The sequence below is a fragment of the Enterobacter sp. HK169 genome (assembly GCF_001719105.1).
In the GTDB taxonomy this organism is placed as follows: Bacteria; Pseudomonadota; Gammaproteobacteria; order Enterobacterales; family Enterobacteriaceae; genus Enterobacter; species Enterobacter asburiae_B.
In genome coordinates this window covers 282,620-1,196,050 of record NZ_CP017087.1, presented here as the reverse complement: position 1 = coordinate 1,196,050, position 913,431 = coordinate 282,620, and the positions used below count along the sequence as shown (strand labels likewise).

The window sequence follows — 913,431 nt, the reverse complement described above, 5'->3', positions numbered from 1 at the left end:
ACGAAATCAGCCAGCCTGATGACGTAGCCCGTAAGAAAAGGGCCTAGCAATGAGCGAGAAAAGCATTGTTCAGGAAGCGCGTGACATACAGTTGGCCATGGAGCTGATTACACTGGGTGCTCGTTTACAAATGCTGGAAAGCGAGACTCAGCTGAGCCGTGGTCGTCTCATCAAACTGTACAAAGAGTTACGTGGTAGTCCCCCGCCGAAAGGCATGCTGCCGTTTTCTACCGACTGGTTTATGACGTGGGAGCAGAATATTCATGCTTCCATGTTCTGTAATGCCTGGCAGTATCTTCTCAAAACCGGTTTGTGTAGCGGCGTTGACGCCGTGATCAAAGCGTACAAACTTTACCTTGAACAATGCCCACAGCAGGAAGAAGGCCCTCTGCTGGCGCTGACCCGCGCATGGACGCTGGTGCGTTTTGTTGAGAGCGGAATGCTTGAACTGTCGCGCTGCAACTGCTGCGACGGCAATTTTATTACCCATGCTCATCAACCTGCAGGCAGCTTCGCCTGTAGTTTATGTCAGCCTCCATCCCGCGCAGTAAAAAGACGTAAACTTTCCCGGGATGCTGCCGATATTATTCCACAACTGCTGGATGAACAGATCGAACAAGCTGTTTAACCCGAACGTGTGGGAAAGATTCCAGCAGCGGTAAGCAATTACCGCTGCTTTTTTTTACCCCGCAAACGGTAAACGCTGCGAGCTGGACGTCCTTGCCATAGTCACTAGCGGAAGGATGATGTCGTGCTTATCTTATTAGGTTACCTGGTAGTTCTCGGTACAGTTTTCGGCGGTTACATGATGACCGGCGGGCACCTTGGAGCACTCTATCAACCGGCTGAACTTATTATCATCGGCGGTGCAGGGGTAGGGGCTTTTATCGTTGGTAACAACGGTAAATCGATCAAGGGCACGCTGAAAGCGATTCCGTTGCTGTTCCGTCGCTCGAAATACACCAAAAGCATGTATATGGATCTGTTGGCACTGCTCTATCGCCTGATGGCGAAGTCGCGTCAGCAGGGCATGTTCTCGCTTGAACGGGATATTGAAAACCCGAAAGAGAGCGAAATTTTTGCCAGCTATCCGCGAATTCTTGCTGATGCCATGATGCTGGATTTCATCGTCGACTATCTGCGACTCATCATCAGCGGCAACATGAACACCTTCGAAATCGAAGCGCTGATGGACGAAGAGATCGAAACCCACGAAAGCGAATCTGAAGTGCCGGCCAACAGCCTGGCGCTGGTCGGCGACTCGCTTCCGGCATTCGGTATCGTTGCCGCGGTAATGGGCGTGGTTCACGCCCTGGCCTCGGCAGACCGTCCGGCAGCCGAGCTGGGCGCGCTGATTGCCCATGCGATGGTGGGAACTTTCCTCGGTATTTTGCTGGCGTACGGCTTCATCTCTCCGCTGGCGAGCGTTCTGCGCCAGAAGAGCGCGGAAACCACCAAAATGATGCAGTGCGTGAAGATCACGCTGCTCTCTAACCTCAACGGTTACGCGCCACCGATCGCGGTTGAGTTTGGCCGTAAAACGCTTTACTCCAGCGAGCGTCCGTCGTTTATCGAGCTTGAAGAACACGTGCGTGCGGTGAAAAACCCAAACCAACAGACGACAACTGAGGACGCATGAAAAACCAGTCCCATCCGATCGTCATCGTAAAAAAACGCAAGCACAAGGGTGGCGGGCATGGCGCACACGGCTCGTGGAAAATTGCGTACGCCGACTTTATGACCGCAATGATGGCGTTCTTTCTGGTGATGTGGCTGATCTCCATCTCCAGCCCAAAAGAACTGATCCAGATTGCCGAATATTTCCGTACGCCGCTGGCAACGGCGGTGGCCGGTGGGCCGCGTATCTCTAACAGCGAAAGCCCGATCCCGGGCGGCGGCGATGATTACACCCAGCAGAAGGGTGAGGTGAAAAAAGAGCCTAACATCGACGAGCTGAAAAGAAAGATGGAGCAGGCGCGTCTGAAGAAACTGCGGGGCGATCTCGATCAGCTTATTGAAGCGGATCCGAAGCTGCGCGCGCTGCGCCCGCATCTGAAGATCGACCTGGTGCAGGAAGGGCTGCGTATTCAGATTATCGACAGCCAGAACCGCCCAATGTTTAAAACCGGGAGTGCGGAAGTCGAACCGTACATGCGCGATATTCTGCGTGCCATTGCACCGGTGCTGAACGGCATTCCTAACCGAATCAGCCTGTCAGGACACACGGATGATTTCCCGTACGCCAGTGGGGAGAAGGGATACAGCAACTGGGAGCTTTCTGCCGATCGTGCCAACGCCTCGCGTCGCGAGCTGGTGGTAGGTGGGCTTGATGATGGCAAGGTACTGCGCGTAGTCGGCATGGCCGCAACCATGCGCGTTTCCGACCGCGGGCCGGATGATGCCATCAACCGTCGTATCAGTCTTTTAGTGCTGAACCAGCAGGCGGAGCAGGCCATCCTGCATGAAAACGCCGAAAGTCAGAATGAGTCACTGGACGATTTAAAACAGCCTGGGGCCGTTCCTTCGGCTGCCGTTCCAACATCGCCACCAGCCAATCCGAGGTGATAGCGTGAGCATGGATATTAGCGATTTTTACCAGACATTCTTTGATGAAGCCGACGAATTGTTGGCCGATATGGAGCAACACTTGCTCGATTTGGTGCCCGAAGCACCGGACTCCGAGCAGCTCAATGCCATCTTCCGTGCGGCGCACTCTATTAAAGGCGGAGCCGGAACGTTTGGATTTACCATCCTGCAGGAAACGACCCATTTAATGGAAAACCTGCTTGATGAAGCGCGACGCGGTGAGATGCAGCTCAATACCGACATTATCAACCTGTTTTTGGAAACCAAAGATATTATGCAGGAACAGCTCGACGCCTATAAAAGTTCGGCAGAGCCTGATGCCGCCAGCTTTGAATACATCTGCAATGCGCTGCGCCAGCTCGCCCTGGAAGCAAAAGGTGAGGTCGCTGCAGCCGTTGTCCCTGCGGCGAAACTGAGCGTTGTCGATGCGGTTGCTGCCGACGAGTCCGCGCCGGCCGCTGCACAAGCGGGCAAACTGCGCGTTGTGCTGTCACGCCTTAAAGAGAGTGAAGTTAACCTGCTGGAAGAAGAGCTGGGTAACCTGGCGAAATTAAGCAACGTGGTAAAAGGCAAAGACAGCCTTGCCGCGACGCTTGATGACGGTATTGGCCAGGACGATATCGTGGCGGTACTGTGCTTTGTGATTGAAGCTGACCAGATCGCCTTCGAAACCGAAACGGCCGCGGTTGACGTCCCCGCCGCTGCGGAAGAGGTGGCCGCTGTCGCTCAGGCCGCCGCACCGGCTGTGGCTCCTGCGGCTCCGGCGCTGAAGGCCGTGCCAAAAGAGGCCGCGGCACCTGGCCGTGGTGAAAAGCCTGCCGCGCGCTCCAGCGAGTCAACCAGCATCCGCGTTGCCGTTGAGAAGGTCGACCAGCTGATTAACCTGGTTGGCGAACTGGTGATCACCCAGTCGATGCTGGCCCAGCGTTCTAACGAACTGGACCCGGTCACGCACGGCGATCTGATCACCAGCATGGGCCAGCTGCAGCGTAACGCCCGCGACCTGCAGGAATCGGTCATGTCCATCCGTATGATGCCGATGGAATATGTCTTCAGCCGCTTCCCGCGTCTGGTTCGCGACCTTGCCAGCAAGCTGAATAAACAGATTGAACTAACCCTGATGGGCAGCTCAACCGAACTGGATAAGAGCCTGATCGAGCGCATTATCGACCCGTTAACGCACCTGGTGCGTAACAGCCTCGACCACGGTATCGAACTGCCGGAAAACCGCATTGCCGCCGGAAAATCCCCGGTCGGCAACCTGATCCTCTCTGCGGAACACCAGGGCGGGAACATCTGCATCGAAGTGACCGACGACGGCGCGGGTCTTAACCGCGAGCGCATCCTGGCAAAAGCGATTTCGCAGGGGATGGCGGTCAATGAAAACATGACCGACGAAGAGGTGGGCATGCTCATCTTCGCGCCGGGCTTCTCTACCGCGGAGCAGGTGACCGACGTGTCCGGACGCGGTGTGGGCATGGACGTGGTGAAACGTAACATCCAGGAGATGGGCGGCCACGTTGAGATCCAGTCTAAACAGGGTTCCGGCACCACCATTCGCATCCTGCTGCCGCTGACGCTGGCGATCCTCGACGGCATGTCAGTCAAAGTGGCGGACGAAGTCTTTATCCTGCCGCTAAACGCCGTAATGGAATCCCTGCAGCCGCGTGAAGAAGATCTGCATCCGCTGGCGGGCGGCGAGCGCGTCCTCGAAGTGCGCGGTGAGTACCTGCCGCTGGTTGAGCTGTGGAAAGTGTTCGAAGTGGACGGGGCGAAGACAGAGGCCACGCAGGGCATCGTTGTGATCCTGCAAAGCGCGGGCCGTCGCTACGCGCTTCTGGTCGATCAGCTGATTGGTCAGCACCAGGTGGTAGTGAAGAACCTCGAAAGCAACTACCGCAAAGTGCCGGGTATTTCTGCCGCCACCATTCTGGGTGATGGTAGCGTGGCGCTGATCGTCGATGTGTCGGCGCTTCAGGGATTAAATCGTGAACAACGTGTGGCGTACACAGCCGCCTGATTAAGTAGAAGGTAATAACATGACCGGTATGAGTAATGTAACGAAACTGGCGGGCGAGCCATCAGGGCAGGAATTCCTGGTATTCACTTTAGGCGATGAGGAGTACGGCATCGATATCCTGAAAGTGCAGGAAATCCGTGGTTACGACCAGGTTACCCGCATCGCTAACACGCCTGCTTTTATTAAAGGTGTCACCAACCTGCGTGGCGTCATTGTGCCAATCGTGGACCTGCGCGTGAAGTTCAGCCAGGGCGACGTTGACTACGACGACAACACCGTGGTGATCGTTCTGAATCTGGGGCAGCGCGTGGTAGGTATCGTGGTGGACGGCGTATCTGATGTGCTTTCCCTGACCTCTGACCAAATTCGTCCTGCGCCGGAGTTTGCGGTCACGCTGTCGACCGAATACCTGACCGGCCTGGGCGCGCTCGGCGAGCGTATGCTGATTCTGGTGAACATTGAGAAGCTGCTGAACAGCGATGAGATGGCGCTGCTGGATATCGCCGCGAGTCACGTAGCGTAGGTAAATGCAAAACGGCAACCCAGGTTGCCGTTTTTTGTGTTTGCTCCCTATCCCTGTGAGAGAGGGCAGGGGTGAGGGCATCAGGCCTCACCCTTTTTTTCACCTTACGCTTCCTGCTTTACCAGCTCAGCTTCCGCTTCCCGCGCGCCTTCATTTTGCGACAGCATCGCGGTCGCGATCCCATTCCCCAGCACGTTAATTGCGGAACGGCCCATATCCAGGAAGTGGTCGATCCCCATCAGCAGCAGAATACCCGCCACCGGAATATTAAAGCTCGGAATGGTTGCTGCCAGCACCACCAGGGATGAACGCGGTACGCCCGCAATCCCTTTCGACGCCAGCATCAGAGTCAGCATCAGCACCGTCACTTCAGAGAAGCTCAGGTGAATGTTGTACGCCTGAGCGATAAACATCGAGGCGAAAGAGCAGTACACCATCGAACCCACCAGGTTGAAGGAGTAGCCAATCGGCAGAACGAAAGAGGCGATGTTGCGCGAGCAGCCAAAGCGCTCCAGCTGCTCCAGCGTTTTCGGGTAGGCGGCTTCAGAGCTGCTGGTGGTAAACGCCACCAGCACCGGATCTTTCAGCATGCTGACCAGGCGAAACACCTCTTTTTTCAGCACCATGTAGCCCACGGCCAGCAGCACCATGCAGGTGAGAAGAATGGCAACATAGTAGCCGCCAATAAAGGAGGCGTAGTTCAGCAGAATGCCCAGACCCTGCGTGGCAATGACGGATGAAATCGCCGCGAAAATCGCCAGCGGAGCAACGTACATCACGTAACCCGTTACCTTCAGCATGATGTGAGAAACTACATCCAGCGCGGCCACCAGCGGCGCGTTGAATTTCTGCCCCAGCGACGCGCCGCCGATGCCGAAGAACATCGAGAACACCACAATCTGCAGGATCTCATTGTTCGACATCGCCCCCGCGATACTGGTCGGAATGGTGTGCGACAGGAACGCTTTCAGCGTCATGCCGCCCACGGCCAGGCCGGTATCCACCGCTTCTGTCGGGACCGTCAGGTTCAGACCGCTTCCCGGATGCTCCAGCGTGACGATGAACAGGCCAACCAGAATAGAGAGCACGGATGAGCTGATAAACCACACCATCGCTTTGCCGCCAACGCGGCCAATGGTGGAGGTTTCGCCCAGCTTCATAATGCCGACGGTAAGCGTGCTGAAGACCAACGGTGCAATGACCATTTTGATCAGACGGAGGAAAATATCGGTCAGAAGGGTAATATTATCCGACCAGGCTGTGATGGCATCCGCAGATGCATACTCATGAATTGCTGCCCCTGAAAGAATACCCGCCAGCATGAATATCACGATGAAGAGTGTGAGTTTGTTTGCACTTGCCACGAAAAAAGACCCTCTATGCGCTTCAGATGTAGCCCGCGTCGATACATATAAATTTTTTATTACGATGCGGGAAATTATTCGGCACATAAATTGACGCAAAGTGTAGGGGGATACAACTCCTTTTTAAGTTTTATTAATTTTGTTGTTAATGCGTCGACGATATATTGTGATCGCTATCACACTTTAATGGATATATTCTCCCCGGATAGAGTGAAATTGCTGCCTAAATTAATTTAACTTTCTGTTATTTAAAGGAAAATTGAGTCAATAAGACATATGCCTTATGCGTTAACGGTCAGGTGGTCGAAGCGATATCCGTAAACTAAATTCTCAATAACCCCCTCAGAGGAACGTTAAGCGGGGCTAACATCTTGAACGACAAAAATAAAATGTGGCAAGGGAACGGAGACGTCTTCTGGAGGGTGGTAAATGAAAAGAAAACTTCTTTTGATCTGCGCAGGCACCTTACTGGCTGCGACAACGGCCCATCAGGCGCTGGCCGTCACCAGCAGCGGCACCATCGGTGCAACGCTGACGCTGACAAACGGGTGTCTGATAAACGGCTCGCCCGCACAAAGTGGCATTAACTTCGGTACGCTCGATTTCGGTACCCATCCGGCAACCTTTTCCACGCTTACGACGCAGCTGAGCGGCGCCAGCGGCGGAAACACCTTCACCATTCAATGTACGACCGCCAGCTATACGGTCGCGATCACCGGTAATACCCACTCCACCGCGCCCGGCTCGGTTGTCGGTTCGCCGGGCACGCCTGAACGCTATCTGGTGAATACGGCCAACGCGGCACAGGGCGTGGCTTACAGCCTGTACAGCGACAGCGGGTTTAACACCGTGATTGCCAATAACGCCGCGCTGCCGATCGCGTCTACGGCCGGAGGGGTGGACAGTTACACCCTCTACGGACGGATTACCGGCGGCGGTAACAGCGTGACGGTCGTTCCGGGAACCTACACCGACACGATTAACGTCAGCGTCACCTACTAGTCCCGAACCGCCATGAAGGCATCTCTCACAGGTCTGCGCAAACGCGCAGAGGGACGCGTGCAGCCTTTTTTCGCGCTGATCGTCGGATTGCTCACGATGCCCACGGCGGATGCGGTGACATCCCAGTCGTTTAAGGTCAGCGCGACGATTGTCCCGGGATGCGCGGTGGCTACCGGTAGCGGAGGGCTTCTCGGTACGCTGGATTTTGGCAGCCATAACGGCGTCGAGAGCGCGCCGGTCAGCACCAGCTTTGTGCCAAACGGGGCGTTGTCTATTGCCTGTACGCCAGGCGTGGCGCTGAGCATGAGCATTAATGGCGGTCAAAATTATTCATCCGTTCGCCGCATGAAGCGCGCGAACGGCGCCGACGTGGTGCCATACCGGCTCTACAGCAGCAGCTCGCTGGCCGCAAACAGCGAAATTGGCGTCAACCAGGCGATAGCGGTGACCTATACCAACAGCAATAACATCGCGCTGCCGCTTTTTGGCGTGGCGCTATTGACCGGGTTTAGCCCGGCGGGAACCTATTCCGATCAGCTCACCGTGACCTTGTCATGGTAATAAAGGGAGAGTGTTGATGAAGCCATTTTTCAGACCGGTTTGTCTGGCGGGCGCGTTGGGAATGGCGGTTGCTGGCCAGGCGCAGGCGGCGGCCACCATCCTGCTCTGGCCCATCGATCCCTGGCTTGCTGCAGACGCCAACGCCACGGAACTGTGGATCCAGAATCAGGGAAACAGCGCCACGACGATGCAGGTTCGCATCGTGCGCTGGAAGCAGGAGGACGGACACGAGCGCTATACCGCGCAGCAGGACGTGGTCGCCAGCCCGCCCATCGTCACGATTGGCACAGGCAGCAAGCAGCTTATTCGCCTTATCAAACAGGCTTCGGTTCCCGCTGGGGTCGAACAGGCCTATCGCATTATCGTCGATGAAATTCCCCAGCCAGATGCCAAAGCCGAACCCGCCATCGGCCTGAAATTGCAGATGCGTTACTCCATCCCTCTGTTCGTATATGGACAGGGGATCCCGACCATCAAAGAGGGCGCGCATCACGCGCTGGCGGAGACCCAAAACCTGAGCTGGCGGGTGACGCAGGCGGAGGGGAAGCCTGCGCTGGAGGTCAAAAATCGGGGTGATGTTCACGTCAGGCTGAGCCAGGTGGCGCTGGAGCAGGGCGGTCAGAAACGCACGGTGGCGGAGGGATTGCTGGGTTACGTCCTGCCGGGCAGCACCCGCAGCTGGCCTATACCCGCTGGCGTTCGTCAGCCAGAGCGGATGAGCGCGCAGATTAATGCCAGGGACGAACAATGGCAGTCGACGCCCGTCAACTGAAGCCGGCGATGATGATACTGCTATGCGTCAGTTCCGCGACCCTGGCCGGGCCCGGCGACGACAGTTTACCGCCACCTCCCCAGGCACAGGCGATAAATGATGAAGCGGTTTTCCAGCTGGCCATCGTGGTCAATCATTACGATACCGGCCTGGTCGTGCCCGTGACGCAGCGTAAAGGCGCTTTCTTTATCTCCAGCGCCGATTTGCTGCGCGCGGGGCTGCCCCCGGCGCATGTTCCCACCGGCGAGGTAAATCTCTCCTCGCTTGCTCAGGTTCGGGTGGAATACGACAGCGCCGCGCAGCGCCTGCTGCTTAACGTTCCCCGCGACTGGGTGACGGCCCGCGTGACGCCTTTCAGCGCGCAAGCGGCGCAGGCCAAACCGCACTACGGGCGCGGGGCGCTGCTGAATTACGATCTCTACACCAACCACACGGAACATATCGGCGGTCAGGCGTCGATCTGGCATGAGTTCCGCTACTTCAACGAGAACGGCTCGTTTTCCTCGACCGGTTACGCGCGGGAAAATTTCACCGGTAACGACGGCCAGCAGGAAGGTTATGTCCGCTATGACACGACCCTGCTGTTCACCAACGAAGATGACGCGATGAGCTGGAGCGCCGGGGACGTGATCAGCGATGCCCTGAGCTGGAGTTCCAGCGTGCGGATGGGGGGAATAAGCGTCGGGCGGGATTTTTCCCTGCGTCCTGACCTGGTGACATGGCCGCTGCCCGAGTTCGCGGGGGAAGCCGCGGTACCCACTTCGGTCGATCTTTTTATCAACGGCTATCGCTCCGGCTCAACCCAGCTTCAGCCGGGCCCCTTCACCCTGACTAATCTGCCCTACATCAACGGCGCCGGGGATGCGGTGCTGGTCACAACGGATGCGCTGGGGCGCCAGGTAAGCACCACGCTACCGTTTTACGTCACCAGCGACCTGCTCAAACAAGGGCTGAGCGACGGCGCCGTGACGCTCGGCAGCCTGCGGCGTAATTACGGCATCAAGAATTTTGACTACGGTCCGGCAGCCGGCAGCGGCTCGTATCGCTATGGGATGACGGACTGGCTAACCCTCGAGGGCCACGCGGAAGGGGCGCAGGAGCTGGCGCTGGGCGGCGCGGGGACGGTGATAAAACTCGGCCAGTTTGGCGTGGTGAATACCTCTTACTCGCAAAGCCGCATGCGCGGTGATGCGGGCGGGCAAATCAACTGGGGTTACCAGTACAGTACCAGCGAGTTTAGCGTCGCCACCCAGCACACGCGTCGCGACCGCGGCTTTGGCAATCTGGCCCTTTACGATCAGCCGACGGTATATGACGAAAACGATAAGCCCATCGCCAGCTTTAGCCGTAATACGGACCAGTATTCGCTGACCTTCAATCTGGGACGGTACGGCAATATCGGTGCGGCCTGGATCGGCGTGGAGAGTTTTGACAGCCAAAAAACCGAGCTGCTCAATCTCTCCTGGAGCCGAAACCTGTGGGGAGCGAGCAGTATTTACCTGGCCGGCAGCCGGGATCGGCAGCGGGGAGACTGGACGGTCGCGCTGTCGCTGCAGGTGCCGCTGGGGGCGCGCGACAGCGCTGCCGTCACCGTTGAAAACACCCCGGATGCAGGCAGTACCCAGCGCATTAACTACAACCACTCCATGCCTTCTGACGGTGGGTTCAGCTGGAACATGGCCTGGGCCAACCAGTCAAGATCCAGTGATTATCAACAGGGTACGCTGGGCTGGCGCAATATCAACATCGAGCTGCAGGGCGGCGGCTATGGCGAAAGGGATACCATGACCTGGTGGGGCGAGGCGATGGGCGCCGTTGTGCTGATGGACGGCGAGCTGTTCGCGGCGAATAAGATCAACGATGCGTTTGTGGTCATCAGTACCGACGGCCACCCGGACGTGCCCGTCAGCTATGAGAACCAGCCCGTCGGTAAAACCAATAACAACGGCTACCTGCTGGTCAGCGGGGTGTCGGCGTATTACCCGGCAAGCTACCGGATTGATACTTTGAATCTGCCGGCGGATACCCGTCTGAAAGAGACCGAGCGGCGGATCGCGATTCGGCGCCACAGCGGCTATCTGGTCGATTTCCCGATGGAGCAGGAGAGGGTGGCCAGCGTTATTCTGCATGACGCGCGCGGGAAGGCGTTGCCGGTGGGAAGCCAGGTTCGACGCGCCTCGCGCAGCAATGCGGTGGTGGGGTATGACGGCATCGCCTGGCTGGAAAATCTCAGCGATGTGAACCCGCTGGAGGTGATCGCACCTGACGGGAGGCGCTGTAAGACTACCCTGACCGTGGGGGCCAATCCGGAGCACAAGCTGAAAACCTACGGGCCGCTGGTTTGCCGGGAGGCGCCATGACGCGCCTGCTGCTATTCATCCTGCTGCTGTTCTCCGGCGGCGGCTGGGCGGCGTGTACCGTCAGTACGGTTAATGCGTCGTTTGGCAGCGTCACCTCGTTCGCGCTTAGCGGAACCGGAGAAGTTCAAACCACCGGCACGCTGGTGGTGGCCTGCGATGCCGTACTGAATCTGCTGACCAGCGACTCGGTAACGCTGACCTACACCGCGGCATCGGTTTCGGGCAGCAGCCGGGCCACGATGAAACGCACGGATAATGCGGCCATCACCGACGCGATCCCCACCCGGCTGTGCGGGTTATCGGGATGCGCGAGCAGCAGCGAGGTACAGATAAGTAAATCGTATACCTGGAGCGGGAGTACCCTGCTGGGGTTGCTGGGGTCAAAGCAGTACAACATTCCGCTCTATTTCCGCACCGTCGCCGGGCAAAATGTCACTGCCGGGCCATATCAGGTGCAGTTAACCTTCAGCATTAACTACAGCGTCTGCTCCGTCGGCGCGCTCGGCATTTGCACAATCAATCAGACGGGAACCGCGACAACCACCATCCTGCTGGATATGACCGTCACCAACGACTGCAGCGCCATGACCACGCCAGATGTGAACTTCAACAGCGCGCCGCTGGTGCAAAGTTTCCCCACCGTCTCGCAGGCGATTGCCGTCACCTGTACCAAAGGAAGTTCGTATACCATCGGCATTAATAACGGTGCCAACGCGCTGAACAACGTGCGGCGGATGGTGAGCGGCAGCAACGCCATGAGCTACGACATCTATAAGGAAGCCACCGGTAACCGCTGGGGCGGCAGCGGTAGCGAGCGCTGGTCCAGCGCGGTATCGTCCCAGGTCAGTACCGACGGTTTACTGCGCACCTACAACTACACCGCGAAAGTCCTGACCAATCAGGCCACGCCGCCCGCTGGAACCTACACCGACACGCTGATTGTCGACGTGGCGTTTTAACCCCGCGCTTTTCCCTTTCGCAAATGTAAAGTTCCTGTGGGCTGTGCCGATAACACCGTTAATAAATCTATGAGAAGGTGTTGTATGTTGAACCGTATCCGCGTTGTCACAATGCTCATGATGGTGCTGGTCATTTTCGCACTTCTTCAGCTTATCTCCGGCGGGCTTTTTTTCTCGTCATTAAAACAGAACCAGGACAGCTTCGCGGCCTCGAACGATCTCCGCCTGCAGCAGAGTGAACTCACGTCGACGTGGGATCTGATGCTGCAAACGCGTATCAACCTGAGCCGCTCGTCCGCGCGCATGATGATGGACCCCAACAATCAGCAGAGCAGCGCGAAAACCGATCTGTTGAAAAATGCCCGTGCCACCCTCGCTGACGCCGCGAAACATTACGACGCCTTCAAAAAGATCGCCCCGCAGCCTGCTATGGAGCAGGTGAGCCAGAATATCGATGAAAAATACAATGCCTACCATACCGGCCTGACAGAGCTGATTCAGTTCCTGGAGAGCGGCAATATGGACGCCTATTTCGCGCAGCCAACGCAGGGGATGCAAAACGCACTCGGCGCGGCGCTGGGGGAATACGCGAAGGTCAGTGGCGATCTCTATCACTCGGCCTTTACGGCAAGCCAGAATGACTACCGCTTTGCAAAATGGCAGATGGCCGTGATGGCGCTGGCGCTGGTCATTGTGCTGGTCGCGGTCTGGTACGGCATTCGCCATATCCTGCTGAACCCTCTCGGCCGCGTCATTGCCCACATTCGCGAAATTGCCGGCGGTGACCTGACCAAAACGCTGACCGTTTCCGGGCGCAATGAGATCACCGAGCTGGCAAACAGCGTTGACCATATGCAGCGTTCGTTAATCGAAACCGTCGCGAACGTGCGCAACGGGTCGGAGGCTATCTACACCGGCACCAGCGAAATTGCGATGGGGAATAACGACCTCTCATCCCGTACCGAGCAGCAGGCGTCCGCCCTGGAAGAGACGGCCGCCAGCATGGAGCAGCTCACCGCGACCGTGAAGCAGAACGCCGATAACGCCCGCCAGGCGTCTCAGCTGGCGGAAAGCGCCTCCGAGACGGCACAGCGCGGCGGCCGCGTGGTGGATGGCGTGGTGAAAACCATGCACGAAATCGCCGACAGCTCGAAGAAAATCGCCGACATCATCAGCGTTATCGACGGCATTGCCTTCCAGACCAACATTCTGGCGCTGAACGCCGCCGTGGAAGCGGCGCGCGCGGGTGAACAGGGGCGCGGGTTTGCCGTGGTGGCCGGGGAAGTACGCAACCTGGCCAGCCGCAGCGCCAACGCGGCCAAAGAGATCAAGTCTCTGATTGAAGATTCCGTCTCCCGCGTGGATACCGGCTCCGTGCTGGTGGAAAGCGCCGGGGAGACCATGAATGACATCGTGAATGCCGTCACCCGCGTGACGGACATCATGGGTGAAATCGCCTCTGCGTCCGATGAGCAGAGTCGTGGTATCGACCAGGTTGCCCTGGCGGTATCGGAAATGGATCGCGTGACACAGCAAAACGCCGCGCTGGTGCAGGAGTCCGCTGCGGCGGCCGCTGCTCTGGAAGACCAGGCGAGCCGTCTGAAGATGGCCGTCTCGGCGTTTCGTCTCGCTTCACTCGCTGGAAACACGGTCACCCCGCAGGCGACGTATCGTGCGCCAGCCGCTGAATCGGCTGCACACCGTACGCGCACCGCGACGACCGGACAAGATGAAAACTGGGAAACATTTTGACTGACAATTAAACCGCGGCTGCTTGCCGCTTGATGGGAGCGTGGATGTTAAATCGTATTCGTATCTCGACCACACTGTTTTTGATTCTGATCCTTTGCGGTGTGTTGCAGGTTGGCAGTAACGGGTTGTCTTTTTGGGCGTTTCGCGATGGCTATCAGAATTTGCAGGAAGTTGAGGCGAGTAATCAGCAGCGCTCCGCACTGGCACAAACGCGTGCCGTGCTGTTGCAGGCAAGCACTGCGCTGAACAAGGCGGGAACCTTAACCGCGCTGAGTTATCCGCCGGATGACATTAAAGCGCTGATGGCGACCGCGCGCGACAGCCTGAAGCAGGCTGACGCACAGTTTAAAGCCTTTACGGCGCAGGCCGCCGACAGTGAGAAAGAGAAAGCGCTGAAGGCCGCCATGAAGACGAACTTTGAGCAGTGGTACAGCGATCTGGACCACCAGGCGACGTGGCTTGAGAACAACCAGCTTTCGGACTTTATGACTGCACCGGTTCAGGCGTCTCAGGCGGCGTTTGACGGCAGCTTTAACGCGTGGCAGCAGGATATTAACCAGTCTGTTCAGCGTGCCGGTGACCAGAGTCGTCAAAGCTATCACATGTCGGGCGTCATCTTTGCCGTGGTGGTGATCCTGGCAGGGCTGCTGACCGGCGGGGCGCTGCTCTGGTCGCGCAGAATGATCGTGCAGCCGCTGGCGATTATCAGCAGCCACTTCGACAGCATTGCGAAAGGGGACCTGGCGCGTCCGGTGGCGGTGTTCGGTAAGAACGAAATTTCGGCGATCTTTGCCAGCCTGAAGGCGATGCAGGGATCGCTGCGGGAAACGGTGAGCGACGTGCGGCAGGGCAGTTATGCCATGCACACCGGGATCTCTGAGATTGCGGCGGGCAACAACGATCTCTCGTCCCGCACCGAGCAGCAGGCGGCCTCGCTGGCGCAGACGGCGGCCAGCATGGAGCAGTTAACCGCGACGGTAAGCCAGAACGCCGATAACGCGCGTCAGGCGTCTGACCTGTCAAAACAGGCGGCGATGACGGCGAAGAAAGGCGGCGACCAGGCGTCCCATGTCGCCAGCACCATGCAGGAGATTGCCACCAGCTCGCAGAAAATTGGTGACATCATCAGCGTGATTGACGGTATCGCGTTTCAGACCAACATTCTGGCGCTGAATGCCGCCGTGGAAGCGGCGCGCGCCGGTGAGCAAGGGCGCGGGTTTGCGGTGGTGGCGGGGGAGGTGCGTAACCTGGCGAGCCGCAGCGCCAACGCGGCGAAAGAGATTAAGGTGCTGATCGAAGAGTCGGTTTCGCGCGTTCAGCAGGGCTCAACGCTGGTGGATACGGCGGCGAAAACCATGCACGAGATCGTCACCTCCGTGACGCGGGTGAACGACATCATGGGCGAGATTGCCTCTGCGTCGGATGAACAGCGTCGCGGGATTGAGCAGGTTGCCCAGGCCGTCAGCCAGATGGATCAGGTGACGCAACAGAACGCCTCGTTAGTTGAGGAAGCGGCAGCGGCAACCGATCAGCTGGCCAGCCAGGCGGATCGTCTGACCGGACTGGTCGCGGTATTTAATGTGAAAGAGCACGTTGAAGCAGTAACAGAAGTCGGGCGGTCGCAGGCCGTGCCAGTTGTATCCTGAATGTAATGAAGAAGGCGCTATGACATCACCAATGCCCCCTGGGCAAACGTCATTATTGTTGCAGATGACACAGCGCCTCGCGCTGTCCGACGCGCATTTTCGTCGGATATGTCAGTTAATCTACCAGCGTGCGGGGATCGTGCTTGCGGATCATAAGCGGGACATGGTCTACAACCGTCTGGTGCGGCGCTTGCGTACGCTGGGGCTGGATGATTTTGGCCGCTATCTGAGCATGCTCGAGGCGAACCAGAACAGCGCAGAGTGGCAGGCTTTTATTAACTCGTTAACCACCAACCTGACGGCGTTTTTCCGTGAAGCTCACCACTTCCCGGTCCTGGCCGAGCACGCCCGCCGTCGCACCGGGGAGTATCGCGTATGGAGCGCGGCCGCCTCGACGGGTGAAGAGCCGTACTCGCTGGCGATCACCCTTGCTGACACCCTGGGCATGACGCCCGGACGCTGGAAAGTCTACGCCAGCGATATCGATACCGAGGTGCTGGAGAAGGCGCGTAACGGCGTGTATCGCCAGGATGAACTGAAAACGCTGTCGCCGCAGCAGCTGCAGCGTTATTTCATGCGCGGCACGGGCCCGCATGAAGGCCTGGTGCGCGTACGCCAGGAGCTGGCGAACTGCGTCGAATTCGCGCCCGTTAACCTGCTGGATAAGCAGTACAACGTGCCGGGGCCGTTCGATGCCATTTTTTGCCGTAACGTCATGATCTATTTTGATAAAACGACGCAACAGGACATTTTGCGTCGGTTTGTTCCGTTGCTCAAGCCTGACGGTTTACTGTTTGCCGGGCACTCGGAAAACTTCAGCAACCTCGCGCGTGAGTTTAGCCTGCGTGGGCAAACGGTATATGCGCTGAGTAAGGAAAAAGCATGAGTAAAATCAGGGTGTTGTCTGTCGATGATTCAGCGCTGATGCGTCAGATCATGACTGAAATTATCAATAGCCACAGCGACATGGAGATGGTGGCGACTGCGCCCGATCCTCTGGTAGCGCGGGATTTAATTAAAAAATATAACCCCGACGTGCTAACGCTGGATGTCGAGATGCCGCGCATGGATGGCATAGATTTCCTCGAAAAATTGATGCGGCTTCGGCCCATGCCGGTGGTGATGGTCTCCTCCCTGACCGGAAAAGGATCGGAAATCACCCTGCGCGCGCTGGAGCTGGGGGCGGTGGATTTTGTCACCAAACCGCAGCTTGGCATTCGCGAAGGGATGCTGGCCTACAGCGAAATGATTGCGGAGAAGATCCGCACCGCGTCGCGGGCGAAGCTTGCTGCCCATACGCCATTGGCCGCGCCTGCGACCCTGAAGGCCGGTCCCTTACTCAGCTCGGAAAAACTGCTGGTTATTGGGGCGTCAACCGGAGGAACAGAGGCAATTCGTCATGTACTCCAGCCATTGCCGCTTTCAAGTCCGGGTATTCTGATCACTCAGCATATGCCGCCAGGCTTTACCCGTTCGTTCGCCGAACGCCTGAACAAGCTGTGCCAGATCAGCGTGAAGGAGGCGGAAGACGGCGAGCGCGTGCTCCCGGGACATGCCTATATCGCCCCGGGCGACAAGCATATGGAGCTGTCGCGCAGCGGCGCTAACTATCAAATCAAAATTCATGACGGACCGCCGGTCAACCGGCACCGTCCGTCGGTGGATGTGCTGTTTCATTCGGTGGCGAAACATGCGGGGCGCAACGCCGTTGGGGTGATCCTGACGGGGATGGGCAACGATGGTGCCGCCGGAATGCTTGCAATGCACCAGGCTGGCGCCTGGACGATTGCGCAGAATGAAGCAAGTTGTGTGGTGTTCGGCATGCCGCGCGAGGCCATCAATATGGGTGGCGTGAGCGAAGTGGTCGATCTTAGCCAGGTAAGCCAGCAGATGCTGGCGAAAATCAGTGCCGGACAGGCAATACGTATTTGACTCAGGAGTATTATTTTATGGCGGATAAAGAGCTTAAGTTTTTGGTTGTGGATGACTTTTCCACCATGCGTCGCATCGTGCGCAACCTGCTGAAAGAGCTGGGCTTCAACAACGTTGAAGAAGCAGAAGACGGCGTTGATGCGCTGAACAAACTGCAGGCTGGCGGGTTTGGTTTTGTTATCTCCGACTGGAACATGCCTAACATGGACGGTCTGGAACTGCTGAAAACCATTCGTGCCGATGCCGGAATGGCGTCTATGCCGGTTCTGATGGTTACTGCAGAAGCGAAAAAAGAGAACATCATTGCCGCTGCACAGGCGGGCGCAAGCGGCTATGTGGTGAAGCCATTCACCGCGGCAACCCTGGAAGAGAAGCTCGGTAAGATCTTCGAGAAACTCGGCATGTGAGGTGATGGAAATGTTGCAACCTGCTATGAAACCCGTTGAAGAACACTCGCCGAGCGATATTATCGTCCGCATCGGCAGCCTGACGCGCATGCTGCGTGACAGCCTGCGTGAGTTGGGTCTGGATCAGGCGATTGCCGAAGCGGCGGAAGCCATTCCTGATGCCCGCGATCGTCTGGACTATGTTGTGCAGATGACCGCTCAGGCTGCGGAACGTGCGCTGAACAGCGTTGAAGCGTCACAGCCGCACCAGGATGCGATGGAAAAGGGGGCGAAAGCTCTGAGCAAACGCTGGGACGAGTGGTTTGAGAACCCTATCGAGCTGGCGGATGCCCGTGAGCTGGTGACGGATACCCGTCAGTACCTGGGTGATGTGCCGGGGCACACCAGCTTCACCAACGCCCAGCTGCTGGACATCATGATGGCGCAGGATTTCCAGGACCTGACCGGTCAGGTGATCAAGCGCATGATGGATGTTATTCAGGAGATTGAGCGTCAGCTGCTGATGGTTCTGCTGGAGAACATCCCTGAACCGGCAGCCCGTCCAAAACGCGAGAACGAAAGCCTGCTCAATGGTCCACAGCTCGACGCCAGCAAGGCGGGCGTTGTGGCAAGCCAGGATCAGGTCGACGATCTGCTGGACAGCCTCGGCTTCTGATTGTTCTGATTACCCTCAGGCTGCGGCGTCAACCTGAGGGTAGTTCGGTTAGCGAAGATCCATCTTCACCGTCACGTTACCTTCAAAGCGGCCCGGGGCCGGAGAGGCATTGGTCGTGCTGACCGGTACAGCCTGAATTTTGACCACACCGTTTCCCTGCGCGTCCATCGTCACCGGAAACTCATAGGTCCCGTCCAGCGCGACGTTCTGACTGTGTTCATCATATACACGCACCCCGAGGTCGTCCCTGTCCAGAAGTTTTGCAATGTACGGCGTACTGCTGTCCGCGACCCCCTGATCTGCGGTCAGCGTGAGCTTTATCCGGTCCGTGTTTCCCACTGCGTTATCATCACAGTGGTAGGCAATATCAACGTTTTTGATGGCATAACGTTTTGGCGGTTGCCCCTTGATGACGAATTGCTTGCTGACGATGCTGCCGAACTCAACCTCAATGGTGCTGCCTTCGTTGATAACGCAGCTTAGCGGCGCAGAAAGCGTGCCGCTAAACCAGATATCAGAGACCTGATCTGCCTGCCCGGGATCGCAACTTCCCCCCGAGCCGAAATAAAGACAGGCATAGTTTTGCGCGACGATCGTCGAAGGGATCACCTCTTGACCCAGGATGGGTTTTTTAATGTGAAGCAGGATCGCAACGACGTTCCAGCGGAAATTACGCTTTACTGTAGCGGCGTTGCTCGGCTGGGTGCCACTACTGCAAACGTTGGCATCACCCTCCGTTTTGGCGAGTGCATTCTCGCTAGTGTTACGCATATTAGCTCTGGACGTCGGGTATTCATTGACAGCTATCGGGGTCAAAGAAGTGCCGTCCGGAGAGTTGATTGCATCCGCATAGGCGGTGATATCGGCATCGATCTTTTCTGTCAAATAGCCGTATCCGCTTGTTCCCGGTTTCAACGGGCTTCCGGCGAAGGTTTTTTCATAAACCATGCTCGAAGAAAATATATTCCCGGGACAGCTGCAGTTGGCCACTATCACCGGGCCATTGCCGACCAGATGATTTGGCACATCATAGTCATGATTGGCGATATTTTCGCTGGACGAAAACTCATGATCGAACGTCGTGGTGTAGGCTTGCGGCGCACCGAAGCAGTCATGAAGTAAAGTCGCGGCCATGCTCGGGCTGGTTGCGGTCAGGCTCAGTGCCGTGGCCAATGAAGCCCAGACGGCCCGTTTCGTGAGTATAGTTGTCATGTGCTTATTCCTGCTGACAAAGCTCGCTAACCGAGCGAATACCGTTAGGGCTTTCGGTTTGGTTAGCTGACTGTTGCGTAATGCTGGCGCGGCACTGTTGGCCCATGCCGTTGCCCCACTTCACGGTGAGCTGCGCGGTCTCTCCAATGCCTGCCAGATAGACGGTGCTGGTTTCATCGACAATGCCGCTCATCACCGGGTCGCTACTGGTCGCGATGGCGCCGAACGGAACGGGGAGACCGTTTGGACGCTTCAGGGTGACCAGCATCCGGTAGCCTGTGTGGGCGTCAAATCTGGCCAGAACTGCCGCGTTGCGCGAGGGAATGACGGTGATGGCGGTATCGCTGCTGTCCACATTTTCCGGCAGGCTCGAGGTATCAATACGAATATTATTCTCCTGGTACGGAGTGAGCGATGGAATGACTGCGTTACCCTGCCAGTCGGTCTGAATACCCCGCTGGTTCAGGAAACGGACGCCGGAAGCATCGTTGGCGTTGACGATAGCAAACTGGCTTCCTAAAGGTTGAGCCAGCGTGATGCCCTGAGGATGGGCAACAATACCGCCGCTAATGCCGTAGTTAAGCTGCTGAGAGTGATCGGTGGAAGCGTAATATCCGGCGGTCAGATTGGCGTACTGCGAGCGGTAGCTGCCATAGACGCTGCTGATATCTTCCCCGTCGTGGTTGGAGTGGCTCTGCTGCAACGAGTAGCTCAGACGCTCATCCTCCAGAAGCGTGCCGCTGAGGCCCACGTTTTGCCGCGTATAGCCATTTTTAGTGTTGCTGATGTTATAGCTACTCCAGGCGCGTGGCAGCCATCTGGCGAGAGGAATGCTAAATCCCAAAGAGACCATCCTGTCAGACTCGTCGCCGTTGGTTTTGCTGTACGTATAGGCAATGTGATAGCTCGTGCCGGCAACAACGGTATTGAATCCCAGAGACAGGTTGCGCTCTTTTTTAGAGGTGCCCCAGTAATCCTGCTGATAACCGTTAAGATACAGACTTACCCCAGCAACGGTTTGGCTAACGCTGGCCTGAATGCGGTTGCGTTTATTGTAACGAAACAGCAGATCGTCATCGTGGCCGTCATGCTTCTGGTTGGCGTCGGCAAAGCTGTAATACCCGCGGCTGGAGTATCGGTAGCTGCCGAGGCTGAAGTTGGTATCGGTCGAATCCAGCTTACCGGTATAAAGCAAACGCCATGACTGGCCGGTATGCTGGCTGTTATCGTCTAGCCGGGTGTCGGCCATGGTAACGTCAGCGGACAGCGAGCCCAGCGGCCCGAGCGCCAGACCGGCACCGGTATTGGCTGCGTTATAGTCTTTCGAGAGCGTCAACCCTCCAAACCAGGTGAGAAGGTTATTTAAACCGTAAATCATGCTGCCCTGGAAAAAATCGGGTTCCTTTTGGTCGCTCCCGCTTTCAGCACGATAACGGCCTGCTGTCATTTCGTACTTCATACGCCCAGGCCGCAGCATAACCGCGATACTGGAGTAGGGCTGCGTAAAGTGATGCTCGGTGCCGTCAGCTTCTTTCACCGTAACGTCCAGATCGCCGCTGTTGGTCGTGGAGTAGAGATCGTCGATTTCGAACGCGCCCGGCGCGACATTTTGCTGATAGATGAGGTAGCCATTCTGGCGCACCGAGACTTCCGCATTTGAACTGGCGATGCCGCGTATGACAGGGGCATAGCCGCGTTGGCTGTAGGGAAGCATCTCTTCATCCGACGCAAGGTTAACGCCCCGGTACTGTAAGCTATCAAATACCTCGCCCCGCGTGTTGCTTTCTCCGGCCGTGAACTGTGCCTTGAGGGCGTCAACGTCATGCTGGAGGAAGGTATTGATGTTTTCCCACAGGTTTTCATTCTCTGAATTGCTCCACGTTGAATAGTTGCGCACTCGCCAGCCACCCATGTTGGCGCCGGTGCGCAAATTCAGATACTGACTGGTGGCGCTGTTGTCGCCGCTCTCCTTATTTTTTGATCCTGAGAAAGCGTAGTCACTGAACAACACGGGAACACCGTCGTCCCAGCGCGAAGGATCGATGTAATCGCGACCGGTACTTCTTAACGCGGCCTGAGGAATACTCAACGCTAATGTCATGTTTGAAAAATCAAGCCGCGCGGAGGCCTGGGGGATATAGTTGCTGATATCTTTAGGCAAAGCCTTATTGGCGGGTAACGCAAGCAAGGCGGGATACTGGTCGATAGCAACCCCCCATGCCCGCAGCATATCCGGTGTGAGCTGCGGTATCAGTGACCCTTCCGGCGAGCTGACGTAAGCGATACTGGTGGTGCTCAGGCGGTGTTCGTTCACCTGCACTCGTGAAGAATAGGTGCCGGGTAGCTGAGCATTCGACTTTGAAAAGAGTGAAAGGTCGATATCCTGCTGGGCCAGCATGTCTCCTTCAAGCGATGAGGGAGAGAAACGATACTCACGGGCCAGCGTCGAGAAGCTCGCGATGAGCAAGACACCGCCAAGGCAGCGAAGAAGCGGATTCGGTCTAAAGAGCCGCTCGTATGACATATCATTACGTCCTGTCATCATCGCGGTCTTTTATTCCTGCGCCAGGGTGGCGGTGTATTTTTCGGAAGCATTGCCATAATCGGTTATGCAGCGCCAGGTGACGCTCGTCCCCTGAGCATTGTCAGGGAGAGGAATGTCAGCGTGGAATTTAGGGGCAACCATGTCGGCTTTCTCCACTTTGTGCACTCCCAGCGCAAGTGAATCAAAGACGCTGTAGAACGCCCCCTCGTTGATGACAGTGAGCTGTTGACCATGACGCGCGAAGCGCAGGTTTTTGCAGGATTCAGAGGGCGTACCGCTCAGTCCGACAGGGCGCCAGAACAGTTTCAGACGCGTTTTATAGATTAACCGCAGGACGTTTTTGTCTCCCTCATCCGTAGCCGTGGCAGGAACGGTTCGTACGTTCATATAGAACAGAGACTCTTTATCGCCTGCTAAGGTTGTCCCGTTCCAGGTAATACGCAGGCTTTGCTCTTTTTGCGGATCGAGCCGAAAGAGAGGCGGTGTCACGATAAACGGTCCGTGCGTTTTACCATCACCTGTATCCGTCCATGACTGTATTAACCATGGAAGCTCTTTATCATTATTTTGTAAGGGCAGGGCAACTTCCTTTTTCGCGGCATCGTAGATTATGCGTGTGCGACCGATCTGAATACCTGCTGCGTGACAAAAGGTGCTCGCAATAACAGGAATGCATAATAAGACCTGGAGTAAAATGCGCATGGTGAAACCTTTAATAAAGGAGGTTAAGGGGAAATGATAATAGTCCGAGTCCGGACTATTATCAGATCATGACTCCTTAAACGTCATGACGCCTAAATATATATATTATGAATATCAGTAATACGATTATTAACGGTAAAGAATATTTACCGTCATATCAGCATCTGCTGGACCGGCGGTAACCGCATCTGCAAATGATTTATAGCGGGCATTAAAATCAGCTTTAATCGTATCTTCGGATTTTGTCGCCAGTTCGATATAGATTTGCCCTTCAGCGCCATCCATCGTGATGAGCTTATCATCTTTACCCGCCGGGCTGACGGCAATGCCGATACCGGTGGCCGCGGTTTCGCCCGTGGTGGTAATTTTACTGACGTCCAGCAGCGTTTTGGTCTTGGTCAGGGTCGTTGGGCCGTTAAAGGTCAGCTGAACAGCCGGAAGCCCAGCGCTTGTTAACGGGCAGTTCGCCAGCGTAATGGAGAACTCCGTAAGTGCGGTCTCCTTCCCAACGGTATTAAACAATGATGTAGGATAGGTACCCAGTGGTATAGTACTGTCCGTGCCGTCGTCACCCTGAATGGTGCAGCTTGATTCGATAATTTCACCCGTGAAATGAATTGTGCCAGCATTCATTTCTGCGGCGAAACCATTCATCGACAGTGTTGCAAGGGCTAAGCCCGCAATAATATTCTTTTTGAAATCCATATTAAATGTCCCTTTAAGTAAAAAGAAATATCTGGCATACATTTTGCTTTCTGGTGAAAAGTAAATTATGTCGTATGAAATTATAACATTTAATTTTCTGCTGGTAAGGTAGTCTCAGGATTAATGTTATATAGATTTATCCATTTTTGGATTATGTGGGGGAATGATTTATATGGTTTCGATTGCTGTGAATTATTGAATTTACATAGTTATATCATTCCTGCAATACCAGGTAGTTAAAATCGACGGTTATGTTAATTTTTTTTCGGGATGTTTTAGAGTGAATTTTCTTTAAAACTGCGCTTAATTCATTTTGTAATATGAAACACATCACAAAAGCTGGAGAATGTTCGTTCGAACATTCCTTACCCTTTTTTCCCTAGCCCGAATTGCAGAGTGGGGGCTTAAACAGGATAAAAAGACCCGGTTATAGGGGTTTTTCAGCCCATTGATGAAAGGCGGTGCTGGCATGATACCCGTGACGTAATGGGCTGAGCATGCACTGTGGCAGAAGAGAACGACGACAAAACGGAAGCCCCCACACCCCACCGACTAGAAAAAGCGCGTGAGGAAGGGCAGATCCCCCGATCCCGAGAATTGACCTCCCTGCTGATCCTTATCGTAGGGGTGTGCATTATCTGGTGGGGCGGGGAGTCGCTCGCCCGCAAGCTGGCGGGAATGTTGTCCACCGGCTTACGTTTTGACCACAGCATGGTCAACGATCCGAATCTGATCCTCAGCCAGATTATTCAGCTTATTAAAGGGGCCATGGTCGCGCTGCTGCCCCTGATAACCGGGGTCGTGCTGGTCGCGCTGGTCTCTCCGGTGATGCTCGGCGGCCTGGTTTTTAGTGCCAAATCGCTGCAACCGAAATTTTCCAAACTGAACCCGCTGCCGGGTATCGCGAAAATGTTCTCTGCGCAGACCGGGGCTGAGCTGCTCAAAGCCGTTCTCAAATCGGTGCTGATGGGCAGTTCCGCAGGCTTTTACCTCTGGTACCACTGGCCGGAAATGATGCGTCTTATCAGCGAATCGCCGCTCACCGCGATGAGCAACGCGCTGAATCTGGTTGGGCTTTGCGCGCTGCTGGTGGTGCTCAGCATTATCCCGATGGTGGGTTTTGACGTGATCTTCCAGCTTTATACCCATTTTAAAAAGCTGCGCATGTCACGTCAGGATATCCGTGACGAATATAAGCAGATGGAAGGTGACCCGCACGTGAAAGGGCGCATCCGCCAGATGCAGCGTGCCGCCGCCCGTCGCCGGATGATGGACGATGTGCCGAAGGCCGACGTCATCGTCACCAACCCGACACACTATTCCGTTGCGCTGCGCTATGACGAAAACAAAATGAGCGCGCCGAAAGTCGTTGCGAAAGGGGCGGGGCTGATCGCACTGCGTATCCGGGAAATTGGCACGGAAAACCGCGTACCGATCCTGGAAGCCCCTCCGCTGGCGCGTGCCCTGTACCGCCATGCGGATATCGGACAACAGATCCCGGGACAACTCTACGCCGCCGTGGCGGAAGTGCTGGCCTGGGTGTGGCAGTTGAAGCGCTGGCGTCTGGCTGGCGGTCAACGGCCTGTGAAACCTGAAAACCTTCCGGTGCCTGCCGCGCTGGATTTTATGAACGAGAAGGACACTGATGGCTAATCTGGTGGCAATGTTGCGCCTGCCCGGCAACCTGAAATCGACCCAATGGCAAATCCTTGCCGGGCCGATTCTGATCCTGCTAATTCTGTCGATGATGGTACTGCCGCTCCCGGCGTTCATCCTCGATCTGCTTTTCACTTTCAACATTGCGCTGTCCATTATGGTGCTGCTGGTGGCGATGTTCACCCAGCGTACCCTGGAGTTCGCCGCGTTCCCGACCATTCTGCTGTTTACCACCTTGCTCCGACTGGCGCTGAACGTGGCGTCCACGCGTATCATCCTGATGGAAGGTCATACCGGTGCGGCAGCGGCAGGTAAAGTGGTGGAGGCGTTCGGCCACTTCCTGGTAGGCGGCAATTTCGCTATCGGTATCGTGGTGTTCGTTATCCTCGTTATCATCAACTTTATGGTTATCACCAAAGGTGCAGGGCGTATCGCGGAAGTGGGCGCGCGTTTTGTGCTGGACGGGATGCCGGGCAAACAGATGGCGATCGACGCCGACCTGAACGCCGGCCTTATTGCCGAAGATGAAGCCAAAAAACGCCGTTCGGAAGTGACGCAGGAGGCGGACTTCTACGGCTCCATGGACGGTGCGAGTAAGTTTGTGCGCGGTGACGCCATCGCAGGCATTCTGATCATGGTGATTAACGTGGTCGGCGGCCTGCTGGTCGGGGTATTGCAGCACGGGATGGACATGGGCCACGCGGCGGAAAGCTATACGCTGCTGACCATTGGTGACGGTCTGGTTGCGCAGATCCCGGCGCTGGTTATCTCTACTGCGGCGGGTGTGATTGTGACCCGCGTGAGTACCGATCAGGACGTTGGCGAGCAGATGGTGGGCCAGCTCTTCAGCAACCCGCGCGTTATGCTGCTGGCCGCTGCCGTTCTGGGTTTGCTCGGCCTGGTGCCGGGGATGCCAAACCTGGTATTCCTGCTGTTTACGGCGGGTCTGCTGGGGCTTGCCTGGTGGATGCGTGGCCGTGAAATCAAACCGGCAGCGGAACCTGTTCAGGTAAAAATGCCGGAAAATACCCAGGCCGTCGAAGCGACCTGGAACGACGTTCAGCTGGAAGATTCTCTGGGAATGGAAGTAGGCTATCGCCTGATTCCGATGGTCGATTTCCAGCAGGACGGCGAGCTGCTTGGCCGTATCCGCAGTATCCGTAAAAAATTCGCCCAGGATATGGGCTTCCTGCCGCCGGTTGTACACATCCGCGACAATATGGACCTGCCGCCCGCGCGCTATCGCATTCTGATGAAAGGGGTCGAAATTGGCAGCGGTGATGCCTATCCGGGCCGCTGGCTGGCGATTAACCCCGGTACCGCCGCGGGCACGCTGCCGGGCGAGCAAACCATCGATCCGGCCTTTGGTCTGGCCGCTATCTGGATTGAAAGTGCCCTGAAAGAGCAGGCGCAAATCCAGGGCTATACGGTTGTTGAAGCCAGTACCGTGGTGGCGACCCATCTTAATCACCTGATCGGGCAATTCTCGGCAGAGCTGTTTGGCCGTCAGGAAGCGCAGCAGCTGCTTGACCGCGTCACGCAGGAGATGCCGAAGCTGACGGAAGATCTGGTCCCGGGCGTGGTGACTTTAACCACGCTGCACAAGGTGCTGCAAAACCTGCTCGAAGAGAAAGTGCCGATCCGCGATATGCGCACCATTCTCGAAACCCTTGCCGAGCATGCGCCGATACAAAGCGATCCGCACGAGCTGACGGCGGTGGTACGCGTGGCGCTGGGTCGTGCGATCACCCAGCAGTGGTTCCCGGGAACCGGAGAAGTGCAGGTCATTGGCCTCGATACGCCGCTTGAACGCCTGCTGCTGCAGGCCCTGCAGGGCGGGGGCGGCCTGGAGCCGGGCCTGGCGGACCGTCTGCTGGCGCAAACGCAGGAGGCGCTGGCGCGCCAGGAGATGCTGGGCGCGCCGCCGGTGCTGCTGGTGAACCATGCGCTGCGTCCGCTGCTGTCGCGCTTCCTGCGTCGTAGCCTGAACCAGCTGGTCGTGCTGTCGAATATGGAGCTGTCGGATAACCGTCACATCCGCATGACCGCGACGATTGGAGGAAAATAATGCGTAAATGGCTCTGGATTTTGTTCTTCCCGCTGGCGGCGCACGCTGCCGGGGAAGGCACCTGGCAGGCAAGCAGCATGGGAGTGACCCTCAGCAACCGGGGCGTTGCTATGTCATCTAACCCGCTGTCGCCTTCTGAAGGCGTGTCCGGTCAGATGGGCCTTGTGGTCTGGAATTACCGGCTGATTGGCCCAACGCCCGCAGGGCTGCGGGTGCGCCTCTGTTCTCAGACGCGCTGCACGGAAATCGATGGCGAAAATGGCACGACGCAGGCGTTCAACGGCGTACCGGCCATTGAACCTTTGCGTTTCATCTGGGAAGTGCCGGGCGGGGGACGTTTAATCCCGGCGCTGAAAGTACAGAGTAATTCTGTCATTGTGAACTACCGCTAACACCCTGCCTTTTCACCAGCCATCAGCAATTTTGATGGCTGGCTCTCAAAACTGACCTCACCTTTTGATCAAATAGAAACGCTGTTTTATAAATCAGTGACGCGCGTGACGGTACTCTTTGCATTATTGCCATTGACCCTCTTAGCGATGGCAGAAACAGAAAGGTATCAACCGGTCGATGCATTTACTGTAGCCGTATAAAAGCTCCCGGAAGACGCTTGCTTGCAGGGAGTCTCCCAAAACTGATTAGGGGTGACGGCAATGAGAACACGTAAAATTGGGCTCGCAAATTATCTCGCTTACGGGTCAGGCGATTTCCTCGGGGCGGGTACCACCGCCCTGACGGCGGCCTGGCTTTTATATTTTTATACCACCTTCTGCGGGCTCTCACCGATCGAAGCAACGTTTATCTTTGCCGCTGCAAGGGTGCTGGATGCCGTCGTTAGCCCGTTAATGGGCTTTTTAACCGATAACTTTGGTACGACCTGGCTCGGTAAGCGCTTCGGCCGTCGTAAGTTTTTTATCCTGCTGGGAATTCCGTGCGTGTTCAGCTACTCGCTGATGTGGGTTGGGGACATGAGCTTCTGGTACTACCTGCTGACCTATCTGGTGTTTGATATTGTCTACACCATGATTCTGGTGCCGTACGAAACGCTGGTACCGGAAATGACCGATGACTTTAAACAGAAAACCAAGTTCTCCGGGGCGCGTATCTCAATGGCGCAGATGTCCGCCATTCTGGCCTCCTTCCTGCCGGGGATCCTGTTAACCCACTTCGGGAAAGAAAACGCCATCTCCTTCTTCTACGCAAGCCTGGTCTTCTCCTTGCTCTGCGCCCTGATGCTAACCTTCGTCTGGTTCTTTACCTGGGAACGCCCGCGCGAAGAGTGGTCAGAAGCGGCGCTGCGTGCTGAAGAAGAGAAGAAGAAGCTGACGCTGGGGCAGAGCCTCAATCGCCTGATCGTTGAGTTAAGCTCCACGCTGCGCATCAAGATTTTCCGTCAGCATCTGGGCATGTACCTTGGCGGCTATATCGCGCAGGACGTGTTTAATGCGGTATTCACCTACTACGTGGTGTTCGTGTTGATGCAGGAAGCGTCAATGGCGTCCAATCTGCTGGGCACGATGGCTATTTTCCAGTTCTTTGCGGTTATCGCCATGATCCCGCTGTGCATCCGTTTCGGGCCTGCACCGTCCTACCGCATGGTCGTGGTGCTGTTTGGTCTGGCCTCTCTCTCTTACGCCATGCTCTATTACGCGGGCCTGAGCGACGTCTACGCTCTGCTGTTGCTGATCTCAGCGGTTGCCGGTCTCGGTCGCGGCGGTATCAACTACGTGCCGTGGAACACCTATACCTACATTGCTGACGTGGATGAAGCGATCACCGGCCAGCGCCGCGAAGGGATCTTCGCGGGCATCATGACCCTGACCCGTAAGGCGTCACAGGCCGGTGCGGTGATGCTGGTGGGCATCGTGATGCAGATGTCCGGCTTTGTCAGCGGCCAGAAAGTGCAGCCTGCGGAAGTGAGCCACACCATTTTGACGATCCTGAGCGTGGGCACGGTCCTGGTGCTGTTCTGCGGCTTCCTCGTTTCCCTGCGCTTCAGGCTCAATTTGCAGACCCACAGCACGCTGCGCGAGGAGACCGCGAAAATGCGTGAGTGTGGTCATGCGATGCCTGAGTCAGCGACGCCACACGCCCGCGCCACCGTCGAGATGCTGGCCGGTATGCCTTATGAGTCACTGTGGGGCAATAACAACATCGGTTATCTGAATCGCAATAAGCCAGCGGCACCCTCGCTGAAGGATCGCGCGGTACTGAATTCGACATACAACAGAGGTTAAGATGATGAAAGTTTGGCCTGTCAAACATAGCCCGTTATTACGTCAGCCAGAGCGCTTTATCGCCCGGGACGAACTGAAATCGCTGATTCAAAAGGTGACGCATAGCCTGGTCAATATCCACGACAAAACGGGTGAATTTTTGCTGCGGCTGGACGACGGGCGCGTGATCGACACTAAAGGCTGGGCCGGATGGGAGTGGACGCACGGCGTTGGCCTGTACGGTATCTGGCAATATTACTGCCAGACCGGCGACGAAGGTATGCGAGACATCATCGACAGCTGGTTTGCCGACCGCTTTGCGGAAGGCGCGACCACCAAAAACGTGAATACCATGTCGCCGTTCCTGACGCTGGCTTATCGCTACGAAGAGACCAAAAATCAGGCCTGGCGGCCGTGGCTGGAAAGCTGGGCGGAATGGGCGATGGCCGAGATGCCGCGCACGCAACACGGCGGGATGCAGCACATCACCCTGGCGGAAGAAAACCATCAACAGATGTGGGATGACACGCTGATGATGACGGTGCTGCCGCTGGCGAAAATCGGCAAGCTGCTCAACAAACCGGAATACGTTGAAGAGGCGGTGTATCAGTTCCTGCTGCACGTGCAGAACCTGATGGACCGGGAGACCGGGCTGTGGTTCCACGGCTGGAGCTACGACGGCAACCATAACTTCGCCCGTGCCCGCTGGGCGCGCGGCAACAGCTGGCTCACCATCGCGATCCCGGACTTCCTTGAGCTTGTGGATCTGCCGGAAAACAGCGCCGTGCGCCGCTACCTGGTGCAGGTACTGAATGCGCAGATTGCCGCGCTGGCGAAATATCAGGACGACAGCGGGCTCTGGCATACGCTGCTCGACGATCCACATTCTTATCTTGAGGCGTCCGCCACGGCAGGGTTTGCCTACGGTATTCTGAAAGCCGTGCGCAAGCGCTACGTTGGCGCGGAGTATGCCGAAGTGGCAGAAAAAGCGATTCGCGGTATCGTCAAAAATATTTCGCCGGAAGGCGAGCTGTTGCAAACGTCGTTCGGCACGGGCATGGGCAGCGATCTTGAGTTTTATCGCCAGATCCCGCTGACGTCGATGCCGTACGGACAGGCGATGGCGATTCTCTGTTTAACGGAATATTTGCGGAAGTATTTCTGATAAGAAAAACCCGGCGCTTGCCGGGTTTTTTGTATTACATGCGTTCTACGGTTTCGATACCCAGGGTATCCAGACCCAGCTTCAGGGTCTTCGCCGTGAGCTGCGCCAGCTTCAGGCGGCTGTTGCGGACCGATTCGTTTTCCGCAGACAGAATAGGGCAGTGTTCGTAGAAGCCGGAGAACAGACCCGCCAGATCGTACAGGTAAGCACACATCACGTGCGGCGTGCCGTCACGCGCGACAACTGACAGCGTCTCTTCAAACTGCAGCAGACGCGCCGCCAGCTGCGCCTCGCGATCTTCCGTGATGGTCACGGCTGCATTCGCCAGCGCGCTTTCGTCGATGTTTGCCTTACGGAATACGGAGAGCACGCGGGTGTAGGCATACTGCATGTAAGGCGCTGTATTGCCTTCAAACGCCAGCATGTTATCCCAGTCGAAGATATAGTCAGTGGTGCGGTTCTTGGAGAGATCCGCATATTTAACCGCACCGATGCCCACGGCGTTGGCCAGTTTTTCCAGCTCATCGGCAGACATGTCCGGGTTCTTTTCAGCCACCAGACGGCGGGCGCGTTCCAGCGCTTCGTCCAGCAGGTCGGACAGCTTCACGGTACCGCCCGCACGGGTTTTGAACGGCTTGCCGTCTTTACCCAGCATCATGCCGAACATGTGGTGTTCCAGCGGCACGCAATCCGGCACGTAACCGGCTTTACGCACGATGGTCCACGCCTGCATCAGGTGCTGGTGCTGACGGGAGTCGATGTAGTACAGCACGCGGTCAGCATGCAGCGTCTCGTAACGGTATTTCGCGCAGGCGATGTCTGTGGTGGTGTAGAGGTAGCCGCCATCCTTTTTCTGGATGATCACGCCCATCGGTTCACCTTCCTTGTTTTTATACTCATCAAGGAACACCACCGTTGCGCCTTCGCTCTCTACCGCCAGGTTTTTGGCTTTCAGGTCAGCCACAATGCCGGGCAGCATTGGGTTATAGAGGCTTTCACCCATCACGTCGTCACGGGTCAGGGTGACGTTCAGGCGGTTATAGGTCAGCTGGTTCTGCGACATGGTGATGTCGACCAGCTTGCGCCACATCTCGAGGAAGTATTGGTCGCCGCCCTGCAGTTTAACCACGTAGCTGCGCGCTCGCTCGGCAAAGGCTTCGTCTTCGTCGTAGTGTTTTTTGGCTTCGCGGTAGAACCCTTCAAGGTCCGCCAGCGCCATTTCACCCGCGTTTTCCTGCTGCTGTTTTTCCAGGTAAGCAATCAGCATGCCGAACTGGGTACCCCAGTCGCCCACGTGGTTCGCGCGGATCACCTTGTGACCGAGGAACTCGAGCGTGCGCACCGCGGCGTCACCGATGATAGTGGAGCGAAGGTGGCCAACGTGCATCTCTTTTGCCACGTTCGGCGCAGAGTAGTCGATCACGACGGTCTGCGCCTCCGGCTGGGAAACGCCCAGACGGTCAGATTTCAGGGCCGCGTCAACGTGGCTTGCCAGGAATGCAGGCTCAAGGAAGATGTTGATAAAGCCCGGACCGGCGATTTCGGTTTTGCTGGCAATGCCGGAAAGATCCAGATGCGTCAGTACCTGCTCAGCGAGCTGTCGCGGCGGCATGCCCAGTTTTTTAGCCACTGCCATCACGCCATTAGCCTGATAGTCGCCAAACTGTACTTTTGCTGACTGACGAACCTGCGGTTCGCAATCCGCAGGTGCGCCTGCGGCAATCAGTGCCTGACTGACTTTTTCGGAGAGAAGAGCCTGAATATTCACCTGGATACCTTACGTTTTTGATGCGGGCTTACAGCCGCCCGCGCCAGTTAAAGAATTTAGGGCGGGAGTATACTGCAAATGCCCTCTGGCGTCAGCATTGCGGGGCCTGAAGATTGCTCAGAATCCAGGCGGTGAAGGTGTGCATAATCATGCAGTCGCAAAAAGCCGGATTCTGCGGTTGGTCAAAACAGGGCAACAGAGTAAATTAGCGGCTTTGCGACATGAAAAGAGAGTGACTTATGGCGAACTGGCAATCGATTGACGAACTGCATGATATTTCCGCAGATTTACCGCGCTTCACCCAGGCGTTCACAGAACTTGCCACCCGTCTTGGTCTGGATATCGCGCCGCTTGAGGCCGATCACATCTCTTTGCGCTGTCATCAGAATGCCACGGCCGAGCGCTGGCGTCGCGGGTTCGAACGGTGCGGCGAATTGCTCTCCGAGAACATCATCAATGGTCGCCCCATTTGCCTGTTCAAACTGCATGAACCGGTGAACGTGGCGCACTGGCAATTCAGCGTGGTTGAGCTGCCGTGGCCGGGCGAGAAACGCTATCCGCACGAAGGCTGGGAGCATATCGAAATAGTCCTGCCGGGTGAGCCGGAAACGTTGAACGCGCGCGCGCTGGCCCTCCTTTCCGACGAAGGCTTAAGCAAGCCGGGGATTTTTGTGAAGACGAGTTCACCCAAAGGCGAGCGCGAGCGGTTACCTAACCCGACGCTGGCCGTTACTGACGGGCAGGTCACGGTGAAGTTTCATCCGTGGACCATTGAGCAGATCGTTGCCAGCGAAGCGTAAGAGATGTGAGTTCACGCCGGGACTGAAAACGGACGGCGTGGCATGATGTTTCGTTTAGTGGAATTTCAGGAGGATTAAATGGCGCTGCTGGAGATTTGTTGTTACAGCGTGGAGTGTGCCGTGACCGCGCAAAAGCACGGGGCTGACCGCATTGAACTGTGTGCGGCACCCAAAGAGGGCGGGCTGACGCCGTCCTACGGCGTGTTGAAGTCTGCCCGTCAGGCCGTCACCATTCCCGTACACCCGATTATTCGTCCGCGCGGCGGTGATTTTTGTTACACGGCGGGCGAGTTCAGTGCCATGCTTGATGATATCGCACTCGTTCGGGACCTGGGGTTTCCAGGGCTGGTGACCGGCCTGCTGGATGAAGACGGCAATATCGATATACCGCGCATGCGTCAGATTATGAGCGCCGCGCAGGGGCTGGCCGTCACTTTTCATCGCGCATTTGATATGTGTAAAGATCCGCTTCAGGCCTTTGAAACGCTTGGAGAACTTGGCGTAGCGCGCATCCTGACATCGGGTCAGCAGGCGTCAGCTGAAAAAGGACTGCAATTAATTACGGAACTAAAAGCACATTCCGGTGTTCTAATAATAATGGCGGGTGCGGGAGTCCGCGCCAGCAATCTGGAACGGTTTTTAAACGCAGGGGTAGAAGAGCTGCACAGCTCCGCGGGTAAATGGATACCTTCGCCCATGCGTTATCGCAATACAGGATTGTCAATGTCGACGGATGCTGAAGCGGATGAGTATTCACGCTATGGCGTAGAGGGAGAGTCGGTTGCGGAAATGAAGTCGCTGATTGAGCGCCATCACGTGTAGCAACGTACCGATTTTTACCGCGCATCATGTCGCCCAATATGATGCTTGCTTGTACCAGGCCCCTGCAATTTCAACAGGGGCCTTTTTTTATCCCCTCACCCTAACCCTCTCCCCATAGGGGAGAGGGGACGGCTCGGTGCGGTTTTTCTCCCTCGCCCCTATGGGGAGAGGGCCGGGGTGAGGGGAAAACTACGGCTTCGTCGCAATCAACACCGCACGCATCGGGGCCGGATAGCCTTCGATGGTTTTGCTGTGGTCGGCCGGGTCGAGGAACTGCTCCAGCGATTCGGTGATCATCCAGTCGGTGCGGCGCTGTTCCTCAATTGAGGTCACGCTGACGTCGGCAATCCGCACATCCACAAACCCGCACTTCTCCAGCCAGTTCTTCAGCGCCAGCGCGGAAGGGATGAAGTAAACGTTGCGCATCTGCGCGTAGCGATCGCCCGGGACCAGAACGGCATGTTCATCGCCTTCAATCACCAGCGTTTCCAGCACCAGCTCGCCGCCGCTGACCAGCTGATCCTTCAGTTGCCACAGGTGTTCAAGCGGGGAACGACGGTGGTACAGCACGCCCATGGAGAAGACGGTATCGAAGGCTTTCAGGGCAGGCAGTTGTTCAATGCCCAGCGGCAGCAGGTGCGCGCGCTGGTCGTTACCCAGCAGCTTACGCACCGCTTCAAACTGGCACAGGAACAGCTGCATCGGGTCAATACCTACTGCCAGATGCGCCCCCGCACCAATCATGCGCCACATGTGGTAACCGCTACCGCAGCCTACGTCCAGAATGGTACGTCCGGTCAGGTCGGAAAGGTGGGGCAGCACGCGATCCCATTTCCAGTCTGAGCGCCATTCGGTATTGATGTTCACGCCGTAAAGTGAAAACGGCCCTTTGCGCCACGGCATCAGGTTACGCATCAGCGTTTCGATGCGGTTGATCTGCCCGGCCGGGAGCGGCTCTTCGCTCTCGGCGGTTACGCTGTGCAGAAGGTCCAGACGATGCGGGGTCAGTTCGGGCAGATACTCCACCGCGTTTGACCACTGCTTTAACAGGCCGTGCTGCTGATCGCGCTGCCAGGCGGCAATCTGCGCGGGCAAGGTTTCCAGCCAGTGGGAAAGCTGGTTTTTGGCAATCAGCTGATAGAAGTTGCTGAATTCGATCATGCGGATTCTCCCGCTTTCAGCGCCACCAGAGAGCCAAAGTTAAAGCACTGGAACCACAGTTCGCTGTGCTCAAACCCGGCTTTGCTCAGACGCGCTTTGTGGGTTTCTACGGAATCCGTCAGCATCACGTTTTCGAGCATGCTGCGCTTCTGGCTGATCTCCAGCTCGCTGTAGCCGTTCGCCCGTTTGAAATCGTGGTGCATATTGAACAGCAGTTCGCCAACCTCGGCATCTTCGAAGCTGAATTTCTCCGAGAGCACCAGCGCGCCGCCGGGATTCAGCCCCTGATAAATTTTGTCCAGCAGCAGCTGACGGTCTTCAGGCACCAGGAACTGCAGGGTGAAATTCAGCACCACCATCGACGCGTTATTGATCTCAATCTCGCGGATATCGCCTTCCACCACGTCGACCGGAACAGGGGCTTTATACGCGTCAATGTGGCGACGGCAGCGCTCAACCATGGCCGGGGAGTTATCGACGGCAATGATTCGGCAGCCTTCGTGGTGAACATTACGACGAACCGACAGCGTTGCCGCGCCGAGCGAGCAGCCCAGGTCATAGACCTGCGTGCCGGGTTGAACGAAGCGCTCAGCCAGCATGCCGATCATAGAGATAATATTGGAATAACCGGGAACAGAGCGCTGGATCATATCCGGGAAGACTTCGGCTACCCGTTCATCGAAGGTCCAGTCGCCCAGGCTGGCGATAGGCGCGGAAAAAAGCGTGTCGCGATCTGACATAACGTAAAAATCCGGGAAAAATAAAGTGGCGTATTGTGCGCTAATGAAGGGAGAAAACCAACTCCCACGGCATATACCACAGGTTAGCCAGCACCATCAGCAAAAGCGAACACCAGGTCGCGCTCATGCCGGAACGACGCCAGCGGATTAAGCGGTGGTGAAAACCGTAATAGTGCATCAGGCGGCCAGCAATAAGAAGCAGGCCACAGATGTGCACCATCCAGGTTTCTGCGCCATTCATCTCCATAAAAAGCAGCAGGATTAAGGCTGCGGGGATGTATTCGACCGCGTTGCCATGAATGCGGATAGCGCTTTGTAGCTCGGAAAATCCGCCGTCACCGTAAGAGACGCGGTACAGCGTTCTGAGGCGCACAACATCAAATGAAAACTTAATCAGCAGTAATGCACCTAACACCGCATACAGCGCGCTGACCATACAAACTCCCTGTTTTTGGCAGATGGCACTTCACTATGATAGGGGGTGATATCAGAAAAGAGAAGATTGTTGTGGGATGGAAGGGGCGCTGCCCACGGACGGCACCGCAGCCTGCAAGGCCTGCCACAGAGCATCGACCAGTTCGGGCGCCTGGGCGATATCCGGCGTATGCAAAAAGAGATACGGCGTGGTGGTGTGTTCCCACTTCGCTAACGTTTGCAGCCAGACGGCGAACATCGCCTGATTTTGTTGCATGTTATCGCTGCCGATATACCTGACCATTGGGTTATGCGCGGTCACGATGGCATGGACCGGCACTTTCGGTTTTTTACGCTGAGCTTCAACGATGGCTTCGCTATGGGGGACAGCGCTGTGCACCGGCCGGCTATCGAGGATCACCCGGTTAACGGAACGCTCAAGCAGGCCGCGATTGAGCGCTTTTTCTGCTTCGCCCTTCGCAAAAAATTCAGGATGCCTGACTTCAACGCCGTAGGCGAATTCACGGGGCAGGGCATCCAGGAACTGCCAGAGCGCAGGTAAATCGCGCGGGCCAAACGTGGCGGGCAGCTGGATCCAGTACTGACCGATGCGGTTCGCCAGCGGCGACATGCGCGTAAAAAACTCTTCGGTCAAATCCCCGCAGTTGCGCAGCGCGGCCTGGTGGGAAATGGTGGCCGGAAACTTAAAGCAGAAGCGGAAGTCGTCGGTCGTTTGTTCCCGCCAGCGCGTAACAATCTCGGCTTTGGGGAGCGCATACAGGGTGGTGTTACCCTCGACACAGTTGAAGTGCCGGGCATATTCCTCAAGGCTGGTGATGCCAAGGCGCACCCATTTCGGGTGCGACCACTGGGGCAGGCCCACGTACATCATAGCGCGCTGACAATCTCATCCGTGCTGCGCACGCGGCCGATACGCGGGAAGATATGGGTCATGCTGCCCTGGTGCTGTTCCGCGGAGGCCGCGCTGCAGGCATCTTCCGCGATCACCAGGTTAAAGCCCAGCTCCCACGCGTTGCGGGCGGTTGACTCCACGCCGATGTTGGTGGAAATGCCGCACAGGATGATGGTGTCGATGCCGCGACGGCGGAGCTGCAGCTCGAGATCGGTACCGTAAAATGCCCCCCACTGGCGTTTGGTCACTTCGATGTCGCTGTCGCGTTTGCCGAGTGCGGCCGGGTACGTCCACCAGTTTTCAGGCAGGGCGCGTGCGGAAGCCTTTGCATCAACGGGCTGTTTTAACGCTTCAGCGTAATCAGCGGACCAGCCGACGCGCACCATGACAACAGGCGCACCGCTGGCACGACATGTTTCCGCCAGGCGAGCTGCGCGGCTGACCACATCATCCGCGGTATGCGGGCCGCCGGCGAAGGGCAGAATGCCTTCCTGTAAATCAATCACGACAAGTGCGGTTTTACTGGCATCAAGTGTTAACATCGTTACTCCCGTTAAATGAATCACTTCCAGACACCATACGATGTGATGGCCTGTTCCTGGGCGGATAATTTTGTTAATTTTTGTGAGAATGCGCAATAAGAGTGCAGCAAACGACCGCCTGGCCGTGGTTCGCTCTTATCGTCCGGCGGAATTTCCAGTATAATAGCCGCCTTTTTTCATCCAGTTGTGACATACAGAAAGCTGCGACATAGTAGCCTGCATACCAGGCGACATTTAGCCTGCGGCTAATTAAGGGATATCTCATGCGTACAGAATATTGCGGGCAGCTGCGTCAGTCCCACGTCGGACAGCAGGTCACCCTGTGTGGTTGGGTCAATCGTCGTCGTGATCTTGGTAGCCTTATCTTCATCGATATGCGCGACCGCGAAGGTATCGTCCAGGTGTTCTTCGACCCGGATCGCGCAGATGCGTTGAAGCTGGCCTCTGAGCTGCGTAATGAGTTCTGCATTCAGGTTACCGGCACCGTGCGCGCGCGTGACGAGAAAAACGTCAACGCCGACATGGCAACGGGTGCCATCGAAGTGCTGGCGTCCGATCTGGTGATCATCAACCGTGCAGAAGCGCTGCCGCTGGACTCCAACCACGTCAACACTGAAGAAGCGCGTCTGAAATACCGCTACCTGGATCTGCGTCGTCCGGAAATGGCTCAGCGCCTGAAAACCCGTGCGAAAATCACCAGCCTGGTGCGTCGCTTTATGGATGACCACGGTTTCCTCGACATCGAAACCCCGATGCTGACCAAAGCCACGCCGGAAGGCGCGCGCGATTACCTGGTCCCATCCCGCGTTCATAAAGGCAAATTCTACGCGCTGCCGCAGTCTCCACAGCTGTTCAAACAGCTGCTGATGATGTCCGGCTTCGATCGCTACTATCAGATCGTTAAATGCTTCCGCGACGAAGACCTGCGCGCTGACCGCCAGCCAGAATTTACCCAAATCGATGTGGAAACCTCCTTCATGACCGCCGAGCAGGTGCGTGAAGTGATGGAAGCTCTGGTGCGTAGCCTGTGGAACGACGTGAAAGGCGTTGAGCTGGGCGATTTCCCTATCATGACCTTCGCTGAAGCCGAGCGTCGTTACGGCTCTGACAAACCAGACCTGCGTAACCCGATGGAGCTGGTGGACGTAGCAGACCTTGTGAAAGGCGTTGAGTTTGCCGTCTTCTCTGGCCCGGCTAACGATCCTAAAGGCCGCGTAGCAGCGCTGCGTGTACCGGGCGGTGCGGCACTGAGCCGCAAGCAGATCGACGACTACGGCAACTTCATCAAGATCTACGGTGCGAAAGGTCTGGCCTATATTAAAGTGACCGAGCGTGCGAAAGGTCTGGAAGGCATCACCAGCCCGGTAGCGAAATTCCTTAACGCGGACATCGTGGAAGCGATCCTTGAGCGCACCGGCGCGCAGGACGGCGACATGATCTTCTTCGGCGCAGACAACAAGAAAGTCGTGGCGGATGCGATGGGCGCGCTGCGTCTGAAGCTTGGCAAAGACCTGAGCCTGACCGACGAAAACAAATGGGCGCCGCTGTGGGTTATCGACTTCCCAATGTTTGAAGACGACGGTGAAGGCGGCCTGACCGCAATGCACCACCCGTTCACCTCGCCAAAAGACATGACGGCGGCAGAGCTGAAAGCGGCACCGGAAGATGCGGTCGCCAACGCTTATGACATGGTCATCAACGGCTACGAAGTGGGCGGCGGTTCCGTGCGTATTCACAGCGGTGAAATGCAGCAGACCGTGTTCGGCATTCTGGGCATCAACGAGCAGGAGCAGCGCGAGAAGTTTGGCTTCCTGCTGGACGCCCTGAAATACGGTACGCCGCCGCACGCGGGCCTGGCCTTCGGTCTTGACCGACTGACCATGCTGCTGACCGGCACCGATAACATTCGTGATGTTATTGCCTTCCCGAAAACCACTGCCGCAGCGTGTCTGATGACCGAGGCGCCAAGCTTTGCCAACCCGGCCTCTCTGGCCGAGCTGGGCATTGAAGTGGTGAAGAAGGAAGAGAAAAACTGATATGGCATATAAGCTTCCCGTTTCGGTCCTGGTGGTCATTTATGCAGAAGACACGAAGCGGGTGCTGATGTTGCAGCGGCGCGACGACCCTGATTTCTGGCAGTCGGTTACCGGCAGTCTGGAAGAGGGGGAAACCGCGTCGCAGGCCGCCGCGCGCGAAGTAAAGGAAGAGGTCACCATTGACGTTGCCCGCGAGCAACTGACCCTGAAGGACTGCCAGCGCACGGTGGAGTTTGAAATTTTTAGCCATTTACGTCATCGCTACGCGCCGGGTACCGAGCGCAATACGGAGTCGTGGTTCTGTCTCGCGCTCCCCCATGAACGGGAGATCGTGTTTACCGAACACCTGACCTACCGCTGGGTGAATGCGGCGGATGCCGCCGCACTGACCAAGTCGTGGAGCAACCGGCAGGCGATTGAAGAATTTGTAATTAACGCAGCCTGAGAAGGCGCGATTTTTGGAGAACTTTTTATGGCAGGTCATAGTAAGTGGGCCAACACCAAACACCGCAAAGCGGCACAGGATGCCAAGCGCGGTAAGATCTTTACCAAAATCATTCGCGAGCTGGTGACAGCAGCGCGTCTGGGCGGCGGCGATCCGGCTTCTAACCCGCGTCTGCGCGCGGCGGTAGATAAAGCGCTGTCAAACAACATGACGCGTGACACCCTGAACCGTGCAATCGCACGTGGCGTGGGCGGTGACGAAGACGCGAACATGGAAACCATCATTTATGAAGGTTACGGCCCTGGCGGTACTGCGGTGATGGTTGAGTGTCTGTCCGACAACCGTAACCGTACCGTTGCGGAAGTGCGCCACGCGTTCACCAAAACCGGTGGCAACCTGGGCACTGACGGTTCCGTTGCTTACCTGTTCAGCAAAAAAGGCGTCATTTCCTTCGAGAAAGGCGACGAAGATGCGATCATGGAAGCGGCGCTGGAAGCCGGTGCGGAAGACGTGGTGACCTTCGATGACGGCGCTATCGACGTTTATACCGCGTGGGAAGAGATGGGGGCCGTGCGCGATGCGCTGGAAGCGGCTGGCCTGAAGGCGGACAACGCTGAAGTCTCCATGATCCCGTCCACCAAAGCGGACATGGATGCGGAAACGGCACCGAAACTGCTGCGTCTGATCGACATGCTCGAAGACTGCGACGACGTGCAGGAAGTGTACCACAACGGTGAAATCTCTGATGAGGTTGCAGCGACTCTCTGATGAGAGCCTGTAAACCGTTTACGGGAGACGCGTGATGTCGATTATTCTCGGGATTGACCCAGGCTCACGCGTCACCGGTTATGGCGTTATCCGTCAGGTGGGACGCCAGTTAACCTACCTGGGCAGCGGCTGTATTCGCACCAAAGTGGACGATCTTCCTTCGCGCCTGAAGCTCATTTATGCGGGCGTGTCGGAGATCATCACCCAGTTTCAGCCGGACTATTTCGCCATTGAGCAGGTCTTTATGGCGAAAAACGCCGATTCAGCGCTAAAGCTCGGTCAGGCGCGCGGTGTCGCCATCGTCGCTGCCGTGAACCAGGATTTGCCGGTATTCGAATACGCGGCACGTCAGGTCAAGCAGACGGTGGTGGGCATTGGGAGCGCGGAGAAAAGCCAGGTGCAGCATATGGTGCGTACCCTGCTGAAGCTTCCCGCGAACCCGCAGGCCGACGCCGCGGATGCGCTGGCGATTGCGATTACCCACTGTCACGTCAGCCAGAACGCGATGCAAATGAGCGAGTCGCGGCTCAATCTGGCGCGAGGCAGGTTACGATAATCAGAAATCAGGCTGGATAAACATCCAGCCTTTTTTTATTATGTCGGCAGTTAATTTCTCTCAGAACGCAGGAGCGTCACGTGATAGGCAGACTCAGAGGCATCATCATTGAAAAACAACCCCCGTTAGTGCTGCTGGAAGTAGGTGGCGTGGGCTATGAAGTCCATATGCCGATGACCTGCTTCTACGAGCTGCCGGACGCGGGCAAAGAGGCGATTGTCTTTACCCAGTTTGTGGTGCGTGAAGATGCCCAGCTGCTGTACGGATTCAATAACAAGCAGGAACGCACCCTGTTCCGCGAGCTGATTAAAACTAACGGCGTCGGTCCGAAGCTGGCGCTGGCGATTTTGTCCGGCATGTCGGCACCACAGTTTGTGAATGCCGTTGAGCGCGAAGATCCTGCGGCGCTGATTAAGCTCCCGGGCATTGGTAAGAAAACCGCCGAGCGCCTGATTGTCGAGATGAAAGACCGCTTTAAAGGTCTGCATGGCGATCTGTTCACTCCGGCTGCCGATTTGGTACTGACCTCTCCTGGCGGCCCTGCAACGGATGATGACGCCGAGCAGGAAGCGGTTGCCGCGCTGGTGGCGCTGGGCTATAAACCTCAGGAGGCCAGCCGAATGGTGAGCAAAATTGCCAAACCGGACGCCAGCAGTGAAACCCTGATTCGTGAAGCGCTGCGCGCTGCATTGTGAGGTAAAGGATGATTGAAGCAGACCGCCTGGTGTCGGCAGGCACTATTCAGGCAGATGACGTGGTGGATCGCGCGATCCGCCCAAAACTGCTTGATGAGTATATCGGCCAGCCGCAGGTTCGTTCCCAGATGGAGATTTTCATCCAGGCGGCAAAGCTGCGCGGCGATGCGCTCGATCACCTGCTGATTTTTGGCCCTCCGGGTTTAGGCAAAACTACGCTGGCGAATATCGTTGCCAATGAAATGGGCGTCAACCTGCGCACCACCTCCGGCCCCGTGCTGGAGAAGGCGGGCGATCTCGCGGCGATGTTGACCAACCTCGAACCGCATGACGTGCTGTTTATCGATGAGATCCACCGCCTGTCGCCGGTGGTGGAGGAAGTGCTCTATCCGGCGATGGAAGATTACCAGCTGGATATCATGATCGGTGAAGGCCCGGCCGCGCGCTCCATCAAAATCGATCTGCCGCCCTTTACCCTGATTGGCGCCACCACCCGCGCCGGGTCGTTGACCTCTCCGCTGCGCGACCGTTTCGGCATTGTGCAGCGTCTCGAGTTTTACCAGGTGGCGGACCTCCAGCACATCGTTGGCCGTAGCGCCCGCTATATGGGGCTCGAAATGAGCGAAGAGGGCGCGTTTGAAGTGGCGAAACGTTCCCGCGGTACGCCTCGTATCGCCAACCGCCTGCTGCGCCGCGTGCGTGACTTTGCCGAGGTGAAGCACGATGGCTCGATTTCCGCGGAGATCGCCGCTCAGGCGCTGGATATGCTTAACGTCGATGCCGAAGGCTTTGACTATATGGACCGTAAACTGCTGCTGGCGGTGCTGGACAAGTTCTTTGGCGGCCCTGTCGGGCTGGATAACCTGGCTGCGGCTATTGGGGAAGAGCGTGAGACGATTGAAGATGTGCTGGAGCCGTATCTGATCCAGCAGGGCTTCCTGCAACGCACCCCGCGTGGACGTATGGCAACGGTGCGGGCGTGGAATCATTTCGGCATTACGCCACCGGCAATGCCGTAATGTTTTGTTCCCTCTCCCCGAGGGAGAGGGCCAGGTGAGGGCTTCAGCGCCCTCCATGTTAATTCGCGGTCTTTTTCATCATACTGAAGATAAACATCACCGCCGCACTTAGCACCACTGATGGCCCCGCAGGCGTGTCATAGAACGCCGAGAACGTTAACCCACCCGTTACCGCAATCATCCCGATAATCACGGCTACGCCGGCCATCTGCTCCGGCGTACGGGCAAAACGACGCGCCGTGGCGGCCGGGATGATCAGCAGCGACGTAATAATCAGCGCGCCGACAAACTTCATTGCGACACCAATCGTTAACGCCGTCACGAGCATCAGTAGCAGTTTTACGCGCTGCAGCTTCACGCCGTCGACAAATGCCAGATCCGGACTGACGGTCATGGCCAGTAAATTCCGCCACTGCCAGAGCAGAATAGCGAGCACCACCACCACGCCAACGGCGATAGCGATGAGATCTTCCGGCGTCACGGCCAGCAGGTCGCCGAAGAGGTAGGCCATCAGATCCACGCGGATGTTCGACATCAGGCTGACCACCACCAAGCCCAGAGACAGGGCACTGTGCGCCATAATGCCAAGCAGCGTATCAATGGCGAGGTGAGGGCGTTTTTCGAGCCAGACCAGACCGGCGGCCAGCAGCAGCGTGACCACAATCACCGCGTAGAAGGGGTTCACATCCAGCAGCAGACCAAAGGCAACGCCCAGCAGAGACGCATGCGCCAGGGTATCGCCAAAATAGGACATTCTGCGCCAGACAACAAACGAGCCGAGCGGGCCCGCGGCGCAGGCAAGCATAATCCCGGCCAGCCAGCCGGGCAGTAACAGTTCAATCATGAGTGTCCATTTCCCCGACGCAGTACGATTCGTCCCTGTAAATCATGGCGATGATTATGATGATGACGGTAAATACCCAGCTGTTCAGCGCCGCGTGGGCCGAACATGGAGATAAACTCCGGGTGCATTGACACCACTTCAGGCGTACCGGAGCAGCAGATATGGTGGTTGAGGCACAGCACTTCGTCGGTTTTTGCCATCACCAGATGCAGGTCGTGCGACACCATCAGCACGGCGCAATCAAGCTCCCGACGGAGCTGGTCGATCAAATCATAAAGCGCAACCTGACCATTCACATCCACACCCTGAGTTGGCTCATCCAGTACCAGCAGCTGCGGGCTGCTCAGCAGCGCGCGGGCAAGTAAAACACGCTGAGTTTCACCGCCGGACAGTTTTTGCAGCGGCGCATCGACAAGATGGCCCGCCTGCACGCGTTTCAGCGCCGGGAGAATATCGGCTTTACGGGTGCCGGGGCGCAGACGCAGGAAACGGCTGACCGTCAGCGGCAGCGTGGCGTCGAGATGAAGTTTTTGCGGCACATAGCCGATACGCAATTTTTCCTCGCGCTTAATCACGCCTTCATCGGGTGCGACCAGACCCAGCACCACGCGCACCAGGGTGGATTTGCCTGCGCCATTGGGGCCGAGCAGCGTCAGAATTTTGCCGGGCTTCAGATCGAGCGACACGTCAGAGAGGACGCGGCGCTGCCCGAATGAGACCGAAATATTTTCAAGAGAAACCAATGTCGTCATGTCATTTTAAGCTTGAAGAAGTCAACGAATGTTATAATATCACATTCCACGCATTCACTACGATGATTAGTCGCATTATGTTACATAAAAATACGCTTCTTTTCGCAGCATTATCCGCTGCCCTTTGGGGTACAACCGCACAAGATGTTAACGCGGCGGTTGTCGCTTCGCTTAAACCACTCGGATTCATCGCGTCTGCCATTGCAGACGGGGTAACGGAAACCCAGGTTCTGCTCCCTGATGGTGCATCTGAGCATGACTATTCCCTGCGCCCGTCAGATGTAAAACGCTTACAAAACGCGGACTTAGTCGTCTGGATTGGTCCTGAAATGGAAGCGTTTATGCAAAAGTCAGCAAAACAGGTTGCTGGCGAAAAACAGGTCGCGATTGCCGAACTCTCCGGCGTGAAACCGTTGCTCATGAAAGGGGCGGATGACGACGGCGACGAACCTGATCATCATGCCGCAGACGGCGAAAAAGGTGATGGAGATCACCATCACGGCGAGTACAACATGCATCTTTGGTTATCCCCAGAGATAGCGCGGCTTTCAGCGGTTGCAATCCACGACAAATTAGTGGAACTTATGCCGCAAAGTCGAGCCAAACTAGACGCCAACCTGAAGGATTTTGAGGCACAATTAGCCGCAACCGATAAGCAGGTTGGTAATGAGCTCGCACCGTTGAAAGGTAAAGGGTATTTCGTTTTTCATGACGCCTACGGCTATTACGAAAAACACTACGGTTTGACCCCACTGGGCCACTTCACCGTCAACCCTGAAATTCAGCCTGGTGCGCAGCGTTTACATGAAATCAGAACACAGTTGGTTGAGCAAAAAGCGACATGCGTTTTTGCTGAGCCACAGTTCAGGCCAGCGGTCGTAGAAGCCGTGGCCAGGGGAACATCCGTGCGCATGGGAACCCTTGACCCGCTAGGTACGAATATCCAGTTGAGCAAAGCGAGCTATTCGCAGTTCCTCAGCCAACTGGCGAACCAGTATGCGAGCTGCCTGAAAGGAGATTAACGAGGAAGTGAATACGTGCAACAGATAGCCCGCTCTGTCGCCCTGGCATTTAACAATCTGCCACGACCCCACCGCGTTATGCTGGGGTCGCTTACAGTTCTCACCTTAGCGGTCGCCGTCTGGCGGCCCTATGTTTACCACCCGAGTTCTGCCCCTATCATCAAAACCATTGAGCTTGAAAAGAGCGAAATCCGTTCTTTGCTGCCTGAAGCCAGTGAGCCTATCGACCAGGCGGCTCAGGAAGATGAAGCCATCCCGCAGGATGAGCTGGACGATAAAACCGAGAACGAGGCGGGTATCCACGAATATGTTGTCTCTACCGGGGATACGCTGAGCAGCGTGCTGAACCAGTACGGCATCGACATGGGCAATATCAGCCAGCTGGCGGCTGCGGATAAAGATCTTCGTAACCTGAAAATCGGACAACAGCTCTCCTGGACTTTAACGGCGGATGGCGATCTCCAGCGTCTGACCTGGGAAATGTCCCGCCGCGAAACCCGCACCTACGATCGCACTGCAAACGGTTTCAAGATGACCAGCGAAATGCAGAAGGGTGACTGGGTTAACAGCGTTCTGAAAGGTACCGTGGGCGCGAGCTTTGTCTCCAGCGCGCGCGATGCAGGCCTGACCAGCGCTGAAATCAGCTCGGTGATCAAAGCCATGCAGTGGCAGATGGATTTCCGCAAGCTGAAGAAGGGCGATGAGTTCTCCGTCCTGATGTCCCGCGAAATGCTGGACGGCAAGCGCGAGCAAAGCCAGCTGCTGGGCGTACGTCTGCGCTCCGAAGGCAAAGATTACTACGCGATTCGTGCCGAAGACGGTAAGTTCTATGACCGCAGCGGTACGGGCCTTGCAAAAGGTTTCCTGCGTTTCCCGACGGCAAAACAGTTCCGCGTCTCCTCTAACTTTAACCCGCGTCGTCTGAACCCTGTAACCGGGCGCGTCGCGCCGCACCGTGGCGTTGACTTTGCCATGCCGCAGGGCACGCCGGTACTGGCGGTTGGCGATGGTGAAGTGGTGGTGGCCAAGCGTAGCGGTGCCGCCGGATATTATGTCGCGGTACGTCATGGTCGTACTTATACGACCCGCTATATGCACCTGCGTAAGCTGCTGGTGAAGCCGGGCCAGAAGGTGAAGCGTGGTGACCGTATCGCGATCTCCGGCAATACCGGACGCTCTACTGGCCCGCACCTGCACTATGAAGTGTGGATCAACCAGCAGGCCGTGAACCCGCTGACGGCGAAACTGCCGCGCACCGAAGGCCTGACAGGTAAAGATCGTACTGATTATCTGGCGCAGGTGAAAGAGGTGATGCCGCAGCTGAGCTTAAACTAAGCCCTCTGTTTTTGTTAAAAAAGCCGGCGCACACTGACGCCGGCTTTTTCTTTTGTGCGTGGACGACTGCCTCGCTACACTATCTGAATAAAATTTTGCGTCATCAGACCCTGGATCCAGCATGGAAACCAAAAAAAACAATATTGAATACATTCCTGAGTTTGAAAAATCCTTCCGCCATCCGCGCAACTGGGGCGCCTGGCTTGGTGTTTACACTTTTGCGGGGATGGCGATGCTGCCTGCTTCCGTACGCGATCCCGTTCTGGGGAAAATTGGCCGTCTGGCCGGGCGTTTGGGCAAGAGCGCCCGCCGCCGCGCGCAGATCAACCTCTACTACTGTTTTCCTGAGAAAAGCGACGCCGAGCGCGAGGCAATCATTGATGAGATGTATACCACCGCGCCGCAGGCAATGGCGATGATGGCTGAACTGGCGCTGAAAGGGCCGGATAAAATCGTCGATCGCGTTGACTGGAAAGGGCTGGACATCATCGAGGAGATGCGCCGCAATGACGAGAAAGTCATTTTCCTCGTCCCCCACGGCTGGGGCGTTGATATTCCGGCGATGCTGATGGCGTCTCAGGGGCAGAAAATGGCGGCGATGTTCCATAACCAGGGAAATAAAATCTACGATTTTGTCTGGAATACGGTGCGTCGTCGTTTTGGCGGACGTTTGCATGCGCGTAACGATGGCATTAAGCCCTTCATTCAGTCGGTACGTCAGGGGTACTGGGGATACTATCTGCCGGATCAGGACCACGGCCCCGAGCACAGCGAGTTTGTCGATTTCTTTGCGACCTATAAAGCGACGCTCCCCGCGATTGGTCGCCTGATGAAAGTCTGTCGTGCCCGCGTGATCCCGCTATTCCCGGTCTATGACGGCAAAACGCATCGCCTGAGTATTGAGGTCCGTCCGCCGATGGATGATCTGCTGACCGCGGACGACCACACCATTGCGCGTCGAATGAACGAAGAGGTGGAAATCCTGGTGGGGCCGCATGCCGAACAGTACACGTGGATCCTGAAGCTGCTTAAAACGCGTAAGCCGGGTGAAACTGAGCCCTATAAACGCAAAGAGCTTTATCCGCGGAAATAATAAAAGCCCTCTCCATCTGGAGAGGGCTTTTTAACACAGACATTATTACTCGACGGTCATAACGCGCGTGGTGTTGGTTGAGCCGATGGTGCTCATCACGTCGCCCTGGGTCACAATGACGATATCACCGGACACCAGATAGCCTTTGTCGCGCAGCAGGTTTACGGCATCGTGCGCCGCAGCTACGCCGTCACTGGTGCTGTCGAAGTGAACCGGCGTCACGCCGCGGTACAGCGCCGTCAGGTTCAGGGTACGTTCGTGACGGGACATGGCGAAGATCGGCAGACCAGAGCTGATACGAGAGGTCATCAGCGCGGTGCGGCCAGATTCGGTCATGGTGATGATCGCGGTAACGCCCTTCAAATGGTTTGCCGCGTACATCGCAGACATCGCAATCGCTTCTTCCACGTTGTCAAACTGCACGTCCAGACGGTGTTTAGAGACGTTGATGCTTGGGATCTTTTCAGCGCCCAGGCAGACGCGCGCCATGGCGGCCACGGTTTCTGCCGGATACTGGCCCGCAGCGGTTTCCGCAGAGAGCATCACCGCATCGGTACCGTCCAGCACGGCGTTAGCCACGTCCATGACTTCTGCGCGGGTTGGCATTGGGTTGGTGATCATCGATTCCATCATCTGAGTGGCGGTGATCACCGCGCGGTTCAGCTGACGTGCGCGACGAATCAGCGCTTTCTGGATCCCTACCAGCTCAGGGTCGCCAATTTCCACGCCCAGGTCACCACGCGCGACCATTACCACGTCGGACGCGAGGATCACATCGTCCATGGCATCCTGATCGCAAACGGCTTCCGCGCGTTCAACTTTCGCGACGATTTTAGCATCGCAGCCTGCATCACGCGCCAGACGACGCGCATAGTTCAGATCTTCACCGCAGCGCGGGAAGGAGACCGCCAGGTAGTCAACGCCGATCAGCGCAGCCGTCACGATGTCCGCTTTGTCTTTATCGGTAAGCGCTTCTGCAGAGAGGCCGCCGCCCAGTTTGTTGATGCCTTTATTGTTGGAGAGCGGGCCGCCGACGGTGACTTCGGTGAACACTTTCATGCCCTGAACTTCCAGCACCTTCAGCTGTACGCGACCGTCGTCGAGCAGCAGGATATCGCCCGGCACCACGTCAGCCGGCAGGCCTTTATAGTCGATACCGACTTTCTCTTTATCGCCTTCGCCTTTGCCCAGGTTGGCATCAAGCAGGAATTTGTCGCCGATATTGAGGAAAACCTTACCCTCTTTAAAGGTCGAGACACGAATTTTTGGACCCTGCAAATCGCCGAGGATAGCAACGTGGCGGCCCAGTTTGGCTGCGATTTCACGCACTTTATCGGCACGTAATTTATGGTCTTCTGGCGTACCGTGAGAGAAGTTCATACGCACCACGTTGGCGCCGGCGGCGATAATTTTCTCGAGATTATTATCGCGGTCGGTGGCCGGGCCTAAGGTGGTTACGATCTTGGTTCTGCGAAGCCTTCTGGACATGTAATACTCCGTTGACTGAAACAACTTTGGTGTTGCGTGAACATTGAATCGGCCTTCATCTGCTGCAAGGCAGCGGAGAGTGGACCGAATGCCGTAAATCGTTACATCGTAATTATTGGTTACGTCTTCGTTATCAACTATCAGGGAACATCGCTCTTTATAAGCAATTCTTTATCAAAACGCGATTCCTTCAGCGCTTCCTTGACCCGCTTCAAGTTATCCCGGAATTTTGCGCCCCGACGTAAGGTAAAACCGGTTGCCAGCACGTCAATCACGGTGAGCTGCGCCAGTCGGGAAACCATCGGCATATAAATGTCGGTGTCTTCCGGCACGTCGAGGGTGATCGCCAGCGTCGCCTCACGCGCCAGCGGCGTGCCTGCCGTGGTGAGGGCAATCACCATGGCATCGTTTTCACGGGCCAGCTGCGCCAGCTCTACCTGACTCTTGGTGCGGCCGGTGTGCGAAATCAGTACCACGACGTCATCTTCACTGCAATTCATACAGCTCATGCGTTGCAGCACAATGTCATCGGAATAAATCACCGGGACGTTAAAGCGGAAAAATTTGTTCATGGCGTCATGCGCCACTGCGGCAGACGACCCGAGACCAAAGAACGCAATCCGCTTGGCCTGGGTGAGCAAATCCACCGCGCGATTCACGGAACTCATGTCCAGAGACTGGCGGACGTGGTCAAGCGAAGCCATAGCCGATTCAAAAATTTTCGCGGTATAGGCATCAACGCTGTCGTCTTCATCCACATTACGATTAACATATGGGGTGCCGTTAGCCAGACTTTGTGCCAGATGCAGTTTAAAATCAGGAAAGCCGCGCGTTTCGAGGCTGCGGCAAAAGCGATTGACCGTCGGTTCGCTAACACCCGCTTCCTGTGCCAGAGCGGCGATGCTTGAATGAATCGCCTGAGCGGGGGAGGCGAGAATGACCTCGGCCACTTTTCGCTCGGATTTGCTAAGGTGTTCCAGTTGAAACTGGATTTTTTCCAGCATGTTCATGTTAACAGGACGCTCATGGGTGTAAACGATTTCATAAATTGATGAAATCGTGATTCGATTTAACCGATATTACCCTTGTGGCTTCCATTAAGGGTAACAATCGACAAGATAATGTTGTTGTTTTTTTTCATTACTTGATCGGTGTCGGGTTTTGCTGTGACCCCGTTGCGCAAAGAAACGACGGTTGTTGCGTCATTGCGCCGTCGTAATCCTCCAAAGGGGGAAAAATCGCGTTATCGCACGCGACGATAAGCGCTAATGGTTTCGGGAATGACGTAAAAGCAGTACAGTGCATTGTAATAAAATTACAACGATACCTGGCAGAAGTACCAGGTGATCCAACTGAGGAGAATGACATGGCGGTAACGCAAACAGCCCAGGCATGTGACCTGGTCATTTTCGGCGCGAAAGGCGACCTTGCACGCCGAAAATTGCTGCCTTCCCTGTATCAACTGGAGAAAGCGGGCCAAATTCATCCGGATACCCGTATCCTGGGTGTCGGGCGCGCCGACTGGGATAAGGACGCTTATACCAAAGTCGTCCGCGAGGCGCTCGAAACTTTCATGAAGGAAAAAATTGATGAAAGTTTGTGGGATACCCTGAGTGGACGCCTCGATTTCTGCAACCTGGACGTCAACGACGTCAGCGCGTTTACCCGCTTAGGCGCGATGCTGGATCAGAAAAACCGTGTCACCATTAACTATTTCGCCATGCCGCCAAGCACCTTCGGCGCCATCTGCAAAGGTCTGGGTGAAGCCAAACTGAACGCCAAACCGGCGCGCGTCGTGATGGAAAAGCCGCTGGGTACGTCGCTGGCAACCTCGCGTGAAATCAACGACCAGGTGGGCGAGTTCTTTGAAGAGTGCCAGGTCTACCGTATCGACCACTATCTCGGTAAAGAGACGGTACTGAACCTGCTGGCGCTGCGTTTCGCTAACTCCCTGTTTGTGAATAACTGGGACAACCGCACTATCGACCACGTGGAAATCACCGTGGCGGAAGAGGTGGGGATTGAAGGTCGCTGGGGCTACTTTGACCAGGCCGGTCAGATGCGCGACATGATCCAGAACCACCTGCTGCAAATTCTGTGCATGATTGCCATGTCTCCACCGTCTGACCTGACGGCTGACAGCATCCGTGACGCAAAAGTGAAAGTGCTGAAGTCATTGCGCCGCATCGATCGCTCCAACGTGCGTGAGAAGACCGTCCGCGGCCAGTACACCGCCGGGTTTGCGCAAGGCAAAAAAGTGCCGGGCTACCTGGAAGAAGAGGGCGCGAACAAGTCCAGCAACACCGAGACGTTCGTGGCGATCCGCGTGGATATCGACGACTGGCGCTGGGCGGGCGTTCCGTTCTACCTGCGCACCGGTAAACGTCTGCCGGCCAAATGTTCCGAAGTGGTTGTTTACTTCAAAAACCCGGAACTGAACCTGTTCAAAGAGTCCTGGCAGGAACTGCCGCAGAACAAGCTGACCATTCGACTGCAGCCGGACGAAGGGGTGGATATCCAGATCCTGAACAAAGTGCCGGGGCTGGATCATAAACACAACCTGCAGACCACCAAGCTGGATCTGAGCTACTCCGAAACCTTTAATCAGACGCACCTGGCCGATGCTTACGAGCGTCTGCTGCTGGAAACCATGCGCGGTATCCAGGCGCTGTTCGTGCGTCGCGACGAAGTGGAAGAGGCGTGGAAATGGGTCGACTCCATCACCGAAGCCTGGGCTGCCGATCAGGATGCGCCAAAACCGTATCAGGCGGGTACCTGGGGACCTGTCGCGTCGGTGGCAATGATCACCCGCGATGGCCGCTCCTGGAACGAGTTTGAGTAAGATAATCCTCTAGCTCGAAAGTGTTATTTTACCGGTAACATGATCTAACACAGCTAGTGGCACAATTTTCAACTTTTAAGCTCCGCGTGGATTCACCCGCGGAGCTTTTTTTATTACACTGCCGGAAGTGATTTTGCCCCTGAGCTCCGGACAGCAAGCGTTTCAGCGTTGTTAACAACTGCCAGCGACTTTGTAAACTCCCGAGCCGGACAGATAATTAAGAGGAGCTTTTATGAATCCGACATTGTTACGCGTAACACAACGCATTATCGAGCGCTCGAAAGAGACCCGTTCGGCCTACCTCGCCCGGATTGAACAGGCAAAGAGCAGCACCGTCCACCGATCACAGCTGGCCTGCGGGAACCTGGCGCACGGCTTCGCCGCCTGCCAGCCTGATGATAAAGCGTCGCTGAAAAGCATGTTGCGTAACAATATCGCCATCATTACCTCCTATAACGATATGCTTTCCGCACACCAGCCGTATGAGGTCTATCCCGCTATCATCCGCAACGCGCTGCACAGCGTAAATGCGGTGGGCCAGGTGGCGGGCGGCGTACCTGCCATGTGCGACGGCGTGACGCAGGGGCAGGACGGCATGGAGCTGTCCCTGCTGAGCCGCGAAGTGATTGCCATGTCTGCCGCGGTGGGGCTGTCACACAATATGTTCGATGGCGCGCTGTACCTCGGCGTGTGCGACAAGATTGTCCCGGGCCTGGTGATGGCGGCGCTGTCGTTTGGGCATCTGCCTGCGATCTTCGTCCCGTCCGGCCCAATGGCGAGCGGTCTGCCGAACAAAGAAAAAGTGCGTATCCGCCAGCTGTACGCGGAAGGGAAAGCAGACCGTCAGGCGCTGCTGGAGGCGGAAGCCGCGTCCTATCATGCGCCGGGAACCTGTACGTTCTACGGTACGGCTAACACTAACCAGATGGTCGTGGAATTTATGGGAATGCAGCTTCCGGGCTCGTCCTTTATCCAGCCAGATGCGCCGCTGCGCAAGGCGCTGACCGAGGCCGCGGCCCGTCAGGTCACGCGTCTGACCGGCAACGGCAACGAATGGATGCCGATGGGCAAAATGGTCGACGAAAAAGTCATCGTCAACGGGATTGTCGCGCTGCTGGCAACCGGGGGCTCAACCAACCACACCATGCACCTGGTGGCCATGGCGCGTGCGGCGGGCATTCTGATTAACTGGGATGACTTCTCCGAGATCTCTTCCGTGGTGCCGCTGATGGCACGGCTGTACCCGAACGGTCCGGCGGATATTAACCACTTCCAGGCCGCAGGCGGTGTACCGCTGCTGATGCGCGAGCTGCTGAAAGGCGGACTGCTGCATGAAGACGTGAATACCGTGGCGGGCTTTGGCCTTCAGCGCTACACCCAGGAGCCGTGGCTGAACAACGGCGAGCTGGACTGGCGTGAAGGGGCGAGCGCGTCCCTTGATGCGCAGGTGATTGCCACGATCGACAAACCGTTCTCTCCTCATGGCGGCACCAAAGTGCTGAGCGGCAACCTCGGTCGTGCGGTAATGAAGACCTCTGCCGTACCGGAAGAGAACCAGGTTATCGAAGCGCCGGCGGTGGTATTTGAAAGCCAGCATGACGTGTTACCTGCCTTTGACGTCGGTCTGCTCGATAAAGACTGCGTGGTGGTGGTGCGTCACCAGGGGCCTAAAGCCAACGGGATGCCAGAATTACATAAACTTATGCCACCACTTGGTGTATTATTGGACCGCCGTTTCAAAATTGCGCTAGTCACCGATGGACGCCTCTCCGGGGCATCCGGTAAAGTGCCTTCAGCCATCCACGTGACGCCGGAAGCCTACGACGGTGGCCTGCTGGCGAAAGTACGCGACGGTGACATGATCCGCGTGAACGGTCAGACGGGCGAGTTAACCCTGCTGGTGGATGAAGCCGAGCTGGCGGCACGTCAGCCTCATATTCCTGACCTGAGCGCATCGCGCGTGGGGACCGGACGCGAAATGTTCAGCGCGCTGCGTGAGAAACTCTCCGGTGCGGAGCAGGGCGCAACCTGTATTACGTTTTAAGACGACTTGATTTTAACGATCTGGCGAGAGAAAACTCTGATGAAAAACTGGAAAACAAGTGCAGAAGCAATCCTGACCACTGGCCCTGTCGTGCCGGTTATCGTGGTAAACAAGCTGGAGCACGCTGTACCGATGGCGAAAGCGCTGGTTGCGGGCGGCGTTCGCGTTCTGGAAGTCACCCTGCGCACCGCCTGCGCGATGGACGCTATCCGCGCTATCGCCAAAGAAGTGCCGGACGCCATCATCGGTGCGGGTACCGTTCTCAACGCGCAGCAGCTGGCGGAAGTGACCGAAGCGGGCGCGCAGTTCGCCATCAGCCCTGGCCTGACCGAGCCGCTGCTGAAAGCCGCCACGGAAGGTACTATTCCGCTGATCCCTGGCATCAGCACCGTCTCTGAACTGATGCTGGGCATGGACTACGGTCTGAAAGAGTTCAAATTCTTCCCGGCCGAAGCGAACGGCGGCACCAAAGCGCTGCAGGCGATTGCGGGTCCCTTCTCTCAGGTACGCTTCTGCCCGACGGGCGGTATCTCTCCTGCCAACTACCGTGACTACCTGGCGCTGAAAAGCGTGCTGTGCATCGGTGGTTCATGGCTGGTTCCGGCGGATGCGCTGGAAGCGGGCGACTGGGATCGCATTACCAAACTGGCTCGCGAAGCGGTTGAAGGCGCGAAGCAGTAAGCCATTCGCCATATGAAAAACGGGCCTTCTGGCCCGTTTTTTTATCCTGCAACCTTAACGCTCGCAGCAGCCGCTTTCGCTCTTGCCACAGCGTCGTCAACGTTATCTCCGGTGGCTAATGCCACGCCAAGACGGCGAGTTCCGTCGATCTCCGGCTTGCCGAACAGACGTACCTGCAATCCTGCGCCCACTGCCCCGTCGACGTTATCAAACGTGACGTTCTGGCTGGTTAACTGCGGCAGGATCACCGCCGAGGCGGCAGGGCCATACTGACGTACACCGCCGACGGGCAGGCCGAGGAACGCGCGCACGTGCAGGGCGAACTCGGAGAGATCCTGCGAAATCAGCGTGACCATGCCGGTGTCATGCGGGCGAGGGGAGACTTCGCTGAAAATCACCTCATCACCGCACACAAACAGCTCCACGCCGAACAGGCCATAGCCGCCCAGCGCCAGGACGGTTTTACGGGCGATCTCCTGAGCACGCTCCAGCGCCAGGGTGCTCATCTGCTGCGGCTGCCAGGATTCGCGGTAATCGCCATCCTCCTGACGGTGACCAATCGGGTCGCAGAAATGGACGCCGTCAACGGCGCTGACGGTCAGCAGGGTGATTTCGAAATCAAACTTCACGACGCCTTCGACGATCACGCGACCGGCCCCGGCACGGCCGCCCTGCTGGGCATAATCCCACGCGTTATCCAGGGTACCGCTGTCGCGAATAAAGCTCTGTCCTTTTCCGGAGGAGCTCATCACCGGCTTAACGATGCACGGGTAACCAATTTCCTCGACGGCCTGCAGGAACGCGGCCTTATCGCCAGCAAAACGGTAGCTCGAGGTGGGCAATCCCAGCTCTTCCGCCGCCAGGCGACGAATGCCTTCGCGGTTCATGGTCAGCTTTGCGGCTTTCGCACAGGGCACCACGCGCTGGCCTTCCTGCTCCAGGGCGATCAGCGTATCGGTGGCAATGGCCTCAATTTCCGGCACGACAAAATCGGGTTTTTCGCGCGTAATCAGCTCGCGAAGGGCATCGCCATCCAGCATGTTAATCACATAAGAACGATGGGCGACGTGCATGGCGGGTGCGTCGGCGTAACGGTCTACGGCAATGACTTCCACACCTAAACGCTGGCACTCAATGGCGACCTCTTTCCCCAGCTCGCCCGATCCCAACAGCATCACTCGCGTCGCCGCAGGTCGCAGCGCAGTTCCTAAACGAATCATAACAATCCCCCTGAAAAAGTTGCGCGCAGTATAAACGAAAACGTTTGCGTCTGTCTCGTGCACGGCTAAACGAGGGGACAGAAATTTGCGCTTCTTTAGCCCGACCAGACATTTCCTGACGCCTGCTCGCTTACGCTGTGAAACATGTTCACCGTTAAGTGAGGGAAACCATGTCTGGCTGGATAAATCAATTGCAATCCCTGTTAGGGCAGAAAACATCGTCTGGCGAGCGGGACCTCAGCAAACTGCTGGTACCCGGAGCGCTCGGCGGGCTGGCAGGCCTGCTGGTCGCGAATAAATCCTCACGCAAGCTGCTGGCAAAGTATGGTACAGGCGCGTTGCTGGCCGGCGGCGGCGCCATCGCGGGCTCCGTGCTGTGGAATAAATACAAGGACAGAATACGGACCGCGCACAGCGATGAACCGCATTACGGCGAGCACACCTCGCCGCTGGATCTGCGTACCGAACGGCTCATTCTTGCGCTGGTTTTTGCCGCGAAAAGCGACGGGCATATTGACGATAAGGAACGAGCGGCGATCGAGCAGCAGCTGCGCGAAGCCGGCGTTGAAGAGAAGGGAAGAGTGCTGGTGGCGCAGGCGATAGAACAGCCGCTCGAGCCGCAGCGTCTTGCCCAAAGTGTGAAAAATGAGGAAGAGGCGCTGGAGCTCTATTTCCTCAGCTGCGCAGCCATCGATATCGATCATTTTATGGAGCGGAGCTACCTTAACGCCCTGGGCGATGCGTTAAAGATCCCTCAGGACGTGCGCGAGGGCATTGAGCGGGATATCCGGGAGCAAAAACAGGCGTTACAGGGATAGTCGTCGCCGTCGCGACGCTGTTTCGCTTGCATCATGCGTGGGTTTTGCCAACCTTATAGGGTGTAAAACTTAAAAGAATGATGACATGCCACCGAAAGCCCGACGTACTCCTTATGCGATCACCACGCATGGCGATACGCGTATAGACAACTATTACTGGCTGCGGGACGATTCGCGCTCCCGGCCAGAGGTACTCGACTACCTGCACGAGGAAAACGACTATGGCCGCAAGGTCATGTCCAGCCAGCAGACGCTTCAGGACCAGCTCCTGAATGAAATGGTGCAGCGTATTCCCCAGCGCGATATCTCCGCGCCCTGGACCAAAAACGGCTATCGCTATCGCCATATTTACGAGCCCGGCAATGAGTATCCCATCTACCAGCGTCAGTCGGTGTTAAGCGCCGAATGGGATGAGTGGGATATTCTGCTGGATGCCAACCAGCGCGCCGCCCACAGCGAGTTTTATACCCTGGGCGGCATGTCCATTTCCCCTGACAACGCGGTGATGGCGCTGGCGGAGGATTATCTCTCCCGCCGCCAGTACGGCCTGCGGTTTCGCAATCTGGAGACCGGCAACTGGTATCCGGAAATGCTGGAAAACGTCTCCCCGGATTTTGTCTGGGCGAATGATTCCGAGACGGTTTACTACGTCAAAAAGCACGCGTCGACGCTGCTGCCTTACCAGGTGTGGCGACATACCGTGGGAACGGACTCCGCTGACGACGAGCTGGTTTATGAAGAGAAAGACGAAACGTTCTATGTCAGCCTGCATAAAACCTCCTCACGCCACTATGTGATTATCTTCCTTGCCAGCGCGACGACGTCGGAAGTCCTGCTGCTGGATGCCGAACTGCCGGACGCCCAGCCGCTCTGTTTCCTGCCGCGCCGCAAGGATCACGAGTACAGCCTGGACCACTTCCAGCACAGCTTTTATTTGCGCTCCAATCGCGAGGGCAAAAACTTTGGTCTCTATAAAACCAAAGTGCGCGATGAGCGCAAGTGGGAGGTGCTTATCCCCGCGCGGGATCAGGTGATGCTGGAAGGGTTCACCCTCTTTACCGACTGGCTGGTGGTGGAAGAGCGTCAGCGCGGGCTGACCAGTATCCGGCAAATCAACCGAAAAACCCGGGAAGTGGTGGGGATTGCGTTTGATGACCCGGCCTACGTGACGTGGATTGGGTTCAACCCTGAACCCGAATCGTCGCGGTTGCGCTACGGCTACTCCTCCATGACCACGCCGGACACCCTGTTTGAGCTGGATATGGATACCGGGCAGCGCCAGGTGATTAAACAGACCGAGGTAAAAGGGTTTGAGTCCGACAACTACCGCAGCGAGCACCTGTGGGTCACCGCCCGTGATGGCGTGGAGGTGCCGGTCTCTCTTGTTTACCATCGGGCTCATTTCCAGAAAGGCAAAAACCCGATTCTGGTGTACGGCTACGGCTCGTATGGCTCAAGCATGGACGCCGATTTCAGCAGCAGCCGGTTAAGCCTGCTCGATCGCGGTTTTGTTTTCGCCATCGCCCATATTCGCGGCGGCGGTGAGCTGGGCCAGCACTGGTATGAAGACGGGAAATTCCTGAAGAAGAAAAACACCTTCAATGACTACCTCGACGTCTGCGATGCGCTGATTGAGCAGGGCTACGGCGATCCGCAGCTCTGCTTTGGGATGGGGGGCAGCGCGGGCGGTATGCTGATGGGGGCAGCGATCAACCAGCGTCCCGACCGCTTTAAGGGGATTGTCGCGCAGGTTCCGTTTGTCGATGTGGTCACGACCATGCTCGATGAATCCATTCCCCTTACTACCGGGGAGTTTGAGGAGTGGGGGAATCCGCAGGATGAGATGTACTACCGCTATATGAAAGAGTACAGCCCGTACGATAACGTGGAGGCGAAATCCTACCCGCATATGCTGGTCACCACCGGTTTGCATGATTCTCAGGTGCAATACTGGGAGCCGGCAAAATGGGTGGCAAAACTGCGTGAGCTGAAAACCGATGACAATCTGCTGCTGCTGTGTACCGACATGGATTCCGGACACGGGGGGAAATCGGGGCGATTTAAATCGTACGAAGGGGTTGCTCTGGAATATGCCTTTTTAATAGGCCTGGCGCAGGACACGCTGCCAGGCCGTGCGGAGCGTTAAGCGTCGCCCAGATAATGTTTCAGCGTTAAGCGCAGCTCCGGGCTCATTCTGTCGAGGTTGTTATACAGCCAGCGCAAATAGCCCGGGTCTTTATCCGCCACCTCGGACACCGGCTTCCCGCGATATTTACCAAAGGTAAACGTGGTCAGCAGCGCGGGACGTCCTGTGATCGTCGCCATGTCATCCGGCGTCCAGCCAGAGATATTCATAATATCAATCAGCAACGCGGCGGTGATATAGCAGTCATACAGGGCGCGGTGATGGTGAAGCCCCTCAGGGGTACGAACGCTGAGCTTGCGGGACTTGTACAGCGCCATGTTGCTGTATTTAATCCCCGGCCAGAGACGACGCGCCAGCTTCATGGTGCAAATCCATTCCCCCGGCATTTCAGGCAATACCCGGCGGTCAAAGCTGGCGTTATGCGCGACGTACCACGGGCTACCGTAGTAGTGCGGAATGATCTCTTCGATCCACGGCTTATCCGCCACCATCGATTCGGTAATGCGATGGATAGCCATCGCCTGAGGGCTGATGGGGCGATCGGGACGCACCAGATGGCTCATTGGGTTGACGATTTTACCATCAACCACGTCGACAGAGGCCACTTCCACTATTCCGCCCTGAAGATCGCAAGTTTCGGTATCGATGACGCGCAGCATTGAAAACTCCTGAGCTTAAAACGCCTAGCCTAAAGGAATGATATCGCCTTGCCAACCCTCTCCGCCGAGCGTGCCGGTCACCAGAAGCTCGCCCTTATCCGCGCGCACGATCAGCTGGCCTTTTTCATCCCAGAGCGCGCTGCCGCCGCAGGCGTTCGCCATCAGCACCGCAATGGCATATTTATGCGCGAAGCGCTGCAGGTTACTGATGGACTGCCGCCAGCGATTATCCCCCACCGACTGGCAGCTGGTAACAAGCGTTGCCCGGGGATCGAGATTGGGCGAATCGGGATGTGCATCAAGGATGGTAAGGTGTTTATCCCCCGGCACGAGGCTGGCACCGCCCCCTTGCGGATAGCGCAAAATGCGATGGCGAGCGGGCGAAAACAGCACAAGGCCTTTCTGGCGCTGGCCATTCTGTTCCAGGGGGAGCCCGGCAATAACGGTGATCTGGTGTTGATGTGCCGCGTTGAGCAGCGGCTCCAGCTGCGCGTCATCGGGCGGGGGAGGTAACGTCGGCGAGCCAGAGCCCGTTAATGAGAGTTCAGGGAAAACCAGCAGATCGCACCGCTGCCGTGCTGCTTCGGCGATGAAGCGCAGGTGGTGCGTAACATGGTCATCTACAGTCTGATGCAGCCCGCCATACTGGGCTGCCGCTATATTCCAATGTGACATCGTGACTTCCTTATACACTGAGTCGCAGAGATTTAAGAATACACCTAAAATAATCAGGGTTTTCTTATCCTGCCAGATTCCGCGTAAGGAAATGTAACGACTCGTTAAGCTTATTTAACTTTAGGCTCGTACGGTAAACGGGAGAGGTTGACCGAGGCGAGGCGGTGGGCGATGAGTCTTTCGCGAAACCAGTCGCGCAGATGGGCGGGCTGTTCCCGTTCCACGACTTCAGCCACGACGGGCATGTTGTAACGCTCTTTGAACGCGACGCCAGCGGCAGCGAGATCGACATTCACTTTATCCATCTCGTCCTGCGGAAGGGCGGCCAGATTGATCTTCATTACCTTCTCCTTTTTATGCGGCGGCAACGTTACCGCGATTGCACGACGATGACAAGCGGAGGCAGGATGATCCTCGACTCGTTTATTATACAGCGTTATTCTTTAGCATACAGACATAACAAAAAGGAATGATAGGATGGGTTTCTCCGCTTCCCGCGCGGTCTGCGCACTGGTTTTTGTGGCCTCGACAATGATGACGCCTTCCGTGCTGGCACATGCACATCTTAAACAGCAGATCCCGGCAGCAGACAGCGTGGTGACCGCACCGCAGGCACTTACGCTGAATTTTTCAGAAGGTATCGAACCTGGATTTAGCGGTGTGGTGGTAACGGATGCGCAAAAGCAGGTCATCAAAACGGGAACCGCTACGCGCGACGAAAAGAACAAAGCTCAGCTTACCGTGCCGCTGGAACAAACGCTGGCATCAGGGACTTACCAGGTGGACTGGCATGTGGTTTCCGTGGATGGCCATAAAACCAAAGGCAGCTATCACTTTAGCGTGAAATAGCATGCTGACGCTGTGTTATATCGGGCTACGCTTTATCCATTTCGGGGCGCTGATGCTGGTGTTTGGCAATGCGCTTTACAGCGTCTGGTTTGCGCCTTCGTCTCTTCACCGTCTGCTGTCCCGGCGTTTTCTGTCGCAGCAGAAAGTGGCGGCCTTAGTGAGCCTGGCGGCTGCGGTCCTGATGTTTGTGCTGCAGGGCGGATTGATGGGCAACGGCTGGGGAGATGTGTTTGCGCCACAGGTATGGTTCAGCGTGATGGGAACCCGGTTTGGCGGCGTCTGGCTGTGGCAAATAATCCTCGCTGCGCTGACGGTCGGTGCGGCATGGCTTGCGCCGCTGAAAGGTTCGCGGCTGCTGCTGCTCGCAATGGGACAGCTTATCCTGCTGGCTGGGGTAGGGCATGCGGCGATGAACGACGGTCCGACGGGGGCGCTGCAGCGTCTTAATTATGCTTTTCACCTGATATGTGCCGCCACCTGGCTTGGCGGATTAATGCCCCTGCTGTTCTGCATGCGTCTGGCGAAAGGGCGCTGGCAGAATGCCGCCATCTTTACCATGATGCGCTTCTCGCGCGTGGGGCATTACGCCGTTGCGGGCGTGCTGCTCTCCGGGGTGATAAATGCGCTCATGATACTGGGCCTCGATATTCCCTGGCAGGCTGGCTACGTGCGGTTTTTGTTGTTCAAATGTGCGCTGGTGGCGTTGATGGTGGTAATTGCGCTGGCAAATCGGTATTTTCTGGTGCCACGGTTTCGTCCGGAGAGCGGGCGAGCACAACAGATTTTTATCAGGATGACACAGGCAGAAGTGGTGCTGGGAGCGCTGGTGCTGGCAACGGTCAGTCTGTTCGCCACCTGGGAACCCTTCTGACAAGGTTAAATATCATATGAAAAAGACAGTACTTTCTCTCTTATTGCTGGCCTGTACGGGGAGCGCGCTTGCCGCACCGCAGGTCATCACCGTGAGTCGTTTTGAAGTGGGTAAGGACAAATGGGCGTTCAATCGCGAAGAGGTGATGCTGACCTGCCGTCCGGGCCATGCGCTGTATGCCATCAACCCGAGCACGCTGGTGCAATACCCGCTGAATGATACCGCAGAGCAGCAGGTAGCCAGCGGCAAGAGCAGCGGCCAGCCGATTAGCATTATTCAGATCGATGACCCGGCGCATCCGGGACAAAAAAAGAGTCTGGCACCGTTTATCGAGCGCGCCGACAAGCTCTGCTAACGTTCGGGTTTCCAATAAAAAACCGCAGATGCTTGCGAAAGCACTGCGGTTTTTCACTTTTAATGATGCTCTGGCGCTTTTTTTCCGACCGCTTTTGCTGTGGACTGGAAAACCTGGCGTCGTCATCTATTCTTAAAAGGCAAGGCGACTTAGCCTGCATTAATGCCAACTTTTAGCGCACGGCTCTCTCCCAAGAGCCATTTCCCTGGACCGAATACAGGAATCGTATTCGGTCTCTTTTTATCTGTATGTTTTTCAAAGCATTGTTCGGTGTTGACTCTAAATCACCCGAAACTTTCTCGAACATTCCATATCCTGTCTAAACCATAACATACTCAGGACCGCGTGCGTCCAGGGTTTTTTGGGATCTTTGTTAAAATTTTGTGGCCGAGCGACCGCTGAGCAAACGCCCTCTGGCGAGCAAAAGGGCATCCCTAAGCTAAATAATGAACGCGCTGAATTTGTCTTTGTGGCGGACAATGTACTCCGGGAAGTTTTCAACCGTTAGCTCTTGCTTGATTAATGTCCTGTCCCGACCCCAGATATCTTCCGCATTTTTAATGACCTTCATGATGTGTTCCGGGTTGTTAAACTCAGGAAGATCGTATTCAGTATGGGATATGGTCGACATTTTTTCTGAGATGCGCTCGGGGGTCATTACCCACGAGAAGTGCCAGCCACCATTGTCAATAATGCTGTTGTTAATCTTGAACCAGTTCCACTTTAGCCAGGACCAGTTTTTAACGCGTCGGGTGCGTTTAAGATTCCTGAATGATTCAGGTTCGCCGCCAAAGAAACTAACGAGATTTTTATATTGTGTGGCTCGCGGTAATTTACATTTTCTTGGCGTGTTGTCAGTATTAAAAACCTGCAGGTTGAACTGATAATTATAGAAATTCTGATAAATAGTGGTGCAGAGCTTTTTGGGATTTATCGATGCTACCACCTGTGGTGAAAATATCTCATCGACATCGGAAACTAAAATCAAATCATCATCGTTGGCATGCGTCAAACCCTGCATGATGGCATTCCTCTGCGCGGCTTCATTTGCCCACGCATCCACCACCATTCCCTCTGGCAGACCCGGAATCACCTCCCGAGCAGGGTGTGATTCTTCAGCGGCTTTCGTAATCGGTTCTTTATCATGAACAACGTAGATAATTTTATCTTTAAACTGGCTGTATTTATTAATGTCAAAATGCAGCGGCCTCTTTTTACCGGTAAAAGTATGCGTTGACTCAACGATAACGAAGCGATCGACAACGTCCGCGAGCGTGTTTAGCCTGATTTCGAGAAGCATATCTTCATCGTAATATAAGAAGCAGTCATAGATCATTACCGAAGTCCCTCATTTTTGCGCCCACATTGCGCTCTTCCCAACGCATTCGCCGGTTTCATTTCGCGCAATGCTAACTGAGCGCCCTCGCCCTGTGCAATAGTGGGCTGCTTTATCATTCTTTTTTAAACGGAATGCATCCGCTATGCAGTGAGCGGAGACGCTGGCCAGGCTTAAAAGTGGGACTTAACGGATGCCTCTATTTCATCGAGCAGCTCAAAGCGACGGCGGTATTCGGCGCGTTTTTTACTGGCAATTTCTTCAAGGGATTTACGCTCCATCTGCAGCGGCAACTGCCAGCAGAAGGCTGACAGCTTTTTACCGTCCAGAGATCCCCAAAACTCATCGTAGCTGGCATGGAAATGGCGGCCTTTGCTCAGGCGATATCGCAGCGCGCGGAAAACGTGCCCTTCATCGCTGACGGCAAAAATCGCCCGGACAGATGACTGTGCAGCCAGCTGGAAGAGGACTTCCATCAACACTCGTTTGGGGAACAGGCCGTGGCAGGCGCGGGTGGCCTGTTTAATGACGTCTCGCGATACGCTGCGACGGGGTCCCTGAAGGCCGCCGATGACCATCACTTGCTGACCATTGCTGCGCGCGACGCTGAAGGTCAGGCTGGCCAGCAGCGTATCCTCGTTGTCGCGTAGCCACAAGGTGCTTTCGCCCTCGCGCTCGGCTTTCCCCGCAGAGGAAGCATTGACCGTATAGGTTACGCCGTCTTTGGCGTGGAACTGCACAACGGTTTGCTCCTGCGGGCTGCTCAGGGCCTGAGCGAGACCGCTCTCTTTCAGGCTATCAATCCAGTAGTAATGGTTGACGATAGCGTCGGCGCGATCGTTAGCCGTCAGGCCGCGCATCAGATACTGTCGGTGGGTCTTGCTGGGCAACGTAATTTGAGAGGCCAGCAGCCTGTCGAAATCGTCGCGACCCGAAAGGGCTTCCAGCATGCGATGGGTAGAAGACCAGAACAGAAGCGAGCGTAAAAGGAACTTCAGGCGATATTCGCGTTTACGCCAGATTGGACCCGGCACGCGTTTGCCGTTCACCAGCTCGGAAATAATATTTGTGCGATGCGGATAGAAAACATCGTTATGCAGGTGCGTATTAGACACGTGAAGACCCCTCTTTTTTTATACCCTTATTCTAAAGAGCCAATAAAAAGGGATTAATAGCGCGAGGATCTTTATTTCTGTTTGGTTTACCGTTTGTTTCACTTCGTGACGACCGCGCCGGTCTGTCGCCTTTTCTGCGGCGGCTATACTGTTTAAAGGAGGTTCTATGTATCAGCGAATTGAAGGTGGGATGTGGCGTCACGTCTGGGTTGTCAGCGATATACACGGTTGTTACCAGTGGCTTATGGATGAGCTTAAACGCCGTCAGTTTAACCCGTATGAGGATTTACTTATTTCGGTCGGGGATGTGATCGATCGTGGCCCTGATAGCGTTAAATGCCTGCAGTTAATTCATGAAAAATGGTTTCGTGCCGTGCGGGGAAACCATGAGCAAATGGCTCTCGACAGTCTGGATAATAACGATTTTTCACTCTGGACGATGAATGGCGGAATATGGTTTTCGCATCTTGAACGCGACCAGCAACAGCTTGCCCTGTCGTTGCTCGACGCCTGTCGCGATTTACCGCATATCATCGAGATAACCTGTGCGAACGGTCTGAATGTGATTGCCCATGCGGATTATCCGGCCGCGGAATACCGATGGCAAAAACCGGTTTGCGCCCAGCGCGTCTTATGGAACCGCGACAGACTGATGGGATTTATGGTGGGTAAAGGAGAGGGCATCAGCGGCGCGGATCATTTCTGGTTTGGGCATACGCCTCTCGACAGAAGGTATGATTTTAATAATCTTCACTACATTGATACGGGGGCTGTTTTCGACGGTTACTTTACGCTGGCGCAGCTGCAGTAATAAATAACCCGCCTTCGGGCGGGTTCTCTTTAGGTCAGGCAAGACGCATGACCCAGGCATCGGTTTTGCTATCGTAATGCTCGCGGTAAAGGACAGAATGTTCGCCATCAAGTATTGCCGGGACGCTGGTGTCTGCATCCCATGCATCGAGCTGCATGCACAAATCCGGGTCGGATTTGCAGGGAATACTTAACGTTCGATCGCCTTGCGCTTCGCCGCGCAGCTCTGCGTCGTCGATCTCAAAAGCGCCAATACGCACGCTGGTTTTCGTCATAGTGCTCTCCGGGTCGGTTGTCAAAATCTGGTATGACCAGTGCGATCACCCATTTTTGATCGTAGACAAGGAGAGCAAAATCGCCAGTAAAAAAATGCGCTTTTTTTCAGGCTGTGCGATCGTTACCGGTAAACAGACGGCCGTCCCGAACCAGCTCGCGCGGATAGCTGTTTTTCAGCCTTGAGCCGACCTTTTTTGCCAGCCCCAGCGGATATCCCTGATACGTCACTATCACTTCATCGCCTGATGGCGTGCTGTCCGGATAGACATCGCGGCCACGGTACCACTCTTCGGCTTCCTGATGCGTCAGGGCAAAGGTATTCTCGCGTCCGGCAAGGGCGATAACGGCCTCATGCTGCCAGCGATACCCTTTATTATGCACTTCCGCCAGGCGGATCCCGATTCGCGAAAAACGGACCTTTCCGATGAGCGGCTCGATCTGTGCCGGGAACAGCCATATCTCTTTATCACGCATCCAGGGGTGCAGGCTCTCATCCCAGACCAGTCCGACCTTTTTGGCGGCGGCTTCAAGCTGTGCTGCATCGCGGCCTTTAAGAGGGGAAAACGGGAAGTTGCCGACCTTGAATTTAGGTGCGGGCAGGGGCTCAACCGCCTGCGTTTTACGCAAACGCGCCACAAAAAAACCTTCGCAGTCGTAAATCTGCGGGAACACGTGAAGGAAACCCTCCGGCGTGACCGCCTCCTGTGCCGAGGCGAACAGGCCGTTAAGCGGCAGGAACTCAACTGCCTCCGGGTAGTTCGCTTTCAGCCACAGGCAGACGTCTTCGTTTTCATCGCGGTTTAAGGTGCACGTTGAATAGACCAGCGTGCCGCCAGGGCGCAACGCGTGAAATGCGCTGTCGATCAGCTCGCGCTGCGTGGCGGCGATCTCAAGGTTGCTCTCAACTGACCAGTTTTTTAACGCGTCGGGATCTTTACGCACCACCCCTTCGCCGGAGCAGGGCGCGTCCAGCAGAATGGCATCGAAGGCTTCCGGTAAAGCGGCGCCAAACACGCGTCCGTCGAAGTGCGTCAGGGCAACATTATGAATACCGCAGCGGCTGATGTTGGCATGCAGCACCTTCACGCGGCTGGCGGAAAACTCGTTGGCGAGGATCGCCCCGTGGTTACCCATTCGGGCGGCAATTTGCGTGGTTTTTGAGCCAGGAGCGGCGGCAACATCCATCACGCGTTCAGGCGCATTGCCATCGGCGAACAGGGCGGCCACCGGCAGCATCGAGCTGGCTTCCTGAATATAGAACAGGCCGCTCAGATGTTCAGCGGTACTGCCCAGCGGCAGCGAGGCTTCGTCATCGCGTTCGATCCAGAACCCCTCGGCGCACCACGGTACCGGCGTAAGCTGCCAGCCGTACGGCGAGACCAGCGCCAGAAAATCCTCGACGCTGATTTTCAGCGTGTTGACGCGAATACTTCGGCGTAACGGACGCTGGCAGGCGGCGATAAAATCATCTAACGACAGGTGAGAAGGAAGCGCCTCGCGCATCTGCGCCAGGAATTGTTCAGGAAGAAATACGGAGTTTTGAGCCACGGGCACACCACAGGGAAAAGTTCAGGTGCGCAGTGTAACATAAAGGCTCCGGTGCGTTGACACCGGAGCCTGTCAGATTAACGCGGCAGGGCGGTTCCCCATTCGCGCCACTCTTTCGGTTCGCTTTCGAGCAGCAGGAAGTGTTTACCCGGCTGCGCTTTCGGCGCCAGCGGCGTGCCCGGCGGCGTGGCAAACGCGATACCGCCGCGAATGAACTGGTTGAAGGTGCCGGTTTTCACCACGCCTCCCGTCAGGCCAAAGTCCAGCGAATAGCCGGATGCCAGCCAGAATACCGAGTTATTACGGACCAGGTGCTGGTAGCGTTCGCTGATGCGTAACGCCACCATTACGCGGTCGGAGAGGGTACCGAGCGTCAGGCCCGTGACCGTACCCACTTCAATGCCGCGGAACAGAACCGGCGTGCCGATGCTCAGCGAGCCCGCTTCCGGCACTTCCACCACGATGCTCAGGCCGCCAAGGTAGCGCGAGTCGGTGATCGTGGCTTCCTGCAGTTCGAAATCACGACGGGCATTGCCCTGGCCCGGCTCAACGTTGATGTACGGCTGCAAAATGGTGTCGAGATGCTCAACGCCCGCGGCCGAGATCTGCGGCGTCACCACCGAGAAGCGCGAACCCGTGCGGGCGAAGGTCTGCACATATTCCGGGTACAGCACGGCGGTGGCCTGCACCTCGTTGCGCGAGGTAATCAGCGTCAGCTTCTGGATTTGTCCAATATCAATGCCCAGATAGCGGATTGGCATGCCTTCCGCCAGCTTACCGGCATCAAACGCGTGCAGGGTAATCTGTCCACCCACGGCGCGTGCGGCGGTTTCGGACGGGAAGAGAATACGCTTATCGCCTTTACGCAGATTCGCCCCCGCGCCGCTGAGATTATCGAAGCTTATCGCGCCGCGCAGCGCGCGTGAGAGCGGGGAGGCCTGCACGGTCAGCCCGTTACCGTTAAGCTGAACTTTCGCGCCGCCTTCGGCCCAGAAGACGCTGTTTGGCGTCAGCAGCTTGCGGTACTCCGGCTTGATATGCAGTTCGATATCAAACGCGTCCGCACGCGGGCGAACGGCGATCACTTCCCCAACTTCAAACTTGCGATACAGCACCACGGATCCTGCCTGTACGTCCGGCAGCGTCTCGGCGCTTAATGTCAGCGTGGTGGTAGGGAGATCGCTCAGGCTGTTTTCAACCGCTTTCTCCAGGTTGGCATACAGCGGATAGCTGTCGCGAACGGGGCCTTTATCACCGGGCAGAATGCGGATGCCGCCGTTAACCCATTCGCTGGCGCTGGCGCCGAGGAATTCCACGCCGTCCAGTCCCACCTTCACATCGACGCGACTGTTCACCACGAATTTGCTGTCACCGTGCACCAGGTCGCTGTACTGCGGATCGATGGCGACCGAGAAGGTCACGCCATTCGCGGAGAGCTTACGCTCCAGCACCTGGCCGACCTGCACGCCGTGTAAAATTAACGGCTGGCCGGCTTCGATTCCGTAACTTTCTGGCGCATTCAGCGTGACGGTCACTACGCCCGGCTTTTGCAGCAGGGATTTATCCGCCGGGGCAATCACGAAGCTATTGCTGGGCTCACCTTCGCCGGGGATGAGCTCAAACGTATTGCCGGTCAACAGCGTGCTGAGGCTGGCATCGTTCAGGGAGAGCTTTGGACTGCGCATTTCGATACGCGTTTTCTCGCGCAGGAGGTCGACCACGCTCGGGTCGACAGTCATTTCTCCTGTGACCGAGCCGCCCGGGTTGAGCGTCATTTTGGTGAGCTGACCAACCTGCAACCCCTGATACATCAGCGGCGTTGAACCCGCTTTTAGCCCCTTAGCATCGGGCAGAGCGAGTTTGACGATCACGCCGCGCTGGCTGTGCGCCAGGTCAGCGTACAATCCAAATGAGTCATCCGCGGTGGCAGGGCTTGAGTTTTCCGGGGAGTCAAAGGCAATGGCACCATTTACCAGCGCGGCCAGACTCTCCAGCTTCACTTTCGCACCGCTCAGGCTGAGGTCCGCATCCACGCCGGAAACGTTCCAGAAGCGGCTGCCTTTTTTCACCAGATTGGTGAAGCGACGCTCGATCAGCACGTCGATGGTGACGCCCTGTTTATTCGGGTTGATCGCGTAATCGTACACGCGGCCAACCGGGATTTTGCGGAAATAGACCAGCGAACCGCTGTTCAGAGAACCGAGATCCGGCGCCTGCAGATGAATCATTAAATCGCCGTTGTTGAGGCGGTACTTGGGCTGTGTATCCAGGGCAACAAAGTGATCCTGCGGCTCTCCTTTACCCGGCATCATGCCGATATAGTTACCGCCCACGAGCGCATCCAGCCCTGACACGCCGGCCAGAGACGCTTTTGGCGTGACCAGCCAGAACTGCGTTTCGCTGCGCAGGGCATCCTGCATGTCAGATTTAATACTGACCCGCACCTGAATCTTGTTCAGCCCTTTTCCAAGGGAGATGTCCTGAACCGTACCCACTTCAACCCCCTGGAAGCGAACGGGCGTTCGCCCGGCGACGATGCCGTCGGCGGTCTGGAAATCAATGGTGACGGTACTCCCGCGATCTTCATAGCTCGTCCAGATCAGCCAGCCTGCAATCATCAGGGCGATGACGGGCAGCAACCAGAATGGCGAAATGCGGCGTTTTGTTTTAATTCTCGCTTCAGTCGGCGAAGCGGGGGTTTCCTGACTCATGTGCATCCCAAAGTAAGCGGCTATCCAGCCATTCCACAGCAAGAATAGTCAATATCACCGCAGAGCCGAAATAAAAAGCCGCGGGTCCCATTGTAAAAGCAAGTAGCTGGTCGCGATTGATGAGCGACATCATCAGCGAAATCACGAACAGATCTAACATTGACCAGCGGCCAATCCAGGTGACGAACCGCAGCAGCAGAATGCGGGTCCGTAAGCCTTGTTCACATTTAAAGTGAATGCTGATGAGCAGGGTAAACATCACCACCACTTTGGTAAAGGGAACCAGGATACTGGCAATAAAGACGATCGCCGCCACCCCGACGTTGCTGTGCGCAAGGGAGATAATCCCGGAGAGGATAGTATCCTCCTGACGCCCGCCATTCACGTAAATGATGGAGATCGGCAGCATATTGGCTGGGATCAGAAACACCAGGGAGGCGATCAGCGCGGCCCAGCATTTTTGCAGGCTGTTGTTGCGCCGCAGTCTCAACGGAATGTGACACCGCGGGCAGCGCCCACGCGCGTCGGGCAAGCCGGTATAGTGGCATCCCAGACAAACGCGTAGATTTTCATCAGGACGCGTGGCGGGGCGCTGAGGGTAAAATCGCTCCCAGAGCTGTTCAACGTTCAGGTGGATCAGCGTCAGGATGCTCAGCAATACCAGGCTGATGAAAGCAAAAAGTCCGATGCCGGGCTGCAAAAAGGCGTAGTCCTGCACCTTTATTGACGCAACGCCCACGCCCACCAGATAAATATCCAGCATCACCCACTCTTTGAGCTTATCCAGCATCAGCAGAACCGGGCGAAGGTTCATGCCGAGAATATTGCCAAACCACAGATACGCAATGGCGGCGACCAGCACCAGCGGCGCACCAACGGTGCAGAAAAGCACCATGGCAGCGGTGATGGGATCGCCCTGACGGGTCATCTGCCAGATACCCTGCAGCACGTTGGCGTCAATGCGTACGCCAAGCAGGTAGAGTTTCAGCAGCGGTTCGCTCCAGGCGAAGGGCATCAGCAGCAGCATGGTGACGGCCATGGCGGCGAGGCGGGTGAGCGACCAGTCGCGGCCGTCGCGAATTTTGGCGTCGCAGCGGGGACAAAAGGCACTTTGGTGCGATTTCATCTTCGGCAACATAAAAAGCGTATCGCACTGGGGGCAACGCTGATAATGTGCACGTGGCAAAGCTTCGCTCACCGTATGGACAGTTATCTTTCTTGTCGGCGTAATTTTGGTTGTTTTTAAGGCCATCAGCTGCGCACAAATAAGTATTGTTGAAAGTTATAATAACTCATGAACGGATTCATCTTGAGCATGAGCGCATTTAATGCTTATTTTAATAGGCTATGCGGTAAATTTGTAAGACAACTAAGTGATTGAATAATGAACAAAACAGAATTCTACGCGGATCTGAACCGCGATTTTAAGGCATTGATGGCGGGTGAGACCAGCTTCTTAGCCACTCTGGCAAATACTAGCGCATTGCTGTTTGAACGTCTCTCTGACGTGAACTGGGCCGGCTTTTACCTCCTGGAAGGTGAAACGCTGGTGCTCGGCCCGTTCCAGGGCAAACTGGCCTGCGTGCGTATTCCGGTAGGGCGTGGCGTATGCGGCACGGCGGTGGCCGAAAATCAGGTCCAGCGTGTGGAAGACGTTCATGCGTTTGACGGGCACATTGCCTGTGATGCCGCCAGTAATTCTGAAATCGTTCTGCCGCTGGTGCTCAAAAATCAGATTATTGGCGTTCTGGATATCGACAGTACGGTCTTCAGTCGCTTTACAACCGAGGACGAACAGGGGCTGCGCGAGCTGGTGGCGAATCTGGAAAACGTACTCGCTGCAACCGATTATCAAAAATTCTTTGCGAGCGTCGCAGGATAATCAACGGATAACGTAGCATTTACTGATAGCGTCATTATAATGACGCCTGTTCATGCCTGCGCTTGTTGGCAACGTCCGTTGTAATCAGGAAATTTCATGGAAAATCAACCTAAGTTGAATAGCAGTAAAGAAGTTATCGCATTTCTGGCCGAGCGTTTCCCGCAGTGCTTCAGCGCGGAAGGTGAAGCTCGTCCCCTGAAAGTCGGTATTTTTCAGGATCTGGTGGCGCGTGTTGAAGGGGAAATGAACCTCAGCAAAACTCAGCTGCGTTCCGCCTTACGTCTTTATACTTCGAGCTGGCGCTACCTGTACGGTATCAAACCTGGCGCGACCCGCGTGGATCTCGACGGCAACCCGTGTGGTGAACTGGACGAGCAGCACGTTGAGCACGCGCGTAAGCAGCTTGAAGAAGCCAAAGCACGCGTTCAGGCACAACGTGCAGAACAGCAGGCGAAAAAACGCGAAGCCGCAGCGGCAAACGGCCAGGAAGAAGCGCCTCGTCGTGAGCGTAAACCACGCCCTGCGCCGCGCCGTCACGATAATAACGATCGCAAACCGCGTGCAGACAAACCAGCAGCAAAAGCCCCGCGTGCCCCTCGTGAAGAGCCGCGCCATACGCCGGTTTCTGACATTAACGCCCTGAGCGTAGGTCAGGCGCTGAAGGTAAAAGCGGGTAACAATGCTATGGACGCCACCGTACTGGAAATCACCAAAGATGGCGTTCGTGTACAGCTGACTTCTGGTATGTCAATGATTGTACGCGCAGAACACTTGTTGTTCTGAAACGGAGGCCAAGCCTGGCATGAACACTTTTTTTAAGCTCACCGCGCTGGCGGGCCTGTTTGCCATAACAGGTCACGCTTTTGCAGTGGACGATATCACGCGTGTTGATCAAATTCCGGTTCTCAAGGAAGAGACGCAGCACGCGACGGTGAGCGAGCGCGTGACCTCACGTTTTACCCGCTCGCACTATCGTCAGTTCGATCTCGATCAGGCCTTTTCGGCCAAAATCTTTGACCGCTATCTGAACTTGCTGGATTACAGCCATAACGTTTTGCTCGCCAGCGATGTCGAGCAGTTCGCTAAGCGCAAATCCGAGGTGGGTGACGAGTTGCGTTCTGGCAAGCTGGATCTGTTCTACGATCTCTACAACCTGTCGCAAAAGCGCCGCTTTGAACGCTATCAGTACGCGCTGAAAGTGCTGGAACGTCCGATGGACTTCACCGGTACTGACACCTTTAATCTGGATCGCAGTAAAGCACCCTGGCCGAAAGACGAAGCCGAGTTGAATGCGCTGTGGGACGGTAAAGTTAAATACGACGAACTGAGTCTTAAGCTGACCGGCAAAGACGAAAAAGAGATCCGTGACACGCTGACGCGTCGTTATAAATTCGCCATTCGTCGTCTGGCGCAAACCAACAGTGAGGATGTTTTCTCACTCGCGATGACCGCCTTTGCGCACGAAATCGATCCGCATACCAACTATCTCTCTCCACGCAACACCGAACAGTTCAATACCGAGATGAGCCTGTCTCTGGAAGGTATCGGCGCGGTGCTGCAGATGGATGATGATTACACGGTGATCAATTCCATGGTCGCGGGTGGCCCGGCATCCAAAAGCAAAGCGATTAGCGTAGGCGATCGCATTGTGGGTGTAGGACAAACAGGCCAGAACATGGTCGACGTGATCGGCTGGCGTCTCGATGACGTGGTTGCGCTGATCAAAGGTCCGAAAGGCAGCAAGGTTCGTCTGGAAATTCTGCCTGCCGGTAAAGGCACCAAAACCCGTATCGTTACCCTGACCCGCGAGCGTATCCGTCTGGAAGACCGCGCGGTGAAAATGTCGGTGAAAACCGTGGGTAAAGAGAAGGTAGGCGTTCTGGATATTCCTGGCTTCTACGTGGGCCTGACTGACGATGTGAAGGTTCAGCTGCAGAAGCTTGAAAAGCAGAACGTCAGCAGCATTATCATCGACCTGCGCAGTAACGGCGGCGGGGCGCTGACGGAAGCGGTTTCACTCTCCGGTCTGTTCATTCCATCTGGTCCGGTGGTTCAGGTGCGCGATAACAACGGTAAAGTGCGTGAAGATGCCGACAACGACGGTGTGGTCTACTACAAAGGCCCGCTGGTGGTCCTGGTTGACCGCTTCAGTGCTTCCGCGTCTGAAATCTTTGCCGCTGCAATGCAGGACTATGGCCGCGCGCTGATCGTCGGTGAGCCAACCTTCGGGAAAGGCACCGTTCAGCAGTATCGCTCTCTGAATCGTATTTACGATCAGATGCTGCGTCCGGAATGGCCTGCGCTGGGCTCGGTTCAGTACACCATTCAGAAATTCTACCGCGTGAACGGTGGCAGTACGCAGCGTAAGGGCGTAACGCCGGACATCATGATGCCGACAGGCACGGAAGAGACCGAAACCGGCGAGAAGTTTGAAGATAACGCCTTGCCGTGGGACAGCATCAATGCCGCGACCTACGTGAAAGCGGGTGATATGACGCAATTTGGCCCTGAACTGCTGAAAGCGCATAACGACCGCATCGCGAAAGATCCGGAGTTCCAGTACATCATGAAGGACATTGCACGATTCAATGCCCTGAAAGATAAGCGGAATATCGTTTCTCTGAACTACGCACAGCGTGAGAAAGAGAATAACGAAGACGATGCAACCCGCCTGGCGCGTATCAACGATCGCTTCAAGCGCGAAGGTAAGCCTCTGCTCAAAAAACTGGACGATCTGCCAAAAGATTACCAGGAGCCGGATCCGTATCTGGACGAGACGGTGCATATCGCTCTCGACCTGGCGAATCAGGAAAAAGAGAAACCTGCCGTACAGCCCGCTCCGGCAAAATAATCACCCAACAGGCACAAGGAATTGTGCCTGTTTCTTTTTGTTCTTCATCCTTCCGTCAGCCAGATTTCCAATTGTGTAAAGTTGTGTCTTTCTGGTGACTTACGCCCGCCGGATGCTTGAAAATAGCCGCAATACCCATACGATGTGGGTAATCGCATAGTGCGTTTTGTTAAACTGAGGTAAAAAGAAAATTATGATGCGAATCGCGCTCTTCCTGCTCACCAACCTGGCGGTCATGGTGGTTTTCGGGCTCGTGCTAAGCCTGACAGGAATTCAGTCGAGCAGCGTTCAGGGTCTGTTGATTATGGCGCTGCTGTTTGGTTTTGGTGGCTCGTTCATCTCCCTGCTGATGTCGAAGTGGATGGCACTGAAATCGGTGGGTGGTGAGGTTATTGAACAGCCGCGTAACGACATGGAACAGTGGCTGATGGATACGGTTGCTCAGCAATCCCGTCAGGCCGGGATCGCCATGCCGCAGGTGGCGATTTACCATGCCCCGGACATCAACGCTTTCGCCACGGGCGCCCGTCGCGATGCGTCACTGGTTGCCGTCAGCACCGGATTGCTGCAGAACATGAGCCGTGACGAAGCCGAAGCGGTTATTGCCCACGAAATCAGCCATATCGCCAACGGTGACATGGTGACCATGACCCTGATTCAGGGCGTGGTGAACACCTTCGTAATCTTCATCTCCCGTATTCTGGCGCAGATCGCGGCTGGCTTTATGGGCGGAAACCGTGACGAAGGTGAAGAGAGCAACGGCAACCCGCTGATCTACTTCGCCGTTTCGATGGTTCTGGAACTGGTATTCGGTATTCTGGCCAGCATCATCACCATGTGGTTCTCCCGCCACCGTGAATTCCACGCGGATGCCGGCTCGGCGAAGCTTGTTGGTCGTGAGAAGATGATTGCCGCTCTGCAGCGTCTGAAAACCAGCTATGAGCCGCAGGAAGCGAATAGCATGATGGCCTTCTGCATTAACGGTAAATCCAAATCGCTGAGCGAGCTGTTTATGTCTCACCCGCCGCTGGATAAACGTATCGAAGCGCTGCGCAGTGGGGAATACCTGAAGTAACGCTAAGAACCCTAATAAGCCGGGCAGGAGAACACTCCGCCCGGCTTTTTTTATGCCTGAACTTTGGGCTGGGTCACCCGCAGGCCGCTGACGACCGCCGCGAGGGAAGCAAGGGCTCCCGCGGTGAGAAGCGCAACGTGGTTGCCGTTTTGTCCGGCGAGGTTAAACATCAGGGCGACCAGCGCTGCGCCGCTGCTTTGTCCCAGAAGGCGCGCGGTCCCCAGCATGCCGCTGGCACCACCGCTGCGATGGCGCGGCGCGGAGGTGATAATGGTGTGATTGTTAGGGGACTGGAACAGGCCAAACCCTGCGCCGCACAGGATCATGCGCCATATTATGTCCAGATCGGTTGGCGAGGACGGTAGCAGAGCCAGCGCGAAAAGGCCTGTCGCCATCACCGCCAGCCCCAACGCTCCCAATAAACCGGCATGGACGCGTTCAATTAAGTAACCTGCCAGCGGCGCCATCACCATGGTCGCCAGCGGCCAGGGGGTTAACAGCAGGCCGGTCTCCACTTCTGAACGGCCGATCGCGCTCTGCAGAAAGAAGGGCAGAGAAACCAGAGCCAGCATCTGGGCGCAGAACGAGCAGACGGACGTGCAAATGGAGAGGGAAAAGAGGGGAATACGCAGCAGATCGACCGGCAGCAAAGGCACGGGGAGAGTGAGCTGGCGGCGAACAAAGAAGAAGCCGATCGCCAGCAGGGCGATGAGCTCCGCGCCGGTAAGCATCAGGGACTGTCCCTGCGCAAAGCCGCTCAGCGCCGTAATCAGCAGGCCAAAGGTCAGGGCATTCATCACCGCACTCGCCACATCGAAGCGCGGCATGGTGCTTTTGGGACCGTTAGCGGGAAGAAAGCGCAGGGCAAAGAATATAGCGACAATGCCCAGCGGCACGTTAATAGCAAACAGCCATTGCCATGACGCAACGGAAAGGATCGCCGCCGCTATGGTTGGCCCGGCGGCTGAAGAGACGGCCACGATGAACGAGTTAATCCCCATGCCGCGCCCCAGATGACGCTGAGGATAAATTAAGCGGATTAACGCCGTATTTACGCTCATGAGCGCCGCGCCGCCAAAACCCTGCGCAATGCGGGCAAGCGTCAGGGTATGCAGTGAATCTGAAAGTGCGCATAACAACGACGTGAAGGTGAAAACCACCAGACCGCATTGATACACCCGACGGTAACCGAACATATCGCCCAGGAAAGAGAACGAGAGCAGGGAAACCACAATCGCAATCTGATAGGCGTTAACGATCCATATCGAACTGGCGGGAGAGGCGTGCAGGTCGCTGGCGATGGTTGGCAGGGCAACGTTCGCGATTGCGCCGTCAAGGACGGCCATTGAGATACCAATAATGATGGTCGCTATAGCGCCATACCGCTGGGGTAAAGGCAGGCCATCGGAAAGGGTCTTTTCCATTAGGATTAAAAAAGCTCAGCGTGAAATTATTCTCAGGGTAACTATTTTAGCATTGTTACAGCCGCGATATGTCGCAGATTTGTAACGAAGTAAACGCGGATTGATTGCAGGTGACATGACGGGAACTTATAATAAAAACCGGTTCTGATTTTTATAAAACACTCTCTATGAGGTGGTAAATGGCTATTGCGGATTTGGATAAACAGCCAGATTCTGTTTCTTCCGTGCTGAAGGTGTTTGGTATCTTACAGGCGCTGGGGGAAGAGCGTGAAATAGGTATTACAGAGTTGTCGCAGCGCGTGATGATGTCTAAAAGCACCGTATATCGCTTTTTGCAAACCATGAAGTCGCTGGGCTACGTAGCCCAGGAAGGCGAATCTGAAAAATACTCTCTGACGCTGAAGCTGTTTGAGCTGGGCGCCCGTGCGCTACAAAATGTTGACCTGATCCGCAGCGCTGATATTCAGATGCGTGAAATCTCTCGCCTGACCAAAGAGACCATCCATCTCGGCGCGTTGGATGAAGACAGCATTGTGTACATCCATAAAATCGACTCCATGTACAATTTGCGCATGTATTCGCGCATTGGTCGTCGCAACCCGCTCTACAGCACCGCGATTGGTAAGGTTCTGCTGGCGTGGCGCGATCGTGAAGAAGTGAAGCAGATCCTCGAAGGCGTGGAATACAAGCAAAGTACCTCACGAACCATTACCAGCACGGACGCGCTGTTAACGGTGCTCGATCGCGTACGCGAACAGGGGTATGGCGAAGATAACGAGGAGCAGGAAGAAGGGCTGCGCTGCATCGGCGTTCCGGTATTTGACCGCTTTGGGGTTGTGATCGCGGGCTTGAGTATCTCCTTCCCGACCTTACGCTTCTCCGAAGAGCGCCTGCATGAATATGTGGCTATTCTGCACACTGCCGCACGTAAGATTTCTGAACAGATGGGTTACCACGACTACCCGTTTTAACCTCTGCTCGTATAAAAAAACGCCGCATCTGTTGCGGCGTTTTTTTTGCCAGTCATTTCACCGGCCGATTAGCCATTATCAATCACGACGGATGTCTTACGCAGGACCGGACAGTGGGTCAAGCCAACGATCCCGCTGTCAGTATGCAAATATTGCGCAGTGCTCGCGCCCTGTGCTGTTAAATATTTACATTGAATCCCTAACCCGGCTGCGTTCTCGGTGCTTCCCACGAGCACACCGTAACCCGTGAGCAGAAGGCCAATCCAGACGATGGCCAGCGCAATAATTGTTCGAATGATGAAGCGCATCATTAACCTCTTTTGTCGTTGTTATCATAAAGCTAGCGTAAACGGTTTACACGATGAAACAAGTGCAGGATTCTGAAAAAAAGCGCGATGGCGGTACAGTTAGTCCTTGTTTAAGATAAGCGTGATAACCTCGTTACATCAGGTTTTTAGACGGAGTGTGGAGTGAAAAAAATACGCTGGGTAATTCTGATTATCGTGCTGATAGCGTGCGTGGTGTTATGGACGCAGACGATCAACGTGATGTGCGATCAGGATGTACAGTTTTTTAGCGGCGTTTGCGCAATCAATAAGTTTATTCCGTGGTAATACGCATTTTTTCTCAAGGTGATTTCCTTCCTTCGCGCCAGTGGTAAAATAGACGTTTTTATTGAGGTGGTGAAATGGGTGAGTTACTGAATTCAGGGCTGCTGAATATGGCATCCCTGATGATTTCTTTGGTTGTTCTGCTTGTGGGCCTGGTCATTTGGTTTTTCGTGAACCGCGCCAGTTCCCGTACTAACGAGCAGATTGAACTGCTGGAAGCGCTGCTCGATCAGCAAAAACGTCAGAATGCGCTGCTGCGCCGTCTGTGTGAGGCTAACGAACCGGAAGAAAAAGACGCGCCGAAAGACGCGGTCGCTGAAGATAACAAAGACGAAGACGACTTTATCCGCCTGGTGGCTGAGCGTTAATCTTTTGTCCGGGAGGTGGCTGTGGTCTGGAAAAATCCCTGGTATGACCCCTCCCTGAAACATCACACTCCGAATGGTTTTCGTAATACCGATCCTGTTGGACATCAACCCGGCGACCTTGACCGTTGGCGCAAAGCCCGTAAAGAGGCCGGTTTACCGAAGCCACCCGCGCTGGGTTATGAAGACTTTATCCAACAGTGGTGGCAACCGGTTGAGCTTACGCAACCTCATGAAGATGGGGTATGGTGGCTGGGACACGCCAGCGTGATGCTGCAGCTGGACGGCAATATCATCCTTACCGATCCGGTTTTTTCACGGCGCGCTTCTCCACTCCCTTTCCTGGGACCACAGCGCAAAACGCCTCCCGCGCTGTCAGTCGATCAACTCCATCAGCTTGATGCGGTCGTCATCTCCCATAATCATTACGATCATCTTGATGACGCGACCATTCGCCGTATTCTCAAACGCTTCCCCGAGGTCAGTTTTTTTGTTCCGCTGGGCCTGGCCGGCTGGTTTCGCCGCCGGGGGGCAAAACGCGTGGTTGAGCTCGACTGGTGGCAGAGCTTCACCTGGCAGGGGATGACGCTAACCGCCGTACCGGCACAGCACTGGAGTATGCGCACGCCATGGAACCGCAATCGCTCATTATGGTGCGGCTGGGTTATGGAAGGTCGACATCATCGTTTCTGGTTCAGCGGAGATACGGGGTATTCGCCAGAGCTGCTGTTGATACCTGAACGTCTGGGCCATATAGATGCTGCCGCGTTACCGATTGGAGCCTATGCCCCACGCTGGTTCATGGCTGTCCATCATATGGATCCGCAATCTGCGGTGGCATTGTGGCAGCAGCTGGGCTGCCCTCTGGCGTTTCCCATTCACTGGGGCGTGTTTGAACTGGCAGATGAATCCCTGGATGAACCTGTGCGGGAGTTAACTGACGCGCTAGATAATTTAGCACCAGTTAATCATTCTTTCAGGATACTGAAAGTTGGTGAATATTTATCCTTATAAACGAAGCGATAACGTAGTGCATATATTCTGTCTGTAAACGCGTTCAGGAATGTTTTATTTTTATCGAAACGTTTTGCTTGCCTTCTTTTGATGCAGAGTCATAAAAATTTCATTATTTTGGTGCATAACACTGTTTATTAGTTGGTGCATTTTAATACAGGTCGGCGCGGGTTATTAACAGTGTTTTTTGTCTGAAACAATTTGGTCGCGTTACAATGATTTAAGCATAAGTTTTCACAAATTGTTCTAACTCAATCAGGACGTAAGATTTCTTTTCCCGGTTGCTGGACGCTTCGTAATGATTGAGCTATGTTAAAAAAGTCTTAGATTACAGCGCTTGTGAAAGCAACGCTGGGTCTTTGTTACGCAGCAGAGCTGTCTGTAAGTGATGCGCATAATTGTGCAAAACCTGACAGGCACTGTTCGAATTTGTGCGGCGGATCGAGACATGTTTAAAAATGGCTTGCCATATTAAACATAGTGTGTGATAACACGTTTTGGGTCAAACGAGGTACAGTTCTGTTTATGTGTGGCATTTTCAGTAAAGAAGTCCTGAGTAAACACGTTGTCGTTGAATACCGCTTCTCTGCCGAACCTTATATTAGTGCCTCATGCAGTAATGTCTCAGTTTTATCTCAGTTAATGCCTGCGGGCTAAGAAAACACTCTAAGGAATTTTGCAAAATGGCAAAGATTAAAGGTCAAGTTAAGTGGTTCAACGAGTCTAAAGGTTTTGGTTTCATTACTCCTGCTGACGGCAGCAAAGACGTGTTCGTACACTTCTCTGCAATCCAGGGTAACGGCTTCAAAACTCTGGCTGAAGGCCAGAACGTTGAGTTCGAAATTCAGGACGGCCAGAAAGGCCCAGCTGCAGTTAACGTAACTGCTATCTGATCGAACCGCTGCTGACTGAAGCGCTTAGCACTTCAATCTCAGACATAAAGCCTCGCATAACGCGGGGCTTTTTTATGTCCTTTATCTTTCAAAATATTACCATTTGCGGTCTTGTTAGTAACTTGTTGCAAAGCTGCGAGGTTAGTAGCACTGTTTTGCCACCTTAACCCCATCTTTTCCCGTTAAATCAGGGCGTTGTTTAACAGTCCTGGGGTTCAGGTGAAGAAGAAATTGATAACGACCGCTGGCAATTTCACGCCGGCGCGGTTTGTGCTGCTCTGTTTAGCTATTTTTTGTAGTCTGGCTTTTTTGCTGGGCCGCGTTGCCTGGCTGCAAATCATCAAGCCTGACAATCTGGTGAAGCAGGAAGATATGCGTTCCCTCCGCCAGCTGGCGATTGATGCGCCGCGGGGCATGATAATGGATCGCGAAGGTCGCCCCCTGGCGGTGAGCGTGCCCGTCCGGGCCGTCTGGGCCGACCCTAAAACGGTGCTGGCAAAAGGGGGCGTTGGCGTTGATGAACGCTGGCAGGCGTTGGCAAATGCGCTGCATCTCTCCCTGGGCACACTTTCGGCGCGAATCAACGCCAACCCGCAGGGGCGTTTTATTTATCTTGCCCGTCAGGTCGATCCTGCTCAGGCGAAGTGGATCGATAAGCTGAATCTGCCCGGCATCAATTTACGCGACGAGTCACGCCGTTTTTATCCTGCCGGCCATGTGGCAGCGAACCTGATTGGCTTCACCAATATTGACGGGCAGGGCATTGAAGGCGTGGAAAAAAGCTTTAACGCTCAGCTGACCGGTAAGCCGGGTGTGCGGCAGGTAAGGGAAGACCGATACGGTCGCGTGGTTGAAAACCTGACGGAAGTGGCGCCTGCACCGGCGCATAACATCCAGTTAAGTATCGACGAGCGGCTGCAAACCATCACCGAAGATGCGCTCGATAATGCCGTGGCCTGGAACAAGGCCGAGTCTGGTGCATCGGTGCTAATTAATATTCCAACCGGGGAAATACTCGCCATGGCGAGCTATCCGGATTTCAACCCCAATAATCGGGAAGGCGCGACGATAAACGATTTCCGCAATCGCGCCATCAGCGATACGTTCGAGCCCGGTTCGACAGTCAAGCCGCTGGTGCTGATGACGGCCCTGCAGCAGGGCCTGGTCCAGCCAGACAGCGTGATTGACACTCACCCGTATACCCTTGACGGGCATCGTATCCGCGACGTGGGCTATTATCCTGAACTGACGATGACCGGGATCCTGCAAAAATCGAGCGACACCGGCGTGTCCCGACTGTCCCTGGCAATGCCTGTCCAGCATCTTATTGATACCTATCGAAACTTTGGGTTTGGCACGAATACTGGGCTTGGCTTAACGGGCGAGAGCGCGGGGCTGTTGCCAAATCGTAAATACTGGAGCCAGCTCGATCGTGCGACCTTTGCCTTCGGCTACGGGCTGATGGTGACGCCGCTCCAGCTGGCGCACGTCTACGCCACGATTGGCGGCTTCGGGCTCGAGCGACCTCTCTCGATTACGCGTATCGATCCACCCGTTATCGGGCACCGCGTCATGCCGGAAGAGATCGCACACGAGGTGGAACACATGATGGAGAGCGTTGCGCTGCCCGGCGGCGGGGGCGTTAAGGCCGCCGTTCGTGATTACCGGGTGGCGGTGAAAACCGGTACGGCGAAGAAAATTGACGACAGCGGAAAGTACGTCGATAAATACGTCGCCTATACGGCCGGCGTTGCGCCCGCCAGCGATCCGCGCTTCGCTCTGGTGGTGGTGATTAACGATCCGCAAAATGGCGCCTACTACGGCGGTGCCGTTTCCGCGCCTGTCTTCAGCGAGATTATGGGTAACGTGCTGCGTCTGGAGAATGTAAAACCTGACGGGTTACCGGCGGGTTCCGACCACCTTATCGTTATGCGTTAACCGGGCGTTTATAACCAGGGCGAATAGCGGTACACTTCGCCCTTTGATTATGCTCCGGAGTCACCATGTCCTTCAGCTGTCCCCTTTGCCACGCCCCCCTGACGCATTCAGATAAAAGCTATACCTGTCCGCAGGGGCATCAGTTTGATATGGCAAAAGAAGGCTACGTGAATCTTCTGCCGGTGCAGCATAAGCGCTCCCGCGATCCAGGCGACAGTGCAGAGATGATGCAGGCGCGTCGTGCGTTTCTGGATGCCGGGCACTATCTGCCGCTGCGGGAGACCGTCGCGCAGATGCTGAATGACATCCTGCCGGGTTCAGCCACCGTCATGCTCGATATCGGCTGCGGGGAAGGGTACTACACCGCACGGTTTGCCCAGATCGCCCGTGAGAAGGGCGCGTTGACATTCGGTCTGGACGTGTCGAAAGTGGCCATTCGCGCGGCGGCAAAGCGTTACGCTGACGTGACGTTCTGCGTGGCATCCAGCCACCGGCTGCCGTTTGACGATGCCAGCATGGATGCGGTTATCCGCATTTACGCGCCCTGCAAGGCGGAAGAGCTGGCTCGCGTGGTGAAACCGGGCGGATGGGTCGTCACCGTGACGCCGGGCCCGCGTCATCTGATGGAGCTGAAAGGGCTGATCTACGACGAAGTGCGTCTGCATGCACCTCATTCTGAACAACTGGCCGGTTTTACCCTTAAGCAGGAGCAAACCGTAGCGTATGAAATGAAGCTGAAAGGGGAAGAAGCAACCGCGCTGCTGCAGATGACGCCGTTCGCGTGGCGGGCAAAACCGGAAGTGTGGGAAGCGTTAGCTGTACAATCAATATTTAACTGCCAGACGGATTTCAGTATCCACGTCTGGCAGCGCGAAGATTAACCGGCGAAGTGTGCCCAGAGGATCTGGGCTCCAATGCCAATCAGCACAATTCCCCCCAGGATCTCGGCGCGTTTACCCAGCAGCGGGCCGATAAACCGTCCGACCATCATGCCCAGCGTGGACATGATCAGCGTTGCGCAGCCGATGGCCAACGCGGTGGCGATAATATTGACCTGCAGGAATGCCAGACCGACGCCGACGGCCATTGCATCAAGGCTGGTGGCAATCGCCGTGGTGACCAGCAGCCAGAACCCGTGGCGGTGCAGCGGCTCCTCGTCTTCATCATCACCGCCGCGAAAACCTTCAATCACCATTCGGCCACCGAGAAACACCAGCAGTACGAAGGCAATCCAGTGGTTCCACTCCAGCACGAACTGGCTGGCAAGCATGCCAAGTCCCCAGCCGATAAGCGGCGTCAGCGTTTCGATAGCGCCAAAAATAAGGCCGGTACGCAGGGCTTCTGAGAACTTAGGTTTGTGGAGCGTGGCGCCTTTTCCGATGGAAGCCGCAAAAGCGTCCATGGACATGCCAAAAGCGAGGAGGATCGTAGCGGAGATATTCATAACAGCGTCCAGACCGGGGATATCCATATGACACATCACTGCCCCCAGTAAACAGCAGTTGATGTATCTATGGTCTCGCCTGATCGCGCCGCACATAAGATGTGCTGTCAGCGATCCGTACGCGCCACGTTTTTCAACGAGTATGTTGACACGTACATTTCCTGCGAGCAGGAAATCGGCTACTCCCCAACGACGGGCGCAACCTTAACATATTTTGAGAATATAAAACAACAATGGAGAAGCATTATTTAAAATACTTGTTGATAACGATTTTCATTTGTCTTTAAGCGTGAAATTATCGTTAAAAAATAGAGAGCAAATTAACGAAAAGGATATAGCTTTGGCTATATTTCTTGCGCAAGATAAACACAGAATATAGCCATTGCTATATATGCAAGTCATTGAGTTTTAAGAAGTAAGCTGTATATTTTTTCCAGATCGTCAATATTCTTCACCCGAATAAGCAGGCGGCGTTGTTCTAATTGCATCACCAGCACACCGTCTTCGGATAAATTCATCTCTTTAATACGGTTATATTCTATCCACACATTGGCGAAGAAAAATCCGCGGGATTTAAAAATGATTTTCGGCGTGCGGATCCAGAACAGATAAACCGCCATTAATGCCAGCGCACATAATAACCATGTGGTTAATATTGCACCATGGCTAGTGACGTTATTGTAAATAAGAATAACGATGAGACCCGCGAAGATAAACGCATCTACGCGCCCGCGTCGCAGAAGGGGAAGGGAGAGCAGCGTCTCGCCGTGACGGCGGGGCATGATGAACTCGTCATAGATAGCGTAAGCCAGAAGGGCAGCAGTAAATAAAACCAGTACGATGTCCGTGACAGTCATTCATCCTCCAGATAAAAAAACCGGGGGCAAGCCCCCGGCCTATAGCATTGAAACTTACAGACCCAGCAGGCCGACTGCGTAGCCCGCGATACCGATGACGAAGAAGCCAACGATAATCCACAGCGGGTTCACTTTCTTACGCAGCAGCCACATGCAGGCGAAGGTCAACAGCAGCGGTACCAGGCCCGGCATCAGCTGGTCCAGAATCGTCTGCACGGTGGTGACGCGCGTCTGACCATCCTGACCGGTGATGGTCGATACCACCAGCGGGATGTTCACGTGCGTCCACTTGTTAACCAGCGCCCCCATGACAAACAGGCCGAGGATTGACGCCCCCTCTGTCAGTTTCTGCAGGAAGCCGCCGCCCATGTCCTTAACGATGTCCACCCCTTTACGGTAGCCGTAGGCCACACCGTAGTAACGGGTCAGCAGGCGCACGGCGTTGAACAGGATGAAGAACAGCAGCGGGCCAAGCAGGCTGCCGCTCATCGCGATACCGGCACCCAGCGCCGCGAAGACCGGACGCACGGTACCCCAGAAGATTGGGTCACCGACACCGGCCAGCGGACCCATCAGGCCGACTTTGATACCGTTGATGGCACCGTCGTCAATCTCTGCGCCGTTCGCACGCTGTTCTTCCATCGCCAGCGTTACGCCCAGAACCGGAGCCGCTACGTAAGGATGGGTGTTAAAGAATTCCAGGTGACGCTTGATCGCCTGACGGCGCGCTTCGTTATTTTCCGGGTACAGGCGCTTGATCGCCGGCACCATGGAGAAGCAGAAGCCCAGCGCCTGCATACGTTCGAAGTTCCATGAACCCTGAAACAGGTTAGAACGGATGAACACGCCACGAATATCACCCGGAGTGAGTTTTTTCTCGGTGGTAGTTTTTGTCATATCAACCATTTCGCTCACCTGTTAGTCCAGTTCGTTATCGAGATCGTTGTTACCAGCTGCCTGCGCTGGGGCACCCGCGACGCGGTTATATTTCGGGCTGAGCTGGATGTAGAGAATCGCCATTACCGCACCAATCACACCCAGTGCAACCAGGTTGAAGTTGGTGAAGGCAGCGGTCACGAAGCCGAGGTAGAAGAACGGCATCAGATAGCCTGCGCGCATCATGTTGATGACCATCGCATAACCAACGACCACGATCATGCCGCCCGCGATGTTCAGACCGCCGGTGACCACTTCTGGAATGGCGTTCAGCATGCTCTGGACTTCACTGGTACCAACAGAGATCGCCACGATAACCGCCGGGATCGCGATACGCATCGCCTGCAGGAACAGGGACGAAACGTGGATCCACGACAGTGCCGTGAGGTTGCCGTTTTCGGCCGCCTTATCCGCCGCGTGCTGGAAGGCAACGGTGATAGTACGAACGATGATGGTCAGAACCTGGCCTGCTGCAGCCAGCGGTATCGCCAGGGCGATACCGGCACCAATACTCTGGTGACCAGCAATAACCAGAACGGTCGAAATGATAGAGGCCAGCGCCGCATCGGGCGCAACCGCTGCGCCGATGTTCATCCAGCCCAGGGCGATCATTTCCAGGGTACCACCGATGATGATACCGGTTTTCATGTCACCCAGAACGGCCCCAATCAGCGTACAGGCCACCAGAGGGCGGTGGAACTGAAATTCATCAAGTACGGATTCCATACCCGCAATACATGCGACGACGAACACCAGCACAATCTGAAGAGTGGTAATCTCCATTGCACTTCTCCTATTACATAAACTTTATATGAGAACCGGCGCGGGCTTATTTCCCAACTTTGCCGATCAAATCCATCATTTTCAGTTTTTGATCCGTAGAAACCTTACGGGCTTCCAGTTCAATACCGCGCGCATTCAGCTTGTTGAATGCCTCGATATCTTTCGCATCGACTGAAATGGCGTTGTTGACCTGCGTTTTGCCCTGACGGAATGCCATACCACCAATGTTCACGGAGGTGATTTTCACGCCGCCTTCAACAATGCGCTCAACGTCTGTCGGGTTAGTGAACAGGAGCATTACGCGTTCGCCCGCATATTTCGGGTTGTTGTACACGCGGATCATCTTGGCGACATCCACGACGTGCGCGGTAACGCCAGGAGGAGCAACCTGAGTCAGGAGGGTTTTACGAACGGTATCGGCGGCAACTTCGTCGCTGACCACGATAATGCGTCGAACGTTGGTCTCTTTGGTCCAGCGCGTGGCGACCTGGCCGTGGATTAAGCGGTCATCAATACGCGCAAGGCCGATGACCATGTAATCGTTCGGGCCCATCGGTTTTGCCGGTGCTGCCGCTTTAGGTGCCGCTGCAGATGCAGGGGCAGGTTTTTCAACCGGCTGCGCCTTCAGAGCTTTTACCCCTTCGCGACCGGTTTCAACGGCCAGCGCCACCAGCTCATCGAACGCCGGATTGTCGTCGCGAGCCATGAAGGTTTCCACCAGCATGGGAATATTAACCCCGGCGACAACTTCATAGTGCTCTTTATCGACGACAATGCGGCTGGCGGCATTGAACGGGCTGCCGCCCCATGTATCAACGAGAAACAGCACGCCTTTGCTGGTATCCAGCTTCGCGAGTTGAGCGTTGTACTTCTCTATCAGCGTCTCGGCGTTTTCACCGGGAACGAAATCGATCCAGCCGACGTTTTCCTGCTCGCCCAACAGCATCTCTGCCGTTTTGAGTAGCTGCTCAGCAGCCCAACCATGTGTGCCTATGACAATAGCAATGGTCACTTGCTACCTCCTTTTATTATCATTAATACGTCTGCCAGGCAGTCGTACTGAGAATCGTATTGGCGAACCGAATCGATTCAGATAAGGGTTAGAGTTCAAAAAAACTAAGACTTCCGCGAATTATTTTAGATAGTGAAAAAATAATTTATGTGATGAAGATCCGTAATTTAGCCACGCGTTACAGATTTATCTGTAGCGTAAAGCCGCTGTGTTACAGAACTTTGCAAAGGAACGTAAATCTTTGCTAAAAACACAGTGTCTCTGATATGTTTAGCCTCCGTTTAATCGTTCAGGAGTATAGGGTTACAGCCCACTATATGGACCGTCACCGACGTCAGTCATCAACCAGGCCATTTCGCGCCTTATTCACCGGCGATCCTCGCCACGTATCGACTCTGTTTACCTCTGTTTTGCCCACGTTGAGTGGGGCACCGTTTCGTCATTCCTTTAGCAGGAGCTTGTCATGGAATTCTTAATGGACCCGTCAATCTGGGTAGGATTGCTCACGCTGGTGGTGCTGGAGATTGTTCTCGGCATTGATAACCTGGTGTTTATCGCCATCCTTGCGGACAAACTGCCGCCAAAACAGCGTGATAAAGCGCGTCTGATTGGTCTCTCGCTGGCGCTGGTTATGCGACTGGGGCTGCTCTCCGTCATCTCCTGGATGGTCACGCTGACCAAACCGCTGTTCTCCGTCATGGATTACACCTTCTCCGGGCGTGATTTAATCATGCTGATCGGGGGGATATTCCTGCTTTTCAAAGCGACGACGGAGCTACACGAGCGGCTGGAAAACCGTCAGCACGATGATGGGCACGGTAAAGGCTATGCCAGCTTCTGGGTGGTGGTGCTGCAGATCGTGGTGCTTGATGCGGTCTTCTCGCTGGATGCGGTGATCACGGCGGTCGGCATGGTGAATCATCTGCCGGTAATGATGGCGGCTGTTGTCATTGCGATGGCGGTCATGCTGCTGGCCTCGAAGCCGCTGACGCGCTTCGTTAACCAGCATCCGACGGTGGTCGTGCTGTGTCTGAGCTTCCTGCTGATGATTGGTCTGAGCCTGGTGGCGGAAGGTTTTGGCTTCCATATTCCGAAAGGCTACCTGTACGCCGCGATTGGCTTCTCGATTCTGATCGAGCTGTTCAACCAGATTGCACGCCGTAACTTTATTAAGCAGCAGTCGAATCAGCCGCTGCGCGCCCGTACCGCAGACGCCATTCTGCGCCTGATGGGCGGTCGTCGTCAGGTGAACGTCCAGTCTGATTCCGAAAACCATAACCCGGTTCCGGTCCCGGAAGGGGCGTTTGTGGAACAAGAGCGCTACATGATTAACGGCGTGCTCTCCCTGGCCTCCCGTTCGCTGCGCGGCATCATGACGCCGCGCGGGGAAATTAGCTGGGTCGATGCAAACCTGAGCGTCGATGAAATTCGCCAGCAGCTGCTCTCTTCTCCGCACAGCCTGTTCCCGGTGTGTCGCGGAGAGCTGGATGAGATAATCGGCGTGGTGCGGGCGAAAGAGATGCTGGTGGCCCTGGAAGAGGGCGTCAACGTGGAAGCCGTTGCCGCCGCGTCGCCTGCGATTGTCGTGCCGGAAACGCTGGATCCTATCAACCTGCTCGGGGTGCTGCGCCGCGCTCGCGGTAGCTTTGTTATCGTCACCAACGAGTTTGGCGTGGTGCAGGGGCTGGTTACGCCGCTGGACGTGCTGGAAGCGATTGCCGGTGAATTCCCGGATGCCGACGAAACGCCAGAGATCGTTGCCGACGGTGAAGGCTGGCTGGTTAAAGGTACCACCGACCTGCACGCGCTCTCGCACACGCTGGGGCTGGAAAACGTGATCAACGATGAAGAAGACATCGCGACCGTTGCCGGCCTGGTGATCGCGGTTAACGGGCAAATCCCGCGCGTCGGCGATGTGATCGAGCTGGCGCCGCTGCACATTACGATCGTTGAAGCCAACGACTATCGCGTTGATATGGTTCGCATTGTTAAAGAACAATCAGCCCACGACGAAGATGAGTAAGCCGGCTTAGCGCAGCGGCATTAAGGGCACGATGTGCCCGTTATGATGCGCTGGCGGGGATGAACTTCCCGCCAGCCACTTCGGAAAATCCCGTAGCGGCATGGGCCGCGCATAGAAAAACCCCTGCAGGACAGGCACGCCATGGCGGCGCAAGTAGCGCGCCTGCTCCTCCGTCTCGACCCCTTCAGCAACCAGTTCGATATTCAGCCGCTGACCCAGCGCAATAATCATATCCGTCACCGTCGAGTTCACGGCGTCGGTACCGATGGCGGTGGTAAACGACTGGTCGATTTTCAGCACGTCCGGGTGCAGCTTTTCAAGCCAGGAGAGGGAGCTGTTCCCGGTACCAAAATCGTCGATGGCGAGCTTCACCCCTTTGCGATGCAGTTCGCGCACGATGCGATAATCCGCATCCAGCAGCGCATCCCGTTCCGTGAGTTCAATCACCAGCTGCTGGCGCGGACCGGCGCTGAACCAGAGGCGGTTCAGGTCCTGTATCAATGCCGCGTGACGAAAATGGCTGGCGGCGACGTTAATACCGATGTGAAAACCAGCGCTGGAAGGGAAGTAGCCTATCTGGCGCACCGTTTCGGCGATGACATAGCGGGTCAGGGGGACAATCTGGTTATGTTCTTCTGCCAGAGGGATAAACACCTCCGGGGTGATCCAACCCTGACGGGGGTTATTCCAGCGCAGCAGGATCTCCACGCCGGTGCACGCCTGGGTACGGGCATTCACCAGCGGCTGGCAGAAAAGCTCAAATTCCCGCGCCGCAATGCCCATATCGATCTCCCACGTAAAGCTCATCCGGTTTGCCGTTGCCAGCCAGGCGAGATAGCCCAGCAGCAGGCTGAGCATGAGTCCAAGCGGCAGCTGGGCTGGCAGGCTTTTTAAGGCTAACTCTCCAGGGCCTGGCCCGCTGACCGTAATGGTAAAAGGATTTCGGGTTGACGATTGCTGGAAAAGAGAGCCCTCCTCATCAAACGTCAGGCTGTCGCTGACGCGTTGTCCATAGCGCAGAAAGCGATCGCCTACGGTCAGCGCCACGTCATTGATGAGCGGGCGCTGGGGCTCGAGGATCATTTTGGCGATCAGATCGATATTGATGATTTCGATAACGCCAGCTTCACCGTCCTGTGAGACGGGATACCACTGGATCAATATCGGGCTACCCTTAAGCAGCCACTGATCGCTCGATAAAATCAGCTTCGCCGTGCTGGCGGGTAATTCTTTCAGGAAGTCGCGAACGGGCACATTGCGGCTCCCGAAAATACTTGAGCAATACAGGATACCCTCGTTAATCAGGGCGATGGAGCGTACCGTCTGCAAAATGGCGGCCTGCTTTCGCAGCGCCAGGTGCGCCTGCGGGCAGGGCTGCCCTACCAGGGGCTGCAGCACGCTGCGGCGGTTCTCTAAAGAAAGCAGGACGTTATCAAGGGCGCGTACGGTGTGGCTGGTAAAATCGAGGATCCGCTGTTGGTTAACATTGCGCTGTGAAATGAAGCGAATGCCTAACGTCAGGATGAGCGTGAGGAGCGCAACCGTGACACAGACGATAACGCGTTTTCGGCGATAGTTTTTAATGATCGTTTGTGCAGTTTGCATGAACGGTCGCCTGATAAGCCACCAGCCACAAAAGCCGGACGCAACAGTAAAAGTGTAGTGGGGAAAGCAGAAGGAGACGAGAAAGAAGAGGGAAATTCGCCCATCCGTTGCAGATGGGCGAAAGGCAGTATTAGTCGCACTGCACCTTAATGGCCAGGCCACCGCGGGACGTCTCGCGGTATTTCGCGTTCATGTCCTTGCCGGTTTCGTACATGGTTTCAATCACCTTATCCAGCGATACGCGAGGTTCGCTGGTACGGCGCATCGCCATACGTGAGGCGTTGATGGCTTTCACCGAGGCAATCGCGTTACGCTCGATGCACGGCACCTGCACCTGGCCCGCGACCGGGTCACAGGTCAGACCGAGGTTATGTTCCATACCGATTTCCGCCGCCACGCAGACCTGCTCAGGGCTTGCGCCCAGCAGCTCTGCCAGACCTGCCGCCGCCATGGAGCAGGCAACGCCCACTTCACCCTGACAGCCCACTTCCGCACCGGAGATGGAGGCGTTCATTTTGTACAGCGCACCGATGGCACCTGCCGCCAGGAAATAGCGGATGTAGATGTCCGGCGTCACGGGCTCAATAAAGTGATCGTAATACGCCAGCACTGCCGGAACGATACCGCAGGCGCCGTTGGTTGGCGCCGTCACGACGCGACCACCGGCGGCGTTCTCTTCGTTAACCGCCAGGGCAAACATGTTTACCCAGTCGACCACGTTCATCGGGTCGTTGGAGAACTTGTCCGTGGTCACCAGCATACGGCGCAGGGCAGAGGCACGACGCGGTACGCGCAGTGGACCCGGCAGAACGCCTTCGGTGTTCATCCCGCGGTCGATACAGGCGCGCATGGTTTGCCAGACGTTCGCAAAATAGTCTTCAATCTCTTTTTTGCTGTGCAGGGCCAGTTCGTTCTGCATCACCATGCCGGACAGTGAAAGACCGGTCTCTTTGCAGTAGCCCAGCATTTCTGTAGCCGATTTGAACGGGTAAGGTACGCTGACGTCGCCGACGCTGTCTTTGCCAAAATGCTCTTCATCCACGATGAAGCCACCGCCGATGGAGTAGTACGTTTTGCTGTAAATCTCTTTTTCACCGCTGTAAGCGTGAATGGTCATGCCGTTTTCGTGCAGCGGCAGGTTGTCGCTACGGAAACGCATGCCGTCATCCTGCGGGAAATCGACTTCCTGCTGGCCGTTTGCCAGCAGCAGGCGGCCGCGTGTTTCCACATCGCGGATGAATGCCGGGATGGCATCAATATCTACGGTATCCGGCATATTGCCTGCCAGACCCATAATAATGGCGATATCGGTGTGGTGGCCTTTACCCGTTAATGACAGCGAGCCGTAAACATCCACGGCGACACGGGTAACGCTTTCCAGTAATCCTTTTTCGACCAGATCATCGACGAACTGTTTACCGGCCTTCATCGGGCCAACAGTATGGGAAGACGAAGGGCCAATTCCCACTTTGAACATGTCGAATATACTAATCACTTTCACACTCCTGACAGGGTTACCGGGGTTCCAGTAACGATGTTATAACTGCGCATAGTGTAAGAGGGAACACCGACCTCGGCTTAACTATTCACATGAATTAAACTAATGGTTAACGATGGGTTTTGCTAATAGCGCGACGCGGATCGCAAACCTGCGAAAAAGGGTGGAATGTAAAGTATAGTCAAGGTTTCAGGCCGATTTGCAGCGCCAGTTCACGAATGATGCCCGCCGTCATGCCCCAGACAAAATAATGCTGATACCAGGACAACCAGACCCGATGGTCATGCCCCCGTCGATGGATATCGAGCGGATGATAGCGGCTGAGCCGGAGCGCCTCTTCGAGCGGCATTTCAAACACCGCTGAAACTTCATCGACGCTGGCGTGATACTGTAGGCCAGGCGGGATAATGCCCACCACCGGCGTGACCTGAAAACCGGTAACGCTGTCGACGGGCGGCAGCACGCCAATGATCTCAACGGCCTCCGGCGGAATGGCAACCTCTTCCTGCGCTTCCCGCAGCGCGGCGGCAATCAGCGAGGCGTCGGAGCTGTCCACTGCGCCACCCGGAAAGGCGACCTGACCCGCGTGCTTGCGTAGATGGGGAGAACGCTGGGTGAGCAGCAGGCCCGGCTGCGCGCGACGCACGACCGGGATCAGCACGGCCGCCTGACGCTGGTTCAGCGCTTCGCGGTTGACCTGCGGTCGTAATAGCTGAAAGCGAGATAAAAAATTGTCCAGCGTCAGGTTCTCTTTTTCCACCCGTGATTACTCCAGTTGTTTCAGGATACGGTTAACTTTATCAAAGGTTTCCTGATATTCCGCATCGACCTGGCTATCGGCAACAATGCCGCCCCCGGCCGAGCAGTAAAGGTTTCCGTCGCAGGCCGTCAGCGTGCGAATGGTAATGCTGGTATCCATGGTGCCGCACAGGCTGATATAGCCGATACTGCCGCACCAGGCGTTGCGGCGGTGCGGCTCCAGCTCATCAATGATCTCCATCGCCCGTACCTTTGGCGCGCCGGTGATGGAGCCGCCCGGAAACGCGGCGCGGAGCAGATCGCAGGCGGTGCGAGAGGCGGGTAGACGCGCGGTAATGGTACTGACCAGATGATGCACCGCCGGGAAAGGCTCGACGACAAACAGTTCCGGCACGCGCACGCTGCCCGGTTCGGCGACGCGGCCAATGTCGTTACGCATCAGGTCGACAATCATCAGGTTCTCGGCGCGGTCTTTCGGCGAGGCGGCGAGCTTTTCCGCCTGCTGGCGATCGGCATCGGGGTCCGCAAGACGCGGTAACGTGCCTTTAATCGGACGGGTTTGAATCGTACCCTCGGCCAGATGGATAAAGCGCTCGGGTGACAGGCTGAGTATGGCCCCCTGTTCCAGACGGACAAACGCGCTGAACGGCGCCTTGTTGCTGGCGTTAAGACGGGTAAACGCCTGCCACTCATCTCCCCGGTATGTCGACTGGAAGCGCTGGGCGAGGTTAACCTGGTAGCAGTCACCGCTTTGCAGGTACGCCTGAACGCGCGCGAATTTTTCGGCATACTCCGCTGCGGTCATGTTCGAGCGCCAGCCAGAGGTAAGGGTAAACGTCTCTGCCGGGGCAGGCCGTTGCGCCTCCAGCCACGCCAGACGCGCCTGCACGTCATGATGGCTCAGCAGGGAAACCGTTTTTTTCTGATGATCGACAATTAACGCCCAGTCATACAGCCCCACGGCCATGTCTGGCAGGGAAATATCAGCCTGCGCATGCTCCGGCAGCGTTTCGAAACGGCGACCCAGATCGTAGCCAAACAGACCCAGCGCGCCCCCCTGAAAAGGGAGGTCCGGGTTCGGCGCGGCAGATAAGCCCAGCGCGTTAATGGCCTGCTGCAGCTGCTTCAGGGGATCGTCCGTTAACGACAGGTCATCGGTTGTTAGCGTCTTTAGCGGATCGGCCACCAGAATGTCGAAGCGGCTATAGGGATGGTCCGCATGGCCAGAATGCAGCAGCATCGCAAACGGAAGATGGCTCAGGCGGGCAAACCAGAATTCGGCGGCGTCTGCACGCCAGGGCAAGGTAATAACAGTGGGGAAGCGCATGTTCATGTGTGGCATACTACCGGGCAGCGTGAAATAATTAGCGCGAATAATTTAGCAGGAGTTGACGATGTTTGCAGGTTTACCTTCTCTGAGCCATGAACAGCAGCAGAAAGCGGTTGAGCGAATTCAGGAACTGATGTCCCAGGGGATGAGCAGCGGACAGGCGATTACGGTTGTCGCCGAGGAGATTCGCGCCAGTCATTCCGGCGAGCGGATCGTGGCGCGATTCGAAGATGAAGATGAAGATCCAGAAGAGTAATCGGGCTTACACCGCCGCGATAATCTTAATCTCTACCTTATATTCCGGCTTCATCAGCGTGGCCTGTACGGTACAGCGTACAGGCGCGTGACCCGCCACCACCCATGCATCCCAGGCTTTGTTCATCGCCGCGAAATCATCTTTGTTTGCCAGGAAAATCGTCGCATCCAGAATGCGGGATTTGTCGCTGCCCTGTTTTTCCAGCACCGCATCAATCTGCGCCAGAGTGTTAGCCGTCTGCTCGAACGCATCCGCGTCCAGGTTAGCCGGTACGCCGGTGTAGTAAAGCGTCTGGTTATGGATCACCACATCAGACCAGCGGGCTTCGGCATCAATGCGCACAATTGTCATAAACGTTTCCTCGTTATTTTTCGTCGTCAGGCGGCAAGACTGCCATATTGTTCTCGTGTCGTCACTATTTGGGGTGGCACAGGAGAGGTTGGGCTGACATAATCCCTGTGCAAAAATACAGTGAGAGAGCACCGTGGCAGACGATTTTTCCCCTGAAGGTCAATTAGCGCAGGCTATTCCCGGCTTCAAGCCCCGTGAGCCTCAGCGCCAGATGGCGCACGCCGTTGCACGCGCCATCGATAAGGCTCAGCCGCTGGTGGTCGAGGCCGGAACCGGTACGGGTAAAACGTATGCTTACCTTGCTCCGGCGCTGCGCGCGAAGAAGAAGGTGATTATTTCCACCGGATCGAAGGCGCTGCAGGATCAGCTCTATAGTCGCGATTTGCCCACGGTGGCGAAAGCGCTGAAATACAAAGGTCGTCTGGCCCTGCTGAAGGGGCGCTCCAACTATCTCTGCCTGGAACGTCTTGAGCAGCAGGCGCTGGCGGGCGGCGACCTGCCGGTACAAACCCTCAGCGACGTCATTATCCTTCGCGCCTGGGCGAACCAGACCGAAGAGGGCGATATAAGCACCTGCGCGAGCGTGCCGGAAGACTCGCCTGCCTGGCCGCTGGTGACCAGCACCAACGACAACTGCCTCGGCAGCGACTGCCCGCTGTATAAAGACTGCTTTGTAGTGAAAGCGCGCAAAACGGCGATGGACGCGGATGTGGTGGTGGTGAACCACCATCTGTTCCTCGCGGATATGGTCGTCAAGGACAGCGGTTTCGGCGAGCTGATCCCGGAGGCGGACGTGATGATCTTCGACGAAGCCCACCAGCTTCCGGACATCGCCAGCCAGTATTTCGGCCAGTCGCTTTCCAGCCGCCAGCTGCAGGATCTGGCGAAAGATTTCACCATCGCTTACCGGACCGAACTCAAAGATACCCAGCAGCTGCAGAAGTGCGCCGACCGTCTGGCCCAAAGCGCGCAGGATTTCCGCTTACAGCTTGGTGAGCCGGGCTATCGCGGTAACCTGCGCGAGCTTCTGGCGGACAAAAACATCCAGCGCGCGCTGCTGCTGCTCGATGATGCCCTCGAACTCTGCTACGACGTGGCAAAGCTGTCGCTTGGCCGCTCCGCGCTGCTGGACGCGGCCTTCGAACGCGCCACGCTCTATCGCGGGCGGCTCAAACGGCTGAAAGAGATTAACCAGCCGGGGTTCAGCTACTGGTATGAGTGCACCTCGCGGCATTTCACCCTGGCGCTCACGCCGCTGACGGTAGCGGATAAGTTTAAAGAGGTGATGGCGCAAAAACCGGGAAGCTGGATCTTCACCTCGGCAACCCTGTCGGTGAATGACGATCTGCATCACTTCACGGAACGTCTTGGCATTGAGGATGCGGAATCGCTGCTCCTGCCGAGCCCGTTCGATTACGAAAAACAGGCGCTGCTTTGCGTGCCTCGTAATCTGCCGCTGCCGAACCAGCCGGGGGCGGCGCGCCACCTGGCCGCGATGTTAAAACCGATGATCGAGGCCAACAACGGCCGCTGCTTTATGCTCTGCACCTCTCACGCCATGATGCGTGACCTCGCCGAGCAGTTCCGCGCCACCATGACGCTGCCGGTGCTGCTGCAGGGTGAAACCAGTAAAGGCCAGCTGTTACAGCAGTTTGTCAGCGCCGGAAATGCCCTGCTGGTGGCAACCAGCAGCTTCTGGGAAGGGGTGGACGTGCGCGGCGATACGCTCTCGCTGGTAATTATTGATAAGCTGCCGTTTACCTCTCCGGACGATCCGCTGCTGAAGGCGCGCATGGAAGACTGCCGTCTGCGCGGGGGCGATCCTTTCGATGAGGTACAGCTGCCGGATGCGGTGATTACGCTCAAGCAGGGGGTAGGGCGATTGATCCGCGACGTTACCGATCGCGGGGTGCTGGTCATTTGCGATAACCGGCTGGTGATGCGCCCTTACGGAGCGACCTTCCTTGCCAGCCTGCCGCCCGCGCCGCGGACGCGGGACATAAAACGCGCGGTGCGTTTCCTGGCAAACCCAACGGCGGAGTAATTTACCCCGGAGTGTGCTAAGATGCGCGCCATTTTGTGACTGACCCTTGCGAGAGCGCGACGACTGATGCGAATTCTGGCTATTGATACCGCGACAGAGGCTTGCTCTGTCGCTCTGTTGAACGACGGTGCTGTTTCTGCTCATTTCGAAGAGTGCCCACGGGAACACACCCAACGCATTCTGCCCCTGGTAAAAGCCATTTTAACCCAGGGCAACACCTCCTTAACCGACCTCGATGCGCTGGCCTTTGGCCGTGGCCCCGGCAGCTTTACGGGCGTACGTATCGGGATTGGCATTGCGCAGGGGCTGGCGCTGGGCGCTGAACTACCGATGATTGGCGTCTCTACCCTCGCCACGATGGCGCAGGGCGCATGGCGCATGACCGGGGCAACGCGCGTCCTGGCCGCGATTGATGCCCGCATGGGCGAAGTTTACTGGGCCGAATACACCCGCGACGAGCAGGGCGTGTGGCACGGCGAAGAGACGGAAGCCGTGCTTAAGCCGGAAGCGGTTACTGAACGACTGCAGCAGCTCTCCGGCGAGTGGGCAACCGTTGGCACCGGCTGGCCGGCGTGGCCTGACATGGCAAACGACACCGGGGTGACGCTGGTGGACGGCAACATGCTGCTGCCGGCTGCGGAAGATATGCTTCCGATTGCCTGCCAGCTGCTCGCAGCAGGAAAAACCGTTGCCGTTGAACACGCGGAGCCGGTTTATTTGCGAAACACCGTTGCGTGGAAGAAACTTCCGGGCCGCGAGTGAATCTCAGTAACAGGAACTGAGAAAAAGGAGTCGCATCATGGCGGTTCAGACTAAAGTAGTACGCCTTATTATGGCAGGCGCGGTTGCCATAGCACTGAGCGGATGCGTTTCCGTTCCTGATGCGATTAAGGGCAGCAGCCCGACGCCACAGCAGGATCTGGTTCGGGTGATGAATGCGCCTGAGCTTTACGTCGGCCAGGAAGCGCGCTTTGGCGGTAAGGTCATCGACGTACAAAACCAGCAGGGGAAAACCCGCCTGGAGATCGCGACCGTTCCGCTGGACAGCGGCGCGCGGCCGGTACTGGGTGAGGCCTCTCGCGGACGTATCTATGCGGACGTCAGCGGTTTCCTCGATCCGGTCGATTTTCGCGGGCAGCTGGTGACCGTCGTCGGGCCGATTACCGGCGCCGTGCAGGGCAAAATCGGCAGCACGCCGTATAAATTTATGACCATGCAGGTCAACGGGTATAAACGCTGGCGGCTGGCACAGCAGGTGATCATGCCGCCTCAGCCGATGGATCCGTGGATGTGGGGTCCACATCCTTATCGTTACGGCTACCCTGGCTGGGGCTGGTATAACCCGGGTCCTGCACAGGTTCAGACGATCGTTACTGAGTAACTTACTGTTATTGTTAGAAAAGAGACAGCGGCTCAGCCGCTGTCTCTGTTTTTTTACGGATAAAACGAAAAAAAAGAGTGACGCGCTTCGCAACCTTAAATCTGAACAATTAATAAACTGGTACGCTGAGTTAATATAATGTTAACAAACTGTTTATTATCGGGGTTGTGATGACGACGAACACTCATTTCAGAGGTGATGCATTGAAGAAGGTTTGGCTTAACCGTTATCCCGCAGATGTTCCTGCTGAGATCAATCCTGACCGTTATCAATCCCTGGTGGAATTATTTGAGCACTCGGTAAGGCGCTACGCGGACCAGCCCGCATTCGTGAATATGGGCGAGGTCATGACGTTCCGTAAGCTTGAGGAGCGTAGCCGGGCGTTTGCGGCGTATCTTCAGGAAGGGCTGGGGCTGCAAAAAGGGGACCGCGTCGCGCTGATGATGCCGAACCTGCTGCAATACCCGGTGGCGTTGTTCGGTATCCTGCGAGCCGGGATGATTGTCGTCAACGTCAACCCGCTGTACACCCCGCGCGAGCTGGAGCATCAGCTGAACGACAGCGGCGCGGCCGCGATTGTCATTGTGTCCAACTTCGCCCATACGCTGGAAAAAGTGGTCGACAAAACCCAGGTTAAACACGTCATCCTGACGCGCATGGGGGATCAACTCTCCACCGCCAAAGGCACGCTGGTTAACTTTGTCGTTAAATACGTCAAGCGCCTGGTGCCAAAATACCACCTGCCGGACGCCATCTCCTTCCGCCGCGCGCTGCATGCGGGCTACCGTATGCAGTATGTGAAACCCGAAGTGGTGGCGGAAGATCTTGCGTTTCTGCAATACACGGGCGGGACTACCGGCGTCGCCAAAGGGGCCATGCTTACCCACCGTAATATGCTGGCAAACCTTGAACAGGTGAACGCCACCTACGGGCCGCTGCTGCATCCGGGCAAAGAGGTGGTGATCACCGCGCTTCCGCTGTATCACATCTTTGCGCTGACCATGAACTGCCTGCTGTTTATTGAACTGGGTGGCCAGAACATCCTCATCACCAACCCTCGCGATATCCCGGGCCTGGTGAAAGAGCTGGCGAAATATCCGTTCACCGCCATGACCGGGGTGAACACCCTGTTTAACGCGCTGCTTAATAACAAAGAGTTCCAGCAGCTGGATTTCTCCACGCTGCATCTCTCTGCGGGCGGTGGCATGCCGGTTCAGCAGGCGGTCGCCGAGCGCTGGGTGAAGCTCACCGGTCAGTATTTGCTGGAAGGCTATGGGCTGACGGAATGTGCTCCGCTGGTCAGCGTGAACCCACACGATATCGACTATCACAGTGGAAGCATTGGTCTGCCGGTTCCTTCCACCGAGGCCAAACTGGTCGATGATAATGATAACGAAGTCGCGCCGGGCGAGCCGGGTGAGCTTTGCGTCAGAGGTCCGCAGGTGATGCTGGGTTACTGGCAGCGTCCCGATGCGACGGACGAAATCATCAAAGACGGCTGGCTGCACACCGGTGATATTGCGGTAATGGATGACGAGGGCTTCCTGCGCATCGTCGATCGCAAGAAAGACATGATCCTGGTCTCCGGCTTCAACGTCTATCCGAATGAGATCGAAGACGTGGTTATGCAGCACAGCGGCGTACTCGAGGTGGCGGCGGTCGGCGTCCCTTCCGGCAGCAGCGGTGAAGCGGTTAAAATATTTGTGGTCAAGAAAGATCCTTCCCTGACGGAGGAGGCGCTGGTAACGTTTTGCCGTCGTCAGCTGACGGGCTACAAGGTGCCGAAGCTGGTTGAATTCCGCGATGAGCTGCCGAAATCCAACGTCGGAAAGATATTACGACGAGAATTACGTGACGAAGCCCGTGGCAAAGTAGACAATAAGGCCTGAGCTTCACGCTAATCGCCCAGACGCCGGTTAAGCCGGCGTTTTTTATGGGCGCAAACAAAAGAGAACCCGTTTTGAATTACCAGATGATCACGACCAACGACGAGCTGGCTTCGCTGTGCGAAGTGACGCGCGACTTTCCTGCCATTGCCCTGGATACCGAGTTTGTCCGTACCCGGACCTATTATCCGCAGCTGGGTTTGATTCAGATGTATGACGGTAAACACGTGTCGCTGATTGACCCGCTCGGCATTACCGACTGGACGCCGATGCGTGACCTGCTGCTCGATACCGCCGTGACGAAATACCTGCACGCAGGCAGTGAGGATCTGGAAGTCTTTCTGAACACCTTTGGCATCATGCCTCAGCCGCTGATTGACACGCAGATCCTCGCGGCATTCAGCAATCGTCCGCTCTCCTGGGGCTTTGCTGCCATGGTGGAGGAGTATACGGGCCTGACGCTGGATAAAAGCGAATCCCGTACCGACTGGCTGGCGCGCCCGCTTACAGAGCGTCAGCTGGAGTATGCGGCGGCAGACGTGTTTTACCTGCTGCCGATTGCGGGACAGCTGATGAAAGAGGCGGAAGCCTCCGGTTGGCTCGCTGCTGCGCTGGACGAATGCCGTATGACCCAGCAGCGTCGTCAGGAAGTGGTTGACCCGAAAGAGGCCTGGCGCGATATCAGCAACGCCTGGCAGCTGCGCACGCGTCAGCTGGCATGCCTGCAGCTGCTGGCAGACTGGCGCTTGCGTAAAGCGCGCGAGCGCGATCTGGCCGTTAACTTTGTGGTTCGCGAAGAGCATCTCTGGGCAGTCGCGCGCTATATGCCAGGCAGCCTGGGCGAGCTGGACAGCATTGGCCTTTCGGGCAGCGAGATCCGCTTCCACGGTAAAACCCTGCTGGCGCTTGTCGCCAAAGCGCAGGAGCTGCCGGAAGATGCGCTGCCGGAACCGCTGCTGAACCTGATGGATATGCCGGGCTATCGCAAAGCGTTTAAGGATATCAAAGCGCTGGTGCAGGCGGTTGCAACGGAAAGCAAGCTGAGTGCGGAACTGCTCGCCTCACGTCGTCAGATTAACCAGCTGCTGAACTGGCACTGGAAGCTGAAGCCGCAGAATGGCGTGCCGGAGATGATGGCGGGATGGCGCGGGGAATTGATGGCCGATCGCCTGAATACGCTGCTGGACGGTTACCCGCGATAAAAAAATATGCCGGGCGATATACCCGGCATATTTCCCCGGTGGCGCTGCGCTTACCGGGGCGGCGAAAACACAAACCTACGGACGCGACTCTTCCGCTTCCGGGAGCGTAACGTTCAGCTCCAGGATCGAAATATCCCCGTCTTTTTGTTCCAGCTGCACCGTGACCATCTCCGGGTCAATCTGCACATACTTACAGATCACTTCCAGGATGTCCTTGCGCAGCTGCGGCAGATAGTGAGGCTCGGCGTCGCTACGACGACGCTCCGCAACGATAATTTGCAGACGTTCTTTTGCGATGTTGGCGGTGTTCTTTTTCCGCGAGAGAAAAAAGTCCAGTAATGCCATAACTTATCCTCCGAACAGGCGTTTGAGGAAACCTTTCTTCTCTTCTTCAATGAAGCGGAAAGGACGTTCTTCTCCCAGCAGACGGTCAACGGTATCGGCGTAAGCTTTACCTGCATCTGCCAATGTATCAAGGATCACTGGCTCGCCCTGGTTAGAGGCGCGTAACACGGACTGATCTTCCGGGATAACGCCCACCAGCTTAATGCGCAGGATCTCCAGCACGTCTTCCATGCTCAGCATGTCACCTTTGTTCACGCGGCCCGGATTGTAGCGGGTGAGCAGCAGGTGTTCTTTAATCGGGTCTTCGCCATTTTCCGCACGACGGGATTTAGAGGCGAGGATGCCCAGAATGCGGTCTGAGTCACGCACGGATGAAACTTCAGGGTTGGTGGTGATGATCGCTTCATCAGCGAAGTAGAGCGCCATCAGGGCACCGGTTTCGATGCCCGCAGGGGAGTCGCAGACAATGAAGTCGAAATCCATTTTTTTCAGATCGTCGAGCACCTTTTCCACGCCTTCACGGGTCAGGGCGTCTTTGTCACGCGTCTGAGAAGCCGGGAGAATGTAGAGGTTCTCGGTGCGCTTGTCTTTGATCATCGCCTGGTTAAGCGTGGCATCGCCCTGAATGACGTTTACGAAGTCATACACGACGCGACGCTCACATCCCATGATGAGGTCGAGGTTACGCAGACCGATATCGAAGTCGATAACGATGGTTTTCTTTCCCTTCTGGGCCAAACCAGTAGCGATGGCCGCGCTGGAGGTGGTCTTGCCAACGCCTCCTTTACCCGAAGTAACAACAATAATGCGTGCCATAGAAATTCCTTGTTAAAAAGGGATCAATTCAACGGTTGAACGGTCAACGCGTCGTCTGCCAGAAGCAGGCGAGCCGCTTTGCCATAAAATTCGGCTGGGATCTTGTCGCTCAGCCAATATTCACCTGCGATGGACACTAGTTCCGCCGTCAGGTGAGTACAAAATATTTGCGCATCTCGATCGCCACTTGCACCTGCGAGCGCACGTCCACGCATCATACCGTATACGTGAATATTGCCATCTGCAATCAGCTCAGCGCCAGCACTGACGTGGCTTGTAACAATCAGATCACAGTTTGGTGCATAAATGCGCTGACCGGAACGAACCGGCACATCAATCATTCGCGTTTTTGTGACGGTAGTAACGTTTTGCACCGCAGGAGGGGGCGTTTGCACGGCAACGGGTGCCGCTCGCGAGGCTTTTTCTTTGCCCTCATTCAGAAGGGGCAGCCCCGCACGCTCAATTTCCGCTTTCAGCTCAGTATCTTTGCAGCCGCTGATGCCCACGATACGCAGTCCGGTCGAGGAGACGGCCTGCTGGAGAAGTTTCCAGTTAACCGGAGCCTCAAGACCGCTGACGTTGATAACAACAGGGGCGTGCTTCAGAAAGGCGGGAGCCTGGGCGATTTTGTCTTCTAACGCCTGACGAATAACCTCGGGTTTTGCATCATGCAAATGTACCACTGATAAGGTGAAGCTACTGCCTTTAAGCTCGATGGGCGTGTTTGACATCCTGGCCTTACTCAATTTGCTATTAACCGCAACCACTCGCTGCGATATTCCGAAGAGTATCAGGCATGTTATAGTCAGGAGTATATTGAGGCAAGCAACCACCCATTAATTCAGAGTAAAAACATGTTTTGTGTGATCTACAGAAGTACAAGCCGTGACCAGACCTATCTTTATGTCGAAAAGAAAGACGATTTTTCACGCGTGCCTGAAGAATTAATGAAGAACTTTGGCCGACCACAGCTGGCGATGCTGCTGCCGCTCGATGGTCGTAAGAAACTGATTAATGCCGATCTGGATAAAGTGAAAACGGCCTTAGCCGAGCAAGGCTATTATTTACAGCTTCCACCGCCACCCGAGAATTTATTAAAACAGCATCTTGAGGCGAACGGTAAAAAATAGTCTCAACTGTTTTTGGGCACAACACATCAACCGTTTAGGGGTCGACCATGTATCAACATCATAACTGGCAAGGTGCATTACTGGATTATCCCGTCAGCAAAGTGGTTTGCGTGGGCAGCAACTACGCAAAACATATTCAGGAGATGGGCAGCGCGACGCCAGAAGAACCGGTCCTGTTTATTAAGCCTGAAACGGCGCTTTGCGATATCCGACAGCCGCTGGCGCTGCCGCAGGGGCTGGGCTCGGTGCATCACGAAGTTGAACTTGCCGTGCTGATCGGCGCGACGCTGCGCCAGGCCTCAGAAGAACATGTTAAAAAAGCGATTGCCGGATACGGCGTGGCGCTGGATCTGACCCTGCGTGACGTTCAAGGCAAAATGAAGAAAGCAGGGCAGCCGTGGGAAAAAGCCAAAGGGTTTGATAATTCCTGCCCGATTTCGGCGTTTGTGCCGGTGAGCGAATTTACCGGCGATCCGCAGGACACGCCGCTCAGCCTGAAGGTTAACGGCGAGGTCCGCCAGCATGGCACCACGGCAGACATGATCCATAAGATTGTGCCGCTGATCGCCTACATGAGTCGCTTCTTTACCCTGAAGCCGGGCGATGTGATCCTGACCGGAACCCCAGAAGGCGTTGGCCCGCTACTCAGCGGTGACGAGCTTGAGGTCGGTTTCAACGGCCTGTCGCTGAAAACCCGCGTGCTGTAACCCCATCTTGCCGCCTGAAGAGGGCGGCAAAACTTGCAACAACGTGCCAGACTCGTTATAAGGTGCGCTTTCTTTTGACGTGTGGACATCCTGATGAACGACATCCCTTTCTGGCAAAGCAAAACTCTCGACGACATGACTGACGCGGAATGGGAATCATTGTGCGACGGCTGCGGGCAGTGCTGCCTGCACAAGCTGATGGATGAAGATACGGACGAAATCTACTTCACCAACGTTGCCTGCAAGCAGTTAAACATTAAAACCTGCCAGTGCCGCAACTATGAGCGCCGGTTTGAATTTGAGCCTGACTGCATCAAGTTAACCCGGGATAATCTGCCGACGTTTGAATGGCTGCCGCATACCTGCGCGTATCGCCTGCTGGCGGAAGGGAAAGGTCTGCCTGACTGGCATCCGCTGTTAACCGGTTCAAAAGCGGCGATGCACGGTGAACGTATCTCTGTGCGCCACATTGCGGTGAAAGAGTCCGAGGTGCAGGACTGGGAAGATCACATCATGAACCACCCGACCCGTTGAGATTAAAAAACCCGCCGAGGCGGGTTTTTTTGTGCTTGTGCGGCCTGATGCCCTCACCCCAACCTCTCCCACGGGAGAGGGCGCAAACGCTAAAAACGGCAACCTTGGTTGCCGTTTTGCGTTTACCTTCCGAACAAATCGCGTTTCTTCGGTTTGAAAGGCTGGGCAATCAGCACCAGCAGCGCCACGACGAAGTAGGCGGCAAAAATGCCCACCAGCCACTGCGGCATCTCCAGCGTCAGGAATTCCCACTGGCGAACGGAGCAGTCACCGGATGCGACAAACACCTGCGGCAGCCATTTGTCCAGCGGCAGCCAGCTCGGGAAGCGGGCGGCAAAATCACAGGTCATAAACGGTGACGGATGCAATTGCATCATGGTGTGCTGCCAGGAGAGTTCAATTCCTTTCCAGGCGCTGTAGATCCAGATGGCAATACCGGCATAGCGAAGCGGCGATTTTGGGGCAATCGCACCCACCAGGCCCGCACCCATAATGCCGAACAGCGCGCTGCGTTCGTAAATACACAGTACGCAAGGTTTCAGTCCCATTACATGCTGGAACCACAGCGCGACCATTTCCAGCGCAAAGGCGGTCAGGGCCATTAACAACCACGCTCCGCGACCGCGGGAGCACTGGTTTAAAAATCTCAACATAATCATTTCCCTGGAACATGCTTAGAAAGCGCAGTGTAAACGAATTCGTTTTTCGCGCCACCTGTACCTGGCGAAATAAAACGTAATTGGATGTTTATCGTGCGAAAAGGCAAACGGGCAGCGAACTGCCCGAGATGCATAGTTTACTGCGCCGCAAGTATACCCGCTTGTACCAGCCATTGCGTACAGGGAATGAGGGTAATTTTGACGCAAAGCAATCCGACGATCGTGAGCACCAGCGTATAGGGCAGCGCCATCCATACCATCCTGCCATAAGAAAGACGTATGAGCGGCGCGAGGGCGGAGGTCAGCAGGAACAGGAAGGCGGCCTGGCCATTTGGCGTCGCCACCGACGGCAGGTTGGTTCCGGTATTGATCGCCACGGCCAGCAGCTCAAACTGTCCGGCGCTGATAACGCCTTGCTCCATGGCCGCTTTGGCCTCGTTGATGTAGACCGTCCCGACGAAGACGTTATCTGAGATCGACGAGAGCAGGCCGTTAAACAGGTAAAACAGCGAGAGCTGAGCATCCGGTGAGGCCTGTAATACAAAGGCAATAATCGGCGCGAACAGGTGCTGGTCGATAATCACCGCCACGACGGCAAAGAACACCGCCAGCAGGGCGGTAAACGGCAGAGCTTCGGTAAACGCCTTGCCAATGGCATGTTCGTCCGTCACGCCGGTAAAGGTGGTGGCGAGAATAATGACTGACAGGCCAATCAGCCCCACTTCGGCAAGATGGAACGCCAGCGCCGCGATAAGCCAGACGCCGATGATCCCCTGAGCAATCAGTCGTAGCGTCTCCTGGCGCGTCCGCTGGCTTCGGCTCTGCAGATCGAATTTATGCAGCTCCTGACGAACCGGCTCCGGGAGCTGCGCCCCGTAGCCAAAGAGGTGAAACTTCTCCACCAGCAGACAGGTCGCCAGCCCGCAGATCAGCACCGGTACGCTCACCGGTGCCATTCTCAGGAAGAAATCACCGAAGTTCCAGCCCGCCGCTTTGGCAATGATCAGGTTTTGCGGCTCGCCGACCATGGTCATCACGCCGCCCAGCGCGGTACCCACGCCGGCATGCATCATCAGGCTGCGCAGAAACGCGCGGAACTGTTCCAGCACGTCACGGTTATGCGCCTCGACGTGGCTGTCATCCTGCAGGTCCTCATTTGGGCGAGAGGAGGCCACGCGGTGATAAATTCCGTAAAACCCAACCGCGACGCTGATCACTACCGCAACGACCGTCAGCGCATCCAGGAAGGCCGACAGGAAGGCGGCGGCAAGGCAAAACGCCAGCGAGAGGAACATTTTCGACGGAATGCTGAGCAGCAGGCGCGTGAAGATGAACAGCAGCAGCTGTTTCATAAAGTAGATGCCGGCCACCATAAAGATCAGCAGCAGAAGCACTTCGAGATTAGACGCCAGCTCTGCTTTGACATGCCCGGCGCTGGTCATACCGACGACGACGGCTTCAAACGCCAGCAATCCGCCCGGCAGAAGGGGATAACATTTCAGCGCCATGGCCAGGGTGAAGATAAACTCCGCCACCAGCAGCCAGCCGGCGATAAAGGGATTCACGCTAAAAATGATGGGATTAACGACCAGGAAAACCAGCAGTATCAGTTTATACCAGTCAGGAGACTGACCTAAAAAATTGCGCCATAGCGCGCGCCCAAAAGAAATTTCCACAACAGACGTCCTTCCCGTCAAGTAAGACAAAACATCAGTATACTCAAAAAACACGGCCTGGAGGCGGATAAGGCTGCATTGTAAATTTCACAAAAATGAAACGGCGATCCCTCTTTTCTCTCTTTGCCGCGCTACCTGCCACTGCGTGCCTCTGGTATGATGAGTCCAATTTGCTAAAGCTGTGTAATGGAAATCTCACTATGGTCATTAAGGCGCAGAGCCCGGCGGGTTTCGCGGAAGAGTACATCATCGAAAGCATCTGGAATAATCGTTTCCCTGCGGGGTCCATTCTTCCGGCTGAACGCGAACTCTCTGAACTGATTGGCGTCACTCGCACCACGCTGCGTGAAGTGCTTCAGCGGCTGGCGCGCGATGGCTGGTTGACGATCCAGCACGGTAAGCCTACGAAAGTGAACAACTTCTGGGAAACGTCCGGGCTGAACATTCTTGAAACGCTGGCGCGTCTTGACCATGAAAGCGTGCCGCAGCTCATTGATAATCTGCTCTCCGTTCGCACCAACATCGCGACGATCTTTATTCGTACCGCTTTCCGTCAGCATCCGGAAGACGCCCTTGCGGTGCTGGCCAGCGCGAACGAGGTGGAAGATCACGCCGATGCTTTTGCCACTCTCGATTACAACGTGTTCCGCGGCCTGGCGTTTGCCTCCGGCAACCCGGTGTATGGCCTGATCCTCAACGGTATGAAAGGGCTTTACACCCGCATTGGCCGCCACTACTTTGCCAATCCGGAAGCGCGTAGCCTGGCACTGGGCTTCTACCACAAGCTGAGCAAGCTCTGTACCGAAGGTCTGCACGATCAGGTTTATGAGACGGTTCGCCGTTACGGTCACGATTCCGGTGAAATCTGGCACCGTATGCAGAAAACGCTGCCGGGTGATTTAGCGATTCAGACCCGCTAAAAGAAAAAACCTCTCATACGAGAGGTTTTTTTTCGCCCGGTGGCGCTTCGCTTACCGGGCCTACAAAACCCGTAGGCCGGGTAAGGCATAGCCGCCACCCGGCAAAAAAACACTACAGCGTATTCAACCGCGCCGGGCAACGTTCCAGCAGCTCGACGCTCCCGTCTTCATTCTGCTGCTCCAGCTGCACGTCAAAGCCCCACAGGCGATGCACGTGCTTCAGCACTTCTTTACGCCCTTTATCCAGCGGCGCGCGATTGTGCGGGATATAGCGCAGCGTCAGGGAGCGGTCACCGCGCAAATCGACGTTCCATACCTGAATATTCGGCTCAAGGTTGCTCAGGTTGTACTGGGAAGAGAGGCGAGAGCGGATCTCACGGTATCCCTCTTCGTTATGGATTGCAGAGATCTCCAGATAGTTGTTGCGGTCATCGTCCAGCACGGTGAAGAAGCGGAAATCACGCATGATCTTCGGCGACATAAACTGGCTGATGAAGCTCTCGTCCTTAAAGTCGCGCATCGCAAAGTGCAGCGTTTCCAGCCAGTCAGAACCGGCGATATCCGGGAACCAGTACTTGTCTTCTTCCGTCGGCGACTGGCAGATGCGCTTAATGTCCTGGAACATGGCGAAGCCAAGCGCATACGGGTTTATTCCGCTGTACCACGGGCTGTTGTAGGGCGGCTGGAACACCACGTTGGTATGGCTATGGAGGAATTCCATCATGAACCGCTCGGTCACTTTTCCCTCGTCGTACAGATGGTTAAGAATAGTGTAGTGCCAGAAGGTCGCCCAGCCTTCGTTCATGACCTGCGTCTGCTTTTGCGGGTAAAAATACTGGCTCACCTTGCGCACGATGCGCAGGATCTCACGCTGCCACGGCTCCAGCAGCGGGGCGTTCTTCTCCATAAAATAGAGCAGGTTTTCCTGCGGCTCGGACGGATAGCGACGCGCTTCGGCGATCGTTTTTTCCTCCTCACGCTTCGGCAGGGTACGCCACAGCATGTTCACCTGGCTTTGCAGGTACTCTTCGCGGCTCTTCTGCCGGGCTTTCTCCTCCTGCAGGGAGATTTTCTGCGGACGTTTGTAGCGGTCCACGCCGTAGTTCATCAGCGCGTGGCAGGAGTCGAGCAGTTTTTCCACTTCGTCCACGCCGTAGCGCTCCTCGCAGTCGGTAATGTATTTACGGGCGAAGATCAGGTAATCGACGATGGAGCTGGCATCCGTCCAGCTGCGGAACAGGTAGTTATTCTTGAAAAAGGAGTTGTGCCCGTAGCAGGCGTGCGCCATCACCAGCGCCTGCATGGTAATGGTGTTCTCTTCCATTAAATAGGCAATACACGGATTGGAGTTAATCACAATCTCATACGCCAGCCCCTGCTGGCCGTGCTTATACAGCCGTTCCGTTTCAATAAATTTTTTACCAAACGACCAGTGCGGATAGTTAATCGGCATCCCGACGCTGGAGTAGGCGTCCATCATCTGTTCGGACGTAATGACTTCAATCTGATGGGGATAGGTATCCAGGCGATACAGCTTTGCGACCCGGTCGATTTCGGCGAGGTAAACATCCAGCAGCTCGAAGGTCCAGTCGGGTCCATCGCTCAGACGTGTGTTGTCCTTGTTCAGGGAATCAATAGTAGCCATTAGCGCGCCCTCGTTGTGGGTGCTCTCTCTGTCTGGAGAGCCTCCTTTCAAGCATAGATCAACGTGTTAAAAAGCGTGCTGGGGCAGAAATTTTTTCTTTGCGATTTCGCGTTTTTGATACGGCAAAAAAACGGTATGCCGCAGCATATTATGCTGGTTAAAAATAACGCGCAGCAGGAGATCCCAAATTAGCACTATCCCCTGATGCTGGGGGATGTGTGAGGTAAGTCACCATAAAAAAGTCGTATGTTGAATAATATTTTCAACTAGGTTATCAATCTGTAATTAGAAGATTGTTCTTTTGCACATAATGGAGTGGCTATGCGTGTTGTCATACTGGGAAGTGGTGTCGTTGGGGTAACCAGCGCCTGGTATTTAAGTCAGGCGGGACATGACGTAACCGTTATCGATCGTGAATCCGGTCCCGCGCTTGAAACCAGCGCGGCGAACGCCGGGCAAATCTCTCCGGGGTATGCGGCGCCGTGGGCTGCGCCGGGCGTTCCGCTGAAAGCGATTAAATGGATGTTCCAGCGCCATGCGCCGCTGGCCATCAGCCTTGATGGCACGCAGTTCCAGCTGAAGTGGATGTGGCAGATGCTGCGCAACTGCGACACGCGCCATTACATGGAGAACAAAGGGCGCATGGTGCGCCTGGCGGAATACAGCCGCGACTGTCTGAAAGCGCTGCGCGCGTCGACGGGAATTGAGTACGAAGGCCGTCAGGGCGGGACGCTGCAGCTGTTCCGCACCGAGCAACAGTACGAAAATGCCACTCGCGATATCGCCGTGCTGGAAGATGCCGGCGTACCGTACCAGCTGCTGGAAGCCAGCCAGCTTGGCCAGGTTGAACCGGCGCTGGCGGAAGTGGCGCACAAGCTGACCGGCGGCCTGCGCCTGCCAAATGACGAAACCGGCGACTGCCAGCTCTTTACGCAACGTCTTGCGCAAATGTGCGAGCAGGCGGGGGTGAAGTTCCGCTTTAACACCTCCGTCGACAAGCTGCTGTCGGAAGGCGAAAAAATTTACGGCGTGAAGTGCGGCGACGAGGTAATCAAAGCCGATGCCTACGTGATGGCGTTTGGTTCGTACTCCACCGCCATGCTGAAAGGCATTCTCGACATTCCGGTCTATCCGCTGAAGGGCTACTCGCTGACCATTCCGGTGAAAGAAGAGAGCGGCGCCCCGGTGTCGACCATTCTGGACGAAACCTACAAAATCGCCATTACCCGCTTCGACAACCGCATTCGTGTGGGCGGCATGGCGGAAATTGTTGGCTTCAACACCGAACTGCTGCAGCCGCGTCGTGAAACGCTGGAGATGGTCGTGGGCGATCTCTTCCCGCGCGGCGGTTTTGTTGAGCAGGCGACGTTCTGGACCGGCCTGCGTCCGATGACCCCTGACGGCACGCCGATCGTAGGGCGCACGCCGTTTAAAAACCTGTGGACCAATACCGGACACGGCACGCTCGGCTGGACAATGGCCTGCGGATCGGGCCAGCTGCTGAGCGACCTGATTTCCGGGCGCACGCCGGCAATTCCGTTTGACGATTTAAGCGCCGCGCGCTATCAATCGGGGTTTACGCCTTCGCGTCCACAGCACCTGCACGGCGCGCATAGCTAAGGAGTTGTCATGTCCCGTCCTGTTCTGGCCCAGCTGAACCTGCAGGCCCTGAAGGATAATCTGCAAATTATTCGTCGGGCGGCACCGGGTTCGCGCGTCTGGTCGGTGGTGAAAGCGAATGCCTACGGCCACGGTATCGATCGTATCTGGAGCGCGTTGAGCGCGACCGACGGTTTTGCGCTACTGAATCTTGAAGAGGCCATTCTGCTGCGCGAGCGCGGCTGGAAAGGGCCGATTCTACTGCTGGAAGGGTTCTTCCATGCGGACGATCTGCCGCTGCTGGATAAGTACCGGCTGACCACCAGCGTGCACAGTAACTGGCAGATTAAGGCGATCCAGGATGCGAAGCTCCATGCTCCGCTGGATATCTATCTCAAGGTGAACAGCGGCATGAACCGCCTGGGCTTTCAGCCTGAGCGGGTGCATACGGTCTGGCAGCAGCTGCGCGCCATGAAAAACGTGGGCGAAATGACGCTGATGGCGCATTTTGCCGACGCGGAAAAACCCGACGGTATTGCCGATGCCATGGTCCGTATTGAGCAGGCGGCTGAAGGGCTGGATTGCCCGCGCTCGCTGTCGAACTCGGCGGCCACGCTGTGGCATCCCGAGGCGCACTATAACTGGGTGCGTCCGGGGATTGTTCTGTACGGTGCGTCTCCCTCTGGCGAGTGGCAGGATATCGCCAACAGCGGCCTGAAGCCGGTCATGACCCTGCGCAGTGAAATCATTGGCGTGCAGACGCTGAAGGCCGGGGACACGGTCGGCTACGGCAGCCGCTACCGGGCAAAGGGCGAGCAGCGGATTGGCATCGTGGCGGGTGGTTATGCCGACGGCTACCCGCGCATCGCGCCGACCGGCACGCCGGTCTGGGTCGATGGGGTTCGCACGGGAACGGTGGGCACCGTATCTATGGATATGCTGGCCGTTGACCTGACGCCATGCCCGCAGGCGGGCATTGGCTCACCCGTCGAGCTGTGGGGTAACGAAATCAAAATTGACGACGTGGCTGCCGCGGCGGGCACGGTGGGGTACGAATTGATGTGCGCGCTGGCACCGAGAGTGCCGGTTGTGACGGTGTAACATATATTTATGTCGGGTGGCGGCTTCGCCTTACCCGACCTACAAAACCCTCGAACGTAGGCCGGGTAAGCGTTAGCGCCACCCGGCAAAAAAACAACTACTCGGTTTCCTCTTCCATCGGCCTGACGCCGACTTTTCTGACCGCGTTATCTTCTTTCTCCGCAACCGTCCAGATCATCCCGGCGAATTCTACCTGGTCGCCGACGACGGGGGCCGCTCCCAGCAGTTGCTGAATGATTTCCCCTAACGTTTGCTGCTTGTCGCGGTACTCCAGCCCTTCATCCAGGCCGTAAATTAGCGCTACATCCGCAAATTTGGCGCTCGCTTCCAGAATAAAATCGCCGAAGAAGCGCTGGTCCAGCGCCACCGGAGGCGACTGGCTGAACAGCTTGCCCAGCGCGGGCAGGTCGCGCTCGCGACCAATCACGCAGAGAATATCCCCCTCGCGCAGGCGGGTGCTGCCGGTAGGGTGCAGCAGGACATTATCGCGGAACAGGGCGGCAATGCGCGTTTCGGCCGGCATGTGCAAATCGCGCAGCGAGGCCCCCACGCACCATTTGTCGGCGCTCAGCTGATAGACGAACTGTTCCCACGGGTTCTCCGGATGAATATCGAGCCCCACGCGGGAGACCGGCCAGCCCACGGGCGGGACCACCACTTTGGCTTTTTTCGCCGCCCACCCGAGCGAGGTTCCCTGGAACAGCAGGGAAATCAGCACCACGAAGAACGCCACGTTAAAGAACAGCCGCGCGTTATCCAGACCGGCCATCATCGGGAACACCGCAAGGATAATCGGCACCGCGCCGCGCAGCCCCACCCAGCTGATAAAGACCCGCTCGCGCAGGTTGAAGCCGCGAAACGGCAGCAGGCCTGCAAATACCGACAGCGGACGGGCGAAGAAGATCATCCACGCGGAAAGCAGCAGCGCCGGAACGGCGATCGGCAGCAGGTCCGATGGCGTAACCAGCAGGCCCAGCACCAGGAACATGCCGATTTGCGCCAGCCACGCCAGGCCGTCAAAGTTCTGCAAAATGGCATGGCGGTTGCGAATAGGGCGGTTGCCCATCAGGAACCCGCAGAGATAGACGGCGAGAATGCCGCTGCCGTCCAGCGCCGTGGTGACGGCAAAAATGAGAATGCCGCCGCTCAGCGCCAGCAGTGGGTAAAGCCCCGCGGGAAGCGATATACGGTTGATCGTCTGCTGTAGCAGATAGCCCCCCGCCAGTCCGATAACAATCCCCAGGCCGAACTGCTGCAGGATATGTAACGCAAACATCCAGCTCAGCCCGCTTTCATGCTGCTGAATCATCTCGATAAGCGTAATGGTGAGAAATACCGCCATCGGATCGTTACTGCCGGATTCAATCTCAAGCGTGGAGCCGACACGTTCGTTAAGCCCTTTACCGCCGAGCAGGGAAAACACCGCTGCCGCATCGGTTGAGCCCACGATGGCGCCAATCAGCAAACCTTCCATGATATTGAGATGGAAAAGCCACGCGGCCATCATCCCGGTGAGGCCAGAGGTAATCAACACGCCGACCGTGGCGAGCGACAGCGCAGGCCCTAAGGCCACGCGGAAGGAGCTCGCCTGGGTACGCATCCCGCCGTCCAGCAGGATCACAGCCAGCGCGAGGTTACTCACCATATAGGCGAAGGGGTAGTTATCGAATGGGATACCGCCAATGCCATCAATGCCGGCCAGCATGCCGATGGCGAGGAAAATGACAAGAATAGGTATGCCGAGACGCGATGAAAATGAACTTAATAAAATACTGCTGGTTACAAGGACGGAACCCAAAATGAAAAGGCTGATTATCGCTGCGGCATCCAATGTTCTCTTACTCCCACCTCAATGTTAACGCTGTTACTAAAACCCTAACATATTAACAACGGCAACAGCGTTTTATTAAGGGGGTATAACGGCTTTTTTATGCCTTTATGACAGGATGGCCGCTGATGGTCAGCCGAGTGCCGGAATCGTTGTGGATCAGGGAGGCATGCGCCCCCAGCGCCAGGGTGACGGTTTGCTGCTCATGGCCGAAATCCAGACCGGTGATGACCGGAATATCCAGCCGCGAGCGAACGAAGTCGACCATGGTCTCCAGGGAGTAACCCGCGTCATAGTCATTCGGAGCAGAGCCGCTGAAGCTGCCCAGCACAATCGCGGACTGGCGTTCAAGAGTACCGGCATGATAAAGCTGCAAGAGCATGCGCTCGACGCGGAACGGATGTTCGTTGATATCTTCCAGCACCAGAATGCCGTCCTCGATTTTCGGCATCCACGGCGTGCCGATGAGCGAGACCAGCATCGCCAGGTTGCCGCCCCAGAGCTGGCCTTCACATTCCCAGTGCGGTCCATTGCCTTGCCACTCCACGCTGTAGGTTGAATTGCGCAGCGCGCGCCAGAAATGTTCCACGGTAAACGCATCCAGCTCCGGTGCGCCGAAGTTACCGGCCAGCATCGGACCGCTGAAGGTGATGACGTTATGCAGGGCCAGCAACCCAAGCTGGATGACGGTGAAATCGCTGTGGCCGCAGATCAGCAGCGGATCCTGCTGCTGGCGCAGCGCCAGCCCCTGCCAGTCAATGCTCTCCAGCAGCCGGCTCGCGCCATATCCGCCGCGCACCGCAAGCACAACCCGGTTTTCGCCCGTCAGGTTCACCAGACTATTGATATCATTCAGCCTCTGCCCTTCGGTACCGGCAAAACGCTGCTGGCGGCGGGGGATAATCGTCTGATTTTCTACCTGATGGCCAGATTCCAGCAAACGCTGAACGCCCCGCTGCGCCGCGTCCTGGTTAATGCAGTAGCCCGACGGCGCGATGAGATGAAACTGAGACATGGCAATTCCTTGCTGAATGAGAAACTAATTGTCTATATCATGCCGCTTATACGCTGCCTGCTTCAAGAGGCGGCGCACCGCGATGACCGGCTATAAGGATAGATGACGTGAAATTGAGATGGTTTGCTTTTTTGATTGTGTTGCTTGCTGGCTGTAGTTCAAAACATGATTATCAAAATCCGCCCTGGAACCCGCAAGTGCCGGTGAAACGGGCCATGCAGTGGATGCCGATCAGTGAGCAAGCCGGGAAGGCCTGGGGCGTCAGCCCGCGTCTCATCACGGCGATCATTGCGGTGGAGTCCGGCGGTAATCCCACGCTTGTCAGCAAGTCCAACGCGGTGGGGCTGATGCAGCTTAAAGCGTCAACGGCGGGGAGAGAGGTTTATCGCTACATGGGCTGGAGCGGCCAGCCGTCGACCAGCGAGCTGAAGAACCCGGAACGTAACATTTCAATGGGCACGGCCTATCTGAGCATTATGGAGCATGGCGTGCTGAAGGGGATTAAGGATCCAGAGGTGATGCAGTACGCGCTGGTGGTGTCTTACGTTAACGGTGCCGGCGCGTTGCTCAGAACCTTCTCCTCTGACCGCAAAGAGGCGATAGAAGAGATTAACGGCATGGACAAAGACGAATTCTTTGAACATGTGGCGAAAAATCACCCGGCACCACAGGCGCCTCGTTATATCTGGAAAGTACAGAAAGCGATGGATGCCATGTAATGCCGCAGACGGGCGGCGGTCACGCTGCCCGATTTCTTCACAGGACCTTATTTGCGCGTTCCCGCGCCTCTCGCTCCAGGGAATAGATAATACGCTGAAGCTCACGCTCCGCGCCGGGCCCGACGTTGAGGAAACGGAAGCTCAGACGCGGCGTGGTAATAGTTTCATTTTTGCTGTCCACGACGGTGCGGTCGCTGATGGCAATCAGCTGCGCATCGAAATAAAAGCGACCCCAGCCCCCCATATCCAGTTCGATTTGCGTAAACCGCATGCCCTCTACCAGCCCGTCCGGTTTCGGCGTATCCATCAGCGCGCCCATGCCGCCCAGCGACAGATCGAAGAGGCGGAAGCGGATCTCTTTTTTGTCCGGCATTTTGGCCTTACAAAAATAGGCGGGATGGAGCGGGGCGCTGATGCGGAAATATTCACGACGCTGAACAAACCAGAGATTGGTCGGAAGCGGGGTAACAAAAGCCGGCAGTCCCTGGTATTCGCTCAGTTCCAGCCGCGACAGGACAAACTCCACTTTGGCGCCCTGCGTTTCGGCCATCACCGCGATATTCTCCGCTTTCAGCGCCGCGCGGTTTTCATACTCCTGACTGCCTAAATCAATCACCAGCCGATCCTGCGAGGCGTCAAGGATCTTGCTGATGAACTGATTATTCGACCAGCTGATGCGCAGCGGCACTTCACCTTTTTGCAGGTCGCGTAATACCCCTAATACAGCCAGCGGATTTTGCTTGAGGAACTGCTCACTGTAATGACTCACGCCGGATGGCTCCTTGATTGATGACAGACTGTCTTAGCGTTATCGGCAATCTGCAATGAAACTTAATACAAACCGGTGAGTTTTTTTGCCTGTTTAACCAAAGATAAGTCGGTGAGATGAAAATGATTTTCCGGCGATGACCTATACTTAAGTTAGCTGTGCAGAAGGTTTTCTGCGCACGCGTTAAACCTGCAAGAGGGCATCGCTATGGGTATCATCGCCTGGATTATCTTTGGTCTTATTGCTGGCGCTATCGCTAAACTGATCATGCCGGGAAACGATGGCGGCGGCTTTATTCTGACCTGTGTACTCGGGGTCGTTGGTGCGGTTGTGGGCGGCTGGCTGGCGACGATGTTTGGCTTTGGAGGCAACATAAGTGGTTTCGACCTGCACAGTTTTCTGGTCGCTGTCGTGGGTGCCATTGTGGTGCTGGGCATATTCAGGTTACTGCGACGAGCATAAATTGACGTAAACGGCTCTCTGCGGAGGGCCGTTTTTTTTGCCTGAGTATTGATTTGTTAATCTAAATGATAATAATTGTCGTTCCGTATTGCATCTAACAACAAGACGACATTATGAATACCTCACGTTTTACGCTTTGCGCTCTGGCAGGGGCCGTCACGCTGGCATTGCAGGTCCCGGCGTTTGCCGAAGAATCCACCATCGTCGTCACGGGCTCAGAGCAGGGCAGCGCGCTGCCGGCCTGGACGAACAGCGCCACGAAATCGGCCGTTGCCGAAAGTAAAACGCCGCAGGTCATCACGACCCTCTCTGCGCCGGAAATTGAAAAGCGTCACGCGAATTCGGTGAATGAAATCCTGCGCTATGCCCCGGGCGTCTCAACCGAGGTGCGGGGGAATACCTCCTACATGAGCGAATATAAAATTCGTGGCTTTACCGTTGACCAGGAGTTCTACAACGGGCTGCAGCTGCCCTATAACGTCACCGGCAATACCAAAGCGCGCATCGATCCGCTGCTGATCGACAGCGTTGATATCCTGAAAGGCCCCTCATCGGTCCTTTACGGCGGCGGTTCGCCGGGCGGGCTGGTGAATATTCAAAGTAAAAAACCGCAGCGGGAAGCCCGAACCGAAATCGGCGTTAACACCGGAAACCGTAATCTGAAAGAGGGCTATCTCGATTCAACCGGGCAGATTGCCGACAGCGACTGGAACTACCGTCTGCTGGGCAAAGCCACGGAAAACGACGATCAGCCGCACACTACCCGGTATGAAAACTACCTGGTTGCGCCGTCCGTCACCTGGCAGCCCGACAGCAAAACCCGCCTCACCCTGGACGCGCTGGCGCAAAACACCCCGAGCCTGACGCCGTCTAATCCGCTGCCGCTCGCCTACCTGCGCTCGAAATATGCGGGCAAGCGCGATTACGCCGGAGATGAGTGGAGCGGGTTTAAGCAGCGTCAGTGGATGCTGGGCTACAGCTTTGAACATGAATTCGACAGCGGCTGGGGCTTTAATCAGAAAGCGCGCTATTTCGACGTCGATACCCACCAGCGCAGCGTCTACGCGACAGGGACGGGAAGCGAGGCGTATCAGCTCAACCGCTTTGCCTACACCACCGATGAAGACCTTAAGAGCTTCAACATCGACAACCAGGTGACCAAAACCGTTGCGCTGGGCGAGTGGAAACACCATCTGCTGGCCGGGTTTGACTATCAGAAGCTGAACTCCCATTTCCACTATCGCTACGCGTCGGCCACGCCGGGCATCGATATGCGGCATCCTGACTATTCGCAGATCCAGGAAAGCGCGCTGGGGCTCTATACCGCCCAGAAAAACCGTCTCAGCTACCAGCAGAACGGCTATTACTTACAGGATCAGGTAGAGTTTGGCGGCCTCAACCTGCTGGGCAGCCTGCGCTACGACGATTACCGCTCCGTTACCACCAACTACCTGCAAAACGGTGATAAAGCCTGGGTATCGCAGGATCGCGTCACCAAACGCCTGGGCGCGCTTTACGCCTTCGATAACGGGATTTCGCCGTTTATCAGCTATTCAGAAGGTTTCGCGCCGGTGTCACCGCAGGGTACGCTCGTGGCGAAAGACGTCAAACCGACTACCAGCAAACAGGTGGAAGGCGGGGTGAAATATTTGCTGGCCGACTACGCCACCACCTTTACCGCTTCGGTGTTTAACATCCGACAGAAAAATGTCGTCACCTCCGATCCGGGCTTCCTGAACTATCGTCAGACCGGGGAAGTGGAATCCAAAGGGGCAGAGCTCTCCGCCATCAGCCGTCCGACGGACAACCTGACGCTGATTGCCAACTATGCGTACACCCACGCGATCAACCGGGAAGATGACAAGTACAAAGGCAAACGTCCAACGCAGGTGCCGGAGAATGCCTTCAACCTCTGGGGGGATTACACCTTTGACAACACGCCGCTGAAAGGACTGATGCTGGGGGCTGGCGCACGCTACACCGGGCCGATGGAAATCTCTCCGGCAAACGATGCGGGTAAACTGGGCGGCACCACGCAGTACGATCTGGCGGCTTCCTACCGGATGGGTGAAATCCTGCCCTCGCTGGCAGGGCTAACGCTCAAAGCCAGCGCGCAGAACATCACCAATAAAGAGACGCTGACCTGCTACGACGCGACCAACTGCTGGATTGGACGTGACAGGACGTATCAGCTAGGGGCGAGTTATAGTTTCTGACGATCGTTTCCCTTTCCCGGTGCTGAGGGATCTCCAGTAAATTTTTAACCAGAAGCGATTTTGTTTTTTAAAGTGAAACGATTTATTCGCAGCGACGCCATGGTCCGGCTGTAAATCGCTGAGGCGTTTCCTGAAGGCCGGGGCGAGGCGCATGGATGCGCCGAGAGGGCGGGCTTTACAGGGACGTTACCTCCGCCCGTCCCCGATAAGCCGGAAGGAATAAGACGAAGGCACCGCGAAGCGGCGATTTACCGCCGGGAGCCCGGGTCGCCAGGGTGGTGGCGATTGAGCCACCCTGGCACGTTCACAGGCCATGTCGTTACAGAATAGCAAGGAACATAAAGTGAACGGAATGACCACCGCAGCCGTATGTTCCCCTCACCCTAACCCTCTCCCCAAAGGGGCGAGGGGATTGTTCGCTACTCGCATTAATTTGTGAGGATTAGAGCCAGCACGCGCAGGCCGGGTAAGGCGTAGCCGCCACCCGGCAATACCCTTACTGCGCCGCAGCTTTCACCGGCTCAGCCTCCTCATTTGCCGCAGGCTGATTCTCCGGCACGCTGTCGCACGGTTTTGCTTTCGGACAGACCCGATCCAGCATTTTCAGCGTTACGCCGTTACTCCAGCCGAAGCCGTCCTGCAGCGGATACTCGCCGCCGCCGCCGCCCGTACCGGTTGTCGACACGTCATACTTCTCGACCAGTTTCTTTTCGCGGTCGTAAGTATGCTGAACGTTCTTCAGGAAGCGCCAGGTCACGTCCATAGAGACCTTCTCCTGTCCGTAATTCTGCAGCCCTTCCGCGGCCACCCACTGCAGCGGGGCCCAGCCGTTTGGCGCATCCCACTGCTGGCCGCTATTGACGGTGGTGGTCGCAATACCGCCCGGCTTCAACAGGCGCGACGAGGTTGCCGCGGCGACTTTATCGGCCCGGTCCTGCGCCGCCGCCTTCACGTAAAGCGGGAACAGGGCTGCCGCCGTGAGCTGATTGCGTACCTTCTTGCTTTTCAGATCGTAATCCGCGTACCAGCCCTCTTTATCATTCCACAGGTGGCTCTCGATGGCTTTCTGACGCGCCGTCGCCAGCGCCTCGTATTTACTTGCGCTGGCGGCGTCGCCACTCTCCTGGCTTGCCCGCGCCAGCAGTTTTTCCATCTTGAACATCAGGGCGTTCAGGTCCACGGGGACAATGCTGGTGGTCCGGATGGTGCCGAGCTTTTGCGGATCGTCCATCCAGCGGGAGCTAAAGTCCCAGCCCGAGGCCGCAGCGGAACGCAAATCACGGTAGATCTCGGTCGCAGGCCGGTTAGGGTTACTTTTGGCGGTATTCACGTCGTCAAGCCAGGACTCCGGGCGCGGGGTATCGCGGTCGTCCCAGTAGCGGTTGAGGATAGCGCCGTCGTCCAGCTTCACCACGCGTTTGTTAGCCTGCCCCGGCTGAAGGGCGTCGACGCCGTCCATCCAGTAGGCATACTCTTTCTCCATCTGCGGACGGTACTTCTTCAGCGCATCGCTGTCGTGAGTCGCCAGCAGTTCAACCATCATTGAGAAAAACGGCGGCTGGGAGCGGCTCAGGTAATAGCTGCGGTTGCCGTTGGGAATGTGGCCGAAGGTGTCAATCTCATACGCAAAGTTATCCACCATGTCGCTGATTTTGTCCCAGTGTTCGCTCTCTGCCAGGCCCAGCATGGTGAAATAGCTGTCCCAGTAGTAGACCTCGCGGAAACGGCCGCCGGGCACAACGTAAGGTTTGGGTAACGGCAGAAGGGAATCCCATTTGTTGCTGGCTTTATCCGTGGTGCGCGTCAGCACGGGCCAGAGATCGTCGATGTGCTCACGTAAACTTTGTCCAGCAGGCGGAACATATTTTTCCCCTTCCGCAGGGAGCGTAAAGTTCATCTCGACAAAGTGGCGTAAGTCAAAGCTGGACTGCGCGTGCTGCATCCGGTAATCCGCCAGAATCATCAGCGGGTCGCTTTTGGGGACGGCATCAGCAAAGGTTTTCTGATCGGGAAACAGTTTGGCGCTTTGCACATCGTTAAACAGAGGGCCCAGCAAAATATCGGGTGAGGTTGTCTGGGCTGCGGGGCTATCATCGGCATAACCGCAAGTCGTGACGCCGAGCAGCGCGCCTCCTAACGCAAGGGGCAAGAACGCGGGGCGTAGTGTACGAGGTCTTATCATCAGTTCGTCTCCTGTCTTCACTAAACAGCGTGACCGCTGTTGTCAATCACCTGAAAACCTTAGACGAATATTGCCCGCTTCGCGTTAATAATTGCCTGCCCGTCAGACCTCTTCCGGCGTCTGGCTGGCTTCCCGCAGCGTGCCCGGCGCATGTCCAATGATGCGCTTAAACGCCCGGCTAAATGCCGCCAGAGAGCCGTACCCCAGCCGCAGCGCGACGGTTTCAATCGGCTGATTTTCGTGGCGAATGTACTGGATGGCCAGCCGCATCCTCAGCTCGCTGAGATATTTTGCCGGGGTGGTTCCCGTCGCGGCCAGAAACCGTTCGGCGAACACGGAACGGGACGTGCCCGCTTCTTTTGCCAGATCCGCCACGCTCCAGTTCAGGCCGGGCTGCTGGTGCATGGCGTAAATGGCCCGGCTCAGGCGCGGGTCGCGCAGAACCTGCACCCAGCCGGTGGCTTTACCGCAGCCGCCTTCAACCCAGCCGCGCACGATTAACGCCGCCACCACGTCGGCCAGACGCGCAAGGATCCCGGCGTACCCGGCCTGACGCGAAACGGATTCCCGCTCCATCGCCGCCAGCAGCGGGTGGATCTCCGGCCAGGTGGACATCAACCGGCTGACCATCATCACTTCCGGCATTGCCTTGATCAGCGGCTGCATCCCACCCAGCTCAAAATCCATGCACCCGCTAAAGATGATGGTGTTCTCGCTTTCCGGGCAGGGTTCGCAGGTGATGGCACACACCGAGCTGCAGATGGGCTCGCTGGGAAAGGCATTGATGGGCGTAATGGTTGCCCGCTCGTCAGAGAGCAGGGCATGGGAATTACCGCAAGGAATAAAAAGGGCATCGCCGCTGCTCAGTTCGAACGTCGCACCGCTTTCCATTCGCAGCAGGGCGCTACCGTGGCTCACAAAATGAAACTGCGCCCTACCGGGCGCCTGATGGAAGGCGACGCCAAACGGCGCGCTGGCCTGGATCCGCCGGTATTTCACACCTGACAGACGCATGCCGCGTAAAAGTTCGCTGATCAGATCGGGTGACTGTACGGTCATGGCGCAACTCCGGACGAATAATCAATAAGTGGAGATTATATGTCATAGATCGTCCAGGGTGAACCTTCTATGCTTTTGCGATAGTTGTCACATTTTTATAACGGGAGAAAAACAGATGAATTCATGTGTCGCGGCGAGCGAGGCTGTAGCGCCTGCAAAACCCGCCTGGCGGGCCGTCTATTCACTGGGGCTGGGGGTGTTTGGTTTGATTACGGCAGAATTTCTGCCCGCCAGTCTGTTAACGCCGATGGCCGCGAGCCTGGGCGTGAGTGAAGGAATGGCCGGACAGGCCGTCACCGCCACCGCGCTGGTGGCGCTGGTGACCGGACTGCTGATTACGCCGGCGACCAAAAGCATCGACCGCCGCTGGGTGCTAATGTTTTTCTCGGTCCTGCAAATTATCTCCAGCCTGCTGGTGGCCTTTGCGCCCAACCTGCACGTCCTGCTGATGGGGCGTTTGCTGCTCGGGGTAGCCATCGGGGGATTCTGGGCGATGTCGACGGCGACCACGATGCGCCTGGTTCCGGCGGATAAAGTACCGAAGGCGCTGGCGGTAATCTTCTCCAGCGTATCGATTGCCACGGTGGTCGCGGCGCCGCTCGGCAGCTATCTGGGCAGCCTGATCGGCTGGCGCAACGTCTTTGTGCTCTGCATTCTGCCGAGCATGCTGGCGCTGCTGTGGCAACTCTGGGTCCTGCCGTCCATGAAGCCCGAGAGCAGCGGCAGCCTGAGTACGCTGTTCCGCGTGCTGCGTCGTCCGGGGATGATCGGCGGCATGCTGGCGACCATCCTGATTTTCAGCGGCCATTTCGCCTTCTTTACCTACCTGCGCCCGTTCCTGGAAACGGTGGGGCAGGCGAGCGTGGAGACCATTTCGCTGATCCTGCTGGGCTTTGGGCTGGCCAACTTTGTCGGCACCTCCGTTGCCGGGCATCTGCTGGCGCGTAATCTGCGCCTGACGCTGGCGCTGGTGCCGTTCGCCATGGGCGTTCTCGCGCTCACCATGGTGGCGTTTGGTCATCTGGCGATGCTGGACGGGTTCCTGGTCGCGCTGTGGGGCTTTGCATTTGGTCTGGTTCCGGTGGGCTGGTCAACCTGGCTTGCCACTACCGTTCCGGATGAAGCCGAAAGTGCAGGCGGGCTGCTGGTGGCCTCAATTCAACTGGCGATAAGTGCCGGTGCGGCCGGGGGCGGCGCGGTATTTGACCTCAACGGCGCCAGCGGCGTATTCGCCGGAAGCGGGCTTCTGCTGGTAACGGCGATGGTGATTGTGCTTATGGGCGTGAAAGTGAAAGCAGAGTGAGCCTTTTCCCTCTCCTTGGGGAGAGGGACATAACGGTTGTTCATTGTTCTATGCTGTTGCTCTTTCATTCCAGGTGTCTTTAAACATGATATTCCCGTCGCAATATTTCCATTCAATCGATTCATAGCGAAGTTCGACTTCTTCCATATGCGCACTTGCGATACCGAGCGGGTGCAATACTGGCGAGATCCTGGTTATTTTGAAGTTTTCCAGAGTGATATTGAAGTATTCGCGCTCAATACCGGCGTCATCAATTTTATACATTTTGATTAATGCCGTTTTGAAGGTTTTACCTGTACATACGGCACGAAAAAGATGGGGTGTGATGCGATCTATTTCTTTTTCAAAGGTAATGGGAACATGAAGGCGCGTTCCTGTCAGTTTTCCCGTGTTGGAACTGGTCGGGATCCAGACGGAGTGATTAAACGATTTGAATTCGGTAGAGCCCAATCTTGTAGGCATTAAACACTCGCCTGAAACGGGCGCGTTATTTTCATCAGTAAACCATATATGTGCTGGCGTAGACATTTATTGATCCTTTGTTTTGTAACGAAATGCAATGAAGTACACAACTAATACAATAATCCCAACGATTCGTAGTGCAATTTTTTCGTTTTCTATAAAACTTACTACGACAGCACCGAGAATGATGGCGAATATTCCAGTGCCATACCAAAAAAAATCATCCAGAATGTCTTGTAAGAAACTTTTTAAAAATTGTTTCAAAAATGCTTTTATCGATTGCCACATTATCGCATCATTCTATTCAGCGCATCAGCAATTTCGCTATCGGATGCAGTGTTTAAGTTAAGATAACCGGCTTTCATTATCACCGGTTCAATAAGGAAATACATCATTTCCAGCTTTTCAACATACAGCGCATGGTAAAATAACGGCTGAAATTTTTTAAGTGTATTTGCGCTGTCTGCCGCATGCTGAACTATAGCGTAAAGGTTTAATACGGTAATTACACCTCCTGTGCTCAAACCAACCTTTCTCATAAATGCACTTTTTACGGCCGCGTTCATTTTATTACCATAACAGATGTATGACGTGACGGCATAAATCAAACCGCTCTTAGATACTTGCTTTACTGAATAGTTTGTTGTAAATGGTATTAATTTTTCGAGAATAATTTTTCTTTGAATAATGGATCTGTTCTGAAGCATCGTTTCAATATAAATCCTTACCATTCTAAAAATTACATCTCTATGCTTAACAAGCTCGGCGACTCCTGCTAAAAACCTCAAATCTTCCGAACCCAATTTTTTACAGACATCCTGATAATTATCAGTGAAGCAAGAGGTATAATAAAGCAAGCGTGTGGTCGCATCGCCAAGATTATTTAAATATTCGATGGCACCGTCCTTTACTCCCGCGACGGCGCGATCGAGCCTTAATGCAAGATCTTTATCGGATCCAATTCTTTCTATAATTTCCTTGCTGTAATACATAATATGGCCCTGTTGTGTGCAGGGTGTATCATGGTCTACGCTATCGTCTAAGGACAGTGATCGGACTCGCACTTTTAAACGTAAAGTAAAGAATAAACATTAACCTATTTTCTAAGTTAATTGGTGCGTTTTCATAATTGATGCGATGAATTAGAAAGGGTTAAATAAACTTGAGATTATTGAGAATTATATATTCAGCGAGGAATGGGGAGATATTACTGGATGATGACATAATTTGTAGGCCGGGTAAGCGCAAGCGCCACCCGGCATCACGGTAAGACTTACAGTCCTTTCTTATCCATCCACTCCGCCAGATCCACCAGACGGTTTGAGAAGCCCCACTCGTTGTCGTACCACGCCAGGATCTTCACCATGTTCCCGCCAATCACCAGCGTGGAAAGCCCGTCGATAATCGAGGAGCGTGGGTCGCCCTGGTAATCGCTGGAGACCAGCGGTTCATCGCTATAGCCCAGAATGCCTTTCAGAGGCCCGCTGGCGGCCGCGTTGCGGAACGCGTCATTCACCTCTTCGGCGGTTACGTTACGGCTCAGCGTTACCGTTAAATCCACAATCGACACCACCGGCACCGGCACGCGCAGGGAGTACCCGGTCAGTTTGCCGTCCAGAGAGGGGATCACTTTCCCCAGCGCTTTTGCCGCGCCGCTGGAGTAAGGCACAATCGACAGCGCCGCCGCGCGCGCGCCGCGCAGATCTTTCTCCGGCTGATCGTGCAGCGCCTGGCTGTTGGTGTAGGCGTGCGTGGTATTCATCAGGCCATGCTCAATCCCGAACTGCTGATGCAGGACCTGAGCGGCCGGTGCCAGACCGTTCGTGGTGCAGCTCCCGTTACTCACCACCGCGTGACGGGCGGGATCGTACTGCTCGTGATTAACCCCCATCACAATCGTCAGGTCGTCGTTCTTCCCGGGGGCGGAAATGATGACGCGCTTAGCGCCGCCGTGGGTGATATGCACCGCCGCTTTTTCCCGCTCGGTAAAGAAGCCGGTGGCCTCAATCACCACGTCAACGCCGACGTCACGCCACGGGATATTCGCCGGATCGCGTTCGCTAAATACGGCGATCCGCTGCCCGTCTACCTGCAGCGCGCCGTCTGCCGCTTCAACCGGGGCGGGAAGCTTGCCCAGAAGGGAATCATGTTTCAGCAGGTGGGCGAGGGTTTTACTGTCCGTCAGATCGTTAATGGCCACAATCTGCAGATCCGGGTTACCCAGCGCCGCGCGCAGGAAATTACGTCCGATACGGCCGAAACCGTTAATACCGACCTTAACCATGGTGCACTCCTTATCTCTGTTGTCTGGAGTCACTGTAGGCGTCGGGCCGGTTGGCGTAAACGACAAAAAAGGATCAGATTACGCCATCTTGCGGCAGTGGAAGCGCTGGCGGTACTCGCCGGGCGTGAGGTGAAGCTGTTTCTCAAAGATGCGGCGCAGGTTAATGCTGGTGCCAAACCCGCTTTGCTCGGCAACGCGCTCAAGGGAGTCATGGGTCTGTTCAAGCAGCTGGCGGGCCGCGGCCAGACGCGCTTCGGTCACGTAGCGGGCCGGAGAAACTCCCGCGTCGCGGGTAAACACGCGGGTGAAATTACGCGGGCTCATCGCCGCTTTCTCGGCCAGATTTTCCACGCACAGGTCGGCGGTGAGGTTTTGCAGGATCCAGGTTTGCAGTTCGCTTATCGGGCCCGATGTGCCGGGCTGCTGCAGGCTATAACGGCTGAACTGCAGCTGGCCGCCGGGACGGCGCAGATACATCACCATATCCTGCGCCACGTCGCGGGCGAGGGTAAATCCGTAATCGTCTTCCACCAGCGCCAGGGTCAGATCGAACCCGGAACTCACGCCGCCGGAGGTCCAGATGGGACCATCCTGAATATACAGCGGACCGCCTTCGACGTGGATAGCGGGATACTGGGCTTGCATCGTCTCCAGCAGGCGCCAGTGGGTGGTCGCGCGGCGACCGTCCAGCAGGCCGGTCTGGGCCAGCAGCATCGCGCCGCCGCAGATAGAGGCTACCCGCCGGGCGTGCGGCGCAGCGAGGTGCAGCCAGTCCACCACCGCCGTGCTCTCCTGCTCGTTCATGCCGCGTCCGGTGATGATAATGGTATCCAGCGGTTCACGCGGGTCCAGCTCCGGCAGGCGATAGTCCGCCAGCAGATTCAGGCCGGACTGGCCGTGGATCACCTGGTGAGGCTGCGTGGTGGCGATGATAATCCGGTAGCGGGGCTGCGCAAGACCTTCCGGATGCAGCCGGTTGGCCTGCATCAGAATATCGGCGATACCGGCGGCTTCAAACAGCATGCCGCCGTCGGGAACAATAATCAGGATCTTCTTCATGTCCTGAAAAGTACCTTTATCACAGAATAAGTCAAGCGACGCGTGCGCCCCACGTTTTTGGCAAAGCAAAGCGATTTAAGTTGTTTGTTATTTCAGGCGTTATCCCCGATCGTCAGAGAATTATCTCTGGCGAAACGGCGTCTGAAGGAATGAGTCAACGAAGCTCCCTCTATTTACATCCGCAACAACGCGAACAAATCCGCCATCTTGCATCGGGTTTTATATGGCGCAGCGAACTGCCCACGTGGCTGTTGATTATCACGATTTATGCAGGCTGGTTTGCCACGCTGGCGTTCTGGCAAACGCTCGGCCTGCTGCCCGCCACGCTCCTGCTCATCGGGTTTACCGCCTGGTACATGTCCCTGCAGCATGAGCTAATCCACGGGCACCCCACGCGTTTTGCCTGGCTTAACCAGCTGTTCGGCACGCTCCCGCTGGCGGTCTGGTATCCGTATGGCCTGTACCGGGACTCCCATCTCGCCCATCATCGGCACCATAGCCTGACCCATCCGGTGGATGACCCGGAGTCGTACTATTTTACCGACGAGAGCTGGGCGCGCTTTTCCCCCTGGCAGAAACGTATGATTCGGGCGCGGAATACCTTCGCCGGGCGGCTGGTGCTGGCCCCGCTGCTGGATATCCTTCTGACGCTGGGCAGCGCCGTGGCGGCATTTCGTCACCTTCACCTGCGGGCGATGGCGATGTGGCTGGTTCACGTTTTGCTGCTGGTGGCGCTCTTCGCCTGGATGACGCGTACCGGTTTTTCACCCGTCTGGTTTGTGCTGGCCGTCAGCTATCCGGCGCTGGCGCTGACCAAGGTCCGATCGTTTTTCGAACATCGCGCGGCGGACGATCCGCTGGCGCGCTCCGTCATTAACGAGGCCGGGTTATTCTGGCGGGTGCTGTTTTTGAATCTCAACTACCATTCAGTCCATCACGATCTGCCGGGCGTTCCCTGGTACGGGCTGAAGGCCATCTACCAGCAAAACCGGGAGGCGTACCAGCAGCGAAACCACGGTTTTCTCGTCAGGGGCTACGGTGAATGGCTGCGTCAGTTCTGGGTGAGACCCGTCGACGTCACCGTTCATCCCGCAAAACAACAGGGGGAAGGTTATGAGTAACCTGCTGGCGTTTCCCATGTATGCCGTGGATCGCGCCAATACCCGCGCGCTCTGGCTGGCGGTAAAGGGGCTGTTGGCCGCGCGCGGTGTGTCCGTCGATCGTGACCCCGGCTGGCCGGAGTCCGATCTGCTGAGGCACTGGCAACAGCCTGCGCTTATCCTCAGCCAGACCTGCGGTTATCCGCTGGTCACGCAGCTCCCGGACGTGCAGGTGGTCGGCTGTTTTCACTACGCGGCGCCGGGCTGCGAAGGGATCCAGTACCGCAGCTTTCTGGCGGTGCGCGAGGAGGATCGGCACCTGACGCTGGCGGGTTTTCGCGGACGTCGGGCGGTCTGTAATTCCCCGGATTCCCAGTCCGGCTACAATGCGCTGCGAAAAATAGTGGCTCCCCTTGCGAACGACGGTCCCTTTTTCGCGCAAACGTCCTTCAGCGGCAGCCATCGCCAGTCGCTGATTGATGTGAAACGCGGGGCGGGGGATATTGCGGCCATCGACTGCGTGACCTGGGCACTGCTGCAGCGCCATGAGCCGGAACGCCTTGCGGGACTGGCGGTCATTGGCCGCACCCCGCTGACGCCGGGACTGCCGCTGATCACCTCGCATGACACCTCGCCTGAAACGCTTAACGCCATTCGCGATGCGCTTCACGAGCTGGTGGATGCGCCGGAATACCGGGAGGTGCGCGACGCGGTGCTGATCGGCGGTTTTAGCGTGGTGACGCGGGAGGCCTACGCCTCATTGACCGCGTGATAAATCTCCTGCGCGTCGGTAAAACAGCGCAGCGCCAGCGAGGAGACGGGCTTCTGCCTGCGCATAATCAGGCCGACGGGAGCCTCAATGTTCGCGTCGGCGATGGGGACAATCCTGAAGTTGCCGTTCAGTGCCTCCAGCCCGTTGTTCAGCGGCATGACGGCGCAGCACACGCCGCTCTGAACCGCCTGAATGATCTGAAACGTTGAGTCGCTTTCGAAAACGGACGTGGGTTCGATGCCTGCAGATTTAAAGCTGGCCTCCATATGCGCCCGGTAGTGCATCCCTTTAGTCAGGAACCCCAGAGGAAAATCCGTCAGGTCGTGCCACGTCAGCGCTGCCTGGCCGAGCTTGAAATGGCGAGTGTCGTGCAGCAGGCCCATCTTCGTTTTTGGCAGCTGGATAATGTCAAACAGGCTGGTGTCGATGCTGTTGAGGTAGCAAATTCCCAGCTCAAGCTGATTGCGGCTGACGCCGTCGGCAATCTGCGCTGAGGACATGGAATAGAGGCTGTAGGTCAGCTCCGGGTATTTTTGCGTTAGCTGGCGAATAAAGATCATCGGATCCACGCTCGCCAGCGGCACCATCCCCAGACGTAATTCGCCCACCACCTGGCCTTTGCACAGCGCGGCTTCCGCCTGTAGCCCGTCGTGTGCGGCAAGCAGGGCGCGGGCCCACGCGAGGATGCGTTCCCCCTCCGGCGTAAACCCTTCAAAGCGCTGCCCGCGCACGATCAGCACCAGCCCCAGCTCCTCTTCCAGGCTGCGGATGCGCATGGAGAGGGTCGGCTGGGTGACGTTGCACTGCGAGGCCGCTTTACCAAAGTGCCGGGTCTCGTCGAGTGCGATTAAATATTTTAACTGTTTAATATCCATCATTATCTCTGCGCGAGCAGCCTTACAGCATGCGGATCTCTTTCGAGCGCAGGGTGATGCGAACCGGAACGGATTTATACGACGGCGTACCGCTGTCCTTATCCAGATAATCAAGCGGTACCAGCACGTTGGCCTCCGGGTAATAGGCGCCGACGGTGCCCGGCGCGATGCTGTACGCCACCACGGTAATGTCCTTCAAACGCTGAACGCTGCCGGGGAGGGCGGTTTCGATATCCACGCGGTCGCCGTGTTCCAGGCCTGACTGCGCCATATCGTCTTCGTTCATAAACAGCACGTCGCGGCGGCCAAACACGCCGCGGTAGCGGTCGTCCAGCGCGTAAATGGTGGTGTTGTACTGGTCGTGGCTGCGCAGCGTGATTAACCGCAGAACATGCTCACCTTCGCCGCTGGCGTTCTCGTGAACGCCGTCGAACACCGAGAACATCGCTTTTCCCGTCGCCGTTGGCCAGATGCGTTGCGTCGGCGGCAGCGGCATACGGAAGCCGCCGGGAACGCGGATCCGCGCGTTGTAATTCTCAAAGCCCGGAATGGTCTGCTCGATCAGATCGCGGATCCGGTCGTAATCCTCTACCAGCGTCAGCCAGTCCACGCGGGTTTCCGGCAGCGTGGCTTTCGCCATGCCGGCGACGATAGCCGGTTCCGAACGGAGCAACGGTGAGGCGGGCTTCAGCTTGCCGGACGAGGCGTGCACCATCGACATGGAGTCTTCGACGGTAATGGACTGACGGCCGGTGGCCTGGAGATCCAGCTCGGTGCGGCCGAGACACGGAAAGATAAAGGTCTCTTTGCCCACCAGCAGATGGGTACGGTTGAGCTTGGTCCCGACGTGCACGCTCAAATCCAGGTTACCCATCGCCGGAAAACCCCGCTCGTGATCGGGCATCGCGACGGCAAAATTACCCCCGAGGCAGATGAGCGCCTTCGCGCGGCCGTCGATCATCGCCTGCGTGGCCTGCACCGCATCGTGTCCGTGGTGAGACGGCGGCTCAAAGCCGAAAACGTCCTTCAGACGGTTCAGGAAGGCCGGGGTAGGCTTCTCGCTGATCCCGACGGTGCGGTTCCCCTGAACGTTAGAGTGGCCGCGCAGGGGGCAGATTCCCGCGCCGGGCTTGCCGATATTTCCGCGCAGCAGCAGCAGGTCTGCAATCAGGCGGACGTTCGCCGTACCTTTATTGTGCTGGGTAATACCCATTCCGTAGGTAATGATGGTGGCATTTGATTTCGCATAGGCGTCGGCCACCTTTTTGAGCGCCGCCCGGTTCAGGCCCGACTCGCGCTCGATCTCGTCCCAGCGGGTTTGCGCGATATCGGCGGCGAAGTCCTCAATGCCCTGGGTGTGTTCGGCAATAAACGCATGATCCAGCACGTCACCGCGTTCGGCCTCCATTTCCAGCAGATGTTTGGCAATGCCTTTCAGCGCGGCGGCATCGCCCCCGGCCTTCACCTGGAAATAGGTCGAGGCGATATCCGTTGAGCCGTAGGTCGCCATTTCAATCACGCTTTGCGGGTCGGCGAAGCGTTCGAGGGCGCGCTCGCGCAGCGGGTTAAAGACGATAATCGGCACGTTGCGACGGGCCAGCTCGTGGAGCGTCCCCATCATTCGCGGATGGTTGGTGCCGGGGTTGTGGCCGATGGAGATCACCAGCTCGGTCTTATCGAAGTCGTCCAGCGAGACGGTGCCTTTCCCGATGCCAATCGAACGCGGCAAACCGACGCTGGTGGCCTCGTGGCACATATTCGAGCAGTCGGGGAAGTTATTGGTGCCGTATTCGCGAGCGAACAGCTGGAACAGATACGCCGCTTCGTTAGAAGCGCGTCCGGAGGTATAGAACTCGACCTGGTCCGGTTCGAGCCCGCGCAATACTGCGCCGATGCGGTGAAACGCCTCTTCCCAGTCGACGGGCCGGAAGGTATCGCTTGCCCGGTCATAGCGCAGGGGATGCGTCAGTCGACCGTAGCCTTCCAGTTCAAAGTCCGATTTTGCCAGCAGCGAGGAGACGCTGTTTTCGGCCAGAAACGCGGGGGGAACGCGTTTGCTGGTCGCTTCCCAGGTCACAGCTTTTGCGCCGTTCTCGCAGAACTGGAACGTCGACTTGTGTTCTTTATCGGGCCACGCGCAGCCCGGGCAGTCGAAACCGTCAGGCTGGTTGGTGCGCAGCAGCGTCGCGGGAGCGTCCAGGGTATCCATTTGGGTACGTACCGCGATGGCCGTCGCTTTTAACGCGCCCCAGCCTCCGGCAGGACCGTCATAGTGTCTGATACCCGGCACCGAGCGTCTTTTCTTATTCATACCCACTCCTGATTTCTTCGGTCACACAACGTCTGAACACATATAAGCGCTGTATAAGACAATAAGCGAAAGCAATGACGACCGGATGGCTACGCGCATGCGGTGCGGAAAAGTGCCTTATCTTAAATTCTTTTTATTACAGCGATTTATCGGATCTGATGCTTAAATATTTAAAGAAATTATAACGAAATTTTATCATTTTAATAATAAATCTTATCTATCACACGGTAGGCAAGATAGATGGGGCGAGCAGGAGAGGATGTAGCAGCAATAAAATTTCGAATGAAGGCTGTGGGCGGCAGCAATAAACACGGGTCGCTGCTGGCGGGCTATTGCGAGCATTTTTTGGCGGCGATAATGTCAGGATGGTTAACTCAGGCTTAATGATTAAAGGATAAAATTCAGGCCTGGTTGGGTAATTGTCGCAACGCGAAATATAAAGTTATTTTGAGGCGTAAAATTAACGTCGTGCAACATAAGTGAAATAGTCACATTCACGTTAACACGTGCATTCAATATTAAAGTTACCCTGATAGTGCAACAAATAATTCATCTTTCATATATTCTGCTGACCTCACCAATACGCGAATTCTACTAATTATGGTAGTGGCGATAATAGCCGTATTGCGTTAATGAAAGTGGTTCTCTTTTGTGTTTTTAGTATATAAAACATATGCTTGCAATGTTATGTGGCTAAGAAATAAAAGGGCGTAGGTCATATCGGGTTTTTTCATAGGATTAATCCTATAATTTTCCGACTGCTTCATTTACCAACAGTTACGTACCGGTAAATATTGAATTGAGACGAAGCTCATGTAAACTTGTTTACCGTTTGTCAAAATATGTCAGGAAGACACTGGGCCTTATTCTGAAGGGCTCGTGCGGTAGCTATGCCCTTAAAATAGTAACGCCCCGAAAATATCCTGGCTATTTTAACAATAGCACCTAAGTCAAACTTCACTCCCTTATCTTCATCATCGAAATATCGCTACGGAAAAGCATATGAAAATGCGCGTACTGTTTTCACTTCTGTTTGTAATGGCGGTGGCGGGCTGTAAAGCGCCGCAGAAACCTGTGATCAACGACGATACGATCGAGACCAGCCAGGTCAACGGCGTGACCTTAACCCACCGTCACGCTGTGACGCCGCCGGCGGAGTTCAACCCGGTCAACGAACCGTATCGCGCCATGTATCCAGCCTCCCTGATGAGCCGTCCTGACTTCGGCGGCAAAGTTATCCGCACTCTCGACACCGGAAAAACGTACGTGGTGCTGGGTCAGGTTGAACATTACTGGATGGCGCTTGCCGATGAAGGCAACGATCAGCTGATTGGTTACGTCCCGATGCGCGCCGTGATCAAGGCCGACCTGTACGACGCCGCCGTGCGTAAACAGGCCATTCGTCCGAAGGCGCGTAAAAAAGCGACCTGTGTCGACGTCGATGGCAACAGCAAAGCCTGCAAAGACAGCGCTAACGGTACCTGGATCCTGAACTAAACGGCTTGCATGAGCGCATTTTTATGAATAATAAAAATTTTCATAAGCTGTGGTTATTCTTTTACGCGGTGATTTTCGCCCTGGTCAGTGGTTGTACGTCGTCTTCACACAGCGACCCCTCCCGCTACAATCTGCAGTTTCAGGCTCATCCACAAATCAACGAATCTGCGCCGCTTAAGGTCCGGGTGTTGTTGCTGAAATCCGATGCGGATTTCATGTCCAGCGACTTCTACTCCCTGCAGAACAACGCGTCAGCCACGCTTGGCGCGAATCTGCTGAACAGCGACGTGTTCTTCCTGATGCCGGGACAGCTGTCCAAAACCCTCAGCGGGCAAAGCTCTCCGGAGGCCCGCTACATCGGCGTGATGGCGGAGTATCAGATGCTGGATGGCAAAAAATGGCGCGTTTCACTCCCTCTGCCTGTGCCTGGCGAAAATCATATCTACCAGTTCTGGAAATGGTCCGCGGATGAACTTCAGGCCAACGTTTTTCTCGACGTGAACGGCATTCGGGTCATCAGCCAGTAACGCGCTTCAACACAGGAAACACATCATCATGACGAAAGCAGAAAAGGTCGTCTGGACCGAGGGCATGTTCCTGCGTCCACACCATTTTCAGCGGACTGAAAGCTATCTGCTCAACCATGTTCGTGAATGGGGCGCGCTACAGCGGTCATATCTCTGGGGCTTTCTTGACGTGGAACTGGATGAAGCGATGCTTCGTCAGGGATGCATTGCCCTGAGCTACTGCTGTGGCTTGCTGCCGGACGGCACCTTTTTCCAGGTGCGTAACGGGCGCAACGGCCCTGCGCCGCTGAAAATTCCTGACAATCTCACCAACGAAAAGGTGGTGCTCGCGCTGCCGGTTCGTCGTGGCGAGAGAGAAGAGGTGATTTTTAGCGAAGAGCCGGCCTCGCTGGCGCGCTTCATCGCTTTCGAGCAAGAGGTGGAAGACGACAACGCCATGTCGGTGGGGGATGCCACCGTCCAGTTTGGCCGTCTGCGTCTGACCCTGATGCTGGAAAAAGACCTCACGGCGGAATGGACCGCCATCGGCGTGGCGTTTGTGACTGAGAAACGTAACGATAACCACGTGCGGCTCGATAACAGCTACATCCCGCCGATGCTCAACGCCAACAACAGCCCGCAGATCTACAGCATGATCAACGATCTGCACGGTCTGCTGGTGCAGCGCAGCCAGCAAATTGGCGGTCGTCTGCGCCAGCCTGGCCGCTTTAACACCTCTGAACTGATTGAGTTCACGCTGCTGTCGCTGGTTAACCGTCATCTGGGCGAGGTTTCTCATTTAAAAACCCTCCCGCTGCTGCATCCGGAAACGCTCTGGCGCAGCTGGCTGCCGTTTGCGACCGAGCTCGCCACCTGGACGTCGCAGCGTACCGCCGAAAGCGTGCTGCCGATTTACGATCATGACGATCTGGCTAACTGCTTCAGCAAACTGATGCTGATGCTGCGTCAGGGGCTGTCGCTGGTGATGGAAGACCACGCGATTCAGCTGCCGCTTAACGAACGCTCTCACGGCCTGAACATCGCCACGGTGCCTGAAACCAGCATGGTGCGCGAGTTCGGCTTCGTGCTGGCGGTAAAAGCCAATGTGCCAGGCGAACACCTGCAAACCCATTTCCCGGCGCAGATGAAGGTCGCGCCGGTCTCGAAAATCCGCGATCTGGTTCAGCTCCAGCTGCCGGGCATTATGCTGCGCGCCATGCCGGTCGCGCCGCCGCAGATCCCGTGGCATGCCGGCTACAGCTACTTTGAACTGGAGAAGGGCAGCGAGCTGTGGCACGAGATGGATAAGTCCGGCGCATTCGCCCTGCATCTTGCAGGCGAATTCCCGGGGCTGGATATGGAGTTTTGGGCCATCCGTAGCCCGACAGAATAATAAAGCGAGCGCTTAATATGCAGGAACGACAGGACACCGGCAGTAATGCCGGGTTTACCGGAGCCAGTAGCAACAACCAGCTGGTGGCGGCCGCCAATCCGCTGCTCAACGCGATTCCGCAGATCCGTCATTCGGTCTCCCATGACGATCAGGTGGCGTTACGCCAGCGCCTGATCGATGAGATTCGCCGTTTCGAAGTCCGCTGCCAGCAGGCGGGGCTGCCCTACGAAGTGATCGTCGGGGCGCGTTACTGCCTGTGTACGGCGCTCGATGAGGCCGCCGCGCTCACCCCCTGGGGCAGCAGCGGCGTCTGGTCAAGCAACGGTCTGCTGGTGACGTTCCACAACGAAACCTGGGGCGGCGAGAAGTTCTTCCAGCTGCTGGCGCGCCTGTCGCAGAACCCGCGCGAGCATATCCTGCTGCTGGAGATGATCAACTACTGCCTGCTGCTGGGCTTCGAAGGACGCTATCGGGTGCTGGATAATGGCCGCACGCAGCTTGAAACCATCAAGCAGCGGCTGTGGCAGATGATCCGCGGCGTGCGCGGCAGCTATCCGCCGCCGCTTTCTCCCCATCCGGAAGATCGTCCGGTACTGCGCAAGCTCTGGCGGCCGATGGTTCCCCTGTGGGCCTGCGTGGCGCTGGCCGGGTTTATCGCCTGCCTGTTTTATATCGTGCTTAACTGGCGCCTTGGCGATAACACCAACCCGGTGCTGGCGAAGATTTACCAGTCCCAGCTGCCGGAAACCACTATTCAGCAGCCGGCCCGTCAGCTTCCGGCGGTGCTGAACCTGCGCGGCTTCCTGAAGCCTGAAATCGAGGCGGGCCTGGTCGCGGTGAAAGACGAAGCGGATCGCAGCGTCGTTATCCTGAAGGGCGACGGGCTGTTTGCCTCCGCCTCTACCGTCGTGCGTGACCGCTATGAACCGGTCATCAACCGCATTGCGCAGGCGATGAATAACGTCAGCGGCAAAATTCTGGTGGTGGGCTACAGCGACAACGTGCCGATCCGCAGCGCGCGCTTTGCCTCGAACTATGAACTCTCTCTGGAACGCGCCCGCTCGGTACAGAAAATGCTGCAGGGAAGCCTCTCTCAGCCTGGCCGCGTGAAAGCGGAAGGGCGGGGCGAGATTAACCCGGTGGCGCCGAACACGACGCCTGAAAACCGCGCCCGTAACCGCCGTGTGGAAATTACTCTGCTGGTGTCGCCTGAAAACACTCAGGCTGAGCTGAACGGATTGCCGCAAGGAAACTAAGGATGCTGACTACACTTCTTTCCATCTTGACCAACCGCATTCTGTGGAGCTTCCTCGGCGTAACGGCGCTTGCGGCGGTGATCTGGATGATTGGTCCCCTGTTGTCCATCGTGGACACCCGACCGCTTGAGTCTGAGCAGAACCGCATTATCAGCATTGCCGTGGTCTATCTGCTCTGGGCGCAGGGCCACATTCTGCCGCGCCTGTACAATGCCTGGCTGAACCGCAAGCTGATGGACAAGCTCAAAGAGAACACCGCCAGCCCGGAAGCGGCGGATCCGCAGAAGCGGCTGAACAGCGAGGAGCAGATCCTCGCCAGCCGCTTTGATGAAGCCGCGCAGATGCTTAAAAAAGCGCACTTCAGCAAAGCGGGCCAGGGCGCCCAGTGGACGCAGCGCTTCAGCACGCAATATCTCTATCAGCTGCCGTGGTACGTCATTATTGGCGCGCCGGGATCCGGTAAAACCACGGCGCTGGTTAACTCCGGGCTGCAGTTCCCGCTGGCCGATCGCTTCGGTAAAACCGCGCTGCGGGGCATTGGCGGCACGCGTAACTGCGACTGGTGGTTTACCAATGAAGCGGTGCTGCTGGACACGGCGGGCCGCTACACCACCCAGGAGAGCGAGCAGGTGCAGGACGCCGGCGAATGGCTGGAGTTCATGGGGTTACTGCGCAAGTATCGCCGCCGCCAGCCGATCAACGGCGTCATCATCACCATCAGCATTTCTGACCTGCTCACCCAGTCCGCCGAGGCGTCCCGTCAGCAGGCGGTGAACCTGCGCCAGCGTCTGTCCGAGCTGCATGAACAGCTGGGTATCCGCTTCCCGGTGTACGTGATGGTGACCAAGGCCGACCTGCTTAAAGGTTTCCGCGCCTGGTTTGCCGACTACGACAAAGCGCAGCGCGACCAGATCTGGGGCTTTACGCTGCCGTGGGAGCAAACCAAACACGCCGATTACGACCTGATGGGCAACTTCCAGCAGGAGTTTTCTCTGCTCCAGCAGCGCCTTGATGCCGGGCTGCCGGAAACCATGCTGAAAGAGCATGACGCGAAAACCCGCGCTGAAGCGTATCTCTTCCCGCAGGAGTTCGCCGCGCTGCGTCCGCTGCTGGCGGACTACCTGAGCACGGTCTTCGCCCGCTCCAACTTCGAAACCGAGTTCTCTCCGCGCGGGATCTACTTCGCCAGCGGGACGCAGGAAGGTATGCCGTTCGACCGCGTGATGGGCGAACTGAACCGCGCGCTGTCGCTGCCGGAAGGGGGAGAGGCGGATAACTGGGATTCGGTCAGCAAAGAAGCGCCTATCCCGGGGGCAAAAGGTCAGAGTTTCTTCATTAAGAACCTGCTGCAAAACGTCATCTTCCAGGAAGCCGGGATCGCGGGCGAAAACCGCTGGTGGGAGCTGCGCAACCGGGCGGTGATCTGGTCCGGCTACGCGGCGCTGCTGGCCCTGCTGGTCATCCTCGGCGGTCTGTGGCTGACCAGCTATGCCAAAAACAAGGCCTATCTGGAAGAGGTGGATGCGAAGGTGCCGCTGCTGGACCAGCAGAGCAAAGCGCTGCAGAACCAGACCCAGCGTGACCTGTTCGATCTGCTGCCGCTGCTGAACGGTCTGGTGGACCTGCCGAAAAGCGACGCGTTTGATGTAAACGATCCGCCCGTCTCCCGCCGTATGGGGCTCTACCGCGGAGATGACGTCAGCGATGCCTCGCAGTCTCTGTACCAGAAAGCGCTGGATCAGATGCTGTTGCCTGCCGTCGCTATGCACATCACCACCTGGCTGCGCAACGACAACGGTAGCGATGTGGAATATAGCTATGAAGCGCTGAAAGCCTATCAGATGCTGTATCAGCCGAAGCACTACGACGGTAAATTCCTGCATTCGTGGGTGATGCTCAACCTGCAGCGAAATCTGCCGCAGAACGTCACGAAGGCGCAGCTGCAGCAGCTTGAATGGCACCTGACGCAGCTGCTGGTACCGAAAATCCAGGCCTCGCCGTACGCGCAGGATGAATCTCTGGTGGCCCGCGAAAGAGCGATGATCGGCCAGCAGCCGCTCTCCACGCGCGTTTACGGTCGTCTCAAACGCCTGCTTGAACATGATGACAACCTCAAGCCGGTCTCCCTTTCCGATCTGGGCGGACCGCAGAGCGAGCTGGTGTTTTCACGCAAAAGCGGCAAGCCGGTGAGCGAAGGCGTGCCGGGTCTGTATACGCCGGACGGCTACTGGAAAAGCTTTAACGGCCAGATTGACAGCGTAACCACCGCCCTGCACGAGGACGATGCCTGGGTGCTGGGGGCCGCGACGGCGCAGGAAGATAAACAGCAGATCGATAACGCCGTGCGCCAGCTCTACATGCGCGATTTTATCGCGAACTGGGATCGCTTCCTCGCCGACATCCAGCTCAATAACAGCGCCGATCTTTCCCAGCGCATCAACACCGCGCGCCTGCTCTCCGGCGCAAACTCGCCTCTGCGCCGTCTGGTGCAGAACCTGAGTCAGGTCCTGACGCTGTCACGCAATGCGCCAGCGCAGGAAGATGCGGATAAAGCGCAGGCGCAGAGCAACCGCGCCACCCGCACGCTGGAAGCGCTGTTCAGCAACAATGACGCTGCGCCGACCCAGGCCGCCGTGGTCACCCAGGCACCGGAACAGCTGGTCACCGACCACTACGCGCCGATGATTGAGCTGGCGCAGCCGCTGGAGAAGGGCGGGAAGACCATCGTGTTTGATGATTTTCTCAAGCAGGTGGATGAGCTCTACCGCTACCTGACCGCCGTCCAGGACGCGGCCAACAGCGGCATGCCGGCACCGGGCGGCGAGGCGATCAGCCGCCTGCAGGCCAGCGCCGGTCGCCTGCCGGGCGGGCTGCAAACCATGTTCAGCAATATGGCGGTGGGCGCCAGCAGCGATACCCAGCGCCGCGACCTCGAAAACGTGCGTAAGCGGATTAACGTTGAGGTGGGCGGATTCTGCCGTCAGGCGATCGCCGGCCGTTACCCGCTGGTGCGCAGCGCCAGCACCGAGGTCACCCCTGACGATCTCGCGCGCATGTTTGCGCCGGGAACCGGGCTGATGGACGCTTTCTTCCGCGACAATCTGACCAATAAAGTGGATACCACGCAGGCAAACTGGCGCTTTATGCCGGGCATCGACGGTAAAACGCTGCCGGGAAGCGAAGGGCTGCTGAGACCGTTCCAGCAGGCCCAGTCGATTCGCGACGCTTTCTTTGCTAATGGCGCCACGACGCCGTCCTTCAAGGTGACGGTTCGCACCGTGCGAATGGATAACTCCATTCTGAACCTGACGCTGGACGTCGACGGCCAGCTGCTGCGCTACAGCCACGGTCCGCAGGCCGTACAGATCATGAACTGGCCGGGGCCGGGCGGCACTAACCAGGTACGCATGCAGCTGGGGCTGGCGAACGGCAGCACGGCGACGCTGGTCACCAACGGTGCCTGGGCGCTCAACCGCTTCTTCGATAAAGCGAGCACCAGCCCGGGCGCGGGTAGCCTGAGCCGTCAGGCCACCTTCAACGTCGACGGACATCAGGTCACGCTGGAGTTTGCGCCAAACAGCATTCGTAACCCGTTCCAGCTTCCCCGTTTCTCATGCCCATAACCGCAAGGACAGCCGTATGACGAATACCCCTGCGATGAACCGCTACAGCTGGTATGGCAAATTACCCAGCGCCGGAGATTTTTTGCAGCGTCGCTTTCCTGACACTTTACAGCGCCAGTGGTCACACTGGTTCCAGGTCGGCCTGCTGGCCTGGCAGCAGGAAGAGCAGCGCAGCGGCGAGCGCCAGTTTCACAAAGCGCCAGTCTGGAATTTTGTGGTACCGCCCATGCTGGGCAGCCAGATGATCCAGATGGGCTGTCTGCTGCCCGGCCGCGACAGCGTTGGCCGACAGTATCCGGTTTGCCTGCAGCTGAGCTTCGCCCCGTCAGAGTGGTCGACCAGCCTGCTCAGCCAGGCCGAAAGCTGGTACCAGCAGATTGGGCGCCTGGGGCTGCACGCGGTGCGCAACAGTTTTTCCGCCTCACAGCTGGATGAGATGCTGATGACCATTCCGGCGCCGCAGCCCGTCGAGCCGCAAAAGCGTTCCGACATCCTTGATGTGATTGGCTATGACGAGGACGGCCAGAGCACGCTGGGCTGGCCTCAGGCGGCCGAGTGTTTTGATCCGCTGCGTCAGACCAGCTACTGGTGGACCAACCGCTGCGACGGCTACCCGCTGTACACCCACGTGCACAGCGGGAACTTTACCGGGCAGCTTTTCACCCTGCTGTTCGACCCGGCAGGGGGCGCCCGTCCGGGGCGTCACGGTCTCTATCCGCCCATGTTTGAATAAGCAGGGATCTCATGAATATCGAAGAATTTCTCGCGCCAATCAGTCCCGAAAAACCCTGCGGCGAAAACCTGGAGTACGACGCCGACTTCCAGATCATGAATCAGGCAAGTCTTGGGAAAGCGGAACAGCAGTTTGGCGACACCATTATCCCGGCAGAGCCCGCTGACTGGAACACGGTGGAAAAATACGCCACCAGCCTGCTGACCCGCACCAAAGATCTTCGCGTACTGCTGGCGTTAACCCATGCCTGGACGCGCCGCCGCGGGCTGGCGGGCTACGCGGACGGATTATTGCTGGTGCAGGAGGCGATCGCCCGTTACTGGGAGACGCTCTATCCGCTGCTGGAAGAGTATGGCGAAACCGATCCGTTCTATCGCATTAACGCCCTGGCAGGGCTGAGCGATAAATCCGACCTCACCGTCGCCGTGCGAAACGCCTCGCTTCTGCGTTCAAACGGCGATGAAATTTCGCTCCGGGATGCCCAGGCCCTGCTGGACGGCAGCAAGACGGAATGCCCGGACTATCCCGGCGGCCGTCCACGGCTGATTGACGAGCTGGCCCGCGGCGACCAGCCGGGAACCGCAGCGGTTATCGTCATTAACGAACGTCTGCTGGCGATTCGCGAGCTTCTCACCGGGCATCTCGGTGAAAGCGGCGTGCCCGAGATGGAACAGCTGCTGAAAACCGTCGGGCTGGTCGCCAGCGCGTGTCAGGTAACCGACATCAGCAAGCTGCTGCCGAACCGTGAGGCGCAGGCAGAACCCCAGGCCGAGCAGCAGTCGACGGCAGCGCAGCCCGTTCAGCCGGTCGCCGACTGGCGCAGCGTGCAGATCACCAGCCGCGCCGACGCGCAGCTGATGCTGGAAAAAGCGAAGCAGTATTTTGCGCAGTACGAACCGAGCCACCCCGCACCGCTGATGATTGAACGGGTGCAGCGGCTGTCAGAACTTAACTTTATGGACATTATTCGCGACCTTGCGCCAGACGGCGTTAACCAACTTGAAAACATCTTTGGGCGCCGCGAATAACGCGTCCAGGCATTATGACGACAGGCATGGAGCCTGCCGTTTCACCTTCACCGCGCATCTTTGATGGAGAACATCATGGCAATGAGTAACAGTGGGCAGAAATTCATCGCACGTAACCGTGCCCCCCGCGTGCAGATCGAGTATGACGTAGAGATCTACGGTGCAGAACGTAAGATTCAGCTGCCGTTTGTGATGGGCGTCATGGCCGATCTGGTCGGCAAACCGGTTGAAAATCTGCCGGCCGTCGACGAGCGTAAATTCCTCGAAATCGACATCGACAACTTTGACGAACGCATGAAGGCGCTGAAGCCGCGCGTGGCGTTCCAGGTGGATAACACCCTGACCGGCGAAGGCAAGCTCAACGTGGATCTGACCTTCGACAGCATGGACGACTTCCTGCCGGATGCGGTGGCCCGCAAGGTCGAGCCGCTGAACAAGCTGCTGGAAGCGCGTACCCAGCTCTCCAACCTGCTGACCTATATGGACGGCAAAAACGGTGCGGAAGAGCTGATCGCTAAAATTCTGCAGGATCCGACGCTGCTCAAATCCCTGAGCCAGTTGCCGAAAAATGACGAAAGCGCGAAAGGTAGCGAGGAATAATCGATGAGCAACCAGACTCAACAACACGAGCAGCAGGCGGGTCAGGCGTTCAGCCAGGATGAATTCAGCGCGCTGCTGAACAAAGAGTTCCGCCCGAAAACCGATCAGGCCCGTTCAGCCGTCGAAAGCGCGGTCAAAACGCTGGCGCAGCAGGCGCTGGAAAATACCGTCACTTTCTCCAACGACACCTACCGCACCATTCAGAACCTGATCGCCGGTATCGACGAGCAGCTGTCGCAGCAGGTAAACCAGATCATTCACCACGAAGAGTTTCAGAAGCTGGAGAGCGCCTGGCGCGGTCTGAGCTACCTGGTGAACAACACTGAAACTGACGAGATGCTGAAGATCCGCTTTATGAGCATCTCCAAGCAGGAGCTGGGCCGCACCCTGAAGCGCTTCAAGGGCGTGGGCTGGGACCAGAGCCCGATCTTCAAGAAAATCTACGAGCAGGAGTACGGTCAGTTCGGCGGCGAGCCGTTTGGCTGCATCGTGGGCGACTACTACTTCGACCATAGCCCGCAGGACGTTGAGCTGCTGGGCGAAATGGCGCGCATCGGCTCTGCGGCGCACTGTCCGTTTATCACCGGTACCGCGCCGGGCGTGATGCAGATGGAGTCCTGGCAGGAGCTGGCTAACCCGCGCGACCTGACCAAGATCTTCCAGAACACCGAATACGCGGCCTGGCGTTCGCTGCGTGAATCCGAAGATGCCCGCTATCTGGGCCTGGTGATGCCGCGCTTCCTGTCGCGCCTGCCGTACGGCATTCGCACCAACCCGGTCGACAGCTTTGACTTTGAAGAGCAGACCGACGGCGCGAACCACAACAGCTACTCCTGGGCGAACGCCGCGTATGCGATGGCCGCTAACATCAACCGCTCCTTCAAAGAGTACGGCTGGTGCACCTCGATTCGCGGCGTGGAGTCCGGCGGGGCGGTGGAAAACCTGCCGTGCCACACCTTCCCGAGCGATGACGGCGGCGTGGACATGAAGTGCCCGACCGAAATCGCCATCAGCGATCGTCGTGAAGCTGAGCTGGCGAAAAACGGCTTTATGCCGCTGGTTCACCGCAAAAACTCCGACTTTGCCGCCTTCATCGGCGCGCAGTCGCTGCAGAAACCGGCCGAGTACCACGACCCGGATGCCACCGCCAACGCGCGTCTGGCCTCTCGTCTGCCGTACCTGTTCGCCTGCTGCCGCTTTGCACACTACCTGAAGTGCATCGTGCGCGACAAAATCGGCTCCTTCCGCGAGCGCGAAGAGATGGAGCGCTGGCTGAACGACTGGGTCATGAACTACGTCGACGGTGACCCGGCGAACTCCTCTCAGGAGACCAAGTCCCGTAAACCGCTGGCCGCTGCGGAAGTGCAGGTGCAGGAGATTGAAGATAACCCGGGCTACTACGCCGCGAAGTTCTTCCTGCGTCCACACTACCAGCTGGAAGGTCTGACCGTTTCCCTGCGTCTGGTTTCTAAACTGCCGTCGCTGAAGACGAAAGACGCGTGATGAGTGTAGCCGGCCCATTGGGCCGGCTACTTTTCGGTCAATACGAGATAGCTAATGAATTTGACAGTGAAAGCGTTGATACGAAAATTCATCAGCTATTTAGCCATTTATACGTTGCTAATAATTTCATTCATGCTGTTTGTGACGGTATCCGGCTACTATCTGTTTATCTTTGACTGGCCGGCAGAAGTCCCGCGAATCGCAATGCATGGATTCTTATGCACTGGACTTAATGCATTAGCGATAGGGATATACGTTGTCGCAGAAAAATGGAAAGAGAAAAGTTAGTATTTTACGCGGACTGATGCGCTGTGGGTCTTATGGCAAAGGATATAAGGTGAAACGTTTATGTTTTTTCCTCGTATTTATGACTTTTTATGTGTATTCCGGAAATAACTATCCTGATTTTTATCAGCAGCAAACATACCGGCAGGTTTTAAAAGATTTTGTTCTGGCGCGCTGCCTGGCGCAGGTAGCAGATAAAGGCAGCCATTTTTCTGCTGATGCTGCCCGCAGTGCGAGTGCATTCATTGAGTGGATTCCTTTTGATGCTGAAAATGGCACTGAGAAAATGGATGCGCTCATTGGAAAATACAAAGATCACATTAACGGCTTTCATGCCGAACGAAAGCCCGATGTAAAAGGCGTTACGTTAAATTGCCTGCGTCTTTATCATAGTGACGAACTTAACAAGCTGGTACCTCAATTAATTATCGGAAATCCTGATCGCACCTGGATTGAGGATAACCCGCAGTAGTAAAGACTTCACATTCTTTCCGTTCATTCAGGGGGAATGTAAGACTGTCAAATGACACGGGTCATTTGATATGAGGCAGAGGTAAAATATGGACGGTTTTATTCAGCCCCATGCTTTCCTGTTTGCCATATAAGTGCTTTTTCGAAAGCAATATTGTTCATCCACGAAGAGTAGATATTATGGCTATTGATATGTTTCTGAAGGTCGAGGGTGTTACGGGCGAATCTAAAGATTCTAACCACACCGGCTGGACTGATATTACCTCCTTCTCCTGGGGCGCTTCCCAGCCAGGTAATATGAGCGTTGGCGGTGGCGGCGGTGCCGGTAAAGTTAACTTCAACGACCTGCACGTTAACGCGCTGATCGACAAATCCACCACCGCTATCCTGAAACACTGCGCCAGCGGCAAACACCTGACCAAAGTTGAGCTGTCCGTCTGTAAAGCCGGCGGCCAGCAGGTGGAATACTCCCGCATCACGCTGGAAGATGTGCTGGTCACCTCTGTTCAGTACACCGGTGCAGACAACGGCGATACCGTTGGTGTGACCTATGCATTCCAGGCTGCGAAAGTGAAACAGCAGTACTGGGAGCAGACCACGTCTGGTGGTAAAGGTGCTGAAAGCAGCGCTGGCTGGAACATCAAAGAAAACAAAGAAGCGTAATTGCGTATTTGGCCGGGGAGTTTTCCCCGGTCATTATCAACCGGGAAGGAAGATAGCATGGCAAGTTTGCAGGAAGGAGGCGCCCGTCCTCTCACCATTGGCGAAATAGCACTGGCTCGCTCGGTTTTTGGTGACGCAATAAAGTACTCAGAAGTTAAAGTCCATAATAAAAGCTATTTGCCGTTTAATATGCAGTCGACAGATGTCGCAATGACTCCCAATGGTGAGCTCTATTTTCGCGAGCCGCATTATCGGGATGACTTCTCGATAGAGGTTCCGCGATATAAACACTGGTTTATTCACGAAATGGTGCATGTATTGCAGCATCAGATTGGAATGAATGTTCGAACCCGAGGCGCATTCAGTTGGGCAGCAAGTTATAATTATTCTCTGCCCCCCGATAAAAAATTATCGGACTTTGGTATGGAGCAGCAGGCTTCTATCATTTCAGATTTTTATTATTTGATAAATTACGGTCTGGGTGATTTCCGAAACATTGCAGGTTTTGAGGGAATTATCGGACCCGACCTGAAGGATAAATATCTGCAGGTATTATCGTTGTTTATTCAAAATCCTAAAGACCGGCGGGTATGGTTATGAAACAGTTACTCAGTGTTGTAGCAATCGCATTAACGGTGAGTGCCTGTGTATCTCATCCTGCACAATATAAGTCGCTTTCGGTTACGCTAAAGGACAACGAACCCTGCTTTGCTATTCCCGCTAACTCCGGGTTAGACGCGCCTGTCACCAGCCATTCGCCCACCATAATGAAACGCGCGGGAAATGAATGGAAAGCGGTATCGCCGCCGTCAACGTTTAGCCCTGAGGTGACGTTAACGACCCAACAGTGTCACCAGTGGAAGGGGATTGCGTGGCAAGCCGGAGAATATGATGTTGCTCTGAAAGTGTCAGGGAAAAACGATTCTATTCGCTATGCTGCCCGTTTCACCTTACAAGAAGGTCCTTCAGGCCAGTTTAAGCTTACGCAGACCGAATAGAATGAGTTAACCCCAAACGCCGCGGCTCACGCCCGGGCGGATGCCGATATTATCGGCATTGATGACTACTGTTTACCGGGCACCTACCAACGCAACGTTCTGGAGCATGAAATGAAACGTTTACTGCTGCTCGCGTTGGCTTTAAATGCCTCTGCTGTTTATGCCCAAACGCTGCCTGATATCAGCGCTTTTTCTCAGCAACAAATCTTTGAAAACTGGGTGCAAAACCGGTGTATCGGTAAGATTGCGGACAGCAAAGCCCTGAAAGCTGATGCCGAGGCTAGTGCCGCCGCATGGCTCGAAGCTAGCAATTTGCCTGCTGAAAATTTTGAAAAAGCAGACAAGGTGATTGCTTCTCTACTGAAAGAGAAAGTGGGTGGCACTCAGCCGGGGCATTATCAGGTTTTGAAGTGCAGCTTAATCGCCAATAGCGATGCGATTCGTCCGCTGAATGCCCTAAAATAGCATTTCACCCTTTATTTATGCGTTAGACATAAGGAGTTTTCCATGGCAAATCAGTCAAACGTTGCTCCGGGTTACTGTGTGGTACAGCAACCGGGTACGCTGGATTTCAAGGCAAGACAACTGTTTGGTAATTCACGTGAGGATTTGTAGGAGAACAAATGATAATTTAATATTTAGCGGAGAATAGCGTGATTATTGATAACATGTACTCTGCTTTTATTATCTGTGTTTTTGCCATTTTTATAATCCTTATGCTAACGTTCTATGTTGATTACCGGAAACATTCCGGTCAGGTTGATAAAATCTATGAGTTGCTAATTCAAAAGAATTTTCTCAAGGAAGAGGGTTATCAAACCTGGAAAAATCTTGGTTTTTGGGGTTTTGGTTTTCGCACTACAATTTTATCAAGGCTTGTGAAGGGCAAAAGTATAAAGTTGACGGAATCACGTTGGCTTGAGCCTCAATCTTGCAACAATGTTTTATCTGGCTTCGAATTATCCTGGATTAATTCATATAACAGAAAAGTTAAAGTTGCCACGGCTTTGTTTGTACTGCTTTTAATACTGGCGGGCGTTAATGAAATTTAATAATACATTGGAGATTTAAATATTTTTTTTGGGCTAGTGCTCGCGCTGACGCTCCGGATATATGTAATATTATCTGCCTGGTGCTAGTTAAGGTAAATATGGATGACTTTTTTTTGTTTCTTGTTATAGTTTTGTTTATGGTTGTTGTGATGATGGACCTGCTCAGTTCTCGTTATTTCAAAAAACACGAGGCTGATTATAATCGGTTACTTTCAGACTATCGGCGCAAGGGATATGATCTGGATCTTGTAACCAACTATGCTTCTTTTTTTGGTTCGCTGGCCAATTATCAAAAAATAATCTGGTTTGTTCGCCTTTATAAAGGCGTTGAAATGAAATTCACGCGTGAAAGGCTTGTTCAGGAAGATGCTTATAAATATGTACAGTCGTTACCTGAAGAAAGAATTGGTTGGATGCTAAAATTACATCGCCGTTATAAGTTACAGGCGTTAATATTCACTCTATGGCTCATTGTTGGATTATATTTTATCACCTTCATTAAATAGTTTTGATATTCAATTTCTCAAACGCCGCCGTTCTCGCCCCGAGAGCGGCAGCGTTTGAGCGCTAATCATACCAGCAGGAATACGCCATGCGATTCACGATTATTTCTACGAAACCCGGTCATCAGCCGCCGCAAAGCAGCTGTGATTTTTACGCCCCGGGCGGCACCATTGGGCGCGGTACGGATAACAATCTGGTGTTGCCGGACAATGACCGCACCATCTCTCGTCTGCAGGCCATTGTTCACGTTGACGCTCAGGGCGAATGCCGCGTGACCAACCGTGGCAGCGTCACCCGCGTGGTATTAAATGACATTCCGCTGGAGCGAGGGCGTCAGGTTGAGCTGCAGGATGGCGACATTCTCGGTATTGATGACTACCGCATCGAAGTGACCGAACTGATCCACGATACGCAACCCGTAAGCCGTATGGCGGCCAGTATGCATCAGCAGGCGCGTCCGGCAGCCGCACCCGCGCCCGCTGCACAACCGAAGCCGGCGAGTGCCGCACCGCGCGGGAAGGCCGAGCCAACCGCCGTGCCAACGGAGATCTGGGATAGCCTGATGCAGGAGTTCTCCATCTCTGACAGCATCTCCAGCAATCGTACAAAACCGCAGCCTGCTCCATCGCACGATCCGTTCTCCCAGCCTGCGGCCCCGGAGCGTAACGCGGAAGATCCGCTGGCGATGTTTAACGACAGCGATCCAAAGCTCGAGCGTAAGAATGTCGACCCGGACACGCTGTTCAGCGACGAAGCGTTGTTCAAAAAAGAGAGTATTTTTGACGACGTCACCCCGTCAACGCTAGTGCCGCCGGGCGAGAATAGCCCCGTGAAGCCAGAAGACGAGGCGACGGATGAGCTCGATCCGCTGGCCCTGTTTGGCGGTAAGGCCAGCGCGCCAGCCGCGCGTAATGACGACCCGCTCGGACTGATGGGCGGCGCGCCATTGACCCATCCGGATGACATTATTGCCGAAAAGCCTGCGCCAGTGCCGGAACCCGAGCAGGAAGAGGACGTGCTGGCCGATTCTCCGCTGTTCGCCCCTGAGCCGCAGGAAGAACCGCGTGCTGAAGAAGAGCCCGCGCGGCCGGATTACGCAGGCTTCACTATGCCAACGCCGCAGGCCGTGGCGCGCAGCAGCTCTCAGGCACCGAAGGGCCGTCTGCGCATTGACCCGGTCAATAACGCCGCCGCCCCAACCGCCACGGCGAACAGCGGTGAGAAGGGCGAAGTGCTGCAGGGCGAGCTGCTGGAGGCGCTGCTGGAAGGCATGGGCCTGAGCGAAATGCAGCCCGTCCCGCAGTTTGATCGTGAAAATATGCGTCAGCTCGGGCAGATCCTCGGCATGTTCTCTCAGGGGACCGTGGCGCTGCTCTCCTCGCGCTCCATCCTCAAGCGCGGCGTGAAGGCCGATATGACCATGGTGCTGGACGATGCCAACAACCCGTTCAAGCTGTTGCCGACCGGCAAAACCGTGCTGATCCAGATGTTCGGCACCCCGATGCCGGGCTTTATGCCGCCGACCAAATCCGTGCGCGACGCGCTGATCGACCTGCAGGCGCACCAGCTGGGCATGATCTCCGGTATCCGCGCCATCATTGCCGCGATGCTGCAGTCCTTTAACCCGGAACAGCTGGAAGAGCAGGCGAAGCAGAACGGGATGACCTCGCGTCTGGCGCTGCCGGGCAGCCGCAAAGCCGCCCTGTGGGACTATTTTGTGCGCAGCTATGGCGAAACGGCTGGCGAGATTGAGGATGATTTCCACACCCTGTTCGGCGAGGCCTTCCTTCATGCGTACGACATGGAGGTGAATCAGTACAAAGACTCACAGAGCGGATCGGAAGACAAATGAATATCGCAACGGCTTCTCTCTCCCGCCAGGGGACGCGCGCCAGCAACCAGGATCAGACGGGAGAAACCATAGGGGAACGTTCAGCCTGCTTTGTCGTCTGCGACGGCATCGCGGGCCTGCCGGGCGGTGAGGTGGCTGCAGAGCTGGCCCGCAACAGCATTATCTCCCGCTTCGATGGCGACAAACATCTTAATGCGCAGCATATCCGCGACTACGTGCAGACGGCTAACCGCACCATCCTCAGCGAACAGCAGGCCGTTCAGGACTATCGCCGGATGGGCACGACGCTGGTCAGCCTGTTCATTGACCGTGATTACGGCCTGGCCTACTGGGCGCACGCCGGAGACAGCCGCCTGTACCTGTTTCGCCGGGGATGGCTGTGGCATGTGACCACCGACCACAGCCTGGTGCAGCAGATGAAAGACGCCGGGCACCAGACCGACAACCTGAACAGCAACCTGCTCTATCTGGCGCTGGGAATTGAAAACGGCGGGCCGGAAGCGAGCTACAGCGACGTGGTGCAGGTTGAAGACGGCGATGCATTCTTACTCTGCACCGACGGGTTCTGGCACGGCGTTAGCGAAGAGCAAATGAAGCAGTCGCTGCATATGGTCAATACGCCGCAGGAGTGGCTGACCTTAATGAACCAAATCATTCAAAAGAATGGCGAACAGGAGGGGAATGCTCAGGATAACTATACTGCCCTGGCGGTATGGATGGGCAACCCTCAGGACACCACTTTGCTGCACACCCTCTCTGACGCAGCGCAATTTCTTCCCTGCGGAACTGATTAGACACACAAGGAACGATATGAAACTTTGGCTATCGGGTTTGGCACTTCTGGCGGTCACCTCCACCGCGCAGGCTGAGAATTTCCGCATCGTGCAGTCTCCTGCGCAGAAGCTGGATATCTGGATCGACAACATTAAAGACAACACGCCGCAGAGCTGGTGTAAGCCTGAGGTGGCGCTGCGCATTGTGGCGAACGGCAAGAAGGACGTCTCCGTGCTGGAGAACTTTGTGCCGCGCCTTGGCTCCCTGCTGGAACACCAGTGCAGCAAAGTGAATAAGCTTAGCTGGACGCTAAACGATCCGGCGGGTACCACGCTGGCGCAGGGTACGGCAGGCAAAGCGCAGGACTGGGCGCTGGTGGTGAAACAGGACCAGGCCGCGCCTGCTGCGACCGTCACCGCAACCCCAACCAGCGGCGCGCTGCTGCCGCCGGACCAGAACGTGGCTTCCCGCACCGCCGCGGCTGACCGCACGCCGTGGCAGGAATTCACCCTGCAGGACGGCTGCCACCTGCGCACCTTCTGGGAAGGGGGCGCTTCCGCTCCGGCGCTCTTTATTCCGGATTCTGACACCACCCGCTGCGGTAACGGCAGCTGGCTGAGTGGTCACACCGTGGTTTCGCAGTCCCGCAACGGCGGACACAAAGAGATGGCGGTGACCTACATCCACGGCTTCCCGGTGACGGGTCTGAATCAAAGCGCCGATCCTGAAAACGCGCTGATCACCTCCGTCAACAAAGAGCGCATGGTGTTCAGCACCCCAAACAGCGACCAGAGCTGGATGATCCTGCCTTACGATAGCGCCCTGAACAGCTGGAAAAGCAACGGCACCGTAGCGGTGGAGATTTCCCGTGAAATCGCCAGCGATGATGCAAAACTGCAGGCGCGTATTGCGGCGGTGAAAAAAACCTGGAGCGCCTGGGTCGCACCCGGCACTCCGCTGAATATCGTCCTGATTGACACCCTGCGTCCTCAGCTGCGCGACCCGGCCGTTGGCGCATGGCGCGCGGCGAATTAAGGAATGGCTATGAATACGCTCTATCAACACCTGGCGGGCGAGTCGATCAGCGATGCGCTGGCGCGCCTTGAAGCTGAAATCAAAGCCCGTCCGGCGGATGCCGATCTCCGCGCCGCGTTCGTGCAGTTTTTAACCCTCAGCGGCAACTGGACGCGCGCGCTGACCCAGCTGAAAAGCTGGCTGGCGCTGAAGCCTCAGGCGAAACCCACCGTCACGCTGCTGGAGCAATCCATTCAGGGCGAGCTGCAGCGCGCGCAGGTGATGGCGGGACAGGCGCGTCCGGCCATGCCGGAAACCCAGTGGCCGTGGCTGACGACCCTGGCCGCGGCGCTGAGCGAGGAGGGCGAGCGCGCCCGGGCGCTGCGTCTTGACGGCCTCGATCGGGCTGAAGCCATCCCCGGCCAGATTATCCTCGAAAACGAGGAGACGCAGGCGTTTGACTGGCTGATGGACGGCGATGCCCGTCTCGGCCCGGTCTGCGAAACCATCGTGAACGGCCGTTATTTCTGGCTGCCGTTCAGCGCCATCGCGGAGATCCGTTTCCAGGCGCCCGCCAGCGTGACCGATCTGGTCTGGCGTCACGCGCTGGTGCGCCTGACCGACGGTACGGAGCAGGTGTGTCAGATCCCGGCGCGTTACCCGTTTGCTGCCGATGCCACCGATGCGGTCAGGCTGGGCCGCACCACCGATTGGCAGCCGCTCGACGAAGACGGCATCCTTTACGAAGGCAGGGGCCAGAAGGCCTGGCTGAGCGAGCAAAGCGAATACCCGCTGCTGTCCTTAAGCCTCGTGACGTTTGCGACGGATGGAGCCGATGAGTAATCCCGCTGGCGAAGGCGATCTGCTGCGCAGCGGCTGGCAAGCCCGCAGCAGGCAGGAGAAGGTGGGGGCGCGTGACAAAATGCAGCCCTCGCTGCTGGATCGTCTTACCGATAATGAGCCGGAAAAAAAGCGCGAGTCGGCCAACAGCAATCTGATCACCCACGCCGCCCTGCGCCGCAACGTCCTGCGCGATCTGCAGTGGCTGTTTAACACCATCAACCACGATGCCTCCGGCGATTTGAGCGCCTTGCCGCACGTGAAGCGCTCGGTGGTCAACTTCGGCGTCGCGCCGCTGGCCGGGAAAAGAATGTCGGATATCGAATGGCAAGATATTCAGCGCAAGCTCACCGAGGCCATCATCAATTTTGAGCCGCGCATTTTGCCGCAGGGGCTGCAGGTCCGCTGCGTGTCGGATACCTCCTCGCTGGATCTGCACAACGTGCTCTCCATCGAGATCAAAGGGCGTCTGTGGTGTGTTCCATACCCGCTGGAGTTTCTGTTTCGTACCGATGTCGATCTGGAAAACGGCCATTTTGAACTGAAAGATGCGGGGTAATCATGGAAAGTAAACTGCTCGAATATTACAACCGCGAGCTGGCCTACCTGCGCGAAATGGGGGCCGAGTTTGCCGAACGCTATCCTAAGGTCGCCGGACGGCTGGGCATGCGCGGCATCGAAGTGGCGGACCCGTATACCGAACGTCTGATGGAGGGCTTCGCCTTCCTGACATCCCGCGTGCAGATGAAAATGGACGCGGAGTTTCCGCGCTTCTCCCAGCGTCTGCTGGAGATGATTGCCCCTAACTATCTCGCGCCCACGCCGTCGATGGCGATTGCGGAGATTGAGCCCGACAGCAGCCGGGGCGACCTGAGCAAGGGCTTCATTGTGCCGCGCGGTACCATGATGGACAGCCTGGCGCTGAAAAAAACCGGCGTGACCTGCAGCTATACCACGGCGCACGAGGTCAACCTGCTGCCGCTGAAAATCGACAAGGTCGAGCTGGGCGGCGTGCCCGCCGATCTGCCGCTCGCGCAGCTGGGGCTGAGCCAGCGGGGGATCGGCAGCGCCTTACGGATCCGCATCGCCTGCGACGGCCCGCAAAACCTCGGGCACCTGGATTTCGACCGTCTGGAATTTTTCCTCGGCGGTCCGGATATTGAAGCGCTGAAGCTGCTGGAGCTGGTGATGGAGCATCACGCCGGGATCGTCTGCCAGACGGTCAGCCCGCAGCCGCAGCGACAGCTGCTGGCCTCGGACGCGCTGCGCCAGGAGGGCTTTGAGCCTGACCAGGCCCTGCTTCCGGACGATCTGCGCAACTTTGACGGCTATCGCCTGCTGCAGGAGTATTTCGCGTTTCCGGCCCGTTTCCGCTTCATTAGCCTGAGCGGTCTGGGCAAGCTTATCGAGCGCTGTGAAGGCGAAAAAGCCTTCGACATCTTCATTCTGCTGGATAAGTCGGATGAACAGCTGGAGCGCGTGGTTGATGCCAGCCATCTGGCGCTGCACTGTACCCCGGTCATCAACCTGTTCCCAAAGGTCGCGGCGCGTCAGAAGCTGAATGAAGGCCAGCATGAATACCATCTGGTGGTGGATAACATTCGTCCGCTGGATTATGAAATTTACGCGGTCAAAAAAATCTATGGCAGCGCGGACGGCCAGCGCGATGACCAGACGTTTCGTCCATTCTGGAGCACCTGGAGCGGCGATGCGGGCAACTACGGGGCCTATTTTTCCCTGCGCCGCGAACAGCGCGTGCTGTCCGAGCACGCCCTGCGCTACGGTGCGCGCACCGGCTATATCGGCTCGGAGGTGTTTGTTTCGCTGGTGGATGAACAGCACGCGCCGTGGCAGGACAACCTGCGCTATATCTCTGCCGAGGTGCTCTGCACCAGCCGCGATCTGCCGCTGATGCTGCAGCAGGAGCTCGGGCAGTTCATTATGGCCGACTCCATGCCGGTGAAATCCCTCACCCTGCGCAAAGGCCCAACGCCGCCGCGCCCGGCGCTGGCGGAAGGGTTCAGCACCTGGCGGCTCATCAGCCAGCTGCAGATGAACTACCTCAGCCTGATGGACAGCGAAAACGAAGACGGCGCGGCCGCGCTGCGCCAGCTGTTAGGGCTGTACGCCAACCTGGCAGAAACGCCCGTTGCGCGTCAAGTGGAAGGGGTACGCCACTGCGTGCTGGAGCCGGTTCACCGCCGCGTGCCTGAACCCGGCCCGGTCGTTTTCGCCCGCGGGATCGGCATCACCCTGACGGTCGATGAGCGTGCCTTTTCCGGCGCCAGTCCGTGGCTTTTTGGCAGCGTGATGGAACGTCTCTTTGCCCGCCTGGTGTCCATCAACAGCTTTACGGAGTTCACCCTGAAAAGTCAGCAGCGCGGCGATATTGGCTACTGGGCGCCGCGCATGGGTAAAAGGGCGCTGATATGAGTGACGCTGCCACTGCACCGCTGCGCGTGCATCGCCTGACCCGGCTGCCGGACGCGTTCTGGCAAGGGGTTCGCGAGACGCCCTGGCGCTACGACCTGTTTCAGCTGTTAAGGCGCATTGATGCCCAGGGCGGCGAACGCTACCCGCTGGGACGCGCGCCGCTGCCGAAATTTGAGCCGCTGCGCATCGGCCAGCAGCCGTCGATGAGTTTTGCGCCGTCGACGCTGGCTCAGGTCCGCCAGCGGGAGGAAAGCGGGCTGCACGAGGTGTCTATCCTCAGTTTCGGCCTGTTTGGCCCGAACGGCCCGCTGCCGGTCCATATGACCGAATACGCCCGCGAGCGAATTTATCATCATCAGGACACCAGCCTCAGCGCGTTTGCCGACCTGTTCCATCATCGCCTGGCGCTGCTGTTTTACCGCGCCTGGGCGGATGCGCAGCCCACCGTCTCCCTCGATCGCGCTGATAACAAGCGCTTTGAGGGCTACCTGGCGTCGCTGATTGGCATGGGCCAGCCGGGGCAGATGAACAAAGGCAGCCTGAGCTCGCATGCCCGCTTTACCCACGCCGGGCACCTGACCCGTCACGGGCGGGATCCGGAGGGGCTGGAGAAGATCCTGCGCAGCTATTTTAACGCGCCGGTTAAGCTGGTGAGCAACGTGCCGCAGTGGATGCCGCTCTCCACGCGCGAGCAGGCGCAGCTGGGAGCAGGACGCCGCATGCCGCGCATGGGGGAATCCGCCTTTCTCGGCGTTGCCGTCCGCGACGTGCAGCACAAGTTTCGCATCGAAATTGGCCCGCTGAGCGCGGAGGAGTACAACCGTTTTCTGCCGGGTGAAGCGTGGGTCACCGAGCTGCGCGACTGGGTGCGTCAGTACGCCGGGGTGGAGTTTGAATGGGAAACGCGGGTGATCCTGCGTGAAGACGCGGTGCAGGGCACCACGCTCGGCAGCAATGGGCGATTAGGCTATAACACCTGGCTGGGCCTTCAGCCGCAGCCTGTCCCGCGTGGCGATCTGGTGTATCGCGCAGAGCGGTAATCCTTCCGTATACCGAATCATTGTTAATGGAAACTAACATGTCAGAAATTAGCCGTGCCGTGCTTTTCGGCAAACTGGATACGCTGTTATTTACCTCTCTGGAAAGCGCCACTGCGTTCTGCAAGCTGCGCGGCAACCCGTACGTTGAGCTGGTGCACTGGCTGCATCAGCTGATGCAGCAGCAGGATGGCGATCTGCAGCAGGTCATCCGCCACTTTGCCCTCGATGAACAGCAGCTGACCCGCGATATCGTGGCCGCGCTGGATGTCCTTCCGCGTGGCGCCAGTTCCGTTTCCGATCTCTCCGAGCATATCGACAGCGCCGTGGAGCGCGCCTGGGTGTTCGGCTCGCTGAAGTTTGGCGTCAGCCGTATTCGCGGCGGTCATTTGCTGATCGGCATGCTGAAAACCTGGAATCTGGCCAACGTGCTGAAAAGCATCTCGTCGCAGTTCACCCGCCTGAACGTCGAGGTGCTGATTGAGCAGTTCGACGCGATTTGCGCCAACAGCAAAGAGACGCAGCAGGCCGCTGCCGCCGCAGACGCACCGGCGGGTACGGTACCGGCGGCGCAGGGGACGCTGGCCCAGTACGGCCAGGACCTGACCGCCCGCGCCCGCGAAGGGAAGATTGACCCGGTTGTCGGGCGCGACGAGGAGATCCGCCAGATGGTGGATATCCTGATGCGTCGCCGCCAGAACAACCCGCTGCTGACCGGAGAAGCCGGGGTCGGGAAAACGGCGGTGGTGGAAGGGCTGGCGCTGCGTATCGCCGACGGCGACGTTCCGGAGCCGCTGCAAAATATTCAGCTGTGGCTGCTGGATATCGGCATGCTGCAGGCTGGGGCAGGCATGAAAGGCGAGTTCGAGGCCCGGCTGCAGGCGCTCATTAATGAAGTCCAGTCCAGCGCCACGCCGATCATTCTGTTTATCGATGAGATCCACACCCTGATTGGCGCAGGCGGCCAGCAGGGAACCGGCGATGCGGCGAACCTGCTGAAGCCTGCCCTGGCGCGCGGACAGCTGCGCACCATCGGCGCTACTACCTGGGCGGAATACAAAAAATACATCGAGAAAGACCCGGCGCTGACCCGTCGTTTCCAGACGGTGCAGGTCCACGAGCCGGACGAAGCGAAAGCCATTCTGATGCTGCGCAGCACCGTGTCGCCGCTGGAGACGCACCACAAGGTGCTGCTGCTCGACGAAGCGGTCAGCGCGGCGGTGAAGCTGTCGCATCGTTACATCCCGGCGCGTCAGCTGCCGGATAAAGCCGTTGCGCTGCTCGACACCGCCTGCGCCCGCGTCGCGGTCAGCCAGAGCGCGCCCCCTGCGCAGCTGGAAGACTGCCTGCGCCACCTTGCCGCGCTGGACGTGGAAATTGAGATTGCTGAACGCGAAGCGCGCGTGGGAGCCGGTGACGCCGATCGCGTAACCGCTTTACTCGCCGAACGCGACGCGTATGAGACAAAACGCGAAGCCCTGGCCCAGCGCTGGGAAGAAGAGCGCAGCCTGGTGCAGGAGATTATCCGCCTGCGCGCGGCGCTGTTCGCGGCGGGCGATGACGATAGCGCCGAGCTGCGCGGCCAGCTGGCGGAACAGCAGCAGGCGCTGAACGCCCTGCAGGGCGATGAGCCGCTGCTGTTTGCGGCTGTGGATGAAAACGTGGTTGCCGCGGTGGTCTCTGACTGGACCGGGATCCCGCTGGGCCGGATGGTGAAAAACGAGATCGACGCGGTACTCAACCTCGCCGACACGCTGAACCAGCGCGTTATCGGCCAGCGTCACGGTCTGGATCTCATTGCCCGCCGCGTGAAAACCTCGCGGGCGAAGCTGGACGATCCCAACAAACCGGTGGGCGTCTTTATGCTGTGCGGCCCGTCCGGGGTCGGTAAAACAGAAACCGCGCTGGCGCTCGCGGAATCCCTGTACGGCGGCGAGCAGAACGTTATCACCATCAACATGAGTGAGTTCCAGGAAGCGCACACCGTTTCCACCTTAAAAGGTGCGCCTCCGGGGTACGTAGGGTATGGTGAAGGCGGCGTGTTGACCGAGGCCGTGCGCCGCCGCCCGTACAGCGTGGTGCTGCTGGACGAAATTGAAAAAGCGCACCCGGACGTCCACGAGATCTTCTTCCAGGTCTTTGATAAAGGCTGGATGGAAGACGGCGAGGGGCGCCACATCGATTTCCGGAACACCATCATTATTCTGACCTCCAACGTCGGCACCGACCTGATTAGCGCCATGTGCGCCGATCCGGAGCTGATGCCGGAGCCTGATGCGTTAAGCGGCGCCCTGCGCCAGCCGCTGCTGGAGGTCTTCCCACCGGCGCTGCTGGGCCGCCTGCTGGTGGTGCCGTACTACCCGCTCAGCGACGAGATGCTGGGGCAGATTGTTCGCCTGCAGCTCAAGCGCATTCAGCGTCGTCTGGAAGAGAATCACAGCATTATTTCTGAATTTGACGACAGCGTAGTGGAACAGATTGTTCAGCGCTGTACCGAGGTGGAGTCCGGCGGTCGCATGGTGGATGCTATTCTGACCAACACCTTGCTGCCTCAGATGAGCCAGATCTTACTTACCGCCAGCCGCAGCGACGAGCAGTACCGACGTCTGCACGTCACCTGCGAGCAGGGCGAGTTTCACTGTCAGTTTGCCGCGTAATAATCATCAAGAGAACTGTAAAAGATGACGGATAATGATAACAATCGGACTGTCCCAAACGCGCTCCCAGTCGGGTACCGCTTCAACGAGTTTGAAATCAAAGAGGTGATCGGCGGCGGCGGTTTTGGCATCGTCTATCGCGCGTGGGATCACCAGCTCGAACGCACTATCGCTATCAAAGAATTTATGCCTTCCTCGCTCGCCGTGCGCGGCGACGACATGACCCTTGTGCTGCGCAGCGAGCGTTTTGGCAAAGCGTTTTCCGCAGGCCTGAACAGCTTTATTCAGGAGGCGCGTCTGCTGGCGCGCTTTAACCACCCGAACCTGCTGCACGTCCTGCGTTTCTGGGTGCAAAACGACACGGCCTACATGGGGACGCTGTTTTACAGCGGGACCACGCTTTCGCGCCTGCGCGAGGAAAAGCCGGAGCTGATCAACGAGGCCTGGATCCGCCGCACGCTGCCGATGCTGTTCGGTGCGATCAAGACCATCCACAACGAAGGCTATCTGCACCGCGACATCTCGCTGGATAACATTCAGATCCAGGATAACGGCCTGCCGGTGCTGCTTGATTTCGGCTCCGCGCGCCGCACCATCGGTAACCTTTCCGATGAAACGGAAACCATGCTGCGCCCGGGCTTTGCGCCGATCGAGCAGTACACCGACGACAACGAAAGCGAGCAGGGCCCGTGGACGGATATTTACGCCCTCGGCGCGGTGCTGCGTACCCTGATTGTGGGTTCTCCGCCGCCGGTCAGCGTGGTGCGCTCGATTCAGGATACCTGCAAACCGCTGGTGGAAATTATGCCGCAGGGCTATTCCATTCCGCTGCTGCAGGCCATCGACCGCGCGCTGGCGCTGCACATGGAGGACCGTCCGCAGTCAATCGACGAGTTCGCCGCGCTGATAGAGATGCCGGTCGCAGGGATCAACGACGTGCTGACGGCGAAAAAGCCCGGCACGATGCTGGTTCCGGTCGAAGACGAAAAACCGGCTTCGCTGCTCGACTGGCGCCGCTACAAGATCCCTGGCATGGTTGCCGCAGGCGTGCTGGTGGGTATTGTCGCCGGGGCGATGCTGTTCAGCGGCGGTAACGATGCTCCCGAGCAGGCTGCACAGGCACCGGCAGAGACGCGTTCGACTGAAACCGCCGCACACGCGCCGGACGTGAAGCCGGAAACGGCGAAGGTTAACGAGCAGGCGACGGCCCAGCAGACTCCGCCGCCTGTGGAGAGCCCTGTTGCGCTGGTCTATATCCGCATCCTCGACGGCGAAACGCTGAAAGTGAACGGCGAGCCAAAAGCGCTGCGTCCGGCGACCAACGGCTATGCATCGCTCAAGCTGCCGGCCGGTGAGGTGAAGATTGAACTCCAGGGCAACGGAAGAACGCGTGGCCAGACGCTGGATATCACCAAGCCGGGCACCTGGCTGGTGAACCCTTAGAATTACGCTCAGTCACAGATGCGAACCTCTTTTCTGAATCGCATAAGCTAGATGGAATAAAGATTATGCTCAACCGAATTACCGTTCAGCTCCCGGTGGAGGGGCTTCTGTTCTGGAAACTGACGGGCCGCGAGGCGATGTCCGAGTCGTTCGCGCTGACGCTGACCGTGCTCGGCACGGACGCGCGCATCGATCGCAGCAAGCTGCTGGGCCAGCCGGTCACGGTGACCATCCCGACGCAGAACCTGCTGACGTCCCGCTATGTTAACGGCAAAATTACCCGCGTGGCGGTCAGCGCCGTCGAGCTGACGGGCACCCGCTATGCGGTGTACCAGCTGACGGTTGAGCCGGACCTGTGGCCGATGAAGCGCGACCGTAACCTGCGTATCTTCCAGGGGCAGACGGTGCCGCAGATTGTGAAAACCCTGCTGGGCGAGCATCAGGTTAACGTTGAGGATAAACTCACCGGCAGCTACCGGGTGTGGGACTACTGCGTGCAGTATCAGGAGTCGAGCCTGGACTTCATCAGCCGCCTGATGGAGCTGGAGGGGATTGCCTATCACTTCAGCCACGAGGCGGACAAACACACCCTGGTGCTCACCGACGCCGCCACGCAGCATCAGCCGTTCAGCGGCTATGAGGTCATTCCTTACCACCAGACGCCGTCCGGCGGCAGTACGGACGAAGAGGGCATCAGCCAGTGGGCGCTGGAGGATAGCGTGACGCCGGGGATTTACAGCCTCGACGACTATGACTTCCGCAAGCCGAACGCGTGGCTGTTCCAGGCCCAGCAGAACCCGGCGTCGCCGAAGCCGGGCAGCATCGACGTGTACGACTGGCCGGGTCGCTTTGTGGACAAAGGCCACGGGGAGTTTTATGCCCGTATTCGTCAGGAACGCTGGCAGGTGGAGCATCAGCAGATTCAGGCCACCGCCACGGCGGCGGGGATTGCGCCCGGGCACACCTTCACCTTAACCAACGCGCCGTTCTTCAGCGACAACGGCGAGTATCTGGTGACGGCGGCGGGTTATCACTTCGAAGAGAACCGCTACGCCAGCGGCGAGGGTGAAACCATTCACCGCACCGATTTTACGGTCATCCCGTCGGCGGTGGTGTACCGTCCGGCGCAGACCACGGCGTGGCCGCGCACCTACGGCCCGCAGACCGCGAAAGTGGTGGGGCCGAAGGGCGAGAGTATCTGGACGGACAAATACGGCCGCGTGAAGGTGAAGTTTCACTGGGACCGCCTGGCGAAGGGCGATGACACCAGCTCCTGCTGGGTGCGCGTGTCGAGCGCGTGGGCGGGCCAGGGCTACGGCGGGGTGCAGATCCCGCGCGTCGGCGATGAGGTGGTGGTGGACTTTATCAACGGCGATCCGGACCGTCCGATTATTACCGGTCGCGTGTACAACGACGCGAGCATGCCGCCGTGGGCGCTGCCTGCCGCCGCGACGCAGATGGGCTTTATGAGCCGCACGAAAGACGGTTCCGTCGACAATGCCAACGCCCTGCGGTTTGAGGATAAAGCGGGCGCAGAGCAGGTGTGGATCCAGGCCGAGCGCAACATGGACACCAGCGTTAAAAACGATGAAACGCACAGCGTCGGCGGGGCGCGCAGCCATTACGTGAAGAAAAATGAACTGCACCGCGTGGAAGCGAACCAGACTCAGGCCGTGAAAGGTGGAACCGAGATCCTGACGGGGAAAGGCAAGCTGGATGCGGCGGTGGAGCAGTATGTGATTGCTTCCGGGACGAAGCTGCGGCTGGTCTCAGGTGAAAGCGCCATTGAGCTGAATGCCAACGGCAAGATTAACCTGATCGGCAAAGAGTTTAACTTCTTCGTGGAAGGGGATGGGTATATCACCACGGGCGGTAAGCTGCATCTGAATACCTCTGGCACCAAGCCGGGCACAACGGCACCAGGATCGGGGCATAAAGGGGATATTGATGCGGCGGTGCAGGCGAAATTTACGCCGGGAAAGGAGAATAAGGCAGGTGCGGCTGCAAGCGCGCCTGCCGAAACCTCTAAAACTGCAACACCCCCATCATCAGGTGTGCCTTCAAGCGGATATGGCAAGGATGTAGATAGTCTTGTCGATAAATCACCGACCATGAAAAATGACATAGCTACGTTAAAGAAACGAGGCTGGACATTTGAAGAAGGTGAAGCAGGTAAGGGGACGTTTGCCAATCGTCAAAAGCGAGTTATTACCGTTGATAAAAACGAGCTCGGTAATCCGAATGCGGTTGTTCAGTCTCTGTCACATGAAAGTGGTCACGCTTTATATGAACCCAACATTGATTTTTCTTCGCGCGACGCCTATCTCAACAGCACACTCAGTGATGAAGGCGCTGCAACGTTAAACAATATCCGGGTCCAACGCGAAATCATAGCCAACAAGGGTGGGGATATTGGTATTGCGGGCAATCCGGTAAATCAGACACAATATAATCGTATCTATGATTCTCTCGAACGTGGGGCTATAAAGGAAAGTGAAGCGCGTACGCAGATAGGCCGTATCTTTGGCAAAGGCGAACAAACGTCCACCACGGGGCAATATTACGAAGATTATTATGGCGGTTGGTATGATAAAAATTATCCATAGTCTAAAAACGGGTGCGGTGCTTGCGGCTTTATTAACGACGGGAATGGCAGGAGGTAACATGCAGAAACAGGATCTTTGGCAGTTCATTGCAAAAATGAGCGCATCACTCAAAACGTTGTCCGTTAACAGTCTGGATAACGCTCCGTTGTCATTCAGGCTAACGAAACAGAATGAATATATCAATTTCTACAATGCCGACGATATCAAACTGGCGGATGGAACGAACATTACTGCAATTGATTTACGTTTAAGTAAAGAAAGTGACGGTATGGCACCGTTACTGAATTTTTCACCGTCCGGCCAGTGCATCACTCTCGACACTGTTAAAAAACATTATCCGCAACTGACGTTAACTGATTATCCACGAGGCCGTTCGGAGAACGAAGTGACCAGTTATACAGCGCCAAAGGATATGAATGGACAAAAGGTAAGCTTCAGTTTCACGGTAAAAAAACCTGACTGCTTGGGTGGGGTCGCAATTAGCGCTGACTAAAAATGCTTATTTCATTACTCACCGCTTTTTAAAGTGGTGAGTAGCATAATATTTATCCAGCAAATGACGATTAACGTGAAAAAACGCCTTTCTGTCTCTCTTTTTTTTACTCTCATGTCTACCTTTCTGAGCAGTTATGAAGTAGTGGCTCAGACTATGCCGCCCATTCTGGCTAAAGAGGATTTTTCTCTGCAGATAAAAGACCAGATTGTGGCACTGGGCGATAGATGGACTTCTGAGGTTGCGCGTAAAATTGCAGTTTCTGTGGAAGGTAGTTTTGTCGGTGAGGTTCCTTTTGACGGAACGAACTATAAATTCTACCAGCATCAGAAGACTGGTTTAAAAATATTCAGTTCCAATCTCTGGTGGGATAAAACCGAGCGAAGTGTTGACGATTATATTGTGGCGCAGATAACGCTAACTACTCCGGATGGCAAAACAGTTCGCGGGATCCATATTGGTTCAACAATAAATGAACTTGATAAAGCTTATGGTGGTGGCCATGTCGAAAATGACTCCGGGGAGCAGTGGGTTTCGTATGAATTGGGTAAGAAATTACTCTCTTTTGAGGTTAAGGACAGTAAGGTTGTAAAAATAACAATGAATTACGATAATGGTTCTTCAGAGTGACTTATGACCAAAAAATATCTTGCAGTCGTATTGTTCACCGCTTTATTGACAGGCGTCGTTGAAACGTCAACAGCGCTTGAATTATCGCAATACAATAAGCTTGATACGGTAAGTCGCATCGTTAACGATAGCGAAGTGAAAGACAATCTCAGGAAGACGCTGGGAAATCATTACCAGACCTTTATTGATAACTTTGATGTCTTCGGTGAACCGCATACCACCACAGGTGGAGGATTGTTTGTCGAAGGCTGGCTAAAGGATCTCTACCAGGAGAATGCGTCAGCGCTGGTCATCAATCCTGACGGCAAAATCTTTGCGGCCTGGGTGGTTCCGGAGTCGGACGTTATTCATTACCAGTCTTCTGATAATAGCCCGGTTATTCATGCCGATATTCAGCAATGGGCCGCCAGATTCAATGCGATGCATTTTGCAACGAACAGCCAATCAGGCCTCGCGTTTGACGGAGAATGGGCTGGCGAATACGAGAACGACTCAACGTTAACCCTGCGGTTAGCTGAATCAGGCAACCATATCACCGGGACTTATTGCTATATCACCCAGAGAGGAAATCGCATAGATTGCCCGGAAGATGATGAGCGTAATCTTAGCGGTACGATCGCAGGCAATCGTGCCAACGTTGAGTTCAACTCATTGTTTGGCGACGTAGGCGGACGGGCTGTTCTGGAAATAAAGGGGAGTGAAATGGAATGGCGCTTAGTTACTCCTCCTCATAAAGGAAATTATTATGCTCCGCTGCGTTATACGTTACGTAAAGCCGCTTCGGTTCATAGCGCTGAAACCAGAAATCTCGACACCGAAACGTTCTCTATTTCGCTGATAAATACGTGCGGTCATTTTGATAGCGAATGTGACCAGATGGCTTATCTCGGCGTGCGTAAAAGCGATAACAGTACGATCTCCTTAAGGGGAAAAACGTTGCACGACTTCGCAGGTAAAATAATCGGCTCAACGTACAAGAATGGCGAGACCGTTTACACCGTGACGTATGCACCTGCGAAATTGGCTGTTAGCAAAGGCAGCCATGTTTTAGTCGAACAGTCAGGTCAATGGCGTAAATAATAAAACAGCCAGCCAGAGGGCCAGCATGGATTGCCCTTTTTGTTTCTCACAATATTAATCATCCCGAGTTCACTTATGAAATACACCCTCCAGGAAGGTTCGTTTTCCCTTTTTCCTGCTGCCTGGCAGGATAACAGCATGAACATTATTCGCGATGACGAAAGCGGGCTGTCCGTGGTGGTCAGCCGCGGCGTTATCCCCGATGGCAGCGACTATGAACAAGAGTTCCACCGCCAGTGGGATGTGCTGCGTCCTCAGATGGGCGAAATTGCCCAGAGCGAATTCCGGAAGGTAAAAGCCGGGCCTGACGGAAAAATTAACGGGCTGGAAGTTGAAACCACCTTTGACCGTAACGGGCAGCGCCTGTGGCAAAAACAGCTGGCCGTGCAGACGCCGGGCAAACCGGTATTGATGATTTTTACCCTCTCGGCACTCAGGGCATTCACCGAAGAGGACGAGGTGCGCTGGAGCGCGCTTAAGCAGAGTCTGACGCTAAACGACAACCGGAATGTGTAAGGCATGAGCGATAACAAGGCGGCCCGTAAGGGCGACGAGATTATTCACTCCAGCATTTTTGCTGACATCACCAGCATTGTGGCGGAGGGTGCCGCCTATGCGGTGATCGGCGCGGCGGTAGGCGCAGCTGCAACCGTAGCGGCGCCATTGCTGGGCGCAGGGGCGGCCGCAGCGGGCGTGGCGGCAATTGGATCCAGCTGTCTGTTAAGCGGAATTATCGGTGGCGTGCTGGCGAACGTGGCGGGGATCACCGACGATATCAGCAACGCCGCGGAAGGATTAGGCAATGCGCTTTTCCCGCCTTCGCCTGCGGGTAAAATCACTACCGGTTCCAGTAACGTTCTCACCAACGCAATCCCCGCCGCGCGCGCGGCAGGCACGCTTACGCCCGCCGATACACCGTCCCCCGAGCCGCAGTCGCCGGGCAGCTTTGCCGATTACGCGGGCATGCTGCTATCCGCCGCCGGTCAGTTTGGCAGCGAAATGTGGCAGCCGAGCGTGGCCTCTGCCGCCGCGGGAACCTCGCCGCTGGAAGAGGACAAGGTGGCGTGCGAAAAGCACTCCGGGCCGCAGTATCTGGCGGAAGGCTCTAAAAGCGTCTTCATCAACGGGCAGCCCGCGGTGCGCGCGAAAGATCGCACCACATGCGAAGGCACCGTTTCCGACGACGTCTCCCCGAACGTGATCATCGGCGGGGACACGCTCACGGTCCGCGATATCAAAAGCGGTAAAACGCCGGGTCTGGCGCTGGGGATGATTGCACTCTCCCTGCTGCGCGGGCGTCCGGGTAAGATCCTGAAAAACATGCCCTGCGCGCTGGCGGCGGCCGGCGGCGGGATGCTGGCCGATATGGCGGTGAATGCCGTGTTTGGCTCCTCGCACCCGGTTCACGCCGCCACCGGCGTGAAGGTGCTGAATGACGACGACGAACTCGATTTCTCGCTGCCGGGGCGCTTTCCGCTTCGCTGGCAGCGCAGCTACAACAGCCTGACCACCCGGGAAGGGCTGTTCGGTCTGGGCTGGGCAACGACCTTTGATAGCTATCTCACGCTGGAAGACAACAACGCCACCTGGTTCGACGAAACCGGGCGCGAGCTGAGCTTCGAGCTGCCGCCGGTCGACCGCGCGTTTTACAGCATCAGCGAAGGCATTATCATCCGCCGCAATGAGAACGGCGACGTGGCGATTGCCGACGATGACGGCGCGGTGTGGCGTCTGTATAAACCGACCCGGGCGAATCCATCTATCCTGCGTCTGGCCTCCCTCAGCGACGAATACGGCAACGCGCTGCTGACGGAGTGGGACGAGCACGGCAGGCTGGTCGGCCTTCACGACGAGCCGCGGGCGATAGACGTCACCCTGCGCTATGACGATGAACGTTTCCCGCAGCGTGTTACCGCTGCCAGCCATTTTGACGGCAGCCAGACATGGCCGCTGATGCAGTGGGGCTACGACGCGCGCGGCCAGCTGGCGAGCGCGACGGATGCCTCCGGCGTGGTGACGCGTGAGTACCGCTATAACGAGCACGGGCTGATGGTCTGGCACCGGATGCCGGGCGGTCTGGAGAGCGAATACCGCTGGAAAAAATTCGATCACTGGCGCGTGGTGGAAAACCGCACCAGCACCGGCGACGGCTGCCGCTTTAGCTACGATTTAGCCGTCGGGCTGACGACCGTCGAGCACTACGACGGCCAGACGCGCCGCCACTACTGGAACGCGCAGAATCTGATTGTCCGCTACGTTGACGAGCGCGGTGAAAACTGGCGCTACGAGTGGAACGAGAACGAGCTTCTGACGCGACGCATCGATCCGCTCGGCAATGCCGTTACCTTCGTCTACGACGAAATGGGCAACCGGGTTCAGGAGATCGACGCCGACGGTAATACCCGCACCACCGCCTGGCTGGAGCACCGCGCGCTTCCTGCGGCCATTATCGAAGCCGACGGCAGCGCCACCCGGTTCTGGTACGACGAACATCACGGGCTTAAGCGCGTGGTGGACCCGATGGGGCAGACCACGCAGCTACGCCGGGACGAGTTCGGCCAGGTCGTTGAAGAGGTCGATGCCGCCGGAAACAGCCGCTACCAGGAGTACAACGAGGCCGGGCAGATCGTTCGTTCGACGGACTGTTCCGGGCGTATTACCCGCTACCGCTATCACCCGCTGGGCTGGCTGGTGGCCGAGACTGGCGCCGACGGGGAAGAGACGCGATATCGCTACGACGCAGCAGGGCGTCCGGTGCAGCTCGATCGCCCGGAAGGCTGGACGGAATCGCTCAAATGGAACGAACGCGGCCTGCCGGTGAAGCATGCGGGCGCCGACGGTAAAGAGAGTGAGTTCAGATACGATGAGGCAGGGCGATTAACCGCGACGCGTAATACCCAGGGTGAAGAGGTCCGTCGCCGCTGGGACAGCCGCGGGCGTCTGATTGCCCTGGAAAACGAAAACGGCGAAGCGTATCAGTTCCGCTGGGGCGCGGACTCGCTGCTGCTGGAAGAGGTGGGGCTCGATGGCGTAGCCTCGCAGTATCGCTATGACGCCTGCGGACGCACGATAGCACGCACGTTTGCCGCCGGTCATCCTGAGGCCATCACCCATGCCTTCGCCTGGAGCGCGAGCGGCCAGCTGGTCGCCCGCACCACGCCGGAGGGGCAGACACGCTATCACTACACGCCGTCCGGGCTGTTAAGCCGGATTGGGCTGCATCCTGCGCTTGCAGCCGACGCGTGGACCACCGCGGCAGAGCAGGAGCTGGCCTTTGAGTATGACGCGCTCGGTCGCGTGACGCGCGAGGCGGGCGAGCACGGCGAGCTGGCGTGGGAGTATGACGCGCTGGGCAACCGCACCTCCGTCACGCTGCCCGATGGCCGCGAGCTGAAGCAGTTTTACTACGGCAGCGGGCATCTGCTCAGCATTGCTCTCGATAAGCTGTCGGTCTCCGACTTTACCCGCGACGAACTCCACCGGGAGACCAGCCGCACTCAGGGGCTGCTGACCACCCGCAGCGAATACGATCGTCTTGGGCGACTGCATCGCCGGGACGTCTTTACCGGCAATGCCCAACGCCCGTCGCCGCGCCGCTGGTCCCGCCGCTGGGATTACGACTACCGCAATAACCTGGTGCGGGAAGAGCGGGACGATAACCCGTTCAGCTGGTACCGCTGGCAGTACGACAGCGCCGGGCGTCTGCTGGTTCAGGACGGTACGCTGCCCGGTCAGGAGCAGTGGCGCTGGGATGCTGCCGGTAACCCGCTGGAAGGGGCTGCTGAGAAGGTCACGCACAACCGCCTGACGCAGCTGAACGGCATTCGCTGGCGCTATGACATCCACGGCCGCACCGTGGAAAAAGATAACGGCCAGACCCGCTGGCACTACCGCTACGACGGTGAACACCGCCTGACGGAAGTCATCAGCCAGCCGCGGGACCGCAATAAACCGCAGACGCAGGTCAGCTTCCGCTACGATCCGCTCGGGCGACGCATCAGCAAAACGCGACGCCAGATGCTGGGCGGACAGCCAACCGGCAAGCCGGTCACAACCCGGTTTGTCTGGGAAGGGTTCCGCCTGCTGCAGGAGGTGCACGGGGATGTGCCGCTCACCTACGTCTACAGCGATCAGGACAGCTACGATCCGCTGGCGCGTATTGACGGCGTGGATGCACCGGAGATTTTCTGGTTCCACTGCCAGCCCAACGGCACGCCGGAGCGGATGACGGATATCGAAGGGCAGGTGCGTTGGGAAGGGGTGAACAGCGCCTGGGGCAAGCTGCTGCGGGAAAGCGAGACGCAGGTATCAGGATATTCTCAGAACCTGCGCATGCAGGGGCAATACCTGGACCGTGAGACAGGGCTGCACTACAATCTGTTCCGGTATTATGACCCGGACTGCGGGCGGTTTACGCAGCAGGACCCGATAGGACTGGCGGGGGGGATTAACCTTTACCAGTATGCGCCGAACGCGCTGGGTTGGGTGGATCCGTGGGGGTTGACTCCTGAAGATCTGATTCGCTACCGCCCACACGATTCTCTTTCTGCTCAAAACGGAGCTAGAAGCTCTGCTATCTCTAGGGCATGGGTGCAAGAAAAAGCCTTATTGCAGGATGGCGGGGCTGGCACCAGGAATTGGACTGCGCAAGAGAGAGATTTAATATTGAAGACTCCGAACAAAAGTCTTACCTCCGTGATGTCACGGGCAGGCTATACTGGGCATCATATCAACTCGGTAGAAGGTAATGGTACACTTGGTTCTAAATGGCAAGGTGATCCGAGGAATATTGTTTTCTTGAAAAATCATAACCATCCCGACAAGTTCAATGAGCATGTCCATGGTGATCAAGGACATAGAGGGAATACTAAAAACTCGACGCGCGGGCGCTTAATCGATAGAGAAAGAACACTAAAATCCAGACAACGATGTAAGCAATTATAGGGGGAAAGATGAACATACAAAATGCAGTCCAAGACTTTGTTAGCAAATTCAAAATGAATGATTTAAATATGGGAGAGATAGACTATACAGACGATGAAAATGAAACTTCTTTTCCAGTGAATTTAAATGGCGAAATTCGTTTTTTTTATAGCCATTTGATTTTAAATGACCACCCAACATTTGATGGTACTTTCTTTATACAGATTGTTGAGTCCCAAGAGCTTAATGAAATGTTATCAGGCTGGCGAGTTCAAAATGACACGACCTGGCGCGATGAATATATAATCTTTGCTGAAAGAAATGGAGATGTTCTTTTTTGTGATACCCAAAATATTACATCTCCTGTTTATGGTAGTATTCAAAAAAGAAATTTCATTATCTCCAATTCGTTAGCCGACTTTTTGGATGCTTTTTGTTCTGCCATTGAGATAGAACAAAGTAAATATGATGGTGATGCTACAGATGATGATTTTAATTTCAGAGAGGACTTTCTGGAAGATATCGATTTAATGCTAAAAAGCAAGCTTAAGGATGTTGAGGCAGAAGCTTTTAAATATTTCTTTTTTGGTTAGTTTCTTTTAGAGACCTCCCTGCTTCTGAAGGCATTTATCGCTTATATCCCTTTTATATAGGCAAGGAGATCTCTTTTCGAATGATAATGAATAAATATATGAAAAACGTATGCTATAAATTCGATGAAAAAAGAGTTACATCTCTTGTAGAAAAAGGAAACGAGTTTCACGACAACCAAAAATACGCCGAAGCTTTAGAACAATACCAAAAAGCCTGGCAAGCTCTTGCTGAGCCAAAGTTTGAATCGGAATTTGCTAACTGGATCGCTGCGTGCATGTACAGCGCTTACTTTGATCTTGAGGATTACGATGAGGCGAAGAAATGGGGAGAGACGACGTTGCGCACACGTGGATCGAATATAGACACTGCACCATCAATCGACCTCGGCATGGTCTGTTACGAGTTGAATCAATTCGATGAAGCGTATAAATATTTCAACGATGCTTATAACTACGGCAAAGAGCGTGCGTTTCAGGATAGACCTAAAAAATACCTTGAGTTCTATCTGCGAAAGAGGGCGGAAATCGGTAATTTATGAAAAAAAATCCACGCCAAGGCGTGGATTTTTTTCATTCAAAACAACTCAAACGTTAAACAAGAAGTTCATCACATCGCCATCTTTAACGATGTAGTCTTTCCCTTCCGCACGCATCTTGCCTGCTTCTTTCGCGCCTTGCTCACCCTTGTAGGTGATGAAGTCTTCAAACGCGATAGTCTGCGCACGAATAAAGCCTTTCTCGAAGTCGGTGTGGATCTTACCGGCCGCCTGAGGAGCTGTCGCACCCACAGGGATCGTCCACGCACGCACTTCTTTCACGCCAGCGGTGAAGTAGGTCTGAAGGTTCAGCAGCTCATAGCCCGCGCGGATCACGCGGTTCAGGCCCGGCTCTTCCAGACCCAGCTCGGCCATGAACTCTTCACGGTCAGCGTCGTCCAGCTCAGCGATGTCGGATTCAACTGCAGCGCAAACCGCCACAACCACAGAACCTTCAGCCGCCGCGATTTCACGCACTTTGTCGAGGTACGGGTTGTTCTCAAAACCGTCTTCGTTAACGTTGGCGATGTACATGGTTGGCTTCAGGGTCAGGAAGCTCAGGTATTTGATCGCCGCCTTGTCTTCTTCAGTCAGGTTTTTCAGCGCGCGCAGCATGCCCGCATTTTCAAGCTGTGGCAGACATTTTTCCAGCGCAGCCAGTTCCGCTTTCGCGTCCTTGTCGCCGCCTTTGGCTTTCTTCTGCACGCGGTGAATAGCGCGTTCGCAGGTGTCGAGGTCAGAGAGCGCCAGCTCGGTGTTGATGACGTCGATGTCGTCAGCCGGATCCACTTTGTTGTTAACGTGGATGATGTTGTCGTTCTCGAAGCAGCGCACAACGTGGCCGATCGCTTCGGTTTCACGAATGTTGGTCAGGAACTGGTTACCCAGGCCTTCACCTTTGGACGCGCCTTTTACCAGGCCCGCGATGTCCACGAATTCCATGGTGGTTGGCAGAATGCGCTGCGGCTTAACGATTTCCGCGAGCTGGTCCAGACGCGTGTCCGGCATTGGCACAACGCCGGTGTTAGGTTCGATGGTACAGAACGGGAAGTTCGCCGCTTCGATACCCGCTTTGGTAAGCGCGTTAAACAGGGTGGATTTGCCCACGTTTGGCAGACCGACGATACCGCATTTGAATCCCATTTCTAAATCACCTTAATATCTTGATAATCAATCCGTTAACGATAACCGATTGATGAAAAGTAAATAACTACGCCTATTATACACGTAACCCGCATGACGCGCGGTAAAAAAGCCGGATCGGGCGGATTATTGCGCTTTGAAAGCGTGTAAGCGGTTTGTCGCTTTGGTTAACCCGTCTTTCAGCCAGATTTCAGTGCAGCGCGCCGCTTCGTCTACCGCCTCGTCAATCAGTTTCTGCTCAGAAACCGGGGGCTTACCGAGTACGAAACCGACAACTTTGTTTTTATCGCCCGGATGGCCGATTCCAACGCGCAAACGGTGGAAATTCGGGTTATTGCCCAGCTTGCTGATGATGTCTTTGAGGCCGTTGTGGCCGCCGTGCCCGCCGCCCAGCTTGAATTTTGCCACGCCGGGCGGGAGATCCAGCTCATCGTGTGCGACCAGAATTTCATCCGGATTGATGCGATAAAACGTTGCCATTGCCGCCACCGCTTTACCACTCAGGTTCATAAAGGTGGTGGGCACCAGTAAACGAACATCCGCGCCAGCAAGGTTGATACGTGAGGTATACCCGAAGAATTTAGGTTCTTCACGCAGGGGAGCACGTAACCGCTCGGCCAGCAGATCGACGTACCATGCCCCAGCGTTGTGGCGGGTGGCCGCATACTCTGCGCCGGGGTTGGCGAGGCCGACAATCAGTTTAATCGTCACGATTCAATTCCTAATGGGTTCCAGATCTGGCGCGTAGTTTACTGTCTGTCGCGCCGCTTGACAAAATTCTGCGATCTTCCCAGCGAAATACGAATAATTTCTGATTTGAACCATTAGAATTTCAAGCTGTTCAAAGCCTTATTTGTAAACTTTTGTTTGGGACTTATCTGTAATTGTGATCATTCACGCAACTCATAAAAGGGGCGTTGTCTATACTTTACACACAAGGATTAGGGGCTTTTCCCCTGACAACCCAAAGTTCCGGAGGTGACACATGAAACGCAAAAACGCTTCGTTACTCGGTAACGTACTGATGGGATTGGGGCTGTTCGTGATGGTAGCCGGCGTGGGTTATTCCATTTTAAACCAGTTACCTCAGATTGACCTCCCGCAATACTTCGCGCACGGCGCGATATTGAGCATCTTCGTTGGTGCGGTATTGTGGCTTGCAGGGGCGCGCGTGAGCGGCCATGAGGAAGTCTGCGATAAATACTGGTGGGTGCGCCACTACGACAAACGCTGTCGTCGCGATCAGCATAAGCACAGCTAGTGCTACGATAAAGAACGCCGAAACGGCTCCCGAGGGAGTCGTTTTTTTTTGCATCAAGGGTTGACCCTCACGTAACGTAAGGCTCCAGAGTGGCGCCACTGGCAAAGAAAAAGGAGCAGTTATGTTGATTCAGGTGGGTGAGCTGGCGAAACGCGCCGGGATCACCGTGCGGACATTGCACCACTATGAGCAAACAGGGTTGTTGCTGCCTTCTGCCAGAAGCGCGGCAGGTTACCGGCTTTACAACCTGGCGGATGTCCAGCGTCTGCATATGATCCAGGCGCTGGCAAAAGCGGGGCTGGAACTTGCTGAAATCAGGGATTTCCTGGAACAGGAGTCGCTGTCGTTAACCGAGTTACTCGATGCGCAAATCACGCTGCTGGATAAACAGCTGCGCAGCATACATACGCTGCGCGATCGGCTGGTGGAGCTGCGAACCGGGCTTCTCGACGATGCGACGCCGGATCTGGAATCCTGGCTACAGACTCTGGAGTTAATGAATATGTACGATCGCTGGTTTAGCAAAGAAGAGTTACAGCAGCTGCCGTTTGCGGTGCAGAAGGATGCGCTGGCGGCTATCTGGTCAGGGCTGGTTGCAGAGGCCAACACGCTGCTGGAGCACCATATACCCGCTACTGACGCCCGGGCGATGGATCTGGCGACGCGCTGGATGGAGCGCCTTGAGCAGGACACGGCGGGCAAGCCGGAGTTTCTCACCCGGCTGAACGAGATGCACAGCGTTGAACCGCTGATGCAGGCGCAGACCGGCATCACGCCGGAGATGACGGATTACATCACGCGCGCGTTTGCTGAGTCTAAGCTCTGCATATGGGAGAAGTATCTCACTGCCGAAGAGATGGCCTTTACCCGGGCACACTACTTTGACCGCATGATGGAGTGGCCGCCGCTGGTGGCGAAACTGCATCAGGCGCAGCGGGAAAATATCGATCCTGCCTGTGAGGAGGCGCAAAAGCTGGCTGAAAACTGGCTGGCATTGTTCCAGTCTTACGCGGGCAAGAACCCGGAAACTCAGCAAAAGTTTCGTACTGCCATGCAGCAGGAGCCGCACCTGATGAAAGGAACCTGGATGACGCCTGCCGTGCTTGCATGGCTCCAGCAGGCGATCGGGGTGATGATGCAGAGACGTTTCTCTGCATCATGAGACTCACAGATCCGCTAACGCGGCTTCACGGTTAGGGTAGAAGGAGAGTCGGCCAGGGATAGGCTGTACGCCCGCGCGCGCCATGGTGCGCAGCGGCTGAAACTCCAGGTTACTCACCCGCAGCTCGCAGCCTTCCGGCAGACGTTTCACAAAGCGCTGGAAGGCATCCAGGCCGCCTGCATCGAGCACCGGTACGGCATCCCATTTCAGCACCACAACCCGTTTGCCCGCGATGCGGGACTCCAGATCGCTGAACAGACCTTCCGCCGCGGCGAAGAACAGCGGGCCAATCACGCGCAGCACCAGCACATCGTCAGGCACCTCGACGTTAACCGGGGAAAGGCGCGTCATCTGCGCGATGCGGCGCATAAACAGCAGGGAAGCCAGCACGATCCCGACGCTGATGGCGATAACCATATCGAACAGCACGGTCAGCGACATGCAGATCAGCATCACGATGATGTCGTCTTTCGGCGCGCGACGAAGCAGGTTCACCACCTTGTGCGCCTCGCTCATGTTCCAGGCCACCATCAGCAGCAGGGCGGCCATGGCGGAAAGCGGTAGCCAGGAGAGCAGCGGGGCGAGGATCAGCAGGGCGAGGATCACCAGCACGGAGTGGATAACCGCCGAAACCGGTGAGGTTGCCCCCGCGCGCACGTTGGCCGCAGAACGGGCGATGGCTGCCGTTGCGGTAATACCGCCGAAGAACGGCGCGACGAGGTTGCCTAATCCCTGACCGACCAGTTCGCTGTTGGCTTTGTGCTTGGTGCCGGTCATCCCGTCCAGAACGACGGCACAGAGCAGGGATTCAATCGCCCCCAGCATTGCCATAGAGAACGCGGCGGGAAGCAGGGCTCGCAGGGAATCCCAGCTTAGGGTAAAGCTAGAGCCGGGCATGTCCCACGGTAGCACCAGCTGCGGTAGCAGTTGCGGAATGCCGCTACCCTGTGAACCGTCCGCCAGAACATAGTGGAACTGCGAGCCGATAGTCGCGACGTGACCACCGAGCATATTGACGATCGCCATCACCGCGCAGCCCAACAGCAGCGCGGGCAGATGGCCCGGCAGACGAATACCGAGGCGAGGCCAGACGATCAGCGTGCCCAGCGTCACAATCCCGATGGCGGCGTCGCCCAGGTTGGCCGTCGGCAGCGCCATAAACAGCGCCCCCACTTTTTGCAGGTAGTGCTCCGGTACGTGGGGCATCTGCAGGCCGAGGAAATCCTTGATCTGCATGGTTCCGATGGTGATACCAATCCCCGATGTGAATCCCAGCGTCACGGAAAGGGGAATATATTCAATCAGGCGACCAAAGCGGGCCAGACCAAACAGAATCAAAAAGACGCCGGACATCAGGGTGGCGACCAGTAGGCCTGCCAGACCAAACTGCTGTGAAACCGGGTAGAGGATCACCACGAAGGCGGCGGTCGGGCCGGAGACGCTGAAGCGCGAGCCGCCCGTCAGGGCAATGACTATCCCGGCAACGGCCGAGGTGTACAGACCGTACTGCGGCGCAACGCCGCTGCCAATCGCCAGCGCCATCGCCAGCGGGATGGCGATAATGCCGACGGTGATCCCGGCAATCAGGTCACGGACAAAGCGTGACGAGGTGTACTTCTCTTTCCAGCAGGCGTCGATGAGGGCGCGAAAGGGCAGAACATGTGAGGAGGCTACGTTTTTCACAATTATCTATCATCCGTATGCGCATCATCTGTCATGTGAATGGCAGGTGAAGGAGGCATTAATCATACAAATAAAACCCGGAGACAAAAAAACCCGCCGCAGCGGGTTTTTCGGCCGTGTTCGATTAGTGTTCGAACATTGCTGAGATGGATTCTTCGTTGCTGATACGACGAATCGCTTCGGCCAGCATCCCGGACAGGGTCAACGTACGCACGTTTGGCAGTGCTTTGATCTCGTCGCTCAGTGGGATGGTATCGCATACCACAACTTCGTCAATGACGGAGTTGCGCAGGTTGTTTACCGCGTTACCGGAGAAGATCGGGTGAGTCGCGTAAGCGAACACGCGCTTGGCACCACGCTCTTTCAGCGCTTCAGCTGCTTTACACAGCGTACCGCCGGTATCGATCATGTCGTCAACCAGCACGCAGTCACGGCCAGCAACGTCACCGATGATGTGCATCACCTGAGAAACGTTAGCGCGCGGACGGCGTTTGTCGATGATCGCCATGTCGGTATCGTTCAGCAGCTTAGCGATAGCACGGGCACGTACCACGCCGCCGATGTCCGGAGAAACCACGATTGGGTTATCCAGGTTCAGCTGCAGCATGTCTTCCAGCAGGATTGGGCTGCCGAATACGTTATCAACCGGGACGTCGAAGAAGCCCTGGATCTGCTCTGCGTGCAGGTCAACGGTCAGTACGCGGTCAACGCCGACGCTGGACAGGAAGTCAGCGACAACTTTAGCGGTAATTGGCACACGCGCGGAACGGACGCGACGGTCCTGACGGGCATAGCCGAAGTAAGGAATTACAGCAGTGATACGGCCTGCGGAAGCGCGACGCAGGGCGTCGACCATAACAACCAGTTCCATCAGGTTGTCGTTCGTTGGAGCACAGGTGGACTGGATGATGAAAATATCACCACCGCGTACATTTTCGTTAATTTGTACGCTGACTTCGCCGTCGCTAAAGCGACCTACGGCGGCGTCGCCGAGGGAAGTGTACAGGCGGTTGGCAATACGTTGTGCTAGTTCCGGGGTGGCGTTACCAGCAAAAAGCTTCATATCAGGCACGAGAAGAACCTCAGGCATGCGTCCAGTGGTGGATAGCGTTCGCCGCAAACTGTGCGGGCCAGGCGAAGGCTATCCAGGCGGTGTATTAAAGAGCGCGATGCAACGTCTGGAACAGGGTGACGTTGTCACCGAAACTCAGTCTGCGCCAGAATGGTCTGCTGTAGGGGGGAGGTGTTCATCCCGCGTGCTACAAAACCATGCAGCCAAACCGGCGCTTGCTCAAGCACCTGACGAGCGGCGGATTCGGTGTCAAATTCAGCAAAGACACAGGCCCCTGTACCAGTCAGGCGCGACGGCGCGTATTCTAACAGCCAGGAAAGCACCGCATCAACCTCGCGAAAACGTTTTCTTGCGATATCCTCGCAATCGTTGCTGAATTCACAATTTAATAACGTTTCTATTGACCGAACCGGGGTATTCCTTTTCAGGTCAGGATCTTTAAAGATGACCGGTGTCGGAATACTTACGCCAGGGTGGGCAACCAGATACCACTTCTCCGGCGGTTCAGCCGGGGAGAGGATCTCACCCACGCCTTCAGCAAAGGCCGCATGACCGCGCACAAACACCGGGACATCCGCCCCCAGCGTCAGGCCCAGGGCGGCCAGTTCGTCCTTCGACAGCCCGCATCCCCAGAGGTGGTTCAGCGCAACCAGCACGGTGGCGGCGTTGGATGAGCCGCCGCCCAGACCGCCGCCCATCGGCAGGCGTTTCTCGATACGGATATCTGCTCCGCTTCCCGCGGGCAGACGGCCCGATTCCGCCGCGGCTTTCATCAGCAGACGCGCTGCGCGCACGATCAGGTTGTCCTCATGCGCCACGCCTTCGACCGGCGTTAGCAGGCAAATCTGCCCGTCCTGGCGCAGTTCAATAGAGATCGTGTCGCCATAGTCAATAAACTGAAACAGCGTCTGGAGGGTGTGATAACCGTCAGCACGCTGGCCGGTAATGTATAAAAATAGGTTCAGCTTTGCCGGAGAGGGCCAGTGGGTCATCATTTAACGATCCAGTTGTCCATTTTCAGCTTGATACGCTGGCTGCCCTGGGTCAGCTCCATGTTTGATGGCAGCGACGGTTTACTCTTGCTGTCATAGGCGCTGTACACCACTTTCCAGGTTTTGCCGTTCTGGGTGTAGTTCACCTGGCTCAGACGGTACTGGTCGTCAAGGGTGTAGTCCGTTGCCTCACCCGGCAGGCCAAGGATCCACTGGCGCAGGCTGTTGAGCGGGATAGGCATCCCGGTCAGCTTGCCAATCATCTCTTCGGCATCGGTCGCGGTATAGTGCTGGCCTTTGTTATCGGTGATCTGCGCTTCGCCCGGTTTGGCGATAAGCTCCAGTTCGGTGCTGCCCAGCGGGTTCAGCAGCAGAAGGCGGTAGTTGTCCTGCCCCGTCTGCTGCCAGAAGAAGCGGGCATAAACCTTTTGTTCGTCAGAGAGATAAGCGAAAGCGCCGCGTGTCTGGTACTGGTTCAAATTACGAACGTCCTGCTGGTGCTGACGCCACTGCGGTGAATCAGGGCTTTTGCCCGGGCCTTTTGGTTGGGTGACGGTACACGCGGTCAGAACCAGTGCTGCCAGCGGCAGCAGGCGAATCAGTCGGGTCATAATGAGGACAAATCCTTGAGATACGTTGCAGTTATAACTGTTAATGCTAGCGTCGAAGGGGGCTACCGTCTACGTTCAAATTATCTCAAAGGGTTGTGTAACCTATTACTCCGAAAGGAGGCAGTCCCTTTTATTGATCTCGCGCATCCTGTATGATGCGTTCTGCTAACCTTATTAACGCTGGTACTACTCCCGCTCAACATGACCCTATTAGCACTCGGCATCAACCACAAAACGGCTCCGGTTTCGCTGCGAGAACGCGTGACGTTTTCGCCGGATACGCTTGACCTGGCGCTGGACAGCCTGCTTGCACAGCCTATGGTGCAGGGTGGCGTGGTGCTCTCGACGTGCAACCGTACCGAGCTGTATTTAAGCGTGGAAGAGCAGGACAACCTGCACGAAGCGCTGATCCGCTGGCTATGTGACTACCACAACCTCAATGAAGACGAGCTGCGCAACAGCCTGTACTGGCATCAGGACAACGATGCCGTCAGCCATCTGATGCGCGTCGCCAGCGGGCTGGATTCGCTGGTGCTGGGCGAGCCGCAAATTTTGGGTCAGGTGAAAAAAGCGTTTGCGGATTCGCAAAAAGGGCATCTGAAGGCCAGCGAGCTGGAGCGCATGTTCCAGAAGTCGTTCTCCGTGGCGAAGCGTGTGCGAACCGAAACCGACATTGGTGCCAGTGCGGTTTCTGTTGCTTTCGCGGCCTGCACCCTTGCACGCCAAATCTTTGAATCCCTTTCTACCGTCACCGTGATGCTGGTGGGGGCGGGCGAAACCATCGAACTTGTGGCGCGCCATCTGCGCGAGCATAAAGTGAAAAAGATGATTATCGCTAACCGCACCCGCGAACGCGCGCAGGTGCTGGCGGATGAAGTGGGTGCAGAGGTGGTTGCCCTGAGCGACATCGATGAACGCCTGAAAGAGGCTGACATTATTATCAGCTCAACCGCCAGCCCGCTGCCGATTATCGGAAAAGGGATGGTGGAGCGTGCGCTAAAGTCCCGCCGTAATCAGCCGATGCTGCTGGTGGATATCGCCGTCCCGCGCGATGTTGAGCCGGAAGTGGGAAAGCTGCCTAATGCCTATCTCTACAGCGTGGATGACCTGCAAAGCATCATTTCGCACAACCTTGCCCAGCGTAAAGCCGCGGCAGTTCAGGCGGAAACCATCGTTGAGCAGGAAACCAGTGAGTTTATGGCCTGGCTGCGCGCGCAAAGCGTCAGCGAGACCATCCGCGAGTACCGCGGGCAGGCGGAGCAGGTGCGTGATGACCTGACTGCCAAAGCGTTAGCAGCCCTTGAACAGGGCGGCGACGCAAATGCGATTATGCAGGATCTGGCGTGGAAACTGACCAACCGCCTGATCCATGCACCAACCAAATCTCTTCAGCAGGCTGCCCGTGACGGGGATGATGAACGCCTGACTATTCTGCGCAACAGCCTCGGGCTGGAATAGCGCCCTATACCCATTTTCTAAGACAAGGTGCACTTACGCCTATGAAGCCTTCTATCGTCGCTAAACTGGAAGCTCTGCACGAGCGCCATGAAGAAGTACAGGCGCTGCTCGGGGATGCCGGGACCATTGCGGACCAGGAACGTTTTCGCGCGCTCTCGCGTGAATACGCGCAGTTAAGTGATGTTTCTAAATGCTTTACCGACTGGCGACAGGTTCAGGAAGATATCGAAACCGCGCAGATGATGCTCGACGATCCTGAAATGCGCGAGATGGCGCAGGAAGAGTTGCAGGATGCGAAAGCGCGTTCTGAAGAGATGGAGCAGCAGCTTCAGGTGCTTCTGCTGCCGAAAGATCCGGACGACGAGCGTAACGCGTTTGTGGAAGTGCGTGCCGGTACCGGCGGTGACGAAGCGGCGCTGTTTGCCGGGGATCTGTTCCGCATGTACAGCCGCTACGCCGAATCGCGTCGCTGGCGCGTGGAGATCATGAGCGCCAACGAAGGCGAACATGGTGGCTACAAAGAGGTTATCGCCAAGATCAGCGGCGACGGCGTGTACGGTCGTCTCAAGTTTGAATCCGGCGGTCACCGCGTGCAGCGCGTGCCGGCCACCGAATCTCAGGGCCGCATTCACACCTCCGCCTGTACGGTTGCGGTGATGCCTGAGCTGCCGGAAGCTGAACTGCCGGACATCAATCCTGCAGACCTGCGTATTGATACGTTCCGCTCCTCTGGCGCGGGCGGTCAGCACGTTAACACCACCGACTCCGCCATCCGTATTACCCACCTGCCGACCGGCATCGTCGTTGAATGTCAGGACGAGCGTTCGCAGCACAAAAACAAAGCCAAAGCGTTGTCCGTGCTGGGCGCGCGTATCCACGCAGCCGAAATGGCGAAACGCCAGCAGGCGGAAGCGTCTACGCGCCGTAACCTGCTGGGCAGCGGCGATCGCAGCGACCGTAACCGCACCTATAACTTCCCGCAGGGGCGCGTAACCGATCACCGCATCAACCTGACGCTGTACCGTCTGGACGAGGTAATGGAAGGGAAGCTGGATATGCTGATCGAGCCTATCGTGCAGGAATACCAGGCCGACCAGCTGGCGGCGCTGTCCGAGCAGGAATAATGGATTTTCAGCGCTGGTTACGTCAGGCGGCCGATGAGCTTTCAGAAAGCGAAAGCCCGAAACGCGACGCCGAGATTTTGCTTGAGCACGTGACGGGTAAAGCCCGCACGTATCTGCTGGCTTTTGGCGAAACCGAACTGACCGCGGAACAGGAAGCGCAGCTCGGCGCGCTGCTTGCCCGCCGTAAAACCGGAGAGCCGGTGGCGCATCTGGTCGGTGAACGTGAGTTCTGGTCGTTACCGCTGTACGTCTCGGCGGCGACGCTGATCCCGCGTCCGGACACCGAGTGTCTGGTGGAGCAGGCGCTGGCGCGTTTACCTGCGACGGCCTGCAGCATTCTCGATCTCGGTACCGGCACCGGTGCTATCGCGCTGGCGCTGGCCACCGAGCGGCCCGACTGCGCGGTAACGGCGGTGGATGTGATGTCCGATGCGGTGGCGCTGGCGCAGCGTAACGTGGAACGTCTCGGGCTTCGCAACGTGACGGTGCTGCAAAGCAGCTGGTTTGCCGCGCTGGAGAATCGCTCATTTGCGATGATTGTCAGCAATCCTCCCTATATCGACGAACATGACCCGCACCTTGCGCAGGGAGACGTGCGCTTCGAACCGCTGACGGCGCTCGTGGCCGCCAACGCGGGATTAGCCGATCTCGATCACATTGTGACAACGTCACGGGAACATTTGCTTCCCGGCGGCTGGCTGCTCGTGGAACATGGCTGGACGCAGGGAGAGGCCGTTCGGGCACTGTTTACGCAAGCTGGCTACGCCGCTGTCGAAACCTGCCGCGACTACGGCGGCAACGAACGCCTGACGCTGGGGCAGTGGCTATGAGCCTGTTTACCGTACTCATTACCGTCCACCTCATTTCCGTTGCGCTGACCGTCAGCTTTTTCATCGTCCGTTACTGGTGGCGCTACAGCAACAATCCGCTGATTGATGCCCGCTGGGTGCGTATCGCGCCGCACTGCATCGACACGCTATTGCTCCTTTCCGGTGCCGGGCTCATGTGGAAGACCGGCTATCTGCCATTTACTGATAAAGGTGCATGGCTGACTGAAAAGCTGTTTGGCGTTATCATCTACATCGTTTTGGGTTTTATCGCGCTTGGGCGTCGTCGTCCGCGCAGCCAGCAGGTCGGGTTTATCGCCTTTCTGCTGGGTCTGGTGGTGCTGTACATCATCATTAAACTCGCCACCACAAGAATACCGTTACTGGGGTAAGTCATGAGGTCCTTAGCCGATTTCGAATTTAATAAAGTGCCGCTTTGCGATGGCATGATCCTGATTTCTGAGATGATTCGCGACGATTTTACGTCGCAGTTTGTCTACGATGAGCTGGAGAATCTGGTCAGCCTGGCGCGTGAAGAGATTAATCAGGCTCGCCCGCAAGACTGGCAATTAGAGAAGCTGCTGGAGCTTTTCTACGGCGAATGGGGTTTCTGCGACACGCGGGGCGTGTATCGCCTGTCTGACGCGTTATGGCTGGACCAGGTCTTAAAAAATCGTCAGGGCAGCGCCGTGGCGCTGGGCTCTATTTTGCTGTGGGTCGCGCACCGTCTGGATATTCCGCTGGTCCCGGTCATTTTCCCGACGCAGATGATCCTGCGTGCAGAGTGGCTGGACGGCGAAATGTGGCTCATTAATCCCTTCAACGGCGACACGCTGGATGAACATACGCTGGACGTGTGGCTGAAAGGCAATATCAGCCCGGTGGCTGAACTGTTCAACGAAGATCTCGACGAGGCGGATAACGCGGAAGTGATCCGCAAGCTGCTGGATACGCTGAAGTCCGCGTTGATGGAAGAGCGTCAGATGGAGATGGCGTTGCGCGCCAGCGAAGTGCTGCTGCAGTTCAACCCGGAAGACCCGTACGAAATTCGCGATCGTGGCCTGATCTACGCGCAGCTCGACTGTGAGCACGTGGCGCTGAATGATTTGAATTATTTCGTCGAGCAGTGTCCGGAAGACCCCATTAGCGAAATGATTCGTGCGCAGATCAACGCGATCTCGCACAAACAAATTACACTGCATTAATCTTAATTCCGATTCACACCTGAATAAGGCGATCCTATGAAACAAAAAGTGGTTAGCATTGGTGATATCAAGGTAGCAAACGACCTGCCGTTCGTACTGTTTGGCGGCATGAACGTGCTGGAATCCCGCGATCTCGCCATGCGTATCTGCGAACACTACGTGACCGTGACCCAGAAGCTGGGCATCCCGTACGTGTTTAAGGCCTCTTTTGACAAAGCCAACCGCTCCTCCATCAACTCTTACCGTGGCCCGGGCCTGGAAGAGGGAATGAAAATTTTCCAGGAGCTGAAGCAGACCTTTGGCGTGAAAGTGATCACCGACGTGCATGAAGCCTCACAGGCGCAGCCGGTGGCAGACGTGGTGGACGTGATTCAGCTTCCGGCGTTCCTGGCGCGCCAGACTGACCTGGTTGCGGCGATGGCGAAAACCGGTGCCGTGATTAACGTGAAAAAACCACAGTTCGTCAGCCCTGGCCAGATGGGTAACATCGTCGATAAGTTTATCGAAGGCGGAAACGATCAGGTCATCCTGTGCGACCGCGGCGCAAACTTCGGTTACGACAACCTGGTTGTCGACATGCTGGGCTTCAGCGTAATGAAAAATGTCTCCGGCCAGTCTCCGGTGATTTTCGACGTGACCCACGCCCTGCAGTGCCGCGACCCGTTCGGCGCCGCGTCCGGCGGCCGTCGTGCTCAGGTGACCGAGCTGGCGCGCGCCGGCATGGCGACCGGCCTGGCCGGCCTTTTCATTGAAGCGCACCCGGATCCGGCTAACGCGAAATGCGACGGCCCATCCGCGCTGCCGCTGGACAAGCTGGAGCCGTTCCTGAAGCAGATCAAAGCGATTGACGATCTGGTGAAGAGCTTCGACGAGCTGGATACCAGCAACTAATAAAAAAACCCGCTTCGGCGGGTTTTTTGTTCTCCCTCTCCCTGTGGGAGAGGGTTGGGATGAGGGCATCAGCCCGCGCCGCATAAAATTACGCAAATATCGTCATCAGATACGCAATAAACAAGGCCATATGCGCCGCGCCGTTCAGCACGTTGGTGCGCCCGGTTGAGAACGAAATCTGGCACAGCAGCAACGAGGCGACCATCACAATCATCTCCGGCGCGCCCAGCGCAAACTGCAGCTCGTTGCCCGTCATAAAGGCAATCAGCGTCACCACCGGTACGGTAAGTGAAATCGTCGCCAGTACGGAGCCGAAGAACAGGTTCATTGCGCGCTGTACCTGATTATTCAACACCGCTTTCAGCGCGCCCAGCCCTTCAGGGGACAGGATCAGCAGCGCCACCAGGAAGCCGGTAAACGCCACCGGCGCGTTCAGCTCGGTTAACAGCGTCTCCAGCGGGTTAGCGTTCATCTTGGTGACGGCAATCACCGCAATCAGATGCACGATCAGCCAAACCGTATGCCACGCGCTGCTGTGGGCCGACGGCTTGCCGTGGTGCGGGTCATCATCGTCGCCGTCGTCTTCATGCTCGTACACAAACAGGCTCTGGTGCGTTTTGGTCTGAATCAACAGGAACACGCCGTACATGGCGGCGGAAATCAGTGCAACCAGCAGCGCCTGCCCGGTGGAAAAGTTTGCACCCGGCAGCGCCATCGGGAAGACCAGCACGATAATCGCCAGCGGGAAGAGGGCGATAAGATACTGTTTAATGCCGAACAGGTTCATATACTGGGTCGCAAATTTGCGCCCGCCCAGCAGCAGAGAGAAGCCTACCAGGCCGCCCGTCACAATCATAATGATCGAATAGAGCGTGTCGCGCATCAGCGTCGGCGCGGCATCGCCGGTCGCCATAAGCGCGGAAATCAGGCTGACTTCGAGAATAACAACGGAAAGGCTGAGAATTAACGATCCGTACGGCTCGCCCAGACGGTGGGCCAGGACGTCCGCATGGCGAACAACGCTAAATGCGCTGGTTAAGATGCCGACCAGGGCAAGAATATTGATACCAACCACCACTGGCAGTGACTGACTGCTTCCCCAGAAGAGCAGCACAGCCAGTGCCAGAACCGGGAAAATGAGCGACGTCTCCTTGTGGCGGGTCTTTACCGCCTCGTGTGTTGCTGTCATGTGCTTCTCCATCAATGCAGGTGCTTGTAATTATAGATAGATTTTTGAGGTCATTAAATTAACAGATCTCTGTTAAATACCCTTTATTTTTTACTTAATTTTACCCTTTGTCATTATTTTCATTGATGATGGTTATAATTTATATTCTTTGTTGATTACTCATTAAATAACAATAAATTAAAAATGTAATGCATTCATAAATTATTGCCGGGTGGCACCATGGCGTATCGTCGTCCACACTTATCTCTTTAACCAAAAGAGAGGTTAGTGATGCCCTATAAAGCGAAACGCGAATTACCGGATAACGTGCAAAACGTGCTGCCCGCTCACGCGCAGGATATCTACAAAGAGGCGTTCAACAGCGCCTGGGATCAGTACAAAGACAAGGACGATCGCCGGGATGATGCCAGCCGTGAAGAGACGGCCCACAAAGTCGCCTGGGCCGCAGTAAAACATGAATATGAGAAAGGAGACGACGATAAATGGCATAAAAAGAAATAGCCGTGAAATGATTCGCTGCCTTCATTTTGACTTTTCAGGCGGTTGAACTTCCGTTGTATTGCAACTGGTCCGCTAATTGCTTATCGTTATTCGACTGCTGGCAAAATGACCAGCAAAAAATGCCGGGAAGGCGAATTACAGATGTCGCAAGGAAGCATGCAGTGGCGGAGGTGGAAAGTGTTAACGCGTGATTTCTTAATGAAGGCAGATTGTAAGACGGCATTTGGTGCTATTGAGGAATCGCTTCTCTGGTCAGCTGAACAACGTGCGGCGTCACTCGCTGCCACGCTTGCCTGCCGCCCGGATGATGGCCCGGTATGGATTTTTGGCTACGGCTCCCTGATGTGGAACCCGGCTCTGGAATTTGTCGAATCGGCAACGGGAACGCTGCCTGGCTGGCATCGCGCATTTTGCCTGCGCCTGACGGCCGGACGCGGCAGCGCGTGCCAGCCCGGGCGCATGCTTGCACTGAAAGAGGGCGGGCGCACCACGGGCGTGGCGTATCGCCTGCCGGATGCCACGCTGGAAGAGGAGCTCACGCTGCTCTGGAAGCGCGAGATGATCACCGGCTGCTATATGCCGAGCTGGTGCAAGCTGGAACTGGACGACGGACGCACCGTCAACGCGCTGGTGTTTATTATGGACCCGCGCCATCCGCTGTATGAAGCGGATACCCGCACGCAGGTGATTGCCCCGTTGATTGCCGCCGCCAGCGGGCCTCTGGGCACCAACGCGCAGTATCTCTTCTCCCTCGATCAGGAGCTGACGCGCCTCGGCATGAAGGACGATTGTCTGAATGAGCTGGTGGTGAAGGTGAAGGCGCTGCTGGAAGGGAACCCGCTCAACAGCGCGCTGCGACCGGGTTTTGCCTGACAATACGCCCGGCTTGCCGGGCGTTTAAACTTATGCTGCCACGTAGCTGACGGAATGCTCCAGCGACTGGCTGTGGCTATCGATCAGCACATCCCACGTGCCGGTATACGGCACGGTAAGCCAGGCCTTATCGTCCTGTACGGTGAGAATATCCGCCTGGGACTGTTTTTGTGCTTTCGAACTCATCAGATGAATACGACAGCGTTCTGAGCAACGCACCACTACCGTATCCCCGCCAAACAGTTTCAAACTTGTTTTTACCAGTGCCATTTTTTACCCCGTAGTCTTAAACAACGCTCTCCCTGCTGCCATATCCGAGCGTGATGTTGTTCACAATTCACTCATGGCATAACACCAAAGGGGAGGGGGCGGGATGCTGATTTTGATCAAAAAATGGCATAACGATTAAACGAAAATGACAAAATTCCTCAAAATTTACGCTGGCGCGCGTTTTACCCGCTAAACGCGCGCCGGAAGAAGATTAAATGCGGAAATGCCCGGCTGTTTCAGCAAGGTCGCCCGCCTGGCTCTGCAGGGCACCCGCGGCAGCGGCGGATTCCACCACCAGCTCGGCGTTCTGCTGAACCATTCTGTCGAGATGGGTCACCGCGTGGTTGATCTCATGAATCCCTTTCATCTGCTCGCTGGTGGCGATGGAGATTTCGCGCATGATGCCAGAGACGCTGCCGATGCTGGAGCGGATCTCATCCATGCTTTCCCCCGCCAGATGCACGTAGCGGGAGCCGGTTGCCACGCTGTCGGTGGTGGAGTCAATCAGCGATTTGATCTCTTTCGCCGCCTGAGCGCTACGGCTCGCCAGGTTACGCACTTCACCTGCTACGACGGCAAACCCGCGCCCCTGCTCACCCGCACGCGCCGCCTCGACGGAGGCGTTCAGCGCCAGAATGTTGGTCTGGAAAGCAATGCCGTCAATCACGCTGGTGATATCGCCAATTTTTGCCGACGCGACTTCAATGGACTGCATGGTGCTGATCGCCTGCGATACCACCTCGCCGCCGCGCGCCGCGGCCGCTGAGGCCTTGCTCGCCTGGTCGTTCGCTTCTGCCGCCGATTCATTCGACTGCGTCACGGAGGCGGTGATCTGCTCCACGGCGCTGGCCGTCTCGCGCAGGCTGGATGCCGCCTGCTCGGTACGTCCGGAAAGATCCTGGTTACCTGCGGCAATCTCCTGCGCGGCGTTTTTCACCGATTCGCTGGCGTCACGGAGCTGCACCATCACCACCGACAGCTTATCGCTGAAGGCGTTAAAGGCCTGCGCAATTTGCGCGACCTCATCCTCGCCGTTATCCGGCAGGCGCTGGGACAGATCGTTAGTGCCGTTAGCAATGTTGTGCATCGCGTCGCGAATGTCGGACAAACGCTTGAGCAGGCGGGCAATCAGGAAATGCACAATCGCCGCGCTCAGGAGTGCGAGGATCACCAGCGAAATCCCCGAGGCTTTAAGCAAGGAACGCATGCCGGAGGTGGCGTCACCGCTGTCGAGCGCGATGACTAACAGCCAGTTTGTGCCCGTCACGGCTGTCGCCACGAAGGTTTTTTCCGCGTCGTTCAGCGTTCCGTCGACGGGGTTACCGCTTTTCAGCGCAGCAAAATCAATGCCTTTGATCGTCTCACCAAACGGTTTCAGCGTGAGGGCCGGATCGTTAGCGGCAATCACGCTGCCGTCGCTGTTCAGAAGCAGCCCGCTGCTGGCCGGAGTTGGATGGATCCCGCGCACGTTAGCCACCACGCTGTCCATCGCCACATCGCCCGCCACGACCGCTTTGAGCGTGCCATTTTCTTTCACCGGCACCGCAAAGGTTACCACCAGTTTACCGGTCCCCGCGTCAACGTAGGGCGCGGTGACAACCGGACCGTCCGTGCTGACCACCTGCTGATACCACGGGCGAATAGTCGGGTCATAGTCCGCCGGAACGCCCGCCGGTTCAGAGAATTTCGCCGTTTTGCTGGCGTAGCCAACATAGACGTTGGTGAATCCACCCGCCTGCGCAAGCTGTTTAAACACCGGAACCGGGTCGTCATTCAGCGCAACGGTCTGCGCGGAGGCGATCACCGTCATCTTGCTTTTTACCCAGTCGGCAATCGCCATGTTATGGCTGGCGCTGGTGCTGGTCAGGATATCGCGCTGGGACTGCTGGTTATCCTGGCGCGTGACCTGGAAGTTAATAACGGTATTAAGGAGAAGGGCGACGACCAGACAGCCTGCCGTCGCCGCGATGATGCGTGCACGAATCGATCTGAACATAAGTGAAATACCTGCTGTGTTGTTTCCATGCCTATCGGCAACCCCGCAGGTAAACTTGATGCTGAAACCGCGTCCATAAGAAAATAATATTTTTACTGGTTTATTATTAAAAAGTTAATACTTTATCGGCGGACAGCGTCCACTCGGCCAGCTCAACCAGCGTACCAATCTCTACGCCATCAATCAGCGGCAGACCGGTAATGCCGCGGCCGTCGGTGCAGGTCTTGCACAGCTTCACCGGCACGTTTTGCGCGGTGAGGATCTCCAGCATCTGCTGAATGTTATAGCCTTCTGCCGGTTTTTGACCCTTCAGCCCCGCGGTGACCGCGTCCGACATTAAAAAGAGTCGTAACGCCAGGTCGCTCTCTTTTTCACGCAGCGCAATCGCCAGGCGCAGGCTGTTAAAAAGGGATTCGCTGCCGTAAGCCGCACCGTTGGCGACGATCACAATTTTTTGCATGTTGACTCCTGTTCTTATAAAGGCACGAATATTGCTTAGCTTTCCCGAGTTTCGCTGTTCTGGAGAGTAAGCATGACATTAATGGCTGGCATTTCGCCAGGCGCTGCTGAATGGCTCGAGCGCGCAAGAATGATGCGCCGGGAGCAGCTCAGCAAGCTGGCACAGCTTGGCGTGCTTGTGCACGGCATTAGCCAACTGGTGCATATGTTACAGTGCGAGCGTGGGGCGTCCAACGTCTGGCTCTGCTCACAGGGTAAGCTCTACGCCCCCGAATGCAAAGCCAGCCGGGCGCTGGTGGATGAAAACCTCGCTGCACTTTATGACATTCTTGAAAAACAGTCGCCGATCCCGGGAAGTACCGTCTGTGAACGTATCGGCGGCGCGCTTCAGAGCCTGGACATGCTTCCCGCGCTGCGCGACGGTGTTATTCAGCAAACGGTAACGGCACCGCAGGCGATGGAACACTACTCCCGCATGCTTCGCCATCTGCTCAGTATCGTGCCGCAGCTCAATGACAGCATTGACGATCCGCAAATCGCCGGGCGTTTTGTTGCCCTTTATAGCCTGATGCAGGGGAAAGAGCTGGCGGGACAGGAGCGGGCCCTGGGGGCGATTGGCTTCACGCAGGGCTTTTTCGATGATGTGACTCGCCAGAGGCTGGTTGACCGCATTGACGGACAGCAGGCCTGCTTTGAAATTTTTCTCTCACACAGCTCCGCTGACGTCCAGACCACCTTTTCTCTGCACTGCCAGCCCGATCGTGAAACGGAGCAACTCCGGCGCGTAGCCTGTACTCGCCAGCCTGCCGCGGATGATGGCCTTACCGCTCTGGCCTGGTTTGCTCTGCAAACCGCGCGCCTTGAGCATCTGCGCACGCTGGAGGAGACGCTCATCGCCGATCTGATGACGGCGGTGGACGAGCGTATTTACCGTAACGATGAGTACGTGCCTCCCGCCGATGAGCAGGACGACCCGCTGATACAGTATCCGGAAAAACCGTTGCTCACCCTGGTGCGCCAGCAGGCACGCGAGATAGAACAGCTCTCGCGCCAGCTAGCATCGCTGCGCGATACGCTTGAAGAGCGCAAAGTCATTGATAAAGCGAAAAGCGTGCTGATGACCCACCAGAATATGAGTGAGGAACAGGCCTGGACGGCGCTGCGCAAAATGGCGATGGACAAGAACCAAAGGATGGTGGATATCGCCCGCGCGCTGCTGATGGTGAAGAATTTATGGCAGGTAACACCAAAGGAGTAGCTGCACGGTCAGCGGGCATTTGGTGCCTGATTAAGGTGCGTGCAGGCGAGGGGAGTTCGGTTAGCGCCCCGGAAACTGCGGGTTAAAACCTGGCATTCACTTTGCATTATCGGATTAACCATTTTTGACGATGCGCCAACGGCGGCGCATGCGTCTTCGGGATAAAGGCGTCCACTGGTGCTTCGGCATCGTGGGCGCTTTTTTTTGGTTTTTTTTCAGGAGTGGTCATGGCGGATTTGTCGAGACGGCGTTTTTTGCAGGCCAGCGTGCTGGCGAGTGGCGCAATGCTGTTACCGGGTATCATGCAGGCCGCATGGGCGGCAGGCTCGGATAAACCGGAGCAGGAAACGGTGCGCATCGGGTTTATCCCGCTGACCGACTGCGCCCCGGTGGTTATCGCGGCGCTGAAAGGCTTTGATAAAAAATACGGTATTACCATCGTGCCCACCAAAGAGGCGAGCTGGGCGGCGGTGCGCGACAAGCTGGTGGCGGGCGAACTCGATGCCGCGCACATTCTCTACGGCCTGCTGTACGGCCTGGAGCTGGGCATCGCCGGCAAGCCGCAGCAGATGGCGAACCTGATGACGCTCAATCAAAACGGCCAGGCAATTACGCTTTCCAGCGATCTGGCGGAGAAGGGCGTACGAGACCTTGACGGGCTGAAAAAGCTCATTGGGCAGCAGGCACCGGGCACCTACACCTTCGCGCACACCTTCCCGACCGGGACGCACGCCATGTGGCTCTACTACTGGCTGGCCAGCGTGGGCATTAACCCCTTTGACGACGTGCGTACGGTGGTGGTGCCGCCACCGCAGATGGTGATGAACATGCGCATTGGCAACATGGTCGGCTTTTGCGTCGGCGAGCCGTGGAGCGCCCGGGCCATCAACGACCGCATCGGTTTTACCGCCGCCACGTCGCAGTCTATCTGGGCCGATCATCCGGAAAAAATCCTCGGTACGCGCCGCGACTGGGTGGAGAAAAACCCGCACACCGCGCGGGCGCTGGTGAGCGCGGTACTGGAGGCGGCGCGCTGGATCGAAGCCTCCCCGGAAAACAAACGCGAGACCGCGCAGATCCTCTCCCGCCGGGCGTGGCTCAACTGCAAAGAACAGTATCTCACCGGACGCATGCTCGGCGAGTACGACAACGGCCTGGGCCAGCGCTGGCATGACGCGCACCCGATCCGCTTCTTCAACGAGGGGGCCGTCAGCTACCCGTATCTCTCCGACGGCATGTGGTTCTTAACCCAGTTCCGCCGCTGGGGCTTGCTCAAATCCGCGCCGGACTACGCGGGCATCGCGCAGCGCATTAACCAGACCGCGGTCTGGCAGGATGCCGCCACGGCGGTGGGGGGCATCAGCACACCGACTTCACCATTACGCAGCAGCACATTGATGGACGGCACCGTCTGGAACGGTACCGATCCGGAAGGATACGCCAGCCGTTTCGCCATTCACCGTAAAGGGGCCTGATTATGCAGCATCTGCAAAAGACGAATTCACACGAGACGCCGGAGAGTGGGGAGGTGATTGTCCTGCCTCCGGTGCAGGTTCGCCGCCGTACGCCGACGTTTGCGCGTCGGATTAACGCTATCCTCCAGCGCATCATCCCGGCGTTTCTCGGTCTGGGACTGCTGGTGGTGCTCTGGCAGCTGGCGGCGATTAACAGCAAAGGTTTCCCGACGCCGCTCAGCACGCTCGATTCCGCCATCACCCTGTTTGCCGATCCGTTTTATCGTGACGGGCCTAACGATATGGGCATCGGCTGGAACGTGCTCGCCTCATTACAGCGCGTGGCGGTGGGCTTTGGCCTGGCCGCGCTCGCCGGGATCCCGCTCGGCTTCCTGATTGGTCGCTTCACCTTTTTCTCTCGCATGTTCGGCCCGCTGATCGCGCTGTTACGCCCGGTTAGCCCGCTGGCCTGGCTGCCCATCGGCCTGCTGCTGTTCCAGAAAGCGGAGCCCGCGTCGAGCTGGACCATTTTCATCTGCTCCATCTGGCCGATGGTGATCAACACCGCCGAAGGCGTACGCCGCATTCCGCAGGACTACCTCAACGTGGCCCGGGTGCTGCAGCTTTCCGAGTGGACCATCATGCGCCGCATTCTCTTCCCGGCGGTGCTGCCCGCGGTGCTGACCGGGGTGCGTCTCTCCATCGGCATCGCCTGGCTGGTGATCGTCGCCGCCGAGATGCTCACCGGAGGTTTAGGGATCGGCTTCTGGATCTGGAACGAGTGGAACAACCTCAACGTTGAAAACATTCTCATCGCCATCGTCATCATTGGCGTGGTCGGGCTGCTGCTGGAGCAGGGGCTGATGCTGATCGCCCGTCGCTTTAGCTGGCAGGAAAAATAAGGAGCGAACATGAAACCATTAATTCAGGTCCAGGCCGTGAGCCAGCGTTTTTCCACCGCCAGCGGCGAGTTTCTTGCGCTGCAAAACGTCTCTTTTGATATCCACGAGGGCGAAACCGTCAGCCTGATCGGGCACTCCGGCTGCGGCAAATCGACGCTGCTGAACCTCATCGCCGGTATTACCCTGCCGACGGAAGGCGGGCTGATCTGCGACAACCGTGAAATCGCCGGGCCGGGTCCGGAGCGCGCCGTGGTCTTTCAGAATCATTCGCTGCTGCCGTGGCTCACCTGCTTCGACAACGTGGCCCTGGCGGTCGATCACGTGTTTCGCCACAGCATGAGCAAGGCGGAGCGCAGGGAGTGGATCGAGCACAACCTCGACCGCGTGCAGATGGGGCACGCCCTGCACAAGCGACCGGGGGAGATCTCCGGCGGCATGAAGCAGCGCGTCGGTATTGCCCGCGCGCTGGCGATGAAGCCGAAAGTCCTGCTGATGGATGAACCCTTCGGCGCCCTCGACGCCCTGACGCGCGCGCATCTGCAGGACTCGGTGATGCAGATCCAGCAGGCGCTGAACACCACCATCGTGCTCATTACCCACGACGTGGACGAGGCGGTGCTGCTCTCCGATCGCGTGCTGATGATGACCAACGGCCCGGCGGCCACCGTCGGGGAGATCCTGCGCGTGGACCTGCCGCGCCCGCGCAACCGGGTGCAGCTGGCCGACGACAGCCGCTATCACCACATGCGCCAGCAGATCCTCCATTTCCTCTATGAAAAGCAGCCGAAAGCGGCGTAACGAGGGGTTTTGATGCGACTGGTCATTATCGGAAATGGCATGGCGGCCACGCGGCTGATTGCCTCGCTCACCGGGCGTGCTGACGGTCGTTTCGCTATCACCGTCATCGGTGACGAGCCGGAGCATGCCTATAACCGCATCCAGCTTTCGCCGGTCCTGGGCGGTGAAAAGCAGGCTGCAGACATCTGTTTGCAGGATGACGACTGGTACCAGTCGCGCGGCGTGACGGTGCTGCGGGGTGAAAAGGCGATCGCCGTGAACGTGGACGCGCGGGAAGTGCAAACCACCGCCCGCACGCTGGGCTGGGACGCGCTGGTGTTTGCCACCGGATCAACGCCCTTTATTCCGCCAATCCCCGGCTGCGATGCGCCGCATGTGTTCACGTTCCGCACCCTGGAGGATACCCGGGCCATTCGGACGATCGCCGGTCCGGCGGTGGTGCTGGGCGGCGGCGTGCTCGGGGTTGAGACGGCGGCAGCGCTGGCGCGCTCAGGTGACAACGTCACGCTGGTTCATCGCGGCCCGTGGCTGATGGAGCAGCAGCTGGATCGGCAGGCGGGAATGCTGCTGGAAGAGGCGCTGGCGGCGCGGGGCGTGCGCTGTGAGCTCGCCTCGGGCATCGCAGCGGTGAGCGGGAATAGCGTGACGCTGCTCAACGGGCGCCGCGTCGTCGCCGCGCGCGTGGTGCTGGCGACCGGCGTGCAGCCCAGCGTCGCGCTGGCGCAGGCCAGCGGCATTCGCTGCGCGCGCGGCATCGTGGTGGATCACCAGATGCAAACCTCCGAACCGAACGTCTACGCCATCGGCGAGTGCTGCGAAATTGACGGGCAGACGTTTGGCCTGGTCGCCCCCTGCCTGGCGCAGGCGGAAATCCTGGCCGCGCGGCTGGCCGGGGACGCTACCGCGCCGTTTACCCTGACCGACAGCGGGATGCGCCTCAAGGTGACGGGCGTGGAGCTGTTCAGCCTCGGCCGTGCGGCGGAGCAGGAGGGCGACGTGGTCTGGAGCGCATGGGATCCGATGACCCGTCACTATCGTCGTTTATTGATCCATCAGGGGGCGCTGGCTGGCGCGCTGTTGATGGGCGACTGCCGCAGCGCGGCAACGTTTACCGATTTACTGGCAACGGCTGCGCCCGCCCACGCGGACTGGCTGTTCGATCGTTTCACTACGCAACCGCAGGTTGCAGGACAGAATGCTATGACAAAACCTACTCTGGTGGTGGTTGGGCACGGTATGGTCGGCCATCATTTCCTCGAAGACTGCGTTAAGCGCAATCTGCATCAGCAGTATCAGATCGTCGTCTTTGGCGAGGAGCGCTATGCCGCCTACGACCGCGTGCATTTGTCGGAATATTTTGGCGGCCGCAGCGCGGCGTCGCTCTCGCTGGTGGAGGGGGATTTCTTTGCCGACAGCGGCATTGAGCTGCGCCTGTCGCAGCAGATCGTCGGCATCGATCGCGACGCGCGCGTGGTTCGTACCGCCAGCGGGCATGAGACCCACTGGGACAAGCTGGTGCTGGCGACCGGCTCATACCCGTTCGTTCCGCCCGTGCCGGGCAACGATTTGCCGGGCTGTTTTGTCTACCGCACCCTTGACGACCTGGACAACATTGCTGCACATGCGGCGGGCTCGCGCCGCGGCGTGGTGATTGGCGGCGGCCTGCTCGGACTGGAGGCGGCGAATGCCCTGAAGCAGCTCGGGCTGGAAACCCACGTGGTGGAGTTTGCGCCCAACCTGATGGCGGTCCAGCTCGACAACGACGGCGCGGCGATGCTGCGCAAGAAAATCGAGGCGCTGGGCGTCGGCGTTCACACCAGTAAAGCCACGACGGAGATCGCCACCGCGGACGGCGGGCTGGTGCTGCGCTTTGCCGATGGCGAACAGCTGGAAACGGACATGGTGGTCTTTTCGGCGGGCATCCGTCCGCAGGACGCGCTGGCGCGCAGCAGCGGGCTGGCTATCGGCGAACGCGGCGGGATCTGCATTGACGACGGCTGCCAGACCTCCGATCCGGACGTGCTGGCCATCGGCGAATGCGCCCTGTGGGAGGGGAAAATCTTCGGTCTGGTCGCGCCCGGCTATCAGATGGCGCGGGTGGCCGCCGCCGCGCTGGCGGGGGAGGATAAAACCTTCACCGGCGCGGATATGAGCACTAAGCTCAAGCTGCTCGGCGTGGACGTGGCCTCGTTCGGCGACGCCCACGGGCGCACCCCGGGGGCGCTGAGCTACCAGTGGACGCACGGCCCGCAGCAAATCTACAAGAAAATCGTGGTCAGCCACGACGGCAAAACGCTGCTCGGCGGCGTGCTGGTGGGCGATGCCAGCGAATACGCCACGCTGGTGCAGATGATGCTTAACGGCATCAGCCTGCCGAAAGAGCCGGAAACGCTCATTTTACCCGCGTCGTCAGGCAGCGCGCCAAAAGCGCTCGGCGTGGCGGCGCTGCCGGAAAGCGCGCAGATCTGTTCGTGTCATAACGTCAGTAAAGGCGATATTTGCCGGGCGGTGAGCGCGGGCGCGGCGGATATCGGCGCCGTTAAGCAGTGCACCAAAGCGGCGACCGGCTGCGGCGGATGTAGTGCACTGGTGAAGCAGGTGATGGAGTTCCAGCTGGCGGAGCAGGGCGTGGAGGTGAAAAAGGACATCTGCGAGCACTTCCCGTACTCGCGCCAGGAGATTTACCACCTCGTGCGCGTCAACCATATCCGCACCTTTGACCAGCTTATCAGCCGCTACGGACAGGGGCACGGATGCGAGATCTGCAAGCCGCTGGTGGGATCGGTGCTCGCCTCCTGCTGGAACGAGTATCTGCTGAAACCGGCGCACCTGCCGCTGCAGGATACCAACGACCGCTACTTCGCCAACATCCAGAAGGACGGCACATACTCCATCGTGCCGCGCATGCCCGCAGGGGAAGTGACTGCCGACGGGCTGATTGCCATCGGGCAGATTGCGAAACGCTACAGCCTGTACAGCAAAATTACCGGCGGACAGCGTATCGATCTTTTCGGCGCCACTCTGGAACAGCTGCCGGCGATCTGGCAGGCGCTGGTGGAGGCCGGGTTTGAAACCGGACACGCCTACGGGAAATCCCTGCGCACGGTGAAATCCTGCGTCGGCTCGACCTGGTGCCGCTACGGCGTGCAGGACTCCACCGGCCTCGCGGTCCGGCTGGAGCACCGCTACAAGGGCCTGCGCGCGCCGCACAAAATCAAAATGGCGGTCTCAGGCTGCACCCGCGAGTGCGCGGAGGCGCAGAGCAAAGACGTGGGGGTGATTGCCACCGATAAGGGCTGGAACCTCTATCTGTGCGGCAACGGCGGGATGAAGCCGCGCCACGCGGATCTCTTCGCCAGCGATCTGGACGACGAAACGCTGATCCGCACCGTCGACCGTTTCCTGATGTTTTACATCCGCACGGCGGATCGCCTGCAGCGCACCAGCACCTGGATGGACAACCTGGAAGGCGGCCTCGACTATCTGCGGGAGGTGATCCTCAACGACAGCCTCGGTATCGCCCACGAGCTGGAGCAGGAGATGGCCCGGGTGGTGGAAACCTACCAGTGCGAATGGCAAACCACGCTCAGCGATCCCAGCCGCCTGGCGCTGTTCCGCACGACGGTGAACGAGACCGCGCCGGATGAAAGCAAGCGCTGGCAGGAAATTTGCGGCATCGACGATATCCCCGAGCAGGCGGGCATCGGCGCGCGGCTTGGACGTAAGCCGATTGCGCTCTTCCGCTTTGGTAAAACCGTTTACGCCCTCGACGATCGGGAGCCGGGCGGCGATGCGAATGTGCTTTCACGCGGCATTCTTGGCGATGCGGCGGGCGAGCCGGTGGTGATTTCACCGCTCTACAAGCAGCGCATTCGCCTGCGCGACGGCTGTCAGGTGGAGAGCGGCGAACCCGCGGTGCGCGCCTGGCCGGTGAAGATTGAAAACGGCAAGGTGTGGGTTGGCAGCGACGCCCTGGTAATGCGTGCGGAGGCCTCATGACGGAAACCCGGACAACGTGCCCCTACTGCGGGGTGGGCTGCGGCGTGATCGTCCGCGTGCAAGGTGAAGCGGTCAGCGTTCGGGGAGATGAAACCCATCCTGCGAACCTGGGTCGCCTGTGCGTGAAAGGATCGGCTCTGGGGGAGACCACGGGCTTACAGGGGCGGCTTTTGCGCCCGGTCGTTGACGGCCTTGAGGTGGACTGGGCGCAGGCGCTGAGCGCGGCAGGAGAGCGTCTGCGGGACATTATCGATAAATGGGGGCCGCAGGCGGTGGCGTTTTACGCCTCCGGCCAGCTGTTGACCGAGGATTACTATGCCGCCAACAAGCTGATGAAAGGGTTTATCGGCGCGGCAAACATCGATACCAACTCCCGGCTCTGTATGTCCTCGGCGGTGGTGGGCTACAAGCGCGCCTTTGGCGAAGACGTGGTGCCGTGCGGCTACGAGGATATGGAAAACAGCGATCTGGTGGTGCTGGCTGGCTCGAACGCGGCCTGGACGCATCCGGTGCTCTATCAGCGGCTGGTGCAGGCGAAGCACGACAACCCGCGGATCAAGGTGGTGGTAATCGATCCCCGCAGAACCGCCACCTGTGATATTGCTGACCTGCATCTGGCGCTCGCCCCCGGCAGCGACGCCGGGCTGTTTGTCGGTCTGCTTAATGTGATTCAGGGAACGGATGAGTGGCCCGTTGAGCGCGTGGCGGCGTTTTGCGGCCTCTCGCCGCAGGATATAGGCACCTTTTATGACTGGTTTATGACGGCGCCCCGGGCCATCACGCTCTACACCATGGGGATCAACCAGTCCGCCAGCGGCAGCGACAAGTGTAACGCCATCATTAACGTTCATCTTGCCAGCGGGAAGTTCAACCGTCCGGGCTGCGGCCCGTTTTCGCTGACCGGACAGCCAAACGCGATGGGGGGAAGGGAAGTGGGCGGGCTGGCTAACCAGCTGGCGGCGCACATGAACTTTGAGCCGGACGATCTCTCGCGGGTGGCGCGTTTCTGGGGAACGGAACGGCTGGCGCAAACCCCGGGCCTGATGGCGGTGGAGCTGTTTGACGCCATTGCCCGCGGCGAGGTGAAGGCGGTGTGGATCATGGGCACTAACCCCGCCGTGTCGCTTCCGGACAGCCACGCGGTGTGTCAGGCGCTGGCGAACTGCCCGCTGGTGATGATCTCTGAGGTGATGAAGGATACCGATACCAGCCGGTTCGCCCATATCCGTTTTCCGGCGCTGGGCTGGGGGGAGAAGGACGGGACGGTGACAAACTCGGAACGCCGCATTTCGCGCCAGCGCGCGTTTCTGCCCGCGCCGGGCGAGGCGAAGCCGGACTGGTGGATCGTCGCGCAGATGGCGAAACGGCTGGGCTACGGCGAGGCCTTTGCCTGGCAACATCCGCACGAGATTTTTTGCGAACATGCGGCGCTGACGGCCTTTGAAAATGACGGCGCGCGGGCATTGAGTCTTCATGAACTGGCTGCGCTAACCCGCGAGGAGTGGGATCAGCTTGAGCCTTATCAGTGGCCGACGGGGAGTTTTCCGCGCCGAAACATCGTTCCCGTTAACCCTCTGTCGCACGGCGCGACGGTCAGCGCGTTATACCCGCTGATTCTCAACTCGGGGCGCATCCGCGATCAGTGGCATACCATGACCCGAACGGGATACGTGGCGAGGCTGATGCAGCATATCGCCGAACCGTTTGTTGAGGTTGGCCCGGCAGACGCCGTTCGGTTTTCCCTGTGCGACGGCCAGCTGGCGCGCATCAGCTCGCCGCGCGGCGTGATGGTGGCAAGAGTGCGAATCAGCGACGGGATACGGGAAGGCGAGGCGTTTGCCCCGATGCACTGGAACGCCGGGTTTGCCCGCCAGGGAAAGGTGAATGCGCTGGTGGAAGGGCGCTGCGATCCGGTTTCGGGCCAGCCAGAGAGTAAACAAACCGCCGTCAGGATCCTGCCCTGGCAGCCCGCCTGGCAGGGGGAACTCTATGCCCGGGAATGGCCGGAAATGCCCTCTTCGGCTTACTGGTGGCGTAAAGCCTCACGCCTGACGGTGGCGGGCGATCAACCGCTGCTGCCGTGGGTAATGGAATACGCCAGCGCTCGTGGCTGGCAGCTGCAGGTTGCGCAAACCGGCGAACGCAGCAGCGTGCTGGCCTGGCATGAAGGCCAGCTGATGCTGGGCTTCTGGGAGGGCACCGCGTTACCGGCGCTGGCGCATGCGGTGATTGAAGCCGCTTTTCAATCCCCACCCGTGCTTCTCGCAGAACGCCACGCCTTGTTGAACGGGCAGAGCGTCGGGGAGGCGGCGGATCCGGGACGCATCATCTGCAGCTGTTTCAGCGTCGGGGAGAATGCGATACGGGAGGCGATCGTCGGCGGGTGTGATTCCGTCACCGCGCTGGGGGCGACGCTGCGCTGCGGTACGAACTGTGGCTCCTGCGTGCCGGAGCTGAAAGGGCTGTTTCAGGATAATCCTGAAATGTCCGCCAGAACTGCATTTCAAGGCTTATCGCGTTAACATAATAGGAGTTTATTCATAAACACAGGTTCTTATTTACGACGTTGATGGCTGTATCGTCCCGCATTCGTTTGCTGTTATTACTCTCCCTTGTTACGGTCGGAGCCGTTCACGGTGCGCCGAATTCCTTTATCCAGCAGGCGCAAAATCCCTTTGATAATAATGGGGATAGTTTGCCCGACCTCGGCATGGCGGCGCCAACGGGCGAGGGGGAAAAACACCTGGCCGAAATGGCGAAAGCCTTCGGTGAAGCCAGCATGACCGACAACGGCCTGACAACGGGCGAGCAGGCGCGTCAGTTTGCGTTTGGCCAGGTGCGCGACGCGGTGAGCGGCGAAGTGAACCAGCAGATTGAGTCCTGGCTTTCGCCCTGGGGGAACGCCAGCGTGAACTTGCTGGTGGATAACGACGGCAAATTTAACGGCAGCAGCGGGAGCTGGTTTATCCCCTGGAACGATAACAACCGTTACCTGAGCTGGAGCCAGCTTGGCCTGACCCAGCAGGCGGATGGCCTGGTCAGTAACGCCGGAATAGGCCAGCGCTGGGTCGCCGGGAAATGGCTGCTGGGTTACAACACATTTTACGATAACCTGCTGGACGAAAACCTGCAGCGTGCCGGGCTGGGCGCGGAAGCGTGGGGGGAAAATCTGCGTCTGTCAGCCAACTATTATCAGCCCTTTGCTGGCTGGCGCGATCGCTCTGACGTCCAGGAGCAGCGCATGGCGCGCGGCTATGACGTCACCGCTAAAGCCTGGCTGCCGTGGTTCCATCATCTCAATACCAGCGTGAGCTTCGAGCAATACTTCGGCGATAACGTCGACCTCTTCAACAGCGGAACCGGCTATCACAATCCGGTGGCGGTGAATCTGGGGCTTAACTATACCCCCGTGCCGCTGGTCACCCTGACCGCCGCGCACAAGCAGGGCGAAAGTGGCGCGAGCCAGAATAACCTCGGGCTGAAGCTCAACTATCGCTTTGGCGTGCCGCTGGTGAAGCAGCTTTCCGCCGGTGAAGTCGCCGCCACGCGTTCCCTGCGCGGAAGCCGCTACGACTCGCCGGAGCGCAATAGCCTGCCGGTGATGGAGTTCCGCCAGCGTAAAACGCTGTCCGTCTGGCTGGCGACGCCGCCGTGGGATCTGAAAGGGGGCGAGACCGTTATGCTGAAGCTTCAGGTTCGCAGCGCGCACGGCATTCGTGAGATCCACTGGCAGGGGGATACGCAGGCGCTGAGCCTGACGTCGCCGTCCAAAAGCAACAGCAGCGACGGCTGGAGTGTAATTATGCCTGCCTGGGATGACAGTGAAGGGGCGACAAACCGCTGGCACCTGTCGGCGGTGGTGGAAGATGAGAAAGGCCAGCGCGTCTCGTCCAATGAGATCGTGCTGACCGTCGTGCAGCCGCTGGTCGCATTGCCGGACAACGACCCGCGCTGGAAGCTTCTGCCGGAGGAGTAATCCTTAAAAAATGCGTTCCTGATGCACCCACACCGCGGCTTCAACGCGGGATTTGAGCTTCATTTTCTTCAGCATATGCTTCACGTGCACCTTGACCGTGCTTTCGGTGATGTCCAGGCGGCGGGCGATCATTTTGTTCGGCAGCCCCTGGGCAATGAGTTTGAGAATATCGCGCTCGCGCGGGGTTAACTGGCTGACGTCACGGTCAGAGGTGGCGCGATTGGCGCGCAGGCTGGCGGCCAGCACCGGCGTTAAGGCTTCGCTGAGAACCATCTCGCCCGCCGCGGCCTGCTGCAGCGCCTTAAGCAAGTCTTCCGGCTCCATATCCTTGAGCAGATAACCATCCGCCCCGCGCTTCAGCGCCGTGACCACATCCTCTTCATGATTCGACACGCTAAAGACGACGATGCGCCCGGAAAGGGATTTTTCCCGCAGCTTGTCGAGAGTTTCCAGACCGTTCATGCCGGGCATATTCAGATCGAGCAGGATCAGATCGGGATCGAGGGATTCGGCAAGCTCAATGCCCTGTTCACCGTTGCTGGCTTCGCCAACCACGGTGATATCGGGCGCCATGCTGACCAGCTGTTTCACGCCAGTACGCAGCATCGGATGGTCGTCGATCAACAGGATGGATGCCGGTTCCTGATTAGTCATGGGTTTCTCCTTGAGCAGTTGTAAGCGGTTTTTCGGGAATAAAGGTGACGACAACTTCCGTGCCACCCGTCTCTCTCCGGCGAACCTGGCAATCACCGCGCAGGCTTTGGGCGCGGTCTCGCATAATAATTAAACCATAGTGGTTAGTGCGTTCGGCATTTTCCGGCACGCCGCGGCCGTTGTCGTGAACCGTGAGCTTCACCTGATTGCTGTGCTGGCTGACGGTGACCGTTACCGCCGTCGCCCCGGAATGTTTAAGCACGTTGCTCAGCGCTTCACGGGCGATCTGCAGTACATGTATGGCCTGGTGGGAGGGGACAAACCGCGGCGGCAGCTGGTAGTCCAGCTTCACCGGGAACCCCAGCCGGGCGCTAAATTCGTGACAGCTGGACTCCAGCGCCGGACGCAGGCCCGGCTCGGCCAGCTGCAGACGGAAGGTGGTCAGCAGCTCGCGAAGCTGTATCCAGGAGGTGTTCAGCTCGTTGCGGATCTGGCCGAGCAGCTGCTTGTTGCTTTCGGGCATCTCCGCATCCTGCATCTGCAGGCAGCTCACCTGCATTTTCATACAGGAGAGCGACTGGGCGATCGAGTCGTGAAGCTCGCGGGCGATGGTCGCGCGCTCTTCCATGACGATCAGCTGCTGCTGCTTTTCCTGATGCCTGTCGAGCGCCAGCGTGGCCGTTAGCTGTTCGACCAGCGTATCGACCAGCTGCTGCTGGTCGTGGCTCAGGTGACGCCCGGCTGGCAGCGTTGCCAGCAGAATACCGTACTGGGTGTGGCTGTCGGTCAGGCGCCACTTCAGGGTAGTGCCGCCGGACGTCAGCGGCGGCAGGCCGCGAGGGCAAAGATGGCAGCCTTTGTCATCGCAGGACATATCCGACTGACAGGTAAATTCCTGATGGTTGTCTTCGTCTTCCACGTCGTAGACGCGCAGCTCAAGGTCATGAAGCAGGGTCAGATTTTGCAGGCCGTTCAGCACCGGAGAGAGGCGTTCGCATAGCGGCACCTGCATGTGCAGACGACGGTTGGCCTGCCACAGGAAGGAGAGGATCTCGTTTTTCTGCTCCAGTCCGGCCGTTTTTTCCTGAACGCGCTGTTCCAGCACCGCGTAGCTCTCGGAGAGCTCTGCAGACATGGTGTTGAGCGCCTGGCCGAGCATGGCCATCTCGTTGCGCCCGCTGATGTGCGTGCGCTGGGTAAAATCGCGTGCGGTCACCGCGCGGGCCATTGCCAGCAGCTGTTTCCACGGGTTCAGCAGCCGCGCGCGGAGCCAGACGATGGTGAAGATCAGCAGCAGCCCCATAAACAGCGCCATGGCGCGGTGCACCATCACCACCCGGTCGATGCGTAATTCGGTGGTTTGGTCGAAAGAGGAGACCAGCGCATCGATGCGTGAGACGAAACCCGCCACGTCCTGCGCAACGGTTTCGGTGCTGCGCGCCTGTTTCAGCCCGGGCTCCAGTTGGGTGTGCCAGTAGCCCTGAAGGGCTTTGAGCTGATATTGCTGACCGGCGCGGATGGCGGCGTTTTCCAGTTCGGGGCTGAAGACCGTGCGCTCCATCTCATCAATCAGGGGCCGATCGTCCTGCGTCAGGGGAACCGACGCCAGCAGGCGATAACTCTGCATGCGTAGCGAGCCTGCCTCGTTGATGGCATGCGCATTACCCTGTACGCCCTGTACCAGCCAGCCGGAGATCGCCATGCCGGTCACGCCGATGGCGGTGGACAGCAAAACGATAAGGGCTAGCTGATTCACGAGCGTCAGCGGAGATAAACATCTTTTTAACATAGAGGTGGCGTGCTCCTGACGTGGCCTGCTTGCAGGAATGGCGCTATTCTGGTGCATACCCTGGAGTATACCCATACCAATAAAGGATTACCCCTAAATTGCCAACGGAGTAGGGGGAAGGAGGTGGGGGTAGTCTGGAACCGTCAGTGCCGTGAAAAACCACGTCTTTTTTACCGAATTAGCCTACTCACTAAGGGTGAGGCCTTATTTTACGCCGCAAATCCTCCCACTTTTCCTTTGATTTATATCAACTTACCGCCGCCCTAAAACCCTAATGTTTGCAGCATCATTCGAGAATCAGAGGTGTCTATGAGTCACTCATCCGCTCCCGAAAGGGAAAATGGTGCCGTTATTACAGACTGGCGTCCAGAGGATCCGGCGTTCTGGCAACAGCGCGGCCATCGTGTAGCAAGCCGGAATCTGTGGATTTCCGTGCCGTGTTTGTTATTAGCGTTTTGCGTATGGATGTTGTTTAGCGCGGTGGCGGTCAACCTGCCCAAAGTCGGGTTTACGTTTACGACCGATCAGCTGTTTATGCTGACCGCGCTGCCGTCGCTGTCAGGCGCGCTGCTGCGTGTGCCTTACGCGTTTATGGTGCCGGTGTTTGGCGGTCGTCGCTGGACGGCGTTCAGTACGGGCATCATGATCGTCCCCTGCGTCTGGCTCGGCTTCGCGGTGCAGGATACCTCTACGCCGTTCAGCGTGTTCGTGATTATTTCCCTGCTGTGCGGTTTTGCGGGTGCGAACTTCGCCTCCAGCATGGCGAACATCAGCTTCTTCTTCCCGAAAGCGAAGCAGGGCGGTGCGCTGGGCATTAACGGCGGCCTGGGGAATATGGGCGTCAGCGTGATGCAGCTGATTGCCCCGCTGGCGATCTCTGTTTCTATTTTCGCGGCCTTTGGCGGCGGTGGCGTTGAGCAGGCGGATGGTTCTTCCCTCTATCTGCAGAACGCCGCCTGGATCTGGGTGCCTTTCCTGGTGGTCTTCACCCTCGCAGCCTGGTTCTTTATGAATGACCTGTCCGCGTCGAAGGCGTCGCTGAGCGAACAGCTGCCGGTGCTGAAGCGTGGACACCTCTGGGTGATGGCGCTGCTGTATCTGGCTACCTTCGGTTCGTTTATCGGCTTCTCTGCGGGCTTCGCGATGCTGTCGAAAACGCAGTTCCCGGAGATTCAAATCCTGCACTTTGCCTTCTTCGGACCGTTTATCGGTGCCCTGGCGCGTTCGCTGGGCGGTATGGTCTCTGACCGTCTCGGCGGTACCCGCGTGACGCTGGTGAACTTCGTCGTGATGGCGGTGTTCTGCGCGCTGCTGTTCCTCACTCTACCCGTCGACGGGCAGGGCGGTAACTTCATCGCCTTCTTCGGCGTGTTTATGGTGCTGTTCCTGACGGCCGGGCTGGGGAGCGCGTCTACCTTCCAGATGATCTCCGTGATCTTCCGTAAGCTGACGATGGATCGCGTGAAGGCGCAGGGCGGGAGCGAAGAGCAGGCCATGCGCGAAGCGGCGACGGATACGGCCGCGGCGCTGGGCTTTATCTCTGCCATCGGCGCGATTGGCGGCTTCTTTATCCCGAAAGCGTTCGGTATCTCTCTGGACCTGACCGGCTCACCGGCCGGTGCCATGAAAGTCTTCCTCGTCTTCTATATCGCCTGCGTTGTGATTACGTGGCTGGTATATGGCCGAAATACCAAGAAAAATAAGTAAGTGTGATTATCCGTTTACGCGGCCTTCGGGCCGCATTTTTTTTAGCCTGAATAATAGTTACAACATACTTACGGCTTTTACGGCAGACGCCTGCGGTGACACTGTGATCGCCATCGCTTTGCAGGTGGCTCTACCCCTTAATACCTGAGATGTTAAATTTTGACTGGCTTTTTGTACGATAAAATAAAAATAACTCTATATTTCATGATGATATGAATTTTTTGAAGATACCGCTTTGGTGGTATTTGGTGTAATCCCTCGCCTGAAAGTCCCTCCTCGTCTTGATCGTTATCAATTCTCCCCCTCTTTCAGGGCGTTACCTTCGCTGTAAATCAGCAATGTCGATTTAGAGAGCCACAGGCTCCACACAGGAGATACCCGATGAGCAAATTTTTGGACCGGTTTCGCTACTTCAAACAGAAGGGTGAAACTTTTGCCGATGGGCACGGCCAGGTTCTGGATACCAACCGGGACTGGGAAGACGGTTACCGCCAGCGCTGGCAGCATGACAAAGTCGTCCGTTCGACCCACGGCGTGAACTGTACCGGTTCATGCAGCTGGAAGATTTTCGTTAAAAACGGTCTGGTGACCTGGGAAATGCAGCAGACCGACTATCCGCGCACCCGCCCGGATATGCCAAACCACGAACCGCGCGGCTGCCCGCGCGGTGCCAGCTACTCCTGGTATCTCTACAGCGCTAACCGTCTGAAATACCCGCTGATGCGCAAGCGCCTGATGAAAATGTGGCGTGAGGCGAAAGTGCAGCACAGCGATCCGGTGGATGCCTGGGCGTCCATCATCGAAGACGCTGACAAAGCAAAAAGCTTCAAGCAGGCTCGCGGTCGCGGTGGTTTCGTTCGCTCCTCATGGAAAGAGGTAAACGAGCTGATTGCCGCCTCCAACGTCTACACCGTCAAAACCTACGGTCCTGACCGCGTGGCGGGCTTCTCGCCAATTCCGGCGATGTCGATGGTCTCTTACGCTTCCGGGGCGCGCTATCTGTCTCTAATCGGCGGTACCTGCCTGAGCTTCTACGACTGGTACTGCGACCTGCCGCCTGCGTCTCCGCAGACCTGGGGCGAGCAGACCGACGTGCCGGAGTCCGCGGACTGGTACAACTCCAGCTATATCATCGCCTGGGGCTCAAACGTACCTCAGACCCGTACGCCGGACGCGCACTTCTTTACCGAAGTCCGTTACAAAGGCACCAAAACCGTAGCAGTGACCCCTGACTACGCGGAAATCGCCAAGCTTTGCGATCTGTGGCTGGCGCCGAAACAGGGTACCGACGCGGCGATGGCGATGGCGATGGGCCACGTCATGCTGCGTGAATTCCATCTTGATAAGCCAAGCCAGTACTTCACCGACTACGTTCGCCGCTACACCGACATGCCGATGCTGGTCATGCTGGAAGAGCGTGAGGGCTACTATGCCGCGGGCCGCACGCTGCGCGCAGCCGATCTGGTGGATTCGCTGGGCCAGGAAAACAACCCTGAGTGGAAAACCGTTGCGTATAACAGCAACGGCGAGCTGGTGGCGCCAAACGGCTCTATCGGCTTCCGCTGGGGCGAGAAGGGCAAGTGGAACCTTGAGCAACGCAACGGTACGACCGGTGAAGAGACGGAGCTGCGCCTGAGCATGCTGGGCAGCCAGGACGAGATCGCTGAAGTCGGGTTCCCGTACTTCGGCGGTGAAGGTTCAGAGCACTTCAACAAGGTTGAACTGAAAAACGTTCTGATGCACAAACTGCCGGTTAAGCGCCTACAGCTGGCCGACGGCTCTACCGCGCTGGTCACCACCGTTTATGACCTGACCATGGCGAACTACGGTCTGGAGCGCGGTCTGGGCGATGAAAACTGCGCAACCGGCTATGACGACGTGAAGGCCTACACCCCGGCCTGGGCGGAACAGATTACCGGCGTGCCTCGCGCGCACATTACCCGTATCGCACGTGAGTTTGCAGAAAACGCGGACAAAACGCACGGTCGTTCGATGATCATCGTCGGCGCGGGTCTGAACCACTGGTATCACCTCGATATGAACTATCGCGGTCTGATCAACATGCTGATCTTCTGCGGCTGCGTCGGTCAGAGCGGCGGCGGCTGGGCACACTACGTCGGCCAGGAAAAACTGCGTCCGCAGACCGGCTGGCAGCCGCTGGCGTTTGCCCTCGACTGGCAGCGTCCGGCACGCCATATGAACAGCACCTCCTACTTCTATAACCACTCCAGCCAGTGGCGCTACGAGACGGTCACCGCGCAGGAGCTGCTGTCGCCGATGGCGGATAAATCCCGCTACAGCGGCCACCTGATTGACTTCAACGTGCGCGCAGAGCGCATGGGCTGGCTGCCATCGGCGCCGCAGCTGGGCACTAACCCGCTGCGCATTGCGGAAGCGGCGAAGAAGGCGGGCATGTCACCGGTGGATTACACCGTAAAATCCCTGAAGGATGGCTCAATCCGCTTCGCGGCGGAACAGCCGGAGAACGGTAAAAACCACCCGCGCAACCTGTTCATCTGGCGCTCCAACCTGCTGGGCTCGTCCGGTAAAGGCCACGAGTACATGCTGAAATACCTGCTCGGTACCGAAAACGGTATCCAGGGGAAAGATCTCGGCAAGCAGGGCGGCGTGAAGCCGGAAGAGGTCGAGTGGAAAGATAACGGCCTCGACGGCAAGCTGGATCTGGTGGTGACGCTCGACTTCCGTCTGTCCAGCACCTGCCTGTACTCCGACATCGTGCTGCCAACCGCGACCTGGTACGAAAAAGACGACATGAATACCTCGGATATGCATCCGTTTATTCATCCGCTGTCTGCGGCCGTTGACCCGGCGTGGGAATCGAAAAGCGACTGGGATATCTACAAAGACATCGCGAAGAAATTCTCCGAAGTCTGCGTTGGGCACCTCGGCAAAGAGACCGACGTGGTGACGCTGCCAATTCAGCACGACTCCGCTGCCGAACTGGCGCAGCCGCTGGACGTGAAGGACTGGAAAAAAGGCGAATGCGACCTGATCCCGGGCGTAACCGCGCCGCACATTATTCCGGTTGAACGCGACTATCCGGCAACCTACGAGCGCTTTACCTCTATCGGCCCGCTAATGGAGAAAATCGGTAACGGCGGGAAAGGGATCGCCTGGAACACCCAGAGCGAAATGGATCTGCTGCGCAAGCTCAACTACACCAAAGCGGACGGCCCGGCGAAAGGCCAGCCGATGCTAAACACGGCGATTGATGCGGCAGAGATGATCCTGACCCTGGCCCCGGAAACCAACGGCCACGTTGCCGTCAAAGCCTGGGCGGCGCTGAGCGAGTTCACCGGTCGCGACCATACGCACCTGGCGACGAATAAAGAGGAAGAGAAAATCCGCTTCCGCGATATTCAGGCGCAGCCGCGCAAGATTATCTCCAGCCCGACCTGGTCTGGTCTGGAAGATGAGCACGTGTCCTATAACGCGGGCTACACCAACGTTCACGAGCTGATCCCATGGCGCACCCTGTCAGGCCGTCAGTCGCTGTATCAGGATCACCAGTGGATGCGCGACTTCGGTGAAAGCCTGCTGGTCTACCGTCCGCCAATCGACACCCGCTCCGTGAAAGCGGTGATGGGCGCGAAATCGAACGGTAACCCAGAGAAGGCGTTGAACTTCCTGACGCCGCACCAGAAGTGGGGTATCCACTCCACCTACAGCGACAACCTGCTGATGCTGACCCTGTCGCGCGGCGGTCCGATTGTCTGGATGAGCGAAACGGACGCCAAAGATCTGGGTATCGAAGATAACGACTGGATCGAAGTGTTCAACAGCAACGGTGCCCTGACGGCGCGTGCGGTGGTGAGCCAGCGCGTACCGGCCGGGATGACCATGATGTACCACGCGCAGGAACGTATCGTTAACCTGCCGGGGTCAGAAATTACCGAGCAGCGCGGCGGGATCCACAACTCCGTGACCCGCATTACGCCGAAGCCGACCCACATGATCGGTGGCTATGCGCAGCTGGCCTACGGCTTTAACTACTACGGCACCGTAGGATCGAACCGCGATGAGTTCGTGGTGGTACGTAAGATGAAGAATATTAACTGGTTAGACGACGAAGGTAATGACCAGGTACAGGAGAGCGTAAAATGAAAATTCGTTCACAAGTCGGCATGGTGCTGAATCTGGATAAATGCATCGGCTGTCATACCTGCTCGGTCACCTGTAAAAACGTCTGGACCAGCCGCGAAGGTATGGAGTACGCCTGGTTCAACAACGTGGAAAGCAAGCCGGGCACCGGCTTCCCGACCGACTGGGAAAACCAGGAGAAGTGGAAGGGCGGCTGGATCCGTAAAATCAACGGCAAGCTGCAGCCGCGCATGGGTAACCGCGCGATGCTGCTGGGTAAAATCTTCGCTAACCCGCACCTGCCGGGCATCGACGATTACTACGAGCCGTTTGACTACGACTACCAGAACCTGCACAACGCGCCGGAAAGCAAGCACCAGCCGATCGCCCGTCCGCGCTCGCTGATCACCGGTCAGCGCATGGACAAGATCACCAGCGGTCCAAACTGGGAGGAGATTCTGGGCGGCGAGTTCGAGAAGCGCGCCAAAGACCAGAACTTCGAGAACATGCAGAAGGCGATGTACGGCCAGTTCGAAAATACCTTCATGATGTATCTGCCGCGCCTGTGCGAGCACTGCCTCAACCCGGCGTGCGTGGCGACCTGCCCGAGCGGCGCTATCTACAAGCGTGAAGAAGATGGCATCGTGCTGATCGACCAGGACAAGTGCCGCGGCTGGCGTATGTGCATCACCGGCTGCCCGTACAAAAAAATCTACTTCAACTGGAAGAGCGGTAAATCTGAGAAGTGCATCTTCTGCTACCCGCGTATCGAAGCCGGAATGCCGACCGTCTGCTCAGAAAGCTGCGTAGGCCGTATTCGCTACCTCGGCGTGCTGCTGTATGACGCGGACGCGATTGAAAATGCCGCCAGCACCGAGCACGAGAAAGATCTGTATCAGCGTCAGCTGGACGTGTTCCTCGATCCGAACGATCCGAAGGTGATCGAGCAGGCCCTGAAAGACGGCGTGCCGCAGAGCGTGATTGACGCGGCGCAGCAGTCACCGGTGTACAAAATGGCGATGGACTGGAAGCTGGCCCTGCCGCTGCACCCGGAATATCGCACCCTGCCGATGGTCTGGTACGTGCCGCCGCTGTCGCCGATTCAGTCCGCGGCTGACGCGGGCGAACTGGGCAGTAACGGCATCCTGCCGGACGTAGAAAGCCTGCGTATTCCGGTTCAGTACCTGGCGAACCTGTTGACCGCAGGGGACACCCAGCCGGTACTGCTCGCGCTGAAGCGTATGCTGGCGATGCGTCACTTCAAACGCGCGGAAACCGTAGACGGCGTGATCGATACCCGCGCGCTGGAAGAGGTTGGTCTGACCGAAGCGCAGGCGCAGGAGATGTACCGCTATCTGGCGATTGCCAACTACGAAGACCGTTTCGTGGTGCCGAGCAGCCACCGCGAGCTGGCCCGTGAAGCCTTCCCGGAAAAAAATGGCTGTGGCTTTACCTTTGGCGACGGTTGCCACGGGTCAGACAGCAAATTCAACCTGTTCAACAGCCGCCGCATCGATGCCATGGATGTGACCAGCAAAACGGAGCCGCACCAATGATTGAACTCGTCATTGTTTCGCGTCTGCTCGAGTACCCGGATGCTGCGCTTGCGCAGCATCAGCAGGAACTCTTTGATGCACTCGCGTCATCTGAAAACCTGGATAAAGACGATGCCCAGCGGCTTGGCGTTTTCCTCCGCGATCTGCTGGCGCGCGACCTTCTGGATGCCCAGTCGGACTACAGCCAGCTGTTTGACCGTGGTCGTGCGACCTCGCTGCTGCTGTTTGAACACGTTCACGGTGAGTCCCGTGACCGCGGTCAGGCGATGGTGGACCTGATGGCCCAGTACGAACAGCACGGCCTGCAGCTCGACAGCCGCGAGCTGCCGGATCATCTCCCGCTGTATCTGGAGTACCTGGCGCAGCTGCCGAAAGAGGAGGCGCTGGGCGGTCTGCAGGATATCGCGCCGATCCTGGCGCTGCTCGGCGCGCGTCTTCAGCAGCGCGAGAGCCGCTATGCTGTTCTGTTCGATCTGCTGGTGAAGCTGGCCAACGCCTCGGTCGACAGTGAAAAAGTGGCGGAGAAAATTGCGGATGAAGCCCGCGACGATACCCCACAGGCGCTGGATGCCGTCTGGGAAGAAGAGCAGGTGAAATTCTTTGCTGACCAGAACTGCGGCGAGTCTGAAATCTCCGCTCACCAGCGTCGCTTTGCCGGCGCGGTTGCCCCGCAATATTTGAATATCTCTAACGGAGGACGGCACTAATGTACTTCCTGAATATGTTCTTCTTTGACATTTACCCGTATATCGCGGGCACCGTGTTCCTGGTGGGAAGCTGGCTGCGTTACGACTACGGCCAGTACACCTGGCGTGCCGCCTCCAGCCAGATGCTGGATCGTAAAGGGATGCATGTGGGCTCTAACCTGTTTCACATCGGTATTCTGGGGATTTTTGCCGGTCACTTCCTGGGGATGCTGACGCCGCACTGGATGTATGAAGCGTGGCTACCGATCGAGGTGAAGCAGAAGATGGCGATGATCGCCGGCGGTGCCTGCGGCGTGATGACTCTGGTGGGGGGCCTGCTGCTGCTGAAACGTCGTCTGTTCAGCCCGCGCGTGCGTGCGACCACGACCGCAGCGGATATTCTGATCCTCTCCCTGCTGATGGTGCAGTGCGCGCTGGGCCTGCTGACCATTCCGTTCTCGGCGCAGCATATGGACGGGAGCGAAATGATGAAGCTCGTCGGCTGGGCGCAGTCCGTGGTGACCTTCCACGGCGGAGCCTCCGCGCACCTGGACGGCGTAGCGTTTATCTTCCGCGTTCACCTGGTGCTGGGGATGACGCTGTTTGTGCTGTTCCCGTTCTCACGTCTGGTGCATATCTGGAGCGCGCCGGTGGAGTACCTGACGCGCAAATACCAGATTGTGCGTGCCCGTCGCTAATTCGCCGTTTTGATACCAACCCCGCATTCGCGGGGTTTTTTTTCGCCCCAGCCCAGGTTATTGCCCGCGGCAGCAAACAGGATCAGCGCGCCGCCCGCCAGCTGCGTCAGGTTCAGCGAGTGTCCGAACACCAGATTATCGACAACGATCGCCACCACCGGATAGATAAACGACAGGGAGCCGGTAATGGGCGTAGGCAGCTTCTGGATCGCGCTGTAGAGCAGCTGGTACATAATGCCGGTATGGACGATGCCCAGCGTCAGCAGGATCGGCCAGGGAAAATCACCGGAAAATGACGGCATGCTGGCAAACGGCAAAAGCATCACGACGCCCGTCAGCACCTGGATAAAGGCAATATGCTGCGGCGCAACGGATCTGAGCTTGCGGGCAATAATGGCCGTGACCGCATAGAAGAAAGCCGCGGCCATCGCCAGGCCGATTCCGGCGAGCCATTCACTGCCGTGCGCGCCGGTCAGCTCGCTGGAGAGCAAGATCACCACGCCGCCGAAGGCGAGGAACAGCCAGCCCCATTTCACCAGGCTAACGCGCTCACCTAAAAACATCCCCATTAAGACCAGCATAAACGGCTGGGTGTTATAGACCACGGTAGAAAGACCAATCGAGATCCGTTCATAGGCCGCGAAGAGCAGCAGCCAGTTCACCACGAGCGCTACGCCGCCGAGAATGGCCAGCAGCAGCGTGGTGCGGGTGAGGGGACTGAAGGGCTTTTGACTTGCCCGGATAAAAATAAAAAGCGCTATTGCCCCGATAAGACAGCGCCAGAACACCACTTCCGTCACCGGCAGACCGCTGAGTAATACAAACGCACCGATAGAGCCGGAAATTAACATCGCCAGGCTCATTTGCCAGACGCCTTTATGGAAATCACGCATCATCCACCTCCTGATTGTATGTCACTATTGTCGAAAATCGCTGTCGGGTTTTACAGGGATGAGATAAGGTGAAATGCAGTGATGGCTTTTTAAAATTAGGTGAAAACGATGGAATACCTTCTCGATGATATCGACCGTCAAATTTTAGCCTGTCTGGTCGAGGATGCGCGCATGTCTTTGAAGGTGCTCAGCGGACGCATCGGTCTGACTTCCCCCAGCACGGCAGAACGCCTGAAGAGGCTGGAAGAGCGCGGTGTGATTCAGGGGTATGGCGCACGGGTGAATCTGGCGGCGCTGGGGTATACGCTGCAGGCGCTGGTGCGCGTGCGTCCTTTGCCGGGGTTGTTGCATAAGGTGGATAAATACATTCAGGCGATGCCGGAGTGTATAGAGAGCGACAAAGTCACCGGGGAAGATTGCTTTGTGATTAGGCTGGTGGTGCGATCGATAGAGCAGCTGGATGTGCTGCTGGACGGCCTGGCGGAGCATGCCCAGTGCAATACGTCGATTGTGAAGAGTTCGCCGGTGAAGCGTCGTTTGCCGCCGATGTAGGCTTCTGGCTTCTGTCGCCGGGTGGCGGCTGCGCCTACGAAGGCTTCCCCGTTACGGAAATGCATGATGCCTGATGCAAAAAGGAGGTTTGGAGTTATTTGAAAGTGATGGTGGTGGGGGAAGGATTACTCGGCGCGTTGCGCCTCGCCCTTCGGGTCGTTGCCTGCGGCAACGCTTTCTCGCTACGCTCGAATCGAACCTTAGTCGAAGTTTCTCATCCTTCCCCGTTACGGAAATGCATGATGCCTGGTGCAAAAAGGAGGTTTGGATTTATTTGAAAGTGATGGTGGTGGGGGAAGGATTACTCGGCGCGTTGCGCCTCGCCCTTCGGGTCGTTGCCTGCGGCAACGCTTTCTCGCTACGCTCGAATCGAACCTTAGTCGAAGTTTCTCATCCTTCCCCGTTACGGAAATGCATGATGCCTGGTGCAAAAAGGAGGTTTGGATTTATTTGAAAGTGATGGTGGTGGGGGAAGGATTACTCGGCGCGTTGCGCCTCGCCCTTCGGGTCGTTGCCTGCGGCAACGCTTTCTCGCTACGCTCGAATCGAACCTTGGTCGAAGCTTCTCATCCTTCCCCGTTACGGAAATGCATGATGCCTGGTGCGAACAGAGGGTTTAGCGTCATTTGAAGGTGATGGTGGTGGGGGAAGGATTACTCGGCGCGTTGCGCCTCGCCCTTCGGGTCGTTGCCTGCGGCAACGCTTTCTCGCTACGCTCGAATCGAACCTTGGTCGAAGCTTCTCATCCTTCCCCGTTACGGAAATGCATGATGCCTGGTGCGAACAGAGGGTTTAGCGTCATTTGAAGGTGATGGTGGTGGGGGAAGGATTACTCGGCGCGTTGCGCCTCGCCCTTCGGGTCGTTGCCTGCGGCAACGCTTTCTCGCTACGCTCGAATCGAACCTTGGTCGAAGCTTCTCATCCTTCCCCGTTACGGAAATGCATGATGCCTGGTGCGAACAGAGGGTTTAGCGTCATTTGAAGGTGATGGTGGTGGGGGAAGGATTCGAACCTTCGAAGTCGATGACGGCAGATTTACAGTCTGCTCCCTTTGGCCGCTCGGGAACCCCACCAGGGGTAATTCAAATTTTGAGGTCTTGCTGAGAGATGGTGGTGGGGGAAGGATTCGAACCTTCGAAGTCGATGACGGCAGATTTACAGTCTGCTCCCTTTGGCCGCTCGGGAACCCCACCACGGGGTAATGCTTTTTGACTTACCTGCTTCTGCTGGAAGCGGGGCGCATCATATCAAATGAGGCGCCCCTGTAAAGCATTCCTTTAGGTAAATGAAGCTGTTTGCCTGCTTTTTATCCGTAAAGGCGCAAAGCTAATCAATTCATTTTCCGAAAGATTAAAGAATGATGGTTCTGTTGCCGTAGACAAAGACACGCTGCGCCAGCACCTGATACAGCGCACGACTGAGCACGTTCTTCTCAACGTCACGCCCTGCACGCATCATGTCCTCGGCCGTGTAGGTGTGGTCCACGTGAATCACGTCCTGCATGATGATTGGACCTTCGTCCAGGTTGTCATTCACATAGTGCGCGGTCGCACCGATGATCTTCACGCCGCGCTCGTAGGCCTGGTGGTAGGGACGCGCGCCAATAAAGGCCGGCAGGAACGAGTGGTGAATGTTGATGATCTTGTTCGGGAAACGCGCCACGAAGGATGGCGTTAACACGCGCATGTATTTCGCCAGCACCACGTAGTCCGGGTTATGCGCTTCAATGGCCTGCGCCATCAGATCGTCGTGTTCTTCACGGGTATGGCCTTCGTGGCTCACCAGCTCGAACGGAATATCAAAACGCTCGACCAGCGTGCGCAGCGTCTCATGGTTGCCAATAACGGCAGCTATTTCCACGTCCAGACCGCCGTAGTTTGCTTTCATCAGCAGGTCGCCCAGACAGTGTGCTTCTTTGGTCACCAGGATCACGATGCGGCGTCGACCGGCTGGGGTTAGTTCGCGCACGGAACCTTCCGGAAGCGCGCTGTCGAGATCGGCAAGCAGGGTGGTGTCGTTGAAAATACCTTCGAGTTCGGTACGCATAAAGAAGCGGCCGGTACGGTGGTCAACGAACTCGTTGTTCTGCACGATATTCAGTTCATGTTTGTAGCAAATGTTGGTAATTCGTGCGATCAGTCCTTTTTGATCGGGACAGATGGTGCGCAGAACTTTACGTTGTAATGATTGCATCGCCGGGAAATCCTGTTTGTATTTGCGAAGTCTGGGTTGTCAGGCATTACTGCCCGCAACACTTTTTAAATTTTTTACCTGAACCACACGGGCAGGGATCGTTACGACCAAACTGTGGGCGCGTTCCGTCAATATAATACCACTGCCCGCTTTCCTTTAAGAACCGGGAACGCTCGATAATGGCACCAGGTTTATTATTCTCGGTAAAACGAGCGACAAAGCTGACGTAACCTTCATCCACATGACTGCCCGTTGAGGATTCATAGACGGTAAGGCCGAGCCACTGCGTGTTCGCGAAGCCGGCTTCGATGTCCTGTCTGAATTCGGCAGCGTGGCAGGAGGGATGCCAGGTTTTAATCAGGTAGTCTGCGTCTTTGATCACAAAAGCAGTGTAACGTGAACGCATGAGGTGTGACGGGTCTGGTGCAACCTGATCGCCAGACAGATATCGCTGGCAACATAGGCTATACTCCAGAGCGCTACCACAAGGGCAGAGTTGAGACACGATTCTCTTCCTGGAACAAATAATAAAGGCGTAAAACGCTTCGGGTAGCACTATGTTAACTGAGCTGTTGCGTTGACGCTATGTCAGGAATCCAGGGGAAGTAAAACAGGGCTAATGAGAAAGGTTAAAATTGGACTGGCGCTGGGCTCAGGTGCAGCCCGGGGATGGTCACACATCGGCGTGATTAATGCCTTAAACAAGATGGGCATTAACGTAGATATTGTCGCAGGGTGTTCAATAGGATCGCTTGTCGGCTCCGCTTACGCGTGCGGGAAGCTTCCGGAACTCGAGACCTGGGTGCGTTCCTTCAGTTACTGGGACGTCCTGCGCCTGATGGATCTCTCGTGGCAGCGTGGTGGGCTGTTGCGCGGCGAACGCGTCTTTAACCAGTTCCGCCAGGTTATGCCTCTCGAAGACTTCACTGATTGTCAGATGCCCTTTGGCGCCGTCGCGACGAACCTCAGCACGGGACGCGAACTCTGGCTAACCGAAGGGGATATCCATCTTGCCGTGCGCGCCTCCTGCAGCATGCCGGGGCTTATGGCGCCTGTCCCACACAACGGTTACTGGCTTGTCGACGGTGGCGTTGTAAACCCGGTTCCCATCTCTCTGACCCGTGCAATGGGGGCGGATATCGTAATTGCCGTCGACCTGCAGCACGACGCCCACCTGATGCAACAGGACCTCATGCCGGTCAATCTCCAGAGCGAAGATGCCGAGGGCGAGAAACTGGCCTGGCATGAGCGCCTGCGCGGTAGAATCGGGCGTATGTCCGCGCGACGCTCGGTTGCCGCGCCGACGGCGATAGAAATCATGACCACGTCAATCCAGGTACTGGAGAATCGCCTTAAGCGCAATCGTATGGCAGGCGACCCGCCAGATATTCTTATTCAGCCTTACTGTCCGCAAATCTCTACTCTTGATTTCCATCGGGCTGAGGCCGCCATCGCAGCGGGCTCGTTAGCCGTCGAAAAGAAAATGGACGAATTGTTGCCTTTTGTGCAAACAGCACGTTAAGCACCTTTTTTTGACTACTTCAGCAAAATCTGACAGGCGATAGTGCCGATCGCATGCCACTATTTAGTTACTGTCAGCCAGGGGAGGAACCATGACGCAGCCATTGGCCGGAAAACACATTTTGATTGTTGAAGACGAGCCCGTTTTCCGATCGCTACTGGATTCGTGGTTATCCTCGCTGGGAGCAATCACTTCACTGGCTGAAGATGGTATCGACGCCCTGGAAAAAATGATCAGCATTACGCCCGATTTAATGATTTGCGACATTGAGATGCCGCGCATGAACGGGCTGAAGCTGGTTGAACATCTGCGTAACGAAGGCAACCAGACGCCGATTCTGGTGATCTCTGCCACAGAGAATATGGCGGATATCGCCAAAGCATTGCGACTCGGTGTCCAGGATATTCTGCTTAAACCGGTCAAGGATCTGAACCGGCTGCGAGAAACGGTCTTAGCGTGCCTTTATCCGAATATGTTTAATTCCCGGGTAGAGGAAGAGGAGCGTCTTTTCCAGGACTGGGATGCCCTGGTGAGTGATCCTCCTGCTGCGGCGAAACTGTTGCAAGAACTTCAGCCACCCGTACAGCAAACTATTTCACACTGCCGCGTAAATTATCGTCAGCTGGTGGCGGCTGATCAGCCGGGACTGGTACTGGATATCGCACCTTTATCTGATTCCGACCTTGCGTTTTATTCTCTGGATGTCACCCGGGCAGGGGATAATGGCGTATTAGCCGCGTTACTTCTTCGCGCGCTTTTTAATGGTTTGCTGCAGGAACAGTTATCGCATCAGGGACAACGGCTGCCGGAGTTAGGCAGTTTGCTCAAACAGGTAAACCAGCTTTTTCGCCAGGCTAATTTGCCCGGACAGTTCCCGCTGCTGGTTGGCTATTACCACAGCGGTTTAAAGAATCTGATCCTCGTTTCAGCAGGTCTCAACGCTTCACTGAATACCGGTGAACATCATATTCAGGTGAGTAACGGCGTGCCGCTTGGGACATTGGGTACGGCGTATCTTAATCAAATTAGCCACCGCTGTTCCTCCTGGCAGTGCCAAATTTGGGGCGCCGGGGGACGGCTACGCTTAATGTTGTCCACGGAATAAGCAATTGGATCTTAATTTTAAGATTGCTTTACCTGTGTTTTACGGGGAGTGCTACTATCGCTGCCCAGATTCATGCGTATTTGTCCTAATTGATCGGCAACGCGTTCTTTTCAGACCCGGACTGCGGGGCGAGGCTGATATACTCAACGCGTTATTTATTGCATAAAAGTTCAAAACTTGAACAGCTCAGGAGAATTTGAATGGCTGCCCTAAATTCGAAAGTCAGAAAGGCCGTCATCCCGGTAGCGGGATTGGGGACCAGGATGTTACCAGCAACTAAGGCAATTCCTAAAGAGATGCTGCCTCTGGTTGATAAGCCATTAATCCAGTATGTCGTTAATGAATGTATCGCAGCCGGCATCACTGAAATTGTGCTGGTTACGCATTCATCAAAAAACTCTATCGAAAACCATTTCGATACAAGCTTTGAACTTGAAGCCATGCTGGAAAAACGTGTTAAGCGTCAGCTGTTAGAAGAAGTTCAGTCTATTTGCCCGCCACACGTTACCATTATGCAGGTTCGTCAGGGCCTGGCTAAAGGTTTGGGCCACGCTGTAATGTGTGCACATCCTGTTGTAGGTGATGAGCCTGTAGCGGTAATTCTGCCTGACGTAATTCTGGACGAATACGAATCCGATCTTTCTCAGGATAACCTGGCAGAGATGATCAAACGTTTCGACGAAACCGGTAGCAGCCAGATTATGGTTGAGCCTGTTGAAGACGTGACGGCATACGGTGTGGTTGACTGCAAAGGCGTTAACCTTGAGCCGGGCGAAAGCGTGCCAATGGTTGGCGTGGTAGAGAAGCCTAAAGCCGACGTAGCGCCTTCAAACCTGGCCGTTGTAGGTCGCTATGTTCTGAGCGCTGAAATCTGGCCTCTGCTGGCGAAAACGCCTCCAGGAGCGGGTGATGAGATTCAGCTGACGGATGCCATTGATATGCTGATCGAGAAAGAGACCGTTGAGGCTTACCATATGAAAGGTAAGAGCCATGACTGCGGTAATAAGCTTGGTTATATGCAGGCGTTTGTTGAATATGGTATTCGCCACAATACTCTTGGTGAAGAATTTAAAACCTGGCTCAAAGAGAGCGTAGGTATTAAGAAATAAGCCACGGGTACATATGTCCGAAACCGGTGAGGCGCTGCCCACCGGTTTTTTTATGCCCTAAACACTTCTGAAACCTGTCTCTAAGTACAGTTATTAAAATTGCCAAATAATGCTTTATGACAGAGTGTAAGGGGATGTTTGCGACAAATTTAGGTTAAAAAAAATCCCGCATTACGCGGGATTTTTCTGAATACGGCTGGATTAATCCTTGATCAGGAAGTCGTCCAGCTGTTTACCTTGTTCGTCCATGGCTTTCTTGATAACAGCAGGAGTGCGGCCCTGGCCAGTCCAGGTTTTAGTTTCGCCGTTCTCATCAACGTAGCTATATTTAGCAGGACGAGCAGCACGCTTGGCTTTAGTACCGGTTTTAGCTGCAGCCATGCTGTTCAGCAATTCATTTGGATCGATACCATCAGCAATCAGCATTTCACGATATTGCTGCAGTTTACGAGTACGTTCTTCGATTTCAGCAGCAGCTGCGCTTTCTTCTTCACGACGTTCATTAACTACAACTTCTAATTTTTCCAGCATTTCTTCAAGCGTTTCGAGGGTGCATTCTCTTGCCTGCGCACGAAGAGTACGGATGTTGTTCAGAATTTTAAGTGCTTCGCTCATTGTAGTAATCTCAAACTTATAATGGGGGGTGGTTTGTTGACCTAATAATAGAGCCATAAATTCAGTTGTGCAATAGCCAGGAATGTAAGGAATTCAAAAAATACTAAATAATGCCGCTATTATTAATTACGCTAACTTAAATTTCATCACCCAACAGTCTCGTTTGTTATCAGCTAACCCGGCTGGACCCGGTCGATTGCCTCTTTTTTTTGTGACATTTACCGCAGGAATTATAGTTGCGGCGGAGAAATATCAGCCTTTTGTATTAGTTCCCCTCCGTGATGTTAAGACTGAAATAGTTAATAAATAGTGAATTTTAATGAACGGGGATTCCACTATAAAATGCAGTGTTATGTTTGGCTAAACATATAACATATTGGCCAGGCTGAAGGAGTTTACTTCATGTTTTAGCGGGTTATTTTCATGAAAAGAAGGTTGTGAACTCCGCGCTGAAACGCTTCCTCTGTGTGCTACATCGCTGATGACCAGACAAATTATGGTACAATGAATCATCGGGAATATTACACATTGATTAGGGTTTTACGGCCAATGGCACAACTTTATTTCTACTATTCGGCAATGAATGCCGGGAAATCCACCGCGTTGCTGCAATCCTCGTACAATTACCAGGAGCGCGGGATGCGTAGCGTTGTTTATACGGCTGAAATTGACGATCGCTTTGGCGCAGGGAAGGTGAGTTCCAGAATAGGGCTCTCATCGCCTGCCAGACTGTTTAACCCGAAAACCGATCTGTTTGAGGACATTCGTACAGAACATGCTTTGCAGCCCATTCACTGTGTTCTGGTAGATGAGAGCCAGTTTCTGACGCGTGAACAGGTTCATGCCCTTTCAGAGGTGGTCGATGAGCTTGATATTCCCGTGCTGTGTTACGGCCTGCGTACGGATTTCCGCGGTGAGCTCTTTGCCGGTAGCCAGTATTTGCTTGCCTGGTCGGATAAGCTTGTTGAATTGAAAACAATCTGCTTCTGCGGTCGCAAAGCCAGCATGGTGCTTCGTCTCGACCAGGCCGGGAAACCTTATGCAGATGGCGAGCAGGTGGTTATAGGCGGTAATGAACGCTATGTTTCAGTCTGTCGTAAGCATTATAAAGAAGCGTTGTCTGTAGGCTCGCTGACGGCGATTCAACACGACAACAGGAAATAACGCCAGCCTTGTTATACAGACATAAAAAAACCCGCCATAAAGGCGGGTTTTTTCTTCTGCTTTCAATTAAGCGCTTTTCTTCGCTTTCTTGTCAGCTTTGATGACAGGAACTTCTGTTTTCACAGCGGCAACGTCACCTTCTTTGAACTCACGACCGTAGAAGGTATCCAGCAGAATCTGTTTCAGCTCGGAGATCAGTGGGTAGCGCGGGTTAGCACCAGTACACTGGTCATCGAATGCATCTTCAGACAGCTTATCTACGTGAGCGAGGAAGTCAGCTTCCTGAACGCCTGCTTCACGGATAGATTTTGGAATACCCAGCTCAGCTTTCAGGCTTTCCAGCCATGCCAGCAGTTTCTCAATCTTCGCAGCAGTGCGGTCTCCCGGTGCGCTCAGACCAAGGTGGTCTGCGATTTCAGCGTAACGACGGCGCGCTTGCGGACGGTCGTACTGGCTGAAAGCAGTCTGCTTGGTTGGGTTGTCGTTAGCGTTATAACGGATAACGTTGCTGATCAACAGGGCGTTCGCCAGACCGTGAGGAATGTGGAACTGAGAACCCAGCTTGTGCGCCATAGAGTGGCAAACACCCAGGAAGGCGTTCGCAAACGCGATACCGGCGATGGTTGCTGCACTGTGAACGCGTTCACGTGCTACTGGGTTTTTAGACCCTTCGTTGTAGGACGCTGGCAGGTTTTCCTTCAGCAGTTTCAGCGCCTGCAGAGCCTGACCGTCAGAGAACTCAGATGCCAGCACAGAAACGTAAGCTTCCAGGGCGTGAGTTACCGCATCCAGACCACCGAACGCACACAGTGATTTCGGCATCTCCATGACCAGGTTCGCATCAACGATAGCCATGTCTGGGGTCAGTGCATAGTCAGCCAGTGGGTATTTCTGACCTGTTGCATCGTCCGTTACTACTGCGAATGGCGTAACTTCTGAACCGGTACCGGAAGTGGTGGTTACCGCGATCATTTTCGCTTTTACGCCCATTTTCGGGAACTTGTAGATACGTTTACGGATGTCCATAAAGCGCAACGCCAGTTCTTCGAAGTGGGTTTCAGGATGCTCGTACATGACCCACATGATTTTCGCGGCGTCCATTGGGGAACCGCCACCCAGAGCGATAATCACATCTGGTTTGAAGGAGTTAGCCAGCTCAGCACCTTTACGCACAACGCTCAGAGTAGGGTCAGCTTCAACTTCAAAGAACACTTCAGTTTCTACGCCAGCCGCTTTCAGTACAGAGGTGATCTGGTCAGCGTAGCCGTTGTTGAACAGGAAACGGTCAGTCACGATGAGCGCACGTTTGTGGCCATCAGTAATCACTTCATCCAGCGCGATTGGCAGTGAGCCACGGCGGAAGTAGATAGATTTCGGAAGTTTGTGCCACAACATGTTTTCAGCTCGCTTAGCAACGGTTTTCTTGTTGATCAGGTGTTTTGGACCAACGTTTTCAGAGATGGAGTTACCACCCCAGGAACCACAACCCAGAGTCAGGGAAGGTGCGAGTTTAAAGTTGTACAGGTCACCGATACCACCCTGAGAAGCAGGGGTGTTAATCAGGATACGTGCAGTTTTCATCATCTGACCGAAGTGGGCAACGCGTTCTGGCTGGTTGTCCTGGTCGGTGTACAGACAAGACGTGTGACCGATACCGCCCATGGCAACCAGTTTCTCGGCTTTCTCTACCGCGTCTTCGAAATCTTTCGCACGGTACATGGCAAGCGTTGGAGACAGTTTTTCATGTGCAAACGGCTCGCTTTCGTCAACAACTTTCACTTCACCGATCAGGATTTTGGTTGTTGCCGGAACGGTAAAGCCTGCGAGTTCAGCAATTTTGTAAGCCGGCTGACCCACGATAGCGGCGTTAAGTGCGCCATTTTTCAGGATGATGTCCTGAACTGCTTTCAGCTCTTTGCCCTGCAGCAGATAGCCGCCGTGGCTGGCGAAACGTTCACGAACTGCGTCGTACACGGAATCAACAACAACAACAGACTGTTCAGATGCACAGATCACGCCGTTATCGAAGGTTTTAGACATCAGTACAGACGCAACGGCACGTTTGATGTCAGCAGTTTCGTCGATAACAACAGGAGTGTTACCGGCGCCCACACCGATCGCTGGTTTACCGGAGCTGTATGCGGCTTTAACCATGCCAGGACCACCGGTCGCCAGGATCAGGTTAATGTCCGGGTGATGCATCAGCGCATTGGAGAGCTCAACAGAAGGTTGGTCGATCCAGCCGATCAGATCTTTTGGTGCGCCAGCAGCGATCGCCGCCTGCAGGACGATATCCGCAGCTTTGTTGGTCGCGTCTTTCGCACGTGGGTGTGGAGAGAAGATGATTGCGTTACGGGTCTTCAGGCTAATCAGTGATTTGAAGATAGCCGTAGACGTTGGGTTAGTTGTCGGAACAATACCGCAGATGATGCCGATAGGTTCAGCGATGGTGATGGTACCGAAGGTGTCGTCTTCGGACAGCACGCCACAGGTTTTCTCATCTTTATAGGCGTTGTAGATATACTCGGAAGCAAAGTGGTTTTTGATCACTTTATCTTCCACGATACCCATGCCGGATTCGGCAACGGCCATTTTAGCGAGAGGGATTCGAGCATCTGCAGCAGCCAGTGCGGCCGCGCGGAAGATTTTATCAACCTGTTCTTGGGTGAAATTGGCATATTCACGCTGGGCTTTTTTAACGCGCTCGACGAGGGCGTTCAGTTCAGCGATATTAGTAACAGCCATAATGCTCTCCTGATAATGTTTAAACTCTTTTAGTAAACCAGCGCTCGATACGTCACACAGTATAGACAGAGCCGATACGACTTGCGTAACACAAAGTAAAACAAAGAGTTACTTTCTGCGTCAGCACACTAATTTACTAAAAGAGCCTTACCTTAGCATCATCCCTTTTTGTCAGGCGATCTCCCTGGGGGCGTAACCAAGATTACTCACTTCTGAGTACGGAAATCATGATCTGCGTCAATTTTCCCCCAAGCTGATACCTTTCAGCAGGGTTATTTCGTTGAGATTTTTCAAGTGTTAAATAATTACGTAAGTAATGGAAGCGACGCTATCATTGATTATACATATGTTTAACATCCTGAAATGATAACGTTTTGCCACAGATTTCGAGTGAAGTATGCTAATAAAAAGGGTATCTTCAGCGCGATTTCTCATGACAAAGTGTCAGTCCCGGGCATGTGTATAAGCGGAGCAAAACGTGATCCAAACGCTCTTTGATTTTCCAACGTATTTTAAATTTTTTATTGGTTTGTTTGCCCTGGTCAACCCGGTGGGGATCATTCCTGTCTTTATTAGTATGACGAGTTATCAGACGGCGGCGGCCAGGAATAAGACCAACCTCACCGCTAACCTGTCAGTGGCTATCATATTGCTCACCTCCCTTTTTCTTGGGGACGCCATTCTCCAGCTCTTCGGGATTTCGATTGACTCTTTCCGCATAGCGGGTGGGATCCTGGTCGTGACCATCGCGATGTCCATGATCAGCGGTAAGCTGGGCGAGGATAAACAGAACAAGCAGGAGAAGTCAGAAACAGCTATCCGCGAAAGTATTGGCGTGGTGCCGCTGGCCTTACCGCTCATGGCTGGCCCTGGCGCCATCAGTTCAACCATTGTCTGGGGCACGCGTTACCATAGCCTGATGCACCTGATTGGCTTTTCCGTTGCCATTGCGCTTTTCGCACTCTGCTGTTGGGGAGTATTCCGCATGGCGCCCTGGCTGGTGCGCCTGCTGGGGCAGACGGGCATTAACGTCATAACGCGTATTATGGGGCTGCTGTTGATGGCGTTAGGGATAGAATTCATCGTTACAGGAATTAAAAGCATTTTCCCCGGTTTGCTGCACTGATATTTCGTATGAAAGAACGGAGCCACGGCTCCGTTTTTTTACGTCATTATCAGTAAATCCTATAACTAAAGTTGAAATGCTCACATATCATAATAAATTCTACTAATAATGTTCATTGCTTGTATTTCAATGAGTTATTAATTCCCGCCAAACCCGCCTGCGCAGAAAACCTTCGATCGATCTGTTATTTTACTCACATGATACTCTGGGGCTTGCTGAGAGATAACCGAAATGATATTAGTAAATTCAACATTCCCCTAGATGAATGTGCTAAATAATAACCAGTTGTTAAATTTTTGTACAAAATCACTCGATGATAGCGCAGCGACGCGCGTGTAGAGAAAATTTTCTCTATCTTATTGAATATCATAATTTTTAAGTGGTATTCGATGTCCGGCAGGGCTGCCCTCAACGATGCGGTACTCACCGTAAAAGAGAATTGCTTAACAAATTTGCAAAATGTATTGGCGCGCGTTTACGCCATTTGATACTTTCCGGCCTAATATTTTGCAGCATAAAACAAGCAGATGAGAATTATTTTCATATGGTTCTCTTCTCAGATATCCAGTGCAGGTCTCAAACAGGGGAGGCCTGTAAAGAATCGACGCAAGACGGCCATACGAGCGGTCAGTAATAAAAAAGTCGGTGATAGCAAGCAGTAAAAGAAGAACCTGACAGCAGCAAAAAAAACTCCTGCGCTGTACAGGCCCCAAAAGGGGATTACACAGCTGGCGAAGGCCAGTCATTATAATGAGTGGAGTACCAACACAATGTCCATCATCACAAAAAAAAATCTGGTAGCGGCGGGGATTTTAACTGCGCTAATCGCGGGCAACGCTGCAATGGCTGCGGACGTTCCTGCAGGTGTTCAACTGGCGGAGAAACAGACGCTGGTGCGTAACAACGGTGCGGAAGTTCAGTCTCTTGACCCGCACAAAATTGAAGGTGTTCCTGAGTCTAACGTTAACCGCGACCTGTTCGAAGGCCTGCTGGTGACAGACGTAGACGGCCACCCGGCGCCGGGTGTTGCAGAAAAATGGGAAAACAAAGATTTCAAAGTCTGGACCTTCCATCTGCGTAAAGATGCGAAATGGTCCGACGGTACACCGGTCACGGCCGAAGATTTCGTTTATAGCTGGCAGCGTCTGGCGAATCCAACCACCGCCTCTCCGTATGCGAGCTACCTGCAATATGGCCACATCGCCAATATTGATGATATCATCGCGGGCAAAAAACCTGTTACCGACCTGGGCGTAAAAGCGATCGATGCCAATACCTTTGAAGTGACGTTGAGCGAACCTGTTCCGTACTTCTATAAGCTGCTGGTTCACCCGTCCGTCTCCCCGGTACCAAAATCCGCCGTGGAAAAATTTGGTGAGAAATGGACGCAGCCTGCCAATATCGTGACCAACGGTGCCTATAAGCTGAAAGACTGGGTGGTCAACGAACGTATGGTGCTTGACCGTAACCCGCAGTATTGGGATAACGCGAAAACCGTTATTGACCAGGTGACCTACCTGCCAATTTCGTCCGAAGTGACTGACGTTAACCGCTATCGCAGCGGTGAAATCGACATGACCTATAACAACATGCCGATTGAACTGTTCCAGAAACTGAAAAAAGAGATCCCTAAAGAAGTTCACGTCGATCCGTACCTGTGCACCTATTACTATGAAATCAACAACCAGAAAGCACCGTTTACCGACGTACGTGTTCGTACCGCGCTGAAGCTGGCACTGGATCGCGATATCATCGTAAACAAAGTGAAAAACCAGGGCGATCTGCCGGCGTACAGCTATACCCCTCCATACACCGATGGCGCAAAACTGACCGAGCCAGAGTGGTTTAAACAGACTCAGGAACAGCGTAACGCAGAAGCGAAGAAACTGCTGGCCGAAGCGGGCTACACCGCAGATAAGCCGCTGACCTTCAGCCTGTTGTACAACACTTCCGATCTGCACAAAAAACTGGCTATCGCCGTTGCCTCAATCTGGAAAAAGAACCTGGGCGCGAACGTGAAGCTGGAAAACCAGGAGTGGAAAACCTTCCTCGACAGCCGTCATCAGGGCACCTTTGATGTGGCTCGTGCTGGCTGGTGTGCGGACTATAACGAACCGACCTCCTTCCTGAACACCATGCTGAGCGACAGCTCGAACAACACCGCGCACTATAAGAGCCCGGCGTTCGACAAGCTGATTGGCGACACGCTGAAAACCACTGACGAAGCGCAGCGTACAGAATTGTACTCTAAAGCCGAGCAGCAGCTGGATAAAGATTCCGCGATCGTTCCGGTTTACTACTACGTTAACGCCCGTCTGGTGAAACCGTGGGTAGGTGGATATACCGGTAAAGACCCGATGGATAATATCTACGTTAAAAACTTGTATATTATCAAGCATTAATGGCAATGAGTGGGGCGGGCATGCTCGCCCCACGGTGTCTAACCAACGTCACATAATATAGGCACACGCCAGAAGGTACGGGCAATGTTGAAATTTATCCTACGTCGCTGTCTTGAAGCGATTCCAACGCTATTTATTCTCATCACGATTTCCTTCTTCATGATGCGTCTTGCGCCGGGCAGTCCATTTACCGGTGAGCGTACGCTGCCGCCTGAAGTTATGGCAAATATCGAAGCGAAATACCACTTAAACGATCCAATCTCCACCCAGTACTTCAATTACCTGAAGCAGCTGGCCCACGGTGATTTTGGACCGTCATTTAAATATAAAGACTATTCCGTTAACGACCTGGTCGCGTCCAGCTTCCCGGTTTCGGCTAAGTTGGGTGCTGCGGCATTTATTCTGGCCATCGTTTTCGGGGTCACCGCTGGCGTCATCGCCGCGCTAAGACAAAATACCAAATGGGATTATGCCGTAATGGGGGTGGCAATGACCGGGGTAGTGATACCCAGCTTCGTTGTCGCGCCATTACTGGTGATGATATTTGCCATCACGCTGAAGTGGCTGCCTGGCGGCGGCTGGAACGGCGGGGCATTGAAGTTCATGATTTTGCCGATGGTGGCATTATCGCTGGCGTACATCGCCAGTATCGCGCGTATCACCCGTGGTTCAATGATCGAAGTGCTGCACTCGAACTTCATTCGTACCGCGCGCGCTAAAGGGCTGCCGATGCGTCGGATTATCTTCCGCCACGCGCTCAAACCGGCGCTGTTGCCCGTGCTTTCCTACATGGGACCGGCATTCGTCGGGATCATCACCGGCTCTATGGTTATCGAAACAATCTACGGCCTGCCCGGCATTGGTCAGCTGTTCGTTAACGGCGCGCTCAACCGCGACTATTCGCTGGTGCTGAGCCTGACCATTCTCGTCGGTGCGCTGACCATTCTCTTTAACGCTATCGTCGATGTGCTGTATGCCGTCATCGATCCGAAAATTCGTTACTAACGCTGGAGCACGCCATGATGTTGAGTAAGAAAAACAGCGAGGCGCTGGAAAACTTCAGTGAAAAACTGGAAGTAGAAGGTCGTAGCCTCTGGCAGGACGCGCGCCGTCGCTTTATGCACAACCGTGCAGCGGTTGCCAGTCTGGTTGTTCTGGTGATCATCGCGCTGTTTGTGACCCTGGCACCGATGCTGTCGCAATTTACCTATTTCGACACCGACTGGGGCATGATGTCCAGCGCGCCGGATATGGAATCAGGCCACTATTTTGGCACGGACTCCTCGGGACGCGATCTGCTGGTGCGTGTCGCTATCGGTGGCCGTATCTCGCTGATGGTCGGTATTGCTGCCGCGCTGGTCGCGGTGATCGTGGGTACGCTCTACGGTTCACTTTCCGGCTACCTCGGCGGCAAAATAGACTCGGTAATGATGCGTCTGCTGGAAATCCTGAACTCCTTCCCGTTCATGTTCTTCGTCATCCTGCTGGTGACCTTCTTCGGCCAGAATATCCTGCTGATCTTCGTAGCTATCGGGATGGTTTCCTGGCTGGATATGGCGCGTATTGTTCGCGGCCAGACGCTGAGCCTCAAACGCAAAGAGTTTATTGAAGCGGCGCAGGTAGGCGGTGTGTCCACCGGGAATATCGTGGTTCGCCATATCGTTCCTAACGTGCTGGGCGTGGTGGTGGTTTATGCCTCACTGCTGGTACCAAGCATGATCCTGTTTGAATCTTTCCTGAGCTTCCTGGGTCTGGGTACACAAGAGCCACTGAGCAGCTGGGGCGCGCTGCTAAGCGATGGCGCAAACTCGATGGAAGTTTCACCGTGGCTACTGCTTTATCCGGCGGGTTTCCTGGTCGTTACCCTGTTCTGTTTTAACTTTATCGGCGATGGCCTGCGTGATGCCCTCGACCCGAAAGACCGTTAAGGAGCGCCGTCATGACAATTATTGAAACGGCCACTGCGCCACAGGCGCAACAGCAGAATAATCTTCTGCTGGATGTGAAAGACCTCCGCGTGACCTTTAAAACGCCGGACGGGGATGTTACCGCCGTCAACGATCTCAACTTCAACCTGCGCGCGGGCGAAACGCTGGGGATCGTGGGGAGTCCGGTTCCGGAAAATCGCAGACCGCTTTTGCGCTGATGGGCCTGCTGGCTGCTAACGGCGTGATTGGCGGCTCCGCTAAATTCAACGGTCGCGAAATCCTCAACCTGCCGGAACACGAGCTGAACAAGCTGCGCGCTGAGCAGATCTCGATGATTTTCCAGGATCCCATGACCTCGCTGAACCCGTATATGCGCGTAGGCGAGCAGCTGATGGAAGTCCTGATGCTGCACAAAGGCCTGGGCAAAGCGGAAGCCTTTGAAGAGTCGGTCAAAATGCTGGATGCGGTGAAAATGCCGGAAGCGCGCAAGCGTATGCGCATGTTCCCGCACGAGTTTTCTGGCGGTATGCGTCAGCGCGTGATGATTGCGATGGCGCTGCTGTGCCGGCCAAAGCTGCTGATTGCCGATGAACCTACCACCGCGCTGGACGTTACCGTTCAGGCGCAGATCATGACCCTGTTGAACGAGCTGAAGCGCGAGTTCAACACGGCGATTATCATGATCACCCACGACCTGGGCGTAGTGGCGGGCATCTGTGACAAAGTGCTGGTGATGTACGCCGGTCGTACCATGGAATACGGCAAAGCGCGCGATGTCTTCTATCAGCCAGCCCATCCGTACTCGATTGGTCTGCTGAACGCGGTGCCGCGTCTTGATGCAGAAGGGGAATCTCTGCTCACCATTCCGGGCAATCCGCCTAACCTGCTGCGACTGCCGAAAGGCTGTCCGTTCCAGCCGCGCTGCCCGCACGCGATGGAAATCTGCAACAGCGCTCCGCCGCTGGAAGAGTTTGCACCAGGCCGTCTGCGCGCCTGCTTTAAGCCGCAGGAGGAGCTGGTATGAACGCATTAGATGAAAAACGCAACGTGCTGCTCGAAATCGCCGATCTTAAAGTGCATTTCGACATCAAAGACGGCAAACAGTGGTTCTGGCAGCCGCCGAAGACCCTGAAAGCGGTGGACGGCGTCACGCTGCGCCTGTACGAAGGGGAAACCCTGGGCGTGGTGGGAGAGTCCGGCTGCGGTAAATCGACCTTTGCGCGAGCCATCATCGGTCTGGTCAAAGCCACCGACGGAAAAGTGGCCTGGCTGGGTAAAGATCTGCTGGGCATGAAACCCGACGAGTGGCGCGAGGTGCGCAGCGATATCCAGATGATTTTCCAGGATCCGCTGGCATCATTAAACCCGCGCATGACTATCGGCGAGATTATTGCCGAGCCGCTGCGCACCTATCATCCGAAGATGTCTCGTCAGGAAGTGCGCGACCGCGTGAAGGCGATGATGATGAAAGTCGGCCTGTTGCCAAACCTCATCAACCGCTATCCGCATGAGTTCTCCGGCGGTCAGTGCCAGCGTATTGGTATTGCCCGTGCGCTGATCCTCGAACCGAAGCTGATTATCTGCGATGAGCCGGTTTCCGCGCTGGACGTCTCCATTCAGGCGCAGGTGGTTAACCTGCTGCAGAAGCTGCAGCGCGAAATGGGGCTGTCGCTGATCTTCATCGCGCATGACCTGGCCGTGGTGAAACACATCTCTGACCGCGTGCTGGTAATGTATCTGGGGCATGCCGTGGAGCTGGGCACCTATGACGAGGTGTACCATAATCCATTGCATCCATACACCAGAGCGCTGATGTCCGCGGTGCCGATCCCCGATCCCGATCTGGAGAAAAATAAAACCATCCAGCTTCTGGAAGGGGAATTACCCTCGCCGATTAACCCACCGTCAGGCTGCGTCTTCCGCACGCGCTGCCCGATGGCCGGGCCGGAATGTGCAAAAACGCGACCGGTTCTGGAAGGCAGTTTCCGACATGCAGTTTCCTGCCTGAAAGTAGACCCGTTATAATCGCAAGGGCTGACATGATGTCAGCCCTTATTTTTTGCGAGGTAACTGTGTCGCGTTTATTCACGTCAGCCCGTCGGCGGCTATATCATTTTTTATTCGATCCTGAAACGGTTTCCGGGCGACGCTTCGAAGGTCTGTGCGGTTTATTTGCGCTCCTCAGCGTGGTTGTCATCTTTATTGAATCGGGTGCCGGGACGCAATACCACCTGACGTTTGACGAATGGCATATCTTTGTCTGGCTTGAGCTGGCGATTACCCTGGTTTTTACCGCTGAATATCTCCTCCGGGTAATAGCCTGGCCCAACCCGGCCAGATATGTTTTCAGCTTCTGGGGATTTATCGATTTAGCCACCATCCTGCCGCTCTATGTCATGTGGCTGTGGCCGGAGATCAGCCTGAGCTATGTCTTTGCCTGGCGCGCGATGCGCGTGATTCGGGTATTACGTATTCTGAAATTGCTGCGTTTTATGCCGTCATTACGCGTGTTCTGGAGTGCGATCGTCAGCGCCCGCCATCAGCTTATTTTGTTCTACTCGTTTATTGCCATCGTCATGATTGTTTTTGGCGCGCTGATGTATTTAATAGAAGGGCCCAAATATGGCTTTACGACGCTCAATGCGTCCGTCTACTGGGCTATTGTGACCGTCACCACCGTGGGCTACGGTGATATTACGCCCCATACGCCACTTGGGCGCATCGTGGCGTCCGTGCTGATTTTGATTGGCTATTCGGTGATTGCGATCCCGACGGGACTTATTACCACACATATGAGCAGCGCCTTCCAGAACCGCAAGCAGCAGCGCAAGTGTCCTCATTGCCAGCAGGGCGAACATGAACACAGCGCGCGGTTTTGTTACCGCTGCGGCAGTGAATTGCCGGAGTAAATAAAAAAGGCTGCAATCGCAGCCTTTTTTATTATTCGCGCCAGAGAATATGGCACAGCTTGTGGTCTTTCTCGCGACAGAGCAGGACGCGGGCGAAAATATCGTTAATTTCGCCGCCGTCTTCATCGGCCAGCCCAATCACCACTTCGGCAAAGAAGTCCGGATTCAGGTCGAAATCCACATGCTCAGCCCAGTCTTCTGAAGGGTCGAACAATTCAGCGCCGCCGCGCTCTTCGAACTGCAGATTGAAGAGGATCACGTCTGCGGGATCGAGATTATCAACCGCCAGTTCGAGAAAAATGTCATAGGCCTGCTCGAGCGTTTCGTCTTCGGTCAGGCGATTGTTCAGATCCATTTCCATGATGACTACCTGTTTAACATCGTTGGGCACGTTTTACAGCAACGGACTAAAGAAGTAAAACAGTCGTTCGGCAATTCTCTGCCACATCGGACGTTTTACCCACAGTCTGGCATCCAGCAGCCGCGAGCGGGAGATATAATCATCCTGCACCGCTGCAAGGTCGCCGCCAAAGCCGGCATCATCAATGACCAGCGTGATTTCAAAGTTAAGCCACAGGCTGCGCATATCCAGGTTGACCGTGCCCACCAGGCTCAGCTCACCGTCGACGAGAACGCTCTTGGTGTGGAGCAATCCGCCTTCAAACTGGTAAATTTTCACCCCTGCGGCCAGCAGTTCGCTGAAGAATGCCCGGCTGGCCCAGCCCACCAGTAGGGAGTCATTTTTGCGAGGCAAAATGATGCTCACATCGACACCGCGCTGCGCGGCGGTACAGATCGCGTGCAGGAGGTCGTCGCTGGGGACAAAGTAGGGCGTCGTCATGATCAGGTATTCACGCGCCGAGTAGGTTGCCGTCAGCAGCGCCTGATGAATTAAGTCCTCCGGGAAGCCCGGCCCTGAAGCAATGGTATGAATGGTGTGACCGCTGGCCTCTTCAAACGGCATAATATTGCCGTCCGGCGGTGGCGGCAGGATACGCTTGCCGGTTTCTATTTCCCAGTCGCAGGAATAAACGATGCCCATCGAGGTGGCAATCGGCCCCTCCATTCGCGCCATCAAATCAACCCATTGACCTACTCCTGAGTCCTGCTTGAAGAAGCGCGGGTCAACCATATTCATGCTGCCGGTGTAGGCAATATAGTTATCGATCATGATCATTTTGCGATGCTGGCGGAGATCCATCCTACGCAGAAACACGCGAAGGAGATTGACCTTCAGCGCTTCGACCACTTCGATCCCGGCATTACGCATCATGCCGGCCCAGGGGCTACGGAAAAATGCCACGCTACCCGCGGAATCAAGCATCAGGCGGCAATGAATGCCGCGCCGCGCGGCGGCCATCAGCGACTCAGCGACCTGGTCAGCCATCCCGCCGGGCTGCCAGATATAAAAAACCATCTCGATATTATGACGAGCCAGCTGAATATCGCGGATTAACGCCTGCATGACGTCGTCGGACGAAGTCAGCAGCTGCAGTTGATTGCCTTTAACGCCGCCAATCCCCTGACGGCGCTCACACAGCTTAAACAGTGAGGAGGCGACGCTGCTGTTCTCCTCGGCAAAAATATGTTTGCAGGCCTTAAGATCGTTCAGCCACTTCGCGGCGGAGGGCCACATGGCACGGGCACGCTCGGCGCGGCGTTTACCCAGATGAAGCTCGCCGAAAGAGAGATAGGCAATAATTCCCACCAGCGGGAGGATATAAATGATTAGAAGCCAGGCCATGGCAGAGGGTACGGCTCTGCGCTTCATCAGGATGCGTAATGTCACACCCGCGATTAACAGCCAGTATCCCAAAATGACCAGCCAACTCACCACGGTGTAGAAGGTTGTCATAGGTAAAAAAATCCTTTTGAAAGCGTATTGTTATGAGTGTACGCATCAGGATTCATCTGGCAAATAAAAACGCCAGGTAAAAGCGCTGGTTTGCTGCCGGGTTGGGTTTATAATGGCGACTCTGTAAGTTAAAGAGTTGTAGACATGAAGCGCAGTAGAACAGAAGTAGGGCGCTGGCGCATGTTGCGACAGGTGAGTCGTCGCAAGGCTCGTTGGCTGGAAGCACAATCCCGCCGCAATATGCGTATTCACGCCATCAGAAAATGTGGATTGACCAGGCACCGCAATGCGTTGCTGTTCGCAGTCCAGGATATCTGAAACCATGAGGGCACCGTAACGGGTGCCCGCTGATTTTATAGCGTCTGATTTTTTAGGAATAGCGTATTTGCAGCGATATTCCTGTTGTGTTTAGCAAAAGGAGGGAGAAGTGTTTGCGGAGTTTGGCGTACTGAATTTCTGGACGTATGTTGTCGGCGCGTTTTTTATCGTGCTGGTGCCAGGGCCGAATACCCTGTTTGTGCTCAAAACCGGGATCGGTCACGGCGTTAAAAAAGGGTATCTTGCCGCCACGGGCGTATTTATCGGCGATGCGGTGCTGATGTTTCTGGCCTGGGCGGGCGTCGCGGCATTAATCCAGACCACGCCGGTACTGTTTAATATCGTGCGCTATCTCGGGGCTTTCTATCTGCTCTGGCTGGGCGGCAAAATGCTCTGGTCGGTGGTGAACCGCCAGAAAAACGCGAATGAGAGCGGCCCCGAACCAGCCAGTATGATCATGAAACGTTCGCTGGTATTAAGCCTGACCAATCCCAAAGCGATTCTGTTCTACGTATCGTTCTTCGTTCAGTTCATTGACGTGAATGCACAGAGCACTGGAACTTCTTTCCTGATCCTCGCGACGACGCTGGAGTTGATAAGCTTTATGTACATGAGCTTCCTGATCTTCTCAGGCGCGTTTGTCACGCGTTATCTGAAAACGAAAAAGAAACTGGCAAAGCTGGGGAACGGACTGATAGGGCTGCTGTTTGTCGGGTTTGCGGCGAGGCTAGCGTCGCTGCATTGATGGTTTGAAAGGCTCCTGAGGGAGCCTTTTTAATGTCTGGTGTAGCTGGAAAGCCGCGCCAGACAAGGCTTCACGTTTTACTACTAGCAGTCAAAAGCCATAAAAAGCGGCTAGGGTGTGGACACATTGTGGACACTCTGACCACCATTAGCACCCTTCAACGGATTAAGCGAAATCGCGTCCTGCAGGTACTGAGGAGCGAAGTGCGCATAGACCATTGTCTGCGCAATTTTCGTATGACCTAAGATCCTCTGCAGTGTGATGATGTTGCCCCCGTTAATCATAAAGTGCGTCGCGAAAGAGTGTCGTAGCGCATGTGTTGCTTGTCCGGCCGGTAAATCGGGCTTAACCTCTTTGAGGGTTCGCCTGAAGTTAGCATAACTGGCCTCAGGAAACAGAAAACCTCGTGTTTTGCCGACTACGTAAGCCGCAACGTCATCAGAGATCGGGACCGTGCGCGGTGTGTTGGTTTTCGTCTTAACGAAAGACACTCGGTTATGAATCACATTCTCCGCCTTCAATCGTGCAGCTTCGCCCCATCTTGCTCCGGTACTCAAACACAAAACCGCAATTTTACGATTATCACCTGAGAGCGCAGCAAGTAAGGCGTCAATTTCCTCAAGAGTGAGATAGCCCGTTTCGGCTGTCTGCTCTTTCAGTTTTTTGAATCCCCTGAATGGATGCTCACCGTTATACAGTTCTGACTCAATCAGGGTTGTGAACATCCCACCTAGCGTGATCAGGTCGCGGTTGATGGTAGTTGGCTTAATACCTTCACCCCGACGTTGAGCACAATATTGCGTTATCAGGCTCTTGGTGATCTGGAAAGCGCATGGGTTACCGGTCATCGTTTCGAAACGCTCAATTTTCCTGAGATACGATTGACCGTGCTCCTCATGTTTACCTTTCAGCTTCCACCACAACTCTTTCAGTTCTGACAATTGGCGTTTGTCCGTTGGTTTTGAAAGCCATTCCTTTGAGTGATGGTTATATTGAGTGTGCTTTTCAAAAGCCATCGCCTCGCTTTTCTTGTCGAACTTCCGACGGATGCGTTTTCCGTTACGCCCGCTCGGTCTAATGTCCACTTCATATCGACCATCATCGAGCTTTTTAACAGACATAAAGCCTCCCGATGATGTTACTGCGTACTTCAATTTCCTGATTTAAATAGCAAAAACTCACTGTGCATTTACTGCACAAAAAAGCGCCGTAAATGGTTAGCCAGTTTTCTGGTCTGAGTGGGGTGACGTTGTTGTCTGCTGCCCAAAGTGCGCGAGAGCCGGTGCAATTTGCCCAGCTTCAGGTGTTATTTGATCGGCCATGAACCACAACGTGTACTTTGTGAACCGGGGGTGTTGCAGGATTTTCATGATTTGCTCAACTCCGGGCTTTTTGTCTCCGGACTCATAACCAGCAAGAGAGCTATAGGCTATGCCTGTTAACTCACTGAATTGCCTCTTGTTTAATCTCTCTGATTCTCTAATCAGCTTTATCTTCTCAAATACCGGGGTTGACATAGTTACTCCTATGGAAGAATATTGCCCCTATCGGGATGTTTTACTCTTATTGGGTTATCTAGTGAGAGCAATTAAAGCCCATTAAGAGCAATTAATCACACTAAAGGAGAATCGTAGCAGATGAACAACCAGCTTGTAAGTAGAACAGATGCGGTTCCATACCAGGAATTCGCGCGCCTTATTGGTAAAACACCTGCAGCCGTTAAAGGCATGATTGAAAAGGGCAAGCTGCCTGTAGTCGAGATGACAGATCCGCAGTCAACGAGTGGGCGCGCAGGGGAATATTGGGTTTATCTGCCTGCCTGGAACAAGGGTATGAAGATGGCATATGACAGCCGCCCGAAGGAAATTCGTGATGGTTGGCTGATGTGGCTCGGATTAGGGGAGCGAGTATGAATAGTGAACCTCGCTGTATTGCACAGTTGCTTCGAAGAGAAAGTCCTAAACCTACCAACTTCACTATCACTCACGGTCGTGGACGTAAGGGCATCATCATCCGAACCCGAAAGCCGGGTGTTATCGAGAAGCTTCGTCGACTGGTCAAAAAGAGAGGACTGTGGTTATGACGGTAATGACACTGGACGTGATCCAGAAACAACCAACAGCGCTTCGCGGTCTGGTCTGCAAGTATCTGGCTCAGCCTCGCTGGCAGGACACTTGCGATTTTTACAATCAGATGATGGAACGGGAGCGTCTTACGGTTTGTTTCCACGCTCAATTAAAACAGCGTCACTCTGTCATGCGCTTAGAGGAAATGACCGAAGCCGATCGTGAGCGTCTTGTTTGTGCGCTTGATGAATTGAGAAATGCATTCACCCGGTATCGTCAACTTGGCACGTCAAAAGCAACTTTCATCAGCCGCCTGACCGTCAGCCAAAGGCGTTCATTGTTTCTTCATGCTGGACTGACAGAGCAGGAATTTATGATGCCGCACTGGCGTTTGAATGAAGAGGGCTGTTATTGGCGCGACAAACTTTTCCGCGCGCTGCGAGAGCTGTTTAGCCTTTTTGAGTACGCACCAACCATTTTAACCTCGGTGAAACCTGAGCAGTATTTACATTAATTAATCTGGATTCGATTTATTACGCGCCTTACAGCGTGGGGACTCCTTTTGTCCGGAGATAGGCAAATGCAAAAGCAAAATACAGCGCAGCGGGGGATGTATTCGGCACTTCTGGCGCAGGCAGTAAGCGAGGCACAGCGCGACGCGGCGACCCGTTTCTCTTCTCAGTTTGACGGGCTTATCGCGCACATCAGTAAGTCAGAACTTAATCGCACCGAGATTATCGAGTTATTAGGTCAGGAGTCGGAAAAGTTACACAACGCAATTTTCGGTAGAGCTGGCTAACCACTGTTAACAGGAAGCAAAAAATGAGTATACACATCGAGATTAATAACCAATACGTCATCACCAGTGACCGCTATCAATTCATTTTGCAGGAAAAAAAGACCGCTACATCCGGGAAGAATGAAGGTAAGGAATGGCTGGACGTTGTGGGTTACTACCCAACTATCCCTAAGCTTATCTCAGGCCTGGTATTGCATGATCTTTTGACCAGCGATCTTACTAGCTTCACAGCTCTGGAAGCTCGGATTGAACGCATGGGGAAGCAATGTCTGGACGCCTTTAAATAGTATGTCCATCGAATCTCGGGGGCGTATTGCCCCCTCGCCACCACCACCATTTTTGAAGGGCGCCAGTGATTCATTCGTTGGTACTTATCCCTGGAATAACGTCACCAAAGAGGCCATTGGCCGCGACAGACCCCTTACACGTGCCGAACTCCGTCAGGTGCAAGGTGTTTTAAACCGGATTGACCGTCTGCCGTTTTTCCTGCAAACGCTGTTTACATCGCGTTATAACTTCATCCGCCGTAAAAAGAGCCCTTTAGGTGGGCTGTATTTCCTTAAAAACACGTTTGAGCGCAAGCTGCTGCCACGTCTTGAGCGTGTTAATGAGCTGTGTGGGATGAATGAAATCGCCTCGATTGGGTTTCTGTCCGAGCGCGACCAGTATGCGCGCTTACCAGATATGAATGACAAAGAGCTCAGGAAATTTGCGGCCAGAATTGCCTCTCAGCTCTGGAGCAAATATGAGGAGTTAAGCGACGCATGGGCGGAGGCTCACGGCGGGAAAGAAACACTTTTCACCGATAAAGCTCAGTCGCACCTATACGGGCAAGTGGCCGGTATTGCTCGCGCATTTAACATCACCCCGATGTACTGGAAAAAATACCGTAAGGGTCAGATGACGATCCGCATGGCATTTTCCGCTATTTCACGACTGATAAAAGACGAGTGGTGGATTAATCAGCTTAAGGCGCAGAGGATGCGCTGGCGCGAGGCGCTGCTCATCGCTGCCGGTGAGGTCAACAAAGACCGTTCACCTTACGCAAGCAAAATGGCGATCCGCGATGTTCACTCGCGCCGCCTGGCTAATCTCGAATACCTGAAATCCTGTGAACTGGAAAACAAAGTCACCGGCGAACGTATCGACCTCATCAGTAAGGTCATGGGGAGTATTTCTAACCCTGAAATACGCCGCATGGAGCTGATGAACACCATCGCCGGGATTGAGCGCTACGCGACCAGCGTTGGTGACGTGGGGATGTTTATCACGCTGACCACGCCATCGAAGTATCACCCGACCCGTCAGGTTGGCAGAGGTGAAAGCAAAACGGTGCAGCTCAATCATGGCTGGAACGATACCGCGTTCACGCCCAAAGACGGCCAGCGCTATCTCTGCCGAATCTGGAGCCTGATGCGCACCGCTTTTAAAGATAACGATTTAGAGGTTTACGGGATGCGTGTTGTTGAACCGCACCACGACGGCACGCCACACTGGCACATGATGCTGTTTTGCAAACCCGGTCAGCGTAAAGCCATTAACGAAATTATGCGTCGTTATGCCCTCAAAGAGGACGGACACGAAAAGGGCGCGGCAAAACAGCGCTTTGAGTCACGCCATCTTAATCAGGGCGGAGCGGCGGGTTATATCGCTAAATACATTGCAAAAAATATCGACGGTTACGCACTTGACGGCCAGCTCGATCACGATACCGGCAAGCCTCTGAAAGATACGGCCGCAGCCGTCACCGCATGGGCGTCTACATGGCGCATCCCGCAGTTTAAACCGATTGGCCTCCCGACGATGGGCGCTTACCGCGAACTGCGCAAGCTGCCGCGTGGGGTGAGTATCGCCAGCGAGTTTGACGACAGGGTAGAGGCCGCGCGAGCTGCTGCAGATGAGGGTGATTTTGAGCGGTACATCATCGCGCAGGGTGGGGCAAACATGCCGCGTGATGCTCAGGCCGTAAGGGTTGCCCGTAAGGTGACGGATGAGGTTAATGAGTACGAGGAAGATATCGAGAGGGTGGTCGGTATTTATGCCCCTCATCTCGGGGCGCACCGGGTCCATGTCACCCGTACAGCCGAATGGCGAATCGTTCCAAAGATTTTGGCCGTTGAGCCTTTGACCTTAAAAAGCGGCTCTGCCGCGCCTCGGAGTCCTGTCAATAACTGTGGAAAGCTCACCGGCGGTGATGCTCGAGTTATGACCCCCACACCGTCTGAGCATGCCGCAGCGGTGCTGAATCTTGTTGATGACGGTGTTGTCGCATGGGACGACCCCGAAGTCGTGACAGCGCTCAGGAGCGCGCTAAAACACGACGCCCCGCATCAAAATCGCCAGCAAAGAAGTAGTGAGCCATTAAAACCGCATGGCGTTGCCCCGTCAGGCAGGCTGACTAAATCCGAACGTGCGCAAATACCTCGTATCCGCTTTGACCTTGCGCAGCATGGCATCACCCCAAAACGCTGGGAACTTGAGGCGCTGGCGCGCGGGGCGACCGTGACATACGACGGGCAGAAATTCACATATCCGGTTACTGATGAGTGGCCGGGATTCTCAACAAATCAATAATGGTGATTGAAATGGCTGATTTTGAATCGATAATAAGAACCGCCAGTTTTGAGGGATGGCTCGAGCAATTAAGGGATAATGCGGAGCTGCGCAGCGGTAGCGCTTCTGATGCGGATGTCAGGGGGTGATGACTGATGCATGTAATTTGAGGTGAAACACCGCAGTACCATACCAAAAATATTAAGTTAATGGCTCTCGTCCACCAGCTGCAGCAAATTATAGCCAATGAGAACCTGACTCCCGCCGAGTTGGTCGGGTATGCCAAAATAGTCAGAGATAATTACGGCAGGCTGTACGATATCAGCAATCCGAAAATTTAGGCGTTCACACCGGCGAAAGGCCCGATTATTCCGCAACCACGTCGACCATAGCAAACGCCGCCGGTACTGAAGCTTGCTTTAGGTACCGGCGGCGTTGAACAACGAGCCCCCGAGGCGTTAGCGTCTCAAAAGTCGTTCTATTTGCTTAAGGGAGTTTTCAAAAGTATCTGATAAATAAAAAACGTTCTGTTTGGCTATTTGTTTTTTCCATTCCATAACTGGCAACCTCTGTTTATCAACGATGTATATATCTGCTTTAGTTTCTTTTAATTCATCCCATATGTGGTGGTCGTCTGGATTTATTTTAAGACCGATGACTATAATTTTATTAGAGGTTTTAATTTTTTCTTTAAACTGTTGCTGTTGCAGATTAACAATACTGGGGCAATGAATAACTGTTTTTTCTGGATGGTACATGGCTACTGCAGGAGCTAACGAAGTATCACTCTTACAATAATTAATAATTTCTTTCTGGTCGTTATAGATTTTTATGTCACCATCAGTTAATGCACCTCCAGCGCCTGGGGCGTGCAGAAAACTAACTCCTGTGGCTATACCTGCAGGAATGAAATTACATGAGCCGTGTATCTTTAACAGAGACATACTGTTGGGAATGCGATTATCGGTACGGTACTGTACATTTATGCGATGTGACCATATAGCTTGCTCGATGAGCAGATCATAGTTAGTTGTAGCCAGATAAATATTCTTTTTTTTCTTTATCATAGCTATGAGCTTAAGATAAAAATTACCCTTTTTTATGCTGAATCTTGCCAATGCCATAGCCATTTCTTTTAATAGAGCAGTGACGTCACTGTTTCTTTCTTCGAAAAATCTTATCATGGCCTTTTCTGGATCATTCCTGAAAAGCTCAAGCATTTCGCCCTGTATTGTCGTTGAGATACCACCTTCTTTTCTCATTGCGTCTATTAAAGCACCTCCCAATGGAGGTTGTCCTCCGACACAAGGGCCACTACCAAAACTAGCCCCAGCACCGAATAAAATTAACGCTCCCATTTCGTTTCCTTATCAATTGTAGTTTATGCGATTCATATTACCCATTCATGCGCGATAAAGCAGTTAAGGTAGGGTGCTTTTTTTAATGTTGGTCGCGTAAATACGGGAAAACTTACGTGCATGCCTAAGCTGCATGAAAACGCATGAGCATAATCGGGTTGTGAATTGTTCGACCTGCCAGGCTTGATGAGGTTTTTGTGGTTCATGCAACTGCATTAAAACGGCCCCATAAGGCGGGCAGGCGAGGCGGGGATAGCACTGCGCGCCGGGTGTGGTGACAGGATTTATTTTACGCGTCTGTGCGCGTCGTGGGGGCGCGCTGTGATGTGAAGTCGGTCAAGGTGATGTCGGGCGCTTGCGTCGCGTGCGCGGCGTCTGGCTTGCTCTGAGAATGTGCCGCCCGTAGGCGGCATTTTTGGCAGGTTTAGTCGGTCTCTATGTTGTAATCCTTAAAGCGGATCACCTCCATCCCGAGCCAGTCGTTTATCTCTTTAAACCGCTCCTGCAGCGGCGTCAGCTCGTTACGCACAAACACCCGCGCCACCTTCTCGATATCGCCCATCGAGCCGATATTCTCAGGCTTGCCGCCCATGAGCTGGAACGGTACGCGGTGCGCATCGAGCAGGTCAGCGGCGCTCACCTTCTTGATGTTAAAAAAATCATCCTTCGTGGCGACTTCACTCAACGGCACGATCTTAATGCCATCCGGCTTCCCGTTCGGGGCGTAGAAAAACAGGTTTTTGAAATTACCGAGTCCTTTCGAGTCACGCATTGCGGAGCGCAGCGCCTCAACGTCGGTGCTGCTCTGCGCCGCGTCGGTCACGTACATGATGTAACCCGCGTGCGCGCCGTTCTGGTAATACTTGCGACGAAACAACGTGGCGGATTCATTCAGCCAGGCGGAATTGAGCGCGCTCAGGTATTCCGGCATCCCGTAGAGCTCCTGATTGATATCGGGCTCAAGCAGATGAAACACCGAACCGGGGGCGAACTGGTGCGGGTGGGTAAAGCTCGACACGTACCAGTAAACCCCATCCTCAACACCACGGCGGGTGTATTTGGCCGGTGAGGTTTCCAGCTTCATGAGCTGGCCGGTCACACTCATGCGCTTTTCGAGATAGCCGTTGGCGAAGACCAGATAATCAAGCACAAGGCGGCTGAAGTCCTGACGCGACAGCAAAGGGTGCGGGATAAAGGTGCTGGTCAGAATGTTGCGCTTTACGTAAATCGGAGAGCTGTGGTGCACGGCGGCGCGCAGGCTTTTCGCCAGCCCGGAGAAGTTGACCGGCGGCTCGTACCATTTGCCGTTATTGATGCATTCGACATAGTCGAGGATGTCGCGGCGATCCAGAACGGGTGACGGCTCACCAAAGGTGAACGCCTCCATTTTCTGCGGCGCGCTGGCGGTCATGCTGGTCTGTTTTGGCTGTTTATTTTGGCGTTTTTTCATCTTAGTTAATATCCAGAATGGAGCTTGATTGCATACCGCTACCGGCGGAAAGCGGCTCGTTTAACAGGGCGTGCATGGTTGCCCACGCGATATCCGCGTGGCTGGCTTCTTCACTGCGGCTGGCTTCATAGGTGGCGCTGCGGCCGCTGCTGGTCATGGTTTTGCGGATAGCCATAAATGACTGCGTGATGTCGGTCGCACCGGCGTCATATTCCAGACACCCGCGTCGGATGGTGTCTTTCGCTTTCAGCACCATTGCGGTTTTCATTTCCGGCGTGTAGCGGATGGCGCGCGCCGCCGGGAAGAATGAGCGCACGAGCTGGTAAACACCCTGACCGATGCCGGTCGCATCAATGCCGATATAGTCGACGGTGTATTTCTCGGTCAGCGCCCGGATGGCCTCGGCCTGTGCGGCAAAGTCCATGCCTTTCCACTGATGACGCTCAAGGATGCGGAACTTGCCACCGGCAACCAGCGGCGGAGCCAGTACCGCGCACCCGGCGCTGTCCCCGGTGTGTGACGGGTCATAGCCAATCCAGACAGGACGCCAGTTAAACGGACGGTCAGCGAACGGCTCGAAGTCCTCCCATTCTTCCATCGCATCAACCATGCAGCGCTGCAGCTCCTCGAACGGGAATACCGATGCCTTATCGTCGACGAACTCGCACATAAACAGGTTACGGAAGTCATCCGCGCTGTTTTCCTGCTTAAGCTGGTCGAGGTTAAACAGGGTGCAGCCACCGGCGAGCGCGTCCTCAATGGTGACAATCTGCCGCCACTGGCCGTCCCCGCATAACATGCCACCGGCAAGCGCCTGATGACTGATATCGATGTCGACACGTTCGTCTCGGTTGCTGCGGCCACGGTTAAACAGCTCGCCTGACCAGAACGGGTAAGCGCCGTGCGCCAGCGTCGACGGGGTAGAAAAATAGGTGGTGCGCAGGTGTGACTGCGAGGCCATGCCCGAGGCGACTTTGCGCAGCTTCTGAAAATTGGGGATCCAGAAAATTTCATCGACGTACAGGTCGCCGTTGTGGCTCTGCGCGGTGTTGGAATTGGTCCCGAGAAAAATCAGCTCAGCGCCATTGTTGCCGATGACGATCGGGTCGCCTGACAGGTCGACGTCAACCAGACGGGCAAAGGCGATGATGTACTTACGGAACACGTAAGCCTGCGTTTTACTGGCCGACAAAAATATCTGGTTTTGCCCGGTCTTAAGCGCGCGCAGAAGTGACTCGCGCGCAAAGTAGAACGTCGCGCCAATCTGTCGCGATTTCAGGATGTGGCGGATGCGGTGCTCTAACCCCGCTTTATGCCAGCGGAGCTGATAGTCAAACGACTGGTCGAAGAAAATCTCTTCCAGTTTTTCTATAGCCTCATCGCTGAAATAGTTTCGTTTCGGCTTTTTGCGATCCCCTTTGTTGCGGCTGGCGATATTGGGGTTTAAATCCACCTCGTTTCCGGTCTGGCAGTAGCGGTTAACGCGCGCGAGCCGCTCCATCTGGCGCGACAGAAAATCAGCGACTTTGAAGTCATGCGCGGTCAGGTCTGGCTTTGCATAGAGCTGAATAAGCCGCGCCTCTAACGTCGATTCCACGCGGTTAATCGGCGCGGTTTCTTCCCATCCATCGCGCTGTTTCCAGCTCTGAACGGTCGGGCGCTTGAGCTGCAGCATGTCGCAGATTTGCGGCACGGCGAACCCCTGCCAGTACAACAGCCGCGCCTGTCGTCGCGGGTCATTTAACAGAGAAAGGTCAGTTGAAATGGTCATGCTTGCCTCGTTTTTGGTGTGACGTGGCAAGGCTAAGGAAATGGGGGGTTATTAGCGCTAAGTGCCTGTTGTATCAGATCTAACAGGAGCGCAAGCGGTGGCTGATACGGGTCAGAGTCGGGAAACTAACCCCGACCCGAAAACCCAACATCAGGACACCTGAACAATGGCAAAGAAAGTTTCTAAATGGTTTCGAATCGGCGTCGAGGGTGACACCTGCGATGGCCGCGTCATCAGCGGTGACGATATTCAGGATATGGCCGACACGTTCGACCCGCGCGTCTACGGCTGCCGCATCAACCTCGAACATATTCGGGGGTTGATGCCTGACAGTCCGTTTAAACGTTATGGCGATGTGACCGAGCTCAAGGCGGAGATTATCAGCGATGGCTCTGCGCTCGATGGCAAAAAAGCGCTGTTTGGCAAAATCCAGCCGCTCGACGAGCTGGTCAGCATGGTTAAGGCCGGGCAGAAGGTTTACACCTCCATGGAGATCCGCCCGAACTTTGCCAACAGCGGCAAATGTTACCTCGTTGGCCTAGCTGTCACCGATGACCCGGCAAGCCTTGGCACCGAATACCTCGAATTCTGCAGCCGCGCCGCGCAGAACCCGCTCGCCGGTAAAAAAGACCAGCCGGACGACGTTTTTTCTGTGGCCTCACTGGCTGAGCTGGAATTTGAGGACGTCCCCGACACCATGCTCAACAGCCTGACCGATAAGGTTAAAGCCATTTTTGGCCGTAAGCAGGCCAGCGATGACGCGCGTCTCGCGGATGTGCATGAGGCCGTGACCACCGTCACCGAGCTGGTGCAGACCAACCTCAACGCCACCGACCAGCGCGTCACCGAGCTGGAGACCGAACTGGCGCAACTTAAGCAGGACGTGACCAGCAAGGCGGAAGAAAGCGCGCAGGCGTTTAACGACCTCAAAAGCTCCCTCGATAACACCGAAAGCCAGCGCCAGCCGCGCCGTGAGCTTTCAAAAGGCGGTACGGGCGACGAGCTGCTGACCAACTGCTGATAACGCGCCGGGCGCGTTGCCCGGCCTGAACCCTTTTACCCGAACAGGAAAAACCATGCGTAAAGATACCCGTTTCAAATTTAATGCCTACCTGTCCCGCGTCGCGGAGCTGAACGGTATTTCCACCGATGACGTGGCGAAGAAATTCACCGTCGAGCCGTCGGTCACGCAAACCCTGATGACCACCCTGCAGATGTCATCCGCGTTTCTGACCAAAATCAACATCGTGCCGGTTGACGAACTGAAGGGCGAAAAAGTCGGCGTCGGCGTTAACGGTACGATTGCGAGCACCGCCGACACCGCCGGTGATGATGAGCGTAAGACCGCTGACTTTACCGCGCTGGAGTCCAATAAATACGAGTGCGACCAGATTAACTTTGACTTCCATATCCGCTACAAACAGCTCGACCTGTGGGCGCGATTCCAGGACTTCCAGACCCGTATCCGTGACGCCATCATCAAACGTCAGTCCCTGGATTTCATCATGGCCGGTTTCAACGGCATCGAGCGCGCGGCGACCTCCGACCGTAAAAAAAATCCACTGCTGCAGGACGTGGCGATCGGCTGGCTGCAGAAGTACCGCAATGAAGCGCCCGCGCGCGTGATGTCAAAAATCACCGACGAAGAAGGTGCGGTGATTTCTGAAGTGATCCGCGTGGGTAAAAACGGCGACTATGCGAACCTCGACGCGCTGGTCATGGATGCCACCGGCAACCTGATTGACGAGATTTATCAGGATGACCCGGAGCTCGTCGTCATCACCGGGCGTAAGCTGATGGCGGATAAATATTTCCCGATCGTCAACAAAGAGCAGGCAAACACCGAGTCACTGGCCGCTGACATCATCATCAGCCAGAAGCGAATCGGCAACCTGCCAGCCGTGCGCGTGCCTTACTTCCCGGCAGATGCGCTGATGGTGACGCGTCTCGACAACCTGTCTGTCTACTTCATGGATGACGCGCACCGTCGCAGCATCATCGAAAACCCGAAAAAAGACCGCATCGAAAACTACGAGTCAATGAATGTTGACTACGTGGTCGAGGCTTACGCCGCCGGTTGCCTGATTGAAAACATCAAGCTCGGTGACTTCACCGCACCTGCAGCAACGGAAAGCGGAGAGTAAGCCATGACGAGTCCCGCAGCGCGTCACATGATGCGGGTCTCGGCCTCTGAAACTGCGCAGCGGGCTGCCGTCCCGCTGCGCAATGCAACTGCCTATGAGCAGATGCTCGTTAAGCTGGCCGCAGACAACCGCACGCTGAAACAAATCAGCTCCAAAGAGCGCAAAGCCGCGAAAAAGCGCGAGCTGCTGCCGTTCTACCTGCCGTGGGTCGCTGGCGTCCTAGCAAACGGCAAAGGCGCACAGGATGACATTGTCATGACGGTGATGCTCTGGCGTCTCGATGCTGACGATATCGCTGGGGCGCTGGAAATCGCCCGTTACGCCATGACCTACGGCCTCACCATGCCGGTCGGTCGCCGTCCGACGCCGTGCCTGCTGGCCGAAGAAGTGGCACTGGCCGCGCAGCGCCTGCTCACGGCAAAACAGCCGGTCAATCTGGCGAACCTGCTCGACACTATCGCGCTGACTGAACGCGCGGATATGCCCGATATCGTGCGTGCGAAGCTGCACAAAATCACCGGCTACGTGCTGCGTGATGCGGAGCAACTGCCCGAGGCGCTGGCGCACCTGCAGCGTGCGATCCAGTTAGAAAGCACTATCGGTGTGAAAAAGGATATCGAGCAGTTAGAGCGTCAGCTCAGGCCAAAACCCGAACCGGCACCGAAAACCAAAACGACTAAACCGCGCACGCGCAAGCCTGCCGCCAAACCGGCGGCACGACGCGGGCGTCCACCAAAGGCGGCAAAAGTCGCAGGTTAAACGAGCGCTCCCCGAACCGGGCGGCACGCCGGTTAATGCGGGTATCAATTGCCCTGACTGCGACCGGCGTCCACCGCCCACCCATTACCCGAGGTTGTCATGACGACGCTGATTATTGAGCCAAAAAAAGAGCCGCAGGACGTGCCGGGCGTGGTGATACCGCCACCTGGCGTGAGCGAGCCGGTAATCAAAAACACCCCGTTTTTTCCTGACGTTGATCCGAAGCGCGTGCGGGAAGAAATGCGACTGGAGCAGACCGTTTCCCCCGTGCGCCTGCGCCGGGCGATTAAGACCGCGATCGCGGAGACTAACGCGGAGCTGAGCGACTGGCGCGAAAGTCAGCTCGATGCCGGTTACGCCACGCTGGCGGAAGTCCCGACCGACAAGCTCGACGGCGAAAGCGTGCGCGTTTTCCACTACTTCAACGCCGTGTGCTCGATGACGACGGCCACGCTTTATGAACGTTTTCGCGGCGTGGATGCGACCGCCAAAGGGGACAAAAAAGCCGACAGCATCGACAGCACTATCGATGAAATGTGGCGGGATATGCGCTGGTCTGTGGCGCGCATCCAGGACAAAGCGCGCTGCATTGTGGGGCAAATCTGATGAAAGCGTATGCGCTGCAGGGCGACACCCTCGACGCGATTTGCGCCCGGTACTACGGGCGCACTGAGGGCGTGGTCGAAACCGTCTTAGAGGCTAATCCCGGCCTGTCTGAGCTCGGTGTGATCCTGCCACACGGCACGGCAGTAGAATTGCCCGAGACCGAGAGCGCGGCCAGTACCGAAACGGTGAATCTATGGGACTGAGTATGGAAAAAATCACCACGTTTATCGCCTACTGGCTGGCCGTGGGGCTGGCGTATGTCGGGGCAATGTCGCCCGAAAAGATGGCGCTATACGTGGGTGGCGGATGCGCCATTTTTACCGCGCTGACGAACTACTGGTTTAAGCGCAAGACGTACCTCTACCTGACATCGCTCGGACTCGATAAAGGGGCTATTCGTGAAATCAATCGTTAAAAAATGCAGTGTGGCCGCCGTGCTGGCGCTGGCAGCGCTTATGCCTGACTTTCGTCTGCTTAACACCTCGCCCGGGGGGCTGGCGCTGATTGCCGACCTCGAAGGTTGTCGCCTGACGCCTTACCAGTGCAGCGCGGGATTGTGGACGTCGGGCATCGGCCACACTGCAGGCGTCGTACCAAAGGGGGAAATCACCGAGCGGCAGGCGGCGGCGAATCTCGTCGCGGATGTGCTGAACGTCGAGAAACGTCTGGCCGTGTGCGCGCCGGTGAAAATGCCGCCGCATGTTTACGACGCGCTGGTCAGCTTCTCATTCAACGTGGGAACCGGTGCGGCCTGCCGGTCGACGCTGGTCTCGTTTATCAAACGCCAGCAATGGCCGCAGGCGTGCGACCAGCTCACCCGCTGGGTTTATGTGAATGGCGAAGTTAACAAAGGGCTGGAGAATCGCCGCGCGCGCGAGCGTACCTACTGCCTCAGGGGGATTCAATGAAAGTGATGTTGTTTTTACTGGCTGCGCTGATGGCGGTTGTGCTCTGGCAGCGTCATGAAAACGGCAACCTGACGCGCTCGTTTGAACGGGCGAACAGGGTCGCGACCGAACAAAAAAACGCGATCGGCATGCTGAAAAATCAGCTTTCCGTTTCGCAGGGAATTGCCAGGCGAAATGAAACCGCGCAGGTCAGTTTACGCGGCGAACTGCTGGCCGCAGGTGCGATGGCCGTGCGGCGTGAACAAACCATTACGAGGCTGATAAATGAGAATGAAACCTTACGCCGCTGGTATAGCGCTGAACTGCCTGATGTTGTGCGCAGGCTGCACACCCGCGCCGGTTGCGCCTCCGCCGGTCATTGTTTACAGCGCCTGCCCGAAGGTGAGCTATTGCCCGATGCCGGGAAGCGACCCGGCCACTAATGGCGACCTGAGCGCCGATATTCGCAGGCTTGAGCACGCGCTCGCCGCCTGCGCGCTGCAGGTTGAAACCATCAAAGACTGTCAGGATAAACTCGATGAAGAAAGCACGCAGCCTGCGCGAAGCGCTGATTAAATCCGTCCCGCAGCTTGAAACAAACCCCGAAATGATGCGCATCTTTGCCGATGAGGGGAATATCGATGCGCGTCTCGCGGCCTCGCTGTCGCACGAGAAAATTTATACCCTGAATGTGATCGTGTGTGACTTTGTGGGCGACCCTGACCTGATTTTCGTGCCGGTGGCCGCATGGCTCAGGGAAAACCAGCCGGATATCTGCACGCTCGATGACGGCCGCAAAAAGGGCTACCGTTTCCAGATGGATTTGAACGACGGGGACAGCGTCGATATCAGCATCAGCCTGCAGCTCACCGAGCGCACCATCATCAAAGAGGAAAACGGCGCGCTGCACGTGAGCTATGCCCCTGAGCCGCCGCTGCCGGAGCTCGTAACCCCACTAAAAGAGCTCTATCTTGACGGAGTGCTGGCGAGTAAATGGGATGACTGAATTTAAGCCCTTTGACGACAGGCTCAACGGTCTGATTGCTGCCCTGTCACCGGCTGCGCGCCGCAAGCTGGCCGGAGAGATAGCAAAGGAGCTGCGCAGGTCGCAACAGCAACGTATCAAGCTGCAGAAAGCACCGGACGGCTCACCGTATCAGGCGCGAAAGCGTCAGCCTCTCAGGGCTAAGACCGGGCGAATTAAACGGGCGATGTTCCAGAAGCTACGCACAAGCCGGTACATGAAAGCCACTGGCCGTGAAAACAGCGCGGTAGTGGAATTTACAGGTAAAGTGCAGCGCATCGCGCGTGTCCATCAGTACGGGCTAAAAGACCGTCCTAACCCGCACGGCCGTGACGTGCAGTATTCAGAGCGCCAGCTTCTCGGATTTAACCGCGGAGAAAAATACGCCATTGAAAATCTCATTTTCAGTCATTTAGCTTTAAACAAAACGCCTGGCAACTCTAGTTGTATATGAAGGCTAAAACTAATTTAATTGAAAAGGGGCGCTGGGCTTAAGAATTAGTTACAGGATGTCCAGCAAAGTATAGCTGTAAGAAAAACAATGCCAGTTCACGATAATACCATTTTCTTCTGGTTGCGTGATGTTTTTATTGATATTTTATATGCTTTCTTTATTGGCATGGTTACTTTATAAACAATGGGGGCTTTTTATGGGCGGGGAAATCGAAAATAATACATTGTACCGTTTTCGGTCAATAAATGGTTTGCTTGGTGAGAAGTATCAAGAGCTTGAGAGGCAATCGATTTTCTTTGCGCCTCCTAAACTTTTAAATGATCCGGCTGAGGGTTTTCGGGATATATATTTTAAAGGTGATGAGGTACTTTGGGAGAATCTCTTTAAGCATTATTTGGCCAGCCTGACAAATATAGTATATGACTACTGTCTGTTTGGTGAAAGTGAAAGTCTTGAGGGGAGTGTGCAAACGATTTCACCTGAAAATACTATACCGGAGAAACTCAAGGATAGTTGGGAAGAAATAAAGGATGCATTCTTTAATAGGGAGGAGTTAGTGGCATTAATTAGCCATATTGTAGAATGGAAGCCTAGCACCTCCCAGGTGGAACTAAATTTTTACCTTAACTTAATCCATCCGATAGCGTTAAGTTGTGTACTCGAAAAATTTGGCGAGCTTGGTTTTGTTTCGGTAGATATATCTGCAATTGTTGATGCTTACAAGAGTAGGAAATCAATTGGTGAAACCATGAATGCAATGAGGGAAGCAACTGAAGGAGAAGATGATAGTATTAAAATGGATTTCCTTTTGGAATATTTTCAGTTGCAAACACAGCAATTTCCATTGATTTATGAATATAAAAGCAATATTCTGCAACCCAATAAAAGATTGCTAACAAGTGGTTTTCCATTTTCATACATTGCTAATCTTGAGCAACTAATGTATCCAGGGTGGTTTACCGCATGCTTTATGAGTAAAGCTACAAACTCATCTGTTTGGGGGAACTATGGCGACAATCATACTGGTGCATGTTTGATATTTGATGCAAAGCTTGAAGATAATCGACAGCATAGTATTACCCTAAATAACGCTCTTATTGGATATGGTAGTAACGGGCCTGTAAAGGGAACCTCAAGCTTACCTTTTCATCAAATTCGCTATACTCATAAGCAGGATGGGTTAAACTTCTTTGACTCATTAGGGCAGTTACCTATACCGGCTGTCAACAGACAATGGTTGACAAATAGTAACGGGAAGCGGAGTGCCTACGCATCTACTTTTAATGATGAGTGGCGCAAAAAATATTGGGAAAATTACTACTTGCCAATAACTCAAAAAAGTAAAGATTGGGAGTATGAAAATGAATATAGACTTGTATTAAATAACATGGGAGGGCAGTATGAAAACCATGGCGTCACTCTGAATTATAATTTCAATTCATTAAAGGGTATTATTTTTGGTATTAACACCTCCTTTGAGCATAAATTGAAAATAATTAAAATAATTGAAGGTAAAGTGCGAGAGAATTCTCATTATGGTTTTAAATTTTACCAGGCTTATTATTGCCGTCGGACTGGTGAGATTAAAAATACTGAGTTAAGCATGGTAAGGTTTTCCAGGTCCTAATTATAAGTAAATTATCCTAGGTTGGGATAATTTATTGGTTTTATCTTAGCAAGTTTTGTCAGAGGAAAGTGTTATGAGTTGGTGGTTTATTGATAAGAGCGGGACTTTATCTTTAGGTTAGAGTTGTTTCATCCCTCATCAAACCCGCATTGATTGCCGCTGGCCTCGCCCGGCGGCATTCTTTCCCCATGAATAATCTAAATTCTCTGCAGGAAATCGCACGCGCGATCCGCAACCTTATCCGCACCGGCATCGTGACTGACATCGACCACAACGAGGGGTTTTGTCGTGTCCAGACCGGCGGCATGGAAACCACCTGGCTGAACTGGCTAACCTGCCGCGCCGGTCGCTCACGCGTATGGTGGGCTCCATCCGTTGGCGAGCAGGTGCTTTTGCTGGCGATCGGCGGCGAGCTCGATACGGCATTTGTGCTGCCCGGCATTTTCTCTGACGACCATCCCGCGCCGTCTGCCTCCCCTGATGCGCTCCACGTGTCATTTCCTGACGGGGCGGTTATCGAGTATGAACCCGAAAACGGCGCGCTCACCGTGTCAGGTATCAAAACCGCTGACGTCACCGCGTCTGAGTCAATTACGGCCACCGTGCCGGTGGTGCTGGTGAAAGCGTCGAGCCGCATCACTCTCGATACCCCGGAGGTGGTTTGCACCAACAAGCTGACGACCGGCACGCTCGAAGTGAAACAGGGCGGGAAGATGACCGGCGACATCGAGCACACCGGCGGGACACTGAAATCAAACGGCGTGCAGGTGGACAACCACGCGCACGGCAACGTACAGAGCGGCGGAAGCTGGACTAAGGGGACGCAATGACGGTGCGTTATCTGGGAATGAACAACCAGACCGGCCTCAGTATCTCTGAGGTTGAGCATATCCGGCAAAGCGTGCGTGACATTCTGGTCACGCCGGTTGGCTCACGCGTCATGCGCCGTGAATATGGCTCGCTCCTGTCGCAGATGATTGACCAGCCGCAGACCCCGGCGCTGCGCCTGCAGATTATGGCCGCGTGCTATTCCGCGATCCAGAAGTGGGAGCCACGCGTAGACCTCTCGACCATTACCTTTGAACGGTCGGAGACCGACGGCGGGCTGTATGTCGACATCACCGGCACCCGCTCGACCGGCGGCCAGCCATTTTCCATCACCATTCCACTGAGTTAAATCACTATGGCAACCGTTGACCTGAATCAGTTACCCGTTCCCGATGTGGTGGAAGAACTGGACTTTGAAACCATTCTTGCCGAACGCATTGCGACGCTAATTTCACTCTATCCAGAAGACCTGCAGGAGGCCATTGCCCGTACGCTCACACTTGAGTCAGAGCCGATTGTGAAGCTGCTGCAGGAAAACGCCTATCGTGAAGTTATCTGGCGTCAGCGTGTGAATGAAGCCGCGCAGGCGGTAACGCTGGCCTATTCAACCGGTCACGACCTTGACGTCGTGGCCGGGAACAACAATACCGAACGTCTGACCATCACCCCGGCGGATGACACCACCATCCCGCCGACACCTGCCGTTATGGAATCCGACACCGACCTGCGCCTGCGCGCGCAACAGGCGTTTGAAGGCTTAAGCGTGGCGGGTCCGGTCGGAGCATATGAGTATCACGGTCGCAGCGCCGACGGACGGGTCGCCGACGTGTCGGTCGCAAGCCCGTCGCCAGCCTGCGTAACGATTACCGTCTTATCCCGTGAGGGCGACGGCACCGCGAGCCATGAGCTGCTGGCAATCGTTGAAAAGGCACTGAATGCCGAAGATGTGCGGCCGGTGGCTGACCGTGTGACCGTCCAGCCAGCCGAGATTGTGCCGTACCAGATTGACGCGACGATCTACGTTTACCCCGGTCCCGAATCTGAGCCCATCAGGCAGGCCTCAGAGCAGAAGCTGCAGAGCTATATCAGCGCGCAGCACCGCCTCGGGCGTGATATCCGCCTGTCAGCTATTTATGCGGCGCTGCATGTTGAGGGGGTGCAGCGTGTCGAGCTGGCCTCACCGCAGGCCGACATTGTGCTGAGTAAGTCGCAGGCGTCGAACTGTACCGAGTACCAGATAGCTATCGGGGGCTCAGATGAGTGACCGGCTGTTACCCGTTGGCTCGTCGCCGCTGGAAGTTGCTGCCGCTGCCGCACTCTCTGAAATTCAGCGCGTGCCGGTAGCGCTGCGCACCCTTTGGAACTGGCGCACCTGCCCGGTAAACCTGCTGCCGTATCTGGCGTGGGCGCTGTCGGTTGACAGATGGGATGAGAAGTGGCCGGAGGCGACAAAGCGCAGCGTCTGTGCGTCCTCGTTTTTCGTCCATCAGCATAAAGGCACCATCAGCGCATTGCGTCGGGTGGTTGAGCCGCTCGGCTTTCTGATTGAGGTGCGCGAGTGGTGGCAACTCGACGAGGAGCCTGGCACTTTCCGTCTCGTTGTCGGCGTGCTTGACAGTGGCATCACTGACGAAATGTATCAGGAGCTCGAGCGCCTGATTGAAGACGCCAAACCGGCAAGCCGCCACCTCACCGGGCTGGCTATCAGCCTGAGTGCGACCGGCGAGCTGTATGTCGGCGCGGGATGCTACGACGGCGACGCGCTCACCGTTTACCCCTACACCACCGAGGAAATTGTCGTCGGCGGTGAATATTACCCGGCCTCGGCCATCCATTTGATTGATAACCTGAGAGTGAACACATGACCGCAAAATATTTTGCCATTCTGACCAATCAGGGCGCGGCGCGGCTGGCGAACGCGGCGGCACTCGGTACCAGACTAAACCTGACGCAGATGGCCGTCGGCGATGCGAATGGTACTTTGCGGACCCCTGACCCGGCGCAGACGAAGCTCATAAATCAGAAGCGCATCGCGCCGCTGAACCTGCTGAACGTTGACCCGGCCAATACCAGCCATATTATCGCGGAACAGATAATTCCCGAGAATGAGGGCGGTTTCTGGATCCGCGAGATTGGCCTCTACGATGATGAGGGGATTCTGATTGCCGTGGCAAACTGCCCGGAGACCTACAAGCCGCAACTGCAGGAGGGGAGCGGCCGCACGCAGACCATTCGCATGATCCTGATAGTGTCGAGCACGTCGGCAATCACCCTGAAAATTGACCCGTCGGTGGTGCTGGCAACGCGGCAGTATGTCGAGGATAAGGTTATCGAGGTGAAAGCCTATGCTGATGATTTGATGAAAAAGCATGTCGCGGATAAAAACCCACATGCGCAATATCTGATGATTGCGAACGCTTTAAAAGAAATGGCCGACGCTGGTTTGGTTGCTGAGGTGCTAAAAAACCTCGGTTTGGGAACAGCCGCAACGAAGAACGTTGGTAATGGAACAGGCCAAATTCCAACCATGGCAAACTTTACCTCTGGAGCGGGGTGGATGAAGTTTCCTGACGGCACAATCTTGCAGTTTGGGACTAATATAGCCGGATCAATCGGCTTTCCGACAACCATTAATTTTCCGATCCCATTTACGTCTGGTTGTCGTATTGCAACATCTTTTGACAGCGCATCTAACGTCGCGAATGATTGCCCTGCATTTGCAACATCACCAGCAGGAACTGGGTTAGTGGCGTTCTATTTAATGAGTTCCCGTACTGGCGGAACGGGTGCAGGCGCTAATTGGATTGCAATAGGAAAATAAAAATGAACAAATATCTATACGATGCGCGTACTAATGCATTTTATCCATTTGGATTGCAGGCAGACTACGAAGCCGCAGCAATGTGGCCTGAAAATGGCGTGGAGATTGATGAAGAAACATTTTCTGAGTTTCAAAAACCACCAATAAGCAAAATGAGGGTAGCGGGTGACGATGGCCACCCTGCATGGGCGGATATCCCGCCTCTTACCGATGAAGAACAGAACGCGATGGCTGATTCACAAAAACAATTGCTTATTGATCAGGCTAACGAATACATAAACAGTAAGCAGTGGCCGGGGAAAGCGGCGATGGGAAGATTGAAAGACTCAGAAAAAAGTCAATACAACGATTGGTTAGACTATCTTGATGAACTCGAAGCCATAGATACGGCCACTGCGCCGGATATTGAGTGGCCGGAAAGACCAGAATAAACGAAGCCCTCCACCCGGAGGGCTTTTTTGTATGTTGTGTTATCCCTCCACCAACGGCATTGCATCGCGCCTGCGCGACACACAACAGAAAATAGTCGCACCCCTTAACCACGGAGTTAAACAGATGGGCGACTATCATCACGGCGTCGAGGTCATCGAGATTAATGATGGCACGCGCACCATTTCCACCGTCTCGACGGCCATTATCGGCATGGTCTGTACGGCCAGCGATGCTGACGCAAAGACATTCCCCTTAAACGAGCCGGTACTGATTACCAGCGTGCAAACGGCGATCGGGAAAGCCGGTAAACAGGGCACGCTGGCAAAATCCCTTCAGGCCATCGCCGACCAGTGCAAACCTGTCATTGTGGTGGTGCGCGTTCCCGAAGGTTTCGAAGACCCGGAAGACCCGGAAGCGGCGCAGAAAGAAACCATTTCCAACATCATCGGCACGACCAACGAAAACGGCAAATACACCGGGCTGAAAGCGCTGTTAACGGCGAAAACCGTCACCGGCGTTAAGCCGCGCATTCTCGGCGTGCCGGGGCTGGATACGCAGGAAGTGGCGACCGCGCTTGCGTCGACCTGCCAGAGCCTGCGCGCATTCGGCTACGTGAGCGCGTGGGGCTGCAAGACCATTTCCGACGCCATCAAATACCGTGAGAATTTCAGCCAGCGCGAGCTCATGGTGATTCACCCTGATTTTCTGGCATGGGACACCACGGCGAACGAAACCGATATTGCATGGGCGACCGCCCGCGCGCTCGGCCTGCGCGCCAAAATAGACCAGACAATCGGCTGGCACAAAACGCTGTCCAACGTCGGCGTAAATGGCGTCACCGGCGTCAGTGCCTCGGTGTCATGGGATTTGCAGGAGCAGGCCACCGACGCCAACCTGCTGAATCAGGCCGGGGTGACAACGCTCATCCGCAACGACGGCTTTAAGTTTTGGGGCAACCGCACCTGCTCGGACGATCCGTTATTCGTGTTTGAAAACTACACCCGCACGGCGCAGGTGCTGGCCGACACGATGGCTGAGGCGCACGCGTGGGCGATGGATAAGCCCGTTTCCGCAACGCTCATCCGCGACATCGTCGCCGGTATCAATGCCAAATTCCGCGAGCTGAAAAACAACGGCTATATCGTTGACGGCTCCTGCTGGTACGACCCGGAGTCAAACACCGTGGAAACCCTGAAAGCCGGGAAGCTGTATATCGATTACGACTACACCCCCGTCCCGCCGCTGGAAAACCTGACCCTGCGCCAGCGCATCACCGATACCTATCTGGCAGACCTGTCAGACTCGGTCAACAGCTAAGGAGCTCAGAGCATGGCGTTACCACGCAAACTGAAATACCTGAACATGTTTAACGACGGCCTCAGCTACATGGGCGTCGTTGAATCCGTCACCCTGCCAAAGCTGACCCGCAAGCTAGAGAAATATCGCGGCAGCGGGATGCCGGGCTCGGTGTCGATTGACCTCGGCCTCGACGACGACGCGCTGTCGCTTGAGTGGACGCTGGGCGGCCTGCCTGACGTTGAGCTGTGGGCGCAGTACGCGTCACCGGGTGCCGACAGCGTGCCGCTGCGCTTCACCGGCTCATTCCAACGCGATGACACCGGCGATATTTCTGCCGTTGAGGTGGTCATGCGTGGCCGTCACAAGGAGTACGACGGCGGCGAGAACAAACAGGGCGAAAGCGGCACGACCAAAATCGCGACCGAGTGCTCGTACTACCAGCTCACGATCGACGGCAAAGAGGTCATCGAGATTGACGTCATCAACATGGTGATGAAAGTCGACGGCGTCGACCGTCTTGCTGAGCATCGCCGGGCGATTGGCCTGTAACCCGTTAACCGGTCAGCCTGACTGGCCGGTCACTTACTCACATTCAAAGAGAGCAACATCATGGAAAACATCAACGAAACCGCCACCACCGAAACCGAAAACCCGAACATTGTGATCCTCGATAATCCCATCATGCGTGGCGAGCAAAAAATCGAACAGGTGACCGTGTCCAAACCCAACGCCGGTACTCTGCGCGGTGTGAGTCTGGCCTCGCTGGCAAACTCTGACGTCGATGCGCTGATTAAGGTGCTGCCGCGCATGACATACCCGGCGCTGACCGAGCCCGAGGTCATGCGTCTGGAAGCGTCAGACCTGATTTTATTCGCCGGTAAGGTGGTCGGTTTTTTGTCGCCATCTTCGGCTCGCTGACCTTCCCGGACAACCTTTCGGTCGATGACCTGATGGCGGATATCGCGGTGATATTTCACTGGCCGCCATCAGAGCTAAATTCCCTGAGTGTGACCGAGCTCATCACATGGCGCGAAAAGGCGCTGCAGCGAAGCGGACACCACCATGAGCAATAACGTCAGGATTGAGGTACTGCTGAACGCAGTAGACCGTGCAAGCCGACCGCTCAAAGCTATCCAGACTGCCAGCAAGACCCTTGCCGGCGATATCCGCACTTCTCAAAACAGCCTGCGCGATCTGAATGCGCAGGCTGGCCGAATTGACGGATTCAGGAAAGCGAGCGCACAGCTTGCTATGACAGGCCAGTCGCTTAACAAGGCGAAACAGGAAGCCGCCGCGCTGGCCGTCCAGTTTAAAAACACGCAGAACCCCACAACCGCGCAGGCGCGCGCGATGGAGGCGGCAAAGAAATCCGCCGCTGACCTGCAGCTCAAATACAACAGCCTCAGGCAGTCGGTACAGCGCCAGCGCACCGAGCTCGCGCAGGCCGGGATTAACACCCGTACTCTCTCGGCGGATGAGCGCCGCCTGAAAACCAGCATCAGTGAAACGACCGCGCAACTTAACCGGCAGCGCGAGGCGCTGGCGCGGGTCAGTCAACAGCAGGCGCGACTGAGTCGCGTTAAAGAGCGTTATCAGGCCGGTAAATCCCTTGCCGGAGGCGCTGCGGCTGCAGGCGCGGCGGGCGTCGGTATCGCCACGGCGGGAACGATGGCCGGAGTAAAATTACTCACACCCGGTTATGACTTTGCACAGAAAAACTCTGAGCTGCAGGCCGTGCTCGGGGTCGAAAAACAGTCACCCGAAATGGAGGCGCTGCGCAAACAGGCGCGCCAGCTCGGGGACAATACCGCTGCGTCTGCAGATGATGCGGCGAGCGCGCAGATTATCATTGCGAAAAGCGGCGGGGATGCGGCAGCGATTCAGGCGGCGACGCCGGTCACGCTGAATATGGCGCTGTCTAATCGTCGCTCGATGGAAGAAAACGCCGCGCTGCTGACGGGGATGAAATCCGCGTTTCAGATGTCAAACGACCAGATCGCGCACATCGGCGACGTGCTGTCGATGACGATGAACAAAACGGCCGCTGACTTTGACGGGCTGAGCGACGCGCTGACGTATGCTGCGCCGGTGGCAAAAAATGCCGGGGTCAGTATCGAGCAGACCGCCGCAATGGTCGGCGCGCTACATGACGCCAAAATCACCGGCTCGATGGCGGGAACGGGCAGCCGTGCCGTCCTGAGTCGCCTGCAGGCTCCGACCGGTAAGGCTTACGAGGCCATTAAAGAGCTCGGCGTTAAAACGTCTGACAGCAAGGGCAACACGCGCCCGATATTCGCCATTCTGAAAGAAATGCAGCGCAGTTTTGAGAAAAATAATCTCGGAACAAGCCAGAAAGGCGAGTACATGAAAACCATTTTCGGTGAGGAAGCCAGCTCGGCGGCGGCGGTGCTGATGACCGCTGCGTCAAGCGGCAAACTCGACCAGCTCACGGCGGCATTTAAAGCCTCGGACGGGAAAACCGCTGAGCTGGTCAAAATCATGCAGGACAACCTAGGCGGCGACTTCAAAGAATTTCAGTCAGCCTATGAGGCCGTCGGTACTGACCTGTTTGACCAGCAGGAGGGCTCACTGCGTGAGCTCACTAAAACCGCCACGAAATATGTTTTAAAGCTCGACGGCTGGATCACCAATAACAAAACACTTGCGTCAACCATCGGGTTAATTGCAGGTGGTGGGCTGGCGCTGATTGGCGTGCTGGGCGGGATTGGCCTGATAGCGTGGCCGGTGGTAACGGGTTTCAACGTGATTATCGCCGCTGCCGGTGTTCTCGGTGCAAATCTGGCCGCAATGGGGGCGGCCATTGTCTCTGTGCTCGGGGCGCTTACCTGGCCGATTGTGGCTATTGGCGTTGCCATCATCGCCGGTGCGCTGCTCATCCGCAAATACTGGGAGCCAATAAGCGCATTTTTCTCAGGCGTAATGGAGGGGATAAAGCAGGCTTTTGCCCCTGTAGTGGAGTTATTCGAACCGTTAAAGCCGGTTTTTGACTGGCTGGGTGACAAACTTAAAGCGGCGTGGCAGTGGTTTAAAGACCTGATCGCACCGGTTAAGTCGACGCAGGAGACGCTCGACAGCTGCAAAAATGCGGGTGTGATGTTCGGTAAGATGCTGGCCGAAGCGCTGATGTTACCGCTCAAAAGCTTTAATACATTGCGTACCGGCGTTAACTGGTTACTGGAAAAGCTCGGGGTTATCAATAAAGAATCAAGCGACCTTGACCAGAAGGCCGTAAAAGCCAATGCCGCCACCGGCTCGCAAAAGGTGTCTTATATTCCGGCAACCTCAACATATGGCGGTTATCAGGCATATCAGCCAGTTACCGCGCCCATGGGTAAGACTTACGTCGACCAGAGCAAGCCAGAATATAACATCAACCTGAATGGTGGCATCGCGCCGGGCAGCGACCTCGACCGTCAGCTGCGTGAGGCTGTCGATAAACTCGACCGTGAAAACCGTGCGCGTCAGCGCTCAAGTATGCGTCATGACTGAGGGGGATAAAGCATGTTAATGGTTTTAGGTTTGTTTGTGTTTGAGCGCCGCACGCTGCCCTATCAGTCCATGCAGTATTCGAAGGATTACCGCTGGGCGTCAAACGACCGTATCGGCAAGCCACCGGCTTACCAGTATCTCGGGGAAGGGGAAACCACGCGCACGCTGTCGGGTGTCCTCTATCCCGAAATTACCGGCGGACGTCTGTCACTGACCGCCATCGAGCTGATGGCAGACGAGGGGCGAGCGTGGCCGCTGATTGACGGAACGGGCATGATCCACGGTATGTATGTCATCGACAAAGTGACGCACACGCACACCGAGCTATTCAGCGACGGAGCGGCGAGAAAAATCGAGTTTAGCCTTTCGCTTAAGCGGGTCGATAAATCGCTGGCGGCCATTTATGGCGACCTGAAAACGCAGGCCGACAATCTGGTCACGTCTGCCGGTGACTGGCTGGGAGGGCTGGCAGGATGATTACAGGAATGGATATTCAGGCCGGGGCGAAGATTGCCCCGGCGTTTATGCTCAAGCTGGATAACGAGGATATCACGCAGGATTTTAGCGACCGCCTTATCAGCCTGACAATGACCGATAATCGCGGATTCGAGGCCGACCAGCTCGATATCGAGCTCGATGACACCGACGGCCAGATAGCTTTGCCACCGCGCGGCGCAACGTTGACGCTGTGGTTAGGCTGGCAGGGATCCGCGCTGATAAAAAAAGGGACGTTCACGGTCGACGAAATCGAGCACCGTGGTGCGCCAGATACGCTGACCATCAGGGGGCGCAGCGCCGATTTTCGCGGGTCGCTGAACTCGCGCCGGGAACAGTCATGGCATGACACCACGCTCGGGCAAATTGTGGAGGCGATTGCGGCACGCAATAAGCTGACGGCGAGCGTGGCTGACACGCTGAAAGCCGTCGCAGTGCCTCACATTGACCAGTCGCAGGAATCCGACGCGGTGTTTCTGTCCCGTCTGGCTGACCGGAACGGGGCGGCGGTTTCGGTAAAAGCGGGGAAACTGTTATTCCTGAAAGCGGGGAGCGGTAAGACGGCCAGCGGGAAGCCCCTTTCGCAGATGACGCTTGAGCGCGGCGACGGCGATCGTCATCAGTTTGCCATTGCTGACCGGGAAGCCTATACCGGCGTTACGGCGAAATGGCTGCACACCAAAGACCCGAAGCCGCAAAAGCAAAAGGTTAAGCTCAGGCGTAAGCCCAAAGAGAAGTATCTCCGAGCGCTGCAGCATCCGAAAGCGACCAAAGCCCCGGCAAAGGCCAAAGCCAAAAAAGAGCATGAAGCGCGCGAGGGCGAGTATATGGCCGGTGAGGCTGATAACGTGCTGGAGCTCACGACGATTTATGCGTCAAAGGCGCAGGCCATGCGCGCCGCTCAGGCGAAGTGGGACAAGCTGCAGCGAGGTGTCGCGGAGTTTTCAATTTCGCTGGCTATTGGCCGGGCAGATTTATTTCCTGAAACGCCAATCGCGGTGAAAGGCTTTAAGCGCGTCATAGACGATCAGGCGTGGATAATCAGCCGGGTGGTGCATAACCTCAACGGGAACGGCTACACGACGGGCTTAGAGCTTGAGGTTAAGGTTTCGGATGTGGAGTATGAAAGCGAAGAGGTGACACAATAAAAGTTGTTTATGTGTTTGATATATAAGATTTTAATGGCTAAAATTGGCGCATCAAAAACGTTCTGAGGTGCTCGCCATGTTTCACTGTCCAAATTGCCATTACGCCGCCCACGCTCGCACTAGTCGCTATTTTTCTGACACGACAAAAGAGCGTTATCATCAATGCACAAATATCAATTGCAGCGCTACGTTTGTCACCACTGAAACGATAGAGCGCTTTATCGTTTCGCCGGGGGTAGTAGTGCCAGCGGCACCGCATCCGACATCATCAGGACAGCAACAAATGCACTGGCAGTGACCAAAAAAAACCCCGCAAATGCGGGGGCTTTAGTTTCCGATGATTATTCAGTGAACGTCAGCAACGTGCGAAGAGCGGTCGATAGTATTTTTTTAGGTGTTGAACTCACGTTCTGCCTGCTCATATGTGCTATATAATTTGTCAACACGACCAACTAATTTCATTCCACCTTTGGTTGCCCTATCCGTCCAATAATGACCTTCAAGCTCTTCTACTGGAGAACCGTGAATTTCTAAGGCAAAGGAACCGTGGTGAATTTCACTTCTAACACCTTGAAGTTCAATTTTTGGTTCATTTCGGTAAACTCCAACAAGTTTAAACAAGTCTTCATCTTCCTGCTGTTCTATGCTGTGAGCTACCAATACAGACTTAGATTCCTTTGTCATCAATCTCAAACTAAGAAATGTTAAAGATTGTCTTATGACTGCATACCCATAGACTGGTGCCACTCCTTCGCCAGTTTCAGGATTTATCCAGCTACTTTTCAATTCAACCTTCCAAGTTCCTCTTAAATCTGGCCTTTTAACATACCAACCTTTAAATAATTTCCATGACCAGAGGTATTTGTTAAACAAGGCGACAAACAGAGTTATAACACCAACAACCGTACTAAATGGTTTTACAAAATCGGCACTGAGTACTGGCATGCCTTGAAACCATAGAGCAAGTAACCACACTGCGATCGTGAAACCAATAAACGATGATATATGAAGTCTAGTTAGCATTATTCGTAACCTATGTAATCCCAAGCATCACTTAAGAACTGGTGAGCACTCTCACGGGACCACGGCTGAGAGCTTCTGAAAAGATACTTAAGTTCGTTCACTTCACCCCACTCAGAGCATTTTTCCTGTGACAAAGTATTATTGAATAGCTCTGCGAGTACATGCCTTACCATGGGTTTGAAAGATTGATGTTCAAAACATGAATTTGATGCATTGAACACCAAGCTTTCAATGAGAAAGCTCGGCGCATCGTTTGCTGATTGAATACCTTTTGACGCCATCTCGTTAGATAGATTCTTTAATATCCGAACGACTCTTTTAAATCTTCTTGATGTAGACGTATTTTTTGAAACGCCATTTTCGTAATGTTGCTCTGGCCAATTTTTGACTCTAGGAGGGGAGTAATCATCTGGTATCATCTCGACTCCAGAAAGATAAGAGGTAGCCGTAACGTATCGACGATGCTCAAAAAACGCAGCCACATCTGAATCTACACGGTATGTATTCGATTTTATATCAAAAGCTTTAGTACCGCGTGTCACGGCAGCTCTTCCGAACCAAGCTACAAGCGCCTCTTCTAACTCACTTTTAAATGTCGCATATTCATAGGTTGCGGGAGCGAAACTTTTTGCAAGCTCCATTTTAACGTTGTCATCAGGGTACTCAGGAAAAAAAGTATCGAAACAGAGAACTCCAATATCTACATCGCTATATCGCCTTACATTAACTCTGTTTCTGTAAGAGCCTTGCGCAAATACTTTGATGTTTCGCTTTTTTAACTTATCACTAGCCTGAATTGCTTGCCTTATTTGCCTCTCGGCGTTTTCCACTCTTTCTTGCTCCGTTGCGCTTGGTCCTTGCGACCAAGTTGCAAATACCGATTCCCAATCTCTACTCACGAGTATTCCTTATGTTGAAAGGCAACTAATATCGTAGTAAACAGAATTTGTTTATCACATTAAGCGCAGTTCTCTCCAATGATAGGACTATACCTCTTCACCTACTTTTTGATCAACGGGGAGCAGGTCAACTTTGGTAGTGATTTCTGAAAATGTAGATAAATGTCAACTTTCGCCTCTAGCCCTCAGCAGACGGTCAAAAGCATACTTAAACTGACTTAATGTTTTTCAAATAACAGCACTAGTTCAAACAAAAGCCCCGCATTCGCGGGGCTTCTTATATCGACGTGGTCAACATGTGGACGTGACCTGAAATAAATCCTTTTATTTCATTGAGTTGAAGATTTTAAAAAAGCTCCTGAAGGAGCTTTTTTTATTATGTTTGACAACCCCTCATCGGTTAGTTGTATAGTGCAACTAAATGATGAGGGCACAACATGCACAGCGAAACCCCGGTAGTCAGTGTTATTCGACGTTCCTCGCGCCTGATGGTGCGGGAGTTAGGTTTTATGGCCTCGACCCTGGCCTCAACGAATTACTCACCGTCTGCCGTCCATACCCTGGTCGAAATAGCCCTACGCAAAGAGACGACGGCGAGTCAGCTGGTGCAGCTGCTGGGCCTGGATAAATCCAGCGTCAGCCGGATGCTGGCTCGCCTGATTGCCGCGGGCGAACTCGAGGAAGTGACTTCACCTGAAGATGCGAGAGCGAAGAGTCTCAGGCTGACCGCGAAAGGTCATGAGACGGTCAGTAAAATTAATACCTTTAGCAACGAGCGCGTGGTCTCAGCAATAAAAAGTCTGGCTCCTGCGCAGCAGCAGACCATTTCTGAAGGACTCTCCCTTTATGCCAACGCGCTGCTGGCGTGCCGTGAGACGGGTAGCGACATGCGCCCCGACGAGCTCACGATAGTGCAGGGATATATTCCCGGCATGATTGGTCGTGTCGCGGAGATGCACGGGATCTATTACGCGCGCGAGCATCATTTTGGCCGTTTTTTTGAGGCCAAAGTGGCTACGGGAGTTGCGGAATTTAGTGACCGCCTGGATAAGCCATGCAACCAGATCTGGCTGGCGGTGATGAACGGCAGGATATTGGGGTCAGTGGCGATAGATGGCGAGGATTTAGCGCCAGGTGAAGCCCATCTGCGCTGGTTTATTCTCGACGATGGCTGCCGGGGACACGGGGTGGGGAAAAAACTGCTGACCGAAGCGATGCGCTTTTGCGACAGCGTAGGTTTCTCTGCCGTGCATCTCTGGACATTCAATAAGCTGACCGCCGCACGGCGTTTATACGAATCGTTTGGATTTACGCTCGTTAAAGAGTGGGAGGGCGATCAGTGGGGAACCCTTATAACGGAGCAGCAGTTTACCCGGCGCAGAGACGCGTAACTTCCACCATAAAAAAGGCTCCTTTCGGAGCCGCTTTGGTTTCAGAACACTTTCTTATACGGTCGAACCGTCACTTTCGCATACACACCTGCGGCAACATACGGATCTGCGTCAGCCCATGCCTGAGCGCTTTCCTGAGATTCAAACTCAGCAATCACGGTGGAACCGGCAAAACCGGCGGCGCCCGGATCGTTGCTGTCTACTGCGGGCATTGGGCCAGCGGTCAGTAAACGGCCTTCATCCTGGAGCAGCTGCAAACGTGCCAGATGCGCAGGGCGCACAGACTGGCGTTTTTCGAGCGAATCAGCAACATCTTCAGAGTAAATCACGTAAAACACGGCGAAGCTCCTTAACCGGTAAAAGTGTCAGTTACGTTATGTGAAAGGGCAAACGACTGCAATGTAAAATAAAAACAATGTTAACACCCTGATCTGAATGCGCCTTTTTTGGCCTCTCATGCGCTAAAGTTGCGCCAGAACAAAGTGTCTTATTGAATATGATTGCTATTTGCATTTAAAATCAGTGTTCGGTTTTTTAACGTTGATGATTATGACTTCGATGACCCTTGATTTACCTCGCCGCTTCCCCTGGCCGACGCTGCTTTCTGTCGTGATTCACGGTGCTGTTGTGGCGGGTTTGCTGTATACCTCGGTTCATCAGGTTATTGAAATGCCCGCGCCCGCGCAGCCGATTTCGGTGACGATGGTATCGCCAGCGGATCTCGAACCGCCGCAGGCTGCACCTCCGCCACCGCAGCCGGTGGCTGAACCTGAGCCAGAGCCCGAGCCTGTTCCGCCGCCACCGAAGGAAGCGCCGGTGGTGATCCACAAGCCTGAACCGAAGCCAAAACCTAAGCCGAAGCCAAAACCGGTGAAGAAGGTCGAGGAGCGTCCGAAACGCGAGGAACGTCCGGTTGAACCACGTGCGACCCAGACGGTCGAGAATGCGGCGCCTTCGCGTCCGGTGATGAATAACACCGCAACCGCGCCTAAGCCGACAGTCAGTGCCCCTGCGGGCCCGCGCGCGCTGAGTCGCAACCAGCCTCAGTATCCGGCGCGGGCGCAGGCCTTACGTATTGAAGGCCGCGTACGGGTTAAATTTGACGTCACTGCCGATGGCCGCGTGGATAACGTGGAAATCTTGTCCGCTCAGCCTTCCAATATGTTTGAGCGCGAAGTGAAATCGGCGATGCGCAGATGGCGCTATGAAGCCGGAAAACCGGGCAGCGGACTGATTGTGAATATTGTTTTCCGCCTGAACGGCGGGGCGCAGATGGAATAAAAAAAGCCTCCTGATGGAGGCTTTTTTTTTGCCTGTCAATCAGGCCTGCGGAAGTTGACGGGGTTTTCCCTCGCTATCCACTGCAACATAAATAAACAGCGCTTCAGTGGCCTTATAACGCTGTCCAATGGGTTCAGAAGAGACTTTCTTAACCCATACTTCGATGTTGATTGAAATAGAGGTGTTGCCGCGTTTGACGCAGCGCGCGTAGCAGCAAACCACATCTCCCACCGCAACCGGGCGCAGGAAGGTCATGCCGTCCACTCGCACAGTCACCACGCGCCCGTGGGCAATCTCTTTTGCCAGAATTGCGCCGCCCATATCCATCTGCGACATCAGCCAGCCGCCAAAAATATCGCCATTGGCATTGGTGTCAGCGGGCATTGCCAGTGTGCGTAAAACCAGTTCGCCCTGCGGGGCGTTAGTTGTTGTCATTGTTTTAACTCGTAACGGAAGACTTCAGGCGGGATGCTACTATGATTTCACAGCGGAGAGAATAGACCAGAACGCCTGTCGTAGACGTTCTGGTCAGTCGTTAATCAGTGGTTGTCATCCTGGGGCATATGACGATAGATGTATACGCCGCTTAACAGCGTGAAGATAAGGGTCAGCGCGGTCAGGCCAAAGACCTTGAAGTTGACCCATATATTTTGCGGCAGCCAGAAGGCGATATAGATATTGGCAAGACCACAGAGAATAAAGAAGACCGCCCAGGCGATATTCAGACGGGACCAGACTTCCTGAGGCAGCGTCAGCTCTTTGCCCAGCATGCGCTGGATCAGCGGCTTTTTCATGACCCACTGGCTAATTAACAATGCGCCCGCAAACAACGCGTAAATAACGGTTACTTTCCACTTAATAAATTCATCATTGTGGAAGAACAGCGTAAGCCCGCCGAACACGGCGACCAGGACGAACGTTATCAGCGCCATCTTTTCGACTTTACGATAGCGAACCCAGCTGTAGATCAGAACAACAGCCGTTGCAACGATCAGCGCAGTGGTCGCGGCATAAATGTCATACAGCTTATAAAAAGCAAAAAAGACCACGAGCGGTAAAAAATCAAGAAACTGCTTCATTCTGTGATTCCATCTTCTGAACGGGGCGGGTGGCAGCGATGCCGCCCGCCTCAGGATTACTGACGAATTAACATATACAGGCGGAACAGATAGACCAGCAGTATCGCTGAAATCAGATTGCTCAGCGTATTCGCCACTACCGCGCCAACATTGGGCGTTAATACCGCAAAATTCGGTGCAAACAACAGCAGGAGCGTTTTGGCGAGCAGCCAGCCGATCACGGCGGGAGCCACCAGACGCATATTCGCCCATGCCAGTCTGATGCTGCTGCGCATCGCGGTAAAAATCCCCATCTTATCCTGCACCACCATCACAGGCGCAAATGAGAGCACGATAGCCAGTAATACGCCCGGCACCACGACCAGCATAATCCCCATTTGCACCAGCATGGTGGTTAAAAAGATCAGGATAAACAGCTTAGGTAAGACTTGCGCACTCGCACCAATCGCCCGTAAGGCGCTGACCCGGTGACCCGCCGAGACCAGCTGAATCATCAGCAAAACGCCGCCCGCCAGAACCGCATTACCAATCAGGCCTGAGAACGTTGACGCGGCAGACGCCCGCAGCAGAATCTGCTGCTGCTCCGGCGTCATGTTTTGCACCAGTTCAAACAGCCCCACGCTGCCGGCAAGATGGTCGCCCTGGCTCAGGCTGGCAATCTGTTCTTCACTCGGTGAGAAGGCATGGCCCAGCACCACCGTGATAAAGGCACATAGCAACGCGATCAGTAAAAAGGTTATGAACTGATTGCGGAAAAAGTTTCCCGTGTCACGGTAGACAGACTTCGCCGTGATAGACATGCACTCTCCTTGAGTATTGCAGGTGTTAATTAGCCGGCAATTGTACACCGGATGCACCTGCTGTGGCAGCATCAAGGCTTGTATGGAAAAGCATATCTTTGTAAAGCGGCGGTAATCCAACGCGCGCCCGGGCGCGATTGCAGGCTTCGTTGACCTGCCCATCTTCCCCCGACATGGCAAATTCCCGGCACGGGCTGGGCCGATCCTCATAAATGGAACATCGGGTAGAGACCCCTGGCTCACCCTGTAGCGCTACGCAGCGGGCCTGCTTTTGGTTTGTGCCGCTCATGCAGCGCAGAAAGGGCGTTAACGGCTCAGTAAGATGAACCGGAACGGTACCGCCGCCATCGCTGGCTTCGGCCCAGTAGAAAGAGACTCGAAAATACGCACAACAGGCTCCGCACGTCATGCACGGGTTGATATCACTCATGGCACACCTGCAAAAGAAGAACGCATCAAATCAACTTGTGAGAGCGATAAATTATCCAGCCGTCAGAGGAAGAGCAAGAGGGGAAAAAGGGAAAATTTTGTAACCGTGAAATGCCAAAAATTGACATGGAAACAACTTATCGCTTTTGGACGCGTAACAAAAAATTAATCCAGATCAATGAATGTTAAGTTACTGGTTTTAATGTGATCTGTAGCAGATCACTTATTACTCATTTGTGAGTATATTCTCATCCGCGATTAAAACCACAACGATGGAGCGGATATGAAAAAATTAGCGGTGGCAGCCCTTGTATTAAGCAGTCTCTCTGGCGGCGCGTATGCGCATGAAGCAGGCGAATTCTTTATTCGTGCCGGTTCGGCTACGGTTCGCCCGACTGAAGGATCGGATAACGTGCTGGGTATGGGCGGTTTTAACGTCAGTAATAACACCCAGTTAGGGTTAACGTTCACTTATATGGCGACGGAAAACGTTGGTGTTGAGCTTCTGGCTGCAACGCCGTTCCGTCATCGCGTGGGTCTGGGCGCAACCGGTGATATCGCTACGGTTCACCATTTACCGCCAACGCTGATGGCGCAATGGTACTTTGGCGATGCCAGCAGCAAGGTGCGTCCTTATATTGGCGCCGGTGTGAACTACACCACCTTCTTCGACGAGAAGTTTAACGATACCGGTAAAGAGGCCGGTCTGACTGACCTCAGCCTGAAAGATTCGTGGGGTATGGCGGGGCAGGTCGGTCTGGACTATCTGATTAACCGCGACTGGCTGATTAACGCCTCGGTCTGGTACATGGATATTGATACGGACGTACGCTTCAAGGCGGGCGGTCAGCAGCAAAGTATCAATACTCGCCTGGATCCGTGGGTGTTTATGTTCTCTGCGGGTTATCGTTTCTGATCCCCCGTCAAACTGGCCACAGGGTGGCCAGTTTGCTTTGCTCACTTCAAAACGACGGATAAACCGGCCGCTCATCAAGCTTTACGCAGTGCCTCAGGATATTTTCCCCATCATATAAATAGCTGAAAGCGTCGCTGGACAGGGAATGAAAAAGAATATCGCCGTTGGCAAACGGGATGATTTCAGTATCTCCCGCACGTTTATGTCCCGCACCGGTTTCAAAATGACCGTGCCATCGCTCCTGGGTATGGTCATAAACGTGCAGAATGACCTCGACAAGTCCTCTTTGCGGACAATTAAGGCGCAGGAAGGTAGAAGAGAAATTCAGGGGCAGCGCATGGAAGGGAATTAATAAGGCGAAAACCAGTAAAGCTCGTAAATACATCAAACCGCGAAAACCTCCTTCAAAAGGGAAGTGAGATTTTACTTAAGTCAAAGATCGCGTTTTTGCCGTGGATCAAGATGTCTTATAATTCAATGCGATAAAGGCCCCTCGCGAGGCCCTTAGCGATCATTTTTGAATCAAATAGCGAATGGTCGGGCCATCCTGCTGGATATCCAGCACCGTGTAGCCGTGGTTTTTCGCATCCAGCGGAATGTTGTTGATGGACTGCGGACAGTCGCTGACCACTTCCAGAATTTCCCCTTTTTTGAGCTGCGGTAGGGCTTCAAGCGTGGCAACAGCCGGATAAGGGCAGGGTTCACCAACCATATCCAGACGGTAATCGGGCACGATCTCTTTCATGCAGCATTCTCCTGGGTTTCTGTTTTAACACTCGCACGACGGAAGAAGCGTTTCTCCTGCGCGACAACCAGTAAAAAAGCGACCAGCAGCAGGGCGTAGGTAACGAGCAGGCCGCCGAGGGGGCCGAAGGTGCTCAGCAGGTTGACCTTGTCCCAACTCGTGGCAAGCGCCGGAGACAGATCGTCCCAGAAGTACGCCAGGATCGTCGAGCCGATAACATTTCCCAGTCCTACCCACCAGTAATGCACCTGACCTTCAACGGCGCGGTACATCCAGCCGGTTTCGCATCCGCCAGCCAGTACGATCCCGAAGCCGAACAGCAGGCCGCCAATCACCGCGTTAGGACCGGCCCACATGATTTTCGGTTCGACGCCGAGCTGAACATAGCTGAAGATACCGATGGCGCTGACCGCCATCCCGGCGATAATCGCCTTCGCCATCATCGTCCGACCGGTGATCCACATATCGCGAAACGCGGAGGTAAAGCAGATCTGCGCGCGTTCAATGAGCAGACCAAAACCCACGCCGAACAGCATCGCCAGGCCAAGTTTGGGCTGGTTCATCGCAGTGCACATTGCCCAGGCGACCATAGCAAAAAAGACCAGCATACCGAGGCGGAAACGGCGACGCGCCTGAGAGGGCTTTTGGGTTAACGGAGACGCTGCGCTGACTTTTGTCATTTTCACCGGAATGCGGAACAGCGGCAGCAGGGTAAATTTGGCACCAAAGTAAGAGCCAATCGCCGTGGCGACAGCAAAGAACCAGGCGTGAAGCGAAAACTGAGGAATCCCCGTAAAGAAAGCGGCAAGGTTACAGCCCATCGCCAGACGGGCCCCAAACCCGGCAATGATACCGCCGACCACAGCCTGCATAATACGAATACGGCTTTTGGGCATACGTAACTTAACGTTGTTTGCCCACAGCGCCGCCGCGAAACAGCCGCCGAACATGCCGACGATCATCATCCCGTCGATGCGGGTAAGCGGTGTGCCGTCCAGATGAATGAGTTTAAAGTAACCCCACTCTTCGGTATGCACGCCAGCGAGCTGCAGCAATTGACCACCCCAGCGGGTGAACTCGCCGGTCACGGCCCAGAAGGTGCCGGTAATGCCGAAATAGTAGGTAGAGAGAATGCCCGCCGCGATAACGGCCGGAACAGGTGACCAGAACTTAACCAGGTAAGTCTGTTTGAAGTATTGCCATGACATGAATAAGCCTCTGAACTCAGAAGGATTAAAGATAAAAAAGAGTCCAGATCATACGCTTACATGACAGTTTGAAAAGCCATTCATACCGAAAATATCGAAAGGATCAATTTTGACGTAATCCTTTGTTGATGGTGGGGAAGAAAGGGTAACCGTCTGGCAGGGATGCCAGACGGTGGAGGGGTTAGGCTTTACGCGTCGCCGCTTTCATTGCGGTCACAAACGCTTTCAGCTCGGCCAGCATCTGCTCTGGCTTGTCCACGTTCTTCTCGATGATCTTCACAATCGCGGAGCCGGAGATGGCACCAGCCGCCTTCGCGTCAATCGCTGCGGTGACCTGATCCGGGGATGAAATCCCGAACCCCTGCAGCGGAGGCGCGGCATGGTACTCGGCCAGCTTCTCCACCAGATGATGCAGAGGCAACGCCGCTTTATTCTCGGCACCGGTCACGCCCGCGCGGGAGAGCAGGTAGGTATAGCCGCGTCCGTAAGAGGCAATCTGGCGCAGCAGGGCGTCATCGGCGTTCGGCGGGCAGATGAAAATCGGGGCGACGTTATGGCGCATGGCCGCCTGACGGAATGGCGCAGATTCCTCGACCGGCACGTCTGCCACCAGAACGGAGTCGACGCCCACGCGTGCGCACTCGGCGTAAAACTCATCGATACCGCGGTTGAACACCAGGTTGGCGTACATCAGCAGGCCAATCGGAATGGTCGGGTGCTTCTGGCGAATCGCCGCCAGCATCTCGAAGCACTGGGTTGGTGTTACGCCCGAAGCAAATGCGCGCAGCGTTGCGTTCTGGATGGTCGGGCCATCCGCCAGCGGATCGGAGAACGGAATACCCAGCTCCAGCGCGTCGGCACCGGCCTCAATCAGGGTGTCGATAATCTTCAGCGACTGTTCCGGGCCCGGATCGCCCAGGGTGACGAAGGGAACGAACGCGCCTTCCTGGCGGGATTTCAGCTCTGCAAATACGTTATCGTAGCGTTCCATCAGATTTCCCCTCGTGCTTTCAGAATATCGTGAACGGTGAAGATATCTTTGTCACCGCGGCCGGAAAGGTTCACCACCAGCAGCTGTTCTTTTTCCGGGTTTTCTTTCATCATTTTCAGCGCGTGCGCCAGCGCGTGCGAAGACTCCAGCGCCGGGATGATCCCTTCGCTGCGGCACAGCGTTTTAAAGGCTTCCAGCGCTTCGTCATCGGTAATGGAGACATATTCCGCGCGGCCGGTGCTGTTCAGATACGCATGCTGCGGCCCGACGGACGGGAAGTCGAGGCCGGCAGAAATAGAGTAAGACTCTTCAATCTGGCCTTCATCGGTTTGCATCATCGGGGATTTCATCCCGAAGTAGATCCCCACGCGGCCATGCTTCAGCGGCGCGCCGTGTTCACCCGATTCAATGCCGTGCCCGGCTGGCTCGACGCCAATCAGACCCACGCTGGCGTCGTCGATAAAGTCTGCGAACATGCCGATGGCGTTAGATCCGCCGCCAACGCAGGCGATCACCGCATCCGGCAGACGCCCCTCTTTTTCGAGGATCTGCGCTTTGGTCTCTTCACCGATCATGCGCTGGAATTCGCGCACGATAGTCGGGAACGGGTGCGGGCCCGCCGCGGTACCGAGCATATAGTGCGCGGTTTCATAGCTGCCAGACCAGTCGCGAAGCGCTTCGTTACAGGCATCCTTCAGCGTCGCGGAGCCGCTGTGCACCGGGATCACTTCTGCTCCCATCAGACGCATACGGAAGACGTTCGGAGACTGACGCTCAACGTCTTTCGCTCCCATATAGATGCGGCATTTCAGACCGAGCAGGGCGCTGGCAAGCGCAGAGGCCACGCCGTGCTGACCCGCACCGGTTTCGGCGATGATTTCGGTTTTGCCCATACGCTTCGCGAGCAGCGCCTGGCCCAGCACCTGGTTAGTTTTATGCGCGCCGCCGTGCAGCAGGTCTTCACGCTTCAGATACAGCGTGGTTTTGGTGCCTTCCGTCAGGTTGCGGCATTTGGTCAGCGCGGTCGGACGACCGGCGTAATTTTTCAGCAGGTCGGTAAATTCCGCCTGAAACGCCGGATCTTTCTGCGCGCTGACAAACGCTTCTTCCAGCTGGCGCAGCGCGGGCATCAGGATTTGCGGGACGTACATCCCGCCGAACTCACCAAAATACGGGTTAAGTAATGTTGTCATCTTCTCTTCCTTAATATGCACGCAGAGTTTTAAAAACCGAGGCCAGCTTGCTGGCATCTTTGATACCCGGTTGGGACTCTACGCCTGAATTGAAATCGAGGCCTGCGCAGCCGGTTTTAGCGGCTTCTACGCAGTTATCCGGGCTTAATCCGCCCGCCAGCAGGACGTTGTCCAGCTTTTCGGCGTTCAGCAGCGACCAGTCAAAACGCTGGCCGGTACCGCCCTGGCCGTTATCGAGGACGTATTTATCCACATGGTTCAGGTTACGCGAGGGCAACGTATCGCCAACGCTTTGCGCTTTCCAGATCTGCACCTGTGGTGCCAGCGCGGCGCGCAGGGCATCGATGTAGCTCTGGTCTTCATCGCCGTGGAGCTGCACCGCGCTCAGGGATAACGCGTCGGCTTTGGCCGCAACGTCTGCAATATCTGCGTTGCGGAAAACGCCCACGTAGCCGAGCGGAGCCGCTGCGATGACCTTACGCGCCAGTTCTACGCTGACCGCGCGAGGAGAGGAGTCCACAAAGATCAGCCCGCCATAAATCGCCCCGGCTTCATACGCGGCCTGGGCATCCTGTTCGCGGGTTAAGCCGCAGACTTTGTTTTCACCCAGCAGCACGCGACGCACGGCCGCATTGAGATCGTCATGCTCCATCATGGCGGAGCCAATCAGGAAACCGTTGGCGAAGTGGCTCAGCTCGCGCACCTGGGCGTAGCTGTTAATGCCGGACTCGCTGATCACCGTGACGCCAGACCCCAGACGCGGCGCCAGCTGACGCGTACGGTTAAGGTCAATGGACAGGTCGCGCAGATCGCGGTTGTTAATGCCGACCACTTTGGCTTCCAGCGCAATCGCGCGCTCCAGCTCCTCTTCGTTGCTCACCTCGGTCAGCACGCCCATATTCAGGCTGTGCGCCACGGCGGAAAGCTGGCGATAGTGCTCGTCGTCGAGCACCGAGAGCATCAGCAAGCAGGCGTCGGCCTGGTAAAAACGCGCCAGCCAGATCTGATACGGGTCGATAATAAAGTCTTTGCACAGGATCGGCTGCGGCGCGATGCCGCTGACGATCGGCAGAAAATCGAAGCTGCCCTGAAAATATTTCTCATCCGTCAGCACGGAGATGGCTGAAGCATGATGCTTATAAATGCCGGCAATACGCGCCGGGTCGAAATCGTCACGAATAACGCCTTTGGACGGGGACGCTTTTTTGCACTCAAGAATAAACGCGGTGCGCGTACCCCGCAGGGCGTCATAGAAACGACGGCTGCTCGGGGCGACGTCATTCTGGAAACTGGCAAGCGGCTGCTGTTGCTTGCGGGCTTCCACCCAGATGGCCTTATCGGCAACGATTTTCGCTAAAACGGTCTGCATTCTTTACCCTCTTGCCGCAAGTGCGGTAACGCGATCGTAAGCTGCACCGGAGCGCAGTACATCCAGAACTTTTTGAACGTTGGCCTTCAGGTCTTCCTCACCGTGCAAACGCATCAGCATGGCGACGTTGGCAGCAACGGCGGCCTCATGGGCGACCTCTCCCTTACCTTGTAATAAGCGCGTGAGAATGTCACGGTTTTCTTCCGGCGTACCGCCTGCCAGCGCTTCCTGATGGTATGGCGCAAGGCCGAAGTCGGCAGCGTCCAGCTGATAGCTCAGGATTTCGCCGTCGCGCAGTTCGGCCACCAGCGTTGGCGCATGAAGAGAAACCTCATCCATACCGCCGCTGTGCACCACGGCGGCACGCTGATAGCCCAGCACGCGCAGCGTCTCGGCAATCGGCAGAACCAGCTCAGGGCTGTAAACGCCAATCAGCGCCAGCGGCGGGTGGGCCGGGTTGATCAGCGGGCCGAGCACGTTAAACAGCGTGCGGGTTTTGAGCTGCTGACGAACCGGCATCGCGTGGCGGAAACCGGTGTGGTACTTCGGCGCAAACAGGAAGCAGACGCCCAGGTCATCCAGCGCTTCGCGGGAACGCTCGGCGTTCATATCGAGGTTAATACCGAATGCGGCGAGCAGATCGGAAGAACCTGACCGGCTGGAAACGCTGCGGTTACCGTGCTTCGCGACCTTCAAACCGCACGCCGCCGCCACGAAGGCGCTGGCGGTGGAGATATTGATGCTGTTACTGCCGTCACCGCCGGTACCGACGATATCCGCAAACTGATAGTCCGGGCGCGGGAACGGGGCGGCATTTTCCAGCAGGGCCGTAGCGGCACCGGCGATCTCCTGCGGGCTTTCGCCGCGCACCTTCATGCTCACCAGCGCGGCTGCCAGCTGTTCAGGCTTCAGCTCGCCGCGAACCACGGCGGAGAAGAGCTGATGGCTCTCCTGCTGGCTCAGGGTCTGCGCCTGATACAGTTTTTCCAGAATCGGCTGCAGGGTATTGGTCTGCTCCAGCTTCTGTAACGCCCAGTCCAGCGTCTGCTCCAGCAGGCGGGCGCCGTGGGAGGTCAGGATCGATTCCGGGTGGAACTGCAGGCCGCAGACGCGGTCCGCGTCGTGGCGCACCGCCATCACCATACCTTCAAACGAGGCGTTGATTGTCAGCCCGGCGGGAATATTGCTGCCAACCAGCGAGTGATAGCGCGCGACCGGGAGCGGGTTCGGCAGCCCGGCAAACATCGCCTGGCCGTCATGTTCAATGCTGGACGCTTTACCGTGCAGGATCTCACCCGCCTGGCCAACGTAGCCGCCGTAGGCTTCAACAATCGCCTGATGGCCGAGGCAGATGCCGACGATCGGCAGTTTGCCGCGCATGCGGGTCAGCAGCTCCGGCATACAGCCCGCTTCGCTCGGTGCGCCTGGCCCCGGGGAGAGCATCAGCACCGGGTTTTGCATGGTGGCCAGACGGTCAATCAGGGTCTGCGCCGGAACGTGGTTGCGGTAGATAACGACGTTGTGGCCATTCGCACGCAGCTGATCTGCCAGGTTATAGGTAAAGGAGTCGATATTATCGAGCAGCAGAATGTCAGCCATCAGAAAATCTCCTGTGCATGGTGTGCGGTAGCAATGGCGCGAAGGACCGCACGGGCTTTACTGCGCGTTTCGTCAGCTTCAGACTGCGGAACAGAATCAAGAACAATCCCGGCACCCGCCTGAACGGTGGCAATACCGTCTTCAACGTAGGCGGAGCGGATTACGATGCAGGTATCGAGATCGCCGTGGGCGGTGAAGTAACCCACCGCGCCGCCGTAGCTGCCGCGACGGCGTCCTTCGGCGGCGGCAATCAGCTGCATGGCGCGTACTTTCGGCGCGCCGCTCAGGGTGCCCATGTTCATGCAGGCGCGGTAGGCGTGCAGCACGTCGAGATCGTGGCGCAGCTCGCCGACCACGCGGGAGACCAGGTGCATCACGAACGAATAGCGGTCGACTTTGGTCAGGTCCGCCACGTAGCGGCTGCCGGGAGTACAAATGCGTGCCAGATCGTTACGCGCCAGGTCAACCAGCATCAGGTGCTCGGAGAGTTCTTTGTGGTCGGTACGCATCTCCAGTTCGATACGGCTGTCGAGATCGCGATCCAGCGAGCCATCGGCGCGACGCCCGCGCGGACGGGTACCGGCAATCGGGTAGATCTCAATCTGACGGCTGGTGGCGTCGTATTTCAGCGAGCTTTCCGGCGAGGCGCCGAACAGCGTGAATTCGTTGTCCTGCATGAAAAACATGTACGGGCTTGGGTTACTCTTTTTCAGCACGTCGTAGGCTGCGAGCGGCGACGGGCAGGGCAGCGAGAAGCGACGTGACGGCACGACCTGGAAAATTTCCCCGGCGCGAATCGCTTTTTGCATCTGGCGAACCACGGCGCCGTACTGATCGTCAGTCTGGTTAACGTCGCAGGTCATTTTCTCCACGCGCTGCACCGGCAGCGCGGGCGGCGCTTCCGTCATCTGCTGCTGCAGCTGAGCGATGCGGTGCTCGAGACGGTTTTTCTCAGCGGCAGACGGCGTGAACAGGCTCGCCTGGATGCGGGTGTATTGCTTCTGGTGATCGATCACCAGCAGGGTTTCAGCCAGATAGAAGCAATAGTCCGGGCAGCGATTACCCTGCTCGGTTTCCGGCAAATCTTCAAAACCGGCAACCAGGTCGTAAGCAAACAGCCCGCCGAAGAACATCGCTTCACGCTCGTCTTCCGGCACGGTGACCAGATTCTGCAGCAGGCGGAAGGCATCGAAAACGGACAGGGAGCAGAGGCGCGCGTCTTCGTCCAGCAGCTGGCTCACCGGCGGGAAATGCAGAATGCGCATTTCTGGATGGCGTTCATTTTCAATGCCTGACGGCAGGGCGGCATCCAGCAGCGGCAGCAGCGATGCGCCATTGTCTGACAATGCCTTGATGGTGACGGTGTCACCTAAAGCGGTAATGCGCAGCGCGCTGTCGACCAGCAGCAGGCTCTTGAGATCGTCCTTGCTGTCGATATCCGCCGATTCCAGCAGCAGCGTTGCCGGACGAGCCCCGCACACCTGATGAAACAGCGCGGTCGGGTTGTGGCGATAGGCCGCCTCGCAGGTCAGCAGTTCGAGATGAGGTTTGGCTGTTTGCATGTTGTTGTTCTCATATTTTGTTCAAAAAAAAGCCCGCTGGGTAGCGGGCGGGTATCTGTTTGCATTTCGCAGACGCGTGACACTGCCCGAAGATCAGGAAGTGCGCCACCAGCCGTGCAGAGTGAAATGTGCTGTCATTTTCAGATACCTTTCTCGTGTGAACTTGCGTACTAGTTAACTAGTTCGATGGCAAGTTGTCAACCCTTGATTTCAGAATTTCGCGTTAAGTCGGTATCATGGTGTTTTCGGATGTCTCCAACCTGTTATGGGAAGTGCTTTGAGCGATACCACCTACGCCATTATTTATGATTTACACAGCCATACTCAGGCCTCTGACGGCCTGCTGACACCCGAAGCCCTGGTTCATCGCGCCGTTGAAATGCGCGTCGGCACGCTGGCGATAACCGATCACGATACGACAGATGCCATTCCGGCGGCGCGCGCCGAGATTGCCCGCAGCGGGCTGGCGCTGAATCTGGTGTCCGGCGTCGAGATCTCGACCGTCTGGGAAAACCATGAGATTCATATTGTTGGCCTGAATATCGATATAGACCATCCGGCACTTACGGCATTTTTGCAAGAACAAAAAACGCGCCGCAACCAGCGCGCAGAGATGATCGGCGAGCGTCTGGAAAAGGCGCATATTCCGGGCGCGCTGGAAGGCGCGCAAAAGATGGCGAACGGCGGGGCGGTCACCCGCGGTCATTTCGCCCGTTTTCTGGTCGACGCGGGCAAAGCGACGACCATGGCGGACGTCTTTAAAAAGTATCTGGCGCGCGGTAAAACCGGATACGTTCCGCCACAGTGGTGTACAATAAAACAAGCTATTGATGTGATTCATCATTCTGGCGGTAAGGCCGTGCTGGCCCATCCTGGGCGGTATAATCTTTCTGCTAAATGGCTGAAAAGGCTGCTGGCACACTTTGCCGAATGCGGTGGCGAGGCGATGGAAGTCGCCCAGTGTCAGCAGGCGCCCAACGAGCGCGCGCAGCTCGCGACCTATGCCCGCCAGTTCGGCCTGCTTGGGTCACAGGGCTCTGATTTCCATCAGCCCTGCGCGTGGATCGAACTGGGGCGCAAGCTCTGGTTGCCCGCTGGCGTTGAGCCGGTCTGGCAGCTCTGGGAACAGCCGCAGCAAATTGAAGAGAGGGAAGTATGAGTCAGTTTTTCTATATCCATCCGGATAACCCGCAGCCACGTCTGATCAACCAGGCCGTGGAGATCGTCCGCAAAGGCGGCGTAATTGTCTACCCGACCGATTCAGGCTACGCGCTGGGCTGCAAAATCGAAGATAAAGGGGCAATGGAACGCATTTGCCGTATTCGCCAGCTGCCGGACGGCCATAACTTTACCCTGATGTGCCGCGATCTCTCTGAGCTGTCGACCTATGCGTATGTTGATAACGTGGCGTTTCGCCTGATTAAGAACAACACTCCGGGTAACTACACCTTCATCCTGAAGGGCACGAAGGAAGTACCGCGTCGTCTGCTGCAGGAAAAACGCAAAACCATCGGCATGCGCGTGCCGTCGAACCCGATTGCGCAGGCGCTGCTGGAAACCCTCGGCGAGCCGATGCTCTCCACCTCGCTGATGCTGCCCGGAAGCGAGTTTACCGAGTCCGATCCGGAAGAGATCAAAGATCGTCTGGAGAAGGTGGTTGAGCTGATTATTCACGGCGGCTATCTCGGCCAGCAGCCGACCACCGTGGTCGACTTAACCGAAGATGCACCGGAAGTGATTCGTGAAGGCGTGGGTGACGTAAAGCCTTTCTTGTAAAGGTATAAGCAGATATACTACGCGGCCATCAAAGCAGGGCTCAGCCCTCTTTTGACCTGATTCGACGCCTGTGAAGGCGACACCTGAGGAAGCTCAATGAGCGAGAAGTTACAGAAAGTGCTGGCGCGTGCCGGCCACGGTTCACGCCGTGAAATCGAAGCCATTATTGAAGCGGGCCGCGTGAGTGTGGACGGTAAAATCGCCACGCTGGGTGACCGCGTAGAAATCGTACCGGGGCTGAAGATCCGCATCGACGGTCATCTTATCTCCGTTAAAGAGTCCGCTGAACAGATCTGCCGCGTACTGGCTTACTACAAGCCGGAAGGCGAGCTGTGCACCCGCAACGACCCGGAAGGTCGTCCGACGGTGTTTGACCGTCTGCCTAAACTGCGTGGCGCTCGCTGGATTGCCGTCGGCCGTCTGGACGTGAACACCTGCGGTCTGCTGCTGTTTACCACCGATGGTGAACTGGCAAACCGTCTGATGCACCCAAGCCGTGAAGTGGAACGTGAATACGCGGTGCGCGTATTTGGCCAGGTTGACGAAAATAAACTGCGCGATCTGTCGCGTGGCGTTCAGCTGGAAGACGGTCCTGCGGCATTCAAAACCATCAAATTTACCGGTGGGGAAGGCATTAACCAGTGGTACAACGTGACCCTGACCGAAGGCCGTAACCGCGAAGTTCGTCGTCTCTGGGAAGCGGTAGGCGTGCAGGTTAGCCGCTTGATCCGCGTCCGTTACGGCGACATTCTGCTGCCGAAAGGTCTGCCGCGCGGGGGTTATACCGAACTGGATCTGACCCAAACCAACTACCTGCGCGAGCTGGTCGGCCTGACGCCGGAAACCACCTCAAAAGTGGCGGTGGAAAAAGATCGTCGTCGCATGAAGGCGAATCAGATCCGTCGCGCAGTGAAGCGACACAGCCAGGTGAGCAGCAGTCGCCGCTCCGGCAGCCGTAACAACAACGGTTAATATAAAAGCCCGGTCAACGAACCGGGCTTTTTTCTTTAGTAATCAATTCCAATTTGCGCTTTGATGCCTGCATCAAACGCATGTTTGACCGGACGCAGCTCGCTGACGGTATCGGCCATCTCCAGAATATCCCGATGACATCCGCGCCCCGTGACGATAACCGTCTGGTGTACAGGACGATTCTTCAGAGCATCCAGCACGGCTTCCAGCGGCAGGTAGTCGTAGGCGACCATATAGGTGATCTCATCCAGCAGAACCATATTCAGCGAGGGATCGGCCAGCATTCTCTTTGCATGCTCCCAGACGGCGAGACAGGCTGCAGTATCCGTTTCCCGGTTCTGGGTATCCCACGTAAACCCGGTCGCCATCACCTGAAACTCAACGCCGTGAGGCTCAAGCAAATTCCGCTCACCGTTGGGCCATTCGCCTTTGATAAACTGGATCACGCCCACTTTTTGACCGTGTCCAACGGCGCGTGTCGCCGTGCCGAATGCGGCGGTGGTTTTCCCTTTTCCGTTGCCGGTAAAAACGATGACGATCCCACGTTCGTCCTGGGCTGCCGCGACGCGCGCATCGACCTGTTCTTTCAGACGCTGCTGGCGCTGCTGATGACGTTCTTCACTCATTGCGAAATTCCTGGTTTACGTCCCGGCTGGGCGTCAAAGGTCATCCCGGTTTTGCGGCGGCTGTCGTCGCCCATCAGCCAGAGATAGAGCGGCATAATGTCTGCCGGGGTTTTCAGCTTCTGCGGATCTTCGCTCGGGAACGCGCTGGCGCGCATTTTGGTGCGCGTACCGCCCGGGTTAATGCAGTTTACGCGCAGATGGCGGCTCTGGTACTCCTCCGCCAGCACCTGCATCATGCCTTCGGTCGCGAATTTTGAAACGGCATAGGCTCCCCAGTTTGCGCGTCCTTCACGGCCAACGCTGGACGAGGTAAAGACCAGGGACCCGGACTCGGATTTGAGTAATAAAGGAAGCAATGCTTGTGTGAGGAAAAACGTGCCGTTGACGTTGACCTGCATCACCTGCTGCCAGATATCTGGATCCTGTTCATCCATCGGACGAACCTCGCCTAACAAACCGGCGTTATGCAGCACGCCGTCGAGTCTCGGATAGTGAGCGCTGATGCGCTGGGCTAATTCCTGGCACACCGCGGGCGTGCAGGTCAGTAAATCGAGCGTATACCACGGGGCCGGCGTGCCGCATACGGCCTCAATCTCCTGGGCGACGTTTTTCAGTTTTTCTTCGTTGCGCCCGATCAGAATGACGTTGGCGCCATATTCGGCGTATGTCAGGGCTGCCTCGCGGCCAATCCCGTCGCTGGCACCGGTGACAAGAATAATCCGGTTTTGCAGCAGATTTTTTTGCGGTTGATAATGCACGGTGACTCCTCAGGCGACCGGTGACGCATTGGCGCCTTTATGATGACTTTTCGGCTTTATGCCCGAATTAGCCTAATAATTCAATCAGTCTACAGGACGCATTACTGTAAAATTAACAATTTGCAAATATTTAAACTCCAGTCCGGGGATTCCTGAAGGCTGCTCGCAGAGGTAATGTCACGAGCGAGACGCATGGGCAGGGCTGTTGTACACTGCCGTGAAAGATTCGTGGTTAAATCAAGGTGGAACGCGTGGAATTACTTTCTCAATATGGGTTGTTTTTGGCCAAAATCGCGACGGTGGTGGTTGCCATTGCGGTGGTAGCCGTTCTGATTGCCAACCTGACGCAGCGCAAGCGTCAGCGTGGGGAGTTACGCATCACCCGCCTGAGCGAGCAGTATAAAGAGATGCAGGAAGAGATGTCTCTGGCGCTGCTTGATAGTCATCAACAGAAACTCTGGCTGAAAGCACAGAAGAAAAAGCATAAACAGGAAGCCAAAGCGGCAAAGGCAAAAGCAAAGCTCACTGCGCCGCAGGATAAGGCCACGCCACGCGTCTATGTGCTCGATTTTAAAGGCAGTATGGATGCGCATGAAGTGTCATCTCTGAGGGAAGAAGTGACTGCCGTTCTGGCCGTGGCGACACCGCAGGATCAGGTTGTCGTGCGTCTTGAAAGCCCGGGCGGGGTGGTTCACGGTTACGGACTGGCCGCCTCACAGCTGCAGCGCCTGCGTGAAAAACAGATCCCGCTGACCGTTGCCGTGGATAAAGTGGCCGCGAGCGGTGGCTACATGATGGCCTGCGTGGCGGACAAAATTGTTGCCGCGCCGTTCTCCATTATTGGCTCGATCGGCGTGGTCGCACAAATTCCGAACTTTAACCGCTTCCTGAAAAATAAAGAGATTGATATCGAACTTCACACGGCGGGTCAGTACAAACGTACCCTGACGCTGCTGGGGGAAAACACGGAAGAAGGGCGCCAAAAATTCCGCGAAGATCTCAACGAAACGCATCATCTCTTTAAAGATTTTGTACACCGTATGCGCCCAACGCTCGATATTGAACAGGTCGCGACGGGCGAGCACTGGTACGGCGTCCAGGCGCAGGAGAAAGGGCTGGTGGATGAAGTCGGAACCAGCGACGATCTGCTGCTCAATCTGATGGAAGGCCGGGAACTGGTGGGCGTGCGCTTTACCCAGCGTAAGCGACTCCTTGACCGCTTTACCAACAGTGCGTCAGAAAGCGCGGACCGTCTGCTGCTGCGCTGGCTTCAGCGCGGACAAAAACCGCTGCTGTAAACAAAAACGCGAGGCATATGCCTCGCGTTTTGCGTTAATCGACCAGGTGATATTTCTCTGAAAGCGTATGCGCCAGGTATTTGAACATGTTAAACACGGCGGTGCTTTTCGGGGTCGGTAAACCCTGTTCGTCAAGGAAGTATTCGCCGCTGAAAATCAGCACGCCATTACGCTGCTCTACGCCGGTGGCTTCAATGCCCGCCAGCGTATCTTCATGGTCACGGATAAGCTTGTTTGCTTCGATAAGCAGAGAGGCTCGGTCAATAGGTTGGGTCGTATTCTGCATAATCCACTCCTTAAACAGTGACAATAGTCTACGCCGAGGGCGCTTTGGGGGCAAATTTTCCCTGTAATGTGAGGGGATAAGGTGCAGGGTCCTGGCTGGCGGGATCTGCTTTTGCATGCTAATAAAGTTGCGTAACGAATTTTATCAGGTAGAGTGTGCGCTTTCGTCATTCTGGCAACAGAATTGCTTGACATTCAACCGGGAATTCGTCACGAATTACACGAGATGTGAGAAAAATACCCGAAAACTCAATCACCTGGGCGTCTTCTCATTAACGTCCGGTAAGACAAAGGGGTTGATATCTCCTGACGCAGTCGCAATATCATTGGCTCGTCGTCAGCGGAAGGGAAATCAACGTGCGGCGTATTCCTGGAAGAATTAAATTAGGTAAAGGTGAATATGGGTAAAGCTCTCGTCATCGTTGAGTCCCCGGCAAAAGCCAAAACGATCAATAAGTATCTGGGTAATGACTACGTGGTTAAGTCCAGCGTGGGTCATATCCGCGATTTGCCGACCAGTGGCTCAGCCAGCAAAAAGAGCGCAGACTCTACCTCCACCAAAGGGGCTAAAAAGCCTAAAAAGGATGAACGTAGCGCGCTTGTCAACCGCATGGGTGTTAACCCATGGCATAACTGGGATGCACAATATGAAGTGCTGCCCGGGAAAGAAAAAGTCGTTAACGAGCTGAAGCAGCTTGCTGAAAAAGCAGACCACATCTATCTCGCAACCGACCTTGACCGCGAAGGGGAAGCCATTGCGTGGCACCTGCGGGAAGTGATCGGTGGTGATGACAAACGCTACAGCCGTGTAGTGTTTAACGAAATTACGAAGAATGCGATTCGTCAGGCGTTTGAGAAGCCGGGCGAACTGAATATTGACCGCGTAAACGCACAGCAGGCTCGTCGCTTTATGGACCGCGTTGTGGGCTATATGGTCTCTCCACTGCTGTGGAAGAAGATTGCCCGTGGCCTGTCCGCAGGGCGTGTGCAATCCGTCGCCGTGCGTCTGGTCGTTGAGCGTGAGCGCGAAATTAAAGCCTTCGTGCCGGAAGAGTTCTGGGAAGTCGATGCCAATGTGACCACGCCGGGCGGTGACGCTCTGCCGCTGCAGGTGAGCCATCACAACGACAAGCCTTTCCGTCCAGAAAACCGCGACCAGACTATGGCCGCCGTAGCGCTGCTGGAAAAAGCACGCTATCAGGTGCTGGAACGTGAAGACAAACCGACCAGCAGCAAGCCGGGGGCACCGTTTATTACCTCCACGCTGCAACAGGCTGCAAGCACGCGTCTGGGTTATGGCGTGAAGAAGACCATGATGATGGCGCAGCGCCTGTATGAAGCGGGCTACATCACCTACATGCGTACCGACTCAACCAACCTGAGTCAGGACGCGGTCAACATGGTCCGCGGCTACATCAGTGACAATTTCGGTAAGAAATACCTGCCGGAAAGCGCTAACCAGTTCGCCAGTAAAGAGAACTCTCAGGAAGCGCACGAAGCGATTCGTCCTTCTGACGTCTCGGTGTTAGCGGAATCGCTGAAAGACATGGAAGCCGACGCGCAGAAGCTGTATCAGCTGATCTGGCGCCAGTTCGTGGCGTGCCAGATGACGCCAGCGCAGTACGACTCCACCACGCTGACCGTTGGCGCGGGTGAGTTCCGTCTCAAAGCGCGCGGTCGTATCCTGCGTTTCGACGGCTGGACGAAGGTGATGCCAGCGCTGCGTAAAGGTGATGAAGACCGAACGCTGCCGGCGGTAAACAAAGGGGATGAGCTCTCGCTGGTTGACCTCGTGCCTGCTCAGCACTTCACCAAGCCGCCTGCGCGCTTCAGTGAAGCGTCCCTGGTGAAAGAGCTGGAAAAACGCGGCATTGGTCGTCCGTCGACCTACGCGTCCATCATCTCGACGATTCAGGACCGCGGCTACGTGCGCGTTGAAAACCGCCGTTTCTATGCGGAAAAAATGGGTGAGATCGTCACTGACCGTCTGGAAGCAAACTTCCGCGAGTTGATGAACTACGATTTCACCGCGCAAATGGAAGACAGCCTCGACCAGGTTGCCAGCCATCAGGCGGAATGGAAAAAGGTACTCGACAGCTTCTTCAGCGACTTTACCGATCAGCTTGAAAAAGCGGAGAAGGATCCTGAGGAGGGCGGCATGCTGCCTAACCAGATGGTTCTGACCAGCATCGACTGCCCAACCTGCGGCCGCAAGATGGGGATCCGCACCGCAACCACGGGCGTATTCCTTGGCTGCTCCGGCTATGCGCTGTCACCAAAAGAGCGCTGCAAAACCACCATCAACCTGGTGCCTGAGAACGAAGTGCTCAACGTGCTGGAAGGTGACGATGCGGAAACTAACGCTCTGCGTGCCAAACGCCGCTGCAAGAAGTGCGGTACGGCAATGGACAGCTACCTGATCGATCCAAAACGTAAGCTGCACGTCTGCGGTAATAACCCAACGTGTGACGGGTATGAGATCGAAGAGGGCGAGTTCCGCATTAAAGGCTATGACGGCCCGATTGTGGAATGCGAGAAGTGCGGCTCTGAAATGCACCTGAAAATGGGGCGTTTCGGTAAGTACATGGCCTGTACCAACGACGAGTGTAAAAACACGCGCAAAATTCTGCGTAACGGCGAAGTGGCTCCTCCGAAGGAAGATCCGGTTCCGCTGCCAGAACTGCCGTGCGAGAAATCCGACGCGTATTTCGTGCTGCGTGATGGTGCCGCAGGTGTCTTCCTGGCCGCCAACACCTTCCCGAAATCGCGTGAAACGCGCGCGCCGCTGGTGGAAGAGTTGCATCGCTTCCGCGATCGTCTGCCTGAGAAACTGCGTTATCTGGCCGATGCGCCACAGCAGGATCCGGAAGGCAACAAAACCGTGGTACGGTTTAGCCGTAAAACTAAGCAGCAGTATGTTGCGGCCGAGAAAGAGGGTAAAGCGACCGGATGGTCAGCCTTCTTTGTCGATGGCAAATGGGTCGAAGGCAAGAAATAATCTTCCCTTACCGTAACTTACCTGTAAAAGGGCCGGATTTCCGGCCCTTTTTTATTTCCTTGTTATTATTTTTTGTTCCGTACTATACAGTCAGGCTATAAATGATATAGTGGTTATAGTTAACCTTTTTCTTATTATTAAATCGTCTTAAGCGATTGACCGCATGCGCTAAATCGGATGGTCTGGCATGAAATTACAGCAGCTTCGTTATATCGTTGAGGTGGTGAATCATAACCTTAACGTCTCTTCTACCGCCGAGGGGTTGTATACCTCTCAACCGGGCATCAGCAAACAAGTTCGTATGCTGGAGGACGAGTTAGGTATCCAGATATTTGCCCGCAGCGGTAAGCATCTCACCCAGGTGACGCCTGCGGGGCAGGAAATCATCCGCATTGCGCGGGAAGTCCTCTCTAAAGTCGACGCAATTAAGTCGGTGGCAGGGGAACACACCTGGCCGGATAAAGGTTCGCTGTATATTGCCACGACGCATACCCAGGCGCGCTATGCGCTACCCGGCGTTATCAAAGGCTTTATCGAGCGTTATCCTCGCGTCTCTTTGCATATGCATCAGGGCTCGCCAACGCAAATTGCTGAAGCCGTTTCCAAGGGGAATGCAGATTTTGCCATCGCCACCGAAGCGCTTCACCTGTATGACGATCTGGTGATGCTTCCATGCTATCACTGGAACCGTTCTATCGTGGTGACCCCCGATCACCCCCTGGCGGGTAAAGGGTCGGTCACTATCGAAGAGCTGGCGCAATATCCGCTGGTAACGTATACGTTTGGCTTTACCGGACGGTCCGAGCTTGATACGGCCTTTAACCGGGCAGGGTTAACGCCGCGCATTGTCTTTACCGCGACGGATGCCGACGTGATTAAAACCTATGTGCGGCTTGGTCTGGGGGTGGGCGTTATTGCCAGCATGGCGGTGGATCCGGTATCAGACCCTGACCTGGTGCGTCTTGATGCGCATGATGTTTTCAGTCATAGCACCACAAAGATTGGCTTCCGTCGCAGCACCTTCCTGCGCAGCTATATGTATGATTTTATTCAGCGCTTTGCACCTCATTTAACGCGTGACGTGGTTGATACCGCCGTTGCATTACGCTCAAATGAAGATATTGAAGAGATGTTTAAAGACATCAAACTCCCCGAAAAATAATCACACCCGGTATCTTTCCCTTAGGGAAAGATACCGAAATAACGCCTCAAAGCTAAATTAGAATTATCATCATCTGCGTATCCCCTGTCATATAATGTCATTATCCATTTAATCCGTATGGTTATAATGTCGTGAATTGGCGACAAAAGTAGAAACTAATTTACGCCTTCGCAAATTTTTCTTTTCAATTATTTATTTCTGGTCAAAAGATTGAATATTTCATACCTTCCGGTGCGTAAATTCACTGGCTTTTCGGCTAAAGTTTCTTTAGGATTTATCTCAACAGATGATTAATTGTACCAATTGTTTGGTCCTAAATGATAAGCGATGTCGATTGTATGAGGTTAGCAATGCCTTCAGGAAGTGAAGAACCGCAAAGGGATCCTGCGCTCAAGCGTAAAGCCTGGCTGGCGGTCTTTCTCGTCTCTACCCTGTTTTGGGTGGTGGTTGCTCTCCTGGCCTGGAAATATTGGGGTTAAATATGGCAGTGACGGTACGTACTGAAACGGTAAAACAGATGTGTCAGCATCGTGACAACGGCCACAGAGGGCGTAAAGCACCTGCGACTGTTGTACCCGCGTCCTGGAAACTGACGCCGCAGCAGCAAGCGTTTATTGATGTGTTCGCAGAAGACGAACCCAAAAAACAATAATTTAGTTAATTGCGTAATGATGCAAATAGTCTGAATATCGACTCTGCACTTTCGTACTCTTTAATAAATACACATCAGCAATATAGCACTGAGGACTTACCTCGGAACTTTTAATAAATAATGCCTGGTGTCCCTATGATGAATAACATGACGTCTCACAAATACTGGTCATGGATCGGCGTTTTTACCGTGTCGATTCTGTTCTGGAGTCAGCTCATCTGGTTGGCCCTCCACTAAATTGTAAAACCTCGCCACGGCGGGGTTTTTTGTTTTCCCTTTCTGGACCAATCCTAAATTTATCAATTTGGGTTGTTATCAAAACGTTACGACATCTTTGTGTTATCTTTAATTACGGCCCTGATGATTGTCGGGGCATCTCTGTGATTAAGGAGGAGCTTATGTCGTTAACCCTACGCGAAGCCAGTAAGGATACGTTACAGGCAGAAAATAAAACCTGGCATTACTACAGCCTGCCGCTGGCTGCCAGAACGCTTGGGGACATTTCGCGTTTACCCAAGTCATTGAAAGTTTTACTGGAAAATCTATTGCGCTGGCAGGACGGTGACTCTGTCACCCTCGATGATATCCAGGCGCTGGCAGGGTGGCTGGAAAATGCCCATGCCGACAGAGAAATCGCCTACCGCCCGGCCAGGGTGCTGATGCAGGACTTTACCGGTGTTCCTGCCGTCGTTGATTTAGCCGCGATGCGCGAGGCCGTTAAGCGTCTCGGCGGAGATACGGCAAAAGTGAATCCGCTTTCCCCTGTTGACCTCGTCATTGACCACTCCGTAACCGTTGACCGCTTTGGTGATGATGACGCCTTTGGCGAGAACGTGCGTCTGGAGATGGAGCGCAACCACGAGCGCTACGTATTCCTGAAGTGGGGGCAGCAGGCGTTCAGCCGGTTTAGCGTGGTCCCGCCGGGTACCGGTATTTGTCACCAGGTTAACCTTGAATATCTGGGTAAAGCCGTCTGGAGTGAATTGCAGGATAAAGAGTGGGTCGCCTATCCGGACACGCTGGTGGGCACGGACTCCCATACCACCATGATCAACGGTCTGGGCGTGCTGGGCTGGGGCGTCGGGGGTATCGAAGCGGAAGCGGCCATGCTCGGCCAGCCGGTGTCCATGCTTATCCCTGACGTGGTGGGCTTCAAGCTCACCGGAAAGCTGTCTGAAGGCATTACCGCCACCGATCTGGTGCTCACCGTCACCCAGATGCTGCGTAAGCATGGTGTGGTGGGCAAGTTTGTAGAATTCTACGGGGATGGTCTGGATTCGCTGCCGCTGGCCGACCGTGCCACCATTGCCAATATGGCGCCGGAATACGGTGCCACCTGCGGCTTTTTCCCCATCGATGACGTCACGCTGGAGTACATGCGCCTTAGTGGGCGCAGCGAAGAGCAGGTCGCGCTGGTGGAGGCCTATACCAAAGCGCAGGGCATGTGGCGAAACCCGGGCGATGAACCGGTCTTCACCAGCACGCTTGAACTCGATATGGGAAGCGTTGAGGCAAGCCTCGCCGGGCCGAAACGTCCGCAGGATCGGGTCGCGCTGAGTGACGTGCCAAAGGCCTTTGCCGCCAGCAATGCCCTGGAAGTGAACGTGGCGCAGAAAGACCATCGTCCGGTCGACTATGTTCTGAACGGACATCAGTATCAGCTCCCTGATGGCGCGGTTGTTATTGCGGCCATTACCTCCTGCACCAACACCTCGAACCCCAGCGTCTTAATGGCGGCCGGTCTGCTGGCTAAAAAGGCGGTAGAGCTTGGGCTAAAACCTCAGCCATGGGTCAAAGCCTCGCTGGCACCGGGTTCCAAAGTGGTATCGGATTACCTGGCGCAGGCCAAACTGACGCCGTACCTTGACGAACTGGGCTTTAACCTCGTGGGCTACGGCTGTACGACCTGTATTGGTAACTCCGGCCCGCTGCCTGAACCGATTGAAACGGCGATCAAGCAGGGTGACCTGACGGTAGGCGCGGTCTTGTCCGGTAACCGAAACTTTGAAGGGCGTATTCACCCGCTGGTGAAAACCAACTGGCTTGCCTCGCCGCCGCTGGTCGTGGCGTATGCCCTTGCAGGGAACATGAATATCAACCTGGCGACCGATCCAATTGGTCACGATCGCAAAAACGATCCTGTCTACCTGAAAGATATCTGGCCATCTTCGCGTGAAATCGCGCTGGCCGTTGAAAAGGTCTCAACCGAGATGTTCCGCAAAGAGTATGCGGAGGTCTTTGAAGGCACGCCGGAGTGGAAAACCATCAACGTCGTGGGCTCAGATACATACGACTGGCAGGATGACTCAACCTATATTCGTCTGTCGCCTTTCTTTGACGAGATGCTGGCCGAGCCGGCACCGCTTAAGGATATCCACGGCGCGCGCATACTGGCGATGCTGGGGGATTCCGTCACGACCGACCATATCTCTCCGGCGGGGAGTATCAAAGCCGATAGCCCGGCAGGCCGTTATCTGCAGAGCCGGGGCGTCGAACGCCGCGATTTTAACTCCTACGGCTCGCGTCGCGGCAACCACGAGATCATGATGCGCGGGACCTTTGCCAACATACGCATTCGTAACGAAATGGTACCGGGCGTGGAAGGGGGCATGACGCGCCATCTGCCGGGGACGGAAGTGGTTTCGATTTATGATGCGGCGGTCAAATATCAACAGGAAGGTACGCCGCTGGCGGTGATCGCCGGGAAAGAGTACGGTTCCGGCTCCAGCCGCGACTGGGCGGCGAAAGGTCCGCGTCTGCTTGGCGTTCGCGTGGTTATCGCCGAATCGTTCGAACGTATTCACCGCTCGAATCTGATTGGTATGGGGATCCTGCCGCTCGAGTTTCCGCAGGGCGTGACGCGTAAAACGCTGGGACTGACCGGGGAAGAGCAGATTGAGATTAGCGGTCTGCAAAATCTGCAGCCGGGGAAAACGGTGCCGGTGAAGTTAACGCGGGCAGACGGGAAAATCGAGGTGCTGGATTGCCGGTGCCGTATTGATACGGCAACCGAGCTGACCTATTACCAGAACGACGGCATTTTACATTATGTGATTCGTAAGATGCTGGACTGATGAAACGAGCCCGGCACTCGTGCCGGGCTTTTTAGCATCACTCTTTCAGCAGATGGCCCATTTTGGCGGCTTTGGTATCAAGGTAGTGGGCGTTCTTCGGGTTACGGCCGACAATCAGCGGTACGCGCTCGACGATGTTGATCCCCGCTTCGGTCAGGATCTCCACTTTTTTCGGGTTATTGGTCAGCAGGCGAACTTCGTCCACGCCCAGCAGCTTGAACATATCGGCGCACAGAGTGAAGTCGCGTTCGTCAGCGGCAAAGCCAAGCTGATGGTTTGCTTCAACCGTATCGTAGCCCTGATCCTGAAGCGCGTAGGCGCGGATTTTATTCAGGAGACCAATATTACGACCTTCCTGACGGTGATAAAGCAGCACACCGCGGCCTTCTTCTGCAATATGAGACAGGGCGGCTTCCAGCTGGAAACCACAATCACAGCGCAGGCTGAACAGCGCGTCGCCGGTAAGACACTCTGAATGGACGCGGGACAGAACCGGCGTCTGCCCTGAAATGTCACCATAAACCAGCGCGACATGATCCTGTCCGGTTGCCAGTTCTTCAAAACCCACCATCAGGAAATCGCCCCATGGGGTTGGCAGTTTGGCTTCTGCCACACGTTTAAGCTGCATGTGATTCTCCAGAGTAGGCTGACACGTTTCGTGCCTTTGCCCTGTTTTGCTTTCTGTATCAGTTCATTTTGCCACAAGCTCAGCAGGTTCGCCTAATGGGCACCATGCTATATGAACGTTAAACGCACGATCCGACATATCCACCAGGATGATTAATTTCAGTTATGATTGTGACGCTTAGCGAAAAAGGAGAAGACATGCTTTCAATCGCCAGACGTACGGCAGCAGGTGCGGCCATTTTACTGATTATGCCTCTGGCCGTATGGCTTTCAGGCTGGATGTGGCAGCCCGGGCAGAACGCCACGTGGCTGAAAACGTTATACTGGATAACGGAAACGGTCACCCAGCCGTGGGGGATTATTACCCACGTACTCCTCTGCGTCTGGTTTCTGTGGTGCCTGCGCTTTCGTCTGCGCGCGGCGCTGATGCTCTTTGCGATCCTCGGGGGCGCTATCCTTGTCGGTCAGGGCGTGAAGTCCTGGGTTAAAGATCGCGTTCAGGAGCCGCGTCCTTTTGTCGTCTGGCTGGAAAAAACGCATCATGTTCCGGTAGATGAGTTCTACAATTTAAAGCGTAAAGATCGCGGCGCGCTGGTGAAAGAACAGCTTGCGGAACAGCAGGATATCCCGAAATTCTTGCGTAAACACTGGCAGAAAGAGACCGGGTTCGCGTTTCCTTCCGGTCACACCATGTTTGCGGCCAGCTGGGCGTTGCTGGGAGTTGGGCTGCTTTGGCCAAGGCGTCGAACGATCACTATCCTGATTTTACTGATCTGGGCGACCGGGGTTATGGGAAGCCGCCTGCTGCTGGGGATGCACTGGCCGCGCGACCTGGTCGTCGCCACGCTCATCTCATGGCTGCTGATTATGATGGCGACCTGGCTCACTGAACGATTCTGCGGCCCGCTAACGCCACCGCCTGAAGAGAAAGAAGAAATAGCCGAAAGGGACCAGACAGACGCCTGACGGTTGATATTCCGTATTTTGCCCATAGATCCATGACCTGCGCGTCACTTTTTCCGTTTCGCGCTCGTCGCTAAAATGGTAGTTTATAAGGCTGATTGCGGTGAATTGAACACACTTTATTCGCTTGAACCACATAACGGGAAGTAATGTGAAATATTTACTCATTTTCTTACTGGTATTGGCGATTTTTGTCATTTCAGTCACGTTGGGTGCACAAAACGATCAGCAGGTGACGTTTAACTATCTGCTGGCTCAGGGTGAGTATCGCGTCTCGAGCCTGCTGGCGGTCTTATTTGCTGCCGGCTTTGCCATTGGCTGGCTGGTTTGCGGTCTGTTCTGGCTGAAAGTCCGTGTTTCTCTTGCGCGCGCTGAACGTAAAATTAAGCGACTCGAAAATAACATTGCCCCTGCGTCTGACATCCCGGAAAGCTCTGGTGTGCCGGTCGTGAAGGAATAATCGACTATGCTGGAGTTGTTGTTTCTGCTTTTGCCTGTAGCCGCAGCCTATGGCTGGTATATGGGCCGCAGAAGTGCGCAACAAACAAAACAGGATGAGGCCAACCGGCTCTCCCGCGACTACGTTGCGGGGGTGAACTTCCTCCTGAGCAATCAGCAGGACAAAGCGGTAGACCTGTTCCTCGATATGCTGAAAGAGGATACGGGGACGGTTGAAGCGCATCTCACCCTGGGCAACCTGTTCCGCTCGCGCGGCGAGGTCGATCGCGCCATTCGTATTCACCAGACCCTGATGGAAAGCGCCTCGCTGACCTACGATCAACGTCTCCTTGCGGTGCAACAGCTGGGGCGGGATTACATGGCCGCGGGGTTGTACGATCGCGCTGAAGATATGTTCGCGCAGCTGGTGGATGAAACAGATTTCCGCATCGGCGCGCTGCAGCAGCTCCTGCAGATTTATCAGGCCACCAGCGACTGGCAGAAAGCCATTGATACCGCTGAACGTCTGGTGAAGCTGGGTAAAGATAAGCAGCGCGTTGAGATCGCCCATTTCTACTGTGAGCTTGCTCTTCAGCAGATGGGCAACGACGACATGGATAAAGCCATGGCGCTGCTGAAGAAAGGCGCCGCGGCGGACCGCAACAGCGCGCGAATATCCATCATGATGGGGCGCGTCTTTATGGCGAATGGCGACTACGCAAAAGCCGTTGAAAGCCTGCTGCGGGTTATCGACCAGGACAAAGAACTGGTCAGTGAAACGCTGGAAATGCTGCAAACCTGCTATCAACAGCTCGACAAGCAGGAAGAGTGGGTAGCTTTCCTGCGTCGCTGCGTGGAAGAAAATACCGGCGCCACCGCTGAACTGATGCTCTCAGACGTCGTTGAGCAGTATGAGGGAAGCGACACCGCGCAGGTTTATATTACGCGTCAGCTGCAGCGTCATCCGACCATGCGGGTGTTCCACAAGCTGATGGATTACCACCTGAACGACGCAGAAGAAGGGCGCGCCAAAGAGAGCCTGATGGTGCTGCGCGACATGGTTGGCGAACAGGTGCGCAGCAAGCCGCGCTATCGCTGCCAGAAGTGTGGTTTTACCGCGTATACGCTCTACTGGCACTGTCCTTCCTGCCGCGCCTGGTCCACCATCAAGCCAATCCGCGGCCTGGACGGGCAGTAATTTTTTAAAACGCCTCATTTTAGTTACAACATACTGATGGTTTTTCCCCAGTCCTGAACTCCGTGCGATTTGCCGGCCTGGCAGGCGCGTAAATGGATCCTGTCAATTTGCGGCGTCGGCAGGTAGAATGCTGGCCGTTTATCTGTTCCGCGCCGCTGCGCGCCCATAGACGAAAAGGGCTGGTCATGACGTCTGTTACATCCTCCACTTCCCGCGTAATTACGGATTCTCCTGTTGTTGTTGCGCTTGATTACAATAAGCGTGACGCTGCACTGGCGTTTGTCGACGGCATCGACCCTCGCGACTGCCGTTTGAAAGTTGGCAAAGAGATGTTCACGCTGTTTGGACCGCAAATCGTTCGCGATCTGCAGCAGCGCGGCTTTGACGTTTTCCTCGACCTGAAATTCCACGATATCCCGAATACCACGGCGCACGCGGTTGCCGCAGCCGCAGAGCTGGGCGTATGGATGGTCAACGTCCACGCATCGGGTGGGGCAAGAATGATGACGGCCGCCCGTGAGGCGCTCCTGCCGTTCGGTAAAGATGCACCGTTGCTGATTGCGGTCACGGTGCTGACCAGTATGGACGAAAACGATCTTCGCGACCTGGGCGTGACGTTGTCACCCGCCGAGCATGCCGAACGTCTCGCGCGTCTGACGCAGCATTGCGGCCTGGATGGCGTCGTCTGCTCCGCGCAGGAAGCGGTACGTTTCAAATCAGCTTTGGGCCAGGATTTTAAACTGGTCACGCCGGGGATCCGCCCTGCAGGCAGCGACGTGGGCGATCAGCGCCGCATTATGACGCCTGAGCAGGCGCTGGCTGCTGGCGTTGACTACATGGTCATCGGGCGTCCGGTGACGCAGTCTGCAAACCCGGCTGAGACGCTTAAGGCTATCAACGCATCGCTGAAAAAGGGGGCCTAATGACCGATTCCAACAGCCGTCTGGTCTATTCAACCGATAGCGGGCGTATAGACGAGCCGAAAGCGAAAGTGGAACGTCCAAAGGGGGACGGCATCGTTCGGATCCAGCGCCAGACCAGTGGACGAAAAGGGAAAGGGGTTTGCCTAATCTCCGGCATTGACCTGGATGATGCTGAACTGGCAAAGCTGGCGGCCGAGTTGAAAAAAAAATGTGGCTGCGGCGGCGCCGTGAAAGACGGCATTATTGAAATCCAGGGAGATAAGCGCGATTTAATAAAATCTCTGCTGGAAGCCAAAGGGATGAAAGTCAAACTGGCAGGCGGTTAAAATAAATGAGCCACGGCAAATGCCGTGGCTCGTGTTATATACGTGCGTATGTCAGACCTGAAATGCGTTCAAATATCGCAATACCGGGGAAGGCTTAGATAATAATTATTTGCCAACCTGGTGACCGATAATACCACCGACAGCAGCGCCACCTAATGTACCCAGCGTACTACCATCCGTTAATACTGCACCACCGAGAGCACCGGCACCGGCACCAATAGCGGTGTTACGGTCACGTTTAGACCAGTTAGAGCACGCGCTCAGGGACATTGCTACAGTGATTGCCAGAACAGCGGCGGCTAATTTTTTGCTGGTTAAGGTCATAATACTTTCTCCTGAATTATCGATTCACGGAAAGATGTACACGTTAAGTATAGACGAATCGAATACTTAATTCTGTTCTCCGTGAAAGCTGGTCGCGCAGGCGTTACGTAATCACGCAGGTGATAGTCACTTCCTGTTATATCGCTAACATTAATTTTACGACTTTAATGCAGGTTAAACAGGTAAAAACTCTTAAAGAAGTACCAGGAATCATCTCAGAGAAAGAAGGGCGTATGCGCCCGAAATTCGGGCGCGGAGGGAACTCAGGCGGTCGTTTTAATAATATTGACGATCAGCCCGTCATCTTCCAGTTTATTACGGTGCGCATCGCTCAACCGTTCATCGGTAATCACGCGGCTAAAGCGTGAAACCGGGCCCATCGTATAAGGGTGAACAGCGCCAAATTTAGAGCTGTCGGTCAGCACAATGGCTTCACACTCTTTTTCCAGCACGGCATTCACCACGTCGGAGCGCATCATATCCCGGCCGGTAAAACCTGTCTCCGGCTGCCAGCCGTCAATCCCGATAAAGGCCTTGCTGAAATGAACCTGCTGAACATACTGACGGGTCAGCGGGCCTACCATGCTTTCACTTTTTTTCTGGTAAATACCGCCGAGCAGAATCACCTCACAGCGCGTCTCTTTGAGCAAGTGCGCGATATAGTTGCTGACGGTGATGATGGTAACGTCTTTTTGATCGGCAAGCGTGCGCGCCAGAAGGGCATTGCTGCTGCCGTTTTCAATAAAGACGGTCTCGCCGTTGTTCACCAGGGACGCGGCAAATTCCGCCAGTTCACGTTTGAGCGCGTAGTTATTCATCATGCGCGTCTCCACGTCATCGCTGTCCAGCGGGACAGCATATCCGTGCGCGCGACGCAGGTAGCTCTGTTTTTCCAGCAGATTAAGATCCTGACGGATGGTGACTTCAGAAACGCCAGTGGTTTTAGCGAGATCGACTACGCTTACGCGTCCCTGATCGATGACCATCTGCAAAATGAGTTGTTGTCGGGAATTCATAGCATCCATTTAATAAAGCGAAACGAGGTCGGAGACGGTGGGGTTAAACTTCCCACGGCGCTTTTGGCTGTCCGTTTTCAGGCGCGTTGTCAGCACCATTCTGAGCAAGAAGTTCAGACTTCAGGATCTCGAGATTACGGATAGCAGAGTGATAATCGCCCGCCACCAGGATATCCAGCACGGTATCAATTCGTTGTGCTACAGCTTGTGCGTCAATAGTCGACATAATCTCACCCCAGGCGCGAAAAGTTAATATTTTCAATGATGCAGAAAATAGGATCAAAAGAGAAGGGAAAAAATGCAATAACTAAATTACATAAACGTAAGTGATAAATTTATTCCCCCTCATGCAGCAGGCTTAATGAGTGGATTAGTCTAAAACTGCGCGCAAGGCGCTTTTTTATAAGAGGAATTAGACTATGACAGTTATCAATCAGCCTACCTGCACACTGTTTACCGATACTGAACGGTTCACGCAGCTGTCAGGGTATTACGAGGCGGAGCGTCACACGGTCTGGATGATGCTGCGGGCTCAGCCACGTCCTTGCTTTAACCATGCGTTAATAGAGGAGATCATGAACTTTTCATGGCTGGTTCGCCAGTCTGGTTTTGCGGTTGATTTTTGGGTAACCGGTTCGCTGGTTCCCGAGATGTACAATGCCGGCGGGGATTTACAGTTCTTCGTCGAGTGCATTCAGAACGGACGTCGGGAAGCGTTACGGGCGTACGCTCGCGCCTGCGTTGATTGCGTCCATGCGGCTTCACGGGGGTTTGATTCGGGAGCCATCTCTCTGGCGATGGTCGAAGGCAGTGCGTTAGGAGGCGGGTTTGAGGCCGCTCTGGCGCACCATTTCGTCCTGGCTCAGCGCGATGCCCGTTTAGGTTTCCCGGAGATTGCCTTCAACCTGTTTCCGGGTATGGGAGGATATTCCCTGGTTGCACGCCGTGCAGGCATGAAGCTGGCGGAAGAACTTATCTACAAAGGAGAATCCCATACGGCTGAATGGTACGAACAGCACGGGCTGGTGGATGGCCTGTTTGAACCCGGACAAAGCTATGTCTCCATGCGAACCTTCATCGATACGCTGCGGCCAAAACTGAATGGCGTAAGGGCGATGCTGCGCGCCCGTACGCGCGTTCTGCAATTGCCCCGCAGTGAACTGATGGACATCACGGAAGACTGGGTTGATGCCGCTTTCTGCCTGGAGCCGAAAGATATCGCCTACATGGAGCGACTGGTCACGCTGCAAAACCGCCATCACGCGGCGGGCCTGCGTAAAGCCAGTTAACGTTGATTTCGCGCTTGATATCGTTTTAGCCATCGCTCGAATGCGGCAGCGGGCATCGGCTTAGCAAACAGAAAGCCCTGCCGTTCGTTGACGCCGTTCTTGGTCAGAAAGGCGTCTTCTTTTGCATTTTCCACACCCTCGGCAATCACCTGCAGATTTAACGCCTGCGCCACCGCGACGATAGCGCGCACCAGCGACTGGGAAATAGACTGCTTATGAATATCCCTGACGAAAGATTGATCGAGCTTAATGGCGTCGATAGGGAAGCGGGCCAGCTGAGAAAGGGAAGAGTAGCCGGTGCCAAAATCATCCAGATGAATTTGCGCCCCGAGTCGGCTGAACTGCTGGATCACGGACAGCGCTAGCTCTTCATTCTCGATAAGACAGCTTTCGGTCAACTCGACGTCGACCGGGCAGTATTCAAAATTCAGATCCTTCAGCGCCTGCTTTAAGTCGCTGAAGATGGTCTGGTCGGCCAGCTGGCGTGCAGAGACGTTCACCGCCACGCGCAGGTTTATTCCCTTATCGCGCCATTTCGCCACCTGGCGAACCACGTCGAGCATCACCCAGCGGCCCAGCGGCACAATCAACCCCGACTCCTCGGCATAAGAGATAAACTCCAGCGGCGGGATCAGGCCGCGTTCTGGCGATTGCCAGCGGACCAGCGCTTCAAGGCTTCTGACTTCTCCGCGCCAGGTTATTTTCGGCTGATAGTGGATCAGAAGCTGATCGTTATCCAGGGCCTTACGCAGGTTGGTATCCAGCCAGAGATACTCAAACACGCGCTGGTTCATCTCGGGTGAAAAGACGCAGAACTTGCCCCGGCCGTTCTCTTTGGCAGTGTACATGGCGGTATCGGCGTTGCGAATAACGCTTTCCCGGTCGTTCCCGTGCTGCGGGGCGAGGGCGATACCGAGAGAGCAGCCGGTATAAATCTCAATCAGGCCGATTCGAAACGGCTGGCGCAGACGGGTTAAAATGCGCGACGCCATCGCCTCCAGAGAGCCCTGAGAGGTATTGGTGGCCATGACGATAAACTCATCGCCGCCAAGACGTGCCAGCACCTGTTCTTCATCCAGACAGCTCAAAATGGCGAGGGCGACAGCCTGCAACAGCTGATCGCCAAACATATGCCCGTAAGCGTCGTTGACCTTTTTAAAGTTATCCAGATCGAGATACACCACGCCCACCTGCGTGTCGCCGCGGTTGTCGATAGCGTCAGAAATCAGATCGTGGATCGCATTGCGGTTTGGCAGGCCGGTGATGGTATCGGTATTGGCCAGCACGCGCAGCCGCTCCTGAGCGCGGCGCTCCTCGGTAATATCGGTCCCGGAACAGATAAGGAAAATTTCATTTTTACCGCTGCCGCTGTGCACGAATTTATTTCTGAACAGAAACAGACGCTGCCCTTTACGCGTTTTGATCCAGCGTTCGACTTCGTAGGAGCTGCCGTTGCGAAAAAAACCGGTAATATTGCGCTTTGAGGCCGCCGCTTCGCTGCGGCTCATAAACAGCTTAAATACGTTCTGACCAATGACTTCTTGCTCTTTCAGGCCGGTGTACTCTTCGCTAAGCCGGTTAAAACGCTGAATATTGCCGTGCTGATCGAGGATAACAATGACGGAGTTGGCCTCAGAGACAACCTGCTCCGCGAAAGAGAGCCCCTGAGCCAGATCGCGCGCCACGGAGGGCGTATCGTTCCAGGCGGAAGCGGTGCCTGCCCACTCGTTGCGGGTAATTTTACGGCCCACAAGATGAACCGGGACATCTTCCCCGTACAGGGAGAGCGACATGGAAATGCTGGAGGTAATAACGGTTAAATGACGGATGAGATCGGCCTGTTCATCATCCAGCGCCACGACCTGAGTGACATCGGCATTTTCGCTGGTGGAAAGGTGCAGAGCGTTGCTGTCAGCTGACAGGCGCCACCACGGGCTGTGAGTTCCCATGTAGCGAAACAGCAAGTTCTGCTCCAGATCGTCCATCATGTTTTCTCCCGCAGCTGTTCATTAGCGCACAAATTATTCATTTGCTGTCGACTTTTCCGTTGAGAAACAGCGGCAAAACCGAAGTGAACCTGTTGTTTTTCCCTGCTTTCTTATAATAAAACGAGTCAGGTTAAAAAGGATACCGAGCGTATAGAAATTCACGTAACCGAATATAACAACACTCTTTTACTGTAGATAATTATGGCGGTTTTGGGCGAAGGGATACTGAAAATAGTAAGGAAAAATAATGATTTTGTGGCGGGGATAAAAAGAAAAATTGTCGGCCCTTCCGGAAAGGAAACGGCCGACAATTGAACCGGTTATCAGGCGACAGGGCGCGCGATAATACTGCGGGTTTCCATGCGAACTTCGGAGATAGTAACGTCAATCACGTCGGTGACTTTGTAAACTGTTTCACCTTTAATTTGCACGGTACCGTTTTCCTGGCTACAGACCATTTCGTCACGAACCGCATGCAGGAACGGCGCAGGAATAAACGCGACAGCACCGTTATCGACCAGACGGACGCGCATGCCCCCGCGGCTGATATCGATGATCTCTGCGGCGAAACGGGTATCCGTACCGGCTTTATCCTGCAGGAAGCGTGCATACAGCCAGTCACCAACGTCACGCTCGGCCATGCGGTTCAGACGGCGACGATCGGCCATCTGCAGCGTGGTGTCCTCCTGAGGACGAGCAATGGTTTCACCTTTGATAATCGCTTTCAGCAGGCGGTGGTTAACCATATCGCCATACTTACGGATCGGCGATGTCCAGGTGGCGTAAGCTTCGAGGCCAAGGCCAAAGTGCGGGCCAGGCTCGGTGCTGATTTCAGCGAAGGACTGGAAGCGACGAATGCGGCTGTCCAGGAAGCCCGACGGCTGCGCGTCCAGTTCGCGGCGAAGCTTGCAGAAGCCCGGCAGCGTCAGCACTTCTTCCGGATCAACGTGCACATCGTGATTTTTCAGCAGGGCCGCCAGCGCTTCGGTATTCGCCGGATCAAAACCAGTGTGGACGTTGTAAATACCAAAGCCCAGCCTGTCGCGCAGCACGCGTGCGGCACAGATGTTGGCGGAAATCATCGCCTCTTCAACGATGCGGTTCGCAATGCGTCGCGGTTCGGCCACGATGTCCAGCACTTCGCCTTTCTCGCCCAGAACAAAGCGATAATCCGGGCGGTCTTTGAACACCAGCGCGTGGGTTTTACGCCACTCGCCGCGGTTCAGGCAGATGCGATGGAGCAGACGGATTTGCGCGGCAATGGCGTCTGATTCAGGTTTCCAGCTACCGGTATTTTCAAGCCAGTCGGAGACGTTATCGTAGGCCAGCTTGGCTTTCGATTCGATGGTAGCGGCAAAGAACTCGATATCGTCTTCAATCGCGCCATCTGCGGCGATAGTCATGCGGCAGGCAAGGACCGGGCGCACTTCATTTGGACGCAGCGAGCAGAGATCGTCTGACAATTCGCGCGGCAGCATCGGAATATTGAAGCCCGGCAGGTAGTTGGTGAACGCACGGATTTTCGCCGCGTCATCCAGCTTGCTGCCTTCGGCAATCCAGGCGGTTGGATCGGCAATGGCGACGGTCAGATGCAGTTTGCCATCGGCGCTCTCTTCAGCGTACAGCGCGTCATCCATATCTTCCGTGCTGGCGCTGTCGATGGTGACAAACTCCAGCGCGGTGAGATCGCGGCGCGTCAAACCTTCGTCCTGCATCTCGGTCGCTACGCCGTTCGGCGCTTCTTTTTCAAGATTGTGGCGTGCCAGCGTGACCCACCATGGTACGAAATGGTCGGCGCCAAAGGTGATGAACTGGGTCAGCTCAGCATAAAAACCGCGATCGCCTTTCAGAGGATGACGGCGCATTTCTGCTACGGCCCAGTCACCTTCTTTAAAATCATGCTCAACGCCACGGGCGGCGCGGCAGGGAATAGCATCTTTCAGCAGGGGATGATCCGGCACGATAGCAAGACGATCGTCTTTTCTCTGCACCTTGCCCACAAAGCGGGTCAGGAACGGTTCGATCAGTTCTTCCGGCTCGGCAGACTCGCGGTCCTTCTCGGTATGAATGACGGCCATGACGCGATCGCCATGCATCACTTTCTTCATCTGCGGAGGCGGAATGAAGTAGCTTTTCTGCGCGTCAACCTCAAGGAAGCCAAAGCCCTTTTCCGTGGCTTTTACGACCCCTTCTGCACGCGGCGTCTGGGAATGCAGTTGCTGTTTAAGCTGCGCTAGCAGCGGGTTGTCCTGAAACATAATGTTCTATTTTCGTAGCCATTGAGCGGCTGACAGTTTTACGCGATTCTCACTGTCTCAGCAAGCGCTCTTTGGGTAATTAGTATGGTTATTCCTCTTTACCAAACGCGACTTTCAGACGATTGAGCCAGCCATCAAACGCGCTGCAGGTAAGCAGCGTGATGGCATGTTCGCCGGGGAGTCCCTGATCCGTGAGCGGGGTAAACTGCGCGGCGCTGAAGCGGTCCGGAGAGCGCGTCAGCAGTTCGACCGCCGCCGAAAGTGCGGGAGACGTCAGCGGGATCGCTTCGCGGGTGTTTAACAGGATTTCTCCGGTCAGGTCGAGCAGCGAAGGCTCATGGCAAAGGACCGGCGTCAGCGCCTCCAGCGCGGGTTCTGCCTGCCAGCGGGACAGCGACTCAAGCTGATGCGTACTCGCATAGCGCAGCTCGACGACGGGCAACAGCGGCACCCAGGCGGCGTGGCTCGCGGGCAGCGTGTGCGGCTGAATATGATGGCCTGGCAACCAGCGAACGGGGTGTCCTAACAGGGCCTGAAAAACCGCGACCACGCGCGCCTGAAAACCGATAAAGCCGATAATCTGGTTAATCACCACAATGTCATATATTGACAGGCCAACCTCATCAAGCTGGTTTTGCGCTTTATCATCAATCACATCAGGAGAGCTGGCGAGCTGGCGGGCATACTGCGTAATTTGCGCCAGACGTCGGTTGCTTTCGCGCGAGGAGTCGGGGCCGGGAAGCGGGGCGAGGAGGGCGGCGTAATGGTTACAAAGCCGCTGAACGCCACAGGCCTGTGCGACCGTTAGCGCGGTGCTGAGCCGATCGTAGGCGCTGAGCGTATGCAGGCGGTTCACGGGAATCGAGAGCGGAAACAGCTGGTGGCACAAGGCTCTGGCAGGGGTAAGCCAGCCAGAACAGGCGGCGACAATCTCATCAGGCAGGGCTAAATCGAGCAAAAAACGATCGTCGACGTTAGCGGCTTCGGGCACCAGAGGCAGAACATCCGTCTGCGCGTGGTTCGACTGGGTCTCGTGATACCAGTGGCCTTTGCCGGAAAAACGGCGTTGTTCCATGTGCGTTCCTTGATCTCAAAATGGCGATCAATATCCTGGCGTAAGGCAGATAAAGGGAAAAATATTGTTAGGTGATAACAAATAGCAGAACGGAATAACGAAGGGGCGGTTGGGGGGGGAAACTCTCTTCCCGTGCGGGAAGAGAGTCACAGCTTATTTAATTTCCAGCTCGTTCATTGCAGCGATGTTGAAGCCGCCGTCAACGTGAACCACTTCACCGGAGATACCAGCGGAAAGGTCAGAGCACAGGAATGCTGCAGAGTTACCCACATCTTCAATGGTAACGGTACGACGAATCGGGGTAACCGCTTCGCAGTGTGCCAGCATTTTACGAAAATCTTTAATACCGGAAGCTGCCAGGGTGCGGATAGGACCTGCAGAGATGGCGTTAACGCGCACGCCTTCAGGACCCATTGCGTTCGCCATGTAGCGTACGTTGGCTTCCAGAGAGGCTTTCGCCAGGCCCATAACGTTGTAGTTAGGGATAGCACGCTCAGCGCCCAGGTAGGACAGGGTCAGCAGGGCTGCGCCCGGGTTCAGCATCGCGCGGCAGGATTTCGCCATCGCAACGAAGCTGTAGGAGCTGATGTCGTGAGCGATTTTGAAGCCATCACGGGTAACCGCGTTCACGTAGTCGCCGTCCAGCTGGTCGCCAGGAGCGAAGCCAATGGAGTGAACGAAACCGTCGAATTTCGGCCATGCTTTTGCCAGTTCAGCAAACATGCCGTCGATGCTTTCGTCTTGTGCAACGTCACATTCCAGAACAATGCTGGAACCCAGCTGCGCGGCAAACTCTTCAACACGGCCTTTCAGCTTGTCGTTCTGGTAGGTGAACGCCAGCTCAGCGCCTTCGCGATGCATTGCCTGCGCGATGCCGTATGCGATGGACAGTTTGCTGGCAACGCCAGTCACCAGAATGCGCTTACCGGAAAGAAAACCCATAGCTTTAATCCTTATATTCATTGCTAATTTTGCCTTGTAATTCATAGCGTTACAGGCAGTATTTCAAAATCATTCGAAATTAGCTCGAAATTATAGCCCACTCACAGCCCCTTGTGTCACGATATTTCTCGCTGTTCTCCGAAGACGCCTGCCCCGAAGAATGCGCCGCGGACTCGCGGGGGCTCAAAATTTCAGCATTCGTCCAGTATATCACCCGGCAACAGGTTCACCTCATCCAACCAGCGAGGAAGCGCGATCCCGCGAGGGTATTCACGCTTTCCTGAGGTTGTCGATGAAGCGCGCGATGACGATAAAGAAAACCGGTACGAAGAAAATGGCGAGAAGCGTACCGCTAATCATGCCGCCAAATACGCCGGTACCGATGGCATGCTGCGTACTGTCGCTCGCACCATTGGCCAGCATCAACGGAACAACCCCTAAGGTGAAGGCTAACGACGTCATCAAAATAGGGCGCAGGCGCTGGCCGGCGGCATGAATGGTTGCCGCCAGCAGGGGCTGCCCCTGGCGATGGAGCTGCCTCGCAAATTCAACAATCAGAATGGCGTTCTTGGCCGACAGGCCAATAAGCGTAATCAGGCCGACCTTGAAGAAAACGTCATTCATCATGCCGGCAACGGACACCGCGATCACCGCGCCGATAAGACCCAGCGGAACGACCAGCATGACCGCAAACGGAATAGACCAGCTCTCATACAGGGCGGCCAGCACCATAAACACGACCAGTATCGACAGGACGATAAGGCCCGGAAGCTGAGATTCCGATTTTCTCTCCTGCAATGAACTGCCTGCCCACTCGCCAGCCATGCCCTGAGGTAAATCTCTGGACAAACTCTCCATAACCTTCATTGCGGTGCCGCTGGACTCTCCCGGCGCCGCATTTCCGGTAATGCGAATAGCCGAATATCCCTGATAACGCGTCAACTGCTGGGGCGCAACGTGCCAGGAAAGCGTGGCAAATGTCGATACCGGCACCATCTGTCCCATCCGGTTTTTCACTGATAATGTCAGTATCTGCTCAGGCTGCATTCGGTAGGGCGCATCGGCCTGAATAATCACCTGCTGAACGCGGCCGTTGTTCGTATAGTCGTTGACGTAATTTGAGCCCAGGGTGACGGAGAGCGTCTGGTTGATTTCATCAAACGAGACGCCCATCGCTTCCGCCTTTTCTCTGTCCACCTGGAGCGCAAGGCTTGTTCCTTCCGGCAGACCGTCTATATACACGTCACTCAGTTCAGGGCGCTGGTTGGCCTGCAGGACTAGCGCGTCGGCAGCGCGCTTTAACGCCTCGTAGCCCAGTCCCGCTCTGTCCTGCACGTACCAGGTGAAGCCCGACGAGGTGCCCATATCCGAAATGGCCGGCGGGAGCAGGCTCATCGTGACGGCATCAGAGACGTTTGCCATGCTGGCCTGTATCCGGTCGGCTTCCCCCTGGGCCGTCGAGCCCTGCCGATTTTTCCAGTCCTTCAGCGTGGTGAAGGCCATAGCCGAGTTAGGTCCTGAACCTGAAAATCCAAACCCCAGGATCATAATGTTGCTTTCAATATCCGGCCGGGCCGCAATTTCCTCTTCAAATTTTTTAACCACGTTGAGGGTACGCTGCATCGTGGCATCAGAAGGCAGCTGGATTGAGGACATAAAGTAGCCCTGATCTTCGTCCGGCAGAAAGGACGACGGTAACGAAGACAATCCCAAAAACAGCGCAGCACAAAGCGCAGCGTACAGGAGCAGCATACGCCCGGTTCGCTTCAGAACGGCACCCAGCCCGGCTTCGTAACTGGCGGTGAGCGAACGAAAGCGCGCGTTAAACCCGACCGCGAACCTTCCGCCTCTCTTTCCTGGCTTATGCGGCTTGAGTAGCGTTGCGCACAGGGCAGGCGTCAGCGTCAGGGCAAGAAACGCGGACAGCAGTATGGAGACCGCCATGGAAATACAAAATTGTCGGTAGATAATCCCGACGGATCCTTCCGCAAACCCCATGGGGATAAAGACGGCGGTCAGCACCAGCGTGATGCCAATAATCGCCGGGGTGATTTCCTGCATGGCTTGCCGCGTGGCGTCACGCGGAGACAGGCTTTTTTCCTCCATCAGTCGTTCAACGTTCTCCACGACCACAATGGCATCATCAACGATAATCCCTATTGCCAGCACCATGCCGAACATCGTCAGAATATTGATGGAGTAGCCGCTCAATAGCATCACCGTGAAGGTGCCAAGAAGCGCGACGGGAGCAACAATCGCCGGGATAAGCGTACAGCGTATCTTGTGCAGAAACAGCAGCATAACCAGGAAGACGAGGACCATCGCTTCCACAAATGTCTGAACAACCTTCATGATAGAAAGTTTCACGAACGGCGCGGTGTCGAAGGGGATCGTAAACGCCATTCCTTCGGGTAACACCCGGGAAAGTTCGTCGATGCGCGCCCGTACGCCGGAAGCCGTGCTCATCGCATTCGCGCCAGGCGAGAGCTGGATTGCTGCCGCCGTTGCGGGCACGCCATTTTCACGGATACCAAAGGCGTAGCTTTGCAGGCCAGATTCAATCCGCGCAATGTCGGACAGTTTCAGGCGGGCACCGGATGCGTCAGATTTCAGGGTGATATTCCTGAACGCCTCTACCGAGGAGAGCTGTCCCTTCACGGTGATGGGATACGTCACCCCTTGTCCTGCAGAGGCTGGCTCATCTCCTGTTTTGCCGGGCGAAACCAGGGCATTTTGCTGGCCAACGGCGGTAAGAACATCGCTTACCGAAAGCCCGTAGCCGTGGAGCTTCATGGGATCCAACCAGATGCGCAGCGCTTTTTCGCCGCCAAACAGCTGAACTTTCCCTACGCCGGGCACGCGACGAAGCTCGTCACTGACGTTTCTGGCAAAATAGTCGCTTAAATCGGCTTCCTCAAATTGACCCGTCGCCGACTTCAGCCCCACCATCATTAAAAAGCCAGAGTTAGCGGCCTCGACGTTGATGCCGTTTTGCCTTACCGCCTGAGGCAGACGAGGCTCGACGATCTTAATCTGATTCTGCAGATCCATCTGCGCCAGCTTGATGTCCGTGCCCGGTTTAAAGGCGACGGTAATCGATGCCGAACCGGTTGTGTCACTGGATGATTCAAAGTAGAGCAAATTATCTACGCCGGAGATTTCGCGCTCGATTAACGATACCACCGACGTGTTCATGATATCGGGGCTGGCCCCCGGGTAACTGACGGAAATAATGATTCCAGGCGGCGCCACCGCCGGATACTGCGCAACCGGCAAACGGGGAATAGACAGGAGCCCTGCCAGGACGATAAAAAGCGCTACAACCCAGGCGAAAACGGGGCGTTCAATAAAAAAATGCGGCATTAAATTAACGTCCGGTTACGTGAATTTCATCATCAGTGGATACGCGCTTGCCGATATCCCTGAGCTGCGAAAATTTCTCAAGAAGCTGCGGCGCGTCATCGAGGCTCGTCGCGAACATCCACATGTAGGTCATCACCGAGTAAATATGTCCGGCGGTGATGCCGGTTGAGCGCGTCATCCAGACGATGGTCAGCGTAAAAAGCGCGGCAACAAGCACGCCGACCCACAAATAACCCCACGCCTCGCGGTCAGATAATGCGATACGCAAACGCGCCAGCGTGGAGTAATGGCGGTGAAGGGTAGCCGTGCCCGCCTTATGAACATAATCCACTTCTTTTTCCAGTCGATTATTCAGGCGCATGAACAGCCATTCATTTTTACGGGCATATCCTGAGACAAATCCGAGCAGGATAAATACAATCGCAAAGCACATGACGCCGGCCCAAAATTCAATAAACAGCAACATGATTGCGGCACCAAAAAGTGAGCTCAGCGAGGTAATAAGCAGGGGAAGGTGCATTTCAAAGAAATCCACATATTCGCGCGAGAGCGTTACCCTGGCGGCGATCGCCGAATGGTTAAGCTGATATTTGCGCTGTGCCAGGACGACGGAAACCGCGAGTCCGGCATAAATGCGTGCAAACGTGCGCGTGTCTACGCTTCGTCTGGCCGCACCGATGAACCACATGCAAAGCACCATCAGGCCATACAGCGCGGCGTTAAGCGTTTCACCGGCGAGGATGGCATTTATCGCGATGCCAGCCAGAACGGGATAAAGTAAAAACGTCACGTTTTCGGCCACCACCAGGAAAAAAGTGACAACCAGTTTTTTCCGGTGCCGTATCGCGAGTTTTTTTAGCGAGTGCATCACTCCGGCAGGTTCAGAAGAACGAAGATTATTACGGTTCATCATTATGGATAAGTTTTATCAGATTCTTAGGTGAGTTATTTTTGTGCAAAATAGCGTGAGGGAGAGTCTACCGCGCGCCTGTTTAGCGGAAATGGGCGGTTTGTGGAGGCTATGTGGAGCAACGGCTCAAATCATTCTCATAATAAGGTACAGCGGGGCTCCACCAAAAAAAATGATCAAATAACATTCGTAGTAAAAGATCAGATCCTCGATGTCGGGCATCGCGTTTAACAGCACGGTGAACGTAATAATGAGATAAACAAAAATCACCAACAGCCAGAAGGCGACGACGAGTAGCTCAGTCAACGCGCCGGCTTTATTCTGGATTATCAGAGAGACAACCGACAATGCGATGCAGCCATAGATAATGGGTGAAGAGAGCAGCGTTGAGGCGACTTTTTCATCCATTTTGTGTACCAGCATCAGCCAGATATAAAGTAATCCCCAGGACAGCAGCAGGAACAGGGAATATAAGCCCAGTTTTTTAGGAGAGAAATATTTAGAAAGTTCCATGTTCATTATTTCAGCCAACTTCATAAAATCTTTAAGTAACAGGGATAATGTGCAACGCTAAATGTAAAAAGAGTTTTGTCTCAATAGCGATTTTGAACGGGCATTGTCGAGTCATTATTGACGGAATGTGTAGGCTGTATGGAGAAATAACCGGGCAGGTAAATCAGCCGGGAAATTTTCTTAGCTACGGCACTTTTTCCCGGAGGCTGTGTCTTATTGTGCTAAAGATATCTGATAGCGAGCTCAAAGGGATTTCACCCGCGGAGATAAAATGCACAAAAATACGCTGATCCTTGTTGTTGAAGATGAAGACGAAATCGCCGATATACTGATGAGCTACCTGGAGCGTTCGGGAATGAAAACGCTCCGAGCCAGGCAGGGCGAACAGGCCATAGCGCTCAATCGCCTCCATAAACCGGATCTCATATTGCTGGACATTCACCTGCCCGTATGTGACGGCTGGAGCGTACTTACCACGCTTCGTCAGGAAAGCGCTGTCCCCGTCATCATGGTTTCCGCTCTCGATCAGGATGTCGATAAGCTCATGGGGCTGAGGCTGGGCGCGGATGATTACGTGATCAAACCCTTCAACCCTTCTGAAGTTGTCGCCCGGGTTGAGGCGGTGCTGCGCAGGACAAAACCCGCGCTTCAGCAGGCGGGTTCCCAGCCGCTCAGAACGCCATTTATTACGGTCTATCCGGATGACTTCTACGTGGAAGTCACCGTGGGCGCAGAGGTTGTCTCCCCGGTATTAACGACGACCGAATTTAAATTGCTCACATACCTGGTGAGATATCCGCGAAAGGTCTGCTCCCGCGAAGAGCTGCTCAACGCGTGTCTGCCGGAAGGGGATACGCTCGACAGAACGGTCGACAGCCATATGAGCAAGTTGCGTAAAAAACTGGAGCTTGCCGGCCTCTATGGTGTTCCCGAGAGCATCAGAGGCATGGGCTACCGGCTTGGGGAAAAGAAATGAACAAAGAGTCTGTTCTGAGCCGTCAGATCTTAACGTATATGCTGTTGCTGACGTTTACGATCATTGCCATCGCCATACTCGGCTCCTGGTTTTTTTACTCCTTTATTCTGGATCACCTCCCGGGCGGCCCTGCTGCGGGCGATGACGAGCAGATGACGATGTGGGACTGGGTATGGATTGGGACCGCGACTACGATCAGTATGATTATTGCCCTCTTTTTCACGGTCAAACTGTCATCGCGGATCCTCACCCCGCTAAACGCGGTAGCGTCCAGCCTGAAAAAGATTTCTCAGGGCGATCTGGACGCCCGGGCATTCTGCGCCAGTTCCCGGCTGGGTGAGATCAATCACCTGGTGACGGATTTCAATGAAATGGCGGAAAAACTACAGACGCTGGATATTCAGAGGAAATCCTGGAATGCCGCTATTGCGCATGAGCTGAGAACCCCTGTCACGATCTTACGCGGACGGCTTCAGGGGTTGGTTGACGGCGTTTTTACCCCGGATCCGGTGCTGTTTAATAATCTTCTCAAACAGACGGAAGGGTTAACCCGCCTGATTGAAGATCTCCGGGTTATCAGTTCGGATGGCGGGGCGGGATACACGTTATGCCAGTCAAGAACGGATCTAAAAGGGACAATACAGAACGCACTCGATACGTTCATGCCCGAGTTCAGCCGTAAGGCTTTTACCGTCAATACAGACCTGAGGGAGCAGCAGTGCGTATTCGATCCATTGCGCATCAATCAGTGTTTGACCGTTTTATTTGATAATGCCTTACACTATTCAACCTCGCGCACGCTCATCGTGAAAAATGGCGTTTCTGATAAAGGCAATTTTATCCTTATTCAGGACGGGGGACCGGGCATCCCCAGAGAGTTTCATGATTTCCTGTTTCAGCCCTTTCAGCGCGATAATGGCGCCAGACATGTGAACCCGGAAGGCTGTGGTTTGGGCTTGTCGGTGGTAAAAGCCATCATGCTGGCTCATGGTGGCGATGTTACCTATACCTTATCGACGCAAAACCACTCGATATTTAAACTCACCTGGCCCGACTCGTGAGCTTCAGCGGCAGGTCAAATGTGCCTGCCGGCGATAAATGCCATATTTTTCCTAACTTAGCATCCCACTCCTGCGGGGTAATCGTCAGCTTACCGCGTCTCGGGCTTAAGGTTATTTCGCTGAAATAGATTTCATCTTTTTTTAGCATAAGGTCAACGCGGCAGTAGTCAATTCCATCCGCCAGCTCCTGGGAGGCCAACAAAGCCTGGCGGAATAAGAGCGGTTCGCCTGGTTCTGCTGAAGTATTTGGATATTCCATCCGGAAGGGTTGTAAGTTCCAGTACCTGTCATAAACGTTGATAAACCCTTTGCCGTTATCATCCGTAAAATCCGCTTCTACATAGTGGGCAACGCCGTGAAAACAATGGATCCTCAGCATTTCGGGCGTTGTGTTCCTGTCAGCGTCGTCGAAGAGACCGACAAACGGCTCGCAAAGTATACTCGGCGTAATGTTTTTGTACTGCCATTCGCGCGTGGTGTAGTAAAGATTTTTCTTTAACGCGAGGCTCAGCTTTTTACACGCTTCTTTTTCATTAAATTGCGCTTTGTTTGTACATATTATTGTGCTGCCGCTGTCATGGTTGCACTTAAGGACGAATTTGTCAGGAAGAACTGAAAAATCAATCTGCGACGGCCGGGTATAAACGCCGATTAATGGCACCGTTTTCACGCGCGTTGTTCTGGAGGAAACGTATGCCCGAACGGCGAGTTTATCGGCAAGCATCGTGTAGAAGTTATTATGGTCATAGACCAGACGATGACATATTTTTTCACTCAACGTCGTGGGCGAGTTAATATCAGGGGTTTCCCCGGTTGTTTTCTTAAGCCTCACGGTATGAAAATGCAGGTCCGTCATTAAAAATGAGCGGCATTTTCTGATGAGATACTCTGTGTATTTTAAAATGTAAGTGGCGGTGTTCATTTCTTCTCCTCCGTAATGTCCGGATATTCTGGAGAAGAACTGTTGATTGATATTGCTTAAAATATGGAGCAGGGATGGAGACGAAAAATTAAAGGATTAAATAGCGCACGCAGGCTATTTAATCCTTATTGAACAGTGCAACGTTTGTTTAACGGTCTTTGCGCCAAGCATCGGCGGTCAATGCTTCACCAAAATGACCGGCAATCAGTCGTTTTGTCAGCTCATGAAGCGGGGAGGCCATCACATCCGCCGTGCTGCCGCGCTCGACCACTTCGCCCTGGTGCATGACCATCACCTGATCGCTGATGTGCTTCATCATTCCCAGATGCTGGGTGACGTAGATATACGAGATCCCCTGTTTTTCCTGCAATTCCAGCATCAGGTTAATCAGCTGCGAGCGCATCGACATATCCAGCGAGGCAAGCGCTTCATCCGCAATGATCACTTTTGGCCGCAAAATCAACGCACGCGCCAGGCCCAGGCGCTGTTTCTGGCCGGGGGCCAGCATATGCGGGTAGTAGCTTTCGTGATCCGGTAACAGCCCAACCATACGCAGGGTTTCAAATACGCGCTTACGGCGCGCCTCTGGCTCCAGGTCGGTGTTCAGGCGCAGCGGAAAATCGAGGATCTGAGAGATGCGCTGGCGCGGGTTAAGCGAGGTAGACGGATCCTGGAAAATCATGCGGATGCGCTGGCTGCGAAAAGAGTAATCGCCGAACGTCAGAGGATGATCGTCAATCAACACTTCGCCTGCAGTGGGTTCAACCATGCCGGCGAGCATTTTCGCCAGGGTGGATTTCCCGGAACCGTTCTCGCCGATGATCGCCAGGGTCTGTTTTTCACGCAGCGTAAAGCTCAGCGGCTTCACCGCGTCGACAGTTTGACGATGAAACAGCCCCGTGCGGTAGCGAAAGGTCTTACTCAGGTTGCGAACTTCCAGTAAGGTCTCGACCATTTCACTCTCTCTCCATGTTCAGCGGGAAATGACAGGCGTACAGATGATTCTTGGCCCCGGTCAGGCGTGGCGTCTCGATACATTTACGCTGAGCATAGGGGCACCTCGGCCCCAGACGACAGCCTATCGGCAGGGATTCCAGCAGCGGAATCGCCCCCGGCAGGGTATTCAGGCGGCTTTTATGCGGCATTGCGCTGCCAAAATCCGGAATGGCGCGGATAAGCGCCTGCGTATACGGATGATGCGGCGCGCCGATCAGATCTTCACTCGGCGCGGTTTCGACCGTTTGCCCGCAGTACATCACGTCAATTTTATCCGCCCATTTGCTGAGCATTTGCAGGTCATGGCTGATCAGCAAAATGGTGGTGTTGTTATTCTGGTTGAGACGCGACAGCAGGCGGAAAATTTGCGCCTGCGTGGTGGGTTCCATCGCGTTGGTGGGCTCATCCGCAATCAGCAAACGCGGCTGATTTGCCAGCGCGATGGCAATCATCACTTTCTGACATTCGCCGTCGGTCAGCTCATAGGGGAAGCTGCGCATCGCATCTTTGTGATCTTTGATCCCAACGCGGTGTAAAAGCTCGATGGCGCGGCGCTTGCGCCAGCCAACGCGTTGCCACCAGCGGCCTTTATAGGTCCAGCCGGGAATGTTCTGCATGAGCTGTTTACCCACGCGTTCGGACGGGTCGAGACAGGACTGCGGCTCCTGGAAAATCATCGAGACGTTATGCCCGACAAGCTTACGCCGCTCGCGGGGGGAGAGGCGCAGCAGATCGATATCGTCAAAACGCATACGGTCTGCCGTCACGCGCCAGTTGTCTTTCGCCACGCCGCAGATAGCCTTGGCAATCAGGCTTTTTCCCGAGCCGGATTCCCCCACCAGCCCGCGTATTTCTCCCTCTGCAAGGGTGATACTGATGCGATCGACGGCTTTAACCCAGCCTTCACCGGTTTTGAATTCGATGGTGAGGTTGCGAATATCAAGAAGCGGCATTATTGCACCCCCGCGTTAATTGCACGGCGAATACCGTCGCCCAGCAGGTTGATAAGCAGCACGCTCACCATAATGGCCGCACCCGGCAGCATGACCGTCCAGGGTGCCACGTAGATCAACTCCAGCGCGTCGCCGAGCATCGCACCCCATTCGGGCGACGGCAGCTGTGCGCCGAGATCGAGAAAGCCGAGCGCCGCGATGTCCAGGATCGCCATCGACAGGGCGCGGGTGATCTCTGTGACCAGCCCGGCGGCGATGTTGGGCAGCACGGCAAACCACAGAATGTTGAAGGTCGTCGCGCCGTCCAGACGCGCGGCAACGACGTACTCTTTTTCCAGTTCATCATGCACCATGCTGTAAACCGAGCGCACGATGCGGGGCAGGATAGCCAGCCAGACGGCGAACATGGCATGCGACAGATGCGGACCGGCAAAGGCAACAACAATGATTGCCAGCAGCAGGGATGGAATCGACAGCAGCGTATCCAGAATGTGGTTAAGGACCGCCGAACGCAGGCCATGGGTGGATCCCGCAAAAATACCGAGCGCCAGCCCGCAGATCGTAGCCGCGAGCGTCACCACAAATGCGCCGCCGACCGTCGGGGCTGCACCGCTCAACAGGCGGCTCAACACGTCACGTCCGAGGTCGTCCGTTCCCAGGAAGAAAGAGACTTCACCGTAGCGCGACCAGGACGGTGGCAGCAGCTGATAGCCAAGGAACTGCTGGTCGATGCCGTACGGCGCAAACCACGAGCCAAAGACGCAAAGCAACACCAGGCCGGCGCAGCCGTAAAGGCCGATCATTGCCGTGGTGTCACCATAGAATTTACGCCACACGGTACGCAGCACGCCGGGCGTGCGCTTTTCACTGTATACGCTATCGTAAGGCATACCATTCCTTATGCTTCAATGGGTTAGCCATGGCACCCAGAATATCGGACAACACGTTAACAATAATCACCAGCGAACCAATCACCATCACGCCCGCAGAAATAGCGGCGTAGTCCTGCTGGCGGATGGCGTTAATCAGCCATCGCCCCAGGCCCGGCCAGCTGAAGACCATCTCGGTGATCATCGCCAGCGTCAGCATGGTGGAAAACTGTAATCCCAGACGCGGAATTACCGGCGGCAGCGCGTTGTGCAGGACGTTGCGGCGCAGTATGGTCAGGCGTGACAACCCGCGCGTGGCGGCGGCTTTGACGTAGTTCTGGTCAAATACCTCAATGGTGCTCAGGCGCATCAGGCGGATCACTTCGGTGGTTGGCGCAACCGCCAGCGTCAGCACCGGCAATACCATATGGCGCACGGCGCTGACGATCATCTCATGGCGCCACACCGAATCGGACAGCCACGCGTCAATGATGGCAAAACCCGTCACCGTTTTAACCGTATAGAGCAGGTCAAAACGACCCGAAACCGGCAGCCAGCCCATCGTCAGCGAGAAGAACAGCGTCAGCAGCAGCGCCAGCCAGAATACCGGAATGGAAAAGCCGAACAGGGCGAGGGCGCTGATAAACTTATCCTGCCATTTGTTGCGATAGATCCCGGCCAGCATACCCACGGGGATGCCGACCATCAGGGCAAAGCCGAAGGCCAGAATGCACAGCTCCATCGTGGCCGGGAAAACCTCTTTCAGCTGCTGGGAAATCAGCTGCCCGTTAATGCTGGACACGCCGAAATCCCAGTGCAGCAGCCCGTTAAACCAGAACAGCCAGGCATCCCACAGCGACGACCCCTGGAGCGGGGCGTGGGGCGTGAAATAGCTCAGGCTGAAGCCGACAAAGTTCAGGAAAAAGAGCGTCACCAGCAGCAAAAGGAGCCGACGTAAGGTAAAAATAATCATGGTTTTTTCACCTCTTGTTCTTTTTCACGCGACACGCCGGCGAACGAGGCGTTGCCGAACGGACTCAGCACCAGGCCTTTAATATCGTAACGATAGGCCTGAAGACGCAGGGAAGAGGCCAGCGGCAGCACCGGCAGCTCCTGGGCAAGGATCTTCTGCGCTTCATCATAGGCGTCGATGCGTGAGGCCAGCTGCTGGGAAGCCAGCGCTTTTTGCAGCACGGCGTCAAACTCCCGGTTACACCAGTGGGCGTAGTTGGTCTGCGAATTTATCGCCGCACAGCTCAGGAGCGGCCGGAAGAAACTGTCCGGATCGTTACTGTCGGTCGCCCAGCCGGTCAGGGTTAAATCATGATTCATGTCCATCAGGCGCGCCTCCTGGAAACGGCCCTCAACCGGTACGATGATCACTTTGACGCCCACCTGCGCCATATCTGCCTGCAGCAGTTCGGCGGTCTTGAGCGGGCTCGGGTTCCACGCCTGGGAGCTGGTTGGCACCCAAAGCTGCAAAGTGAGGTTTTCCGCCCCCAGCGCCTTCAGCTGTTCACGCGCTTTTGCCGGATTGTATTCCGTAATTTTAGCTTCACCGTCATAGGCCCACGAGGCGCGCGGTAAAATTGAGGCGGCGGTTTCCGCCGTGCCGTAGTAGATCGACTGCATCAAACGCTGGTTGTTAATCGCCAGCGCCAGAGCGTGACGTACGGCAGGGTTATTCAACGGCGGCTTATCCGTGTTAAAGGCCAGATAAGCGATATTCATGCCGGGGCGTAACGTCAGGCGCAGGCGCGGATCGTCACGCAAAATGGTGAGCTGGCTGGCCGCGGGCCAGGCGAGCACGTCGCACTCCCCGGTGAGCAGTTTCGACAGACGTCCCGTTCCACCTGAACCGAGATCGACCACCACCTGCGGCATCAGCGGGGTGCCGCGCCAGAAATGCTCATGACGCTGCAGACGAATATACTGCCCGGCGCGGTATTCAGCGAGCTGGAACGGACCGGTGCCGACCGGCTGACGATCGAGTAACTCCTGACGATCTTTTTTCGTCAGGTTTGCCGCGTATTCAGCGGACATGACTGACGCATAGTGGGTCGCCAGATGCCAGAGGAAGGAGGCATCCGGGCGCGTCAGCGTAAATTCAACCGTCCGATTGTCCAGCTTGCGCACGCTTTTGACGGTGTCAGCAAACTGCAGGCTGTCGAAATAGGGGAAATTATCCCCGTTAACGTTATGCCACGGATGGTTGCGGTTAAAGATACGCTGGAAGGTGAAGACCACGTCATCTGCGTTCAGCCTGCGCGTGGGGGTAAACCAAGGCGTGCGCTGAAACGCGACGTCATCGCGCAGGTGAAAACGGTAGGTTGCGCCGTTATCCAGCACTTCCCAGCTTTCCGCCAGCTCAGGCACCAGACGGTAGGTGTATGGGTCAACATCAAGCAGACGGTCGTAAAGCTGCGCGGCCAGGGTATCCACGATCAGGCCGCTGCCCGCTTTTTGCGGGTTGAAGGTATCCACCTGGCCGCTTACGCAATAGACAAAGCCGCTGTCACGAATGTCAGGCTGGGGAGTTTGCCCGGGCGCGGCAAAGGCCAGGCTGCTAAACAGACCGAGTGCTAAAAAGGACGATAAAACCAGACGCATAATTTTTAAGGTTTTTAGGTTCGATCTGCAAAGTGTATCGCACTTACGCCTGCTTCGTAAAAATGTCTGCAGGTAAGTGCTGATATTGTCAGCGCATTTGATGCTTTTTGAGCAATGCCCTTAACTGATGGTAGGTCAGACCCAGCAGTTCAGCCGCCCGTTTCTGGTTATATTTCGCCGTCTTCAGGCTTTGCTCCAGCAGCTGTTTCTCCTGATCGTTCTGGAACTGGCGTAAATCAAGGGGAGAGTAGGGAGACCGCCTGAAGACGCTGGTGTGGGTAGCGGCGCTGCGCTGCGCTGAAAAGGATCGATAATGATATTGTCCAGCTCCGTCTCGCTGCTGCCGTGACGATAGACGGAGCGCTCCACGACGTTTTTCAGTTCACGGATATTTCCCGGCCAGTGGTAAGCCAGCAGCGTCTCTTGCGCATAATCGCTGAAGCCGGGGAACAGCGGCAGTCCGAGCTCTCGGCACATCTGAATCGCAAACTGGTCTGCCAGCAGCATGATGTCGCTTCTGCGCTCGCGCAGGGGAGGAAGTTGAACGACGTCAAAGGCCAGGCGGTCAAGCAGGTCGGCACGGAATTTCTCCTCCGCCACCATCTCCGGCAGGTTGGCGTTAGTGGCGCACACCAGGCGTACGTTAACCTGCAGCGGCTGGCTGCCGCCGACTCGCTCCAGCTCGCCGTACTCAATCACGCGCAGCAGTTTTTCCTGCACCAGCATGGGCGCGGTGGCTAGCTCATCCAGAAACAGCGTACCGCCGTCGGCGCGCTCAAAGCGTCCGGGATGGCGTTTCTGGGCGCCGGTAAACGCCCCCGCTTCATGGCCGAAGAGCTCGGTGTCGAGCAGGTTTTCATTCAGCGCCGCGCAGTTAAGGGAAATGAAGGGGCCATCCCAGCGCCCGGAGAGGTAATGCAGACGGTTGGCTATCAGTTCTTTCCCCGTTCCGCGTTCACCGACGATCAGCACCGGTTTATTGAGCGGCGCCAGGCGAGAGACCTGTTCCAGCACTTCGAGAAAGCTGTTTGCTTCGCCGAGTAAATTGTCTTTGTATCCGGGCATGATGAAATTAACCACTCCTTAGCGATATTCACCAGGGAAGAATAGTCTGTTGCTGCGCAAAAATCAATCAGACTCTGAAAAATCAATAAGATAAAAACCTGGCATGATGTTTGTATTATCCGTACAGCAGGGCATAGCCCGATAACAGAACTATGAGGATTTGATTATGGGTATTTTTTCTCGTTTTGCCGACATCGTGAACGCCAACATCAACTCACTGCTTGAGAAAGCGGAAGATCCGCAGAAGCTGGTACGTCTGATGATTCAGGAGATGGAAGACACGCTGGTTGAAGTGCGTTCAACCTCTGCCCGCGCGCTGGCGGAGAAAAAACAGCTTACGCGTCGTATTGAACAGGCAACCGCTCAGCTGAACGAATGGCAGGAAAAAGCGGAGCTGGCGCTGCGTAAAGACAAAGAGGATCTGGCCCGTGCGGCGCTGATCGAAAAACAGAAGCTGGCTGATATGGTCGCGACGCTCGAGCATGAAGTCACGCTGGTGGATGACACGCTCACCCGTATGAAGAAAGAGATTGGTGAGCTTGAAAATAAACTTAACGAAACCCGCGCGCGTCAGCAGGCGCTGGCCCTGCGTCACCAGGCGGCAAGCTCTTCCCGCGACGTGCGTCGTCAGCTGGACAGCGGTAAGCTTGATGAAGCGATGGCGCGTTTTGAATCGTTTGAACGTCGTATCGACCACATGGAAGCGGAAGCCGAAAGCCACGGCATCGGCAAGCAGAAGTCGCTGGATCAACAGTTCGCCGATCTGAAGGCTGATGATGAAATCAGCGAGCAGCTGGCGGCACTGAAAGCCAAAATGAAGCAAGACAACCAATAATAATTCCTGCGGCACCTGAGCGTGCCGCATCATAAGACAAGGAGTACACATGAGCGCGCTTTTTCTGGCCATTCCCCTGACAATTTTCGTGCTGTTCGTTTTGCCGATTTGGCTATGGCTGCACTACAGCAACCGTTCTTCTCGGGGCGAACTCTCCCAGAGTGAACAACAGCGTCTGGTACAGCTCTCCGACGAGGCGAACAAAATGCGCGAACGCATTCAGGCGCTGGAAGCCATCCTGGATGCTGAGCATCCAAACTGGAGGGACCGTTAATGTCTGGACTGAATCTGAACAAAAAGTTGTGGCGAATTCCACAGCAGGGCATGGTGCGCGGCGTTTGTGCCGGGCTGGCTCACTATCTTGATGTCCCGGTAAAACTGGTCCGCGTGGTCGCGGTGCTATCGATCTTCTTTGGCCTGGCGTTTATTACCCTGGTGGCATATATCGTCCTGTCGTTTGTTCTTGACCCGATGCCCGAAGGAGAACTGGCTGCGGAGGGAGCCCCGACCAGCAGCGATCTTCTCAATGCCGTTGATGAGCAACTCGCCGCCGGTGAGAAGCGGCTACGGGAAATGGAACGCTATGTCACGTCGGATACCTTTACGCTGAGAAGTCGCTTTCGTCAGCTTTAAGAGAGAGATGAGATGAAACAACACTGGCAACAGGCCGGTCAGAAGGTAAAACCCGGCCTGAAAATCGCAGGTAAACTGGTCCTGCTGACCGCGTTACGGTTCGGCCCGGCAGGTGTGGCGGGTTGGGCGATCAAATCCGTTGCCCGCAAACCGGTCAGAATGGTGCTGGCCGTGGCGCTCGAACCGCTGCTGCAAAAGGTGGCAAAACGGCTATCTCGCCGCTACTTATCCCAATAATTCCTGCTGGCGTTAGCCCTTTCCCTGACGGGGGAGGGACTGGCGACGGTTAACCGCATTTCCTCTTTTCCCGGTTCTTTCTTTGCGGCAGCTCACAATATTGCGCTGAGCTGCTTTGCAATCACCTTTTTCTCCTTTCTGGTCCGTTGACAGATATTTTTCATGGGAGTAGATTGCCACTTCGTGGGACCGCTACCATGGAAAATGAAATGAATACAAAAATTAAAGAACTCATTAATCTTGTTTACGGGGAAACGTTTTCTGATGCCCATCTTAATGTGCTGCTGGAAAATATTGGAAATGCCGCTTCTGTTATTACGGAAAAACGTAAAACGGGTTGGGATGAAAAAGACGTTGTCCTGATTACCTATGCCGATCAGTTTTCAGCGAAAGGGGAGAAGGCGCTACCGGTGTTTACACGTTTTTATAACAGGTGGCTTTCTCGTTCTTTTTCTCATGTTCATCTCTTGCCTTTTTATCCATGGTCTTCGGACGACGGTTTTTCTGTTATCGATTATCACGAGGTTGCACCGGAAACCGGAACGTGGCGAGACGTTGCTGAATTAAAACAGTCAGCCAGTTTAATGTTCGATTTCGTATGCAACCATATGTCAGCCAAAAGCAAATGGTTCGCTAATTACCTGAAGCAAATGCCAGGATATGAAGATTTCTTTATTTCTGTCGATCCTGAAACAGACTTATCCGCGGTGACGCGTCCGCGTGCCTTACCGCTTCTTACACCTTTCACGCTGCATGACGGCAGCGTGCGACACCTGTGGACCACCTTCAGCGAGGACCAGGTCGATCTCAATTTCGCCTCTCCGCAGGTGCTGATCGCGATGGTCGACGTGCTGCTGCATTACCTGATTGAAGGGGCGCGATACATTCGTCTGGATGCGGTGGGATTCATGTGGAAAATACCCGGAACAAACTGCATCCACCTTGAGCAAACCCACCAGCTCATCCAGCTTTTCCGCGCGATTACCGAGGCTGTCGCCCCTGGAACGGTGATTATTACCGAGACGAACGTTCCGCATAAAGATAACGTTGCTTACTTCGGTGACGGCGAAAATGAAGCGCAGATGGTTTATCAGTTCTCTTTGCCCCCGCTGGTGCTGCATGCGGTGCATTCTCAGGACGTCGGGACGCTGAGCCAGTGGGCAGCGTCGCTGACGTTGCCTTCCACGAAAACCACCTGGTTTAACTTCCTGGCCTCGCATGACGGGATTGGTCTGAATCCGTTACGCGGAATTTTACCCGAGTCGGAAATCCTCTCGCTTGTGGAAAAACTTCAGGCTGAAGGGGCGTTGGTTAACTGGAAAAATAACCCGGATGGTACACGCAGTCCTTATGAAATTAATGTGACCTATCTGGATGCTTTAAGTACGCGTGACAGTCTTGATAGCCAACGGATTGCCCGGTTTATTCTGGCGCATGCCGTCCTTTTAAGCTTCCCCGGCGTGCCTGCGGTTTATATCCAGAGCATTCTCGGTTCCCGTAATGATTATGCAGGTGTTGAACACCTGGGATATAACCGTGCGATTAATCGTGAGAAATACACGGCAGGGCAAATTGATAGCCTGCTTGAAGATAAAAATAGCCTGCGTTCTCAGATCTATCGCTCGTTAAGCCAGTTAATCGCGCTGCGTCGGGCGGAGAAAGCATTCCATCCTGACAGTGAAGCTTATTTCAGTGCGTCAGGTAAACATGTTTTAAAAATCGTTCGCGTGGCGGATTGTGGTGAGAAAGTAACGGCGCTGTTTAATTTCAGTGATGGCATTCAAACGATGGAATCCGATATTCATTCCGGAACGGAGTTGATTTCCGGGAAAGATATTACAGATAAAACGCTGACCCTATATCCATGGCAGGTGTTGTGGATTAAAGAAAACTAAAAAGGACCTTAAAATGAAAATGCCCAGAATTGTGCTGATTTCAGCACTGGTTTCGTGCGCCTTGTTATCAGGGTGCAAGGACGACAAAAAGTCTGCTGTCACCATTGAGTTTATGCACTCGTCAGTCGAGCAGGAGCGCCAGGCGGTTATCACGAAGCTTATCGAAAAGTTCGAGAAAGAGAACCCTGGCATCACGGTGAAACAGGTCCCGGTCGAAGAGGATGCCTACAACACCAAGGTTATTACGCTCGCCAGAACGGGCGCGCTGCCAGAGGTGATTGAAGTCAGCCATGACTACGCGAAAGTCATGGACAAGGAACAGCTGCTGGATCGCAAAGCTATCGGCGAAGCCATTAAAGCGGTAGGCGAGGACACCTTCTATGACGGCATCTTGCGTGTTGTTCGTACGGAAGACGGTTCTGCCTGGACGGGTGTGCCAGTCAGCGCCTGGCTATCCGGCGTCTGGTATCACAAAGATGCACTGGCTGCGGCGGGTATCCAGGAGCCGCATAACTGGGCGCAGCTGCTGAAAGCCAGCCAGAGCCTTAACGACCCGGCCAAAAAACATTACGGCATTGCGCTGCCCACCGCCGAAAGCGTGATGACGGAGCAGGCATTCTCCCAGTTTGCGCTTTCCGGCGGCGCGAACGTTTTTGATGCCAAAGGGAACGTCAACATCGATACCCCTGAAATGGCAAAAGCCCTGGCGTTTTATAAAGATCTGGCCGCGACCACCATGCCGGGTTCAAACGACGTCATGGAGATCAAAGATGCCTTCATGAACGGTTCTGCGCCGATGGCGGTGTACTCCACCTACATCCTTCCGGCGGTATTCCAGGACGGAAACCCTGCCAACCTGGGCTTCGTCGTCCCAACAGAAACCTCTTCTGCCGTTTACGGCATGGTCACGTCGCTGACGATTACCACCGGTCAAACCGAAGATGAGACCCAGGCGGCTGAAAAGTTTGTGACCTGGATGGAGCAGGCTCAAAACGCAACCGACTGGGTCATGATGTCGCCCGGCGCGGCACTGCCGGTGAACAAGCTGGTGGTGGGCACCGATACATGGAAAAACAACGATGTGATTAAAGCGTTTGGGCAACTGCCTTACGAACTGATTGCGCAGTTCCCTAATGTGCAGGTGTTTGGCGCCGTGGGCGACAAAAACTTCACTCGCATGGGCGACGTTACCGGGTCCGGCATCATCAGTTCCATGGTGCATAACATCACGGTGGGGAAAAAAGATCTCAGCAACACGCTTAGTAACAGCCAGAAGCGTCTGACCGATCTGATTTCACAACGATAGGAGCGCTCTGCGGAAGGAAATTATGAAGACGTTGTTTTCTGGTCGTTCAGATATGCCTTTCGCCATGCTGCTGTTGGCCCCCAGCCTGATTTTGCTGGGGGGCCTGGTGGCCTGGCCAATGATTTCCAATATTGAAATCAGTTTCTTACGTCTGCCGCTTAACCCGCGCATTAGCGCTGTGTTTGTCGGGCTGGATAATTACATTCGCATTCTCAGTGATGCAGCATTCTGGCACTCCCTGTGGATGACGTTCTGGTACACCGCGCTGGTGGTGATCGGCAGCACGGGGTTGGGGCTGGCGGTGGCGATCTTCTTTAACCGTGAATTCCGTCTGCGGAAAACGGCACGTTCACTGGTGATTTTGTCCTACGTCACCCCGTCCATTTCGCTGGTGTTTGCATGGAAATACATGTTCAACAACGGCTACGGCATTGTGAACTATCTGGGCGTTGACCTGCTGCATCTGTATGACCAGGCGCCGCTGTGGTTCGACAATCCTGGCAGCAGCTTTGTGCTGGTGGTGCTGTTCGCCATCTGGCGCTACTTCCCGTACGCGTTCATTTCGTTCCTCGCGATTTTGCAGACCATTGATAAGTCGCTGTATGAAGCGGCGGAAATGGACGGCGCGAATGCCTGGCAGCGTTTTCGAATCGTTACGCTGCCCGCGATTATGCCGGTGCTGGCAACGGTGGTGACGCTCCGCACTATCTGGATGTTCTATATGTTTGCGGATGTCTACCTGTTGACGACCAAGGTCGATATTTTGGGCGTCTACCTCTACAAAACGGCATTTGCTTTCAATGATTTGGGTAAGGCTGCGGCGATCTCCGTCGTGCTGTTTGTGATCATCTTCGCGGTGATTCTGCTGACCAGAAAAAGGGTAAACCTCAATGGCAACAAATAAACGCGTACTGAGCCGTATTGGTTTTTATCTCGGTCTGGCGGTGTTCCTGGTCATCACGCTGTTCCCGTTCTTCGTGATGCTGATGACGTCGTTTAAGAGTGCGAAAGAGGCGATATCGCTTAACCCGACCATATTGCCGCAGGCGTGGACGCTGCAGCATTACGTCGACATCTTTAATCCGCTGATTTTCCCATTCGTGGACTATTTCAAAAACAGCATGATGGTGTCGCTGACCTCCTCGGTGATTGCCGTATTTCTCGGCACGCTGGGGGCTTACGCCTTGTCCAAACTGCGTTTTAAGGGCCGCATGACGATCAATGCGAGTTTCTACACCGTCTACATGTTCTCCGGGATATTGCTGGTGGTGCCGCTGTTCAAAATCATCACTGCCCTTGGGATCTACGACACCGAGCTGGCGCTGATTATCACCATGGTGACCCAAACGTTACCGACAGCGGTGTTCATGCTGCGCAGCTATTTCGACACCATCCCGGACGAAATCGAAGAAGCCGCGATGATGGACGGCCTTAACCGCCTGCAAATCATCTTTCGCATCACCGTGCCGCTGGCGATTTCCGGGCTCGTGTCGGTGTTTGTCTACTGCTTCATGGTGGCGTGGAACGACTATCTGTTTGCGTCCATTTTCCTGTCCAGCGCCAGCCATTTCACCTTGCCGGTTGGGCTGAACACGCTCTTTAGCACGCCAGATTATATCTGGGGTCGCATGATGGCGGCATCGCTGGTGACGGCGCTTCCGGTTGTCATCATGTACGCCCTGTCTGAACGTTTTATTAAAAGTGGTTTGACCGCCGGTGGCGTGAAGGGCTGAGGCGGCCAATTTTAACAAGGAGTCAGTCATGAAAAAATTAGTTGCGACAGCGCCTCGTGTAGCGGCGCTGGTGGAATATGAAGATCGTCCGGTTGCCGTCCATGAAGTGAAAATTCGCGCCCGCTTTGGCGCGCCGAAACACGGTACCGAAGTGGTGGATTTCCGCGCCGCCAGTCCGTTTATCGATGAAGAGTTCAATGCGGAGTGGCAGATGTTTACCCCGCGTGAAGAGGGGGCGGCCCGCGGGATCGAATTCGGTAAGTTCCAGCTGGGCAATATGATTGTTGGCGAGATTATCGAATGCGGTGCTGACGTCACGGAATACCAGATCGGCGACAGCGTCTGCTGCTACGCACCGCTGCAGGAAACGGTGATCGTTAACGCGGTGAATAACTATAAGCTGCGCAAAATGCCGCAGGGCGCCTCCTGGAAAAACGCCGTTTGCTACGATCCGGCGCAGTTCGCCATGAGCGGCGTGCGTGATGCCAACGTCCGCGTGGGCGACTTTGTTGTCGTGGTCGGTCTGGGAGCCATTGGGCAAATTGCGATCCAGCTGGCGAAAAAAGCCGGTGCGTCAATCGTCATCGGCGTCGACCCTATCGAACACCGCTGTGAGATTGCCCGCCGTCATGGGGCAGACCACTGTCTGAACCCAATCGGCACCGATGTCGGTCTGGAAATCAAAAAGCTGACCGGGAAGCAGGGCGCGGACGCGATCATCGAAACCAGCGGCTTTGCAGATGCGCTGCAGTCCGCGCTGCGCGGACTTGCCTACGGCGGCACCATCTCCTATGTAGCTTTCGCAAAACCGTTCGCGGAAGGCTTTAACCTCGGCCGCGAAGCGCATTTCAATAACGCGAAGATTGTCTTCTCCCGCGCCTGTAGCGAACCCAACCCGGACTACCCGCGCTGGAGCCGCAAGCGTATTGAAGAGACCTGCTGGGAATTGCTGATGAACGGTTATCTGAATTGTGAAGATCTGATCGACCCGGTCGTGACCTTCGCCACCACCCCGGAAAGCTATATGAAGTATGTCGATCAGCACCCGGAACTCAGTATCAAAATGGGCGTCACTTTTTAAGCTAAGGACAGCAAATCATGAAGATCGCAACACAAAACCAGGCCTTTTTCCCGGTCAATATCATGGAGAAATTCGAGTACATCAAAGCGATGGGCTTTGATGGTTACGAAATTGACGGCCGCCTGCTGGTGGAAAACCTCGATGAAGTGAAAGCGGCCATCAAAGCCACCGGTCTGCCGGTGACGACAGCATGTGGCGGATACGATGGCTGGATCGGTGATTTCATCGAAGAACGCCGTCTGAACGGGTTACAGCAGATTGAACGCATTCTGAAAGCGCTGGCGGAAGTTGGCGGAAAGGGCATTATCGTGCCTGCTGCCTGGGGGATGTTTACCTTCCGTCTACCGCCAATGACCTCTCCACGCAGCCTGGACGGTGACCGCAAAGCCGTAAGCGCCTCCCTGCGCTGGCTGGATGAGGTGGCGGCTCGCACCGGAACAACCGTCTACCTGGAGCCGCTGAACCGCTATCAGGATCACATGATCAACACTCTTGCTGACGCGCGTCGCTATATCGAAGAGAACGGCCTGAAGCACGTGCAGATCATCGGCGATTTCTATCATATGAACATCGAAGAAGACTCGCTGACGGATGCGCTGCATCAGCACCGCGATCTGCTGGGCCATGTGCACATCGCAGATAACCACCGCTACCAGCCTGGGAGCGGCAGCCTCGATTTTGCCAGCCTGTTCGCTCAGCTGCGTGCTGATAACTACCGGGGTTACGTGGTGTATGAGTGCCGTGTTCGCGCCGAGGATCCGGCTCAGGCATACCGGGATTCGCTCACTTACTTGCGTAAATGCTAAGGATGACGAGCGTGATGAGTGCTTCTACACCTTCGCCTCTGCGCGTCGCCATCATTGGCGCCGGGCAGGTCGCGGATAAAGTGCATGCCTCGTATTACGCCACGCGCAGGGATGTTCAGATGGTGGCTGTCATGGACAGCCACCCTGAACAGGCTCGGGCGTTTGCGGAACGTCATGGTATTCCCTCGGCATGGCAGGATGCGCGAGAGATGCTCGAGGCGGTTAAGCCGGATGTGGTGAGCGTCTGTTCGCCTAACCGGTTCCATTTCGGGCACGTCATGGCAGCGCTGGAAGCAGGCTGCCACGTGATGTGTGAAAAACCGCCAGCTATGACGCCGCAGGAGGCAGATCGGATGCGCATGGCCGCGCGCAAGGCGGGAAAAGTGCTGGCGTATGATTTTCACCATCGTTTTGCTCTCGATACGCAACTGCTGCGTGAAGCTGTGATAAAGGGGGCGCTGGGAGAAATTTATTACACCACGGCGCAGGCGCTACGCCGCTGCGGGGTTCCCGGCTGGGGCGTCTTTACCAACAAAACGCTTCAGGGCGGTGGGCCGCTGATTGATATCGGCATCCATATGCTCGATGCCGCGATGTACGTGCTGGGGTTCCCGGCGATAAAAAAGGTGACGGCACATAGCTTCCAGAGGCTGGGAAACCGTAAAAGCAGCGGCCAGTTTGGCGAGTGGGATCCCACGCAGTTTACCGTTGAAGATGCCCTGTTTGGCACCATTGAGTTCTGCAACGGCGGCATTTTGCGTCTGGACACGTCGTTTGCGCTCAATATCCGTGAACAATCCATTATGAACGTCGCATTCTGCGGCGAAAAGGCTGGCGCCATGCTGTTCCCGGCGCACATCTACAACGACGAAGCCGGTACTTTAGTCACCCTCACGCAGCGTGAAGAGGCTGACGACCAGCGTCATATGCGCAGTATGGATGCCTTTGTGCGGCATGTGCAGGGAGAGCCCGTCATGATCGCTGATGCGGAGCAGGGGCTGGTTATCCAGCAGCTTGTCGCCGCGCTGTATGAATCAGCAGAAACAGGGGAAAGCGTGACGATATGCTAAACGTGTCTGTATTAACCGACCCGGGCTTTTGTCCACACAGCCTGAATAAATACGCCTCCATCATGGCCTGCGGTAATGGCTACATGGGGATCCGCGCTGCGCACGAAGAAGATTACACCCAGCAAACCAGAGGCATGTATCTTGCGGGCCTCTATCATCGTGCTGGTCGCAACGAGACCACTGAGCTGATCAATCTGCCGGATATCATCGGTATCGATGTTGAGCTGGATGGCTTCAATTTCACGCTCCTGTCAGGCGAAATCCTCGAGTGGCAGCGCGAGCTGGCGTTTGCTAATGGCGAGCTTCGTCGCAGCGTCGTCTGGCGCTCGCCTGACGGGAAACGCTATCGTCTGGAGAGCCGTCGTTTTGTGTCGCTGGACCAGTTGCCCTTAGTGGCCATGCAGCTTTCGATTACACCGCTCGATACCGCCACGCAGGCCGTGGTGCAAACCGGCATTGACGCAACGCAAACGAACAGCGGCAGACAGCATCTGGATGAAATGTCGGTCAGAGTGTTCGACCAGCAATATATGCAGGGCGTGTATGAAACGCAGGACCGCGCGTCTGAGATTGTTGTTTCAGCATATTGTCAGCTCTCCGCGAAGAGCGATAGCTGTTTCACCGCCAAAAATCGTCGTCTCAGCGTTCATCATTCGCTGACGATTGCTAAGGGTGACACTGTCACGCTTGAAAAAATCGTCTGGGTGGCACATCGCAGTGATAAAGCACTGTCGCAGGCCTCGTTCGCCCGAAACGCGCTGGCCGATCTTAAGGTCTGTGCGGCAAGAGGCTACGACGCCTTGCTTGAGAGTTCGGCGTGTGCCTGGCAAGAGGTCTGGTGCGATGCTCGGGTGGAGGTGGAGTCTACGGAACATCAGGATCAGATGGCGCTGGATTACGCCGTCTGGCATTTGACGACCATGACGCCAGCCCATGATGAGCGAAGCAGTATCGCCGCCAAAGGGCTGACGGGCGAGGGGTATAAAGGCCACGTCTTCTGGGATACCGAAATTTTCCTGCTGCCTTTCCATCTCTTCACGCGACCTCAAATCGCCCGTAGCCTGCTGCGCTATCGTTGGCTCAACCTGGCCGGGGCGCGGGAAAAAGCCCGTCGCAACGGCTGGCCCGGCGCGTTGTTCCCATGGGAAAGCGCCGCCAGCGGGCTGGAAGAGACGCCGGAGTTCGCGGCTATCAACATCCGAACCGGCACGCGCCAGAAGGTGGCCTCCGCGCTGGCGGAACACCACATCGTGGCTGACATTGCCTGGGCCGTCGTCGCTTACTGGCAGGCGACGCAGGATGAGACCTTTATGCGAAACGAAGGCCTGACGCTGCTGATGGAAACCGCCGCGTTCTGGATGGGCCGCGCGACGGAAATTAATGGTCGTCTCGAAATCCATGATGTTATCGGACCGGACGAATACACCGAGCATGTGAACAACAACGCGTATACCAACTATCTGGCCTGGCACAACGTTGCCTGCGCTCGCCAGTTTATGGCGATATTTGGGCGCGAGGATGAAGGTTTTACGCACAAAGCGACACGGTTCCTGACGTGCTTATGGCTGCCGGAGGCCAATCCAGACGGTGTGATCCCGCAGGATGATACCTTCATGGCCAAACCGGCCATCGATCTCAGCCGCTACAAAGCCAAAGCGGGTAAGCAGACCATTCTGCTCGATTATTCCCGCGCGGAAGTCAACGACATGCAGATCCTTAAGCAGGCTGATGTGGTGATGCTTACCTACCTGTTGCCGGAGCGGTTTACCCCGCAGCAGTGTGCCGCCAATCTGGCGTTCTATGAGCCCCGCACGATCCATGACTCTTCGCTGAGCAAGGCCATTCACGGCATTGTGACTGCCCGCTGTGGTGACGTCGAAGGTGCCTACGCCTTCTGGCGCGATGGCGTCGCTATCGATCTTGGGGACGACCCGCACAGGTGCGATGACGGAATTCACGCCGCTGCGACCGGCGCTATCTGGTCCGGCGTCATTCAGGGCTTTGCCGGTATGCAGATAGTGGATGGGGAGCTGCATCTTTCGCCCAGGTTGCCGGCCCACTGGCGAAGACTGGCATTCCCGCTGCGCTGGCGAAATGCAACGCTGCACTTCACCTGTGAAAACGAGGTGTTAACCATTGAAGCTTCGGCACCTTCCATGTTGACGCTGTGGGGCAAGACGCTACACGTATCGGGGCGGACAGTTTGCGCTTATAAGGATTTTCTTGCACCTGTTAATGGGACCGCTACCACGGAGGGGCGCCATGACGCTTAAGGCGGTTGTATTCGATCTGGACGGTGTGATCACCGATACCGCACACCTCCATTTTCTGGCCTGGCGTGCAGTGGCGGATGAAATCGGCATCACCTTCGACGAAGTATTTAACGAACAGCTGAAGGGCATTAGCCGCATGGATTCCCTGCAGCGCATCCTGAAGCATGGCGGGAAAGAGGGGATGTTCAGCCATGAGCAGTGCCTCGCGCTGGCGACGAAAAAGAACGCGCTCTATGTCCAGTCTCTGGCGTCGCTGACGGAGGATTCACTGCTTCCGGGTATTCGCGACGTCCTGGCGGATATCCGTGCGGCGAAGGTCAAAATTGGGCTCGCCTCCGTATCCCTGAATGCCCCGGGGATCCTGCACGCGCTGGGCATTCATCAGGCCTTCGATTTTTGCGCCGATGCTTCCCGTATTCGCCGCTCAAAGCCAGACCCGGAGATCTTCCTTGCTGCCTGTGCAGGCCTGAATGTGCGTCCTGACGAGGCTATAGGTATCGAAGATGCACCTGCAGGCGTTGAGGCGATCAACGCGGCGGGAATGCTATCGGTTGGGATTGGATCTGGCCTGAACCATGCGGGTTTACAACTTCATTCAACGCGGGAACTGACCTGGAAATGCCTGACCGAGTTTTGGGCATCCCGGACGTATTGATAAGGAATTAACAATGGCTCAACTGTCCCTGAAACACATTCAGAAAATCTATGATAACCAGGTCCACGTGGTTAAGGATTTCAGTCTCGAAATAGAAGACAAGGAGTTCATCGTCTTCGTCGGGCCTTCGGGCTGCGGGAAATCCACGACGCTGCGCATGATTGCCGGTCTGGAGGAGATCAGCGCGGGTGAACTGATTATTGACGGGGTGTGCATGAATGACGTGCCCGCCAAGTCACGCGATATCGCGATGGTGTTCCAGAACTATGCGCTTTATCCGCATATGACGGTCTACGAAAACATGGCGTTCGGCCTGAAGATGCAAAAAATTGCGCCTGTGGTTATCGACGAGCGCGTTAACTGGGCGGCACAGATCCTCGGATTACGCGAGTACCTCAAGCGTAAACCGGGCGCGCTGTCCGGCGGCCAGCGACAGCGCGTGGCGTTGGGCAGGGCGATCGTGCGCGAAGCGGGCGTGTTCCTGATGGATGAACCGCTCTCCAACCTTGATGCCAAGCTTCGCGTGCAGATGCGGGCTGAAATCAGCAAGTTGCACCAGAAGCTCAACACCACGATGATTTACGTGACCCACGACCAGACGGAAGCCATGACGATGGCGACCCGCATCGTGATCTTAAAAGACGGCATTATTCAGCAGGTCGGCGCTCCGAAGCAGGTATACAACGAACCGGCAAACATGTTTGTTGCTGGGTTTATTGGATCGCCAGCCATGAACTTTATTCGCGGTGCTATCGACGATCGCTATTTCGTCACGGAAACGCTGCGTCTGGCGATCCCGGAAGACAAGCTCGCTTCACTGAATGCCGCAGGGTATCAGCGCAAAGCGGTGGTGTTTGGGATCCGCCCGGAAGATATTCTCACTCTGCAGAGCAGTGGTAAAAATATCGCGGCGAAAGTCAGCGTAGCCGAACTGACCGGCGCAGAATTTATGCTTTACGCCACCGTTGGCGGTCATGAGCTGGTGGTTCGCGCTGGCGCGGCGAATGATTATGCCGCAGGGGATAATATCAATATCCAGTTCGATATGAATAAGTGCCATTTCTTCGACGCTGAAACCGAAGCGGCTATTAGATAAGAAAGGTGTTCGCCGGAAATGCAAATTTCCGGTTTTTTTGTTTGTTACTTATAAAGGGAAAATTAAATGAGTACTCTACTAAGAAGTGCTGCGCTCGTTCTGTGCGCAGGAGTTAGCTGTGCACAAGCATCAGAAGCAGCTAAACAGTGGGAATTTAATATTGGCGCAATGTATGAAATCGAAAACGTTGAGGGGCAGGTCGACGATAAAGATGGATTATATGAACCTTCCGTATGGTTTAATGCAACCTGGGATGCGTGGACTATTTCGCTGGCGATGTATCAGGAGGGGCCGGTTGATTACAGCAGTATGACCCGTGGAACCTATTTCGATCGTCCTGAATTTCAATTACGCTATCGCTTTATCGGAACCGATAATTTCACCTTCGGTCTGACTGGCGGTTTCCGTAATTATGGTTATCACTTTAAAGATGAGCACGGTGCCAAAGACGGCAGCGCTAATATGCAGCGCTACAAAGTTCAGCCTGACTGGGATATTAAATTAACCGACGACTGGCGTTTTGGCGGCTGGTTTGCCATGTATCAGTTTGCTAACGATCTGCAAAAAACCGGCTATGCTGACAGCCGCGTTGAAACCGAAACGGGCTTTACCTGGACCATTAACGAAACCTTTGCGGCTAAAGTGAATTATTATTTAGAGCGCGGCTTCAATATGGACAGTTCCCGTAATAACGGCGAATTTTCTACTCAGGAAATTCGTGCCTATCTGCCCATTTCGTTAGGCCAGACCACCTTAACGCCTTATACCCGCCTGGGGCTCGATCGCTGGTCTAACTGGGACTGGCAGGACGATCCTGAGCGTGAAGGACACGATTTCAACCGACTCGGTCTCCTCTACGCTTACGATTTCAACAATGGTTTATCCATGACGCTGGAATACGCCTATGAGTGGGAAAACCACGATGAAGGCGAAAGCGACCGCTTCCACTATGCGGGGGTTGGCGTAAACTACGCGTTCTGACCGACTGCACGCCAGGGGCACTTCGCCCCTGGTTTTAGCGAAGGGAAGCAGCCAACAAAAAGTGGGTATCAACAAGCACTTTTTGCGGGGCGGGATGACCCGCAATACGCCTGAAAAGAAGATCGCAGCTCTCTTCTCCCAGCTTTCGGGTGGGGATATCAAAGCCGCCAGGCGAGGGCGTTAAAATGAGAGACAGCATCGGGTCACTGTATCCGGCTATCACTACCTGCTCCGGGATCATCAGGTTCAACTCATCCGCCGCGCGATAGAGGCTAAGTAACTTCATGCTGTCGGTAGCGAATACTGCATCAGGCGGCGTGGGTGAAGACAACAATTCCAGCGCTGCCGTAAGCGCACTCTCATGGGTATAACCGCCATCCCTGATCCAGTCCGGGTTAAGGGCAATATGGTGCTTTTCCAGACTGGCTTTATAGCCCGCAAGGCGATCGATCGAAACATGATAATCAAGCGGGGCATGCAGACAGGCAATTTTACGGCGTCCGTTTTTAATAAAGGTTTCGGTCAGCGTGGCGCTGTCATGGAAATTATCCGTGTCGACGGAATAGATATTTTGATACTCACCTTCCACTTTACCGATAACCACTACCGGTACGCCATACGCATCCAGCGTGGTGAAAAAGGATTCATTTGCCGGTGAGCTCAGCATAATGATCCCTTTGATCATCTTCTGTTTTATTTTACTCACGCATTTCAGCAGATCGTCTTCGCTGCTTTTTGACGTTTGTAAAATAACGTCAAATCCTTCTTCTTCCGCTTTTGCCGTAATGGCATGCAGGACATCGGAGAAAAAAGGATTACCGGCGGTGGTTTTGGTTGAACGGGTCGAAATAACCATAATGGCATCGAAGCCTGAAGAGGTCAGGGCGCGGGCCAGTTTGTTGGGCTGATAATTTAATTCGTCAATCGCCTTCAGCACTTTTTCACGCGCTTCGGGAGAAATATTTGTTTGTTTATTCAGAACGCGGGAAACGGTTGATTTCGATACGCCCGCAACCCGTGCGATATCATAGATGGTGGGTGACATACACCTTACTCACTCCGGACTGACAGCAATGCCGTTCATCTTACTGGAGAGAAAACGGCAATAGCAATAAATAAGAATTGATAATCAACGATCTGCCCCCCATTTATTGTATTCTGAAGCAATGCATTCAAGGCTTCCAGGCAACGAAGGACGGCGATGAAGCGACTTAAAAACGAAATCAATTCACTGGTGAACCGCGGCGTTGACCGTCATCTGCGTCTGGCCGTGACGGGGCTGAGCCGCAGCGGTAAGACGGCGTTTATCACCGCGATGGTGAACCAGCTCCTGAACCTGCACGCCGGGGCGCGTCTGCCGCTGCTCAGCGCGGTGCGGGAAGAACGCCTGCTGGGCGTGAAGCGCGTTCCTCAGCGTGATTTTGGGATTCCACGTTTTACCTATGACGAAGGGCTGGCGCAGCTCTATGGCGATCCGCCCACGTGGCCGACGCCGACGCGAGGGGTGAGTGAAATTCGCCTCGCGCTGCGCTTTCGCTCGAATGAAACCCTGATGCGCCACTTCAAGGATACCTCTACGCTGTACCTTGAAATCGTCGATTACCCCGGTGAATGGTTGCTCGACCTGCCGATGCTGGCGCAGGATTACCTCAGCTGGTCCCGCCAGATGACGGGCTTGTTACAGGGGCAGCGCGCCGGGTGGTCGGCCAAATGGCGACAGCTGTGCGAAGGCCTGGACCCGCTTGCATCGGCCGATGAAAATCGTCTGGCGGCCATTGCCGAAGCCTGGACGGCGTATCTGCACCAGTGCAAGCAGGAAGGGTTGCACTTCATTCAGCCGGGTCGCTTTGTCCTGCCGGGTGATTTAGCGGGCGCGCCTGCGCTTCAGTTCTTCCCCTGGCCGGACGTGGATAGGGTGGGCGAGTCGAAGCTGGCGCAGGCCGACAGGCACACTAACGCCGGGATGCTGCGCGAGCGTTACAATTACTACTGTGAAAAAGTGGTCAAGGGATTCTATAAAAACCACTTTTTGCGATTTGACCGTCAGATTGTGCTGGTGGATTGTCTGCAGCCGCTCAACAGCGGGCCGCAGGCCTTCAACGATATGCGTCTGGCGCTGACGCAGCTGATGCAAAGTTTTCACTACGGGCAGCGGACGCTGTTTCGCCGTCTGTTCTCACCGGTGATCGATAAACTGCTCTTTGCGGCCACCAAGGCCGATCACGTCACGGTCGACCAGCATGCCAATATGGTATCGCTGCTGCAGCAGCTGGTGCAGGACGCCTGGCAAAACGCCGCCTTCGAAGGGATCGGCATGGATTGCCTTGGGCTTGCGTCCGTGCAGGCAACGCAAAGCGGGCTGATTGATCTTAACGGCGAGAAAATACCGGCATTACGCGGGAACCGGCTCAGCGACGGTGAACCGCTTACCGTCTATCCGGGCGAAGTGCCTGCGCGGCTGCCGGGTCAGGCCTTCTGGCAGAATCAGGGTTTCCAGTTTGAAGCCTTCCGCCCGCAGGCAATGAGCGTCGATAGGCCATTACCACACATCCGTCTGGATGCGGCGCTGGAGTTTTTGATTGGAGATAAATTGCGATGACGGAACCGTTAAAACCGCGCATAGACTTTACCGGAACGCTTGAGCAGGATCCTCAGGAGGCGTTCAAAACCGCGCAGACGTTCAGCGGCACGCAGGCTGATAACTTTGCTCCGGCCCTGACAGAGGAGCCCGGCGTCGAGGAAGGTCCGGCAGAGGCGGTTGTGGAAGCCGCCCTGCGTCCAAAACGCAGCCTGTGGCGCAGGATGGTCACCGCCGGTCTGGCGCTGTTTGGCGTAAGCGTGGTTGGGCAGGGCGTGCAGTGGACGATGAATGCCTGGCAAACTCAGGACTGGGTCGCGCTGGGCGGATGTGCCGCGGGCGCGCTGATTGTGGGGGCGGGCATCGGGTCGGTTGCCACCGAGTGGCGGCGGCTCTGGCGTTTGCGCCAGCGCGCGCACGAGCGTGATGAAGCGCGGGATCTGCTCCACAGTCACGGCACCGGTAAAGGCCGCGCGTTCTGTGAAAAGCTGGCCAGCCAGGCGGGAATCGATCAGTCGCATCCGGCGCTTCAGCGCTGGTATGCCGCCATCCATGAAACACAGAATGACCGGGAAGTGGTGACGCTCTACTCCCATATGGTTCAGCCGGTACTGGATGCCCAGGCGCGACGCGAGATCAGCCGTTCTGCGGCGGAATCCACCCTGATGATTGCCGTCAGCCCGCTGGCGCTGGTCGATATGGCCTTTATCGCCTGGCGTAACCTGCGCCTGATCAACCGTATCGCGAACCTTTACGGCATAGAGCTGGGTTACTACAGTCGACTCCGGCTGTTCAAGCTGGTCCTGCTCAATATCGCGTTTGCCGGGGCGAGTGAACTGGTGCGCGAAGTGGGAATGGACTGGATGTCGCAGGATCTGGCGGCGCGTCTTTCCGCTCGTGCCGCGCAGGGTATCGGCGCAGGATTATTGACCGCGCGTTTGGGGATTAAAGCGATGGAAGTCTGCCGTCCGCTGCCGTGGATTGATGGCGATAAGCCCCGGCTGGGGGATTTCAGGCGCGAGCTGATCGGCCAGCTTAAAGAGACGCTCAATAAAAAACCGGCTCCGTGAGGTTTTGTTCACTTATCGTGCTGGCTGTCAATATTTGTTGACAGCCATCTTCCCGATCACCGTGTTCTGGCATATCATTTTACTGTTATTGGCTTAAAACGGTGAATTTCCCATGCGTCTTGAAGTCTTCTGTGAAGACCGTCTCGGTCTGACCCGCGAGTTACTCGATCTTCTTGTTTTACGTAGCATTGATTTACGTGGCATTGAGATCGATCCTGTCGGGCGAATTTACCTCAATTTTGCCGAAATTGAATTTAATACCTTCAGCAGCCTGATGGCGGAAATCCGCCGTATCGCTGGCGTTACGGATGTACGCACCATTCCCTGGATGCCCTCTGAGCGTGAGCACCTGGCGCTGAGCGCGCTGCTGGAAGCGATGCCTGAGCCGTTCCTCTCCCTGGATTTGAAAAGCAAAGTTGAGCGCGTTAACCACGCGAGCTGCCAGCTTTTCGCGCAGAGCCAGGAGAAGCTCAGCAATCATAACGCCGCGCAGCTGATCCCCGGCTTTAACTTCCAGCGCTGGCTGGACAGCAATCCGCAGAACACGCTTAGCGAGCATGTGGTGATTAACGGGCAGAATTTCCTGATGGAGATCACGCCGGTCTATCTGAAAGGGGAAGGGAATACCCGCGTGTTGACCGGGGCGGTGATCATGCTGCGCTCGACGTTACGCATGGGTCGCCAGCTGCAGAACATTTCCAGCCAGGATGTTGGCGCGTTCAGCCAGATTATTGCCGTCAGCCCGAAAATGCGCCATGTGGTTGACCAGGCGCGCAAGCTTGCAAGCCTGACCGCGCCGCTGCTGATTACCGGGGATACCGGCACCGGGAAAGACCTGCTGGCTCATGCGGTGCATCTGGCGAGCCCGCGTGCGGCTAAGCCTTATCTGGCACTTAACTGCGCCTCTATTCCGGAAGATGCCGTTGAAAGCGAGCTGTTTGGCCACGCGCCGGAAGGCAAGAAGGGGTTCTTCGAGCAGGCTAACGGTGGCTCCGTGCTGCTGGACGAAATCGGCGAAATGTCGCCGCGCATGCAGGCTAAGCTGCTGCGTTTCCTGAACGACGGAACCTTCCGCCGCGTCGGTGAGGATCACGAAGTGCATGTGGACGTGCGCGTCATTTGCGCCACCCAGAAAAACCTGGTGGAACTGGTGCAAAAGGGGATCTTCCGCGAGGATCTCTATTACCGCCTCAACGTCCTGACGCTGAATATTCCCCCGCTGCGCGATTGTCCGCAGGACATCATGCCGCTCACGGAGCTGTTCGTCGCCCGCTTTGCCGACGAGCAGGGGGTGCCGCGTCCGAAGCTGTCTGCCGATCTCGGCACGGTGCTCATGCGCTACGGCTGGCCGGGCAACATTCGCCAGCTTAAAAACGCCGTTTATCGTGCGCTGACCCAGCTGGAAGGCTATGAACTGCGTCCGCAGGATATTCTGTTGCCTGATTACGACGCGGGGACGGTATCGGTTGGCGAAGAGGCGATGGAAGGTTCGCTGGACGATATCACCAGCCGTTTTGAGCGTTCAGTGCTGACGCAGCTGTACCGCAGCTATCCCAGCACCCGCAAGCTGGCAAAACGCCTTGGCGTCTCGCATACCGCGATCGCGAACAAGCTGCGTGAGTACGGTTTGAATCATAAGAAAGGCGACGAATAACAAAAAGCCTCTGTAAAGAGGCTTTTTACTTTGCGTTTATTCCTTCGCCATCGGCGTGTTAACGATTTCTGTTTTTGTCTCTCCCTGAATCGATGCAATCCTGTTTTCGACCTCTTTCACCTGCTGCGGGCTGTGCAGCAGGGTATAGGTCAGGTCAAACTGCGCGCTGGCACCGGGCTGCAGCTGCTTAACCCGCTTCTGCTCGCGTTCAATCGTAACGGGGTAGGCGTAGCTGGTGCCTGGCTCAATGCCCGTGACGTAGCCCTGCTTCAGCGTGTCGGTGTTCTTCCATAAGGTCAGCACGGGCAGCTGGCGGGTATCAAACTGGATTGACGCGCCTTTATCTCCGGCTTTATTGACCACCGCCGCAAGCGTTTCGTGGTTATTGTCCGCGAGCGGTTTAATGTTAAAGACCATCTCATCAAAGCCTTTTGTCGGCCCGGCATAGGTTTGCCAGTTGTTAACCCCCGCTTTGGCGTAGTCATTGAACGGGCTCACGCTCGCCGCCGGCGCAAGGAAACGGGCGCCTTCTTCGAGGATCGGCGTGCCGAAATTGCTGTGATAGATGATTTGGTAATCGTGAGGGTAATCCGCATGGTTGGTCAGAACATCGTGCAGGCTGAACTGGTTAGTTCCGGGAACGTAGCGCAGTTCGGTCATGGTTTGCAGATCCGATTTTTTAAACGTGCTCTCTTTGATCAAACCCCGAACGCGGATTTCATGCGGGGCGGCATCGGCGATTTCAACCTCGACCTGCGAAACGGGGGTATTACCGGCCCTGCCGTGCAGGGTGTAAATTTGCCCGTCAGCGGTAACCGGGTGTCCTGTCCACTCATAGCCACAGCGCACCATCATCTCGTTGAAACCATCCAGCCAGCCGAGACCGTTGCGGCTCTCAAGATTGATATATGCCGGATTAACGACCTCTTTAACGGGCGAATTCCACCCCAGTCGGGTGCCAAAGCCTTCTACATGCAGAAGGTTCATCCCGCGGGTCGGGCTCAGGGTGATGGTGAGGCCATCTTTGCTGCTAATAATGATGACTTTGCTGCCTTCCTGTTTACCACCGTGTAAGACTTTTTGCTCAATGCTGAACGTTTGGTCTTTAACTTTCAGCTCATCACTGGAAATCTTCCAGTTTCCTTTCTCTACGCTGCTTTCAGCGCTTGTCAGCACCCAGGTTTTGGCCGCTGCATGGCCAGAAATCAGTACCGCAAGGAGCGTAAAAGCGAATTTAATCTTCATATTTTATCCTTTTTGCTGAAACGATTATTTTCTTTCGTAAGCAAATCTAATGTTTAGGCAAAAAGGGAAATGTGATGTGCTTCACTGGGGATGAAAATAAGGAATTTTAACGATTATTATGCGTTATTGATCACGTTAATGTTACGCGACGACGTTTTTATTGCATGATTAATGTGATTTGTGAGTATTTTTGCTTTAACGATTCAGCCTTTGCGCAATAAAAAACCCCGCCGCGGCGAGGTTGGAATAAGTTGTATAGAATGCTAAGTACTTATTATGCTTTCAGCACGTCCAGCGCGGCAGTGTAGTCCGGCTCGGTGGTGATTTCGTTAACCAGTTCGCTGAAGACAACGGTGTCGTTTTCATCCAGAACCAGTACGGCACGTGCCGCCAGACCTTTCAGTGGGCCTTCCGCGATGCTGACGCCGTATTTCTCGAGGAAATCTGCGCTGCGCAGGGTGGAGAGGGTAATAACGTTGCTCAGGCCTTCAGCACCGCAGAAACGGGACTGGGCAAACGGCAGGTCAGCGGAAATGCACAGCACAACGGTGTTGTCCATTTCAGTCGCCAGCTGGTTGAATTTACGCACGGACGCGGCACAAACGCCGGTATCAATGCTTGGGAAAATGTTCAGTACTTTGCGTTTGCCCGCAAACTGAGCCAGTGTGACGTCAGACAGATCTTTAGCCACCAGAGTAAAAGCCTGCGCTTTGCTGCCAGCCTGCGGAATGGAACCTGCAACAGCAACCGGGTTGCCCTGGAAATGAACGAGTTGTGACATAGATATCTTCCTGTTTACATATAGTTAACGTCGGGGCTAGTGTATGCCATCAGCGGATAACACGGCAAACCAAATTTTTCGCCTTTCCGGGCCGCAAGGAGTCAGTGATGAGAAGCGTTAAGGTCTATGAAGAAGCCTGGCCATTGCATACCCCGTTTGTGATCTCCCGCGGCAGTCGAAGTGAAGCCAGCGTGGTCGTGGTTGAAATTGAAGAAGAGGGGGTTAAAGGCGTCGGGGAATGTACGCCTTACCCGCGCTATGGAGAAAGTCCTGCGTCGGTGATGGCGCATATCATGACCCTGGTGCCTGACCTGCAAAAAGGGCTCACGCGCGAGGCATTACAGCAGCGTTTACCCGCCGGGGCTGCGCGCAACGCCATCGACTGTGCGCTCTGGAGCCTTGAGGCCGCCAGGCAGCAACAATCGCTGACGTCCTTGCTGGGGGTGGCGCTGCCGGAGTCCGTCGTGACGGCGCAAACGGTCGTGATTGGTGAGCCGGAGCAGATGGCTGCCAGCGCAAAAGCGCTCTATGACGCCGGGGCCACGCTGTTAAAAGTGAAGCTCGACGATCGCCTGATCAGCGAGCGGATGGTCGCCGTTCGCTCGGCGGTTCCCTCGGCCACGCTGATTGTTGACGCCAACGAGTCGTGGCATCCCGAGGGGCTTGCCGCCCGATGCCAGCTGCTGGCCGATCTGGGCGTGGCGATGCTGGAACAGCCTCTGCCAGCGAAGGATGATGCGGCGCTGAAGAATTTTATCCATCCGCTGCCCGTCTGTGCGGATGAAAGCTGTCATACCCGCGAGAATTTGAGCGCGCTTAAGGGCAGCTATGAGATGGTCAATATCAAGCTCGACAAGACCGGCGGGCTGACAGAAGCGCTGGCCCTGGCGGCGGAAGCGCAGGCGCAGGGCTTTTCCCTGATGCTGGGATGCATGCTCTGCACATCCCGGGCGATCGACGCGGCGCTACCGCTGGTCAATCAGGTCCGTTTCGCCGATCTGGATGGCCCGACGTGGCTGGCGGTTGACGTTTCACCGGCGCTTAATTTTACCAGCGGCGTGCTTCATCTTTGAGGCTGCCAGCGCAGTAGCTCCATCATCGCGTTTAAGTATTTTTCGCTGGCTTCGTCGGAGGAAATTGGCGGAAATTCAGCGGTGATGCAGGGCAGGCTCAAATCGGCGCACCAGCTACCGAACGATCCGGGTGTTTCATAGCCGACGCTGGTGACGAGCGGCAGGGCGAAAGCCTGCGCCAACCACGCGCCCAGTTCGGAGTGACGCGGATCTTCAATGCAGGCCAGCGGATCGTGGAAGGAGACAACCCAGGCGGGGTGGATCTTATGGATAAGCTGGCACAGCGCCTGCGTTTCCGGCTCCGAGCCAGGCTTGTCTCCCGTCAGCAGCACCACGTCTCGCTCCTCGGCGGAGCTGTTCCAGCGATAAACCGTTTCTCCGGCGCGCCAGTTTGCCGCCGGGAAATTACGGTTCAGGTCAACGCCCCTCGCATTCGCCCGTAATCCAAGCTGACAGCCGTCCGGATTGACGGCAAGAATCACGTGGTGACGGCGCAATGAAGGCGTCAGCGTCCGCAGCGCGCAGGAAAGCGTGACGATGGACGAGTTCTCATCTCCGTGCGTGCCGGCAATGACCAAACCGCTGCTGCGATCGGCATCGGGCGCCGGGAACCAGATCAGCGATGCGCCTAAAAATGAGCGGCCATATTGCTCAGCGCCCGGCGGAAAGGCTCCGCGTTCCGCTCGTGGTCGGGTGATTGCCATACGAAATCCTGATAAAGAAGTCTCTACTGGCAGTGTTGTGCAAAACCCGCTGTTAATCAAATAGTTTCCGTAACGCTTGAGAATTGCCTTAAATCACTATTCAGGCGTAAGGTATTTGCATTTCTCTGTTTCGAAACAAATAATTACGCATCTGCTTGTTACCTGAATTCATCAAAGGGGATCTTATGAAGCATCCTGTTTCGCGTCTTTGCGCTGCACTGTACCTGTGCGGACTCTCTACACTCTCGTACGCTGCTGATGTGCCCCAGGGCACGGTACTGGCGCAAAAACAGGAGCTGGTCAGGCATATCAAAGACGAACCGGCTTCGCTCGATACGGCAAAAGCGGTGGGATTACCCGAGATTCAGGTAATTCGCGATCTTTTCGAAGGGCTGGTAAATCAGAACGAGAAAGGGGAGCTGACCCCCGGCGTGGCGACGCGCTGGCAGAGTAACGATAACCGTATCTGGACGTTCACCCTGCGCGATAACGCGAAATGGTCTGACGGTACGCCCGTCACCGCGCAGGATTTTGTCTACAGCTGGCAGCGTCTGGTTGACCCGAAATCCACCTCTCCGTTTGCCTGGTTTGCGGCGCTGGCAGGCATCAACAACGCGCAGGCCATTATTGATGGCAAAGCGGCGCCAGATACCCTGGGCGTGACGGCGGTGGATGCCAGAACCTTACGCGTCCAGCTGGACAAACCGCTCCCGTGGTTTAGCAACCTGACGGCGAACTTTGCCTTCTATCCGGTGCAAAAAGCGAACGTTGAAAGCGGGAAAGAGTGGACGCGTCCGGGCGCTCTGGTGGGTAACGGCGCGTACGTCCTGAACGACCGCGTGGTGAATGAAAAACTGGTTGTCGTGCCAAATACGCACTACTGGGACAACGCGAAAACTGTCCTGCAAAAAGTGACCTTCATTCCGATTAATCAGGAATCGTCCGCCACTAAGCGCTATCTGGCGGGGGATATTGATATCACCGAATCGTTCCCGAAAAACATGTATCAGAAGCTCCTGAAGGACATTCCGGGACAGGTGTATACGCCGCCTCAGCTCGGGACCTATTACTATGCGTTTAACACGCAAAAGGGCCCGACGGCCGATGCCCGGGTTCGTCTTGCGCTGAGCATGACTATCGATCGCCGCATTATGGCGGAAAAGGTATTAGGTACAGGCGAGAAGCCGGCCTGGCATTTCACCCCAGACGTGACGGCGGGCTTCACCCCTGAGCCTTCACCGTTCGAGCAGATGTCCCAGCAGGAGCTGAACGCTCAGGCGAAAACTTTGCTCCAGGCCGCAGGTTACGGCCCGCAGCGTCCGCTGAAGTTGACCCTGCTGTACAACACCTCGGAAAACCATCAGAAAATCGCCATTGCGGTGGCGTCCATGTGGAAGAAAAATCTCGGTGTGGACGTCAAACTGCAAAACCAGGAGTGGAAAACCTATATCGACAGCCGTAATACCGGCAATTTTGATGTGATCCGCGCGTCATGGGTAGGCGATTACAATGAGCCGTCGACCTTCCTGTCCCTGCTGACCTCCACCCACAGCGGCAATATCTCGCGTTTCAACGACCCGGCCTACGATAAAATTATCCACCAGGCGACGCTGGAAACCACGGCGAAAGCGCGTAATACGGACTACAACATGGCGGAGAAAATCCTCCTGGAGAAAGCGCCTATCGCGCCCATTTACCAGTACACCAATGGTCGCCTGATTAAGCCCTGGGTGAAAGGCTACCCCATCAATAACCCGGAAGACGTGGCGTATAGCCGGACCATGTATATCGAGAAGCACTGATGTTTTATGAGGCCTGGCGCATTCTCGCGCCAGACCTGCAATTCGCGGTACCGCTTCATTCGCTATGCGTGGCCCGATGCCGGGTCTCTGTTATTCTAACAGCGAATTAAACTTCGCCAGCCACTGCGGATGCGCGGGCCAGGCGGGAGCCGTCACCAGGTTACCGTCTACATGGGCCTGATCGATGCCGATGGCGGCGTAGTGTCCGCCGCTGAGACGGACTTCAGGCGCGCAGGCCGGGTAGGCGCTACAGGTTCGTCCTTTCAGAATGCCCGCGGCAGCAAGCAGCTGTGGGCCGTGGCACACTGCGGCAATCGGCTTACGCGCGGCGTCAAATGCCTGTACCAGCTTTAAGACGTCCTCATTTAACCGCAGATACTCGGGCGCTCTCCCGCCGGGGATGAGCAGCGCGTCGTAGTCCTGCTCCTTTACAGTTGAAAAATCGGCGTTGAGGGTAAAGCGGTGACCGGGCTTTTCGCTGTAGGTCTGGGCGCCGTCAAAGTCATGGATTGCCGTCATGATGTAGTCGCCTTTCGGTTTGTCTGGGCAGACCGCATCCACCTGATGGCCAATCATCTGCAAAGCCTGAAAAGGCACCATGGTTTCGTAATCTTCGGCGTAATCGCCAACCAGCATCAGGATCTTCTTGCTCATCTTTCCTCACCTCTATCAATAAAGATGATTAAGATATAGCCTGGCGTGGCTGAATTGCCGGAAATAAAAAAGCCCGTCAGAGCACGGGCAACATAAGCAAATGAATAAGTGATTCGTTATCAACGTTGTTGGAGGATAACGCCGCGTATTTTACGCGGCTGTAAGGGAAGCAGATACCTGACATATTCGGTAGGTGAAACAAGCGATTAAACGTGCGTTACGGTGCGTCGAAGGTTGGGTAGAGGCTATTTTCCAGAAACTCGACGAGATACCAGATCTCACCGCTAAAAATAAACCAGAAGCCAAATATAATAAGGAGTAAAATAATTAAGGTGAGTATTATTTCTGTTTTTCCCATTGCGGCTTTTACCCACCTGACGCTAATTGATTCGAGGTGGGCATTGTAGCGGGGCTTTTCCGGATACTCCAGTTTCATGCCGCAAGGACTTTATTGCGTCCGTCATTTTTAGCGCGATACAGCGCATCGTCCACACGCTTAAACAGCTCGTCAATACTTTCACCCTGATTGTGCCGCGCTACGCCGATGCTGACGGTAAACCGCGGCAGGCCTGGAATCGTAATGCGGGCAACGGCTGCACGGACTGACTCGGCAATCTGCATCGCGGTGTCGAGAGAGGTGCGCGGCAGCAGGATAACGAACTCTTCGCCACCCCAGCGGAAGACCATATCTCCCTCCCGACTACAGGCTTCCAGCGTCCGGGAAAGGGCGATAAGCACCTCATCGCCTTTCAGATGGCCGAACAGGTCATTAATGTTTTTGAAATGGTCGGTATCCACCAGCAGCAGGCTAAATTGCTGCTGCGCGGGAAGTTTATTCAGATTGCTTTGATCGGTAATCGCGTAGAACTGGCGCCGGTTGAGTAACCCCGTCATGGAGTCACGTAACGCCGCATGTTCCAGCTCCTGCTCCAGCCTTTTTTGCTCGGTGATATCGTGGATGATGCACAGCATCAGCTTGTCACCGTAGATCTCAATGGGCCCGGCATACGTCTGAACGTGGCGGGTGGATCCATCGGCAAGGCGGTGAACAAAATTGAGCGGCTTGTGACCACCGGGCAGCGCGGCAATCGCAGTCATAATGGGCATCACATCTCGCCCCAGCGTATTGATTTCCCAGGTATGCTTACTGCACATGTCATCATGTGAATAACCATAAAAATTGAGCGCGGCCAGATTCGCATCGACGATTTGACCGTCGCGGGCCGGATCGATTAACAGCATTGGGGCGCTGTTGGTCAGAAAAAAGCGCGCATAAAAACCCTGTTTTTTCCGCCGGTAGGTAGCGGAACGGCTGGCCTTCAATCCTGAGAGTATTTGTTGGGAGATGCCCTCGAAAACAATCACATCGCCCCAGGGCGCGTAGTGGGCAAGCGAGAGGCGACAGCTTAACGGCGTATCCTGTCCATCCCGGTTCGTTGTCCAGATTTCGACGATCTCCTGCTCTGTTTTCAGTTCAGATACATACATCGACAGGACGGTTTGCGCACTGGCTGAATAGATCCCTTTGCGCAGGTCATCAAGCGTTTTATCTCCCATGATCTGCGTTGCGGCCACATTCGCAAAAATGATCTTTTCCAACACGGGTGAAACGAGCCACACGGGTGTTTTAATTACATTCAATGCATCAAAACAAGGTTGCGACATAGGCGTTTCCTGTTCATCGACAACATGTGCCTGACAATCATGACAGAATTGACTCGCGTGTACTCCCTTGAAACATACTCCACTTAACCCCGTCAGGCATGATTTTTTTGAGAAATAAATGCGGGGTCCGTTTGAATTTTATTAATGGGTATAATCTGTTTGTCTGAGTTTATCTGCAGCAGTAGCCACGGTACCTGTTCGGCAGGTAAGGGGCGGGAGAAAAGATATCCCTGCAGGTAATCGCAGCCGAGTCGGGTGAGAACCGCCTGCTGTTCTTCCGTCTCGATCCCTTCTGCCACCACATTCATCTCCATGGTCCGGGCGATACTGATAATGGTTTCAACCAGCTTGTAGCTTTTTTCATTTTCCAGCATCGACGTGACAAAGCTTCTGTCGATCTTGAGTTCTTTGGCCGGAAGCACGCTCAGCATCAGAAGGTTGGAATAGCCCGTCCCAAAATCATCAATCGAGACAACGATCCCCGCATGATTAAACGCATTGAGCAACTCAATGCTGCGGTCGAGATTTTTAAGCGCGGTGCTTTCCGTTACCTCAAGGATCAGGCGGGACGGAGACAAGCTATATTTTTCCAGCATCGACGAGATGATCTGGAAAATATCCGGCTGTTCAAACTGGATGGGGGATAGGTTGAGAGACAGCGTCCACTGGCTGAAGCCTTGCTCAGTCCAGAAATGAAGCTGTCGGCATGCCGCTTCAATGGCCCAGTTACCTACCGGAATAATTAAGCCCGTTTGTTCCAGGGAAGGGATAAACAGATTAGGCAGCACAACCCCTTGCTCAGGATGCCGCCAGCGCAGAAGGGCTTCAAAACCGTGAATGGTTTTCTCTCCCGCATGCCAGGTTGGCTGGTACCACAGTTCAAACTGATCGCGCTCAAGCGCCTGAGAAAGCTCCTGCAGGAAACCGGGTTTCGCCGGGATCGCTGTTGACATCTCGGTCCGGTAAATCGCCCAGCCGTTGCGGCCCTCTTCCTTGACGCGATGTAATGCTGCATCCGCCTTGAGCTTCAGCTCGTGCAGCGTTTCGCCGTCCTGAGGATAGAGGCTGACGCCCGCGCTGATCGTCGTGCTTAACGTATGTCCGCAGACGGACAGAGGGCGTCGCACATCTTCAAGCAGCGCGGTGAGCAGCGCGTTGAGCCTGTCGTCGTCACATTCCGGCACCAGCAGGATAAAGGCGTCGCCTCCCAGCCTTGCCAGGGTCATCTCGCGCGTGAGCCGGGCCGTGATGCGCTGCGCGACCGTGATCAATAGCTCATCACCGACGCTGTGACCCCACGTATCGTTAACGCGTTTGAAGTGATCGACGTTCAGGAAAATAACCGCAAATGGCTTCTTGCTCAGCAGCGCGCTGCGCAGACAATCCTGCATGCGGAGATCCATCTGGTGGCGGTTTGCGAGCCCGGTGAGCGCGTCAAAACGCGCCTGTAGCTCAAGCTGGCGGTTGAGCTGATGCAGATTATCCGTCAGCCGGCTGGTGCGCCGGTGGGAATCGATCAGCGAAATGATTAACATCACGCCGAGCAGGCAGAGCGTGGTGACCGACACCCAGATGGATAACCCCAGCTCGCCGATCCCGCCCGGGAGGGTATGCGCCATTTCCTGAAACCGCGCGGCACTCATGCCGGTATAGTGCATCGCACAAATGGCGGCACCCATGATGAAGGCCGCGAGAATGCGATTGATAAAGACGCCTTTGTGTTTATCCCGCAGGCGGAAAGCCAGCCACAGCGCCGTGCCGGAGGCAACAACGGCAATAACCACGGACAACCCCACGAGGCGGCGATCCCAGATGATGCTGCCATCCAGCATCAGGGCCGCCATACCGATGTAGTGCATCGACACCACGCCAGCGCTCAGGATTGCCGTGGCAAAGATCAGTCGAAAGGGAGAAAGTTTTTTGCCCGCGACGGCAATATTAAGTGCCGTGGCTGATGCAACTACCGCGACACCCAGTGACGCAAGGGTTAACCAGAGGTCGTAGCTCATCATCATGGGCATTTGCATCGACAGCATGCCGATAAAGTGCATCGACCAAATGCCAATGCCCAGCGTGACCCCACCGGCAATGCGCCAGAACAGGGCAGCCTTTCGGCTGGAGAGGGGGATCTTTCCGGCGCTGTCCAGCGCCACAAAGGAGGCGATAAACGCCACCAGATAAGAGATAGCGATTAACACAGGGTCCCACGATATATTGAGCATTATGCAATCCCACGCCTGAGAGGGTTACCGATTTCGCCTGCCGGGTACATCTTTATCGGGCAACGAACATGCGCATTCAAACCATATTAGTTATTTATCGTGAAAAATGACCAGTCATATTAATACTCTAAAACTTATTAAGAATATAAAATATATTCTCTTGTTAATATATTAAGCATTGCTAAACAAGAACGAATAACAGTAGCAAAGCTCCTTAAATATGAGGGCGATCGTGTCGTCTCACCGCGGGCGATACTATCGCTTAACATGGCTGGAGACCAGTATCACAGCATGCTGAGCAAAACATTTTCACTAATACGCTCTTTTTATCTGACTTAACGTAAATCTCAGGATGCTAACGGCGAAACAAAAAACAAGCGTTGTTTGCGATGAAAAACTTCCGGGCCAATGCTATAAGTCTAAGTGCCGACCAAAATATAAAACGTGGGTATTATCATGCTAAGAAATATTAGTGTAAGGACCTTTATTATCGGGTTCCTTTTCTCTCTTTTTTTGGTAAGTGCAGGTGTCGTTGTTCTATTTTCCAGCAATACGTCTCTCTTTATTTCGCTTAATGTCATCAATTTCGTTGCGCTATTTTTGCTCTGGGTCTATATGACGAAGTATCTTGTGACGCCGATCAATACGGTGAAGAGAAGTATTGAGGAGGTGACCGCAGGTAACCTTGGCGTCTCTATCCCAGAATTTGGCAATAACTGCGCGGGCCGGCTCATCCCCGGCATTAACAGCCTTTCCGGCAATATTGCGACGCTGGTGCGTGAGATCAGGGCGTCATCGCAAACCGCCATGACCTTATCGGATCAACTTTCGGCACGTAGCGCTCAGCTATCGGTGAAAACCGAGCAGCAGTCCGCGTCTTTGGTGCAAACCGCAGCCAGCATGGAGCAAATGGCCGCGAGCACCAAAAACAATGCCGATAACACCCGCCTGGCGAGCGAGCAGGCAAATGTGGCGACGTTACAGGCGCGTAAGGGCGGCGAGCTGATGGGGCAGGTCGCCAGCAATATGCAGTCCATTACCGAATGCGCGCAGCAGATGACGGAGATTATTTCGCTCATTGACGGCATTGCGTTCCAGACAAATATCCTGGCGCTCAACGCGGCCGTGGAGGCGGCAAGGGCGGGCGATCATGGCAAGGGTTTTTCTGTCGTCGCGGAAGAGGTAAGAAACCTGGCACACCGCAGCGCGGAGGCCGCGAAGAATATCAAAACGCTGATTGAAGTCACCAGCAGTAACGTCACGCAGGGAGCCAGCGTTGTGTCACAGGCAGAGAAAAACATGCATGAAATCGTGACCGGATCGGGAAATGTCAGCCGCTTAATGGACGACATTTCCGCGTCAACGTCAGAGCAGGAGAAAGGCATTTCTCAGATTACCCTGGCGCTATCGGAGCTGGAGCGGGTCACACAAAGTAACGTGGCAATGGCAGAGGAACTCAACGGTTCGTCTGATGTACTGCGTAATCAGGTGATTGAGCTGCAGACCCGAACGCGTAATTTCAGGCTCGATCAGTCATCCTTGTCCTCATCACCTGGCGGCTCGCCATCCTTCCTCCAGCGGCCAGAGCACTCTCTCTGACAGCACCTCAAAGCCTGGCATGCCAGGCTTTTTTCATGCCTCCGCCTGGTATGTACAATTCCTGAGCGATTTCAGCGCGATGGGATACATAGTTGTTGCTTAACCCCTGATGAAAGCTAGACTGACACCGAAGAGCTAAAAAGGTGGAGGCGCTGTGGAAAGCATTAAAGGATCTGAACTAAACGTTCCAGACGCAGTTTTTGCGTGGGTGCTGGATGGTCGCGGCGGTGCGCGACAGCTGGAAGATAATGATGTGATCGATAGTGCGCATCCCTGCTGGCTACATCTGAACTACACCCACCCGGACAGCGCTGACTGGCTGGCCTCGACGCCGCTCTTGCCCAATAACGTGCGCGATGCGCTGGCGGGTGAAAGCCTGCGGCCCCGCGTGAGCAGAATGGGTGACGGGACGCTGATCACCCTGCGCTGCATTAACGGCAGCACGGATGAACGCCCGGATCAGCTGGTTGCGATGCGTGTATACATGGACGACGGGCTCATTGTGTCGACCCGCCAGCGAAAAGTTCTGGCGCTGGATGACATCGTCAACGATCTGAAAGAGGGCACCGGGCCGGTCGACTGCGGCAGCTGGCTGGTGGACGTCTGCGACGCCCTTACCGATCATGCGAGTGAATTTATTGAAGAGCTGCACGACAAAATCATCGACCTGGAAGATAACCTGCTCGATCAGCAGATCCCGCCGCGCGGTTTTCTGGCCTTATTGCGTAAGCAGTTGATTGTGATGCGCCGCTACATGACGCCGCAGCGCGACGTGTATGCGCGTCTTGCCAGCGAAAGGCTCGCCTGGATGAATGACGATCAGCGACGCAGAATGCAGGATATTGCCGACAGGCTGGGGCGCGGGCTGGACGAGATTGATTCCTGTATTGCCAGAACGGCGGTGATGGCGGACGAAATCGCGCAGGTGATGCAGGAGTCGCTGTCGAGAAGAACCTATACGATGTCCCTGATGGCGATGGTGTTTTTACCCAGCACGTTTCTTACCGGGCTGTTTGGCGTGAATCTGGGTGGAATTCCGGGTGGCGCTTATCGCTACGGCTTTACCGCGTTTTGCGTGATGTTAGTTGTTTTGATTGGTGGTGTTGCATGGTGGTTGCATCGTAGTAAATGGCTGTAAATTTACGCTTTTTCCAGCTTTCAACGGGATCAAAACGCTCTTTTAATTGAGCGAAGTCAATAAACATCTACCCCGTAAGGTGCAATATTACTCCCGCAGGTGAATGCAACGTCAAGCGATGGGCGTTGCGCTCCATATTGTCTTACTTCCTTTTTTGAATTACTGCATAGCACAATTGATTCGTACGACGCCGACTTCATAGTCGGCTTTTTTTTGCCTCCTGATTCCCAGCGTCTACCCTAAAAGGGACGACAGCAAATTCTGGAGGGAATGATGAGCATCCTGAACGCTCTGCTACTGCAACAATCGCGTCAATCCGATCCCGTCCCCACCGATCCGGTGCCAATGCCCGATCCCATCCCGCGTCCGCAGCCGATGCCCGACCCGCCGCCAGATCAAGAACCGATTAAATTGTCGCATCGAACCGCGAGATCTGCGAGGATACGCGCCATCTGACCGCAAAGATGACCACGAGAGACTACTGTGACCGCTTTTTCTACCCTGAATGTTCTGCCCGCCGCCCAACTCGATAACCTCAACGAGTTGGGTTACCTCACGATGACGCCTGTTCAGGCGGCCGCGTTGCCCGCCATCCTTGAGGGCCGTGACGTGCGCGTGCAGGCGAAAACGGGCAGCGGGAAAACGGCGGCATTTGGCCTTGGCCTGTTGCAGCATATCGATGCGGCGCTTTTTCAGACCCAGTCTCTGGTGCTGTGCCCGACCCGCGAACTGGCAGACCAGGTCGCGGGTGAACTGCGTCGCCTGGCGCGTTTCCTGCCAAACACCAAGATTTTAACCCTCTGTGGCGGACAGCCGTTCGGCGCGCAGCGTGATTCACTTCAGCATGCGCCGCACATTATTGTCGCAACGCCCGGCCGCCTGCTGGATCACCTGCAAAAAGGCACCGTCTCGCTGGATGCGTTACAAACGCTGGTGATGGACGAGGCAGACAGGATGCTGGATATGGGCTTCAGCGATGCGATTGACGAGGTGATCCGTTTCGCCTCGGCCGATCGTCAGACGCTGCTGTTCTCCGCGACCTGGCCGGAGGCCATCGCCGCCATCAGCGGGCGCGTGCAGAAAAATCCGCTCACCATTGAAATCGACAGCGTAGATGCGCTGCCCGCTATCGAGCAGCAGTTCTTTGAAACCTCGCAGCAGGGGAAAATTTCGCTCCTGCAGAAACTGCTGAGCCAGCATCAGCCTGCGTCCTGCGTGGTGTTCTGTAATACCAAAAAAGACTGTCAGTCGGTCTGTGACGCCCTGAATGCCGCCGGCCAGAGCGCATTGTCTCTGCATGGCGATCTGGAACAGCGCGATCGCGATCAGACGCTGGTCCGCTTCGCTAACGGCAGCGCCCGCGTTCTTGTCGCAACCGACGTCGCTGCGCGCGGTCTGGATATTAAATCCCTGGAGCTGGTGGTGAACTTTGAGCTGGCGTGGGATCCTGAAGTGCACGTGCACCGTATTGGCCGTACCGCGCGCGCGGGAAACAGCGGTCTGGCGATCAGCTTCTGCGCGCCGGAAGAGGCGCAGCGCGCCAACATTCTCTCTGAGATGCTGCAGATTAAGCTGAACTGGATGAATGCCCCTGCTGGCGTCAGCCTGGTGCCGCTGGAGGCTGAAATGGCGACGCTGTGCATTGATGGCGGTAAAAAAGCCAAGATGCGTCCAGGTGACGTATTAGGGGCGCTGACCGGGGATGTGGGTCTGGACGGGGCGGATATCGGCAAGATTGCGGTCCATCCGGCGCATGTCTACGTAGCGGTTCGCCAGGCGGTAGCCAATAAGGCATGGAAGCAGCTGCAAAACGGGAAAATTAAGGGTAAAACCTGTCGCGTACGTCTGCTGAAATAAAGAATGAAGCGTCTCAGAAGGTGTTTCTGAGACGCTAATCGCTTACTTCACTTCAAGCACGTTGAGACGCAGCTCTTCAAACTGATTGTCATCTTCTTCCGGCTGCCAGCCCGCTGGCTGCATGTGAATATCTTCCCGATCAAACGCCAGGTCTCCGCCGTTCACGACTTCTGACTCGTGGTTGATGCCTTTAAAGTCGAACAGCTCCACATCCGCGAGATGGGAAGGGACAACGTTTTGCATCGCGCTGAACATGGTTTCGATACGCCCTGGATAACGCTTATCCCAGTCGCGCAGCATGTCGCCAATTACCTGACGCTGCAGGTTCGGCTGAGAGCCGCACAGGTTACATGGAATGATCGGGAAACCTTTAGCCTGAGAAAAACGCTCAATGTCTTTTTCGCGGCAGTAGGCGAGAGGGCGGATCACAATGTGCTTGCCGTCATCGCTCATCAGCTTAGGCGGCATGCCTTTCATCTTGCCGCCGTAGAACATATTGAGGAACAGCGTTTGCAGGATATCGTCGCGGTGATGGCCCAGCGCAATTTTGGTCGCGCCCAGCTCCGTCGCGGTACGATACAAAATGCCGCGGCGCAGGCGAGAGCAGAGTGAGCAGGTGGTTTTCCCCTCAGGGATTTTCTCTTTCACAATGCCGTAGGTGTTTTCTTCGACGATTTTGTACTCAACGCCCAGCTTCTCGAGGTATTCCGGCAGAATGTGCTCCGGGAAGCCCGGCTGTTTCTGGTCAAGGTTGACCGCCACCAGGGAAAATTTCACCGGTGCGCTTTGCTGAAGATTACGCAGGATCTCCAGCATGGTATAGCTGTCTTTACCCCCTGACAGGCAAACCATGATGCGGTCACCTTCTTCAATCATGTTGAAGTCTGCAATGGCTTCGCCCACGTTACGGCGCAGTCGCTTTTGCAGTTTATTCAGGTTGTATTGCTCTTTTTTGTTAATCTCTTGATTCTGTTGCATTTAGTACTACCTTCGGAGCCAGCAGGGGCAAACATTGTATGCCGCGTATGGTACGGATTCCGGCGGCGAATACCAGCACGTTTTACAGCTGCGTTAAATCTGGAGCCCTATAATGATTCACATCATGCAGGCTTAAGGGTAATGGCTAGTGATGCCGGGGTGATGCGTTATATCGACAAGGGTAGCTTTAAAAAGCCTGACAAACCTGGGAGGGCATCAGAAGGGTGCAGGCTCGCTGGGATAAGTATCACTTTTATCTCAGCTTACAGCACCTCAACCAATTCAAATTCTTCCGCGATCAGTTCCATATCTTCAGAAAAATGGCCTTCGCGGAAGAAAAATCGCTGATGCTCTTTCTGCCAGTATTCAAGGCTTAAATCGCCTTCACCCTCTTTGCGAGCGAATTCTTCATTTACATCGCAAAAACGCACCAGCCGCATTGAAACCAGCCGGATCACACAGACCGGGACATTCTGGCCATCAAGAATTATGTTGTAGCTCCCCATCCGCGGAGCAGACACATCCTGCGCGTACGAGGCAAAAGATCCGCAGGTGGCCGTTTTGATTCCTTTTTTAATAAGGTCAGCAAGCACGCTCGCCATTTCCGGGCCGTCACCCATTTGCCAGGCCACTGCGCCTGGGTACTTCATTTTTAATTCTTCAACCTGAACCATTCAAATCCCTTCTTAACTCTTAACCAAAAAAATCGGAATAGCGGTTTTAGCATAAACCCCCTCGACTGTAGAAGCATAGTCGCCTTTCCTTGCATTTTTAGTTCAGGTGGGAAGGAAAACAAAGCGTTGCGCGTATTGCCCTGGTAAATATATCCTTACGAGGTTATCTGTGTGGTGAATCTGCTGTCTGCAGCCAGGCGCGTGGCTTTGAATATCAGTAACGAGTCACCTGGATGCAACCAGCACCACGCTTTTTCTTAAAATTTTATCCCATTGGAAGGGTTTAACGTGTTCAAGCTTATTTCATCTCTACTGGCAATTTTCCAGCTGTCAGGCTGTAGCTCCGATCTGGTTCTCAGTCCACCTAAGCAACCCGAATACAAGTCAATGCCTGAAATAACCCAGTCTGTGACGCCAACGCAACAGCGTGCCATCATGGCCGGCGAGCGGCCAGACTGGTCAGAAAGAACCCCGATCAATACAATAAAGCGATATTAATAGACACTTATCCACCAGGGCTGCCGTTCGGCGGCCTTTTGTTTCCCCTGAATCTGGTTTACGAGAACTTTTCTGACGCCTGTCATGGTATTTATTACGTTATCAACCATGCTTAAGACGATGACAATTCAATCACTTCAGCATCGTTGAAGCGGCTACTTCACTTAAATCGAGAACCCTAAATGCGCCATGCATCTATCCCCGTAGCTGCAGCCACGACAATGTTTTTGCTCGGCGTTTTTATCATCAATTTACAGGTTTGGTATTCTGCACGGGTTGATAGCCTGGCAGAGGCGCACTATGTCGTGCGGAACATGAATGTTATTCTTAAAGAAGCTCGTCATGCGACTGAGATGGCAATGCAACTTGCCGAGAATGAGTGTGATGCTGAAGGGCAATATCGGCTGGGCACCGAGGCGGCATTACAGCCTCACCTGAGAACGATCGTTATTCTGAAAAATGATGCGGTCTGGTGCTCCTCGTTACCGGGAAACCGCGTATTGTTGGTCAACAGCTCAGTGCTGCCTGAGTCATCATTGCTCCTCGTCCCTTCGGCCAGTACCGTCAACGGTCTTCCGGTTCTCTTATACCAGACAATTCACGCCGGAAGCCGAATCATCGTTAGCATCAGCGATAGCCATATCCGGGATGCGCTGGATATGCCATTAAATGGCGTAGAATATTCCCTGAGAGTAGGCAATACCCTTTTAGGTCTGACAGGCGATGTGACGGCGGCAGACCCTACGAAGAAAGAGGTATTAATGGTAAAAGCCTCTAATTATCCTTTCTCGGTACAATTCAACTCTCCACCTCTTTTTAGTCTTAAGAGATTATTCAATCGAGCCGGAGGCGTGGTGTTATTCCTGCTGATAATATCGTCTCTCTCTGCTTATATTCTTCAACGCTATATTTCTAAGGATGTTTCACCCGAAGAGTCACTGCGCATCGCCATTTACAGAAATGAAATTATTCCGTATTACCAACCCGTTGTGAGCGGCAAAGAGGGAACCTTACGGGGTGTGGAGGTGCTGGCCAGATGGAAGCATCCTCAATCAGGGTTTATTTCTCCCGCATCCTTCATTCCTCTTGCTGAGAAGTCCGGTTTAATTATTCCTTTGACTCAAAGCTTAATGAGGCAGGTTGCAATACACATGAATGCTATTGCGACATTGCTGCCAGAAGGCTTTCACGTAGGGATTAACTTCAGCGCTTCTCATATCGTTGCGCCCACCTTTGTTGAAGAGTGTCTCCACTACAAGCGCAGCTTCACTCAACAGGATCTTAACCTCGTCGTTGAGGTGACGGAGCGTGAACCGCTCGACATTGATGAACATCTCGTTAATACATTGAATGAGTTACATAGCAACGGATTTGCCATTGCGCTGGATGACTTTGGTACGGGTTATTCCGGTCTGTCCTATCTGCAGGATCTGCACATTGACTACATTAAAATCGACCAGAGCTTTGTTGCCAGGGTTAATGCGAATGAGGACTCAACCCTAATCCTTGATTCGGTACTGGAGTTGGCCAAAAAACTCTCAATTAGCATCGTGGCGGAAGGCGTTGAAACAGAAGAGCAACTTGATTACCTCACACGCAATCATATCCGGTTTTTACAGGGTTTTTTCTTTTACAAACCTCTTCCTTTCAAGGAACTGGTCAAAGTTCTCTTGTCGAAGCCAAAAGTTAAGATCAGGGTGGAATAATGTTTATTCGGTTGTTTCTGAGAAAATAAAAAGGGGGGACATCATCCCCCAAAAATGCAGACCATTATTGTTTTAACTACGGGAATATTTTGTTATGCATTGACCGGATGGTCAAATTAATTGTTTTCAACATTGTTTTGGGTGTTCTTAAACGAATGGATGACTTTGAATATTAGCTGGCTAACGTTTAATTTGACTTTAATCAATATTGTCGCGCCCTCTTTAGATTGATGGATGCAATGATTATTGTTTTGTTAAAACAATGCGCTTACGCTGTGTTTTCGACGTAAGATGTTTCAGGTTAATTTTTTAAGAAAAAAATGCTAGCGGTCAACGCATAATGAAATAATGCTTACTTATTACCGCAGTTTAAATGTTAACCAGTAAAGGCCCGGGGCGCAGTTTGCATTTTAGAATAGACGTCTCACTCTGAGATTTTCGTCAGTTAGCGTATAATGCGTCATCCAAAACCGCTAAACACTCCGTGGCTCGTGCTATGACCCTTAATCGCTTTTGTTATTTACTCCTGATTATCGCTGCGATCGGCAGCCTTCTTACTACCCATCCTCTGGTCATGTGGTTTCTGGCGATCAACGTGATGACGTTGTTCATGTATGGCGCCGATAAAATGGCGGCGCGGAAGGGGATGCGCAGGGTTCCGGAAGCGACATTGCTGGTATTTGGCGTGACAGGTGGCTGGCCTGGCGCCATTGTCGGCCAACAACTCTTTCGCCATAAAACCCAAAAGCAGCCCTTCAAAAGCTACTTTTTCATCAGCGTCGTCGTCAGCATCGCCATGATGGCGGCCGTTTATCATTTTTCTTCTTATTCTCTTTTATGAGCGTTGGCAGGGACTGCTGACGGTAAGGCATATCTTTAATTTACTCCTCCGTCACTGCCAATAGTAGTAGGACTATTCTTAAGTGGTTGCTGTTTTTAGCACAATCTGAATAATACGTGCAACAACACGGACGACAACATCCCATGAAAATAGAATCTCTTATTCTGGCAGTGCTGGTGCTCTTTTCTGCGCCTTCCTGGTCTGCTTTTCAGGAGCGGGAATATAATACCTGGTATATAAAAAATGCGGTTCTTTATGATATGACACAGACCTCGGAAGGTTTCCCGGTCATGGTGAGTGTCTCCCAGCCAGGAAGAAAATCCGCTAATTTACTGGTGTCCTATATTACTGAAGGCCGTTGCGGTGAGAAAAACCTGCCGCTAAATGTGAATGGTAAAGTACTGCCCGCCAAATATTATTGTGTTCAGGTAGGACAAAACAGAATTGAACATTTTTCAGTGGTTGATGCGGACAGCGTCAATAGCATGGTGACGCATTTAAAATCCGATTTCACGATCCTCCTGCAAAACGATATCAAGATTTGGGCTGCAAACATCAAAACGCCAAAATATGGACTGGCGCCGAGATTCTAACTATGAAATGCCTGTATTACGACAGGCATTTTTTTTTGGGGATGTAACGCAATCATTTTTAAGTTAATAGTTTTAATGCATTACTATTAAACATTGAAGGTAAGTGGCCTTGGTTTTTTACGTATTTAAACGGACTGTATGCTAAACGGTACAAAACCTCATAAATAATCCTTTCTGACGTTATGGATAAAGCTCATTACCAGACTTACGCTTGCTAGCGGCGTTTTAGTTGTTCAACACATCTTTACTGGTAAGGAGCAGAAAATGTCGCAACGTAATAGTCTGGATTTACTAAGCCGTAAAGAAGGAATGTGTCTGTTAGAGCAAAGCATGGGTTTTGTCTGGCAGGCAGCGCTTCGGGCGGTCGCGGTCTTAGGCGTCGCAGATCGTCTGGTTGAAGGAAAAAAATCCGTCAAACAACTGGCGAAAGAGTTGAATGTCGACGCTGAATATCTTCATCGAATCATGCGCTTAGTGTCTTCTCGTGGAGTTTTCAACGAATTATCCGAAGCTGAATACAGTCTTAGCCATTCAGCACAATTCCTCTGTTCTGAGCATGAATTTTCCTTGCGTGCGGCGGTGCTCATGCTGACTGACCAAACATTCTGGCAGCCAGCGGCTAAAATGGATGAGATATTGCAAGGTAAACCTGTTTTTAATGAATTGTTTGGTAAGCCTTTTTACGACTACTGGCAGCATGACGATAGGGGATCTGAAAGCAACGTTTTTCATGCCGGTATGGCCTCTATGTCATCCGTAGAGAATGAGGTCATTGCAGATAGCTATTCGTTCCCTCAAAACGCTGTCGTTGCCGATATCGCCGGTGGGTTGGGTAACTTATTGCTGACCGTTTTACGTCGAAATCCGACCTTAACGGGGATCCTTTTCGATCAAAAAGACGTGCTTGAGCGAAATCGACTGCACCTGTTAAAGGATAATCGTCGATGGGAGACCATTGAGGGCAGCTTTTTTGAAGCCTGTCCTGTAGCGGACATTTACCTGCTTAAATACATTTTGATGGACTGGCCTGATGAGAAGGCCATTCAGATCCTTCAATGCTGCAGAACGGCTATGAAAGAAAACGCCCGACTATTAATTTTTGAGCCGCTTATTAAAAAAGAAAATAATGAGCTGGGACGATTTGAAATTGACCTTCTTCTGTTAACAAGCTTTGATGGCGGACGTACACGAACAGAGTCTGAGTATCAGCACTTGTTTGAGCAGACCAATCTGAAGTTGAACAAAATAATAGACACCCGTTCGTATCTGTCGATTTTAGAAGTCGTACCTGTCTGAACTGTTTAAATAACATTCACAGAGCATGCGTCCCGCATTCCGTTTTACCGTATTCCTGCTACGCTTGTTTGTTGTACCAGGAGCATGAATATGAAAAACAAAGATGAACAAACCGGATTAGTGGGGCTGGCGATTGGGGCCGCCGTTATTGGACTGGTTTCAGCGCAGAAACCGATCCATCGCAACAGCATTGTCGATGAACTGGTCAGGCTCGGCAGGCAAAAAGGAGATGGCGTAGAAGATGAGGTTTTCGTTAAGGCTGCCGAGTTGGTGAGAAAAGGGGTATAGCCCATGGCTGAAAAACGAAATGCGAAGTGCCATTGCGGCGCGGTGGCGTTCACCGTTGAGCTCACTGATGGACTCAATACCGCACGGCGCTGCAGCTGTTCCTTTTGTCGTATGCGGGGCGCGGTCGTTGTCTCTGCGCCGTTGTCAGGGATTAAGGTGACCAAAGGTGAAGATAAGCTCACCGAGTACCGCTTTAACACGGGAACGGCACGGCATTTCTTCTGCTCGGTGTGCGGGATTTACACGTTCCATCAGCGGCGTTCTAACCCAAACGAATATGGCGTTAATGTCGCCTGTTTTGAAAACGTTTCACCTTTTGATTTTCCAGAGGTGAAGGTGATGGACGGCGTTAACCATCCTATGGATGGGGGAAGTGGGGTATTTGGTTATCTCTCTTTTCGCGAGAAAGGGGAAAAGGAGGCATGATTGCCGCCTGGCCACTCTTTTACTCCTCCGGCTATAGTAGGCAGTGGGTAACTGAAACAGGAGAAACTATGCTCTGTGTTGAAAAAGACGATCCGCGTGAGGCCCCTGAATCAGGTGATAAAAAGCCTCAACCTGTGAAAAAATAACGCGACATACGCGTTTACCCGCCACCGGCACCGCTGGTGGCTTTTTATTTCCAGGGACAATAGTTAACTGCCATCCAGATGGTTTAATAGCGCGCCGAGATGCCCGACGATATCACCAAAATCAAAAATTAACGCCATCCACAGCAATGCTAAAAGGGTAAGTAAGGCAAGGGATACACGACCAAACAACGCTGTTATCCTTAGTGACGAAAGGGCTATCACCGCAGTTTAACCAGCTTACTTTCAACTTTCCCTCAACCAACCCCTTTCTTAAACTGTCTTATGTGACGAACTTCAAAAAACAAGTGAGCCCGCATGATTATGCGGGCTCTGACAATCAGAACTGGTAAACCAGACCTAACGCTACAACATCATCGGTGCTGATGCCGTTGTCTTTGTAGAAGTTGTCATCTTCATCCAGCAGGTTGATTTTGTAATCAACGTAGGTGGACATGTTTTTGTTGAAGTAATAGGTGACCCCTACGTCAGCGTATTTAACCAGATCCTGATCGCCCTGGCCGTTGCCCAGATCCTTACCTTTCGACTGCAGGTAGGAAAGGGACGGACGCAGGCCGAAGTCGAACTGGTACTGCGCGGTCACTTCGAAGTTCTGGGTTTTGTTAGCCACGGCGTCGGTGTTATCACCATACGGTGTCATATTGCGGGTTTCAGAATACATCGCCGCCAGATAGATGTTATTGGCGTCATACTTCAGGCCCGCCGTCCATGCATCCGCTTTGTCACCACCCGCAGTGGTATTCATGACCTGCTCGTTGGTGCGGTCAGAAGAGGTATACGCGGCACCCGCAGTAATCCCCATGCCGAAGTCATAGGTTGTGGAGATACCGAAGCCGTCACCGTTCTCGTGACGCGTGTCGCGACCGTTGTTGGTACCTTCCTGGTTGTTGCTGGCGTCTTCATTTTTGCCCTGATACTGCAGCGCAAAGTTCAGGCCCTGCACCAGACCGTAGAAGTCGGTGTTACGGTAGGTTGCCACGCCGTTTGCGCGGCCGGTCATGAAGTTGTCGGCTTTGGTGTAGGAGTCGCCACCGAACTCAGGCAGCATATCGGTCCAGCCTTCCACGTCGTACAGGACACCGTAGTTACGACCGTAATCGAAGGAGCCGTAGTCACCCACTTTTACACCGGCGAAGGCCAGACGCGTCCAGGACTGATTATCAGACCCTTCCGTGTTATTGGCCTGAATGTTGTATTCCCACTGCGCATAGCCGGTCATCGTGTTGTTGATCTGCGTTTCACCCTTGAAACCCAGACGCATATAGGTTTGATCGCCGTCAGCACCTTTGTTATCTGAAAAGTAGTGCAGACCATCTACTTTTCCGTACAGATCTAATTTGTTACCGTCTTTATTATAAATTTCTGCTGCTTGAGCAGAACCAGCTATTAACAGAGCCGGAATCATCAGAGCCAGTACTTTTCTTTGCATTGTGATATTCCTTTGCAGTTGTTTTTATTTAATTACCTGTTGAACTTTCAGAATGAGAAAGTTGTCTCATGCTAAATCACTCCTGTGTAAGAGTAATAAAATATAATTGTTACGAACTAAGTAAAATCTAAACCGAATAAATCGGCGGAAATGATCATTGGCTTGATGAATGATTTAAAAGTAACTATATTAAATTGAAATTATTAATCAGGCGTTAATTAAGGTAATCTGGCCGGCGTTATATGCCTGTAAGATGATTCATCCATAATTAACGTGAATGCTATTAAGGAAACTAAATAGATATTCAATGATTATCTGGATTCGCCCGGTGTGAATACGCCGGGCTTTTTTTATGGCAAAAAAATGCCCGGACAAGCCGGGCAGGGGAACTAGTCGCTGGTCGGTTTTTCGGCTTTACCCGCCATCTGCGCCAGGAAGTCATAGCGTTTTTGCAGGTCAGCAGCGGCATCTTTCCAGAGCTGCTCGGCCACTTCCGGCTGCTGGGCGTTAAGGCGACGGAAGCGCTGTTCCTGCATTAACGTCTCGGCCAGGGCATCCGACGGCGGACGCGAATCCAGCGCCAGCGGTAATTTACCCTCGTCTGCACGACGCGGGTCGAACCGGTACAGCGGCCAGAAGCCGGTCGCAGTCAGCTGACGCATCTGGTCGTGGCTGAGGGCCAGATCGTAGCCATGCTCTTCGCAAGGGCTGTAGGCAATGATCAGCGACGGGCCAGGATACGCTTCCGCTTCCTGAATCGCTTTCACCGTCTGGTTAAGCTGGGCACCCAGCGAGATTTGCGCAACATAAACGTGACCGTACATCATCATGCTCACGCCGAGATCTTTGCGCGCCTTGCGTTTACCGTGTTCGCCAAATTTCGTTACCGCGCCTAACGGCGTCGCTTTCGACGCCTGGCCGCCGGTATTGGAATAACACTGCGTATCCAGAACCAGGATGTTGACGTTTTCGGTCAGGCTCAACACGTGATCCAGCCCGCCAAAGCCGATATCGTAAGCCCAGCCGTCACCGCCAATCAGCCAGATTGATTTTTCGACCAGGGCGTCAGCTTCGGTCAGCAGCTGTTCAGCCCCCACAACGCTCTGCAGCGCGCGGCGCAGCTCAGCAACCTGCTCACGACGTTCTTCTGGCGTCGCGTCCGCATGAAGCGCGTCATTGAGCTCAGCGGGGATCTGCCCGGCAAACTGCTCCAGCAGGCGCATCACGCGCGCGCGGTGCTGGTCGACGGTCAGGCGGAAGCCCAGGCCGAATTCGGCGTTGTCCTCGAATAGCGAGTTTGCCCACGCCGGACCGCGCCCATTCGCGTCGGTGGTGTACGGCGTAGAAGGCAAATTGCCCCCGTAGATGGATGAACAGCCGGTTGCGTTGGCAATCAGCATCCGGTCACCGTACAGCTGGGTAAGCAGCTTGATATACGGCGTTTCACCGCAGCCGGAGCAGGCCCCGGAGTACTCAAACAGCGGCGTAATCAGCTGTGACGTACGAATATCAATACGTTCCAGTTTGCTGCGATCGATTTCCGGCAGATTCAGGAAGAAGTCATAGTTGACCTTCTCCTCTTCAACGTGCTCCAGACGCGACATCATATTGATGGCTTTGATCTCCGGATCCTGCCTGTCTTTCGCCGGACAGACCTCGACGCACAGGTTACAGCCGGTGCAATCTTCCGGCGCGACCTGCAGAACGTATTTCTGTCCGCGCATATCGCGAGATTTCACATCCAGCGAATGCAGGCTTGCCGGCGCGGCTTCCATCTCTTCCGGTGAAACCACTTTGGCTCGAATAGCAGAGTGCGGGCAGGCCGCAACGCAGTGGTTGCACTGGGTACACAGCTCTTCTTTCCAGATAGGGATCGCTTCGGCAATGTTGCGTTTTTCCCAGCGCGTGGTGCCCATCGGCCAGGTGCCATCCGGCGGTAGCGCGGAGACGGGCAGGGCATCGCCCAGACCGGCGAGCATCGCCGCCGTCACGGTCTTAACGAAATCAGGCGCCGCATCGGACACCACCGGAGGGCGGTTCGGGCTTGTCGCATTCACCGGCTGCAGCGGTACCTCAAACAGCGATTCGCGCGCCAGCGCCAGCGCCTGCCAGTTTCGCTCGACCAGCTCCTGGCCCTTGCTGCTGTAGCTTTTAGCAATCGCACCCTGCAGCTCCACCAGCGCGCTGTCGCCCGGCAGAATATTGGTCAGATGGAAGAAGGCCATCTGCATAACGGTATTAATACGCGCAGCCAGGCCACATTCGCGGGCAATTTTCGCGGCGTTGACCACATAGAAACGGGCTTTTTTCTGGTTCAGCACCGCCTGAACTTCCTGCGGCAGGCGCGCCCAGACTTCGTCTGCGCTGTACGGCGTATTGAGGAGGAAAATACCGCCGGGCTTAAGGCGCTCGGCCATCTGGTATTTATCGATAAACTGCAGCTGGTGGCAGCCAACAAAATCGGCCTGAGAGATAAGATACGCGGAGCGGATGGGTTGTTCGCTCACGCGCAGGTGGGAAACGGTCAGGCCGCCTGCTTTTTTGGAGTCGTAGACGAAGTACCCCTGGGCGTACCACGGCGTGGAGTTGCCGATAATTTTGATGTTGTTTTTGGTCGCGGAGACGCTGCCGTCGCTGCCCAGACCATAGAACAGCGCCTCAAGTTTGGCGGTCGAGGGCAGGGTATTTTCCGGCAACGACAGGGAAAGATTCGTCACATCATCATAAATGCCGACGGTAAAGCGCGGCTTGGGTTTCGCTTCGCTTAACTCGTTGAATACCGCCAGCACGCAGTCCGGCCCAAACTCCTTGGAGGACAAGCCATAGCGACCCCCGATTACGCGCGGCAGCGTTTCACGTTCGCCCTGATTAAAGGCTTCTGCCAGGGCGGTCATCACATCCAGATAGAGGGGTTCCGCCTGCGCGCCCGGCTCTTTGGTACGGTCGAGCACCGCCACAGCGCGGGCGCTTTCAGGCAGAGCCGAAAGCAGATGTTTAGCCGAGAACGGACGATAGAGACGCACCTTAAGCACGCCGACCTTTTCGCCGCGCGTCAGCAGCTCGTCAACCACCTCTTCACAGGTCCCAATGGCTGACCCCATCAGCACGATCACCCGTTCCGCCTGCGGATGGCCGTAGTACTCAAAGGGTTTGTACTCACGGCCGGTCGCGGCGGCAAAGTCATTCATTGCCTGTTCAACATGGTTGTAAACCGCGTTGTACCAGGGGTTCGTGGCCTCGCGGGACTGGAAATAGGTATCCGGGTTTGCCGATGTCCCGCGAATAACCGGGTGTTCAGGATTAAGTGCCCGTCCGCGATGCGCGTCGATTTCCGCCTGCGGCAGCAGATTCAGGATAGTATCGTCGGCCAGCGGGACGATTTTGTTGATTTCGTGAGAGGTGCGGAAACCATCAAAGAAGTGAATAAACGGCACGCGGCTTTTAAGCGTGGCGATATGCGAAATTAAGGCAAAGTCCTGGGCTTCCTGAACGCTGCTGGCGCATAGCATCGCGCAGCCGGTCTGGCGCACGGCCATCACGTCGGAGTGGTCGCCAAAGATAGAGAGCGCGTGGGTAGCAACGGTGCGCGCGGCAACGTGCAGAACGAAGGGGGTCAGCTGACCGGCGAGTTTGTAAAGCGTAGGGATCATTAACAGCAATCCCTGTGAGGAGGTAAACGACGTGGAAAGCGCGCCGGTCTGAAGCGCACCGTGTACCGTGGCAATCGCACCGGCTTCAGACTGCATCTCAACCACTCTCGGGACATCGCCCCAGACGTTTTTTAACCCGTTACCCGCCCAGGCATCCGCCTGCTCGGCCATGGTAGAACTTGGCGTAATCGGGTAGATGGCGATAACTTCACTGGTGCGAAACGCGACTGAGGCAACTGCACCATTACCGTCAATAGTTTGCATAGGACAACACCCTTACATTGCGCAAAAAAATAGGGGTCTGTATTACGGCAACAAACCCTGAATATTATCTGTGTATTCTAGCAAACGGGGGATTTTACGATTTTCGCTTTTGTGTCCTTGGTATTCCTGCCATCAATGAGTAGATCAAACTTTTGGCGAAAAAATTGCGAGAAATTGTTTCCGGAGCGCATAAATACGCACTTCCGCTCTCGACGACACGGGATGTGATGCCTATTATGCATAGGTTTCGCATTATTCATGGGGGAGAGAGCATGCGTTCAGCATTTTGGGTAGGGTGTGCCGCGTTATTGTTGTCGGCATGTAGCAGTGAGCCAGTCCAGCAGGCAACGGCAGCCCACGTGGCGCCGGGAATGAAAGCGGCAATGTCCAGTTCAGGTCAGGCCAACTGCGCGATGATTGGCGGTTCGCTGTCCGTCGCCCGCCAGCTTGATGGTTCTGCTATTGGGATGTGCGCCTTGCCAAACGGCAAACGCTGTAGCGAACAGTCGCTTGCCGTTGGAAGCTGCGGTAACTACTGATTATTCTACACGCTTAAACATCAGCGTTTTATCGGCTGTCGCCAGGGTTAACTGGTCCTCAGTCAGGTCGACCTGCGCCCCTTTGCGCAGCATGTCGCCGATGGTCTGATCCAGCTCATTCAGCTGCGGCTCAGTACAGAGCTTACGCGTCATGGCCAGCGTTTTAACCTTCAGCTCGCCTTCGGACAATTTCCCCTGTCCGTTGAAGCGGTTACACATCTGACCAGAAACGCTGATGTTATTCACCAGGCTGAGATCTGGCAGCGCGCTAAAACCGATCTCAGGTTGCGTTGTCGCGGTCTTCACGGCCTTACCGTTGACATTTTCCAGCACAAAGCGGTGGTTTTTAAGTTGCTCCGGCTGTACGGAGGCTTTGCCCGGATTAACGCACCCGGAAAGGACAAGACTAATAACGCTTAACGCAATGAGCTTTTTCATTTTTCTTCTCAAACTATAAATACCGTGAATCTTTTTCCAGTGTAACGATACTCTGCCGTGCGTTAATGGGGTTTATCTGAAAGTGCTGGGAGGAGCCGGGCAACGCAGCGGTTGCCCGGAATGGCGTTAATGCGATTTAAACCCTGCCGCCGTCATCAGCATACGGAAGAGCATACTGACAGCAGCCAGCGCCAGTACGCTGCCGCCCCAGATAATGGCCAGCCACAGCAATCTTTTCCAGACCGGTTGTTGCATCAGTGATAACCCTCCCCATGCTGAACTTTGCCGCGAAACACGTAGTAGCTCCAGAAGGTGTAGACCAGAATAACGGGAATGATCAACAGCGCGCCCACCAGCATAAAGCCCTGGCTTTGCGTCGGGGCGGCAGCCTGCCACAGGGTGATCGAAGGTGGAATAATATGCGGCCAGATGCTGATCCCAAGCCCGCTAAAGCCGAGGAATATCAGCCCCAGCGTCAGAATAAACGGACGGCTATGGCTGGCGGGATTATTCAGGCAGCGCCACTGGTACAGGCTAAAAATCACCACCAGAGCAGGGACCGGCAGCAGATAAAACAGATTCGGTAGCGTAAACCAGCGCGCAGCGATGGCCGGTTGCGCCAGCGGCGTCCAGAGGCTGATCGCCGCAATAAACGCCAGCAGCACGATTAACAGCGTTTTCGACACCTCACGCATCCGCTGCTGCAGCGCGTTTTCGCTTTTCATCACCAGCCAGGTAGAGCCTAACAGCGCATAAGCCACCACCAGCCCGGCCCCGCAAAACAGGTTAAACGCGGTAAACCAGTCAAAGGGGCCGCCGGTATAGGTCCGACCGGTGACGGTAAAGCCGTTAATGACGGCGCCTACCGTCACGCCCTGGGTAAACGTTGCCAGAATTGAACCGCCTATAAACGCCTTATCCCAGAAGGGGCGGTGGGCCGGCGTGGCTTTAAAGCGAAACTCAAATGCCACCCCGCGGAAAATAAGACCGATCAGCATTAACGTCAGCGGAATGGTGAGAGCATCAACGATCACCGCATAGGCCAGCGGGAATGCGCCGAACAGGGCGGCACCGCCAAGCACCAGCCAGGTTTCATTTCCGTCCCAGACCGGCGCGACGCTGTTGACCATCACGTCGCGATCGTCGGCGTTCTGCGTGGCCGGGAACAGAATGCCAATCCCCAGATCAAAACCGTCCATCACGATATACATCAGCGTGGCAAAGACGATAATGACAAACCAGATAATGGAAAGATCGATACCCATTATGGCTGCTCCTTATGTTCAGCTGTGACGGCAGAAAGCGGGCGCGCCGGACGTCCGTCGGACTCGGTGGCGAATGATTCATGCGGCTGCGGGCCTTTTCGGATGAGGCGCACCATATAGCTGTAACCCACGCCGAATACCGAGGTATAGACGACGAAGAAGGCCAGCAGGCTCACGCTCATATGCAGATCACCGTGGGCAGACACCGCATCCTTCGTTCGCTGTAGTCCGTAGACCACCCACGGCTGGCGGCCCACTTCGGTGGTGATCCACCCGGCCAGGATGGCAATCAGCCCGGTTGGCCCCATCAGCAGCGCAAACCACAGGAAAGGGCGCGACGAATACACGCGTTTTTTGTAGCGCAGCCAGAGAGCCATCACCCCGAGCAGCAGCATCAGCATGCCCAGGCCCGCCATGATGCGGAATGACCAGAAGACGATGGTGGAATTCGGACGGTCTTCCTTCGGGAACTCTTTGAGGGCCGGAACCTGTTTATCCAGGCTGTGCGTCAGGATAAGACTCCCCAGCGCCGGGATCTCCAGCCCAAAACGGGTGCGCTCCTGCTCCATATCCGGCCAGCCAAACAGCAGCAGCGGGGTAGGCTCACCCGGCGGATTTTCCCAGTGGCCTTCAATGGCGGCAATCTTGGCGGGCTGGTGCTTTAAGGTGTTCAACCCGTGCATATCGCCCACCATGGCCTGGATGGGGGCGACAATCAGCGTCATCCACAGCGCCATCGAAAACATCGCGCGGATAGCAGGGGTATTATTCCCGCGCAGCAGATGCCATGCCGCCGATGCGCCCACAAACAGGGCGCTGCTCAGGAATGCGGCTATCGACATATGCAGCAGGCGGTAAGGGAAGGAGGGGTTAAACACCACGGCGAACCAGTCCACCGGTACCACCTGACCGTTGACGATCTCATAGCCCTGCGGGGTCTGCATCCAGCTGTTCGACGAGAGGATCCAGAAGGTGGAAATAATTGTGCCCAACGCCACCATGCAGGTGGCGAAGAAGTGCAGACCCGGCCCGACCTTGTTCCAGCCAAACAGCATCACGCCGAGGAACCCGGCTTCGAGGAAGAAGGCGGTCAGCACTTCATAGGTCAGCAGCGGGCCGGTAATGCTGCCCGCAAACTGTGAAAATCCACTCCAGTTAGTGCCGAACTGGTAGGCCATCACCAGCCCGGAGACCACGCCCATGCCAAAGTTGACGGCAAAAATCTTCGACCAGAAATGGTACAGCGAGCGCCAGACCGGATTTTTGGTTTTCAGCCACAGCCCTTCGAGTACGGCAAGATAGCTTGCCAGGCCAATGGTGATCGCCGGGAAAATAATGTGAAAGGATACGGTAAAGGCAAACTGTATCCGTGCAAGGTGAAAAGCATCTAAACCAAACATGCACAGCCTCAATGTCAAACGGTGTGCTGTTATGGTATAGGGGCAAGGTTCGGACTATCAGACGCAGAAAAGTGATTTTTAACCATAACAGTTGGCTTAAAACTCATGCTTTAGCCATCTGATATACCTCGCGTGAGGAATAAAAACTGTATTTTTATGAATTTTACGCATAAAACTGCTTGCCTTGTCGTCTGCGCCGTGCGTTAATGGTCCTCTGGTTTTGAGTCCAAATAAATATCTGACGTAGTTTTATAAAGCAGTTCTCATCACGTTGTGCCTCTCCGCAGCCTCTCTTGGGTCTTTATCTACTTTCCGATTCGTTTTGTTTAAAACCATTACTGCCCAATCGGCCCATTAGTAATTTACGTTTTTACGTACACAGGAGAATCCTATGACTTCTTATATTCATTTCCGCTGCCCGTGCTGTCATGGCTCGCAGTACCGTACCTCAGTCTTTGATATGTCTGAGAAAAACCCACTCGGCGCGAAATGCATCTTTTGCAAATCGTCGATGATTACGCTCGATCACCTGGCCGCCGCGCGTCAGGCGCAAAGCCACGTTACCGAGTACCGTAAGTAATTCGTTTCACGAACTATAACAGTTACCTAAATCTTCTCTTTTTCTCCTGCTGATATACACTGTCGGTCACAAGGAGAATTTGATGAAAAAATACCAGCGTCTGGCGCAACAAATTATCTCGCAGATTGAGCTTGGCGTATGGCTGCCGGGCGATAAGCTGCCTTCGCTGCGAGAGCAGGTGGCGAGCAGCGGCATGAGTTTTATGACCGTTGGCCACGCGTATCAGATGCTGGAAAGTCAGGGGCGCATTGTCGCCAGACCGCAGTCGGGCTATTACGTTGCCTCGCGCCCGACCGCACATCAGCCTGCTCCACCTGCCCAGGTGATGCGTGACGAAGCGGTGGATATTAACACCTACATCTTCGACGTCTTACAGGCCAGCCGCGACCCGTCCGTTGTTCCTTTTGCCTCCGCGTTTCCCGATCCCCGACTTTTCCCGCTGCAGCAGCTCAACCGCTCGCTGGCGAACGTCAGCAAAACCGCGACGGCGATGAGCGTGATTGAGAACCTGCCGCCGGGTAACGTCGATCTCCGCCACGCCATTGCCCGTCGCTACGCGCAGCAGGGGATGAACATCTCCCCGGAAGAGATTGTGATCACCGCAGGCGCGCTTGAAGCGCTCAATCTCAGCCTGCAGGCGGTAACCGAGCCGGGCGACTGGGTGATAGTCGAAAACCCGTGTTTCTACGGCGCGCTGCAGGCGCTGGAACGCCTGAAGCTCAAAGCGTTGTCGATTGCGACGGATGTCCGCGAGGGGATTGATCTGAATGCCCTTGAACAGGCGCTGAAGGAGTACCCGGTTAAAGCCTGCTGGATCATGACCAACAGTCAGAACCCGCTTGGCTTCACGCTGAGCGCGGAGAAAAAAGCGCAGCTTGTCGCGCTGTTAACGCAGCACAACGTCCCCTTGATTGAAGACGATGTCTACAGCGAGCTCTATTTTGGCCGCGAAAAACCGCTCCCGGCGAAAGCATGGGATCGCCAGGACATGACGCTGCACTGCTCGTCCTTTTCAAAATGCCTGGTGGCCGGTTTTCGCATCGGCTGGGTTGCGGCAGGAAAACACGCGAGACGCATTCAGCAGCTGCAGCTGATGAGCACGCTCTCAACCAGCTCACCCGTGCAGCTGGCGCTGGTGGATTATCTGGCGACGAAACGCTACGACGCCCATCTGCGCCGCCTGCGGCGTACCCTCGCCGAGCGAAAACAGCAGGCCTGGCAGTCTCTTTTGCGCCATATGCCTGCCGGCGTCAAAATTCACCATAACGACAGCGGCTACTTTTTATGGCTGGAGCTTCCGGCGCAGCTGGATGCGGGTCTGCTGAGCGAAAAAGCCTTAACGCATCACATCAGCATTGCGCCCGGAAAGATGTTTTCCACCTCCGACGCATGGACACCGTTCTTCCGGTTTAATACCTCCTGGGCCTGGGGAGAGCGAGAAGAGCAGGCGGTCATTCAGTTAGGAAAATTAATTAGCACGATGCTGGAATAAACTTTTCTCCGTTATTTAAATAATCAATTCTTATCCTGATGACGGCGCTGCGAATATTTCGCGGTGCCCTGTCATAGGAAATCTGCATACCGTCTCTCGCGGCTAACTCCTTGTCTATAATCCAGTTAACGGGGAATGCGCCCTCGGTCACACCTTGATGAAATTTCCTGAAGCCGTACGGTGCGGCGCATTTGCGCGGTCTACGTTTAATAAGGGAGATATTTTTACGGCACGGCTGCCGCTAAATTTCATTGCGACAGGAGTAACTCTTATGAGCAAACATTTTGCCCGCAGCAGCCTGTGCGCGCTCGGCATGACTATCATGACAGCGCAAGCCGCAGAACCACCAAAGGCCATCGGCGACGGGGAAGGTCGGCTGGATATTATCGCCTGGCCGGGATACATCGAACGCGGACAGACGGATAAAAATTATGACTGGGTCACCCAGTTTGAAAAAGAGACCGGGTGTGCGGTCAACGTCAAGACGGCGGCCACGTCGGATGAAATGGTCAGCCTGATGGCGAAAGGGGGCTATGACCTGGTCACCGCCTCGGGTGACGCCTCCCTGCGCCTGATAATGGGTAAACGCGTTCAGCCCATTAACCCGGACCTCATCCCCAACTGGAAAACGCTCGACGCGCGGATTGTAAAAGGGGAATGGTTTAACGTCGGCGGGAAAGTCTACGGCACGCCGTATCAGTGGGGGCCAAACCTGTTGATGTACAACACCAAAACCTTCCCGACGCCGCCGGACAGCTGGAGCGTGGTCTTTACCAAACAGGATCTGCCGGACGGTAAAAGCAATCAGGGACGCGTGCAGGCGTATGACGGCCCGATTTATATCGCCGATGCCGCGCTGTTCGTCAAAGCCACTCAGCCGCAGCTGGGTATCAAAGACCCGTACCAGCTCACCGAAAAACAGTATGCCGCCGTGCTCAAGGTGCTTCGCGACCAGCACGCGCTGATCCACCGCTACTGGCACGACACCACCGTTCAGATGAGCGACTTTAAAAATGAAGGCGTTGTGGCCTCCAGCGCCTGGCCGTATCAGGCGAATGCCCTGAAGGCTGAGAACCAGCCCGTTGCCACCGTCTTCCCGAAAGAGGGGGTGACCGGCTGGGCGGATACCACCATGCTGCACGCGCAGGCAAAACACCCGATGTGCGCCTACAAATGGATGAACTGGTCGCTGACGCCGAAAGTGCAGGGCGATCTGGCGGCCTGGTTTGGCTCCCTGCCCGTGGTTGCAGAAGGGTGTAAGGCCAGCACGCTGCTGGGTGATAAAGGCTGCGAAACAAACGGTTATAACGAGTTCGACAAAATCATGTTCTGGAAAACCCCCATCGCAGAAGGCGGCAAATTTGTCCCTTACAGCCGCTGGACGCAGGATTACATCGCCATCATGGGCGGTCGTTAATTGCCCGGGAGCAGAACATGACGTACGCGGTAGAGTTTAACAACGTTTCCCGTCTGTACGGCGACGTACGGGCGGTGGATGGGGTCACCATTGCTATTCGTGACGGAGAATTTTTCTCCATGCTGGGGCCTTCGGGCTCCGGCAAAACCACCTGCCTGCGTCTGATAGCGGGTTTTGAACAGCTGTCAGGCGGCACGATTTCTATCTTCGGCAAAGAGGCGAGCGAACTGCCTCCCTGGGAGCGGGATGTGAACACCGTCTTTCAGGACTACGCGCTGTTCCCGCATATGTCGATTCTCGACAATGTTGCCTACGGGCTGATGGTCAAAGGCATCGACAAGAAAAAACGCCATGCGCAGGCCCGTGATGCCCTGGAAAAAGTGGGCCTGAGCTTTGCCGTTGCCCGCAAACCCTCGCAACTTTCCGGCGGCCAGCGACAGCGTGTCGCCATCGCCCGGGCGCTGGTCAATGAGCCGCGCGTCCTGCTGCTGGATGAGCCCTTAGGTGCGCTCGATCTCAAACTGCGTGAACAGATGCAGTTCGAGCTGAAGAAGCTTCAGCAGGAACTCGGCATCACCTTTATTTTTGTCACCCACGATCAGGGCGAGGCCCTTTCCATGTCAGACCGGGTGGCGGTGTTCAATAACGGGCGCATCGAGCAGGTGGATACCCCGCGCGATCTCTACATGCGTCCGCGCACGCCGTTTGTCGCCGGTTTTGTCGGCACGTCCAACGTCTTTGATGCGGGCCTTGCGCAGAAAATTTGCGGTATGGAAGGCAGCTATTCCCTGCGCCCGGAACATATTCGCCTTAATGAGGGCGGAGACGTTCAGGTTCAGGGCATCGTGCAGGCCGTTCAGTATCAGGGAGCGGCCACGCGGCTGGAGCTGAAGCTCGCCGATGGCGCCAAACTGCTGGTGAGCCAGGCCAATCTCAGTGAAACCTCGTCGCTGAGCGGCATTGCGCCGGGGCAGGCGGTGATGGCGTCGTGGTCACGCGAGGCGATGATTCGCCTGCACGAGGAGAGGTGAAATGGCTATGAGTGTCGCGCATCCTCCCGCCTCGCATGGGCGCTTAAGCCGCATGACGGCGCTGTTCTGGCGTAAACCGTCGCTCGGCCTGTTCCTGCTTCTGCTCGCGCCGCTCATGTGGTTTGGCATCGTCTATTTAGGATCGCTTCTGACCCTGCTGTGGCAAGGTTTTTACACCTTTGACGATTTCACCATGGCCGTCACGCCGGATCTGACCCTGGCGAACATTCGGGCGCTTTTCAACCCGGCAAACTACGACATCATCCTGCGCACGTTAACCATGGCGATTGCGGTGACGATAGCCAGCGCCATCCTGGCATTCCCGATGGCCTGGTACATGGCGCGATACACCCGCGGCAAGTGGAAAGCGTTTTTCTATATCGCTGTGATGCTGCCAATGTGGGCGAGCTACATCGTCAAAGCCTACGCCTGGACGCTGCTGCTGGCGAAGGATGGGGTGGCGCAGTGGTTTCTCAACCATATGTGGCTGGAGCCGATCCTGACCTCACTCCTTACGCTCCCGGCGATTGGCGGCAACACCTTGTCCACCTCCGGGCTGGGACGGTTTCTGGTCTTCGTCTACATCTGGCTGCCGTTTATGATCCTGCCCGTCCAGGCGGCGCTGGAACGCCTGCCTGCCTCGCTACTGCAGGCCTCAGCCGACCTCGGCGCGCGCCCTCGTCAGACCTTTCGCTACGTCGTTCTGCCGCTGGCGATCCCGGGTATTGCCGCGGGCTCAATATTCACCTTTTCCCTGACGCTGGGGGATTTCATCGTTCCACAGCTGGTGGGGCCGCCGGGTTACTTCATCGGTAACATGGTCTACTCGCAGCAGGGTGCCATTGGCAATATGCCCATGGCCGCCGCGTTCACGCTGGTGCCCATCGTGCTGATTTCACTCTATCTGGCGTTCGTGAAACGTCTGGGAGCATTCGATGCACTCTGAACGCGCACCGCTGTTCCTGAAAGTGGCAGCGTGGGGAGGCGTCATCTTCCTGCACTTCCCGCTGCTGATTATCGCGACCTATGCCTTTAATACCGAAGACGCGGCCTTCAGCTTTCCGCCGCAGGGGCTGACGCTGAAGTGGTTCAGCGTGGCGGCGGGGCGCGGCGATATTATTGAATCCGTGACGTTGTCACTTCAGATTGCCGCGCTCTCCACCGCGATTGCCCTTGTGCTTGGCACGCTTGCTGCAGCGGCGCTGTGGCGAAGCGAGTTTTTTGGCAAGAATGCGATCTCGCTGTTGCTGCTGTTGCCGATTGCGTTACCGGGGATCATCACCGGTCTGGCGCTGCTGACGGCATTCAAAACGATTGACCTTGAGCCGGGTTTTTTCACCATCGTGGTGGGACACGCCACCTTTTGCGTGGTGGTGGTGTTTAACAACGTGATTGCCCGGTTCAGACGCACCTCCTGGAGCCTGGTGGAAGCGTCGATGGATCTCGGGGCCGACGGATGGCAAACCTTCCGCTATGTGGTGCTGCCCAATCTGGGTTCCGCGCTGCTGGCCGGGGGAATGCTGGCGTTTGCCCTGTCGTTTGACGAGATAATCGTCACAACGTTTACGGCGGGACACGAGCGCACGTTACCGCTGTGGTTGCTCAATCAGCTCGGTCGTCCGCGCGACGTGCCGGTCACCAACGTTGTAGCACTGCTGGTGATGCTGGTGACAACTATCCCCATTCTGGGAGCCTGGTGGCTAACCCGCGACGGCGAGAACATCGCCGGCAGCGGGAAATAACAGTGAATTCAACAGGAAAATGCTATGCAAACACAACTGCTGATAGAGGGAAAACTGGTAACCGGAGAGGGAGAAAAACAGCCGGTCTATAACCCGGCCACTGGAGAACTCCTGCTGGAGATTGCCGAGGCGTCAGCGGCTCAGGTCGACGCGGCGGTTCAGGCAGCCGACCGTGCTTTTGCGGAGTGGGGGCAAACCACGCCGAAGACGCGCGCCGAGTGCCTGCTGAAGCTGGCGGATGCGATTGAAGCGCATGGGGAGGACTTTGCCCGGCTCGAATCCCTCAACTGCGGCAAGCCGCTGCACTGCGCTCTGGGAGATGAAATTCCGGCGGTGGTCGACGTTTTCCGTTTCTTTGCCGGGGCCGCCCGCTGTCTGAACGGGCTGGCCGCCGGGGAGTACCTTGACGGCCACACGTCGATGATCCGCCGCGATCCGGTGGGCGTGGTTGCCTCTATTGCCCCCTGGAACTATCCGCTGATGATGGCGGCCTGGAAGCTAGCCCCCGCGCTGGCGGCAGGGAACTGCGTGGTGATTAAGCCCTCAGAGATCACGCCGCTGACCTCGCTGAAGCTGGGAGAGCTGGCAAAAGACATCTTCCCGGCAGGCGTTCTGAACGTCCTGTTTGGCCGGGGGAAAACGGTCGGTGACCCGCTTACCGGGCATGAAAAAGTCCGTATGGTCTCGCTGACCGGTTCGATTGCTACCGGGGAACATATCATCGGCCATACCGCGTCCTCCATTAAACGCACCCACATGGAGCTGGGCGGTAAAGCGCCGGTTATCGTCTTTGATGATGCCGACCTGGATGCGGTTGTCGAAGGGGTGCGGACGTTTGGTTTCTACAATGCCGGACAGGACTGTACGGCGGCCTGCCGGATTTATGCCCAGAAGGGCATTTATGCCGCGCTGGTGGAAAAGCTGGGCGCAGCGGTCGCCAGCCTTAAAATGGGTGCGCCGGAGGATGCCTCGACCGAACTGGGCCCGCTCAGCTCGGCCGCCCATCTTTCACGCGTCTGTCAGGCGGTCGATGAGGCGAAAGCGCTCGGTCATATCCGCGTTGTCACCGGCGGGAGCAAAAAAGAGGGGGCAGGCTACTACTTCCAGCCAACCCTGCTGGCGGGGGCAAAACAGGACGACGCCATCGTTCAGCGGGAGGTGTTTGGCCCGGTGGTGAGCGTCACCGAATTTGACGACGAGGCGCAGGTGCTGGCCTGGGCGAACGATTCGCAGTATGGCCTGGCGTCATCGGTCTGGACCAAAGACGTGGGCCGCGCCCATCGCCTGAGCGCGCGCCTGCAGTACGGCTGCACCTGGGTGAATACCCATTTTATGCTGGTGAGCGAAATGCCGCACGGGGGCATGAAATTATCCGGCTACGGCAAAGATATGTCGGTCTACGGGCTTGAGGATTATACGGTTGTGCGGCATGTCATGATCAAACACTAAGTCCGCCATGCCTGGCCGCATGCGCGGCCAGGCGTTTCCCGCACCCGCCATGAGTGTTACGCAAGATACTCAATTGTTATTATCCGTAATCTTTAAGTGGTTATTCTGTAACGAAAAAACTTGATCTGTATCAACATATGACGCATATTGCGTGCGGTTATTTTTTCGGCTCTGGTATACAGAATGACGTTGTATCAAAAGATGTTGGTTTTTTACGCAATCATGGCTTCCATCTGCGCATTAATTACCTGGTTCCTCTCTAAAGACCGCAAACGTATCCGCCTGCTCAGCGCTTTTCTGGTGGGGTCAACCTGGCCAATGAGCTTTCCCGTTGCGCTGCTGGTCTCGCTTTTCTGAAGCACGCTTCCATTTTTAAAAGATGAATATGGCATTCCCGATACGGTAACTGTATAAATACACAGTGCATCGTAAAAGGAGTGCTTATGAACAGTTTTTACTCGCAGCAGGCCGGCTGTACCGTGCGCTGGCATGACCTGCCCGGCACCGGCGATCCCGTGGTGTTCATTCACGGGCTGGGCTGCGCCTCTTCCTATGAATATCCCCGTGTCGTTCATGACCCGCTGTTTGGCGCGCGCAGAGCGATTCTCATCGACTTGCCCGGCAGCGGCTACAGCGACAAGCCTGAACGCTACAGCTATAAAACCACCGACCAGGCCCACGTTGTGGCGGAGCTGATTGACCACCTTAAGCTGGATGCCTTCTGGTTATACGGCCACAGTATGGGCGGCAGCATTGCTATCGAAACGGCGGGGCTGCTTGCAACGCGCGTGAAGGGGCTGATGGTGTCAGAGCCCAATTTTCATTCGGGTGGGGGGATGTTCAGCCGGTCTATTGCAGCGCAAACCGAGCAGCAGTTTCTGACGCAGGGCTATGACGCCATGCTCAGTGCGGAAAAAACGGCGTGGGCAGGGTGTCTGCAGAGTAATGCGCCGTATGCCGTCTGGCGGGGTGCATCGAGCCTGATGGCGGGCATAGAGCCCGAATGGGAAGCGCAGTTCCTGTCACTTCCTTGCCCGGTAACGTTGATTTTCGGCGAGCTGTCTCTGCCGGATGACGATGTGGACGATCTGAAGCAAAAGGGCGTTGAGGTAAAAATTATCCCTGCGGCGGGGCACTCGATGTCGTGGGAGAATCCGTCTGCGCTGGCACAGACGTTAGCCGGGTGTATGACGATGTGATTATTGTGCAATTTATCATCGTTGCGAAATGTAGGCCGGGTAAGCGCAGCGCCACCCGGCAACAAAGGCGGCTACTTTATCAAAGCCCGTAGTGCCTGACGTGCGTCAGGCTGAACATCATGCGGATGCCGGTAATCAATGTTCTCTATCGCGCGGCTATAGAGTGCGACCAGCCAGTCGTATACGTACGCGGTGGCCGCATGCACAGGCTGTTCTCCCAGTCGCGTCAAGCGAGGCTCGGCGCTGCTGACCACCGGCGTAACGAAGATTGCCTGCCCCTTGCGGATGCGGCTTGCCGGACGTGTAGCCACGGGCGTCTGGTCATAACCCAGCCAGCCAATGAAATTGCCCATCACGGCATGCAGCTGTGCCGCGCTGCTTTTATCCGCTTCGACGATACGCTGAAGCTGTTGAGGCAGATTAAGCCGGTAGCTGGTGACCACCAGCACATCCGCGATTTGCTGTAATACCGAAGGCTCCAGCCCGAGGCGCGCGGCCGTGGCCTCATTGCGGCTCCACTGACGCAGATGATTTATCCAGACTCTGTGCGCCAGGCGCGCTTTGTCTTTTGTCTGGAACAGGCCGCTGCTTTCCTGGGTATTCTCGGCAAACAGGTCAATAGTGTCCGTAAACAGCCCGTTCACCTGCTCCTCGCGCGGCTGCTGAACGGCGAGCAGCGTTTCAAAGGCTTTCAGCGGCGGCAGCAGGCCTTCAAGCAGTTCGCCGTGGCGGGCGGCGCTGCTTTGCAGCGTGCGCACCATATTTTCGGCCTGAGCGCGTCTTGTCCCCGGCTCTTCAACCAGCGGTGCCAGATAGCTCTGCATCAGCGATGAGAGCTCCTGTCGCAGCAAGCCTTTCAGCGTGCCGAGACGCTTCTGTCGCTGCGCGGGCAGCGTGGCCTGAGACAGCCATTCGATGACGCGCTGCATGCTGTGGCTGTCCAGCGCCTGCAGCGTGCCCCAGCGTAAACCCGGCTTTCCGAGCAGATGCTGTACGGCTTCATCGAGATTCTGTCGGGTGGTAAAGCGGGCGTCGTGTGGCGTAATCGCCCATACCAGCCCCGGCAGGGCAGATTCTTCAGCAGGCTGCGTCTCCTTGACCCAGTTCATCAGCACTTTTGCTTTTTTGGCCGTCTGTTCGTGCTGCGCCGTCGCATTACAAATCACCAGCACATCCGGCTGAAGCTGTTGACGATAATGCTCGAGCAGCCACTGGGACTTCGCCTGGCGTAGCGGGTCGGCACGGTTATCTTCAAAAACAGGAATATCAATAATATCGACGTTATCCAGCGCGCCGTTCTCAACCGGCAGCACCAGCTCGCGGGTCAGGAAGGCCAGCACGTCGACGGGGATGCTGATGGCGTTAAGCATTTCACCGCTATTTAGCGGATGAAGCAGCGTCTCCTGCGCTTCCTGAAGATCTAACGTGCCGTCGTGCGTCAGGAACCCTTCACCCGGCAGGCCAAAGCTGTCCACCAGCAGGCTAAGCGGGGCAGCAAGCTCGCCGGCATGGCTGGTCTGGTGCAGCACATGGGCCAGTTTTAACCACTGCTGGGTCAACTCCTGCTGCTCGCCCCACAGCAGCGACCAGACGCTGGCCCGCGTGCTGAGATCGAGAGAAGGCACCAGCCGGGCGAACTCATACCACAGGGCATCATCAATTTGCTGCTTAGCGGCGGGTACGGTGCTTTGCCAGAAGCGGGCTATCGCACCCACTTCCTGAGCCGTGATGCCGGGCACGCCCTGCGGCTGGCGCAGCCCGCGCCATTTCTCCAGACGTGTCTCAATGACCGCCTTGTCTACCGCGCGCATCTGCGGATGCAGCGTCGAGCGGGCAATAAACAGCTGTACCAGCTCTGCCTCGGTGACCAGACTCAAACGCAGCGGGAACGCCTCATCCGCCACCTCCGGGCTTTCCCGGGTGAAGCGGACGGCCATGTTGGTCAGGGCATGTCCCGGATTGATATGCGAAAAATAGTCAAAGGTGCGCTGGCCCGGCGTCACGTTCAGGCGTCCATTACCGCTGCCGCACAGGGATAACAGCAGATGGGCTTTCGCGCTCTGCGAATGACCGTAAAGCCCAATGCTGCTCTGGCGGGTCATGGCGCGTTCAATGGCCTGCTCCCGCGCCTGCGCCGCGTTGATGCGAGCAAGCAGGGCGTCAGCATCGTTATCCAGCACAGGGGAGTTCAGGCGCGTCTCATTAATCCACCCGATTAAGGCCTGAGTGATGGTCGTCGTCGCTGTCATTTCAGGTATACGCTCCCGCTGTCGATCCAGTAGTGGCTGCCGCTGTGTCGGCGATCGGCCAAGGTATTCAGTTTGAAGGTTAATGCGTCAGGGGCAACCGGCGTGCCGTCCTGCAGCCAGGCATCGCTCAGCTCGAAGGCCTCAGGGCCTTCCTGCTTGCTGCCGCCGTAGAGCTTCAGCCGCACGTTCAGCACGCCGTCACCGGCAATCGCTTTCGCCAGTTCAGCCGAGTTGATGCTGAGCGTGTAGAGCGGCGTGGCGGGCCAGCGCGCGTTCGCCAGCTGGCGGAAGCCGAGGGTAACGTTACCGCGCAGCGGGAAGTGCAGACGCGCGTCGAGCTTCGCGCCCGGCTTATCAAGATCGATATCCTGATACCAGACGTTTTCCTCGCGCAGGGTATTAACGGTGTTATCCAGCACGCCGAGATACCGCACGGTTGAATACGCGCCAATGTCCGCGGCTTTAAAGTTGAAGCGCGGCAGACGCAGGTCGAGCGCCAGGCTGCAGAGCATGGCCCCCACCGCGGCCGTTGATTTCGGGTTGCCAATGCGCCCCTGCTGGCTGAACGGATACCACTCGTGCACCTGGTATTTATCCAGCCAGACGATACGGTTGACCGGCACCGGCTGCAGATGACGAATCAGCGCCTGAACGCCAGGCAGGCAGCCGGGGCGTCCGGTGATCAGCAGAATATCGCAGCTGTAATGGGATATCGCCTCGCACACCGCGTGGAGCGGCGAGGCCAGCGTAAACTGCCCGGCCAGCATCGCATCCTGCATTTCGCGGAAGTTCACGTGCAGCGGCACCGCGAACAGGTCAAACGCGTCTGAACCCGCAGGCAGGGCATGATCGATCGCCTGCTGCAGGTAATTCATTACGTTGCGGGTCGGTTTCTGCGGCAGGAGATCGCCAAAGGTGGCATGCAGACCGGCCAGCGGATCGTCAACGTCGCTCGATTCCCACGCGGCAAGAATAGCGTGGCCAATCGGCATAAAAAGCTGAAGCGCCGTTTGCTGGCGGAGTACGGCCTGGGTGTCTATGCGCCCGGAGTCACCGAACAGCGACGCCATCAGCAGCGAAGCGTCCGCGATACCGGATTTCTGCAGCTGCGTTTGCAGGGCAGGCAACACGTAGCGCTGAATCACGTCCAGAAGCGTATCGTCGCCCGCGACCTTAAAGCCTTCACGGAACAGCAGCTGCGGGGTGATTTTGACGTTATTGCCGGAACCGTCATCCAGCTGATAATGGGTGATCGCCATATCCGTTGTGCCGCCGCCGATGTCGATGGACGCGACGCGCAGCGCGCGGCCCGGCTGGCTACCCGGCTCAGGCTCACGGTCCGGGCGGGCCAGGGAGGCGAAGAAGGCTTCGGTCTGACCGCCAAAGCGGGAGATCGCTTCGTTATACAGCCAGACCAGCTGACCGCAGCTGGCTTCATCCCACTCCATCTGGATTTCAGGAACCGGCACCACGCTTTTATCCTGCTGTTTGCGGGTGACAAAATCCTCATCCTGCGGGTGCCAGCCCATCGCTTTCCAGACGATGGCGATGGCTTCAAACATGCGGCGACGGAAAATCTCGCGCTCCTGCTTTGGCATGGCCGAGGGCAGGGTCAGGATCAAGGTGCGCAGCTGGCGCGGCGATGCCGGGAAGCCCAGACGCAGGCGCGTGGCGACGCTGTTGATCTGCCCCAGCGCCTGCGCCAGCAGCTCGCACAGCATGTGCGTCATCAGCGTACTGCGGCTGTACTGCGGCGAGAAGACCGGCAGCCGCTCGTCCTGCGGCAGCGTGAAGAGCGGTTCGCCGTCATCGTTCATCAGATTCATCAGCGGAAACGCGGTGGCAAGCGGCTCACGCTGGGTTTTGCTGTTCATCTGGCTAAAGCGCCAGTCCTGCACGACCGGCGTTTCATCCCACAGGTAGCGACGCGGGCTGGAGATGCCGCTGTTGCCTTCGGTCCCCAGACGCTGCATCGCCAGCTTGCGGGCTTCATCGCCCACGCGAACAATCGACGGCCAGACAAAGGCATCTTCGCGACCGCTTTCAACCGAGAAGTGCTGCTTGCCAAAACGCGCTTCCGAAAACTCAAGACGGCTGGTGAACAGCGGCGCATTCAGGAACTGCGGCTCGCTTAATGAGCGTACCTGCAGCTCGGCGGTCTGGCGCAGGCCATCGTTCGCGTCGCCGTGGTCTTCGATAATGACGCCGCAGGTGTGGGTATTGCCCACGTCGAGGATCAGGTCGACCGGAATGGCAGGCGTGCTGAGCGTATGGGTAACAAATTTCACTTCCGGCACGGTGAGCTGTTCACCGAGCATGGTCAGCAGGTTAAGCCAGTGGGCCTGATATTCAAACCCGCGCATCGCCTGCTGGAGATCGCGTTCTGAGCGGTTTTCAACGCCGTCGGCATACTGGGTAAAGGCCTCGCGCAGCCAGCCGTCAATCCAGGTCTGGTCGAGGAAACTTTCAACTTCGTTGTCTCGCCAGGCCAGCGCGAATCGGGTCCCGTTCAGAATATCGTTTTCAACCGGGGACAGGGCGGACGTGGCGTGTTCTGCAATCTGGCTGTCAAGGGCGAGCGTGACGCGGTGCGTATTGCCTGCCGTATCGGGTGTATCCAGCCTGCGCACCTGAACGCGGGCCCAGTTATCCGGCCCCTCAACAAAGGTTCGCGGCGGGTTGAAGCGCAGGAACGGAACCGGAAGCCAGACGCCGTCCAGCACCGCCAGGGACTGATGCAGCGGGATGGTGGTTTCCGGTTTAACCACTTCAGGCTGACCACCGTTCGTTCCCGGCACGGTATAGCGCCCGTTAACCAGGTCGAAATCGAGCCGCAGCAGCGGGCCGTTCGCGGTTTTACGTACGAAGCGCCCGTTGCTGGCGGTGTCCTGCGGCGTCAGACCGAAATCAAGGAACTGCACGCCGCTGTTGGCAATAAGCGTGACGCTTTGTTTATAGTCGCAAAGATTAACCAGCATAGGATCAGGCACCTGCTTTCTTGAACGTCAGGGGAACGACGGTATTGGCATCATAACGGGCGCGACATTCTGCGATATCGCTGGCGCCTGCTTTACAGGCAACCTCCGGCATCGGGTAGCGGGAGCCGTCGGTGCAGCGGGCTGTACCGCGACTTTTAATCATCAGCTCGCCGTTGCTGTGCAGGCCGGAGAACACTTCCGCGCGGCAGACAACGTTGTCGCCATGGACAACCCGGGCGAAGCCCTTATTGTTCTGGATCTGATAGCGCATTGACGGCGGCTTGCCGGTAACCGGATCTTTCACGTCGAGAACCGCACGCCAGGTACCGTTCAGGAAACGCGTCGATCCCGCTTTCACCTGATTCGCTTCCATCACCATGGCATCTTTCGGGATGGCGACAATCACCACCGGGGCAGCCTGTGGCGCAGGCGCAGGCGCAGGCTCTTTTTCTTTGCTTGCCAGGACCTCTGCCTGATGCAGCGGTAATTTCATGGCCAGCGGCTCAACCGTTTTGATCGGCTTTGGCGCAATCTCTACGGGCTGAGGTGCGGGCACCGGGGCGGGCTCAGCGGAAGGCGACTGTTTTGGCCACAGCAGCGGTGCGGCAATGGCGGCAACGATCGCGACGGCAACCGGCAGCGTCCACAGGGGAACGCGGCGCTTTTTCGCGACGATCGGCACAGCCGGTTCCTGAACGGGTTGCGCAACGGCCGGGGCCGGTTCAGGCTCATACAGATCTTCCGGCGTGATACGCACCACCGTGGAAGGGGCGATCAGCGGTTCGTCGGCGTGTTCAAAGGCCACCACCGGTTCTGGCTCAGGCTCGGGTTCAGGATCTTCAATCACAACGGGGGCGGGCTCAGGGACCAGCGATTCACGCAGGCAGTCGAGGACATCGTCGCGCGCATTTTCGTTCAGGTTTACAAACCCCCAGAAGCTGATGACCGGCTTTCCGTCCACCAGGAAGAGGAAGTTTTCACCCGGGAACTGAAACGCCTTTGACAGCAGAGACCCAAAAAGCTGCTGCGCGGTTTTGGGCGACTGGAGGCATTTTTTGCTTAACGACTCAACGCTGGCTAGCGTGTTTTCCAGATAGCGCAGGGCGCGATAACGGTCATCTTCATCGGCCGCTTTCCAGCTGGTTACGCTCCCTTCAACGGGGGAATACCAGTCCACGCGGTCACCGCTGTCGTTGACCTGAGGAATAGCCAGACAGTCGACGATGGCCTGTTGTTTGCGCAACCGGAGCGCTTCCCGGATTTGTAACGCTGATTCAAAAACGGCTTGTCCGCCGCCGCCAACGGCCTGAAAGTCATCCAGGTTACCGCTGCGTAAAAGAGTTTTTGCCACGATTTGATCCCATATACTTCTTCACACCGTTACTTTAACGAAACGAGGAAGCAACCAAACGGGGGAAGAGACGCTAAAAGGACCGATTTCTTGCGGCATAGAAAGTGACGGTTGTGCTTGACGAATAACGGCCCTTAAGGCAAATCACCTTTTCGGGCGCTGGCTGTTAAAACAGCAAAAAACGCGGCTTTAGAATAACCTGATAGTGTTTCGTTATTTGCCAGGTCATATCGCCTGTGCTGTTATTACTGTCTTATATAATAAAACTGTCAGGGTTATAACCATGTCTACAGGGAAAACACTGCTCGCCCTTGCGCTGAGCGCGCTGTTACCAGCCGGTGCCGCATGGGCGGCGAACAACGACACCCTTATTTACTGTTCTGAAGCGTCCCCCGAGTCCTTCAACCCGCAAATAGCCAGCTCTGGCCCGTCTTTTGTGGCCAGTTCTCAGGTGCTTTACAACCGTCTGATCAATTTTGACCCGGTGAAAAACACCCCGGTCCCGTCGCTGGCGGAGTCCTGGACGATTTCGCCGGACGGTAAGACGTATACCTTTGCCCTGCGCAAAGGGGTGAAGTTCAACAGCAATAAATACTTCAAACCGACGCGCGACTTTAACGCCGATGACGTTATTTTCTCGGTTCTGCGTCAGAAAGACCCTAAACACCCGTATCACAACGTGTCGCAGGGCAACTACGAATACTTTAACGATGTCGGGCTCGATAAGCTGATTCAGGACGTGAAAAAGGTCGACGACTATCACGTTCAGTTCACCCTCAGCGAGCCTAACGCCGCGTTTCTGGCCGACTGGGGGATGGATTTCGCCTCGATTCTTTCCGCCGAATACGCCGACGCGATGCTGAAAAAAGGCACGCCTGAAAACGTGGACACCTGGCCGATTGGTACCGGGCCTTATGTCCTGCAGCAGTACAAGGTAGATTCGCTGATTCGCTACGTCGCTAACCCGAACTACTGGGAAGGCGAGGTGCCGACGAAACATCTCATCTTCTCCATCACGCCGAATGTGGAAACCCGTCTGGCGAAGCTGCAGACCAACGAGTGCCAGATTATTCCTGCACCGTCCCCGGTTCAGTTTGACGCCATCAAGAACAACAAAGACCTGACGCTGCACTCGGTCGATGCGCTAAACGTCGGCTATCTGGCGTTTAACACCGAGAAAAAACCGTTTGATAACGTGCTGGTGCGCCAGGCGCTTAACTACGCGACCGACAAGAAGGCTATCGTCAATGCGGTCTTTATGGGTTCCGGTACGGTGGCAAAATCGCCGATCCCGCCAAATATGCTGGGCTTTAATAAAGACCTGAAGGACTACAGCTACGATCCTGAAAAAGCGAAAGCGCTGCTGAAGCAGGCGGGGCTGGAGAAGGGGGCGGAAGTCACGCTGTGGTCAATGCCGGTTCAGCGTCCGTACAACCCGAACTCGCGTCGTATCGCGGAGATGATCCAGAGCGACTGGGCGAAAGTCGGCGTGAAGGCCAAAATTGTCTCTTACGAGTGGGGTGAATATCTCTCCGGAATGCGTAAAGGCGAACATGACTCCGCGCTGTTTGGCTGGATGTCCGATAACGGCGACCCTGACAACTTTGCCGACGTGCTACTGGGGTGCAACAGCATTAAAACCGGATCAAACGCCGCGCGCTGGTGCGATAAGGGTTATGATGATCTGGTGCAAAAAGCGAAGCTGACCAGCAGCCCGGCCGAGCGTGCGAAACTCTACGGCCAGGCGCAGGAGATTTTCTACCAGCAGGCGCCGTGGATCGCACTGGCAAACGGGAAAACGTTCTATGCGACCCGCAGCAACGTGACCGGATACAGCGTGAGCCTGATGGGCAGCGATTTCTCTAAGGCGAAGCTGAACTAAGCGTTTTATTGCCCGGTAAGGCGTAGCCGCCACCGGGCACATAACAAGGAGTGACAATGTCACATTTAAATGAAGTTACCGCCCGTGTCGATGCCGCCATCGAAGAGAGCGTGATTACCCACATGAATGAACTGCTGATCGAATTAAGTGATGATGCAGAGCTCAGCCGTGAAGAACGCTACACCCAGCAGCAGCGTCTGCGTACCGCGATTTCGCACCACGGTAAGCAGCATAAAGAGGAGTTGGACGCGCGTGAGGAACAGCTGACCAAAGGCGGCACCATACTGTAACGTTCAAAACTGGCGTCGCGCCACCAGCCAGGCCCCGACGACCAGCATCACCGCGCCGCACACCGGGCCAATCAGGGCGCGGAGCGGAATGCCGTTGCTTCTCAGCACGTCCATCACCAGCCCGCCAATCAGCTGGCTTGCTACCAGCACGGCGATAGTCGTGGCCGCGCCAACGTTCTGATACCCGCTGATGCTGGCAAACACGAAAAATGACCCCAGCAGCCCCGGGATAAGCGTCCACCAGCGCACCGTTGCGGCCAGCTCGCTGAATCCGGCTGCGCCCTGTTTCAGCAGCAGAATGCTGACAAACAGCACAATGCCGACCAGGGAGTTCAGCAGCATCGCGATAAGGATCGTGGAGGAGGACTGGGTGATGCGCACCATTAAGGTGTTTTGCACCACCAGACCAATTCCCGCCGCCACCAGAAACGCCAGGGTCAGGGATTGATTCATGGGATGGCGTCCGGATCGCTGCGCTCGTCCAGCTGCAGCTGCATAAAGGTTAAGTCCAGCCAGCGGCCAAACTTGGTTCCCACCTGCGGCATCTGCCCAGTGGTGACAAAACCAAGCGTTTCGTGGAGGTGAATCGAAGCATGGTTTTGCGCTTCAATACCGGCCACCATCACGTGTTTGCCGATGGCGCGGGCCTCGTTTATCAGCGCGATCATTAGCGTGCGGCCAATACCTTTTCCCTGATGGTCCGGGTGGACGTAGACCGAATGTTCGACCGTATGACGGAAACCGTCGAAGGCGCGCCAGTCGCCAAAAGAGGCGTAACCGGTGATCGCTCCGTCTTCCTCGCTCACCAGAACCGGGTAACCCGCGAGCGTGCGCGCCTCAAACCACGCGATTCGGTTATCGGTATCGACGGTTTTATCGTTCCAGATCGCGGCAGTATGCAGCACCGCGTGGTTGTAGATTTCGCCTATCGCAGCGCAGTCTTCCTTGCAGGCATGACGAACGATCATGATTAACCCTCTGTGTGTTGTTTACTATAGTATTACGTTATTCCTACGATATTACACAATCGTATCGCCCGATCGCTACGGCATAAGCCATATTTTTTTGTTATCAAAAGCCCATTGAAATGCCGTTCATACACTATAGTATGACGTCATGAACACCATAACAGACACAATGAATCAACGGATTAGCGCAAGAATTCGCCTTGAACGCGAGTCTCGCGGATGGTCCCTGAGCGAGCTTGCTGACCGGGCAGGGGTCTCGCGCGCGATGATCCACAAGATAGAGCGCGGAGACAGCAGCCCGACAGCCACCTTGCTGGCCCGCCTGTCAGGCGCGTTTGGCATCAGCATGTCCACGCTCATTGCCCGGGCCGAAATGCAGGAGGGCAAGCTGCTGCGCCTTGCAAACCAGCCCGTCTGGCGCGACCCTCAGACGCACTACCTCCGCCGCCACGTTTCTCCCCGCACCGATCTGCCCATCGACCTTGTTCAGGTTGAACTGCCCGCGGGCAGCGATGTTCCGATGCCTGCATCTTCTTACGCGCTGGCACGTCAGCTTATCTGGCTCCAGTCCGGCGAGCTGGTGTTTCAGGAGGGCGATACGCGCCACGAGATGCTCGCCGGAGACTGTCTCGAGCTGGGGCCGCCAAATGACTGCCGGTTCATCAACGAAACGAATGAAACCTGCATCTATCTGGTTGTACGGCTTAACCAGTCTGCCTCGTAATGCTAATGCGATAACGCCGTTCGTGAGCCAGGCTGTAATGACATTTGCACCAGAAGGAGATCCCGATGAATCAACCTGTTTCGCAAAATCGCCGCTGGGTACTGGCCTCCCGTCCTCAGGGTGCGCCGGTCGCGGAAAATTTTCGTCTCGAAACGCAGCCGGTTCCCGCCCCGGCTGAAGGGCAGCTTTTGCTGCGTACCGTCTGGCTGTCGCTGGACCCGTACATGCGGGGGCGCATGAGCGATGCGCCATCCTATTCACCACCGGTTGAGCTGGGCGCGGTGATGGTGGGGGGAACGGTCAGCCGCGTTGAGCAGTCAAATCATCCCGACTTCAAAGCCGGGGAGTGGGTGCTGGGCTACAGCGGCTGGCAGGAATATGAACTCTCGGACGGCAGCGGCCTGGTGAAGCTGGGCGAAAATCCGTCACATCCTTCCTGGGCGCTGGGTATTCTGGGTATGCCGGGCTTTACCGCCTATATGGGATTGCTGGATATCGGGCAGCCAAAAGCGGGCGAAACGCTGGTGGTCGCCGCGGCGACAGGCCCGGTTGGCGCGACCGTCGGGCAGATCGGTAAAATCAAAGGTTGCCGGGTGGTCGGGGTCGCCGGTGGGGCTGAAAAATGCCGCCATGCCGTTGAGGTCCTCGGGTTTGACCTGTGTCTGGATCACCACGCGGCCGACTTTGCCGAACAGCTGAAACGCGCCTGTCCGCAAGGAATTGACGTCTATTATGAAAACGTCGGCGGGAAAGTATTTGACGCCGTGCTGCCGTTACTGAATACCTCCGCGCGCGTGCCGTTGTGCGGCCTGGTGAGCGGCTACAACGCGACGGGCCTGCCCGAGGGGCCGGATCGCCTGCCGCTACTGATGGCGACCATCCTGAAGAAACGCATTCGTATGCAGGGCTTTATCATCGGCCAGGATTACGGTCACCGCATTAAAGAGTTCCAGGAAGCAATGGGACGCTGGGTGCAGGAGGGCAAAATCCACTATCGTGAACAGATAACGGACGGGCTGGAGAACGCGCCCGAGGCGCTGATTGGCCTGCTCGAAGGGCGTAACTTCGGCAAAGTCGTGATTCGCGTCGCGGGTGACAATAAATAAACAGCATTATGGCGGGGTTTCCCGCCATATTTATTTGTGAAGATACGATATATTGTCTTTAATTAATGGACATGGCATTTCGCGCCCGCATCCCGGATGGGCCCGGAACCAATAAAAAAAACAAACTTTACTTTTTTGATGTTTTTACGTACTTCCCACCACCAGGCATGACGATACAGGATATATCGGACCAGCGTCGTTTTATTAAAACTGGCGTTTAAAAATAGCATTAAGTTTTAGCTACAGGAATTGAACATGCTTGATTTGGACCACTTAGAAAAAGCCCAAAGGGTCAGTCTTACCATGCAAGTTGAACACAGTTTGAAAGGAGCGTTAATTACAGGCTCACTCAAACCTGGGGCACGACTGATTACGAAAGAGATTGCCGATAAATTAGGAACCAGTATTACCCCTGTTCGCGAGGCGCTGTTGCGCCTGGTGTCATCAGGGGCGCTACACGCCACGCCGGCGCAGGCATTTCTGGTTCCGGAGGTCACGCTGGAGCGCTATAACGAGATTAACGCTATCCGCAAGCAGCTTGAGCCGATGGCGGTCGCCGCGGCCTGTCAGAATATGTCTGATAGCAAACTGGAGGCGTTGCGCAAATTGTCGGATGCCTTTCATGAGGCCATGCGCAACGGGAACGTCCAGCAGGCATTGCATGCGAATCGCGTCTTCCGGTTTACGCTTTATCAGTATGCGGAAATGCCTACGCTTAATGCCTTAATTGAGCAGCTGTGGGTGCGCATCGGGCCCTGTATGAACTATCTACATCAGGAGCTTAACGACATCAAAGCCTCGACATATCACTATGACGAACTGCTTTCCGCCCTGGAGCGAAGAGATGTTGTTGCCTGCCAGAAGGCGATTGATAAGGTGATTGATGAAGCGAATTTGCTTTTACAGCGACAATATTTTAACTAAGAGATTATTTAGCAGAGCGACTATATTTCGCCCCTAATTATTTATCTGGTGAATAACTCCTGATGGTTTATTGCCATCAGGAGCGTTATTTCATTAATTAAATAAACTTTTCTTATCGCTTACTCGAAGCGATAAGAGACCGACAGCCCGACCCCGTAGTTACGGCCTGGTGCAGGCTCGTAATAACGACCGTTTGACTCGTTGACAATAACCGAGCCCGCGTACTCTTTATCGAACAGGTTATCGACGCGGCCAAAGACGTCCATGCCCCAGCTGCCGTAGTTGAATTTATACCCGGTGTTCAGCCCGACCACCGTATACGACGGCGCTTTCGCCGTATTCTCGTCGTCGGCCATGATATCGCTCATGTAGCGCACGTCTGAACCCGCGTACCAGCCTTCCTCCGGCTGCCAGCCAAACGAGGCGTAACCCATGTTGCGGGCAATGCCCGGCATCCGGTTACCGTTACAGTCTGCGTCGCTGCAGACGTTAGTCCGGTAGGTGGCATCCAGGTAAGTCCACGCCATCTTCAGCTTCCAGTTCTCGGCAAACTGCTGGTCGAGGGAGACTTCCACCCCCTGACGACGGGTTTTACCGGCATTTTTATAGCTGGTACGCCCGCCAGAGCTGGCATCCACCACGATCTCATCATCCGTATCGGTGCGGAACAGCGCCGCGGTCAGCAGGCCATTGCCGATGCGGGTTTTGCTGCCCACTTCATACGTGTTGTTGGTGGACGGCTGCAGGCCGATGTTCAGGCCGCCCTGGTTATCGGCGCGATAGGAAAGCTCGTTGATGGTTGGCGTTTCGAATCCACGCCCTGCGGCAGCGTAGAGGTTCCATGCGTCCGTCACCGCATACTTCACGGAACCGGCCGGGAGCCACTTGTGATAGCTCGCGTCACCGCTGTCATCGCCGTTGCCCGGCGTAACGTAATGGTCGTTGGAATCAAACCAGACCGAGCTGTAGCGCACTCCCGCATCTACCGACAGTTTCTGCGTCAGCTGCCAGCTGGTTTGCAGGTAAGGGTCAACGTTCCACATCAGGTTACGTTCGTTTCGACGCTTGTCACCCTTCACGCCGTAATCCGGCACGCCGTTGTTCATCACGAAGTTCTCGTATCCGCGACGATCTTCGCTCAGGTTTTCGTAGTTCAGGCCGGTAGTAAACGTCACCGGCACCAGCAGCTCGCCGCGGTGTGTCCAGCGGGTATCCACGCCCTGATAGTGTCGCTGCATATCAATCACGCCGCCGGAGTGGGAGGCTTTCAGCTGCGGCTGATACGGAATCGACTGGTACTGCGTCATTTCACGCTCGCCGGCGTACATCATCACGCTGAGATCGTCCTGGGTGCTGAGCTGACGATCGTAGCGCAGACCGGCCTGGGTCTGCTTGATGGTCTTGCGGGTGTTGTACTGAGCGCCGCGCGGAGACTGACGCGGATTGTTCTGCCACTCCTGATAGCTCAGCCCGCCCGGATCGTTGGCCTTCATGTCCACGCTGTTAAAAATCAGCGTCAGCTTGCTGACGTCGTCAATGCGCACGCCCAGTTTGGCGTTAGCGAGGTTTTTCCGCGCGCCGCTGTGGTCGCGGTAGCCTTTGGTGGTGAAGCGGGTGGTGGAAACGGTGTAATCCACATCGCCCGCGTGGGTGCCGTCACCCATCGCGCCGGTGGCTTTCATGCCGTAGCGCCAGGTACCGTAGCTGCCGTAATAGCTGCTGGCTTCAATGGTCGGCGGCTGCTGCCCGGTCTGGGTGTTGATGTTAATCACGCCGCCGGAGGCGTTGCCGTACAGGGCAGAGAAGGGGCCGCGCAGCACTTCAACGCTCTCCACGCTGGAGAGATCGATGTTGGAGGTCTGGCCCTGTCCGTCCGGCATGGTGGCAGGGATACCGTCGACATACATACGGATACCGCGCACGCCAAACGTTGAGCGGGCACCAAACCCACGCATTGAAAGCTGGAGATCCTGGGCATAGTTCTGGCGGTTCTGAATTTGCAGTCCCGGGACGCTGCCAAGAGATTCAGACAGGTTGATGCGCGGCGCGGCGTGGCGCATGTCATCGCCATTGACGACGCTGACCGCGGCCGGGGTATCCAGTTCCGATACGGTTTGCGGCGTGGCGCTGACGATCATGGTCTGTTCCTCCGCGCTCATTGCGGTTAGCGGCGCGAAAATAACGGGAACCAGCAGCAGCGGGAGAGAAGCCTTACGGGCAGAAATGATTTTCATGAATAAAACCGGTTGTGGTGTATAAACGAACCAAATGGAACATGTCCATACATGTTAAAGGTTTTGTAAATGTTTTGAAAACTATAACCGCACATTGCGTTAATGAAAGGCGAAGCGCGAAAGAAAAACTCCACATTCAGTTCATTAATGATTACTATTCTCATTATCAAAAGGCAATGCCATGACGTTGCCTGCCGGAAGTGATGTCAGCCCAACCCCCTCTTTTCAAAAAAGGAATTGTTATGTCTTTACGTCATCTGTGCTCGCCGCGTCTGAGCCTGTCACTGCTGTCTGCCACTTTACTGCTTGCCGGGACGTTCCAGGTGCATGCCGCCGAAGAGGTGCTGCGTAAAGCTGTGGGCAAAGGGGCGTATGAAATGGCGGTCAGCCAGCAGGAGAATGCGCTGTGGGTGGCGACCTCGCAAAGCCGCAAAACCGATAAGGGCGGAGTTATCTATCGACTTGACCCGGTCACGCTCGACGTGACGCAGGCGATTCATAGCGATCTCAAACCCTTTGGCGCCACGCTCGACGGCGCGACGCAAACCCTGTGGTTTGGCAACACCATCAACGGCGCTGTGACGGCCATCGATGCGAAAACGGGCGACGTGAAAGGGCGTCTGGTGCTTGATAATCGCCAGCGCAGTGAAACCGTCAAACCGCTGCAGCCGCGCCAGCTGGTGGCGGATGACGCGAGCAACACGATTTACATCACCGGCGTCGGCAAAGAGAGCGTGATTTGGGTGGTGGATGGCGCCACGCTGAAGCTGAAAGAGACCATTGCCAATACCGGTACGTACAGCACCGGTCTGGCGCTGGATGCGCAGGCGAAACGCCTCTATACCACGAATGCGGACGGCGAGCTGGTAACCATAGATACGGCCACCAATAAAATCCTGAGCCGCAAAAAGGTGCAGGATGACGGTAAAGAGCACTTCTACCTGAACCTCAGCCTCGATACCGCCGGCCAGCGCGCGTTCCTGACCGATTCAAAACAGCCGGAAGTGCTGGTGGTGAACCTGAAAGACGGCAGCGTGATCGAGAAGATCGCCGCACCTGAATCACTGGCGGTCCTGTTTAACCCGGCCCGCAATGAAGCCTATGTGACGCACCGTGAAGCCGGTAAGGTGAGCGTGATTGACGCGAAAACGTATAAGGTCACAAAAACCTTTGACACGCCGGTCTACCCGAACAGCCTGGCGCTCTCTGCCGATGGCAAAACCCTGTACGTGACGGTGAAACAAAAATCGACTCGCCAGCAGGAAGCCACCCAGCCTGACGACGTCATTCGTATCGCGCTGTAAATAAAAAAAGGGAAGGCATTTGCCTTCCCTTTTTGATGCTTACGGACGCTTAACGCGAGGTTTCTTCCACCAGCGGTGCGTCGTGTTTTTCATCGTCGTGATGAACCGGCGCGGTGCTGTGGATCTCGTGAACGCGCTTACGCACGCCGAACCAGCCGGCAATCAGCAGTACCGCCAGCAGCGGAATCGTTGCGATGGTGTAGGTACCGTTCGGGTAGTCAAACGCCATCAGCACCAGCACGCTGAACAGGAACAGCAGGGTGAGCCAGGAGGTCACCGGTGCGCCCGGCATCTTGAAGCTCACATCAGCCGCTTTGCCTTCTTTGATCGCTTTGCGCAGACGCATCTGGCAGACCACGATGAAGGCCCAGGAGGCGATAATCCCCAGTGCAGCCACGTTCAGAACGATCTCAAATACGCGGGACGGCACCAGATAGTTCAGGAACACGCCAAAGACGTAAACCACCAGCGTTGCCAGAATCCCCGCATAGGGAACCTGCTGCTTGCTCATCTTCGACATGAACTTCGGCGCAGAACCGCCCATCGACATGGAGCGCAGGATACGACCGGTAGAGTAAAGACCGGAGTTCAGGCTGGAGAGCGCCGCGGTCAGGACCACGATGTTCATGATGCTGCCAACGTAAGGCACGCCCAGCTTAGAGAAGAAGGTCACAAACGGACTCTGACCTGCCTGATAGGCAGTCCACGGCAGCAGCAGAACCAGCAGCACCACTGAACCGACGTAGAACAGACCGATACGCCAGATCACGCTGTTAATGGCTTTTGGCACCATGGTCTGCGGATCTTTACATTCACCTGCTGCGGTACCCACCAGTTCGATGGAGGCGAAGGCGAACACCACGCCCTGAACCAGGACCAGCGCAGGCAGCAGACCGTGCGGGAAGAATCCGCCGTTATCGGTTATCAGATGGAAGCCGGTGGCATTGCCGTCCAGCGGTTTACCGCTGCCGAGGAAGACGGTACCCACGACCAGGAACACCACGATGGCCAGCACTTTTACCAGCGCAAACCAGAACTCCATCTCCGCGAACCACTTCACGCCGATCATGTTCATGGTGCCGACAATCGCCAGCGCGCCAAGCGCAAAGACCCACTGCGGCACATCGCCAAACGCGCCCCAGTAGTGCATATACAGCGCAACGGCGGTGATATCGACAATACCGGTCATCGCCCAGTTGACGAAGTACATCCAGCCCGCAACGTAGGCCGCTTTTTCACCGAGGAATTCACGGGCGTAAGAGACGAAGCTTCCGCTGGAAGGGCGATGCAGTACCAGTTCGCCCAGCGCACGAAGAATGAAGAAAGAGAAGATCCCGCACACCAGATAGACCAGGGCGAGAGCCGGGCCAGCCATTTGCAGACGCGCACCCGCACCTAAAAACAGCCCCGTTCCGATAGCGCCGCCGATGGCGATCATTTGAACCTGACGGTTGCCCATCGCTTTGTGGTAGCCCTCTTCGTGGGAGTTCAACCAGCGACGTTTAGCAGCATGATGATCGGCTGCGCTTTTATTGCTTGTTTTCATTGAGTTACCTGTTTGCCTGTCTGAACCATTATCGTGATAGTCCTGCCTGGCAGAGCGCAATACAAACGATTGCTTCTGCGCAAACACATGTCGCCTTCCCAGTCATTCTGCGTATGGATAAGGCGAAACATGGCGAGGCATCCTACCTGCAATTCATAAGCGACGCAAAATATAACCGTGCCGAAAGTGATGCACGTCGAAGGAAATCGTGTGGTCAGAGCAGACGGCGATCACAACACGCTGAATCGTGATGAGTTTTTAGACAAAACATTTGGCGGGTTGATTATTTAATCATCAGAATCTCTTAATTATTACCAGGTGGTAAAGATTTTGACTGCTGGAGAGCATCTAACAGTAACCTGAAAGCGGTAGTGTGCTGGCGACGGCTCGGATAATAAAGGTGATACCCCTCGAAAGTAGGGCACCACGATTCAAGGACCCTGACGAGCCGTCCGTGATTAAGCGCCCCCAGAACCGACGCCTCCGGCACGTAGGCTAATCCGAGGCCATTCTCAGCGGCGTCGATGCGCTGCGACAGGCTGCTCAGCGTAAGCTGCCCCTCAACCCGAACGCGAAGCTCGCGCCCGTCGCGTTCAAATTCCCAGTGATACAGTCCGCCGCGCGTGGGCAGGCGCATGTTGATGCAGCGGTGTTCAGCAAGCTGCTCCGGCGTCTGCGGCACGCCAAAGCGAGCCAGATAATCCCTGGAACCGACCACGGCCATGCGCATATCCGGCGCTATCCGTACCGCAATCATATCTTTTGCCACCTGTTCACCCAGGCGTACTCCCGCGTCGAAACGGCCATCCACGATATCCGTCAGGCCGTTATCTACCGTCACTTCGACGTTAATCTCAGGATACTGCACCATAAACGCCTTCAGTACCGGCCAGAGCACGGCGTCCATCGCATGCTCGCCGGCGACGATGCGAACAGAACCTGCGGGTTTGTTGCGTGCGCTGCGAAGCGTCGTGAGCTCCTGCTCAATCTCCATCAAATGCGGGCTTAAGCGCGTAAAGAGCTGCTCACCCGCCTGGGTGGGAACAACGCTGCGGGTTGTGCGGGTTAAAAGGCGAACGTCGAGCCGCGCTTCAAGCTTGCGCATGGCATGACTCAGCGCCGATTGCGAGACGCCCAGCTGCGCCGCCGCGCGCGTAAAGCTGCGCTCGCGGGCGACCACCATAAAAGAGAGCAGGTCGTTGAAATTATCTTTTAGCATCGCGATTGCCTCTATTTATGAATTTCAATCATATTTCCTATCTGATTATGCACACTAATGCTCCGGATTGCTTTGCGCTACTGTTAACGCAACAGTAAACGAGGAGCATAAGATGAAAATTATCCGCAGCGGATCATTACCTTCAGCAAAAGGACCGGAAGCCTGGTTCACCGGCACCGTCCGCATTGACGCACCATTTCAGGCGAGCGAACCTGCCAGCGTCGGCGGGGCAACCGTGACCTTTGAGCCGGGCGCGCGCACCGCGTGGCATACGCATCCCCTTGGGCAAACGCTGATTGTGACGCAGGGTCGCGGCTGGTTACAGGAGTGGGGCAAAGCGGCGGAAATATTGAATCAGGGCGATATCGCCTGGATCCCACCCGGCGTAAAGCACTGGCACGGCGCAAGCGCGCAAACGGCGATGACGCATATTGCCATCGCCGAATCCGTTAACGGCAGCCCGGTTGCATGGCTGGAAAAAGTCACCGACGAGCAGTATCCGAACGGCTAACCGCCAAAAACGGCAATCGCCTGCTGCAGGCGCGTGGTGCGCTGCGTCAGGTGATTCGCCGCGTGAGTGACGTTATCCACCATCCCCGTATTGTTGTGGGTCATTGCGCCGATACGGGAGATGGATGCGTTGATGAGCGTCAGCGCCTGGGTTTGCTCCTGCGTGGCGTGGCCGATCTCCTTAATCAGGGAGGAGACCCGCAGCACGTTGTCGATCATAACCGTCAGCTGCGTTTCGGTTTGTTCTACCTTCTCCACGCCAGCGTTGACGCTGGCGACGTTTTTCTCAATCAGCGCTTTGATCTCTTTCGCCGCCGTCGCGGAGTGCTGCGCAAGATTGCGCACCTCGGCCGCCACCACGGCAAAACCGCGCCCGGCTTCACCTGCACGCGCCGCTTCCACGGCCGCATTCAGCGCAAGAATATTGGTCTGGAAGGCGATACGATCGATAACGCTGATAATATCGACGATCTGGCTGTTATCCTGCGACACGGATTGCATCATACCGATGGTCTCTTTCATCATCGCTTCACCGCGGTGGGCGCTGTCGCGGGTGCGATCCGCCATCTCCGTGGCTTCTTTCGCTGTTTCTGCCGTCTGCTCCACCGCGCTGGCGATCTCTTCCACCGCGGACGCGGTTTGCTGCAGAAAATCTGCGGTCTCTTCTGAACGCGTCTGCAGCGCCGCACCTTCTTTCGCGACCTGCTGGCTGATGGTGCCAATCCCGCTGATTTGCGCCCCGACATCGTCAACCAGCGAATTCAGGTTCAAACCTGATTGATTGACCAGACGCATCATCAGCCCGATGTCGTCGATCCTGTCAAAATGGTAATAGTCCGTTTTACGCCCTGAAACCACGCGCTGCATCTGTTGCACAATAGATTTTACCGGACGGGCGATCTGCGCATGAAGATAATAGGTCAGGGCAATAAACAGCAGCGCCAGACTTCCCGACTGCATAAGTTTATCAGGGAATAAATACACCGCCAGGCAGGAGAGTAACGCCGTCGTCGCAATACCCAGATGGATGCGTTTACTGGTGCTGAGACATTTAAAGATCGACATAAACGAAAATAAACCGCGCCGGACCAGTAACCCTTTATAAAAGCGGTAATGTTTTAATTCATTATTACGCACTTTTGCATACAGTTTTTCACTGGCCGCAATCTCTTCCCGTGCGGGTATATTTCGCACGGAAATATACCCCGTCAGGGAACCACCCTGCCAGACCGGCGTCACGTTAGCCCGCACCCAGTAGTGGTCGCCATTATGACGACGGTTCTTCACCAGCCCCGTCCAGGTCTCACCCTGCTGCAGGGTATACCACATGTCGCCAAACGCTTCGGCAGGCATGTCGGGATGGCGGATGAGGTTATGCGGCTCACCCAGAAGATGTTCTTCTTTATATCCGCTGGCTTCAATAAAAGCGGAATTAGCATAAGTAATATGGCTTTTGGTATCGGTGGTCGACATTAACGTCGAACCATCGTTAAGTAAATACTCGTTTTGTGTAACGGGACTGTTACGCCTCATGAGTAACTCCATGATGATGTGCAAGAATAAAAAATGCCCGGAAAATGCTCCGGCAAGATTAATGTGTTTATTTTTATATAACGGCCTGCTGCATATTCTGTCTGAAATTCTGACTGCCTGAAATACCCGTTGTTCATTATTTTTAATCTGTTAATGTTCGCGAATGTAATAAAAATGAAAATATTTTCAGGGGTGTATTCTGGAGTCGCTGCAAATAAACGACATAACCCAAACTGAAAGAGGGAGATCGTCTCTCAGGAAAAATTGTCATGCTGAAATAGCGTTTCGTTAACAGGATCAAAACGCTATCATTTGGTCAGTTTTCGTTATTACAGTGAGGCTGAGGTGAAAATTAACGTCATCGGGACCAGCGGGAGTGGAAAAAGCACGCTGGCGAAGCAGATTGCGACCGAACTGGCTATTCCCTATATCGAGATGGACAGACTCTACTGGCGACCTGACTGGCAGGGAACGCCGGACGATGTGTTTCAGGAAAAGCTGGAGCAGGCGCTACAGTCTTCGCCAGACTGGGTGCTTGACGGCAACTATAACCGCACGCGGCCGGTGAAATGGCGTAATGTCGACGTTGTGGTGTGGGTCGATTATGGCTTTGCCCGCACCCTCTGGCAGGCCGTCATCAGGGCAATCAAACGGGCCTGGCATAAGCACGAGCTCTGGCCCGGCACCGGGAACAAAGAGAGTTTCCGGCGCGCGTTCTTTAGTAAAGAGTCGATTCTCATCTGGACGATGAAAACCTGGCGTAACAACCGCACGCGTTATGAAGCCGATCTGCAAAACCCGCAATATGGGCATATTCGTTTTGTCCGTATTACCCGCCGCGGGCAGGCGGAAACGCTGATTGCCGCCTTAAAGTCTTATTCTTAGCATGGTTTTATATATCTGATTTCCGGCAAACTAAATGTAAATTAATTGTTTCTCAGTGGTGAAATGCGCCTTTAATAATGTCGACATGTTAAGTCAAACGAGAACGCAACATGTCATGGCGAATCAGCATTCTGGATAAAAGCCCCATCGCTGAAAACGAAACGGCTGCCGATGCACTGGCGCGTACGCTGGCGCTGGCGCAGCAGGCAGAAAATCTGGGCTATCACCGCTTCTGGATTGCCGAACACCACAACACTCCCCATCTTGCCAGCCCCTCGCCGGAGCTGCTGATTGCCTGGATCCTCGGGCAGACAACGCACATCCGCGTCGGATCCGGCGGCGTGATGCTCCAGCACTACAGCCCTTATAAAGTCGCCGAGAATTTCAACGTGCTGGCCGCGCTGGCGCCCGGTCGCGTGGATCTCGGCGTCGGGAAAGCCCCCGGCGGTTTACCGCTCTCAACCCGCGCGCTGCAGCAGGGGCTGAATCAACAGGAAAAGGGCAGCTTCGCCGAACAGCTGGCCCAGCTCGATCGCTGGATCCGTCCTGAGCATCAGTCTCATGAAGAGGCCGTTCGCGCCACGCCGCTGCCGCCGCTGCCTGCCGAGGGTTTCCTGCTGGGCGCGAGTACCGATAGCGCGCTGCTGGCCGCCGGGCTCGGCTGGCACTTTGTCTTTGCCGCGCATCTGAACGGCGATCCGGAGCTGCTGCGCGAGGTGGTCTCGACCTGGCGTAAGCACAGCGCGCGGGACGTGATTGTGGCGGTACAGGCGATTGTCGCGCCGACGCAGGCCGAGGCGGAAGCCCTGGCGCAGAAGGTCGAAGTGTGGGGCGTTGAGCTGGCAAACGGCCAGCGTGTCACCGTGGCCAGCGAAGAGCAGGCCTACGCCTTTGCGCGTCAGGCGGGCAGCGAGCCGGTGCGCATTGCACGTCGGGCGCAGTCGCTGCTGGCGGGTACGGCTGAATCGGTGCTCGAACAGCTTAACGCCCTGCATGAAAAGTGGGGCATTGACGAATTTATCATCGACACGCCGGTCGCGGAGGGGGCAACGCGCGTCGCGTCGCTGCGCCTGCTTGCCGAGGCGCGTCTTAACAAGGAGGTCACCGTATGAGCTTTGGCGAACAGCTGATTGCCTGGCGTCGCGAGCTGCACCAGAACCCGGAGCTCTCCGGCCAGGAAGTGGAAACCACAACGCGTCTGCGCCAGTGGCTGACGAATGCCGGGATCACCCCGCAGCCTTACGACCTGTCGACCGGGCTGGTGGCGGAAATCGGCTCGGGCAACAAACTGATTGCGCTGCGCGCGGATATCGACGCCCTGCCGATTGAAGAGCGCAGCGGCGTGCCGTTTAGCTCCCAGCGTGCAGGCGTAATGCATGCCTGCGGACACGATATCCACACCAGCGTGATCCTCGGCGCCGCGTTAAAGCTGAAAGAGCGGGAAGCCTCGCTTAACGGCCGGGTGCGGATCCTGTTTCAGCCTGCCGAAGAGAACTTTGGCGGTGCGAAGAGCATGGTGCGGGCCGGTGCCCTGCGTGACGTCAGCGCCATCTTCGGCATGCACAACGAGCCCGGCCTGCCGGTCGGTGAGTTCGCTACCCGCGGCGGGCCGTTTTATGCCAACGTCGATCGCTTCGTGATCCGCATTACCGGTAAGGGCGCGCACGCCGCACGTCCGCACGAAGGTAATGACGCCATCGTGCTGGCGAGCCAGCTGGTGACGGCGCTGCAAAGCGTCGCCAGCCGCAACGTCAATACGCTGGATTCGGTGGTGCTGAGCGTGACGCGCATTGCAGGCGGTAACACCTGGAACGTGCTGCCGGAAAGCGTCGAGCTGGAAGGCACGCTGCGCACCCACCGCACGGAAGTACAGCAGAACGTGAAAGCCCGCGTGGGCGAAATCGCCGCCGGGTTTGCCAGCGCCTTTAGCGCGCAGATTGATATCACCTGGTATGCCGGGCCCACCGCGCTGGTGAACGACGAGCGCTGGGCCGATTTCGCCACCTCGGTCGCCAGAGAAGCAGGCTACGAAACCCGGCACGCCGAGCTGCATATGGGTGGGGAAGATTTCGCGGTCTATCTGCAGCAGATCCCGGGGGCGTTTGTCAGCATCGGCAGCAACAGCCCGTACGGTTTACACCATCCGGCCTTCAATCCGGATGAAGCCCTAATTGAGCCCGCTGCCCGCTATTTTGCACAGCTTGCGGAAAAAGCCCTGCAACACGTTTAATTCTTAAGAGGTGAATATGTCTGCACATCGTCAACTGCGGCTCGGGACCATTTTGCATGGTGCATCCGGAAATATGTCCGCCTGGCGTCACCCTGAGGCCGTCGCCGATGCCAGCATCAATTTTGATTTCGTCAAAGCGACGGCGTTAAAGGCGGAGGAGGGCAAACTCGATTTTTTATTCGTTGCCGACGGTCTCTATATCAACGAGAAATCGATCCCGCATTTTTTAAACCGCTTTGAACCGCTGACGGTGTTATCCGCTCTCGCCAGCATCACCTCGCGCCTGGGGCTGGTAGGAACCTTATCCACCTCCTACAGCGAGCCTTTCACCACGGCGCGCCAGTTCGCCAGCCTCGACCACCTGAGCAACGGGCGCGCGGGCTGGAACGTGGTGACTTCGCCGCTGGAAGGGTCAGCGAAGAACTTTTCCCGTGAAAAACATCCCGAGCACGCGCTGCGCTATCGCATTGCGGATGAATATCTCGACGTGGTGAAAGGGCTATGGGATTCCTGGGAAGGCGATGCCTTTGTGCGCAACAAAGAGAGCGGTCAGTTTTTTGACCCGGCAAAATTGCATACCCTGGACCACCACGGTGATTTCTTCCAGGTCGCCGGTCCTCTGAATATTGGTCGAACGCCGCAGGGGCGGCCGATTGTCTTTCAGGCGGGCGCGTCGGACGACGGGAAAAAGCTGGCGGCGAAACATGCCGACGCCATTTTTACCCATCACGAGACCCTCGATGAGGCAAAAGCCTTTTATCGCGACGTGAAGCAGCAGCTGGAAAGTAACGGACGCCTCGCGTCAGATTTACATATTTTCCAGGGCGTCAGCGTGATTGTGGGTAAAGACGCCGATGACGTGGAAAACCAGTATCAAACCACGGCGGCGCTGGTGTCGATTAACGATGCCCTCAACTACCTCGGACGCTATTTCGAACATCACGATTTCAGCCAGTACCCGCTCGACGAGCCGTTCCCGTATATCGGCGACTTAGGCAAAAACAGCTTCCGCAGCACCACTGATGAAATTAAGCGTAACGCCCGCGAGCGCAGCTTAACCCTGCGTCAGGTGGCGCTGGAAGCCGCCTCGCCGCGACCGCGCTTTTCCGGTACGCCGGAAGAGGTGGCCGACGGCCTGCAGGCCTGGTTTGAAGGCTATGCCGCAGACGGCTTCATCATTCAGGGCGGCACGCCGGACACCTTCCCGCGCTTTGTTGACCAGGTGGTGCCTGTTTTACAGGCGCGCGGCCTGTTCCGTACCGACTACCCGGGCACCACGCTGCGCGAAAGCCTCGGCTTAGACGAACCTAAAAACCAATACACACAACAATAAAAGAGAACCCCGCTATGCAGAAAACAACGCTTATTCTGGCGCTCGCGCTGGCCTTTACCCCTGCCGTCTGGGCAGAGAATGTGAATATTAACGGCACCGGCGTGAGCATCGAGGCCAATAAAACGCCGGTTAATACCGTCAAAAACAGCGAGGCGGTGGCACAGCTGCCGAAAGACTATCGCTTTGCCGTGCCGGGGAAATTTACCGTGGCGGTGGCGGGCCTCAATCAACCGCCGCTGACGGTGTTTTCCGACGACAACAAAACGCTGCTGGGAAGCGAGGTTGACGTCGCCCGTCTGGTCGCTGACAGCCTCGGGCTGGAGCTAAACGTGGTGCCAACCTCCTGGGAAGACTGGCCGCTGGGCGTGGCTTCCGGGAAATATGATGCCGCTATCAGCAACATCACCGTCACCAAAGAGCGTAAAGAGAAGTTTGACTTTGCCACCTACCGCAAAGATTCCCTCGGGTTCTACGTGAAATCAACCAGCCCGATCAAGTCGCTGCAGAAGGCGGAAGACATCGCCGGGCTGCGGATTATCGTCGGCTCCGGCACCAACCAGGAGGCCATCCTCCTGGCCTGGAATGCCGAAAACCTCAAGAAAGGTCTGAAGCCCTTTACCCCGATCTACACCAAAGACGATGCGGCACAAACGCTGGCCCTGCAGTCCGGACGCGCGGATGCCTACTTTGGCCCGAACGTGATTGGCGCCTGGAAAGCGGCGCTGAACGGGAAAACCAAACTGGTGGGTAGCGTCGACGGCGGCTGGCCGAAGGCGGCGCACATAGCTGTGACGCTGAAAAAAGGCAGCGGGCTGGTTGAGCCGGTGCAAACCGCGCTGAACGGCGTGATCAAAAACGGCGACTACGACAAAGTGCTGAACCGCTGGGGGGAAGGCGTTGAGCGTATTCCTCAGTCAGAAGTGAACCCGGCTGGCCTGGGCGATTAAGGAGGCGTGATGAGCGAACGATTTCGTGATGTTTCCCCGGAAGACGCCGAGCTTCAGCCCATTATCGAAGGGCTGTTCGGTGAATATGCCGCCCGCTACGGGGACTACTTCTCCAAAGACGCGGAAGTTGAGCTTACAGAGTGGTATTTAGCGCCGCAGGGGCTGTTTATCGTACTGGAGCGCGACGGGAAGATTATCGCCACCGGCGCGTACAAACCTTTCGACGAACGCACCGCAGAAATCAAACGCATCTGGACGGACAAAACCCTGCGTCAGCAGGGGCTTGCCGGGCGCGTGGTGCAGGAGCTTGAGCGCAGGGCTGTGCTGGCAGGGTACAGCCAAATATACCTGACAACCGGCTTTCGCCAGCCGGAAGCGGTACGGCTCTATCTCAGCCAGGGCTATCAGGCGCAGTTCGATCTGAACCGCGATCCGGAAGAGTACAGCCAGCCGCCGTTTGACGGTCGGCTGCGCTTCACCAAAACGCTGGTACGCGAAGCGTTCAGTAAAACCGCATGAGGAACGACGATGAGCAACGTTGAAACCATTAAGGTGGTCCCGGCGCGTTATCCGCTGCGGGCCGTCGGCGCCGCGGTGGCGCTGTTTGTCCTGGCGGTCGTGATTCAGTCCGTGGCCTTTAACCCGCGCTGGGAGTGGGCGGTGTTTGCCCGCTGGTTCTTTGACCCGGTGATCCTCGAAGGTGTCGGGCAGACCCTGCTGCTGACGCTGATCGGCACCGCGCTGAGCGTGGTGCTTGGCGGCATGCTGGCGCTGGCGAGACTCTCTTCATCCTGGCTGCTGAGCAGCCTGGCGTGGGCCTACATCTGGCTGTTTCGGTCGCTGCCGCTGATCGTGGTGCTGATCATTCTCTACAACTTCTCCTATCTCTACGACACGCTCTCGCTCGGCGTGCCGTTCACCGGCATCACCTGGGGCAGCTTTGAAACCATCAACGTGCTGGGTCAGTTTTCTACCGCCGTGGTGGGGCTCACCCTGGTGCAGAGCGCCTATACCGCCGAGATCGTTCGCGGCGGATTCCTCGGGGTCGATCACGGCCAGTATGAGGCCGCCGCCGCGCTCGGTCTGCCGGCCTGGCGACGCACGGTGCGCATCATTTTGCCTCAGGCGCTGCGCACCATTCTGCCGTCGGGGTTCAATGAAATCATCAGCCTCGCCAAGGGCACGGCGATGGTGTACGTCCTGGCGATGCCGGAGCTGTTCTATACCATCCAGATGATCTACAACCGCACGCAGGAGGTGATCCCGCTGCTGATGGTCGGTGCCGCCTGGTATCTGGCGATCACCACCGTCCTGTCCGCTATCCAGTATGGCGTCGAGCGCGCGCTTGCCCGCAGCGAACGCCGCTCTGCCGTTAACCAGAACCGTGCCGCTCGTCGCACCCGTTCTGTCACCACCACGCCAGCACAGGAGCCCGTCCATGCAAGCCTCTCCTGAAGGACATATTTCGATTACCGGCGTCAGCAAGTATTTCGGTCGCCATAAGGCGCTCGACAACGTTTCGCTTGAGATCCCGCCCGGGTCCGTGACGGTCATCCTCGGGCCGTCCGGCTCTGGTAAATCGACGCTGCTGCGCACTATTAACCACCTGGAACGCGTCGATGAAGGCTTTATTCAGATCGACGGGGACTACATTGGCTATCGCCGTCAGGGCGACAGGCTCTATGAGCTGAAGGAGAAGGAGATCCTCAAGCAGCGCGTCAACGTGGGCTACGTGTTCCAGAACTTCAATCTCTTTCCGCACCTCACGGTGCTGGAAAACCTGATTGAGGCGCCCATCGCGCATAAAAAGCTCAGCAAAAAAGAGGCGGTGGAAAGGGCGTACAGCCTGCTGGACGTGGTCGGGCTGCGGGATAAAGCCGATGCCTGGTCGCGCCATCTTTCCGGCGGTCAGCAGCAGCGTATCGCGATTGCCCGCGCGCTGGCGCTGCGTCCCCGCGTGATGCTGTTTGATGAGCCCACCTCGGCGCTGGATCCGGAGCTGGTGGGGGAAGTGCTGGACGTGATCAAAAAGCTGGCGCGGTCCGGCACCACGCTGGTGGTGGTTACCCACGAGATCGGCTTTGCCCGGGAGGTGGCGGATCAGGTGGTGTTTATGGTCGACGGAAAAATCATCGAGCAGGGAAGCAGTGACGAGGTATTAAACCGTCCGTCACATGCGCGAACGCGCCAGTTTCTCTCCAAAGTCTTGTAAGGAGTGCCAATGAAATATGGACTTCTGGCGGGGCTGGTCTTCACGACGGCGAGCCACGCCAGCATTGATTTGAAAGCCAACGAGCAGCCGCTGCCGGTGACGGTGGATAGGCTGGCTGTGGCGAAGATCCCCGCCAATTACAAATTCGTTGAGCCGGGTACGCTGACGGTCGCCGTTTCGGCGCTGAATTCTCCGCCGCTGGCGCTGCTGGCCAGCGATAACCGCACGCGCATCGGCAGCGACCCGGATATCGCCCGCCTGCTGGCGGGCAGCCTGGGGCTAAAGCTGAAGCTGGTGCCGACGGCGTGGGAAGACTGGCCGCTCGGGATCGCCTCCGGGCGCTACGACGTGGCGCTGGTGAACATTGCGGTGACCGAACAGCGTAAAGAGAAATTTGATTTTGCGACCTACCGCGTCGATTCGCTGGCGTTTTCGGTGAAATCCACCAGCGAGATTCAGTCAATCAAAAGCGCGGAAGATCTGGCCGGGAAAAAGGTGATCGTCGGCTCTGGTACGAATCAGGAACGCATCCTGCTGGGCTGGAACGAAGAGAACAAAAAGGCGGGAAGGGCGCCTGCGCTGCCGGTCTATCTCCACGACGATGCCTCGGGCAATCTCTATATTCAGTCCGGCAGGGCTGACGTGTTCTTCGGCCCGCAGTCGGTATCGGCCTATAAGGCTGCGCTCACGGGCAAAACCCGCGTCGTCGGTTTAGGGCCGAAAAAAGCCTATGTCGCCACCACCACCAAAAAGGGCAATGAGCTGGTGTACGCGCTGCAGGCCGCGCTGGACGGCGCGATTAAGCGCGGAGATTACCAGAAGGTGCTGGCGCGCTGGGGTGAGCAGGGCGAAGCGGTGGCGCAGTCGGAGGTCAACCCGCCTGGGATAACCTACTAATGGTGCTCTACACTTAGGGTTTTCATCCCGCAGGGGGCAACATGATTAAACTCTATGGCGTACCCGGCTGGGGCTCGGCGATCGGTGAAGTGATGCTAACCCTGGCCGATATCCCTTATCAATTTATCAACGTGGACGGGTTTGACCAGCCCGGCCCGCAGCGTGAGCTGCTGCAAAAGCTTAACCCGCTGTGTCAGGTGCCCACGCTGGAGCTGGAAAATGGCGCCATCATGACCGAAACGGCGGCGATTGCCCTGATGGTGCTCGACAGATGTCCCGATCTCGCGCCGCCCGTGGGGCAGGCCGAACGCCAGCAGTTTCAGCGCTTGCTGATCTGGTTTGTGGCCAACGTCTATCCCACGTTTACGTATGCGGACTATCCCGAACGCTGGGCGCCGGATGCGCCTGAACAGCTGCAGAAAAACTGCATCGAATACCGGAAGTCCCTCTATTTGTGGTTCGAAACTCAGCTCAAGGCCGCCCCGTTTGCGCTGGGTGAACGGCTGACGCTGCTGGACGTGTATATCGCGGTGGCGCGCACCTGGGGGCCACGCCATGACTGGTTTGCGGCCAATACGCCGAAACTGATGGCCATCGCAGATACCGTATGTCAGCTGCCGGAACTGCACAAGGTGTTAAAGGCCAACGGTATTATCTGATAACGTGGAGCCCTGACTCACAACTGGAAGCCTGCATATGCCACACGTAGATATCAAATGTTTTCCCCGCGATTTGAACGACGAACAAAAAACCGCACTGGCCGAGGATATTGCTGAGGTCATTATTCGCCATTTCAACAGCAAAGACAGCTCGGTGTCCGTTGCGTTGAATCAGGTGAACCAGGAGGACTGGAAAGCGCAGGTCTGGGATACCGAAATAGGACCGAAGCTGGACGAATTAATCAAAAAGCCAGGCTATTCAATGTAAGCGCAATTGCCGGGGGGAACTCTTCTCCCCGGTTTTTCCCCGCCTCGTCTTCCCGCTTTTTCGCAAAAATCGATAAAAATGCGTTTTATCTTATCCGTTACACTTTACGTTTCTTACTGACATTTCATACATCCTTAGGAAAGATCTCAAACAGAATCAATTAAGGACAGACACGCTAAAGGATAATTTTCTCATGACAAAATTACCCCGTTTTTCACTCGCCTTTCTTCACCCTCGTTACTGGCTAAGCTGGGCTGGCATCGCCGCGCTGTGGCTCATCATGCTGCTCCCTTATCCGCTGCTGTTCCGAATCGGCCACAGTCTTGGACGGCTGGCGATGCGCCTGCTTCCGCGCCGCGTTGAGATTGCCCGCCGCAACCTGGAACTCTGTTTTCCGGAGATGAAAAAGGCGGAGCGAGAGTCACTGCTGCAGCGTAATTTTGAATCGGTAGGAATGGGGGTAATCGAAACCGGGATGGCATGGTTCTGGCCCGCGTGGCGGGTGAAGAAATGCTTTACCGTGACGGGTTATGAGCACATGGAAAAGGCGCGGGCAAAGGGAAATGGCGTGGTGCTCGTTGGCATGCATTTTCTCACCCTTGAGCTGGGCGCGCGGATCTTTGGCATGCTCAACCCCGGCATTGGGGTGTATCGTCCGAATAATAACGCGCTGCTGGACTGGCTTCAGACGCGCGGGCGCCTGCGCTCCAATAAAACCATGCTCGATCGTCATGATTTAAAGGGCATGATCCGCTCGCTGAAGCAGAATGAAATTTTGTGGTACGCCCCGGACCATGACTATGGCAAAACCAATAGCGTCTTTGTGCCGTTCTTTGCGGTTGCGGATGCCGCCACGACCGCTGGAAGCTATATGCTGGTCAAAAGCGCTAAGCCAGCCGTCATTCCCTTTGTGCCGCGCCGCAGGGCGGACGGTACCGGCTACGAACTGATTATTCTGGAGGATATCAGCGAGGCGCTGCAGGGGGGCGATAAAGAATCTGTTGCGACGCAGATGAACAGGGCGATTGAGCAGGCGGTACGGATGGCGCCAGAACAGTATATGTGGCTACACCGGCGCTTCAAAACGCGTCCTGAAGGTCAGCCTGACCGGTATGCCCGCCGCAAGAGCGTGGCACCACGGGCTGATATCCTGTCCGCCGCCGATCTTTCCGACCGATCGGGCGTCCAGCACTGAGGCAGCAATCCTGCCCTCACCGTGCAGCGAGGGCAGGATCGAGGCTTACAGCGCAGACCTGCGGTACGGCGCATAGTCCGCCTGCCACCAGGTCTTCTCAATACGCGCCATCAGCGTCTCATCATCTGTCGCCGGAGCCACGCCCTGTTCAATCGCGGCCCGGGCGACGGCGACGGCAATCTGGCGTGAGACCGTTTCAATCTGATCTACCGGCGGCAGCAATCCGCCTTTTTCCGTGGTGACCAGCGGAGACTGCGCGGCCAGGCTGCGGCTTGCGGCCATCAGCATCTCTTCCGTCACCCGGCGCGCGTTGCAGGCCAGTACGCCCAGCCCCAGGCCCGGGAAAATATAGGCGTTGTTACACTGGGCGATCTCGTAGTGTTCATTCTCCCAGAATACCGGGGCGAACGGGCTGCCGGTGGCCACCAGCGCGGCACCCTGGGTCCAGGCGATAAGATCCTGCGGCTGGGCTTCCGCCCGCGAGGTCGGGTTCGAGAGCGGCATGATGATCGGGCGCGGACAGTGGCGATGCATCTCTTTGACAATCTCTTCGCTGAACAGCCCCGGCTGGCCCGAAACGCCGATCATCACCGTGGGATGCGCGTTTTTCACCACGTCCAGCAGGGAAATATTTTGCGAGTCTACCTGCCAGCTGCAAACGGCGTCGCGCGCGGTAAGCAGGTTTTTCTGGAAATCGAGCAGGTTGGTCATGTCGTCGGTCAGCAGGCCGAAGCGATCGACCATAAAGATCCGGCTGCGCGCTTCCGGCTCGGCCAGGCCGTCATCCACCATTAGCGCCACAATTTTTTCAGCTATCCCGCATCCGGCAGAGCCGCTGCCCAGGAAGACCACGCGCTGGTCGCGAATGCGCGTGCCCGCCGCATGTGCCGCCGCCATCAGCGTACCGGCGGTCACGGCGGCCGTGCCCTGGATATCATCATTGAAGCAGCACAGCTGGTCGCGGTAGCGCTGCAGCAGCCTGGTGGCGTTTTTCTGCGCAAAGTCTTCAAATTGCAGGAGCACATTGGGCCAGCGCGCTTTAACGGTGCTGACAAACATATCCATAAACTCAGCGTACTGATCGTCGCTGATGCGCGGGTGGCGCCAGCCCATGTACATCGGGTCGTCGAGGTGCTGCTGATTATTGGTGCCGACATCCAGCATAATCGGCAGGGTAGAGGCCGGATGGATCCCGCCGCAGGCGGTATACAGCGACAGCTTGCCAATTGGGATACCCATTCCGCCGATACCCTGATCGCCAAGCCCTAAAATACGTTCCCCGTCCGTCACCACAATCACACGAACGTCGTTGCGCGAAAAGCTTTGCAGCATCTCATCAATACGATGTCGATTCGGCCATGAAATAAACAGGCCGCGCGCGCGTCGATAAATCGTGGAGAAATGCTCGCAGGCTTCACCGACCGTCGGGGTATAGATAATCGGTAGCGTCTCTTTCAGATGCGAACGCAGGAGGTTATAAAAGAGCGTTTCGTTGGTGTCCTGAATATTTCGCAGGTAAACATGACGCGAAATATCGCTTTTAAAATGGCAGAACTGCACCCAGGCGCGCTCGGTTTGTTCCTCAATAGTTTCAACGTTGTGCGGCAATAACCCATGCAGATTAAAATTGTCACGCTCTTCTTTAATAAATGCGAGTCCTTTATTTAGCAGCGGATTTTCCAGCAATACGGCCCCGTTATAGGGGGTGTACAGAACTTCTTTCCGGGACATGGTTAACTCCTGAATTTTTTATATAAAGCAGATTAAGAGATGAAATAGATCATAATGCCTTCGGTCACGACCCCGACGGCAGTGCCAATTAATATGGAAGAGGATGCGGTATCAATATAGGTATCGCTGCGTAAGGCAAACATCCCCGCGGCAATCGCGGAAGGCGTTGCGCCAATAATAACGACCTGCTGCAGTAAGGTGTGGCTCAGGCCAAAGGCGATCCCCGCTGCGGCCATCATTGCCGGCTGAATAAGGTTTTTAATACTGATGTTGGTAAACGTCTGCACGTTCAGTTTTGGACGTTCACCGTAAAACAACAGGCCGAGGGCAAACAGGGACAGCCCGCCTGAAACCTTGCCAACCATCTCAATAGGCATGCTGAGAATGGAAGGTATCTGCACGCCGGCCAGGCTGAGCAAGACGCCGGAAACCGGGATCCAGACGATAGGATTGCGTGCCGCTTTGATGAGGTTTTGCACGATCATCGCGCCCGGGTGCAGTGCCTCCAGGCCATCTTGACCGTTTTTATCACCCATACGAATCAGGACGATAGTCAGAGGGATCATGATAACGCTGGTAATAATATTGCCAATCAGCACGCCGATAAATCCTTCCGGCCCAATCAATACCGCCAGGACCGGTGCGCCAAAGTAGGCCATATCCGGAAAGGCGCAAACCAGAGACTGAATGGCGCTGGTTTTGATATCGTGGCGGAAAACGTAGCGCGAAATAAATAGCGTCAGTAAATACGACCCCATTAAACCGACAACTAAAACGGCCATAAAGGTCAGATTCTTAATTTTATTCGGGTCGGTATGCAATGCGCCGATAAAAAGATGGAAAGGAAGGGCGAAACGAATCACCACGGTTGCTATAACGTTTGCATCTTCACGCCGGGAATATCCCAGCTTTCCACTTAGCCATCCAAGTAACATTATAAAGACGAGCGGAAACAGTGACTGTAATAGTAATGAAGGCATAGTATTTCCTGTAGGGTATTTTATGTGTTTTATTGCAGCGCTAATCTAGCGCTTAGAAAGCAGGGCAGGAGTGACAAGGGTCACACTCTCTCTGGTTTTATTAATTTCAAAAAGATTGCATTAGTTGGATAACTAATACTTTCGTCAAATATTGATAAGACGCAAGAAAGCGACAATGGGCGCCATAAATAACTTTAGTTACTTAATGCTGAATTAAGTTATTTAAAAGCAAAGAGCCGAATTGTTCACATTTCTTCCGGCAGGCCCGTGCTAATTTCATGTTGAGCCTGTTTTTAGAAAAGGCCATCTAAGTCTTTATTTATATTTAAGAACATTTATTCGTATCAGGAATAGTTTCAGTTATTCCTTTCTCTGTTTATCCGAACACAAATTCAGGTGATTATATGAAAGATAATCCTGTACCGACTTCTGAACTGTCGACCTCGCGTTTTGCCTTTGGGCTCAACAATACCGAGGTGGGCACGGTCCCGTTGATGCTGTTCGTCGGGATCGCCGCGATTGTGGCGACGTCCGCCTGGGCAGGGCTGCTGCCAAAAAATATGATTGGTGGACTCGCGGTCATCATGACCCTCGGCTTCGCGTTTGCCAAAGTAGGGCGTCAAATCCCGGTGCTGAAAGATATCGGCGGCCCGGCGATCCTGTGCCTGATGGTCCCCTCCGTGCTGGTCTATTTTGGCGTATTCGGGAAACATACCCTTGATACCGTGCATTTGCTGATGAAAGAGGCGAATCTGCTCTATTTCGTCATCGCCTGCCTGGTGGTCGGCAGCATTCTGGGGATGAACCGGGTGCTGCTGATCCAGGGGATGATGCGCATGTTTGTTCCGCTGGTGGCGGGAACATGCATGGCCGTGCTGAGCGGCCTCATTGTGGGCTCACTGTTTGGTTATACGCCTTACCACACCTTCTTCTTCATCATTGTGCCCATCATCGGCGGTGGGATTGGCGAGGGGATTTTGCCGCTGTCCCTGGCCTATTCGGCAATACTGGGGCAGACGCCGGACGTCTACGTTGCGCAGCTGGCACCCGCTGCGGTCGTCGGGAATATCTTCGCCATTATTTGTGCGGGCTCGCTGGCGCGTCTCGGCGCGAAACGCCCTGCGCTTTCGGGAGATGGCATGCTTACGCGGAGTAAAGACGACGCCAGCCTGTTTGCCGGGGCGCAAAGCACGCAGCAGACGGATTTTCATCTGATGGGGGGCGGATTGCTGATGGTGTGCGCGTTTTTCATCGTCGGCGGATTGTTTGAAAAACTGGTACACATTCCCGGCCCGGTGCTGATGATCCTGATTGCCGTCCTGTGTAAATACTTCAGGGTGATCCCGGCCTCAATGGAGCAGGGCGCGCACAGCTGCTATAAATTCGTCTCGGCTGCGCTGGTCTGGCCGCTGATGATCGGCCTCGGAATGTTATACGTGCCGCTTGAAAGCGTGGTGTCGGTCTTCTCGGTGGGATACGTGGTGGTATGCGGTTCGGTTGTGATTGCGATGGCGCTGAGCGGCTACGTTATCGCGTCGCGTCTGAATATGTATCCTGTGGAAGCGGCCATTGTGACCTGCTGCCACAGCGGGCTGGGCGGAACGGGGGACGTGGCCATTTTGTCCGCGTCTAACCGAATGTCGCTCATGCCGTTCGCGCAGATCGCCACCCGCATCGGCGGCGCGTCGACGGTGATTTTCGCCACGCTGCTGATGGGCTGGATAATGGCGCACTGATCCGAAACGTCAGGATGCTGAATCGCAACGACATTTTCAGGGTGCCGCTGCGGTTCAGTCCTTTATAAAACTCACCGCGCTGTATAGAATTACCGCACCCACAGTGACGGGATACCACACGATGACCGGAAGAGTTGATTATCAGATTGAAAAATATCTCCTTACCGAAGCCGCCGAGCCGGAGCGCCTGACGCGCCAGTGGGCAGAGGTGATGGAGGAGTGTCGTGAGCAACAGTCCGGTGCAGAGGAGCGGCTGCGCCTCGCGTTGCTCAATGTGGATTACGTCACCAGCTTCGAGCTGCCCTTCAGGCTGCTCCTTACCCGTGCGCCCCAGCTGATAGACATTGTCAGAAAAGAGCTTCAGCTCAGTCAGAAAAATGTTCTGTTCAACGGCAAGCGCTTTGGCTGCGTCTATAGCCTGAAAAGGGATCTCGACGGAATACCTGACGAATTTACCTATCAGCTGAAAACGCGTATCCAGCGCAGTGACGCGACAGGATGCAATGAACTGCCTTACCGGCAAATTGCCCAGCAGGTTAAAGCCCCAAAGGAACGCCTCAGGCTGGCGCTGGAAAACGGGCTGTCCGTGACGGCACTCGACGGGCTTTTCTGGTTTGGCATTCAGCGCATCGCGGCCGATGTGCAGAGATTACGCAAAACGGGGATGAGGATCGCGACGTCCGACGCCGAGGTGTTTGATACGCTCACCAAAACAACCCGGCGGATCCCTGTTTATAGCCTTGCTCGCCCGGAATGAGTATTCGCCGCTGACCGGTCGACGGCATCAAACATGACGGAAAATTGCGGCCAGTTTTTTTACAGCGTCTTCTATTTCCATTTCCGTGTAAGCAGCAAATCCCATCAAAAAACCGGTGGACGCGGGGGGACCTGCATATAAATCGGTAAGGCCAAGTATATCAACACCCGCGCGGCGGGCGGCGGTGGCTATTTCTTTCTCGGATATGCCGTGCTTCAGGTGACAAGGCATTTGCATTCCCCCCGCTGGCGTTTCACAGGTAACATATTCGGAGAGATATTCGTCCATCATGCTTGCCAGCGTGTCGCGACGAGCAACATAAATACTCCGCATCTTACGAACATAGGCGCCAAAATGGCCTCCCTCCAGAAATTTAGCCAGCGTCAGCTGGGTTATTGAGGCGGTGTGACCATCCATTAACGTCCTCGCCATGGTAAAGGGCTCTGTCAATTCTGAGGGAACGATCACGTAGGCAATACGCAGCCCAGGGAACAGAGACTTGGTGAACGTGCCGATATAAATTGTCCGGTTATACGTATCAAGCCCCTGAAGACTGGCCATAGGCTTACCTTCGTAGTGAAACTCGCTGTCATAGTCATCCTCAATAATCCAGGCTCCGTAACGGTTTGCCCATTTAACAACTGCCAGTCGTCGGTCAAGAGAGAGCGTCACCCCGGTGGGGTACTGATGAGAAGGCGTAAGGTAGATCGCCCTGGCAGGCTCGGTCAGAGAATTAAGCCCGTCAACCGAGATGCCTTTTTCATCAAGAGGAACCGGAATACAGAGAAGCCCTGCAGCGCTGAACGCTTTGTGTGCCCCTTGATAGGAGGGATCTTCAATGACAATGCCATCCCCGGCGTCCATCAGCACGTGGGAACAGAGCGCAAGCGCCTGTTGAGAACTTGTCAGAACGATGACCTGTTCTGCCCTCGCACGCGTTCCGCGCTCAAGGTTGACATATTCCGCAATTGCCCGTCGCAGGCGCTCTATACCCTGGGGTGGACTTTGCTCTAACGCCTGGTGCTGAAACTCCTTCAGTACCTGTCGCTGAAGACGCTCCCAGATCGGAAGGGGAAACATGCGGGTTTCAGGAATGCCGGGCGCAAGGGGGCGAGGTGAAGAAAACTCGCGGATCCCGCCGCTTTCATAAACGGTCTTTCCCCGGACGCTGAGTTTTGCTTTTCGTATCTCAGCGGTTGGCTGATGCTGTCGAGGACGGGGTTTTAAAAAACGCGCGCTGGAAGAGACGAAGCTCCCTCTGCCTGTTTGTCTCTCAATAAAACCTTCGGCATGCAGGCTGGAGTAGGCCGCTTCAATGGTGTCCCGGGAAACGCCGAGAGACGTCGCCAGCGCGCGTGAAGCAGGAAGGGCCTTACCGTGAGATAGCACTCCTTCCAGTATCAGCGTCCGTATTGCTCTCTGGATCCTTTCATGAAGCGGTAGCGATCCGTTAGCGGGGTCGATAATCCATGCCTTAACCGTTTCTAGCTGCGCGTGCTTAAACATTACGTTGTCCACTTTCCCTCTGTATCTCTTGATTCTAAAGCAATAGTGCACGCAGCAGGATGAAAAATTGGTCTGCCTTGATGGCGAGAATTGGCGGGGCAAAACGTGCCATTCAGCGAATACACTCTTCCTGAAACGAATAAACGGGTGAGCAAAGAGGCAATATGAATAATACGAGCGTGATAATTGAGGCAGTTAAAGAACGTGATTTTGAAAGCTGGATGCCGCTATGGGGAAAATATCAGGCGTTTTACAACGTCGATCTGTCCGGGACCATTACTGAACGAACCTGGCAACGATTTTTCAGCCCCGTTGAGCCGCTATTCTGCGTGGTGGCACGATGTAATGGAGACGTAGTGGGTTTTGCGCATTATCTTTTTCACCGTTCGACATGGGCTGAGAGCGATTACTGCTACCTCGAAGATTTATACGTCTGCGAAGCCGTAAGGGGCAAACACATTGGCAAACAGTTAATAGAATATGTTCAGAGAGAAGCCAGAAAACATCATGCCAGTCATCTTTACTGGCATACGCATGAAGCCAACTATCGCGGGCAACGATTGTACGACTGGATTGCGAAGAAAAGTGGAATGATTGAATATCGTATGCACGTAAGATAAATCCCTCTGCTGACATTATGCCCCTTACATCTTTACGGGGCATTTTTCAGGGGATAACAGGTATATCCTTATGATTTAGCCTGTAAAAGTATCTCCATCAGCCCTGGAAAACGGGCATCCAGATCCTCTCTTCGCAACGAAATCATGTTCTCCCGCCCCTGCGGGCGCTGCCAGATAACCCCGCTGTCGCGCAGTACGCGCCAGTGGTGGGTCATTGTCGATTTCACCACATCCTCCGGGCGCAGCGCGTTACAGCTGAGTTCGCTGCCATCGGCCAGCCGGCGAATGATCGACAGCCGGAGCGGGTTGCCGAGGGCAAACAGCACATTTTCCAGCAGTATTTGTTCAGTTTCAGGGTGGTTTGGGATCATCGTTTTCCTGCGTTTGGCGTCAGATTGAGCTATATCAACAATAGGTCAACCGTTAAAAAATAGTTCGATAATACTCGTACAATAGGACTATTATAGCAAACGAACGAATGCACGACCATCCTGGTCGTCACAGACAAGTCATAGTGACTAAGGAAATATCATGCCCCGACCCATCCCTCTCGAACGTTATCGCAACATCGGTATCTCCGCGCATATCGATGCCGGTAAAACCACCACCACTGAGCGCATCCTGTTTTACACCGGGATGAGCCACAAGCTGGGTGAAGTACACGATGGCGCGGCAACCACTGACTGGATGGCGCAGGAGCAAGAGCGCGGGATCACGATTACCTCCGCGGCCGTCAGCTGCTTCTGGCCGGGTATGGACAGAGGCTATGAGCCGCACCGGATCAACATCATTGACACCCCGGGGCACGTGGATTTCACCATTGAGGTGGAACGTTCCATGCGCGTGCTCGACGGCGCCGTGATGGTGTATGACTCCGTGGGCGGCGTGCAGCCGCAGTCGGAAACCGTCTGGCGTCAGGCCAATAAATATCACGTTCCGCGTCTGGCCTTCGTCAACAAAATGGACCGGCCGGGTGCCGATTTCTTCCGCGTCGTGCGGATGATGCAGGAGCGCCTGAAGGCCAATCCGGTGCCGATTGTCATCCCGGTGGGTGCAGAAGATCATTTCACCGGCGTGGTGGATCTCATCAAGATGCGCACCATTCTGTGGGACGACGCGACGCAGGGCATGGTGTTCACCTATGCGCCCGTGCCGGACGATTTGGTCAGTACCGCCCAGGAATGGCGGGAAAAAATGGTCTCTGCGGCGGCGGAAGCCAGCGACGAGCTGATGGACAAATACCTGGAAACCGGCGACCTGACGGAAGCGGAAATTATCAAAGGGCTGCGTATTCGCACCATCTCGGGTGAAATTCAGCCGATGCTGTGCGGCAGCGCGTTCAAAAATAAAGGCGTGCAGCGCATGCTCGATGCGGTCATTGAGCTCATGCCGTCGCCGCTGGACGTGCCTGCCATTGATGGCGTGGATGAAAAAGGGCAGCACGCGGAGCGTCATCCAAGCGATGATGAGCCGTTCTCGGCCCTGGCATTCAAGCTGATGAGCGACCCGTACGTCGGTCAACTGACCTTTATCCGCGTGTACTCTGGCGTGCTGCGCAAAGGCGACGCGGTGTACAACCCGGTGAAAGGGAAGAAAGAGCGCATCGGGCGTATCGTGCTGATGCATGCCAACGATCGCCACGAGGTGGACGAACTGCGCGCCGGAGACATCGCGGCCTGCGTGGGTCTGAAGGATGTGACCACCGGCGACACGCTCACCGATCCGAACGCCGTGATCACGCTTGAACGCATGGAGTTCCCGGACCCGGTTATCTCGCTGGCGATCGAGCCGAAAACCAAGGCCGATCAGGAGAAAATGGGGATTGCCTTGCAGCGTCTGGCGGCGGAAGATCCGTCTTTCCGCCTGCATACTGACGAAGAGTCCGGTCAGACCATTATCTCCGGAATGGGGGAGCTACACCTCGAGATTATCGTTGATCGCATGAAGCGCGAGTTTGGCGTCGAGGCGAACATCGGTCGCCCGCAGGTGACCTACCGTGAAACCCTGCGTAAAACGGTGAAGGATATCGAAGGCAAATTTGTCCGTCAGTCCGGCGGTAAAGGGCAGTACGGCCATGTGGTGCTGAGCCTGGAGCCGCTGGAGCCTGGAAGTGGTTTTAAATTTGAAGATGCCACCAAGGGCGGCGTGGTACCGCGGGAGTATATCCCGTCCGTTGAGAAAGGGCTGCGGGAAGCGATGAACAGCGGCGTGCTGGCGGGCTATCCGGTCGTCGATGTCAAAGCGACGCTGACGTTTGGCTCGTATCACGACGTTGACTCCTCGGAGATGGCGTTCCGCATGGCGGCGATACTCGGCTTCAAAGAGGGCGCCCGCAGGGCGGATCCGGTGATTCTCGAGCCGGTCATGCACGTGGAGGTGGAAACACCGGAAGAGTACGCCGGTAACATTATGGGCGATCTCTCTTCCCGCCGCGGCATGGTGCAGGGGATGGCAGAGCAGTACGGAAGCCAGATTATTCGTGCTGACGTGCCGCTCGCAGAGATGTTTGGTTATGCCACGACATTGCGCTCGATGTCCCAGGGACGCGCGACGTATACGATGGAGTTCCATCATTTTGCGGAAGCCCCGCGGAATGTTGCGGATGAGATTATTTCACGACGTGCGAAGAGTTAATTAACTGCACATGGTAGTCGTTGGGCTACCATGTGCTTTTTCCTCTGCGACAGAGGGCGTTTCCTTTCATATTACGTTGTTACTTAATCAGCGTGGCCGAGCGAACTTTCCATACGCCTTTTTCCTGAACGAGACAATCTGCTACAACGTGATCTTGTTTCTTCCCAAACGCGATATAGACGTTTGTGCAAACGGCATCAAAATCAGAATGTAAGACGGTTATCTGATCCCAGTCTTCATCCCAGTCCTGCGATTTGATGAACATATCCGCATCTGGCATGTCTTTTTCGTTACTGTCGCCAGAGTACATTTCTTTAATTGCTGCGATAGTCTCTGCGGCAACGTAATTATTCATAATGTCCGGATTGAGTACGGGCGGTTTGTTCTGATCTAACTGCGCGATATACCATTGATTGAATTTAAGCGCCGCCTGGCCCGGTGCATAAATGTTATCTGCGACAGCGAACGGAGACAGGGCGAAAAGTAAAAAGAAGAGTGTTTTCATTAGTCATGCCTGAACAGTTCGTAATGAGGCTGTATGTTTCGGTAGGCCGGTCCTGGATACAGAGAGCGTTGTACAAAATCGCTGATCCACTGCTGACCATCGTATATGCAAACGTGCCCGCTATCGTGGCCCGCAATATTCTGGATAACGGCTACGTCACCAGCATGAGGTTGATCGTATACCAGGCGGAATCCAGCATTGACCAATGTTCGCCCCATGTCTTTTGCCAGACGCGTATTGGGGATTTTTAATCTTCCACCCGTTCTGATCGCTTCGGTGACGTAGTGAGCACAATAACCCGTACTCTTCGGTTGGGCGTGTGATTTGGCATACGAGATTGCGCCATCTTTATTCCATGTCATTGATATTTCCTTAACGCGAGAGTGCTAATGCAGCAACTCCGGAAATATCCTCCGTTTTAAAACGCAATGGTAAACATAAAATGCCATAGAAATTTACTATAATTCAGTAAGATATGATTAAGTAAATCAATCCAGCGCCTTCACCATCTTCCCGCTCGCGACAAACGTCCCGGCACCAAGATGATGCAGCGTATTCAGCTTATCCCCGTCAAACTGCCAGCGCCCGGCGATAAACGCGCGTTCATCGGCTGCCGCTGAAACCACTTCCCCAAACAGGGTATCGTATTTCTCAGCCGCGGAGGTCACGGGTAATAACCGACACTCCATCCACGCCAGACATTTCTCTTCAATTACCGGCAGGCCAAGTTCAGGACCGTTCACGACCGGGATCCCGTAGCAGTTGAATTTGTCCTCATCGCGCCCGCTGACGCTACCGACCGCGTATGTCCAGTTGGCCGCCGCCACGCCGGGAATGACGATGCCAAACTTCCCGCTGCGCTCAATCAGCTCGCGTGACCAGGTACTTTTATCCACGACTATCGCGATGCGCGGCGGTTCAAACTCAACGGGCATTGACCATGCGGCGGCCATCACGTTGCGTCTGTCGAGGCTTTCATCCCGACTGGTGATAAGCACAGTAGGGCCGTGGTTCAGCAGACGGCTGGCATGACGTAATTCAACGGGGCGAAAGTGGCTCATAGGATCTCCTCATCTACACCGATGTAGTATGACGAAAAAGCACGTAAATCAAAGTGGATGCGTAAAATTAGTTTATAAACAGAACATCTCAATCAAAGGAAACTGATGCATGTCCCCATTTCTGACCGCCTATTTTGCCCGCATCGGCTGGGCGCAACCGACGCGGGTGGATATCGATACCCTGCGCGCGCTGCATTTACATCACAACTGTGCGATCCCTTTTGAGAATATTGATGTCGTTCTGCCACGCGAAATCCAGCTTGACGATCGGTGTCTGGTCGACAAGCTGGTCACCGCACGTCGCGGAGGGTATTGCTTTGAGCAAAACGGTCTGTTCGAGCGCGTCCTGCGTGAAGTCGGGTTTACGGTGCGTAGCGTGCTGGGGCGCGTGGTATTAGCGAATCCGCCGCAAATGCCTCCGCGCACGCACCGTCTGCTGCTGGTTGAGCTTAACGGTGAGCGCTGGATTGCCGATGTGGGGTTTGGCGGCCAGACGCTGACGGCGCCGATTCGACTGCTCGCTAATGAAGAACAGGAGACGCCGCACGGGCTGTATCGTCTGCTGAGCGAGGGGAACGACTGGGTGCTGCAGTTCCGTCACCACGAGCACTGGCAGTCGATGTACCAGTTTGACCTGACGACGCAGTATTTCAGCGATTACGTGATGGGGAATTTCTGGTCGGCGCACTGGCCGCAGTCGCATTTTCGTCATCATCTGTTGATGTGTCGCCATCTGCCGGACGGCGGCAAGCTGACGCTAACCAACTTCAACTTTACCCACTGGCAGAACGGTCACGTAGAAGAGCAGATCCATTTGCCGGATGCTGAGGCGCTTTACCAGCTGATGCAGGAACGCTTTGGGCTGGGCGTTGACGATGCAAAACACGGATTTTCACTGGCGGAGCTGACGGCGGTAATGGCGGGCTTTGATACACATCCTCAGGCCGGGAAATAATACGCAGGCCGGGTAAGGCGTCGCCGCTACCCGGCAACATCACTGCTTAGACGGCGTATTAAACAACTCGAGCGTGATTAATTTATCAAGATGGTTATTAAAGGCGGCTTCGTCCATTTCGGGCATGTTTAAGATATACATTCCGTCAAGACCGCACACCAGACCAATCAAGCGCCAGGCAATATTTTCCGCTCGATCGCCCGGTTTTAATGCCCCGGCCTCCGTTCCCGCTTTGATAAGCGCCACCGTTTCCTGGTGCCACATCTCCATGGTCATCACATACGCGCCCTTGATATCGGCATCGCGGCTGGCGAGGATCTGCGCCTCACGCCACAGGCGAATATAGGGCTCAAACCTCCCGTCATCGCTGCCGAGCATGGCATGAAGCTGTTCCCGCCAGCCGGCCTGTCTACCCGCGACATCCGCATCCAGCAGCTCGCGAATTAGCCGTACGAAGGCCAGCGATTTTAGCTCGCCGCCGGACGTAAAATGATGATGCACCTGGCCGGTGGCGACTCCGGCCTCGGCAGCAATACGGCGTACCGTCATTGCCGCCAGTCCTTCAGCCAGCGCCACGCGCATGGCGGCCTGTAAGATGGCTTCCCGCCGTTCATCCTTGCTCAGATATCGCATGTTTACTCACTCTCAATGGGAATGAAACGAGTGTAACAAAAAGCTGGACATGCGTTCAACTTTACGTAGGATCGCATCCTGGACATGTGTCCATGTTTTAAAAGAAAAGGAAATTTATGTTTCGTCAGTGGTTAGCGTTAGTGATTATCGTGCTGGTGTATATCCCGGTGGCGATCGACGCGACGGTGCTGCACGTGGCGGCGCCGACATTGAGCATGACGCTGGGCGCCAGCGGCAATGAATTGCTGTGGATCATCGATATTTACTCGCTGGTCATGGCGGGAATGGTGCTGCCGATGGGCGCCCTGGGTGACCGCATTGGTTTTAAACGACTGCTCATGATTGGCAGCACGCTGTTTGGCCTGTCGTCGCTGGCGGCAGCGTTTGCCCCTTCAGCAGGGTGGCTGATTGCGGCGCGCGCCTCGCTGGCAATCGGCGCGGCGATGATTATTCCGGCCACGCTGGCTGGGATCCGTACGCTGTTTATCGACGCGCGGGATCGTAATATTGCGCTCGGCGTCTGGGCCGCGGTGGGGTCCGGTGGCGCGGCGTTTGGCCCGCTGATTGGCGGTATGCTGCTCGAGCATTTCTACTGGGGCTCGGTGTTTTTAATCAACGTACCGATCGTGCTGGTGGTGGTTTCGCTGGCGGCGCGTTTTGTGCCTCCTCAGCAGGGACGCCCGGAGCAGCCGCTGAATATCAGCCATGCCATTATGCTGATAGTGGCGATTTTGCTGCTGGTCTACAGCGCAAAAACAGCCCTCAAAGGCGCACTGTCGCCGTGGGTGGTCGCGTCCGCGCTGGTTACCGGCTCGGTGCTGCTGTTTATCTTCGTGCGTATTCAGCTCCGCGCCCGCGTGCCGATGATCGACATGCGTCTGTTCTGCCATCGTATCATTTTGAGCGGCGTGGTGATGGCGATGACCGCCATGATTGCCCTTGTAGGGTTTGAGCTGCTGATGGCCCAGGAGCTGCAGTTTGTTCACGGCTTTACGCCGTTTGAAGCGGGAATGTTCATGCTGCCGCTGATGGTGGCGAGCGGGTTTAGCGGTCCGATCGCGGGTGTGCTGGTCGGGCGATTAGGGCTACGCATCGTCGCGGCTGGTGGAATGGGGCTCAGCGCCGTTAGCTTTATCGGCCTGTCGATGCTCGACTTCAGCACGCAGCAGCTGCTGGCTTCTGCCCTGATGGTTCTGCTCGGCTTTAGCGCCGCCAGCGCGCTGCTGGCCTCGACCTCGGCGATCATGGCCGCTGCGCCGAAAGAGAAGGCCGCCGCCGCGGGGGCCATTGAAACCATGTCCTATGAACTGGGCGCCGGGCTGGGGATCGCCATCTTTGGCCTGCTGTTGACCCGCAGCTTCTCGGCGTCGATTGACCTGCCGCAGGGGCTGAACGCCTCGCTCGCAGATAAAGCCTCGTCATCCATTGGTGAGGCGATGAAGGTGGCGCAGGATCTGACCCCGACGCTGGCGGAGTCGGTGATTGAGGCGGCGAAAAGCGCGTTTATCACCTCGCACAGCGTGGCGCTGGGCAGCGCGGGCGGAATGCTGCTGTTGCTGGCAGTGGGGATCTGGTTCAGCCTGGCGAGGGTCAAGCCGCAGTAATACAGGGCGCGCGGTTGGCACGGGTGGGGCAGATGGGCTATGTTTTTTAAAGGATTATCTGACTCTTGCTGGAAAATATGAGCCCTCGCCACAGCAGTGAACCGTCCCAACCGCTCTCCCGGTTAACCCTGCTTGCAGGGGGCGCGCTGGGCGTCGTTTTTGGTGATATCGGCACCAGCCCGCTTTATACCTTCCGCACGGTGCTGTCGCTCTCTGAGCATGACCCTACGCCCGGCGTCATACTGGGCCTGCTCTCCCTGATTACCTGGACACTCATCCTGGTAACGTCCATAAAATATGCCGCCTTCGCCATGCGAATTGATAATCATGGCGAGGGGGCATCATGGCCTTAATGTCGCTTCTGGTGGAGAAAGGCAAAGGCGGGCGCTGGGTCATTTTTTCCGCCCTTATCGGCGCCGCTTTAATTTACGGTGACGGCGCGATAACCCCGGCTATCTCCGTGCTTTCTGCCCTTGAAGGGCTGGAGATGGTCATTCCTGAATCTCAGCCGTACATATTACCCCTGACGGTGGCGGTTCTGCTGGGGCTGTTTCTTCTTCAGCCTTTTGGTACCGCTCGCATAGGGAAAATATTTGGCCCGGTCATGGCGGTTTGGTTTTTGGCGATTGCTGCCCTGGGCGTGCGGGGGATCGTTCAACACCCCTCGGTATTGCTGGCCCTCAACCCTGCGTACGGCATCGCGTTTTTGTTTTCGAACGGGTACACCAGTTTCCTGGTCCTGGGCGGCGTTTTTCTCTGCGTGACGGGGGCCGAGGCCCTGTATGCAGACATGGGGCATTTTGGCAAAAAGCCCATCTGGCTTGCCTGGTACGGCATCGTCTTTCCTTCGCTGCTGCTCAACTATGCCGGCCAGTCAGCGCTGATTCTGGCCGGTGCCGACAGCAAACAAAACCTTTTCTATACGCTCTGTCCGCCGGTGCTGCAGGTTCCGCTCATCATTCTTGCCGCGCTGGCGACGATCATCGCCAGTCAGGCGATTATTACCGGCGCTTTTTCCATGACGCGCCAGGCCATACAGCTTGGCTGGTTACCCCGATTACGCATCAAGCAGACGGCGGCGGAAAGCTACGGCCAGATTTATATCGGGATAATCAACTGGCTGCTGATGGGGGTGACCATCGGGCTGGTGGTGTTCTTTAAATCCTCCGATAAGCTCGCCGCCGCGTACGGCATTGCCGTGTCGTTAACCATGCTGATGACCACGTGGCTGCTGTTTGTGGCAATGCGCGAAGTGTGGCGCTGGAGCCTGGCCAGCAGCGCGGTGATTGCCCTCTGTTTCCTGGTGATTGATGCCACCTTCTTGTTTGCCAATCTGATTAAGGTCCTGGAGGGCGGCTATATTCCGCTCCTGATGGCCGCCGCTATTTGTACGGTGATGCTGATCTGGCACCGCGGCGTTAAGGCGGTATCCGCATCGGTGGGCGAGAAGGGCGTCAGCGTGGATGCGTTCTTTGCCCAGCTTCAGCAAAAGACGGTGCCCAGAGTGGCGGGCTCCGCCGTCTTTTTGACCCGGACACAAAACAATATCCCGCCGGTCATGCGCTGGCACGTCGCGCGAAACCGGGCGCTACAGCAGGATGTGTTGTCGCTTACCATTGATATTCTGAATGTGCCCTACGTGGGGGAAGAACAACGCATCAGGGTAGAGCAGCGCGCGCCGGGCTACTGGCACGGCGTGGCGCAGTATGGCTTTATGGAACACCCGGACATCCCGCGTTTGCTGCAGGGTGTCAGCGAGATTAACGCGCTTTTCGCCACGGATGACGCCACCTGGTATGTCGGGCATGAAACCATTGTGGCAGGCGAGGGTGAGGCAGGAATGGCGGCCTGGCAACGGCACATCTTTGCGTTCATGAAGCGCAACTGCACGCACGTCATCAACCACTATCACCTTCCCAGCGATCGGGTTGTCGAAATCAGCCGACGCGTTGCCGTGTAGACTCTGGCGAAAGCAGAGGTCCTCTGCTTTCGCACCGTTCTATCTCTCCAGGGCCGCGGACAGAACGCTATGCAATAACACGTTCGCCCCTTTTTCCGCCCACTCCGGCAGGATCCTCTCCGCTTCGTTATGGCTGATGCCTTTCACGCAGGGGATAAAGATCATGCTGGCGGGCGCCATTTTGCTGACATAGCAGGCGTCGTGTCCCGCACCGGAGACCATCGGTTTCGACGAATAGCCCAGTTCCGCCACGGCCTTCTCCGAACGCGCCAGGCATTCGGCATCAAACGCGATGGGCGCGTAGTCAAAAATGCGCTCAACGGCAGCCGCGACGCCGCGCAGGCTGAGGCTTTCAGCCACCTTATGCAGCGCCGCTTCCATGGCTTCCAGCGCCTGCTGCATAGGGTGGCGAAACTCAACGCTGCATTCCACACGAGACGGCACAACGTTGCGCGAGTTTGGCGTAACCTTCGCCATACCGATCGTCGCGCGTCCGTCCGGCGCATGCCGGTAGCCAATCTCTTCCACCTTCAGCGCCAGCTCTGCGAAGGCGGTCAGCGCGTCGCGGCGGCTGTGCATCGGCGTCGTGCCCGCGTGGGCGGCGAATCCGTCCAGCGTCAGGGTAAACCAGCGCTGGCCCATTGCCGCGCGGACTAACCCGATATCGATGGCTTCATCTTCCAGGATCGGGCCCTGTTCGATGTGCAGTTCGTAGCAGGCGTGAACGGGAAACGCGCGGGCAGGGGTTTCACCCCGGTAGCCAATGCTCTCCAGCGCTTCACCCACGGTAGTGCCTTCGTTATCCGCGCGGGCATGCGCGTACGCTTCGCTAAACTGTCCCGTCCAGACCCCTGAAGAGAGCATGGCCGGCGCAAAGCGCGCGCCTTCTTCGTTAGTCCAGTTCACCAGCACAACGTCACGTTCAGTCTCAACGTTATGGTCGTTAAGGGTTCGCAGCAGCTCCAGCCCGGCCAGCACGCCGTAAACACCGTCGTAGTTACCGCCCAGCGGCTGGGTATCCACATGTGAACCCGTCATGACCGGGGCAAGCTGCGGGTTTTTCCCCGCGCGACGGATAAACATATTGCCCATGCTGTCGACGTCGCAGGTGAAACCCGCATCCAGCGCCCAGTCGCGCAGCAGGTTACGCGCAATACGATCTTCCTCGCTCAGCGCCAGACGGGTCACGCCGCCGGCGGGCGTGCCGCCGATCTGCGCCATCATCTCAAGCGTTGACCACAGCCGTGCGGCGTTGACGCGGATCATGTCTTGTCCTTACTGCTGCGGTAGCGGAAATCACAGCACGAACCGCCCTGCATGATGGTGGTCGTGCGGGTCAGCTTTACGTCCGGCGCATAGCCAACGATGAATTTTTCATCGCGCGCGCAGGAGAGCAGATGACCAATCTCGCCCAGCCCCATTTCGTGATACATCTCCGCGTAGCGGCAGCGGGTCACGTTGTAGTTGTACTGCTGGTCGTCAGCGTCGATCACCTTCACGTCCAGGGCGTTATCTTTCTCCCACAGATACTGCAGGGCGATGAAGCTCTTGACGTCCGTGCCGTTGGGTTCTTTGCTGGCAAACGCTTTGCCTGCGTCAATCGCGGCCTGCTCAATGGCCTCGCCAATGACCGCCTGGGCGCGGGTTTTCCCTATCTCGCGCACCAGGATTTCATAAATTGGCTTTATAATTTCTGCTTCAATTTTGCGGCGGGCGAGAATGCCCAGCTCGTTATTATCACTCATCACATTGCCCTCGCTGCGTTACTTCGCTTTTGCACCACCCAGCACGGTCTGCGGCTGCCATTTGCCGTCGACAACTTTGTAAACGGTGAACGACGGCGATTTCAGGTTACCTTCTTTATCAAACGCGATCTGGCCGGTGACGCCGGAGTAGCTGATGGCGCGCAGGGCGGGCAGATAGTCGGACGGCTCAACGGAGTCTGCTTTTTCCATCGCCGCAACCAGCACGCGGGTGGCGTCATAGGCGAACGGGGCGTGCAGTTCGATATGGGTATGGTAGCGGGACTGATATGCCTGTTCGAATGCCTTTCCACCCGGCATCCGGTCAACGGGCAGACCCGGCTCCAGCGCCACCACGCCTTCGCCTTCTTTCTGCGCCAGCTGCAGGAACGTCTGGCTGACAAATCCGCCTGCGCCCATCAGCGTGGCGTTCATGCCCAGCTGTTTGATACGACGCGCCAGCGGTGCAGCCTGGCTATCGACGCCGCCGAAGAAGATCAGATCGGCGTTTTTACTCCGGATGGCGGTCAGCACGGCGCTGAAATCCACCGTTTTGTCATCAACGTACTGACGATCGACAACCTTCACGCCCTGCGCTTCAAGGGATTTAATAAACTGGTCCGCCAGTCCCTGACCAAAGGCGGTACGGTCGTCGATCACCGCAATGCGTTTGGCTTTCAGCGTATTGACCGCGTACTGACCGGCTAGCTGACCGCCGTCGTCGTCGTGGCCCATCACGCGGAAGCTGGTATCAAAACCCTGTTTGGTATAGGCGTGACCGGTCGCGACCGGTGCCACCTGTGCGATGCCCGCATCGTGATAGACGCGTGCGGCAGGAATGCTTGTTCCGGTGTTCCAGTGACCGACAACGCCCGCCACGCCGCTATCCACCAGACGCTGCGCCACGGCCACGGCGGTGCGCGGGTCGGACTGATCGTCTTCGGACTGCAGTTTGAAGGTCACCGCTTTGCCACCGATGGTCGGGTGCTGCTTGTTAATGTCGTCAATGGCCAGCTGTGCGCCGTTCTCCAGATCCTTACCTATACGGGCAGACGGGCCGGTGAGCGGGCCTGCCAGCCCGATAACCACGGTTTCGCCATCGGCGGCCCAGGCTCCGGTAGAGGCAAAGCTGCCGAGGAGGATAGCGGCGCTAAGCGCACTGATTTTTACTGTTTTCATTGTATTTCCCTGATGTTGGCTGGTGTTGTTAAACGGGCATTTCGCCCAAATAAATCTGTGCAATCTGGTCGTCATTGAGCAGCGCTTTCGATTCGCCATGATGAACAATGCTGCCGCTGTCCATCACCCACGCGCTGTCGGTGACTTCCAGCGCGAGACGGGCGTTTTGTTCGATGAGCAGCAGGGCAACGCCGCGCTCGCGCAGGCCGGCAATGACGGCAAAAATGTTCTCGACCATCTTCGGGGCAAGGCCCATCGAGGGTTCGTCGAGGATCAGCAGGCGCGGGCGGCTGAGCAGGGCGCGGTTAAGGGCCAGCAGCTGTTGCTCACCGCCGGACAGCAGGCCAGCGAGCTGATGCTGGCGTTCTCCCAGGCGCGGGAAGCGCTCGAAGGTCTCGTTCATCTCACGCTTAACGGTGACAGTGTCACGCCTGAGCCAGGCGCCCATCTGCAGGTTTTCCAGCACCGTCATTCGGGAGAAGATCCCCCGGCCTTCCGGGACCATCACCAGACCGTCACGGAGCAGGGTTTCGGGCCTGTGCTTACGCACCGCTTTACCGTTGAATTCAATACGGCCGCTAAAGCTTTCCAGCCCGGTAATAGCGCGCACCGTGGAGCTTTTCCCCGCGCCGTTAGCGCCGATCAGCGTAGCCTGTTCGCCCTCGCGCAGGGTAAAAGAGACATCGCGTACGGCCTGAATGCCGCCGTAATGCACGTCCACGCGTTCCACCTTCAGTAATTCAGACATGGGCGTTGCCTCCAAGCCAGGCGGCGATCACCGCCGGGTCGCGACGCACGCTCTCCGGCGTGCCGCTGGCGAGCGTTTTGCCGTAATCAAGCACCGTCAGGCGATCGCAGATGCCCATCACCAGCTTGACGTCATGTTCAATCATCAGCAGGGTTTTGCCGTCATCGCGAAGGCGGATAAGCAGCTCGCCGAGCGCCACTTTTTCAGCAGCGTTCATACCGGCGGCGGGTTCGTCCAGCGCCAGCAGCAGCGGATCCGTTGCCAGCGCGCGGGCAATCTCCAGACGTCGCTGATGGCCATACGCCAGATCGCAGGCGCGGTAGTGGGCGAACTTCGCAATGCCGGTGTACTCCAGCCAGTGCCAGGCCAGCTCCCGGGTCTGCGTCTCTTCCGCGCGAGCGCGTTTGTGGCGGCTGAGCGCGGCCCACAGGCCGTTACGGGTGCGCACGTGGCGGCCCACCATCACGTTTTCCAGCACCGACATGTCGTTAAAGAGGCGCACGTTCTGGAAGGTGCGCGCGATCCCGGCGGCGGTGACTTTCTCAATGTGCTTTGGGAAATAGGGCTTATCGGCAATGGAAAATTCACCGCTGTCCGCCGGATAAAGCCCGGTGATCAGGTTAAAACAGGTGGTTTTTCCCGCCCCGTTAGGACCAATCAGGCCGTAGATCTCGCCCTTGTTCACGGTAATCGAAACGTCATCCACGGCGGTAAGCCCGCCGAAGCGTTTGGACATGTTGCGTACGGTTAACAGACTCATGTATTCACCTCCTTGTGGCGTACCGGCCAGATCCCGGCAGGACGCACCAGCATGACCAGCACCAGCGCCAGGCCGTAGAACAGCTGACGCAGCACTTCCGGGTCAATCAGTACCGTACCGAACAGCGCCTGCTGAACCGGGGCTGCCTGACTGCGCAGCAGTTCCGGCAGGGCGGTGAGCAGTATCGCGCCGAGGATCACGCCCGGAATGTGTCCCATCCCGCCCAGCACCACCATCGCCAGCACGGCAATGGATTCCTGTAACGTGAAGGATTCCGGGGAGACAAAGCCCTGGAACGCGCCGAACAGGGCACCCGCCACGCCGCCAAAAGAGGCACCCATCGCAAAGGCCAACAGCTTATAGTTACGCACGTTGATGCCCATCGCGCGGGCCACATCCTCATCTTCACGGATGGCGTGCCAGGCGCGGCCAATACGGGAATGCTGCAGGCGCAGGCAGACAAAAATAATCGCCACAATCACCAGCATCAGCAGGTAGTACCACAGCCACAGGGCGGGCACTTTGAAACCAAACCAGTGGTATACGCCGCTGAACTTCAGGCCGAACAGATTCAGCGTATCCACCCCGGTAATGCCCTTTGCACCGTTGGTGATGTTCACCGGACGGTCGAGGTTGCGCATCAGGATGCGGATGATTTCGCCAAAGCCGAGGGTCACTATCGCAAGGTAGTCCCCGCGCAGCTTCAGCGTGGGAGCACCCAGTAAAATGCCGCAGACCGCAGCGACGAGCGCCGCCAGCGGAATAATCAGCAGATATGAGGTGTGCAGCCCGTCCGGGAACCAGACGTTGAGGATCGGGAAAACCTCCAGCAGGTGTGGCGAGGCCATCAGCGCGGCGAGATAGGCGCCGACCGCGTAAAATGCGATAAACCCCATATCCAGCAGGCCGGTATAGCCGACCACAATATTGAGCCCCAGCGCCAGCATGATGTAGAGCAGGGCGAAGTCGATAACGCGCACCCAGTAGTTGCCGCCAAGCTGCGTGGCCACCACGGGAGCAACCAGCAGCGCGAGGCAGAACAGAATCATGCCTGACCAGAATTTGCGCGTCGTCGCCGGGGTTTGTAGTTGAAGCGTTGTCATTGTTTCCCTCACGCCCTGTGCGCTACGCGCTCGCCCAGCAGGCCTGCCGGACGGAAGACCAGCACCAGAATCAGAACCATGAAGGCAAAGACGTCCTGATAGTTACTGCCGAAGACGCCGTGGGTCAGTTCACCCAGGTAACCTGCGCCCAGCGCTTCGATAATGCCGAGCAGGATCCCGCCAATCATGGCGCCACGAATGTTGCCAATGCCTCCCAGCACGGCGGCGGTAAAGGCTTTGATCCCGGGCAAAAAGCCCATCGAGAAGCTGGCGTTGCCGTAGTTGCTGGCCATCATGACGCCTGCCAGCGCGGCAAATACGCCGCCAATGGCGAACGTCAGGGTAATAATGGCATTGGGGTTAACCCCCATCAGCGTGGCCACGCGCGGGTTTTCCGCCACGGCGCGCATGCCGCGCCCCAGGCGGGTGTATTCCACCAGCAGCCATAGCCCCGTCATCACCGCAAGCGCCAGCGCCACGGTAACAATGCCGGTGACGGTCACAATGGCGGGGGGATGCATTTCACTTCCCGACGTTACGGCGATCGGTTCCATGGGCAGGATCTGCGGGAACATCAGCGGATTGCGCGTCCAGATAATCATCGCCACGGTTTGCAGCAGGACCGAGACGCCGATACCCGAAATAAGCGGTGCCAGGCGCGGCGCGTTGCGCAGTCGACGGTAGGCAAAGCGCTCTACGGCCATTGCCAGCAGGGCGCAAACGGCCATGGCAATCGCCAGGGCAACGCCAAGCTGCAACAGCAGCGGCATGTGAGGAAAGGTAGTGTTCAGGGCGTTAATGGCGGAAAGGGTGGTGAGCGCACCGACCATCAGAATATCGCCGTGAGCAAAGTTAATAATGCGCAAGATGCCATACACCATGGTATAGCCCAGCGCGATCAGCGCGTAAATGCTGCCCAGCATCACACCGTTGATCAATTGTTGTATGAGTGTATCCAACGTCTGTTCCCGCAAAGTCTTCTTTCTGCGGCTACCATCCGATAAATGAATTTAATTGTAAAATACACATATATTATTTCTTATGATAAACCGCTATTGTTTTATCTTAATGATTTATATAAAGATAATGTAATGGCGTTCCCGGCTAAAAAGCCTAAAGAAATCAACATATGAATAAAACAGAACAATCGGCGGGTTTGCCTGCGTATGCAGACAGTCGCCTGGCAAACGATCCGCCGCTTCGGGCTGTCCGTGCCTTTGAGGCCATCGCCCGGCTGGGCAGCGTCACGCTTGCCGCGCAGGAGCTGGATATCTCACCGTCGGCGGTCAGCCATCAGCTCAAGGTGCTCGAAGGGTATCTGCAAATGCCGCTGACGGCGCGTCAGGGGCGCAGGCTGGTGCTGAGCCAGCACGGACGGGAATATTACCGTTCGATCCGTGCGGCGTTTAACGTGCTGCGCCAGGCAACGGAGCATCTGGCCGGGCAGGCGCAAACGCGTCAGGTCACCATCAGCCTGATCCCGCTTTTTGGCATGGGGTGGTTTATCCCGCGTCTGCCTGATTTTATGCGTGCCAATCCGCAGACCGAGATCAACGTAGTGTATGCCAACCACCGTAACTATCTGAGCGATGCATCGGATATGTCGATTCGTTTTGGTAACGGCCAGTGGGCGGGCTATCAGAGCGAAAAGCTGATTTCCGGACAGATGGTGCCGGTGTGCAGCCGCGCGTTTTTGCGCATTCATGGCCATATCGACACGCCTGAGCAACTGCTGCAAATGCCGCTGCTGCATGATGAGGAGCGCACCACGTGGCCGCAGTGGTTTCTGCTGCAGGGGGTAAAACGTCCTCTTCGGCGCAGCGGCCCCCTGTTTGAAGACGGGCTGTTAACGCTGGCAGGCGTGCAGGCCGGGCTGGGCTGCGCGCTGATGCGCGAGCCGCTGATCGCGCCTTATCTTGAGAGCGGCGAGCTGGTGAAGATATTTGACTCACCCATCGATGACGGGCGCGACTATCACCTCTGCGTGCGTTCGGATTCGGAGATGACCGAGGACGGTAAGCTGCTGCAAAACTGGCTGCGCCGGGCGGCGAGCGGGGAGCCGTCATCCGGGTAAAAGTGACGGATAAAAAAAAGCCAGCTTATTCAGCTGGCTTTTGTACAGACAAGATTTAGAACTGGTAGGTCAGACCCAGCGCAACGATGTTGTCGGTACCGATGCCTGCCTGGCGAGTGAACTGGTTGTCGTCGAGCAGGTTGATTTTGTAATCCACGTAGGTGGACATGTTTTTGTTAAAATAGTAGGTCGTGCCAACATCGATGTATTTAACCAGATCCTGGTCGCCGAAGTTCTCGATGTCTTTACCTTTAGACTGCAGGTAAGCAATGGATGGGCGCAGGCCAAAGTCGAACTGATACTGAGCCACAACTTCGAAGTTTTGCGCCTTGTTTGCAAAACCGTAGATGTCGCTGCGATTACCGTTAGAGGTACCGAAGCGGGTTGCGTTATAGGTCTGAGAGTACTGTGCAGCAAGGTAAATGTTGTTTGCGTCGTATTTCACACCACCGCTGTACACTTCAGCGCGGTCGCCTTCACCGTATACGCCAGCCGCATTCTGGTCAGCGGTACGACGTGAAGAGGACATTGCGCCACCCACGCTGAAGCCTTCACCCAGATCGTAAGTCAGGGACGCGCCGTAACCGTCGCCGTTCTGGTTCAGCAGGCTGCGACCGTTGGTGTTTTCACCGCTTACGCTGCCGTTTTTGCCCTGATACTGCAGAGCAAAGTTCAGGCCGTCAACCAGACCAAAGAAGTCCTGGTTACGGTAGGTCGCAACGCCGTTTGCACGAGACTGCAGGAAGTTGTCGGCACCGTAGGTGTCGCCGCCGAATTCTGGCAGGACGTCGGTCCAGGAGGTCACGTCGTAAATTACGCCGTAGTTACGACCGTAATCAAAGGAGCCTGCTTCAGCAAACTTCAGACCTGCAAACGCCACACGGGTCCAGGACTGGTTGTCGCCTTCGTCTTTGTTACCCTGAATCTGGTATTCCCACTGGCCGTAGCCGGACAGCTGGTCGTTAACCTGGGTTTCGCCCTTGAAGCCGATACGCATGTAGGTTTTATCGCCATCTGCGCCAGCGTCATCAGAGAAATAGTGCAGACCTGTTACTTTACCGTACAGATCCAGCTTGTTACCGTCTTTGTTGTAAATTTCGGCAGCGTTAACAACGCCTGCTGCCAGCATGGAAGTGACTGCCACTGCAACTAATTTAAGTTTCATCTTAAATGTTCCTTATAATTTTTTTTGAGTATTTCCTGAACCACTGTAAACGATTTCTAAACGAGGCTGTTCGTCAATGGCATGCTATTTTTAAAAATCTCGTAGTCTTATTTCAATAATAAGTTTCAAAATATTAGAGATAATTTCAATTAGTGTGATCTCGATCGTGCAAAAAGGCGATTATTCAAACAATGCGACCGAATTTCATACGATTAATAATTGTGTATTCTGCGGGACTATTGCTATCGCTATAATTTCTGCGTGTTTTAGTCTATTGCGTTAGATTTCGGTATTGTCGATGCTTTGAGGGGGTTATTATTATTGTTTTGACTTAAGAACAGTAGGTTAGGGGTAAATCACGACGTATATTGCGAATATTGCCATGAACACGTCAGAAATGAATTATTGCATTTAATGCTATCCATGACGTTAATATTCGCAGTTAATTAATTTCATGGTGTTGTCAGTTTGTGTCAATTATCTTTTCGGCCGTTTACAGAAGACGGCAAATATAAACCGAATTTAAACGGAAATGCGATAATTATGATAAATATTCCGAGGAGCGATCACACTTTAAATTTATGTTAATTATGTTGCCGGGCTGAAATTCGCCCGGCCGTTAGAGAAGCATTATTTTCTTGTTGCGTACCAGCAGAGCAACGACCCGGCGCAGACCATCAGCGCGCCTTGCCAGAACGAGAATGAGAGGGGCGAACTCAGCACTGCGGCGGCAAGCGCGGCGGAGAGAACAGGGGTAAAATAGGATACGGCAGCGAGTACCGTGACGTTACCGTGAAGGATGCCAATATTCCATGCGGCGTAACCAAACCCAAGCGCAATACCGCACATGACCAGTTTCACCATCACCGGAAGCGTGAACACCATCTCGGGCTGATCGCTCAGGAAATATTTCACCCACAGGCTCAGCGCGGTCAGCAAAACAAACAGGGTAATGCCGTTTTGTCCTTTCGCAAATTTGCTGGTGACAGTGCAGTAGGCGGCCCAGATAAATGCCCCGGCAAACGCCAGCGCGTAGCTCAGCGGGCTGGAAACGATATTGCGGGTTATTTCATCAAGATGTAAACCCTGTTCTCCGCCCAATACCCAGCATACGCCCAGCAATGAGACGGCTAAGCCGGGGATCACCCACAGGGTAGATTTCTGCCCGTTGAACAAGATGGCAAACACAATAGTCAGGCTCGGCCAAAGGTAATTGACCATGCCCACTTCAATAGCCTGCGATCGCGTTGCGGCATAGCCCAGCGACAGCGCCAGGCATATTTCGTAGCTGACAAATAAAACGCTGCCGGCAATAAGATAGCGGGGTGAAAACCGCCTGATATCAGGAAATCCTACCGTCACCAGACACAGTAATCCGCTGAGGGTGTAGATCATCGCCGCACCGCCTACCGGGCCCAGTCCCTCACTCACGCTGCGAATAAGGCCGACCATGGTGCTCCATAGCAGTATTGCCGCCAGCCCAATAAGCGTTGCTCTCTTTCTGTCCATTACTTCGCCATTGCAATAAAAATCAGAGGAAAAATGTATCGCATTCATCCTGACGCTGTCGCCAATTATTCTCTTAAACCGTTAATCAAAAAGGAGTATTTAAAGGTTCCGGGGGTGACTATTAAGGGGGTGAAGGCAGATGACCTTGATTTGACGCAAAAAAAACAGGGGCTTTGCTGTTAGTTTGCGGCGCGAAGTCTTATATGAAAACGAGGACAACAATGGACGTCAGCCGCAGACAATTTTTTAAAATCTGCGCGGGCGGTATGGCCGGAACAACGGCAGCCATGCTGGGATTTGCTCCCAAAATGGCGCTGGCTCAGGCACGCAACTATAAGCTGCTGCGCGCGAAAGAGATCCGTAACACCTGCACATACTGCTCCGTAGGTTGTGGGCTTTTGATGTATAGCCTGGGCGATGGCGCGAAGAACGCCAGAGAAGCGATTTACCATATTGAAGGGGATCCGGATCATCCGGTGAGCCGCGGGGCGCTTTGCCCTAAAGGGGCGGGGCTGCTGGACTACGTTCACAGCGAAAACCGCCTGCGCTACCCGGAATACCGCGCGCCGGGTTCCGACAAGTGGCAGCGTATCTCCTGGGATGAGGCCTTCTCCCGTATTGCCAAATTAATGAAAGCCGACCGCGACGCCAACTTTATTGAAAAGAACGCCCAGGGCGTAACGGTTAACCGCTGGCTTTCCACCGGGATGCTGTGCGCGTCTGCGGCGAGTAATGAAACCGGCATGCTGACGCAAAAATTTGTGCGCTCTCTCGGCATGCTGGCGGTAGACAACCAGGCGCGCGTCTGACACGGACCAACGGTAGCAAGTCTTGCTCCAACATTTGGTCGCGGTGCGATGACCAACCACTGGGTTGATATCAAAAACGCTAACGTCGTGGTGGTGATGGGCGGTAACGCCGCGGAAGCCCATCCGGTGGGGTTCCGCTGGGCGATGGAAGCGAAAAACAACAACGATGCGACGCTTATCGTCGTCGATCCGCGCTTTACGCGTACGGCATCGGTTGCCGATATCTATGCGCCAATCCGCTCCGGTACGGACATTACGTTCCTGTCCGGCGTGCTGCTGTACCTGATCGAAAACAACAAAATTAACGCGGAATACGTTAAGCACTACACCAACGCGAACCTGCTGGTGCGGGATGATTTTGCCTTCGATGACGGGCTGTTTAGCGGCTATGACGCCGAAAAACGCCAGTACGATAAAACGTCCTGGAACTATCAGTTCGATGAAAACGGCTACGCGCTGCGTGATGAAACCCTGACGCACCCGCGCTGCGTGTGGAACCTGCTAAAACAGCACGTTTCCCGCTATACGCCGGAGGTGGTGGAAAACATCTGCGGCACGCCGAAAGCGGACTTCCTGAAGGTGTGTGAAGTGCTTGCCTCCACCAGCGCCGCCGACAGAACCACCACGTTCCTGTACGCGCTGGGCTGGACGCAGCACACCGTTGGCGCGCAGAACATCCGCACCATGGCGATGATCCAGCTGCTGCTCGGCAACATGGGCATGGCGGGGGGCGGCGTAAACGCGCTGCGCGGGCACTCCAACATTCAGGGGCTGACCGACCTCGGTCTGCTCTCCACCAGCCTGCCGGGCTACCTGACGCTGCCGTCGGAAAAGCAGGCCGACCTGCAAACGTATCTTGAGGCCAATACGCCGAAAGCGACGCTGCCGGACCAGGTGAACTACTGGAGCAACTATCCGAAGTTCTACGTCAGCCTGATGAAATCCTTCTACGGCGACGCGGCGCAGAAGGAGAACGACTGGGGCTTTGAGTGGCTGCCGAAGTGGGACCAGGCTTACGACGTCATCAAGTATTTCAACATGATGGATAAGGGCGACGTCACGGGGTATATCTGCCAGGGCTTTAACCCGGTGGCCTCCTTCCCGGACAAAAATAAAGTCGTTCGCAGCCTGAGCAAGCTGAAGTACATGGTGGTTATCGATCCGCTGGTGACCGAAACGTCCACCTTCTGGCAGAACCATGGGGAATCGAACGATGTCGATCCGGCGTCGATTCAGACCGAAGTGTTCCGCCTGCCGTCCACCTGCTTTGCGGAAGAGGACGGTTCGATTGCCAACTCCGGCCGCTGGCTGCAGTGGCACTGGAAAGGCCAGGATGCGCCGGGCGAAGCGCGTAACGACGGCGAAATCCTGGCCGGGATTTACCATCGCCTGCGCGAAATGTACCGCACCGAAGGCGGCAAGGGCGCTGAGCCGCTGCTGAAGATGGGCTGGAGCTACAAGCAGCCTGACCATCCTGAGTCAGAGGAAGTCGCCAAAGAGAACAACGGCGTGGCGCTGGCGGATCTCTATGACGCCAGCGGCAACCTGGTGGCGAAGAAAGGCCAGCTGCTGAACAGCTTCGCGCTGCTGCGTGATGACGGCACGACGGCGTCGTCCTGCTGGATCTACACCGGCAGCTGGACGGAGCAGGGCAACCAGATGGCCAACCGCGACAACGCCGACCCGTCCGGGCTGGGCAATACGCTGGGCTGGGCATGGGCGTGGCCGCTGAACCGTCGCGTGCTGTACAACCGCGCGTCTGCAGACGTAAACGGCAGGCCGTGGGATCCGAAACGCATGCTGATCCAGTGGAACGGGGCGAAGTGGGCAGGGAACGATATCCCGGACTACAACACCGCCGCGCCGGGCAGCAACACCGGGCCATTCATCATGCAGCCGGAAGGGCTGGGACGCCTGTTTGCCCTCAACAAGCTGGCGGAAGGGCCGTTCCCGGAACACTACGAGCCGATGGAAACGCCGCTCGGCACCAACCCGCTGCATCCGAACGTGGTCTCCAGCCCGGTGGTGCGTATCTACGAAGAGGACGTCCTGCGCTTAGGCAAAAAGGACAAGTTCCCGTACGTAGGGACGACCTATCGCCTGACCGAGCATTTCCACACCTGGACCAAGCACGCGCGGCTTAACGCTATCGTGCAGCCGGAACAGTTTGTGGAGATCAGCGAGACGCTGGCGAAGGCGAAAGGCATCGCCAACGGCGACCGCGTGAAGGTGAGCAGCAAGCGCGGCTTTATTCGCGCGGTGGCGGTGGTGACCCGTCGTCTTCAATGCCTGAACGTGCACGGCCAGCAGGTGGAAACCGTCGGGATCCCACTGCACTGGGGCTTTGAGGGCGTGGCGCAGAAAGGCTACATCGCCAATACCCTGACGCCAAACGTCGGCGATTCCAACTCGCAAACGCCGGAGTACAAGGCGTTTCTGGTCAACATCGAGAAAGCGTAAGGAGCGATTCAATGGCGATGGAAACACAAGACGTTATCAAACGCTCCGCGACCAACCCGATTACCCCCGCGCCCCGCGCGCGGGACTATAAGGCAGAGGTCGCTAAGCTTATCGACGTCTCCTCCTGCGTAGGCTGTAAGGCCTGCCAGGTGGCCTGCTCGGAGTGGAACGATATCCGCGACGAGGTGGGGCACTGCGTGGGGGTCTACGACAATCCGGCGGATCTGAGCGCCAAATCCTGGACGGTGATGCGCTTTAGCGAAACCGACCAGAACGGCAGGCTGGAATGGCTCATCCGTAAAGACGGCTGTATGCACTGTGAAGATCCGGGCTGCCTGAAGGCGTGCCCGTCTGCCGGCGCAATTATCCAGTACGCCAACGGGATCGTCGACTTCCAGCAGGACAACTGCATCGGCTGCGGGTACTGCATCGCGGGCTGTCCGTTTAATATCCCGCGCCTCAATAAAGAGGATAACCGGGTATATAAATGCACCCTGTGCGTGGACCGCGTCAGCGTCGGACAGGAGCCTGCCTGCGTCAAGACCTGTCCGACCGGGGCGATCCACTTCGGCACCAAAAAAGAGATGCTGGACGTGGCGCAGGCGCGCATGGACAAGCTGAAAGCGCGCGGCTACGAGAATGCGGGCATTTATAACCCGCAGGGCGTGGGCGGTACGCACGTGATGTATGTGCTGCACCATAGCGACCAGCCGGAGCTGTACCACAACCTGCCGAAGGCTCCGGCGATCGATACCTCCATCAACCTCTGGAAAGGGGCGCTTAAGCCGCTTTCGGCGGCGGGCTTTATCGCCACCTTTGCCGGGCTGATTTATCACTACATCGGTATCGGGCCAAACAAAGAGGTGGATGAGGACGAGGAGGAGCATCATGAGTAAGTCGAAAACGATCGTGCGCACGAAGTTTGTTGACCGCGCCTGTCACTGGACGGTGGTGATTTGCTTCTTCCTGGTGGCGGTGTCGGGGATTTCGTTCTTCTTCCCGACACTGCAGTGGCTGACCGAAACCTTCGGCACGCCGCAGATGGGGCGCATTCTGCACCCGTTCTTCGGCGTGCTGATTTTCGTGGTGCTGATGTTTATGTTCGTGCGCTTTGTCCATCACAACATCCCGGACAGGCAGGATATCCCGTGGGTGAAAGGGATCGTCGAAGTCCTGAAGGGCAACGAGCATAAGGTCGCGAAGGTGGGAAAATACAACGCCGGGCAGAAAATGATGTTCTGGACCATCATGAGCATGATTTTTGTGCTTCTGGTGACCGGCGTGATTATCTGGCGCCCGTATTTTGCGCACTATTTTCCGATTCAGGTGATTCGCTACGCGCTGCTGATCCACGCCACCTCGGCCATCATTCTCATCCACGCCATCCTGATCCATATGTATATGGCATTCTGGGTAAAGGGATCGATTAAAGGGATGATTGAAGGGAAGGTGAGCCGCCGCTGGGCGCAGAAACACCACCCGCGCTGGTATCGTGATGTGGAACGACTGGAAGCGAAACGGGAAAGCACGGAAGGAATGAAGTAAGACCTGCGCCGTCGGCTTTGCCCGGCGGCGCTGCGCTTGCGCGGACAGGGCAAATGCCTGACCGGCTGGCGTCATGTATTAGTCAATAAACGATCAACTGCCGCTATAACGTCATGACGTGCGTTGCGTAAGTTACAAACAAAGTCTTTAGGATTTATTTTGTTATTGTTAAGGTTGGTTATCATTGGCGAATAAATCAGAAATGTTTCAAAATCGATATTTATGCCTGGAGCCAGATGGCTCTGCCATAACGGTAATTTATTATTTCTCGCGAGCGGCACAATGACGCGCGTGGCAAGATCATCATAACAATCATCCTGAATGAGCATATAATAGGGAAGCTTATCCCGGGTGGCCGCAGATGTATTTCGGAAAACATTAAATTGTCTCAGCATTAAAGCACCCTGAAAAACTCATCATCAGTAATGGTTCCATGTTTTTCGACAAACTCATTCATTGAGCGAATAAATGAACGATCCGCTTCTGATGGCTGACGCGGGTCAGCGGAGTCTGGTGCGGTGTTGCTCGACGGTTTTGCCGATTTTATGCGTTGGGTGGGGTGTGCTCTGCTGGGTATGTCATAGTATCTCCTTTGTTGGTGCGGTCATTATCAACCGCAGCCAACAAAAAACAATACCGTATCCCCTGGTAATCTACATTCTGCGAGGCGTATTCCAGTAATTTCAGAACCGCTCCTCCACATACCGGAACGGATATTTTGTGGGTTTGACTTTACCAATTTTACGTTTCGGTAAATCCACTTTTTCGACGTGAATTTCTTTATAGGGGATTTGGGTGAGCAGGTGAGAAATAATATTCAGACGCACGCGTTTTTTATCTTCTGAACGCGCTACAAACCACGGCGCCCAGGCGGTATCTGTCGCTTCAAACATGGCGTCGCGCGCGAGAGTATACTCGTCCCACAGGTTAAAGGACTTAATATCCATCGGCGATAGCTTCCATATTTTACGACCATCGTTAATACGGTCGCGCAGGCGGCGCTCCTGCTCTTTAGGCGTGACCTCCAGCCAGTACTTCAGCAGGATAATCCCGGCATCCACCATCGCTTTTTCCATCACCGGCGCACCATCAAGAAACTTCTCAACCTGCTCGGGGGTGCAGAATCCCATTACCCGCTCGACACCCGCGCGGTTGTACCAGCTGCGGTCGAAAATGACGATCTCCCCGGCGGCAGGCAGATGGGGAACATAACGCTGAAAATAGAGCTGGGTTTTCTCTTTCTCGGTGGGTGCAGGGAGGGCAACAACGCGAAACACGCGAGGGCTGACGCGTTCGGTGATCGCTTTAATGGTGCCGCCTTTACCCGCTCCGTCGCGTCCTTCAAAAACAATACACACTTTTAGCCCTTTGGCGACGACCCACTGCTGGAGCTTAACCAGTTCAACGTGGAGGCGACGTAGCTCTTGTTCATACTCTTTGGTCTTTAACGGAGCATTCTTTACGACATCAACAGCGACACTGGTTTTCTTTTTGCTTCCCATGATGGTCATCCTCAGATTGTCCGGCGCGGAAAAAAGCGAGGCCGCACTATGAAGTGTAATCCACCTGATATTATACGTATTGTTTTTAGGTAATTAATTTAACAACACTTTTTCAAGCAGTTACTTAGGTATTCACGAAGGTGCTTAGCACCCGTTCCCCTTTTAGAACGTCACGGATGCGAAAAATCAGCACGTTTAATCCCACACGCTAAATGTGGTTATCGTGATAATTTCGTTCTTATTTACTTAAAGGAACTAAGAATGAGTTGGAATAAAGAAGCTGCGGTTTCGTATCTCCGTTCACACGCTCTGGGGCACTCTCATAGTGAATGTGCGAAGTTTACCCGCCTGGCCATTCTGGCTGGAGGCGTTAAGGTGCCGAACACAGATTATGCAAAAGATTATGGGGCGCAGTTATTACGTGCTGGGTTCAGTGAGCTGCCGCCCGGCTCTACTTTAATTTCTGGCGATGTGGCTGTGATACAGCCGTATCCTGGCGGAAATGGCATAGGTCACATGACTATGTATGACGGTACGCAGTGGATTTCTGACTTTGTTCAAAAAAGCATGTATCCGGGGCCTGGGTACCGCAAAATGCAACCATCCTTTAAAATTTACAGGATGCACTGATGAAAAGGATATTTTTATCATTCGTTATGCTGCTGGTGGGATGTAGTTCGGCTGCCCGTCAAGATCAGAGCGCGCAAGACGCTACCGAATCATTTTATAAATCCTATCTTTCCGCATTCGGCAGCGATGAAGCCAGGCCTTATCCTGCCGACGCACTGCGTAAATATGTTTCTGCTGATACTATTGCTCGCATTAGCGCCATTCAGGAAATCTCTGAACAAGAGTTAATCGAATCTGATTATTTTACGTATACCCAGGATTACTCTCGCGATTGGATACCTGCGTTACGAGTGGGAAACGCAAGGCCATTTTTAAACGGTGAAGTAGTCCAGGTCATTGAGGGGGCGGGTGATGGAAGAAGCATACATCTTGAAGTCTTTCTTCGTCGTGAAGGTGATGCATGGAAAATCTACCGTGTTCGTGACATAACGAACAATCACGAGCACCCAATTTTCAATGCTGGCGCTATTACACGCGTTAAATCAGCGGCAGAAAGCGAACTGTAAAAGCTAAACCTTAAAACCTTTGTAGCCCTGACACCAGTCGGGGCTTTTTGTTTGCCATTCCCGCCGCGTAGCAATTGGAGAAAACTCCTGAATTAATGGATTAACCTGCCAGCCAACGGATTTGAACTGGCTCACCATACAAGATTATTCAATAATGTCCGTCGCGTGTGATTAACCAGTGGTTGAAGTATGAAAAAGACAATTTTTTCGTTGGCGCTTGGCACATTTGGCCTCGGAATGGCCGAATTTGGCATTATGGGCGTGTTAACCGAGCTGGCACATGACACCGGTATTTCGATTCCCTCCGCCGGGAATATGATCTCGTTTTATGCGTTCGGCGTGGTGATTGGCGCCCCGATTGTGGCGCTGTTCTCAGGCAAGTTTTCGTTAAAAACCACGCTGCTGTTTCTGGTGGCGATGTCCGCGGTCGGCAATGCCCTGTTCACGTTTTCCACGTCCTATTTCTGGCTGGCGGTGGGGCGGCTGATTTCCGGCTTTCCGCACGGGGCTATTTTTGGCGTCGGGGCGATTATCCTGTCTAAAATTGCGCCTCCGGGTAAGGTGACGGTCGCGGTGGCTGGGATGATCGCCGGCATGACCGTGGCCAACCTGATGGGCGTTCCGCTGGGGACCTGGCTCGGGCACCAGTTTAGCTGGCGCTATACCTTTTTTCTGATTGCCGTGTTCGATGCGCTGGTGATCCTTTCGGTTCTGCTCTGGGTGCCGGACATCCGCGACACATCAGAAATCAAATTAACCGAGCAGTTCCACTTTCTGAAAAAACCAGAACCCTGGCTGATTTTTGCCGCCACCATGTTTGGCAACGCCGGGGTGTTCGCGTGGTTCAGCTTCGTTAAGCCGTTTATGGTCAACGTCTCCGGTTATTCAGAAGGGATGATGACGGCCATCATGATGCTGATGGGGCTTGGCATGGTGTTGGGCAATCTGCTGAGCGGTAAGCTCTCGGGGCGTTTTAGCCCGCTGCGCATTGCGGCCACCACCGACATGGTGATTGTCGCCTCGTTGCTGCTGCTTTTCGCCTTTGGTGAACTGAAAACGGCCTCGCTGGTCATGGGCTTTATCTGCTGCGCCGGGCTGTTCGCGCTCTCTGCGCCGCTACAAATTCTGCTTCTGCAAAATGCGAAGGGCGGTGAGATGCTGGGGGCGGCAGGGGGACAGATGGCGTTTAATCTCGGCAGTGCAATTGGCGCGTACTTTGGCGGGATGATGATTGTCCTCGGCTTTAGCTGGCGTTACGTCACGCTGCCGGCGGCAATACTTTCGTTCTCGGCCATGAGTGCACTGCTGATCTACGGCCACCTGCGGGCCAGACGGGCTCAGGCTAACGCTCGCGCGCTAGCCTGACAGATTTCAGGCAAGCCAGGGCTCACCCAGGGTCAGCATCAGGCGGTTGGCCCAGGCGAAGAACGCGGCGGACTGCACCAGATCGAGCTGCGCTAAGGTATCCAGCCCCTCTTTTTCCAGCGCGGCAAGGTGCAGCGGCGTGGCGGCAGGCGGCGTGACCGACAGCGCCGCCGCAAAATCGATTTCCGCCTGCCAGCGTGCGGATTGCCCCTCGCTCAGGGACTGCCCCGGCCTCACGGCCAGCAGGGCTTCTACCGCCGCGTCATCCTTTGACAGCTGGCTGGCTTTACGCGCATGGACAGATGCGCAGTAAATGCAGCCGTTGATTTTACTGGCGACCGTTGCGGCCAGCTCGCGCTCGGCGCGCGGCAATCCCCCCGATGTATAAAAAATGCCTTTATCCGTTAACGTGCGCTGTTCAAGCACCGGCAGGTTGCGCGCCAGCAGGCGGAAGTACTCGGAATCGGTATGGCCAAATTTCGCCAGGATGGCAACCTCATCGTCACTGAAATCCGCCAGCGGTTTGGCCGCTATCCACGGTTCCCATCCCAGCTCCTGCTGGGTGAACGCGACGGGGGCCGCCTTTCCGGTGACCGTTGTTGCGGTCGTGTGCCAGATGCCTGCCGCCACCGGCGCATCGCTTTTGGCGACGGGCCTGTCATTCAGCAGCCGCAGCCCGGTGATGAGTCGGCTCTGGAAGCTCACAAACGCAATAAGCTGCGCCAGGGTAACAATGCCTTCCTTGCTCCATCCCGCCTGGGTCAGCGCCCTTAACGCTGCGGGCGTCGCTTCGACGGGGGAGAACGTCAGCAGCCGCGCGAAATTCAGCGCCGGGGTCAGGCGTTCTGAGGTGGGGTCGGCCAGGCCAAACCCCGCATAGTGTGCTGCCAGCGCCTCCGCGCTGTGCCACCTGGCGACTTTTGCCGCCACGGCGAAGCGCTCGTCGAGTGCAAAATCAGCATCCTGCTGGCTAAAGAGGATTTCGTAGCTGCCCTGCGCGTGTCGCGTGGCGGCATCACGCGTGGCGCGCGCCTCTGCCAGAGGGGAACCGGGTTTAATTTCCGCCAGCTCGGCGAGAATGTCCTGACTTAACGACATAGGTGTCTCCTCAAAGAATGTGGGGGGCAATACGTTCGGCGATCAGTTCGATGGACCGCAGCGTGTCGCGATGCGTGGGTTCGACCGAATGGACCTGGAATGAGATATCCGTGGCGCGCCTGAGAATGGAGTCGGCATTCAGCGAATGCAGCACCGTATCGGGCGAACCAATATGGGCGTCAAACTGGCGGCGATAATCGGTGACGTTGTCACCTTTAACCACGTGCCCGGCAGCGCGATGCTGCTGGGCCTGTTTCGTGAGGCCCGGCGTTGCGACCCTGAGCGCATAGTCGTCGCTGTCGGCGACGAACGCCGTACGGGAGGCCAGAATGCGCGGTGCGATGCCCGCAGGCAGCGCCTCAAGGTAGGCATCCACAATCGGGTTCTGGATCTCGTCGAGCGTTAAATCCAGCCGATCTGCCGGGCGCGGCTGCGTGCGGGAGAGCATTAAACCGTGTCCGGCCCGGGCGGCGCGAACGGCTCCGTCAACAGAGAAGGTGGCAATCCAGATACGGTCGGCCAGCTGTGGCGCAGGCGGGTAAAGGTGGTTATCCGGATGGGTCAGCGAATCCCCGCGCCAGGCGCTCTGGATCACATGCAAATGGTCAGCAAACGCCGCGCCGCGCTCCTCGAACGTCAGTCCGAACGGCAGAAATGAGGTCGGTGTGCCGCCCGAACCAAAACCGACCTCAAGACGGCCATCGGCGAGTAAATCGAGCACGGCGGCATCTTCCGCGACGCGCAGCGGGTTTTCCATCGGCAGGGTGATGATGGCCGTGCCCAGGCGGATGGTTTCGGTATGCGCGGCTACGTGCGCCAGAAACAGCAGCGGCGACGGCAGGCCGCCTTCACTTTCGTGGAAGTGGTGCTGGGCAATCCAGGCGCTGTTAAAACCGTGGCGTTCGGCGTGGCGGATCTGTTCAGTTGCCAGACGATAGCGCTCCTTCGGCGCAGCGTCGTCAAGCAGGCGGGTGAAAAATCCCAGGCGTTTTCGCGTCATGCGAACTCCTCCGTAGCGGGTGAAAAATGGGGAATGGCGTCAATCAGCTCGCGGGTATAGTCGTTCTGCGGCGACGCGAATAAGGTTCCGACGTCGCCCTGTTCGACCACCTGACCGCCGCGCAGCACCGTGACGCTGTGGGCGATCCGGCGGACGGTAGACAGATCGTGCGTGATAAAGAGGTAGGTCAATCTCAGCTGCTGCTGCAGCTGCTGAAGCAGAGCCAGGATCTGCGCCTGCACGGTGACGTCCAGCGCGGAGGTGGCTTCGTCCAGCACCAGAATGGTCGGCTCCAGGATCAGCGCCCGGGCAATGGCAACGCGCTGGCGCTGTCCGCCTGAAAGCTCCCGGGCGGTGCGGGTCAGGAATTCGACGGGCAGGGCAACCCGCTGCGCCACCGTCTCCACCCGGAGCTTTCGCTGCGCCTTACTGAGTCGAGAAAAGTTCTTCAGGGGCTCCTCGATGATCTCGAACAGCGTCTGTCGCGGGTCGAGAGAGGCAAACGGGTTCTGGTAGACGAACTGGATCTTCTGGCGCAGCTGACGGCGGGCCTCGCGGCTGAGCGTGGTGGCATCAATATCATCAATGATGACCTGTCCGCTGTCGGCCTGTTCAAAACCCAGCAAAATACGGGCGAGGGTGGTTTTCCCGGAGCCGGATTCACCGACCAGCGCATGCGTGCTGCCGCGCCTGACGTCAAACGTCACCCGATCCAGCGCCTGAAGCTGATGACCTTTGCCCAGGGAGAATTGCTTGCTGATGGCGCGGGCGCGAATGGCCGGCGACGCGAGCGGGAGACCGGCTACCGGGGCGATGGTCAGGCGCTGGCCCTGGAGGTCGCTCAACAGCTGGCGGGTGTAGGCGTGCTGCGGCGTGCGGACGATATCGGCGGTGTTGCCCTGTTCCTGAACCTCGCCATCGCGAAACACCAGCAGCCTGTCCGCACGCTGTGCGGCCAGCGCCAGATCGTGGGTGACAAACAGAACGGCGGTACCCGATTGCCGGCGCAGGATATCCAGCAGATCGAGAATACGTTTTTGCACCGTCACATCCAGCGCGCTGGTGGGCTCATCGGCAACGATCACGTCCGGGCGCAGGGCAATGGCGATGGCAATCAGCACGCGCTGTTTCATCCCGCCGGAGAGCTGATGGGGATACTGCGTCATGCGCTGTTCGGGGTGGCTCAGGCCGACCTTTGTCAGCAGGGCGAGCACCTGCTCGTCGCGCTCGGCGCGGGTCACCTTCTGGTGGAGCTGAACGATCTCTCCGACCTGCGCCCCGATGGTTTTCACCGGGTTGAGCGAATTACCCGGATCCTGCGGTACCAGGCTAATTCTCGCCCCGCGAAGGGTATCGAGACGCTTCGCGGACCATCGGCTAATCTCCTCGCCGTTGAGCGATATTTTTCCCGCATCGCGCCGGGCGTTATCGGCCAGCAGGCCAATGATCGCCTGCGCCGTGGTCGTCTTGCCGGATCCGGATTCGCCGACGAACGCCAGCATTTCCCCTCGTCCGAGCGTGAAGCTGACGTTATGCACCACCTCTCGCCACTGGCGAGCGGTACGGTAGCTAATCGTCAAATTTTCCACTGAGAGAACGGTCATTAGCGACCTCCGCTGAACTGTTGGCTGATACGGTTGGTGGCCAGCACCACGGCGATGACGACCACGCCGGGGAAGGTGGTGAGCCACCAGGCGGTAGAGAGATAGTTACGGCCTTCGGCAATCAGTAAGCCCCATTCCGGCACCGGCGGCGGGGTGCCGTAGCCGAGAAAGCTCAGCGTGGAGAGCGCCAGGATGGCCTGACCAAACTGCAGCGTGGCAAAGGCGAGGACGGCGGTTAACGCGTTGGGCAGGATGTGTCGCCACAGCACGGCGAAAAACGTCCCGCCGCTGCCAAACGCCGCTTCGACATAATCCGTATGGCGGATACGCACGACTTCACCGCGCGCGAGGCGGGCGAAGCTGGCAATGGAGGCAACGCCGACGGCAATCGCGGCGTTAACGGTGCCAAACCCGAGCAGAATAATCACCGTCAGCGAGAGCAGCAGAGACGGGATGGAGAGCAACACGTCGACGAAGCGCATCAGCAGAGACTCGACGCGCCCGGCGAACGCCCCGGCGATCACCCCTAAGCCGGTGCCGACCACCAGCCCCATCGTCACGGCGGCCAGCGCCGCGCTCAGGGAATGGGAGGCGCCATATACGATACGCGTGTAAACATCGCGGCCAAGCTGATCGGTCCCGAGCCAGTGACCGGCCTGCGGTGCCAGGCGCTGTGCCCCGGCGATGCCCTCAATCGGGCTGTAGTGGGTTAACAGGCCGGGCGCTACGGCGGCAAAAGCGGCGAGAATAATCACCCCCCATGCCAGCCACAGTCCCGGCTGCCATTCCACTCCCTGCCAGGCAGGAACGCGTTTTCGCGCGGCGGCCGCGTAATCGACCAGACTCATGATGCACCTCCGGTAACGGTTTGCAGACGGGGATCCAGCAGCGGCATCAGCAGATCCACCAGCAGATTGATCAGGACAAAACCGAGGGCGGAAATCATCACTACCGCCTGAAGCACGGCGATATCCTGATTATTCACCGCCTGCTGGGTCAGCTGCCCGAGCCCGCTGCGGCCAAAAACGGTTTCGGTGATCAGCGCCCCGGCAATCAGCTCGCCCAGCAGCAGCCCGGCAATGTTCAGGACCGGCAGCAGGGCGTTGCCGGTCACGTGACGCCACAGGACGGCGGTTTCACTCAGCCCTTTGGCACGGGCGACGGCGACAAACGGCTGCGTCGCCACCTGGTCCAGACTGCGCATCAGAATTTGCGCCAGCGGGGCGGAGATCGGGATCGCGACGGTCACAATCGGCAGGATCAGCCCCTGCAGCGGCGTCGGGTTAATCACCGGGATCAGCCGCAGCTGAAAAGAAAAAAGCTGGATGAGGGCAATCCCCAGCCAGAACGTCGGTAAGGAGATAAACAGGACCGGCAGAGACTGAAGGGTGTTGCTCAGCCAGCGCAGACCCGGCAGACGCGATGCAAAGGCCAGCGCAAAGGCCAGCAGGACCGCGAGTACAAACGCGGGCAGGGCGAGGCTCAGGGTATCCGGCAGATTGCTGGCAATCAGCTCGCTGACCGGCACGCCTGCCTGTAGCGAATAGCCGAAATCCCCGCGCAGCATTGCCAGCAGCGTGTGGCCGTATTGCTGCCACAGCGGGCTGTCCGCGCCGTAGGCCACGCGCATCTCCTCGATTTGCGCCGGGCTTAAGCCCAGGTCCGGGTTCTGAAATTTAATCAGCACCGCGTCGCCCGGCAGCACCTGGAGCAACACGAACGAGAGGGTAAAGGCGGCCCACAGTACCAGCAGCCCGTGCCCAAAGCGTTGAAGAAGTGCGTGGCGCATCGTCAGCTCCTCAGTGTTTCTCAATCCACGCGCCGTAGAACGACGGGCGGCCTACCGCTTCAAAATTGACGCCTTTCAGCCACGGCGCGCCGGCAAAGACCTGCGGCTCCTCGAAAATCGGAATGACGTAGGCGTTATCCAGCAGGTAGCGCTGGGCGTCCCCCGTCAGCTGCAGGCGTTTTTGCGGGTCGACCTCAGCCGAAATGTTCACCAGCAGTTCATTCAGCCTGTCGTCACGGAAGTTTTTGACCTTGTCGCTGGATCCGCCTTTTTGCAGCAGCGCGTCGCGGTTAGCCGGGTAGAACATGCTTTTCACCACGTCCGGATCGGCGCGTCCTACTTCGGAGACGGTTAACGGGGTTTTCAGCGGGTCAAGGTTATCCAGCGTGCGGCTGCCTGCGTCTCCGGCTTTGACGCTCAGCGCCACGCCCACCTGGCGCCACTGCTGGGCAACCAGCTGCAGCACCTCTTTGTTTTGCGGCTGCGGCAGGGATTCATACACCGTCAGCGCCAGACGTTGGCCGTCTTTGGCGCGGATCCCGTCGCCGCCTGCTTTCCAGCCCGCCTCGTCCAGCAGCTGGTTGGCTTTTGCCGGGTCAAAGGTCAATTTGTCGCTGAGATCGACAAAGCCTGCGGCGGAACCGGCAATCACGGACTTCGCCTGCGGATAGTTGGCCGAGAAGAGGGTCTCGACCACCTGTTTTGCATTGGTGGCATGCAGCAGCGCCTGGCGAACGCGAATATCGGAGACCAGCGGGTTATCCGGGCGGAAGCTGATGCTGTCGTTCACCCCGCGCGTCGGGGCGGCGTAGATCTTATAGCCCCGATCGGTCGCCTGCTTTTCGTCATACGCCTGCACCTGGCGAATAAAGTCGGCCTGACCGGCCAGCAGGGCGCCCACGCGCACGCTGTCTTCCTGGGTCACGATAAACTTGATGCCGTCGAGATTGGCTGGCCCCTGCTGCGCCAGATTTTTCGGCCCCCACTGGTAGTCTTTGCGCGCTTCGAGCGTCACTTCACGACCCAGCTTCTCGTCCTTCACCACAAACGGGCCGGAACCAATGATGTGGCGGGAATCTCCCAGCTCTTCGAAGTTGCGCTTCAGCGTGCTGAGCGAGACCAAACCGGAGCCAATGGTGGCGGTGCCCTGCAGGAACCCCGGCGACGGTTTTTTGAAGTAGAACTTCACGGTCAGCGGGTCGATGACTTCGCTGCGATCGTAGTTATTGATCACTTCTGACACCGGCAGGCGCTGCGCCTTATTGCCTAAACCGTAGGTATCAAAGTTTTTCGCCACGGCGTTGGCGTCCAGCGGCGTGCCGTCGGAGAAGGTGATGCCGGGACGAAGCTTAAAGGTGTATTCGGTTTTATCGGCGTTGGTGGTCCAGCTTTCGGCCACCCAGGGTTCCACCTGCAGCGTTTTTGGGTTCTGCCACGTCAGTTTGTCGGTGATTTGATTCAGAATGCCGCCGTTCGGGTAAAAGCCACCGGCAGGCGGATAGAGGTTGGTGTGCGCCTGTTGCTCCAGATAAATCAGCGTGCCGCCTTTGACGGGCGCATCTGCGGCCCAGGCTGCGGTTGTCGCCAGAATCAGCGCCGTCAGCAGCGGCAGACGAAATGGGGTTTGCATGGTGAATTCCTTTGTTATCTTCTTGTTAGCGTCGGATTCATCATCGGGCGCGGGGGAAAACAAGGGAACCAAGGAATTAAGATAAGGATTGCCGGAAAATGGCTATAAAAAAACCGCCCCAGCGAGGAGCGGTAATGAAAGATGAACGATTATGAACGTAGGTCGATCACCATACGGCCGCGGATCTGGCCCTGTTCCATCTCTTTAAAAATGGCGTTGATGTCCTCGATTGGACGCATCGTGACTTTCGGCACCACCTTACCTTCAGCGGCGAACTGGAAGGCTTCCTGCAGATCCTGACGGGTGCCGACCAGGGAACCCACCACCTGGATGCCGTCCAGCACCAGACGCGGAATGTCGAGGCTCATCGCTTCCGGCGGCAGGCCAACGGCGACCACGCGGCCACCGGCACGCACGGCGTCAACGGCTGAGTTGAATGCGGCTTTTGCGACGGCAGTAACGACTGCGGCATGCGCGCCGCCGGTTTTCTCCTGCACAATTTTCGCGGCGTCTTCGCTGCGGGAGTTGATGGTTAAATCTGCACCCATGCTGGCAGCCAGCTTCAGCTGTTCGTCGTTAACGTCGAGAGCGATGACTTTGGCGTTAAAGACGTTTTTGGCATATTGCAGCGCAAGGTTGCCCAGACCGCCCAGACCGTAAATCGCGATCCACTGGCCTGGTTTGATTCCGGACACCTTCACCGCTTTGTAGGTGGTAACGCCGGCGCAGGTGATGCTGCTGGCCGCAGCGGATTCCAGACCGTCCGGCACTTTTACGGCATAATCCGCGGTGACGATGCACTCTTCCGCCATGCCGCCGTCAACGGAGTAACCGGCGTTTTTCACGTCGCGGCACAGGGTTTCGTTGCCGGTATTACAGTATTCGCAGTGGCCACAGCCTTCAAAAAACCAGGCCACGCTTGCGCGGTCGCCGACTTTCAGCGACTTCACGCCGGGGCCGACTTCTTTTACGATACCAATCCCTTCGTGGCCCAGGATAACCCCGGTTTTATCGCCGAAATCACCGTTCTTCACGTGGAGATCGGTATGGCATACGCCACAGCATTCCATCTTCAGCAGGGCTTCCCCGTGCTTTAGCGGGCGTAAGGTTTTTTCGGTGATATTGACCTGATGATCCTGAGTGACAACAGCAGCCTTCATGTGTATCTCCTTGTTCATGATGAGTATCTGCATAGCAGGTGTAATACTCCTCAAGGATTAGTGGTTTGGCGCTGTAATGCAAGGCAACGGCAACATAATGTCATTATTTAATCCATTTTCAGAATAAGAATACGGCGTTCCTCTAATAATTTAGGGGGAAAATACTGGCCCGACGAGAGACTCGCCGGGCGCAGACTTACAGCTGTGCCTCTATCTCCTCAATCTCTTTACGCCATTGCGCCTGCAGCTGCGGCTTTTGATGCTTCGGCTTACGCGCCAGATCGTCTTCCAGCAGCGCTTCCAGCGCGACCAGCCGTTCGAGCAGATCGTCATACGGCGAGGGTTGAACCGTCGCCGCGTCGATGGCGGGCGCGGTGGATGTCGCCAGCCCCGCGCTTTCACGCAGGCGCTCAAACACCGCTTCTGCATCGTGCCACTCGCTCAGCTTTCCCTCTTCAATCAGCCAGAAACGGTTGCAGCTTTGGCTAATTAACTGACGGTCGTGGCTGACCAGCAGAACGCCGCCTTCAAACTGCTGAAGGGTTTGCGCCAGCGCCTCTTTGCCTTCCATGTCGAGGTGGTTGGTCGGCTCATCCAGCATCAGCAGGCTGTAGCGGGCAAGCGTCAGGCCAACGAACAGCAGGCGCGAGCGCTCGCCGCCGCTGAGCGTGCTGACCGTTTGCCCGTGACGCGACCACGGGAAACCCGCGCTTATCAGCGCCATTTTGCGGTTCTGCGGATCCGGTGCGAAAGGCTCCAGCGCGTCGAGCAGCGTGGCGTTGTCCGCAAGCTGGTGAAGCGTCTGGTCGTAATAGCCTGGCGACACGCGCGGATGGATTTTCAACCCGCTGTTTGCGGACTCATCGGCAAACTGTTGCCAGATAAGCCTCATCAGCGACGATTTGCCGCAGCCGTTACGACCGACAATCGCCACGCGATCGCCGCTTTTTAGCCGCGCCATTTCGATGCTGAATAACGCCGGCAGGCCAGGTGCAGGAGGAACGTCGAGGTTTTCCATTTCCAGCAAACGGTCGGCCCGCAGCGCGTCGCCGCGCAGGGTTAACGTCCACGGGCTGCCTGCCGTGAGCGCCGTCTGGCTCTCCTTCAGCCGTTCGACCTGTTTTTCCATCTGTTTGGCTTTGCGGGCAAGATCTTCGTTGTCGTAAACCTTGCCCCAGGTCGCCAGCCGCTTCGCGCTGGCGGACACGCGGTCGATCTCCTTTTGCTCCGCCTTGTGGCGCTGCGCGTCGCTTTCATCCTTTGCTTCAAGCGCCTTGCGGGCGGCCGTGCAGGGAAGGGCGAAGTAGTGCAGCGTTTTATCGCGCAGGATCCAGCTGCCGTTAGTGACGGCATCCAGCAGCTGTCGGTCGTGCGAGACCAGCACGAAGCTGCCTGACCAGTTCTGTAGAAAGTGTTCCAGCCAGAGCATGGTCGGCAAATCAAGGTGGTTGCTGGGTTCATCGAGCAGGAGCAGATCCGGCTCGTGAATCAGGGCCCGCGCCAGCAGCAGGCGCGTGTGCTGTCCGCCGCTCAGCGTGGCGGATTGCAGCGCCATATCCTGCGGCGTGAAGCCCATGCCTGCCAGCAGCGTTTCGGCTTTCCAGCGCAGGCTATCGCGCTCGGCTAAAGGCAGCTGTGCGAGTACGGCATCCAGCATGGTCAACGGGAAAATGGCGTCCGGGAGATGTTGCTCCACGCGCGCCATCAGGCAGTGCCCGGCCAGCGAAACCGTTCCGGCGGCGGGGGAGTCAGTGCCGTCCAGCACCTTCAGCAGCGTGCTTTTGCCGCAGCCGTTGTCGCCCAGCAGGCCAATGCGGTCGCCTTTTTTCAGCGTAAAGGAGAGTGAGTCGAAGAGCGTGCCAAACGCCGTATCAACGCGTAAAGATTGTGCAGTGAATAAAGTGCTCATTGTTGCTTACCCAAGAGTTACAGGCATGTTTATGCCTCGTCAAACATCGCTGACGATAACTCAGTAAGCCCGAGAGAAGGGATTTCAGGGGTTGGTGTCTTCGCTCAAGCAGAAGTTATCGCAGCACGATACCGATAACGCTTGAGCTGGTGCGATCACCAAATGTATGTGAAACATTGAAAATTTCACGATACAGCATAATTGGCCTCCTTATATATTCAGTAGGTTAATGGATGAAGGGAGTGTAGCGGGGGAAAAGGAGTTTGGCTAGTAGGTATTCAATGGTGCGGTCTGATGCCCTCACCCTAACCCTCTCCCACAGGGAGAGGGAAAACACCCCGCCCGTAGGCCCGGTAAGCGAAGCGCCACCGGGCGATTGGGCCGCACTGCGTCTCCCTGTGGAAAAGGGAACGGTCAAAGCGAATTAAATCGAGGTACGGCGATAGCTGCGGTATTCAGGTTTCCAGAAGTTGTCGTCGATGGCCTGCTGCAGCGCGTCGGCAGAGGTTTTCACCGCCACGCCCTGCTGCTGCGCCATTTTACCTACCGCAAACGCGATCGCGCGCGACACCTTGTGAATGTCTTTCAGCTCCGGCAGCACCAGCCCTTCACCGTTGTTGACCAGCGGCGAGTAGCCCGCGAGGGTTTCGCTCGCCGACATCAGCATCTCATCGGTAATGCGGGACGCGCCGGACGCGATCACGCCCAGCCCAATGCCCGGGAAGATGTAAGAGTTGTTGCACTGGGCGATCGGATAGGTTTTATCCTTCCACACCACCGGGTCGAACGGGCTGCCGGTCGCGACCAGCGCGTTACCTTCGGTCCAGGCGATGATGTCCTGCGGCGTCGCTTCCACGCGGGAGGTCGGGTTGGAAAGTGGCATCACGATAGGGCGTTCGCAGTGCTTGTGCATCTCGCGAATGATCTCTTCGGTGAAGAGGCCGGTTTGCCCGGAAACGCCGATCAGAATATCCGGCTTCACGTTGCGCACGACGTCCAGCAGGGAAAGGACTTCGTTGTCGGTATCCCAGTTTTTCAGGTTCTCGCGCTTCTGCACCAGCTTGTTCTGGAACGGCAGCAGGTTCGGCATAGCGTCGGTCAGCAGGCCGAAACGGTCAACCATAAAGACGCGGGAGCGGGCCAGCTCTTCGCTTAAGCCTTCGCGCTGCGTCTGGGCGATGATCTGCTCGGCGATACCACAGCCCGCAGAGCCTGCGCCCAGGAAGACGATTTTCTGGTAGCTCAGCTGGCTGCCGGCTGCGCGGCTGGCAGCGATAAGCGTACCCACGGTCACGGCCGCGGTGCCCTGGATGTCGTCGTTAAAGGAGCAGATCTCATCGCGATAGCGGTTCAGCAGCGGCATCGCGTTTTTCTGCGCGAAGTCTTCAAACTGCAGCAGAACGTCCGGCCAGCGGTGCTTCACGGCCTGAATGAAATCGTCGACAAACTGATAGTACTCGTCGTCGGTAATGCGCGGATGGCGCCAGCCCATATAGAGCGGATCGTTGAGCAGCTGCTGGTTATTGGTTCCGACGTCCAGCACCACCGGCAGGGTATACGCCGGGCTGATGCCGCCGCAGGCGGTGTAGAGAGAGAGTTTACCGATTGGGATCCCCATCCCACCAATGCCCTGGTCGCCGAGGCCGAGAATACGTTCGCCGTCGGTCACCACAATCACTTTGATATTGTGGTTCGGCACGTTCTGCAGAATATCGTCCATGTTGTGACGGTTCTGATAGGAGATGAATACCCCGCGTGAACGACGGTAGATCTCTGAGAAACGCTCGCAGGCCGCACCCACCGTAGGGGTGTAGATCACCGGCATCATCTCTTCGAGATGGTTCTGCACCAGGCGATAGAAGAGGGTTTCATTGGTGTCCTGAATGTTGCGCAGGTAGATGTGCTTGTCGATTTCGGTTTTGAAACCCTGATACTGGATCCACGCGCGCTCCGCCTGTTCTTCAATGGTTTCAACCACTTCGGGCAGTAAACCCAGCAGGTTAAAGCTGCTGCGCTCTTCCATGCTGAAGGCGCTGCCTTTGTTGAGCAGGGGGAATTCGAGTAAAACCGGTCCGGCGTATGGGATGTATAAGGAACGATGTTTTTTCAGTTTGTTGTCCATGTCACTCACTCTTTTTATGAAGATCCGTCCCTGACACTGCTGTTTGTCATCTTTCTGGCCTGTGCGATGGGGTGCGGTCAGGCGGTATTATAAAGGAGCTAAATATTAATTACCGCAACACATAAACAAAAACACCATCGGGATTACCGATGGTGTTCTGGATCTCAGTCTGGAACTTACTTGCCGGCGTGGCGTTTTCTGCCGGTGGCGTGAGTGACCTGCGTTTCGTGGTCGCCTTCAATCACCACTTTACGCTGATTTGAAAGCTTGTAATTCAGTCCCAGAATATGGCGTGCCTGACGGTTCGATTTCATGTTAACTCCTCAATCCTGTTGATAGTTTTAAGGACCAGTTTGCTTACGCAAACGAAATGTAACCCCTTAGGTTGCAGATCCAGCTTAGCAGGTTTTTACAAGGGTGCGTTTTGCCCGCTGACGACGTAGTTAATAGTCTGCTGGTAGATGTCACTGAGGATGTCATTATCCGTGGATTCCACCCACTTGGTCAGTTCCATCAAAATGTCATCTTCAGTCACAGCACCGTGCTCGGCGTGAAGACCCTGCGCAATCGCGTTAACGAGTTCAGGTTGTGCTGCTGCGGTATTAGCCGGGTAATAAGTAAACATGCTGCCTCCGTGTCGTTGTCTGTTTAATGGTACGGCTCGCAAAAAATTTAATTCATAAACAGAATGGCAAATATTTTCCCGGTTGTGGTTCAGATTCATCTTAGAAATAAAAATGACATAAGTGCATGCTTTTATGTACTTTTAAAAGGTGTGGCTATATCGACGGGTAACGGCGGGGATATTTTGGCGGGGCTCCTGCTATCGCGGAAATATAGCAGGAGCCGTTTTTAAATTACCACTTCATTTCGCCAGTATTCACTTTGGCGCTTAATTCCAGCGAGCTTTCATCAGCCAGGCCCGGATACTGTTTTTTCAGGGTATTGATAACGCCTGCGGAATCTTTATGCGCGGCTAAAGCCTTTTCAAAGCGCTGCAGATAGTCGCGGGTAAAATCAATCGCGCCAGTGCCCGCTGGTGGGGTGCCCAGATAGTGGCCCGGGATCACGCGCTCAGGTTTGTGCGCGGCCATATTCTCCAGCGTTTCCTGCCACTGCTTGCGGCTTTCCGGCGTCTGGGTGTCTGCCGTCCAGACGTGAATACCCCAGGCTACCCCGGTGCCGCCGAGGATCGTTTTTGCCGACGGGATCCACACATAGGCCGCATAGCTGTCTGGCTGTTCGATGCCGACCTTTTCCCCGTCAACCATGAACGTGGTGGAGGCAAGCACCTGCGGGACGACCAGCTCCGTTGGCGCGCCGTCCTTCATCTGCGGCCCCCAGAAGGCGAGCTTGGCGTCTTTGGTGGCTTTAATATGGTCAACCACATGCTGCGTGGCCACCACTTTGGCATTCGGGAAGGCTTTGACCAGCGGCTGCAGGCCAAAATAGAAATCCGGATCGCCGGAGGTGATCACAATCTTGTTCAGGGTTTTACCGCTGCGGCGAATTTTCTCTACCAGCGCTTCGCCATCCTTCACGCTGAACTGCGCGTCAAACAGCACCGCCTCTTTCGGGCCGGAAACCAGCGTGGAGGAGACCGGGAAAATGCCTTTTTCCTGCGGGTTATAGGTATCAATGGTTAACGGCGCGGCAAAAACCGCAGGAGTGAAAAGGGTGGAAAGCAGGGCAAGGTGAGTGAATTTCATGCTGTTGTCTCTGTTGTTCAGGAATGTGTCTATTGTACGGATATTCTCATTTGCCAGAATTCCTGAAACAAGACATGCTTAGTTTCATAAATCGAGCAAATGGAGCTTATATGGATCGCGTTATCGCCGCTCAGGTTTACAACCGGATATGCGAGCTGGGCAGTTTGAGCGCGGCGGCCCGCGCGTTGGGCATTTCCCGACCGATGGTGAGCCGCTACCTTGAACAAATGGAGAAGTGGGCGGGAACGCGCCTGGTAAACCGCTCCACGCGCAAGCTGACGCTGACCGCGGCAGGGGAAAAGGTGCTGCAAAAAACGCGGACGCTCTCGCAGATTTCGCAGGAAATCGAGGGCCAGTCGGAGAAAGATCTGCCGTCCGGCACGCTGCGGGTGGCCTGCGCCCATTTTACCGCCATGCACCTGATTGCGCCGGTCCTGCCTGAGCTGCTCTCGCGCTACCCGCAGCTGCGCATCGAGCTGGACGTGAATAACCACCCGGTCAGCCTGGTGGGAGAGCGCATTGATGTCGCCGTGCGCATTACCGACAACCCCGAACCCGGCATGATTGCCCGCCGGCTGGGGGAGTGTCGCTCGGTGCTTTGCGCCTCGCCGGAGTACCTGGCACAGCACGGTATCCCCGTCAGCCCTGAAGAATTAGCGCAGCACAACTGTCTGCACTACAGCTTTTTTGCCGGGCAGTCCTGGCACTTTCTGACGCCGGAAGGGGAAAGCCTGAGCGTGGCCGTCAGCGGCAACCTGAGCGCCAGCATCTCTTCGCTGTTGATGGACGCGGCGATTAAGCACTGCGGTATCGCCATGCTGCCGGAGCGCGAAGCGTCTGCCGCGCTGGAACAGGGATTGCTGGTGCCGGTGCTGGAGGCGCTTGAGCCGAAACCGCTTGCCATCCATGGCATTTATCAGTCCCGGGAATACCAGCCTGCCGCGCTGCGCGTGTTCCTTGACGAACTGTCGCGCTACCTGGCATAAGAAGGGATTACTTCGCCTTTAGCCAGGGAGACGTCGTGCTCCAGAAAATAATATCGGCACCGAGATAACTTTCGCCGAAGCGGACAAATTCCGCTTTGGTGAACGGTTTTCCGGTCTGAGGATCCTTATAGGTCAGGGTCGGCTCCTGAACCGCCATGGCGATGAGCGGCAGCGTCTGTTTATTTTTATGGAAGAAGGGATAGGCGTTCTTCATGTGGGCCTTGCGGTTGGGAACAATGTCCGGCCCACCCAGGCCGATATTGTTGGCGCTGGCATACGCAAACAGTCGCCCCATGTAGTTGTGGTCATTATCCCATTCGCACGGCCAGAAGTTCACGTACTGCACCACGTGTGATTTCTGAAAAGCCTTTCGCGCAAAGGCCAGGTTTTCCATTTCACCCGCGAAATAGCCGTCGCAGGTAAACCCGACGGGCGGATTTTTTTCATCGAGATCGATGGCGGTTTCGGGCAGGTTTACCCCATACACCTCGCCATCAAAGCGTTTCGCGAGGGCGGCCAGCAGTGCCTGGTAGCGCTGGCGCACGGCGGGATCCCACTGACGCGCCACCCATCCTGAACCGACCGGCTTGCCTTCGCCGGGGTTATCGAACTGCGGCGCAATCCCGCCTCCGTATTGTGTGTCGCGCATGAGATAGTCCGGCACGTAGCGGGCGTCCGGCTCAAAGAAACGGTCCTGGATTTGAATAAAGAGTTTTTTTCCGGCGGCCTTAACGCGCGCCAGATCCTGTTCAATCCGCGAGAAGTCATAGCTGTCCTTCTCGGGTTCCAGCAGGCGCCAGTTGTAAACGATCTGCACGCCGCCGATATCGCTTCGCGCAACAAGCGGGAACGCCGCGTCGAGATCGCCCGAGCTGGTATAGATAAAGTTCTCCGGCGTTTTCGCCAGTGAAGAGAGCGACAGAGCCAGCGTGGTGACGGCAACGGCCATCCTGATTTTTAGGGCCATATCATTATCCTTTTTGTCGGTACAGCAGGTGAAAGTCCTGGAATTGTCTGTGTTCCAGGGTGGGTCAGATGCGTAGTCTATACTTAACCCTTTGTAAGCCAAAAGGAGAGCAAGAATGACTATTCATAAGCACGGTTCGGCACACTGGTCTGGCGACATTAAGCGCGGAAAAGGAACGGTTTCCACCGAGAGCGGCGTTCTCAATCAGCAGCCTTATGGTTTCAATACCCGCTTTGAGGGCGAAAAGGGGACCAACCCCGAAGAGCTGATTGGCGCGGCACATGCGGCCTGCTTCTCAATGGCGCTGTCGCTGATGCTCGGTGAAGCGGGTTATACCGCCGATTCCATTGATACCACCGCGGACGTCTCTCTGGATAAAACCGACGGCGGCTTTGCCATCACTAAGGTTGCCCTGAAAAGCAAGGTGACCGTTCCCGGCATCGCCCCGCAGCAGTTCGACGGCATTATTCAGAAAGCAAAAGCGGGCTGTCCGGTCTCGCAGCTCCTGAAAGCTGAGATTACGCTGGACTATAAGCTCAATTAAGCCACAGCCGGGTTTGCGCCCGGCTATCCCTTCAGCGCGGCGGGGAACACCTCCGCCAGCCAGGCAATAAACACCTTCAGGCGGTGCGTCAAATGCCGGTTCTGCGGGTAAACCACATGAAACGGATACGCGGCAGGGCGCCAGTCGCCCAGGATCGCCGCCAGCGTGCCCGCCTGTAAATACGACTTTGCCGAATACTCAAAGGTTTGAACGATCCCCAGCCCCGCCGCGGCAGCCGCCAGATGGGCATTACTTTCATTGACGCCGAGATAGTGCGGAATGTTGATTTCCAGCGCCTCGCCGTTCTGCCGGAAGCGAAACGGAAAGGGCCGTCCGGTGACGGGCGAGAGATAGCTAATCAGCTTGTGGCCGTTGCGCAGCTCCTGCGGATAGGCCGGGACGCCGTGATTTTTCAGGTAACCCGGCGTCGCGCAGGTGACCATTTCGGCGTTACCGAGATGACGGGCGATGAGGGTCGAGTCGTCCAGCGGACCGCCGCGGATCACGCAGTCTACGTTACCGCTGATGAGATCGACCGGCCGGTCGGCCACGCCAAGGTCGATGCAGATCTCCGGGTAGCGCTGCATAAATGCCGGAAGCAGGGGGATGAGCACGTCCCGGGCGGTGGATCCGCCCACGTCAACCCGCAAATGCCCTTTTGGCGTCGCGCGGGAAACGCGAAACGAGGTGTCGATATCTTCGATATCAATCAGCACCCTGAGCGCTTTTTCATAGTATTCCATCCCTTCAGGCGTCGCGACCACCCGGCGAGTGGTGCGGTGCAGAAGGCGTATATCCAGGTGCGACTCAAGCGATTTAACCAGCTTGCTCAGCGTGGCGATCGGCATATTCAGCGAGTCCGCCGCGCGGGTAAAACTGCCGGACTCCACGACCCGCGTAAAGGCGCGCATCGCCATGAGCTGGTCCATGATGACCTCGGATTATTTCTGTTTGTGAATAGTCATTTTCATTTTTGCCCGTTTTTCACTAATGCCGCAAGGGCTAAAGTTTGTCCAACGCAAACCCAACAAAAGGTAAATGACATGAACACGACTCTCTCAGGAAAAATCGCACTGGTCACCGGCGGCAGCACCGGCATTGGTCTTGCCACGGCGCAGGAGCTGGCGGCACAGGGCGCAAAGGTCTACATCACCGGTCGTCGCCAGGCCGAGCTGGACGCGGCGGTGGCGGAAATTGCTTCAACCGCAGTGGGCATTCGCGCGGACGCCTCAAAGCTTGCCGATCTGGATGAGGTTTATGCCCGGATAGCCAAAGAAGAAGGCCGTCTTGATATCCTGTTCGCCAATGCCGGTGGCGGCGATATGCTGCCGCTGGGCGCGATCACCGAAGAGCAGTTTGACCGGATTTTTGGCACCAACGTGCGCGGAGTGCTGTTCACGGTGCAGAAGGCGCTGCCGCTGCTGTCCGCCGGATCGTCGATTATTCTGACCGGATCGACGGTGTCCATTAAAGGGACGGCCAATTTCAGCGTCTACAGCGCCAGCAAGGCCGCCGTGCGCAACTTTGCCCGCTCCTGGGCGCTGGATTTGCAGGGCCGCGGGATCCGCGTCAACGTGGTGAGCCCGGGTCCGATCAAAACGCCGGGTCTCGGCGATCTGGTGCCGGAAGAACACCGTCAGGGGCTGTACGACGCGCTGGCCGCGCAGGTACCGCTGGGGCGTTTAGGCGCGCCGGGCGAGGTGGGTAAAGCGGTGGCGTTTCTGGCCTCCGACGCGGCCAGCTTTATTAACGCCACCGAGCTGTTTGTGGACGGCGGGATGGCGCAAATCTAACCCAGACTGCGCCAGCAGCGCACGTTACGGCCCTCGCGTGAGGGCTGTAGCGGCTGCGGCTGTTCACACCCCTGCGCTGCTATCGGACAACGGTCGCGGAAAAAACAGCCTTCGGGCAGATGACGATTGCCGGGAAGCTCCGTTTTGCGCAACGCCAGATTTTCATCCAGCGGTTCACCGGTGCGGGGAACCGAGTCGAGCAGCAGACGGGTATAGGGATGGCGCGGCTCGCCAAGCACCTGCGCGGCGCTGCCCAGCTCCACAATCTGCCCGAGGTACATCACCGCCACGCGGTCGCTCATGTGTCTGACCACCGAGACGTTATGCGAGATTAACACGTAGGTCAGATTACGCTGCTGTTGCAGGTTCACCAGCAGGTTGAGGATTTGCGCCTGCACGGAGATATCCAGCGCGCTGGTGGGTTCATCAAGCACGATAATATCGGGGTTGGAGGAGAGCGCCCGGGCGATGGCGATGCGCTGGCGCTGCCCGCCGGAGAAGGCGTGCGGAAGCCTGTCGAGATATTCCGGGCGAATGCCCACCTGCAGCGCCAGGTTTTCTGCCAGCTGGCGGCGTTCGCGCTCGCTGCTGCGTTTTTGCACCCACACCGGCTCGGTGATGATGCGCCAGACCGGCAATCGCGGGTCGAGCGAGGAGAGCGGATCCTGAAACACCATCTGCATGCCGCCCGCGTGGTGCGCCCGCTGGCACGCGCCGGTGCTGGGCTTAAGCATGCCCATCAGCAGCTGGGCCAGCGTGCTTTTCCCGCAGCCGGATTCCCCGACAATGCCCAGCGTTTCCCCGCGACGGATCTGGAGATCGAGCCCGTTGAGGGCATGGACCTGTTCCGTCACGCGGCCCAGCCAGTTTTTGCGCGCCGCAAAGTTCACGTGCACGCTATCCAGTTCCAGCAGTACATCAGACATGGCGTTTCTCCCGTTGTGGATACCAGCAGGCAGCCTGTTGGCCCTCTGCACCGTTGGGCTGTAAGCGCGGCGTTTCGCTGCATTTCGCTCCGGCGGCAAAGCAGCGCTCGCGGAAGGCGCAACCCTGCGGAAGCTTGCTGAGGTTGGGCACCGTGCCGGGGATGGCGGGAAGCAGGTCGCGCGGCTGGCCGTTTTCCGGGGCGCACCGCAGCAGGCCGATGGAGTAGGGATGCACGGGTCGGTGGATCAGCGTTTGCGTGGCACCGCTCTCGATCACGCTGCCCGCATACATCACGTACATTCTGTCGCAAAGCTGCGACACCACGGCCATATCATGGCTGATAAACAACACCGAGGTACCGCTGGCCCGCGCCTTATGCTTCAGCAATCGCAGCACCTGGAGCTGGACGGTAACGTCCAGCGCGGTGGTCGGTTCGTCGGCGACGATCAGCTCCGGCTCGCAGGAGAAGGCAAGGGCGATCATCACCCGCTGGCGCATGCCGCCGGAGAGTTCAAACGGATAACGCTCCATGACCTGCTTCGCGTCCGGGATTTGCATCTCTTCCAGCAGGGTAATCGCCTTATGCTGCGCCTCGCGCCGCGAAAGCGGCTGATGCTGGCGGATCACCTCCACCATCTGTTTGCCAATCCGCCGCGTCGGGTTGAGGGCGGTCATGGGCTCCTGAAAAATCATCGCCACTCGTGCACCGCGCCACTGGCGAAGCTGCTTCTCGGACGCCGTCAGGACGTTTTCGCCGAGTAACTTCACCTGACCGTGATGAATGCGGTAGCTCCCTTCCGGCAGCAGCCGCATGGCGAGCATGGCAGTGACGGATTTACCCGACCCCGACTCACCCACCACGCCGACGATTTCGCCCCTGCCGATCTCCAGCGAGACGTGGTTCAGCGCGTGGACCTCACCGCGAAAAACCGGGAAGCTCAGATGCAGGTCCTCAATACGTAATACCGGTTCGGTCATTACTGTTTTCCTCCCGACTTCGGATCCAGCAGATCGCGGATACCGTCGCCAAACAGGTTAAAGCCCACGGCGGTAATCAAAATCGCCGCACCGGGAAAGGCGCAGTACCACCACTGGTCCAGGACGTAGTTACGGCCCACGGCCACCATCGCCCCCCATTCGGCGGTCGGCTGCTGCGCGCCAAGGCCGATAAACCCCAGCGTGGCGGCCATCAGAATGGCGCTACCGATATCCAGCGAAGCTTGCACAATCAGCGGCGGCAGGGCGTTGCGCAGGATATGCCAGCGGATCAAATGCCAGCGGGACGCGCCAAAGGTGCGGGCGGCCTGGACGTAGGTAAACTGGCGCACCACCAGGGTTTGCCCGCGCGCCAGGCGGACGTAAAACGGGATGCGGACAATCGCAATCGCCAGCATGGCGTTGAACAGGCTCGGCCCGAGCGCGGCGGCCAGCGCCATGGTCAGCACCAGCGAAGGAATGGATAGCATAATGTCCATCACCCGCATGATGATGGCGTCGCCGCGCCCGCCCAGTACGCCGGAAAAACAGCCCAGCAGTGAGCCTATGCCGCCCGCAATCGCCACCACCGCCAGCCCGGCGGTAATCGACTGCTGGCTGCCCGTCAGCACGCGGCTGAACAGGTCGCGTCCCACCTCATCGGTACCAAACCAGTGTTGCGCAGACGGCGCCTGCAGGCGGGCGGTCAAATCCAGCGCGTTCGGGTCATGCGGAACGATCCACGGCGAAGCCACCATCAGGAAGAGCATCGCAATCATAATGACGCCGCCAACGATCGTGAGCGGGCTTTGACGCAGCATCCAGAACAGCTTTGCCCAGTTGATGCGTTGTCCGGCGGTTTTAGCCGGGACGGGCGTTTCCTGCGTTAACATCATTCGGCACCTCCGCGCCCGATTCGCGGGTCAATCCACAGGTAAAGCAGATCGACCACCAGATTAACCAGCACGTAGGCCAGCGAAACGACGACGGCAAACCCCATTACGGCAGGGAAATCGAGCGCCTGAATGGATGTCACCACCCAGGCGCCCATGCCCGGCCAGGCAAAGACGGTTTCGGTCAGCACGGCGCCGTAAAGCAGATCGCCCAGCGCCAGCCCGAGGACGGTGATGGACGGGATCATCGCATTGGGCAGGGCGTAGCGCAGGACGATGTACCAGCCGGGCAGGCCGCTGGCGCGCGCGGTGCGGATGTAATCCTCACTAAGCTGCTCCAGCATCGCCGAACGGACCTGGCGCGCCACGATCCCCAGGTGAACAAACGCCAGCGTCAGCGAGGGTAAAATCAGGTGCTGAAGCGCGTTGAAAAAGACCTCACCGTTGCCCTCCAGCAGCGCGTCCAGCAGATAAAATCCGGTGACGTGCGTCGGGGGATCGAGCCAGTCGTCCAGCCTGCCGCCGCCCGGCAGGATCTGCAGGTTCCCGTAGAACAGCACAATGACGCCCAGCCCAAGCCAGAAGGCCGGCGTGGAGATCCCGGTCATCGCCATTAAACGCACCAGGTGATCCAGCCAGCGGTTGCGGTACACCGCCGATAAAATCCCCAGCGGCACGCCGATGACCAGCGCCAGCAGCAGAGAACAAAAGGCCAGCTCCAGCGTGGCGGGGAAAAAGGCCTTCAGGTCTTCCGCGACCGGGCGTCCGGTGCGGATGGACGTGCCTAAATCACCGTGCGCCAGAGCGTCCACGTAGCGGCCAAACTGAACATACAGGGGCTGGTCCAGCCCTAACTGCTGGCGGATGTTCTGCACGATTTCGTCGCTGGCGCGGTCGCCGGCCAGCAGACGGGCCGGATCGCCGGGGATCAGGTGTGAAATAATAAAGGTGATAATACAGACACCGGCCACCACCAGGATTAACCCCCAGCAGCGCTGGCGCACTATGCTCCAGAACGTCATACGCTTTCCCCCGGCGAGAACCGTTATTTGCTCATGGTGGCGATGTTGAACACCTGCTCGAGCATCGGATTAAAGGTGAAGCCTTTGACCTCTTTGTTCATCGCCAGCTGGTAGTTTTTCTGGAACAGATAAACGTAGGCCGCCTCGTCGATAACCACCTTTTGCGCCTGCTGGTAATCTTTGGTGCGTTCCGCCTGGTCGGTGGTTTTCAGCGCGGCCTGCAGGAGCGAATCAACCTCTTTGTTCTCATAGAACGAGCGGTTGCCCGGTAGCCCTTTTTTGTCCGATTCGAACCAGTAGTTCATGAACATGTACGGGTCGGCAAAGTCCGGGCTCCAGTTGCCGATGGCAATGTCGTAATCGCCTTTTCCGACGCGGTCGCGCATGGTGGCGTTGGCCAGTTTTTCCAGCTTGACGCTAATGCCGATCTTGCCGAGGCTGGCCTGAGTGGAGAGGGCGATAGGCTCCCAGTTCGGATCGTTGTCCGAGTAGAGGAAGGTCAGGCTGGCGGGTTTGTCTTTGACCTTCTCCAGCGCCGCTTTGGCTTTGGCCTCATCGAAGCTGTACTGCATTGCCGTGGCGTCAAAGCCCCACATGCCTTCCGGGATCGGGCCGCGCATCTGCTTGCCGTTGCCGCTCAGAATGCCTTTCACCATGCCCTGGTAATCCGTCGCCCAGGAGATGGCCCGACGTAAATCCACCTGATTGAGCGGCGCTTTGCTGTTGTTGAGATAGAGGTAAGTCACGCGCAGGGACGGGTATTCCGCGACGGCGACTTTGCCTTCCTGCTTCAGCGCTGCGAGCTGATCGACCGGCAGGGAGTCGGCAATGTCCAGATCGCCGCGGGAAAGCTGCAGTCGGCGCGAGGCGCTCTCACCGATAATTTTCACCGATACGCGCTTAAAGTGCGGCTTTTCACCCTGCCAGTGGGGGTTAGGCACCAGGATCAGCTGCTGGCCTTTCTGCCAGCTTTTCAGCATAAACGGCCCGGAACCGGCGGTGTTTTGCGCCAGAAAACCGCGAGCATCGTCTGCCGCGTTGGCCTTCAGCACCGCCGGGTTAATGATGGACGCCCCGTCGTTTGCCAGCGTGTAGAGGAACGGTGCGAAAGGCTGGCTGAGGGTGAACTTCACCGTATGGTCATCGACGGCATCAATTTTCAGGTCTTTCGGGAAGGCTTCAGACGGCCCCTGGCCGAGCTTCAGCAGGCGCTCAAAGGAGAGTTTTACCGCCTCGGCGGTGACCGGCGTGCCGTCGGAGAATTTCGCGTTACCCGCCAGGGTAAAGGTCCACTCTTTCTGGTCGTCAGACGCCTTCCAGCCCGTCGCCAGATCGCCTTCCACCTCGGTAGAGCCTGGCTTGTACTTGACCAGACGCTGGTAGGACGGATAGGTGACGGTCCAGTCGTTGTTATCAATGGTGATGGCAGGATCGAGCGTTTGCGGGTCGGCGGCTTTACCGATCGCCAGCATGTCTTTCGGGACGGCAGCCAGCGCCAGCGGTGCGCTCAGGGCCAGCGTGGCGGCGATCAGCGTCGAGAGAAGCGATGTTTTCATGGCAGTGCTCCAGGTTTAGAGAGAAGTGTGCGTCAGGGGAAAACAGGCAAAACGGTCGTCAAGCAGCGGATAGCTGGCGGCGTTCGGCAGTTCGAAGTGCCACCATTCGCTGCTGATACCCACAAAACCACCGCCGAACATGATGGCGTTCAACAGCAGACGGTTGCGCTGGGCGTGCGGCGGCACGGAAGGGTGATACGGATGCGAGCGGTCGTGCATTTCGTCAAAACCGGCACCCATATCCAGCACGGCGTTATGTTCATCCATCAGGGTGACGTCGATGGCCGTACCGCGGCTGTGATTGGAGCCAATCGCCACGTCGACCACGTATTCCGGATTCGGGCAGGCATCCCACAGCTGGGCCTGTGCCTGCTGCGGCCGATAGGCGTCGTACACCACCAGCTTCAGCCCGGCCAGCGAGGCAATGCTGATGGCTTTTGCCAGCGCGGTGGCCGCGTCGGTATGCAGCAGGCACAGCGCCTCCTGATAGATCGGACGGCCGGTGATATTGTCGGCGGTGGCGTACTTCAGATCGATATGCAGCGTGGGAAACGTCTTCGCCACATCAATCAGTTCACTCTCTTCGGGCATAGCTCCGCTCCTTTAGCGTTCGAATTGACCAAACTCTTGTTGTAATTGCCGGTTTACCGCCAGACGCGCCGGGAGCGCATCACCCAGCGCTTCCACCACGCCCGACAGCAGCAGGTTGAACAGACAGCTCACGGGGGCAAGCGAATCCCAGAAGTGACCGGTATCGGTTTTCACCTGCAGTAAATCCATCGGGTAATCCCGCGCCCACGGGCACCAGATGTCGGTGATCAAGGCCAGCGGAATGCCTTTTTCGCTGGCGACGCGGCAGTACTGGCGGGCCATCGCGGAGTAGGTGCGCGTATCGGTCAGCACGACGTACGGGTGCGAAAACCCCGAGTTGAGGGATTCCACCCAGCTGCCGGAAGCGCCCTCCGAATAGCTCACGCGCGGGCGGAGGTACTCGAGGTGGCTGAAGAAGGCGTTGGCAATCCCGCGCGTGGACTGGATCCCCAGCACAAACACCGCGTCGGCGTGGGCGAGGTTGTGCACCACCTGACGGAAGGCGTCCGTTTGCGCCAGCTGGTACACCTGCGTGATGGCATCCACTTCCAGCGACAGGGCATGCTGAAGGCGGCTGGAAAGGGGGCGCTGCTGCTGCCAGGAGTCCAGCCGCTCGTTCATGCCCCAGGGCTGATACGGATCGCGCAGGCTCTTTTTGGCATCTTCCAGGTTGCGATACCCCAGCTTGCGCAGGAAGCGTCCGACGGTAATTCCGCTGGTCCCGCTCGCCTGACCGATGCTCTCCGCCGTTTCAAACGGGATTTGCGCGGCGTGCGCCAGCAGCCAGCTTCCGACCCGCTTTTCGCTGGGCGTGAGCTGGCTGAACGTCGCTTCGATACGGCTTAACACCTCAGGTTTCGTCGTCATACCGCCTCGCTGTTAACAGGCTGTCAATGGCCGAATTTTTGTTACCTGGTTAACAATGCATGACGCGTGCCATGTTCACAGGGCGGGTGAAACCCGCTGTGCAGTAAACTTCATGCAATATTTGTTTAACCAATGATCAACATTTGTGCAGCGTAGTTCACTTTTGGTGCACTGTCTGACGCGGCAGGTATGAATTTAGTGAATACGTCAGTCCGTTCACATTTTTGATAAGATAGATGTACTGTGAATATAAAAGGGATCCCGGCATGGCAAATCTGCCCTGGCGAGTCAGCGTGCGCCTGATGGCGCTTGCAAAGAAAATAGGGATGGTCGTAGGGATCGTGCTGGTCGTCCTGCTGGCGGTTAGGGTCTATCTCTCGCAGCAGGGACCGGAACTGCACCTGTGGCATACCTGGCGGGCCGATGAGATGTCCGTGCGCGAGATGGATAACGCCGACTTTGCCCGGTATATCGCCCGGGAAAACGCCATTTTCGCCGATCTTGATAATGCGGTGACGGCGAAAACAGAGGGCGAGGAACGCACGCCGTTAAACCGCTATTATCGCCAGAGCCTGGTATGGCCGGGACAGTTTACGCCCGATGCCAACCGCTCCTTTGTGCTGATGCCTGCCGGAAAGCCGCGCGGCGCGGTAGTGCTGCTGCACGGTCTGACGGACTCGCCCTACAGCGTCCGGCGGCTTGCCGTGAACTATCAACAGCACGGCTTTGTGGCCGTGGTCCCGCGCCTGCCCGGGCACGGCACTGCGCCCGGCGCGCTGACGGACGTCGACTGGGAGATGTGGCTCGCGGCGACGCGTCTTGCGGTGCGGGAAGCCACGCGTCTGGCGGGCGAGGCTGCGCCTCTGCATCTGGTGGGCTACTCCAACGGCGGGGCGCTGGCGATGAAATATGCTCTCGATGCGCTGGATGCGCCTGCGCTGCGTAAACCGCAGCAGGTGATACTGCTCTCACCGATGATCGGCGTGACGGCCTTTGCTCGGTTTGCCGGTTTCGCCGGGTTACCGGCGCTGCTGCCGGCGTTTGCCAAAGCGGCGTGGCTGAATATCTCTCCGGAATATAATCCGTACAAATATAACTCGTTCCCGGTGAACGCCGCCCGCCAGTCATGGCTGCTGACGAAGGCCCTGCAGGAGCAAATCAGCCGCGAGGCGCGGGAGAACAGGCTGGCGAATTTGCCGCCGATCCTGGCGTTCCAGTCGGTCATGGATTCCACGGTCAGCACCCGCGCGGTGGTGACCGGCCTGTTTGACCAGCTTCCGGCAAACGGCAGCGAGCTGGTGGTGTTTGACATCAATCAGGCAGCCAGCTTCCGTCCGCTGTTCAAACCGTCGTCGTGGACGGCAACCTCGGCGCTGCTGCCGGTTGCGCAGAGGCGTTACGGTGTCACAATTATTACCAATGCCAGCGAGCACAGCTTCTCGACGGTGGCGAAAATCACTCCGGCAGGCAGCACCCGGGAGACGGTCGTGCCGCTTGCGCAGGCCTGGCCGCAGGATGTCTATTCCCTGTCGCACGTAGCGGTGCCGTTCCCGCCGGATGACGATCTTTATGGCCGTGAGCCTCGGGTGAAAAACCGCTACGGTATCAGCCTGGGGACAATTGCGCTCTGGGGCGAAACCTCCGTGTTGAGCGTCGGGAAAGAGGCGCTTATGCGGGTCACCTCGAACCCGTTTTACGACTATATACAGGAGAGGATCGACAGCCGAATTGGCAACGGGGAAAAGTAACGTTCCCCTGTGGTGTGAATATGTTAGGTCGCATTGATTAAGTATGTTAAATAGTAGCTTCAAGGCACCTCTCTTTCTCATCGGAACCCATTTTTGTGCTGACGACTCTGATCTACCGAAGCCAGTTGAATTTATCCTGTCAGCCCTCCGCGCTGAGGGAGCTGGTGGAGCGCGCCCGGATCCGCAATGCCAGTCTGAATATCACCGGGGTTCTGCTTGCAAAAGGCAGTGACGTGCTGCAAATACTCGAAGGGTCGGAAGAGAGCGTGCTTAAGCTGTTCCATAAAATCCGTGACGACAAGCGGCACAGTGGAGTGGTAGAGCTGATGCGGGACTATGGCCCGCGCAGGCGCTTTGAAAACGTCGGTATGCTGCTGTTCGATCTGCAGACGCAGTCACCGAAAGAGGTGCTGCAGTCGGTTCTGAATTACAGCAAGCTGGACAGCTATCTCACATCCGATGACCGGGTGTTCAAATTTATCCAGACGTTTATCACGGGCAAACGTCCGGCCCTGTCGGGCGCACGCTACGTACCTGAAAAATGGACGCTTTCACCCGAGGCGTTGCCCTTTGGCGAGAGTATGGGACTGATTGCCGGACAGCCCTGTCAGTTTGCGCTTCAGCCCATCGTTGAGCCCTCGGAAGGGAAGATCAGTTCGCTTGAAGCCCTTATTCGCGGCAACGAAGGCGGCAGCCCGGAGCATTTCTTCAGCGCCCTCGACCCGGACAAAATCTACGAAGTCGATCTCCAGACGAAAGCGTATGCCTTTGCTCTCGCGGAAAAGCTGGGCATTGGCAGCCATAAGATTGCGGTAAACCTGCTGCCGATGTCGCTGGTGAATGTCCCCAACGCCGTGGAATTCCTGGTCAGCGAGATAAAAAAACATGGGCTGCAGCCGGAGCAGGTAGTCATTGAAGTGACGGAAAACGAGATGATCTCCGGCTTCAACCAGTTCAATAGCGCCATCAAGCAGCTTCGCGGTGAGGGGATTGGCCTGGCGATCGATGATTTCGGTTCCGGCTATGCGGGTCTTTCGCTGCTGACTCGCTTCCAGCCGGACAAAATTAAGATCGACCGGGAGATAGTTAGCGATATCCACCTCAGCGGCCCGAAGCAGGCGATTGTGCGCTCCATCGTCAGCTGTTGCTCCGATCTCGAAATTACCCTGGTGGCCGAAGGGATCGAGAAGATAGAGGAGTGGTGCTGGCTCGAGTCTGCCGGGATCCGCCGTTTCCAGGGCTTTCTGTTCGCCCGCCCGCAGCTAAATGGCGTCGGTGATATTCACTGGCCGCATCTGGTGCGTTAGCCAATTTTCCTCCCGCGTTATTTCCCCTTCGCCCTGCCTGTGCTTAAATAGCTAAAACGGTTTAACATAGTTTAGCTACGAGGATCACATGAAAAAAATCTGGGTACTTGGCGATGCGGTAGTGGATTTGCTGCCCGATGGAGAAGGCAGATTGCTGCAGTGTCCCGGCGGGGCACCGGCAAACGTTGCGGTCGGTATTGCCCGGCTGGGCGGCCAGAGCGCCTTTATCGGCAGGGTTGGCGACGATCCCTTCGGGTGCTTTATGGCGAAAACTCTCGCTGACGAGCGGGTCGATGTGAAGTTTTTGCGCCTTGACCCGGCGCACCGCACCTCAACGGTGGTGGTCGATCTGGATGACCAGGGCGAACGCTCGTTTACCTTTATGGTGCGTACGAGCGCCGATCTGTTTCTCGAATCCGCCGATCTGCCGACGTTCAGCGCCGGGGAGTGGCTGCACGTCTGTTCCATCGCATTAAGCGCAGAGCCGAGCCGTTCTGCGACGTTTGAGGCGATGGCCACCATCCGCGAGGCGGGCGGTTACGTCAGCTTCGACCCCAATATTCGCCCGGATCTCTGGCCGGATGAGAACGCGCTGCGTCGCTGCCTGGAACAGGCCCTGCAGAGTGCCGACGTGGTGAAACTCTCCGTCGAAGAGCTGGCGTTTTTAACCGGAAATGTCGAGGTAAACGTCGGTCTGGACGCGCTGATGGCGCGCTGTCCGGCGCGTCTGGTGCTGGTCACCCAGGGAAAAGAGGGGGTGATCGCCTGGCATGATGGCACCGTAAAACACTATCCGGCAACGCCCGTCGAATGTGTCGATACCACCGGCGCGGGCGATGCCTTTGTGGCGGGGCTGCTCTACGGGCTGGCCGCCGGGCAGGACCTGACGCCGGTCATCGCCTTAGCCCAGCGCTGCGGCGCATTAGCCACCACGGCCAAAGGGGCAATGACCGCATTGCCGTGGCAGCACGATCTGTAATTCCTTCCTTCACTGGCCGCCATCCGGCGGCCTGAATTGTCGCCTCGATCACACTTACTAAAACGGTTTAGCAAAAAAGATTGCCGATCCAAAATTCAGAGGTTTAGTATCAGCAACCTAAACCGGTTTAGCAATTTAGCACGTTTAATGACTTCTTTTAGGGATGCGACAAAATGTATAAAAAACGCAGACTTGCCGTGATGATAGGCATGCTGGCCGGAAGTACCTCTGTTTTTGCCCAGACGGATATGACAAGTATCGAAGCGCGTCTTGCCGCGATGGAGCAGCGCCTCCAGGCGGCGGAAACGCGTGCGCAGGTGGCTGAGAAACGCGCCACCGATGCGGAACAAAAAACGCAGCAGCTGGTTGCCGCCCAGCAGCAGACGCAAACGACAGCCCAGGCGGTGGCGCAGCGCACCACCGCGCTGGAGAAGAAGGCGGATCAAAGCAGCGGGTTTGAGTTCCACGGCTACGCCCGTTCGGGCCTGCTGATGAACGATGCGGCCTCCAGCAGCAAAAGCGGTCCTTATCTGACCCCGGCCGGTGAAACCGGCGGTGCGGTAGGGCGTCTGGGTAACGAAGCCGACACCTACGTCGAGCTGAACCTGGAGCACAAGCAAACTCTGGATAATGGCGCCACCACGCGCTTTAAAGCGATGCTGGCCGACGGTCAGCGGACCTATAACGACTGGTCAGCCGATACCAGCGATCTTAATATTCGCCAGGCCTTCGCGGAGCTGGGCAACCTGCCTGATTTTACCGGCGCGCTGAAGGGCAGCACCTTCTGGGCGGGTAAACGCTTCGACCGCGACAACTTTGATATTCACTGGCTGGACTCCGACGTGGTGTTCCTGGCCGGTACCGGCGGCGGCGTCTACGACGTGAAATGGAACGATTCGCTGCGCAGCAACTTCTCCATTTACGGCCGCAACTTCGGCAGCGTGGAGCAGACCGACAATAACGTTCAGAACTATATTCTCAGCATGAACCACTTCGCCGGACCGTTCCAGCTGATGGTGAGCGGCCTGCGTGCGAAGGATAACGACGACCGTAAAGACACCAACGGCGATCTCATCAAAACTGACGCCGCCAATACAGGCGTTCATGCGCTGGTCGGGTTGCACAACGAGAGCTTCTACGGCCTGCGGGAAGGGACAGCCAAAACGGCGCTGCTGTACGGTCACGGGCTGGGTGCGGAGGTGAAAAGCATCGGCTCCGACGGCGCGCTGCTGTCTGAGGCGGATACCTGGCGCTTCGCAAGTTACGGTGTCACGCCAGTCGGCGGCGGCTGGAGCGTTGCGCCCGCCGTACTGGCGCAGAGCAGTAAAGATCGCTACGTCAAGGGCGATAGCTATGAGTGGGTGACGCTTAACACCCGCCTGATTAAAGAAGTGACGCAGAACTTCGCCCTGGCGTTTGAGGGAAGCTATCAGTACATGGATTTAAATCCGGAAGGCTATAAGGACCGCAACGCCGTCAACGGCAGTTTCTACAAGCTGACCTTTGCGCCGACGTTAAAAGCGAGCAAAATCGGCGATTTCTTCAGCCGTCCGGAGCTGCGCCTGTTTGCCACCTGGATGGACTGGAGCAGCAAACTGGATCATTACGCCAGCGATGATGCCTTTGGCAGCAGCGGCTTCAGCGCCGGCGGGGAATGGAACTTTGGGGTCCAGATGGAAACCTGGTTTTAACCCATCACGCTCCCGCCCGGCGGGAGCGTTTCGCACATCATAAAAAGAAGTCAGGCAGAGGTATCTATGGATTTTAATCAAATCGCCCGCGAGCTTATTCCGCTGCTCGGTGGCAAGGAAAATATCGCCAGCGCGGCGCACTGCGCAACGCGTCTTCGTCTGGTGCTGGTTGATGACGCGCTTGCGGATCAGCAGGCGATCGGCAAGGTCGACGGCGTAAAAGGCTGTTTTCGTAACGCCGGACAGATGCAGGTGATTTTTGGCACGGGCGTGGTCAACAAGGTCTACGCCGCGTTTATTCAGGCGGCGGGGATTAGCGAATCCAGTAAATCTGATGCCGCGGATCTGGCGGCGCGCAAGCTGAACCCGTTCCAGCGCATTGCCCGTCTGCTCTCCAACATCTTTGTCCCGATCATTCCCGCGATTGTGGCATCCGGCCTGCTGATGGGCCTGCTCGGCATGGTGAAAACCTACGGCTGGGTCAATGCGGATAACGCCATCTACATCATGCTGGACATGTGCAGCTCCGCGGCGTTTATCATTCTGCCTATTCTGATCGGCTTTACCGCCGCGCGGGAATTTGGCGGTAACCCGTATCTCGGCGCGACGCTGGGCGGCATTCTGACCCACCCGGCGCTGACCAACGCCTGGGGCGTGGCGTCCGGCTTCCACACCATGAACTTCTTCGGCCTTGAGATTGCGATGATTGGCTATCAGGGCACGGTGTTCCCGGTGCTGCTGGCCGTCTGGTTTATGAGCATCGTGGAGAAAAACCTGCGCCGCGCGATCCCGGACGCGTTAGATCTGATCCTGACGCCGTTCCTCACCGTCGTTATCTCCGGCTTTATCGCCTTGCTGATTATCGGCCCGGCGGGGCGCGCGCTGGGCGACGGCATCTCCTTTATCCTGAGCACGTTAATTGAACACGCGGGCTGGCTGGCCGGGCTGCTGTTCGGCGGGCTTTACTCGGTGATTGTGATCACCGGTATTCACCACAGCTTCCACGCGATCGAAGCCGGGCTGCTGGGCAACCCGTCGATTGGCGTTAACTTCCTGCTGCCGATTTGGGCCATGGCGAACGTGGCGCAGGGCGGCGCCTGTCTGGCGGTTTGGTTCAAAACCAAAGATGCCAAAATCAAAGCCATTACCTTACCGTCGGCGTTCTCTGCGATGCTGGGCATCACTGAAGCGGCCATTTTTGGTATCAACCTGCGCTTTGTTAAGCCGTTTATCGCCGCGCTGATTGGCGGCGCTGTGGGCGGGGCCTGGGTGGTTTCAGTCCATGTGTACATGACCGCCGTTGGGTTGACCGCTATTCCGGGCATGGCCATCGTGCAGGCCAGCTCGCTGCTCAACTATATTATCGGTATGGTGATTGCCTTCGGCGTGGCGTTTACCGTCTCACTGCTGCTGAAATATAAAACGGACTCTGAATAATGACGTTACCTTCCCGCTGGCCTGCGATCCTGCAGGCCGTTATGAAAGGTCAGCCGCGGGCGCTGGCGGATAGCCACTACCCGCAGTGGCACCCCGCGCCGGTGACGGGGCTGATGAACGATCCCAACGGGTTTATCTGGTTTGCTGGACGGTACCACCTGTTCTATCAGTGGAACCCGCTGGACTGCGAGCATCGGTTTAAATGCTGGGGGCACTGGAGCTCGGCGGACCTGGTGCACTGGCAGCACGAGCCGCTGGCGCTGATGCCGGATGAAGAGTATGACCGCAACGGCTGCTACTCCGGTAGCGCCGTGGATAACGATGGCGTTTTAACACTGTGCTATACCGGCAACGTCAAGTTCGATGACGGCAGCCGCACCGCCTGGCAGTGCCTCGCAGTGGAACAGCCGGACGGGGCCTTTACGAAGCTGGGGCCGGTGCTGGCGCTGCCGGAAGGCTATACCGGCCACGTGCGCGACCCGAAGGTGTGGCAGCACGACGGGATGTGGTACATGGTGCTCGGCGCGCAGGATCTGCAAAAGCGCGGCAAGGTACTGCTGTTTAAGTCAGCCGATTTGCACGCCTGGGCGTCCTGCGGGGAAATCGCCGGTCACGGGGTTAACGGCCTGACGGACGCGGGGTATATGTGGGAGTGTCCGGACCTGTTCGCCCTCGACGGAACGCACATCTTAATCAGCTGTCCGCAGGGGCTGGCGCGCGAGCCGCATCGCTATCTCAATACCTATCCGGCGACCTGGATGAGCGGGGCGTTTGACTATGCAAACGCCGCGTTCGATCACGGCGATCTGCACGAGCTGGACGCGGGCTTTGAGTTTTACGCACCCCAAACGACGCTGGCGGAAGACGGCCGACGCATTCTGATCGGCTGGATGGGCGTACCGGACGGGGAAGAGATGCTTCAGCCAACCCGGGCGCACGGCTGGATGCATCAGATGACCTGCCCGCGCGAATTACGCTATCGCGACGGCAGGCTCTGGCAGACTCCGGCGCGCGAGCTGGCGGCGCTGCGTGAAGATGAGCAGCGCTGGCAGGGGCGCGCCAGCGAGGCGCCGGACCTGGACGCGACGTGCCTGGAGTTTGAGCTGAGCGCATCGCAGGTGAATGTCGATTTTGGCGGCGCGCTGCGCCTTACGGTCGATGAGCGGGGCATACGTCTTGAACGCGCGAGCCTGAAAACCGGTGAAACGCTGACCCGCTACTGGCGGGGCGACGTCAGCCATTTGCGCGTTCTCTGCGACCGCTCCAGCGTTGAAATTTTCATCAATCACGGTGAAGGGGTGATGAGCAGCCGCTATTTTCATGACCATCCGGCCCGGGTGCGATTCGAAGGTGCGTCCGATATCACATTACGCTACTGGTCGCTGCGCGCCTGCATGATAGAATGAGGGTTTTGGCAGCCGGATCTAAGTCGTTGTGAGAAAAACAAAACGCGTCACCATTAAAGACATCGCGGAGCTGGCGGGTGTGTCAAAAGCCACCGCCAGCCTGGTCCTGAACGGGCGCAGCAAAGAGCTTCGCGTGGCGGAAGAGACGCGCGAGCGCGTGCTGGCGATTGCAAAAGAGCACCACTATCAGCCCAGCATTCACGCCCGGTCGCTGCGCGATAACCGCAGCCACACCGTTGGTCTGGTGGTTCCGGAGATCACAAACTACGGTTTTGCCGTGTTTTCTCACGAGCTGGAAACGCTGTGCCGCGAGGCGGGCGTTCAGCTGCTGATCTCCTGCAGCGATGAAAACCCGGGCCAGGAGACGGTGGTGGTGAACAACATGGTGGCGCGTCAGGTTGACGGGCTGATTGTGGCCTCCAGCATGCTTAACGATGCGGACTACCACAAGCTGAGCGAGCAGCTGCCCGTTGTCCTGTTTGACCGCCACATCAACGACAGCGCGCTGCCGCTGGTCATCACCGATTCGATTACTCCAACGGCGGAACTGGTGGCCGACATTGCGCGCCAGCACCCTGATGAATTCTACTTCCTCGGCGGCCAGCCGCGCCTTTCTCCGACGCGCGACCGCCTGGAAGGGTTTAAGCAAGGTCTGCGAGAGGCGGGCGTGGAGCTGCGCCCCGAGTGGATCATTCACGGCAACTATCACCCGAGCTCCGGTTACGAGATGTTTGCTGAACTCTGCGCCCGTCTGGGGCGTCCGCCGAAAGCGCTGTTCGCCGCCGCCTGCGGGCTGCTGGAAGGGGTGCTGCGCTATATGGGCCAGCACAACCTGTTGCAAAGTGATATCAGGTTAGCCAGTTTTGACGATCATTATCTCTACGATTCGCTGACGATCCCGGTGGATACCATTCGTCAGGATAACCGCCAGCTGGCGTGGCATTGCTTTGATTTGATTAGCAAATTGATCGAAGGGGAGACGCCGCAGCCGTTGCAGCGCAAGCTCAATGCCACCCTGCAGCGACGCTATAAGCCAGCGAAATAGCCCGGTTCGATACTTCAATAACTTTAATTAATTTAAGTTTTGGAATGGCCGATAACCATAAGGAATAATTCTCCTTGAGGTATTGGTTTATGTCGTTGAAAAAGTCGTCCCTGATCGTCCTGTTCTCGCTGCTTTTCTTCTTTGTTGTCAGCACTGTGACCAGCGTTGGCCTCATCATTAAAAGTAATAATTCCCTGGATAACGTCAACAAAGAGATCCAGGTTGTGCTGTCCATTATTGACCCCATCAACCATAGCCGTACGCTGCGCGTGCGGGTGATGGAGTATGTGAAGATGGTGGAAGCGGGCAACTCGGCAGACGGGGCTGCAAAGTTAACCGCCGTGAAGGAGGCGCTGACCAAAGCGGACCACGCCTTTGCGGCCTTTATGGCTTCGCCGCGTCTGACGGATGAAGCGCCGCTGGTGACTGCCTATCAGGACGCCTGGCAAAACTACCGCAACCAGGGGCTGGCGCCGCTGATCGATGCCGCCGAGGCGCACGATGTCGCCAAATTTAACGCGCTGATCCCGGAAGTATCCCGCCTCGACCGCCAGTACGAGATCGTTCTCGACCAGGTCCTTTCCGTCCACCAGAAATATGCCAAAAGCCTGAACGAGAATGCGAGCAGTAACTTCGTCTCTGGCCTGGCGATCATTGCCGCTATTGCCAGCCTGTTTGTGGTGGTGATTGTCGCCGTCAGCCTGCTGATGAAGCGCTTTGTTTTTGCGCCGGTCAACCTGGCGCGCGAGCACTGCAGCCAGATTGCGGCGGGCAAGCTGGACGTTCCGGTGCCGGTCAAGGGGAGCGCACATAACGAAATCGATCATCTTATGAGCTCAATGGAGCAGATGCGTCAGGCGCTGCTGGCGACCATCGCCCAGGTGCGCGACGCGAGCCATACCGTAACGCATGCGGCGCAGGAGATTGCCTCCGGAAATATCGACCTGGCGTCACGTACCGAGCAGCAGGCTTCCGCGTTGACCCAGACGGCAGCGAGCATGGAAGAGCTGAGCGCGACGGTGGCGAACAATACCGACAACGTTTATCAGGCCGGGAAACTGGTGCAGGACGCGGTGAAAAATGCCCACACAGGTGAAGCGGTGACCCGCGAAGTGATCGACACGATGAACACCATCGCGGCGAACTCGAAGCGCATCGAAGACATTACCAGCGTGATTAACAGCATCGCCTTCCAGACCAATATTCTGGCGCTGAACGCGGCGGTTGAAGCGGCGCGCGCCGGAACGCAGGGTCGCGGCTTTGCGGTCGTGGCCAGCGAAGTGCGCACCCTGGCGCAGAAAAGCGCGGTGGCGGCTAAGGACATCGAGAGCCTGATTGCGCAGTCTGTCTCCAGCGTGAAAAACGGAGCAGAGCTGGTCAGCCGCTCGGGCGAGGTGATTGACTCGATTATTTCATCGGTGAATAAAGTGAATACGCTGATGGAGCAGATCTCCGTCGCTTCCGAAGAGCAGAGCCGCGGGATCAGTCAGGTCGGCCAGGCGGTGACCGAGATGGATGGCGTGACCCAGCAGAACGCCGCGCTGGTGCAGCAGTCCGCCGCGGCAGCGGCCTCGCTGGAAGAGCAGGCGCAGCAGCTTTCGCGGAGTATTTCGAGTTTTAGTTTGCCGGTGCAGGCTTGATTGTATGAGGGGGGCTCCTACGGGAGCCTTTTTTGTATCTGGTGTAACCGTTTCTGTATAATTCAGGACGTTTCTATAGGCAGCACAAATATAATATTAATTATCACCAGGGAAAATTATGTTAATTATTTTTAGTGGGCTACCCGGCAGTGGTAAAAGCACCGTTGCAAAAATAGTTACTCAAAGGCTGGGGGCGGTCTATCTGCGGGTTGATACTGTTGAGCAGGCCATTCGTTCAGTCTATGAACCGGGTCAGGAAACGGGGCCGGAGGGCTATTTTGCCATCTATGGTTTAGCAAGTGAGAATCTTAAGCTCGGCTCCACCGTTGTGACCGATTCCGTTAATGATATTAACCTTGTGAGAGATACTTTTCGCAATATTGCTCTTTCGTTGAATGTCCCTTTCCTGGAAGTTGAAATTGTCTGCTCAGACGAAAAAGAACATCGTTATCGCGTGGAGCACAGAGTCTCTGATATCCCAGGGCTCACACCTCCTGACTGGAAACAGGTAAAAAACCGTGAGTATGCCCCCTGGGAGAGAGAACATCTCATATTGGACACCGCCCTGTTATCAGCGGCAGAGTGTGCAGATAAAATCCTGGAAATAAGGAATAAGATCGCTCTAAACCGGCCTTAAACGGTGAACAAGCGCCAGCAATTGCTTTCACGGGGCGTGTGAAAATACGCTCTCCGCAAAATTATTCATTCACCCCAGCAATATTTCCCTCCTTCATCCGTCTACTTCATCACAAGCCATAATCAGTTACTGTAAACGAGGTAAACACCATGAGAGATTTTGATATGCACGGCAGAGGTCACGGGCGCGGATTCGGTCGCCACCGTATGGGTAAGGGCTTAGTCATCGGCGCGGTGATTTTCATCGTGCTCGGCCTGGTGGTGATGACCCTGTGGAACGCCTTGCTCCCGGCGATTCTCGGCGTGAAGGCCATTGGCTTCTGGCAGGCGCTGGGCATTCTGGTGCTGAGCCGCATTCTGTTTGGCGGGCTGGGTTTCCGTCCGGGGATGTTTGGCGCGCACCGCCGGATGCACGAGCGCTGGATGAACATGACGCCCGAACAGCGCGAGGCGTTTATTAAGCAGCGTCGCGAAGGTTTCGGTCGCCACGGTCGCGGCCACTGCGGCTGGCACGGTCATCGTGACGATAAGCGCGATGACGCCACGCCAAAAGCGCCGGAAGCAGAGTGAGCGAAATGAAAGCCGGGGAGGCGGGCGGATCCATGCTGATGTCGGCGCTTAATGCCTGCCGCGCCCGGCTGACAGCCTTCATTCGCGGACGGACGTCCGTTCGCGATGATGCCGACGACATTTTGCAGGAAGTCACCTATCAGCTGATGAAAGTGGAGCAGCCGGTCGAAAACGTTGCCGCCTGGCTGTTCCGCGCGGCGCGTAACGAGATGACCGACCGGGCGCGTAAAAAGCGCGAGGTACCGCTCTCCGGCTATTTTACGGGCGAAGACGAGGAGGGGTTCCCGGAGGACGAGCTGGCCGAAACCCTGTTCGGCATGCCGCACACGCCGGAAGAGGAGTACCTCAAAACGCTGCTGTGGGAAGAGCTGGGGCAGGCGCTGTCTGAACTGCCACCGCCGCAGAGGGAGGTATTTGAAAAGACCGAGCTCCACGGCTACAGCATTAAAATGCTGGCAGAGGAGACCGGTGCCAGCGAACAGGCTCTGTTATCCCGCAAGCACAAGGCGGTGCTGTTTCTGCGCACGCGGCTGCGGGACGTCTACGACGCGCTGACGGGCGAATAGCGGCGACAGACAAAACCTTACACTTCCGGCACTTGTAGATTCATCACTATCGTTTATGATCGGGGCGTCTTGTTACTCTGGAATGTTATGCGCAACCGTCAGCTCCTCGGAAAATGGCTTTTGATCGTCACCTGTCTCGCGATGGCGCTTTGCCTCGTGCAGCGTGCGGTGATGCTTAACCATTTTTTACAGGGACTGGATCCGCAGATTTCACTGAGTGCAGATGCCCCGGCTCAAAGCAGCACCACCGAACAGCCCGGCCCGTCGCCCTGTCAGCTGGGCGCACACTCGCTGCTTTGTGCGCAGCCGCTGTTCTTCGACGGCGCGCTACCGGCCATTATCATCTTCTTCGCGCTGCTGCAGCTGCTTACGCAGGGGCGGGTATTGGCTCCCGCGGAACAGCCCGTTCAGGCGCCGCCTCCCCGAATACACCTTAAAAACTGCGTTTTCCGTGAATGAAAATCATCGTCCTCTCACGATAATTTTCACTGTTCACGGAGTAAAACATGGTTAACCTCTTCAGGGGATTCGTCTTCCTGTGGCTGTCCTGCATCGGCATTGTCCATGCGGCGGACACAGGCTGGCTGGTTTCCCCACAAAACGATCACGCCCGCATCCGCTTTCAGGCGGAGAGGGAGCAAACGCACGTTAAAGGCCTGCTCACCGTTGAGCTGAAGCCCGGCTGGAAAACCTACTGGCGATCGCCGGGCGAGGGCGGCGTCGCGCCAAAAATCAGCTGGCCGGAAGGCGTGACGGATAGCTGGTCCTGGCCGGTCCCGTCGCGCTTCGATATCTCCGGCATGACGACGCAGGGCTATCACGATAAGGTCACGATCCCAATTACGCTCAACGGAGTGAAGGGCGACACGCTCGACGGGACGCTCACGCTTTCCACGTGCAGTAACGTCTGTCTGCTGACGGACTACCCTTTGCACCTCGATTTTACCCAGCCGGTAGATGAGGGCTTCAGCAGCGAGTTCGAGCAGGCGATGCGCGCCGTGCCCGGTACGTCAGGCGTATCCAGGGATCTCTCCGCCTGGCTCGCTGGCGACAAGCTGGTGATTACCGGCACGACGGACGGGAAGTGGGATAATCCGGGGATCTACTTTGACCCGCTGGAAGGTGACATTCTTCCCGGCGAGCCGGTCATCAAACACGACGGCAATACCCTTCGGGTGACGGTACCCGTGACCGACGAATGGGGAGACAAGCCCGCCTCGCTGGAAGGCAAGAGGCTGTCGTTTGTGCTGACCAATGGCGGTCACGCGCAGCAAACCACCATGACCGTTGGCGCGACGCCTGCTGCACCTTCTGCGCCTGAAGGGACGGGCAAAATGGTGCTCTTTGCGCTGCTGGGCGGGCTGATCCTCAACCTGATGCCCTGCGTGCTGCCGGTCATGGGCATGAAGCTTAACAGCATCCTGCAGGCGGGTTCGGACAGGCGCGCGATCAGGCTGCGCTTCCTCGCTACCAGCACCGGGATCCTCACCTCCTTTATGCTGCTGGCGGGGATGGTGACCGCGCTGAAGCTGGCCGGGGCGTCGCTGGGGTGGGGCATTCAGTTCCAGAACCCGTGGTTTATTGGCCTGATGGTCGCCGTCACCTTCCTGTTTGCGCTGAACCTGTTTGGCGTGTTTGAGATGCTGCTGCCTTCCGCCGCCACGGGACGGCTGGCGACGGCAGGGGGATCGGGGATTGGCGGCAGCTTTTGCGAAGGGATGTTCGCCACGCTGCTTGCCACGCCGTGCTCCGCGCCGTTCCTCGGTACCGCGGTCGCCTTTGCCCTTGGCGCGCCGCTGCACTCCCTGTGGCTGATCTTCCTGATGCTCGGCGTGGGCATGAGCCTGCCGTGGCTGTTTGTCGCCCTGGTGCCGAAAACGGCCATGCTGCTGCCAAAACCCGGCCGCTGGATGAACACGCTAAAAGTCGTTCTGGGTCTGATGATGCTCGCCTCCAGCCTCTGGCTGGCAACATTGTTGAGCGTGCATCTGGGCGAGGCGGTCAGCCAGATTGTGATGCTGGTGCTGACCGCCGTCGCGCTGGCGCTGTTCGCGCTGAAGGGGCAAAAATCCTCACCGCTGTTCTGGCTCGTGGTTATCGCGCTGTCGGCGTTTGGCGGGTATCAGGCGCGCGGGCTGCTTAACGCGCCGCCTGCCGCTCCGGCACAAAATGCTGCGCAGACTATCCCGTGGCAGCCGCTCAGCGAGGAGGCCATCCAGCAGGCGCTGGCACAGGGGAAACGGGTGTTTGTGGATATCTCGGCGGACTGGTGCGTGACCTGCAAAGTTAACGAGCATCGGGTGCTGAATCAGCCGGACGTTATTGCCGCGCTGCGTCAGCCGGACGTGGTGGCCCTTCGCGGAGACTGGAGCCAGCCGTCCGCGTTTATCGCCGATTTTCTGGCGAAGCGAAACCGTTACGCCATTCCGTTTAACGCGGCGTATGGCCCCGGTCTGCCTGAGGGGGAAATCCTCTCGCCGCTGCTGGACAAGCGCACTCTGATCGCCACCCTGAATAACGCAAAAGGCTAAACGTATTATGAAAAAACTCCTTATTACGCTTCTGCTCCTGCTGGCGCCGGTTCAGGTGTTCGCTGCCCAGCCGCTAACGCTGGACCAGGAGCAGCGTGCGCAGAAGATGGTGTATGATTTTCTGTTTAACGATCCAAACTCCCCGCGCATCGGCGCGAAAAACCCAAAGCTCACCCTGGTGGTGTTTACTGACTACAACTGTCCGTACTGTAAAAAATTCGATCCGTATCTGGAGAAGATCGTCGAAAAACACCCGGACGTGGCGGTAGTCTTTAAGTTTTTACCTTTCCGCTCGGAAAGTTCGCTGACCGCCGCGCGCGATGCGTTAACGCTCTGGCGTCAGGAGCCCGGGCAGTTTATGAAGCTTAACCACACCCTGATGGCAAAAAAGGGGTACCACGATGACGCCAGCATTCAGGAGGCGCAGAAGCGGGCGGGCGTGAGCGTCGCGACGCCGGATGAGGAGAGCCTGATGACGATCAAGCGCAGCCTGATTGTCGCGGAAAAAATGGGGATCCAGGGCACGCCCGCCACGCTCATCGGCGAGGGACTGCTGCCCGGCTGGGTGCCGTTTGAACAGTTCGACGAAATGGTCAGTGACGCACTGAAAAACCGCTAACCTGAAGGGGGCGGAATTCCCCCGACAAACCGGAGAGGGAAATGAAAAAATTACTGTTACTTTCAGCGCTGACGGCGTCAGGGCTGGCGCAGGCGGCTGAAGCCATACCGGACGTGGTGAAGCACTTCAGCGAGCAGCAGAACATTAAAATTATCAAGAAGCTGGATGCGCCCGGCGGCGCACCGGCCTGGCTGGGGCAGTATCAGGACATGGGCGTGACGCTCTTTTTAACGCCGGACGGCAAGCACGTCATCTCAGGCTATCTGTACGATGACAAAGGAAAAAACCTCAGCGAGGGCTATTTCCAGAAAGAGATCTACGCCCCGATGGGACGCGAGATGTGGAAGAACCTCAACGCGGCGCATCCCCTGAAGGAAGGGGCGGATAACGCCCCGCGTAAGGTCTTTGTCTTCGCCGATCCGTTCTGTCCGTACTGCAAGCAGTTCTGGGCCGAAGCGCAGCCGTGGGTGAAGGCGGGCAAGGTGCAGCTCAACACGCTGCTGGTGGCGTTTCTCAACCCCAACAGCGGACGTAACGCCTCGGCGATTCTGAATGCGAAAGATCCGGTTTCGGCCTGGCGCGAATACGAGCTTTCAGGTGGCAAAAAATTACCGAAGCCAGAGGGCGAGGCTTCCCGCGAAACGGTAGCGATCCTGCAGAAGCACCAGACGCTGATGGACAGCCTGGGCGCTAACGCCACGCCGGCCATTTACTATCTGAATGCGGAAAATGAGCTGCAGCAGGTGGTCGGTATGCCGGATGCGCAGCAGCTTGAGGCGATGTTCGGGCCGAAGCCGTAAAAAAACAGGCAGAAACGGGGCGTTTCTGCCTGATGGCATTTAGCTTCCCCAGCGTCCTTTCAGGTAGTTCACCGCCTGCTGGGTCTGCGGCTGGTTCAGGTAATCTTCCCGGAACAGGATGGTGCCGTTCACGTTGGGCAGCGAATCGTTGAGATCGAGCTGCTTTTTCAGCTCCGGCACGCCGCCCTGAACCGTCCAGTCCGGCTCGTTTCTCGACGGCTCGCCCACCTTGTAGAACGCAATGCCGATATACAGGCGAGTGTGGGTTGGCTTCACGACGTCGGCCCACCATTTGGTCAGCACGTCGTAGCGCGCGGCATCCCGGGAGAAGGGCCAGTAAATCTGCGGAGCGATGTAGTCGAGCAGGCCCTGCTGAACCCACTGCCGCGTATCGGCGTAGGACTCATCGTAGGCCGCAGCGCCACGGGTGTCCGAGCCTGCCGGGTCAAAGGAGCGGTTACGCCACACGCCCGCCGGGCTGACGCCAAACTCAACGTCGGGCCTGGTCTGTTTAATCGCACGGGAAACCTGGACGATCAGCTGCTGCGTGTTGTGTCTACGCCAGTCAGCCTTTGAGGCAAATCCCTGGCCGTACTGCCGCCAGGTCTGCGAATCATTGAGCGCGGACCCCGGCGATTCGGCGTAAAAGTAATCATCGAACTGCACGCCGTCTACCGCGTAGTTCGCCACCACTTCGGTCACCACTTTGGTTATCCAGTCGCGCACTTCCGGAATGCCGGGGTCGAGCACAAAGCGATCGCCCGAGATGCGCACCCACTCAGGGTGCTGGACATAGACGCTGGACGGGGTCTGATAGGCGGTCCGGTTCAGGGCGGCGATGGTGGACGGTTTGGTGTTGGTCGACACGCGGTACGGGTTGAACCAGGCATGCACTTTCATGCCGCGCTTGTGCGCTTCATCCAGCATAAACTGCAGCGGATCGTATCCCGGATACTCGCCGATGTTGCCCGTCAGCATATCCGACCACGGCAAAATTTTTGATGACCAGAGGGCCGTGCTGTCCGGCTTCACCTGGAAAAACACAGTGTTAATGCCGAGGCGCTTAAGGTTGTCGAGCTTGCTTGTCAGCGCCTGCTTTTGCATCGCGATGCGCTGGTCCGCGCTGCGGCCGTTCACCGAGGCTACCGGCGGCCAGTCGAGACGAGAGACGGTTGCCAGCCAGATCCCGCGCATCGGCTCGTTTGCCTGCTGCGTCGGTTTGCTCGCGGTGGGAAGAGGGGTAACCAGTGATTTCGGCGGTTTGGAGGAGCAGCTCACAAGTAAAAGCGCGCAGGCAGCCAGCGCACCAATCCGTTTTACGTGTCGCGTCATTTGCGTATTAGCTCTTGATAATCCGACTGTTGGCCCAGGGATTAAAGGCGGGCGCCGCCTGTTCTGTGCTTACCTCATCGTTGAGGGAGTCCAGATACAGGGCTTCCACTTCCGCGCGCGCCCACGGGGTGCGGCGCAGAAACTTCAGGCTCGATTTAACGCTGGGATCTTTTCTGAAACAGTTAATTTTGATTCGGTCGCCCAGTTCGCTCCAGCCGTATTTTGCCACCAGGGCATTGACCATCATCTCCAGCGTTACGCCATGCAAAGGATCTTTGGAAATATGTGCAGTCATAGGTGTCCGGATGTCTCAATGTTTGTGGGGGCAGGGTTTCCGGTGAAAGGGTACAAGAAAGCAGGGGAAGCGGCAATTTTCCTTTTCCCTCGCTCATTTTATGACGGACTCCGTGCGCTGATTTTCACCAACCCTTTTTCCCGCCTTGTTTTCAATCGTAAACCCGATCGACACCTCATCCTGACCCACGGGCGTGACCGTTAGCGTTTTGACCATTGTTCCCGAATCAGCGGGGATCGTCATCGTCATCGTCCCCTTTGCCAGCACCTTATCGCGCTGGGTGATACGCCATGACAGACGGCACTCGCTGCACGGTTTCCAGGTGTCGTTGATGGCCCAGAGACGCACGGTCGCCGCCGTGCCGGATTTCCACTGCGGGGTGACCGGTTCAATTGAAGGCAGAACAGGCTGGTAGGCGCGTTTTAACGCGTAAAAACCGGCTTTAGGCTTACGGAGATAATCCACCACGCCCCAGTTGATGGAGGGCCAGGTCTCGACAAACATAAAGTGAAACAGGGCCGTCACCGGCTGGTAGCGCTGTCGGCGGTAGCTCTCGGCCGCCGTGGCCACCAGCCGCGCCTGATACGCCTGGGTATTGCGGATCATTTCCTGAATGTTGTTTCCGCGCGGTATACCGGCAAATTTAAACGTCTGAAAGGGCTGGAAGTTATGGTATTTCCAGACGCTCCAGCCGGGATCGTCGGCGGCGGTCGTTTTGGGCCAGAGATACGCAGCCGGGATGATGGTTTTTAGCGTGGACAAGCGGGGCAGCGCCTGCGCGCCAAACTCGGTAATGATCCCCGTTTTAGCTGGCGCCAGCAGGTCGCGCACGGTACCGAAGTACCAGCCCGCCCAGTAGTGCTCCTCAACGGCGGAGAAGCGGTGCACGATGCGGGAGCTATCTTCGGCAAGCGTGTCCGCCACCTGCTGAGTGAGCTCGCGGTTGAGGTTTTTGTTCCAGTCCGGGAAGCGTTTTTCCATCCACGGCGAATTCCAGGGCGGTTCGTTATGGCCGCCCCAGACGATGATGGCGGGTGAGTTGCCAAACTGTTCGATCATCTCCCGCGTCTGTCGAACCGCATTTTTGGTAAAGGCGTCGCTGCTGTCGTAGCCCCACTGCAGCGGAACATCCTGCCAGATCATCATGCCCATTTCATCGGCAACGTCATACAGCGCGCGCCCGGCAACGTGTCCGTGCACGCGAATGGCGTTGGCGTTCATGGCTTCTGCCAGACGAAGATCGCGACGATATTTTTCTCGCGTCATGGTTCCGAGCCAGGGAGAGCCAATGTAATTGCTGCCCTTAACAAAAAGGCGCCTGTCGTTGATGAGCCAGCCTTTGTTGTCTGGCTGCTCAGCGATCTTGCGCAGTCCGGTACGGGTGACTGCCGTATCCATTAACCCTTTTTCATCCCGTAATGAGACGCGAACCTTATACAGGTGGGGTTTCCCGGTGCCGACCGGCCACCACAGTTTTGCCGCAGGCATGGGCAGCGTAACACGCGCGGAATGGGCGCCGCTTTCCAGGGTAACCGGAAAGTCTGCCTGGAAGCGTTTGCCGCTGAAATTGGCGGGCGTGGCGGTGAGCCGCACGGTTGCCGGGCCCTGACCGAGCGCGCGATAGCGAATCTCAGCCTTCAGTTCAGGGCTTTTCAGCCCCTGGGACCAGTCAGGCCGAAGGATGATTTCATCCAGGGTGGCGCCCCGGCTCAGATGCAGCCTGACCGGCGCCCAGATGCCGCCAGAGTTGGCGTCCTGTCCTTCCGGCGACCAGGCGCCGCCGGGACGCGTGTCATGCTGATTAAGAATCCCCTTCATGACCGTTTTATGCAGCGGCCAGACCTTATGCGGATCTTCGTAAGGGCTATCCACCCGAACCACCAACTGGTTGTGACGTTGTAACGCAGCGCTGGCGTCCAGCGAAAAGCGCTGAAAATAGCCCTCGTGCTTGCCCAGCGGCTGGCCGTTTAGCGTCACATCGGCAAGATAATCGACGCCGTCAAACACCAGGGTGCTCATCACGTCGGGCGGTTGAAGGGGGAGCGTAAATGCGTGCTTATACCACAGCGCGCCCTGATGATCGTACCCCGCGCTGTACCAGTTGGCAGGGACTTTCAGCCCGCGCCAGCCTGACGCGGGAGGAGGCGTGCCGTCGTTGGCGTCCTGAACCCGCCAGGTGCCAGCCAGTGACCAGCTGACCGGTGTCGGGTTCGCCGCCAGCGGTGGAATAAACAGCGCAAAGAGCAGCGCGCAGCTACGGGTCATGGTTCGTTTACCCCTCGCGCGTTGAGCCACGCCATCAGGCGCTGCGATTCCATTTGAAGACGCCGGTTTAGCGTCGCAAGCTGTTGCCTGTCCTGCGTGTGCGCCTCGTTCTCCAGCGCCTGCAGCTGACGGGCGAGCAGCCCGAAATCCAGCGTGACGGCTTCTCCGCGCAGCTTGTGGGCCGCGCGGCGCAGCGCTTCGCGGTCATCGTTGTCGATAGCCCGGGCGATCGCTCTCATGGCCTCCTCCAGCCCTTCGCCAAACAGGGCCAGCAGCTCCTGTACCAGGACAGGGTCGTCAGCGCACTGTTTCAGCAGGCGCGCTTCGTCAGGAAAAACGGGGGAATCATCATGACGCTCGAGCACGCGAGCAATCTCCTCAGCGAGACGCTCCTGGCTGATGGGCTTGGCAATATAGCCGTCGAAGCCCATGTTAAGACAGCGCTCTTTATCCCCCTGCATAGCGTGTGCGGTCATGGCGACGGCAGGCTGAGCCGGTCCGGGCCGGGAGCGTTCCTCCTCGCGAAGCAGGCGAATGGCGGTTTCACCGTCCATCTCTGGCATCTGGAGATCGATAAGCAGAACGTCCCAGACGCCCGCGCGCCAGCGCTCAAGCAGCGTGACGCCGTTATCGACGATCTGACAGGCATGGCCGAGGCGTTCCAGCAGGCGCGCGGCGACCTTCTGATTGACCAGATTATCTTCAGCCAGCAGGATCCGCAGCCCCGTAGCGCCCGGGGCGGCGACGGGGGCGGGGGCGGTTTCCCCCACGGTCTTCGGCGCACGTTCAAACGCCGAGGCAATCGCCTGATGCAGCTCGTCCTGAGCGATAGGCTTATGCAGATAGTTTTTGATGCCGATCCGCTTCAGCATATTGATATCAAAATGTCGGCTCATGGAGCTCAGCATGATGATATGGCTTTCAGAAATCTGCGGCAGCACCGAAAGCTCAAGGGCCAGCGACACGCCGTCCATATCCGGCATCTGCGCGTCCAGCAGGATCAGCGGCCATGCCGTTCCGGTTTTAACCCGGTTGATGGCCTCACTGGCGTTGTTAACGCAGGTGGGTTTCAGCCCCATCTGGCTCAGCATGGCGGCCAGCAGCCGGAGGTTAGTTTCGTTATCATCCACCACCAGCACGGGTTCACCGCTAAAGCGCTGGCTACGCGGGCGTTCCTCCGGGGCAAGAAACTGCGTTGCAAGCGGCAGGGCGAACGAAAATTCGCTGCCTTTCCCCGGCTCGCTGGTGACCGTTAACTCGCCGCCCATGGCCGCAACCAGCCGCGCCGAGATGGTTAATCCGAGCCCCGTGCCGCCGTAGCGGCGGGTGGTTGAGTTATCCGCCTGGCTGAAGGCTTCAAAAATGGCCTTCTGCTTTTCAGCCGGGATGCCAATACCGCTGTCGCGCACCCGAAAACGCCAGTAGTCCTCGCTATCGCCGGGCTCAACAACCAGGATGACTTCCCCCTGGTGCGTAAATTTCAGCGCGTTGCCCAGCAGATTGGTCAGGATCTGGCGCAGCCGCGCGCCGTCGACCATCAGCACGTCGGGGACGTCTGGGGCAATATCAACCAGAAGCTCAATGCCTTTTTCGCTCGCGCCCGGCATATGCGGGCGAATAAGCGACTGGATAAAGGGGCGGACAGGGACAGGTTCCGCCTCCAGCTCCACTTTGCCAGCTTCAATACGGGAAAAGTCGAGAATATCGTTGATGATATGCAGCAAAGACTGGGCCGAACTCATCACCAGCGTCAGGTAATCGCGCTGATCGGCGTTGAGAGTTGTGTCAAGGCACAGCTGGGTCATGCCAATAATGCCGTTCATCGGGGTGCGGATTTCATGACTCATGTTTGCCAGAAATGCACTTTTAGCCTCATTGGCTTTTTGTGCCTCAATGGCCGAGGTGAACGCCTGTATTTCAGCCTCCTTGCGCCGCGTAATATCCTGCAGCGTGCCAATCACGCGCTCGGCGTTTCCCTCAATAGAGAGCGTGACCACCTGGCCGGAGAGCAGCATCCAGCGCAGTCCTTCGGTAGGGTGATGCACGCGAATTTCACATTCAAAGACCGGACGATGATCCTGCTTCGAAGCGTGCAGCGCCTTGCGCAGCGCAGCGCGATCGTTCTCGTGGACCTGATTGAGCAGAAAACGCACCGGATATCGCCACTGGGTGCGCGACTGGCCCAGCATGGCAAGCAGGGTGTCGTTAACCTGTAACGCGTCGCCAGAAACCTGCCAGTCCCAGATCCCAATATGAATGGATTCCGCCGTCAGCAGAAAATCGTCGTGCAGCTGGTGACGCGCGCGCTGCGCTTCATCCAGCTCTGTAATATCGCTGTGCAGGCTGACAATACCGCCGTCCGCCAGGCGCTGATGCTGGACGAAGATACGCCGCTGGCCCGCCTGCCGAACCTCACAGTGTTTATCCTGCCGACAGTTGCGAATAACCGACTCGCGCAGCGTCTGACGAAGGCCGGGGTCGACGTTATAAACGGCGTCGATAAAGCGTTCCGCCAGCGCTTCAAGCGTTGTGCCCGCCTTCAGCCACGGGGTGATGACCGGATAAAAAAGGGCCACGTTGTAATTCCAGGCCTGCAGGCGTTCATCGCGGTCATAAATCATGACGGCAGCTGGCAGCGCGTTAAGATCGTATGTAAATGCGCTCATCGTGATCCTCCCTACGCGCGGTAGTGCAGTTCGGCCTGTCGGCGCAGGTATTCCAGCCCGGGCGCTATCGCCATCGCCCAGGCCGTCAGGATCTCATCGTCGCACTGCGGGTCGCGCTCGCTGACCGCGCTCAACATCGCTTCTCGCCAGAGCGCGAAAAATCGTGGGGGGAGGTGCAGGCCGTCGTCGCTTTGCTCCCGCGCCAGACGCTCGAGAAAATCAGGGACGATCAGGGCGCCGTCCACCGCAAGCATGGCGAAGAAACTTTTAAACAGGGTTTGCTGACCCTCTCGATCCGGCAGGCGAGAAAAATGTTGCTGCGTCTCGGGTGACATATGGACGAAGGCGTCATAGAACGTCTGAAAAAACGCTGTTTTGTCATTATTCGGAAAAACGCGGTTCAGACTGGATTCAAACAGATCGCGGTAAAACTTCACGGCGTCCTCCTTGCGGCGTTTTCGCCCGGCAGACAGTGCCCGACTGGCGTATATTCCTCTGCCACACGGCGCGTAAAGTAGCTCTCTTTCTTAGACCGGCGGGCGTCAAACAGCGGCCCGGCGTTGTGCTTAAAGAAAAGGGCTTCCAGAACCGTGGCATTGGTAGAAAGGGTCAGGGAGGCGTTGGTATCGCCCGTGGCTTCAAGGCGGCCTTCGTACCAGCCTTTCTGCGGATCGTTAAGGTGCTCGGTGACCGACATCAGCACGTCGGTATAAGGGGTGTCCCACAAGGCCCACAGCGCAAAGACCGCTTTTGTCGACACCTGCGCGAAGCGGGTGTAATCCCGGCCATCGTCGCCAACAGAGTTCCAGGCATAGCCATTTCCCCAGACCGTATCCTGTATATGCCAGGGCGCCTGTGGGAGCGCAAAATCTGCCCTTGCCGTCAGGATCTTATCGGTATCCCAGCGCGTTTTCTGGCTGAGCCAGACGTTTTCGGCCTGCTTGCGCAGGCGCTTTTGCCGATCGGCCGCAACGCCCTCTGGCTCCCAGCCAAACTCCAGGCCCGGCAGCATGTAGGGAAGGGTAGTTATCAGGGAGGGCTGCCACGTGGTACGCGGATCGCGGGCATCCACAGCAAGCCGCCGCTGGGCGATGATGACGTGGTGCGCCGGGGGCGTAAACGCTTTATCCGGGGAAAATCCCCACAGATGAAACGCCGTCGCGGCATATTCGCTTTCGCCCAGGCGCAGCTCCTCACGGACCACCGGCTGGCCGTTTTGCAGGGAAGAGGACCACAGTTCGCCTTCAGCATCGATGACCGGGCAGAAGTTCCAGCGCAGAATGATTTTATCCAGATACTCGCTGTACTGCGGCTCCCGCTCAGCGGTGAGGCGCAGGGCGAGCATCAGGCGAGCCATGTCGCGCGCGGACCAGCCATTTTTAGCGGGCTTGCCGCTAAAGTCGATCGTCGCTGCCGTCTGGCTGGAATAGAGCCGTCCTGGCGTCCGGGTCTCGGTCAGCATCAGGCGGTTGAGAGTGCCCATCAGCCGCGTCAGGCGGGCGTCATACTCGGCCTCATCAATCAGCCCCAGCTCTTTTGCCGCCAGCAGGGCGATAAGCGTATCGCCCATTTGCCAGAGCGTGACGCGGGGCTGTTTGTCGCTTCCGTTGACCAGTCCGGTTTGCGGCTGGGTATTGTTGACGAAATAGCGCCAGGCGATCGCCGCCCATTTCTGTTCTTCTGGCGTCAGGGCAGCGATACGCGCGCTGGAGTGCCAGCCGCCATTGATTAGCCAGCGCCAGCCAGCCCCCTGATGGCCAAACAGAGCAAAGATGACCACACCTGCGAGGAGTAATCCCGCGAGCCCTCTGGCTAAGGTTTTAAGCATTGCGCAGTCACCGGAGGCAGTTTAACCGGCTCGTCCGCGCTGCATGACGCGCACTGACAGGCCTGGCAGGCGGGTTTGGTGCGCTGCGTGACGCCGGTCCGGTCGCACCAGCTTTTTACGGCCGGCGTGCTGGCAAGGAACGGACGGCTGCGCAGGGCGTTGTTCTCTTCAAACTGATCGAGCAGCTTTTGATCCCACAGCGACGGCGCAAAATCCTTGCTCTTCGGGTTATCGGTGTTGAAGGCCAGCAGTTTCCCCTCTTTTTTGAACAACAGGGCCTCCAGCATGATGCCGTTATTGTTCGCGGTGAACTCCTTGATCGGCCCGTCGCCGTTTTCATACAGCCCTTCGTAGTAGCCTTTTCCCTCTTCGTTGGCATTCTCAATGGTGTTCAGCAGGCGATCGGTATAAGGCGAGTTCCACAGGACCCACATTCCCAGCGCCGCCTTCAGTGAAATTGCGGCAGCGTTAGGGACGAATTGTCCTTTGTCGGTAATGGTGTTCCAGTTGTACCCGTCGCTGAAGACGGTGTCATAGACGAAGTATGGCGCTTTATCGAGCTGGTGCTCAGAGCGCGCGGTGAGGACGCCGGTGATGGTGTAGCGGTTCTCCTGAGCCTGATAAACGCGATCGGCAAAGTTTTTCATCCACGTCAGGGAGTAGTCGCGCGGAGCGTTATCCCGATCGGTCGGTTTATCAAAGCCGAACTCCAGACCGTAGAGCAGGTAGGATTCCGTCACCACATAGTTATGCTGAGACGTGTTGCGCGGGTCGCGTGAATCATACGGAACCAGCACGCAGTAGATTTCGGCCAGCTCGTACGGCTGCGGACGGCTGGCTTTACAGGTATTGAACCCCCACAGCTGATAGCCCGCCGCGCCGTACTCTTCATAGCCCAGCCGGCCTTCCTGAACATACTTCGGCTGCCCGTTCTCCAGATAGGCTCCGTACAGCGTGCCGCAGGGGTCGATCGCATGGCTGAAATCCCAACCGAGCACCACGTTATCAACGCTGTTGCCGTATTCCGGGTAACGTTCTTTGATGATTTTCAGCCAGACCAGCATTCGCCCGATATCCAGAGCCGAGAAGCCAATTTCGCCGGGCTTGTTGGTGTAGTCCACCTTCTGGCCGCTGATGGTGTTATAGGCTTTGTTGGGCAGCTCGTTGCGGAACAGCACCAGGGTGTTTAGCGTGGCGAGAAATTTCAGCATCCGGCGATCGAACTCTGCTTTATCAATGATCCCCAGCTCGCGCGCCGCCGTCAGTGCGGCCAGATAGGAGGCGCTGTCCCACATGGTGGTGGAAGGATATTTGTTGACCGCATTCACCAGCCCCGTCGTGGGCTGATAGTTTGAGACGAAATACTGCCAGGCGTTTTTCGCAATGGTCATCTCTCGGGCCGTCAGCTCGCCGCTGCGAGGGGAGTAACCAGATGCAGGCAGCCCGGTTTCCGCGCGCGCGGTCGAGAGCGCCAGCCAGCAGATCGTTATTCCCGTGAGCAGGTGGAAAAGGATCGGGGATCTTGGCTTCATGGCGTTGCTCCTGCGGGAGTGGATGAATGGGGGGCCGTGTTAAAGCAGGCCAGACAGAGCATCTGGCCGTGCGCGATATACGACAGACTTTCCAGCACGATGGCGTTGGTGTCGGCGTCCACGACGCTATTAACGCTGTTATTAAGATTGAAACCGCGCTGCCAGCCTTTACCCGGCACCAGAAGCGGCAGAACCTGCTGGCGCAGCGCCTCGCTCCAGCTGTTGCGGAACAGGGCATACCAGGCAAACGCGGTGCGGGTGGAGGCGATCGCGACTTTCTCCGGCACTTCGTCACGCAGGGCGCGCGCCTGTACCGGCTGCCTGTTTGGCAGATCGGTAACGTAATCCGGTGCCGGTTCGGCATAATCCGTGCTGATAGGAGGTTTTGGTGAGCGCAGGCCGTGGCGCCGCTGCTGGATCTGCATAATCCGCCACGCAATTTCAGCGCTCTGCGCGTCAAAACCCAGTTCGAGTCCGGTTAGCAGATAGGGCAGACTGATCAGGGAGGTCTGCTTGCCCCAGGGCGTGCGCAGGCCTTCATCAGGAACCATGATCCCGTCCAGGTCGATCATCTTTTGCCCTTCGGGCGGATTGGTGACCGCCAGTCCCGCCGCACTGTCAATCAAGCGCAGCGTATGGCTGGCATAGAGCCGGTAGCCAAAGCTGTCTCGCTGCTCGTCGGCAGCCAGCGTCCAGTGATGGAGCGGTACCGCCGCCTGGCTTTGGGTGCTGTTTTCCATCAGCGCGCCGGTGCGCCAGACGCTAAACAGATCGCGGATAGCGGCCGCGTGCTGAGGATAGCGCCACAGAATGGTCTGCAGCGCCGTCAGCAGGCGGCTCAGGCCTATTGCGGAGGCGTCGGGTTTCCCCAGAATTTTGAGTGTGTCCGCATGGTAATACGCGGCAGGGAGGCCTTGTTCAGTGAGCGGCAGCTGCCCCAGCGTAAACAGGGCCGCGCTGACCCTCTCGTCAAACTCATCGGTGGAAATGATATTAAGCTGCTCTGCGGCGGCGGTCGCAAACAGATAGCTTCCTACGCTCCAGAGGCTCAGCCAGGGCTCACCGTCGCTGGCATTTGCCAGGCCGTTTGGCTGGGTATTATTCACGTAGTATTGCCAGGCTACCCGCGCCCAGATGGCCTCGTCATAGGTCAGCTCGCGTTTTGCGGGCAGCGGAGGGAAATCTTTACTGAGCGCGATGCCGCCGCTGCTCTCCACGCGCGAAGGCATTTGTTTCTCAACCCATACCACAATGGCAAAGCCGAGCAGGAACCCCAGCAGAATAGTGAGATAACTGCGCGCGGAAAGCAGGGCATCACGTATTCTCATTGGGTGACCTCATCCTCTTCGGCGGGGGTCCACATGGCTGCGAATATCAGCGGCAGCATGGCGGCGATGTTCACCCCTCCCCAGAAAATATTGATGACGTAGCCGGAAGGGTCGTCGACCTGGCCGCGTGCAACCTGAATCCCTCCCCAGACAAGCCCTGCGAGGGTCAGCACCACGATGGCAATCTGCGGCTTCACCAGATAGAGAAAACGGCCCGTCTGCCGCTCTTTTGGCGTGACGTGAAATTTGATCTGCTCGCCCCGCAGCACCGTATTGAGCGCGCGCAGGTTCATGGAAAAGAAGGAGAGATAGGAGGCCCTGCCGTCCCAGGCCGAAATTCCCCATGTCCCGAACATAAAGGCCAGTTCGGAGAAAATAAAAAAGGGGAGAAAGTGGAGATAGAACGGCGTCGACCAGGCCGATACCGGCGGAATACCGGTGAACAGATAAATAATGGGTGAAATCAAAAACACCGTGTTCCATACGCAGGCCATATAGGACCAGAAGGTCGTGGCGTACATCAGCGTCTGGGGGAGTGAAAGCCTGAAGCGACGACGGCTGAAGATATTGTCATGGAACAAAATATCCAGCGAACCTGCGGCATATTTAAAGCGTTGAATCATCCAGGTCAGCATATCCTGCGGAGAGAGCATCTTCGACTCAACGCGCGGGTGCATGACCGAACGCCAGCGTCGTGCGGCGTCACCGTGCAGCAGCACCGAGGTGTAAATATCTTCGGAGACGTGAAATTTGTAGGGCGTTAACTCAGTGTCAAATGCCACGTGGGGGCGCATCGCCTCCTGTAGCGCGCTCCGCGTTTCGTCATCGCGTATGTCGCGGGTATGGCGATGGATCTCCTCTTCGACGGACCAGACGTAGCTTCTCAGCGCGGCCTGCATAACCGCCTCGCGACGGTGGATGGACGCCGCGCCGCAGCAGAATGCGGCGTTGGCCCAGTTGCGCCTCCGCAGGATGACGTCATAGAACATGCGCGGATCGTTAAAAAACGGGTCGCGGCCAACCGTGACCGGGCCGACACACTTTTGGATCAGCCAGCCCAGGCCATAGCCCATTTTTCCGGCTTTCCGCTGGCCCCAGCGCGACAAACTTTCTCCTTCCGGGAGATCGAAGAACCACTGCGGCGTCTGCACCCAGGCCACGTCAGGGTTGCGGAAATAGCCCAGCGTATGGCTGAGAAGGGTGGGAAATACACGGGTATCGGCGTCGCAGATAACAAGAAAATCGCCGTCGGTTTGCTCAAGACCATTGCGCAGGTTACCGGCCTTAAATCCGATGTTGGTCTGGCGACTGATGTAATTGACGCCTTCCTCATCGCAAACGGCTTTCATCTCCGGGCGACGGCCGTCATCGAGGACGTGGATCCGGTAGTCAATCGGGTACGGGTAATCCATATTCAGGGCGTCGCGAATGGACAGCCTCACCAGCTCGGTGTCTTCGGAATAGGTGGCAATGAACAGATCCACCTTAACGGGACGGGGCTCTACTGCCTCCTCCGGTGACAGGCAGTCGTTAATCTCGCTCGGGGGCGGACTCTGGGGAGGATCCTGTTCTTTCCATAAGTTGATGGTAAACAGCACGGTACCGATCCAGGCCAGGGTTTCGGCGAGGACCAGCGGTATGGCGTACCATAACGCGTCCGTGTTCAGGGAGGCGGTCCAGCGCCAGTAAATATAATTTGCGCCCAGAATAAGCGCCGCGACCGCTAACACCTGCCAGGTCATCATTACCCAGCGCGGCGTTTTCAACGGTTCCGGAGGTCGACGATGTTCAAAAAGGGAAAAATAAAAATCCATAGTTCCGGCGTTCCTGATTCCGTGAATATGCAGACCCATTCTGCTGCAAAGGCAGTTGCCAGAAGGTCAAAGAAAATAGCGAATAAACAAGATTTAAGGTAAGTGTAGAACGCCGAATAAAAGTGTCCAGCCACGTTCATTACTATTATTTAGTGGTGGTTAATTAAGGTTAAATTCTGCTTAATTCGCCTCATCTGTTCACGATAAATTGCGGTTACTATTCCTTTAGGCTATCTACTTTATTTAGACGTTAATTTTCGTTTCCAGGTAAAGGATACCCTATGAGCCATATTGCGCCGCCGATCGCGCAAGCGGATATAGTAAAATCAAGATCATGGCGGTATGCCATTGCAGGTGCCCGGGACCTGAGAATTGACTTTATGCGCGGGATTGCCCTCGTCATGATGGTCGTGGCGCATACGGAAGTGATGTCGGTAATTAATATATTCTCCTGGGAGCGTTTTGGGTTAACAACCGGCGCAGAAGGCTTTGTCATTCTCTCGGGATTTATGTTGGGGATGTTGAATCGCGCTCGTCTGCAAAAAGTCGTATTACTCACGGTTTCGTGGGGGCTTTATCTCAGGGCGTGGAAAATATATCGCGTAAATATCATTATCATAGTGTCGTTTATTCTCCTGTCCTATATCCCGCATATTAATCTTTTCGAGGTCACTCATTTTACCGACCGCTTTTCGGGTGAAAGCTGGTCGCTTTATCCGGTCACGCCACAAATAAAAGAGACCTGGTTCAACATTATTCTCTATTTGCAGATTGGCCCCCATCAGACGCAAATTCTGGGGCTGTATATCTTTTTGCTGCTACTCAGCCCGCTATTTTTGGGGATGCTACAGAAGGGTAACGTCTGGTGGCTGCTGGGGGCGTCTCTGCTAGTGTACGGCCTTTGGCAGCGGTGGCCGCTCCGGCTGACGCCGTCGGAATTCGAATTTGCCTTTCCGCTGCTGGCCTGGCAGTTCATCTTTGTGCTGGGCATGGCCAGCGGGTGGTATAAAGCCGAACTGATCTCTTTCGCACGCACGCCTGCAGGTAAAGTGGTGGTGGTTGCGCTGGTGATAGTGGCGCTCATTCTGGGGTTCATAGCACAGAACCATACCAACCCGTTTATGCCCCCCGCGCTGCTGATGCACGTGATTCCGCCTGACGGCTTCAACACCTTTTATCACACCTGGGCGGCGAAAAATGGGCTGGGCCCGGTGCGGGTATTAAACGATATCGCCCTGATGGTTACCGTCTATCTGGTGCTGACATACTGCTGGACGCCGCTCAACCGCCTGCTGGGATGGTTTCTTATTCCGTTAGGCCAGCACTCGCTTTATACCTTCATTTTGCATGTGTACGTGGTGCTGCTGGTGAGTCAGTTCATCACCTTCGATTTGTGGCGTCATGCCTGGATAGAAAATACGTTAGTGCATGCTGCGGCACTGGGCATTTTGTGGCTCATGGCAAAATACAACGTCGCTGCACGCTGGATACCTAACTAAGGATGGCGGTTATGCGCGAAAAATGGCTCCTGGCGGGCGTCTTACTCGCCGCAATACCCGCGGCGGATGCGGCGCAAAGCAATGAGAAAGAGACGTTGCGCGATAAAAACGGCGAGCCCGTTCAGGCAGGCGTTTTTACCAGCCGGTGGGGGCGCCTGTTCTCAGGCAATGACAAGAAATTTTCAGGCGCTCTGAGCTTTAGTTCTGGGCTGAAAGAGCAGATGGTGAGCGTGCCCAACAGCTCGGACAGCGCCGCGCAGGCGAAAAAAATTAACCAGACGCTGAATCTTAGTCTGCAGTATTCCCCCTACAGCTTCTGGTTTGCCAACATTACCTCCCGGCTGCCGGTCAGGGATACCAACCGCTACACCGCAGATTTTCGCTACAGCTTTGGCTATGACGACTGGCACGCCAACACGTTCAGCCTGGTCTACGGCAACTATGGCGATAACCACTTCTGGACGTCGGGTAGCCGGAGACACACCTATTTCGAACAGGGCGCCTTTACGCTGGCCTACAAGTTTTCGCTACCGAAACCGGTTGAAAACGCGCTCCTGATTAATAAAGGGGACTCTATCATTTGCCAGGTCGGGTACAGCTGGGTTCCGCGCTACTACGACCTCAGCAGCGATGACATCCGCAAAAATAAAAACGTCATGCTCGGCGGCTGCGGCTATACCTTCAAACAACATTTCTTCGTTCGCGCAACGGCGTTCTGGTTCCCGGACAGCAGCCAGCAGCAGCCCTGGAACGGCGATTACAGCTACAGCTTTGGCTATGCGGGCTATACGCCAGGTTCGTTCTCCATCCAGTACGCGAACTATGCGGGGACCCGCTATCCGGGGCACGGCAACGGTAACGCAAAATTCAGGGAAGGGACCGTGAGCCTCATCTGGTTCTTACCGCTATAGGAGGGATATATGTCAGCGCTGCACGTATTAATCGTCGAAGATTCGCTGATTTATCGTCGGTTGCTCTCCCGAATGCTCACCCAGTGGGGGTATATCGTGAGCGAGGCGGAAAATGGCGTTGCCGCGCTGGAAATATTGTCCAGCCAGCCGATCAGCATGGTGATAAGCGACTGGGAGATGCCGGAAATGGACGGGCTTACGCTCTGTCAGACGATCCGCAGCCGTCAGTTTGGCCACTATGTGTATATCATCCTGTTGACGGCCCGCGAGAATGCCGGGGATTTAACGCAGGGTTTTGATGCGGGGGCCGATGATTTTTTAAGCAAACCCGTCGAACAGGCTGAGCTACGGGCGCGGCTCCATGCCGGGGTACGTATTTTGACGCTGGAAGCGACCCTCGCGGCGCATAATAAGCGCCTGAGTGAAGCGTTACGCCAGATTGAACAGGATCTTGAGCTGGCGGCGCGCGTTCAGCACTCGGTTCTGCCTTCACACCGCCTGCGCTTCGGGAACTACTTTTCCGACTGGCTTTTCTTACCGTCTGCCTGGGTATCGGGTGATGTCTTCAATATTTTTCCTCTGGACTCTCATCTGGGGTTCTACTGCGTTGATGTCTCCGGTCACGGCGTGGGGGCAGCAATGATGTCCCTCGCCGTGGCGCGTCAGTTCTTGCATGGCCGGGTGGTGGATCGTTTTTTGTTTACCGCAGAGGGCGGAATTCAGTCGCCTGCCGAGGTCGTCAGAATACTGAACAGCCGCTTTTGCAGTGAAGAAAACGACATCACCAGCTATTTCACCATCATCTACGGCGTGATCGACCCCGTCAGTGGTCAGGGGTCGTTGTGTCAGGCGGGGCATCCTACTCCCGTGATTGTGAACGCAGAGAGTGCCGTCACTTCCGTTGGCGAGGGTGGACCGCCGGTCGGGCTGATCCCCGACCTCAGCTGGGAGGACGTCGCTTTTACCCTCAATTCAGGGGATCGCTTATGCTTATTTAGTGACGGCATCACGGAATGTGAGAACAGCGAGAGCGAGCAGTTTGGCCCGCAACGTCTGGAACGCTGGCTTCATGAACATGCCCATCTGCCGGTAGACGAGCTCCTGCTGCGTTTCGGACAACACCTGACCGGCTGGCGCAATGCAAATCGTGATGAACCGACCGCCTTAACCGATGACGTTTCACTGTTAGTGATTGAGCGTCAGGGAGAACAGAATGATTATTAACACTGAACGATTACCGCATGCCAACATTCTTACGCCAGCGGTCCGGCGGCTGGATGCGTCCATTGCCGCGACGTTTAAGGCCACCGTCACGGAAGAAATTGGCAGCGATCGTAAAGCCTTAATTGTCGACTTCAGCAAAGTGGACTTTATCGACAGCAGCGGGCTGGGGATGCTGGTGTCGTTGTTTAAGCTGATGAACGGGAAAGGCGACATGGCGCTGTGCTCCCTGAACCCCGGGATCATGAATATGTTCACCCTGACCCGAATGGATCGCATATTCCGCATCTATCCGGATAAAAACAGCGCGCTTGCGCAGCTGGGGCAGTAGATGCAGACGCCGGAGCATACGGAATTTCCGGCGGAGCTCGGCTCCCTGACGCCGCTTGCTGGCTGGCTGGGAGACCGTCTGAGCGCGCTTGCCGTTGACGATGAGTGGCGTTTCGCGCTCGATCTTGCCGTCTGTGAAGTGGCGACAAATATCATCCGGCACGCGCTGCATGAGGATGCTTCACGTACATTTAGCGTAGAGTTCGTCATTCGGGACCATAATGTCCGCGTTGTCTTTACCGACGCGGGCGATGCATTCCCGCTGGAGCGGCTTGAGGCCGCCCGACGAGACCGCTTCTGCGAAATCTCGCCGTTACTGGAGAGCGGCAGGGGGCTGATGCTCATTTTGCTGAGCGTCGATCGTTTCTCGGTGGAGAGAAAGGCAGATAAAAATATTGCCACGCTTGATAAGAAAATCAGCGTATGACCTGCTGGCCATACGCCCGAAACTATCCCTATTTCTTATCAGCGAACAGCTCCGGCGCCCACGGACGCGGATCCACCTCCATAAACGGCGCGCGCTCGAAGCGGTCCTTCAGCGCCCACGGCACCGTGCAGTCGAAGATGGTCTTGCAGGAGATGCCGTTTGCGCGAATTGAGGTGCTGTAATCCGGCGACTGGGACGGATCCAGCTGGTGGCCGCGGATCCCCGGAATATTGGTGATGCTGACATCGCCCTGCATGCGGGTGGTCATCGCCCACAGGATGTCGTCGCTGTCGAAAATATCCACGTCTTCGTCGACAAGAATGATGTTCTTCAGCTCCGAATAGGTGGCTAAGGCAATGAGCGCCGCCTGTCCCTGACGGCCTTCGTCTGACGGCTGGCGTTTTTTCACCTGCAGGATCCCGAGGAATTTACCGCCGCCCGCGGTATGCGCATAGACGTTTTGCAGGAAGGCCGGAATCGCCTCTTCAACGGCATTGCGGATGCTGGCTTCCGTCGGTAAACCGGCCAGGGTGGTATGCTCTTCTCCCGGTCCCACCAGCGTTTGCAGGATCGCGTGGTTTCGCATGGTCACGGCTTTCACTTTGATCACGGGCAGGGACGGGTTCGCCTCGCCGCAGTAGCCCGGGAACTCCGGCATCGCGTGGCCGGTGTTGGTATGCTGATCTTCTCTTACGCGCACGCCCGGCAGCAGTTCGCCCTCGATGATGATTTCCGCCCGCGCGATCGCTTTCTCTTTTACCGCCACGCCCTGCACCAGTTCGACCGGCTGCTGGCGCAGCGCCCCGGCGACGCCCAGCTCGTTGTAGCCAAACGGCGTGGTGGGCGCCTCAAAGCACGCGCCGATATAGATGGCAGGATCGAGCCCCATATTGATCGTCACCGGCAGCGGTTTTCCGGCCTCTTCCGCCTTTTTGCGGAAGACTTCGATATGCCGACCGGCGGCAAGGAACATGGAAAGCTCGTCGCGCTCCTGAACGCAGAGGCGGTGGATGGTGACATCCGTCAGCGAGCTGTCTTCCGGATCGCTCGCCAGCACCAGCCCCAGACAGAAGAACGGGCCCGCATCAATCGGCGTGTTTGTGGGGGCCGGAAGAAGCTTGCGCAGGTCGAAGTCAGGGTCGTCAGCGTAGAAAACCTGTTCCTGGCAGGGCGCCTGCGAGGCCGGAACGACAACCGGCGCAACCGGCTTTTTCACCGCCTGGCCGACGTGTTTTGCGAGTTCAGAGGGCTCGCAGCCCAGAAGGAGCGCCGCACGCTCGCGGCTGGCGTGCATGCCCACCAGGATGCGGGAGCCCGGATAACCCTTCACGCTGTTGAACATCATGGCCGGGCCAGTACGGGTGGGACGTTTTACCGTGCCGCCCGCGCCGATATGGCGGTAGACTCCCGCCAGCTCCGCGTTGGGATCGACCGGATAATCGGTTTCAAGATACTGCCCTTCGTGGCGCTGAAGCAGGGCGATGGCGCTGCGGAGATCGTTGATCGGGTTTTCCATATTTTCCTCCCTCGTTTGAATACCTCCATTTTTATGGCAATGACCAATAGTATCAATTGCATCATTACTGCTAAATTGATAAGTAAATTCATATCAAAAAAGGAAGCGTTCCGTGCAGTTTCGTCAGATGCGCCATTTCATCGTGGTGGCCGAAGAGCTCCACATGCACCGGGCCGCTGAGCGTCTGAACATGGCGCAACCGGCCCTGAGCCAGCAGATAAAGGCGCTGGAAGAACGTTTAGGCGTCACGCTCTTTAGCCGGGCGAACCGCCGCTTAACCCTGACGCCCGCGGGTGAAGCGTTTCTGGTGAAAGCCAGGCTCGCCATTTCCCTGACCGAGCAGGCGGTTCTCGACGCCAGGCAAACGGCAAGGGGCGAGCAGGGGGTATTAAACCTGGGGTGCGTGTCGAGCGCGATGTTCGACGGCAGGCTGCCCGCCGCGCTGCGCCAGATGCATACGCGCTGGCCGGCCATTACCATGTCGCTGGTGACGGGAAACGTGCAGACGCTCTACGCGGCCGTGCAGAGCAACCAGCTCGATGTGGCTATTATCCGGGCGCCGCTGCCGTCGCTGCCTGACGATCTGCAAAGCCGCCCGTTCACGTCAGAGAAAACGGTACTTGCGCTGTATCGTCAGCACCCGCTGGCGGGATCTTCCGCGCTGACGCTTTCGTCAGTGAAGGACGAAAAATGGATCTCCCTGCGCGACCCGGAGGGAATGGGGCTGGAACAGTACTTTTATGACGCCTGCAGCGGGGCGGGCTTTCAGCCGGACGTGGTGCAAAACGCGACCGACGTGCCCACGGTGATAAGCCTGGTCTCGGCGGGGTTTGGGCTGGCGCTGCTGCCCGCCTCGGCAAAGGCGGTGAGCGTCGAGAATGTGGTTTACGTGGACATCCTCGACCGGCTCCGTGAAAGCGAGCTGACGCTGGTTTGTCACCGGATTATCCGATCAGAAGTGCTTAAAAAGTTTCTGGTTACCCTCGATCACACCTGACGCCCGGCGGCCTGCAGCAGCTGCTCGCGCAGCCAGGCATTCGCCGGATCCTGGCTGTTTTTCGGGTGCCAGTACATGTAGATGATAATCGGCTGGAGCGGCAGCGGCGGCGCAAAGAGATCCAGCGTGCCGGCAAACTGTTTCAGCATCCGTTCCGGCAGGGTGCACGCCAGGTCGGTACCGGCAACAAGCGCAGGCGCCACGGCGTAGCTCTGCGTGGACATCGCGACGTGCCGCTGGTAGCCCAGCCCGGCCAGGGTTTGATCGACAAAGCCGGTAAACGGATCTCCCGCCGATGACACCACCAGATGAGAAAGCGCGCAGTAGCTTTCCAGGTCTAACTCTCCGGTCCCGCGCGGATGGCCTTTACGCTGGGCGGTGGCAAACGTATCGTCGAGCAGTTTGCGTCTCACCCAGCCGTCATGAGCACCCGCGCTCACGCCGATGTAGATATCCACATCACCGTTTTCAAGCTGCTGCGGCAGTTCGGACATCTGTGGCAGGGCGAAGCGCAGGCGAATACCTGGAGCTTCGGTACCCACCTGGTTAAGCAGCCCGGTGCCCAGCATCAGCGCCGGGTTTTCGTGCAGGGCGATAACAAAGGTCCGGGTACTGGTCTGGGCATCAAACGTGGTGGGGGCAAATAGCGCGCTGATGCCGCGCAGCACGCTCTCCACCTGCAGCTTAAGCGCTTCCGCTCGCGGCGTGGGTAGCACCCCACGTCCATGTGGGGAGGGAATAAACAGCGGTTCGCCAAACAGCGTTCGCAGACGCGCGAGACGGGCGGACAGCGCGGGCTGGCTGATGCCCAGCCGCGCGGCCGCATGGGTGATATTCCTGTCCTGAAGCAGGGCGTCCAGGGTCAGGATCAGGTCGATGTCCATGTCAGAGACGAGCGTCATTTTATTTCGCGCTGCCGGCGTCCCGGTTGGTATAGGTCACAGGGACCCAGGCATAGCCGCCGTTTTCGCCTTTGGTGACGTACCCGATACCCGGGAACGGCAGATGGGGCGCGGCGACCAGGTCTTTATTTTTCACAAAGTCCGCAAACGCGTGTTCGCGCACGCTTGCCGCTTTGTTCTGATCTTCATCGTAGGTAATGGTCACGTCAGGCTGCGGGAACTGAACCGCCGCGGCATGAATGATGTCGCCGACAAAGGTGATCTTCTCGCCGTTGCTCGTCAGCGTGTAGAAGGCTGAACCCGGCGTATGGCCGGGATGAACCGTGCCGGTCAGCCCCGGGAGAATCTCAGATGTGCCGCTAAACGGCACCACTTTACCGGCGTCAAGATAGGGTTTTAAGGTCTTCTGCGCGACGTCAAAATAGTTCTTGCCGTAGCCGGTTTTTTTCTGATTCTCGTCGTTAAAGAAAAAGTCGACGTCCGGTTTGCCAACGAAAACGCGCGCGTTGCTGAACACCACCTTGCCGTCTTTCACCAGGCCGCCCGCGTGATCGGAGTGGGCGTGGGTCAGCAGGACTTCAGTAATGTCCTCGGGTTTAATCCCCTGGGTGGCGAGGCTCTCAATCAGACGTCCGCCGTTGCCGGGGCCAAAGAGCTGGCCTGAGCCCGTATCCACCAGAATTTTATGTCCGGGCATCGCAATCAGGAACGCGTTGATGGATACCTCAGGCGGGTTGGTCTGGAAATTTTTCGCGAGCAGCGCATCGATTTTTTGCGGCGTTGTCCGGCGCAGCAGCTTGTGCAGATCCTGCGCGACGGTCCCGTCCGTAAACGAGGTGACCAGAACGTCGCCGACCTGAACGCTGTATCCGCCCGCCGGTTGTTTAACGACGTGCTGGGGCGTCTCTGCCGACGCCTGCAGCGCAGGGTAGAAAAGCAATGAACTGGAAATCAGCGTAGAAAGAGCAAGTTTTTTCACGGTAAGCATACGAGTCTCCTTTGAAAGCGCTCATCTTACTTCTTCGTAAAATTATAAGAACCTGCCCAGAAATGATAGGACCTATAAACGCGGTGGATAGCACAACGCAGAAGCCGGGTGGCGATGCTGCCTTTCCCGGCCCGTAAAACCTTATTTTTTCAGCGGTGCGTTCCAGCCGTCCGGCGTGGCTTTGGACCAGGAGCCATAAGCGGCATTAGGCAGCACAATCCAGTCGTTTCCGAAGTGTTCCGCGCTGGCTTCAACCAGCTCGCGCTGCTGCTCGCTCGGCTTTTTATTTTTAAACTGCACGGCGAAATCCGGCAGGCTGTCGCCAAACAGCATTACGATCTGCTGCTTTTTGAGGATGCTCTGGCGACGCTCTTCCTTGCTGACCGTGTCCAGAAGCACGCTTTCATCGGACACCTGCGGAAGTCCCAGAGCTTTTAACGTCCTGAGCGTATAGGCTTTATTTTCCTGCATGCGGTCCGAGACATAATAGATACGGACCTTGCTTTGATTCACATGGTCAAGAAACGCCTTCGCGCCCGGAATTAAGCCGGGTTGTCCCTGTTTCTCCCAGTCGCTCCAGGTGTCCCATTTTGTATAGTCGTGACACTGCTCGGTGTCGCGCACCAGCAGAGGGGTGTTATCCAGTACCGTTTCATCCAGGTCCATTACCACGGCGTAATTTTCAGGCGTTTTCAGCTCTTTTAACTTTTCGTTGAAACGCTCGGTGGCAAACCGATACGTCTGCAGCTGAAGGGCCACGATCTCTGCCGATTTCTGCTGATAGCGCAGCGCCATTTCGTACGCTTTGGGTTCACACAGCTCGCCCCCGGCGGCCGTCGCCGCGGCCGTTGCACTCAAAACAGGTAATGCCAGCAGTAATACCTTAGCCATTGAATTCACACTTTTTTCCTCAACACCCTGGTTAAAATCCCGAAAGCGTAATGAAATTCAATGACAGAAATATGAAGGCCGCACCGCTAGACCAGCATGTAATACCAGAACAGGGCGATTTCGTCTTTTTCCGGTAAGGCGTTGTAGAGATAACGATCGTATCCGCCCAGGGTAAACCCGTAGTTGCGGTAAAACAGACAGGCCGAGACGTTCACATTTTGTGTTTCAAGCCGTAATCCCGGCGCGTTTACGCTGCGGGCCCAGACGTGCGCGGCGGCCATTAATTTTTGCGCGGCGCCGGTTCTGCGTTTCGTGCGCTCCACGGCAATGTAATCCACCGAGATAAACTTATTCCAGCCGATTGACGCGGTAATAAATCCCGCTATTTCACCGTCATCCGTTTCGGCAATAAGAAATATGGCGTCCGGATTAACGCAGTGGTTTTCAAGGGTTTGGATATCGAGCTCGTAGGTTTTAATCCAGGGCTCGGCGACGGCTTCGATATGCAAATCGCAGTGGATAAAGGGCTCTCGCGCAATGTGGCTAATGGTGAAAGAAAAGTCACAGCATTCAAGGCGAGCGAGGTCGGTACTGAGTCCTTTTCGAATCTGCATAGTATTCCCGGTAGTGAGTTATTTCATAAAGAATAGACGAAGCGGTTAAATTCGCTGGCCTAACACACTTTTAATCCTGAACTAAGCTTGTACTTCGTTCCGCGTAAAATGTGGGTCATTCGAGGACAATGAATGGAATTCAGGACATTTCAAAAGCAGTGGGGTGCTGAGTTTATTTCCGATGACGTTGTACGTTTTCGCGTCTGGGCAGAAGGACAGAAAGAACTTACGCTACGTCTGGCCGCCGCCGACGTGCCGATGACGGCAGCTGGCGACGGCTGGTTTCAGGCAGACGTACCCGGCGTCACGCACGGTGCAGAATATCAATTTGTTCTGCAGGACGGCATGACGGTGCCCGATCCCGCATCGCGCGCGCAAAAAGGCGACGTTAACGGCCCCTCCATCGTTATCGATCCCCAACGCTATCAGCCGGTCAACCGGGACTGGGCAGGGCGGCCGTGGGAAGATACGGTTATCTACGAGCTGCACATCGGCACGTTTACCCCGGAGGGCACCTTCCGGGCCGCCATCGACAAGCTGCCGTATCTGGCAGAGCTCGGTATTACCCAGCTTGAAGTGATGCCCGTCTCTCAGTTTGGCGGAACACGCGGCTGGGGGTATGACGGCGTGCTGCTGTACGCCCCGCACTCTGCCTACGGTACGCCGGAGGATTTCCACGCGTTTATCGACGCCGCGCACGGGCTGGGACTCTCCGTGGTGCTGGATATCGTGCTCAACCACTTCGGCCCGGAGGGGAACTATCTGCCGCTGCTGTCGCCCGCGTTTTTTGATGCACAGCGGATGACGCCGTGGGGCAACGGAATTGCTTACGAACGCGAGCCGGTAAGGCAGTACATTACCGATGCGCCACTCTACTGGCTGACGGAGTATCGTCTGGACGGCCTGCGCTTTGACGCCATCGACCAGATTAAAGACAGCGCGGAGATGCACATTCTGGAGGAGATTGCCTCAAAAATCCGCGAGGCGATCCCGCACCGCCACGTTCACCTGACCACGGAAGACAGCCGCAACGTGATTTTCCTGCATCCGCGCGATGAACAGGGCAATACGCCGCTGTTCACCGCCGAGTGGAATGATGACTTCCACAACGCTGCCCACGTGTTTGCCACCGGCGAGACCCACGCGTACTACCAGGATTTTGCCTTTGAGCCGGAGAAAAAGTTCGCCCGGGCGCTGGCGGAAGGCTTTGTCTACCAGGGCGAGATTTCGCTGCAAACCGGCGAATCCCGCGGAGTGGAGTGCCAGACGCAGCCGCCGCAGTTCTTCGTCGATTTTATTCAGAACCACGATCAGACCGGGAATCGTGCCCAGGGCGAGCGGCTGATCGCCTTGGCGGGGGCCGATAAGACGCGGGTGCTCCTTGCCGCGCTGCTGCTTTCCCCCCATATCCCGCTGCTGTTTATGGGCGAGGAGTTTGGGGAAACGCACCCGTTCCTGTTCTTCACCGATTTTCACGGCGATCTGGCAAAGGCGGTGCGGGAAGGGCGCGCGAAAGAGTTTACCGGCCATGCCGGGCACGATGAAACCGTCCCGGATCCGAACGACCTGAGCACGTTTATCCGTTCAAAACTCGACTGGAATAAGATTGCCACCGACGAAGGCAAAACGTGGCTGCGCTTCACGCGCCACCTGCTGACGCTGCGTCATCGCCATATCGTTCCGCTTCTGCGTCATGGCGGCGCCGTTGAGGGCAAAGTAATCAAGACCGCGCCCGGCATGGTGGCGGTGAGCTGGCATTTCCCGTCGGGGACGCTCTCTCTGGCGCTGAATATCGCTAGTAAGCCCGTCGTGCTGCCCGATCTCGCGGGTGAGACGCGCTTTGCCTGGCCGGAAGTCACTGACGTTTTACCGCCGAACGGTATTGTCGTTCGCTTTGCTGATGGAGAAGCATCGTTATGATCCCTTCCGCCACGTACCGTATTCAGTTCCGTAATGGCATGACCTTCGACCGCGTTGCGGCGCTGGTGCCTTACCTGAAAGATCTCGGCATCAGCCATCTCTACGCATCGCCCGTATTTACCGCCACAGCGGGTTCCACTCACGGCTATGACGTGACCAACCCGAATGAAATTGACCCCGCGATCGGCGGACGAGACGGTTTCGACCGCATGGCGGCGGCGCTTAAGCAGGCCGGCATGGGGCTGATTCTGGATATTGTCCCGAACCATATGTCCACCTCGCTGGAAAATGCCTGGTGGCGGGACGTGATTGAATACGGCCAGCAGAGCCGCTATTTCCGCTATTTCGATATCGACGGGTCGCGCCCGCTAACGCTGCCGTTCCTCGGTGACACCTTTGAGGCGGAGCTGGAGAAGGGGGCGATCGCTCTAAAACGTGACCCTGTCACGTACAAGGCCACGCTGGTTTACTACGACGCCGAGTATCCGCTCAACCCCGGCACGTACAGCGAGGATAAGAGCATCGCTGAGCTGCATGAAGCGCAAAGCTGGCGGCTGATGTCCTGGCGGGAAGCGCCGAAGCAGCTCTCGTGGCGGCGCTTCTTCGAGATCACCGGGCTGGTCGGCGTTCGGGTTGAAGACGACGCGGTTTTCGACGATTCGCACCGGCTGATCCTGGAGCTGGTTCACGCGGGCGTGGTGGACGGCCTGCGCATCGACCACGTCGACGGCCTGGCCGATCCGCTGGGGTATCTGCAGCGCCTGCGGGAGAAAACCGGGCCCGACTGCTACATCACGGTTGAAAAAATCCTCGCGAAGGGAGAACAGCTCCCCGCCGACTGGCCGGTATCCGGCACCACCGGCTACGAGTTTATCGCCTCGCTGGCGGAAGTGCTGGTCGACGACGATAACCTGTCGCGCCTGGAGACCATCCACGACGAAACGCTGGGGATAACGGTCGATCGCCACGCGGAACTGCGCGATGCCAAGGGCCTGATGACCGATCGCAATTTTGAGGGTGAATTCACCACGCTGCTTAACCTTGCTGACGATCTGGCCGGCCGCAATGAGGTTGCGCTACCGCGCGAGGAGATCCGCCACGCGCTGCGCGAGCTGCTTATCGCCTTTCCGGTCTACCGCACCTACGGCACCCGGGAGGGATTAACCCCGCCGGACGTGGCGCTGCTTAACCGCGTGATCGCCGGCGTGGAGATGTCTGAAGCGGCGCTGAGCCTGATTGTGCGCATTCTTACCGGCGATCTGCCGGAAGATTGCCGCGAGTCCGCCGCGCTGTTCAGAACCCGCTTCCAGCAGCTTACCGGGCCGCTGATGGCGAAGTCCGTTGAAGACACGCTGTTCTTTCGCCACAACCTCGAGCTGGCGCTCAATGAAGTGGGCGCCGACCCGACGCCGCGCGCGTTTTCATTATCCCGCTTCCACCAGGAGATGCGCATTCGTCTCGCCCGACAGCCCGACGCGCTGCTGGGCACCTCCACGCACGATACCAAGCGCGGGGAAGACGCCCGGGCGCGTCTCTACACCCTGACGGAAGCGCCGGAACGCTGGGGGGAAAATCTGGCCCGCTGGCGACAGATGAACCAGACTCAGGTGCGTTTTCTCAATGACGGTACCGCGCCGAACGCTGCCGATACCTGGATGATCTATCAGGCGCTGGCGGGCGTCTGGCCCGCCACGCAGTCACCGGACGACGCCGAAGGGCTTAAAGCACTCGACGCGCGATTCATCGGCTTCCTCGAGAAAGCGCTGCGCGAGGCAAAACAGCGCACCGACTGGATCGACAGCAACGAGAGCTATGAGAGCGTGGTGCTGAGCTACGCGCGGCATCTGCTTTCGCCGGACAACGCGCTGTTCCTGCAGGATTTTAGCGAGGCGATGCAGCCCTTTATCCGCGCCGGGTTGATGAACAGCCTCAGCCAGACGGTAATCAAGCTGACGGCTCCCGGCGTGCCGGATATCTATCAGGGCAGCGAGGCGCTTAACTTTAGCCTCGTTGACCCGGATAACCGACGGGAGCCGGACTTCAACGCGCTGGTGCACAACCTCAGCGCGGCGGATGCCACAGTGTTTGATAACCCGGCCTGCTGGCGAGACGGGCGCGTTAAGCAGTTCGTCACCGCCACGCTGCTGCGGCTGCGTCCGCATTACGACGCGCTATTCCGCTACGGCGACTGGCTGCCGCTTAAGGTCTCCGGCGAGCGCGAGGAGAACCTGATTGTCTATGCCCGCGTTAAGGACGAGGAGGCGCTGATTGTCGCCGTGCCGCGTCTGGTTTTTGATGTCACTGATAATCATCAGCTGTGGGTCAATACCACGGTGGCGATACCCGAGGAGCTGACGGGGAAACGCTATCGGGATCTGTTCAGCGGTGAGAGCCGCATTCTGCAAGAGACGCTGGATTTAACGTCAGAAAAGGGATGTGTACTGGTTCTGCTTACCTGCGAATAATCGTGGAGAACGAAAATGGCAAAGGATACTACGTTTGAAATTCGGGCCGGTCATGGCCAGCAGTTGGGGGCGAATTATGACGGGAAGGGCGTCAACTTCGCGCTGTTCTCCGCTCACGCCGAGCGGGTGGAGCTCTGTCTGTTTGATCCGTCCGGGAAAAACGAAATCGCCCGGCTGGAGCTGCCGGAATATACCCATGAGGTCTGGCACGGCTATGTGCCGGACCTGAAGCCCGGCGCGCTGTACGGCTATCGCGTCTACGGCCCTTACGATCCGGAAAACGGTCACCGCTTTAACCCGCACAAGCTGCTTATCGACCCCTACGCCCGCGAACTGGTGGGCGATATCGACTGGAACGACGCCCATTTCGGCTATGAGCTGGGGCATGACGAATTAGATTTAAGTTTTGATACGCGCGACAGCGCGCCGTTCACGCCGAAGTGCAAGGTCATCGACCCGAACGCCTTTGACTGGCAGGACAACAGCCGGCCAAACGTGCCCTGGCCGCATGCCGTCGTCTATGAGAGCCACGTGAAGGGCTTTACCCAGATGAACCCGGCCATCCCGCAGGAGCTGCGCGGCACGTTTGAGGGGATGGGACACAAAGCCTCGGTCGACTACATCAAGAGTCTTGGCATCACCTCGGTGGAGCTGCTGCCGGTTCACTGGTTCCCGGACGACCAGCACCTGCTTGACCGCGGCCTGAAGAACTTCTGGGGCTATAACACGCTCGGCTTTTTTGCTCCGGCGTCGCGCTACTACGGCCCGGCGGGGATCCAGGGCTTTCGCGACATGGTACGCGCGTATCACGATGCGGGCATCGAGGTGATTCTGGACGTGGTGTACAACCACACGGCGGAAGGGAACGAGCTTGGCCCCACGCTCTCGTTTAAGGGGATTGATAACTACAGCTATTACCGCACCTTGCCGGACCAGCACCGGTACTATATCAACGACACCGGGACGGGAAATACGGTCAACACCTCGCACCCGCGCGTGCTGCAGATGGTGATGGATTCGCTGCGCTACTGGGCGGAATCGATGCATATTGACGGTTTTCGTTTCGACCTGGGGACGATACTGGGCCGAGAGCCGGAAGGGTTTGACCCGCGCGGCGGTTTCTTCGACGCCATGACTCAGGATCCGGTGTTATCAAGACTTAAGCTGATTGGTGAACCCTGGGACATCGGTCCCGGCGGGTATCAGGTCGGCGGTTTCCCGCCCGGCTGGGGTGAGTGGAACGACAAATACCGCGATACCGTCCGCGAGTACTGGAAGGGCGATAACGTCTCCAACGACTTTGCCGCACGGCTGCTGGGATCCGGGGATCTGTACGACCTGCGCGGGCGTCGTCCGTGGGCCAGCGTCAACTTCATCACCGCTCACGACGGCTTTACGCTGAATGACCTGGTGTCGTACAACGAGAAGCACAACGCCGACAACGGCGAGGACAATAACGACGGGCATAACGATAATCGCTCGTACAACTATGGCGAAGAAGGGCCGACGGAGAACCCGGATATTATTGCCACCCGCGAACGGCAGAAACGTAATTTCCTGACCACGCTGCTGTTTTCCCACGGCACGCCGATGCTGCTGGCGGGGGACGAGTTTGGCCGCACGCAGAAGGGCAACAACAACGGCTACTGTCAGGACAGCGAGATCTCGTGGATCGACTGGAACGGAATAACCGAAAACGACGCTGCGCTGCGCGAGTTTACCCGACGGCTCATTGACCTTCGCGCGCAACAGCCGCTACTGCGCCGTGAAAGCTGGCGCGACGGGCTGGAGATCCGCTGGTTCAATGCCGGCGGCGGCCCGCAGCAGGCCGAGCAGTGGGATGAAGGCTCGACGCTCGGCGTCTCCATCAGCAGGCCGGATCTCAGGCAGGAGGACGGCATCTGGCACGACGTGCTGATGCTGTTCAACCCGTTTGAAGGGACCGTGCCGTTCCAGATCCCGCAGTTTGGCGAAGGGGGATGGGTGCTGGAGCTGTCTACGGCAGATGACGCTGCCGCCGGGACAGCGATCACCGACACCGTTGAGTACGAACTGGCCGGACGCAGTATTACTCTCTTCAGACGTCCTTAGCCCTAGAGTGATGCCGCCGCGCGGGCGGCGGTGTCATACAGGGAGGAGATCGTGCGTAACAGCTGCGCGGTTTCGCCAATCGACTTCCCGGCAATGCCGCTCTCCGCGTGGATAGCAATTAAACACGCCTCCCGCACGTCCCGGTATTTCATACACAACGCTTTCCCTTCCTCGGTAGTCGAGAAAAAGAGCTCTTTGCCCGCTTTCTCGCTCGTCACGTAGCCCGCCTTGACCAGCTTTTTCAGGGCGTAGGTCACCACGTGGGTATCTTCCACGTTAAGAACGAAACAGATATCGGCCAGCTTTTTCTTGCGGTCGCGGTGGTTTACGTGATGCAGCAGCGAGACGTCAAATGCGCCCATATCGGGCTCGCCGGCTGCGGTCATGCAGCGCACCATCCATTTATTGAACGCGTTGCTGGTCATGATCAGCGCGTACTCCAGCTCTGACAGTTCCGCGCAGCGCTCGGACACCAGATGGCGGGACGAGACGATCCGGCCGTCGTTGATATCGTCGTGAGGGGGGGTAGCACTCTTTTCCGAGGTCATAACGTTCCTTAGCCAGAAATGTAAACTCATCGATAAAATAAGAACATTTTATTGATAATTTGTTTACATGTTTTTGAGGTTCAGATATAGCTTTTTAGCGCAGGTTTTCCGAAACCTGTCGAAAAACACAACATCGCTCGCCGCAAAATAAAAAAATAGCCGTCGGCGCGCAACGCTCACTTTGGATAGGGTAAACGTTATGGACGGTACTACGCTGTTGCCGCTGATCGGGATACCGATCGTGGTTATTGGTTTTGCACTGCGCTTCAACCCGCTGCTGGTGGTCGTGGTGGCGGGGCTGGCGACGGGTCTGCTGGTTGGTATGGATTTCGGGATGCTGCTGGAGACCTTTGGCGAAAAGTTCGTGAATAGCCGATCCCTGGCGACCTTCATTCTGATCCTGCCGGTGATTGGTCTGCTGGAATATTACGGGCTCAAGGAGCGTGCCCAGGCCTGGGTGGCGAAGATCGCCAGCGCCACCTCGGCGCGTATTCTGATGCTCTATTTTGTCGCCCGTGAAGGCACCGCCGCGCTGGGGCTGATGTCGCTGGGCGGTCATGCCCAGACGGTGCGCCCGCTGCTGGCCCCGATGGCCGAAGGGGCGGCGCTGAACGAATACGGCGAGCTGCCGCAGCACATCCGTGACAAAATCAAAGCCCATGCCGCCGCGTGTGACAACATCGCGGTCTTCTTTGGCGAAGATATCTTTATTGCCTTCGGCGCGGTGCTGCTGATCGACGCGTTCCTGAAAGAGAACGGTATTGCGGGCATCGAACCGCTGCATATCGGCCTGTGGGCCATCCCAACCGCCATTGCGGCATTAGTTATTCATATGACGCGCCTTCTGCGCCTGGATGCCAGCATCCGTCGCGACGTCATGGCCTGGCGCGCGGAGCAGGGCACGCGGGAGGCCGCGCAATGATGACGCTTATCACCATTAACCGCGTGTACTACCTGATCGGCTTCGTCGTGATGCTGCTGGTTGTGATGACCCTGCGCGATCGCGCCAATCCGAAGCGTTTTACCACGGCGCTGTTCTGGTTTTTATTTGGCGGGATCTTCCTGTTCGGCGATCTGATGGTGCAGGAGCTGGGGAAATCGCTGGCGTACCGGATAATCGGCGGGGGCGTCATCGCTATCGCGCTGCTGGCGGGTTTTGGTCTGGTCGGAAAAGGGCACTATAAAATGTCCACCGAAGACGAACGTCTCGCCTCGTCAAACCGCCTTAAAAACTGGCTATTTTTGCCCGCGCTGATGATCCCGGTGGTGACGGTTATCGGGACGCTGTTCCTGAAGGGCGTGTCGGTTGGCGGCGTATTCCTGCTCGATCAGAAACAGCTTACCCTGGCGGCGCTGTGCGTGGCCTGCGTCGCGGCGATCCTCACCGGATGGTGGCTGACCAAAGGCACGCCGCTGCACGCCATTCGCCAGTCTCGCCGTCTTGTCGACACCATCGGCTGGGCGGTGATCCTGCCGCAGATGCTGGCCATGCTCGGCGGCGTGTTCGTGGCGGCCAATACCGGTGACTCGGTGCAGAAGGTGGTGAGCCTGTTCGTTAATCCGGATAACCGCTTTATGCTGGTGGTGATTTACTGCGTGGGGATGGCGCTGTTTACCATGATCATGGGGAATGCGTTTGCGGCCTTCCCGGTGCTGAGCGCGGGGATCGCCTTGCCGTTTCTGATTAATGTGCATCACGGCAACCCGGCGCCGCTGCTGGCGATTGGCATGTACGCGGGCTACTGCGGCACGCTGATGACGCCGATGGCCGCTAACTTCAACATTGTTCCCGCCGCGCTGCTGGAGCTGAAAGATAAATATCAGGTGATCAAGATCCAGATCCCGACCGCGTTAACCCTGCTGGTGGTGAACGTGTTCCTCATGTATTTCCTCGTGTTTCGCTAAGGAGCTGTTATGGAATTAACGCAACATCAGGCTGACGCGTTTGCCCGCATGCCTTTGACCTATTTGCGCCAGGAATACCCGAACCACATCATGCACCTGCTGAATGATGATGGTGACGTTCTGCCGCCGCGCGAACTGCACCCCATTTTCTACGGCTGTTTCGACTGGCACTCGGCGGTGCACGGCTACTGGCTGCTGCTGCGCTGCGTGCGCCTCTACCCGGAGCTGCCGAGCCGGGACGCGATCGTCGCGCTTGTCGACGAGCACCTGACGGAAGAGAACGTGGCGAAGGAGCTGGCCTATTTCACCGCGCCGTTCCGCGCCTCGTTTGAGCGCCCGTATGGTTACGGCTGGCTGCTGGCGCTGGCCCAGGAGCTAAAGCAGTCGTCGCTGCCGCAGGCCGAAGGCTGGTACCGGACGCTTGAGCCGTTAACCCAGGATATTCGTAACCGCCTGGTGGATTATCTCAGCAAGCTCACCTATCCGATCCGCGTCGGGACGCACTACAACACGGCGTTTGCCCTCGCGCTGGCGCTCGATTACGCGCGAGCCGTGGAAGATAGCGCGCTTGAGCAGGCGATTGTCACGGCGGCGGAGCGGTTTTATCTCGCCGACACGCGCTATCCTGCCCACTACGAGCCCGGCGGTGATGAGTATATTTCCGGCGCGCTGACGGAAGCGCTGCTGATGAGCAAAGTGTTGGAGGACTTCCCGGCCTGGTTTGACGCATTTCTCCCGGAGGTGGGCACCATTGCGGCGCTGATGAACCCGGCGGAAGTGAGCGATCGTACCGACCCGAAAATTGCCCATCTCGATGGGTTAAACCTCAGCCGCGCCTGGTGCATGAAGCATATTGCCAGAGCGCTTCCCGCAAACCATCCGGCGCAGCAGGCGCTTCGCGAGGCGGTGACGAAACACCTGACGGCTAGCGTTGAGCATGTGGTCGGCAGCCACTACAGCGGCGGGCACTGGCTGGCGAGCTTTGCGCTGCTGGCGCTGGAGTAAACGAACGCGCCGTCTTTCTTGCCGGGTGGCGCTGCGCTTACCCGGCCTACATTGTGCAAAGCTTCCTTGTAGGCCCGTGCAAGCGTAGCGCCGCCGGGCGAATCAGGCTGATGCCCGAACTGCAGGCGCAGCCTAAATTTCTTTATTTTTAATGCGATTAATATCTTAATCGGTTATTTTTCCGTCATTTGTCACGAAACAGATATCTTTTTTACTATCGCAAAAGTGTACGATACGTGGCCATATATCCATGTGAAAAGAGTGGTTAATATGGCTGTTATACCTTTGTTACCAAAAGAAGGAATCGCGCTTGCATTGGCAAACATGAGGATTGCAAGAGCGCATGGTATGAGTAGAAATATGGCTATCCCTACAACCTATCTTTAGTTTTATCAAAAAGTAAGAAATAAGGGGCCATGGGATTACAAGCAGGGACACCCTGAGTTAGCGAACTTTGGTAACTTCAATTATGGTTCGGCTGGCTATGCTGCCGGGATACCATCAGAAACGTTATTGATGGGGGCAGGATGGGCGCAGGAAAGAGCTAAAACCTCCAAAAAGAAATGGGGGCACTGGTATCAAAAACCGCCATATGGGGATGATCCTCACGATCAGTTTTGGATAAGTCAAAGGATTGAATATGCAAAGAAACACGGTTATTAAACGGCTTCATTATTTACTCACAACGATTTTATTGATCATTGTTTGCGGGTTTCTGACATATCAATATTATTTTAATGCACCTCCTCACGATAGCTTTGTCAGCAAACAGAAACTATCTGATACCGTCACACTGTACATAACAAAGTATGATGACGGAGGAGCTACGGTGTCGGATGTTTACCGCTTCTATTTAGATAAAGACAGCAGCGGGAACATTATGAAGGCCCTTAAAGAACGCTCGCCGTTCCTTGAAGCCAATACAAGCAATGTTACAGCTTCTGCTTATGGGAACACGGTAAATATAAAAATCACAGGTAAGGTTTATTCATTCACTAATTCGGATCTGTTCTATGCAGATGGTGTAGCGATCATGCCTGTAATTAACCTCATAGCAAATGGAATAAGAGATTAATTAGCATAAGGAGTTTTAGAAATGGCTGTACCAGTACACCTCTTTTTGAAAGACGATGGTGGAGCAATGATCCGTGGCGGTTCTGATGTTGCAGACCGTGAAGGAAGCATAGAGCTTAGAGATCTGATCCATAACCTGAGCATTCCAACAGATGAGGCAACAGGTAAACTTACAGGTACAAGGCAACACTCAGCTTTCAGTTTAACAAAAGCAATTGATTCATCCTCACCCTATCTATACAAAGCAGTGGCTACAGGTCAGACGCTTCAAAGTGCTGAATTAAAGTTCTATCACATCAATGATGCTGGTCAGGAAGTGGAATACTTCAATATTCTTATGGAAGGTGTGAAAGTCATTTCAATAACTCCAGTTATGCATGATACAAGAGATTGTCCCGGTACTGGTCACCTGGAAAATGTATCTTTGCGATACGCAAAAATCACATGGAAAATCCTGGACGGAAATATTCAATACACTGATGCGTGGAATGAACGCCTTACAGCGTAGGCGTTATAAACGAGCAGCGCCGGAAGGCGCTGCAACAGTTTACGCTGATGCCCGAACCGCAGGGCGCAGACGACTCACGCTAAACAACACCGATCCCGTTGAGGCGATGACGGCTATCCACAGCGCAAAATGCACGGCCCGGTCATGGTCTGATCCGGCCGTCGCCAGCAGCACGCCCACCGCGGCGGCGCCGAGACACTGGCCGAATGTCCTCACAATCGACAACACGCCGGAGGCATAGCTGGCATATTCCCGCGCCACGTTAGAGAGCATCTCCCGGTTATTGGGGCTCTGGAAGCAGCCAAACCCAATCCCGCAAACCAGACTGCGCAGGCAGATATTCCATGCGGAAGGATTGTCCGGCAACGTCGCCAGCAGGACCAGCCCACAGACAAAAATCATCAGCCCGATTGTCGAGATCAGCGGCGCGGAAATCGTATCTGCCCAGCGTCCCGCGTGCGGCGCGATCAGCACGATGCCAATCGGCCACGGGGTGAACAGCAGCGCGGAGACCACCGGGCTGTAGCCATACACGCTCTGAAACAGAAACGGCAGCGCGACAAAGGTGATGCCCTGACTGACAAACGAGGCCAGCGAGGTCAGGGCGGCGAGGGTAAAGCGTCCGTTTTTAAACATGACGGGCGGCAGGATGGGGCTTTGCGCGCGCCGAATCCGCCAGATAAAGGCGAGGGCGCTGACCAGCGCGAGCAGCCCCCAGCCTGTGGCCGTCTGGTTGATGTTTTGCGTCACGTGCTGAAGGCTGTCGGCCAGCATGATTGCTGAACCTAACAGCACGGCGGAGAGCACGGCGCCCGGCGCGTCAAAGGGCGAGCGGTCAACGGCCGTTTCCCGCGGCAAGGCCCGCCACGCCAGCAGCAGGGCGACGCTGCCCGGAACAATGTTAATGGCGAACAGCCACTGCCAGCTCAGCGCGTCCAGTATGGTTCCGCCAAGCACGGGGGCAATCGCCGTGCTGGAGGCGATAAGCAGGGCGTGCAGCCCCAGAATACGGCCAAGCAGTCGACCCGGAAAAACGGATCGCAGGATCGCCGGGGCGATACTCAGGGTGGCCGCGCCGCCGATGCCCTGCAGAATACGCATGCCGGTTAACATTTCCGGCGTCGCTGCCAGCGCGCAGCCGAGCGAGGTGAGCGTAAAGGTGGCAAGCCCGGCAAGAAACACCGGGCGATAGCCCACGCGCGCCGCCAGCGCCGCGAAGATGGCTAACGTCATTGCCGCTGAAAGCAGGTAACCGTTGGAGAACCAGACCGCAACGTTTGCGGGTACCTGCATCGCCCTTGCCATGGAGGGCAGCGCGATGTTGATCATGGTGCCGTCAAAGACGCCCATCAGCGTGGTGGTCATGACGGCGGCCATGACCCGGGCGCGTTCATGACCGGGTAAGCCTTCATCGCCGGGCAGGTTTGAAAATAGCGTCATCGTCGTTACTCCGCATAAGAATAGTGATGACGAAACTATAAGCATGCGGTATACAGGGCGGAAGACGCATCAGCTGCACTTAACTGTTGCATATAACGCCTTATCTTAGGAGTCACCGTGTCCGATCCTGACTTTAACCTTCTGGTTGCGCTCGACGTTCTGCTGGCCGAAGCCAGCGTGGCGGGCGCGGCGCGACGTTTGAACCTCAGCACCTCCGCCATGAGCCGCACCCTGAGCAGGCTGCGGGAGGTGACCGGCGATCCTATCCTGGTGCGGGCCGGTCGTCATATGGTGCTGACGCCCTGGGCCGAAGCCACGCGGGACCGCGCCAGAACTGCCGTGCATGAGGCGAGGGCAGTGCTACAGCCCTCCACCGACGCGCTGAAGGTTGAAAGTCTCGAGCGGCTGTTCACCATCAGAGCCAACGACGGTTTTGTGGTGGCGTTTGGGCCACTGCTGATTGCGGCGGTGGCGAGCGTTGCGCCCGGGGTGTGCATCCGCTTCTCGCCAAAACCTGAAAAAACGTCGCGCTATTTGCGCGAAGGGCTGGTCGACCTGGAGATCGGCGTGCAGAGCAATATGGGGCCTGAAATACGGCTGCAACGGCTCTTTCAGGATCGGTTTGTTGGCGCGGTGCGTAAGGGACACCCGCTGTCATTACGGCCTGACGTCAGCCTTGACGATTATGTCGCGTGGGGCCACGTGGTGGCCTCGCCGGACGGATCGCTACACGGGTTTGTCGATGACGCGCTGGCGGAACGGGGGATGAAACGCAAGGTCGCCAGCGTGGTGCCCGGATTTCCAACGGCGCTATCCGTGGCGCTGGCGTCCGATCTGATTGCCATGGTGCCGGCGCTGTACCTGCTCAATCAGCCGATGAACGAGCGCGTACACGTCTTTGAACTGCCGTTTAAAACCCGGACCATTACGGTGTCACAGATGTGGCATCCGCGCATGGAAAGGGACCCGGGACATCGATGGCTCAGGGAAAAGGTACTGGAAGTGTGTCGGGCCGTGCGCTGACGCTCAGGCCACTTTTCCCGGCACGATGAGGATGAAGCGCGTCGATGCCGCATCCGATTCCACGCGGACTTTTCCGTGGTGCGCCGAGACGATGGACTTCACGATGGCAAGCCCGATCCCGCTGCCTTCGCCTTTGCGCTGCCTTGACGGATCGACGCGATAGAAACGGTCAAACAGCTTTGGCAGATGCTCTTGCGGGATCGGCGTACCGGGATTTTCTATTATCAGTTCAACGTCGTTATCCTGTTCTCTGATGGAGACCGTCACCGCTTTCCCGGCTGGCGTATAGCGCAGGGCATTAGAGAGCAGATTATTTACTGCTCTTCTGAACATCTGCGGATCGCCTTCTATCAGGCAGGGCATCCCGTTAAATTTCAGCGTAACGTTGCGTTCTTCCGCCCAGGCTTCGAAGAAATCGAAAACTTTCATCACCTCCGCACTTAAATCAAACATCACCCGGTCAGGAACTAGCTGGTTATTATCCGCCTGCGCCAGGAAAAGCATGTCGCTGACCATCCGGGTCATGCGGTTGTACTCTTCAAGGCTGGAGTACAGAACGTCTTCCAGCTCTTTCTGCGAGCGGTTCTGGCTCAGCGCGATTTCCGTTTGCGTCACCAGGTTGGTGATGGGGGTTCTGATTTCATGTGCGATATCGGCGGAAAAATTCGCCTGACGGGTAAAGACATCTTCAATCTTTTCGATCATATGGTTGAAGGAGATGACCAGCTGTTCCAGCTCAACGGGCACGCGGGACGGCTCCAGCCGCGCGTCGAGGTTTTCTGAAGTGATATTTTTAATGGCGTTGCTGACGTTACGCAGGGGCAAATGTCCCTGACGAACCGCGATGCGAATGACAAGAATAATCAGCAGGCTGATCGCCGCGGCAATCATCAGAAGATTTTTTTTCAGCGCCTCAAGGTAGTGCAGATGAAAATTGATGGAGAGCCCGATAAGCATGACGTAGCCCTGCGTTTTGCCCTGCAGCGTCGCCGTGCCTGAAGAGGCGATAATCCGGTACGTTTCCATTTTCATGTCGGACCCGGCGTGCATGTTTGCGGCAGGGTCTTCAACCGTCCAGAGAAACACATCCTGCGCGCGGCGGTGTTCGCTAAAGTTCGCCGTGTTCATTGCCGGGCGCAAAGCCGCCCCTTGCGCCGAGCTGAACAGGATATTGCCCTGCGGATCCAGGAGCAGGACGGCCACGTTGCGATAGCTGGCGATCGACTCTTTGATCTTGCTGATTTTCTTTTGGTCAGGATCGACCGGAGACTGCAGGATGCGGTGCATCGCGGTGCTGATTTGCTGCAGATCGCTGACATCCTGCTCGGCGAAATGCTTTTCAACGGAATGCAGCATAAACCAGGTAAAGGCGAAAAAGGCCAGTATCGTGGAGAGACTGATAAAAAAGGTCAGCCGCAGGGCAAGCGAAAAAGGGCGCCCGGGAAGCTTAACGCGCATCCGGCACCTCCAGCATATAGCCCACGCCGCGCACCGTCTGGATTAGCTTAGGTTCATAATCGTTATCGATTTTCGCCCGAAGCCGCTTTACCGCCACGTCAATTGCGTTTGTGTCGCTGTCAAAATTCATGTCCCATACCTGGGAGGCAATCAGGGCGCGGGGAAGCACCTCTCCCTGATGACGCAGGAAAAACTCCAGCAGGCTGAACTCTTTGCTGGTTAAGGAGATGCGGCTTCCGGCCCGGCTTACTTTTCTCGACACGAGGTCAACCGTCAGGTCCGCCACCTGAAGCTGGCTTTCCGCGATCACCGTATTTCCGCGTCTCAACAGCGTCCTCACCCGGGCGAGCAGCTCGGCAAAAGCGAATGGCTTAATCAGATAGTCATCCGCGCCCAGCTCAAGCCCTTTAACCCGGTGTTCAATCGTGCCGAGAGCCGTGAGTAACAGGATGGGCATCCCTTTTCCCGCAGAGCGGAGCATGCGGACAATGTCCCAGCCGTTCACATCGGGCAGCATGATATCCAGAATCAGCAGATCGTATTCAGCGGTCATGGCGAGATGGTAGCCGTTCAGGCCATTATCCGCGTGGTCAACCACAAACCCCGCTTCAGTCAGCCCCTTACTCAGGTACTCACCGGTTTTCATTTCGTCTTCGACGATCAGTATTTTCATCGTGCTCCCCTGACTGGCTGCTGATGACATTCTAGTGAGCGTACCGCCGTTAACAATGACTTACGCTAAAAATGACAACATTGTCATTATCCTGTCACCCGTCAAACAGGATGCGTTGCGTAGAGTAGCCCTAAAACTACTCTGGACTTTATTTGAACCGTTATGTTCCTGTTAAAACGACTAAGCATCAGTACGGTATTTATTCTGGCAGGCTGCGTCTCGCTGGCCCCGGAGTACCAGCGGCCGGAGGCACCTGTCCCCCGGCAGTTTTCGCTCTCCCGTAACGGCCTGACGCCCGCGGCGGCAGGGTATCAGGATACCGGCTGGCGCAACTTTTTCGTCGACCCTCAGGTTGCCGGGCTGATTACGGAGGCCCTGAAGAACAATCGCGATCTGAAAATGGCCGCCCTGAAGGTCGAAGAGGCCCGGGCGCAGTTCAACGTGACGGATGCGGATCGCTACCCTCAGCTGAATGCCTCCTCGGGCATCACGTACAGCGGCGGGCTGAAAAGTGACAAACCCACCGCACAGCCGTACGACGCGGGCCTTGCGCTTAGCTATGAACTCGATTTCTTCGGCAAGCTGAAGAACATGAGCGAGGCCGACCGACAAAACTTTTTCGCCAGCGAAGAGGCCCGTCGCGCGGTGCATATCCTGCTCGTCTCTAACGTTTCCCAGAGCTATTTCAACCAGCAGCTGGCGTATAAACAGCTGCGTATCGCGCAGGATACGCTGAACAATTACCGGCAGTCTTATGCGTTCGTTGAGCAGCAGCTGGTGACGGGCAGTACGAACGTCCTGGCGCTGGAACAGGCCCGGGGACAGATCGAAAACACGCAGGCAGAGATTGCCAAAAGAGAGGGGGAGCTGGCGCAGGCCAATAACGCCCTGCAGCTGGTCCTCGGCACGTATCGCGCGCTGCCGGGTGACGGCGGCATGAACGCCAGCGACGTTGCGCCGGTAAAACTGCCTCCCCATCTTTCCTCCGAGATACTGCTGCAGCGCCCGGATATTATGGAAGCGGAGTATCAGCTTAAAGCGGCCGATGCGAATATCGGTGCGGCGCGCGCCGCCTTTTTCCCGTCTATTTCCCTGACCAGCGGGCTTTCAACGGGCAGCACGGAGTTGTCCAGCCTCTTTACGTCCGGGAACGGGATGTGGAATTTTATTCCTAAAATTGAAATTCCCATTTTTAATGCGGGCAGAAATAAGGCCAACCTTAAGCTGGCCGAAATTCGCCAGCAGCAGTCGGTTGTGAATTACGAACAAAAAATTCAGTCCGCCTTCAAACAGGTTGCCGACGCGCTCGCGCTGCGAGACAGCATTAACCAGCAGCTTGCTGCGCAGCAGCGGTATCTTGATTCGCTACGCATCACCCAGCAGCGGGCCAGAGGGTTATATTCCAGCGGCGCTGTCAGCTATATCGAAGTGCTTGACGCGGAACGTTCTCTTTTCTCCACTCAGCAAAATATTCTCGACCTTATTTATGCTCGGCAGGTTAATGAAATTAATCTCTTCACCGCGCTCGGCGGCGGTTGGGTCGAATAACGTTATTTAATTAAACAGGAAAATAACCATGCGCAATTCACTTAAGGCCGTTGTATTTGGTGCGATCTCCATTGTGTTTTCTGCCGGCCTCCAGGCTGAAGTTCATCAGCACGAGATGATGAGTGCTGCCAGCGAAGGGACCTCAGAGCAGTTCATCACGGGAACCGGCATCGTGAAGGACATTGATCTCACGAATAAAAAAGTCACGATTTCCCATGAAGCGATCCCGGAAATTGGCTGGCCCGCGATGACCATGCGTTTTACCTTTATTCAGGCTGACGAGAGTATTAATGCCTTAAAAATCGGTAACCACGTGAATTTCTCGTTTGTTCAGCAGGGCAATCTCTCTTTACTCAAGAGCATTAAATAGCGAGACGCGGCATGGCCTCAGTAAAAATAAAATATGCCGCCGTGATAGCCAGCAGCCTTATTGCGGGAGGGCTGATATCGGTGACGGCATGGCAGGCGCTTCATTCATTTGAAAAAACAGAAAATAGCGCACCAGAAAGAAAGGTGCTTTTCTGGTATGACCCAATGAAGCCAGACGTTAAATTCGATAAGCCCGGCAAATCGCCGTTTATGGATATGGATCTGGTACCGAAATATGCGGATGAAAACGCCAATAAAAGCAGTGCCGGTATCCGTATTGATCCGACGCAGGTTCAGAACCTGGGATTAAAAACGCAAAAGGTGACGCGCGGAACGCTGAATTATGCCCAGACGATCCCGGCCAACGTCAGCTATAACGACTATCAGTTTGTCATTGTGCAGGCGCGCGCGGAGGGCTTTGTGGAAAAAGTGTACCCGCTGACGACGGGCGATAAGGTGAAGAAAGGCACGCCGCTCGTTGATATAACCATTCCTGACTGGGTAGAAGCGCAGAGCGAGTTTCTGCTGTTATCCGGTACCGGCGGAACGCCGACGCAAATCAAAGGGGTTCTGGAACGGCTTCGGCTGGCGGGTATGCCGGATGAGGATATTCAGAGGCTGCGTGCGACCCGCACTATTCAGACCCGGTTTACCATCAGGGCGCCGATCGACGGAGCGATCACGGCCTTTGATCTGCGTACCGGCATGAATATTTCCAAAGATAAGGTGGTGGCGCAAATTCAGGGGATGGATCCGGTCTGGATCGGCGCGGCAGTGCCTGAATCCATTGCTTATCTGCTGAAAGAGACCTCGCAGTTTGCGGTTTCGATACCGGCTTATCCGGATAAATCCTTCCCGGTTGATAAATGGAGTCTTCTGCCGAGCGTGGATCCAACCACCCGTACGCTGCAGGTGCGCCTGCAGGTCGATAACAAGGATGAGCTGCTTAAACCGGGCATGAATGCCTACCTGAAGCTGAATACTCAAAGCCAGGAAATACTGCTGATCCCTTCCCAGGCCGTTATCGATACCGGTAAAGAACAGCGCGTGATTACCGTCGATGCGGACGGGAATTTTGTACCTAAAAGGATCCACGTTCTGCATGAATCTCAGCAGCAGTCCGGCATTGGTAGCGGACTGGAAGAGGGGGAGTCGGTAGTGGTCAGCGGTCTGTTCCTGATTGACTCGGAGGCCAATATTACCGGCGCGCTGGAGCGCATGCGACACGCTGAAGCCGCTGACGACGCGCATTCTGGCCATTAAGGAGACGATGATGATTGAATGGATTATCCGGCGGTCGGTCGCCAACCGTTTCCTGGTCATGATGGGGGCGCTGTTCCTCAGCGTCTGGGGGACGTGGACTATCATCAACACCCCGGTTGATGCTTTGCCCGACCTCTCTGACGTGCAGGTGATTATCAAAACCAGCTACCCCGGCCAGGCCCCGCAGATTGTTGAAAATCAGGTCACCTATCCACTGACTACCACCATGCTGTCGGTTCCCGGCGCAAAGACCGTGCGCGGTTTTTCGCAGTTTGGCGATTCGTACGTGTACGTCATTTTTGAAGACGGCACCGATTTGTACTGGGCCCGTTCGCGCGTGCTGGAGTATCTGAACCAGGTTCAGGGCAAGCTGCCTGCCGGCGTGAGCTCTGAAATCGGTCCTGATGCCACCGGCGTGGGCTGGATATTTGAGTATGCGCTGGTGGATCGCAGCGGAAAACACGATCTCGCAGAGTTGCGCTCGCTGCAGGACTGGTTCCTGAAATTTGAATTGAAAACCATCCCGAACGTGGCTGAAGTGGCCTCCGTCGGCGGCGTGGTAAAGCAGTATCAGATCCAGGTCAATCCATTAAAACTGGCTCAGTACGGCATTAGCCTGCCGGAGGTTAAGCAGGCACTTGAGTCGTCTAACCAGGAGGCGGGGGGATCGTCAGTTGAAATGGCGGAAGCGGAGTATATGGTCCGGGCCAGCGGCTATCTGCAGACGATGGATGATTTCAATAACATTGTCCTGAAAGCCGGAGAGAACGGGGTACCGATTTATCTTCGCGATGTCGCCCGCGTACAAACGGGGCCGGAAATGCGCCGCGGCATTGCCGAATTAAACGGGCAGGGGGAAGTTGCGGGTGGCGTGGTGATCCTGCGTTCAGGTAAAAATGCGCGTGAAGTCATCACGGCGGTGAAAGATAAGCTGGAGACGCTGAAGGCCAGCCTGCCGGAAGGCGTTGAGATTGTGACCACCTACGATCGCAGCCAGCTCATCGATCGGGCAATCGACAATCTGAGTTCCAAACTGCTCGAAGAGTTTATCGTGGTGGCCATCGTCTGCGCACTGTTCCTGTGGCACGTCCGCTCTGCGCTGGTCGCGATTATCTCTCTGCCGCTTGGCCTGTGTATTGCCTTTATCGTCATGCATTTCCAGGGGCTGAACGCCAACATTATGTCGCTGGGCGGCATTGCCATTGCCGTTGGCGCGATGGTGGATGCCGCCATCGTCATGATTGAAAACGCGCACAAACGGCTGGAGGAGTGGGATCACCAGCATCCGGGAGAGCAGATTGATAACGCCACCCGCTGGAAGGTGATCACCAACGCCTCTGTCGAGGTTGGCCCCGCGCTGTTTATCAGCCTGCTGATTATCACCCTGTCCTTCATTCCCATCTTTACTCTTGAGGGGCAGGAAGGGCGGCTGTTTGGTCCTCTGGCCTTTACGAAAACGTACTCCATGGCGGGCGCGGCCGCGCTGGCCATCGTCGTTATCCCCATCCTGATGGGGTTCTGGATCCGGGGTAAAATTCCCGCTGAGACCAGTAACCCATTGAACAGGCTGCTGATTAAAGCCTACCATCCGTTACTGATTAAGGTACTCCGCTGGCCAAAAACAACCCTGCTGGTTGCGGCCTTGTCCATCTTCACGGTGATCTGGCCGCTCAGCCAGGTGGGCGGCGAGTTCCTGCCGAAGATCAACGAAGGCGATCTGCTGTATATGCCGTCAACGTTGCCGGGCGTTTCTCCGGCAGAAGCGGCCGCACTGTTGCAGACCACGGACAAGTTAATCAAAACCGTGCCAGAAGTGGCCTCCGTTTTTGGTAAGACGGGTAAGGCTGAGACCGCAACGGATTCCGCGCCGCTCGAAATGGTGGAAACCACCATCCAGCTCAAACCTGAGGATCAGTGGCGTCCCGGCATGACGATTGACAAGATCGTTGACGAGCTCGACAAGACCGTTCGTTTGCCCGGCCTGGCGAACCTCTGGGTTCCGCCTATTCGTAACCGCATCGATATGCTTTCGACCGGGATCAAAAGCCCCATCGGCATCAAGGTGTCGGGTACCGTTCTGTCGGATATCGACGCCACGGCGCAGAGCATCGAGGCGGTAGCCAAAACGGTGCCGGGCGTGGTGTCAGCCCTGGCTGAACGTCTGGAGGGCGGGCGCTACATTGACGTCGATATCAACCGGGAAAAAGCCTCGCGCTACGGGATGACGGTGGGCGATGTGCAGCTGTTCGTCTCCTCGGCCATCGGCGGGGCGACGGTGGGTGAAACGGTGGAAGGCGTCGCCCGGTACCCGATTAATATCCGCTATCCGCAGGACTACCGGAACAGCCCGAACGCCTTGAAGCAAATGCCGATCCTGACGCCGATGAAACAGCAGATCACGCTGGGCGATGTGGCGGATATCAACGTGGTTTCCGGCCCCACGATGCTGAAAACGGAGAATGCCCGGCCTGCGAGCTGGATTTATATTGATGCCCGCGGCAGGGATATGGTGTCGGTGGTGAACGACATTAAGACGGCCATCAGTCAGAACGTAAAGCTGAGGCCGGGTACCAGCGTGTCATTCTCCGGGCAGTTTGAGCTGCTCGAACACGCCAACAAGAAACTGAAGCTGATGGTGCCGATGACGGTGATGATCATCTTCATTCTGCTGTATCTGGCGTTCCGCCGCGTGGATGAAGCGCTGCTGATCCTGATGAGCCTGCCGTTCGCCCTGGTCGGGGGAATATGGTTCCTCTACTGGCAGGGCTTCCATATGTCTGTGGCAACCGGCACCGGCTTTATCGCCCTGGCCGGGGTGGCGGCAGAATTTGGCGTAGTCATGCTGATGTATTTGCGTCATGCCGTTGAGGCTCAGCCGGCGTTGTCCCATCGGGACACGTTCACTGAACAGGGGCTTGATGACGCCCTTTACCATGGCGCCGTGCTGCGCGTGCGGCCAAAGGCCATGACTGTCGCGGTGATTATTGTCGGCCTGCTGCCCATTCTTTGGGGAACGGGGGCAGGGTCAGAGGTCATGAGTCGGATAGCGGCGCCGATGATTGGCGGGATGATCACGGCGCCGCTGTTATCGCTGTTTATTATTCCTGCGGCATACAAGTTAATCTGGCTGCGCAGGCATAAAAAGCCATAAAAAAACCCGCCAGCGATGGCGGGTTTTTTACGGGATGAACCCTTAGCGCGCTGTTTTAGCACGCGTCTGGCTGAGAAGCTTGCGCCAGGCACGATTATGCAGAGTAAACAGCAGCATCTTATAGAAGGCGGTGGAAAGGATACAGCTGCCGCTAAGCAGTAGCATGCCGATACTCACTAGCGCCGCGGTCAGACTGACGCCCGGAGCTGCGCTACCGCTCAGCGCGACCAGCATATAGGCTGCTGTTAATACCAGGCTTATCACCGCCAGCGTAAGGTGTAACCGCACGGCGCGCATGCTGCCTTTGCCAATCATAAACATCGTCACGCCGTTAAGGCCAGCGAACAGAAGGGCGATCAGGACAACCCAGACGAATACGTGTTCCGCTGGCTGGTCGAGTCCGGCGAGTACGCCATACCCCAGCCACAGCTGAGGAATAGCGAAACTGACAATCACCCCGAGGGTACTGATCGCCGCTGGAATACCCATGGTGTGTAGACCTACAGGTTTGCCCATTTCGTCAGCCAACTCAGTTTTTAGCTGTTGCAGCTGTGTCGGGGAGGCATTGCTTATGCTGGTAGCCACCTCGTTACAGCGTTGCAGGCGGCGGTGAAAAACTTTAACCATTTGAATACTCAGCGTTTAGTTAGGCGAAAATGACTGCAACAGACCGACTACATAGCGCCCGGACTGGACGGTGTTTTGAGGATTGCGGATCGTCCCCGTGAGTGAACTGCCCACAAAGGCCGATGCGTTGTTCACGGCACTCATCAGCTCACGTTGCAGTGATTTTTGTAATGATTCGCTGGGGAAACGTTTCGAGTAGACGCCTGCGCGGATCGCTGCCTTCACGCCGGCACTGGAGATACCTAGATTCTGCGCTTATTAAGACTTAGATAATAGCAGCGTTAACTCAGCGATCAAATCATAAAGATGTTCCTTAAAGGTCCAAGTCAGAGAGGGGTATCGACCCGTTACTAGTATTGTTAACGGAGCATGGTGCCAGACATCTCATCAACGAAATTGGTCATTTGATGGAGCATGTTGATGACGGGATGGTAGTCTGTATACACCTTCATTTATATGATCGTATGGATAAGATCCCGTTCGATAACATCACGGCATTCTTCAATAACTATCTGAATAAAAGATAACTTCCTCAGTAACCGATGCAGGGATCCAAAGGTTACTGCATTGATGTGAGAGGGAAGGCAGCTATGAGGGTTTTGACTGAACGGTTTATGGCTTATTCTCTGATGTCCATATCTCATTTAACATAATATACATTATGCGCACCAATAAGGAATCAGAAGAAATCTGGCATCTTATGGACACGTTGGGCCTGGATGCTGATGTCCTCTGATAGTGTCTTCTCACGTGCTGCTATCGTCACGCTGATCATCTCACAGTGCATGGCTTACCGTTTTGCCCTGTTGATATAAGCCTGTAAACCCTCTGCAAGAAAATCAAACACCGTTTTGCACGCCTGACTGTGGCGTAAATCCTCATGCATCACCAGCCAGGTGTCCAGATGAAACGCAAAGAAATCAGGCATTATCCTCTGCAACGGCGGAGAAAAATCTGCCAGTTGAACCTGACACATACCGATACCGGCCCCTGCGCGTATAAGGTTTAATTGGGCAATATCACTGTCGGTCCGTACGGTAAACAGATCGCGGTTTAGCTGTGGATATTGTTTAAGTGCCTGTAAAATAAAGGGCGTTAAATTATCGAAACCGACAAGCGTATGGGTGAATAACTCATCAATATTTTCCGGAGCACCACGTCGTGACAGATATGCTGGCGCGGCATGCAGACCTATTTCAACCCTTCCCATCCGCCGGGCAATCAGTTGTTCCTGCACCGGCGTGGCCATGCGTACGGCAATATCCGCCTCCCGATTCAGTAAATCCTGAACTCGATTAGACAGAACCAGTTCAACGGTTATTTGCGGATATGCATCCTTTATCTGTGCAATCACGCGAGGCAGAACCTCCGTGCCGATGATTTCACTGGCGGCGACGCGCACCACGCCTCGTAATCCGGTTGCGCCGGATCTGAAACTGGCAGCCGACCGCTCAATCATCATGGCCGTATTTTCCATCGCCTGCGCATGGCCCTTCAGCTCAACGGCTGCATCCGTGGCCTGCAATCCTGTCTGCGAACGGGTGAATAAAACAAGGCCCAGGGCTGATTCCAGTGCGGCAATATGTCGTCCGGCGGTTGGCTGGGTAATGGCAAGCCTGCGTGCGGCCCCTGACAGAGACCCTTCTTTCATCACGGCCAAAAAGGTGCGATACCATTCCCACGGGATATTTAGCTTCATACAAAAATGCATACCTGTTGGCTTATATTATGCAATTACATTTAGCTCGTGCGGCCCTTAATATGTCAAGCAGATATCCAATAAGGGCCAGACGATGAAAAGCACAAATAAGGTACTGATACTGGGCGCAACCGGTGGAATCGGTGGCGAAATTGCCCGTAAATTGATCCGAGACGAATGGGATGTTCGGGCATTGCGCCGCAGCGCCCCTCAACATGACGATCGGAACGAAAGCATGACCTGGATAAGCGGCGATGCGCAGAATGCTGAACGGGTTGAGGCAGCGGCGTCAGATTGCAGCGTGATTGTCCATGCCGTTAACCCGCCGGGTTATCGAAACTGGGAACAGCTGGTTTTACCCATGCTGCATAACACCATCAACGCAGCGGAGCGAAACGGTGCATTAATCGTTCTGCCGGGCACGATTTATAACTACGGTCCGGATGCTTTTCCCCTCTTACGCGAGGATTCCCCTCAGGATCCGGTTACCCGAAAAGGAGCCATACGCGTGCAAATGGAGAAGGCGCTCTCAACCTATGCTCAGCGTGGCGGAAAGGTGCTCATTTTGCGGGCGGGTGACTTTTTTGGTCCCCTCGCAGCCAACAACTGGTTTTCACAGGGACTGGTAAAATCAGGGCATCCACCGAAGGTTATTAAAAATCCCGGGCAACCCGGCGCAGGACATCAGTGGGCTTATCTGCCGGATGTCGCCGAAACCGTTGCGGCACTGCTGGCGCGGCGGGATGAACTCGAACCGTTTTCCTGTTTCCATATGCGTGGACACTGGGATCCTGATGGGACAACGATGACCGCAGCCGTTAAGCACGTCGCGGAGCATGCCGGTATTAAGGCGAAGGTGAAGTCATTTCCATGGTGGCTGGTCTCTGCAATCAGTCCGTTTAACACCACGCTGCGTGAAATGCGGGAGATGCGCTATCTCTGGGAGCAGACAATAGAGATGGATAATTCAAAACTGATCGCCTTTTTAGGCCATGAACCGCAGACCCCTCTTACCGAGGCCGTGCGTTCTACACTAGCGGGCCTGGGCTGTATTTAACATAACCTGCACGTTTAGAAAGGGTTGAAAAATGTCTGATATACTTCAGCTTTTGAAAACGCTGTCGTAAGCAAATGGAAATTGAATTAAATAAAAGTTTTAAAGAGAGAGTTTTCCATGCTGTCATTTTTGAAGTGACGGCCAACGTTATCATCGCGCTGTCACTCGCCTGGCTGATGAACGTGTCGGTACTTCAGTCAGGTTCGTTGTCCGTGATATCTGCACTTACCGCAACGGTCTGGAATTTTATTTTTAATAAGCTCTTTGATTCCCTGCAGAAAAAACATCAGTTTCAACGCACATTTCTCGTTCGCGCAATCCATGCGGTTGGTTTTGAAACGGGACTTATCATCTCCTTAATCCCTGTGGCAATGGTTATGCTGAACCTGACCGTGACGGAGGCATTTTTTGTTGAGATTGGCCTGGTGCTGTTTTTCCTGCCCTATACGATGCTGTTTAACTGGCTTTACGACTACCTGCGCTGGACGTTCGTTGGACGAAAGCGTTCGGCGTTATAGCTAAGTGAATCAATGTAAAAAATGAAGAGGAAGAAAAATGCGAAGTCTCATGACTAAAGGAATTTGTCTTGCGTTAGCGCTGTCCGCCGCCGGGACGGCTCAGGCCGCTAAGAAAGAGAGCCATGACGACAAGCTCACCGGGATAACCATTTTCGCTCAAAAAGAGTCTCAGGGAAGCCAATGGGACAGTACAACGGGCGAAGCAAAATATATGGTTAGCTACAAGGTTACGTTTGATAACGCGTCGGGTAAAAGTATTGAGCCGGGCAAAGATAATAAGATGTGTTTCTTCCTGTTTGATAAAAACGGAAAAACATTTATGAGCACCGGCATTGAGCTTGAAATGCTGAAAAAATACAACCCAAGGGACAACAGAACCGGATTGGTCTATTTTTCCAGCTCAAACCCTGACGTTTTAAATATGCCATTTGTCCGCTTCGGCATCGGAAAAGACTGCATAAATTGATGACTGTCACATTGACACGTTATTTCGTATGGTCGCCCCACTCTCCTTCTATACTGGTTATTTCTCCATCTCATAAAGGAAGGAACCATGTTCGATCATGTGAAATTCGGCGTCAGTGATTATGAAAAAAGTAAAACCTTCTTCCTGCATGCGCTTAAGCCGCTTGGTGTAGAACTCATCGATGAGGGCACGCCAGACTACGGTGTCGAAATGAGTTCAGGCGATGTTTCGCTCTGTCTTTTTCAGACAAATGAAAAACCTGCCCTTTTGCATCTGGCGTTTGTAGCCAACACGCGCCAGCAGGTCGATGAATTTTACCATGCCGCCCTGCGCGCCGGCGGACGTGATAACGGCGGGCCGGGGCTGAGGTCATACGGTGAAAATTACTATGCCGCGTTTGTCATCTCGCCCGATGGCCACAATATTGAGGCTGTGTGCCATGCGCCGGAGGGCGTGTAGCACAAGGCTTTTTCAGTCACTCTCCGAGGTCAACACGACGGAGACCCCTTTTTCCAATACCGCGCGGATCCAGTCCCGATCGGTATTGTCTTCAACGACGATGGTGTTCACCGATGACACATCGCCAATCACAAACGAAGACGCTGTGTTGACCTTTTCCGGAGAAGCCAGGACGACCGTCTCCGCAGCTCTGCCGGAAAATGCACGTTTGATGCACGCTTCTTCGAAATCGCCGGTTGTCAGCCCCGCCTCAGGATGGATCCCGGTCACGCCCATAAAGAAAAGATCTGCATGAATATTTTCGATGCCTTCGATCGCTGCAGCGCCAACCGCAACAATGGAGTGCTTATACAAGCGACCGCCGATCAGAATCACCTCGATGGACGGATGATCCACGAGCCCCAGGGCGATGCTAGGGCTGTGCGTAACCACCGTGATGCGCAGGTCTGGAGGGAAAAACGTAATCAGCTCCGAAGTTGTCGTGCCGCCGTCAACGATCACCACCTGCCCTGATGAAATCAGCTGTGCCCCTTTCCGGGCGACCCTCTTTTTTGCATCCATCTTCACGGATTGCCGTTCGGCAAAGGGAGCAATAGCAGAAGATGACGGCAGCGCGCCGCCGTGAACCCGCTGTAAACGCCCTTCTGCCGCCAGCTCGCGTAAATCACGCCGAATGGTGTCTTCAGAAACGTCAAAGAGCACGCTGAGTGCTTTTGACTGGACCTGACCTTCTGCGCCGAGCTTTTCGAGGATCAATTTTTTTCGCTGACTGGTGAGCATCATGAATTCCTGATGTTGCATGTTTTATCTTGAAAGTGCACGATAATGCTGTTTATGATAATTACTCTACGTAAGGAGGAACAAACGTGCAATCAAAACGTGCAGATGTGCGCATCATTGACAGTGAAACCCTGTCAGATAACTGGTACAACCTTAAAAAATACACCTTCGACCTGCAGCGCCGTGACGGCGAATGGCAAAGACAGCAACGGGAGGTCTACGACCGTGGCAACGGCGCGACTATTCTTCTCTACAACCGTGAGGAAAAAACGGTGATCCTGACGCGCCAGTTCCGCTTTCCCGTCTTTATCAACGGCCATGAGGACGATTTAATCGAAGCCGCGGCGGGACTGCTGGACAACATGGATCCCGAAAGCCGCATAAAAGCAGAAGCGGAAGAAGAGACAGGGTTTCAGGTTTCGAGCGTGCAGAAAATCTTTGAAGCCTATATGAGCCCGGGCTCCGTCACGGAAAAACTCTATTTTTATCTTGCCGAGTATCAGCCGAAAGACAGAACCGGCGCAGGCGGCGGGATCAAGTCTGAGGGAGAAGATATCGACGTGCTGGAAATGACGCTTGAAGAGGCATTACGCGGCATTGAAACAGGCAAGATTGTCGACGGTAAAACCATCATGCTGCTTTATCATATTGCTCTTAAAGGCATTATGTAGACTGCTGGTTAAAATCCTGATTTTGAATCTGGGTCGGTACGCTTGTCCACTACTCAAATGTAAAGCGGAAAACCTCCTAAATTTTGCAGCCTACTATATTTAGTGAACTATTTCGGGATTTGACAAAATCTTCAAAAATTCGCCGAGTCATCTGTATTTACCATTAGAAATGCCACACATTGATCAGGCTACCAGTTGAGGTAGCCTGTCTTATCTGTTGGCTGGATTAAAATGCGACTCGCTACAGATAACGAAGCATATTATACTTGCTCCTCCACTCGAACAGGAGGCAAGCAACTCACGTGAAGGATACATATTACAACGACATAGCGATCAATACGCTAATTCAGAGTGAGCTGGACGCGTTTTTTGAGGATTTCAAAGGGATCGTCTTCGCCTACGCCATTATGAACAAGAAAGATCCTTCCCAGATGCGGATAATCAATAACAGCCCCGAGTGGTTTGATATCTACCTCGACAGGAAATATCAGTTCATTGACCCTGTTATCATTCGGGCTTTGCGCTGTGTTGAAGATTTTTTCTGGGAAAGTGATGTCATTCTGTCGGATGGTTATAACCTGACGCGCATTTTCAACGAAAGCGTCCAGTATGATATCTACCAGGGACAGACTTTTCCTCTGCATGACTATCTGAATAATCTTGTCGTCTTATCCGTCATCAGTCCTAAGCATTCTGGTATTGATATAGAAAAATATCGGCCACAATTTCTAAGCTTCCTTGTTCAACTGCATCAGAAGACACTCAATCTGTATAGCCAGCATCAACAGAAAAAGAATGTTTTTCTGTCGCCACGTGAGCGACAAATCCTTAAATGGGTCAGCGCCGGGAAAACCTACGCAGAAATTTCTGTTATTTTGTCTATTGCTGAACGCACCGTTAAGTTCCATATGGGAAATGTAATGAAAAAGCTCGGTGTGAATAATGCCAGACACGCAATAAAGCTTGGAACAGAACTACGTTTACTGGACGACTGAGCCTCAGCCACTGGTTATAAGTGGCGTAAATGCTCCAGCATTTCGCGAAGCCAGTGACTGGATTTATCTTTGCTAATAATGTCTTCAATAATGCTGATGCTGGCAGGCATATAAATATAGTAAATAACCTCCCCTTTTTCAGAAACACCGCGTTGAATAACTTCAACTTTCCAGTTCGCATGGCGAAATATGGCATACATACCGCGACTGGCGACTGCGTACATTCCATGGTATTTTTGCTTTATGCAATACATATTCATCGCAAGAAACAATGCCTTACTGGCGGGCACGCCCTGCAGACTTGCGGAGTCTCGCGTTTCTTTATCTAAAAATAAACGGCTAATTTCACAGCAGGGAACATCTGCCGGGAAAATAATGGCTTCGTCAAAATAATTGTGAAAGATTTCGCTTATCATCGTCGGATGCGTCGAGTTAATGAATCGTGCGCCGCATAACAACTGTCCCTCATACATACCCAGCAAGTATGTCGTGTTTGGGTTGTCAAACCGATCCTTTTCCATATCTTCAACGCATTCAACTTTCCAGTCGAGTCGGTCCCGAAAGGTTTTTCTCCTGAGTCGGAAGAGTTCGCGGGCTAATGCTGACGGTAAATCATCGTAATCATGCAAAAAAAACTCAATAACAGAATTCATTGCTCTTATTCCTGATAATAACACCTGAAACTATTATCCCCTGTCTTTTAGGACAGCTTTCATTGTGCATGGTATTCCTTATACTTAAAAAGTACCCGGCCACTAAGTCCTCGTGAAACTCAGTGGCCAGGAGGTCAAAGACCTACGAAACACCAGGGATATATCCATTCATGATTATCTAATATTTATAGTTTCGGGTACAGAGCGTAAGAAGCACTTAGCCGATAAAATATTAAAAAACGATAATCATAAAATAATTACAATTAAAGTATTGCCCCTTAAGTATTTAAGGGGTAATATTTCCTTTTTCTATTTTTTCTCCTATTATCTCTGTTCTTAATGCTGTGCTACTCTTGCAGAAGCATGCTAAACGGAGAATCAAAATGGCCGACTGGAATCCCTCTCTTTATCTGCAGTACGGCGCGGAAAGAACGCGTCCTGCCGCTGAACTGCTCGCCAGAATTCCTCTGGATGAGGTCTCCACCATCGCTGATTTAGGCTGCGGGCCGGGAAACAGCACCGCGCTGTTGAAGCATCGCTGGCCTTCGGCGCACATTACCGGGGTCGACAACTCCCCTGCAATGCTTGAGGAAGCAAGAGCCGCATTGCCTGACTGCCATTTTGTTGAGGCCGATATCCGCCAGTATAAGCCTGGCCAGCCGCTGAACCTGATTTATGCCAACGCTTCGCTGCAATGGGTTCCTGACCATTACGATCTCCTGCCTCATCTCGTTTCTTTACTCACGCTTAACGGCGTATTAGCAATCCAGATGCCTGACAACTGGCTTGAACCTACTCATGTGGCGATGCGCGAAGTGGCGCTGGAACAAGACTACCCTGACCGCGGCCGCGAACCTCTCCCGGGTGTGCATGCCTACTACGATATCTTGTCCGAGGCGGGCTGTGACGTGGATATCTGGCGGACAACCTATTTCCATAAAATGAGTTCGCACCAGGCCATTATTGACTGGGTAAGCGCCACCGGCTTGCGCCCGTGGCTCCAGGAACTTAATGAGAGCGAGCAGAAACGTTTCCTGAAACGCTACCATGAACTTCTGGAAGAGCAGTATCCGCTCCAGGAAAATGGGCAGATACTGCTCGCTTTTCCGCGGCTGTTTATTGTGGCGCAACGCCAGCCCTGACGGGTTATGACCTGGCTTCTTTCAGCAGCTGCTGGATGACCTTTTCCTGCTGCGCATAATCTCCTTCGCCAAAGGCGGTATAACGTAGCTGGCCTTTGGCATCGAAATAGTAATGCGCTGGCCAGTACTGGTTCCCGAAAGCGTTCCAGATTTGATAGTTGTTATCCGTCACAATCCGGTACGGCAGCTGCCATTTATTTACCGCGTTTTTCACCGAGGCGAGCGGTTTTTCCCAGGGATATTCTGGCGTGTGAACCCCAATCACGACCAGCCCCTGCGACTGATACTTCGTGGCCCAGTCCCGCACGTGCGGGAGCGTATGCTGACAGTTAATGCAATCCCAGGTCCAGAAATCAATCAACACCACCTTCCCTCGCAGGGATTCAGACGTGACAGGGTCACCGTTAATCCAACCTGTACCCCCGCTTAATGAAGGCAGCTGGCTGCTGGGCTCTGTCATCACGACCGGCTGGAGCTTCACCGGCGCGGCTGTGGGTTTCGCCAGCGTCAGGAGTGTTGTCTCCAGACGGTCCGCAACGCCGTTTGCTCCTGTCAGAAGCGAAGTCATTCCCGTCGCGTTGAATACGACAGCCGCCAGCATCGCTACGCCCGCCCCCTGCCGCAGCCTTTCCATCAGCGCCGATTTTGTTCTTAGCGGCGCCATCAGCGTGCGCCCGCCGAAAACGAGCAGGCTTAACATCAGCGCGCATCCGCTGCCATAGGCCGCCAGCAGCGCGCCCGTCGCTATGGCCGAGTGGCCAGCGATATTAATGCTGAAAATGGCGCCCAGTATGGGACCGGCGCAGGGAGACCAGAGCAGCCCCACCGCAAGCCCGGCCAGAAAAGCCGATGCCAGACCGCGCGTTTGCCCGCTTCGGGTGTTCAGGACATTTCCCGCGCTGACGGCCGGACCCGCAATACGCTGGGCGAATGACGGAAAAATTAAGGCCAGCGCGGCCGCGGCCAGAATAACGAGAGCGATCCAGCGCCCGACGATGGTTGCCTCTGCGATCCACTCGCTGGCGACGGTGACGGCCATCGCCACCAGGGTAAACATCACGATCATCCCCGCCAGCAGGGCCAGAATATGTCGTCGTTGTCCCTGAAAGCCGGCGAAAAGGAGTGGAATAACCGGGAGCGTACATGGACTGAGCAGGCTTATCATCCCGCCCAGAAAAGCGATTACCAGAAACATAGACACCTCACAATACAAGTCCTGCGACGCTGCAGTGAGGCTATTTCATCGTGCGGATGTGTTCAGGATATGTGTAAAAACGCAGGTTTTGTCTGGCTCTGTATCACCCGGGCCGGGAGATACAAAGCCGTACAATTAACGGCGCGGTAGCGTAATGGAGACATCCAGTCCGCCTCCGGCACGGTTCGTCAGGTTGAGCTTTCCGTCCAGCTGAGCGGTGAGCTGCGCGGCAATCGCCAGTCCGAGTCCTGTTCCGCCGGTATCGCGGTTGCGCGATGTTTCCACCCGGTAAAACGGCTGTAATACCGCCTCAAGTTCGTCATCGGGTATTCCCGGTCCGCCGTCAGTGATGTGAATCACCACCTCTTCGGAAGACGAATTATCAATGGCAATAACGGCATACTCACCGAACTTAAGAGCGTTATCCAGCAGGTTGGTCATCACCCGACGAAGCGCCTGCGGACGCGTAACGATCGGTAAGCGAGTATCGTTTGCCTGAAGCTGCACGTTTTTACCGATGTCCTGGTAATCGCAGGCGATGCTGTTGACCCAGGCGTTCAGCTCCAGCTTCAGCGGGGTCTCTTCCAGGGATTCTGATGACCGGGCATACGCTATACCCTCGCGAACAAGACGCGTCATGCTATCGAGATCGTTCAGGAGCTTGTCGCGAAGTTCAGGTTCCCCTGCCATCTCAACGCGCAGCTTCATGCGGGTAATCGGCGTCTGAAGATCGTGAGAAATGGACGCCAGGATCTGCGCGCGCTCCCGGAGATAAGACTGAATGCGCGCCTGCATCGCGTTGAAGGCATGCGCTGCACGCTTCACCTCAAGCGGCCCTTTCTCCGTCATTGGCGTGCTGGCCGCCGGATCCAGCGAATCCACCGCGCGGGTAAATTGTGAAAAAGGCCGCACCACCTGCCGCACGGCAATCCAGCCGCACGCAGCCAGCAACAGCAGCTGTAGGATCAGCACTACGGGCAGCCAGCTGGCGACCGGCGGCATGCGTGGGATCAGGTCAATGGTCAGCGGCGCGCCGTCGCGTAACGTCAGATGCGCCTGGATGTGTGAAACGGCACCGGGAACGGCGGTGAAGCTGAGCGGGTACTGTGACGCAAGCGTCGCTTTTAAGGTTCGGATGGCGTCCTGCGAACGCTTATCCGTCGGCGCGTTGCCGGGCTCTCCCGGTCCCAGAATATAACGGTAATTGCCCCGTTCGAGGCGCGAAAGCCAGGCCGCGCGCTCGCTGGCCGGTAAGCGGTCTAAAATGGCGACGCTGGTTGCGACGTCGTTTTCCAGATTACCGAGCATCACCGTTCTGGCGCTGTGCATTCGTTCAATCATGACCAGCGTCAGGCTCAGGGCGTTGGCCAGCAGCAGGCCGGACAGCACGACGAGCAGCAGGCGGGCCAGCAGCGAGCGTGGCCAGAGCGTCATTCGTTAGCCTCTTTGATGGTGACCGGCATAGTAAAAACGTAGCCCTCGCTGCGCACGGTCTTGATATAGGCGGGCGTGCGGGCATCTTCATTCAGGCGCTGGCGGACCCGGCTAACCAGCAGATCGATAGAACGTTCAAACAGCTCGGCGTCTCGCCCCTGCGTCAGGTTGAGCAGCTGATCGCGGGTCAGCACCCGCTGAGGATGGTCAAGGAAAACGCGCAGCAGGCGATACTCCGCCCCGCTGAGCGCCACAATCACCCCTTCCGGATCGATTAAGTGACGGGCAACGGTATCGAGCTGCCATTCACCGAACATCACCAGCCGCCCGGCTTCTGTCACCTGCAAATTGGGCGGCATCGTGCGAAAACGCCGTAAAATCGCTTTGATACGCGCCAGCAGTTCGCGGGCGACAAACGGCTTCACCACGTAGTCATCCGCGCCCATCTCCAGACCCAGGATCCTGTCCGTCTCCTCGTTGCGGGCCGTCAGCATCAGGATGGGCAGATCTTTATATTTCCCGACGCGTAGCTCTCGACATAACGTAAGCCCGTCGTCGCCGGGCATCATGACATCCAGCACAACCAGGTCGATATGCTGTTTATCCAGCACGACGCGCATCTCTTTGCCGTTGGCCGCGCCCGTCGCGCGATAGCCAGACTTAACGAGATAATCGACAATCAGTTCACGAATATCCCTGTCGTCATCGACGACAAGGATATGATCAATATGCTCCACCGAAATCTCCAGACCGAAGGGTAACGTACTGAAAATAGCACATTTCAGAGCTTGTCCGCGTCAACGACGGCCTTGACGAAATCCTGCGGATCTTCCTGAGGCGGATTGTGCCCCACGGTTGCCCCGAAGGTGCGGTGCTCATATTTACCGGTAAATTTACCCGCGTAGGCCTGCGGTGCTGGATGCGGCGCACCGTTGTTCCCACCTTCGATGGTGATCGTTGGAACGGTGATATTCGGCAGCGTAGCGAGTTTTTGCTCGTAGCTATCGTATTTGCGCTCGCCTTTTTCCAGCCCTAAACGCCAGCGATAGTTGCTGAGCGTCACCGCGACGTGATCCGGGTTATCGAGGGATTTGGCGCTGGCGTTGAAGACAGCATCGCTAAATTTCCAGTCAGGCGAGGCCTGAGACCAGATCAAACGGGCGAAGTCATGCGTGTTTTTGGCATAGCCTTCAGCACCGCGCGCGGTAGCGAAATAGAACTGATACCACCACTGCTGTTCCGCTTTTGGCGGCAGCGGCTGTTTGCCAATCTGCTGGCTGCTGATGAGATACCCGCTCACCGACACCAGTGACTTAACGCGCTCTGGCCACAGCGCCGCAACGATATCCGCCGTACGAGCGCCCCAGTCATATCCTGCAAATACCGCCTGCTTAATATTCAGGGCATCCATCAGGTTCACAATATCTTTCGCCATGGCTGAAGGCTGGCCGTTGCGCGGCGTTTTGGGTGACAGGAAGCGCGTGGTGCCGTAGCCGCGCAGAGAAGGCACAATCACCCGATAGCCTTTTGCCGCCAGCGCGGGGGCGACGTCGGCGTAGCTGTGAATATCGTAAGGCCAGCCGTGCAGTAAAATAACCGGCTGGCCGTTTTTCGGGCCGATGTCGACATAACCGACATTCAGATCGCCGGCGTTAATTTGCTGCGGATGATCAAAGGCTGCCGCGAAATTTGTGCCGGTGACTTCAGCCTGACAGGACATCACGGTGCCAAGAGAAACGGTCAGTGCGAGAGTTGAGTACGCGAGTTTGCTAAACATGTTGGTATCTCCGGTTGAGTACAGTTCACGGGGATATAACAACACGGCAATGTATAGCGGATATGTGCGAAAGCGGGTTTATTGCAAGCCTGTGTATGTACCAGCGATGCAGATACAGTGTGATACAAACCCAGGCCTTGTCACCTTAAAGGGTGATGCGATAGCGGACGTAATCGTCAGCTTGACCGTATTTGTCATAAAGTTTGCGCGCCGGGTTGTTCTCCCGGGTGACCCAGTACAGTTTTGACCACCCTTCGCGTTTGCCTTCCTCAATCAGAGCATCAATGAGCGCCTTACCGGCTCCCGCCCCGCGTTCGTCGGCATCAACAAACAGATCTTCCAGGTAGCAAACGGGGGCCGTTGACCAGGTTCCTTCGTGCAGAATGCACATCGCGAAACCGATGACCTTTTCATCCTTCTCTACCACGCGGCAAAACATCGAGGAATGCGCTGAGAGCGCCCTTTCCCATGTCGATGCGGTGACGGATTCCTCGAGGTAACAGTCATAAAAATGGGTATAGCCATCCCACAGCGGTCGCCATTGGGAATAATCGTCTTCACGTAGAGGTCTTACCGTGACAGCCATGTGTTCCTCACATTACAAGTCGATCGCCATTTCAAAACAGCGTAAATCAGCCCCTGCCATACGCGAGTGATGATAGTTTTCGCGCAGCGTGACAAACCCCAGCTTCTGATAAAACGACTGGGCATTAGGGGTTGCATCCAGCCTCAGGCGGGTTATCCCCCGGCTACGGGCTTCATTTTTGAGCGCCTCGATAATTCGGGTCGCCATGCCTTTACCGAAGGCCGCGGGCAAGGTGAATATCGCCTCCAGACAGTGGGTATCCAGATCCAGATAGCCGGTCGCCGCAACGTCGCCCGTTTCATCTTCCACCACGTAAAAAGGGTATTCAATGACCATCTGCCGATAGTGTTCGGGCATGAGATCCGGCGTCCAGCGCGCAATGACGTCGGCGTCGTAACTGGTTTTACAGCCGTGACGAATCGCCTGATTGCGAATATTCCAGAGTATTTCGGCTTCCTGTGGCTTAGCTTTTCGTAAAGTCATAACCCCTCTTTAACGGCTTTTTAGTCGCATTTCCCGTGCCAGTCTGGCAAGACGCTGAGTACGACAATAGAGCGTAAACAGCACAAAGCCGCTGCTGTTCATCACCACCCGACAAAATAACAGTGCGAAGGATGCGATGACCAGCGGCCAAAGGCCTCCGTTATGCGAAAGCAGGATATGTAAAACATGAACGAGGGTCGTTATCAGCAGAATGATGAACAACGCCCTAAACCCCAACAATCCCGACGTCTTCCCACGAGCCAGGAGTACGCTTATCACAATGAGCGCGCCTGTCATCGTCAATGATGGTACGAAAAAGCTCAATGCATGATGTAAAGGTGATAACCCCTGCAACGCGCTGAGAAAAGGCAGAAGGTTTAACGCAAACGCCACTAAAAACAGAGGTAACAGCACCGCTACCGGATAAGGATTTTGACGCGGAAGCTCGCTGAGAGGACGCGAAAAATACCGTTCCAGCTCTGGCGTGGAATAATTCAAGAGACGGGTATCACGCTGACCAATAGCCTCCTCTATCTCTTTACCATGCTGCAGGAGATCCTGGAAAACCCGTCCGGTTAAAAAACTCAAAAACTTCATCAGAATACCGCCAGTGACTGAATGGTACCGATAATGTATTTACCGGTCTGTGGTAAATTACTGGGCGCTGCAATAACGCCACTCACAGCACTCCCGGCCAATGCTGCGGCACTTGTAACCACTTGCCCAAGTTGTCGAGTGAGCTCTACCTGAACAGGCCCGGTTGGAAATCGTTTCGGATAAAGACCAGCGCGTATAAGTGCCTTAATTTCCTTGTTGCTTATACCGGGGTTTTGCGCGCGAATTATCAATTCGGTCAAACGAGCGCGATCCTGACGAGGATAACTTTTTAACCACTCAGTGGCTTTCAAGGAAGATATAGATTTCATTGCACGCCAGGTGGTAACTGCTTCTTTTAGCGCCCCTCCTGCACTTGCTAACGAAATTACATCCAGTGAAGTTGAGGTGGCGACGTACCATTCTTGCGTATCGAGCCAGGCAACATTACCGCCACCGTTTTCAACCAAATCATAGATACGATAAAGGCCGTTAACGCATTGCAACCCGGTCGCAAGGGTTCCTGCGTAGCCAATCGCTACCCATTCCAGGCAAAACCATACATTACTCCTTATGTGGATGGGTAAGTTAACCCAACTAATCTGACGGTAATCGAGCGCTATGCAGAGCAAAATTTTGGTAGTAAATAAGTTTCAACGCAACTAAATAGAATGTGGTAGTAGTGAAAATACCAGAACACAAACAAAAGAATAACGCTTAAATATGGAGATCCGCGGATGACGATACCGACGCTCACGACAGAACGCTTATTGCTAAAACCGCTGGTTGCCGAAGATGCTGCCCAGATACAAAAGCGTTATCCGCGCTGGGAGATCGTCCGCTATATGGTCTCTTCCGTGCCCTGGCCCTACCCGGATAACGGCGCGGAAAACTATGTCAACAACGTGGCGCTGCCGGATATGGCAAAAGGGATCGCCTGGTTCTGGAGCATCCGTCGTCGCGAGGTGCCGGATGAGTTGATGGGTATTATCTGTTTGTATGACGTTGAAGATAACAACCGTGGATTCTGGTTGGCTCCGGAGTTTCAGGGGCAGGGATACATGCGCGAGGCCAGCATTGCCGCGACGGATTACTGGTTCAATACCCTAAACAAACCCGTGTTACGCGCTCCGAAAGCCGCCGCCAACAGCCGCTCCCGGCGTATTTCAGACAGTAGCGGCATGCGGCTTATCAGAACGGAACAAAAAGCCTACGTCAGCGGCATGCTGGATTCCGAACTGTGGGAGATTACCCGCGACGAATGGAACGCCCGTCAGGTCAGCTGATAATGCTTATCCGGCATCAGCCTTTCAGGAATGTTCTCTTCATCGTTCATCTGCAGCAGATCGCGTTCCATCATGTTGCAGATGGCGTCCAGCGGCAGATCGTTATCTTCTGTGCCGAACGGGTCTTCCAGCTCTTCCGCCAGGGTGTCCAGCGAGATAAAGGTGTAGGAGATCAGCGCCGAGACAAACGGCGTCATGTAGTGCAGATCTACAACCAGCGCGAACGGCAGCATGATGCAGAACAGATACACCGTTCGGTGCAAAATCAGCGTATAGGCAAACGGCACCGGCGTTGTCGCAATGCGCTCGCAGCCGGAGAGGACGATGGACATATCGTTCAGACGGTTGTTCAGGCTGTGGAACAGGATGTCTGAAAGCTGGCCGTTACGCCGCCGCACGGCCAGCCACTCCCCCATAATCAGTAAAATGCGGTTCGCCGGCGAGTTGGCGCTCATCACGTGACGTAAATCGTCCGGAGCAAGATAGCGAGAGAGCTGTTCGGCGTTCAGGTCCCGGCGGAGGGTCATGCGCAGGCAGTTGGCAAAAGCTATCTGCAGGCGGACAAATTCCCCCAGGTGCTTATCGTCAGGCAAGGTGTTTTTCACCTCGCGAAACAGCGAGCGTGCCGCTATCATCAACTGCCCCCAAAGCAGGCGAGCCTCAACGTAGCGCGAATAACAGGCGTTGTTTCTGAAACCGAGAAAGATAGCGATCGCCACGCCGAGAATGCTAAATGGCGCCACGGTAAATTTGATACCCAGCGAGGTATACCACGGCAGCATCAGGATAACGGCAATAGAAAGCAGGAAGTTGAGCAGCAGTCGGGTGTAAATTTTGGGAAGTACCGAGCCGTGCCAGACAAAAATCAGTTGTAGCCAGTGCTGTTTAGGACGAACAATCATAGTGAGTTTCAGGAAGGAAAAGAGCGTGGCTATTAAACGTGATCTCCCTCACGGTTGCAAGCATGTTAACGGGACATTGAATTTTATGACCTGCTTAGCGATAACCGCACGGTGCTGCATGCGCTTTTAAAAAAAGAGCATATAGTATGTTGTAACTAAAATAAGATGTAATTAAACCCGGCCGAAGCCGGGTAACGTCATTAGCAAAGGGGGTTCACCGCTGCGCGCATTCCCTTCAGGAGAATGGCGTCAAGATCCAGGGTCACCTGGTCGACAAGCCCGGTGACCTGCGTGAGATCCTGTTCCCAGTGCTCGCTCACGCTCAGTACGGACTGCACCAGCTCACGGGTGCTCAACTGCTGGTCGCGGTGCTGTGCCCACAGCTGCTGATAACGTTCCAGCCAGAATGCATCATCCTGCACCGGATAGTTCTCCCCGTTACGTTCCCCGCGATAAAACGCTATCAGTGCAGCCAGCGCGAACGTCAGACGTGCAGGCAATTGTCCGCTTGCGTTCTGCCCTGCCAGCAGCTGCGGCAGGATGCGGGTGCGGTATTTGGTCATACCGTTAAGCGCGATGGAAAGCAGCTGGTGTCTGATGTAAGGGTTGCGAAAACGCCCTGTTACCGCGCTGGCAAAAGATTCCAGCTCGTCACGCGGCAGATCGAGAACCGGAATGATCTCCTGATAAATCGCTTTTTCGACAAACGCGCAGATCTCTGCATCATTCATCGCCTCGCCTACCGTCTCTAACCCAGCCTGGAATGCCACCGGCACCAGCGCCGTATGCGCGCCGTTCAGGATAGCGACTTTGCGCTCTTTGTAGGGCCTGATGTCGTCGACAATCAGCACATTCAACGGGTATTTATCCAGACGAAGTTCCTGCGCAAGAGATGCCGGCCCCTGGATAACAAACAGATAGAAATGTTCAGCCGTATCCAGGAAACCATCGTGATAACCCAGCTCAGCCTCCAGCGTGGCCGCTTCGTCGCGCGGGTAACCGGTCACGATACGGTCAACCAGCGTCGAGCAGAAGCTGTTTGCCTCGTTAAGCCACTGGATAAAGGCGGCAGGCAGCGCCCACTCCCGGGCATAGCGCAGGACAAGTTCACGCAGCGCATCACCGTTGTAGTCAATCAGCTCGCACGGAATGATGATCCAGCCTTTATCCGCAGCACCGTTGAAGTGGCTATAACGCTCAAACAGCAGTCGCGTCAGCTTCGCCGGGTAGCTCACCGCAGGGGCATCGGCGAATCGGTCACCCGCGTTGTAGCTGATACCCGCTTCGGTGGTGTTCGAGAAAACAAAGCGCATGTCCGGATTGTGCGCCAGTTTCAGGAACGCATCATACTGGCCGTAGACGTCGATCTCCCGGTTAACCGAGCGGATAAGACGGCACTCACTCACCGCTTTACCCTGCCCGTTCAGGCCACGAATGATAGTGGTATAGAGACCATCCTGAGTGTTCAGCGACGGCGGGAAGTCGCTCTGAATAGGACGGACGATAACCACACCGGCGTTAAGATCGGTATGTTCATTTAGCAGGTCAATTTGCCAGTCGACAAACGCACGCAGGAAGTTGCCTTCACCAAACTGAATAATGCGTTCCGGGTATTGAGCACCGGGAAAATCACGACGGTTGAGCGTGTTCACAAGAGGGTTCCTTTTATGATTAGTCATACAGCCTGATAAGATTGGTACGATAACTTATCAAAACTTAACGACCAGAAACCCTGTTTTGATCAATGGACGGCGTAGTTGTACAAAATAATCATAAGAACTTATAGAACACGGACGTGGCCGTCATGGCGCCGTCCGGCATCAGGGCATAGCGCGGGATCTCCCCCACCTTTTGCCAGCCGGCACGCTGGTAGAACGTCTCGGCGCCGCTGCCGGTGGAGGTATCGAGCACCAGAACCGAAATATCTCTGGCCCGGGCCTCCGCTTCAAGCGCTTCCATCAAGGCCATCGCGGCACCTTTGCGGCGGGCTTTCTCGTGAACCAGCAGCTTCGCCACATCGGCGCGATGCGGCTGGTTTTCCGGCTGGTCGACGATCAGCTGCACCGTACCGATGACGCCGTCCTGCGGGTCGACACAGGCCAGCACCAGACGCTCGTTGCGCCCTACGCTTTCAGCGATGCCGCGCCAGAACGAACGAGCCTTATCCAGACTAAAGGGAAGCATAAAGCTGACGGATGCCCCGCCGTTCACACAGTTTTCGAGGATCCCGGCCAGCGCATCAAGATGGGTGAGAATGTCGTCTCGGGTGAGGTTTTTGATTTGCAGTGAGGTATTCATTGTTTTTCCTTACGTTGAATACCGTCACTGTGCATTTAACATCTTCTTAACGCAAACGGATCGGACATACGCTTTTGTTATGTTACCGGGAGCGCTGTCGCTGCTGTTTCATGGCATACATCTTTTCATCGGCCTCTTTTAACCACTGCTGCAGGTCGTTGCCGTTATGATCGAATTCACTGAGCCCCCACGAGAAATGGAGCGACCAGGGATGTAGCTTGCGGGCGTTATAGTTTTCTACCTGCTCGGCAAGATACTGCATGGCAATCCAGGCGCCCTGCTCATCCGTATCCGCGAACAGCACGGCGAACTCGTCCCCGCCAAAACGCACCAGCAGATCCGCTTCGCGGAAAGAGGCGCGCATTAGCTGCGCCATCGCTTTCAGCGCCTTATCCCCCTCTTCATGCCCGAAGCGATCGTTAATTTCCTTAAAGCGATCCAAATCCAGCCAGCCGAGCGTGAGCGGCTCAGCGCGACGCCGGGCAACGGAAAGCGTGAACCGCACGAGCTGATTAAAGCCCCGACGGTTGAATAACCCGGTTAATTCATCCGTGGTCGCCGCGCTGATGGCAGCAAATTCATCTTCCGCCAGCGCGCCAAGGTCCCCCAGCACGGCGAGGTCGGCGGCAGAAAACTCGCGGGGAGCGTAATCAATCAGGCACAGCGAGCCAACGCTTGCGCCGTCTCGCAGGCGCAGCGGGAAGCCCGCGTAAAACCGCACGCGAGGCTCACCGGCCACCAGCGGGTTATCCGCAAAGCGATCGTCCTGAAGCATATCCCCCACCACCAGCGGCGCTTCGGTGAGGATCGTATGGCCACAAAATGAGATATTGCGCGGAACGCTGCCCGGCGCCTGACCGTCGGCCGACTTCACGATCAGCGAATGCTCATCAATGAGATTGACCATCGCCAGCGGCACCTGGAAGAAGCGTTTTGCCAGACGCGTTAAGCGGTCAAACGCCGGGGAACTGTCGATCTCAAGCAGACCTGATTCTCGTAGCGAGTTGAGTCTGTCTGTTTCATTTTCAGGGGTTGCAGGTGCTTTCATAATGTCTCCTGACGTAAAGCGTTACTAAAAGCGTAGCTTAAACAGAGACATTGTCAGTGTTCTGACATCCTGTTAAGCCGCTTACTATTCACGTCAATGCCTTATGACGATTAACGCAGCTATGTTTCACTCCCGGAGGGCGCGGCAATCTGCTCGTCCGCCACCCGGGCGCTGGTACGGTTTCGACCCGCTTTTTTTGAACGATAGAGATGATCGTCCGCTTCGGCCATAAGCTTGTTGAAGACCTCGGTCAGCTGCCAGGACTCAGCCTTTCCGCTGCCGAGGCCAATGCTGACCGTCAGATAGAGCGTCTGGTGACGCCATGTAAAAGGATGACCGGCAACGGTGGATCGGATACGTTCAGCCAGTTCAAAACCGTGCTGCGCGTCGCCTGAATTGACCACCACGGCGAACTCCTCTCCGCCCATGCGCGCCACCATGCCGTCTTCGCCGACGACCTGCTGAACCTGTCGGGCAAACGACGCCAGCACGCGGTCTCCGCACTCGTGGCCGTAGTTATCATTAATGCTTTTGAAATAATCAATATCCAGCAGCATGACGGTTAGAAAACGCGTGTGCCGGTACGTCTCTTCATGCTTTAACGCCTCATAAAGCCCGGAACGTGAGTAGACGTGCGTTAAAAAGTCATAATCCGCCCTCAGTGAAACCTGGCGGATCAGGGAATTAATCGCCGCCATGCTGACGGAAACCATCACCGGGCAGATCGCCATCGTGGCGATCCCCAGCCGGGCTGAAAACATCATTGGCGTCGTAAACGGCGTCGCCACGGCGATATTAATAATCGAGTTGGCGACCAGAATGATTTCAGTGGCCCCCGTGATAAACGTCAGCAGACAGGTGGCGGGCAGCGAGTAGCGAACCGCACACCAGATAAGCGCAGGCAGAGGAAACGAGAGGCTCCCCGCTCCGCCAATCACCACCGACGCGATCACCGAGACGATCAGCGCAATTACCGGCAGCAGCTGCTCCAGACGGAGCCTGAGTTTACGCCCGGGCATACGCAACGTGAGCATACAGGGCACAACAAGCACGCCGGTTGAGAACTGCTCGCTAAACCAGTCGGCAAATAGCGGCCAGAAAGTATGACTGTCAATCCCGACCGACCCTACCGCGCCGAGCAAGGCGCAAAGCAGCGCGGCAATCAGACAGTAGTTAAACAGGCGTAGCGCGTTAAGCGGATCGGGGGTTTTCTTCATCAGCCGCTTGTCGCGCTGAACCAGCACGGCGACGACGACGATAAAGATCATGTTTGACAGGTTGATCACCACGGAGGCCATACCCCAGTTGGTCGTTACAGCGTCGTACAACAGCATCGCGACATAACATACCGCGTAGTAATGCAGGCGATTCAGGTAAACATAGCGGGCGAATATCCCTGCCATGACGCCATTGAGCGGCCAGAACAGCGACAGGGCCTCAACGAGCCGTAATTCCGCGCCCACAAAATAGAATAAGGTGGTGAGGATGAAGATCGTCGCTGCATTTCGCAGCGGCGTATCAACCTGGAACGGCCTGAAAGCGGTAAGAGCAGAACGCATTAAATATCATTCCATATGAAAGCTTATGGCAATTATTGCGGTCGTCAGCATGATCGGGACTAACTTGGGATGCATCTATAACACAAATACCACGGGAGCATAACTCGTCAAATTTAGGCGTTCATCTGCAGCACCAGCCAGTGGTGGATGACGCTGACGATATAATTTTGTTGCTGCGCCGTGAGCGTTACGCCCTGTGGAATGTTATGCCATTTTGCCAGACAGCCCCGGCAACAGGTGGCGGTGGCATGCTGCGCGATAAACACCGGGTGACCGCGCATGGGCGTCTGCTTACCGTCGTTTGCGGGGTGCGCGGGCGCAAGGCGCTTTTCGACAAAATCCGCGGCGTGCCGATCAATGGTTTCGGGGCCTTTGTCCCAGCAGTACTGTCGTTCCTTATCGCCTAAGCGAAAGCGCGAGCGAAATGTCGATCGCGCCAGGCGGGAAAAGAGAGGATCCAGATCGGACATCAGTATACGGAACGTCCCAGGCGCTGGGTCAGTTTCTCCAGAACCGCCACGCCGGCAAGCGAATTTCCCGTTTCATCCAGTTCCGGGCTCCAGACGGCTATCGCCATTTCATGCGGCACAATCGCCACGACCCCGCCGCCAACGCCCGATTTAGCCGGAAGGCCAACGCGCCAGGCAAACTCACCGGCGTTTTGATACATCCCGCTGGTGGCCATCAGCGCGTTAACCTGCCGGGCCTGAAGCGGAGAAACCACCTCCTGATCGAGATGCGGCGCGTGCCCCTGGTGCGCAAGGAACAGGAACGTCTGGGCCAGCTCAACGCAGCTCATTTTGATGGCGCAGTAATGGAAGTAGTTTTGCAGCACGGTCGCCACGTCGTTGTGAAAATTACCGAAGGATTTCATCAGCCACGCGATAGCCGCGTTACGGGCGGAGTGTTCAAACTCCGAGCGTGCCACCACCGCATCATAGGCAATATCGTCAACGCCCGAGAGCTGGCGAACAATCTCCAGCATTCGCTGGCGCGGTGCGCTGAGGCGACTTTGCAGCATATCGCAGACCACCAGCGCCCCGGCATTGATAAAGGGATTTCGCGGTTTACCCTGTTCAATCTCGAGCTGAAGCAGCGAGTTAAAAGGCTGGCCGGAAGGATCTTTACCGACACGCTGCCAGATCTCTTCTTCTTCATACTGGCGCATCGCCGCAACCAGACTCAGCACTTTCGAAATGGACTGAATGGAAAAACGCTCAGCCGCATCGCCTGCCTGGTATCGCTGTCCGTCAATGGTACAGATAGCAATCCCCAGCTTGTTCCCGCTCACCGAGGCAAGGGCCGGAATATAGTCGGCAACCTTCCCCTTTCCAATTAACGGACGAACCTGCGCCAGAATCTCGTCCAACATCTCATTATGGATGACCGCAGCCACACTTTGCTCCTTGCCCTCAGGCTAAAACGGGCTGCGAGTATAACAGAGGCTTATGTATTGCGTCAGGCGCTAAGACGAAAACGCGAAACGGCCTGCAATAAAAGATCGGATTGCTTTTGCAGCCGCTCAGAGGCATCCGAGGCGTCAGAGACCAGCAGGTCCGTCTGCCGGGAGACCTGATTCAGCGCCTGAAGCTGGCGCGTCATCTGGTGAATACTGTCTCCCTGGCTGAGCGTGGCGGTTGAGATCTCATTAAGCAAACTGCTTAAATTGCCCACCAGGCCAGTGACCTGCTGCAGATTCTCTTCCATCAGGTTAACGGCGCGGGAACCGTTTTCAATGCCCTGCAGCGAGCGGTTGATCAGCTCCTGAATGGTCTGCGTCGAGTGGCTGCTTTTTCTGGCCAGAAGCCCGACTTCCCGGGCGACGACGGCAAAGCCGCGCCCCTGGTTTCCGGCATGGGCCGCCTCGATGGCGGCATTCAGCGCCAGGATGTTGGTCTGAAACGCCACGCTGTCGATCATCGCCACGATCCCGCGCATCTCAGAAGAACGGTCGACGATCGCCTGCATGGACGCATTCACGGTAGACATCATCCGGTCGCCGCCCACGGCCGCCTGCCGCGCTTCATCGGCCCGCGAGCTGGCGAGCCTGGCATAGCCGGTATTCCCTTCCACATGGCTTTCCAGCGCCGCGATATGCGCCGTCACATCCTCAAGCTCTTTCGCCTGGCGCGCTGACTGCTGATACAGCTTCTGGTTACCCTGCGCAAGGGAGTCAATGTTCTCCACCATCGTTGCGGTGGCATGGCTGACCTGCGTCACCAGCTGCTGCAGACCGTGCTGCATCGTCGCAATGCTGTCGCTAAGCTGACCTATCTCCCGGTTGAAGCGCATGACGTTCGGCGGCGTGCCGGAGAGATCCCCTGCCGCCAGCCGGTTAATATGCGCAATCAACCGACGCAGCGGCGTAATCACCCATCTGGACATGCCGAACCAGACGACAACCGCGATGGCAAGCAGCAGCACCGGCGCAAACAGGAACAACGTTTGCAGGCCGGAGAGCTGCGCCATTAGGCTCTGGCGCCCCTGCATGGCCTGCTTCTCGCTTGCCTGCTGATAACGCGCATAGTTGTCGTTAAAATCAGACTGAAACGCCTGGGCCGGTACGGCAAAAAACGCGTCGATGGTGTTGGTCTTAATCAAACCTTCAGCCTGCTCGTTGATCGCGCCGTAGAAAAGCTGATAGCTGTTCACCAGGGCATCGTCTTTCGGCGGATTCAGCGCCAGCCAGGCCTTCCACGCCTGCTGAGAAACCGCCAGCGCCTTTTGCGCATCGTCCATCAGGCTGTGCCAGCTCCCGTCGGAGCCGGTCTCTTTATCCTGCATAAACCAGACGCCGGAGCGGTTAAGCAGGTCGCTTGCCGCCAGCAGGGAAACACGGGCCAGATCCAGCTTGCTCTGCTGCTGCCAGGCCAGCAGGTTTTGCTGCTCGTTGCGCTGGGCGTCGTTCAGGGAGGCGTTAAGCAGGAATGAGGAGGAGAGCTGCAGCGCGGAGAAAAGGCCAATAATGCAAAAGATACCCGTCAGCAGGCCAAAGTGACGAGGGGTGAGACGCTGCGCAATACGGCGAAAAATTTGCGTTAGGTTCATAATTATCTTCATTAACAATGCGTTAGACGCGTGCGAGTCTACGAAATGAAAATGACAGAACCATTGCAGATAAATGACAACGGCCCTCGTGATGAGGGCCGTAATCACAGGCGGGCAATAAATTACACCCGATCCTTCCACACCGTCTGCACGTTGCAGAACTCGTGCAAACCAAAGTGGGAAAGCTCGCGGCCAAAGCCGCTTTTCTTCACGCCGCCGAAGGCCACGCGCGCGTCGCTGGCGCTAAAGCCGTTGATAAACACCCCGCCGCACTCCAGTTCGCGGGAGAATTTATCCGCAAGCGCCGCGTCAGCGGTAAAGACGGTGGCGGACAGGCCAAAGTCGCTGTCGTTGGCAAGCGCCAGGGCGTGCTCCGCGTCTTTTGCGACAGTCACGGCCGCGACCGGACCAAACAGTTCCTGGCGGAACGCCGTCATCGACGGGGTGACGTTGGCCAGCACGGTTGGCGCGTAGTAATTGCCCTCTCCGCTGATTTTCTCTCCGCCCAGCAGCAGCGTTGCCCCTTCGGCCAGGGTGGCCTGCACCTGCTGATGCAACTCATCGCGCAGGTCATAACGCGCCATCGGGCCCAGGTAGTTCTCTTCTGCTTCCGGCGCGCCCATCTTTAACGCGGCGACGGCGTCGACGAAGCGGCGGGTAAAGGTCTCTGCGATACCCTCCTCGACGATAAAACGTTTAGCCGCCGCGCACACCTGCCCGGTATTCTGATAGCGACCCGCCACCGCCGCCTTCACGGCGAGATCCAGGTCGGCATCGTTAAGGACGATAAACGGGTCGGAGCCGCCCAGCTCAAGAACGCATTTTTTCAGCGCGGCTCCTGCCTGCGCGCCAATGGCCGCACCGGCACGCACGCTGCCGGTGACGGTCACCGCCGCAATACGGCGATCGTTAATCGCCTGGCTTACGCCGTCATTGGTGGCGTTCACCCAGCCGAATACGCCTTCAGGGAAACCGGCATCCGCAAAGATCTGCGCAATAAGTTCCGCAGAGCCGAGCACGTTTGGCGCATGCTTAAGCAGATAGCAGTTACCTGCCAGCAGAATGGGCACCGCGCCGCGCAGCACCTGCCAGAGCGGGAAGTTCCATGGCATTACCGCGAGAATCGGCCCCAGCGGACGGTATTCAATAACAGCGCTGTGGTTTTCCACCAGCGTGGGTTCCGCACGCAGCATCGCCGGGCCATGCCCGGCATACCAGTCGCACAGACCGGCTGATTTTGCCACTTCCGCCCGCGCCTGCAGGATGGGTTTCCCCATTTCACGGGAGATTATCTGCGCCATCTCTTCCGCGCGGTTTCGCAGCGCGGCACCGAGATCCCGCAGCTTCTGCGCCCGGTGGGACACGCTTTCGCGTCGCCACTGGCGATACCCCGCGTCAGACTGAGCAATCGCGCGTTCAACCTCTTCCGGTGTCGCCCAGGGATACGCAGCGAGGGTTTCTCCCGTTGCCGGGTTAACGGACAGGGCATGTGTAGCAGATGAATATTTCATGATGTTCTCCACGCATTTCGGTTGATTCATTGTGGCTCACTCTGCTATTTCTTAAAAATGAATAATACTAACCACCTTATTCACGAAACGAGAATGCCATGGACTTAACCCAGCTTGAAATGTTTAACGCCGTCGCGCTGACGGGCAGCATCACCCAGGCGGCGCAGAAGGTGCATCGCGTGCCGTCTAACCTGACGACCCGCATCCGCCAGCTGGAAGCCGATCTTGGCGTCGAGCTGTTTATTCGTGAGAACCAGCGTTTGCGCTTATCCCCCGCCGGACATAACTTCCTGCGCTACAGCAGGCAGATCCTCGCCCTGGTGGATGAGGCGCGCATGGTCGTCGCGGGTGATGAGCCGCAGGGGCTATTTGCCCTCGGCGCGCTGGAAAGCACCGCCGCGGTGCGCATTCCCGAAACGCTGGCGCAGTTTAACCAGCGCTATCCGCGCATCCAGTTTGCCCTATCTACTGGGCCATCCGGGACGATGATTGATGGCGTGCTGGAGGGAACCCTCAGCGCCGCCTTTGTCGACGGGCCGCTGTCGCACCCGGAGCTGGAGGGGATGCCGGTCTACCAGGAAGAGATGATGCTGGTCACGCCTGCCGGGCACGCCGAGGTCGCCCGCGCCGCGCAGGTTAGCGGCAGCGACGTTTACGCTTTTCGCGCGAACTGCTCGTACCGTCGACATCTGGAAAGCTGGTTTCATGCGGACAGAGCCACGCCCGGCCGCATTCATGAGATGGAGTCCTATCACGGCATGCTCGCCTGCGTCATTGCGGGCGCGGGCATCGCGCTGATGCCGCGCTCGATGCTGGAGAGTATGCCGGGACATCATCAGGTTGAAGCCTGGCCGCTGGCGGAAAACTGGCGCTGGCTTACAACCTGGCTGGTGTGGCGGCGCGGAGCGATGACCCGCCAGCTGGAAGCTTTTATAGCGCTGCTAAACGAACGTCTTCAACCAGCGCCTTCTCCATGAACAGGCTGAGCGGATCGTCAGCGTACGGGGCAAACGCCGGACGCAAATCGTACCCGCACTGCTCGTACAGACGAACCGCAGCGCGCTGTTTGATGCCCGTCTCCAGCCTTACCGTGTGGCAATGGCGGCTCAGGGCCTCATCTTCCAGGGCGGCCAGCAGCGTCTCGCCGAGATGCTGCCCGCGATGGGCCGGATCGATATATACCCGCTTCATCTCCCCCGTTCCGTCGCCGTTGAGCACGATGGCTCCGCAGCCTACGGCGTGCAGCTGCTGGTCACGAATGACCATCAGGATCAGCGAGGCTTCCGGCAGCGCGGACAGGTCGAGAAGATGATTGCTTTCGGCGGGATAGAGTTCGCTCTGGTAGCGGTCAAGCGCCGCGATCAGCGTGAGAATGTCCGGATGACGTGCAGATTCAGAGGTAATGGAATACATGGCAGGCTCCTTGCTGTTTTTATATCAACATAGCTCAGGCCTGCCGGGGTGGTTCATAGTATTAACTTATAGCGCGTCACTCAGCTAGCGCAGGAAGATTCGCCCTTTCAGGTACAGCGTAGCCTGGCCGCCAATCAGCACGCGGTCGCCCTTCAGCTCGCAGCGCAGATCCCCGCCACGGTATGACACCTGGCGAGCATTGAGTGACGTTTTGCCCAGCTTTTCGCTCCAGTAAGGGATCAGCATGCTATGGGCGGATCCGGTGACCGGATCCTCCGGCACCCCTTCGCCAGGGCAGAAGAAGCGGCTGACGAAGTCATATTCTTCTCCCGGCGCCGTCACGCAGACCATTTTATCCAGCGGAAGCATGGCCCCAATATCCGGCGTTAACGCTTCCACCTGCTGCTGGCTCTCCAGCACCACCATGTAATCGCGTCCGACGCGCACCTCTTTCGCCTCCGTGATGCCCAGCGCGCTAAACAGCACCTCAGGTGGGTTTTCGACGACTTCCGTCGACCACGCGGGGAAGTTCAGCGTCAGCCAGTCGCCGCTGCGCTTGACGGTCAGCTCGCCCACGAAGCGCGTGGTGAAGGTGATTTCGGTATGCGGATAATCAAGGTATTCGAAAATGACGTGCGATGCGGCAAGCGTAGCGTGACCGCACAGGTTAATTTCATCCAGCGTGGTGAACCAGCGCAGCTCAAACCCGCCGTCGGTGCGCACGAAAAAGGCGGTCTCAGACTGGTTATGCTGCTGCGCCATTTTGAGCAGCGTTTCGTCCGGCAGCCACTCTTCCAGAGGACATACCGCTGCGGCGTTGCCGCCAAAGGTTTTATCGCTGAAGGCATCCACCAGATAAAAATCAATTTCCTGCATTGTCTCTTCCTCTCTTGTTATGGGTTTTTAGCGCAGAAAAACTGTGCCTTTCAGATAAAGCGTGGCCTGCCCGCTCATCAGCACGCGCGAACCTTTCAGCTCACAGCGCACATCGCCGCCGCGCGCTGAAACCTGACGGGCGAACATCGTGGTTTTGCCCAGCTTTTCGCTCCAGTATGGGATCAGCATGGTGTGCGCGGAGCCGGTGACCGGGTCTTCCGGGACGGAAACGCCCGGTGAGAAAAAGCGGCTGACAAAATCATATTTCCCCTCACCGCGCGCCGTAACGCTCACCTTATGCTCGCCCGGCGTCATCACCGAGAAGCGCGGCGCAAGCGCTTCAACCTGCTGGCGATTTTCCAGAACGATCAGCCATGCGCGCCCTTTACGGGCTTCAACGTAGCGGCTGATACCCAGCGCCGAGAGCATCTCCGGCGGGGGTGTTTCTTCATGGGTTGGGCATGCAGGGAAGTCCAGCGTCATCCACTCCCCCTCCCGGCTGACGGTGAGGCGGCCAGAGGCGGTTTCAAAGTGGATCCGCGAATCCGGGTAATCCAGCTCGGTAAACAGCACGTGCGCGGCCGCCAGCGTAGCGTGGCCGCAGAGATTGACTTCGGTAAGCGTGGTAAACCAGCGTAGCTCAATGCCCCCTTTACTGCAGACGAAAAAAGCCGTTTCCGACTGATTATGCTGCTGCGCCATTTTCAGCAAGGTCTCATCGGGTAACCATTCCTTGAGCGGGCAAACGGCGGCCGGATTGCCGCCAAACGAGGTGTCGCTGAACGCATCTACCAGATAAAAATCAATCTCCTGCATTGTCTTACCGCCTGTTTTTATTGTGTTGTTCTTTTATATTCAATGAAAACGGCGTTCCCGGCTACCGCTTTCATAAGGTAAATATTGAGATCTGCGTCACATAATGGTTGAGTTTTCGCCGTTCGACGTTTTAAGATCGTCTCCTCTTCTTTTCAGCAACGAATCTCCGACATCCCTATGACAACGAACACAGTTTCCCGCAGGGTTGCGTGGCTACGCGTGGTCACGCTGGCCATCGCCGCGTTTATTTTTAACACCACAGAATTTGTTCCGGTTGGGCTGTTGTCTGACATCGCTGAAAGTTTCCAGATGGAAACGGCGCAGGTGGGCATTATGTTGACCATCTACGCCTGGGTTGTGGCGCTGATGTCCTTGCCGTTTATGCTGCTGACCAGCCAGATGGAGCGGCGCAGGCTGCTGATCGGCCTGTTTGTGCTGTTCATCGCCAGCCATGTCCTGTCGTTTATGGCGTGGAATTTTACGGTGCTGGTCATTAGCCGCATCGGCATTGCCTTTGCCCATGCGGTGTTCTGGTCGATTACCGCGTCTCTGGCTATTCGACTCGCTCCAGCAGGTAAACGCGCCCAGGCGCTGAGCCTGATTGCCACCGGTACCGCACTCGCGATGGTGCTGGGCCTGCCGATTGGCCGCATCGTAGGTCAATACTTCGGCTGGCGTACGACGTTCTTCGCCATTGGTATGGGCGCGCTGGTTACGCTGGTATGCCTGATTAAGCTGCTGCCCGCGCTGCCGAGCGAGCATTCCGGCTCGCTGAAAAGCCTGCCGCTGCTGATGCGTCGCCCGGCGCTGCTGGGTATCTACCTGCTTACCGTTATTGTGGTGACGGCCCATTACACGGCATACAGCTACATTGAACCCTTTGTGCAGGTGGTGGCGGGCTTTAGCGCCAACTTTGCCACCGTCCTGCTGTTGATCCTCGGCGGAGCGGGCATTATTGGCAGCGTGCTGTTCGGTAAGCTGGGTAACCGGCATGCGTCAACGCTGGTGAGCTGCGCTATCGGTCTGCTGCTGGCCTGCCTGCTGCTGCTGATGCCTGCCGCAGGCAGTGAAAGCCATCTGGCGATCCTCAGCCTGTTCTGGGGCGTGGCGATCATGATTATTGGTCTGGGCATGCAGGTGAAGGTCCTGGCCCTGGCGCCGGATGCAACGGACGTCGCCATGTCGCTGTTCTCAGGGATTTTCAATCTGGGGATTGGCGCGGGCGCGCTGGTGGGAAATCAGGTAATACTGCACGTATCGATGTCGGCGATTGGCTATCTGGGCGCCATTCCGGCCCTGGTGGCGCTGGTCTGGTCAGTGCTCATCTTCCGTAAATGGCCGGTGGCGCTGGAGGAACAGGGTCAGCACGGGTAAGCCTTCTTGCCGGGTGGCGGCTTCGCCTTACCCGGCAATCACATCAATGATAGGTCTTAATAATTTCCAGCACGCCGTTAATAATAAACTGCACGCCCATACAGACCAGCAGGAAGCCCATCAGACGGGAAATCGCCTCGATACCGCCCTTGCCTACCCAGCGCATAATGGCCCCAGAACTGCGCAGCGACGCCCACACGATAACCCCGATAATCGCAAAAATCAGCGGTGGCGCAACCGTCAGCACCCAGTCCGGAAAGGTTGCGCTGTCACGCACCGTTGATGCGGAGCTGATGATCATCGCGATGGTACCCGGCCCCGCCGTGCTCGGCATGGCAATCGGCACAAAGGCGATATTCGCACTCGGCTCGGTTTCCAGCTCTTCCGATTTACTGGTCGCTTCCGGCGACTCATGCGCCTTTTGCGCCGGGAACAGCATGCGGAAACCGATAAAGGCCACAATCAGCCCCCCGGCGATACGCAGGCCGGGGATGGAAATCCCGAAGGTGTTCATCACCACCTGTCCGGCATAGTAAGCCACCATCATGATGGCAAACACATACACCGAGGCCATCATCGACTGATGGTTGCGCTCGGCGCTGTTCATATTCCCTGCCAGCCCAAGGAACAGCGCCACCGTCGTTAACGGGTTAGCCAACGGCAGCAAGACCACCAGCCCAAGGCTGATTGCTTTTATTAAATCCAACATAGTGCGTTGTCGTCCTTATCCATATTTAACACAGCAATTATAGGGTGAAAGTGTGACATTGAGCCATGGGTGCAACGCAACGATTATTTCCGTCCTGGAAAGATAACTGACAGTTATCTATATGATTTGAAAGACCTCAAAAAAAGTTCATGAAACGTTTTAGCAATTCGTGGCATCGGCTGACTCATTCAGTTGACTTATACTTGCCTGAGCAATAATATCTGCCGTGACTAACTACTTGCCAGGGCAACCATTGTGAAAAGCACCAGTGATATCTTTAACGACGTTGTTCCGCTGGGTCGTCTTATTCATATGGTAAATCAGAAAAAAGATCGCCTGCTCAACGACTATCTGTCACCGCTGGATATCACCGCAACACAGTTCAAAGTGCTGTGTTCCATTCGCTGCGAAGTGTGTATCACACCGGTTGAGCTGAAAAAGGTGCTCTCTGTCGATCTGGGTGCGTTAACCCGCATGCTGGATCGTCTCGTCTGCAAAGGATGGATAGAACGAAGCCCTAACCCGAATGACAAACGCGGCGTACTGGTGAAGCTGACCAGCGATGGCGCGGCCATGTGCGAGCAATGTCATCAATTAGTAGGACAAACACTGCATCAGGAACTAACAAAAAACTTAACGGCAGATGAAGTGGCAACCCTTGAGCTTCTGCTCAAAAAAATACTGCCGTAAACAGAAAAAGAGGTATGACGATGTCCAGACGCAATACTGACGCTATCACCATTCATAGCATTTTGGACTGGATCGAAGATAACCTGGAATCGCCGCTCTCCCTTGAAAAAGTGTCAGAGCGTTCAGGTTACTCCAAATGGCACCTGCAACGGATGTTCAAAAAAGAGACCGGTCATTCATTAGGTCAATACATTCGCAGCCGCAAGCTGACGGAAATTGCCCAGAAACTGAAAGAAAGCAATGAGCCGATCCTTTATCTGGCGGAGCGTTACGGATTTGAATCGCAACAGACCCTGACGCGTACGTTCAAGAACTATTTTGACGTGCCGCCTCATAAGTACCGAATCACCAGCGTGCCGGGCGAATCCCGATACCTGTATCCGTTAAAACACTGTAGTTAATCATCGCCTGTAACAGACGTAACCGAGGAAATCATGAAAGTTACCGCCTCCGCCGCCCTCGCCTTGCTGGTGCTGTTCTCCAGCCAGACCTTCGCGGAGCAAACCCCTCGTGCAACGCAGCAAAATAATCCTGATACGATGATTTTGCCGTCAGCACATGACCAGTCGCCTTATGATTTCAACCATATGGGTGCTGGTAGCGACAAATCCGACGAATTAGGCGTGCCTTATTATAATCAGCACGGCCTCTGATTCGTTTTTGCCCCGCAGGCGCGGGGCTTTTTTTATGCCTTTTCGCTTACCCGCGTCGCCCGACGAACCCGCAGACCAAACACGTTAATGTACAGCCCGGCCATGATCAGCACGGCACCAAACAGCTGCAGCGCGCTCAGCGTTTCATCCAGTAAGAGTGCCGCACTGGCAAGCCCCACCACCGGCACCAGCAGGGATAACGGCGCCACGCGCCAGGTTTCATAACGCCCCAGCAGCGATCCCCAAATCCCGTAGCCCACAATGGTGGCGACAAAGGCCAGATAGACAAGAGAAAGGATTGTGGTCAGATCGATCTCGACCAGACTGTTCAGCATTACATCCGGACCATCCAGAATAAACGACGCCGCCAGAAACGGGATTATCGGGATCAGCGCGCTCCAGACAACCAGGGACATCACCGCCGGGCGCGCCTCGTGCTGCATAATCAGCTTGTTGAAGATATTCCCGCAGGCCCAGCTCAGCCCCGCCGCCAGCGTCAGCATAAAGCCGAGCAGCGCCACATCCTGGCCGTTCAGGCTGGCTTCAATAAGCACCAGCACGCCAAACACCGCCAGCGTAATGCCCGCCAGCTGTTTTCCCTGTAAACGTTCGCCAAACACGAAGGCGCCGAGAATGATGGTAAAGAACGCCTGCGCCTGCAGCACCAGCGAGGCCAGACCGGCCGGCATCCCGAACTTGATGGCGCAGAAGAGAAACGCGAACTGGCCAAAGCTGATGGTCAGGCCATAGCCCAGCAGCAGCTTTAACGGGATCTTCGGACGGGCGACGAAAAAGAGCGCCGGGAACGCGACCAGCAAAAAACGTAAACCGGCCAGCATCAGCGGCGGCATGTTGTGCAACCCCAGCTTGATGACCACAAAATTGAGCCCCCATACTACGACCACCAGCAACGCCAGCAGCCCGTCTTTACGCGTCATACCCTGCCCCTGAATTATTAATTATTTGTTAACAGTTCAAGGTAACAGAAAAAAGCGCGCGGCGAGAAGATCATTAATTATGGCAGTCAGGCGAAGCACTTACGGATAAATTAGGTGCTATACAAGCCCCTTATGTCATGGTAATCCTGTTAACACACGTCTAAAAAAAGCATAAGCAACTGTCGGGCAGGAATATGAAACCATCTCTCAGGCGCTCAACCGCAGCGCTGCTGGCGTCGTCATTGTTATTAACCATCGGTCGGGGAGCAACGCTGCCGTTCATGACCATTTATCTCACGCGCGTCTACAGCATGAGCGTCGAGAATATTGGTTATGCCCTGACGATTGCGCTGACAATCGGCGTGGTGTTCAGCCTGGGATTTGGCATTCTTGCCGATAAGTTTGATAAAAAGCGCTACATGCTGATTGCGATCGTGGCCTTTATCGCGGGGTTTGTCGCGATCCCGCTGGTCGATAACGTCACGCTGGTGGTGCTGTTCTTTGCGCTGATCAACTGCGCCTATTCCGTCTTTTCGACGGTGCTGAAGGCCTGGTTCTCCGACGTGCTCACCGCAAACCAGAAAGCGCGCGTTTTCTCGCTTAACTACAGCTTTCTGAACATTGGCTGGACGATCGGGCCGCCGATTGGCACCCTGCTGGTGATGTACAGCCTGCAGCTGCCGTTCTGGCTGGCGGCCTTCTGCGCGGCGCTGCCGCTCGGATTCATCCATTTCTTCGTGCAGAAAAACGTTGCGCTGGATACCGCCGAGGAGAAGATGCCCTGGCAGCCGTCGGTATTGCTGAAAGACCGCGCGCTGTTCTGGTACACGCTCTCTGGCCTGCTGGCGTCATACGTCGGCGGATCGTTCGCGACCTGTATTTCGCAATACGTTCTGGCCGCGCATGCAGACAGTAATTTCGCCGAAAAGGTGGTCGCCGTGGTATTGCCCGTCAACGCCGCCGTGGTGGTGACGCTGCAATATGCGCTGGGCCGCAAGATCTCTGCCAGCAATATTCGCCCGCTGATGACCCTCGCCACCCTGTTTTTTATCGTGGGGCTGGGTGGCTTTATGCTCTCCGGGGAAAACCTGGTTTACTGGGGCATCGCTGCCGCCATCTTTACCCTGGGTGAGATTATCTATGCACCGGGCGAATACATGCTGATCGACAACATTGCCCCGCCGGGGATGAAGGCAAGCTATTTCTCCGCGCAGGCGCTGGGCTGGCTCGGCGCGGCGGCAAACCCGATGATCACCGGTATTATCCTGACCAACCTGCCGCACTGGTCGCTATTTGTCATCATGATGGTCGCCATCGTTATTGCGTGGCTGATGATTTTGCGTGGGATGAGCGTGAAGGCGTGGTGTGAAACGCCCAACGTGGCGTAGCGCTTCCAGGCCGGGTGAGGCGTAGCCGCCACCCGGCAATAAAGCATCAGTGGTGCAGCATTTCCTCTACCACCTGCTCTTTGTACATCTCATTCGGATAATAGGTCGGCCAGTTATCCATCTCTTTCAGCAGCGCCTCGTGGGAGGTGTTGCCCATGAAAATGTGGAAGTGCGAAGAGGCCTTCGGGGCGATGGTGTGGTCGCTGAACTGAACAAACTTCGGTGCCTTGCTGCCGGCATCCTTACATTCAAACAGGTAGCGAACGCCTTTTTTGCCCGATGCGTAGGTCAGTATTTTGTAGCCGCTGTAATCATACTGACAGCGGCTGACCGCTTTGCCCTTATGAAATTCCATCACGTTATTTTCGATGCCGATAGCATCCACGTCCGTCGCATATCCCTTGCGGTAGTACGCTTTCACCTCGTCAAAGGCTTTGCTTTTGTCTTTCTGCGCTTTCTGTTTAAACACCGGATCCAGCGAACCGTCCAGCAGGAACGGATAGACCGACTGCCAGGTCCCGTCCCAGTCAGACAGCGCTCTGTCCTTCACGTCCTTATCCTCAAACACGCCGTTCGCCGCCCTCTGTTCCGCTTCGGTCATCTGATGGCCGTGCGAGTGAGCAAACAGCTGGCCGCTGACCAGCAGCGCCCCCAGAGTCATGGCAAATTTCCCAAAATGTGCAGCCAACATAACACCCTCATTCCGTTTTATAAGAATGCGAATGTTATATTATAACATTTTAAATCGCAACCAGTCCGCGAACGCCCTCCTGCTCCATGTTTTCACCCCGGCCGCGCTGGATAATAGTGCCGCGCGACATCAGCAGATAGCTGTCGGCCAGCTCGGCGGCAAAGTCGTAAAACTGTTCGACCAGCAGGATCGCCATGTCGCCTCGGTTCGCCAGGGTGCGGATCACCTGTCCAATCTCTTTAATCACCGATGGCTGTATGCCTTCGGTCGGCTCATCGAGAATCAACAGCTGCGGACGGCTCGCCAGCGCGCGACCAATCGCCAGCTGCTGCTGCTGTCCACCGGAAAGATCGCCCCCGCGACGATGCCTCATCTCTTTAAGCACCGGAAACAGCTGCCAGATCTCATCCGGAATCTGCTTCGCCTCGCGGGCGGAAAAACGCGACAGCCCGAGCAGAAGATTCTCTTCCACGGTCAGGCGCGGGAAAATCTCGCGGCCCTGCGGGACGTACGCCACGCCAGAGTGCACCCGCTGGTGCGGCTTGCTGTGGGTGATCTTTTTACCCTGCCAGATGACCTCCCCGGTTTTCGCCGGGATCAGCCCCATCAGACACTTCACCAGCGTGGTTTTCCCGACGCCGTTGCGCCCCAGCAGGCAGGTGACTTCTCCGGTGGCGGCCTCAAAACTCACGCCGCGCAGGATATGGCTGCCGCCGTAATACTGATTCAGTTCGTTAACCTGTAACATCATCGCTCCTTAGCGCCCCAGATAGACCTCAATCACCTGCTCGTTAGCCTGCACCTCGCGAAGCGAACCTTCCGCCAGGACGCGTCCCTGATGCAGCACCGTCACGTGGTCGGCGATGGTTTCAACAAAGCCCATATCGTGCTCCACCACCATCAGGGAGTGCTTACCCGCCAGCGTTTTGAACAGCTCGGCGGTGTATTCGGTTTCCGCGTCGGTCATCCCGGCGGCCGGTTCATCCAGCAGCAGCAGGTGCGGGTCCTGTACCAGAAGCATACCGATTTCCAGAAACTGTTTTTGCCCGTGCGAAAGCAGCCCGGCGCGGCGGTCGCGCTCGCTGCTAAGGCGCAGCAAAACCAGCATCTCATCGATGCGGTCGCGCTGTTCACCGTTGAGTTTTGCCCGCAGGCTCGCCCAGACGGATTTATCGGTTTTCATGGCGATCTCCAGGTTTTCCCACACCGTCAGCGCTTCAAAAACCGTGGGCTTCTGGAATTTACGGCCGATCCCCTGGCGGGCAATGGCCGCGGGCTCCAGCGCGGTCAGGTCGATAGACTGATCGTAAATCGCCCTGCCGCTCTTTGGCCGCGTTTTGCCGGTGATGACGTCCATCAGCGTCGTTTTACCGGCGCCGTTGGGGCCAATCACGCAGCGCAGCTCGCCCACGCCGATATTCAGCGACAGATCGGTCAGGGCCTGAAACCCATCAAAATTGACGTTAATTGCCTCAAGCTGCAGCACCGGATCGGTCTGTTCACGGTAACGATCGCCGGGCAACTGGCGGGTGAATAACCCTTCGGCTGGCTGCATTATTTCTCTCCCTTTCGAAACAGACCGTAGACGCCGCGCGGTAAAAACAGCGTGACGGCGATGAAAATCAGCCCCAGAAACAGCTGCCAGTATTCCGGCATCGCGACGGTGAAGAAGCTCTTGGCGCCGTTCACCAGCGCCGCGCCAATCACCGGACCGACCAGCGTGCCGCGCCCGCCCAGCGCCACCCAGATTGCCGCTTCTATTGAGTTCGTCGGCGACATTTCACCGGGGTTGATAATGCCCACCTGCGGGACGTACAGCGCCCCCGCCAGGCCGCACAGCACGGCGGAGAGCGTCCATACCAGCAGCTTGAACCCGCGCGGATCGTAGCCGCAAAACGTCAGGCGGTTTTCGGCGTCGCGAACGGCGGTCAGGATGCGGCCAAACTTGCTCTTCGCCAGCGCAAATCCGGTGCCCAACGCCAGAAGCAGCAACAGCACGGTCGCCAGAAACAGCGCGATACGGGTGGTCGTTTCCGTTACCGAAAACCCGAGCAGCGTGGTGAAGCCGGTAAAGCCGTTATTGCCGCCAAAACCGGTTTCGTTGCGAAAGAACAGCAGCATCCCGGCATAGGTCAGCGCCTGGGTCATAATCGAGAAATAGACCCCTTTGATCTTTGAGCGGAAGGCGAACCACCCGAACACCAGCGCCAGCAGGCCCGGCACCATCACAATCAGCACCAGCGCCCAGGCAAAATGCTGGGTTCCCCACCAGAACCACGGCAGTTCGCTCCAGGAGAGAAACGACATAAACGCGGGAAGACCGTCACCCGCAGCCTGACGCATCAGGTACATGCCCATCCCGTAGCCGCCCAGGGCGAAGAAGATGCCGTGCCCAAGAGAGAGCATCCCGGCGTAGCCCCACACCAGATCCAGCGCCACCGCAACGATGGCATAGCAGAGGATCTTGCCAATCAGCGTCAGCATCCAGGTCGACAGCGCCAGCGGATGCGTCGCAGGCAGTAAGGCGAAAAACGGTAATATCAGCAGACACACCACCAGCAGGCTGCCTGCAAGTTGCGTTGTGCGCGGCGCTTTGCGCGCCATCGTTAAGGTCAGCGGCTGGCTCATCAGTCAATCACCCTCCCTTTCAGCGCAAACAGCCCCTGAGGGCGTTTTTGAATAAACAGCACGATCGTCACCAGAATCACGATCTTGCCCAGCACCGCCCCCATCTGCGGTTCAAGAATTTTATTGAAAATACCCAGACCAAACGCCGCGGCCACGCTGCCTGCCAGCTGGCCTACGCCACCGAGCACGACCACGAGGAAGGAATCAATAATGTAGCCCTGACCCAGCTCCGGCCCGACGTTACCGAGCTGCGATAGCGCCACGCCGCCTAACCCGGCAATTCCTGAGCCAAGCCCAAACGCCAGCATATCGATGCGGCCTGTCGGTACCCCGCAGCAGGCGGCCATGCTGCGGTTCTGCGTCACCGCACGTACGTTCAGCCCCAGACGGGTTTTATTCAGAATGAGCCAGGTAAAGAACAGCACCAGCAGCACGAAGCCCAGCACCACGATGCGGTTCCACGGCAGCGTCAGGTTGGCAAAAACCTGCACTCCGCCGGAGAGCCATGCCGGGTTGGCCACCTCCAGGTTCTGGGCGCCAAAGGTCATGCGCACCAGCTGGATGAGCATCAGGCTGATCCCCCACGTTGCCAGCAGCGTTTCCAGCGGACGACCGTACAGATGGCGGATCACGGTGCGCTCCAGCACCATCCCGATGCCCGCCGTCAGGCAGAACGCGACCGGAAGCGCGATAACGGGATAGAGCGCCAGCCACTGGGGCGCAAGCCCGGCCATTGCCTGCTGCACCATCCAGGTGGCATACGCCCCCAGCATCAGCATCTCACCGTGCGCCATATTGATGACGCCCAGCAGGCCGTAGGTGATGGCAAGCCCCAGCGCCGCCAGCAGCAGCACCGACCCCAGAGAGAGCCCCATGAACGCCTGGCCCAGCAGATCGCCCCACATCAGTCGATGCTGGATCTGGCTCAGACTCTCCTGCGCGGCGGCGCGCACCCCAGCATCCGGCTCTGTCTGTGCCTGGGTAAACGGGGTAAGTCTGGACTCCACGTCCGGATCGTCGGACTGCCCTAATAACTCGACGGCCTTGCGGCGCACCTCTGCCTGCGGGCTGGCTAGCTGGAGATTCGCCACCGCCAGTAAAAGCGCCTGACGTGCCACCGCGTCCGTTTCATCGTTGACCCGCTTTTCCAGAAAAGCGAGCATTCCGGGCTGGGCATCACGCTGAAGCTGACGGGCTGCGGCCCGCCTTTCTGTGACACTGTCACTCACCAGCTGATGCGTAGCGATGGCCGTGGCGGCCAGCACGCGCAGCCGGTTGGTCAGACGAACGGCTTTGGCTGGCCCTTCGGCCGCCTTAGCGTCACCGAGCGAGACCATTTGACCGTTGCGCTGCGCAAAGGCGTGCTTTTGGCTGTCGGTATAGAGGTTTTCTTTTTGCAGTGCCTGCAGCAGCGGCAGCCTTACCGGATCCGGCGCGACGGCCCACTGCGTCAACAGTTCCGCCTGCTGGCTGCGGCTGGCGGCAACAAAACGATCGGCATCCGATGCCTGCGCCATCCCTGGCAGCAGTCCGGAAAGCCATACAAGAGCGATGAACATGCGCATGGCGTTCATGACGTTTCTCCCTGGTGATGGCTTAGTTGCTGGCGGTTTTCATCGGCTGGTCGGGCTTTTTATCGTTACCGGCGATGAACGGGCTCCACGGCTGGGCGCGTACCGGCTGTTCCGTCTGCCACACCACGTTGAACTGACCGTTGCCTTCGATTTCACCGATCATGACCGGCTTATGCAGATGGTGGTTGGTGGCATCCATGGTGAGCGTAAAGCCTGACGGCGCCTTAAAGGACTGGCCGGCCATCGCCGCACGCACTTTATCCACGTCGGTTGTGCCCGCTTTTTCCACCGCCTGCGCCCACATATGGATCCCCACGTAGGTCGCTTCCATCGGGTCGTTGGTCACCACGGTATCGGCGTTCGGCAGCTTGTGCGCTTTGGCATAGGCTTTGTAATCCGCCACGAAGGCCTGGTTGGTCGGGTTATCCACGGATTCAAAGTAGTTCCACGCCGCGAGGTTGCCGACCAGCGGTTTGGTGTCGATCCCGCGCAGCTCTTCTTCACCCACGGAGAACGCCACCACCGGCACGTCGGTTGCCTTCAGACCCTGGTTAGCCAGCTCTTTGTAGAACGGAACGTTGGAATCGCCGTTGATGGTCGACACCACGGCGGTTTTGCCGCCCGCGGAGAATTTCTTGATGTTGGCGACGATGGTCTGGTAGTCGCTGTGACCGAACGGGGTATAAACCTCCTCGATGTCCTTATCCTCCACCCCTTTCGAATGCAGGAACGCGCGCAGGATCTTGTTGGTGGTGCGCGGATAAACATAGTCCGTACCCAGCAGGAAGAAGCGCTTCGCCGCGCCGCCGTCTTCGCTCATCAGGTATTCCACCGCCGGGATGGCCTGCTGGTTCGGCGCGGCGCCGGTATAGAAGACGTTTGGCGACATCTCTTCGCCTTCATACTGCACCGGATAAAACAGCAGACCGTTCAGCTCCTCGAAGACCGGCAGCACGGATTTGCGCGATACCGACGTCCAGCAGCCGAATACCACCGCCACTTTATCCTGACTTAACAGCTGGCGCGCCTTCTCGGCAAACAGCGGCCAGTTTGAGGCGGGATCCACCACCACCGGCTCCAGTTTTTTACCCAGCACGCCGCCTTTCGCGTTGATCTCGTCGATGGTCATCAGCGCGACGTCTTTCAGCGGCGTTTCGGAGATGGCCATGGTGCCGGAAAGAGAATGCATGATCCCCACTTTGATGGTATCGGCCGCCTGCACGCCAAAACTCATTCCCATCGTCACGACGGACGCGGATAACGCAAAGGCTTTTAATAAGGTACGACGCTGCATATTTTCACTCCTGAAAAAGAACGCTGTGCGAAAACGTCCGTTACGGCGTGGACGCGGAAAAAAATGTGTCAGCGAAGCAGGAGCAAAAAGGATGCCAGAATGGAGGTAGCGCTATTTCTGGAGGGGGAACGCGGGATGTAAAGAGAACGTCTCAGAATGGCACAGCGCTGCACTTTTATAATGCAGCGCTGTGGAAGAGGCTTTACCAGACTTCGCTGGCGATCTGCGTGACCAGACGGACTTTATCCCACTGCTGGGATTCGCTCAGGCTGTTGCCCTCTTCGGTAGAGGCAAAGCCGCACTGCGGGCTGAGGCAAATTTGCTCTTTTGCCACGTATTTCGCCGCCTCTTCCAGACGGGCTTTAATCCCCTCCGGGTTCTCCAGCTCGCCGTTTTTCGTGGTGATCAGGCCCAGCACCACCTGCTGCTTGCCCGGGCGAACGAAGCGCAATGGCGCGAAATCCCCGCTGCGGTCGTTGTCGTATTCAAGGAAGAACGCGTCAACGTTGACCGTCCCGAACAGCACTTCCGCCACCGGCTCATAGCCGCCTTCGGAAATCCAGGTTGAACGGAAGTTACCGCGGCAGACGTGCAGGCCGATGGTCAGATCGTCCGGCTTGCCTTCCAGCGCCTTGTTCAGGACACGGGCATAGATGCGTGCCAGCTCATCGGCATCGTCACCGCGCTCGCGGATCTGACGGCGCTGATCGTCCGAACAGAGATAGGCCCAGACGGTGTCGTCCAGCTGCAGGTAACGGCAGCCCGCGTCGTAAAATGCGCGGATGGCGTCGCGCCAGGTGGTCGCCAGATCGTCGAAATAGTCATTCAGATCCGGGTAGACCGTCGCATCGATGTCTTTACGGCCGCCGCGGAAATGGAGCACGCTCGGGCTGGGAATGGTCATCTTCGGCTGAGCATTGCCGCTGATGCTTTTCAGGTAACGGAAATCTTCGAGCATCGGGTGGTCGCCAAAGCCCAGCTTGCCGGTGACGCGCACGCCGTGGGCTTTGGTTTGTACCCCGTTGAACTGAATGCCCTGCTGCGAATCGTAACGCTCAACGCCCTGCAGACCGTCGAAGAAGTCGAAGTGCCACCAGGCACGGCGGAATTCACCGTCGGTGACCACATGCAGGCCGCACGCACACTGCTGCTCAACGACGTGGCGAATGGCATCATCCTCTACCGCGCGAAGCTGTCCGGCGTCAATTTCGCCGCTGGCGAACTTCAGGCGAGCCTCTTTGATGGCATCCGGGCGTAAAAAACTGCCGACTACATCGGCGCGGTACGGGGCGTGCTGTCGTTGCATGGAAATCTCCTCAGTCTGCCGGCGATAATTGCCAGCAGTGATAATTCATTATTTGAATATTTAGACTTCTGGATGTCTAAATGTCCAAAAAAGATGTCATACCTGTCCTGTTCCGGCAAACGAGAAAATTTCACGGGTGTTGAAAAAAATTCATCTTCACAGGGCGACGGCGGTTTCGCTGCTGGCAAAGGCGAACTTTTCATCCTCCCAGCCGGTGATCCCCCCGAGCATGATTTTGACCGGCAGCCCGAGGCGCGCCAGCTTCAGCGCGGCTCTGTCCGCGCCGTTACAGTGCGGCCCTGCGCAGTAAACGACGAACAGCGTGCCTTCAGGCCATTGGGCCATGCGCTCGGCGGTCATCTGGCTCCGCGGCAGGTGCAGTGCGCCGGGCACGTGACGGCGGGCAAACTGCTCCGGGCTGCCCACCACGTGCAGCAGCACGAAGTCCTGCTCATTATTGGCGATGGCGTGATGCACATCCGCGCAGTCGGTTTCAACGCTCAGGCGGCGCAGAAAATGGGTAACGGCTTCCTGCGGCTCGGCAGCCGGAAATTCAGTAACATAGCTCATGATCCTTCCTCATCTTTGGCGTTTGTGTTAACACTACTCTATCCACAAATTCAGCCCGTGAATGCGTTCGCTTATGCCAGAAAACAGCAAAAAGATGACAAACTTAAGACAAATTGCCCGCCCGCAGGTGGTCGTGCTGGCGTATGACGGTCTGTGTACCTTTGAGTTTGGCGTAGCGGTGGAGATCTTCGGCCTGCCGCGTCCCGAGCTTGGCGATGAATGGTATCGTTTTGCGGTGGCGAGCGTGGACAGCGGTGAACTTCGGGCAACTGGCGGGATCCGCATCGTTACCGATGGTGATTTAAGCCTGCTTGCGTCTGCGGACCTGATTGTGGTTCCCGGCTGGCGGGGGCTGGATTCACCGGTTCCGGACGCGCTCTGCGAGGCACTACGCCAGGCCAGCGCGCGAGGATGCCGGCTGCTCTCCATCTGTTCGGGGGTGTTTGTGCTGGCCGCTACGGGGCTGCTGAACGGCCGCAAAGCCACAACCCACTGGCGCTACATCGACGCGCTTAAAGCCCGCTACCCTGACATCGACGTGGTTGAGGATGTGCTCTACCAGGACGAAGGCGATATTCTGACGTCCGCGGGCAGCGCGGCGGGAATCGATCTCTGTCTGCACGTGGTGCGGCGGGATTATGGCATGGAAACCGCCAACAGCGTGGCGCGTCGGCTGGTCATTCCCCTCACCGGGATGGTTCACAGCCACAACAGCTGAGCCGCCCGGTAGCCCAGCTGCGGGAAAGCCAGCGTCTCGGCCAGCTGTTTGACTTTCTGCACACGCATCTTATCGAGGCGCACAGCGTCGACTCCCTGGCGCATCGGGTCGGAATGAGCCAGCGCACCTTCCTTCGTCGCTTCGAGGCGGCAACGGGGACGACGCCCGCGCGCTGGTTAATCAATGAGCGCCTGCTGAGAGCAAAAGATTATCTGGAAAGCAGCCGGTTGAGCATCGACAGCATCGCTGAACAGACCGGGTTTGGTCAGGCGTCGACACTGCGTCATCATTTTCGCCAGCAGTTCGCGCTTTCCCCGGCTCAGTATCGCAAACAATTTTCACGTCCGGGTACTGCCCGCTAACGGTTGAGGGTTCCCCACAAAATAATGCCTGCACGGACGCCCCCCTCTCCCTTGAGGGAGAGGGCTGGGGTGAGGGGGAACATACGGCTCTGGTGGTCATTCCGTTCACTTTATGTTCCTTGCTATTCTTTAACGACATAACCTGTGAACGTGCCAGGGTGGCTCAATCGCCACCACCCTGGCGACCCGGGCTCCCGGCGGTAAATCGCCGCTTCGCGGTGCCCTCAGCTTATTCCTTCAGGCTATCGGGTCGGGCATGAGCCTGCATCCCTGCAGGCCACGCCCTCTCGGCGCATCCCTGCGCCTCGCCCCTGCCTTATGGAAACGCTTCGGCGATTTACAGCCGGACCAGGGCATCGCTGTAAGTCTGTCATTATTCTGAAGACAGTCTTATTGCTTCAGAATACACGTTTACAAAGGGGCCCCTCTCCGCTAAGAGGAAGATTCATTTTTTAATTTTCGTAATACGGAGCACCTGATGGTCACTACACACGTTTTTATCGCGGTTAGTCTTGATGGCTACATCGCCCGACAGAATGACGATATCGACTGGCTGCTGCAGCGAGACGATCCCGCAGAAGATCATGGCTATGAGGCGTTCATCGCGGACAAAGAGTGGATCGTGATGGGCCGGGGTAGCTATGAGAAGGTACTGACCTTTGACGCATGGCCTTATGAACGGCCCGTGCTGGTACTCTCCCGACAGCTGGCCGGTACGCCCGTGCCGGAGGCGCTGAAGGGAAAAGTGCAGTTCTCTTACCGCACGCCAAAGGAGGTGCTGGACGATCTCGCTGCGCAGAACGTTCATCGGGTCTATCTCGATGGCGGACAGGTGATCCAGTCATTCCTGCGCGAAGGGCTGGTGGCCGATATGGTGATCACGACCGTTCCTGTCCTGCTCGGAGCGGGAAAACCGCTGTTCGGAACCCTTCCTCAGGATATCGATTTAACGCTTGTATCAAGCCGCAGTTTCCCCTCGGGTCTGGTGCAGTCACATTATCGGCTGATGCCATAAAACCATCGCGACGGCCTGCGCAAAAAAAAACCGCCAATAACTGGCGGTAAATGCTTGCATGGATAGATTTGTGTTTTGGTCTCTACGTCCCGACACTCCGTGGCCGGGCTGCGGATCCCTTACAACCTAACACCTGTTGCCTTAACGAACGCTAAACAACCTTATTAACCTGCATGGGTATTGATCTGCAAATAACGCATAAGCCCCTGCTCAGCGCTCTGTTTTGCGTCGTCATTAAGGGCTTCAAGATAAAAGGAACGGGCGACACCATAAGGTGCTTTTTCAGAGGGATACACCGCAAACTGGAATGTTTTTCCTCTTGCCTGATGAGTACAATCTAATTCCCAGCGCCGATCGTTTATTTTTTTGCTGGAGCAGGCAACGCCACCATAATCGCTGGTTAAATAGGAACCCACGCGAATTTCCGCAGAACGAATGTATTCTGGTTCGTCATTACCTGCATAACGAATCCCTGCCGCGGCCACAACAGCAACCGCCAGAAGCGCAAGCGCTATTATTTTTTTCATTTAGAAATGACCTGTTCCTTAGCCAGAGACTAACTATTATATAAGGTTTATCCTTAATGCAAATATCTAATTGAGGTCCAGAAATGATACTTTACAAAGCGTCATGGTTTTTTTAGGAAATATCTTAACCGTAATTCCGAACCCACATTATTTGACATTTTCTTTTCGCTAATTTTAATTTTTGAATAATAACCCTAAAAAATAATCGACATGATTATCCCGCATTCTTTTTCAGCGGTGAATCCATGATTAAAAAAGGGTTATCTTTCGTCATGCTTATCTGTGCGCTGTTTTCCGGCCAGCTTATGGCCGGGCACAAAGGACACGAGTATTTGTGGGTCAAGAATGTGGCGCATCAGCTTCGTCATGAAGCCGACAGCGATGAGTTGCGAAGCGCTGCGGAAGAGTCGGCGGAGGGTTTGCGCGAGCATCACCTGTGGCAGAAGTCGCGCAAACCGGACACGCACGTTCGGTAATTAGCTGCCCTTGCGTTTCGGCAGCGTTTTCATCAGATCGTCCGGACTGACGGACGCCACGATACTGCCGGGCTGCGGCATTTTGAAGATGTGGTTTTTCATCTTACCAATCACATGCATTTCGCAAGGACGGCAGTCGAACTTGAGGGTCAGAACCTCATCGCCGTTTACCAGCTGCATGGGGGTGGCCTTCCAGCTCTTAATGTTCCCTTTCGCCTGCTTAGGACACAGGTTAAACGCAAAGCGCAGGCAGTGCTTGGTGATCATCACCGGCACATCGCCCTTCTCTTCATGCGCTTCATAGGCTGCGTCGATCAGCTGCACGCCGTGGCGATGATAGAATTCACGCGCTTTATGGTTGTAGACGTTGGCGAGGAAGGATAAATGGGTGTCCGGGTAGACTGGCGCAGGTACGGTTTCCGCTTTACGGCTTCCGCGCGGATACTGCGCCAGGCGCGCGGCATCCAGCATCTCTGCCGTTTCGCGGCGGAACTGGTTAAGCAGGCTGTTCGGCACGAACAGCGCGTCCGGCAGCGCCACGTCGATCGCACGCGCGTAGTAGATCGTCTGGCCCAGCTTCGCCACGCCATCCTTCAGGCTGTTAAGCGCTTTTTCGGCGTTGTTTGCCACCTCGAAATGACCATCGAGCGTATGCGTCACGCTGATGCCGTCTTCGCAGGTCATGGTCAGAATCAACTGCTCTTCCCAGCCGCCCAGCTCAATGTCCACGGCGATACGACGTTCGCTGGAGGTTTTCAGCAGCGCCTGCTGCCAGTTATGATCGAGATTACGGTTAAGCGCCGCGTTCGGCCGCGCCTTGTAGAGATCGGCGGGCATTTCATTCGGCCAGACGCGGTAGCGGTTCTCGCCGGTTTTCTCGACCGTATTGGCACGGAAGCCTACGACCTCACGCTTAATCATCACGTTAAGGCCATCTCCGTTCGCCAGCGGTTCCGTCACTTCGACATCAAGGTGATCTTTCGCCACTTTCAGCACTTCGCCCACCGGTAAACCGATAAACTTCGGTGAGTCAAACGCGCCGATATCCCCTTTACGGGCATTCACAAAATAGTCCGTGCTGCCGCGGTGGAACGTTTTGTCCGTCGACGGAATAAAGAAATGTTCGGTGCGCCCGGCCGACGCGCGCGCCAGGTTGCCGCGATCTTCGATGATGGCGTCCAGCATCTGGCGATAGTGCGCGGTGATGTTCTTCACGTAGCTCATATCTTTGTAGCGCCCTTCAATCTTGAAGGAACGCACGCCCGCGTCGATCAGCGCGCCCAGGTTGGCCGTCTGATCGTTATCCTTCATGGAGAGCAGGTGTTTTTCGAACGCCACGACGCGGCCCCGATCGTCTTTCAGGGTATACGGCAGGCGGCAGGCCTGAGAACAGTCGCCGCGGTTGGCGCTGCGGCCCGTCTGCGCGTGGGAAATATTGCACTGACCGGAGTAAGCCACGCACAGCGCGCCGTGGATAAAGAATTCGATCGTCGCGTCTGTCGCCTGGTGAATATCGCGGATCTGATTCAGGTTCAGCTCGCGCGCCAGAACGATCTGCGAAAAGCCGACGTCGGAGAGAAACTTCGCCTTCTCGACCGTGCGGATATCGCACTGGGTACTGGCATGCAGTTCAATGGGCGGAATATCCAGCTCAAGCACGCCCATATCCTGGACGATCAGGGCATCAATGCCGGCCTGGTAGAGATCGGTAATCAGACGTTGCGCAGGCTCCAGCTCATCATCATGAAGAATGGTGTTCAGGGTCACGAACACTTTCGCCCCGAAGCGGTGGGCGAACGGCACCAGTTCAGCAATATCGCTCAGGCTGTTGCTGGCGTTATGGCGGGCACCGAAGCCCGGGCCGCCAATGTAGACGGCATCAGCACCATGAAGGATCGCTTCACGGGCAATGGCGGCGTCGCGGGCCGGGCTTAAAAGTTCAAGATGATGGGATTGCAGGCGCATACTTCGTCGTTATCCGTTATGGTCAAAATGGCGGCTATTGTAGTCAGAAGTATGCGTCAGCGAAACAGTTTTGCGTAGCGTCAGCGGGGATAATGAATCAGGGAGTGAAAATGCACCGTCCGGTCGCTGCTGTTGCGGTAGGCGTGCGGTTTATCGCCGGCGAAACGGACGCCCGAATCGGCAGAAATCGTCTGCCACGTGTCGTCAATCTTCATCTCCAGCTCGCCGCTGACCACCACCACATGTTCAATCACCCCGGCCTCATGCGGCGTGGATTCACTCAGCGCGCCGGGTGCCAGCGTGATGGAGAAATAATCAAACCCGAGCGTCTCGTCCCACGGAAAGAGCGGTTTGACCACCATCGCCTGCTGCTGCGGGTCAAACACCGCCTGCCGGTCCGCCGCTGGCGTGATGAACGCGGAAAACGGCACGTTCAGCCCGGTGGCTATTTTCCACAGCGTCGACACCGTCGGGCTGGATTCATTGCGCTCGATTTGCCCCAGCATCGCTTTTGACACGCCGGTCTCGTCCGCGAGCTTCGACAAACTCCAGCCGCGCGCCTGGCGCAGCGTTTTCAGCGTTGTTGCAAGGTGTAGTGTGATGTCCATAGTCCCTCCTGATGGCGATCAGCATACCACTTGTACGCTATAGCGCACAGTGTTACCTTATATCGGACGTTATAACGCACAACGGAGTTTTCATGCGCCCTTCCTCTCACTTTGTTCCAGTCGCCCTTGCTGGATTTGTCGCCGTGCTGGTCGGTTACGCCAGCTCGGCCGCCATCATCTGGCAGGCTGCCGCGGCGGCTGGTGCCAGCGCACAGCAGATCGCAGGCTGGATGACCGCGCTGGGGATTGGGATGGGCGTCAGCACGCTGGCGCTTTCCTGGTGGTACAAAGCGCCGGTGCTGACCGCCTGGTCAACGCCCGGCGCGGCGCTGCTCGCCACCAGCCTGCACGGCGCAACGCTGCCGGAAACGATCGGCGTGTTCATCTTTGCTAACGCGCTCATTTTACTTTGCGGCATCACCGGGCTCTTCGCCCGTCTGATGAGGCTGATCCCCCATTCGCTTGCTGCCGCCATGCTGGCAGGCGTGTTGCTGCAGTTTGGCCTGCACGCGTTTGCGCACCTTGAGGGGCACTTTCTGCTGTGCGGCAGCATGATTGCGGCGTGGCTGATAGCAAAAGCGCTGGCGCCGCGCTACGCCATCGTGGTCACGCTGCTGGTCGGCGGTATCGTGGCATGGGCGGGCGGTGACGTTGTCACTGATAAGCTCACGCTCTCGCTTGTGATGCCTGAATTTATCGCCCCCACGTTCACCTTCACCAGCCTGGTGAGTATTGGCGTGCCCTTCTTCCTGGTAACCATGGCCTCACAAAACGCGCCGGGGTTCGCCACGATGAAGGCCTCCGGTTACCCGCTGGCGGTCTCGCCGCTTATCATCGTTACGGGAGCGCTGGCGCTGCTGTTATCCCCTTTTGGCGTCTTTTCTATCTGCATCGCGGCCATTACTGCCGCCATTTGTCAAAGCCCGGATGCGCATCCGGATGCCGGTAAACGCTGGCTGGCGGCCATCGCAGCAGGAGGATTTTATCTGCTGGCGGGGATTTTCGGCGGCTCGATTACCGGGCTGATGGCCGCTCTGCCGCTCAGCTGGATCCAGACGCTCGCCGGTCTGGCGCTGCTGGGCACCATCAGCGGGAGTTTATATCAGGCACTGAGCCACGATGCGGAGCGCGACGCGGCCATCGTCACGTTCCTGATGACCGCGAGCGGCGTCACGATCCTGGGCATCGGTTCGGCATTCTGGGGGCTGGTGCTGGGCGGCGTGTGCTATGCCCTGTTTTCACGCGCTCGCCGCGCGTAGCTGCGAAGGCGTCATGCCCGTCGCGCTGCGAAAGCGGTTGCTGAAGTGGCTGGCGGAGTTAAACCCGCAGGCAAGGGCGATGTCCGTTAGCGGCGTCGCCGTGTTCTGCACAAGGGCCTTCGCTTTTTCCATTCGCCTCTGCATCACGTACTGATGCGGCGCCAGCCCCGTCGACTGGCGGAACATGCGGGCAAAATGGTATTCGCTGAGGGCGGCCTGCGCCGCCAGTTCAGCCAGCGTCAGAGGCTGGCCCAGGTTCTCTTCGATAAAGGCCAGCACGTTACGCAGTACGAATGGCGATAGCCCGCCGGTGACGACCGGCAGCTTCCACTGAACGTTAGAGTAGTTTTGCAGCAGGTGGGTCAGGAGCAGCGTAGAGGCCGTGCTCAGGGTGAGCTGGTTGGCGTGCTGCTGCCAGTCGCAGCCGAGCAAAAACTGGCGATACAGCGCGGTGATTTTCGGATCGCTACCAAAAATGCGCTCGTCGAGCGTCAGCGAAAGCGGGCGCTTGTCCCAGATCTTTTCCCCCACGTCGCGCAGGTGTTCATCGGTGCAGTAGAGGTGCACAAACGACAGGTCATCACGGATATCCCACGTCGATTCGCTCTCTTTTGGCATCAAGCAGAAACGGTCCGGCCCCCCGCCGTTCTTCCAGCCGCCCGGCGTTTTTTGGTAGCTTTCGTAGCCGTCCGCCACGTACAGGCTCAGGGTATGGTGGTTACTTTTTACCGTTATCGTATCGTGCTTGTTGTACCACGCTGCCAGCTGAATGCCCGAATTCAGTGAGACGGTTTCCCGCAGGACCGCATTCTGTTGGCAAAGCGTTTCAAAGGTATCGTAAGCGTGAGACATGACCGTAAGCGCGTGATTGACTGGAATATCAGTCTAAGAAGAGTTGTCTCCCGTTGCCAGCCCCCGGGAAAGAAAAAAGCGCAAGATTTTGCAAGTCGACCGCAAGCCGGTGAAAGCCCCTGACCGATCTCAGCGGCATACTGCGGGCTTCCGTGGTTTGAGAAGAGAAAAATATGAACGCATTATTATACGGACTGGTGGTGGTCATCTGGGGAACCACCTGGATTGCGATTTTCCTGCAGCAGGGTCCCGTAGCGGCGCCCGTCTCGATTTTCTGGCGTTTCGCCGTCGCCAGCCTCACGATGATGGTGGTGTTAATCGCCCTGCGCCGCCTGCGCAAGCTGGCGCTGCGGGATCACCTCTTTTGTATGCTCCAGGGATGCTGCGTTTTCTGCTTTAACTTCTGGTGTTTTTACGCCGCAGCCTCGCACATCAACACCGGGCTGGAATCGGTGATCTTCTCCATGGCCGTGCTCTATAACGCCATTAACAGCTTTATTTTCTTCGGGCAGCGCCCGCCCGCGCGTTTCTGGACGGCGGCGGCACTGGGCCTGACTGGGATCGTCACCCTCTTCTGGGACGATCTGCTGGCCAGCGGCTGGAGCGCGTCGCTCCTGACCGGAATTGGTCTTTCCGCGCTCGGCACCTACGGCTTCTCGCTGGGCAATATGATCAGCATGCGTCACCAGCGCAGAGGCCTTGAAACCATGACCACCAACGCCTGGGCGATGCTCTACGGCACCCTGGTGATGGGCTGCATTGCCCTGTTCAGAGGCGACAGCTTCGCGCCTGAGTGGACCATCAGCTACATCGGCGCGCTGCTCTATCTGGCCGTGTTTGGTTCGGTGATTGCCTTTGGCGCCTACTTCACGCTGGTGGGACGTATCGGTCCGGGCAAAGCGGCCTACAGTACGCTGCTCTTCCCGCTGGTGGCGCTGACGATCTCAACGGTGTATGAAGGCTACGTCTGGCATATCAACGGTATCGTGGGATTATTGCTGATTCTGGGGGGAAATATGGTGATGTTTACCAAACCAGAAACCTGGTTCAGACGCTTACGAATGGCGTAAATAAAAAGGCCTGCATTACGCAGGCCGTTTTATTTTATTTCGCGGTCTTTTTCACATCAAACATGGTGGCGTCCGTCGCCATGTCATCAACAACCTGCTTCAGCGTTGCAAAGGTCATCGGCGTACTTTCGTTGGTCAGATCTTTACCTTCGCCTTTACGCACCACCTTCATGACCGGTTTGTTGGTGGCCGCATCGATCAGTTCGCCTTCAAAGAAGAGATGCGTATCCATGGTGCGATGCCCGGTTGCCATCTGCGTACCTGCTACAACCAGCGCGACCGGCACCACTTCATAGAACTGCAGACCTTCTTTCTGCGAACTCACCCCGGTAATTGCACCGCGGAAAATCAGGCTGTGTTTACCCGGCGTGGTCACGACTGGCTTACGGGTACCAATAGCAGTTTTCATTTTGTTATTGGTGTAATTCAACAGCTCATCAAGCGTTTTTTGACCAATTTGAGTGGTCGGTTTAGGCGCAGGATAATAAGTAATCGGCGTCCAGAGAATACTGTCGTAATTAGCTTCGTTATAGGAAGGATCAACCCAACGCAGCGTTGGTTTACCCGTCGCAGACGTCGTCTGCTGCAAGCCTGAATAGTCTTTTAAAAAGCCAGAATATTGCTCGGGAGCCGCGACTTTTGAAGAACAGCCCGCCAACGCCAACAGACCAGTAAGCACTGCAACTTTAAAAAAAGTTTGAGTACGCATGATAGTTTTCCATGTTATCTGCAAGTATGCATTTGAAGTTATAGCAAAAGACCGGCGGGTTTGTTGTGACAAAAAATGATGCGGAGAGCACAAATTGCGAAAAGACTGCCCGCAAGCGTGCCGGGCAGTGAAAAATTACTGATTTATATCCAGTTGCCAGAACAGATGTTTGCCAAACGGGTCAATTTCATAGCCCGTCACCTCCTTGCGCACCGGTTCGAAAATGGTTGAATGCGCAATCATCACCGCCGGCATTTGATCATGCATCATTTGCTGAGCCTCTTTATACAGCGCCACGCGTTTATCGCGATCGGTGGTTGATTTTGCTTCCGCAATAATGTTATCGAAGGGCTTATAGCACCATTTCGCCGAATTTGAGCCACCGTTTGCCGAGGTACAGGTAAATAGCGGGCCAAAGAAGTTGTCGGGATCGCCCGTTGCGGTCGTCCAGCCCATCAGCGCGGCCTGATGTTCCCCGCCCTTCACGCGCTTAAGGTATTCGCCCCACTCGTAGGTGACGATTTTGGTCTGTACGCCGATTTTCGCCCAGTCGGCCTGAATCATCTCCGCCATGCGTTTCGCATTCGGATTGTACGGACGCTGCACCGGCATCGCCCACAGGTCGACGCTCACGCCGTTGGCAAAACCGGCCTCTTTCAGCAGCGCTTTCGCCTTTTCAGGATCGTAATCGTAATCCTTAAGCTCGCTGTCTGCGCTCCAGACGCCCGGCGGCAGCAGGTTCTTTGCAGCGGTGCCGGTGCCGTGGAAAACCGCATCAATAATGGCCGGTTTATTGATGGCCATCGCCAGCGCCTGACGGACTTTTACGTTATCCAGCGGCGGCTTTTGGGTATTAAACGCCAGAAAGCCGGTATTCAGTCCGGCTTTGCTCATCAGGTTGATGTCTTTGTTCGCCTTCATGCGCGGCAGGTCCGCCGGGTTCGGGAACGGCATCACCTGACACTCGTTCTTCTCAATTTTGGCAAACCGCACGGAGGCATCCGGGGTGATGCTAAACACCAGCCGATCCAGCTTCGATTTCCCCTGCCAGTAGTCGTCGAACGCCGTAAACAGGATCCGCGAATCCTTCTGATACTGCGCCAGCTTAAACGGCCCGGTGCCTATAGGCTCCATATCCACCTTCTCCGGCGTGCCCGCTTTGAGCATCGCGTCGGCATATTCAGCGGACAGGATCGAGGCAAAATACCATGCCAGATCGGCGACAAACGGCGCTTCCGGGTGCGCCAGGGTAAAGCGAACGGTGTGGTCATCAACTTTATCAATGCCGGTAATCAGGCTGCCAAACTCCAGACTTTCGAAGTTGGAATAGCTGCCGTTAGAGACGTTGTGATACGGATGATTCACGTCTTTCTGGCGCATAAACGAGAAAATCACGTCGTCGGCGTTAAAGTCGCGGGTCGGCGTGAAGGATTTATTGCTCTGGAATTTGACGCCCTTACGCAGATGGAAGGTGTAAACCTTGCCGTCGTCGCTCACCTCCCAGCGCTCCGCCAGGCTTGGCACCAGCTCCGTGGTGCCGGGTTTGAAATCAACCAGCCGGTTATAGACCGGCACGGCGCTGGCGTCCACGCTGGTTCCCGAGGTGTATAGCTGAGGATTAAAGTTTTCCGGCGATCCCTCGGAGCAATACACCAGCGTTTTCGCGGCGACGGTGGAACTGACCGTGAGTGCAGCAAGCGCCAGCGTTATAGTTGTGAGTTTGCTTTTCATCATTTATTCCTGTCTTTTTAATTCGACGGCTAATTAATTCTTTTGCCATTTCATAAATAACATTAAAGTGATGTGGCAAACACCTGAAAAATAAATAAGGAATAAATCACTATGGGCTCGCCGCTTTCCAGACAATTAACGCACCGTTTTTTCCGCTATCTCGCGATCACCAGCCAGAGCGATCCCAAAGTCAAAACCCTGCCCTCAACGCCGGGCCAGCACGACATGGCGCGGGAGCTGGCGCAGGAGCTGGCACAGCTGGGGTTAGACGATATTGTTATTGATGAATTCGCCACGGTAACGGCGGTAAAAAAAGGCAACGTGCCCGGCGCGCCGCGCATCGGCTTTATTACCCATATTGATACCGTGGACGTGGGATTATCACCGGATATTCATCCACAAATATTAACGTTTACCGGTGAAGATCTCTGTCTGAATAAAGAGAAAGACATCTGGCTGCGGGTTAACGAGCATCCTGAAATTCTGGCGTATCCGAATGAGGAGATTATTTTCAGCGACGGAACCAGCGTATTGGGCGCGGATAATAAATCGGCGGTCACGGTGGTCATGACGGTGCTGGAAAACCTGACGGCGGAACATCAGCACGGGGATATCGTCGTGGCGTTTGTGCCTGACGAAGAGATCGGCCTGAACGGTGCAAAAGCGCTGGACCTTAAGCGCTTTGACGTCGACTTCGCCTGGACCATCGACTGCTGCGAGCTGGGGGAAATTGTCTACGAGAACTTTAATGCGGCAGCCGCTGAGATCCGCTTTACCGGCGTAACGGCGCACCCGATGTCCGCCAAAGGCGTGCTGGTGAATCCCCTGCTGATGGCGACTGACTACATCAACCATTTTGACCGCCAGCAAACGCCGGAGTGCACCGAGGGGCGTGAGGGCTATATCTGGTTTAACGGCATTCAGGCCGGGCAAAACGAGGCCATTCTTAAGGCCAATATCCGCGACTTTGACAAGGACAACTTTGCCGCCCGCAAGCAGCAGATTGCCGACGTAGCCGCGCTGGTTGCCGCCCAGTATCCAACGGCCAGGGTGGACTATCGCATTGAAGATACCTACAGCAATATCAGCAATGCGATTGGTGAAGACAGGCGCGCCATCGATCTGATGTTCGAGGCAATGGAATCACTCGGCATCACGCCGAAGCCGACGCCCATGCGCGGCGGTACCGACGGCGCGGCGCTCTCGGCAAAAGGGCTGCTCACGCCGAACTTTTTCACCGGCGCGCATAACTTCCACTCGAAGTTTGAATTCCTGCCGCTGTCGTCGTTCGAGGCGTCTTACCACACCGCCCTGCAGATCTGCCTGCTGGCCGCCCGTTAAGCGGGCTTGCGCGCCAGCATAGTGGCAAAGCGCAGCTTGATGCGGTTGCCGTTTTCGTCGGTGCGGTGCAGTTCGCCAACGTCTTCGTTGTATTTGAGCAACTCCCAGCCTTCGTAGTAGTTGCTCAGCTCACCGCTTTTGAACGCAAACGGAAAGCCGACGGTGCACGGGTAATCCGCCGTGTCCATCGCGGCAACAATCAGGTTGTAGCCGCCGGGCCTGGTGCAGCGCTGCATGTTGGCGATAAGTCCCGGGATGGTTTTTGACTCCAGGAACATCATCACCACGGTGGAGAGAATGAAATCGTACTCGCCGTCAAAACTCAGGTTGTTGAGATCTTTAATCGCCGTGTGGAGGTTATCGATCCCTTCTTCCGCCTTGATGCGCTCGATATTCTCGATGCTCATCGGGTTTTTATCCCACGCGGTCACCTCGTAACCGTTGGCCGCCAGATAAAGGCTGTTGCGGCCGTTGCCGCAGCCCAGATCAAGCGTTTTACCCGGTTTAATCTGTGCCGCACTGAACAGCACCTCTGAGTGGGTGCGGGTTAAGCCATATTTCTCTGTGAAGTAATTCTCGTCGACGGTCATTATTTTTTCCTGAGCTAGCATAACTGAAAGTGTATTTTGAATGCCATTTTAAGGCGTTTACCGTCTGGTTGCCAGCCGTTCGAAAACCGAAAAGTTTGCTACGTTTAGTTGAGACGCTTATCAGAGACCTAAAGATGAAAAAATATCGCCTTAGCGACGAAACCCGCCTCTGGCAATGGAAAAACGGCGAAACTACCCGCTCCGTCACGCTGCGGCAGATTATCGCGACAGTGGATTTTAACGACGTGACGGCCGGCACGAAAGGCGGCTGGGTTGACGATGAGCGCGCCCTCGCGCAGGACGGCGACTGTTGGATCTACGACGAAAACAGCGTGGTGTTCGCCGGTGCAACCGTGTCCGGCAACGCGCGTCTTACCCTGCCGTGCATCGTTAGTCACGATGCGAATATCAGCGGCAGCTGCTGGCTGGACGCGGCAGAAGTCAGCCACGGCGCGCGTATAAGTGACAACGTCACCATTCAGCACTCCTGCGTAAGGGGCGAGTGCCATCTCTACGGCGACGCCCGCATTCTGCACAACAGCGTTATCATCGCCGCCAAAGGGCTGACGCCGGACCATGACCAGATCCTGCAAATCTACGATAAGGCCACCGTCAGCCAGTCGCGCATTGTGCACCAGGCGCAAATCTACGGCGAAGCGATGGTGAATTTTGCCTTTGTTGAGCACCGCGCCGAAGTATTCGACAACGCCATCCTCGAAGGTAACGACTTAAATAACGTCTGGGTCTGCGACTGCGCAAAGGTCTATGGCAATGCCCGCGTGATTGCCGGTTATGACGAGGATGCTATTCCGACGGTGCGCTACAGCTCTCAGATTGCGGAGAATGCCGTGGTGGAGGGAAACTGCGTCATCAAGCACCACGTTCTGATTGGCGGTCAGGCATGGCTGCGCGGCGGGCCGATCATGCTGGACGATAAGGTGGTGATCCAGGGACGCGCGCGGATCAGCGGAGATGTGCTCATTGAGCACCGGGTTGAAATCACAGATGATGCGGTCATTGAAGCCTTTGCCGGGGAGAGCATTCACCTGCGCGGCGAAAAGGTGATTAACGGCGACCAGCGCATCACCCGCACCCCGCTGCTGGGAGCGTTATAGGGCGTAGATCTTCCCGTAGATATTCACATCGTCAAAGCGACCGTTCAGGTATTCCGCTTCCCGCAGGCACCCTTCCAGCGTAAAACCGTTGCGTACGGCAACGCTGTTGCTGTGCTGATTCGCCACCCGACACTTGATCACAAAACGGCGGATCTCCCCACGTTCGACGTAGTAGCGCATAAACGCCTGCAGTGACCGGGAGAGAATGCCCTGCCCCTGATGGCCTTCATCCAGCCAGTAGCCGATATAGCCGGTTTTGTTGGTCGGTTCAATCGTGTTGAACGACAGCACGCCAACCAGCGCATCATACTTGAAGATCAGAAACATTTTGGCGTAGCCGCGCTGGTGCAGCATCTGGTTACTTTGCACGTTGCGGCGGGTATCGTCCTCGCTGCCCACGTGCTGCGCCCAGTCAAAGGCGGTTTGCAGAAAGGTTTTGTTTTTGACGACGAGATTATGCAGATCGGCGGCGTAGCGCTCTTCGACGGCGCGAAGCTCGAGAGCGTCAGATACCGGGATAATTTCGGATTTTGCTGCGGTCATTGCCCCTCACCCTAACCCTCTCCCAAAGGGAGAGGGAATCGATCGTTAACGCATTATCCGGTCGTCAACGTAGTTACGTTTATCCGGCGCTGGCGGGAAATACTGGTACAGCCAGGTTTCACTGATGGCATCGCCCTGGCAGCGCAGGAACAGGCGCATATCCACCGGCTCCGTCGAATCCGAGGTTGGGTACCAGTCAAACAGGATGCGATAGCCGTCAAACGGCTCAACGTAGAGGATCTCAACCTGCTTCGCTTCACCGCTGGAGAGCGTAATCACCGGCTCGATGCCTTTTGGCGCAGCGGCCTTGAGGTCGCCACCGACGAAGTCGATAGCAAAGCGACGGGCCCACACTTTCGGGTAATTTTCGCCCGGTGCCCAGCCTTCCGGGAAGCCGCCCATGCCGGTACGGGTGGCGAAGACGTTGGCCAGCGGAGAACGCACCGGCGGCATTGCGCTCCAGTACAGACGATATTTAAAGTCCAGCTCGTCGCCCGCCTTCACCGCTTTTTCCGGCTGCCAGAAGCAGACCACGTTATCCAGCGTTTCGCCGGTGGTCGGGATCTCCATCAGGCCAACCGCGCCTTTACCCCAGTCGTTACGCGGTTCAACCCACAGGCTCGGGCGTTTGTTATACCAGCCCATCACGTCCTGATAGTGCGAGAAATCGCGGTCGAGCTGCAGCAGGCCGAACCCTTTCGGGTTTTTGTCCATATAGGCGTTAAACTGCAGCTTCTGCGGGTTGTTCAGCGGACGACAGATCCACTCCCCGTTGCCGCGCCACATTGCCAGGCGGTCGGAGTCATGAATTTGCGGGTGAATGGTGTCACACATGCGGCGTTCGTTATTGCCGCAGCTGAACATGCTGGTCATCGGCGCGATGCCGAGCTGCTTGATGTCCTTCCGCGCATAGAGATGGTTTTCCACCTCCATAATCACCTGGCTCTTCTCGCAGTGGATCACGAATTTATAGGCGCCGGTGATGCTCGGGCTGTCCAGCAGCGTGTAGACGGTAAAAGTCGTGTCGCCGGGCTTGACGGTTTCAAACCAGAAGGCGGTAAAGTCCGGGAACTCTTCCGGCGTGTCGGTAAAGGTGTCTACCGCCAGACCGCGCGCGGAAAGGCCGTACTGGTAGGTGTCATCTACCGCGCGGAAATAGCTCGCGCCCAGGAAAGAGACAATATCGCGACGCGCCAGCTCAGGCGCCTTAAAGGCGCGGAATCCCGCAAAGCCGAGATCGCTTTGCCCTTCCAGCTGTTTGGTATCCACACCCGTTTCACCGTAGCTGAACAGCTCCGGACGGAAGTGGATCTCGCGCGCCATAGAGGTCGACTGGTCCAGCGAGAACATCCGCACGCGGCGACGGAACCCCATCCCCATATGGAAGAACTGCACGTCCAGCTGACGCCCTTCAATGTTGTTCCACAGTGACTGTTTTTCATCGTAGCGGATGGCGTTATACGCCTGCGGCGTCATGGTTGCCAGCGTGTCCGGCAGCGGACGCGGCGCGCCACCCCACGGGGTTTTCGCCAGGTCATGCGCCATGGATTGCAGTACGGAGAAGTCAAAACGACGGCTCTGGCCGTCAGCAATGTCAGAGTCGGCAGCGTATGCCGCTTTGGAAAACAGGGAAGCAAGGCCAGATGTGCCGCTCAGGGCTGCCACTGCCAGCGAGCCTTTTAGAAAACGTCTGCGATTCATGCCTGGAAAAACGTCCTTATGGTCGTGTGAATGTGTTTCGCGCTCGGCGAAATGACGGCAAGAAAGAACGCACAGCCTAAACAAAAATGGTTAAGAATCCAATTGTTGGCCGGTGATTATATGAACAAAGTGAGAAATATTTTCTGTCGACCAGAACGGCCCGAAAGTGGTGTAAAAAACAGTAAATACACAAAATCATTCATGCTGGATCAAGGCGGCAAGTCTGAGAATCCCCAGGAGCTTACTTAAGTAAGTGACTGGGGTGAACAGACGTAGCCAACGCAGAGGCAGCTTGAAGGATGAAGTGTATTAAAAATGCCCCGGCGCGACATCGTTCGCCGGGGCTAATGAGGCGGTTATTTTACGCTGACATCGATACCCGGGAAGTACTTATCAGCGAGTTTAGCGATCGTGCCGTCGGCACGTACTTTATCGATCGCGGCATCAAGCTGCTTTTTGGTGGCCTCGTCGCCCTTACGCAACCCAAAACCGATCCCACTGCCGAGGATAGTGTCGTCAGACACCGGTTTGCCGATGAAGCCAAACCCTTTCCCCTGCGGCTTGCTGAGGAAACCTGCCTGCCCGGCCGCGGACATGACCAGCGAGGCGTCGATACGGCCATTCAGCAGATCGCCCCAGGCCATATTCTGATCTTTATAAGACACCACGGTGACACCCTGCTTTTCCCAGTGCTCTTTGGCATAGGTTTCCTGGATGGATCCCTGCAGCACGCCGATGGTTTTGCCCTTCAGCCCTTCTGGGGTAGCCTCAACCGCCGTGCCGGCCTTGCCGACCAGCTGCGACGGAATACGGTAGATCGGTTGGGTAAAATCAATGCTCTTGCGGCGCTGCTCGGTGATGTTCATCGCCGAGTTGATGGCGTCAAATTTCTTCGCCACCAGGCCCGGGATCAGCGCATCAAAGGAGGTTTCAACCCAGCTGCACTTCAGCGCTGCCGCTTTGCAGATGGCATTCCCCAGCTCAACGTCAAACCCTTCCAGTTCGCCCGCCGCATTGCGGCTCTCAAACGGCGGATATTCCGCTTCCAGACCGTAACGCAGCTCGGTGGCCGCGAAGGAAGAAAAAGTACACAGCAATCCCATGCCGACAACTAACGCGCGTAATTTCATCTACAACTCCTCAGCGTGGTTTAACCCGACACAGGGCCTGGGCACCTGCCCGTAACGTCGCCTCATCTTTCGCAAAAGAGAGACGAATCAATTTATTATCCGTACCGTCCGCATAAAACGCCGACAGCGGAATGGTGGCAACGCCGTACTCAACGATCAGCCGTTTCACTAGCTCGCTGTCGCGCTCGTCGCTGAACTGGCTGTAGTCCGCCAGCATGAAGAACGATCCGGCGCTCGGCAGCAGCGTAAACGGCGAATCGGCCAGCAGGCTGTGCAGCAGATCGCGCTTGCGCTGGTAAAACGCCGACAGCGACAGCCAGGTTTGCGGGTCGAGCATGTGCTCAGCAAACGCGTGCTGCATTGGCGTATCGGCAGAAAACATTAAAAATTGATGCACTTTACAAATCTCGTCCATCAGTACCGCCGGTGCAACACAGTAACCCACGCGCCACCCGGTGACGTGATAGGTTTTTCCGAAAGAGGAAATAATCACGCTGCGCTCCGCCAGCTGCGGGTGCGTGGCCATCCCGTGATGCGGCTCGCCGTCAAAAACGACGTGTTCGTACACTTCGTCAGACAAAATAATGATGTCGGTATTGCGCGTCAGCGCCGCCAGCTGCTGCAGGTCACTGGCGGAGAAGACCTGACCGCTCGGGTTGTGCGGCGTGTTGATGATGATCATGCGCGTGCGCGGGGTGATCGCAGCGCGAACCTCATCCCAGTTGACGGTAAAATCCGGCACGGTGAGCTTGATGGCAATCGGGGTTGCCCCCTGAAGACGGACAATCGGCGCATAGCTGTCAAAGGACGGCTCAAAGTAGATCACCTCATCGCCAGGGTGCACCAGCCCGCTAATCGCCGAATAAAGCCCTTCGCTGGCGCTGGCGGTCACCAGCACCTCGCTGGCAGGGTCGTACTGCGTGCCGTAGAGCGTGGCAATTTTATCGGCAATACGTTCCTTGAGCGGCTGTAGACCGGTCATCGACGCGTACTGGTTATGCCCTGCCTCCATTGCGCGGGTGACGCCCGCAATCAGCTTCGGGTCGCAGGAAAAATTCGGTGCGCCCTGAGAAAGGTTAATCGCGTTATGCTGCGCCGAGAGCTGGCCGATAACGGTAAAAATAGTGGTTCCCACATCCGGCAGTTTGGAGCGCGTTTGCACAGGCGTTCGTAAAGTCATCCTCTTTCCCTTCTCATGGACATTGCATAACTATTCAAACAACATCTGTGCTGTCGGGACAATCGAATTGTTGTCATAATAGCCATGAGAAAAATGCATAGCTGAGGTGTTTTCTATGTCACGCCGTTCGCTCCCCCTTAATGCCATCGACGCTTTTTTAGTCACCGCGCGTCACCTCAATCTTACCCATGCCGCGGCGGAACTGTGTCTGACGCAGGGGGCCGTGAGCCGTAAGATTGCCTCCCTTGAGGCGTGGTTTGGCTTTCCGCTTTTTGAACGCCACGCGCGCGGGCTGCGCCTCTCACCGCAGGGCAGCGCCCTGCTTCCGGAGCTGCAGTCCGCTTTCGAGCAGCTGCTGTCCGTGGCCGACCAGGCCCGCAGCCAGCACACCGTGATCCGTCTGAAGGCCCCCACCTGCGCCATGCGCTGGCTGGTGCCGCGCCTGCTGGAGGTGGAGCGCGAGCATCCGGATCTGCAGATCGCGCTGACCACCACCACCGATCACAACGTCAATTTCAAAACCGAATCTTACGACGCGGCCATTGTGTTCGGCACGCACATGAGCGCAGGCGATTTGCTGTTCGAAGAGGCGCTCACGCCGGTGTTCAGCCCGGTGCGGGCAGGTGCTGCGCTGGGTTCGCTGACGTTTCTGCACCCGACAAGGGACAAGACAGACTGGTCGCTGTGGCTGACGAAACAGGAAGGTCCGGGCTTTGCCATGCATAAAAATCAACACTTCGATACGATGGATCTCGCCATTACGGCCGCCATTCAGGGGCTCGGCGTCGCCATCGCCGACGAAACGCTGGTGGCAGAAGATATTCACGCGGGAAGGCTGGTACGGCCCTATGAGACAAGCATAAAAACCGGCGCAAGCTACCGGCTGGTGCTGCGCGAAACGCCAGGCGAGGAAAATGGACTGGCGGCGTTTCGCGCCTGTTTGCTTAATCGAGGCTGACGTGGTGCTTCATCACCCGTTTGAAGAGGCTCATGCGGGCGCGCATAAAGCGGTTTTCAAGCCTGAAAGCTGCATGTTTATTCACACCAATGCGTAACAGAACGTCCCGCCCTTTACGGCACGCGGGCCAGTGCGTCGGCCCGGGCAGGATGTCGCGACGACCCGCGTCACGCGCAAAGCTCACCCAGTAATCCGCCACCTGGGCAGCAAACTGCAGATCTCGCTCATTGACGTACTGTCGTGAAGGCTCCACCTGACCGAGCGTATCGAAGACGTAGGGAACTTCGTTGCCGTGCCAGGCACCGTTGATGTACGTGGCATGTTCCGCCTCTGCGACATAGTCAAACCAGTAACGCCAGCACAACCCACCGACGCGCTGCTGGGCCTGCATCACCACGTAGCCCATCGTGGTAAACGCCATGTCGCGACACACCTGCCTGCCCAGTTCTTCATCGCCCTTCACGCCCGGGTAGAGCAGCTTAATCAGCCCCAGCCCGAAGCGGCGCTCCCGGCGAAGCTTCTGAATTTGTCCGGCGAGATCGATGCCAAACACCGCCATCACGCTGGCTTCATCGCTGTTGGAGCCAATCATCACCGGCACCGGATGCTGACGGGCGGCGAAAAAGACGTCAAGCATGGCTTCCGGCAGAACACAGTCTCCTGCGATAGGCGCCGGAGCGACGTTCAGCGGCGCGGTGAGCGGCCAGAACGCCTCGGGCGGAATGGCGCGCAGCTGCCCGGCGGTCGCATTTTCCAGCCCGAAATGGGCGGCCAGCGCTTCCCCTTTTTGCAGCGCCTGCTCGCGCGGCGTGTCCGGTAAGGTGTATCCGCTTTGCACAATCGCCTTGTGGAACAATCCTGCTGCCAGCGGAGAGGCCAGCAGCGAGAGCACGCTCCGCGCGCCAGCGGATTCGCCAAACAGGGTCACATTGGCGGGATCGCCGCCAAACCCGGCGATGTTATCCCGCACCCATTCGAGCGCGGCGATCTGATCCAGCAGGGCAAAATTATGCACCACGCGCCCTTCCTCACCTTCCAGCGCGGGATGGGCGAAAAAGCCGAGATGGCCGAGACGGTAGTTGATCGTGACCACAACCACGCCGCGCGTGGCCAGCGCTTTGCCGTTATACGGCGGCAGGCCTCCGGCACCAATCGTAAACCCGCCTCCGTGCAGCCAGACCATAACCGGAAGCGGCTCGGTCCGCTCTGCGGGAGACCAGACGTTAAGGTAGAGGCAATCTTCGGAAAACTGGCCCGGATCGCCGCCGCCTAGCTCCTGACAATACTCGCTGCTTTGCCAGCTTGAGGGCGAAAATGCCGTGGCCTCGCGCAGCCCATCCCAGCGTTCAGGCGGCCGGGGCGAGCGCCAGCGCCACTCCCCCACGGGCGGCGCGGCGTAGGGAATACCGCACCAGACGTGGACGTTTTCATCGGTTAAACCAGACAGTGCGCCCTGGCGCGTTTCAACCACAGGGGCGGAAGGATTTTGCATAACGACCTTATTGTTTCCATCACACCCCTGCAGAGTAACGATTTCAGAACAAACCGCAACGCTGTTTGCTGCGCGTTTCAGCCTCCTGATAGAGCGTAAACTCGTCATACACCGGGCATCCCAGCGCGTCTTCAAACGCATCGCGGCTGGCGTTACCGTGACTGCGGGCCTGGGTTTCGTTCCCGAGATTGGACTGGAAAATTCCCGCGGCGCTGACCGGGAGGAAATCTTCGTAGGTGATCGGCTGGGCAACCACCCATCCGCGCTCGATCAGCGGCTGCGGATCGTCGCCCGGACGAAACGCATGCCGATGCGCTTCCCCGGCTGGCGTCAGGCGGTAGCGGAAATAAGCCAGCTCCTGACGGCGCATGAGCATTTCGCTGTCCGGGAAGGCGCTAAAGATCTCCCGCAGATGCAGCTGATGGGTCAGGTTATCTTTACCGGTACCGGCCTGGGCGAGGAGGCTATCGTACAGTTCACGGCCTTTCGGGGTCAGCGCCACGCCGCGCTGTTCAATCTCACCGAAGCGCGCGGTGTGGGTGCCTTTATGTTCACCGGCAAACAGCACCGGCTCTTCCAGCGCCTTGAAGCTGGTTTGACGCAATAAGACGGGCACCTCGCGACGCGGCGGACCTTCGATCAGAATTTTTGGCTCGATGCCGTACTTCGGCATCAGCTCCTGCACCCGGTCAATGTCCAGCGTGCGCGGCGTGAGGTGGTTAATGTGGCAGCCCGGGAAGCAGACCACGTCGGCAATCAGACGGTGCTCGTTGTGCAGCGCCAGATAGGTTTCCTGATCGACCGTCGCATGGCGGTGCCAGCGGAAGGTTTCTAACGCTTCCTGCACAAATTCGTGCGCCTGTGCGTCAGTAAACTGCCCTTCCGACTCGTGGAGGTCGATCAGTTCCAGGCAGCGCGGGGTGAAGATGTTGCGGTGAGACAGGATCTCCGTGGCCCGCTCGCGCAGCGCGACGTTTTCAATCAGCTCAAGACGCAGCAGCGAGGTAAAGATACGAAACGGATTTCGGCACAGCGCCGCATCCTCTATCGGACGAAACGCCGTTGAGTGGACGGGCACCCCCGCCTGAGAGAGATCGTAATAGCTGACCGGGTACATACCCATAATGGCAAACATACGGCGCAGGGTTAAAAGTTCCTGTGCCGTGCCGACGCGGATCGCCCCGTGACGCTCCACGTTCAGGCGCGCAAGCTCATCGGCGTTAGCCAGTTGCTCATGTAATAGTGGATTATTTTCCAGAACCGCCAGGTTTACGTCCGCAACCAGTTCAAGCAAGGTGCCGTACTGCGGAACTTCCTGCTGGTACATCGCCGACATAGCCTGCGAAAAGTGTTCCCGAATGTCATCAGCCGTGATGGTGTTCGCCATGATGTCATGCCTCCAGTGAATATTACCTGGAGTGTAGAGAAACCCGTTCCTTCCGGGGGGAAGAATTTCTGAATTGTGATCTTAAGACGACAGTGGTCAAACCGTGTGCTATCAGGCCCCTGAACAGCGCCTAACGGAACCGCCCTTTCAGCCTGAACGCTTTTATCCAGGATTTTCCTTATAATTATTTAGGGTTCCGCTTTCTAGCTATAAAGGAGTATTTTTTGGCTCTCTCCTGAATGCAAATTAACCAATTCGAGTAAGCCATTATTTTCATCCTCACCTTTCAAATTTTTAGCCCGAAGTTAGGATTAATCTTAATGGTTGTTTACAAGTCCTTCCTGTCTATTCATATTTCCATTTTAAGCGAAGCGTAAATTTACAAACATTTAAAAATAACGCAACCGCAAATAGCAAAACGCATTTGACGGATGCCGCACAGCGACTAGAGTTATTACTCGAACGACGAGTGATACGGAATATTTTCGTATCGTACTGACATAACCAATATATGACTATGAGGTTTAATATGGCAGAGCATCGTGGTGGTTCCGGTAATTTCGCTGAAGACCGTGAAAAAGCATCAGAAGCTGGACGTAAAGGTGGCCAGCATAGCGGTGGGAACTTTAAAAACGATCCGCAACGCGCTTCTGAAGCGGGTAAGAAAGGAGGACAGAACAGTCACGGCGGAGGCCGTAAATCTGATAACTCCTGATCTTATTTAATACTCTTTTAATAAAACCAGAGAGCATGCTGCGGGCTGAAAAGCTCGCAGTACCCTTTCTTTATTTTACCGGAGCGTAATTATTATGAATATGAAAAGCGTCGAGGATGTCTTTATTCATCTTCTGTCGGACACCTACAGCGCAGAAAAGCAGCTTACCCGTGCGTTAAGCAAACTTGCCCGCGCCGCCTCCAGCGAGAAGCTGAGCGCCGCTTTTACCGCACACCTTGAGGAGACGCAGGGTCAGATCGAACGTATCGACCAGATCGTCGAGCAGGAAGACGGTATCAAGCTTAAGCGCATGAAGTGCGTGGCGATGGAAGGCTTAATTGAAGAAGCCAACGAAGTCATCGAAAGCACGGAAAAAAATGAAGTACGTGATGCCGCACTTATTGCCGCCGCGCAAAAAGTCGAACATTACGAAATTGCCAGCTACGGTACCCTTGCCACATTAGCAGAACAACTGGGCTATAAAAAAGCCGTTAAGCTTCTTGCCGAAACGCTGGAAGAAGAAAAAGAGACCGACCTTAAACTCACCGACCTGGCCGTAGGAAATATTAACCAAAAAGCGCAGAAATGACGCAATAATACAGGTTAAATAAAATGAGCATCAGTCCCAGGACAATTAAAAGGTGCCATTTAGCGGCAGCCATAATATGGTTCATTCTCGCCATTCCCTCCGTAATTTGGTGGAAGAACAGCGTGCTATGGGTCATTATTATCAGCATTTACGCCAATATTGTCGGCCATTTATCTGGCTACAGTGCCGCGCGTGCCGATCAGGCTGCTGAAAGTGAGACCAAATAAGCGAACCCCTAATGAGGATACAATGATGAATCACGTAGAACACTACCATGACTGGCTACGCGATGCCCATGCGATGGAAAAGCAAGCCGAATCTATGCTGGAATCCATGGCCAGCCGTATCGATAATTATCCTGATGTTCGCGCCAGAATTGAGCAGCATATTAATGAGACAAAACGGCAAATTACATTGCTGGAAGAAATCCTCGACCGTAATGATATTTCTCGTTCGGTTTTAAAAGATTCGATGAGCAAAATGGCGGCGCTCGGGCAGTCCATTGGCGGCATGTTCCCGTCGGATGAAATCGTTAAGGGGTCGATCAGCGGCTATGTTTTCGAACAATTTGAAATAGCCTGTTATACCTCCCTGCTCGCGGCGGCTAAGAAAGCAGGCGACACGGCCTCGGTACCTGCCATCGAGACGATTCTGGCCGAAGAACGCGAAATGGCCGACTGGCTGATTCGCCATATTCCGCAGACCACGGAACAGTTCCTGCTGCGTTCAGACGCATCGGGCGTCGAAGCAAAAAAATAATCAGGGAGAATCGCCATGTTCCGACACGTCAAACAGCTGCAATATACGGTTCGCGTTGCCGAACCGAACCCAGGCCTCGCCAACCTTTTACTGGAACAGTTCGGTGGGCCTCAGGGCGAACTGGCTGCCGCCTGCCGGTACTTTACGCAAGGATTGAGCGATGACGATCCGGGCCGTAAAGATATGCTGATGGATATCGCCACCGAGGAGCTAAGCCACCTCGAAATCATCGGTACCCTGGTCGGCATGCTGAATAAAGGCGCCAAAGGCGCGCTGGCGGAAGGGGTGGAAAACGAGGCCGAGCTGTATCGCTCCATGACCGAAAACGGCAATGACAGCCACATCACCTCCCTGCTCTACGGTGGCGGCACCCCGCTCACTAACTCGGCGGGCGTGCCCTGGACGGCGGCCTACGTCGACACCATCGGCGAGCCGACGGCGGACCTGCGCTCAAACGTGGCAGCAGAGGCCAGAGCGAAAATCATCTATGAACGGCTGATCAACGTGACCGACGATCCCGGCGTAAAGGATGCCCTGGCTTTTCTGATGACGCGCGAGGCGGCGCACCAGCTCTCCTTTGAGAAGGCGCTGCAGTCCATCCGTAATAATTTCCCACCGGGAAAATTGCCGCCAATCGAGGAATTCACCAACAAGTACTACGATATGTCTGAAGGTGGAGAGGTTCGCGGAAGCTGGAACAGCGATAAACATTTCGATTACGTTGAGTCCCCCCAGCCTGCGGTTGACGGCGGTGATGGCAGCGCAAGCGTCACGCTCACGACCGAACAGGCAACCCTGGTCAAGGCGATGTCTGCCCGCACGAAGTCCGATCCACATTCTGACCCGCTGACCGGTGCCGAGCTGGGTGCCGGTAAGACTAAACCGTAATCGGTTTTGCCGGGCAGCCATAAACTGCCCGGCAATTCTCGTGCCCCATCGTTTCAGAGGTACGGACCATGTTCGAACTCGACGCGTTCCATCTGGCCAGAATTCAGTTCGCTTTTACCGTCTCGTTTCATATCCTTTTTCCTGCGATCACCATCGGCCTCGCCAGCTATCTGGTGGTGCTGGAGGGCATGTGGCTGCGCACCAAAAACGACGTCTGGCGATCGTTGTACCATTTCTGGCTCAAGATATTTGCCGTTAACTTCGGGATGGGTGTCGTTTCCGGCCTGGTCATGGCGTACCAGTTTGGCACCAACTGGAGCGGGTTCTCACAGTTCGCGGGCAGTATTACCGGCCCTCTTCTGACCTATGAAGTGTTAACCGCCTTCTTCCTTGAGGCCGGTTTCCTTGGCGTTATGATGTTCGGCTGGAATAAGGTCGGCCCGGGCCTGCACTTCTTTTCTACCTGCATGGTGGCGCTCGGCACGCTGATGTCGACCTTCTGGATCCTCGCGTCCAACAGCTGGATGCATACGCCGCAGGGCTTCACTATCGAGAACGGACAGGTTATCCCGCAGGACTGGCTGGCGATCGTCTTTAATCCCTCTTTCCCTTATCGCCTTATTCATATGGCTATCGCCGCGTTTTTGAGCAGCGCGCTGTTTGTTGGCGCGTCGGGCGCATGGCACCTGCTGCGCGGTAACGATACCCCCGCCGTCCGCACCATGTTTTCCATGGCGATGTGGATGGCGCTGCTGGTCGCTCCCATCCAGGCGGTCGTGGGCGATATGCACGGCCTGAACACGCTAGAGCATCAGCCGGCCAAAATTGCCGCCATTGAGGGACACTGGGAAAATCCGCCGGGCGAGGCCACCCCGCTGCTGCTGTTTGGCCTGCCGGATATGGAGGAGGAGCGCACCAAATACGGTCTGGAGATCCCCGCGCTTGGCAGCCTTATCCTGACCCACAGTCTGGATAAGCAGGTCCCGGCGCTGAAGGATTTTCCGAAAGAAGATCGCCCTAATTCGACCATCGTCTTCTGGTCGTTCCGCGTCATGGTCGGGATGGGGCTGCTGATGATTACCCTCGGGCTGATTAGCGTCTGGCTGCGCTATCGTCATCGACTTTTCCACTCTCGCCCGTTCCACTGGTTTGCCCTCTGCATGGGGCCTGCCGGGCTGCTGGCGCTGCTCGCCGGCTGGGTCACCACCGAGGTGGGCCGTCAGCCGTGGGTGGTCTACGGCTATCTGCGCACCATCGACGCGGTATCGCTGCACAGCACCCTGCAGATGAGCATCAGCCTGCTGGCGTTCTTCGTCGTCTACTCGTCGGTGTTTGGGGTGGGCTATGTTTACCTCATCCGGCTGATTAAGAAAGGACCGCAGCCTGTCGATACGCTGACGTCAAACACCTCGGGCACACCCGCCCGTCCGCTGTCTGCCGCTGAGTCTGTTCCTGAACAGGAGAGAAACTGATGGGCGTCGATATCTCAGTTATCTGGTTTGCCATCATCGTCTTTGCCACGCTGATGTACATCATCATGGACGGCTTCGATTTGGGCATCGGCCTGCTGTTTAACTTCGTGGGCGATGCGAAGGAGCGCGATGTGATGGTCAACAGCGTGGCGCCGGTCTGGGACGGCAACGAGACCTGGCTGGTGCTCGGCGGCGCGGGCCTTTTCGGCGCTTTTCCGCTGGCCTATGCGGTGATTATTGATGCGCTCACCATTCCTCTCACCGCGATGCTGATCGGCCTCATCTTCCGCGGCGTCGCCTTTGAGTTCCGCTTCAAAGCCACGCCGTCGCACCGCAAATTCTGGGATTACTCCTTTGCCGGCGGCTCTCTGCTCGCCACCTTCAGCCAGGGCGTGGTGGTGGGCGCCGTGATTAACGGCTTCGACGTTGAGGGGCGGCGTTTCGTCGGCTCCGCGCTTGACTGGCTCACCCCCTTTAACCTCTTCTGCGGTATCGGGCTGGTTGTGGCCTACACGCTGCTGGGCACCACCTGGCTCATTATGAAAAGCGAAGGCGCGCTGCAGGCCCGCATGCGCGAGCTGACCCGCCACGTGCTGCTGGCGCTGGTCGTGGTAATTGCGGTAGTGAGCATCTGGACGCCGCTCGGCTGGCAGTACGTGGCCGACCGCTGGTTTACCCTGCCCAACTTCGTCTGGTTCCTGCCGGTGCCTCTGCTGGTTGCGCTTTTCAGCGTGCTGATCTGGCGCCTGACCCGCAACCCGGCCAGCCACTCCCGCCCCTTCCTGCTGACGCTGGGGCTTATTTTCCTCGGGTTTAGCGGGCTCGGCATCAGCCTCTGGCCGAACATTATTCCGCCGCGCATCACCCTGTGGGAAGCCGCGGCCCCGCCTGCCAGCCAGCTGTTTATGCTGGTAGGCACGTTGCTGATTATTCCGGTGATCCTGGTGTACACCGCCTGGAGCTACTACGTCTTCCGGGGCAAAGTGTCTGATACTGAAGGCTATCACTGAGGAACGCTATGACCGACTGGCATACACGAGCCATTATTTATCAGATTGATACCGCGCTATTTTATGATTTGAACGGCGATGGCTGCGGGGACATCGCCGGGATCGCGGCCAAGCTGCGCTATATACGCCGCATGGGGGCGACGGTCATCTGGATCACCCCGTTTTACCTCACGCCCTTTCTCGATGAAGGCTACGACGTCAGCGACCACCTCCAGGTGGATCCCCGCTTCGGAAAGCTGGCCGATATCATCGCCTTTATCGAGCAGGCCCGCGAGCTGGGCATGCAGGTCATTATCGAGCTGCTGATCCAGCACACGTCGGACGCGCATCCCTGGTTCCAGCAGGCCCGCCGCAACCCGGCGTCACCCTATCGTGATTACTACCTCTGGTCGGATAACGACGAGGACGATACGCCCCCCATGTTTCCCGGCGTGGAAAAGAGCATCTGGAGCTGGGACGACGAGGCGGGACAATACTACCGGCACATGTTCTATCGCCACGAGCCGGATCTGAACCTCACCTCGCCCGCGGTGCTTAAAGAGATTGAAAACATCATCCTCTTCTGGCTCAAGCTGGGCGTGTCGGGATTTCGCCTCGACGCCGCGTCCCACCTCACCACCCAGGCGGGAAACGGTGATGAAAAAAAGGGTCTGTGGATCCTCGAACATATGCGGCGTCTTATCGAAGAGCGCAATCCGGACGCGATCCTGCTGGGCGAAGTTGACGTAGACGTTGAGGCCTATAAAGACTACTTCGGAAATAACGACCGTCTGAATCTGGTGCTCAATTTCTGGCTCAACAAGTATTTCTACGTCAGCCTGGCCCGCAAAAGCGCCCGCCCGCTGCGCAATGCGGTGAAGAAGATGATCGTCCCGCCTGACTCCTGCTGTTTTGCCAACTGGCTGCGCAATCACGACGAGCTGGATCTGGAAGGCATCAGTCAGAAAGACAAACAGTTTGTCCTCGATACCTTCGCCCCTGATGAGGAGATGAACGTCTATCAGCGCGGGATCCGCCGCCGCCTGGCCCCGATGCTCAACGGCGATCGGAAGCGGCTGGCGTTCTGCCACGCGGTGCTGTTTTCCCTGCCGGGTGTCCCGGTGATGCGCTACGGCGACGAGATCGGCATGGGTGACGACCTGGATCTGGAGGAGCGCTACGCCGTCCGCACGCCGATGCAGTGGGCAGGTTCGCAAGGAGGCGGTTTCTCTGCAGCCGACCCGGAAAAATTTATCGCGCCGATTATCGACCATGGCCCTTACCGCTATCAGAAAGTCAACGTCGCCGATTCGCTGCTTCACCACAACTCGCTTTTGCACCGGATCATCGATATTGCCACTACCCGCTCGGAGTTCCCCGAAATAGCCGTTGCGCCCTTTCGCCTTATCGCAATCGATGATGACGCGGTGCTGGGGCTTTATTACGAGACCGACGAGCGCAGCATCCTGACCTTCGTCAACTTCAGCGACCAGCCGGTGCAGTTCACCGCCAAAGGGATCCGCAACGCCACCTGGACCGCCTGTCTCGAGGACAAGCGCTACGATGACGCGCTGATTTGCGGTAAAACCGTTCAGCTCAGCCTTGGCGGCTACGGCTATCGCTGGTTCTGGACGCACCGTAGCGCGCTGCGCTGACTACGGTTTCCGGCGAGTTATCAGACGCGTCAGCACTATTCCCGCCACCGCGAGGGCGCCCAGGGCCACTTTCCCCGGCATGCCGGAGGTGACGGACGGCGCGCGGGTTTTCGCCTCGTCAGTAAAACGGCCATGGATTTTATGCAGATCGTTAACCGGCTGGTCGAGGTAGTCCCGGCGATCCGGCACGTTGAGATCGTCGGTCATCTGGCCTTCCCACGCCTTTTTCACCATCAGCCGGTCAAGAAAACCGGGGAAGAAAAATTGCCCGACGATTGACTGGATGGTGCTGCTGCCAACCCACAGCTCGCGCACCGGCTTTTGCGCCACCCTGAAGATGGCGCTGGCGGCCACCTCAGGCTCAAAGACCGGCGGCACCGGGCGCATCGCCCAGGCGAACTTGTTCCTCGCCCATTCGAACTGCGGGGTATTGAGCCCCGGCATCTGGACCATCGAAAGCTGAACCCGGCTGTTCTCATGCATCAGCTCGGTACGCACCGCATCGGTGAACCCACGGATCGCCGCTTTTGCCCCGCAGTAGGCTGACTGCAGCGGAATGGAACGGTAGGCCAGCGCGGAGCCCACCTGGATAATCACCCCCCTGTCGCGCGGAACCATAAGTTCGAGCGCGGCGCGAGTGCCGTTCACGTAGCCGAGGTACGTCACCTCAGTCACGCGCCGAAACTCGTCCGGCGTGAGGGTACGAAACGGCGCCAGAATGGCCCCCATCGCGTTGTTCACCCAGACATCAATCGCGCCGAGGCGATACTCAATTTCGTTAGCGGCATCCACCACCGCCTGGCTGTCGGCGACGTCCGCCTGCACGGCGTGGGCATTAACGCCAAAGCGCCGTAGCTCCTCCTGGGTAGAGTGCAGGCTGGCCTCATCGCGGGCGATGAGCCCCACGTCGTAACCCGCCTTTGCAAAGTGCAGCGCCGTGGCTTTTCCCACGCCCGCCGTCCCGCCGGTAATCACTATGACAGCCATAGAACCTCCACGTGAGTTTATCCGTTATTCCCGTCTGACAAGGTTGTCACCAGTTCAGCCAGCGAGTAATGCACCGCTTTTTCGACCACGTCCTGACAGTCACCGGAGAAAAGCACGGTGCGGGTCTTCGTCTCGCCGCGTATGTTCCACGCGAAGCAGACCGTCCCCGCCGCCGTGCCGTCGTCGCCCCCTTCCGGACCCGCGTAGCCGCTGATGGCGATGCTGATATCGGCCTGGGCGATGTCGCGGATGCTGGCGGCCATCTCGGTAACCGTCTGTTCGCTCACGGCCGTAAACCGCTCCAGCGTCTCGGGACGCACGCCGAGGATCCGCGCTTTAGCTTCATCGCTGAACACGACCAGCCCAACATCATAAAATTCGGCGGTGTTTTCCTCTGCGCAAAGCGCCACCGAGAGCTTTCCGCCCGTGCAGGATTCTGCGGTGGTTAAGCGAAGCCCGAGATCGGTTAATTTGCTCGCCAGCTTTTTCGTCAGTTCACCCGCGGTATTATTGCCGTCGTGAAAAAGATTGCTCATCTTGCCGCCTCTTATTTCTCGAAAGGAATGATTGAAATATGACCATTGCGCTCAAGTATGGCATATTTAATGTCGCTTATTTCCGTAATACCATTATTTTGACGCGCTGACACCAGAATATCATCACAGGACACGTCAACTTTTTTCAGCTTATCGGCTAACGGCACGCCGTTCTCGACAAGAATAACAGGAGTACCATCCAGAATATTCTCTACTGGCGAAAAATATTTCTTCATCAGCCCGAATATAATATCCACTACCACTAGCGTGGTAATGGTAATCATCGCGCCGGTGACGGAAAAATCTTGTCCGAGAAGCGCCTGCTGTGTGGCTTCACTAATTATCAGGAGCAGAATGAGATCGAAGCTGGTCATCTGCAGCAGCGCGCGACGCCCGGCCACTTTAAATACCACCACGAGGAACAGATAAATAGCCAGCGCGCGAAAGACCATATCCATATCAGCCTCCTACGGGTAAATAAATTGCCAGATGTTAATCTCCGGCTCGCTATTGACGCGGATGACGGTGTTCCATTTACCGGCTCTGGAAGGTGTCGTGAAGAGTAACACGGAGAAGCGGTCGGATTTTTTCAGGTTGTTATAGACAAAAAAGAGGGTCTTCCCGCGGCTGAACATAGCGTCCGGCTGCGGCCAGACGCTGCCGGGCTCATACGCATCGCTGCTCTCGCTGGTCATACTGAGGACATACTTCCCCTCGCTCTGCACCGGAAACGCGAGCGCCATCCGCGTCTCTGTCTCCCGTCGTCCAAAGCGTTCATAGTCTATGGTCAATGATTTAGCGGAATTCGTTTTGACCGTGTCGCTGACCATTCCGCTGGAAAACAGACCGGCAATCGCCGCGACGATAATACCCAGCAGAACAATAAAACCCACCTGACGAAACGCGTATTCAAACGTCAGCAAACGGTAACTCTCATCTATCCCGGGTAACTTTTCATTTTCACGCTTCATGGTCATCGTCACCGTTTCGCTTATTATCCGATAATTTTGATTTCTAACGCGAATGTTTTTAGGACTTATCACATTTGCCACATAAAGGAATAGCAACAATACTTAATAAGTCAAGACACGCAAAATGAAGGATATCGGATGAAATTATCACTTGTTTCCGCTTTATTGATATTTCTGGTTCCGGCCGCATGGGCAGATAATAACGGGGGTTTACAAAAAGGCGAAGCACCACCGCCTCCCCACGCGCTTGATAGCGGATATCGCGGAACCGACGACGCGCGTATTATGACCATCAGGCAGGCAAAAGAATTGCACGATGGTGCGACAATTTCATTACGCGGTAATCTTATTGACGGTAGCGGCGATAAGTTTGTATTTCAGGATAAAACCGGAAAAATCGACGTTATTATTCCCCAGGCAGTCTTCGACGGCAGAACGGTAAAACCCGACCAGATGATCAGTATCAACGGTTCGCTTGATAAAAAATCCTCTCCTGCCGTCGTCCGTGTCGATCGTTTGCAGAAATAATTCAGCGAAGCGTTAACGCTGCAGTTATCCATCAAATCTCACCCCTTGGCTTAAGGAGTCAGCTATGAGTGATACTAAACAACGTACGAACGCTTACCCGCAGCCCCCGTTCCCGGAACAGCCTCAGACGCCGCCGGGACTGGCATCCGAAATGCAGCCTGTACCCGACCACGGGGAAACAAGCTACAAAGGACATGGCCGCCTGGCCGGCAAAAAAGCGCTGATTACCGGCGGTGACTCCGGTATTGGTCGCGCGGTCGCTATCGCCTATGCGCGTGAAGGCGCTGACGTTGCCATTAACTACCTGCCCGAAGAGGAAAAAGACGCCGCTGAGGTCATCGACCTGATTGAAGCCGAAGGTCGCAAGGCTATCGCGCTGCCTGGAGACGTCCGGGACGAAACCTTCTGTCAGAATCTGGTCGAAGAAGCCGTGTCGAAACTGGGCGGGCTGGACATTCTGGTTAACAACGCCGGCCGTCAGCAGTTCCGTGAATCGCTTGAGGAACTGACCACGGAAGATTTTGACGCAACGTTTAAAACCAACGTTTACGCTCCGTTCTGGATCACCAAGGCGGCCCTGCGCCACCTGAAAGCGTCGTCCGTTATCATTAATACCTCGTCCGTTCAGGCGGTGAAGCCCAGCCCCGTGCTGCTGGACTATGCCCAGACGAAAGCCTGTCTGGCGGTATTCACCAAATCCTTAGCCAAACAGCTGGGTCCGAAAGGCATTCGCGTCAACGCGGTTGCTCCTGGCCCTTACTGGACGGTTCTGCAGTCCAGCGGCGGGCAGCCGATGGAAAAAGTGAAGGAGTTCGGTGGCGACACCCCGCTGGGACGTCCGGGCCAGCCCGTCGAGATTGCCCCGCTGTACGTCACGCTGGCCTCGGATGAATGTTCATTTACGTCCGGCCAGGTGTGGTGCTCCGATGGCGGCGACGGCGTGATCTAAACCGGTAGACGATCCCCCTCCGCAGTGAGCAATAAACGAACAAGGATGTTCGCTTTTATTCCCCCGCCAAAAAACCTGTTGTAACTCAAACAGATCAAATGTTAAAAATATTTTGCTATCAGGTTATCAAAATTAAACAACTTAACTTGTCACCCGCATCGCTCTGTTTTTAACATCGCCTATGGAAAAAAATGGTCTGTTCAGTCAGCGCATACGCTTGCGCCATTTGCATACATTTGTGGCCGTCGCTCAACAGGGAACGCTGGGGCGTGCGGCTGAAACTCTCAACCTGAGCCAGCCTGCGCTCTCAAAAACCCTCAACGAGCTGGAACAGCTGACCGGTGCCCGTCTTTTTGACCGCGGCCGGCTGGGGGCGCAGCTTACCATCGTGGGCGAACAGTTCCTCACGCACGCCGTTAAAGTGCTGGATGCGCTCAATACCGCTGGCCAGTCCCTGCACCGAAAAGAAGAGCAATCCAGTGAGGTGGTGCGCGTGGGCGCTCTGCCTACCGCGGCGCTGGGCATTCTTCCGCCCGTTATCGGCCAGTTCCACAAGCAGCAGCGGCATACCACGATTCAGGTCGCCACCATGAATAACACCATGCTGCTCGCGGGGCTGAAATCCGGCGAACTGGATCTCGGAATCGGCCGCATGTCCGACCCTGAGCTGATGGGCGGCCTCAACTATGAACTGCTGTTCCTGGAGTCTCTGAAGCTGGTGGTTCGTCCCGATCACCCCCTGCTGCAGGACACGGTAACGTTAAGCCGCGTGATGGAGTGGCCGGTAGTGGTCTGCCCAAAAGGGACCGTTCCCCGCCAGACCGCCGAAACCTTGCTGCAAATGCAGGGGTGTACGCTGCCCTCAGGGTGTATCGAAACGCTATCGGCCTCGCTTTCACGGCAGCTTACGCTGGATTATGACTACGTCTGGTTCGTCCCCTCCGGTGCGGTGAAAGATGATTTACGTCAGGGAACGCTGATCGCCCTGCCGATTACCTCCCCCGGCCCCGGTGAACCTATCGGCATTTTGACCCGCGTAGACACGCCGCTTTCAACGGGCGCGCAGACGCTGCTGAGCGCTATCCGTAAATCAATGCCGGTCTGACACTTTTCTCCCTTCACCCTAACCCTTTCTGAAAGGCTGAGGGTTCGCCATAAAATAATGCATGCACAGACGGCCCCCTCTCCCTGGAGGGAGAGGGCTGGGGTGAGGGGGAACATACGGCTCTGGTGGTCATTCCGTTCACTTTATATTCTTTGCTACTCTGTAACGACATGGCCTGTGAACGTGCCAGGGTGGCTCAGTCGCCACCACCCTGGCGACCCGGGCTCCCGGCGGTAAATCGCCGCTTCGCGGTCCCTTCGGCTTATTCCTTCCGGCTTATCGGGGACGGGCGGAGGTAACATCCCTGTAAAGCCCGCCCTCTCGGCGCATCCCTGCGCCTCGCCCCGGCCGGAAGGCAAACGCCTCAGCGATTTACAGCCGGACCAGGGCGTCGCTATAAGCCATTCATTTTCCTAAAGCAACATTCATCGCTTCATGTTGAGAAATTACAGGGGGATCCTGCAGCCCCCATAGGGCCAGCAAACTGTTCCATCCGACCTCACTTCCTGCGCCCTAATCAATTAATGCGAAATCATTCATTAACAATTGCGTAAAACAATTTAACAGTTTTATCATAGTGACGAATTCACCAAATGGTTCGTAAATAATTTTACAACCCCGAATTCACCCGTATTAATCATTCTTCCCTCCGCATTTATTACCCAACTGGTACACACCCAGCACGGCGGGGGGATCTTAAGGAGACAGAAATGGCATTTGGCAGCGCGCCACGTGGGATACCGCGTATCCTGCAGTGGCTCCTTGCCGGACTGATGTTGCTCATCGGTCTGGCAGTCGGCGGGCTGGGCTTTAAGCTCGTCACCGTAGGCGGAAGTGGATACTTCCTGATAATGGGCGTGGTGATGGTGATTGCCGCGATCCTGATTTTCCTCAATCGCAGCAGCGGGATCGTACTTTACGCCATCGCCTTTATTGCCTCGCTGTTCTGGGCGGTAGGCGATGCGGGCTGGGATTTCTGGCCGCTCTTCTCTCGCCTGTTTACCTTTGCCGTACTGGCCTTCCTCTGCGCCATCGTCTGGCCTTTCCTGCGCGCGGCAAACCACCGCGCCGCGAACAAGGCTCCCGCTTTTGGCGTCGCGGCCGTGCTCGCGGTGGCGATGCTGGTCAGCCTGGGCTGGATGTTTAAGCCGCAGACCCTCGTGGCAGCGAACGAGCCCGTTCCGGTGAAACCCGTCGCCCCCGGCGAGCAGCAAAAGAACTGGGCGCACTGGGGCAATACCACCCACGGCGACCGTTTTGCCGCGCTGGACCAGATTAACAAGCAAAACGTCCGCGATCTGAAAGTCGCGTGGGTTGCGCACACCGGCGATATTCCGCAGAGCAACGGCTCCGGCGCGGAAGATCAGAACACGCCATTGCAGATTGGCGACACGCTGTACGTCTGTACCCCGTACAGTAAAGTGCTGGCGCTGGACGTGGATTCCGGCAAAGAAAAATGGCGCTACGATTCCAAAGCCACGGCGCCTAACTGGCAGCGCTGCCGCGGTCTGGGCTATTTTGAAGACCATTCCAGCGTGACAACGTCACAGGCAGAGACACCGCCTGCGGCATGCCCTCGCCGCCTGTTCCTGCCGACCACCGACGCCCGCCTGATTGCCATCAACGCGGATGACGGCAAGGTCTGTGAAGACTTCGGCGACCATGGCACCGTGGATCTGAGCGTCGGCATGGGCGAGATCAAGCCCGGATATTATCAGCAGACCTCCACGCCGCTGGTCGCAGGCAATGTGGTTGTCGTCGGCGGTCGCGTCGCGGATAACTACTCCACCGGCGAACCGCCGGGCGTGGTGCGCGCCTACGACGTGCACACCGGTAAGCTGGCGTGGGCGTGGGATCCGGGTAATCCGAACCTGACCGGCCTGCCGCCGGAAGGCCAGACCTACACCCGCGGCACGCCGAACGTCTGGTCAGCAATGTCCTACGACGCTAAGCTGAACCTGATCTACCTGCCAACCGGCAACGCCACCCCGGACTTCTGGGCGGGCGAACGTACCGCGCTGGACGATAAGTACAGTTCCTCCATCGTCGCCGTCGACGCGACCACCGGTCAGGTGCGCTGGCATTTCCAGACGACCCATCACGACCTGTGGGACTTTGACCTGCCTTCCCAGCCGCTGCTGTACGACCTGCCCGACGGTAAGGGCGGTACCACGCCCGTGCTGGTGCAGACCAGCAAGCAGGGCATGATCTTCATGCTTAACCGCGAAACCGGCAAGCCGGTGGCGAAGGTAGAAGAACGTCCTGTCCCGGCGGGTAACGTTGAAGGTGAACGCTACTCGCCGACCCAGCCGTATTCCGTTGGCATGCCGATGATTGGCAACCAGACGCTGACCGAATCCGACATGTGGGGGGCGACGCCTGTTGACCTGCTGCTGTGCCGCATTCAGTTTAAAGAGATGCGTCATCAGGGCGTCTTCACCCCGCCGGGTCTCGACCGTTCCCTGCAGTTCCCTGGCTCACTCGGCGGGATGAACTGGGGTAGCGTCTCCGTTGACCCGAACAACAGCCTGATGTTCGTCAACGATATGCGCCTGGGCCTGGCAAACTACATGGTGCCGCGCGCTAACGTGGCGAAAAACGCCAGCGGCATCGAGATGGGCATCGTACCGATGGACGGCACACCGTTCGGCGCGATGCGCGAACGCTTCCTGTCGCCGCTGGGCATTCCGTGCCAGAAGCCGCCGTTTGGCACCATGTCGGCCGTTGACCTGAAAACCGGCAAGCTGGTGTGGCAGGTGCCTGTTGGCACGGTGGAAGATACCGGGCCGCTGGGCATTCGTATGCACATGCCAATCCCAATCGGCATGCCGACGCTGGGCGCATCACTCTCTACCCAGTCCGGCCTGCTGTTCTTCGCCGGCACGCAGGATTTCTACCTGCGCGCGTTTGATACCGCCACCGGGAAAGAGATCTGGAAAGACCGTCTGCCTGTCGGCAGCCAGTCCGGCCCGATGACCTACGTGTCGCCGAAAACCGGTAAGCAGTACATCATCATCAACGCCGGGGGCGCTCGCCAGTCGCCGGATCGCGGGGATTACGTTATCGCGTACGCGTTACCCGATAAGCAATAAGATGTGAAAAAGGGACCGAAAGGTCCCTTTTTTGTAGGTCAGATTTTGTAGGTCGGGTAAGCGAAGCGCCACCCGACACTGCCGACAACTCAGAACGTCTCCCAGTTATCCCCGGAAACCGTCGCCGCCGGACGCAACGGCGCGTTCTTCGCCACTGGCGCAGACGTCACCGCGCGGCCCGACTTTGCACCGCTCAGACGAAACGCCCCGACCGCCTCGGTCAGACGCGCGCCCTGTTCTTCCAGAGACGCGGCGGCCGCAGAGGCTTCTTCCACCAGCGAGGCGTTCTGCTGGGTCACTTTATCCATCTCAGAAATCGCCTGGCTCACCTGCACGATACCGCGGCTCTGCTCATCGGACGCGGCGGCAATCTCCAGCATGATGTCAGTCACGCGTTTAACCGCTTCGACGATTTCATTCATGGTGTTACCGGCAGCCACAACCTCACCGGAGCCCTGGTCGATCAGCGAGACCGATTCGTTAATCAGGCTTTCGATCTCTTTTGCGGCATTCGCACTGCGGCTTGCAAGGGTTCGGACTTCGCTTGCCACCACGGCAAAACCGCGCCCCTGCTCGCCCGCCCGCGCCGCTTCTACCGCCGCGTTAAGCGCCAGGATATTGGTCTGGAACGCAATGCTGTTGATGACGGCGGTGATCTCGGAGATTTTTTTCGAACTGGTGGAGATATTGCCCATGGTTTTGACCACGCCTGAGACCATCTGGCCGCCGCGGCTGGCTTTCCCGGAGGCATCTTCCGCAAGCTTGCTGGCATGATGGGCGTTATCGGCGTTCTGTTTCACCGTCGCGGTCAGCTGTTCCATGCTTGCGGCGGTTTGCTCAATGGCCGCAGCCTGCTGTTCGGTACGCGAAGAGAGATCGGTGTTACCGGCAGAAATCTCGCTCGTGCCGCGGTAGATCTCCTCCGCCCCCTGACGTACGGTGCCTACGGTGTTTTCAAGCGAGTGCTGCATGGTTTGCAGATCGCGCGTCAGGCGGCCAATTTCGCTGCGCCCGGCCACGTCGTCCGGCATCGTCAGGTCGCCTTTGGCGATATTCTCGATACGTTTCGCTGCACGCTGCAAAGGATTGATTACCGTGCGGCGGAGCACGACAAAGGTCATCGCCGTCAGCACCAGCGCCAGCGCAAACGCGCCCACCATAAACATCAGGCCCAGCTGCGTGCGGCTGTGCGCCTGCGCCGTCAGCGCATTGGCACGCTCGGTACGGATCTTAATCGCCTTCAGCAGCACGGCGTTGTAAGCGTCATCCAGCGGACGCGCCGTTTCGTTTTCGTGGTTGATAATCGCTTCGAACATGCCGTTTTTGGCGAATTTCACCATCGGCTGCATGCCCGCAATATAGGCGTCGTACCGCGCCTTGAGATCCTCATCCAGCGCTGCGCCCTCAGCGGTGCGCACGGCACGATTCATATAGGCGGTAAAGCTCTCCTGGGACTGCTTAATACGCTTTTCAGCCTCGCTGATGTTCTGCTTCATCGCATCCATCTCCGCGATACGGCTTGCCGCACCGGCGTGGATCAGGTTGATACGCGCGGTTCGCAGATGGTTTGAGCTGTTCGACAGCCCCATACGCACCTGAATTTCGGATGTGACATCCTGCTGATCGTTATCGGCCTGCAGCAGGAAATACCCCGCCAGACCCGAGCTCAAGGCGAACAGAAGAATAATGCCACCGAGAATGGAGGAAAACAGCGGAACCAGCCTGATGTGATGCAAGAAGCCCAGCTTGCGCTGCGCCTGCATCGAAGTAGTGTTGTCCATGACCGTCGACTCTCTTGTAGGTAAGATGCGTAAAAACACGCCTGTTAAATAGTCATCGGCACGGCAGAGATTTAGATTACGGCTAAAAACGCCGCACTGGTCACACTTTAGAGAAGATTATTAAAGAAACGCCAGCGGTGAAAAACCGCTGGCAGAAGAGCTACTTGTCGCCGAAATGAATGACGGTACGGATGGATTTTCCTTCGTGCATCAGATCGAACGCGTCGTTGATCTGCTCCAGCGGCAAACGGTGGGTAATGAACGGGTCGAGCTGAATCTTGCCGGCCATGGCATCTTCAACCATACCCGGAAGCTGGGTACGGCCCTTCACGCCGCCAAACGCGGAACCGCGCCACACGCGCCCGGTGACCAGCTGGAATGGACGGGTTTTAATCTCCTGGCCCGCGCCGGCCACGCCAATGATGATGCTCTCGCCCCAGCCTTTGTGGCAGCACTCCAGCGCGGAACGCATCACGTTCACGTTGCCGATACATTCGAAGCTGAAGTCAACGCCGCCGTCGGTCATCTCAACGATGACATCCTGAATCGGTTTTTCGTGATCCTTCGGGTTAACGAAATCGGTCGCGCCCATTTCACCCGCCAGCCTGAATTTCTCCGGGTTGGTGTCGACCGCGATGATACGACCGGCTTTCGCCTGCACCGCGCCCTGAATGACCGCCAGACCAATGCCGCCGAGACCGAACACCGCAACGGTGTCGCCCTCTTTGACTTTTGCCGTGTTATGCACCGCGCCGATACCGGTGGTCACGCCGCAGCCCAGCAGGCAGACTTTATCCAGCGGCGCCTGCGGGTTCACCTTCGCCAGGGAAATTTCCGCGCATACGGTGTACTCGCTGAAGGTGCTGGTGCCCATGTAGTGATAAACAGGCTCGCCGTTATAGGAGAAACGGGTGGTGCCGTCCGGCATCAGCCCTTTCCCCTGAGTGGCGCGAACCGCCTGGCAGAGGTTGGTTTTACCGGATTTACAGAACTTACACTCGCCGCACTCCGCCGTGTACAGCGGGATAACGTGATCGCCAGGCTTCAGGCTGGTCACGCCCTCGCCCACTTCCACCACAATCCCGCCGCCTTCATGACCCAGCACCGCCGGGAAGACGCCTTCCGGATCGTCACCGGAGAGCGTAAACGCATCGGTATGGCACACGCCGGTATGGGTGATTTTGATCAGCACTTCGCCTTTCTTCGGCGGTGCCACGTCGATTTCAACGATTTTCAGCGGCTGGCCGGGACCAAATGCAACTGCAGCGCGAGATTTCATCATGTCTTCCCTTTTTGTCAGGTGTGTGGGTTTATTTTAGATAAGAGCGCAGCAAATGGCCGACTTCTGCCATGCGTACGGCTCGCTGATCCGGCGTGGTTTCCCCCGTCACCAGCTCATCTTTGAGGTGAATTTCAACCATTTCGCCCATCAGGCCATTGGCAGCCCCGCGCACGGCGGCGATTTGCTGCAGGATGGCCAGACAGGGGTCGCCCGACTCCAGCGCGCGTTCAAGGGCATCAACCTGACCCCGAATGCGGCGGACGCGAGTAAGAATACGTTTTTTATCTTCGGGTGAATGTGGCATACGCCCTCCTGATACTATAGGGGGGTATGGTATTTTACTTACCTGGCGATGTAAACCTTCTATTTCCGTTGCAAAATCAGCGTATCTACCGCATATCATCAAGCAAGAGAATGAAACCTAAAAATATATAACCATATGAAATATATAATTTTTTAATAACATTATTTGCCTAACCGAATTGAAGATCCCGTTGTTTAGTGACGATTTCATATACAACAGGAGTTAACACATGGCATGGAACAAACACGCTGCGGCCCTGCATGCACGCCAGAGTGCCGGCATTTCATCGCAAAAACGCTGTGGTGAATTTACTCGCAAGGCAATACGAGCAGGTGGCGTGGATATTGGAAATGCACCCAATGCAAAAGACTATGGCAGTAACCTTGAACGAGCAGGTTTCAGAGTTTTAGGGCAAGGTGAAACATTACAGGAAGGCGATGTGGTTGTTATTCAGCCCTATGAGGGAGGAAATCCGGCAGGTCACATGGCGATTTATGACGGTACAACCTGGTACTCTGATTTCAGACAAAGAAATATGTGGGGTGGTCCGGGATATCGCTCCGCACGCCCTGCTTATAAAATTTACAGGAAAAGCTGATGCGTAACGTTCTTTTGATGTGCCTGTTACTGACAGGATGTGCAACACAGATGGATACGCCGGAAAAACGCACTCATGACTTTTATACGTTTTACCTCACGGCTTTCGTTACAGACAGCAAAGAAGATAATCTCGATTCCCCAAAAATGCGTGAGTATATCGCGCGAGACACGCTCTTCCGACTGCAGAGAATTTTCTCTCTCTATGAGCAGGAAATTATCGGTTCCGACTATTTTACCTATACGCAAGACTATGCCGCGGAGTGGATCCCTGACCTAAGCGTAAGCAACGCGATAAACTCTGCGTCCGGAAAACTTGTTAACGTCGAGCTGGGTGTGGGTCATGAGCAGAAGCTGCAGTTAAACGTGTATCTGCGCAATGAAGACGGTAAGTGGAAAATATATCGCGTCACCGATGCGAGCCATCATTTTGAACAGTATATTTTTGACGACAGGGCGATTGCTGCCGCACAACGATATGCCGCAAGTATAACGTCCCCCTAATCTCTCTTTTCTTGTGTCATGCCAGGACATATGTCCTGGCATTTGTGTTTTCATAATTTACCCGGCATTGACGAGCCCTTGTTCACAACGAATGTCATCAATCATTTATCGTCCTGTCGCGACGGTGTTCCTGCGAACTACACGTTTAATCATAGAGTTACGATATTGTACTTTCCTCCCCGGCCGCATCTCTTTTTATCGTGAGCGCTTGAACAACCCTACCAATTTTAGTGTAAAACAATAAATGTTTATTGTTTTACGATAATCTCCAGGCTAGCCTGCACGCACTTCAACTTACCCTTTGCCAGGAGAGGCATCGAATGAAAAGAAGTCTGCTGTATGGCGTTTCGCTCGCGGGGATCGCGCTTTGCGCCCCCGCACGCAGTGCGGATCTGTCCGGTTACGCGGGACTGGGCGTCGCGGTCAGCCCCGTTTATTCGGGATCGCAGCATTACGCGCCCGGGCCGCTACTTAAAGGCGGCCTGAGTCTGAAGAGTAAAGACTATGGGCAGTGGGATCTCTCTACGGAAGGTCTTGCATGGACATATAGCCCCGACGCCCCGTTTGCCGTGAGCCTGCTGCTGGCCTCTGATGAGGGGCGAAAAGAGACAGTTAACTATCCCTTCTCCGCCCGAAAAAACCGCGACCTGCAGGGAATGGGCGATATGTCCGACATGCTGATGGCTGGCGCGGAGATGCGTTATCACCGCGAGGACTGGACGATATGGCTGCGGGCGTTAAGCGCAACGCAAAAACACCGGTACGGTGGCGAGACGCAGCCGCAGGCGAGGACCGTGAACAGCGGCGTAAAGTCCACCCTCTGGCGCGGGCAGGACGTCGAGTTTTCGGTCGCAGGTGACATCACCTGGGCGAACGGCGGCTATCAGCAGCGCCATTATGGCGTCACCGCGAACCAGTCTCAGCGCACTGGGTTTGAGGCATATTCACCCTCATCGGGTTTGCAGGAAGCTGGGGTCGATAGCGAACTGGTCTGGCACATCAGCGAAAATCTGGCGGCTGGGGTGGCCGGCCGCGCAGCCTGTCTGATTGATGAAGCGGGTCAGAGCCCGCTGGTGAAAAGCCGCATACAGTACACCCTGTCATCCATGATCCAGTACGAGTTCTGAGGCGAAAACCATGAATAAACGGTATGTGTACAGCCGCAGGCGACTCTTAGCCGCAGGGGTGGTTTTTGTGTCGCTGATTGCTGCAGGCATCTACCTGCAGCCGGGCGTCAGCACTCCGTCCCCGCGCCAGACGGGAGATGCAACCATAGTCTCGTTCCTGACGCCATTACTCAGCGGTGCGCGAGGCAGCGTTGCCGTCGCATTCATTACGCCGAAAGGCGTGCAGTACGCTCTGTGGGACAGCGATTTTACGAAACAGTATGAAATCGCCAGCCTGACCAAAACCATGACCAGCAGCCTGCTGATTGAGGCGCAGCGACGCGGCGAAGCGGCGCCACAAACCCGCGTCGGTGAACTTATTCCGGAGATAGCGGGCCTGGCGAGCGATATTACCCTGGCGCAGCTGGCTTCGCACCGCTCCGGCCTGCCGCCGCTGGCGACGTCGTTACCCGAGAAAGTTCAGGTCATTAAAAGCATCATCCTGCGTGACAATATCTGGAACTTCGATGAGGAGACATTAATAGAGATGGTGAATAAAGCCAGCGTCGAACGCCCGGCTGAATTTGACTATTCCAACACCGGCTACGCGCTGCTGGGACTGGCGCTGGCGCGTGCATCGCATCAATCTTTTGCTCATCTCCTGCAAACGCGAATTTTCGCTCAGGCGCATATGACAGACTCCGTCGTCGCCAGCGATACGACGCCCGCCTCTTTCGCATTCAGCCGCGGTCGGTCCGCTTCCGGCCTGAGCGAAGCGCCGTGGGTCATGCACGCGTTTGCCCCTGCCGCAGGCGTGCGCTCAACCATTGTCGACATGGCCCATTACGCGCAGTCGCTGCTGGAAGGAAAGCTCGCATGGAGCGACGCAATGACGCCACAGTTTGCGACTGACGATCCCGATTCACGCGTAGGCTATGGCTGGTTCACCACGCGCATTCAGGGGCGCGATATCACCTGGCATGATGGTGAATCGTCAGGGTTTGCTTCCGCTATTGCCTTCGACCGACAGCGTAAAAGCGCCGTGGTGATCCTTTCCGACACCGCGTGGCCGGTGGTTGTCCCGGCCATACGGCTGCTGTTAGCCCAGCCATATCAGGCAGCAGAGGCGCATCATGAACTGGATTGATATTCTCTGGGCGATACTAACCTTCGTCTCGGCCCTGCTGTTTACGTGCGGAGCCTGGGCCGCGCGGTATAAACTTCGGCTGGTGAACACAATGCTGACCGTCGGAATCATTCTCTATAGCATGGAGATGATGCAGACCATCACCCATCTGAACAGTTCAGGTTACTTTTTCAGAATGCTCACCTGGGTGATTCAGGCCTCTTATCTCGCCATTAGCGTGTATCACGTGTGGCCAAAACCGTGGATGAAACGCGGCGCTAACTGTCTGAACGGTGGCAAGATTGCCATCGCGCTGATGCTTATGTCATGCTTGAGCATGCTGGTCTTAAAATAATATGAAATATTCAGGAAGGTTCGACGTGAATGGTGCGAGGGATAAACTCAGTCTGGTGCTCATCGCAGGGGTGCTGCCGCTATTTCTCATCCTGGTTTTAATCACCCCTTTGTGGATTTATTTCACCGGCGAGTCGTTTTTCATTTCCACTCTGCTAAAGCTCGCTGAGGTTCAGAATGACGATCTGGCGGTTTCGACGGTTTCGCCGCTACGCCAGATACTCCTGCTGGCGATCCTTTATCTCCCGGCGGGGCTGTTTGCCTTCGCTATCTGGCAGGGAATGAGCGTCACGCGACAGGTTCGTCAAAAGCAGATCCTCTCCCGGGCCCTGGCGAACAGCGTTCGCAACATTGCAATCGCAATGCTAAGCCTTGGGATCGCGCTGCCGGTCTGTCGCTTTTTGATCCCTCTCGCGATCGCGTGGCCGGGACATTACTACCAGGTCACCCTTTTGCTTGGGGATTTTGTTCTGTTATTAACCGGCGGTTTGCTGCTGGTAACGTTTCACTCCCTGGTCGAAGGGATCAAAGCGGAAGAAGAAAATAAGGAGTTCATCTGATTATGGCTGTCGTGGTTCATCTGGACAAAATGCTGGTAGAAAAGAAAATGACGTCCAGAGCCCTGGCTGCCTTTGTGGGGATCACGGAGCAAAACCTGTCGCTGCTCAAGTCCGGCAAGGTTAAAGGGATACGTTTTGATACGCTGGCGAAAATTTGCGAAGCGCTGCAGTGTCAACCCGGCGACATCCTTTCCTGGGAGCCGGACAGCCCGGAATGAAGCGCCTGCGCCAGCGTTTGCAGCTCCTCCTTAAGCCAGCGGGTCGCCCCTCGCTGGCCGCTGCGTTTATGCGAGTAAATTTTCACTTCAAAGGTGCGTATCGAAAACGGTAAAGGAAAAATCCTCAGGTCCGCTGCCGCAGCCAGCTTCTCAGCGGCAAAACGGGGGATCGCCATCAGCAGGTCGCTTTCCGCAACGATAAACGGCGCGCTCAGCATCGACGGCGTTTTGATCGCAATTTGTCGGGTATAGCCCAGTTGTTCCAGCCGCACGTCCAGAACGCCCTGCTTCTCATTCCATGGCGTCACCACCAGGTGTCGGGCCGCGAGATAATCCTCCAGCGTCAGACGCGTCCGGCGCGCGTTGCTGATGACCACATACTCATCTTCAAACCAGTCGATCTCTTCCAGCTCCGGGTGCCGGATATCATCCTGAGTGCTGAACCCCAGCGCAAGATCCACTTCGCCCGCCAGCAGTTCCGTCAGCGCCGGGCTGTGCGGCAGATAGCGCAATTCGAAACGCAAACCCGGGGCCGCAAGCTGCAGTTTGTGCATCAGCGCCGGGAAAATGCACAGCGCGGTAAAGTCCGTAATCCCAATTTGTAGGCTTTCGGTACTGCTGGCCGGGTCAAACTCCGGCTGCGGGGTCAGCTCATGATTGAGGAACGACAATGCGGAAGCAATCGAAGGCGCAAGCTGAGAGGCATACACGCTGGGGGACATGCGATGCCCTTCCCGAAAAAAGAGCGGGTCATTAAGGGTGATGCGCAAACGCGACAGCGCATGGCTCAGTGCCGATGTGCTCATCGCCAGCTCGTCAGCGGCCAGCCGAACGGAACGATGGCGGTAAATCGAGTCGAAAACGGGCAGCAGGTTTAAATCAAGACGCCTCAGTACCGAATGCATAATATTCATCATTTGTTGATTTCATTGCACTTAATTCTTCGGACAATACTCCGTATGCTTAACGCCATCAATCGTACACAGGCTAAAACACAGGAAAAACAATGAGCATCACCATTCGTCAGGCCCGCCCCGAAGATGCGGCGGCAATATACGCCATGATCTACGAGCTGGCGGTGTATGAAAAAGCGCCGGAAGAAGTGGTTACCACGCCGGAGGAAATCCGCGAAACGCTCTTTGGCACAGGCACAAAAACCGAAGCGTTGATCGCGGAGTGTGAAGGCAAGACTGCCGGCTATGCCGTGTTCTTCACCAGCTATTCGACCTGGCTCGGACGCAACGGGATTTATATGGAAGACCTGTACGTATCCCCGGAGTATCGCGGTAAAGGCGCGGGAAGAGCGCTGCTGAAACATATCGCTCAGCTCGCGGTAAAACGGCAGTGCGGCCGCCTTGAATGGAGCGTGCTGGACTGGAACCAGCCCGCCATTGATTTTTACCTGAGCATAGGCGCGCTGCCGCAGTCCGAATGGGTTCGCTATCGTCTTGATGGCGACGCGCTGCTGAATTTTGCCGAATAGCGACACGTGGTACCCGAGATGATCCCGCCCCGCGGGGTCGCTCTGACCTGCCTTAATCCCGTCTCAACAGATGATGAATTTATGCTACCCTTCCATAAATTTCATAAACATATTGCAGAACGCCATGACGACAGCCCCTTTTATCCGCCCACAACTTTCCCTGCCAGACGGTGCCGACAAGCTGCTGTTGCACTCCTGCTGCGCCCCCTGCTCGGGTGAAGTGATGGAGGCTATCCAGGCTTCGGGGATTGACTATACGATTTTCTTCTACAACCCCAATATCCATCCACAAAAGGAATACCTCATTCGTAAGGAGGAGAATATTCGCTTTGCGGAAAAACACGGCGTGCCGTTTGTTGATGCCGATTACGATACAGATAACTGGTTTGAGCGTGCGAAAGGCATGGAATGGGAACCCGAGCGTGGCGTCCGCTGCACCATGTGCTTCGATATGCGTTTCGAGCGTACGGCGCTGTATGCGGCAGAAAATGGATTCAGCGTCATCAGCAGCTCGCTGGGGATCTCCCGCTGGAAAAACATGCAGCAGATAAATGACTGCGGCCAGCGTGCTGCCGCGCGCTATCCGGGTATGGTTTACTGGGACTATAACTGGCGTAAACAGGGCGGCTCCTCTCGCATGATTGAGATCAGCAAGCGGGAGCAGTTTTACCAGCAGGAATACTGCGGGTGCGTTTATTCGCTCAGGGACAGTAACCTGCATCGTAAGTCTCAGGGCCGCCCGCTGATTCGCATCGGGAAACTGTATTACGGTCAGGATGACAATGAGAAATAACGGGTTTCCGGTATAGAGATATATCCGAAAACAGCCCTGATATGTACCGAATTTAGCCTAACGTCTCCCACATCCACAAAGAGCGGCTATCCTTTAATAATCAACAAAAGGAGGCAAAAATGTCTGATTTCGGTACTGATAAAAACACCCAGTTTGCTGAAGATAAAGCAAAAAATAAATTTGACGAGCTTGCAGGTTCCGCGCAGCAGCAGTTTGGTGAATTCGTTGATTCACCAAAGCATCAGGTAAAAGGTGCGGCCAGAAAATATGCCGCGCAGGCCAGCGATGCCGTTTCCGACGTCACTGAAGCTGTCAGAAATAACCCCCTCACCGGCCTCGTCGCAGCGGGTGCGGTCGGTATTGTTCTCGGCCTGCTGCTCGGTCGAAAATAATAAAAGGCCCTTCGGGGCTTTATTTTTCTTAGCTAAACATCCTGACCATGCGGTCTAACTCTTCCTCTTTCACTGCGCGCGATAAATAATACCCCTGAAAATTTTTGACGCCCAGCGCGACTAATTTTTCAAACTTTTCTTCACTATCAACCCCCTCGGCAATACAGTCCGTTCCGGTCATGTCGCTATAAATCTGTATCGCTTTAATCAGGTTATAGTCATTGTCGTTTGCCACAAAATGCTCAACGATGTCGCGATCCAGCTTGAGTCCATCAAAATGCACCTGCCGCACCGGGAACATGGTTTGATGGTTAGAGAAGCAGTCATCCAGAAATAATCGACACCCCGTATTACGCAAATGCCGCATGGTTTCAGGGATCCTTTTGTCCTTCGTCACGTCAATATCTTCAGCAAATTCAAAGACCAGCTTTTCGGCCCACTGCGGCTTGAGCAGCATGTCGATAGCTTTCTTTGCCATATCAGGCAATGCATTTCCGGAAGCCAGACGAGGCGGAATATTTACAGAAAAATAGTATTTTCCATTATACTTATTAATCCCTGACACGGCGGCATGGATGACTAACGCCGTTATTTTCAACCATATCTCATGATTTGAAATATCCGTGAGAAAACTGGCCGGCTTGACAATTTTACCGTTTTTATTCCAGCGGATCAGTATCTCAAAGCCTACGCCCTTTTTGTCACGATCGGTAATGATCTGATAAGCGGGGAAGATCTCTTTTTTATATAATGCATTAAAAATTTCTGATTCTTTATCCGTAAAATCCGTATGTTGGCTCCGCCGCTTGATACGTCTTTCCGCGCTGAAATTGTGCGAATCGTTTAGCCACCGCTTAATTAAGCGTAATTTCAGCACGCCTTCCTTACGGTGGGTATAAACCGTTTTATTAGAAAGTCCCATTTCGTCGCACATTTCTTTTACGGACATGCCGCGGTAGAAATTTAATAAAACGTCAATTTCTCTTTTTGTTAGCCACTTTACGGTTTCTTGCGAAGAATTATCCTTGTAGCGATCGCGTAATACGTACGAACGATCTTTAAAAATATTATGGTGTGTATGAATACAGGTTATGACATCTGAAACGCGGGCCAGTCGAATCAATGATAATTGATAACTATTATTTAAAAGCGTGCCCAGGGTGCGATATAGCCAGCTATCCGGCAGGTCGCCATACAGGGTGACGCGTCGAATAACGGGAAGTGCATTGAGTACGGACGCCAGTCTCTTCAGGCTCTCCAGGAGGCTGACGATACCTTTTCCGAGAAACACCACAATATGAGCATTCTGATTTATAAGGATAATTTCTAAATCCTGTTGGGATACCTCATCCCCGTCAAAGTGAATATGCGAAGCCTGTATTCCGTACTGGTTAAGGATCAGACGATATCCCTGGAACGTAAAACCGCAGGCGGAGATGACAAATTTATGTTCATCGCACGCCTCATTTCTGAGAGAAATTGTGTGGGTCATAAACTGCTCCTGGGCACTGAGGCACCATTTCCATTTGTTAATACGTAAAATTTAACGCACCTGTTATAAACATTAATTTTACAGTACAGCTTCAGGGTAAGAAACAGTTATCCGCTGAACTCACAGGAACATCTTTGCGTTAATCACCGTCGTTTAAATGTACTTTTCTTTGCAAATAACAACGGCAAATATCTTATTCTCAGGGTATAATGAAAATTCCGAAAAAGAAGAGTGGACACTTCATCTATCGGCTCATTCAAATACGAGAAAAATGCTATGGATAATCACATCTCATCCAGGGCCTTGCTACATCGAAGGGATGTTATAAAGAACAATCCGCGATTCGGTGAGGCAATATTAGAGCACTACACAATTAATGACACCATCTACAAAAAACAACCTTTGTTCTACAAGACAATGCTGCAGGAATCACGGTTTAACATTATCCTCTCCATGTGTTGTTTTATTTTTGGAAATCAGGCCGAGTCAGTTTCAGAGATTAAAGAGTTATGCTCTCGCTATAAAATAGCCAGCCCCAACAGCGTGATTGCGATCATTACGATACTGAGAACCACCGGGCGCATCAGGACCTGGCGCTGCACGGATGACCGACGCAAAACGAGAATCGCGCCAACCGAAAAAGGACTCAATGAACTTAAGCGCTATATGTCCGGCGCTTTTTTGCCCGTCAGCATTCTTTATCCGGCATTTAATATTAATGTTAACCTGCTGGATAATGATATTTTGAGAAACAACTTTTTCCGCCGCGCGGCTGAATATCTTTTCCGGGGATTAACGTTCAGAAAGGTGTTACCTGAGGTGGGGTTATTTATTGATAAAGATGGCGGCCGCATGATTATGCTTTATATCTATCTGCAGGCCATGAAAAATAAATCCGCTCACGGTGCGGTCATTGACTATTCAGCCAGCACGCTCGCAAAGGAATTTTTTGTTTCGCGCATCCACGTCAACCGAATTGTCAAGTCGGCACAAGAGGCGGGTTATCTTAAAGATCGTGGTGATGGTCGGATGTCGATATACCCGGCGTTTATCGACCTTGTCGAAAATTATGCCGGTTTATATTTTGCGTATGTTACGCATTACATCAACGTTGTGCCTAAAGAGCGACGCCACGCTCACAACGTGACGTCAACCGTATAATCCAGCAGGCGTTCGGAGTTCCGAACGCCATTTCCCTATCGTTCCCGCAGCGCCTCTTTCGCCTTGTTCAGCGGTTTCAACAGATAATCCAGAATGGTTTTGCTGCCGGTTTTAATATCAACGGTGGCAATCATGCCCGGAAAGACCGGAAATTCCTGACCTTGCTTATTGGTCAGATGGTTACTGTCGGTACGGATATAGACGCGATAGTAGTAGACATCCCTTTTCACCTCATCCTGCAGGGTGTCCGGCGAAATCATCGTCACTTCCCCTTCCAGCCCGCCGTAAATGGAGTAGTCATAGGCCGTAATTTTCACCAGCGCTTTCTGGCCGGGATGGATAAACGCCACATCGCGCGGCGAGATTTTCGCTTCGACCACCATCTGATCGTCAAGCGGGACAAGGCTCATCAGCTTGCCGTTCGGCGGGATAACGCCTCCCACGGTCGTGACGTCAATATCCTTCACGATCCCGCGAACCGGGGCATTGAAGGTCAGTCGGGTCAGGGAGTCCTCACGCCCTTTCATCACCGAACGCTGGGCCTCAATCTCCGCATTGGCTTTCGCCAGCTCCTCACGGGCGCGAACGTAATACTGGTTTTTCATCTCGGTGATTTTATTCTCAAGCTCATTTTTTTGACGCTCAAGACGTAACACCTCAACCTTGCTGGCCGCCCCCTGGGTCACCAGTGGACGAGTTAACGACAGCTCGCGCTGCACCAGCTCGGCGCCCTGACGCAACCCGGCCAGCCCTTTTTCGAGGCTTTCACGACGGGACTGATAGAGCGCCGTTTCCTGTTTGACCAGCTCAACGTCGTCATCCAGCTCCTCCGGAAACGCGAGCTCCGTGTCGTTCACTTCGGCCTTCAGGCGCGCAGCGGTTGCCAGCGCCGCATTCAGGCGAGACTCGCTCTCCAGCACGCTCGACTCGGTTTTTGTCCGGTCAAGCTGCGCGAGCTGCTGCCCGCGTTCCACGATGTCGCCTTCGCGCACCATCAGGCTGTGAATGATGCCGCCTTCCAGGGACTGGATGACCTGCTCATGCGAAGACGGTATGACCTTGCCGCTGCCGGTCGTCACTTCATCCAGATGGAACAGGCTTGCCCAGGCGATAAACACCGCCAGCAGGGCGAACAGGGACCATGCCACCAGCGACGAGCGCGGCAGGCGTGGCTCCTTCAGTCGGCTATTGAAACGAGAGAAATCATTCATGCCGCGCCCTCCTCTGCAACCGCCGCTGGCTTCATGGTCACGGTGCGCTGCGCGGCTTTCTGCGGCGCCATACCGTGCTGGTGCAGGATTGCATCGCGCGGGCCGTCCATCACCACCTTACCGTTTTCCAGCACGATGATGCGGTCGACCAGGTCCAGGATCGGCAGGCGATGCGTCGCCACGACCAGCGTCCGGCGTTTACCCAGCCATTTGTGAAGATGCTGAATAAACTGCTTCTCGCTCATTTCGTCCAGCCAGGCGGTAGGCTCGTCCAGCAGCAGAATAGTCGGCGAGGTAATCAGGGCTCGCGCCAGCAGCAGCGCCTGACGCTGGCCGCCGGAGAGGCCCGCCCCGCCCTCGTTGATGATGTAGTTCAGCCCCATTTTCTGCTTGCGCACAAACTCCAGCGCGCCGCTGTTAACCAGCGCCTGATGTATCTCATCGTCGGTGGCTAACGGGTTCCCCATCAGGATGTTGTCCCGCACGGAGCCAAAGAACAGCCGGGCCTGCTGGCTGAGCAGCTGCATGTCGCGACGCAGGTCGGCCGGGTCCAGATGATTGAGGGCGATATCGTCGAGCAGGATGCTGCCCTGCTGCGGCTCCTGCATGCCCGCCAGCAGCTGCAGCAGCGTGCTTTTACCGGAACCGTTGCGCCCGAGCACCGCCACGCGCTCTCCGGCGCGGATCTGCAGCTTGCCGATATTGAGCACGGTGAGTTTTTCTTCCTCGTCGTAATAAAACCCGACGTCCTCAAGCGCATAGTCGCCGCGCAGGTGGGCTTTATGCACCTTCTTGCCGTGCTGCGGATCGTCAATCGGGCGCTGCATCAGGTCGTCCAGCCCCTTGCGGGCCACTTTTGCCGACTGCCAGCGCGACAGCACGCCTGAGATCTGCGACAGCGGCGCGATGGTGCGCGACGCCAGAATCGAGGTTCCCACCAGCGCACCGGTAGTCATGTCGCCGCTGATGACCAGGTAACAGCCCACCAGCAGTACCACCGCGTAGACGATGGACTGCACCTCCTGCGTCCAGGTGAGCAGCAGGCCCGTCAGCCAGCGCTGCTTCATGCCGACGCTGGCGGCAACGTCGTTGGTATTATTCCACTGGTTCTGGAAACGCTGCTCGGCGCGCATCAGCTTGATGTCTTCAATGCCCTGCACCGCTTCCACCAGCGTGGCGTTACGGATGGCGGATTCCCGCATCCCTTCGCTGGAGAGTTTCCCCAGCGGGCGCTGCACCAGCAGGCCGGGGATAAGAAGCAGCGGCACGGCGAGCAGGACCACCAGCACCAGCGGCCCGCCAATCATCCACAGAATAAAGACGAACAGCAGGAAGAACGGCAGATCGGAAATCGCCGCAATGGTGGTCGAGGTAATGAGCTCGCGCACCGACTCCAGCTCGCGGATCTGGGCGATAAAGGATCCGGTCGATTTGGAACGCGCGCCGTTTTTAATCCGCAGCGCGTGGGCAAACACGCGTTCAGAGATACGCAGGTCGGCGCGCTTCCCCACCACGTCAGAAATATGCACGCGCAGCATGCGCATGATGAATTCGAACACGATGGCAATCATCACGCCGCCAAACAGCACCCACAGCGTGGCTTCCGACTGCGACGGTACCACCCTGTCGTACACCTGCATGGAGAAGACCATGCCGGAGAGCGCCAGCACGTTGGCGACCAGCGCCACCAGCATAATGTCGCTGTAGCGTCGCCAGTCCTTCAGCGCCAGCTGCCAGAACCAGTTTTTCTCATAGGGTTTGATGTAGTCGTCCACGCGGGCATCCGGCGTGGATTCGAGCGGGCGCAACACCATCAGCCCCTTTAACCGCGCCCCGAGCTCATCACGCGTCAGCGTCGTCTCCAGCCCCGCGTCGCCGCTAAACTGCAGGCTGACGTTGCCTTCGCTGTCCATGCGGTTAATGACCGCGATTTGTCCGCCGGTGAATTCCGCCAGCAGCGGCAGGCGCCACGGATCGAGGGATACCGCTTCAGCCGCCACCATACGCATCCCCAGCCCAAGCTGGCGCGCCATCTCCTCCAGCACCAGCTGGCGCGGAGACTGGCTTTCATGGTTAATCGTGACCCGAACATGCTCCGCCGAAAAGTCCAGCCGGTAGTGTTTCGCGATGATGAGCATGCCCTGCAGCCAGGGTTCGTACTGTGGATGTGTCTTCATAATGCTACGTCCTGTCCAGAGCGGTAATTTCGCACTGAAATGATACCTTTACGGAATGATTAAAAATCGAACACTTTCTAAACGAGCCCGCAAAATAATCATGTGAAATATAGGGTTATCGCTATTCATGTAAAGAAACGCAAAAGGCCGCGGGGATCGCTCCCCGCGGCGTTGGTTTACGCAATTAACAGCTGATGGTTCGCCAGCAGCGTCGCCAGATCCGTCTGCACGCCGTTCAGGGTCACCAGCGTGGTTGGCGAGAACTGACCGCCCGTGCCGTCCAGGTCAACCTGGATCTCGGTATTGCTGCCGTTCTGCACCACGCGGATGTAATCGCTGATATTGCCCGCGCTGCTGTCCAGCGTGGCGACGCCGTTCACGTAGCTCGCCGAGCCCGTGCCGGTATAGCCGCTGCCGGAGAGCAGATCGCGCAGGTCAATACGATCCGTGTCCGCGGTCCCTTCCCAGGTGCCGACCGTAAAGCCGTTCACCACGTCGTGACCGTTACCGCCCGTTGCATCCGAGGCGTTGATCAGCTTGTAGAGCAACGTATCGTGACCGCCGCTGCCGATGTTGAAGGTGTCGTTCCCGCCGCGGCCTTCGAACCGGTTATCACCGCTGTTGCCGGTAATGACGTCGTCGAAGTTCGAGCCGTTGATCCCCTCAATGTTGAGCAGTCGTGACGTTCCGAACCCGGTGTCCTGCGCGGTAGAAAGGCGCAAATCAACGGTCACGCCGGAGGTCGCATTGCGGTAATCCACCACGTCCATCCCGCCGGTGTTGCTCCAGGTGTCGTAGTCGGAATGGGTATTCCAGCCGCCGGAGCCGTTGTAGGTATAGGTGCCGTTCTCTGCGATAAAGGTGTCGTTATACCCGGTCCCGGTGATGGTCCCGCTGTGTCCGCCGGTGGCGGCTTCGGCCGTCAGGACGTAGCCCTCTTTGCCGTTGCCCGCCTCCAGACCGCTCCAGGTGACGTTATCCGACACGCCGTTGGTGATCTTCAGGATCTCGGCCGAATAGGTTTCATTCGGATCCAGGCCGTAGAAGCTCACCAGCGCAGAGGTATCGTTCGACCCGATACCGGACTGGGCGTTGATGATCTGCGAGGCCACCAGCACGCCCGCGGCGTTGTACAGATTAACCGTGTTGCCGTAGTAGGCGTTGATGCCCTCGCTGTCGACAATGTGCAGGTGCATCGCGGTGCCGTCAGCAATGGTTTTGCTGTTTTGCACCAGCACCACCTTGCCGTTCTGCTGAGAGACCAGCAGATCCTGCGCGCCGTCCCAGTTGTAGTCCACCGCCGCCACGCCGGTCGCGTAGGCAATACCGGACGCCAGCTGGCTGGAGGTCCAGGTGGAACCGTAACCGTTGTTGGTGAACAGCGTTGCCGTCTGCGAGCCGCCGTAGGTGCTGAGCTTGATGATGTCCATCTGCCCGTCACCGTTCCAGTCCACCGCCACCGACAGATACCCCGCCGTGGCGTTAGAGGCTTCCACCGCGCTCTTGGTGGCAGAGAGCTTCCCGGTACCGTCGTTGTAGTAGATCACCCCGCCGTTGTTGTTGTAGCTGCTGCCCAGGTACAGATCCATGTAGCCATCGCCGTTGAAGTCCGCCCACGTCATGGACGCCGCCGTGGTGGTATTCGAGGCGTTTGCCACAAACACGTTGGTCAGGTTCTGACCGATAGAGAGCGTGCCGTTACCGTTGTTGTTGATCACGGTTAACGAGTACGCGCCGCTGCGGTTGGTGTGCTGAACGATATCCACCGTGCCGTCGTTGTTCAGGTCGACGCCGGAGATTTCACGCCCGGAATCGAACTGGCCGTAGAAACCGCCTTCGCCACCGGTGCCGTCCGGCGACAGAACGCCGTTGTTGTTCACCAGGTAGGTCAGTGAGTCCATGCCGGCATCGCCGTACGCCAGATCCAGATAGCCATCGCCGGTTTTGTCGTAGGCAATCACGCCGCCGTACCAGATGGTGGTGCCCATCGCCAGCTGGCTGGCGTTATAGGTGCTGCCATCGTAGGTCCACATCACCTGCGTTGACCCGGCGTAGGTATTTTCCGTCGCGAAGATATCCTGCGTGCCGTTACGGTCAAAGTCGGCGGCGGTCTGGCTCACCACGTAATAGCCGCGGGTGTTGGTCAGCGTATTCCCGGCATAGGTCGAGCTATCGCTGCTGGAGTATGACTGGCCGTTAGCAATGATGTTCCAAAGACCGCTGCTGTTCATGCCGAGGGTCATGGTGGAGTTGTTGCTGTTCCCTGCCGTGGTTGCCCAGTCGGTATTCACCGAGGTGGTATCAATCACCAGGCTGCCGGTCGCCGTACCGGTGGTATTACCGTTCCCCGCGCTGCTCTTCACCTGCGCCGTCACGCTGTAGCTCGACACGCTCAGCGCATCGCCGTCCGGGATCTGCAGATACCAGGTGTTGTGATCCGGATCGACCACCACCGCGCCGCCGGTCTGGGAGGTGTAGGTTTTTCCGTTCACCGTTACCACCAGGTATTCACCGTTCACCAGGTCAGCGGAGACGGTACCGCTGACAATCGGCGTGGTGTCCGACGTGGTCTGCGCGGTAATCGCCGCCGTGGTGGTCGGGATGCTGGTATCAACGTTCAGCACAAAGCCGTCCGATTCCGTGTAGTTACCGGCCTTATCGGTGACGCGCACAATGTAGGTGTGGTTGCCGTCGCTGAGGCCGTTGTCCTGGAAGGACCAGCTTGCGCTGCCGTTCATGGTCACCTGGCCGAGCAGGACCCCGTCACGATAGAGCTGCACAATTTCACCGTCGTCCGGGGCGCGGTTAAGCGTACCGTTGATCAGCGGCGAGTTATCGTCCGTCGCTACCGCACTGCCAAAGGTGCCCTGACGCTCGCCTTCGCCGTCGGTATAGCTCACTACCGTGCCTATGGTGGTTGGCGGCGTGGTGTCCACCGTCACCACTTGAGAGGCGGTGGAGCCGACGTTGCCCGCCTGGTCGATAATCCTCACCTGGTAGGTGTAGTCTCCGTCAGCCAGATCGCGGGTATCGGTGTAGCTCCAGCGCTGGTTGGTGACCGTGGCATCTGACCAGGTGTTCCCGCCGTCCAGGCTGATCTGTACGCGCTCGTCGTTTGCCAGCGCGCTGCCCAGCGAACCGTTGATGGTCAGCGTGGTGTCCATGGTGATGAAATCACTCCCGGACTGGCCGGTATCTTCGCTGATGCTGTCGATGGTGACGCCGTACTGCGGCGCCTGCGTATCCACCGTCACCGCCTGCGAGGTGGTTGCCCCTACGTTCCCCGCCTGGTCGACGACCCGCACCTGGTAGTTATGGCTGCCGTCGGTCAGGGTACGCGTGTCGCTGTAGCTCCACTGCGTACCGCTGACGGTGGCGTACACCCAGGTGCTGCCGCCGTCCATGCTCACCTGCACGAATTCACCCGCGCCCAGCTCTGCGCCGAGCGTTCCGTGCAGCGTGTACGAGGTCGAACTGGTCAGGAAGTCGTTATTGTCGAAGCCGGTATCCACGGTGATGTTATCCACGGTCACCGTAATCGCCGCATCCGGGGCGACCGTATCGACGGTCACCTGCTGATGGGCGCTGGCCCCCACGTTGCCCGCCGCATCCACCACGCGAACGTAGTAGTCATAGGTCTGGTTACCCAGCGTGCGGCTATCGACGTAGTACCAGCTGTTGCCGGTGACAATCACGTTCTGCCAGGTGACGCCGCCGTCGATGCTGATCTGGGCATATTCGCCGTCGGCCAGCGTCGCGCCGAGCGAGCCGTGCAACGTCAGGGACGTATCGTTAGTGATAAAGTCGCTGCCGCTCAGGCCGGTATCGTCGCTGATGCTGTCGATGGCGATGGTTTTGCTGGCGTCCGGCGCAACCGTATCAATGGTCACCACCTGGCTGGCGGTGGCGCTGATATTGCCCGCGTCGTCAATCACGCGCAGCTGGTAGTTGTAATCCCCGTCGGCCAGCGTGCGGCCATCGACATAGGTCCAGCTCAGGCCGCTGACGCTGACGTCTATCCAGGTAACGCCGCCGTCGAGGCTGATCTGCGCGTGGTCGCCGCTGCCCAGCGCCGCGCCGAGCGTCCCTTTCAGGCTGATCTGGCTGTCGCTGGTGATAAAGTCGCTGCCGGACAGGCCCGTATCCTGGGTGATGGAATCCACCGTAATCGTCGTAGCCGCAGGCTTCGTCTGATCGATAACCACGTCCTGGCTGTCCGTCGCCCCCACGTTGCCCGCGTTGTCGATAACGCGCACCTGGTACTGATACGAACCGTCCGTCAGGGTGCGGCCATCGGTGTAGCGCCAGGTGGTGCCGGTCACGGTCAGGTCAATCCAGGTGGTGCCGCCGTCGAGGCTGATCTGCGCCTTCTCGTTATTGCCGAGCTGCGCGGTCAGCGAGCCGTTGACCACGACCTGGCTATCGTTGGTGATGAAATCACTCGCGCTCAGGCCGGTGTCGTTTTGCAGCGAATCAATGCTGATGCCCATCGACGGCGCGGTGAGATCCACGGTGACGGTGTGGTTATCGCTGCCGCTGTTGCCGATGGTGTTGCTGACCTGCGCGTTAATCACGTACGAACCGCCGTCCGCCAGCGCGGTCACGTCTGCGCTGCCCACCGTATAGCTCCAGGTGCCGTCATTCTGGACGGTCGCCGTGTAGGTTTTACCGTTCAGCGTGATGGTCACCGTCTGGCCAGCCGGGGCGTCGGTGGTACCGCTGACGACCAGCGGCGTGCCGTGCTCGGCGGCGTTGACGATATCGTCCTGCGCAAAGGTGTTGATGGTGATGGTTGGGACATCGCCGTTCAGCGTCACGTCGTGCGTCGCGCTGCCCGGGTTGCCCGCCCTGTCGCTTACCGAAGCGGTGATGGTGTAATCCCCGTCGCTCAGGCCGAGGAAATCACGGCCCGGCACGAAGACCGACCAGGATCCGTCCGCCCCGACGGTCGCCTGATAGCTGTGCCCGTTGAAGGAGACGGTCACCGTCTGGCCCTGTTCCGCCGTGGTGGTGCCGCTGATGGTCTGGCCCGCCAGCTGCTCCGCGTTGTTAACGATATCGTCATCGGCCACGGTGCTGATGGTCACGGTTGGCGCGACGGTATCGACCGTTAAGGTGTGCGTGGTCTGGCCGTTATTACCCGCTTTATCGTTGACCGAGGCGGTCACCGTCAGCGCGCCCTGGCTCAGCGCGGCCAAATCGGCTGCAGGAACATCCAGCGTCCACGTCCCGTCGTTCGCGACGGTGGCAGTGTAGGTTTTGCCGCCCAGCGTCACGGTGACGGTCTGGCCCGCTTCCGCGCTTGAAGAGCCGTGCACGGTCAGCGGCTGCTGCGCTTCAAGCGCGTTCAGCATGTCGTCACCCGACAGCGTCGCAATGCTCACGACCGGCGCGGTGGTATCCACGCTGATGCCGTGGGTCGCCGACGCGCTGTTGCCCGCGCTGTCCTGCGCCGAGACGGACACCTGGTAGCTCGCGCCATCGGCCAGGGCGCCCACGTCGGCGGCCGGAACGGTGGTCGTCCAGCTGCCGTCGCTCTGGATGGTGGCCGTATAGCTCTTGCCGTTCAGCGTCACGGTGACCTGCGTACCGCTGGCGAACTGGGCGCTGGAGCCGTTAATTACCAGTGCCGAACCGGCTTCAGCCGCGTTGATGACGTCATCGCCGCTGAGGGTATTGATGGTCAGCGCCACGGAGGCCGTGTTCACTACCACGTCGTGGGTCTGGGTGCTGCTGTTGCCCGCGCTGTCGGTAATCGTCGCGCTGAGGGTCACGGTGCCGTCGGTCAGCGCGGAAATCACGCTGGCCGGCACGCCCACGCTCCAGTTACCGCTGGCGTCAACGGTGGTGGTGTACTGGTTCGAACCGATGGTGATGACCAGCTTATCGCCGACGCTCGCGCCGGTTGCCGTGCCGCTGACGATCTGCGCCTGCCCGTGCTCCACGCTGTTGATGACGTCATCGCCCGCGACAGCGTTAAAGCTGACGGTCGGCGGCGTGGTATCAAGCGTAATCGCTTTGCCCGCGCTGCCCGGGTTACCCGCGGCGTCGCTCACGCTGACCTGCACGGTGTAGCCGTTATCCGCCAGTGCGGACAGGTCGGAGCCAGGCACGTTCACGCTCCAGATGCCGCCCTGCTGCACCTGCGCGGTATAGCTCTTACCGCCCAGCGTCACGGTGACCGTCTGACCAACTTCCGCCGTGGTGGTGCCGGAAATGGCCACGCCCGCAGACGCTTCGCTGGCGTTAATCACGTTATCGCCTGCGACCGTATCGATGGTCAGGGTTGGCGCGGTGGCGTCCACGCTGTACTCGCGGCCCGCCGAGGCGCTGTTGCCGTGCGCGCTGGTGACGCTCACCTGCACGCTGGCATCACCGTCCTTCAGGCCCGCGAGATCCGCAGACGGCACGGTGGCCGTCCAGTTACCGTCGGCATCGACTTTCGCAGTGTACGTCTTGCCGCCGAAGATGACGGTAACGGTCTGGTTTTCCTCCACGTTCGAGGTGCTGCCGGACAGCACCAGATCCGCGCCTTTCTCCGCCGCGTTAATCACGTCGTCGGTGGCAATCGCATCGATGCTGATAGCCACCGCTGACAGATCGACGGTCACGTCATGGCTGATGGTCACCGGGTTACCCGCCGCGCTCTGGCCTGCAGCGGTCACGGTGACCGTGCCCGCTGCCAGGGCCCCGACGTCTGCCGCCGGGATCGCCGCGCTCCATGTGCCGTCTGCCAGCACGGAGGCCGCATAGGTTTTGCCGTTGACGGTCACGGTGAGCGTGGTGCCTGCCGCCAGCCCGTCGCTGGAGCCGGTAACGATCAGGTTCTGTCCATGCTCGATGCTGTTGATCACATCGTCGCCCGCCACGGTATCAATGCGCAGACCCGGCAGGCTGGCGTCGATAACGATTTCGCGCTCGCCCGCGCCGGTATTGCCGTGGCCGTTGGTGACGGATGCTGACACCGCCAGGTTACCGTTGCCCAGCGCCGTCAGCACGTCGGCCGGCACGTTCACGGACCAGGTGAGATCGCTCTGCACCGTTGCGGTGTAGCTGTTGCCGCCGATAGTCACGGTTACCGTGTTGCCCGCTTCCGCGTTCGCTACCTTACCGCTGATAGTCTGGCCTGCGGCCACTTCCGCCGCGTTAATGACGTTATCGCCCGCCACGGTGTTGATGGTGACGGTCGGCAGCGCGGTATCGACCAGCAAGGTCGCCGTATTGCTGACGCTGTTGCCCACGCCGTTGGTGGCGGTCGCGTTCAGGGTGTAATTGGCCTGACCGAGACCGGCCAGATCCGCTGCCGGAACGGTCAGGCTCCAGGTGCCGTCCGCCGCCGTCGTTGCAGTGTAGTTTTTGCCGTTGAGGGTCACGGTCACCACGGTGCCTTCCGCGAGGTTGGCGCTGGTGCCGCTGACGCTCAGATCCTGACCTTTTTCAACGGCGTTCAGCACGTTATCGCCGCTGATAGCGTTGAAGGCCACGGACGGCAGGCCGGTATCGACGGTCACGTTATGGCTGCCGGTGCCGGTGTTGCCCGCCGCGTCGGTGACTGACGCAGTCACGGTCACGGTGCCGTCGCTGAGGCCGGAAATCACGCTGGCCGGTACGCCCACGCTCCAGTTCCCCGCCGCGTCCAGCACGGTGGTGTAAGTCTGGCCGCCAATCGTGACGGTGACCTTATCGCCCGCTGCCGCGCCGGTGGCGGTGCCGCTGATGATGTGCGCCTGGCTGTGTTCTGCGAGGTTAATGACGTCATCGCCCGCCACGGTGTTGATGGTCACCGCAGGCACGGTCACGTCCACCGTCAGATTGCGATCCGCCGACGCCGGGTTGCCCGCCTTGTCGCTGACGCTCGCCGTCACGGTGACGCTGCCGTCGCCGAGCGATGCCAGATCCGCCGCCGGAACGTTCAGCGTCCAGCTGCCGTCCGCGCCTGCGGTTGTGGTGTAGTCTTTGCCATTCAGCGTCACGGTCACGGTCTGGCCCGCTTCGGCGCTGGTGGTGCCGGATACGGTCAGATCGGACTGCGCTTCTGCGGCATTCAGAATATCGTCAGCCGCCAGGGTATGAATGGTCACGGACGGCGCGGTCGCATCCACGCTGTACTCGCGGCCTGCCGAAGCGCTGTTGCCGTTCACGTTGGTGACGCTCACCTGCACGCTGGCGTCACCGTCCTTAAGGTGTGCCAGATCCGCAGAGGGTACGGTGTAGGTCCAGTTACCGCTGTCGTCTACTGTCGCGCTATAGATTTTGCCGTTCAGGCTGATGGTCACGGTCTGCCCGGCTTCCACGTTGGTGGTCGCACCGGACAGCACCAGATCCGCGCCCTTCTCCGCCGCGTTAATCACGTCGTCGGTGGCGATGGCGTTGATGCTGACGGCAACGGTCGCCAGATCTACCGTCACGTCGTGGCTGATGGTAATCGGGTTGCCCGCAGAGCTGTCGCCGGTCACGCTGATTTTGACGGTGCCTTCCGGCCACGCGCTCACGTCGGTGGACGGGATCGCCGCGCTCCAGGTGCCGTCCGCCAGCACCGTGGCCGCATAGGTTTTACCGTTGACGGTGACGGTCAGCGCCGTGCCTGCCGCCAGCCCGTCGCTGGAGCCGGTGACGATCAGGTTCTGCGCGTGTTCGATGGTGTTGATCACGTCATCACCCGCGACGGTGTCGACGCGCAGGCCCGGCAGGTTAGCGTCGATAGCGATCTCGCGCTCGCCAGTGCCGGTATTGCCGTGGCCGTTGGTGACGGTCGCCGTTACGCTCAGGTTGCCGTTGCCCAGCGCGGTCAGCACGTCGGACGGCACGTTCACGGACCAGGTCAGATCGTTCTGCACCGTTGCGGTGTAGCTGTTGCCGCCAAGGGTGACGGTGACGGTATTGCCCGCTTCGGCGTTCGCCACGGTGCCGCTCAGGGTCTGGCCTGCCGCCACTTCCGCCGCGTTGATGACGTTATCGCCCGCCACGGTGTTGATGGTGACGGTCGGCAGCGCGGTGTCCACCAGCAGGTTCGCGGTGTTGCTGACGCTGTTGCCCACGCCGTTGGTGGCGGTCGCGTTCAGGGTATAGTTGGCCTGGCCGAGACCGGCCAGATCCGCTGCCGGAACGGTCAGGCTCCAGGTGCCGTCTGCCGCCGTCGTTGCCGTGTAGTTTTTGCCGTTCAGGGTCACGGTCACCACGGTGCCTTCCGCCAGGTTGGCGCTGGTGCCGCTGACGCTCAGATCCTGACCTTTTTCAACGGCGTTCAGTACGTTGTCATCGCTGATGGCGTTGAAGGCCACCGATGGCAGACCGGTATCGACGGTCACGTTATGCGTGCCGGTGCCGGTGTTGCCCGCCGCGTCGGTGACTGACGCCGTTACGGTTACGGTGCCGTCGCTGAGGCCGGAAATCAAGCTGGCCGGTACGCCCACGCTCCAGTTCCCCGCCGCGTCCAGCACGGTGGTGTAAGTCTGGCCGCCGATGGTGACGGTCACCTTATCGCCCGCTGCCGCGCCGGTGGCGGTGCCGCTGATGATCTGCGCCTGGCCGTGTTCTGCGATGTTAATGACATCGTCGCCCGCAACGGTATTGATTGTCACCGCAGGCGCGGTGATATCTACCGCCAGGTTGTGATCCACGGACGCCGGGTTACCCGCTTTATCGCTGACCGATGCGGTGACGGTCACGCTGCCGTCGGTTAATCCAGCCAGATCCGCCGCCGGGACGTTCAGCGTCCAGCTGCCGTCTGCGCTGACGGTTGTGGTGTAGTCTTTGCCGTTCAGCGATACGGTGACCGTCTGGCCCGCTTCGGCGGTGGTGGTGCCGGATACGGTCAGATCGGACTGCGCTTCAGCGGCGTTCAGAATATCGTCGGTCGCCAGGGTATTAATAGTCACGGACGGCGCGGTTGCATCCACGCTGTACTCGCGGCCCGCCGAGGCGCTGTTGCCGTTCACGTTGGTGACGCTCACCTGCACGCTGGCGTCGCCGTCTTTCAGGCCCGCCAGATCCGCAGACGGCACGGTAGCTGTCCATTTGCCGTCGGCGTCCACCGTGGCGGTGTAGTTCTTGCCGCCAAAGGTAATGGTAACGGTCTGGTTTGCTTCCACGTTCGAGGTGGTGCCGGAGAGCACCAGATCCGCGCCCTTCTCGGCCGCGTTAATCACGTCGTCGGTGGCGATGGCATCAATGCTGATGGCAACGCTCGCCAGATCCACCGTCACATCGTGGCTGATGGAAACCGGGTTACCGGCGCTGCTCTGGCCCGCAACGGTCACGGTAACCGTGCCTGCGGCCAGCGCACCCACCTCCGCCGCCGGGATCGCCGCGCTCCAGGTGCCGTCCGCCAGCACGGTTGCCGGATAGGTTTTGCCGTTTACGGTCACGGTCAGCGCCGCGCCAGCCGCCAGCCCGTCGCTGGAGCCGGTGATAATCAGATTCTGCCCGTGTTCGATACTGTTGATCACGTCGTCACCCGCCACGGTGTCGACGCGCAGGCCCGGCAGGTTAGCGTCTATCACGATTTCGCGCTCGCCCGTTCCGCTATTGCCCACACCGTTCGTGACGCTGGCTGACACCGTCAAATCACCGTTGCCCAGCGCGGTCAGCACTGATTCCGGCACGTTAACGGACCAGGTGAGATCGCTCTGCACCGTGGCGGTGTAGCTGTTGCCGCCAATGGTCACGGTCACGGTGTTGCCCGCTTCGGCATTCACCACCTTACCGCTGATGGTCTGCCCGGCTGCCAGCTCCGCCGCGTTAATGACGTCGTCACCTGCAATGGTGTTGACGATCACGCCCGGCAGAACGGATTCCACGTTCACGGTGTGCGACGCGCTGGTATTGTTGCCGACGCTGTCCGTTGCTGAGGCGGTGACGGTATAAAGCGCCTCGCCCAGCTGACCAACCTCGTTCGCCGGAACGGTAGTCGTCCATTTTCCGTTATCGTCCACCTGCGCGCTGTACGCTTTGCCGTTCAGCATCACGGTCACCACCGCGCCTGCCGCCAGGCCGGAAGCCGTACCGGAGATCGTTAGATCCTGGGTTTTCTCGGCATTGTTGATCGCATCGTCACCGGAAACGGTGTCAATGGTCAGCACCGGCGCGGTCAGGTTCACCTCTACGCCGTGCGTGGCGCTGTTGCTGTTGCCCGCTTTATCGGTCAGCGCCGCGGTGATGGTGTAATCCCCGGCGGCCAGCGCGGTTACGTCTGCCGCAGGCACGCCCACGCTCCAGTTGCCTGAGGCATCCAGGGTGGCGGTGTACGATTTGCCGTTGAGCGTGACGGTGACCACATCACCCGCCGCCGCGCCGGTCACGGAACCCGTGACAATCAGTGCCTGCGCATGCTCGGCGCTGTTGATCACGTCGTCGTCGGAAACGGTGTGGATGGTCAGCTGCGGAACGGTGGTATCGACCAGCACGTCGCGATCCGCTGAGGCCGGGTTGCCCGCCTTATCAGACACGGCGGCGCTGATGGTGTAGTTGCCGTCGGTAATACCGCTCAGATCCGCGGACGGCACGGTCACGCTCCAGCTGCCGTTTGCCTGCACGGTGGTGGTGTAGTCCACGCCGTTCAGCGTCACGGTGACGGTCTGGCCCGCTTCGGCGTTGGTCACGCCGTTAACGACCAGATCCTGCTGCGCTTCGGCGGCGTTGATGATGTTGTTGTCGCTGACGATCTCAATAGATACCGTCGGCGCGGTCGCGTCCACGCTGTACTCGCGGCCTGCCGACGCGCCGTTGCCGTTCACGTTGGTGACGCTCGCCTGCACGCTGGCATCGCCGTCTTTCAGGCTGCCCAAATCAGCAGACGGTACGGTCGCCGTCCAGTTGCCGTCGGCATCGACCGTCGCGGTGTACGACTTGCCGCCGAAGGTAATGGTGACGGTCTGGTTTTCTTCCACGTTGGTGGTTGAGCCGGACAGCACCAGGTCCGCGCCTTTCTCGGCCGCGTTGATTACGTCGTCCGAGGCAATCGGGTTAATGCTGATGGCGACTGCCGCCAGATCCACCTTCACGTCGTGGCTGATGGAAACCGGATTGCCCGCCGCGCTCTGGCCTTCCACGGTCACGGCAATCGTGCCCGCATTCAGCGCGCTGACGTCAGCTGCCGGAATGGCCGCCGTCCAGGTGCCGTCTGCAAGCACGGTTGCGGCGTAGGTTTTGCCGTTGACGGTCACCGTTAACGCCGCGCCCGTTGCCAGGCCTTCGCTGGAGCCGGTGATAATCAGGTTCTGAGCGTGCTCAATGCTGTTAATGACATCGTCGCCCGCCACGGTGTCGACCCGCAGGCCCGGCAGGCTGGCGTCTATAACGATTTCACGCACGCCGGTTCCGGTGTTGCCGTGGCCGTTGGTGACGCTGGCTGACACGGTCAGATCGCCGTTCCCGATGGCGGTTAAGACCGTGGACGGCACGTTGACCGACCAGCTCAGATCGTCCTGAACCATCGCGGTGTACGTATTGCCGCCAATTGAAATCGTGACAGTGTCACCGCTCGCCGCGCCGCTCACTTTGCCGCTCAGGGTCTGCCCGGCAGCCACTTCCGCTGCGTTAATGACATCGTCCGTGGCGACAGGGTTGATGGTGACCTGCGGCAGCGCGCTGTCAACCAGCACGCTGTGGCCGGTGCTTGCGCTGTTGCCCGCCGCGTCGGTTACGCTCGCCGTCACCACGTAGCTCGCTTCGCCCAGCGCGGAGACGTTTGCCGCCGGAACGCTGATGCTCCAGCTGCCGCTGGCGTCGGTGGTGGCCGTATAGCTGATACCGTTCAGGGTCACCGTAATGGTGGTTCCGTCCGGCTGGTTGCTGGTGCCGGACACCAGCAGATCCTGGCCTTTCTCGGTCGCGTTGATCACGTCGTCAACCGCCAGGGTATTGATGGCAACCACCGGCGCGATCAGGGAAACGTCAAACTCGTGCGTAGCGGTGGTGCTGTTACCGGCTTTATCGGTGAGTGTCGCGGAGATCGTCTGTTCGCCGTTAACCAGCGCGCCCACGTCCGCCGCCGGAACGCCCACGCTCCAGCTGCCGGACGCGTCCAGCACGGCGGTGTAGTCTTTGCCGTTCAGGGTCACGGTAATCACGTCACCCGCCTGCGCGCCCGTGACCTTGCCGGAGACGATCAGCGCCTGGCCGTGCTCGGCAATATTCACGATGTCGTCGCCCGCGACGATGTTGAAGCTAATCTGCGGTACGGTGGTGTCGACCAGCACCGAGGAGCCCGCGCTGGCCGGGTTGCCTGCCTTATCGGACACGGTCGCCGTGACCGCCGCGCTGCCGTCGGCGATGCCTGCCATATCCGCCGCCGGAACGTCGAGCGTCCAGCTGCCGTCCGCCTGCACCTGCGCGGTGTACTGATTGCCGTTGAAGGTCACGGTGACCGTCTGGCCCGCTTCGGCAGTAGAGGTGCCGCTCAGGGTCAGATCCTGCGCCGCCTCTGCCGCGTTCAGCATATTATCATGGCTGATGGTGTTGATGGTCACCGTCGGCGCGGTAGTGTCGACGCTGAATTCCTGCGCCGAAGACGCCGCGTTGCCGTTCACGCTGGTGACGGTTACCTGCACGCTGGCGTCACCGTCTTTCAGGCCGCTCAAATCGGCTGCCGGAACGGTCCAGGTCCAGTCGCCGCTGGCATCCACCGTCGTGGTATAGGTTTTACCCGCAAAGGTAATGGTCACGGTCTGACCCGCTTCAACGTTGGAGGTGGTGCCGGAAAGCACCAGATCCTGGCCTTTTTCCGCCGCGTTAAGCACGTTATCGTCGGTCACGCTGTCGATGCTGATGGCAACCGGGGTGAGATCCACATCCACAACGGTGCCGATAGCCACCGGGTTGCCGGAGGCATCCTGCGCGCTTGCCTTGATATCCAGCGAACCGTCCGCCCACTGGGACACGTCGGCCGCCGGTACCGCCGCCTGCCAGGTGCCGTCCGCCAGTACCGTTGCGGAATAATCTTTGCCGTTGATGGTCACGGTCACGGTGCTGCCCGCCGCCAGATCGGTGCTGGTACCGGACACAATCAGGTTCTGAGCGTGTTCAATCACGTTAACTACGTCGTCACCCGCCACGGTATCAATACGCAGTCCCGGGATCTGGGCGTCGATGGTGAAGTCGTGAGAAGAAGAGCCGGTATTGCCGTGCGCGTTGGTCACGCTGGCGGATACGGTGAGGTCGCCGTTGCCGAGCGCGGTTAACTGGCTCTCGCTTAACGGCAGGCTCCAGGACAGATCGTCCTGCACGGTAGCCGTGTAGGTCTGGCCGCCAAGGATAATGGTGACAGTGTCACCTGCCGCCGCGTTCGTCACCTTACCGGTCAGGGTTTGCCCTGCCGCTACTTCCGCTGCGTTAACGATATTGTCGCCCGCCAGGGTGTCGATCGTTACCACCGGCAGCGAGCTGTCCACCAGCACATCGTGCGAGGTTGAGGCGCTGTTGCCTGCGTTATCCGTGACGCTCGCCGTCACGGTGTAATGGGCTTCTCCCAGCGCGCTTACGGCCGAGGCCGGTACGGTCACGCTCCAGTTTCCGCTGGCGTCAGCGGTGGCGGTGTACTGAATGCCGTTCAGGGTCACCGTAATGGTCGTGCCTTCCGGCTGGTTGCTGGTGCCGGAGAGCAGCAGATCTTCGCCCTTCTCGGTCGCGTTGATCACGTCGTCCGCCGCCAGCGTGTTAATACCGATAACAGGCGTCACGGTATTCACCACCACATCCAGCGAACTGCTTCCGGTGTTGCCGGATCGGTCGGTCACGGAGACGTCGATGGTCCAGGTGCCGTCCGACAGCCCCTGCACGACGGATGCGGGCAGGCCGAGGCTCCAGTTCCCCGCCGCATCCACCACGGTGGTGTAATCAACGCTGTTAATGGTGATGGTGACCAGGTCGCCCGCGGCCGCACCGGTGACGGAGCCGCTCAGGATCTGCGCCTGTGAATGGGCGAGCTGGTTAACGGTGTTGGTGTCGGTGACAAAGTCGTTAATGGTCACCTGCGGTACGGTGGCGTCCACCAGACCCACGCGCTCGGCGCTGCTGGCGTTGCCCGCCACGTCGCTGACGGTGGCCGTCACGGTCACAATGCCGTCCGTCAGGGCACCCACATCTGCCGCCGGGACGCTCAGCTGCCAGGTACCGTCCGTCTGGACCGTGGTCTGATACGTTTTGCCGTTCAGCGTCACGGTGACCGTCTGGCCCGGTTCCGCACTGCTGCTGCCGCTTAACAGTAAATCCTGCTGCGCTTCAGCGGCATTGATGATGTTGTCGGCGGTCAGGTTATCGAGCGTAATCGCCGGTGGCTGCGTATCCACCGTGACCACACGCGCGGCGTCGGCGCTGTTGCCGCTGACGTTAGTGACGCTGACGCTCACCTGCGCGCGCCCGTCGATCAGGGTTTCCATGGCGCTGGCGGGTACGGTCAGGCTCCAGGAGCCATCCTGCTGCACCAGCGCGGTGAAGGTCTGGTCGGCGAATTTCACCACCACGGTCTGCCCCGCCTCCACGCCCTGCGTCTGGCCGGAAAGGGTTAAATCACTGCCTTTTTCTGCCGCATTCAGCAGGTCATCGCCGGAGACGGTATCAATGGTGACCGCCACGGCGTTCAGATCGAGTTCAATTGGGTGTTCAGCCGCAACGGGATTGCCCCAGGCATCTACCGCGCTGACGCTAACCGTCATGCCGCCCGCCGTCCAGGCCTGCAGGTCCGCCGCCGGAACGCCGATCTGCCAGCTGCCGCTGGCGTTAACTGCGGTGACGTACTCCACATTGTTGATGGTGACGACAATCTGCGTGCCCGCGGCCAGATGGCTGCTGGAGCCGGTGACGCTCAGATCCTGCTGCTGTTCGATGGCGTTGATCACGTCATCGCCGGAAATGGTGTTCACGCGCAGGCCCGGCAGCTCCGCGTTGATGTTGATATCACGCTCGCCGGTGCCGGTATTGCCGTGCCCGTTGGTGACGGACGCGGTGAAGGTTAAATCCCCGTCGCCGAACGCCTGAAGATCCGCTGACGGGATTTTCACGCTCCAGGTCAGGTCGCTGCCAACCGTTGCGGTGTAGCTCTTGCCGCCTGCGGTGATGGAGACGGTATCGCCCGCCGCCGCGCCGGTGACGCGACCGCTGAGGGTTTGATCGACGCCCGCTTCGGCGTTATTGACCAGGTTGTCGCCCGCAAACGTATTGATAATGACCTGCGGAAGAACGGTATCCACCAGCAGATTCGCCTCGGCAGAACCGCTGTTACCCACGCTGTCGGTCCCGCTGACGCTGACGGTATAAAGCGTGTTCGCCAGATTCAGGACGTCGGACACCGGCACCTGGACCGCCCAGATACCGTTTTCGACGGTTGCCTGATAGCTGACGTTGTTCAGCGTCACGGTGACGGTGGAGCCGTCCGGCAGGTTGCTGGTGCCGGTCAGGCTCAGCGGCTGCATCGCCTCCTGGGCATTCAGGACGTTATCCTGGCTGATGGCGTCAATCGTAAATTCCGGCGGGTGTCCGCTCAGCGTAATGCCGTGCGTGGCGCTGCCGGTGTTGCCTGCCGCGTCAGTGACGGAAACCGAAAGCGTGTGGTTGCCTTCACCCAGCGCGCCCAGCACGGACGCCGGAACGCCCACGCTCCAGCTGCCGTCCGCCAGCACCACGCCGGTGAAGGTCTGGCCGCCAAGCGTCACGGTGACCACATCGCCCGCGGCGGCACCGCTCGCCAGGCCGGAAATAATGTGCGCCTGGCCCTGCTCGCTGATATTGAGGATATCGTCGCCCGCCACGGTATGGATGGTGACGATCGGCGCGGCGGTATCCACCGTGAAATCTGCCGTCACGGACGAGCCGTTGCCCGCTTTGTCGCTCACGTTAACCGTCAGGGTGTGATTACCCTCACTCAGCGCCTGCACGTCGTTCACATCAAGCGTGACGGACCAGGTGCCGTCGCTGCCCACCGTGGCGTTATAGTTTTTACCGTTCAGCGTGACCGTGACGATCTGACCGGCTTCCGCATTCGTTTTACCGGTCAGGGTCAGCGGCTGGCTGTGCTCAGCCGCATTAATGATGTTGTCCTGCGCGAGGGTATCGACAGAGAGGGTTGGCGCGGTGGTATCCACCCCAATCGTCTGGCTTCCGCTAACGGTGTTACCCGCCGCGTCTTTACCGCTCACGTAGACCGTCCAGGTACCGTCGCCCAGCGCCTGCGCGTCCGCCGCAGGCACGTTAACACTCCACGCGCCGTCTGCCCCGACTTCAGCCGCGTAGGTTTTGCCGTTCAGCGTCACGGTGAGTGCGGTACCCTGCGCCAGGTTTTTGCTGGCACCGGAAAGCGTAAAGCCCGCGGATTGCTCGCTGGCGTTCAGCACGTTATCGCCCGCCGTGGTGGCCAGCGTAATGGCGGCGTCGGCGGTAGAGACCGTCACGGTGATACTGCCCGCAGAGGTGGTTTTACTGCCGTCGATCTGCACGACTGACCAGGTGTGCTCCCCGTCCGTCTGGGTCGGTAATATTACCGTCCAGGTGCCGTCTTTACCGACCATGGCGCTGGCAATGGTGCTGCCGCTGCTGTCTTTGATCTGGATGGTCGCGCCCGGCTGACCGGTGCCGCTAAAGGTTGGGTTGCTGTCGTCCGTGATCTCGTTTGCGCTCAGCACGCCCTGCTTGTCACCCGCTTTATCCGACAGCAAGAAGGTCGGCGTGGCGCTTTCAACTTCTTTTGTATTATCAATGACTTTTGTTTTAGTTTCGCCGTCACCGCCGTTTGCCAGCAGTGCCCCAATGGCACCGCCGCCTAACGCAGCCCCCGCAATCCAGCCCCACGGCGCGTCGCTTAAAACACTTTCCTGCTCGAGGAAAGGTTGAATGCTGCTAATCGGTGTGGCCTGCGCGGTTAACTCGGTCACCGCAACGCCTGACGCTTCCCCGGCATCGGCAAAAGAAATATGCGTCAGTTCCTGACGGTCGTTGAACACCAGCTCTGACTGATTATGCGTTTCTGGATCTTCGACAAAATAGTTATTGCAGCGAATAACGCTGCCATCTTTCATATAAATGAGGAGATCTTTACCCTGGCGGACATAACGCGCCACATCCTGAGCAGAGCCCTGGATTTCAATCACGCTCGGCGATGAAATAGAAACCGACAGATTTCCTTCGCCGGTTAATTTCGTTTTCTCCGCCGTTTTGCGAATGATGACATCAACAACTTTCATGTTACTCATATTCTTCTCCTTGCAGGTGTACGGATTCCTGTGGATATGTCCACCAGACGGATGTAGCTATCCCTGGGAAAAAACACCCATTATTTTCAGTCTTACTTTGCGCAACACTGCGCGTCTTTTATTAACTCAAGTCGGGTAATTTTGCGGCAGCGTTTTTCTCTATTCCAATAAGCGGCATTAAATTATCAACAGCGGAAGCATAATTAATTGCCGAACTCCAGCCGTCATACTCGGCGATTATTTTCGCTGAGGTGGCCTGCCAGACATCCTGCTCAACGCTGAGCAGATCGTTAATGCTCCGCTTGCTCAGGGTGTATTCATTTTTATAAACATCGCGGGCCCGCAGCGCATTTTCCAGCTGTTGCTTCCCCGCCTCCATTCGTCCCCGCGCGCCGGTCCAGTCAGCCTGCGCGACGGAGGCTTTTTGCAGGACATCGAAACGCGCCTGATCGACCTGAGAGGAGGCCATGGCCCGTGCGCCTTCCGCCTGCCGAACGCGCGCGGAAACCGCGCCCCCCTGATACAGCGGCGCGTCGATATTGAGCTGTATCTGGTCGTCCCAGTAGGAACGGTTGTCCGATTCATAACGGGTGCGCCCCCCCTTCAGGCTTAGCGTAGGCCAGTGCTGGGACTTCGCCGTTTCCACGCCATACTGAGCCGAACGTTCCATGTTCTGCGCGGCCATCACCGCCGGTATCAGGGAATAATCGATGCGGTTGAGCGAGTCCGGCTCCACGGCAAGATTCGCGGGCACCGGCGAATAGGCCTCTGCCTGCATTCCGGTTAATACCGCAAGCCTGGCGCGCGCGCTGTTTAAGGCGGCGCGATACTGCGCGACCGTCGCCTGCATGCCGGCAATGCGCGTGCGGGTCTGAAGCTCATCGGAGGTCGAACTCACGCCCGCGTCTGCGCGAAGCTTTGCCAGCTGCTCGACGTTCTTGAGCGCCTGCACATTATCTTTTGCCGCCTGCAGCAGATCGGAATAGCGTTTGACCTCGACGTAGCTCAGCGCCGTTTTTTCCGCCACGTCCGAGAGCGTGCCCATCAGCTGGTAGCGGTAGCTATCGCGCTGGGCGGAGGACTGGCTGATGCTGTTATTGGTCTTGCCAAAATCGTACAGCAACTGCGTCAGGCTCAGCCCCCAGGCGGCTGAATTCTTCAGCGACCCGCTGGAATCGGTGGTCTGGCTGTGCCCCGTACTTCCGTTCAATGATATTTGCGGCATCCAGCCGCTGCGCGCTTCATCTATTTGTGCCTGGCCAATACCTAATTGCGCGGCCTGCTGGCTAATTGACGGATCGCGATCGATCGCAAAAAGAATACTTTCTTTTAAGGTTGTGGTTGCCACCGGGGCAATACCCACCTGATTACTATTGGCGAAAGCCGTATTTATGGCTAATGAAATGAATGCCAGTGCTGCTGTAAATCGGCGTAACATAGGCTTTCGTAATATCGTCATGTTATCTCCCTGACTCTGAGTGATACTCAAGCAAATACCCAAAAAGAGGTACAGATAATTAGACAAATATCTTATTTAGCTACCTTGCTGAATTTCAGGTAATACTCCCCATACCCATTTCCATCGGAGATGAGATCTGCCCGCATCTTATTTCAATTAAGAATTTACTTATTTCTTAAACTGGTTAGCAGCATAACAAAATGTGTTATACCCCACTACAGCCACAATGTTAATGTGGTGTTACAAGCAAGAAAAAATATGGGGTTTCTGGACAAAACTCTAAAAGTATCCTTTCAGATGAAACATATAAACTCTCTGTTATCTAAGGAAAATTCTTAATTCCCTCCGTGCACATTTTTGCGTTAATTTCAGCGCGAGTCAGACACAAAGATTTTCAAAGAAGTGTCAGTTTACGTAGCCAAAGGGATATATTTAAAATTAAAAACTATTAAAAAACTAATTAAAGCAATTAAAACCTGCATAATTTCAATTAAACAGCACTTAACACCACGCAATGGCGTTACGCTGGTTACATAACCCAAATCGTTAAATAAAACATAACAATAACATTGTGATTAACATTCAAAACAGCTTACTTATACCTGCTTAATAAAATTTTAATAATCACCTATCTGAATTATCACGCCGCCGCACATCGTCCTGAGGACATTCCCCTTCTCTCTGCGTCAAAATGCTGTATTATGCAAACTATTGCGACATTTTGCAGGAATGTACCCCATGCACAAAACCGCTCGTCAACGCTACGTCCTGGATATCCTCAGCGAGCAAGGCCAGGCAAGCATCACCGACCTGGCTGAAAAGCTGCAGGTTTCGGCGGATACCATCCGTCGGGATCTGACCGACCTGGAAAACCAGGGCCTTGCGCAGAAGAACCACGGCGGCGCCATCGCGCTCAACCTCTCCGCCATGAACCGTCAGGGCCGCAATACGCTGCTGCCGGAGACCAAACAGCGCCTGGGTAAACAGGTCGCACAGCAGGTTCCACCAGGCTCCACCCTGTTTCTGGATGCCGGAAGCACGGTGATGGCCGTCGCCACCTTTCTTCAGGGACCGCTCACCGTTATTACCCCCTCGCTGGATATCGCCCAGCATTTTAGCGACCGGGAAGACGTTGAGCTGATCCTGCTCGGCGGGAAATGGGACCACAAGCAGCGACTGTTTGCCGGCAGCGCCACGCTGTCTTTGCTGTCCCGTTATCGGGCAGATATCGCCATTCTTGGGGCGTGCGCCATTCATGCCGAGCTCGGTTTGAGCGCCGGTAAAGAAGCGGATGCCGAGGTGAAACGCGCGATGCTGGACGCAAGCCATGCGCACTGGATTGTCGCCGACCACCTGAAAATTAACCGCTGCGAGCCGTATCTGGTTTCCGGGCTATCCAGCATTCAACAACTCTTTTTAGATCGTCCCTGGCCTGAGCTTGGGGACCATAGCGCACTGCAGGTTACGGTATGCGCGAATTAACGTGGAGAAGGTCATGAGTAAAGTTCAAACAATCAACATTGCGCTGATCGGGTATGGATTTGTCGGTAAAACCTTCCATGCCCCGCTGATCCAGTCGGTGGACGGGATTAAGCTGGCCGTGGTCTCTTCTCGTGATGAAGAGAAGGTTAAACGCGATCTGCCGGACGTACAGGTGGTGGCGACACCGGAAGAGGCCATTCAGCATCCTGATATCGATCTGGTGGTGATTGCCTCCCCCAACGCCACGCACGCCCCGCTGGCGACGCTGGCCCTGAACTCGGGGAAACACGTGGTCGTGGACAAGCCTTTTACCCTCGATATGCAGGAAGCCCGCGACCTCATTGCGCTGGCGGATGAAAAGCAGCTGCTGCTCTCCGTCTTCCACAACCGCCGCTGGGACAGCGATTTCCTCGGCATTAAGCAGATTATTGAGCAAGGCACGCTCGGCAAGGTTAAACACCTGGAATCGCACATCGACCGCTTCCGCCCGGAAGTGCGCGTGCGCTGGCGCGAGCAGAACGTCCCCGGGAGCGGTCTGTGGTTTGATCTGGGCCCTCACCTGATTGACCAGACGCTTCAGCTCTTTGGCCTGCCGGAGTCGGTTCAGGGGAATATCGCGACGCTGCGCGACGGCGCAGAAATTAACGACTGGGCGCACGTGGTCTTAAACTACCCGGAGCATAAGGTCATTCTGCACGCCAGCATGCTGGTTGCTGGCGGTACGGCGCGCTTTAGCGTCCACGGGGACAAGGGCAGCGTGGTGAAAGCCAGAATTGACCAGCAGGAAGCGCAGCTGCTCGCAGGGGTGATCCCCGGCAGTGAAACCTGGGGCGAAGACGACGACAGCATGGTGTTCTTTGGGGCCGACGGCGCACCGCAGACGATCCCTACCCCGAAAGGCGATCAGCGCCAGTATTACGTCAACGTACGTGATGCGCTGCTCGGGAAAATCACCAATCCTGTCCACCCTGTTGAGGCACTGGCGGTCATGGCCGTGCTGGAAGCGGCGGTGAAGTCGTCGGAGACGGGATCAACGCAGGCGCTGGCGTTAACTGCCGAAGAGCGTGCGCTGCTGGGTTAAAAAATAAGCCGGGTGGCGCTGCGCTTACCCGGCCTACGATTCAGAGCCGTTTGTAGGCCCGTGCAAGCGAAGCGCCGCCGGGCAAGAAAGGCGACGACAATGTTTCAGCACTACTGACGCTTTTTCGGCATCATGCGCAGAAGAGTATTATCTTTCCAGAAATAGTGATGCATCAGCGCCGCCGCCGCGTGCAGGCCAATCACAAAGTAGCCCAGGTTCGCCAGCGTCTCGTGCCACTCTTTCAACATATCAACCAGGTCGAAATTGGACTCCGCCGCATGCGGCATCGCCAGGCCGAAAGCAAACCAGTCGCTGCCCCTGTTATACATCATCACAATGCCAATCAGCGGCAGCGCAATAAACAGCAGATACACCACCAGGTGCCCCAGATGGGACATCCCCGTCACCATCGCTTTTGGCTTTGGCTGAATCGGCGGCGCGCGGAATTTCAGGCGAACCAGCAGACGCGTCACCATCAGCACCAGGATACTGATACCGCACGAGACGTGGATCATATTGATCGCTGGACGCGCGGTGCGCGGGAAGAAACCTTTGAACTCCATGGCGCAGTAGGCGACGATGATTAACAGAAACACCAGCCAGTGGATGCCGATTTGCAGGCTTGTATATTTAGTGCGCATGTGATTTCCCGATTAAAAACAGTTACCGCGCCAACATAATCTCCTTTCCTTAAAAATTCATTAACTTTTCTGTATGGTTTTTCAAATACTTCCTCCCGCATGAAGCATCTTCAATTGCCGCCCTGCCAGTGATGGTCTAAGCCTGGATGAGTTCAAACTGTCGCATCGACACGTTTACAGGAGAACACCATGAGTAAAATTGGCATTAACGGCTTTGGACGCATTGGGCGCCTTGTACTGCGTCGCCTTCTTGAAACCCAGGACAGCAATACCGTCGTCGCCATCAACGACCTCACCTCACCGAAAGTGCTGGCCTACCTGCTCAGGCATGATTCCAACTACGGTGGCTTCCCGTGGAGCGTCGATTTCACCGAGGATGCGCTGATTGTCGACGGTAAAACCATTGCGGTGTACGCCGAAAAAGAGGCGAAGCACATTCCGTGGAAAGCCGCAGGCGTGGATATCGTCGTGGAGTGCACCGGCTTTTATACCTCTGAAGAGAAATCACGGGCGCACCTGGACGCCGGGGCGAAGAAAGTGCTGATCTCTGCGCCTGCGGGCGAGATGAAAACCATCGTCTACAGCGTGAATGACGACACCATTGACGCCAGTGACACCATTATTTCCGTCGCATCCTGCACCACCAACTGCCTCGCCCCGCTGGCAAAAGCCCTGAACGATGCGTTTGAAATAAAAGTGGGCACCATGACCACCATCCATGCCTATACCGGTACGCAGGCGCTGGTGGATGGCCCGCGCGGGAAAGACCTTCGCGCCTCGCGGGCGGCGGCAGAGAATATCATTCCCCACACCACCGGTGCGGCAAAGGCCATCGGTCTGGTGATCCCTGCGCTCAGCGGCAAGCTGAAGGGCCACGCGCAGCGCGTGCCGGTAAAGACGGGTTCAGTCACCGAGCTGGTGGCGATTCTGGGCAAGAAAGTGACCGTTGAGGAGATCAACGCCGCGCTGAAAAAGGCGACGCAGGGCAATAAATCGTTCGGGTATACCGACGAAGAGATTGTGTCGTCCGATGTGATTGGCTCGCATTATGGTTCGGTGTTTGACGCCACGCAGACGGAGGTGTCAGAAGCGGGAGAGCTGCAGCTGGTGAAAGCGGTAGCCTGGTATGACAACGAATATGGTTTCGTGACGCAGATGGTGCGGACGCTGGATAAGTTTGCGGCGCTGTGATTTTCCCCTCACCCTAACCCTCTCCCCAATGGGGCGAGGGAATGGTTCCGTGCTTAGATTATTTTACGCGCCCCCTTCAGAACCGGGTCCTGCTGTAACTGTTCCCATGCGGCAATCACAGCATCCGGGAATTCAACGTGCGCGATAAAATCCCGCCCGGCCGGACCATAGCCGTTAACGTCATCATACAAACGCGGCAGCTCCCCCAGAACCAGTGACAGGTAGCGGTCAACGGGCCACAGTCCGCTATTGCCCGCGCTAAACTCCACGCCCTCTTTGCCATTGTGCAGCGTTGGCGTAAACCCGGGATAGCTTATCCACTGCGGTGACACGGGCTCATCCCGACAAACGCGGGCAAACGTCGCCATCGTACGGCGCTGCATCGTCGGGTCCTGCACCACCAGCACCCGCCCGGTCGCTCGCTGATGCTGTTTCAGCATGTTCCAGCTAAAACGCGCGTTCTCACCGCAGTTGGTGGATTGATCCTCAATCCACCGGCGCGTCTCGGGGATCTGCCAGAACTCCCGCGCAATGTCGGCAAGAATGCTCGCTTCCGCCCGCCCTTCGACGGGCAAGGTGTGATAACGCGGATGACTGCCGATAGCGGCATATAAAAACGCGGTTGAATGACCAATACCGCCGCTAATCAGGAGCGGGATGTCTCTCTGCGTGGCAATACGGCAGGCCGCCTCAATGGTCGGGATCACCGCGTTTCCTGCCAGGATCACCGCATCGACGTCCGGGGGCTGGCGGCTGTCGCTCAGGTCGTCCTGCGCCAGCCATTCACCGACAGTATTGATGGCCGCCAGCGTGGCATCCGGCAGGATGGGAAAATGGGGCTGTTCCATGATGAACTCCTTCTCTCTATCCCTTCAGGGTAGCGACTTCAGGTTCTCAACACAACGGCGACATCGGGCCGCTCTTTTTCCTTAAACTTCCCTTCTACATTTGATTAACTTGCGTAAATCATATTCACTTGAATTATCATTTGCGGCAGACGTAGAATCGCTAGCCCGCTAATTATTCAATTATTTCTAAGGTAAACGACGTTATGCGCCTGCCCGAACGCGACCCTTATGCTCCTCGCGAGTGGCAGCCACATGAGAAACCCGCCCTGCTGGGTTCGCCTTCCACACCCGAGCACAGTACGCCAAAACGCATTGCCTACGGCGTCGTTGGCCTGCTGGTGTGCCTGACGGGGGCGCTGGGAAATGCGGTGGTGACCGCCAACCTGCAAAACCTGCAGGGGACCTTTGGGGCCTGGTCGACCGAAATCGCCTGGCTTCCCGCGGTCTACGTCATGACCAACATCTCTATCAACCTGCTGCTGGTCAAGTTCCGCCAGCAGTACGGTCTGCGCGCTTTCACGGAAGGTTTTCTGGTGCTGTACGTGCTGGTGACCTTTTTCCACCTGTTCGTTAACGATCTCAGCTCGGCGCTGATGGTGCGCGCCGCGCACGGGATGGTGGCCGCCGCGCTCAGCTCGCTGGGGATTTACTATCAGATCCAGGCCTGGCCTGCGAAGCACCGCCTGAAGGCGCTCACCATCGGGATTACCGGGTCGTCGCTCGCTATCCCACTTGCCCGCCTGTTTTCCACCGAACTGCTGCAGCTGGACGAATGGCGCGGGCTCTATTTCTTCGAGCTCGGGCTGGCGCTGATCTCCCTGGCCTGCGTAATCGCCTTAAAACTGCCGCCGGGCGACAGGCGCAAGGTTTTTGAGAAAAAAGACTTCATCACCTTCTTTTTAATGGCCCCCGGAATGGCCCTGCTCTGCGCCGTGCTCTCGTTGGGCCGCCTTTACTGGTGGTTCGAGGCGCCGTGGATCGGCTGGTCGCTGGCGCTATCGCTGGTGCTGATTGTGGCCGCCATCGTCTTTGAACATAACCGCGCCAACCCGCTGCTGAACACCCGCTGGCTGTCGAGCGGCAGCATCGTCCGTCTGGGGCTCATCATGCTGCTGATCCGTATCGTGCTGGCAGAGCAAAACACCGGGGTCATCGGCTGGCTGCAGTACGTGGGGTTACAGAACGAGCAGATGACCCACCTGGCGTGGTCCATTTTCGCCGGGATCGTCTGCGGGATTGTCACCAGTTGCCTCACGATTAAGCCGACCAAACTGGCGTGGCCGATTATCACCTCCCTGGCGCTGATGATTGTTGCCTCGCTGCTGGACAGCCAGTCCAACAACCTGACCCGGCCGGATCAGCTGATGCTAAGCCAGTTTCTGCTGGGCTTCGGCAGCGCCTTCTTCCTGGCGCCCGCCATGCTGGCCGCCATTGGCGGGGTGATCGCCGACCCGCGCAACCTGGTCAGCTTCTCGGTGATGTTCGGCATGAGTCAGAACCTCGGCGGCCTGCTGGGTTCCGCGATCCTCGGAACCTTCCAGACCTGGCGCGAGAAGTACCACTCCAGCCTGCTGGCGGACCAGCTCACCACGCTCAATCCGCTGGTCAACGAGCGTATCCAGATTTACACCCAGATGTACCGGAGCCTGATTGGCGACAGCTCGCTGCTGGGAACGCAGGCGATCACGCAGCTGCAAACGGTGACGACGCTTGAGGCGAATATTCTGGCTTACAACGATACTTATCTGCTGACGGCGGGCATCGCTGCCGCCACGCTGGTCTGGATTTTATGGCGCTTGCTGCGCCTGCGCATCACTGCCCGTATGGCGCTTAAGAACGCCACCGGCAACAAATAATTGAAATATTTCTGGAGAGTTTATGAGTCAGCAGGATGCCGCTAAAGAGCAGGCCAACACCCGCAAAAATGTGCGCATTGTTTCCGTTTTCACAGCCGCTGCCATCGGTATTGTCGGCGTGCTGGTGATCCTTTACGCGTGGCAGCTTCCGCCGTTCACCCGCCACGCGCAGTTTACCGACAACGCCTACGTGCGCGGTCAGACGACGTTCATCAGCCCCCAGGTGAATGGCTATATCACCGAGGTGAAGGTTCAGGACTTTGTGCAGGTTAAAAAAGGCGACCTGCTGCTGCAGATTGATGACCGTATCTATCGTCAGCGCGTGCATCAGGCCGAGGCACAGCTGGCGATGAAAATTGCCGCGCTTAATAACAACCTGCAGCAGCGTAAAAGCGCCGAAGCGACGATCGCCAAAAACGACGCGGCGCTGAAAAATGCCCGCGCCCAGAGCCTGAAAACCCAGGCGGATTTAAAGCGCGTGAAGGATTTGACGGCGGACGGCTCGCTTTCCATTCGCGAGCGCGACGCGGCGCTGGCCAGCGCGGCCCAGGGCAGCGCCGACATCGAGCAGGCTAAAGCCTTGCTTGAGATGTCGCGTCAGGATCTGCAGACGGTAATTGTGAACCGCGGCGCGCTGGAGGCGGATGTCGAAAACGCCAAAGCGGCGCTGGAGCTGGCGCAGATAGACCTGCAAAACACCCGCATCATCGCCCCGCGCGACGGCCAGCTCGGCCAGATTGCCGTGCGTCTCGGGGCGTACGTGACCGCCGGGACCCACCTCACCACGCTGGTTCCGCCGCAGCACTGGGTGATCGCCAATATCAAAGAGACGCAGCTCGCGGAGCTGCGCGTCGGCCAGCCGGTAAAATTCACCGTCGATGCGCTGAACGACAAAGCCTATCAGGGCCGCGTGGAGAGCATCTCGCCGGCAACCGGGGTTGAATTCAGCGCCATCACGCCGGACAACGCCACCGGCAACTTTGTCAAAATCGCCCAGCGTATTCCGGTGCGCATCGAGGTGCTCGGCAAGCCTGAGGAGTCCGCCCTGCTGCGCCCGGGCATGTCGGTGCAGGTGACGATTGATACGCGGGAGGGCAAACAATGACCCTTCGCCCGATAGCCGGTCTGGTGCTGGCGGTAATGCTCACCGGATGCCAGTCCGTCGACGTAAAACCGGCGCAGCCAACGCTGCAAATCCCTGCGCAGTGGCGCGCCGATTCCGGTCCTGCCAGCCCGGCGGAGCAGCTCTGGTGGCGCAATTTTCATGACAACAACCTCAACCGCTACGTGGATCGGGCGCTAAAGAACAACAGCGACGTGCTGATCGCCCGCGAACGGATTAACGAGTATCAGGCGCGGGTCTTTGCGGCCGACGGCAGCCTGTTTCCGTCGCTTGATGCGGGCGTAACGGGGACGCGCGCCCGTTCGCAATCCGCCGCGACCGGGCTGCCGGTCTACGGCACGCTGTACAGAGGTAGCCTGACGGCGAGCTACGATGTGGATATCTGGGGCGTCAACCGCAGCACAGCCAGTGCCGCCGAAGCCTCGCTGGAGGCGCAAAAAGCCGCCGCTGCCGCCGCGGATTTGACCGTCGCGTCCTCCGTTGCGTCCGGGTACGTCACCCTGCTCTCGCTTGACGAACAGCTGCGGGTGACCGAATCCACGCTGAAATCGCGCGAAGAGGCATTTAACCTCGCGAAACGTCAGTTTGAGACGGGCTACAGCTCGCGTCTGGAGCTGATGCAGTCGGATTCCGAACTCCGCTCGACGCGAGCGCAGGTTCCCGTGCTGCAGCATCAGATTGCACAGCAGGAGAACGCCCTCAGCCTGCTGCTGGGAAGCAATCCCGGCGCGGTAGCGCGCAGTGAAAGCTTTGAGGCGCTAACGCCGCTGAGGCTGCCGTCACAGCTGCCTTCTACGCTCCTGAACCGTCGCCCGGATATCGTTCAGGCCGAACGCCAGCTGGTTGCGGCCGACGCCTCGCTTGCCGCGTCGCGCGCGAGCCTGCTGCCGTCGATCAACCTGACCGCAACCGGATCGATACAGGATCGCACCCTGTCCGGCCTGCTGGACAACCCGCTTCAGCTCTGGAGCGTCGGGGGCAGTATTCTCGCCCCGCTGCTGAACCGCCAGGCGCTGAATGCGCAGGTGGATATTTCCCAGTCCCAGCGTAACCAGGCGCTGTACGCCTATGAAAAAACCGTGCGCAACGCGTTTGCCGAAGTGAACAACAGTCTTGATGCTATTACGCGCTATCAGGAACAGCTGACCGAGCTGCTTGCCCAGCAGGAGGTGGCGCAGGAGACGCTGCGCATTGCGCAGAACCGCAATCGCAACGGCTACTCCTCCTATCTGGACGTGCTGGACGCGCAGCGCACGCTGTACTCGGTTCAGACCAGCGTAGTGCAGGTGAAAAATAACCTGCTGCTGGCGCAGATCGATTTGTACAGGGCGCTGGGCGGCGGCTGGAAGAGCGCGTGAACCCCCTTGCGCGCTGATGCCCTCACCCCGACCCTCTCCCACAGGGAGAGGGAGAAAAACCCAAGGAGTCAATCTATGCATCAACAATGGTCTGCAGTAGATAATTACATGATTTCTTCGCTGATCCCTGACGATGACGTGCTTCATCAGGTGCTGGAAAACAACAAACGCGCCGGGCTACCCGAACACGATGTTGCGGCCAATCAGGGGCAACTGCTGGCGCTGTTCGTGCGCATGACCCAGGCAAGACGCATCCTTGAGATTGGTACGCTGGGCGCCTATAGCTCAATCTGGATGGCGCGAGCCCTGCCGCCGGACGGAAAGCTGATTACGCTCGAGGCTGACCCGACGCATGCCGATGTGGCCCGCCAGAATATTCACCTCGCGGGGCTGAACGAGCGCATTGAACTGATTGAAGGCCCGGCGCTGAGCTCACTGGAGAATTTCGGTGACGTTCCGCCGTTCGACCTGATCTTTATTGATGCCGATAAGCCGAACAATCCCGGCTATCTGGAGTGGGCGCTGCACTATTCACGTCCCGGCACGATAATCATTGGCGATAACGTGGTGCGCGATGGCGAAGTGATTAACGGGCAAAGCGACGACGCGCGCGTGCTGGGGGTGCGGCGTTTTATCGAAATGATTGGGGATAACCCGCGCCTAACCGCCACCGCGCTGCAAACGGTGGGGGTTAAGGGATGGGATGGGTTTACGCTGGCAATGGTGAACGGGTGAAAATTGTGCGGCCTGATGCCCTCACCCCGACCCTCTCCCACAGGGCTGAGGAATCCCCACAAAATAATGCCAGCACGGACGCCCCCTCTCCCTTGAGGGAGAGGGCTGGGGTGAGGGGGAACATACAGATCTGGTGGTCATTCCGTTCACTTTTATGTTCCTTGCTACTCTGTAACGACATGACCGGTGAACGTGCCAGGGTGGCTCAGTCGCCACCACCCTGGCGACCCGGGCTCCCGGCGGTAAATCGCCGCTTCGCGGTGCCCTCGGCTTATTCCTTCCGGCTTATCGGGTACGGGCGGAGGTAACGTCCCTGTAAAGCCCGCCCTCTCGGCGCATCCCTGCGCCTCGCCCCGGCCGGAAGGCAAACGCCTCAGCGATTTACAGCCGGACCAGGGCGTCGCTGTAAGTCTTCAAACTTTCTGAAACAATGTTATAGCTTCTGTTTAATCATTACTGGGGATTCCTCAGTCCACAGAGAGAGGGAGAAAACCGGGCAAGGGTTTTAAGCGGAAATCTGCTCCATCGCGTGCAGAATACGTTTATCCGAAATCGGATACGGCGTACCGAGCTGCTGGGCAAAGAAGCTGACGCGCAGCTCCTCGATCATCCAGCGGATCGCCTGCACGTCTTCATCGTCGCGGCGCGCCGGCGGCAGCTTGTTTAGCCACTGCTGCCACGCCTGCTGCACGCTCTCCACTTTCAGCATCTGCGCGCGATCGCGGTGCGGGTCGATAGCCATTTTTTCCAGACGTTTTTCAATCGCCTGCAGATAGCGCAGCGTATCGCCCAGACGCTTAAAGCCGTTGCCGGTGACGAAGCCGCGATAGACCAGCCCCGCCATCTGCGCCTTCACGTCCGACAGCCCCAGCGCCATGGTCATATCCACGCGCCCCTTCAGGCGCTTGTTGATATTGAACACGGCGGTGAGGATCTGCTCGACCTGTTTGGCTATCTCCACCACGGTGTCGTTCAGCTCTGCGCGCACCTTTTCATGAAGCTGAGCAAAGCCCTCTTCCGTCCAGACCGGACCGCCCGCCTCGTGGATCAGCTTGTCCACGCCGCAGGAGATGCAGTCGTCAATCAGATCCAGCACCTTGCCGTACGGGTTAAAGTACAGCCCGAGCTTAGCCTTGTTCGGCAGCTTCTCGTGCAGATACTTGATCGGCGACGGGATGTTGAGCAGCAGCAGGCGACGCAGCCCGCGCCACATCATCTGCTGCTGTTCCTGCGGATTATCAAACAGCTTGATCGCCACGCTGTCGCGCTCGTCCACCAGCGCCGGCCAGGCTTTGACCTTATAGTTACCGCGCTTCTGTTCGTAGCTTTCCGGAAGCTGACCAAAGCTCCAGATGTGCAGCCCGCTCTGCTCGATACCGTCGTCCGCCACCGCAGAAAGCGTCTCCTGAACTTTCCCTTTCAGCGACTCTTTCAGCTCGCTCAGCGAACGTCCTTCCAGCAGCTTTTTGTTTTTATCATCCACCACGCGGAAGCTGATTTTCAGGTGATCGGGCACCTGATCCCAGTTCCAGTCTTCGCGGTCGATGGTGGTGCCGGTCATGCGTCGGAACTCGCGCTCGAGCGCGTCCAGCAGCGGCAGCTCCAGCGGCGTGACGCGGCCTAAAAACGCTTCCGCATAGTTTGGCGCAGGCACAAAGTTGCGGCGCACCGGTTTCGGCAGGGATTTGATCAGCGCAATCACCAGCTCGCGGCGCAGGCCGGGAATTTGCCATTCAAAACCGCCCTCATCGACCTGGTTTAGCAGCGGCAGCGGAATATGAACGGTCACGCCGTCCGCGTCGGCACCCGGTTCAAACTGATACGTCAGACGCAGCTTGAGGTTGCCCTGATGCCAGAAGTTCGGGTAGTCGAGCTTGCTGACCGACTCCGCCCCCTCTTTAATCAGCATGCTCTTTTCAAAGTTGAGCAGGTCCGGCGTCTCTTTGCTGGCCTTCTTCCACCAGCTGTCGAAGTGGCGGGCGGAGATAACATCGTGGCTGATGCGCTGGTCGTAAAACTCAAACAGCGCCTCGTCGTCCACCAGAATGTCGCGGCGGCGGGACTTGTGCTCAAGCTCCTCCACTTCCGCGCGCAGCTTCAGGTTTTCGCGGAAGAAGGCGTGGCGCGTCTGCCAGTCACCCTCCACCAGCGCGTGACGGATAAACAGCTCGCGGCTGAGCGCCGGGTCAATCTGGCTGTAGTTGACCTTACGCGCGGCGACCACCGGCAGGCCGTAAACGGTCACTTTTTCGGTCGCCATTACCGCTCCCTGCGCGCGCTCCCAGTGCGGTTCGCTGTACGAGCGTTTCAGCAGGTGCTGCGCCACCGGCTCGACCCATTCCGGATCGATACGCGCGGCAATACGCCCCCACAGGCGGCTGGTTTCCACCAGCTCGGCGACCATGGTCCATTTCGGCGGCTTCTTGAACAGGCCGGAACCGGGGAAGATGGAGAAACGGGCGTTGCGCGCGCCGGTATATTCCTGCTTTTCCGCGTCCTTCATCCCAATGTGGGACAGCAGGCCGGTCAGCAGCGCGATATGAATCTCGCGGTACTCCGCCGGCTCGCTGTTGACCGGAATGCCCAGCTCTTTGACCACCTGGCGCAGCTGGGTGTAGATATCCTGCCACTCGCGCACGCGCAGGTAGTTGAGGAAATCCACGCGGCACTGGCGGCGGAACTGGTTCGAGGAGAGCGCTTTCTGCTGCTCGCCGAGATAGTTCCACAGGTTTACGAAGGCGAGGAAGTCGGACTCTTTGTCGTGGAAGCGACGGTGCTTTTCGTCAGACGCCTGCTGCTTGTCCATCGGACGCTCGCGCGGATCCTGAATGGAGAGCGCCGAGGTAATGATCATCGCCTCGCGCACGCAGCCGTGCTTTTGCGCTTCCAGCACCATACGGGCCAGACGCGGATCCACCGGCAGCTGGCTGAGCTGGCGGCCCAGCGGCGTTAGCTTGTAGACCGTCGCCTGCTCGTCGGTGGTGATCGCCCCGAGCTCTTCCAGCAGACGCACGCCGTCCTGAATGTTGCGTTTATCCGGCGCTTCGACGAACGGGAACGCCGCGATGTCGCCCAGCCCCAGCGCGGTCATCTGCAGGATAACGGACGCCAGGTTGGTGCGGAGAATTTCCGGGTCGGTAAACTCCGGACGCGACAGGAAATCATCTTCCGAATAGAGACGAATACAGATCCCTTCCGACACGCGGCCGCAGCGGCCCTTACGCTGGTTCGCGGACGCCTGGGAGACCGGCTCAATCGGCAGCCGCTGAACCTTCGTGCGGTAGCTGTAGCGGCTGATGCGCGCCGTGCCCGGGTCGATAACGTATTTGATCCCCGGCACGGTCAGCGAGGTTTCCGCCACGTTGGTCGCCAGAACGATGCGTCGCCCGCCGTGCGGCTGGAATACGCGGTTCTGCTCGCTGTTTGACAGGCGCGCGTAAAGCGGCAGGATCTCCGTGTGGCGCAGGTCGCGCTTGCTGAGCGCATCGGCGGTATCGCGGATTTCGCGCTCGCCGCTCATGAAGATCAGAATGTCGCCCGCGCTTTCGTTGCCCAGCTCGTCAACGGCGTCGAAGATGGCCTGCAGCTGGTCGCGCTCGGTATCGTCCGCCTCTTCCACAATCGGGCGATAGCGCACTTCCACCGGATACGTGCGTCCTGACACCTCGATAATCGGCGCATTGTTGAAATGCTTCGAGAAGCGCTCCGGGTCGATGGTCGCGGAGGTGATGATGATTTTCAGATCCGGGCGACGCGGCAGCAGCTCTTTCAGGTAGCCGAGCAGGAAGTCAATGTTCAGGCTGCGCTCGTGCGCTTCGTCAATGATGATGGTGTCGTACTGCATCAGCAGGCGATCCTGCTGGATTTCCGCCAGCAGAATACCGTCGGTCATCAGCTTGACCATGGTGTTATCGCTAACGTGGTCGCTGAATCGCACCTTGTAACCGATGCAGCCGCCCGGCTCCGTCTGCAGCTCTTCGGCAATACGGTTCGCCACGGTGCGCGCCGCCAGTCGACGCGGCTGGGTGTGGCCTATCAGCCCTTTTAGCCCGCGTCCCAGCTCCATACAGATTTTCGGCAGCTGGGTGGTTTTCCCCGAGCCGGTTTCCCCCGCAACAATCACCACCTGGTGGTCGCGGACGGCCTCAAGGATGTCCTGTTTTTTCTGGCTGACGGGCAGGTTTTCCGGGTAGGTAATTGCCGGACGTGCGGCTTCGCGCAGCACAACCTTCCCTGCCGCCTGTTCAATCTCTTTCGCCATCTCCTGGTAAATGGCCTGTTGTGCATCAGGATTTTTAACCTTCTTCACGCCGTGCAGACGGCGGGCAAAGCGCTGTTTATCGCGCAACATCAGAGAATCAAGCTGTTGCAGGAGCATCGGGAAGGTTAATTTTTGTTGTTCTGTCATAGCGTTAAAGGGCAGTACACGCCCTGATAAACTCTCTTTTTAATGATTGCTATAGAGTACCACATTGACGTCTTTCGCGCCTTATTCAAAAAATTCGAACATAGACTTCGATATATTGCGCTATCTCTGTGGCAGGATTGTGAATAGAGTGTCAACAAGCAACGGGGCAACCCCCTTCAATCAAATGCAACAACAGGAATCACCCATGAGCAAAGTATTAGTTTTGAAATCCAGTATTCTGGCAGGGTACTCTCAGTCTGGTCAGCTGTCTGATTACTTCGTTGAACAGTGGCGTGAACAGCATTCCGCTGACGAAATCACCGTGCGTGACCTGGCTGCAAACCCAATTCCTGTGCTGGACGGCGAGCTGGTTGGCGCGCTGCGTCCAGGCGATGCACCGCTGTCTCCACGTCAGCAGGAAGCCCTGGCCCTGTCCGACGAGCTGATTGCCGAGCTGCAGGCGCACGACGTTATCGTCATCAACGCCCCAATGTACAACTTCAACATCCCTACCCAGCTGAAGAACTACTTCGACCTGGTGGCGCGCGCTGGCGTAACCTTCCGTTACACCGAGAACGGCCCTGAAGGTCTGGTGAAAGGTAAACGTGCGATCGTACTGACCAGCCGTGGCGGTATCCATAAAGACACCCCAACCGACCTGGTTGCACCGTACCTGAGCCTGTTCCTGGGCTTCATCGGCATCACCGACGTGAACTTCGTGTTCGCTGAAGGTATCGCTTACGGTCCGGAAGTGGCGACCAAAGCGCAGACCGATGCGAAAGCCGCCATCGACAGCCTGGTAGCAGCCTAAGATTTTGCCCTCTCACCGCCTGGTGGGAGGGTTTTTCTTTTCCCCCGCATTTCGTTATCATCCGCTCCCACTCTCCAGCCGGGCGGCCTGATGTCTGCGATTATTGATTCTTTTATAGCCCCACCGTGTCACGACGACATTCAGATCCTCTGGCAGGATGAACATCTGCTGCTGATCGATAAGCCTTCCGGTCTGCTCAGCCTCTCGGGCAAAAATCCGCAAAACCTTGATTCCGTCCATTATCGTCTGGTCCAGACGTTCCCCGGCTGCACGCTGGTACACCGTCTGGATTTCGGCACGTCCGGGCTGATGGTGGTTGCGCGCAATAAGGCCATCAACGCGGCGCTGTGCCAGCAGTTCAGCCAGCGCAGCGTGGAGAAGATCTACAGCGCCCTGCTTTGCGGCCATGTGGAAAACGACGAGGGAATAATAGACGCGCCGATTGCCAAAGACCCGGCGCTGTTCCCGCTGATGTCGATCTGCGCCCTCAACGGAAAACCCGCCCGCTCCCGCTATCGGGTGGTGGAACGGTTTTATCAGGGTACGGGACTGCCGTTAACGCGGGTGATACTTACGCCGGAGACCGGGCGAACCCATCAGCTGCGTATTCACTGTCAGCAGCTGGGGCACCCGATTCTGGGCTGCGATCTGTATGGCGGTCTTGAAGCGCCGGGGGCGGAGAAAACGCCCCGGCTGATGCTGCATGCAAGCGAACTGAATTTTATTCATCCCGTGAGCGGAGAGCCGGTTAACGCCCGTCACGCCGCCCCGTTCTGAATGCGGTTTACCACATCAAATCGTCAGGGATTTTGAAGTCCGCGTACGGATCGTCTTCGTCCTGCTCTTCCTGACTTAGCGCGCTGTTTAACACGATGCTGTCGGCATCGCGCTGGGCAATTTTATCGGCCACCACCGCCGGAATAATCGCGTATTCACAGTCGCCGCTGGCGTTGATGACCAGACGGGCAATCGCCAGACGGCCATTAATCAGCTGAGCCTGGGTTTGCTTGTCGACGTCGATTTTTTTGATCAGATTACCGTCGGTGAAGTTAAAGGTGATGTTACCTTTCGCCACGGTGATGCGGTTCATCTCAATCAGCTGCTTCACCTGTGCTTTAAACTCTTTCGCCAGCACGGCCTGCTTCTGCTGCTCGCTCAGCAGCTTGTCGCGCTCGATCTGCGCTTTCTTGTTCTCTTCTACCGCTTCCCGAGCTTCACGCGCCTGAACGCGTGATTTCTTTGCCGTGCGCTGCACTTTTGCCGCTTTTTTGCTGCTGACCAGGCCCGCTTTCAGCATCTGCTCTTGTAAGGTGAGTTTTGTCATGATCGTTTCTAAACCGGTTGGAAATTTTGGGGATTATAGCGGGAATTGCGGAGAGTGTGCCAGAGAAGTAGGCATGGCGCTTTGTCGCCTGAGCCTTGTTTATTATTTATTCAGCGTTTACTAACGTTATAGCCGCAAGAGTGATTAAAAATTGTCAGGTCATTTTCTTAAAAAAAAATGAGCAGTTCGTGAATATGATGCGGATTGAATAATTGCGATCGCTTCAGGCGTAGGCTGTTTTTTCTTATTAAGAGAATGAAAAAAATATGCCCTTAAAAGGAACAATGATGCTTAACGATAAGGATTCCGCATGTTTCGACTCTACCGGTCACATGATTTAACACGGCAATTAAACCCTGAAGATTTTCAATACATTCTTACTCCAGCAGGTTCACTGAAAGAGGCGTGTAAACATTATGATCTGTCTTATGAAGCAAACGGTCATAGCCTCTCTTTTGGTCTTCCCAAAAGAAAAAACAGCATATCTCCACATAAAAGACCCTATGAACGAAGGCAATGCAGCTACGCAGATCCCATTTATGATCAAGTAGAACGCGAACTTCAAATTGGCTGGCTTGTTGGAGTAGATACCTCCAGGCACTGGAGCAGCGACCGGAACCCGTTTTATATCGACAATAACGGCGAGCTAATTTTTACCCCTACTTCCTCATCGTGGCATGCATGGTATAAGGACGAAATCATGAGCGCTTACCGGAACGTTATTGCCGATCGGCAAGGCAGGAAGTCTGCTCCCACTCAACGGATGCATTATGATTATTACGGGCCAACAACTTCACCGTCGGGGAAAACGCTGAATAGTAAAGCTGTTGGTCGACTGCTCGCCGCTGGTGGGGTGTATAACGGCAATATTAAAGGTTTTCATGAAACCGCACAGCAGCTTGGTGGGGATGCCCCCGCGGGCTACGATCAAATCATGAACAACAAAGGGTTAATGATTGCGGGTGCCTCCATTGCAGCAGGATTGACAATTGGCAGGTTGAACCCTTTAAGCGAAATAGACGAAATATCGGGCCTCGGTAAGATACCAGCACTAGAAAACCCATATGTAAAAGGTTTCACCTCTGAGAATGGTACATTAGTGAATGCTGAACACGCCGTTATCGACCCAAAAAAACTCGCGGCTTATGCTTTAGATTCAACACATCCTACAGGGGGGCACAAAGCCAGGGTATTTGAATCAGCGCTGGGATACAACCCAACTAATGCAGATGTTTTAGCCGCAAGAATCAAGGAAGGCGTATTATCGGCCCCAGCCAAAGTGTTGCAGGCAAATAATTACGGCCAAACAATTGCTGTCGATATGTCCATTTTAGGCGTCAATGATGAAACAGCGATCGTGCGTACAGGTTGGATGTATGAAACAGACGCGTTAGTTCCTCGCCTGACAACCATATTTGTTAAATGAGAAAATACAAATGAAAAGAGCCGAATTAGACGTAGTGATTTTAGGCGAGGATTTACCGAATGAAGGACTGGTAAAAGGGACTATTGGTACGATTGTTATGGTTTTCAACACCCCTACGCGGGGCTATCTTGTCGAGTTTTGCGATGAGGAAGGAAGAACAATCGCAATGCCTGCTTTGCTTCCCGCTCAACTAAAGAGTTATTTCACTCCAGGTATCCTTAAAACACTGCTGGTTGACAATAATTTCCCGGTAGCCAACCCAGTAGATCCTGACGTAATGACAGACTTGATGTACAAAGCCGCCCCTGCTGAATGGGATGCTCAGAAGAGAAGAGTTTACCAGGATATCCAACGTCTGATGGTTAACCGGCTGGACTACACTGGTATGTTCGAAATCATGGATGGCCTTGAGTATAACGGTTTGACGCTGTACAGCCTGGTGGGGGCGGAGAACGGTGAACCCGTATGGTCGAATATCTACATTCGTAACTTTGAAATACGTGACAACGAAAGCTATGTTGATCCGAACCTTACTGACAAGGTACTCATTGGTGAAGATGGTATGACCGTGTTTGCCTACAACTTCACAGATGACTGTTTCGAGATCCGTGATAAAGCATCAATGGATTATGCCATTGAAACACATGCTAACCTCAGCGAATTGTTGTCCACGCTGATTGATACGTTGAGCTGAAATCCGCAACATCAATTGCTGGTTGTATTTTCAACCAGCCTATTGGATCGCATTAATAAGGAGGTATAACGAAAGCATTCCGATACCTCTTCTCTCACTGCCCTCTCCAGCCTGTGCGCAACACTGTTCATGAACTTCGCTCATGTTGCATTGAAATTAAGTCACTTCCCCTGCGCCGCGGGCTCAGGCATAAATTATGCATCGGTAACTTCTTAGCAACATGAACTTAGGATGCATAACCACAATGAGCAAAGCTTTCACATATACCCTTAAGCGCAGTTGCTTCGATGAAAATTACAACCCGTCAGAAAATACGCGTACGACCACCAACTTTGCCAACCTGGCGCGCGGGGAAAAGCGTCAGGAAAACCTGCGCAATACGCTGGTGATGATCAACAACCGTTTTAACGCCCTGGCGCGCTGGGATAACCCAAACGCCGATCGCTACGCGGTTGAGCTGGAAATCATCTCTGTCGACTTGAACATTGGCGCGGAAAAACCGTTCCCGGCCATTGAGATATTGCAAACCACGATTGTCGACAAAAAAAATAACCTGCGTATCCCTGGCATCGTCGGGAATAACTTCTCTTCTTACGTGCGGGATTATGATTTCAGCGTGCGCCTGCTGGAACACAACAAGAACCAGCAGCACTTCAGCATTCCGGAAAAGTTTGGCGAACTGCACGGCAATATTTTCCGCCACTTTGTCAATTCGCCGGAATACAAAGAAAACTTCAGCAAGGGTCCGGTGATCTGCCTGAGTGTCTCCAGCAAAGACACCTATCGCCGCAACGGTAACCAGCACCCGGTACTGGGCATTGAATATCAGCCGGATGGCGAGTCGCTAACGGAACAGTACTTCGCGAAGATGGGCCTGCAGGTTCGCTATTTCATGCCGGAGAACAGCGTGGCGCCTTTCGCGTTCTTCTTTACAGGGGATTTGCTGAGTGACTACACCGATCTGGAGCTGATTGCCACCATCAGCACGATGGAGACGTTCCAGAAAATCTATCGCCCGGAAATTTATAACGCAAACTCGGCGGCGGGACTGTGCTACCGACCGGATCTGAACCAGCAGGATCACTCCTTAACCAAAATTGTTTATGACCGGGAAGAGCGTAGCCGACTGGCGATTGAACAGGGTCGCTTTACCGAAGCGTACTTTATTAAGCCTTACCAACACATTCTTGAGCAGTGGTCTGATAACTACACGCTTTAATTCATCAAAAAAGGTCTTTTATTATGAAAACATTGCTCCCGACTTCTACGGCTGGCAGCCTGCCTAAGCCGACCTGGCTTGCACAACCTGAAACGCTGTGGTCACCCTGGAAATTACAGGATCAGGAACTCCTGGCGGGTAAACAGGACGCGCTGCGCCTGTCCCTGGATGAGCAGATCCGCGCGGGTATCGATATCGTCAGCGACGGAGAACAGACCCGCCAGCACTTCGTCACCACCTTTATTGAACACCTGAGCGGCGTGGATTTTGAAAATCGCCAGACGGTGCGCATTCGTAACCGCTACGACGCCAGCGTGCCGACCGTGGTTTCAGCCGTTGCGCGTCAGAAGCCGGTATTCGTGGACGATGCGAAATACCTGCGTCAACTCACGGACAAGCCGATCAAATGGGCCCTGCCCGGGCCGATGACCATGATCGACACCCTTTACGACGCGCACTATAAAAGCCGCGAAAAGCTGGCCTGGGAATTCGCCAAAATCCTCAATCAGGAAGCGCGTGAGTTAGAGGCCGCGGGCGTGGATATTATCCAGTTTGATGAACCGGCATTTAACGTCTTTTTTGACGAGGTGAACGACTGGGGTATCGCCGCGCTGGAACGCGCCATTGAAGGGCTGAAGTGCGAAACCGCGGTACACATCTGCTACGGCTACGGCATCAAAGCCAATACCGACTGGAAAAAAACGCTCGGCTCAGAGTGGCGCCAGTACGAAGAGGCCTTCCCTAAGCTGCAGACCTCTAATATCGACATTATCTCCCTGGAGTGCCACAACTCCCGCGTGCCGATGGATCTGCTGGAGCTGATCCGCGGTAAAAAGGTGATGGTCGGCGCGATTGATGTGGCAACCAACGCCGTTGAAACGCCGGAGGAAGTCGCCGATACGCTGCGTAAAGCGCTGCAGTTCGTCGATGCCGACAAGCTTTACCCGTCAACCAACTGCGGCATGGCCCCGCTTTCACGGCAGGTGGCTAACGGCAAGCTGAAAGCGCTCAGCGCCGGCGCAGAGATTATCCGCAAGGAGCTCGGCGCGTAATCCCTTACGTTTGCCAGTAGAGCGGCGTACCGAAAAACGCCACGTAATAATCAATCACCGCCCTGACGTTCAGGGGCGGATGACGTGCGTTAGGATAGATCGCCGCAATATTGAGTTGCTCCGTGTTGATGGCGCACGCCATTTCCGGCAAAAGGGCGACCAGCTCCCCCCGCTTCAACCTGTCGCCAATCAGCCAGTCCGGAAACAGGACGATCCCCATCCCACCCAGCGCGGCAATGAGCAGCGACTCCGCATTATTGGACGTCATTAGCGGCGCGACGGGATAATGCACCCAATTCTCCCCTTTGCGACGTACGAGCCAGCGGTTAGGCCCGGACGAACCGCGATAGACCAGACATTTGTGCTGGCTCAGCTCGGCCGGATCGGTCGGGACGCCGTGTTGACGCAGATACGCGGGCGACGCGGCGAGGTGGTAGCGCTGCTGCCCAAAAACACGGGCGTGGAACGTCGAATCCGTCAGCGTGCCGATGCGGAAGATGAGATCGGCGGCATCCCGGTGCGGGTCGATAAAGTCATCGGTCAGCGTCAGCTCAATGGTTAACCGTGGATAACGCTCGGCCAGACCTGCCAGTCCGGGCGCAACGTGTCTCTGTCCAAAAAATACCGGCCCATTTATGCGGACCGTGCCGGAGGGTTCGGTCGAACGTTCATCCAGCTCACGACGCGCCTCTTCGAAGTTATCGACCATCGCCCGGGCATAGCGGATAAACAAATGCCCGCTTTCCGTGGGGATCACCGCACGGGTATTGCGATAGAACAGCTGCTGGCCGAGCGCGTCTTCAAGCTGATGAACAATGCGCGACACCTGCGAGGCGGATATTCCCTCTCGTCGCGCGACGACGGAAAAGTTCTGCGTTTCATAGACGGCAATAAACAGCAGCAGTGAGCGAAGGTTCATGCTTCCGGCATCTGACATTAATGCATTTCCTGCAAAGGTGTTTCCTGCATTATGGCATTTTTCTCACGGGTCTACCGACGTAATCTTCTTCGCCTGAAAACGGAGGAAGCGTAATGCAGTTTGTTTTGATTTTACTGGTGATTGCCGGCGGGATGGGCCTCTCCGTCGAGGCGGGGCTACTGGGGCCATTAGGGGGAGAAGTGGGCGATTTATGGGCGACGTTCAGCATTTTTGGCGTCGGCGCCGCGCTGACGTTTCTGCTGATGCTGTTTTTCAGCCCGCGTAACAGCCCGTCGTTTTTCGCCCAGCCCGGCTGGCAGCTGCTCGGCGGCGTGCTTGGCCCTGTTTACGTGGTCATTCTGACGATCGCCACGCCGACCATCGGCATCGCTCTGACGATGATTGGCATTCTGGCTGGTCAGGTTTTTAAAAGCCTGATCATTGACCACTTTGGCCTGCTGGGTACACCGCACAGGAAGATAAACGCAAAACGTATCGTGGCGCTGGTTTTTATTATTGCGGCACTGGTTCTGGTCGCGCAGGGGTGATGATATGACGCTGATAATGATTCTCCTGGCCGTCTGCGGCGGCGCAACGCTGAGCATTCAGGCCGCGATTAACGGGCAGCTCGGCAGCAATGTCGGGGTATTTAAAAGCGCGTTTCTGACGTTTTCCGTCGGCGCGCTGATAACCGCCCTGCTCATTTTCTTCTTTGAACCGAAGCAGGCGGTCACGCTGCTGGACGTGCCGAAATGGCAGCTCATCGGGGCGATGTTCGGCGTGCCCTACATTGTGATCATGGTCGTGGCGGTGCAGCGCATCGGCACCGCCGTCGCCACGGTGGCGGTGATATTCGGCCAGCTCGCCATGAGTATGTTGATTGATAACTTTGGCTGGCTGGGCAATCCCGCCATTCCGTTTTCACCGAGCCGTCTGGGGGCAATTGTCTGCCTGGGGATTGCGCTTGTTTTCATTTACTCGGGCAGTAAAGCCCGCTCAGCGAGCACGGACATCCCCTCGCCCCTTCGGGGAGAGGGTTAGGGTGAGGGGAACATACCGCAGTGATGGTCATTCCGGTCACTTTACGTTCCCTGCGACTTTGTAAAGAAAAGCGTCACCGTGGCGACGGTGACGCCCAGCTTCTTCATCTCGGTTTTGTTAAACAGATGCGTCTCATCCTGCAAATACATCCAGTCGTCGAAGTTCAGTAGCCAGGTGCTGCCGTTGGCCTTCACGTTCATGCTGTAATGCCAGTTAAAGGCGTTGCCTGCAGCCTGCCCCGTGGCAACCCCTTCAATATCCCCTGCCGTTCCCTCGTAGCGGTCGTTCCCCACGCGCCGGATGTGCCAGACCCGCTGCTGCTTCTCGCCATCGTCGTAGACGAAGTGCTCGTTGAGCGTCAGCGTATCGCCGATAACGTCTCCGGCAATCTCAACGTGGAAACGGCGGATCTGCTTGCCGCTGCGATCCTGCACCATCCCCCACGCTTCGGTTTTGCCCTGGAAGTAGTGAAAGATATCAAGCCGCGGCTGCTGCTGGCGATACTCGGCCACCTCAGTGCTACAGCCCGCCAGCAGCATTGTGAATGCCAGCGCCATCATCAGGATACGTTTCATTTTTGGCCTCCGGTTAACTGCTGACGCAGCTCAGGATATTGCGTGCGGGGATCGAGCCAGATGGCCAGAAAACGGGTGCTGAACGCTTCCGACTGGCGCGGTCCGAGTGGAATAAAGGATGTTTGCGCCGCTGACGCGCGATACCAGAACTGCCCCTGCTTTTCGTTGAGAACAAACGCCAGCTGTGAGCCCGGGCGGACATCCGGCCAAAGGGACTGGAGCATCCGCAGCCAGGCTTCGCTTTGCGGTTCCTGGGCCAGTATCCCCTGCGCCTGCCACTGGTCGCGGGTCGCCTCAACCAGTTCATCGCGATCGATGTCCCGCGCATAGGTAATAATGAGCGCCTGATCCTGGTCCCGGCTGTAACGGCCGTCCGGGGTGCGCAGCTGGGAGGTGTAGACGGTGAAAGGTCCCCAGGTGAGCGTGGCGTCACCCACCTTCCGCCAGGCAAGCCAGTCGGCGGCCTGCGCAACCGGAACAACCAGCGTCAGCCAAAGCAGCAAAACCACAGATCTCATTTTTGTCTCCCCATCAGCAGGTGGAAAAACAGCATCAACACCAGCCAGCCCGGCGCCATCCAGCTGACGACGATAAAGGTCGGTTCCAGAAACGTGATGCCCCCCAGCCGCTCTCCGAACAGGTAGGCCACCGGCCCGCCCACGGCGGCCAGCAGGGTCAGCAGCCAGCCGGGTAGCGTGGTGGTGCGCGTCAGCTGCGTCCAGACCGTGGCAAACATCAGCCACAGTGCCACCATCCATAACGGCATCAGGGACTCGCCCGTAAAGGCAATCAGCCCGGTCAGGGCCCAGAGTGCGTCCAGCAGACTGCCCGCCGCGGCCAGCCCAATGGCGTAAAACCGGTAAGCAGGCGGCAAGAGCAGGCACGCCAGGATCGCCAGCGCGAGCCAGATAATCAGGCCCTGTTCGCGAAAGAGCACCACCAGCGCCCAGTAGAGATCGAACGCGACGGCGAGCAGGAAGACCTGAAGGTAACGTCTCATACGCGCTCGGCGGTCAGCTGCACCACGCTGATGGTGCGAGCGTTAAACCCGGCCTCACAGTAGCCAAAGTAGTACAGCCACATGCGGCGGAACCGTTCATCGAAGCCGAGCTTTTCAATCTCCTGCCAGGCGTGGACAAAGCGCTGCCGCCAGTGGGCCAGCGTGCGGGCGTAGTCGGGGCCCATGTCGAAAAGATTGCGCACCACGAAATCGGTGTGGCGCGTCATCAGCTCGTTCATCGCGGTAATGCTCGGCAGGAAGCCGCCGGGAAAAATGTAGCGCTGGATAAAATCGACGCTTTTGCTGTAGTCGCGATAGCGCTGGTCCTGAATGGTAATGGCCTGAATCGCCATCCGTCCTCCGGGGCGCAGCCGCGCCTGGCAGGTGCGGAAAAACGTGGGCAGATAGCGTTGCCCGACGGCTTCAATCATCTCAATTGAGACCAGCTTGTCGTACTGTCCGGTGAGGTCGCGATAGTCGCAGAGCAGTACCTCAACGCGATCCTGCAACCCGGCGCGGGCGATCCGCTCGGTCGCCCAGCTATATTGCTCCTGCGACAGCGTGGTGGTCGTTACCCGACAGCCGTAATGACGCGCCGCGTATTCCGCCATCGCGCCCCAGCCGGTGCCTATTTCCAGCAGGTGGTCACCCGGGTTTAGCGCCAGCTGATCACACAGCCGTGCCATTTTGGCCCGCTGAGCCGCCGTGAGATCCTGCTCGTCACCAGTAAACAGCGCGCTGGAATAGAGCAGCTCCTTATCCAGAAAATGGGCATAAAAGGTATTGCCCAGATCGTAATGGGCGGCAATATTTTCGCGCGCCTGCATGCGGGAGTTACGCCGGGTCCAGTGGCGTATCCGCTCCAGCGGCCTGCCGAGCAGACGGAACCCGTTTTCCAGACGGCCAAGCACCTCGCCGTTGAGCGCGAGCAGCTCCAGAAGCGGCGTAAGGTGCGCAGTTTCCCATTCGCCGTCCATCCAGGCTTCTGCCGCAGCAAGGCTCCCGCCTGTTAACACGCGCCAGTAGACGCCGGGCGTGAGGATCTGCACGTCGGCGTGCAGCGCGGAGGATGTCTCGCCAAAATGAAAGGTCTGCGCCCCTTCACGCAGCGTGAGCGAGCCGCCGCGGATACCGCTTAACAGACGAAACAGCAGCCATCGCGCGATGCGGACGTTGCGCGGAATATCGGGTTCTAACGCAAAGACGGGATCGGTCATGAGCGTTCACTCCTGCTGACGGGATGGTTATACAGCGGCACGCGCTTGAGCCACAGGCGCAGCGCCTGCCAGTAAATGGCAAAAACGGTTTTCAGGGTCATGAGCGGAATGCGCAGCAACAGCGAGCGCAGCGCGGAGCGCGTCAAAGGCTCCCGGCGCAGCGCCAGCGTGGCGTCAAAAACCTTCGCTTCCTGATGATTTTCAATGTGCATATGCAGCGTGTTATCCGGGTCGTTAAAGCGCCAGTGGTAGATCATGTCCATCGGGTTGAAGGGGGAAACGTGAAACGCTTTTTCCGTCGGCTGCGCATCCTGTCCGTTGACGGCATAGTAATGACGTTCATTCCACGGCGTGTTGCGGACCTCCGCCAGCACCCAGCGCAGCGTTCCCTTCCCGTCGTAGCAGTAGTAAAAGTTGACCGGATTGAAATGAAAGCCGAAATAGCGCAGCTGCGTCAGGAGCATCACCCGCCCGTCCGGACGTTCCCCGGTCAGGCTCTCCAGCCTGCTGAGCACGTTCTCTTTAAGCGGCGTGCCGAGCGGATAGTCAGCGTCGTGGAACGATGCGCCGGCAAAGCGATTGCGCCGCACGCCGACTGACGGCAGCAGCGGCAGTTCATCGAGATCCAGCCAGGCCATAAAGACGCTGTAGCTGAATTCATGGGTTTTCGGCTGAAGGCGGCGGTGGCGTAATACGCCGTGGTAGAGGCAGCTGTTCATCTCAGTTCCCCTCTCCGGCCGCTATCGCATTGACCACGTCCAGCGCGCTGCGCACGCCATCTTCATGAAAGCCGTTGTACCACCAGGCACCGCAGTACCAGCTCCGGTTATGACCGTTGATCTCGCCGCGCCGCGCCTGCGCCCGCCAGCTTTGCGGGTTAAACAGCGGATGTTCATAGACAAAGCGTTGCAGAACGAAGCGTTCATCCACCGGCGCGTCCGGGTTGAGGGTAACGCAGAATAGCGGACTGCCCGCAGGCAGCCCCTGCAGGATGTTCATGTTGTAGGTGACGCAGGCGCTGGCCTGCTCGTGAGCGCTCAGGCGGTAGTTCCAGCTGGCCCACGCGCGCCGCCGCTCCGGCAGCCAGCGCGGATCGCTGTGTAAAACGACCTCGTTGCGCTGCCAGCCGATATCGCCCAGCACCTCGCGCTCTGCGGGCGTCGGGTCATCAAGCATCGCCAGAGCGCTGGCGGAGTGGCAGGCAAAAATCACCCGATCGAAGGTATGGCTGCCGTTTTCAAGCTGAAGCGTAACCCCGTGCTCGTGGCGGCTCACCCGCTGCACCGGAGAATTGAGATGCAGATTCAGACGGTCGCCCAGCTTGTCGAGCATGGCGCGGATATACTCCCGCGAGCCGCCCGGCACCACGTACCACTGCGGGCGCTGGGTGATATCCAGCAGCCCGTGGTTCTGGAAGAAACGTAAGAAAAGCGGCAGCGGGAAACGCTTCATCTCCTGCAGCGACGAGGACCAGATGGCGGCCCCCATCGGCAGAATGTAGTGGCGCGCAAAAAACGGCGTGAAGCCGTGCTGTTCCAGAAACGTTTGCAGCGTGGCGTTCGGGTCCACCTCCCCGTCCAGCGCCTGTTTCGCCAGACGATTGAAGCGGACGATCTCCCCGAGCAGCCGCCAGAATGCCGGATTCACCAGGTTTCGGCGCTGGGCAAACAGCGACGTCAGGGTGTGTCCGTTGTACTCCAGCCCCGTCGCCGGGTTGTGCACCGAAAAGCTCATCTGCGTTTTTTGTCCACTGATGCCCAGCTCGCTGAGGAGGCCCATAAAGCGCGGATAGGTGCGATCGTTGTAAACGATAAACCCGGTATCAATCGCGTAGGTGCCCTGTGGCGTCGGGACGTCAACCGTTGCGGTATGGCCGCCGGGCGTGGCGCCCGCTTCAAACAGGGTCACCTGATGGTGCCCAGCCAGGCGCCAGGCGCAGGTCAGCCCGGCGATGCCGCTGCCGATAATCGCAATGTTCATGAACGCACCATCCTGCGCAGCAGCGCGCGCTGAAGAAACGCAGGCAGCCCGGAGAGCAACCGCAAAATAAAGCCAAACCCGTCAGGAAACGCGATATGCATTTTCCCTGCCGCCAGCCCGGTACGGATCGCCTTGACCGCCTCGTCGACGCTCACCCTGCCCGGCATGGCAAAGTCGTTTTTGCGCGTCAGCGGCGTATCAACAAAGCCCGGGGAGACCACCGTGACGGCAATTCCTTTTGGCTCCCAGTCCAGGCGCAAACTCTCGGCAAACCAGCTCAGGGCCGCTTTGGACGCGCCGTAGGCCTCTGCCCGTGGGAAAGGTAGCCAGTGGGCCATGGAACTCACCAGCACTACGCGGTTGCCAGCCGTCAGCTGGGGCTGCAGCGCGTCAAGACAGTTCACCGGGCCGAGGAAATTTGTCGCCATAACCCGCTCCACCAGCGCCGCATCCACCACGCCTCCATCGAGATATTCGCAGGTACCGGCGCAGAGAATAATCAGATCGGCGTAGCTGCCGGTCAGCGCCTGGCGACAGGCATCCCTGTCTGTCATATCGAACAGGCGAACGGTGAGATTGGGGCAGGTCTGATGCAGCGCTTCGAGGCGCGCCGGATCGCGTCCGCAGGCAATCACGTGGTAGCCGTCTGCGGCAAAGGATTTCGCCAGCCCGGCGCCAATGCCCGAGCTTGCGCCGGTGATCAGTACCGTTTTCATGATTTGACCCTCCGCTTCACGCCGCGTACCGCCCAGCCCAGCAGAGGAAGGTGTTCGTAGATCATCTCTCCCGCATCGTAGTAGTCGCGCTGGTGCGTGATGAGATCGTTTTCCGTGTCCACCACCGAACATCCCGGCAGTTCGAGCGGCTCTCCCCCGGCAATGCGCGGATGCGACCAGTGCATTACCCAGGTCACAGCAAACCGGTTCCCGCTGCACAGCGGCGTATCGATGGTAAAACGGCAATGCTCGACGTTGGCCAGCAGATGGGTGAAATAGCGCTGAAGCGCGAAAATCCCGTCATGCTCGCCAAACGGATCGATAAGCGTGGCATTCGAATGGTAAAGCCCCACCAGCGCGGACGGCGGCTGGCTATCCAGTGCGGCGTAGTACTCAACAAACCGACTCACGACAGAGGGCAAAGTGCTCATGGGTCACATCCTGGCTGTAAACAACGTGGCGTAATCGCATACTTAAAACTTACACAATTAACGTTATTTGTCCAAGTTTGTGGAGATTTATTTTTTATTTTAACTATATATCAATAACTTAATAACAGTAAAAAAGTGAGTTTTGTAGACCGGGTAAGGAGTGGCCGCCACCCGGCTTTAACTTTCAGGATTTCCTTAAGGCAAACTCGCCGGTCTTCTTCCAGGCTTATCCTTTTTATTCATAAGGATGCCTGCATGAAACGTTTCTTTCTCTCCCTATTCTCAAGCCCGGAATCCTTACTGCAGGTGATGAGCCAGCAGGAAATTATTGAAGCCGTCGAAGATGGCGATCGCATCATTATCGACCAGGACGGGAACGCCTCGGTGAACTACAAAAGCAACGAGGTGCGGCAGGATTTTCTGCGTCACGTCAACATGCTGAAGAGGGCCTGATATGGGAACGGCGATATTTATGGTGCTGATGGTATGCGGGTACTGGTACACCAGCCGCGACCTGTCGACCCGCTTTAAAATCAAGCGTTCATTTGGCTGGGACGTCTATTTTCTTGTGGCGCTGTACGGCTGTATTTTCGTTCTGCAGGGCGTGATTGCCACCGGTCTGCTCTGGCTGCTCCTGCTCGCCCTTTCTGCAGCCAACAACGCTTTTCACTTTGCCTCGCCGAAATATACCGACTGGCAAATCGACTTTATGAACTGGAGCTTTTTAGGCATTCAGGCGCCGGTGGTCGTGATGCTGGCGTTTGCCATCCTGTTTTGCCTCTACCGCTCTAACTGGGCAGGCAGCGCCAGGCTGGACGGCGAAAGCCGGAAAAAGCTCTACAAACGTCTGGCGCAGTCGAGCGGTATTGAACAGCTGCTGTATCAGTGTATGGAGCAAGGGGAACTGGCGCAGGTCACGCTGCGGTCGAGGCGGATTTACGTCGGCATGATCCACACCGCGACGCTGGAATATGAAAAAACGGCCAATATCGTGCTGATTCCGATGTTAAGCGGGTACAGAGATGCGAAGACGATGAACTTTCGCATCGAGAATAACTACAGCAAGTGGTATGCGGAGCATGACATCACGCTCGACTCCGAGCCCCGCAGCGCCATGTCATTCCGGAAGGTGATTTTACTCAATCAGATTGAGAGCCTCTCGCTGTTCGATCCCGCCAGCGCCAGCGCACTGTCGCTGGCACAGCGTGACGAGAGCTCTCGCTCTAAAGAGACATCCCCATAATCCTGATTATGCTCTGCTGTGATGCGGTTTCGAAAAGGACGTTCTTAACGCAGAGCATGCCCTGCTTCTGGTAGAACCGGTACGCTCCCGCGTTCTGCTCAAGCACTTCCAGCCAGAGATAGTCTTTTCCCCTGCTCCGGGCCATGTCGGTGATGCTGTTGAACATCACCTGGCCATAGTTCTTGCCGGTCTCGGTGGGATCGAGGTAGAGCTTGTTGAGGAGAACGCCCTTCTTGTCCGTTTCCGGGAGCAGGGCTTCCCAGGTCACTTTCATAAATCCCACTGGCCGAACGGTCTCGGCAACATACCAGGAAACAGCGTTATCTTTCAGGCTCTGTTCAAGTACGGAAAGCGCGTACTCGCCGTCCAGAAAATCCTTCATCTCTGCGTCTGACACCCACAGATGCTGAAAATGGGCGGGATAGATTCGGTATCCCAGCTCGCTTAATAGCGCGGCATCGGCCCCGGTGGCCTGTCGAATTCGAAGCGTCATAGAAAGTCTCCCTGGTAATCACCCGCGTTGGGCATTTTGGTAGAGATCCCAGCGGTTGCCGTAAATATCTTCAAACACCACTACCGTACCGTACTCTTCCTCACGAGGTTCTTCGCAGAAATGGACGCCCTTGTCTTTCATGGCACGGTAATCGCGCCAAAAATCGTCCGTCTGGAGGAAGAGGAAAACTCTGCCGCCGCATTGATTGCCGATAAAGCTTTCCTGCCTCTCGTTAGAAGCGCGAGCCAGCAAAATGTTGCAGTTACTTTCCGGGTTGGGTGAGACGACCACCCAGCGTTTACCCGGTTGAGGCGTATCCTCTACGAGGGTAAAACCCAGCTTATCTGTGTAGTATTCAATGGCGCGATCGTAGTCATCAACCACAATAGCCACGCAGCCAAGGCATCGCTTCTGTGTTCTCATTTTTCGTTTCCTTTGCATAAATGGGTTACGGGCAACGCTATTCCATTGCAGCGTGCTGGCCGCCGGATTTACTGGCTTGCGTAAGCCTCGCGCTTTTCTGCCCATTTCAGCATGGCATCAAGCGCCGGACATAATGCCTGCCCCCAATCGGTGAGGCGATATTCCACTTTCGGTGGCACTTGCGGGTAGACCATCCGCGAAACAATACCATCGGATTCAAGTTGCCTGAGCTGCTGCGCCAGCATCTTCTGGGAAATACCGGGGATCAGTTTTTCGAAATCAGAGTAGCGCTGCACTTTTCCGTCGAAAAGATGAAAAAGAATAATTAATTTCCAGCGGCCTTCCAGCAGCCGTAACACTTGCTCCACGCCGCTCGCGGCAGATTCCGGACTATATAACTTACTCATAATTCAGTAGCTCACTTTTTCGTGCGTACTTGTCAATTTCTCAGTCTATGTTGAATATACCTGTACTGTAAATAACGGGAGTGCAAGGTCATGTCATTAGATATTGATTTTAAAGGCAAACGCGTGCTTGTTACCGCTGGCACGAAAGGGCTCGGAAAAGCGGTCGTCGGACTTTTAAAACAGCTCGGTGCAACGGTATTCACCACTGCGCGCCACGAGCCGGACGTAGATGTCGCAGATACTTTCGTCGCCGCTGACCTTACGACGGTCGCTGGATGTGCCGCTGTCGCATCTGCGGTTCAGGAGCAGATGGGAGGCGTCGACGTGATTATCCATGTTGCGGGCGGTTCAACCTCACCCGGTGGCGGTTTTGCTGCGCTTGGCGAAGAAGAGTGGCAGCAGGAGCTCAATCTTAATTTGTTGCCTGCAGTACGCTTAGATCGCGCCCTGCTTCCCGGAATGCTCGCGCAGGGAAATGGGGTGATTATTCACGTGACGTCTATTCAGCGCGAGCTGCCGTTACCGGAATCAACAACGGGTTATGCGGCGGCTAAAGCAGCCCTCTCAACCTACAGTAAAAGCCTTTCAAAGGAAGTCTCACCGAAGGGCGTTCGGGTGGTGCGCGTTGCGCCCGGCTGGATCGAAACTGAAGCGGCGGTTGCACTGGCGGAGAGGCTGGCAAAGCAGGCAGGTACAGACTACGAAGGCGGCAAGCAGATCATTATGAAGGCGCTAGGTGGAATACCGCTCGGACGCCCTGCCAGACCGATAGAGGTGGCCAACCTCATCGTCTTCCTCGCTTCATCGCATGCTGCGAGTATCACCGGTACTGAATTTGTGATTGATGGCGGCACCATTCCCACAGTGTAACGCGGGTGCTTAATCGGCTCGGTGCGAGAGTTGATTAAGCACCGGGGAATATCACCGATCGGACAGTTTCTCCAGGCCCTTTTTTAACGCATGTCTTACCGTTTCTGAATCCATACCCATCTGTGCATGAATAATTGCGCCGTCAATGAGCAGCATGATTTCATTGACGACGCGCTCATCAGCACTCTTCGTCAGCAAGGCAATAATTTTCTTTGTTTCTGATTTATGACTGCGGCATATCTCTTTTATTTCGTTTTCAATATCTTCCGATTTCGCCTCTGCGCTGGCGTTAATAAACGCGCAGCCGTGGAACTCGGGCGAAATAAACCATTCGTAAAGCGTTGCGGATATCGCATCAGCAGGTATTTCGCCTTGATCGAGATGTCGACGCAGCGTGGTCTCAAACCAGTTAATCCATATTTCATGCCGGTAGTTCAAATAGGCAAGAATAAGCAAGCTTTTACTCGGGAAATGGCGATAGAACGTCACCTTGGTCACTTTAGACGCTTTAATAAGTGTATCCACCCCCGTCGCCCTGAAGCCCGTGGAATAAAACAGATCGTGCGCCGTGAGTAATATCTTATCTCTGACGCTGATTTTTGTATCGTTGCCTGCGGGTTCTGTTTTCACTTTTGGGTAGCCTCTAAAATAATGTTGACAGCGTTATTTTACAGGCATAGATTACCGCAAGCAGACAGACCTGTCTACATAATATAACACTGAGGTAATCGCCATGAACACACGTCCTCCTTTACCGCCCTTCACTCGTGAAAGCGCCATCGAAAAAGTCAGACTGGCAGAAGATGGCTGGAACAGCCGCGACCCGGCGAAAGTCGCGCTTGCCTATACGCTGGATACCCAATGGCGTAACCGCGCAGAGTTCGCCACCAACCGTGAAGAAGCCCAGGCGTTTCTGGAGCGGAAATGGAAAAAAGAGCTGGACTATCGTCTGATTAAAGAGCTCTGGGCATTTACGGAGAACCGGATCGCGGTGCGCTATGCCTATGAATGGCATGATGATTCCGGCAACTGGTTCCGCTCTTACGGCAATGAAAACTGGGAGTTTGAGCCGGACGGACTGATGAAGCGCCGCTTTGCCTGCGTAAACGATATGCCAATCAAAGCCTCTGAGCGTCTGTTCCACTGGCCGCTGGGCAGACGTCCGGACGATCACCCTTCGCTGAGCGATCTTGGCTTATAGGATTTTTGCATCACTCCGGGCCGCCCCGGAGTGATGAACTTACAGCGCGCCCAGCTGTTTCATCAGCGTCAGGTTGTCCTCAATATGCCAGTTAGCCACAATTTTACCGTCAGCAATCTTATAAAGATCCGTGGCGATGAAATCTATTTTCTGCCCCTGTCCTTTCAGCTTGCCAAATGTCCCGGTGAACGTGCCGTGAAAATGTAAATGCGAAACCACGCGATCGCCTGAAATAATCATTTGCTCAACGTCACAGCGCAAATCAGGCACGGCTGCGCGAAACGCGCGGGACGCTAAAATAGCGCCTTCCGGCCCCTGCCTACGCCCTTTCGGAGGCGTTTTATCAATAAAACCTGCCGCCAGGGCATCACGCGCCAGGGTTTCATTACCCGTGTTCCAGAATGAAGCATATTCTCTGGCAACGGCTTCATTCACCTTTAATTGCGCCTGCGGCAGGCTGTTGTCCACTATAAGCTGTTTCGGCTGCAGCCATTCCCCCTGCGCGGAAATCGCATTGCCCGACAGACCTGCAAAAATAACCATCGCTACCGCCGAATGAAAATACGTCGAATATTTCATGATATCTCTCAATAGAGTATTACATTACCCGCAGTCGATTTCCTGCGGTTCAAATCAGACAGGGTTAGTTAATTAACGCCCCGCCCTCAATATCAATGACCGACCCCGTGACAAAGGGATTATCAATGGCGAAAAGATACCCTTGCGCCACGTCCTCCGCCCTTCCCCAGGCTTTGGCTGGCAGGGTTTCCGCCGCGCCAGCGAGCATTTTTTTCCGCGCGGCGGCGTCCATGCCCGCATACGCTTCCGTGTCGGTCAGCCCCGGACTCACGACGTTGACGCGCAGCGGTGAAAGCTCTTTCGCCAGCACTTTTGTCGCGGCCTCGATGGCGGCATTCATCGTCGTTTTAACAATGGCGCCCGCCACGGTGCGACGTGCCACGAACCCGCTGGTGAACGTCAGCGTACCGCCGGGGGCGATGTTCCCGCAGAGATAGCGGGCGACATTGATGCTTCCCCAGAATTTTGTATCAAAAGCCAGCCTTGCCGCGCGGAGATCCAGCCCGGAAAGAAGCCCTCCCGGAGCCAGTGAACCCGCCGTAACGACGATATTATTGACCTCACCCAGCGTTTCACCGAGTGCGACAAGCTCTGCCTCACGGCTGATATCCAGCACGAGGGTATGAACAGACGCGGCGTGGGCGCTCAGCCGTTGCCGCGCAGCGTCCAGCTTCGCGCCGTCGCGGCCCGCGAGAATAATCTCCTCGCCGCGCGCGGCAAGCAGGCTGCCCACGGCGAAACCGATGCCGGAAGCGCCGCCGATAATTAAGGTTTTACGGGTCATAACGTTTTCTCCTGCAGGGTGTAAATGGGGTAATCGGTATATCCCGTCGCGGTGCCGCCAAACAGCGTGGCGGGATCGCGCACCTGGGCCAGAGGCAGCTGGTGCGCCAGACGGTGGGGTAAATCCGGGTTGGCAATAAACGGCCGTCCGAAGGCAATCAAATCGGCATAGCCGGCAGCAAGGATCTTTTCCGCTTTTTGAAGGTCATAGTTCCCCGCGACGATAAGGGTTCCGCTAAATGTCTCGCGAAGCGATTGTCGGAACGGCTCTGGTACCTGCGGCGCATCGTCCCAGTCGGCTTCCGCCAGGTGGATGAACGCAATCCCTTCTTGTTCACACCAGGCCGCGAGAGCGAGTATGGCTTCCGTCACCTGCGGATCGTTCATCCCGCGCTGGGTAATAAACGGGGAAAGGCGAATGCCCGTACGCTCGCGGCCAATGGCCTCGGCAATGGCGCTTAACACCTCCTGAGCAAAGCGGATCCGGTTCGCCAGCGTGCCGCCGTACTCGTCCGTGCGTTTGTTGGAGGTTTGACGAAGAAACTGGTCGATCAGATAGCCGTTTCCGCCGTGAACCTCCACGCCGTCAAACCCGGCCTGAACGGCATTCAGTGCCGCCTGACGATAGTCCGCGATGATGCTGAGGATGTCCTTGCGCGAGAGGGTTCTCGGCTGCGGACAGTCAACCATTTGGCCTTCCCCCTTTTCATTCACCACCCACACCTGCGCGTCCGGCGCCAGTGCTGACGGGGCGACGGGCTGATCATCCTGATGAAAACTGGCGTGCGACATTCGCCCGACGTGCCAGAGCTGCGAAAAAATCACCCCGCCCGCCTGATGCACGGCGCCCGTGGTGAGCTGCCATCCTGAAACCTGCTCAGGCAAATGGATGCCGGGCGTCCAGGAGTATCCCTGGCCCTGAGGCGAAATCTGCGTGGCTTCCGTGATGATTAATCCGGCGCTGGCCCGCTGCCGGTAATACTCCGCCATCAGCGCCGAGGGAATATTTCCCGGCTGAAGGGAGCGCGCGCGGGTCATCGGCGCCATGACGATACGGTTTTTCAGGTCTTGCTGACCCAGCCTGTAGCGTTCTAAAAGTGAGGTACGTTGCATGTTTTCATCCCTTATGGTTTGGATGAAATCACTTTACAGTTGGCATCTGATTTTGATAATTACGCTAAAATAAGATGCACTTTTCGGAAAATATGAATAATGGGTAAACTCGAAGACATGGCGTTACTGGTGGAAGTTGCCGAGGCTGGCGGTCTTTCTGCCGCCGGGCGACGCCTGTCGCTTTCCCCCGCCACCATGACGGCCAGGCTGAAGGCGATTGAGGAGCGTTACAAGACGCGCCTGTTTCACCGCTCAACGCGATCCATCACGCTGACCCGCGCCGGGGAAGAGTTTTACCATGCCGCGCTGCGCGTGCTGGAAGAAGTGCATCACGCCGAGTCGTTACTGACGCAAAAGGAAGGCGTGCTCAGCGGCAACATTCGCCTTTCTGCGCCCTCGGACTTTGGCAGACAGTATCTCTGCCCCGCCGTCGTGGAATTCTCCCGACGCCATCCCGACGTTAAATTTTTCATCTCGCTAAGAGAACACGTTGAGGACCTGGTCGCTAACCGGCTGGATATGAGCGTGCGTTTCGGCAACCTGCCGGACAGCAGCCTTGTCGTCAGAAATATCCGCCCGAACCATCGGGTGCTGGTCGCCTCCAGGGAGTATCTTAACGAACGCGGCATCCCCGCCACGTTTGCCGATTTAGCTCAGCACCGGTGCCTGGCGCTTGAGTCTCAGGGTGTGGTGATGAACGAATGGCGCTTTGAAAAAGATGGCGATGAAAGCGTCGTTCGCGTAGAGCCAGCCATGGTGTGCGACGACGGGGCTTTGCTTCGTCAGTGGGCTCTCAGCGGGGCTGGCATCGCGGGGAAATCGTGGTGGGACGTCAAAGACGATGTTGAAACCGGAAGGCTCACGGTACTGTTTGCCGACAGCTTCACCGGCTTTAGCCGATACGATCGCAAAGATGTCGGCCTGCAGCTTGTTTACCCCCAGCGCAAACTGCAGCCGCTTCAGGTCACGGCGTTTAGCCAGTTTTTTCTCGACTGGCTAAAAAAACAGTAAAATTAAATCGCGTCAGGCATCTGCGGTTAATTTCTCGCCAAAATAAGAGATGGCGCGCATTTCGGTGACAACCTCAGGACTACTCTGTGTGCGGTTTTCAGGAGGTACAAAATATGAAAAAGCTTCTGATCTGTTGTTTGTTTGGTAATACCGCAAACTCTCTCGCCAAAAAAATGCAGTCTCTGGCAGAACGCGAAGGCTATCCGCTGATGATTAGCGCTGTTGGGCTGGATAACTTCGCCAGCGTCGCTCCCGCTTTCGATGGTTTCCTCATCGCGCCGCACATTCAGTACAAACTCGATGAGATAAAAGAAACGGTGGGCAATACGCGTTCAATCGCCATTATTGAGAGCCTGCCCTATGCCTCTCTCGACGCGAGGAAAGTATTGAATTTCGTGAAGGAGCAGATGCCTGAACTGGCTGCCTGACAGATAAGGCCGCATCGGTTTTGCGGCCTCCTCTCACCCGGCGTTCAAAACGTGTCGACACAAGGCTGGCCGACCTTATTAAGGGCGTTTTTCAACCTGGCTCTGAGTTCAATTAACGCCGCTTCTTTCTCTTCAAGCTGCTGCAGCTTGTGGCGCAGAGACGCCTGTTTTTGCTCAGCGGTAAAGTTGTCGTCAACCCAGACAGCCAAAACCTCTGAAATTTCAGCTAAGGTAAAACCCAGCATTTTGGCATGCTTGATCATGTTTAAACGCTGTAAATCGACGGCGGAATAGACTTTATAGTTATTGCTGCGATTGGGTTGCGGGATATTCTCTAACAGCCCCTGTCGCTCATAGTAACGCACCGTCTCTTTCGACAATCCCGTTTTCGCACACAGTTCACCAATTCGCATCGCGTCGCGTCGCCCTCACCTTGTAAAAATCACGCTTGACCGTGTACCTAAGTGCACGGTTTATGCTGTGCAGCATACATTAGGGAAACGGGATTAAACATATGAATTCTTTTGATTATACAGGTAAAACAGCGCTGATTACCGGAGCGTCGTCGGGCATAGGCCGTGATTTTGCCCGGCAGCTCGCCGCCCGCGGCGTGGCCTTGATCCTGGTCGCCCGCAGCGAGCCAAAGCTGCAGGCGCTTGCCGTAGAGTTAGTCAGAAAGCACGGCGTCTCCATCACGATTATCGTGCAGGATTTAGTGAAGCTGGAAGCCATTCCCCACATTGTGGAACGGCTTGAAACCTTAAGACGCGTCCCCGACATTCTGATCAATTGCGCCGGCTTCGCCACCTACGGGCCATTCGAAAAGCTGTCGATCGACAGGCAGCGTGATGAGATAAACGTAAACTGCATGGCCCCCGTGGAGCTGACTCACGCCTTGCTGCCGGGAATGCTGCAGCAGGGCTCCGGGGTGATTATTAACGTTGCCTCAACGGCCGCGATGCAGCCGGATCCCTATATGGCGATTTATGGCGCAACCAAAGCCTTCCTGCTCTCGTTTTCGAACGCGTTGTGGGGAGAGTATCGCTCAAAGGGCATCCGCGTCCTGGCGCTTTGCCCCGGCGCAACGGATACGGCCTTTTTTGATGTGGTGAATGCTGAGGAAGCCTCGGTCGGTAAACGAATGCCCGCTGACAAGGTGGTCACCCTGGCGTTGAAGGCCGTGGAGAGTAACCGTAACTACCTGATTACCGGATGCGGTAACTGGCTTCTGGGGCAGCTACACCGGTTCGTGACGCGCAGGCGTCTGGTGCTTATCGTTGAAAAAATATTGCGTCCGCGCTCGGCCTGAGCAAAAACGGCTCCGTTCAGCGCAAGGGAGTTGCGCTGAAATCCACGCTTATCGCAGGCAGATAGATGCCATAGTGCACGAAAAACAGTGATACACTTACCGCACCTGGTTGATCGTCCCGTCTGAACGGCGCATGATGAATGACGGTAACCAAATCTCAAAATGGTCACTCGTTGTTAATCGTAGCCTGTCACGCTAAGCTTAAATAATGACTAAAAATATGAATCCCCCATCATCACGTGGTCCCCTTGACCACGCTGTCAGAGAGCAAATCGTCGAAGCGGCTTTTGAGCACTTCGGCCACTACGGCTATGAAAAAACCACCGTTGCCGAACTGGCTAAATCCATTGGTTTTTCAAAGTCCTACATTTATAAGTTTTTCGATTCCAAACAGGCTATCGGAGAGGTGATCTGCGCTAACCGCCTGGAGCTGATCATGGCGGCAGTGCTTTCCGCCATCGAGGGTGCGCCGTCGGCAAGCGAAAAATTACGCCGCCTTTTCAAAGCGCTCACCGAGGCGGGAAGCGAGCTGTTTTTCCACGACCGTAAGCTATACGACATCGCCGCCGTCGCCGCGCAGGAGCAGTGGCCTTCCACGCAAAAGTACAGCGAAAGCCTGATGAAGCTGATTGAGAGCATCATTATCGAAGGCAGGCAGGCCGGCGAGTTTGAAAGAAAAACGCCGCTGGATGAAGTCACCTGTGCCGTCTACATGGTGATGTGCCCTTACATTAACCCCGTTCAGCTTCAGTACAACCTCGAAATGGCCCCCACCGCGGCGGTGCTTCTCTCTTCACTGATTTTAAGAAGCCTGGCCCCCTAATTTGTGACCATTGACAATTTTGGTCACTAGTCAGAGAATGCGGATACCGTCCTGTTACGTCAAAAAGGTTTCCCATGATCAGGCTCACTTCAGCCCGCGTTGCCGTTTGTCTCCTGCCGTTTGCCCTGGTGGCGTGCGGCGATATTTCCGCGAGTGACGATCCGCGCACAAAGCCACCGCTCGTCAGATCCGTCTCCGTCGAGCTAGCGAACAATAGCGCCCGCGCCTTCACGGGCGTGGTGGTCGCAAGAACGCAAAGCGATTTAGGTTTCAGGGTTCAGGGAAAAATCCTTGAGCGGCTGGTCGATACGGGCCAGACCGTCAAACAGGGCCAGCCCCTGCTGCGCCTGGATCCGGTGGACCTGAAGTTACAGGCTCAGGCGCAGCAGCGCGCGGTGGATGCGGCTCAGGCGCGCGCGCGCAAAGCCTCCAGCGATGAGGCGCGCTATCGTGGACTTGTGGCGTCCGGCGCCGTGTCTGCCTCAGAATATGACCAGATCAAAGCGGCGGCCGATACGGCCAGGGCCGATCTCAGCGCCGCCCGGGCGCAGGCCAGCGTGGCGCAAAACGCCACGGGGTATGCCGTGCTGCTGGCGGATTCAGACGGCGTGGTCATGGAGACGCTCGCCGAGCCGGGCCAGGTCGTCAGCGCCGGACAGGTGGCGATCAGGCTCGCCAGAGCCGGGCAGCGTGAAGCGCTCGTCCAGCTTCCGGAAACGCTGCGCCCTGCCGTCGGCAGCGAAGCGCAGGCCACGCTGTATGGCAATGAAAAACATCCTGTCACCGCAACGCTGCGCCTGCTGTCTGATTCGGCCGATGCCGCGACCCGCACGTATGAAGCCCGCTACGTGCTGGATGGCCTGCTGGCGAACGCGCCGCTGGGGGCGACCGTCACGCTGAACGTTCAGGACAATAAAGCGGAAGGTCAGGTCATGCAGGTCCCGCTGGCTTCACTCTATGATGCAGGAAAAGGTCCCGGCGTCTGGCGCATTTCCGCCCAGCCGGCAAAGGTCGCATGGACGCCCGTCAGGGTGCTGAGCGTGGGTGAAGATGCGGCGCAGGTCACGGGCGGCGTGAAGCCCGGTGAGAAGATTGTTGCGTTAGGCGCCCATCTTCTGCACGAAGGTGAGGTCGTCAGGCTTGCTAAGCAGCGCAATGCCGCCCTGGCGGAGAACACACCATGAGCGGAAGCCGCTTTAACCTGTCGGCGCTGGCCGTACGCGAACGTTCCGTCACGCTGTTTCTGATCGTTCTGGTCACGATTGCCGGAATTTACGCCTTCTTTGGGCTCGGGCGCGCGGAAGATCCGCCCTTCACGGTAAAGCAAATGACGGTGATAACCGTCTGGCCGGGCGCGACCGCGCAGGAAATTCAGGATCAGGTCGCCGAGCCGCTGGAAAAGCGCCTGCAGGAACTCAAATGGTATGACCGTACCGAAACCTATACCCGTCCCGGCATGGCGTTTATCACGTTGTCATTGCAGGACAAGACCCCGCCAGCCGAAGTGCAGGAGGAGTTCTATCAGGCGCGGAAGAAGCTTGGAGATGAATCTCAGCGTCTTCCGGCGGGCGTCATCGGCCCGATGATCAATGACGAATTCTCGGATGTCACCTTTGCCCTCTTTGCCCTGAAAGCGAAAGGCGAACCGCAGCGGCAGCTGGTACGCGATGCCGAAGGCCTGCGCCAGCAGCTCCTGCACGTTCCCGGCGTGAAGAAAGTGAACATTATCGGCGAACAGGCCGAGCGGATTTACATCTCCTTCTCCCACGACCGTCTGGCGACGATAGGGCTCTCACCCCAGGACATTTTCAACGCCCTCAACAGCCAGAACGCGTTAGCCGCGGCGGGCTCCATTGAGACCCGAGGCGCGCAGATTTTTATCCGCCTGGACGGCGCGTTCGATGAACTGCAGAAAATCCGCGATACGCCTTTTATTGCTCAGGGCAAAACGCTCAAGCTGTCCGATGTGGCAACGGTTGAGCGAGGCTACGAAGATCCCCCGACGATGCTGATACGCAATCAGCATGAGCCCGCCCTTCTGCTGGGCATCGTGATGCGTGAAGGCTGGAACGGTCTGGCGCTGGGGAAAGCGCTGGATGCGGAAACGGCGAAAATTAATGATAGCCTGCCGCTTGGCATGTCCCTGACCAAAGTTACCGACCAGTCCGTGAATATTCGCTCGTCGGTCGATGAGTTCATGATCAAATTCTTCGTCGCCCTGCTTGTGGTCATGGTGGTGTGTTTTGTCAGCATGGGCTGGCGCGTGGGTGTTGTCGTTGCGGCGGCGGTACCGCTGACGCTGGCGGTCGTTTTCGTGGTGATGGAAGCCGCGGGGATAAACTTTGACCGCGTTACGCTGGGCTCCCTGATCCTCGCCCTCGGCCTGCTGGTTGATGATGCCATTATCGCCATCGAAATGATGGTGGTAAAAATGGAGGAAGGTTACGACAGAATCAAAGCCTCGGCCTTCGCCTGGAGCCATACCGCCGCGCCCATGCTGGCCGGTACCCTGGTGACGGCCATTGGCTTTATGCCGAATGGTTTTGCCCAGTCGACCGCAGGGGAATACACCAGCAATATGTTCTGGATCGTCGGCCTCGCCCTGATTGCCTCGTGGTTTGTCGCGGTGGTGTTCACGCCCTATCTTGGGGTGAAGATCCTGCCGGCGATCCCGAAAGTCGAAGGGGGTCATGCCGCCATCTATAACACGCCTCGCTATAACCGTTTTCGCCGGCTGCTGGCCCGCGTTATCGCCAGAAAATGGCGGGTGGCCGGGTTGGTGGTCGCCATTTTCATCCTGGCCGTGCTCGGCATGGGGCTGGTTAAAAAACAATTCTTCCCGACCTCCGATCGCCCGGAAGTGCTGGTTGAGGTGCAGATGCCCTACGGTACCTCGATTGAGCAAACCAGCGCCGCAACCGCAAAAATCGAAGCGTGGCTGGGCCAGCAGCCCGAAGCCAAAATTGTCACGGCCTATATTGGTCAGGGGTCACCCCGTTTTTATCTGGCGATGGCGCCTGAACTGCCCGACCCGTCTTTTGCGAAAATCGTGATCCTGACGGACAGCGAGACGTCGCGCGAGGCGCTCAAGCTCCGGCTGAGGGACGCTGTCGCCAACGGCCTTGCCCCCGAAGCGCGCGTGCGGGTAACGCAGCTGGTGTTTGGCCCGTACTCGCCCTTCCCGGTTGCCTGGCGCGTGTCGGGGCCGGATGTCGAACAGGTGCATGACATCGCTAACCGGGTGAAAGCCGTGCTTCAGGCGAGCCCGATGATGAGAACCGTCAACACCGACTGGGGCTCACGCGTTCCTGTCCTGCATTTCACCCTCGATCAAAACCGCCTGCAGGCGACCGGCTTGACCTCCAGTGCCGTTGCCGATCAGCTTCAGTTTCTGCTCTCAGGCGTGCCCGTCACCTCCGTGCGGGAGGATATTCGCTCGGTAGAGGTTATTGGCCGCGCGGCGGGAGACATCCGTCTCGATCCGGCAAAAATCGAGGGTTTCACCCTTGTCGGCAATGCGGGACAGCGCGTTCCGCTGTCTCAAATCGGCAAGATTGAGATCGGTATGGAAGATCCGATCCTTCGCCGCCGCGATCGCACCCCGACGATTACCGTGCGGGGCGATATCGCTAACCATCTTCAGCCACCGGATGTGTCGGTCGCCGTCATGAAGCAGCTCCAGCCGATTGTTGACGCGCTGCCGGCCGGATACCGTATCGACATGGCGGGTTCGATTGAGGAATCGGGCAAAGCCACGCAGGCCATGATCCCGCTGTTTCCGATCATGATTGCCCTGACGCTGCTGATCATCATTTTGCAGGTGCGCTCAATCTCGGCGATGGTGATGGTGTTCTTAACCGCGCCGCTGGGGCTGATTGGCGTAGTGCCCGTGCTGTTGATTTTCAATCAGCCGTTTGGCATCAACGCGCTGGTCGGCTTGATCGCCCTTTCCGGCATTCTGATGCGCAATACGCTGATCCTGATCGGTCAAATCGATCATAACCAGAAGGAGGGCCTCGAGCCGTTCCAGGCGGTGGTTGAAGCGACGGTCCAGCGCGCACGCCCGGTCTTGCTGACCGCCATGGCCGCCGTGCTGGCGTTTATTCCCCTGACGCATTCGGTGTTCTGGGGCACGCTGGCTTACACGCTGATAGGCGGAACGCTGGGCGGGACGATCGTCACGCTCGTCTTCCTGCCCGCGATGTATGCGATCTGGTTCCGGATCCGTCCTGCGGAACAACGGGTGCAGCACTCTGCATAAACGTGTAAACTACCATGAGTAGATAACAGTTCTGAGGAAAGCATGGTTGTTAAGCGCTTAAGAAAAGAGGACCGCCGCGTGCAGCTGCTGGAGGTTGCGCGCGGAATCGTTCGTCAGCAAGGCACGGAGGCGCTGACCCTTGGCTACCTGGCCGAGCGGGCCAACGTGACCAAGCCTATCCCCTACGATCACTTTGGCGATCGTGAAGGGCTGCTGATGGCGCTGTACCAGGATTATAGCGACCGGCAGCTGGCGAAGTTCCGCGAGACGCTGGCGGTCGACAGCAAAACGCTGGAGAAGACGATCCGCTTTTTCAGCGCCGCCTATATTGACTGCGCCATTAGTGCCGGACCTGAAACCGGGCCAATTGCCGCAGCGCTGTCCGGATCCCACGCGCTGCAGACGTTTCGTGAGGCATGCGTGGCCGAATGCGCCGACTGCCTGCGTACCGCGCTTTCCCCGTTCGTCGCGCTGAAAGGCGTTCAGGGAGAAGCGGTACTGACGGCCATCATTGGCGCGGCGGACGCGCTCAGCACCGCCGCGGGCAACGGCGTGCTCGCCCGGAACGTGGCGGAAAATACGCTCAGCGGCGCCATGACCGGCGTGCTGGAGACCTACGTGAATAGCACAAAATGATCGCTGGGGGCGGATTGACACCTAAGTTACCAATAGTAATATAGGCGTCAGTTCTCACCCATTCGAGGTCGCTATGTCTGCTACAAATGCCATTAATAACGCACTGATCGTGACGGCTCATCCTGTCGACAATTCGTTATCCCATTCGCTGGCAGCCCGTATTGCCGGAAAATTACGCGAGCAAGGTACGCAGGTTGAGATTGCCGATCTGCATGCTGAAGGGTTTAATCCGGCGATGACCCGCGCCGATCTCGATTTGTATCACGGCGATCCGAGCGCCCTTCCCGACGATATTCTGCGCGAGCAGCAGCGCGTCGAGCGAGCGGATATGCTGGTGTTTGTCTTCCCCGTGTACTGGTGGTCGGTCCCCGCGCTGTTGAAAGGCTGGTTCGATCGCGTATTAACCCTGAACTGGGCGTATAAGGTGGCCGACGATGGCCGGATTGTGGGCAGCTTACGCGACGTTCCCGTCCGCCTGATTGCCACAGGCGGCAGCGATCTCACCGGATTCGACAAACACGGCTATTCGACGGCGATTCAGACGCAGATAATCGAAGGCGTGTTTGGCTTCTGCGGGTTGAAGAACGTTAAGCTCGATATCCTTTACCAGGCAGACACGGCGACGCCTGAGCAGGTTGAGGATTTCCTGCAGGGGCTAGAGAGTCTTAAATAATCCCGGCTATCCAGTCACAGCAAAGGCGCGCCTCCTTCGCCAGAAGGAAGCGCGTGTCTCGTTATCACCTACCACCGTCAGGGGCGATCTTTTAATCCTGCTGGCTAACCGGAACTCTCTTTCCAGCGATTATTCAAAAAATAACGAGAAAAGGCCAATCGCCATCACTACGCTCATAATCACCTGAATCAGAATAATAAAAAAAGCGACCCCACCCAAGACTGTGATTTTTCGACGCAGAATGAAAGTAATGCCGGAAAGTACAGCACTGAACAGAATGGCTTTAAGGATATAGGAAAGCGGAACCATTGCTGGGTGACCGGTATGCACTCCAGCAAGCCCAATGAGACCCAGCAGAAAACCTCCGCAGAATCCCCATCCCCAGAAAGTCATCGGTAAGCTCATCTGCCCCGCGACTAATCTTTTCAACATACGCACATCCTTTTTGTGATTATTTTTATCAAAATTCACCGGTTTACAGGGTAAAACCCCCGTCACCCACCTGCGCCTGGGCGCACCATTTCATCAGCTCCGCGCAACCGGGCGCGTTCTCAGCCGGTGACCATTGGGCGGTATCGTGCTCCGGAACAGGCTGATAGCCGCCGTGTTTTACCTCGAAAATGACGCCGCCTTTATCCAGCGACAGCACGGCATGCCAGGTACCGGCATCCATCTCCAGCACTTTGCAGTCTTCACCTAACACCACGCGCTGGGTCACGTTACCGCCGTCATCAAAATTCAACACCAGAAAGCGACCGCTCAAAGCCGTCAGCAGTTCAAACGTGTGCGGGTGGCGATGAGGGCGAACATAGGTGCCAGGCTCCATCGCGATAGCCAGGCGCTGCACCGGGTCGCTCAGCTCGGGATGTAAATTGCGGTGCGCGCGTAAGCGAGGAGAATTGGCAGCCTGCTCGCTTTGTTGCTGCAGGTCACTGAACGTAATTTGTTTCATATACACCTTTGTGAATGGAGTCAGCGGACGGCAACCCTTTAGCCGCACGACGTTATACCATTCTGGACGGTCGATGAGCGATGGCATTTGTGAAACAAATCGCTGCAGCGTGAGGATGCGCGCGATCGCCCCCAAAGCGCAACGTTGAGTAAAACTCACATTGATTCCCACTATTTATCGTTTTTAAAAAGTGACGCACCTGAAATACCATCCATTCACCCCTGGGATAGAAAAATAAATAATACTAAGCCTGTATGGAGCACCTATGACACTCGATGTTTTATTCCCTGTATTGAATATTATCTCGCCTCATAAATATAGCCCTGATGCAAATGTGCGTGAGCTGATAACGTTACTTTCAGCAGAAAAGGAAAGCTCAGAAGCGCTATCGCCTTTCATACATCGACTGCATCTTTTGGCTTTCGCCCAAAGCAATCCGGGTAACGCCGAAGAGTTGCTCTCAGCGCATTTACCAAAAGAGGGTGGGATCCTTCCGCTGCTGGACTTTGCGGACTGGCCAAAGGTGCGTTACGCCGCGTCAGGCGAAGCTCAAACGCGTGAATCGCAGGAGTATTTCCGTGACATGACCTCGGCTGCCAATCTGTTACGCACTGCGCTGATCGACGCCGAGCGAGCAAAGGGAACGCCTGCGCTTTATATTCTGGATAAATTACTCAACCTGAACAGCGCCCTGCCGGAGCGATATAAAGATATGGCAAATATTCCCTACGCATAAATACGTTCTATATGCGGAATATCCTTCACTAAATATTCCGCTATTTACTAAATCCGCTTTTCGTTGTAATCAAGACAGACGATATCCAACGAAGGCAGCACCGGCGCATTAAGGTTAAGCCACGCCAGCAACTGTTCAATACTCTGTCTTCTGAGCGAATTTTTCGGCCAGACGAGGTAGTAGCCATCGCCGGTTGCGATAGCTTCCCTGAAGGGCAGCGCGAGCAGGCCGCTTTTCAGCGCGTCGAGCGTGAGGCGGAGGTCGGCCATCGCCACACCGTGACCGTGCATGGCGGCCAGGCTTCCCTGCTCCAGGGTGTCGAACACGATTCCACGACTCACGTCGAGCCCTGGGAATGACCCGGTTCTTTTTAGCCAGCGCTTCCAGTCCCGTCTGTCAGGAGAGGGATGGATAATATCGCACTGCGCAAGCTGATGCCGGGCTGAATCAAGCAAAGACGGGGTACAAACCGGAATGAGCCATTCACTGAAGAGCAGCCTGCTTTCCGTTGACTCGCCGAAATAGCCATTACCGAGCAGGATCGCACAATCGTAGGGCTCACGGCTGAAGTCAACGGTGTCGAAGTCCATCCAGACGCTGGCAATTTCAATTTTTGGCTTCGCATGGTTCTCGCGAAAGGATTTAAGCACATTCAGCAGCCACCGCATCGTCAGGGTGCTGGGGGCTTTGAGGCGCAGAAGGTGGTTTTCGCTTCTGAATGCGCGACAGGCCCACTCAATATTCGAGAAACTTTCGCTGAGCTGTCCGGCCAGAATACGTCCGGCATCACTGACCTCCACTCTCGGCCCCTGGCGTTTAAAGAGCTCACAGTCGAACCACTGCTCGAGCGTCCGGACATGCCTGCTGACCGCGCCCGGCGTGATATTCAGTACTTCAGCCGCTTTGCTGAAGGAGTTCAGTCGCGCGGCAACTTCAAAAGCGCGCAGCGCATACAGTGGTGGTAAAGACATACATTCCCTTTCTGTGAGGTTTAGCTATGCAGTTTTTGTATTATCGGCACTCGGTGGCTTGTCGCTCAGGTCCTCAGACGGGAACGTCATCAGCAGCTCCCTGAGCAGGGACTCAAGCTGCGCGCGCTGCGCGTCAGACAAGTGGCTCAGCAGCGCATTTTGCGTTTGTGTATGGACGATCAGCGCCTGTTCGATGCGCTCCTGCCCGTGCGGTGTCAGGCTTACGAGGGTGCTGCGCTTGTCATCCGGATCGGCAATTCGCCTGATAAGCCCAAGCTGTTCGAGATGGCTGAGCCGGTTCGTCATCGCCCCTGAGGTTACCAACAGCGATTTATAGAGCTGCGTGGGGGAAAGGCAGTACGGCTCACCGGCGCGACGCAGCGTGGCGAGCACGTCAAACTCGCCCTCGCGAAAGCCAAACTGCGCCATCGCCTGCGCCCATTCTTTTCCCAGATGCTTCATCAGCCGGAGCATTCGGCCAAAAATTTTCATCGACGAGGCGTCCAGCTCCGGCATGGCGCGGCTCCACTGGCCGACAACGAAGTCTACGTGATCTTGCATTTTCACCCCTGATGGCGTGCGAATTTATCCTGTTGTGCGGTACATCTTACGCAAAAACATATTTTATCTTAACGTTAAGATAAATGCTCGTGGCAATTTGTCCGGGCCATTCACAACCGAAAAGGACTCCATGTTGAAACGCACGTCGCCTTTACTCTTCGCCGTTATCGCTTTTATCGTCGGGCTGAACCTGCGCCCCATTCTGGCTTCTGTCGGACCGCTATTCTCCGTGCTGCAGCGCGAAGCGGGGCTGACCGCTACGCAATTCAGCCTGCTGACCACCCTGCCGGTCGCGATGATGGGGCTTGCCGCCCTGTGTGGCCCCTGGCTTTTAGCCCGAGTCGGCGCCGTACGAGGCATTATGCTCGGGCTCTTTATCCTGCTTGCGGCCTCTTTGCTGCGCGGTTTTAGTGCCTCACCGGAGAGTCTTATGGGCACCGCGTTACTGGGCGGGGCCAGCATAGGCACGATCCAGGCGTTAATGCCTGCCCTGATTAAAAAGGAATATACGCAAACGTCCAGCACGGTAATGTCGCTCTTCAGCACGGGCATTATGGCAGGAGCGGCAGTCGCCGCCGCCAGCGCCGAGCCGTTGTTTACATGGCTCACGCTGAAGCCCGCGCTGGCAATGGCCGGGCTGTTAGCGCTGCTGGCGCTGATACTGTGGTTAACCCTGGTTAAGCATCCTCAGGAGGAAAAAACAGCACGCGAAACCGTTACGCTCTCGTCCTCCCGAACAGCGCAACTGCTGCTCTTTTTCGGCGTGGGAACGGGAGCCTACACGCTGGTATTGGCCTGGCTGCCCCCGCTCTATATTCAGGCGGGATGGTCCGCACGCAGCAGCGGCTACATGCTGGCCTGGCTGACGTTAACCGAGGTTATCGCCGGGTTTGCCGTCTCCGCGCTGATCGGTAAATTCCCCGATCGTCGCGTGCCGCTGATCGCCGTATTGCTGTTGCTGCTGGCAGGATTACTGTGTCTGGTCTTTGCGCCGGGTACGACGCCTGTATTATCCACGTTGCTGCTTGGCACCGGGATCGGCGCCCTCTTCCCGCTGTCGCTCATCGTCACGTTCGATCATGCGCGAACGCCCGCGCAGGCCGGGAAGTTGCTGTCTAAAGTTCAGGGAGGCGGATACACGATCGCCGCGCTTATGCCGTTAATTGCGGGGATCGTTCGCGACAGTTCGGTCTCGCTGACCAGCGCATGGCTGATCATGAGTGCGGGAGTCGTGCTGCTGATCGTTATCGCGCTGAATTTTAAACCCGTCGTGGACGTGCAGGCACGGTGAATGCGATACCAGAATTAAGGGTCGTATTTCCGCCGATCGTAAGATAAATTCAGGGTGAATTTCACCTCATTCAGGAGTGGATATGCCGCAGACGTTACCGGAAATTGATGTCTTGTTCGTCGCCGGGTTCGGGCCCATTTCGCGGGATACGGAGTCCAGCAGCGCGTTTTATGTTCAGACACTCGGCCTTCCGCTGAAGCCGATGGAGGGGAATACCGATTATCTGCTCACTGAGGAGGATCAGCTGGAAGGCGTGAAGCATTTCGCCGTCTGGCCGCTCGCACAGGCGGCAGCATCCTGTTTTGGAGAGGAACAGTGGCCAGTTGAGCACCCGATACCGCAGGGTTGGGTTGAGTACGAGGTTGAGGATCTGGACTCGGCTACCCGCGTTCTGAGTGAAAAAGGCTATCGGCTGCTGGTGGCTAACCGCACGGAACCGTGGGGGCAAACCGTCACTCGCCTGCTCAGCCCGGAAGGCTTGCTTACCGGACTGACGATTACGCCGTGGCTGCGGGGATAAATGGTTTTTGGAAAGCAGCATAGTAGGGGGAAACGCCTGCTTTGAGCGAACAGTGGGCGTACCCTTATGCTATTTACACCAACGGTGTGAGTCTTTTTCTGTTAAGTTGAATGACGATGAAAACACACTCAGTCCTAACCTATTCAATGATTATTATCACCTGTCTGACTCAGGTGGGATAACGTTCGCCATTTTCCCGCCGGTAAGGCGGGCCTTACCGGTAACAATCCAGTGAGGTAAAGAATGGACACAAATGCAGTAGCGACGCCTGAAAAACCTGTCTTGCACTTGTTATGTGGAAAAATTGCATCAGGAAAATCCACATTGTCAGCAAAATTAGGATCATCACCTGGGACTGTAATTGTCAGCGAGGATCGCTGGCTGGCTGCCCTCTTTACCAATGAAATGCAATCCATATCTGATTATGTGCAGTATTCATTAAGACTAAGAAATGCCATGAAGCCTCATCTGGTTTCACTACTCAAAGCTGGTTTATCAGTAGTTCTTGATTTCCCGGCAAACACACAAACAAATCGTGAATGGATGATGAGCATTATTAAGGAGTCAGGTGCCAGTAATCAGCTGCACTATCTGAAAGTTTCTGATGAAGTATGTAAATCCCGCTTGCGCGCCCGTAATGCAGAAGGCGTGCATGAATTTTCTGCCTCAGATCAACAATTTGACATCATAACGCGCTATTTCGAAGAGCCAACGGCTGATGAAGGGTTTGATATTATCGAATACTGCTAAATTTACCTTCCTGCACAAAAGCCGCCAGTTGGCGGCTTCATTATTTTCCATCTCATACGGTTATAAAAGGTACTACAGCGAACTAAAAGTCCGCTCCTGGCACAAAGCGGACATCGGGTATTCCGAAAGTGCCCGACTCATGGTTAATTCCATTCACCAAAACTCTCACCTCCCCAAAGCCTCCACAATCGCCCTCTCCATTTTCTCTGGCGTGGTCATCGGTGCAAAACGCTTGAGTGGTTTACCGTCGCGGCCGATCAGAAACTTAGTAAAGTTCCACTTGATCCGCCCTCCCAGCACGCCGGGCAATTCGTTTTTCAGATAACGATACAGCGGGTGCGCTGCGCTACCGTTAACTTCAACCTTCTCAAACATCGGGAAGCTCACGCCGTAGTTGATGTAACAGGTTTTCAAGATTTCGTCGGCGCCGCCGGGTTCCTGTTTACCGAACTGGTTGCAGGGGAAGCCCAGCACTACTAATCCTCGATCGGCGTATTTCTTGTATAGCGCTTCAAGGCCAGCATATTGCGGCGTAAAGCCACACTGGCTGGCGGTATTGACGACCAAAACCACCTTTCCCGCATAGTCGTCCATTGAGATAAGGCGGCCATCCAGGCGGGTGGCGGTAAGTTGATAAAAGCGAGTCATACTGAAATCCCTCAAGGCTGGCCGAAAAGTCACGGTGACCATCAACAGGGCCGCCGCCGTTTAGAAAGTTTACATTCAGGCAGGCTATTTGTGATACATTCCTGGCGCGCCAATGACCACCACACTCGCTATCAGGTATGCAGAACATAACAAAAAAAATTCGCTGGCTTCTGCTTACTCTCCCACTCCTCAGCGGTTGTGGCACGCTCTCACAGATGTCCTCCCCGGAAGGTACTCAGGAACTTCTCACCCATGATTCGCTGGATGGCGACGTTGACAGCGTGGTGCGTCACTATATGGCGCAAAAATCCGTTCCCGGGATGACGGTCGCGGTGATCCATAATCACGGCTCGCCGCAGTTTTACACCTGGGGCGTAACCGATGCGGTCAATCGCTATCCGGTCAGGCCCGACACCCTTTTTGCGCTCGGCTCGCTCAGCAAAGGGATCACGGCGGAAGTGGTGGCTTGTCTGGTCAATGAAGGGCAACTGAACTGGTACGATAACCTGGCGACATTGCTTCCGCCGGGGACGCCGCTTAGCGCGGATGCACAAAAAATCACCCTGCTCGAACTGGTAACCCACACCTCCGGCCTGCCGCGTCAGAATATGGATGTTCCGATGCTTGGAAAATTTATCGGCTATTTAAGCACGGGCGAAAATTTCTATAGCGAGCTGGACAGCGATAACGTGCTGCGTTACCTCGCCGACTGGCGGGCGCCAAAGAATAAAGTGCCGCAATATTCCAATACCGGCTACGCCCTGATCGGCTATATCCTGAAGCACAAAACCGGCGAAGATATCCAGAGTTTAGCCTCGCGCTATATTTTCCGTCCGCTGCAAATGGCTAACAGCAGCTTTATTCCCCAGCAGCTCAAAGGCTACCCGCAGCGTGCGCTCGGCCACGCGGGCGATCAGCCTAAATTCATCCCGCGCGGGCAGCTCACCCCGGACTGGCATTTTTCCAACAACATGGTGGCGGCAGCGAGCTTGTACAGCAACGCCGAAGATCTGGCGGCCTATGCCCGCTATCACGTCTCGACAACCCACAGTCCCCTGCTGGACAATGTCTTTGCCGAAGTGAGAAATACCGATATTCAACGCCCTGACGGAGTGCAGGGTATTGCCTGGACCACCGACTTTATCGGCCTGGAAAAAATCACCTATCAGGTCGGCTATATCGGCGGCTACTCCAGCTTTATCGGCTATGACAAAGAAAAAGGCAATGCGGTGGTGGTGCTACAAAATACCTTTAACTGGAGTAATTACATCGGCATCGCGCTGTTGATGGATATGGCGAAAAAAGACGGTCTGAGCCCTACACCGCCGACTTCGGCCTTAAGTTCTCATCAAACGCCAGCCGTTTCCGGTCAGGCTCAACGTCTCGCAGCGGCTCCACCTGGTGCATAGTGAGCTTGCAGCGCTCCACCAGCACCTGATACTCCCGCGTGCCCTGCTGCTTCCACGCCAGCTCCTGCTCGCTCAGCGCGCGAATCGCTTTGGCCGGGCTGCCGATGATCAAATGGTTGGCGGGCATCTCCGCTTTCGCCTTCACGAACGCCGCCGCGCCGACGATGCTGTTTTCACCGATGACCGCCCCGTCCATCACCACCGCGTTCATGCCCACCAGCGCATTGCGGCGGATCACGCAGCCGTGGAGAATAGCGCTGTGGCCGATATGCCCGTCCTCTTCCACCACCGTGTCCTGCTCCGGGAAGCCGTGCATCACGCAGTTATCCTGAATGTTGGCACCGTCTTTCACCACGATACGGCCAAAATCACCGCGCAGGCTGGCGTTAGGACCGACGTAAACGCCTTTGCCCAGAATCACGTCGCCAATCAGCACCGCCGTCGGGTGAACATAGCTCTCGTCCGGTACGACCGGCGTCAGACCGTCAATTTGATAAACTGGCATCTTCGCTCCTTATGCGCTTGTAAGACCACCAAAGCGTTGATAGTAGAGCGTGCCGGGCACGGGCAGTTCGCCCACGGAGGTTTCGCCCTTCTCGCTGACAAACGCCAGCGCCCCCGGCGCGACACGCTGATAGATGTTAATGCAGAGCTGTCGGGCGCTTTGCCCCGCCCAGTGCGCGGGCAGCAACTCTTCCGGCAGCAGCGGATCTTTCAGCACCACGCGACGATAAAAGTGAATCAGCAGCAGCTGGATCTGGAAACAGCGTTCCGGCGTCAGCTCCTCCGGCGCGGCCTCTTTCAACAGCGGCAGAAGCGGGCGGAATGAATCGATGAACGTCTCGTACATCGCGTTTTGCTCGGTTAACTGCCAGCACTCCTCCACCCGCGAACGCAGCGCGGCACGGGAGAGAGCCAGCGGCGAGTGGGCTTCAAAGAAAATTACGTTTTCCGCCACGCCGGCATCGTGAAGCAGAGACTGCACGTCCGCCAGATGCTGCGACGGCGAGGCCATCAGGCTCGGCGCCAGCGTGCCAAACCCCTGCCAGATCAGCTGTTTTTTGACGTCGGCAAGGGTGGTTTTATCCAGACCTTCGGAGAGCAGCAACAGCCATTTGCCGTCCCAGGCGGGCAGTTCCGCGCGGTAAATCTTATTCTCCGCGCGACGCGTCAGGCGAAGCCCCTTATCGCTCAGGCGGTAAAAGCTGCGACGCCCGATGCGGGAAACGTCCAGCCAGCCCTCTTTGTTGAGGCGAAACAGCGCGGTGCGCACGAAGCGCTCGCCAAACCCCATGCCTTCCAGCAGGGCGGCCAGGCTGCCGAGCCAAATCTCACCGCCGCGATGGGAAAGCGCGTCACCGTATAGCGAGGAGATAAGCGAGGTCCCGCTGACGGGAACGGAGCTGACCGCGTGCTGGATAAAGGCGTCGAGTTTATTCATGTGATTCATTCTGTTGTTATTTTTGTCCTGGATGAATCATAGCATAGGATTTTGGGGTTTCCCCCTCACCCTAACCCTCTCCCAAAGGGAGAGGGAACTGTTTACACCCTCTCCCTTTGGGAGAGGGCCGGGGTGAGGGAAACTCAACCGTTGGCCGCAGCTTTACGCAAGTCAAACACCCGACAGGCTTTGCCCTCTGAGCGCGGGATGCTGCCGCAGTTAACAATCATTACGTCGGTGGAAATCCCCACCATCGACTTAATGCGGTGGCGCAGCTGGTGGCACACCTGGCAACGCTGCTCGTGGGTCAGGGTTAAGCTGCTCTCTTTCAGCTCCACCTTCACGGAAAGTGAATCAAGATGCCCGCGACGGTTCACCTCCAGCTGATAGTGCGGAGAAAGGTGTTCGAACTTGACGATCTCCTCTTCCAGCTGCGACGGGAAGACGTTGACGCCGCGGATGATCAGCATATCGTCACTGCGCCCGCTGATGCGGTCCATGCGGCGCATGCTGCGCGCGGTGGCCAGGAGCAGACGCGTCAGGTCGCGGGTGCGGTAGCGGATCACCGGCAGCGCCTCTTTGGTCAGCGTGGTGAACAGCAGTTCGCCCTGCTGCCCGTCATCCAGCGGCGTGCCGTCGTTCGGGTTGACGATCTCCGGGTAGAAGTGATCTTCCCAGATGGTCGGGCCGTCGACGGTTTCGATACACTCCATCGCCACGCCCGGCCCCATCACCTCGGAGAGGCCATAAATGTCCAGCGCCGTAATGCCCAAGCGTTTTTCAATTTCGCGCCGCATGGCCTGCGTCCACGGCTCGGCGCCGAAGACGCCCACGCGCAGGGAACAGCCGCTGGCATCGCCGCCCATCTGGCGCTCCAGCTCCTCAATCAGGTTGAGGCAGTAGGACGGCGTCACCATGATCATATCCGGCTGGAAATCACGGATCAGCTGCGCCTGTTTCTCCGTCTGGCCGCCGGACATCGGGATCACCGTCGCGCCTAAACGCTCGGCGCCATAGTGCGCCCCCAGCCCGCCGGTAAACAGGCCGTAGCCATACGCCACGTGAATTTTGTCCTTCGCGCTACCGCCCGCGGCGCGCAGGGAGCGGGCCACCAGATTGGCCCAGTTGTCGATGTCGCCCTGCGTGTAGCCGACAACGGTCGGTTTGCCGGTGGTGCCGGATGACGCGTGAATGCGCACCACCTGCTCCATCGGCACGGCAAAGGTATCGAACGGATAGTTATCCCGCAGGTCCTGCTTGGTGGTGCACGGGAATTTGCGGATATCCGCCAGCTCTTTGAAATCGTCAGGGTGAACGCCCGCGGCGTCAAACTTGCGTTTGTACATCGGCACGTTGTTGTAGGCGTGATGCAGCGTCCACTTCAGACGCTCGGTCTGCAGCGCCTGTAACTCGTCAAGGGAGGCCGTTTCAATCGGATCAAGCTTTGTTGTATTTGTCATTGTAGGGTACTCACATTGTTTTTATGCTCAAACACGCTCAAGGATCATGGCAATGCCCTGACCCACACCGATGCACATCGTACACAGCGCGTAGCGCCCGCCGCGTCGGTGCAGTTCATTGCTCGCGGCCAGCGCCACTCTGGCACCGCTCATGCCCAGCGGGTGGCCCAGCGCAATCGCACCACCGTTCGGGTTGACGTGCGCGGCATCATCCGGCAGGCCCAGCTGACGCAGCACGCCCAGCGCCTGCGAGGCGAAAGCTTCGTTAAGCTCGATCACGTCCATATCGTTAATGCTGAGCCCGGCGCGCTCCAGCACCTTGCGGGTGGCCGGGACCGGGCCGAGCCCCATCAGACGAGGCTCCACGCCCGCCGTCGCCATCGCCACGATCCGCGTGCGCGGGACCAATCCCTGCGCCAGCGCCATCTTCTCGCTGGCGACGATCAGCGCCGCAGCGCCGTCGTTGACGCCGGAGGCATTCCCCGCCGTAACCACCCCGTTCTTACGAAACGGCGTTTTTAGCCCGGCGAGCTGTTCGAGCGTGGTGTCCGCGCGCGGATGTTCATCCACGCTGAACTCAGTGACCGTCCCTTTTTTTCCCGGCACCGGTACCGACACAATCTCCTGCGCCAGAATGCCGTTCTGCTGAGCCTGCGCGGTACGCTGCTGGCTGCGCAGCGCGAACGCGTCCTGATCGGCACGGCTGATATTTAACAATTCAGCTACATTCTCTGCCGTTTCCGGCATACTGTCAGTTCCGAATTGCTGATGCATGAGCGGATTCACAAATCGCCAGCCGATGGTGGTATCAAAGATTTCCGCCTGACGCTGAAACGCGGCGGTGGCTTTGCCCATCACAAACGGCGCGCGCGACATCGACTCCACGCCGCCCGCAATCAGCAGCTCGCCATCGCCCGCCTTAATGGCGCGGGCAGCAAACCCAATCGCGTCCAGACCCGACCCGCACAGGCGGTTAATGGTGGTTCCGGACACCGTCTGCGGCAGCCCGGCCAGCAGGGACGACATGCGCGCCACGTTGCGGTTATCTTCCCCCGCCTGGTTGGCGCAGCCGAAAATCACGTCGTCAATCCGCTCGAGATCGAGCTGGGGATAGCGGGCCAGCAGCGCGCGCAGCGGCACGGCACCGAGATCGTCGGTCCGGACTGCGGCAAGCGCGCCGCCGTAGCGACCCACCGGGGTTCGAACGCCATCACAAATAAATGCGTCACGCATCAGGCCTCTCCTGTCACGCTGCCGCCGATGCGGTGAGATTTCCCGCGAAAAAGGGCGACGGTTTTCTGTTGTTGGTTCTGGATTTCAATGTCGTACACGCCGGTCAGCTTGCCCTGATGCATCACCCGCGCGATGGCGGTGAGCGTGTCCCCGGCAAAGCCCGGACGCAGAAAATCAATCGAGCAGCCTGAGGCTACCGCCGCCAGCCCCTGGCTGTTGCAGGCGTAGGCAAAGGCGGTGTCTGCCAGCGAAAAAAGCTGTCCGCCGTGGCAGGTTTCATGGCCGTTCAGCATCTGCGGGGTGATGGTCATGGTCACCACCGCGTAGCCCTCGTCCATGTCGACAATGTCCATTCCCATCGCCTGCGCGCAGGCGTCCCGTTCGTACATCGCGCGGGCGTTATGCCAGGCGTTATGACTCATAGCTACTCTCCAGAAGCGCGCGCTGGCGCAGCAGTGAACAGGGGCGATAGCGCTCCTCGCCGTAATGACGCTGCAGGTTCTCCAGCAGCGTCAGCAGGCGCTGCCAGCCCAGCCGCTCGCCCCAGGCGATCGGCCCGCTCGGGTAGTTCACGCCCAGGCGCATAGCGGTATCGATGTCCTTCTCGCTGGCGACCCCTTTTTGCAGGGCATCCAGCGCTTCGTTGGCAATCATCGCCAGCGTGCGCCAGACCAGCAGGCCGGGATAATCGGCAATTTGCACCACCCGGTTACCCTGCTGCTGCAGGTAGCGGATGACCTTTTGCGTCGCGGTGTGCGGGTTGCTGGCGGCCGCCGCAATCACCGCCACGTCGCGCTCAATGCGGTCCACCACCACCACCGCGCCGTTGAGCCGAAGCGCCAGCGCCTGAGCGGTTTCGCCCTGCGTTTCAATCAGGTACACATCATCAATTTCGGTGACACCGTCACGTCTCCTTTCCACGCGCATCGGGCTGTAGCTGTCGTTCACGGCCGGCACCCACTGCACGGCGGGTTTGTTACCCTGCCAGTCGTAGACGCCCTTCCCGCTCTTTTTGCCCAGCCTTCCTGCCAGCACCAGCTCCTGCTGGACCAGCGAAGGCAGAAAACGACGCTCCTGCCAGAAGGCGTTAAATACCGAGCAGGTCACCGCGAAATTCACGTCCTGACCAATCATGTCGGTCAGCTCCAGCGGCCCCATCGGGAAACCGCCGCCGTCGCGCAGGGCAGCATCAATCACCTCCGGCGGGGCGACCTGCTCTTCCAGCGCGCGCCAGGCTTCGGAATAAAACGGACGCGCGACGCGGTTGACGATGAACCCCGGCGTTGACTGGCAGCGAACGGGCTGTTTGCCCCAGTTCAGCGCCAGCTCGCACAGCGCGTCGGCCACTTCCGGAGAGGTCGCCAGCCCGCTGACCACCTCCACCAGCTTCATCACCGGCGCCGGGTTGAAGAAGTGCAGCCCTGCGACGCGCTCCGGGTGGTGGACGTCCGCCGCAATCGCCGTGACGGAGATGGAAGAGGTATTGCTGGTCAGTACCGTCTGCGGCGGGCAGATCTCAGCCAACTGAGCAAACAGCGCCTTTTTCACCTCCAGACGCTCGGAGGCCGCTTCTATGACCAGATCGGCCGCGGCGAGCGCCTCGATATCGGTGACCGGAAGCAGCCGGGCGAGGATCTGGCTCCCGGCATCGGCGGAGAGTTTTCCGCGCGTCACCCGGGAGGCCAGACGCTGGCGGATCCCGTCTATGGCCCGCGATATCGCATCGCTGGAGATGTCGTAGATCAACACCTGATGGCCATGGCTGGCGGCGACTTCGGCAATCCCTGCGCCCATCGTGCCGCTGCCAATCACGGCGACAGTCCGTATGTTCAGCATCTTATTTCCCCGTAAAGTTCGGCGCGCGCTTCGCCAGGAAGGCGCTGACGCCCTCGCGGTAGTCGTCGCTGCGCCCGGCCAGGCGCTGGTAGTCGCGCTCCAGATCGAGCTGGGCGTCCAGGGTGTTGGTTTCCGCGGCGTTGATCGCCTGCTTGATCAGCCCCAGCCCGAAGGTCGGTTGAGACGCAAAGTGCAGCGCCATCTGCTGCGCGGTAGTGGAGAGCTGTTCGTCATCCACCACCTGCCAGATCATCCCCCAGGCCTGCGCCTGTTCGGCGCTGAGCTTATCGCCGAGCAGCGCCAGCCCCATAGCGCGGGCGCGTCCGGCCACGCGCGGCAGCAGCCATGTGCCGCCGCAGTCCGGCACCAGGCCGAGCTTGCTGAAGGCCATCACGAAGTTGGCGGAACGCGCGGCAATGACCATGTCGCAGCCTAATGCCAGCGTCGCACCCGCCCCCGCGGCCACGCCGTTAACCGCGCAGATGACCGGTTTCGGCAGCTTTGCCAGGCGACGCACCAGCGGGTTATAGAAGGTTTCAACGGACATCCCCAAATCCGGCGCCGGGCCGTTGGGGTCGACGTTGCGGTCGTTCAGATCCTGACCGGCGCAAAAGCCGCGACCCGCCCCGGTGATCAGCAGGCAGCGAACGGTATCATCACGCTCGGCCTGTTTCAGGCACTCGGCAAGCTGCTGGTGCATCACGTCGTTAAAGCTGTTCAGACGCTCCGGACGGTTCAGCGTAATGGTCATTACGCCCTGCTCAACATGACTGAGAATAAATTCCACAATTAGCGTCCTTTAAAGTCGGGGGTGCGTTTTTGTAAGAAGGCGTCGATGCCTTCCCGGCGATCCTCGGTGGCAGAAAGCAGCGTAAATAGCTGACGCTCCTGCGCGAGTCCGGCATGGAGCGGCACCTCCTGAGACTGGCGCAGCGCCTGTTTCGCCGCCTGCAGCGCCAGCGGAGAGTGGCGCGCCATCAGCGCCGCCTGCTTCAGGGCATACTCCAGCGTCAGCGCTGCCGGGAAAACGTCGCTCACCAGCCCGGCGCTCAGCGCCTGCTGCGCGGAAATACTCTCGCCGGTCAGCACCATTTTGCTGGCAAGGGATTTACCGACGCTGCGGATAAGACGCTGGGTGCCACCTGCGCCGGGCATAATGCCCAGCGTAATTTCCGGCAGGCCAAAGCGGGCGTTATCGCCAGCAATGACTACGTCGCACAGCAGCGCCAGCTCGCAGCCTGCGCCCAGCGCGAAGCCGTTCACGGCGGCAATCAGCGGTTTAGGAAAAGCGTTGATGCGCGCCCACAGCGGCGGGCGGATATCGTTCAGCGTGGCGGGCAGATCTTTCTCGGCCATTTCGTTGAGATCGGCCCCGGCGGCAAAGCAGCGCTCGCTGCCGTAAATCACGCAGACGGCGATGTCGGCATCTGCTGCGGCGTCCTCAAGCTGCTCGGCAATCTGGGTTAACAGCGCGTTATTGAGGGCGTTGCGCGCCGCCGGACGGTTTAGCGTCAGCTGCTGCACGCGGCCATGACGGGTAACAATCAGTTCGCTCATGCCATCCCCTTCGCGTCGAAGTCGACAATCACGTCGGCGGTTAACGGCAGCGACTGGCAGCTCAGCACGTATCCGGCGGCCAGCTCGTCCGGCTCCAGGCTGTAATTGGTCGCCATGTCCACCTTCCCACGCAGCACTTTGCATTTACAGGTGGCGCACACGCCGCCCTTGCAGGCATACGGGAGATCCGCCCCCTGACGCAGGGCGGCATCCAGGATGCTTTCGTCGTCCGCCGTCAGGGTGATTTCGCGGTCTCGCCCGTCCTGGCGCACGGTCACTTTCTGCCCTTCCGCCTGGACGTGCACCGCGCGTTTAGCGGTGGTCCCCGGGGTGTTAAAGCGCTCAAGGTGAATGGATTTGTCCGGCATCCCCAGCGCTTTCAGCGTCGCTTCGGCGTCGTCCATCATCGCCGACGGGCCGCAGATAAACGCCTCGTCGTACTGGCGGAAGTTAATCAGGGTTTTCGCCAGCGCCTGCAGCTTTTCCCCGTCGATGCGGCCGTAAAGCAGATCGCTGTCCAGCCGCTCCTGGCTGAAGATGGAGACCAGCTGCAGCCGCTGCGTGTACTTGTCCTTCAGGTCCGCCAGCGCCTGGCGGAACATCATGCTCTGGCTGCTGCGGTTGCCGTAGATCAGGGTGAACTGGCTGTTGGGTTCGGTCGCCAGCGTCGCGGAGATAATCGCCAGCATCGGGGTGATCCCGGAGCCTGCCGCAATCGCCAGATAGTGGCCTTCACGTTCAGCCCGCGGCTGGTAGCCAAACTGTCCCTGAGGAACCATCACCTCCAGGGCCATGCCCGCTTTGATCTCATCCCGCGCATAGCGGGAAAAGCGCCCGCCGTCGATGGCTTTGACCGCCACGCTGATTTCGCCCGGGGCGGTACTCCGGCAGATGGAGTAGCAGCGGCGCAGCTCGTCCCCGCCAAGCTTCGTTTTTAACGTCAGGTGCTGGCCTGGGCGGAAGCGGTAGGCGTCCTGCAGCGCCTGCGGCACCGCGAACGTGATGGTCACCGCGTCGCGGGTTTCGGGTTCCACTTTTGCCACTGTTAATGAATGAAACGTTGTCATGGCAGCCTCAAATACATTTGAAATAGTCGAAGGGCTCGCGGCAGGTGTTGCAGCGGTAGAGCGCTTTGCAGGCCGTCGAACCAAATTCACTGATAAGCGCGGTGTCGGTGCTGGCGCAGCGCGGGCAGCTCACCTCCACAGGCGCGTGCGCGTGGCAGCTATGCCCCACGGGCGGGCTGATGCCGTACGCCCGCAGGCGCTCGCGCGCGTCGGCGGTCATCCAGTCGGTGGTCCAGGCGGGTTCAAGCTGGAGCACAATGTGTACCGGGGTAAAGCCGTTCGCGGTCATCGCGTCGCGGATCGCCCCCAGCAGGTGCTCCGTTGCCGGGCAGCCCGAGTAGGTTGGCGTGAAGCCAATGACCCAGCCTTCCCCCTGCGCCTTCACGCTGCGCACCATGCCTAAATCGGTGATGGTTAATACCGGCACTTCCGGATCGGGGATCTGGCTTAACAGCGACCAGATCTGCGGGATTTGCGCGGGCGCGATATCGACGAGGCGTTGCATAGCGTTCTCCTTTACCACTGCTGACCGGGATACGCGCGCTGGAGATACTGCATTTCCGCCAGCATCGGGCCCAAATGTTCGGTATGCAGCCCCCTCTTGCCCCCGGTGCGGTACGCCACCTCTGCGGGAACCTGCAGGCAGGCCTCATTGAGACCGGCAAAGACTTCGCTTTCCCACGGCTGGCGCAGGACGCGCGGGTCAACCGCCACGCTGGCGTCAATCAGGGCCAGCTCGACGTCATCGGCTTCAAACAGCTCGGCCGTAAAACGCCACAGATTGTCGATGGCCTGCTGCATTTTTTGCGCGGACATTTCGGTCCCGTCGCCCAGACGCACCAGCCAGCCGCGGCTGAAGCGCAGGTGGTAGCGCGCCTCTTTAATCGCTTTTGCGGCAATGGCCGCAAGCTGGCCGTCGCTGCTCCGGGTCAGGCGTTCGTACAGCGCCACGTTCCAGGCATCCATCAGGTACTGGCGGGCAATGGTGTCGGCGAAGCTGCCATTCGGCTGCTCCACCAGCAGAACGTTGCGGAACTGGCGCTCGTCGCGGCCAAACGCCAGCGTGTCTTCATCGCCCTGGCCTTCCCGCTCCGCGGCATAGGTCAGGAAATTGCGCGCCTGGCCCAGCAGGTCGAGACCGATATTGGCGAGCGCGAGGTCAATTTCCAGCTCCGGCGCGTGGCCGCACCAGGCGCCGAGACGCTGGGAAAGCACCAGACCGTTGTCGCCCAGACGCAGGGCATAGGCAGTCACTGAATTCATTCTTTGCCTCACATATGCTCGATGCCGTCGGGGATGGTGTAGAACGTCGGATGGCGGTAAACCTTGCTTTCCGCCGGGTCGAAGAACTCACCGCTCTCTTCCGGCTGGGAGGCGACAATCTCGTTCGCCTTAACCACCCAGATAGAACACCCTTCGCTGCGACGGGTGTAGGCATCACGCGCATTTTCCAGCGCCATGCGATCGTCGGCGGCATGCAGACTGCCCACGTGACGGTGGGATAACCCTTGTTTGCTGCGTACGAACACTTCGTACAGCGGCCAGTAGACGTTGCTCATCGTGATTCCTCTTAAGCCACTTTGCGGGCGTGTTGTTTTTCCGCGTGCGCCAGTGCGGCTTCGCGCACCCACGCCCCCTCTTCCCAGGCTTTACGTTTCGCGGCCAGGCGCTCGTGGTTGCAGATGCCGCGCCCGCTAATGACCTCGTCAAACTCATGCCAGTCGATCTTGCCGAAGCGGTAGTGACCGCTCTCTTCATCCAAACGCAGGTCGGGATCCGGCACCGTCATGCCGAGCATCTCCACCTGCGGCACCGTGTTGTCGACAAAGCGCTGGCGAAGCTCGTCATTACCGAAGCGTTTGATTTTCCACGCCAGGCTGCGGGCGCTGTTCGGCGAGTTGTCGTCGTTTGGCCCGAACATCATTAGCGCTGGCCACCAGAAGCGGTTGATGGCGTCCTGCAGCATTTGACGCTGGGCCTCGCTGCCCTGCGCCAGCGCCATGCAGGCCTCAAAGCCCTGGCGCTGGTGGAAGCTCTCTTCTTTACAGATTTTCACCATCGCGCGGGCATACGGACCGTAGGAGGTCCGGCACAGCGCCACCTGGTTGACGATAGCGGCGCCGTCCACCAGCCAGCCGATCACGCCGATATCGGCCCAGCTCAGGGTCGGATAGTTGAAGATGGAGGAGTATTTCATCCTGCCGTCGAGCATTTTCTGGTAGATGTCTTCCCGCGCGCAGCCCAGCGTTTCCGCCGCGCTGTAGAGATAGAGTCCGTGCCCGGCTTCGTCCTGCACTTTCGCCAGCAGGATCGCTTTTCGGCGCAGCGTCGGCGCGCGGGCGATCCAGTTCCCTTCCGGCAGCATGCCGACAATTTCGGAGTGCGCATGCTGACCAATCTGGCGGATCAACGTCTTACGGTAGGCGTCAGGCATCCAGTCCTGAGGCTCAATCGCCGTCTCCTGCGCTATGCGCTGCTCAAACCATTGTTCTTGCGTCACGTCATCACCTTTATGATTCGTTAGTTTGCAAATTAAGGCGTAATGTTGAATCACTTTGTTTTTTAGAAGTTACACATAGGTTAAATATAACCCCAAGAATTGTTTCCTGGTTTTGTGATGCTGCTCGCAAGGCGTTTGCATCAGGCCTTTCATAAAGCGTCTTCAGGCGATGCGATTCATCCAGCCAGATCACAACGTTAACAATTCATTAAAAACTCAGCTTGATTTTTATGATTCACGATCAAACTATTAATGAGTAAATCACGTAACATTTGGAGATAAGCGATGCAGCAGTTAGCCAGCTTCTTATCCGGTACCTGGCAGTCTGGCCGGGGCCGCGAGCGCACTATTCATCACGCCATCAGTGGCGAAGCCCTGTGGAGCGTGACCAGCGAAGGGCTGGACATGGCGGCCGCCCGTCGCTATGCGATTGAGCGCGGCGGGGAAGCGCTTCACGAGATGACCTTTATCGAACGTGCGGCCATGCTGAAGGCGGTGGCAAAGCACCTGCTGAGCGAGAAAGAGACGTTTTATGCCCTGTCGGCCCAGACCGGGGCGACGAAGGCGGACAGCTGGGTGGATATTGAAGGCGGCATCGGCACCCTCTTCACTTACGCCAGCCTGGGCAGCCGCGAGCTGCCGGATGACACCCTGTGGCCGGAAGACGAGTTAATCCCCCTGTCGAAAGAAGGCGGCTTTGCGGCGCGCCACGTCCTCACCTCCAAATCCGGCGTGGCGGTGCACATCAACGCCTTTAACTTCCCCTGCTGGGGAATGCTGGAAAAGCTGGCGCCGACCTGGCTTGCCGGCATGCCCGCCATCATCAAACCCGCTACCGCGACCGCGCAGGTGACGCAGGCGATGGTGAAATCCATCGTCGACAGCGGACTGGTGCCGGACGGCGCCATCAGCCTGATCTGCGGCGGCGCGGGGGATCTGCTCGACCAGCTCGACAGCCAGGACGTCGTGACCTTTACCGGCTCCGCCAGCACCGGGCAAAGCCTGCGAGTGCACCCGAATATCGTGGCGAACTCGATTCCGTTCACGATGGAGGCCGACTCCCTGAACTGCTGCGTGCTGGGGGAAGACGTTACGCCAGACCAGCCGGAATTCGCCCTGTTCATCCGGGAAGTGGTCCGCGAGATGACCGCCAAAGCCGGGCAAAAATGTACGGCCATTCGCCGAATTATCGTCCCGCAAAACCAGATTGACGCGGTGAGCCAGGCGCTGGTTGCCCGCCTGGAAAAAGTGGTGGTGGGCGACCCGGCGCAGGAAGGGGTGAAGATGGGGGCGCTGGTCAACGCCGAACAGCGCGCGGACGTGCAGGAGAAAGTGGAGCAACTGATCGCCGCAGGCTGCCAGATACGTCTGGGCGGCAAAGCGGATTTGCAGGCCGCGGGGGCGTTCTTCCCGCCGACCCTGCTGTTCTGCCCGCAGCCGGATGAAACCCCGGCGGTGCACTCAACCGAAGCCTTCGGCCCGGTTGCGACGCTGATGCCATATCGCAACGCGCGCCACGCGATGCAGCTTGCCCGCGCGGGCGGCGGCAGCCTGGCCGGTACGCTGGTCACCGCAGACCAGGCCATTGCCCGCGAGTTTATTGCCGGTGCGGCGCGCGCCCACGGGCGTATTCAGATCCTTAACGAGGAATCAGCAAAAGAGTCTACCGGCCACGGCTCCCCGCTGCCTCAGCTGGTGCACGGCGGCCCGGGCCGCGCGGGCGGCGGCGAAGAGCTGGGCGGCCTGCGCGCGGTGAAGCACTACCTGCAGCGCACCGCGATTCAGGGCAGCCCGTCGATGCTGGCCGCCATTGGCAAACAGTGGGTGCGTGGCGCAGCGGTGCAGGAAGATCGCGTGCATCCGTTCCGCAAATACTTTGAGGAGCTGCAGCCGGGCGACAGCCTGCTGACGCCGCGCCGCACCCTCACGGAAGCGGATATCGTGAACTTTGCCTGCCTGAGCGGGGACCACTTCTACGCCCATATGGACAAGATCGGCGCGGCGGAGTCGATCTTCGGCGAGCGCGTGGTGCACGGCTACTTCCTGATCTCCGCCGCGGCGGGACTGTTTGTTGATGCGGGCGTCGGGCCGGTTATTGCCAACTACGGCATGGAAAACCTGCGTTTTATCGAGCCGGTTAAGCCGGGCGATACCATTCAGGTGCGCCTGACCTGCAAGCGTAAAACGCTGAAGAAACAGCGTACCGCCGAGGAAAAACCAACCGGCGTGGTGGAATGGGCGGTTGAGATCTTCAACCAGCACCAGCAGGCCGTGGCGCTCTACTCCATCCTGACGCTGGTGGCGCGCCAGCAGGGCGAATTCAGCTAAGTTCCCTCACCCAGACCCTCTCCCCAAAGGGAGAGGAATCCCAGTAATTTTTTTAACCGGAAGCGATAAATGTTGCTTCAGGAAAATGAATGGCTTACAGCGATGCCCTGGTCCGGCTGTAAATCGCCGAAGCGTTTCCGTAAGGCCGGGGCGTGGCCTGCAGGGATGCAGGCTCATGCCCGACCCGATAGCCTGAAGGAATAAGCTGAGGGGACCGCGAAGCGGCGATTTACCGCCGGGAGCCCGGGTTGCCAGGGTGGTGGCGACTGAGCCACCCTGGCACGTTCACCGGTCATGTCGTTACAGAGTAGCAAGGAACATAAAGTGAACGGAATAACCACCACAGCCGTATGTTCCCCCTCACCCCAGCCCTCTCCCTCAAGGGAGAGGGGGTCGCCTGTGCTGACATCATTTGTGAGGAGAGGAAATGGCCCGGCATGTGATTTATCCCCGCTCTTTTTTTAACCTGGCAAGGCTGACAAATAATCTGGCAGATGCAGGCAAACGCTTTTCTCGGGCGCCTGTCAGGATAAGGCTGTCACAACACAATATCCCCTAAATAATTCGAGTTGCAGGAAGGCGGCAAGGGAACGAATCCCCCGGAGCGTACATAAGTACGTGACTGGGGTGAGTGAGTGCAGCCAACGCACCTGCAACTTGAAGTATGACGGGTATAAACACAACAAGATGAGGTCTACGATGGGAAGCAATTCTTCTTTTTCTGCCCGTAGAACGGCGCTGGCCATGGCCGTTGCGCTGTGTTGCGCCTGGCAATCCCCTGTTTTCGCCCACGGCAGTGAGGCGCATATGGTCCCGATGGACAAAACGCTGCAGGACTTTGGCGCGGACGTTCAGTGGGATGATTACGCACAGATGTTCACCATTGCGAAAGACGGTGCCTTTGTGAAGGTCAAACCGGGCGCTAAAACCGCCATCGTCAACGGTAAAACCCTCAGGCTTGAGGTGCCGGTGGTGATGAAAGGCAAGAAAGCCTTTATTTCCGATACCTTCATCAACGACGTTTTCCAGTCCGGCCTTGACCAGACCTTCCAGGTCGAAAAACGCCCTCACCCGTTAAATGCGTTAACGGCGGACGAAATTAAGCAGGCCGTTGAGATTGTAAAAGCCTCGGCGGACTTTAAGCCGAATACCCGCTTTACCCAGATCGCCCTGGCAGAGCCCGAGAAAGCCAAAGTGTGGGACTTTGTGCTTAACGGTACGGCAGTGGATGCCCCTCGCCAGGCGAAGATCGTCATGCTTGATGGCAAGCACGTTATCGAAAGCGTGGTGGACCTGAAGGATAAAAAAATCCTGCGCTGGGAACCGGTAAAAGACGCGCACGGCATGGTGCTGCTGGATGATTTCACCGCCGTTCAGCAGATCATCAACGAAAGTACCGAGTTCGCCGAGGTGCTTAAAAAACACGGCATCACCGACCCGAAAAAAGTGATTACCACGCCGCTGACCGTCGGCTATTTCGACGGTAAAGACGGCCTGAAGCAGGAAGATCGCCTGCTGAAGGTGGTGAGCTATCTGGACGTGGGCGACGGCAACTACTGGGCGCACCCGATTGAAAACCTGGTCGCGGTTGTCGATCTTGAGCAGAAAAAGATCCAGAAGATTGAAGAAGGCGCCGTTGTTCCGGTTCCCATGACCCCGCGTCCCTATGATGGCCGCGACCGCGAAGAGACGCCGAAAAAACCGCTCAACATCACTGAACCAGAAGGCAAGAACTACACCATCACCGGGAATATGGTGCACTGGCAGAACTGGGATTTCCACCTGAGCCTGGACTCCCGCGTCGGCCCGATGATTTCAACCGTCACCTATAACGACAACGGCAAAAAGCGCCAGGTGATGTATCAGGGGTCGCTCGGCGGCATGATCGTCCCTTATGGCGATCCGGACGTGGGCTGGTACTTTAAAGCCTATCTCGACTCCGGCGACTACGGTATGGGCACCCTGACCTCACCGCTGGTGCGCGGTAAAGACGTGCCGTCCAATGCCGTGATGCTCAATGAAACTATCCCGGATTACACCGGCGCGCCGATGGAGATCCCGCGCGCGATCGCCATTTTCGAACGCTACGCGGGGCCGGAATACAAACATCAGGAGATGGGCCAGCCGAACGTCAGCACCGAGCGCCGCGAGCTGGTGGTGCGCTGGGTGAGTACCGTGGGCAACTACGATTACATCTTCGACTGGGTGTTCCATGAAAATGGCACCATCGGCATTGATGCCGGCGCGACGGGTATCGAAGCAGTGAAAGGCGTTCAGGCGAAAACCATGCACGACGCCACCGCCAAAGACGACACCAAATACGGCACGCTGATCGACCATAACATCGTGGGCACCACGCACCAGCACATCTACAACTTCCGTCTCGATATGGACGTGGACGGCATCAACAACAAGCTGGTGGCGATGGATCCGGAAGTGAAGCCGAATACCGCCGGGGGCCCGCGGACCAGCACCATGCAGATCAATCAGTACGATATTGATACCGAGCAGCAGGCGGCGCAGAAATTCGACCCGGGCACCATTCGGCTGCTGAGCAACACCAGTAAAGAGAACCGCATGGGCAACCCGGTCTCATACCAGATTATCCCTTACGCGGGGGGAACGCACCCGGTGGCGACCGGCGCGAAATTTGCCCCGGACGAGTGGATTTATCATCGCCTGAGCTTTATGGACAAACAGCTCTGGGTGACCCGTTACCATCCGGATGAGCTCTACCCGGAAGGGAAATTCCCGAACCGCTCCATCCACGACACGGGCCTGGGGCAGTACAGCAAGGATAACGAGTCGCTCAACGGTCAGGATGACGTGGTCTGGATGACCACCGGCACTACCCACGTCGCCCGCGCGGAGGAGTGGCCGATTATGCCGACGGAATGGGTACATACCCTGCTTAAGCCGTGGAACTTCTTTGACGAGACGCCAACGCTAGGGAAAAAGAAAGACGAACAGAAATAAATAACGCACCGGGCGCAATGCCCGGTTTTTCATCTATTTACTTGCTGAATACCTCTCCCCGATTATAGTTATTTCTACCTCGTTTATTCCCATTGCATTTCTTGAACCACTTTCAGCCAGGACGCGAATTTTCCACAAGCGACGTAATACATCACTGAGAGGTTTAGGATGAAATTCAATTTGATCGTCAGGAGTCTTGCTCTGGCTGGACTTGTTATTTCCGTCAGTTCCGCGTATGCCGCAGACGCCCCGAAGGATGCCACGACTGCAACGCAACAAGCCAATAACGCCCTGTTTAATCAGCTTCCTTTCTCCGACAACACCGATTTTACGAACGCCCATAAAGGCTTTATTGCACCGATTCCTCAGGAAATTATCAAAGGGGAACAAGGGAATGTCATCTGGGATCCACAGCAATATTCATTTATTAAAGAAGGCGATAAAGCACCGGACTCCGTTAATCCCAGCTTATGGCGTCAATCTCAGCTGATTAATATTAGCGGCCTGTTTGAAGTCACCGACGGCGTATATCAGATCCGAAATCTTGACCTGTCAAATATGACCATCATTGAAGGGAAAGAAGGTATTACCGTGGTTGACCCGCTGGTGTCGGCAGAAACGGCGAAGGTCGGGATGGATCTCTATTTTAAAAATCGCGGCAAGAAGCCGGTCGTCGCCATTATTTATACCCACAGCCACGTTGACCACTATGGCGGCGTGCGCGGCGTGGTGGATGAAGCCGACGTGAAGTCCGGCAAAGTGAAGGTCTACGCGCCAGCCGGGTTTATGGAAGCGGCCGTTGCGGAGAATATCATGGCGGGTAACGTGATGAGCCGCCGCGCCAGCTATATGTATGGCAACCTGCTGAAGCCCGATGCCAAAGGTCAGGTCGGTGCCGGTCTTGGAACAACGACCTCCGCCGGGACGGTCACGCTGATTGCCCCGACTAACATCATTGAGAAAGACGGGCAGAAAGAGGTTATCGACGGCCTGACCTATGATTTTATGCTCGCACCGGGATCCGAAGCGCCATCGGAAATGCTCTGGTATATCGAAGAGAAAAAACTGATTGAATCCGCTGAGGACGTGACCCACACCCTGCACAACACCTATTCGCTGCGCGGGGCCAAAATCCGCGAGCCGCTGCCGTGGTCGAAATACATCAACCAGGCGATTGTGCGCTGGGGTGACAAAGCTGAAATCATCATGGCGCAGCACCACTGGCCGACCTGGGGCAACGAAAACGTCGTCAAGCTGCTGAAAAGCCAGCGCGATCTCTATCGTTACATCAACGACCAGACGCTGCGTATGGCCAACGAAGGGTTGACGCGCGACGAAATCGCCGCGAACTTCAAGCTCCCGGATTCACTGGCGCATACCTGGGCCAACCGCGGCTATTACGGTTCGGTGAGCCATGACGTAAAAGCCACCTATGTGCTGTATCTGGGCTGGTTTGACGGCAACCCGGCGACGCTGGATGAACTGCCGCCAGAAGAAGGCGCGAAGAAATTCGTGGAGTATATGGGCGGCGCGGATGCCATCCTGAGCAAGGCGAAAACCGACTTCGACCAGGGTAACTACCGCTGGGTGGCGCAGGTAGTGAGCAAAGTGGTCTTTGCCGATCCGAACAACCAGGCGGCGCGCAACCTGGAAGCGGATGCGCTGGAACAGCTTGGCTATCAGGCTGAATCCGGCCCGTGGCGTAACTTCTACCTGACCGGCGCGCAGGAATTGCGTAACGGCGTGGTGAAAGGGCCAACGCCGAATACCGCCAGCCCGGATACGGTGCGCGCGATGACGCCGGAGATGTTCTTTGACTATCTGGCTGTCCATATCAACGGACAAAAAGCGGGTGACGCCAAATCGGTGTTTAACATCGATCTGGGCAGCGATGGCGGGAAGTACAAACTCGAGCTGGAAAACGGCGTGCTGAACCACACGGCGAACGCAGAAGCAAAAGAGGCGGACGCGACGCTGACGCTTAACCGTGACACCCTGAATAAAATCATCCTCAAGGAGGTGACGCTGAAACAGGCTCAGGACAGCGGAAATATTAAAATTACTGGCGACAGCGCGAAACTTGATGCCATGCTTAGCTATATGGACAAGTTTGATTTCTGGTTTAACATTGTGACACCGTAACGGTGCACGCAAAAGGGCGGTTCGTCCGCCCTTTCCTGCTTCACGTGTTAGCCAGAAAGGGTAAAAAGCGTCAATGGAAAAAAGAAAAAAACCGACACTTGAACGGGCAACCTGGCCAACGCGCCATGCTATGGTCATGCACGGGCTGGCGATGAACCTGCCGTGGCTGGCCTTCGTGAATATCAGCTTCGCGGTGATGATTCTGCTTCGCCACATTTTGCTGGAGAACAGCGATATGCTGTATCCCGGTTCAAGGCAACTGACGCGGATTGTCGATGCCTCGATGCTGGGCATCATCATTTTGTCAGTTACATTGGTCATCATGGCCTGGCGGCGCATTGCCGGAATCGGCGTGGTATTGTTTGTTTGCAGCACCTTCTGGTCGATGTGCAGCTTCTGGTTCATCACCGATCTACTTCTTCCTCACGTCTGGCCGCTGTGCGTAATTTTATTACTGTCCGGTTTGACTGCGCTCTATTTTTACCCGATGGGATTACTTTCGTTCGTGCTCCCACTGTGGCTCACTCTGCCGGTTGCCAGTTGGGTGCTGAATCATGGTCTGAACCTGCGCTTTGCCACTATCTGGAGCGTATTCACGCTGATCCTGATCTGCGGGCGTTTCATCCTGCTGAGCTGGTTTGACGAGGCCTGGCGACGTAATCAGCAAAATCAGCTGCTGATCTCCAGACTGGATGCGCTGGCGCATCAGGATCCGTTAACCAAAACCGCCAATCGCCGGAAAATGGAAGTGGTGCTGGAGAACGCGGTTGAGCAGAAAAAAACCTTCTCGGTGATTATGCTGGATATCGACTATTTCAAACGCTACAACGACACCTACGGGCACCAGGCGGGTGACGACTGCCTGACCCGCGTGGCGCGGGTGCTGAAGCAGTCGGTGCGCACGCCTGACGATGTGGTGTCACGCTACGGCGGCGAGGAGTTTGTGGTGATCCTGTTTAACTGTCCGGAAAACATCGCAGAAAAGGTGGCCTTACGCATTCAGAACGGCCTGCGTACAGAAGCTATACCGCACAGTGCGTCAACCGTTAGCGATCGTGTCACCGTGAGCATGGGGATTGCGAGCATGGCGGAGGGGTTAGCAGGCACCGAGATCATCGCCCGCGCCGATGCGGCGCTGTATCGGGCGAAAGAGGCCGGGCGGGATCGGTGGTCGCTGTAAACATGTCGGGTGGCGGCTACGGCTTACCCGACCTACAAAATTCGCCCGGTGCAGCCTGATGCCCTCACCCTGACCCTCTCCCACGGGAGAGGGAACAAACACAAAAAAGGCAACCTCCAGGTTGCCTTTTGCTTTTACTAGTAGCGCACACACACCGATTTGGTTTCACACCAGCCGTCCAGCCAGTCCGGACCAAAGTCACGTCCGGTGCCGGACTGCTTCATGCCGCCGAACGGCAGGTTGGCGTCAATCAGCGTATGGCTGTTCACCCAGACGGTGCCCGCCTGCAGCCGGTCGGTATATTCCAGCGCCTTGCTGATATTCTGCGTCCAGACGCTGGCCGTCAGGCCATACTCGCTGTCGTTTGCCAGCTGGAGCGCCTCTTCTCCGTCGGCGACGCGTACCAGGTTGACCACCGGGCCAAACACCTCTTCACGGGTCAGGCGCAGTGAGGCATCCGGGTTCACCACCAGCGTAGGCGAAACGTAATAGCCTTTGCCTTCCGGCCCCCGGTTACCGACGATCAGCTCCGCGTTGCGCGACTTCGCTTCGTCAAGGAAGGTCTGCACCTTGTCGCAGTGCGCGCGCGACACCAGCGGGTTGATAAACGCCTCCGGCGACATGCCCGGCCCGACGCTCAGGGATTTCACCGCCTGCTCAAACCCGCTGACAAGCGTGTCAAACAGCGGCGCTTCAATATAGATGCGCGAGCTCGCCGCGCACACCTGCCCCTGGTTCAGGAAGCTGCCGGTCATCAGGCCTTCGATCACCCACGCCGGGTCTGCGTCTTTTAGTACGATGGCCGGGTTTTTCCCGCCCAGTTCCAGAGTCACCCCGGTTAGCGTGTCCGCCGCCGCGCGGGCAATTTGCTTACCCGTCGCCGTTGAGCCGGTAAAGCTCACCTTTGCAATATGCGGATGCGAGGTCAGCGCTGCGCCACACACCGCGCCGCTCCCGGTCACCACGTTAAACACTCCGTCCGGAATGCCCGCTTCGCTGGCCAGCTCCGCCACGCGCAGCATGGTCAGCGGCGTGGTCTCTGAGGGCTTGATGACAATAGAGCACCCCGCGGCCAGCGCAGGCATCACTTTCCACATCCCGATCATCAGCGGGAAGTTCCAGGGCACAATCCCGGCCACCACGCCAACCGGCTCCTTACGCGTCCACGCCTGATAGCGGGCGCCCTGCGGCAGCGGGATGGAAAGGTCGAGGGTCTTACCCGAAATTTTGGTGGTCAGCCCGGCGGTATAGCGCATCCAGTTCAGGGTGCAGCCGACTTCAAACATGCGCGAAATGTTGATGGATTTGCCCTGCTCCAGCGTTTCAAGCTGGGCCAGCTCCTCGCTGTGCTGTTCGACCAGATCGGCGAAATGAAGCAGGATCCGCTCGCGCTCCGCCGGCAGTTTTCCGGCCCAGCTGCGGGCGACAAACGCGCGCCAGCCGGACATGACGGCACGATCAACGTCGTCGACGCTGGCATCGGCAGTCGAGGCAATGACCTCGCCCGTGGCCGGGTTGAAGACGTTCAGCCGTTTTTCACTGTCCGACGCGGCCTGACGCCCTTCAATCCACAGGCCATGCTGTCGGTCTAAAAATTGTTGTACGGCAGGCTGAATGGATACCAGTGATTCAGACATAGGATACTCCTTCGTTATTCTTCGCAGGGTGTCCATCCAGTCTAAGTGGGGTTTTGCGTTCGCGCTTTTGTCTCTGTGACATTCGCTTTGCCACCTGTGACAGGCTCCGCAAATCGCGATAATTGCCGCTTATATCGCTGTTACCGGTGAGTGTTCTTTCCTATAGTCAGCCTCATAGCTCTGACAAAATGCAACACAAATGCAACAATGCAAAAACGTTGACGGTGCAGTGAGAGAAACGATGGCGTGTGCAAGCGAGCAGGAACAGTATCAGCAATGGCTGGCGCAAATTAACCAGGTTTGCGGGCGTTTTAACGCGCAGCCCACCGGGGGGAAATTCTTCGGCGAGCTGGAGACTAGCTACGCGCGCAGCCTGAAGCTCAGCACCGTGACCGCAGGCGGCGTCAACCTGTTCCGCTCCCGTCAGGAGATCGCTCAGAGTAATGATGCCTGGTTCTATACCGTGTTCCAGCTCGAAGGCAGCGCGGAAATTGAGCAGGATGATCGTCGCGCGCTGCTCAGAACCGGTGATATCACGCTGATTGACGCGTCACGTCCCTGCTCAATCAACTGGCGGGAAAAATCCCGCCAGATTTCGCTGCTGGTTCCCCGTCAGATTATTGAGCAGCAGTGTCGCTTCCAGGAGATAAGCTGCGCGACCGCCCTTTCCCGCACCTTGCCCACGGTACAGCTGAGCCATCGCCTGCTGATGGAGAGCATGAGCAATGCCGACCTGAGTGACCGTGAAAGCGAAGCGGCGCTCGAAGCGATGATCTGCCTGCTGCGCCCCGCATTCCAGCAGCGTGAAATCATTCAGCCGCGCAAGGAGCGCCAGTTCCAGCATGTGGTGGCGCTGATTGACGACCATATTCAGTCTGAATCGCTGCGCCCGGAATGGATTGCCGCCGAGAGCGGCATGTCCGTGCGCAGCCTTTACCGCATGTTTGCCGAGAAGGGGCTGGTGGTGGCGCAGTACATCAAAAATCGTCGTCTGGATCTTTGCGCGCAGGCACTGCAATCTACCGGTGATGATGAAAAGCTGGCGGGCATTGGCTACAGTTGGGGGTTCACCGACCATAGCCATTTTTCAACGGCGTTTAAGCAGCGTTTTGGCGTCTCGCCGGGTGAATACCGCAGGCGCTACCGCTAACTACTTTTTGAGCCATTTTCCGTTAATGCCCTTCACGTATTCGCCCGGCTGCGCGCGGGCAACCAGTTTCTGACCGGCCATTTTAGCCACTTCATCAACCGGCAAATTATTGCTGTCGGCCAGCTTCTGGTAGTTTTCCGCGCGTGCCGCATTGATACGATTGACCAGCGCCAGCGTTTCCGCGTCCTGTTGAATCGGGGCAAGATAGCCGCTGAGGGTTTCCCCCACGCGCCCCTGCGCCCGGGCATCGTTTAAGGTCAGCGCAGCCGCCTGCACGTTCATCCCCAGCGCCAGTAAAATGAGAGCTAATCGTTTCATGGCATCCTCAGAACAGATCGCTGCGCGATTTCAGCAGGGTTTCAACGTCTTTATCGACCTTAATATGGATCTCATGTTCGATTTTGACATTCATATTAATTGTAATCGGCTCCTTTGGCGCAGCGACTTCAATGCGCGGCGTACAGCCGGTCAGTAGCGCGGCAACGGCAACGGTGAGCACACCAGCCATCTTTTTCATTGTTGTTCCTCACTTTCCTTGCCAGTCAAACTGCGGGGAGCAGGTATCGCCGCATGTTGCTCAAACCAGGTTTGCAGGTTGTCCCCAAAGCGCAAGCTGCGCCAGAGGGTAAAGACATTCTCGTCATGGGTATAGTTCAGGTTGACGGAGCTGCTTTTGCCATCCACCCGGCTGGTCCCCTTGATGGTCGCCTGCATGGTTAATTCACCCAGATTATCTAAATTGATTCTCGTCCACGAACGCGAAATTTCCATATAGCGGAGCCAGTTAATCGCGGCGCCCGCCACCATATTATCTTTCACGATGGCGTCTGCCGTATCTTTGTCGATGCGCAGCGTCATTGGCCCCGGGTTGGTCAGCCAGCCATCTTTAATGATCCATCTTTCATTGTCCAGCCAGAACGGCAGCGCCCCGCTCACCGGCCCTGACATGGCAAACTGTTTCGGATTAACGGCGCTAATCAGCTCGCTCGAAGAGATATTGTCCACGCGCAGCAGGGCCGGATCGTGCTGCGGCATCCGCAGCTGCTGCATGGTGATTTTCCCGCCGAGGGTTTCCACCTTCACGTTGGTGAGGAGCAGCGGATTGTCCTCCGTCCAGGGATAATCCCCCTGTAGATCGGCGGTAATGTTGCGCGCGGTCACCAGGTTTTCCACTTCGCCTATGCGCAACGTGACCGGACCGCGCGTGCCGAGAGACCAGGTACCCTCGCTGAAGCGGAACGGCAGCACAAAATCGACGCCATTAATCTGGTTATCCGGCATCCAGGCGCTGCCGGATTTCAGCACGCCGTGCCCACCGGCCTCAAAGCCCTGATCGGCCGCCGCCGAGAAGGCGACCTGCGCGTAAAGCTCCCCGTCGCGCAGCGTCATTTTCCAGTCCGGCGGGATCAGCGGCTGGAAGACGGTGAGCGACTGTTTTGGCCACCAGGCCTGCCCGCGAAGGCGCACGCCATCCCAGCGTCCATTCACCTGTACCGGACCGATTTTGTCCGCATGGAGGTCGCCCTTGAACTGAAAAATGGTCGGGTCGGTGCCGTCGACGCTGAAGGTCAGGACCGAGGGCGGCAACGCGCTGCCGCCGGAGAAACGGGTTTGCCCGGCGTTGAGCGACAGCGCGCCGCTGAAGGCCGGTTTTTCGGGGTCACGCAGCCAGCGCACCGGTTGATCCAGCACCAGACGCGGCTTGCTGACCTCCATCGTGCCGTACTGGAGCTTGTCAAAACCGGTGGAGAGCGCCGTCAGCTCAATAAGATTGTCGCGCCACTCGCCTTTCCCGGCGACATCCCAGCGGGCATGCATCGGCGTGAAACCGCCTTTCCCCCAGTAGCGCCACTGCCACAGGCCGTTATCAGGTAAAAAGTCGTTGGCCTGACCGTCCAGATGGAGTTCAAAATCGCCCATCTCGTTTTCATGAGCGCGCAGAATCGCCTGTAAACGACCGTCCACGCCCTTCTGCGTCAGCTTCACGCCCGCCAGCGGCCAGCGGATTTCATCGATATCGAGTGAGTCAATGATGCGCCCGCGCGAGCGGAGCAGCGCGCCCGGCTCAAAGGCCAGCTGCGGTTCATACAGGCTGCCGGTCAGCGTGGCGGGCAATTTGGCGTAAAGAATAAGATCGTTTTGCTTCGCCTCGCCGCTCAGATGCAGGGGCATGTCGCTGTTTTCCATGCTGAGTCTGCCGGGCCCAATGTTCAGTACCGCGTTGCCTTTCCCCGCGTCACCCTGGGTAAGCATATTCAGCCGTCCGGTCAGGGTGGTTTTATCCAGCCCCTGCTGCCAGTTGTCGGCGCGAAGGGACACCCGCCCGCTCAGCGGCATACCCGAGAGATCCCAGTTCCAGCGCCCGTCGCTGATGTTCAGCTGCTCCGCGGTGATCTGCCACGGCAGGTCAAGCAGCGGATCGGGATTATCCCGCGCCATCACCACCAGCTGACCCTGATTGTCTTCCCAGTCCAGATCGGCATCGACCAGAGACGTCAACTGTGGCACGTTAAAGGTCGCGACCGCGTGGCCCTTCACCGGCACGCCATCCGGTACCAGCGGCAAGGTAAACTCGCCCACCAGCTTAATCGGCTGCGGCTGGTCCGGGAGCTGGACATCGAACTGGCTGACCGAGAGCGTCTGACCGCGAAGCGTGCCTTTAATGCTGACCTGCTCGCCTTTATAGGCGATCTCCTGAATGGAGGGCGTCAGCGACGCATGCAGCTCGCCCTGCCACTGCTGCCAGGGCGACAGCGTCAGACGGTGAACCGTGATCCAGGTATTAGGTAATACCGCCTGCCACTGTGCCAGCGTTTTGGGGGCGACCGTTGAGGGCGCAGACTGGGGAATTTTGCTCAGACAGACGGAGTTAAGATCCAGCGCACCGATATCCAGCTTCCAGCGGCTCGGATGTGACAGCGTCACGTTATCGATGCGGGCAATTTCGCAGTCTTCAACCAGATAGCGAAGATCGGGGATCACCAGCGCGTGGCGGGTAAGTTTCGGACTCTCTTCGAAAGCGATGCGCGTCCCGACGGGCAGCCAGATCCCGGCGAGCGTCGGTACCCACTGGGCGAGCGTCATCAGCAGCGTCAGCGGCAACAATATGAACAGCAGTAAAAGCGCAAGAGCGGCTTTGTATTTACCCTTCATGGGCAGTTAATATCCTGATTTAGCGAAAGATTTAAGCCGGCAGTGCCGATCATTGTCGCATGTTTAGCCAGTCAGTTGAAGGGAATGCCATTTTTAATGATAGATGCTCTAGAATAATTGATAGAACTTATTGAATTCAATAATATTTTAGAAATTGTAAGATAATTTTAATCATGCTAACGTGAATGCAAAATCACTGGAGAAAGTCTTATGAAACTCGCGGTATATAGCACAAAGCAGTACGACAAAAAGTATCTGCAACATGTTAACGAGGCTTACGGGTTTGAGCTTGAATTTTTCGACTTTCTGCTGTCCGAAAAAACCGCCAAAACGGCGCACGGTTGTGAAGGCGTCTGCATTTTTGTTAACGACGACGGCAGTCGTCCGGTGCTGGAAGAGTTGAAAAAACAGGGCGTGAAGTATATCGCCCTGCGCTGCGCGGGCTTTAATAACGTGGACCTCGACGCGGCGAAAGAGCTGGGTCTGAGGGTGGTGCGCGTCCCGGCGTACTCCCCGGAAGCGGTCGCGGAACATGCAATTGGCATGATGATGTCGCTCAACCGTCGTATTCACCGCGCTTATCAGCGCACCCGTGATGCCAACTTCTCTCTGGAAGGGCTGACCGGCTTTACCATGTACGGCAAAACCGCGGGCGTGATCGGCACCGGTAAAATTGGCGTCGCCGCCCTGCGCATTCTGAAAGGCTTCGGCATGCGTCTGCTGGCGTTCGATCCGTACCCGAGCGCCGCTGCGCTGGAGCTGGGCGTGGAATACGTCGACCTGCCGACCCTGTTCTCCCAGTCTGACGTGATCTCCCTGCACTGCCCGCTGACGCCGGAGAACTACCACCTGCTTGACCAGGCGGCGTTTGACCAGATGAAAGATGGCGTGATGATCATCAACACCAGCCGCGGCGGGCTCGTTGACTCTCAGGCCGCTATCGAAGCGCTGAAAACCCAGAAAATTGGCGCGCTGGGAATGGACGTGTACGAGAACGAACGCGATCTGTTCTTTGAAGACAAGTCGAATGATGTGATCCAGGACGACGTGTTCCGCCGCCTGTCAGCCTGTCATAACGTGCTGTTTACCGGACACCAGGCGTTTCTGACTGCCGAAGCGCTGATCAGCATTTCAGAAACCACGCTGGGTAACCTGCAGCAGCTGGAAAAGGGCGAAGCGTGCCCTAACGAACTGGCGTAAGCATGACGCCGGGTGGCGGCTATGCCCCACCCGGCGTACTGTCAGTTTCCCAGGTCCGGTGCGCAAAGCACCACCAGAGCAGGACGGCTACCAGCGCAATCGCGCTCAGAACACTGAATGCCGTGGCAAATGAGTAATGACCGGCAATCGTGCCGGTTAACGCCGGGCTCATTGATGCCCCTACCCCCTGCATCAGCATCACCACACTCTGCCCCGCATTGACGTGCCCGCTCCCGCGCAACAGCACCACGATAAACGACGGTACCGCGACGCCCAGGATCCCTGCGGCGAGCCCGTCGAGAATTTGTACCGGGATCATCATGAGCGGCGCGTCCGTCGACGCCGCCAGCGCGGCGCGCACCGGCATCACCAGCAGCGCCAGCATAATCAAGCGCCAGTAGCCGTAGCGGTCTATTCGGTGGGCGACCCAGATGGCGACGGGGATCATCACGGCCTGAGAGATAATAACGGTGCCCGCCGCGTACAAACCGGGGTTGATCGAGGCGGGCGCGGCGGCCACCCTCATGCTCAGCATCGGCAGCAGCGCGGCGTTCGCCAGGTGAAACAGCAGCAGCGTCAGTCCGGTCACAAACAGCGCCCGGTTTTTAATCAGCACGGCAAAGCCGGGAACCGGCAGGCTCGCTGAAGAAGAGAGCCCCCTCGCCGCGTCGTTATCGATATCCCCGTTGCGAATGGCAAGCAGCGCACAGAGCGTTAACAGCGTGGTACAGGTCATCAGCAGGAAAATCCCGCCGACGCCCCAGTACCACGCAATGCCCCCTGCAATCAGTGCGGTAACAAAGTTTCCGCCGTGATTGAACGCCTCATTTTTGCCCATCTGCGCGCTGAACCCGCTCTGGCCGGTCAGCCCCAGGGTAATCCCGGCGATCAGCGGCCCAACAAACGCCGCGCAGATGCCGGAGACAATTTGCGAAACGGCGACAACAGCGCTCTGCTGGCTAAACCAGAGCAGGAGCGTGCTGAGGGTGATGAGCAGGCACACCAGCGCCAGCACGGTCCGCTTGCTGCGTGAGGTGTCGGTGATGAATCCCGCCGGCAGCGTGGCCAGTAATCCCGCCAGCCCACCGGCCGTCATCAGGATGCCGATATCATCGGGAGCCCAGTGGCGTTCGGTCAGAAAAATACCGAGAAAAGGACCGAGGCCATCGCGGACATCCGCGATGAAAAAACTTGTCAGGCATAATGCCCGCAGCGAACGAAGAGACATACTTCCTGCCTTTGTCTGTTATCGCCTGTAAAAAAGGAAATGTAGTATAGCGGGTATTTTTTAAAATCAGATGACGTCTTAAAAAATATGCCTTGCGAACTTAAACAATTCATAACGGAGGCTGTCTTTTCGCTTTACTCATTATCGACCCTGACTATACTGGCAATAAATTTTCACAGGAGTCCTTCGTTGGAAAGTTATTTTATTGTTGATACGAAGGTAAGCTAGCGCGATTTCCTCGCTGCTTACCTGAAACGGTGGGCAGCAATCCTCTTTAAGCGATTGTATCCCGAAATAGTAAAACCACTCAATTTGTGGGGCATCGCATGTTCATGTTTACACATTCACTCTTTCCGCCACCGTCGTCCTGACACGTTTAGCATTTAAACGGCGTTATGATGTGCTTAGCAAAGCACTGACGCTTATTATTTAATAACGTTAACAGGCGACAGGCTGATGTTCCCTTATATCTCTCATCTGCTCGCAGCGATGCTGCTGGGCGCAATTATTGGCGCGGAAAGACAGTGGCGCCAGCGTATGGCCGGACTTCGTACCAATGCACTGGTTGCCACGGGTGCGGCAGTGTTCATTTTAAGTTCGGTATCGACTTCTCCTGATAGCCCGGGGCGTATCGCAGCGCAGATCGTCTCCGGAATCGGCTTTCTTGGCGCTGGCGTCATTATGCGTGAAGGAATGAATATTCGTGGTTTAAACACCGCCGCAACGCTGTGGTGCTCGGCCGGAATTGGCGTGCTATGCGGATTAGGCCAGTTCTGGAATGCCGCCATGGCCAGCCTAATTATTCTCTGCGCTAACATATTGCTTCGCGAAGCCGCGCAGCGAATTAATCAACTGCCTGTGCTCCATGAAGGCGAAAAATGCTATGTACTTAAAATCACCTGCAATGATGAGCATGAAGATGCGGTGCGGCAGAGCGTCGTAAATATGGCGAAAGAGTTGACGTTAAGTCTGAAAGCGATTTATTCCGCTACGGCGCAAGCAGAAGGTAAAACTGAAATTCGGGCGGAAGTGATGACCCGGGAGGAATACCGAAAATTACTCGATCTGATTATGGGGAATATGGGCGGGAATAAAATTATCGCGTCCGTCAGCTGTCACGCAATATGAACAAGGTACCGGGCCTTGCGCCCGGTTGAGGCTTTGGCGTTTTGCAGAAAACGGACCGTGACGCGGAGAGATTCATCCCCGAATGCCCCTGTTCGTTGTCACGCCACGTTGACGAGATCAGGGCAGGTTCGACTGTACGCCTATCACATAACCGAAATTTGTCCCCGTTATGACAGCTTGCTCTCTGTTTTCCTGAAATTAACGGTCTACCCTGAATTGTGTGAAAAACACTCAGGAGGGACAAATGTATAACTCAATTTTGGTTCCAATTGACATTTCAGAGGATAGCCTGACGCACATGGTTATCCCCTTCGTTCAGGCACATACAGCACTTAACACAGCTAAAGTTCACTTTCTTACCGTCATTCCATCGCTTCCGTATTATTCATCATTAGGCCTGGCCTATTCGGTTGAAATGCCGAAGCTGAAAGAGTTCCAGCACGCGGCCTTAGCGAAGCTGGATGAAATCGTTAAGCAATTCAAAATTCCTCCAGACAAGATACAGACTCACGCCGTGACGGGCTCTCCAAAAGATCAAATCCTTAAGCTCGCTGACACGATCGATGCCGACCTGATTATCATCGCTTCCCACAAACCTGACATATCGACGTATCTGTTGGGTTCGAACGCTGCGGCAGTGGTTCGGCATGCGAAATGCCCTGTCCTGGTCGTAAGATAGAAAGCGGCGTTTACGATCGTGGATACGAACGGAGAGCGGATAACAAAAACCGGGCGAGAAGCCCGGTTTTTCATTTGCGCTTTCCTGAGTGAAAACGCGATTTAGAGATTTACTCTGTTGGCGTTTAAATTTAAGTCCGCAATGGCGGCCGGTTTTCCAAGCAGGTAGCCCTGAACTTCATCACATTTATTTTTTTTCAGAAAAGACAGCTGTTCGACGGTCTCCACCCCTTCTGCGGTTACCGCCATGGAATAGGCTTTTCCCAGGTCGATAATTTTCTCCACGACTGACTGGTTCTGCGGCGAGTCACCGAGGGTAAAAATAAAGCTCTTGTCGAGCTTAAGCCCGTCAAACTGAAACTTCCGCAGATAGCTCAGAGAGGCATAGCCGGTACCGAAATCGTCAATCAGAATGCGGACGCCCATTCTTTTGAGAGACTTCATGGTCTGTAAGGTTTTTTCCGGGTCGGAAAGCGTAACGTTTTCAGTGACTTCAATTTCCAGCCGGTTGGATTCAAGCCCCGTTTCGTGAAGGATCTCTTTTATTCTTTCGGCAAGATCGCTTGCCTGGAATTCGATAGCAGAAATATTGACGGAGACCGATAATCCCGGCAATTTGTCTTTCGTCTCCGTACAGGCTTTGCGTATGACCCAGTTGCTCAGGCTAATAATCAGCCCGGTTTCTTCTGCCAGCGGGATAAACTGGTCGGGCATTATGGTCCCCCGAGCCGGGTGCTGCCAGCGTACCAGCGCTTCGACGGCCTCAATTTTAGAATACCGGAGGTTATAACGCGGCTGGTAAACCAGGTAGAGCTGTTCTTCGCGAATCGCGGTCTTGAGTTCTAATTCCAGTTTCCTGCGTTCAGTCAACTTTTCCGACATATCCGGGCGATAATAGACCCATCGGTTTCTGCCGGATTGTTTCGCCTGATACAGCGCAATATCCGCGTAGCGTAGAAGATCGTTTGCGCTGCTGCTATCCCGGGGAGCCAGCGCAATGCCCATGCTTACGCCTATCGCCACATCATTGCCCTCAATGGCGAAAGGACGGTTAAGTTCTTGCACGATACGACGACACACCTCCTCAATCTGGTCTTGCTGGCTGGTGTTGCCGAGGAGAAGCATAAATTCATCCCCTCCCTGCCGTGCGACAAAATCACCCCGACGAACGCAATTTTTAAGACGTGAAGCGACCTCGCCAAGCAGGGCATCGCCGGTGGAGTGCCCGAAAATATCATTGACGGGTTTAAACTTGTCTAAATCAAGGCAAATCATGGCAAACGGATAACGGTTAAGGTCTTCTTTCGCCAACTGGCCAGCCAGAAATTCCTTAATATGATACCGGTTCGGCAGACCGGTTAATTCATCATGGCGTGACAGGAACTCCACGCGTTTTGTTGCTTCTACTTCCTGAGAGACGTCGGTTGCCGCGCCTCGCAACACCACCGTTCCATCAGGCTGAGCAGAAAACTTTGCCAGAAGCGTGCAATATGACGTGGTTTTTTGCGCGTGAGTATAAGGACAGTTTTTAAATTCAAAGCGTTCGGTTAAATCCCGCTGCCCGGCGCAGTCATGTGATAATCCGCTTGTCGCCGGAAAGAGTTCATCCAACCTGCGGCCTATCCATTTGCTATTTTCATATCCCGTTATTGTAGAAAAACGACCCGATAGCCACGTTATCCTTAACGATAAATCTGTTTCCCAGAACCAGTCGCTGGTTGTTTCACTGACGTCCCGGAATCTTTTTTCACTCGTAATAAGATTCAACCGCGCCTGCTCAAGGAGAAACGTATTTTCGTCAAGCATTCTCGCCTTGTGCATAATATGGCGCATTAATATCACCGTCATCGATACCGTCAGAACGACGGAAAGAATGAGCAATGGCAAAAAATAAATTATTAACGCCTGGCCGGGATTTTCACCGTCCCAGATAATTTTCACATCTCCATTCTGTGTGCTTAAGGTAAATTCCGTCTGATTATTTATTTGAGAAGTGGCTGTATCAGGTGAAGTACGAACGTTCTGGATGCCGTCATCCTGCCCAATCGTGAGGAGTTTTTTAGCCGTTAACTTGTCTATAAACACCATTGTCGACGGTTTTCCGGGCATGGTTTGCACGCTCGTATCATCGCCCGTCGTTATCCATTGCGCAGAAACAATGGCCGGCACGGAATCGATAAGCGCTAGCACAGAAACCGGCACTCCCTTTTTTATACTCAACTCATGGAGTAAACGGTCTTTGGTTGATTTGTCTAACCAGCTCTCCAGCTCCTGCAGCTTCAGTTTCCCGTCAACGACGCTGTATCGCGTACTCCCTTCTGGAGAGAGAACAAACACCCCTTCGTAGCCAAAGTTGTCATACAGGGACTTACCCAGGTTCTGCTTATCCCACGCCCAGTGAACGTCATTGTTCAGATGAAGATGTTTGTAGGCATCTCCCCACTCGGCATTATCTTTCAAATGACTTCGCATGCTCTCCTGGCGGGTCTCCAGGGCTTTCCTTAACAAAAATTCATCGTGCGTGTCGCTGATTTCATTCACATTATCTTTTATTATTAGCAGGGAAATTATTGCCGCAATAAAAATACTTATTAACAACGTTACAATATAGGTAAAGGTTTTATTTATCAGGCCTTTAGAAGGCTCGGTGTCCGTGAAGCCCGGATTGTTCAGAGGTAGGGTCATCTTTCGCCTTCTTAACTGCTACTGCGTCGATTTTTATGCCACTTTCATTTATCGGCACAAAATAACAAAAATTTATAGCTAAAAATCCGAAGCTAAAGGTTTTTATTTTTACAATCCAGAACAAACTATTAACCATTAATTCATTTAAAACCTAATCTTGGCTAATTAAATATACTGTTCGAAGTAAGTTTTAATCTCACCTGTTTTATTTATAAAGAAAACATATTAAAACTGTTTTTGCAGAAGACGTTACAAGCACGTTGGAGCCTATAAAAAAACCGGGCGTAAAGCCCGGTTCTTTTTTCTGACGAGACTGGCTCTATTCGCTCAACCCGCGATTTTCCAGCATCGGTTCAATCTTCGGATCGTGCCCGCGCCACTGCCGATAAAGTTCTGCCAGATCCGTGCTGTTACCACGGGACAAAATCGCCTCGCGGAATTTTTGTCCGTTTTCACGAGTCAGACCGCCCTGTTCGACAAACCACTGATAGCCATCGTCCGCCAGCATTTGCGTCCACAGGTAGGCGTAATATCCCGCCGCGTAGCCGCCGCCGAAAATATGGGCAAAATAGCTGCTGCGATAGCGCGGCGGTACGGCGGGCAGATCCAGCCCCTCTTTTTTCAGTGCTGCCGCTTCAAATGCGTCTACGCTCGAAACGGCTTCGCTGATCCCGTGCCAGTTCATGTCCAGCAGCGCGGCAGCCAGCAGCTCCGTCATGTCATAACCCTTGTTGAAATGGGTCGCGTTGAGCATGCTTTCCCGCAGCGCGTCCGGCATCGGTTCACCGGTTTCGTAATGGCGGGCGTAGTGGGTAAATACCTGTGGATGGCTGGCCCAGTGTTCGTTGATCTGCGACGGGAATTCAACGAAATCACGCGGCGTATTGGTCCCGGAGAGCGTGGCGAAACGCTGGCTGGCAAACAGACCGTGCAGCGTATGGCCAAACTCGTGGAACAGGGTGATCACGTCATCCCAGGAGAGAAGCGCGACGCCGCCGTTAGCCGGTTTTTGGTAATTACAGACGTTGTAGATCACCGGACGGGCAGCAAGCTCGAAGGATTGCTCGACGAAATTCCCCATCCAGGCCCCGCCCTGCTTGGAATCGCGGGCAAAAAAGTCGCCGTAAAACAGCGCCATGCCCTCACCGGTGTGGTCGAAAATTTCCCAGACGCGGACGTCCGGGTGATACACCGGAATATCGAAGCGCTCCACAAAGCGGATGCCAAACAGCTGGCTTGCGGCCCAGAATACGCCATCGTGCAATACGGTATTGAGCGCAAAATAGGGTTTGATTTGCGATTCATCGAGGGCATATTTTGCCTGACGCACGCGCTCGGCATAAAAGGCCCAGTCCCAGGCCTGCACGGTGAAACCGCCCTGCTCGTCATCAATCACTTTCTGAATATCGTCCTGCTCGCGCTCTGCCCGGGCGCGGGCGGCGGGCACAATGCCGCGCATAAATTCCAGCGCGGCGTCCGGGGTTTTCGCCATCTGGTCGGCGATACTCCAGCTGGCGTAATCGTCAAATCCCAGCAGGCGGGCCTGCCGGGCGCGCAGCGCCGTAAGGCGGAGGATCAGCTCGCGAGTGTCGTTTTCATCCCCTTTCTGGGTGCGCGTCCAGCCTGCGTTGAACAGGTTTTCGCGGGTCTGACGATTGCGCAGCGCGGAAAGCGCGGGCTGCTGAGTCGTGTTCAGAAGCGGGATCAGCCAGCGGTCGTTTAACCCTCGCTCCGCGGCAGCCTGCGCCGCGTCGGCGATCTCGCTGGCGCTGAGCCCATCAAGCTGGTGCGCGTAATCCACCACCAGCCCACCCGTCTTATCGGCAGCCAGCAGACGCTGATTAAACTGGCTGGTCAGGGTCGCCGCCTCGGTATTCAGCGCCTTCAGCTCGGCTTTTTCCTTTTCATTCAGACGCGCGCCGGCCAGAATAAACCGCTGATACGTCTCCTCGACCAGCCGGCGGGATTCGGCGTCCAGCGCGGCACGGTCCTGCCAGACGCTCTCCACGCGGGCGAAAAGGGTGTCATTCAGCCAGATGTCGTTTGCCAGCGCGGCAAGCTCGGTGGAGAACTGCTCCTCAAGCTCCTGCAGATACGCATTGGTGTGTGCGGAGGTCATAGCGAAGAACACGCTGCTGACGCGCGAGAGCAAAGCGCCGCTTTTCTCCAGCGCCAGCACGGTGTTGGTGAAGTCCGGCGCAGCGGTTTGGGACACAATGGCGTCTACGTCCGCCCGCTTCTGGCGAAGCGCTTCATCAAAGGCCGGGCGATAGTGGCTATCGTTGATTTCATCAAAATGGGGGGCCTGGTAAGGCAGCAGGCTGATGTCAAAAAAGGGATTCGTGGCCGTCATATTTCGCTCCTGAGTACGGGTATCCTCCCAGAGTAGGCCAGGCCGCCATCCCCTGCAACGCCGTCATACAAATGTTGCCTTAACGCACCCTCTGCGGCCGTGCTATGTTAGTACAACACAAAAAGCGTTGAGGAACAGTGAGATGATTATTTTAGTTACCGGGGCAACGGCAGGTTTTGGTGAAAGCATCACGCGTCGCTTCGTCGCCAACGGGCACAAGGTTATTGCCACGGGCCGTCGTCAGGAGCGCCTTCAGGAGCTGAAGGACGAATTAGGCGACAGCATCCTGACCGCGCAGCTGGACGTGCGTAACCGCGCGGCCATTGAAGAGATGATTGCCAACCTGCCCGCCGAGTGGCGCGCCATCGACGTGCTGGTCAACAATGCCGGTCTGGCGCTGGGCATGGAGCCCGCCCACAAAGCCAGCGTGGAAGACTGGGAAAACATGATCGACACCAACAACAAAGGGCTGGTCTATATGACCCGCGCGGTGCTGCCTGGCATGGTCGAGCGCAACCGCGGCCACATTATCAACATTGGCTCCACCGCCGGAAGCTGGCCTTACGCGGGCGGCAACGTCTATGGCGCAACGAAGGCGTTTGTGCGCCAGTTCAGCCTTAACCTGCGTACCGACCTGCACGGCACCGCCATTCGCGTTACCGATATCGAGCCGGGCCTGGTGGGCGGCACCGAGTTTTCCAACGTGCGTTTCAAAGGCGATGACGCGAAAGCGGATAAAACCTACGAAAATGCGAACGCGCTGACGCCGGAAGATGTGACCGAAACGGTCTGGTGGGTGGCAACGCTGCCAAAACACGTCAACATCAATACCGTGGAAATGATGCCCGTCAGCCAGAGTTTTGCCGGACTTAGCGTCCATCGTGGCTAAATCTGCCCTTCCCGGCCTGCGGGCCGGGTCTGTTTCGGGTTATAAAAGAATGGTAGTATGTTCAGGCTAACTCTCTGAGAAATGACAACTCATGGCCGCTGAATCGCAACTCAATCCCACCCAGCCCGTTAACCAGCAAATCTATCGCATTTTGCGACGTGATATTGTCCATTGCCTGATCCCACCGGGAACGCCGCTTTCTGAAAAAGAGGTGTCTGTGCGTTTTGACGTTTCCCGTCAGCCGGTACGTGAAGCGTTTATTAAGCTTGCTGAGAACGGACTGATTCAGATCCGCCCGCAGCGCGGCAGCTACGTGAACAAAATTTCACTCTCTCAGGTACGCAACGGCTGTTTCGTTCGCCAGGCCATTGAATGCGCGGTGGCGCGCCGTGCCGCAACGCTTATCAACGACAACCAGTGTTACCAGCTGGAGCAGAACCTGCACCAGCAGCGTATTGCGATTGACCGTAAGCAGCTCAATGATTTCTTCCAGCTTGACGATGAATTCCACCAGAAGCTGGCGCAGATCGCGGATTGTCAGCTGGCCTGGGACACCATCGAGAACATCAAGGCCACCATTGACCGCGTGCGCTATATGAGCCTCGATCACGTCTCCCCGCCGGAAATGCTGCTCCGACAGCATCATGATATTTTCAGCGCGCTGGAAAAACGCGACCCGGACGGTGTGGAAAAAGCGATGACGCTGCATCTGCAGGAAATTAGCGAATCCGTGCAGCTGATTCGTCAGGAAAATAGCGAGTGGTTTAGCGAAGAGTAATATGCGCCGCCCCTTTCGGGTGCGGCGAGGTGATTAGCGAACGACTAACACCGGGATCGTAGCGTAGCGCAGAATAGATTCCGCATTTGAACCCAGCAGATGCGTGGAGATGCTCGGATTTTTCGACCCGATGACAATCGCATCATATTTCCCCTCCTTGCTCAGCTTGATAATTTCATCCCGGACGTTGCCAAAACGCACCATGCTGTGAATATTTTCAGGGGCAATATCGAACAGTCTTTTTAACTCGTTCATTTTCTTCCCGGATTCTGCAGTCATATACTCTTCAAACTTTTTTATATCGGCGTTGAAACCGCGCAGCAGAGACCGGCTGCTGGCAGGCAGAATATTGACCAGGGTAATCGACGCGCCCTCAGCCTTCGCAAGGCTTGCCGCGTGGCGAACCGCTTTGTCGCTCAAATCCATTTCAAACACGTCTACAGGCATCAAAATGTTCTTATACATAAGCCTGACTCCTTATTCCAATGAAAGGGTTATTTCCTGCACACAGGATGACATCCGGAATATAAACCAACCCTCAACGCTTCCCTGTCGAAACTATCAATTAATGAAAATAACGGTCCACTTTGTAAATTACCGTCCTGAACCGTCAGCGCTCGACGAAATAAAGAAAAAAGTGTGAGTTTGATCAAAAACAAAAACATGAAGCGCGGACAGGCGTATTTATATGCCCCGTGAACGGCATAACCCGAAATAGCGCCGTAACGAACAGGTTAGAGAGGAGAAAATACCATGATGACATACGACCGTAACCGCAATGCAATCACCACCGGCAGCCGCGTCATGATTAGCGGCACGGGCAAAACTGGCGTGATTAAAGCGATCCACAGCGACGGGCTGGATGCCGCGCAGGTGCGCCGCAGCAAAACGGTTGAAGTGGAAGGATGCGAAGGTAAGTTCGAGCCGATTGAGCTGATTCGCCTGGGAATGCACTAAGCTGTGCGCAGACATGCCGCCGCGCGCGGCGGCATGTGCTGAACTACCGTTGAGACGCGTACTGCGCGACGGTCGCTTTCGCGCCTTTTTGCAGCAACGACCGGTACGCGGCCATCACCGCAGCCACAAAGCGCGGCTCCTTCGGTAACTCGTTACCAAAGATGGCCTCAATGCCGAGCAGCGCATTGACCCGGCTTTCGCCTTCCGCACTTCCGTTCACCGCCGCCTGAATCACCGCCAGCTGTGGATCGCTCACGTCAATGGCGTTACCCTGCTCGTCCACGCCGCCGACATAACGCATCCAGCCAGCCACCCCCAGCGCCAGCAGCGGGAAAGGGGTCTGGTGCACCAGGTGCCAGCGCACGGAGTCCAGCATACGCTGCGGGAGCTTCTGGCTGCCGTCCATCGCGATTTGCCATGTCCTGTGGCGCAGGGCCGGGTTGCTGTAGCGGGCAATCAGGAGATCGGCATAGCGACCTAAATCAACGCCCTTCACTTTCAGCGTGGGCGCCTGCTCGTTAAGCATCAGCGCACGCGCGGCGAAGCGGTAGTTCTCATCTTCCATACAGTCGTTGATATGCGGGTAACCGGCCAGATAGCCCAGGTACGCCAGGAACGAGTGGCTGCCGTTGAGCATGCGCAGCTTCATCTCTTCAAACGGGATCACGTCTGACACCAGCTCGGCACCGGCCTTTTCCCACTCGGGACGTCCTGCCACAAAGTTATCTTCGATCACCCACTGGCGGAACGGTTCACAGGCGACCGCCGCCGGGTCACGCACGCCGGTCAGCTGTTCGATTTTATCCAGCGTATCGGGCGTGACCGCCGGCACGATGCGATCCACCATGGTTGACGGGAAGGTGACGTTAGCCTCGATCCAGTCCGCCAGCTCGCCGTCTACGGCCCGGGCGTACGCGCAGGTCACATTGCGCATCACGTGTCCGTTCTCCGGCATGTTGTCGCAGGACATCACGCTAAACGCGGGCAGACCCGCCGCTCTGCGTCGCGCCAGCGCTTCCACCACCACGCCCGGCGCGGATTTCGGCTGGTGCGGGTTTTGCAGGTCGGCGACGATAAACGGGTGATCGAGCATCAGTTGTCCTGTCGCCGGTGAATGGCAGTACCCTTTCTCGGTGATGGTCAGCGAGACAATCGCCACCTGCGGTTCGCACATCGCCGCCAGAACGCTTTCCAGCCCGTCAACCTGCGCATGCAGCGCTTTTTTAACCACGCCAACTACGCGGGATGTCCATGCGTCGGCAGACATCTCCGCCACGGTGTAGAGGTTATCCTGCGCCTTCAGATCGGCAATCTGCTGCTCGCCGCCAATCAGGTTAACCTCACAGTAGCCCCAGTCGCTGCCGTGCCCGGCGGCGAGAATGTCGGCGTACACCGCCTGGTGCGCCCGGTGAAAGGCGCCAAAACCCAGATGAACAATGCGTGGTTGAAGGCTGTCGCGATCGTACTGAGGCAGCGTCGCGTTGGCCTGTAATAAGGTGTTTTCCATGATTAAGACTCGTTAATTAGAAAGTCCTGGACCGCTGCCGCTCCTCTGAAGCGGCGGCGCCTGCTGACTACACCAACTAGAATGGCAGTTGGGGTAAAAAAATAACTGCCATCAACCATACTGATACTGCCGTTTGAGATTTTGATTTATATTAACTTTTGCTCATGTGGTGTGACATAAAGATAAAGTTATGTGACAGGTCACGTAAGTTATAAACCATTAGCGTCGCGAGGAGACCGCGCCGTAACCCACACTCTCCTCTGGCGCGGACTCCGCTGCGTCGTGCGCCGCGCTCAAATCACGGTCGCGCACTTCCGGCATCAGGAACGCCGAGACCAGCCCAATCACGGAATAGGCCACCAGCATGGCGACAATCGGCCACCAGGAGCCGGTCATGTTGCAGAAGATCCCCGCCAGTACCGGACCAAAGCCCACCGCCACCAGACCGCCCGCCTCTTTCGAGATAGCCATGCGGGTAAAGCGATTTCGCGAGCCAAACATCTCCGCCATGGTGATATTTTCCAGCGCAAACAGCCCCAGCACGGCGAAGTTATGGATAACGATGATGGAGAGCATAATCGTCCCCGGCGCATAGCTCTTATCGACGATGATCGACAGCATTGGGTAGGCGAGAAGAATGGCGGAGAAATTGAGGATAATGTACGGCAGACGGCGCCCTACTTTATCGGAAAGCCAGCCCAGCAGCGGAATGGAGATAAACCCGAGAATGGAGCTTACCATCAGCGCATCGGTCGGGATGGCTTTATCGAACAGCAGCGTCTGGACCAGATACCCGGCGAGGAACGTCTGGATCAGACCCGAGTTGCCCGCCTGACCGAAACGCAGGCCGGTCGCCAGCCAGAAGGATTTACTTTTCACCATTGAACCCAGCGAGGTGTCCGGCTGTACGGCTTGTGCATCGTTCACTTTCTCAAAGACCGGGCTCTCTTTCAGGTTCATTCGCAGCCAGATGGCGAAAATCATCACCACGACGCTGGCGAGGAACGGCACGCGCCAGCCCCAGGCAATCAGCTCTTCACGGTCGAGGGCAAAGAACATCACCGCCCAGATCGCCGTTGCGCTCAGCGTTCCGCAGTTAGTGCCCATCGCCACCAGCGAGGAGATAATGCCGCGTTTCCCTTTCGGCGCGTACTCCGCCAGCATGGTCCCGGCCCCGGAAATCTCAGCCCCGGCCCCCAGGCCCTGGATGATACGCAGCGTTACCAGCAGAACGGGAGCAAAAATCCCGATCTGCGCGTAGGTCGGCAGGACGCCAATCAGCGTGGTGCAGATCCCCATCATGGTGATGGTGATAAACAGCACCTTCTTACGACCAATGCTGTCGCCCATTCTGCCAAAGATAAAGGCGCCGACAATGCGTGCGATATAGCCTGCGCCGTAGGTTCCCATCGCGAGGATCAGCGCCATCGCGGCTGACTGTTCCGGGAAGAAGATCTCGTGAAAGACCAGGGCTGCCCCCAGCGAGTAAAGCTGAAAGTCCATAAACTCCAGGGCGGTGCCCAGCCAGCCGGAAACGGCGGCTTTCACCAGGTCGGAGGTGGTTCTTTGAGGTTGTGCTTGCGTCATAATGGCTATCTCTGAAGGGTAAGATGCGTACCACATAGAGCCTGTCTGCGCAGGCTCTTAACCGCGTAAAGGATTATTGCCCGAACGTGAGCAAGACTTTGCAGCACTGCCGCTGGTCTTTCTCAAACAGTTCAATGGCGTCTGTTACATGGTGATAGTCAAAGGCATGAGTGATCAGTTTTTCCGGGTCGATCAGCCCTTTTTTCAGCCAGTCGATGACGACCGGGAATTTGTTAGCATTGAGGCGCGAGGAGAAGATCGCCAGCTCTTTGCCGGTGATGCCCTGCTGGACAATCTGGCTCGGCTCGCTGGAGAACCCCATCAGCACGATGCGCGCCGCCGGAGAGGCCAGGGTAATCGCTTCCTGCAAAATCGACGGATGACAGGCGGCATCAATGATTAACGTCGGTTTGATGCCCCTTTCGTCCAGCGCGGCCTGCAGCGACCGCTCGCCGTTATTCAACACCCAGTCCGCGCCGCTGCGCTGGGCCATTTTCAGGCGTTCGTCGATGCGGTCAACCACGATAACCTGCTTCACCTTATAGACGCCCTTCAGCGCCTGCACGGTGACCAGCCCCATCGGCCCTGCGCCGTAAATCAGCGCGACGTCCTGCTCGGTAGGGTTGGCCTGCCCCGTCACGTTGGCGGCGATGGTGAAGGGTTCCACCATGACGGCGTGCCTATCAGGAATGTCATCCGGAATAGGCCAGGCATTTTTAGCGGGTACCGCCGCGTATTCGCTGAAGCCCCCGTCGCGGTGTACGCCCAGCACCACCAGCGAGGTGCAGACGTTCGGTTTTCCGACGGAACACGGATAGCAGTGTCCGCAGCTGATCACCGGATCGACCGAGACGCGCTGGCCCAGACGGGCACTGTCGACACCCTCGCCTACGGCGTCAATCACGCCAAAAAACTCGTGGCCGATCGTGCGTGGATATTTCGCAAACGGGTTATGGCCGCGATAGATGTGGCTGTCCGAACCGCAGATCCCCGCCAGCGTGATTTTGACGCGAACTTCACCTGCACCTGGCGCCGGGAGTGGCCGCTCTTCAATCACCAGTTCGTTCGGCTGTTGAATCACTACGCTTTTCATCGTTCGCTCCTCGTTTACCAGTTCCACAGCGTGCCGTCCTCAAGACGGGCCACCGGCAGATAGGCCGGATCGTACGGGTATTTCGCCGCCAGCTTTTCATCAAACTCGATGCCCAGCCCCGGCCTGTCGCCCGGATGCATATAGCCGTTATCAAAGCGCCAGCTGTGCGGGAAGACTTCCAGCATCTGTTCGGAATAGCCCATATATTCCTGGACGCCAAAGTTTGGCACCCACAGGTCGAAATGCAGCGCGGCGGCGTGGCATACCGGCGAGAGATCCGACGGGCCGTGCGAGCCGGTGCGCACCTGGTAGAGCGAGGCAAAGTCCGCGATGCGACGCATCCCGGTGATCCCGCCCGCGTGGGTAATGGTGGTGCGAATATAGTCGATGAGCTGCTCTTCGATGAGCTGCTTGCAGTCCCAGATGCTGTTAAACACTTCGCCCACGGCAATTGGCGTGACGGTGTGCTGGCGAATGAGGCGGAAGCAGGCCTGGTTTTCCGCAGGCGTTGGATCTTCCATCCAGAACATGCGGAATTCCTCGATGCTCTTGCCGAATCGCGCCGCTTCGATTGGCGTCAGGCGGTGGTGCATGTCATGCAGAAGATGTTCATTGAAGCCGAATTTACTGCGCACCGCGTCGAACAGCTTCGGTGTGAAATCGAGGTATTTTTCGGTGGACCAGAGCTGCTCTTCCGGCCAGTCGCCTTTGGTCGCAGGCTCGTAGGCAAGTCCCTTCCCTTTGGCCATGCCGTAGGTGGTTTTCATACCCGGCACCCCGCACTGCACGCGGATCGCCTTAAAGCCCATCTCTTTATGGCGGGCGTAGTCTTCCAGCACGTCGTCAATGGTGTGACCGGTCGTGTGGCAGTAAACCATCACGCCTTCGCGGGATGCGCCGCCCAGCAGCTGGTAGAGCGGCATATTGGCCGCTTTGGCTTTGATGTCCCACAGCGCCATGTCAACGGCGGAGATGGCCGACATGGTGACCGGGCCGCGACGCCAGTAGGCGCCCTTATAGAAGAACTGCCAGATGTCTTCGATGCGGTGCGCATCGCGGCCAATCAGCTGCGGGCAGAGATGGTCTTTCAGGTAGGAAGCCACGGAGAGTTCACGCCCGTTCAGCGTAGCGTCACCGAGTCCGACAATACCCTCGTCGGTGGTGATTTTAAGGGTGACAAAGTTCCGCCCCGGGCAGGTAACAAACACGTCAGCCGCGACAATCTTCATAGTTCCTTTCCTTACATCATTCGTTGTGATGCTGGAAACTTACCCACTAACCAGACTACCATACAAGTATAATGATCATAAAATCCGCTAACGATCACAAAACCGGGGGCTCAGGCCCGCCCCCATCCCGCCACAATAATCAGCATGCCGCACAGGGCAATCAGCGCGCCGGCCCAGTCGTACGCGCTGAGCTTGACGCCGTCCACCACGCGTAACCACAGCAGTGCGGTACAGACATAGACGCCACCGTAAGCGGCGTAGACGCGGCCGCTGGCAGCCGGATGCAGCGTTAACAGCCAGACAAACAGGGCCAGCGCGACGCTTGCCGGGATGAGAAGCAATACGGATCCCCCCTTCTTCAGCCAGAGCCATGGCAGGAAGCAGCCGATGATTTCGCATAGCGCGGTGGCAAAAAAAAGCAGCGTCGTTTTGAGCATATTTCACGTCAGGTGAGGATTTATTTAGACATCATACCTGATGATATCCTTTACTTTTCCATACTTGCACCGCGGGTATGACGTCTTTTCGCTTTGGTGTAGAATCTGTTCGGGGTAACTTGATTATCTGCACCCGTTTAAAAGGAAACGCTATGACCACATTAAGCAAACGCCTTTGTCTGACAGCCCTGCTGGCGCTGTCATCGTTCGCCTTTGCCGCCTCTGCGACAGCGGAAACCAGCAAGCTCATTATTGAGTCTGGTGACAGCGCGCAAAGCCGCCAGAACGCCGCTATGGACAAAGAACAATGGAATGACACCCGCAGCCTTCGTCACAAGGTCAACAAACGTGCTGAAAAAGAGTGGGACAAAGAAGATGTCGCTTTTGACGCGCGCGATAAGTGTCAGCAAAGTGCAAACGTCAACGCCTACTGGGAGCCAAACACCCTGCGCTGCCTGGATCGCCGCACTGGCCGCACGGTAGCACCATAATGTCGGCGCCCTGCGACGTTAAGCTCCGTCCGCTGGAGCGTGAAGACCTGCGCTTCGTCCACCAGCTCGACAATAACGCCAGCGTGATGCGCTACTGGTTCGAAGAGCCGTACGAGGCTTTTGTTGAGCTGTCCGATCTCTACGATAAGCACATTCACGATCAGAGTGAACGTCGTTTTGTGGTGGAGTGTGAAGGCGAAAAAGCCGGTCTTGTGGAGCTGGTTGAAATCAACCATGTTCACCGCCGGGCGGAGTTTCAGATCATTATTTCCCCTGAGCATCAGGGAAAAGGCCTTGCCTCACGGGCAGCGAAGCTGGCAATGGATTACGGATTCAACGTTCTGAATCTCTACAAGCTTTACCTGATTGTGGATAAAGAGAACGAGAAAGCGATCCATATCTACCGCAAGCTGGGCTTTATGGTGGAAGGCGAGCTGATTCACGAGTTCTTTATCAACGGCGAATACCGCAATACCATTCGCATGTGCATCTTCCAGCATCAGCATCTTGCCGGGCACAAGCCGTCAGGCGCCAGCCTGCTGAAACCGACCGCGCAGTAACCTGCGCGGTTTTATTCTCAGTAGTATTCAATCGTGTTTTTGATGGTGTATTTGTGCTCAACGGCAGGTTTGACGCTATCGTCCGTGATCGTCAGGTCGCAGCTCACCGGATTATTGTGTCGATCGTAGTCGCAGCTCTGCTTCACGTTGCCCAGCGGCTTGTCATTCAACATGCTCACTGCCGAGTAATCCATTCTTTTGCGAACGTCTTTAGACGGCGTCGACTGCACGGACAGGTGCTGATCCCCCGAGACGGTGGTTTTGCCCAGCGGGTAGCCATCCGCATCGTAACGATACTTCACTTCCATCTCTTTGCCGTGCGCCGCCACCACAAAACCGTTGTCGTCGGTATCCCACGTTATCCCGGCTGACGGCAGTTCGGCCAGCTGGCATTTCCCCTGCAGCTTCACTTTTCGCTGCTGGGTTTCCGCATCAAGGTAGTAATTGGCATCCAGCACCAGCGCCACGCCGGTATTGGCCTCCAGGTCGTGCAGTTCCAGGGTATCGAAACACCCTTCCGCCGACACGGTGCCGGTCACCCGTTTGGACACTTCGCCCTTCTCGTTGAGCAGCGTCTGGGTGAAGTCTTTCACCGGGCCGCGCAGCGGATCAAAATCAAATTCGTTCGAGAAACTCGCCATCTCGGGCGTAAACGACAGCGGCGCGGAGCTGTTGTCGCACCCCACCAGTGTTGCTGCCAGTAGCGTTATCGCTGCGTATTTCTTCACATTTATTACCGTACAGGGAGATTATTCCCAATCATATTAGCAAATACAGTTGTTTACACGAAGCCTGCTAAAATTAATCTCTACACAGAGAAAAGGAGCTACAGATGAAACGGTTACCCTGGATTACCGCCCTGCTGTTAATGAGTGCCTCAACGGCCGCGCTGGCGGCACCGGATTCCTGCGAGCGCGTGAAAAGCGACATTCAGCAGAAAATTATCAACAACGGCGTGCCTGAATCAGGTTTTACGCTGAGCATTGTGCCGAACGATCAGGCTGACCAGGCGGGCACTCAGGTGGTAGGCCACTGCGCCAACGACACCTTTAAAATTTTGTACACCCGCACAGGCAACGGGGCTGCTGAAGCGCAGTAATTTACCCTCAATCCCCTTTGATTTGATGAGGATTAAGATTTAATACCCCCAAATCAGTAACACTCACCCCATCATTAGCCCGGTTATCATTTCGGGAAAAATAATACGTAATTATAATGATGGGGTGAGCCATGTCCGATACTGAACATCACGGCGGAATTAGCCGTCGAACTCTCGTGAAATCTACGGCAATAGGTTCTCTGGCGCTGGCCGCCGGCGGGATCTCGCTTCCTTTCGGCTTAAAAAGCGCCGCCGCGGCGGTGAAGAACGCCGTCCAGCCTTCTGGAGATAAAGTGGTGTGGGGCGCCTGCTCGGTCAACTGCGGCAGCCGCTGCGCGCTGCGTCTGCACGTCCGCGACGACGAAGTGTATTGGGTCGAAACGGATAACACCGGTGAAGATATTTACGGTAACCATCAGGTGCGCGCCTGCCTGCGCGGTCGTTCTATTCGCCGTCGGATCAATCATCCTGACCGTCTCAACTACCCGATGAAACGCGTGGGCAAACGCGGTGAAGGCAAGTTTGAGCGCATCACTTGGGATGAAGCGCTGGACGCTATCACCGCCAGCCTGAAAGACGTGGTCGACAAATACGGCAACGAAGCGGTGTATATTAACTACTCCTCCGGCATTGTCGGCGGCAATATCACCCGCTCCTCCCCTTACGCTTCGCTGGTGGCGCGCCTGATGAACTGCTACGGCGGTTTCCTGAGCCACTACGGCACCTACAGCACGGCGCAAATCGCCTGCGCCATGCCCTACACCTACGGCAGCAACGACGGGAACAGCACCTCGGATATTGAAAACACCAAACTGGTGGTGATGTTCGGCAATAATCCGGCGGAAACGCGCATGAGCGGCGGTGGGATTACCTATTATCTGGAGCAGGCTCGCGAGCGGTCCAACGCGCGAATGATCGTTATCGACCCGCGCTATACCGATACGGCAGCCGGACGCGAAGACGAGTGGATCCCTATACGTCCGGGTACCGATGCCGCGCTGGTGGCGGGTATTGCCTGGGTTTTGATCGACGAAAACCTGGTCGACCAGCCGTTGCTGGATAAATACTGCGTGGGCTATGACGAAAAAACGCTGCCGGAAGGCGCGCCCGCTAACGGCCACTACAAAGCTTACATTCTCGGCCAGGGCGATGACAACACGGCGAAAACGCCGGAGTGGGCCTCACGCATCACCGGCATTCCCGCGGATCGCATCATCAAACTTGCTCGTGAAATCGGCTCCGCGAAACCGGCCTATATCTGCCAGGGGTGGGGACCACAGCGCCAGGCGAACGGCGAGCTGACGTCCCGCGCCATCGCCATGCTGCCAATCCTCACCGGAAACGTCGGCATCAACGGCGGTAACAGCGGCGCGCGCGAGTCGACCTACACCATTACCATCGAACGTATGCCGATACCGGATAACCCGGTCAAAACGCAAATCTCCTGCTTCAGCTGGACGGACGCCATCGCCCGCGGGCCGGAGATGACCGCCTTACGCGACGGCGTGCGTGGTAAGGATAAGCTGGACGTGCCGATTAAGTTCATCTGGAACTATGCGGGCAACACCATCATCAACCAGCACTCCGATATCAATAAAACCCACGAGATCCTGCAGGACGAAAGCAAGTGCGAAATGATTGTCGTCATCGACAACTTCATGACCTCGTCAGCGAAGTACGCCGATATCGTGTTGCCGGACCTGATGACCGTCGAGCAGGAAGACATTATTCCTAACGATTATGCCGGTAACATGGGCTACCTGATTTTCCTCCAGCCCGTGACCGCGCCGAAGTTCGAGCGTAAGCCGATCTACTGGATGATGAGCGAAGTGGCGAAACGCCTCGGGCCGGACATCCATCAGAAATTCACCGAAGGACGTACGCAGGAACAGTGGCTGCAGTTCCTGTATGCCAAAATGCTCGAAAAAGATCCTAAATTGCCATCCTATGACGAGCTGAAAAAAATGGGCATTTATAAGCGTAAAGATCCGAACGGACACTTTGTGGCCTATAAAAAATTCCGCGAGAACCCGGAAGCCCATCCGCTGAAAACGCCATCGGGCAAGATTGAGATTTACTCCAGCAAGCTGGCGGAGATTGCGGCTACCTGGGAGCTGGAAAAAGATGAGACCATCAGCCCTCTGCCCGTCTACGCGTCGACCTTTGACGGCTGGGATGCGCCCGAGCGCGCGCAGTTCCCGCTTCAGCTGTTTGGCTTCCACTTCAAAGCCCGTACCCACTCGAGCTACGGTAACGTCGACGTGCTGAAAGCGGCCTGTCGCCAGGAGGTGTGGCTTAATCCTGTCGATGCTGCAAAACGCGGCATCAAGAACGGCGATACGGTGCGCGTATTTAACGATCGCGGCGAGGTGCGAATTGAAGCGAAAGTCACGCCACGCATCATGCCCGGCGTGAGCGCCATGGGCCAGGGAGCGTGGCATGATGCCAATATGAATGGCGATCGTATCGATCACGGCTCATGCATCAACACGCTGACGACCCATCGACCTTCTCCGCTGGCAAAAGGCAACCCGCAGCACACCAATCTGGTGCAGATTGAGAAGGTGTAGAGGGTGAAACGCGAGACCCTGGTTTATTCTGTGGTCACTATTATCGGTTAACACAGTCGCGCGGGCGTCATCCGCGCGAGCAAGGAAAGTTTAATGAAAGACGTCTCACATCGTGAATCGTTCGCGTTCAGCGCCCGGGTGCTGGGCGCGCTGTTTTATTTTGCTCCCGACAGCGAGCAGGCCGCGCCGCTGGTGAAAGCGCTCACCGCTGGCGAATGGGTTCAGGACTGGCCCCTGCCTTCGGAAACGCTGCAGCCGGTTGCCGATACGTTTGCCTCATCTTCCGATGAGCCGCTGACGGACGCCTGGCAACGGCTGTTTATTGGTCCGTATGCCCTGCCCGCTCCGCCGTGGGGTTCCGTCTGGCTGGACCGTGAATCCGTATTGTTTGGCGACTCGACCCTCGCGCTGCGCCAGTGGATGCGGGAGAACAATATCGCGTTTGAGATGCAGCAGAATGAGCCGGAAGATCATTTCGGTACTTTGCTGCTGCTCGCAGCGTGGCTGGCCGAGAACGACCGCGAAGCGGAGTGCGATCGGCTTCTGGCGTGGCACCTGCTGCCGTGGAGCACCCGCTTCCTGTCGGTGTTTGTCGACAACGCCGGGCATCCGTTTTATGCCGCGCTGGGCAGGCTTGCGCAGCTGACGCTCGCGGACTGGCGATCCGGTCTGCTTATTCCGGTTGCGGAAAAAACGCTGTATCGCTAAGGGTGTGGCTTGCTCGCGGTTGGCGGGCAAGCCTTTAGCTTATACCTCGCCACCTGATTCACTCGCACTCTCTTTGCTTTGAATGAACCGAAGTGCCAGATAGAGGTCTGGCGCCAGAATCATGTCATCATCATTCATCGTTGGCCGGCTATCTTTAAACCAGCGCGTTAATTCCGTTTTTCTGCCCGCAAGGATTAACGTAATCTCTCGACCTTTCAGATCGCGCTTTAACTCATTTATGGTTGCCAGAACGCTGATATCTGAATAGGTGAAGCATGCAACGGCATCAATGACCACCCATTTAGGCTGTACTGCTGCACCATCAACCAGGTTCAATACCCGACGTTTAAAATAAGCCACGTTAAAATAGGTCAACGGGGAGTTAAATCGATACATCAGCACGCCCGGGACCATTTTAATATCGGTTGTATTCCCTAACGAGTGAATCATTCCATCTTCGTCGGTTCCCAGTAAGTGCTCAGAGGGACGAAACACCGTACGCAGGAACTGTAACAGGCCAAGCAACACCGCAAGGCCGATCCCCTGGATAACGCCGATAATTAACACACAGCCAAACGTGAAAAAGGCCAGGCGAAATGCCTGTTTATTTCTTCGCCTCAGATTCCATAACCCGCGCAGATCAATTAATGACCAGGATGCGTACATCAGAACAATTCCTAATGCAGATACCGGAATAAATTGTAATGGCTGAGTGAAAAACACCACCACGATACCGATGAGTAAGGCTGCGACGATGGAAACCAGCTGACTTTTCCCACCCACTGAATCATTAACCGCGGTACGGGAATCGGCACCACTGATAGCAAACCCCTGAGATAATCCCGACATGAGGTTTGCAATCCCCAGCGCCCGGAACTCTGCATCAGCATTAATTTCATAGCCATTTTTCGCGGCGAAACTGCGGGCGGTCAGCATCAGGCTGACAAAACTGACCAACGCCAGGTTCAGCGCCGGGATCACTAAATCACGCATCGGACCGGGCTGGAACGCGCCCCAGTTAACGACGGGTAAACCAGGCTGGAAGCCTTCCCCCCCAATAGTGGCAATACCATACTGTTGTGCAGATGTCGCCCATACCAGTAACGTTGTCATCACAATGGCAATCAACGGTGCTGGCCAGTGGCTGCGATACGTTTTGATCGCCATTAAAATAATTAACGTTAAAAGCGATATCCCAACGGTTAATAAATGGCTGTCTGAAAGACGTCCTGGCAAGGCCATTATTTTCTCAATAACCTGCGCTTCGTCGAGTTTTATCCCCAACACCTTGCCTAATTGCCCAACAATAATCGTCACGGCAACGCCATTAAGCAAACCCGTAAGGATGGGATGTGAAAGCAGATCGGCAAGTGCGCCCAGGCGGAATTTACTGGCAAGCAGACACCACCCGCCCATCATCAACGTCATGATAATGGTCAGCTGCCAGTGCAGTTCGGAATTACCTGCAGAAAGAGGAAACACGACGGCCGCAATCACCGCGCAGGTCGTGGCATCAGGGCCCACAATAAGCTGACGTGAAGAACCAAAGAGTGCATACGCTATCATCGGTAAAACGCAGGAATAGAGCCCCACTATTGCCCCAACACCCGCCAATTCAGCATAAGCAATAGCCACGGGTAGCGCGACAGCCGCAACGGATAACCCGGCTTTAACATCATGTTTTAGCCAGCTTTTATCGTAGGCTAACAAAGTTTGTAAACCTGGCATGAAGTTTAGCAATTGTTTTCCGAACACGTTGTTCTCCGGATAGGGATATTAGCCACGTCATACTGGCACACTTCTCAGTGAGGTTCTGGCTTTCAAATGCTCCGGATTAAGGCGCCACTGTTCAGAATCTAATAACAGTTGAACTATTTATTATTCTGACTGGTGTTAAACATAGTTCAAAAACGACCGCTTGTGACTATTCTTCGTCTGGGAACGTATCGGCTTCAGGAGAATAATGCTGACAAACGCATGCCAGCTTATGCCCGTCAGGATCGCGCAGATAGGCAACATAAAAATCGGGGCCATATGCGGTTCGTGTCCCTGGCATGCCTTCACTCCTCCCTCCCGCAAGAAGGCCTGCGGCATGGAAACGTCTGACAAGCTCCGCGTTAGCTGCACGGAATGCGAACATTGTCCCGTTTCCCGCCGTTGCGGGTTGTCGGTCAAACGGAGGACAAATGCAGAAGCTAAACCCTTCATCTGGATTATTTTCATCTCCCCACATTGCCCAGTTCTCTGTCCAGGCAGGCAAACGTGAATAGCCAAGCACGTTAAAAATCGCGTCATAAAACGCCGCGGCGCGCTGAAGATCCTTTGTACCTATAGTGATATAAGTCAGCATCTTGTCACATCCTCTTTGCCGTTTTCTGAACAGCGATTATACCTCTGAGGTTATGATTTTAGCGGCGGTAAAAGGCTGTTTTTCACTCCTGTAAGCGCGTGGGGTAAGGGTTCGCAGAACATGTCCTATCGTAATTTCAGCCCCCAATCCGTGACGTGAATATCTCGAGTTTTGGTATGTATGCTAAAATTTATCCAACTGAAGACCGAAAACAGTCCTTATAATTTCAGTACGTTAGCCAAAGTGAGCGAATATGGATAATATTCCACATAAGCAGACAGTTCGGAAAAGATGCCCCACATGGCTGTGGTGCGGAAGTTTTTATCTTTTTACGTTGTATTGCTCTGCAGATGAAATAAATCTGTATTCAATAAACACCGGCTCATACGTTTATCATCTGACGCATAATCGAGGACAATACACGGAGAACTTTGAAAATAAGTTCATATCCGTGGAGAGGAAATTATCGGATACGTCGAAATACAGTCTTGTGCTAGGGACAATGAAAAACAGCTTTAATGACAGATGCCTGGCTGCCGGCGTAAGAAGAGACTGGGCTGGATGGGATAACGGTTGGGTTTTTAAAGGAATCTATGGCTATGTAGGTGAATTTTTCTTTGATACTTTCGATGATTGTGGTGACCATGGTTCATACCATGATTTTAAAAAAGCAACGGGGATAGGATTTTCGCCCTATATATATCATGGGTTCCAGTATAATTTTACGTCTTATTTTGGAATGGATGTGGGTATTATCATACCTTCCGTGTTTGTCATTACGGCACAATGGAGCTTTAAATAAATCCGTCAACCACGTGTGCAGTGCTGTAACTGTCTGCAAAGGGAACCGCCCCGCCATCTCAACCGGAGCGGCTTTAATTACCGCAAGTGCGTGCTCAAAACGTTAAGCCACCGCAGCCAACATCAAAAACTGTACGCCACCTTCAAACTCCCCGTGGGCGATGTTTTGCGTTGCACAATGGGACTATCACCCGCATCCCCCGTCAGCTGCGTAACGCCCGCTGAGGCAAGGACGCTCCAGCGCGAGGTGAGCCTGTGGGTCCAGTCAAGATTCATCGAGTAGTCATAAATCCCCGCCCCGGCGTCATGTCGGGCAAATCCCGATGCGCTCGACTGAGCGGCGCTGACCCCGTAGTAGGTCTGCATGTACTTGTCGGATCCCCAGCTGCCGATCAGCGCCAGCGTCACCTCATTTTTGGGTGAGGTATAGAACGGGCTGGAAATGCCGAAATGAATCGCTTCACCGTTGTCCCTCTCAGAAACCGGAACCTCTGCCTGCAGCTGCAGGTGAAGCCAGTCGGTCACCCTGTACTCAAGCCCTGGCACAACGATTGCCGAGCCTTTTATCTCGCCCATTCCTCGCAGCTCGTCGCTGCCGGAGCTGATCGAATAGCTGCTCACGTCTTTATCTTTACGGCCAACTCGATAGCTCAGCGCGGCGCTGTAATCCAGGTTGCCGATGTTGTTGCCGTAACCGATCCCTCTCGTGGTGCCGATAAAAAAGCCGTTTGCCATGGCGTACTCCACCACCTGAGCCGCACTGACGCGGGTTTTATCAGAACCCGAGTAGCGCGACGCGACGTCCACGCCGCCCCCCAGGGTTAAGACGTTACCCTGGCTCTGTTCTGCCGCCAGTACGGGCGTGGCCAGTAACGCCAGAACGACGCCCGGCACGAGGTTTTTCAGGCTGCGGCCCGGGAGTAAATGGGGGAACGTATGACGCAGTTCGATGTTTCTCATTAAAGAAGCCCTTTTGGATTCAAATGATGACGATGCATGCGGTTAACCGCCAGAACGCCCATTTTGAATACCGACCCTAAGGTTCTTATGAGCCGAACATGAAGAAACACTGAAGCGCGAGCCGGTGCTGTAATCCGGGCAGGTTTCCTGATACCGTTTTTTTCTTAAGAAGTTCTTCATTCACGGTTGATACAGTTACCAGTGTGAAAATTCTACTAATCGAAGACGACCTGGATCTCGGCAACGGCGTACGTATCGCCCTCTCCGATCAAGGGTTTGACGTCATATGGGTTCGCCGCAAAGAGGATGCGCTGCATCAGCTGGACGTCTGCGTGCCGGAACTTATTTTGCTCGACCTGGGGCTGCCCGACGGCGACGGCATGAGCCTGATGGCGCGTTTGCGTCAGCAGCTCAAGGGGATCCCGGTCATCATTCTGACGGCGCGAGGCACGCTGCAGGATCGGCTGTGCGGGCTGGATGCGGGTGCAGACGACTATCTCGTCAAGCCATTTATTCTCGCCGAGCTGCTGGCGCGGGTGAGAGCCCTGGCGCGGCGCAGCTACGGTTTCGAAAATGAGGCGATAGAAATCCGAGGCTTATCGCTTCATGTTCCAACGCGTCGCGTGACGGTGAGCGCGCGCCACGTAGACCTGACGGCGAGTGAATATGCGCTGCTGGAAACGCTGATGCTGCGCGCTGACCGCGTGATTACGCGACGGTTTCTGGAAGAACGGATATTCGGCAACAAAGAGAACCTCAGCAATGCGCTCGATGTGCATATGGGAAATTTGCGGCGAAAAATCGGCGACGGCTATGTGCGAACGGTGCGGGGCGTCGGGTATGTCATTGATACCGTCTCAGTCCAGAAGGTGACAGGGTAATGCAAAACGTCTGGTACCACCTGAGACGCCCAACGCTGGTACGGCGAATTATTATCGCCCAGTTGCTGCTGCTTACCCTGCTGTGGTGTCTATTTTTAACCTTTATTCTGTGGGAGGACCTGCGCAGCCCTCCCATCCTTACGGGCAGTCATACCTACGACACCCTTTTTACCCTGGTCGAGCGGATGGACGAACATCCGCAGGATCGCACCGCGGTGCTGGAAGCCTTTAGCAAGGCGCTGCGTGAGGGCTATGGCGGCGGCGAAGATCCCGCGCTGTCAATCAACTTCATCGTGCGCAAAAATAACGCGATTATTTTTTCATCGCCTGATGCGCCAACGGGGGTAACCAACACCCGGTTTGGGGAAATGCAGCGTGTTCAGAGCGATGGTCGTACCTGGACCAGCCGAACCCTTAAATCCGCTCATTCCGACGTGGAGGTCACCCTTTTCACCCCGGCCGGCGGCTGGAACTTCTTTATCTACCTGAACTCGCGCGGCTACTACATCATGCCGCTGCTGGTCTGCTTCCCTTTTCTTCTGTTTCCCGCGTGGCTGTCAATCCGCATTGCGATGCGCCCCTGGAACAAGGTGGTCAATGAAATTACGTTACGCACGCCTGACGATCTCTCCCCTTTAAAAGCCGTTCCCGGACACAGGGAGCTTCGCCAGATGGCGGATGCGATCAATGACTTCCTTGCCAGGGTGCGTGAAAGCGCGGAAAGGGAACGGGTTTTCATTGCGGATGCCGCGCACGAGCTGCGTACCCCCCTCGCGGCGATGCGCATCAACGTGGAAGCGCTGCAGTCCTGGGTCATTAGCGAGAGCCAGCAGGAACTGCTTGCGGGGGTGATTCGCAGCAACAGCCGGGCATCGCGTCTCGTCAACCAGCTGCTGCTGCTGATGCACAGCGAAGCACGCATTGATACGGAAATGGAGACCGTGCCGCTGACGACGCTCATCCAGGAGCGAATGGCCGAACTGGAACCGCTGGCGTCTGCGCGCAGGATTGAGCTGGAGTTCTTCGCCGAGGATGACATCTGGATCCCCGGCGTCAGGGAACGCCTGGTATCGCTTATTGATAACCTCATTGAGAACGCCGTGAAGTACAGTCCCGAGGGCGGGCGGATTCAGGTCGATGTCTGCATAGCAGATGGCTTCGCGCGGCTTCGAGTTTCAGATGCAGGGCCCGGTATTCCGGTTGAACTGCGCGAGCGCGTGTTCGACCGGTTTTTCCGCGACCCCAATCAGGTGCAAAGCGGGAGCGGGCTGGGGCTTGCCATCGTCAAAGCGGTGGCGCAGCAACACAACAGCAGCGTAAACCTGAGTACTTCCGCTGAAGGTGGCCTGATGGTGACGGTTGACTTCCCGAACCGCACGTTTTGCTAAATCAGAACAGGGGGTTCGATCGCAAATGCCGCAGATTGCTTCAAAATAATTACCGTATTTGTTATATTGTTGTTTATTGCTTATTCACCTCTGCGGTGCCAAAAAGAACAAGATTCACCGCAACCCAGGACAGAGAAATGTTAGATTACCGCTTCCCGACAGCTTTGCAGATGGTTCTCAGCGTAGCGATGGCGGAGCAATTGGGTGAACGTTCCACGAGTGCGATTCTGGCCTACGGCCTGGAAGCGAACCCGAGCTTCATCCGCAAATTGATGGTTCCGCTGACGCGTGACGGCATTATCGTCTCAACGCTTGGCCGTAACGGCTCAATTCATCTTGGTCGCCCGCCGGAAGAGATCACCCTGCGCGACATCTACCTTTCGGTTATCGAAGATAAAAAGCTGTGGGCGTCGCGCCCTGACGTGCCGGCCCGCTGCGTGGTCAGCGCTAACGCCTGCTGGTACTTCAAATCGATATCCGAAGAAGCCGAGGAGGCTTCGTTAGCGGTACTGGCCCGCCATACCGTGGCCAGCGCCCTTGAAGCGGTCAAAAACGCCGATAGCAGCGGATGGGATCCCCTCCCGGACCTTATTGCCCAGTATCAAAAAACGTCTTAGCGAACTTGCCGGGTGGCGCTGCGCTAACCCGGCCTACATTCAGATGTAAAAAAACCGCCTTCACAATGAAGGCGGTTTTTTATTATCTGCAGCGTTCCTACGCGGGCAGAACGTCCCTTTCCTCTTTTTTCCCGCGCGTCACGAACTTACGCAGCGTCACGTAAAACACCGGCGTCAGGAACAGACCAAACAACGTCACGCCCAGCATCCCGGAGAAGACCGTGATCCCGGTGACGCCGCGCACTTCTGCGCCCGCGCCGTGGCCGAGGATCAGCGGAATGGTCCCGGCAATAAAGGCGATGGAGGTCATCACAATCGGACGTAAACGCAGGCGGCACGCCTCCAGCGCGGCTTCCATAATGCCTTTGCCCTGAATTTCCAGCTCGCGGGCAAACTCCACGATAAGAATCGCGTTTTTACACGCCAGCCCCATCAGCACCACCAGCCCCACCTGCACGAAGACGTTGTTATCGCCACCGGTCAGCCAGACGCCAAACAGCGCGGAGAGCATGGTCATCGGCACGATGAGGATCACCGCCAGCGGCAGCGTCCAGCTTTCATACAGCGCCGCCAGGACCAGGAACGCCAGTAGCACCGCGACCGGGAAGACGATCAGCGCCGTATTGCCCTGCGTCGCCTGCTGGAAGCTCAGGTCCGTCCATTCAATGTTCATCCCGTTTGGCAGGATCTGCTTAGACATGGCATCCAGCTGCGTCATCGCCTGCGAGGACGAGAGCACGCGCGGGTCGGCATCGCCAATCAGATCCGCCGCCGGGTAGCCATTGTAGCGGATCACCGGATCCGGGCCGTAGGTGGTCGTGATTTTCACCATGCTGCCAATCGGCACCATTTCGCCCTGACTATTACGGGTGCGCAGATTCGCAATATCTTCAACGCTGTCGCGGAACTGCCCGTCGGCCTGCGCCATCACGCGCCAGGTACGACCGAACTGGTTGAAGTCATTCACGTACGACGAGCCCAGATAGGTTTGCAGCGTACCGAAAAGATCGGTCAGCAATACGCCCTGCGCTTTCGCCTTGTCACGGTCGACCTGCACGTCCAGCTGCGGAACGTTAGCCTGGTAGGTTGAGATCGGGAAGTGCATTCCCGGGGTCTGCATAATCGCGCCGGACATGGTGTTCACCGCGTTTTGCAGCGCGCCATACCCCAGACCGCCGCGGTCCTGGATGTACAGAGAATAGCCCGACCCCTGACCCAGCCCTAAAATCGGCGGCGGCAGAATGGAGAAGCCAAAGCCTTCCTGAATTTGCGCGATTTTCGCGTTAATCTCCGCGTTTATTTCCGCCGCAGTATGTTTGCGCTGGTCGAACGGCTTCAGGCCAAAGAAGACCGTCCCGGTATTCGGCGTATTGGTGAACTGCAGCGCGTTCAGCCCCGGGAACGCAACCGCGTAATCCACCCCTTCGGTATTCATCCCGATTTCGCTCATTTTGCGGATCACCGCGTCGGTGCGCGCCAGCGACGAACCTTCCGGCATCTTCACGCCGCCAATCAGGTACAGCTTATCCTGCGTCGGAATAAACCCGCCGGGCACCGCTTTAAACATGACGCCAGCGGCACAGAGCAGCAGCAGATACACCACAAATACCGAGCCGCGTCGTCCCAGCGTTTTGCCCACCAGCCCCTGATAGCCGTTCGAGCTGCGGTGGAAAAAGCGGTTAAACGGACGGAAAATCCAGCCGAACAGACGATCGATAAGCCGGGTCGGGAAATCTTTCGGCGCGCCGTGCGGTTTTAACAGCAGTGCCGCCAGCGCCGGAGAGAGCGTCAGCGAGTTAATGGCGGAGATGACCGTGGAAATCGCGATCGTCACCGCAAACTGCTTGTAGAACTGCCCGGTAACGCCCGAGAGAAACGCCATCGGCACAAACACCGCGCACAGCACCAGCGCAATCGCGATAATCGGCCCGGACACTTCGCGCATCGCCTGATGCGCCGCCGCAAGCGGAGCAAGCCCCTCTTCTATGTTTCGCTCGACGTTTTCCACCACCACGATGGCGTCGTCCACCACGATGCCGATGGCCAGCACCAGCCCGAACAAACTCAGGGTATTCAGCGAGAAGCCGAGCAGGTAGAGAATGCTGAAGGTACCCACCACCGAAACCGGCACCGCGATCAGGGGAATGATCGACGCGCGCCAGGTTTGCAGGAACAGGATCACCACCAGCACCACCAGCACTACCGCTTCCAGCAGCGTCTGCACCACCGCGCGGATGGAGTCGCGCACGAAAACGGTCGGATCGTAAGGTGCCGCCCACTTCATGTCCGCCGGGAAGCGCGTGGACAGTTCGTCCATTTTCGCGCGCACCGCGTTAGACAAATCGATGGCGTTCGCCCCCGGAGACTGGAAGATACCAATCCCGACCGCGTCTTTATTGTTCAGCTGGGAACGCAGCGCATAGCTGCCGGACCCCATTTCGATACGCGCCACGTCGCGCAGGCGGACGACCGTACCGTCCTGCGTCGTTTTCAGGACAATATTGCCGAACTCTTCTTCGGTATGCAGACGCCCCTGGGCGTTAATGGAGATCAGGAAATCGCTCTCTTTCGGCAGCGGCTCGGCGCCAAGCTGCCCGGCGGATACCTGTACGTTCTGCTCCTGCATCGCCGTCACCACGTCCGACGCGGTCAGCCCGCGGGCCGCCACCTTGTTAGGATCCAGCCAGACGCGCATCGCGTATTCACCCGAGCCGAAAATCTGGATCTGGCCGACGCCGGGCAGGCGCGCCAGCTCGTCCTTCACCTTCAGCGTGGCGTAGTTACGCATATACAGGGAGTCGTACTTACCGTTGGGCGAAAACAGATGCACCACCAGCGTTAGCGTCGGGGACTGTTTCTGTGTGGTAATGCCCAGGCGCCGGACGTCTTCCGGCAGACGCGCTTCGGCCTGCGCGACGCGGTTTTGCACCTGCACCTGCGCCTGATCCGGGTCGGTTCCCGGACGGAAGGTGACGGTGGTGACCAGCACGCCGTCGGAGCCCGCGACGGACTTCATGTACATCATGTTCTCAACGCCGTTGATCGCCTCTTCCAGCGGCGTCGCCACCGTCTCGGCAATCACTTTCGGGTTGGCGCCCGGGTACTCCGCGCGCACCTGGACGCTTGGCGGCACGACGTCAGGATATTCGCTCACCGGCAGCAGCGGGATGGCGATTAACCCTGTGATAAAAATCAGAATCGACAGCACCGCGGCAAAAATCGGCCTGTCGATGAAAAAGCGGGAAAAGTCCATGGATAGGATTCTCAGGTCAAGGGATCAGTTGAGGGCGCTGGTGGCGGTCATGGCAACGGTTTTCGCGTTAACCGGCATCCCCGGCATAAACACTTTCTGTAAACCCTCGACGATGACTTTATCGCCAGGGTTCAGCCCCTGCCGCACGATGCGTAAACCGTCTGCCAGACGGCCCGGCGTAATGTCACGGCGCTGCGCTTTCCCCTCTTTATCGACGATATAAACGTATTTACGATCCTGATCGGTCAGCACCGCTTTGTCGTCGATAAGCGTGGCTTTGAACTCCGCGCTGCCCGGCAGGCGGACGCGGGCAAAAAGTCCCGGCGTGAACTGACGCTGGGCGTTATCCAGCAGCGCGCGCATGCGGATGGTGCCGGTACTCGGCGTCAGCTGATTATCCAGGAAGTCCACCTTGCCCTGATGGGGATAGCCCTCCTCGCCCGTCAGGCCAATCTCAACCGGAAGCGCCGTGTGATTGCTGGACGCCCCCTGCCCGCTGCGGGCCAGATTCTGGTAGTGAAGGTAGGTCGACTCGTCCACGTCAAAGTAGACGTAAACCGTCTTCTGCGAGACCAGCGTGGTGAGAACGCTGGCGGTGTCGCCCGCAGTCACCAGGTTGCCGCTGGTGATCAGCGCCCGGCTGGCGCGACCGTCGATAGGCGCGGTGACTTTGGTGAAGTCCAGGTTGAGCTGCGCCGCGTCAACTGCCGCCTGCGCGGCACGGATATCGGCCTGCGCCTGAGTGGCGGCCGAACGACGCTGCTCCCACTCTTCACGGGAGACAACGTTGGTATTGACCAGCTTATCGGTACGGTTAGCCTCACTCTGCGCCAGGCTGGCCTGCGTTTTGGCTCTCGCCAGGTTCGCCTGCGCCTGTTCCAGCGCCGCGCGATAGGTTCGGTCATCAATCGTGAACAGCACCTCGCCCTTCTTCACTTCCTGGCCGTCGGTGTAATTCACTTTATCAATGTAGCCGGAAACGCGCGGACGGAGCTGAACGCTCTCCACCGCTTCAATCCGGCCGTTAAAGCTATCCCACTGGCTAATGGATTTCACCACCACGTCAGCAGCGCTGACGGCGGGCGCAGGCGGCGCGGCGTTTTGCGCGACGCTGTTGTCGCATCCGACGAGCAGCACGGAGAGCAACATGACCCCCAGCGCGTTCAGATGAAAGTTACCCCAGGTTTTTTGCAGGCTCATTATTTTTATTCCGGTAATTGTCGCCGCCGGGCAAGACGCAGCAGGAGGCACTGCGCCACTTCCTTTGTCCGGTGGCTGTCTTAAGGCCATTTGTGTCGTTCATCGCCACAAAACTGTAACAGTTGCGAATACACTATCGCGGCGATTGTAGGAAGGCGCTTAACTAAGTGCAAGAATAATTGTTGCACTTTATGTGCTATTTGAGCGGATGTGAAAAGACCCGTTACGGTCAGGGATTTAAATGCAACAATAAAACTTGCAATTAATACAAAAACGCGCCACCTTTTAATGCAACAGATAAAGATACCTTTTGACAGGCCGCGTGGGGGTAACCAGATGAACACTGGCGCATTTATGCATGATTTACTCGACTGGATCGACAACAACCTGGATAGCCGTCTGGACATTGAGTCCGTTGCCAGGCGATCCGGCTACTCAAAATGGCACCTCCAGCGCCTGTTCAAAGAGCATACGGGCTATCCCCTCGCCGGGTATATTCGCGCGCAAAAGCTGCAAAAATCGGTTGAGCGCTTAACCCGCAGCGATGAACCGATTCTGAACGTGGCGATCGCGCTGGGCTTCGACTCCCAGCAGTCCTTCAACCGCAGCTTTAAGCGTCAGTATGGTCAGGCGCCCGGGGCGTGGCGGCGGAGTATGGGGCGCCCGGAATCGCAGCAGCTTTGCCAGTGATGCATATTTTGCTGCAACGTCGATCGGTAGCTGCTATACTGTATATAAATACAGTATAGCGAGGTGCACGATGGCTGTTGAAACAAAATTTGTTGTCGTAAGAAAAGGTGAAGAGAAAATGACATTTGCCAGTAAGAAAGAGGCTGACGCTCACGACAAGCTGCTCGATATGGCAGACGCGTTCACCGACTGGCTGTTGCAAAGCGGAATGCAGATGGATGAAACGCAGGCTGAAAATCTTGGCCTGTATCTCGCCGAGCAGAAAGAGACGGTGCAGCATATTCTGCGTACCAGCAAGCTTCCCGATCTCAATGCGCCAGCTGCAACGGATAAAACAGAATCCGATGCGGCTGACATGAAAAAAATCAGGGCCGTGAAAGCGGCCTGATTGTCAGAAAAATCATCTCCGATCCCGGCGCCGTAAGCAGATAACTGCTTACGGCTTTTTTAGCTGTCTGCAGGGTTCCGCTGCTGGTTGAGGGTAACGATGTCATTGTTTCATATTCAGAACATAAATAAGGAGATGACGTGCGCCAGGAAATGAAGGCGAAAATCATCAGGATCTGTGATTCAAAAATTGCCTCTTCATAAACCTCGTCTCAGCCCTGTAACACGCTAAAACGGGATGGCGGGTGAGGACAAAACCGGAATATGAAACCCCACCCGCTCGGCCAGGGCGAGAATACCTCTACCACAGGGCATGGCGACGCGCTCTGCATCCCGTCTCTCCCGAGAGGACAGGACGCCAGCTTACACGTCAACTTTTCGTTCAAAGCAGACATTTTTTCTACTGCTGCCCACTTTGCACTGTGTGTTCAATCGCTTAATGAGAGCGCCCGGCGTTTAGCGCGTTAGGTGCCAAATCAGCTCTATCGCAGCTGTCCGGGTTAATAATAGATCCTGTTATGCGCTCTGTAATAATAGATGCTAATCAGTTTATTCTGAGCAACTTTTTTCTTTTTACTTTCTTTTTATTAAAAAAAATTTAACATCATTTTCGCATTAGAGTGCAATCCTGTTACCTGGATAAACCCAGGGTAATAACGTCAAAAAAACGACAACCCTATCAGTCGCTTGTAACAATCACCTGACCTTTAGGGGAAAAAGTACTAAAGTGGACTTTTTTTTCTGAGTGTTTCTTTTTAATTGTAAGTAAAATTTGTCAACTTTTTAGTTGGCCGCAATTAATATTGCTCGCCGCAATATATCGGTGCCATTTTTATGGCGAAATATTATCTATGGTGCATTATGGCAAACGCAAAACAGCAGTCTCCAAATACTTTTAAACCAAAAATCAAGGCAATTAATATTGTTATTTTAGGCGCCCTTTATTCCTGGGGTTCCTGCGCATCTGCACAAACCATCAGTGCCGATACCGATGTTACCGGTCAAAATGTTACTGATGGCGTGCTGATAGACACTGCTGGTGTCACTGCCAATATCAATGGCGGTAGCAAAATAAGTAATACCCCGGATAAAAATGGTGTAACCATTAATCTTACAGATCCTACGAAAGGCGCAACACTGAATGTCAGCGGCGCAGGGACCACTATTTCTGGTGGAAAAATTGGTATAGATGTTGCCAACTCCATAGGGGCTGAGGTTAACGTCACGGACAATGCGTATGTAGAAGGCGTGGAAACCGGTTTAGTCGTCCGTAATAATGTTAATGGTCAGGCCAACGCGAATCTGAAGGTTGAAAACTCAACCATCAAGGGTGGGGGAATCGGTATCTATGTCTGGGAAACATCGGGTAAAAGTAGCAGTAATGTTGATATCTCTAATTCCTTGATTGAGGCTAATGGTGACGGCAATGGTGACAAAGCAGTATTCATTTCCGAAGGGAGTAGCGTTGTCCATATAACTAACAGCACGATTAAATCGGACGATCAAGGCATCCAGACCAATGGTGGTTATTCCGGCGAAATAGATATTGCGGACTCAACCATTTCTGCGGCTAAGACTGGATTAAGATTGATAGGAAATAACGGAGATACTTACAACATTTCTAACACTACTGTAAATAGTGGTAATGAAGGCCTTGTAATGTACGGTAGTAAAAATACCAACGTAACGCTGTCTAATGGCACAACAGTAAACGGTGTTAATTATGGGATCTACACTGATGATGCCAGCAATGAAAATAATATCATCAATATTGATAGCTCCTCGGTAAGCTCCTCGACCGGCAATGGTGTTGCTCTGAGTGGCGGTTACACGTTAAATTCAAGCGCAGGGTCAACTATAGAAGGTGATAGCGCCATTATCCTTAAAGGGAATACCATAGGCTCCACCGTTAGCGTGAAAGACTCCACGGTGACCGGCAAAACCAATCTGCTGAAGATTTCCGGTACCAGCGCAGTGGATACGGTCGGTTTCAGCGGTTCTACCCTTTCCGGCGCCATCACCACCTCTTCAGGTGCTGACCAGTCGGTGAACATCGACAGCTCAACCTGGAACGGTAGCGCCGGGAAAACCGGTACCGGCGCGCTGGCGCTGGATATCAGCAACGGCTCAACCTGGATCAACAACGCGGCCACGGATGTTGATGCCATCAGCCTGACCGGTGGCAGCACCATCGTGATGGACGGCGGGAATATCCACACCGCAAATCTTTCCGACACCGCACCGACCACGCTGCTGGCGGCAGCCAGCCCGACAGCGTCCACCATTTACTCCACGTATAACGCGGAAACCGGTTCAGCCTATGTGCTTACCGCCGACAAGGCCACCGGCAGCTTCAATGCCGGCGTCACCTCCAGCTCCAGCGGTGCAGCGGGCGATATGACCGGCAACACCATTGTGCAGGTGACGGACGGTTCCGGTGCGACCTTCAACTCCATGCAAAGCGATGTCGGGGTTTACCGTTACGAATCACGCAGCGTGGCTAACGCAGACGGGTCAACCAGCGTGATCCTCGATAACATTACGCCAGAACCGACGCCAGAACCGGCCCCTGGCCCGAACCCGAACCCGAACCCGGACTCGCGCACGCTCTCAACCGCCGCGCAGGCTGTGGTGAATACCCGTGCGGCAGCGATGAGCATCTGGAGCGACGAACTGGATGTGCTGAACCGCCGTCTGGATAACGAGCGCCTCACCGGCAGCAGCGACGGCACGGTGAACGCCTGGGGCAGCTACTACGGCGGCTACCACCGTCAGCAGGTCGAGCAGACCAGTTCTGCCTACGATCAGACCAACAACGGCTTTATGTTAGGTGCCGACAAGCGTGTCGATATCGCTCCGGGCAACCTGCTGTTCGGTTTTGCCGCCACCCGCGGGTATTCGGATGTGAACATGCATGACGGCGGCAGTGCAGGCACAGATGTCGACAGCTACGGCGCTTCACTGTATACCTCACTGCGCCTGAACAACGGTCTGTTCTTTGATGCCAGCATCAAGGGTACCCACCTGAAAAACGACATCAGCGTGACGTCTCTGGACGGCGGTCATACCACCGGCGACTATAACAACAATGGCTTCGGCGGAGCTTTCAAAACGGGCTACCACAAGCAGTTTAATGCCTGGTATATCGAACCTTATGCCCAGATTTCTTATGCCCGCTATAACAGCGTCGACTACAAGCTGAAAAATGGCCTGCACACGAAAGATGACGGCAGCACCTCACTGGGTCTGGAAGGCGGTGTGAATGTCGGTACGGCGATGGCGCTGAACAATGGCACCGAGGTCCGTCCGTATGTGCATCTGGCCGTTGCGGGTGAAACCGAGAACAGCAACACCATGGACATCAACGGCGAAAAAATCAACGACAGCACCGACGGTTCACGCGGCATCGTTGGCCTGGGCGCGGATGTGAAGCTCAGCAAAAACCTGAGCGGATGGGCCGGGGCGAACTATGCCAAAGGTCAGGATCACTACGAGTCTCCATGGCAGCTGAATGCCGGTGTCAGCTACACCTGGTAATTTAATGACAGGAGCGAAAACCGGGCATAATGTTATGCCCGGTTTTTTTTTACGAAAAGCCTGCAAGGATAACTTCATATTACAAAGGCTTTAGCATGGCACAAAAGGTAACGCGTTTCTGCGCAGTCAGCTTTCTCCCCCGCCCCTGCCGCCCTCACCTCAGAAACCCATTGCAATCCAGCAACCAAAGAGCCCTGCCTGCAGATACATCAGGTTGGTTCATAAACACGGTTTTATGATAATAGTGGACAAATAAAGAAATTTTATCTGATGTAACAATTAGAACACAATCCTTTTAAGGACTTACAAAAAAAGACTTTTTTTATCTTCGCCAGTATCATCTTTTAAGATCTGCAAGGAGCTCCAGATAATAATATTACGGAGTTTGTTTCAATTAATTATTGTGGAGTCAGGATTGAAAGCCACATTACCTATATTAACTGGCTGCGTTGCAATTGCCCTCATTCATAATACCTCCGACACTGTCAATTTCCGCGGCACCCGTTTTTTAGATAAAGCAGCAAAAAAAGAAGTTTCAGTAATCGTGCGCAACCCGTTCAGTGCACCGTATTTAATTGAGGCGGTAGTGAAAAATCTTAACAACGACGTGCACAAATCCCCCCACCTCATCATTCTTCCCTTCAGTCACCAGGAAGGCGGTAAAGAGAACCTAAAGCGCCTTGTTATTGCAGGCACGCTTTCCCAGGATAAAGAGTCGATGTACAGGCTTCGCGTCAAGGCGATTCCGTTTGCGTCTAAGGAAAATAAGACGCTACAGATTGCCGCCGCGACCAGTATCAAACCCATCTATCGCCCTGACGCGCTAAAAGATGCCCACGTTGAAAAACAGAGCGATAAACTCAAGTGGCATGTTACAGGCGAGCGGTTTGAAGGACTTTCTTATGAGGCCTACAGCGGCGGGAGAACAGGGATTATCGATACTGCCTCAGCAGTTGGCACGCCGACCTTTAAAATTCATACGCATACTGTGAGTATGGCCTCTGGCAACATACCCGGTAAAATCAGTCCTGTTATTACCATGTCATTTGCATACAACTGAGGACGAGCTGCGTACGCAAAACCGCTATCGGAAGGCGGTTTCATGTTTGTTTTTTCTCACAAGGATGTCCAGATGAAGCTAATCCTCCAACCCCATATTCTGTTCAGAGCCTTATCAACCTCCTGACTGATTGTATCGATACGTTCTGATTCGGAATTTTTATCATCTTTTCAACAAACTCTTCTATCATACATTAACAATTATAATTTTTTTGGTAGCCATAAGTATGAAACCTGAAACACATTTCAATACCCTGATCGAGGCAGCCTCTGACACCAGGCGGATCCAGAGTGGTAAGCCACGCCAGCTCATTTCGCTGGAGAAGAAAACCGAGCCAGTAACGTTTATCCTGCATGAGGGAGTCGTTGCGATATACCGAAGCAGCGATCGGCTTCTAATCAAATACATCAAAGCCCCAATGATTACTGGCATGAACGAATTAATTGACACCAACGCCGACATTTTTATAAAGGCCTACAGAAATGTTAGCTATGAGATCCTGCCCACAAAAGAGATGCTTGACGTCATCAGTACGAAGGGATTATGGAAAGAGGCCGCATACTGTTATATGTATGCCGTCCGGCAACTGCTGGTCGCCCACTACTCATCCGTCGGGCTCTCCACCTATGAGTTGATACGACTGAATTTGATTGCCCTGATGAATGAAGATGAAGCGCTGAGTGGTCATGTCAACGTCAGTGATTATATTCTCGAAAAAACCCGACTTTCACGCAGTCGTGTTATGAAAATACTGGGCGATTTGCGTATCGGTGGTTATATTGAGATCAATCGAGGTATTCTGATAAAAATTAATAAATTGCCTGAAAAATATTAAACGCTTTAACGGATAATTAACACAGGGCCGTTATATCTGAAAAAGAATACCGGGGGATAAATTACCTGACGTAAGAACAGCTGCCGCATCACAGCGGCGGCTGAAGCTTTTGTATCGCTTTGCGCAGTTGCAGATCATTCTTAACCCCCAGCTTAAACATAATCTTTCGCTTATGGGTACTGATCGTTTTCTGACTTCGAAACATTTCACGCGATAATTCAATCCCGGTTTTACCGCTTTTCAGGCCAATAAGTACCTTTTTTTCTGCATCGGTAAATATCATACCGTCGGTTATATTATTTTCCTGCTCCTGCAGTCGCAGGAAGTGAGCACTGATATAACGTTGTTTTTTCATACTGTGTTTTATTAGCTCACGCAGTTCAAGCAGACGTTCATCCACACAAAGCAGTGAACACCGGTATGACCTCATGAGCTGATGTGCCAGCTTCTCCTGACATGCAGAGAGCATAACCAGAGCAGTTCCTTCACCTGACCGGCAGAGACTTTCGTACTCCGCGGAGGAGATATCAGTAAGCGTGTCATATGCGGTAAAATCAAGCAAAGTCAGATGCGCGTTATCCTGCCGTGTAAGTTCATATTTCCAGTCAGGGTTTTGTTCGCGAAAAGCCTTCAGGCTGGATATAAACCCGCTCATTAGAGTCGGATGAACCACACGGGAACAAACAGTAAAAGTAAACATAGTTCTCCAGATGTTCAGACTGAATAAATCTGATCCAAACGGTTAAGCAGATCCAGCCAACTGGCTGACTTTTGCAGGCTCAGACGTAACCGGATGTTTTGTTTATGGGTGAAGACCGTTTTATATCCCATATGGCGCAGACTGGCGATCTCATAGGCACTCAGACCTCGGGCGCAGTCGATAAGAATATTCAGTTCAGAGTGTGTGAGCCTATTTTTTCTATTCATGTTATTTATTAGCGGGGAGCGTAAAGGTAAATATCCTGAACTGAAATTTTTGGATAAAATGCGCTTAGCGAGTTCTTCTTCCAAATAATTTTCGCAGAGTAGCGTCTGTACACCAAGCTCGTACATCAGTCTGATAAGCAGGACATCCCGTTTTGCGACCCAGACGATAATTTCTTTTCCCTGCATTATCAGATGATGAATTATCCGTAATAGAGAATATATTTCTTCACCGGCACCACTAACGCCTGCAGCGAATAAAGACGTTTGATCAGTAAAGAGGGTTACCTCCTCTATCAGCTCGTCTGGTTCAATCACCAGCAGGGAGCTATTGGCGACCTGGATGCTGTTTTTGGCCGCATTGCGAAACAGTGGCCGAGGTTCATAAAGTATAATTTCTGTTATTTTTTGCTGTAACATCGTATCATTTATAAATATAATTCCATATAGATTGATATTAGATAAATATGCGGCAATATTGGAGCGGTTTTGTGTCCAATAAAGGATGTCAATTGCACAGAAATCATTTTTTGGAATTCCCTGCGCGGGATTTATATTTTTTGGCAGGAAAACGATGATCGCTGGCTTTGTACCATCGACAACTCCTGCGGTACGAGCGCGGCGCAGTTGTCTGAGACAGCAAAAAGATAGGCATCCGCCGGAAGGGGTCGATTGGGCAAGACAGTACACCCCACTAAATTTTGCCCCAACCTTCCCCGCGCAACTGGTGTATTGTTTTTAGACAATTCAATCCTCTAAAGGACACCTGCGCAATGATCACCATCCTCGGCAAAACCACCTCCATTAACGTTCGTAAAGTGCTCTGGACCTGCGAAGAAGCAGGCCTCGAATATCTACAGGAAGATTACGGCAGCGGTTTTGCCTCAACGGAAACGGAGGCCTTCCGCGCGCTGAATCCCAACGCCATGGTGCCGGTGCTGATCGATGACGATTTCGTGCTGTGGGAATCTAACGCCATCTGCCGTTACCTGGCGCGCAAGGCCGGACGTCACGATCTGCTGCCCGCAGAACCGCAGGCCTGCGCCAACGTCGAGCGCTGGATGGACTGGCAGGCGACCGAATTTAACAACGCCTGGCGCTATGTCTTCCCGGCGCTGGGGCGTAAAAACCCGGACTTTAACGATCCTGAACGTATTGCGGCGGGAATAAAAGAGTGGAACCACTGCATCACCATCCTGGAAATCCAGCTGCAGCGCACCGGCGCCTTTGCGGCGGGCGAGACGTTTACCCTTGCGGACGTGGTGCTTGGGCTGTCGGTGAATCGCTGGAAAATGACGCCCTTTGATAAGCCCGACGTGCCCGCGATCGAGGCCTGGTTTGAACGCCTTAACCAGCGACCGGCGTTTTTGCGTCACGGAAATAACGGCATGATTTAAAGTATTCTCGACCCCATTTTGAGTAAGGATATTTTAATTAATTACTAAACCCTGAAAGTCGTCAGAGGGAATAATAATTAAGCCATATCCTGGACAGCCCGTTGCGCCGCTTTGCTAGCCTGAATATTCAGGCAAAGCTCAATCTGGAGGTATTCTTGCTGATTAGACTCAAGAAAGAACGAACGCATAAGGAGGATCGCCGGCTTGCTCTCTGGCTGGCGACCTCGGCAGGTTTGCTGAATGCCATCGCTCTCGGGGCATTTGGTTTTTTCCCCTCACACATGACCGGCAACACCTCACAGTTATCGAGCGAAGTCTCTTCCACCGATCTGAGCGATATGATTTTCTTCGGCTCGATTATTCTCTCTTTTGTCGCAGGCGCCATTATTGCGCGCATGATTGTGATATGGGGCATTATTCATAACGTCAGGCTGGTTTTTTGCCAGATCCTGTTTGTCGAAGGGTTATTACTGACCGGCGTCTCCTTCTACGAGATGTATTTTCATGCCCTCACCAGCAACCGCGTGATTATTCTTTTTCTGTGCGGACTAATGGGCATTCATAACTCCACCTCCACGCAGCTTTCCGGCGGGCGGGTGAGATCAACGCACATTACCGGCACGCTGACGGACGCGGGGATATCCCTGGCCTCGGTACTGGTGGCGATGCTGCGCAGGGATTACTCCAAAGATACGGCGGCGCAAAAAAGCCAGCTGACAACCCACTTAACCACCCTTTTCTCGTTTATTTCGGGCGGTATCGCGGGGCTGCTGCTGTTCAGATGGATCGGGTTTAACGCCATGCTGGCACTCGGGTTGATGCTCGCCGTGGTCGCTATCGTTTCAATTATCACCGTCTCGACGCGGGTTCGACGGGTTCGTGCCTCTCTCTGAAGTTAATGACCGATATCCGGCGTATGAGCTCCTTAGATGTGACACCGTCACATCTAAAAATTCGCTTTAGGACTATTCTGTCTGACCCTCAATCAGCCCTTATGCCATAAGGCCTAACCCAAGGTTGTCACTGTTTTCATAGGGTTACTGATTTTACCCCTTCGCTGGAACCCTTCCCAAACGCTTGCTATAGGTGAAATACCCCTGCCGAAACATGGCATAACAACAGGCAACCGGTGGTTGCTATAACGCATGCGCACAGGGAGACACACCGCAATGCACCCATTACTCAAACGTTCGCTGCTGTTTGTCGGCGCCATTATCGTGGTCCTCGCCCTCCTCGTCTGGGGCATCGGGCTGGAAACGATAAGGGCGCGCCAGGTTGACCTGGTTTATCTCGGGCAACAGCACATGATTCTGGTTTTCTCATCGATGCTTTTTGCCCTGCTGGTCGGTATTCCAGCCGGCATTCTGCTGAGCCGCCCGGCCGCGCGGGGTATCGCCGAATATGTGATGCAAATTTTTAACGTCGGCAACACGCTCCCGCCGCTGGCCGTACTGGCGCTGGCGATGGTGGTGATTGGCATTGGCGATACGCCCGCCATCATCGCCCTGTTCCTCGCCTCGCTGCTGCCAATCGTGCGCAATACCTACGCCGGGCTGTGCTCGGTACCGCCGTCGCTGCTGGAAGCGGCAAACGGCATCGGGATGACCAAATGGCAGCGTCTGCGTCAGGTTGAGCTGCCAGCCGCCTGGCCGGTCATGCTCTCGGGGATCCGCATCGCCACCGCCATTAACGTCGGTACCGCGCCGCTGGCGTTCCTGATTGGGGCCAGCAGCTACGGCGAGCTGATTTTCCCCGGTATCTACCTGAACGATTTCCCGACCCTGATCCTCGGCGCGGCGGCCACCGCCCTGTTCGCCCTGATCCTCGATACCCTGCTGGCGGCGCTGGGTCGCGTAATGAGTCCCCATCTCGCTCGATAACTATAACAAGGAGCTTCTATGAGACTGTTTTCCGGCCTGACGGCGCTGTGTGCCGCGGCGCTGTTCACCAGCCAGGCGATGGCGGCCCCGCTGATTCTGGCGACCAAGAGCTTTACCGAGCAGCATATTCTCTCGGCGATGACCGTGCAGTACCTGCAAAAGAAAGGTTTTCAGGTCCAGCCGCAAACCAACATTGCCACGGTGATCTCCCGCAACGCGATGATCAACAAGCAGATTGACATGACCTGGGAGTACACCGGCACGTCCTTGATTATCTTTAACCATATCAACCAGCGCATGTCGCCGCAGGAGTCTTACGAGACGGTGAAACGCCTGGACGCAAAGCACGGTCTGGTCTGGCTCAAGCCCGCCGATATGAACAACACCTACGCTTTCGCCATGCAGCGCAAGCGCGCCGAGGCGGAACACATCAACACCATGTCGGAGATGGTGGCGAAGATTGAGCAGATCCGTAAAACCAACCCGGACAAAAACTGGCTGCTGGGATTAGACCTGGAGTTTGCCGGGCGCAGCGACGGCATGAAGCCGCTGCAGGCGGCCTACAAGATGGATCTGGACCGCCCGCAAATCCGTCAGATGGACCCCGGTCTGGTCTATAACGCGGTGCGCGACGGCTTCGTTGACGCCGGTCTGATTTACACCACCGACGGGCGCGTGAAAGGCTTCGACCTCAAGGTGCTGGAAGATGATAAAGGCTTCTTCCCGAGCTACGCGGTGACGCCGGTGGTGCGTAAGGACACGCTGGAGGCGAACCCCGGTCTGGAAGAGGCGCTCAACACCCTCTCGGCGCAGCTCAACAACGACGTTATCACCGAGCTGAATAAGAAGGTGGATATCGACCATCAGTCACCGCAGCAGGTCGCCCGCGATTTCCTGCGTAGCAAACAGCTGCTGTAGGAGGCGCTATGGAGACGATTCACTACATTCTCGACAACTGGGATTACCTCTTAACCCTCACCCTTCAGCACCTGTGGCTGGTGGCGCTGGCCGTAGGTTTAGCCATCATCATCGGCGTACCGCTGGGGATTCTGATTGTCCGCCATAAGTGGCTGGCAACGCCGGTGCTGGGGATTGCTACCATCGTGCTGACCATTCCGTCCATCGCCCTGTTTGGCCTGATGATCCCGCTGTTTTCGCTGATCGGTCAGGGTATTGGCGCCCTGCCCGCGATCACGGCGGTGTTTCTCTACTCGCTGCTGCCGATTGTGCGTAACACCCATACGGCGCTCGACAGTCTGCCGCCGGGCTTGCGCGAAGCCGGGCGCGGCATCGGCATGACCTTCTGGCAGCGGCTGCGCTGGGTTGAAATCCCGATGGCGCTGCCGGTGATTTTCGGCGGGATCCGCACCGCCGTGGTGATGAATATCGGCGTGATGGCGATTGCCGCCGTGATCGGCGCGGGCGGTCTGGGCCTGCTGCTGCTCAACGGCATCGGCGGAAGCGATATTCGCATGTTGATTGCGGGCGCGCTGATGATTTGTCTTTTAGCGATTGTGCTCGACTGGCTGCTGCACCGTCTGCAGGTGGTTCTGACTCCAAAGGGGATTCGATAATGATAAAACTGGAAAACCTCACCAAACAATTTTCACAGAAGCACGGCCAGTCCTTTAAGGCCGTCGACAACGTTAACCTGACCGTACCCGAAGGGGAAATGTGCGTCCTGCTCGGCCCCTCCGGCTGCGGGAAGACCACCACCCTGAAGATGATTAACCGCCTCATTACCCCAAGCAGCGGGACAATCCTGATCAACGGTGAAGACACCAGCGGGATGGACACCGTCACCCTGCGCCGCAACATTGGCTACGTTATCCAGCAGATTGGCCTGTTCCCTAACATGACCATCGAAGAGAACATCACCGTCGTGCCGCGCATGCTGGGCTGGGATAAAGCGCGCTGCAAAACCCGCGCCGAAGAGCTGATGGATATGGTGGCGATGGATCCGCATAAGTTCCTCAACCGCTACCCGCGCGAGATGTCCGGCGGCCAGCAGCAGCGTATCGGCGTGATCCGCGCCCTGGCGGCGGATCCTCCGGTACTGCTGATGGATGAACCCTTCGGCGCGGTGGACCCGATCAACCGCGAGGTGATCCAAAACCAGTTCCTGGAGATGCAGCGCAAGCTGAAAAAAACCGTCATGCTGGTCAGCCACGATATCGACGAAGCCCTGAAGCTCGGCGACCGTATTGCGGTGTTCCGTCAGGGAAAAATCGTGCAGTGCGCCAGCCCGGATGAGCTGCTGGCGAAACCGGCGAACGAGTTTGTCGGCTCGTTTGTCGGTCAGGACCGGACGCTGAAGCGTCTGCTGCTGGTATCGGCGGGCGACGTCACCGACCAGCAGCCGACCATTACGGTGCGGGGCTCTACTCCGCTTCCCGACGCCTTTGCGACCATGGATGATAATGACATTCGTGCCGTTACGGTGGTCGACGAGCACGGCAAACCGCTGGGCTTTGTGAAGCGTCGCGAAGCGCGTAACGCCAGCGGTACCTGCGCCGACATTCTCCATCCGTTCCGGATGACCGGCAAGGCGGAAGACAACCTGCGCGTGGTGCTTTCACGTCTGTATGAGAGTAATACCAGCTGGATGCCGATTGTTGATGAGGACGGTCGCTACAACGGCGAGATTTCGCAGGACTATATTGCCGAGTACCTGAGCTCCGGGCGCACGCGCCGGGCGCTGAATATTCATAGCGACAGCTAACCTTTCTGGCCGGGCATCGCCCGGCTTTTTCGCACGCAGACCTTTTGCTAACCCCGCGATTTCCCGCCACAATATCGTATCGTCCCCGTTAAAACGCGACCCATGCAACGTCTTCATACCTACCCCGATATCCGCGCGATGTTTCGTCGCCTGCTGATTGCCACCGTCACCGGCGTGCTGGCCGCGCTCGCCGTTGCGGTATTCCGCCACAGCATGTACCTGCTGGAGTGGCTGCTTCTCAGCAACGACAGCGGCAGCCTGGTGAATGCGGCCGCGTCGCTCTCGCCCTGGCGACGCGCATTGACGCCCGCACTGGGTGGGCTGGCTGCCGGACTGCTGCTCTGGGGATGGCAGCGTCTGACCGCGCAGCGGCCTCATGCCCCCACCGATTACATGGAAGCGCTGGAGACCGGAGACGGCCAGTTTGACTACGGCGCCAGCCTTGTAAAATCCCTTGCCTCGCTGCTGGTCGTGGCCAGCGGAAGCGCCATCGGGCGTGAAGGGGCGATGATCCTGCTTGCCGCCCTGGCCGCCTCCCTTTTCGCCCGGCGCTTTACGCCCAAATCCGAATGGAAATTATGGATAGCCTGTGGTGCCGCCGCCGGGATGGCCAGCGCCTATCACGCGCCCCTGGCCGGAAGCCTGTTCATCGCGGAAATTCTGTTTGGCACGCTGATGCTGGCCTCGCTCGGCCCCGTGGTGATCGCGGCGGTGGTGGCGCTTCTCACCACTCAGCTCCTGGCTCCGGGCGCGGGTACGCTCTACGCGGTCCATCTGAGCGGCCTCCTTACCGCGGCCGATTATGCTCTTCTCGTCGCGATGGGGCTGGTGGCGGGCCTCTGCGGACCGCTGCTGATGTGGCTGATGGACGTCAGCCACGGGCTTTTCCTGCGCCTCAAGCTTTCGCCGCCGTGGCAATTAGCGCTGGGCGGTGCGATCGTCGGGCTGCTGTCTCTTCTCACGCCGAAGGTGTGGGGGAATGGCTACAGCGTGGTTCAGGCTTTTCTGCTCGCCCCGCCGCTGCTGTCGGTGATTGCCGGGGTGTTCATCTGTAAACTGCTGGCGGTACTGGCGAGCAGCGGATCGGGCGCGCCCGGTGGGGTGTTTACGCCCACGCTGTTTGTCGGTATGGCAACAGGAATGCTGTTCGCGCAGCTTTTCGCGCTGTGGCTGCCGGGCTCTGAGACGGCGATTTTGCTGGGGCTGGCGGGGATGGCAACGCTACTTGCCGCGACCACGCATGCGCCCATTATGTCGGCGCTGATGGTCTGTGAAATGACCGGGCAGTATTTTTTACTGCCCGGCCTGCTGGTCGCCTGCGTGGTGGCGTCCGTGCTGTCGCGGACGTTACGCCACGACTCGGTCTACGGTCAACACGCCACCGAGGGCAGAGAGATCGATGTACTGCGCTAGCTCGCGCTGCTCGGCGCGGGGCAGATAAGGCAGTTCACCCACCAGCGGCCCGGGCAGCTTTTTGCTCAGCACGTCGATGATCTCGGCGTAGTGCGCCAGGCCCGGGTTGATGCGGTTTGCTACCCAGCCAATCAGCGGCAGGCCGTCATTGGCAATCGCCTGGGCCGTCAGCAGCGCGTGGTTGATGCACCCTTCCTGGATACCCACCACCATTACCACCGGAAGCTGTTCCTGCACGACCCATTCGGACAGCGGGCGCAAATCATTCATCAGGCTGCGCCAGCCGCCCGTCCCTTCCACCACCACGTGGTCCACCTTTTCGCTCAGGTTCGCCAGGCCGTCGGACAACAGGGGATAATTAATCAGGCCGCTGTGCGCTACGCTGCTCTCCTCTTCGCTTAACGCAATGGGATTGACCGCGTGATAAGGCAGTTCCAGCGACGAGACGCTTTGCAGCACCAGGGCGTCTTTATTACGCAATCCCTCTGGCGTCTCTTTACTGCCTTTTGCGACCGGTTTGTACCCTGCCACGCGTTTACCGCTTGCTGCCAGCGCCTGCAGCAATGCGCGGGATACGACGGTCTTGCCGACAGAGGTATCTGTACCAGTAACAAAGAAACGCTTAAGCATGACTCACTCCACCTCTTGGGTATGCTTCGAAAATATAAACCAGGTAAATAATTCAGTGGAGGAAGTCTACGGGATGCGTGCGCTACCCGGCTTGAGATAGCGCAATTTTTCTTACATCTGCGGAAAAGAGTTAACCCTGCAGCAGGCGGATCAACAGCGAGCCGTTATACATGGCATCTTTGACCAGCGCCGCGCCGGCCATGGTTCCCTGGTTGGAAAACTGGGTGCTTTCTACCGCAATATTTTTGCTGTAGGCGGGAAGCGACTGCTGATGGATGCAGGCCGAAATCGCCGGGAAGAGGATCTCCGCCGCCTGGCTCAGCGGTGAGCCAATAAGGATTTTTTGCGGATTGAAGAGGTTCACCATAATGGCCAGTATGCGGCCAACGTTATTCCCCACGCCGGTAATAATGTCCTTCGCCAGCAGATCGCCCTGGCGCGCGGCGGCGCAAAGGGAATCCACCGTCAGGGGTTGGCCGTGCAGCGAAGAGCTCATGGACTGGCTGAGCCTGACCTGCGCCAGCTCCAGCACGCTTTCCACGCTGGCAATGGTCTCCAGACAGCCGTGGTTTCCGCAGTAGCAGCGCTTGCCGTACGGGTCGACCTGGGTATGACCGATTTCCACCAGGCTACTGCTCCCGGCGTGGAGAAGACGTCCGTCGGTAATCACGCCCGCCCCGACGTTATGGTCGATGACCACCTGAATCACATCCCGCGCGCCGCGCGACGCGCCAAACAGCGCTTCCGCCATTGTCCAGGCGCTGATGTCATGCTGGATATAGACCGGTACGCCGGTATGGTTTTTCAGCACCTCGCCCAGCGGCATCTCTTTGACATCATCGTAAAACGGCATGCGGTGAACAATACCGTTTTCGGTATCAATAATGCCCGGCATGGTGATGGCAATCGCCGTTAAGCGTTCCAGCCGCTGCTGATGGCGGATAAAGAAGTGATCGATATGCGAGACAATCGCGTCGAGGAGCGGTTCCTCCGCGTTGAGCGGCAGTTCAAGCCGGTCTTCCACAACCAGCTTGCTGCTCAGGTCGCGCAGCGCAAGGAAGATCTCCCCCCGGCTGATGCGCAGTGACAGGTAGTGCCACGCTTCCGTTTCAACCACCAGCCCGACTGCCGGACGGCCGCGGCTGCCCGGCTCCTGAATTTCCGTCTCCTGAACCAGGTGCGCTTCCAGCATCTCGCGGACAATCTTGGTGATACTGGCAGGTGCCAGTTGTGCCAGGCGCGAAAGATCGATACGCGAAACCGGACCAAGCTGATCAATCAGGCGATACACCGCGCCAGCGTTGGTCTGCTTAATCTGATCGATATGCCCTGGCTGACTATCAGCAACCACCTCGTACTCCCTTATTTTCGAGCTTCGAAATAAACTGTTTGCTATGGTGAAGCACTTGCATGGCCGTCGTCAAATATTTACTTAGCCATGTGATTTACCGCACATTTTTACCCTCTTTTGCGTGAAAATGCCGCCCGGCAGAGGCGCTCATTAGCTGCTGTTTGAAGCGCTGTGCGGCATGGCTCTGTTCACGGTGTTTTGACCACACCAGCCACATTTCGGAAACGGCATCCTCTTCGGCGATGGTCACCCAGTGCATTTCGCGCAGCTGCACCCGCTTAAAGGAGGCCGGAAGAATAGATACGCCCAGACCGGCCGCGACCAGGCCGATAATGGTCATCGCTTCCCCTACCTCCTGAGTGATGACCGGGGCAAGATCGTAGCGGCGCATCAGCCCCAGGATATCGTCATACAGACCCGTCCCGACCTGCGGGTCAAAAAAGACAAAGGGCTCTTTTGCCAGCTCTGCCAGCGAGACCGCCGGACGCGACGCCAGCGGGTGATCGTGCGGGATCATAGCCATCAGCGGTTCGCGCAGGATAACCTCCCACGCCAGCGTGTCCGGCAGCTGGGTGTTACGCATCAGCCCCAGATCCAGCGCTCCCTCATTCAGCGGTGCAATCTGCTCGCGGGTGTTGATTTCGCGCGTCTGAATGTGAACATCCGGAAAGTGGCGACGAAATGACGAAAGGGTCTCCGAGACGGCGCTGATAAACGGCGCGGACGAGGTAAACCCGATCCGAAGCTCTCCGGCTTCCCCGAGATAGAGCCGTTCAGCACGGGCGGCGGCGTCATCGACCATGCTCAGAATTTGTCGGCTGTCGATCAGGAACTGCTTACCCGCCGCCGTCAGACTCACGCTGCGGTTGGTGCGGGCCAGAAGGCGCGCCCCGACCTGCTGCTCCAGGATCTGAATCTGCTGGCTTAACGGTGGCTGAGAGATATTCAGGCGTGCCGCCGCGCGGCCAAAATGCAGCTCCTCGGCGACGGCGACAAAGTAGCGAAGATGACGCAGCTCGATATTCATATTTTTAAAGTATCATTTGAGATTATTAATATATTAGACAGAATATTTACATTTTCCTACCCTGAACAGGTGGTCATACCCGTCACCAGAAATCACGGGGATGTTTAAGCAAGGAAATTGTGTGAGCCGTACAACGACTATTGATATCGATCCGGCCAGCGATATCAATGATTTACCCGCAGCACCGCAGCCGGTCCAGTTCATTAAACGTGGTACCCCCCAATTTATGCGCGTCACGCTGGCGCTCTTTTCCGCCGGTCTGGCGACCTTCGCCCTGCTCTATTGCGTTCAGCCGATCCTGCCCGTTCTCTCTCATGAGTTTGGCGTATCGCCTGCCAGCAGCAGCGTTTCGCTCTCTGTTTCTACCGGCATGCTGGCGATAGGCCTGCTCTTTACCGGGCCGCTGTCCGACGCCATTGGCCGTAAACCGGTGATGGTAACCGCGCTGATGCTGGCGTCGGTCTGTACGTTACTCTCGACCATGATGACCAGCTGGCACGGTATTCTGGTGATGCGCGCGCTGATTGGGCTCTCGCTCAGCGGCGTGGCGGCGGTCGGGATGACCTACCTCAGCGAGGAGATCCACCCGAGCTTTGTTGCTTTCTCTATGGGGCTTTACATCAGCGGGAACTCGATTGGCGGAATGAGCGGACGCCTGCTGAGCGGGGTGTTTACGGACTTCTTTAACTGGCGTATTGCGCTGGCGGTAATCGGGTGTTTTGCGCTGGCATCAGCGCTGATGTTCTGGAAAATTCTACCGGAATCGCGTCATTTCCGCCCGACATCGCTGCGCCCGAAAACGCTGTTTATCAACTTCCGCCTGCACTGGCGCGACAAAGGTTTGCCGCGCCTGTTTCTGATGGGATTCCTGCTGATGGGCGCCTTCGTCACGCTGTTTAACTATATTGGCTACCGCCTGATGCTCTCGCCGTGGCATCTGAATCAGGCCGTTGTCGGTTTGCTTTCTGTGGCCTATCTCACCGGCACGTGGAGCTCGCCGAAAGCCGGGGCGATGACCGCACGCTATGGACGCGGGCCGGTACTGCTGGTATTCACGGGCGTGATGTTACTCGGCCTGCTGCTGACGCTCTTTTCCTCGCTGTGGTTCATCTTTGCCGGGATGCTGCTCTTCTCCGCCGGGTTCTTCGCCGCCCACTCGGTCGCCAGCAGCTGGATTGGCCCGCGCGCGCGTCGCGCCAAAGGCCAGGCATCATCGCTGTATCTGTTCAGCTATTACCTGGGCTCCAGCATCGCCGGGACCCTCGGCGGCGTGTTCTGGCATAACTACGGCTGGAACGGCGTGGGCGGGTTTATCGCGCTGATGCTGTGCGCGGCGCTGCTGGTGGGCACCAGTTTGCATAAACGTCTGCATTAACATTCCAGCGCCTTCGTGTTTAAATCAAGCCGATGCTAATTTTTGTCATCGGCTGATTCAGACACGAGGACTTCATGAAAAACAATAACTACCAACAACTCACCCGCACCTTCCAGCGTCTCTCCCGCTTCTCCCATCTCTCCTCCATCGCCAGCTGGGATATGTTCACGATGATGCCGCCGGGCGGCAGCGCCGCGCGCGGCGAGGCGCTGGCGGAGATGAGCGTCCTGCAACATCAGATCCTGACCGATAAAAAAGTCGGCGACCTGTTAGCGGCGGCGGCAGGTGAAGATCTGAATGATGTCGAACAGGCCAACCTGCGCGAAATGACGCGCCACTACCAGCAGGCCACTCTGCTGCCGGAATCGCTGGTGGAAGCCAAATCCCTGGCGGGCAGCAAGTGTGAACACGCCTGGCGTACTCAGCGCCCCGCTAACGACTGGCAGGGTTTTTCCGCCAACCTGAAAGAGGTGGTCAAACTCAGCCGCGAAGAGGCTCGCCTGCGGGCCGAAGCCAAAGGCTGTACGCCGTACGACGCGCTGCTGGACATTTTTGAACCCGACATGACCAGCGCGCGTCTGGACGTTCTGTTCGGCGATATGAAATCCTGGCTCCCGGACCTGCTGGCAAACGTGGTGGAAAAGCAGGCTCAACGGTCGTTTATTCCGCCGCAAGGCCCCTTCCCGACGGCAACACAGCGTGAGCTGGGCCTTGAAGCCATGAAGATGCTTGGCTTCGATTTTAACGGCGGTCGCCTGGACGTGAGCGCGCACCCGTTCTGCGGCGGCGTTCCGGAAGACGTGCGCATCACCACGCGCTATGACGAAGATGAGCTGCTCAGCGCGCTGTTTGGCGTGATCCACGAAACCGGACACGCCCGCTACGAACAAAACCTGCCGCGCGCGTGGGCAGGACAGCCGGTTGCCCTGGCGCGCTCAACCGCGATCCATGAGTCACAGAGCCTGTTCTTTGAAATGCAGCTGGGGCGTAGTGAAGCCTTCCTCAGGCATCTTCTCCCTGCGGTACACGCCCGCTTTGGCAGCCAGGCGGCGTTCAGCGAAGAGAACTTTATTGCCTGGAACCAGCGCGTGAAGCCTGGCTACATCCGCGTCGATGCGGACGAAGTGAGCTACCCGGCACACGTGGTGCTGCGCTATGAGATTGAGCGTGCGCTGATCAACGGCGAGATCGAGGTGGACGATATTCCCGCCCTGTGGGACGAGAAAATGCAGGCCTGGCTCGGATTATCCACCAAAGACAACTACCGCAACGGCTGTATGCAGGACATCCACTGGACCGACGGCGGTTTTGGTTACTTCCCGTCATACACCCTCGGCGCTATGTACGCCGCGCAGCTGTTCCATGCCGCCCGAACCGCACTGCCGGGTCTGCAGGCCTCCATCGCTGAAGGCGATTTTTCCGCACTCTTTGAGTGGCTGCGTCAGAACATCTGGCAGCACGGCAGCCGTTTCAGCACGTCGCAATTAATCACCCAGGCGACGGGTGAAGATCTGAATATCCGTTACTTCCGCGAACATCTGACCTCCCGTTATCTTTAATCCCTCTGCCGGAGCCTGCTCCGGCACTCTTCTCACCCTTTTCAATAAGAATATGATTTAGCACATGTTGTCATGATTGCGTCGGGTGTATGAATGCGTGTCCTTCCGACACAATTAGACTGCTATCAGGTCAGGATTAAAAAAATAAAGGGATGAATGATGAAAGGCATAATGAAAACGATGTTAGCCATTCTGTGTGCGACCAGTTTAAGTACTTTCGCAGCCACGGATAATACCCCGCAAGACGCGTTCAACGATATTACCCGCTCTCTTGCAGACCTCCAGCCCATCACGTTTCAGGCTCCTGCTGAAAAATATAAGCTGCTGGTGTTTATTGATAACCAGTGCATTTACTGCAGCAACGTAGTGAAAAGCGTTAAGCAATATACGGATGCCGGTTTGACGATGTCGTTTCTGACCGTTGCGCCCAACGCCATTCGCGATTCGGTGATTGAAGATATGGGGCGCGTCTGGTGTTCAACCGATAAGGTCAAAAGCCTGCAACAAGCGATGGCGGGATTTTTACCGGATAACGACACCACCACAGCCTGTTCCGATCTGATCGCGCGGCAATCTGCCCTGGCAGAACGTTTGGGCATTAGCATCACCCCGGTAATGGTGGTGATCGAGCCTGAATCACGGTCGATTATAGGCAGCCAGTCTCCGGCGGCTATTCTGGCCACACTGAACAAATAACAGAGGCCCGTACGAGCAGCGGCGTTTGGCCTGTTCGTACACTTTCCTCCCCTCTGTACATTCCGTTACACGCCGATACCAATCACTCACGGAAACCTCGAATTTACAGGGATATAGTTATTTCAACGGCCCCGCAGTGGGGTTAAATGAAAAACCAAATTCGAGGGTATGAGAATGAATAAAGTATTAGCTCTGGTTGTTGCCGCTGCTATGGGTCTGTCTTCTGCTGCATTTGCTGCTGACACTACCGCAACTGCCGCACCGGCTGCGGCTCCTGCTGCAACCACCACCGCTGCGCCAGCAAAAGCGGTTCACCATAAGAAACATCACAAAGCTGCAGTGAAAAAGGAAGCCGCTGCGCCAGCAACCGCAGCACCAACCGAGCAGAAAGCTCAGGCTGCCAAAAAGCACCACAAGAAAGCCGCTAAACCGGCTGTAGAACAGAAAGCGCAGGCTGCTAAAAAGCACCACAAAAAAGCCGCTAAACCGGCTGTAGAGCAGAAAGCGCAGGCTGCTAAAAAGCACCACAAAAAAGCGACCAAACCGGCTGTAGAACAGAAAGCTCAGGCTGCTAAAAAGCATCACAAAAAAGCAGTAAAACACGAAGCTGCTAAACCAGCTGCACAGCCAGCTGCGTAAGAGTACAAGCTTAACCGTGCCCTTCGGGGCACGTTGGTAAACCGGCGCTGAACCGGAACAGGTTCCGCGCCGTTTTTTTATTTCCGGAGGGCGTATGCTGCGACGCTATCGGTTTGAGCTGATTCTTATCCTGCTTATTTTATGCGCGCTCATCGCCAGCCATTTTTATCTTTCCTGATTGTAGCACGCTGATTTTACTCCCACTTTAGCGCTGTCCCGTCTATAGTATTTTCATAGGGTTCACTTTTAATAATCATAATTACCCCCACCAGAGTGTAATATGCGTAAATCTGTTGTGTTGTTACTGGGAACGTTTGGTCTTTTTTCTGGATTCTCACATGCGGATGATGGCGGTGATGACACCATTAGCGCGAAAGAGCTAAAGACGCTTTTTTTCGGTCATGACGATCGTACGCGCGTCGCCGATCCCACCCAGGCCCCCTGGGATGCTATAGGTCAACTGGAAACCGCCAGCGGTAACTTATGCACCGCGACGCTGATCACCCCGCAGCTTGCCCTGACGGCAGGTCACTGCCTGTTAACGCCGCCAAACGGCAAGCCGGATAAAGCGGTTGCCTTGCGGTTTGTGTCGCAAAAAGGGACCTGGCGCTATGAAATCCACGGCATTGAAGGACGGGTCGATCCGTCTCTCGGCAAACGCCTGAAGCCGGATGGCGACGGCTGGATCGTGCCACCGGCGGCCGCCTCATGGGATTTTGGCCTGATCGTTTTACGCTACCCGCCTTCGGGCATTACGCCTCTACCGTTATTTGACGGCGACAAGGCCGCTCTCACCGCCGCGCTGAAAGCCGCCGACCGAAAGGTGACGCAGTCAGGCTATCCTGTCGATCATCTGGATACGCTTTATACGCACAGCGACTGTATTGTGACGGGCTGGGCGCAAACCAGCGTACTCTCGCATCAGTGCGATACGTTGCCGGGTGACAGTGGTTCGCCGCTGATGCTGAAAACCGACAATGGCTGGCAGTTGATTGGTGTCCAGAGCTCTGCGCCGGCGGCAAAAGACCGGTGGCGCGCCGATAACCGCGCCTTGTCCGTTACCGGTTTCCGCGACCAGCTGGAAACGCTGGCGCAGCAGTAAATCAGCAGCGTCTGACCTTACGTAACGCTTTGATTGACTCAATTGGCATCGGCTGGCTGAACCAAAAACCCTGCAGTTGATCGCAGCCAGCCAGCCGCAGCAGTTTCATTTGCTTCTCGGTTTCCACCCCTTCTGCCACCACCGCCATGCCCAGCGCATTGGCGATCCGCACCGTACCGCTCACCAGCGCGGCCGCCTGTTCATCGTTATCCACCAGCCCGGCCAGGGATTTATCGATCTTGATGGTGTCGAAGTTAAAACGCCGCAAATAGCCAATGCTGGAATAGCCGGTGCCAAAGTCATCCAGCGCCACCGCCGTACCCAGCGCTTTAAGATTCGCTATCGCCATGCGGGCTCGCTCCGGATTTTCCAGTACATACGACTCCGTAACCTCAAGCTGCAGCCGGTTGGCCGGGAAACGGGTGCTCTCCAGCACGCTGGCCACTTTTTCTTCGAAGGCAGGATCGCGAAATTGCGCGGGGGAGATATTCACGGAGAGCTTTAATTCACCGTACGGCTGTAGATCCTCACATGCTCGCTGCAATACGAACTGACCCAGCTTGTAAATCAGACCGCTGGTCTCCGCAATGGCGATAAAGGTATCCGGACCCAGCGGCCCCTCCGGGCGACGTGGCCAGCGGACCAGCGCTTCGACGCTGCTCATTGTCTGACTGCGGGCGTCAACGATCGGCTGATACCAGACCTCAAACTCATCGCGCTCCAGACCGCTGCGGATCTGATTTTCAATCGCCAGCTTGCGTTCCCGGACGCTGTTCAGCTCCGCGTCGTAGTGGGTAATACGCCCTTTCCCGCTCATTTTGGCGTGATACATGGCAATATCGGCACGGCGAAACAGTTCGGAACTGTTGCATTCCGTCAGGGTTCCGCTGGCGATGCCGATGCTGGCACCGATATGGATGGTGCGTTCCCCCAGCTGAACCGGGGTGGTGAGAAAATCCAGCACGGAAACGGCAAAGGCGGTAGCCTGCGCCTCTGCATCATCTCCACCGATGGTCATGGCAAACTCATCCCCGCCCATGCGCGCCAGCATCCCGCCCGGCGGCACGCGTTCATTCAGCGTTTTTGCTATCGCCACGATGAGGTCGTCACCCACGCTGTGGCCGTAGATGTCATTCACATCTTTAAAACCGTCCAGATCGATAAACACCACGCTTTTGACGTCGGTATCGCCGCGTAAACGCACCCGATCAAGCGTTTCGATAAGCGCGCGCCGGTTCGGCAGATGGCTTAGCCAGTCCGTTCTTGCAACCAGACGCGCCTGGCTTTCGCCGCGCGCGAGTTTGTACAGCCCCACGCTGCTCACCAGAATGAAGAGCAGAATCAGCCCCGACACCAGCACCACAATCTGCCTGATATCAGACGATGCCGCCCGGGCGGCCTGTGCGCCCGGGAGCCGCGCCTGCCAGTTCAGATATCCGACTAACTCCCCTGCCGCACTGTGCAGCGGCATACTGCGATCGTTGATTTTGCCTGGGGTAAAATGGAGGTTATCGATCTGAAAGGTGCCGCCCAGGTCGGATAATATTCTGGCGTTCAGATGGCGGGTAATCACCAGATAGCGGCGCGTTCCGTCGTGGACCTGTAAGCTGCCGACCATCGGGCGAATCAGCCCAATGCCGACAAAGGCCACGCCGTTGCGCGTCTGGCTGATCCCCGCATAGATATTTTTTTCGCCCGCAAGCTCGCGCCCGTGCTGGTCGATAAGCGCTTTGAGGCCTTTACCAAAGAAGTCGAGGTTTTTTTCGTTAAAGGGCCGGCTTTGAAACGATCCCCAGAGGACGTTGAAATGCTCATCCAGCATGAAGGTGCCGTCATAGAGGTTATTGATTTTAAAGCCCGTACCCCAGGTGTTGTACAGCCAGTCGGTATCAAGCGTGGGACGGTAGGCCTCCCGCACCGCATCGTCCCAGACGGCGTTATCAAGCACCAGAGAGGAGACGCGGTTAACCGATGTCTGAATAGACCCCTGCACGGAAAGCGCCGTGCGGTGTTCATCAATTTCGTTGGTTTTGGTGCTGATAAGATGCAGGGATAGATAGAGCAGTGCGACGATGGAGATGATTAAGCCGATGCCCGCCATGAAGACCAGGGCAAACAACGTTCTCGCATTGGGAATATTGCGCCAGCTTAATGTGCGATACATCAGCCATCCTCTTCATGTTTTGCTTTTCTAAGCGTAATACAGGCAGCGAATTTCGCTGCCTGTAAATCATGGCGAGAGGTCTGTCAGGCGAGTTTTATCATGATCATGCCGGCAAGCAGCAAGATGAGGCCCATCCAGCCCTTGTTGTTTAAGCGCTGGCCGAAGAGTACCCAGCCAGCGGCCAGGGTAGCGGCGATACCAAAACCGCCCCACAGCGCATAGGCCACCGAAAGATCGATCCCTTTTACCGCCTGAGACAGCGCGCTGAACGCCCCCAGAACCGCGGCAATCGACATCAGGCCGTAGAGTTTACGGCGAAAACCATCCGAGAATTTCAGCAGAACGTTCGCCAGAATCTCCAGCACGATGGCGAGCCCCAGCCAGGCCGCATGAACCCACTCAAACTGTTGCATGGTTCTGCTCCTTCTGCTGTTTGCCAGGCTTACGGGTACCCGATTTAATCAGCACAATACCCGCAACCAGCGTCGTTAATCCGGCGACCTTCATTGTTGTTAATGTTTCGTCAAATATCAGCACGCTGAACAGCGTAATCAACAAAATACCGATCCCTTCCCACAGTGCATACGCGACGCCCAGCGCAATTTTTTTCACCGCAAACGAGAGGAAAATATAAGAAAGTGAAATCATCACCAGCATCAAAATAAAACCGGTGTTGCCATCGCTGACGCTTGCCCATTTCATAGACAGCGTGCCGGTAATTTCAGCGATGATAGCCAGCGCTAATAGGATCCAGTAAAACATGTTTTTCTCCTGCTTGAGAATATAATCCATCATGGCTCGCTGCGTGCAGCAAACCCAAAAAAACGAATTGAAATCAGAAAGCTAAGCGCTTAGCGCCAGCTCAGGCAGAAGACGTGACTATAGTGCGGTGCGCCAGTGTTGCTCACCAGAAAGCAGGCAGAAGGAGGTGGAGTATACAGCGGTATTGTTTGAAGAGTACGTCCTGAACATATTGTCCATAAAATTACAATTATCCGCGTTGTTGCTTCTCGTCTTTGCGGATGAAAATTGTCCTCAGTAGTTAAACACACCAGATTTGTACCATAAGCCAGGATTTTACTCAAAGTCTTTGCAATTCTTTACCCATACCGTTTGATTTTGGTTAGTTTATTGCAACGCCTTTCACCTTTATTATAAATATAAAGAAAAATTCGGAGTCACCATGGCTAAACCCATTATTACCCTGAACGGGTTAAAAATTGTCATCATGCTGGGCATGCTGGTGATCATACTGACGGGCGTTCGTTTTGCCGCCGACATTATTGTGCCTTTTATTCTGGCCCTGTTTGTTGCGGTGATCCTTAACCCGCTGGTGCAGCGCATGACGCGGCTACGCATCCCGCGCGTGCTGGCGATTACGCTGCTTATCAGCATCATCATTGTGGCGATGGTCTTGCTGGTGGCGTATCTGGGGACCTCGCTCAATGAACTGGCGCGAACGCTGCCGAAGTACCGCTCTTCGCTGGCGATACCGCTGCTGCAGCTGGAACCCTGGCTGCAGCGCGCGGGCATCGAAGTCTCGGTTGAGGAACTCCTGAAATATATCGACCCCAATGCGGCCATGACGATCGTCACCAGCCTGCTGGCGCAGCTTTCCAATGCCATGACCTCCATTTTCCTGCTGTTTTTAACGGTGGTGTTCATGCTGCTGGAGGTGCCGCAGCTGCCGGCAAAGCTGCAGCAGATGATGGTCCGTCCGGTTGAAGGAATGGGAGCGATTCAACGCGCGCTGGACAGCGTCTCCCGCTATCTGGTGCTGAAAACGGCGATTAGCCTGGTCACGGGCGGTGTTGTCTGGGGAATGCTTCTTGCGCTGGACGTTCGCTTTGCGTTTGTCTGGGGGTTACTGGCGTTTGCGCTTAACTATATTCCCAACATCGGCTCCGTGCTGGCGGCGATCCCCCCTATCCTCCAGGTGCTGGTTTTCAGCGGGCTTTATGACGCGCTGATCCTGCTGGCCGGCTATCTGGTCATCAACCTGGTGTTCGGTAATATTCTTGAGCCACGCATGATGGGTCGGGGGCTGGGACTCTCCACGCTGGTGGTCTTTTTGTCCCTGATTTTCTGGGGCTGGCTTCTCGGGCCCGTTGGGATGCTGCTCTCCGTCCCGCTAACCATTATCGTCAAGATTGCCCTGGAACAGACGGCGGGCGGGCAAACTATCGCCGTGCTGCTGAGCGATATGAGCCACAAATAGCGCTGACAGGAGGGACGTATTGCCCCTCCAGTCTTCGCGATAAGCGCCCGGATAGTTACAGATTGAGAATCACGCCACGCGCTATCCTTGCGTGCCAACTACTCGCGCCAGCCCATTGCCGGTGCGACGTGTTTGAGAATGGATTCAATTACGTGCGCATTGTAATCCACACCGAGCTGGTTCGGCACGGTCAGTAATAACGTATCGGCTTCGGCAATCGCGTCGTCCTTTTTCAGCTGTTCAATCAGCTTGTCCGGCTCCGCCGCATAGCTGCGCCCGAAGATGGCGCGCGTTTTCTCATCAAGGTAGCCCACGCTATCGCTGTCGTTGCGGCTGGCACCGAAATACATCCGGTCGCGGTCGTCCATTAGCGCAAAAATGCTGCGGCTGACCGACACCCGCGGCTGGCGCGTATGCCCTGCCTCTTTCCAGGCCTGACGGTACGCGCGGATCTGTTTTGCCTGCTGAATATGGAACGGCTCGCCGGTTTCATCGTCCTTCAGGGTTGAACTTTGCAGGTTCATTCCCAGCTTTGCGGCCCATACGGCCGTCGCATTCGAACCGGCGCCCCACCAGATACGCTCGCGCAGCCCTTCAGAATACGGCTCCAGGCGCAGCAGCCCCGGCGGATTCGGGAACATAGGCTGCGGATTGGGTTTGGCAAACCCTTCACCGCGCAGCACCTCAAGCAGCACCTCGGTATGACGGCGCGCCATATCCGATTCGTCTTCCCCTTCCTGCGGGACATAGCCGAAATGACGCCAGCCATCAATGACCTGCTCCGGCGAGCCGCGGCTGATGCCAAGCTGCAAACGACCGCCGGAAATCAGATCCGCCGCGCCCGCGTCTTCGGCCATGTACATCGGGTTTTCATAGCGCATGTCAATTACGCCGGTACCGATTTCGATGGTTTTCGTTTTTGCGCCAATGGCCGCCAGCAGAGGAAACGGCGAGCTCAGCTGTCGGGCGAAATGGTGCACGCGGAAATAGGCGCCGTCTGCCCCCAGCTCTTCAGCCGCCACGGCTAAATCAATGGACTGCAGCAGCGTGTCTGCCGCCGAGCGCGTGCCGGACTGCGGTGAAGGCGTCCAGTGACCAAAGGATAAAAACCCGATCTTTTTCATAACCATGTGTCCTGATAATGCTTTGCGTTCTATACACTTTACGCATTACCCGGTAAGAATAAATGCCGTTTATTTAACGGAATAATTCAAATAAATTGATTGAATTTTTTTCAGGTCCGTCAGGTAAAAAACGGCTGGTTATCGGTTTGATTTAACGTTACTACTCTATGTCAGGATTTTTACACCGGACAGAAAATGAAGAGACGCTATGTTGTTGCGGATGTTTTTACTGACACCCCGTTTCAGGGTAACCCTGTCGCCGTCGTACTCGATGCGGAGGGTATGAGCAAAGCACAAATGCAGCAGGTCGCCGTTGAATTTGGCTACAGCGAAACCACGTTCGTTCTGCCGCCAGACAATCCCTCCAGTACGGCACGCGTGCGAATTTTTACGCCCTCGCGCGAGATCCCCTTCGCCGGGCACCCGAATGTTGGAACTGCGTACGTGCTGGCCTATCACGCCGCGATGAATCATCAGCCCCTGCCTGAAACGCTGCACTTCGAGGAAATAGCCGGTCTGGTGCCAGTACGCCTGCTGCGTGACAACGATACCGTGACTGGCGCAGAACTCCTGGTGCCTGAGGCACTCTCCTGCCGCTCTGAAGTAAGCCCGGAAAGCGTGGCTGCCTGCTTATCCCTGAACGCAGAAGATATCCGTACCGCGGTACATATGCCTGTTGTCGCGTCGGTAGGTCTGCCCTTCCTGATAGCCGAGCTGGCTTCTCGCGAGGCGCTTCGTCGGTGCGTGCCGAATTTACAGGGTTTTCGCGCAACGTTACCGCTGGATGGCGCGGTTTCCCTCTATGCCTATACCCTGGATACGGATCCCGATGAACCTCACGATATGCAGGCCCGCATGTTTACTCCCCGCATGACAGAAGATCCTGCAACAGGTAGCGCGACCGCCGCTACAACGGCGCTGCTGGCGTTGCACCGCAATAAAACGACGCTTAACCTTAACGTCAGTCAGGGCGTTGATATGGGGCGAGCAAGCGTGCTGTTCGCGGGATACGATGCCTCGTCAGGAAAGGCGGTGGTTCGCGTAGGGGGAAAATGTGTGATTACGCTTGAAGGCGCATTTTCACTCTAACGGAGCAATGGCGTTTACCTTTACGGCACCCGATGGGCTATATTGACACACTATTTTTATCACAGGTAAAACCGGCAATGGCTTTGATCCCCAAAAACTACGCGCGGCTGGAAAGCGGCTATCGCGAAAAAGCATTAAAAATCTATCCATGGGTGTGTGGACGCTGCTCGCGCGAGTTTGTCTATTCCAATCTGCGTGAACTCACGGTTCATCATATCGATCACGACCATACCAACAACCCGGAAGATGGCAGCAACTGGGAGCTGTTGTGCCTGTTTTGCCACGATCACGAACATTCGAAATACACCGAAGCGGATCAGTACGGCACCACCGTGGTCGCCGGGGAAGACGCGCAAAAAGACGTGGGCGTCGCCACGTTTAACCCGTTTGCCGATTTAAAAGCGATGATGGATAAGAAGAAATAATCCTCTCGTCCCCTCGTGCTTCTCGAATTTAAAATGTCCAGATGATAGCGGCGGTTGCAGCTCCCTCATTGCGCCGCATCACGATCGGGCTGTTATTCGCACGATCGCCCAGCCAGCTATAGTCCGCGCTCAGCACCGTTCCCCAGTGGGCATCGAACTGATGGCTCCAGGTCAGGCTGGTGTCGACGCCGTAGAATCCACCCGTCGCAGCATAGCGGCGATAGCCGGTGCGGCGGCTCTGCTGCTCGCTGACCCCATACCAGGTATTCAGATAACGGCCGTCGCCGAACAGGGCCGCAGACTGAAAGGCAACCGTATCCTGGTTATTTTGCACGGGGATCAGCGTCACGGAGGCCTGATAGCTTGCCCCCTGGCTGTCCGTTAACGGCAGCGTCGCTTTGCCTTCCATACTCAGCCATGGCGTGGCCTGCCAGCCGACGGCAAGGCCGGTATTCAGGGTGGCATCAATGTCCCCCATTCCTTTCAGATTGTTTGCGCCCTCACGCCAGCCAGAATTTTTATCAGCCCTTCCGAAGTCGTAGCCCAGCGTGTGTTCAAAATACCAGCCGCTGTCGTTTTGCAGGTCATATCCCACCCCTTTTTGCGCATCAATAAAGAAAGCGCCTTTACGACCCTGCAGCACCGGAACCACCTGCCACACCTGCTTGTCTGAGCCTGAGTAACGCGGGGCATACTGTCCCCCCAGCCCGACGGTTAAGGAATCGGACGCGGAGCCATCATCCGCCTGCGCGCCAGAACTCACGGCCATCAGAAGCGGGACGGACATATACAGGACTTTTTTTATCGCTATCATACTGCTCTCCATACGGACGCTGGCGCCTCCTGATACGGGGGCGGCCACACAATGTTGGCGCAGTATGATTTGGCTGAATCAATGAATCGTCGGGATAGTGTTAAGAAATGGTCAAGGTGAACGGATGTTGTCCAGAAGAGTGCTGATTATTGAAGATGACGCCGATGCGGCCGGCGTGCTCGAGGCCTATTTACGGCGGGAAAATTACGACGTGACCATTACCGGAGACGGTCATTCCGGACTGGATATGGCGCAGCGGTGGAAGCCCGACCTCATCCTGCTGGACGTGATGCTGCCGGGGCTTAACGGCACCGAGGTGCTGGCTGGCCTGCGTCGTAAAAGCGATGTGCCGGTGATCATGGTCACGGCCATGGGGGATACCCCCGACCGTATTGGTGCCCTGCGGTACGGTGCCGATGATTACGTTGTGAAGCCTTATCATCCGGGGGAAGTGGTAGCTCGGGTGCAGGCGGTGCTGCGGCGCAGCAGTAAAAAAGAGACGGACGAAGCGATCCTTCGCTGGCAAACGCTCGAGGTGGACGTGGCCGCCATTGTGGCGAGCGTGGATAACGGCGGCGACGCGCCCGTGATGCTCGATCTTACGCCAACGGAATTCTCGCTTCTGGCAACGCTGCTGCGTTCTCCGGCGCACCCGTTCTCCCGCCAGTATTTACTGGAGCACTGTCTGCCGGAAAGCGAGGCGCTGGAGCGCGTGGTGGACACCCATATTTATAACCTGCGTAAAAAACTGGAAGCGGCGGGGATCTCCGGCGTGCTGATCAACGTTCGCGGCGTGGGTTACAGGTTCAGACAGCCATGATTAAAAATCAGCACTCCTCTCTGTGGCGCTGGATTTGCGCGCGCATCCTGGCGCTGGCTATCGGCAGCGTGATCGTCATTGCCACCTGCATGTGGCTGCGCTATGCGGTACAGAACTACTGGATAATGGGCAAAATGCCAGCGGCGGTCCGCCAGGAGTTTCTGACGCTCAGCCAGAACCCGCAGGCCAATCCGGCCCGCTTCCACTCGATTGTGGACACCTGGTGGGGCCTGAGCTATTCCACGCCGTCTATCGCCTCAGCCGACTGGGCCACGGTGGCCCTGCTGGTGCTGGTGATGATCCCGTTTATCGTGGTGATGGGGCTCAAACACGCCCGGCCGCTGGCGCTGCAGTTCAGCCGCCTTCGCGATGCGGCAAAGGATGTCGCCGACGGGCAGTTTGGCCGCCAGGCGGAACTGATCGAGGATGCGCCGGCTGAAATGGTCAGCTTTGCGACCGACTTTAACTCCATGACGGGACAACTCGCCCGCTATGAAAAAGAGCTCCGCGCCTCGCACGTCGCGATGGCGCACGAGCTGCGCTCGCCCCTGACGGCCGCCATCGGGCGTCTGCAGGGCATGTTAGACGGCGTGTTTGACGCCAGCCCGGCGCAGCTCGGCATGGTGATGAAACAGCTCCAGCACCTCAACCGCCTCACCGATGAGCTTCACCTTCTCTCGCTCGCCGACGCGGGTAACCTCGTGCTGGAGGACCAGCCGTTTTGTCTGGATGAGCTGATTCAGGAGCGGGCTGCCTGGATCATGCCCCAGGCTGACGCGCATCATTTTCGGATAACGCTTCGCAACCCGCGCACCAGCCCCTTCAGAGGCGATGCGTTCCGTCTTGGACAGGTCGTTACGATCCTCATGGAAAATGCGCTACGTTACGGACGCGAGGGCGGCCACCTCGAGGTGGCGCTGCACTACGCCATCGGGCGCTACACCCTCGAATTTACCGATGACGGGCCGGGGGTATCGCCCCAGTTCTTACCGGAAATGTTTAAACGCTTTAGCCGCGAGGAGCAGTCCCGCGCGCGGCATTCCGGCGGCAGCGGCCTCGGTTTATCCATCGCCCGGGCGATTTGCGAGGCGCATGGGGGTGAGATTAGCGCGTCATTACCGGAAACCGGCGGCCTCGCCGTGCGCATTTTATTGCCCTGGCATCCGTCCGGTAATGAAAATCTTCACTCTTGATAAAGCCTTGACAGAACATCGAATCTTTCTCGACGTAGCGCGCATTTAATAACGCCATTCCCTTTATGGAGCGGCGTTATGTCAGACGAATTTTTTCTCTCCCTCCGCCACTGCCTGCATCATTTGTACGGCGTGGCGCGCACCCTTTCCTGGCTGCATTTTCTTCCCCTGGCCCTGCTTGCGCTGGCGATTTTTCCGCTGACCGGCTGCGGTGATAAACACGAAAATAAGCCCGACCCTGCGCGAGCGGTACGCTACGTCGTCGTTGGCACCGCCCAAACCATTCCCGCGCTGGAAAGAACCGGTGAGATCCATGCCCGCGATGAAACGACCCTGAGCTTTCGGACCGGGGGCCGAATACTGACGCGCAGCGTTGATATTGGCGATCGGGTCACTGCCGGACAGCTGCTGGCCACGCTTGACAACACGACCGGGCAAAACCAGCTCGACGGCGCGGCGGCCGACTATGAAGGTGCTAAAGCCTCGGCGCAGGTCGCCGCGCTTAACGTCAGTCGAATGCAAAAGCTCATGCCAACGGGCGCGATAGCCCGCACGCAGCTCGACAGCGCCCGTGCGGACTGGCTTGTCGCCCGCGCGCGCTTAAAAAGCAGCGAGGCCGCGTGGCGAAATGCCCGCGAAAGCCTCGGCTGGACGCGCCTGATCGCGCCGCAGGCGGGCGTCATCACCGCCGTGAACGCTTCTGCGGGGCAGGTTGTCAGCGACGGTCAGTCCGTGCTGACGCTGGCAACGGGTGAAGCCCGCGACGTGGCGTTTGATATTGCCACTCCGGATGCGATCCCGCCTCTGGATAAGGCGGAGTTGCGGGTTTCCCTCCTCAGCGATCCGTCGGTGCAGGCGTCTGCCGCGCTGCGGGATATCACGCCGCAGGCCGATCCTCAAACCCGCACCTGGCGCGTCAGGGCCACCCTGCAAAACCCGCCGGCGGCCATGGCGCTGGGCGCCAGCGTAACCGTCACGTTGCCATCGTCAGCCCCGCGCGGCTACACCCTTCCCGCCTCGGCGCTGACCCGCGTCGGCGACAAACCGGCCGTTTTTGTGATTACCCCGCAGTCGCGGGCGCAGCTGCGCGCGGTGGTGCCCGCGAGCTATACGGCCACCTCCGTCATGATTGCCTCCGGCCTTGAGCCGGGCGACAGGGTGATTACGGCGGGCGTGAGCACATTACGTTCCGGCGAGCCGGTGGTTGCCGGAGAGGTTCAGCCATGAACACAGTACCGCAAGCCAAATTTAACCTCTCCGCCTGGGCGCTGAAGAACCAGCAGATGGTCAGCTTTTTCATGCTGCTGGTGATTGCGATGGGCGTGTTCTGCTATGAGAAGCTGCCGCGTAACGAAGATCCGGCTTTTACCATTAAAACGGCCGTCGTCTCCGCGCAGTGGCCGGGAGCCTCCGTGGCGGATACCACCCGCCTGCTGACCGATACGCTTGAAAAAAAGCTGCAGGAAACGCCCTGGCTGGACTATCTCGAAAGTGAAACCCGGGCCGGACGCACCGTTATCCACGTCAACCTCCGTGACGATACGCCCCCGCAACGCGTGCCGGATATCTGGTATCAGGTTCGCAAAAAAATGCAGGACATCGCGCCGTCCCTGCCCGAAGGGGTGCAGGGTCCTGCCGTGGACGACGAGTTTGACGACACGTTCGGCACAATTTACGCCTTTATTCCCGAAGGTTTTACCCTGCGGGAGGTGCGGGATCGCGCAGAAACAATTAGTCGAGAGCTGATGTCCCTGCCGGATATAGGCAAAACCACCCTGCTGGGCGAACAGCAGGAGCAGTGGGTTCTCGCCTTTTCTCCGGCACGCCTGGCCGGCATGGGGCTCGATATTCAGGCGGTTGCCGACGCCCTCCGGGCGCAAAATGCGGTTGTCCCGGCAGGAACGATGCGTACCGAAAAAGAGAACATGGCGATCAAGGTCAGCGGAGCGCTCACGACCGAGGAGAGCTTACGCGCCGTCACGCTGCACGTGAACAATCGCTATATTCCGCTGACCGACATTGCCACCGTCACCCGGGAAATCGCCGAGCCACCGGCCCCGGCCTACCGGGTGAACGGCAAACCGGCTATCGGGCTGGCGGTGTCGATGGCGCCAACGGGCAACATGCTGCGTTTCGGCGCTGCGCTGAATGCCAGAATGGCGGCCCTCAGCGCCGGGCTGCCGCACGGTATCGAGATGGTGAAAGTCGCCGATCAGTCAGCGGTGGTCAGTGACGCGGTAAGCGGGTTTATCCGGGTGCTTATCGAAGCCGTTGTTATCGTGCTGGCGGTTTCATTTGTCTCGCTGGGGTTACGGGCCGGACTGGTGGTGGCGACGGCCATTCCGCTGGTGCTCGCCATGACGTTTGCCGGCATGATGCTCGCCGGTATTGGCCTTCAGCGTATCTCGCTAGGGGCGCTGATCATTGCCCTGGGCCTGCTGGTGGATGACGCCATGATCGCCGTCGAAACGATGGTCTCCCGGCTGGAAGCGGGGGATTCCCGTCGGCACGCGGCCACGCATGCGTTCAAAACGACGGCCTTCCCGATGCTCACCGGTACTCTGGTGATGATTGCCGGCTTTATTCCCGTTGGTTTTGCGGCCTCCAGCGCCGGTGAATACTGCTTTTCCCTGTTTGCGGTGGTGCTCATTGCCCTGCTCTGCTCCTGGGCCGTCGCGATCCTGTTTTCGCCGCTGACGGGCACGTGGCTGCTGCCGGAAAAAGTCAGACATCACGCGGCGGGACCCGGCAGGATCGTGCGCGGGTACGGACGCCTTTTACGCCTGGCGCTGCGTCACCGAGTCGCTACCGTGCTGCTCGCCCTTTCCGCGCTGGGGCTGTCAGCGTACGGCACGACGTTTATGCAGGGCGAGTTTTTCCCCGCCTCGGATCGGCCAGAGCTGCTGGTCAGCCTGACGCTTCCGGCCAACGCGTCGCAGCCGGAAACGCTAGGAGAGGTGGAAAAGCTGGAAAAGGCGCTGGCCGGCAACGGCAACATCGATCGCTATTCGACGTATGTCGGGTCGGGCGCCATCCGTTTTTACCTGCCGATGGACGTGCTGCTGGAAAATGAAAATATCGCCCAGATGGTCGTGGTGGCTAAGGATCTTGAGGCGCGGGATCGTCTGCATGCGCAGCTCAACAGGCTCCTGGCGACGCAGTTTAGCGACATTATCACGCGCGTGTCGCCCCTTGAGCTGGGGCCGCCCGTCGGCTGGCCCATCAAATACCGGGTGAGCGGGCCTGATTATCTGCAGGTCCGGGCATTGGCGAACCGTCTCACGGACGCGATTGGCCGGTCTCCGTTCTCACGCGACGTTAACCAGACGGCCGGAGAGCCGGAGAGGGTCATCACCCTTAAGGTGAATCAGACGGCGGCCAGGGCGGCGGGAATATCGTCAGAAAGCCTCGCCCGCACGCTGAACACCGTCTGGTCCGGCAGCGTTGTCACCTCCATCAGGGATAACGACCGCCTTGTCGACGTGGTGCTGCGGGCCACGGACGATGCACGTCACAGCACCGCCACCCTCTCCTCGCTCACGATTCAGGGGAATGACGGTAAAAAAATTCCGCTCAGCGCCGTCGCGACGCCGGTCTGGGGCGTGGACGATCCGGTCATCTGGCGTCGCCAGCGCGTGCCCTTTATCACGGTGCAAACGGATCTTGCCCCGGGGCTGAAGGCTGAAGCGGTATCCGCGGCGCTGCGTCCGGCGGTCGACAAGCTGCGCGCGAGCCTGCCCGCAGGTTACAGCATTGAAGAGGGCGGCGCGGTTGCCGAATCGGACAAGGGGAACAGCTCCGTCTTTACCGTTCTTCCGGTAACGCTGGTCCTCATGCTGTTGCTGCTGATGCTTCAGCTGCGGCGATATTCCCGGATGCTGCTGGCCCTCCTGATGGCCCCGTTTGGCCTGCCGGGGATCGTGCTGGCTATGCTGCCCGGCGGCACGCCGATGGGGTTTGTCGCGCTGCTGGGCGTCATCGCCCTGGCGGGGATGATCGTGCGCAACGCGGTGATACTGATTAGCGAAGTTGACAGCAATCTTGCTCAGGGGATGGCAAACGATGCCGCCATTATGGCGGCCGCGGAACACCGGGCCAGACCCATCTCTCTGACCGCCTGCGCCGCCATTCTGGGCATGATCCCGATCTCTCATCAGGTCTTCTGGGGGCCAATGGCCTATGCCATTATCGGCGGGCTGCTGGTCGCGACGCTGGTGACGCTGACCGTGTTACCCGCGTCGTTTAGCCTGCTGTTACAGTGGGGAGCTCAGCGCAACGCCGCAGAAGACGGACTGCGCTGAGGCTCCACCGTTTCCCGGCAGATTACGCGGCGGTCAGCGCAAAACGGTCCTTCAGGACATGGCGGATTTCATCCTCCGCCAGTTTCCGCGTTTCAGTGCCGTTCGCCGTGATGGTTTTCAGCACATCGCCCAGCAAAATCTGGCGTCCTTCCGGGCCGTGCTGCACCACCACCCGCTTCTGCACAAAGATGGCATCCGGGTGCGTGGAGTTAAGGTAGTTGGCCGGAACGAAATCAATCCATTCCTGAGGGGTGAGATCAAAGCCGTACTGCCGGGCCCACTCTCCCTCCACCTTCGCCTCAAGCAAATACTCACCCTCCGCGCTGCGGCTCAGTCGGTACGTGTCGAAATCCTGTACGATCTCAACATCAAGCGTGTCCAGCGCCATCGGCGCACGAATACCGTAGCTGCCGAAACCGAGGTCGCAAAGCCACTGTCGGCTATCTACCTCAGCGACGATCGCCATGTGGGTTTTCGGCCGCCGCGCGGGGTAGAACATCGGGCGCGCCGCCACGAAACGGTAAGGGATCCCTAACGCCTCCAGCGCCATGGCAAAAAGCCCGTTTACCTCATAGCAGTAGCCGCCGCGCCCCTGCGTTAACACCTTATCGGCGATATCGTCTGGCGCCAGCGAGACAACTTTGCCCGCCTGTACGTCCAGATTCTCAAAGGGAACGGAAAAGAGCTGATGGCGCATGAGCGCATGCAGGGTGGCCGTATCGGCACCCGCCGGTCCGGTATAGTTTATGCGTTTGAAATAGGTGGAAATGTTGAAGTTATCGCTTTGCATAATGCCTCCTTGTCCTGAACATGCCGGACACTATAGATGGCGCGCATCAATGGCTGTATAGTCAGTTTTATCGAAAATTAGCCTGAACAGTTACCCATGTCTGCCCCGTCCCAGTCCTCTCCTCACTATCGCCGTATTGCGGATATGCTGCGTCTTACCATTACGTCCGGCGCGCTGCGCGCCGGTGACAGGATGATCTCCGCGCGCAAACTGGCCGAACGCGAGCGCGTTAGCCTTCCGACGGCGCTGGAGGCCCTTCGCTGCCTTGAGGCTGAAGGGCTGATCGTTGCGCGCCCGCGTTCAGGCTATTACATCCGTCAGACCAGCCAGCCACCGCGCGTAGAGCCCGCGCGCTCCACGCCGGGCCCGGTCCCCGTCACAATGTCCGCCGTGGCCCGGTCGCTGTTCAGCAGTGCAGAAGCCCGGCTGATCCCGCTGGGCGCCGCCCTGCCCGATCCCGCGTGGCTGCCGGGAGATGCCCTGCAGCGGGCGTTGCACTCTGCGGGCCGTCGTCTGGACGCGCATGGACAGAGCTACAGCCTGCCTCCGGGAAGGCGGGATTTGCGAAGCAAGATTGCCGCGCGCTCTGCACAGTGGGGAGCCCGGTTCGGCGCGGATGATCTCATTATTACCGCAGGCGCGACGCAGGCGCTGCGCCTGGCCCTTCGGGCCGTGTGCCAGCCGGGTGACGTCGTGGCGATTGAGCAGCCAGCCTACTTTGGTACGCTCCTGCTGCTGGAGGATTTAGGCCTGAAGGCGTTAGCGATCCCCACCGACCCTGTGGAAGGCCTGCTGCTGGAACCGCTGGCGGACGCCATTCGCTGCCACCGCCCTGCGGCCGTTCTGGCCTCGCCCACCGTGCAAAACCCTTTGGGTGCCAGCATGCCCGTCGCGCGCAAGCAGGAACTGGTTGCCCTGCTTGAAGAGGCTGAAATTCCTTTGATTGAGGACGATGTCTACGGTGACCTGGTCGGCGAGGGGCAACGCCCTCCGGCCTGCAAGGCGTTCGACCAGAGCGGGAATGTGATTTACTGCAGTTCCCTGTCCAAAACGCTTGCGCCCGGATGGCGAATCGGCTGGATCGCCGCCGGACGCTACACCCCGCAGGTCTTACAGGCCCGCATGGCCGGAGAATGGGCTGGCGCCCCGCTGCTGGAAGCGGCGACGAGCGAGGTTCTGGCGAGCGGCGACTACGATCGCCATCTGCGACGGCTGAAGCGCCGGATCGCAGAGGGCGTTCACGCCGTCGTGGCGCAGGTCAAGGCGAGCTTTCCGTCCGGTACGCGCGTTAACGTGCCCGCTGCCGGTTTCCTGCTATGGGTTGAACTGCCTCAGCGGGTCAACGCGCTGGAGGTGCACCGTCGCGCGCTGGCGCTGGGCATTGGCGTCAGCCCTGGCCCCCTGTTTTCACCTGCCGCAGAGTTAACGCACTTTCTGCGGCTGAACTGCGCAAACGAACCCACGCCCCGCCTGCTGAACGCCGTAGAACAGATTGGCGCGCTGTGTCACGAGCTGGCCGCTTTCACACCAGACTCTCCAGCCACTCGGTAAAGACCCGCACCTTGCGGGAGAGGTGGCGGTGTGGATAGAGCAGTGACAGCTTGCGGTCCGGCGAGCGATAGTCCGGCAGGACTTCAACCAGAAGACCGCGGTCAATGTAAGGCTGGAGAAAGAGATTCATCCCCTGCATTAACCCCAGTCCGGCCAGACCTGCCGCGATGTAGGCTTCGGAGTTATCCACGACAAGCTTACCGGGCAGGGTAATTTCCGCGATGCCTTCTGGCGTGGTAAACGTCCACGGATGAATTTGTCTGCTGCGGTTATTAATCCAGTTGATGGCCTGATGTTCGCGTAAATCATCCGGCGTTTCTGGCGTACCGTGCTTTGCCAGCCAGGCCGGGCTGGCGCAGGTCGTGATTTTGATGTTCCCGATTTTACGCGCGATATACTCGCCGTCGTCCAGCTCTCCCACCCGCAGCACGCAGTCCAGGCCATCCCGCAGCATATCCCGACGGCGGTCAGAGCTGCTCAGAATGATGTCGATCTCAGGATGCTGACGATAAAAATCAGGCAGATTAGGTATCACCCGCAGCGTGGCAAAAGAGACCGGCATATCCACACGCAGCTGGCCGTGTATTGCCCGGTCCGTACCAAACGACTCCAGTAATTCGTCCGCCTGCGCCAGCAGGGGTTTACTCCGGCGATAAAACGCTTCCCCATCCGGGGTCAGGCTAATCCGACGCGTTGTGCGCTGCAGTAGTCGCGTGCCGCTGTGCTGCTCCAGAAGCTGTAACGCTTTGGTGACTGCCGGACGATGGATCTGCAGATTCTCCGCCGCCTGGCTAAGACTGCCTGACTCAACAATTTCAATAAAAATTCGAATAGATTCAAAGAGGTTTATTTGCATAAGGTATGCTTTTGCCGCGAGCAGGATAATATTATTATTAATTTTATAACAGTGATGAATATTTTTGGCTATTTTTCCTAACAATCCTGCGCCCTACACTCTTCCCCATTCAAACGTAAGGGAGAGTCTGCTATGAAAAATAACCGTATTTGTCAGATCCTGGGCATCGAAAAACCTGTTATTCAGGGGCCGTTATCCTGGCTCACGGATGCCCGTTTAGTTGCTGCGGTCAGCAATGCCGGAGGGCTCGGCGTGCTGGGGCCCAATGCCGGTTTAACCGCCGACACCGCGGTCTCCACGCCGGAAGAGACCGCCGAAAAAATGCGCGAAGAAATTCGTAAAACCAAACGGCTGACCGAGAAACCGTTTGGCGTGAACCTGATCCCCACGGCCGTTAATGACGTCTGGACAGGACCTATTCTTCAGGTGGTGAAAGACGAAGGCGTCAGGGCCGTGGTGTATACGGGCTACGGGGAAGGCAGCATTATTCCCGCCCTGTTCCGTGAGTTAAAAGAGGCGGGTATCGCCATTATCTACCGCGACATCAACCCAACGCCGGAGAACACCTGCCTCGCAGAAGAAATGGGGGCTGACATTATCGTCGCCACCGGTTTTGATGAGGGTGGAACGTTACCCGCAACGGCGCTTGGCACCTTTTCCATCGTGCCGCTGATTGCCGATGCCGTGAAGCACATTCCGGTGATGGCCGCGGGCGGCATTACCGATAACCGCACCGCCAGAGCGGCCCATGCATTGGGCGCGGAAGGCGTGTTTGCCGGTTCAGTGTTTATCAGCACGGAAGAAAGCCGCGTGCCGCAGGGCGTCAAAGAGAAAATCGTTGCCGCCAACGGCCTCGATTTGCTGCTTTTCCGCACTGTGCCCCATTACTACCGCTCTCTTCCCGGCAAGCTGGCGGAAAAACTGGCGGCGATGGATAAAGCAGGCGCAAGCAACGACGCGCTGGGCAAGGCGATGGGGGGATTACGGGGCCTGCGTCTTGGCATGCTCGAAGGCAACACCGATGAGGGCTATATCGCGCTCGGCACGGGGATTGGGAACATCCGCAGCGTGAAAAGCGTGGCCGAGGTTGTGAATGCGTTAACGGTTGAGTAAGCCCTTAAATCTGATGCTATGGACGCTGACCCAGTGCGGCGTCCGCAAACCGTCTGCGATCCTGTTTCACAGATTGAGGATTGATCGTTCTTTAACGACTGCTTCAGGATTAGCACTTTTTACCGCTGCCAGAAAAGCCGTGAAGTTGTGATTCCAGAGGGTGAGATTGTTATAAAACTGTACTTGCTTTTCATTAGCACCATCACGGTAAATAACAATCCAGACCCGTCTGCTATTTATTTCGCTATTTCCCGGCCCGATTTTAATGATGTTAGCCAGCGCAATCTTACGGGTGGCGTTTTTTTTAACTTCATATAAAAACAGGTCATCATAAAACCAGGTTTTACCTGCATTCCCGCCAAATATTGAGGGGTTGGCAGATATCTTTTTCATCCCGTTACAGTCTGAAATGATGCGTTTTGCCTGGCGAATGCGTCTGACAAAAAAGCTTAACAGAATGAAAAGCGCAATGAGGGGCAGCGCGACTAATATCATTTTTAAACTCTCGTGCATCCCTCTGCCCCACCATACCTTTTTTATTATCGCGTGAGTATAACGCGCCGATCGTTGATGACAACAACCCTTACGGTCAGGGAATAATCCGCGCGGCTCTCAGCTGCGCGAACAGGCTGAAAAACATCTCATCGGTCGCCTGCATTTGCGTAAAACCCGCCCTGCGCAGCTTGCTCCCGTCACCAAACATGTCGTAGTCCCAGCTAAAGACAAAATCGGCAAACCGCCCGTCGCTCAGCTGCAAAATATCCGCTTCCACCAGCCGCTCTTCGGCAAGCTCGCGCCATACGTCGCGATAGTCGTTAAACAGCTGATGAAATGACAGCCTCACCGGCGGCGCAGAGTCCAGTTCAAACCAGCGTGCGATGCGCGGCCACAGCTCGCTCCAGCGCCAGATATCGCCATTGTTTACGTTGAAGGCCTGATTCTGTGCCGCAGGTGACTCGGCGGCCCACACCGTGGCCTCGGCCAGCAGCCCGGCGTCGGTATGGTCAACGATGCTGTGCCAGGCCTGTTCCGAACCGGGAAAACGCAGCGGTAACCCCAGCGCCCTGCACAGGGAGGCGTACAGGGCGATGCTGAGCGCAAGGTTCATGGCATTACCCGGTACCGGGCTCCCCACCACGCCCGGCCTGATGGCATTCCAGTGCCAGCCTTTCCCCCGCTGAAACTGGCTGAGCCACGCGAGCTGCGCGGCGTTAAATTCGGCACCCGGCACGCCGGGATCGCTTTCCCGCGCCGGGGTTTTAAACGGTCCCAGATGCGCACCATAGACTTTGTACCCCTGCATCAGGCTGACCGTCTGCAAAGGTGCCGTTTTTTCGAGGGTGCTGACCAGATTGCGCAGCATGGTGACGTTCGGCTCAACCATGTCCGTCCAGTTCGCCGCGTTCGCCCAGGCGCTGTAAAAGATGTGGGTAATACCGTTCAGGGCGTGCAGCGCCCTTGCGGTGTCCTGCGCATCCAGTAAATCAACGTTCACCATGGGAATGCCGTCCGGATGGGTTACCTCGCGGCGACTGAGGCCGATCACTTCCCACTGATGGTGCAGGAGCGTGTTGACCAGCTGTCTGCCGACAATGCCGCTGGCCCCCGCGACCAGGGCGACGTTGTGTTGCTGCATCTTATTCATGGTGTTTCTCCGCAAAGGGTGACAGACGCAGTGTGATCTATTATTTTTTCTGGAAATATCCCCTGAAACCGATGGCACTTATAAGCAGAATCATTAAATGAATAACAAGCTCACCGCCATTTCTACCTTTCTACGCGTCGCTGAAGCGGGCTCGTTTTCGGCGGCCGCCCGTCAGACCGGGATTAAGCAGTCCGCCGTCAGTCAACAGATCGCGGCACTTGAGGATGAGCTTGGCGTGGTGCTGCTGCACCGTACGACGCGTACGATGAAGCTGACCGAACAGGGTGAACGTTACCGGCGTGATATGCAGCTTGTGCTGGACGCCATGGGGGAAGCGGAGAGGCGTTTACATCCTGCCGACCATCGCGTTCAGGGACGCGTCCATGTCCAGTTGCCGAGCGGCCTGGGGCAGATCGTTTTGCCGCATCTGCTGGCGCTGCAGCACCTGCATCCCGAACTGCAGCTGATGCTTTCCCTGGATGACCGCCTTGCCGATCTGGTAACGGAGGGCGTGGATGTCGCGATACGGCTGAGCAGTGAGCCTCCGCAGGCGCACGCGGCTCGCGTGCTGGCGCGTATTGAAGCCGCGCTGTTTGCCGCTCCCGGTTTTCAGGTGGTACACGCCGTCAGCGAGCTGGCGACGCTGCCACACGTACGGTTCAGCGGTATTCCGCTGGATGCCCCCCTGCGCCTGATGTCCGACGAGGAAACGGTCGAGATCAACGTGAATACCGTTTTCCGAGCCAACACCAGCGACGCGCTGCTGCAGGCGCTGGAATCCGGCATGGGTATCGGCGGCATGCAGCGACCGCTCGTGGCCAGGGCGCTGCAGGCGGGCACGCTGGTACCGGTGCTGCCCGACTGGCGGTTACCCGATCGCTTCCTCTATGCCGTCTACCCTGACGCCCGCTTTATTCCGCAGCGCGTCAGAAAGGTCGTCAGCGTAATCGAGCAGTTACTGCCTGAAATACTCAAGAAAAATTGATTGTTTCCGCCGTAAATGACGTGCATTTTTTAACCGCCAGGAATAGAGTGTTTTTACCGTATCCTCCTCTTTCTGGAGCACTTATGCCGGAGTACTGTTTTTTCCAAAAAGGCCCGAACCTCATTGCGATCGAGAGCGCAAACACCGATGCGGCCGCTCAGCTCATCGCTCAGGGGTTTGAAAAACAGTTTGAGGAGATTGGCGCCGCGGATGAAAAAGAGGCGCTTACCCGCCTTGCCGATATCCGTAAAAATAACGAGATCGATCGCCATAACTTCCTGGCCGGAGCGGGCCAAATGCCGTGGATTGGCGTGCTGACGGCTGCGGCAACCTGGTTGGTGCAAAAGAAATAACGCAACCATCTTCTACTTCGCCACCGGCAAATCGGCGTACCGCGTCGTATAGGCCGGTGACAGCATCTCACGCTTCATCGCCCACGATTTCTCAATACCCTGCCCGGCAAACCATATCTTCCCTTTGCCGGAATGATTCAGGCTGTCGATCGTTTCCATCAGCGCCGCGCTGTTGGCGCGCAGGCGATTATCGTCAAACAAATTAAGCTGGGCGACGCCGCTGCTGAAAAAGTCCGCCAGCATGACCCCGGCTTTCATATAGCGATATCCGTCGAGCCATATACGCCCCAGCGCCTCCGTGGCGGCGCGGATGATATCCCGCGAGTCATTGGTGGGCGTCATCAGGGTGACGGAAGCCTGATTGCCGTAATAAATTTCGTTATCCGCGTGCGGGCTGGTGCGCACAAATACGCTGATAAAACGGCAGTATTGATGCTCGCCGCGCAGTTTTTCCGCAGCGCGTTCCGCGTAGGCGCAAATGGCCTGGTGCATCTCTTCATATTGGGTAATACGGTGTCCAAACGAACGGCTACAGATGATTTGCTGCTTGGTGGGGGTGAACTCCTCCAGATCAAGACAGGGCTCACCGCGCAGCTCGCGGGCCGTACGTTCCAGTACCACGTTGAAATGTTTGCGGATGACCCAGGATGACGCTTCCGCCAGCTCCAGCGCCGTGGTGATCCCCATAGCGTTGAGCTTTTTCGTGATGCGCCGCCCTACCCCCCACACCTCCTCTACCGGAACCTTTTCCAGCAGCTTACGCTGCCGCTCTCGGCCTGAGAGATCGACCACGCCGCCCGTGCTGGCCCAGCGTTTCGCCGCATAGTTGGCCAGCTTTGCCAGCGTTTTGGTCGGGGCAATACCGACGCCAACGGTTAGGCCCGTATTTTTAAAGACCTCTGTGCGCATCTGGTGACCGAACGCTTCCAGTGACAGGCAGTGGCTGACCCCTGAAACGTTCACGAACGCCTCATCGATGGAGTAAATCTCTATTTCCGGGGCGAGATCGGTCAGCGTCTGCATGACCCGACTGCTAAGATCGGCATACAGCGCATAGTTCGAGCTAAAGACGTAAACTTTTGACGGATATAGCTTTTCTTTGAATTTAAAATACGGCTCACCCATTTTTATGCCGAACTGCTTTGCCTCCCGCGACAGCGAAATAATGCAGCCGTCGTTATTGGACACCACCACGATGGGTTTCCCCTGCAGATCGGGGCGGAAGACCCGCTCGCAGGAGGCGTAAAAGCTATTCACATCAACCAGCGCGAACATGTTTATGCGTTTTGAGCGTGTGGGTGACGACGCCGAAGATCTGCAGCTCCTCTTCGGACTGAAAGGTAATCGGCTGATAGCGGGCATTATGCGGCAGAAGTCTCAGAACCGGACGGGTCTGTAGCTCTTTCACCGTAAACTCACCGGCGACCGACGCCACGACGATATCACCGTGTTCGGCATTTAACGAACGATCGACCACCAGCAGATCGCCATCGCCGATCCCCGCCCCAATCATGGAGTCTCCGCTCACCTTGATAAAATAGGTCGCACTGGGGTGTCTGACTGCCAGCCGGTTAAGATCGAGACGATCCTCCACATAATCCTGCGCCGGGCTGGGGAAACCACAGGCAACGCGTTCTAAAAACAAAGGTAATTCAATGTCTTGTTTTGGGTGATAAGAAAAGAGAGTGTCCATAATGCCTTTCTCGCCAGATACTGTATATAAATACAGTATTACGGATTATGGACAAGGATCAAGGTCATTTCCAAAGGCGAACCCAAACGCGTTGAAGTTTGAGCGGTTTTAATTTAGCAACGTTGCCCGCCGTTAACAGGCCTGATAGCACAAGTCATATAAAAGTCATCTGGTTTATGACTTATAAAAAATAACATCACTATGAAATAACTACACATTGACTTTTAAGTCAGATAAAAGCATATTTTACCGAACGAATTAACAAGACTTACTGGAGAATATTTTCCATGCCCGCCCGTGACTATCCAGACAAGCGTGTTGCACGCGGTCTGGCAAAGGAGGCCGATCTCAGGATGTTGAGCGCCCGCATCGATCCCGATCTGATGGAGTACATCAGAACCACCGCCTTTGAGACGCGTAAGAGCAAGCAGGAGATTGTGGCGGAAGCGTTAGCGCTTCACAGGCAGAAAAGTCAGACAGGAGCCTAAGCGCGCAAAGCCGGAAGCACCCTCCAGGCTTTGCGCGTGTCACTTTTAATCCCTCAGCGAATTCAGCGTTTCCAGTGCTTCAGGCGGCAAACGCAGCTCCCCCGCCGCGAGGTTTTGCCGCAGATGCGCTACGGAAGAGGTGCCTGGGATCAGCAGAATATTCGGGGAACGCTGCAGCAGCCATGCCAGCGCAACCTGCATTGGCGTTGCGCCCAGTGAATCCGCGACGGCCTTCAGCCCGGAAGATTGCAGTGGCGTAAAGCCTCCCAATGGGAAGAACGGCACATACGCGATCCCCTGCTGCGCCAGCAGATCCACCAGCGCGTCGTCACCCCGGTTCACAATGTTGTACATGTTCTGCACGCACACCACCGGAACCATTTTCTGGGCTTCCGCAACCTGGGTGGCCGTGACGTTGCTCAGGCCAATATGACGCACCAGCCCCTGCTGCTGTAATTCGGCCAGGGTGGAGAGCGGTTCAGCAATTGACCCTTCCGCCGGCCCGTGTGCGCTAAACATGATCCGCAGATTCACCACGTCCAGCACGTCCAGCTGCAGATTACGCAGGTTGTCATGCACCGCCTGGGTCAGTTCCTGCGCGGAAAAGGCCGGCAGCCAGGCACCTTTGTCGTTGCGACGGGCGCCAATCTTGGTGACAAGCGTCAGATCGTCCCGGTAAGGGTGAAGCGCCTCGCGGATCAGCTGGTTAGTGACATGGGGACCATAAAAATCACTGGTATCAATGTGGTTCACCCCCGCCGCCACCGCTTCGCGCAGCACGTCCAGCGCGGCCTGCTTATCCTTCGGTGGACCAAAGACGCCCGGCCCGGCGAGCTGCATCGCACCGTAGCCCAGTCGTTTTACCGTCCGCGTCCCGAGCGCGTACGTCCCGCTTTTATCAATGCTGCTCATGTTAACCTTCCTCATAAAAATGATCCGGATTTACAACAGGTTCCTCACCGGAGCCCTTAGTTAAGCGCGAGTTAAATTAAAGTTTAAATTCTATACGACGATAGTATTGGTGTACCTCTGCATCCTTTCTAACGGACGACCGCTATGCTGAAAAATTTGCACGTGATTACCGGTATTATCTTTGCCCTCACCATATTCTGTCTGTTGCAAGTTGTCACGGGAGGGTTGTTCTACTCTGCCGTCAGCAACGATCGCCATAACTTCCAGAATTCCGGCGTGCTCAATGCCCAGCAGGAAAGCCTGAGCGACAGCGTGAACACGCTGGTGAAAACGCGCGTCACCGTCACCCGGGTGGCGATCCGCTACCTGAAAAACCAGCGCGATCCGGCTTCCCTTGCGGCGATCAATAAGCTGCTTGGCACCGCAGCCGACTCGCTGGCAAAAGCCGAAACCTATAACAAAGAGTGGCAGAAGCTGCCGCAGGTTAACGGCCAGGAGGCAGCATTAACCGACGAGATGCAGAAGTCCTGGAACCAGATGCACGAAGTGATGCGCCTATCGATTGAGTATCTGCGTGCCGACAACTACCAGGCCTATGGCGATCTGGACGCCCAGCAGGCGCAGGACGAGATGGAGGCGGTCTATAACCGCTGGCGTGCCGAAAACAACACCCTGCTGAAGGCCGCAACCGAAGAGAACCAGAGCAGCTTCACGCAGATGCAGTGGACGCTGGCGGCTATTCTGCTGGCCGTTATCGCGGTTCTGGTGGTCATCTGGCAGGGTTTACAACACCTGCTGTTAAAACCCCTCCACTCCATTATGAACCATATTCGCGCCATTGCAGGGGGTGACCTGACGCAGGAGATCGCTATCTCCGGTCGCAATGAGATGGGTCAGCTGGCCGCGGGCCTGCATGAGATGCAGCAGTCGCTGGTGACCACCGTCAGCGCCGTACGGGGAAGTACGGATTCCATCTACACCGGCGCAGGCGAAATTGCCGCAGGAAGCAACGATCTTTCCGCCCGCACCGAGCAGCAGGCCGCCTCGCTCGAAGAGACCGCCGCCAGCATGGAAGAGCTGACCGCGACGGTTAAGCAGAACTCCGATAACGCCCGTCAGGCCACGCTGCTGGCGAAAAACGCCTCTGAAACGGCCGCGCGCGGCGGTCATGTCGTGGATAACGTGGTTCGCACCATGAACGAAATCGCCGACAGTTCGCAGCAAATTGCGCATATTACCGGCGTGATCGACAGCATCGCGTTCCAGACCAACATTCTGGCGCTTAACGCCGCGGTGGAAGCGGCACGCGCCGGGGAACAGGGCCGTGGTTTTGCGGTTGTTGCAGGTGAAGTCCGTACGCTGGCGAGCCGCAGCGCGCAGGCGGCGAAAGAGATCAAAGGGCTTATCGAGAACTCCGTCAGCCGGGTGAATACCGGTTCTGAGCAGGTTAGCGAGGCTGGCACCACCATGAAGGAAATTGTCGCCGCCGTCACCCGCGTGACCGATATCATGGGTGAGATTTCATCTGCCTCTGACGAGCAGAGCCGCGGTATTGAGCAGGTGAGTCTGGCCGTTTCGCAGATGGACAGCGTGACGCAGCAAAACGCCGCGCTGGTGCAGGAGTCCGCCACGGCGGCTGCGGCACTGGAAGATCAGTCCGAGCAGCTGCGCCAGGCGGTAGCGGCGTTTCGTCTGAACGGCAAAGAAAAAGCGGTCGCCCCACGCCCCGCCAGTCTGAAAACGCCACAGCTGCTGCGCCCGGCAACGACAACCGCCTCCACCGACAGCAACTGGGAAACGTTCTGAGTCACCGGCGGGCGAGGAGATCGCCCGCTAGCGGCTGCGCTTGGCGTGCCGCTCCCAGTTTTCCCGTTTTGCCTCATCCGATTTTCGCAGTGAAACATAACATGCCCCGCTGCCGCCGTGATGCGGCAGCGCCACGCAGAAGGCCTGCACTTCCTCGAACTCCGTTAACCAGCGCGCCAGATAGCTGCGCACCACGTTGGGATGCGAGTTCTGCTCGCGCCCTTTCCCGTGAATGATAATCAGATTGCGTAACCCGTCGCGTCCGGCCTGGCGAATAAAAGAATAGAGCATCTGACGGCAGCGTTCGGCGGGCTGACGCAGGAGGTTTAAGCTGGCCTGGCGGGCATATTTCCCCGAGCGCAGCTTATCGATAACGCCCTGCTGTACCCCTTCGCGCTGGAACGCCAGCGGTTCTTCAAGGGGAAGCATGTCAAGAAAATCCAGCGTCAGGAAGTTATCCAGCTGTTCGCTATCCACCTCCTCGCGCGTCCGCGTATTGCGGCTGGGCTGCCAGTGAATATCCGCGCAGCGCTTCAGGGGCTGGACATCTTCCATGGCGTCAAGAAAAAATGATTTGTCGTCAGGGTTCATGGACATCCTCCGGCTACATCTGAGGACTGTACTATACCTGCGCCAGAGACCGGCCTCAATCACCGTTACGGGGCAATGCGCGGCAATAATATTAACCTGATGAATATATATAGTAATTATTAAATAGATTTAAATCATACTTAACTAAAATTTCAGCAAAGGTAAAATACGTGATTTATGTTAAAATTTCGTGAAATCAATCACTCGCCCGCCTTTCATTTTTCAGAAAAGGTGTTATACCTAAATATACCTGCCTCATGGAAATAATACCCAGGATTGGCGAAAGGACGCACTGCTGTGTGTACTATAGGGTCTGTCTGATGTCGGGCAGATCCTGTTTTTTTTAATCTGCATTTCACGCGACGATTATTTTTCTCGCTTCCCTTCTAAACTGCGTAATTAATGACTCAGCAAGGGGCGTCTGACGTGAATCACGGCGCTGAATTAAATAATAGGTTGCTTTAGGAAGCGATTCGACAACCGGCAGCATGACCAGACGGTGTGCCAGCAGCGGGTCACAGCCCAGCTCCTGCGGCAATATGCTTAAAAAATCACTTTGCGCGACCAGGCTAATACAGGAAGAAAATGTTTCGCAAACCACACCAATTCGCGGTATTTGCGAACGATGACTAAATACCTCCTCTAATTGCTTATAATAACTTCCCCGCGGCGTCGGCATTGTCCAGTTATAATGCAGGAGTTCATTAATTGACGTTGCCCCCATTGCCGGATGCCCCTCCCGACAAAATACCGCAAACGGTTTTTCGAAGAGCTTTTCAAACGTAAATTCCTGGTCGTAAGGTCCCTGATAATAGGTGTTGATGGTGAAGTCCAGCTCGCCCTGGCGTAATTCATTGATCATCGATACCAGCTGCCCTTCCATAATCCGCACCTTGACCTGCGGATGCTGCGCATGAAAGCGGGTGATAACGGCGGGCATCAGCGTGCGTGAAACGCTGGCCCCCATCCCGATGTTGATCTGCCCGGCCAGCTCCCCCTGCCGTTGACGGATGTCATCCTGCGCCGCGCGCAGCTCTTCCAGAATCAACCTGGCGCGCTGGTAAAAACCCTCACCGCATTCGGTCAACGCGACGCCCTTACTCCTGCGCACGAAAAGCTGCGCCGCCATGCCCTCCTCCAGCTCTTTGATGGATTTGGTCAGCGCCGGCTGGGAAAGATTCAGCGTCCTGCTGGCACCGCGAATGCTGCCCTGACGCGCTACCTCAACAAACGCCCGGATTTGATGAAATTTAATCTGGAATGTCATAGCCCGACCGATAACCGTTGTTTATCAGAGTAAAGAAACTGTCATCTACTTTAATGGAAAGGGATGTGCGAGGGTAATTCCTGAACGGTTAAAACTGTGAAAAATCGGTTAGTGATAAGTAAAATCTATCACAGCGTGAAGCAGTTCACATATTTTAATGATGACAGGAACAGATATGGACACACTGGCGCAGTACATCCAGACACTATCCCCGCAGCTGAGCGCATGGCGTCGCGATTTTCACCATTTTGCGGAATCCGGCTGGGTAGAGTTTCGAACGGCCGCGAAAGTCGCGGAAATCCTCGACTCGCTGGGCTACGAACTGGCGATGGGCCGCGACGTCGTCGATGCCGAAAGCCGGATGGGGCTGCCCGATGCCGCTACCCTGGCGCAGGAGTTTGCCCGCGCGGGCGCGCAGGGCGCGCCTGAGAAATGGCTGGCGCCGTTTGAAGGCGGGTTTACCGGCATTGTGGCGACCCTCAATACCGGCCGCCCTGGACCGACCCTGGCGTTTCGCGTCGACATGGATGCCCTTGACTTAAGCGAAGCGCTGGATGAAAGCCATCGCCCGTTCCGCGACGGGTTTGCCTCCTGCAACGCGGGCATGATGCACGCCTGCGCGCACGACGGCCACACCGCTATTGGTCTGGGGCTGGCGCAGGTGCTTAAGCAGAATGACGCACAGCTCAACGGCACCATCAAGCTGATCTTCCAGCCAGCCGAAGAAGGCACTCGCGGGGCGCGCGCCATGGTTGCCGCCGGGGCGCTGGACGACGTGGACTATTTTACGGCCATCCATATTGGTACCGGCGTCCCTGCCGGAACGGTGATTTGCGGCAGCGATAACTTTATGGCCACCACCAAGTTCGACGTGAACTTTACCGGCGTTGCCGCACACGCGGGCGGTAAGCCGGAGGACGGACGTAACGCCCTGCTCGCCGCCGCGCAGGCCGCCCTCGCCCTGCACAGCATCGCCCCGCACAGCGACGGCGCCTCCCGGGTGAACGTCGGGGTGATGCAGGCGGGCAGCGGACGCAACGTGGTGCCCGCCAATGCCCTGATAAAGGTTGAAACCCGCGGTGAAAGCGAAGCGATTAATCAGTACGTCTTTGAGCGCGCGCAGGCGGTCATTACCGGCGCAGCGGCGCTCTACGGCGTGCGCGCTGAGATGCGCCTGATGGGTGCCGCGACGTCCAGCGCGCCGACACCGGCGTGGGTTGATTACCTGCGCGAACAGGCGAGCCAGGTTTCCGGGGTTATTCACGCCATCGACAAGGTGAAAGCGCCAGCGGGTTCCGAAGACGCCACGCTGATGATGGCCCGCGTGCAGGAGAACGGCGGCATGGCGTCCTATATGGTGTTCGGCACGGATTTGAGCGCCGGACATCACAACGAAAAATTCGACTTCGATGAGCAGGTCATGGCGATTGCCATTGAAACGCTGGCGCGAACTGCGCTCAATTTCCCGTGGACGCGAGGTGTGTAATGCAGGAGAACTACGCTTTTATTGCCGATGCGATCGACACGCGATGTCGGACGTTAACCGATATTGCCGACGCGATCTGGGATCGTCCTGAAACCCGCTTTGAAGAGTTCTGGTCCGCCGAGCGGCTCGCCAGCGAGCTTGAGGCCGAGGGCTTCACGCTGACGCGCGAGGCCGGCGGTATTCCAAATGCCTTTATCGCCAGCTTCGGCAGCGGGAAACCGGTCATCGCCCTGCTGGGCGAATACGACGCGCTGGCCGGGCTAAGCCAGCAGGCGCACTGCGCGACGGCGCAATCCGACACGCCGGGAGCCAACGGCCACGGCTGCGGGCATAACCTCTTAGGCACCGCAGCGCTTGCGGGCGCGGTGGCGGCGAAAAGCTGGCTGGAGCAGCACGGCGGCAGCGGAACGGTGCGTTTTTATGGCTGTCCCGGCGAGGAAGGTGGCTCCGGGAAAACCTTTATGGTGCGCGAAGGTCTGTTTGATGACGTTGATGCCGCCGTCACCTGGCATCCGGAAGCCTTCGCCGGGATGTTTAACGTCAGCACGCTGGCGAATATTCAGGCCGCCTGGCGTTTTCACGGCGTGGCGGCACACGCGGCCAACTCCCCCCATCTGGGACGCAGCGCGCTCGACGCCGTGACGCTGATGACCACCGGCACCAACTTCCTTAACGAACACATCATTGAGAAAGCGCGCGTCCATTACGCCATCACCGACACCGGCGGGATTTCGCCCAACGTGGTGCAGGCGCAGGCGGAGGTGCTGTACCTGATCCGCGCCCCGGAGATGGCCGATGCGCAGCAAATCTACGAACGCATCGAAAAAATCGCCCAGGGCGCGGCGATGATGACTGAAACCACCGTCGAGTGGCGCTTTGATAAAGCCTGCTCCAGCTACCTGCCGAACCGCACGCTTGAAGCGGCGATGTATCGCGCGTTGCAGCACTACGGCACGCCGCTCTGGACGGAGGAAGAACGCGCTTTCGCCCGCGAAATCCGCGCCACCCTGACGCCCAACGATCTGCAAAACAGCCTGAAAAATATTGCCGCGACGGGCGGTGACGCGGGTAAAGCCTTTGCCCGGCGTCATCAAGAGACACTGCTGGTGGATGAAGTCGCGCCCTATGCCATCACCGACAACGTGCTGGCGGGTTCAACCGACGTGGGCGACGTCAGCTGGAAAATGCCGGTCGCCCAGTGCTTCAGCCCCTGCTTTACCGTCGGCACGCCGCTGCACACCTGGCAGCTGGTGGCGCAGGGGCGTACCTCCATTGCCCACAAAGGCATGCTGCTGGCCGGAAAAGTGATGGGCGCAACCGCACTCAATCTGCTGCAGGACGCGGCGCTGCTGAAAAAATGCCGTGAAGAGTTCGAACAACAAATACAAGAAAAACCGTACGTGTGTCCGATCCCACAGGGCGTGACACCGTCACCTTTAAAATAAAAAAACACAACACAACAACACAACACTCCCGAGGAACGCCCATGAGTATGTCATCCATACCTTCGCATTCCCCATCCGGTAAGCTCTATGGCTGGGTTGAAAGGATCGGCAATAAAGTGCCGCACCCTTTCCTGCTGTTTATCTATCTGATTGTGATTTTAATGGTCGCCACCGCCGTGCTCTCCGCCTTTGACGTGAGCGTGCGCAGCCCGGCCGACGGCAGCCTGGTGGCGGTGAAAAACCTGCTCAGCGTTGACGGGCTGCACTGGTTTTTACCCAACGTGATTAAGAACTTCAGCGGCTTCGCCCCGCTGGGCGCCATTCTGGCGCTGGTGCTGGGCGCCGGGCTGGCTGAACGCGTGGGCTTGCTGCCCGCATTAATGGTGAAGATGGCTTCTCACGTCAGCGCGCGTTACGCCAGCTATATGGTGCTGTTTATCGCCTTCTTCAGCCATATCTCCTCCGACGCCGCGCTGGTGATCATGCCGCCGATGGGGGCGCTGATTTTCCTCGCCGTCGGGCGTCATCCCGTGGCGGGCCTGCTGTCGGCGATTGCGGGCGTGGGCTGCGGATTTACCGCTAACCTGCTGATCGTCACCACCGACGTGCTGCTCTCTGGCATCAGCACGGAGGCGGCGAAGACCATTGATGCGGCCATGCACGTCAGCGTGATCGACAACTGGTACTTTATGGCCAGCTCGGTGATTGTCCTGACGATTGTCGGCGGGCTGATTACCGATAAAATCATCGAGCCGCGGCTGGGTAAATGGGAAGGCCGTAGCGATGAAAAGCTGGAAACCCTGAGCAAAGAGCAGCGCTTCGGCCTGCGCGTGGCGGGCGTGGTCTCGCTGGCCTTTATCGCGCTGGTGGCGCTGATGGTGGTGCCGGAAAACGGCATATTGCGCGATCCGGTTAAACATACCGTCCTGCCGTCGCCGTTTATTCAGGGCATCGTGCCGCTGATTATCCTCTTCTTCTTTGTCGTTTCGCTCGCCTACGGTATCGCGACCGGTAAGATCCGCCGTCAGGGCGATCTGCCGCAGCTGATGATCGAGCCGATGAAAGAGATGGCGGGATTTATCGTGATGGTGTTCCCGCTGGCGCAGTTTGTGGCGATGTTTAACTGGAGCAACATGGGCAAGTTTATGGCCGTGGGCCTGACCGACGCGCTGGAGGCTGCCGGGCTAAGCGGCGTACCGGCGTTTGTCGGCCTGGCGCTGCTGTCATCCCTGCTGTGCATGTTTATCGCCAGCGGCTCCGCCATCTGGTCGATTCTGGCCCCGATCTTCGTACCGATGTTTATGATGCTGGGTTTTCATCCTGCGTTTGCCCAGATCCTGTTCCGCATCGCGGACTCCTCGGTGATTCCGCTGGCGCCGGTTTCGCCGTTTGTTCCGCTGTTTTTAGGCTTCCTGCAGCGCTATAAACCCGAGGCCAAACTGGGTACCTACTATTCGCTGGTTTTACCCTACCCGCTTATCTTTTTAGGGGTATGGCTGGTGATGCTGGTGGCATGGTATCTTGTCGGCCTGCCGATTGGGCCGGGGATTTACCCGAGGCTGAACTAAAGGAATGAGGATGCTGAGATTACTCGAAGATAAGATTGCGACGCCGCTCGGGCCGCTGTGGGTGATCGCGGACGAGCAGTTCTGCCTGCGCGCCGTCGAATGGGAAGAGCACAGCGACCGGATGGAAGAACTGCTCCATGTTCACTACCGCGCGCAGGGGTATGAACGTATCCGCGCCACCAACCCGGGCGGGCTGAGCGACAAGCTTGCGGCCTACTTCGAAGGCGATCTCAGCATCATCGATACTCTGCCAACCGCCACGGCAGGCACCCCTTTTCAGCGCGAAGTGTGGCAGGCGCTGCGGGCCATTCCCTGCGGGCAGGTGATGCATTACGGCCAGCTCGCGGAACAGCTAGGCCGCGCAGGCGCCGCACGCGCGGTGGGTGCCGCTAACGGCTCTAACCCGGTCAGCATCGTGGTGCCGTGCCATCGCGTCATTGGCCGCAACGGCACCATGACAGGCTATGCCGGCGGCGTGCAGCGCAAAGAGTGGTTGCTGCGTCACGAAGGGTATCTCCTGCTCTAGCTTCCAGGCTTTTTGTGCTTAATTTTCTTCCGGTTAGGCTAAAAATCCATAATCAAGCTGTGGAATTTCAAGAAGATGGCGACACGTTGCCGTCTCTTGTCCTTATTGAGGGTTTGTCAGGCTTACGTACTTACCAAAAAGATGTTAAAATTGACCAATATCAATTAAGGCTTGAGCAAACCTATGATCCCGGAAAAGCGAATTATACGACGCATTCAGTCTGGCGGTTGTGCTATCCATTGCCAGGATTGCAGCATCAGCCAGCTCTGTATCCCGTTTACCCTGAATGAGCATGAACTCGATCAGCTTGATAATATCATCGAGCGCAAAAAGCCTATTCAGAAAGGGCAGACGCTGTTTAAAGCGGGAGACGAACTGAAATCGCTCTATGCTATCCGTTCTGGCACCATCAAGAGCTACACCATCACCGAACAAGGTGATGAGCAGATCACCGGCTTCCATCTGGCGGGCGACCTGGTGGGCTTTGACGCCATCGGCACGGGCCATCACCCGAGCTTTGCTCAGGCACTCGAAACCTCAATGGTTTGCGAAATCCCGTTTGAAACCCTGGACGATCTGTCCGGTAAGATGCCTAACCTGCGTCAACAGATGATGCGTCTGATGAGCGGTGAGATCAAAGGCGATCAGGACATGATTCTGCTGCTTTCTAAAAAGAACGCAGAAGAGCGCCTGGCCGCGTTTATCTACAACCTCTCCCGCCGCTTCGCCGAGCGTGGCTTCTCGCCGCGTGAATTCCGTCTGACGATGACGCGTGGCGATATCGGTAACTACCTGGGTCTGACCGTGGAAACCATCAGCCGTCTGCTGGGCCGTTTCCAGAAAAGCGGGATGCTGGCCGTTAAAGGTAAATACATCACTATCGAAAACGGTGAAGCGCTTGCCGTTCTTGCCGGGCACGCCCGCAACGTGGCGTAACTCTCCGCATGTTGATGACCAGACCATAAATTCTTGTGATTTATTGGTCTGGTGTAATCACTTCCGTTTCAAGATATTTTCACCGTAGCACGTCCCCACACAGCGCCCGAAAGGTTCTCGTTGAGGTTATGAATTGAGAGAAAGTTTGTTTTTCGTTTCAGTCGTGATTGCCTCTGTGACCTTTATCTTCATCTGGATCATGCTTGTCGGTCCGATGAAGGGGGAAGAAAAAACCTACGTCCAGGACTCCACGACCTTTGCGATAGCGGTGATGGTGCTGCTGTTTATTGCGTTTATCGCGGTGACGACGACGGTACTTTTCCTCTGATAAATTTTCATGAATTATTGATCTGGCAAAACCTCCCCTCTGTTTCATTCAGGATATATAGGTTACTCTTTTAATTACAGACTGTGGTGACAGTAGTAAGGAGACCTGTATGGCCAAGTATCAAAACATGCTGGTAGCTATCGATCCGAATCAGGACGATCAGCCGGCATTACGACGTGCTGTGTATTTACATCAACGGATTGGTGGCAAAATCAAAGCGTTTTTGCCGATCTATGACTTCTCGTATGAGATGACCACCCTTCTGTCGCCTGACGAGCGCACCGCTATGCGTCAGGGCGTCATCAGCCAGCGTACCGCGTGGATCCGTGAACAGGCGAAGTATTACCTGGAAGCGGGCGTGCCCATTGATATTAAAGTGGTCTGGCATAACCGACCTTTCGAAGCCATCATCCAGGAAATTGTCGCCGGTGGGCACGACCTGCTGCTGAAGATGGCGCACCAGCACGACAAGCTGGAATCCGTCATCTTCACCCCGACCGACTGGCACTTGCTGCGCAAATGCCCTTGCCCGGTCTGGATGGTGAAAGACCAGCCGTGGCCTGAAGGCGGGAAAGCCGTTGTGGCGGTAAACCTCGCGAGCGAAGAGGATTACCACAATTCGCTGAACGAGAAGCTGGTGAAGGAGACCATCCAGCTTGCCGATCAGGTCAATCATACCGAAGTGCACCTGGTGGGCGCCTATCCGGTTACCCCGATTAACATTGCCATTGAGCTGCCTGAATTTGACCCGAGCGTGTACAACGACGCGATCCGCGGTCAGCATCTGCTGGCCATGAAAGCGCTGCGCCAGAAATTCAGCATCGATGAGAAAATGACCCACGTGGAAAAAGGCCTGCCTGAAGAGGTGATCCCGGACCTGGCGGAACACCTGCAGGCGGGGATTGTGGTGCTGGGCACCATTGGCCGAACCGGTATTTCTGCCGCGTTCCTCGGCAATACCGCCGAACAGGTGATCGACCATCTGCGCTGCGACCTGCTGGTCATTAAGCCGGATGAGTACCAGACGCCGGTTGAGCTGGACGATCCGGAAGACGATTAACGCCTGACGCCCGGCGGCGCAGGCTTGCCGGGCCTACAAAACCGTAGGCCGGGTAAGCGTCAGCGCCACCCGGCAATAAAAAAACCGCCGAATTCGGCGGTTTTTTCGTTTCAGCGCAACTTACAGTGATTTCAGAATCGCATCCACGCTGGCTTTAGCATCGCCGAACAGCATGTGGGTGTTCTCTTTGAAGAACAGCGGGTTCTGAACCCCGGCATAGCCGGTATTCATGGAGCGTTTGAAGACGATCACGTTCTGCGCCTTCCACACTTCCAGAACAGGCATACCGGCGATTGGGCTACCCGGGTCGTCCTGCGCCGCAGGGTTAACGGTATCGTTGGCGCCAATGACCAGCACGGTGTCGGTGTCGGCGAAATCATCGTTGATCTCATCCATTTCCAGCACGATGTCGTAAGGCACTTTCGCTTCCGCCAGCAGCACGTTCATGTGGCCAGGCAGGCGCCCTGCCACCGGGTGAATACCAAAGCAAACCTTGATGCCACGCGCGCGCAGCTTCTCGGTGATTTCCGCAACCGGATACTGCGCCTGCGCCACCGCCATGCCGTAGCCCGGAGTGATGATCACGGAGTGCGAGTTTTTCAGCATGTCTGCGGTATCTTCCGCAGAAATTTCACGGTGCTCCCCCACTTCTTCATCCGCACTGGAAGAAGAACCATCGGTCCCGAAACCACCGGCGATGACGCTGATGAACGAGCGGTTCATCGCCTTACACATGATGTAAGACAGGATCGCACCGGAAGAACCCACCAGCGCACCGGTGACGATCAGCAGGTCGTTGCTCAGCATAAAGCCTGCCGCCGCTGCCGCCCAACCGGAGTAGGAGTTCAGCATCGAGACAACCACCGGCATATCCGCACCGCCGATGGACGCCACCAGGTGCCAGCCGAACGCCAGCGCGATGATGGTCATTACCAGCAACGCCAGTACCTGCAGGCCGACGCTTTCGGTACGCACGAAGACCACCAGCAGTACAAACGACACCACCAGCGCCGCCAGATTCAGCTTATGACGGTTTGGCAGCATCAGCGGTTTAGAGGAGATCTTCCCGCGCAGCTTGCCGAACGCCACAATAGAGCCGGTGAAGGTCACCGCACCGATGAAGATACCGAGGAACACTTCCGTCAGGTGGATGTTCACCAGAATCGGTTCCAGACCCGGTTCGTGATACAGGTAGCTGTTGAAGCCCACCAGCACCGCCGCCAGACCGACGAAGCTGTGCAGAATGGCAACCAGCTCCGGCATCTCGGTCATTTCAACGCGTTTTGCCAGGCGAATACCAATCGCGCCACCGATGATCATCGCTACCAGGATCCACGCCACGTTGCCGGTATCCGGCCCGAAGATGGTGGCAATCAGCGCAATCGCCATCCCGGCGATACCAAAGTTATTCCCCTGCTGAGACGTTTCGTGTTTGGAAAGCCCCGCCAGACTGAAAATAAACAGGATTGCAGCAACAATGTATGCAGCTGTCACTAATCCTCCAGACATATGCTACCCCTTAGCCTTTACGAAACATTTTCAGCATGCGCTGAGTCACGGTGAAACCACCGAAAATATTGATACTGGCGATCAGCACCGCGATAAAGCTCAGGAAGCTGATCCAGCCGCCGTGACCAATCTGCAGTAACGCCCCCACCACGATGATCCCGGAGATGGCGTTGGTTACCGACATCAGCGGCGTATGCAGCGCATGGGAGACGTTCCACACCACGTAGTAGCCCACGACGCAGGAGAGCGCGAAGACGGTAAAGTGGCCGAGGAACTCTTTTGGCGCAACGTCAGCCAGCCAGCCGAACAGAATAATCACCAGCGCCATGATCGCGTATTTGCGCCATGGAGAAGCGGGTTTGGCGGGTTCTTTTGGCTCAGGCGCCGCTTTCGGTGCCGCCTGAGGCTGAGCAGAAACCTTAATAGGCGGCGCAGGCCAAGTAATTTCACCTTCACGGACCACCGTGACGCCGCGCACCACCACATCGTCGAAATCAACGGTGACGTTGCCGTCTTTCTCTTTGCAAAGCAGCTTCAGCAGGTTGACGAGGTTGGTGCCGTAGAGCTGAGAAGACTGCGTTGGCAGGCGGCCCGGCAGATCGGTATAGCCGATCACCTTCACGCCGTTAGCGGTCGTGGTTACCTGATTTGGAACGGTATATTCACAGTTACCGCCGTTTTGGGCGGCCAGGTCGACAATCACGCTGCCCGGCTTCATGGAGTCAACCATCTCACGGGTGATCAGCTTCGGCGCCGGTTTACCCGGGATAAGTGCGGTGGTGACAATAATGTCGACATCTTTCGCCTGAGCGGCGAAGAGTTCCATTTCGGCTTTGATGAAGGCTTCGGACATTACCTTCGCGTAACCATCGCCGCTGCCTGCTTCTTCCTTGAAGTCCAGCTCAAGGAATTCGGCGCCCATACTCTGGACCTGTTCCTTTACTTCAGGACGGGTGTCAAAGGCGCGTACGATAGCGCCCAGGCTGTTTGCCGCACCGATTGCGGCAAGGCCCGCCACGCCAGCGCCAATCACCATCACTTTCGCCGGAGGGACTTTACCCGCGGCGGTGATTTGACCGGTAAAGAAGCGACCAAACTCGTGGGCCGCTTCAACAATAGCGCGGTAGCCGGCAATGTTTGCCATGGAGCTCAAGGCATCCAGCGACTGCGCGCGCGAAATGCGCGGCACGGAGTCCATTGCCATCACGGTCACGCCGCGGGCCGCCAGCTTCTCCATCAGCTCCGGGTTTTGCGCAGGCCAGATGAAGCTCACCAGGGTCGTTCCCGGATTCAGCAGCGCAATCTCACTCTCTTCCGGTGCGTTGACCTTCAGAATCACCGGCGACTGCCAGACGTCAGCACCGTCGACCACTTCCGCGCCAGCCTGGATAAAGGCCTCGTCATCGAAACTCGCCAGTTTGCCCGCGCCGCTTTCAACCGCGACCGTAAAACCCAGTTTAAGCAGTTGCTCCACCGTTTTCGGTGTTGCCGCTACGCGGGTCTCATTGGCTAACCGTTCTTTTGGTACCCCAATACGCATAGTTTTCCCTTCCATCGGTTTTTGATGATGGTTTATCGATAAATGCCCGCGGTTTGTATCAATTTTCGCCATCGCGCGAGCGACGAGAGATGATTAACCCCGGAAAATAAAACAGTAACAAACTGTCTATAACCTACTGAAAATAGCGCCCGTGATCTACCGCCAGAAAACACTATTTCTTACTTTATCTGTGAAAAATAAGCGATCGGCGTCACTGACAGTGATATTTACTTTAAATTCACTGCCAGAACCGATAAATCGCGCAAGCGAAGCGGTAAAAACATGATATAGCGCCATAACAGAACAACTTGTTAACATTAAATTAACTTGTAAAAGTCATATGCTTTATCAGTTTTACTTGTCAAACGCGTGTTTTTTCAACATATCACTAAATGTTATCGAATTCGGTGATTCAGTAAGCACAGGCAGTGAAAAATGGCGCAGACAGCGACGGGTTTTAAATGCAATAATCGGGACCGTCTCAAATTAACAACAATACCAGTACATGGTTTGCGCAAGGCGAAGGATCATTTTTATGAAGCTTAAGAACACACTCCTGGCGTCCGCACTTCTTTCCGCGACCGCCCTGTCTGCGAATGCCGCAACAGAGTTAACGCCGGAGCAAGCGGCAGCGTTAAAACCTTTTGACCATACGGTCATTGTGGGTCGTTATAATTCTATTGGCGACGCCGTCGCCGCTGCATCAAAAGCCGCTGATAAAAACGGGGCGGCCTCGTTTTATGTCGTTGACCAGTCCGATTACGGCAACAGCGGTAACCTGCGCGTGACAATCGCGCTGTTCAAAGACAATGCGCCAAAAGCTGACGCACCGAAAAACCGCGTGATCAACGGTGTTGTTGAACTGCCGAAAGATCAGGCGATTGAGCTGGAACCATACGACACCGTCACCGTTCAGGGCTTCTATCGCAGCCAGCCTGAAGTGAACGATGCCATCACCAAAGCCGCGAAAGAGAAAGGGGCCTACTCTTTCTTCATCGTGCGTCAGGTCGATGCTAACCAGGGTGGCAACCAGCGTATTACCGCGTTCATCTATAAAAAAGATGCGAAAAAACGTGTTCTGCAGAGCCCGGATGCTATCCCGGCGAATTCAGAAGCAGGTCGCGCGGCGATAGCGAAAGGCGGCGAAGCAGCGAAGAAAGTTGAAATTCCAGGCGTAGCAACGACGGCTGCCCCAAGCGCTGAAGTGGGCCGTTTCTTCGAAACGCAGTCCACGAAAGGTGGCCGTTACTCCGTTACGCTGCCTGACGGTACCAAAATTGAAGAGCTGAACAACGCCACTGCAGCGCAGATGGTGCCGTTCGATAGCATCAAGTTTACCGGCAACTACGGCAACATGACGGAAGTCTCTTACCAGGTCGCGAAGCGTGCGGCGAAGAAAGGGGCGAAGTACTACCACATCACCCGCCAGTGGCAGGAACGTGGTAACAACGTGACCATCAGCGCCGATCTGTACAAGTAACAAAATCGTTGACGAAAGGCGGCGCAATGCCGCCTTTTTTTGTTACTTTTTTTGAATTTCTGCCTCACGTCATTGCATGCATTCGTTACACTCCGTAAAATCCCGCGCCTTAGTGTGATCCACCATTTTTATGCGCCTGAGCGAAATAATTATTCTGGATTTTGACCTTTCATAACAGGAAGCCAATGGAAAAGAAACTTGGCCTGAGTGCTCTGACTGCACTCGTTTTAAGCTCAATGCTGGGTGCAGGCGTATTCAGTTTGCCGCAAAATATGGCGGCCGTTGCCAGCCCATCTGCGCTCATCATTGGCTGGGGCATTACGGGTGTCGGCATACTGCTGCTGGCCTTCGCCATGCTGCTGCTCACCCGCATTCGTCCGGATCTTGACGGCGGCATTTTCACCTATGCGCGCGAAGGTTTCGGCGAGCTGATTGGCTTCTGTTCCGCGTGGGGATACTGGCTATGTGCCGTTATCGCCAACGTCTCCTACCTGGTGATCGTCTTCTCAGCACTCAGTTTCTTTACCGATACGCCTGAGCTGCGCCTCTTTGGCGACGGAAATACCTGGCAGTCTATTGTGGGCGCCTCGGTGTTGCTGTGGTTCGTCCACTGGCTGGTGTTGCGTGGCGTACAAACGGCCGCCAGCATCAACCTGGTGGCGACGCTGGCGAAACTGGTTCCGCTCGGCCTGTTTATCGTTCTTGCCTTTATTGCGTTCCGTATGGACGTTTTCAAGCTTGATTTCAGCGGCGTTGCGCTGGGCGTGCCCGTCTGGGAGCAGGTGAAAAACACGATGCTGATTACCCTGTGGGTGTTCATCGGCGTTGAAGGCGCGGTCGTGGTTTCTGCCCGGGCCAGGAATAAACGCGATGTGGGCCGCGCCACGCTGCTGGCAGTTCTGGCCGCGCTGGGGGTCTATCTGCTGGTCACGCTGCTGTCGCTGGGCGTGGTGGCGCGTCCTGAGCTGGCTGAAATGCGTAACCCGTCAATGGCGGGCCTGATGGTGAAAATGCTCGGCCCCTGGGGCGACGTGGTGATTGCCGCAGGGCTGATCGTCTCCGTCTGCGGCGCTTACCTGAGCTGGACCATCATGGCGGCTGAAGTGCCGTTCCTGGCCGCGACGCACAAGGCGTTTCCACGCCTGTTCGCCCGTCAAAACCAAAACAGCGCGCCGTCGGCATCGCTCTGGCTGACCAACATCAGCGTTCAGGTCTGTCTGGTGCTGATCTGGCTCACAGGTTCAGACTATAACACCCTGCTGACCATCGCCTCGGAGATGATTCTGGTACCCTATTTCCTAGTAGGTGCGTATCTGTTAAAAATTGCCACACGTCCGGCGCATTATGTCGTGGGTGTCGGAGCCTGTATTTACGGCCTGTGGTTGTTGTATGCTTCCGGGCCTATGCATCTGCTGCTGTCGGTAGTGCTGTACGCACCGGGTCTGCTGGTGTTTATCTACGCCCGCCGCACGCATCAGCTGGAGAACGCGCTGAAGCGCCGTGAGATGGCCTTAATTGGATTGTTACTGGTTGCTGCCCTACCGGCAACCTGGATGTTAATGGGATAGCATCGCCTTTCCCATTGTTGAACTGTAAAGGAGAATACGATGGGAAATGCACCGCTTCGCCCAATACTGATTACCGGTGGAGGCCGCCGTATCGGCCTCGCCCTCGCCCATCACTTTCTCAACCTTCGCCATCCGGTCATTGTCAGCTACCGTACGGAATACCCGTCGATTGAAGGGTTACGCAAAGCCGGGGCGGTCTGCATTCAGGCTGATTTTTCGACCGATGAAGGCATTCTGGCTTTCACGGAAAAGGTAAAAGCCGCCACGACGGGACTGCGCGCCGTGATCCATAACGCCAGCGCATGGCGAGCCGAAAAACCCGGTACGTCACTCAGCGAAACGCTCTCCGCCATGCTGCAGATCCACGTCAATGCGCCTTATCTGCTTAACCACGCTCTGCAGGATCTGCTGCGCGGCCATGGGCACGCGGCCGGCGATATTATTCACTTCACCGATTATGTAGTTGAGCGCGGCAGCGACAAGCACATCGCCTACGCGGCCAGTAAAGCCGCACTGGATAATATGACGCGCTCGTTTGCCCGCAAGCTCGCGCCCGAGGTGAAGGTAAACGCCATCGCCCCGGCGATGATTTTGTTTAACGAAAACGATGATGCGGAGTATCGCCAGCAGGCGCTGAATAAGTCGCTCATGAAAATCGCGCCGGGCGAGAAAGAGGTGATCGACCTTGTGGATTACCTGCTCACCAGCTGCTACGTCACGGGCAGAACCTTTGCCGTGGACGGCGGCCGCCCGCTGCGCTAGTGAAAACGGCTCCAGAAGAAAATTAGCACCCAGGCGCTGAGTCCCCAGCAGACCACCGCCCCGCTCAGCGCCAGGGGAAGACGCAGAAAACCGGTGAAATACCACAGCGAAAGCAGGTAGAGAAAATACGGAATGATAGACCACATGCCAAACACGATGGTCGTGCGTAACGCTTCCGTACCCCGCTCAGAAGCCACAATATAGTGAGCAATTAGCGCAAAGGTCGGGAACAGCGGGATTAGCCCGGCAATGTAGTAGTTTTTCGTTTTTGCCAGAATGCCAATCAGTAACACCACCAGCGCGCCCAGTGCGGCTTTGATCACCAGCCCCATACTTTTCCCTATAACAATCAAATAACAATAAGAGCCAGAATAACGGAACCGGCGTTAATTTTGAAAGATTAATGGAAGGTTAAGGTTCCGCGGTGTATGTTGGCTTTTTTCACGAAAACAGACGCTGTATGAATAAGATTGTTTATGTTGAAGACGAACCCGAGGTCGGGCAACTGATCGCCGCCTATCTGGGTAAACATGATATGGACGTCATTGTTGAACCTCGCGGCGATCGTGCCGAAGAGGTGGTCGTCCGTGAAAACCCGGATCTGGTACTGCTGGATATTATGTTGCCAGGCAAAGACGGCATGACGCTCTGCCGTGACCTGCGCGCCCGGTGGGAGGGTCCTATCGTCCTGCTCACCTCACTGGACAGCGATATGAACCACATTTTGTCGCTGGAGATGGGCGCCAATGACTACATTCTGAAAACCACACCGCCTGCCGTCCTGCTTGCCCGCCTGCGCCTGCATTTGCGCCAGCACGCCAGCATCGAACGCGAAGCGCCCGCGCCGTCTCTGACGCCGCACAAAGCGATGCGCTTCGGTACGCTGTCTATTGACCCCATTAACCGCCAGGTGCTGCTCTCCGGCGAGCTTATCGCCCTCTCCACCGCAGACTTTGACCTGCTGTGGGAGCTGGCAACGCACGCCGGGCAAATCATGGACCGCGACGCGCTGCTGAAAAACCTGCGTGGCGTGAGCTATGACGGAATGGACCGCAGCGTTGACGTGGCGATTTCGCGTCTGCGCAAAAAGCTGCAGGATAACGCTACCGAGCCCTACCGCATTAAAACCGTGCGTAACAAGGGTTATCTGTTTGCCCCACATGCGTGGGAAACCTGATCCCATATCCCGATAAAATAACCTGCGCGAAATGAAGGCATTGCGCGACGATGCCCTTCTTTCGCGCGTTTACTTTTACGTTTGCGCAACAATTAACTTGCTAAGCACGCGAACTATCCCATAATTAAATCTTCATCCATCCTTTCTACAGCCAGCACTGCCTCGGCGACATGCAGACTCTTTTTTCACCGTGAAGCTCTCACGATACCTCTCCCATAAAATCTTGAAATGAGGATTTAAGCCCATGAAATATGTATAGCTACAGTCAGGTAGAGGCCATCAAAACCAATCTTGAATGGATTGTTAATCAGGCTGCGCTTAGCCATTCCTCCCCTTCACGCGCCGATCAAAAAGCGCTCTTTGATCTCCTTGAACTCATCCAGACTTACGAAATACTTCTGGATTTAATTAACGAATTCGGTACCGATGTGATTGATGTGCACATTGCGGAAGGACTGGCCGTAACGGAAACACTCATCGCCAAAGTAAAAAACAGCGCAATTGCCATGTAACGCGCTCCACAGACATGAAAATATCGACGGGTTTTCATGTATATTCTGCACAAAGCGTTTCTTCGGTGAGATCCAATGAAAAAGCTGTTTGTGCAGTTTTATCTTTTGCTGTTTGTCTGCTTCCTGGTCATGACCATGCTGGTCGGGCTGGTCTATAAATTCACCGCCGAACGTGCGGGCAGGCAGTCGCTGGACGATCTGATGAAAAGCTCGCTCTATCTGATGCGCAGCGAGCTGAGAGAGATCCCGCCGCACGACTGGGCGAAAACCCTCAAAGAGCTGGATCTGAACCTGTCATTCGATTTACGCATCGAGCCGTTAAAAGATTTTGAGCTGGATCCGCCCGCCATGCAGCGTCTGCGCGACGGGGACATCGTCGCGCTGGACGAGAAATACACCTTTATCCAGCGTATTCCGCGCAGCCATTACGTGCTGGCCGTCGGGCCGGTGCCCTATCTCTATTACCTGCACCAGATGCGTCTGCTGGACATGGCGCTAATGGCCTTTATCGCCATTTCGCTCGCGTTTCCGGTCTTTATCTGGATGCGCCCGCACTGGCAGGACATGCTGAAGCTGGAATCCGCCGCGCAGCGTTTTGGCGAAGGGCATTTTACCGAACGCATTCACTTCGACAGCGGTTCCAGCTTTGAACGTCTGGGCGTGGCCTTTAACCAGATGGCCGATAACATCAATGCCCTGATCGCCAGTAAAAAGCAGCTGATCGACGGGATTGCGCACGAGCTGCGCACGCCGCTGGTCCGCCTGCGCTATCGTCTGGAGATGAGCGAGAATCTGACGGAAGCGGAGTCTCAGGCGCTTAACCGCGACATCGGCCAGCTTGAGGCGCTGATTGAGGAACTGCTGACCTACGCGCGCCTCGATCGTCCGCAAAACGAACTGAACCTCAGCACGCCGGACCTGCCTGCCTGGCTGCAAACCCACATCGATGACGTTCAGAGCGTAAACCCGCAGCGCACGCTGTTAACGCGCGTCACGCCGGGTGATTACGGCGCGCTCGATATGCGCCTGATGGAGCGCGTGCTGGACAATCTGATGAACAACGCCATGCGCTACAGCGAAAGTACGCTACAGATCGGACTGGATTTGCAGGGCAATCAGGCCAGCCTGACGGTGGAAGATGACGGTCCGGGGATTGCCCCGGAAGCGCGAGAAACCGTGTTTGAACCGTTTGTCCGCCTCGACCCCAGCCGCGATCGCGCCACCGGCGGATGCGGCCTGGGGCTGGCGATTGTTTATTCTATCGCGCAGGCGATGGGCGGCACGGTGCATTGCGAAGAGAGCGAGCTCGGCGGCGCGCGCTTCTGCTTTAGCTGGCCGGTATACCATAACATCGCCCTTCCCGTCCCTGCCTGACTTCAACAGCACGCTGGCCTGACCCGGCGTGCTGTGCTATATGATAAGTATGTTGTAACTAACGAGAGTGCTTATGGCGACCTACGATCTCCTCGAACGGCTGAACAGCACGTTTCGGGAAATAGAACACGAGCTCCTGACCCTGACCGAACGTTTGCAGAGCTGCCGCCTGCTGGCCGCGCGCGTCTTTACCCTGCCCGAGGTGGCTAAAGGTGCCGAGCACGACCCGCTGGACACCATCGCGGTTGAACAGCACATCGGCAGCGCCGCCCTTGAGCTGGCGCTGAAGCACTATCGCCGCCTGTTTATCCAGCAGCAGTCAGAAAACCGCAGCAGTAAGGCCGCCGTGCGTCTGCCCGGCGTGATCTGCCTGCAAACCGATGCGACAACGCGCGACGCGCTGGAAAGCCAGATTACCCACATCAACACCCTGAAAGCGGCCTTTGAAAAGATCGTTACCGAAGAGTCCGGCCTCGCCCCTGCCGCCCGGTTTGAATGGGTGCACCGTCAGCTTCCGGGGCTGATTACCCTGAACGCCTATCGCACGCTGACGGTACTGCGTCACCCCGCCACGCTGCGCTTCGGCTGGGCGAATAAGCACATCATTAAAAACTTCACCCGGGATGAGATTCTGGCGCAGCTGGAAAAAAGCCTGAAGACGCCGCGCACCGTCGCTCCTTGGTCGCGCGAGCAGTGGATTGAGCGCCTGGAGCAGGAGTACCACAGCATCGCCTCACTCCCGGCGGACGCGCGCCTCAAGATAAAGCGTCCGGTGAAGGTACAGCCTATCGCCCGCGTCTGGTATTCAGGCCAGCAAAAACAGGTTCAGTATGCCTGCCCGACGCCGCTGATTGCACTCTATGATGCCGATCGGGGGGCCATCGTGCCGGATATTGGTGAGCTTTTGAATTACGATGCGGACAATGTCCAGCACCGTTACAGACCTCAGGCGCAGCCGCTGCAGCTGATTATTCCGCGGCTGCACCTGTACGTGGCGGGATGACTATTTCAGGCTGCCGACCATCGCTTCCGGGCGAACCCAGGCGTCGAACTCCGCCTCCGTCAGATAGCCCAGCGCCAGGGCGGAGGCTTTCAGCGTCAGCCCCTCTTTGTGCGCTTTTTTAGCGATCTCGGCGGCCTTGTCGTAGCCGATATGGGTATTCAGCGCCGTCACCAGCATCAGGGATTCATTGAGCAACTGGCTGATACGTTCGCGATTCGGCTCAATCCCTACCGCGCAGTGCTCGTTAAAGCTCTCCATTCCGTCCGCCAACAGACGAATCGATTGCAGAACGTTGTGGATCACCATCGGGCGATAGACGTTCAGCTCGAAGTTGCCGGACGCACCGCCCAGGTTGACGGCTACGTCGTTGCCCAACACCTGACAGCAGAGCATGGTCATGGCTTCGCACTGGGTCGGATTCACTTTACCCGGCATGATGGAGCTGCCCGGCTCGTTTTCCGGAATACTGATTTCACCGATGCCGCAGCGCGGACCCGAGGCCAGCCAGCGCACGTCGTTGGCGATTTTCATCAGCGAGGCCGCCAGCCCTTTCAGCGCGCCGTGGGTGTGGACCAGCGCATCGCAGGTCGCCAGCGCTTCGAACTTGTTGGGCGCCGTGACGAACGGCTGTCCGGTGATGTTTGCCAGCTCCTCCGCCACGCGCACCGCGTATTCTGGATGGGTGTTTAACCCGGTCCCGACCGCCGTCCCGCCGAGCGCCAGCTCCGCCAGATGCGGCAGGCTGTATTCAATGTGCTTCAGGTTATGTTCCAGCATCGCCACCCAGCCGGAAATCTCCTGGCCGAGCGTCAGCGGCGTGGCGTCCTGCAGGTGCGTACGGCCAATTTTGACGATGTCGCGGAAGGCCTGCGCTTTCTCGTTGAGCGTGGCTTTCAGCACGTTGAGCTGCGGGATAAGCTGCTCGCGGATAGCGATGACCGCCGCCACATGCATCGCCGTCGGGAAGACGTCGTTAGAACTCTGGCTTTTGTTGACGTCATCGTTCGGATGGACCTTACGCTCCATGCCGCGCACGCCGCCAAGCAGTTCGCTGGCCCGGTTCGCCAGCACTTCGTTCATGTTCATGTTGCTCTGGGTGCCGGAACCGGTCTGCCAGATGGCGAGGGGGAATTCATCGGGATGCTTACCCGCCAGCACTTCGTCGGCGGCGTTGATGATGGCGGTCGCTTTGTCTGCCGTCAGCAGGCCTAAATCCTGATTCACTTTCGCGGCAGCGCGTTTGGTGAGCGCCAGCGCCTGAATCAGCGAGACGGGCAATTTTTCGGTCGAAATACGGAAGTGCTCCAGCGAACGCTGGGTTTGCGCGCCCCAAAGCTTGTCGGCCGGGACGTCGATGGCGCCCATCGAATCTTTCTCATGGCGTACCGTGGTCATTACTTTCTCCTTGATAACAAAAGAGGGATTGCTCACATGCTTAAGGGATAAGTATTGATGACTTCTGGGAAACGATATGGCGCTTTGTGCGCTCTTTTTGATATCGGGTGGCGCAGCCGCCACCCGTCAATTTACAGAATTACTTCACGCACGCCGAACACTGGGACGACTGGATCTGCTTGAAGAAGTCGTTGCCTTTGTCATCCACGAGGATAAACGCCGGGAAGTCTTCCACTTCAATTTTCCAGATCGCTTCCATACCCAGTTCCGGGTATTCCACGCACTCCAGGCTCTTAATGCTGCCCTGCGCCAGAACCGCAGCCGGGCCTCCGATGCTGCCGAGGTAGAAGCCGCCGTGCTTGTGGCAGGTGTCCGTCACCTGCTGGCTGCGGTTGCCTTTCGCCAGCATGATCATGCTGCCGCCGTTAGCCTGCAGCTGGTCAACGTACGAGTCCATACGCCCTGCCGTGGTTGGGCCTAACGAGCCGGACGCGTAGCCTTCAGGCGTTTTCGCCGGGCCAGCGTAGTAGATCGGGTGATCTTTAATGTACTGCGGCAGGCCTTCGCCGTTGTCCAGACGCTCTTTCAGCTTCGCGTGCGCGATGTCGCGGCCCACGATGATCGTGCCGTTCAGCGAGAGACGGGTCGAGACCGGATACTGCGAAAGCTGCGCCAGAATCTCTTTCATCGGACGGTTCAGGTCGACGCGAACCGCTTCACCCTCACCCGCTTTGCGCAGCTCTTCCGGAATGTATTTGCCCGGATTGTTTTCCAGTTTTTCGATCCAGATGCCGTCGCGGTTGATCTTCGCCTTGATGTTGCGATCCGCGGAGCAGGACACGCCCATACCGACCGGACAGGATGCGCCGTGACGCGGCAGACGGATCACGCGCACGTCGTGGGCAAAGTATTTGCCGCCAAACTGCGCGCCGAGGCCCAGGTTACGCGCCTCTTCCAGCAGTTCCTGCTCAAGCTGCACGTCGCGGAACGCCTGGCCGTGCTCGTTACCTTCGGTAGGCAGGCCGTCATAATATTTGGTTGAGGCCAGCTTGACGGTTTTCAGCGTGCTTTCCGCCGACGTACCGCCAATCACAAACGCGATATGGTACGGCGGGCACGCCGCGGTGCCGAGGGTGCGCATCTTCTCAACCAGGTAATTTTTCAGCTTGCCCGGGGTGAGCAGCGCCTTGGTTTCCTGGTAAAGATAGGTTTTGTTGGCTGAACCGCCGCCCTTGGCGATACAGAGGAATTTGTACTCGTCACCGTCGACGCTGTAGAGATCGATCTGTGCCGGCAGGTTGGTGCCGGTGTTGACCTCTTTGTACATATCCAGCGCCGCGTTTTGCGAGTAGCGCAGGTTATCTTCGGTGTACGTGTTGTAGACGCCGTGCGCCAGGGCTGCTTCGTCACCGCCGCCGGTCCAGACGCGCTGGCCTTTTTTACCGACGATGATCGCCGTGCCGGTGTCCTGACAGGTAGGCAGAACACCTTTCGCGGCGATGTCTGAGTTACGCAGGAACTGCAGGGCAACGTATTTATCGTTTTCGCTGGCCTGCGGGTCGCTGAGAATATCGGCAACCTGCTGCTGGTGCGCTGGGCGGAGCATAAACGAGGCGTCGTGGAAAGCGTGCTGCGCCAGCAGCGTCAGCGCCTGCGGATCCACCTTGAGGATCTCTTGTCCTTCAAACTCAGAGACGGAGACGTGATCGCGGGTTAACAGGTAATACTCGGTCCGATCCTTACTGAGGGGGAAAGGATCCTGATAATGGAAGGGTTTATTCGACATTGGTCTCTCACTTACTGCTTCGGTCTGTTTATTCAGGGCAGATGTTCCGCTGCCCGGCTTAAAAGCGAGTCAGCTTATCCTACACAATTTTTTAACAAAAACTGAGACTAGTACGACTTTTTACATCCACAGGTTACTTCCATGAGGTTTATTGCTTTAATACCCGGAGTTAATTCCACAATTGAATCAGGGCTTGATAATGCAAAAACTCATTAACTCAGTGCAAAACTACGCCTGGGGAAGTAAAACTGCGTTAACGGATCTCTACGGTATCGCGAACCCGAACAACCTGCCGATGGCAGAACTGTGGATGGGGGCGCACCCGAAGAGCAGCTCAAAAATTGAAGACGCCAGCGGCCAGGTTCGCAGCCTGCGTGACGTGATTGACGCCGATAAAGCCGCGCTGCTTGGCGACAAGGTGGCTCAGCGCTTCGGCGAACTGCCGTTCCTGTTCAAGGTGCTGTGCGCCGACCAGCCGCTCTCCATCCAGGTTCACCCGAACAAGAAAGCCTCTGAAATCGGCTTTGCGAAAGAGAACGCGGCGGGTATTCCGTTAGACGCCGCCGAGCGTAACTACAAAGATCCTAACCACAAGCCGGAGCTGGTCTTTGCGCTGACCCCGTTCCTGGCGATGAACGCGTTCCGCGAGTTTTCAGAGATCGTTTCTCTGCTGCAACCGGTCGCGGGTGCCCACAAGGCTATCGCCCACTTCCTTGAAAACCCGAACGCGGACGCGCTGAGCCAGCTGTTTGCCAGCCTGCTGAATATGCAGGGTGAAGAGAAATCTCACGCGCTGGCGGTGCTGAAAGCGGCCCTGGGCAGCCAGCAGGGTGAACCTTGGGAGACCATCCGTCTGATCTCCGAATTCTACCCGGACGACAGCGGCCTGTTCTCCCCTCTGCTGCTGAACGTGGTGAAGCTGAACCCGGGCGAAGCGATGTTCCTGTTTGCTGAAACCCCGCACGCCTACCTTCAGGGCGTGGCGCTGGAGGTGATGGCCAATTCCGATAACGTGCTGCGCGCGGGCCTGACGCCGAAATATATCGATATTCCTGAGCTGGTTGCCAACGTGAAGTTTGTGGCGAAACCTGCCGCGGAGCTGCTGACTCAGCCGGTGAAAAACGGCGCAGAGCTGGACTTCCCGATTCCGGTTGAGGATTTTGCCTTCTCCCTGCACGACCTGAGCCAGGCCGAAACTGCCATCGCGCAGGAAAGCGCGGCGATTCTGTTCTGCGCCGAGGGCGAAGCGACGCTGCGCAAAGGTGAACAGCGTCTGGTGCTTAAGCCCGGTGAGTCAGCATTCGTTGCAGCCAGTGAATCACCGGTCAGCGTAAGCGGCACCGGTCGTCTGGCGCGCGTTTTCAATAAGCTATACCCTAAATAATTCGAGTTGCATGAAGGCGGCGACGCAGCGAATCCCCAGGAGCGTACATAAGTACGTGACTGGGGTGAGCGAGGAAAGCCAACGCACAGGCAACTTGAAGTATGACGGGTATTAGGGACTTACTGATTTTTTTAACAACTCTTGCTAAGCTAGTTGCAGGCTTAATATCTCCAGGCGGTTTTTACCGCCTGGTTTCATTTTAGGGATAGTCGCAATGAAAAAATCGGTCGTAGCGGTTGGAGTGATTGTAGCGTTAGGCGTGGTCTGGACGGGTGCCTCCTGGTTTACCGGGAAACAGCTGGAAGGCCGTCTGGCTGAGATGGTGGCGCAGGCTAACGGAGAGATTAAGCGCAGCGCGCCGGAGGCGGGCCTGGAGCTGAGCTACCAGAATTATCATCGCGGCGTGTTTACCAGCCGTATGCAGCTGGTGGTAAAGCCAGTGGCCGGTGCTGAAAACGGCTGGCTGAAACCGGGTCAGAGCGTGGTGCTGGACGAGGTGGTGAGCCACGGTCCGCTGCCGCTGGCGCAGCTGAAGTCCTTTAACCTGATCCCGTCGATGGCGTCCGTTCATACCGTGCTGGTGAATAACGACGTCACCAAACCGCTGTTTGACCTGGCGAAGAATGAATCGCCTTTCGATATTAATACCCGAATTAGCTATGCCGGTGACACGAGCTCCGATATTGCTCTGAAAGCGCTGAACTACGAGAAAGAGAATGAGAAAGTCGCCTTCAGCGGCGGTCACTTCAAACTTGACGCTGACCGCGACGGAAACGTGTTCTCCCTGACGGGTGAAGCGGAAAGCGGCCTGGTCAATGCCGTGAACGAATATAACCAAAAGGTTCAGCTCACCTTCAACAACCTGAAGGCCGACGGCAACAGCCGAATGACCGATTTCCAGGAGCGTATCGGCGATCAAAAACTGTCTCTCGACAAGGTTGCCATTGCGGTTGAAGGAAAAGAGATGGCCGTGCTGGAAGGTATGGACGTCAACGGCAAATCCGACGTTTCCAAAGACGGTAAAAGCATCAACACGCAGCTGGATTACACGCTGAAGAGCCTGAAGGTGCAGAATCAGGACCTGGGCACCGGCAAGCTGTCACTGAAGATCGGCAATATCGACGGCCAGGCGTGGCACGAGTTTAGCCAGAAATACAGCAAAGAGAGCCAGGCGCTGCTGACCGATGCCGCACTCCAGCAGAACCCTGAAGTGTACCAGCAGCAGGCGATGGCGGTACTATTCAACAACCTGCCTGTCCTGCTGAAAGGCGAGCCGGTGATCACCGTTGCGCCGCTGAGCTGGAAAAACAGCAAAGGCGAAACCAGCTTTAACCTGTCGCTGTTCCTGAAAGATCCGGCAACCGCAACGGGTGAACCGCAGACGCTGGCGCAGGAAGTGGATCGCAGCGTGAAGTCGCTCGACAGCAAGCTGACCATCCCGATGGATATGGCGACCGAGTTTATGACCCAGATTGCGAAGCTGGAAGGCTACGGCGATGAAGACGCCGGCAAGCTGGCTAACCAGCAGGTGAAAGGTCTGGCGGCAATGGGCCAGATGTTCCGCATCACTAAAGTGGAAAACAACACGATTTCCACCAGCCTGCAGTACGCCAACGGCCAGGTAACGCTGAACGGCGACAAGATGCCGCTGGAAGACTTCGTCGGCATGTTTGGTATGCCGACGCTGGGGATGCCGGAACCGGCTGAACCGGCAGCGCCAACCGAACCGACGGCACCGCAGCAGTAAACGGCAAAACCCCTCGCATGAGGGGTTTTATATTGCCCGCTAATTTTTCCATCCAGCCAGGAAATCCAGCAGAAGCGCGTTCACTTTCTCTGGCTGCTCCTCCTGCGGCAGATGGCCGCACTCATCAATACCCTGCGCCCGCAGGTTCTCCGCCATTTCGGCCCAGACGCTTTCCATATCGAAAAGCTTGCCGACCGCATGAAAATCATTCCCCCACAGCGACATTACCGGGCAGGTGATTTTCACCTCAGCGTCTGCCATATCCTGCGCCACATCCTCTGCGTTGGCGCGATAGTCAGCCATTGCGCCACGCACGGCACCCGGCGCCTGATACGCCCGAACATAGGTGTCAAACGCCTCGCCGCTGATGGTCGAGGGATTGTAGGTCCAGTCCGAGAAAAAGTGGCGCAGCCAGATATGCTCCCGACCCGCAATCAGCGCTTCCGGCAGGTCTGGCACAAGATGAAACAGGAAGAACCAGTACGCACGCGCAATCGACGCATTTAGATCGCGCGCCACAATACGCGTTGGCACGTTATCCATCACCACCAGTCGATCCACCAGCTCAGGGTAATCTTTTGCAAACCGCGTCGCGACGCGCGCGCCGCGATCGTGCCCTACCAGCACCACTTTCTGTAAACCCAGCACACGCATCAGTTCCCGGATGTCCCGCGCCATGTTGCGCTTATCATAGCCAGAAGCAGGTTTATCCGTTTCGCCATACCCGCGTAAATCCGGTGCAATCACGCGGTAGTGCCGGGACAGTACGGGTATCTGGTAGCGCCAGGCATAGTTTGTTTCAGGAAAACCATGCAGGAGAATAACCGGTGCGCCTTCACCCTCTTCAACCACAAACTGACGGATACCGTTTGCCATTACGGTGTAACTTTTCATGCTCGTCACCTCACTTTATTTCAGCAGAGGCACGTTGGCCGCACGTTGATAAGGACCGTAATTGACAGGATTCCAGCTATAGCCCTGCTGCCAGGCGGTGATATGCCCGATACCGGGGAAAGGCAGATGTGCCGCAGCCATCCACTCACCGTCTTTCGCCAGCGCGTTAAACTCCTGCGCCCGGGATGAGATGGCTTTTTTCGGATCGACATCAAAGCGAATAGACACTTCAGGGTGCGGGAACTGGACGGCAGGAGCATGAATCAAATCCCCAATGAAGTTGATAGCCGTCCCCTGCGACGCGAAGCGATAAACGGTACTGCCAGGCGTATGCCCGATGGCATATGCCGTCTGGACTTCCGGGACAGGCGAAGCTGGCGGGACGAAGGTTTTAAGGTGCCCGGCGGCTTTATACGCAGACAGCGCATTCCTGGCGATAGCGAAATACTCCCTCGCATTAGCCGGCGCGCTCGCTTCTTTTGCGGGGTCAAGCCAGTAGTCGGCCTCCCCCTGCGGTACGTAGACGGTAGCATTGGGGAACAACGCCTTACCCTCTGCATCGCTCAGGCCGCATACGTGGTCAAGATGCAGGTGGGTCAGGAAAATGGTATCAACCTGCTCGGGACGGTACCCTGATGCGTTCATATTGCTGACCAACTGGCCGGCCGTTTCCGCCATGCAGTGGCCCCCCCCGCTGTCAATCATGACCAGGTGTTTACCGGTATTCACCAGAAAGGCGTTAAAGGCGGTAGGCATGCGTTCGGCATCAACTTTGTGTTGAGCCAGCAGTTCGCGAACCTTGTCGCCTGAGAGCCCGTGTAGTAAGGCAGGCGAAAGATCGTTATAGCCGTCGAACAGCGCCGTTACCTCATATTCCCCGACCGCCAGACGATAATAGCCCGGAACCTGCTGTTTCACCTGTGCCGGGGCATCTGCCCACGATGTGCTTGCCAGGAGCAGGCCGCTGAGCGCCAGAACCGTTTTCAACTTTTTCATCTTCACTCCAGATTGATATTTTTCAGGTTGTGAAGAGACTATGGCAGCGTAACGATAAATAATGTAGATATGTACTTTGATAAGTCAGCATAACGAAAATCGATGCAATGAAACTGGAAGATGTTGAAGTGTTTGTCGAAGCCGTCAAGGCGGGTAGTCTGGCGGGCGCCGCGCGTCGGCTCTCTGTGAGCGCCATGGCGGCGTCACGGTCTCTTAATAATCTTGAGGCTGAACTGGGGGTCAGGCTGGTGCACCGCACCACGCGTTCCCTGTCACCCACCAGCGATGGGGCCGTTTTTTTGCCCCATGCGCAGGCTTTGCTGGAAGATAAAAATAACGCGCTTGCCGATCTGTTTCCCGAAGGGACGCACCTTTCCGGACGCCTGCGTATTACCGCCTCAGCGGGGTTTGGCCGTAAGATCGTTGCTCCCATGCTGACCCGGTTCATGCAGCAACATCCCGCCCTGCAGGTCGATTTACTCGCCACCGACGAACAGGTTGATATTGTCGGAAAAGGCATAGACGTGGCGTTACGCATTGCGCCGCTGCGCGATAACCGGCTGGTTGCCCATCGCCTGTGTCACAACCCTCGCGATCTCTGCGCCAGCGCGGCGTATCTTGCCGCGAATGGCTATCCAAAATCGTTTAACGATCTGGCGGCACACAGCTGTCTGACCACGTCAGATACCGTCCACTGGTCATTCGAACAGGGTGAACAGCGCTACAAACAAAAGGTGTCGGGCCGATTCTCCGCGAACTCCGTTGAGGCCATTTTCGAAGCCTGCCTCGGAGGGTTGGGGATCGCCAATTTATCTCGCTGGTACGTAGAGCCGGCGTTCAGTGAGGGTAAACTCGAGCGGATCGTCCTTGAAGACGCCCAGCCGGAATCGCTGGCCGTTTGGGCGGTCTACCCGACCTCACGGCTGATCCCGGCAAAAGTGAGAAAATTTGTGGAAGCGCTGGAAGCCGAACTGTTGCTCAATCCGCTGACGCAACCCACCTGATATTATTTCACCGTCACCAGCCGCGCCGCCACAATCTGGTGTCCGGCCTGAACGTCCGTGTTGTCGATGCGCTGCATGATCCTGTCCGCCAGCGTGTAGCCCATCTCCCGCGCGGGGGTGGTGGCCCAGACGATCGGCAGATCGTCGAGCGCGTTTTCACCGACGTCGGCGAACGCCCCCAGCGCCACCTGATGGCCGAAGAAGGTTTCCACCCCGCCCTCGCCGCTCTGACGCCCGGCGCGGATCAGGCCAAACCAGGCGCCCATAGCAATCACATCGTTGTAACAAATCACGGCGCTGATCGTCGGACTGCTGCGCAGCAGCGCGCCTATCGCTTCCGCCGCTTTCTTCTGGCTGGATTCACACTCCACGACCCATTCGCTGTGGAACGGCAGGCCGTATTTAATCAGCGTCGCGCAGTAGCCGCCGACCCGCTCGGCGCGGGTCAGGGACGAACTTTTCCCGCCGAGCCACGCAATGCGCTGGTGTCCGCGTCGAATAAGATGCTCGGTCAGCATTTGCGCGGCCTGCATATTATCCGGGCGCAGCGTATCGGCCTCGTCCAGGTAGCTGGCGCGCGAAGCAAACACCAGCGGCACGCCTTTTTCGGCGGCGCGCTCGCACAGCTCGCTGCCCACGCCCGACGCCCCGGCGACGATCACCCCGTCAACACCCTGATTCAGCAGCATATCGAGCCGGGAGAGAAGCTGATCGGGCTCGCGACCGCCGTGCAGAAGAAAGACCATCCGCCCCTGCGCTTCAAGCGCTTCGGTTAACCCTGCGGTCAGCTCCGCATAGAAAGGTGACGTCAGGTCGCGGACAATCAGGCCAATCACCCCGCTTTGCCCGCCGCGCAGCGCCGACGCCTGACGGTTACGCACAAAACCCAGCTGCTCAACCGCCTCGTTAACCCGTTGACCGGTCGCAGGAGAGATGCGCCCTTTTCCGCTTAGCACCAGAGAAACGGTGCTGACGGAAACGCCCGCCGCCAGCGCGACATCGTTGATGGTGATTTTTTTCGCTACAGCCATGTGTTGGCGTGACTCCCTGAAATGAGATCGGTAAAACGTTTTATCAATACGTTATCTTTATACTACCAGTCAAAGCCTGAGAATGTGATTTAGCGCGCACTAAACTTTGATAAAACGTTTTATCTTCTCGCAGCATTGAAGCAGGCAAACTGATTTTAACAATAAAGGAGTCGTTTTATGACGGCGAAAGCAGCACAAAAAATATCGCTGTGGGAATTTTTCCAGCAACTGGGTAAAACCTTTATGCTGCCCGTGGCACTCCTCTCGTTCTGCGGGATCATGCTCGGGATCGGCAGCTCGCTGAGCAGTAAAGACGTCATCACGCTGATCCCGTTCCTCGGTACCCCTGTGCTGCAGGCGATCTTCATCTGGATGAGTAAAGTCGGCTCCTTTGCGTTTAGCTTCCTGCCCGTGATGTTCTGTATCGCTATCCCGCTGGGCCTGGCGCGCGAGAACAAAGGCGTCGCGGCATTTGCCGGGTTTGTGGGCTACGCCGTGATGAACCTGGCGGTTAACTTCTGGCTGACCGCGAAAGGCATTTTGCCGACCACCGACGCCGCCGTACTGAAAGCCAACAACATTCAGAGCGTGATCGGTATCCAGTCTATTGATACCGGGATCCTCGGGGCAGTGATCGCGGGTGTGATTATCTGGATGCTGCACGAGCGCTTCCATAATATCCGGCTGCCGGATGCCCTGGCCTTCTTCGGCGGTACCCGCTTTGTGCCGATTGTTACCCTGGTGGTGATGGGTCTGTTCGGTTTAATCATTCCGCTGATCTGGCCGGTCTTTGCGATGGGCATCAACGGTATTGGCCGCATCATCAACGGCGCGGGAGATTTCGGTCCGATGATCTTCGGTACCGGCGAGCGTCTGCTGCTGCCGTTTGGCCTGCAGCATATCCTGGTGGCCCTGATTCGCTTCACCGAAGCGGGCGGTACGATGGAGGTGTGCGGTCACGACGTGAGCGGCGCGCTGACCATCTTCCAGGCGCAGCTGAGCTGCCCGACTACCCACGGCTTCTCGGAAAGTGCCACCCGCTTCCTGTCTCAGGGTAAAATGCCTGCCTTCCTCGGCGGCCTGCCGGGTGCCGCGCTGGCGATGTACCACTGCGCTCGCCCGGAAAACCGTCATAAAATTAAAGGCCTGCTGATTTCCGGCGTGATCGCCTGCGTCGTGGGCGGTACCACCGAACCAATCGAATTCCTGTTCCTGTTCGTCGCACCGGTGCTGTACCTCATCCACGCGGTGCTGACCGGTCTGGGCTTTACCGTGATGGCGGTGCTGGGCGTGACCATCGGCAACACCGACGGCAACGTGATCGACTTCGTGGTGTTCGGGATCCTGCACGGCCTGTCCACCAAGTGGTACCTGGTACCAGTTGTGGCGGCTATCTGGTTTGCGGTTTACTACGGCATCTTCCGCTTCGCCATCACCCGCTTTAACCTGAAAACGCCTGGCCGCGATACCGATACGGCGAGCAGCGTTGAACAGGCGGTTGCCGGGACCGTGGGCAAATCCGGCTACAACACACCGGCCATTCTGGCGGCGCTGGGCGGCGCGGATAACATCACCTCGCTGGATAACTGCATCACCCGCCTGCGTCTGTCGGTGGCGGATATGTCAAAAGTGGATACCAACGCCCTGAAAGCCAACCGGGCCATCGGCGTGGTACAGTTAAATCAGCACAATTTGCAGGTGGTTATCGGCCCGCAGGTCCAGTCGGTGAAGGATGAGCTGGCAACCCTGATGCGAACAGTTGAAGCCTGATGCCTCAGCCCCCTCTCTTGAGGGGGTTTTACTTTAAGGACTCACGTCATGTTTGATTTTTCTACCGTCGTGGATCGACACGGCACCTGGTGTACGCAGTGGGACTACGTCGCCGACCGCTTTGGCGCGGCCGATCTGCTGCCCTTCACCATCTCGGATATGGATTTCGCCACCGCGCCCTGCGTTACCGACGCGCTGCATCAGCGCATTAATCACGGCGTGCTGGGCTACAGCCGCTGGAAGAATGATGAGTTTCTCGCCGCCGTCGCGCACTGGTTCCAGCAGCGCTTTAACAGCACGATTGATACGGAAACCGTCGTTTATGGTCCTTCCGTTATCTACATGGTGTCAGAGCTGATTCGTCTCTGGTCACACCCCGGCGATGGCGTAGTGGTTCACACCCCGGCATACGACGCGTTTTACAAAGCTATTGAAGGGAATGCGCGTCATGTGGTGCCCGTGGAGATGGAAAAGCATGCCGCAGGCTGGCAGGGAAATATGGCGGCGCTGGAAGTGGCCCTGGCGAAACCTGAAAACAAAATTTTGCTGCTGTGCAGCCCGCAAAACCCGACCGGCAAGGTCTGGACGCGGGACGAGCTGGCGCAGATGGCTGAACTGTGCGCACGCTATGACGTGGCGGTTATCAGCGATGAAATCCATATGGATATGGTGTGGGGAGAGCATCGCCACACGCCCTGGAACGCGGTGGCGCGCGGTAAATGGGCGCTTCTCACCTCCGGCTCGAAAAGCTTTAATATTCCGGCGCTGACGGGCGCTTACGGCCTGATCGGCGATGAAGCGAGCCGTAACGGTTATCTCAGCGCACTAAAAGGCCGGGACGGACTCTCTTCCCCTTCCGTGCTGGCGCTGACGGCGCATATTGCCGCCTATCAGCAGGGAGCGCCGTGGCTGGATGCCCTGCGGGGGTATCTGGAAGAGAATCTGTTGTATATCGCGCAGGAAGTAAACCGCGCCTTTCCGAAACTGAACTGGCAGCCGCCCGAAGCGACCTACCTGGCCTGGATTGACCTGCGCCCCCTGAACATTGACGATCGGGCGCTGCAAAAAGTGCTGATCGAGCAGCAAAAAGTCGCCATCATGCCGGGATATACCTACGGCAAAGAGGGAAACGGCTTTGTTCGCCTGAACGCCGGCTGTCCGCGCAGCAAGCTTGAACAAGGGGTGCAACGTCTCATTGCCGGGATTAACACGCTCCTGTAATCAATTTGCGCAACGGAATATTCCCTTGCGCAAATAGCTTTTTACCCCGTTTTGTTTTTATAATATGGCGCACTTTAACCAGAAAAGAGTGCGACCATGATTGATACACGCCTGCCTTTAACTGATATTCATCGTCACCTTGACGGTAACATTCGTGCCCAAACCATCCTCGATCTTGGCCGCCAGTTCAATTTAACGCTTCCTGCGCAGACGCTTGAGTCGCTGATCCCTCACGTACAGGTAACCTCCAATGAACCGGACCTGGTCAGCTTCCTGAGCAAACTCGACTGGGGCGTGAAGATGCTGGCCTCGCTGGATGCCTGCCGCCGCGTGGCGTTTGAGAACATTGAAGATGCGGCCCGTAATGGCCTGCATTACGTCGAGCTGCGCTTCTCGCCGGGCTATATGGCGATGACCCACAGCCTGCCCGTTGCAGGCGTGGTGGAAGCCGTGATTGAAGGCGTGCGCGAAGGGTGTAAAACCTTCGACGTTCAGGCCCGTCTGATTGGCATTATGAGCCGTACGTTCGGCGAAGCCGCCTGCCTGCAGGAGCTTGAAGCGCTGCTGGCCCATCGCGATGCCATCACCGCCGTCGATCTGGCCGGTGACGAGCTGGGCTTCCCGGGCAGTCTGTTCCTCTCCCACTTCAACCGCGCGCGCGATGCCGGCTGGCACATTACCGTGCATGCGGGTGAAGCGGCTGGCCCGGAAAGCATCTGGCAGGCCATCCGCGAGCTGGGCGCCGAGCGTATCGGCCACGGCGTGAAGGCGGTAGAAGATCGCGCCCTGATGGATTTCCTGGCGGAGCAGCGTATCGGGATTGAGTCGTGCCTGACGTCTAATATTCAGACCAGCACCGTGGCAACGCTGGCGCATCATCCGCTGAAAACGTTCCTCGAGCACGGCGTGCTGGCCTCGCTGAACACTGACGACCCGGCGGTTCAGGGCGTGGATATCATCCACGAATACAACATCGCCGCACCGCAGGCGGGTCTGAGCCGCGAGCAGATCCGTCAGGCGCAGATCAACGGGCTGGAGATCGCCTTCCTGACGCCTGAAGAGAAGCAGGCGCTTAAAGATAAAGTGGCTCGCGGTTGAGCATTTGCCGGGTAGCGGCTACGCCTTACCCGGCCTACAACAGCCCTTAAAACTTATGCCAGACAGAGCGTGGCGCGATGTTTGGCAGATTCAATACCCAGCTCAATCAGCTCCATAATCTGAATCGCCTGGCTGGCCGGAACCGGATTTTCGCCCGTGCCGTTCAGCGCATCGCGAATGCCCGCATAATAGGCCGGATAGTTGCCCGGGATCGTCAGCAAGGTTTCCTCTACCAGTTCCTCACCTTCCACCCGCGTGACCACGCCGTCCCGCATATCATAGCCCCAGTCTTCCTGCGGCAAACGTTCACCGCTTTTCAGCCGGTCCTCCTGCGGATCGAGGCCAAACTTCACGTAGCTCCCGCGCGTGCCGTGAATGATGTAGCGGGCCGATTCCGCGGCCGCGACCATCGTGCCGTGCAGCACAATCCGCCGCTGCGGGTAGCTGAGCACCGCGTGGAAGTAATCGGTCGTCTGCGCTCCGGGCCGGAGCTGGGCCAGATCGACCGTCATGCTCACCGGCAGACCAAAAAGATTGACGGCCTGATCCAGCAGATGCGGGGCTAAATCGTACCAGATACCGCTGCCCGGACCGACCTGCTCGCGCCAGCGGTTTCGTACCTGCGGACGGAAGCGGTCAAAGTGCGATTCAAAAAAGAGGATCTCCCCTAGCGTGCCTTCACTGAGAAGCCTTTTTACCGTCAGAAAGTCGCTGTCCCAGCGGCGGTTATGGAATACCGACAGCAGCCTGCCCAGACTTTTTGCCAGCGCATCCAGCTCGCGAGCCTGAGACAACGTGACGGTAAAGGGCTTATCGACAACCACGTGCTTACCGGCTTCAAGCGCGGCCTTTGCCAGCGGGAAGTGGGTGTCGTTCGGGGTGGGGATAACGATTAAATCAATATTTGGATCGTTAAAAAGGTGTTTTGGCTCAGAGACAACCGGCACGGAAGGCCAGTCGGCATGGACTTTAGCGGCATCGCTGCTGGATACCGCAGCCAGGGTCATCCCCGGCGTCCCGGCTATCAGAGGCGCATGAAACGTTTTGCTTGCATACCCGTAGCCGATAAGCCCAACGCGGATATTATCACTCATAGTGCCGTCCTCTTTTATGACGTTCTTATTTCACACTGGCTAGCCTGGCATTACCACAGATTAATAATGTGCCATATGACTTAAAATAGCAGGTCGTAGGGGTTGTTTTTGTTACATAGTATTAACCCACTGATTTTGTTTAAGGGAACCGTTCCCAAAGCGCTTGCCGTCGGGGAAACGTCGCTGTAACATTTGCGACCTGTATTTATGGATAAAGTACAACTACGAATCATGACGTCAATTATTAATCGAATCATTGAATTAGCGGGATGGATTGTCCTTGGGGTTTCGGTCATTTTGCTGGGCGTTGCCAGCCATATCGATAACTACCAGCCGCCGGAGCCTGTCGCAGTCGCCCAACCTAAGTAACCGGTTACTGCAATAAAGAGTGACATAATATGTCAGTTACTTATTGCCAGCCCTGGTGAACACGGTTAACCTTCTCTTCCAGGCATCGTCTGATGCCTGAATTTCAGCAAAGAAAACTCCTAATTTCGTCGCGTTACCTGAGTGGGCTGTTTACGTCTTTATTAATCCGTTTATTATTCGAACGAATTACCTTAACTGGTATTACTCACTTTTATATGGAAACTTATTAATATGACAGTTCAGGACTATTTATTAAAATTTCGCAAGATCAATTCGCTTGAGAGCCTGGAAAAACTGTTTGACCATCTGAACTACACCCTGTCGGATAATCAGGACATCATTAATATGTATCGCGCCGCTGACCATCGCCGTGCGGAGCTGGTTTCCGGAGGTCGTTTGTTCAACGTGGGTGAAGTGCCTAAGTCCGTATGGCGTTACGTTTTATAAGAAAGTAGCCATCCGCGCGAAATGTTATATACTCTCCGCCCTGCAAACTGGCTGTACAACATTTCGCGCAGATTATGGGAGAGTTCATGACCGCAACGCCTGGAGAACGCATTGGAGGCTGGTTAATCGCCCCACTGGCATGGCTGCTGGTTGCCTTATTAAGCGCATCACTTGCGCTGCTGCTGTATACCACCGCACTGATTACTCCTCACGCCATCCAGACCCTGATGTCGCAAAGCGTGCTGAGTATTGCGATGTGGTTTGTGTCGTTCGTTTTCGCGATTGGTATGTGGTACTACACTCTGTGGTTGACCATCGCCTTCTTTAAGCGCCGCAAAAGTGTACCTAAACACTACATTATCTGGCTGCTGATTTCGGTTCTGCTGGCGGTTAAAGCCTTTGCTTTTTCGCCCGTATCAGACGCTCTGGCCGTTCGTCAGCTGCTTTTCCCGTTACTGGCGGCCGCGCTGCTGGTCCCCTATTTCAAACGTTCGACGCGGGTAAAAAACACCTTCGTGAACCCGTAATAACCTTACAGATAACCTGTTGTCGCCTGCGTGAGTTTGTCCGATAATAGGCGGCTTTTTTATTTCAGGCTAAATAATGACCGATTACTTACTGCTCTTTGTCGGCACCGTGCTGGTTAACAACTTCGTTCTGGTGAAGTTCCTTGGCCTGTGCCCGTTTATGGGCGTGTCCAAAAAGCTGGAAACGGCGATGGGCATGGGGCTGGCGACAACCTTCGTCATGACGATGGCGTCCATCTGCGCGTGGTTGATTGATACCTGGATCCTCATCCCGCTGGGGTTAATCTATCTTCGCACGCTGGCTTTTATTCTGGTCATTGCGGTTGTTGTGCAATTTACTGAAATGGTGGTGCGTAAAACCAGCCCGGCCCTCTATCGCCTGCTGGGTATCTTCCTGCCGCTGATCACCACCAACTGTGCCGTTCTCGGCGTTGCGCTGCTGAACATCAACCTTGGCCATAACTTTATGCAGTCGGCGCTGTACGGTTTTTCCGCCGCCGTCGGTTTCTCATTTGTTATGGTCCTGTTCGCGTCGATTCGCGAGCGTCTGGCGGCAGCGGATATCCCTGCGCCCTTCCGCGGTAACGCGATTGCGCTGGTTACCGCGGGTTTAATGTCTCTGGCCTTTATGGGCTTTAGTGGTCTGGTGAAGTTGTAATGAATGCTATCTGGATTGCCATCGCCTCTATCAGCGTCCTGGGGTTGGTGTTTGGCCTTATCCTGGGTTACGCCTCCCGCCGTTTCGCGGTAGAGGACGATCCCGTTGTTGAAAAAATTGATGAGCTTTTGCCGCAAAGCCAGTGCGGGCAGTGCGGCTACCCGGGCTGCCGCCCCTATGCCGAAGCGGTAGGGATTCAGGGTGAAAAAATTAACCGCTGCGCCCCCGGCGGTGAAGCGGTGATGCTGAAAATCGCGGCCCTGCTTAACGTCGATCCGCAGCCCGTTGATGGCGATGCGGAGGTGCAGGAGCCGGTTCGCGCCCTGGCCGTGATCGACGAAGCCAACTGCATCGGCTGCACCAAATGTATTCAGGCCTGCCCGGTTGACGCCATTGTCGGCGCCACCCGCGCCATGCACACCGTCGTGGCGGATCTGTGCACCGGCTGTAACCTCTGCGTGGCCCCCTGCCCGACGCAATGTATCGAGCTGCGCCCGGTTGAAACGACTACCGAAAGCTGGAAGTGGGATCTTCAAACCATTCCGGTTCGCATCATTCCTGTGGAACAACATGCTTAAGTTATTTTCTGCTTTCAGAAAAGAGAAGATTTGGGACTTTGACGGCGGTATCCATCCGCCAGAGATGAAAACCCAGTCCAACGGCACGCCGCTGCGTCAAATTCCGCTGGCAACGCGTTACGTCATGCCGCTCAAGCAGCATATTGGCGCTGAGGGCGAGCTGTGCGTGAAAGAAGGCGATAGGGTTCTTCGCGGTCAGCCGCTGACCTTTGGCCGTGGGCGAATGCTGCCGATACATGCCCCCACCTCCGGTAAAGTGGTGGCGATTGCCCCGCATACGGTGGCTCATCCGTCTGCGCTGTCGGAACTGAGCGTGATCATTGAAGCCGACGGCGAAGACCGCTGGATCGATCGTGACGGCTGGAGCGATTACCGCAGCCAGAGCCGCGAAGCGCTTATCGAGCGAATTCATCAGTTCGGCGTCGCCGGGCTGGGCGGCGCGGGCTTCCCTACCGGCGTTAAGCTGCGCGGCGGTGGCGATAACATCCAGACGTTGATTATCAATGCCGCCGAGTGCGAGCCGTATATCACCGCAGACGATCGTCTGATGCAGGATTGCGCCGCTCAGGTGGTGGAAGGCATCCGCATCCTGGCATACATTCTGAAGCCGCGGGAAGTGCTGATTGGTATCGAAGACAATAAACCGCAGGCCATCTCGATGCTGCGCGCCGTGCTGGCGGGCAGTCATGATATTAGCCTGCGCGTTATCCCGACCAAGTACCCTTCTGGCGGCGCAAAACAGCTGACGCAAATTCTGACCGGCAAGCAGGTGCCGCACGGCGGACGCTCATCGGATATCGGCGTGCTGATGCAAAACGTTGGCACCGCCTATGCGGTGAAGCGCGCGGTGATTGACGGCGAGCCGTTGACCGAGCGCGTGGTGACGCTGACAGGGGAATCGATTTCCCGTCCGGGCAACGTCTGGGCGCGTCTGGGTACGCCGGTGCGCCATCTGCTGGAACAGGCTGAATTTTGCCCGGCCAGCGATCAGATGGTGATCATGGGCGGCCCGCTGATGGGCTTTACGCTGCCGTGGCTGGACGTTCCGGTAGTGAAAATCACTAACTGTCTGCTCGCTCCTTCCCCCACCGAAATGGGTGAAGAGCAGGAAGAGAAAGGTTGCATCCGCTGCAGCGCCTGTGCCGATGCCTGCCCGGCGGATCTCCTCCCGCAGCAGCTTTACTGGTACAGCAAAGGCCAACTGCACGACAAGGCAAAATCCCATAATCTGGCCGACTGCATTGAATGCGGCGCCTGCGCCTGGGTCTGCCCAAGCAACATTCCGCTGGTGCAATACTTCCGTCAGGAGAAGGCCGAGATTTATGCCATCTCCATGGAAGAAAAACGCGCCGCAGAAGCTAAGGCACGTTTCGAAGCGCGTCAGGCGCGACTGGAGCGCGAAAAAATCGCCCGTCAGGAACGCCATAAGCAGGCCGCCGTTCAGCCTGCCGGGAAAGATCAGGATGCGATCAACGCCGCACTGGCGCGCGTTCGCGAGAAAAAAGCCGATGCCGCCCAGACGGTGGTGATCCAGGCCGGGGAAAAACCGGATAACAGCGAAGCGATTGCCGCCCGCGAAGCGCGAAAGGCTGCGGCTCGCGCGCGTCAGGCGGAAAAAGCGCAAACGGTTCAGGCAGATACTGAGATAGACCCGCGTAAAGCGGCCGTTGAAGCGGCGATAGCCCGGGCCAAGGCCCGCAAAGCTGGAGAGCAGCAGGTAGTCGTCGAGCAAGAAGCGGTCGACCCACGCAAAGCCGCCGTTGAAGCGGCGATTGCCCGCGCCAAAGCCCGTAAGGCTGCGCAGCAGGCGCCAGAGGCAGTATCAGAAGCAGAAGCACCACCGGTCGACCCGCGTAAAGCCGCCGTCGAAGCAGCGATTGCCCGCGCCAAAGCCCGTAAGGCTGCGCAGCAGGAAGAGCAGCCGCAGGCCGCCAACGATGACCCGCGCAAGGCCGCCGTCGCCGCCGCCATTGCGCGCGTTCAGGCGAAGAAAGCCGCACAGCAAGCCGTAAACGAGGATTAAATGGTTTTCAGAATCGCAAGTTCCCCTTACACCCACAACCAGCGTCAGACATCGCGCATTATGATGCTGGTCTGCCTGGCCGCGCTGCCGGGCATTGCCGTTCAGTGCTGGTTTTTCGGCTGGGGAACCCTGTTCCAGATAGCCCTGGGCTGCGCCAGCGCCGTCGCGGCGGAAGCACTCGTCCTGAAGCTGCGTAAGATGGCGGTGTCACGCATTCTGGCTGACAACTCCGCGCTGCTGACCGGCCTGCTGCTCGCCATCAGTATTCCGCCGTTTGCCCCGTGGTGGATGGTCGTGCTCGGTACCGTGTTTGCCGTGATCATTGCCAAACAGCTGTACGGCGGGCTCGGCCATAACCCGTTTAACCCGGCGATGATTGGCTACGTGGTGCTGCTGATCTCCTTCCCCGTGCAGATGACCAGCTGGCTGCCACCGCACGAGATTGCGGCCACGGTTCCGGGCTTTATGGATGCCCTGCACGTGATCTTTACCGGCCATACGGCGCTCGGCGCTGATATGAACGCCCTGCGCATGGGCGTGGACGGCATCAGCCAGGCCACGCCTCTCGATACCTTTAAAACGTCCCTGCACGCCGGGCAAAGCGTTGAGCAGATCATGAAATCCGCGATTTACAGCGGCATGCTGGCGGGTGCGGGCTGGCAGTGGGTCAACCTGGCATATCTGCTGGGCGGCCTGTTCCTGCTGCAGCAAAAAGCCATTCGCTGGCATATTCCGGTCAGCTTCCTCGTGACGCTGGCGGTTTGCGCCACGCTGGGTTGGGTCTTCTCTCCTGAATCACTGGCCAACCCGCAGATGCACCTGCTCTCCGGGGCGACCATGCTGGGTGCCTTCTTTATCCTGACGGACCCGGTTACGGCGTCAACGACTAACCGCGGCCGCCTGATCTTCGGCGCGCTGGCGGGCCTGCTGGTATGGTTGATCCGCAGCTTTGGCGGTTACCCGGACGGCGTAGCGTTTGCCGTCCTGCTTGCCAACATTACCGTTCCGCTCATCGACTATTACACGCGTCCGCGCGTGTACGGCCATCGCTAAGGGTTTCGCCATGTTAAAAACGATGCAAAAGCACGGCGTCACGCTGGCTGTCTTCGCCGCGGTCCTGACCGGGCTGACGGCCCTGGTTAACACGTTAACCAAAACGACCATCGAAGAGCAGGCTTCAAAGCAGCAAAAGGCGCTGTTCGATCAGGTCATCCCGTCAGATTTCTACGATAATGACCTGCAAAAGAGCTGCTTTGTGGTAGACGCGCCGCAGCTTGGGAAAGGCGCGCACCGCCTCTTTATCGCCCGTAAAGGGAATAGACCGGTAGGCGCAGTGATGGAAGCGACGGCGCCCGACGGCTATTCCGGCGCCATTCAGCTGCTTGTCGGCAGCGATTTCTCCGGCACTATTCTGGGTACTCGCGTGACGGAACATCATGAAACGCCGGGCCTGGGGGATAAAATTGAAACCCGTCTGAGCGACTGGATTTTGCACTTTGCCGGTAAAGTTATCCATGGCGAAGGGGATACCGCGTTTGCGGTGAAGAAAGATGGCGGCGAGTTCGACCAGTTCACCGGCGCGACCATCACGCCGCGCGCCGTGGTGAACGCCGTAAAACGAGCCGGGCTGTATGCTGAAACGCTGCCCGCGCAAATCAACAATCTTCCGGCCTGTGAGGAGTAATCATGAGCCAGGTTAAAGAGGTTATTGTCCAGGGGTTGTGGAAGAACAACTCCGCGCTGGTCCAGCTTCTGGGGATGTGTCCCCTGCTGGCGGTAACGTCCACCGCCACCAACGCGCTCGGTCTGGGTCTGGCAACCACGCTGGTGCTGACGCTGACCAACCTCTCCATCTCCGCCCTGCGCCGCTGGACGCCGTCGGAAATTCGTATTCCGATTTACGTCATGATCATTGCGTCGGTGGTCAGTATCGTCCAGATGCTGATTAACGCCTACGCGTTCGGTCTGTACCAGTCGCTCGGGATCTTTATTCCCCTTATCGTCACCAACTGTATCGTCGTTGGCCGTGCGGAAGCGTTCGCGGTGAAAAACAGCCCCGCCATGTCGGCGCTGGATGGTTTTTCCATTGGAATGGGCGCCACCTGCGCCATGTTCGTGCTGGGCTCGCTGCGCGAGATCCTCGGTAACGGTACGCTGTTTGACGGCGCAGATGCGCTGCTGGGCGGCTGGGCCAAAGCGCTGCGCGTTGAAGTGTTCCACACCGATACGCCATTCCTGCTGGCAATGCTGCCCCCTGGCGCGTTTATTGGCCTTGGCATGATGCTGGCGATAAAATACCTGATTGATGAGAAACGTAAGCGCCGCGCGGCTGAGCGTAGCGTTCTGGAAGGGACACCCGAGAAGGCTTCATGAATAAAGAAAAGCGCATTGCGATCCTGACCCGTCTGCGGGACGAGAACCCGCACCCGACGACGGAGCTGAATTTTACCTCCCCGTTTGAACTGCTGATCGCGGTGTTGCTCTCTGCACAGGCGACCGATGTGAGCGTCAATAAAGCCACTGCCCTGCTCTATCCGGTCGCCAATACGCCAAAAGCCATGCTGGAGCTGGGCGTGGAAGGCGTGAAGTCCTATATCAAAACCATCGGCCTGTTTAACAGCAAAGCCGAGAACGTCATTAAGACCTGCCGGATCCTGCTGGAACAGCACGGAGGCGAAGTACCGGAAGATCGCGCCGCGCTGGAAGCCTTACCGGGCGTGGGGCGTAAGACCGCGAACGTGGTGCTCAACACCGCGTTTGGCTGGCCGACCATCGCCGTGGATACGCATATTTTCCGCGTCTCTAACAGGACTAACTTCGCGCCGGGGAAAAATGTTGAGCAGGTCGAAGAGAAGCTGTTAAAGGTGGTTCCGGCCGAATTTAAGGTTGACTGCCATCACTGGCTGATTCTGCACGGCCGCTATACCTGTATTGCCCGTAAGCCTCGATGCGGCTCGTGCATTATTGAAGATCTCTGCGAATACAAAGAAAAAGTATATCCCTGATCGTCACAATCCCTTACCAAAAGAAGGGCTACCAGGCACCCTTCTTTTGGCCGTTATTTGTCCGTCTTTCATTCCCCCTGACCTGTCACTTGTTCGGTTGTTTAACGCTCAAACAGGTTAATACTTTTTTCATAGCCAAAAATTTCTATACATCTGTGATCGCGATCACCCTGATAACTTCATGTTGAATTTTTGTTGTCAAAATCCGCCTAAACCCTTTGTCTGACAAGATACCCTCCTTCCATCACCGAAGATAAGACCAGCTATTTTTCAGAATATGGCCCATATCACTGCATTAAGCGGCAAATAGCAGAACATATCGCCAAAAGCCGGTCAGGGTGGGTTATCGCCAGTCGAAAAAACTACCTTTACTCATCGTATGAAATTTAACGCTGAATAACATTTATATGAACCGACGATTATACCACTTCAGATATATGTAACAGATTATTACAAACGTATTGCCAGATGGGGCAGGATAGTGAACATTACCCGCCGTTTCTCCTCCCAATATAACTATAAGGCGTATGGACTACGGCCATCGCGCTATGAACACCCCCGTTAATATGGGATGTAAAAAAAGAGGTATATGTGTCTACTGCAAACAATAAACCAACAGATGAAAGCGTGAGTCTTAACGCTTTTAAACAGCCTAAAGCGTTCTATCTCATCTTCTCTATCGAGTTATGGGAGCGTTTTGGTTATTACGGCCTGCAAGGGATCATGGCGGTTTACCTGGTAAAACAGCTGGGTATGTCCGAAGCCGATTCCATCACGCTGTTCTCTTCCTTTAGTGCTCTGGTGTACGGTCTGGTCGCTATTGGCGGCTGGCTGGGTGATAAAGTCCTCGGGACTAAACGCGTCATCATGCTGGGCGCCATTGTCCTGGCGATTGGCTATGGTCTGGTTGCATGGTCAGGGCATGATGCCGCTGTCGTGTATATGGGTATGGCGACGATTGCCGTCGGTAACGGTCTGTTCAAAGCGAACCCGTCCTCCCTGCTTTCTACCTGCTATAACAAAGACGATCCGCGCCTGGACGGTGCATTTACCATGTACTACATGTCCATCAACATCGGTTCGTTCTTCTCGATGCTGGCAACCCCATGGCTTGCGGCGAAGTTCGGCTGGAGCGTGGCGTTTGCGCTGAGCTTCGTGGGCATGTTGATCACCGTGGTCAACTTCCTGTTCTGCCGCAGCTGGGTTAAAGACTACGGTTCAAAACCTGACTTCGAGCCTGTGCATATGGGCAAACTGCTGGCCACCATCGTGGGCGTTGTTGTCCTCGCGGCAATTGCCACCTGGCTGCTGCACAACCAGGGTATCGCCCGTGCCGTTCTGGGCGTGGTTGCGCTGGGTATCGTGGTTATCTTTGCGAAAGAAGCGTTCGCCATGCAGGGTGCTGCCCGTCGCAAGATGATTGTGGCGTTCATTCTGATGCTGGAAGCGATTATCTTCTTCGTGCTGTACAGCCAGATGCCAACCTCACTGAACTTCTTCGCCATTCGTAACGTTGAGCACTCAATTCTGGGCATCGCGTTCGAGCCGGAACAGTATCAGGCGCTGAACCCGTTCTGGATCATGATTGGTAGCCCGATTCTGGCCGCTATCTATAACAAGATGGGCGACCGTCTGCCAATGCCGCACAAGTTTGCTATCGGTATGGTGCTGTGCTCCGGCGCGTTCCTGGTGCTGCCGCTGGGTACCAAATTTGCCACCGACGCGGGTATCGTGTCCGTTAACTGGCTGATCCTGAGCTACGCGCTGCAGTCTATCGGTGAACTGATGATCTCCGGTCTGGGTCTGGCGATGGTTGCACAGCTGGTGCCACAGCGTCTGATGGGCTTCATTATGGGTAGCTGGTTCCTGACCACTGCCGGTGCGGCAATCATTGCGGGTAAAATTGCGAACCTGATGGCTGTGCCGGAAAACGTCACTGACCCACTGGTCTCCCTGAACGTCTACGGTACCGTGTTCATGCAGATTGGTATCGCGACTGCGGTTATTGCAGTTCTGATGCTGCTGACCGCGCCGAAACTGAATCGTATGACTCAGGACGACGACAAGACGGCTGAAGCGACCAAAACCGCTACCGCGTAAGATTATTGAGAAACGACAGAACAGAAGCCGCTAGTGTATTAGCGGCTTTTTTTTTGTCCGTTGGCGCACTAACATAGCTGAAACCTCAGCAAAAAGGAGTTACCGATGAAACTGTTCTACAAACCGGGCGCGTGCTCTCTTGCTTCCCATATCACCCTGCGCGAGAGCGGCAAAGATTTCACGCTGGACGGCGTTGATCTGATGAAAAAGCGTCTGGAAAATGGCGATGATTTTCTTGCCATTAACCCCAAGGGACAAGTTCCGGCGCTCTTGCTGGATGACGGTACTCTGCTGACCGAAGGCGTCGCGATTATGCAGTTCCTGGCCGATAGCGTACCCGATCGCCAGCTGCTGGCTCCGGTCAGTACCATTTCTCGCTATAAGACGCTGGAATGGCTCAACTACATTGCGACCGAACTGCACAAAGGATTTACGCCGTTGTTCCGCCCGGATACGCCAGAGGAGTTCAAACCGACCCTGCGTGCGCTTCTTGAGAAAAAGCTGCAGTACGTTAACGAATCGCTGAAAGACGAACAGTGGATTTGTGGTTCGCGCTTCACGATTGCCGATGCGTATCTGTTTACCGTGCTGCGCTGGGCGCGCGCGGTTAAGCTGAACCTGGAAGGGTTAGACCATATCGCATTGTATATGAAACGCGTGGCAGAGCGTCCTGCAGTGGCTGCGGCGCTGAAAGCGGAAGGGTTGAATTAACCGAGCGGCCTGTGTTGCCGGGTGGCGCTAACGCTTACCCGGCCTACACGTTTTGGCCGGTTATAACCGGGTTGCGCTGAAATAGTGCTCCGGCTTCGCGATACGATCCTGTGCCGCAACCACCTGCAGTTCATATTCCTGCATCTCTTTCGTCGCAATCATGATTTCGTACACCGCCGCGGTAACGTGCTCCAGCGCGTCGCGCATCGTCGCGCCCTGCAGCAATTTCACCAGCAGCAGACCGCTGGTGACATCCCCGACCCCAACCGGCTGGCGCAGGCCAAAATCCACCAGCGGACGGCTGATATGCCAGGCGTCATCTTTCGTCACCAGAAGCATCTCAAAACGGTCCTGGCTCAGCCCTGCGCGGGCGAGATGTTTTACCAGCACCACCTCAGGCCCCTGAGCGATCAGTTCGCGAGACGCGCTTACCGCCTCTTCTACGCTGTTAACCGGACGCTCGCAGAGAATTTCGAGCTCGACCAGGTTTGGCGCAATGATATCGCTGGCGGGCAGCGCGTGGCGGACGTGAAACTCTGCGACGCCTGGCGCCACGATACAGCCTTTCTCCGGATGGCCCATGACGGGGTCGCAGAAGTATTTTGCCGCCGGGTTTGCGGCTTTCACCTGACGTACGATGCCGAGGATATGCTCCCCCTGCTCCGCTGAGCCGAGGTAGCCGCTCAGCACGGCGTCACAGCGTCTGAGCTGGTCGATATCGGCAATTCCCTGCACAACCTCGGTGAGGTGCGAAGGTGGCATTACGCAGCCGGTCCATTTGCCGTATTGCGTGTGGTTAGAGAACTGCACGGTATTAAGGGGCCAGACGTTGACGCCGAGGCGACGCATCGGGAATTCCGCGGCGCTATTGCCTGCGTGTCCAAAAACAACGTGGGACTGAATGGCGAGGATGTTCTTCATTTTTTTCTTACCAAACCCTGAAAAAACAAAAGGGGCGTGGTTTCCCACGCCCCTGGAGACTGTTAATTATTTCCAGCAGACAAGGCAGTAGTTTTTCTTACCGCGACGCAGCAGCGTGTAGCGACCATACAGACGGTCACCGTCAACGAAGGTGTATTCCGGATCGGCCTGTTTCTCGCCGTTGATGGTGATAGCGTTAGAGGCGATAGTTTTACGCGCCTGACCGCGCGAAGGCTGGAGCTCAGAGTCCACCAGCGCCTGCATCAGGTCAGCCCCTTTTTCCATCTCAACCATTGGCACGCCGTCCTGCGCCAGCTGTTCGAAGTCCGCTTCGCTCAGATCGCTCAGGGTACCGTTGAACAGGCTTGCGGTAATACGTTTTGCCGCGGCCAGACCTTCTTCACCGTGAACCAGTTTGGTCACTTCGTCCGCCAGCACATACTGGGCGCGCGGTGCTTTACCGCTGTTTTTGTCTTCTTCTTCCAGCGCGTTGATGTCTTCGATGTCCATAAAGGTGAAGAACTTCAGGAAGCGGTAAACATCGGCATCCGCCGTGTTGATCCAGAACTGGTAGAATTTGTACGGGCTGGTTTTCTTCGGATCGAGCCATACCGCGCCGCCTTCGGTTTTCCCAAATTTGGTGCCGTCTGCCTTGGTGATCAGCGGAACGGTCAGACCGAAGACCTGGTTCTGGTGCAGACGACGGGTCAGGTCGATACCGGAGGTGATGTTACCCCACTGATCGGAACCGCCAATCTGCAGGGAAACGCCGTGCAGCTTGTTCAGGCAGGCAAAGTCATAACCCTGCAGCAGGTTGTAGGAGAACTCGGTAAAGGAGATACCCTGGTCGTCACGGTTCAGACGCTGCTTCACGGCCTCTTTGTTAATCATCTGGTTAACAGAGAAGTGCTTTCCGATGTCGCGCAGGAAAGTCAGCACGTTCATGCTGCCAAACCAGTCGTAGTTGTTCGCGGCAATGGCAGAGTTATCACCACAGTTGAAGTCGAGGAACGGTGCAACCTGTTTGCGGATCTTATCCACCCACTCCTGCACGGTATTTTCGGTGTTCAGTTTACGCTCAGCGGCTTTAAAGCTTGGGTCACCAATCAGGCCGGTCGCGCCGCCCACCAGCGCAACAGGCTTATGGCCCGCCATCTGGAAGCGTTTCAGGCATAACAATGGAACAAGATGCCCCAAATGCAAGCTGTCAGCGGTGGGATCGAAGCCGCAATAGAGCGCGATCGGGCCTTGCGCCAGTCGCTCTGCTAACGCTTCCTCGTCCGTCACCTGGGCCACGAGGCCCCGCTCTTGCAATTGTTTAATCAAGTTACTGCTTGCCATCAAATTCTCCATGTATAAACGACTGCACCTTTGCCGGTACACGACTTTTCGCCTGATGCGAAAGGACAATAGAATAAAGCGCAAGCGCGGTGTGCGCTAGCGCTTAAATCAACAAATTTCGGGGATTACGGTGCCAGTCTGTCGATTTTCCAGCCGCCATTCTCGCGCTGGTATAAAAAGCGGTCGTGCAGGCGATGTTCGCCCCCCTGCCAGAACTCCATCTGCTCAATCGGGATGCGGAACCCGCCCCAGAAGCTTGGCAGAGGAATTTCACCCTGCTGGAACTTCTGTTTCAGCTCCAGGAATTTACTTTCCAGCACGCCGCGGGCAGAAATTCGGCTGGACTGTTTTGATACCCAGGCGCCAATCTGGCTGTCGCGCGGGCGGCTGTGGAAATACTTCACCACTTCCAGCGTCGAGAGACGTTCCGCCTTGCCGGTTACCATTACCTGACGTTCCAGCATGTGCCAGGGGAATAGCAGGCTGATACGCGGATTGTTTTCTAAATGGTGTGCCTTGCGGCTGCCAAGGTTGGTATAGAACACCAGCCCTTTCTCGTCATAATGCTTGAGCAATACGATGCGCTGATACGGTTGGCCGTTTTCATCCACCGTCGCGACAACCATGGCGGTTGGGTCGGCGAGTTTCGCTTCGCAGGCCTGTTTCAGCCAGCGTTCAAAAAGCACGAGGGGTTCAGCGGGAAGATCCTGGCGACGCAGGCCGCCTTTAGTGTATTCACGGCGCAGATGCGCAATTTGCTGCAGTTCGTCGTTATCTGACATGGCGTTAGCTGACATTGAGAGTGGGTGGCGCTATTGTGCGCCGCCCCTGTAAAAATCTCAACGCTTCGGATTTTCGAGCTGACAATTGTTCAGCACAATGCGGTCGCGTTTGTAGACCGCGGCGCTGTCGCCTTTCGACCAGAAGACGTAGATACCGTCAGAATAACGTGCGCCGGAGGCTGACATCCCCTGCTTCAGCGTCAGCAATTTATTGTCATAAACAAAACTGGCTTCCTGGCGTGGGTTATTCAGCTTGACGGTCAGCGGTTTTTCATCGCAGCGATACTCCAGCGTATCGGTCTGCATGCGCTCAAGAAGCTGGTTATAGACGCTGCATCCTGACAGCAATAAAGGCGCGGCAATAAGAAGAAGTTTTTTCATGGGCGTATTCCGAAGACTTTCCTGGTCCTGAAGGGCATGGCTGCCCTCCTGTTTCGTTCCATTCTAACGATGACGCGCCGCGCTGAATTTCAGTTAACTCTGATTATGACGAGGATTTGCCGGGAAAATCGCCCCGAGGACGCTCGCCTCACGCGCGCCGGTTACCGACGGCAAGTTGCCCGGCAGTCCGGCAATGGTGCGCCAGGCGAGCCAGGCGAAGGCCAGCGCTTCCATATCATCCCCGCTGATGCCGGCCTCATCGGTCGTGGTCACTTCGGTACCCGGCAGGAGCCCCGCAAGACGCGCCATCACCAGCGGGTTTCGGCATCCTCCGCCGCACACCAGCAGGCGTTCACATCCGCCGCTGAGCAGAACCTGTTCGGAGATCGACACGGCCGTCAGCTCGGCAAGCGTCGCCTGGACATCCTGCGGCGCGAGCGCCGGGAATGGCGCCAGCTGACGCTCAAGCCAGCCCAGATTGAAGTATTCACGCCCCGTACTCTTAGGGGCCGGCAAGGCAAAATAAGGATCGCTCAGCATCGACTGCAGCAGCGGAATAATCACTTTCCCCCCGCTCGCCCACTCCGCGTTTTTATCATACGGTTGTCCGCACTGCCGCCAGATCCAGGCATCCATTAACATATTGCCCGGGCCGGTATCGTAGCCGCGGACGGGCTGCCCCGGGATGAGCATCGACAGGTTGGCAATCCCACCAATATTGAGCACCATGCGACGTTCTGTAGGGTGCGCCAGTAACGCCTGATGGAACGCGGGTACCAGCGGCGCGCCCTGCCCGCCAAGGGCGATATCGCGACGACGGAAATCGCCTACCACAGTCACGCCCGTTTTCGCCACAATCTGGTTGTTATCGCCGATTTGCAGGGTATGCGGGGCATCTCCGCCGGGCTCATGCCAGACCGTTTGTCCGTGACAGCCGATGGCCACCACATCCTGCGGGCGAAGATGTTCTTTTTGCATCAAAGCCTGCACTGCATCCGCAAATAGCGCCCCCAGGCGAACATCAAGCTGTCCAAGCTGGGAGAGGGTCAGCTGCTGCCCCTGACAGATACTCAGAATATCCTCTTTCAGTGAAATGGGGATTGGCCAGGTCAGGCTTGCCTGCTGCGCCACCATGTTTTCGTCAATGGCGGCCAGAACGACATCTACCCCATCCAGACTGGTGCCTGACATCACACCAATGTAGCGACCCGATTTCATGCGCTTTCCTTACGTTGCGTGGGCTAAGGATATCCACTCAACCATAAACGGCGCAGCTTTGCCATTCGGCGATAATATTTTTTAACAATGTCAGACGGGTAACACGGGCGGATCCTGTTTATGTCTCGTTAAGTCAAATTCAAGTACAATTTTCTTATTGTTAGTGCAAAGATATGAACTATGGCCCCTTATGCCATATAATTTAGCCATAACGGATGCCCCAATCGGGCGTTTTTGGTGAACAGGAGATTCAAATGATTTTACGTGTACTGGGCGTTTCGCTGATTGGTTTAACTCTGGCTGGCTGTGTGAATGACAGTTCACTTTCTGGCGACGTTTACAGCGCTTCTGAAGCGAAACAGGTTCAGAACGTGACTTACGGTACCGTTGTTAACGCACGCCCTGTACAGATCCAGGGTGGTGATGAAAGCAACGTGATGGGCGCAATCGGCGGTGCCGTGCTGGGTGGTTTCCTCGGTAATACCGTCGGCGGCGGTACAGGTCGCTCGCTGGCAACGGCCGCAGGCGCCGTTGCGGGTGGCGTAGCCGGCCAGGGCGTTCAGGGTGCGATGAACAAAACCCAGGGCGTAGAGTTGGAAATTCGTAAAGACGACGGCAGCACGATCATGGTTGTTCAGAAACAAGGCAGCACTCGCTTCTCTGCAGGCCAGCGCGTTGTTCTGGCAAGCAACGGAAGTCAGGTGACCGTTTCTCCACGTTAATTAAAAATGGATGTGGTCATCAGGCCACATCCATTTACATTATTTATCACTCCCACAAATATATTTACAAAATACATTCACCCCACCCATTATTAACCACGTCATATATTGTTTCCGCGCAAAGTATTTAGCGTGCTAATTGATTATACTCTTCGCAATCCCCTCACCTTAATTCATTATAAAGTCATTAAAACCATATATGTTTGCGAATCACCGTTCTGTAAAGGGCCGTTATATCTCGTTCTGTCTAGGTTGTATTGCTGTTATCGGCATATTACACGCCCTGTTTTCAAAAATTGCCGAATGGGTTCCTACCTTTTCGTCTCACTTGTTCCCTACGCTCACCATTTTTTTACTGGTGTTTGACCTGTTTATTGCTTGCTTTATGGCAATGAAATACTGGTGTGACCGAAAACGGTTGTATCTGGTATCGCTTGCCTTTGCCTTTGCCGGGTCGGCATCGCTGATGGTCGGAACGCTGTGCAGCTTTCCCGCCTGGCTGGACCTCTATCAGTTCAACGCGGTGAACTACAACGATGCGATGATTTTCTATATGTTCCGCCATCTCTTAATGGCGGTGCTAATAATCGTTTCGTCAATACTCTATACCACGCGCAATTGTCCCCTTTCGCGGCTGGCACATATCGCTATTGTGAGCGGCGAGTTTCTGTTTACCGTCTTTGCAGTAGGTTTGGCCTGGATGTATTCCAGTCATTCTTCCTTTTTATCCATTGATCTTGTTGATAATGAAACCCGTGAGTTTATGGTTCTCTGGAGCCACTTTATTAATATTGCATTGATTGCACTCTGGGTGGTCACATTAGCCACGCTGATGTTTATTACGCGTATACGCAACTTATTCTGGGTGGGCGGTAATTTTCTGTGCGTCTGCTATATCGTCACGCTCTCAATGCTGTTAGTGGGTGGACATGTTGAAGATGTCTCCTGGTATCGCGCTCGCTTATTTGAAACCGTCGCCACGCTGATGATCATTTTTGTTCTGCTCTACGATGTTTTCAGGCTGTATCGCGACTCGCACGTTAAGTATCAGCAGTCTTACCAGAACTCCATTCGCGACCCGCTGACGCGCCTGTATAACCGCAGTTATTTTTATGAAACATTAAAGCAGGCGCTGGATATCGCCAAACCCAGCCGTCCGGTTTCCGTCATCGTCAGCGATCTCGATCGCTTCAAGCGTATCAACGACACCTACGGGCATCTTCAGGGCGACAAGGTCCTGCAGTTTGTTGCTAATCTGCTGATGGATTCCGTGCGCCCCCAGGACATCGCGGCCCGTATCGGTGGTGAGGAGTTTGTTCTGATGCTGGCCAACACCTCATCAGACGCGGCGTATCAGGTGGCGGAACGCATACGGTTAAATCTGAGCAGCTTCGATAACGCCAGCAGCGGCGGTCAACTACCGGAGCCAATCACGATTAGCATGGGGGTATATACGGCAACGTCACCCGCAATAGCCGCAGAAACGTGCGTGGAAAATGCTGACAAAGCGATGTATGAAGCGAAGGAGACGGGCCGTAACCGCGTGGTCGTCTTTAAGTAAAAAAAGGCCTTGCTGCTGCAAGGCCTTGTTGTTTGTCAGTCGCGCGACTGTAGCTCATGGATGTTTTGCTCAAGGCGCCCAATGAGGCTGATGAGCATTTCCAGCTCCGCCGGTGAAACGCCTGACAGGATTTCACCACGCGTCTTGGTGATCACGGCTTCCATTTCCGTGATGATAGGCGCCGCTTTCTCGGTGAGTTTAATCCGCTTGGCGCGACGATCGCTGGCGCAGGTTTGCCGCGAGATCAACCCCTTCTCTTCCAGCTGGTCAAGCGTGCGCACCAGCGACGGTTGCTCAATCCCTATCGCTTTTGCCAGTTGAATTTGCGACTGTTCGGGCGGCAGCTGATGAATGTTGTGCAGCGTGACCCAATGCGTCTGTGTGAGTTCCAGAGGTTTCAGGCGATGGTCAATCAGAGCACGCCAGACGCGTACCAACCTTGCCAGATCAGAACCTAATGGCGATTCCAATTTCATCTCCTTATAATTAGCTTGCTAAGTTATTATACTGATTTTAGAATAGTGTGCAGCATTTGTATTGCCAAAACAAATGCAATACTGCATTCATCGAACTTAAAAGTATGACTTACACTGAATTGTGATGCTTCATCATACTAAGACAAGCCAACGCGGCATTCTGTTCACTGCAAAGGATTTCTGCCCGTGACGTTTTTTCATCGCTCAGAGGGTTTACCCCTTCAGGACCTGATCTTCGGTGCGTCAGTCTACTTTCCTCCCCTGTTTAAGGCCGTTCTGGTGGGCTTTATCCTCTGGCTCATCGCGCATCGTCTGCTTCGCGACTGGATGTACTCCGGCGAAATCTGGCATCCCATGCTGATGGATCTTTCCCTGTTTGCCCTTTCCGTATGCCTGGGCCTTGCCGTTTTGACTGTGTGGTGAATATGTTCCTGAAAACGCTAAAGTACTTTTCCACCCTGTTAGTCCTTGCCCTCGCGCTGGTTGCGGGCTGGTGGATGTGGAATTTTTATATGCAGTCGCCCTGGACGCGTGACGGCAAAGTCCGCGCCGAGCAGGTCAGCATTACCCCTCAGGTGTCGGGAAGTATTACGACGCTGTTGGTTAAGGATAACCAGTTCGTCAAAAAGGGAGACATTTTATTCCGCATCGACGATACCCCGTACCACATTGCGATCCTGAACGCCCAGGCGCAGCTGGCGAAAGCCCAGTCGGATCTGGCTAAGGCAAACAACGAGGCCAACCGCCGCCGCCACCTGTCACAAAACTACATCTCAGCGGAAGATTTAGACACCGCCAATATCAACGTCAAGGCGATGCAGGCTAACGTTAACGTGGCGGAGGCGACGCTGAAGCAGGCGCAGTGGCAACTGACCCAAACCGTGATTACGGCACCTGTTGATGGATGGGTGACCAACCTCTCGGCCCGCGTGGGGAATTATGCCACCACGGGACAACCGATATTTGCCCTCGTCGACAGCCACTCCTTCTACGTCGTGGGCTATTTCGAAGAGACCAAGCTTCGGCATATTCGCGAGGGTTCGCCAGCCGCAATAACGCTTTACAGCGGCTCTCAAAAGTTACAGGGTCACGTGTCCAGCATTGGCCGCGCCATTTACGATCAGAGTGTTGAAACGGATTCAGGCCTGGTGCCGGACATAAAGCCGAACGTTCCCTGGGTGCGCCTGGCCCAGCGCGTTCCGGTTCGCGTGGAGTTTGACCGCTTGCCGGAGGACATTACCCTGGTGTCCGGCACTACCTGCACTGTCTCCATCGGAAACCGGTGATGAAGCTGCAGGGTCTCTCCTGGCAAAACACGCCGTGGATGAAAGCAACGCGTCCCCAGTGGCGCTACGCGCTGCGTAACGGCATTGCCATGTGTCTTGCGCTGACTGTGGCTTATTACCTGAACCTGGATGAGCCCTACTGGGCGATGACGTCTGCGGCGGTGGTCAGTTTTCCGACGGTAGGCGGGGTGATCAGTAAAAGCCTTGGTCGCATCGCAGGCAGCCTGCTGGGCGCCACCGCGGCGCTAATTATCGCTGGCCATACGCTGAACGATCCGTGGCTGTTCCTGCTGAGCATGGCCGCATGGCTGGGGTGCTGTACCTGGGCCTGCGCCCATTTTACCAATAACGTCGCCTACGCGTTCCAGCTGGCGGGCTATACCGCCGCCATTATCGCCTTTCCGGTGGTTAACGTGCTCGACACCACCGAACTGTGGGATATCGCGCAGGCGCGCGTCTGTGAAGTGATTGTCGGGATCCTCAGCGGCGGCTTCATGATGATGATCCTCCCCAGCACATCCGACGGCACCGCGCTCATCACCGCGCTCAAAACCATGCACACACGGTTGCTGGAACACGCGAGTCTGCTGTGGCAACCGGATACCAGCGACGATATCCGTCTCGCGCATGAAAAGGTGATCGGGCAGATCCTGACGATGAATCTGTTGCGCATTCAGGCGTTCTGGAGCCACTACCGTTTTCGCCGCCAGAACACACTGCTTAACTATCTGCTGCACCAGCAGCTGCGCATGACCAGCGCCATCTCCAGCCTGCGCCGGATGCTGCTCAACTGGCCGACGCCGCCTGAAAATATCCGGGCCGTGATTGAAGCGCTGCTCGCGGCCCTTGCGCGCCCGGATGCGGACATTTACACCGTAGCGCGGATTATCGCCCCGCTCGCCCCGGTTGATGAGTACGACTACCGCCATCGCGCCTTCTGGCAGCGCCTGAATTACTTTTGTCGGCTGTACCTGCGCAGCAGCCGCTGGATTACGGCCGTCGAAAACGCGACTCCATTGACGGAGTTCAACGTCCCCGGCAGCCCGGCACTTGCGCGCCATACCGACTATCTGGAAGCGCTGTGGAGCGGTTTTCGCACCTTCTGTGCGCTGATGCTGGTGGGGGCGTGGAGCATTACCACGCAGTGGGAGTCCGGTACGGCGGCCCTGACGCTTGCCGCCATCAGCTGCGTGCTTTATTCCGTCGCGGCCTCGCCGTTCAACTCGCTTACGCTGCTGCTGCGCACGCTGGTGCTGCTGTCGCTGTTCAGCTTCGTGGTGAAGTTTGGCCTGATGGTGCAGATAAGCGATCTGTGGCAGTTCCTGCTGTTCCTGTTTCCCCTGTTAACCACCATGCAGCTTCTGAAGCTGCAAATGCCCAAGCTGGCGGGCCTCTGGGGACAGCTGATTGTCTTTATGGGTTCGTTTATCTCCGTGACGAATCCACCGGTTTATGATTACGCCGATTTTCTCAATGATAACCTGGCGAAGATCCTCGGCGTGGGGCTGGCGTGGCTGGCTTTTGCGGTGTTACGTCCCGGCTCCGATGCACGCAAGAGCCGCAGGCATATCCGGGAGCTACGCAAAGGGTTTGTCGACCAGCTCAGCCGTAAACCGCATCTGAGCGAAAACGAGTATGAATCGCTGGTCTATCATCACGTCAGCCAGCTGAATAACAGCCAGGACGCGCTGTCCCGGCGCTGGCTGCTGCGCTGGGGCGTGGTGCTGTTGAACTGCTCGCACGTGGTCTGGCAGCTTCGCGCGTGGGAAACGCGTTCCGATCCGCTGTCGCAGGTTCGTGATGTTTGCATCTCCCTGCTGCGCGATGTAATGAGCGAGCGCGGTGTCCAGCAGCGGCCGCTGGAAGCCACGCTGAATGAACTGCAGCGGATCTGCGATACGCTGGCACAGCATCATCTGCCCGCAGCCCGTGATTTGGCCTCAATAATCTGGCGCCTGCACTGCTCGCTGTCGCAGCTGGAACAGGCACCGCCACCGGGAACGATTGGGGATCAGATCACGCCGCACGCATAGCGTGCTCCGCCGCCGCCAAGCGGTTTAGGCCGATCGGACATATTGTCGCCGCCGACATGGATCATCAGCGCCTTGCCTTTCACCTCATCCAGCTTTTTCAGTCGCGGCGCGACGACGGGATCGGTGGCTTTACCGTCGTTATTCACCACCAGCACAGGCAGATCGCCTAAATGCCCCATTCCTTCAGGGCCTTCATGCTTGCCGGAATGCTGCGGATCGAGGTGCCCTCCTGCCGCTTCCGCCGCAGACGGTTTACCTTCTTTTAAAGCGGGCTGACAGCTGCCTTTGGCATGAACATGGAAACCATGTTCACCGGGAGGGAGGGCTTTGAGGTTGGGGGCGAACTCCAGCCCTTTATCGGTTTCAGTGATTTTCACCGTTCCGATGGACTGACCCACACCCTGTGGGGTGACGAGATTCATTTCCACTTCGTCACTGGCTGCCTGCGCCCCTGCGCAAACAACCAGCGTGACCAGTGCCAGAGCAAAACGCTTCATAGTGACCTCCGCGGGTTATTTTTTGCCCCTTAAGTGTATACCAGGGGCAAAGATTTCACCGGAAAGCCACCTTCAGGCGGTTTATGGTACGTCGTAACCCAGCGCGGCCTTACGGATGCGGAACCACTGCTGACGGGTCATCTGCAGCTCTTCAGCGGCCAGCGCAGAACGCACGCGTTCTATTTTGCCGGAGCCGATAATGGGCAGCGGTTTTGACGGCAGGCGCAGGATCCATGCGTAAACCACCTGTTCGATGCTCTCCGCGTTCAGTTCGCGGGCGATGGTTTCAAGCTCGTTGCGCAGCGGCTGGAATTCCTCATCATTAAACAGACGTCCGCCCCCCAGGCAGGACCACGCCATCGGGCGAATGCGCAGCTGCTGCAGCTGATCGAGGGTACCATCCAGCAGCAGCGGCTGGTGTACCGGGGAGATCTCAACCTGGTTGGTGGCGAGGGTGAACGGCAGACGAGACTGAAGCAGCGCAAACTGTGCCGGGGTAAAGTTTGACACGCCGAAGTGACGCACTTTCCCACTCTGGTGCAGGTTCAGGAAGGCTTCCGCCACCTCATCGGCATCCATCAGCGGGTCGGGGCGGTGGATTAACAGCAGGTCGATACGATCGGTCGCCAGATTGACCAGCGACTGCTCGGCGCTCTTGATGATATGCGCGCTGTCGGTGATGTAATGACCGAGGGCATGTTCAGGTTTTGCCGTGGTGGCAATCCCACACTTCGTGACGATCTCCATGCGGTCGCGCAGGGCCGGAACCAGATTAAGCGCCTCGCCGAACGCGGCCTCGCACTGGTAGCCACCGTAAATATCCGCATGATCGACCGTGGTGATGCCTAAATCGAGGTGCTCTTCAATAAAGCTCGCCAGCTGGAGCGGGGACATATTCCAGTCCATCAGACGCCAGTAGCCCATCACAAAACGGGAGAATTCTGGCCCCTGGGGGGCAAGGGTAATTCGCTGAACCATAACATTTTCCTCAAGGACGTAATGTCATGAGTATACGCAATTACCGTGTTAAAAAAGTGAAGGTTGCTGGGGTTCTTCGGTTTCACCCGCTTTGTTTGCGCGTATTTTGCGCAGAAGACGCTGTCGGCAGAGGCGTAACACCTCCTGCTTTTGCGTGTCGCTAAAGTTTTGCCAGTTAAAACGCTCATCGCGGGTACGCATGCACCCGCGGCAATATCCGCGTTCATCGACCTGACAAATACCCCGGCACGGGCTCTGGATGGGGAAAAACTCCAGCTGCTCTGCCACACTCACCTCCCGATAGCTACTCTCACCTACAGTGAAGACGTTAATCGCGCCGCGTGCAAGGCCGTATCACAGATTTGTGGCATTAAGGTTTCACTAATCTTCCCTCTCTATACTCGGCCCATCATGACAATAACGGGTTTACCGATCGATGTGGTTAATCAGAAAGTTACAATGTAACGACATTAAATTTACTCTGGGCTGTGCACTCTTTTTTACTCTGCTGAACGGGCTGTTTATCCAGCGCAGCTGGGCCATTATCGGCCCAGTGCATCTGCACGACTTCCTCTTTGCCGCCTCCGTCCCGCTGGTGCTGTTTTGCGGCTGGGTGATTGTCTTTAGCCTGCTTAACATCCCGTATCTCCGCAAGCCACTGCTGATTGTACTGACGATCGGATGCGCCGCGGCGACCTATTTCATGTATACCTACGGCGCGGTGATCGATCAGAACATGATCGTGAACGTGTTCGAAACCAACTCTCAGGAAGCGACCGCCCTGGTGACCCCGCAGATGATTCTGTGGATTGTCATAGCCGGCCTCGTGCCTTCCGTGGTGCTGGCATTGACCCGGATTCGTACCGGAAAATGGTGGTACGCACTGCTGACGCGCGTTGCCGCGATGCTCGGCGCTCTGCTGGTGATTATCCTGATTGCCGCGCTGTTTTATAAAGACTACGCGTCGCTGTTCCGCAATAACAAAAGCATCGTCAAAATGGTCACCCCGGCGAACTATGTTAGCGCCGTGGTGAAGTACAGCAAAATGCGCTGGTTTGCCGGCGATCAAACGCTGGTGCGCATTGGTGAAGATGCCCACAAAGGGTCACTGATTACCGGTCAACAAAAGAAAACCGTTCTGGTGCTTGTCGTCGGCGAAGCCTCTCGCGCGGCAAACTACTCCCTGAACGGTTACGAACGCGAAACCAACCCGGAGCTGAAAAAGCAGGACGTGATTAACTTCCCGCAGGCCTCCTCGTGTGGTACCGAAACCGCGGTTTCCGTTCCGTGCATGTTCTCCGGCATGACGCGCAGCAAATACGATGCCGACCTGGCTCACCATCGCGAGGGGCTACTCGACGTGCTTAAGCATGCGGGTATCAACCTGCTGTGGCGCGACAACGACGGCGGCTGTAAAGGTGCCTGCGATCGCGTGCCCCATACCGACATGACGCAGTGGCAGCTGGATCAGTTCTGCAAAGACAAATCCTGTATTGACGATGTGAACTTTTATCGTCTGGACAACGTGCTGGATGGCGTGAAGCAAGATACGGTGCTGGTTATCCACCTGATGGGGAGCCACGGTCCGGCATACTATCGCCGTTACCCGGACAACTTCCGTAAATTCACCCCAACCTGCGATACCAATGAAATTCAGGATTGCGACCATCAGGCGCTGATCAATACCTATGACAACACTATCCTCTATACCGACAGCGTGGTCAGCAAAACCATTGATGCGCTGAAAGCGCGCCAGTCGAGCATGAACACCGCGCTGATTTATCTCTCAGATCACGGTGAATCGCTGGGCGAAAGCGGTATTTATCTGCACGGCACGCCGTACATGCTGGCGCCGGAGCAGCAAACGCATATTCCGTTTATGTTCTGGCTGTCACCGGCTTACGCGAAAAACTTTGGCGTCAACGAACAGTGTTTGCGCGACAATGCAGCAAAAAATGCGGTTTCCCAGGACAATTTATTCTCAACCGTATTGGGTATGATGGACGTGAAATCAACGGTTTATCAACCGCAGCTGGATATCCTGAGCGCATGTCGCCAGTAAACTCGCTTGCATTAGACCGAACGGTCTATTAGAGTGCGGCCATGAGCAGAAATACTGAACACGATACCCGCGAACATTTACTGGCAACCGGCGAGCGACTTTGCATGCATCGCGGGTTTACCGGTATGGGGTTGAGCGAGCTATTAAAAACCGCTGAGGTACCGAAGGGGTCGTTTTATCACTACTTCCGGTCCAAAGAGGCTTTTGGCGTAGCGATGCTGGAGCGTCATTATGCTGGCTACCACCAGCGTCTGGCGACCCACTTTGCTTCGGGTGAAGGTAACTACCGGGATCGTGTTTTGAACTACTATCAGGAAACGCTGAACCAGTTCTGTCAGCAGGGCATCATCAGCGGATGCCTGACCGTTAAGCTGTCTGCAGAAGTGTGCGATCTTTCTGAAGATATGCGCACGGCGATGGATAAAGGTGCCCGCGGCGTTATCGCCCTGCTGGCCCAGGCGCTGGAGAAAGGCCGCGATGAAAAAACGCTGGCCTTTTCCGGCGAGCCGTTAACCCAGGCGCAGGTGTTATATGCGCTCTGGCTAGGTGCTAACCTGCAGGCAAAAATTTCGCGCAGCGCCGTGCCGCTGGAAAGCGCGCTGGCACATGTGAAAAACAGCATTACTGCGCCTGGCGTATAGCAGGCGTTTTTATTTACCCAACTACTAGTCGACTGGTCTACTCAGGAGTCTTTATGTCAGCTGAAAAATTATTTACCCCATTAAAAGTGGGTGCCGTCACTGCGCCAAACCGCGTGTTTATGGCTCCGCTTACCCGCCTGCGCAGCATTGAGCCGGGCGACATCCCAACCCCACTGATGGGTGAATACTATCGTCAGCGCGCAAGCTCTGGCCTGATCATCACGGAAGCCACGCAGATTTCCGCTCAGGCTAAAGGGTATGCGGGTGCGCCGGGTCTTCACAGCCCGGAGCAAATCGCCGCATGGCAGAAAATCACCGCGGGCGTTCACGCTGAAGAGGGCCGCATTGCGGTCCAGCTGTGGCATACCGGTCGTATCTCTCACAGCAGCATTCAGCCTGGCGGCCAGGCTCCGGTCTCCGCTTCGGCCCTGAGCGCAAATACCCGTACGTCCCTGCGTGATGAAAACGGCAATGCGATCCGCGTGGATACCTCTATGCCGCGCGCGCTTGAGCTGGATGAAATTCCGGGTATCGTGAACGACTTCCGCCAGGCCGTGGCCAACGCCCGTGAAGCCGGTTTTGACCTGATTGAGCTGCACTCCGCCCATGGCTACCTGCTGCACCAGTTCCTGTCACCGTCGTCCAACCACCGCACCGACCAGTACGGCGGCAGCGTCGAAAACCGCGCTCGCCTGGTGCTGGAAGTGGTTGACGCCGTATGCCAGGAGTGGAGCCCGGATCGTATCGGGATCCGCGTCTCCCCAATCGGTTCTTTCCAGAACGTCGACAACGGTCCGAACGAAGAAGCCGATGCCCTGTACCTGATCGAAGAACTGGCTAAGCGTGGCATCGCCTATCTGCATATGTCCGAACCGGACTGGGCTGGCGGTAAGCCTTACACGGACGCTTTCCGTCAGAAAGTGCGCGAGCGTTTCCACGGGGTGATCATCGGTGCGGGGGCTTATACCCCGGAGAAAGCCGAAGACCTGATCGGCAAAGGGCTGATCGATGCCGTCGCGTTTGGCCGCGACTACATCGCCAACCCGGATCTGGTAGCCCGCCTGCAGAAAAAAGCGGCCCTGAACCCGCAGCGCCCGGAAAGCTTCTACGGCGGCGGCGCGGAAGGCTACACCGACTACCCTTCTCTGTAATCTCGCCGTTGTTCATTGATAGCGGCGATACTTCGCCGCTATACTAAAACATCGTTTCTGTTCAAAAAGACAGTCTATTCCATTGGTTAATGAGGAAATTATGCGCCTACTTCACACCATGCTGCGCGTTGGCGACCTGCAACGTTCCATTGATTTCTACACTAACGTCCTGGGCATGAAGCTGCTGCGCACCAGCGAAAACCCGGAATACAAATACTCGCTGGCGTTCGTGGGTTACGGCCCGGAAACGGATGAAGCGGTGATCGAGCTGACCTACAACTGGGGCGTAGACAGCTATGAGCTGGGCACCGCCTACGGCCACATCGCGCTGGAAGTGGACAACGCGGCCGAAGCGTGTGAGCGCATTCGCAGCAACGGCGGTAACGTTACGCGCGAAGCGGGCCCGGTAAAAGGTGGCACCACCGTGATTGCGTTCGTGGAAGATCCCGACGGTTACAAAATCGAACTGATTGAAGCCAAAGACGCGGGTCGCGGTCTGGGCAACTGATCCCTCAGGGCGCAACATGCGCCCGTAGTTTTACTGCATCACCCTGCAAAATTTGCCATAATGCGCTCTGCTTTTTCCCCTTGTAAGAGACCCTGATGTCCGATAACGCTCAATTTAGCGGTCTGTGCGACCGTTTTCGTGGTTTTTATCCCGTTGTCATTGATGTAGAAACAGCCGGATTTAACGCTAAAACCGATGCGCTGCTCGAAATTGCCGCCATCACGCTGAAGATGGATGAACAGGGCTGGCTTACACCGGACACCACGCTGCATTTCCACGTTGAACCTTTCGAAGGGGCAAACTTACAGCCGGAAGCGCTGGCGTTTAACGGTATCGATCCGCATAACCCGCTGCGTGGCGCAGTCAGTGAATATGATGCGCTGCACGCCATTTTTAAAATGGTGCGTAAAGGCATGAAAGAGAGTAACTGCAGCCGCGCCATCATGGTGGCCCATAACGCCACCTTCGATCACAGCTTTACCATGGCCGCCGCGGAGCGCGCCGCGCTCAAGCGCAACCCCTTCCATCCTTTTGTGACCTTCGACACCGCCGCACTGAGCGGCCTGGCCCTGGGACAAACGGTGTTATCAAAAGCCTGCATCACGGCGGGTATACCTTTTGACGGCACGCAGGCACATTCCGCTTTATACGACACGGAGCGCACCGCAGAGCTGTTCTGTGAGATCGTCAACCGCTGGAAGCGTCTGGGCGGCTGGCCGCTGCCGATGGATGATGAGGCCGATCCTCAATCGTAGGCCGGGTAAGCGCAGCGCCACCCGGCAAAAAAAAAGCGACCACACTAAGCGGGTCGCTTTTTTATTTGCGCAGAAAATTACTCTGCGTCCGGCTCTTCGGTTTTGTACTTCGCCGCCGTCTCTTTGATCAGCTGCTGCAGTTCGCCGCGCTGATACATTTCAATCAGGATATCGCAGCCGCCAACCAGTTCACCGTCAACCCACAGCTGTGGGAAAGTCGGCCAGTTAGCGTACTTAGGCAGCTCTGCGCGGATGTCCGGGTTCTGCAGGATATCAACGTAAGCAAAACGCTCACCACAGGCTGACAGCGCCTGAACCGCTTGTGCGGAGAAGCCGCAGCTTGGCAGCTTCGGAGAACCTTTCATATACAGCAGAATCGGGTTTTCAGCGATCTGGCGCTGGATTTTTTCAATAGTGGTGCTCATGTCTTGCTTCCTTTAACTTCTGTTACGGCATTCGTCTGACATTGTAGCGGGTCAGACTGGCATCGGAAAATAACATTTTTGTCACGTTTATACATTCTACCCCGAGTCACGAAAAGTTGCATTGCAAATGGTGTTTACCCCTGCGGCGGTCAGGGTTTTGCTTAGGGAGTGGGCAAATGTGCGACAGAACGATGAATTTTTTTGCACTTGCTAACGAAACACGATTGTAGATTGAAAAATGCTATTAACTTTCTGGGTTTTTATAGATTAGAATCGACGGGCTTTGTAAATCACACGCGGGTATTATTGATGACCTGCATTTATCAGGGGACTGCCCAGTGGCGCGGATAAATAAAATCTCGATCACGCTCTGTGCTTTACTGTTTACTTCACTCACTTTCACGCCAGTGGCAAACGCCTCTCAGCAGGCGCGGCATTCTGCTGTACAAAAAAACCATCTGGTGAAAGCCACAGAACGTAAGAAAAAAACCACCGCTAAGAACGACAAGAAAAAAACACCGGCTCAGACGAAACAGACCGCTTCCAGCAAGACGAAAACAAAACCTTCCCGCACTGCCCACTCCGCTAAAAGTAAAGCTTCGCAAACCGCCGCTAACCTCGTTACTGAAAAATGCATCACGCGTAAAGGCCACAAGGCGAAATGCACGAAGGTCACGAAAATAGCGGAAGTGCATAAAGTGCGTGTACAGAAAGCGCAAAAAACCGCGATGAATAAACTGATGGGGCAGATTGGCAAACCTTATCACTGGGGTGGCAGTTCGCCGCGTACCGGGTTTGACTGCAGCGGCCTCGTCTATTACGCCTATAAAGATCTGGTCAAATTCCGCATTCCGCGTACCGCCAATGAGATGTACCACCTGCGCGATGCCTCTCCGGTTGACCGCGGTGAGCTGGAAAACGGCGATCTGGTGTTCTTCCGCACTCAGGGTCGCGGCACGGCTGACCACGTCGGCGTCTATGTCGGCAACGGGAAATTCATCCAGTCTCCACGTAGCGGCCAGGATATTCAGATCACCTCTCTCAGTGAAGACTACTGGCTACGCCACTACGTCGGCGCACGTCGCGTGATGACGCCGAAAACCATTCGTTAACCCCTGCCCTGCCACATCCGTGGCGGGGTAAGTTCCTCTTTTGCATACCCTTTCAATTTGCTATCCTGTCCTTGTTGTCTGTGTGGTTATTGGCAACGCAAAATACAATAAGGAGAGAAGCAATGTCGTTCGAATTACCTGCACTACCGTATGCAAAAGACGCCCTGGCACCGCACATTTCGGCGGAAACCCTGGAATATCATTACGGCAAGCATCACCAGACGTACGTCACCAACCTGAACAATCTGATCAAGGGCACCGATTTTGAAGGCAAAACGCTGGAAGAGATCGTCCGCAGCTCAGAGGGTGGCGTCTTTAACAACGCGGCTCAGGTGTGGAACCACACCTTCTACTGGCACTGCCTGGCACCAAATGCCGGCGGTGAACCTGTCGGTGAACTGGCTACCGCTATCAACGCCGCATTTGGCAGCTTCGCGGATTTCAAAGCGAAATTTACCGATGCAGCCATCAAGAACTTCGGTTCTGGCTGGACGTGGCTGGTTAAAGAGGCGGATGGCAAACTGGCTATCGTGTCCACTTCAAACGCGGGCACCCCGCTGACCACCAGCGCTAAGCCGCTGATGACCGTGGACGTGTGGGAACACGCTTACTACATTGATTACCGCAACGCGCGCCCGAACTACCTGGAGCACTTCTGGGCACTGGTTAACTGGGACTTTGTCGCGAAGAACTTCGCCGCGTAAGAGACACGCAGAAGGGTACGCCCTTCTGCGTTTTTGGTTTATTCCGCAGCGCAGGCTGCTTCAGGCTGTTTACGACCCGACATTATCACCAGCAGCAGGCCGAGCGCGGCAATAATCGCCCCCATCACCGGCACAAAGCTGTACCCCAGACCGCCTGAAATCACGGCCCCACCGGCCGCCGCGCCCAGGGCATTACCCAGGTTAAACGCACCGATATTCACGGAAGATGAAAGTCCCGGCGCCTCGTGCGCCACACGCATCACGCGCATCTGCAGCGGCGGCACCACGGCGAAAGTGGCGGCTCCCCAGACGACCATCGCAATCGCGGCCCCGAACTCATTACGCGCCAGCCACGGAATGGCAACCATGATGACGATCAGCAGGGTTAAGAAGCCCTTCAGCGTCCCGCTCACGGAACGGTCGGCAAATTTCCCGCCCAGATAGTTGCCGATCGAGAAGCCCACGCCAATCAGCACCAGCATCGCGGTAACGAAGAGAGGCGTTGCGTGGGTGATATCGTGCAGTACCGGTGAAATATAGGTGTAGAGGGTAAACATCGCCCCTGCCCCCAGCACGGTGGTGAGCAACGCGGAGAGCACCTGCGGGCGCATCAGCACCGCCAGCTCTTTACGCACTTCCGGACGTTCTCCGGCATTGCCTTTCGGCAGGGAGAAGAACAGCGCCACCATCGCAATCACGCCCAGCCCGGCCGTCGCCAGGAAAGACATACGCCAGCCGATCGCTTCTCCCAGCCAGGTTGCCGCAGGCACCCCGCCGATATTGGCAATCGTCAGCCCCATAAACATGGTTGCCACGGCGCTCGCCTGCTTGTGTTTTGGCACCACGCTGGCAGCCACAACCGATCCCAGCCCAAAGAACGCGCCGTGGTTAAGGCTGGTCAGAATGCGCGACAGCATCAATGTGGTGTAGTCCGGCGAAATGGCCGAAAGCACGTTGCCCAGGGTGAAAATCGCCATCAGGAAAATCAGCGCATTGCGGCGCGCGCGGTGTGAAAGAAGAAGCGTCATCAGCGGCGCCCCGACCATCACGCCGATAGCGTAGGCGCTGATTAACATCCCTGCCGCAGGGATAGAGACATCTACGCCCCGGGCAATAACAGGCAGTAACCCCATCGGGGAGAATTCAGTGGTGCCAATCCCAAAAGCGCCAATCGCCAGGGCCAGCAGGGGAAAATTGATTTTCATGCGTCAACTCCGGATGCCGTGTCATGTGGTGACACAGAACAAAGAAGCAGAAAGCATGACATCAATCACAAAAAATGAGAAGTTAACAAAATGGCAAAAGATTTTTGCCAGAGAAGTAACAATCCGGGGAGTTGGGAGGGAGAAGGCTCTCCCTCCGCGTAAAATCAGTGCAGCGCAGCCGTCAGACCGGCCGCAACAATCAGAGCCAGCACAACAATGGTGGTGAACAGCGAAAACTTAAGATCGGAACTCATCAATTTTTCTCCTTTTAATCCCCACACGAAAAGTGAGCTTGCTCATTTTTGCACAGATTACGTCAAAAATCTTCCTGGATTTATACTGATAACCACTTTACCTCTTCCCCTTTTCATCAAGATAGGACAAAATTCCACGCTAAATTTATTAGCGTACCGGCCATTGACCCCCTCCTGACGTCCCGTGTCGTTTTCCCGGCGTGCCGCAATTCAAGATTGCGAGATAAGGGTGAGAGAAGGCAAACGTTTACCTTCAAGTTTTTCAGGAGCTTAGGATATGGTCTGGAGTGACATTTAATGGCAACAATTAAAGACGTAGCAAAACGCGCAAACGTTTCCACTACAACCGTATCACATGTAATTAACAAAACCCGCTTTGTGGCGGAAGAGACGCGCAACGCCGTCTGGGCAGCGATCAAAGAGCTGCACTATTCGCCAAGTGCGGTTGCGCGTAGCCTCAAGGTTAATCACACCAAGTCCATTGGATTGCTGGCGACCAGCAGTGAAGCGGCCTATTTTGCCGAGATCATTGAAGCGGTCGAAAAGAACTGCTTCCAGAAAGGCTATACCCTGATTCTGGGCAACGCGTGGAACAGCATTGAAAAACAGCGTGCCTACCTGTCGATGATGGCGCAAAAGCGCGTTGATGGCCTGCTGGTGATGTGTTCCGAGTACCCGGAATCCGTGCTGTCGATGCTGGAAGAGTATCGCCATATTCCGATGGTGGTGATGGACTGGGGCGAAGCGCGCGCAGACTTTACCGATTCCGTTATCGATAACGCCTTTGAAGGCGGCTATATGGCCGGTCGTTATCTGATCGAACGCGGCCACCGCGAGATTGGCGTGATCCCCGGTCCGCTGGAGCGCAACACCGGCGCGGGCCGTCTGGCCGGTTTTATGAAAGCGATGGAAGAAGCGTTGATCAACGTGCCGGAAAACTGGATTGTGCAGGGCGACTTTGAGCCGGAATCGGGCTACCGCGCGATGCAGCAGATCGTCTCCCAGCCGCACCGTCCGACCGCCGTGTTCTGCGGGGGCGACATCATGGCCATGGGCGCGCTCTGCGCTGCCGACGAGCTGGGCCTGCGCGTACCGCAGGATATATCCGTGATCGGCTATGACAACGTGCGTAACGCGCGTTTCTTCACCCCGGCGCTGACCACCATTCACCAGCCGAAAGATTCGCTGGGCGAAACGGCCTTCAATATGCTGATGGACAGGATCGTCAACAAGCGCGAAGAGTCGCAGTCTATTGAAGTTCACCCGCGTCTTATCGAACGCCGTTCCGTTGCGGACGGTCCGTTCCGCGACTACCGTCGTTAATCGCTTTACGGGGCCAGCTATGCTGGCTCCCGTAACCATTCCCGGTTCAGCGTTTCGCTGTCTCCCAGATAATCCAGCAGCCAGGCCATCGCAGGCGAGACGTCATTTTGCTGCCAGGTGAGGCAGCAGGCCGCATCCGGGAACGGATTCTCCAGCGTCAGCTCAACCCACTCTCCGGTATCGATGCGCGGACGCGCGAAATGAACGGGCACCATCGCGACGCACAGCCCGGCGCTGAGGCACGTCGCCGACGATTCCCAGTCAGGGGCCACCACCCGCCGCTGGTTGTCCAGAAGCCAGGTGATACGCTTGGGCAATGAACGGGACGTATCCTCCAGCACCAGCGACGGCCAGTTGCGCAGCGTGTCATCGCTGAGCGGCCCTTCCATCGACGCCAGCGGATGATCGCTTGCCACCACGCATTTCCAGCTCAGCATCCCCATGTCGCGAAAAGCGTAACGTCCCCCGACCGGGATCGCCTGCGTAGCCCCAATCGCCATCTCTGCCCTGCCGTCCGCCAGTGCATCCCAGACGCCGTTAAACACCTCCTGCGAGACCCGCAGCTCGACGTCAGAGAAATGACGGTAGAAATCGACGATCATCTGCCGGGTGCGTTCCGGCTTAACGATGTTATCCACCGCGATGGAAAGATGTCCCCGCCAGCCGTTAGCGATCTGCTGACACTGTTCGCGGGTGATCTGCATTTTTTTGATAACAGAACGCCCTTCCTTCAAAAACCACGCGCCTGCGGGCGTTAATTCCACATCACGATGCCGCCGTTCAAACAGCGGAACCGCCAGCCACTCCTCCAGCTGGCGCACCGTGTAGCTTATTGCCGAAGGGACGCGGTGCAGCTCCTGCGCCGCACCGCTGAAGCTGCCGTTACGCGCAACAGCATCGACCACTTCAAGAGAATAATCTGACCACATTTTCTGCCTGCAAATTTTTTGAATGCACCAGCCAAATATTAGCGTTTCACAAGCAGCTTTGCACTCCCTACACTCAGCGCCAATGTATACCTGCCTCCTCAGGAGAATAAAATAATGCAACCCAGGAACGGTTTTTTAGTCTGGCTCGGCGGCTTAAGCGTGCTGGGCTTTTTGGCCACCGATATGTACCTGCCGGCGTTTGCCGCCATGCAGGAAGATTTACAAACGCCGGCTGCCGCCATCAGCGCCAGCCTGAGCTTATTCCTCGCCGGCTTTGCCTTCGCACAGCTGCTCTGGGGACCGCTCTCGGATCGCTTTGGTCGTAAGCCGGTGCTGTTGCTGGGCCTGGCCATTTTTGCCGTGGGCTGCCTGGGGATGCTATGGGTACGCGATGCCAGCTGGCTGCTGGTGCTGCGTTTTATTCAGGCCGTGGGCGTCTGTGCCGCGGCCGTGACCTGGCAGGCGCTGGTCACCGACTACTATCCGGCTAACCGCACAAACCGTATTTTCGCCACCATTATGCCGCTGGTAGGTCTCTCACCTGCCCTCGCCCCACTGCTGGGCAGCTGGATCCTCGCTCATTTCGACTGGCAGGCCATTTTCGCCACGCTGTTTGCCATTACCCTGGTCCTGATGCTGCCGGCGTTCGCCCTTAAGCCCGCGCATAAAAAAGAAGCGCATGCAGACGCGAAGCCGATTACCTTCACTTCCCTGCTCAGCGCCAAAGCGTATCGCGGGAATGTCCTGATCTATGCCGCCTGCTCGGCAAGCTTCTTCGCGTGGCTCACCGGCTCGCCGTTCATTCTGCACGATATGGGCTACAGCCCGGCAGCCATCGGCCTGAGCTATGTTCCGCAGACCATCGCATTCCTGGTGGGCGGGTACGGCTGTCGCGCGGCGCTGCAAAAGTGGGAAGGTCAGCAGATGCTGCCGTGGCTGCTGGTGCTGTATGCGCTGAGCGTCATCGGGACCTGGGCCGTTGGCTTTATTCCTGGCGCCGGTCTGGCCGAAATTTTGATCCCATTCTGCGTGATGGCCGTTGCGAACGGGGCGATTTACCCTATCGTTGTAGCGCAGGCGCTGCGTCCCTTCCCGCAGGCAACAGGCCGCGCCGCCGCGCTGCAGAACACCCTGCAGCTGGGGCTGTGCTTCCTGGCAAGCCTGGTGGTCTCCGCGCTGATTGCCACGCCGCTCCTGACCACTACCAGCGTGATGCTGGTGACCGTTGCGATGGCGGTGTTGGGCTATCGCATGCAGGCCTCCGCGCAGCGTGAGCAGGAAAAGAGTGCTCAGGTTGAAACGTCACATGCCTGATTGCGCCAGAAATCATGTTAATTTTCAGTGATTAGGTTGCTAAGAATTTTCTATTGAATCACCAAATTTTGAGGCCTATACTAAATTTGGTTCGATTAAATACGATAAATATTAAGTGTTAACGGGAGCCGGAGTGCTCCCGTTTTACCATGGAAGGCATTTCGGCAAGGGTTATCTCCCTTCCTCTGTTCTACGTCGGATATTAGCCTCGCGGTATTTACCGTGAGATTTCTCACAAACCAAAAAAAGCGTCTACGCTGTTTTAAGGTTCTGATCACAGTAGGGTGATGGAGAAGCTATGAGTTCATCGTGTATAGAAGAAGTCAGCGTTCCGGACGATAACTGGTCCCGGATCGTCAGTGAACTGTTAGGTCGAGCAGGCATCACTATCAATGGATCATCGCCATCCGATCCTCAGGTTAAACATCCCGACTTTTTTAAACGCGTGCTGCGAGAGGGATCGTTAGGCCTGGGAGAAAGCTACATGGACGGCTGGTGGGAGTGCGAACGTCTGGATACCTTTTTCGCCAGCGTGCTGCGTGCCGGTCTTGAAAATCAACTCCCTCGCAATCTGAAAGACACCCTGCGCGTCGCCTCTGCCCGACTGTTCAATCTGCAAAGTAAAAAACGCGCGTGGATCGTTGGTAAAGAACACTACGATCTTGGCAACGACCTGTTCAGCCGTATGCTGGACCCTTTCATGCAGTACTCCTGCGCCTACTGGAAAGAGGCGTCGACGCTTGAAGAGGCCCAGCAGGCCAAGCTGCGTCTGATTAGCGAGAAGCTGCAGCTCCAGCCCGGAATGCGCGTGCTGGATATCGGCTGCGGCTGGGGCGGGCTGGCGTATTTTATGGCGAAGCACTATGGCGTCAGCGTCGTCGGCGTCACGATTTCAGCGGAACAGCAAAAAATGGCGCGGGAACGCTGCCAGGGTCTCGATGTGGATATCCGGCTGCAGGATTACCGTGATCTGAACGAACAGTTTGACCGGATCGTTTCCGTCGGCATGTTCGAGCACGTCGGGCCAAAAAACTACGCTACCTATTTTGAGGTGGTGGATCGGAATCTGAAACCGGACGGCATCTTCCTGCTGCACACCATCGGCTCTAAGCGAACCGACAATAACGTCGACCCGTGGATCAACAAATACATCTTTCCGAATGGCTGTTTACCGTCAGTCCGCCAGATTGCCAACGCCAGTGAATCCCATTTTGTAATGGAAGACTGGCACAACTTTGGCGCGGATTACGACACCACGTTGATGGCCTGGCATGCGCGTTTTCAGGAAACCTGGCCTGAGATTGCGGACAACTATTCTGAACGATTCAGGCGGATGTTTAGCTATTATCTGAATGCCTGCGCGGGGGCGTTTCGCGCACGGGATATTCAGCTCTGGCAGGTGGTATTCAGCCGTGGGATTGAACACGGATTACGTGTCGCACGCTAAAAAAATAACCCCGGATGCCCGGGGTTATTTTTTATTCTTCTTCTGCGGTGGTCTTTATTATTGCCGCTTCTTTTGCTGCCAGCACGCGCTCAACCGTATCCACCACCGCCTGGGTTTGCGGATCGATTTCAATATTCACGCGATGCCCCAGTTTTTTGGCGCCCAGCGTGGTGCGCTGCAGCGTTTCAGGAATTAAATGCACGCAAAAACGCGTTGGCGTTACTTCACCCACCGTCAGGCTAATCCCGTCAATGCCAATAAATCCTTTATAGAGGATGTATTTCATTAATGAAGGATCCTGCATTTTAAACCAGATTTGACGGTTATTTTCCGAGGTCACGATTTTTGCCACTTCAGCGGTGGTCATGATGTGACCGGACATCAGGTGACCGCCAATCTCATCGCTGAACTTCGCCGCCCGCTCAACGTTAACGGTATCTCCCACCGCCAGCTCGCCAAGGTTGGTGATGCGCAGCGTCTCTTTCATTAAATCAAAGCTAATCTGGTTGCCGTTAATTTCGGTAACGGTCAGGCAGCAGCCGTTATGAGCAATCGACGCGCCTGTTTCAATGCCCTCAAGCATATATTCCGGCAGCTCAACAACATGAGTACGGAAATTAGGTTTTTCATCAATGGACACCACTTTGGCGGTGCCCTGCACAATACCAGTAAACATGCTTACAACTCCTGTTTTTTCCGGACGGTGGTGACACCGTTTAATCCCACCACAATAACAGTTGGAAAAAGAGGTTGCCAGCGGAGCGCATTTTCTGGCGATTTTTTCACTAGATAAATAGCTAAAGCCCGCTACAATAGCTGGCACCCCCCTGCATTTTCTTCTTGCTGCCCGTTTCGGCGGCTTTTTTAGTCTCTCAAATAACAACAAAATAAAGGTGTTCACGTGCAGAAGTACATGAATGAAGCGCGCCAGCTATTGGCACTGGCTATCCCAGTGATCGTCGCGCAAGTGGCCCAGACCGCAATGGGATTTGTGGATACGGTAATGGCAGGTGGCTATAGCGCCACCGATATGGCGGCCGTTGCTATCGGCACGTCAATCTGGCTTCCGGCCATCCTGTTCGGCCACGGTCTGCTGCTCGCGCTCACGCCGGTTATCGCTCAGCTCAATGGCTCGGGTCGTCGCGAGCGCATTGCCCATCAGGTTCGTCAGGGTTTCTGGCTGGCAGGGTTTGTTTCCGTGCTGATCATGGTCGTGCTCTGGAACGCGGGCCACATCATTCGCGCTATGCATAACATTGACCCGGCACTGGCTGATAAAGCCGTGGGCTATCTGCGCGCCCTGCTCTGGGGTGCGCCCGGCTACCTCTTTTTCCAGGTGGCGCGTAACCAGTGTGAAGGCCTGGCGAAAACCAAGCCCGGGATGGTGATGGGCTTTATCGGCCTGCTGGTCAACATTCCGGTGAACTACGTGTTTATTTACGGTCATTTCGGGATGCCGGAGCTGGGCGGCGTCGGCTGCGGCGTGGCGACGGCGGCCGTTTACTGGGTGATGTTCTTCTCCATGATCGCCTTTGTAAAACGCGCCCGTTCCATGCGCGATATTCGCAACGAGAAAAGATTTAGCACGCCGGACTGGAACATCATGACGCGTCTGGTGCAGTTAGGGTTGCCGATCGCCCTCGCGCTGTTCTTTGAAGTGACCCTGTTTGCCGTGGTTGCCCTGCTGGTCTCCCCGCTGGGCATTGTGAACGTGGCCGGACACCAGATTGCGCTGAACTTCAGCTCCCTGATGTTCGTCCTGCCGATGTCGCTGGCGGCGGCGGTGACGATCCGCGTCGGCTTCCGCCTGGGCCAGGGCTCAACGCTGGATGCGCAAACGGCCGCCCGGACCGGGCTGGGCGTCGGCGTCTGCATGGCTGTCTGTACGGCGCTCTTTACCGTTGCACTGCGGGAGCAGATCGCCCTGCTCTACAACGACAACCCGGAAGTGGTCACGCTGGCATCGCACCTGATGCTGCTGGCCGCAATTTACCAGATCTCTGACTCCATCCAGGTGATTGGCAGCGGCGTGCTGCGCGGATATAAAGACACGCGCTCCATCTTCTTTATCACCTTCATCGCCTACTGGGTGCTGGGTCTGCCGTGTGGCTATATCCTGGCGCTTACCGATCTTGTGGTGGATCGCATGGGTCCGGCAGGGTTCTGGATGGGCTTTATCATCGGCCTGACGTCGGCGGCGATTATGATGATGATGCGAATGCGCTTCCTGCAGCGCCAGCCATCAACGGTCATTTTGCAACGCGCTGCACGTTAACGACGCGGTAGCCGCCGCCCGGCGGCTACTTTCTCTTCACTTTGCGCGGTAATGAAGCAATCGCGTGAAATCAGAGAGAAAAATGCATTTTCCCTCTTGCCACCTCGATGCTGTGCCGCTAATATTCGTCCCCGTTGTCAGCGACAACACGTTGCGTTCATAGCTCAGTTGGTTAGAGCACCACCTTGACATGGTGGGGGTCGTTGGTTCGAGTCCAATTGAACGCACCATTCTGCGTCCGTAGCTCAGTTGGTTAGAGCACCACCTTGACATGGTGGGGGTCGGTGGTTCGAGTCCACTCGGACGCACCATTTCAGTCCTGAAATGGTGCAAATCCTCTTCTGATATCCTGAATTTTCCTAATCCCTTATTTTCTTCATTGTTCTCCTGCTACGCTTTTCTTATGGAAAAAAAACAGGAAGACCGTCGATGAAGAAAATCGCGATTATCGGCTCCGGCCCCACAGGGATTTACACCTTTTATCACCTGCTTAAGAACAGCACGCCGCTCTCCGTTTCCGTTTTCGAACAGGCCGATGAAGCTGGCGTGGGTATGCCCTATAACGACGATAACTCTCGTCTGATGCTGGCGAACATTGCGAGCATTGAAATCCCGCCCATTTTTATGACCTACCTCGACTGGCTGAAGGATCAGAGCGAAGCTCATCTGGCGCGCTTTAAGGTTGATAAAGCCCGCCTGCATGACCGACAGTTCCTGCCCCGGCTTCTGCTGGGCGAGTATTTTCGCGACAGCTTTCGTTCAATCGTGAAAGAGGCCAGAAAGCTGCGGTTTCAGGTTGATGTCCATGAATCCGCCCAGGTCACCGATATCGTGCCCACGAAAGAAGGGGTCACGCTTTCCGTCAACGACAGCGCCTTTCCTGAACGCTTCGACCTTGCGGTTATCGCAACCGGCCACGTCTGGCCAGAAGAGGACGAAGCCACGCGCGCGTTCTTTCCAAGCCCCTGGTCCGGTCTGATGGATGCCAGTATTCCTCCCTGCCGCGTCGGTATCATGGGGACATCGTTAAGCGGTCTCGACGCGGCCATGGCGGTAGTGATGCAGCACGGTGAATTTCGTGATGATAAATTCGTGCTGGATAAAGGCAGCGACGCGTTGAAGATTGTCCTGATGTCCCGAACGGGTATTCTGCCGGAAGCCGATTTTTACTGCCCTATTCCTTATGAACCGCTGTCGGTCTTAACCGAATTCGTGGTTGAAAACGAGATCGCCAAAGGTTCGGATGGCCTGCTCGACCGTATATTTACCCTGATGGTGAAAGAGCTTCAACTCGCTGACCCGACGTGGTGTGAGAAAATATCCCTGCATAAGCAGAATGCGGACAGCATTCGTGAGGCCTGGTTTGAGGATCGTAAACGGCACGGCCCCTTTACCTGGGCGGAAGAAAATCTCAACGAGGTGGAGCGGAACAAACGCGAGCGGCGCACCGTAGCCTGGCGCTATACCGTCCTTCGGCTGCATGAGGTGGTTCAGGAGATTGTTCCCCACCTCAACGAACGGGACAGAGAGCGCTTTAAGCAAGGCCTCGCCCGCGTATTTATCGACAACTATGCGGCCATCCCTCCGCAGTCTATCCGCAGGCTGCTCGCGCTTCGCGAAGCCGGCATCATCAGCGTGGCGACGCTCGGTGACGATTACGCGCTGGAGGTTGGCAGCGATCGAACGGTGATAACCACAGAAGAGACCGTTTACCGTTTCGACGTGTTTATTGATGCGCGCGGGCAAAAGCCGCTCAAAACGAAAGATCTGCCCTTTCCGACGCTGCGCAAACAGCTGGAAGCCACGGGTGAAGAGATACCGGACGTCGGTGAGGATTACACCTTAAATGCGCCTGACGCCGTTCGCGGGCGCATTGCCTTCGGCGCGATACCGTGGCTGATGCACGATCGTCCCTTCGTTCAGGGGCTGGCGGAGTGTGCAGAGATTGCGGAAGCAATGGCGAAGGCGGCGGAAAAACCCGCGTCGGGATCGCGGCGCAGACTACCGTATATCGAGAACTGACAGGGCTTCCATGCCCTGCTGTCGCGGATTACTCGAAGAAGACTTCCGGGTTTTCAGACAGCGAAACGAAGGATTTCGTCGCTTTATCCAGGGCAAGAATTTTGCCGCTTTCAATGTCGTACACCCAGCCGTGCAGTCGGATGGAGTTATTACGCAGGCCCACCGCGACGGACGGGTGGGTCTTAATGTTGCTCAGCTGCGCAAACACGTTCTCCTGCACCATCGCATTGACTTTATCGATCGGCTTATCCCAGGTTTTCTTCTCTACCACGGCTTTCGCCGCGTCAGAATAGCGCAGCCAGTGTGACACAGCAGGCATCGGCTCCAGGTTCGCGTTATCGGCAATCGCCTTCATCGCGCCACAGTTGGAGTGACCGCAAATCACGATATCCGTGACGCCCAGCGCCACCACGGCGTATTCGATGGTTGCAGACACGCCGCCAGGCTCCGGCCCGAACGGCGGCACGATGTTGCCAGCATTACGAATGACAAAGAGTTGTCCTGGCTCTTGCTGGGTGACCAGTTCAGGGACCAGACGGCTGTCGGAGCATGAGATGAACAGCGCTTTGGGATTCTGGCTGGACGCTAAACTGCGGAAGAGTTCTTTACGTTGCGGGAAAATCTCTTTTTGAAAGCTGAGAAAACCTTCAATGATATGTTGCATAGCAATGTCTCTTTTATCTGTTTTAGTTTAGGCATGATCGAGATCACACTCGTAAAGTTTACCCATCGTGGTTTACTTCAGACAAGCAATATATTTCTGGCCCGACCGCTGAACAATCTCGTCCGCGAAGGCCGGGATGTTCTGTCCTTCAAACGCGCCGTAAAGACGTTCGAAGGTTTTGCCTTCGAGATGATTCACCACCGACGCCACGGCGCGGGCCGGCAGCGGAAGATAATTCGGGTAGCTCCACATAAACGAGACGGCGTCTTTACCCGGCGTGACCTGCAGAATATCGCCCACCAGCAATACCCCATCCCCCTCCTGCCAGTGCAGCACCGTTCCACCGGCAAAATGCCCGCCCAGACGCAGCAAGGTGACCGACGGGAAAATCTCCAGCGCATCCCCCTCCCAGAAATGAATGGCCGGGCTGTCGCGCATGACCCACTCTCTGTCGCTGGCGTGCAGGTAAACCGGCGCATCAAACGCCGCAGCCCACTCCTGCATCGTGGTGTAATAGTGCGGATGTGAAATAGCAATCGCGCTGATGCCGCCGAGGGCGGTAATGAGCGTTTTGGTTGCGGGGTCGAGGTTGGCGATGCAGTCCCAGAGGATATTGCCGTGGGGCGTTTGCAGGAATAGCGCCCGCTGGTTTATCGCAAACGCGGGCACCGTTTTGATCCCGAACAGCCGCGGCTCCAGCTGCTGCCATTTGTTGGTATGGGTGGCGGTGACGGTGTCGAAATCGGTCCATGCCTGGCCCGTGGCGGGCACGTACTGACGCTCATCCTCGCAAATCGGGCAACTGTCCGGGCGGGCATCGTAGGCGGTTCCGCAGGTTTTACAGAGTGTAATCATGTGCTCTCCTCAGCGATAAAGCACTGAGTATGGCAGGGATTATCCTTATGTGCTGCGAGGTACATTGCTGGCTTTTTTTGCCCTATACTGTGCCAGTATCAAAAACTGAACAGAGCAGGTGCCACATGGAAATTGATCTCGATAACTTAGTCTTTAACGGTCTGGATGAAGCCGAAGAGCGTAATGCCGAACGTCTGGACGATGCAGACAAAAAAGCGCAGGCGATTGTCGCCGACGACGACTGCGGTGACGCCTGCAAAATCTAATAAAAAAGCACCGGGAAACCGGTGCTTTTTTATTTCACTCGTTAAACGTCACGCACACCTCGTTCCAGTACGTTTCGCGCGTGCGGCGCAGTTCAGCGTGACGTTTTATCATGGAACCACTCCGGGTCAATGTTGGCAACGTCCACGCCATACAGGCTGGCGACAGGCAGGATTGACTCAAGAACACGTTGCGCGCTGTTCTCCGCATTCACTGGTCGGGTCGCAAAAAACCGCCGTAACGTGCTGATCCACTTTTTCATCGTCTTACCCTCTCTCGCCGTGTCTGATCTCAGTTAAGCACTCAAATGCCGCGCGGGGGAAATACCAAAATCCACTGTCGATGTGCAGGATTTGCAAATAGCATCCCGTTCTTTTCACTCTTCATTAACACGTTGTTCACTAATGCTTTTTTGCTCATAGCAAAGAACGATTTCTTATTTGGCGATAGCTTTCGCTTATGGGAGCGTAGCGGGGTAAAACAAAAACAACGGGATGGCGAATGACTATGGCAGCAAACATGAAAGGGTTTACCAAACGGACACTGGTTCTGGCATTACTGGCGGCGGGGAGCCTGCTTTCAGCGCAGGCACAGGCCGATCAGCTGGCGGATATTAAGGCCGCAGGGGTGGTGAAAGTGGCCACGTTTGACGCCAACCCGCCGTTTGGCTCTATTGATGCCAAAACGCACGAGATCGTGGGTTATGACGTGGACTTCGCCAAAGCGCTGGCAAAATCGCTCGGCGTGAAGCTTGAACTGGTTGCCACCAATCCGGCTAACCGTATTCCGCTGCTGCAGTCCGGAAAAGCAGATCTGATCGTGGCGGATATCACCATCACCCCGGAACGCGCACAGGTGATTGATTTCTCAACGCCTTACTTTGTCACCGGCCAGCAGTTCCTGGTGCCGGCTAAATCACCGGACAAGCTTGATGACTACAGCCGGGCGCGTATTGGCGCGGTCAAAGGAACGACGGGCGAGCAGGCGCTGCACCAGCGTTTCCCGCAGTCGCGCGTGCTCTCGTATGACGATATTCCGCTGGCGCTGACGGCACTGCGCAACGGTAACGTACAGGCCATCACCCAGGACAGCACCATTCTGGCCGGTCTGCTGGCGCAGGCGCCGGATAAAGCGAACTTTAAAATCCTGCCCGACCTGCTCAGCAAAGAAGAGATTGGCGTTGGGGTGAAGAAGGGTGAAACGGCGCTGCTGAAGGCCGTTAACGACGAGCTGGTTAATCTCGAGAAGAACGGTCAGGCAGCAAAAATCTACGATGTCTGGTTTGGCCCAAACACGCCTTCCCCACAGCCTCGCGCCTTTAAAATAGAAGCCAGATAATTATGCTCTCAGGTTTATTTTCACACTCCGCGGCCGGTGCCGCGGATTTTTCACATCTGGAACAGGCCAGCGTCGAGTTTCGTCATGTGGACAAACGCTACGGTGACCATCAGGTTTTAAACGACATTAACCTCACCATCACGCCCGGTGAAGTGGTCGCCATCCTCGGTCCTTCGGGTTCCGGTAAATCCACCCTGATTCGTCTTATCAACCAGCTTGAAACCCTGAGCGGCGGGGAGATTCTGGTCGACAACAAGCCTACCGCAAAGCTCTCCGGTACCGGGCTGCGCCAGCTGCGCAGCCGCGTGGGGTTTGTGTTCCAGCAGTTCAATCTTTACGCCCACCTCACCGCCAGCCAGAATATCACCCTGGCGCTGGAGCACGTTCACGGCTGGAAGCCGCAGCCCGCACGGGAGCGCGCGCTGGCCCTGCTGGAGAAGGTCGGGATGCTGGAAAAAGCCCACCATTTCCCGGCAGAGCTTTCCGGTGGACAGCAGCAGCGCGTCGCGATTGCCCGCGCCCTCGCCTCTTCACCGCAAATCATTCTGTTCGATGAACCCACCTCCGCGCTGGATCCGGAGATGATTGGTGAAGTGCTGTACGTGATGAAAGCCCTCGCCCACAGCGGGATCACGATGATCGTGGTGACCCACGAGATGCAGTTTGCCCGGGAAATTGCCGACCGGATTGTCTTTATCGACGGCGGGCAAATTCTGGAAACCGCGCCGCCGGCACAGTTTTTCAGCCAGCCGTCGCATCCGCGCGCGCAGCGGTTCCTGCAAAAGGTGCTCAACCCGCTGCATCAGGAGCATCTGTAATGCCCGCGCTCGACTGGCAAGGGGTACTGACCGGACAGCCTCTGCAGTGGATACTCTCCGGATTCCTCACCACCCTGTGGGTCACGCTTGCCGGGATGCTGCTGGCCAGCCTGCTCGCACTGCTCTTTATGCTCCTGCGCCTTTCCGGCGGACGCCCCGGGAACGCGGTCGTCAGCAGCTGGGTGTCGCTGTTTCGCAATACGCCGCTGCTGGTGCAGCTGCTGTTCTGGTATTTTGCCGCCTGGAACGGGCTACCGCAGGCGTTCCGCGACGCGGTGAACGCGGATCACAGCTGGTCAATTCTGCCCGGCGACGTCTGGTGGTTTACGCCCGAATTTTTATGTTCTGCCTGGGGGTTGGGCGTCTTTACCTCGGCGTTTTTAATCGAAGAGGTGGAGTCGGGCTTACGTTCCGTACCTGCCGGACAGCGGGAGGCGGCGCTCGCGCAGGGATTCTCCGCGTGGCGTCTGTTTCGTTACATCCTTCTGCCGCAGGGCCTGGCCAACGCCTGGCAGCCGGTCGTGGGCCAGTACCTAAATCTGATGAAGCTCTCCTCGCTCGCGAGCGGGATTGGCTTTGCCGAGCTGACCTATCAGGTCAGGCAGATCGAGAGCTATAACGCGCACGCGCTGGAGGCGTTTACCCTCGGTACCGCGCTCTATCTGCTGACCGGCCTGGTCATGGGGATGGTGCTGGTTCGCATCGGGCCTGACGCGAAACGTAAACGCCCAGGCGTCGCCACCACAGGGAGTGAAAAACATGATTGCCGGACTTAACGTCATCACCGATAACCTCGACTATCTGCTGTGGGGACGCGCGGCGACGGGTGAACCGGGGGGCGTATTGCTGTCGTTGATGATGGCGGCCGGGGCCGCCGTCATCGCCCTGCCCGGTGGGATAGTGCTCGCGTGTCTGGCCTGGCGCTTTACCGGGCTCGTGCGAAAGGCCCTCTTTCTGTGGGCAGAGCTGATTCGCGGCATCCCGCTCATCTTCGTGATTTTCTGGATGTGGTATCTCCTGCCGCTTATGACCGGGGGCGATCTGCCGGGAGCGCTGACCGTCACGCTGGCTCTGGCCTGGTTTACCGCGGCAACAGTGATGCACTCGGTGCTGGCCGGGCTTAACGCGCTACCGTCAGGACAATACGAGGCCGCACTGTCTCAGGGATTCAGCACGCAGCAAACCCTCCTGCGCGTGCTGCTGCCGCAGGCGCTGAGGAATATTCTGCCGTCGCTGGTGGGGATTTTTATCAGCCTGCTGAAGGATACGTCGCTGGCGTTTATCGTGAACGTACCGGAACTGACCACGGTGGCGGGACAGGTCAACAACCGGGTGCAAATCTACCCGGCGGCCATTTTTATCTTTACGGGCGTGGTCTACTACTTGCTCTGCTGCTCGCTCGAACAGCTTGCGAAGCGCTGGCGCATTACCCGGCCAGCGCTTTAACCACCGTTTCCATCGCTTCGGTTGTCAATTCACTGCGCTTAACGCGCTGGTTCGCCAGCGCGGTACGCAGGACTCCGGCAATGACAATATGCTTTGGCTCCTGCCCTAAATCACGCATCTCAAGCACCACCTTCCCGACCACCCGGCACATCTCCTGATACAGCGCTTCATCTTTGGTCACGTTACCCATCGTCATCACTCCATTGCCTGTTAAACGTTGAGCTTAAATGATTCTCCTGCCGGATACAAAAAAGAAGCCCGGCGAGAGACTCGCCGGGCTTCATCTGTAAAATCAGTAAATTAGTTGTTTACTGGGATGACCGCGCCTTTGTACTTGGTGCGGATCCAGTCCTGAATCTCTTTCGAGTGCAGGACGTTCACCAGGGCAACGATATCTTTCTTCTTCTCGTCACCGCGATGCACGGTAATGATGTTGGCGTACGGGTTGTTTTCACCGCTCTCTACCGCAATCGGGTCGTGAACCGGATCCAGACCGGCGTCAATCGCGTAGTTGGCGTTAATCACCACCGCATCGCCTTCATTGTTGTTGTACATCTGCGGCAGCAGAGAGGCTTCCACGTTCGGCGTGAACTTCAGCTTTTTCGGGTTCTCAACGATGTCGCTGATGCGCGCGGTCACTTTGTCGATGCCCGGCTTCAGCTTGATCACGCCCTCTTTCTCGAAGATGGAGAGAATACGCCCCTCTTCAGAAACCGCGTCACGCATGATGATCTTGCCGCCTTCCGGCAGGTCTTTCAGCGACTTGTATTTTTTGGAGTAGATGCCGATTGGCTCAATGTGGATCGCGCCCGCACTGACGAAATCGTAGTCTTTATCGCCCGCATGATCCTTAAGCACGCTGTTCAGGTAAGGAATGTGCTGGAAATAGTTCGCGTCGATGTCATGACCCGCCAGCGCGGTGTTCGGCAGAATGTAGTCCTGGAACGGTTTAATCTCCAGGTCGATACCCTGCTTCGCCAGAATCGGCTTAGCCTGCTCCAGAATTTCGGCGTGCGGCGTGTTGGATGCGCCCACGGTCAGGGTGTCGGCCCAGGAGGCGAAGCTCAGGGCGCTCAGGGTTGCGGCGGCGATCAGTGTCAGTGTTTTTTTCATGATGTGGTTCCTGTGTGTATTTATTAGCGTTTATCTAACAGTGAAGTAATGACATCGCCGCAGAACTGGATAATGAAAACGATGATCAGAATGGTCACCGTTGCCACCAGCGTGACGTCACCATGGTTGCGCTGGAATCCTTCCAGATAAGCCAGATTTCCCAAACCGCCGGCGCCAATCACCCCCGCCATTGCGCTGTAGCTCACCAGCGCAATGAGCGTCACCGTAATACCCGATACCAGTGCGGGTGATGATTCCGGCAGTAAAACCCGAAACACTAACGTGCTCAGTCGTGCGCCCATCGAGCGCGTTGCTTCGATGACGCCTTTATCCACTTCACGCAGGGCGATCTCCACCAGGCGTGCGTAGAACGGTGCGGCGCCCACAATCAGCGCCGGCAGCGCCGCGTTGGCGCCGAGAATGGTGCCGACGACGGTCTTGGTGAACGGGATCAGCAGGACAATCAAAATGATGAACGGAATAGAGCGGAACACGTTCACCACAATCGAAATCACGCTGTAGACCGTGCGGTTGTGGAACAGCCCGCCGCGCGCGGTTAAAAACAGCGCCAGCCCCAGCACAATGCCCAGCACAAACGTCGCCACGCCGGACAGCGCGGTCATGTACAGCGTCTCCAGCGTCGCCGCCCAGAGCTGATCCCACTTGAGATGCGGAAAGAGATTCTCAGCCATGTTTAATCACCTCGCCTTCAATATCGCTGTGCTGCAGGTCGGCGAGGATATTGTTCAGTTGTTCATCGGATGCCACGACATGCACCCAGAGCTGACCAAACACACCGTGGGCGGTTTGCGTCATTTTCCCGTGCAGGATATTAAACGGCAGGCCGTAGCGCAGGGTCAGTTCACCCACGATCGGCTTATGGGTGCTGTGCCCGGTAAAGGTCAGCCTGATGACCGTGCCTTCCAGATCGTTTGCCAGTTCGGTATTGAAGGTTTCCTCCTCGGCGTACTGGCTCACCTGGCGGACAAACTGCTGCGTAATCGGCTGCTGCGGATGGGTAAAAACGCTCAGTACGTCACCCTCTTCCACCACTTTACCGTTCTCCATCACCGCCACGCGGTCGCAGATTTTGCGCACCACGTGCATCTCGTGGGTGATCAGCACGATGGTCAGCCTGAAGCGGCGGTTAATATCCAGCAGCAGATCGAGGATCTGATCGGTGGTCTGCGGGTCGAGCGCGGAGGTGGCTTCATCGCAGAGCAGCACGTCAGGGCTGTTAGCCAAAGCGCGCGCAATGCCGACGCGCTGCTTTTGTCCGCCGCTCAGCTGGGACGGGTAGGCATTCTCGCGCCCCTTCAGGCCAACCAGATCCACCAGCTCGGCGACGCGCGCCTTGATGTTGGCTTTTGGTACACCGGCGATTTGCATCGAGAAAGCGATATTCTCGCTCACCGTGCGCGACCACAGCAGGTTGAAGTGCTGGAACACCATGCTGATTTTCAGGCGCGCCTGGCGCAGCGCTTCACCCTTTGCCGCAGAGATATCCTGTCCGTTAATGGTGACGCTTCCGGCGCTGGGTTTTTCCAGGCCGTTCAGCAGACGAATCAGCGTGCTTTTCCCGGCTCCGCTGTAGCCGATAATTCCGTAAATCTGTCCCTGTTCTATCGTCAAATTGACGTCATCAACGGCAGTCAGCGCGACCTTTCCGTTGTCAAAAACCTTCGAAATATTCCTGAGTACGATCATTCTTATTCTTTATCCGTTTCGCGCATGGCTGTTTAGCAGTATGGATGTCCAAACGATAGTAAACAGGCGTTATCAGCTTTCAAATGAACAAAAAAGAATTTGTTATAACTTTCGGAAATAAACAGCGGATTTACAGGGTGGGAAGCATTTAGACCAATTTCAGCAATGATTATCTGCCGGATGCATATCTGCTGGCAGATGCCCGCGAAAAACGCTCATTTTTGCAGCATTTCATGCCGGTATAGCCATCCTCACATCCAGACAACTTTACGTCTTGCTGTCCTGACATCCAAAAATGGCATTTATATTCTTTTCTGTTCTAAAGAGCAGTGAATGGTTCTTTATTGCGAAAATTTCGCCGCTCTATCATCCCGTCATGACATCCAGAAAGGAAAACATCATGACGATTTACCACTCCGTCACCGAACTGATTGGCCGTACCCCGCTTATCCAGCTGCACAAGCTTGATACCGGTCCCTGCTCGCTGTTCCTGAAGCTGGAAAACCAGAATCCGGGCGGCTCTATTAAGGATCGCGTTGCGCTGTCGATGATTAACGAAGCGGAGCGTACCGGCCAGCTGCAGCCGGGCGGCACGATTATTGAGGCGACGGCGGGGAATACCGGTCTCGGCCTGGCACTGATTGCCGCCCAGAAAGGCTACTCGCTGATCCTGGTGGTGCCGGACAAAATGAGCCGCGAGAAGATTTTCCACCTGCGCGCGCTGGGTGCCCAGGTGGTGCTGACCCGCTCCGACGTTAACAAGGGCCACCCCGCCTATTACCAGGATTACGCCCAGCGCCTGGCCAACGAGCTGCCCGGCGCGTTTTACATCGACCAGTTCAATAATGAGGCCAACCCGCTGGCGCACCGCACCACCACGGCACCGGAACTGTACGAGCAGCTTGACGGGCGGATCGACGCCATCGTGGTGGGCGTCGGCTCAGGCGGTACGCTGGGCGGCCTGCAGGCGTGGTTCGCCGAGCACTCTCCGCACACGGAGTTTGTCCTGGCAGACCCGGCAGGATCGGTTCTGGCCGACCAGGTGGAAACTGGACGCTATCACGACGCGGGCTCCTGGCTGGTTGAGGGGATTGGCGAAGACTTTATTCCGCCGCTGGCCCACATTGAAGGGGTGAATCGCGCCTGGCGCATCACCGACCGCGAGGCCTTCACCACCGCGCGCGATCTGCTGAAAACGGAAGGCATTCTGGCGGGCTCCTCCAGCGGCACGCTGCTGGCGGCCGCGCTGAAGTATTGCCAGGCGCAGACCGCGCCGAAACGCGTGGTGACCTTCGCCTGCGACAGCGGCAATAAGTATCTCTCGAAGATGTTCAACGATGACTGGATGCGTCAGCAAGGGCTCATCACGCGCCCTCAGGCCGGCGATCTCTCCGACTATATCGCCCTGCGCCACGATGAAGGCGCCACCGTTACCGCCGCCCCGGACGACACGCTTTCCACCGTACTGGCACGCATGCGCCTGTATGACATCTCCCAGCTGCCGGTGCTGGAGAACGGCAAGGTGGTGGGCATTATCGACGAGTGGGATCTCCTGCGGCACATCGGCGGCGACGGCGACCGCTTCGCGCTTCCGGTGACGGCAGCCATGACGCGTCAGGTGGAGTTTCTTGATAAACACGCCCCGGAAAGCGCCCTTAACGCCATCTTCGACCGCGGTCTGGTGGCCGTGATTAATGACAACGACCGTTTTCTCGGTCTGATTACGCGCAGCGACGTTCTGACCGCCTGGCGCAACCGTCTTCAGCAATAAAGGAATCGATGATGAAAAACCTGGCTACCCTGAGCGTACACAGCGGCGAGTTCAACGACCAGCACGGCGCCGTCATGCCGCCGATATACGCCACCTCAACGTTTGCGCAACCGTCACCCGGCGAGCATACCGGCTATGAGTATTCCCGCAGCGGCAATCCTACCCGCCATGCGCTGGAAACCGCCATCGCCGAACTGGAAGGCGGCACGCGCGGCTACGCCTTCGCCTCCGGTCTGGCGGCCATCTCCACGGTGCTCGAACTGCTGGATAAAGACAGCCATATTGTCGCCATTGATGACGTTTACGGCGGGACGTACCGCCTGATTGAAAACGTGCGCAAGCGCAGCACCGGCCTGCAGGTCAGCTGGGTTAAACCGGACGACCTGGCCGGTCTCGAGGCCGCCATCCGCCCGGATACCCGCATGGTGTGGGTCGAAACGCCAACCAACCCGCTGCTGAAGCTGGCGGATCTGGCGGCCATTGCGGCGATCGCCCGCCGTCATAACGTCATCAGCGTGGCGGATAACACCTTCGCGTCACCGGTGATCCACCGTCCGCTGGAGTCAGGTTTCGATATCGTGGTGCACTCCGCCACCAAATACCTGAACGGCCACTCTGACGTGGTGGCCGGGCTGGCGATTGTCGGGGACAACAGGGAACTGGCGGATAAGCTGGGCTATCTGCAAAACGCGGTAGGCGGCGTACTGGATCCGTTCAGCAGCTTCCTGACGCTGCGCGGTATTCGCACGCTTGCTTTGAGGGTAGAAAAGCACAGCACCAACGCGCTGGCGATTGCGCAATGGCTGGATCAGCACCCTCTGGTCGAAAAGGTGTTCTATCCCGGCCTGGAATCGCATCCGCAATATCAACTTGCCCGTACGCAGATGGCCCTGCCCGGCGGGATGATTTCCGTGGTGGTAAAAGGCGATGCGCAACGCGCCACCGAGGTGATTCGCCACCTGAAGCTGTTCACCCTCGCGGAAAGCCTCGGCGGTGTGGAAAGTCTGGTGAGCCAGCCTTACAGCATGACCCACGCCTCGATTCCGCTGGAGCAACGCCTGGCAAACGGCATTGTGCCGCAGCTGATCCGTCTGTCAGTCGGGATTGAAGATCCGAAAGACCTGATTGCCGATCTCAGCCAGGCGCTGCAAAAATAAGCAAAACGCGGCAGGTCAATCACCTGCCGCCATAAGTTGTCATCATGGCTTAACGCCTTGATAACAATATTATGTGAAACTGCACAGATTATTTCTGAAACACCGTTTCCATTTTCCTTTTATCTTAAAATCAGCGTATAATGCGCGCCTAATCCCTGGTGAATGGTTTCAGCGCTTGGAATACAAAAAACAACGTACAACTTCTCCTCTCCTTCGTTGGGCTGTCACTCAGGCACACTTTCTTCTGCACGCTCATTTGATGTCTCCTATCCTTAGTGCGTGTCATATACTCTTTTGCAACACAGGTTTGACTCCGCGGCGGTGCGCCCCCGGAGCGAGATTTCCATATCCTTCCCAACTTAAAGACTAAGACTGTCATGAAAAAGACGAAAATTGTTTGTACTATCGGCCCGAAAACCGAATCTGAAGAGATGCTGACCAAAATGCTGGACGCCGGCATGAACGTGATGCGTCTGAACTTCTCCCACGGTGATTACGCAGAACACGGTCAGCGTATCCAGAACTTGCGCAACGTAATGAGCAAGACCGGTAAAAAAGCTGCGATCCTGCTGGATACCAAAGGTCCAGAAATCCGCACCATCAAACTGGAAGGCGGTAACGACGTCTCTCTGAAAGCGGGCCAGACCTTCACCTTCACCACCGACAAATCCGTTGTTGGCAACAGCGAAATCGTTGCAGTGACCTACGAAGGCTTCACCAACGACCTGTCCGTCGGTAACACCGTGCTGGTAGACGATGGTCTGATCGGTATGGAAGTCACCGCGATCGAAGGCAACAAGGTTATCTGTAAGGTGCTGAACAACGGCGACCTGGGCGAAAACAAAGGCGTTAACCTGCCGGGCGTCTCTATCGCACTGCCAGCACTGGCTGAAAAAGACAAACAGGACCTGATCTTCGGTTGCGAACAAGGCGTTGACTTTGTTGCGGCCTCCTTCATCCGTAAGCGTTCAGACGTGGTTGAAATTCGTGAGCACCTGAAAGCCCACGGCGGCGAGAAGATCCAGATCATCTCCAAAATTGAAAACCAGGAAGGCCTGAACAACTTCGACGAAATCCTTGAAGCGTCTGACGGCATCATGGTTGCACGTGGCGACCTGGGCGTAGAAATCCCGGTTGAAGAAGTGATCTTCGCGCAGAAGATGATGATCGAGAAATGTGTTCGCGCGCGCAAAGTGGTTATCACCGCAACGCAGATGCTGGACTCCATGATCAAAAACCCACGCCCTACCCGCGCAGAAGCAGGCGACGTGGCTAACGCCATCCTCGACGGTACTGATGCCGTTATGCTGTCCGGCGAATCCGCAAAAGGTAAATATCCGCTGGAAGCAGTGTCCATCATGGCCACAATCTGCGAACGTACCGACCGCGTAATGAAAAGCCGTCTGGACTACAACAACGACAGCCGCAAGCTGCGCATCACCGAAGCGGTATGCCGTGGTGCAGTAGAAACGGCTGAGAAGCTGGAAGCACCGCTGATCGTGGTTGCGACCCAGGGCGGTAAATCTGCTCGCGCGGTGCGTAAATACTTCCCGGATGCGACTATCCTGGCGCTGACCACCAACGAAACCACGGCTCGTCAGCTGGTGCTGAGCAAAGGCGTGATCCCTCACCTGGTGAAAGAGATCGCGTCTACGGATGATTTCTACCGTCTGGGTAAAGAAGTGGCTCTGGAGCTGGTTGATCGTGGTCTGGCACAGAAAGGTGACGTTGTGGTCATGGTTTCTGGCGCGCTGGTGCCAAGCGGAACCACCAATACCGCATCTGTTCACGTGCTGTAATAATTCCCGAACGAATTAATTTTGATAAAAAGCGCCCTCCGGGCGCTTTTTTTATTCCTGGCATTAGCTAAAGTCATTCAAATTGCAAATCGGGTTTTTCTATTTAATTGCGAATTATCTAAGATGAATCCGATGATAAATGCCTTTTTTTACTTAGATTTTTGCTCAAAAAGGGCCGATTCGATGCTTCTTTGAGCGAACGATCAAAAATAGGTGTATTCCCATCAAAAAAATATTCTCAACCCAAAAAACTTTGTGTAATACTTGTAACGCTACATGGAGATTAACTCAATCTAGAGGGTATTAATAATGAATCGTACTAAACTGGTACTGGGCGCGGTAATCCTGGGTTCTACTCTGCTGGCTGGTTGCTCCAGCAACGCTAAAATCGATCAGCTGTCTTCTGACGTTCAGACTCTGAACGCTAAAGTTGACCAGCTGAGCAACGACGTGAACGCAATCCGTTCCGACGTTCAGGCTGCTAAAGACGACGCAGCTCGCGCTAACCAGCGTCTGGACAACCAGGCTACTAAATACCGTAAGTAATAGTACCTGTTAATAAAATGGCGCACATTGTGCGCCATTTTTTTTGCCTGCGTCAAACGGCTACTGCGTCACCTTCTCCCCTTCATCTTCCGCTACCGCAGCGGACACCCGACTGTTCTGCACCGACAACACGCTATTGCTGGCCGACGGGCCGCTCCCTGACGACACGATAACCGGGATCCCGGCGCGGCGTGACAGAGCTTTCTCAATCAGAGCCTTATCGCTTCCCGCCTGAGAAACAAAGGTCGCAAAGTCTGCGGAATGGGTAATGGGCGAGACCTGCGGGTTTTCTCCCTCAGCCTGCGCCAGCGGGCGATGGACTTCAATATAGCGTTTGCCATCCGGCTCCACGGAGAACTTCACGGGTTCATTGATAATCTGTACCCGCGTGCCAACCCGCACCTGTTCGAACAGAGCTTTAATGTCCGGGGCGTTCATCCGCATACAGCCGGAGCTGACGCGCAGGCCAACGCTGTCCGGCGCGCTGGTGCCGTGGATGAGATACTCCCCGTTACCCACGCCTAAACGCAGTGCAAAGCGTCCCAGCGGGTTATTTGGCCCGGCAGGTACCACCGGCGGTAATTTAATTCCCTGCTCCAGAGAGCGTGCTCTGATGCCCGGCGTGGGTGTCCAGGTGGGATTCGGGATTTTCTGGCTTACGCGCGTGGTCGTGACCGGTGTTTCCAGCCCCAGCTGTCCGATGCCGAGCGGGAAGACCTGAACGATGTTTTCTCCCGGCGGGAAGTAGTAGAGCCGCAGCTCAGCGAGGTTCACCACAATCCCCTCGCGCGGCGTGTTCGGCAGCAGCATCTGCGACGGGATGGTAATGACGGTTCCCGGCGCCGGGTTGACTGGCGCAATGGTATTGTTCGTTTCCAGAATCACCTGCGCCGCGGTATTAAACCGGCGGGCGATGGTCTGCAGCTTATTATCCCCTTCCTGTATCGTGTAGGTTTGATTTTGCCCAATCAGGCGACTGCCTGCGGGCGGCAACGGATAGTCCATCGCGCGGGCCGAATTAAGTGCGCCGAGCGAACTGAGGAGTAATAGAGTTATGAGAGACGCGCGCTTCATGCTGAGATTCCTTATTCACTGGCAGGACGCCAGAAAGCTGAAAAACCAGCGAGGCGGGAACCACCTCGCGAAACAGAATGAATGCTGTTCTGTAAGTCTAGCTAAGGATTGCAGCTTTGGCGCGGATCGCGCGAATCATCGCTTCCAGTCCCTGGGAACGAGACGGGGTGAGGTGTTGTGTGAGGGCCATTTTTTCAAACCACGGGCGGACATCGAACGCGACAATATCCTGCGCCGACATCCGGTGGTAAAGAATAAAGACGACCGCAATAAGCCCTTTTACAATGGCCGCATCGCTATCGCCGTGTAGTGCTATCGTGCCGTCGTCAGACTGCTCCATCACAATCCACACCTGGCTCTGACAGCCCTGAATAATATTTTCCGGGTTATGCGCCTCTTCACCGAGCGGCGGCAGACGCTGTCCCAGCTCGATGATATACAGGTACTTCTCTTCCCAGTTTGCGCAACGCCCAAAGTTGCGCAGCAATTTGTCTCTGTCCGGCAGTTCTGCCATCTTTCGCCTCTCCGTTAGCCCAGCAGCTGGTGAATGCGCTTAAGCCCCGCCACCAGCCTGTCGACCTCTTCCGTTGTGTTGTACATCACCAGCGACGCGCGGCACATTGCCGGCACCTGGTAAAACGCCATCAGCGGCATGGCGCAGTGGTGCCCGGTACGGACCGCCACGCCGTAGTTATCGAGGAAACTGCCCACGTCATAGGCGTGATGTTGCCCGAGATTGAACGCAATCACCCCTTGCCGGTCGGCAGGCCCGTAGAGGGTCAGATCCGGCACGCTGGCAAGCTCGGCAAGCGCATAGTGCATCAGCAGCTGTTCGTACTCCTGAATGCTATCAAGGCCGATTGCGGAGACGTAGGAGACCGCCGCCCCCAGCCCGATAATCCCGCCGGTGTTGGGCGTACCCGCCTCAAAACGCCACGGTGCGCGCGCGTAGGTGGTGCCTTCCGTCAGGCTAACGGTGGCGATCATCGATCCGCCCCCTTCCCACGGCGGCATCGCCTGCAGGATATCTTCTTTCACGTACAGTACGCCAATCCCGGTCGGCCCATAGAGCTTGTGGCCTGAAAAGACGTAGAAATCACAGTCCAGCGCCTGAACGTCAACCGCGTGGTGCATCACCGCCTGAGCGCCGTCAATCAGAACCTTCGCGCCGGCCTGGTGGGCTTTTTCGACAATCTCTGCCACCGGGTTTTTAGTCCCGAGCACGTTAGAGACCTGAGTGACCGCCACCAGCCGCGTTTTATCATCCAGCAGTGCGTCGAGCTGCTCGAGCTGCAGCGTCCCGTCAAGGTTAAGCGGAATGACCCGCAGCTGCGCGCCAACGCGCTCACAGAGCATCTGCCACGGCACGATATTGGCGTGGTGCTC

Annotated in this window: 859 protein-coding genes, 4 tRNA genes, 5 other RNA genes, 12 pseudogenes and 1 other annotated feature (2 of these 881 only partly in view); of the genes and pseudogenes, 499 read left to right on the top strand and 381 right to left on the bottom strand. The window is 56.3% G+C overall.

Going from position 1 to position 913,431, the window contains the following annotated elements; genetic code table 11:
* The 6 genes from flhD to cheW all read left to right on the top strand — a co-directional run.
* Positions 1-47, top strand: the 3' portion of a protein-coding gene (gene flhD, locus EnteroDNA1_RS05765; protein ID WP_008500415.1) for a flagellar transcriptional regulator FlhD. Its footprint begins 304 nt before the window's first position; 47 of the gene's 351 nt are visible here — the last part of the coding sequence; its start codon lies off the left edge, out of view; it ends in the stop codon at positions 45-47.
* A gap of 2 nt (positions 48-49) precedes the next feature.
* Positions 50-628 carry a flagellar transcriptional regulator FlhC gene (gene flhC, locus EnteroDNA1_RS05760; protein WP_013096051.1) on the top strand — a complete coding sequence of 193 codons (579 nt, stop codon included), beginning with the start codon at positions 50-52 and terminating at the stop codon, positions 626-628.
* A 123-nt stretch (positions 629-751) separates the two neighbouring features.
* Complete coding sequence (gene motA / locus EnteroDNA1_RS05755; protein WP_008500417.1) at positions 752-1,639, top strand: flagellar motor stator protein MotA; 888 nt, start codon at positions 752-754, stop codon at positions 1,637-1,639.
* A complete protein-coding gene (motB, locus tag EnteroDNA1_RS05750; protein ID WP_032658606.1) occupies positions 1,636-2,565 on the top strand; it encodes a flagellar motor protein MotB in 930 nt (309 codons plus the stop codon). The genes motA and motB overlap by 4 nt, the downstream gene beginning before the upstream one ends.
* A gap of 4 nt (positions 2,566-2,569) precedes the next feature.
* Entirely contained in the window at positions 2,570-4,606 is a 2,037-nt protein-coding gene (gene cheA / locus EnteroDNA1_RS05745) for a chemotaxis protein CheA (protein WP_069303014.1), read from the top strand.
* Positions 4,607-4,625: 19 nt separating this feature from the next.
* Positions 4,626-5,129 (top strand): chemotaxis protein CheW, encoded by a 504-nt coding sequence (cheW, locus tag EnteroDNA1_RS05740; RefSeq protein ID WP_023312262.1) that lies wholly within the window; start codon positions 4,626-4,628, stop codon positions 5,127-5,129.
* 104 nt (positions 5,130-5,233) lie between these two features.
* On the opposite strand, the gene EnteroDNA1_RS05735 is transcribed toward cheW, so the two are convergent.
* Entirely contained in the window at positions 5,234-6,493 is a 1,260-nt protein-coding gene (locus tag EnteroDNA1_RS05735) for a dicarboxylate/amino acid:cation symporter (RefSeq protein ID WP_023312261.1), read from the bottom strand.
* Between the two features lie 429 nt (positions 6,494-6,922).
* Between EnteroDNA1_RS05735 and EnteroDNA1_RS05730 the strand changes: the two genes are divergently transcribed.
* The 11 genes from EnteroDNA1_RS05730 to cheZ all read left to right on the top strand — a co-directional run bounded on the left by EnteroDNA1_RS05730 (position 6,923) and on the right by cheZ (position 18,539).
* Positions 6,923-7,495 (top strand): Csu type fimbrial protein, encoded by a 573-nt coding sequence (locus tag EnteroDNA1_RS05730; protein ID WP_023312260.1) that lies wholly within the window; start codon positions 6,923-6,925, stop codon positions 7,493-7,495.
* A gap of 12 nt (positions 7,496-7,507) precedes the next feature.
* Positions 7,508-8,056: a Csu type fimbrial protein gene (locus EnteroDNA1_RS05725; RefSeq protein ID WP_047061108.1), complete on the top strand. Its 549-nt coding sequence runs from the start codon at positions 7,508-7,510 to the stop codon at positions 8,054-8,056.
* Between the two features lie 16 nt (positions 8,057-8,072).
* Positions 8,073-8,828 carry a fimbrial biogenesis chaperone gene (locus EnteroDNA1_RS05720; RefSeq protein WP_047061107.1) on the top strand — a complete coding sequence of 252 codons (756 nt, stop codon included), beginning with the start codon at positions 8,073-8,075 and terminating at the stop codon, positions 8,826-8,828.
* Positions 8,804-11,188 (top strand): fimbria/pilus outer membrane usher protein, encoded by a 2,385-nt coding sequence (locus EnteroDNA1_RS05715; RefSeq protein WP_069303013.1) that lies wholly within the window; start codon positions 8,804-8,806, stop codon positions 11,186-11,188. Before EnteroDNA1_RS05720 ends, EnteroDNA1_RS05715 begins: the two co-directional genes overlap by 25 nt.
* Positions 11,185-12,147 carry a Csu type fimbrial protein gene (locus tag EnteroDNA1_RS05710; RefSeq protein WP_069303012.1) on the top strand — a complete coding sequence of 321 codons (963 nt, stop codon included), beginning with the start codon at positions 11,185-11,187 and terminating at the stop codon, positions 12,145-12,147. The genes EnteroDNA1_RS05715 and EnteroDNA1_RS05710 overlap by 4 nt, the downstream gene beginning before the upstream one ends.
* An 84-nt stretch (positions 12,148-12,231) precedes the next feature.
* Complete coding sequence (gene tar, locus EnteroDNA1_RS05705; protein WP_045888837.1) at positions 12,232-13,899, top strand: methyl-accepting chemotaxis protein II; 1,668 nt, start codon at positions 12,232-12,234, stop codon at positions 13,897-13,899.
* Positions 13,900-13,943: 44 nt separating this feature from the next.
* On the top strand, positions 13,944-15,545 hold the full coding sequence (tap, locus tag EnteroDNA1_RS05700; RefSeq protein ID WP_033145869.1) for a methyl-accepting chemotaxis protein IV: 1,602 nt from the start codon (positions 13,944-13,946) through the stop codon (positions 15,543-15,545).
* 19 nt (positions 15,546-15,564) lie between these two features.
* Positions 15,565-16,431 (top strand): protein-glutamate O-methyltransferase CheR, encoded by an 867-nt coding sequence (gene cheR / locus EnteroDNA1_RS05695; RefSeq protein ID WP_023312253.1) that lies wholly within the window; start codon positions 15,565-15,567, stop codon positions 16,429-16,431.
* Entirely contained in the window at positions 16,428-17,477 is a 1,050-nt protein-coding gene (locus tag EnteroDNA1_RS05690; RefSeq protein ID WP_029741783.1) for a protein-glutamate methylesterase/protein-glutamine glutaminase, read from the top strand. The genes cheR and EnteroDNA1_RS05690 overlap by 4 nt, the downstream gene beginning before the upstream one ends.
* Positions 17,478-17,494: 17 nt before the next feature.
* Positions 17,495-17,884 carry a chemotaxis response regulator CheY gene (cheY, locus tag EnteroDNA1_RS05685; RefSeq protein ID WP_008500431.1) on the top strand — a complete coding sequence of 130 codons (390 nt, stop codon included), beginning with the start codon at positions 17,495-17,497 and terminating at the stop codon, positions 17,882-17,884.
* Between the two features lie 10 nt (positions 17,885-17,894).
* Positions 17,895-18,539, top strand: coding sequence for a protein phosphatase CheZ (cheZ, locus tag EnteroDNA1_RS05680; protein ID WP_023312251.1), 645 nt, complete (start codon positions 17,895-17,897; stop codon positions 18,537-18,539).
* Positions 18,540-18,587: 48 nt separating this feature from the next.
* Here cheZ and EnteroDNA1_RS05675 read toward each other — a convergent pair whose 3' ends face one another.
* From EnteroDNA1_RS05675 to EnteroDNA1_RS05660, 4 genes are all read right to left on the bottom strand, one after another.
* A complete protein-coding gene (locus EnteroDNA1_RS05675; RefSeq protein WP_069303011.1) occupies positions 18,588-19,751 on the bottom strand; it encodes a fimbrial protein in 1,164 nt (387 codons plus the stop codon).
* A gap of 4 nt (positions 19,752-19,755) precedes the next feature.
* Complete coding sequence (locus tag EnteroDNA1_RS05670; RefSeq protein ID WP_069303010.1) at positions 19,756-22,296, bottom strand: fimbria/pilus outer membrane usher protein; 2,541 nt, start codon at positions 22,294-22,296, stop codon at positions 19,756-19,758.
* Positions 22,297-22,305: 9 nt separating this feature from the next.
* Positions 22,306-22,998: a fimbrial biogenesis chaperone gene (locus EnteroDNA1_RS05665; RefSeq protein ID WP_069303009.1), complete on the bottom strand. Its 693-nt coding sequence runs from the start codon at positions 22,996-22,998 to the stop codon at positions 22,306-22,308.
* A 129-nt stretch (positions 22,999-23,127) separates the two neighbouring features.
* Complete coding sequence (locus EnteroDNA1_RS05660; protein ID WP_310590834.1) at positions 23,128-23,745, bottom strand: fimbrial protein; 618 nt, start codon at positions 23,743-23,745, stop codon at positions 23,128-23,130.
* Positions 23,746-24,207: 462 nt separating this feature from the next.
* On the opposite strand from EnteroDNA1_RS05660, the gene flhB reads away from it, so the two are divergent.
* From flhB to bglB, 5 genes are all read left to right on the top strand, one after another.
* Positions 24,208-25,356 carry a flagellar biosynthesis protein FlhB gene (gene flhB, locus EnteroDNA1_RS05655; RefSeq protein ID WP_033145863.1) on the top strand — a complete coding sequence of 383 codons (1,149 nt, stop codon included), beginning with the start codon at positions 24,208-24,210 and terminating at the stop codon, positions 25,354-25,356.
* Positions 25,349-27,427: a flagellar biosynthesis protein FlhA gene (gene flhA, locus EnteroDNA1_RS05650; RefSeq protein WP_033145862.1), complete on the top strand. Its 2,079-nt coding sequence runs from the start codon at positions 25,349-25,351 to the stop codon at positions 27,425-27,427. Before flhB ends, flhA begins: the two co-directional genes overlap by 8 nt.
* Positions 27,427-27,819 (top strand): flagellar protein FlhE, encoded by a 393-nt coding sequence (flhE, locus tag EnteroDNA1_RS05645; protein WP_033145861.1) that lies wholly within the window; start codon positions 27,427-27,429, stop codon positions 27,817-27,819. Before flhA ends, flhE begins: the two co-directional genes overlap by 1 nt.
* A gap of 261 nt (positions 27,820-28,080) precedes the next feature.
* A complete protein-coding gene (locus tag EnteroDNA1_RS05640) occupies positions 28,081-29,664 on the top strand; it encodes an MFS transporter (protein WP_069303008.1) in 1,584 nt (527 codons plus the stop codon).
* Between the two features lie 4 nt (positions 29,665-29,668).
* Positions 29,669-30,808, top strand: a complete 1,140-nt coding sequence (gene bglB, locus EnteroDNA1_RS05635; protein WP_069303916.1) for a beta-galactosidase BglB — start codon at positions 29,669-29,671, stop codon at positions 30,806-30,808.
* 34 nt (positions 30,809-30,842) lie between these two features.
* Here the strand turns inward: bglB and argS are convergent, their stop codons facing one another.
* Positions 30,843-32,576, bottom strand: coding sequence for an arginine--tRNA ligase (gene argS, locus EnteroDNA1_RS05630; RefSeq protein WP_069303007.1), 1,734 nt, complete (start codon positions 32,574-32,576; stop codon positions 30,843-30,845).
* Between the two features lie 239 nt (positions 32,577-32,815).
* Here argS and EnteroDNA1_RS05625 point away from each other — a divergent pair, with 239 nt between their 5' ends.
* Both EnteroDNA1_RS05625 and cutC read left to right on the top strand, forming a co-directional pair.
* Positions 32,816-33,376, top strand: coding sequence for a VOC family protein (locus EnteroDNA1_RS05625; RefSeq protein WP_033145857.1), 561 nt, complete (start codon positions 32,816-32,818; stop codon positions 33,374-33,376).
* A gap of 78 nt (positions 33,377-33,454) precedes the next feature.
* Complete coding sequence (gene cutC, locus EnteroDNA1_RS05620; RefSeq protein ID WP_069303006.1) at positions 33,455-34,198, top strand: copper homeostasis protein CutC; 744 nt, start codon at positions 33,455-33,457, stop codon at positions 34,196-34,198.
* 189 nt (positions 34,199-34,387) lie between these two features.
* On the opposite strand, the gene cmoB is transcribed toward cutC, so the two are convergent.
* The 5 genes from cmoB to EnteroDNA1_RS05595 are packed head-to-tail and all read right to left on the bottom strand — an operon-like array spanning position 34,388 to position 37,968.
* Positions 34,388-35,359: a tRNA 5-methoxyuridine(34)/uridine 5-oxyacetic acid(34) synthase CmoB gene (cmoB, locus tag EnteroDNA1_RS05615; protein WP_039263658.1), complete on the bottom strand. Its 972-nt coding sequence runs from the start codon at positions 35,357-35,359 to the stop codon at positions 34,388-34,390.
* Entirely contained in the window at positions 35,356-36,099 is a 744-nt protein-coding gene (gene cmoA, locus EnteroDNA1_RS05610) for a carboxy-S-adenosyl-L-methionine synthase CmoA (protein ID WP_029741772.1), read from the bottom strand. Before cmoA ends, cmoB begins: the two co-directional genes overlap by 4 nt.
* A 40-nt stretch (positions 36,100-36,139) precedes the next feature.
* Positions 36,140-36,535, bottom strand: a complete 396-nt coding sequence (locus tag EnteroDNA1_RS05605) for an MAPEG family protein (RefSeq protein ID WP_021240443.1) — start codon at positions 36,533-36,535, stop codon at positions 36,140-36,142.
* A 51-nt stretch (positions 36,536-36,586) separates the two neighbouring features.
* Complete coding sequence (locus EnteroDNA1_RS05600) at positions 36,587-37,405, bottom strand: DUF72 domain-containing protein (RefSeq protein ID WP_045887970.1); 819 nt, start codon at positions 37,403-37,405, stop codon at positions 36,587-36,589.
* On the bottom strand, positions 37,402-37,968 hold the full coding sequence (locus EnteroDNA1_RS05595) for a hydrolase (protein ID WP_048979930.1): 567 nt from the start codon (positions 37,966-37,968) through the stop codon (positions 37,402-37,404). The genes EnteroDNA1_RS05600 and EnteroDNA1_RS05595 overlap by 4 nt, the downstream gene beginning before the upstream one ends.
* A 263-nt stretch (positions 37,969-38,231) precedes the next feature.
* Between EnteroDNA1_RS05595 and aspS the strand changes: the two genes are divergently transcribed.
* The 6 genes from aspS to ruvB all read left to right on the top strand — a co-directional run bounded on the left by aspS (position 38,232) and on the right by ruvB (position 43,487).
* Positions 38,232-40,004: an aspartate--tRNA ligase gene (gene aspS / locus EnteroDNA1_RS05590; protein ID WP_069303005.1), complete on the top strand. Its 1,773-nt coding sequence runs from the start codon at positions 38,232-38,234 to the stop codon at positions 40,002-40,004.
* Position 40,005: 1 nt separating this feature from the next.
* Positions 40,006-40,449: a dihydroneopterin triphosphate diphosphatase gene (gene nudB, locus EnteroDNA1_RS05585; RefSeq protein WP_033145850.1), complete on the top strand. Its 444-nt coding sequence runs from the start codon at positions 40,006-40,008 to the stop codon at positions 40,447-40,449.
* A gap of 27 nt (positions 40,450-40,476) precedes the next feature.
* Complete coding sequence (locus EnteroDNA1_RS05580; protein WP_008500447.1) at positions 40,477-41,217, top strand: YebC/PmpR family DNA-binding transcriptional regulator; 741 nt, start codon at positions 40,477-40,479, stop codon at positions 41,215-41,217.
* A gap of 34 nt (positions 41,218-41,251) precedes the next feature.
* Positions 41,252-41,773, top strand: coding sequence for a crossover junction endodeoxyribonuclease RuvC (ruvC, locus tag EnteroDNA1_RS05575; protein WP_003859749.1), 522 nt, complete (start codon positions 41,252-41,254; stop codon positions 41,771-41,773).
* Between the two features lie 80 nt (positions 41,774-41,853).
* Positions 41,854-42,468, top strand: a complete 615-nt coding sequence (gene ruvA, locus EnteroDNA1_RS05570; protein ID WP_023312236.1) for a Holliday junction branch migration protein RuvA — start codon at positions 41,854-41,856, stop codon at positions 42,466-42,468.
* Positions 42,469-42,476: 8 nt separating this feature from the next.
* Entirely contained in the window at positions 42,477-43,487 is a 1,011-nt protein-coding gene (ruvB, locus tag EnteroDNA1_RS05565) for a Holliday junction branch migration DNA helicase RuvB (protein WP_023312235.1), read from the top strand.
* Positions 43,488-43,545: 58 nt separating this feature from the next.
* On the opposite strand, the gene znuB is transcribed toward ruvB, so the two are convergent.
* Entirely contained in the window at positions 43,546-44,331 is a 786-nt protein-coding gene (znuB, locus tag EnteroDNA1_RS05560; protein WP_048979928.1) for a zinc ABC transporter permease subunit ZnuB, read from the bottom strand.
* The gene (gene znuC / locus EnteroDNA1_RS05555) at positions 44,328-45,083 is read right to left on the bottom strand and encodes a zinc ABC transporter ATP-binding protein ZnuC (protein WP_023312233.1); all 756 of its coding nucleotides are present in this window, start codon (positions 45,081-45,083) and stop codon (positions 44,328-44,330) included. Before znuC ends, znuB begins: the two co-directional genes overlap by 4 nt.
* A 77-nt stretch (positions 45,084-45,160) precedes the next feature.
* Between znuC and znuA the strand changes: the two genes are divergently transcribed.
* The 3 genes from znuA to lpxM all read left to right on the top strand — a co-directional run bounded on the left by znuA (position 45,161) and on the right by lpxM (position 48,533).
* Positions 45,161-46,105 carry a zinc ABC transporter substrate-binding protein ZnuA gene (znuA, locus tag EnteroDNA1_RS05550; protein WP_069303915.1) on the top strand — a complete coding sequence of 315 codons (945 nt, stop codon included), beginning with the start codon at positions 45,161-45,163 and terminating at the stop codon, positions 46,103-46,105.
* A 15-nt stretch (positions 46,106-46,120) separates the two neighbouring features.
* Positions 46,121-47,440: a murein DD-endopeptidase MepM gene (gene mepM / locus EnteroDNA1_RS05545; RefSeq protein WP_024909694.1), complete on the top strand. Its 1,320-nt coding sequence runs from the start codon at positions 46,121-46,123 to the stop codon at positions 47,438-47,440.
* A gap of 121 nt (positions 47,441-47,561) precedes the next feature.
* Complete coding sequence (gene lpxM, locus EnteroDNA1_RS05540; protein WP_033145849.1) at positions 47,562-48,533, top strand: lauroyl-Kdo(2)-lipid IV(A) myristoyltransferase; 972 nt, start codon at positions 47,562-47,564, stop codon at positions 48,531-48,533.
* 45 nt (positions 48,534-48,578) lie between these two features.
* Here the strand turns inward: lpxM and pyk are convergent, their stop codons facing one another.
* Both pyk and EnteroDNA1_RS05530 read right to left on the bottom strand, forming a co-directional pair.
* The gene (pyk, locus tag EnteroDNA1_RS05535; protein WP_039263653.1) at positions 48,579-50,021 is read right to left on the bottom strand and encodes a pyruvate kinase; all 1,443 of its coding nucleotides are present in this window, start codon (positions 50,019-50,021) and stop codon (positions 48,579-48,581) included.
* A gap of 140 nt (positions 50,022-50,161) precedes the next feature.
* Positions 50,162-51,031, bottom strand: a complete 870-nt coding sequence (locus tag EnteroDNA1_RS05530) for a MurR/RpiR family transcriptional regulator (protein WP_023312229.1) — start codon at positions 51,029-51,031, stop codon at positions 50,162-50,164.
* A 356-nt stretch (positions 51,032-51,387) separates the two neighbouring features.
* Here EnteroDNA1_RS05530 and zwf point away from each other — a divergent pair, with 356 nt between their 5' ends.
* From zwf to kdgA, 3 genes are all read left to right on the top strand, one after another.
* Complete coding sequence (gene zwf / locus EnteroDNA1_RS05525; protein WP_023312228.1) at positions 51,388-52,863, top strand: glucose-6-phosphate dehydrogenase; 1,476 nt, start codon at positions 51,388-51,390, stop codon at positions 52,861-52,863.
* Positions 52,864-53,095: 232 nt separating this feature from the next.
* Positions 53,096-54,907 (top strand): phosphogluconate dehydratase, encoded by a 1,812-nt coding sequence (gene edd, locus EnteroDNA1_RS05520; protein WP_069303004.1) that lies wholly within the window; start codon positions 53,096-53,098, stop codon positions 54,905-54,907.
* A 39-nt stretch (positions 54,908-54,946) separates the two neighbouring features.
* Entirely contained in the window at positions 54,947-55,588 is a 642-nt protein-coding gene (gene kdgA / locus EnteroDNA1_RS05515; protein WP_014884307.1) for a bifunctional 4-hydroxy-2-oxoglutarate aldolase/2-dehydro-3-deoxy-phosphogluconate aldolase, read from the top strand.
* Between the two features lie 41 nt (positions 55,589-55,629).
* Here the strand turns inward: kdgA and purT are convergent, their stop codons facing one another.
* Positions 55,630-56,808: a formate-dependent phosphoribosylglycinamide formyltransferase gene (purT, locus tag EnteroDNA1_RS05510; protein ID WP_033145846.1), complete on the bottom strand. Its 1,179-nt coding sequence runs from the start codon at positions 56,806-56,808 to the stop codon at positions 55,630-55,632.
* Positions 56,809-56,978: 170 nt separating this feature from the next.
* Here purT and EnteroDNA1_RS05505 point away from each other — a divergent pair, with 170 nt between their 5' ends.
* Positions 56,979-57,626: a tellurite resistance TerB family protein gene (locus tag EnteroDNA1_RS05505; RefSeq protein ID WP_069303003.1), complete on the top strand. Its 648-nt coding sequence runs from the start codon at positions 56,979-56,981 to the stop codon at positions 57,624-57,626.
* Between the two features lie 85 nt (positions 57,627-57,711).
* Positions 57,712-59,772: an oligopeptidase B gene (gene ptrB, locus EnteroDNA1_RS05500; RefSeq protein ID WP_069303002.1), complete on the top strand. Its 2,061-nt coding sequence runs from the start codon at positions 57,712-57,714 to the stop codon at positions 59,770-59,772.
* Here the strand turns inward: ptrB and exoX are convergent.
* The 3 genes from exoX to EnteroDNA1_RS05485 all read right to left on the bottom strand — a co-directional run bounded on the left by exoX (position 59,769) and on the right by EnteroDNA1_RS05485 (position 61,447).
* Positions 59,769-60,431 (bottom strand): exodeoxyribonuclease X, encoded by a 663-nt coding sequence (gene exoX, locus EnteroDNA1_RS05495; RefSeq protein ID WP_010432611.1) that lies wholly within the window; start codon positions 60,429-60,431, stop codon positions 59,769-59,771. The genes ptrB and exoX overlap by 4 nt on opposite strands.
* A gap of 24 nt (positions 60,432-60,455) precedes the next feature.
* The gene (locus EnteroDNA1_RS05490; protein WP_033145843.1) at positions 60,456-61,106 is read right to left on the bottom strand and encodes a carbon-nitrogen hydrolase family protein; all 651 of its coding nucleotides are present in this window, start codon (positions 61,104-61,106) and stop codon (positions 60,456-60,458) included.
* Positions 61,107-61,216: 110 nt separating this feature from the next.
* Positions 61,217-61,447, bottom strand: coding sequence for a DNA polymerase III subunit theta (locus EnteroDNA1_RS05485; protein WP_008500465.1), 231 nt, complete (start codon positions 61,445-61,447; stop codon positions 61,217-61,219).
* 136 nt (positions 61,448-61,583) lie between these two features.
* On the opposite strand from EnteroDNA1_RS05485, the gene yobA reads away from it, so the two are divergent.
* From yobA to EnteroDNA1_RS05470, 3 genes are read left to right on the top strand one after another with little or no spacing between them, the layout of a single operon-like run.
* Positions 61,584-61,955 carry a CopC domain-containing protein YobA gene (yobA, locus tag EnteroDNA1_RS05480; protein ID WP_033145842.1) on the top strand — a complete coding sequence of 124 codons (372 nt, stop codon included), beginning with the start codon at positions 61,584-61,586 and terminating at the stop codon, positions 61,953-61,955.
* 1 nt (position 61,956) lies between these two features.
* Positions 61,957-62,826 (top strand): copper homeostasis membrane protein CopD, encoded by an 870-nt coding sequence (copD, locus tag EnteroDNA1_RS05475; RefSeq protein ID WP_033145841.1) that lies wholly within the window; start codon positions 61,957-61,959, stop codon positions 62,824-62,826.
* A 16-nt stretch (positions 62,827-62,842) separates the two neighbouring features.
* The gene (locus EnteroDNA1_RS05470) at positions 62,843-63,181 is read left to right on the top strand and encodes a YebY family protein (protein WP_069303001.1); all 339 of its coding nucleotides are present in this window, start codon (positions 62,843-62,845) and stop codon (positions 63,179-63,181) included.
* Positions 63,182-63,620: 439 nt separating this feature from the next.
* Here the strand turns inward: EnteroDNA1_RS05470 and EnteroDNA1_RS05465 are convergent, their stop codons facing one another.
* Both EnteroDNA1_RS05465 and EnteroDNA1_RS05460 read right to left on the bottom strand, forming a co-directional pair.
* Complete coding sequence (locus EnteroDNA1_RS05465; RefSeq protein ID WP_064672719.1) at positions 63,621-64,517, bottom strand: benzoate transporter; 897 nt, start codon at positions 64,515-64,517, stop codon at positions 63,621-63,623.
* A gap of 173 nt (positions 64,518-64,690) precedes the next feature.
* Positions 64,691-65,632, bottom strand: coding sequence for a VirK/YbjX family protein (locus tag EnteroDNA1_RS05460; protein ID WP_069303000.1), 942 nt, complete (start codon positions 65,630-65,632; stop codon positions 64,691-64,693).
* A gap of 166 nt (positions 65,633-65,798) precedes the next feature.
* Here EnteroDNA1_RS05460 and pphA point away from each other — a divergent pair, with 166 nt between their 5' ends.
* A complete protein-coding gene (pphA, locus tag EnteroDNA1_RS05455) occupies positions 65,799-66,443 on the top strand; it encodes a protein-serine/threonine phosphatase (RefSeq protein WP_069302999.1) in 645 nt (214 codons plus the stop codon).
* A gap of 34 nt (positions 66,444-66,477) precedes the next feature.
* Here pphA and EnteroDNA1_RS05450 read toward each other — a convergent pair whose 3' ends face one another.
* From EnteroDNA1_RS05450 to yebS, 4 genes are all read right to left on the bottom strand, one after another.
* A complete protein-coding gene (locus tag EnteroDNA1_RS05450; RefSeq protein ID WP_008500472.1) occupies positions 66,478-66,717 on the bottom strand; it encodes a YebV family protein in 240 nt (79 codons plus the stop codon).
* 106 nt (positions 66,718-66,823) lie between these two features.
* A complete protein-coding gene (gene rsmF / locus EnteroDNA1_RS05445) occupies positions 66,824-68,266 on the bottom strand; it encodes a 16S rRNA (cytosine(1407)-C(5))-methyltransferase RsmF (protein ID WP_069302998.1) in 1,443 nt (480 codons plus the stop codon).
* Between the two features lie 77 nt (positions 68,267-68,343).
* Positions 68,344-70,977, bottom strand: coding sequence for a PqiB family protein (locus EnteroDNA1_RS05440; RefSeq protein ID WP_039263642.1), 2,634 nt, complete (start codon positions 70,975-70,977; stop codon positions 68,344-68,346).
* The gene (gene yebS / locus EnteroDNA1_RS05435; RefSeq protein ID WP_023312213.1) at positions 70,946-72,229 is read right to left on the bottom strand and encodes a membrane integrity lipid transport subunit YebS; all 1,284 of its coding nucleotides are present in this window, start codon (positions 72,227-72,229) and stop codon (positions 70,946-70,948) included. Before yebS ends, EnteroDNA1_RS05440 begins: the two co-directional genes overlap by 32 nt.
* Before the next feature lie 132 nt (positions 72,230-72,361).
* On the opposite strand from yebS, the gene EnteroDNA1_RS05430 reads away from it, so the two are divergent.
* The 4 genes from EnteroDNA1_RS05430 (at position 72,362) to htpX (ending at position 76,785) form a co-directional block, all read left to right on the top strand.
* Positions 72,362-72,859 (top strand): GAF domain-containing protein, encoded by a 498-nt coding sequence (locus EnteroDNA1_RS05430; protein ID WP_064672716.1) that lies wholly within the window; start codon positions 72,362-72,364, stop codon positions 72,857-72,859.
* A gap of 96 nt (positions 72,860-72,955) precedes the next feature.
* Positions 72,956-73,642, top strand: a complete 687-nt coding sequence (gene proQ / locus EnteroDNA1_RS05425; RefSeq protein WP_014884292.1) for an RNA chaperone ProQ — start codon at positions 72,956-72,958, stop codon at positions 73,640-73,642.
* A 19-nt stretch (positions 73,643-73,661) separates the two neighbouring features.
* Complete coding sequence (prc, locus tag EnteroDNA1_RS05420; RefSeq protein WP_029741991.1) at positions 73,662-75,710, top strand: carboxy terminal-processing peptidase; 2,049 nt, start codon at positions 73,662-73,664, stop codon at positions 75,708-75,710.
* Between the two features lie 193 nt (positions 75,711-75,903).
* Complete coding sequence (gene htpX / locus EnteroDNA1_RS05415) at positions 75,904-76,785, top strand: protease HtpX (protein WP_069302997.1); 882 nt, start codon at positions 75,904-75,906, stop codon at positions 76,783-76,785.
* Between the two features lie 50 nt (positions 76,786-76,835).
* On the opposite strand, the gene EnteroDNA1_RS05410 is transcribed toward htpX, so the two are convergent.
* Complete coding sequence (locus tag EnteroDNA1_RS05410; RefSeq protein WP_033145833.1) at positions 76,836-78,209, bottom strand: MFS transporter; 1,374 nt, start codon at positions 78,207-78,209, stop codon at positions 76,836-76,838.
* Between the two features lie 179 nt (positions 78,210-78,388).
* Here EnteroDNA1_RS05410 and kdgR point away from each other — a divergent pair, with 179 nt between their 5' ends.
* Positions 78,389-79,180: a DNA-binding transcriptional regulator KdgR gene (kdgR, locus tag EnteroDNA1_RS05405; RefSeq protein ID WP_023312208.1), complete on the top strand. Its 792-nt coding sequence runs from the start codon at positions 78,389-78,391 to the stop codon at positions 79,178-79,180.
* A gap of 68 nt (positions 79,181-79,248) precedes the next feature.
* On the opposite strand, the gene EnteroDNA1_RS05400 is transcribed toward kdgR, so the two are convergent.
* Entirely contained in the window at positions 79,249-79,488 is a 240-nt protein-coding gene (locus EnteroDNA1_RS05400; protein WP_069302996.1) for a YobH family protein, read from the bottom strand.
* A 162-nt stretch (positions 79,489-79,650) separates the two neighbouring features.
* On the opposite strand from EnteroDNA1_RS05400, the gene mgrB reads away from it, so the two are divergent.
* The 7 genes and pseudogenes from mgrB to rlmA all read left to right on the top strand — a co-directional run bounded on the left by mgrB (position 79,651) and on the right by rlmA (position 84,882).
* Positions 79,651-79,794, top strand: a complete 144-nt coding sequence (gene mgrB, locus EnteroDNA1_RS05395) for a PhoP/PhoQ regulator MgrB (RefSeq protein WP_006175995.1) — start codon at positions 79,651-79,653, stop codon at positions 79,792-79,794.
* Positions 79,795-79,868: 74 nt separating this feature from the next.
* Positions 79,869-80,159 (top strand): YebO family protein, encoded by a 291-nt coding sequence (locus EnteroDNA1_RS05390; protein WP_008500484.1) that lies wholly within the window; start codon positions 79,869-79,871, stop codon positions 80,157-80,159.
* 21 nt (positions 80,160-80,180) lie between these two features.
* On the top strand, positions 80,181-81,170 hold the full coding sequence (locus EnteroDNA1_RS05385) for an MBL fold metallo-hydrolase (protein ID WP_039263639.1): 990 nt from the start codon (positions 80,181-80,183) through the stop codon (positions 81,168-81,170).
* A gap of 525 nt (positions 81,171-81,695) precedes the next feature.
* Positions 81,696-81,840 (top strand): annotated as a pseudogene (locus EnteroDNA1_RS05380) (DUF2627 domain-containing protein).
* A 13-nt stretch (positions 81,841-81,853) separates the two neighbouring features.
* Positions 81,854-82,063, top strand: coding sequence for a transcription antiterminator/RNA stability regulator CspE (gene cspE, locus EnteroDNA1_RS05375; RefSeq protein WP_001062678.1), 210 nt, complete (start codon positions 81,854-81,856; stop codon positions 82,061-82,063).
* A gap of 219 nt (positions 82,064-82,282) precedes the next feature.
* On the top strand, positions 82,283-84,001 hold the full coding sequence (gene ftsI, locus EnteroDNA1_RS05370) for a peptidoglycan glycosyltransferase FtsI (protein WP_033145830.1): 1,719 nt from the start codon (positions 82,283-82,285) through the stop codon (positions 83,999-84,001).
* 65 nt (positions 84,002-84,066) lie between these two features.
* Entirely contained in the window at positions 84,067-84,882 is an 816-nt protein-coding gene (gene rlmA, locus EnteroDNA1_RS05365; RefSeq protein WP_064672712.1) for a 23S rRNA (guanine(745)-N(1))-methyltransferase, read from the top strand.
* Here rlmA and mntP read toward each other — a convergent pair.
* The 5 genes from mntP to manX form a co-directional block, all read right to left on the bottom strand.
* On the bottom strand, positions 84,879-85,445 hold the full coding sequence (mntP, locus tag EnteroDNA1_RS05360) for a manganese efflux pump MntP (RefSeq protein ID WP_047074362.1): 567 nt from the start codon (positions 85,443-85,445) through the stop codon (positions 84,879-84,881). The two genes, rlmA and mntP, sit on opposite strands and share 4 nt — an antisense overlap.
* 398 nt (positions 85,446-85,843) lie before the next feature.
* Positions 85,844-86,302 carry a DUF986 family protein gene (locus EnteroDNA1_RS05355; protein ID WP_069302995.1) on the bottom strand — a complete coding sequence of 153 codons (459 nt, stop codon included), beginning with the start codon at positions 86,300-86,302 and terminating at the stop codon, positions 85,844-85,846.
* Positions 86,303-86,356: 54 nt separating this feature from the next.
* The gene (locus EnteroDNA1_RS05350) at positions 86,357-87,208 is read right to left on the bottom strand and encodes a PTS mannose transporter subunit IID (RefSeq protein WP_006810994.1); all 852 of its coding nucleotides are present in this window, start codon (positions 87,206-87,208) and stop codon (positions 86,357-86,359) included.
* Positions 87,209-87,220: 12 nt separating this feature from the next.
* Complete coding sequence (manY, locus tag EnteroDNA1_RS05345) at positions 87,221-88,021, bottom strand: PTS mannose transporter subunit IIC (RefSeq protein WP_008500490.1); 801 nt, start codon at positions 88,019-88,021, stop codon at positions 87,221-87,223.
* Between the two features lie 46 nt (positions 88,022-88,067).
* Complete coding sequence (gene manX / locus EnteroDNA1_RS05340) at positions 88,068-89,033, bottom strand: PTS mannose transporter subunit IIAB (RefSeq protein WP_039263635.1); 966 nt, start codon at positions 89,031-89,033, stop codon at positions 88,068-88,070.
* A gap of 266 nt (positions 89,034-89,299) precedes the next feature.
* Here manX and EnteroDNA1_RS22675 point away from each other — a divergent pair, with 266 nt between their 5' ends.
* Together EnteroDNA1_RS22675 and yoaE are read left to right on the top strand one after the other, a co-directional pair.
* Entirely contained in the window at positions 89,300-89,509 is a 210-nt protein-coding gene (locus EnteroDNA1_RS22675; protein WP_372584218.1) for a protein YoaL, read from the top strand.
* Entirely contained in the window at positions 89,497-91,056 is a 1,560-nt protein-coding gene (gene yoaE / locus EnteroDNA1_RS05335) for a CNNM family cation transport protein YoaE (RefSeq protein WP_033145827.1), read from the top strand. Before EnteroDNA1_RS22675 ends, yoaE begins: the two co-directional genes overlap by 13 nt.
* Positions 91,057-91,062: 6 nt before the next feature.
* Here the strand turns inward: yoaE and EnteroDNA1_RS05330 are convergent, their stop codons facing one another.
* The 4 genes from EnteroDNA1_RS05330 to pabB all read right to left on the bottom strand — a co-directional run bounded on the left by EnteroDNA1_RS05330 (position 91,063) and on the right by pabB (position 96,251).
* Positions 91,063-92,661: an EAL domain-containing protein gene (locus EnteroDNA1_RS05330; RefSeq protein ID WP_048979890.1), complete on the bottom strand. Its 1,599-nt coding sequence runs from the start codon at positions 92,659-92,661 to the stop codon at positions 91,063-91,065.
* A 130-nt stretch (positions 92,662-92,791) separates the two neighbouring features.
* Positions 92,792-94,156, bottom strand: coding sequence for an L-serine ammonia-lyase (gene sdaA, locus EnteroDNA1_RS05325; RefSeq protein WP_023312197.1), 1,365 nt, complete (start codon positions 94,154-94,156; stop codon positions 92,792-92,794).
* Between the two features lie 184 nt (positions 94,157-94,340).
* Positions 94,341-94,919: a CoA pyrophosphatase gene (locus EnteroDNA1_RS05320; protein ID WP_064672710.1), complete on the bottom strand. Its 579-nt coding sequence runs from the start codon at positions 94,917-94,919 to the stop codon at positions 94,341-94,343.
* A 6-nt stretch (positions 94,920-94,925) separates the two neighbouring features.
* On the bottom strand, positions 94,926-96,251 hold the full coding sequence (gene pabB / locus EnteroDNA1_RS05315) for an aminodeoxychorismate synthase component 1 (protein WP_058841382.1): 1,326 nt from the start codon (positions 96,249-96,251) through the stop codon (positions 94,926-94,928).
* Between the two features lie 61 nt (positions 96,252-96,312).
* Between pabB and EnteroDNA1_RS05310 the strand changes: the two genes are divergently transcribed.
* The gene (locus EnteroDNA1_RS05310) at positions 96,313-96,504 is read left to right on the top strand and encodes a YoaH family protein (RefSeq protein WP_033145823.1); all 192 of its coding nucleotides are present in this window, start codon (positions 96,313-96,315) and stop codon (positions 96,502-96,504) included.
* 6 nt (positions 96,505-96,510) lie between these two features.
* Here EnteroDNA1_RS05310 and EnteroDNA1_RS05305 read toward each other — a convergent pair whose 3' ends face one another.
* The gene (locus EnteroDNA1_RS05305; protein ID WP_008500498.1) at positions 96,511-96,855 is read right to left on the bottom strand and encodes a RidA family protein; all 345 of its coding nucleotides are present in this window, start codon (positions 96,853-96,855) and stop codon (positions 96,511-96,513) included.
* Positions 96,856-96,988: 133 nt separating this feature from the next.
* Between EnteroDNA1_RS05305 and EnteroDNA1_RS05300 the strand changes: the two genes are divergently transcribed.
* The 5 genes from EnteroDNA1_RS05300 (at position 96,989) to rnd (ending at position 103,368) form a co-directional block, all read left to right on the top strand.
* Entirely contained in the window at positions 96,989-98,899 is a 1,911-nt protein-coding gene (locus EnteroDNA1_RS05300) for an ATP-dependent DNA helicase (protein WP_039263631.1), read from the top strand.
* A 66-nt stretch (positions 98,900-98,965) separates the two neighbouring features.
* A complete protein-coding gene (gene tsaB, locus EnteroDNA1_RS05295; RefSeq protein ID WP_038417432.1) occupies positions 98,966-99,661 on the top strand; it encodes a tRNA (adenosine(37)-N6)-threonylcarbamoyltransferase complex dimerization subunit type 1 TsaB in 696 nt (231 codons plus the stop codon).
* A 37-nt stretch (positions 99,662-99,698) separates the two neighbouring features.
* Positions 99,699-100,280 (top strand): Slp family lipoprotein, encoded by a 582-nt coding sequence (locus EnteroDNA1_RS05290; protein ID WP_032658483.1) that lies wholly within the window; start codon positions 99,699-99,701, stop codon positions 100,278-100,280.
* Positions 100,281-100,483: 203 nt separating this feature from the next.
* Complete coding sequence (gene fadD, locus EnteroDNA1_RS05285; RefSeq protein ID WP_023312189.1) at positions 100,484-102,169, top strand: long-chain-fatty-acid--CoA ligase FadD; 1,686 nt, start codon at positions 100,484-100,486, stop codon at positions 102,167-102,169.
* 71 nt (positions 102,170-102,240) lie between these two features.
* A complete protein-coding gene (gene rnd / locus EnteroDNA1_RS05280; RefSeq protein ID WP_115504063.1) occupies positions 102,241-103,368 on the top strand; it encodes a ribonuclease D in 1,128 nt (375 codons plus the stop codon).
* A 75-nt stretch (positions 103,369-103,443) separates the two neighbouring features.
* On the opposite strand, the gene minE is transcribed toward rnd, so the two are convergent.
* Genes minE through minC form a run of 3 tightly spaced genes read right to left on the bottom strand, consistent with a single transcriptional unit; the run spans position 103,444 to position 105,260 of the window.
* Positions 103,444-103,713 (bottom strand): cell division topological specificity factor MinE, encoded by a 270-nt coding sequence (minE, locus tag EnteroDNA1_RS05275; RefSeq protein WP_008500504.1) that lies wholly within the window; start codon positions 103,711-103,713, stop codon positions 103,444-103,446.
* 3 nt (positions 103,714-103,716) lie between these two features.
* Positions 103,717-104,529: a septum site-determining protein MinD gene (gene minD, locus EnteroDNA1_RS05270; protein ID WP_029742160.1), complete on the bottom strand. Its 813-nt coding sequence runs from the start codon at positions 104,527-104,529 to the stop codon at positions 103,717-103,719.
* A 23-nt stretch (positions 104,530-104,552) separates the two neighbouring features.
* Positions 104,553-105,260 carry a septum site-determining protein MinC gene (gene minC, locus EnteroDNA1_RS05265; protein ID WP_023312186.1) on the bottom strand — a complete coding sequence of 236 codons (708 nt, stop codon included), beginning with the start codon at positions 105,258-105,260 and terminating at the stop codon, positions 104,553-104,555.
* Positions 105,261-105,383: 123 nt separating this feature from the next.
* Here minC and EnteroDNA1_RS05260 point away from each other — a divergent pair, with 123 nt between their 5' ends.
* The 3 genes from EnteroDNA1_RS05260 (at position 105,384) to EnteroDNA1_RS05250 (ending at position 106,900) form a co-directional block, all read left to right on the top strand.
* On the top strand, positions 105,384-105,659 hold the full coding sequence (locus EnteroDNA1_RS05260; protein ID WP_029742143.1) for a YcgL domain-containing protein: 276 nt from the start codon (positions 105,384-105,386) through the stop codon (positions 105,657-105,659).
* A 47-nt stretch (positions 105,660-105,706) separates the two neighbouring features.
* Positions 105,707-106,366 carry a fumarylacetoacetate hydrolase family protein gene (locus tag EnteroDNA1_RS05255; RefSeq protein ID WP_069302994.1) on the top strand — a complete coding sequence of 220 codons (660 nt, stop codon included), beginning with the start codon at positions 105,707-105,709 and terminating at the stop codon, positions 106,364-106,366.
* A 93-nt stretch (positions 106,367-106,459) separates the two neighbouring features.
* Positions 106,460-106,900 carry a YcgN family cysteine cluster protein gene (locus EnteroDNA1_RS05250; RefSeq protein ID WP_033145818.1) on the top strand — a complete coding sequence of 147 codons (441 nt, stop codon included), beginning with the start codon at positions 106,460-106,462 and terminating at the stop codon, positions 106,898-106,900.
* Positions 106,901-107,022: 122 nt separating this feature from the next.
* On the opposite strand, the gene dsbB is transcribed toward EnteroDNA1_RS05250, so the two are convergent.
* Together dsbB and nhaB are read right to left on the bottom strand one after the other, a co-directional pair.
* Positions 107,023-107,553 carry a disulfide bond formation protein DsbB gene (gene dsbB, locus EnteroDNA1_RS05245; protein ID WP_023312182.1) on the bottom strand — a complete coding sequence of 177 codons (531 nt, stop codon included), beginning with the start codon at positions 107,551-107,553 and terminating at the stop codon, positions 107,023-107,025.
* Between the two features lie 143 nt (positions 107,554-107,696).
* A complete protein-coding gene (gene nhaB / locus EnteroDNA1_RS05240) occupies positions 107,697-109,235 on the bottom strand; it encodes a Na(+)/H(+) antiporter NhaB (RefSeq protein ID WP_069302993.1) in 1,539 nt (512 codons plus the stop codon).
* A 200-nt stretch (positions 109,236-109,435) separates the two neighbouring features.
* On the opposite strand from nhaB, the gene fadR reads away from it, so the two are divergent.
* Positions 109,436-110,155, top strand: coding sequence for a fatty acid metabolism transcriptional regulator FadR (gene fadR, locus EnteroDNA1_RS05235; RefSeq protein ID WP_023336056.1), 720 nt, complete (start codon positions 109,436-109,438; stop codon positions 110,153-110,155).
* Positions 110,156-110,267: 112 nt separating this feature from the next.
* Here the strand turns inward: fadR and EnteroDNA1_RS05230 are convergent, their stop codons facing one another.
* Positions 110,268-111,800 carry a SpoVR family protein gene (locus EnteroDNA1_RS05230; RefSeq protein ID WP_023293929.1) on the bottom strand — a complete coding sequence of 511 codons (1,533 nt, stop codon included), beginning with the start codon at positions 111,798-111,800 and terminating at the stop codon, positions 110,268-110,270.
* 321 nt (positions 111,801-112,121) lie between these two features.
* Here EnteroDNA1_RS05230 and EnteroDNA1_RS05220 point away from each other — a divergent pair, with 321 nt between their 5' ends.
* Positions 112,122-113,420 (top strand): D-amino acid dehydrogenase, encoded by a 1,299-nt coding sequence (locus EnteroDNA1_RS05220; RefSeq protein WP_032658462.1) that lies wholly within the window; start codon positions 112,122-112,124, stop codon positions 113,418-113,420.
* Positions 113,421-113,429: 9 nt separating this feature from the next.
* Complete coding sequence (gene dadX, locus EnteroDNA1_RS05215) at positions 113,430-114,500, top strand: catabolic alanine racemase DadX (RefSeq protein ID WP_069302992.1); 1,071 nt, start codon at positions 113,430-113,432, stop codon at positions 114,498-114,500.
* A 163-nt stretch (positions 114,501-114,663) separates the two neighbouring features.
* Here the strand turns inward: dadX and EnteroDNA1_RS05210 are convergent.
* Positions 114,664-116,298: pseudogene (locus tag EnteroDNA1_RS05210) on the bottom strand (potassium/proton antiporter); the annotation flags it as partial.
* A 130-nt stretch (positions 116,299-116,428) separates the two neighbouring features.
* Positions 116,429-117,343: a muramoyltetrapeptide carboxypeptidase gene (ldcA, locus tag EnteroDNA1_RS05205; protein WP_069302990.1), complete on the bottom strand. Its 915-nt coding sequence runs from the start codon at positions 117,341-117,343 to the stop codon at positions 116,429-116,431.
* Between the two features lie 107 nt (positions 117,344-117,450).
* Here ldcA and emtA point away from each other — a divergent pair, with 107 nt between their 5' ends.
* A complete protein-coding gene (gene emtA / locus EnteroDNA1_RS05200; protein ID WP_069302989.1) occupies positions 117,451-118,062 on the top strand; it encodes a membrane-bound lytic murein transglycosylase EmtA in 612 nt (203 codons plus the stop codon).
* A gap of 37 nt (positions 118,063-118,099) precedes the next feature.
* On the opposite strand, the gene ycgR is transcribed toward emtA, so the two are convergent.
* Positions 118,100-118,831 (bottom strand): flagellar brake protein YcgR, encoded by a 732-nt coding sequence (gene ycgR / locus EnteroDNA1_RS05195; RefSeq protein WP_023312174.1) that lies wholly within the window; start codon positions 118,829-118,831, stop codon positions 118,100-118,102.
* A gap of 207 nt (positions 118,832-119,038) precedes the next feature.
* Between ycgR and EnteroDNA1_RS05190 the strand changes: the two genes are divergently transcribed.
* Both EnteroDNA1_RS05190 and EnteroDNA1_RS05185 read left to right on the top strand, forming a co-directional pair.
* Positions 119,039-119,293 carry a GlsB/YeaQ/YmgE family stress response membrane protein gene (locus tag EnteroDNA1_RS05190; protein WP_008502662.1) on the top strand — a complete coding sequence of 85 codons (255 nt, stop codon included), beginning with the start codon at positions 119,039-119,041 and terminating at the stop codon, positions 119,291-119,293.
* Between the two features lie 113 nt (positions 119,294-119,406).
* On the top strand, positions 119,407-121,509 hold the full coding sequence (locus tag EnteroDNA1_RS05185) for a TonB-dependent siderophore receptor (protein WP_032658446.1): 2,103 nt from the start codon (positions 119,407-119,409) through the stop codon (positions 121,507-121,509).
* 496 nt (positions 121,510-122,005) lie between these two features.
* Here the strand turns inward: EnteroDNA1_RS05185 and EnteroDNA1_RS05180 are convergent, their stop codons facing one another.
* Entirely contained in the window at positions 122,006-123,691 is a 1,686-nt protein-coding gene (locus EnteroDNA1_RS05180; RefSeq protein ID WP_033145811.1) for an alpha,alpha-trehalase, read from the bottom strand.
* A gap of 102 nt (positions 123,692-123,793) precedes the next feature.
* The gene (locus EnteroDNA1_RS05175; protein ID WP_064672700.1) at positions 123,794-124,750 is read right to left on the bottom strand and encodes an AraC family transcriptional regulator; all 957 of its coding nucleotides are present in this window, start codon (positions 124,748-124,750) and stop codon (positions 123,794-123,796) included.
* A 115-nt stretch (positions 124,751-124,865) separates the two neighbouring features.
* Between EnteroDNA1_RS05175 and EnteroDNA1_RS05170 the strand changes: the two genes are divergently transcribed.
* Positions 124,866-126,053, top strand: coding sequence for an MFS transporter (locus EnteroDNA1_RS05170; RefSeq protein ID WP_069302988.1), 1,188 nt, complete (start codon positions 124,866-124,868; stop codon positions 126,051-126,053).
* 48 nt (positions 126,054-126,101) lie between these two features.
* Here the strand turns inward: EnteroDNA1_RS05170 and EnteroDNA1_RS05165 are convergent, their stop codons facing one another.
* The 5 genes from EnteroDNA1_RS05165 to EnteroDNA1_RS05145 form a co-directional block, all read right to left on the bottom strand.
* Positions 126,102-126,581 (bottom strand): Hcp family type VI secretion system effector, encoded by a 480-nt coding sequence (locus tag EnteroDNA1_RS05165; protein ID WP_069302987.1) that lies wholly within the window; start codon positions 126,579-126,581, stop codon positions 126,102-126,104.
* Positions 126,582-126,803: a hypothetical protein gene (locus EnteroDNA1_RS05160; protein WP_069302986.1), complete on the bottom strand. Its 222-nt coding sequence runs from the start codon at positions 126,801-126,803 to the stop codon at positions 126,582-126,584. It lies immediately after the preceding gene.
* Positions 126,803-127,507, bottom strand: a complete 705-nt coding sequence (locus tag EnteroDNA1_RS05155; RefSeq protein ID WP_069302985.1) for a hypothetical protein — start codon at positions 127,505-127,507, stop codon at positions 126,803-126,805. The genes EnteroDNA1_RS05160 and EnteroDNA1_RS05155 overlap by 1 nt, the downstream gene beginning before the upstream one ends.
* A gap of 281 nt (positions 127,508-127,788) precedes the next feature.
* Positions 127,789-128,799: a type I glyceraldehyde-3-phosphate dehydrogenase gene (gene gap / locus EnteroDNA1_RS05150; RefSeq protein ID WP_069302984.1), complete on the bottom strand. Its 1,011-nt coding sequence runs from the start codon at positions 128,797-128,799 to the stop codon at positions 127,789-127,791.
* Positions 128,800-128,877: 78 nt separating this feature from the next.
* A complete protein-coding gene (locus EnteroDNA1_RS05145) occupies positions 128,878-129,858 on the bottom strand; it encodes a GlxA family transcriptional regulator (protein ID WP_039263613.1) in 981 nt (326 codons plus the stop codon).
* Positions 129,859-130,007: 149 nt separating this feature from the next.
* On the opposite strand from EnteroDNA1_RS05145, the gene EnteroDNA1_RS05140 reads away from it, so the two are divergent.
* Complete coding sequence (locus EnteroDNA1_RS05140; RefSeq protein WP_069302983.1) at positions 130,008-130,979, top strand: fatty acid desaturase; 972 nt, start codon at positions 130,008-130,010, stop codon at positions 130,977-130,979.
* Positions 130,972-131,730, top strand: a complete 759-nt coding sequence (locus EnteroDNA1_RS05135) for a phosphate/phosphite/phosphonate ABC transporter substrate-binding protein (protein WP_069302982.1) — start codon at positions 130,972-130,974, stop codon at positions 131,728-131,730. Before EnteroDNA1_RS05140 ends, EnteroDNA1_RS05135 begins: the two co-directional genes overlap by 8 nt.
* Here EnteroDNA1_RS05135 and EnteroDNA1_RS05130 read toward each other — a convergent pair.
* Both EnteroDNA1_RS05130 and EnteroDNA1_RS05125 read right to left on the bottom strand, forming a co-directional pair.
* A complete protein-coding gene (locus EnteroDNA1_RS05130) occupies positions 131,709-132,605 on the bottom strand; it encodes a LysR family transcriptional regulator (RefSeq protein ID WP_069302981.1) in 897 nt (298 codons plus the stop codon). The genes EnteroDNA1_RS05135 and EnteroDNA1_RS05130 overlap by 22 nt on opposite strands.
* A gap of 22 nt (positions 132,606-132,627) precedes the next feature.
* Entirely contained in the window at positions 132,628-134,916 is a 2,289-nt protein-coding gene (locus EnteroDNA1_RS05125) for an FdhF/YdeP family oxidoreductase (protein WP_069302980.1), read from the bottom strand.
* A gap of 1,002 nt (positions 134,917-135,918) precedes the next feature.
* Between EnteroDNA1_RS05125 and EnteroDNA1_RS05120 the strand changes: the two genes are divergently transcribed.
* The 33 genes from EnteroDNA1_RS05120 (at position 135,919) to EnteroDNA1_RS04955 (ending at position 173,942) form a co-directional block, all read left to right on the top strand.
* A complete protein-coding gene (locus EnteroDNA1_RS05120) occupies positions 135,919-136,413 on the top strand; it encodes a hypothetical protein (protein WP_033145802.1) in 495 nt (164 codons plus the stop codon).
* Positions 136,414-136,436: 23 nt separating this feature from the next.
* A complete protein-coding gene (gene tssJ, locus EnteroDNA1_RS05115; protein ID WP_023312162.1) occupies positions 136,437-136,940 on the top strand; it encodes a type VI secretion system lipoprotein TssJ in 504 nt (167 codons plus the stop codon).
* 28 nt (positions 136,941-136,968) lie between these two features.
* Positions 136,969-138,312, top strand: a complete 1,344-nt coding sequence (tssK, locus tag EnteroDNA1_RS05110) for a type VI secretion system baseplate subunit TssK (RefSeq protein ID WP_069302979.1) — start codon at positions 136,969-136,971, stop codon at positions 138,310-138,312.
* A 17-nt stretch (positions 138,313-138,329) separates the two neighbouring features.
* Positions 138,330-139,568, top strand: coding sequence for a DotU family type VI secretion system protein (locus EnteroDNA1_RS05105; RefSeq protein ID WP_069302978.1), 1,239 nt, complete (start codon positions 138,330-138,332; stop codon positions 139,566-139,568).
* A 2-nt stretch (positions 139,569-139,570) separates the two neighbouring features.
* On the top strand, positions 139,571-143,191 hold the full coding sequence (tssM, locus tag EnteroDNA1_RS05100) for a type VI secretion system membrane subunit TssM (RefSeq protein ID WP_069302977.1): 3,621 nt from the start codon (positions 139,571-139,573) through the stop codon (positions 143,189-143,191).
* A gap of 16 nt (positions 143,192-143,207) precedes the next feature.
* Positions 143,208-143,924, top strand: a complete 717-nt coding sequence (tagF, locus tag EnteroDNA1_RS05095; RefSeq protein ID WP_023312158.1) for a type VI secretion system-associated protein TagF — start codon at positions 143,208-143,210, stop codon at positions 143,922-143,924.
* Positions 143,925-143,935: 11 nt separating this feature from the next.
* Positions 143,936-144,952, top strand: coding sequence for a type VI secretion system protein TssA (gene tssA, locus EnteroDNA1_RS05090; protein WP_064672691.1), 1,017 nt, complete (start codon positions 143,936-143,938; stop codon positions 144,950-144,952).
* Between the two features lie 75 nt (positions 144,953-145,027).
* Complete coding sequence (gene tssB / locus EnteroDNA1_RS05085) at positions 145,028-145,552, top strand: type VI secretion system contractile sheath small subunit (RefSeq protein ID WP_008502644.1); 525 nt, start codon at positions 145,028-145,030, stop codon at positions 145,550-145,552.
* A gap of 3 nt (positions 145,553-145,555) precedes the next feature.
* Positions 145,556-147,055 (top strand): type VI secretion system contractile sheath large subunit, encoded by a 1,500-nt coding sequence (tssC, locus tag EnteroDNA1_RS05080; RefSeq protein WP_014884232.1) that lies wholly within the window; start codon positions 145,556-145,558, stop codon positions 147,053-147,055.
* Positions 147,056-147,311: 256 nt separating this feature from the next.
* Positions 147,312-147,812 carry a T6SS amidase immunity protein Tai4 family protein gene (locus tag EnteroDNA1_RS05070; protein WP_231113493.1) on the top strand — a complete coding sequence of 167 codons (501 nt, stop codon included), beginning with the start codon at positions 147,312-147,314 and terminating at the stop codon, positions 147,810-147,812.
* Between the two features lie 179 nt (positions 147,813-147,991).
* Entirely contained in the window at positions 147,992-148,474 is a 483-nt protein-coding gene (locus tag EnteroDNA1_RS05065) for an Hcp family type VI secretion system effector (protein WP_008502640.1), read from the top strand.
* A gap of 57 nt (positions 148,475-148,531) precedes the next feature.
* Positions 148,532-149,074: a hypothetical protein gene (locus EnteroDNA1_RS05060; protein ID WP_021240381.1), complete on the top strand. Its 543-nt coding sequence runs from the start codon at positions 148,532-148,534 to the stop codon at positions 149,072-149,074.
* Complete coding sequence (locus EnteroDNA1_RS05055; protein ID WP_064672688.1) at positions 149,065-149,472, top strand: putative T6SS immunity periplasmic lipoprotein; 408 nt, start codon at positions 149,065-149,067, stop codon at positions 149,470-149,472. Before EnteroDNA1_RS05060 ends, EnteroDNA1_RS05055 begins: the two co-directional genes overlap by 10 nt.
* A gap of 111 nt (positions 149,473-149,583) precedes the next feature.
* Entirely contained in the window at positions 149,584-149,937 is a 354-nt protein-coding gene (locus EnteroDNA1_RS05050; protein ID WP_064672687.1) for a T6SS amidase immunity protein Tai4 family protein, read from the top strand.
* 188 nt (positions 149,938-150,125) lie between these two features.
* Positions 150,126-150,524, top strand: a complete 399-nt coding sequence (locus tag EnteroDNA1_RS05045; RefSeq protein ID WP_064672686.1) for a hypothetical protein — start codon at positions 150,126-150,128, stop codon at positions 150,522-150,524.
* Between the two features lie 98 nt (positions 150,525-150,622).
* Positions 150,623-151,030: a hypothetical protein gene (locus tag EnteroDNA1_RS05040; protein WP_069302976.1), complete on the top strand. Its 408-nt coding sequence runs from the start codon at positions 150,623-150,625 to the stop codon at positions 151,028-151,030.
* Positions 151,031-151,116: 86 nt separating this feature from the next.
* A complete protein-coding gene (gene tagH, locus EnteroDNA1_RS05035) occupies positions 151,117-152,880 on the top strand; it encodes a type VI secretion system-associated FHA domain protein TagH (protein WP_064672684.1) in 1,764 nt (587 codons plus the stop codon).
* Positions 152,877-153,674 (top strand): PP2C family protein-serine/threonine phosphatase, encoded by a 798-nt coding sequence (locus EnteroDNA1_RS05030; RefSeq protein WP_014884226.1) that lies wholly within the window; start codon positions 152,877-152,879, stop codon positions 153,672-153,674. Before tagH ends, EnteroDNA1_RS05030 begins: the two co-directional genes overlap by 4 nt.
* A gap of 16 nt (positions 153,675-153,690) precedes the next feature.
* The gene (locus EnteroDNA1_RS05025) at positions 153,691-154,689 is read left to right on the top strand and encodes a hypothetical protein (RefSeq protein ID WP_069302975.1); all 999 of its coding nucleotides are present in this window, start codon (positions 153,691-153,693) and stop codon (positions 154,687-154,689) included.
* A gap of 9 nt (positions 154,690-154,698) precedes the next feature.
* Positions 154,699-155,511, top strand: coding sequence for a type VI secretion system accessory protein TagJ (locus tag EnteroDNA1_RS05020; protein WP_069302974.1), 813 nt, complete (start codon positions 154,699-154,701; stop codon positions 155,509-155,511).
* Positions 155,504-156,067 (top strand): type VI secretion system baseplate subunit TssE, encoded by a 564-nt coding sequence (gene tssE / locus EnteroDNA1_RS05015; RefSeq protein ID WP_069302973.1) that lies wholly within the window; start codon positions 155,504-155,506, stop codon positions 156,065-156,067. Before EnteroDNA1_RS05020 ends, tssE begins: the two co-directional genes overlap by 8 nt.
* A 2-nt stretch (positions 156,068-156,069) precedes the next feature.
* Entirely contained in the window at positions 156,070-157,941 is a 1,872-nt protein-coding gene (tssF, locus tag EnteroDNA1_RS05010; protein WP_064672680.1) for a type VI secretion system baseplate subunit TssF, read from the top strand.
* Entirely contained in the window at positions 157,938-158,981 is a 1,044-nt protein-coding gene (tssG, locus tag EnteroDNA1_RS05005; protein ID WP_047061051.1) for a type VI secretion system baseplate subunit TssG, read from the top strand. Before tssF ends, tssG begins: the two co-directional genes overlap by 4 nt.
* Positions 158,982-159,019: 38 nt before the next feature.
* The gene (tssH, locus tag EnteroDNA1_RS05000) at positions 159,020-161,635 is read left to right on the top strand and encodes a type VI secretion system ATPase TssH (protein WP_069302972.1); all 2,616 of its coding nucleotides are present in this window, start codon (positions 159,020-159,022) and stop codon (positions 161,633-161,635) included.
* A gap of 24 nt (positions 161,636-161,659) precedes the next feature.
* Positions 161,660-163,078: a serine/threonine protein kinase gene (locus tag EnteroDNA1_RS04995; RefSeq protein WP_069302971.1), complete on the top strand. Its 1,419-nt coding sequence runs from the start codon at positions 161,660-161,662 to the stop codon at positions 163,076-163,078.
* 65 nt (positions 163,079-163,143) lie between these two features.
* Complete coding sequence (locus EnteroDNA1_RS04990; protein WP_069302970.1) at positions 163,144-165,684, top strand: type VI secretion system Vgr family protein; 2,541 nt, start codon at positions 163,144-163,146, stop codon at positions 165,682-165,684.
* Positions 165,653-166,177 carry a hypothetical protein gene (locus tag EnteroDNA1_RS04985; RefSeq protein ID WP_231113491.1) on the top strand — a complete coding sequence of 175 codons (525 nt, stop codon included), beginning with the start codon at positions 165,653-165,655 and terminating at the stop codon, positions 166,175-166,177. The genes EnteroDNA1_RS04990 and EnteroDNA1_RS04985 overlap by 32 nt, the downstream gene beginning before the upstream one ends.
* A gap of 75 nt (positions 166,178-166,252) precedes the next feature.
* Positions 166,253-166,807 carry a hypothetical protein gene (locus EnteroDNA1_RS04980; protein WP_073000758.1) on the top strand — a complete coding sequence of 185 codons (555 nt, stop codon included), beginning with the start codon at positions 166,253-166,255 and terminating at the stop codon, positions 166,805-166,807.
* A 3-nt stretch (positions 166,808-166,810) separates the two neighbouring features.
* Complete coding sequence (locus tag EnteroDNA1_RS04975) at positions 166,811-167,887, top strand: hypothetical protein (protein ID WP_069302969.1); 1,077 nt, start codon at positions 166,811-166,813, stop codon at positions 167,885-167,887.
* A 75-nt stretch (positions 167,888-167,962) separates the two neighbouring features.
* Positions 167,963-168,403 (top strand): DcrB-related protein, encoded by a 441-nt coding sequence (locus tag EnteroDNA1_RS04970; protein WP_033145782.1) that lies wholly within the window; start codon positions 167,963-167,965, stop codon positions 168,401-168,403.
* Positions 168,404-168,406: 3 nt separating this feature from the next.
* On the top strand, positions 168,407-172,831 hold the full coding sequence (locus tag EnteroDNA1_RS04965; RefSeq protein ID WP_156779519.1) for an RHS repeat-associated core domain-containing protein: 4,425 nt from the start codon (positions 168,407-168,409) through the stop codon (positions 172,829-172,831).
* Positions 172,832-172,839: 8 nt separating this feature from the next.
* Positions 172,840-173,403: a hypothetical protein gene (locus tag EnteroDNA1_RS04960; RefSeq protein WP_064672672.1), complete on the top strand. Its 564-nt coding sequence runs from the start codon at positions 172,840-172,842 to the stop codon at positions 173,401-173,403.
* A 98-nt stretch (positions 173,404-173,501) separates the two neighbouring features.
* A complete protein-coding gene (locus tag EnteroDNA1_RS04955; RefSeq protein WP_064672950.1) occupies positions 173,502-173,942 on the top strand; it encodes a hypothetical protein in 441 nt (146 codons plus the stop codon).
* A gap of 45 nt (positions 173,943-173,987) precedes the next feature.
* Here EnteroDNA1_RS04955 and ychF read toward each other — a convergent pair whose 3' ends face one another.
* Positions 173,988-175,082 carry a redox-regulated ATPase YchF gene (gene ychF / locus EnteroDNA1_RS04950; RefSeq protein ID WP_064672671.1) on the bottom strand — a complete coding sequence of 365 codons (1,095 nt, stop codon included), beginning with the start codon at positions 175,080-175,082 and terminating at the stop codon, positions 173,988-173,990.
* A 126-nt stretch (positions 175,083-175,208) separates the two neighbouring features.
* Entirely contained in the window at positions 175,209-175,793 is a 585-nt protein-coding gene (gene pth / locus EnteroDNA1_RS04945) for an aminoacyl-tRNA hydrolase (RefSeq protein WP_023336005.1), read from the bottom strand.
* Positions 175,794-176,067: 274 nt separating this feature from the next.
* On the opposite strand from pth, the gene ychH reads away from it, so the two are divergent.
* Both ychH and EnteroDNA1_RS04935 read left to right on the top strand, forming a co-directional pair.
* Complete coding sequence (gene ychH / locus EnteroDNA1_RS04940; protein ID WP_023312132.1) at positions 176,068-176,343, top strand: stress-induced protein YchH; 276 nt, start codon at positions 176,068-176,070, stop codon at positions 176,341-176,343.
* Positions 176,344-176,464: 121 nt separating this feature from the next.
* On the top strand, positions 176,465-177,505 hold the full coding sequence (locus tag EnteroDNA1_RS04935; protein ID WP_069302968.1) for a MerR family transcriptional regulator: 1,041 nt from the start codon (positions 176,465-176,467) through the stop codon (positions 177,503-177,505).
* Positions 177,506-177,508: 3 nt separating this feature from the next.
* On the opposite strand, the gene dauA is transcribed toward EnteroDNA1_RS04935, so the two are convergent.
* The 4 genes from dauA to lolB form a co-directional block, all read right to left on the bottom strand.
* Entirely contained in the window at positions 177,509-179,188 is a 1,680-nt protein-coding gene (dauA, locus tag EnteroDNA1_RS04930) for a C4-dicarboxylic acid transporter DauA (RefSeq protein WP_069302967.1), read from the bottom strand.
* Between the two features lie 124 nt (positions 179,189-179,312).
* Positions 179,313-180,260 (bottom strand): ribose-phosphate diphosphokinase, encoded by a 948-nt coding sequence (gene prs / locus EnteroDNA1_RS04925; protein WP_003856663.1) that lies wholly within the window; start codon positions 180,258-180,260, stop codon positions 179,313-179,315.
* A 125-nt stretch (positions 180,261-180,385) separates the two neighbouring features.
* A complete protein-coding gene (gene ispE, locus EnteroDNA1_RS04920; protein ID WP_029741606.1) occupies positions 180,386-181,255 on the bottom strand; it encodes a 4-(cytidine 5'-diphospho)-2-C-methyl-D-erythritol kinase in 870 nt (289 codons plus the stop codon).
* On the bottom strand, positions 181,252-181,863 hold the full coding sequence (lolB, locus tag EnteroDNA1_RS04915; RefSeq protein ID WP_023312128.1) for a lipoprotein insertase outer membrane protein LolB: 612 nt from the start codon (positions 181,861-181,863) through the stop codon (positions 181,252-181,254). Before lolB ends, ispE begins: the two co-directional genes overlap by 4 nt.
* Before the next feature lie 201 nt (positions 181,864-182,064).
* Between lolB and hemA the strand changes: the two genes are divergently transcribed.
* The 6 genes from hemA to kdsA are packed head-to-tail and all read left to right on the top strand — an operon-like array spanning position 182,065 to position 187,368.
* Positions 182,065-183,321 carry a glutamyl-tRNA reductase gene (gene hemA, locus EnteroDNA1_RS04910; protein ID WP_023335999.1) on the top strand — a complete coding sequence of 419 codons (1,257 nt, stop codon included), beginning with the start codon at positions 182,065-182,067 and terminating at the stop codon, positions 183,319-183,321.
* A 41-nt stretch (positions 183,322-183,362) separates the two neighbouring features.
* Complete coding sequence (gene prfA / locus EnteroDNA1_RS04905) at positions 183,363-184,445, top strand: peptide chain release factor 1 (protein WP_021240360.1); 1,083 nt, start codon at positions 183,363-183,365, stop codon at positions 184,443-184,445.
* Positions 184,445-185,275 (top strand): peptide chain release factor N(5)-glutamine methyltransferase, encoded by an 831-nt coding sequence (gene prmC, locus EnteroDNA1_RS04900; RefSeq protein WP_064672667.1) that lies wholly within the window; start codon positions 184,445-184,447, stop codon positions 185,273-185,275. Before prfA ends, prmC begins: the two co-directional genes overlap by 1 nt.
* Positions 185,272-185,664, top strand: coding sequence for an invasion regulator SirB2 (gene sirB2, locus EnteroDNA1_RS04895; protein ID WP_064672666.1), 393 nt, complete (start codon positions 185,272-185,274; stop codon positions 185,662-185,664). Before prmC ends, sirB2 begins: the two co-directional genes overlap by 4 nt.
* Positions 185,665-185,667: 3 nt before the next feature.
* Positions 185,668-186,477, top strand: a complete 810-nt coding sequence (gene sirB1 / locus EnteroDNA1_RS04890; RefSeq protein ID WP_064672665.1) for an invasion regulator SirB1 — start codon at positions 185,668-185,670, stop codon at positions 186,475-186,477.
* 36 nt (positions 186,478-186,513) lie between these two features.
* The gene (gene kdsA / locus EnteroDNA1_RS04885) at positions 186,514-187,368 is read left to right on the top strand and encodes a 3-deoxy-8-phosphooctulonate synthase (protein ID WP_023335996.1); all 855 of its coding nucleotides are present in this window, start codon (positions 186,514-186,516) and stop codon (positions 187,366-187,368) included.
* An 88-nt stretch (positions 187,369-187,456) separates the two neighbouring features.
* On the opposite strand, the gene chaA is transcribed toward kdsA, so the two are convergent.
* Positions 187,457-188,557: a sodium-potassium/proton antiporter ChaA gene (chaA, locus tag EnteroDNA1_RS04880; protein WP_023312122.1), complete on the bottom strand. Its 1,101-nt coding sequence runs from the start codon at positions 188,555-188,557 to the stop codon at positions 187,457-187,459.
* A gap of 270 nt (positions 188,558-188,827) precedes the next feature.
* On the opposite strand from chaA, the gene chaB reads away from it, so the two are divergent.
* Positions 188,828-189,058 carry a putative cation transport regulator ChaB gene (gene chaB, locus EnteroDNA1_RS04875; RefSeq protein ID WP_023312121.1) on the top strand — a complete coding sequence of 77 codons (231 nt, stop codon included), beginning with the start codon at positions 188,828-188,830 and terminating at the stop codon, positions 189,056-189,058.
* Between the two features lie 177 nt (positions 189,059-189,235).
* On the top strand, positions 189,236-189,931 hold the full coding sequence (locus tag EnteroDNA1_RS04870; RefSeq protein WP_047061041.1) for a gamma-glutamylcyclotransferase: 696 nt from the start codon (positions 189,236-189,238) through the stop codon (positions 189,929-189,931).
* A 30-nt stretch (positions 189,932-189,961) separates the two neighbouring features.
* Here the strand turns inward: EnteroDNA1_RS04870 and EnteroDNA1_RS04865 are convergent, their stop codons facing one another.
* The 3 genes from EnteroDNA1_RS04865 to EnteroDNA1_RS04855 form a co-directional block, all read right to left on the bottom strand.
* On the bottom strand, positions 189,962-190,201 hold the full coding sequence (locus tag EnteroDNA1_RS04865; RefSeq protein ID WP_010432930.1) for a DUF1883 domain-containing protein: 240 nt from the start codon (positions 190,199-190,201) through the stop codon (positions 189,962-189,964).
* 211 nt (positions 190,202-190,412) lie between these two features.
* Positions 190,413-192,197 carry a methyl-accepting chemotaxis protein gene (locus EnteroDNA1_RS04860; protein WP_069302966.1) on the bottom strand — a complete coding sequence of 595 codons (1,785 nt, stop codon included), beginning with the start codon at positions 192,195-192,197 and terminating at the stop codon, positions 190,413-190,415.
* 106 nt (positions 192,198-192,303) lie between these two features.
* On the bottom strand, positions 192,304-192,657 hold the full coding sequence (locus tag EnteroDNA1_RS04855; protein ID WP_008499522.1) for a DsrE/DsrF/TusD sulfur relay family protein: 354 nt from the start codon (positions 192,655-192,657) through the stop codon (positions 192,304-192,306).
* 72 nt (positions 192,658-192,729) lie between these two features.
* On the opposite strand from EnteroDNA1_RS04855, the gene nasR reads away from it, so the two are divergent.
* From nasR to EnteroDNA1_RS04820, 7 genes are all read left to right on the top strand, one after another.
* The gene (gene nasR / locus EnteroDNA1_RS04850; protein WP_069302965.1) at positions 192,730-193,914 is read left to right on the top strand and encodes a nitrate regulatory protein NasR; all 1,185 of its coding nucleotides are present in this window, start codon (positions 192,730-192,732) and stop codon (positions 193,912-193,914) included.
* A gap of 227 nt (positions 193,915-194,141) precedes the next feature.
* Entirely contained in the window at positions 194,142-195,389 is a 1,248-nt protein-coding gene (locus EnteroDNA1_RS04845; protein WP_069302964.1) for a CmpA/NrtA family ABC transporter substrate-binding protein, read from the top strand.
* Between the two features lie 2 nt (positions 195,390-195,391).
* Entirely contained in the window at positions 195,392-196,270 is an 879-nt protein-coding gene (gene ntrB / locus EnteroDNA1_RS04840; protein WP_033145770.1) for a nitrate ABC transporter permease, read from the top strand.
* A 9-nt stretch (positions 196,271-196,279) separates the two neighbouring features.
* The gene (locus EnteroDNA1_RS04835; RefSeq protein ID WP_033145769.1) at positions 196,280-197,068 is read left to right on the top strand and encodes an ABC transporter ATP-binding protein; all 789 of its coding nucleotides are present in this window, start codon (positions 196,280-196,282) and stop codon (positions 197,066-197,068) included.
* A 12-nt stretch (positions 197,069-197,080) separates the two neighbouring features.
* Entirely contained in the window at positions 197,081-201,067 is a 3,987-nt protein-coding gene (gene nirB / locus EnteroDNA1_RS04830; protein WP_073000660.1) for a nitrite reductase large subunit NirB, read from the top strand.
* Entirely contained in the window at positions 201,064-203,589 is a 2,526-nt protein-coding gene (locus tag EnteroDNA1_RS04825; protein WP_069302963.1) for a nitrate reductase, read from the top strand. Before nirB ends, EnteroDNA1_RS04825 begins: the two co-directional genes overlap by 4 nt.
* Before the next feature lie 47 nt (positions 203,590-203,636).
* Positions 203,637-205,043 carry a YchO/YchP family invasin gene (locus EnteroDNA1_RS04820; RefSeq protein WP_069302962.1) on the top strand — a complete coding sequence of 469 codons (1,407 nt, stop codon included), beginning with the start codon at positions 203,637-203,639 and terminating at the stop codon, positions 205,041-205,043.
* A 3-nt stretch (positions 205,044-205,046) separates the two neighbouring features.
* On the opposite strand, the gene narL is transcribed toward EnteroDNA1_RS04820, so the two are convergent.
* Together narL and narX are read right to left on the bottom strand one after the other, a co-directional pair.
* Positions 205,047-205,697, bottom strand: coding sequence for a two-component system response regulator NarL (gene narL / locus EnteroDNA1_RS04815; RefSeq protein ID WP_008499531.1), 651 nt, complete (start codon positions 205,695-205,697; stop codon positions 205,047-205,049).
* Positions 205,690-207,486, bottom strand: a complete 1,797-nt coding sequence (gene narX / locus EnteroDNA1_RS04810) for a nitrate/nitrite two-component system sensor histidine kinase NarX (protein ID WP_069302961.1) — start codon at positions 207,484-207,486, stop codon at positions 205,690-205,692. Before narX ends, narL begins: the two co-directional genes overlap by 8 nt.
* 309 nt (positions 207,487-207,795) lie before the next feature.
* Here narX and EnteroDNA1_RS04805 point away from each other — a divergent pair, with 309 nt between their 5' ends.
* The 5 genes from EnteroDNA1_RS04805 (at position 207,796) to narI (ending at position 216,234) form a co-directional block, all read left to right on the top strand.
* A complete protein-coding gene (locus EnteroDNA1_RS04805) occupies positions 207,796-209,193 on the top strand; it encodes a NarK family nitrate/nitrite MFS transporter (protein WP_033145765.1) in 1,398 nt (465 codons plus the stop codon).
* A 381-nt stretch (positions 209,194-209,574) separates the two neighbouring features.
* On the top strand, positions 209,575-213,318 hold the full coding sequence (locus EnteroDNA1_RS04800) for a nitrate reductase subunit alpha (protein ID WP_069302960.1): 3,744 nt from the start codon (positions 209,575-209,577) through the stop codon (positions 213,316-213,318).
* Positions 213,315-214,850 carry a nitrate reductase subunit beta gene (gene narH / locus EnteroDNA1_RS04795; protein ID WP_039263580.1) on the top strand — a complete coding sequence of 512 codons (1,536 nt, stop codon included), beginning with the start codon at positions 213,315-213,317 and terminating at the stop codon, positions 214,848-214,850. The genes EnteroDNA1_RS04800 and narH overlap by 4 nt, the downstream gene beginning before the upstream one ends.
* Positions 214,847-215,557: a nitrate reductase molybdenum cofactor assembly chaperone gene (gene narJ / locus EnteroDNA1_RS04790; RefSeq protein ID WP_045404951.1), complete on the top strand. Its 711-nt coding sequence runs from the start codon at positions 214,847-214,849 to the stop codon at positions 215,555-215,557. Before narH ends, narJ begins: the two co-directional genes overlap by 4 nt.
* Positions 215,557-216,234, top strand: a complete 678-nt coding sequence (gene narI, locus EnteroDNA1_RS04785) for a respiratory nitrate reductase subunit gamma (RefSeq protein ID WP_069302959.1) — start codon at positions 215,557-215,559, stop codon at positions 216,232-216,234. The genes narJ and narI overlap by 1 nt, the downstream gene beginning before the upstream one ends.
* On the opposite strand, the gene EnteroDNA1_RS04780 is transcribed toward narI, so the two are convergent.
* The gene (locus tag EnteroDNA1_RS04780) at positions 216,231-217,127 is read right to left on the bottom strand and encodes a DMT family transporter (protein ID WP_069302958.1); all 897 of its coding nucleotides are present in this window, start codon (positions 217,125-217,127) and stop codon (positions 216,231-216,233) included. The genes narI and EnteroDNA1_RS04780 overlap by 4 nt on opposite strands.
* 108 nt (positions 217,128-217,235) lie before the next feature.
* Between EnteroDNA1_RS04780 and EnteroDNA1_RS04775 the strand changes: the two genes are divergently transcribed.
* Both EnteroDNA1_RS04775 and EnteroDNA1_RS22615 read left to right on the top strand, forming a co-directional pair.
* Positions 217,236-217,679, top strand: a complete 444-nt coding sequence (locus EnteroDNA1_RS04775; protein ID WP_029740417.1) for an Lrp/AsnC family transcriptional regulator — start codon at positions 217,236-217,238, stop codon at positions 217,677-217,679.
* The gene (locus tag EnteroDNA1_RS22615) at positions 217,622-217,753 is read left to right on the top strand and encodes a hypothetical protein (protein ID WP_257784975.1); all 132 of its coding nucleotides are present in this window, start codon (positions 217,622-217,624) and stop codon (positions 217,751-217,753) included. The genes EnteroDNA1_RS04775 and EnteroDNA1_RS22615 overlap by 58 nt, the downstream gene beginning before the upstream one ends.
* Positions 217,754-217,787: 34 nt before the next feature.
* Here the strand turns inward: EnteroDNA1_RS22615 and EnteroDNA1_RS04770 are convergent.
* The 9 genes from EnteroDNA1_RS04770 to EnteroDNA1_RS04730 all read right to left on the bottom strand — a co-directional run bounded on the left by EnteroDNA1_RS04770 (position 217,788) and on the right by EnteroDNA1_RS04730 (position 220,377).
* A non-coding RNA gene (locus EnteroDNA1_RS04770) (RtT sRNA) lies at positions 217,788-217,918 on the bottom strand.
* Between the two features lie 45 nt (positions 217,919-217,963).
* Positions 217,964-218,094: non-coding RNA, RtT sRNA (locus EnteroDNA1_RS04765), on the bottom strand.
* Between the two features lie 45 nt (positions 218,095-218,139).
* A non-coding RNA gene (locus tag EnteroDNA1_RS04760) (RtT sRNA) lies at positions 218,140-218,270 on the bottom strand.
* Positions 218,271-218,315: 45 nt separating this feature from the next.
* Positions 218,316-218,446, bottom strand: a non-coding RNA gene (locus tag EnteroDNA1_RS04755) — RtT sRNA.
* A gap of 45 nt (positions 218,447-218,491) precedes the next feature.
* A non-coding RNA gene (locus EnteroDNA1_RS04750) (RtT sRNA) lies at positions 218,492-218,622 on the bottom strand.
* Between the two features lie 45 nt (positions 218,623-218,667).
* Positions 218,668-218,752, bottom strand: a tRNA-Tyr gene (locus EnteroDNA1_RS04745).
* A 35-nt stretch (positions 218,753-218,787) separates the two neighbouring features.
* A tRNA-Tyr gene (locus tag EnteroDNA1_RS04740) sits at positions 218,788-218,872 on the bottom strand.
* A 157-nt stretch (positions 218,873-219,029) separates the two neighbouring features.
* The gene (gene purU / locus EnteroDNA1_RS04735) at positions 219,030-219,872 is read right to left on the bottom strand and encodes a formyltetrahydrofolate deformylase (protein WP_023312104.1); all 843 of its coding nucleotides are present in this window, start codon (positions 219,870-219,872) and stop codon (positions 219,030-219,032) included.
* 46 nt (positions 219,873-219,918) lie between these two features.
* A complete protein-coding gene (locus EnteroDNA1_RS04730) occupies positions 219,919-220,377 on the bottom strand; it encodes a YchJ family protein (protein ID WP_045888025.1) in 459 nt (152 codons plus the stop codon).
* A 114-nt stretch (positions 220,378-220,491) separates the two neighbouring features.
* On the opposite strand from EnteroDNA1_RS04730, the gene rssA reads away from it, so the two are divergent.
* The 3 genes from rssA to galU all read left to right on the top strand — a co-directional run bounded on the left by rssA (position 220,492) and on the right by galU (position 223,608).
* Positions 220,492-221,394 carry a patatin-like phospholipase RssA gene (gene rssA, locus EnteroDNA1_RS04725; RefSeq protein WP_069302957.1) on the top strand — a complete coding sequence of 301 codons (903 nt, stop codon included), beginning with the start codon at positions 220,492-220,494 and terminating at the stop codon, positions 221,392-221,394.
* Positions 221,395-221,485: 91 nt separating this feature from the next.
* Positions 221,486-222,499 (top strand): two-component system response regulator RssB, encoded by a 1,014-nt coding sequence (gene rssB / locus EnteroDNA1_RS04720; RefSeq protein WP_033145760.1) that lies wholly within the window; start codon positions 221,486-221,488, stop codon positions 222,497-222,499.
* Between the two features lie 200 nt (positions 222,500-222,699).
* The gene (gene galU, locus EnteroDNA1_RS04715; protein WP_008502780.1) at positions 222,700-223,608 is read left to right on the top strand and encodes a UTP--glucose-1-phosphate uridylyltransferase GalU; all 909 of its coding nucleotides are present in this window, start codon (positions 222,700-222,702) and stop codon (positions 223,606-223,608) included.
* A gap of 201 nt (positions 223,609-223,809) precedes the next feature.
* On the opposite strand, the gene hns is transcribed toward galU, so the two are convergent.
* Positions 223,810-224,223: a histone-like nucleoid-structuring protein H-NS gene (gene hns / locus EnteroDNA1_RS04710; RefSeq protein ID WP_008502781.1), complete on the bottom strand. Its 414-nt coding sequence runs from the start codon at positions 224,221-224,223 to the stop codon at positions 223,810-223,812.
* A gap of 549 nt (positions 224,224-224,772) precedes the next feature.
* Between hns and tdk the strand changes: the two genes are divergently transcribed.
* Positions 224,773-225,387, top strand: a complete 615-nt coding sequence (gene tdk, locus EnteroDNA1_RS04705; RefSeq protein WP_029741683.1) for a thymidine kinase — start codon at positions 224,773-224,775, stop codon at positions 225,385-225,387.
* Between the two features lie 66 nt (positions 225,388-225,453).
* On the opposite strand, the gene adhE is transcribed toward tdk, so the two are convergent.
* Positions 225,454-228,132 (bottom strand): bifunctional acetaldehyde-CoA/alcohol dehydrogenase, encoded by a 2,679-nt coding sequence (gene adhE, locus EnteroDNA1_RS04700; protein ID WP_023312099.1) that lies wholly within the window; start codon positions 228,130-228,132, stop codon positions 225,454-225,456.
* 478 nt (positions 228,133-228,610) lie between these two features.
* On the opposite strand from adhE, the gene EnteroDNA1_RS04695 reads away from it, so the two are divergent.
* The 7 genes and pseudogenes from EnteroDNA1_RS04695 to EnteroDNA1_RS04665 all read left to right on the top strand — a co-directional run bounded on the left by EnteroDNA1_RS04695 (position 228,611) and on the right by EnteroDNA1_RS04665 (position 236,497).
* On the top strand, positions 228,611-229,258 hold the full coding sequence (locus tag EnteroDNA1_RS04695) for a YchE family NAAT transporter (protein WP_023312098.1): 648 nt from the start codon (positions 228,611-228,613) through the stop codon (positions 229,256-229,258).
* A gap of 770 nt (positions 229,259-230,028) precedes the next feature.
* Positions 230,029-231,660 carry an oligopeptide ABC transporter substrate-binding protein OppA gene (oppA, locus tag EnteroDNA1_RS04690; RefSeq protein ID WP_033145757.1) on the top strand — a complete coding sequence of 544 codons (1,632 nt, stop codon included), beginning with the start codon at positions 230,029-230,031 and terminating at the stop codon, positions 231,658-231,660.
* Between the two features lie 84 nt (positions 231,661-231,744).
* Positions 231,745-232,665 carry an oligopeptide ABC transporter permease OppB gene (gene oppB, locus EnteroDNA1_RS04685; RefSeq protein WP_008502786.1) on the top strand — a complete coding sequence of 307 codons (921 nt, stop codon included), beginning with the start codon at positions 231,745-231,747 and terminating at the stop codon, positions 232,663-232,665.
* Positions 232,666-232,679: 14 nt separating this feature from the next.
* Entirely contained in the window at positions 232,680-233,588 is a 909-nt protein-coding gene (gene oppC, locus EnteroDNA1_RS04680) for an oligopeptide ABC transporter permease OppC (protein ID WP_023312096.1), read from the top strand.
* A gap of 11 nt (positions 233,589-233,599) precedes the next feature.
* A pseudogene (locus EnteroDNA1_RS04675) lies at positions 233,600-234,612 on the top strand (ABC transporter ATP-binding protein).
* Entirely contained in the window at positions 234,609-235,613 is a 1,005-nt protein-coding gene (oppF, locus tag EnteroDNA1_RS04670) for a murein tripeptide/oligopeptide ABC transporter ATP-binding protein OppF (RefSeq protein ID WP_023312094.1), read from the top strand. The pseudogene EnteroDNA1_RS04675 and the gene oppF overlap by 4 nt, the downstream one beginning before the upstream one ends.
* 14 nt (positions 235,614-235,627) lie before the next feature.
* Positions 235,628-236,497: an ion transporter gene (locus EnteroDNA1_RS04665; RefSeq protein WP_048975814.1), complete on the top strand. Its 870-nt coding sequence runs from the start codon at positions 235,628-235,630 to the stop codon at positions 236,495-236,497.
* 31 nt (positions 236,498-236,528) lie between these two features.
* Here the strand turns inward: EnteroDNA1_RS04665 and EnteroDNA1_RS04660 are convergent, their stop codons facing one another.
* Both EnteroDNA1_RS04660 and cls read right to left on the bottom strand, forming a co-directional pair.
* Complete coding sequence (locus EnteroDNA1_RS04660) at positions 236,529-236,858, bottom strand: HI1450 family dsDNA-mimic protein (protein WP_006810881.1); 330 nt, start codon at positions 236,856-236,858, stop codon at positions 236,529-236,531.
* A gap of 33 nt (positions 236,859-236,891) precedes the next feature.
* On the bottom strand, positions 236,892-238,352 hold the full coding sequence (cls, locus tag EnteroDNA1_RS04655; protein ID WP_069302956.1) for a cardiolipin synthase: 1,461 nt from the start codon (positions 238,350-238,352) through the stop codon (positions 236,892-236,894).
* A 144-nt stretch (positions 238,353-238,496) separates the two neighbouring features.
* Between cls and EnteroDNA1_RS22295 the strand changes: the two genes are divergently transcribed.
* Together EnteroDNA1_RS22295 and leuE are read left to right on the top strand one after the other, a co-directional pair.
* Positions 238,497-238,670, top strand: coding sequence for a YciY family protein (locus EnteroDNA1_RS22295; protein ID WP_086379783.1), 174 nt, complete (start codon positions 238,497-238,499; stop codon positions 238,668-238,670).
* A gap of 109 nt (positions 238,671-238,779) precedes the next feature.
* Positions 238,780-239,415 (top strand): leucine efflux protein LeuE, encoded by a 636-nt coding sequence (gene leuE, locus EnteroDNA1_RS04650; RefSeq protein ID WP_033145755.1) that lies wholly within the window; start codon positions 238,780-238,782, stop codon positions 239,413-239,415.
* 110 nt (positions 239,416-239,525) lie between these two features.
* Here leuE and EnteroDNA1_RS04645 read toward each other — a convergent pair whose 3' ends face one another.
* Both EnteroDNA1_RS04645 and EnteroDNA1_RS04640 read right to left on the bottom strand, forming a co-directional pair.
* A complete protein-coding gene (locus EnteroDNA1_RS04645; protein ID WP_069302955.1) occupies positions 239,526-240,536 on the bottom strand; it encodes a phage integrase in 1,011 nt (336 codons plus the stop codon).
* Positions 240,537-240,632: 96 nt separating this feature from the next.
* Complete coding sequence (locus EnteroDNA1_RS04640) at positions 240,633-240,932, bottom strand: helix-turn-helix domain-containing protein (protein WP_032667448.1); 300 nt, start codon at positions 240,930-240,932, stop codon at positions 240,633-240,635.
* Between the two features lie 120 nt (positions 240,933-241,052).
* Between EnteroDNA1_RS04640 and EnteroDNA1_RS04635 the strand changes: the two genes are divergently transcribed.
* From EnteroDNA1_RS04635 to EnteroDNA1_RS22540, 6 genes are all read left to right on the top strand, one after another.
* Complete coding sequence (locus EnteroDNA1_RS04635; RefSeq protein ID WP_069302954.1) at positions 241,053-241,328, top strand: regulatory phage cox family protein; 276 nt, start codon at positions 241,053-241,055, stop codon at positions 241,326-241,328.
* Between the two features lie 166 nt (positions 241,329-241,494).
* Positions 241,495-241,995 (top strand): replication protein B, encoded by a 501-nt coding sequence (locus EnteroDNA1_RS04630; protein WP_069302953.1) that lies wholly within the window; start codon positions 241,495-241,497, stop codon positions 241,993-241,995.
* Between the two features lie 66 nt (positions 241,996-242,061).
* Positions 242,062-242,280 (top strand): DUF2732 family protein, encoded by a 219-nt coding sequence (locus EnteroDNA1_RS04625; RefSeq protein ID WP_069302952.1) that lies wholly within the window; start codon positions 242,062-242,064, stop codon positions 242,278-242,280.
* Positions 242,281-242,303: 23 nt separating this feature from the next.
* Entirely contained in the window at positions 242,304-242,567 is a 264-nt protein-coding gene (locus EnteroDNA1_RS04620) for a DUF5405 family protein (protein WP_069302951.1), read from the top strand.
* A gap of 1 nt (position 242,568) precedes the next feature.
* Positions 242,569-244,854: a replication endonuclease gene (locus tag EnteroDNA1_RS04615; protein WP_069302950.1), complete on the top strand. Its 2,286-nt coding sequence runs from the start codon at positions 242,569-242,571 to the stop codon at positions 244,852-244,854.
* 188 nt (positions 244,855-245,042) lie between these two features.
* Positions 245,043-245,174 (top strand): meiotically up-regulated 80 protein, encoded by a 132-nt coding sequence (locus tag EnteroDNA1_RS22540; protein WP_231926988.1) that lies wholly within the window; start codon positions 245,043-245,045, stop codon positions 245,172-245,174.
* A 117-nt stretch (positions 245,175-245,291) separates the two neighbouring features.
* On the opposite strand, the gene EnteroDNA1_RS04610 is transcribed toward EnteroDNA1_RS22540, so the two are convergent.
* From EnteroDNA1_RS04610 to EnteroDNA1_RS04600, 3 genes are all read right to left on the bottom strand, one after another.
* On the bottom strand, positions 245,292-246,191 hold the full coding sequence (locus EnteroDNA1_RS04610) for an SIR2 family protein (protein ID WP_069302949.1): 900 nt from the start codon (positions 246,189-246,191) through the stop codon (positions 245,292-245,294).
* A 424-nt stretch (positions 246,192-246,615) separates the two neighbouring features.
* Positions 246,616-247,641, bottom strand: a complete 1,026-nt coding sequence (locus EnteroDNA1_RS04605) for a phage portal protein (protein ID WP_069302948.1) — start codon at positions 247,639-247,641, stop codon at positions 246,616-246,618.
* Between the two features lies 1 nt (position 247,642).
* Positions 247,643-249,412, bottom strand: coding sequence for a terminase ATPase subunit family protein (locus EnteroDNA1_RS04600; protein ID WP_069302947.1), 1,770 nt, complete (start codon positions 249,410-249,412; stop codon positions 247,643-247,645).
* A 166-nt stretch (positions 249,413-249,578) separates the two neighbouring features.
* Here EnteroDNA1_RS04600 and EnteroDNA1_RS04595 point away from each other — a divergent pair, with 166 nt between their 5' ends.
* The 26 genes from EnteroDNA1_RS04595 to EnteroDNA1_RS21630 all read left to right on the top strand — a co-directional run bounded on the left by EnteroDNA1_RS04595 (position 249,579) and on the right by EnteroDNA1_RS21630 (position 267,744).
* Positions 249,579-250,433: a GPO family capsid scaffolding protein gene (locus tag EnteroDNA1_RS04595; RefSeq protein ID WP_069302946.1), complete on the top strand. Its 855-nt coding sequence runs from the start codon at positions 249,579-249,581 to the stop codon at positions 250,431-250,433.
* Between the two features lie 55 nt (positions 250,434-250,488).
* Complete coding sequence (locus EnteroDNA1_RS04590; RefSeq protein WP_069302945.1) at positions 250,489-251,556, top strand: phage major capsid protein, P2 family; 1,068 nt, start codon at positions 250,489-250,491, stop codon at positions 251,554-251,556.
* A 3-nt stretch (positions 251,557-251,559) separates the two neighbouring features.
* Positions 251,560-252,315: a phage terminase small subunit gene (locus EnteroDNA1_RS04585; RefSeq protein WP_069302944.1), complete on the top strand. Its 756-nt coding sequence runs from the start codon at positions 251,560-251,562 to the stop codon at positions 252,313-252,315.
* Positions 252,316-252,414: 99 nt separating this feature from the next.
* On the top strand, positions 252,415-252,921 hold the full coding sequence (locus EnteroDNA1_RS04580; protein WP_044698609.1) for a head completion/stabilization protein: 507 nt from the start codon (positions 252,415-252,417) through the stop codon (positions 252,919-252,921).
* A complete protein-coding gene (locus EnteroDNA1_RS04575; protein ID WP_069302943.1) occupies positions 252,921-253,124 on the top strand; it encodes a tail protein X in 204 nt (67 codons plus the stop codon). The genes EnteroDNA1_RS04580 and EnteroDNA1_RS04575 overlap by 1 nt, the downstream gene beginning before the upstream one ends.
* The gene (locus tag EnteroDNA1_RS04570) at positions 253,115-253,336 is read left to right on the top strand and encodes a hypothetical protein (protein WP_001354073.1); all 222 of its coding nucleotides are present in this window, start codon (positions 253,115-253,117) and stop codon (positions 253,334-253,336) included. Before EnteroDNA1_RS04575 ends, EnteroDNA1_RS04570 begins: the two co-directional genes overlap by 10 nt.
* A complete protein-coding gene (locus tag EnteroDNA1_RS04565) occupies positions 253,320-253,829 on the top strand; it encodes a lysozyme (RefSeq protein WP_069302942.1) in 510 nt (169 codons plus the stop codon). The genes EnteroDNA1_RS04570 and EnteroDNA1_RS04565 overlap by 17 nt, the downstream gene beginning before the upstream one ends.
* The gene (gene lysB, locus EnteroDNA1_RS04560) at positions 253,826-254,251 is read left to right on the top strand and encodes an Rz-like lysis system protein LysB (RefSeq protein ID WP_069302941.1); all 426 of its coding nucleotides are present in this window, start codon (positions 253,826-253,828) and stop codon (positions 254,249-254,251) included. Before EnteroDNA1_RS04565 ends, lysB begins: the two co-directional genes overlap by 4 nt.
* A complete protein-coding gene (gene lysC, locus EnteroDNA1_RS22535) occupies positions 254,139-254,384 on the top strand; it encodes an Rz1-like lysis system protein LysC (protein ID WP_083239544.1) in 246 nt (81 codons plus the stop codon). The genes lysB and lysC overlap by 113 nt, the downstream gene beginning before the upstream one ends.
* Positions 254,347-254,814 (top strand): phage tail protein, encoded by a 468-nt coding sequence (locus EnteroDNA1_RS04550; protein ID WP_069302940.1) that lies wholly within the window; start codon positions 254,347-254,349, stop codon positions 254,812-254,814. Before lysC ends, EnteroDNA1_RS04550 begins: the two co-directional genes overlap by 38 nt.
* Positions 254,807-255,286 carry a phage virion morphogenesis protein gene (locus EnteroDNA1_RS04545; RefSeq protein WP_069302939.1) on the top strand — a complete coding sequence of 160 codons (480 nt, stop codon included), beginning with the start codon at positions 254,807-254,809 and terminating at the stop codon, positions 255,284-255,286. The genes EnteroDNA1_RS04550 and EnteroDNA1_RS04545 overlap by 8 nt, the downstream gene beginning before the upstream one ends.
* 127 nt (positions 255,287-255,413) lie before the next feature.
* Positions 255,414-256,913: a DUF2971 domain-containing protein gene (locus EnteroDNA1_RS04540; RefSeq protein ID WP_083239543.1), complete on the top strand. Its 1,500-nt coding sequence runs from the start codon at positions 255,414-255,416 to the stop codon at positions 256,911-256,913.
* 188 nt (positions 256,914-257,101) lie between these two features.
* Positions 257,102-257,743, top strand: a complete 642-nt coding sequence (locus EnteroDNA1_RS04535; RefSeq protein WP_069302938.1) for a phage baseplate assembly protein V — start codon at positions 257,102-257,104, stop codon at positions 257,741-257,743.
* Positions 257,740-258,090, top strand: a complete 351-nt coding sequence (locus tag EnteroDNA1_RS04530; protein WP_069302937.1) for a GPW/gp25 family protein — start codon at positions 257,740-257,742, stop codon at positions 258,088-258,090. Before EnteroDNA1_RS04535 ends, EnteroDNA1_RS04530 begins: the two co-directional genes overlap by 4 nt.
* Positions 258,091-258,096: 6 nt before the next feature.
* A complete protein-coding gene (locus EnteroDNA1_RS04525; protein ID WP_069302936.1) occupies positions 258,097-259,005 on the top strand; it encodes a baseplate assembly protein in 909 nt (302 codons plus the stop codon).
* Positions 258,998-259,606 (top strand): phage tail protein I, encoded by a 609-nt coding sequence (locus EnteroDNA1_RS04520; protein ID WP_069302935.1) that lies wholly within the window; start codon positions 258,998-259,000, stop codon positions 259,604-259,606. Before EnteroDNA1_RS04525 ends, EnteroDNA1_RS04520 begins: the two co-directional genes overlap by 8 nt.
* Positions 259,603-260,562, top strand: coding sequence for a phage tail protein (locus EnteroDNA1_RS04515; RefSeq protein WP_069302934.1), 960 nt, complete (start codon positions 259,603-259,605; stop codon positions 260,560-260,562). Before EnteroDNA1_RS04520 ends, EnteroDNA1_RS04515 begins: the two co-directional genes overlap by 4 nt.
* 2 nt (positions 260,563-260,564) lie before the next feature.
* Complete coding sequence (locus EnteroDNA1_RS04510; protein ID WP_069302933.1) at positions 260,565-260,993, top strand: tail fiber assembly protein; 429 nt, start codon at positions 260,565-260,567, stop codon at positions 260,991-260,993.
* A gap of 124 nt (positions 260,994-261,117) precedes the next feature.
* Positions 261,118-262,311, top strand: a complete 1,194-nt coding sequence (locus tag EnteroDNA1_RS04505) for a phage tail sheath protein (RefSeq protein WP_069302932.1) — start codon at positions 261,118-261,120, stop codon at positions 262,309-262,311.
* A gap of 12 nt (positions 262,312-262,323) precedes the next feature.
* On the top strand, positions 262,324-262,842 hold the full coding sequence (locus EnteroDNA1_RS04500; protein ID WP_069302931.1) for a phage major tail tube protein: 519 nt from the start codon (positions 262,324-262,326) through the stop codon (positions 262,840-262,842).
* Between the two features lie 60 nt (positions 262,843-262,902).
* A complete protein-coding gene (locus tag EnteroDNA1_RS04495; protein WP_059290894.1) occupies positions 262,903-263,211 on the top strand; it encodes a phage tail assembly protein in 309 nt (102 codons plus the stop codon).
* Positions 263,208-263,366: a GpE family phage tail protein gene (locus EnteroDNA1_RS21635; RefSeq protein ID WP_240326290.1), complete on the top strand. Its 159-nt coding sequence runs from the start codon at positions 263,208-263,210 to the stop codon at positions 263,364-263,366. Before EnteroDNA1_RS04495 ends, EnteroDNA1_RS21635 begins: the two co-directional genes overlap by 4 nt.
* Positions 263,356-265,803 carry a phage tail tape measure protein gene (locus tag EnteroDNA1_RS04490; RefSeq protein WP_069302930.1) on the top strand — a complete coding sequence of 816 codons (2,448 nt, stop codon included), beginning with the start codon at positions 263,356-263,358 and terminating at the stop codon, positions 265,801-265,803. Before EnteroDNA1_RS21635 ends, EnteroDNA1_RS04490 begins: the two co-directional genes overlap by 11 nt.
* A gap of 12 nt (positions 265,804-265,815) precedes the next feature.
* Positions 265,816-266,280: a phage tail protein gene (locus EnteroDNA1_RS04485; protein WP_023333118.1), complete on the top strand. Its 465-nt coding sequence runs from the start codon at positions 265,816-265,818 to the stop codon at positions 266,278-266,280.
* Positions 266,277-267,446, top strand: a complete 1,170-nt coding sequence (locus EnteroDNA1_RS04480; RefSeq protein ID WP_069302929.1) for a phage late control D family protein — start codon at positions 266,277-266,279, stop codon at positions 267,444-267,446. Before EnteroDNA1_RS04485 ends, EnteroDNA1_RS04480 begins: the two co-directional genes overlap by 4 nt.
* A gap of 76 nt (positions 267,447-267,522) precedes the next feature.
* On the top strand, positions 267,523-267,744 hold the full coding sequence (locus EnteroDNA1_RS21630) for a DNA-binding transcriptional regulator (protein ID WP_071891554.1): 222 nt from the start codon (positions 267,523-267,525) through the stop codon (positions 267,742-267,744).
* A 92-nt stretch (positions 267,745-267,836) separates the two neighbouring features.
* Here the strand turns inward: EnteroDNA1_RS21630 and EnteroDNA1_RS04475 are convergent, their stop codons facing one another.
* Positions 267,837-268,391, bottom strand: a complete 555-nt coding sequence (locus tag EnteroDNA1_RS04475) for a hypothetical protein (protein WP_197506918.1) — start codon at positions 268,389-268,391, stop codon at positions 267,837-267,839.
* A gap of 77 nt (positions 268,392-268,468) precedes the next feature.
* Positions 268,469-269,368 (bottom strand): nucleotidyltransferase domain-containing protein, encoded by a 900-nt coding sequence (locus EnteroDNA1_RS04470; RefSeq protein WP_069302927.1) that lies wholly within the window; start codon positions 269,366-269,368, stop codon positions 268,469-268,471.
* A 437-nt stretch (positions 269,369-269,805) separates the two neighbouring features.
* Between EnteroDNA1_RS04470 and EnteroDNA1_RS04465 the strand changes: the two genes are divergently transcribed.
* Positions 269,806-270,759: a helix-turn-helix domain-containing GNAT family N-acetyltransferase gene (locus tag EnteroDNA1_RS04465; protein ID WP_064672657.1), complete on the top strand. Its 954-nt coding sequence runs from the start codon at positions 269,806-269,808 to the stop codon at positions 270,757-270,759.
* A gap of 41 nt (positions 270,760-270,800) precedes the next feature.
* Here EnteroDNA1_RS04465 and EnteroDNA1_RS04460 read toward each other — a convergent pair whose 3' ends face one another.
* Positions 270,801-271,097, bottom strand: a complete 297-nt coding sequence (locus EnteroDNA1_RS04460; RefSeq protein WP_023312090.1) for a YciI family protein — start codon at positions 271,095-271,097, stop codon at positions 270,801-270,803.
* Positions 271,098-271,317: 220 nt separating this feature from the next.
* Here EnteroDNA1_RS04460 and tonB point away from each other — a divergent pair, with 220 nt between their 5' ends.
* On the top strand, positions 271,318-272,040 hold the full coding sequence (gene tonB, locus EnteroDNA1_RS04455; protein WP_058841307.1) for a TonB system transport protein TonB: 723 nt from the start codon (positions 271,318-271,320) through the stop codon (positions 272,038-272,040).
* A gap of 39 nt (positions 272,041-272,079) precedes the next feature.
* On the opposite strand, the gene yciA is transcribed toward tonB, so the two are convergent.
* From yciA to EnteroDNA1_RS04435, 4 genes are all read right to left on the bottom strand, one after another.
* Complete coding sequence (gene yciA / locus EnteroDNA1_RS04450; RefSeq protein ID WP_008502796.1) at positions 272,080-272,475, bottom strand: acyl-CoA thioester hydrolase YciA; 396 nt, start codon at positions 272,473-272,475, stop codon at positions 272,080-272,082.
* A 104-nt stretch (positions 272,476-272,579) separates the two neighbouring features.
* On the bottom strand, positions 272,580-273,119 hold the full coding sequence (locus tag EnteroDNA1_RS04445) for a septation protein A (protein WP_047647550.1): 540 nt from the start codon (positions 273,117-273,119) through the stop codon (positions 272,580-272,582).
* A gap of 56 nt (positions 273,120-273,175) precedes the next feature.
* Complete coding sequence (locus EnteroDNA1_RS04440) at positions 273,176-273,919, bottom strand: YciC family protein (protein WP_064672656.1); 744 nt, start codon at positions 273,917-273,919, stop codon at positions 273,176-273,178.
* Between the two features lie 25 nt (positions 273,920-273,944).
* A complete protein-coding gene (locus EnteroDNA1_RS04435; protein WP_021240310.1) occupies positions 273,945-274,349 on the bottom strand; it encodes a YkgJ family cysteine cluster protein in 405 nt (134 codons plus the stop codon).
* On the opposite strand from EnteroDNA1_RS04435, the gene EnteroDNA1_RS22440 reads away from it, so the two are divergent.
* Both EnteroDNA1_RS22440 and ompW read left to right on the top strand, forming a co-directional pair.
* On the top strand, positions 274,242-274,517 hold the full coding sequence (locus EnteroDNA1_RS22440) for a hypothetical protein (protein ID WP_166670513.1): 276 nt from the start codon (positions 274,242-274,244) through the stop codon (positions 274,515-274,517). The genes EnteroDNA1_RS04435 and EnteroDNA1_RS22440 overlap by 108 nt on opposite strands.
* A gap of 114 nt (positions 274,518-274,631) precedes the next feature.
* Complete coding sequence (ompW, locus tag EnteroDNA1_RS04430) at positions 274,632-275,264, top strand: outer membrane protein OmpW (protein WP_023312086.1); 633 nt, start codon at positions 274,632-274,634, stop codon at positions 275,262-275,264.
* A 46-nt stretch (positions 275,265-275,310) separates the two neighbouring features.
* On the opposite strand, the gene EnteroDNA1_RS21625 is transcribed toward ompW, so the two are convergent.
* The 9 genes from EnteroDNA1_RS21625 to trpL form a co-directional block, all read right to left on the bottom strand.
* Positions 275,311-275,649 (bottom strand): hypothetical protein, encoded by a 339-nt coding sequence (locus EnteroDNA1_RS21625; protein WP_071891551.1) that lies wholly within the window; start codon positions 275,647-275,649, stop codon positions 275,311-275,313.
* Positions 275,650-275,775: 126 nt separating this feature from the next.
* On the bottom strand, positions 275,776-276,009 hold the full coding sequence (yedF, locus tag EnteroDNA1_RS04420) for a sulfurtransferase-like selenium metabolism protein YedF (protein ID WP_003856774.1): 234 nt from the start codon (positions 276,007-276,009) through the stop codon (positions 275,776-275,778).
* The gene (gene yedE / locus EnteroDNA1_RS04415) at positions 276,006-277,217 is read right to left on the bottom strand and encodes a selenium metabolism membrane protein YedE/FdhT (RefSeq protein ID WP_064672654.1); all 1,212 of its coding nucleotides are present in this window, start codon (positions 277,215-277,217) and stop codon (positions 276,006-276,008) included. Before yedE ends, yedF begins: the two co-directional genes overlap by 4 nt.
* 181 nt (positions 277,218-277,398) lie before the next feature.
* Positions 277,399-278,208 (bottom strand): tryptophan synthase subunit alpha, encoded by an 810-nt coding sequence (gene trpA, locus EnteroDNA1_RS04410; protein ID WP_029740534.1) that lies wholly within the window; start codon positions 278,206-278,208, stop codon positions 277,399-277,401.
* Positions 278,208-279,401: a tryptophan synthase subunit beta gene (gene trpB, locus EnteroDNA1_RS04405; RefSeq protein WP_064672653.1), complete on the bottom strand. Its 1,194-nt coding sequence runs from the start codon at positions 279,399-279,401 to the stop codon at positions 278,208-278,210. Before trpB ends, trpA begins: the two co-directional genes overlap by 1 nt.
* Positions 279,402-279,411: 10 nt before the next feature.
* On the bottom strand, positions 279,412-280,770 hold the full coding sequence (gene trpCF / locus EnteroDNA1_RS04400) for a bifunctional indole-3-glycerol-phosphate synthase TrpC/phosphoribosylanthranilate isomerase TrpF (protein ID WP_064672652.1): 1,359 nt from the start codon (positions 280,768-280,770) through the stop codon (positions 279,412-279,414).
* A 3-nt stretch (positions 280,771-280,773) separates the two neighbouring features.
* Positions 280,774-282,369, bottom strand: coding sequence for a bifunctional anthranilate synthase glutamate amidotransferase component TrpG/anthranilate phosphoribosyltransferase TrpD (trpD, locus tag EnteroDNA1_RS04395; RefSeq protein ID WP_058841298.1), 1,596 nt, complete (start codon positions 282,367-282,369; stop codon positions 280,774-280,776).
* Complete coding sequence (locus EnteroDNA1_RS04390) at positions 282,369-283,931, bottom strand: anthranilate synthase component 1 (RefSeq protein WP_047174183.1); 1,563 nt, start codon at positions 283,929-283,931, stop codon at positions 282,369-282,371. The genes trpD and EnteroDNA1_RS04390 overlap by 1 nt, the downstream gene beginning before the upstream one ends.
* Before the next feature lie 23 nt (positions 283,932-283,954).
* Positions 283,955-284,048: a sequence feature (Trp leader region), on the bottom strand.
* A complete protein-coding gene (gene trpL, locus EnteroDNA1_RS22670; RefSeq protein WP_106993556.1) occupies positions 284,025-284,069 on the bottom strand; it encodes a trp operon leader peptide in 45 nt (14 codons plus the stop codon). (Overlaps the previous feature by 24 nt.)
* Before the next feature lie 139 nt (positions 284,070-284,208).
* Here trpL and rnm point away from each other — a divergent pair, with 139 nt between their 5' ends.
* The 3 genes from rnm (at position 284,209) to rluB (ending at position 286,679) form a co-directional block, all read left to right on the top strand.
* A complete protein-coding gene (gene rnm / locus EnteroDNA1_RS04385; RefSeq protein ID WP_032656720.1) occupies positions 284,209-285,090 on the top strand; it encodes an RNase RNM in 882 nt (293 codons plus the stop codon).
* Positions 285,087-285,707: an L-threonylcarbamoyladenylate synthase gene (locus tag EnteroDNA1_RS04380; protein ID WP_003856793.1), complete on the top strand. Its 621-nt coding sequence runs from the start codon at positions 285,087-285,089 to the stop codon at positions 285,705-285,707. The genes rnm and EnteroDNA1_RS04380 overlap by 4 nt, the downstream gene beginning before the upstream one ends.
* A 96-nt stretch (positions 285,708-285,803) precedes the next feature.
* Positions 285,804-286,679, top strand: a complete 876-nt coding sequence (rluB, locus tag EnteroDNA1_RS04375) for a 23S rRNA pseudouridine(2605) synthase RluB (protein ID WP_023312076.1) — start codon at positions 285,804-285,806, stop codon at positions 286,677-286,679.
* 35 nt (positions 286,680-286,714) lie between these two features.
* Here the strand turns inward: rluB and cobO are convergent, their stop codons facing one another.
* On the bottom strand, positions 286,715-287,305 hold the full coding sequence (gene cobO, locus EnteroDNA1_RS04370; protein ID WP_023312075.1) for a cob(I)yrinic acid a,c-diamide adenosyltransferase: 591 nt from the start codon (positions 287,303-287,305) through the stop codon (positions 286,715-286,717).
* Entirely contained in the window at positions 287,302-288,063 is a 762-nt protein-coding gene (locus tag EnteroDNA1_RS04365) for a YciK family oxidoreductase (RefSeq protein WP_039263558.1), read from the bottom strand. The genes cobO and EnteroDNA1_RS04365 overlap by 4 nt, the downstream gene beginning before the upstream one ends.
* Positions 288,064-288,314: 251 nt before the next feature.
* Between EnteroDNA1_RS04365 and sohB the strand changes: the two genes are divergently transcribed.
* Positions 288,315-289,361, top strand: a complete 1,047-nt coding sequence (gene sohB / locus EnteroDNA1_RS04360) for a protease SohB (protein ID WP_069302926.1) — start codon at positions 288,315-288,317, stop codon at positions 289,359-289,361.
* 34 nt (positions 289,362-289,395) lie between these two features.
* On the opposite strand, the gene EnteroDNA1_RS04355 is transcribed toward sohB, so the two are convergent.
* A complete protein-coding gene (locus tag EnteroDNA1_RS04355; RefSeq protein ID WP_023312072.1) occupies positions 289,396-289,647 on the bottom strand; it encodes a YciN family protein in 252 nt (83 codons plus the stop codon).
* A gap of 399 nt (positions 289,648-290,046) precedes the next feature.
* Between EnteroDNA1_RS04355 and topA the strand changes: the two genes are divergently transcribed.
* The 6 genes from topA (at position 290,047) to acnA (ending at position 297,532) form a co-directional block, all read left to right on the top strand.
* Positions 290,047-292,644, top strand: a complete 2,598-nt coding sequence (gene topA / locus EnteroDNA1_RS04350; RefSeq protein ID WP_047651111.1) for a type I DNA topoisomerase — start codon at positions 290,047-290,049, stop codon at positions 292,642-292,644.
* A 187-nt stretch (positions 292,645-292,831) separates the two neighbouring features.
* Positions 292,832-293,806 carry an HTH-type transcriptional regulator CysB gene (cysB, locus tag EnteroDNA1_RS04345; RefSeq protein WP_008502814.1) on the top strand — a complete coding sequence of 325 codons (975 nt, stop codon included), beginning with the start codon at positions 292,832-292,834 and terminating at the stop codon, positions 293,804-293,806.
* 338 nt (positions 293,807-294,144) lie between these two features.
* Positions 294,145-294,285: a YmiA family putative membrane protein gene (locus EnteroDNA1_RS04340; protein ID WP_213327741.1), complete on the top strand. Its 141-nt coding sequence runs from the start codon at positions 294,145-294,147 to the stop codon at positions 294,283-294,285.
* Between the two features lie 2 nt (positions 294,286-294,287).
* Entirely contained in the window at positions 294,288-294,458 is a 171-nt protein-coding gene (locus tag EnteroDNA1_RS22435; RefSeq protein ID WP_032656727.1) for a hypothetical protein, read from the top strand.
* Positions 294,459-294,596: 138 nt separating this feature from the next.
* Positions 294,597-294,695, top strand: a complete 99-nt coding sequence (gene ymiC, locus EnteroDNA1_RS22530) for a small membrane protein YmiC (protein ID WP_032623144.1) — start codon at positions 294,597-294,599, stop codon at positions 294,693-294,695.
* A 161-nt stretch (positions 294,696-294,856) separates the two neighbouring features.
* Entirely contained in the window at positions 294,857-297,532 is a 2,676-nt protein-coding gene (gene acnA, locus EnteroDNA1_RS04325; protein ID WP_069302925.1) for an aconitate hydratase AcnA, read from the top strand.
* Between the two features lie 37 nt (positions 297,533-297,569).
* Here acnA and ribA read toward each other — a convergent pair whose 3' ends face one another.
* Positions 297,570-298,160, bottom strand: coding sequence for a GTP cyclohydrolase II (gene ribA / locus EnteroDNA1_RS04320; protein WP_008501210.1), 591 nt, complete (start codon positions 298,158-298,160; stop codon positions 297,570-297,572).
* Positions 298,161-298,357: 197 nt separating this feature from the next.
* Between ribA and pgpB the strand changes: the two genes are divergently transcribed.
* The 5 genes from pgpB (at position 298,358) to yciH (ending at position 302,007) form a co-directional block, all read left to right on the top strand.
* Entirely contained in the window at positions 298,358-299,125 is a 768-nt protein-coding gene (gene pgpB / locus EnteroDNA1_RS04315; protein WP_069303911.1) for a phosphatidylglycerophosphatase B, read from the top strand.
* Between the two features lie 148 nt (positions 299,126-299,273).
* Positions 299,274-299,582, top strand: coding sequence for a LapA family protein (locus EnteroDNA1_RS04310; protein ID WP_023312067.1), 309 nt, complete (start codon positions 299,274-299,276; stop codon positions 299,580-299,582).
* Between the two features lie 6 nt (positions 299,583-299,588).
* A complete protein-coding gene (gene lapB / locus EnteroDNA1_RS04305; protein WP_023335944.1) occupies positions 299,589-300,758 on the top strand; it encodes a lipopolysaccharide assembly protein LapB in 1,170 nt (389 codons plus the stop codon).
* 185 nt (positions 300,759-300,943) lie between these two features.
* A complete protein-coding gene (gene pyrF / locus EnteroDNA1_RS04300) occupies positions 300,944-301,681 on the top strand; it encodes an orotidine-5'-phosphate decarboxylase (protein ID WP_029740523.1) in 738 nt (245 codons plus the stop codon).
* On the top strand, positions 301,681-302,007 hold the full coding sequence (yciH, locus tag EnteroDNA1_RS04295) for a stress response translation initiation inhibitor YciH (RefSeq protein WP_023312064.1): 327 nt from the start codon (positions 301,681-301,683) through the stop codon (positions 302,005-302,007). Before pyrF ends, yciH begins: the two co-directional genes overlap by 1 nt.
* A 105-nt stretch (positions 302,008-302,112) precedes the next feature.
* Here the strand turns inward: yciH and osmB are convergent, their stop codons facing one another.
* From osmB to EnteroDNA1_RS04280, 3 genes are all read right to left on the bottom strand, one after another.
* Positions 302,113-302,331, bottom strand: a complete 219-nt coding sequence (gene osmB, locus EnteroDNA1_RS04290; RefSeq protein WP_008501216.1) for an osmotically-inducible lipoprotein OsmB — start codon at positions 302,329-302,331, stop codon at positions 302,113-302,115.
* Positions 302,332-302,594: 263 nt separating this feature from the next.
* On the bottom strand, positions 302,595-303,347 hold the full coding sequence (yciT, locus tag EnteroDNA1_RS04285; protein WP_069302924.1) for a DNA-binding transcriptional regulator YciT: 753 nt from the start codon (positions 303,345-303,347) through the stop codon (positions 302,595-302,597).
* A gap of 43 nt (positions 303,348-303,390) precedes the next feature.
* Positions 303,391-303,573, bottom strand: a complete 183-nt coding sequence (locus tag EnteroDNA1_RS04280; protein ID WP_029740522.1) for a YciZ family protein — start codon at positions 303,571-303,573, stop codon at positions 303,391-303,393.
* A 193-nt stretch (positions 303,574-303,766) separates the two neighbouring features.
* On the opposite strand from EnteroDNA1_RS04280, the gene EnteroDNA1_RS04275 reads away from it, so the two are divergent.
* Positions 303,767-304,636, top strand: a complete 870-nt coding sequence (locus EnteroDNA1_RS04275) for a crotonase/enoyl-CoA hydratase family protein (RefSeq protein ID WP_069302923.1) — start codon at positions 303,767-303,769, stop codon at positions 304,634-304,636.
* Here EnteroDNA1_RS04275 and pdeR read toward each other — a convergent pair.
* The 7 genes from pdeR to crrC form a co-directional block, all read right to left on the bottom strand.
* Positions 304,633-306,624 carry a cyclic di-GMP phosphodiesterase gene (gene pdeR / locus EnteroDNA1_RS04270; RefSeq protein WP_029740520.1) on the bottom strand — a complete coding sequence of 664 codons (1,992 nt, stop codon included), beginning with the start codon at positions 306,622-306,624 and terminating at the stop codon, positions 304,633-304,635. The genes EnteroDNA1_RS04275 and pdeR overlap by 4 nt on opposite strands.
* A 323-nt stretch (positions 306,625-306,947) precedes the next feature.
* On the bottom strand, positions 306,948-308,882 hold the full coding sequence (locus EnteroDNA1_RS04265; protein ID WP_069302922.1) for an exoribonuclease II: 1,935 nt from the start codon (positions 308,880-308,882) through the stop codon (positions 306,948-306,950).
* Positions 308,883-308,970: 88 nt separating this feature from the next.
* A complete protein-coding gene (locus tag EnteroDNA1_RS04260) occupies positions 308,971-309,957 on the bottom strand; it encodes a CMD domain-containing protein (protein ID WP_069302921.1) in 987 nt (328 codons plus the stop codon).
* A 153-nt stretch (positions 309,958-310,110) separates the two neighbouring features.
* Entirely contained in the window at positions 310,111-310,899 is a 789-nt protein-coding gene (gene fabI / locus EnteroDNA1_RS04255; protein ID WP_003856831.1) for an enoyl-ACP reductase FabI, read from the bottom strand.
* A 270-nt stretch (positions 310,900-311,169) separates the two neighbouring features.
* A complete protein-coding gene (locus tag EnteroDNA1_RS04250; protein WP_069302920.1) occupies positions 311,170-314,262 on the bottom strand; it encodes a multidrug efflux RND transporter permease subunit in 3,093 nt (1,030 codons plus the stop codon).
* Between the two features lie 4 nt (positions 314,263-314,266).
* Positions 314,267-315,175, bottom strand: a complete 909-nt coding sequence (locus tag EnteroDNA1_RS04245; protein ID WP_063441951.1) for an ABC transporter six-transmembrane domain-containing protein — start codon at positions 315,173-315,175, stop codon at positions 314,267-314,269.
* 123 nt (positions 315,176-315,298) lie between these two features.
* The gene (crrC, locus tag EnteroDNA1_RS04240; protein WP_069302919.1) at positions 315,299-315,685 is read right to left on the bottom strand and encodes a colistin resistant protein CrrC; all 387 of its coding nucleotides are present in this window, start codon (positions 315,683-315,685) and stop codon (positions 315,299-315,301) included.
* Between the two features lie 271 nt (positions 315,686-315,956).
* Here crrC and EnteroDNA1_RS04235 point away from each other — a divergent pair, with 271 nt between their 5' ends.
* Both EnteroDNA1_RS04235 and EnteroDNA1_RS04230 read left to right on the top strand, forming a co-directional pair.
* Positions 315,957-316,661, top strand: coding sequence for a response regulator (locus EnteroDNA1_RS04235; RefSeq protein ID WP_025756601.1), 705 nt, complete (start codon positions 315,957-315,959; stop codon positions 316,659-316,661).
* Positions 316,658-317,722 (top strand): ATP-binding protein, encoded by a 1,065-nt coding sequence (locus EnteroDNA1_RS04230; protein WP_033145734.1) that lies wholly within the window; start codon positions 316,658-316,660, stop codon positions 317,720-317,722. The genes EnteroDNA1_RS04235 and EnteroDNA1_RS04230 overlap by 4 nt, the downstream gene beginning before the upstream one ends.
* Here the strand turns inward: EnteroDNA1_RS04230 and EnteroDNA1_RS04225 are convergent.
* The 7 genes and pseudogenes from EnteroDNA1_RS04225 to pspF form a co-directional block, all read right to left on the bottom strand.
* The gene (locus EnteroDNA1_RS04225; protein WP_069302918.1) at positions 317,703-318,644 is read right to left on the bottom strand and encodes an ATP-grasp fold amidoligase family protein; all 942 of its coding nucleotides are present in this window, start codon (positions 318,642-318,644) and stop codon (positions 317,703-317,705) included. The genes EnteroDNA1_RS04230 and EnteroDNA1_RS04225 overlap by 20 nt on opposite strands.
* Before the next feature lie 148 nt (positions 318,645-318,792).
* Positions 318,793-319,599 carry a putrescine export ABC transporter ATP-binding protein SapF gene (gene sapF / locus EnteroDNA1_RS04220; RefSeq protein ID WP_023312051.1) on the bottom strand — a complete coding sequence of 269 codons (807 nt, stop codon included), beginning with the start codon at positions 319,597-319,599 and terminating at the stop codon, positions 318,793-318,795.
* A gap of 1 nt (position 319,600) precedes the next feature.
* Entirely contained in the window at positions 319,601-320,593 is a 993-nt protein-coding gene (gene sapD, locus EnteroDNA1_RS04215; protein ID WP_033145732.1) for a putrescine export ABC transporter ATP-binding protein SapD, read from the bottom strand.
* Positions 320,593-321,483: a putrescine export ABC transporter permease SapC gene (sapC, locus tag EnteroDNA1_RS04210; protein ID WP_032656751.1), complete on the bottom strand. Its 891-nt coding sequence runs from the start codon at positions 321,481-321,483 to the stop codon at positions 320,593-320,595. The genes sapD and sapC overlap by 1 nt, the downstream gene beginning before the upstream one ends.
* Complete coding sequence (gene sapB / locus EnteroDNA1_RS04205) at positions 321,470-322,435, bottom strand: putrescine export ABC transporter permease SapB (protein WP_023312049.1); 966 nt, start codon at positions 322,433-322,435, stop codon at positions 321,470-321,472. The genes sapC and sapB overlap by 14 nt, the downstream gene beginning before the upstream one ends.
* The gene (sapA, locus tag EnteroDNA1_RS04200) at positions 322,432-324,072 is read right to left on the bottom strand and encodes an ABC transporter substrate-binding protein SapA (RefSeq protein ID WP_033145731.1); all 1,641 of its coding nucleotides are present in this window, start codon (positions 324,070-324,072) and stop codon (positions 322,432-322,434) included. The genes sapB and sapA overlap by 4 nt, the downstream gene beginning before the upstream one ends.
* 88 nt (positions 324,073-324,160) lie before the next feature.
* A pseudogene (pspF, locus tag EnteroDNA1_RS04195) lies at positions 324,161-325,137 on the bottom strand (phage shock protein operon transcriptional activator).
* 166 nt (positions 325,138-325,303) lie between these two features.
* Between pspF and pspA the strand changes: the two are divergent.
* The 15 genes from pspA to EnteroDNA1_RS04120 all read left to right on the top strand — a co-directional run bounded on the left by pspA (position 325,304) and on the right by EnteroDNA1_RS04120 (position 339,738).
* Positions 325,304-325,972 carry a phage shock protein PspA gene (gene pspA / locus EnteroDNA1_RS04190; RefSeq protein ID WP_064672643.1) on the top strand — a complete coding sequence of 223 codons (669 nt, stop codon included), beginning with the start codon at positions 325,304-325,306 and terminating at the stop codon, positions 325,970-325,972.
* A gap of 49 nt (positions 325,973-326,021) precedes the next feature.
* Complete coding sequence (pspB, locus tag EnteroDNA1_RS04185; RefSeq protein WP_023312045.1) at positions 326,022-326,246, top strand: envelope stress response membrane protein PspB; 225 nt, start codon at positions 326,022-326,024, stop codon at positions 326,244-326,246.
* Positions 326,246-326,605 carry an envelope stress response membrane protein PspC gene (pspC, locus tag EnteroDNA1_RS04180; RefSeq protein ID WP_023312044.1) on the top strand — a complete coding sequence of 120 codons (360 nt, stop codon included), beginning with the start codon at positions 326,246-326,248 and terminating at the stop codon, positions 326,603-326,605. The genes pspB and pspC overlap by 1 nt, the downstream gene beginning before the upstream one ends.
* A 12-nt stretch (positions 326,606-326,617) precedes the next feature.
* Positions 326,618-326,842: a phage shock protein PspD gene (gene pspD / locus EnteroDNA1_RS04175; RefSeq protein ID WP_023312043.1), complete on the top strand. Its 225-nt coding sequence runs from the start codon at positions 326,618-326,620 to the stop codon at positions 326,840-326,842.
* 197 nt (positions 326,843-327,039) lie between these two features.
* Positions 327,040-328,737: a sugar phosphorylase gene (locus EnteroDNA1_RS04170; protein ID WP_069302917.1), complete on the top strand. Its 1,698-nt coding sequence runs from the start codon at positions 327,040-327,042 to the stop codon at positions 328,735-328,737.
* Between the two features lie 13 nt (positions 328,738-328,750).
* Entirely contained in the window at positions 328,751-330,043 is a 1,293-nt protein-coding gene (locus EnteroDNA1_RS04165) for an ABC transporter substrate-binding protein (RefSeq protein WP_069302916.1), read from the top strand.
* Positions 330,044-330,065: 22 nt separating this feature from the next.
* On the top strand, positions 330,066-330,947 hold the full coding sequence (locus EnteroDNA1_RS04160) for a carbohydrate ABC transporter permease (RefSeq protein WP_023312040.1): 882 nt from the start codon (positions 330,066-330,068) through the stop codon (positions 330,945-330,947).
* On the top strand, positions 330,934-331,776 hold the full coding sequence (locus EnteroDNA1_RS04155) for a carbohydrate ABC transporter permease (protein WP_064672642.1): 843 nt from the start codon (positions 330,934-330,936) through the stop codon (positions 331,774-331,776). The genes EnteroDNA1_RS04160 and EnteroDNA1_RS04155 overlap by 14 nt, the downstream gene beginning before the upstream one ends.
* Before the next feature lie 28 nt (positions 331,777-331,804).
* Complete coding sequence (locus EnteroDNA1_RS04150) at positions 331,805-332,857, top strand: zinc-dependent alcohol dehydrogenase (RefSeq protein ID WP_064672641.1); 1,053 nt, start codon at positions 331,805-331,807, stop codon at positions 332,855-332,857.
* A 17-nt stretch (positions 332,858-332,874) separates the two neighbouring features.
* A complete protein-coding gene (locus EnteroDNA1_RS04145) occupies positions 332,875-333,663 on the top strand; it encodes a sugar phosphate isomerase/epimerase family protein (RefSeq protein ID WP_064672640.1) in 789 nt (262 codons plus the stop codon).
* Positions 333,664-333,674: 11 nt separating this feature from the next.
* A complete protein-coding gene (locus EnteroDNA1_RS04140) occupies positions 333,675-334,733 on the top strand; it encodes a Gfo/Idh/MocA family protein (protein WP_134211512.1) in 1,059 nt (352 codons plus the stop codon).
* Positions 334,727-337,006, top strand: a complete 2,280-nt coding sequence (locus EnteroDNA1_RS04135; RefSeq protein WP_069302914.1) for a glycoside hydrolase family 65 protein — start codon at positions 334,727-334,729, stop codon at positions 337,004-337,006. The genes EnteroDNA1_RS04140 and EnteroDNA1_RS04135 overlap by 7 nt, the downstream gene beginning before the upstream one ends.
* The gene (pgmB, locus tag EnteroDNA1_RS04130; RefSeq protein ID WP_047061000.1) at positions 336,996-337,661 is read left to right on the top strand and encodes a beta-phosphoglucomutase; all 666 of its coding nucleotides are present in this window, start codon (positions 336,996-336,998) and stop codon (positions 337,659-337,661) included. Before EnteroDNA1_RS04135 ends, pgmB begins: the two co-directional genes overlap by 11 nt.
* Before the next feature lie 13 nt (positions 337,662-337,674).
* Positions 337,675-338,757, top strand: a complete 1,083-nt coding sequence (locus EnteroDNA1_RS04125; RefSeq protein ID WP_069302913.1) for an ABC transporter ATP-binding protein — start codon at positions 337,675-337,677, stop codon at positions 338,755-338,757.
* 66 nt (positions 338,758-338,823) lie between these two features.
* The gene (locus tag EnteroDNA1_RS04120) at positions 338,824-339,738 is read left to right on the top strand and encodes an OmpG family monomeric porin (RefSeq protein ID WP_069302912.1); all 915 of its coding nucleotides are present in this window, start codon (positions 338,824-338,826) and stop codon (positions 339,736-339,738) included.
* Positions 339,739-339,772: 34 nt separating this feature from the next.
* Here EnteroDNA1_RS04120 and EnteroDNA1_RS04115 read toward each other — a convergent pair whose 3' ends face one another.
* Positions 339,773-340,783, bottom strand: a complete 1,011-nt coding sequence (locus tag EnteroDNA1_RS04115) for a LacI family DNA-binding transcriptional regulator (protein WP_033145717.1) — start codon at positions 340,781-340,783, stop codon at positions 339,773-339,775.
* Between the two features lie 156 nt (positions 340,784-340,939).
* On the opposite strand from EnteroDNA1_RS04115, the gene EnteroDNA1_RS04110 reads away from it, so the two are divergent.
* From EnteroDNA1_RS04110 to tyrR, 3 genes are all read left to right on the top strand, one after another.
* Complete coding sequence (locus EnteroDNA1_RS04110) at positions 340,940-342,337, top strand: YcjX family protein (protein WP_069302911.1); 1,398 nt, start codon at positions 340,940-340,942, stop codon at positions 342,335-342,337.
* Positions 342,334-343,386, top strand: coding sequence for a YcjF family protein (locus EnteroDNA1_RS04105; protein ID WP_045400123.1), 1,053 nt, complete (start codon positions 342,334-342,336; stop codon positions 343,384-343,386). The genes EnteroDNA1_RS04110 and EnteroDNA1_RS04105 overlap by 4 nt, the downstream gene beginning before the upstream one ends.
* 112 nt (positions 343,387-343,498) lie before the next feature.
* Positions 343,499-345,040 (top strand): transcriptional regulator TyrR, encoded by a 1,542-nt coding sequence (tyrR, locus tag EnteroDNA1_RS04100; protein WP_023335909.1) that lies wholly within the window; start codon positions 343,499-343,501, stop codon positions 345,038-345,040.
* 36 nt (positions 345,041-345,076) lie between these two features.
* On the opposite strand, the gene EnteroDNA1_RS04095 is transcribed toward tyrR, so the two are convergent.
* Together EnteroDNA1_RS04095 and tpx are read right to left on the bottom strand one after the other, a co-directional pair.
* Positions 345,077-346,285: an aldose 1-epimerase family protein gene (locus EnteroDNA1_RS04095; protein ID WP_064672635.1), complete on the bottom strand. Its 1,209-nt coding sequence runs from the start codon at positions 346,283-346,285 to the stop codon at positions 345,077-345,079.
* A 274-nt stretch (positions 346,286-346,559) separates the two neighbouring features.
* Positions 346,560-347,066 carry a thiol peroxidase gene (tpx, locus tag EnteroDNA1_RS04090; protein ID WP_023335907.1) on the bottom strand — a complete coding sequence of 169 codons (507 nt, stop codon included), beginning with the start codon at positions 347,064-347,066 and terminating at the stop codon, positions 346,560-346,562.
* Positions 347,067-347,173: 107 nt separating this feature from the next.
* Here tpx and ycjG point away from each other — a divergent pair, with 107 nt between their 5' ends.
* Positions 347,174-348,139, top strand: a complete 966-nt coding sequence (ycjG, locus tag EnteroDNA1_RS04085; protein WP_069302910.1) for an L-Ala-D/L-Glu epimerase — start codon at positions 347,174-347,176, stop codon at positions 348,137-348,139.
* On the opposite strand, the gene mpaA is transcribed toward ycjG, so the two are convergent.
* A complete protein-coding gene (mpaA, locus tag EnteroDNA1_RS04080) occupies positions 348,130-348,843 on the bottom strand; it encodes a murein tripeptide amidase MpaA (RefSeq protein WP_033145711.1) in 714 nt (237 codons plus the stop codon). The two genes, ycjG and mpaA, sit on opposite strands and share 10 nt — an antisense overlap.
* 185 nt (positions 348,844-349,028) lie before the next feature.
* Here mpaA and EnteroDNA1_RS04075 point away from each other — a divergent pair, with 185 nt between their 5' ends.
* Entirely contained in the window at positions 349,029-350,645 is a 1,617-nt protein-coding gene (locus EnteroDNA1_RS04075) for a peptide ABC transporter substrate-binding protein (RefSeq protein ID WP_069302909.1), read from the top strand.
* Positions 350,646-350,735: 90 nt separating this feature from the next.
* Here the strand turns inward: EnteroDNA1_RS04075 and EnteroDNA1_RS04070 are convergent, their stop codons facing one another.
* The 4 genes from EnteroDNA1_RS04070 to EnteroDNA1_RS04055 all read right to left on the bottom strand — a co-directional run bounded on the left by EnteroDNA1_RS04070 (position 350,736) and on the right by EnteroDNA1_RS04055 (position 355,186).
* A complete protein-coding gene (locus tag EnteroDNA1_RS04070) occupies positions 350,736-351,299 on the bottom strand; it encodes a DJ-1/PfpI family protein (protein WP_069302908.1) in 564 nt (187 codons plus the stop codon).
* Between the two features lie 217 nt (positions 351,300-351,516).
* Positions 351,517-351,657, bottom strand: coding sequence for an Ecr family regulatory small membrane protein (locus tag EnteroDNA1_RS22285; protein WP_021240268.1), 141 nt, complete (start codon positions 351,655-351,657; stop codon positions 351,517-351,519).
* 74 nt (positions 351,658-351,731) lie between these two features.
* Complete coding sequence (locus EnteroDNA1_RS04060; protein ID WP_069302907.1) at positions 351,732-352,964, bottom strand: sensor domain-containing diguanylate cyclase; 1,233 nt, start codon at positions 352,962-352,964, stop codon at positions 351,732-351,734.
* 92 nt (positions 352,965-353,056) lie between these two features.
* Positions 353,057-355,186, bottom strand: coding sequence for a putative bifunctional diguanylate cyclase/phosphodiesterase (locus EnteroDNA1_RS04055; protein ID WP_069302906.1), 2,130 nt, complete (start codon positions 355,184-355,186; stop codon positions 353,057-353,059).
* A gap of 456 nt (positions 355,187-355,642) precedes the next feature.
* Here EnteroDNA1_RS04055 and EnteroDNA1_RS04050 point away from each other — a divergent pair, with 456 nt between their 5' ends.
* The 4 genes from EnteroDNA1_RS04050 to dbpA all read left to right on the top strand — a co-directional run bounded on the left by EnteroDNA1_RS04050 (position 355,643) and on the right by dbpA (position 359,780).
* Positions 355,643-356,785, top strand: coding sequence for a methyl-accepting chemotaxis protein (locus EnteroDNA1_RS04050; RefSeq protein WP_069302905.1), 1,143 nt, complete (start codon positions 355,643-355,645; stop codon positions 356,783-356,785).
* 154 nt (positions 356,786-356,939) lie between these two features.
* Positions 356,940-357,923, top strand: coding sequence for a zinc transporter ZntB (gene zntB / locus EnteroDNA1_RS04045; RefSeq protein ID WP_069302904.1), 984 nt, complete (start codon positions 356,940-356,942; stop codon positions 357,921-357,923).
* 273 nt (positions 357,924-358,196) lie between these two features.
* The gene (gene ynaL, locus EnteroDNA1_RS22620) at positions 358,197-358,379 is read left to right on the top strand and encodes a proline-rich small protein YnaL (RefSeq protein ID WP_071786533.1); all 183 of its coding nucleotides are present in this window, start codon (positions 358,197-358,199) and stop codon (positions 358,377-358,379) included.
* A gap of 27 nt (positions 358,380-358,406) precedes the next feature.
* Entirely contained in the window at positions 358,407-359,780 is a 1,374-nt protein-coding gene (dbpA, locus tag EnteroDNA1_RS04040; RefSeq protein ID WP_064672629.1) for an ATP-dependent RNA helicase DbpA, read from the top strand.
* 42 nt (positions 359,781-359,822) lie between these two features.
* On the opposite strand, the gene ttcA is transcribed toward dbpA, so the two are convergent.
* From ttcA to EnteroDNA1_RS04030, 3 genes and pseudogenes are all read right to left on the bottom strand, one after another.
* Positions 359,823-360,758, bottom strand: a complete 936-nt coding sequence (ttcA, locus tag EnteroDNA1_RS04035) for a tRNA 2-thiocytidine(32) synthetase TtcA (protein ID WP_069302903.1) — start codon at positions 360,756-360,758, stop codon at positions 359,823-359,825.
* A 35-nt stretch (positions 360,759-360,793) separates the two neighbouring features.
* Positions 360,794-360,865 (bottom strand): annotated as a pseudogene (locus tag EnteroDNA1_RS22525) (hypothetical protein); the annotation flags it as partial.
* Between the two features lie 156 nt (positions 360,866-361,021).
* On the bottom strand, positions 361,022-361,432 hold the full coding sequence (locus tag EnteroDNA1_RS04030; RefSeq protein WP_063439764.1) for an ASCH domain-containing protein: 411 nt from the start codon (positions 361,430-361,432) through the stop codon (positions 361,022-361,024).
* Positions 361,433-362,112: 680 nt separating this feature from the next.
* Here EnteroDNA1_RS04030 and EnteroDNA1_RS04025 point away from each other — a divergent pair.
* The 7 genes from EnteroDNA1_RS04025 (at position 362,113) to EnteroDNA1_RS22520 (ending at position 367,226) form a co-directional block, all read left to right on the top strand.
* Entirely contained in the window at positions 362,113-363,636 is a 1,524-nt protein-coding gene (locus EnteroDNA1_RS04025; RefSeq protein ID WP_069302902.1) for an EAL domain-containing protein, read from the top strand.
* 496 nt (positions 363,637-364,132) lie between these two features.
* Positions 364,133-364,477, top strand: coding sequence for a DUF1294 domain-containing protein (locus EnteroDNA1_RS04020; protein ID WP_058841015.1), 345 nt, complete (start codon positions 364,133-364,135; stop codon positions 364,475-364,477).
* Positions 364,478-364,620: 143 nt separating this feature from the next.
* Complete coding sequence (locus tag EnteroDNA1_RS04015) at positions 364,621-365,070, top strand: hypothetical protein (RefSeq protein ID WP_064672626.1); 450 nt, start codon at positions 364,621-364,623, stop codon at positions 365,068-365,070.
* A gap of 264 nt (positions 365,071-365,334) precedes the next feature.
* The gene (locus EnteroDNA1_RS04010) at positions 365,335-366,366 is read left to right on the top strand and encodes a methyltransferase (protein ID WP_048979168.1); all 1,032 of its coding nucleotides are present in this window, start codon (positions 365,335-365,337) and stop codon (positions 366,364-366,366) included.
* Between the two features lie 90 nt (positions 366,367-366,456).
* Positions 366,457-366,654: a hypothetical protein gene (locus tag EnteroDNA1_RS04005; protein ID WP_023312007.1), complete on the top strand. Its 198-nt coding sequence runs from the start codon at positions 366,457-366,459 to the stop codon at positions 366,652-366,654.
* 3 nt (positions 366,655-366,657) lie between these two features.
* Positions 366,658-367,080 carry a GFA family protein gene (locus EnteroDNA1_RS04000; protein ID WP_069302901.1) on the top strand — a complete coding sequence of 141 codons (423 nt, stop codon included), beginning with the start codon at positions 366,658-366,660 and terminating at the stop codon, positions 367,078-367,080.
* Positions 367,081-367,148: 68 nt separating this feature from the next.
* Positions 367,149-367,226: a hypothetical protein gene (locus EnteroDNA1_RS22520; protein ID WP_223239581.1), complete on the top strand. Its 78-nt coding sequence runs from the start codon at positions 367,149-367,151 to the stop codon at positions 367,224-367,226.
* A gap of 63 nt (positions 367,227-367,289) precedes the next feature.
* On the opposite strand, the gene EnteroDNA1_RS22610 is transcribed toward EnteroDNA1_RS22520, so the two are convergent.
* The 3 genes from EnteroDNA1_RS22610 to nifJ all read right to left on the bottom strand — a co-directional run bounded on the left by EnteroDNA1_RS22610 (position 367,290) and on the right by nifJ (position 372,587).
* On the bottom strand, positions 367,290-367,415 hold the full coding sequence (locus tag EnteroDNA1_RS22610) for a hypothetical protein (protein WP_255519867.1): 126 nt from the start codon (positions 367,413-367,415) through the stop codon (positions 367,290-367,292).
* Between the two features lie 148 nt (positions 367,416-367,563).
* The gene (ompC, locus tag EnteroDNA1_RS03995) at positions 367,564-368,673 is read right to left on the bottom strand and encodes a porin OmpC (RefSeq protein WP_047060983.1); all 1,110 of its coding nucleotides are present in this window, start codon (positions 368,671-368,673) and stop codon (positions 367,564-367,566) included.
* 389 nt (positions 368,674-369,062) lie between these two features.
* The gene (gene nifJ / locus EnteroDNA1_RS03990; RefSeq protein WP_069302900.1) at positions 369,063-372,587 is read right to left on the bottom strand and encodes a pyruvate:ferredoxin (flavodoxin) oxidoreductase; all 3,525 of its coding nucleotides are present in this window, start codon (positions 372,585-372,587) and stop codon (positions 369,063-369,065) included.
* 272 nt (positions 372,588-372,859) lie between these two features.
* Between nifJ and EnteroDNA1_RS03985 the strand changes: the two genes are divergently transcribed.
* Positions 372,860-373,126 carry a putative hemolysin gene (locus tag EnteroDNA1_RS03985; RefSeq protein WP_023312003.1) on the top strand — a complete coding sequence of 89 codons (267 nt, stop codon included), beginning with the start codon at positions 372,860-372,862 and terminating at the stop codon, positions 373,124-373,126.
* Here EnteroDNA1_RS03985 and hslJ read toward each other — a convergent pair whose 3' ends face one another.
* From hslJ to EnteroDNA1_RS03965, 4 genes are all read right to left on the bottom strand, one after another.
* The gene (gene hslJ / locus EnteroDNA1_RS03980; protein WP_069302899.1) at positions 373,127-373,564 is read right to left on the bottom strand and encodes a heat shock protein HslJ; all 438 of its coding nucleotides are present in this window, start codon (positions 373,562-373,564) and stop codon (positions 373,127-373,129) included.
* 126 nt (positions 373,565-373,690) lie between these two features.
* Positions 373,691-373,819 (bottom strand): DUF2474 domain-containing protein, encoded by a 129-nt coding sequence (locus tag EnteroDNA1_RS03975; protein ID WP_008501283.1) that lies wholly within the window; start codon positions 373,817-373,819, stop codon positions 373,691-373,693.
* Complete coding sequence (gene cydB / locus EnteroDNA1_RS03970; protein ID WP_069302898.1) at positions 373,819-374,829, bottom strand: cytochrome d ubiquinol oxidase subunit II; 1,011 nt, start codon at positions 374,827-374,829, stop codon at positions 373,819-373,821. Before cydB (EnteroDNA1_RS03970) ends, EnteroDNA1_RS03975 begins: the two co-directional genes overlap by 1 nt.
* The gene (locus tag EnteroDNA1_RS03965) at positions 374,829-376,229 is read right to left on the bottom strand and encodes a cytochrome ubiquinol oxidase subunit I (protein WP_069302897.1); all 1,401 of its coding nucleotides are present in this window, start codon (positions 376,227-376,229) and stop codon (positions 374,829-374,831) included. The genes cydB (EnteroDNA1_RS03970) and EnteroDNA1_RS03965 overlap by 1 nt, the downstream gene beginning before the upstream one ends.
* A gap of 391 nt (positions 376,230-376,620) precedes the next feature.
* Here EnteroDNA1_RS03965 and ymcF point away from each other — a divergent pair, with 391 nt between their 5' ends.
* The 9 genes from ymcF (at position 376,621) to EnteroDNA1_RS03920 (ending at position 385,139) form a co-directional block, all read left to right on the top strand.
* Positions 376,621-376,809, top strand: coding sequence for a cold shock small protein YmcF (gene ymcF / locus EnteroDNA1_RS03960; RefSeq protein ID WP_023335881.1), 189 nt, complete (start codon positions 376,621-376,623; stop codon positions 376,807-376,809).
* 82 nt (positions 376,810-376,891) lie between these two features.
* Entirely contained in the window at positions 376,892-378,301 is a 1,410-nt protein-coding gene (locus EnteroDNA1_RS03955; protein ID WP_069302896.1) for an aminotransferase-like domain-containing protein, read from the top strand.
* 271 nt (positions 378,302-378,572) lie between these two features.
* Positions 378,573-379,718, top strand: a complete 1,146-nt coding sequence (ydcS, locus tag EnteroDNA1_RS03950; protein WP_069302895.1) for a putative ABC transporter substrate-binding protein YdcS — start codon at positions 378,573-378,575, stop codon at positions 379,716-379,718.
* Between the two features lie 17 nt (positions 379,719-379,735).
* Positions 379,736-380,749, top strand: a complete 1,014-nt coding sequence (locus EnteroDNA1_RS03945) for an ABC transporter ATP-binding protein (protein WP_064672621.1) — start codon at positions 379,736-379,738, stop codon at positions 380,747-380,749.
* 1 nt (position 380,750) lies between these two features.
* Positions 380,751-381,695 (top strand): ABC transporter permease, encoded by a 945-nt coding sequence (locus EnteroDNA1_RS03940; RefSeq protein ID WP_069302894.1) that lies wholly within the window; start codon positions 380,751-380,753, stop codon positions 381,693-381,695.
* Positions 381,685-382,491, top strand: a complete 807-nt coding sequence (locus tag EnteroDNA1_RS03935) for an ABC transporter permease (RefSeq protein ID WP_029741505.1) — start codon at positions 381,685-381,687, stop codon at positions 382,489-382,491. The genes EnteroDNA1_RS03940 and EnteroDNA1_RS03935 overlap by 11 nt, the downstream gene beginning before the upstream one ends.
* Before the next feature lie 24 nt (positions 382,492-382,515).
* On the top strand, positions 382,516-383,940 hold the full coding sequence (patD, locus tag EnteroDNA1_RS03930) for an aminobutyraldehyde dehydrogenase (protein WP_069302893.1): 1,425 nt from the start codon (positions 382,516-382,518) through the stop codon (positions 383,938-383,940).
* Between the two features lie 183 nt (positions 383,941-384,123).
* Positions 384,124-384,297, top strand: coding sequence for a GhoT/OrtT family toxin (locus tag EnteroDNA1_RS03925; protein ID WP_013096478.1), 174 nt, complete (start codon positions 384,124-384,126; stop codon positions 384,295-384,297).
* 86 nt (positions 384,298-384,383) lie between these two features.
* On the top strand, positions 384,384-385,139 hold the full coding sequence (locus EnteroDNA1_RS03920; RefSeq protein WP_069302892.1) for an alpha/beta fold hydrolase: 756 nt from the start codon (positions 384,384-384,386) through the stop codon (positions 385,137-385,139).
* Between the two features lie 71 nt (positions 385,140-385,210).
* On the opposite strand, the gene EnteroDNA1_RS03915 is transcribed toward EnteroDNA1_RS03920, so the two are convergent.
* The 3 genes from EnteroDNA1_RS03915 to EnteroDNA1_RS03905 are packed head-to-tail and all read right to left on the bottom strand — an operon-like array spanning position 385,211 to position 391,717.
* A complete protein-coding gene (locus EnteroDNA1_RS03915; RefSeq protein ID WP_069302891.1) occupies positions 385,211-387,388 on the bottom strand; it encodes a virulence factor SrfC family protein in 2,178 nt (725 codons plus the stop codon).
* Positions 387,385-390,366, bottom strand: coding sequence for a virulence factor SrfB (locus tag EnteroDNA1_RS03910; RefSeq protein WP_069302890.1), 2,982 nt, complete (start codon positions 390,364-390,366; stop codon positions 387,385-387,387). The genes EnteroDNA1_RS03915 and EnteroDNA1_RS03910 overlap by 4 nt, the downstream gene beginning before the upstream one ends.
* A gap of 4 nt (positions 390,367-390,370) precedes the next feature.
* The gene (locus EnteroDNA1_RS03905; RefSeq protein WP_064672617.1) at positions 390,371-391,717 is read right to left on the bottom strand and encodes an SrfA family protein; all 1,347 of its coding nucleotides are present in this window, start codon (positions 391,715-391,717) and stop codon (positions 390,371-390,373) included.
* Positions 391,718-392,000: 283 nt separating this feature from the next.
* Between EnteroDNA1_RS03905 and EnteroDNA1_RS03900 the strand changes: the two genes are divergently transcribed.
* Positions 392,001-393,599 carry an ABC transporter substrate-binding protein gene (locus EnteroDNA1_RS03900; RefSeq protein WP_032656839.1) on the top strand — a complete coding sequence of 533 codons (1,599 nt, stop codon included), beginning with the start codon at positions 392,001-392,003 and terminating at the stop codon, positions 393,597-393,599.
* 56 nt (positions 393,600-393,655) lie between these two features.
* A complete protein-coding gene (locus EnteroDNA1_RS03895) occupies positions 393,656-393,889 on the top strand; it encodes a YdcY family protein (RefSeq protein WP_047647612.1) in 234 nt (77 codons plus the stop codon).
* A gap of 3 nt (positions 393,890-393,892) precedes the next feature.
* Here the strand turns inward: EnteroDNA1_RS03895 and EnteroDNA1_RS03890 are convergent, their stop codons facing one another.
* Positions 393,893-394,342, bottom strand: coding sequence for a DMT family transporter (locus EnteroDNA1_RS03890; RefSeq protein ID WP_033145681.1), 450 nt, complete (start codon positions 394,340-394,342; stop codon positions 393,893-393,895).
* Positions 394,339-394,857, bottom strand: a complete 519-nt coding sequence (locus EnteroDNA1_RS03885; RefSeq protein ID WP_063408838.1) for a GNAT family N-acetyltransferase — start codon at positions 394,855-394,857, stop codon at positions 394,339-394,341. Before EnteroDNA1_RS03885 ends, EnteroDNA1_RS03890 begins: the two co-directional genes overlap by 4 nt.
* Before the next feature lie 148 nt (positions 394,858-395,005).
* Between EnteroDNA1_RS03885 and EnteroDNA1_RS03880 the strand changes: the two genes are divergently transcribed.
* The 3 genes from EnteroDNA1_RS03880 to EnteroDNA1_RS03870 all read left to right on the top strand — a co-directional run bounded on the left by EnteroDNA1_RS03880 (position 395,006) and on the right by EnteroDNA1_RS03870 (position 397,611).
* A complete protein-coding gene (locus EnteroDNA1_RS03880; protein WP_069302889.1) occupies positions 395,006-395,581 on the top strand; it encodes a helix-turn-helix domain-containing protein in 576 nt (191 codons plus the stop codon).
* A gap of 65 nt (positions 395,582-395,646) precedes the next feature.
* The gene (locus tag EnteroDNA1_RS03875; protein WP_069302888.1) at positions 395,647-396,687 is read left to right on the top strand and encodes an NADP-dependent oxidoreductase; all 1,041 of its coding nucleotides are present in this window, start codon (positions 395,647-395,649) and stop codon (positions 396,685-396,687) included.
* Between the two features lie 255 nt (positions 396,688-396,942).
* Positions 396,943-397,611, top strand: coding sequence for a GntR family transcriptional regulator (locus EnteroDNA1_RS03870; RefSeq protein ID WP_023311981.1), 669 nt, complete (start codon positions 396,943-396,945; stop codon positions 397,609-397,611).
* Positions 397,612-397,730: 119 nt separating this feature from the next.
* Here EnteroDNA1_RS03870 and pqqU read toward each other — a convergent pair whose 3' ends face one another.
* Positions 397,731-399,845 carry a TonB-dependent receptor PqqU gene (pqqU, locus tag EnteroDNA1_RS03865; protein ID WP_064672614.1) on the bottom strand — a complete coding sequence of 705 codons (2,115 nt, stop codon included), beginning with the start codon at positions 399,843-399,845 and terminating at the stop codon, positions 397,731-397,733.
* Between the two features lie 242 nt (positions 399,846-400,087).
* Between pqqU and yncE the strand changes: the two genes are divergently transcribed.
* A complete protein-coding gene (gene yncE / locus EnteroDNA1_RS03860) occupies positions 400,088-401,149 on the top strand; it encodes a 7-bladed beta-propeller protein YncE (RefSeq protein WP_039262863.1) in 1,062 nt (353 codons plus the stop codon).
* A gap of 49 nt (positions 401,150-401,198) precedes the next feature.
* Here the strand turns inward: yncE and ansP are convergent, their stop codons facing one another.
* Complete coding sequence (gene ansP, locus EnteroDNA1_RS03855) at positions 401,199-402,695, bottom strand: L-asparagine permease (protein ID WP_023311978.1); 1,497 nt, start codon at positions 402,693-402,695, stop codon at positions 401,199-401,201.
* A gap of 304 nt (positions 402,696-402,999) precedes the next feature.
* Entirely contained in the window at positions 403,000-403,914 is a 915-nt protein-coding gene (locus EnteroDNA1_RS03850; RefSeq protein WP_064672612.1) for a LysR family transcriptional regulator, read from the bottom strand.
* Positions 403,915-404,026: 112 nt separating this feature from the next.
* Between EnteroDNA1_RS03850 and EnteroDNA1_RS03845 the strand changes: the two genes are divergently transcribed.
* Entirely contained in the window at positions 404,027-404,425 is a 399-nt protein-coding gene (locus EnteroDNA1_RS03845; protein ID WP_023311976.1) for a (R)-mandelonitrile lyase, read from the top strand.
* On the opposite strand, the gene EnteroDNA1_RS03840 is transcribed toward EnteroDNA1_RS03845, so the two are convergent.
* Positions 404,422-405,957, bottom strand: a complete 1,536-nt coding sequence (locus EnteroDNA1_RS03840; protein ID WP_069302887.1) for a methyl-accepting chemotaxis protein — start codon at positions 405,955-405,957, stop codon at positions 404,422-404,424. The genes EnteroDNA1_RS03845 and EnteroDNA1_RS03840 overlap by 4 nt on opposite strands.
* 345 nt (positions 405,958-406,302) lie before the next feature.
* Between EnteroDNA1_RS03840 and EnteroDNA1_RS03835 the strand changes: the two genes are divergently transcribed.
* The 11 genes and pseudogenes from EnteroDNA1_RS03835 (at position 406,303) to EnteroDNA1_RS03780 (ending at position 416,583) form a co-directional block, all read left to right on the top strand.
* Complete coding sequence (locus EnteroDNA1_RS03835; protein ID WP_069303910.1) at positions 406,303-406,842, top strand: AAA family ATPase; 540 nt, start codon at positions 406,303-406,305, stop codon at positions 406,840-406,842.
* 110 nt (positions 406,843-406,952) lie between these two features.
* Positions 406,953-407,954: an LLM class flavin-dependent oxidoreductase gene (locus tag EnteroDNA1_RS03830; protein WP_069302886.1), complete on the top strand. Its 1,002-nt coding sequence runs from the start codon at positions 406,953-406,955 to the stop codon at positions 407,952-407,954.
* The gene (locus EnteroDNA1_RS03825) at positions 407,951-409,072 is read left to right on the top strand and encodes a M20 peptidase aminoacylase family protein (protein WP_039262859.1); all 1,122 of its coding nucleotides are present in this window, start codon (positions 407,951-407,953) and stop codon (positions 409,070-409,072) included. The genes EnteroDNA1_RS03830 and EnteroDNA1_RS03825 overlap by 4 nt, the downstream gene beginning before the upstream one ends.
* A gap of 16 nt (positions 409,073-409,088) precedes the next feature.
* Positions 409,089-411,352, top strand: a pseudogene (locus tag EnteroDNA1_RS22515) (NtaA/DmoA family FMN-dependent monooxygenase).
* A gap of 9 nt (positions 411,353-411,361) precedes the next feature.
* Positions 411,362-411,871, top strand: coding sequence for a GNAT family N-acetyltransferase (locus EnteroDNA1_RS03810; protein WP_032656866.1), 510 nt, complete (start codon positions 411,362-411,364; stop codon positions 411,869-411,871).
* A 9-nt stretch (positions 411,872-411,880) separates the two neighbouring features.
* Positions 411,881-412,807, top strand: coding sequence for an amino acid ABC transporter permease (locus EnteroDNA1_RS03805; RefSeq protein WP_029740269.1), 927 nt, complete (start codon positions 411,881-411,883; stop codon positions 412,805-412,807).
* Positions 412,791-413,564, top strand: a complete 774-nt coding sequence (locus EnteroDNA1_RS03800) for an amino acid ABC transporter ATP-binding protein (RefSeq protein ID WP_064672609.1) — start codon at positions 412,791-412,793, stop codon at positions 413,562-413,564. Before EnteroDNA1_RS03805 ends, EnteroDNA1_RS03800 begins: the two co-directional genes overlap by 17 nt.
* Before the next feature lie 9 nt (positions 413,565-413,573).
* Positions 413,574-414,461: an ABC transporter substrate-binding protein gene (locus EnteroDNA1_RS03795; protein WP_048977262.1), complete on the top strand. Its 888-nt coding sequence runs from the start codon at positions 413,574-413,576 to the stop codon at positions 414,459-414,461.
* 41 nt (positions 414,462-414,502) lie between these two features.
* Positions 414,503-415,120: a glutathione S-transferase family protein gene (locus EnteroDNA1_RS03790; RefSeq protein WP_069302884.1), complete on the top strand. Its 618-nt coding sequence runs from the start codon at positions 414,503-414,505 to the stop codon at positions 415,118-415,120.
* Between the two features lie 37 nt (positions 415,121-415,157).
* Positions 415,158-415,388, top strand: a complete 231-nt coding sequence (gene pptA / locus EnteroDNA1_RS03785; protein WP_023335848.1) for a tautomerase PptA — start codon at positions 415,158-415,160, stop codon at positions 415,386-415,388.
* Positions 415,389-415,581: 193 nt separating this feature from the next.
* Positions 415,582-416,583: a Kdo(2)-lipid IV(A) acyltransferase gene (locus tag EnteroDNA1_RS03780; RefSeq protein WP_039262853.1), complete on the top strand. Its 1,002-nt coding sequence runs from the start codon at positions 415,582-415,584 to the stop codon at positions 416,581-416,583.
* A gap of 45 nt (positions 416,584-416,628) precedes the next feature.
* Here the strand turns inward: EnteroDNA1_RS03780 and EnteroDNA1_RS03775 are convergent, their stop codons facing one another.
* Both EnteroDNA1_RS03775 and EnteroDNA1_RS03770 read right to left on the bottom strand, forming a co-directional pair.
* Entirely contained in the window at positions 416,629-418,314 is a 1,686-nt protein-coding gene (locus tag EnteroDNA1_RS03775; protein WP_064672607.1) for an NAD-dependent malic enzyme, read from the bottom strand.
* A 32-nt stretch (positions 418,315-418,346) separates the two neighbouring features.
* Positions 418,347-419,294 carry an AEC family transporter gene (locus tag EnteroDNA1_RS03770; RefSeq protein ID WP_069302883.1) on the bottom strand — a complete coding sequence of 316 codons (948 nt, stop codon included), beginning with the start codon at positions 419,292-419,294 and terminating at the stop codon, positions 418,347-418,349.
* 404 nt (positions 419,295-419,698) lie between these two features.
* On the opposite strand from EnteroDNA1_RS03770, the gene EnteroDNA1_RS03765 reads away from it, so the two are divergent.
* Together EnteroDNA1_RS03765 and EnteroDNA1_RS03760 are read left to right on the top strand one after the other, a co-directional pair.
* The gene (locus tag EnteroDNA1_RS03765) at positions 419,699-421,030 is read left to right on the top strand and encodes a 2-hydroxycarboxylate transporter family protein (protein ID WP_048977588.1); all 1,332 of its coding nucleotides are present in this window, start codon (positions 419,699-419,701) and stop codon (positions 421,028-421,030) included.
* Between the two features lie 121 nt (positions 421,031-421,151).
* Positions 421,152-421,787, top strand: a complete 636-nt coding sequence (locus EnteroDNA1_RS03760; RefSeq protein WP_048978823.1) for a helix-turn-helix domain-containing protein — start codon at positions 421,152-421,154, stop codon at positions 421,785-421,787.
* 27 nt (positions 421,788-421,814) lie between these two features.
* Here the strand turns inward: EnteroDNA1_RS03760 and pdxR are convergent, their stop codons facing one another.
* Positions 421,815-423,293 (bottom strand): MocR-like pyridoxine biosynthesis transcription factor PdxR, encoded by a 1,479-nt coding sequence (pdxR, locus tag EnteroDNA1_RS03755; protein WP_069302882.1) that lies wholly within the window; start codon positions 423,291-423,293, stop codon positions 421,815-421,817.
* A gap of 164 nt (positions 423,294-423,457) precedes the next feature.
* Here pdxR and EnteroDNA1_RS03750 point away from each other — a divergent pair, with 164 nt between their 5' ends.
* Positions 423,458-423,913: a GNAT family N-acetyltransferase gene (locus EnteroDNA1_RS03750; protein ID WP_033145660.1), complete on the top strand. Its 456-nt coding sequence runs from the start codon at positions 423,458-423,460 to the stop codon at positions 423,911-423,913.
* Between the two features lie 68 nt (positions 423,914-423,981).
* Here EnteroDNA1_RS03750 and EnteroDNA1_RS03745 read toward each other — a convergent pair whose 3' ends face one another.
* A complete protein-coding gene (locus tag EnteroDNA1_RS03745) occupies positions 423,982-424,284 on the bottom strand; it encodes an ArsR/SmtB family transcription factor (RefSeq protein WP_045354132.1) in 303 nt (100 codons plus the stop codon).
* A 160-nt stretch (positions 424,285-424,444) separates the two neighbouring features.
* Between EnteroDNA1_RS03745 and fusA the strand changes: the two genes are divergently transcribed.
* Complete coding sequence (gene fusA / locus EnteroDNA1_RS03740; protein ID WP_064672605.1) at positions 424,445-426,547, top strand: elongation factor G; 2,103 nt, start codon at positions 424,445-424,447, stop codon at positions 426,545-426,547.
* A 79-nt stretch (positions 426,548-426,626) separates the two neighbouring features.
* Here fusA and EnteroDNA1_RS03735 read toward each other — a convergent pair whose 3' ends face one another.
* From EnteroDNA1_RS03735 to EnteroDNA1_RS03725, 3 genes are all read right to left on the bottom strand, one after another.
* Positions 426,627-427,052 (bottom strand): DUF3828 domain-containing protein, encoded by a 426-nt coding sequence (locus tag EnteroDNA1_RS03735; RefSeq protein ID WP_064672604.1) that lies wholly within the window; start codon positions 427,050-427,052, stop codon positions 426,627-426,629.
* Positions 427,052-427,414: a hypothetical protein gene (locus tag EnteroDNA1_RS03730; protein WP_069302881.1), complete on the bottom strand. Its 363-nt coding sequence runs from the start codon at positions 427,412-427,414 to the stop codon at positions 427,052-427,054. Before EnteroDNA1_RS03730 ends, EnteroDNA1_RS03735 begins: the two co-directional genes overlap by 1 nt.
* A gap of 126 nt (positions 427,415-427,540) precedes the next feature.
* Positions 427,541-428,113: a flavin reductase family protein gene (locus tag EnteroDNA1_RS03725; protein WP_033145657.1), complete on the bottom strand. Its 573-nt coding sequence runs from the start codon at positions 428,111-428,113 to the stop codon at positions 427,541-427,543.
* A 109-nt stretch (positions 428,114-428,222) separates the two neighbouring features.
* Between EnteroDNA1_RS03725 and nhoA the strand changes: the two genes are divergently transcribed.
* Entirely contained in the window at positions 428,223-429,068 is an 846-nt protein-coding gene (nhoA, locus tag EnteroDNA1_RS03720) for an N-hydroxyarylamine O-acetyltransferase (RefSeq protein ID WP_048978826.1), read from the top strand.
* A 39-nt stretch (positions 429,069-429,107) separates the two neighbouring features.
* Here nhoA and EnteroDNA1_RS03715 read toward each other — a convergent pair whose 3' ends face one another.
* On the bottom strand, positions 429,108-429,701 hold the full coding sequence (locus tag EnteroDNA1_RS03715; protein ID WP_069302880.1) for a TetR family transcriptional regulator: 594 nt from the start codon (positions 429,699-429,701) through the stop codon (positions 429,108-429,110).
* Between the two features lie 116 nt (positions 429,702-429,817).
* Here EnteroDNA1_RS03715 and EnteroDNA1_RS03710 point away from each other — a divergent pair, with 116 nt between their 5' ends.
* Positions 429,818-431,305, top strand: a complete 1,488-nt coding sequence (locus EnteroDNA1_RS03710; protein WP_069302879.1) for an MFS transporter — start codon at positions 429,818-429,820, stop codon at positions 431,303-431,305.
* A gap of 77 nt (positions 431,306-431,382) precedes the next feature.
* A pseudogene (locus tag EnteroDNA1_RS03705) lies at positions 431,383-433,265 on the top strand (potassium transporter Kup).
* A 39-nt stretch (positions 433,266-433,304) separates the two neighbouring features.
* On the opposite strand, the gene EnteroDNA1_RS03700 reads toward EnteroDNA1_RS03705, so the two are convergent.
* The 7 genes from EnteroDNA1_RS03700 to EnteroDNA1_RS03670 are packed head-to-tail and all read right to left on the bottom strand — an operon-like array spanning position 433,305 to position 439,756.
* Entirely contained in the window at positions 433,305-434,531 is a 1,227-nt protein-coding gene (locus EnteroDNA1_RS03700) for a Zn-dependent hydrolase (RefSeq protein WP_069302878.1), read from the bottom strand.
* Positions 434,528-435,010, bottom strand: coding sequence for an L-2-amino-thiazoline-4-carboxylic acid hydrolase (locus EnteroDNA1_RS03695; RefSeq protein WP_063439027.1), 483 nt, complete (start codon positions 435,008-435,010; stop codon positions 434,528-434,530). The genes EnteroDNA1_RS03700 and EnteroDNA1_RS03695 overlap by 4 nt, the downstream gene beginning before the upstream one ends.
* 18 nt (positions 435,011-435,028) lie before the next feature.
* Complete coding sequence (locus EnteroDNA1_RS03690) at positions 435,029-436,186, bottom strand: branched-chain amino acid ABC transporter substrate-binding protein (protein ID WP_069302877.1); 1,158 nt, start codon at positions 436,184-436,186, stop codon at positions 435,029-435,031.
* 28 nt (positions 436,187-436,214) lie between these two features.
* A complete protein-coding gene (locus EnteroDNA1_RS03685) occupies positions 436,215-436,934 on the bottom strand; it encodes an ABC transporter ATP-binding protein (RefSeq protein ID WP_069302876.1) in 720 nt (239 codons plus the stop codon).
* Entirely contained in the window at positions 436,927-437,694 is a 768-nt protein-coding gene (locus EnteroDNA1_RS03680; RefSeq protein WP_058840975.1) for an ABC transporter ATP-binding protein, read from the bottom strand. Before EnteroDNA1_RS03680 ends, EnteroDNA1_RS03685 begins: the two co-directional genes overlap by 8 nt.
* Positions 437,691-438,797, bottom strand: coding sequence for a branched-chain amino acid ABC transporter permease (locus tag EnteroDNA1_RS03675; RefSeq protein ID WP_069302875.1), 1,107 nt, complete (start codon positions 438,795-438,797; stop codon positions 437,691-437,693). The genes EnteroDNA1_RS03680 and EnteroDNA1_RS03675 overlap by 4 nt, the downstream gene beginning before the upstream one ends.
* 8 nt (positions 438,798-438,805) lie before the next feature.
* The gene (locus EnteroDNA1_RS03670) at positions 438,806-439,756 is read right to left on the bottom strand and encodes a branched-chain amino acid ABC transporter permease (RefSeq protein WP_069302874.1); all 951 of its coding nucleotides are present in this window, start codon (positions 439,754-439,756) and stop codon (positions 438,806-438,808) included.
* 170 nt (positions 439,757-439,926) lie between these two features.
* Here EnteroDNA1_RS03670 and EnteroDNA1_RS03665 point away from each other — a divergent pair, with 170 nt between their 5' ends.
* Positions 439,927-440,871: a LysR substrate-binding domain-containing protein gene (locus EnteroDNA1_RS03665; protein ID WP_069302873.1), complete on the top strand. Its 945-nt coding sequence runs from the start codon at positions 439,927-439,929 to the stop codon at positions 440,869-440,871.
* A 55-nt stretch (positions 440,872-440,926) separates the two neighbouring features.
* Here EnteroDNA1_RS03665 and EnteroDNA1_RS03660 read toward each other — a convergent pair whose 3' ends face one another.
* Entirely contained in the window at positions 440,927-442,036 is a 1,110-nt protein-coding gene (locus tag EnteroDNA1_RS03660) for a porin OmpC (protein WP_069302872.1), read from the bottom strand.
* Positions 442,037-442,666: 630 nt separating this feature from the next.
* On the bottom strand, positions 442,667-443,545 hold the full coding sequence (yddG, locus tag EnteroDNA1_RS03655) for an aromatic amino acid DMT transporter YddG (protein ID WP_047060943.1): 879 nt from the start codon (positions 443,543-443,545) through the stop codon (positions 442,667-442,669).
* A gap of 221 nt (positions 443,546-443,766) precedes the next feature.
* Here yddG and fdnG point away from each other — a divergent pair, with 221 nt between their 5' ends.
* From fdnG to fdnI, 3 genes are read left to right on the top strand one after another with little or no spacing between them, the layout of a single operon-like run.
* Positions 443,767-446,814: a formate dehydrogenase-N subunit alpha gene (gene fdnG / locus EnteroDNA1_RS03645; RefSeq protein WP_139295503.1), complete on the top strand. Its 3,048-nt coding sequence runs from the start codon at positions 443,767-443,769 to the stop codon at positions 446,812-446,814.
* An 11-nt stretch (positions 446,815-446,825) separates the two neighbouring features.
* Positions 446,826-447,710, top strand: a complete 885-nt coding sequence (fdxH, locus tag EnteroDNA1_RS03640) for a formate dehydrogenase subunit beta (protein WP_069302870.1) — start codon at positions 446,826-446,828, stop codon at positions 447,708-447,710.
* Positions 447,703-448,359: a formate dehydrogenase-N subunit gamma gene (gene fdnI, locus EnteroDNA1_RS03635; protein WP_069302869.1), complete on the top strand. Its 657-nt coding sequence runs from the start codon at positions 447,703-447,705 to the stop codon at positions 448,357-448,359. Before fdxH ends, fdnI begins: the two co-directional genes overlap by 8 nt.
* A gap of 71 nt (positions 448,360-448,430) precedes the next feature.
* Here fdnI and EnteroDNA1_RS03630 read toward each other — a convergent pair whose 3' ends face one another.
* Together EnteroDNA1_RS03630 and ppk2 are read right to left on the bottom strand one after the other, a co-directional pair.
* Positions 448,431-448,754 (bottom strand): CcdB family protein, encoded by a 324-nt coding sequence (locus EnteroDNA1_RS03630; protein WP_069302868.1) that lies wholly within the window; start codon positions 448,752-448,754, stop codon positions 448,431-448,433.
* Positions 448,755-449,042: 288 nt separating this feature from the next.
* Positions 449,043-449,861 carry a polyphosphate kinase 2 gene (ppk2, locus tag EnteroDNA1_RS03625; RefSeq protein ID WP_033145639.1) on the bottom strand — a complete coding sequence of 273 codons (819 nt, stop codon included), beginning with the start codon at positions 449,859-449,861 and terminating at the stop codon, positions 449,043-449,045.
* 261 nt (positions 449,862-450,122) lie between these two features.
* Between ppk2 and EnteroDNA1_RS03620 the strand changes: the two genes are divergently transcribed.
* The 3 genes from EnteroDNA1_RS03620 (at position 450,123) to araJ (ending at position 452,362) form a co-directional block, all read left to right on the top strand.
* On the top strand, positions 450,123-450,491 hold the full coding sequence (locus tag EnteroDNA1_RS03620; protein WP_033145638.1) for a hypothetical protein: 369 nt from the start codon (positions 450,123-450,125) through the stop codon (positions 450,489-450,491).
* Positions 450,491-450,997, top strand: a complete 507-nt coding sequence (locus tag EnteroDNA1_RS03615) for a YbjP/YqhG family protein (RefSeq protein WP_069302867.1) — start codon at positions 450,491-450,493, stop codon at positions 450,995-450,997. The genes EnteroDNA1_RS03620 and EnteroDNA1_RS03615 overlap by 1 nt, the downstream gene beginning before the upstream one ends.
* Positions 450,998-451,186: 189 nt before the next feature.
* Positions 451,187-452,362, top strand: a complete 1,176-nt coding sequence (gene araJ, locus EnteroDNA1_RS03610) for an MFS transporter AraJ (protein ID WP_064672593.1) — start codon at positions 451,187-451,189, stop codon at positions 452,360-452,362.
* Between the two features lie 6 nt (positions 452,363-452,368).
* On the opposite strand, the gene EnteroDNA1_RS03605 is transcribed toward araJ, so the two are convergent.
* The 12 genes from EnteroDNA1_RS03605 to EnteroDNA1_RS03550 form a co-directional block, all read right to left on the bottom strand.
* Positions 452,369-453,460 carry an alkylhydroperoxidase domain protein gene (locus tag EnteroDNA1_RS03605; RefSeq protein ID WP_064672592.1) on the bottom strand — a complete coding sequence of 364 codons (1,092 nt, stop codon included), beginning with the start codon at positions 453,458-453,460 and terminating at the stop codon, positions 452,369-452,371.
* Positions 453,461-453,470: 10 nt separating this feature from the next.
* Complete coding sequence (locus EnteroDNA1_RS03600) at positions 453,471-454,460, bottom strand: putative FMN-dependent luciferase-like monooxygenase (RefSeq protein WP_064672591.1); 990 nt, start codon at positions 454,458-454,460, stop codon at positions 453,471-453,473.
* Positions 454,457-456,064: a dipeptide ABC transporter ATP-binding protein gene (locus EnteroDNA1_RS03595; RefSeq protein WP_064672590.1), complete on the bottom strand. Its 1,608-nt coding sequence runs from the start codon at positions 456,062-456,064 to the stop codon at positions 454,457-454,459. Before EnteroDNA1_RS03595 ends, EnteroDNA1_RS03600 begins: the two co-directional genes overlap by 4 nt.
* Positions 456,064-456,912: an ABC transporter permease gene (locus tag EnteroDNA1_RS03590; RefSeq protein WP_047060936.1), complete on the bottom strand. Its 849-nt coding sequence runs from the start codon at positions 456,910-456,912 to the stop codon at positions 456,064-456,066. The genes EnteroDNA1_RS03595 and EnteroDNA1_RS03590 overlap by 1 nt, the downstream gene beginning before the upstream one ends.
* Positions 456,909-457,853, bottom strand: a complete 945-nt coding sequence (locus tag EnteroDNA1_RS03585) for an ABC transporter permease (RefSeq protein ID WP_024909556.1) — start codon at positions 457,851-457,853, stop codon at positions 456,909-456,911. Before EnteroDNA1_RS03585 ends, EnteroDNA1_RS03590 begins: the two co-directional genes overlap by 4 nt.
* A 10-nt stretch (positions 457,854-457,863) precedes the next feature.
* A complete protein-coding gene (locus EnteroDNA1_RS03580) occupies positions 457,864-459,483 on the bottom strand; it encodes a TIGR04028 family ABC transporter substrate-binding protein (RefSeq protein ID WP_064672589.1) in 1,620 nt (539 codons plus the stop codon).
* Between the two features lie 149 nt (positions 459,484-459,632).
* On the bottom strand, positions 459,633-460,643 hold the full coding sequence (adhP, locus tag EnteroDNA1_RS03575) for an alcohol dehydrogenase AdhP (protein ID WP_033145630.1): 1,011 nt from the start codon (positions 460,641-460,643) through the stop codon (positions 459,633-459,635).
* 196 nt (positions 460,644-460,839) lie between these two features.
* Positions 460,840-462,552, bottom strand: coding sequence for an ABC-F family ATP-binding cassette domain-containing protein (locus EnteroDNA1_RS03570; protein ID WP_064672588.1), 1,713 nt, complete (start codon positions 462,550-462,552; stop codon positions 460,840-460,842).
* Positions 462,553-462,976: 424 nt separating this feature from the next.
* A complete protein-coding gene (locus EnteroDNA1_RS03565; protein ID WP_023311897.1) occupies positions 462,977-464,674 on the bottom strand; it encodes an NAD-dependent malic enzyme in 1,698 nt (565 codons plus the stop codon).
* A gap of 176 nt (positions 464,675-464,850) precedes the next feature.
* Positions 464,851-464,988 (bottom strand): stationary-phase-induced ribosome-associated protein, encoded by a 138-nt coding sequence (sra, locus tag EnteroDNA1_RS03560; RefSeq protein WP_008501714.1) that lies wholly within the window; start codon positions 464,986-464,988, stop codon positions 464,851-464,853.
* Between the two features lie 95 nt (positions 464,989-465,083).
* Positions 465,084-465,299, bottom strand: coding sequence for a biofilm-dependent modulation protein (gene bdm, locus EnteroDNA1_RS03555; protein WP_013096534.1), 216 nt, complete (start codon positions 465,297-465,299; stop codon positions 465,084-465,086).
* Between the two features lie 232 nt (positions 465,300-465,531).
* Positions 465,532-466,383: a Vmh family MBL fold metallo-hydrolase gene (locus EnteroDNA1_RS03550; protein ID WP_069302866.1), complete on the bottom strand. Its 852-nt coding sequence runs from the start codon at positions 466,381-466,383 to the stop codon at positions 465,532-465,534.
* A 110-nt stretch (positions 466,384-466,493) separates the two neighbouring features.
* On the opposite strand from EnteroDNA1_RS03550, the gene EnteroDNA1_RS03545 reads away from it, so the two are divergent.
* Entirely contained in the window at positions 466,494-467,369 is an 876-nt protein-coding gene (locus EnteroDNA1_RS03545) for a LysR family transcriptional regulator (protein ID WP_064672586.1), read from the top strand.
* A gap of 7 nt (positions 467,370-467,376) precedes the next feature.
* Here the strand turns inward: EnteroDNA1_RS03545 and EnteroDNA1_RS03540 are convergent, their stop codons facing one another.
* A complete protein-coding gene (locus EnteroDNA1_RS03540) occupies positions 467,377-468,336 on the bottom strand; it encodes a hypothetical protein (RefSeq protein WP_064672585.1) in 960 nt (319 codons plus the stop codon).
* Between the two features lie 115 nt (positions 468,337-468,451).
* Between EnteroDNA1_RS03540 and EnteroDNA1_RS03535 the strand changes: the two genes are divergently transcribed.
* Positions 468,452-468,880, top strand: a complete 429-nt coding sequence (locus EnteroDNA1_RS03535; protein WP_023311893.1) for an OsmC family protein — start codon at positions 468,452-468,454, stop codon at positions 468,878-468,880.
* A gap of 23 nt (positions 468,881-468,903) precedes the next feature.
* Here the strand turns inward: EnteroDNA1_RS03535 and EnteroDNA1_RS03530 are convergent, their stop codons facing one another.
* Positions 468,904-469,809: a LysR family transcriptional regulator gene (locus EnteroDNA1_RS03530; protein ID WP_064672584.1), complete on the bottom strand. Its 906-nt coding sequence runs from the start codon at positions 469,807-469,809 to the stop codon at positions 468,904-468,906.
* Positions 469,810-469,923: 114 nt separating this feature from the next.
* Here EnteroDNA1_RS03530 and EnteroDNA1_RS03525 point away from each other — a divergent pair, with 114 nt between their 5' ends.
* Entirely contained in the window at positions 469,924-470,673 is a 750-nt protein-coding gene (locus EnteroDNA1_RS03525; RefSeq protein WP_058840956.1) for an SDR family NAD(P)-dependent oxidoreductase, read from the top strand.
* Here EnteroDNA1_RS03525 and EnteroDNA1_RS03520 read toward each other — a convergent pair.
* From EnteroDNA1_RS03520 to EnteroDNA1_RS03490, 7 genes are read right to left on the bottom strand one after another with little or no spacing between them, the layout of a single operon-like run.
* Complete coding sequence (locus EnteroDNA1_RS03520) at positions 470,670-471,599, bottom strand: oligopeptide/dipeptide ABC transporter ATP-binding protein (protein ID WP_064672583.1); 930 nt, start codon at positions 471,597-471,599, stop codon at positions 470,670-470,672. The two genes, EnteroDNA1_RS03525 and EnteroDNA1_RS03520, sit on opposite strands and share 4 nt — an antisense overlap.
* A complete protein-coding gene (locus EnteroDNA1_RS03515; protein WP_069302865.1) occupies positions 471,592-472,578 on the bottom strand; it encodes an ABC transporter ATP-binding protein in 987 nt (328 codons plus the stop codon). The genes EnteroDNA1_RS03520 and EnteroDNA1_RS03515 overlap by 8 nt, the downstream gene beginning before the upstream one ends.
* Positions 472,578-473,471, bottom strand: coding sequence for a D,D-dipeptide ABC transporter permease (gene ddpC, locus EnteroDNA1_RS03510; RefSeq protein WP_029740902.1), 894 nt, complete (start codon positions 473,469-473,471; stop codon positions 472,578-472,580). Before ddpC ends, EnteroDNA1_RS03515 begins: the two co-directional genes overlap by 1 nt.
* Complete coding sequence (locus tag EnteroDNA1_RS03505; RefSeq protein ID WP_069302864.1) at positions 473,468-474,490, bottom strand: ABC transporter permease; 1,023 nt, start codon at positions 474,488-474,490, stop codon at positions 473,468-473,470. Before EnteroDNA1_RS03505 ends, ddpC begins: the two co-directional genes overlap by 4 nt.
* Positions 474,491-474,513: 23 nt before the next feature.
* On the bottom strand, positions 474,514-476,046 hold the full coding sequence (locus tag EnteroDNA1_RS03500) for an ABC transporter substrate-binding protein (protein ID WP_069302863.1): 1,533 nt from the start codon (positions 476,044-476,046) through the stop codon (positions 474,514-474,516).
* Positions 476,047-476,061: 15 nt separating this feature from the next.
* Positions 476,062-476,637, bottom strand: coding sequence for a D-alanyl-D-alanine dipeptidase (gene ddpX / locus EnteroDNA1_RS03495; protein WP_023311885.1), 576 nt, complete (start codon positions 476,635-476,637; stop codon positions 476,062-476,064).
* A gap of 12 nt (positions 476,638-476,649) precedes the next feature.
* Positions 476,650-477,504 carry a MurR/RpiR family transcriptional regulator gene (locus EnteroDNA1_RS03490; RefSeq protein ID WP_069302862.1) on the bottom strand — a complete coding sequence of 285 codons (855 nt, stop codon included), beginning with the start codon at positions 477,502-477,504 and terminating at the stop codon, positions 476,650-476,652.
* Between the two features lie 266 nt (positions 477,505-477,770).
* On the opposite strand from EnteroDNA1_RS03490, the gene EnteroDNA1_RS03485 reads away from it, so the two are divergent.
* The 15 genes from EnteroDNA1_RS03485 (at position 477,771) to dsbG (ending at position 494,479) form a co-directional block, all read left to right on the top strand.
* Positions 477,771-479,252 (top strand): alpha/beta hydrolase, encoded by a 1,482-nt coding sequence (locus EnteroDNA1_RS03485; protein WP_069302861.1) that lies wholly within the window; start codon positions 477,771-477,773, stop codon positions 479,250-479,252.
* A 95-nt stretch (positions 479,253-479,347) separates the two neighbouring features.
* A complete protein-coding gene (locus EnteroDNA1_RS03480) occupies positions 479,348-480,559 on the top strand; it encodes a diguanylate phosphodiesterase (protein ID WP_069302860.1) in 1,212 nt (403 codons plus the stop codon).
* 88 nt (positions 480,560-480,647) lie between these two features.
* Positions 480,648-481,538: an aminoimidazole riboside kinase gene (locus EnteroDNA1_RS03475; protein WP_069302859.1), complete on the top strand. Its 891-nt coding sequence runs from the start codon at positions 480,648-480,650 to the stop codon at positions 481,536-481,538.
* 173 nt (positions 481,539-481,711) lie between these two features.
* Positions 481,712-483,229: a carbohydrate porin gene (locus tag EnteroDNA1_RS03470; RefSeq protein ID WP_069302858.1), complete on the top strand. Its 1,518-nt coding sequence runs from the start codon at positions 481,712-481,714 to the stop codon at positions 483,227-483,229.
* A gap of 66 nt (positions 483,230-483,295) precedes the next feature.
* Positions 483,296-484,666 carry a sucrose-specific PTS transporter subunit IIBC gene (locus EnteroDNA1_RS03465; RefSeq protein WP_064672576.1) on the top strand — a complete coding sequence of 457 codons (1,371 nt, stop codon included), beginning with the start codon at positions 483,296-483,298 and terminating at the stop codon, positions 484,664-484,666.
* Complete coding sequence (locus EnteroDNA1_RS03460; RefSeq protein ID WP_069302857.1) at positions 484,666-486,072, top strand: sucrose-6-phosphate hydrolase; 1,407 nt, start codon at positions 484,666-484,668, stop codon at positions 486,070-486,072. The genes EnteroDNA1_RS03465 and EnteroDNA1_RS03460 overlap by 1 nt, the downstream gene beginning before the upstream one ends.
* A gap of 28 nt (positions 486,073-486,100) precedes the next feature.
* The gene (locus EnteroDNA1_RS03455) at positions 486,101-487,117 is read left to right on the top strand and encodes a LacI family DNA-binding transcriptional regulator (RefSeq protein WP_029741322.1); all 1,017 of its coding nucleotides are present in this window, start codon (positions 486,101-486,103) and stop codon (positions 487,115-487,117) included.
* 89 nt (positions 487,118-487,206) lie between these two features.
* The gene (locus EnteroDNA1_RS03450) at positions 487,207-488,757 is read left to right on the top strand and encodes a methyl-accepting chemotaxis protein (protein ID WP_064672574.1); all 1,551 of its coding nucleotides are present in this window, start codon (positions 487,207-487,209) and stop codon (positions 488,755-488,757) included.
* A gap of 118 nt (positions 488,758-488,875) precedes the next feature.
* Positions 488,876-489,394, top strand: coding sequence for an AAA family ATPase (locus EnteroDNA1_RS03445; RefSeq protein ID WP_069302856.1), 519 nt, complete (start codon positions 488,876-488,878; stop codon positions 489,392-489,394).
* Positions 489,395-489,543: 149 nt separating this feature from the next.
* Entirely contained in the window at positions 489,544-489,963 is a 420-nt protein-coding gene (locus tag EnteroDNA1_RS03440) for a hypothetical protein (protein WP_064672572.1), read from the top strand.
* 5 nt (positions 489,964-489,968) lie between these two features.
* On the top strand, positions 489,969-490,529 hold the full coding sequence (locus EnteroDNA1_RS03435; protein ID WP_069303909.1) for an RNA polymerase sigma factor: 561 nt from the start codon (positions 489,969-489,971) through the stop codon (positions 490,527-490,529).
* Positions 490,530-490,616: 87 nt separating this feature from the next.
* Positions 490,617-490,988 carry a hypothetical protein gene (locus EnteroDNA1_RS03430; RefSeq protein WP_069302855.1) on the top strand — a complete coding sequence of 124 codons (372 nt, stop codon included), beginning with the start codon at positions 490,617-490,619 and terminating at the stop codon, positions 490,986-490,988.
* Between the two features lie 47 nt (positions 490,989-491,035).
* Positions 491,036-493,060: a protein-disulfide reductase DsbD family protein gene (locus EnteroDNA1_RS03425; protein WP_069302854.1), complete on the top strand. Its 2,025-nt coding sequence runs from the start codon at positions 491,036-491,038 to the stop codon at positions 493,058-493,060.
* Positions 493,061-493,067: 7 nt separating this feature from the next.
* Entirely contained in the window at positions 493,068-493,679 is a 612-nt protein-coding gene (locus EnteroDNA1_RS03420; protein WP_064672569.1) for a DsbA family protein, read from the top strand.
* A gap of 41 nt (positions 493,680-493,720) precedes the next feature.
* Positions 493,721-494,479, top strand: coding sequence for a thiol:disulfide interchange protein DsbG (gene dsbG / locus EnteroDNA1_RS03415; protein ID WP_047060912.1), 759 nt, complete (start codon positions 493,721-493,723; stop codon positions 494,477-494,479).
* Positions 494,480-494,518: 39 nt separating this feature from the next.
* Here the strand turns inward: dsbG and EnteroDNA1_RS03410 are convergent, their stop codons facing one another.
* The 9 genes from EnteroDNA1_RS03410 to EnteroDNA1_RS03370 form a co-directional block, all read right to left on the bottom strand.
* Positions 494,519-495,811, bottom strand: a complete 1,293-nt coding sequence (locus tag EnteroDNA1_RS03410) for a glycoside hydrolase family 10 protein (protein ID WP_033145604.1) — start codon at positions 495,809-495,811, stop codon at positions 494,519-494,521.
* 7 nt (positions 495,812-495,818) lie between these two features.
* Positions 495,819-496,106: a VF530 family DNA-binding protein gene (locus EnteroDNA1_RS03405; RefSeq protein ID WP_033145603.1), complete on the bottom strand. Its 288-nt coding sequence runs from the start codon at positions 496,104-496,106 to the stop codon at positions 495,819-495,821.
* Between the two features lie 93 nt (positions 496,107-496,199).
* Positions 496,200-498,371, bottom strand: a complete 2,172-nt coding sequence (locus tag EnteroDNA1_RS03400) for a glycoside hydrolase family 2 protein (RefSeq protein ID WP_064672568.1) — start codon at positions 498,369-498,371, stop codon at positions 496,200-496,202.
* Positions 498,368-501,037, bottom strand: coding sequence for a hybrid sensor histidine kinase/response regulator (locus tag EnteroDNA1_RS03395; RefSeq protein WP_064672567.1), 2,670 nt, complete (start codon positions 501,035-501,037; stop codon positions 498,368-498,370). Before EnteroDNA1_RS03395 ends, EnteroDNA1_RS03400 begins: the two co-directional genes overlap by 4 nt.
* Positions 501,038-501,048: 11 nt before the next feature.
* The gene (locus tag EnteroDNA1_RS03390; protein WP_033145600.1) at positions 501,049-501,474 is read right to left on the bottom strand and encodes a globin; all 426 of its coding nucleotides are present in this window, start codon (positions 501,472-501,474) and stop codon (positions 501,049-501,051) included.
* Complete coding sequence (locus EnteroDNA1_RS03385; RefSeq protein WP_064672566.1) at positions 501,471-502,865, bottom strand: DUF3131 domain-containing protein; 1,395 nt, start codon at positions 502,863-502,865, stop codon at positions 501,471-501,473. Before EnteroDNA1_RS03385 ends, EnteroDNA1_RS03390 begins: the two co-directional genes overlap by 4 nt.
* Positions 502,850-504,397 carry a DUF3131 domain-containing protein gene (locus EnteroDNA1_RS03380; protein ID WP_069302853.1) on the bottom strand — a complete coding sequence of 516 codons (1,548 nt, stop codon included), beginning with the start codon at positions 504,395-504,397 and terminating at the stop codon, positions 502,850-502,852. Before EnteroDNA1_RS03380 ends, EnteroDNA1_RS03385 begins: the two co-directional genes overlap by 16 nt.
* A complete protein-coding gene (locus EnteroDNA1_RS03375; protein ID WP_069302852.1) occupies positions 504,394-505,725 on the bottom strand; it encodes a DUF3131 domain-containing protein in 1,332 nt (443 codons plus the stop codon). Before EnteroDNA1_RS03375 ends, EnteroDNA1_RS03380 begins: the two co-directional genes overlap by 4 nt.
* Entirely contained in the window at positions 505,722-507,539 is a 1,818-nt protein-coding gene (locus tag EnteroDNA1_RS03370; protein WP_069302851.1) for a glycosyltransferase family 2 protein, read from the bottom strand. Before EnteroDNA1_RS03370 ends, EnteroDNA1_RS03375 begins: the two co-directional genes overlap by 4 nt.
* Positions 507,540-507,820: 281 nt before the next feature.
* On the opposite strand from EnteroDNA1_RS03370, the gene opgC reads away from it, so the two are divergent.
* The 5 genes from opgC to EnteroDNA1_RS03345 are packed head-to-tail and all read left to right on the top strand — an operon-like array spanning position 507,821 to position 511,927.
* The gene (gene opgC, locus EnteroDNA1_RS03365; protein WP_064672563.1) at positions 507,821-509,038 is read left to right on the top strand and encodes an OpgC domain-containing protein; all 1,218 of its coding nucleotides are present in this window, start codon (positions 507,821-507,823) and stop codon (positions 509,036-509,038) included.
* Between the two features lie 11 nt (positions 509,039-509,049).
* Positions 509,050-509,949, top strand: a complete 900-nt coding sequence (locus EnteroDNA1_RS03360) for a hypothetical protein (protein WP_083239568.1) — start codon at positions 509,050-509,052, stop codon at positions 509,947-509,949.
* A 9-nt stretch (positions 509,950-509,958) separates the two neighbouring features.
* On the top strand, positions 509,959-511,173 hold the full coding sequence (locus EnteroDNA1_RS03355) for a PP2C family protein-serine/threonine phosphatase (RefSeq protein ID WP_033145593.1): 1,215 nt from the start codon (positions 509,959-509,961) through the stop codon (positions 511,171-511,173).
* Entirely contained in the window at positions 511,163-511,501 is a 339-nt protein-coding gene (locus EnteroDNA1_RS03350) for an STAS domain-containing protein (RefSeq protein ID WP_069302849.1), read from the top strand. The genes EnteroDNA1_RS03355 and EnteroDNA1_RS03350 overlap by 11 nt, the downstream gene beginning before the upstream one ends.
* Positions 511,502-511,927 carry an ATP-binding protein gene (locus tag EnteroDNA1_RS03345; RefSeq protein WP_069302848.1) on the top strand — a complete coding sequence of 142 codons (426 nt, stop codon included), beginning with the start codon at positions 511,502-511,504 and terminating at the stop codon, positions 511,925-511,927.
* A gap of 28 nt (positions 511,928-511,955) precedes the next feature.
* On the opposite strand, the gene EnteroDNA1_RS03340 is transcribed toward EnteroDNA1_RS03345, so the two are convergent.
* Positions 511,956-513,443 (bottom strand): UbiD family decarboxylase, encoded by a 1,488-nt coding sequence (locus EnteroDNA1_RS03340; protein WP_069302847.1) that lies wholly within the window; start codon positions 513,441-513,443, stop codon positions 511,956-511,958.
* Positions 513,444-513,555: 112 nt separating this feature from the next.
* On the opposite strand from EnteroDNA1_RS03340, the gene EnteroDNA1_RS03335 reads away from it, so the two are divergent.
* A complete protein-coding gene (locus EnteroDNA1_RS03335) occupies positions 513,556-514,440 on the top strand; it encodes a LysR substrate-binding domain-containing protein (RefSeq protein WP_045888228.1) in 885 nt (294 codons plus the stop codon).
* Here the strand turns inward: EnteroDNA1_RS03335 and EnteroDNA1_RS03330 are convergent.
* The 4 genes from EnteroDNA1_RS03330 to EnteroDNA1_RS03315 form a co-directional block, all read right to left on the bottom strand.
* Positions 514,431-515,342 (bottom strand): LysR family transcriptional regulator, encoded by a 912-nt coding sequence (locus tag EnteroDNA1_RS03330; RefSeq protein ID WP_064672558.1) that lies wholly within the window; start codon positions 515,340-515,342, stop codon positions 514,431-514,433. The genes EnteroDNA1_RS03335 and EnteroDNA1_RS03330 overlap by 10 nt on opposite strands.
* Position 515,343: 1 nt before the next feature.
* Entirely contained in the window at positions 515,344-516,330 is a 987-nt protein-coding gene (locus EnteroDNA1_RS03325; RefSeq protein WP_064672557.1) for an MBL fold metallo-hydrolase, read from the bottom strand.
* A 141-nt stretch (positions 516,331-516,471) separates the two neighbouring features.
* Positions 516,472-517,221 (bottom strand): 5'-nucleotidase, lipoprotein e(P4) family, encoded by a 750-nt coding sequence (locus EnteroDNA1_RS03320; RefSeq protein ID WP_404997265.1) that lies wholly within the window; start codon positions 517,219-517,221, stop codon positions 516,472-516,474.
* An 86-nt stretch (positions 517,222-517,307) separates the two neighbouring features.
* Complete coding sequence (locus EnteroDNA1_RS03315) at positions 517,308-517,835, bottom strand: GNAT family N-acetyltransferase (protein WP_064672555.1); 528 nt, start codon at positions 517,833-517,835, stop codon at positions 517,308-517,310.
* A 132-nt stretch (positions 517,836-517,967) separates the two neighbouring features.
* Between EnteroDNA1_RS03315 and treZ the strand changes: the two genes are divergently transcribed.
* Genes treZ through glgX form a run of 3 tightly spaced genes read left to right on the top strand, consistent with a single transcriptional unit; the run spans position 517,968 to position 524,311 of the window.
* Positions 517,968-519,755 (top strand): malto-oligosyltrehalose trehalohydrolase, encoded by a 1,788-nt coding sequence (gene treZ / locus EnteroDNA1_RS03310; RefSeq protein WP_064672554.1) that lies wholly within the window; start codon positions 517,968-517,970, stop codon positions 519,753-519,755.
* Entirely contained in the window at positions 519,752-522,220 is a 2,469-nt protein-coding gene (gene treY / locus EnteroDNA1_RS03305; protein ID WP_069302845.1) for a malto-oligosyltrehalose synthase, read from the top strand. Before treZ ends, treY begins: the two co-directional genes overlap by 4 nt.
* Before the next feature lie 15 nt (positions 522,221-522,235).
* On the top strand, positions 522,236-524,311 hold the full coding sequence (glgX, locus tag EnteroDNA1_RS03300) for a glycogen debranching protein GlgX (RefSeq protein ID WP_064672552.1): 2,076 nt from the start codon (positions 522,236-522,238) through the stop codon (positions 524,309-524,311).
* Positions 524,312-524,313: 2 nt separating this feature from the next.
* Here glgX and EnteroDNA1_RS03295 read toward each other — a convergent pair whose 3' ends face one another.
* A complete protein-coding gene (locus EnteroDNA1_RS03295) occupies positions 524,314-524,859 on the bottom strand; it encodes a winged helix DNA-binding protein (RefSeq protein WP_039262429.1) in 546 nt (181 codons plus the stop codon).
* A gap of 199 nt (positions 524,860-525,058) precedes the next feature.
* On the opposite strand from EnteroDNA1_RS03295, the gene EnteroDNA1_RS03290 reads away from it, so the two are divergent.
* The 6 genes from EnteroDNA1_RS03290 (at position 525,059) to EnteroDNA1_RS03270 (ending at position 529,351) form a co-directional block, all read left to right on the top strand.
* Positions 525,059-525,781 (top strand): DUF969 domain-containing protein, encoded by a 723-nt coding sequence (locus EnteroDNA1_RS03290; protein WP_069302844.1) that lies wholly within the window; start codon positions 525,059-525,061, stop codon positions 525,779-525,781.
* Positions 525,778-526,764 (top strand): DUF979 domain-containing protein, encoded by a 987-nt coding sequence (locus EnteroDNA1_RS03285; RefSeq protein ID WP_033145579.1) that lies wholly within the window; start codon positions 525,778-525,780, stop codon positions 526,762-526,764. Before EnteroDNA1_RS03290 ends, EnteroDNA1_RS03285 begins: the two co-directional genes overlap by 4 nt.
* A gap of 9 nt (positions 526,765-526,773) precedes the next feature.
* On the top strand, positions 526,774-527,769 hold the full coding sequence (locus tag EnteroDNA1_RS03280; protein WP_069302843.1) for a DUF2891 domain-containing protein: 996 nt from the start codon (positions 526,774-526,776) through the stop codon (positions 527,767-527,769).
* A gap of 495 nt (positions 527,770-528,264) precedes the next feature.
* Positions 528,265-528,432 (top strand): hypothetical protein, encoded by a 168-nt coding sequence (locus EnteroDNA1_RS22510; protein WP_231926992.1) that lies wholly within the window; start codon positions 528,265-528,267, stop codon positions 528,430-528,432.
* A complete protein-coding gene (locus EnteroDNA1_RS03275) occupies positions 528,410-528,844 on the top strand; it encodes a hypothetical protein (protein ID WP_047060899.1) in 435 nt (144 codons plus the stop codon). Before EnteroDNA1_RS22510 ends, EnteroDNA1_RS03275 begins: the two co-directional genes overlap by 23 nt.
* A gap of 21 nt (positions 528,845-528,865) precedes the next feature.
* Positions 528,866-529,351, top strand: coding sequence for an Hcp family type VI secretion system effector (locus tag EnteroDNA1_RS03270; protein ID WP_023311839.1), 486 nt, complete (start codon positions 528,866-528,868; stop codon positions 529,349-529,351).
* 39 nt (positions 529,352-529,390) lie between these two features.
* On the opposite strand, the gene EnteroDNA1_RS03265 is transcribed toward EnteroDNA1_RS03270, so the two are convergent.
* Positions 529,391-530,791, bottom strand: coding sequence for an MFS transporter (locus EnteroDNA1_RS03265; protein ID WP_069302842.1), 1,401 nt, complete (start codon positions 530,789-530,791; stop codon positions 529,391-529,393).
* A gap of 117 nt (positions 530,792-530,908) precedes the next feature.
* On the opposite strand from EnteroDNA1_RS03265, the gene EnteroDNA1_RS03260 reads away from it, so the two are divergent.
* Positions 530,909-531,814, top strand: a complete 906-nt coding sequence (locus EnteroDNA1_RS03260) for a LysR family transcriptional regulator (protein WP_048974778.1) — start codon at positions 530,909-530,911, stop codon at positions 531,812-531,814.
* 3 nt (positions 531,815-531,817) lie between these two features.
* Here EnteroDNA1_RS03260 and EnteroDNA1_RS03255 read toward each other — a convergent pair whose 3' ends face one another.
* Complete coding sequence (locus tag EnteroDNA1_RS03255) at positions 531,818-533,272, bottom strand: Cu(+)/Ag(+) sensor histidine kinase (protein WP_069302841.1); 1,455 nt, start codon at positions 533,270-533,272, stop codon at positions 531,818-531,820.
* Positions 533,262-533,945, bottom strand: a complete 684-nt coding sequence (locus tag EnteroDNA1_RS03250) for a copper/silver response regulator transcription factor (RefSeq protein WP_069302840.1) — start codon at positions 533,943-533,945, stop codon at positions 533,262-533,264. The genes EnteroDNA1_RS03255 and EnteroDNA1_RS03250 overlap by 11 nt, the downstream gene beginning before the upstream one ends.
* A 162-nt stretch (positions 533,946-534,107) precedes the next feature.
* Here EnteroDNA1_RS03250 and EnteroDNA1_RS03245 point away from each other — a divergent pair, with 162 nt between their 5' ends.
* The 4 genes from EnteroDNA1_RS03245 to silA are packed head-to-tail and all read left to right on the top strand — an operon-like array spanning position 534,108 to position 540,276.
* Positions 534,108-535,493 carry an efflux transporter outer membrane subunit gene (locus tag EnteroDNA1_RS03245; protein WP_069302839.1) on the top strand — a complete coding sequence of 462 codons (1,386 nt, stop codon included), beginning with the start codon at positions 534,108-534,110 and terminating at the stop codon, positions 535,491-535,493.
* A 28-nt stretch (positions 535,494-535,521) separates the two neighbouring features.
* Complete coding sequence (gene cusF / locus EnteroDNA1_RS03240; protein ID WP_069302838.1) at positions 535,522-535,863, top strand: cation efflux system protein CusF; 342 nt, start codon at positions 535,522-535,524, stop codon at positions 535,861-535,863.
* 11 nt (positions 535,864-535,874) lie between these two features.
* Positions 535,875-537,125, top strand: coding sequence for an efflux RND transporter periplasmic adaptor subunit (locus tag EnteroDNA1_RS03235; protein ID WP_069302837.1), 1,251 nt, complete (start codon positions 535,875-535,877; stop codon positions 537,123-537,125).
* Between the two features lie 10 nt (positions 537,126-537,135).
* Positions 537,136-540,276 (top strand): Cu(+)/Ag(+) efflux RND transporter permease subunit SilA, encoded by a 3,141-nt coding sequence (gene silA, locus EnteroDNA1_RS03230; RefSeq protein WP_069302836.1) that lies wholly within the window; start codon positions 537,136-537,138, stop codon positions 540,274-540,276.
* A 42-nt stretch (positions 540,277-540,318) separates the two neighbouring features.
* On the opposite strand, the gene EnteroDNA1_RS03225 is transcribed toward silA, so the two are convergent.
* Positions 540,319-540,903 carry a hypothetical protein gene (locus EnteroDNA1_RS03225; RefSeq protein ID WP_069302835.1) on the bottom strand — a complete coding sequence of 195 codons (585 nt, stop codon included), beginning with the start codon at positions 540,901-540,903 and terminating at the stop codon, positions 540,319-540,321.
* Between the two features lie 15 nt (positions 540,904-540,918).
* Positions 540,919-541,158, bottom strand: a pseudogene (locus tag EnteroDNA1_RS22505) (hypothetical protein); the annotation flags it as partial.
* Between the two features lie 188 nt (positions 541,159-541,346).
* Here EnteroDNA1_RS22505 and EnteroDNA1_RS22430 point away from each other — a divergent pair.
* A pseudogene (locus EnteroDNA1_RS22430) lies at positions 541,347-541,430 on the top strand (alpha/beta hydrolase); the annotation flags it as partial.
* A 263-nt stretch (positions 541,431-541,693) separates the two neighbouring features.
* Here EnteroDNA1_RS22430 and EnteroDNA1_RS03220 read toward each other — a convergent pair.
* Positions 541,694-542,602, bottom strand: a complete 909-nt coding sequence (locus EnteroDNA1_RS03220; RefSeq protein ID WP_069302834.1) for a LysR family transcriptional regulator — start codon at positions 542,600-542,602, stop codon at positions 541,694-541,696.
* Positions 542,603-542,696: 94 nt separating this feature from the next.
* On the opposite strand from EnteroDNA1_RS03220, the gene EnteroDNA1_RS03215 reads away from it, so the two are divergent.
* The 4 genes from EnteroDNA1_RS03215 to EnteroDNA1_RS03200 all read left to right on the top strand — a co-directional run bounded on the left by EnteroDNA1_RS03215 (position 542,697) and on the right by EnteroDNA1_RS03200 (position 545,102).
* Positions 542,697-543,659 carry an NAD-dependent epimerase/dehydratase family protein gene (locus tag EnteroDNA1_RS03215; RefSeq protein WP_069302833.1) on the top strand — a complete coding sequence of 321 codons (963 nt, stop codon included), beginning with the start codon at positions 542,697-542,699 and terminating at the stop codon, positions 543,657-543,659.
* Between the two features lie 74 nt (positions 543,660-543,733).
* Positions 543,734-544,177 carry a PACE efflux transporter gene (locus tag EnteroDNA1_RS03210; protein ID WP_033145563.1) on the top strand — a complete coding sequence of 148 codons (444 nt, stop codon included), beginning with the start codon at positions 543,734-543,736 and terminating at the stop codon, positions 544,175-544,177.
* Positions 544,178-544,226: 49 nt separating this feature from the next.
* Positions 544,227-544,643 carry a DUF4354 family protein gene (locus EnteroDNA1_RS03205; RefSeq protein WP_231926987.1) on the top strand — a complete coding sequence of 139 codons (417 nt, stop codon included), beginning with the start codon at positions 544,227-544,229 and terminating at the stop codon, positions 544,641-544,643.
* A gap of 87 nt (positions 544,644-544,730) precedes the next feature.
* On the top strand, positions 544,731-545,102 hold the full coding sequence (locus EnteroDNA1_RS03200) for a VOC family protein (protein ID WP_033145561.1): 372 nt from the start codon (positions 544,731-544,733) through the stop codon (positions 545,100-545,102).
* 12 nt (positions 545,103-545,114) lie between these two features.
* Here EnteroDNA1_RS03200 and EnteroDNA1_RS03195 read toward each other — a convergent pair whose 3' ends face one another.
* Positions 545,115-545,882: a DeoR/GlpR family DNA-binding transcription regulator gene (locus tag EnteroDNA1_RS03195; protein WP_069302831.1), complete on the bottom strand. Its 768-nt coding sequence runs from the start codon at positions 545,880-545,882 to the stop codon at positions 545,115-545,117.
* A gap of 86 nt (positions 545,883-545,968) precedes the next feature.
* Here EnteroDNA1_RS03195 and EnteroDNA1_RS03190 point away from each other — a divergent pair, with 86 nt between their 5' ends.
* Positions 545,969-546,553, top strand: coding sequence for an NUDIX domain-containing protein (locus tag EnteroDNA1_RS03190; RefSeq protein WP_064672509.1), 585 nt, complete (start codon positions 545,969-545,971; stop codon positions 546,551-546,553).
* 302 nt (positions 546,554-546,855) lie between these two features.
* Positions 546,856-547,548, top strand: coding sequence for a helix-turn-helix transcriptional regulator (locus EnteroDNA1_RS03185; protein ID WP_023311808.1), 693 nt, complete (start codon positions 546,856-546,858; stop codon positions 547,546-547,548).
* Between the two features lie 14 nt (positions 547,549-547,562).
* Here the strand turns inward: EnteroDNA1_RS03185 and EnteroDNA1_RS03180 are convergent, their stop codons facing one another.
* Positions 547,563-548,201 carry an acyl-homoserine-lactone synthase gene (locus EnteroDNA1_RS03180; protein WP_064672508.1) on the bottom strand — a complete coding sequence of 213 codons (639 nt, stop codon included), beginning with the start codon at positions 548,199-548,201 and terminating at the stop codon, positions 547,563-547,565.
* 383 nt (positions 548,202-548,584) lie between these two features.
* On the opposite strand from EnteroDNA1_RS03180, the gene tam reads away from it, so the two are divergent.
* Positions 548,585-549,343 (top strand): trans-aconitate 2-methyltransferase, encoded by a 759-nt coding sequence (tam, locus tag EnteroDNA1_RS03175; RefSeq protein WP_048981351.1) that lies wholly within the window; start codon positions 548,585-548,587, stop codon positions 549,341-549,343.
* A gap of 4 nt (positions 549,344-549,347) precedes the next feature.
* On the opposite strand, the gene EnteroDNA1_RS03170 is transcribed toward tam, so the two are convergent.
* The 8 genes from EnteroDNA1_RS03170 to EnteroDNA1_RS03135 all read right to left on the bottom strand — a co-directional run bounded on the left by EnteroDNA1_RS03170 (position 549,348) and on the right by EnteroDNA1_RS03135 (position 555,918).
* A complete protein-coding gene (locus EnteroDNA1_RS03170; protein ID WP_069302830.1) occupies positions 549,348-550,538 on the bottom strand; it encodes a cytochrome c biogenesis protein/redoxin in 1,191 nt (396 codons plus the stop codon).
* Positions 550,539-550,673: 135 nt separating this feature from the next.
* Entirely contained in the window at positions 550,674-551,972 is a 1,299-nt protein-coding gene (locus EnteroDNA1_RS03165) for an ATP-binding protein (RefSeq protein ID WP_069302829.1), read from the bottom strand.
* Positions 551,969-552,709, bottom strand: coding sequence for a response regulator (locus tag EnteroDNA1_RS03160; RefSeq protein ID WP_033145553.1), 741 nt, complete (start codon positions 552,707-552,709; stop codon positions 551,969-551,971). Before EnteroDNA1_RS03160 ends, EnteroDNA1_RS03165 begins: the two co-directional genes overlap by 4 nt.
* 44 nt (positions 552,710-552,753) lie before the next feature.
* On the bottom strand, positions 552,754-553,749 hold the full coding sequence (locus tag EnteroDNA1_RS03155; RefSeq protein WP_033145552.1) for an alpha/beta fold hydrolase: 996 nt from the start codon (positions 553,747-553,749) through the stop codon (positions 552,754-552,756).
* Positions 553,750-553,894: 145 nt separating this feature from the next.
* Positions 553,895-554,335: a GNAT family N-acetyltransferase gene (locus EnteroDNA1_RS03150; protein ID WP_064672504.1), complete on the bottom strand. Its 441-nt coding sequence runs from the start codon at positions 554,333-554,335 to the stop codon at positions 553,895-553,897.
* 12 nt (positions 554,336-554,347) lie between these two features.
* Positions 554,348-554,818: a GNAT family N-acetyltransferase gene (locus EnteroDNA1_RS03145; protein ID WP_033145550.1), complete on the bottom strand. Its 471-nt coding sequence runs from the start codon at positions 554,816-554,818 to the stop codon at positions 554,348-554,350.
* 9 nt (positions 554,819-554,827) lie between these two features.
* The gene (locus EnteroDNA1_RS03140; protein ID WP_064672503.1) at positions 554,828-555,415 is read right to left on the bottom strand and encodes a hypothetical protein; all 588 of its coding nucleotides are present in this window, start codon (positions 555,413-555,415) and stop codon (positions 554,828-554,830) included.
* Positions 555,415-555,918 carry a hypothetical protein gene (locus tag EnteroDNA1_RS03135; protein ID WP_231113487.1) on the bottom strand — a complete coding sequence of 168 codons (504 nt, stop codon included), beginning with the start codon at positions 555,916-555,918 and terminating at the stop codon, positions 555,415-555,417. The genes EnteroDNA1_RS03140 and EnteroDNA1_RS03135 overlap by 1 nt, the downstream gene beginning before the upstream one ends.
* Before the next feature lie 231 nt (positions 555,919-556,149).
* Here EnteroDNA1_RS03135 and EnteroDNA1_RS03130 point away from each other — a divergent pair, with 231 nt between their 5' ends.
* Positions 556,150-556,698, top strand: coding sequence for a GNAT family N-acetyltransferase (locus tag EnteroDNA1_RS03130; protein ID WP_064672502.1), 549 nt, complete (start codon positions 556,150-556,152; stop codon positions 556,696-556,698).
* On the opposite strand, the gene EnteroDNA1_RS03125 is transcribed toward EnteroDNA1_RS03130, so the two are convergent.
* From EnteroDNA1_RS03125 to sad, 9 genes are all read right to left on the bottom strand, one after another.
* Positions 556,686-557,600, bottom strand: a complete 915-nt coding sequence (locus tag EnteroDNA1_RS03125) for a bestrophin family protein (RefSeq protein WP_069302828.1) — start codon at positions 557,598-557,600, stop codon at positions 556,686-556,688. The two genes, EnteroDNA1_RS03130 and EnteroDNA1_RS03125, sit on opposite strands and share 13 nt — an antisense overlap.
* Positions 557,601-557,800: 200 nt before the next feature.
* Positions 557,801-559,252, bottom strand: a complete 1,452-nt coding sequence (locus EnteroDNA1_RS03120; protein ID WP_069302827.1) for a tagaturonate reductase — start codon at positions 559,250-559,252, stop codon at positions 557,801-557,803.
* A gap of 118 nt (positions 559,253-559,370) precedes the next feature.
* Entirely contained in the window at positions 559,371-559,898 is a 528-nt protein-coding gene (locus EnteroDNA1_RS03115; protein WP_033145544.1) for a GNAT family N-acetyltransferase, read from the bottom strand.
* 82 nt (positions 559,899-559,980) lie between these two features.
* Complete coding sequence (locus tag EnteroDNA1_RS03110) at positions 559,981-560,946, bottom strand: sensor domain-containing diguanylate cyclase (RefSeq protein WP_039262472.1); 966 nt, start codon at positions 560,944-560,946, stop codon at positions 559,981-559,983.
* Between the two features lie 119 nt (positions 560,947-561,065).
* Entirely contained in the window at positions 561,066-562,505 is a 1,440-nt protein-coding gene (locus EnteroDNA1_RS03105) for a sensor domain-containing diguanylate cyclase (protein ID WP_069302826.1), read from the bottom strand.
* A gap of 113 nt (positions 562,506-562,618) precedes the next feature.
* Entirely contained in the window at positions 562,619-562,975 is a 357-nt protein-coding gene (locus tag EnteroDNA1_RS03100) for a DUF4186 domain-containing protein (RefSeq protein ID WP_045354969.1), read from the bottom strand.
* Positions 562,975-563,877 carry a glutaminase B gene (gene glsB, locus EnteroDNA1_RS03095; RefSeq protein WP_226852802.1) on the bottom strand — a complete coding sequence of 301 codons (903 nt, stop codon included), beginning with the start codon at positions 563,875-563,877 and terminating at the stop codon, positions 562,975-562,977. Before glsB ends, EnteroDNA1_RS03100 begins: the two co-directional genes overlap by 1 nt.
* An 86-nt stretch (positions 563,878-563,963) precedes the next feature.
* Positions 563,964-565,553, bottom strand: a complete 1,590-nt coding sequence (locus EnteroDNA1_RS03090; RefSeq protein ID WP_069302824.1) for a methyl-accepting chemotaxis protein — start codon at positions 565,551-565,553, stop codon at positions 563,964-563,966.
* 122 nt (positions 565,554-565,675) lie between these two features.
* The gene (gene sad, locus EnteroDNA1_RS03085) at positions 565,676-567,064 is read right to left on the bottom strand and encodes a succinate-semialdehyde dehydrogenase (protein WP_069302823.1); all 1,389 of its coding nucleotides are present in this window, start codon (positions 567,062-567,064) and stop codon (positions 565,676-565,678) included.
* A 98-nt stretch (positions 567,065-567,162) separates the two neighbouring features.
* On the opposite strand from sad, the gene ptrR reads away from it, so the two are divergent.
* Complete coding sequence (gene ptrR / locus EnteroDNA1_RS03080; RefSeq protein ID WP_069302822.1) at positions 567,163-568,041, top strand: putrescine utilization regulator PtrR; 879 nt, start codon at positions 567,163-567,165, stop codon at positions 568,039-568,041.
* On the opposite strand, the gene EnteroDNA1_RS03075 is transcribed toward ptrR, so the two are convergent.
* From EnteroDNA1_RS03075 to EnteroDNA1_RS03065, 3 genes are all read right to left on the bottom strand, one after another.
* The gene (locus EnteroDNA1_RS03075; protein WP_047653295.1) at positions 567,995-568,477 is read right to left on the bottom strand and encodes a GNAT family N-acetyltransferase; all 483 of its coding nucleotides are present in this window, start codon (positions 568,475-568,477) and stop codon (positions 567,995-567,997) included. The genes ptrR and EnteroDNA1_RS03075 overlap by 47 nt on opposite strands.
* An 84-nt stretch (positions 568,478-568,561) precedes the next feature.
* Entirely contained in the window at positions 568,562-569,353 is a 792-nt protein-coding gene (locus tag EnteroDNA1_RS03070; protein ID WP_063441495.1) for a PhzF family phenazine biosynthesis protein, read from the bottom strand.
* A gap of 27 nt (positions 569,354-569,380) precedes the next feature.
* Entirely contained in the window at positions 569,381-570,169 is a 789-nt protein-coding gene (locus EnteroDNA1_RS03065; protein WP_069302821.1) for a PhzF family phenazine biosynthesis protein, read from the bottom strand.
* 177 nt (positions 570,170-570,346) lie between these two features.
* On the opposite strand from EnteroDNA1_RS03065, the gene EnteroDNA1_RS03060 reads away from it, so the two are divergent.
* A complete protein-coding gene (locus EnteroDNA1_RS03060; RefSeq protein WP_033145533.1) occupies positions 570,347-571,543 on the top strand; it encodes a sugar transporter in 1,197 nt (398 codons plus the stop codon).
* A 43-nt stretch (positions 571,544-571,586) separates the two neighbouring features.
* Here EnteroDNA1_RS03060 and EnteroDNA1_RS03055 read toward each other — a convergent pair whose 3' ends face one another.
* Positions 571,587-572,252, bottom strand: a complete 666-nt coding sequence (locus tag EnteroDNA1_RS03055; protein ID WP_023335699.1) for a MarC family NAAT transporter — start codon at positions 572,250-572,252, stop codon at positions 571,587-571,589.
* A gap of 255 nt (positions 572,253-572,507) precedes the next feature.
* Between EnteroDNA1_RS03055 and marR the strand changes: the two genes are divergently transcribed.
* Genes marR through marB form a run of 3 tightly spaced genes read left to right on the top strand, consistent with a single transcriptional unit; the run spans position 572,508 to position 573,595 of the window.
* Complete coding sequence (gene marR / locus EnteroDNA1_RS03050) at positions 572,508-572,942, top strand: multiple antibiotic resistance transcriptional regulator MarR (protein ID WP_008502236.1); 435 nt, start codon at positions 572,508-572,510, stop codon at positions 572,940-572,942.
* A gap of 20 nt (positions 572,943-572,962) precedes the next feature.
* On the top strand, positions 572,963-573,343 hold the full coding sequence (gene marA / locus EnteroDNA1_RS03045; protein ID WP_008502237.1) for an MDR efflux pump AcrAB transcriptional activator MarA: 381 nt from the start codon (positions 572,963-572,965) through the stop codon (positions 573,341-573,343).
* 33 nt (positions 573,344-573,376) lie between these two features.
* Positions 573,377-573,595, top strand: coding sequence for a multiple antibiotic resistance protein MarB (gene marB, locus EnteroDNA1_RS03040; protein ID WP_029741246.1), 219 nt, complete (start codon positions 573,377-573,379; stop codon positions 573,593-573,595).
* Positions 573,596-573,627: 32 nt separating this feature from the next.
* Here the strand turns inward: marB and eamA are convergent, their stop codons facing one another.
* The gene (gene eamA, locus EnteroDNA1_RS03035; protein ID WP_033145532.1) at positions 573,628-574,533 is read right to left on the bottom strand and encodes an O-acetylserine/cysteine exporter; all 906 of its coding nucleotides are present in this window, start codon (positions 574,531-574,533) and stop codon (positions 573,628-573,630) included.
* Between the two features lie 194 nt (positions 574,534-574,727).
* On the opposite strand from eamA, the gene ydeE reads away from it, so the two are divergent.
* On the top strand, positions 574,728-575,921 hold the full coding sequence (gene ydeE / locus EnteroDNA1_RS03030) for an efflux MFS transporter YdeE (RefSeq protein ID WP_069302820.1): 1,194 nt from the start codon (positions 574,728-574,730) through the stop codon (positions 575,919-575,921).
* Between the two features lie 46 nt (positions 575,922-575,967).
* On the opposite strand, the gene zinT is transcribed toward ydeE, so the two are convergent.
* From zinT to EnteroDNA1_RS02990, 8 genes are all read right to left on the bottom strand, one after another.
* Positions 575,968-576,609: a metal-binding protein ZinT gene (zinT, locus tag EnteroDNA1_RS03025; RefSeq protein WP_069303908.1), complete on the bottom strand. Its 642-nt coding sequence runs from the start codon at positions 576,607-576,609 to the stop codon at positions 575,968-575,970.
* Positions 576,610-576,661: 52 nt separating this feature from the next.
* Positions 576,662-577,360 (bottom strand): urea ABC transporter ATP-binding subunit UrtE, encoded by a 699-nt coding sequence (urtE, locus tag EnteroDNA1_RS03020; protein WP_069302819.1) that lies wholly within the window; start codon positions 577,358-577,360, stop codon positions 576,662-576,664.
* A gap of 9 nt (positions 577,361-577,369) precedes the next feature.
* Entirely contained in the window at positions 577,370-578,167 is a 798-nt protein-coding gene (urtD, locus tag EnteroDNA1_RS03015; protein ID WP_023311769.1) for an urea ABC transporter ATP-binding protein UrtD, read from the bottom strand.
* On the bottom strand, positions 578,167-579,240 hold the full coding sequence (gene urtC, locus EnteroDNA1_RS03010; protein WP_069302818.1) for an urea ABC transporter permease subunit UrtC: 1,074 nt from the start codon (positions 579,238-579,240) through the stop codon (positions 578,167-578,169). Before urtC ends, urtD begins: the two co-directional genes overlap by 1 nt.
* Positions 579,240-580,814: an urea ABC transporter permease subunit UrtB gene (urtB, locus tag EnteroDNA1_RS03005; protein WP_069302817.1), complete on the bottom strand. Its 1,575-nt coding sequence runs from the start codon at positions 580,812-580,814 to the stop codon at positions 579,240-579,242. The genes urtC and urtB overlap by 1 nt, the downstream gene beginning before the upstream one ends.
* Before the next feature lie 22 nt (positions 580,815-580,836).
* Positions 580,837-582,108, bottom strand: a complete 1,272-nt coding sequence (gene urtA, locus EnteroDNA1_RS03000; RefSeq protein ID WP_033145526.1) for an urea ABC transporter substrate-binding protein — start codon at positions 582,106-582,108, stop codon at positions 580,837-580,839.
* A 202-nt stretch (positions 582,109-582,310) separates the two neighbouring features.
* The gene (locus EnteroDNA1_RS02995; protein WP_064672492.1) at positions 582,311-583,414 is read right to left on the bottom strand and encodes a cobalamin-independent methionine synthase II family protein; all 1,104 of its coding nucleotides are present in this window, start codon (positions 583,412-583,414) and stop codon (positions 582,311-582,313) included.
* 156 nt (positions 583,415-583,570) lie between these two features.
* Positions 583,571-583,984 (bottom strand): rhodanese-like domain-containing protein, encoded by a 414-nt coding sequence (locus tag EnteroDNA1_RS02990; protein ID WP_047060853.1) that lies wholly within the window; start codon positions 583,982-583,984, stop codon positions 583,571-583,573.
* Between the two features lie 73 nt (positions 583,985-584,057).
* Here EnteroDNA1_RS02990 and ftrA point away from each other — a divergent pair.
* A pseudogene (gene ftrA, locus EnteroDNA1_RS02985) lies at positions 584,058-585,064 on the top strand (transcriptional regulator FtrA).
* A gap of 478 nt (positions 585,065-585,542) precedes the next feature.
* Complete coding sequence (locus tag EnteroDNA1_RS02980) at positions 585,543-586,079, top strand: dihydrofolate reductase family protein (RefSeq protein WP_069302816.1); 537 nt, start codon at positions 585,543-585,545, stop codon at positions 586,077-586,079.
* Between the two features lie 164 nt (positions 586,080-586,243).
* Here the strand turns inward: EnteroDNA1_RS02980 and EnteroDNA1_RS02975 are convergent, their stop codons facing one another.
* A complete protein-coding gene (locus EnteroDNA1_RS02975) occupies positions 586,244-586,606 on the bottom strand; it encodes a hypothetical protein (protein ID WP_033145521.1) in 363 nt (120 codons plus the stop codon).
* Positions 586,607-586,851: 245 nt separating this feature from the next.
* Between EnteroDNA1_RS02975 and EnteroDNA1_RS02970 the strand changes: the two genes are divergently transcribed.
* Positions 586,852-587,082 (top strand): DUF2554 family protein, encoded by a 231-nt coding sequence (locus tag EnteroDNA1_RS02970; RefSeq protein WP_039262502.1) that lies wholly within the window; start codon positions 586,852-586,854, stop codon positions 587,080-587,082.
* On the opposite strand, the gene EnteroDNA1_RS02965 is transcribed toward EnteroDNA1_RS02970, so the two are convergent.
* Both EnteroDNA1_RS02965 and EnteroDNA1_RS02960 read right to left on the bottom strand, forming a co-directional pair.
* Positions 587,083-589,047, bottom strand: a complete 1,965-nt coding sequence (locus EnteroDNA1_RS02965; protein WP_045888388.1) for a peptidase U32 family protein — start codon at positions 589,045-589,047, stop codon at positions 587,083-587,085.
* Positions 589,048-589,127: 80 nt separating this feature from the next.
* Positions 589,128-589,655, bottom strand: coding sequence for a helix-turn-helix domain-containing protein (locus tag EnteroDNA1_RS02960; protein WP_033145518.1), 528 nt, complete (start codon positions 589,653-589,655; stop codon positions 589,128-589,130).
* A 92-nt stretch (positions 589,656-589,747) separates the two neighbouring features.
* Between EnteroDNA1_RS02960 and EnteroDNA1_RS02955 the strand changes: the two genes are divergently transcribed.
* Positions 589,748-590,914 (top strand): benzoate/H(+) symporter BenE family transporter, encoded by a 1,167-nt coding sequence (locus tag EnteroDNA1_RS02955; RefSeq protein ID WP_069302815.1) that lies wholly within the window; start codon positions 589,748-589,750, stop codon positions 590,912-590,914.
* Here the strand turns inward: EnteroDNA1_RS02955 and EnteroDNA1_RS02950 are convergent.
* On the bottom strand, positions 590,894-591,766 hold the full coding sequence (locus EnteroDNA1_RS02950; RefSeq protein WP_032657103.1) for a helix-turn-helix transcriptional regulator: 873 nt from the start codon (positions 591,764-591,766) through the stop codon (positions 590,894-590,896). The genes EnteroDNA1_RS02955 and EnteroDNA1_RS02950 overlap by 21 nt on opposite strands.
* 173 nt (positions 591,767-591,939) lie before the next feature.
* Between EnteroDNA1_RS02950 and EnteroDNA1_RS02945 the strand changes: the two genes are divergently transcribed.
* Positions 591,940-592,836 (top strand): DMT family transporter, encoded by an 897-nt coding sequence (locus EnteroDNA1_RS02945; protein ID WP_069302814.1) that lies wholly within the window; start codon positions 591,940-591,942, stop codon positions 592,834-592,836.
* A gap of 34 nt (positions 592,837-592,870) precedes the next feature.
* Here the strand turns inward: EnteroDNA1_RS02945 and EnteroDNA1_RS02940 are convergent, their stop codons facing one another.
* Together EnteroDNA1_RS02940 and EnteroDNA1_RS02935 are read right to left on the bottom strand one after the other, a co-directional pair.
* Positions 592,871-593,545, bottom strand: coding sequence for a DUF3313 domain-containing protein (locus EnteroDNA1_RS02940; protein ID WP_047060838.1), 675 nt, complete (start codon positions 593,543-593,545; stop codon positions 592,871-592,873).
* A gap of 135 nt (positions 593,546-593,680) precedes the next feature.
* Positions 593,681-595,276: an ABC transporter substrate-binding protein gene (locus EnteroDNA1_RS02935; protein ID WP_069302813.1), complete on the bottom strand. Its 1,596-nt coding sequence runs from the start codon at positions 595,274-595,276 to the stop codon at positions 593,681-593,683.
* Between the two features lie 111 nt (positions 595,277-595,387).
* On the opposite strand from EnteroDNA1_RS02935, the gene pepT reads away from it, so the two are divergent.
* Positions 595,388-596,617 (top strand): peptidase T, encoded by a 1,230-nt coding sequence (pepT, locus tag EnteroDNA1_RS02930; protein ID WP_069302812.1) that lies wholly within the window; start codon positions 595,388-595,390, stop codon positions 596,615-596,617.
* Here pepT and tehB read toward each other — a convergent pair.
* Complete coding sequence (gene tehB / locus EnteroDNA1_RS02925; RefSeq protein WP_069302811.1) at positions 596,614-597,207, bottom strand: tellurite resistance methyltransferase TehB; 594 nt, start codon at positions 597,205-597,207, stop codon at positions 596,614-596,616. The two genes, pepT and tehB, sit on opposite strands and share 4 nt — an antisense overlap.
* A 134-nt stretch (positions 597,208-597,341) precedes the next feature.
* Here tehB and ydcK point away from each other — a divergent pair, with 134 nt between their 5' ends.
* Entirely contained in the window at positions 597,342-598,322 is a 981-nt protein-coding gene (gene ydcK, locus EnteroDNA1_RS02920) for a YdcK family protein (protein WP_069302810.1), read from the top strand.
* Here ydcK and rimL read toward each other — a convergent pair.
* The 4 genes from rimL to EnteroDNA1_RS02895 all read right to left on the bottom strand — a co-directional run bounded on the left by rimL (position 598,317) and on the right by EnteroDNA1_RS02895 (position 602,876).
* Positions 598,317-598,865, bottom strand: coding sequence for a 50S ribosomal protein L7/L12-serine acetyltransferase (gene rimL / locus EnteroDNA1_RS02915; RefSeq protein WP_058840616.1), 549 nt, complete (start codon positions 598,863-598,865; stop codon positions 598,317-598,319). The two genes, ydcK and rimL, sit on opposite strands and share 6 nt — an antisense overlap.
* Positions 598,866-598,910: 45 nt before the next feature.
* Positions 598,911-600,566, bottom strand: a complete 1,656-nt coding sequence (locus tag EnteroDNA1_RS02910; RefSeq protein WP_033145508.1) for a glucan biosynthesis protein D — start codon at positions 600,564-600,566, stop codon at positions 598,911-598,913.
* A gap of 356 nt (positions 600,567-600,922) precedes the next feature.
* On the bottom strand, positions 600,923-601,696 hold the full coding sequence (locus EnteroDNA1_RS02900) for a transporter substrate-binding domain-containing protein (RefSeq protein ID WP_025756391.1): 774 nt from the start codon (positions 601,694-601,696) through the stop codon (positions 600,923-600,925).
* A 10-nt stretch (positions 601,697-601,706) separates the two neighbouring features.
* Complete coding sequence (locus EnteroDNA1_RS02895) at positions 601,707-602,876, bottom strand: pyridoxal phosphate-dependent aminotransferase (RefSeq protein WP_069302809.1); 1,170 nt, start codon at positions 602,874-602,876, stop codon at positions 601,707-601,709.
* A 115-nt stretch (positions 602,877-602,991) separates the two neighbouring features.
* On the opposite strand from EnteroDNA1_RS02895, the gene EnteroDNA1_RS02890 reads away from it, so the two are divergent.
* Positions 602,992-603,834: a LysR family transcriptional regulator gene (locus tag EnteroDNA1_RS02890; protein WP_033145505.1), complete on the top strand. Its 843-nt coding sequence runs from the start codon at positions 602,992-602,994 to the stop codon at positions 603,832-603,834.
* Here the strand turns inward: EnteroDNA1_RS02890 and EnteroDNA1_RS02885 are convergent.
* Together EnteroDNA1_RS02885 and hglS are read right to left on the bottom strand one after the other, a co-directional pair.
* Complete coding sequence (locus EnteroDNA1_RS02885; protein WP_069302808.1) at positions 603,821-605,326, bottom strand: carboxylesterase/lipase family protein; 1,506 nt, start codon at positions 605,324-605,326, stop codon at positions 603,821-603,823. The two genes, EnteroDNA1_RS02890 and EnteroDNA1_RS02885, sit on opposite strands and share 14 nt — an antisense overlap.
* A 43-nt stretch (positions 605,327-605,369) precedes the next feature.
* Positions 605,370-606,713, bottom strand: coding sequence for a 2-oxoadipate dioxygenase/decarboxylase HglS (gene hglS, locus EnteroDNA1_RS02880; protein WP_069302807.1), 1,344 nt, complete (start codon positions 606,711-606,713; stop codon positions 605,370-605,372).
* Positions 606,714-607,242: 529 nt separating this feature from the next.
* Between hglS and EnteroDNA1_RS02875 the strand changes: the two genes are divergently transcribed.
* The 8 genes from EnteroDNA1_RS02875 (at position 607,243) to EnteroDNA1_RS02840 (ending at position 613,780) form a co-directional block, all read left to right on the top strand.
* A complete protein-coding gene (locus tag EnteroDNA1_RS02875; RefSeq protein WP_004150795.1) occupies positions 607,243-607,428 on the top strand; it encodes a general stress protein in 186 nt (61 codons plus the stop codon).
* 94 nt (positions 607,429-607,522) lie between these two features.
* Positions 607,523-608,017: a YciE/YciF ferroxidase family protein gene (locus tag EnteroDNA1_RS02870; RefSeq protein WP_008502272.1), complete on the top strand. Its 495-nt coding sequence runs from the start codon at positions 607,523-607,525 to the stop codon at positions 608,015-608,017.
* A gap of 23 nt (positions 608,018-608,040) precedes the next feature.
* Positions 608,041-608,244 carry a hypothetical protein gene (locus EnteroDNA1_RS02865; protein WP_008502273.1) on the top strand — a complete coding sequence of 68 codons (204 nt, stop codon included), beginning with the start codon at positions 608,041-608,043 and terminating at the stop codon, positions 608,242-608,244.
* 25 nt (positions 608,245-608,269) lie between these two features.
* Positions 608,270-608,776 (top strand): ferritin-like domain-containing protein, encoded by a 507-nt coding sequence (locus EnteroDNA1_RS02860; protein WP_014831871.1) that lies wholly within the window; start codon positions 608,270-608,272, stop codon positions 608,774-608,776.
* Between the two features lie 15 nt (positions 608,777-608,791).
* Positions 608,792-609,664, top strand: coding sequence for a manganese catalase family protein (locus tag EnteroDNA1_RS02855; protein WP_069302806.1), 873 nt, complete (start codon positions 608,792-608,794; stop codon positions 609,662-609,664).
* Between the two features lie 68 nt (positions 609,665-609,732).
* On the top strand, positions 609,733-611,136 hold the full coding sequence (locus EnteroDNA1_RS02850; RefSeq protein WP_033145500.1) for a cytochrome ubiquinol oxidase subunit I: 1,404 nt from the start codon (positions 609,733-609,735) through the stop codon (positions 611,134-611,136).
* Entirely contained in the window at positions 611,136-612,146 is a 1,011-nt protein-coding gene (cydB, locus tag EnteroDNA1_RS02845) for a cytochrome d ubiquinol oxidase subunit II (RefSeq protein WP_064672478.1), read from the top strand. Before EnteroDNA1_RS02850 ends, cydB (EnteroDNA1_RS02845) begins: the two co-directional genes overlap by 1 nt.
* Positions 612,147-612,154: 8 nt before the next feature.
* Entirely contained in the window at positions 612,155-613,780 is a 1,626-nt protein-coding gene (locus tag EnteroDNA1_RS02840; RefSeq protein WP_045888404.1) for an alpha-amylase family protein, read from the top strand.
* Here EnteroDNA1_RS02840 and EnteroDNA1_RS02835 read toward each other — a convergent pair whose 3' ends face one another.
* The 4 genes from EnteroDNA1_RS02835 to EnteroDNA1_RS02820 are packed head-to-tail and all read right to left on the bottom strand — an operon-like array spanning position 613,781 to position 616,274.
* Entirely contained in the window at positions 613,781-614,767 is a 987-nt protein-coding gene (locus tag EnteroDNA1_RS02835) for an SDR family oxidoreductase (protein WP_069302805.1), read from the bottom strand. It abuts the gene before it with no gap.
* A 17-nt stretch (positions 614,768-614,784) separates the two neighbouring features.
* Positions 614,785-615,303, bottom strand: a complete 519-nt coding sequence (locus EnteroDNA1_RS02830; RefSeq protein WP_069302804.1) for a 2-oxo-tetronate isomerase — start codon at positions 615,301-615,303, stop codon at positions 614,785-614,787.
* An 11-nt stretch (positions 615,304-615,314) separates the two neighbouring features.
* Complete coding sequence (locus tag EnteroDNA1_RS02825; RefSeq protein ID WP_023311671.1) at positions 615,315-615,761, bottom strand: DUF421 domain-containing protein; 447 nt, start codon at positions 615,759-615,761, stop codon at positions 615,315-615,317.
* A 9-nt stretch (positions 615,762-615,770) separates the two neighbouring features.
* The gene (locus EnteroDNA1_RS02820) at positions 615,771-616,274 is read right to left on the bottom strand and encodes a hypothetical protein (RefSeq protein ID WP_064672939.1); all 504 of its coding nucleotides are present in this window, start codon (positions 616,272-616,274) and stop codon (positions 615,771-615,773) included.
* 138 nt (positions 616,275-616,412) lie between these two features.
* Between EnteroDNA1_RS02820 and EnteroDNA1_RS02815 the strand changes: the two genes are divergently transcribed.
* The 4 genes from EnteroDNA1_RS02815 (at position 616,413) to EnteroDNA1_RS02800 (ending at position 621,948) form a co-directional block, all read left to right on the top strand.
* On the top strand, positions 616,413-616,802 hold the full coding sequence (locus EnteroDNA1_RS02815; protein ID WP_048974692.1) for a YdeI family stress tolerance OB fold protein: 390 nt from the start codon (positions 616,413-616,415) through the stop codon (positions 616,800-616,802).
* Positions 616,803-616,866: 64 nt separating this feature from the next.
* Positions 616,867-617,751, top strand: coding sequence for an SDR family oxidoreductase (locus EnteroDNA1_RS02810; RefSeq protein WP_023311668.1), 885 nt, complete (start codon positions 616,867-616,869; stop codon positions 617,749-617,751).
* Positions 617,752-617,932: 181 nt separating this feature from the next.
* On the top strand, positions 617,933-618,856 hold the full coding sequence (locus tag EnteroDNA1_RS02805; protein ID WP_033145495.1) for a LysR substrate-binding domain-containing protein: 924 nt from the start codon (positions 617,933-617,935) through the stop codon (positions 618,854-618,856).
* A 710-nt stretch (positions 618,857-619,566) separates the two neighbouring features.
* On the top strand, positions 619,567-621,948 hold the full coding sequence (locus EnteroDNA1_RS02800; RefSeq protein WP_069302803.1) for a glucose/quinate/shikimate family membrane-bound PQQ-dependent dehydrogenase: 2,382 nt from the start codon (positions 619,567-619,569) through the stop codon (positions 621,946-621,948).
* An 89-nt stretch (positions 621,949-622,037) separates the two neighbouring features.
* Here the strand turns inward: EnteroDNA1_RS02800 and EnteroDNA1_RS02795 are convergent, their stop codons facing one another.
* From EnteroDNA1_RS02795 to EnteroDNA1_RS02785, 3 genes are all read right to left on the bottom strand, one after another.
* Positions 622,038-623,729, bottom strand: coding sequence for a methyl-accepting chemotaxis protein (locus tag EnteroDNA1_RS02795; RefSeq protein ID WP_069302802.1), 1,692 nt, complete (start codon positions 623,727-623,729; stop codon positions 622,038-622,040).
* A 160-nt stretch (positions 623,730-623,889) separates the two neighbouring features.
* Positions 623,890-625,008: an S-(hydroxymethyl)glutathione dehydrogenase/class III alcohol dehydrogenase gene (locus tag EnteroDNA1_RS02790; RefSeq protein ID WP_064672938.1), complete on the bottom strand. Its 1,119-nt coding sequence runs from the start codon at positions 625,006-625,008 to the stop codon at positions 623,890-623,892.
* Positions 625,009-625,039: 31 nt separating this feature from the next.
* Positions 625,040-625,315, bottom strand: coding sequence for a metal/formaldehyde-sensitive transcriptional repressor (locus EnteroDNA1_RS02785; protein ID WP_003857256.1), 276 nt, complete (start codon positions 625,313-625,315; stop codon positions 625,040-625,042).
* A 229-nt stretch (positions 625,316-625,544) separates the two neighbouring features.
* Between EnteroDNA1_RS02785 and EnteroDNA1_RS21590 the strand changes: the two genes are divergently transcribed.
* The 7 genes from EnteroDNA1_RS21590 to EnteroDNA1_RS02755 all read left to right on the top strand — a co-directional run bounded on the left by EnteroDNA1_RS21590 (position 625,545) and on the right by EnteroDNA1_RS02755 (position 629,780).
* Positions 625,545-625,913: an NlpC/P60 family protein gene (locus EnteroDNA1_RS21590; protein WP_071891545.1), complete on the top strand. Its 369-nt coding sequence runs from the start codon at positions 625,545-625,547 to the stop codon at positions 625,911-625,913.
* A complete protein-coding gene (locus tag EnteroDNA1_RS02780; protein ID WP_047061850.1) occupies positions 625,913-626,416 on the top strand; it encodes a YbjP/YqhG family protein in 504 nt (167 codons plus the stop codon). The genes EnteroDNA1_RS21590 and EnteroDNA1_RS02780 overlap by 1 nt, the downstream gene beginning before the upstream one ends.
* A 320-nt stretch (positions 626,417-626,736) precedes the next feature.
* Positions 626,737-627,543, top strand: a complete 807-nt coding sequence (locus tag EnteroDNA1_RS02775; RefSeq protein ID WP_048978812.1) for a MipA/OmpV family protein — start codon at positions 626,737-626,739, stop codon at positions 627,541-627,543.
* Positions 627,544-627,553: 10 nt separating this feature from the next.
* Positions 627,554-628,669: a serine hydrolase domain-containing protein gene (locus tag EnteroDNA1_RS02770; protein ID WP_058840632.1), complete on the top strand. Its 1,116-nt coding sequence runs from the start codon at positions 627,554-627,556 to the stop codon at positions 628,667-628,669.
* Positions 628,656-629,003: a hypothetical protein gene (locus EnteroDNA1_RS02765; RefSeq protein WP_048978814.1), complete on the top strand. Its 348-nt coding sequence runs from the start codon at positions 628,656-628,658 to the stop codon at positions 629,001-629,003. The genes EnteroDNA1_RS02770 and EnteroDNA1_RS02765 overlap by 14 nt, the downstream gene beginning before the upstream one ends.
* Positions 629,004-629,028: 25 nt before the next feature.
* A complete protein-coding gene (locus EnteroDNA1_RS02760) occupies positions 629,029-629,562 on the top strand; it encodes a DUF2975 domain-containing protein (protein ID WP_134211429.1) in 534 nt (177 codons plus the stop codon).
* A gap of 2 nt (positions 629,563-629,564) precedes the next feature.
* Complete coding sequence (locus tag EnteroDNA1_RS02755) at positions 629,565-629,780, top strand: helix-turn-helix domain-containing protein (RefSeq protein ID WP_024908393.1); 216 nt, start codon at positions 629,565-629,567, stop codon at positions 629,778-629,780.
* Here EnteroDNA1_RS02755 and EnteroDNA1_RS02750 read toward each other — a convergent pair.
* On the bottom strand, positions 629,735-630,697 hold the full coding sequence (locus tag EnteroDNA1_RS02750; protein WP_069302800.1) for a LysR family transcriptional regulator: 963 nt from the start codon (positions 630,695-630,697) through the stop codon (positions 629,735-629,737). The two genes, EnteroDNA1_RS02755 and EnteroDNA1_RS02750, sit on opposite strands and share 46 nt — an antisense overlap.
* 89 nt (positions 630,698-630,786) lie before the next feature.
* Here EnteroDNA1_RS02750 and EnteroDNA1_RS02745 point away from each other — a divergent pair, with 89 nt between their 5' ends.
* From EnteroDNA1_RS02745 to EnteroDNA1_RS02735, 3 genes are all read left to right on the top strand, one after another.
* Positions 630,787-631,263, top strand: coding sequence for a GNAT family N-acetyltransferase (locus tag EnteroDNA1_RS02745; protein WP_069302799.1), 477 nt, complete (start codon positions 630,787-630,789; stop codon positions 631,261-631,263).
* 124 nt (positions 631,264-631,387) lie between these two features.
* Positions 631,388-632,056, top strand: coding sequence for an epoxyqueuosine reductase QueH (locus EnteroDNA1_RS02740; RefSeq protein ID WP_023335645.1), 669 nt, complete (start codon positions 631,388-631,390; stop codon positions 632,054-632,056).
* 119 nt (positions 632,057-632,175) lie between these two features.
* Entirely contained in the window at positions 632,176-632,448 is a 273-nt protein-coding gene (locus EnteroDNA1_RS02735) for a DUF883 family protein (protein WP_048977815.1), read from the top strand.
* Between the two features lie 28 nt (positions 632,449-632,476).
* Here the strand turns inward: EnteroDNA1_RS02735 and EnteroDNA1_RS02730 are convergent, their stop codons facing one another.
* Positions 632,477-633,940 (bottom strand): EAL domain-containing protein, encoded by a 1,464-nt coding sequence (locus tag EnteroDNA1_RS02730; protein WP_069302798.1) that lies wholly within the window; start codon positions 633,938-633,940, stop codon positions 632,477-632,479.
* A gap of 276 nt (positions 633,941-634,216) precedes the next feature.
* Between EnteroDNA1_RS02730 and EnteroDNA1_RS02725 the strand changes: the two genes are divergently transcribed.
* On the top strand, positions 634,217-635,101 hold the full coding sequence (locus EnteroDNA1_RS02725) for a hypothetical protein (RefSeq protein WP_033145482.1): 885 nt from the start codon (positions 634,217-634,219) through the stop codon (positions 635,099-635,101).
* Positions 635,102-635,136: 35 nt separating this feature from the next.
* Here the strand turns inward: EnteroDNA1_RS02725 and EnteroDNA1_RS02720 are convergent, their stop codons facing one another.
* The 5 genes and pseudogenes from EnteroDNA1_RS02720 to EnteroDNA1_RS02705 form a co-directional block, all read right to left on the bottom strand.
* The gene (locus tag EnteroDNA1_RS02720; protein ID WP_029740549.1) at positions 635,137-636,312 is read right to left on the bottom strand and encodes an HlyD family type I secretion periplasmic adaptor subunit; all 1,176 of its coding nucleotides are present in this window, start codon (positions 636,310-636,312) and stop codon (positions 635,137-635,139) included.
* Positions 636,309-638,489: a type I secretion system permease/ATPase gene (locus EnteroDNA1_RS02715; RefSeq protein ID WP_039262544.1), complete on the bottom strand. Its 2,181-nt coding sequence runs from the start codon at positions 638,487-638,489 to the stop codon at positions 636,309-636,311. The genes EnteroDNA1_RS02720 and EnteroDNA1_RS02715 overlap by 4 nt, the downstream gene beginning before the upstream one ends.
* A 176-nt stretch (positions 638,490-638,665) precedes the next feature.
* On the bottom strand, positions 638,666-654,142 hold the full coding sequence (locus EnteroDNA1_RS02710; protein ID WP_442856679.1) for a beta strand repeat-containing protein: 15,477 nt from the start codon (positions 654,140-654,142) through the stop codon (positions 638,666-638,668).
* 18 nt (positions 654,143-654,160) lie between these two features.
* Positions 654,161-656,662, bottom strand: a pseudogene (locus tag EnteroDNA1_RS22665) (Ig-like domain-containing protein); the annotation flags it as partial.
* Positions 656,663-656,792: 130 nt separating this feature from the next.
* Complete coding sequence (locus EnteroDNA1_RS02705) at positions 656,793-658,130, bottom strand: TolC family outer membrane protein (protein ID WP_033145478.1); 1,338 nt, start codon at positions 658,128-658,130, stop codon at positions 656,793-656,795.
* A gap of 738 nt (positions 658,131-658,868) precedes the next feature.
* Here EnteroDNA1_RS02705 and EnteroDNA1_RS02700 point away from each other — a divergent pair.
* Together EnteroDNA1_RS02700 and EnteroDNA1_RS02695 are read left to right on the top strand one after the other, a co-directional pair.
* On the top strand, positions 658,869-659,612 hold the full coding sequence (locus EnteroDNA1_RS02700; RefSeq protein WP_047061832.1) for a DeoR/GlpR family DNA-binding transcription regulator: 744 nt from the start codon (positions 658,869-658,871) through the stop codon (positions 659,610-659,612).
* 13 nt (positions 659,613-659,625) lie between these two features.
* On the top strand, positions 659,626-660,693 hold the full coding sequence (locus EnteroDNA1_RS02695; RefSeq protein WP_039262552.1) for an oxidoreductase: 1,068 nt from the start codon (positions 659,626-659,628) through the stop codon (positions 660,691-660,693).
* Positions 660,694-660,803: 110 nt separating this feature from the next.
* Here EnteroDNA1_RS02695 and cybB read toward each other — a convergent pair whose 3' ends face one another.
* Positions 660,804-661,334, bottom strand: a complete 531-nt coding sequence (gene cybB, locus EnteroDNA1_RS02690; RefSeq protein WP_069302796.1) for a cytochrome b561 — start codon at positions 661,332-661,334, stop codon at positions 660,804-660,806.
* Between the two features lie 189 nt (positions 661,335-661,523).
* Between cybB and gap (EnteroDNA1_RS02685) the strand changes: the two genes are divergently transcribed.
* On the top strand, positions 661,524-662,525 hold the full coding sequence (gap, locus tag EnteroDNA1_RS02685; RefSeq protein WP_069302795.1) for a type I glyceraldehyde-3-phosphate dehydrogenase: 1,002 nt from the start codon (positions 661,524-661,526) through the stop codon (positions 662,523-662,525).
* 53 nt (positions 662,526-662,578) lie between these two features.
* Here the strand turns inward: gap (EnteroDNA1_RS02685) and EnteroDNA1_RS02680 are convergent, their stop codons facing one another.
* Positions 662,579-663,373 (bottom strand): YdcF family protein, encoded by a 795-nt coding sequence (locus EnteroDNA1_RS02680; RefSeq protein WP_069302794.1) that lies wholly within the window; start codon positions 663,371-663,373, stop codon positions 662,579-662,581.
* Positions 663,374-663,576: 203 nt separating this feature from the next.
* Between EnteroDNA1_RS02680 and EnteroDNA1_RS02675 the strand changes: the two genes are divergently transcribed.
* From EnteroDNA1_RS02675 to EnteroDNA1_RS02660, 4 genes are all read left to right on the top strand, one after another.
* The gene (locus tag EnteroDNA1_RS02675) at positions 663,577-665,229 is read left to right on the top strand and encodes an MFS transporter (protein ID WP_069302793.1); all 1,653 of its coding nucleotides are present in this window, start codon (positions 663,577-663,579) and stop codon (positions 665,227-665,229) included.
* Between the two features lie 22 nt (positions 665,230-665,251).
* Positions 665,252-666,334, top strand: a complete 1,083-nt coding sequence (locus EnteroDNA1_RS02670) for an HlyD family secretion protein (protein WP_069302792.1) — start codon at positions 665,252-665,254, stop codon at positions 666,332-666,334.
* A complete protein-coding gene (locus EnteroDNA1_RS02665; RefSeq protein ID WP_069302791.1) occupies positions 666,331-667,710 on the top strand; it encodes an efflux transporter outer membrane subunit in 1,380 nt (459 codons plus the stop codon). The genes EnteroDNA1_RS02670 and EnteroDNA1_RS02665 overlap by 4 nt, the downstream gene beginning before the upstream one ends.
* 75 nt (positions 667,711-667,785) lie before the next feature.
* Positions 667,786-668,445 (top strand): O-methyltransferase, encoded by a 660-nt coding sequence (locus tag EnteroDNA1_RS02660; RefSeq protein WP_069302790.1) that lies wholly within the window; start codon positions 667,786-667,788, stop codon positions 668,443-668,445.
* Positions 668,446-668,950: 505 nt separating this feature from the next.
* Here the strand turns inward: EnteroDNA1_RS02660 and hrpA are convergent.
* Complete coding sequence (gene hrpA, locus EnteroDNA1_RS02655) at positions 668,951-672,853, bottom strand: ATP-dependent RNA helicase HrpA (RefSeq protein WP_069302789.1); 3,903 nt, start codon at positions 672,851-672,853, stop codon at positions 668,951-668,953.
* A 205-nt stretch (positions 672,854-673,058) separates the two neighbouring features.
* Between hrpA and azoR the strand changes: the two genes are divergently transcribed.
* Together azoR and EnteroDNA1_RS02645 are read left to right on the top strand one after the other, a co-directional pair.
* Positions 673,059-673,664 (top strand): FMN-dependent NADH-azoreductase, encoded by a 606-nt coding sequence (azoR, locus tag EnteroDNA1_RS02650; protein WP_059311330.1) that lies wholly within the window; start codon positions 673,059-673,061, stop codon positions 673,662-673,664.
* A 90-nt stretch (positions 673,665-673,754) separates the two neighbouring features.
* Entirely contained in the window at positions 673,755-674,441 is a 687-nt protein-coding gene (locus tag EnteroDNA1_RS02645; protein WP_064672459.1) for an RluA family pseudouridine synthase, read from the top strand.
* A 7-nt stretch (positions 674,442-674,448) separates the two neighbouring features.
* Here EnteroDNA1_RS02645 and EnteroDNA1_RS02640 read toward each other — a convergent pair whose 3' ends face one another.
* Positions 674,449-674,988, bottom strand: a complete 540-nt coding sequence (locus EnteroDNA1_RS02640) for a DUF2058 domain-containing protein (protein WP_023311631.1) — start codon at positions 674,986-674,988, stop codon at positions 674,449-674,451.
* Between the two features lie 310 nt (positions 674,989-675,298).
* Between EnteroDNA1_RS02640 and EnteroDNA1_RS02635 the strand changes: the two genes are divergently transcribed.
* From EnteroDNA1_RS02635 to EnteroDNA1_RS02620, 4 genes are all read left to right on the top strand, one after another.
* Positions 675,299-676,414: a DUF6883 domain-containing protein gene (locus tag EnteroDNA1_RS02635; protein WP_064672458.1), complete on the top strand. Its 1,116-nt coding sequence runs from the start codon at positions 675,299-675,301 to the stop codon at positions 676,412-676,414.
* A 10-nt stretch (positions 676,415-676,424) separates the two neighbouring features.
* The gene (locus EnteroDNA1_RS02630; RefSeq protein ID WP_064672457.1) at positions 676,425-677,108 is read left to right on the top strand and encodes a YrhA family protein; all 684 of its coding nucleotides are present in this window, start codon (positions 676,425-676,427) and stop codon (positions 677,106-677,108) included.
* Between the two features lie 244 nt (positions 677,109-677,352).
* Positions 677,353-678,327, top strand: a complete 975-nt coding sequence (locus EnteroDNA1_RS02625) for a DUF1852 domain-containing protein (protein WP_045142958.1) — start codon at positions 677,353-677,355, stop codon at positions 678,325-678,327.
* Positions 678,328-678,350: 23 nt separating this feature from the next.
* Positions 678,351-679,379, top strand: coding sequence for a methionine synthase (locus EnteroDNA1_RS02620; protein ID WP_023311627.1), 1,029 nt, complete (start codon positions 678,351-678,353; stop codon positions 679,377-679,379).
* 4 nt (positions 679,380-679,383) lie between these two features.
* Here the strand turns inward: EnteroDNA1_RS02620 and EnteroDNA1_RS02615 are convergent, their stop codons facing one another.
* Positions 679,384-680,316, bottom strand: a complete 933-nt coding sequence (locus EnteroDNA1_RS02615) for a LysR family transcriptional regulator (RefSeq protein WP_033145466.1) — start codon at positions 680,314-680,316, stop codon at positions 679,384-679,386.
* 95 nt (positions 680,317-680,411) lie between these two features.
* Here EnteroDNA1_RS02615 and EnteroDNA1_RS02610 point away from each other — a divergent pair, with 95 nt between their 5' ends.
* On the top strand, positions 680,412-680,846 hold the full coding sequence (locus tag EnteroDNA1_RS02610) for a DMT family transporter (protein WP_032657293.1): 435 nt from the start codon (positions 680,412-680,414) through the stop codon (positions 680,844-680,846).
* Between the two features lie 4 nt (positions 680,847-680,850).
* A complete protein-coding gene (locus tag EnteroDNA1_RS02605) occupies positions 680,851-681,339 on the top strand; it encodes a DMT family transporter (RefSeq protein ID WP_069302788.1) in 489 nt (162 codons plus the stop codon).
* Between the two features lie 41 nt (positions 681,340-681,380).
* Here the strand turns inward: EnteroDNA1_RS02605 and EnteroDNA1_RS02600 are convergent, their stop codons facing one another.
* The 8 genes from EnteroDNA1_RS02600 to EnteroDNA1_RS02565 are packed head-to-tail and all read right to left on the bottom strand — an operon-like array spanning position 681,381 to position 687,258.
* Positions 681,381-681,914 (bottom strand): DUF3833 domain-containing protein, encoded by a 534-nt coding sequence (locus EnteroDNA1_RS02600; RefSeq protein WP_033145464.1) that lies wholly within the window; start codon positions 681,912-681,914, stop codon positions 681,381-681,383.
* Entirely contained in the window at positions 681,911-682,432 is a 522-nt protein-coding gene (locus tag EnteroDNA1_RS02595) for a hypothetical protein (RefSeq protein ID WP_069302787.1), read from the bottom strand. The genes EnteroDNA1_RS02600 and EnteroDNA1_RS02595 overlap by 4 nt, the downstream gene beginning before the upstream one ends.
* Positions 682,429-682,914 carry a DUF2878 domain-containing protein gene (locus EnteroDNA1_RS02590; RefSeq protein ID WP_032657304.1) on the bottom strand — a complete coding sequence of 162 codons (486 nt, stop codon included), beginning with the start codon at positions 682,912-682,914 and terminating at the stop codon, positions 682,429-682,431. Before EnteroDNA1_RS02590 ends, EnteroDNA1_RS02595 begins: the two co-directional genes overlap by 4 nt.
* On the bottom strand, positions 682,911-684,131 hold the full coding sequence (locus tag EnteroDNA1_RS02585) for an SAM-dependent methyltransferase (protein WP_069302786.1): 1,221 nt from the start codon (positions 684,129-684,131) through the stop codon (positions 682,911-682,913). Before EnteroDNA1_RS02585 ends, EnteroDNA1_RS02590 begins: the two co-directional genes overlap by 4 nt.
* Positions 684,128-684,850 (bottom strand): DUF1365 domain-containing protein, encoded by a 723-nt coding sequence (locus EnteroDNA1_RS02580; RefSeq protein WP_048981092.1) that lies wholly within the window; start codon positions 684,848-684,850, stop codon positions 684,128-684,130. Before EnteroDNA1_RS02580 ends, EnteroDNA1_RS02585 begins: the two co-directional genes overlap by 4 nt.
* A gap of 1 nt (position 684,851) precedes the next feature.
* Positions 684,852-686,111: an NAD(P)/FAD-dependent oxidoreductase gene (locus EnteroDNA1_RS02575; protein WP_048981093.1), complete on the bottom strand. Its 1,260-nt coding sequence runs from the start codon at positions 686,109-686,111 to the stop codon at positions 684,852-684,854.
* Positions 686,108-686,827: an SDR family NAD(P)-dependent oxidoreductase gene (locus tag EnteroDNA1_RS02570; protein WP_032657315.1), complete on the bottom strand. Its 720-nt coding sequence runs from the start codon at positions 686,825-686,827 to the stop codon at positions 686,108-686,110. Before EnteroDNA1_RS02570 ends, EnteroDNA1_RS02575 begins: the two co-directional genes overlap by 4 nt.
* Positions 686,824-687,258 (bottom strand): nuclear transport factor 2 family protein, encoded by a 435-nt coding sequence (locus EnteroDNA1_RS02565; RefSeq protein WP_048977880.1) that lies wholly within the window; start codon positions 687,256-687,258, stop codon positions 686,824-686,826. Before EnteroDNA1_RS02565 ends, EnteroDNA1_RS02570 begins: the two co-directional genes overlap by 4 nt.
* A 255-nt stretch (positions 687,259-687,513) precedes the next feature.
* Between EnteroDNA1_RS02565 and EnteroDNA1_RS02560 the strand changes: the two genes are divergently transcribed.
* Together EnteroDNA1_RS02560 and EnteroDNA1_RS02555 are read left to right on the top strand one after the other, a co-directional pair.
* Complete coding sequence (locus EnteroDNA1_RS02560; protein WP_023311615.1) at positions 687,514-687,711, top strand: hypothetical protein; 198 nt, start codon at positions 687,514-687,516, stop codon at positions 687,709-687,711.
* Between the two features lies 1 nt (position 687,712).
* Positions 687,713-688,501 carry a hypothetical protein gene (locus EnteroDNA1_RS02555; protein WP_032657321.1) on the top strand — a complete coding sequence of 263 codons (789 nt, stop codon included), beginning with the start codon at positions 687,713-687,715 and terminating at the stop codon, positions 688,499-688,501.
* On the opposite strand, the gene EnteroDNA1_RS02550 is transcribed toward EnteroDNA1_RS02555, so the two are convergent.
* The 3 genes from EnteroDNA1_RS02550 to EnteroDNA1_RS02540 form a co-directional block, all read right to left on the bottom strand.
* Positions 688,482-688,994, bottom strand: a complete 513-nt coding sequence (locus tag EnteroDNA1_RS02550; RefSeq protein ID WP_069302785.1) for a GNAT family N-acetyltransferase — start codon at positions 688,992-688,994, stop codon at positions 688,482-688,484. The genes EnteroDNA1_RS02555 and EnteroDNA1_RS02550 overlap by 20 nt on opposite strands.
* Positions 688,995-689,012: 18 nt before the next feature.
* Positions 689,013-689,417, bottom strand: coding sequence for a VOC family protein (locus EnteroDNA1_RS02545; RefSeq protein WP_069302784.1), 405 nt, complete (start codon positions 689,415-689,417; stop codon positions 689,013-689,015).
* Positions 689,418-689,485: 68 nt separating this feature from the next.
* The gene (locus tag EnteroDNA1_RS02540; RefSeq protein ID WP_023311611.1) at positions 689,486-689,824 is read right to left on the bottom strand and encodes a winged helix-turn-helix transcriptional regulator; all 339 of its coding nucleotides are present in this window, start codon (positions 689,822-689,824) and stop codon (positions 689,486-689,488) included.
* A 90-nt stretch (positions 689,825-689,914) separates the two neighbouring features.
* Here EnteroDNA1_RS02540 and EnteroDNA1_RS02535 point away from each other — a divergent pair, with 90 nt between their 5' ends.
* Positions 689,915-690,694, top strand: a complete 780-nt coding sequence (locus EnteroDNA1_RS02535; protein ID WP_033145455.1) for an SDR family oxidoreductase — start codon at positions 689,915-689,917, stop codon at positions 690,692-690,694.
* Between the two features lie 51 nt (positions 690,695-690,745).
* Here EnteroDNA1_RS02535 and EnteroDNA1_RS02530 read toward each other — a convergent pair whose 3' ends face one another.
* Positions 690,746-691,324 carry a TetR/AcrR family transcriptional regulator gene (locus tag EnteroDNA1_RS02530; protein ID WP_069302783.1) on the bottom strand — a complete coding sequence of 193 codons (579 nt, stop codon included), beginning with the start codon at positions 691,322-691,324 and terminating at the stop codon, positions 690,746-690,748.
* A 103-nt stretch (positions 691,325-691,427) separates the two neighbouring features.
* Between EnteroDNA1_RS02530 and EnteroDNA1_RS02525 the strand changes: the two genes are divergently transcribed.
* A complete protein-coding gene (locus EnteroDNA1_RS02525; RefSeq protein WP_023311608.1) occupies positions 691,428-691,895 on the top strand; it encodes a nuclear transport factor 2 family protein in 468 nt (155 codons plus the stop codon).
* A 39-nt stretch (positions 691,896-691,934) separates the two neighbouring features.
* Here the strand turns inward: EnteroDNA1_RS02525 and EnteroDNA1_RS02520 are convergent, their stop codons facing one another.
* The 3 genes from EnteroDNA1_RS02520 to EnteroDNA1_RS02510 all read right to left on the bottom strand — a co-directional run bounded on the left by EnteroDNA1_RS02520 (position 691,935) and on the right by EnteroDNA1_RS02510 (position 694,370).
* Positions 691,935-692,474, bottom strand: a complete 540-nt coding sequence (locus EnteroDNA1_RS02520; protein WP_069302782.1) for an ester cyclase — start codon at positions 692,472-692,474, stop codon at positions 691,935-691,937.
* 64 nt (positions 692,475-692,538) lie between these two features.
* Positions 692,539-693,258 (bottom strand): SDR family oxidoreductase, encoded by a 720-nt coding sequence (locus EnteroDNA1_RS02515; RefSeq protein ID WP_069302781.1) that lies wholly within the window; start codon positions 693,256-693,258, stop codon positions 692,539-692,541.
* On the bottom strand, positions 693,255-694,370 hold the full coding sequence (locus tag EnteroDNA1_RS02510; RefSeq protein ID WP_069302780.1) for an alkene reductase: 1,116 nt from the start codon (positions 694,368-694,370) through the stop codon (positions 693,255-693,257). Before EnteroDNA1_RS02510 ends, EnteroDNA1_RS02515 begins: the two co-directional genes overlap by 4 nt.
* A 99-nt stretch (positions 694,371-694,469) precedes the next feature.
* On the opposite strand from EnteroDNA1_RS02510, the gene EnteroDNA1_RS02505 reads away from it, so the two are divergent.
* Together EnteroDNA1_RS02505 and EnteroDNA1_RS02500 are read left to right on the top strand one after the other, a co-directional pair.
* Positions 694,470-695,381 carry a LysR family transcriptional regulator gene (locus tag EnteroDNA1_RS02505; protein WP_069302779.1) on the top strand — a complete coding sequence of 304 codons (912 nt, stop codon included), beginning with the start codon at positions 694,470-694,472 and terminating at the stop codon, positions 695,379-695,381.
* A 113-nt stretch (positions 695,382-695,494) separates the two neighbouring features.
* The gene (locus EnteroDNA1_RS02500; RefSeq protein ID WP_033145449.1) at positions 695,495-695,809 is read left to right on the top strand and encodes a PTS sugar transporter subunit IIB; all 315 of its coding nucleotides are present in this window, start codon (positions 695,495-695,497) and stop codon (positions 695,807-695,809) included.
* Positions 695,810-695,853: 44 nt separating this feature from the next.
* Here the strand turns inward: EnteroDNA1_RS02500 and EnteroDNA1_RS02495 are convergent, their stop codons facing one another.
* Positions 695,854-696,189 carry a MerR family DNA-binding protein gene (locus tag EnteroDNA1_RS02495; protein WP_231926986.1) on the bottom strand — a complete coding sequence of 112 codons (336 nt, stop codon included), beginning with the start codon at positions 696,187-696,189 and terminating at the stop codon, positions 695,854-695,856.
* A 134-nt stretch (positions 696,190-696,323) separates the two neighbouring features.
* Between EnteroDNA1_RS02495 and EnteroDNA1_RS02490 the strand changes: the two genes are divergently transcribed.
* The 6 genes from EnteroDNA1_RS02490 (at position 696,324) to EnteroDNA1_RS02465 (ending at position 703,511) form a co-directional block, all read left to right on the top strand.
* The gene (locus EnteroDNA1_RS02490; protein ID WP_069302777.1) at positions 696,324-697,118 is read left to right on the top strand and encodes an SDR family NAD(P)-dependent oxidoreductase; all 795 of its coding nucleotides are present in this window, start codon (positions 696,324-696,326) and stop codon (positions 697,116-697,118) included.
* 208 nt (positions 697,119-697,326) lie between these two features.
* Positions 697,327-697,941 (top strand): TetR/AcrR family transcriptional regulator, encoded by a 615-nt coding sequence (locus tag EnteroDNA1_RS02485; RefSeq protein WP_064672443.1) that lies wholly within the window; start codon positions 697,327-697,329, stop codon positions 697,939-697,941.
* Positions 697,942-698,015: 74 nt separating this feature from the next.
* Positions 698,016-699,125 (top strand): efflux RND transporter periplasmic adaptor subunit, encoded by a 1,110-nt coding sequence (locus EnteroDNA1_RS02480; RefSeq protein WP_064672442.1) that lies wholly within the window; start codon positions 698,016-698,018, stop codon positions 699,123-699,125.
* The gene (locus tag EnteroDNA1_RS02475; protein ID WP_069302776.1) at positions 699,122-702,202 is read left to right on the top strand and encodes an efflux RND transporter permease subunit; all 3,081 of its coding nucleotides are present in this window, start codon (positions 699,122-699,124) and stop codon (positions 702,200-702,202) included. Before EnteroDNA1_RS02480 ends, EnteroDNA1_RS02475 begins: the two co-directional genes overlap by 4 nt.
* A 42-nt stretch (positions 702,203-702,244) precedes the next feature.
* Positions 702,245-702,838 (top strand): TetR/AcrR family transcriptional regulator, encoded by a 594-nt coding sequence (locus EnteroDNA1_RS02470; protein WP_069302775.1) that lies wholly within the window; start codon positions 702,245-702,247, stop codon positions 702,836-702,838.
* 73 nt (positions 702,839-702,911) lie between these two features.
* Positions 702,912-703,511: an NAD(P)H-dependent oxidoreductase gene (locus EnteroDNA1_RS02465; RefSeq protein ID WP_039262600.1), complete on the top strand. Its 600-nt coding sequence runs from the start codon at positions 702,912-702,914 to the stop codon at positions 703,509-703,511.
* A 129-nt stretch (positions 703,512-703,640) separates the two neighbouring features.
* On the opposite strand, the gene EnteroDNA1_RS02460 is transcribed toward EnteroDNA1_RS02465, so the two are convergent.
* Both EnteroDNA1_RS02460 and EnteroDNA1_RS02455 read right to left on the bottom strand, forming a co-directional pair.
* Entirely contained in the window at positions 703,641-703,943 is a 303-nt protein-coding gene (locus EnteroDNA1_RS02460) for a hypothetical protein (protein ID WP_033145442.1), read from the bottom strand.
* A gap of 43 nt (positions 703,944-703,986) precedes the next feature.
* The gene (locus tag EnteroDNA1_RS02455; RefSeq protein ID WP_069302774.1) at positions 703,987-704,463 is read right to left on the bottom strand and encodes a WbuC family cupin fold metalloprotein; all 477 of its coding nucleotides are present in this window, start codon (positions 704,461-704,463) and stop codon (positions 703,987-703,989) included.
* A gap of 265 nt (positions 704,464-704,728) precedes the next feature.
* Between EnteroDNA1_RS02455 and EnteroDNA1_RS02450 the strand changes: the two genes are divergently transcribed.
* On the top strand, positions 704,729-705,199 hold the full coding sequence (locus EnteroDNA1_RS02450; RefSeq protein WP_069302773.1) for a hypothetical protein: 471 nt from the start codon (positions 704,729-704,731) through the stop codon (positions 705,197-705,199).
* Positions 705,200-705,246: 47 nt separating this feature from the next.
* Here the strand turns inward: EnteroDNA1_RS02450 and EnteroDNA1_RS02445 are convergent, their stop codons facing one another.
* Together EnteroDNA1_RS02445 and EnteroDNA1_RS02440 are read right to left on the bottom strand one after the other, a co-directional pair.
* Positions 705,247-706,170: a LysR substrate-binding domain-containing protein gene (locus tag EnteroDNA1_RS02445; protein WP_069302772.1), complete on the bottom strand. Its 924-nt coding sequence runs from the start codon at positions 706,168-706,170 to the stop codon at positions 705,247-705,249.
* Between the two features lie 24 nt (positions 706,171-706,194).
* Positions 706,195-706,731 (bottom strand): MarR family winged helix-turn-helix transcriptional regulator, encoded by a 537-nt coding sequence (locus EnteroDNA1_RS02440; RefSeq protein ID WP_069302771.1) that lies wholly within the window; start codon positions 706,729-706,731, stop codon positions 706,195-706,197.
* 130 nt (positions 706,732-706,861) lie between these two features.
* On the opposite strand from EnteroDNA1_RS02440, the gene EnteroDNA1_RS02435 reads away from it, so the two are divergent.
* The 3 genes from EnteroDNA1_RS02435 to EnteroDNA1_RS02425 all read left to right on the top strand — a co-directional run bounded on the left by EnteroDNA1_RS02435 (position 706,862) and on the right by EnteroDNA1_RS02425 (position 709,292).
* Positions 706,862-708,022, top strand: a complete 1,161-nt coding sequence (locus EnteroDNA1_RS02435) for an MFS transporter (RefSeq protein WP_069302770.1) — start codon at positions 706,862-706,864, stop codon at positions 708,020-708,022.
* An 82-nt stretch (positions 708,023-708,104) separates the two neighbouring features.
* Positions 708,105-708,542 (top strand): VOC family protein, encoded by a 438-nt coding sequence (locus EnteroDNA1_RS02430; protein WP_069302769.1) that lies wholly within the window; start codon positions 708,105-708,107, stop codon positions 708,540-708,542.
* A 243-nt stretch (positions 708,543-708,785) separates the two neighbouring features.
* Positions 708,786-709,292: an AAA family ATPase gene (locus EnteroDNA1_RS02425; protein WP_069302768.1), complete on the top strand. Its 507-nt coding sequence runs from the start codon at positions 708,786-708,788 to the stop codon at positions 709,290-709,292.
* 165 nt (positions 709,293-709,457) lie between these two features.
* Here the strand turns inward: EnteroDNA1_RS02425 and EnteroDNA1_RS02420 are convergent, their stop codons facing one another.
* Positions 709,458-709,940, bottom strand: coding sequence for a glutathione peroxidase (locus EnteroDNA1_RS02420; protein ID WP_069302767.1), 483 nt, complete (start codon positions 709,938-709,940; stop codon positions 709,458-709,460).
* Positions 709,941-710,077: 137 nt separating this feature from the next.
* Between EnteroDNA1_RS02420 and EnteroDNA1_RS02415 the strand changes: the two genes are divergently transcribed.
* A complete protein-coding gene (locus tag EnteroDNA1_RS02415; RefSeq protein WP_064672432.1) occupies positions 710,078-711,349 on the top strand; it encodes a serine hydrolase domain-containing protein in 1,272 nt (423 codons plus the stop codon).
* Here the strand turns inward: EnteroDNA1_RS02415 and paaY are convergent.
* From paaY to paaA, 13 genes are all read right to left on the bottom strand, one after another.
* Positions 711,258-711,854 (bottom strand): phenylacetic acid degradation protein PaaY, encoded by a 597-nt coding sequence (paaY, locus tag EnteroDNA1_RS02410; RefSeq protein ID WP_064672431.1) that lies wholly within the window; start codon positions 711,852-711,854, stop codon positions 711,258-711,260. The two genes, EnteroDNA1_RS02415 and paaY, sit on opposite strands and share 92 nt — an antisense overlap.
* A 9-nt stretch (positions 711,855-711,863) precedes the next feature.
* Positions 711,864-712,799 (bottom strand): phenylacetic acid degradation operon negative regulatory protein PaaX, encoded by a 936-nt coding sequence (gene paaX, locus EnteroDNA1_RS02405; protein WP_033145431.1) that lies wholly within the window; start codon positions 712,797-712,799, stop codon positions 711,864-711,866.
* Positions 712,800-712,933: 134 nt separating this feature from the next.
* Positions 712,934-714,250, bottom strand: a complete 1,317-nt coding sequence (paaK, locus tag EnteroDNA1_RS02400) for a phenylacetate--CoA ligase PaaK (RefSeq protein WP_069302766.1) — start codon at positions 714,248-714,250, stop codon at positions 712,934-712,936.
* A 27-nt stretch (positions 714,251-714,277) separates the two neighbouring features.
* On the bottom strand, positions 714,278-715,483 hold the full coding sequence (gene pcaF, locus EnteroDNA1_RS02395) for a 3-oxoadipyl-CoA thiolase (RefSeq protein WP_069302765.1): 1,206 nt from the start codon (positions 715,481-715,483) through the stop codon (positions 714,278-714,280).
* Positions 715,483-715,905, bottom strand: coding sequence for a hydroxyphenylacetyl-CoA thioesterase PaaI (gene paaI / locus EnteroDNA1_RS02390; protein ID WP_069302764.1), 423 nt, complete (start codon positions 715,903-715,905; stop codon positions 715,483-715,485). Before paaI ends, pcaF begins: the two co-directional genes overlap by 1 nt.
* The gene (gene paaH / locus EnteroDNA1_RS02385) at positions 715,895-717,319 is read right to left on the bottom strand and encodes a 3-hydroxyacyl-CoA dehydrogenase PaaH (protein WP_069302763.1); all 1,425 of its coding nucleotides are present in this window, start codon (positions 717,317-717,319) and stop codon (positions 715,895-715,897) included. Before paaH ends, paaI begins: the two co-directional genes overlap by 11 nt.
* Position 717,320: 1 nt before the next feature.
* Positions 717,321-718,109 (bottom strand): 2-(1,2-epoxy-1,2-dihydrophenyl)acetyl-CoA isomerase PaaG, encoded by a 789-nt coding sequence (paaG, locus tag EnteroDNA1_RS02380; RefSeq protein ID WP_029741870.1) that lies wholly within the window; start codon positions 718,107-718,109, stop codon positions 717,321-717,323.
* Complete coding sequence (paaF, locus tag EnteroDNA1_RS02375; RefSeq protein ID WP_069302762.1) at positions 718,109-718,876, bottom strand: 2,3-dehydroadipyl-CoA hydratase PaaF; 768 nt, start codon at positions 718,874-718,876, stop codon at positions 718,109-718,111. Before paaF ends, paaG begins: the two co-directional genes overlap by 1 nt.
* A complete protein-coding gene (gene paaE / locus EnteroDNA1_RS02370) occupies positions 718,873-719,943 on the bottom strand; it encodes a 1,2-phenylacetyl-CoA epoxidase subunit PaaE (protein ID WP_069302761.1) in 1,071 nt (356 codons plus the stop codon). The genes paaF and paaE overlap by 4 nt, the downstream gene beginning before the upstream one ends.
* 7 nt (positions 719,944-719,950) lie before the next feature.
* A complete protein-coding gene (gene paaD, locus EnteroDNA1_RS02365) occupies positions 719,951-720,448 on the bottom strand; it encodes a 1,2-phenylacetyl-CoA epoxidase subunit PaaD (RefSeq protein ID WP_058840679.1) in 498 nt (165 codons plus the stop codon).
* 11 nt (positions 720,449-720,459) lie between these two features.
* The gene (gene paaC, locus EnteroDNA1_RS02360) at positions 720,460-721,206 is read right to left on the bottom strand and encodes a 1,2-phenylacetyl-CoA epoxidase subunit PaaC (protein ID WP_069302760.1); all 747 of its coding nucleotides are present in this window, start codon (positions 721,204-721,206) and stop codon (positions 720,460-720,462) included.
* 8 nt (positions 721,207-721,214) lie between these two features.
* Positions 721,215-721,502, bottom strand: a complete 288-nt coding sequence (gene paaB / locus EnteroDNA1_RS02355; RefSeq protein ID WP_069302759.1) for a 1,2-phenylacetyl-CoA epoxidase subunit PaaB — start codon at positions 721,500-721,502, stop codon at positions 721,215-721,217.
* 11 nt (positions 721,503-721,513) lie between these two features.
* Positions 721,514-722,443: a 1,2-phenylacetyl-CoA epoxidase subunit PaaA gene (gene paaA, locus EnteroDNA1_RS02350; RefSeq protein ID WP_069302758.1), complete on the bottom strand. Its 930-nt coding sequence runs from the start codon at positions 722,441-722,443 to the stop codon at positions 721,514-721,516.
* Positions 722,444-722,728: 285 nt separating this feature from the next.
* Here paaA and paaZ point away from each other — a divergent pair, with 285 nt between their 5' ends.
* The 5 genes from paaZ to EnteroDNA1_RS02330 all read left to right on the top strand — a co-directional run bounded on the left by paaZ (position 722,729) and on the right by EnteroDNA1_RS02330 (position 731,069).
* Positions 722,729-724,771, top strand: a complete 2,043-nt coding sequence (gene paaZ, locus EnteroDNA1_RS02345) for a phenylacetic acid degradation bifunctional protein PaaZ (protein ID WP_069302757.1) — start codon at positions 722,729-722,731, stop codon at positions 724,769-724,771.
* A gap of 69 nt (positions 724,772-724,840) precedes the next feature.
* Entirely contained in the window at positions 724,841-724,975 is a 135-nt protein-coding gene (locus EnteroDNA1_RS22605) for a hypothetical protein (RefSeq protein WP_257784974.1), read from the top strand.
* 495 nt (positions 724,976-725,470) lie between these two features.
* Entirely contained in the window at positions 725,471-727,747 is a 2,277-nt protein-coding gene (gene tynA, locus EnteroDNA1_RS02340; RefSeq protein ID WP_069302756.1) for a primary-amine oxidase, read from the top strand.
* Positions 727,748-727,915: 168 nt separating this feature from the next.
* On the top strand, positions 727,916-729,889 hold the full coding sequence (locus EnteroDNA1_RS02335; protein ID WP_033145418.1) for an alkyl/aryl-sulfatase: 1,974 nt from the start codon (positions 727,916-727,918) through the stop codon (positions 729,887-729,889).
* A gap of 73 nt (positions 729,890-729,962) precedes the next feature.
* Positions 729,963-731,069, top strand: a complete 1,107-nt coding sequence (locus EnteroDNA1_RS02330) for a GGDEF domain-containing protein (protein ID WP_064672422.1) — start codon at positions 729,963-729,965, stop codon at positions 731,067-731,069.
* A gap of 137 nt (positions 731,070-731,206) precedes the next feature.
* Here the strand turns inward: EnteroDNA1_RS02330 and EnteroDNA1_RS02325 are convergent, their stop codons facing one another.
* Positions 731,207-732,706 (bottom strand): aldehyde dehydrogenase family protein, encoded by a 1,500-nt coding sequence (locus tag EnteroDNA1_RS02325; protein ID WP_069302755.1) that lies wholly within the window; start codon positions 732,704-732,706, stop codon positions 731,207-731,209.
* Between the two features lie 241 nt (positions 732,707-732,947).
* Here EnteroDNA1_RS02325 and feaR point away from each other — a divergent pair, with 241 nt between their 5' ends.
* On the top strand, positions 732,948-733,856 hold the full coding sequence (feaR, locus tag EnteroDNA1_RS02320; protein WP_033145415.1) for a transcriptional regulator FeaR: 909 nt from the start codon (positions 732,948-732,950) through the stop codon (positions 733,854-733,856).
* On the opposite strand, the gene EnteroDNA1_RS02315 is transcribed toward feaR, so the two are convergent.
* From EnteroDNA1_RS02315 to EnteroDNA1_RS02305, 3 genes are read right to left on the bottom strand one after another with little or no spacing between them, the layout of a single operon-like run.
* Positions 733,857-734,174, bottom strand: a complete 318-nt coding sequence (locus tag EnteroDNA1_RS02315; protein WP_023311566.1) for a YdbL family protein — start codon at positions 734,172-734,174, stop codon at positions 733,857-733,859.
* A 7-nt stretch (positions 734,175-734,181) separates the two neighbouring features.
* The gene (locus EnteroDNA1_RS02310) at positions 734,182-734,373 is read right to left on the bottom strand and encodes a YnbE family lipoprotein (RefSeq protein WP_014169918.1); all 192 of its coding nucleotides are present in this window, start codon (positions 734,371-734,373) and stop codon (positions 734,182-734,184) included.
* Positions 734,370-737,009, bottom strand: a complete 2,640-nt coding sequence (locus EnteroDNA1_RS02305) for a YdbH family protein (RefSeq protein WP_069302754.1) — start codon at positions 737,007-737,009, stop codon at positions 734,370-734,372. The genes EnteroDNA1_RS02310 and EnteroDNA1_RS02305 overlap by 4 nt, the downstream gene beginning before the upstream one ends.
* A 210-nt stretch (positions 737,010-737,219) precedes the next feature.
* On the opposite strand from EnteroDNA1_RS02305, the gene EnteroDNA1_RS02300 reads away from it, so the two are divergent.
* Positions 737,220-738,209: a 2-hydroxyacid dehydrogenase gene (locus tag EnteroDNA1_RS02300; RefSeq protein WP_069302753.1), complete on the top strand. Its 990-nt coding sequence runs from the start codon at positions 737,220-737,222 to the stop codon at positions 738,207-738,209.
* A gap of 19 nt (positions 738,210-738,228) precedes the next feature.
* On the opposite strand, the gene EnteroDNA1_RS02295 is transcribed toward EnteroDNA1_RS02300, so the two are convergent.
* Positions 738,229-739,437, bottom strand: a complete 1,209-nt coding sequence (locus EnteroDNA1_RS02295) for an MFS transporter (RefSeq protein WP_047061728.1) — start codon at positions 739,435-739,437, stop codon at positions 738,229-738,231.
* Between the two features lie 456 nt (positions 739,438-739,893).
* Here EnteroDNA1_RS02295 and EnteroDNA1_RS02290 point away from each other — a divergent pair, with 456 nt between their 5' ends.
* The gene (locus EnteroDNA1_RS02290) at positions 739,894-740,565 is read left to right on the top strand and encodes an MgtC family protein (RefSeq protein ID WP_033145409.1); all 672 of its coding nucleotides are present in this window, start codon (positions 739,894-739,896) and stop codon (positions 740,563-740,565) included.
* Between the two features lie 244 nt (positions 740,566-740,809).
* Positions 740,810-741,244, top strand: a complete 435-nt coding sequence (gene uspF / locus EnteroDNA1_RS02285; protein ID WP_023292544.1) for a universal stress protein UspF — start codon at positions 740,810-740,812, stop codon at positions 741,242-741,244.
* 101 nt (positions 741,245-741,345) lie between these two features.
* Here the strand turns inward: uspF and EnteroDNA1_RS02280 are convergent, their stop codons facing one another.
* Entirely contained in the window at positions 741,346-743,928 is a 2,583-nt protein-coding gene (locus tag EnteroDNA1_RS02280; protein WP_069302752.1) for a bifunctional diguanylate cyclase/phosphodiesterase, read from the bottom strand.
* 319 nt (positions 743,929-744,247) lie between these two features.
* Complete coding sequence (gene dcp, locus EnteroDNA1_RS02275; RefSeq protein WP_069302751.1) at positions 744,248-746,281, bottom strand: peptidyl-dipeptidase Dcp; 2,034 nt, start codon at positions 746,279-746,281, stop codon at positions 744,248-744,250.
* 142 nt (positions 746,282-746,423) lie between these two features.
* Here dcp and ydfG point away from each other — a divergent pair, with 142 nt between their 5' ends.
* The gene (gene ydfG / locus EnteroDNA1_RS02270) at positions 746,424-747,170 is read left to right on the top strand and encodes a bifunctional NADP-dependent 3-hydroxy acid dehydrogenase/3-hydroxypropionate dehydrogenase YdfG (protein WP_023292548.1); all 747 of its coding nucleotides are present in this window, start codon (positions 746,424-746,426) and stop codon (positions 747,168-747,170) included.
* Between the two features lie 91 nt (positions 747,171-747,261).
* The gene (locus EnteroDNA1_RS02265) at positions 747,262-747,948 is read left to right on the top strand and encodes a GntR family transcriptional regulator (RefSeq protein ID WP_023311557.1); all 687 of its coding nucleotides are present in this window, start codon (positions 747,262-747,264) and stop codon (positions 747,946-747,948) included.
* Between the two features lie 33 nt (positions 747,949-747,981).
* Here the strand turns inward: EnteroDNA1_RS02265 and EnteroDNA1_RS02260 are convergent, their stop codons facing one another.
* The gene (locus EnteroDNA1_RS02260) at positions 747,982-748,413 is read right to left on the bottom strand and encodes a universal stress protein (RefSeq protein ID WP_033145406.1); all 432 of its coding nucleotides are present in this window, start codon (positions 748,411-748,413) and stop codon (positions 747,982-747,984) included.
* 288 nt (positions 748,414-748,701) lie between these two features.
* Here EnteroDNA1_RS02260 and ydfZ point away from each other — a divergent pair, with 288 nt between their 5' ends.
* Positions 748,702-748,905, top strand: coding sequence for a putative selenium delivery protein YdfZ (ydfZ, locus tag EnteroDNA1_RS02255; protein WP_014883679.1), 204 nt, complete (start codon positions 748,702-748,704; stop codon positions 748,903-748,905).
* Between the two features lie 43 nt (positions 748,906-748,948).
* Here ydfZ and EnteroDNA1_RS02250 read toward each other — a convergent pair whose 3' ends face one another.
* From EnteroDNA1_RS02250 to EnteroDNA1_RS02230, 5 genes are all read right to left on the bottom strand, one after another.
* Entirely contained in the window at positions 748,949-750,412 is a 1,464-nt protein-coding gene (locus EnteroDNA1_RS02250) for a mannitol dehydrogenase family protein (RefSeq protein ID WP_069302750.1), read from the bottom strand.
* A gap of 219 nt (positions 750,413-750,631) precedes the next feature.
* Positions 750,632-751,999: an MFS transporter gene (locus tag EnteroDNA1_RS02245; RefSeq protein WP_069302749.1), complete on the bottom strand. Its 1,368-nt coding sequence runs from the start codon at positions 751,997-751,999 to the stop codon at positions 750,632-750,634.
* Positions 752,000-752,072: 73 nt separating this feature from the next.
* The gene (locus tag EnteroDNA1_RS02240; protein WP_064672412.1) at positions 752,073-753,092 is read right to left on the bottom strand and encodes a Zn-dependent oxidoreductase; all 1,020 of its coding nucleotides are present in this window, start codon (positions 753,090-753,092) and stop codon (positions 752,073-752,075) included.
* A 14-nt stretch (positions 753,093-753,106) separates the two neighbouring features.
* Positions 753,107-754,321, bottom strand: coding sequence for a D-mannonate dehydratase ManD (gene manD / locus EnteroDNA1_RS02235; protein WP_032657497.1), 1,215 nt, complete (start codon positions 754,319-754,321; stop codon positions 753,107-753,109).
* Between the two features lie 110 nt (positions 754,322-754,431).
* Entirely contained in the window at positions 754,432-754,758 is a 327-nt protein-coding gene (locus tag EnteroDNA1_RS02230; protein WP_021241222.1) for a YnfA family protein, read from the bottom strand.
* Between the two features lie 152 nt (positions 754,759-754,910).
* Between EnteroDNA1_RS02230 and EnteroDNA1_RS02225 the strand changes: the two genes are divergently transcribed.
* Positions 754,911-755,249 carry a DUF1283 family protein gene (locus EnteroDNA1_RS02225; RefSeq protein ID WP_023311550.1) on the top strand — a complete coding sequence of 113 codons (339 nt, stop codon included), beginning with the start codon at positions 754,911-754,913 and terminating at the stop codon, positions 755,247-755,249.
* Positions 755,249-755,809: a spermidine N1-acetyltransferase gene (speG, locus tag EnteroDNA1_RS02220; protein ID WP_023311549.1), complete on the top strand. Its 561-nt coding sequence runs from the start codon at positions 755,249-755,251 to the stop codon at positions 755,807-755,809. The genes EnteroDNA1_RS02225 and speG overlap by 1 nt, the downstream gene beginning before the upstream one ends.
* A gap of 17 nt (positions 755,810-755,826) precedes the next feature.
* Here the strand turns inward: speG and EnteroDNA1_RS02215 are convergent, their stop codons facing one another.
* Positions 755,827-756,537, bottom strand: coding sequence for a YnfC family lipoprotein (locus EnteroDNA1_RS02215; RefSeq protein WP_033145401.1), 711 nt, complete (start codon positions 756,535-756,537; stop codon positions 755,827-755,829).
* Positions 756,538-756,641: 104 nt separating this feature from the next.
* On the opposite strand from EnteroDNA1_RS02215, the gene EnteroDNA1_RS02210 reads away from it, so the two are divergent.
* The 3 genes from EnteroDNA1_RS02210 (at position 756,642) to dmsD (ending at position 760,186) form a co-directional block, all read left to right on the top strand.
* Positions 756,642-756,908, top strand: coding sequence for a DUF1161 domain-containing protein (locus EnteroDNA1_RS02210; protein ID WP_029739394.1), 267 nt, complete (start codon positions 756,642-756,644; stop codon positions 756,906-756,908).
* 131 nt (positions 756,909-757,039) lie between these two features.
* Complete coding sequence (ynfE, locus tag EnteroDNA1_RS02205) at positions 757,040-759,478, top strand: selenate/tellurate reductase subunit YnfE (RefSeq protein WP_069302748.1); 2,439 nt, start codon at positions 757,040-757,042, stop codon at positions 759,476-759,478.
* A 93-nt stretch (positions 759,479-759,571) separates the two neighbouring features.
* Positions 759,572-760,186, top strand: a complete 615-nt coding sequence (gene dmsD / locus EnteroDNA1_RS02200; protein WP_069302747.1) for a Tat proofreading chaperone DmsD — start codon at positions 759,572-759,574, stop codon at positions 760,184-760,186.
* Between the two features lie 39 nt (positions 760,187-760,225).
* Here the strand turns inward: dmsD and EnteroDNA1_RS02195 are convergent, their stop codons facing one another.
* Together EnteroDNA1_RS02195 and EnteroDNA1_RS02190 are read right to left on the bottom strand one after the other, a co-directional pair.
* Entirely contained in the window at positions 760,226-761,941 is a 1,716-nt protein-coding gene (locus tag EnteroDNA1_RS02195; RefSeq protein WP_069302746.1) for a SulP family inorganic anion transporter, read from the bottom strand.
* Positions 761,942-762,110: 169 nt separating this feature from the next.
* Positions 762,111-762,536 (bottom strand): VOC family protein, encoded by a 426-nt coding sequence (locus tag EnteroDNA1_RS02190; RefSeq protein ID WP_071891541.1) that lies wholly within the window; start codon positions 762,534-762,536, stop codon positions 762,111-762,113.
* 253 nt (positions 762,537-762,789) lie between these two features.
* Between EnteroDNA1_RS02190 and EnteroDNA1_RS21585 the strand changes: the two genes are divergently transcribed.
* A complete protein-coding gene (locus EnteroDNA1_RS21585; protein ID WP_231926985.1) occupies positions 762,790-763,338 on the top strand; it encodes a hypothetical protein in 549 nt (182 codons plus the stop codon).
* Positions 763,339-763,460: 122 nt separating this feature from the next.
* Here EnteroDNA1_RS21585 and EnteroDNA1_RS02185 read toward each other — a convergent pair whose 3' ends face one another.
* Positions 763,461-764,297 (bottom strand): MipA/OmpV family protein, encoded by an 837-nt coding sequence (locus EnteroDNA1_RS02185; protein ID WP_069302744.1) that lies wholly within the window; start codon positions 764,295-764,297, stop codon positions 763,461-763,463.
* Between the two features lie 203 nt (positions 764,298-764,500).
* Here EnteroDNA1_RS02185 and EnteroDNA1_RS02180 point away from each other — a divergent pair, with 203 nt between their 5' ends.
* From EnteroDNA1_RS02180 to EnteroDNA1_RS02170, 3 genes are all read left to right on the top strand, one after another.
* Positions 764,501-765,178, top strand: coding sequence for a response regulator (locus EnteroDNA1_RS02180; RefSeq protein WP_048980503.1), 678 nt, complete (start codon positions 764,501-764,503; stop codon positions 765,176-765,178).
* A complete protein-coding gene (locus tag EnteroDNA1_RS02175; RefSeq protein WP_069302743.1) occupies positions 765,178-766,566 on the top strand; it encodes a sensor histidine kinase in 1,389 nt (462 codons plus the stop codon). The genes EnteroDNA1_RS02180 and EnteroDNA1_RS02175 overlap by 1 nt, the downstream gene beginning before the upstream one ends.
* A gap of 137 nt (positions 766,567-766,703) precedes the next feature.
* A complete protein-coding gene (locus EnteroDNA1_RS02170; RefSeq protein ID WP_029739386.1) occupies positions 766,704-767,183 on the top strand; it encodes an RrF2 family transcriptional regulator in 480 nt (159 codons plus the stop codon).
* Positions 767,184-767,280: 97 nt separating this feature from the next.
* Here the strand turns inward: EnteroDNA1_RS02170 and oqxB are convergent, their stop codons facing one another.
* Complete coding sequence (oqxB, locus tag EnteroDNA1_RS02165) at positions 767,281-770,436, bottom strand: multidrug efflux RND transporter permease subunit OqxB (protein WP_069302742.1); 3,156 nt, start codon at positions 770,434-770,436, stop codon at positions 767,281-767,283.
* A 24-nt stretch (positions 770,437-770,460) separates the two neighbouring features.
* On the bottom strand, positions 770,461-771,636 hold the full coding sequence (locus EnteroDNA1_RS02160) for an efflux RND transporter periplasmic adaptor subunit (RefSeq protein ID WP_023335530.1): 1,176 nt from the start codon (positions 771,634-771,636) through the stop codon (positions 770,461-770,463).
* A gap of 336 nt (positions 771,637-771,972) precedes the next feature.
* Between EnteroDNA1_RS02160 and EnteroDNA1_RS02155 the strand changes: the two genes are divergently transcribed.
* The 5 genes from EnteroDNA1_RS02155 to EnteroDNA1_RS02135 all read left to right on the top strand — a co-directional run bounded on the left by EnteroDNA1_RS02155 (position 771,973) and on the right by EnteroDNA1_RS02135 (position 778,145).
* Positions 771,973-772,326 (top strand): helix-turn-helix domain-containing protein, encoded by a 354-nt coding sequence (locus EnteroDNA1_RS02155; RefSeq protein ID WP_064672405.1) that lies wholly within the window; start codon positions 771,973-771,975, stop codon positions 772,324-772,326.
* A gap of 70 nt (positions 772,327-772,396) precedes the next feature.
* Complete coding sequence (locus tag EnteroDNA1_RS02150) at positions 772,397-772,714, top strand: YebG family protein (RefSeq protein ID WP_064672404.1); 318 nt, start codon at positions 772,397-772,399, stop codon at positions 772,712-772,714.
* Positions 772,715-774,372: 1,658 nt separating this feature from the next.
* Positions 774,373-776,250: an autotransporter outer membrane beta-barrel domain-containing protein gene (locus EnteroDNA1_RS02145; protein ID WP_069302741.1), complete on the top strand. Its 1,878-nt coding sequence runs from the start codon at positions 774,373-774,375 to the stop codon at positions 776,248-776,250.
* A 415-nt stretch (positions 776,251-776,665) separates the two neighbouring features.
* Entirely contained in the window at positions 776,666-777,310 is a 645-nt protein-coding gene (locus EnteroDNA1_RS02140; RefSeq protein ID WP_166670511.1) for a fimbrial biogenesis chaperone, read from the top strand.
* A 226-nt stretch (positions 777,311-777,536) separates the two neighbouring features.
* Positions 777,537-778,145: a helix-turn-helix domain-containing protein gene (locus tag EnteroDNA1_RS02135; protein WP_050595278.1), complete on the top strand. Its 609-nt coding sequence runs from the start codon at positions 777,537-777,539 to the stop codon at positions 778,143-778,145.
* Between the two features lie 88 nt (positions 778,146-778,233).
* Here the strand turns inward: EnteroDNA1_RS02135 and EnteroDNA1_RS22150 are convergent, their stop codons facing one another.
* On the bottom strand, positions 778,234-778,845 hold the full coding sequence (locus EnteroDNA1_RS22150) for a helix-turn-helix domain-containing protein (protein ID WP_081273700.1): 612 nt from the start codon (positions 778,843-778,845) through the stop codon (positions 778,234-778,236).
* Positions 778,846-778,859: 14 nt separating this feature from the next.
* Positions 778,860-779,759 (bottom strand): helix-turn-helix transcriptional regulator, encoded by a 900-nt coding sequence (locus tag EnteroDNA1_RS02125; RefSeq protein WP_134211458.1) that lies wholly within the window; start codon positions 779,757-779,759, stop codon positions 778,860-778,862.
* Between the two features lie 83 nt (positions 779,760-779,842).
* Here EnteroDNA1_RS02125 and EnteroDNA1_RS02120 point away from each other — a divergent pair, with 83 nt between their 5' ends.
* The 7 genes from EnteroDNA1_RS02120 to clcB all read left to right on the top strand — a co-directional run bounded on the left by EnteroDNA1_RS02120 (position 779,843) and on the right by clcB (position 786,481).
* Positions 779,843-780,466 (top strand): glutathione S-transferase family protein, encoded by a 624-nt coding sequence (locus EnteroDNA1_RS02120; protein ID WP_064672400.1) that lies wholly within the window; start codon positions 779,843-779,845, stop codon positions 780,464-780,466.
* A gap of 155 nt (positions 780,467-780,621) precedes the next feature.
* Positions 780,622-781,359 (top strand): YoaK family protein, encoded by a 738-nt coding sequence (locus EnteroDNA1_RS02115; protein WP_069303907.1) that lies wholly within the window; start codon positions 780,622-780,624, stop codon positions 781,357-781,359.
* 276 nt (positions 781,360-781,635) lie between these two features.
* Positions 781,636-782,346: an osmoprotectant ABC transporter permease OsmY gene (gene osmY / locus EnteroDNA1_RS02110; RefSeq protein WP_069302737.1), complete on the top strand. Its 711-nt coding sequence runs from the start codon at positions 781,636-781,638 to the stop codon at positions 782,344-782,346.
* 18 nt (positions 782,347-782,364) lie between these two features.
* The gene (gene osmX, locus EnteroDNA1_RS02105; protein ID WP_069302736.1) at positions 782,365-783,264 is read left to right on the top strand and encodes an osmoprotectant ABC transporter substrate-binding protein OsmX; all 900 of its coding nucleotides are present in this window, start codon (positions 782,365-782,367) and stop codon (positions 783,262-783,264) included.
* An 8-nt stretch (positions 783,265-783,272) separates the two neighbouring features.
* The gene (gene osmW, locus EnteroDNA1_RS02100) at positions 783,273-783,920 is read left to right on the top strand and encodes an osmoprotectant ABC transporter permease OsmW (protein WP_006808875.1); all 648 of its coding nucleotides are present in this window, start codon (positions 783,273-783,275) and stop codon (positions 783,918-783,920) included.
* Positions 783,920-785,068, top strand: coding sequence for an osmoprotectant ABC transporter ATP-binding protein OsmV (osmV, locus tag EnteroDNA1_RS02095; RefSeq protein ID WP_069302735.1), 1,149 nt, complete (start codon positions 783,920-783,922; stop codon positions 785,066-785,068). Before osmW ends, osmV begins: the two co-directional genes overlap by 1 nt.
* A 102-nt stretch (positions 785,069-785,170) precedes the next feature.
* Positions 785,171-786,481 carry a voltage-gated ClC-type chloride channel ClcB gene (gene clcB / locus EnteroDNA1_RS02090; RefSeq protein WP_064672396.1) on the top strand — a complete coding sequence of 437 codons (1,311 nt, stop codon included), beginning with the start codon at positions 785,171-785,173 and terminating at the stop codon, positions 786,479-786,481.
* Here clcB and bioD read toward each other — a convergent pair.
* The 3 genes from bioD to EnteroDNA1_RS02075 all read right to left on the bottom strand — a co-directional run bounded on the left by bioD (position 786,416) and on the right by EnteroDNA1_RS02075 (position 789,489).
* A complete protein-coding gene (gene bioD, locus EnteroDNA1_RS02085) occupies positions 786,416-787,111 on the bottom strand; it encodes a dethiobiotin synthase (protein WP_023311511.1) in 696 nt (231 codons plus the stop codon). The genes clcB and bioD overlap by 66 nt on opposite strands.
* Before the next feature lie 130 nt (positions 787,112-787,241).
* The gene (gene mlc / locus EnteroDNA1_RS02080) at positions 787,242-788,462 is read right to left on the bottom strand and encodes a sugar metabolism global transcriptional regulator Mlc (protein WP_023311510.1); all 1,221 of its coding nucleotides are present in this window, start codon (positions 788,460-788,462) and stop codon (positions 787,242-787,244) included.
* Positions 788,463-788,556: 94 nt separating this feature from the next.
* Positions 788,557-789,489 (bottom strand): LysR family transcriptional regulator, encoded by a 933-nt coding sequence (locus tag EnteroDNA1_RS02075; protein WP_069302734.1) that lies wholly within the window; start codon positions 789,487-789,489, stop codon positions 788,557-788,559.
* 121 nt (positions 789,490-789,610) lie between these two features.
* Between EnteroDNA1_RS02075 and EnteroDNA1_RS02070 the strand changes: the two genes are divergently transcribed.
* From EnteroDNA1_RS02070 to EnteroDNA1_RS02050, 5 genes are all read left to right on the top strand, one after another.
* Complete coding sequence (locus tag EnteroDNA1_RS02070) at positions 789,611-790,864, top strand: MFS transporter (protein ID WP_069302733.1); 1,254 nt, start codon at positions 789,611-789,613, stop codon at positions 790,862-790,864.
* A 74-nt stretch (positions 790,865-790,938) separates the two neighbouring features.
* Complete coding sequence (locus tag EnteroDNA1_RS02065) at positions 790,939-792,423, top strand: carboxypeptidase M32 (protein WP_047061701.1); 1,485 nt, start codon at positions 790,939-790,941, stop codon at positions 792,421-792,423.
* Between the two features lie 171 nt (positions 792,424-792,594).
* Positions 792,595-793,119 (top strand): thioredoxin fold domain-containing protein, encoded by a 525-nt coding sequence (locus EnteroDNA1_RS02060; protein WP_231926984.1) that lies wholly within the window; start codon positions 792,595-792,597, stop codon positions 793,117-793,119.
* A 174-nt stretch (positions 793,120-793,293) separates the two neighbouring features.
* Positions 793,294-793,758, top strand: coding sequence for an acid resistance repetitive basic protein Asr (asr, locus tag EnteroDNA1_RS02055; protein WP_069302731.1), 465 nt, complete (start codon positions 793,294-793,296; stop codon positions 793,756-793,758).
* A 280-nt stretch (positions 793,759-794,038) separates the two neighbouring features.
* Positions 794,039-794,860 (top strand): trypsin-like serine peptidase, encoded by an 822-nt coding sequence (locus EnteroDNA1_RS02050; protein ID WP_064672389.1) that lies wholly within the window; start codon positions 794,039-794,041, stop codon positions 794,858-794,860.
* Between the two features lies 1 nt (position 794,861).
* Here EnteroDNA1_RS02050 and EnteroDNA1_RS02045 read toward each other — a convergent pair whose 3' ends face one another.
* From EnteroDNA1_RS02045 to EnteroDNA1_RS22660, 4 genes and pseudogenes are all read right to left on the bottom strand, one after another.
* On the bottom strand, positions 794,862-797,024 hold the full coding sequence (locus EnteroDNA1_RS02045; protein WP_064672388.1) for a bifunctional diguanylate cyclase/phosphodiesterase: 2,163 nt from the start codon (positions 797,022-797,024) through the stop codon (positions 794,862-794,864).
* An 83-nt stretch (positions 797,025-797,107) separates the two neighbouring features.
* Positions 797,108-797,437 carry a multidrug/spermidine efflux SMR transporter subunit MdtI gene (gene mdtI / locus EnteroDNA1_RS02040; RefSeq protein WP_024909144.1) on the bottom strand — a complete coding sequence of 110 codons (330 nt, stop codon included), beginning with the start codon at positions 797,435-797,437 and terminating at the stop codon, positions 797,108-797,110.
* Positions 797,424-797,786, bottom strand: coding sequence for a multidrug/spermidine efflux SMR transporter subunit MdtJ (mdtJ, locus tag EnteroDNA1_RS02035; RefSeq protein WP_029739354.1), 363 nt, complete (start codon positions 797,784-797,786; stop codon positions 797,424-797,426). Before mdtJ ends, mdtI begins: the two co-directional genes overlap by 14 nt.
* 117 nt (positions 797,787-797,903) lie before the next feature.
* Positions 797,904-798,074: pseudogene (locus EnteroDNA1_RS22660) on the bottom strand (protein YdgV).
* Positions 798,075-798,207: 133 nt separating this feature from the next.
* Here EnteroDNA1_RS22660 and EnteroDNA1_RS02030 point away from each other — a divergent pair.
* Complete coding sequence (locus EnteroDNA1_RS02030; RefSeq protein ID WP_039262698.1) at positions 798,208-799,242, top strand: AI-2E family transporter; 1,035 nt, start codon at positions 798,208-798,210, stop codon at positions 799,240-799,242.
* A 98-nt stretch (positions 799,243-799,340) separates the two neighbouring features.
* On the opposite strand, the gene EnteroDNA1_RS02025 is transcribed toward EnteroDNA1_RS02030, so the two are convergent.
* On the bottom strand, positions 799,341-800,366 hold the full coding sequence (locus tag EnteroDNA1_RS02025) for an LLM class flavin-dependent oxidoreductase (protein ID WP_032657621.1): 1,026 nt from the start codon (positions 800,364-800,366) through the stop codon (positions 799,341-799,343).
* 195 nt (positions 800,367-800,561) lie between these two features.
* On the opposite strand from EnteroDNA1_RS02025, the gene EnteroDNA1_RS02020 reads away from it, so the two are divergent.
* Together EnteroDNA1_RS02020 and yajD are read left to right on the top strand one after the other, a co-directional pair.
* Positions 800,562-801,455 (top strand): PhzF family phenazine biosynthesis protein, encoded by an 894-nt coding sequence (locus EnteroDNA1_RS02020; RefSeq protein ID WP_064672387.1) that lies wholly within the window; start codon positions 800,562-800,564, stop codon positions 801,453-801,455.
* 77 nt (positions 801,456-801,532) lie between these two features.
* The gene (gene yajD, locus EnteroDNA1_RS02015; RefSeq protein WP_003857471.1) at positions 801,533-801,880 is read left to right on the top strand and encodes an HNH nuclease YajD; all 348 of its coding nucleotides are present in this window, start codon (positions 801,533-801,535) and stop codon (positions 801,878-801,880) included.
* A gap of 28 nt (positions 801,881-801,908) precedes the next feature.
* Here yajD and EnteroDNA1_RS02010 read toward each other — a convergent pair whose 3' ends face one another.
* On the bottom strand, positions 801,909-802,694 hold the full coding sequence (locus tag EnteroDNA1_RS02010) for a MipA/OmpV family protein (protein ID WP_069302730.1): 786 nt from the start codon (positions 802,692-802,694) through the stop codon (positions 801,909-801,911).
* 124 nt (positions 802,695-802,818) lie between these two features.
* Between EnteroDNA1_RS02010 and EnteroDNA1_RS02005 the strand changes: the two genes are divergently transcribed.
* The 4 genes from EnteroDNA1_RS02005 (at position 802,819) to EnteroDNA1_RS01990 (ending at position 809,008) form a co-directional block, all read left to right on the top strand.
* Positions 802,819-803,514, top strand: coding sequence for a response regulator (locus EnteroDNA1_RS02005; protein ID WP_029739347.1), 696 nt, complete (start codon positions 802,819-802,821; stop codon positions 803,512-803,514).
* Positions 803,511-804,707, top strand: coding sequence for a sensor histidine kinase (locus tag EnteroDNA1_RS02000; protein ID WP_069302729.1), 1,197 nt, complete (start codon positions 803,511-803,513; stop codon positions 804,705-804,707). Before EnteroDNA1_RS02005 ends, EnteroDNA1_RS02000 begins: the two co-directional genes overlap by 4 nt.
* Positions 804,708-804,785: 78 nt before the next feature.
* Positions 804,786-805,934: an efflux RND transporter periplasmic adaptor subunit gene (locus EnteroDNA1_RS01995; RefSeq protein ID WP_064672383.1), complete on the top strand. Its 1,149-nt coding sequence runs from the start codon at positions 804,786-804,788 to the stop codon at positions 805,932-805,934.
* Complete coding sequence (locus EnteroDNA1_RS01990; RefSeq protein ID WP_064672382.1) at positions 805,931-809,008, top strand: efflux RND transporter permease subunit; 3,078 nt, start codon at positions 805,931-805,933, stop codon at positions 809,006-809,008. Before EnteroDNA1_RS01995 ends, EnteroDNA1_RS01990 begins: the two co-directional genes overlap by 4 nt.
* 22 nt (positions 809,009-809,030) lie before the next feature.
* Here EnteroDNA1_RS01990 and EnteroDNA1_RS01985 read toward each other — a convergent pair whose 3' ends face one another.
* Positions 809,031-809,798, bottom strand: a complete 768-nt coding sequence (locus tag EnteroDNA1_RS01985) for an arylamine N-acetyltransferase family protein (protein ID WP_064672381.1) — start codon at positions 809,796-809,798, stop codon at positions 809,031-809,033.
* A gap of 96 nt (positions 809,799-809,894) precedes the next feature.
* Between EnteroDNA1_RS01985 and EnteroDNA1_RS01980 the strand changes: the two genes are divergently transcribed.
* The gene (locus EnteroDNA1_RS01980) at positions 809,895-811,349 is read left to right on the top strand and encodes an aminotransferase-like domain-containing protein (RefSeq protein ID WP_064672380.1); all 1,455 of its coding nucleotides are present in this window, start codon (positions 809,895-809,897) and stop codon (positions 811,347-811,349) included.
* On the opposite strand, the gene EnteroDNA1_RS01975 is transcribed toward EnteroDNA1_RS01980, so the two are convergent.
* On the bottom strand, positions 811,321-812,205 hold the full coding sequence (locus EnteroDNA1_RS01975) for a LysR family transcriptional regulator (RefSeq protein ID WP_064672935.1): 885 nt from the start codon (positions 812,203-812,205) through the stop codon (positions 811,321-811,323). The genes EnteroDNA1_RS01980 and EnteroDNA1_RS01975 overlap by 29 nt on opposite strands.
* A gap of 132 nt (positions 812,206-812,337) precedes the next feature.
* Here EnteroDNA1_RS01975 and EnteroDNA1_RS01970 point away from each other — a divergent pair, with 132 nt between their 5' ends.
* Positions 812,338-813,318, top strand: coding sequence for an NAD(P)H-dependent flavin oxidoreductase (locus tag EnteroDNA1_RS01970; protein WP_069302728.1), 981 nt, complete (start codon positions 812,338-812,340; stop codon positions 813,316-813,318).
* A gap of 66 nt (positions 813,319-813,384) precedes the next feature.
* Here the strand turns inward: EnteroDNA1_RS01970 and EnteroDNA1_RS01965 are convergent, their stop codons facing one another.
* Positions 813,385-813,831, bottom strand: coding sequence for a hypothetical protein (locus EnteroDNA1_RS01965; RefSeq protein ID WP_069302727.1), 447 nt, complete (start codon positions 813,829-813,831; stop codon positions 813,385-813,387).
* A 76-nt stretch (positions 813,832-813,907) separates the two neighbouring features.
* On the bottom strand, positions 813,908-814,963 hold the full coding sequence (locus EnteroDNA1_RS01960) for an SDR family oxidoreductase (protein WP_069302726.1): 1,056 nt from the start codon (positions 814,961-814,963) through the stop codon (positions 813,908-813,910).
* Positions 814,964-815,060: 97 nt separating this feature from the next.
* Here EnteroDNA1_RS01960 and EnteroDNA1_RS01955 point away from each other — a divergent pair, with 97 nt between their 5' ends.
* A complete protein-coding gene (locus EnteroDNA1_RS01955) occupies positions 815,061-815,948 on the top strand; it encodes a LysR family transcriptional regulator (protein ID WP_069302725.1) in 888 nt (295 codons plus the stop codon).
* Between the two features lie 83 nt (positions 815,949-816,031).
* On the top strand, positions 816,032-816,301 hold the full coding sequence (locus EnteroDNA1_RS01950; protein WP_069302724.1) for a hypothetical protein: 270 nt from the start codon (positions 816,032-816,034) through the stop codon (positions 816,299-816,301).
* Positions 816,302-816,313: 12 nt separating this feature from the next.
* On the opposite strand, the gene umuC is transcribed toward EnteroDNA1_RS01950, so the two are convergent.
* Positions 816,314-817,576, bottom strand: coding sequence for a translesion error-prone DNA polymerase V subunit UmuC (gene umuC, locus EnteroDNA1_RS01945; protein ID WP_069302723.1), 1,263 nt, complete (start codon positions 817,574-817,576; stop codon positions 816,314-816,316).
* Positions 817,560-817,994 carry a translesion error-prone DNA polymerase V autoproteolytic subunit gene (umuD, locus tag EnteroDNA1_RS01940; protein WP_029740280.1) on the bottom strand — a complete coding sequence of 145 codons (435 nt, stop codon included), beginning with the start codon at positions 817,992-817,994 and terminating at the stop codon, positions 817,560-817,562. Before umuD ends, umuC begins: the two co-directional genes overlap by 17 nt.
* Before the next feature lie 287 nt (positions 817,995-818,281).
* Here umuD and EnteroDNA1_RS01935 point away from each other — a divergent pair, with 287 nt between their 5' ends.
* Positions 818,282-818,482, top strand: a complete 201-nt coding sequence (locus EnteroDNA1_RS01935) for a hypothetical protein (RefSeq protein ID WP_023311485.1) — start codon at positions 818,282-818,284, stop codon at positions 818,480-818,482.
* Between the two features lie 45 nt (positions 818,483-818,527).
* Here EnteroDNA1_RS01935 and EnteroDNA1_RS01930 read toward each other — a convergent pair whose 3' ends face one another.
* Complete coding sequence (locus tag EnteroDNA1_RS01930) at positions 818,528-819,394, bottom strand: aldo/keto reductase family oxidoreductase (protein ID WP_048976938.1); 867 nt, start codon at positions 819,392-819,394, stop codon at positions 818,528-818,530.
* Between the two features lie 144 nt (positions 819,395-819,538).
* On the opposite strand from EnteroDNA1_RS01930, the gene tcp reads away from it, so the two are divergent.
* A complete protein-coding gene (tcp, locus tag EnteroDNA1_RS01925) occupies positions 819,539-821,200 on the top strand; it encodes a methyl-accepting chemotaxis citrate transducer (protein WP_069302722.1) in 1,662 nt (553 codons plus the stop codon).
* Positions 821,201-821,227: 27 nt separating this feature from the next.
* Here tcp and smrA read toward each other — a convergent pair whose 3' ends face one another.
* Together smrA and EnteroDNA1_RS01915 are read right to left on the bottom strand one after the other, a co-directional pair.
* Positions 821,228-821,791, bottom strand: coding sequence for a DNA endonuclease SmrA (gene smrA, locus EnteroDNA1_RS01920; protein ID WP_069302721.1), 564 nt, complete (start codon positions 821,789-821,791; stop codon positions 821,228-821,230).
* Positions 821,792-822,146: 355 nt separating this feature from the next.
* Entirely contained in the window at positions 822,147-823,058 is a 912-nt protein-coding gene (locus EnteroDNA1_RS01915) for a LysR family transcriptional regulator (RefSeq protein WP_069302720.1), read from the bottom strand.
* Between the two features lie 175 nt (positions 823,059-823,233).
* Here EnteroDNA1_RS01915 and EnteroDNA1_RS01910 point away from each other — a divergent pair, with 175 nt between their 5' ends.
* The 7 genes from EnteroDNA1_RS01910 to uspE all read left to right on the top strand — a co-directional run bounded on the left by EnteroDNA1_RS01910 (position 823,234) and on the right by uspE (position 830,407).
* On the top strand, positions 823,234-824,544 hold the full coding sequence (locus tag EnteroDNA1_RS01910) for a M20 family metallo-hydrolase (RefSeq protein WP_064672372.1): 1,311 nt from the start codon (positions 823,234-823,236) through the stop codon (positions 824,542-824,544).
* Complete coding sequence (locus EnteroDNA1_RS01905; protein ID WP_069302719.1) at positions 824,544-825,989, top strand: M20 family metallopeptidase; 1,446 nt, start codon at positions 824,544-824,546, stop codon at positions 825,987-825,989. The genes EnteroDNA1_RS01910 and EnteroDNA1_RS01905 overlap by 1 nt, the downstream gene beginning before the upstream one ends.
* A 41-nt stretch (positions 825,990-826,030) precedes the next feature.
* The gene (gene abgT / locus EnteroDNA1_RS01900) at positions 826,031-827,557 is read left to right on the top strand and encodes a p-aminobenzoyl-glutamate transporter (RefSeq protein ID WP_029740288.1); all 1,527 of its coding nucleotides are present in this window, start codon (positions 826,031-826,033) and stop codon (positions 827,555-827,557) included.
* A 10-nt stretch (positions 827,558-827,567) separates the two neighbouring features.
* Complete coding sequence (gene ogt, locus EnteroDNA1_RS01895; protein ID WP_033145350.1) at positions 827,568-828,083, top strand: methylated-DNA--[protein]-cysteine S-methyltransferase; 516 nt, start codon at positions 827,568-827,570, stop codon at positions 828,081-828,083.
* Between the two features lie 183 nt (positions 828,084-828,266).
* Positions 828,267-829,019, top strand: a complete 753-nt coding sequence (gene fnr, locus EnteroDNA1_RS01890) for a fumarate/nitrate reduction transcriptional regulator Fnr (protein WP_006174991.1) — start codon at positions 828,267-828,269, stop codon at positions 829,017-829,019.
* A 145-nt stretch (positions 829,020-829,164) separates the two neighbouring features.
* Entirely contained in the window at positions 829,165-829,347 is a 183-nt protein-coding gene (locus EnteroDNA1_RS01885) for a hypothetical protein (protein ID WP_014883604.1), read from the top strand.
* Between the two features lie 109 nt (positions 829,348-829,456).
* The gene (uspE, locus tag EnteroDNA1_RS01880; protein WP_023335478.1) at positions 829,457-830,407 is read left to right on the top strand and encodes a universal stress protein UspE; all 951 of its coding nucleotides are present in this window, start codon (positions 829,457-829,459) and stop codon (positions 830,405-830,407) included.
* Between the two features lie 120 nt (positions 830,408-830,527).
* On the opposite strand, the gene pntB is transcribed toward uspE, so the two are convergent.
* Complete coding sequence (gene pntB, locus EnteroDNA1_RS01875; RefSeq protein ID WP_069302718.1) at positions 830,528-831,916, bottom strand: Re/Si-specific NAD(P)(+) transhydrogenase subunit beta; 1,389 nt, start codon at positions 831,914-831,916, stop codon at positions 830,528-830,530.
* A gap of 10 nt (positions 831,917-831,926) precedes the next feature.
* A complete protein-coding gene (pntA, locus tag EnteroDNA1_RS01870; RefSeq protein ID WP_069302717.1) occupies positions 831,927-833,456 on the bottom strand; it encodes a Re/Si-specific NAD(P)(+) transhydrogenase subunit alpha in 1,530 nt (509 codons plus the stop codon).
* 535 nt (positions 833,457-833,991) lie between these two features.
* On the opposite strand from pntA, the gene ydgH reads away from it, so the two are divergent.
* The 3 genes from ydgH (at position 833,992) to folM (ending at position 837,266) form a co-directional block, all read left to right on the top strand.
* On the top strand, positions 833,992-834,936 hold the full coding sequence (gene ydgH, locus EnteroDNA1_RS01865) for a DUF1471 family protein YdgH (protein ID WP_033145347.1): 945 nt from the start codon (positions 833,992-833,994) through the stop codon (positions 834,934-834,936).
* A gap of 185 nt (positions 834,937-835,121) precedes the next feature.
* Entirely contained in the window at positions 835,122-836,504 is a 1,383-nt protein-coding gene (locus EnteroDNA1_RS01860) for an amino acid permease (RefSeq protein WP_029740292.1), read from the top strand.
* A gap of 39 nt (positions 836,505-836,543) precedes the next feature.
* Entirely contained in the window at positions 836,544-837,266 is a 723-nt protein-coding gene (gene folM, locus EnteroDNA1_RS01855; RefSeq protein WP_069302716.1) for a dihydromonapterin reductase, read from the top strand.
* Here folM and EnteroDNA1_RS01850 read toward each other — a convergent pair.
* On the bottom strand, positions 837,263-837,598 hold the full coding sequence (locus EnteroDNA1_RS01850; RefSeq protein ID WP_028017326.1) for a GlpM family protein: 336 nt from the start codon (positions 837,596-837,598) through the stop codon (positions 837,263-837,265). The two genes, folM and EnteroDNA1_RS01850, sit on opposite strands and share 4 nt — an antisense overlap.
* Positions 837,599-837,726: 128 nt before the next feature.
* Between EnteroDNA1_RS01850 and rstA the strand changes: the two genes are divergently transcribed.
* The 4 genes from rstA (at position 837,727) to tus (ending at position 841,332) form a co-directional block, all read left to right on the top strand.
* A complete protein-coding gene (gene rstA / locus EnteroDNA1_RS01845; RefSeq protein ID WP_021241154.1) occupies positions 837,727-838,443 on the top strand; it encodes a two-component system response regulator RstA in 717 nt (238 codons plus the stop codon).
* Between the two features lie 251 nt (positions 838,444-838,694).
* Positions 838,695-838,955: a hypothetical protein gene (locus EnteroDNA1_RS01840; protein ID WP_069302715.1), complete on the top strand. Its 261-nt coding sequence runs from the start codon at positions 838,695-838,697 to the stop codon at positions 838,953-838,955.
* Between the two features lie 75 nt (positions 838,956-839,030).
* Positions 839,031-840,329 carry a two-component system sensor histidine kinase RstB gene (gene rstB, locus EnteroDNA1_RS01835; RefSeq protein ID WP_033145344.1) on the top strand — a complete coding sequence of 433 codons (1,299 nt, stop codon included), beginning with the start codon at positions 839,031-839,033 and terminating at the stop codon, positions 840,327-840,329.
* Positions 840,330-840,402: 73 nt separating this feature from the next.
* Positions 840,403-841,332 (top strand): DNA replication terminus site-binding protein, encoded by a 930-nt coding sequence (gene tus / locus EnteroDNA1_RS01830; protein WP_069302714.1) that lies wholly within the window; start codon positions 840,403-840,405, stop codon positions 841,330-841,332.
* Here the strand turns inward: tus and fumC are convergent, their stop codons facing one another.
* Positions 841,333-842,727: a class II fumarate hydratase gene (fumC, locus tag EnteroDNA1_RS01825; RefSeq protein ID WP_069302713.1), complete on the bottom strand. Its 1,395-nt coding sequence runs from the start codon at positions 842,725-842,727 to the stop codon at positions 841,333-841,335.
* Between the two features lie 139 nt (positions 842,728-842,866).
* Positions 842,867-844,513 (bottom strand): class I fumarate hydratase FumA, encoded by a 1,647-nt coding sequence (fumA, locus tag EnteroDNA1_RS01820; protein WP_069302712.1) that lies wholly within the window; start codon positions 844,511-844,513, stop codon positions 842,867-842,869.
* Between the two features lie 199 nt (positions 844,514-844,712).
* On the opposite strand from fumA, the gene manA reads away from it, so the two are divergent.
* Positions 844,713-845,897, top strand: a complete 1,185-nt coding sequence (gene manA, locus EnteroDNA1_RS01815) for a mannose-6-phosphate isomerase (RefSeq protein ID WP_039262310.1) — start codon at positions 844,713-844,715, stop codon at positions 845,895-845,897.
* A gap of 214 nt (positions 845,898-846,111) precedes the next feature.
* Positions 846,112-847,644 (top strand): YdgA family protein, encoded by a 1,533-nt coding sequence (locus EnteroDNA1_RS01810; protein WP_064672364.1) that lies wholly within the window; start codon positions 846,112-846,114, stop codon positions 847,642-847,644.
* Between the two features lie 39 nt (positions 847,645-847,683).
* On the opposite strand, the gene EnteroDNA1_RS01805 is transcribed toward EnteroDNA1_RS01810, so the two are convergent.
* Complete coding sequence (locus EnteroDNA1_RS01805) at positions 847,684-848,538, bottom strand: alpha/beta fold hydrolase (RefSeq protein WP_064672363.1); 855 nt, start codon at positions 848,536-848,538, stop codon at positions 847,684-847,686.
* Positions 848,539-848,553: 15 nt separating this feature from the next.
* Positions 848,554-849,534 (bottom strand): MBL fold metallo-hydrolase, encoded by a 981-nt coding sequence (locus tag EnteroDNA1_RS01800; protein ID WP_064672362.1) that lies wholly within the window; start codon positions 849,532-849,534, stop codon positions 848,554-848,556.
* Between the two features lie 107 nt (positions 849,535-849,641).
* Here EnteroDNA1_RS01800 and EnteroDNA1_RS01795 point away from each other — a divergent pair, with 107 nt between their 5' ends.
* Positions 849,642-850,538: a LysR family transcriptional regulator gene (locus tag EnteroDNA1_RS01795; RefSeq protein WP_069302711.1), complete on the top strand. Its 897-nt coding sequence runs from the start codon at positions 849,642-849,644 to the stop codon at positions 850,536-850,538.
* A gap of 2 nt (positions 850,539-850,540) precedes the next feature.
* Here the strand turns inward: EnteroDNA1_RS01795 and EnteroDNA1_RS01790 are convergent, their stop codons facing one another.
* Positions 850,541-851,569 (bottom strand): Mal regulon transcriptional regulator MalI, encoded by a 1,029-nt coding sequence (locus EnteroDNA1_RS01790; RefSeq protein ID WP_033145339.1) that lies wholly within the window; start codon positions 851,567-851,569, stop codon positions 850,541-850,543.
* A gap of 177 nt (positions 851,570-851,746) precedes the next feature.
* Between EnteroDNA1_RS01790 and malX the strand changes: the two genes are divergently transcribed.
* From malX to add, 3 genes are all read left to right on the top strand, one after another.
* Positions 851,747-853,339, top strand: coding sequence for a maltose/glucose-specific PTS transporter subunit IIBC (gene malX / locus EnteroDNA1_RS01785; RefSeq protein ID WP_029740306.1), 1,593 nt, complete (start codon positions 851,747-851,749; stop codon positions 853,337-853,339).
* A 48-nt stretch (positions 853,340-853,387) separates the two neighbouring features.
* Positions 853,388-854,560 (top strand): MalY/PatB family protein, encoded by a 1,173-nt coding sequence (locus EnteroDNA1_RS01780; RefSeq protein WP_064672360.1) that lies wholly within the window; start codon positions 853,388-853,390, stop codon positions 854,558-854,560.
* A gap of 96 nt (positions 854,561-854,656) precedes the next feature.
* A complete protein-coding gene (add, locus tag EnteroDNA1_RS01775) occupies positions 854,657-855,658 on the top strand; it encodes an adenosine deaminase (protein ID WP_033145337.1) in 1,002 nt (333 codons plus the stop codon).
* Positions 855,659-855,711: 53 nt separating this feature from the next.
* Here the strand turns inward: add and EnteroDNA1_RS01770 are convergent, their stop codons facing one another.
* A complete protein-coding gene (locus tag EnteroDNA1_RS01770) occupies positions 855,712-856,752 on the bottom strand; it encodes an oxidoreductase (protein WP_033145336.1) in 1,041 nt (346 codons plus the stop codon).
* 243 nt (positions 856,753-856,995) lie between these two features.
* On the opposite strand from EnteroDNA1_RS01770, the gene blr reads away from it, so the two are divergent.
* From blr to gstA, 12 genes are all read left to right on the top strand, one after another.
* Positions 856,996-857,121 carry a division septum protein Blr gene (blr, locus tag EnteroDNA1_RS01765; protein WP_170864498.1) on the top strand — a complete coding sequence of 42 codons (126 nt, stop codon included), beginning with the start codon at positions 856,996-856,998 and terminating at the stop codon, positions 857,119-857,121.
* A gap of 231 nt (positions 857,122-857,352) precedes the next feature.
* On the top strand, positions 857,353-857,568 hold the full coding sequence (gene ydgT, locus EnteroDNA1_RS01760; RefSeq protein WP_013096896.1) for a transcription modulator YdgT: 216 nt from the start codon (positions 857,353-857,355) through the stop codon (positions 857,566-857,568).
* Positions 857,569-857,654: 86 nt separating this feature from the next.
* Entirely contained in the window at positions 857,655-858,095 is a 441-nt protein-coding gene (locus EnteroDNA1_RS01755; protein WP_048977467.1) for a DUF2569 domain-containing protein, read from the top strand.
* Positions 858,096-858,171: 76 nt separating this feature from the next.
* Entirely contained in the window at positions 858,172-858,753 is a 582-nt protein-coding gene (gene rsxA, locus EnteroDNA1_RS01750; protein ID WP_014883581.1) for an electron transport complex subunit RsxA, read from the top strand.
* Positions 858,753-859,331: an electron transport complex subunit RsxB gene (rsxB, locus tag EnteroDNA1_RS01745; protein WP_023311378.1), complete on the top strand. Its 579-nt coding sequence runs from the start codon at positions 858,753-858,755 to the stop codon at positions 859,329-859,331. The genes rsxA and rsxB overlap by 1 nt, the downstream gene beginning before the upstream one ends.
* Positions 859,324-861,354: an electron transport complex subunit RsxC gene (rsxC, locus tag EnteroDNA1_RS01740; protein WP_069302710.1), complete on the top strand. Its 2,031-nt coding sequence runs from the start codon at positions 859,324-859,326 to the stop codon at positions 861,352-861,354. The genes rsxB and rsxC overlap by 8 nt, the downstream gene beginning before the upstream one ends.
* Positions 861,355-862,407: an electron transport complex subunit RsxD gene (gene rsxD / locus EnteroDNA1_RS01735; protein WP_069302709.1), complete on the top strand. Its 1,053-nt coding sequence runs from the start codon at positions 861,355-861,357 to the stop codon at positions 862,405-862,407. It begins immediately after the preceding gene.
* A gap of 10 nt (positions 862,408-862,417) precedes the next feature.
* Positions 862,418-863,038 (top strand): electron transport complex subunit RsxG, encoded by a 621-nt coding sequence (gene rsxG / locus EnteroDNA1_RS01730; RefSeq protein WP_048977465.1) that lies wholly within the window; start codon positions 862,418-862,420, stop codon positions 863,036-863,038.
* A gap of 2 nt (positions 863,039-863,040) precedes the next feature.
* Positions 863,041-863,727, top strand: a complete 687-nt coding sequence (locus EnteroDNA1_RS01725; protein WP_023617347.1) for an electron transport complex subunit E — start codon at positions 863,041-863,043, stop codon at positions 863,725-863,727.
* Complete coding sequence (nth, locus tag EnteroDNA1_RS01720; protein WP_008500570.1) at positions 863,724-864,359, top strand: endonuclease III; 636 nt, start codon at positions 863,724-863,726, stop codon at positions 864,357-864,359. Before EnteroDNA1_RS01725 ends, nth begins: the two co-directional genes overlap by 4 nt.
* Positions 864,360-864,950: 591 nt before the next feature.
* Complete coding sequence (dtpA, locus tag EnteroDNA1_RS01715; protein WP_033145330.1) at positions 864,951-866,459, top strand: dipeptide/tripeptide permease DtpA; 1,509 nt, start codon at positions 864,951-864,953, stop codon at positions 866,457-866,459.
* Between the two features lie 105 nt (positions 866,460-866,564).
* Positions 866,565-867,170 carry a glutathione transferase GstA gene (gene gstA / locus EnteroDNA1_RS01710; protein WP_069302708.1) on the top strand — a complete coding sequence of 202 codons (606 nt, stop codon included), beginning with the start codon at positions 866,565-866,567 and terminating at the stop codon, positions 867,168-867,170.
* A gap of 60 nt (positions 867,171-867,230) precedes the next feature.
* Here the strand turns inward: gstA and pdxY are convergent, their stop codons facing one another.
* The 5 genes from pdxY to anmK all read right to left on the bottom strand — a co-directional run bounded on the left by pdxY (position 867,231) and on the right by anmK (position 871,813).
* Complete coding sequence (pdxY, locus tag EnteroDNA1_RS01705; protein WP_033146525.1) at positions 867,231-868,091, bottom strand: pyridoxal kinase PdxY; 861 nt, start codon at positions 868,089-868,091, stop codon at positions 867,231-867,233.
* Between the two features lie 66 nt (positions 868,092-868,157).
* A complete protein-coding gene (tyrS, locus tag EnteroDNA1_RS01700) occupies positions 868,158-869,432 on the bottom strand; it encodes a tyrosine--tRNA ligase (RefSeq protein WP_069302707.1) in 1,275 nt (424 codons plus the stop codon).
* A 125-nt stretch (positions 869,433-869,557) separates the two neighbouring features.
* Positions 869,558-870,214, bottom strand: coding sequence for a pyridoxamine 5'-phosphate oxidase (gene pdxH / locus EnteroDNA1_RS01695; RefSeq protein ID WP_024909355.1), 657 nt, complete (start codon positions 870,212-870,214; stop codon positions 869,558-869,560).
* Positions 870,215-870,271: 57 nt separating this feature from the next.
* Positions 870,272-870,595, bottom strand: a complete 324-nt coding sequence (gene mliC, locus EnteroDNA1_RS01690) for a C-type lysozyme inhibitor (protein WP_058840748.1) — start codon at positions 870,593-870,595, stop codon at positions 870,272-870,274.
* Between the two features lie 93 nt (positions 870,596-870,688).
* The gene (anmK, locus tag EnteroDNA1_RS01685) at positions 870,689-871,813 is read right to left on the bottom strand and encodes an anhydro-N-acetylmuramic acid kinase (protein WP_069302706.1); all 1,125 of its coding nucleotides are present in this window, start codon (positions 871,811-871,813) and stop codon (positions 870,689-870,691) included.
* Positions 871,814-872,067: 254 nt separating this feature from the next.
* Between anmK and slyB the strand changes: the two genes are divergently transcribed.
* Both slyB and EnteroDNA1_RS01675 read left to right on the top strand, forming a co-directional pair.
* Positions 872,068-872,535, top strand: coding sequence for an outer membrane lipoprotein SlyB (gene slyB, locus EnteroDNA1_RS01680; RefSeq protein ID WP_023311367.1), 468 nt, complete (start codon positions 872,068-872,070; stop codon positions 872,533-872,535).
* Positions 872,536-872,734: 199 nt separating this feature from the next.
* The gene (locus tag EnteroDNA1_RS01675; protein ID WP_069302705.1) at positions 872,735-874,096 is read left to right on the top strand and encodes a sensor domain-containing diguanylate cyclase; all 1,362 of its coding nucleotides are present in this window, start codon (positions 872,735-872,737) and stop codon (positions 874,094-874,096) included.
* A 35-nt stretch (positions 874,097-874,131) separates the two neighbouring features.
* Here EnteroDNA1_RS01675 and slyA read toward each other — a convergent pair whose 3' ends face one another.
* On the bottom strand, positions 874,132-874,572 hold the full coding sequence (gene slyA, locus EnteroDNA1_RS01670; RefSeq protein ID WP_033145325.1) for a transcriptional regulator SlyA: 441 nt from the start codon (positions 874,570-874,572) through the stop codon (positions 874,132-874,134).
* A gap of 186 nt (positions 874,573-874,758) precedes the next feature.
* On the opposite strand from slyA, the gene EnteroDNA1_RS01665 reads away from it, so the two are divergent.
* The 3 genes from EnteroDNA1_RS01665 to EnteroDNA1_RS01655 are packed head-to-tail and all read left to right on the top strand — an operon-like array spanning position 874,759 to position 877,891.
* Entirely contained in the window at positions 874,759-874,995 is a 237-nt protein-coding gene (locus EnteroDNA1_RS01665; RefSeq protein WP_032657739.1) for a DUF1656 domain-containing protein, read from the top strand.
* Positions 874,996-874,997: 2 nt separating this feature from the next.
* Positions 874,998-875,858: an efflux RND transporter periplasmic adaptor subunit gene (locus EnteroDNA1_RS01660; protein ID WP_064672353.1), complete on the top strand. Its 861-nt coding sequence runs from the start codon at positions 874,998-875,000 to the stop codon at positions 875,856-875,858.
* Positions 875,858-877,891, top strand: a complete 2,034-nt coding sequence (locus tag EnteroDNA1_RS01655) for an FUSC family protein (protein ID WP_069302704.1) — start codon at positions 875,858-875,860, stop codon at positions 877,889-877,891. The genes EnteroDNA1_RS01660 and EnteroDNA1_RS01655 overlap by 1 nt, the downstream gene beginning before the upstream one ends.
* On the opposite strand, the gene sodC is transcribed toward EnteroDNA1_RS01655, so the two are convergent.
* The 3 genes from sodC to EnteroDNA1_RS01640 all read right to left on the bottom strand — a co-directional run bounded on the left by sodC (position 877,870) and on the right by EnteroDNA1_RS01640 (position 879,654).
* A complete protein-coding gene (gene sodC / locus EnteroDNA1_RS01650; protein WP_047061660.1) occupies positions 877,870-878,388 on the bottom strand; it encodes a superoxide dismutase [Cu-Zn] SodC in 519 nt (172 codons plus the stop codon). The two genes, EnteroDNA1_RS01655 and sodC, sit on opposite strands and share 22 nt — an antisense overlap.
* Positions 878,389-878,469: 81 nt before the next feature.
* Positions 878,470-879,366, bottom strand: coding sequence for an aldo/keto reductase (locus EnteroDNA1_RS01645; protein ID WP_069302703.1), 897 nt, complete (start codon positions 879,364-879,366; stop codon positions 878,470-878,472).
* A gap of 48 nt (positions 879,367-879,414) precedes the next feature.
* Entirely contained in the window at positions 879,415-879,654 is a 240-nt protein-coding gene (locus tag EnteroDNA1_RS01640; protein ID WP_008500587.1) for a DUF1289 domain-containing protein, read from the bottom strand.
* Positions 879,655-879,802: 148 nt separating this feature from the next.
* Here EnteroDNA1_RS01640 and eptA point away from each other — a divergent pair, with 148 nt between their 5' ends.
* From eptA to rnt, 5 genes are all read left to right on the top strand, one after another.
* Positions 879,803-881,428, top strand: a complete 1,626-nt coding sequence (eptA, locus tag EnteroDNA1_RS01635; RefSeq protein ID WP_069302702.1) for a phosphoethanolamine transferase EptA — start codon at positions 879,803-879,805, stop codon at positions 881,426-881,428.
* A gap of 41 nt (positions 881,429-881,469) precedes the next feature.
* Positions 881,470-882,069, top strand: a complete 600-nt coding sequence (locus tag EnteroDNA1_RS01630) for a TetR/AcrR family transcriptional regulator (protein ID WP_048977453.1) — start codon at positions 881,470-881,472, stop codon at positions 882,067-882,069.
* 53 nt (positions 882,070-882,122) lie between these two features.
* Entirely contained in the window at positions 882,123-883,220 is a 1,098-nt protein-coding gene (locus EnteroDNA1_RS01625; protein WP_023311356.1) for an alkene reductase, read from the top strand.
* A gap of 100 nt (positions 883,221-883,320) precedes the next feature.
* Positions 883,321-883,728, top strand: coding sequence for a lactoylglutathione lyase (gene gloA, locus EnteroDNA1_RS01620; protein WP_013096923.1), 408 nt, complete (start codon positions 883,321-883,323; stop codon positions 883,726-883,728).
* A gap of 95 nt (positions 883,729-883,823) precedes the next feature.
* Positions 883,824-884,483 (top strand): ribonuclease T, encoded by a 660-nt coding sequence (gene rnt / locus EnteroDNA1_RS01615; RefSeq protein WP_032657753.1) that lies wholly within the window; start codon positions 883,824-883,826, stop codon positions 884,481-884,483.
* Between the two features lie 77 nt (positions 884,484-884,560).
* Here rnt and grxD read toward each other — a convergent pair whose 3' ends face one another.
* On the bottom strand, positions 884,561-884,908 hold the full coding sequence (grxD, locus tag EnteroDNA1_RS01610) for a monothiol glutaredoxin 4 (protein ID WP_003832760.1): 348 nt from the start codon (positions 884,906-884,908) through the stop codon (positions 884,561-884,563).
* A gap of 338 nt (positions 884,909-885,246) precedes the next feature.
* On the opposite strand from grxD, the gene EnteroDNA1_RS01605 reads away from it, so the two are divergent.
* Together EnteroDNA1_RS01605 and sodB are read left to right on the top strand one after the other, a co-directional pair.
* Positions 885,247-886,020 (top strand): C40 family peptidase, encoded by a 774-nt coding sequence (locus EnteroDNA1_RS01605; protein ID WP_032657756.1) that lies wholly within the window; start codon positions 885,247-885,249, stop codon positions 886,018-886,020.
* A gap of 122 nt (positions 886,021-886,142) precedes the next feature.
* Positions 886,143-886,724: a superoxide dismutase [Fe] gene (sodB, locus tag EnteroDNA1_RS01600; protein ID WP_029739795.1), complete on the top strand. Its 582-nt coding sequence runs from the start codon at positions 886,143-886,145 to the stop codon at positions 886,722-886,724.
* Between the two features lie 38 nt (positions 886,725-886,762).
* Here the strand turns inward: sodB and EnteroDNA1_RS01595 are convergent, their stop codons facing one another.
* The gene (locus EnteroDNA1_RS01595) at positions 886,763-887,929 is read right to left on the bottom strand and encodes an MFS transporter (protein ID WP_069302701.1); all 1,167 of its coding nucleotides are present in this window, start codon (positions 887,927-887,929) and stop codon (positions 886,763-886,765) included.
* 164 nt (positions 887,930-888,093) lie between these two features.
* Positions 888,094-888,183 carry a cytochrome bd-I oxidase subunit CydH gene (cydH, locus tag EnteroDNA1_RS22275; RefSeq protein WP_014883553.1) on the bottom strand — a complete coding sequence of 30 codons (90 nt, stop codon included), beginning with the start codon at positions 888,181-888,183 and terminating at the stop codon, positions 888,094-888,096.
* Positions 888,184-888,480: 297 nt separating this feature from the next.
* On the opposite strand from cydH, the gene purR reads away from it, so the two are divergent.
* Positions 888,481-889,506, top strand: a complete 1,026-nt coding sequence (gene purR, locus EnteroDNA1_RS01585; RefSeq protein WP_023335431.1) for an HTH-type transcriptional repressor PurR — start codon at positions 888,481-888,483, stop codon at positions 889,504-889,506.
* Positions 889,507-889,523: 17 nt separating this feature from the next.
* Here purR and punR read toward each other — a convergent pair whose 3' ends face one another.
* Positions 889,524-890,435 (bottom strand): DNA-binding transcriptional activator PunR, encoded by a 912-nt coding sequence (gene punR / locus EnteroDNA1_RS01580; protein WP_064672347.1) that lies wholly within the window; start codon positions 890,433-890,435, stop codon positions 889,524-889,526.
* A 114-nt stretch (positions 890,436-890,549) separates the two neighbouring features.
* Here punR and punC point away from each other — a divergent pair, with 114 nt between their 5' ends.
* Positions 890,550-891,749: a purine nucleoside transporter PunC gene (gene punC, locus EnteroDNA1_RS01575; RefSeq protein ID WP_069302700.1), complete on the top strand. Its 1,200-nt coding sequence runs from the start codon at positions 890,550-890,552 to the stop codon at positions 891,747-891,749.
* 298 nt (positions 891,750-892,047) lie between these two features.
* Positions 892,048-893,196 carry a cyclopropane fatty acyl phospholipid synthase gene (cfa, locus tag EnteroDNA1_RS01570; protein WP_069302699.1) on the top strand — a complete coding sequence of 383 codons (1,149 nt, stop codon included), beginning with the start codon at positions 892,048-892,050 and terminating at the stop codon, positions 893,194-893,196.
* A gap of 31 nt (positions 893,197-893,227) precedes the next feature.
* Here cfa and EnteroDNA1_RS01565 read toward each other — a convergent pair whose 3' ends face one another.
* Positions 893,228-893,872, bottom strand: coding sequence for a riboflavin synthase subunit alpha (locus EnteroDNA1_RS01565; RefSeq protein WP_048977446.1), 645 nt, complete (start codon positions 893,870-893,872; stop codon positions 893,228-893,230).
* Between the two features lie 225 nt (positions 893,873-894,097).
* On the opposite strand from EnteroDNA1_RS01565, the gene mdtK reads away from it, so the two are divergent.
* From mdtK to EnteroDNA1_RS01545, 4 genes are all read left to right on the top strand, one after another.
* A complete protein-coding gene (gene mdtK, locus EnteroDNA1_RS01560) occupies positions 894,098-895,471 on the top strand; it encodes an MdtK family multidrug efflux MATE transporter (RefSeq protein ID WP_033145315.1) in 1,374 nt (457 codons plus the stop codon).
* A gap of 153 nt (positions 895,472-895,624) precedes the next feature.
* Positions 895,625-895,701, top strand: a tRNA-Val gene (locus EnteroDNA1_RS01555).
* Between the two features lie 4 nt (positions 895,702-895,705).
* Positions 895,706-895,782 (top strand) — tRNA-Val (locus EnteroDNA1_RS01550).
* A 118-nt stretch (positions 895,783-895,900) separates the two neighbouring features.
* Positions 895,901-897,493: an FAD-NAD(P)-binding protein gene (locus EnteroDNA1_RS01545; protein ID WP_069302698.1), complete on the top strand. Its 1,593-nt coding sequence runs from the start codon at positions 895,901-895,903 to the stop codon at positions 897,491-897,493.
* A gap of 28 nt (positions 897,494-897,521) precedes the next feature.
* Here the strand turns inward: EnteroDNA1_RS01545 and EnteroDNA1_RS01540 are convergent, their stop codons facing one another.
* The gene (locus EnteroDNA1_RS01540) at positions 897,522-898,157 is read right to left on the bottom strand and encodes a carbonic anhydrase (protein WP_039262341.1); all 636 of its coding nucleotides are present in this window, start codon (positions 898,155-898,157) and stop codon (positions 897,522-897,524) included.
* Positions 898,158-898,229: 72 nt separating this feature from the next.
* The gene (locus EnteroDNA1_RS01535) at positions 898,230-899,012 is read right to left on the bottom strand and encodes an MBL fold metallo-hydrolase (protein ID WP_069302697.1); all 783 of its coding nucleotides are present in this window, start codon (positions 899,010-899,012) and stop codon (positions 898,230-898,232) included.
* A gap of 125 nt (positions 899,013-899,137) precedes the next feature.
* On the opposite strand from EnteroDNA1_RS01535, the gene EnteroDNA1_RS22270 reads away from it, so the two are divergent.
* A complete protein-coding gene (locus EnteroDNA1_RS22270; protein WP_003857665.1) occupies positions 899,138-899,278 on the top strand; it encodes a hypothetical protein in 141 nt (46 codons plus the stop codon).
* A gap of 92 nt (positions 899,279-899,370) precedes the next feature.
* On the opposite strand, the gene EnteroDNA1_RS22425 is transcribed toward EnteroDNA1_RS22270, so the two are convergent.
* Positions 899,371-899,538, bottom strand: coding sequence for a hypothetical protein (locus EnteroDNA1_RS22425; RefSeq protein ID WP_014831607.1), 168 nt, complete (start codon positions 899,536-899,538; stop codon positions 899,371-899,373).
* Positions 899,539-899,795: 257 nt separating this feature from the next.
* Between EnteroDNA1_RS22425 and EnteroDNA1_RS01520 the strand changes: the two genes are divergently transcribed.
* The 4 genes from EnteroDNA1_RS01520 to EnteroDNA1_RS01505 are packed head-to-tail and all read left to right on the top strand — an operon-like array spanning position 899,796 to position 902,878.
* Positions 899,796-900,614: an ABC transporter substrate-binding protein gene (locus tag EnteroDNA1_RS01520; protein WP_069303906.1), complete on the top strand. Its 819-nt coding sequence runs from the start codon at positions 899,796-899,798 to the stop codon at positions 900,612-900,614.
* A gap of 2 nt (positions 900,615-900,616) precedes the next feature.
* Entirely contained in the window at positions 900,617-901,432 is an 816-nt protein-coding gene (locus EnteroDNA1_RS01515; protein ID WP_069302696.1) for an amino acid ABC transporter ATP-binding protein, read from the top strand.
* Positions 901,432-902,208, top strand: coding sequence for an amino acid ABC transporter permease (locus tag EnteroDNA1_RS01510; RefSeq protein WP_033145311.1), 777 nt, complete (start codon positions 901,432-901,434; stop codon positions 902,206-902,208). The genes EnteroDNA1_RS01515 and EnteroDNA1_RS01510 overlap by 1 nt, the downstream gene beginning before the upstream one ends.
* On the top strand, positions 902,192-902,878 hold the full coding sequence (locus tag EnteroDNA1_RS01505) for an amino acid ABC transporter permease (protein ID WP_032657777.1): 687 nt from the start codon (positions 902,192-902,194) through the stop codon (positions 902,876-902,878). The genes EnteroDNA1_RS01510 and EnteroDNA1_RS01505 overlap by 17 nt, the downstream gene beginning before the upstream one ends.
* Here the strand turns inward: EnteroDNA1_RS01505 and fumD are convergent.
* From fumD to EnteroDNA1_RS01485, 4 genes are all read right to left on the bottom strand, one after another.
* A complete protein-coding gene (gene fumD / locus EnteroDNA1_RS01500) occupies positions 902,859-903,068 on the bottom strand; it encodes a fumarate hydratase FumD (protein WP_008500615.1) in 210 nt (69 codons plus the stop codon). The two genes, EnteroDNA1_RS01505 and fumD, sit on opposite strands and share 20 nt — an antisense overlap.
* Before the next feature lie 110 nt (positions 903,069-903,178).
* Positions 903,179-903,991, bottom strand: a complete 813-nt coding sequence (locus EnteroDNA1_RS01495) for a MetQ/NlpA family ABC transporter substrate-binding protein (RefSeq protein WP_008500616.1) — start codon at positions 903,989-903,991, stop codon at positions 903,179-903,181.
* Between the two features lie 23 nt (positions 903,992-904,014).
* A complete protein-coding gene (locus tag EnteroDNA1_RS01490; RefSeq protein WP_008500617.1) occupies positions 904,015-904,683 on the bottom strand; it encodes a methionine ABC transporter permease in 669 nt (222 codons plus the stop codon).
* Positions 904,676-905,698 (bottom strand): methionine ABC transporter ATP-binding protein, encoded by a 1,023-nt coding sequence (locus tag EnteroDNA1_RS01485; protein ID WP_064672342.1) that lies wholly within the window; start codon positions 905,696-905,698, stop codon positions 904,676-904,678. The genes EnteroDNA1_RS01490 and EnteroDNA1_RS01485 overlap by 8 nt, the downstream gene beginning before the upstream one ends.
* Before the next feature lie 400 nt (positions 905,699-906,098).
* Between EnteroDNA1_RS01485 and EnteroDNA1_RS01480 the strand changes: the two genes are divergently transcribed.
* The 5 genes from EnteroDNA1_RS01480 (at position 906,099) to lpp (ending at position 910,971) form a co-directional block, all read left to right on the top strand.
* The gene (locus tag EnteroDNA1_RS01480; protein WP_032657782.1) at positions 906,099-907,469 is read left to right on the top strand and encodes a pyridoxal-phosphate dependent enzyme; all 1,371 of its coding nucleotides are present in this window, start codon (positions 906,099-906,101) and stop codon (positions 907,467-907,469) included.
* An 11-nt stretch (positions 907,470-907,480) separates the two neighbouring features.
* A complete protein-coding gene (locus tag EnteroDNA1_RS01475) occupies positions 907,481-908,626 on the top strand; it encodes a trans-sulfuration enzyme family protein (RefSeq protein WP_069302695.1) in 1,146 nt (381 codons plus the stop codon).
* Between the two features lie 73 nt (positions 908,627-908,699).
* On the top strand, positions 908,700-908,996 hold the full coding sequence (gene ynhH, locus EnteroDNA1_RS22655) for a protein YnhH (protein WP_418921897.1): 297 nt from the start codon (positions 908,700-908,702) through the stop codon (positions 908,994-908,996).
* 7 nt (positions 908,997-909,003) lie between these two features.
* Positions 909,004-910,425, top strand: coding sequence for a pyruvate kinase PykF (gene pykF / locus EnteroDNA1_RS01470; protein WP_029739779.1), 1,422 nt, complete (start codon positions 909,004-909,006; stop codon positions 910,423-910,425).
* Positions 910,426-910,734: 309 nt separating this feature from the next.
* Entirely contained in the window at positions 910,735-910,971 is a 237-nt protein-coding gene (gene lpp / locus EnteroDNA1_RS01465; RefSeq protein ID WP_010430241.1) for a murein lipoprotein Lpp, read from the top strand.
* 60 nt (positions 910,972-911,031) lie between these two features.
* Here the strand turns inward: lpp and ldtE are convergent, their stop codons facing one another.
* From ldtE to sufS, 3 genes are all read right to left on the bottom strand, one after another.
* Positions 911,032-912,045 carry a L,D-transpeptidase LdtE gene (ldtE, locus tag EnteroDNA1_RS01460; protein WP_069302694.1) on the bottom strand — a complete coding sequence of 338 codons (1,014 nt, stop codon included), beginning with the start codon at positions 912,043-912,045 and terminating at the stop codon, positions 911,032-911,034.
* A gap of 97 nt (positions 912,046-912,142) precedes the next feature.
* Positions 912,143-912,559 (bottom strand): cysteine desulfuration protein SufE, encoded by a 417-nt coding sequence (gene sufE / locus EnteroDNA1_RS01455; RefSeq protein ID WP_028012869.1) that lies wholly within the window; start codon positions 912,557-912,559, stop codon positions 912,143-912,145.
* Between the two features lie 14 nt (positions 912,560-912,573).
* Positions 912,574-913,431, bottom strand: partial view of a cysteine desulfurase SufS gene (gene sufS, locus EnteroDNA1_RS01450; protein ID WP_069302693.1) — the 3' portion only. It continues 363 nt past the right edge of the window; 858 of the gene's 1,221 nt are visible here — the last part of the coding sequence; its start codon lies beyond the right edge, outside the window — the gene reads right to left on this strand; its stop codon occupies positions 912,574-912,576.

Coding starts and splice junctions, on each gene's coding strand:
- flhC (WP_013096051.1), top strand. CDS start 50: ATGAGCGAGAAAAGCATTGTTCAGGAAGCGCGTGACATACAGTTGGCC.
- motB (WP_032658606.1), top strand. CDS start 1,636: ATGAAAAACCAGTCCCATCCGATCGTCATCGTAAAAAAACGCAAGCAC.
- cheW (WP_023312262.1), top strand. CDS start 4,626: ATGACCGGTATGAGTAATGTAACGAAACTGGCGGGCGAGCCATCAGGG.
- EnteroDNA1_RS05730 (WP_023312260.1), top strand. CDS start 6,923: ATGAAAAGAAAACTTCTTTTGATCTGCGCAGGCACCTTACTGGCTGCG.
- EnteroDNA1_RS05725 (WP_047061108.1), top strand. CDS start 7,508: ATGAAGGCATCTCTCACAGGTCTGCGCAAACGCGCAGAGGGACGCGTG.
- EnteroDNA1_RS05720 (WP_047061107.1), top strand. CDS start 8,073: ATGAAGCCATTTTTCAGACCGGTTTGTCTGGCGGGCGCGTTGGGAATG.
- EnteroDNA1_RS05715 (WP_069303013.1), top strand. CDS start 8,804: ATGGCAGTCGACGCCCGTCAACTGAAGCCGGCGATGATGATACTGCTA.
- EnteroDNA1_RS05710 (WP_069303012.1), top strand. CDS start 11,185: ATGACGCGCCTGCTGCTATTCATCCTGCTGCTGTTCTCCGGCGGCGGC.
- tar (WP_045888837.1), top strand. CDS start 12,232: ATGTTGAACCGTATCCGCGTTGTCACAATGCTCATGATGGTGCTGGTC.
- tap (WP_033145869.1), top strand. CDS start 13,944: ATGTTAAATCGTATTCGTATCTCGACCACACTGTTTTTGATTCTGATC.
- cheR (WP_023312253.1), top strand. CDS start 15,565: ATGACATCACCAATGCCCCCTGGGCAAACGTCATTATTGTTGCAGATG.
- EnteroDNA1_RS05690 (WP_029741783.1), top strand. CDS start 16,428: ATGAGTAAAATCAGGGTGTTGTCTGTCGATGATTCAGCGCTGATGCGT.
- cheY (WP_008500431.1), top strand. CDS start 17,495: ATGGCGGATAAAGAGCTTAAGTTTTTGGTTGTGGATGACTTTTCCACC.
- cheZ (WP_023312251.1), top strand. CDS start 17,895: ATGTTGCAACCTGCTATGAAACCCGTTGAAGAACACTCGCCGAGCGAT.
- EnteroDNA1_RS05675 (WP_069303011.1), bottom strand. CDS start 19,751: ATGACAACTATACTCACGAAACGGGCCGTCTGGGCTTCATTGGCCACG.
- EnteroDNA1_RS05670 (WP_069303010.1), bottom strand. CDS start 22,296: ATGATGACAGGACGTAATGATATGTCATACGAGCGGCTCTTTAGACCG.
- EnteroDNA1_RS05665 (WP_069303009.1), bottom strand. CDS start 22,998: ATGCGCATTTTACTCCAGGTCTTATTATGCATTCCTGTTATTGCGAGC.
- EnteroDNA1_RS05660 (WP_310590834.1), bottom strand. CDS start 23,745: ATGTATGCCAGATATTTCTTTTTACTTAAAGGGACATTTAATATGGAT.
- flhA (WP_033145862.1), top strand. CDS start 25,349: ATGGCTAATCTGGTGGCAATGTTGCGCCTGCCCGGCAACCTGAAATCG.
- flhE (WP_033145861.1), top strand. CDS start 27,427: ATGCGTAAATGGCTCTGGATTTTGTTCTTCCCGCTGGCGGCGCACGCT.
- EnteroDNA1_RS05640 (WP_069303008.1), top strand. CDS start 28,081: ATGAGAACACGTAAAATTGGGCTCGCAAATTATCTCGCTTACGGGTCA.
- bglB (WP_069303916.1), top strand. CDS start 29,669: ATGAAAGTTTGGCCTGTCAAACATAGCCCGTTATTACGTCAGCCAGAG.
- EnteroDNA1_RS05625 (WP_033145857.1), top strand. CDS start 32,816: ATGGCGAACTGGCAATCGATTGACGAACTGCATGATATTTCCGCAGAT.
- cutC (WP_069303006.1), top strand. CDS start 33,455: ATGGCGCTGCTGGAGATTTGTTGTTACAGCGTGGAGTGTGCCGTGACC.
- cmoB (WP_039263658.1), bottom strand. CDS start 35,359: ATGATCGAATTCAGCAACTTCTATCAGCTGATTGCCAAAAACCAGCTT.
- cmoA (WP_029741772.1), bottom strand. CDS start 36,099: ATGTCAGATCGCGACACGCTTTTTTCCGCGCCTATCGCCAGCCTGGGC.
- EnteroDNA1_RS05605 (WP_021240443.1), bottom strand. CDS start 36,535: ATGGTCAGCGCGCTGTATGCGGTGTTAGGTGCATTACTGCTGATTAAG.
- EnteroDNA1_RS05600 (WP_045887970.1), bottom strand. CDS start 37,405: ATGATGTACGTGGGCCTGCCCCAGTGGTCGCACCCGAAATGGGTGCGC.
- EnteroDNA1_RS05595 (WP_048979930.1), bottom strand. CDS start 37,968: ATGTTAACACTTGATGCCAGTAAAACCGCACTTGTCGTGATTGATTTA.
- aspS (WP_069303005.1), top strand. CDS start 38,232: ATGCGTACAGAATATTGCGGGCAGCTGCGTCAGTCCCACGTCGGACAG.
- nudB (WP_033145850.1), top strand. CDS start 40,006: ATGGCATATAAGCTTCCCGTTTCGGTCCTGGTGGTCATTTATGCAGAA.
- EnteroDNA1_RS05580 (WP_008500447.1), top strand. CDS start 40,477: ATGGCAGGTCATAGTAAGTGGGCCAACACCAAACACCGCAAAGCGGCA.
- ruvC (WP_003859749.1), top strand. CDS start 41,252: ATGTCGATTATTCTCGGGATTGACCCAGGCTCACGCGTCACCGGTTAT.
- ruvB (WP_023312235.1), top strand. CDS start 42,477: ATGATTGAAGCAGACCGCCTGGTGTCGGCAGGCACTATTCAGGCAGAT.
- znuB (WP_048979928.1), bottom strand. CDS start 44,331: ATGATTGAACTGTTACTGCCCGGCTGGCTGGCCGGGATTATGCTTGCC.
- znuC (WP_023312233.1), bottom strand. CDS start 45,083: ATGACGACATTGGTTTCTCTTGAAAATATTTCGGTCTCATTCGGGCAG.
- znuA (WP_069303915.1), top strand. CDS start 45,161: ATGTTACATAAAAATACGCTTCTTTTCGCAGCATTATCCGCTGCCCTT.
- lpxM (WP_033145849.1), top strand. CDS start 47,562: ATGGAAACCAAAAAAAACAATATTGAATACATTCCTGAGTTTGAAAAA.
- pyk (WP_039263653.1), bottom strand. CDS start 50,021: ATGTCCAGAAGGCTTCGCAGAACCAAGATCGTAACCACCTTAGGCCCG.
- EnteroDNA1_RS05530 (WP_023312229.1), bottom strand. CDS start 51,031: ATGAACATGCTGGAAAAAATCCAGTTTCAACTGGAACACCTTAGCAAA.
- zwf (WP_023312228.1), top strand. CDS start 51,388: ATGGCGGTAACGCAAACAGCCCAGGCATGTGACCTGGTCATTTTCGGC.
- edd (WP_069303004.1), top strand. CDS start 53,096: ATGAATCCGACATTGTTACGCGTAACACAACGCATTATCGAGCGCTCG.
- kdgA (WP_014884307.1), top strand. CDS start 54,947: ATGAAAAACTGGAAAACAAGTGCAGAAGCAATCCTGACCACTGGCCCT.
- purT (WP_033145846.1), bottom strand. CDS start 56,808: ATGATTCGTTTAGGAACTGCGCTGCGACCTGCGGCGACGCGAGTGATG.
- EnteroDNA1_RS05505 (WP_069303003.1), top strand. CDS start 56,979: ATGTCTGGCTGGATAAATCAATTGCAATCCCTGTTAGGGCAGAAAACA.
- ptrB (WP_069303002.1), top strand. CDS start 57,712: ATGCCACCGAAAGCCCGACGTACTCCTTATGCGATCACCACGCATGGC.
- exoX (WP_010432611.1), bottom strand. CDS start 60,431: ATGCTGCGCGTCATCGATACCGAAACTTGCGATCTTCAGGGCGGAATA.
- EnteroDNA1_RS05490 (WP_033145843.1), bottom strand. CDS start 61,106: ATGTCACATTGGAATATAGCGGCAGCCCAGTATGGCGGGCTGCATCAG.
- EnteroDNA1_RS05485 (WP_008500465.1), bottom strand. CDS start 61,447: ATGAAGATCAATCTGGCCGCCCTTCCGCAGGACGAGATGGATAAAGTG.
- yobA (WP_033145842.1), top strand. CDS start 61,584: ATGGGTTTCTCCGCTTCCCGCGCGGTCTGCGCACTGGTTTTTGTGGCC.
- copD (WP_033145841.1), top strand. CDS start 61,957: ATGCTGACGCTGTGTTATATCGGGCTACGCTTTATCCATTTCGGGGCG.
- EnteroDNA1_RS05470 (WP_069303001.1), top strand. CDS start 62,843: ATGAAAAAGACAGTACTTTCTCTCTTATTGCTGGCCTGTACGGGGAGC.
- EnteroDNA1_RS05465 (WP_064672719.1), bottom strand. CDS start 64,517: ATGATCTATGACTGCTTCTTATATTACGATGAAGATATGCTTCTCGAA.
- pphA (WP_069302999.1), top strand. CDS start 65,799: ATGTATCAGCGAATTGAAGGTGGGATGTGGCGTCACGTCTGGGTTGTC.
- EnteroDNA1_RS05450 (WP_008500472.1), bottom strand. CDS start 66,717: ATGACGAAAACCAGCGTGCGTATTGGCGCTTTTGAGATCGACGACGCA.
- EnteroDNA1_RS05440 (WP_039263642.1), bottom strand. CDS start 70,977: ATGAGTCAGGAAACCCCCGCTTCGCCGACTGAAGCGAGAATTAAAACA.
- yebS (WP_023312213.1), bottom strand. CDS start 72,229: ATGGCCTTAAAAACAACCAAAATTACGCCGACAAGAAAGATAACTGTC.
- EnteroDNA1_RS05430 (WP_064672716.1), top strand. CDS start 72,362: ATGAACAAAACAGAATTCTACGCGGATCTGAACCGCGATTTTAAGGCA.
- proQ (WP_014884292.1), top strand. CDS start 72,956: ATGGAAAATCAACCTAAGTTGAATAGCAGTAAAGAAGTTATCGCATTT.
- prc (WP_029741991.1), top strand. CDS start 73,662: ATGAACACTTTTTTTAAGCTCACCGCGCTGGCGGGCCTGTTTGCCATA.
- htpX (WP_069302997.1), top strand. CDS start 75,904: ATGATGCGAATCGCGCTCTTCCTGCTCACCAACCTGGCGGTCATGGTG.
- EnteroDNA1_RS05410 (WP_033145833.1), bottom strand. CDS start 78,209: ATGGAAAAGACCCTTTCCGATGGCCTGCCTTTACCCCAGCGGTATGGC.
- kdgR (WP_023312208.1), top strand. CDS start 78,389: ATGGCTATTGCGGATTTGGATAAACAGCCAGATTCTGTTTCTTCCGTG.
- EnteroDNA1_RS05400 (WP_069302996.1), bottom strand. CDS start 79,488: ATGCGCTTCATCATTCGAACAATTATTGCGCTGGCCATCGTCTGGATT.
- EnteroDNA1_RS05390 (WP_008500484.1), top strand. CDS start 79,869: ATGGGTGAGTTACTGAATTCAGGGCTGCTGAATATGGCATCCCTGATG.
- cspE (WP_001062678.1), top strand. CDS start 81,854: ATGGCAAAGATTAAAGGTCAAGTTAAGTGGTTCAACGAGTCTAAAGGT.
- rlmA (WP_064672712.1), top strand. CDS start 84,067: ATGTCCTTCAGCTGTCCCCTTTGCCACGCCCCCCTGACGCATTCAGAT.
- mntP (WP_047074362.1), bottom strand. CDS start 85,445: ATGAATATCTCCGCTACGATCCTCCTCGCTTTTGGCATGTCCATGGAC.
- EnteroDNA1_RS05355 (WP_069302995.1), bottom strand. CDS start 86,302: ATGACTGTCACGGACATCGTACTGGTTTTATTTACTGCTGCCCTTCTG.
- EnteroDNA1_RS05350 (WP_006810994.1), bottom strand. CDS start 87,208: ATGGTTGATATGACAAAAACTACCACCGAGAAAAAACTCACTCCGGGT.
- manY (WP_008500490.1), bottom strand. CDS start 88,021: ATGGAGATTACCACTCTTCAGATTGTGCTGGTGTTCGTCGTCGCATGT.
- EnteroDNA1_RS22675 (WP_372584218.1), top strand. CDS start 89,300: ATGTTTAGCCTCCGTTTAATCGTTCAGGAGTATAGGGTTACAGCCCAC.
- yoaE (WP_033145827.1), top strand. CDS start 89,497: ATGGAATTCTTAATGGACCCGTCAATCTGGGTAGGATTGCTCACGCTG.
- EnteroDNA1_RS05330 (WP_048979890.1), bottom strand. CDS start 92,661: ATGCAAACTGCACAAACGATCATTAAAAACTATCGCCGAAAACGCGTT.
- pabB (WP_058841382.1), bottom strand. CDS start 96,251: ATGAACATGCGCTTCCCCACTGTTATTACCTTGCCCTGGCGTGCAGAC.
- EnteroDNA1_RS05310 (WP_033145823.1), top strand. CDS start 96,313: ATGTTTGCAGGTTTACCTTCTCTGAGCCATGAACAGCAGCAGAAAGCG.
- EnteroDNA1_RS05305 (WP_008500498.1), bottom strand. CDS start 96,855: ATGACAATTGTGCGCATTGATGCCGAAGCCCGCTGGTCTGATGTGGTG.
- tsaB (WP_038417432.1), top strand. CDS start 98,966: ATGCGAATTCTGGCTATTGATACCGCGACAGAGGCTTGCTCTGTCGCT.
- EnteroDNA1_RS05290 (WP_032658483.1), top strand. CDS start 99,699: ATGGCGGTTCAGACTAAAGTAGTACGCCTTATTATGGCAGGCGCGGTT.
- minE (WP_008500504.1), bottom strand. CDS start 103,713: ATGGCATTACTGGACTTTTTTCTCTCGCGGAAAAAGAACACCGCCAAC.
- minD (WP_029742160.1), bottom strand. CDS start 104,529: ATGGCACGCATTATTGTTGTTACTTCGGGTAAAGGAGGCGTTGGCAAG.
- minC (WP_023312186.1), bottom strand. CDS start 105,260: ATGTCAAACACGCCCATCGAGCTTAAAGGCAGTAGCTTCACCTTATCA.
- EnteroDNA1_RS05260 (WP_029742143.1), top strand. CDS start 105,384: ATGTTTTGTGTGATCTACAGAAGTACAAGCCGTGACCAGACCTATCTT.
- EnteroDNA1_RS05255 (WP_069302994.1), top strand. CDS start 105,707: ATGTATCAACATCATAACTGGCAAGGTGCATTACTGGATTATCCCGTC.
- EnteroDNA1_RS05250 (WP_033145818.1), top strand. CDS start 106,460: ATGAACGACATCCCTTTCTGGCAAAGCAAAACTCTCGACGACATGACT.
- dsbB (WP_023312182.1), bottom strand. CDS start 107,553: ATGTTGAGATTTTTAAACCAGTGCTCCCGCGGTCGCGGAGCGTGGTTG.
- fadR (WP_023336056.1), top strand. CDS start 109,436: ATGGTCATTAAGGCGCAGAGCCCGGCGGGTTTCGCGGAAGAGTACATC.
- EnteroDNA1_RS05230 (WP_023293929.1), bottom strand. CDS start 111,800: ATGGCTACTATTGATTCCCTGAACAAGGACAACACACGTCTGAGCGAT.
- EnteroDNA1_RS05220 (WP_032658462.1), top strand. CDS start 112,122: ATGCGTGTTGTCATACTGGGAAGTGGTGTCGTTGGGGTAACCAGCGCC.
- dadX (WP_069302992.1), top strand. CDS start 113,430: ATGTCCCGTCCTGTTCTGGCCCAGCTGAACCTGCAGGCCCTGAAGGAT.
- ldcA (WP_069302990.1), bottom strand. CDS start 117,343: ATGTCTCAGTTTCATCTCATCGCGCCGTCGGGCTACTGCATTAACCAG.
- EnteroDNA1_RS05190 (WP_008502662.1), top strand. CDS start 119,039: ATGGGTATCATCGCCTGGATTATCTTTGGTCTTATTGCTGGCGCTATC.
- EnteroDNA1_RS05185 (WP_032658446.1), top strand. CDS start 119,407: ATGAATACCTCACGTTTTACGCTTTGCGCTCTGGCAGGGGCCGTCACG.
- EnteroDNA1_RS05180 (WP_033145811.1), bottom strand. CDS start 123,691: ATGATAAGACCTCGTACACTACGCCCCGCGTTCTTGCCCCTTGCGTTA.
- EnteroDNA1_RS05175 (WP_064672700.1), bottom strand. CDS start 124,750: ATGACCGTACAGTCACCCGATCTGATCAGCGAACTTTTACGCGGCATG.
- EnteroDNA1_RS05170 (WP_069302988.1), top strand. CDS start 124,866: ATGAATTCATGTGTCGCGGCGAGCGAGGCTGTAGCGCCTGCAAAACCC.
- EnteroDNA1_RS05165 (WP_069302987.1), bottom strand. CDS start 126,581: ATGTCTACGCCAGCACATATATGGTTTACTGATGAAAATAACGCGCCC.
- EnteroDNA1_RS05160 (WP_069302986.1), bottom strand. CDS start 126,803: ATGTGGCAATCGATAAAAGCATTTTTGAAACAATTTTTAAAAAGTTTC.
- EnteroDNA1_RS05155 (WP_069302985.1), bottom strand. CDS start 127,507: ATGTATTACAGCAAGGAAATTATAGAAAGAATTGGATCCGATAAAGAT.
- gap (WP_069302984.1), bottom strand. CDS start 128,799: ATGGTTAAGGTCGGTATTAACGGTTTCGGCCGTATCGGACGTAATTTC.
- EnteroDNA1_RS05145 (WP_039263613.1), bottom strand. CDS start 129,858: ATGAAGAAGATCCTGATTATTGTTCCCGACGGCGGCATGCTGTTTGAA.
- EnteroDNA1_RS05140 (WP_069302983.1), top strand. CDS start 130,008: ATGAGTCAACGAAGCTCCCTCTATTTACATCCGCAACAACGCGAACAA.
- EnteroDNA1_RS05135 (WP_069302982.1), top strand. CDS start 130,972: ATGAGTAACCTGCTGGCGTTTCCCATGTATGCCGTGGATCGCGCCAAT.
- EnteroDNA1_RS05130 (WP_069302981.1), bottom strand. CDS start 132,605: ATGGATATTAAACAGTTAAAATATTTAATCGCACTCGACGAGACCCGG.
- EnteroDNA1_RS05125 (WP_069302980.1), bottom strand. CDS start 134,916: ATGAATAAGAAAAGACGCTCGGTGCCGGGTATCAGACACTATGACGGT.
- EnteroDNA1_RS05120 (WP_033145802.1), top strand. CDS start 135,919: ATGAAAATGCGCGTACTGTTTTCACTTCTGTTTGTAATGGCGGTGGCG.
- tssJ (WP_023312162.1), top strand. CDS start 136,437: ATGAATAATAAAAATTTTCATAAGCTGTGGTTATTCTTTTACGCGGTG.
- tssK (WP_069302979.1), top strand. CDS start 136,969: ATGACGAAAGCAGAAAAGGTCGTCTGGACCGAGGGCATGTTCCTGCGT.
- EnteroDNA1_RS05105 (WP_069302978.1), top strand. CDS start 138,330: ATGCAGGAACGACAGGACACCGGCAGTAATGCCGGGTTTACCGGAGCC.
- tssM (WP_069302977.1), top strand. CDS start 139,571: ATGCTGACTACACTTCTTTCCATCTTGACCAACCGCATTCTGTGGAGC.
- tagF (WP_023312158.1), top strand. CDS start 143,208: ATGACGAATACCCCTGCGATGAACCGCTACAGCTGGTATGGCAAATTA.
- tssA (WP_064672691.1), top strand. CDS start 143,936: ATGAATATCGAAGAATTTCTCGCGCCAATCAGTCCCGAAAAACCCTGC.
- tssB (WP_008502644.1), top strand. CDS start 145,028: ATGGCAATGAGTAACAGTGGGCAGAAATTCATCGCACGTAACCGTGCC.
- tssC (WP_014884232.1), top strand. CDS start 145,556: ATGAGCAACCAGACTCAACAACACGAGCAGCAGGCGGGTCAGGCGTTC.
- EnteroDNA1_RS05065 (WP_008502640.1), top strand. CDS start 147,992: ATGGCTATTGATATGTTTCTGAAGGTCGAGGGTGTTACGGGCGAATCT.
- EnteroDNA1_RS05060 (WP_021240381.1), top strand. CDS start 148,532: ATGGCAAGTTTGCAGGAAGGAGGCGCCCGTCCTCTCACCATTGGCGAA.
- EnteroDNA1_RS05055 (WP_064672688.1), top strand. CDS start 149,065: ATGGTTATGAAACAGTTACTCAGTGTTGTAGCAATCGCATTAACGGTG.
- EnteroDNA1_RS05050 (WP_064672687.1), top strand. CDS start 149,584: ATGAAACGTTTACTGCTGCTCGCGTTGGCTTTAAATGCCTCTGCTGTT.
- EnteroDNA1_RS05040 (WP_069302976.1), top strand. CDS start 150,623: ATGGATGACTTTTTTTTGTTTCTTGTTATAGTTTTGTTTATGGTTGTT.
- tagH (WP_064672684.1), top strand. CDS start 151,117: ATGCGATTCACGATTATTTCTACGAAACCCGGTCATCAGCCGCCGCAA.
- EnteroDNA1_RS05030 (WP_014884226.1), top strand. CDS start 152,877: ATGAATATCGCAACGGCTTCTCTCTCCCGCCAGGGGACGCGCGCCAGC.
- EnteroDNA1_RS05025 (WP_069302975.1), top strand. CDS start 153,691: ATGAAACTTTGGCTATCGGGTTTGGCACTTCTGGCGGTCACCTCCACC.
- EnteroDNA1_RS05020 (WP_069302974.1), top strand. CDS start 154,699: ATGAATACGCTCTATCAACACCTGGCGGGCGAGTCGATCAGCGATGCG.
- tssE (WP_069302973.1), top strand. CDS start 155,504: ATGAGTAATCCCGCTGGCGAAGGCGATCTGCTGCGCAGCGGCTGGCAA.
- tssF (WP_064672680.1), top strand. CDS start 156,070: ATGGAAAGTAAACTGCTCGAATATTACAACCGCGAGCTGGCCTACCTG.
- tssG (WP_047061051.1), top strand. CDS start 157,938: ATGAGTGACGCTGCCACTGCACCGCTGCGCGTGCATCGCCTGACCCGG.
- tssH (WP_069302972.1), top strand. CDS start 159,020: ATGTCAGAAATTAGCCGTGCCGTGCTTTTCGGCAAACTGGATACGCTG.
- EnteroDNA1_RS04995 (WP_069302971.1), top strand. CDS start 161,660: ATGACGGATAATGATAACAATCGGACTGTCCCAAACGCGCTCCCAGTC.
- EnteroDNA1_RS04990 (WP_069302970.1), top strand. CDS start 163,144: ATGCTCAACCGAATTACCGTTCAGCTCCCGGTGGAGGGGCTTCTGTTC.
- EnteroDNA1_RS04985 (WP_231113491.1), top strand. CDS start 165,653: ATGGCGGTTGGTATGATAAAAATTATCCATAGTCTAAAAACGGGTGCG.
- EnteroDNA1_RS04975 (WP_069302969.1), top strand. CDS start 166,811: ATGACCAAAAAATATCTTGCAGTCGTATTGTTCACCGCTTTATTGACA.
- EnteroDNA1_RS04970 (WP_033145782.1), top strand. CDS start 167,963: ATGAAATACACCCTCCAGGAAGGTTCGTTTTCCCTTTTTCCTGCTGCC.
- EnteroDNA1_RS04965 (WP_156779519.1), top strand. CDS start 168,407: ATGAGCGATAACAAGGCGGCCCGTAAGGGCGACGAGATTATTCACTCC.
- EnteroDNA1_RS04960 (WP_064672672.1), top strand. CDS start 172,840: ATGAACATACAAAATGCAGTCCAAGACTTTGTTAGCAAATTCAAAATG.
- EnteroDNA1_RS04955 (WP_064672950.1), top strand. CDS start 173,502: ATGAAAAACGTATGCTATAAATTCGATGAAAAAAGAGTTACATCTCTT.
- ychF (WP_064672671.1), bottom strand. CDS start 175,082: ATGGGATTCAAATGCGGTATCGTCGGTCTGCCAAACGTGGGCAAATCC.
- ychH (WP_023312132.1), top strand. CDS start 176,068: ATGAAACGCAAAAACGCTTCGTTACTCGGTAACGTACTGATGGGATTG.
- EnteroDNA1_RS04935 (WP_069302968.1), top strand. CDS start 176,465: ATGTTGATTCAGGTGGGTGAGCTGGCGAAACGCGCCGGGATCACCGTG.
- ispE (WP_029741606.1), bottom strand. CDS start 181,255: ATGATGACCCACTGGCCCTCTCCGGCAAAGCTGAACCTATTTTTATAC.
- lolB (WP_023312128.1), bottom strand. CDS start 181,863: ATGACCCGACTGATTCGCCTGCTGCCGCTGGCAGCACTGGTTCTGACC.
- hemA (WP_023335999.1), top strand. CDS start 182,065: ATGACCCTATTAGCACTCGGCATCAACCACAAAACGGCTCCGGTTTCG.
- prfA (WP_021240360.1), top strand. CDS start 183,363: ATGAAGCCTTCTATCGTCGCTAAACTGGAAGCTCTGCACGAGCGCCAT.
- prmC (WP_064672667.1), top strand. CDS start 184,445: ATGGATTTTCAGCGCTGGTTACGTCAGGCGGCCGATGAGCTTTCAGAA.
- sirB2 (WP_064672666.1), top strand. CDS start 185,272: ATGAGCCTGTTTACCGTACTCATTACCGTCCACCTCATTTCCGTTGCG.
- sirB1 (WP_064672665.1), top strand. CDS start 185,668: ATGAGGTCCTTAGCCGATTTCGAATTTAATAAAGTGCCGCTTTGCGAT.
- kdsA (WP_023335996.1), top strand. CDS start 186,514: ATGAAACAAAAAGTGGTTAGCATTGGTGATATCAAGGTAGCAAACGAC.
- chaA (WP_023312122.1), bottom strand. CDS start 188,557: ATGACAGCAACACACGAGGCGGTAAAGACCCGCCACAAGGAGACGTCG.
- chaB (WP_023312121.1), top strand. CDS start 188,828: ATGCCCTATAAAGCGAAACGCGAATTACCGGATAACGTGCAAAACGTG.
- EnteroDNA1_RS04865 (WP_010432930.1), bottom strand. CDS start 190,201: ATGGCACTGGTAAAAACAAGTTTGAAACTGTTTGGCGGGGATACGGTA.
- EnteroDNA1_RS04860 (WP_069302966.1), bottom strand. CDS start 192,197: ATGTTCAGATCGATTCGTGCACGCATCATCGCGGCGACGGCAGGCTGT.
- EnteroDNA1_RS04855 (WP_008499522.1), bottom strand. CDS start 192,657: ATGCAAAAAATTGTGATCGTCGCCAACGGTGCGGCTTACGGCAGCGAA.
- nasR (WP_069302965.1), top strand. CDS start 192,730: ATGACATTAATGGCTGGCATTTCGCCAGGCGCTGCTGAATGGCTCGAG.
- EnteroDNA1_RS04845 (WP_069302964.1), top strand. CDS start 194,142: ATGGCGGATTTGTCGAGACGGCGTTTTTTGCAGGCCAGCGTGCTGGCG.
- ntrB (WP_033145770.1), top strand. CDS start 195,392: ATGCAGCATCTGCAAAAGACGAATTCACACGAGACGCCGGAGAGTGGG.
- EnteroDNA1_RS04835 (WP_033145769.1), top strand. CDS start 196,280: ATGAAACCATTAATTCAGGTCCAGGCCGTGAGCCAGCGTTTTTCCACC.
- nirB (WP_073000660.1), top strand. CDS start 197,081: ATGCGACTGGTCATTATCGGAAATGGCATGGCGGCCACGCGGCTGATT.
- EnteroDNA1_RS04825 (WP_069302963.1), top strand. CDS start 201,064: ATGACGGAAACCCGGACAACGTGCCCCTACTGCGGGGTGGGCTGCGGC.
- EnteroDNA1_RS04820 (WP_069302962.1), top strand. CDS start 203,637: ATGGCTGTATCGTCCCGCATTCGTTTGCTGTTATTACTCTCCCTTGTT.
- narL (WP_008499531.1), bottom strand. CDS start 205,697: ATGACTAATCAGGAACCGGCATCCATCCTGTTGATCGACGACCATCCG.
- narX (WP_069302961.1), bottom strand. CDS start 207,486: ATGTTAAAAAGATGTTTATCTCCGCTGACGCTCGTGAATCAGCTAGCC.
- EnteroDNA1_RS04805 (WP_033145765.1), top strand. CDS start 207,796: ATGAGTCACTCATCCGCTCCCGAAAGGGAAAATGGTGCCGTTATTACA.
- EnteroDNA1_RS04800 (WP_069302960.1), top strand. CDS start 209,575: ATGAGCAAATTTTTGGACCGGTTTCGCTACTTCAAACAGAAGGGTGAA.
- narH (WP_039263580.1), top strand. CDS start 213,315: ATGAAAATTCGTTCACAAGTCGGCATGGTGCTGAATCTGGATAAATGC.
- narJ (WP_045404951.1), top strand. CDS start 214,847: ATGATTGAACTCGTCATTGTTTCGCGTCTGCTCGAGTACCCGGATGCT.
- narI (WP_069302959.1), top strand. CDS start 215,557: ATGTACTTCCTGAATATGTTCTTCTTTGACATTTACCCGTATATCGCG.
- EnteroDNA1_RS04780 (WP_069302958.1), bottom strand. CDS start 217,127: ATGCGTGATTTCCATAAAGGCGTCTGGCAAATGAGCCTGGCGATGTTA.
- EnteroDNA1_RS04775 (WP_029740417.1), top strand. CDS start 217,236: ATGGAATACCTTCTCGATGATATCGACCGTCAAATTTTAGCCTGTCTG.
- purU (WP_023312104.1), bottom strand. CDS start 219,872: ATGCAATCATTACAACGTAAAGTTCTGCGCACCATCTGTCCCGATCAA.
- rssA (WP_069302957.1), top strand. CDS start 220,492: ATGAGAAAGGTTAAAATTGGACTGGCGCTGGGCTCAGGTGCAGCCCGG.
- rssB (WP_033145760.1), top strand. CDS start 221,486: ATGACGCAGCCATTGGCCGGAAAACACATTTTGATTGTTGAAGACGAG.
- galU (WP_008502780.1), top strand. CDS start 222,700: ATGGCTGCCCTAAATTCGAAAGTCAGAAAGGCCGTCATCCCGGTAGCG.
- hns (WP_008502781.1), bottom strand. CDS start 224,223: ATGAGCGAAGCACTTAAAATTCTGAACAACATCCGTACTCTTCGTGCG.
- tdk (WP_029741683.1), top strand. CDS start 224,773: ATGGCACAACTTTATTTCTACTATTCGGCAATGAATGCCGGGAAATCC.
- adhE (WP_023312099.1), bottom strand. CDS start 228,132: ATGGCTGTTACTAATATCGCTGAACTGAACGCCCTCGTCGAGCGCGTT.
- oppA (WP_033145757.1), top strand. CDS start 230,029: ATGTCCATCATCACAAAAAAAAATCTGGTAGCGGCGGGGATTTTAACT.
- oppB (WP_008502786.1), top strand. CDS start 231,745: ATGTTGAAATTTATCCTACGTCGCTGTCTTGAAGCGATTCCAACGCTA.
- oppC (WP_023312096.1), top strand. CDS start 232,680: ATGATGTTGAGTAAGAAAAACAGCGAGGCGCTGGAAAACTTCAGTGAA.
- oppF (WP_023312094.1), top strand. CDS start 234,609: ATGAACGCATTAGATGAAAAACGCAACGTGCTGCTCGAAATCGCCGAT.
- EnteroDNA1_RS04665 (WP_048975814.1), top strand. CDS start 235,628: ATGATGTCAGCCCTTATTTTTTGCGAGGTAACTGTGTCGCGTTTATTC.
- EnteroDNA1_RS04660 (WP_006810881.1), bottom strand. CDS start 236,858: ATGGAAATGGATCTGAACAATCGCCTGACCGAAGACGAAACGCTCGAG.
- cls (WP_069302956.1), bottom strand. CDS start 238,352: ATGACAACCTTCTACACCGTGGTGAGTTGGCTGGTCATTTTGGGATAC.
- EnteroDNA1_RS22295 (WP_086379783.1), top strand. CDS start 238,497: ATGAAGCGCAGTAGAACAGAAGTAGGGCGCTGGCGCATGTTGCGACAG.
- EnteroDNA1_RS04645 (WP_069302955.1), bottom strand. CDS start 240,536: ATGTCTGTTAAAAAGCTCGATGATGGTCGATATGAAGTGGACATTAGA.
- EnteroDNA1_RS04640 (WP_032667448.1), bottom strand. CDS start 240,932: ATGTCAACCCCGGTATTTGAGAAGATAAAGCTGATTAGAGAATCAGAG.
- EnteroDNA1_RS04635 (WP_069302954.1), top strand. CDS start 241,053: ATGAACAACCAGCTTGTAAGTAGAACAGATGCGGTTCCATACCAGGAA.
- EnteroDNA1_RS04630 (WP_069302953.1), top strand. CDS start 241,495: ATGACGGTAATGACACTGGACGTGATCCAGAAACAACCAACAGCGCTT.
- EnteroDNA1_RS04625 (WP_069302952.1), top strand. CDS start 242,062: ATGCAAAAGCAAAATACAGCGCAGCGGGGGATGTATTCGGCACTTCTG.
- EnteroDNA1_RS04620 (WP_069302951.1), top strand. CDS start 242,304: ATGAGTATACACATCGAGATTAATAACCAATACGTCATCACCAGTGAC.
- EnteroDNA1_RS04615 (WP_069302950.1), top strand. CDS start 242,569: ATGTCCATCGAATCTCGGGGGCGTATTGCCCCCTCGCCACCACCACCA.
- EnteroDNA1_RS22540 (WP_231926988.1), top strand. CDS start 245,043: ATGGCTCTCGTCCACCAGCTGCAGCAAATTATAGCCAATGAGAACCTG.
- EnteroDNA1_RS04610 (WP_069302949.1), bottom strand. CDS start 246,191: ATGGGAGCGTTAATTTTATTCGGTGCTGGGGCTAGTTTTGGTAGTGGC.
- EnteroDNA1_RS04605 (WP_069302948.1), bottom strand. CDS start 247,641: ATGAAAAAACGCCAAAATAAACAGCCAAAACAGACCAGCATGACCGCC.
- EnteroDNA1_RS04600 (WP_069302947.1), bottom strand. CDS start 249,412: ATGACCATTTCAACTGACCTTTCTCTGTTAAATGACCCGCGACGACAG.
- EnteroDNA1_RS04595 (WP_069302946.1), top strand. CDS start 249,579: ATGGCAAAGAAAGTTTCTAAATGGTTTCGAATCGGCGTCGAGGGTGAC.
- EnteroDNA1_RS04590 (WP_069302945.1), top strand. CDS start 250,489: ATGCGTAAAGATACCCGTTTCAAATTTAATGCCTACCTGTCCCGCGTC.
- EnteroDNA1_RS04585 (WP_069302944.1), top strand. CDS start 251,560: ATGACGAGTCCCGCAGCGCGTCACATGATGCGGGTCTCGGCCTCTGAA.
- EnteroDNA1_RS04580 (WP_044698609.1), top strand. CDS start 252,415: ATGACGACGCTGATTATTGAGCCAAAAAAAGAGCCGCAGGACGTGCCG.
- EnteroDNA1_RS04575 (WP_069302943.1), top strand. CDS start 252,921: ATGAAAGCGTATGCGCTGCAGGGCGACACCCTCGACGCGATTTGCGCC.
- EnteroDNA1_RS04570 (WP_001354073.1), top strand. CDS start 253,115: ATGGGACTGAGTATGGAAAAAATCACCACGTTTATCGCCTACTGGCTG.
- lysB (WP_069302941.1), top strand. CDS start 253,826: ATGAAAGTGATGTTGTTTTTACTGGCTGCGCTGATGGCGGTTGTGCTC.
- lysC (WP_083239544.1), top strand. CDS start 254,139: ATGTTGTGCGCAGGCTGCACACCCGCGCCGGTTGCGCCTCCGCCGGTC.
- EnteroDNA1_RS04550 (WP_069302940.1), top strand. CDS start 254,347: ATGAAGAAAGCACGCAGCCTGCGCGAAGCGCTGATTAAATCCGTCCCG.
- EnteroDNA1_RS04545 (WP_069302939.1), top strand. CDS start 254,807: ATGACTGAATTTAAGCCCTTTGACGACAGGCTCAACGGTCTGATTGCT.
- EnteroDNA1_RS04540 (WP_083239543.1), top strand. CDS start 255,414: ATGTTTTTATTGATATTTTATATGCTTTCTTTATTGGCATGGTTACTT.
- EnteroDNA1_RS04535 (WP_069302938.1), top strand. CDS start 257,102: ATGAATAATCTAAATTCTCTGCAGGAAATCGCACGCGCGATCCGCAAC.
- EnteroDNA1_RS04530 (WP_069302937.1), top strand. CDS start 257,740: ATGACGGTGCGTTATCTGGGAATGAACAACCAGACCGGCCTCAGTATC.
- EnteroDNA1_RS04525 (WP_069302936.1), top strand. CDS start 258,097: ATGGCAACCGTTGACCTGAATCAGTTACCCGTTCCCGATGTGGTGGAA.
- EnteroDNA1_RS04520 (WP_069302935.1), top strand. CDS start 258,998: ATGAGTGACCGGCTGTTACCCGTTGGCTCGTCGCCGCTGGAAGTTGCT.
- EnteroDNA1_RS04515 (WP_069302934.1), top strand. CDS start 259,603: ATGACCGCAAAATATTTTGCCATTCTGACCAATCAGGGCGCGGCGCGG.
- EnteroDNA1_RS04510 (WP_069302933.1), top strand. CDS start 260,565: ATGAACAAATATCTATACGATGCGCGTACTAATGCATTTTATCCATTT.
- EnteroDNA1_RS04505 (WP_069302932.1), top strand. CDS start 261,118: ATGGGCGACTATCATCACGGCGTCGAGGTCATCGAGATTAATGATGGC.
- EnteroDNA1_RS04500 (WP_069302931.1), top strand. CDS start 262,324: ATGGCGTTACCACGCAAACTGAAATACCTGAACATGTTTAACGACGGC.
- EnteroDNA1_RS04495 (WP_059290894.1), top strand. CDS start 262,903: ATGGAAAACATCAACGAAACCGCCACCACCGAAACCGAAAACCCGAAC.
- EnteroDNA1_RS04490 (WP_069302930.1), top strand. CDS start 263,356: ATGAGCAATAACGTCAGGATTGAGGTACTGCTGAACGCAGTAGACCGT.
- EnteroDNA1_RS04485 (WP_023333118.1), top strand. CDS start 265,816: ATGTTAATGGTTTTAGGTTTGTTTGTGTTTGAGCGCCGCACGCTGCCC.
- EnteroDNA1_RS04480 (WP_069302929.1), top strand. CDS start 266,277: ATGATTACAGGAATGGATATTCAGGCCGGGGCGAAGATTGCCCCGGCG.
- EnteroDNA1_RS21630 (WP_071891554.1), top strand. CDS start 267,523: ATGTTTCACTGTCCAAATTGCCATTACGCCGCCCACGCTCGCACTAGT.
- EnteroDNA1_RS04475 (WP_197506918.1), bottom strand. CDS start 268,391: ATGCCAGTACTCAGTGCCGATTTTGTAAAACCATTTAGTACGGTTGTT.
- EnteroDNA1_RS04465 (WP_064672657.1), top strand. CDS start 269,806: ATGCACAGCGAAACCCCGGTAGTCAGTGTTATTCGACGTTCCTCGCGC.
- tonB (WP_058841307.1), top strand. CDS start 271,318: ATGACCCTTGATTTACCTCGCCGCTTCCCCTGGCCGACGCTGCTTTCT.
- yciA (WP_008502796.1), bottom strand. CDS start 272,475: ATGACAACAACTAACGCCCCGCAGGGCGAACTGGTTTTACGCACACTG.
- EnteroDNA1_RS04445 (WP_047647550.1), bottom strand. CDS start 273,119: ATGAAGCAGTTTCTTGATTTTTTACCGCTCGTGGTCTTTTTTGCTTTT.
- EnteroDNA1_RS04440 (WP_064672656.1), bottom strand. CDS start 273,919: ATGTCTATCACGGCGAAGTCTGTCTACCGTGACACGGGAAACTTTTTC.
- EnteroDNA1_RS22440 (WP_166670513.1), top strand. CDS start 274,242: ATGAACCGGAACGGTACCGCCGCCATCGCTGGCTTCGGCCCAGTAGAA.
- EnteroDNA1_RS04435 (WP_021240310.1), bottom strand. CDS start 274,349: ATGAGTGATATCAACCCGTGCATGACGTGCGGAGCCTGTTGTGCGTAT.
- ompW (WP_023312086.1), top strand. CDS start 274,632: ATGAAAAAATTAGCGGTGGCAGCCCTTGTATTAAGCAGTCTCTCTGGC.
- EnteroDNA1_RS21625 (WP_071891551.1), bottom strand. CDS start 275,649: ATGTATTTACGAGCTTTACTGGTTTTCGCCTTATTAATTCCCTTCCAT.
- yedF (WP_003856774.1), bottom strand. CDS start 276,009: ATGAAAGAGATCGTGCCCGATTACCGTCTGGATATGGTTGGTGAACCC.
- yedE (WP_064672654.1), bottom strand. CDS start 277,217: ATGTCATGGCAATACTTCAAACAGACTTACCTGGTTAAGTTCTGGTCA.
- trpA (WP_029740534.1), bottom strand. CDS start 278,208: ATGGAACGCTACGATAACGTATTTGCAGAGCTGAAATCCCGCCAGGAA.
- trpB (WP_064672653.1), bottom strand. CDS start 279,401: ATGACAACATTACTTAACCCGTATTTTGGTGAGTTCGGCGGGATGTAC.
- trpCF (WP_064672652.1), bottom strand. CDS start 280,770: ATGCAGACCGTTTTAGCGAAAATCGTTGCCGATAAGGCCATCTGGGTG.
- trpD (WP_058841298.1), bottom strand. CDS start 282,369: ATGGCTGACATTCTGCTGCTCGATAATATCGACTCCTTTACCTATAAC.
- EnteroDNA1_RS04390 (WP_047174183.1), bottom strand. CDS start 283,931: ATGCAAACAGCCAAACCTCATCTCGAACTGCTGACCTGCGAGGCGGCC.
- EnteroDNA1_RS04380 (WP_003856793.1), top strand. CDS start 285,087: ATGAGTCAGTTTTTCTATATCCATCCGGATAACCCGCAGCCACGTCTG.
- rluB (WP_023312076.1), top strand. CDS start 285,804: ATGAGCGAGAAGTTACAGAAAGTGCTGGCGCGTGCCGGCCACGGTTCA.
- cobO (WP_023312075.1), bottom strand. CDS start 287,305: ATGAGTGAAGAACGTCATCAGCAGCGCCAGCAGCGTCTGAAAGAACAG.
- EnteroDNA1_RS04355 (WP_023312072.1), bottom strand. CDS start 289,647: ATGCAGAATACGACCCAACCTATTGACCGAGCCTCTCTGCTTATCGAA.
- topA (WP_047651111.1), top strand. CDS start 290,047: ATGGGTAAAGCTCTCGTCATCGTTGAGTCCCCGGCAAAAGCCAAAACG.
- cysB (WP_008502814.1), top strand. CDS start 292,832: ATGAAATTACAGCAGCTTCGTTATATCGTTGAGGTGGTGAATCATAAC.
- EnteroDNA1_RS04340 (WP_213327741.1), top strand. CDS start 294,145: ATGAGGTTAGCAATGCCTTCAGGAAGTGAAGAACCGCAAAGGGATCCT.
- EnteroDNA1_RS22435 (WP_032656727.1), top strand. CDS start 294,288: ATGGCAGTGACGGTACGTACTGAAACGGTAAAACAGATGTGTCAGCAT.
- ymiC (WP_032623144.1), top strand. CDS start 294,597: ATGAATAACATGACGTCTCACAAATACTGGTCATGGATCGGCGTTTTT.
- acnA (WP_069302925.1), top strand. CDS start 294,857: ATGTCGTTAACCCTACGCGAAGCCAGTAAGGATACGTTACAGGCAGAA.
- ribA (WP_008501210.1), bottom strand. CDS start 298,160: ATGCAGCTTAAACGTGTGGCAGAAGCCAAACTGCCAACCCCATGGGGC.
- pgpB (WP_069303911.1), top strand. CDS start 298,358: ATGCTTTCAATCGCCAGACGTACGGCAGCAGGTGCGGCCATTTTACTG.
- lapB (WP_023335944.1), top strand. CDS start 299,589: ATGCTGGAGTTGTTGTTTCTGCTTTTGCCTGTAGCCGCAGCCTATGGC.
- pyrF (WP_029740523.1), top strand. CDS start 300,944: ATGACGTCTGTTACATCCTCCACTTCCCGCGTAATTACGGATTCTCCT.
- yciH (WP_023312064.1), top strand. CDS start 301,681: ATGACCGATTCCAACAGCCGTCTGGTCTATTCAACCGATAGCGGGCGT.
- osmB (WP_008501216.1), bottom strand. CDS start 302,331: ATGACCTTAACCAGCAAAAAATTAGCCGCCGCTGTTCTGGCAATCACT.
- yciT (WP_069302924.1), bottom strand. CDS start 303,347: ATGAATTCCCGACAACAACTCATTTTGCAGATGGTCATCGATCAGGGA.
- EnteroDNA1_RS04280 (WP_029740522.1), bottom strand. CDS start 303,573: ATGTCGACTATTGACGCACAAGCTGTAGCACAACGAATTGATACCGTG.
- EnteroDNA1_RS04275 (WP_069302923.1), top strand. CDS start 303,767: ATGACAGTTATCAATCAGCCTACCTGCACACTGTTTACCGATACTGAA.
- pdeR (WP_029740520.1), bottom strand. CDS start 306,624: ATGATGGACGATCTGGAGCAGAACTTGCTGTTTCGCTACATGGGAACT.
- EnteroDNA1_RS04265 (WP_069302922.1), bottom strand. CDS start 308,882: ATGTTTCAGGACAACCCGCTGCTAGCGCAGCTTAAACAGCAACTGCAT.
- EnteroDNA1_RS04260 (WP_069302921.1), bottom strand. CDS start 309,957: ATGGAACAACGCCGTTTTTCCGGCAAAGGCCACTGGTATCACGAGACC.
- fabI (WP_003856831.1), bottom strand. CDS start 310,899: ATGGGTTTTCTTTCCGGTAAGCGCATTCTGGTGACTGGCGTTGCCAGC.
- EnteroDNA1_RS04250 (WP_069302920.1), bottom strand. CDS start 314,262: ATGCCGCATTTTTTTATTGAACGCCCCGTTTTCGCCTGGGTTGTAGCG.
- EnteroDNA1_RS04245 (WP_063441951.1), bottom strand. CDS start 315,175: ATGATGAACCGTAATAATCTTCGTTCTTCTGAACCTGCCGGAGTGATG.
- crrC (WP_069302919.1), bottom strand. CDS start 315,685: ATGGAACTTTCTAAATATTTCTCTCCTAAAAAACTGGGCTTATATTCC.
- EnteroDNA1_RS04235 (WP_025756601.1), top strand. CDS start 315,957: ATGCACAAAAATACGCTGATCCTTGTTGTTGAAGATGAAGACGAAATC.
- EnteroDNA1_RS04230 (WP_033145734.1), top strand. CDS start 316,658: ATGAACAAAGAGTCTGTTCTGAGCCGTCAGATCTTAACGTATATGCTG.
- EnteroDNA1_RS04225 (WP_069302918.1), bottom strand. CDS start 318,644: ATGAACACCGCCACTTACATTTTAAAATACACAGAGTATCTCATCAGA.
- sapF (WP_023312051.1), bottom strand. CDS start 319,599: ATGGTCGAGACCTTACTGGAAGTTCGCAACCTGAGTAAGACCTTTCGC.
- sapD (WP_033145732.1), bottom strand. CDS start 320,593: ATGCCGCTTCTTGATATTCGCAACCTCACCATCGAATTCAAAACCGGT.
- sapC (WP_032656751.1), bottom strand. CDS start 321,483: ATGCCTTACGATAGCGTATACAGTGAAAAGCGCACGCCCGGCGTGCTG.
- sapB (WP_023312049.1), bottom strand. CDS start 322,435: ATGATTATTTTTACCTTACGTCGGCTCCTTTTGCTGCTGGTGACGCTC.
- sapA (WP_033145731.1), bottom strand. CDS start 324,072: ATGCGTCTGGTTTTATCGTCCTTTTTAGCACTCGGTCTGTTTAGCAGC.
- pspA (WP_064672643.1), top strand. CDS start 325,304: ATGGGTATTTTTTCTCGTTTTGCCGACATCGTGAACGCCAACATCAAC.
- pspB (WP_023312045.1), top strand. CDS start 326,022: ATGAGCGCGCTTTTTCTGGCCATTCCCCTGACAATTTTCGTGCTGTTC.
- pspC (WP_023312044.1), top strand. CDS start 326,246: ATGTCTGGACTGAATCTGAACAAAAAGTTGTGGCGAATTCCACAGCAG.
- pspD (WP_023312043.1), top strand. CDS start 326,618: ATGAAACAACACTGGCAACAGGCCGGTCAGAAGGTAAAACCCGGCCTG.
- EnteroDNA1_RS04170 (WP_069302917.1), top strand. CDS start 327,040: ATGGAAAATGAAATGAATACAAAAATTAAAGAACTCATTAATCTTGTT.
- EnteroDNA1_RS04165 (WP_069302916.1), top strand. CDS start 328,751: ATGAAAATGCCCAGAATTGTGCTGATTTCAGCACTGGTTTCGTGCGCC.
- EnteroDNA1_RS04160 (WP_023312040.1), top strand. CDS start 330,066: ATGAAGACGTTGTTTTCTGGTCGTTCAGATATGCCTTTCGCCATGCTG.
- EnteroDNA1_RS04155 (WP_064672642.1), top strand. CDS start 330,934: ATGGCAACAAATAAACGCGTACTGAGCCGTATTGGTTTTTATCTCGGT.
- EnteroDNA1_RS04150 (WP_064672641.1), top strand. CDS start 331,805: ATGAAAAAATTAGTTGCGACAGCGCCTCGTGTAGCGGCGCTGGTGGAA.
- EnteroDNA1_RS04145 (WP_064672640.1), top strand. CDS start 332,875: ATGAAGATCGCAACACAAAACCAGGCCTTTTTCCCGGTCAATATCATG.
- EnteroDNA1_RS04135 (WP_069302914.1), top strand. CDS start 334,727: ATGCTAAACGTGTCTGTATTAACCGACCCGGGCTTTTGTCCACACAGC.
- pgmB (WP_047061000.1), top strand. CDS start 336,996: ATGACGCTTAAGGCGGTTGTATTCGATCTGGACGGTGTGATCACCGAT.
- EnteroDNA1_RS04125 (WP_069302913.1), top strand. CDS start 337,675: ATGGCTCAACTGTCCCTGAAACACATTCAGAAAATCTATGATAACCAG.
- EnteroDNA1_RS04120 (WP_069302912.1), top strand. CDS start 338,824: ATGAGTACTCTACTAAGAAGTGCTGCGCTCGTTCTGTGCGCAGGAGTT.
- EnteroDNA1_RS04115 (WP_033145717.1), bottom strand. CDS start 340,783: ATGTCACCCACCATCTATGATATCGCACGGGTTGCGGGCGTATCGAAA.
- EnteroDNA1_RS04110 (WP_069302911.1), top strand. CDS start 340,940: ATGAAGCGACTTAAAAACGAAATCAATTCACTGGTGAACCGCGGCGTT.
- EnteroDNA1_RS04105 (WP_045400123.1), top strand. CDS start 342,334: ATGACGGAACCGTTAAAACCGCGCATAGACTTTACCGGAACGCTTGAG.
- tyrR (WP_023335909.1), top strand. CDS start 343,499: ATGCGTCTTGAAGTCTTCTGTGAAGACCGTCTCGGTCTGACCCGCGAG.
- EnteroDNA1_RS04095 (WP_064672635.1), bottom strand. CDS start 346,285: ATGAAGATTAAATTCGCTTTTACGCTCCTTGCGGTACTGATTTCTGGC.
- tpx (WP_023335907.1), bottom strand. CDS start 347,066: ATGTCACAACTCGTTCATTTCCAGGGCAACCCGGTTGCTGTTGCAGGT.
- ycjG (WP_069302910.1), top strand. CDS start 347,174: ATGAGAAGCGTTAAGGTCTATGAAGAAGCCTGGCCATTGCATACCCCG.
- mpaA (WP_033145711.1), bottom strand. CDS start 348,843: ATGGCAATCACCCGACCACGAGCGGAACGCGGAGCCTTTCCGCCGGGC.
- EnteroDNA1_RS04075 (WP_069302909.1), top strand. CDS start 349,029: ATGAAGCATCCTGTTTCGCGTCTTTGCGCTGCACTGTACCTGTGCGGA.
- EnteroDNA1_RS04070 (WP_069302908.1), bottom strand. CDS start 351,299: ATGAGCAAGAAGATCCTGATGCTGGTTGGCGATTACGCCGAAGATTAC.
- EnteroDNA1_RS22285 (WP_021240268.1), bottom strand. CDS start 351,657: ATGGGAAAAACAGAAATAATACTCACCTTAATTATTTTACTCCTTATT.
- EnteroDNA1_RS04060 (WP_069302907.1), bottom strand. CDS start 352,964: ATGTCGCAACCTTGTTTTGATGCATTGAATGTAATTAAAACACCCGTG.
- EnteroDNA1_RS04055 (WP_069302906.1), bottom strand. CDS start 355,186: ATGCTCAATATATCGTGGGACCCTGTGTTAATCGCTATCTCTTATCTG.
- EnteroDNA1_RS04050 (WP_069302905.1), top strand. CDS start 355,643: ATGCTAAGAAATATTAGTGTAAGGACCTTTATTATCGGGTTCCTTTTC.
- ynaL (WP_071786533.1), top strand. CDS start 358,197: ATGAGCATCCTGAACGCTCTGCTACTGCAACAATCGCGTCAATCCGAT.
- ttcA (WP_069302903.1), bottom strand. CDS start 360,758: ATGCAACAGAATCAAGAGATTAACAAAAAAGAGCAATACAACCTGAAT.
- EnteroDNA1_RS04030 (WP_063439764.1), bottom strand. CDS start 361,432: ATGGTTCAGGTTGAAGAATTAAAAATGAAGTACCCAGGCGCAGTGGCC.
- EnteroDNA1_RS04025 (WP_069302902.1), top strand. CDS start 362,113: ATGCGCCATGCATCTATCCCCGTAGCTGCAGCCACGACAATGTTTTTG.
- EnteroDNA1_RS04020 (WP_058841015.1), top strand. CDS start 364,133: ATGACCCTTAATCGCTTTTGTTATTTACTCCTGATTATCGCTGCGATC.
- EnteroDNA1_RS04015 (WP_064672626.1), top strand. CDS start 364,621: ATGAAAATAGAATCTCTTATTCTGGCAGTGCTGGTGCTCTTTTCTGCG.
- EnteroDNA1_RS04010 (WP_048979168.1), top strand. CDS start 365,335: ATGTCGCAACGTAATAGTCTGGATTTACTAAGCCGTAAAGAAGGAATG.
- EnteroDNA1_RS04005 (WP_023312007.1), top strand. CDS start 366,457: ATGAAAAACAAAGATGAACAAACCGGATTAGTGGGGCTGGCGATTGGG.
- EnteroDNA1_RS04000 (WP_069302901.1), top strand. CDS start 366,658: ATGGCTGAAAAACGAAATGCGAAGTGCCATTGCGGCGCGGTGGCGTTC.
- EnteroDNA1_RS22520 (WP_223239581.1), top strand. CDS start 367,149: ATGCTCTGTGTTGAAAAAGACGATCCGCGTGAGGCCCCTGAATCAGGT.
- ompC (WP_047060983.1), bottom strand. CDS start 368,673: ATGCAAAGAAAAGTACTGGCTCTGATGATTCCGGCTCTGTTAATAGCT.
- nifJ (WP_069302900.1), bottom strand. CDS start 372,587: ATGCAAACTATTGACGGTAATGGTGCAGTTGCCTCAGTCGCGTTTCGC.
- EnteroDNA1_RS03985 (WP_023312003.1), top strand. CDS start 372,860: ATGCGTTCAGCATTTTGGGTAGGGTGTGCCGCGTTATTGTTGTCGGCA.
- hslJ (WP_069302899.1), bottom strand. CDS start 373,564: ATGAAAAAGCTCATTGCGTTAAGCGTTATTAGTCTTGTCCTTTCCGGG.
- EnteroDNA1_RS03975 (WP_008501283.1), bottom strand. CDS start 373,819: ATGCAACAACCGGTCTGGAAAAGATTGCTGTGGCTGGCCATTATCTGG.
- cydB (WP_069302898.1), bottom strand. CDS start 374,829: ATGGGTATCGATCTTTCCATTATCTGGTTTGTCATTATCGTCTTTGCC.
- EnteroDNA1_RS03965 (WP_069302897.1), bottom strand. CDS start 376,229: ATGTTTGGTTTAGATGCTTTTCACCTTGCACGGATACAGTTTGCCTTT.
- ymcF (WP_023335881.1), top strand. CDS start 376,621: ATGACTTCTTATATTCATTTCCGCTGCCCGTGCTGTCATGGCTCGCAG.
- EnteroDNA1_RS03955 (WP_069302896.1), top strand. CDS start 376,892: ATGAAAAAATACCAGCGTCTGGCGCAACAAATTATCTCGCAGATTGAG.
- ydcS (WP_069302895.1), top strand. CDS start 378,573: ATGAGCAAACATTTTGCCCGCAGCAGCCTGTGCGCGCTCGGCATGACT.
- EnteroDNA1_RS03945 (WP_064672621.1), top strand. CDS start 379,736: ATGACGTACGCGGTAGAGTTTAACAACGTTTCCCGTCTGTACGGCGAC.
- EnteroDNA1_RS03940 (WP_069302894.1), top strand. CDS start 380,751: ATGGCTATGAGTGTCGCGCATCCTCCCGCCTCGCATGGGCGCTTAAGC.
- EnteroDNA1_RS03935 (WP_029741505.1), top strand. CDS start 381,685: ATGCACTCTGAACGCGCACCGCTGTTCCTGAAAGTGGCAGCGTGGGGA.
- patD (WP_069302893.1), top strand. CDS start 382,516: ATGCAAACACAACTGCTGATAGAGGGAAAACTGGTAACCGGAGAGGGA.
- EnteroDNA1_RS03925 (WP_013096478.1), top strand. CDS start 384,124: ATGACGTTGTATCAAAAGATGTTGGTTTTTTACGCAATCATGGCTTCC.
- EnteroDNA1_RS03920 (WP_069302892.1), top strand. CDS start 384,384: ATGAACAGTTTTTACTCGCAGCAGGCCGGCTGTACCGTGCGCTGGCAT.
- EnteroDNA1_RS03915 (WP_069302891.1), bottom strand. CDS start 387,388: ATGACAGCGACGACGACCATCACTCAGGCCTTAATCGGGTGGATTAAT.
- EnteroDNA1_RS03910 (WP_069302890.1), bottom strand. CDS start 390,366: ATGCTGGTTAATCTTTGCGACTATAAACAAAGCGTCACGCTTATTGCC.
- EnteroDNA1_RS03900 (WP_032656839.1), top strand. CDS start 392,001: ATGTCTACAGGGAAAACACTGCTCGCCCTTGCGCTGAGCGCGCTGTTA.
- EnteroDNA1_RS03895 (WP_047647612.1), top strand. CDS start 393,656: ATGTCACATTTAAATGAAGTTACCGCCCGTGTCGATGCCGCCATCGAA.
- EnteroDNA1_RS03890 (WP_033145681.1), bottom strand. CDS start 394,342: ATGAATCAATCCCTGACCCTGGCGTTTCTGGTGGCGGCGGGAATTGGT.
- EnteroDNA1_RS03885 (WP_063408838.1), bottom strand. CDS start 394,857: ATGATCGTTCGTCATGCCTGCAAGGAAGACTGCGCTGCGATAGGCGAA.
- EnteroDNA1_RS03880 (WP_069302889.1), top strand. CDS start 395,006: ATGAACACCATAACAGACACAATGAATCAACGGATTAGCGCAAGAATT.
- EnteroDNA1_RS03875 (WP_069302888.1), top strand. CDS start 395,647: ATGAATCAACCTGTTTCGCAAAATCGCCGCTGGGTACTGGCCTCCCGT.
- EnteroDNA1_RS03870 (WP_023311981.1), top strand. CDS start 396,943: ATGCTTGATTTGGACCACTTAGAAAAAGCCCAAAGGGTCAGTCTTACC.
- pqqU (WP_064672614.1), bottom strand. CDS start 399,845: ATGAAAATCATTTCTGCCCGTAAGGCTTCTCTCCCGCTGCTGCTGGTT.
- yncE (WP_039262863.1), top strand. CDS start 400,088: ATGTCTTTACGTCATCTGTGCTCGCCGCGTCTGAGCCTGTCACTGCTG.
- ansP (WP_023311978.1), bottom strand. CDS start 402,695: ATGAAAACAAGCAATAAAAGCGCAGCCGATCATCATGCTGCTAAACGT.
- EnteroDNA1_RS03850 (WP_064672612.1), bottom strand. CDS start 403,914: ATGCTAAAAGATAATTTCAACGACCTGCTCTCTTTTATGGTGGTCGCC.
- EnteroDNA1_RS03845 (WP_023311976.1), top strand. CDS start 404,027: ATGAAAATTATCCGCAGCGGATCATTACCTTCAGCAAAAGGACCGGAA.
- EnteroDNA1_RS03840 (WP_069302887.1), bottom strand. CDS start 405,957: ATGAGGCGTAACAGTCCCGTTACACAAAACGAGTATTTACTTAACGAT.
- EnteroDNA1_RS03830 (WP_069302886.1), top strand. CDS start 406,953: ATGTCATGGCGAATCAGCATTCTGGATAAAAGCCCCATCGCTGAAAAC.
- EnteroDNA1_RS03825 (WP_039262859.1), top strand. CDS start 407,951: ATGAGCTTTGGCGAACAGCTGATTGCCTGGCGTCGCGAGCTGCACCAG.
- EnteroDNA1_RS03810 (WP_032656866.1), top strand. CDS start 411,362: ATGAGCGAACGATTTCGTGATGTTTCCCCGGAAGACGCCGAGCTTCAG.
- EnteroDNA1_RS03805 (WP_029740269.1), top strand. CDS start 411,881: ATGAGCAACGTTGAAACCATTAAGGTGGTCCCGGCGCGTTATCCGCTG.
- EnteroDNA1_RS03800 (WP_064672609.1), top strand. CDS start 412,791: ATGCAAGCCTCTCCTGAAGGACATATTTCGATTACCGGCGTCAGCAAG.
- EnteroDNA1_RS03795 (WP_048977262.1), top strand. CDS start 413,574: ATGAAATATGGACTTCTGGCGGGGCTGGTCTTCACGACGGCGAGCCAC.
- EnteroDNA1_RS03790 (WP_069302884.1), top strand. CDS start 414,503: ATGATTAAACTCTATGGCGTACCCGGCTGGGGCTCGGCGATCGGTGAA.
- pptA (WP_023335848.1), top strand. CDS start 415,158: ATGCCACACGTAGATATCAAATGTTTTCCCCGCGATTTGAACGACGAA.
- EnteroDNA1_RS03780 (WP_039262853.1), top strand. CDS start 415,582: ATGACAAAATTACCCCGTTTTTCACTCGCCTTTCTTCACCCTCGTTAC.
- EnteroDNA1_RS03775 (WP_064672607.1), bottom strand. CDS start 418,314: ATGTCCCGGAAAGAAGTTCTGTACACCCCCTATAACGGGGCCGTATTG.
- EnteroDNA1_RS03770 (WP_069302883.1), bottom strand. CDS start 419,294: ATGCCTTCATTACTATTACAGTCACTGTTTCCGCTCGTCTTTATAATG.
- EnteroDNA1_RS03765 (WP_048977588.1), top strand. CDS start 419,699: ATGAAAGATAATCCTGTACCGACTTCTGAACTGTCGACCTCGCGTTTT.
- EnteroDNA1_RS03760 (WP_048978823.1), top strand. CDS start 421,152: ATGACCGGAAGAGTTGATTATCAGATTGAAAAATATCTCCTTACCGAA.
- pdxR (WP_069302882.1), bottom strand. CDS start 423,293: ATGTTTAAGCACGCGCAGCTAGAAACGGTTAAGGCATGGATTATCGAC.
- EnteroDNA1_RS03750 (WP_033145660.1), top strand. CDS start 423,458: ATGAATAATACGAGCGTGATAATTGAGGCAGTTAAAGAACGTGATTTT.
- EnteroDNA1_RS03745 (WP_045354132.1), bottom strand. CDS start 424,284: ATGATCCCAAACCACCCTGAAACTGAACAAATACTGCTGGAAAATGTG.
- fusA (WP_064672605.1), top strand. CDS start 424,445: ATGCCCCGACCCATCCCTCTCGAACGTTATCGCAACATCGGTATCTCC.
- EnteroDNA1_RS03735 (WP_064672604.1), bottom strand. CDS start 427,052: ATGAAAACACTCTTCTTTTTACTTTTCGCCCTGTCTCCGTTCGCTGTC.
- EnteroDNA1_RS03730 (WP_069302881.1), bottom strand. CDS start 427,414: ATGACATGGAATAAAGATGGCGCAATCTCGTATGCCAAATCACACGCC.
- EnteroDNA1_RS03725 (WP_033145657.1), bottom strand. CDS start 428,113: ATGAGCCACTTTCGCCCCGTTGAATTACGTCATGCCAGCCGTCTGCTG.
- nhoA (WP_048978826.1), top strand. CDS start 428,223: ATGTCCCCATTTCTGACCGCCTATTTTGCCCGCATCGGCTGGGCGCAA.
- EnteroDNA1_RS03715 (WP_069302880.1), bottom strand. CDS start 429,701: ATGCGATATCTGAGCAAGGATGAACGGCGGGAAGCCATCTTACAGGCC.
- EnteroDNA1_RS03710 (WP_069302879.1), top strand. CDS start 429,818: ATGTTTCGTCAGTGGTTAGCGTTAGTGATTATCGTGCTGGTGTATATC.
- EnteroDNA1_RS03700 (WP_069302878.1), bottom strand. CDS start 434,531: ATGATCCGCGTCAACGCCGCACGGCTGTGGTCAACGCTTGAGATGATG.
- EnteroDNA1_RS03695 (WP_063439027.1), bottom strand. CDS start 435,010: ATGAGTGATAATAACGAGCTGGGCATTCTCGCCCGCCGCAAAATTGAA.
- EnteroDNA1_RS03690 (WP_069302877.1), bottom strand. CDS start 436,186: ATGAAAACAGTAAAAATCAGTGCGCTTAGCGCCGCTATCCTCCTCGGC.
- EnteroDNA1_RS03685 (WP_069302876.1), bottom strand. CDS start 436,934: ATGTCTGAATTACTGAAGGTGGAACGCGTGGACGTGCATTACGGCGGC.
- EnteroDNA1_RS03680 (WP_058840975.1), bottom strand. CDS start 437,694: ATGAGTCTGTTAACCGTACGCAACATGTCCAAACGCTTCGGCGGGCTT.
- EnteroDNA1_RS03675 (WP_069302875.1), bottom strand. CDS start 438,797: ATGACAACGCTTCAACTACAAACCCCGGCGACGACGCGCAAATTCTGG.
- EnteroDNA1_RS03665 (WP_069302873.1), top strand. CDS start 439,927: ATGAATAAAACAGAACAATCGGCGGGTTTGCCTGCGTATGCAGACAGT.
- EnteroDNA1_RS03660 (WP_069302872.1), bottom strand. CDS start 442,036: ATGAAACTTAAATTAGTTGCAGTGGCAGTCACTTCCATGCTGGCAGCA.
- yddG (WP_047060943.1), bottom strand. CDS start 443,545: ATGGACAGAAAGAGAGCAACGCTTATTGGGCTGGCGGCAATACTGCTA.
- fdxH (WP_069302870.1), top strand. CDS start 446,826: ATGGCGATGGAAACACAAGACGTTATCAAACGCTCCGCGACCAACCCG.
- fdnI (WP_069302869.1), top strand. CDS start 447,703: ATGAGTAAGTCGAAAACGATCGTGCGCACGAAGTTTGTTGACCGCGCC.
- EnteroDNA1_RS03630 (WP_069302868.1), bottom strand. CDS start 448,754: ATGCTGAGACAATTTAATGTTTTCCGAAATACATCTGCGGCCACCCGG.
- ppk2 (WP_033145639.1), bottom strand. CDS start 449,861: ATGGGAAGCAAAAAGAAAACCAGTGTCGCTGTTGATGTCGTAAAGAAT.
- EnteroDNA1_RS03620 (WP_033145638.1), top strand. CDS start 450,123: ATGAGTTGGAATAAAGAAGCTGCGGTTTCGTATCTCCGTTCACACGCT.
- EnteroDNA1_RS03615 (WP_069302867.1), top strand. CDS start 450,491: ATGAAAAGGATATTTTTATCATTCGTTATGCTGCTGGTGGGATGTAGT.
- araJ (WP_064672593.1), top strand. CDS start 451,187: ATGAAAAAGACAATTTTTTCGTTGGCGCTTGGCACATTTGGCCTCGGA.
- EnteroDNA1_RS03605 (WP_064672592.1), bottom strand. CDS start 453,460: ATGTCGTTAAGTCAGGACATTCTCGCCGAGCTGGCGGAAATTAAACCC.
- EnteroDNA1_RS03600 (WP_064672591.1), bottom strand. CDS start 454,460: ATGACGCGAAAACGCCTGGGATTTTTCACCCGCCTGCTTGACGACGCT.
- EnteroDNA1_RS03595 (WP_064672590.1), bottom strand. CDS start 456,064: ATGACCGTTCTCTCAGTGGAAAATTTGACGATTAGCTACCGTACCGCT.
- EnteroDNA1_RS03590 (WP_047060936.1), bottom strand. CDS start 456,912: ATGAGTCTGGTCGATTACGCGGCCGCCGCGCGAAAACGCGTTCCTGCC.
- EnteroDNA1_RS03585 (WP_024909556.1), bottom strand. CDS start 457,853: ATGCGCCACGCACTTCTTCAACGCTTTGGGCACGGGCTGCTGGTACTG.
- EnteroDNA1_RS03580 (WP_064672589.1), bottom strand. CDS start 459,483: ATGCAAACCCCATTTCGTCTGCCGCTGCTGACGGCGCTGATTCTGGCG.
- adhP (WP_033145630.1), bottom strand. CDS start 460,643: ATGAAGGCTGCTGTTGTCACTCAGGATCATCAGGTCAATATCACCGAA.
- EnteroDNA1_RS03570 (WP_064672588.1), bottom strand. CDS start 462,552: ATGAGCACTTTATTCACTGCACAATCTTTACGCGTTGATACGGCGTTT.
- EnteroDNA1_RS03565 (WP_023311897.1), bottom strand. CDS start 464,674: ATGGACAACAAACTGAAAAAACATCGTTCCTTATACATCCCATACGCC.
- sra (WP_008501714.1), bottom strand. CDS start 464,988: ATGAAATCGAACCGTCAGGCACGCCATATTCTGGGACTGAATTACAAG.
- bdm (WP_013096534.1), bottom strand. CDS start 465,299: ATGTTTACTTATTACCCGGCTAATACCGCAGCAGCACAACCTGAACTC.
- EnteroDNA1_RS03550 (WP_069302866.1), bottom strand. CDS start 466,383: ATGAAATTCACTCACCTTGCCCTGCTTTCCACCCTTTTCACTCCTGCG.
- EnteroDNA1_RS03545 (WP_064672586.1), top strand. CDS start 466,494: ATGGATCGCGTTATCGCCGCTCAGGTTTACAACCGGATATGCGAGCTG.
- EnteroDNA1_RS03540 (WP_064672585.1), bottom strand. CDS start 468,336: ATGGCCCTAAAAATCAGGATGGCCGTTGCCGTCACCACGCTGGCTCTG.
- EnteroDNA1_RS03535 (WP_023311893.1), top strand. CDS start 468,452: ATGACTATTCATAAGCACGGTTCGGCACACTGGTCTGGCGACATTAAG.
- EnteroDNA1_RS03530 (WP_064672584.1), bottom strand. CDS start 469,809: ATGGACCAGCTCATGGCGATGCGCGCCTTTACGCGGGTCGTGGAGTCC.
- EnteroDNA1_RS03525 (WP_058840956.1), top strand. CDS start 469,924: ATGAACACGACTCTCTCAGGAAAAATCGCACTGGTCACCGGCGGCAGC.
- EnteroDNA1_RS03520 (WP_064672583.1), bottom strand. CDS start 471,599: ATGTCTGATGTACTGCTGGAACTGGATAGCGTGCACGTGAACTTTGCG.
- EnteroDNA1_RS03515 (WP_069302865.1), bottom strand. CDS start 472,578: ATGACCGAACCGGTATTACGTATTGAGGACCTGCATCTGAGCTTCCCG.
- ddpC (WP_029740902.1), bottom strand. CDS start 473,471: ATGATGTTAACGCAGGAAACGCCCGTCCCGGCTAAAACCGCCGGACAA.
- EnteroDNA1_RS03505 (WP_069302864.1), bottom strand. CDS start 474,490: ATGACGTTCTGGAGCATAGTGCGCCAGCGCTGCTGGGGGTTAATCCTG.
- EnteroDNA1_RS03500 (WP_069302863.1), bottom strand. CDS start 476,046: ATGAAAACATCGCTTCTCTCGACGCTGATCGCCGCCACGCTGGCCCTG.
- ddpX (WP_023311885.1), bottom strand. CDS start 476,637: ATGCCCGAAGAGAGTGAACTGATTGATGTGGCGAAGACGTTTCCCACG.
- EnteroDNA1_RS03490 (WP_069302862.1), bottom strand. CDS start 477,504: ATGACGACGAAACCTGAGGTGTTAAGCCGTATCGAAGCGACGTTCAGC.
- EnteroDNA1_RS03485 (WP_069302861.1), top strand. CDS start 477,771: ATGGCAAATCTGCCCTGGCGAGTCAGCGTGCGCCTGATGGCGCTTGCA.
- EnteroDNA1_RS03475 (WP_069302859.1), top strand. CDS start 480,648: ATGAAAAAAATCTGGGTACTTGGCGATGCGGTAGTGGATTTGCTGCCC.
- EnteroDNA1_RS03470 (WP_069302858.1), top strand. CDS start 481,712: ATGTATAAAAAACGCAGACTTGCCGTGATGATAGGCATGCTGGCCGGA.
- EnteroDNA1_RS03465 (WP_064672576.1), top strand. CDS start 483,296: ATGGATTTTAATCAAATCGCCCGCGAGCTTATTCCGCTGCTCGGTGGC.
- EnteroDNA1_RS03460 (WP_069302857.1), top strand. CDS start 484,666: ATGACGTTACCTTCCCGCTGGCCTGCGATCCTGCAGGCCGTTATGAAA.
- EnteroDNA1_RS03450 (WP_064672574.1), top strand. CDS start 487,207: ATGTCGTTGAAAAAGTCGTCCCTGATCGTCCTGTTCTCGCTGCTTTTC.
- EnteroDNA1_RS03445 (WP_069302856.1), top strand. CDS start 488,876: ATGTTAATTATTTTTAGTGGGCTACCCGGCAGTGGTAAAAGCACCGTT.
- EnteroDNA1_RS03440 (WP_064672572.1), top strand. CDS start 489,544: ATGAGAGATTTTGATATGCACGGCAGAGGTCACGGGCGCGGATTCGGT.
- EnteroDNA1_RS03435 (WP_069303909.1), top strand. CDS start 489,969: ATGAAAGCCGGGGAGGCGGGCGGATCCATGCTGATGTCGGCGCTTAAT.
- EnteroDNA1_RS03430 (WP_069302855.1), top strand. CDS start 490,617: ATGCGCAACCGTCAGCTCCTCGGAAAATGGCTTTTGATCGTCACCTGT.
- EnteroDNA1_RS03425 (WP_069302854.1), top strand. CDS start 491,036: ATGGTTAACCTCTTCAGGGGATTCGTCTTCCTGTGGCTGTCCTGCATC.
- EnteroDNA1_RS03420 (WP_064672569.1), top strand. CDS start 493,068: ATGAAAAAACTCCTTATTACGCTTCTGCTCCTGCTGGCGCCGGTTCAG.
- dsbG (WP_047060912.1), top strand. CDS start 493,721: ATGAAAAAATTACTGTTACTTTCAGCGCTGACGGCGTCAGGGCTGGCG.
- EnteroDNA1_RS03410 (WP_033145604.1), bottom strand. CDS start 495,811: ATGACGCGACACGTAAAACGGATTGGTGCGCTGGCTGCCTGCGCGCTT.
- EnteroDNA1_RS03405 (WP_033145603.1), bottom strand. CDS start 496,106: ATGACTGCACATATTTCCAAAGATCCTTTGCATGGCGTAACGCTGGAG.
- EnteroDNA1_RS03400 (WP_064672568.1), bottom strand. CDS start 498,371: ATGACCCGTAGCTGCGCGCTGCTCTTTGCGCTGTTTATTCCACCGCTG.
- EnteroDNA1_RS03395 (WP_064672567.1), bottom strand. CDS start 501,037: ATGAGCGCATTTACATACGATCTTAACGCGCTGCCAGCTGCCGTCATG.
- EnteroDNA1_RS03385 (WP_064672566.1), bottom strand. CDS start 502,865: ATGCTTAAAACCTTAGCCAGAGGGCTCGCGGGATTACTCCTCGCAGGT.
- EnteroDNA1_RS03380 (WP_069302853.1), bottom strand. CDS start 504,397: ATGAAGCCAAGATCCCCGATCCTTTTCCACCTGCTCACGGGAATAACG.
- EnteroDNA1_RS03375 (WP_069302852.1), bottom strand. CDS start 505,725: ATGAGAATACGTGATGCCCTGCTTTCCGCGCGCAGTTATCTCACTATT.
- EnteroDNA1_RS03370 (WP_069302851.1), bottom strand. CDS start 507,539: ATGGATTTTTATTTTTCCCTTTTTGAACATCGTCGACCTCCGGAACCG.
- opgC (WP_064672563.1), top strand. CDS start 507,821: ATGAGCCATATTGCGCCGCCGATCGCGCAAGCGGATATAGTAAAATCA.
- EnteroDNA1_RS03360 (WP_083239568.1), top strand. CDS start 509,050: ATGCGCGAAAAATGGCTCCTGGCGGGCGTCTTACTCGCCGCAATACCC.
- EnteroDNA1_RS03355 (WP_033145593.1), top strand. CDS start 509,959: ATGTCAGCGCTGCACGTATTAATCGTCGAAGATTCGCTGATTTATCGT.
- EnteroDNA1_RS03350 (WP_069302849.1), top strand. CDS start 511,163: ATGATTATTAACACTGAACGATTACCGCATGCCAACATTCTTACGCCA.
- EnteroDNA1_RS03345 (WP_069302848.1), top strand. CDS start 511,502: ATGCAGACGCCGGAGCATACGGAATTTCCGGCGGAGCTCGGCTCCCTG.
- EnteroDNA1_RS03340 (WP_069302847.1), bottom strand. CDS start 513,443: ATGGAAAACCCGATCAACGATCTCCGCAGCGCCATCGCCCTGCTTCAG.
- EnteroDNA1_RS03330 (WP_064672558.1), bottom strand. CDS start 515,342: ATGACGCTCGTCTCTGACATGGACATCGACCTGATCCTGACCCTGGAC.
- EnteroDNA1_RS03325 (WP_064672557.1), bottom strand. CDS start 516,330: ATGCTTACCGTGAAAAAACTTGCTCTTTCTACGCTGATTTCCAGTTCA.
- EnteroDNA1_RS03320 (WP_404997265.1), bottom strand. CDS start 517,221: ATGGCTAAGGTATTACTGCTGGCATTACCTGTTTTGAGTGCAACGGCC.
- EnteroDNA1_RS03315 (WP_064672555.1), bottom strand. CDS start 517,835: ATGCAGATTCGAAAAGGACTCAGTACCGACCTCGCTCGCCTTGAATGC.
- treZ (WP_064672554.1), top strand. CDS start 517,968: ATGGAATTCAGGACATTTCAAAAGCAGTGGGGTGCTGAGTTTATTTCC.
- treY (WP_069302845.1), top strand. CDS start 519,752: ATGATCCCTTCCGCCACGTACCGTATTCAGTTCCGTAATGGCATGACC.
- glgX (WP_064672552.1), top strand. CDS start 522,236: ATGGCAAAGGATACTACGTTTGAAATTCGGGCCGGTCATGGCCAGCAG.
- EnteroDNA1_RS03295 (WP_039262429.1), bottom strand. CDS start 524,859: ATGACCTCGGAAAAGAGTGCTACCCCCCCTCACGACGATATCAACGAC.
- EnteroDNA1_RS03290 (WP_069302844.1), top strand. CDS start 525,059: ATGGACGGTACTACGCTGTTGCCGCTGATCGGGATACCGATCGTGGTT.
- EnteroDNA1_RS03285 (WP_033145579.1), top strand. CDS start 525,778: ATGATGACGCTTATCACCATTAACCGCGTGTACTACCTGATCGGCTTC.
- EnteroDNA1_RS03280 (WP_069302843.1), top strand. CDS start 526,774: ATGGAATTAACGCAACATCAGGCTGACGCGTTTGCCCGCATGCCTTTG.
- EnteroDNA1_RS03275 (WP_047060899.1), top strand. CDS start 528,410: ATGCAAAGAAACACGGTTATTAAACGGCTTCATTATTTACTCACAACG.
- EnteroDNA1_RS03270 (WP_023311839.1), top strand. CDS start 528,866: ATGGCTGTACCAGTACACCTCTTTTTGAAAGACGATGGTGGAGCAATG.
- EnteroDNA1_RS03265 (WP_069302842.1), bottom strand. CDS start 530,791: ATGACGCTATTTTCAAACCTGCCCGGCGATGAAGGCTTACCCGGTCAT.
- EnteroDNA1_RS03255 (WP_069302841.1), bottom strand. CDS start 533,272: ATGCGCGTTAAGCTTCCCGGGCGCCCTTTTTCGCTTGCCCTGCGGCTG.
- EnteroDNA1_RS03250 (WP_069302840.1), bottom strand. CDS start 533,945: ATGAAAATACTGATCGTCGAAGACGAAATGAAAACCGGTGAGTACCTG.
- EnteroDNA1_RS03245 (WP_069302839.1), top strand. CDS start 534,108: ATGTTCCTGTTAAAACGACTAAGCATCAGTACGGTATTTATTCTGGCA.
- cusF (WP_069302838.1), top strand. CDS start 535,522: ATGCGCAATTCACTTAAGGCCGTTGTATTTGGTGCGATCTCCATTGTG.
- EnteroDNA1_RS03235 (WP_069302837.1), top strand. CDS start 535,875: ATGGCCTCAGTAAAAATAAAATATGCCGCCGTGATAGCCAGCAGCCTT.
- silA (WP_069302836.1), top strand. CDS start 537,136: ATGATTGAATGGATTATCCGGCGGTCGGTCGCCAACCGTTTCCTGGTC.
- EnteroDNA1_RS03225 (WP_069302835.1), bottom strand. CDS start 540,903: ATGGTTAAAGTTTTTCACCGCCGCCTGCAACGCTGTAACGAGGTGGCT.
- EnteroDNA1_RS03220 (WP_069302834.1), bottom strand. CDS start 542,602: ATGAAGCTAAATATCCCGTGGGAATGGTATCGCACCTTTTTGGCCGTG.
- EnteroDNA1_RS03215 (WP_069302833.1), top strand. CDS start 542,697: ATGAAAAGCACAAATAAGGTACTGATACTGGGCGCAACCGGTGGAATC.
- EnteroDNA1_RS03210 (WP_033145563.1), top strand. CDS start 543,734: ATGGAAATTGAATTAAATAAAAGTTTTAAAGAGAGAGTTTTCCATGCT.
- EnteroDNA1_RS03205 (WP_231926987.1), top strand. CDS start 544,227: ATGACTAAAGGAATTTGTCTTGCGTTAGCGCTGTCCGCCGCCGGGACG.
- EnteroDNA1_RS03200 (WP_033145561.1), top strand. CDS start 544,731: ATGTTCGATCATGTGAAATTCGGCGTCAGTGATTATGAAAAAAGTAAA.
- EnteroDNA1_RS03195 (WP_069302831.1), bottom strand. CDS start 545,882: ATGCTCACCAGTCAGCGAAAAAAATTGATCCTCGAAAAGCTCGGCGCA.
- EnteroDNA1_RS03180 (WP_064672508.1), bottom strand. CDS start 548,201: ATGAATTCTGTTATTGAGTTTTTTTTGCATGATTACGATGATTTACCG.
- tam (WP_048981351.1), top strand. CDS start 548,585: ATGGCCGACTGGAATCCCTCTCTTTATCTGCAGTACGGCGCGGAAAGA.
- EnteroDNA1_RS03170 (WP_069302830.1), bottom strand. CDS start 550,538: ATGTTTCTGGTAATCGCTTTTCTGGGCGGGATGATAAGCCTGCTCAGT.
- EnteroDNA1_RS03165 (WP_069302829.1), bottom strand. CDS start 551,972: ATGACGCTCTGGCCACGCTCGCTGCTGGCCCGCCTGCTGCTCGTCGTG.
- EnteroDNA1_RS03155 (WP_033145552.1), bottom strand. CDS start 553,749: ATGTTTAGCAAACTCGCGTACTCAACTCTCGCACTGACCGTTTCTCTT.
- EnteroDNA1_RS03150 (WP_064672504.1), bottom strand. CDS start 554,335: ATGGCTGTCACGGTAAGACCTCTACGTGAAGACGATTATTCCCAATGG.
- EnteroDNA1_RS03145 (WP_033145550.1), bottom strand. CDS start 554,818: ATGACTTTACGAAAAGCTAAGCCACAGGAAGCCGAAATACTCTGGAAT.
- EnteroDNA1_RS03140 (WP_064672503.1), bottom strand. CDS start 555,415: ATGAAGTTTTTGAGTTTTTTAACCGGACGGGTTTTCCAGGATCTCCTG.
- EnteroDNA1_RS03130 (WP_064672502.1), top strand. CDS start 556,150: ATGACGATACCGACGCTCACGACAGAACGCTTATTGCTAAAACCGCTG.
- EnteroDNA1_RS03125 (WP_069302828.1), bottom strand. CDS start 557,600: ATGATTGTTCGTCCTAAACAGCACTGGCTACAACTGATTTTTGTCTGG.
- EnteroDNA1_RS03115 (WP_033145544.1), bottom strand. CDS start 559,898: ATGAATACCTCACTGCAAATCAAAAACCTCACCCGAGACGACATTCTC.
- EnteroDNA1_RS03110 (WP_039262472.1), bottom strand. CDS start 560,946: ATGAAAGCACCTGCAACCCCTGAAAATGAAACAGACAGACTCAACTCG.
- EnteroDNA1_RS03105 (WP_069302826.1), bottom strand. CDS start 562,505: ATGCGTTCTGCTCTTACCGCTTTCAGGCCGTTCCAGGTTGATACGCCG.
- EnteroDNA1_RS03100 (WP_045354969.1), bottom strand. CDS start 562,975: ATGTCCGATCTGGATCCTCTCTTTTCCCGCCTGGCGCGATCGACATTT.
- glsB (WP_226852802.1), bottom strand. CDS start 563,877: ATGTTGGACGAGATTCTGGCGCAGGTTCGTCCGTTAATTGGAAAGGGG.
- EnteroDNA1_RS03090 (WP_069302824.1), bottom strand. CDS start 565,553: ATGAACCTAACGCAAATTTTTCGCCGTATTGCGCAGCGTCTCACCCCT.
- sad (WP_069302823.1), bottom strand. CDS start 567,064: ATGAAATATTCATCTGCTACACATGCCCTGTCCGTTAACCCGGCAACG.
- ptrR (WP_069302822.1), top strand. CDS start 567,163: ATGGACTTAACCCAGCTTGAAATGTTTAACGCCGTCGCGCTGACGGGC.
- EnteroDNA1_RS03075 (WP_047653295.1), bottom strand. CDS start 568,477: ATGTATTCCATTACCTCTGAATCTGCACGTCATCCGGACATTCTCACG.
- EnteroDNA1_RS03070 (WP_063441495.1), bottom strand. CDS start 569,353: ATGCAGGAAATTGATTTTTATCTGGTGGATGCCTTCAGCGATAAAACC.
- EnteroDNA1_RS03065 (WP_069302821.1), bottom strand. CDS start 570,169: ATGCAGGAGATTGATTTTTATCTGGTAGATGCGTTCAGCGACACCTCG.
- EnteroDNA1_RS03060 (WP_033145533.1), top strand. CDS start 570,347: ATGACAACGAACACAGTTTCCCGCAGGGTTGCGTGGCTACGCGTGGTC.
- EnteroDNA1_RS03055 (WP_023335699.1), bottom strand. CDS start 572,252: ATGTTGGATTTAATAAAAGCAATCAGCCTTGGGCTGGTGGTCTTGCTG.
- marA (WP_008502237.1), top strand. CDS start 572,963: ATGTCCAGACGCAATACTGACGCTATCACCATTCATAGCATTTTGGAC.
- marB (WP_029741246.1), top strand. CDS start 573,377: ATGAAAGTTACCGCCTCCGCCGCCCTCGCCTTGCTGGTGCTGTTCTCC.
- eamA (WP_033145532.1), bottom strand. CDS start 574,533: ATGACGCGTAAAGACGGGCTGCTGGCGTTGCTGGTGGTCGTAGTATGG.
- ydeE (WP_069302820.1), top strand. CDS start 574,728: ATGAAACCATCTCTCAGGCGCTCAACCGCAGCGCTGCTGGCGTCGTCA.
- urtE (WP_069302819.1), bottom strand. CDS start 577,360: ATGTTACAGGTTAACGAACTGAATCAGTATTACGGCGGCAGCCATATC.
- urtD (WP_023311769.1), bottom strand. CDS start 578,167: ATGCAGCCAGCCGAAGGGTTATTCACCCGCCAGTTGCCCGGCGATCGT.
- urtC (WP_069302818.1), bottom strand. CDS start 579,240: ATGAGCCAGCCGCTGACCTTAACGATGGCGCGCAAAGCGCCGCGCACA.
- urtB (WP_069302817.1), bottom strand. CDS start 580,814: ATGAACGCCATGCGCATGTTCATCGCTCTTGTATGGCTTTCCGGACTG.
- urtA (WP_033145526.1), bottom strand. CDS start 582,108: ATGCAGCGTCGTACCTTATTAAAAGCCTTTGCGTTATCCGCGTCCGTC.
- EnteroDNA1_RS02995 (WP_064672492.1), bottom strand. CDS start 583,414: ATGCAACGACAGCACGCCCCGTACCGCGCCGATGTAGTCGGCAGTTTT.
- EnteroDNA1_RS02990 (WP_047060853.1), bottom strand. CDS start 583,984: ATGAGCTATGTTACTGAATTTCCGGCTGCCGAGCCGCAGGAAGCCGTT.
- EnteroDNA1_RS02980 (WP_069302816.1), top strand. CDS start 585,543: ATGGTCACTACACACGTTTTTATCGCGGTTAGTCTTGATGGCTACATC.
- EnteroDNA1_RS02975 (WP_033145521.1), bottom strand. CDS start 586,606: ATGAAAAAAATAATAGCGCTTGCGCTTCTGGCGGTTGCTGTTGTGGCC.
- EnteroDNA1_RS02970 (WP_039262502.1), top strand. CDS start 586,852: ATGATTAAAAAAGGGTTATCTTTCGTCATGCTTATCTGTGCGCTGTTT.
- EnteroDNA1_RS02965 (WP_045888388.1), bottom strand. CDS start 589,047: ATGCGCCTGCAATCCCATCATCTTGAACTTTTAAGCCCGGCCCGCGAC.
- EnteroDNA1_RS02960 (WP_033145518.1), bottom strand. CDS start 589,655: ATGGACATCACACTACACCTTGCAACAACGCTGAAAACGCTGCGCCAG.
- EnteroDNA1_RS02955 (WP_069302815.1), top strand. CDS start 589,748: ATGCGCCCTTCCTCTCACTTTGTTCCAGTCGCCCTTGCTGGATTTGTC.
- EnteroDNA1_RS02950 (WP_032657103.1), bottom strand. CDS start 591,766: ATGTCTCACGCTTACGATACCTTTGAAACGCTTTGCCAACAGAATGCG.
- EnteroDNA1_RS02945 (WP_069302814.1), top strand. CDS start 591,940: ATGAACGCATTATTATACGGACTGGTGGTGGTCATCTGGGGAACCACC.
- EnteroDNA1_RS02940 (WP_047060838.1), bottom strand. CDS start 593,545: ATGCGTACTCAAACTTTTTTTAAAGTTGCAGTGCTTACTGGTCTGTTG.
- EnteroDNA1_RS02935 (WP_069302813.1), bottom strand. CDS start 595,276: ATGAAAAGCAAACTCACAACTATAACGCTGGCGCTTGCTGCACTCACG.
- pepT (WP_069302812.1), top strand. CDS start 595,388: ATGGGCTCGCCGCTTTCCAGACAATTAACGCACCGTTTTTTCCGCTAT.
- tehB (WP_069302811.1), bottom strand. CDS start 597,207: ATGACCGTCGACGAGAATTACTTCACAGAGAAATATGGCTTAACCCGC.
- ydcK (WP_069302810.1), top strand. CDS start 597,342: ATGAAAAAATATCGCCTTAGCGACGAAACCCGCCTCTGGCAATGGAAA.
- rimL (WP_058840616.1), bottom strand. CDS start 598,865: ATGACCGCAGCAAAATCCGAAATTATCCCGGTATCTGACGCTCTCGAG.
- EnteroDNA1_RS02910 (WP_033145508.1), bottom strand. CDS start 600,566: ATGAATCGCAGACGTTTTCTAAAAGGCTCGCTGGCAGTGGCAGCCCTG.
- EnteroDNA1_RS02900 (WP_025756391.1), bottom strand. CDS start 601,696: ATGAAATTACGCGCGTTAGTTGTCGGCATGGGATTGCTGTGTACTTTT.
- EnteroDNA1_RS02895 (WP_069302809.1), bottom strand. CDS start 602,876: ATGACTTTACGAACGCCTGTGCAAACGCGCTCCAAACTGCCGGATGTG.
- EnteroDNA1_RS02890 (WP_033145505.1), top strand. CDS start 602,992: ATGTCACGCCGTTCGCTCCCCCTTAATGCCATCGACGCTTTTTTAGTC.
- EnteroDNA1_RS02885 (WP_069302808.1), bottom strand. CDS start 605,326: ATGCAAAATCCTTCCGCCCCTGTGGTTGAAACGCGCCAGGGCGCACTG.
- hglS (WP_069302807.1), bottom strand. CDS start 606,713: ATGGCGAACACCATCACGGCTGATGACATTCGGGAACACTTTTCGCAG.
- EnteroDNA1_RS02875 (WP_004150795.1), top strand. CDS start 607,243: ATGGCAGAGCATCGTGGTGGTTCCGGTAATTTCGCTGAAGACCGTGAA.
- EnteroDNA1_RS02870 (WP_008502272.1), top strand. CDS start 607,523: ATGAATATGAAAAGCGTCGAGGATGTCTTTATTCATCTTCTGTCGGAC.
- EnteroDNA1_RS02865 (WP_008502273.1), top strand. CDS start 608,041: ATGAGCATCAGTCCCAGGACAATTAAAAGGTGCCATTTAGCGGCAGCC.
- EnteroDNA1_RS02860 (WP_014831871.1), top strand. CDS start 608,270: ATGAATCACGTAGAACACTACCATGACTGGCTACGCGATGCCCATGCG.
- EnteroDNA1_RS02855 (WP_069302806.1), top strand. CDS start 608,792: ATGTTCCGACACGTCAAACAGCTGCAATATACGGTTCGCGTTGCCGAA.
- EnteroDNA1_RS02850 (WP_033145500.1), top strand. CDS start 609,733: ATGTTCGAACTCGACGCGTTCCATCTGGCCAGAATTCAGTTCGCTTTT.
- cydB (WP_064672478.1), top strand. CDS start 611,136: ATGGGCGTCGATATCTCAGTTATCTGGTTTGCCATCATCGTCTTTGCC.
- EnteroDNA1_RS02840 (WP_045888404.1), top strand. CDS start 612,155: ATGACCGACTGGCATACACGAGCCATTATTTATCAGATTGATACCGCG.
- EnteroDNA1_RS02835 (WP_069302805.1), bottom strand. CDS start 614,767: ATGGCTGTCATAGTGATTACCGGCGGGACGGCGGGCGTGGGAAAAGCC.
- EnteroDNA1_RS02830 (WP_069302804.1), bottom strand. CDS start 615,303: ATGAGCAATCTTTTTCACGACGGCAATAATACCGCGGGTGAACTGACG.
- EnteroDNA1_RS02825 (WP_023311671.1), bottom strand. CDS start 615,761: ATGGATATGGTCTTTCGCGCGCTGGCTATTTATCTGTTCCTCGTGGTG.
- EnteroDNA1_RS02820 (WP_064672939.1), bottom strand. CDS start 616,274: ATGAAGCGTGAAAATGAAAAGTTACCCGGGATAGATGAGAGTTACCGT.
- EnteroDNA1_RS02815 (WP_048974692.1), top strand. CDS start 616,413: ATGAAATTATCACTTGTTTCCGCTTTATTGATATTTCTGGTTCCGGCC.
- EnteroDNA1_RS02810 (WP_023311668.1), top strand. CDS start 616,867: ATGAGTGATACTAAACAACGTACGAACGCTTACCCGCAGCCCCCGTTC.
- EnteroDNA1_RS02805 (WP_033145495.1), top strand. CDS start 617,933: ATGGAAAAAAATGGTCTGTTCAGTCAGCGCATACGCTTGCGCCATTTG.
- EnteroDNA1_RS02800 (WP_069302803.1), top strand. CDS start 619,567: ATGGCATTTGGCAGCGCGCCACGTGGGATACCGCGTATCCTGCAGTGG.
- EnteroDNA1_RS02795 (WP_069302802.1), bottom strand. CDS start 623,729: ATGGACAACACTACTTCGATGCAGGCGCAGCGCAAGCTGGGCTTCTTG.
- EnteroDNA1_RS02790 (WP_064672938.1), bottom strand. CDS start 625,008: ATGAAATCTCGCGCTGCAGTTGCATTTGGTCCCGGCCAGCCGCTGAAA.
- EnteroDNA1_RS02785 (WP_003857256.1), bottom strand. CDS start 625,315: ATGCCACATTCACCCGAAGATAAAAAACGTATTCTTACTCGCGTCCGC.
- EnteroDNA1_RS21590 (WP_071891545.1), top strand. CDS start 625,545: ATGGCATGGAACAAACACGCTGCGGCCCTGCATGCACGCCAGAGTGCC.
- EnteroDNA1_RS02780 (WP_047061850.1), top strand. CDS start 625,913: ATGCGTAACGTTCTTTTGATGTGCCTGTTACTGACAGGATGTGCAACA.
- EnteroDNA1_RS02775 (WP_048978812.1), top strand. CDS start 626,737: ATGAAAAGAAGTCTGCTGTATGGCGTTTCGCTCGCGGGGATCGCGCTT.
- EnteroDNA1_RS02770 (WP_058840632.1), top strand. CDS start 627,554: ATGAATAAACGGTATGTGTACAGCCGCAGGCGACTCTTAGCCGCAGGG.
- EnteroDNA1_RS02765 (WP_048978814.1), top strand. CDS start 628,656: ATGAACTGGATTGATATTCTCTGGGCGATACTAACCTTCGTCTCGGCC.
- EnteroDNA1_RS02755 (WP_024908393.1), top strand. CDS start 629,565: ATGGCTGTCGTGGTTCATCTGGACAAAATGCTGGTAGAAAAGAAAATG.
- EnteroDNA1_RS02750 (WP_069302800.1), bottom strand. CDS start 630,697: ATGATGAATATTATGCATTCGGTACTGAGGCGTCTTGATTTAAACCTG.
- EnteroDNA1_RS02745 (WP_069302799.1), top strand. CDS start 630,787: ATGAGCATCACCATTCGTCAGGCCCGCCCCGAAGATGCGGCGGCAATA.
- EnteroDNA1_RS02740 (WP_023335645.1), top strand. CDS start 631,388: ATGACGACAGCCCCTTTTATCCGCCCACAACTTTCCCTGCCAGACGGT.
- EnteroDNA1_RS02735 (WP_048977815.1), top strand. CDS start 632,176: ATGTCTGATTTCGGTACTGATAAAAACACCCAGTTTGCTGAAGATAAA.
- EnteroDNA1_RS02730 (WP_069302798.1), bottom strand. CDS start 633,940: ATGACCCACACAATTTCTCTCAGAAATGAGGCGTGCGATGAACATAAA.
- EnteroDNA1_RS02725 (WP_033145482.1), top strand. CDS start 634,217: ATGGATAATCACATCTCATCCAGGGCCTTGCTACATCGAAGGGATGTT.
- EnteroDNA1_RS02720 (WP_029740549.1), bottom strand. CDS start 636,312: ATGAATGATTTCTCTCGTTTCAATAGCCGACTGAAGGAGCCACGCCTG.
- EnteroDNA1_RS02715 (WP_039262544.1), bottom strand. CDS start 638,489: ATGAAGACACATCCACAGTACGAACCCTGGCTGCAGGGCATGCTCATC.
- EnteroDNA1_RS02710 (WP_442856679.1), bottom strand. CDS start 654,142: ATGACGGTTAGCGTCAGCGCGGTAGATGCCTGGGGCAATCCCGTTGCG.
- EnteroDNA1_RS02705 (WP_033145478.1), bottom strand. CDS start 658,130: ATGACGATATTACGAAAGCCTATGTTACGCCGATTTACAGCAGCACTG.
- EnteroDNA1_RS02700 (WP_047061832.1), top strand. CDS start 658,869: ATGCACAAAACCGCTCGTCAACGCTACGTCCTGGATATCCTCAGCGAG.
- EnteroDNA1_RS02695 (WP_039262552.1), top strand. CDS start 659,626: ATGAGTAAAGTTCAAACAATCAACATTGCGCTGATCGGGTATGGATTT.
- cybB (WP_069302796.1), bottom strand. CDS start 661,334: ATGCGCACTAAATATACAAGCCTGCAAATCGGCATCCACTGGCTGGTG.
- gap (WP_069302795.1), top strand. CDS start 661,524: ATGAGTAAAATTGGCATTAACGGCTTTGGACGCATTGGGCGCCTTGTA.
- EnteroDNA1_RS02680 (WP_069302794.1), bottom strand. CDS start 663,373: ATGGAACAGCCCCATTTTCCCATCCTGCCGGATGCCACGCTGGCGGCC.
- EnteroDNA1_RS02675 (WP_069302793.1), top strand. CDS start 663,577: ATGCGCCTGCCCGAACGCGACCCTTATGCTCCTCGCGAGTGGCAGCCA.
- EnteroDNA1_RS02670 (WP_069302792.1), top strand. CDS start 665,252: ATGAGTCAGCAGGATGCCGCTAAAGAGCAGGCCAACACCCGCAAAAAT.
- EnteroDNA1_RS02665 (WP_069302791.1), top strand. CDS start 666,331: ATGACCCTTCGCCCGATAGCCGGTCTGGTGCTGGCGGTAATGCTCACC.
- EnteroDNA1_RS02660 (WP_069302790.1), top strand. CDS start 667,786: ATGCATCAACAATGGTCTGCAGTAGATAATTACATGATTTCTTCGCTG.
- hrpA (WP_069302789.1), bottom strand. CDS start 672,853: ATGACAGAACAACAAAAATTAACCTTCCCGATGCTCCTGCAACAGCTT.
- azoR (WP_059311330.1), top strand. CDS start 673,059: ATGAGCAAAGTATTAGTTTTGAAATCCAGTATTCTGGCAGGGTACTCT.
- EnteroDNA1_RS02645 (WP_064672459.1), top strand. CDS start 673,755: ATGTCTGCGATTATTGATTCTTTTATAGCCCCACCGTGTCACGACGAC.
- EnteroDNA1_RS02640 (WP_023311631.1), bottom strand. CDS start 674,988: ATGACAAAACTCACCTTACAAGAGCAGATGCTGAAAGCGGGCCTGGTC.
- EnteroDNA1_RS02635 (WP_064672458.1), top strand. CDS start 675,299: ATGTTTCGACTCTACCGGTCACATGATTTAACACGGCAATTAAACCCT.
- EnteroDNA1_RS02630 (WP_064672457.1), top strand. CDS start 676,425: ATGAAAAGAGCCGAATTAGACGTAGTGATTTTAGGCGAGGATTTACCG.
- EnteroDNA1_RS02625 (WP_045142958.1), top strand. CDS start 677,353: ATGAGCAAAGCTTTCACATATACCCTTAAGCGCAGTTGCTTCGATGAA.
- EnteroDNA1_RS02620 (WP_023311627.1), top strand. CDS start 678,351: ATGAAAACATTGCTCCCGACTTCTACGGCTGGCAGCCTGCCTAAGCCG.
- EnteroDNA1_RS02615 (WP_033145466.1), bottom strand. CDS start 680,316: ATGTCAGATGCCGGAAGCATGAACCTTCGCTCACTGCTGCTGTTTATT.
- EnteroDNA1_RS02610 (WP_032657293.1), top strand. CDS start 680,412: ATGCAGTTTGTTTTGATTTTACTGGTGATTGCCGGCGGGATGGGCCTC.
- EnteroDNA1_RS02605 (WP_069302788.1), top strand. CDS start 680,851: ATGACGCTGATAATGATTCTCCTGGCCGTCTGCGGCGGCGCAACGCTG.
- EnteroDNA1_RS02600 (WP_033145464.1), bottom strand. CDS start 681,914: ATGAAACGTATCCTGATGATGGCGCTGGCATTCACAATGCTGCTGGCG.
- EnteroDNA1_RS02595 (WP_069302787.1), bottom strand. CDS start 682,432: ATGAGATCTGTGGTTTTGCTGCTTTGGCTGACGCTGGTTGTTCCGGTT.
- EnteroDNA1_RS02590 (WP_032657304.1), bottom strand. CDS start 682,914: ATGAGACGTTACCTTCAGGTCTTCCTGCTCGCCGTCGCGTTCGATCTC.
- EnteroDNA1_RS02585 (WP_069302786.1), bottom strand. CDS start 684,131: ATGACCGATCCCGTCTTTGCGTTAGAACCCGATATTCCGCGCAACGTC.
- EnteroDNA1_RS02580 (WP_048981092.1), bottom strand. CDS start 684,850: ATGAACAGCTGCCTCTACCACGGCGTATTACGCCACCGCCGCCTTCAG.
- EnteroDNA1_RS02575 (WP_048981093.1), bottom strand. CDS start 686,111: ATGAACATTGCGATTATCGGCAGCGGCATCGCCGGGCTGACCTGCGCC.
- EnteroDNA1_RS02570 (WP_032657315.1), bottom strand. CDS start 686,827: ATGAAAACGGTACTGATCACCGGCGCAAGCTCGGGCATTGGCGCCGGG.
- EnteroDNA1_RS02565 (WP_048977880.1), bottom strand. CDS start 687,258: ATGAGCACTTTGCCCTCTGTCGTGAGTCGGTTTGTTGAGTACTACGCC.
- EnteroDNA1_RS02560 (WP_023311615.1), top strand. CDS start 687,514: ATGAAACGTTTCTTTCTCTCCCTATTCTCAAGCCCGGAATCCTTACTG.
- EnteroDNA1_RS02555 (WP_032657321.1), top strand. CDS start 687,713: ATGGGAACGGCGATATTTATGGTGCTGATGGTATGCGGGTACTGGTAC.
- EnteroDNA1_RS02550 (WP_069302785.1), bottom strand. CDS start 688,994: ATGACGCTTCGAATTCGACAGGCCACCGGGGCCGATGCCGCGCTATTA.
- EnteroDNA1_RS02545 (WP_069302784.1), bottom strand. CDS start 689,417: ATGAGAACACAGAAGCGATGCCTTGGCTGCGTGGCTATTGTGGTTGAT.
- EnteroDNA1_RS02540 (WP_023311611.1), bottom strand. CDS start 689,824: ATGAGTAAGTTATATAGTCCGGAATCTGCCGCGAGCGGCGTGGAGCAA.
- EnteroDNA1_RS02535 (WP_033145455.1), top strand. CDS start 689,915: ATGTCATTAGATATTGATTTTAAAGGCAAACGCGTGCTTGTTACCGCT.
- EnteroDNA1_RS02525 (WP_023311608.1), top strand. CDS start 691,428: ATGAACACACGTCCTCCTTTACCGCCCTTCACTCGTGAAAGCGCCATC.
- EnteroDNA1_RS02520 (WP_069302782.1), bottom strand. CDS start 692,474: ATGAAATATTCGACGTATTTTCATTCGGCGGTAGCGATGGTTATTTTT.
- EnteroDNA1_RS02515 (WP_069302781.1), bottom strand. CDS start 693,258: ATGACCCGTAAAACCTTAATTATCGGCGGCGCTTCCGGCATCGGTTTC.
- EnteroDNA1_RS02510 (WP_069302780.1), bottom strand. CDS start 694,370: ATGCAACGTACCTCACTTTTAGAACGCTACAGGCTGGGTCAGCAAGAC.
- EnteroDNA1_RS02505 (WP_069302779.1), top strand. CDS start 694,470: ATGGGTAAACTCGAAGACATGGCGTTACTGGTGGAAGTTGCCGAGGCT.
- EnteroDNA1_RS02500 (WP_033145449.1), top strand. CDS start 695,495: ATGAAAAAGCTTCTGATCTGTTGTTTGTTTGGTAATACCGCAAACTCT.
- EnteroDNA1_RS02490 (WP_069302777.1), top strand. CDS start 696,324: ATGAATTCTTTTGATTATACAGGTAAAACAGCGCTGATTACCGGAGCG.
- EnteroDNA1_RS02485 (WP_064672443.1), top strand. CDS start 697,327: ATGACTAAAAATATGAATCCCCCATCATCACGTGGTCCCCTTGACCAC.
- EnteroDNA1_RS02480 (WP_064672442.1), top strand. CDS start 698,016: ATGATCAGGCTCACTTCAGCCCGCGTTGCCGTTTGTCTCCTGCCGTTT.
- EnteroDNA1_RS02475 (WP_069302776.1), top strand. CDS start 699,122: ATGAGCGGAAGCCGCTTTAACCTGTCGGCGCTGGCCGTACGCGAACGT.
- EnteroDNA1_RS02470 (WP_069302775.1), top strand. CDS start 702,245: ATGGTTGTTAAGCGCTTAAGAAAAGAGGACCGCCGCGTGCAGCTGCTG.
- EnteroDNA1_RS02465 (WP_039262600.1), top strand. CDS start 702,912: ATGTCTGCTACAAATGCCATTAATAACGCACTGATCGTGACGGCTCAT.
- EnteroDNA1_RS02460 (WP_033145442.1), bottom strand. CDS start 703,943: ATGTTGAAAAGATTAGTCGCGGGGCAGATGAGCTTACCGATGACTTTC.
- EnteroDNA1_RS02455 (WP_069302774.1), bottom strand. CDS start 704,463: ATGAAACAAATTACGTTCAGTGACCTGCAGCAACAAAGCGAGCAGGCT.
- EnteroDNA1_RS02450 (WP_069302773.1), top strand. CDS start 704,729: ATGACACTCGATGTTTTATTCCCTGTATTGAATATTATCTCGCCTCAT.
- EnteroDNA1_RS02445 (WP_069302772.1), bottom strand. CDS start 706,170: ATGTCTTTACCACCACTGTATGCGCTGCGCGCTTTTGAAGTTGCCGCG.
- EnteroDNA1_RS02440 (WP_069302771.1), bottom strand. CDS start 706,731: ATGCAAGATCACGTAGACTTCGTTGTCGGCCAGTGGAGCCGCGCCATG.
- EnteroDNA1_RS02435 (WP_069302770.1), top strand. CDS start 706,862: ATGTTGAAACGCACGTCGCCTTTACTCTTCGCCGTTATCGCTTTTATC.
- EnteroDNA1_RS02430 (WP_069302769.1), top strand. CDS start 708,105: ATGCCGCAGACGTTACCGGAAATTGATGTCTTGTTCGTCGCCGGGTTC.
- EnteroDNA1_RS02425 (WP_069302768.1), top strand. CDS start 708,786: ATGGACACAAATGCAGTAGCGACGCCTGAAAAACCTGTCTTGCACTTG.
- EnteroDNA1_RS02420 (WP_069302767.1), bottom strand. CDS start 709,940: ATGACTCGCTTTTATCAACTTACCGCCACCCGCCTGGATGGCCGCCTT.
- EnteroDNA1_RS02415 (WP_064672432.1), top strand. CDS start 710,078: ATGCAGAACATAACAAAAAAAATTCGCTGGCTTCTGCTTACTCTCCCA.
- paaY (WP_064672431.1), bottom strand. CDS start 711,854: ATGCCAGTTTATCAAATTGACGGTCTGACGCCGGTCGTACCGGACGAG.
- paaX (WP_033145431.1), bottom strand. CDS start 712,799: ATGAATCACATGAATAAACTCGACGCCTTTATCCAGCACGCGGTCAGC.
- paaK (WP_069302766.1), bottom strand. CDS start 714,250: ATGACAAATACAACAAAGCTTGATCCGATTGAAACGGCCTCCCTTGAC.
- pcaF (WP_069302765.1), bottom strand. CDS start 715,483: ATGCGTGACGCATTTATTTGTGATGGCGTTCGAACCCCGGTGGGTCGC.
- paaI (WP_069302764.1), bottom strand. CDS start 715,905: ATGAGTCATAACGCCTGGCATAACGCCCGCGCGATGTACGAACGGGAC.
- paaH (WP_069302763.1), bottom strand. CDS start 717,319: ATGCTGAACATACGGACTGTCGCCGTGATTGGCAGCGGCACGATGGGC.
- paaF (WP_069302762.1), bottom strand. CDS start 718,876: ATGAGCGAACTGATTGTTACCCGTCATGGCCGCGTGCAGCAGCTGACG.
- paaE (WP_069302761.1), bottom strand. CDS start 719,943: ATGACAACGTTTCATTCATTAACAGTGGCAAAAGTGGAACCCGAAACC.
- paaD (WP_058840679.1), bottom strand. CDS start 720,448: ATGCAACGCCTCGTCGATATCGCGCCCGCGCAAATCCCGCAGATCTGG.
- paaC (WP_069302760.1), bottom strand. CDS start 721,206: ATGAATTCAGTGACTGCCTATGCCCTGCGTCTGGGCGACAACGGTCTG.
- paaB (WP_069302759.1), bottom strand. CDS start 721,502: ATGAGCAACGTCTACTGGCCGCTGTACGAAGTGTTCGTACGCAGCAAA.
- paaZ (WP_069302757.1), top strand. CDS start 722,729: ATGCAGCAGTTAGCCAGCTTCTTATCCGGTACCTGGCAGTCTGGCCGG.
- EnteroDNA1_RS22605 (WP_257784974.1), top strand. CDS start 724,841: ATGTTGCTTCAGGAAAATGAATGGCTTACAGCGATGCCCTGGTCCGGC.
- tynA (WP_069302756.1), top strand. CDS start 725,471: ATGGGAAGCAATTCTTCTTTTTCTGCCCGTAGAACGGCGCTGGCCATG.
- EnteroDNA1_RS02335 (WP_033145418.1), top strand. CDS start 727,916: ATGAAATTCAATTTGATCGTCAGGAGTCTTGCTCTGGCTGGACTTGTT.
- EnteroDNA1_RS02330 (WP_064672422.1), top strand. CDS start 729,963: ATGGAAAAAAGAAAAAAACCGACACTTGAACGGGCAACCTGGCCAACG.
- EnteroDNA1_RS02325 (WP_069302755.1), bottom strand. CDS start 732,706: ATGTCTGAATCACTGGTATCCATTCAGCCTGCCGTACAACAATTTTTA.
- feaR (WP_033145415.1), top strand. CDS start 732,948: ATGGCGTGTGCAAGCGAGCAGGAACAGTATCAGCAATGGCTGGCGCAA.
- EnteroDNA1_RS02315 (WP_023311566.1), bottom strand. CDS start 734,174: ATGAAACGATTAGCTCTCATTTTACTGGCGCTGGGGATGAACGTGCAG.
- EnteroDNA1_RS02310 (WP_014169918.1), bottom strand. CDS start 734,373: ATGAAAAAGATGGCTGGTGTGCTCACCGTTGCCGTTGCCGCGCTACTG.
- EnteroDNA1_RS02305 (WP_069302754.1), bottom strand. CDS start 737,009: ATGAAGGGTAAATACAAAGCCGCTCTTGCGCTTTTACTGCTGTTCATA.
- EnteroDNA1_RS02300 (WP_069302753.1), top strand. CDS start 737,220: ATGAAACTCGCGGTATATAGCACAAAGCAGTACGACAAAAAGTATCTG.
- EnteroDNA1_RS02295 (WP_047061728.1), bottom strand. CDS start 739,437: ATGTCTCTTCGTTCGCTGCGGGCATTATGCCTGACAAGTTTTTTCATC.
- EnteroDNA1_RS02290 (WP_033145409.1), top strand. CDS start 739,894: ATGTTCCCTTATATCTCTCATCTGCTCGCAGCGATGCTGCTGGGCGCA.
- uspF (WP_023292544.1), top strand. CDS start 740,810: ATGTATAACTCAATTTTGGTTCCAATTGACATTTCAGAGGATAGCCTG.
- EnteroDNA1_RS02280 (WP_069302752.1), bottom strand. CDS start 743,928: ATGACCCTACCTCTGAACAATCCGGGCTTCACGGACACCGAGCCTTCT.
- dcp (WP_069302751.1), bottom strand. CDS start 746,281: ATGACGGCCACGAATCCCTTTTTTGACATCAGCCTGCTGCCTTACCAG.
- ydfG (WP_023292548.1), top strand. CDS start 746,424: ATGATTATTTTAGTTACCGGGGCAACGGCAGGTTTTGGTGAAAGCATC.
- EnteroDNA1_RS02265 (WP_023311557.1), top strand. CDS start 747,262: ATGGCCGCTGAATCGCAACTCAATCCCACCCAGCCCGTTAACCAGCAA.
- EnteroDNA1_RS02260 (WP_033145406.1), bottom strand. CDS start 748,413: ATGTATAAGAACATTTTGATGCCTGTAGACGTGTTTGAAATGGATTTG.
- ydfZ (WP_014883679.1), top strand. CDS start 748,702: ATGATGACATACGACCGTAACCGCAATGCAATCACCACCGGCAGCCGC.
- EnteroDNA1_RS02250 (WP_069302750.1), bottom strand. CDS start 750,412: ATGGAAAACACCTTATTACAGGCCAACGCGACGCTGCCTCAGTACGAT.
- EnteroDNA1_RS02245 (WP_069302749.1), bottom strand. CDS start 751,999: ATGACGCAAGCACAACCTCAAAGAACCACCTCCGACCTGGTGAAAGCC.
- EnteroDNA1_RS02240 (WP_064672412.1), bottom strand. CDS start 753,092: ATGAAAAGCGTAGTGATTCAACAGCCGAACGAACTGGTGATTGAAGAG.
- manD (WP_032657497.1), bottom strand. CDS start 754,321: ATGAAGATTGTCGCGGCTGACGTGTTTGTTACCTGCCCGGGGCGGAAC.
- EnteroDNA1_RS02230 (WP_021241222.1), bottom strand. CDS start 754,758: ATGCTCAAAACGACGCTGCTTTTTTTTGCCACCGCGCTATGCGAAATC.
- EnteroDNA1_RS02225 (WP_023311550.1), top strand. CDS start 754,911: ATGACCACATTAAGCAAACGCCTTTGTCTGACAGCCCTGCTGGCGCTG.
- speG (WP_023311549.1), top strand. CDS start 755,249: ATGTCGGCGCCCTGCGACGTTAAGCTCCGTCCGCTGGAGCGTGAAGAC.
- EnteroDNA1_RS02210 (WP_029739394.1), top strand. CDS start 756,642: ATGAAACGGTTACCCTGGATTACCGCCCTGCTGTTAATGAGTGCCTCA.
- ynfE (WP_069302748.1), top strand. CDS start 757,040: ATGTCCGATACTGAACATCACGGCGGAATTAGCCGTCGAACTCTCGTG.
- dmsD (WP_069302747.1), top strand. CDS start 759,572: ATGAAAGACGTCTCACATCGTGAATCGTTCGCGTTCAGCGCCCGGGTG.
- EnteroDNA1_RS02190 (WP_071891541.1), bottom strand. CDS start 762,536: ATGCTGACTTATATCACTATAGGTACAAAGGATCTTCAGCGCGCCGCG.
- EnteroDNA1_RS21585 (WP_231926985.1), top strand. CDS start 762,790: ATGGATAATATTCCACATAAGCAGACAGTTCGGAAAAGATGCCCCACA.
- EnteroDNA1_RS02185 (WP_069302744.1), bottom strand. CDS start 764,297: ATGAGAAACATCGAACTGCGTCATACGTTCCCCCATTTACTCCCGGGC.
- EnteroDNA1_RS02175 (WP_069302743.1), top strand. CDS start 765,178: ATGCAAAACGTCTGGTACCACCTGAGACGCCCAACGCTGGTACGGCGA.
- EnteroDNA1_RS02170 (WP_029739386.1), top strand. CDS start 766,704: ATGTTAGATTACCGCTTCCCGACAGCTTTGCAGATGGTTCTCAGCGTA.
- oqxB (WP_069302742.1), bottom strand. CDS start 770,436: ATGGACTTTTCCCGCTTTTTCATCGACAGGCCGATTTTTGCCGCGGTG.
- EnteroDNA1_RS02160 (WP_023335530.1), bottom strand. CDS start 771,636: ATGAGCCTGCAAAAAACCTGGGGTAACTTTCATCTGAACGCGCTGGGG.
- EnteroDNA1_RS02155 (WP_064672405.1), top strand. CDS start 771,973: ATGAACACTGGCGCATTTATGCATGATTTACTCGACTGGATCGACAAC.
- EnteroDNA1_RS02150 (WP_064672404.1), top strand. CDS start 772,397: ATGGCTGTTGAAACAAAATTTGTTGTCGTAAGAAAAGGTGAAGAGAAA.
- EnteroDNA1_RS02145 (WP_069302741.1), top strand. CDS start 774,373: ATGTACGGTAGTAAAAATACCAACGTAACGCTGTCTAATGGCACAACA.
- EnteroDNA1_RS02135 (WP_050595278.1), top strand. CDS start 777,537: ATGAAACCTGAAACACATTTCAATACCCTGATCGAGGCAGCCTCTGAC.
- EnteroDNA1_RS22150 (WP_081273700.1), bottom strand. CDS start 778,845: ATGTTTACTTTTACTGTTTGTTCCCGTGTGGTTCATCCGACTCTAATG.
- EnteroDNA1_RS02120 (WP_064672400.1), top strand. CDS start 779,843: ATGATCACCATCCTCGGCAAAACCACCTCCATTAACGTTCGTAAAGTG.
- osmY (WP_069302737.1), top strand. CDS start 781,636: ATGCACCCATTACTCAAACGTTCGCTGCTGTTTGTCGGCGCCATTATC.
- osmX (WP_069302736.1), top strand. CDS start 782,365: ATGAGACTGTTTTCCGGCCTGACGGCGCTGTGTGCCGCGGCGCTGTTC.
- osmW (WP_006808875.1), top strand. CDS start 783,273: ATGGAGACGATTCACTACATTCTCGACAACTGGGATTACCTCTTAACC.
- osmV (WP_069302735.1), top strand. CDS start 783,920: ATGATAAAACTGGAAAACCTCACCAAACAATTTTCACAGAAGCACGGC.
- clcB (WP_064672396.1), top strand. CDS start 785,171: ATGCAACGTCTTCATACCTACCCCGATATCCGCGCGATGTTTCGTCGC.
- bioD (WP_023311511.1), bottom strand. CDS start 787,111: ATGCTTAAGCGTTTCTTTGTTACTGGTACAGATACCTCTGTCGGCAAG.
- EnteroDNA1_RS02075 (WP_069302734.1), bottom strand. CDS start 789,489: ATGAATATCGAGCTGCGTCATCTTCGCTACTTTGTCGCCGTCGCCGAG.
- EnteroDNA1_RS02065 (WP_047061701.1), top strand. CDS start 790,939: ATGAAAAACAATAACTACCAACAACTCACCCGCACCTTCCAGCGTCTC.
- EnteroDNA1_RS02060 (WP_231926984.1), top strand. CDS start 792,595: ATGAAAACGATGTTAGCCATTCTGTGTGCGACCAGTTTAAGTACTTTC.
- asr (WP_069302731.1), top strand. CDS start 793,294: ATGAATAAAGTATTAGCTCTGGTTGTTGCCGCTGCTATGGGTCTGTCT.
- EnteroDNA1_RS02050 (WP_064672389.1), top strand. CDS start 794,039: ATGCGTAAATCTGTTGTGTTGTTACTGGGAACGTTTGGTCTTTTTTCT.
- EnteroDNA1_RS02045 (WP_064672388.1), bottom strand. CDS start 797,024: ATGTATCGCACATTAAGCTGGCGCAATATTCCCAATGCGAGAACGTTG.
- mdtI (WP_024909144.1), bottom strand. CDS start 797,437: ATGCAACAGTTTGAGTGGGTTCATGCGGCCTGGCTGGGGCTCGCCATC.
- mdtJ (WP_029739354.1), bottom strand. CDS start 797,786: ATGTTTTACTGGATCCTATTAGCGCTGGCTATCATCGCTGAAATTACC.
- EnteroDNA1_RS02030 (WP_039262698.1), top strand. CDS start 798,208: ATGGCTAAACCCATTATTACCCTGAACGGGTTAAAAATTGTCATCATG.
- EnteroDNA1_RS02025 (WP_032657621.1), bottom strand. CDS start 800,366: ATGAAAAAGATCGGGTTTTTATCCTTTGGTCACTGGACGCCTTCACCG.
- EnteroDNA1_RS02020 (WP_064672387.1), top strand. CDS start 800,562: ATGAAGAGACGCTATGTTGTTGCGGATGTTTTTACTGACACCCCGTTT.
- yajD (WP_003857471.1), top strand. CDS start 801,533: ATGGCTTTGATCCCCAAAAACTACGCGCGGCTGGAAAGCGGCTATCGC.
- EnteroDNA1_RS02010 (WP_069302730.1), bottom strand. CDS start 802,694: ATGATAGCGATAAAAAAAGTCCTGTATATGTCCGTCCCGCTTCTGATG.
- EnteroDNA1_RS02005 (WP_029739347.1), top strand. CDS start 802,819: ATGTTGTCCAGAAGAGTGCTGATTATTGAAGATGACGCCGATGCGGCC.
- EnteroDNA1_RS02000 (WP_069302729.1), top strand. CDS start 803,511: ATGATTAAAAATCAGCACTCCTCTCTGTGGCGCTGGATTTGCGCGCGC.
- EnteroDNA1_RS01995 (WP_064672383.1), top strand. CDS start 804,786: ATGTCAGACGAATTTTTTCTCTCCCTCCGCCACTGCCTGCATCATTTG.
- EnteroDNA1_RS01990 (WP_064672382.1), top strand. CDS start 805,931: ATGAACACAGTACCGCAAGCCAAATTTAACCTCTCCGCCTGGGCGCTG.
- EnteroDNA1_RS01985 (WP_064672381.1), bottom strand. CDS start 809,798: ATGCAAAGCGATAACTTCAACATTTCCACCTATTTCAAACGCATAAAC.
- EnteroDNA1_RS01980 (WP_064672380.1), top strand. CDS start 809,895: ATGTCTGCCCCGTCCCAGTCCTCTCCTCACTATCGCCGTATTGCGGAT.
- EnteroDNA1_RS01975 (WP_064672935.1), bottom strand. CDS start 812,205: ATGCAAATAAACCTCTTTGAATCTATTCGAATTTTTATTGAAATTGTT.
- EnteroDNA1_RS01970 (WP_069302728.1), top strand. CDS start 812,338: ATGAAAAATAACCGTATTTGTCAGATCCTGGGCATCGAAAAACCTGTT.
- EnteroDNA1_RS01965 (WP_069302727.1), bottom strand. CDS start 813,831: ATGCACGAGAGTTTAAAAATGATATTAGTCGCGCTGCCCCTCATTGCG.
- EnteroDNA1_RS01960 (WP_069302726.1), bottom strand. CDS start 814,963: ATGAATAAGATGCAGCAACACAACGTCGCCCTGGTCGCGGGGGCCAGC.
- EnteroDNA1_RS01955 (WP_069302725.1), top strand. CDS start 815,061: ATGAATAACAAGCTCACCGCCATTTCTACCTTTCTACGCGTCGCTGAA.
- EnteroDNA1_RS01950 (WP_069302724.1), top strand. CDS start 816,032: ATGCCGGAGTACTGTTTTTTCCAAAAAGGCCCGAACCTCATTGCGATC.
- umuC (WP_069302723.1), bottom strand. CDS start 817,576: ATGTTCGCGCTGGTTGATGTGAATAGCTTTTACGCCTCCTGCGAGCGG.
- umuD (WP_029740280.1), bottom strand. CDS start 817,994: ATGGACACTCTCTTTTCTTATCACCCAAAACAAGACATTGAATTACCT.
- EnteroDNA1_RS01935 (WP_023311485.1), top strand. CDS start 818,282: ATGCCCGCCCGTGACTATCCAGACAAGCGTGTTGCACGCGGTCTGGCA.
- EnteroDNA1_RS01930 (WP_048976938.1), bottom strand. CDS start 819,394: ATGAGCAGCATTGATAAAAGCGGGACGTACGCGCTCGGGACGCGGACG.
- tcp (WP_069302722.1), top strand. CDS start 819,539: ATGCTGAAAAATTTGCACGTGATTACCGGTATTATCTTTGCCCTCACC.
- smrA (WP_069302721.1), bottom strand. CDS start 821,791: ATGAACCCTGACGACAAATCATTTTTTCTTGACGCCATGGAAGATGTC.
- EnteroDNA1_RS01915 (WP_069302720.1), bottom strand. CDS start 823,058: ATGACATTCCAGATTAAATTTCATCAAATCCGGGCGTTTGTTGAGGTA.
- EnteroDNA1_RS01910 (WP_064672372.1), top strand. CDS start 823,234: ATGGACACACTGGCGCAGTACATCCAGACACTATCCCCGCAGCTGAGC.
- EnteroDNA1_RS01905 (WP_069302719.1), top strand. CDS start 824,544: ATGCAGGAGAACTACGCTTTTATTGCCGATGCGATCGACACGCGATGT.
- abgT (WP_029740288.1), top strand. CDS start 826,031: ATGAGTATGTCATCCATACCTTCGCATTCCCCATCCGGTAAGCTCTAT.
- ogt (WP_033145350.1), top strand. CDS start 827,568: ATGCTGAGATTACTCGAAGATAAGATTGCGACGCCGCTCGGGCCGCTG.
- fnr (WP_006174991.1), top strand. CDS start 828,267: ATGATCCCGGAAAAGCGAATTATACGACGCATTCAGTCTGGCGGTTGT.
- uspE (WP_023335478.1), top strand. CDS start 829,457: ATGGCCAAGTATCAAAACATGCTGGTAGCTATCGATCCGAATCAGGAC.
- pntB (WP_069302718.1), bottom strand. CDS start 831,916: ATGTCTGGAGGATTAGTGACAGCTGCATACATTGTTGCTGCAATCCTG.
- pntA (WP_069302717.1), bottom strand. CDS start 833,456: ATGCGTATTGGGGTACCAAAAGAACGGTTAGCCAATGAGACCCGCGTA.
- ydgH (WP_033145347.1), top strand. CDS start 833,992: ATGAAGCTTAAGAACACACTCCTGGCGTCCGCACTTCTTTCCGCGACC.
- EnteroDNA1_RS01860 (WP_029740292.1), top strand. CDS start 835,122: ATGGAAAAGAAACTTGGCCTGAGTGCTCTGACTGCACTCGTTTTAAGC.
- folM (WP_069302716.1), top strand. CDS start 836,544: ATGGGAAATGCACCGCTTCGCCCAATACTGATTACCGGTGGAGGCCGC.
- EnteroDNA1_RS01850 (WP_028017326.1), bottom strand. CDS start 837,598: ATGGGGCTGGTGATCAAAGCCGCACTGGGCGCGCTGGTGGTGTTACTG.
- rstA (WP_021241154.1), top strand. CDS start 837,727: ATGAATAAGATTGTTTATGTTGAAGACGAACCCGAGGTCGGGCAACTG.
- EnteroDNA1_RS01840 (WP_069302715.1), top strand. CDS start 838,695: ATGTATAGCTACAGTCAGGTAGAGGCCATCAAAACCAATCTTGAATGG.
- rstB (WP_033145344.1), top strand. CDS start 839,031: ATGAAAAAGCTGTTTGTGCAGTTTTATCTTTTGCTGTTTGTCTGCTTC.
- tus (WP_069302714.1), top strand. CDS start 840,403: ATGGCGACCTACGATCTCCTCGAACGGCTGAACAGCACGTTTCGGGAA.
- fumC (WP_069302713.1), bottom strand. CDS start 842,727: ATGACCACGGTACGCCATGAGAAAGATTCGATGGGCGCCATCGACGTC.
- fumA (WP_069302712.1), bottom strand. CDS start 844,513: ATGTCGAATAAACCCTTCCATTATCAGGATCCTTTCCCCCTCAGTAAG.
- manA (WP_039262310.1), top strand. CDS start 844,713: ATGCAAAAACTCATTAACTCAGTGCAAAACTACGCCTGGGGAAGTAAA.
- EnteroDNA1_RS01810 (WP_064672364.1), top strand. CDS start 846,112: ATGAAAAAATCGGTCGTAGCGGTTGGAGTGATTGTAGCGTTAGGCGTG.
- EnteroDNA1_RS01805 (WP_064672363.1), bottom strand. CDS start 848,538: ATGAAAAGTTACACCGTAATGGCAAACGGTATCCGTCAGTTTGTGGTT.
- EnteroDNA1_RS01800 (WP_064672362.1), bottom strand. CDS start 849,534: ATGAAAAAGTTGAAAACGGTTCTGGCGCTCAGCGGCCTGCTCCTGGCA.
- EnteroDNA1_RS01795 (WP_069302711.1), top strand. CDS start 849,642: ATGAAACTGGAAGATGTTGAAGTGTTTGTCGAAGCCGTCAAGGCGGGT.
- EnteroDNA1_RS01790 (WP_033145339.1), bottom strand. CDS start 851,569: ATGGCTGTAGCGAAAAAAATCACCATCAACGATGTCGCGCTGGCGGCG.
- malX (WP_029740306.1), top strand. CDS start 851,747: ATGACGGCGAAAGCAGCACAAAAAATATCGCTGTGGGAATTTTTCCAG.
- EnteroDNA1_RS01780 (WP_064672360.1), top strand. CDS start 853,388: ATGTTTGATTTTTCTACCGTCGTGGATCGACACGGCACCTGGTGTACG.
- add (WP_033145337.1), top strand. CDS start 854,657: ATGATTGATACACGCCTGCCTTTAACTGATATTCATCGTCACCTTGAC.
- EnteroDNA1_RS01770 (WP_033145336.1), bottom strand. CDS start 856,752: ATGAGTGATAATATCCGCGTTGGGCTTATCGGCTACGGGTATGCAAGC.
- ydgT (WP_013096896.1), top strand. CDS start 857,353: ATGACAGTTCAGGACTATTTATTAAAATTTCGCAAGATCAATTCGCTT.
- EnteroDNA1_RS01755 (WP_048977467.1), top strand. CDS start 857,655: ATGACCGCAACGCCTGGAGAACGCATTGGAGGCTGGTTAATCGCCCCA.
- rsxA (WP_014883581.1), top strand. CDS start 858,172: ATGACCGATTACTTACTGCTCTTTGTCGGCACCGTGCTGGTTAACAAC.
- rsxB (WP_023311378.1), top strand. CDS start 858,753: ATGAATGCTATCTGGATTGCCATCGCCTCTATCAGCGTCCTGGGGTTG.
- rsxC (WP_069302710.1), top strand. CDS start 859,324: ATGCTTAAGTTATTTTCTGCTTTCAGAAAAGAGAAGATTTGGGACTTT.
- rsxD (WP_069302709.1), top strand. CDS start 861,355: ATGGTTTTCAGAATCGCAAGTTCCCCTTACACCCACAACCAGCGTCAG.
- rsxG (WP_048977465.1), top strand. CDS start 862,418: ATGTTAAAAACGATGCAAAAGCACGGCGTCACGCTGGCTGTCTTCGCC.
- EnteroDNA1_RS01725 (WP_023617347.1), top strand. CDS start 863,041: ATGAGCCAGGTTAAAGAGGTTATTGTCCAGGGGTTGTGGAAGAACAAC.
- nth (WP_008500570.1), top strand. CDS start 863,724: ATGAATAAAGAAAAGCGCATTGCGATCCTGACCCGTCTGCGGGACGAG.
- gstA (WP_069302708.1), top strand. CDS start 866,565: ATGAAACTGTTCTACAAACCGGGCGCGTGCTCTCTTGCTTCCCATATC.
- pdxY (WP_033146525.1), bottom strand. CDS start 868,091: ATGAAGAACATCCTCGCCATTCAGTCCCACGTTGTTTTTGGACACGCA.
- tyrS (WP_069302707.1), bottom strand. CDS start 869,432: ATGGCAAGCAGTAACTTGATTAAACAATTGCAAGAGCGGGGCCTCGTG.
- pdxH (WP_024909355.1), bottom strand. CDS start 870,214: ATGTCAGATAACGACGAACTGCAGCAAATTGCGCATCTGCGCCGTGAA.
- mliC (WP_058840748.1), bottom strand. CDS start 870,595: ATGAAAAAACTTCTTCTTATTGCCGCGCCTTTATTGCTGTCAGGATGC.
- anmK (WP_069302706.1), bottom strand. CDS start 871,813: ATGAAATCGGGTCGCTACATTGGTGTGATGTCAGGCACCAGTCTGGAT.
- slyB (WP_023311367.1), top strand. CDS start 872,068: ATGATTTTACGTGTACTGGGCGTTTCGCTGATTGGTTTAACTCTGGCT.
- EnteroDNA1_RS01675 (WP_069302705.1), top strand. CDS start 872,735: ATGTTTGCGAATCACCGTTCTGTAAAGGGCCGTTATATCTCGTTCTGT.
- slyA (WP_033145325.1), bottom strand. CDS start 874,572: ATGAAATTGGAATCGCCATTAGGTTCTGATCTGGCAAGGTTGGTACGC.
- EnteroDNA1_RS01660 (WP_064672353.1), top strand. CDS start 874,998: ATGTTCCTGAAAACGCTAAAGTACTTTTCCACCCTGTTAGTCCTTGCC.
- EnteroDNA1_RS01655 (WP_069302704.1), top strand. CDS start 875,858: ATGAAGCTGCAGGGTCTCTCCTGGCAAAACACGCCGTGGATGAAAGCA.
- sodC (WP_047061660.1), bottom strand. CDS start 878,388: ATGAAGCGTTTTGCTCTGGCACTGGTCACGCTGGTTGTTTGCGCAGGG.
- EnteroDNA1_RS01645 (WP_069302703.1), bottom strand. CDS start 879,366: ATGGTTCAGCGAATTACCCTTGCCCCCCAGGGGCCAGAATTCTCCCGT.
- eptA (WP_069302702.1), top strand. CDS start 879,803: ATGTGGTTAATCAGAAAGTTACAATGTAACGACATTAAATTTACTCTG.
- EnteroDNA1_RS01630 (WP_048977453.1), top strand. CDS start 881,470: ATGAGCAGAAATACTGAACACGATACCCGCGAACATTTACTGGCAACC.
- EnteroDNA1_RS01625 (WP_023311356.1), top strand. CDS start 882,123: ATGTCAGCTGAAAAATTATTTACCCCATTAAAAGTGGGTGCCGTCACT.
- gloA (WP_013096923.1), top strand. CDS start 883,321: ATGCGCCTACTTCACACCATGCTGCGCGTTGGCGACCTGCAACGTTCC.
- rnt (WP_032657753.1), top strand. CDS start 883,824: ATGTCCGATAACGCTCAATTTAGCGGTCTGTGCGACCGTTTTCGTGGT.
- grxD (WP_003832760.1), bottom strand. CDS start 884,908: ATGAGCACCACTATTGAAAAAATCCAGCGCCAGATCGCTGAAAACCCG.
- sodB (WP_029739795.1), top strand. CDS start 886,143: ATGTCGTTCGAATTACCTGCACTACCGTATGCAAAAGACGCCCTGGCA.
- EnteroDNA1_RS01595 (WP_069302701.1), bottom strand. CDS start 887,929: ATGAAAATCAATTTTCCCCTGCTGGCCCTGGCGATTGGCGCTTTTGGG.
- cydH (WP_014883553.1), bottom strand. CDS start 888,183: ATGAGTTCCGATCTTAAGTTTTCGCTGTTCACCACCATTGTTGTGCTG.
- purR (WP_023335431.1), top strand. CDS start 888,481: ATGGCAACAATTAAAGACGTAGCAAAACGCGCAAACGTTTCCACTACA.
- punR (WP_064672347.1), bottom strand. CDS start 890,435: ATGTGGTCAGATTATTCTCTTGAAGTGGTCGATGCTGTTGCGCGTAAC.
- punC (WP_069302700.1), top strand. CDS start 890,550: ATGCAACCCAGGAACGGTTTTTTAGTCTGGCTCGGCGGCTTAAGCGTG.
- cfa (WP_069302699.1), top strand. CDS start 892,048: ATGAGTTCATCGTGTATAGAAGAAGTCAGCGTTCCGGACGATAACTGG.
- EnteroDNA1_RS01565 (WP_048977446.1), bottom strand. CDS start 893,872: ATGTTTACTGGTATTGTGCAGGGCACCGCCAAAGTGGTGTCCATTGAT.
- EnteroDNA1_RS01545 (WP_069302698.1), top strand. CDS start 895,901: ATGAAGAAAATCGCGATTATCGGCTCCGGCCCCACAGGGATTTACACC.
- EnteroDNA1_RS01540 (WP_039262341.1), bottom strand. CDS start 898,157: ATGCAACATATCATTGAAGGTTTTCTCAGCTTTCAAAAAGAGATTTTC.
- EnteroDNA1_RS01535 (WP_069302697.1), bottom strand. CDS start 899,012: ATGATTACACTCTGTAAAACCTGCGGAACCGCCTACGATGCCCGCCCG.
- EnteroDNA1_RS22270 (WP_003857665.1), top strand. CDS start 899,138: ATGGAAATTGATCTCGATAACTTAGTCTTTAACGGTCTGGATGAAGCC.
- EnteroDNA1_RS22425 (WP_014831607.1), bottom strand. CDS start 899,538: ATGAAAAAGTGGATCAGCACGTTACGGCGGTTTTTTGCGACCCGACCA.
- EnteroDNA1_RS01520 (WP_069303906.1), top strand. CDS start 899,796: ATGAAAGGGTTTACCAAACGGACACTGGTTCTGGCATTACTGGCGGCG.
- EnteroDNA1_RS01515 (WP_069302696.1), top strand. CDS start 900,617: ATGCTCTCAGGTTTATTTTCACACTCCGCGGCCGGTGCCGCGGATTTT.
- EnteroDNA1_RS01510 (WP_033145311.1), top strand. CDS start 901,432: ATGCCCGCGCTCGACTGGCAAGGGGTACTGACCGGACAGCCTCTGCAG.
- EnteroDNA1_RS01505 (WP_032657777.1), top strand. CDS start 902,192: ATGATTGCCGGACTTAACGTCATCACCGATAACCTCGACTATCTGCTG.
- fumD (WP_008500615.1), bottom strand. CDS start 903,068: ATGGGTAACGTGACCAAAGATGAAGCGCTGTATCAGGAGATGTGCCGG.
- EnteroDNA1_RS01495 (WP_008500616.1), bottom strand. CDS start 903,991: ATGAAAAAAACACTGACACTGATCGCCGCCGCAACCCTGAGCGCCCTG.
- EnteroDNA1_RS01490 (WP_008500617.1), bottom strand. CDS start 904,683: ATGGCTGAGAATCTCTTTCCGCATCTCAAGTGGGATCAGCTCTGGGCG.
- EnteroDNA1_RS01485 (WP_064672342.1), bottom strand. CDS start 905,698: ATGATCGTACTCAGGAATATTTCGAAGGTTTTTGACAACGGAAAGGTC.
- EnteroDNA1_RS01480 (WP_032657782.1), top strand. CDS start 906,099: ATGACGATTTACCACTCCGTCACCGAACTGATTGGCCGTACCCCGCTT.
- EnteroDNA1_RS01475 (WP_069302695.1), top strand. CDS start 907,481: ATGAAAAACCTGGCTACCCTGAGCGTACACAGCGGCGAGTTCAACGAC.
- pykF (WP_029739779.1), top strand. CDS start 909,004: ATGAAAAAGACGAAAATTGTTTGTACTATCGGCCCGAAAACCGAATCT.
- lpp (WP_010430241.1), top strand. CDS start 910,735: ATGAATCGTACTAAACTGGTACTGGGCGCGGTAATCCTGGGTTCTACT.
- ldtE (WP_069302694.1), bottom strand. CDS start 912,045: ATGAAGCGCGCGTCTCTCATAACTCTATTACTCCTCAGTTCGCTCGGC.
- sufE (WP_028012869.1), bottom strand. CDS start 912,559: ATGGCAGAACTGCCGGACAGAGACAAATTGCTGCGCAACTTTGGGCGT.